Origin of the sequence: Hirschia litorea (assembly GCF_042665075.1) — a bacterium.
GTDB classification, from domain to species: domain Bacteria; phylum Pseudomonadota; class Alphaproteobacteria; order Caulobacterales; family Hyphomonadaceae; genus Hirschia; species Hirschia litorea.
In genome coordinates this window covers 680,661-1,503,220 of record NZ_JBHTBR010000002.1, presented here as the reverse complement: position 1 = coordinate 1,503,220, position 822,560 = coordinate 680,661, and the positions used below count along the sequence as shown (strand labels likewise).

Annotated in this window: 753 protein-coding genes, 11 tRNA genes, 1 other RNA gene, 2 pseudogenes and 1 riboswitch (1 of these 768 only partly in view); of the genes and pseudogenes, 471 read left to right on the top strand and 296 right to left on the bottom strand. The window is 46.6% G+C overall.

The genetic code is table 11. The annotated features are described in order from the left end of the window. Positions 1-15 precede the first annotated feature (15 nt). Positions 16-92 (top strand) — tRNA-Met (locus ACFQS8_RS07050). A 311-nt stretch (positions 93-403) separates the two neighbouring features. On the opposite strand, the gene ACFQS8_RS07045 is transcribed toward ACFQS8_RS07050, so the two are convergent. The 3 genes from ACFQS8_RS07045 to ACFQS8_RS07035 form a co-directional block, all read right to left on the bottom strand. After that, positions 404-2,854 (bottom strand): glycoside hydrolase family 42, encoded by a 2,451-nt coding sequence (locus tag ACFQS8_RS07045; protein ID WP_382166562.1) that lies wholly within the window; start codon positions 2,852-2,854, stop codon positions 404-406. 168 nt (positions 2,855-3,022) lie between these two features. Then, on the bottom strand, positions 3,023-4,024 hold the full coding sequence (locus ACFQS8_RS07040) for a glycosyltransferase family 2 protein (RefSeq protein ID WP_382166561.1): 1,002 nt from the start codon (positions 4,022-4,024) through the stop codon (positions 3,023-3,025). A gap of 131 nt (positions 4,025-4,155) precedes the next feature. Further along, positions 4,156-5,532 carry a mechanosensitive ion channel family protein gene (locus ACFQS8_RS07035; RefSeq protein ID WP_382166560.1) on the bottom strand — a complete coding sequence of 459 codons (1,377 nt, stop codon included), beginning with the start codon at positions 5,530-5,532 and terminating at the stop codon, positions 4,156-4,158. Between the two features lie 316 nt (positions 5,533-5,848). Between ACFQS8_RS07035 and ACFQS8_RS07030 the strand changes: the two genes are divergently transcribed. Further along, on the top strand, positions 5,849-6,400 hold the full coding sequence (locus ACFQS8_RS07030) for a GNAT family N-acetyltransferase (protein WP_382166559.1): 552 nt from the start codon (positions 5,849-5,851) through the stop codon (positions 6,398-6,400). On the opposite strand, the gene ACFQS8_RS07025 is transcribed toward ACFQS8_RS07030, so the two are convergent. Genes ACFQS8_RS07025 through ACFQS8_RS07010 form a run of 4 tightly spaced genes read right to left on the bottom strand, consistent with a single transcriptional unit; the run spans position 6,366 to position 13,251 of the window. Then, positions 6,366-8,411, bottom strand: coding sequence for a DUF7408 domain-containing protein (locus tag ACFQS8_RS07025; protein WP_382166558.1), 2,046 nt, complete (start codon positions 8,409-8,411; stop codon positions 6,366-6,368). The two genes, ACFQS8_RS07030 and ACFQS8_RS07025, sit on opposite strands and share 35 nt — an antisense overlap. Further along, on the bottom strand, positions 8,408-11,329 hold the full coding sequence (locus ACFQS8_RS07020; protein ID WP_382166557.1) for a DUF4159 domain-containing protein: 2,922 nt from the start codon (positions 11,327-11,329) through the stop codon (positions 8,408-8,410). Before ACFQS8_RS07020 ends, ACFQS8_RS07025 begins: the two co-directional genes overlap by 4 nt. Continuing rightward, on the bottom strand, positions 11,326-12,255 hold the full coding sequence (locus ACFQS8_RS07015; RefSeq protein ID WP_382166556.1) for a DUF58 domain-containing protein: 930 nt from the start codon (positions 12,253-12,255) through the stop codon (positions 11,326-11,328). The genes ACFQS8_RS07020 and ACFQS8_RS07015 overlap by 4 nt, the downstream gene beginning before the upstream one ends. Positions 12,256-12,261: 6 nt before the next feature. Beyond that, positions 12,262-13,251, bottom strand: coding sequence for an AAA family ATPase (locus ACFQS8_RS07010; RefSeq protein ID WP_382166555.1), 990 nt, complete (start codon positions 13,249-13,251; stop codon positions 12,262-12,264). A gap of 77 nt (positions 13,252-13,328) precedes the next feature. On the opposite strand from ACFQS8_RS07010, the gene ACFQS8_RS07005 reads away from it, so the two are divergent. The 4 genes from ACFQS8_RS07005 to ACFQS8_RS06990 all read left to right on the top strand — a co-directional run bounded on the left by ACFQS8_RS07005 (position 13,329) and on the right by ACFQS8_RS06990 (position 16,353). Beyond that, the gene (locus tag ACFQS8_RS07005) at positions 13,329-13,937 is read left to right on the top strand and encodes a DUF1285 domain-containing protein (protein ID WP_382166554.1); all 609 of its coding nucleotides are present in this window, start codon (positions 13,329-13,331) and stop codon (positions 13,935-13,937) included. A gap of 2 nt (positions 13,938-13,939) precedes the next feature. Next, positions 13,940-14,581 (top strand): NUDIX hydrolase, encoded by a 642-nt coding sequence (locus ACFQS8_RS07000; protein ID WP_382166553.1) that lies wholly within the window; start codon positions 13,940-13,942, stop codon positions 14,579-14,581. An 82-nt stretch (positions 14,582-14,663) separates the two neighbouring features. Then, the gene (locus ACFQS8_RS06995; protein WP_382166552.1) at positions 14,664-15,071 is read left to right on the top strand and encodes a DUF6111 family protein; all 408 of its coding nucleotides are present in this window, start codon (positions 14,664-14,666) and stop codon (positions 15,069-15,071) included. Continuing rightward, entirely contained in the window at positions 15,061-16,353 is a 1,293-nt protein-coding gene (locus tag ACFQS8_RS06990) for a CCA tRNA nucleotidyltransferase (RefSeq protein WP_382166550.1), read from the top strand. The genes ACFQS8_RS06995 and ACFQS8_RS06990 overlap by 11 nt, the downstream gene beginning before the upstream one ends. Here ACFQS8_RS06990 and ACFQS8_RS06985 read toward each other — a convergent pair. Both ACFQS8_RS06985 and hemF read right to left on the bottom strand, forming a co-directional pair. Next, positions 16,350-16,601 (bottom strand): hypothetical protein, encoded by a 252-nt coding sequence (locus tag ACFQS8_RS06985; RefSeq protein ID WP_382166549.1) that lies wholly within the window; start codon positions 16,599-16,601, stop codon positions 16,350-16,352. The genes ACFQS8_RS06990 and ACFQS8_RS06985 overlap by 4 nt on opposite strands. A 118-nt stretch (positions 16,602-16,719) precedes the next feature. Continuing rightward, a complete protein-coding gene (gene hemF, locus ACFQS8_RS06980; protein WP_382166548.1) occupies positions 16,720-17,613 on the bottom strand; it encodes an oxygen-dependent coproporphyrinogen oxidase in 894 nt (297 codons plus the stop codon). 144 nt (positions 17,614-17,757) lie between these two features. Between hemF and ACFQS8_RS06975 the strand changes: the two genes are divergently transcribed. The 3 genes from ACFQS8_RS06975 to ACFQS8_RS06965 all read left to right on the top strand — a co-directional run bounded on the left by ACFQS8_RS06975 (position 17,758) and on the right by ACFQS8_RS06965 (position 19,218). After that, complete coding sequence (locus ACFQS8_RS06975) at positions 17,758-18,357, top strand: hypothetical protein (protein WP_382166547.1); 600 nt, start codon at positions 17,758-17,760, stop codon at positions 18,355-18,357. 181 nt (positions 18,358-18,538) lie between these two features. Continuing rightward, positions 18,539-18,841: a hypothetical protein gene (locus tag ACFQS8_RS06970; RefSeq protein ID WP_382166546.1), complete on the top strand. Its 303-nt coding sequence runs from the start codon at positions 18,539-18,541 to the stop codon at positions 18,839-18,841. An 89-nt stretch (positions 18,842-18,930) separates the two neighbouring features. After that, positions 18,931-19,218: a hypothetical protein gene (locus ACFQS8_RS06965; protein ID WP_382166545.1), complete on the top strand. Its 288-nt coding sequence runs from the start codon at positions 18,931-18,933 to the stop codon at positions 19,216-19,218. A gap of 68 nt (positions 19,219-19,286) precedes the next feature. Here the strand turns inward: ACFQS8_RS06965 and ACFQS8_RS06960 are convergent, their stop codons facing one another. After that, the gene (locus ACFQS8_RS06960; RefSeq protein WP_382166544.1) at positions 19,287-19,745 is read right to left on the bottom strand and encodes a tRNA (cytidine(34)-2'-O)-methyltransferase; all 459 of its coding nucleotides are present in this window, start codon (positions 19,743-19,745) and stop codon (positions 19,287-19,289) included. A 119-nt stretch (positions 19,746-19,864) separates the two neighbouring features. Between ACFQS8_RS06960 and petA the strand changes: the two genes are divergently transcribed. The 9 genes from petA (at position 19,865) to ACFQS8_RS06915 (ending at position 27,625) form a co-directional block, all read left to right on the top strand. Continuing rightward, on the top strand, positions 19,865-20,434 hold the full coding sequence (gene petA / locus ACFQS8_RS06955) for a ubiquinol-cytochrome c reductase iron-sulfur subunit (protein WP_382166543.1): 570 nt from the start codon (positions 19,865-19,867) through the stop codon (positions 20,432-20,434). Between the two features lie 12 nt (positions 20,435-20,446). Further along, on the top strand, positions 20,447-21,922 hold the full coding sequence (locus ACFQS8_RS06950) for a cytochrome b (protein ID WP_382166542.1): 1,476 nt from the start codon (positions 20,447-20,449) through the stop codon (positions 21,920-21,922). Between the two features lie 14 nt (positions 21,923-21,936). Continuing rightward, positions 21,937-22,842: a cytochrome c1 gene (locus ACFQS8_RS06945; RefSeq protein ID WP_382166541.1), complete on the top strand. Its 906-nt coding sequence runs from the start codon at positions 21,937-21,939 to the stop codon at positions 22,840-22,842. Between the two features lie 154 nt (positions 22,843-22,996). Then, positions 22,997-23,878, top strand: coding sequence for an S-methyl-5'-thioadenosine phosphorylase (locus tag ACFQS8_RS06940; RefSeq protein WP_382166540.1), 882 nt, complete (start codon positions 22,997-22,999; stop codon positions 23,876-23,878). Then, the gene (locus ACFQS8_RS06935; protein ID WP_382166539.1) at positions 23,869-24,522 is read left to right on the top strand and encodes a glutathione S-transferase family protein; all 654 of its coding nucleotides are present in this window, start codon (positions 23,869-23,871) and stop codon (positions 24,520-24,522) included. The genes ACFQS8_RS06940 and ACFQS8_RS06935 overlap by 10 nt, the downstream gene beginning before the upstream one ends. Positions 24,523-24,563: 41 nt before the next feature. Further along, positions 24,564-25,118: a GNAT family N-acetyltransferase gene (locus ACFQS8_RS06930; RefSeq protein ID WP_382166538.1), complete on the top strand. Its 555-nt coding sequence runs from the start codon at positions 24,564-24,566 to the stop codon at positions 25,116-25,118. A 13-nt stretch (positions 25,119-25,131) separates the two neighbouring features. Then, a complete protein-coding gene (locus ACFQS8_RS06925; RefSeq protein WP_382166537.1) occupies positions 25,132-25,659 on the top strand; it encodes an adenine phosphoribosyltransferase in 528 nt (175 codons plus the stop codon). A gap of 149 nt (positions 25,660-25,808) precedes the next feature. After that, positions 25,809-26,405, top strand: a complete 597-nt coding sequence (locus ACFQS8_RS06920; protein WP_382166536.1) for an ATP-dependent Clp protease proteolytic subunit — start codon at positions 25,809-25,811, stop codon at positions 26,403-26,405. Between the two features lie 200 nt (positions 26,406-26,605). Beyond that, on the top strand, positions 26,606-27,625 hold the full coding sequence (locus ACFQS8_RS06915) for a 23S rRNA (adenine(2030)-N(6))-methyltransferase RlmJ (RefSeq protein ID WP_382166535.1): 1,020 nt from the start codon (positions 26,606-26,608) through the stop codon (positions 27,623-27,625). Here ACFQS8_RS06915 and ACFQS8_RS06910 read toward each other — a convergent pair. Then, complete coding sequence (locus ACFQS8_RS06910) at positions 27,622-28,887, bottom strand: multidrug effflux MFS transporter (RefSeq protein WP_382166534.1); 1,266 nt, start codon at positions 28,885-28,887, stop codon at positions 27,622-27,624. The genes ACFQS8_RS06915 and ACFQS8_RS06910 overlap by 4 nt on opposite strands. 140 nt (positions 28,888-29,027) lie before the next feature. On the opposite strand from ACFQS8_RS06910, the gene ACFQS8_RS06905 reads away from it, so the two are divergent. After that, positions 29,028-29,876 (top strand): carbon-nitrogen hydrolase family protein, encoded by an 849-nt coding sequence (locus tag ACFQS8_RS06905; protein ID WP_382166533.1) that lies wholly within the window; start codon positions 29,028-29,030, stop codon positions 29,874-29,876. Here the strand turns inward: ACFQS8_RS06905 and ACFQS8_RS06900 are convergent. After that, entirely contained in the window at positions 29,873-30,058 is a 186-nt protein-coding gene (locus ACFQS8_RS06900) for a hypothetical protein (RefSeq protein ID WP_382166532.1), read from the bottom strand. The genes ACFQS8_RS06905 and ACFQS8_RS06900 overlap by 4 nt on opposite strands. A gap of 79 nt (positions 30,059-30,137) precedes the next feature. Here ACFQS8_RS06900 and ACFQS8_RS06895 point away from each other — a divergent pair, with 79 nt between their 5' ends. Continuing rightward, a complete protein-coding gene (locus ACFQS8_RS06895; RefSeq protein WP_382166531.1) occupies positions 30,138-31,088 on the top strand; it encodes a lipid II:glycine glycyltransferase FemX in 951 nt (316 codons plus the stop codon). A 23-nt stretch (positions 31,089-31,111) separates the two neighbouring features. Here ACFQS8_RS06895 and ychF read toward each other — a convergent pair whose 3' ends face one another. The 3 genes from ychF to ACFQS8_RS06880 form a co-directional block, all read right to left on the bottom strand. Continuing rightward, positions 31,112-32,215, bottom strand: a complete 1,104-nt coding sequence (ychF, locus tag ACFQS8_RS06890; protein WP_382166530.1) for a redox-regulated ATPase YchF — start codon at positions 32,213-32,215, stop codon at positions 31,112-31,114. A gap of 155 nt (positions 32,216-32,370) precedes the next feature. Continuing rightward, positions 32,371-32,997, bottom strand: coding sequence for an aminoacyl-tRNA hydrolase (gene pth, locus ACFQS8_RS06885; RefSeq protein ID WP_382166597.1), 627 nt, complete (start codon positions 32,995-32,997; stop codon positions 32,371-32,373). 163 nt (positions 32,998-33,160) lie between these two features. Further along, entirely contained in the window at positions 33,161-33,796 is a 636-nt protein-coding gene (locus tag ACFQS8_RS06880; RefSeq protein ID WP_382166529.1) for a 50S ribosomal protein L25/general stress protein Ctc, read from the bottom strand. Between the two features lie 263 nt (positions 33,797-34,059). Between ACFQS8_RS06880 and ACFQS8_RS06875 the strand changes: the two genes are divergently transcribed. Both ACFQS8_RS06875 and ACFQS8_RS06870 read left to right on the top strand, forming a co-directional pair. Next, a complete protein-coding gene (locus tag ACFQS8_RS06875; RefSeq protein ID WP_382166528.1) occupies positions 34,060-34,455 on the top strand; it encodes a BlaI/MecI/CopY family transcriptional regulator in 396 nt (131 codons plus the stop codon). Beyond that, positions 34,452-36,923, top strand: a complete 2,472-nt coding sequence (locus tag ACFQS8_RS06870; RefSeq protein ID WP_382166527.1) for a M23/M56 family metallopeptidase — start codon at positions 34,452-34,454, stop codon at positions 36,921-36,923. Before ACFQS8_RS06875 ends, ACFQS8_RS06870 begins: the two co-directional genes overlap by 4 nt. Before the next feature lie 151 nt (positions 36,924-37,074). On the opposite strand, the gene ACFQS8_RS06865 is transcribed toward ACFQS8_RS06870, so the two are convergent. The 4 genes from ACFQS8_RS06865 to ACFQS8_RS06850 all read right to left on the bottom strand — a co-directional run bounded on the left by ACFQS8_RS06865 (position 37,075) and on the right by ACFQS8_RS06850 (position 45,107). Further along, positions 37,075-38,010, bottom strand: a complete 936-nt coding sequence (locus ACFQS8_RS06865) for a ribose-phosphate pyrophosphokinase (protein WP_382166526.1) — start codon at positions 38,008-38,010, stop codon at positions 37,075-37,077. Positions 38,011-38,191: 181 nt separating this feature from the next. Continuing rightward, entirely contained in the window at positions 38,192-38,986 is a 795-nt protein-coding gene (gene pgeF / locus ACFQS8_RS06860; RefSeq protein WP_382166525.1) for a peptidoglycan editing factor PgeF, read from the bottom strand. Positions 38,987-39,111: 125 nt separating this feature from the next. Further along, a complete protein-coding gene (locus ACFQS8_RS06855; RefSeq protein ID WP_382166524.1) occupies positions 39,112-43,335 on the bottom strand; it encodes a translocation/assembly module TamB domain-containing protein in 4,224 nt (1,407 codons plus the stop codon). After that, positions 43,335-45,107: an autotransporter assembly complex protein TamA gene (locus ACFQS8_RS06850; RefSeq protein WP_382166523.1), complete on the bottom strand. Its 1,773-nt coding sequence runs from the start codon at positions 45,105-45,107 to the stop codon at positions 43,335-43,337. The genes ACFQS8_RS06855 and ACFQS8_RS06850 overlap by 1 nt, the downstream gene beginning before the upstream one ends. Positions 45,108-45,258: 151 nt before the next feature. Between ACFQS8_RS06850 and ACFQS8_RS06845 the strand changes: the two genes are divergently transcribed. After that, positions 45,259-46,122 (top strand): thermonuclease family protein, encoded by an 864-nt coding sequence (locus ACFQS8_RS06845; protein WP_382166522.1) that lies wholly within the window; start codon positions 45,259-45,261, stop codon positions 46,120-46,122. A gap of 105 nt (positions 46,123-46,227) precedes the next feature. Here the strand turns inward: ACFQS8_RS06845 and ACFQS8_RS06840 are convergent, their stop codons facing one another. From ACFQS8_RS06840 to ACFQS8_RS06820, 5 genes are all read right to left on the bottom strand, one after another. Then, positions 46,228-46,749, bottom strand: a complete 522-nt coding sequence (locus tag ACFQS8_RS06840) for a CarD family transcriptional regulator (RefSeq protein ID WP_382166521.1) — start codon at positions 46,747-46,749, stop codon at positions 46,228-46,230. Positions 46,750-46,980: 231 nt separating this feature from the next. Then, complete coding sequence (fdxA, locus tag ACFQS8_RS06835) at positions 46,981-47,325, bottom strand: ferredoxin FdxA (RefSeq protein WP_382166520.1); 345 nt, start codon at positions 47,323-47,325, stop codon at positions 46,981-46,983. An 84-nt stretch (positions 47,326-47,409) separates the two neighbouring features. After that, entirely contained in the window at positions 47,410-47,751 is a 342-nt protein-coding gene (locus ACFQS8_RS06830) for an RNA-binding protein (RefSeq protein ID WP_382166519.1), read from the bottom strand. A gap of 12 nt (positions 47,752-47,763) precedes the next feature. Next, positions 47,764-50,565 (bottom strand): helicase-related protein, encoded by a 2,802-nt coding sequence (locus tag ACFQS8_RS06825; protein WP_382166517.1) that lies wholly within the window; start codon positions 50,563-50,565, stop codon positions 47,764-47,766. Between the two features lie 134 nt (positions 50,566-50,699). Continuing rightward, positions 50,700-51,659 carry a DUF3108 domain-containing protein gene (locus tag ACFQS8_RS06820; RefSeq protein ID WP_382166516.1) on the bottom strand — a complete coding sequence of 320 codons (960 nt, stop codon included), beginning with the start codon at positions 51,657-51,659 and terminating at the stop codon, positions 50,700-50,702. A gap of 348 nt (positions 51,660-52,007) precedes the next feature. On the opposite strand from ACFQS8_RS06820, the gene rpmB reads away from it, so the two are divergent. After that, on the top strand, positions 52,008-52,304 hold the full coding sequence (gene rpmB / locus ACFQS8_RS06815; protein WP_382166515.1) for a 50S ribosomal protein L28: 297 nt from the start codon (positions 52,008-52,010) through the stop codon (positions 52,302-52,304). 140 nt (positions 52,305-52,444) lie between these two features. Continuing rightward, positions 52,445-53,560, top strand: coding sequence for an amidohydrolase family protein (locus ACFQS8_RS06810; protein ID WP_382166514.1), 1,116 nt, complete (start codon positions 52,445-52,447; stop codon positions 53,558-53,560). A gap of 11 nt (positions 53,561-53,571) precedes the next feature. Here ACFQS8_RS06810 and ACFQS8_RS06805 read toward each other — a convergent pair whose 3' ends face one another. The 5 genes from ACFQS8_RS06805 to ACFQS8_RS06785 form a co-directional block, all read right to left on the bottom strand. Beyond that, positions 53,572-54,360: a thioesterase family protein gene (locus ACFQS8_RS06805; RefSeq protein ID WP_382166513.1), complete on the bottom strand. Its 789-nt coding sequence runs from the start codon at positions 54,358-54,360 to the stop codon at positions 53,572-53,574. 156 nt (positions 54,361-54,516) lie between these two features. Continuing rightward, positions 54,517-55,575, bottom strand: coding sequence for an HpcH/HpaI aldolase/citrate lyase family protein (locus ACFQS8_RS06800; protein ID WP_382166512.1), 1,059 nt, complete (start codon positions 55,573-55,575; stop codon positions 54,517-54,519). A gap of 114 nt (positions 55,576-55,689) precedes the next feature. After that, positions 55,690-56,625 (bottom strand): tyrosine recombinase, encoded by a 936-nt coding sequence (locus ACFQS8_RS06795; protein WP_382166511.1) that lies wholly within the window; start codon positions 56,623-56,625, stop codon positions 55,690-55,692. A 48-nt stretch (positions 56,626-56,673) separates the two neighbouring features. Beyond that, positions 56,674-58,623, bottom strand: a complete 1,950-nt coding sequence (locus ACFQS8_RS06790) for a hypothetical protein (RefSeq protein ID WP_382166510.1) — start codon at positions 58,621-58,623, stop codon at positions 56,674-56,676. Beyond that, positions 58,607-58,786 (bottom strand): hypothetical protein, encoded by a 180-nt coding sequence (locus tag ACFQS8_RS06785; protein ID WP_382166508.1) that lies wholly within the window; start codon positions 58,784-58,786, stop codon positions 58,607-58,609. The genes ACFQS8_RS06790 and ACFQS8_RS06785 overlap by 17 nt, the downstream gene beginning before the upstream one ends. Positions 58,787-58,866: 80 nt before the next feature. Here ACFQS8_RS06785 and ACFQS8_RS06780 point away from each other — a divergent pair, with 80 nt between their 5' ends. The 4 genes from ACFQS8_RS06780 (at position 58,867) to ACFQS8_RS06765 (ending at position 62,727) form a co-directional block, all read left to right on the top strand. Then, the gene (locus ACFQS8_RS06780) at positions 58,867-59,424 is read left to right on the top strand and encodes a shikimate kinase (protein WP_382166596.1); all 558 of its coding nucleotides are present in this window, start codon (positions 58,867-58,869) and stop codon (positions 59,422-59,424) included. A gap of 17 nt (positions 59,425-59,441) precedes the next feature. Beyond that, complete coding sequence (aroB, locus tag ACFQS8_RS06775) at positions 59,442-60,599, top strand: 3-dehydroquinate synthase (RefSeq protein ID WP_382166507.1); 1,158 nt, start codon at positions 59,442-59,444, stop codon at positions 60,597-60,599. Between the two features lie 10 nt (positions 60,600-60,609). Beyond that, positions 60,610-61,881: an HlyC/CorC family transporter gene (locus ACFQS8_RS06770; RefSeq protein WP_382166506.1), complete on the top strand. Its 1,272-nt coding sequence runs from the start codon at positions 60,610-60,612 to the stop codon at positions 61,879-61,881. 102 nt (positions 61,882-61,983) lie between these two features. Then, positions 61,984-62,727 carry a helix-turn-helix transcriptional regulator gene (locus ACFQS8_RS06765; RefSeq protein ID WP_382166505.1) on the top strand — a complete coding sequence of 248 codons (744 nt, stop codon included), beginning with the start codon at positions 61,984-61,986 and terminating at the stop codon, positions 62,725-62,727. Between the two features lie 248 nt (positions 62,728-62,975). Here the strand turns inward: ACFQS8_RS06765 and ACFQS8_RS06760 are convergent, their stop codons facing one another. Then, entirely contained in the window at positions 62,976-63,242 is a 267-nt protein-coding gene (locus ACFQS8_RS06760) for a BolA family protein (RefSeq protein ID WP_382166504.1), read from the bottom strand. Between the two features lie 39 nt (positions 63,243-63,281). Here ACFQS8_RS06760 and ACFQS8_RS06755 point away from each other — a divergent pair, with 39 nt between their 5' ends. From ACFQS8_RS06755 to ACFQS8_RS06735, 5 genes are all read left to right on the top strand, one after another. Further along, a complete protein-coding gene (locus tag ACFQS8_RS06755; protein ID WP_382166503.1) occupies positions 63,282-63,953 on the top strand; it encodes a DnaJ domain-containing protein in 672 nt (223 codons plus the stop codon). A 142-nt stretch (positions 63,954-64,095) separates the two neighbouring features. Further along, positions 64,096-65,076, top strand: coding sequence for a cobaltochelatase subunit CobS (cobS, locus tag ACFQS8_RS06750; RefSeq protein WP_382166502.1), 981 nt, complete (start codon positions 64,096-64,098; stop codon positions 65,074-65,076). A 51-nt stretch (positions 65,077-65,127) separates the two neighbouring features. After that, on the top strand, positions 65,128-67,071 hold the full coding sequence (cobT, locus tag ACFQS8_RS06745) for a cobaltochelatase subunit CobT (RefSeq protein WP_382166501.1): 1,944 nt from the start codon (positions 65,128-65,130) through the stop codon (positions 67,069-67,071). After that, positions 67,064-68,257 (top strand): esterase-like activity of phytase family protein, encoded by a 1,194-nt coding sequence (locus tag ACFQS8_RS06740; RefSeq protein ID WP_382166500.1) that lies wholly within the window; start codon positions 67,064-67,066, stop codon positions 68,255-68,257. The genes cobT and ACFQS8_RS06740 overlap by 8 nt, the downstream gene beginning before the upstream one ends. 76 nt (positions 68,258-68,333) lie before the next feature. Beyond that, complete coding sequence (locus ACFQS8_RS06735; protein WP_382166499.1) at positions 68,334-69,299, top strand: acetyl-CoA carboxylase carboxyltransferase subunit alpha; 966 nt, start codon at positions 68,334-68,336, stop codon at positions 69,297-69,299. Positions 69,300-69,373: 74 nt separating this feature from the next. Here the strand turns inward: ACFQS8_RS06735 and ACFQS8_RS06730 are convergent, their stop codons facing one another. After that, complete coding sequence (locus tag ACFQS8_RS06730) at positions 69,374-70,117, bottom strand: DUF481 domain-containing protein (RefSeq protein WP_382166498.1); 744 nt, start codon at positions 70,115-70,117, stop codon at positions 69,374-69,376. A gap of 231 nt (positions 70,118-70,348) precedes the next feature. Next, positions 70,349-73,063, bottom strand: a complete 2,715-nt coding sequence (gene secA / locus ACFQS8_RS06725; protein ID WP_382166497.1) for a preprotein translocase subunit SecA — start codon at positions 73,061-73,063, stop codon at positions 70,349-70,351. A 358-nt stretch (positions 73,064-73,421) separates the two neighbouring features. Here secA and ACFQS8_RS06720 point away from each other — a divergent pair, with 358 nt between their 5' ends. From ACFQS8_RS06720 to ACFQS8_RS06705, 4 genes are read left to right on the top strand one after another with little or no spacing between them, the layout of a single operon-like run. Continuing rightward, complete coding sequence (locus ACFQS8_RS06720) at positions 73,422-74,399, top strand: peptidylprolyl isomerase (RefSeq protein WP_382166496.1); 978 nt, start codon at positions 73,422-73,424, stop codon at positions 74,397-74,399. Between the two features lie 47 nt (positions 74,400-74,446). Further along, positions 74,447-75,673, top strand: coding sequence for a bifunctional glutamate N-acetyltransferase/amino-acid acetyltransferase ArgJ (gene argJ / locus ACFQS8_RS06715; RefSeq protein ID WP_382166495.1), 1,227 nt, complete (start codon positions 74,447-74,449; stop codon positions 75,671-75,673). A 42-nt stretch (positions 75,674-75,715) separates the two neighbouring features. Continuing rightward, positions 75,716-76,162 carry an 8-oxo-dGTP diphosphatase MutT gene (gene mutT / locus ACFQS8_RS06710; RefSeq protein ID WP_382166494.1) on the top strand — a complete coding sequence of 149 codons (447 nt, stop codon included), beginning with the start codon at positions 75,716-75,718 and terminating at the stop codon, positions 76,160-76,162. Then, entirely contained in the window at positions 76,132-76,335 is a 204-nt protein-coding gene (locus ACFQS8_RS06705) for a Flp family type IVb pilin (RefSeq protein ID WP_382166493.1), read from the top strand. The genes mutT and ACFQS8_RS06705 overlap by 31 nt, the downstream gene beginning before the upstream one ends. Positions 76,336-76,370: 35 nt before the next feature. On the opposite strand, the gene ACFQS8_RS06700 is transcribed toward ACFQS8_RS06705, so the two are convergent. Then, complete coding sequence (locus ACFQS8_RS06700) at positions 76,371-77,384, bottom strand: methyltransferase domain-containing protein (protein ID WP_382166492.1); 1,014 nt, start codon at positions 77,382-77,384, stop codon at positions 76,371-76,373. Between ACFQS8_RS06700 and ACFQS8_RS06695 the strand changes: the two genes are divergently transcribed. The 3 genes from ACFQS8_RS06695 (at position 77,372) to ACFQS8_RS06685 (ending at position 79,003) form a co-directional block, all read left to right on the top strand. Beyond that, the gene (locus ACFQS8_RS06695) at positions 77,372-78,175 is read left to right on the top strand and encodes a ComF family protein (RefSeq protein WP_382166491.1); all 804 of its coding nucleotides are present in this window, start codon (positions 77,372-77,374) and stop codon (positions 78,173-78,175) included. The two genes, ACFQS8_RS06700 and ACFQS8_RS06695, sit on opposite strands and share 13 nt — an antisense overlap. A 34-nt stretch (positions 78,176-78,209) precedes the next feature. Next, positions 78,210-78,464 carry a glutaredoxin 3 gene (gene grxC / locus ACFQS8_RS06690; RefSeq protein ID WP_382166490.1) on the top strand — a complete coding sequence of 85 codons (255 nt, stop codon included), beginning with the start codon at positions 78,210-78,212 and terminating at the stop codon, positions 78,462-78,464. Positions 78,465-78,541: 77 nt separating this feature from the next. Further along, positions 78,542-79,003, top strand: coding sequence for a DUF1178 family protein (locus ACFQS8_RS06685; protein ID WP_382166489.1), 462 nt, complete (start codon positions 78,542-78,544; stop codon positions 79,001-79,003). On the opposite strand, the gene ACFQS8_RS06680 is transcribed toward ACFQS8_RS06685, so the two are convergent. From ACFQS8_RS06680 to ubiG, 3 genes are all read right to left on the bottom strand, one after another. Further along, the gene (locus ACFQS8_RS06680; RefSeq protein ID WP_382166488.1) at positions 79,000-79,464 is read right to left on the bottom strand and encodes a YaiI/YqxD family protein; all 465 of its coding nucleotides are present in this window, start codon (positions 79,462-79,464) and stop codon (positions 79,000-79,002) included. The genes ACFQS8_RS06685 and ACFQS8_RS06680 overlap by 4 nt on opposite strands. After that, complete coding sequence (locus tag ACFQS8_RS06675; protein WP_382166487.1) at positions 79,465-80,130, bottom strand: DUF924 family protein; 666 nt, start codon at positions 80,128-80,130, stop codon at positions 79,465-79,467. A gap of 111 nt (positions 80,131-80,241) precedes the next feature. After that, positions 80,242-81,012, bottom strand: a complete 771-nt coding sequence (gene ubiG, locus ACFQS8_RS06670; RefSeq protein WP_382166595.1) for a bifunctional 2-polyprenyl-6-hydroxyphenol methylase/3-demethylubiquinol 3-O-methyltransferase UbiG — start codon at positions 81,010-81,012, stop codon at positions 80,242-80,244. A 250-nt stretch (positions 81,013-81,262) separates the two neighbouring features. Here ubiG and ACFQS8_RS06665 point away from each other — a divergent pair, with 250 nt between their 5' ends. The 6 genes from ACFQS8_RS06665 to ACFQS8_RS06640 all read left to right on the top strand — a co-directional run bounded on the left by ACFQS8_RS06665 (position 81,263) and on the right by ACFQS8_RS06640 (position 89,214). Then, on the top strand, positions 81,263-82,513 hold the full coding sequence (locus tag ACFQS8_RS06665) for an aspartate kinase (protein ID WP_382166486.1): 1,251 nt from the start codon (positions 81,263-81,265) through the stop codon (positions 82,511-82,513). 127 nt (positions 82,514-82,640) lie between these two features. Further along, positions 82,641-84,902, top strand: a complete 2,262-nt coding sequence (gene ptsP, locus ACFQS8_RS06660) for a phosphoenolpyruvate--protein phosphotransferase (protein ID WP_382166485.1) — start codon at positions 82,641-82,643, stop codon at positions 84,900-84,902. Positions 84,903-84,993: 91 nt separating this feature from the next. Beyond that, the gene (locus tag ACFQS8_RS06655) at positions 84,994-86,001 is read left to right on the top strand and encodes a RodZ domain-containing protein (RefSeq protein WP_382166484.1); all 1,008 of its coding nucleotides are present in this window, start codon (positions 84,994-84,996) and stop codon (positions 85,999-86,001) included. Between the two features lie 189 nt (positions 86,002-86,190). Beyond that, positions 86,191-87,306: a flavodoxin-dependent (E)-4-hydroxy-3-methylbut-2-enyl-diphosphate synthase gene (gene ispG, locus ACFQS8_RS06650; protein WP_382166483.1), complete on the top strand. Its 1,116-nt coding sequence runs from the start codon at positions 86,191-86,193 to the stop codon at positions 87,304-87,306. Positions 87,307-87,408: 102 nt separating this feature from the next. Next, on the top strand, positions 87,409-88,719 hold the full coding sequence (locus ACFQS8_RS06645) for a glucuronyl esterase domain-containing protein (protein ID WP_382166482.1): 1,311 nt from the start codon (positions 87,409-87,411) through the stop codon (positions 88,717-88,719). Between the two features lie 69 nt (positions 88,720-88,788). Beyond that, entirely contained in the window at positions 88,789-89,214 is a 426-nt protein-coding gene (locus ACFQS8_RS06640; protein WP_382166481.1) for an MAPEG family protein, read from the top strand. 15 nt (positions 89,215-89,229) lie between these two features. On the opposite strand, the gene ACFQS8_RS06635 is transcribed toward ACFQS8_RS06640, so the two are convergent. After that, positions 89,230-91,431, bottom strand: coding sequence for a putative bifunctional diguanylate cyclase/phosphodiesterase (locus ACFQS8_RS06635; protein WP_382166480.1), 2,202 nt, complete (start codon positions 91,429-91,431; stop codon positions 89,230-89,232). Between the two features lie 192 nt (positions 91,432-91,623). Between ACFQS8_RS06635 and prfA the strand changes: the two genes are divergently transcribed. From prfA to ACFQS8_RS06615, 4 genes are all read left to right on the top strand, one after another. Further along, positions 91,624-92,703: a peptide chain release factor 1 gene (gene prfA, locus ACFQS8_RS06630; protein ID WP_382166479.1), complete on the top strand. Its 1,080-nt coding sequence runs from the start codon at positions 91,624-91,626 to the stop codon at positions 92,701-92,703. Positions 92,704-92,727: 24 nt separating this feature from the next. Continuing rightward, on the top strand, positions 92,728-93,504 hold the full coding sequence (locus ACFQS8_RS06625) for an MOSC domain-containing protein (protein WP_382166478.1): 777 nt from the start codon (positions 92,728-92,730) through the stop codon (positions 93,502-93,504). After that, positions 93,497-94,363 (top strand): peptide chain release factor N(5)-glutamine methyltransferase, encoded by an 867-nt coding sequence (gene prmC, locus ACFQS8_RS06620; RefSeq protein ID WP_382166477.1) that lies wholly within the window; start codon positions 93,497-93,499, stop codon positions 94,361-94,363. Before ACFQS8_RS06625 ends, prmC begins: the two co-directional genes overlap by 8 nt. A gap of 168 nt (positions 94,364-94,531) precedes the next feature. After that, positions 94,532-95,080 (top strand): DUF4167 domain-containing protein, encoded by a 549-nt coding sequence (locus tag ACFQS8_RS06615; protein ID WP_382166476.1) that lies wholly within the window; start codon positions 94,532-94,534, stop codon positions 95,078-95,080. A 70-nt stretch (positions 95,081-95,150) separates the two neighbouring features. On the opposite strand, the gene ACFQS8_RS06610 is transcribed toward ACFQS8_RS06615, so the two are convergent. The 7 genes from ACFQS8_RS06610 to ACFQS8_RS06580 form a co-directional block, all read right to left on the bottom strand. Next, the gene (locus ACFQS8_RS06610; protein WP_382166475.1) at positions 95,151-95,522 is read right to left on the bottom strand and encodes a VOC family protein; all 372 of its coding nucleotides are present in this window, start codon (positions 95,520-95,522) and stop codon (positions 95,151-95,153) included. Positions 95,523-95,582: 60 nt separating this feature from the next. Beyond that, positions 95,583-96,539, bottom strand: a complete 957-nt coding sequence (locus tag ACFQS8_RS06605; protein WP_382166473.1) for a DUF4349 domain-containing protein — start codon at positions 96,537-96,539, stop codon at positions 95,583-95,585. A gap of 110 nt (positions 96,540-96,649) precedes the next feature. Then, positions 96,650-97,825: a carboxynorspermidine decarboxylase gene (gene nspC / locus ACFQS8_RS06600; RefSeq protein ID WP_382166472.1), complete on the bottom strand. Its 1,176-nt coding sequence runs from the start codon at positions 97,823-97,825 to the stop codon at positions 96,650-96,652. A gap of 109 nt (positions 97,826-97,934) precedes the next feature. Beyond that, positions 97,935-98,618, bottom strand: coding sequence for a putative glycoside hydrolase (locus ACFQS8_RS06595; protein ID WP_382166471.1), 684 nt, complete (start codon positions 98,616-98,618; stop codon positions 97,935-97,937). Between the two features lie 124 nt (positions 98,619-98,742). Further along, the gene (locus ACFQS8_RS06590) at positions 98,743-99,927 is read right to left on the bottom strand and encodes a saccharopine dehydrogenase family protein (RefSeq protein ID WP_382166470.1); all 1,185 of its coding nucleotides are present in this window, start codon (positions 99,925-99,927) and stop codon (positions 98,743-98,745) included. A gap of 115 nt (positions 99,928-100,042) precedes the next feature. Continuing rightward, positions 100,043-101,254, bottom strand: a complete 1,212-nt coding sequence (locus tag ACFQS8_RS06585) for a type III PLP-dependent enzyme (RefSeq protein WP_382166469.1) — start codon at positions 101,252-101,254, stop codon at positions 100,043-100,045. A gap of 362 nt (positions 101,255-101,616) precedes the next feature. Then, positions 101,617-102,705 carry a glycosyltransferase family 4 protein gene (locus ACFQS8_RS06580; RefSeq protein WP_382166468.1) on the bottom strand — a complete coding sequence of 363 codons (1,089 nt, stop codon included), beginning with the start codon at positions 102,703-102,705 and terminating at the stop codon, positions 101,617-101,619. Between the two features lie 189 nt (positions 102,706-102,894). Between ACFQS8_RS06580 and ACFQS8_RS06575 the strand changes: the two genes are divergently transcribed. From ACFQS8_RS06575 to ACFQS8_RS06550, 6 genes are all read left to right on the top strand, one after another. Further along, positions 102,895-103,587 (top strand): DUF533 domain-containing protein, encoded by a 693-nt coding sequence (locus ACFQS8_RS06575; protein ID WP_382166467.1) that lies wholly within the window; start codon positions 102,895-102,897, stop codon positions 103,585-103,587. Positions 103,588-104,019: 432 nt separating this feature from the next. Beyond that, positions 104,020-105,891 carry a ribonucleoside-diphosphate reductase subunit alpha gene (locus ACFQS8_RS06570; RefSeq protein WP_382166466.1) on the top strand — a complete coding sequence of 624 codons (1,872 nt, stop codon included), beginning with the start codon at positions 104,020-104,022 and terminating at the stop codon, positions 105,889-105,891. Between the two features lie 268 nt (positions 105,892-106,159). Further along, on the top strand, positions 106,160-106,867 hold the full coding sequence (locus ACFQS8_RS06565; protein ID WP_382166465.1) for a lipid A-modifier LpxR family protein: 708 nt from the start codon (positions 106,160-106,162) through the stop codon (positions 106,865-106,867). Between the two features lie 433 nt (positions 106,868-107,300). After that, entirely contained in the window at positions 107,301-108,338 is a 1,038-nt protein-coding gene (locus ACFQS8_RS06560) for a ribonucleotide-diphosphate reductase subunit beta (protein WP_382166464.1), read from the top strand. 141 nt (positions 108,339-108,479) lie between these two features. After that, the gene (locus ACFQS8_RS06555) at positions 108,480-109,775 is read left to right on the top strand and encodes a phospholipid carrier-dependent glycosyltransferase (protein WP_382166463.1); all 1,296 of its coding nucleotides are present in this window, start codon (positions 108,480-108,482) and stop codon (positions 109,773-109,775) included. A 129-nt stretch (positions 109,776-109,904) separates the two neighbouring features. Then, on the top strand, positions 109,905-111,347 hold the full coding sequence (locus tag ACFQS8_RS06550; protein ID WP_382166462.1) for an AMP nucleosidase: 1,443 nt from the start codon (positions 109,905-109,907) through the stop codon (positions 111,345-111,347). Positions 111,348-111,412: 65 nt separating this feature from the next. Here the strand turns inward: ACFQS8_RS06550 and ACFQS8_RS06545 are convergent, their stop codons facing one another. Next, a complete protein-coding gene (locus ACFQS8_RS06545; RefSeq protein ID WP_382166461.1) occupies positions 111,413-111,952 on the bottom strand; it encodes a hypothetical protein in 540 nt (179 codons plus the stop codon). 186 nt (positions 111,953-112,138) lie between these two features. Then, positions 112,139-112,495 (bottom strand): nuclear transport factor 2 family protein, encoded by a 357-nt coding sequence (locus tag ACFQS8_RS06540; RefSeq protein ID WP_382166460.1) that lies wholly within the window; start codon positions 112,493-112,495, stop codon positions 112,139-112,141. Between the two features lie 305 nt (positions 112,496-112,800). Between ACFQS8_RS06540 and ACFQS8_RS06535 the strand changes: the two genes are divergently transcribed. The 4 genes from ACFQS8_RS06535 (at position 112,801) to ACFQS8_RS06520 (ending at position 117,300) form a co-directional block, all read left to right on the top strand. After that, positions 112,801-114,135 carry a cytochrome P450 gene (locus tag ACFQS8_RS06535; RefSeq protein ID WP_382166459.1) on the top strand — a complete coding sequence of 445 codons (1,335 nt, stop codon included), beginning with the start codon at positions 112,801-112,803 and terminating at the stop codon, positions 114,133-114,135. Between the two features lie 120 nt (positions 114,136-114,255). Next, positions 114,256-115,026: a tyrosine-protein phosphatase gene (locus tag ACFQS8_RS06530; RefSeq protein WP_382166458.1), complete on the top strand. Its 771-nt coding sequence runs from the start codon at positions 114,256-114,258 to the stop codon at positions 115,024-115,026. A 35-nt stretch (positions 115,027-115,061) separates the two neighbouring features. Further along, positions 115,062-116,483, top strand: a complete 1,422-nt coding sequence (locus ACFQS8_RS06525) for an anthranilate synthase component I family protein (protein ID WP_382166457.1) — start codon at positions 115,062-115,064, stop codon at positions 116,481-116,483. Then, on the top strand, positions 116,476-117,300 hold the full coding sequence (locus ACFQS8_RS06520) for an aminotransferase class IV (protein WP_382166456.1): 825 nt from the start codon (positions 116,476-116,478) through the stop codon (positions 117,298-117,300). The genes ACFQS8_RS06525 and ACFQS8_RS06520 overlap by 8 nt, the downstream gene beginning before the upstream one ends. On the opposite strand, the gene ACFQS8_RS06515 is transcribed toward ACFQS8_RS06520, so the two are convergent. The 3 genes from ACFQS8_RS06515 to ACFQS8_RS06505 all read right to left on the bottom strand — a co-directional run bounded on the left by ACFQS8_RS06515 (position 117,297) and on the right by ACFQS8_RS06505 (position 118,961). Continuing rightward, positions 117,297-117,860, bottom strand: a complete 564-nt coding sequence (locus ACFQS8_RS06515; RefSeq protein ID WP_382166455.1) for a TadE/TadG family type IV pilus assembly protein — start codon at positions 117,858-117,860, stop codon at positions 117,297-117,299. The genes ACFQS8_RS06520 and ACFQS8_RS06515 overlap by 4 nt on opposite strands. Then, entirely contained in the window at positions 117,860-118,432 is a 573-nt protein-coding gene (locus ACFQS8_RS06510; protein WP_382166454.1) for a TadE/TadG family type IV pilus assembly protein, read from the bottom strand. The genes ACFQS8_RS06515 and ACFQS8_RS06510 overlap by 1 nt, the downstream gene beginning before the upstream one ends. A 130-nt stretch (positions 118,433-118,562) precedes the next feature. Continuing rightward, positions 118,563-118,961, bottom strand: a complete 399-nt coding sequence (locus ACFQS8_RS06505) for a pilus assembly protein N-terminal domain-containing protein (protein WP_382166453.1) — start codon at positions 118,959-118,961, stop codon at positions 118,563-118,565. Positions 118,962-119,382: 421 nt separating this feature from the next. Between ACFQS8_RS06505 and ACFQS8_RS06500 the strand changes: the two genes are divergently transcribed. From ACFQS8_RS06500 to ACFQS8_RS06460, 9 genes are all read left to right on the top strand, one after another. Next, positions 119,383-119,562 carry a Flp family type IVb pilin gene (locus ACFQS8_RS06500; protein ID WP_382166452.1) on the top strand — a complete coding sequence of 60 codons (180 nt, stop codon included), beginning with the start codon at positions 119,383-119,385 and terminating at the stop codon, positions 119,560-119,562. Positions 119,563-119,742: 180 nt separating this feature from the next. Further along, positions 119,743-120,252, top strand: a complete 510-nt coding sequence (locus ACFQS8_RS06495; RefSeq protein ID WP_382166451.1) for an A24 family peptidase — start codon at positions 119,743-119,745, stop codon at positions 120,250-120,252. A gap of 71 nt (positions 120,253-120,323) precedes the next feature. Continuing rightward, complete coding sequence (gene cpaB / locus ACFQS8_RS06490) at positions 120,324-121,304, top strand: Flp pilus assembly protein CpaB (RefSeq protein ID WP_382166450.1); 981 nt, start codon at positions 120,324-120,326, stop codon at positions 121,302-121,304. 14 nt (positions 121,305-121,318) lie between these two features. Further along, positions 121,319-122,911, top strand: a complete 1,593-nt coding sequence (locus ACFQS8_RS06485; protein ID WP_382166449.1) for a type II and III secretion system protein family protein — start codon at positions 121,319-121,321, stop codon at positions 122,909-122,911. Between the two features lie 14 nt (positions 122,912-122,925). Beyond that, positions 122,926-123,582: a CpaD family pilus assembly protein gene (locus tag ACFQS8_RS06480; protein WP_382166448.1), complete on the top strand. Its 657-nt coding sequence runs from the start codon at positions 122,926-122,928 to the stop codon at positions 123,580-123,582. Positions 123,583-123,608: 26 nt separating this feature from the next. Beyond that, the gene (locus tag ACFQS8_RS06475) at positions 123,609-125,822 is read left to right on the top strand and encodes an AAA family ATPase (RefSeq protein ID WP_382166447.1); all 2,214 of its coding nucleotides are present in this window, start codon (positions 123,609-123,611) and stop codon (positions 125,820-125,822) included. A gap of 9 nt (positions 125,823-125,831) precedes the next feature. Further along, complete coding sequence (locus tag ACFQS8_RS06470) at positions 125,832-127,370, top strand: CpaF family protein (protein ID WP_382166446.1); 1,539 nt, start codon at positions 125,832-125,834, stop codon at positions 127,368-127,370. Next, complete coding sequence (locus ACFQS8_RS06465) at positions 127,370-128,368, top strand: type II secretion system F family protein (protein ID WP_382166445.1); 999 nt, start codon at positions 127,370-127,372, stop codon at positions 128,366-128,368. Before ACFQS8_RS06470 ends, ACFQS8_RS06465 begins: the two co-directional genes overlap by 1 nt. A 27-nt stretch (positions 128,369-128,395) precedes the next feature. After that, entirely contained in the window at positions 128,396-129,394 is a 999-nt protein-coding gene (locus tag ACFQS8_RS06460) for a type II secretion system F family protein (RefSeq protein WP_382166444.1), read from the top strand. Positions 129,395-129,495: 101 nt separating this feature from the next. Here ACFQS8_RS06460 and ACFQS8_RS06455 read toward each other — a convergent pair whose 3' ends face one another. Continuing rightward, positions 129,496-130,215 (bottom strand): tetratricopeptide repeat protein, encoded by a 720-nt coding sequence (locus tag ACFQS8_RS06455; protein ID WP_382166443.1) that lies wholly within the window; start codon positions 130,213-130,215, stop codon positions 129,496-129,498. Positions 130,216-130,435: 220 nt separating this feature from the next. On the opposite strand from ACFQS8_RS06455, the gene ACFQS8_RS06450 reads away from it, so the two are divergent. The 3 genes from ACFQS8_RS06450 to ACFQS8_RS06440 all read left to right on the top strand — a co-directional run bounded on the left by ACFQS8_RS06450 (position 130,436) and on the right by ACFQS8_RS06440 (position 133,219). Then, positions 130,436-131,803 carry a leucyl aminopeptidase family protein gene (locus ACFQS8_RS06450; protein ID WP_382166442.1) on the top strand — a complete coding sequence of 456 codons (1,368 nt, stop codon included), beginning with the start codon at positions 130,436-130,438 and terminating at the stop codon, positions 131,801-131,803. Between the two features lie 80 nt (positions 131,804-131,883). After that, positions 131,884-132,258 carry a MarR family transcriptional regulator gene (locus ACFQS8_RS06445; RefSeq protein ID WP_382166441.1) on the top strand — a complete coding sequence of 125 codons (375 nt, stop codon included), beginning with the start codon at positions 131,884-131,886 and terminating at the stop codon, positions 132,256-132,258. Positions 132,259-132,346: 88 nt separating this feature from the next. Then, a complete protein-coding gene (locus tag ACFQS8_RS06440; RefSeq protein ID WP_382166440.1) occupies positions 132,347-133,219 on the top strand; it encodes a C40 family peptidase in 873 nt (290 codons plus the stop codon). 8 nt (positions 133,220-133,227) lie between these two features. On the opposite strand, the gene ACFQS8_RS06435 is transcribed toward ACFQS8_RS06440, so the two are convergent. Further along, positions 133,228-134,448 (bottom strand): OmpA family protein, encoded by a 1,221-nt coding sequence (locus tag ACFQS8_RS06435; RefSeq protein ID WP_382166439.1) that lies wholly within the window; start codon positions 134,446-134,448, stop codon positions 133,228-133,230. A 190-nt stretch (positions 134,449-134,638) separates the two neighbouring features. Here ACFQS8_RS06435 and ACFQS8_RS06430 point away from each other — a divergent pair, with 190 nt between their 5' ends. Further along, positions 134,639-135,496 (top strand): prephenate dehydratase, encoded by an 858-nt coding sequence (locus ACFQS8_RS06430; protein ID WP_382166438.1) that lies wholly within the window; start codon positions 134,639-134,641, stop codon positions 135,494-135,496. Positions 135,497-135,590: 94 nt separating this feature from the next. Next, the gene (locus tag ACFQS8_RS06425) at positions 135,591-136,043 is read left to right on the top strand and encodes a YHS domain-containing (seleno)protein (protein ID WP_382166437.1); all 453 of its coding nucleotides are present in this window, start codon (positions 135,591-135,593) and stop codon (positions 136,041-136,043) included. On the opposite strand, the gene nudC is transcribed toward ACFQS8_RS06425, so the two are convergent. Then, positions 136,040-137,008, bottom strand: coding sequence for an NAD(+) diphosphatase (nudC, locus tag ACFQS8_RS06420; RefSeq protein ID WP_382166436.1), 969 nt, complete (start codon positions 137,006-137,008; stop codon positions 136,040-136,042). The genes ACFQS8_RS06425 and nudC overlap by 4 nt on opposite strands. 82 nt (positions 137,009-137,090) lie before the next feature. Between nudC and ffs the strand changes: the two genes are divergently transcribed. Then, an RNA gene (ffs, locus tag ACFQS8_RS06415) (signal recognition particle sRNA small type) lies at positions 137,091-137,185 on the top strand. 81 nt (positions 137,186-137,266) lie between these two features. Here ffs and ACFQS8_RS06410 read toward each other — a convergent pair. Further along, positions 137,267-138,442: a toll/interleukin-1 receptor domain-containing protein gene (locus ACFQS8_RS06410; protein WP_382166435.1), complete on the bottom strand. Its 1,176-nt coding sequence runs from the start codon at positions 138,440-138,442 to the stop codon at positions 137,267-137,269. Positions 138,443-138,611: 169 nt separating this feature from the next. On the opposite strand from ACFQS8_RS06410, the gene ACFQS8_RS06405 reads away from it, so the two are divergent. From ACFQS8_RS06405 to ACFQS8_RS06360, 10 genes are all read left to right on the top strand, one after another. Further along, entirely contained in the window at positions 138,612-140,456 is a 1,845-nt protein-coding gene (locus ACFQS8_RS06405; RefSeq protein ID WP_382166434.1) for a DNA polymerase III subunit gamma/tau, read from the top strand. A gap of 19 nt (positions 140,457-140,475) precedes the next feature. Beyond that, on the top strand, positions 140,476-140,796 hold the full coding sequence (locus tag ACFQS8_RS06400; protein WP_382166432.1) for a YbaB/EbfC family nucleoid-associated protein: 321 nt from the start codon (positions 140,476-140,478) through the stop codon (positions 140,794-140,796). Positions 140,797-140,826: 30 nt separating this feature from the next. Then, complete coding sequence (locus ACFQS8_RS06395; protein ID WP_382166431.1) at positions 140,827-141,144, top strand: hypothetical protein; 318 nt, start codon at positions 140,827-140,829, stop codon at positions 141,142-141,144. Between the two features lie 12 nt (positions 141,145-141,156). After that, positions 141,157-141,756, top strand: coding sequence for a recombination mediator RecR (gene recR, locus ACFQS8_RS06390; RefSeq protein ID WP_382166430.1), 600 nt, complete (start codon positions 141,157-141,159; stop codon positions 141,754-141,756). Between the two features lie 94 nt (positions 141,757-141,850). Next, positions 141,851-143,380, top strand: coding sequence for a DNA recombination protein RmuC (locus tag ACFQS8_RS06385; protein WP_382166429.1), 1,530 nt, complete (start codon positions 141,851-141,853; stop codon positions 143,378-143,380). 52 nt (positions 143,381-143,432) lie between these two features. Continuing rightward, positions 143,433-143,978 carry a peptide deformylase gene (def, locus tag ACFQS8_RS06380; protein WP_382166428.1) on the top strand — a complete coding sequence of 182 codons (546 nt, stop codon included), beginning with the start codon at positions 143,433-143,435 and terminating at the stop codon, positions 143,976-143,978. A 51-nt stretch (positions 143,979-144,029) separates the two neighbouring features. Continuing rightward, positions 144,030-144,962: a methionyl-tRNA formyltransferase gene (fmt, locus tag ACFQS8_RS06375; protein ID WP_382166427.1), complete on the top strand. Its 933-nt coding sequence runs from the start codon at positions 144,030-144,032 to the stop codon at positions 144,960-144,962. Positions 144,963-144,967: 5 nt separating this feature from the next. Then, positions 144,968-145,711, top strand: coding sequence for a tRNA pseudouridine(38-40) synthase TruA (gene truA / locus ACFQS8_RS06370; protein WP_382166426.1), 744 nt, complete (start codon positions 144,968-144,970; stop codon positions 145,709-145,711). A 131-nt stretch (positions 145,712-145,842) separates the two neighbouring features. Next, on the top strand, positions 145,843-146,598 hold the full coding sequence (locus ACFQS8_RS06365) for a class I SAM-dependent methyltransferase (RefSeq protein ID WP_382166425.1): 756 nt from the start codon (positions 145,843-145,845) through the stop codon (positions 146,596-146,598). 173 nt (positions 146,599-146,771) lie between these two features. Next, the gene (locus tag ACFQS8_RS06360; protein WP_382166424.1) at positions 146,772-147,551 is read left to right on the top strand and encodes a transglutaminase-like domain-containing protein; all 780 of its coding nucleotides are present in this window, start codon (positions 146,772-146,774) and stop codon (positions 147,549-147,551) included. A 26-nt stretch (positions 147,552-147,577) separates the two neighbouring features. On the opposite strand, the gene dapD is transcribed toward ACFQS8_RS06360, so the two are convergent. From dapD to rpmH, 8 genes are all read right to left on the bottom strand, one after another. Further along, positions 147,578-148,411, bottom strand: a complete 834-nt coding sequence (gene dapD, locus ACFQS8_RS06355; protein ID WP_382166423.1) for a 2,3,4,5-tetrahydropyridine-2,6-dicarboxylate N-succinyltransferase — start codon at positions 148,409-148,411, stop codon at positions 147,578-147,580. A gap of 44 nt (positions 148,412-148,455) precedes the next feature. Beyond that, positions 148,456-149,199 (bottom strand): pyrimidine 5'-nucleotidase, encoded by a 744-nt coding sequence (locus ACFQS8_RS06350; RefSeq protein ID WP_382166422.1) that lies wholly within the window; start codon positions 149,197-149,199, stop codon positions 148,456-148,458. A gap of 1 nt (position 149,200) precedes the next feature. Next, a complete protein-coding gene (locus tag ACFQS8_RS06345; RefSeq protein ID WP_382166421.1) occupies positions 149,201-150,259 on the bottom strand; it encodes a DUF1036 domain-containing protein in 1,059 nt (352 codons plus the stop codon). Then, positions 150,234-151,136 (bottom strand): acetylglutamate kinase, encoded by a 903-nt coding sequence (argB, locus tag ACFQS8_RS06340; protein WP_382166420.1) that lies wholly within the window; start codon positions 151,134-151,136, stop codon positions 150,234-150,236. Before argB ends, ACFQS8_RS06345 begins: the two co-directional genes overlap by 26 nt. A 163-nt stretch (positions 151,137-151,299) precedes the next feature. Continuing rightward, complete coding sequence (yihA, locus tag ACFQS8_RS06335; protein ID WP_382166419.1) at positions 151,300-151,941, bottom strand: ribosome biogenesis GTP-binding protein YihA/YsxC; 642 nt, start codon at positions 151,939-151,941, stop codon at positions 151,300-151,302. A gap of 93 nt (positions 151,942-152,034) precedes the next feature. Beyond that, the gene (gene yidC / locus ACFQS8_RS06330; RefSeq protein ID WP_382166418.1) at positions 152,035-153,849 is read right to left on the bottom strand and encodes a membrane protein insertase YidC; all 1,815 of its coding nucleotides are present in this window, start codon (positions 153,847-153,849) and stop codon (positions 152,035-152,037) included. A gap of 13 nt (positions 153,850-153,862) precedes the next feature. Next, positions 153,863-154,390: a ribonuclease P protein component gene (gene rnpA, locus ACFQS8_RS06325; RefSeq protein ID WP_382166417.1), complete on the bottom strand. Its 528-nt coding sequence runs from the start codon at positions 154,388-154,390 to the stop codon at positions 153,863-153,865. A gap of 5 nt (positions 154,391-154,395) precedes the next feature. Further along, the gene (gene rpmH, locus ACFQS8_RS06320; RefSeq protein WP_015826725.1) at positions 154,396-154,530 is read right to left on the bottom strand and encodes a 50S ribosomal protein L34; all 135 of its coding nucleotides are present in this window, start codon (positions 154,528-154,530) and stop codon (positions 154,396-154,398) included. A 200-nt stretch (positions 154,531-154,730) separates the two neighbouring features. Between rpmH and ACFQS8_RS06315 the strand changes: the two genes are divergently transcribed. From ACFQS8_RS06315 to ACFQS8_RS06295, 5 genes are all read left to right on the top strand, one after another. After that, positions 154,731-156,563: a DUF262 domain-containing protein gene (locus ACFQS8_RS06315; protein WP_382166416.1), complete on the top strand. Its 1,833-nt coding sequence runs from the start codon at positions 154,731-154,733 to the stop codon at positions 156,561-156,563. A 124-nt stretch (positions 156,564-156,687) separates the two neighbouring features. After that, positions 156,688-157,503, top strand: a complete 816-nt coding sequence (locus tag ACFQS8_RS06310) for a DUF547 domain-containing protein (RefSeq protein ID WP_382166415.1) — start codon at positions 156,688-156,690, stop codon at positions 157,501-157,503. A gap of 1 nt (position 157,504) precedes the next feature. Further along, entirely contained in the window at positions 157,505-158,263 is a 759-nt protein-coding gene (locus ACFQS8_RS06305) for a TVP38/TMEM64 family protein (RefSeq protein ID WP_382166414.1), read from the top strand. A gap of 3 nt (positions 158,264-158,266) precedes the next feature. Continuing rightward, positions 158,267-159,739, top strand: coding sequence for a dihydrolipoyl dehydrogenase family protein (locus ACFQS8_RS06300; RefSeq protein WP_382166413.1), 1,473 nt, complete (start codon positions 158,267-158,269; stop codon positions 159,737-159,739). A gap of 34 nt (positions 159,740-159,773) precedes the next feature. After that, positions 159,774-161,312: a sensor histidine kinase gene (locus tag ACFQS8_RS06295; protein ID WP_382166412.1), complete on the top strand. Its 1,539-nt coding sequence runs from the start codon at positions 159,774-159,776 to the stop codon at positions 161,310-161,312. A gap of 4 nt (positions 161,313-161,316) precedes the next feature. Here ACFQS8_RS06295 and ACFQS8_RS06290 read toward each other — a convergent pair whose 3' ends face one another. After that, positions 161,317-163,161, bottom strand: coding sequence for a gamma-glutamyltransferase family protein (locus ACFQS8_RS06290; RefSeq protein ID WP_382166411.1), 1,845 nt, complete (start codon positions 163,159-163,161; stop codon positions 161,317-161,319). A gap of 153 nt (positions 163,162-163,314) precedes the next feature. On the opposite strand from ACFQS8_RS06290, the gene ACFQS8_RS06285 reads away from it, so the two are divergent. The 6 genes from ACFQS8_RS06285 (at position 163,315) to ACFQS8_RS06260 (ending at position 167,917) form a co-directional block, all read left to right on the top strand. Then, positions 163,315-164,337 (top strand): P1 family peptidase, encoded by a 1,023-nt coding sequence (locus ACFQS8_RS06285; RefSeq protein WP_382166410.1) that lies wholly within the window; start codon positions 163,315-163,317, stop codon positions 164,335-164,337. A 246-nt stretch (positions 164,338-164,583) separates the two neighbouring features. Beyond that, positions 164,584-165,246, top strand: a complete 663-nt coding sequence (locus ACFQS8_RS06280) for a PepSY-associated TM helix domain-containing protein (RefSeq protein ID WP_382166409.1) — start codon at positions 164,584-164,586, stop codon at positions 165,244-165,246. A gap of 10 nt (positions 165,247-165,256) precedes the next feature. Next, the gene (locus tag ACFQS8_RS06275) at positions 165,257-165,772 is read left to right on the top strand and encodes a DUF2271 domain-containing protein (protein WP_382166594.1); all 516 of its coding nucleotides are present in this window, start codon (positions 165,257-165,259) and stop codon (positions 165,770-165,772) included. A gap of 23 nt (positions 165,773-165,795) precedes the next feature. Further along, positions 165,796-166,611, top strand: coding sequence for a DUF4198 domain-containing protein (locus ACFQS8_RS06270; protein ID WP_382166408.1), 816 nt, complete (start codon positions 165,796-165,798; stop codon positions 166,609-166,611). 92 nt (positions 166,612-166,703) lie between these two features. Continuing rightward, positions 166,704-167,564: an FAD:protein FMN transferase gene (locus tag ACFQS8_RS06265; protein ID WP_382166407.1), complete on the top strand. Its 861-nt coding sequence runs from the start codon at positions 166,704-166,706 to the stop codon at positions 167,562-167,564. A 276-nt stretch (positions 167,565-167,840) separates the two neighbouring features. Continuing rightward, positions 167,841-167,917 (top strand) — tRNA-Arg (locus ACFQS8_RS06260). A 207-nt stretch (positions 167,918-168,124) separates the two neighbouring features. Here ACFQS8_RS06260 and ACFQS8_RS06255 read toward each other — a convergent pair. Together ACFQS8_RS06255 and ACFQS8_RS06250 are read right to left on the bottom strand one after the other, a co-directional pair. After that, complete coding sequence (locus ACFQS8_RS06255; protein WP_382166406.1) at positions 168,125-168,502, bottom strand: YbaN family protein; 378 nt, start codon at positions 168,500-168,502, stop codon at positions 168,125-168,127. Positions 168,503-168,619: 117 nt separating this feature from the next. Continuing rightward, positions 168,620-169,495: a 2OG-Fe(II) oxygenase gene (locus ACFQS8_RS06250; protein ID WP_382166405.1), complete on the bottom strand. Its 876-nt coding sequence runs from the start codon at positions 169,493-169,495 to the stop codon at positions 168,620-168,622. Positions 169,496-169,644: 149 nt separating this feature from the next. Between ACFQS8_RS06250 and leuC the strand changes: the two genes are divergently transcribed. Beyond that, complete coding sequence (gene leuC / locus ACFQS8_RS06245) at positions 169,645-171,045, top strand: 3-isopropylmalate dehydratase large subunit (protein ID WP_382166404.1); 1,401 nt, start codon at positions 169,645-169,647, stop codon at positions 171,043-171,045. A gap of 74 nt (positions 171,046-171,119) precedes the next feature. Here leuC and ACFQS8_RS06240 read toward each other — a convergent pair whose 3' ends face one another. After that, a complete protein-coding gene (locus tag ACFQS8_RS06240; RefSeq protein ID WP_382166403.1) occupies positions 171,120-171,509 on the bottom strand; it encodes a hypothetical protein in 390 nt (129 codons plus the stop codon). Between the two features lie 106 nt (positions 171,510-171,615). Beyond that, complete coding sequence (locus ACFQS8_RS06235; protein WP_382166401.1) at positions 171,616-172,185, bottom strand: D-glycero-alpha-D-manno-heptose-1,7-bisphosphate 7-phosphatase; 570 nt, start codon at positions 172,183-172,185, stop codon at positions 171,616-171,618. 77 nt (positions 172,186-172,262) lie between these two features. Between ACFQS8_RS06235 and purU the strand changes: the two genes are divergently transcribed. Together purU and ACFQS8_RS06225 are read left to right on the top strand one after the other, a co-directional pair. Further along, positions 172,263-173,132: a formyltetrahydrofolate deformylase gene (gene purU, locus ACFQS8_RS06230; RefSeq protein WP_382166400.1), complete on the top strand. Its 870-nt coding sequence runs from the start codon at positions 172,263-172,265 to the stop codon at positions 173,130-173,132. A 153-nt stretch (positions 173,133-173,285) separates the two neighbouring features. Next, complete coding sequence (locus ACFQS8_RS06225) at positions 173,286-173,567, top strand: hypothetical protein (protein ID WP_382166399.1); 282 nt, start codon at positions 173,286-173,288, stop codon at positions 173,565-173,567. A 108-nt stretch (positions 173,568-173,675) separates the two neighbouring features. Here ACFQS8_RS06225 and ACFQS8_RS06220 read toward each other — a convergent pair whose 3' ends face one another. Both ACFQS8_RS06220 and ACFQS8_RS06215 read right to left on the bottom strand, forming a co-directional pair. Continuing rightward, positions 173,676-174,902 carry a TCR/Tet family MFS transporter gene (locus ACFQS8_RS06220; protein ID WP_382166398.1) on the bottom strand — a complete coding sequence of 409 codons (1,227 nt, stop codon included), beginning with the start codon at positions 174,900-174,902 and terminating at the stop codon, positions 173,676-173,678. Between the two features lie 175 nt (positions 174,903-175,077). Further along, positions 175,078-176,547, bottom strand: a complete 1,470-nt coding sequence (locus ACFQS8_RS06215; RefSeq protein ID WP_382166397.1) for a tetratricopeptide repeat-containing sulfotransferase family protein — start codon at positions 176,545-176,547, stop codon at positions 175,078-175,080. Positions 176,548-176,851: 304 nt separating this feature from the next. Between ACFQS8_RS06215 and ACFQS8_RS06210 the strand changes: the two genes are divergently transcribed. Together ACFQS8_RS06210 and ACFQS8_RS06205 are read left to right on the top strand one after the other, a co-directional pair. Next, positions 176,852-177,214 (top strand): DUF952 domain-containing protein, encoded by a 363-nt coding sequence (locus ACFQS8_RS06210; RefSeq protein ID WP_382166396.1) that lies wholly within the window; start codon positions 176,852-176,854, stop codon positions 177,212-177,214. After that, positions 177,215-178,303 (top strand): quinone-dependent dihydroorotate dehydrogenase, encoded by a 1,089-nt coding sequence (locus ACFQS8_RS06205; RefSeq protein ID WP_382166395.1) that lies wholly within the window; start codon positions 177,215-177,217, stop codon positions 178,301-178,303. On the opposite strand, the gene ACFQS8_RS06200 is transcribed toward ACFQS8_RS06205, so the two are convergent. Beyond that, positions 178,300-178,764, bottom strand: coding sequence for a DUF4112 domain-containing protein (locus tag ACFQS8_RS06200; protein WP_382166394.1), 465 nt, complete (start codon positions 178,762-178,764; stop codon positions 178,300-178,302). The genes ACFQS8_RS06205 and ACFQS8_RS06200 overlap by 4 nt on opposite strands. Continuing rightward, positions 178,748-180,118 carry an MATE family efflux transporter gene (locus ACFQS8_RS06195; RefSeq protein ID WP_382166393.1) on the bottom strand — a complete coding sequence of 457 codons (1,371 nt, stop codon included), beginning with the start codon at positions 180,116-180,118 and terminating at the stop codon, positions 178,748-178,750. The genes ACFQS8_RS06200 and ACFQS8_RS06195 overlap by 17 nt, the downstream gene beginning before the upstream one ends. A gap of 524 nt (positions 180,119-180,642) precedes the next feature. Here ACFQS8_RS06195 and ACFQS8_RS06190 point away from each other — a divergent pair. Further along, positions 180,643-181,269, top strand: coding sequence for an MlaC/ttg2D family ABC transporter substrate-binding protein (locus ACFQS8_RS06190; protein WP_382166392.1), 627 nt, complete (start codon positions 180,643-180,645; stop codon positions 181,267-181,269). A 124-nt stretch (positions 181,270-181,393) separates the two neighbouring features. Beyond that, positions 181,394-182,299: a histone deacetylase family protein gene (locus ACFQS8_RS06185; RefSeq protein WP_382166391.1), complete on the top strand. Its 906-nt coding sequence runs from the start codon at positions 181,394-181,396 to the stop codon at positions 182,297-182,299. A gap of 122 nt (positions 182,300-182,421) precedes the next feature. On the opposite strand, the gene ACFQS8_RS06180 is transcribed toward ACFQS8_RS06185, so the two are convergent. Next, the gene (locus ACFQS8_RS06180) at positions 182,422-182,760 is read right to left on the bottom strand and encodes a UrcA family protein (protein ID WP_382166390.1); all 339 of its coding nucleotides are present in this window, start codon (positions 182,758-182,760) and stop codon (positions 182,422-182,424) included. Between the two features lie 395 nt (positions 182,761-183,155). Here ACFQS8_RS06180 and recQ point away from each other — a divergent pair, with 395 nt between their 5' ends. The 3 genes from recQ to ACFQS8_RS06165 all read left to right on the top strand — a co-directional run bounded on the left by recQ (position 183,156) and on the right by ACFQS8_RS06165 (position 190,878). After that, complete coding sequence (gene recQ, locus ACFQS8_RS06175) at positions 183,156-185,045, top strand: DNA helicase RecQ (protein ID WP_382166389.1); 1,890 nt, start codon at positions 183,156-183,158, stop codon at positions 185,043-185,045. Positions 185,046-185,240: 195 nt separating this feature from the next. Further along, on the top strand, positions 185,241-185,633 hold the full coding sequence (locus ACFQS8_RS06170) for a hypothetical protein (protein WP_382166388.1): 393 nt from the start codon (positions 185,241-185,243) through the stop codon (positions 185,631-185,633). Positions 185,634-186,435: 802 nt separating this feature from the next. After that, positions 186,436-190,878 carry a toll/interleukin-1 receptor domain-containing protein gene (locus ACFQS8_RS06165; RefSeq protein WP_382166387.1) on the top strand — a complete coding sequence of 1,481 codons (4,443 nt, stop codon included), beginning with the start codon at positions 186,436-186,438 and terminating at the stop codon, positions 190,876-190,878. Here the strand turns inward: ACFQS8_RS06165 and ACFQS8_RS06160 are convergent. The 5 genes from ACFQS8_RS06160 to ACFQS8_RS06140 form a co-directional block, all read right to left on the bottom strand. Beyond that, the gene (locus ACFQS8_RS06160; RefSeq protein WP_382166386.1) at positions 190,774-191,343 is read right to left on the bottom strand and encodes a hypothetical protein; all 570 of its coding nucleotides are present in this window, start codon (positions 191,341-191,343) and stop codon (positions 190,774-190,776) included. The genes ACFQS8_RS06165 and ACFQS8_RS06160 overlap by 105 nt on opposite strands. A 14-nt stretch (positions 191,344-191,357) precedes the next feature. Further along, positions 191,358-194,099, bottom strand: a complete 2,742-nt coding sequence (locus ACFQS8_RS06155; RefSeq protein WP_382166385.1) for a DNA polymerase — start codon at positions 194,097-194,099, stop codon at positions 191,358-191,360. Next, complete coding sequence (locus ACFQS8_RS06150; RefSeq protein WP_382166384.1) at positions 194,096-194,473, bottom strand: hypothetical protein; 378 nt, start codon at positions 194,471-194,473, stop codon at positions 194,096-194,098. Before ACFQS8_RS06150 ends, ACFQS8_RS06155 begins: the two co-directional genes overlap by 4 nt. A 14-nt stretch (positions 194,474-194,487) precedes the next feature. After that, the gene (locus ACFQS8_RS06145; RefSeq protein WP_382166383.1) at positions 194,488-195,066 is read right to left on the bottom strand and encodes a hypothetical protein; all 579 of its coding nucleotides are present in this window, start codon (positions 195,064-195,066) and stop codon (positions 194,488-194,490) included. 135 nt (positions 195,067-195,201) lie between these two features. Further along, on the bottom strand, positions 195,202-195,897 hold the full coding sequence (locus ACFQS8_RS06140) for a hypothetical protein (RefSeq protein WP_382166382.1): 696 nt from the start codon (positions 195,895-195,897) through the stop codon (positions 195,202-195,204). 41 nt (positions 195,898-195,938) lie between these two features. Between ACFQS8_RS06140 and cas1 the strand changes: the two genes are divergently transcribed. Next, entirely contained in the window at positions 195,939-197,033 is a 1,095-nt protein-coding gene (gene cas1 / locus ACFQS8_RS06135) for a CRISPR-associated endonuclease Cas1 (protein ID WP_382166381.1), read from the top strand. A 12-nt stretch (positions 197,034-197,045) separates the two neighbouring features. On the opposite strand, the gene ACFQS8_RS06130 is transcribed toward cas1, so the two are convergent. From ACFQS8_RS06130 to ACFQS8_RS06115, 4 genes are all read right to left on the bottom strand, one after another. Further along, positions 197,046-198,740, bottom strand: coding sequence for an ATP-binding protein (locus tag ACFQS8_RS06130; protein ID WP_382166380.1), 1,695 nt, complete (start codon positions 198,738-198,740; stop codon positions 197,046-197,048). Positions 198,741-198,754: 14 nt separating this feature from the next. After that, complete coding sequence (locus tag ACFQS8_RS06125) at positions 198,755-199,771, bottom strand: SIR2 family protein (RefSeq protein WP_382166379.1); 1,017 nt, start codon at positions 199,769-199,771, stop codon at positions 198,755-198,757. Positions 199,772-199,943: 172 nt separating this feature from the next. Further along, entirely contained in the window at positions 199,944-201,101 is a 1,158-nt protein-coding gene (locus tag ACFQS8_RS06120; protein WP_382166593.1) for an HPP family protein, read from the bottom strand. A gap of 501 nt (positions 201,102-201,602) precedes the next feature. Continuing rightward, positions 201,603-201,842, bottom strand: a complete 240-nt coding sequence (locus ACFQS8_RS06115; protein WP_382166378.1) for a hypothetical protein — start codon at positions 201,840-201,842, stop codon at positions 201,603-201,605. A gap of 88 nt (positions 201,843-201,930) precedes the next feature. Here ACFQS8_RS06115 and ACFQS8_RS06110 point away from each other — a divergent pair, with 88 nt between their 5' ends. Further along, on the top strand, positions 201,931-203,478 hold the full coding sequence (locus ACFQS8_RS06110) for an alkaline phosphatase (RefSeq protein WP_382166377.1): 1,548 nt from the start codon (positions 201,931-201,933) through the stop codon (positions 203,476-203,478). 167 nt (positions 203,479-203,645) lie between these two features. Next, on the top strand, positions 203,646-204,326 hold the full coding sequence (locus ACFQS8_RS06105; RefSeq protein ID WP_382166376.1) for a DUF6498-containing protein: 681 nt from the start codon (positions 203,646-203,648) through the stop codon (positions 204,324-204,326). Positions 204,327-204,336: 10 nt separating this feature from the next. On the opposite strand, the gene ACFQS8_RS06100 is transcribed toward ACFQS8_RS06105, so the two are convergent. The 7 genes from ACFQS8_RS06100 to ACFQS8_RS06070 all read right to left on the bottom strand — a co-directional run bounded on the left by ACFQS8_RS06100 (position 204,337) and on the right by ACFQS8_RS06070 (position 210,894). Further along, entirely contained in the window at positions 204,337-205,266 is a 930-nt protein-coding gene (locus ACFQS8_RS06100) for a response regulator (protein ID WP_382166375.1), read from the bottom strand. A 2-nt stretch (positions 205,267-205,268) separates the two neighbouring features. Then, positions 205,269-206,183, bottom strand: a complete 915-nt coding sequence (locus ACFQS8_RS06095) for a response regulator (protein ID WP_382166374.1) — start codon at positions 206,181-206,183, stop codon at positions 205,269-205,271. A 116-nt stretch (positions 206,184-206,299) separates the two neighbouring features. After that, positions 206,300-206,839 carry a hypothetical protein gene (locus ACFQS8_RS06090; protein ID WP_382166373.1) on the bottom strand — a complete coding sequence of 180 codons (540 nt, stop codon included), beginning with the start codon at positions 206,837-206,839 and terminating at the stop codon, positions 206,300-206,302. A gap of 33 nt (positions 206,840-206,872) precedes the next feature. Continuing rightward, positions 206,873-207,700 (bottom strand): mechanosensitive ion channel family protein, encoded by an 828-nt coding sequence (locus ACFQS8_RS06085; protein WP_382166372.1) that lies wholly within the window; start codon positions 207,698-207,700, stop codon positions 206,873-206,875. A 147-nt stretch (positions 207,701-207,847) separates the two neighbouring features. Then, entirely contained in the window at positions 207,848-208,969 is a 1,122-nt protein-coding gene (locus ACFQS8_RS06080) for a S1 family peptidase (RefSeq protein ID WP_382166371.1), read from the bottom strand. A gap of 238 nt (positions 208,970-209,207) precedes the next feature. Continuing rightward, positions 209,208-210,041, bottom strand: coding sequence for a carbonic anhydrase (locus tag ACFQS8_RS06075; RefSeq protein ID WP_382166370.1), 834 nt, complete (start codon positions 210,039-210,041; stop codon positions 209,208-209,210). A gap of 145 nt (positions 210,042-210,186) precedes the next feature. Further along, positions 210,187-210,894 (bottom strand): hypothetical protein, encoded by a 708-nt coding sequence (locus tag ACFQS8_RS06070; protein WP_382166369.1) that lies wholly within the window; start codon positions 210,892-210,894, stop codon positions 210,187-210,189. A 259-nt stretch (positions 210,895-211,153) separates the two neighbouring features. On the opposite strand from ACFQS8_RS06070, the gene ACFQS8_RS06065 reads away from it, so the two are divergent. From ACFQS8_RS06065 to ACFQS8_RS06055, 3 genes are all read left to right on the top strand, one after another. Next, complete coding sequence (locus ACFQS8_RS06065) at positions 211,154-211,354, top strand: hypothetical protein (protein ID WP_382166368.1); 201 nt, start codon at positions 211,154-211,156, stop codon at positions 211,352-211,354. A gap of 69 nt (positions 211,355-211,423) precedes the next feature. Next, positions 211,424-212,419, top strand: a complete 996-nt coding sequence (locus ACFQS8_RS06060; protein WP_382166367.1) for an alpha/beta fold hydrolase — start codon at positions 211,424-211,426, stop codon at positions 212,417-212,419. Positions 212,420-212,522: 103 nt separating this feature from the next. Next, positions 212,523-213,458: a succinylglutamate desuccinylase/aspartoacylase family protein gene (locus ACFQS8_RS06055; RefSeq protein ID WP_382166366.1), complete on the top strand. Its 936-nt coding sequence runs from the start codon at positions 212,523-212,525 to the stop codon at positions 213,456-213,458. 15 nt (positions 213,459-213,473) lie between these two features. Here ACFQS8_RS06055 and ACFQS8_RS06050 read toward each other — a convergent pair whose 3' ends face one another. The 3 genes from ACFQS8_RS06050 to ACFQS8_RS06040 form a co-directional block, all read right to left on the bottom strand. Then, positions 213,474-214,277, bottom strand: a complete 804-nt coding sequence (locus ACFQS8_RS06050) for a TIGR02186 family protein (RefSeq protein WP_382166365.1) — start codon at positions 214,275-214,277, stop codon at positions 213,474-213,476. Beyond that, positions 214,274-215,194 carry a sulfite exporter TauE/SafE family protein gene (locus ACFQS8_RS06045; RefSeq protein ID WP_382166364.1) on the bottom strand — a complete coding sequence of 307 codons (921 nt, stop codon included), beginning with the start codon at positions 215,192-215,194 and terminating at the stop codon, positions 214,274-214,276. The genes ACFQS8_RS06050 and ACFQS8_RS06045 overlap by 4 nt, the downstream gene beginning before the upstream one ends. Before the next feature lie 152 nt (positions 215,195-215,346). Beyond that, positions 215,347-219,381, bottom strand: coding sequence for a peptidoglycan-binding protein (locus tag ACFQS8_RS06040; RefSeq protein ID WP_382166363.1), 4,035 nt, complete (start codon positions 219,379-219,381; stop codon positions 215,347-215,349). A 289-nt stretch (positions 219,382-219,670) separates the two neighbouring features. Between ACFQS8_RS06040 and ACFQS8_RS06035 the strand changes: the two genes are divergently transcribed. The 6 genes from ACFQS8_RS06035 to ACFQS8_RS06010 all read left to right on the top strand — a co-directional run bounded on the left by ACFQS8_RS06035 (position 219,671) and on the right by ACFQS8_RS06010 (position 227,686). Then, the gene (locus tag ACFQS8_RS06035; protein ID WP_382166362.1) at positions 219,671-220,102 is read left to right on the top strand and encodes a MerR family transcriptional regulator; all 432 of its coding nucleotides are present in this window, start codon (positions 219,671-219,673) and stop codon (positions 220,100-220,102) included. A gap of 62 nt (positions 220,103-220,164) precedes the next feature. Next, positions 220,165-221,946, top strand: a complete 1,782-nt coding sequence (locus ACFQS8_RS06030; protein WP_382166361.1) for an acyl-CoA dehydrogenase C-terminal domain-containing protein — start codon at positions 220,165-220,167, stop codon at positions 221,944-221,946. 86 nt (positions 221,947-222,032) lie between these two features. After that, positions 222,033-223,238 carry an acetyl-CoA C-acetyltransferase gene (locus ACFQS8_RS06025; RefSeq protein ID WP_382166360.1) on the top strand — a complete coding sequence of 402 codons (1,206 nt, stop codon included), beginning with the start codon at positions 222,033-222,035 and terminating at the stop codon, positions 223,236-223,238. A gap of 13 nt (positions 223,239-223,251) precedes the next feature. Further along, entirely contained in the window at positions 223,252-225,459 is a 2,208-nt protein-coding gene (locus ACFQS8_RS06020; protein WP_382166359.1) for a 3-hydroxyacyl-CoA dehydrogenase NAD-binding domain-containing protein, read from the top strand. 214 nt (positions 225,460-225,673) lie between these two features. Next, a complete protein-coding gene (locus ACFQS8_RS06015; RefSeq protein ID WP_382166358.1) occupies positions 225,674-226,519 on the top strand; it encodes a universal stress protein in 846 nt (281 codons plus the stop codon). 252 nt (positions 226,520-226,771) lie between these two features. Beyond that, a complete protein-coding gene (locus ACFQS8_RS06010) occupies positions 226,772-227,686 on the top strand; it encodes a hypothetical protein (protein ID WP_382166357.1) in 915 nt (304 codons plus the stop codon). Between the two features lie 57 nt (positions 227,687-227,743). Here the strand turns inward: ACFQS8_RS06010 and ACFQS8_RS06005 are convergent, their stop codons facing one another. Both ACFQS8_RS06005 and ACFQS8_RS06000 read right to left on the bottom strand, forming a co-directional pair. Beyond that, a complete protein-coding gene (locus ACFQS8_RS06005) occupies positions 227,744-229,252 on the bottom strand; it encodes a hypothetical protein (protein ID WP_382166356.1) in 1,509 nt (502 codons plus the stop codon). 171 nt (positions 229,253-229,423) lie between these two features. Next, positions 229,424-230,584: a DNA cytosine methyltransferase gene (locus ACFQS8_RS06000; RefSeq protein ID WP_382166355.1), complete on the bottom strand. Its 1,161-nt coding sequence runs from the start codon at positions 230,582-230,584 to the stop codon at positions 229,424-229,426. A gap of 82 nt (positions 230,585-230,666) precedes the next feature. Here ACFQS8_RS06000 and ACFQS8_RS05995 point away from each other — a divergent pair, with 82 nt between their 5' ends. Beyond that, positions 230,667-231,461: a sterol desaturase family protein gene (locus ACFQS8_RS05995; protein WP_382166354.1), complete on the top strand. Its 795-nt coding sequence runs from the start codon at positions 230,667-230,669 to the stop codon at positions 231,459-231,461. Here the strand turns inward: ACFQS8_RS05995 and ACFQS8_RS05990 are convergent. Together ACFQS8_RS05990 and ACFQS8_RS05985 are read right to left on the bottom strand one after the other, a co-directional pair. Continuing rightward, complete coding sequence (locus tag ACFQS8_RS05990) at positions 231,458-232,666, bottom strand: DUF1131 family protein (RefSeq protein ID WP_382166353.1); 1,209 nt, start codon at positions 232,664-232,666, stop codon at positions 231,458-231,460. The two genes, ACFQS8_RS05995 and ACFQS8_RS05990, sit on opposite strands and share 4 nt — an antisense overlap. 55 nt (positions 232,667-232,721) lie before the next feature. Beyond that, on the bottom strand, positions 232,722-233,132 hold the full coding sequence (locus ACFQS8_RS05985; RefSeq protein WP_382166352.1) for a hypothetical protein: 411 nt from the start codon (positions 233,130-233,132) through the stop codon (positions 232,722-232,724). Positions 233,133-233,378: 246 nt separating this feature from the next. Between ACFQS8_RS05985 and ACFQS8_RS05980 the strand changes: the two genes are divergently transcribed. The 3 genes from ACFQS8_RS05980 (at position 233,379) to ACFQS8_RS05970 (ending at position 235,895) form a co-directional block, all read left to right on the top strand. After that, positions 233,379-234,302, top strand: a complete 924-nt coding sequence (locus ACFQS8_RS05980) for a glutathione S-transferase family protein (protein WP_382166351.1) — start codon at positions 233,379-233,381, stop codon at positions 234,300-234,302. Positions 234,303-234,361: 59 nt separating this feature from the next. Continuing rightward, positions 234,362-235,138 (top strand): M15 family metallopeptidase, encoded by a 777-nt coding sequence (locus ACFQS8_RS05975; protein WP_382166350.1) that lies wholly within the window; start codon positions 234,362-234,364, stop codon positions 235,136-235,138. Between the two features lie 340 nt (positions 235,139-235,478). Next, the gene (locus tag ACFQS8_RS05970) at positions 235,479-235,895 is read left to right on the top strand and encodes a hypothetical protein (RefSeq protein WP_382166349.1); all 417 of its coding nucleotides are present in this window, start codon (positions 235,479-235,481) and stop codon (positions 235,893-235,895) included. Between the two features lie 323 nt (positions 235,896-236,218). Here ACFQS8_RS05970 and ACFQS8_RS05965 read toward each other — a convergent pair whose 3' ends face one another. Further along, positions 236,219-237,076, bottom strand: coding sequence for a hypothetical protein (locus tag ACFQS8_RS05965; RefSeq protein WP_382166348.1), 858 nt, complete (start codon positions 237,074-237,076; stop codon positions 236,219-236,221). 246 nt (positions 237,077-237,322) lie between these two features. Between ACFQS8_RS05965 and ACFQS8_RS05960 the strand changes: the two genes are divergently transcribed. Next, the gene (locus tag ACFQS8_RS05960; protein ID WP_382166347.1) at positions 237,323-238,045 is read left to right on the top strand and encodes a DUF4197 domain-containing protein; all 723 of its coding nucleotides are present in this window, start codon (positions 237,323-237,325) and stop codon (positions 238,043-238,045) included. A gap of 6 nt (positions 238,046-238,051) precedes the next feature. Continuing rightward, the gene (locus tag ACFQS8_RS05955) at positions 238,052-239,014 is read left to right on the top strand and encodes an alpha/beta fold hydrolase (RefSeq protein WP_382166346.1); all 963 of its coding nucleotides are present in this window, start codon (positions 238,052-238,054) and stop codon (positions 239,012-239,014) included. 71 nt (positions 239,015-239,085) lie between these two features. On the opposite strand, the gene ACFQS8_RS05950 is transcribed toward ACFQS8_RS05955, so the two are convergent. From ACFQS8_RS05950 to ACFQS8_RS05940, 3 genes are all read right to left on the bottom strand, one after another. Beyond that, positions 239,086-240,015: a thioesterase family protein gene (locus ACFQS8_RS05950; protein ID WP_382166345.1), complete on the bottom strand. Its 930-nt coding sequence runs from the start codon at positions 240,013-240,015 to the stop codon at positions 239,086-239,088. 55 nt (positions 240,016-240,070) lie between these two features. Continuing rightward, positions 240,071-240,541, bottom strand: coding sequence for a transcriptional repressor (locus ACFQS8_RS05945; protein ID WP_382166344.1), 471 nt, complete (start codon positions 240,539-240,541; stop codon positions 240,071-240,073). 160 nt (positions 240,542-240,701) lie between these two features. Beyond that, positions 240,702-241,415 (bottom strand): OmpW/AlkL family protein, encoded by a 714-nt coding sequence (locus ACFQS8_RS05940; protein ID WP_382166343.1) that lies wholly within the window; start codon positions 241,413-241,415, stop codon positions 240,702-240,704. A 507-nt stretch (positions 241,416-241,922) separates the two neighbouring features. On the opposite strand from ACFQS8_RS05940, the gene ACFQS8_RS05935 reads away from it, so the two are divergent. Then, the gene (locus tag ACFQS8_RS05935) at positions 241,923-242,288 is read left to right on the top strand and encodes a hypothetical protein (protein WP_382166342.1); all 366 of its coding nucleotides are present in this window, start codon (positions 241,923-241,925) and stop codon (positions 242,286-242,288) included. Positions 242,289-242,537: 249 nt separating this feature from the next. Here ACFQS8_RS05935 and ACFQS8_RS05930 read toward each other — a convergent pair whose 3' ends face one another. Together ACFQS8_RS05930 and ACFQS8_RS05925 are read right to left on the bottom strand one after the other, a co-directional pair. Next, positions 242,538-244,244, bottom strand: a complete 1,707-nt coding sequence (locus ACFQS8_RS05930; protein WP_382166341.1) for a vWA domain-containing protein — start codon at positions 244,242-244,244, stop codon at positions 242,538-242,540. Between the two features lie 111 nt (positions 244,245-244,355). Then, the gene (locus tag ACFQS8_RS05925) at positions 244,356-246,299 is read right to left on the bottom strand and encodes a DUF885 domain-containing protein (protein ID WP_382166340.1); all 1,944 of its coding nucleotides are present in this window, start codon (positions 246,297-246,299) and stop codon (positions 244,356-244,358) included. Positions 246,300-246,395: 96 nt separating this feature from the next. Between ACFQS8_RS05925 and ACFQS8_RS05920 the strand changes: the two genes are divergently transcribed. Further along, a complete protein-coding gene (locus ACFQS8_RS05920) occupies positions 246,396-247,211 on the top strand; it encodes a SapC family protein (protein WP_382166339.1) in 816 nt (271 codons plus the stop codon). 137 nt (positions 247,212-247,348) lie between these two features. Beyond that, a complete protein-coding gene (locus tag ACFQS8_RS05915; protein WP_382166338.1) occupies positions 247,349-249,553 on the top strand; it encodes a protein-disulfide reductase DsbD family protein in 2,205 nt (734 codons plus the stop codon). 317 nt (positions 249,554-249,870) lie between these two features. On the opposite strand, the gene ACFQS8_RS05910 is transcribed toward ACFQS8_RS05915, so the two are convergent. Beyond that, positions 249,871-250,383, bottom strand: a complete 513-nt coding sequence (locus tag ACFQS8_RS05910; protein WP_382166337.1) for a hypothetical protein — start codon at positions 250,381-250,383, stop codon at positions 249,871-249,873. Between the two features lie 184 nt (positions 250,384-250,567). Between ACFQS8_RS05910 and hisS the strand changes: the two genes are divergently transcribed. Genes hisS through hisG form a run of 3 tightly spaced genes read left to right on the top strand, consistent with a single transcriptional unit; the run spans position 250,568 to position 254,156 of the window. After that, entirely contained in the window at positions 250,568-252,070 is a 1,503-nt protein-coding gene (gene hisS, locus ACFQS8_RS05905) for a histidine--tRNA ligase (RefSeq protein WP_382166336.1), read from the top strand. Then, positions 252,067-253,209, top strand: a complete 1,143-nt coding sequence (locus tag ACFQS8_RS05900) for an ATP phosphoribosyltransferase regulatory subunit (protein WP_382166335.1) — start codon at positions 252,067-252,069, stop codon at positions 253,207-253,209. Before hisS ends, ACFQS8_RS05900 begins: the two co-directional genes overlap by 4 nt. Beyond that, the gene (gene hisG / locus ACFQS8_RS05895) at positions 253,206-254,156 is read left to right on the top strand and encodes an ATP phosphoribosyltransferase (protein ID WP_382166334.1); all 951 of its coding nucleotides are present in this window, start codon (positions 253,206-253,208) and stop codon (positions 254,154-254,156) included. Before ACFQS8_RS05900 ends, hisG begins: the two co-directional genes overlap by 4 nt. Positions 254,157-254,610: 454 nt before the next feature. Here the strand turns inward: hisG and ACFQS8_RS05890 are convergent, their stop codons facing one another. The 8 genes from ACFQS8_RS05890 to ACFQS8_RS05855 all read right to left on the bottom strand — a co-directional run bounded on the left by ACFQS8_RS05890 (position 254,611) and on the right by ACFQS8_RS05855 (position 261,137). Next, the gene (locus ACFQS8_RS05890; protein WP_382166333.1) at positions 254,611-255,069 is read right to left on the bottom strand and encodes a hypothetical protein; all 459 of its coding nucleotides are present in this window, start codon (positions 255,067-255,069) and stop codon (positions 254,611-254,613) included. Positions 255,070-255,111: 42 nt separating this feature from the next. Beyond that, complete coding sequence (locus ACFQS8_RS05885; RefSeq protein WP_382166332.1) at positions 255,112-255,489, bottom strand: hypothetical protein; 378 nt, start codon at positions 255,487-255,489, stop codon at positions 255,112-255,114. 296 nt (positions 255,490-255,785) lie between these two features. Then, entirely contained in the window at positions 255,786-256,964 is a 1,179-nt protein-coding gene (locus ACFQS8_RS05880) for a N(5)-(carboxyethyl)ornithine synthase (RefSeq protein ID WP_382166331.1), read from the bottom strand. Between the two features lie 401 nt (positions 256,965-257,365). Then, on the bottom strand, positions 257,366-259,024 hold the full coding sequence (gene groL / locus ACFQS8_RS05875; protein ID WP_382166330.1) for a chaperonin GroEL: 1,659 nt from the start codon (positions 259,022-259,024) through the stop codon (positions 257,366-257,368). 85 nt (positions 259,025-259,109) lie between these two features. Continuing rightward, positions 259,110-259,397 carry a co-chaperone GroES gene (gene groES / locus ACFQS8_RS05870; RefSeq protein ID WP_382166329.1) on the bottom strand — a complete coding sequence of 96 codons (288 nt, stop codon included), beginning with the start codon at positions 259,395-259,397 and terminating at the stop codon, positions 259,110-259,112. Between the two features lie 194 nt (positions 259,398-259,591). Next, entirely contained in the window at positions 259,592-259,849 is a 258-nt protein-coding gene (locus ACFQS8_RS05865) for a hypothetical protein (protein ID WP_382166328.1), read from the bottom strand. A 232-nt stretch (positions 259,850-260,081) separates the two neighbouring features. Next, positions 260,082-260,444 carry a VOC family protein gene (locus ACFQS8_RS05860; protein ID WP_382166327.1) on the bottom strand — a complete coding sequence of 121 codons (363 nt, stop codon included), beginning with the start codon at positions 260,442-260,444 and terminating at the stop codon, positions 260,082-260,084. A 33-nt stretch (positions 260,445-260,477) separates the two neighbouring features. After that, the gene (locus ACFQS8_RS05855; protein WP_382166326.1) at positions 260,478-261,137 is read right to left on the bottom strand and encodes a cupin domain-containing protein; all 660 of its coding nucleotides are present in this window, start codon (positions 261,135-261,137) and stop codon (positions 260,478-260,480) included. A gap of 115 nt (positions 261,138-261,252) precedes the next feature. Between ACFQS8_RS05855 and ACFQS8_RS05850 the strand changes: the two genes are divergently transcribed. From ACFQS8_RS05850 to ACFQS8_RS05840, 3 genes are all read left to right on the top strand, one after another. Continuing rightward, the gene (locus ACFQS8_RS05850; RefSeq protein ID WP_382166325.1) at positions 261,253-261,798 is read left to right on the top strand and encodes a TetR/AcrR family transcriptional regulator; all 546 of its coding nucleotides are present in this window, start codon (positions 261,253-261,255) and stop codon (positions 261,796-261,798) included. 125 nt (positions 261,799-261,923) lie between these two features. Beyond that, complete coding sequence (locus ACFQS8_RS05845; RefSeq protein WP_382166324.1) at positions 261,924-262,220, top strand: hypothetical protein; 297 nt, start codon at positions 261,924-261,926, stop codon at positions 262,218-262,220. A 57-nt stretch (positions 262,221-262,277) separates the two neighbouring features. Beyond that, complete coding sequence (locus tag ACFQS8_RS05840; protein WP_382166323.1) at positions 262,278-264,326, top strand: TonB-dependent receptor plug domain-containing protein; 2,049 nt, start codon at positions 262,278-262,280, stop codon at positions 264,324-264,326. Between the two features lie 133 nt (positions 264,327-264,459). On the opposite strand, the gene ACFQS8_RS05835 is transcribed toward ACFQS8_RS05840, so the two are convergent. Continuing rightward, a complete protein-coding gene (locus ACFQS8_RS05835) occupies positions 264,460-264,831 on the bottom strand; it encodes a tRNA-binding protein (protein ID WP_382166322.1) in 372 nt (123 codons plus the stop codon). A 27-nt stretch (positions 264,832-264,858) separates the two neighbouring features. Then, positions 264,859-266,511 carry a DUF262 domain-containing protein gene (locus tag ACFQS8_RS05830; RefSeq protein ID WP_382166321.1) on the bottom strand — a complete coding sequence of 551 codons (1,653 nt, stop codon included), beginning with the start codon at positions 266,509-266,511 and terminating at the stop codon, positions 264,859-264,861. Positions 266,512-266,730: 219 nt separating this feature from the next. On the opposite strand from ACFQS8_RS05830, the gene ACFQS8_RS05825 reads away from it, so the two are divergent. From ACFQS8_RS05825 to ACFQS8_RS05810, 4 genes are all read left to right on the top strand, one after another. Continuing rightward, positions 266,731-267,525, top strand: coding sequence for a fumarylacetoacetate hydrolase family protein (locus tag ACFQS8_RS05825; RefSeq protein ID WP_382166320.1), 795 nt, complete (start codon positions 266,731-266,733; stop codon positions 267,523-267,525). A 27-nt stretch (positions 267,526-267,552) separates the two neighbouring features. Beyond that, entirely contained in the window at positions 267,553-268,614 is a 1,062-nt protein-coding gene (locus ACFQS8_RS05820; RefSeq protein ID WP_382166319.1) for an MBL fold metallo-hydrolase, read from the top strand. A 539-nt stretch (positions 268,615-269,153) separates the two neighbouring features. Beyond that, positions 269,154-270,407 carry an EAL domain-containing protein gene (locus ACFQS8_RS05815; protein WP_382166318.1) on the top strand — a complete coding sequence of 418 codons (1,254 nt, stop codon included), beginning with the start codon at positions 269,154-269,156 and terminating at the stop codon, positions 270,405-270,407. A gap of 138 nt (positions 270,408-270,545) precedes the next feature. Then, the gene (locus ACFQS8_RS05810; RefSeq protein ID WP_382166317.1) at positions 270,546-271,409 is read left to right on the top strand and encodes a TIGR01459 family HAD-type hydrolase; all 864 of its coding nucleotides are present in this window, start codon (positions 270,546-270,548) and stop codon (positions 271,407-271,409) included. A 90-nt stretch (positions 271,410-271,499) separates the two neighbouring features. Here the strand turns inward: ACFQS8_RS05810 and ACFQS8_RS05805 are convergent, their stop codons facing one another. Next, entirely contained in the window at positions 271,500-272,177 is a 678-nt protein-coding gene (locus ACFQS8_RS05805; RefSeq protein WP_382166316.1) for a protein phosphatase CheZ, read from the bottom strand. Positions 272,178-272,217: 40 nt separating this feature from the next. Further along, positions 272,218-272,604: a response regulator gene (locus ACFQS8_RS05800; RefSeq protein WP_382166315.1), complete on the bottom strand. Its 387-nt coding sequence runs from the start codon at positions 272,602-272,604 to the stop codon at positions 272,218-272,220. Between the two features lie 148 nt (positions 272,605-272,752). Here ACFQS8_RS05800 and ACFQS8_RS05795 point away from each other — a divergent pair, with 148 nt between their 5' ends. The 8 genes from ACFQS8_RS05795 (at position 272,753) to ACFQS8_RS05760 (ending at position 281,740) form a co-directional block, all read left to right on the top strand. After that, the gene (locus ACFQS8_RS05795) at positions 272,753-273,181 is read left to right on the top strand and encodes a MaoC family dehydratase (RefSeq protein ID WP_382166314.1); all 429 of its coding nucleotides are present in this window, start codon (positions 272,753-272,755) and stop codon (positions 273,179-273,181) included. A gap of 40 nt (positions 273,182-273,221) precedes the next feature. Continuing rightward, complete coding sequence (locus tag ACFQS8_RS05790) at positions 273,222-274,196, top strand: bifunctional riboflavin kinase/FAD synthetase (RefSeq protein WP_382166313.1); 975 nt, start codon at positions 273,222-273,224, stop codon at positions 274,194-274,196. 28 nt (positions 274,197-274,224) lie between these two features. Continuing rightward, complete coding sequence (locus tag ACFQS8_RS05785; protein ID WP_382166312.1) at positions 274,225-274,620, top strand: hypothetical protein; 396 nt, start codon at positions 274,225-274,227, stop codon at positions 274,618-274,620. A gap of 347 nt (positions 274,621-274,967) precedes the next feature. Next, complete coding sequence (gene ileS, locus ACFQS8_RS05780; RefSeq protein WP_382166311.1) at positions 274,968-277,877, top strand: isoleucine--tRNA ligase; 2,910 nt, start codon at positions 274,968-274,970, stop codon at positions 277,875-277,877. 29 nt (positions 277,878-277,906) lie between these two features. Next, positions 277,907-278,503, top strand: coding sequence for a signal peptidase II (locus tag ACFQS8_RS05775; RefSeq protein ID WP_382166310.1), 597 nt, complete (start codon positions 277,907-277,909; stop codon positions 278,501-278,503). 111 nt (positions 278,504-278,614) lie between these two features. Continuing rightward, entirely contained in the window at positions 278,615-279,136 is a 522-nt protein-coding gene (locus ACFQS8_RS05770) for a DUF3035 domain-containing protein (protein ID WP_382166309.1), read from the top strand. 118 nt (positions 279,137-279,254) lie between these two features. Beyond that, complete coding sequence (mutL, locus tag ACFQS8_RS05765; RefSeq protein ID WP_382166308.1) at positions 279,255-281,231, top strand: DNA mismatch repair endonuclease MutL; 1,977 nt, start codon at positions 279,255-279,257, stop codon at positions 281,229-281,231. Next, complete coding sequence (locus ACFQS8_RS05760; RefSeq protein ID WP_382166307.1) at positions 281,231-281,740, top strand: GyrI-like domain-containing protein; 510 nt, start codon at positions 281,231-281,233, stop codon at positions 281,738-281,740. Before mutL ends, ACFQS8_RS05760 begins: the two co-directional genes overlap by 1 nt. A gap of 78 nt (positions 281,741-281,818) precedes the next feature. Here ACFQS8_RS05760 and ACFQS8_RS05755 read toward each other — a convergent pair whose 3' ends face one another. From ACFQS8_RS05755 to rnhB, 3 genes are all read right to left on the bottom strand, one after another. Continuing rightward, the gene (locus ACFQS8_RS05755) at positions 281,819-282,883 is read right to left on the bottom strand and encodes a phytase (protein WP_382166306.1); all 1,065 of its coding nucleotides are present in this window, start codon (positions 282,881-282,883) and stop codon (positions 281,819-281,821) included. Positions 282,884-282,984: 101 nt separating this feature from the next. Further along, positions 282,985-285,786: a TonB-dependent receptor gene (locus ACFQS8_RS05750; protein ID WP_382166305.1), complete on the bottom strand. Its 2,802-nt coding sequence runs from the start codon at positions 285,784-285,786 to the stop codon at positions 282,985-282,987. A gap of 171 nt (positions 285,787-285,957) precedes the next feature. Next, complete coding sequence (gene rnhB, locus ACFQS8_RS05745) at positions 285,958-286,551, bottom strand: ribonuclease HII (RefSeq protein WP_382166304.1); 594 nt, start codon at positions 286,549-286,551, stop codon at positions 285,958-285,960. Between the two features lie 137 nt (positions 286,552-286,688). Here rnhB and lysM point away from each other — a divergent pair, with 137 nt between their 5' ends. Further along, entirely contained in the window at positions 286,689-287,129 is a 441-nt protein-coding gene (lysM, locus tag ACFQS8_RS05740) for a peptidoglycan-binding protein LysM (protein WP_382166303.1), read from the top strand. A 109-nt stretch (positions 287,130-287,238) separates the two neighbouring features. On the opposite strand, the gene ACFQS8_RS05735 is transcribed toward lysM, so the two are convergent. From ACFQS8_RS05735 to rsmD, 3 genes are all read right to left on the bottom strand, one after another. Then, positions 287,239-288,210 carry a bifunctional helix-turn-helix transcriptional regulator/GNAT family N-acetyltransferase gene (locus ACFQS8_RS05735; protein ID WP_382166302.1) on the bottom strand — a complete coding sequence of 324 codons (972 nt, stop codon included), beginning with the start codon at positions 288,208-288,210 and terminating at the stop codon, positions 287,239-287,241. 91 nt (positions 288,211-288,301) lie between these two features. Further along, positions 288,302-289,264, bottom strand: coding sequence for a hypothetical protein (locus ACFQS8_RS05730; RefSeq protein ID WP_382166301.1), 963 nt, complete (start codon positions 289,262-289,264; stop codon positions 288,302-288,304). A gap of 9 nt (positions 289,265-289,273) precedes the next feature. Beyond that, the gene (rsmD, locus tag ACFQS8_RS05725) at positions 289,274-289,897 is read right to left on the bottom strand and encodes a 16S rRNA (guanine(966)-N(2))-methyltransferase RsmD (RefSeq protein ID WP_382166300.1); all 624 of its coding nucleotides are present in this window, start codon (positions 289,895-289,897) and stop codon (positions 289,274-289,276) included. Between the two features lie 65 nt (positions 289,898-289,962). Here rsmD and tadA point away from each other — a divergent pair, with 65 nt between their 5' ends. Further along, positions 289,963-290,418 carry a tRNA adenosine(34) deaminase TadA gene (gene tadA / locus ACFQS8_RS05720; protein WP_382166592.1) on the top strand — a complete coding sequence of 152 codons (456 nt, stop codon included), beginning with the start codon at positions 289,963-289,965 and terminating at the stop codon, positions 290,416-290,418. A 3-nt stretch (positions 290,419-290,421) separates the two neighbouring features. On the opposite strand, the gene ACFQS8_RS05715 is transcribed toward tadA, so the two are convergent. Then, positions 290,422-291,168, bottom strand: coding sequence for a TSUP family transporter (locus ACFQS8_RS05715; protein ID WP_382166299.1), 747 nt, complete (start codon positions 291,166-291,168; stop codon positions 290,422-290,424). 172 nt (positions 291,169-291,340) lie between these two features. On the opposite strand from ACFQS8_RS05715, the gene ACFQS8_RS05710 reads away from it, so the two are divergent. Beyond that, entirely contained in the window at positions 291,341-292,855 is a 1,515-nt protein-coding gene (locus ACFQS8_RS05710) for a pseudouridine synthase (RefSeq protein ID WP_382166298.1), read from the top strand. A 50-nt stretch (positions 292,856-292,905) separates the two neighbouring features. Here the strand turns inward: ACFQS8_RS05710 and purD are convergent, their stop codons facing one another. Then, positions 292,906-294,189 (bottom strand): phosphoribosylamine--glycine ligase, encoded by a 1,284-nt coding sequence (purD, locus tag ACFQS8_RS05705; RefSeq protein ID WP_382166297.1) that lies wholly within the window; start codon positions 294,187-294,189, stop codon positions 292,906-292,908. A gap of 215 nt (positions 294,190-294,404) precedes the next feature. Here purD and ACFQS8_RS05700 point away from each other — a divergent pair, with 215 nt between their 5' ends. Genes ACFQS8_RS05700 through ACFQS8_RS05680 form a run of 5 tightly spaced genes read left to right on the top strand, consistent with a single transcriptional unit; the run spans position 294,405 to position 298,427 of the window. After that, positions 294,405-294,845, top strand: a complete 441-nt coding sequence (locus ACFQS8_RS05700) for a hypothetical protein (RefSeq protein ID WP_382166296.1) — start codon at positions 294,405-294,407, stop codon at positions 294,843-294,845. Positions 294,846-294,897: 52 nt separating this feature from the next. After that, positions 294,898-296,568: an exodeoxyribonuclease VII large subunit gene (gene xseA / locus ACFQS8_RS05695; RefSeq protein ID WP_382166295.1), complete on the top strand. Its 1,671-nt coding sequence runs from the start codon at positions 294,898-294,900 to the stop codon at positions 296,566-296,568. A 57-nt stretch (positions 296,569-296,625) separates the two neighbouring features. Then, positions 296,626-296,835 carry a DUF2093 domain-containing protein gene (locus tag ACFQS8_RS05690; protein WP_382166294.1) on the top strand — a complete coding sequence of 70 codons (210 nt, stop codon included), beginning with the start codon at positions 296,626-296,628 and terminating at the stop codon, positions 296,833-296,835. Positions 296,836-296,889: 54 nt separating this feature from the next. Then, positions 296,890-297,999 carry a M23 family metallopeptidase gene (locus ACFQS8_RS05685; protein WP_382166293.1) on the top strand — a complete coding sequence of 370 codons (1,110 nt, stop codon included), beginning with the start codon at positions 296,890-296,892 and terminating at the stop codon, positions 297,997-297,999. A gap of 11 nt (positions 298,000-298,010) precedes the next feature. Further along, on the top strand, positions 298,011-298,427 hold the full coding sequence (locus ACFQS8_RS05680) for a DUF1801 domain-containing protein (RefSeq protein WP_382166292.1): 417 nt from the start codon (positions 298,011-298,013) through the stop codon (positions 298,425-298,427). A 496-nt stretch (positions 298,428-298,923) separates the two neighbouring features. Here ACFQS8_RS05680 and ACFQS8_RS05675 read toward each other — a convergent pair whose 3' ends face one another. Next, the gene (locus ACFQS8_RS05675; protein ID WP_382166291.1) at positions 298,924-299,814 is read right to left on the bottom strand and encodes an AraC family transcriptional regulator; all 891 of its coding nucleotides are present in this window, start codon (positions 299,812-299,814) and stop codon (positions 298,924-298,926) included. A gap of 169 nt (positions 299,815-299,983) precedes the next feature. On the opposite strand from ACFQS8_RS05675, the gene ACFQS8_RS05670 reads away from it, so the two are divergent. Continuing rightward, a complete protein-coding gene (locus ACFQS8_RS05670) occupies positions 299,984-300,928 on the top strand; it encodes an SDR family oxidoreductase (RefSeq protein WP_382166290.1) in 945 nt (314 codons plus the stop codon). Between the two features lie 39 nt (positions 300,929-300,967). Here ACFQS8_RS05670 and ACFQS8_RS05665 read toward each other — a convergent pair whose 3' ends face one another. From ACFQS8_RS05665 to ACFQS8_RS05650, 4 genes are read right to left on the bottom strand one after another with little or no spacing between them, the layout of a single operon-like run. Further along, positions 300,968-301,966 (bottom strand): lysophospholipid acyltransferase family protein, encoded by a 999-nt coding sequence (locus ACFQS8_RS05665; RefSeq protein WP_382166289.1) that lies wholly within the window; start codon positions 301,964-301,966, stop codon positions 300,968-300,970. Continuing rightward, on the bottom strand, positions 301,963-302,967 hold the full coding sequence (lpxK, locus tag ACFQS8_RS05660; protein WP_382166288.1) for a tetraacyldisaccharide 4'-kinase: 1,005 nt from the start codon (positions 302,965-302,967) through the stop codon (positions 301,963-301,965). Before lpxK ends, ACFQS8_RS05665 begins: the two co-directional genes overlap by 4 nt. Positions 302,968-302,970: 3 nt before the next feature. After that, positions 302,971-304,269, bottom strand: coding sequence for a 3-deoxy-D-manno-octulosonic acid transferase (locus ACFQS8_RS05655; RefSeq protein WP_382166287.1), 1,299 nt, complete (start codon positions 304,267-304,269; stop codon positions 302,971-302,973). An 8-nt stretch (positions 304,270-304,277) separates the two neighbouring features. Next, positions 304,278-305,057, bottom strand: coding sequence for a lysophospholipid acyltransferase family protein (locus ACFQS8_RS05650; RefSeq protein ID WP_382166286.1), 780 nt, complete (start codon positions 305,055-305,057; stop codon positions 304,278-304,280). A 167-nt stretch (positions 305,058-305,224) separates the two neighbouring features. Here ACFQS8_RS05650 and ACFQS8_RS05645 point away from each other — a divergent pair, with 167 nt between their 5' ends. The 6 genes from ACFQS8_RS05645 (at position 305,225) to ACFQS8_RS05620 (ending at position 311,170) form a co-directional block, all read left to right on the top strand. Then, positions 305,225-305,920, top strand: coding sequence for a fused DSP-PTPase phosphatase/NAD kinase-like protein (locus ACFQS8_RS05645; protein ID WP_382166285.1), 696 nt, complete (start codon positions 305,225-305,227; stop codon positions 305,918-305,920). 99 nt (positions 305,921-306,019) lie between these two features. Beyond that, positions 306,020-306,307 carry a hypothetical protein gene (locus ACFQS8_RS05640; RefSeq protein ID WP_382166284.1) on the top strand — a complete coding sequence of 96 codons (288 nt, stop codon included), beginning with the start codon at positions 306,020-306,022 and terminating at the stop codon, positions 306,305-306,307. Between the two features lie 105 nt (positions 306,308-306,412). Next, the gene (locus ACFQS8_RS05635; protein ID WP_382166283.1) at positions 306,413-306,784 is read left to right on the top strand and encodes a nuclear transport factor 2 family protein; all 372 of its coding nucleotides are present in this window, start codon (positions 306,413-306,415) and stop codon (positions 306,782-306,784) included. A gap of 100 nt (positions 306,785-306,884) precedes the next feature. Continuing rightward, positions 306,885-308,225 (top strand): TldD/PmbA family protein, encoded by a 1,341-nt coding sequence (locus ACFQS8_RS05630; RefSeq protein WP_382166282.1) that lies wholly within the window; start codon positions 306,885-306,887, stop codon positions 308,223-308,225. After that, a complete protein-coding gene (locus tag ACFQS8_RS05625; RefSeq protein ID WP_382166281.1) occupies positions 308,212-309,354 on the top strand; it encodes an inositol monophosphatase family protein in 1,143 nt (380 codons plus the stop codon). Before ACFQS8_RS05630 ends, ACFQS8_RS05625 begins: the two co-directional genes overlap by 14 nt. Before the next feature lie 34 nt (positions 309,355-309,388). After that, positions 309,389-311,170 carry an ABC transporter ATP-binding protein gene (locus tag ACFQS8_RS05620; protein WP_382166280.1) on the top strand — a complete coding sequence of 594 codons (1,782 nt, stop codon included), beginning with the start codon at positions 309,389-309,391 and terminating at the stop codon, positions 311,168-311,170. Between the two features lie 21 nt (positions 311,171-311,191). On the opposite strand, the gene ACFQS8_RS05615 is transcribed toward ACFQS8_RS05620, so the two are convergent. Beyond that, positions 311,192-311,860: a DsbA family oxidoreductase gene (locus ACFQS8_RS05615; protein WP_382166279.1), complete on the bottom strand. Its 669-nt coding sequence runs from the start codon at positions 311,858-311,860 to the stop codon at positions 311,192-311,194. A 132-nt stretch (positions 311,861-311,992) separates the two neighbouring features. On the opposite strand from ACFQS8_RS05615, the gene ACFQS8_RS05610 reads away from it, so the two are divergent. Then, complete coding sequence (locus tag ACFQS8_RS05610) at positions 311,993-312,598, top strand: hypothetical protein (RefSeq protein WP_382166278.1); 606 nt, start codon at positions 311,993-311,995, stop codon at positions 312,596-312,598. 26 nt (positions 312,599-312,624) lie between these two features. Here ACFQS8_RS05610 and msrB (ACFQS8_RS05605) read toward each other — a convergent pair whose 3' ends face one another. The 3 genes from msrB (ACFQS8_RS05605) to ubiA form a co-directional block, all read right to left on the bottom strand. Continuing rightward, positions 312,625-313,035: a peptide-methionine (R)-S-oxide reductase MsrB gene (gene msrB / locus ACFQS8_RS05605; RefSeq protein ID WP_382166591.1), complete on the bottom strand. Its 411-nt coding sequence runs from the start codon at positions 313,033-313,035 to the stop codon at positions 312,625-312,627. Positions 313,036-313,343: 308 nt separating this feature from the next. Further along, positions 313,344-314,384, bottom strand: a complete 1,041-nt coding sequence (locus ACFQS8_RS05600) for a DUF3298 and DUF4163 domain-containing protein (RefSeq protein WP_382166277.1) — start codon at positions 314,382-314,384, stop codon at positions 313,344-313,346. A 55-nt stretch (positions 314,385-314,439) separates the two neighbouring features. Then, positions 314,440-315,381: a 4-hydroxybenzoate octaprenyltransferase gene (gene ubiA / locus ACFQS8_RS05595; protein WP_382166276.1), complete on the bottom strand. Its 942-nt coding sequence runs from the start codon at positions 315,379-315,381 to the stop codon at positions 314,440-314,442. A gap of 83 nt (positions 315,382-315,464) precedes the next feature. Between ubiA and ACFQS8_RS05590 the strand changes: the two genes are divergently transcribed. Together ACFQS8_RS05590 and ACFQS8_RS05585 are read left to right on the top strand one after the other, a co-directional pair. Next, positions 315,465-316,229 (top strand): 16S rRNA (uracil(1498)-N(3))-methyltransferase, encoded by a 765-nt coding sequence (locus ACFQS8_RS05590; RefSeq protein WP_382166275.1) that lies wholly within the window; start codon positions 315,465-315,467, stop codon positions 316,227-316,229. 233 nt (positions 316,230-316,462) lie between these two features. Continuing rightward, positions 316,463-317,839, top strand: coding sequence for a glutamate--cysteine ligase (locus ACFQS8_RS05585; RefSeq protein ID WP_382166274.1), 1,377 nt, complete (start codon positions 316,463-316,465; stop codon positions 317,837-317,839). A 5-nt stretch (positions 317,840-317,844) separates the two neighbouring features. Here ACFQS8_RS05585 and ACFQS8_RS05580 read toward each other — a convergent pair whose 3' ends face one another. After that, a complete protein-coding gene (locus ACFQS8_RS05580) occupies positions 317,845-318,876 on the bottom strand; it encodes a retropepsin-like aspartic protease (RefSeq protein WP_382166273.1) in 1,032 nt (343 codons plus the stop codon). A 277-nt stretch (positions 318,877-319,153) separates the two neighbouring features. On the opposite strand from ACFQS8_RS05580, the gene ACFQS8_RS05575 reads away from it, so the two are divergent. Then, positions 319,154-320,911, top strand: coding sequence for a peptide MFS transporter (locus ACFQS8_RS05575; protein ID WP_382166272.1), 1,758 nt, complete (start codon positions 319,154-319,156; stop codon positions 320,909-320,911). Positions 320,912-320,985: 74 nt separating this feature from the next. Here ACFQS8_RS05575 and ACFQS8_RS05570 read toward each other — a convergent pair whose 3' ends face one another. Both ACFQS8_RS05570 and tldD read right to left on the bottom strand, forming a co-directional pair. Next, positions 320,986-321,363, bottom strand: coding sequence for a rhodanese-like domain-containing protein (locus tag ACFQS8_RS05570; RefSeq protein WP_382166271.1), 378 nt, complete (start codon positions 321,361-321,363; stop codon positions 320,986-320,988). 97 nt (positions 321,364-321,460) lie between these two features. Continuing rightward, positions 321,461-322,855, bottom strand: a complete 1,395-nt coding sequence (gene tldD / locus ACFQS8_RS05565) for a metalloprotease TldD (protein WP_382166270.1) — start codon at positions 322,853-322,855, stop codon at positions 321,461-321,463. A gap of 515 nt (positions 322,856-323,370) precedes the next feature. Here tldD and coxB point away from each other — a divergent pair. The 11 genes from coxB (at position 323,371) to ACFQS8_RS05510 (ending at position 334,025) form a co-directional block, all read left to right on the top strand. Further along, a complete protein-coding gene (gene coxB / locus ACFQS8_RS05560) occupies positions 323,371-324,369 on the top strand; it encodes a cytochrome c oxidase subunit II (protein ID WP_382166269.1) in 999 nt (332 codons plus the stop codon). A gap of 23 nt (positions 324,370-324,392) precedes the next feature. Further along, positions 324,393-326,063, top strand: coding sequence for a cytochrome c oxidase subunit I (gene ctaD, locus ACFQS8_RS05555; RefSeq protein WP_382166268.1), 1,671 nt, complete (start codon positions 324,393-324,395; stop codon positions 326,061-326,063). A 113-nt stretch (positions 326,064-326,176) separates the two neighbouring features. Next, positions 326,177-327,142 (top strand): heme o synthase, encoded by a 966-nt coding sequence (cyoE, locus tag ACFQS8_RS05550; RefSeq protein WP_382166267.1) that lies wholly within the window; start codon positions 326,177-326,179, stop codon positions 327,140-327,142. Further along, positions 327,139-327,432 (top strand): hypothetical protein, encoded by a 294-nt coding sequence (locus ACFQS8_RS05545; protein WP_382166266.1) that lies wholly within the window; start codon positions 327,139-327,141, stop codon positions 327,430-327,432. The genes cyoE and ACFQS8_RS05545 overlap by 4 nt, the downstream gene beginning before the upstream one ends. After that, a complete protein-coding gene (locus tag ACFQS8_RS05540) occupies positions 327,433-328,008 on the top strand; it encodes a cytochrome c oxidase assembly protein (RefSeq protein WP_382166265.1) in 576 nt (191 codons plus the stop codon). Positions 328,009-328,064: 56 nt separating this feature from the next. Next, complete coding sequence (locus tag ACFQS8_RS05535; RefSeq protein WP_382166264.1) at positions 328,065-328,961, top strand: cytochrome c oxidase subunit 3; 897 nt, start codon at positions 328,065-328,067, stop codon at positions 328,959-328,961. Positions 328,962-328,986: 25 nt separating this feature from the next. Further along, a complete protein-coding gene (locus ACFQS8_RS05530) occupies positions 328,987-329,367 on the top strand; it encodes a DUF983 domain-containing protein (RefSeq protein ID WP_382166263.1) in 381 nt (126 codons plus the stop codon). Positions 329,368-329,442: 75 nt separating this feature from the next. Beyond that, complete coding sequence (locus ACFQS8_RS05525; protein ID WP_382166262.1) at positions 329,443-330,123, top strand: SURF1 family protein; 681 nt, start codon at positions 329,443-329,445, stop codon at positions 330,121-330,123. Positions 330,124-330,153: 30 nt separating this feature from the next. Next, positions 330,154-331,542: a threonine synthase gene (thrC, locus tag ACFQS8_RS05520; protein ID WP_382166261.1), complete on the top strand. Its 1,389-nt coding sequence runs from the start codon at positions 330,154-330,156 to the stop codon at positions 331,540-331,542. Further along, a complete protein-coding gene (locus tag ACFQS8_RS05515) occupies positions 331,539-332,819 on the top strand; it encodes a M16 family metallopeptidase (protein WP_382166260.1) in 1,281 nt (426 codons plus the stop codon). The genes thrC and ACFQS8_RS05515 overlap by 4 nt, the downstream gene beginning before the upstream one ends. A gap of 111 nt (positions 332,820-332,930) precedes the next feature. Further along, positions 332,931-334,025 (top strand): EAL domain-containing protein, encoded by a 1,095-nt coding sequence (locus tag ACFQS8_RS05510; protein ID WP_382166259.1) that lies wholly within the window; start codon positions 332,931-332,933, stop codon positions 334,023-334,025. A gap of 22 nt (positions 334,026-334,047) precedes the next feature. On the opposite strand, the gene ACFQS8_RS05505 is transcribed toward ACFQS8_RS05510, so the two are convergent. Next, the gene (locus ACFQS8_RS05505; RefSeq protein WP_382166258.1) at positions 334,048-334,605 is read right to left on the bottom strand and encodes a YqgE/AlgH family protein; all 558 of its coding nucleotides are present in this window, start codon (positions 334,603-334,605) and stop codon (positions 334,048-334,050) included. A 226-nt stretch (positions 334,606-334,831) separates the two neighbouring features. Here ACFQS8_RS05505 and ACFQS8_RS05500 point away from each other — a divergent pair, with 226 nt between their 5' ends. The 3 genes from ACFQS8_RS05500 (at position 334,832) to ACFQS8_RS05490 (ending at position 336,963) form a co-directional block, all read left to right on the top strand. Beyond that, on the top strand, positions 334,832-335,314 hold the full coding sequence (locus tag ACFQS8_RS05500; RefSeq protein ID WP_382166257.1) for a peroxiredoxin: 483 nt from the start codon (positions 334,832-334,834) through the stop codon (positions 335,312-335,314). A 109-nt stretch (positions 335,315-335,423) separates the two neighbouring features. Next, the gene (locus ACFQS8_RS05495; RefSeq protein ID WP_382166256.1) at positions 335,424-336,398 is read left to right on the top strand and encodes an SPFH domain-containing protein; all 975 of its coding nucleotides are present in this window, start codon (positions 335,424-335,426) and stop codon (positions 336,396-336,398) included. Positions 336,399-336,498: 100 nt separating this feature from the next. Next, a complete protein-coding gene (locus ACFQS8_RS05490) occupies positions 336,499-336,963 on the top strand; it encodes an NfeD family protein (RefSeq protein ID WP_382166255.1) in 465 nt (154 codons plus the stop codon). 67 nt (positions 336,964-337,030) lie between these two features. On the opposite strand, the gene rnhA (ACFQS8_RS05485) is transcribed toward ACFQS8_RS05490, so the two are convergent. From rnhA (ACFQS8_RS05485) to thrB, 3 genes and pseudogenes are all read right to left on the bottom strand, one after another. Next, a complete protein-coding gene (gene rnhA / locus ACFQS8_RS05485) occupies positions 337,031-337,516 on the bottom strand; it encodes a ribonuclease HI (protein WP_382166590.1) in 486 nt (161 codons plus the stop codon). Positions 337,517-337,561: 45 nt separating this feature from the next. Then, positions 337,562-337,993: pseudogene (rnhA, locus tag ACFQS8_RS05480) on the bottom strand (ribonuclease HI); the annotation flags it as partial. Between the two features lie 254 nt (positions 337,994-338,247). Next, the gene (gene thrB, locus ACFQS8_RS05475; RefSeq protein ID WP_382166254.1) at positions 338,248-339,210 is read right to left on the bottom strand and encodes a homoserine kinase; all 963 of its coding nucleotides are present in this window, start codon (positions 339,208-339,210) and stop codon (positions 338,248-338,250) included. Positions 339,211-339,391: 181 nt separating this feature from the next. Between thrB and ACFQS8_RS05470 the strand changes: the two genes are divergently transcribed. Further along, complete coding sequence (locus ACFQS8_RS05470; protein WP_382166253.1) at positions 339,392-339,742, top strand: DUF3147 family protein; 351 nt, start codon at positions 339,392-339,394, stop codon at positions 339,740-339,742. Between the two features lie 2 nt (positions 339,743-339,744). Here the strand turns inward: ACFQS8_RS05470 and ACFQS8_RS05465 are convergent, their stop codons facing one another. After that, positions 339,745-340,668 (bottom strand): sulfite exporter TauE/SafE family protein, encoded by a 924-nt coding sequence (locus ACFQS8_RS05465; protein WP_382166252.1) that lies wholly within the window; start codon positions 340,666-340,668, stop codon positions 339,745-339,747. Positions 340,669-340,692: 24 nt separating this feature from the next. After that, positions 340,693-341,643, bottom strand: coding sequence for a 4-hydroxy-3-methylbut-2-enyl diphosphate reductase (gene ispH, locus ACFQS8_RS05460; protein ID WP_382166251.1), 951 nt, complete (start codon positions 341,641-341,643; stop codon positions 340,693-340,695). A 194-nt stretch (positions 341,644-341,837) separates the two neighbouring features. Here ispH and ACFQS8_RS05455 point away from each other — a divergent pair, with 194 nt between their 5' ends. From ACFQS8_RS05455 to ACFQS8_RS05425, 7 genes are all read left to right on the top strand, one after another. Beyond that, the gene (locus ACFQS8_RS05455; protein WP_382166250.1) at positions 341,838-342,416 is read left to right on the top strand and encodes a hypothetical protein; all 579 of its coding nucleotides are present in this window, start codon (positions 341,838-341,840) and stop codon (positions 342,414-342,416) included. Positions 342,417-342,506: 90 nt separating this feature from the next. Next, complete coding sequence (argS, locus tag ACFQS8_RS05450; protein WP_382166249.1) at positions 342,507-344,339, top strand: arginine--tRNA ligase; 1,833 nt, start codon at positions 342,507-342,509, stop codon at positions 344,337-344,339. 122 nt (positions 344,340-344,461) lie between these two features. Next, positions 344,462-344,551: riboswitch (glycine riboswitch) on the top strand. Between the two features lie 171 nt (positions 344,552-344,722). Further along, positions 344,723-345,886, top strand: a complete 1,164-nt coding sequence (gene gcvT / locus ACFQS8_RS05445; RefSeq protein WP_465262333.1) for a glycine cleavage system aminomethyltransferase GcvT — start codon at positions 344,723-344,725, stop codon at positions 345,884-345,886. A gap of 12 nt (positions 345,887-345,898) precedes the next feature. Continuing rightward, positions 345,899-346,273: a glycine cleavage system protein H gene (locus ACFQS8_RS05440; RefSeq protein WP_382166248.1), complete on the top strand. Its 375-nt coding sequence runs from the start codon at positions 345,899-345,901 to the stop codon at positions 346,271-346,273. A 7-nt stretch (positions 346,274-346,280) separates the two neighbouring features. Next, positions 346,281-347,627 carry an aminomethyl-transferring glycine dehydrogenase subunit GcvPA gene (gene gcvPA, locus ACFQS8_RS05435; protein ID WP_382166247.1) on the top strand — a complete coding sequence of 449 codons (1,347 nt, stop codon included), beginning with the start codon at positions 346,281-346,283 and terminating at the stop codon, positions 347,625-347,627. Continuing rightward, positions 347,624-349,162 carry an aminomethyl-transferring glycine dehydrogenase subunit GcvPB gene (gene gcvPB, locus ACFQS8_RS05430; protein WP_382166246.1) on the top strand — a complete coding sequence of 513 codons (1,539 nt, stop codon included), beginning with the start codon at positions 347,624-347,626 and terminating at the stop codon, positions 349,160-349,162. The genes gcvPA and gcvPB overlap by 4 nt, the downstream gene beginning before the upstream one ends. Before the next feature lie 222 nt (positions 349,163-349,384). Then, positions 349,385-349,747, top strand: coding sequence for a hypothetical protein (locus ACFQS8_RS05425; protein ID WP_382166245.1), 363 nt, complete (start codon positions 349,385-349,387; stop codon positions 349,745-349,747). A 112-nt stretch (positions 349,748-349,859) separates the two neighbouring features. Here the strand turns inward: ACFQS8_RS05425 and ACFQS8_RS05420 are convergent, their stop codons facing one another. The 8 genes from ACFQS8_RS05420 to ACFQS8_RS05385 form a co-directional block, all read right to left on the bottom strand. After that, a complete protein-coding gene (locus tag ACFQS8_RS05420) occupies positions 349,860-350,474 on the bottom strand; it encodes a F0F1 ATP synthase subunit B family protein (protein ID WP_382166244.1) in 615 nt (204 codons plus the stop codon). Between the two features lie 3 nt (positions 350,475-350,477). Next, positions 350,478-351,020, bottom strand: a complete 543-nt coding sequence (locus ACFQS8_RS05415) for a F0F1 ATP synthase subunit B family protein (protein ID WP_382166243.1) — start codon at positions 351,018-351,020, stop codon at positions 350,478-350,480. Positions 351,021-351,129: 109 nt separating this feature from the next. Continuing rightward, positions 351,130-351,354, bottom strand: a complete 225-nt coding sequence (locus ACFQS8_RS05410; RefSeq protein ID WP_015826901.1) for a F0F1 ATP synthase subunit C — start codon at positions 351,352-351,354, stop codon at positions 351,130-351,132. Between the two features lie 81 nt (positions 351,355-351,435). Continuing rightward, positions 351,436-352,221 (bottom strand): F0F1 ATP synthase subunit A, encoded by a 786-nt coding sequence (locus tag ACFQS8_RS05405; RefSeq protein ID WP_382166242.1) that lies wholly within the window; start codon positions 352,219-352,221, stop codon positions 351,436-351,438. Next, complete coding sequence (locus tag ACFQS8_RS05400; RefSeq protein WP_382166241.1) at positions 352,218-352,538, bottom strand: AtpZ/AtpI family protein; 321 nt, start codon at positions 352,536-352,538, stop codon at positions 352,218-352,220. The genes ACFQS8_RS05405 and ACFQS8_RS05400 overlap by 4 nt, the downstream gene beginning before the upstream one ends. 176 nt (positions 352,539-352,714) lie before the next feature. Then, positions 352,715-356,191 (bottom strand): chromosome segregation protein SMC, encoded by a 3,477-nt coding sequence (gene smc, locus ACFQS8_RS05395; RefSeq protein WP_382166240.1) that lies wholly within the window; start codon positions 356,189-356,191, stop codon positions 352,715-352,717. Between the two features lie 20 nt (positions 356,192-356,211). Next, the gene (locus ACFQS8_RS05390; protein WP_382166239.1) at positions 356,212-356,919 is read right to left on the bottom strand and encodes a thioredoxin domain-containing protein; all 708 of its coding nucleotides are present in this window, start codon (positions 356,917-356,919) and stop codon (positions 356,212-356,214) included. A 120-nt stretch (positions 356,920-357,039) separates the two neighbouring features. Then, positions 357,040-357,756, bottom strand: coding sequence for a DUF721 domain-containing protein (locus ACFQS8_RS05385; RefSeq protein ID WP_382166238.1), 717 nt, complete (start codon positions 357,754-357,756; stop codon positions 357,040-357,042). Positions 357,757-357,803: 47 nt separating this feature from the next. Here ACFQS8_RS05385 and ACFQS8_RS05380 point away from each other — a divergent pair, with 47 nt between their 5' ends. Both ACFQS8_RS05380 and ACFQS8_RS05375 read left to right on the top strand, forming a co-directional pair. Then, positions 357,804-358,886 (top strand): A/G-specific adenine glycosylase, encoded by a 1,083-nt coding sequence (locus ACFQS8_RS05380; RefSeq protein WP_382166237.1) that lies wholly within the window; start codon positions 357,804-357,806, stop codon positions 358,884-358,886. Positions 358,887-358,986: 100 nt separating this feature from the next. Further along, positions 358,987-359,649, top strand: coding sequence for a M23 family metallopeptidase (locus tag ACFQS8_RS05375; RefSeq protein ID WP_382166236.1), 663 nt, complete (start codon positions 358,987-358,989; stop codon positions 359,647-359,649). A gap of 6 nt (positions 359,650-359,655) precedes the next feature. Here ACFQS8_RS05375 and ACFQS8_RS05370 read toward each other — a convergent pair whose 3' ends face one another. Next, a complete protein-coding gene (locus tag ACFQS8_RS05370; protein ID WP_382166235.1) occupies positions 359,656-360,045 on the bottom strand; it encodes a VOC family protein in 390 nt (129 codons plus the stop codon). Between the two features lie 150 nt (positions 360,046-360,195). Here ACFQS8_RS05370 and ACFQS8_RS05365 point away from each other — a divergent pair, with 150 nt between their 5' ends. Continuing rightward, a complete protein-coding gene (locus ACFQS8_RS05365) occupies positions 360,196-360,780 on the top strand; it encodes a hypothetical protein (protein WP_382166234.1) in 585 nt (194 codons plus the stop codon). Here ACFQS8_RS05365 and ACFQS8_RS05360 read toward each other — a convergent pair. The 4 genes from ACFQS8_RS05360 to ACFQS8_RS05345 form a co-directional block, all read right to left on the bottom strand. After that, positions 360,777-361,868, bottom strand: a complete 1,092-nt coding sequence (locus ACFQS8_RS05360) for a site-specific DNA-methyltransferase (protein WP_382166233.1) — start codon at positions 361,866-361,868, stop codon at positions 360,777-360,779. The genes ACFQS8_RS05365 and ACFQS8_RS05360 overlap by 4 nt on opposite strands. Before the next feature lie 178 nt (positions 361,869-362,046). Next, positions 362,047-363,198 carry a PA0069 family radical SAM protein gene (locus tag ACFQS8_RS05355; protein ID WP_382166588.1) on the bottom strand — a complete coding sequence of 384 codons (1,152 nt, stop codon included), beginning with the start codon at positions 363,196-363,198 and terminating at the stop codon, positions 362,047-362,049. A gap of 131 nt (positions 363,199-363,329) precedes the next feature. Continuing rightward, complete coding sequence (locus ACFQS8_RS05350) at positions 363,330-363,971, bottom strand: TIGR04282 family arsenosugar biosynthesis glycosyltransferase (RefSeq protein WP_382166232.1); 642 nt, start codon at positions 363,969-363,971, stop codon at positions 363,330-363,332. Between the two features lie 9 nt (positions 363,972-363,980). Then, the gene (locus tag ACFQS8_RS05345; RefSeq protein WP_382166231.1) at positions 363,981-364,667 is read right to left on the bottom strand and encodes a TIGR04283 family arsenosugar biosynthesis glycosyltransferase; all 687 of its coding nucleotides are present in this window, start codon (positions 364,665-364,667) and stop codon (positions 363,981-363,983) included. A gap of 245 nt (positions 364,668-364,912) precedes the next feature. Between ACFQS8_RS05345 and ACFQS8_RS05340 the strand changes: the two genes are divergently transcribed. After that, entirely contained in the window at positions 364,913-366,631 is a 1,719-nt protein-coding gene (locus ACFQS8_RS05340; protein WP_382166230.1) for a hybrid sensor histidine kinase/response regulator, read from the top strand. Here the strand turns inward: ACFQS8_RS05340 and ACFQS8_RS05335 are convergent. Further along, positions 366,628-367,440, bottom strand: a complete 813-nt coding sequence (locus tag ACFQS8_RS05335; protein WP_382166229.1) for a uracil-DNA glycosylase — start codon at positions 367,438-367,440, stop codon at positions 366,628-366,630. The genes ACFQS8_RS05340 and ACFQS8_RS05335 overlap by 4 nt on opposite strands. Before the next feature lie 106 nt (positions 367,441-367,546). Here ACFQS8_RS05335 and ACFQS8_RS05330 point away from each other — a divergent pair, with 106 nt between their 5' ends. The 5 genes from ACFQS8_RS05330 (at position 367,547) to ACFQS8_RS05310 (ending at position 375,338) form a co-directional block, all read left to right on the top strand. Beyond that, the gene (locus ACFQS8_RS05330) at positions 367,547-369,232 is read left to right on the top strand and encodes an electron transfer flavoprotein-ubiquinone oxidoreductase (RefSeq protein ID WP_382166228.1); all 1,686 of its coding nucleotides are present in this window, start codon (positions 367,547-367,549) and stop codon (positions 369,230-369,232) included. A 215-nt stretch (positions 369,233-369,447) separates the two neighbouring features. Continuing rightward, positions 369,448-371,385, top strand: coding sequence for a tetratricopeptide repeat protein (locus tag ACFQS8_RS05325; RefSeq protein WP_382166227.1), 1,938 nt, complete (start codon positions 369,448-369,450; stop codon positions 371,383-371,385). A 23-nt stretch (positions 371,386-371,408) separates the two neighbouring features. Further along, on the top strand, positions 371,409-373,181 hold the full coding sequence (locus tag ACFQS8_RS05320; RefSeq protein WP_382166226.1) for a tetratricopeptide repeat protein: 1,773 nt from the start codon (positions 371,409-371,411) through the stop codon (positions 373,179-373,181). A 52-nt stretch (positions 373,182-373,233) separates the two neighbouring features. Next, positions 373,234-374,133, top strand: a complete 900-nt coding sequence (locus tag ACFQS8_RS05315; protein WP_382166225.1) for a 4-(cytidine 5'-diphospho)-2-C-methyl-D-erythritol kinase — start codon at positions 373,234-373,236, stop codon at positions 374,131-374,133. A 92-nt stretch (positions 374,134-374,225) separates the two neighbouring features. Next, positions 374,226-375,338, top strand: a complete 1,113-nt coding sequence (locus ACFQS8_RS05310; RefSeq protein WP_382166224.1) for a glycosyltransferase family 4 protein — start codon at positions 374,226-374,228, stop codon at positions 375,336-375,338. Positions 375,339-375,398: 60 nt separating this feature from the next. Here ACFQS8_RS05310 and ACFQS8_RS05305 read toward each other — a convergent pair whose 3' ends face one another. Beyond that, entirely contained in the window at positions 375,399-376,421 is a 1,023-nt protein-coding gene (locus ACFQS8_RS05305; protein WP_417461541.1) for a polyprenyl synthetase family protein, read from the bottom strand. Positions 376,422-376,589: 168 nt separating this feature from the next. Here ACFQS8_RS05305 and ACFQS8_RS05300 point away from each other — a divergent pair, with 168 nt between their 5' ends. From ACFQS8_RS05300 to ACFQS8_RS05270, 7 genes are all read left to right on the top strand, one after another. Beyond that, positions 376,590-376,799: a putative signal transducing protein gene (locus ACFQS8_RS05300; RefSeq protein ID WP_382166223.1), complete on the top strand. Its 210-nt coding sequence runs from the start codon at positions 376,590-376,592 to the stop codon at positions 376,797-376,799. Then, positions 376,792-377,544, top strand: coding sequence for a tRNA1(Val) (adenine(37)-N6)-methyltransferase (locus ACFQS8_RS05295; RefSeq protein WP_382166222.1), 753 nt, complete (start codon positions 376,792-376,794; stop codon positions 377,542-377,544). Before ACFQS8_RS05300 ends, ACFQS8_RS05295 begins: the two co-directional genes overlap by 8 nt. A gap of 59 nt (positions 377,545-377,603) precedes the next feature. Further along, positions 377,604-377,780, top strand: coding sequence for a hypothetical protein (locus tag ACFQS8_RS05290; protein ID WP_382166221.1), 177 nt, complete (start codon positions 377,604-377,606; stop codon positions 377,778-377,780). A gap of 578 nt (positions 377,781-378,358) precedes the next feature. Further along, the gene (locus ACFQS8_RS05285) at positions 378,359-378,685 is read left to right on the top strand and encodes an antibiotic biosynthesis monooxygenase family protein (protein WP_382166220.1); all 327 of its coding nucleotides are present in this window, start codon (positions 378,359-378,361) and stop codon (positions 378,683-378,685) included. 36 nt (positions 378,686-378,721) lie between these two features. Next, positions 378,722-379,282 carry an RBBP9/YdeN family alpha/beta hydrolase gene (locus tag ACFQS8_RS05280; protein WP_382166219.1) on the top strand — a complete coding sequence of 187 codons (561 nt, stop codon included), beginning with the start codon at positions 378,722-378,724 and terminating at the stop codon, positions 379,280-379,282. A gap of 199 nt (positions 379,283-379,481) precedes the next feature. Further along, positions 379,482-379,655: a hypothetical protein gene (locus tag ACFQS8_RS05275; protein WP_382166218.1), complete on the top strand. Its 174-nt coding sequence runs from the start codon at positions 379,482-379,484 to the stop codon at positions 379,653-379,655. 199 nt (positions 379,656-379,854) lie between these two features. Next, positions 379,855-380,055 carry a dodecin family protein gene (locus ACFQS8_RS05270; protein ID WP_382166217.1) on the top strand — a complete coding sequence of 67 codons (201 nt, stop codon included), beginning with the start codon at positions 379,855-379,857 and terminating at the stop codon, positions 380,053-380,055. 84 nt (positions 380,056-380,139) lie between these two features. On the opposite strand, the gene nfsB is transcribed toward ACFQS8_RS05270, so the two are convergent. After that, a complete protein-coding gene (gene nfsB, locus ACFQS8_RS05265) occupies positions 380,140-380,802 on the bottom strand; it encodes an oxygen-insensitive NAD(P)H nitroreductase (protein WP_382166216.1) in 663 nt (220 codons plus the stop codon). Positions 380,803-380,919: 117 nt separating this feature from the next. Here nfsB and ACFQS8_RS05260 point away from each other — a divergent pair, with 117 nt between their 5' ends. Further along, on the top strand, positions 380,920-381,294 hold the full coding sequence (locus ACFQS8_RS05260) for a winged helix-turn-helix transcriptional regulator (RefSeq protein WP_382166215.1): 375 nt from the start codon (positions 380,920-380,922) through the stop codon (positions 381,292-381,294). A gap of 357 nt (positions 381,295-381,651) precedes the next feature. After that, on the top strand, positions 381,652-381,990 hold the full coding sequence (locus ACFQS8_RS05255; RefSeq protein WP_382166214.1) for a hypothetical protein: 339 nt from the start codon (positions 381,652-381,654) through the stop codon (positions 381,988-381,990). A gap of 82 nt (positions 381,991-382,072) precedes the next feature. Here ACFQS8_RS05255 and ACFQS8_RS05250 read toward each other — a convergent pair whose 3' ends face one another. Both ACFQS8_RS05250 and ACFQS8_RS05245 read right to left on the bottom strand, forming a co-directional pair. Then, a complete protein-coding gene (locus ACFQS8_RS05250) occupies positions 382,073-383,008 on the bottom strand; it encodes a hypothetical protein (RefSeq protein ID WP_382166213.1) in 936 nt (311 codons plus the stop codon). A gap of 393 nt (positions 383,009-383,401) precedes the next feature. After that, on the bottom strand, positions 383,402-383,950 hold the full coding sequence (locus tag ACFQS8_RS05245) for a thermonuclease family protein (protein ID WP_382166212.1): 549 nt from the start codon (positions 383,948-383,950) through the stop codon (positions 383,402-383,404). Between the two features lie 131 nt (positions 383,951-384,081). Between ACFQS8_RS05245 and ACFQS8_RS05240 the strand changes: the two genes are divergently transcribed. From ACFQS8_RS05240 to ACFQS8_RS05220, 5 genes are all read left to right on the top strand, one after another. Then, positions 384,082-384,987: a glycine--tRNA ligase subunit alpha gene (locus ACFQS8_RS05240; protein ID WP_015826967.1), complete on the top strand. Its 906-nt coding sequence runs from the start codon at positions 384,082-384,084 to the stop codon at positions 384,985-384,987. Between the two features lie 66 nt (positions 384,988-385,053). Further along, positions 385,054-387,168, top strand: a complete 2,115-nt coding sequence (gene glyS, locus ACFQS8_RS05235) for a glycine--tRNA ligase subunit beta (protein ID WP_382166211.1) — start codon at positions 385,054-385,056, stop codon at positions 387,166-387,168. Between the two features lie 23 nt (positions 387,169-387,191). Beyond that, the gene (ppdK, locus tag ACFQS8_RS05230) at positions 387,192-389,879 is read left to right on the top strand and encodes a pyruvate, phosphate dikinase (protein ID WP_382166210.1); all 2,688 of its coding nucleotides are present in this window, start codon (positions 387,192-387,194) and stop codon (positions 389,877-389,879) included. A 421-nt stretch (positions 389,880-390,300) separates the two neighbouring features. Further along, entirely contained in the window at positions 390,301-391,269 is a 969-nt protein-coding gene (locus ACFQS8_RS05225; RefSeq protein ID WP_382166209.1) for a cell wall hydrolase, read from the top strand. A gap of 249 nt (positions 391,270-391,518) precedes the next feature. Next, positions 391,519-393,543 carry a TonB-dependent receptor domain-containing protein gene (locus ACFQS8_RS05220; RefSeq protein ID WP_382166208.1) on the top strand — a complete coding sequence of 675 codons (2,025 nt, stop codon included), beginning with the start codon at positions 391,519-391,521 and terminating at the stop codon, positions 393,541-393,543. Between the two features lie 63 nt (positions 393,544-393,606). Here ACFQS8_RS05220 and nadC read toward each other — a convergent pair whose 3' ends face one another. From nadC to ACFQS8_RS05185, 7 genes are all read right to left on the bottom strand, one after another. After that, positions 393,607-394,464, bottom strand: a complete 858-nt coding sequence (gene nadC, locus ACFQS8_RS05215; RefSeq protein WP_382166207.1) for a carboxylating nicotinate-nucleotide diphosphorylase — start codon at positions 394,462-394,464, stop codon at positions 393,607-393,609. Between the two features lie 52 nt (positions 394,465-394,516). Further along, positions 394,517-396,094, bottom strand: a complete 1,578-nt coding sequence (locus tag ACFQS8_RS05210) for an L-aspartate oxidase (RefSeq protein WP_382166206.1) — start codon at positions 396,092-396,094, stop codon at positions 394,517-394,519. A 5-nt stretch (positions 396,095-396,099) separates the two neighbouring features. Further along, entirely contained in the window at positions 396,100-396,606 is a 507-nt protein-coding gene (locus ACFQS8_RS05205) for a hypothetical protein (RefSeq protein ID WP_382166205.1), read from the bottom strand. Between the two features lie 130 nt (positions 396,607-396,736). Further along, positions 396,737-397,906: a quinolinate synthase NadA gene (gene nadA, locus ACFQS8_RS05200; RefSeq protein ID WP_382166204.1), complete on the bottom strand. Its 1,170-nt coding sequence runs from the start codon at positions 397,904-397,906 to the stop codon at positions 396,737-396,739. A gap of 221 nt (positions 397,907-398,127) precedes the next feature. After that, positions 398,128-399,228 carry an acyltransferase family protein gene (locus tag ACFQS8_RS05195; protein WP_382166203.1) on the bottom strand — a complete coding sequence of 367 codons (1,101 nt, stop codon included), beginning with the start codon at positions 399,226-399,228 and terminating at the stop codon, positions 398,128-398,130. A gap of 63 nt (positions 399,229-399,291) precedes the next feature. Next, complete coding sequence (locus ACFQS8_RS05190) at positions 399,292-400,245, bottom strand: NUDIX hydrolase (protein ID WP_382166202.1); 954 nt, start codon at positions 400,243-400,245, stop codon at positions 399,292-399,294. Between the two features lie 23 nt (positions 400,246-400,268). After that, positions 400,269-400,853: a YfbR-like 5'-deoxynucleotidase gene (locus ACFQS8_RS05185; protein ID WP_382166586.1), complete on the bottom strand. Its 585-nt coding sequence runs from the start codon at positions 400,851-400,853 to the stop codon at positions 400,269-400,271. Positions 400,854-401,169: 316 nt separating this feature from the next. Here ACFQS8_RS05185 and ACFQS8_RS05180 point away from each other — a divergent pair, with 316 nt between their 5' ends. Continuing rightward, positions 401,170-401,319, top strand: a complete 150-nt coding sequence (locus ACFQS8_RS05180) for a hypothetical protein (protein ID WP_382166201.1) — start codon at positions 401,170-401,172, stop codon at positions 401,317-401,319. A 329-nt stretch (positions 401,320-401,648) separates the two neighbouring features. Here the strand turns inward: ACFQS8_RS05180 and ACFQS8_RS05175 are convergent, their stop codons facing one another. Genes ACFQS8_RS05175 through ygfZ form a run of 3 tightly spaced genes read right to left on the bottom strand, consistent with a single transcriptional unit; the run spans position 401,649 to position 403,290 of the window. Further along, on the bottom strand, positions 401,649-401,846 hold the full coding sequence (locus ACFQS8_RS05175; RefSeq protein ID WP_382166200.1) for a hypothetical protein: 198 nt from the start codon (positions 401,844-401,846) through the stop codon (positions 401,649-401,651). Then, positions 401,843-402,442: a DNA-3-methyladenine glycosylase I gene (locus tag ACFQS8_RS05170; protein WP_382166199.1), complete on the bottom strand. Its 600-nt coding sequence runs from the start codon at positions 402,440-402,442 to the stop codon at positions 401,843-401,845. Before ACFQS8_RS05170 ends, ACFQS8_RS05175 begins: the two co-directional genes overlap by 4 nt. A gap of 20 nt (positions 402,443-402,462) precedes the next feature. Continuing rightward, positions 402,463-403,290 (bottom strand): CAF17-like 4Fe-4S cluster assembly/insertion protein YgfZ, encoded by an 828-nt coding sequence (gene ygfZ / locus ACFQS8_RS05165; RefSeq protein ID WP_382166198.1) that lies wholly within the window; start codon positions 403,288-403,290, stop codon positions 402,463-402,465. A gap of 113 nt (positions 403,291-403,403) precedes the next feature. Here ygfZ and ACFQS8_RS05160 point away from each other — a divergent pair, with 113 nt between their 5' ends. Continuing rightward, positions 403,404-404,252, top strand: coding sequence for an ion transporter (locus ACFQS8_RS05160; protein WP_382166197.1), 849 nt, complete (start codon positions 403,404-403,406; stop codon positions 404,250-404,252). A 225-nt stretch (positions 404,253-404,477) separates the two neighbouring features. Here ACFQS8_RS05160 and ACFQS8_RS05155 read toward each other — a convergent pair whose 3' ends face one another. Further along, positions 404,478-404,873 (bottom strand): TIGR02301 family protein, encoded by a 396-nt coding sequence (locus ACFQS8_RS05155; RefSeq protein ID WP_382166196.1) that lies wholly within the window; start codon positions 404,871-404,873, stop codon positions 404,478-404,480. Between the two features lie 250 nt (positions 404,874-405,123). On the opposite strand from ACFQS8_RS05155, the gene ACFQS8_RS05150 reads away from it, so the two are divergent. From ACFQS8_RS05150 to ACFQS8_RS05135, 4 genes are all read left to right on the top strand, one after another. Next, on the top strand, positions 405,124-405,567 hold the full coding sequence (locus ACFQS8_RS05150) for a hypothetical protein (protein WP_382166195.1): 444 nt from the start codon (positions 405,124-405,126) through the stop codon (positions 405,565-405,567). Positions 405,568-405,569: 2 nt separating this feature from the next. Then, positions 405,570-407,009 carry an FAD-binding oxidoreductase gene (locus ACFQS8_RS05145; protein WP_382166194.1) on the top strand — a complete coding sequence of 480 codons (1,440 nt, stop codon included), beginning with the start codon at positions 405,570-405,572 and terminating at the stop codon, positions 407,007-407,009. 16 nt (positions 407,010-407,025) lie between these two features. After that, positions 407,026-408,015, top strand: a complete 990-nt coding sequence (locus ACFQS8_RS05140; RefSeq protein WP_382166193.1) for a hypothetical protein — start codon at positions 407,026-407,028, stop codon at positions 408,013-408,015. A gap of 85 nt (positions 408,016-408,100) precedes the next feature. Next, complete coding sequence (locus tag ACFQS8_RS05135; RefSeq protein ID WP_382166192.1) at positions 408,101-408,484, top strand: cupin domain-containing protein; 384 nt, start codon at positions 408,101-408,103, stop codon at positions 408,482-408,484. A 14-nt stretch (positions 408,485-408,498) separates the two neighbouring features. Here the strand turns inward: ACFQS8_RS05135 and ACFQS8_RS05130 are convergent, their stop codons facing one another. The 3 genes from ACFQS8_RS05130 to ACFQS8_RS05120 form a co-directional block, all read right to left on the bottom strand. Continuing rightward, positions 408,499-410,418, bottom strand: coding sequence for a monovalent cation:proton antiporter-2 (CPA2) family protein (locus ACFQS8_RS05130; protein WP_382166191.1), 1,920 nt, complete (start codon positions 410,416-410,418; stop codon positions 408,499-408,501). Positions 410,419-410,535: 117 nt separating this feature from the next. Beyond that, positions 410,536-411,150, bottom strand: a complete 615-nt coding sequence (locus ACFQS8_RS05125; protein ID WP_382166190.1) for a 2-hydroxychromene-2-carboxylate isomerase — start codon at positions 411,148-411,150, stop codon at positions 410,536-410,538. A 4-nt stretch (positions 411,151-411,154) separates the two neighbouring features. Beyond that, positions 411,155-411,613 carry a tellurite resistance TerB family protein gene (locus ACFQS8_RS05120; RefSeq protein WP_382166189.1) on the bottom strand — a complete coding sequence of 153 codons (459 nt, stop codon included), beginning with the start codon at positions 411,611-411,613 and terminating at the stop codon, positions 411,155-411,157. Positions 411,614-411,819: 206 nt separating this feature from the next. Here ACFQS8_RS05120 and ACFQS8_RS05115 point away from each other — a divergent pair, with 206 nt between their 5' ends. Both ACFQS8_RS05115 and ACFQS8_RS05110 read left to right on the top strand, forming a co-directional pair. Continuing rightward, a complete protein-coding gene (locus tag ACFQS8_RS05115) occupies positions 411,820-412,737 on the top strand; it encodes a hypothetical protein (RefSeq protein WP_382166188.1) in 918 nt (305 codons plus the stop codon). Positions 412,738-412,759: 22 nt separating this feature from the next. Further along, the gene (locus tag ACFQS8_RS05110) at positions 412,760-413,407 is read left to right on the top strand and encodes a hypothetical protein (RefSeq protein WP_382166187.1); all 648 of its coding nucleotides are present in this window, start codon (positions 412,760-412,762) and stop codon (positions 413,405-413,407) included. A gap of 3 nt (positions 413,408-413,410) precedes the next feature. On the opposite strand, the gene ACFQS8_RS05105 is transcribed toward ACFQS8_RS05110, so the two are convergent. Beyond that, a complete protein-coding gene (locus ACFQS8_RS05105) occupies positions 413,411-414,397 on the bottom strand; it encodes a pseudouridine synthase (RefSeq protein ID WP_382166186.1) in 987 nt (328 codons plus the stop codon). 171 nt (positions 414,398-414,568) lie between these two features. On the opposite strand from ACFQS8_RS05105, the gene yaaA reads away from it, so the two are divergent. Continuing rightward, positions 414,569-415,357, top strand: coding sequence for a peroxide stress protein YaaA (yaaA, locus tag ACFQS8_RS05100; protein WP_382166185.1), 789 nt, complete (start codon positions 414,569-414,571; stop codon positions 415,355-415,357). A gap of 70 nt (positions 415,358-415,427) precedes the next feature. Here the strand turns inward: yaaA and ACFQS8_RS05095 are convergent, their stop codons facing one another. The 5 genes from ACFQS8_RS05095 to ACFQS8_RS05075 form a co-directional block, all read right to left on the bottom strand. Continuing rightward, the gene (locus ACFQS8_RS05095; protein ID WP_382166184.1) at positions 415,428-416,315 is read right to left on the bottom strand and encodes a hypothetical protein; all 888 of its coding nucleotides are present in this window, start codon (positions 416,313-416,315) and stop codon (positions 415,428-415,430) included. A 154-nt stretch (positions 416,316-416,469) separates the two neighbouring features. Then, the gene (locus ACFQS8_RS05090) at positions 416,470-417,399 is read right to left on the bottom strand and encodes an L-threonylcarbamoyladenylate synthase (RefSeq protein WP_382166183.1); all 930 of its coding nucleotides are present in this window, start codon (positions 417,397-417,399) and stop codon (positions 416,470-416,472) included. An 85-nt stretch (positions 417,400-417,484) separates the two neighbouring features. Next, a complete protein-coding gene (locus ACFQS8_RS05085) occupies positions 417,485-418,708 on the bottom strand; it encodes a cytochrome b/b6 domain-containing protein (protein WP_382166182.1) in 1,224 nt (407 codons plus the stop codon). Between the two features lie 51 nt (positions 418,709-418,759). Then, entirely contained in the window at positions 418,760-419,407 is a 648-nt protein-coding gene (locus ACFQS8_RS05080) for a YceI family protein (protein ID WP_382166181.1), read from the bottom strand. Between the two features lie 104 nt (positions 419,408-419,511). Beyond that, complete coding sequence (locus ACFQS8_RS05075) at positions 419,512-420,234, bottom strand: YceI family protein (RefSeq protein ID WP_382166180.1); 723 nt, start codon at positions 420,232-420,234, stop codon at positions 419,512-419,514. A gap of 194 nt (positions 420,235-420,428) precedes the next feature. Between ACFQS8_RS05075 and ACFQS8_RS05070 the strand changes: the two genes are divergently transcribed. After that, positions 420,429-421,478 (top strand): aldo/keto reductase, encoded by a 1,050-nt coding sequence (locus ACFQS8_RS05070; protein WP_382166585.1) that lies wholly within the window; start codon positions 420,429-420,431, stop codon positions 421,476-421,478. Between the two features lie 66 nt (positions 421,479-421,544). Here ACFQS8_RS05070 and ACFQS8_RS05065 read toward each other — a convergent pair whose 3' ends face one another. From ACFQS8_RS05065 to ACFQS8_RS05055, 3 genes are all read right to left on the bottom strand, one after another. Further along, entirely contained in the window at positions 421,545-422,405 is an 861-nt protein-coding gene (locus ACFQS8_RS05065) for a DMT family transporter (RefSeq protein WP_382166179.1), read from the bottom strand. Between the two features lie 38 nt (positions 422,406-422,443). Then, a complete protein-coding gene (locus tag ACFQS8_RS05060) occupies positions 422,444-422,947 on the bottom strand; it encodes a hypothetical protein (protein ID WP_382166178.1) in 504 nt (167 codons plus the stop codon). 126 nt (positions 422,948-423,073) lie between these two features. Next, positions 423,074-423,760 carry an energy transducer TonB gene (locus ACFQS8_RS05055; protein ID WP_382166177.1) on the bottom strand — a complete coding sequence of 229 codons (687 nt, stop codon included), beginning with the start codon at positions 423,758-423,760 and terminating at the stop codon, positions 423,074-423,076. 737 nt (positions 423,761-424,497) lie between these two features. On the opposite strand from ACFQS8_RS05055, the gene ACFQS8_RS05050 reads away from it, so the two are divergent. Next, positions 424,498-426,801 carry a hypothetical protein gene (locus ACFQS8_RS05050; protein WP_382166176.1) on the top strand — a complete coding sequence of 768 codons (2,304 nt, stop codon included), beginning with the start codon at positions 424,498-424,500 and terminating at the stop codon, positions 426,799-426,801. 32 nt (positions 426,802-426,833) lie between these two features. Here the strand turns inward: ACFQS8_RS05050 and ACFQS8_RS05045 are convergent, their stop codons facing one another. Both ACFQS8_RS05045 and ilvD read right to left on the bottom strand, forming a co-directional pair. After that, the gene (locus ACFQS8_RS05045) at positions 426,834-427,751 is read right to left on the bottom strand and encodes a DMT family transporter (RefSeq protein WP_382166175.1); all 918 of its coding nucleotides are present in this window, start codon (positions 427,749-427,751) and stop codon (positions 426,834-426,836) included. A 110-nt stretch (positions 427,752-427,861) separates the two neighbouring features. Continuing rightward, positions 427,862-429,580, bottom strand: a complete 1,719-nt coding sequence (gene ilvD / locus ACFQS8_RS05040) for a dihydroxy-acid dehydratase (protein ID WP_382166174.1) — start codon at positions 429,578-429,580, stop codon at positions 427,862-427,864. Between the two features lie 161 nt (positions 429,581-429,741). On the opposite strand from ilvD, the gene ACFQS8_RS05035 reads away from it, so the two are divergent. From ACFQS8_RS05035 to dxs, 10 genes are all read left to right on the top strand, one after another. Next, on the top strand, positions 429,742-430,824 hold the full coding sequence (locus tag ACFQS8_RS05035; protein WP_382166173.1) for a trypsin-like serine peptidase: 1,083 nt from the start codon (positions 429,742-429,744) through the stop codon (positions 430,822-430,824). Positions 430,825-430,929: 105 nt separating this feature from the next. Further along, positions 430,930-432,066 (top strand): MBL fold metallo-hydrolase, encoded by a 1,137-nt coding sequence (locus ACFQS8_RS05030; RefSeq protein WP_382166172.1) that lies wholly within the window; start codon positions 430,930-430,932, stop codon positions 432,064-432,066. A 159-nt stretch (positions 432,067-432,225) separates the two neighbouring features. Beyond that, positions 432,226-432,501: a hypothetical protein gene (locus ACFQS8_RS05025; RefSeq protein ID WP_382166171.1), complete on the top strand. Its 276-nt coding sequence runs from the start codon at positions 432,226-432,228 to the stop codon at positions 432,499-432,501. Position 432,502: 1 nt separating this feature from the next. After that, positions 432,503-432,823 (top strand): YbjQ family protein, encoded by a 321-nt coding sequence (locus ACFQS8_RS05020; RefSeq protein WP_382166170.1) that lies wholly within the window; start codon positions 432,503-432,505, stop codon positions 432,821-432,823. Continuing rightward, positions 432,820-433,731, top strand: a complete 912-nt coding sequence (gene lepB, locus ACFQS8_RS05015) for a signal peptidase I (protein WP_382166169.1) — start codon at positions 432,820-432,822, stop codon at positions 433,729-433,731. Before ACFQS8_RS05020 ends, lepB begins: the two co-directional genes overlap by 4 nt. Positions 433,732-433,839: 108 nt before the next feature. Continuing rightward, the gene (locus ACFQS8_RS05010) at positions 433,840-435,051 is read left to right on the top strand and encodes a GNAT family N-acetyltransferase (protein WP_382166168.1); all 1,212 of its coding nucleotides are present in this window, start codon (positions 433,840-433,842) and stop codon (positions 435,049-435,051) included. A 207-nt stretch (positions 435,052-435,258) separates the two neighbouring features. After that, the gene (locus ACFQS8_RS05005) at positions 435,259-435,939 is read left to right on the top strand and encodes a histidine phosphatase family protein (RefSeq protein ID WP_382166167.1); all 681 of its coding nucleotides are present in this window, start codon (positions 435,259-435,261) and stop codon (positions 435,937-435,939) included. 75 nt (positions 435,940-436,014) lie between these two features. Beyond that, entirely contained in the window at positions 436,015-436,269 is a 255-nt protein-coding gene (locus tag ACFQS8_RS05000; RefSeq protein ID WP_382166166.1) for an exodeoxyribonuclease VII small subunit, read from the top strand. Further along, positions 436,266-437,177, top strand: coding sequence for a polyprenyl synthetase family protein (locus ACFQS8_RS04995; RefSeq protein WP_382166165.1), 912 nt, complete (start codon positions 436,266-436,268; stop codon positions 437,175-437,177). The genes ACFQS8_RS05000 and ACFQS8_RS04995 overlap by 4 nt, the downstream gene beginning before the upstream one ends. A 30-nt stretch (positions 437,178-437,207) precedes the next feature. Continuing rightward, positions 437,208-439,136 (top strand): 1-deoxy-D-xylulose-5-phosphate synthase, encoded by a 1,929-nt coding sequence (gene dxs, locus ACFQS8_RS04990; protein WP_382166164.1) that lies wholly within the window; start codon positions 437,208-437,210, stop codon positions 439,134-439,136. 32 nt (positions 439,137-439,168) lie between these two features. On the opposite strand, the gene ACFQS8_RS04985 is transcribed toward dxs, so the two are convergent. Beyond that, positions 439,169-439,678, bottom strand: coding sequence for a GNAT family N-acetyltransferase (locus ACFQS8_RS04985; RefSeq protein WP_382166163.1), 510 nt, complete (start codon positions 439,676-439,678; stop codon positions 439,169-439,171). Positions 439,679-439,754: 76 nt separating this feature from the next. On the opposite strand from ACFQS8_RS04985, the gene ACFQS8_RS04980 reads away from it, so the two are divergent. From ACFQS8_RS04980 to ACFQS8_RS04970, 3 genes are read left to right on the top strand one after another with little or no spacing between them, the layout of a single operon-like run. Continuing rightward, the gene (locus ACFQS8_RS04980; protein ID WP_382166162.1) at positions 439,755-441,599 is read left to right on the top strand and encodes a class I adenylate-forming enzyme family protein; all 1,845 of its coding nucleotides are present in this window, start codon (positions 439,755-439,757) and stop codon (positions 441,597-441,599) included. Beyond that, positions 441,550-442,212, top strand: a complete 663-nt coding sequence (locus ACFQS8_RS04975) for a DUF938 domain-containing protein (RefSeq protein ID WP_382166161.1) — start codon at positions 441,550-441,552, stop codon at positions 442,210-442,212. Before ACFQS8_RS04980 ends, ACFQS8_RS04975 begins: the two co-directional genes overlap by 50 nt. A 9-nt stretch (positions 442,213-442,221) precedes the next feature. Then, entirely contained in the window at positions 442,222-443,013 is a 792-nt protein-coding gene (locus ACFQS8_RS04970; protein ID WP_382166160.1) for a TlyA family RNA methyltransferase, read from the top strand. A gap of 558 nt (positions 443,014-443,571) precedes the next feature. Here ACFQS8_RS04970 and ACFQS8_RS04965 read toward each other — a convergent pair. The 3 genes from ACFQS8_RS04965 to ACFQS8_RS04955 all read right to left on the bottom strand — a co-directional run bounded on the left by ACFQS8_RS04965 (position 443,572) and on the right by ACFQS8_RS04955 (position 446,664). Continuing rightward, a complete protein-coding gene (locus ACFQS8_RS04965; RefSeq protein WP_382166159.1) occupies positions 443,572-444,087 on the bottom strand; it encodes a hypothetical protein in 516 nt (171 codons plus the stop codon). A 1-nt stretch (position 444,088) separates the two neighbouring features. Continuing rightward, entirely contained in the window at positions 444,089-445,186 is a 1,098-nt protein-coding gene (gene aroC, locus ACFQS8_RS04960; RefSeq protein ID WP_382166158.1) for a chorismate synthase, read from the bottom strand. Positions 445,187-445,278: 92 nt separating this feature from the next. Beyond that, a complete protein-coding gene (locus tag ACFQS8_RS04955; RefSeq protein WP_382166157.1) occupies positions 445,279-446,664 on the bottom strand; it encodes a toll/interleukin-1 receptor domain-containing protein in 1,386 nt (461 codons plus the stop codon). Between the two features lie 221 nt (positions 446,665-446,885). Here ACFQS8_RS04955 and pdxH point away from each other — a divergent pair, with 221 nt between their 5' ends. Then, the gene (gene pdxH / locus ACFQS8_RS04950; RefSeq protein WP_382166156.1) at positions 446,886-447,587 is read left to right on the top strand and encodes a pyridoxamine 5'-phosphate oxidase; all 702 of its coding nucleotides are present in this window, start codon (positions 446,886-446,888) and stop codon (positions 447,585-447,587) included. On the opposite strand, the gene ACFQS8_RS04945 is transcribed toward pdxH, so the two are convergent. Together ACFQS8_RS04945 and ACFQS8_RS04940 are read right to left on the bottom strand one after the other, a co-directional pair. Next, positions 447,584-448,360, bottom strand: a complete 777-nt coding sequence (locus tag ACFQS8_RS04945) for an alpha/beta fold hydrolase (protein WP_382166155.1) — start codon at positions 448,358-448,360, stop codon at positions 447,584-447,586. The genes pdxH and ACFQS8_RS04945 overlap by 4 nt on opposite strands. Before the next feature lie 4 nt (positions 448,361-448,364). After that, the gene (locus tag ACFQS8_RS04940) at positions 448,365-449,339 is read right to left on the bottom strand and encodes a glycerophosphodiester phosphodiesterase family protein (protein WP_382166154.1); all 975 of its coding nucleotides are present in this window, start codon (positions 449,337-449,339) and stop codon (positions 448,365-448,367) included. Between the two features lie 112 nt (positions 449,340-449,451). On the opposite strand from ACFQS8_RS04940, the gene ACFQS8_RS04935 reads away from it, so the two are divergent. Both ACFQS8_RS04935 and ACFQS8_RS04930 read left to right on the top strand, forming a co-directional pair. Beyond that, the gene (locus tag ACFQS8_RS04935) at positions 449,452-451,119 is read left to right on the top strand and encodes a long-chain-fatty-acid--CoA ligase (protein WP_382166153.1); all 1,668 of its coding nucleotides are present in this window, start codon (positions 449,452-449,454) and stop codon (positions 451,117-451,119) included. A 58-nt stretch (positions 451,120-451,177) separates the two neighbouring features. After that, positions 451,178-452,092, top strand: coding sequence for a DUF1499 domain-containing protein (locus tag ACFQS8_RS04930; RefSeq protein WP_382166152.1), 915 nt, complete (start codon positions 451,178-451,180; stop codon positions 452,090-452,092). 102 nt (positions 452,093-452,194) lie between these two features. On the opposite strand, the gene ACFQS8_RS04925 is transcribed toward ACFQS8_RS04930, so the two are convergent. The 3 genes from ACFQS8_RS04925 to ACFQS8_RS04915 form a co-directional block, all read right to left on the bottom strand. After that, positions 452,195-453,103, bottom strand: a complete 909-nt coding sequence (locus ACFQS8_RS04925; RefSeq protein ID WP_382166151.1) for an MBL fold metallo-hydrolase — start codon at positions 453,101-453,103, stop codon at positions 452,195-452,197. Positions 453,104-453,154: 51 nt separating this feature from the next. Beyond that, positions 453,155-454,090, bottom strand: coding sequence for a BRCT domain-containing protein (locus ACFQS8_RS04920; RefSeq protein ID WP_382166150.1), 936 nt, complete (start codon positions 454,088-454,090; stop codon positions 453,155-453,157). Between the two features lie 155 nt (positions 454,091-454,245). Next, on the bottom strand, positions 454,246-454,680 hold the full coding sequence (locus ACFQS8_RS04915; protein ID WP_382166149.1) for a protein tyrosine phosphatase family protein: 435 nt from the start codon (positions 454,678-454,680) through the stop codon (positions 454,246-454,248). Between the two features lie 136 nt (positions 454,681-454,816). Between ACFQS8_RS04915 and ACFQS8_RS04910 the strand changes: the two genes are divergently transcribed. From ACFQS8_RS04910 to ACFQS8_RS04900, 3 genes are all read left to right on the top strand, one after another. Beyond that, entirely contained in the window at positions 454,817-455,839 is a 1,023-nt protein-coding gene (locus tag ACFQS8_RS04910; RefSeq protein WP_382166148.1) for an ABC transporter permease, read from the top strand. Beyond that, positions 455,839-456,741: an ABC transporter permease gene (locus tag ACFQS8_RS04905; RefSeq protein WP_382166147.1), complete on the top strand. Its 903-nt coding sequence runs from the start codon at positions 455,839-455,841 to the stop codon at positions 456,739-456,741. The genes ACFQS8_RS04910 and ACFQS8_RS04905 overlap by 1 nt, the downstream gene beginning before the upstream one ends. 122 nt (positions 456,742-456,863) lie before the next feature. Beyond that, positions 456,864-458,495: a peptide ABC transporter substrate-binding protein gene (locus tag ACFQS8_RS04900; RefSeq protein WP_382166146.1), complete on the top strand. Its 1,632-nt coding sequence runs from the start codon at positions 456,864-456,866 to the stop codon at positions 458,493-458,495. A 95-nt stretch (positions 458,496-458,590) separates the two neighbouring features. Here the strand turns inward: ACFQS8_RS04900 and sppA are convergent, their stop codons facing one another. Then, positions 458,591-460,363 (bottom strand): signal peptide peptidase SppA, encoded by a 1,773-nt coding sequence (gene sppA, locus ACFQS8_RS04895; protein ID WP_382166145.1) that lies wholly within the window; start codon positions 460,361-460,363, stop codon positions 458,591-458,593. Between the two features lie 309 nt (positions 460,364-460,672). Here sppA and ACFQS8_RS04890 point away from each other — a divergent pair. Continuing rightward, positions 460,673-460,747 (top strand) — tRNA-Gln (locus ACFQS8_RS04890). Positions 460,748-460,847: 100 nt separating this feature from the next. On the opposite strand, the gene mobA is transcribed toward ACFQS8_RS04890, so the two are convergent. Both mobA and ACFQS8_RS04880 read right to left on the bottom strand, forming a co-directional pair. Next, positions 460,848-461,468 (bottom strand): molybdenum cofactor guanylyltransferase, encoded by a 621-nt coding sequence (mobA, locus tag ACFQS8_RS04885; protein ID WP_382166144.1) that lies wholly within the window; start codon positions 461,466-461,468, stop codon positions 460,848-460,850. Between the two features lie 23 nt (positions 461,469-461,491). After that, complete coding sequence (locus tag ACFQS8_RS04880) at positions 461,492-462,697, bottom strand: molybdopterin molybdotransferase MoeA (protein WP_382166143.1); 1,206 nt, start codon at positions 462,695-462,697, stop codon at positions 461,492-461,494. 886 nt (positions 462,698-463,583) lie between these two features. Between ACFQS8_RS04880 and ACFQS8_RS04875 the strand changes: the two genes are divergently transcribed. The 7 genes from ACFQS8_RS04875 to ACFQS8_RS04845 all read left to right on the top strand — a co-directional run bounded on the left by ACFQS8_RS04875 (position 463,584) and on the right by ACFQS8_RS04845 (position 469,659). Next, entirely contained in the window at positions 463,584-464,381 is a 798-nt protein-coding gene (locus tag ACFQS8_RS04875; protein WP_382166142.1) for a DUF3450 domain-containing protein, read from the top strand. Between the two features lie 23 nt (positions 464,382-464,404). Next, on the top strand, positions 464,405-465,772 hold the full coding sequence (locus ACFQS8_RS04870; RefSeq protein WP_382166141.1) for a MotA/TolQ/ExbB proton channel family protein: 1,368 nt from the start codon (positions 464,405-464,407) through the stop codon (positions 465,770-465,772). Positions 465,773-465,813: 41 nt separating this feature from the next. Continuing rightward, positions 465,814-466,338, top strand: coding sequence for a MotA/TolQ/ExbB proton channel family protein (locus tag ACFQS8_RS04865; RefSeq protein ID WP_382166140.1), 525 nt, complete (start codon positions 465,814-465,816; stop codon positions 466,336-466,338). After that, positions 466,331-466,735 carry an ExbD/TolR family protein gene (locus tag ACFQS8_RS04860; protein ID WP_382166139.1) on the top strand — a complete coding sequence of 135 codons (405 nt, stop codon included), beginning with the start codon at positions 466,331-466,333 and terminating at the stop codon, positions 466,733-466,735. Before ACFQS8_RS04865 ends, ACFQS8_RS04860 begins: the two co-directional genes overlap by 8 nt. 15 nt (positions 466,736-466,750) lie before the next feature. Beyond that, complete coding sequence (locus ACFQS8_RS04855) at positions 466,751-467,155, top strand: ExbD/TolR family protein (RefSeq protein WP_382166138.1); 405 nt, start codon at positions 466,751-466,753, stop codon at positions 467,153-467,155. A gap of 12 nt (positions 467,156-467,167) precedes the next feature. Beyond that, a complete protein-coding gene (locus ACFQS8_RS04850; RefSeq protein ID WP_382166137.1) occupies positions 467,168-467,833 on the top strand; it encodes an energy transducer TonB in 666 nt (221 codons plus the stop codon). A 386-nt stretch (positions 467,834-468,219) separates the two neighbouring features. Beyond that, positions 468,220-469,659: a tetratricopeptide repeat protein gene (locus ACFQS8_RS04845; protein ID WP_382166136.1), complete on the top strand. Its 1,440-nt coding sequence runs from the start codon at positions 468,220-468,222 to the stop codon at positions 469,657-469,659. Positions 469,660-470,033: 374 nt separating this feature from the next. Here ACFQS8_RS04845 and ACFQS8_RS04840 read toward each other — a convergent pair whose 3' ends face one another. From ACFQS8_RS04840 to ACFQS8_RS04830, 3 genes are all read right to left on the bottom strand, one after another. Then, positions 470,034-472,190, bottom strand: a complete 2,157-nt coding sequence (locus ACFQS8_RS04840) for a S9 family peptidase (RefSeq protein WP_382166584.1) — start codon at positions 472,188-472,190, stop codon at positions 470,034-470,036. A 268-nt stretch (positions 472,191-472,458) separates the two neighbouring features. After that, the gene (gene msrB / locus ACFQS8_RS04835; RefSeq protein ID WP_382166134.1) at positions 472,459-472,866 is read right to left on the bottom strand and encodes a peptide-methionine (R)-S-oxide reductase MsrB; all 408 of its coding nucleotides are present in this window, start codon (positions 472,864-472,866) and stop codon (positions 472,459-472,461) included. An 84-nt stretch (positions 472,867-472,950) separates the two neighbouring features. Beyond that, entirely contained in the window at positions 472,951-473,406 is a 456-nt protein-coding gene (locus ACFQS8_RS04830; RefSeq protein ID WP_382166133.1) for a MaoC family dehydratase, read from the bottom strand. Positions 473,407-473,805: 399 nt separating this feature from the next. Between ACFQS8_RS04830 and ACFQS8_RS04825 the strand changes: the two genes are divergently transcribed. The 15 genes from ACFQS8_RS04825 (at position 473,806) to ACFQS8_RS04755 (ending at position 486,388) form a co-directional block, all read left to right on the top strand. Continuing rightward, positions 473,806-474,243 carry a hypothetical protein gene (locus ACFQS8_RS04825; protein WP_382166132.1) on the top strand — a complete coding sequence of 146 codons (438 nt, stop codon included), beginning with the start codon at positions 473,806-473,808 and terminating at the stop codon, positions 474,241-474,243. A gap of 128 nt (positions 474,244-474,371) precedes the next feature. After that, a complete protein-coding gene (locus ACFQS8_RS04820; RefSeq protein ID WP_382166131.1) occupies positions 474,372-475,568 on the top strand; it encodes a DUF2336 domain-containing protein in 1,197 nt (398 codons plus the stop codon). A 126-nt stretch (positions 475,569-475,694) separates the two neighbouring features. Next, on the top strand, positions 475,695-476,174 hold the full coding sequence (locus tag ACFQS8_RS04815) for a Na+/H+ antiporter subunit E (RefSeq protein ID WP_382166130.1): 480 nt from the start codon (positions 475,695-475,697) through the stop codon (positions 476,172-476,174). Between the two features lie 3 nt (positions 476,175-476,177). Then, positions 476,178-476,480 (top strand): MrpF/PhaF family protein, encoded by a 303-nt coding sequence (locus tag ACFQS8_RS04810; RefSeq protein WP_382166129.1) that lies wholly within the window; start codon positions 476,178-476,180, stop codon positions 476,478-476,480. 3 nt (positions 476,481-476,483) lie between these two features. Beyond that, positions 476,484-476,876, top strand: coding sequence for a monovalent cation/H(+) antiporter subunit G (gene mnhG, locus ACFQS8_RS04805; RefSeq protein WP_382166128.1), 393 nt, complete (start codon positions 476,484-476,486; stop codon positions 476,874-476,876). 4 nt (positions 476,877-476,880) lie between these two features. Further along, positions 476,881-477,945, top strand: a complete 1,065-nt coding sequence (locus ACFQS8_RS04800; protein ID WP_382166127.1) for a DUF4040 domain-containing protein — start codon at positions 476,881-476,883, stop codon at positions 477,943-477,945. Positions 477,946-477,948: 3 nt separating this feature from the next. After that, the gene (locus tag ACFQS8_RS04795; RefSeq protein ID WP_382166126.1) at positions 477,949-478,635 is read left to right on the top strand and encodes a sodium:proton antiporter; all 687 of its coding nucleotides are present in this window, start codon (positions 477,949-477,951) and stop codon (positions 478,633-478,635) included. Next, positions 478,632-480,167: a monovalent cation/H+ antiporter subunit D family protein gene (locus ACFQS8_RS04790; RefSeq protein WP_382166125.1), complete on the top strand. Its 1,536-nt coding sequence runs from the start codon at positions 478,632-478,634 to the stop codon at positions 480,165-480,167. Before ACFQS8_RS04795 ends, ACFQS8_RS04790 begins: the two co-directional genes overlap by 4 nt. Further along, positions 480,164-481,672: a proton-conducting transporter transmembrane domain-containing protein gene (locus tag ACFQS8_RS04785; RefSeq protein ID WP_382166124.1), complete on the top strand. Its 1,509-nt coding sequence runs from the start codon at positions 480,164-480,166 to the stop codon at positions 481,670-481,672. Before ACFQS8_RS04790 ends, ACFQS8_RS04785 begins: the two co-directional genes overlap by 4 nt. Continuing rightward, on the top strand, positions 481,669-482,025 hold the full coding sequence (locus ACFQS8_RS04780; protein ID WP_382166123.1) for a hypothetical protein: 357 nt from the start codon (positions 481,669-481,671) through the stop codon (positions 482,023-482,025). Before ACFQS8_RS04785 ends, ACFQS8_RS04780 begins: the two co-directional genes overlap by 4 nt. Next, positions 482,025-483,803: a Na(+)/H(+) antiporter subunit D gene (locus ACFQS8_RS04775; RefSeq protein WP_382166122.1), complete on the top strand. Its 1,779-nt coding sequence runs from the start codon at positions 482,025-482,027 to the stop codon at positions 483,801-483,803. Before ACFQS8_RS04780 ends, ACFQS8_RS04775 begins: the two co-directional genes overlap by 1 nt. Before the next feature lie 147 nt (positions 483,804-483,950). Then, positions 483,951-484,397: a Ros/MucR family transcriptional regulator gene (locus ACFQS8_RS04770; protein WP_382166121.1), complete on the top strand. Its 447-nt coding sequence runs from the start codon at positions 483,951-483,953 to the stop codon at positions 484,395-484,397. A 157-nt stretch (positions 484,398-484,554) separates the two neighbouring features. Further along, positions 484,555-485,040, top strand: a complete 486-nt coding sequence (locus ACFQS8_RS04765; protein WP_382166120.1) for a PAS domain-containing protein — start codon at positions 484,555-484,557, stop codon at positions 485,038-485,040. A gap of 240 nt (positions 485,041-485,280) precedes the next feature. Next, the gene (locus tag ACFQS8_RS04760) at positions 485,281-485,616 is read left to right on the top strand and encodes a helix-turn-helix domain-containing protein (RefSeq protein ID WP_382166119.1); all 336 of its coding nucleotides are present in this window, start codon (positions 485,281-485,283) and stop codon (positions 485,614-485,616) included. Between the two features lie 4 nt (positions 485,617-485,620). Beyond that, positions 485,621-486,388, top strand: coding sequence for a DUF6456 domain-containing protein (locus ACFQS8_RS04755; RefSeq protein WP_382166118.1), 768 nt, complete (start codon positions 485,621-485,623; stop codon positions 486,386-486,388). An 8-nt stretch (positions 486,389-486,396) separates the two neighbouring features. On the opposite strand, the gene ACFQS8_RS04750 is transcribed toward ACFQS8_RS04755, so the two are convergent. Both ACFQS8_RS04750 and ACFQS8_RS04745 read right to left on the bottom strand, forming a co-directional pair. After that, positions 486,397-486,834: a SufE family protein gene (locus ACFQS8_RS04750; RefSeq protein ID WP_382166117.1), complete on the bottom strand. Its 438-nt coding sequence runs from the start codon at positions 486,832-486,834 to the stop codon at positions 486,397-486,399. Positions 486,835-486,935: 101 nt separating this feature from the next. Further along, on the bottom strand, positions 486,936-487,967 hold the full coding sequence (locus tag ACFQS8_RS04745) for a hypothetical protein (protein ID WP_382166116.1): 1,032 nt from the start codon (positions 487,965-487,967) through the stop codon (positions 486,936-486,938). Positions 487,968-488,093: 126 nt separating this feature from the next. On the opposite strand from ACFQS8_RS04745, the gene ACFQS8_RS04740 reads away from it, so the two are divergent. Continuing rightward, positions 488,094-489,488 carry a sensor histidine kinase gene (locus tag ACFQS8_RS04740; protein ID WP_382166115.1) on the top strand — a complete coding sequence of 465 codons (1,395 nt, stop codon included), beginning with the start codon at positions 488,094-488,096 and terminating at the stop codon, positions 489,486-489,488. Between the two features lie 54 nt (positions 489,489-489,542). Here the strand turns inward: ACFQS8_RS04740 and ACFQS8_RS04735 are convergent, their stop codons facing one another. Then, positions 489,543-490,502, bottom strand: a complete 960-nt coding sequence (locus ACFQS8_RS04735) for a hypothetical protein (protein WP_382166114.1) — start codon at positions 490,500-490,502, stop codon at positions 489,543-489,545. 550 nt (positions 490,503-491,052) lie between these two features. Here ACFQS8_RS04735 and ACFQS8_RS04730 point away from each other — a divergent pair. From ACFQS8_RS04730 to ACFQS8_RS04705, 6 genes are all read left to right on the top strand, one after another. Beyond that, complete coding sequence (locus ACFQS8_RS04730; RefSeq protein WP_382166113.1) at positions 491,053-491,418, top strand: DUF1491 family protein; 366 nt, start codon at positions 491,053-491,055, stop codon at positions 491,416-491,418. 118 nt (positions 491,419-491,536) lie between these two features. Beyond that, complete coding sequence (locus ACFQS8_RS04725; RefSeq protein WP_382166112.1) at positions 491,537-491,962, top strand: hypothetical protein; 426 nt, start codon at positions 491,537-491,539, stop codon at positions 491,960-491,962. 138 nt (positions 491,963-492,100) lie between these two features. Further along, on the top strand, positions 492,101-493,708 hold the full coding sequence (locus tag ACFQS8_RS04720; protein ID WP_382166111.1) for a peptide chain release factor 3: 1,608 nt from the start codon (positions 492,101-492,103) through the stop codon (positions 493,706-493,708). A gap of 3 nt (positions 493,709-493,711) precedes the next feature. After that, complete coding sequence (locus tag ACFQS8_RS04715; protein WP_382166110.1) at positions 493,712-494,359, top strand: hypothetical protein; 648 nt, start codon at positions 493,712-493,714, stop codon at positions 494,357-494,359. A gap of 204 nt (positions 494,360-494,563) precedes the next feature. Continuing rightward, the gene (locus tag ACFQS8_RS04710; RefSeq protein ID WP_382166109.1) at positions 494,564-495,352 is read left to right on the top strand and encodes a DUF3307 domain-containing protein; all 789 of its coding nucleotides are present in this window, start codon (positions 494,564-494,566) and stop codon (positions 495,350-495,352) included. A 172-nt stretch (positions 495,353-495,524) separates the two neighbouring features. Continuing rightward, positions 495,525-496,760 carry a mechanosensitive ion channel family protein gene (locus ACFQS8_RS04705; protein WP_382166108.1) on the top strand — a complete coding sequence of 412 codons (1,236 nt, stop codon included), beginning with the start codon at positions 495,525-495,527 and terminating at the stop codon, positions 496,758-496,760. A gap of 58 nt (positions 496,761-496,818) precedes the next feature. On the opposite strand, the gene ACFQS8_RS04700 is transcribed toward ACFQS8_RS04705, so the two are convergent. The 3 genes from ACFQS8_RS04700 to ACFQS8_RS04690 form a co-directional block, all read right to left on the bottom strand. Next, entirely contained in the window at positions 496,819-497,913 is a 1,095-nt protein-coding gene (locus tag ACFQS8_RS04700; protein WP_382166107.1) for a DUF2336 domain-containing protein, read from the bottom strand. 139 nt (positions 497,914-498,052) lie between these two features. After that, the gene (locus tag ACFQS8_RS04695; RefSeq protein ID WP_382166106.1) at positions 498,053-499,900 is read right to left on the bottom strand and encodes an ABC-F family ATP-binding cassette domain-containing protein; all 1,848 of its coding nucleotides are present in this window, start codon (positions 499,898-499,900) and stop codon (positions 498,053-498,055) included. Between the two features lie 92 nt (positions 499,901-499,992). Next, the gene (locus ACFQS8_RS04690) at positions 499,993-501,966 is read right to left on the bottom strand and encodes a transglycosylase domain-containing protein (RefSeq protein ID WP_382166105.1); all 1,974 of its coding nucleotides are present in this window, start codon (positions 501,964-501,966) and stop codon (positions 499,993-499,995) included. A gap of 308 nt (positions 501,967-502,274) precedes the next feature. Between ACFQS8_RS04690 and ACFQS8_RS04685 the strand changes: the two genes are divergently transcribed. After that, a complete protein-coding gene (locus ACFQS8_RS04685) occupies positions 502,275-502,772 on the top strand; it encodes a hypothetical protein (protein WP_382166104.1) in 498 nt (165 codons plus the stop codon). Further along, positions 502,705-504,003, top strand: a complete 1,299-nt coding sequence (locus ACFQS8_RS04680; RefSeq protein WP_465262330.1) for a DNA-packaging protein — start codon at positions 502,705-502,707, stop codon at positions 504,001-504,003. The genes ACFQS8_RS04685 and ACFQS8_RS04680 overlap by 68 nt, the downstream gene beginning before the upstream one ends. On the opposite strand, the gene ACFQS8_RS04675 is transcribed toward ACFQS8_RS04680, so the two are convergent. Then, complete coding sequence (locus ACFQS8_RS04675) at positions 503,990-504,484, bottom strand: hypothetical protein (RefSeq protein WP_382166103.1); 495 nt, start codon at positions 504,482-504,484, stop codon at positions 503,990-503,992. The two genes, ACFQS8_RS04680 and ACFQS8_RS04675, sit on opposite strands and share 14 nt — an antisense overlap. Positions 504,485-504,602: 118 nt before the next feature. Here ACFQS8_RS04675 and ACFQS8_RS04670 point away from each other — a divergent pair, with 118 nt between their 5' ends. From ACFQS8_RS04670 to ACFQS8_RS04640, 7 genes are all read left to right on the top strand, one after another. Beyond that, positions 504,603-505,784, top strand: a complete 1,182-nt coding sequence (locus tag ACFQS8_RS04670; protein ID WP_382166102.1) for a phage portal protein — start codon at positions 504,603-504,605, stop codon at positions 505,782-505,784. After that, positions 505,781-506,008, top strand: coding sequence for a hypothetical protein (locus ACFQS8_RS04665; RefSeq protein ID WP_382166101.1), 228 nt, complete (start codon positions 505,781-505,783; stop codon positions 506,006-506,008). Before ACFQS8_RS04670 ends, ACFQS8_RS04665 begins: the two co-directional genes overlap by 4 nt. Continuing rightward, positions 506,001-506,435, top strand: coding sequence for an HK97 family phage prohead protease (locus ACFQS8_RS04660; protein WP_382166100.1), 435 nt, complete (start codon positions 506,001-506,003; stop codon positions 506,433-506,435). Before ACFQS8_RS04665 ends, ACFQS8_RS04660 begins: the two co-directional genes overlap by 8 nt. Positions 506,436-506,502: 67 nt before the next feature. Further along, the gene (locus ACFQS8_RS04655; protein ID WP_382166099.1) at positions 506,503-506,709 is read left to right on the top strand and encodes a ParD-like family protein; all 207 of its coding nucleotides are present in this window, start codon (positions 506,503-506,505) and stop codon (positions 506,707-506,709) included. A gap of 1 nt (position 506,710) precedes the next feature. Beyond that, positions 506,711-507,481: a type I methionyl aminopeptidase gene (gene map, locus ACFQS8_RS04650; RefSeq protein ID WP_382166098.1), complete on the top strand. Its 771-nt coding sequence runs from the start codon at positions 506,711-506,713 to the stop codon at positions 507,479-507,481. Between the two features lie 148 nt (positions 507,482-507,629). Continuing rightward, the gene (locus tag ACFQS8_RS04645) at positions 507,630-508,037 is read left to right on the top strand and encodes a hypothetical protein (protein WP_382166097.1); all 408 of its coding nucleotides are present in this window, start codon (positions 507,630-507,632) and stop codon (positions 508,035-508,037) included. Positions 508,038-508,184: 147 nt separating this feature from the next. After that, positions 508,185-509,423, top strand: a complete 1,239-nt coding sequence (locus tag ACFQS8_RS04640) for a phage major capsid protein (RefSeq protein WP_382166096.1) — start codon at positions 508,185-508,187, stop codon at positions 509,421-509,423. Positions 509,424-509,468: 45 nt separating this feature from the next. Here ACFQS8_RS04640 and ACFQS8_RS04635 read toward each other — a convergent pair whose 3' ends face one another. After that, positions 509,469-509,891 carry a DUF2065 family protein gene (locus tag ACFQS8_RS04635; RefSeq protein ID WP_382166095.1) on the bottom strand — a complete coding sequence of 141 codons (423 nt, stop codon included), beginning with the start codon at positions 509,889-509,891 and terminating at the stop codon, positions 509,469-509,471. An 83-nt stretch (positions 509,892-509,974) separates the two neighbouring features. On the opposite strand from ACFQS8_RS04635, the gene ACFQS8_RS04630 reads away from it, so the two are divergent. Continuing rightward, on the top strand, positions 509,975-510,514 hold the full coding sequence (locus ACFQS8_RS04630; protein WP_382166094.1) for a head-tail connector protein: 540 nt from the start codon (positions 509,975-509,977) through the stop codon (positions 510,512-510,514). Then, positions 510,511-510,942 (top strand): DUF3168 domain-containing protein, encoded by a 432-nt coding sequence (locus tag ACFQS8_RS04625; protein WP_382166093.1) that lies wholly within the window; start codon positions 510,511-510,513, stop codon positions 510,940-510,942. Before ACFQS8_RS04630 ends, ACFQS8_RS04625 begins: the two co-directional genes overlap by 4 nt. A gap of 4 nt (positions 510,943-510,946) precedes the next feature. On the opposite strand, the gene ACFQS8_RS04620 is transcribed toward ACFQS8_RS04625, so the two are convergent. Further along, on the bottom strand, positions 510,947-511,468 hold the full coding sequence (locus tag ACFQS8_RS04620) for an SRPBCC family protein (RefSeq protein ID WP_382166092.1): 522 nt from the start codon (positions 511,466-511,468) through the stop codon (positions 510,947-510,949). A 114-nt stretch (positions 511,469-511,582) separates the two neighbouring features. Here ACFQS8_RS04620 and ACFQS8_RS04615 point away from each other — a divergent pair, with 114 nt between their 5' ends. The 23 genes from ACFQS8_RS04615 to ACFQS8_RS04505 all read left to right on the top strand — a co-directional run bounded on the left by ACFQS8_RS04615 (position 511,583) and on the right by ACFQS8_RS04505 (position 535,659). Next, positions 511,583-512,005: a phage major tail protein, TP901-1 family gene (locus tag ACFQS8_RS04615; RefSeq protein WP_382166091.1), complete on the top strand. Its 423-nt coding sequence runs from the start codon at positions 511,583-511,585 to the stop codon at positions 512,003-512,005. A 5-nt stretch (positions 512,006-512,010) separates the two neighbouring features. Beyond that, positions 512,011-512,304, top strand: coding sequence for a phage tail tape measure C-terminal domain-containing protein (locus ACFQS8_RS04610; RefSeq protein WP_382166090.1), 294 nt, complete (start codon positions 512,011-512,013; stop codon positions 512,302-512,304). After that, on the top strand, positions 512,301-512,930 hold the full coding sequence (locus ACFQS8_RS04605; protein WP_382166089.1) for a phage distal tail protein, Rcc01695 family: 630 nt from the start codon (positions 512,301-512,303) through the stop codon (positions 512,928-512,930). Before ACFQS8_RS04610 ends, ACFQS8_RS04605 begins: the two co-directional genes overlap by 4 nt. A 12-nt stretch (positions 512,931-512,942) precedes the next feature. Further along, a complete protein-coding gene (locus ACFQS8_RS04600; protein WP_382166088.1) occupies positions 512,943-513,593 on the top strand; it encodes a DUF2163 domain-containing protein in 651 nt (216 codons plus the stop codon). Next, positions 513,593-514,063 carry a C40 family peptidase gene (locus tag ACFQS8_RS04595; RefSeq protein WP_382166087.1) on the top strand — a complete coding sequence of 157 codons (471 nt, stop codon included), beginning with the start codon at positions 513,593-513,595 and terminating at the stop codon, positions 514,061-514,063. The genes ACFQS8_RS04600 and ACFQS8_RS04595 overlap by 1 nt, the downstream gene beginning before the upstream one ends. A 9-nt stretch (positions 514,064-514,072) precedes the next feature. Then, positions 514,073-517,885 (top strand): baseplate multidomain protein megatron, encoded by a 3,813-nt coding sequence (locus ACFQS8_RS04590; RefSeq protein ID WP_382166086.1) that lies wholly within the window; start codon positions 514,073-514,075, stop codon positions 517,883-517,885. Positions 517,886-517,956: 71 nt separating this feature from the next. After that, positions 517,957-518,910: a DnaJ C-terminal domain-containing protein gene (locus ACFQS8_RS04585; protein WP_382166085.1), complete on the top strand. Its 954-nt coding sequence runs from the start codon at positions 517,957-517,959 to the stop codon at positions 518,908-518,910. Positions 518,911-519,024: 114 nt separating this feature from the next. After that, positions 519,025-519,345 carry a PepSY domain-containing protein gene (locus tag ACFQS8_RS04580; protein ID WP_382166084.1) on the top strand — a complete coding sequence of 107 codons (321 nt, stop codon included), beginning with the start codon at positions 519,025-519,027 and terminating at the stop codon, positions 519,343-519,345. 3 nt (positions 519,346-519,348) lie between these two features. After that, positions 519,349-520,026, top strand: a complete 678-nt coding sequence (locus ACFQS8_RS04575) for a response regulator transcription factor (RefSeq protein WP_382166083.1) — start codon at positions 519,349-519,351, stop codon at positions 520,024-520,026. 21 nt (positions 520,027-520,047) lie between these two features. Beyond that, positions 520,048-521,496 (top strand): ATP-binding protein, encoded by a 1,449-nt coding sequence (locus ACFQS8_RS04570; protein WP_382166082.1) that lies wholly within the window; start codon positions 520,048-520,050, stop codon positions 521,494-521,496. Positions 521,497-521,501: 5 nt separating this feature from the next. Then, entirely contained in the window at positions 521,502-522,188 is a 687-nt protein-coding gene (locus ACFQS8_RS04565) for a tetratricopeptide repeat protein (RefSeq protein ID WP_382166081.1), read from the top strand. A 127-nt stretch (positions 522,189-522,315) separates the two neighbouring features. Next, positions 522,316-522,783, top strand: a complete 468-nt coding sequence (locus ACFQS8_RS04560; RefSeq protein ID WP_382166080.1) for a cytochrome c maturation protein CcmE — start codon at positions 522,316-522,318, stop codon at positions 522,781-522,783. Next, a complete protein-coding gene (locus ACFQS8_RS04555) occupies positions 522,783-524,738 on the top strand; it encodes a heme lyase CcmF/NrfE family subunit (protein WP_382166079.1) in 1,956 nt (651 codons plus the stop codon). The genes ACFQS8_RS04560 and ACFQS8_RS04555 overlap by 1 nt, the downstream gene beginning before the upstream one ends. Beyond that, on the top strand, positions 524,735-525,160 hold the full coding sequence (locus ACFQS8_RS04550) for a cytochrome c-type biogenesis protein (protein ID WP_382166078.1): 426 nt from the start codon (positions 524,735-524,737) through the stop codon (positions 525,158-525,160). The genes ACFQS8_RS04555 and ACFQS8_RS04550 overlap by 4 nt, the downstream gene beginning before the upstream one ends. An 83-nt stretch (positions 525,161-525,243) precedes the next feature. Then, a complete protein-coding gene (locus tag ACFQS8_RS04545; RefSeq protein WP_382166077.1) occupies positions 525,244-526,455 on the top strand; it encodes a bifunctional alpha/beta hydrolase/OsmC family protein in 1,212 nt (403 codons plus the stop codon). Positions 526,456-526,537: 82 nt separating this feature from the next. Continuing rightward, positions 526,538-528,091 (top strand): Do family serine endopeptidase, encoded by a 1,554-nt coding sequence (locus tag ACFQS8_RS04540; RefSeq protein ID WP_382166076.1) that lies wholly within the window; start codon positions 526,538-526,540, stop codon positions 528,089-528,091. A gap of 22 nt (positions 528,092-528,113) precedes the next feature. Continuing rightward, entirely contained in the window at positions 528,114-528,785 is a 672-nt protein-coding gene (locus tag ACFQS8_RS04535; RefSeq protein WP_382166075.1) for a response regulator transcription factor, read from the top strand. 5 nt (positions 528,786-528,790) lie between these two features. Continuing rightward, positions 528,791-530,188, top strand: coding sequence for a sensor histidine kinase (locus ACFQS8_RS04530; RefSeq protein WP_382166074.1), 1,398 nt, complete (start codon positions 528,791-528,793; stop codon positions 530,186-530,188). Positions 530,189-530,237: 49 nt separating this feature from the next. Then, positions 530,238-533,072, top strand: a complete 2,835-nt coding sequence (locus ACFQS8_RS04525) for a bifunctional [glutamine synthetase] adenylyltransferase/[glutamine synthetase]-adenylyl-L-tyrosine phosphorylase (RefSeq protein ID WP_382166073.1) — start codon at positions 530,238-530,240, stop codon at positions 533,070-533,072. Positions 533,073-533,120: 48 nt separating this feature from the next. Then, positions 533,121-533,918, top strand: coding sequence for an EF-hand domain-containing protein (locus tag ACFQS8_RS04520; RefSeq protein ID WP_382166072.1), 798 nt, complete (start codon positions 533,121-533,123; stop codon positions 533,916-533,918). Between the two features lie 64 nt (positions 533,919-533,982). Beyond that, positions 533,983-534,579, top strand: a complete 597-nt coding sequence (locus ACFQS8_RS04515) for an RNA polymerase sigma factor (RefSeq protein ID WP_382166071.1) — start codon at positions 533,983-533,985, stop codon at positions 534,577-534,579. Between the two features lie 20 nt (positions 534,580-534,599). Next, positions 534,600-535,070, top strand: coding sequence for a hypothetical protein (locus ACFQS8_RS04510; RefSeq protein WP_382166070.1), 471 nt, complete (start codon positions 534,600-534,602; stop codon positions 535,068-535,070). After that, entirely contained in the window at positions 535,063-535,659 is a 597-nt protein-coding gene (locus ACFQS8_RS04505) for a periplasmic heavy metal sensor (protein WP_382166069.1), read from the top strand. Before ACFQS8_RS04510 ends, ACFQS8_RS04505 begins: the two co-directional genes overlap by 8 nt. A 32-nt stretch (positions 535,660-535,691) precedes the next feature. Here the strand turns inward: ACFQS8_RS04505 and ACFQS8_RS04500 are convergent, their stop codons facing one another. From ACFQS8_RS04500 to ACFQS8_RS04480, 5 genes are all read right to left on the bottom strand, one after another. Then, a complete protein-coding gene (locus ACFQS8_RS04500; RefSeq protein WP_382166068.1) occupies positions 535,692-537,950 on the bottom strand; it encodes a PAS domain-containing sensor histidine kinase in 2,259 nt (752 codons plus the stop codon). A gap of 114 nt (positions 537,951-538,064) precedes the next feature. Then, positions 538,065-538,586 (bottom strand): response regulator, encoded by a 522-nt coding sequence (locus ACFQS8_RS04495; RefSeq protein ID WP_382166067.1) that lies wholly within the window; start codon positions 538,584-538,586, stop codon positions 538,065-538,067. 18 nt (positions 538,587-538,604) lie between these two features. Then, positions 538,605-539,729, bottom strand: coding sequence for an EAL domain-containing protein (locus ACFQS8_RS04490; protein ID WP_382166066.1), 1,125 nt, complete (start codon positions 539,727-539,729; stop codon positions 538,605-538,607). Between the two features lie 300 nt (positions 539,730-540,029). Further along, a complete protein-coding gene (gene pepN / locus ACFQS8_RS04485; protein ID WP_382166065.1) occupies positions 540,030-542,672 on the bottom strand; it encodes an aminopeptidase N in 2,643 nt (880 codons plus the stop codon). A 312-nt stretch (positions 542,673-542,984) separates the two neighbouring features. Continuing rightward, positions 542,985-543,551, bottom strand: a complete 567-nt coding sequence (locus ACFQS8_RS04480; protein WP_382166064.1) for a hypothetical protein — start codon at positions 543,549-543,551, stop codon at positions 542,985-542,987. 286 nt (positions 543,552-543,837) lie between these two features. Here ACFQS8_RS04480 and ACFQS8_RS04475 point away from each other — a divergent pair, with 286 nt between their 5' ends. Then, positions 543,838-544,689 (top strand): M48 family metallopeptidase, encoded by an 852-nt coding sequence (locus ACFQS8_RS04475; protein WP_382166063.1) that lies wholly within the window; start codon positions 543,838-543,840, stop codon positions 544,687-544,689. Positions 544,690-544,775: 86 nt separating this feature from the next. Then, positions 544,776-544,852 (top strand) — tRNA-His (locus tag ACFQS8_RS04470). Positions 544,853-544,940: 88 nt separating this feature from the next. Here the strand turns inward: ACFQS8_RS04470 and ACFQS8_RS04465 are convergent. Next, positions 544,941-545,441: a hypothetical protein gene (locus ACFQS8_RS04465; protein WP_382166062.1), complete on the bottom strand. Its 501-nt coding sequence runs from the start codon at positions 545,439-545,441 to the stop codon at positions 544,941-544,943. Positions 545,442-545,809: 368 nt separating this feature from the next. Between ACFQS8_RS04465 and ACFQS8_RS04460 the strand changes: the two genes are divergently transcribed. From ACFQS8_RS04460 to ACFQS8_RS04410, 11 genes are read left to right on the top strand one after another with little or no spacing between them, the layout of a single operon-like run. Continuing rightward, positions 545,810-546,856, top strand: coding sequence for an LpxL/LpxP family acyltransferase (locus ACFQS8_RS04460; protein ID WP_382166061.1), 1,047 nt, complete (start codon positions 545,810-545,812; stop codon positions 546,854-546,856). Next, positions 546,853-547,275 (top strand): acyl-CoA thioesterase, encoded by a 423-nt coding sequence (locus tag ACFQS8_RS04455; protein ID WP_382166060.1) that lies wholly within the window; start codon positions 546,853-546,855, stop codon positions 547,273-547,275. Before ACFQS8_RS04460 ends, ACFQS8_RS04455 begins: the two co-directional genes overlap by 4 nt. Then, a complete protein-coding gene (locus ACFQS8_RS04450) occupies positions 547,272-547,823 on the top strand; it encodes a LolA family protein (protein ID WP_382166058.1) in 552 nt (183 codons plus the stop codon). Before ACFQS8_RS04455 ends, ACFQS8_RS04450 begins: the two co-directional genes overlap by 4 nt. 20 nt (positions 547,824-547,843) lie before the next feature. After that, positions 547,844-550,066, top strand: coding sequence for an MMPL family transporter (locus ACFQS8_RS04445; protein WP_382166057.1), 2,223 nt, complete (start codon positions 547,844-547,846; stop codon positions 550,064-550,066). Further along, a complete protein-coding gene (locus tag ACFQS8_RS04440; protein WP_382166056.1) occupies positions 550,056-551,318 on the top strand; it encodes an NAD(P)/FAD-dependent oxidoreductase in 1,263 nt (420 codons plus the stop codon). The genes ACFQS8_RS04445 and ACFQS8_RS04440 overlap by 11 nt, the downstream gene beginning before the upstream one ends. Then, complete coding sequence (locus ACFQS8_RS04435) at positions 551,318-551,929, top strand: DUF3261 domain-containing protein (RefSeq protein ID WP_382166055.1); 612 nt, start codon at positions 551,318-551,320, stop codon at positions 551,927-551,929. Before ACFQS8_RS04440 ends, ACFQS8_RS04435 begins: the two co-directional genes overlap by 1 nt. Beyond that, on the top strand, positions 551,926-553,089 hold the full coding sequence (locus tag ACFQS8_RS04430) for a beta-ketoacyl-ACP synthase (RefSeq protein WP_382166054.1): 1,164 nt from the start codon (positions 551,926-551,928) through the stop codon (positions 553,087-553,089). Before ACFQS8_RS04435 ends, ACFQS8_RS04430 begins: the two co-directional genes overlap by 4 nt. Further along, the gene (locus ACFQS8_RS04425; protein WP_382166053.1) at positions 553,089-553,562 is read left to right on the top strand and encodes a hotdog family protein; all 474 of its coding nucleotides are present in this window, start codon (positions 553,089-553,091) and stop codon (positions 553,560-553,562) included. The genes ACFQS8_RS04430 and ACFQS8_RS04425 overlap by 1 nt, the downstream gene beginning before the upstream one ends. Continuing rightward, complete coding sequence (locus ACFQS8_RS04420; RefSeq protein ID WP_382166052.1) at positions 553,559-554,302, top strand: 3-ketoacyl-ACP reductase FabG2; 744 nt, start codon at positions 553,559-553,561, stop codon at positions 554,300-554,302. The genes ACFQS8_RS04425 and ACFQS8_RS04420 overlap by 4 nt, the downstream gene beginning before the upstream one ends. After that, entirely contained in the window at positions 554,302-555,528 is a 1,227-nt protein-coding gene (locus ACFQS8_RS04415) for a beta-ketoacyl-ACP synthase (RefSeq protein WP_382166051.1), read from the top strand. The genes ACFQS8_RS04420 and ACFQS8_RS04415 overlap by 1 nt, the downstream gene beginning before the upstream one ends. A gap of 37 nt (positions 555,529-555,565) precedes the next feature. After that, positions 555,566-556,459: a MipA/OmpV family protein gene (locus ACFQS8_RS04410; RefSeq protein ID WP_382166050.1), complete on the top strand. Its 894-nt coding sequence runs from the start codon at positions 555,566-555,568 to the stop codon at positions 556,457-556,459. An 81-nt stretch (positions 556,460-556,540) separates the two neighbouring features. Here ACFQS8_RS04410 and ACFQS8_RS04405 read toward each other — a convergent pair whose 3' ends face one another. Further along, on the bottom strand, positions 556,541-556,969 hold the full coding sequence (locus ACFQS8_RS04405) for a hypothetical protein (protein ID WP_382166049.1): 429 nt from the start codon (positions 556,967-556,969) through the stop codon (positions 556,541-556,543). A 122-nt stretch (positions 556,970-557,091) separates the two neighbouring features. Beyond that, a complete protein-coding gene (locus ACFQS8_RS04400) occupies positions 557,092-557,568 on the bottom strand; it encodes an excinuclease ATPase (protein ID WP_382166048.1) in 477 nt (158 codons plus the stop codon). Positions 557,569-557,751: 183 nt separating this feature from the next. On the opposite strand from ACFQS8_RS04400, the gene ACFQS8_RS04395 reads away from it, so the two are divergent. Then, complete coding sequence (locus ACFQS8_RS04395) at positions 557,752-558,522, top strand: glycosyltransferase family 2 protein (protein ID WP_382166047.1); 771 nt, start codon at positions 557,752-557,754, stop codon at positions 558,520-558,522. On the opposite strand, the gene ACFQS8_RS04390 is transcribed toward ACFQS8_RS04395, so the two are convergent. Then, the gene (locus ACFQS8_RS04390) at positions 558,519-559,127 is read right to left on the bottom strand and encodes a 4'-phosphopantetheinyl transferase family protein (RefSeq protein WP_382166046.1); all 609 of its coding nucleotides are present in this window, start codon (positions 559,125-559,127) and stop codon (positions 558,519-558,521) included. The two genes, ACFQS8_RS04395 and ACFQS8_RS04390, sit on opposite strands and share 4 nt — an antisense overlap. Positions 559,128-559,232: 105 nt before the next feature. Between ACFQS8_RS04390 and ACFQS8_RS04385 the strand changes: the two genes are divergently transcribed. The 6 genes from ACFQS8_RS04385 (at position 559,233) to ACFQS8_RS04360 (ending at position 563,537) form a co-directional block, all read left to right on the top strand. Continuing rightward, entirely contained in the window at positions 559,233-559,889 is a 657-nt protein-coding gene (locus ACFQS8_RS04385; protein ID WP_382166045.1) for a beta-ketoacyl synthase chain length factor, read from the top strand. After that, positions 559,877-560,680, top strand: a complete 804-nt coding sequence (locus ACFQS8_RS04380) for a lysophospholipid acyltransferase family protein (RefSeq protein ID WP_382166044.1) — start codon at positions 559,877-559,879, stop codon at positions 560,678-560,680. The genes ACFQS8_RS04385 and ACFQS8_RS04380 overlap by 13 nt, the downstream gene beginning before the upstream one ends. Further along, positions 560,677-560,934, top strand: coding sequence for a phosphopantetheine-binding protein (locus ACFQS8_RS04375; protein ID WP_382166043.1), 258 nt, complete (start codon positions 560,677-560,679; stop codon positions 560,932-560,934). The genes ACFQS8_RS04380 and ACFQS8_RS04375 overlap by 4 nt, the downstream gene beginning before the upstream one ends. A 13-nt stretch (positions 560,935-560,947) precedes the next feature. Then, on the top strand, positions 560,948-561,193 hold the full coding sequence (locus tag ACFQS8_RS04370) for an acyl carrier protein (protein ID WP_382166042.1): 246 nt from the start codon (positions 560,948-560,950) through the stop codon (positions 561,191-561,193). Between the two features lie 93 nt (positions 561,194-561,286). Further along, positions 561,287-561,841, top strand: coding sequence for a COG4648 family protein (locus ACFQS8_RS04365; protein WP_382166040.1), 555 nt, complete (start codon positions 561,287-561,289; stop codon positions 561,839-561,841). A 22-nt stretch (positions 561,842-561,863) separates the two neighbouring features. Next, positions 561,864-563,537, top strand: coding sequence for an ApeI family dehydratase (locus ACFQS8_RS04360; RefSeq protein ID WP_382166039.1), 1,674 nt, complete (start codon positions 561,864-561,866; stop codon positions 563,535-563,537). Between the two features lie 7 nt (positions 563,538-563,544). On the opposite strand, the gene ACFQS8_RS04355 is transcribed toward ACFQS8_RS04360, so the two are convergent. Continuing rightward, a complete protein-coding gene (locus ACFQS8_RS04355; RefSeq protein WP_382166038.1) occupies positions 563,545-563,988 on the bottom strand; it encodes a rhodanese-like domain-containing protein in 444 nt (147 codons plus the stop codon). A 316-nt stretch (positions 563,989-564,304) separates the two neighbouring features. On the opposite strand from ACFQS8_RS04355, the gene ACFQS8_RS04350 reads away from it, so the two are divergent. Continuing rightward, complete coding sequence (locus ACFQS8_RS04350; protein ID WP_382166037.1) at positions 564,305-565,861, top strand: HAL/PAL/TAL family ammonia-lyase; 1,557 nt, start codon at positions 564,305-564,307, stop codon at positions 565,859-565,861. Positions 565,862-565,936: 75 nt separating this feature from the next. Here ACFQS8_RS04350 and ACFQS8_RS04345 read toward each other — a convergent pair whose 3' ends face one another. Then, complete coding sequence (locus tag ACFQS8_RS04345) at positions 565,937-567,187, bottom strand: dipeptidase (RefSeq protein ID WP_382166036.1); 1,251 nt, start codon at positions 567,185-567,187, stop codon at positions 565,937-565,939. Positions 567,188-567,281: 94 nt separating this feature from the next. Then, a complete protein-coding gene (locus ACFQS8_RS04340; protein WP_382166035.1) occupies positions 567,282-568,742 on the bottom strand; it encodes a hypothetical protein in 1,461 nt (486 codons plus the stop codon). Between the two features lie 163 nt (positions 568,743-568,905). Here ACFQS8_RS04340 and ACFQS8_RS04335 point away from each other — a divergent pair, with 163 nt between their 5' ends. After that, on the top strand, positions 568,906-569,325 hold the full coding sequence (locus tag ACFQS8_RS04335; RefSeq protein WP_382166034.1) for a GtrA family protein: 420 nt from the start codon (positions 568,906-568,908) through the stop codon (positions 569,323-569,325). 136 nt (positions 569,326-569,461) lie between these two features. Here the strand turns inward: ACFQS8_RS04335 and ACFQS8_RS04330 are convergent. Together ACFQS8_RS04330 and ACFQS8_RS04325 are read right to left on the bottom strand one after the other, a co-directional pair. Continuing rightward, positions 569,462-569,537: transfer RNA gene (locus ACFQS8_RS04330), tRNA-Asn, on the bottom strand. Positions 569,538-570,052: 515 nt separating this feature from the next. After that, a tRNA-Cys gene (locus ACFQS8_RS04325) sits at positions 570,053-570,126 on the bottom strand. Between the two features lie 341 nt (positions 570,127-570,467). Between ACFQS8_RS04325 and ACFQS8_RS04320 the strand changes: the two genes are divergently transcribed. From ACFQS8_RS04320 to ACFQS8_RS04290, 7 genes are all read left to right on the top strand, one after another. After that, a complete protein-coding gene (locus tag ACFQS8_RS04320) occupies positions 570,468-571,118 on the top strand; it encodes a protein-L-isoaspartate O-methyltransferase family protein (protein WP_382166033.1) in 651 nt (216 codons plus the stop codon). 75 nt (positions 571,119-571,193) lie between these two features. Further along, the gene (locus ACFQS8_RS04315; protein WP_382166032.1) at positions 571,194-572,681 is read left to right on the top strand and encodes a TolC family outer membrane protein; all 1,488 of its coding nucleotides are present in this window, start codon (positions 571,194-571,196) and stop codon (positions 572,679-572,681) included. 133 nt (positions 572,682-572,814) lie between these two features. Then, positions 572,815-573,468 carry a DUF2497 domain-containing protein gene (locus ACFQS8_RS04310; protein WP_382166031.1) on the top strand — a complete coding sequence of 218 codons (654 nt, stop codon included), beginning with the start codon at positions 572,815-572,817 and terminating at the stop codon, positions 573,466-573,468. A gap of 109 nt (positions 573,469-573,577) precedes the next feature. After that, positions 573,578-576,709 carry a valine--tRNA ligase gene (locus ACFQS8_RS04305; RefSeq protein ID WP_382166030.1) on the top strand — a complete coding sequence of 1,044 codons (3,132 nt, stop codon included), beginning with the start codon at positions 573,578-573,580 and terminating at the stop codon, positions 576,707-576,709. A gap of 11 nt (positions 576,710-576,720) precedes the next feature. Next, entirely contained in the window at positions 576,721-577,770 is a 1,050-nt protein-coding gene (locus tag ACFQS8_RS04300) for an isoaspartyl peptidase/L-asparaginase family protein (protein WP_382166029.1), read from the top strand. A gap of 68 nt (positions 577,771-577,838) precedes the next feature. Continuing rightward, positions 577,839-578,897, top strand: coding sequence for a DUF3137 domain-containing protein (locus tag ACFQS8_RS04295; RefSeq protein ID WP_382166028.1), 1,059 nt, complete (start codon positions 577,839-577,841; stop codon positions 578,895-578,897). 185 nt (positions 578,898-579,082) lie between these two features. Then, positions 579,083-579,490: a hypothetical protein gene (locus ACFQS8_RS04290; RefSeq protein WP_382166027.1), complete on the top strand. Its 408-nt coding sequence runs from the start codon at positions 579,083-579,085 to the stop codon at positions 579,488-579,490. Positions 579,491-579,533: 43 nt separating this feature from the next. Here ACFQS8_RS04290 and ACFQS8_RS04285 read toward each other — a convergent pair whose 3' ends face one another. Genes ACFQS8_RS04285 through ACFQS8_RS04275 form a run of 3 tightly spaced genes read right to left on the bottom strand, consistent with a single transcriptional unit; the run spans position 579,534 to position 583,197 of the window. Then, on the bottom strand, positions 579,534-579,938 hold the full coding sequence (locus ACFQS8_RS04285) for a DUF983 domain-containing protein (RefSeq protein WP_382166026.1): 405 nt from the start codon (positions 579,936-579,938) through the stop codon (positions 579,534-579,536). After that, positions 579,935-580,714: an exodeoxyribonuclease III gene (gene xth, locus ACFQS8_RS04280; protein ID WP_382166025.1), complete on the bottom strand. Its 780-nt coding sequence runs from the start codon at positions 580,712-580,714 to the stop codon at positions 579,935-579,937. The genes ACFQS8_RS04285 and xth overlap by 4 nt, the downstream gene beginning before the upstream one ends. Positions 580,715-580,764: 50 nt before the next feature. Continuing rightward, positions 580,765-583,197 carry an AsmA family protein gene (locus ACFQS8_RS04275; RefSeq protein WP_382166024.1) on the bottom strand — a complete coding sequence of 811 codons (2,433 nt, stop codon included), beginning with the start codon at positions 583,195-583,197 and terminating at the stop codon, positions 580,765-580,767. Between the two features lie 439 nt (positions 583,198-583,636). Here ACFQS8_RS04275 and ACFQS8_RS04270 point away from each other — a divergent pair, with 439 nt between their 5' ends. Both ACFQS8_RS04270 and ACFQS8_RS04265 read left to right on the top strand, forming a co-directional pair. After that, positions 583,637-584,521 carry a metallophosphoesterase family protein gene (locus ACFQS8_RS04270; RefSeq protein ID WP_382166023.1) on the top strand — a complete coding sequence of 295 codons (885 nt, stop codon included), beginning with the start codon at positions 583,637-583,639 and terminating at the stop codon, positions 584,519-584,521. 140 nt (positions 584,522-584,661) lie between these two features. Beyond that, positions 584,662-585,603, top strand: coding sequence for a LysR family transcriptional regulator (locus ACFQS8_RS04265; RefSeq protein ID WP_382166022.1), 942 nt, complete (start codon positions 584,662-584,664; stop codon positions 585,601-585,603). Positions 585,604-585,637: 34 nt separating this feature from the next. Here ACFQS8_RS04265 and metC read toward each other — a convergent pair whose 3' ends face one another. From metC to ACFQS8_RS04245, 4 genes are all read right to left on the bottom strand, one after another. Then, positions 585,638-586,807 (bottom strand): cystathionine beta-lyase, encoded by a 1,170-nt coding sequence (gene metC / locus ACFQS8_RS04260; protein ID WP_382166021.1) that lies wholly within the window; start codon positions 586,805-586,807, stop codon positions 585,638-585,640. Beyond that, positions 586,804-587,694 (bottom strand): 3-mercaptopyruvate sulfurtransferase, encoded by an 891-nt coding sequence (gene sseA / locus ACFQS8_RS04255; RefSeq protein WP_382166020.1) that lies wholly within the window; start codon positions 587,692-587,694, stop codon positions 586,804-586,806. The genes metC and sseA overlap by 4 nt, the downstream gene beginning before the upstream one ends. A gap of 1 nt (position 587,695) precedes the next feature. Then, entirely contained in the window at positions 587,696-588,700 is a 1,005-nt protein-coding gene (locus ACFQS8_RS04250; RefSeq protein ID WP_382166019.1) for a cysteine synthase A, read from the bottom strand. 150 nt (positions 588,701-588,850) lie between these two features. Next, complete coding sequence (locus ACFQS8_RS04245) at positions 588,851-589,645, bottom strand: S1/P1 nuclease (RefSeq protein ID WP_382166018.1); 795 nt, start codon at positions 589,643-589,645, stop codon at positions 588,851-588,853. 180 nt (positions 589,646-589,825) lie between these two features. On the opposite strand from ACFQS8_RS04245, the gene recO reads away from it, so the two are divergent. The 6 genes from recO to ACFQS8_RS04215 all read left to right on the top strand — a co-directional run bounded on the left by recO (position 589,826) and on the right by ACFQS8_RS04215 (position 596,343). Further along, entirely contained in the window at positions 589,826-590,707 is an 882-nt protein-coding gene (gene recO, locus ACFQS8_RS04240; protein WP_382166017.1) for a DNA repair protein RecO, read from the top strand. An 18-nt stretch (positions 590,708-590,725) separates the two neighbouring features. After that, the gene (locus ACFQS8_RS04235) at positions 590,726-591,667 is read left to right on the top strand and encodes a hypothetical protein (RefSeq protein WP_382166016.1); all 942 of its coding nucleotides are present in this window, start codon (positions 590,726-590,728) and stop codon (positions 591,665-591,667) included. Positions 591,668-591,789: 122 nt separating this feature from the next. Continuing rightward, positions 591,790-594,042 carry a DNA topoisomerase IV subunit A gene (gene parC, locus ACFQS8_RS04230; protein WP_382166015.1) on the top strand — a complete coding sequence of 751 codons (2,253 nt, stop codon included), beginning with the start codon at positions 591,790-591,792 and terminating at the stop codon, positions 594,040-594,042. A gap of 77 nt (positions 594,043-594,119) precedes the next feature. Continuing rightward, a complete protein-coding gene (locus tag ACFQS8_RS04225) occupies positions 594,120-594,683 on the top strand; it encodes a LemA family protein (protein ID WP_382166014.1) in 564 nt (187 codons plus the stop codon). 26 nt (positions 594,684-594,709) lie between these two features. Continuing rightward, complete coding sequence (locus tag ACFQS8_RS04220) at positions 594,710-595,111, top strand: DUF423 domain-containing protein (RefSeq protein ID WP_382166013.1); 402 nt, start codon at positions 594,710-594,712, stop codon at positions 595,109-595,111. Positions 595,112-595,242: 131 nt separating this feature from the next. Further along, the gene (locus ACFQS8_RS04215) at positions 595,243-596,343 is read left to right on the top strand and encodes a histidine kinase dimerization/phosphoacceptor domain -containing protein (RefSeq protein WP_382166012.1); all 1,101 of its coding nucleotides are present in this window, start codon (positions 595,243-595,245) and stop codon (positions 596,341-596,343) included. A gap of 4 nt (positions 596,344-596,347) precedes the next feature. Here ACFQS8_RS04215 and dinB read toward each other — a convergent pair whose 3' ends face one another. Beyond that, positions 596,348-597,430: a DNA polymerase IV gene (gene dinB / locus ACFQS8_RS04210; protein ID WP_382166011.1), complete on the bottom strand. Its 1,083-nt coding sequence runs from the start codon at positions 597,428-597,430 to the stop codon at positions 596,348-596,350. A 115-nt stretch (positions 597,431-597,545) separates the two neighbouring features. Next, positions 597,546-598,439, bottom strand: a complete 894-nt coding sequence (locus ACFQS8_RS04205; RefSeq protein ID WP_382166010.1) for a LysR family transcriptional regulator — start codon at positions 598,437-598,439, stop codon at positions 597,546-597,548. Positions 598,440-598,531: 92 nt separating this feature from the next. Between ACFQS8_RS04205 and ACFQS8_RS04200 the strand changes: the two genes are divergently transcribed. Beyond that, a complete protein-coding gene (locus ACFQS8_RS04200) occupies positions 598,532-599,488 on the top strand; it encodes an NAD(P)H-binding protein (protein ID WP_382166009.1) in 957 nt (318 codons plus the stop codon). A 137-nt stretch (positions 599,489-599,625) separates the two neighbouring features. Further along, entirely contained in the window at positions 599,626-600,615 is a 990-nt protein-coding gene (htpX, locus tag ACFQS8_RS04195; RefSeq protein WP_382166008.1) for a zinc metalloprotease HtpX, read from the top strand. A gap of 18 nt (positions 600,616-600,633) precedes the next feature. Here the strand turns inward: htpX and ACFQS8_RS04190 are convergent, their stop codons facing one another. The 6 genes from ACFQS8_RS04190 to ACFQS8_RS04165 all read right to left on the bottom strand — a co-directional run bounded on the left by ACFQS8_RS04190 (position 600,634) and on the right by ACFQS8_RS04165 (position 607,792). After that, entirely contained in the window at positions 600,634-602,238 is a 1,605-nt protein-coding gene (locus tag ACFQS8_RS04190; RefSeq protein ID WP_382166007.1) for a TRAP transporter large permease, read from the bottom strand. Then, positions 602,238-602,879 (bottom strand): TRAP transporter small permease subunit, encoded by a 642-nt coding sequence (locus ACFQS8_RS04185; protein ID WP_382166006.1) that lies wholly within the window; start codon positions 602,877-602,879, stop codon positions 602,238-602,240. The genes ACFQS8_RS04190 and ACFQS8_RS04185 overlap by 1 nt, the downstream gene beginning before the upstream one ends. Before the next feature lie 20 nt (positions 602,880-602,899). Further along, the gene (locus tag ACFQS8_RS04180; protein WP_382166005.1) at positions 602,900-604,111 is read right to left on the bottom strand and encodes a TRAP transporter substrate-binding protein; all 1,212 of its coding nucleotides are present in this window, start codon (positions 604,109-604,111) and stop codon (positions 602,900-602,902) included. Positions 604,112-604,146: 35 nt separating this feature from the next. Next, entirely contained in the window at positions 604,147-604,923 is a 777-nt protein-coding gene (locus ACFQS8_RS04175; RefSeq protein ID WP_382166004.1) for an arginyltransferase, read from the bottom strand. A 10-nt stretch (positions 604,924-604,933) separates the two neighbouring features. Beyond that, positions 604,934-606,790, bottom strand: coding sequence for an SLC13 family permease (locus ACFQS8_RS04170; RefSeq protein ID WP_382166003.1), 1,857 nt, complete (start codon positions 606,788-606,790; stop codon positions 604,934-604,936). Between the two features lie 90 nt (positions 606,791-606,880). Next, complete coding sequence (locus tag ACFQS8_RS04165) at positions 606,881-607,792, bottom strand: flagellar motor protein MotB (RefSeq protein WP_382166002.1); 912 nt, start codon at positions 607,790-607,792, stop codon at positions 606,881-606,883. Between the two features lie 126 nt (positions 607,793-607,918). On the opposite strand from ACFQS8_RS04165, the gene ACFQS8_RS04160 reads away from it, so the two are divergent. From ACFQS8_RS04160 to ACFQS8_RS04120, 9 genes are all read left to right on the top strand, one after another. Beyond that, positions 607,919-608,800: an NAD(P)-dependent oxidoreductase gene (locus tag ACFQS8_RS04160; RefSeq protein ID WP_382166001.1), complete on the top strand. Its 882-nt coding sequence runs from the start codon at positions 607,919-607,921 to the stop codon at positions 608,798-608,800. Then, on the top strand, positions 608,800-609,492 hold the full coding sequence (pgl, locus tag ACFQS8_RS04155; RefSeq protein WP_382165998.1) for a 6-phosphogluconolactonase: 693 nt from the start codon (positions 608,800-608,802) through the stop codon (positions 609,490-609,492). Before ACFQS8_RS04160 ends, pgl begins: the two co-directional genes overlap by 1 nt. Before the next feature lie 419 nt (positions 609,493-609,911). After that, positions 609,912-611,849 carry a PrkA family serine protein kinase gene (locus tag ACFQS8_RS04150; RefSeq protein WP_382165996.1) on the top strand — a complete coding sequence of 646 codons (1,938 nt, stop codon included), beginning with the start codon at positions 609,912-609,914 and terminating at the stop codon, positions 611,847-611,849. A 5-nt stretch (positions 611,850-611,854) separates the two neighbouring features. Beyond that, on the top strand, positions 611,855-613,159 hold the full coding sequence (locus tag ACFQS8_RS04145; RefSeq protein ID WP_382165994.1) for a YeaH/YhbH family protein: 1,305 nt from the start codon (positions 611,855-611,857) through the stop codon (positions 613,157-613,159). A gap of 28 nt (positions 613,160-613,187) precedes the next feature. After that, a complete protein-coding gene (locus tag ACFQS8_RS04140) occupies positions 613,188-614,780 on the top strand; it encodes a SpoVR family protein (RefSeq protein ID WP_382165991.1) in 1,593 nt (530 codons plus the stop codon). 108 nt (positions 614,781-614,888) lie between these two features. Continuing rightward, complete coding sequence (locus tag ACFQS8_RS04135; RefSeq protein WP_382165989.1) at positions 614,889-615,731, top strand: AAA family ATPase; 843 nt, start codon at positions 614,889-614,891, stop codon at positions 615,729-615,731. Positions 615,732-615,760: 29 nt separating this feature from the next. Continuing rightward, positions 615,761-616,942, top strand: a complete 1,182-nt coding sequence (locus ACFQS8_RS04130) for a vWA domain-containing protein (RefSeq protein WP_382165987.1) — start codon at positions 615,761-615,763, stop codon at positions 616,940-616,942. 166 nt (positions 616,943-617,108) lie between these two features. Beyond that, the gene (locus tag ACFQS8_RS04125) at positions 617,109-617,504 is read left to right on the top strand and encodes a CREC-EF hand family protein (protein WP_382165985.1); all 396 of its coding nucleotides are present in this window, start codon (positions 617,109-617,111) and stop codon (positions 617,502-617,504) included. Between the two features lie 389 nt (positions 617,505-617,893). Next, positions 617,894-619,765, top strand: coding sequence for a hypothetical protein (locus tag ACFQS8_RS04120; RefSeq protein WP_382165983.1), 1,872 nt, complete (start codon positions 617,894-617,896; stop codon positions 619,763-619,765). Positions 619,766-620,171: 406 nt separating this feature from the next. On the opposite strand, the gene purN is transcribed toward ACFQS8_RS04120, so the two are convergent. Together purN and purM are read right to left on the bottom strand one after the other, a co-directional pair. Then, on the bottom strand, positions 620,172-620,843 hold the full coding sequence (purN, locus tag ACFQS8_RS04115; RefSeq protein WP_382165981.1) for a phosphoribosylglycinamide formyltransferase: 672 nt from the start codon (positions 620,841-620,843) through the stop codon (positions 620,172-620,174). After that, a complete protein-coding gene (gene purM, locus ACFQS8_RS04110) occupies positions 620,840-621,865 on the bottom strand; it encodes a phosphoribosylformylglycinamidine cyclo-ligase (protein WP_382165979.1) in 1,026 nt (341 codons plus the stop codon). The genes purN and purM overlap by 4 nt, the downstream gene beginning before the upstream one ends. A gap of 158 nt (positions 621,866-622,023) precedes the next feature. Here purM and ACFQS8_RS04105 point away from each other — a divergent pair, with 158 nt between their 5' ends. The 4 genes from ACFQS8_RS04105 to ACFQS8_RS04090 are packed head-to-tail and all read left to right on the top strand — an operon-like array spanning position 622,024 to position 627,598. Beyond that, positions 622,024-623,037, top strand: a complete 1,014-nt coding sequence (locus ACFQS8_RS04105) for a hypothetical protein (protein ID WP_382165977.1) — start codon at positions 622,024-622,026, stop codon at positions 623,035-623,037. Next, positions 623,034-623,744 (top strand): P-loop NTPase family protein, encoded by a 711-nt coding sequence (locus tag ACFQS8_RS04100; protein ID WP_382165976.1) that lies wholly within the window; start codon positions 623,034-623,036, stop codon positions 623,742-623,744. The genes ACFQS8_RS04105 and ACFQS8_RS04100 overlap by 4 nt, the downstream gene beginning before the upstream one ends. Positions 623,745-623,771: 27 nt before the next feature. Next, complete coding sequence (locus ACFQS8_RS04095; RefSeq protein WP_382165974.1) at positions 623,772-626,024, top strand: RNA degradosome polyphosphate kinase; 2,253 nt, start codon at positions 623,772-623,774, stop codon at positions 626,022-626,024. 11 nt (positions 626,025-626,035) lie between these two features. Beyond that, positions 626,036-627,598: a Ppx/GppA phosphatase family protein gene (locus tag ACFQS8_RS04090; protein WP_382165972.1), complete on the top strand. Its 1,563-nt coding sequence runs from the start codon at positions 626,036-626,038 to the stop codon at positions 627,596-627,598. Positions 627,599-627,622: 24 nt separating this feature from the next. On the opposite strand, the gene rnd is transcribed toward ACFQS8_RS04090, so the two are convergent. Continuing rightward, complete coding sequence (rnd, locus tag ACFQS8_RS04085; protein ID WP_382165970.1) at positions 627,623-628,795, bottom strand: ribonuclease D; 1,173 nt, start codon at positions 628,793-628,795, stop codon at positions 627,623-627,625. A gap of 88 nt (positions 628,796-628,883) precedes the next feature. Here rnd and aspS point away from each other — a divergent pair, with 88 nt between their 5' ends. Beyond that, positions 628,884-630,704, top strand: coding sequence for an aspartate--tRNA ligase (aspS, locus tag ACFQS8_RS04080; RefSeq protein ID WP_382165968.1), 1,821 nt, complete (start codon positions 628,884-628,886; stop codon positions 630,702-630,704). 81 nt (positions 630,705-630,785) lie between these two features. On the opposite strand, the gene ACFQS8_RS04075 is transcribed toward aspS, so the two are convergent. Together ACFQS8_RS04075 and ACFQS8_RS04070 are read right to left on the bottom strand one after the other, a co-directional pair. Next, on the bottom strand, positions 630,786-631,280 hold the full coding sequence (locus ACFQS8_RS04075; RefSeq protein ID WP_382165966.1) for a pentapeptide repeat-containing protein: 495 nt from the start codon (positions 631,278-631,280) through the stop codon (positions 630,786-630,788). Positions 631,281-631,401: 121 nt separating this feature from the next. Next, positions 631,402-633,918 (bottom strand): TSCPD domain-containing protein, encoded by a 2,517-nt coding sequence (locus tag ACFQS8_RS04070; RefSeq protein ID WP_382165964.1) that lies wholly within the window; start codon positions 633,916-633,918, stop codon positions 631,402-631,404. 188 nt (positions 633,919-634,106) lie between these two features. Between ACFQS8_RS04070 and ACFQS8_RS04065 the strand changes: the two genes are divergently transcribed. The 3 genes and pseudogenes from ACFQS8_RS04065 to ACFQS8_RS04055 form a co-directional block, all read left to right on the top strand. Then, entirely contained in the window at positions 634,107-634,493 is a 387-nt protein-coding gene (locus ACFQS8_RS04065) for an NADH:ubiquinone oxidoreductase subunit NDUFA12 (RefSeq protein WP_382165962.1), read from the top strand. Then, positions 634,486-634,989, top strand: a complete 504-nt coding sequence (locus tag ACFQS8_RS04060) for an MlaD family protein (RefSeq protein ID WP_382165960.1) — start codon at positions 634,486-634,488, stop codon at positions 634,987-634,989. The genes ACFQS8_RS04065 and ACFQS8_RS04060 overlap by 8 nt, the downstream gene beginning before the upstream one ends. A gap of 56 nt (positions 634,990-635,045) precedes the next feature. After that, positions 635,046-635,441, top strand: a pseudogene (locus ACFQS8_RS04055) (DUF2155 domain-containing protein); the annotation flags it as partial. Positions 635,442-635,476: 35 nt separating this feature from the next. Here the strand turns inward: ACFQS8_RS04055 and aat are convergent. Genes aat through aroQ form a run of 4 tightly spaced genes read right to left on the bottom strand, consistent with a single transcriptional unit; the run spans position 635,477 to position 638,504 of the window. Next, a complete protein-coding gene (aat, locus tag ACFQS8_RS04050; RefSeq protein WP_382165958.1) occupies positions 635,477-636,211 on the bottom strand; it encodes a leucyl/phenylalanyl-tRNA--protein transferase in 735 nt (244 codons plus the stop codon). A gap of 9 nt (positions 636,212-636,220) precedes the next feature. After that, a complete protein-coding gene (gene accC / locus ACFQS8_RS04045; protein ID WP_382166582.1) occupies positions 636,221-637,564 on the bottom strand; it encodes an acetyl-CoA carboxylase biotin carboxylase subunit in 1,344 nt (447 codons plus the stop codon). Positions 637,565-637,572: 8 nt separating this feature from the next. After that, entirely contained in the window at positions 637,573-638,052 is a 480-nt protein-coding gene (gene accB / locus ACFQS8_RS04040) for an acetyl-CoA carboxylase biotin carboxyl carrier protein (protein ID WP_382165956.1), read from the bottom strand. Then, positions 638,052-638,504 carry a type II 3-dehydroquinate dehydratase gene (aroQ, locus tag ACFQS8_RS04035; RefSeq protein ID WP_382165954.1) on the bottom strand — a complete coding sequence of 151 codons (453 nt, stop codon included), beginning with the start codon at positions 638,502-638,504 and terminating at the stop codon, positions 638,052-638,054. The genes accB and aroQ overlap by 1 nt, the downstream gene beginning before the upstream one ends. Positions 638,505-638,612: 108 nt before the next feature. On the opposite strand from aroQ, the gene thiS reads away from it, so the two are divergent. The 3 genes from thiS to ACFQS8_RS04020 are packed head-to-tail and all read left to right on the top strand — an operon-like array spanning position 638,613 to position 640,049. Next, positions 638,613-638,813, top strand: coding sequence for a sulfur carrier protein ThiS (gene thiS / locus ACFQS8_RS04030; protein WP_382165953.1), 201 nt, complete (start codon positions 638,613-638,615; stop codon positions 638,811-638,813). Next, the gene (locus tag ACFQS8_RS04025) at positions 638,813-639,601 is read left to right on the top strand and encodes a thiazole synthase (protein ID WP_382165951.1); all 789 of its coding nucleotides are present in this window, start codon (positions 638,813-638,815) and stop codon (positions 639,599-639,601) included. Before thiS ends, ACFQS8_RS04025 begins: the two co-directional genes overlap by 1 nt. Before the next feature lie 37 nt (positions 639,602-639,638). Continuing rightward, entirely contained in the window at positions 639,639-640,049 is a 411-nt protein-coding gene (locus ACFQS8_RS04020) for a hypothetical protein (RefSeq protein WP_382165949.1), read from the top strand. A gap of 94 nt (positions 640,050-640,143) precedes the next feature. Here the strand turns inward: ACFQS8_RS04020 and ACFQS8_RS04015 are convergent, their stop codons facing one another. The 3 genes from ACFQS8_RS04015 to ACFQS8_RS04005 all read right to left on the bottom strand — a co-directional run bounded on the left by ACFQS8_RS04015 (position 640,144) and on the right by ACFQS8_RS04005 (position 645,152). Continuing rightward, positions 640,144-640,890, bottom strand: a complete 747-nt coding sequence (locus ACFQS8_RS04015) for a DsbA family protein (protein WP_382165947.1) — start codon at positions 640,888-640,890, stop codon at positions 640,144-640,146. 69 nt (positions 640,891-640,959) lie between these two features. Beyond that, positions 640,960-642,375 (bottom strand): M48 family metalloprotease, encoded by a 1,416-nt coding sequence (locus ACFQS8_RS04010; protein ID WP_382165945.1) that lies wholly within the window; start codon positions 642,373-642,375, stop codon positions 640,960-640,962. A 137-nt stretch (positions 642,376-642,512) separates the two neighbouring features. Further along, complete coding sequence (locus ACFQS8_RS04005; protein WP_382165943.1) at positions 642,513-645,152, bottom strand: Rne/Rng family ribonuclease; 2,640 nt, start codon at positions 645,150-645,152, stop codon at positions 642,513-642,515. 412 nt (positions 645,153-645,564) lie between these two features. On the opposite strand from ACFQS8_RS04005, the gene ACFQS8_RS04000 reads away from it, so the two are divergent. The 7 genes from ACFQS8_RS04000 to ACFQS8_RS03970 all read left to right on the top strand — a co-directional run bounded on the left by ACFQS8_RS04000 (position 645,565) and on the right by ACFQS8_RS03970 (position 654,724). Next, positions 645,565-646,761 carry an N-acetylmuramoyl-L-alanine amidase gene (locus tag ACFQS8_RS04000; RefSeq protein WP_382165941.1) on the top strand — a complete coding sequence of 399 codons (1,197 nt, stop codon included), beginning with the start codon at positions 645,565-645,567 and terminating at the stop codon, positions 646,759-646,761. 112 nt (positions 646,762-646,873) lie between these two features. Next, positions 646,874-649,753, top strand: coding sequence for a penicillin-binding protein 1A (locus tag ACFQS8_RS03995; protein WP_382165939.1), 2,880 nt, complete (start codon positions 646,874-646,876; stop codon positions 649,751-649,753). 68 nt (positions 649,754-649,821) lie between these two features. Next, positions 649,822-650,935 (top strand): peptide chain release factor 2 gene (gene prfB, locus ACFQS8_RS03990; RefSeq protein ID WP_382165937.1). Its coding sequence is split into 2 segments (ribosomal slippage): positions 649,822-649,890 and positions 649,892-650,935, totalling 1,113 coding nucleotides; the frame shifts between segments, so codons are not numbered across the junction. A gap of 72 nt (positions 650,936-651,007) precedes the next feature. Then, entirely contained in the window at positions 651,008-651,733 is a 726-nt protein-coding gene (locus tag ACFQS8_RS03985) for a thermonuclease family protein (protein ID WP_382165935.1), read from the top strand. A gap of 117 nt (positions 651,734-651,850) precedes the next feature. Next, on the top strand, positions 651,851-653,191 hold the full coding sequence (gene gltX / locus ACFQS8_RS03980) for a glutamate--tRNA ligase (protein ID WP_382165933.1): 1,341 nt from the start codon (positions 651,851-651,853) through the stop codon (positions 653,189-653,191). A gap of 73 nt (positions 653,192-653,264) precedes the next feature. Beyond that, positions 653,265-653,957, top strand: coding sequence for a GOLPH3/VPS74 family protein (locus ACFQS8_RS03975; RefSeq protein ID WP_382165931.1), 693 nt, complete (start codon positions 653,265-653,267; stop codon positions 653,955-653,957). 143 nt (positions 653,958-654,100) lie between these two features. Then, positions 654,101-654,724 (top strand): porin family protein, encoded by a 624-nt coding sequence (locus tag ACFQS8_RS03970; RefSeq protein WP_382165929.1) that lies wholly within the window; start codon positions 654,101-654,103, stop codon positions 654,722-654,724. 128 nt (positions 654,725-654,852) lie between these two features. Here the strand turns inward: ACFQS8_RS03970 and ACFQS8_RS03965 are convergent, their stop codons facing one another. Further along, positions 654,853-655,413 (bottom strand): LOG family protein, encoded by a 561-nt coding sequence (locus ACFQS8_RS03965; RefSeq protein ID WP_382165928.1) that lies wholly within the window; start codon positions 655,411-655,413, stop codon positions 654,853-654,855. Positions 655,414-655,515: 102 nt separating this feature from the next. Between ACFQS8_RS03965 and ACFQS8_RS03960 the strand changes: the two genes are divergently transcribed. Then, on the top strand, positions 655,516-657,375 hold the full coding sequence (locus ACFQS8_RS03960; protein WP_382165926.1) for an ABCB family ABC transporter ATP-binding protein/permease: 1,860 nt from the start codon (positions 655,516-655,518) through the stop codon (positions 657,373-657,375). A 5-nt stretch (positions 657,376-657,380) separates the two neighbouring features. On the opposite strand, the gene ACFQS8_RS03955 is transcribed toward ACFQS8_RS03960, so the two are convergent. After that, entirely contained in the window at positions 657,381-657,590 is a 210-nt protein-coding gene (locus tag ACFQS8_RS03955; protein ID WP_382165924.1) for a DUF2842 domain-containing protein, read from the bottom strand. A 163-nt stretch (positions 657,591-657,753) separates the two neighbouring features. Between ACFQS8_RS03955 and ACFQS8_RS03950 the strand changes: the two genes are divergently transcribed. Further along, positions 657,754-658,833: a COX15/CtaA family protein gene (locus ACFQS8_RS03950; RefSeq protein WP_382165922.1), complete on the top strand. Its 1,080-nt coding sequence runs from the start codon at positions 657,754-657,756 to the stop codon at positions 658,831-658,833. A gap of 13 nt (positions 658,834-658,846) precedes the next feature. Here ACFQS8_RS03950 and ACFQS8_RS03945 read toward each other — a convergent pair whose 3' ends face one another. Beyond that, complete coding sequence (locus tag ACFQS8_RS03945) at positions 658,847-659,329, bottom strand: hypothetical protein (RefSeq protein ID WP_382165920.1); 483 nt, start codon at positions 659,327-659,329, stop codon at positions 658,847-658,849. Positions 659,330-659,513: 184 nt separating this feature from the next. After that, positions 659,514-660,011, bottom strand: coding sequence for a hypothetical protein (locus tag ACFQS8_RS03940; protein WP_382165918.1), 498 nt, complete (start codon positions 660,009-660,011; stop codon positions 659,514-659,516). 44 nt (positions 660,012-660,055) lie between these two features. Between ACFQS8_RS03940 and rplM the strand changes: the two genes are divergently transcribed. The 9 genes from rplM (at position 660,056) to ACFQS8_RS03895 (ending at position 674,105) form a co-directional block, all read left to right on the top strand. Further along, complete coding sequence (rplM, locus tag ACFQS8_RS03935) at positions 660,056-660,523, top strand: 50S ribosomal protein L13 (RefSeq protein WP_382165916.1); 468 nt, start codon at positions 660,056-660,058, stop codon at positions 660,521-660,523. A 1-nt stretch (position 660,524) separates the two neighbouring features. Continuing rightward, positions 660,525-661,013 (top strand): 30S ribosomal protein S9, encoded by a 489-nt coding sequence (gene rpsI, locus ACFQS8_RS03930; protein ID WP_382165913.1) that lies wholly within the window; start codon positions 660,525-660,527, stop codon positions 661,011-661,013. A gap of 104 nt (positions 661,014-661,117) precedes the next feature. Beyond that, positions 661,118-662,059 carry an N-acetyl-gamma-glutamyl-phosphate reductase gene (gene argC, locus ACFQS8_RS03925; protein ID WP_382165911.1) on the top strand — a complete coding sequence of 314 codons (942 nt, stop codon included), beginning with the start codon at positions 661,118-661,120 and terminating at the stop codon, positions 662,057-662,059. A 212-nt stretch (positions 662,060-662,271) separates the two neighbouring features. After that, positions 662,272-664,740 (top strand): glycogen/starch/alpha-glucan phosphorylase, encoded by a 2,469-nt coding sequence (locus ACFQS8_RS03920; RefSeq protein WP_382165909.1) that lies wholly within the window; start codon positions 662,272-662,274, stop codon positions 664,738-664,740. Continuing rightward, positions 664,737-666,896, top strand: coding sequence for a 1,4-alpha-glucan branching protein GlgB (glgB, locus tag ACFQS8_RS03915; protein WP_382165907.1), 2,160 nt, complete (start codon positions 664,737-664,739; stop codon positions 666,894-666,896). Before ACFQS8_RS03920 ends, glgB begins: the two co-directional genes overlap by 4 nt. After that, positions 666,896-668,482: a glycogen synthase GlgA gene (gene glgA, locus ACFQS8_RS03910; protein WP_382165905.1), complete on the top strand. Its 1,587-nt coding sequence runs from the start codon at positions 666,896-666,898 to the stop codon at positions 668,480-668,482. The genes glgB and glgA overlap by 1 nt, the downstream gene beginning before the upstream one ends. A gap of 7 nt (positions 668,483-668,489) precedes the next feature. Beyond that, on the top strand, positions 668,490-670,427 hold the full coding sequence (gene glgX, locus ACFQS8_RS03905; protein WP_382165903.1) for a glycogen debranching protein GlgX: 1,938 nt from the start codon (positions 668,490-668,492) through the stop codon (positions 670,425-670,427). Between the two features lie 79 nt (positions 670,428-670,506). Then, positions 670,507-672,162, top strand: a complete 1,656-nt coding sequence (locus ACFQS8_RS03900; protein WP_382165901.1) for an alpha-glucosidase family protein — start codon at positions 670,507-670,509, stop codon at positions 672,160-672,162. Positions 672,163-672,353: 191 nt separating this feature from the next. Beyond that, a complete protein-coding gene (locus tag ACFQS8_RS03895; protein ID WP_382165899.1) occupies positions 672,354-674,105 on the top strand; it encodes a sugar phosphorylase in 1,752 nt (583 codons plus the stop codon). 9 nt (positions 674,106-674,114) lie between these two features. Here ACFQS8_RS03895 and ACFQS8_RS03890 read toward each other — a convergent pair whose 3' ends face one another. The 5 genes from ACFQS8_RS03890 to ACFQS8_RS03870 form a co-directional block, all read right to left on the bottom strand. Continuing rightward, positions 674,115-675,347: a glycosyltransferase family protein gene (locus tag ACFQS8_RS03890; RefSeq protein WP_382165897.1), complete on the bottom strand. Its 1,233-nt coding sequence runs from the start codon at positions 675,345-675,347 to the stop codon at positions 674,115-674,117. A gap of 18 nt (positions 675,348-675,365) precedes the next feature. Further along, entirely contained in the window at positions 675,366-676,181 is an 816-nt protein-coding gene (locus ACFQS8_RS03885; protein WP_382165895.1) for an HAD-IIB family hydrolase, read from the bottom strand. Between the two features lies 1 nt (position 676,182). Next, positions 676,183-676,983 (bottom strand): hypothetical protein, encoded by an 801-nt coding sequence (locus ACFQS8_RS03880; RefSeq protein WP_382165893.1) that lies wholly within the window; start codon positions 676,981-676,983, stop codon positions 676,183-676,185. Between the two features lie 119 nt (positions 676,984-677,102). Beyond that, complete coding sequence (locus ACFQS8_RS03875; RefSeq protein ID WP_382165891.1) at positions 677,103-677,696, bottom strand: hypothetical protein; 594 nt, start codon at positions 677,694-677,696, stop codon at positions 677,103-677,105. A 123-nt stretch (positions 677,697-677,819) separates the two neighbouring features. Next, entirely contained in the window at positions 677,820-679,637 is a 1,818-nt protein-coding gene (locus ACFQS8_RS03870) for a PHA/PHB synthase family protein (protein WP_382165889.1), read from the bottom strand. A 77-nt stretch (positions 679,638-679,714) separates the two neighbouring features. Between ACFQS8_RS03870 and ACFQS8_RS03865 the strand changes: the two genes are divergently transcribed. From ACFQS8_RS03865 to ACFQS8_RS03795, 15 genes are all read left to right on the top strand, one after another. Beyond that, positions 679,715-680,074: a hypothetical protein gene (locus tag ACFQS8_RS03865; RefSeq protein WP_382165888.1), complete on the top strand. Its 360-nt coding sequence runs from the start codon at positions 679,715-679,717 to the stop codon at positions 680,072-680,074. A 116-nt stretch (positions 680,075-680,190) separates the two neighbouring features. Next, the gene (locus tag ACFQS8_RS03860) at positions 680,191-681,402 is read left to right on the top strand and encodes an LL-diaminopimelate aminotransferase (protein ID WP_382165886.1); all 1,212 of its coding nucleotides are present in this window, start codon (positions 680,191-680,193) and stop codon (positions 681,400-681,402) included. A 6-nt stretch (positions 681,403-681,408) separates the two neighbouring features. Then, positions 681,409-682,698 carry a homoserine dehydrogenase gene (locus tag ACFQS8_RS03855; protein WP_382165884.1) on the top strand — a complete coding sequence of 430 codons (1,290 nt, stop codon included), beginning with the start codon at positions 681,409-681,411 and terminating at the stop codon, positions 682,696-682,698. A gap of 53 nt (positions 682,699-682,751) precedes the next feature. Continuing rightward, positions 682,752-683,705, top strand: a complete 954-nt coding sequence (glpX, locus tag ACFQS8_RS03850) for a class II fructose-bisphosphatase (RefSeq protein ID WP_382165882.1) — start codon at positions 682,752-682,754, stop codon at positions 683,703-683,705. A 157-nt stretch (positions 683,706-683,862) separates the two neighbouring features. After that, positions 683,863-685,695, top strand: coding sequence for a single-stranded-DNA-specific exonuclease RecJ (recJ, locus tag ACFQS8_RS03845; protein WP_382165880.1), 1,833 nt, complete (start codon positions 683,863-683,865; stop codon positions 685,693-685,695). A gap of 56 nt (positions 685,696-685,751) precedes the next feature. Further along, a tRNA-Glu gene (locus tag ACFQS8_RS03840) sits at positions 685,752-685,826 on the top strand. A 318-nt stretch (positions 685,827-686,144) separates the two neighbouring features. Continuing rightward, entirely contained in the window at positions 686,145-686,660 is a 516-nt protein-coding gene (locus ACFQS8_RS03835; protein ID WP_382165879.1) for a cold-shock protein, read from the top strand. Between the two features lie 163 nt (positions 686,661-686,823). After that, entirely contained in the window at positions 686,824-687,318 is a 495-nt protein-coding gene (locus tag ACFQS8_RS03830) for a DUF192 domain-containing protein (RefSeq protein ID WP_382165877.1), read from the top strand. Positions 687,319-687,473: 155 nt separating this feature from the next. Beyond that, positions 687,474-687,550 (top strand) — tRNA-Pro (locus tag ACFQS8_RS03825). A 50-nt stretch (positions 687,551-687,600) separates the two neighbouring features. Continuing rightward, complete coding sequence (locus ACFQS8_RS03820) at positions 687,601-688,323, top strand: sirohydrochlorin chelatase (RefSeq protein ID WP_382165875.1); 723 nt, start codon at positions 687,601-687,603, stop codon at positions 688,321-688,323. 67 nt (positions 688,324-688,390) lie between these two features. Continuing rightward, positions 688,391-688,696, top strand: coding sequence for an ETC complex I subunit (locus tag ACFQS8_RS03815; protein WP_382165873.1), 306 nt, complete (start codon positions 688,391-688,393; stop codon positions 688,694-688,696). Positions 688,697-688,798: 102 nt separating this feature from the next. After that, positions 688,799-688,875 (top strand) — tRNA-Arg (locus ACFQS8_RS03810). A gap of 263 nt (positions 688,876-689,138) precedes the next feature. Then, complete coding sequence (locus tag ACFQS8_RS03805; RefSeq protein ID WP_382165871.1) at positions 689,139-690,185, top strand: LacI family DNA-binding transcriptional regulator; 1,047 nt, start codon at positions 689,139-689,141, stop codon at positions 690,183-690,185. Between the two features lie 210 nt (positions 690,186-690,395). Then, positions 690,396-691,271 (top strand): aldose 1-epimerase, encoded by an 876-nt coding sequence (locus ACFQS8_RS03800; RefSeq protein WP_382166581.1) that lies wholly within the window; start codon positions 690,396-690,398, stop codon positions 691,269-691,271. A gap of 395 nt (positions 691,272-691,666) precedes the next feature. Next, positions 691,667-691,927: a hypothetical protein gene (locus ACFQS8_RS03795; RefSeq protein ID WP_382165869.1), complete on the top strand. Its 261-nt coding sequence runs from the start codon at positions 691,667-691,669 to the stop codon at positions 691,925-691,927. On the opposite strand, the gene gph is transcribed toward ACFQS8_RS03795, so the two are convergent. Then, the gene (gene gph, locus ACFQS8_RS03790) at positions 691,924-692,607 is read right to left on the bottom strand and encodes a phosphoglycolate phosphatase (RefSeq protein WP_382165867.1); all 684 of its coding nucleotides are present in this window, start codon (positions 692,605-692,607) and stop codon (positions 691,924-691,926) included. The two genes, ACFQS8_RS03795 and gph, sit on opposite strands and share 4 nt — an antisense overlap. A gap of 121 nt (positions 692,608-692,728) precedes the next feature. Here gph and glmU point away from each other — a divergent pair, with 121 nt between their 5' ends. The 7 genes from glmU (at position 692,729) to ACFQS8_RS03755 (ending at position 700,590) form a co-directional block, all read left to right on the top strand. Next, entirely contained in the window at positions 692,729-694,081 is a 1,353-nt protein-coding gene (gene glmU / locus ACFQS8_RS03785) for a bifunctional UDP-N-acetylglucosamine diphosphorylase/glucosamine-1-phosphate N-acetyltransferase GlmU (protein WP_382165865.1), read from the top strand. A 76-nt stretch (positions 694,082-694,157) separates the two neighbouring features. After that, positions 694,158-694,859 carry a ribose-5-phosphate isomerase RpiA gene (rpiA, locus tag ACFQS8_RS03780; RefSeq protein ID WP_382166580.1) on the top strand — a complete coding sequence of 234 codons (702 nt, stop codon included), beginning with the start codon at positions 694,158-694,160 and terminating at the stop codon, positions 694,857-694,859. A 48-nt stretch (positions 694,860-694,907) separates the two neighbouring features. Continuing rightward, the gene (gene gor, locus ACFQS8_RS03775; RefSeq protein ID WP_382165863.1) at positions 694,908-696,287 is read left to right on the top strand and encodes a glutathione-disulfide reductase; all 1,380 of its coding nucleotides are present in this window, start codon (positions 694,908-694,910) and stop codon (positions 696,285-696,287) included. Between the two features lie 195 nt (positions 696,288-696,482). Further along, positions 696,483-697,334, top strand: a complete 852-nt coding sequence (locus ACFQS8_RS03770; RefSeq protein ID WP_382165861.1) for a ParA family protein — start codon at positions 696,483-696,485, stop codon at positions 697,332-697,334. Then, a complete protein-coding gene (locus ACFQS8_RS03765; RefSeq protein WP_382165860.1) occupies positions 697,331-697,699 on the top strand; it encodes a hypothetical protein in 369 nt (122 codons plus the stop codon). The genes ACFQS8_RS03770 and ACFQS8_RS03765 overlap by 4 nt, the downstream gene beginning before the upstream one ends. Positions 697,700-697,804: 105 nt before the next feature. Next, positions 697,805-699,181, top strand: coding sequence for a class II 3-deoxy-7-phosphoheptulonate synthase (locus ACFQS8_RS03760; RefSeq protein ID WP_382165858.1), 1,377 nt, complete (start codon positions 697,805-697,807; stop codon positions 699,179-699,181). A 50-nt stretch (positions 699,182-699,231) separates the two neighbouring features. After that, positions 699,232-700,590, top strand: coding sequence for an MATE family efflux transporter (locus ACFQS8_RS03755; RefSeq protein ID WP_382165857.1), 1,359 nt, complete (start codon positions 699,232-699,234; stop codon positions 700,588-700,590). 40 nt (positions 700,591-700,630) lie between these two features. Here the strand turns inward: ACFQS8_RS03755 and ACFQS8_RS03750 are convergent, their stop codons facing one another. Together ACFQS8_RS03750 and ACFQS8_RS03745 are read right to left on the bottom strand one after the other, a co-directional pair. Beyond that, entirely contained in the window at positions 700,631-700,897 is a 267-nt protein-coding gene (locus ACFQS8_RS03750; RefSeq protein WP_382165855.1) for an HU family DNA-binding protein, read from the bottom strand. Positions 700,898-701,013: 116 nt separating this feature from the next. Beyond that, positions 701,014-701,922: a cobalamin biosynthesis protein CbiG gene (locus ACFQS8_RS03745; RefSeq protein WP_382165853.1), complete on the bottom strand. Its 909-nt coding sequence runs from the start codon at positions 701,920-701,922 to the stop codon at positions 701,014-701,016. Between the two features lie 334 nt (positions 701,923-702,256). Here ACFQS8_RS03745 and ACFQS8_RS03740 point away from each other — a divergent pair, with 334 nt between their 5' ends. The 3 genes from ACFQS8_RS03740 (at position 702,257) to ACFQS8_RS03730 (ending at position 705,449) form a co-directional block, all read left to right on the top strand. Beyond that, a complete protein-coding gene (locus ACFQS8_RS03740) occupies positions 702,257-703,177 on the top strand; it encodes a Gfo/Idh/MocA family protein (protein ID WP_382165851.1) in 921 nt (306 codons plus the stop codon). 11 nt (positions 703,178-703,188) lie between these two features. Beyond that, a complete protein-coding gene (locus ACFQS8_RS03735) occupies positions 703,189-704,364 on the top strand; it encodes a DegT/DnrJ/EryC1/StrS family aminotransferase (RefSeq protein ID WP_382165849.1) in 1,176 nt (391 codons plus the stop codon). Positions 704,365-704,447: 83 nt separating this feature from the next. Then, the gene (locus ACFQS8_RS03730) at positions 704,448-705,449 is read left to right on the top strand and encodes a DNA-binding response regulator (protein ID WP_382165847.1); all 1,002 of its coding nucleotides are present in this window, start codon (positions 704,448-704,450) and stop codon (positions 705,447-705,449) included. A gap of 13 nt (positions 705,450-705,462) precedes the next feature. On the opposite strand, the gene ACFQS8_RS03725 is transcribed toward ACFQS8_RS03730, so the two are convergent. Continuing rightward, the gene (locus tag ACFQS8_RS03725) at positions 705,463-706,614 is read right to left on the bottom strand and encodes a hybrid sensor histidine kinase/response regulator (RefSeq protein ID WP_382165845.1); all 1,152 of its coding nucleotides are present in this window, start codon (positions 706,612-706,614) and stop codon (positions 705,463-705,465) included. A 141-nt stretch (positions 706,615-706,755) separates the two neighbouring features. Here ACFQS8_RS03725 and ACFQS8_RS03720 point away from each other — a divergent pair, with 141 nt between their 5' ends. The 9 genes from ACFQS8_RS03720 (at position 706,756) to ACFQS8_RS03680 (ending at position 717,270) form a co-directional block, all read left to right on the top strand. Next, positions 706,756-707,313 carry a heme NO-binding domain-containing protein gene (locus tag ACFQS8_RS03720; protein WP_382165843.1) on the top strand — a complete coding sequence of 186 codons (558 nt, stop codon included), beginning with the start codon at positions 706,756-706,758 and terminating at the stop codon, positions 707,311-707,313. Next, positions 707,268-708,644: a sensor histidine kinase gene (locus tag ACFQS8_RS03715; RefSeq protein WP_382165841.1), complete on the top strand. Its 1,377-nt coding sequence runs from the start codon at positions 707,268-707,270 to the stop codon at positions 708,642-708,644. The genes ACFQS8_RS03720 and ACFQS8_RS03715 overlap by 46 nt, the downstream gene beginning before the upstream one ends. Next, a complete protein-coding gene (locus ACFQS8_RS03710; RefSeq protein WP_382165839.1) occupies positions 708,641-709,666 on the top strand; it encodes a response regulator in 1,026 nt (341 codons plus the stop codon). The genes ACFQS8_RS03715 and ACFQS8_RS03710 overlap by 4 nt, the downstream gene beginning before the upstream one ends. Before the next feature lie 3 nt (positions 709,667-709,669). Continuing rightward, complete coding sequence (locus ACFQS8_RS03705; protein ID WP_382165837.1) at positions 709,670-710,830, top strand: response regulator; 1,161 nt, start codon at positions 709,670-709,672, stop codon at positions 710,828-710,830. A gap of 77 nt (positions 710,831-710,907) precedes the next feature. Next, positions 710,908-712,569, top strand: coding sequence for an NAD+ synthase (locus tag ACFQS8_RS03700; protein WP_382165835.1), 1,662 nt, complete (start codon positions 710,908-710,910; stop codon positions 712,567-712,569). A 55-nt stretch (positions 712,570-712,624) separates the two neighbouring features. Next, on the top strand, positions 712,625-713,248 hold the full coding sequence (locus ACFQS8_RS03695; RefSeq protein WP_382165833.1) for a pseudaminic acid biosynthesis-associated methylase: 624 nt from the start codon (positions 712,625-712,627) through the stop codon (positions 713,246-713,248). 173 nt (positions 713,249-713,421) lie between these two features. Then, positions 713,422-715,893 carry a M1 family metallopeptidase gene (locus ACFQS8_RS03690; protein ID WP_382165831.1) on the top strand — a complete coding sequence of 824 codons (2,472 nt, stop codon included), beginning with the start codon at positions 713,422-713,424 and terminating at the stop codon, positions 715,891-715,893. Next, positions 715,890-716,480, top strand: coding sequence for a DUF6702 family protein (locus tag ACFQS8_RS03685; RefSeq protein ID WP_382165829.1), 591 nt, complete (start codon positions 715,890-715,892; stop codon positions 716,478-716,480). Before ACFQS8_RS03690 ends, ACFQS8_RS03685 begins: the two co-directional genes overlap by 4 nt. A gap of 79 nt (positions 716,481-716,559) precedes the next feature. Beyond that, complete coding sequence (locus ACFQS8_RS03680) at positions 716,560-717,270, top strand: DUF599 domain-containing protein (RefSeq protein WP_382165827.1); 711 nt, start codon at positions 716,560-716,562, stop codon at positions 717,268-717,270. Between the two features lie 287 nt (positions 717,271-717,557). On the opposite strand, the gene ACFQS8_RS03675 is transcribed toward ACFQS8_RS03680, so the two are convergent. Next, positions 717,558-719,015 (bottom strand): glycosyltransferase, encoded by a 1,458-nt coding sequence (locus ACFQS8_RS03675; protein WP_382165825.1) that lies wholly within the window; start codon positions 719,013-719,015, stop codon positions 717,558-717,560. A 269-nt stretch (positions 719,016-719,284) separates the two neighbouring features. Here ACFQS8_RS03675 and ACFQS8_RS03670 point away from each other — a divergent pair, with 269 nt between their 5' ends. The 6 genes from ACFQS8_RS03670 (at position 719,285) to ACFQS8_RS03645 (ending at position 726,850) form a co-directional block, all read left to right on the top strand. Then, positions 719,285-721,642, top strand: a complete 2,358-nt coding sequence (locus ACFQS8_RS03670) for a putative bifunctional diguanylate cyclase/phosphodiesterase (protein WP_382165823.1) — start codon at positions 719,285-719,287, stop codon at positions 721,640-721,642. 110 nt (positions 721,643-721,752) lie between these two features. Next, on the top strand, positions 721,753-723,963 hold the full coding sequence (gene uvrB, locus ACFQS8_RS03665; RefSeq protein ID WP_382165821.1) for an excinuclease ABC subunit UvrB: 2,211 nt from the start codon (positions 721,753-721,755) through the stop codon (positions 723,961-723,963). Positions 723,964-724,200: 237 nt separating this feature from the next. Further along, positions 724,201-725,010, top strand: coding sequence for a TIGR04255 family protein (locus tag ACFQS8_RS03660; protein ID WP_382165819.1), 810 nt, complete (start codon positions 724,201-724,203; stop codon positions 725,008-725,010). 3 nt (positions 725,011-725,013) lie between these two features. Next, positions 725,014-725,493, top strand: coding sequence for a hypothetical protein (locus ACFQS8_RS03655; RefSeq protein WP_382165818.1), 480 nt, complete (start codon positions 725,014-725,016; stop codon positions 725,491-725,493). Then, positions 725,468-725,920: a hypothetical protein gene (locus tag ACFQS8_RS03650; RefSeq protein ID WP_382165816.1), complete on the top strand. Its 453-nt coding sequence runs from the start codon at positions 725,468-725,470 to the stop codon at positions 725,918-725,920. The genes ACFQS8_RS03655 and ACFQS8_RS03650 overlap by 26 nt, the downstream gene beginning before the upstream one ends. Positions 725,921-726,100: 180 nt before the next feature. Beyond that, entirely contained in the window at positions 726,101-726,850 is a 750-nt protein-coding gene (locus tag ACFQS8_RS03645; protein WP_382165814.1) for a hypothetical protein, read from the top strand. 22 nt (positions 726,851-726,872) lie between these two features. On the opposite strand, the gene ACFQS8_RS03640 is transcribed toward ACFQS8_RS03645, so the two are convergent. Continuing rightward, positions 726,873-727,070, bottom strand: coding sequence for a hypothetical protein (locus tag ACFQS8_RS03640; protein ID WP_382165812.1), 198 nt, complete (start codon positions 727,068-727,070; stop codon positions 726,873-726,875). A gap of 223 nt (positions 727,071-727,293) precedes the next feature. Between ACFQS8_RS03640 and ACFQS8_RS03635 the strand changes: the two genes are divergently transcribed. Beyond that, positions 727,294-727,767: a hypothetical protein gene (locus tag ACFQS8_RS03635; protein ID WP_382165810.1), complete on the top strand. Its 474-nt coding sequence runs from the start codon at positions 727,294-727,296 to the stop codon at positions 727,765-727,767. 207 nt (positions 727,768-727,974) lie between these two features. Continuing rightward, entirely contained in the window at positions 727,975-728,223 is a 249-nt protein-coding gene (locus ACFQS8_RS03630; protein WP_382165808.1) for a DUF3297 family protein, read from the top strand. 87 nt (positions 728,224-728,310) lie between these two features. Here ACFQS8_RS03630 and ACFQS8_RS03625 read toward each other — a convergent pair whose 3' ends face one another. The 3 genes from ACFQS8_RS03625 to ACFQS8_RS03615 form a co-directional block, all read right to left on the bottom strand. Continuing rightward, complete coding sequence (locus ACFQS8_RS03625; RefSeq protein WP_382165806.1) at positions 728,311-729,237, bottom strand: acyl-homoserine-lactone synthase; 927 nt, start codon at positions 729,235-729,237, stop codon at positions 728,311-728,313. Positions 729,238-729,410: 173 nt separating this feature from the next. Further along, complete coding sequence (locus ACFQS8_RS03620; RefSeq protein WP_382165804.1) at positions 729,411-729,902, bottom strand: hypothetical protein; 492 nt, start codon at positions 729,900-729,902, stop codon at positions 729,411-729,413. Between the two features lie 168 nt (positions 729,903-730,070). Next, the gene (locus tag ACFQS8_RS03615) at positions 730,071-730,289 is read right to left on the bottom strand and encodes a hypothetical protein (RefSeq protein ID WP_382165802.1); all 219 of its coding nucleotides are present in this window, start codon (positions 730,287-730,289) and stop codon (positions 730,071-730,073) included. Positions 730,290-730,555: 266 nt separating this feature from the next. On the opposite strand from ACFQS8_RS03615, the gene moaB reads away from it, so the two are divergent. The 9 genes from moaB (at position 730,556) to ACFQS8_RS03570 (ending at position 739,696) form a co-directional block, all read left to right on the top strand. Beyond that, positions 730,556-731,116, top strand: coding sequence for a molybdenum cofactor biosynthesis protein B (moaB, locus tag ACFQS8_RS03610; protein WP_382165800.1), 561 nt, complete (start codon positions 730,556-730,558; stop codon positions 731,114-731,116). 2 nt (positions 731,117-731,118) lie between these two features. Continuing rightward, the gene (gene moaC, locus ACFQS8_RS03605) at positions 731,119-731,622 is read left to right on the top strand and encodes a cyclic pyranopterin monophosphate synthase MoaC (RefSeq protein WP_382165798.1); all 504 of its coding nucleotides are present in this window, start codon (positions 731,119-731,121) and stop codon (positions 731,620-731,622) included. Between the two features lie 407 nt (positions 731,623-732,029). Beyond that, the gene (locus tag ACFQS8_RS03600) at positions 732,030-733,193 is read left to right on the top strand and encodes an OmpA family protein (RefSeq protein WP_382165796.1); all 1,164 of its coding nucleotides are present in this window, start codon (positions 732,030-732,032) and stop codon (positions 733,191-733,193) included. 176 nt (positions 733,194-733,369) lie between these two features. Next, positions 733,370-734,578, top strand: a complete 1,209-nt coding sequence (locus ACFQS8_RS03595; protein WP_382165794.1) for a Ppx/GppA phosphatase family protein — start codon at positions 733,370-733,372, stop codon at positions 734,576-734,578. A gap of 80 nt (positions 734,579-734,658) precedes the next feature. After that, complete coding sequence (locus tag ACFQS8_RS03590; protein ID WP_382165792.1) at positions 734,659-735,411, top strand: RlmE family RNA methyltransferase; 753 nt, start codon at positions 734,659-734,661, stop codon at positions 735,409-735,411. Positions 735,412-735,542: 131 nt separating this feature from the next. Continuing rightward, a complete protein-coding gene (gene guaB / locus ACFQS8_RS03585) occupies positions 735,543-737,009 on the top strand; it encodes an IMP dehydrogenase (protein ID WP_382165789.1) in 1,467 nt (488 codons plus the stop codon). A gap of 222 nt (positions 737,010-737,231) precedes the next feature. Then, complete coding sequence (locus ACFQS8_RS03580; RefSeq protein ID WP_382165787.1) at positions 737,232-737,801, top strand: hypothetical protein; 570 nt, start codon at positions 737,232-737,234, stop codon at positions 737,799-737,801. Between the two features lie 73 nt (positions 737,802-737,874). Continuing rightward, a complete protein-coding gene (locus ACFQS8_RS03575) occupies positions 737,875-738,396 on the top strand; it encodes a hypothetical protein (protein WP_382165784.1) in 522 nt (173 codons plus the stop codon). After that, complete coding sequence (locus tag ACFQS8_RS03570) at positions 738,389-739,696, top strand: RsmB/NOP family class I SAM-dependent RNA methyltransferase (RefSeq protein ID WP_382165781.1); 1,308 nt, start codon at positions 738,389-738,391, stop codon at positions 739,694-739,696. The genes ACFQS8_RS03575 and ACFQS8_RS03570 overlap by 8 nt, the downstream gene beginning before the upstream one ends. Here the strand turns inward: ACFQS8_RS03570 and ACFQS8_RS03565 are convergent. Further along, complete coding sequence (locus ACFQS8_RS03565) at positions 739,625-741,658, bottom strand: glycoside hydrolase family 5 protein (RefSeq protein ID WP_382165778.1); 2,034 nt, start codon at positions 741,656-741,658, stop codon at positions 739,625-739,627. The genes ACFQS8_RS03570 and ACFQS8_RS03565 overlap by 72 nt on opposite strands. 346 nt (positions 741,659-742,004) lie before the next feature. Between ACFQS8_RS03565 and ACFQS8_RS03560 the strand changes: the two genes are divergently transcribed. Together ACFQS8_RS03560 and ACFQS8_RS03555 are read left to right on the top strand one after the other, a co-directional pair. Continuing rightward, positions 742,005-742,475 (top strand): hypothetical protein, encoded by a 471-nt coding sequence (locus ACFQS8_RS03560; RefSeq protein WP_382165776.1) that lies wholly within the window; start codon positions 742,005-742,007, stop codon positions 742,473-742,475. A gap of 15 nt (positions 742,476-742,490) precedes the next feature. Further along, positions 742,491-743,459 carry a pyridoxal-phosphate dependent enzyme gene (locus ACFQS8_RS03555; protein ID WP_382165774.1) on the top strand — a complete coding sequence of 323 codons (969 nt, stop codon included), beginning with the start codon at positions 742,491-742,493 and terminating at the stop codon, positions 743,457-743,459. 5 nt (positions 743,460-743,464) lie between these two features. On the opposite strand, the gene ACFQS8_RS03550 is transcribed toward ACFQS8_RS03555, so the two are convergent. Continuing rightward, entirely contained in the window at positions 743,465-744,631 is a 1,167-nt protein-coding gene (locus ACFQS8_RS03550) for an aspartyl/asparaginyl beta-hydroxylase domain-containing protein (protein WP_382165772.1), read from the bottom strand. A 97-nt stretch (positions 744,632-744,728) separates the two neighbouring features. Between ACFQS8_RS03550 and guaA the strand changes: the two genes are divergently transcribed. After that, positions 744,729-746,306, top strand: coding sequence for a glutamine-hydrolyzing GMP synthase (guaA, locus tag ACFQS8_RS03545; RefSeq protein WP_382165770.1), 1,578 nt, complete (start codon positions 744,729-744,731; stop codon positions 746,304-746,306). A gap of 91 nt (positions 746,307-746,397) precedes the next feature. Further along, positions 746,398-747,372, top strand: coding sequence for an NAD-dependent epimerase/dehydratase family protein (locus ACFQS8_RS03540; RefSeq protein ID WP_382165768.1), 975 nt, complete (start codon positions 746,398-746,400; stop codon positions 747,370-747,372). On the opposite strand, the gene parE is transcribed toward ACFQS8_RS03540, so the two are convergent. The 4 genes from parE to ACFQS8_RS03520 form a co-directional block, all read right to left on the bottom strand. Continuing rightward, the gene (gene parE / locus ACFQS8_RS03535) at positions 747,369-749,339 is read right to left on the bottom strand and encodes a DNA topoisomerase IV subunit B (RefSeq protein WP_382165766.1); all 1,971 of its coding nucleotides are present in this window, start codon (positions 749,337-749,339) and stop codon (positions 747,369-747,371) included. The genes ACFQS8_RS03540 and parE overlap by 4 nt on opposite strands. Positions 749,340-749,483: 144 nt before the next feature. Continuing rightward, complete coding sequence (locus ACFQS8_RS03530; protein ID WP_382165765.1) at positions 749,484-750,224, bottom strand: transglycosylase SLT domain-containing protein; 741 nt, start codon at positions 750,222-750,224, stop codon at positions 749,484-749,486. A 24-nt stretch (positions 750,225-750,248) separates the two neighbouring features. Further along, positions 750,249-751,652, bottom strand: coding sequence for a type I glutamate--ammonia ligase (gene glnA / locus ACFQS8_RS03525; RefSeq protein ID WP_382165764.1), 1,404 nt, complete (start codon positions 751,650-751,652; stop codon positions 750,249-750,251). A 108-nt stretch (positions 751,653-751,760) separates the two neighbouring features. Continuing rightward, positions 751,761-752,099, bottom strand: a complete 339-nt coding sequence (locus ACFQS8_RS03520; RefSeq protein ID WP_382165762.1) for a P-II family nitrogen regulator — start codon at positions 752,097-752,099, stop codon at positions 751,761-751,763. Between the two features lie 380 nt (positions 752,100-752,479). On the opposite strand from ACFQS8_RS03520, the gene ACFQS8_RS03515 reads away from it, so the two are divergent. From ACFQS8_RS03515 to ACFQS8_RS03480, 8 genes are all read left to right on the top strand, one after another. Further along, positions 752,480-754,015 (top strand): NAD(P)H-hydrate dehydratase, encoded by a 1,536-nt coding sequence (locus ACFQS8_RS03515; RefSeq protein WP_382165760.1) that lies wholly within the window; start codon positions 752,480-752,482, stop codon positions 754,013-754,015. A gap of 45 nt (positions 754,016-754,060) precedes the next feature. Further along, positions 754,061-754,144: transfer RNA gene (locus ACFQS8_RS03510), tRNA-Leu, on the top strand. 180 nt (positions 754,145-754,324) lie between these two features. After that, positions 754,325-755,665 carry a trigger factor gene (gene tig / locus ACFQS8_RS03505; protein ID WP_382165758.1) on the top strand — a complete coding sequence of 447 codons (1,341 nt, stop codon included), beginning with the start codon at positions 754,325-754,327 and terminating at the stop codon, positions 755,663-755,665. Positions 755,666-755,928: 263 nt separating this feature from the next. Further along, complete coding sequence (locus ACFQS8_RS03500; protein ID WP_382165756.1) at positions 755,929-756,549, top strand: ATP-dependent Clp protease proteolytic subunit; 621 nt, start codon at positions 755,929-755,931, stop codon at positions 756,547-756,549. A 203-nt stretch (positions 756,550-756,752) separates the two neighbouring features. Then, positions 756,753-758,021, top strand: a complete 1,269-nt coding sequence (gene clpX, locus ACFQS8_RS03495) for an ATP-dependent Clp protease ATP-binding subunit ClpX (RefSeq protein WP_382165753.1) — start codon at positions 756,753-756,755, stop codon at positions 758,019-758,021. Positions 758,022-758,228: 207 nt separating this feature from the next. Continuing rightward, on the top strand, positions 758,229-760,640 hold the full coding sequence (gene lon, locus ACFQS8_RS03490) for an endopeptidase La (RefSeq protein ID WP_382165751.1): 2,412 nt from the start codon (positions 758,229-758,231) through the stop codon (positions 760,638-760,640). 166 nt (positions 760,641-760,806) lie between these two features. Next, positions 760,807-760,881: transfer RNA gene (locus ACFQS8_RS03485), tRNA-Val, on the top strand. A 186-nt stretch (positions 760,882-761,067) separates the two neighbouring features. Further along, positions 761,068-762,015, top strand: a complete 948-nt coding sequence (locus ACFQS8_RS03480; protein WP_382165749.1) for a TraB/GumN family protein — start codon at positions 761,068-761,070, stop codon at positions 762,013-762,015. A 74-nt stretch (positions 762,016-762,089) separates the two neighbouring features. On the opposite strand, the gene ACFQS8_RS03475 is transcribed toward ACFQS8_RS03480, so the two are convergent. From ACFQS8_RS03475 to ACFQS8_RS03465, 3 genes are all read right to left on the bottom strand, one after another. Continuing rightward, complete coding sequence (locus ACFQS8_RS03475; RefSeq protein ID WP_382165747.1) at positions 762,090-762,287, bottom strand: zinc-finger domain-containing protein; 198 nt, start codon at positions 762,285-762,287, stop codon at positions 762,090-762,092. A gap of 91 nt (positions 762,288-762,378) precedes the next feature. Next, positions 762,379-763,728, bottom strand: a complete 1,350-nt coding sequence (gene glmM, locus ACFQS8_RS03470) for a phosphoglucosamine mutase (RefSeq protein ID WP_382165745.1) — start codon at positions 763,726-763,728, stop codon at positions 762,379-762,381. Between the two features lie 122 nt (positions 763,729-763,850). After that, positions 763,851-764,516 carry a chromophore lyase CpcT/CpeT gene (locus tag ACFQS8_RS03465; RefSeq protein ID WP_382165743.1) on the bottom strand — a complete coding sequence of 222 codons (666 nt, stop codon included), beginning with the start codon at positions 764,514-764,516 and terminating at the stop codon, positions 763,851-763,853. 247 nt (positions 764,517-764,763) lie between these two features. Between ACFQS8_RS03465 and ACFQS8_RS03460 the strand changes: the two genes are divergently transcribed. The 4 genes from ACFQS8_RS03460 to ACFQS8_RS03445 all read left to right on the top strand — a co-directional run bounded on the left by ACFQS8_RS03460 (position 764,764) and on the right by ACFQS8_RS03445 (position 769,527). Then, positions 764,764-765,714 carry an ABC transporter ATP-binding protein gene (locus ACFQS8_RS03460; RefSeq protein WP_382165741.1) on the top strand — a complete coding sequence of 317 codons (951 nt, stop codon included), beginning with the start codon at positions 764,764-764,766 and terminating at the stop codon, positions 765,712-765,714. 210 nt (positions 765,715-765,924) lie between these two features. After that, a complete protein-coding gene (gene cysD / locus ACFQS8_RS03455) occupies positions 765,925-766,845 on the top strand; it encodes a sulfate adenylyltransferase subunit CysD (RefSeq protein WP_382165739.1) in 921 nt (306 codons plus the stop codon). A gap of 1 nt (position 766,846) precedes the next feature. Then, entirely contained in the window at positions 766,847-768,778 is a 1,932-nt protein-coding gene (gene cysN, locus ACFQS8_RS03450) for a sulfate adenylyltransferase subunit CysN (RefSeq protein WP_382165737.1), read from the top strand. Beyond that, a complete protein-coding gene (locus ACFQS8_RS03445; protein ID WP_382165735.1) occupies positions 768,775-769,527 on the top strand; it encodes a 3'(2'),5'-bisphosphate nucleotidase CysQ in 753 nt (250 codons plus the stop codon). The genes cysN and ACFQS8_RS03445 overlap by 4 nt, the downstream gene beginning before the upstream one ends. Here the strand turns inward: ACFQS8_RS03445 and ACFQS8_RS03440 are convergent. After that, positions 769,524-769,955 (bottom strand): Lrp/AsnC family transcriptional regulator, encoded by a 432-nt coding sequence (locus ACFQS8_RS03440; protein WP_382165733.1) that lies wholly within the window; start codon positions 769,953-769,955, stop codon positions 769,524-769,526. The two genes, ACFQS8_RS03445 and ACFQS8_RS03440, sit on opposite strands and share 4 nt — an antisense overlap. A 132-nt stretch (positions 769,956-770,087) precedes the next feature. On the opposite strand from ACFQS8_RS03440, the gene ACFQS8_RS03435 reads away from it, so the two are divergent. From ACFQS8_RS03435 to hglS, 3 genes are read left to right on the top strand one after another with little or no spacing between them, the layout of a single operon-like run. Beyond that, positions 770,088-771,290 (top strand): aspartate aminotransferase family protein, encoded by a 1,203-nt coding sequence (locus tag ACFQS8_RS03435; RefSeq protein ID WP_382165732.1) that lies wholly within the window; start codon positions 770,088-770,090, stop codon positions 771,288-771,290. A gap of 1 nt (position 771,291) precedes the next feature. After that, entirely contained in the window at positions 771,292-772,386 is a 1,095-nt protein-coding gene (locus ACFQS8_RS03430) for an arginine N-succinyltransferase (RefSeq protein ID WP_382165730.1), read from the top strand. Then, positions 772,383-773,762: a 2-oxoadipate dioxygenase/decarboxylase HglS gene (gene hglS / locus ACFQS8_RS03425; RefSeq protein ID WP_382165728.1), complete on the top strand. Its 1,380-nt coding sequence runs from the start codon at positions 772,383-772,385 to the stop codon at positions 773,760-773,762. The genes ACFQS8_RS03430 and hglS overlap by 4 nt, the downstream gene beginning before the upstream one ends. A 79-nt stretch (positions 773,763-773,841) precedes the next feature. On the opposite strand, the gene astD is transcribed toward hglS, so the two are convergent. From astD to ACFQS8_RS03405, 4 genes are read right to left on the bottom strand one after another with little or no spacing between them, the layout of a single operon-like run. Next, entirely contained in the window at positions 773,842-775,257 is a 1,416-nt protein-coding gene (gene astD, locus ACFQS8_RS03420) for a succinylglutamate-semialdehyde dehydrogenase (RefSeq protein ID WP_382165726.1), read from the bottom strand. A gap of 2 nt (positions 775,258-775,259) precedes the next feature. Then, on the bottom strand, positions 775,260-776,543 hold the full coding sequence (locus ACFQS8_RS03415) for a hydrolase (RefSeq protein WP_382165724.1): 1,284 nt from the start codon (positions 776,541-776,543) through the stop codon (positions 775,260-775,262). Next, a complete protein-coding gene (gene astB, locus ACFQS8_RS03410; RefSeq protein WP_382165722.1) occupies positions 776,540-777,892 on the bottom strand; it encodes an N-succinylarginine dihydrolase in 1,353 nt (450 codons plus the stop codon). The genes ACFQS8_RS03415 and astB overlap by 4 nt, the downstream gene beginning before the upstream one ends. 3 nt (positions 777,893-777,895) lie before the next feature. Next, the gene (locus tag ACFQS8_RS03405) at positions 777,896-778,918 is read right to left on the bottom strand and encodes an arginine N-succinyltransferase (protein WP_382165720.1); all 1,023 of its coding nucleotides are present in this window, start codon (positions 778,916-778,918) and stop codon (positions 777,896-777,898) included. A gap of 157 nt (positions 778,919-779,075) precedes the next feature. Here ACFQS8_RS03405 and kdsA point away from each other — a divergent pair, with 157 nt between their 5' ends. Both kdsA and ACFQS8_RS03395 read left to right on the top strand, forming a co-directional pair. Next, positions 779,076-779,924 carry a 3-deoxy-8-phosphooctulonate synthase gene (kdsA, locus tag ACFQS8_RS03400; protein ID WP_382165718.1) on the top strand — a complete coding sequence of 283 codons (849 nt, stop codon included), beginning with the start codon at positions 779,076-779,078 and terminating at the stop codon, positions 779,922-779,924. Positions 779,925-780,012: 88 nt separating this feature from the next. Then, positions 780,013-781,110, top strand: a complete 1,098-nt coding sequence (locus ACFQS8_RS03395; RefSeq protein WP_382165716.1) for a glycosyltransferase family 4 protein — start codon at positions 780,013-780,015, stop codon at positions 781,108-781,110. Positions 781,111-781,149: 39 nt separating this feature from the next. Here ACFQS8_RS03395 and galE read toward each other — a convergent pair whose 3' ends face one another. The 4 genes from galE to ACFQS8_RS03375 all read right to left on the bottom strand — a co-directional run bounded on the left by galE (position 781,150) and on the right by ACFQS8_RS03375 (position 784,522). Further along, a complete protein-coding gene (gene galE / locus ACFQS8_RS03390) occupies positions 781,150-782,118 on the bottom strand; it encodes a UDP-glucose 4-epimerase GalE (RefSeq protein ID WP_382165714.1) in 969 nt (322 codons plus the stop codon). 164 nt (positions 782,119-782,282) lie between these two features. Continuing rightward, complete coding sequence (locus ACFQS8_RS03385) at positions 782,283-783,068, bottom strand: enoyl-CoA hydratase-related protein (RefSeq protein WP_382165712.1); 786 nt, start codon at positions 783,066-783,068, stop codon at positions 782,283-782,285. Positions 783,069-783,196: 128 nt separating this feature from the next. Further along, positions 783,197-783,868: a uracil-DNA glycosylase gene (locus tag ACFQS8_RS03380; protein WP_382165710.1), complete on the bottom strand. Its 672-nt coding sequence runs from the start codon at positions 783,866-783,868 to the stop codon at positions 783,197-783,199. 93 nt (positions 783,869-783,961) lie between these two features. Further along, positions 783,962-784,522 carry a LabA-like NYN domain-containing protein gene (locus tag ACFQS8_RS03375; RefSeq protein WP_382165708.1) on the bottom strand — a complete coding sequence of 187 codons (561 nt, stop codon included), beginning with the start codon at positions 784,520-784,522 and terminating at the stop codon, positions 783,962-783,964. A 5-nt stretch (positions 784,523-784,527) separates the two neighbouring features. Between ACFQS8_RS03375 and folK the strand changes: the two genes are divergently transcribed. From folK to ACFQS8_RS03330, 9 genes are all read left to right on the top strand, one after another. After that, the gene (folK, locus tag ACFQS8_RS03370) at positions 784,528-785,112 is read left to right on the top strand and encodes a 2-amino-4-hydroxy-6-hydroxymethyldihydropteridine diphosphokinase (RefSeq protein ID WP_382165706.1); all 585 of its coding nucleotides are present in this window, start codon (positions 784,528-784,530) and stop codon (positions 785,110-785,112) included. Positions 785,113-785,229: 117 nt separating this feature from the next. Continuing rightward, positions 785,230-785,580 carry a DNA-directed RNA polymerase subunit omega gene (rpoZ, locus tag ACFQS8_RS03365; protein WP_382165703.1) on the top strand — a complete coding sequence of 117 codons (351 nt, stop codon included), beginning with the start codon at positions 785,230-785,232 and terminating at the stop codon, positions 785,578-785,580. A gap of 19 nt (positions 785,581-785,599) precedes the next feature. Then, positions 785,600-787,855 carry a RelA/SpoT family protein gene (locus ACFQS8_RS03360; protein ID WP_382165701.1) on the top strand — a complete coding sequence of 752 codons (2,256 nt, stop codon included), beginning with the start codon at positions 785,600-785,602 and terminating at the stop codon, positions 787,853-787,855. Positions 787,856-787,872: 17 nt separating this feature from the next. After that, positions 787,873-788,454 (top strand): orotate phosphoribosyltransferase, encoded by a 582-nt coding sequence (pyrE, locus tag ACFQS8_RS03355; RefSeq protein WP_382165699.1) that lies wholly within the window; start codon positions 787,873-787,875, stop codon positions 788,452-788,454. After that, positions 788,454-789,200, top strand: coding sequence for a pyridoxine 5'-phosphate synthase (locus tag ACFQS8_RS03350; RefSeq protein ID WP_382165697.1), 747 nt, complete (start codon positions 788,454-788,456; stop codon positions 789,198-789,200). Before pyrE ends, ACFQS8_RS03350 begins: the two co-directional genes overlap by 1 nt. Before the next feature lie 2 nt (positions 789,201-789,202). Beyond that, on the top strand, positions 789,203-789,613 hold the full coding sequence (gene acpS / locus ACFQS8_RS03345; protein ID WP_382165695.1) for a holo-ACP synthase: 411 nt from the start codon (positions 789,203-789,205) through the stop codon (positions 789,611-789,613). After that, positions 789,613-790,383 (top strand): ribonuclease III, encoded by a 771-nt coding sequence (gene rnc / locus ACFQS8_RS03340; RefSeq protein WP_382165693.1) that lies wholly within the window; start codon positions 789,613-789,615, stop codon positions 790,381-790,383. The genes acpS and rnc overlap by 1 nt, the downstream gene beginning before the upstream one ends. Positions 790,384-790,420: 37 nt before the next feature. Further along, positions 790,421-791,395 carry a GTPase Era gene (gene era, locus ACFQS8_RS03335; protein ID WP_382166579.1) on the top strand — a complete coding sequence of 325 codons (975 nt, stop codon included), beginning with the start codon at positions 790,421-790,423 and terminating at the stop codon, positions 791,393-791,395. An 89-nt stretch (positions 791,396-791,484) separates the two neighbouring features. Further along, entirely contained in the window at positions 791,485-791,865 is a 381-nt protein-coding gene (locus ACFQS8_RS03330; protein ID WP_382165691.1) for a hypothetical protein, read from the top strand. Positions 791,866-791,879: 14 nt separating this feature from the next. Here the strand turns inward: ACFQS8_RS03330 and ACFQS8_RS03325 are convergent, their stop codons facing one another. Both ACFQS8_RS03325 and ACFQS8_RS03320 read right to left on the bottom strand, forming a co-directional pair. Then, positions 791,880-792,671 (bottom strand): glycosyltransferase family 2 protein, encoded by a 792-nt coding sequence (locus ACFQS8_RS03325; RefSeq protein WP_382165689.1) that lies wholly within the window; start codon positions 792,669-792,671, stop codon positions 791,880-791,882. Between the two features lie 87 nt (positions 792,672-792,758). Further along, positions 792,759-794,045: a DUF3089 domain-containing protein gene (locus ACFQS8_RS03320; RefSeq protein ID WP_382165687.1), complete on the bottom strand. Its 1,287-nt coding sequence runs from the start codon at positions 794,043-794,045 to the stop codon at positions 792,759-792,761. 318 nt (positions 794,046-794,363) lie between these two features. Between ACFQS8_RS03320 and ACFQS8_RS03315 the strand changes: the two genes are divergently transcribed. Beyond that, a complete protein-coding gene (locus ACFQS8_RS03315; RefSeq protein ID WP_382165685.1) occupies positions 794,364-795,170 on the top strand; it encodes a DUF502 domain-containing protein in 807 nt (268 codons plus the stop codon). Here the strand turns inward: ACFQS8_RS03315 and recG are convergent. Next, positions 795,167-797,233, bottom strand: coding sequence for an ATP-dependent DNA helicase RecG (gene recG / locus ACFQS8_RS03310; RefSeq protein ID WP_382165682.1), 2,067 nt, complete (start codon positions 797,231-797,233; stop codon positions 795,167-795,169). The genes ACFQS8_RS03315 and recG overlap by 4 nt on opposite strands. Positions 797,234-797,322: 89 nt before the next feature. Here recG and ACFQS8_RS03305 point away from each other — a divergent pair, with 89 nt between their 5' ends. Both ACFQS8_RS03305 and mfd read left to right on the top strand, forming a co-directional pair. After that, entirely contained in the window at positions 797,323-797,598 is a 276-nt protein-coding gene (locus tag ACFQS8_RS03305) for an FAD assembly factor SdhE (RefSeq protein WP_382165680.1), read from the top strand. A gap of 28 nt (positions 797,599-797,626) precedes the next feature. Beyond that, on the top strand, positions 797,627-801,085 hold the full coding sequence (gene mfd, locus ACFQS8_RS03300) for a transcription-repair coupling factor (RefSeq protein WP_382165678.1): 3,459 nt from the start codon (positions 797,627-797,629) through the stop codon (positions 801,083-801,085). A 5-nt stretch (positions 801,086-801,090) separates the two neighbouring features. On the opposite strand, the gene ACFQS8_RS03295 is transcribed toward mfd, so the two are convergent. The 6 genes from ACFQS8_RS03295 to ACFQS8_RS03270 all read right to left on the bottom strand — a co-directional run bounded on the left by ACFQS8_RS03295 (position 801,091) and on the right by ACFQS8_RS03270 (position 812,371). After that, positions 801,091-802,374, bottom strand: coding sequence for a diguanylate cyclase domain-containing protein (locus tag ACFQS8_RS03295; protein WP_382165676.1), 1,284 nt, complete (start codon positions 802,372-802,374; stop codon positions 801,091-801,093). A 438-nt stretch (positions 802,375-802,812) separates the two neighbouring features. Then, the gene (locus ACFQS8_RS03290; RefSeq protein ID WP_382165674.1) at positions 802,813-803,856 is read right to left on the bottom strand and encodes a GGDEF domain-containing protein; all 1,044 of its coding nucleotides are present in this window, start codon (positions 803,854-803,856) and stop codon (positions 802,813-802,815) included. Positions 803,857-803,990: 134 nt separating this feature from the next. Further along, on the bottom strand, positions 803,991-805,436 hold the full coding sequence (locus ACFQS8_RS03285) for a DEAD/DEAH box helicase (RefSeq protein ID WP_382165672.1): 1,446 nt from the start codon (positions 805,434-805,436) through the stop codon (positions 803,991-803,993). A gap of 278 nt (positions 805,437-805,714) precedes the next feature. Then, positions 805,715-806,599, bottom strand: a complete 885-nt coding sequence (locus ACFQS8_RS03280; RefSeq protein ID WP_382165670.1) for a transglutaminase family protein — start codon at positions 806,597-806,599, stop codon at positions 805,715-805,717. A gap of 9 nt (positions 806,600-806,608) precedes the next feature. Then, positions 806,609-809,014 (bottom strand): circularly permuted type 2 ATP-grasp protein, encoded by a 2,406-nt coding sequence (locus ACFQS8_RS03275; protein WP_382165668.1) that lies wholly within the window; start codon positions 809,012-809,014, stop codon positions 806,609-806,611. Positions 809,015-809,017: 3 nt separating this feature from the next. After that, positions 809,018-812,371, bottom strand: coding sequence for a transglutaminase family protein (locus tag ACFQS8_RS03270; RefSeq protein ID WP_382165667.1), 3,354 nt, complete (start codon positions 812,369-812,371; stop codon positions 809,018-809,020). Between the two features lie 326 nt (positions 812,372-812,697). On the opposite strand from ACFQS8_RS03270, the gene ACFQS8_RS03265 reads away from it, so the two are divergent. The 5 genes from ACFQS8_RS03265 to ACFQS8_RS03245 all read left to right on the top strand — a co-directional run bounded on the left by ACFQS8_RS03265 (position 812,698) and on the right by ACFQS8_RS03245 (position 819,235). Further along, positions 812,698-814,089, top strand: a complete 1,392-nt coding sequence (locus ACFQS8_RS03265) for a hypothetical protein (protein WP_382165665.1) — start codon at positions 812,698-812,700, stop codon at positions 814,087-814,089. A 12-nt stretch (positions 814,090-814,101) separates the two neighbouring features. Continuing rightward, the gene (locus ACFQS8_RS03260; RefSeq protein WP_382165663.1) at positions 814,102-816,102 is read left to right on the top strand and encodes a hypothetical protein; all 2,001 of its coding nucleotides are present in this window, start codon (positions 814,102-814,104) and stop codon (positions 816,100-816,102) included. A gap of 67 nt (positions 816,103-816,169) precedes the next feature. Continuing rightward, entirely contained in the window at positions 816,170-817,087 is a 918-nt protein-coding gene (locus ACFQS8_RS03255; protein WP_382165661.1) for a hypothetical protein, read from the top strand. A gap of 203 nt (positions 817,088-817,290) precedes the next feature. Continuing rightward, complete coding sequence (locus ACFQS8_RS03250) at positions 817,291-818,310, top strand: fatty acid desaturase (RefSeq protein WP_382165660.1); 1,020 nt, start codon at positions 817,291-817,293, stop codon at positions 818,308-818,310. A 100-nt stretch (positions 818,311-818,410) separates the two neighbouring features. Continuing rightward, positions 818,411-819,235, top strand: a complete 825-nt coding sequence (locus tag ACFQS8_RS03245; protein ID WP_382165659.1) for a sulfite exporter TauE/SafE family protein — start codon at positions 818,411-818,413, stop codon at positions 819,233-819,235. Here ACFQS8_RS03245 and ACFQS8_RS03240 read toward each other — a convergent pair whose 3' ends face one another. From ACFQS8_RS03240 to ACFQS8_RS03225, 4 genes are read right to left on the bottom strand one after another with little or no spacing between them, the layout of a single operon-like run. After that, the gene (locus ACFQS8_RS03240; protein ID WP_382165657.1) at positions 819,236-819,661 is read right to left on the bottom strand and encodes a PaaI family thioesterase; all 426 of its coding nucleotides are present in this window, start codon (positions 819,659-819,661) and stop codon (positions 819,236-819,238) included. It lies immediately after the preceding gene. 38 nt (positions 819,662-819,699) lie between these two features. Beyond that, positions 819,700-820,512 carry a 3-hydroxybutyrate dehydrogenase gene (locus tag ACFQS8_RS03235; RefSeq protein WP_382165655.1) on the bottom strand — a complete coding sequence of 271 codons (813 nt, stop codon included), beginning with the start codon at positions 820,510-820,512 and terminating at the stop codon, positions 819,700-819,702. 3 nt (positions 820,513-820,515) lie between these two features. Next, positions 820,516-821,145 carry a 3-oxoacid CoA-transferase subunit B gene (locus ACFQS8_RS03230; protein WP_382165653.1) on the bottom strand — a complete coding sequence of 210 codons (630 nt, stop codon included), beginning with the start codon at positions 821,143-821,145 and terminating at the stop codon, positions 820,516-820,518. Between the two features lie 2 nt (positions 821,146-821,147). Further along, on the bottom strand, positions 821,148-821,855 hold the full coding sequence (locus ACFQS8_RS03225) for a CoA transferase subunit A (protein ID WP_382165652.1): 708 nt from the start codon (positions 821,853-821,855) through the stop codon (positions 821,148-821,150). 169 nt (positions 821,856-822,024) lie between these two features. On the opposite strand from ACFQS8_RS03225, the gene ACFQS8_RS03220 reads away from it, so the two are divergent. Beyond that, on the top strand, positions 822,025-822,560 hold the 5' portion of the coding sequence (locus ACFQS8_RS03220; protein WP_382165650.1) for a TonB-dependent receptor. It continues 1,792 nt past the right edge of the window; only the first 536 of its 2,328 coding nucleotides appear in the window; it begins with the start codon at positions 822,025-822,027; its stop codon lies off the right edge, out of view.

The window sequence follows — 822,560 nt, the reverse complement described above, 5'->3', positions numbered from 1 at the left end:
ACATCGTTTGTTTGATGCGGGGTGGAGCAGCCCGGTAGCTCGTCAGGCTCATAACCTGAAGGTCGTTGGTTCAAATCCAACCCCCGCACCCAAACTTCTAAAATACTCAAAAGCCCGCTATATTTAGCGGGCTTTTTGCGTTTCTAATGATATTTAAACTCAACTAAAGGCGAATGCCAAAGACGACAACTGACTAATACAAACGGCCAATACCTATAATGACGGGAAAATTATATCCAAAGATGAGGGAGAAAGAGGAAGAGAAAGCAGGTCGCAACATTATAGATGGGATATAAAGGCTAATCTATATTACTCTTCTTGAGAAGTTTGTAAGGGAGTAAAACCGAAGGGTGAGTTTAAAGCACTAAATTGATGTTATGTGCTCTAAACTCACGGTCAGTAATTAAGGTTTTAGTTTTAAAAGAAGAACGCCATTAGGCTTAAGTTCAAAGTTGGAACTAACTTTTTGGCCTGTCATAATGTCGATAATTTCATTGGGTGCGGCACCAGAAATGTTCAAATCGAGTTGGGCTGTGTGCTTACCAAGATTTAGAATATTGACGAGATAACCTCCTTCACCATCCTCAACTACGCGCCACATACATCCTTTATGAGCTGTACCATTGTCTTCTTTAAGTGAGACATTGGCTCTTGAAGTGGCTGTTGCTTCCAATGCAGCATTTCTCAACACGTCGACATCAGCATGTCCATCAAAACGTATAAGATTTCCACGTCCAGCGTTTAAATTCTGCGCACGTTTTTTGCCGTACTCGTTTTTGCTTAAACTTGTTTCGCTATCAAGGATGATTGTACCACCTGCGTTGAGATAGTCTTGAAGCGCTGAAAATTCTGTATCAGTGACAAATTGAGTTTCATATACGAGAACGGTATCCCAATTTTTAATATCTTGGTTTTGAAGTATTTTTTGTGTTGCGAACCCTACAGGGAAACCATCAAAAGAAAGAGCTTCATACATCTCAAATTGCTCAGTCATGTGTTTGTTTTTATTGATGGCAGAAGTCTCAGAGTAAAACAGCCTGATAGGGCGGCGTTGCTCGCGAATAGCTAAAATCTCTTCGGAAACCGCGTTTAAGTCCATCATGACTTGCGTCACTTCATTGGCAACATGAGGCTGCATATTCACTGATGCGGCGTAGGAACCGGCAAGTGCAGGGTCAAAGAAGTTTAAGTCACCTTCTAAGCGGTCTTCGGGTGATCCATCAGGGTCGCGTGCCCAAAACCAAGACATACTTGCGTCCATGCCTTGAATTGTAGCAAGCCAGAAAACATTGCGGACATAGTCTACAGGCATATCCAATTCGCGCCACCAGGAGGCTGATAAGAAATGGGCTTCTGAATTGATGTGAATTTTGTCCGGCGCAACAGATTCTAAAAAGTCATAAGACATGCTGAGCTCTTCCCAGAAATATCCATATTTGGATTCCCATTCCTGAGGTGCTTTAACATTAAGGTTTCTGGTGCGGGTTGTTTTCGCATCATCCCCGATCATGGTGGTTAGTTCAGTCAATGCTTCAACATCAATACCATGTGAACGCGGATTTTCAGTGAAGAGATTTGGTTGCAGCTTGATGTGTGTATCAGCTTCAGGGTTTACCTTGTGCAGTTCAGTTTGAAGATATGTGAACCAATCGATGCTGCGGTCCATGTTGTATCGAGACCAATCATACCAAGGCGGCGTACCCCGTGTGGCTCTGTCCAGTGGAACGTCCAATACCACGTTATCAAAGCTGTTGAATTGGGTTTTCCAGTTGGCATTGAGCGTGTCGATATTATTGTTGTATTTGTCTTTAAGCCAGTTTTTAAAATTAGCCTTGGTGTAAGAGGAAATGGACGTCATCTCTTTAAAGTTTTGCGTCCAGTGCTTTTTCTCAGAATACCAATGAGGTTCATTGGACATAATGTATCCAAGCTGAGACACCTTTTTTCCACGCGTCAATTCACCCGTTTTGCGGACAATTTTACCCCAAACCTCGCGCACGAGTGGGTTGTCGATATCAAACCCAGTAAATAGGGAGCGGCCCAAAGCAGCTTCGGGTTCTTGTTTCAGTATCCATTCAGGAATGCCTGAATTCCAATAGAGAAGAAAGCCAACATGAGTATCGGGAATATCAGTGACTTCACGCAGTAATTCTGCATCAAAAGTGCCGTCTTCCTTTACAAGGAATGAGTTAATGGCTCTGTCATGGTCGACGGGATATAAATTCTCACCACCATGATAAATACTTCCCAGATAATCATTATAGACACTGGTATCTGTGAGCGGTCTTCCGACAGATTTTGAGAAATAGTCATAGAGGAAAATTGGTCTCTCATTGTTGATGAGCATATTGTCTCCAACAGTGATATCTGACCAATCTATTTTAGGCACAGGTTTACGCTTAATTTTACCATCAAGAACATTGTTGATATTCTCAATACCTGCATCCAATATTTGGATAACTTTCTGGCGTTCAAAGTCTGGTAGTTCTTCAGCGAATTTTGTTTTGTCTTCCCTATAGGGTTGGAATTGCTGAAAAGAGAAAGCGACCACATCTTTATTGGCTTCATCCCAATTTGCGAATTTTAAAAACTCCTTGGCAAACCAGATAACTGTCTCTTCTCTAGTGACATCTATCTCTTTCGCACGCGCCTGATCCATCAGTGCATTTAGTGTTTTGATTTTTGAGAGCGCTTCTTGTTCATATACATTTTGAGAACTAGCCGATTGCTCTAGCGCGCTTTGAGCTGTTTCGTTCTGCGCGGTAGGTGTACAGCCTAAGAAGGCGGTCGCAACACCTAGCAACAAGGCAGCACGAAGAGAGTGACGGACTTTAGACGATTTAGTGAACAACATGTGACCCGCTTTATTATCAAAATAGAAGGATTGAGCCGAAAAGAACTCCCAATCATTATTAGATAACGTACATCATATGTTTGAGGCTGTAAATTTGAACTAGCTTTTTGTCTGCAAAAGTCTGCCTGTTTGGGTGTCTTTCAAGGTGAGGAATAGGGGGAGGAATTGCTAAGAGTCTTCGCCCTGATAGGGTTTGATGGATAAATAATGCAGCATTTTGGCTTCATGTCGAGCACGCTGTACAAGATCCAGAATAAACCCTGTTGAGACTGAGAAAATACCGCTCACGCCAAGCATGCCTGCAAGGAATGCTGTAGGAAACCGTCTTACTTCTCCTGTCCTCAAAAATTCAATGAAGATAGGAGTCACAAGGATAAGAGAGAGTGCAAATAGTGCACATGCGCCGAGTAAAAAGAAAGATAGTGGTTTTTCAATCCGCACAAGATGAAAAATCATTCGTGTAATTTTATACCCGTCCTTAAATGTGCTCAATTTGCTGAAGCTATCTTCGGGACGTTCTTTATAAGGTGTTTCTATTTCTGCAATAGGAACTTTAAGTTCCAGCGCATGCACCATTAATTCTGTTTCAATCTCAAATCCTTTGGATGTCGCAGGAAATGATTTTACAAATCGACGTGATAAAGCTTTATACCCAGACAGCATATCTTCGGTTTGTCGCCCAAACACTAAAGAAACTGCACGCGTTAGCATGTAATTTCCAAAAGTGTGCCCAGGCCGATATGCTTTTGAACTATCATGTATGCGTGCACCATTTACAAAGTCAAAATGCTCTTTTGTGACCTTATCTATGAGTTTGCGGGCGCTTTGTGCATCATAAGTGGCATCACCATCCACCATAAGATATACATCCGCGTCGATATCACTGAATGCGCGGCGAATAGCAAAGCCTTTTCCTTGGCGTATCTCCTGCTTTACGATAGCGCCTGCATCAGCGGCAACTTGTGATGTTTTATCTTTAGAATTGTTGTCATAAACGAAGATTTGAGCTGTCGGTAAAGCTTCACGAAAATCCTTGATTACGCGCGCGATCGTCACTTCTTCATTATAGCAAGGAATAATGACTGCGATTTTGGGGCCTTGCGCATCTGAATTTATTTCAGAAGAAGCGTTATTTAGCGTGTCTGATGATGTTTCCGGCAGTGTTTGCATTATCAAATATCTCTTCAGAAATGACTTTGAGAGATGTCACACGATTTAATCAATGGATCAATGCGTTGCATCACGATTGCTTTGTATAAAGCCGCCCCGCTCAAGGAAGCGGCTAAGATTCAAACTGAATTCTAATCCTTGGCCATTTTAACTTCCAGAACGGAGCCAGATTGAATGAGTATTTCCTCTTGGCGCAATGGGATGTCGATGCCGTTCTCTTTAAATAAATCCCAGACCGACAGCATAACTTCAGATCCAACATTGCTAATACCGTTTTGAGGATCATCTACCCAGAAACGACATTCAATCTCAACGGCTTCATCGCCAAACTCCATGACCAAACAGGCAGGAGCAGGGTGGGCTAATACTCTAGGTACCTTCTTTGTGCCTTCAACAACTAAGGCTGTGGCAAGACGAAGATCAATTTCATATTCAACACGCAGACGTCGTTTAATACGAACTTTATTGTCCGAATAGCTCCAATTCACCACCTTGTTCGCGACAAGTGCTTCATTGGGAATAAGATGTTCTTTCCCATCTCGTGTGACGACGGATGCGTAACGCAAGCCCAGAGATTTGACGACACCATATGTCTCATCCACCTCAATCACATCATCAGGTTTTATTGAGCGGTCTGTCAGCAGAATGACGCCAGATACAAAGTTGGCAACGATCTGTTGCATACCAAAACCAAGACCAACACCTAGCGCACCACCCAGAACCGCAAGTCCACCAAGGGGAATGTTTAAGGAAGTAAGTGCGAGGATGACCGCAGCAAAGAATAGGCCGACATGTGTTGCATTCGAGATTAGAACACGAATTGAAGGCTCAACGCGCGGTAATGTATCAATGCGAGCGCGAAGTCGTTGGGAAATCCAATTCGCACCATAAAGGAAGAGAGCCGAGAAAAGGATCGCTCGAACCACAAATGGCAACGTAATTTGAGCATCACCAAAGGGAATACCGTGATTGTCCAACCAATGCAGAGTTGGTGCTAATAATCCGAATACATTCAATCCGGCAATGAGCCACGCAATCCAAGCAATCGTTTTTCGGTATTCATCGGGCACGATAAAAGTTGCGGCCCGTATAATCACCCAAGCGAGCGCCAATGAGCTAGCAATACGCACAAAGGTTGTTGATTGTCCTGCGCTTTCCAAAACCGTAAGCGCTATGAACATTCCAAATAGCCAGAATAATGGCCGCACAATTGCTAAAAGTGGCTTATTGATTTTTTGCGTGATGTTTTCGGGAAGCTTGGCAAGGCCAGCCTTTAGCCATCCGGTAACAGCGGGTGTAACAAGCGCGCCAAGGAATAAAACGCCAATTATAACCCCTAACTGAATCAGTGTGTCAGGGTGTAGTAACTCGTTATTGACCCAATCAAGACCTTGTTCAAGTAGCTCTAACCCACGCGTTTTAAGGCTTTCAATATCAAAGCTCTCAGCTGGTGAGGAGGTTGGGGGAGTTGTTTCCTGAAGTTTCTGGAAGAATGAAAATAACGCCACCAATAATACTCCGCATAGCAAATTCGATCTCCCTATTTAAACTGTTTCGTCCAGGATGAAAGAGGCAGAGGTGCGTATAGTCAAAATGACAAATAAAATGTGCATTTTGATTGAATTGTGAGTCGAGAAACTTTTCATAGTGTGTGAATTTTCTTTGACAACGATATTGTTTACCCCTATTTGGGTGAATATCGAAAACCGGTTGGGAAGACTTTTGATGCTGCGACGAAGAAAATCATAGTGATGTGAACGTTCGGGCTGGAATTGGAACATTCAACGGCTCCGACTATTATTGATTTTCTACTGAGTTAGCCAAATGCCTATAAAATTACGGATCATAGATCCCGCATACCCATCCTACTCTATTTTGTCTGAATTGCCCGAGCATGCTCAAAGCATTGAAGCTTTGTATGATCGCTGTTTTGGGCCTGGACGGTCGGCAAAGACTGCTGAACGCTTGCGTGAAAATAATATTGCTTTGTCGCAATTGAGTATGGTTGCTGTTGATAGCAAAGGTGAGGTCGTCGCGGCTGTTCGTTTGTGGCCATTGCAAATTGGTGCTTCAGGTCGCGCTGTATTTGTGGGGCCTGTTGCTGTTGATGATCAATACCGGGGAAGCCGTCTAGGGCTCATTCTTACAGAGCAATGCCTTGATTTAGCTAAACAGGCCGGATGGCCATTGGCAATTCTAATCGGCAATGAAGGCTATTTTGGTAAAATGGGCTTTGTCAAAATTTCTACATCTGATTACCCAACACTAGGCTATATCCCTCCCCACAAATTGTTGGCGATGGAATTAAAGGATAATGCTTTGGTGGAAAATGTCGGCGCGCTTAGCGTCCCTCGCGTCTCCAAGCCAGCATCATAATTCCAAGCAAAAGCGCCATGCCTATCACGCCCGGTAAGAGCTGTACCGCTTGCGAGGACCTTACCGCATAGGCATTGCGTTTTCTCAAACCTGCCCAGTTTTCGCCGGTAAGCTCACCGCGTCGATCAACGCGCTTAATGCTTGGAAGTGTCAGTGCGTCATTCGCTGAAATACGAAACAACCCGCCCTTGGTCGCCTCTGCGATGGGCGCGAGAACGCGTGTTGTTGAATCGACATTGGCATATTCACGTGGATTTGCTGGCCCATTGAGCGCAACCGTCGATGCATCACCCGCACTAGCTGCATATAGCCCTAACCCTTGCGCTTCTACGCTTGCCTCAAAGCGGCCTGTCTCGGTTTTCTTCCAATTTGCACGCAATTCCTCGCTATCTGGTGTCATCACCGAAAGAGGCGGAGGCCTATCTGAGAGCGTACGTAAGCTTGCTTTCATCAAGCCGCCTTCAGACGCAAGGGTTAGCAATTCTTCTTCAAGCTCAGGTTCTTTCATCAGCCAGTGTGCAGTGCGGCGTACAAGCTCGGAATAGGGGCCGCCTCCATCATGTCCGCGCGCCCAAAGCCATAGATGATCTGACAGTAAAACAGCAACGCGCCCTTCGCCTACGCGGTCCAATACCAATAACGGATCATCATTGTCAGTTTTTAGGAGTGTCTCCCCCGATGCTGCCTTTGCTTCAACATAGCGCTCCCAACGTCCCCAATTCTTGTCAGAAGGTAGAGAGGAGGTGACTGTGTGCCGTTGACCTAGTTCTGTGCGTAGCACGTTAAATGTTCGCTCAATTATGCGGCCCGTGGGTTGTGCGGGTAAAATCGCTGCAAGGGGCGTGCGGTAAATTGAAGACGGCAGCGCATAAGGCGGTCCTGTGGCAACCAGCAAAGCGCCCCCATCAGCCACATAGCGCGCCACGCCATCAAAATAGACCATGGGCAACACATTGATGCGTTTGTATTGATCAAAGATCACAAGATCAAAATCATTCAACTTTTCAACAAACAATTCGCGTGTCGGAAAAGAGATCAACGCTAATTGATTGAGCGGTGTCGGGTCCATCTTTTGAGGGGGACGCAAAATCGTGAAATGTACCAGATCAACCGATGGATCATTTTTCAACAAGTCTCGCCAAACACGTGCACCAGAGTGAGGTTCGCCTGTAACGAGCAATACACGCAAGCGATCACGCACCCCAGAAATGTTTGCGGCAGTGCGGTTGTTCGCCAGTGTTAGTTCGTTTGTGCCTTCGGGGACTTCAACGACCACAAGGTTTGATCCGCGACGCGGAATATCCAAACTTATTTTGCGGTTCATGCCTGTGCGCACGGTTTTTGTGGTGAGATATTCGCCATTGACCGAAATCTCCACGCCAACTGTCTCAATGCTTGGGTCTTCAACCCGTATTGTGAGTTCTGCAGCGCTTCCGACAATGCCAAAATTTGGACTTCCCACTATCTCTATGCGTCTGTCTTGTTCATCGCGCTTGCCCACAATGAGCGAGTGAATAGGCCCTAGTGGTTTGGCTTCATTGCTATCGCTTGGCAGATCATGCACTTGCCCATCCGTGATAACGAAGGAGCCGGCAATACGTTCTCGTGGCGCATCGGAAAGGGCAGAGTTTAGCGCTTGATATACATTCGTCGCGTCGCTGTTTTCTGACGTCTCAGCAAACCTCAGCTCTAGGCTCGGGTCAGCTTCTATTTTCTGTGTGAGATCCTCTAAAGCTGATTGAGCGGTTTGGCTGCGTGTGCCAAATTTCATACTTTCTGATTTATCAAGCACGACCGCCACAATGTCTTTTAGCCCTTCGCGCTGTTCCTTCACCCATAGTGGGTTGGAAAGCGCAAGTGTGAGCAAAGCAAAGGCCATTGCACGCGTCAGCCAAGCGCGTCCTCGCAAGAAAAGATAAAGTCCCCATACGATGACGGACACTGCCACCAATGCCCAGATCCAAAGCCAAGGGATAAAGGGATCAAACCCAATGTGAGCGCTTTCAATCATTGTATATCGTCGCTCTCTTCTAAATCACGTTGGCGGCGCATGGAATCGAAAAACTCGTCTAGGTTTTGCGGATTTCCTGACGGGGGAGAAGAAAAGTCTGGTCGCTGAGACTCAGTGTTTGGCGAGTTAGATATCCCACCTTCAACGCCTTTTTCCTGCTCAAGCCTATGCAATAAGGCAGGCACATGCACCTGATCAGCTTTGTAATTGCCTGTCAAAATACACATCACTAGATTGATACCGAAACGATAGGCCAGTTCGCGGCGTGTTTCTTGTCCATCCATTGGGTTTAGAGGGCGACCTCTATCATCTGTTGCCCATGCTCCAATCCAATCAGATGACCCAATAAAAATGCGTGAGACGCGGTCTCCATGACTTGCTGAATTTGAAGTGCCTTCCGTATTCGTCTGCGGATTGGAAGACGCGGTGTTGGCTTCAATCCAAAGCTGACCAGAGGGAATACGGCCGGGGAAGTCATCCAGAATATAAAAACTACGCGACAAGACGTGATCTGCGGGTGTGGGCTGTAAGGGAGGTACATCCAGTCCTGAAAGTGCGTCTTTCAAACGGTTGCTCATAGATTGACCCGGGATGGCATCGCGTGTGTCGATCACTAACGACCCACCATTACGCAAATAATTATTCAATGCAGAAATTTCTTTCGCACTTAGGTCATGTTCTCGCTCAGGAACAAAATAAATCATCGGGTAAAGTGTCAGATCGTCCACACCCAGTTTTACCGAATGTGGCGTTGCGGGCTCAACCGATGTGCGGCGGAATAGCTCTGCCGTTAGCCCTTTTAACCCTGCTTCTAATTGCAAATTCAAGCTGGCATTTTTTGCTTCAACATAGGCAAATCGCATGCGCAAGGCTGCTTCTTTTTGCTTGTTTGAAATATCAGGTTTGCTCGCCATTGTTTGTGCATGAGCTACCTGTACGCCCTCAAGAGGAAGGTTGGGGAGGGCAAGCCCAAGTGCTAATCCTGTGAGGGCTGTTTTTGAGAAACGACGAAAACGGCCGGACACCCATAAAGCCACAAGCAAATCAATCAGCAGTAAGGCGAATGCAGCCATTAAAAACACGCCTTCAAACCCTTTGCGGCTCTCATGATCTGCGGCAGATATTACACGTGCATTGCTAGGCCAATTTACAATAGCATCGGGCGCAAATTGACCTGCATTTAAAGCACGACTGCCTTGAGGCCCTTGGTATAATCCAGCAGGTGTGTCGATTGAGGGATGCGAAACCATAAAGATATCCGAAGCAATAGGAGCAATATTGCCTGATGGGGCATTTAGCGCACCAAAGGCATCAAGAATACGTATCGGAGCAAGGGCTCCTTCGCTATCGGAAACGCCGTGATGCTTTCCATTTCCGGCGGCGGTTGCGCGCCTTAGCATGTTTAAGAATGCGCCATCATAAGGAAGGTCAGACCAATCGGGCGTTGCAGTAACATGAAACAGAATAATAATCCCTCGTCCGACTGGTTTGGCGGTTACGAGTGGCGTACCATCTTCAAGACGTGCCCAAGTCAATGTAGATAGTGAAGGGCTTGGCTGCGCTAAGACTTGACGGCGAACCAGCACAGTTTTGGCGGGCGTCCTTATATCAGCAAAGGCTTTGTCTGTCGGGAAAGGGGCAATCGGTTGAGGTTTCTCCCAAGCGAGTGCGCCGCCTAGAGCACGCGTTGCTGGACGAAGTATGGTCGGTGTCAAAATTTGTGAATTGGCTGCAGCCAGTTTAGGTCCAGCAAATCTGATGAGCGCACCGCCATTTTCTACATATTCTTGAAGTGCGTCAGCATTGACATTCTCAACTAGAGAACTGTCCCCCAATATAATCGCATCAGGTGTCCTTGCGATCATATCTTCTAAGTCACCCTCCATTATTTGAGCATAAGGGGTGAGGGCTTTTCTTACGTAATAATATTCTTCAAGCAGGGGTTGGTCGCTCTTTTGTGGATCTGCAAGCGCGACTGACGGCATGAGAGATTGGTCATCCCAAAGCCAGACTTGACCTGTTGAGGATGAGCCAAGAATACGAAAGCGTGCCACCTGATTTAGAACGGCCGATGGAATAGAAAATTCTGCAATTGCTTCGCTGTCCCCAGCTTGAAACGCTGCCACAGCGCTAGCAAGGCTTAACCCTTCCATGCTTTCGGCAATCACGCGCAGCTCTAATGGGTCCGCTTTAGGAATGCGCTTTAAGCTGATGTTTGCCCCATTGGGAGATGTCGTCGCATTGGTTATGGCGTAAGCTGATGGCGGTGCGAAAGAATGAATATCCAATGGTGATAAACTATTGAGATACTCAGAAAATGCCTCATAGCCTTCATGCTTTAAACCATCACTAAACCATATAGTTTTGGCTGGTTTAAACTGACTCTCTTTAAGGTGTTCTAGGGCGAGGGTGAAATCGGGTAACCAAGGTGAAGGTTGTGAAACCTGCATTGTTTTACGAATGGTCTCGCCGCCAAAAGCGTCTTCAATTGATCGCGATTGTTTTGAAGGTGCTGTAAATAGTAGATGTATATTGCCACCCGCCTCAATTGACGTTGTTGCTTCGGCAAGCACGCTTTTTTTTATGTTTGGCCACGCATTCGCACTCGTCCAACCATCATCAATAATAAATAAAGTTGGCCCTGTACTCGCATTGATAGATTGAGGTGGTTCAAGTTTGGGCTGCGCAAATCCGATAATTGCAAGTGCGGCCGCCGCAAAACGCAATGCCAATATCCACCATGGTGTTTTGGCAGGTGTTTCTTCTTGTGGCTCTAGCCCCTCCAAAAGTGCAAGCGATGGTAATGCGACACGTTGGGGTTCTGGCGGGGTCGCTCTCAAAAGCCAAAAGATAATTGGTAAGGCTAAAAGACCAATCAAAGCGAGTGGTTGAGCAAAGAAAAAAGGACCCATATTCATGTTGCGGCACTCCCTTCTTTATTCGAAGGTGAGCTTGTAATTTGACTTGGTTTAGGCCCCGCACCCACTTGGGCCGAAAAATACTGCACAATATGCGCAAGTGGAGGGGCGGCGGGTGTGTCCGTCACGTGAAAAACAGCTTCCCAACCCAAAGAATGCGCTAATGTGCGAATATCTTCTTGACGTTGAACATATCTCTGTAGATATGTCTCGCGTAAGTTTTCGGCGCGTCCGATAAGGCGTTCCTTTAAGTTAGACGGCGAAAAAAAGTTTATCCGCCCCTCATAAGGGTAACTGGCTTCTATTGGGTCGGTCACCATAAGTAGTACGCCATGGCGGTTCTTGGTGGCTAAATGGGTAATCCAATTGGTAATATCTTCCAGTGGACGATAAAAGTCTGAGGCGATTATCATACTTGCTGCGAACTGGTTTATACTTGGCAATTGAGACGTTTCAGACGCCCGCCAGATGTCTTCAGACATCTTCTTTGCAGCGCCGCTTCCCGTTTTTGCTTTTTTACCACTCCCCAGCACGCCGCATCGATCTCCCGATTTGGTAATAAGCGATGCGAAGGCAAGAGAAATAGAAAGCGCACGTGCTGCTTTTGTCGGTGTGTTTGGAGCACCGCGCCAGTCAAAACCAGCGGAAGGGTCGCACCAGAACAAGAAGGTACGAGCCGTCTCCAATTCAGATTCGCGCACGAAAAGGTGGTCTCCACGTGCCGACCTACGCCAGTCCACGCGATTCACGCTGTCTTCGGTTGTGAAGCTGCGATATTGCCAAAAATTATCACCTTGCCCAGCCCGCCGCCGCCCAGCTGCACCTAAATAATCGGTTGAAGCTGGCCCACGTTTCACAAGAAGACTTGGCAGATCCCGCATAAGGGTATCCGCTTCGGCTTTGATCTGAGGCAAAGGTGTTTTCATTAAAAATTAGCTAGCCTTACGTGCTAGATCCAAAATGATGTCTTTTAAAGATTCTGCCTGTCCTGTCGGATCATAATTTAGTGACATACGGTGGGCTAAAGCAGGCTCTGCCAAGGCCTCCACATCATCAATAGAGGGCGCAAACCTGCCGCGTAGCAGGGCGCGAGCGCGTGTGGTGAGCATAAGCGCTTGTCCTGCACGTGGGGAAGGTCCCCATTCGACGCGTTGCTGAATACGGGGGTCTGAGCTTTGTTCCGGACGCGCAGAACGTGTAAGCTCAATGATGGCACCCAGAACTTTTTCCGGTACTGGCATGTCGCGTACAAGTTTTTGAATAGACATTAGTTTTTCAGGCGTTAATGCGGCTTGCACGAATTTTTCTTCGCCACTTGTTGTTTCGACAAGTATGCGGCGCTCTGTTTCTGCGTCTGGGTAATCCACGTCAATTTTCAATAAAAACCGGTCCAGCTGTGCTTCTGGTAGAGGGTAGGTACCTTCCTGCTCTACAGGGTTCTGAGTGGCTAGTACGTGGAAGGGGCGCGGCAGGTCATAGCGCGCTCCGGCGATGGTCACGTGGTTCTCCTGCATCGCTTGCAAAAGTGCAGATTGGGTACGTGGACTCGCGCGGTTAATTTCATCTGCCATTAAGAGGCGCGTAAAAATTGGTCCTTTGATAAATCGAAATGACCGTTCGCCTGCAGGTGTTTCATCCATAACTTCCGATCCGAGAATATCGGATGGCATAAGGTCTGGTGTAAATTGTACGCGGCCCCAATCAATACCCAGTGCGCGGGCGGTCGATTCTACCAACCGTGTCTTCGCCAGACCGGGTGCGCCAACTAAAAGAGCGTGTCCACCTGCTAAAACCGCAGACAGGACCAGTTCAATTACATGTTCTTGACCGAAAACAGCTTTTGCGATCTCAGCTTTCACATCACCCAGTGCGGCGATGACTGCTTCTGTATCTGTGATGATGTTTGTGTGCGTTTCTGTCATAAGGTGGTCTTCATTTAAACTCAAAAGGATGTTGTACCTGTTATAGTCGGGCAAAACCAAGGCGGAGAAGGTCTCAAATGCGTAAAACAGATGAAGAAAATTCAAAAGAGGTAATTTCAGACCCGCTTCAAGCTGTTTTATCTGCCTTGAAAACGCAAGCAGGCAGTGATGGCAAGCGTGGATTACCACCTGTGCATTTATGGAACCCTGAACATTGCGGCGATATCGGCATGGAGATTCGTAAAGATGGCAGTTGGTGGCATGATGGCGGCATTATCGGACGACAAAAAATTGTTCGGCTTTTTGCGACGATTCTCCGTAAAGACCCTGACGGTATTTATCTTGTAACGCCACATGAAAAAGTCATCGTACATGTTGAGGATGCCCCCTTTATTGCAACGCGAATTGATCGAGTGATTGAAGATGAAGCACAAAAGCTCGTCGTGGCAACAAATGTTGGGGATGTTTTCGTTATAGATGCAGAACACCCCTTGCGCGTCAGTGTAGATATTGAGACAGGCGAACCAGCACCTTATGTAGAAGTTAGGGCGGGGCTTGAAGCAAAGATTGCGCGTGCGCCTTTTTATGAATTGGTTGAATGGGCAGAGCCTATTGAAGGCAAGGACGGGAATGTCATTGGCGTATCGTCGGCAGGGCAAGTTTTTGAATTGGGATCGATAGAATAAGCATGAGTTTTGAGACCAAAGAAGATTTCCTAGATCGTGCACGTCAACACCTGTCTGACCCGTATGAGGATATCCATGCAAACCTTGACCCTCTAGGCGAGGTAAGTCCTCAAACGCCCGGAGATGGCAGTGGGTTGCCTATCAGAAAATTGCGTCCTGCGGCGGTTTTGTTCGGGTTAGTGGATAGAGGAGATGATTTCGGCGTCGTCTTCACCCAGCGCCCCACAACAATGAAAGCGCATGCGGGGCAAGTTGCGCTTCCTGGCGGTAAGCTTGAGGCAAATGAAAATGTTGCCCAAGCAGTTCTACGTGAAGCGGAAGAAGAGATTGGCGCGCCGCAAACAGAGGTAGAGCTTATCGGGCAAGCCGACCCATACCGTACAAATTCAGGTTTTAGTGTATCACTTGTCGTTGGTTTACTTCCTGAAGAATTTACCCCCGCGCCATGTGAACGCGAAGTGGCCGGTGTTTTTGAAACGCCTTTGTCTTTTTTGATGTCGCCAGAAAACCATCAGGAACACGTCAAAGAATGGGGCGGGCGGTGGCGTCGCTATTATGCCATGCCCCATAATGGACACTTCATTTGGGGGGTAACTGCTGGCATGATTAAATCCCTGTATGACCGCCTTTACGATTCGCCCTAAATTGAGCCAAAAAGGGTAGGAATTCAGATTTTGAACTGGCACAGGGATTGAATGTCCTTGAACCAACAAAAGGGATAAGAGTATGACGCGCCGCATATTGATTGAATTAGCGCTATTCTCGATACCGTTTCTGGTATTTTTTATGTACCGAGCGGCATCAAAGGATCTCAGCATAAAAGATCGCTGGCCGTTAACAGGTCTAATTGTGGTAGGCGGTGTTTTAGCCGTTGGGGGGATGTTGATAAAAGCGATTACAGCTCCTTCTGATAAAGGCCTGTGTTTTCAAGCTGCGCGTTATGAAAACCGTGTCTTCATTCCGGCTGCAAAAGTGCCATGTGATCAGGTAATTCATCCCGAAAATAATGGTGCAACGAAAGCTGCGCGTGATAATATTGAAAATGAGATCGACATAGGTTCAACAGCACGTAAATTACCGACTGTTATGGAACCTGAACAGACAGAAGAGCCTGCCCCATCGCATGACAATTGACCTTTTAAACCGCTTACCTGTCCAACCTTGGATGCATGCAGATGGCGCGCGTCGGGTTATGCGCGCTCTTAATGCGGGTGCGCCTGATAGTGCGCGCTTTGTCGGCGGATGTGTACGCAATGCACTGTTGGGATTGCCTGCTAGTGATATTGATATCGCGACTGTGTGGGAACCGGAGGAAGTTATCCGCCGGATGAAGGCCAATAATATTGGTGTTCATCCAACAGGTATCGAGCATGGCACAGTGACGGCTGTTGCAAATAACCAGCCCTATGAAATTACAACATTGCGACGTGATGTAAGTACGGATGGACGACGCGCGACTGTAGCCTTCACAAAGGATTGGAATGAAGATGCCCAGCGCCGTGATTTTCACGTAAACGCGCTTTATTGTGATCTGATGGGGAATTTGAGTGACCCAACAGGGCTGGGAATTTCAGATCTGCGCGAACAGAAAATTGCTTTTATAGGTGATGCAGATACGCGTTTGCAGGAAGATTATCTGCGTATTTTGCGCTTTTTCCGGTTTAATGCGTGGTATGGCTCCGGCAGTTTGGATGTTGAAGGGCTAAGCGCCTGTATGCGCCAACGTGCGGGGTTGGATTCAATTTCAGTTGAGCGGATTTGGTCTGAATTTAAGAAACTACTGTCTGCGCCCGATCCTCGCGTTGTGCTGGAGGCTATGTCGCAGATTGGTGTATTGCAATTTGTTTTGCCTGAAGCTATTGGCCTTGATCTGTTTAATGCGCTTGTGGCGCTTGAATTGGAAGAGCATTTAAAGCCTGATCCATATTTGCGTTTATTGTCTCTTTATCCAAAAGATATGGATGTCGTCGCGGCGGATGTGGCGCGGTTGAAAATGTCGAATAGTGAAAAGAAGCGTCTACTCACGACAGCCGGAGACAACACATCGTTTGCGAAAGAGTTTTCCGCTAAGGAATTTCGTCGTACGATTTATTCCGTTGGGAAAAGCGTGTTTGAAAGTCGAGCACGCCTTGCATGGGCTGTGCGTGGTCGCGAGGCGAAACATCGCTATTGGCGCGTGTTGATAAATGCTGTGAACAAATATGAGCGGCCAATTTTTCCAATATCAGGCGAGCATGTCATTGCAGTGGGCGTGCCCGCAGGAAAACCTGTTGGTGAAGTATTGAAGCGTATTGAGCAATGGTGGATCGACGAAGATTTTCCGCTCGATATAGCGCTAATTGCACGACAAATGCGTATTATTGCAGATGAAGTTATTCTACGTGAGAAAGCTAATTCTGAGGAAGATAGTTTTTAAAAGTCTGCACTTTCAAAAAGTCCGGTCCAGCGTGCCCCTTTTTGCAAACCAAATATGCCGCCAACAATTGCTGAACCACCTATACACATAAAGGCAATAGCCTTGGCAACGATCTGGTGGTTGGCTTCCATTTCCAGTAATTGCTCATTCAGGCCGCCATATATTATGACGCCGAGAATTAACCCAACCATGCCCATAAAGAAGGACACGACGAAGGTCGCGATAGCTTTGAGCAGGGTGAGAAACACAAAAAATCCAATTGGTCTGTTTAAACGGCGCAGTCAAAAGGCCTGCGATACAAACCCATGATGAAGGAAACGCTCGGCCTTGCCAAGCATTTACTCCATCATGTTACAGGAATGAAACCTATGGCCATTTTACGACTGGCGGCATGGACGACAGAATGGATTTGACGTTCCCACCTGTTTTTAAGCCAAATGTTGTCCCGCGATCATAAAGCAGATTAAATTCGACATAGCGTCCACGCTGAATTAATTGGGCGTCGCGGTCTGCTGCATTCCAGCTTGTGTTCATGCGGTTTCTGACAATTTTTGGATATATGTCAGCAAATGCCAATCCGACATCTTTTGTGAAAGCAAGATCTGCGTCCCAATCACCTGAATCGTGACGATCATAGAAAATGCCACCCGTTCCGCGTGGTTCATCTCGGTGAGCAAGGTGAAAATACTCGTCACACCATTCTTTAAAGCGCGGATAGTCGGCGCCTGCGTGGGCATCACAGGCGTTTTTCATGGATTCGTGAAACGCAATGGCGTCAGGGTTTTCTTGTGTGCGTTGGTCAGCCATGAGCGGGGTAAGGTCTGCGCCGCCCCCAAACCAAGATTTTGATGTGCAAATCATGCGTGTGTTCATGTGTACGGCGGGGACGTGTGGATTATGCATGTGGGCAATCAATGAAATGCCTGATGCCCAAAATTGACCGTCATTTTCTTCTGCGCCGGGAATTTGTTTGCGAAACTCCTCTGAGAATTTTCCGTATACAGTTGATGTGTGTACACCAACTTTTTCAAATAATCGGCCCTTCATGATCGCCATATTGCCGCCACCAAGGTCTTCACCATCTTTGCCGCGTTCCCAGCGTGTTTGTTCAAACTTGCCCGCTTGCCCTGAATATAGTGGGGGGAGTGCTTCTGTTTCTAGCGCTTCAAAGGATGCGATAATATCGCCCTGAAGTTTCTCAAACCAGGCTTTGGCAGTGGATTTGCGAATTTCCATTTGTTCTGGAGATATATCTGTCATAGCGACGGCCTTTTCGAGGAGTAAGATATGCGTGTTGTATTCGGGCTATAGTGTGGCTTTTACATCTTGATCATGAAAAGCCTTAGCGTTCTTAGACTTTTTGTCTATGAGGAGGTTTGCGGATGTGAAGTGTAGGATAGTGGCATGATAAGTTTTCTTGTTCGAATAGTCGTTTTTGTGTCGGCGGGTGCGATGCTTGTTGCATGTAATCAGCAAAAACCGACTTCAATAGAAAAAGCCTGTATTAGCGAAGGAAGCAAAGTGGCTGAATGTCGCTGCATGGGGGATGCACTTAAAAAGGGGCTGCCGCGTGATGTTTTTAATGGCTTGGAGGCAAAAGCGCGTTCTGGTGGACCATCGGGACTGGCAAATGCCATGTTGGAGCTATCGGAAATAGATCGTCACAAGGTTGGCACGACCATCGTGGAAGCGTGTAGCGCGCAGGAGGTTAGCACGTCGCAACCAGTTGGGGGAGCTGGCACCGATCAGCCCATACTCAGCCCAGATGAAGCCATGGGGCAGGCCTGCCAAATTAATGGCAACACGCCGCAAATGTGTACGTGTTGGGCCAAGCATTTGAAAGAGAATGTTTCAACTAAGCTTTACAATCAGCTTGCTGGTGGTGCTATTGATTCTGGAAATGCGGGGCTTACGCAAGCTGTTCAAGCTCTTAATTCGCAAGACCAAATGTCTGTTGGTTTGGTGATGATGGAGGCAGGGCAAATTTGCGCTCAAGCTGAGTAGCTGCAGCGACATCATTGTGGAAAAGTCTTACTATTTAGGGTGTTAGTTAAAACATATACCTTTTTTGTTTACGATTGCGAAACAGTGCGTCTTTTACAAGTCTGAAAATAGTCTAACAGAATGTAAAATATCTTTGTGTGAAGGTCTTTGGGCATGCGCATGGGGAGTAAAGGGAATACAAATGAAATTCAAACTCGTACTTTTATGTGCTGCTATTAGCTTGGCTGCATGCAATAGCGAACCCGAATTGGACTTATCAGGCATTCAAAACGCATGTGAAGCAGAAGCTAAAGGTGACGTAAACTGTGCTTGTATCGTTGATTATGTTGAAGAAAATTTAGACGCTGAATTGCTCGAACAGCTTGCTCAAGGCGCAATGGAAAGTGGCGAGGATGGACTTGAGCGTGTATCAGATACATTCACTGCTGAAGATAAGAAAACATCACGCCGTGTGTTTAGAGACGGCCTAAAAGCCTGTCAGTAATACGAAGCCGACTATCTTTAATCTAAACGAAGGCATTTGCTCGGGCGCTGTATTTCTCTCGATAACTTGCTGAACACAATGAGAGAAACATGAGAAAAATCATACTCCTATCGATTGCAACACTCACTCTGGCTGCCTGTGGTGGCGGCGGAAAAGCAAGTATTGTCAAATCCTGCGTGGATGAAGGCGAAAGCAAGAAAACATGCACATGCCTTGCTGATGCCATCGAAGAAAATACAGATGAAAAGACTTTCAAGCTTATCGCGAAAGCCGCTAAGAGTGGTGGGATGGAAGAAGGTCTTGAGGATCTACCGATGGATAAGAAGATGGCCCTAGCCATGACAATGGTTGGTGCGGCCACTAAATGTTCAAAGTAAAATAACTTGTGCTGTTGATATAAAAAGCCAGCCCTTCACATCCGAGGGCTGGCTTTTTTGCAGCTGGTTTATTTAGGCAATCCACCAGTTTGCCGCAAAGCTTCATGAAGAGCGATAGCGGCGCTAACCGACAAATTTAGGGAGCGCGCTTCTGGATTTAAAGGAATAACACATCTGATTTGCGCCGAATCATGCACCTCTTGAGGTACTCCTGCGCTCTCTCTTCCGAATAAAAGTGTGTCTCCTGATTCGAATTTAGTCTCCAAAAGGGGCGTAGCGCCCTTCGTGGTGAATAAAATTAAGCGACCTTTTTTTCGATCCGGTGATTCTTTGAATGCGGACCAGCTATCATGCTGCTCTACATCCACTAATGGGCCGTAATCCATTGCAGAACGGCGCAATGCTTTGGCCGTGAGCGGAAAGCCACACGGGCCAATAATATCCACTTTTGTTGAAAAACATGCCGCAATTCTTAGGTTTGAACCAAGATTTTGTGGAATATCGGGTTGATAGAATGCAATCTGCACTGTACGCGCTTCTCCTAATACTTATTCTGGGGCTGTTGCGACATTGCGTCACCATGCGTTTTTCGTAGCTATGTATACAAGTTCCTGCAATAACTCCAATTGCGCTAGGGGTCTGTTCGTTGTCTGACGCACACACATCAAAACTAAAAGAAGACGGCGAGACTCGCCGCGACTTTATTCACATTGCCGCTGGTGCGGCATTCGCTGGTGGCGCTGCCGCCGTTGCATGGCCATTTGTTATGCAACTGGGGCCCGCTGCTGATACTCGAGCTGCATCCAGTGCAGAAGTCGACACATCGAAAATCCCTGTTGGGGGAGAGATTCGGGTGTTGATCGGTGGGAAGCCATTCTTCGTACGTCGTCGTACGGATGGTGAGATCGCCGCTGCAGAAGCTGTCGATGTATCCAAGTTGCCCGATCCAGAAACGGATGATGAGCGCTTGGTTCCGATGATGAATGGTGAGCTTAATCGCGCTATTCTTGTAACATCGGGCGCATGTACACACCTCGGGTGTGTGCCTGTTGGGCCAGCTCAAGGTAGCACAGGTGATTTTGGCGGTTGGTACTGCCCATGTCACGGTTCGCACTATGACACTTCAGGACGTATTCGTAAGGGGCCTGCACCAAAGAACTTACCGGTGCCGACATATGAATATCTTTCTGATTCTCTCATCAAAATTTCGTTGTAAGGGGACCATCGCATGAGTGGACCGTCTACATACGAACCTAAAACCGGTTTTGAAAAATGGCTCGACACGCGCCTGCCGATTATTAGGTTCGCAAACGACACGGCGATTGATTTTCCAACGCCAAAAAACCTAAACTATTGGTGGACTTTCGGGGGCATCCTCGCAATCTGTCTAATCATTCAGATTGTAACAGGTATCGTGTTGGCAATGCACTATGTGCCAGACACAACAAAGGCCTTCGCATCAGTTGAGCGTATTATGCGTGATGTCGAATTTGGATGGTTGGTGCGTTATATACACGCAAACGGCGCGTCTATGTTCTTTCTTGCCGTATATATTCACATGTTCCGTGGCCTTTATTACGGATCATACAAGGCTCCACGTGAAGTACTTTGGATTTTAGGTGTTGTAATTTACCTCATTATGATGGGTACAGCATTCCTTGGATATGTTTTGCCTTGGGGACAAATGTCTTACCACGGTGCAAGCGTTATCACTTCACTAATCGGTGCTATCCCGTTGATCGGTGACACTATCAAGACCTTCCTACAGGGTGGTCCCGCGATTGGTGACCCAACATTGAACCGCTTTTTCTCTCTTCACTACCTATTGCCATTTGTGATTTTCGGTATTGTTGTTCTGCACGTTTGGGCATTGCACGTTCCTGGGAACAACAACCCGACAGGTGTATCTGTAAAAGACGTGAAAAAGGACACTGTTCCTTTCCACCCTTATTACACAGTGAAAGATGGGTTTGCGATCCTCGTTTTCTTAATGATCTTCGCATACTTCGTGTTCTACGCACCGAATGCTCTAGGTCACACTGATAACTATATCGAGGCGAACCCACTTCAAACGCCTGCACACATCGTTCCTGAATGGTATTTGCTGCCATTCTACGCAATCTTGCGGGCGATCACGTTTGATATCGGTCCGATTGATGCGAAATTGGCTGGTGTTATCGCAATGTTTGGTGCGATCGCTATCTTGTTTGTTGTGCCTTGGCTCGACACTTCTAAAGTGCGTTCAATGCGCTATCGTCCAATTGCAAAGCAATTCTTCGTACTATTCGTTCTGTGCGGAATCGGTCTTGGATTTGCTGGTGCGAACAACCCTGATGATTTGTTGTTTAAGTTCAGCGAAGACAAATTGGTTGTGTCATACACTGATACGAATGGCGAAGCAGCAAAGTCTGAAGCCTTTAGCGACTACCACGATGCAGAGCAATTTATCGGAGAGCTACCTGCAGGTGCGAAAGCAGGTCTTGAAATCAAGAAAACTGGTTTCAAATGGCTTTGGGCATCACAGATTATGGGATTGTACTACTTCGCTTACTTCCTCGTTATCTTGCCGATCCTTGGTGTGAAGGAAAAACCAAAACCACGTCCAGCATCTATTGCTGATAGTGTGCTTGGTCACAAAAAGGCATCAGGTGGTACGCCAATTCCGGGGGCAGCAAATGCTTCACCCGCACGTGATGACGCTTAAGGAGATTTGACATAATGCGTATTTTCAAACTCCTTGCTATCGCTGCAACTTCGGTTGGCCTTGTTGCTTCTGCTCACGCAGCTGGCGATACTAAACACCCACACCCTCCTGAAGAGGGTTGGACGTTTGAGGGGCCATTCGGTAAATTTGAGCAAGACCAATTACAGCGTGGATATAAAGTATACCGCCAAGTCTGTGCATCATGTCACTCTATGGATTTGATGCGTTTCCGGAATTTGGGGCAGAAAGGCGGGCCATTCTATGACCCAGCCTACCCAAACCCGAATGACAACCCGATTGTGAAGCAATTGGCGGCTGACTCTGCTGAAGTTGACATTATTAATCAGGAAGATGGATCTGACGATGTGCGTACGCGTTTGTCATCCGACCCATTCCCGAACCCATTTGCAAATACAGCGCAAGCGCGGTATGCGAATAATGGGGCTTTCCCACCTGATTTCTCAGTGATCGCAAAAGCGCGTCACGGTGGTGCATCTTACATTTATTCTCTTTTGACCGGGTATCCGTCTGAGAAAGACATGGCGACCAAATATGCTGCGTTGAATGTTCCAGATGGTCAGTATTACAACCCGTATTTTCCGGGTGATGTGACACCAAACTGGTCGGGAGACCCGCGTCACCGTCACAGTGATGATGAGCACGGACGTACCATGTTGCCTCCAGGTGGTTTCCTCGCGATGGCACCGCCATTGATGGAAGACATTATCGAGTATGATGATGGTACACCTGCAACAGTCCACCAAATGGCTGCGGATGTATCTGCATTCCTTGCATGGGCGGGTGAGCCTAAGGCTGAAACACGTAAGAAGCTTGGTTTCAGCGTTATGATCTATCTCTTGATCCTGACGGTGCTTGTATTCTTCTCTTACAAGCAAATCTGGCGGAATGTAGAACACTAGGTTCTTGATTTAAATGATAATTTGGAAGGGCCGTAGTGTAAAAGCTGCGGCCCTTTTCTTTATTTAGCATGTCACGAATTTGTGGGTTGCGTTGTTCTTGAGAAGAGCTGAAGTTTAACTCTGATAGAAGCGACGACTAGTTAGGGATTCAGTTATGGGTACATGGACACTTGGTGTAATCGGCGGATCAGGCCTATATGGTATTGATAGTATAGAAAATGGCCGCTGGGAGAGTGTTGCGTCCCCGTGGGGGCAGCCCTCAGACCAAGTGTATCGTGGGCAGATGGACGGTGTAGAGGTCGTGTTCCTGCCGCGTCATGGGCGTGGGCATAGTATATCGCCGTCTTATTTGAATTACCGTGCCAATATCGATGTGCTGAAGCGGTGCGGGGTGACGGATATCTTGTCACTTTCGGCGGTTGGGTCACTACGCGAAGATTATAAGCCTGGTGATTTTGTGATGGTTGATCAATTTATTGACCGCACGTTTGCCCGTGAAAAAAGCTTTTTTGGTCAAGGTGTTGTGGCGCATGTCTCAATGGCGCACCCGGTATGCGAGCGGCTTGCTCATATGGCTGCTGAAGCTGCTGATATGCTTGATGTGACAGTGCATAAAGGCGGCACATATCTGGTGATGGAGGGGCCGCAATTCTCATCACTTGCAGAATCAAAGCTCTATCGCCAGTGGGGGTGTGACGTGATCGGTATGACGAATATGCCCGAAGCAAAGCTCGCACGGGAAGCTGAGATGTCTTATGCAACAATTGCGATGGTGACTGATTTTGATTGCTGGCATGAAGAAGAAGATCATGTTTCGGTTACAAATGTTCTGGAAGTTCTAAAGGGCAATGCAGATTTAGGGCGTGGAACTGTATTGAATCTGATCAAAATGATGGCGGTTGTTGATCGTACGCCTAGCCCGCAAGGTATTGAAACTGGGTTGGATTTTGCGATTATTACGCCTCCAGAAGCGCGCGATGAAGAGGCGCTTTCAAAGCTGGATGCTGTTGCGGGGAGGGTGTTGAAATGTCAGTAAAGCTTTATATTGGCAATAAGAATTATTCGTCTTGGTCTATGCGTCCGTGGCTATGTTTGAAAAAAGCTGGCATTTCTTTTGAAGAAGTTATCATACCTCTGGATGTTGCTGGATTTAAAGAAAAGATACTATCCATTTCATCCGCAGGGACGGTACCAATTCTTGAAATTGACGGTGTCGCAATTACAGAAAGTTTGGCTATTTCTGAGTGGGCGGCTGAACAAAACCCTCAAATATTGCCCTCTGATAGTGTCGTGCGTGCCCAGTGCAGGGCGGCTGCTAGCCTTATGCATGCGGGGTTCAGTGCCTTGCGTACCCATTGTCCTATGAATGTGCGTGGCCGCAGCTCCAAGCCTGTACATGCTGCGGCGCTTGAAGATGCTGCAAAGGTAGATGCTTTTTGGTGCAGTTGGCTTGAAAAACATGCGACGGACCAAAAGCCATTCTTGTTTGGAGATTGGTCAATGGCAGATGCGTTTTTTGCGCCAGTAGTATCTCGGTTTCAAACCTTTAATCTTCCGCGTTCAGAAAGAGCGCAATTCTATATTGAAACAATGGAAAACGACGTCCATTATCAGGAATGGGCACAGGCCGGTGCCAAAGAAGAATGGTGTATCGAATCTGCGGACGGGTATCTTTCCTAATTCGTGTTTGATCTAAAGTACGACAAGAAGGATTTAATCTGTTGGCGTTTGATCGTGTGCGATTTGATATTGGCGACCGCAAGCTTATTCCTATGGAAGAAGCGCCTTCTATTGGCATAGCGGAGTTTCATGTTCGAAACAGGAATCGTTTCGCGCCCTATTCACCTTTGCGAACAGAATTTTATTATACGCCAGCATATTGGGATAAAGCTAGATCGCGTTCCAAAAAGGAACGCAAATTGGAAACGGCATTGCGGTGGGTTTTGGTCGATGCAGATGGTGTATATGCACAGGTAAGTTTGGACCAAGTTACATTTGGAATAATCCAGTGTGCCTCTCTTGGTTATGTGCTGGATGAGGCTTTAGAAAATCAAGGCGTTATGAAGCAATGCCTATCTTGCGTCATCAAGCATGCGTTTGAGACAATCAACCTTCATCGCGTAGTAGCTAATCATGTGCCGGAGAATGAAAAATCAGCCGGCCTATTGAGCCGTCTAGGGTTTGAACGCGAAGGGTATGCGAAATCCTATTTGCAGTTAAATGGTGTGTGGAGAGATCACGTGTTAAACGCGCTGGTGAATCCGGCTCAAAAGTAAAGAAGACCCCATTATGGATATTAAAAAATATGTACGTACGATTCCTGATTACCCCAAGCCGGGTATTATGTTTCGGGACGTGACGACACTTATGGGGCATCCACAAGCCTTTCGCCGTGCCGTAGATGAGTTGGTGCAACCATTTGCTGGACTGAAAATTGATAAAGTAGCTGGTATTGAAGCGCGCGGGTTTATTTTAGGTGGGGCATGTGCGCACCAACTATCTGCCGGGTTTGTGCCTTTGCGTAAAAAAGGCAAGTTGCCTTACAAAGCTATTTCTCAATCCTATGAATTAGAATATGGCACGGATGAGCTGGAAATGCATGAAGATGCAATTGTGGCTGGAGAACGTGTTTTGATCGTGGATGATTTGATCGCAACGGGCGGAACTGCCGAAGCTGGGATTAAATTATTGCGAAAAGGCGGTGCAATTGTTGAGGCCGCAGTTTTTCTTGTTGACCTTCCAGAATTGGGCGGATGCAAGAAAATTGAAGATTTAGGCGTGCCAACAACGTGTCTAATGCGGTTTGATGGACATTAATTGCGTGACGCCAAGGTTTCAGAAAGGTTTCCTGCGTGATAAATGCAGGCGAAAGATGAGGAAGCCCCATTGACCCGGAGGCCAATGCATCACACCTAAGGTGTATATGATTTTTATTTTCCCGAACGCTCTGGGAGCACTATAAGATAATGACTATTCGACTAGACGACGAAACAAATGAAAAGCCACTTGGCGAGCCAAACGCGTTTCTTGAGGAAGCGCTGTTTAAAGCTCGTACTATTTTGCTAACTGGTGGCATTGATGACAATCAGGCGCGCCGTGTATGTGAGCGCTTGCTAGCGCTTTCATCAAGCAGCCAAGAGCCAATTTTATTGGTGTTGTCATCCCCCGGCGGTCACGTCGAATCCGGTGACATGATTCACGACATGATTAAATTCGTGCCTGCACCTGTAAAAGTGCTGGGTACTGGTTGGGTTGCATCTGCGGGTGCACTGATTTACGCGGCTGCGCAAAAAGAGAACCGCTTTGCGTCTCCAAACACTCGCTTCCTGCTTCACGAACCACGTGGCGGTGTTGGTGGCCAAGCTTCTGATGTTGAGATTCAAGCGCGTGAAATCATCAAAATGCGTGAGCGTTTGAACAACATATTTGCTAAAGCAACAGGTAAAACACTGAAGCAAGTCCAAAAAGACACAGACCGTGATTTCTGGATGAGCGCTGACGAAGCTGTTGAATATGGTTTGGTTGGAAAAATTGTGACCTCTCAAAAAGAGATTATGAGCTAAGCTCCATCTTTATTATCCCGAAAATGCGAAAGCTTTTGGGGAGAATTCAGAATTTAAAGCCACACTGTGCAGTAAAGCGGTGTGGCTTTTTACGTTTTAAGTTTCATTCAAAATAGCAGGGCTTGGAAAATTTGCGTGAGGAGGGTATTGCTTCGCGCTTAGATTTTTGTTCAGCCAATCTAGCAAAGTGAGAATTCTGCATGAACTATCGTCACGCCTTTCATGTCGGGAATTTTGCTGACATTTTAAAACACCTTGTCCTTACCCTTTGCATTGAGCATTTGAAGAAGAAGGACAAACCCTTTCGTTATATTGATACACATGCGGGTATTGGTCGGTATGATCTGACGGGGGATGAAGCGCGCCGTAGCCCAGAATGGCAAGAAGGCATTGGTCGGTTATGGGAAGCGCATAAGGCGGGTGATATTCCTGACGATGTCGCGGAAATTTTGAAACCGTTTTTAGATGCAGTCTCTGAAATCAACTATGATGGCGCACTCGAAGCCTATCCTGGATCACCAGATCTTGCAGCGACTTTAATGCGTGAACAGGATGTGCTGCGTTTAACTGAGCTTCACCCACAGGACAAAGAAACGCTGAGTGACCACTTCTTCCGCGATAAACGCGTCAAGATTGAAAACCGCAATGGGTATGAAGCGCTAAAAGCATATATGCCGCCTCCAGAGCGCCGCGGGGTCGTGCTGGTAGATCCGCCATTTGAGCACCGTGATGAGCTTGCGCATATGGCTAAGGGCGCGATGGGCGGAATATCGCGCTGGCCTACTGGGACATTTATTTTCTGGCGTCCTTTGAAAGATATGGAGAATACCCAGAAGTTTGATGATGGGCTTGCTGAATGGGTACTCGATGACATGGAGTTGTCAGCCGATAAGGTTTTGCTTGTTGATGCTTGGGTCAAAGAAATTGTTGAGCCTGGTCCTTTGTGCGGCGCGGGTGTTGTGGTGATTAATCCGCCTTATGGCTTGCAAGATGTATTGTTGACAGTGTTGCCGTGGCTCACCGAGCTGTTAGCTCAAGGAGAAGGTGCAGGCTGGCGCATTAATACGCCTGAGCCCGATCCAGATTTTACGGCTATGGCTGAATTGGATGCAGAAGAAGAAGCGGATGCGAGCAAGGGCTTCTCACCTGATGATGATGATGCACTATTGGAATTAGGCGAGGATGAGCTCGCAGCTTTGGGCCTTAAAGGAGAGGATTAAACCTCTCCGCGTTTAAAGAGCCTGCCGCGTTCTGTTATTAAGATAATACCAAGTGCGAGCAATAGGCACACAGCATTTGCCACAAACAATGGCCCTAGAGTGCCATCGTAATGGTCGGCAATGAAGCCGCCTATAACAGCCGCAAGGAAGGTCGTGGCAAATCCATAGAGCGCTGAGGCTGTTCCGGCCACATGGCCAAGGGGCTCCATTGCGGTGGCTGAGAAATTGGGGCCGATAAAGCCGATGCAAATGAATGATGCGATCATTAACACATAGAATACGGCGAAATCTTCATTGCCGCTATGTGATATGATTGCGTGGAGAACATTCACACAAACCATAAATATGAGCGCCCAGTGCGATAAAAAACGCATGCCTAGCTTTTTCACAAGGCGGGAGTTGAGCAAGTTTGAAACTGCCATACCTGCAGACACACCAGCAAACCAAAGGGCGAATGTCGCTGCTTTATCAAATGTTTCTGAATATATCTGTTCGGAAGCACTGATATACCCAAACAGTGTTCCAAAGATAAGAGCAGAAGCCATGGAATAGCCGATAGCTAAACGGTTCGTTACAACTGTTTTATAGGAAGAAAAAATGACTTTCGGCTGGAGGAGGCGTTTGTCTTCTGGGGCGAGGGTTTCAGGAAGACGTATCCACGACCAGATAAGCATGGCGGACCCAAGGACAACCAGCGCCCAAAAGATAGATCGCCAATCCCCAAATAGGTATAATATTCCTTCACCAATGCTGGGCGCGAGAATGGGGGCTGCCATAAATATCAACATCACGACGGACATGATTTCCGCCATTGCACGGCCTGTATAGCAATCTCTTGTGACGGCAGCAGCGACAACGCGAGTCGCGCCGGCGGCTGCACCCTGAATAGCGCGTGCAAAAATGAGTAAGCTGTAGGCGGGGGCGAACAAACAGGCGATGCTAGCCAGCACATAGATAGAAAGTGAAATTGCGAGAATGGGTTTGCGGCCAAAGCGATCTATTAGCGGGCCGTAAAAGATTTGAGATAGCCCCATTCCCATAAGATAGACGATCACCATTTTCTGGCGTTGGTTATCATCTTCAAATTGGAACGTGTTTTGAATGTCGCCAAGTGCAGGTAGCATTATGTCAACGGCAGTGGCGTTAAGTGCCATTAAACCTGCGATTATGCAGATAAATTCCCAGACAGGTAGGCGCTTAAAATTTGCAGATTTTGCCGCATTTTCGGAATTTTCATTCGTTCCAGTGTTTGATTCAGACATGAAACATCATCCAATTGAAGATTGATAGAAATTCCAGTTGAGACGTGGAATGCGGCGCGGTCACAATTGACAGATGCTCACCTAAAGGCAAGTGTTCAACCCTAACAATAGCTCATAAATACAGGAAATAACTGTCAGTTATGACGATCATTCACTGTGCATGCATTCAGTTGCGGTCTAGCGAGAATGTCGCTGACAATATTCAAATTGTAAGTGAGCTTATTCGTGAAGCCGCTAGTATGGGGGCGGAGTTTATCCTAACACCGGAAAATACGGGTTTTCTGGATATCCGGCGTGGGGGTGCTGTTGGCAAGGTTGTGCGCCAGAGCGCGGATGCTTGCCTCGCGGCGCTGTCCTGCTTAGCTGGAGAGTTGGGGGTGTGGCTGCAGATCGGCTCACTTGCTGTGCTGGATGATAAAACGGAAGCAGACGCTAAATATTCCAATCGCTCCTTTTTAATAAACCCTAACGGTCAGATCGTGGCCCACTATGACAAGATACACATGTTTGATGTGGAGGTGGGGGATGGGCAATCTTATAAAGAGTCGCGTGCCTATGAAGCCGGTCAGCAAAGTGTGCTCGTAGAAACGCCATTTGCTAAGTTGGGAATGAGCATTTGTTATGATTTGCGATTTCCCTATTTATATCGCCAATTGGCGCAAGCTGGTGCTAATCTGATTACGATACCCGCCGCGTTTACAAAGGTAACTGGTGAGGCCCACTGGCATGCTTTGATACGCGCTCGAGCAATAGAGAATGGCGCTTTCGTGATGGCGGCTGCGCAAGGTGGTTTGCACTCAGATGGACGTGAAACATTCGGGCACTCGCTTATTGTGTCGCCTTGGGGAGAGGTCATAGCTGAAGCGGAGTTGGACCCCTGCGTGATTACGGCCAAATTGGACATGGAAGATGTAAAGCGGGCTAGGGCACGTATCCCATCTCTTCAAAATGAACGTACGTTTTCAGTGCGTTCTATACGTGCGGATTAGTTTGCGAAACACCATAGGCCCGAGCAAATACCTGTCGTCAATTGCAACAGCAAATCTAATGCGCCGCCGATTATAAGAATTGGTACGCCTACCCAAACAAATAAAAGCCAGATTGCCATTGGCGTTATGTGAGGCTCTTTGAGGGTGTAGCCTGAAATAGTTTTAACTTTCCTGCGGGCCATATGTATTATTGCCTTTCAAGTCAGAACAGCGGAGTGTATGTCTCCGCATCGTTAACCCTAAAGACTAATTTTTTGTTTCATGAGTGAAGTCCTACAGGTTCGTTGGAACCAAATTAATCGAAATGAGTGGGATAAGGCCCATGCTGATGCTTGTGCGAGCTATCAGCAGGATTGGGCTTATGGAAAAGTGCTTGAAAAACATGGTGCTAAAGTTTGGCGCGCAAGTGTTTCTGACTCTGGCAATAATTTGATCGCGCTGGCTCAGATCACCTCGAAACCATTTGCTATGGTGGGGAATTTTGGGTTGTGTACGCATGGACCCATTTGGTTAGAGCGTCTGACCGCTGATGATAAGCGATTTATATATCGAGCGTTAGGCAATGCTGTTCCTGTAAAATGGCCCAAATTGGTTGTATTTACACCCGATGAAGCACGCGATGATGTCGCACGTGTTTCGGGTGTTAAAAGGGTGATGACGGGCGAAGCCACTGTACGAATAAATCTTGAGCAAGATGTAGATGTGTTGCGCGCAGCGATGGACCAGAAATGGCGTAATCGGTTGAAAGCAGCTGAAAAGTCCGATTTGAAATTTACCATTGGCGGCACAAAACCTTCCCAATACCGATGGCTATTGGATATTGAAGATATTCAACGCGAAAGGCGTGGATATCGCGCTCTTCCAGCTGAAATGACGCTTGATTGGCAGACCTTTAAATCAAATGCAGAGAATGGCTCTAAGAATGGTGGTGTCTCCATTTATCGCGCGGATTTGGGGAAGGAATGCGCCGGGGCTATGCTGGTGCTAGAGCATGGGACAATGGCGACATATCACATTGGCTGGGCGTCCGAAGAAGGACGTAAGCTGGGTGCTCATAATTTATGTTTGTGGAATGCGTGCTTGGACTTGAAAGCGCGGGGTTTTAAGAAATTTGACCTAGGCGGTGTAAACACGCAATCAGGCGCAGGAATAGCGCGTTTTAAGATTGGCACTGGTGGCGAAGTATTTCAGCGTGCGGGCGCATTTGTATAACGCCAGCACACTGAATTTAAGAATTACACGTTGAATTTGAAAAGAAGAACATCACCGTCTTTTACGATGTATTCCTTACCTTCTTGACGTACTTTTCCAGCTTCTTTAGCGCCAGACTCGCCATTATATTTGATGTAATCTTCATAGGCGATTGTTTCTGCACGAATAAACCCGCGCTCGAAATCGCCGTGAATGACACCCGCAGCTTTTGGAGCTGTACAACCTTCAGGAATTGTCCAAGCGCGCGTTTCTTTAGGGCCACAAGTGAAATATGTTTGCAAGTTTAGCAGGCGGTAACCGGCTTGAATTACGCGGTTCAGGCCAGGTTCTTCAAGGCCGAGCGTTTCAAGAAATTCGGCTGCCTCATCATCATCAAGAACCGCGATTTCACTTTCTATTTTAGCCGAGATGGCGACGGCTTGTGCGCCTTCTTTTTCTGCGTGCGCAAATACTTTCGCAGAGAAGTCATTTCCAGTTGCGGCGCTGTCTTCATCCACGTTTGCAATATAAAACACTGGTTTGGATGTGAGGAGTTGAAGCATACGCCAAGCTTTGCGTGTGTCAGCATCATCGGGAATCGTGGCTGCGCGAGCAGGTTTTCCAGATTCAAGTTGTTCCATTGCGAGTGTGATAAGTTCAAGTGCAAGCTTTGCATCCTTATCATTTCCGCGTGCCTTTTTCTCCAAAGCGGGTTTACGCTTTTCAAGGCTTTCCATGTCGGCAATCATCAACTCTGTCTCGACGACTTCATAGTCAGACATCGGGTCGATTTTGCCTTCCACGTGTGTGATATCGTCATCTTCAAAACAGCGAAGCACATAGGCAATAGCATCTGTTTCGCGGATGTTAGCGAGGAATTGGTTGCCCAATCCTTCTCCTTTGCTTGCGCCTTTAACGAGACCGGCAATATCAACAAAATTCATGCGTGCCGGAATGACTTCTTTGGAGCCAGCAATATCAGCAAGGGCGCGGAGGCGTTTTTCCGGAACTGCGACTTCGCCTTCATTGGGGTCAATCGTACAGAAAGGGTAGTTTGCTGCCTGAGCATCTGCTGTACGTGTCAGGGCGTTGAAGAGTGTGGACTTACCTACGTTGGGAAGGCCGACGATACCGCATTTAAAACCCATAAAGGTTGGCTCCGAAGTTTGTTTGGCCTGAGTGTTTTCCATTCAAAGAAGGAATGCAGGCTGATAAATATTTGCCTTGGGATAAAGCCGTATTTTGGCTTCAAGGCAATGCATTATATGTGTTGAGGCGATGCTTTGCCTCAATCAAGGCTGAATTAGGCCTCGCCTCTATTCATTCGGCGAGACATATCTTCTTTTGGTGCAGGTGCAAGCCGCATAACTTCAGCTTGAAAGCGTTCATCATCATTGGCAGCGAGGAAGTGAATTGAGCGTGCGCAAGCATCTAGCATATCTTCAAGCCATTTAGCTTCTGATTTGGCAAAGTCTGAAAGGACATGACCTTGGACGTGGGATTTATCACCGGGGTGGCCAACACCAAGGCGCGTGCGGCGTACATCTTTACTTGCTTGGGCCATGATGGAACGCATACCATTATTGCCAGAATGACCGCCGCCAATTTTAACGCGCACACGGCCAGGAGCGAGGTCAATTTCATCATGGAAAACCATGACATTTTCAGGTGCGATCTTAAAAAAGTTCATAGCTTCTCCGACAGATCGACCACTATCATTATAAAAAGTTGTCGGTTTGAGAAGGAGAGTTTTTACGCGCTTGCCATTTGCGTCAGTAAGGAAACCTTCGGATATTTTACCTTGGAATTTGCTTTTCCACGGGCCGAAATTATGCATATCGGCGATGGTATCAATAGCCATGAAGCCGATATTGTGGCGATTGCCTTTATATTGATCCCCCGGATTTCCAAGGCCGACGAGTAGCAACATGACGGGCTCCACATTTTGAGTATTTTCACTGGCAAAAGGTAATAGCGTGCGAAGCTTGGAAAGCAAACCGGACATCTACCAATATCCTTCTGGGTAAATAGAAAGACGGCGCTGAATTTCTTCAACGCCGTCTGTTCTTAATTTAAAAGGTTGAAGCGAGCAATTATGCTTCTGCCTCGTCACCATCTTCAGCTTCTGCTTCGTCATCCTCAGCATCATCTGCTTTAGCGGAAGCAGTACGACCAACGATTGTCGCGATTGTGAAGTCACGGTCAGTAATTGTTGGTGTTGCGTTCTCTGGAACTTCGATTTGAGAGATTTTGATGTTGTCACCAATATCAAGTTCAGACACATCAGCAGTCAAGAATTCAGGAATGCTTCCGGCTGGAACTTCAAGTTCAACTTCGTGACGAACAATGTTCAATGAACCACCACGTTTGATACCAGGTGCAACGTCATCACCTGTGAAGTGTACTGGAACTTCAACTTTAACAAGCTGGTTTTCTTTCACGCGGTATAGGTCAACGTGCAAAGCGATCTCAGATACAGGGTGGAATTGAACGTCTTGTGGAATTACGAATTGCTTCTTGCCTTTGAAGTCGATGACGACAAGGTTAGAAAGGAACTTACCGGAGTTCAAAGCTTTAAGAATTTCGATACGGTCAAGGTTGATTGCAACAGGTGCTTCTGATCCACCGTATAGAACTGCAGGTACTTGGTCGTTGCGACGTGCTTCACGTGCGCCACCTTTACCAGTGCGTTCGCGTAGCTCGACTTTCAATGTAATTGAAGAAGCCATATTTTTTTATCCTTCCGTTCTGAGGTCCATGCAACACCATGCTGCACAACCCCCAAACATAACAGGGTGTGTCACCCTTGGAGTTGAAGAGGGGCTTATAGGGGGATGGATTGAGAAATGCAACAGACAATCACCCCATGAGTAGGATTTCCAATTTTGTACGGGTAATTTCAAGAAGAATTACCTTTGACAAGGGTGTGTTACATATGTAGTGTATATGTAACGGGGATAATTCTAATCTGTTAAGGTAGAGCAATACATCCATGAGCCAGCAACCAAATAAATCTGAACTTACCGTCCTTAAACGTTTTTGGACAGTTGGTGAGCAAAGTGCGCGCGAAGTACACGATAGCGTTACAGGTGAGACGGGATGGAGTTACTCCACAACGCGGACAGTTATTAATCGAATGACTGACAAATCATGGCTCACGCGGCGCGATGTGCATGGGATTACAGTTTTTGATGCTGCAATATCCAAAGTGGAAGTGTTTAGCAGCCTTGTGAAAGACCTGACACGAAAAGTTATGGATATTGAAGGCGATTTGCCTGTGTCGATGTTTGCAAAAAGCCCGCATTTGTCCAGTGATGAACTGGATGAATTGGATGGTTTGATAAATGCATCAGAGAACACACAATCTGAGCGGGGAGAAAAATCATGAACTTCGTAATGCTATTGGTACTCTCAATAGTTTGGGGGGGGATTGTAGTAGTTGCAGCGGCAGGTGTGCAGCGTCTTGGCTTATCCGGGCGGACACGGCAGATGATGTGGCGGTGTGCTGGTGGAATGTTGTTGGCCCCGTTTCCTGTTGCAATGGTGTACGCGCTTGCTGAGCCTGGTAAAATAGCGCCCATCTGGAATTATGGAGAGGGAGAAGCGCCTTCTATACCTATCGTTCTGGATCAAGTGCCAGCTATGAATACGACGCCCATTGCCCAAACAGTAACGCAGGCCAGTCCATTTCAATTTGATTTTATGATGGCTTTAACAGCATTTTTGGTGCTGGGGTGGTTGTTTCGTGCATTTAGAGCGCGGTGGGCATCACGTGAGTTAAAGCAGATTACTTCCAAAGCTGTACCTATTCGTAGCTATACGGTTTTAAACGCTGCTGAGTTTTGGCAATCGCGGCTAGGGCTTGCACGCAAAGCCTCTTTCCAGCTTATGCCGGGGGATTACTCTCCTTTTACACAAGGTGTGTTCAAGCCTGTCGTGTATCTTCCGCACGGACTAGAGCGCGAACTTGGCGCTGAGGAATTGGCTTTAGTTGTCGGTCATGAACTTATGCATGTGCGTCGTTTAGATGCGTTATGGAGACCTGCAGAACGTATTGTCGCGGATATTTTATGGTTCAATCCATTTGCATGGATGGTACGGGCAGAGTTGGACCGTGCGCGTGAGATCGCTTGTGATGAGGCTATGCTTGTATCCAAAGCACCTCCTACAGTATATGCGCGAGCATTAGTTGCAGCGGCGCGTTTTGCGGAAGGGTTACCTACGCGCGCACCAGCAGCAGCAATGTTTCCATTTAATAAAGATAAAGAACTAACGGAACGCGTTAAAATTGCTGTTGCAAACACGCAAGGGAGTTCTTCCTTTGTAGGGCTTGCAGCTTTTGGAGCTTTTCTGTTGGCGGGACTACCACTTGCGGCGGCTCAAGGTGCGGGCGCTGAAAAGGTGCGTTCTCCATTGCCTCAATTTGAAGAGACCGTTGTAAAGTCGGAAAAAGCGAGGATCACATCTGGTTTTGGGAAACGCAAACATCCGATTTCCAAGGAGGTGAAAGATCACGCTGGTATAGATATCGCGGATAAGAAGGGCACTAAAATATATGCACCCGCTAATGGGGTGATTACATTTGCTGGCTTTAAAGACGGATATGGAAATGTCGTGCAGGTTGATTACAATCCTGAATGGATGGGACGTTTTGGCCAATTAGATAAGATTTTGGTTGAGGCCGGCCAATCTGTCCAAGCAGGTGATGTCATTGGCTTGCTGGGCGAATCTGGCAATGCTACCGGACCACATTTGCACTTGGAGGTGTTTGGTCCTGCGCCTGATTATGTGCAGTCTGGACGTAAGATAGCGTATGATCCAGAAAGGCTTGGTGTTGCGCTAATCCCCGCATTAGAAGATCGCGCAAGACAGATACGCGAACTTGGTGTTGTATTGCCAAGCCAAATTCAACAGCCTCAAAAAGTGAGTGATGTTATAGCGCCAATTGCGCCACCAGCACCATTAGCTCCAGAACCACCAAAGGCCCCTCAACCACCAAAAGTAACTGGAATTACATATCTACAAGATGGACGGGTTCAAGTGCTTGATGGGGGCGTTGTGTTTATGGAATTTGCTCCCCAAAAGGGTGACTTAATTCCGCGTCTCGTTGGCAAACATAATGATAGCTCTAAACGCCGTAGGTATAATTATAAAGAAGTAAATGGCGACAAGGTTGAGCTGCAGGCGGGTACACAAGACATCCCATCATCTAAATTGGGAATATGGGTGAATAGGCAAAAGATTGAATCACTTGCGGATTGGCAAGAATGGCGTGCCGATGTGGATGAGCACATCACAGATCATTTTGAAATTTCAATCGACCATGATTTTGAACATTTGGAGCATGATCTGGAGATGCAGATCGAAGAAGCTCTACGTGAAAGTGAAAATGGAGTAGAGCTTGCTGGTATTAACACCGAAAAGTGGGAAGCTGCGCTCGAAGCCAAAGCAGAAGCACGTGCTGAAGCGATTGCACAATCGTTTGAGAAAAATTGGTCTAGCAATGCTGAAGGCTGGGAAAAACAAGCTGCCGCGATGGGACGTAAGGCGAGTGAGCGTGCGCGTGTCTTTGCCGAAGCTCAGGCAATGTCTTCTCATACGTTTGCACAAGATTGGACATCGGAAGGTCAGCACCGCGCCGCTGCAATACATGTGGCAGCTTTAGAAGAAGCGCTACATGATTTGGATGATGAACTCATTTCCTTAGATGAGCAGTGTGATGCTGCAGAAGGAAAAAAAGGGGCAGGGTCCAAGTATGAACTTCAAGGATTGAAGATGGCGAAAAAGTCAGTGGAGCAGGCTCGCGCACAGGTGGCTAGTCAATTGCATGAAGCTAGGGTATCCCTAAGTAAATAGAGATTGACCCGAACTGACTAGGAAAAAGACCCCCGAATTAGTTAGGTGTCATAGAAAACGCAGCTCCTTGCCCGGAGCTGCGTTTTCGTTTTTCCATGTTTGGTGTATCAATTCGAGACAGAATGCCGTGGCTTCTGTTTGTCGTTTTTACTTAATAGTCAAATAGTTTCGATACAGATTCTTCATTTGCAACCCGGCGCACAGCTTCACCGATAAGAGGTGCAATCGAGACGCGGCGGATTTTTTTCGCTGATGCAACTTCTGCTGTTGCTGCGATGGAATCTGTACACACCAATTCTTTCAAGCGCGATTTATCGATCCGTGCGGCTGCACCTGGAGATAGAACTCCGTGTGTTACATAGGCAGAAACGGATTTTGCACCAGCGTTCAGCATAGCATCGGCAGCGTTGCAAAGTGTCCCACCAGAGTCGGTCATGTCATCGACCATAATGCATGCGCGGTCTTTCACATCTCCAATAATGTTCATAACTTCGGAGACACCGGCTTTAGGGCGGCGCTTATCAACAATTGCAAGGTCACAGTTTAAGCGATCTGCAAGAGCGCGCGCACGTACCACACCACCGACATCCGGAGAGACGACCATGAGATCTTTGGAGCCGTACTTTTCTTTGATGTCTTGAACGAATACAGGACCAGCAATCAAATTGTCAGTTGGGATATCGAAAAATCCCTGAATTTGTCCTGCGTGTAGGTCAACTGTTAGAACTCGATCTGCACCAGCTTTGTGAATTAGGTTTGCAACGAGTTTTGCTGAAATGGGGGTACGACCATCAGTTTTTCGGTCCTGACGCGCATATCCGTAATATGGGATCACGGCAGTGATACGACGTGCTGAAGCACGTACAAGAGCATCACACGTAATTAGCAATTCCATCAAATGGTCATTTGCCGGTGCTGAAGTTGACTGAATGAGAAAGACATCATGTCCACGCACATTTTCATTTATGCGTACAAACACTTCGTTGTCTGCAAAGGTCTTAACTTCAGCTTCGGTTAGTCTCGCATCCAGATATGACGCAACGTCTTTTGCCAAATCAGGATTGGAATTACATGTAATAAGTTTCATTTCGCCCATCGCCCAAAGGTTCCACTCAGTCTGTATCCTGCCCCAAATCTAGGTCTAATCCCCGACAGGTCCGATTTCATAGGGTTTTGTCTTAATCCAAGCTATACCGCAACCGTCTAAACGGCCGCAGGACAGATAAATCCTGTAATTTGTATATACGACACACTTTTGGAGCGAGATATCAGGCAACAAGCATGATTGAAGATGCATTTCGTCCGTAGTCTGACGCACCTTCAGCTTTTGAGCGGCGATAAGAAAAATACTTTTCGGGCTGAGAATATGTGTCATCAGCGATAATTTCGCTTTTTCCAACACCCGCACGAATAAGGCGTGCACTGCAATATTGTTTTAGATCAAATTTTAGACGGTCACCTTCGCCGTCTTCAAATAAGTTTGCACACCAAGGTGACACATCCAAAAATGCAGCTTCAAAATCAGGGCCGACTTCAAAACTTTCCTTGCTAATACAGGGACCTATAGCTGCAATCATATTCTCTGGAGATGCGCCGAGAGTCTGCATGCTTTCTATAGCGGATTCTATGACGCCTGTGACAGCGCCGCGCCAGCCTGCATGTATGGCAGCAATAACATTTGCTTTGGGATCACCAACTAAAATAGGTGCGCAATCTGCTGCCAGCGCGGTGATAACGAGGCCCGGAGTTGCTGTGACAATAGCATCTGCTTCGGGTGCTTGGGCGACAGAAAGGGGACCGTCAACAATGATTGCTTTATTTGTATGTGCTTGGCGCAAGGTGATCATGCGGCCAGGGAGTGCACCCATCGTCACACATATACGGTCTCTGTTTGCTTTAACTCTGTTTCCTTGGTCGCTAGAGCCTGGGCCAGTGTTGAGACTTTTGTATACACCCGTGGACACGCCGCCCTCACGTCCGAAAAAACCGTGTCGCCAATTCAATGTGAAGGGTGAGAGGGCGGGTGATTCTATATAGGGCGCGCGTGACGGGGATTGAGCCATGAATAATTCAAACAAATTGGTGTTTAGGTTAAGAGATATCTTGTATGGAATAGACTCGCAAACCGATCAATCTTTGTTTGGTTAAAGAGTCTGCGAAGAAGTTTGTCCTCACGATATCTTATTGATTAGTCTAACTCTTTTTTCCATTGAACAGAAACGCGTGCACCAGTTTCATTTCCAAAAACAGTACCGACTTCAACATTATCTACAGGCTCCCATTCAACAGCGAGGTCTGACTGCCCAGTCGCGCGGCTGCGAAGTTCAACATAGACGTTTTCTGAGAGGTATTTTCCCGTTTCAAGCTGCGCGTTACTATTTGCATCTTGAGAGATGACGAGACGGTCTAACCCAATTGCATTTTGTAGCTCTGATAAAGGTGCAAAGCCTTGCCCATCACCAGCCATGTTGGCGACGGCGACCGCCAGTTGAGCTGCTTCTATAGCGCTCAATTGGGTTGGGGAACGTCCAAAGAGTAGACGAGATATAATCTCATCTTCAGGAAGACTTGGAGAAGAAGAAAAGCTGATTTGAGGCGCGCGGACATTACCCGAAACGGTGATTGTGGAAGTTACGCCATCGGACGTTCGATCCGCTTTTAGGTTGGCAACAGCATCTGCGGGATTGCCTTCCAGACGAACCACGCCTGTCGTGAAGTCAAAAGGTTTTCCTAAGAGAGAGAAATTTCCTCTTACAATATTGGATGTTCCGCGTACATCGGGCTTTTTCAAAGTGCCTTTAATATGTGTATCGGCGGCGAGTTCAATATTCACCCCGCGCCCTGTGACATAGATGCGCCTGTCGGCTTTAATGTCGATATCTAGGGACATTTTCGATGTAGGAGAAATTTGAGGCTCGTACTCTTCATCCTCGTTGATTTCGTCTTTGAAGATTACATCAATTGTTTTGACACCGGAGCTACCAAATTGTGCGATGTTCACATGGGCCTCATCTACGATAAGATCACCTTTAATATCAATACCTTCGGTGGCGCGATTTACATCTAATCGACCAGAAAGATTGACGCTAAGGCCGTCTTGTTTGACAGCACCAAATTTATTGAAATCGACATGCATTGCGGAAGACTGGCCTGGGTCCCAGAATAGCTTGCCTGCACCATCTATGCTTCCTCCATCAATTCCCGAAGCATTCATTTTTAACAACTCGATTCCAGCGGCATCAACATGAACGTTTGCAAGAATGTTTTTCATGCGTGCGCCATAGCGATCATGTTCAAAACTCGCTTCAGAAACAGTGAGTTGACCTGTTGGTCGCAAATCAAAAAGGGGCGCTTCTGCTTGCGCGTTGAGATCAAAAAAACCTGCTAAGCTGACACTGTCTGTACCTGCTAGCGCCCAAGCGGCTTCTAGTTTTCCCAGCGCGCCGATATCAAGGCTGGCGTCCTGCGTTGTGTTGAGGGCGGGTATTCCATCAGTGACATCCAGCGGGACAGACAAAATCGCATCAATGTTCAGGTCTGACCCGTTTCGTGCTTCGAAAATGTTGACGAGGTGCCCGTCGAGGAATTCACCAACGAATGATAAATCAATGTGAGCGATAGAGTCGCCTTTATTTCCTGCATTTTCAAGGCTTAAGGTGTAACTTCCGGTACTATCTGCAGCTTGTCCCTGCCAAGAAATCTCCCCATTTATCGCTCCCTCTAAGTTCTCACGTCCGAGAAGATAAGTGAGACGTTCAAAGGAAATATCTGAGAACGACAGATCCGCATTTAATGCATTATCTAGTTTCTGGATGTCCGCTGACATAAGGCCGCCGAAGATGTTGAGATTAGACGAAATATCAACGCCTTCAGCCGTGCTGGTGATTAATGTTGGAGAGGTTGTTCCAAAGGTTTCTTCGTCAATTAGTCCTTTGACTCTAAGGGACAATTTTTTGAATTCTTCGGTGGTAGAGTAGGTGCCGTTTAAGTCTATTTTTAGTGGTGTGTCGGGGTCCACCAGCTTGGTCGTGCCTGCACTTGCTAAAGTGAAGTTCAAGGACTGGAGATTTCCTTTAGCTGATAATTGTGTGGATTTCAGCTTAGTGCCTGACACTTCGATATTATTTGCAGCCCCTTGAATGTCGATTAATTGGTCAGAAAACACACCGTCAAAGTCAATATTTCCTTTGATTCCAAGAGTTTCGAGCGGACCAGAAATTTTGAAATTTGCATTGGGCGAATTCTCGTCAGATAGACTTGCATTTGCCGTCAATTCCAGATCAGCCCATTGAGCTATGAGGTCATCGAGCTTGATGCCGTCCTCTGTTGAAATGCGTGTAGAAGCAGTGAGCGGAAAGGTATTTGCAAGCGCGTTTATTTGAATGTTGGCGGTAGTATCGCCTTGTTTAATATTAGCTTTTATGAGCGCGGATGCATTTTCTAAACTATTGCTTCCACTTTCAAGCGTATTGATCTGCAGTGTCGAATCCAGCGAGAGGTCTGACAATAGGCCATTGATTTTTGTGTCCAAACGGATGCCGGTAGAATTAAGGCTTTCGGTTTGGAAGACGGGAATTTGGGCCGAGATATCGGAGATAAGGTTTTGCTCGCTCAATTGACCTGTCACAGCAATGATGTTTGTGCCTGATTGCAGGTTTGTATTGAATTTTATCGCATTCTTGGGGCTAATATTTGCTTTTGCATTCAAGCGTGTATCGGCATGAAGAAGGCTGGATATCATCTCATTTTGGCTGACGAGAGTATTCTTGTCGGATGATAAATTTGCAACCCAATCGGTTTCGCTGGATGCCCGGTTTAGCTTGCCTTTGATAGAAATAGGACCGGAGAGTTGGTCCGTAAGTTTGCCTATATCACTTAGGCCTGCCTGTAGCGTGATAGCTGTCTGTCCTGCGCGTGATACCTTGCCTGCTACCTGAGTGGTGAGTGCGTCTGATGTGAGTGCTAGGCGTTTGATGGTGAGGTTTTCTGCCTCTGTGTCATAGGTGCCGGTGAAATCTGCCTTGAGTTGCTTTCCCAGCATCGCGTCGGCTTGGCTAATCCCAGAAATTGGAGCTTTTGCTTGTAGATTTGTCGTGAGATCAAGTTGGGAGTTTGCATAAGCTGCATCAAATTCAATATTGGCGCTTTGGACACTGCGCTGAGCATATTTAAAGTTTTGAGTTGAGAGCCGACCTTGAAGGTTGGATCGCTTAGGGGCGTATTTCCAAACACCATCAAATTTCGTTGACTCTGCATTTAGATCAGTTTGCCCAGTGAGCATTGGCAAAGAGAGAATATCGGCGTTTACCGTCCAATTATCCACCATTTCGCGGTCTTGTAGATTGGCGAGGCCTGCGGTTTCAAATGTAAGTGCGCGCGATGTTAAAGCGATTTGCAGCGGCGCTGCTTTCAATTTACTGAGGTCTGCTTCGATATTGGCGTTCAGCGTGCTTCCCAATCTTTGGGTGACGACATTGGCGAGCGCTACATTTTCTAGATCAGCCAGAACGTTAAGGGTGGCGTATGATTTTTCACTCACGCCATCAATGCTTAGAATATTTCTAGTCCCTAGAAAGGCTGTTCCGTTTCCGGTCCAATTTTTCAAATCTCCCTTGCCTGTAAAATCTACGGATAGATTGTCTTCGAGAGGTTTGGGTAAGAAACTGGCGATGAAACCATTGTTCGGAATGTCTAGCGTGACATGGCCATTTAGGAGTTTTTTCAAACTCCATTTTAGGTCAATGTCTGCTGTGTCCTTCGATTCAGATGTGGAATTTCCGGTGTCATCCGCGCCGGAGCTTTTAAGGTGTAGTTTAAAAAAGCTATTGGATGTGCCCACGTCCGCACTGGCGCTTAGGTTTAGGCTCGATTGGGGGAGGCCAGTATTCTGACTTGCAAAGATACGCGGGAATTGAACGCCCTCAACAATGATGCGTTTGATAAAGCTTTGTTTGCTGCTTTTCGGCTCTGGTTCTTCTTTGGGCGCTGAGGGAGGAAATTCGGGTTTATTTGCGGCGTTGATCTGAGCAATATTAATTGCTTTGATGTGCAGTGTTTTAGAGAAGAGAAGTTTTAGGGGTTTCCACTGTAATTCTGCATCTTCTGCATCTAACCAAACGCCATTGGCATCAGTGACGGTCAGGTTGGAGAAACCAAAATTTCCCAAGACATCGCCACGAAATCCGTCGATTTGGATATTCTGGCCGGCGATTGTGTGACTTTCAATTTGGTTCTCGATAATGGCGCGCCCGATTGGGCTTGCTATGAGTGCGCGTAGCACGATCACAAGAATGAGTAAGCCAAGCAGCGCGCAGCCTATGACTTTGATTGCCAGTTTTACGCGAGGGTTTCTGCGCGGAATATCGGGTGTTCCGGTATCGTCTTGGTCTGGGGGCGTTGGAATAAACTGCATTAGAAAGCCTGCCCGATACTAAGATAAACAAGCACGCTTTCATCATCTTCGCGTGGGTCTATCGGGGTTGCAATGTCAAAGCGAAGTGGACCAAAGCTGGTATAGTATCGTACACCTAAGCCAGCCCCCATTCTGAAATCAGAAAATGCGGGCGTTTCGCTGGCACCCACTTCACCCGCATCGACAAAAACGGCCATGCCGAGATTGTTGGCAAATCGAAGGCGGGCTTCAAGGCTTAATTCAACAAGGCTTCGACCACCAATGGGTTCATTTTCATCATTGCGCGGGCCTATAGCTTGATAGGCATATCCGCGAACAGAACCGCCACCACCGGCGTAGAAACGTCGGCTGGATGGGATGTCTGCAAATGAGGACCCTGCGATTCCACCCACTTTTAAACGGCTCGCCAAGATGAGTTTATCTTCGTTAAACCCCAAGTAACCGCGTGCAATCAAATCTGTGGTCAAGAATTGACCCTCTGCATCACCGATAGAATAAGCCGGCTCTGCCCCTAATTGCACGCGTAAGCCTTGAGATGGGTTTAGAGCATCGTCGGTATTATCAAAACGCAATCCACCACGCCCAGAGATGATCTGAAAATCTTTTTCTGTGCCGTCTTGAGTTTCTTTGCCGATTTCGCCGCCTATGCCAGCGAACACATCAAAGTGTTTAATCCAAGGGCGTTCATACAGAGCGTTTAGGGTTAGCGCGTCTCGGTCAAAAGCATCTGTTTGGATACTGCCGATTGAAGCCCCTAATGTAAGAGCATGGCGGTAGCCACCCTTCAAGGGCTGCTTCCAGCGACCAGATAGAGATTGTTCTAGATTGTTGAGTTGTAAATCCAGATTTACTGTATCTGCGCGCCCTGAATAATTGCGCATTTCATAGCCTGCTTGCAGACCCAAACCTTCCGTCGTGGCAAAGCTGGCACCAGCTGAAACAGAACGACGCGATCCATCCTCTAACGTGACCTCTACATCACGAATTTGGCATGAGCTAACCTGCTCCTGACTGGCTTCAGGTAGAAGCTCTTGGGATGGGGTGTCAGATAATTCGACTTTGACGAATGTGAAAAGCTGAGTTTGGGAAAGACGGGTTTTGTATTCTGCGATGGTTTCGGTGTTGTATCTATCTCCAAATTCATAGGGGGATAGTGTTTCTAGGATTTTGGTGCGGGTGCGCCCTGGATTGTGTGTGACAACATCACCGAGACAGATTTTCGGACCGGAGGTGAAATTGTATGTGAGATCTATACTTGCAGTTTCACGATCCCCGATAACAAGGCGTTCGCCTTTTTTTGCATAGGCAAAACCATCTGATTTTAACCGACCAAGCAAACGCGATTCTTCGTTGATAATTGTGTCGGCTTGCGCAAATTGACCTTTTCGAACTTCGAGGGGGGGCAGGTCTCGTTGTGTAATGAAGTCATCGCTGAGTTTCAAAGTTGCAGTGTTGATCGTAAAGCGGCGGCCTTTATTGATCCGAACAAGCGGGCGCAAGGGTGGGCCTGCTTCCACGGCAATATCAGCTTTAGCGTCTAGCCAGCCTTTTGAATTTAGAACATCAAGCGCAATTGTAGCGGTGCGTCGCGCTTGGCGGCGGGCAGCGAACTTCGTTGTTGGTGCTTCCAATTCCCCTTGCAATGCGAAGATTTCACTACGCAGAACATCATCAACACCTTCTCCTGTTATTTCTACAGATTGCGCGTGTGCTGTAGTGCTGATGCCCACGCAGAGTGCAATTGATATAAAGAAGGGGGCGATATAGGTCATACAGGTGTCTTTAAGGGGGTGATCGCCTTAAGCAGCGTATCTAGTTATTTCTACTAATATAAATTAGTCTCTTAGTATTGAGTATTCGTAGAATTTGACGCGAATATATGGCGCAATTTGGAACGTTTCTGAAAGATTTAGTGCATTCGCTATGAAAATTTCCAAATACATTGCCAAACCTTCAATTCATGCAAGAAAAACATCCGAAACTTCCCTTAATAGGCGACTAGTTCTTTCGGGACTGGGCGGGGCATTATTCCTTTCAAATTGTAGAACTGAACCGGCTATTCATGCGGGTTTAACCGCTGGTGAAACGGGGCGAGTGCAGGATGTGCGTGATGGTGATTCTTTAGTGCTGGATACCGGACTTTCCGTGCGGCTGGCGGCTATTGAGGCACCTCGCAAAGCATGGAAGCAGCGCGAAGCTGACGCGTTTGGAGAGGAGGCAGCAAATGCACTGACCTTTGCAGCGATTGGGCGTAAGTGTCAGCTATTTTATGGCGGACTAACACGAGATAAATATGCGCGGGCTATCGCCCATGTATTTGTTGAAAATGAGTTGGGCGCGATGGTGTGGCTGAATGGGGCTATGATCTCGCAAGGTTGTGCGCGTGTGAGAAGCTGGGCGGACAATGCTGCAAGAGTGCGCGATTTATATTCTTTGGAGGCAAAGGCGCGAGAAAAGAAAGCGGGGTTGTGGGCGCTGCCTGAGTATCAATTATTGTCTCCAAATGATCTGACAAGCGCGCCATATGGCCTTGCGATTGTTGAGGGGCGAGTTTCACACCTTAGCGAGACATTGCAGGCAGATAGTTTTTGTGAGGCTGGCAATGATGGCATGCTGCGGTTGAGCCTAGGCTTAGGTCTAACGCGATCTGATGAGCGTCTGCCTATTGCCGTTGGCAATGAGATAAGGGTGCGTTCCTCAAGCAGACGCAAAAAGAATGCCGCTGGTAATTATTCTGGGGGTGCCTTTTTAGTACCGGACCATTGGGGACAGTTTGAATTGATCTGATGCCCGTTTCTATGGAGTGGGCAGGGTTTTCTGAAGCAAAGAAAAAGGCGCTCTTCAAAGAAGAACGCCTTTAAACTTATCGTGCTAAATAGAGTAAAGCTCTATTTATGCAGCGGCTGCACGTTGTGCCAATGAGTGAGACAGGCGCGCGACGGCTTCTGTGTGCTCAATGTTTTCAACGATAGCAAGCTCGCGTGCCATACGGTCCAAAGCTGATTCGTACAATTGACGTTCAGAGTAAGACTGGTCTGGTTGATCTTCAGCGCGGTGAAGGTCACGAACAACTTCAGCGATAGAAATTAAGTCGCCTGAGTTGATTTTTGCTTCATATTCTTGAGCGCGACGTGACCACATTGTGCGTTTAATACGCGCACGTCCACCAAGAGTTTTGATTGCGTCGCCTACAACTTTAGTTGAGGCGAGTGAACGCATGCCTGAACTTTTGGCTTTTGCGGTTGGAACACGTAGGATCAATTTATCTTGTTCAAAAGCAACAACATAAACTTCGAGTTTGATGTCGGCGATTTCTTGTACTTCTACAGCGGTAATGCGGCCTACGCCGTGGGCTGGGTATACAATGTGCTGCTCAATTTCAAATGTTGACCCGGTTCCTGCTTGATTCGCCATTCCGCAATTTTCCTTTACTCAACCTAACGGCCAAAAAAACCCAATTCGCTGACACTAGGGAGGTGTCACGATTAGGACTATCTGGCGCGGTACTATTATTAATCTGCTCGGCAGCAGAAGCAGCAATATAGCAAAAATTAGGGTTTTGTTCAAGTCTTGGTGATTTCTTGGTAATGTTTACCTAGATATTGTGCCAAAACCTTAACAGAAACAGGATTTTGCTAAAGACGTCTATTCGTCACCTGTGCCTGGCTTATCTGAGAAATGTTCACCAAATTTATCTTTGACTTGTGACCACTCGTCTGCGTCTGCGGGCGCATCTTTTCTGACGGTGATGTTTGGCCATTTGGCTGCATACTCTGTGTTGATCTTCAACCATTTTCCGTCTTTGGAATCTTCTGTATCCGGAACGATAGCTTCAGCAGGACATTCAGGCTCACATACACCACAGTCGATGCATTCTTCCGGATCAATGACCAGCATGTTTTCACCTTCGTAAAAACAGTCCACAGGGCAGACTTCAACGCAGTCTGTGTACTTACATTTGATACAGGCGTCGATGACGATATAGGTCAAGGGAGGTACTCCAAGTGTGTTGTTTAGAGGGTGACATCCAAAATTTATGGGCTCATGTCAATTGAGGAAAGCTAGTAGGCATGTTTAGCCGCGCTTGTCTGACTGTTCCTCGTATAATTCATAGCAAGCTTGTGCTTCAGGGGCTGGGCCACGTCGATAGGGAAGTTTTATCACATTTAGTGTGATGATTTCCTTATTGCAATTAAAGCTCACCATATCTCCAATAAAAATATTTGCAGACGGTTTATCTGTGCGCCGCGTTTCGCCATTTCGGGTGATGCGTGCGCTTTTCTTGGAGATTTGAGTCGTGGCTAAAGCGCGGGTTTTGAAAAAGCGGATGCGATGTAGAAACAAATCCAATCGCATCCTGTCTGTTACGTCAGTATCAGAATTTTCGTGTGCCGCGTTATGCTTTGTCTTAGCCAAATACGCCTCGCATTAAGCTTCTTTTTCCTTTGTTGAAGCGTCGCCATTCTCGGCAGTGGCCTCGGTGGAGGCTTGGTTGAGAGGTTCTGCTATGTCTGCGGTGTTAGCCTGCACCTCTGCTGATGTTGGGGCGCTTGCATCCTGTGGCGCAGGTGTTGCTGCGCTGTCTTCAGCTTGCTCACTTACTGCGATAGCAGTGTTTTCAGCTGCCAAAGCTGCGTCATCTTTTGGCTTCGCTTTTTTGCGTTTGCGCTTCTTCTTAGGTTTAGCGGGTGCATCTTCAGCCTTGGGCATAGTCAAAGCAGCGAGGGCTGCGAATGGACTATCAGCCATTGCTTTTACTTCACGTGCTGTAGGCTCTGTTGGTTTTTGTTTGCGCTTCTCATTTACATATTGCTTTGAAGAAAAACGCCACAAAATGATTGCGCCGGTCTCTTTATCTTTTTGCGCGGGCATTAAACCCATCGCCTTCAAGATTTCGATGAAATCATCCGCAGGAGAACCAACAAGAGCTGCATGCTCTGGTGGGATCGCAAATGTAGATGTTTCTGATTTTTTACGTTCTTGGCCTAATGTCCATGAAAGACGTTCAGCCATGTCTGCGCGAACTGCGCGGGGGCCGAGGCGCACATAACCAGCTGCCTCAAGGTTTGCGCGGTTCCATCCTTTTTCGGTTTTGAAAGATGCCGATGAAGGTGGCTTCATTGGCGCATAGTCAGTGCCAAGTGCGCGTAGCTTCAGGCACAATCCAGCTTGAGCTGGTTTTAGAAGCCCCGGCATGTAGGCTGCAATGCGCCCCGTGCGAACACCAACTTCTTTAAGGGCGGCGCGGTCATCACGTGTTAGAGATGAGGCCACTTCATCTTTGCGCCGATCTATAGCGGCACCTGCATCAACGAGCTGGTGTGCGACACCACGTGCTAATCCAGTGAGGCGTCCTGATTTTAAAGTTGCCTGTAGATCAAACAAAGGCGTCAATACTTCTTTGATGTGATCGGCAAGCCATTTGCGCAAGCGCGTTTCAGCCATTGCGCGAAGGCCTGTTTCAGCATCGGGAGCGCCGACAAGGTCAGCACTTGGCGAGAGCCAGTGGCTTCCTTGTACCATGCGGCCAATTGTTTGGCCTTGATAGGTAATGCGATAGTCTTCGAGTAAAGAAAAATTACCATCTTCAGCAGCGCTAATAGTGTTTAATTTTTCTTCTATGAGTGTTTTGAGGGCTTTATAAGCGGCGTTGCGTACTGCACGGCCTTCTAGCGTTTGGCTTGTCACTGCGGGACTGAATGTTAATCCATCCAATCGTCCGACACTGTGACCTTCCACAACGACTTCTCCATCAAGGCCGACGCCTGCTTCCATAGCTTCCTCCGAATTCAGACTCTTCAATAGCGCCGACGTGCGACGGTCTACAAATTTTTCTACCAGCCGCTCGTGTAGCGCATCTGATAGCCTATCCTCAATGTCTCTTGTACGAGATTGCCAAATTTTTGTGTGTTGGACCCAATCCGTACGATTGGCGGCATACGTCCAAGTGCGGATGGATGCAAGCCTTGACTGGAGGGTATCTATATCGCCCTCCATGTTATCAATCTTGTCTAACTGCTTGTTTATCCAGACATCTTGTAGGCGAGCATTGGGGTTTATTAGTTTTTCAACAAATGATTGCACAAGGCGAACATGTGCATCTGGGCCATGTTTGCGAAAATCTGGTAAAGTGCAAATATCCCAGAGGCGGCGGACGTGTTCTGGTGATTTTACACTATCTTTTATCTCACTATCGTTACGTAAGGCTTGGAAAGTGATCTCATCAAGCGCGTCTGGGCAGCGTTTGAGTTTACGGTGAGGTGACGGTTTGTGTAGGCTATCGGAGAGAGTTTCCAAACTTTCGTAATTGAGTTTGGAGTTTCTCCAAGAGAGGAAATCCACGGGGTCGAACGTGTGGTGTTCAATGCGTTGCACATCTTCTTCTTCAAAGAGGATGCAGTCGCTTGTCTCGCCAAATGTGCCGTCATCTTTGAAACGACCGGCGCGTCCAGCAATCTGAGCGGCTTCGTCAGCGCGGAGAAAACGGCTGCGATGCCCATCAAATTTTCGTCGACTAGCGAAGGCTATATGCGTGACGTCAAGATTTAACCCCATGCCGATAGCATCTGTCGCAACAAGGTAGTCAACTTCACCCGACTGATACAGCGCAACTTGTGCGTTGCGTGTACGTGGCGATAATGCCCCCATAACAACGGCAGACCCGCCGCGTTGACGTTTTAGCAATTCAGCAATGGCGTAAACTTCTTCTGAAGAGAAGGCGACAATGGCGGAACGTTTGGGAAGTTTGGTGAGTTTGAGTGGTCCAGTATAGGTGAGCGTTGAAAAGCGTTCGCGATGTTCTGTATCCACTTTGAGGTCAAGCGCATGAAGGACTGGCCGCATTGTGTCAGCGCCAAGCAGCATGGTTTCATGTTGGCCACGAGCATAGAGTATGCGATCTGTGAAAACATGTCCGCGATCAGGATCTCGAGATATCTGAATTTCATCAATGGCTATGAAAGATACCGGAATGGACAGTGGCATCGCCTCAACTGTGCAGGCGTAATAACGGGCATTGCGCGGAATGATGCGCTCTTCACCTGTCACGAGTGCAACGAGGCGCTCGCCTTTGATTTTTACAAGACGATCATAAACCTCGCGTGCGAGTAGGCGTAGGGGCAAGCCAATCATGCCGCTATCGTGTGCGAGCATGCGTTCAACCGCGAGGTGGGTTTTTCCTGTGTTTGTCGGCCCCAAGACCGCACGCACATTTCTCATGCTAGTGGTCATTGATGGCTCCATAGACGTGTATTAGTTGCGATAGGATCATCGCGAAACTTAAGTCGCGCCAAGCTAGTGCTTGGCGGACATGATTTGCAAGAGAGTTTTCGTATTATTTCGACGAAATAAACTTAGTCGAGACCTTAGCCGTGATCTGGGCTAGCTTGTTTAGTTGCATCTGCATGGTCAGTGTCGAGATGCTCGTATTTTAGCTCACTTGCGACAACAGTAATCTTACCACGCTTGTTGGAGCGGGCTTCAATTTTAATAGGTACGCGAAGCTCACCCGGTCCCATGTCAGCTAAAGTCATAGAGACCCAGCGAAGGTCTTTTGCTTCTTTTGCGCGTTGCGCGGCTGATTTCTTCTTGTAGCCGGCTAATTCTTCATAGCGCACGCTACAAATATAAGCGGGGCCATTCCATGCTTCTGATTCTATACTCTCAACATGTGTACCTTCTTCAAGGTGAAGATTGTAACGTGCTTTACCATCAAAAACTTTAGCGACACCACTGCACGGCTTGCCAGGAACAGCTTCAGGGGCGATGGCCAATTGCAATAGGGCAGAGATAGGGTCCATGGCTTCAAGTTTTTGTTCCATAGTCGCGGCGGGGTCACCTAAATTTCCGTGTGCGGGAACCACTTCTACTTCAACAAAATCATCAGTGTGCTTAATCTCTGTGACGCGATTTTTACGGCCTTCATCGTCTTTAGCGCGGTAAAAACGGGGTTGAAGGCCTTTTTCTGTCACTTCACCATCTGAAGTCAGTGTAGAAGAATAGTCGATAAACCAATCAAGTATACCGGCAACACTAGCGCGTGTGATGATTTTATAATGGTCAGGATAGACCTCTGCGGTGATTGTCGCTTTACCACCTTTAATTTGAGGCAGCCAATTTGTTGGCGGCACATAGCCATCCATTTCAACAACGAATTTTCGAGCTTTTCCGTTTTGGATTGTATCCAAAGGTCTAACAAATGTTGCGTCTGACTTTGCTGGATTTGTTTCAGCCGCAGCAAGCGCGATGTTTGGGCTAGTCATAGCTAAAACCACGAGGCCTGATGTGATAAGACCTGAAGTGAGGATGGTTTTTAAACGAGACATAAGCTGAAAATCTCCAGTGAAACTATAATAAGGTACTGTTTAGAGGCGAACATAATGGCGATTTGCGGACAAAATAGCCTCTTTGTGGCGCCGAAGCTGGCTATTTAATCAAATACCTGTCACATAATGAAATAGTTGGTTGTATATAGACGAGATGTAATCGTCGATATTTATACCCAAAGTTTGTGGTTAAGGCAAAGAATTCCAGATTTATGCGTCAAGAGCATAAGATGGGAGTTGACGAATGAACTCCAAGCATGTAATTCCGGCCCTTCGAATTTTTAATAGACCGAGCGCGCCCACTAAGTTTGAAGCGGCTGCGCATCGCTAACATAAGAGACTAAGCACATGTCACGCGAATGCGAGCTAACAGGTAAGAAGCCAATCACAGGCAACAACGTTAGTCACTCAAACCTAAGAACTAAGCGTCGTTTCTTGCCGAACTTGGTTAAAGTAACTTTGCACTCTGAAACATTGGGTCAAGATTACAAATTCCGTATCGCTGCTTCTGCGCTTCGCACAGTTGATAAGCGCGGTGGTTTGGATGCTTTCCTTGCTAAAGAAGCTGATGCAAACCTCAGCGACAAAGCGTTGAAAGTAAAACGCGAACTTGCGAAAAAAGCTTCTGAAGCTGCTGCAGCTTAAGTCGTTATTTCGACGATAAGAATTTTAAACGCGCTCTGATATTTCGGGGCGCGTTTTTTATTGTCGCATTTGCTTTTGTTGAGCACGCATATATGTCTATGTGATTGCAAGTTGGCGAATATGCGAATGAGGATGCATTCATGAAAATCCATCAGTTATTGACTCACGGCTTCACGCTTGTGGCAGCGGTTTTCATGCTGAGTGCATGCGGCGGACAAAAACGCCCTGATGTGATTTATTTGGGCGGCACCATATATACTGGCAATCCTGAAGCGCCCATTGCAGAAGCTGTGGCAACAATCGGAATGCGGATTACCTATGTAGGGGATGCCAATAGTGTGCTGGCGGATACGCATCCAAAAACACGGTTGGTCGACCTTAAAGGCGGCGCGATGTATCCTGGGTTTATAGATACACATACAGGTGCACTCGCGAATGGTGTTGACGATGCGCTAGGAACGCAAATTCAAGCGTCTGTGCAGGCATATGCAAAGCAAGGTTGGACGACTATCCACGCTTATAATGTTTTGCCGGAAAATGTGCGGATAATGGAAGACTTGGCGATGGCGCGTAAGCTGCCTGTGCGGGTTTATAATGTGCTCAACCAAGCAGGCTTTGAAAGCTTAGCCACTTACGGGCCTGGCGTCTCGCCGGGTGGTTTAGTGGAAACGCGTGCGATTGTTTTGGATGTTGAAAAGCCTTTGCCGCCATTGGGAGAAAGTGGAGACATTCCGACACTCCCGCAATTGTTAAAGCTTGCATTAAAACAGCATGTTCAGATCATGTTCAAAATACCGTCAACGGGGTTTGGTGCTCTGCTTGATGAGGTGGAGCTTGCGCTGGATGACAGCTTGCCGGATGCTGATCCGCGTTGGGGGCTGTTGTATGATCCGCAAGTTGATCCAGAAGAGTTGTTGCGCGCAATGGAGATGCTGGAGCCATCTGTGCTGAATACCTTTAAAGGTGAGGCTCAGTTGCAAGCAGAACCTGTATATCAAGCTTTTGTGGGCAAAGCGCCTGAGAAGCGGCAGAATATACTTGAGTATATGACATTGAAAGCAGCTAAAGCAGGCTTTCGAGATGATATGATTGGTTCAATTGAGGTTGGAAAGCTTGCCGACTTTTCCATTATGTCAGGTGATTTATTGACGCTTTCAGATGAAGAACTTGAGGGTGTTACGCCTGTTATGACTGTAATTGGTGGAGCGCAAGCTTGGCCGCCCGTAGAGCAAAAGCTTCCTGTGTTTGGTGAGTGATTGGGCTATATTTAGCCAAATATCGTAACCATTTGACGTCCCATTAAAACGCAGTCTCCGGATGTGTTCCATATTGTCATATTTTGGCTTGTAAAGCCGCCGCCAGCGCTATCAGATGTTGAGCGTAGCAACCACCAACCTTGCTCAGTGGTGGCCGTGTCGGTGAGCAAGTTTATCATCCACGTCATGCTCGACATTGGTGTCCATTCACGCATAGCGGTGCCATAGGCGGGAACGAGGGCATCTCCGATGGATAAAAGACCTTCGAGACTATTGTGGGCGGCGGGATCTCTGTGGCGTACCCACCAACTAATATCTGGTTGTTTTGCATTTGAAAATGGCATGCCTTGGAAGGGGGAGACTTCAAAATTATTGTAAAATTGGGGGAAGTTCGGGCGCATAACTTCAAGGCTGGAATCAGAGACCGGAGATGTTGGGGCGGGAGAAGCGGGCGGGCTGTGGTGGATTTTTGAGTCGGAGCGAAGGTCAGCAAAAGTGAAAATAGCTTCTGTTGCGGAGATATTGTTGCTTTTTATTTCTGCTCGAATGCTGGATGTTGTGCGACCGCTACGAAGAGGCGTGGCTTCTATGGTGACTTCATTTGTTGTTGGCCCAACAAATGATATCATTGCACCGCGCAATGCGCGGGTTTCATCTGTAAGCTCGCGGGCACCATAATATGCGAGTGCTGTTGTGAGGCCGCCAAAGGCGGTGCGTCCCTGTGTCCACTCTTGTGGAATAGGCGATGTAAGTGTGCTGCCGGAACGCTTCGTGTTTGCAAGAATCTCTGAAAAGTTCATAAAATATCCGTTCGCATTGCGCCCAAAATGCCGAGTATTTCTTTGGGTTGTTTATTCACAATGACGAAAGAAAAATGTCTTGAAAACCCTGCCGTTAGGAGAGGAAATAGCAAAAAATGTTGAATGGAATGGCTATTCCCTCGCGGCAATAGAGAGCTAAAATTCATATGCAGAAGCAAGGTCGGGGTCTTTTTCTGCGACTTGCCTTGCAAGGTCGACCATAACTTTGGCTTGCTTCCATGTCGCATCGTCTTGCATTTTGCCATCAATCATGTGAACGCCGGTGCCGTCTGGCATGGCGGCGAGGATTTTTTTAGCAAACAATACTTCATCGACATCAGGAGAGAATACGCGTTTCGCAATGTCGATTTGCTTTGGATGAAGTGACCAAGTGCCGGCGCACCCCATCAAAAAGGCGTTTCTAAATTGCTGCTCACATGCTTCGACATCGGCAATATCCGCAAACGGGCCATAAAATGGTTTTATCCCTGCAGTGCAACATGCGTCCACCATTTTAGAGACTGTATAGTGCCATAAATCTTGTTGCGCAGCAGCACGGGGCGCATCATCGCTGCGAGGGTCTTCTATTACTTTGTAGAAAGGATGACCGCCGCCAACACGAGTCGTCTTCATGGCGCGAGAGGCGGCAAGGTCGGCCGGACCAAGTGAGATACCGTGCATCCGCGGAGAGGCTAAACATATTTGTTCAACATTTTGAACGCCTTCAGCGGTTTCCAAAATAGCATGGAGCATTATTGGGCGTTTAATGCTGGCTTTGGCTTCTAGTTGAGCGATAAGTTGGTCTGCGTAATGAATATCCCAAGGACCTTCGACCTTGGGCAGCATGATAACATCTAACTTATTTCCAGCTTTTGTCACTAATTCGGTCACATCGTCTAAAAACCAAGGTGAATTCAGGCAGTTAACGCGAGCCCAGAAACCTGTTCCGGTGGAAGAAAAATCTATATTTTCAGCCATATCCAAAGCCCCGGCACGGGCAGCTTCTTTTGCGTCAGAAGGAATCGCGTCTTCTAAATTTGCAAGGACAACATCAGCTTGTTTGGCAATGTCTCCAGATTTGGCGCGGACTTTCTCTATGTGAGGCGGCACGAAGTGGATCATGCGCTCTACTCGCGTCGGTAGCTCACGAAACGGTGCGGGTGCGCCTATCGCGAGTGGCTTGAAAAAGCTGCGCGGTGGTTTTGAGATCGACATTTTATAGCTCCCCGACATGGTTTCTTGTTTGGTTTTGGAGAGGAGATTAAACGCAATGCTGCACCGCGTCAATTCGCGAGGTGGGCCGGGCATTAAACTGTAAAAAGAGCGAGATTAGCGATGATCTGACATGGGGTGAGCAAGTTCTAAGAGTTTTTGAAGCTCATCTGTCATCACATGTGTGTAAATTTGGGTTGTCGAAATGTCTGCATGGCCAAGCAGCATTTGTACTGCGCGCAAGTCCGCGCCACCAGATAAGAGGTGTGTTGCGAATGCGTGGCGTAGCGCGTGCGGTGTAACGCGTTTTGCGGGGATGTTGGCTTTTAAAGCTAACTCTTCGAGCACTTGAGCAAGACGGCGGCGAGTGAAATGGCCTGTTTTTCCACGTGAGGGAAATACAAATTTTTCAGCGATTTTTCGTGCAGCATTTTTAGGTAAAAACGCTTCACGAACACTTAGCCATTGCGCGAGGGCATCGCGTGCTGGCTTGCCTAAAGGAGTGATGCGGTCTTTTTCACCTTTTCCGCGTATAATCAAGGCTGTATCCTTGCCGCGAGGAAGTGAAGATAAGGGGAGTTCGCAAGCTTCTGAGGCACGTAGCCCTGCACTGTAGAGAAGTTCTAGAATGCAGCGATCGCGTATGTCTGTGGGGGTATCGCCTTGGGCGGCGGTGATGAGGGCCGCGACATCTTCTTTAGATAAAACATCTGGCACATTGCGTATGATTTGCGGGCCATCAATTCGAGATGTCGGGTCGTCCTCGCGTTCGCCTTCTTCAAGTTCAAATTTAAAGAAGGACTTCAATGAAGATAACCTCCGCGCAGAAGTGGACTTTGCTAAGCCGCGCGAAGTGAGGTCTTTCATATAGGCGGAAAGAGCCTCTCCATCCGCTAAAACTAAGCCTTTTTCCACATTGTGACCGCACAAAAATTCGGATGCATCAGACAAATCCCGACGATAGGCATCGAGTGTATGTTGTGATGCACCGCGAGATGCACTCATCATTTCGAGGAATGCATCTATACGGCGAAAGTCCATGCGCACAGACATTTATCTTTATCACTTTCTGTGGAGCTGTCGTTTAAGTTTTTGTTTCTTCTAGTTATTATTGCTCTGCTTCTGTGCCCAAGGTGCGAGTGCCTCTAATGCGATTGCTTTGGCATTATTTGTGAGACCATTCTGGCCTAGGGTTGATAGGGCGTTGGTATAAGGGATGAGATCACCATCTTGAGGCGTGGTATCGCGCAGAGTGATGAGTGCTCTTAGGGAGGCTTCACCAACGGCGTTGTCTCGGCGCGCATTTGCCATTTTATAGTCTGCTAAAACCTGCTCTAAAGAAGGAGCGGTGTTTTGATATTTGGCGATAATGTCCCGCGCATCCGGAGACATTAAATAACCAATACCGGACAATATTGACAGATAGCGGTTCGCTTCGATCGGGTGTGTTTCGGCCATAATAACAAGGTTTGAAACGACCTTAGCGCTTGTTTTGTTATCTTTTTTAGGGTTTGCCAATAGGATGAGTGCATCCAAGCGCGCTTTATCCCAATCTGAATGGAGGATGGGTTGAAGCTTTGGAGCGGGGGCAAGTGTCATCGGTCCATTTGGCGGAGATTGACCGGCATTGGCTGTAGAATTCTGGCCTGAGTTTTGAGCGTTGTTGAGCGCTTGTAGCTGCTCATCTAACGTCAAAGGTTGGCCTGCTGACTGTGCCAAATTGATGGGCTGGCCGGCGGGTGCTATGGCTGTGCTACCAGTCTGGGGCTGGGCAGGTATTGTGGGTGTTAGCCCAGTGTTAGGTGCCTGAATCGGGGCTGGTGGCGGGTCGTCGAACGGGTTGTTCATAGTATCGCGCCAACGCTGCGCCAAAGCCAGATCTTCAGCCGCCAAAGCAGCTTCTACGAAGGCTGGACTTAAAGGGGCTGTCTCGCGCGTTTGCGGAATAGACTTTAGTTCAGGAAGTAGCACTTTTGCATGAAGTGCAAATTCTTGTGCATTGCCACGTGCTGGAACAAGTGCGGCGATTAATTTTACGGCTTTGTCTTTTAGCTCAATATCTGGATTTGTGACACTATCCACTGCGCGTTCAAGGGGTGTGCGCATAATGTCTGATTCAGCTGACACTTGTTTGTCGGCTGGCAGATTTGGATCTGGTGTTGGAGCTGTCGGTTTTGGAGAGATGAGAGCTTTGCGTGCTGTTTGAGCGTCAATGACACCTGCACGTGCTGCATAGAGTAAAGCTTCTTTGCGAATGTCTTCTGGTGCATCGGCGCGTTGAGCTAGAAAGGCTGCATATTGAGGTGTCAAAGATGTAACTGAGTCAGCTTCAGGAGGGAGTTTAGCCGCAAGTGAAAGGGCTATTGTTGCACCTGTTGAATAGTTGGCCGCTGGAAGCTTAGTGTTTTCATTTCCTGCAATAACTTCAGCAACAGCGGAGACCGCTTCAAATAACCAAGGGTCTTCTTCGCCTGAGGAAACCGCCATTTCAGCAGAAAGATTTGCGGCAGTCGCGTTTCCCGCAAGAGCAAAACATGTTGCGCGCAGAGATTGCCAGAAGCTGTCATCACTTGGAGCGGCATCTACTGTGGCGCATGCGCGTTTGTTATCGCCTGTGGCAAAATCCATATCAGCTTCAAATTTGCGTGGATCTTCTGACCAAGACTCGTTTGGGAAGCGTTGCAAAAGGTTGGTTGCATTTTTTGTTTCGCCAAGCTCGCGCAGTAGGCGTAGGCGTTCCGTTGTTGCCTCATCAATTGAACCAGCTGGAGCCTTGCCGCCAGAGAGCACAATGGCGCGCAAAAGATTCGCTTGAGCTGGTGTAAGTTGGTTGGCATCTATTGAGCCAAGCAATTCATATACGCTGGAAGCATTTGTTGCGGACCAAAGGTTTGATCCCAGACCGCCAGTGTTAGAACTTTTCCAGCCCACACCCCAAGGGTCTACTTCGGTAAGAGAGCCTGAAGATACGATTTGTGCATTTGATGGCGCACTTGATAGAGCGGCTAGAACTAATAAAGACGCAGAAAAACGCTTAGCGTATTTTAACATTGGTTGCCTCCATACGAATCTCTTGGGGAGTTGGTGCGTTCTTTTCAGCCTTGTCAGCGAAGTAAAAAGTGCCACCAGTTACGATTGCGGCAAGCAATAAGAGCAAAATCAGCTTTGGTTTCATGGATTTTTGCTTTTTTCCGGCCATTCTGTGGTTTCGCATGTTTGCTCCCGTCTTTGGGGTTGTATAAGCGTATATTGAGTCTATCGGCAAAGAGCTATTTTGTGACACACAGTTTATCGATTGAAAACGACCAAAAAGCGGCGAATGCGCATTCAACTGCACATGACCCCAATAAATGTACTATTGTTCTTGTGGGTATCATGGGTGCAGGCAAGTCATCTGTAGGGAGAAGACTAGCTCAAGCTTTAGGTATTCCTTTCCACGACAGCGATGATGAAGTTGAAAAAGCGGCTTCAATGAAAATCCCTGAAATCTTTGCAAAGCATGGCGAAGAAGAATTTCGGCGTGGAGAGTCGAGCGTTATTAAGCGCCTACTGGATGAGCCTCGCATGGTTCTGGCAACAGGAGGTGGTGCTTTTATGAATGAAGCGACACGCCAACTTATGCAGGAAAAAGCTGTGACTGTGTGGCTGAAAGCTGACCTAGAGACATTGTGGCGACGGGTCAGCAAAAAGGGCGGACGTCCTTTGTTGAAAAAACAAAATCCAAAACAGGTGCTTGCTGATCTTCTAACTGAACGAGAGCCAGTGTATGCATTGGCAGATTATGAGGTTGTATCAGTTGATGGGCCTCACAAAATTACCGTAGAAGCTGTTCGTTCTGCCCTGAATATATAAATGAGAAGATTGACCCCATGACTGATACATCTGCCAAGAGTTCCGCAGCACTTGAAAATGCAAGTGGGGCCAAGCGCGTGAACGTTGCGTTGGGTGATCGCAGCTATGATATTCATATTGCGAGTGGTTTGCTGTCGCTTGCGGGTGGTTTGATCAAGCCCATATTGAAACAACAGCGCGTATTTATTGTGACGGATGAGAATGTAGCAAAGGTACATTTGGGCACTTTAAAAGCTGGATTGGCGACGCAAAATATCGAAGCGTTTGAGGTGGTGTTGCCAGCCGGTGAAGCTACAAAATGCTTTGCGGTTTTAGAAAGCACGATTGATCAATTAATGGCGCAAGGTGCGGATCGCAATGATGTTGTAATTGCGCTTGGCGGCGGCGTGATCGGAGACCTCACCGGGCTTGTTGCAGGATTGCTCAAGCGGGGGATGCGTTTCGTGCAGGTGCCAACAACTTTATTGGCCCAAGTTGATTCTTCTGTGGGCGGTAAAACCGCGATTAATTCTAAAATCGGAAAAAATCTTGTTGGTTTGTTCAATCAGCCAGAAATGGTGATTGCCGACCAAGATGTATTGCAGACATTGCCTGTGCGAGAATTGAGAGCAGGACTAGCTGAAGTCATCAAATATGGGTTGATTGATGATTTGAGCTTTTTTGAATATATCGAGTTAAATGCCGAGAAGCTAAATGCTGCGTCTCCAGAAGCTTTGGCCGAGGCGGTGCGTGTTTCGTGCGAATCTAAGGCCCGTATTGTATCAGAAGATGAAACCGAACGCGGCAAGCGTGCGCTTTTGAATTTGGGGCATACATTTGCTCATGCGCTAGAGCGTGCAAATGGATTTGGGCCTGCTTTATTACATGGCGAAGCTGTGGGCTGTGGTATGGCGATGGCGATGCGCTATTCTCAAGCTTTGGGATTATGTTCTGGACAAGAAGCTGATCGTGCTGAAAAAGGCATTTTAGCACTTGGTCTTGAAACAGATGTACGCAAATTGGCCGGCGGCCCTTATGAAGCGAATGCACTGTTGGAACACATGATGCATGATAAGAAGGCGGAGCAAGGTAAACTTACTTTAATTCTCGCTAAGGGAATTGGTCAGTCTTATATTGAGAAGCAAGTAGACGTAGAGCATTTGCTCGCATTTTTGAAAACTGAAACGGCGGTCTAAATAAAACAATATGAATATTGATTTGAGTCTGGTGCTTCCACCGGTCATTGTTATTATCTTATTGTGTTTGTCTGGGTTCTTTTCTGGATCAGAAACTGCGTTAACAGCGGCATCTCGTGCACGAATGTTGAGCCTTGATAAAGAAGGCAAGAAGGGTGCAAAGCGCGTTGTCAATTTGCTGACAAACCAAGAAGGGTTGATCGGGTCTATTCTCTTGGGAAACAACCTCGTCAACATCCTCGCAACATCTATTGCGACCTCCTATCTTTTGAAAATATTTGGTGCAAATGGTGTGGCTGTGGCAACCGCAGCTATGACGGTGCTCGTGCTTGTTTTCTCCGAAGTTATGCCAAAAACCTACGCACTGAATAATGCTGACCGCACTGCGATGGCAGTATCTGGGCCTATATCTGTTTTGGTTTTGATATTGAAGCCCGTCGTGCGTTTTGTGCAAATCGTAGTGCGCGGCACGTTATCTGTGTTTGGCGTTAAAACAGAGGCTGATGCGTTCTCACCTGTTGATGAAATTCGCGGTGCAATTGATATGCATGTGGTTGATGGGAATGTGGAAGTTGAAGATAAGCACCGTCTAGGCGGCGTGCTCGATCTTAAAGAGCTGACGGTTGAAGATGTGATGGTGCATAGAAAATCAATCTTTATGATTGATGCGTCTTTGCCCCCAGAAGATATTTTGCGCCAAGCTTTGGAGAGTACGCACACACGATTGCCACTTTATCGGGGTGATAAAGAAGAAGTCATCGGGATTTTGCACGCAAAAGACTTATTGCTCGCGATTATGGATGCTGAGGGTGATTTTTCGAGCTTGGATATCGATAAAATTAAACGCAAAGCCCATTTTACGCCTGAGACAACATCTCTTCAGGATCAATTGAGCCATTTCCAAAAAAACCAAACACACTTCTCCATCGTTGTTGATGAATATGGTGCGATTATGGGGTTGGTGACGCTTGAAGATATTCTGGAAGAAATTGTGGGTGAAATCCGCGATGAGCATGATGTGACTGTTGAGGGGGTGCGCCCTCAGCCAGATGGGTCTGTGTTTGTGGATGGTTGGGCACCGATTCGAGACTTGAATCGTGCGATGGATTGGAACTTGCCGGATGATGAGGCCGTGACCGTTGCCGGATTGGTAATTCACGAAACGCAGACAATCCCTGAACCTGGACGCAGATTTGTGTTCCACGGGTATCAGTTTGAAATATTACGCAAGCATCGCAACCAAATTACCGGTTTGCGTGTACGTTTGGATGAAAATCTGTAGACTGAAGAGGCGATGAGGGGGATTGCAACCGAAAATGAGTTTTGCCTGATTTGATTTTATGTCAAAAAGTTTGCGGCACAATTACCAAAAAGAGGTGAGGAAATGCCCAATACAATAGCGGAAGAGACATTTAGCTTTGCAAAAAAAGCGAAGGAATGCGTAACCGTTCCGGAGTTGGCGCGTTGTTTTCAAGACCTAATTCAGCCCTATGGTGTTGTTGCTAGTTCAGCTTGGGCAGTCATCGGTGGGGACTCCAAAATTCGGCGTGGATTTGGCGAGTGGCCCGCCGAGTGGGCGCGTCACTATGCGCAGAATAATTACTTTGATTCAGATCCAATATTTGCAGCTCTCCTAAAAGGGCATGATGCGGGATATTGGGATGAGCAATTGGCTGATTTTCCAACAGATGAAGCCGGCGAAAGAGTGATGGCTGATGCGCGCCGATTTGGTTATGCGGATGGATATAGCCGATTAGTTCCAACACTGAACGGTTCTTATTATTTGGTGTCTTTATATGGACAAAAGATAGATCGAAGTCCGGATGTGCGGATTATGTTTGATTTTGCGAGTACGCGCTTTGTCCAAGAAGGTGCTCTGTTGCTAAATAGGCGGGTGGGTGTTCCGTTGAAGGATCATGATCTGACACCGCGTCAGCTTGAGGTTTTGCAATATAAAGCTGAAGGACGCACAGATAAAGAAGCAGCGGAGCTTTTATCTATCAGTGTGAAAGCCGTTGAGGGGCATCTTACCAAAATTCGTAAGCAATTGGATGCGCGATCAACGTCGCAGGCAATTAGCATTGCGCGAGGTAAGGGAATGATATCTCGCACAATAAAAACAAAATAGCTTACAATCTACAAAAACTAGGGATTTCCCTAGTTGCGAAGTGGGGTGAAGTAGGGGATAAAGATGCCGAGTAATGCCTCTCTGGTTGGGGGGGACGTAAGCTTGACCTTCTCAATCGGTTTGCCCCTTTGAGAAGGTTTAATTACTCGCTTTTCCAAATATTGAACGCGAATCGTTGCAGTGGCTGCAAGCTTATGCAGCGCTGACTTATTGCACGAGATGGATGATGTCATTCGTGCATATCCCATTTATGTTGGACGAATGACCTTAATTGAAAGCGCGTGCAGTCCAGAATCGAACTCTGATTGCAGCGTTTCGTTAATTTTTCTGTGAATTTCGACCCTGTTCAGCCCTTCAAAGCTTTTGGACCAGACTTTAATGCTGTAGTGTGTCTCGCCAGCTGGGCTAGCGCCTGCATGACCTGCATGTAAAGCAGACTCATCATCGACTTCTAAAAAGTCGGGAGCTAGAGCGGTTGAAAGTGCAGTGCGGATACGGTTTTGTCGATTTGTCAATTCTTGATCCTTTAGCGAAGGTAGGTCATTTAAGGTCTTATGTCAGAAACTGAAGACTCAAAAGATGGTTTCCGCGCAAAGTTCGTGGATATTCGAATTAAACCTCCCGGCCACCGCGGGCGTAAGAACGTGCGCAATAAGCAGCCTGTCTCAGACAAAGTGTGTGAGCATAAAGGATGTGACAAGCCCGGAGATTGTAAAGCACCAAAGCAGACAGCGGCTGCTTTGAAGCGTAAACGTAAACGCGATGAAGATTTTCACTGGTTTTGTCAGCGCCATGCGTCTGAATTCAACAAACAGTATAATTTCTTTGATGGCATGACAGAAGCTGAATATTTGTCGTTCCGAAATTCTGAAGACGCGGGTCATCAGAAGACTTGGAAATTTGGTACAGGGCCAGTGGGTGGTACGAGTGCTGCTGAGGCCCTGCGGGCGCGACGCTATAATGGGCGCCATGAATTTGATGGTGCGGGAAATCCTATTCGCCCATCATCTGCTAAAGACAAGCCGGAGCGCACCCGACTGCAGATTAAAGCGCTTGAAGAACTTGGATTGCCGCACAACGCGGATGCCAAACATATTAAAGTGACTTATTCGCGTATCATTAAAGAATGTCACCCTGACTCTAATGGCGGTGATCGTTCTCAAGAGCACCGTTTGGCGCAGGTTATGCGTGCTTTTAAAACCTTAAAAGCTGCTGGTCTGACTTAATTTTAAGAGGCGACATGCATTTATGCTAAAATGTCGCCTCTCATTTCCTCATAAGTTCATTTAACTTGATCTTACCGTTTGAAACATTTCGTACGGCACTCTAAGGTGGCGACGATTTGAATAATTACTATTGCGTGGTCCCATGTCCGTTACTGATGCATCTGAAGAATTAAAAGGTCTTGCCCCGACAGTTGAAGTCTCCATTCGTGATACTTTTGATATTGATCTGGAGGGTACAGCCCCAGCGTTTCCAGAGCGCTCATCTTATGTTCCGGATTTAGATGAAACATATCGTTTCGATCCACTAACGACACGCGCAATTCTTGCGGGTTTTATGCACAATCGCCGTGTGATGGTGCAAGGGTTTCACGGCACGGGTAAATCTACGCACATTGAGCAAATTGCTGCGCGTTTGAACTGGCCCTTAATGCGGATCAACCTTGATAGCCACGTGTCGCGTATTGATCTTGTGGGTAAAGATGCGATCGTTTTGAAGGATGGAAAGCAGATCACAGAATTCCGCGAAGGGATTTTGCCTTGGGCTTTGCAACGACCAATCGCGCTTGTGTTTGACGAATATGATGCGGGGCGTCCCGATGTTATGTTTGTTATTCAGCGTATTCTTGAGGCATCTGGACAGCTGACATTGCTTGACCAGAATAAAGTGATGCGTCCGCACAATTTCTTCCGTTTATTCTCTACGACGAATACAATTGGTTTAGGAGATACAACTGGGCTTTATCACGGAACACAGCAGCTAAACCAAGGCCAGATGGACCGTTGGTCTATTGTGACCACATTGAACTATTTGGAACATGATGTTGAGGCAGAAATAGTATCTGCGAAAGTTCCCAATATGGACAAAGAAATTATCTCTAAAATGGTGCATGTGGCGGACTTATCGCGTTCAGCCTTTATCAATGGCGATATTTCAACCGTGATGAGCCCACGGACTGTGATTACATGGGCAGAAAATGCAACCATTTTTGGAGATGTGCCAACGGCCTTCCGTATGACATTCATCAACAAATGTGACGAGCTGGAGCGTCCGATCGTTGCTGAGTTCTACCAACGGGCATTTGGAGAGGAACTTCCTGAAAGTGTGCTTGGGATGAATGCCTAATCGAATTTTGATCCAAATTACTTATTCCTCTTCGGAGAAAACATTTCGCCTATGAGTAAGCCCGCTGATCCACAAGAGGTTTTCCGTTCGGCCTTGGCCGTTACAACTGCTTCACTTGCAGCAGAAAAAGGTGTGGAAGTCGCGTTTTCTGCTGACGGCGGCCGCGTGGCTGGTGACCGAATTATACTCAATAGTCCTCCGCGCAAGCTGAACGCTGGAAGTGCTGCACTTGCACGTGGAGAGGCGGACATGTTGGCGCTGAAAAAGCGTTATCATGATGCAACAGCCTATGCCGCGAATATGCCGGAATCTGAAGAAGGCATTGCTATTTATGAAGCTGCCGAACGTGCGCGGATTGATTCTATTGGCGCTAAAGCGATGGATGGAGTTGCGTCTAACTTAGATGCGATTTTAGAAGCGCGATGTGAACGGGCAGAATACCTAAATATTGAAGACCGAACAAAAGTTTCTCAAGCAGATGCCATTGAGTTTTTGTTGCGAGAAAAGTTGACGGGCCGACCTTTACCGGAGGCCGCTGAACATATTGCAGATTTTTGGCGAGAGGATGTGTTGAGACGCGCTTCAGGTGCGGTAGATGCGTTGGCGAACTCTATGCAAAACCAAGCTGATTTTGCAAATGCCGTTCGTCAATTGCTACAAGATTTAGATCTTGGAGATGAAATCTCGCCTGCAGATGAGTCTGAAGATCAAGGCCAAGAAACTGAAGAAGCCGATGAATCGCCTGACGAAGACGAGAACAATGATGTATCTGGTGATGAACAATCCCAGAGCGAAGGTTCTGAAAATTTAGACGAAGAAGAAGTCGAGAGCGACACTGATAGTGAAGCTGCAATGGCGATGGAAGCAGAAACCGATCTGGGGTCGGAAGATGATGCGCCTGAACTAGATGAAGGTTCACAACCAGTACGACCAAATTACCAAGCTGGTGATGATTTATCTTCGACACAGTACAAAGCCTTTTCAACGCAATATGATGAAGTGGCTCCGGCAGAGACGCTATGTGATCCTGAAGAGTTGGGGCGTTTGCGTTCTTACCTAGATACCCAATTGCAAGGATTGCAGGGGGCGGTGTCTCGTCTGGCTAACCGGTTGCAGCGGCGTTTGATGGCGCAACAAAGTCGTTCTTGGCAGTTTGACCTCGAAGAAGGTATTTTGGATACGGCACGTCTAACACGTGTACTGGTAGACCCAACATCTCCGCTGTCCTTTATGCAGGAGGATGACTCTAATTTCCGCGATACTGTTGTGACATTATTGCTGGATAATTCTGGCTCTATGCGCGGTCGGCCAATTATGGTTGCTGCCTTATGTGCGGATATACTTGCCCGCACATTGGAGCGGTGTGGCGTGAAAGTTGAAATTCTGGGCTTTACGACAAAAGCGTGGAAAGGCGGGTTGGCGCGTGAAGAGTGGATCAATTCAGGCAAGCCATCCAATCCAGGGCGACTAAATGATTTGCGCCATATCGTGTACAAGAGTGCTGATGCGCCTTGGAGGCGCGTGCGTAAGAATCTCGGTTTGATGATGCGCGAAGGTTTGCTCAAAGAAAACATTGATGGTGAAGCGTTGATTTGGGCACATGACCGATTGATGGGGCGTCCTGAGCAACGCCGTATTCTTATGGTGATTTCTGATGGTGCGCCGGTAGATGACTCAACTTTATCCGTAAATACTGGAAGTTATCTTGAAACGCACTTGCGAGAAGTTATTGAATATATTGAAACGCGTTCACCTGTTGAGTTGTTGGCGATCGGTATCGGACATGATGTGACGCGTTATTATCGCCGCGCTGTCACTATTGTGGATGCTGAGCAATTGGGCGGCGCTATGACAGATAAACTCGCTGAATTGTTCGATGATGAAGGTCCGCAAAAGGGTGAAGCTGTCGTGAAACCTAAACGCGGTGCGGCTATAGCAACGACAAAAGAGAGTCCTTTAAAAGGGATAAAACGCGCAAAATCTAGGGATGTTTAAAGTGTCACAAAACAATATTTGGACGTCTCCTTTGCCTGTTGTCTCTTTGTTGGTTGGCGCGATTGTTTTAGCTGGATGTGCATCTCAATCAGAAAAAACAAATGCGGTGAAAGCGGTGCCGGATGTTTCTCAGATCTTAGATGATCACAATAAAGTCGCTGAGAAACGTTGGTTATTGGGTGAGCAGTCCGGTGCGCATTATCGAGCTTCCTGTCCAGATGGCACGCCCTATGTCACGCCGGAAACTATAAGTTTGCAAGCTCATAAAGTTGAAGTGCGCGATACCGGTTCCAGACATTTCCTAAAAGGGACACGCCTGCCAAGGGTAGAATTCGTCGCGGGGTATCACCTCACCAGCGATAATCCGAGATTTGGTGGAATTTCAGGAATTGATACTCTGAATTCAGGCGACCTTTTGGCTGTGACGGACCAAGGGGATTTCCTTTGGATTGGTATGGATGAATATGATCATTTGCAGCCGGTATCTGCCCAAATCAGTATGATGCGGGACGCGAATGGCAATCCGTATGACAATAAAGCGGATGCAGATTCTGAAGGTCTGGCGGTTGATAACGGTTTGGCGTTTGTTTCATTTGAACGTGAACACCGAATAGAAGCCTTTGATCTTGAGACATGTGGTGCCAATGCGCGTGGAAGCCGTGTTTTTACGCTGGATAAAGATAGGGATAATGTTGCTGGTATTCGCGACAATGGTGGAATGGAAGCACTTGCGCTTACTGATATTGGTGGGCTGATTATGGGTGTCGAGACCTTGGATGATGGAAAGGCTCAACTATCATTTAGTCCGAAAGTTGGTATGGCTGATTTTAGGGGGCGTCTTGATGCGGGTAATTCTAAACAAATAACGGGAAGTGACTATCTGGCACGGAGTCAGAATTCAGGTGAGTTGTATTCCTTGCATCGCTATTATTCGCCACTAACTGGGGCACAAATAAATGTGTTGCAGACGCAAGTTTCTCGGAATGAGGGCGGTGAATATATACTGGGTGAGTCGGTTGAGTTACTTAGTTTGAAGTTGCCGGGGGTGACGGATAATTTCGAAGGGATTAGTGTCAGACGGGATGAAGATGGGAATATTCGTTTATTCATTGTATCTGATGATAATTTTTCTCCTAAACAGAGAAGTCTATTGCTCATTTTCAATGTAGTACCAAAGGGTTATTGAGTATTGAGGCTTGCGTCAGGTGGCTGCACCGCGTAACTGTACTTGTTGCAATTTGCCGAGAATGTAAGGATTTACTGTGTCCACGCCATCAACTTTTTTAGATTTCGAAAAACCACTTGCCGAAATGGAAAAGAAAATCGTCGAGCTTGAAGCTGCGGCTGCTGAAGGCGGCGCTTCTATTGAAGATGAAGTGCAAAAGCTGCGTGAAAAATCAGACAAGCAATTGCGTGATATTTATTCTAACTTGTCGGCATGGCAGAAGACCCAAGTTGCCCGTCACCCCGACCGTCCAGATTTCTTTCACTATGTTGAAAATCTGTTCACGGACTGGGTTGAACTCGCAGGCGACCGCAAATTCATGAATGATGAGGCGCTTGTTGGTGGATTGGCGCGCTTTAGAGGCATTCCTGTTATGGTTGTTGGCCATGTAAAAGGGCGTACAACTGAAGAACGTATCAAACACAATTTTGGTATGGCGCGCCCAGAAGGCTATCGTAAAACATACCGTTTGTTTGAGCTAGCTGAACGGTTTAACCTGCCTGTTATTGCGCTTGTTGATACCAAGGGGGCTTTTCCTGGACGTGGCGGTGAAGAGCGCGGTCAAGCTGAAGCATTGGCAAAATCAATCGAGAAGTGCCTCACGCTGAAAACACCAATGATCTCTATTATTGTGGGTGAAGGTGGTTCAGGTGGAGCTGTGGCATTGGCTGCGGGAAATAAAGTGTTTATGTTGGAACATTCTATTTATTCTGTGATTTCACCTGAAGGTGCGGCATCTATTCTTTTCCGCGATGCTGCGCGTGCCAAAGATGCTGCTGAAGCCATGAAAATCACGGCTGATGATCTTGAAAAAATGAATATTGTAGATTCAGTCGTTGTAGAGCCTATGGGTGGGGCGCATCGCGCGCCAGAAGAAGTGTTTATTAGAGTGAGTGACTTAATTGATCGCTCATTGGAGGAGCTTAAAGATCTCTCTCCAGAAGAGCTACGCCAGCAGCGTAAAGACCGTTTTTATGCGATTGGCCGTGAAGGCTTAAACTAAGAAAATTATTTGAGTTTCTAATATTGAAAAGGCTCCAATCAAATGATTGGAGCCTTTTTGTTTTGGAAGAAATTTTAGCGATTGGAAAAGGCGTACACAAAAGAGATTTTGCTCGCCGTATCAGTTTTTTCCGTTCTTCCGCTTGGCGGGTCAGTGTCATATCTCGCGTCAAAGGAAAAACGGGCCGATACATCATTGAACAGGTTGGCCGTAAGCGACAGACCATTGATAAATTGAGTGGACGCTTGCGTGTAAACGGCGTTTGTATCGTTTGAGAAGGTTACATTGTCATTGAACTGATAGTTAAAAGTAGAACCCGCACGAAGCGCGACACTATCTTCGCGGTCACTCGGATAGAAGATGTCATTGCGCGTGGTGGCTTGGACAACGTCAAAGCGCCAACCCGGCCCACCTTCAATTGTCCAAGTCGCTTTGTCGCCTTCAAGTGCAATATAACCAATACCACCCCCGACGAATGTGCGGCTGTCAAACCCTGAAAACTGGTCTTGTTCGTGTGTCGTGCGGCCATAAGCTGACCAGCGTGGATTATCGAATTTTCGGTCTAATTGTGCTGCTGTGAAAATGCGGTTTTTGTTTTCTGTGCTGGCATTTTCACCATAGTCGGCTTTGAATTCTCCTGATTGGCGCCAAATATTGCCTTCTCGCGAGAGCTTTAGCCCAATCCCCACATCCTTTGTTTCAGTGTTTCCTGTCGTGTAGCCGGCAGTAAAAGAGCCCTCACCATTATAAGTGGCTTGTGCGTAGGCCGACATCGAGATTGAACTAATACCTAGGAGAAGAAGGGGGGAGAACTTCATCGGGGAGAATCCTGCATTTTATAATATACGCGGTGTGTCACTATTAGGGGTGTTTTAAAAGTGATGAACATGTTTTTTTTGAGGTAGTTATCCTTAACGCACCATAACTGACACCTTGGTTCAAGAGTCTGCTTACAGTTCTGACGAAAAGTTAAAGTTACAGATATAAAGTGGCGCGGCTCTTTAGAAAGAACCGCGCCACTTTTGATTTTCTGCTAGCCGTCTGTGGAGTTAAGCTTTTGCTTGTGCACTCACATCGCCGTGACAATGTTTGTATTTTTTACCAGAGCCACACGGACAAGCTGAGTTGCGTGGGGTGCGATCCCAAGCTGCCGGCGTTGAAGTTTGAGGTTCTTCAGCGCGCTCATTTTGGCCAGTCTGTGGGTCTATGTGTGTTTCAAATACCGCTTTAGGCGGTTCTGCTGGTGTAACTTCCGTTGGTGCAGGACCATCATCCGCAGCGACTTGTAAACGCATAAGCATTGTTGTGACGGCGCTTCTTAAGTCGGTTAGAAGTGCTTCAAAGAGTGCGAATGCTTCAGATTTGAATTCATTTAGAGGGTCACGTTGCGCATAACCGCGAAGGTGAACAACTGAGCGTAATTGGTCTAGGTTTGAAAGGTGCTCACGCCAGCGCGTGTCGACTTCCTGAAGGAGAACCTGTTTTTCAATCCAGCGCATACGCTCTTCACCGACGCCAATGGCTTTCTTAGCATAGGCATCATCAGCAAATTCAATAAGTTTATCTGCAACTTCTTCAGTTGCCACACCTTCTGCATCAGCCCATGTGCGGATTGGTGCAGGCAGAGCGAGTTCTTCAAGGACAGTTTTTTCTAGACCATCAATATCCCATTGCTCATGGAATGCTTTTTCAGGCATGTGCAAATGCACCATTGCCTCAAGCGTCTGATGGCGCATGTCGCGGATATCTTCGGAGACATCTTTTGCATGCATGAATTCGATACGCTGTTCAAAGATCGCTTTACGCTGATCATTGATCACATCATCATATTTTAGAAGGTTTTTACGAATCTCGAAATTGCGTTGCTCAACACGGCGTTGGGATGTTTCGAGTGCCTTGTTCATCCAAGGGTGGATAATGGCTTCACCTTCTTCAATTCCCAAGCGGCGCATGATGGAATCAAGGCGATCTGCTGCAAAAATACGAAGAAGATCATCTTCTAAACATATAAAGAATTTAGAGCGACCTGGGTCACCCTGACGGCCTGTGCGACCACGCAACTGGTTGTCGATACGGCGGCTTTCATGGCGCTCAGTGGCGAGAACATATAAACCACCTGCTTCAAGAGCTATTTTCTTTTTCTCTTCGATGTCTGCGGCGATTTCGCTCTTTAAAGCATCCGCTTCTTCCGGCGTGAGTTCGCGTCCTAGCTTGGATTCTTTTTCGGCAGTTTCCTGCTCGATACGCATTTCCAAATTACCACCAAGTTGGATATCTGTACCGCGACCGGCCATGTTGGTCGCAACGGTAATCGCACCTGGTACACCTGCTTGCGCAACGATTTGAGCCTCTTGCTCGTGGTGTAAGGCGTTGAGAACTTGGTGTTTTACGCCTCTATTGGCGAGCAATGTTGAGAGAAGCTCAGATTTTTCAATAGAAACTGTACCAACAAGAACAGGTTGTCCGCGTTTTGCACAATCTTCCAAATCATCAATGATTGCGTTGAATTTTTCTTTTGCGGTCCGGTAAACTACATCGTCATCGTCTATACGCTGAATAGGTTTATTCGTAGGTATCTCGATCACACCTAATTTGTAGATGTCAGAGAATTCATCCGCTTCCGTTGAGGCCGTTCCCGTCATACCAGATAGTTTATCGTATAGCCGGAAATAATTTTGGAATGTAATAGAAGCTAGCGTTTGGTTCTCAGGCTGGATGTTTGCTTTTTCTTTAGCTTCAATCGCCTGATGAAGCCCTTCAGAAAGGCGGCGACCGGGCATCATGCGGCCTGTAAACTCGTCAATAAGGACAACTTCACCCTTTTGAACGATGTAATCAATATCGCGTTTGAAGAGCTTGTGAGCACGCAAAGCTTGGTTTGCGTGGTGAACTACAGAAACATTTGAAGGCTCATACATAGAACCTTCGAGCAATTCAGCTTGAGTCAGTAATTCTTCTAGTTTTTCATTCCCTTGTTCCGTGAAAACAACGGATTTTTGTTTTTCGTCTTTTTCAAAATCGTCGTCTTCAAGAAGAGGGATGATATTATTAAGCTTGATGTAAAGCTCTGAACGGTCATCCGTTGGGCCAGAAATAATAAGTGGTGTGCGACTTTCATCAATCAGGATAGAGTCCACCTCATCCACGATACAATAACGATGGCCGCGCTGCACCATATCGGCCAATGAGTATTTCATGTTGTCGCGTAGATAGTCGAAACCAAACTCGTTGTTTGTTCCGTAAGTAATGTCCGCTGCGTAAGCTTCACGACGTTGATTGTCGTCCATGCCATGAACAATTGTACCCCAGCTCATGCCGAGGAAATTATAAACCTGTCCCATCCATTCAGCATCACGTTGGGCAAGATAATCATTCACCGTAATAACGTGAACACCTTTGCCTTCTAGGGCATTCAGATAGGTTGGTGCAGTGGCCACAAGTGTTTTACCTTCACCTGTCCGCATTTCTGCAATGTTACCTGCATGCATTACCATGCCGCCGATAAGCTGCGTATCGAAGTGTCGTAGACCTATGGAACGTTTTGCAGCCTCACGGACAGTGGCAAAGGCTTCAGGCAAGATATCGTCCAATGGTGCACCATTGGCTATCTTCTGTTTGAACTCTGCCGTTCGACCTCGCAATGCATCATCTGATAAAGCTTCAGTTACCGGCTCAAGCGCGTTGATTTGCTGCACGCGAGCGCGGAAAGGCTTCAAATTGCGATCGTTAACGGAACCAAATAGTTTCTGGGCGATTCCAAACATAAGTACACTACCGTTCGACTACCCGTAATGGGTGTAAATAACTATTAAGGCCTTAGCAGTGGATTTACCGCCGATAAGACCCAGAGGGAGGGTTTTGTCTAACTTTAAATGGTTTACATAAGCAAAACCGTTGATGGAGAGGTAAGCAGCGCCCCCTAGTGTGTCAATGCGACTTGGGCGCTTAGGTGCAGCATTGGGCCGTTAAGTACGATTTTTCATGCAGTTCGAGCCAATTCTGACGAATTTATCTCGACTAATTGAAGCTCCATTCGTATTGAGAAGCTCTATTGGCTTTCTTGCATACGTAGAAATCTCTTCTTCGTTCAGTATTGAACTTATTCATATGGGAAATAGAATCATGCATCTCAAACAAACTGAGACACGCAACATATCCCGAACAATCAAATCAATTTTTGTATCAGTGGGCGCAATTATGCTTTTGTCTGCTTGTGAAGATGAGCAGGCGATTTTGATACAGCCGCAAGCAAATGCATCTGATGATGCAGTGATTGCAGCGACTGTAGATGGATATGTTATTTATGTTTCTGATGTGGAATTGGAAGCAGAAGGACAGGGCGTTCTTCTACCTGGCCGGAAGCTTGATCCAGATACACCTGAATTTACAAGAATATTGAACTCTCTGATTGATGATCATTTGTTGTCTAGGGAAGCTGAGCGTCAGAATTTAGATAAAGATCCTGCGATTGAGCATCGTTTGAAGGTAATTAGGAATAGATTACTCGGAAATTTATTGTTGTCGCAAGGCGTGGATGAGGCATCCATCGAAAAATATTACGAGACGTCGATAAATCTAAAGCAATTGCAATTGGGTGAAGAATACCGCGTACGCCAAATTGTGCTTCCAACAAAGGAAGCCGCCCAATCAATGCTGAAACAAATGAATGCAGACACAGATTTTGCAGTCTTGGCTTCCAATCGTTCTATCGATGAAAAGACGAGACTAGAGGGCGGTGATCTTGGGTTTGTGAACCCAGAAACCGCGCCGCTTGCTTTGGCGAATGCCATCAAAAACACTGCAATGGGCGGTGTCTCCCAACCGTTTGAAACACGTAAAGGTTGGGTGGTGATTAAAGTAGAAGAAAAGCGGCCAGAACCTTTGCCGACACTGCAAGAGCTGCGTCCTCAGATATGGGATTTTCTAATCGCGACGGAATTGGAACGTCTGCTGAAAAAACTTCACAAGGATGCGACTATTATCCGTTCGTTTGATGAAGTTGAGGGCCCAATAATGGACGCGTTTACACAAGCTCCAGAAATTGATGAAGACGGCAATCCTGTTGAGCCTGCTGTAAGCGCTGAAACGGAATCTGAATAAATTTATTACGAACGCAATGAAAGCATGACCCCATGGCTAAAAAACAAATGACGAAATCACCATTAGCCCCACAATCAACTCCTGTTTTGCCAAAAATCGAAGGTGTTGAATTTGCAGTGGGAAGTAACGGTTTCTATGGGGATCGCAATGACGTGTTCATCGCTCGTTTCGCGGAGCCAGCATCTGCAGCGGGCGTGTTTACGCGGTCATCTACACGATCTGCAGACGTGGATTGGTGTCGCCAAGCTTTAGAAAATGGTGGTGGTATAGCGCATGGCGTTGTCGTCAACGCTGGCAATTCGAATGCATTCACGGGTGCTGCGGGGATTGCTAAAAACGACGCAACTGTCGCTGCAATGTGTGAGCTAATTGGGTGTGATGAATCCAATGTGTTTCTTGCTGCAACCGGTGTGATTGGTGAGCCGTTGGAGCCCAACCTTGTCGCGAACAAAGTGAAAGAGATCTGGCCTTCTTTGGGGAGCGCAAGCCTTAATGATGTCGGGGCGGCTTTCATGACAACCGACACCTTTCCCAAAGCAAGCCATGTTCAAGTGAATATGGATGGTGCCGATGTTAGGATTGCAGGGGTCGTTAAGGGCTCAGGAATGATTATGCCCAACATGGCTACAATGTTGGGATATATTTTTACTGATGCCAATCTATCTCCGGCCGTCTGCCAGGCGCTTTTATCGCGTTTTACAGATGAAACGTTCAACTGCATTACTGTGGATGGTGACACATCTACTTCCGACACCGTTATGTTGTTTGCGACGCGGAAAAGTGGCCCATATATTGATGATCTAAGTGATCCTCAACTCGAAGCGTTTGCAACAGGGTTACGTAGCTTAATGCATGACCTTGCTGTGCAAATCGTCCGAGATGGGGAAGGGGCCACCAAGCTGATTGAGATAGCTGTAGAGGGAGCGGTATCTGATGCTTCAGCTAAAATAATTGCGTCGAGTATCGCTAATTCACCCCTCGTAAAAACAGCACTTGCTGCATCCGATGCAAATTGGGGGCGTATTGTGATGGCTGTTGGGAAGACCGATCAACCGGTAGAGAGAGAAGCCATAAGTATTTGGTTTGGCGACATTCAGGTTGCCGAAAACGGAATGAGAGCGGCTAACTATTCCGAAGAAGCGGCTAGTAAAGCTTGTCAGGCGGAAGAGATTTTTATTCGAGTGAGCGTCGGAGCTGGTGCAGGAGAAGCGACAGTTTGGACATGTGATCTTACACATGGTTACGTGGATATTAATGGATCTTATCGAACTTAAACTCCAATGCTAACTGGAACTTGAAAGAAGTGTATTAAACAGATGGAAGATTTAAAGCTTGTGCTGGTTTCAGCCGTTGCTCTCGTGAGAGAAGATGGGTGTTTGTTGTTGGCGCAGCGACCGGAAGGTAAGAGTTTAGCAGGTCTCTGGGAGTTCCCTGGCGGTAAGGTTGAAGAGGGTGAAAGCCCAGAATTTGCCCTCGTTAGAGAGTTAAAAGAGGAATTGGGAATTGATGTTGATACACAAGATTTTGTGCCATTTTCATTCGCTTCGCATACCTACGAAACATTTCACCTCCTAATGCCGGTTTTTCTGTGCCGTAAATGGCAAGGAGAACCAAAAGGGTGCGAAGGCCAATCTCTGGCTTGGGTTACCGCAAATGATTTGGTGAAATATCCTACGCCACCCGCTGATGTGGGGCTTATGGATGAATTTAGAAGATGGACTGGAGACAAGATATGTGGGGAGCAAAAGTTAGATACGTTCTAAAACAAGTCTTGTCGGACAAGTCTGGGGCGACAGCTATCGAATATGGGTTGATAGTTTCATTAATCGCAGTGGCAATTCTCTCTGGTGCAGAATTACTGGGATCTTCAAATGCAGCTCAGATCGAGAATGTTGCTGTCCAATGGGATGCTGCGGTCGCGTCTCAATCTAAATAATTTAGAATTTACAAGACATGAAAAGCCTTCGATGTTTATCGAGGGCTTTTTTGTTCAACGCTTCCTAAGGCTTCAGCAAGACTTGCTTTAGCGGAGCCACGACGAAGAGGTTGAGGTTGATCGGGTCCTGGCGACCAGCCTGAAGCGGTAATAATTTCAAATGTTGTCAAATACTTACCGTCTTTATCAGTGAATTTTTCACTATATATTTCTAGGGCACGAAATAAAATTGTACGTGTGAGATTGGGTGACTTTTTTGTCTGACTTGTAGTTGCTGGAGCTGAGGTTTCACCCATTCCGCGTAAATCATTGAAAAGTGTAAATGGATTGGAATAACGCACCTTTACGGTCTCGGTATCCGCTACGGGCATGACGAAGCCAGCGCGTTGTAGAAGGGATGACATATCTTGAATATCAGCGAAGGGAGAGATCCGCATTGCCGCGCCGCCACGAATTTCGGTTTCGGCTTCTATCAGGCAAGTCCTTAATTCATTTAAAGTTTTCCCACCAAGCATTTGACCAATAAATAATCCGTCTGGTTTGAGGACATTTCTGATTTGCATAAGTGTGCCGGGCAGGTCGTTTACCCAATGCAGGGATAAGCTAGAGATGACAGCATCGAAGCTGAAGGGTTTGAAGGGGAGAAATTCCTCATCAGCAGCAGCTCTTAAACCCGAAGCGGCGGATATGAAATTGGGGGATAGGTCTGTGCTTATTATCGTTTCAACACGATCAGAAATCGGCTTTCTAGCCCGGATTTCCTTTGTCGCTTCACCAGAATGAGCGCCTAAGTCCAAGATTAGATCAAAAGGACGGGGGACAACATCAAGTCTATCCGCAAGATCTTCGGCAGCACGTTTTTTTATAAAGTCATGATTTTTAAAGTGTTTTGCTGCGCGATTTCTGTGTTTTTTGACGAGCCTTCTATCAAAAACTACAGGTGCGCCAATAGCTTGCGTGGTTGGTGGCGCAAGTTTTGCTGAGTCAGGCTTGTGGGAAGCTGAAGAGGGGGCGTTTGGGGAATTTGAATTTTTAGATGAAGATGTCATGGCGCAAATATGCTTTTTTCCAAGCGTTAGGCAATCGTCTACGGCGACTAATCCTATGGATTGATGAACTTATTTGGCCAAAACGTTCCATTGTGACGGGTAAGCAACTTGCTGGCCCAGGGCTTATTGAGCCTGAGTTTTGGACAAAAATTCGCTTTTTAGATTGCCCTGTGTGTGCGTGCTGTGGTGCGCCTGTTGAGGCCCTGCAGGATGTGAGGGATGCTTATGCTATGGAGGAGTGTGCTGCGTGTATTGCGCGTGCACCTACGTTTGATAGAGCAAGGGCAGTGTTTGCTTATGATGAGGTCACAAGCCAGTTAGTGCTACGGTTTAAAAACGGTGGAGATCGGTCTGTACTTGGCCAAGTTGCAGATTGGGTTTGTCAAATCGCGAATGATTTAATTATTGATGCAGATTATATTATGGCAGTTCCTCTTCACCCAACGCGGTTGCGTAAACGGGGGTATAACCAGTCGCTTTGGCTAGCAGCAGCGATTGCGCGTAAGACTGGAAAAACACTGTCGCACCACATGCTCAAGCGAAAGAAAAATACATTATCGCAAGCAGGACGAAGTGCGTCGGGACGACGGCGCAACGTTGAGGGTGCGTTTCATATACCTAAGAGGCATTTAAAACGTCTTGAGGGAAAGCGGGTCGTGCTGATAGATGATGTTTTCACAACAGGTGCAACTGTTGAGGCTTGTGCGAAGTGTTTAAAACGCTCAGGTGTAGCACATGTTGATGTGGTAACACTGGCACGCGTTGTAAGTCCTGTAGATCCCACTATATAATTTTATTGTCCCAATGAGTCTAAAGGAATATTTTATGGCCAAAGTTACGATCTACACGCGCGCAATGTGCCCTTACTGTTCGCGCGCCGTTTCGCTTTTGAAGAAAAAAGGTGTAGACTTTGAAGAGATTGATGCCGGTCGTGATCCTGCTAAAAAGCAAGAAATGATTCAACGTTCTCAAGGTGGATCTACTTTTCCGCAGATTTTCATTGGAAATGAACACATTGGCGGGTGCGATGAGATGATGGCATTAGAGCGCAATGGTGCTCTGGATAATATGCTAAGTTAAAAGTAATAGCGAAGTGTAGTCTGGCTGGATTTTGGAGGCGGACTACGCTTTCAGAGGAAGTAAGAAGGCGCATTTCGATGATTAAATATGCCCTTTGCTGCATTGGGGAGCACGAGTTTGAAGCTTGGTTCCCTTCGTCAGATGCATATGATGACCAAGTTAAAGCTGGTCTTGTTGAATGTCCCGTATGTGGCTCAAGCAAGGTGAGTAAGCAGATTATGGCACCTGCGGTACGGGATTCAGGTCGAAAATCTGGCCGACCAACCACGCCAAATTCTGACTCTATGCCTACGCCTGAAGATATTGAGCGCGTGGCGTCTAAAGTGCGTGAGCATATTGCCAAAACACATTCTTATGTGGGCGATAAATTCGCTGATACAGCGAGGGCTATGCATTATGGTGATGTGGAGACTCGCTCCGTATGGGGAGAGGCAACCCCAGAAGAGGCGAAATCCTTAGCGGATGAAGGCGTTTCTGCTGTACCTTTGCCAGAGCCCTTTGCGCCGCCTTCACCCAAAGAAGGCAAAAAGCTGAATTAGCACTGGCTTGCTTTCATTTTTACGCATGCTTCGTGTAATGCTTGTAAAAATCTTGAACGGTCAGCTTGTGAAAAAGGAGCTGCGCCACCTGTTTGCTCTCCAGTTGAACGCAATTGTTCCATAAGTGCGCGTGTGGCAACTGCCGCGCCGATGGTTTCCTTTGTGAAGGCTTTGCCATCGGGTTTTAGAACGATTGCATCTTTTTCAAGTGAGCGTTCGGTAAGCAAAATATCATCTGTAATCACAATCGTTTGCTTATGACTCTGCTCGGCAATCCAGTTGTCAGCTTCATCTGGGCCAGCTTCAACAACCATTTGCTTAACATTTGGCATGCGCGGAACTTGCAAAAAGGAGTTGGAAACAACCCAAATAAGCGCACTGTGACGTTCGCCAACTTTGAAGATTTCATTCTTAACAGGACAAGCGTCTGCGTCGATTAAGATTGTAATTTGTGACGTCACTTAAAAGCCTGCACCTGGACGGCTGAGATAGTCTGTTTCAGCATGAGTAGATGTGCGTTCCAAAACCTTGTTACGGTGTGGGAAACGACCATATTGAGCGATGACATCACGATGCTTTACGGCGAATTTATGCCCGTTTCTGATTGTCTCAATATAAGCGTCGTCAGTATCTTCAATGAGGCTTGCAAACAGAGAGACACATTTGTCTTGGTCGTCTATGTTTTCAGAATGCATGAGCGGCATATAGAAGAAATAGCGCTTGATAGGCGCAAGCCCCTTATCTTCGTCTTGAGCTAAACCTTCTTTGCAAAGTTCAAGAGCTAGCGGATCGTTTTCGAAGGCGTAAGGTGTGTCGCGAAAAATACTGCGTGTGAATTGATCTAAAGCAATAATGGATGCCAACCGCTCGGCAGGACCTCTTTCAGCCCAAGACTGACCTAGTCCAGAGGCAAGGCGTGCCAGCAATTTAAGGCTACGAGAGGCGATTAGACGATCAAGTTCTTCATCACCATTCCACCAGAATGAATTGCGTTCAGACAGTTTTTCAGGATTTGTAGCTGCATCTTCAAACCAGAAATTCAAGACGTCGCCTGGGCTTTGAAGAGGGCGTGTTGCGCGTTTGTGTTCGAGCATGTTGCGGCCAATCATGGCGTTATCTGTAAACATGGTCGTGTTTATCCCTTTATCCCAGCTTTGAAGGCGAGATTTTATGAAAACTCACCGTGTGTTCAATATCATATATGCCGTTTGAAACAGAATTTGAACACTTCATATGTGTTATTCTGATTTAGACGCAACACACATGTAATTGACCATTGTGTCTGAGGACAAGGACCATTCTCCAGATAGGGGATTATAGCTCACCCCAGTGGTTTCTTCTATTTGCATATGTCCGGCTTTTAACGCGTTTCTGACTTCATCGGGTTTGACGAGTTTGTGAAATTCATGCGTGCCCTTGGGAAGCCAACCCATAATATATTCCGCACCAACAATGGCGAGTGCAAAAGCCTTACTCGTGCGGTTGATGCTGGCCACAAAAATTAATCCGCCCGGTTTAACCAAGCTTGCTGTATCTTTGATAAATTGATGGGCGTCCGCCACGTGCTCGACGACTTCGAGATTGAGGACGACATCAAATTTTTCTTCGTTTTTTTCTACGAGTTCTTCTGCTGTGCCAATGCGGTAATCAATATCCACACCATTTTCTTGGGCGTGAGTCATTGCAGTTTTAATATTGGCTTCACCTGCATCCACAGATGTCATGCGTGCGCCAAGGCGAGCCATAGGTTCGGAAACTAAGCCGCCGCCGCAGCCAATATCCAAAATATGCAAGCCTTGAAGCGGTGTTCTCTGTGTGTCGTCCAAGTTGAAATGCGAAGTGATTCTGTCACGTAAGAAAGCTAGTCTTACGGGATTAAATTTGTGAAGAGGCTTGAACTTGCCTTTAGGGTCCCACCATTCAGAAGCCATTGCACGAAATTTTTCTATTTCATTTTCATCAATGCTTGGCCCGTTTGCGTTGTTTATTTTGTCGCTATGGGAAGACATATATTCAAGACTTTCAGTTTTTCTAGGCAAATTGATAGGTTTGGCACCTGAATCTGCCTTGTCATTGCTCAAAGAAGTGGCCATTTTCATGCTTAGGGAATATCAGCATTTGCATCAAATCAATCTGCGGCATAAAAGACCTGCGAGCTCACATATATGGGCAATCGCTTTTGCACCATGTTGAGAAAGACTATTAGATAAAAATAAGTTTGCTTTGGCAATGATAACTACACTGGAATAATCCGACTAAATGAAACGTACAGTTCTAAAATTCGGCGGCACATCAGTCGCCAACATAGAGCGGATTGAGCGCGTCGCTGACATTGTGGCGAAGCGCGTCGAAGACGAAGGCGGCGGTTTCGCTGTTGTCGTTTCCGCTATGTCCGGCGAAACGAATAAGCTTGTTGGATATGCAGATGAAGCTGCGGGCGGAAAGCTCGTGGGTGATCAGTATGATGATGAGTATGATGTTGTCGTCGCATCAGGTGAGCAGGTCACATCTGGCCTACTTGCGCTTGCATTGCGTAAGCGTGGTCATCGTGCACGCTCTTGGCTTGGCTGGCAGCTCGCTATGCGCACAGATACAGCGCATGGAAAAGCGCGTATTCTTGGCTTTGATGGCGATGATTTTTGCAACAGCGTTGATGGCGGTGAAATTGCTGTCATTGCTGGTTTTCAGGGGGTTAGCCCTGAGGGGCGTATATCTACGCTAGGGCGTGGAGGTTCCGACACAAGTGCGGTGGCAGCAGCTGCAGCGCTTCAAGCGGATGTGTGTGACATCTATACAGATGTTGATGGTGTTTACACAACCGACCCGCGGATCGTGCCGAAAGCACGTCGCATGGAAAAAATTTCATATGAAGAGATGCTTGAATTAGCATCATTGGGTGCCAAAGTGCTTCAAACACGGTGTGTTGAACTTGGTATGAATCACAATGTTCCTATTCGTGTCCGGTCTAGTTTTGTCGAAGATGGCGATGCATTCCCGGGTACATTGGTCTGTAATGAGGAAGAGATCGTGGAAAAACAAGTTGTTAGCGGAATTGCATATTCTCGCGATGAAGCAAAATTTACACTGCTAGGACTGCCCGACAATCCGGGTGTGGCAGGCGACTTGTTTCAAGCTTTGTCTGAAGCTGGCGTAAATGTGGACATGATTGTTCAGGCGGATTCAAAAACGCTGGGCAAAAAGAACATGGTTTTCACGACGGCTGATCGCGATGCTGAACTTGCGCGCCAGACAATCGAGAAAGTACGTGATAAGCTGGAATATGATGGTTTGGAACTAAACCGCAATGTGGCGAAAGTTTCTGTTGTGGGTGTTGGAATGCGCAGTCATACAGGTGTTGCAACATTGATGTTTAAAGCACTGTCAGCAAAAGGCATTAACATTGCCGTTATCTCCACATCTGAAATCAAGATTTCCGTTCTGATCGAAGATGCTTATACCGAGCTTGCTGTGCGGACACTCCACACAGCTTATGGTTTGGATACAGAATAAAGTCTGGTTAGTTTGATCATTTGAATTAAACTGATCTTCAGTCCTAACGTTTGGAATACCCACGTGTTCGATGCCGTTGAACGCAACCTATCGAATATGTGGGTAGACTACTAAGGAAATGCACTTGATGAGCCCCAACAGGACTTTTGTTGCAGCCGGTACAGCTCGCCTCTTAATGAGTCGTCTTCGCGAACTCATGGCGAGTGAAGCAGAGCAGCAGGAGAGGCTTGACCGTGTCGTCCAGCTTATTGCGACAACTATGGTTGCGGACGTGTGCTCTATTTATGTGCGTTCAGGTGATAACAGCCTTTTATTGATGGCGACGGAAGGTTTGGAGCGTGAAGCTGTAGGCCGGACGCGTCTTGCTGAAAATGAAGGTTTGGTTGGGTTGATCGCCTCGTCAGCGCGGCCTAAACGCCTGAAAAATGCGCCAAGTCACCCAAGGTTTTCCTATCGTCCAGAAACAGGCGAAGATCCCTATCATGGTTTTCTGGGGGTCCCCATTTTGCGCGGGGGCCGCGTCTTGGGTGTATTGGTTGTTCAAAACCGTACCGAGCGCAATTATGATGATGAGGAGATGGAGTCTCTTCAGACAATTGCTATGGTCCTAGCAGAGATTGTCGCGATTGCGCTTGATGAGCGTATCGGACTTGACTTGCGGGCCTTGCCACCTGGGGAGATTTCAGGGAGGTCTCTCAATGAAGGATTGGGCATTGGTCCAGTTCATCTGCATGACCCTGTTGTTTCGCCTGCGCGTTTTTTCTCTCAAGATCCCGAAGCTGAAGGCGAGCGTTTAGATGCTGCGCTTGCAGGATTGCGCCAATCCATTGATACCATGCTCAATCGTGCGACGCCTGTATTGTTTGGTGAAAGCCGCGATGTTCTTGAAACATATCGTTTATTTGCGCATGACCCTTCATGGGAAACCCGTTTGCATGACGCCATACAATCGGGTTTATCAGCAGAAGCGGCGGTAGACCGTACACGGCGTGAGCACCGCGTGCGATTGGAGAATGCGAAAGATGCCTATTTACGTGAGCGTCTGCATGATTTTGAAGATTTAGAGAACCGTTTGCTGCGTCATTTATCGGGAGAAGGGGCTGCGGACCATAAGCCCTTGCCGGGTTCTATCCTTGTGGCCAGTCGATTGGGGCCGGCTGAACTGCTTGAGTATCGTGACTGCAACCTGTCTGGTATCGTGCTGGAAGAAGGCGGCGCGGGGTCTCATGCTGCGATTGTGGCCCGTGCGATTGGTGTGCCTGCAATTGGTGATGCTGAAGGTATTGTAAGCCGTGTTGAGCAAGGCGATGAAGCCATTGTCGATGCGATTACAGGCATGGTGTTTTTGCGTCCAACCCATGATGTTGTTGATACCTATAATCAGCGCATTATTATTTCGGGTGATGAACGTGCAGAATATGCCAAATTGGTGGACCTGCCAGCTGTTACTAAAGACGGTGTAAAATTCGAGTTGTTTTTAAATGCTGGACTTTCATTCGACCTAGACCATTTAGAAGCGACGGGAGCTGAGGGGGTTGGATTATTCCGAACCGAGTTTCAGTTCCTTTCTTCGCAAACTGTACCGACATTAGAAGAGCAAGCCGCTTTTTATGAAGATGCGATGGCCCGCGTTGGCGATCGGTCTATGGTATTTAGAACGCTTGATCTTGGTGGTGATAAAGTTGCGCCATTTATGGGCGGGGATCGTGAAGAGAACCCAGCTTTGGGATGGCGGGCTTTGCGGCTTGCATTGGATAAGCCGTATTTCTTCCGGCGTCAGCTGAGAGCACTTATTCGCGCATCAAAGAGCCGACCGCTTCGATTAATGTTTCCTATGGTGTGCTCGGTGAAGGAATTTATTGAAGCACGCGCACTTGTTGATGCTGAAATTGAGTGGGCGAAAAAGTTTGGCCGCGAAACGCCGTCTAAACTTGAAGTCGGCGCAATGGTGGAAACACCTTCGTTTGCATTCTCGATTGATGCACTGAAAGACAAGGTTGATTTCTTGTCTGTGGGTACGAATGATTTGATGCAGTTTTTCTTTGCGGCTGACCGCGAAAACAAACTTGTATCAGAACGGTACGATTTATTGAGCTATCCTGCTTTAAGCTTAATGAAGCACATAGTTGAAAGTGCAAATCGTGCACAGATTCCAATTTCAATTTGTGGTGAGGCCGCTGGGCGTCCGTTAGAGGCGCTTGTTTTAGCGTGTTTGGGCTATCGCAGACTATCCATGCAAGGGGCTAGATTAGGCCCAATGAAGCGTATGATACGCGGCATGGAGTTTGCGAAGGTGAGTGAGAAAGTAAATTTTCTGATTGATTCTCAAACCACAGACCTTCGTAAAGAAATATTAAAGATCATTCAGCAATCTGACTTACAAGTTTAAAGCATTGCTATAGATGCTTTGTGTTGTTAACTAGTATTGTGGGTTGAGGGCGGGCCACGAACATTGGGTAAAACCCGGAACGGATCGTTTTATGAGTAACGCTGCTAATAAGAACGGCGAAAATTCAGAAGCAATGGAAGTCGCAAGTGCAAACGCTGTCGACCACAAAGTGACGAGTCCAAATTCATCGAACAAACCGTCCGATATAAAACCTGATATACCCGATACAAACAAAACATCTCCCAAAAACTCTGGGGCTGGTGATGCGCCTGTTGCAGCGAGTAAACCGCCGCACTTGGTCGTCGTCGCACCAGATGCTTTGAATGCGGAACGCATGGGACCGCGCTTACGTGCTGCACGTGAAGCGAAAGGTTGGACGCTGGAAGTTGCGTCAAAAGAAACACGTATCCACAAAGACTATCTTGGCGCTATTGAAGATATGATGCCGAACTTGCTGCCCGGCATGCCAAAATATCAATCTTATCTGCGTGGGTATTTAGGAAATTATGCAAAGGCTTTGGGAATTTCCGACCCGCAAGATGTGACCACTCGCTTTTTGAGTGAATGTGGTTTGCTTGCTATGGAATTGACGGAAGAAGAAGCTGCGACTGTTTTGAAGAAAACAGCTGAAAAACAAAGCCGCTCTTGGATTGTACCTGTGCTGGCATCAGTTGCAGCAACTATGGTTGCCTGCGCTATTGGCGGTGCATTGATTTTGAAGCCTTGGAAGGCAGACGAAACACCTGTCACTATTGCTAAGGTGAATGCGTCGCCTAAGACAAGTTTTACAAATTCAGAAGCGCTTGCACCTGTATCCGCTTCCGATCTGACATTGCGTGCGATTGAGCGCAGTTGGATTGAGGTGCGCGGATCAGATGGTACAGTATATTTGTCGCGTGAACTTGCGCCTGGTGATGTTTATGTGCCGCGCGTTGGAGCGGGCTGGACGATTACCGCGAGAGATGGCGGTGCATTTGAATGGCGTCTAGCTGGTCAATCATTAGGTACATTGGATGAAGCAGGGCTTCCTGTATACTCAGCTGCCGTGGATGATGCGCTGAAGCGTAAACCGCTCGAAAGCAATGATCTATTAAATTAAGAGATTAGATTTCAATTTGAAATGGGACGCTTTTCGCTGCGCAAAGTGTGTGGTGGAACACTGTGTCTCATATCATTTTTTGAGTTTTCTCGTGTCTTCCCCCTTTACCCAAGAAGCACTTCGCGCCATCTGGTATTATAATCGTTCGCATATGATTTATATATGGCGGGATAGACGGAGTTTGAGTTCATGAATATTGATCAGGTCAGACCTTGGCGCGCGATTGAGCGTCGTAAATCTCGCAAAATCAAAATGGGTGATTTGGAAATTGGTGGTGATGCACCCATTAGTGTGCAGTCCATGACGAATACGCCAACCCAAGATGCGGGCGCAACAATTGATCAGATACGCAGATTAGAAGATGCAGGCGCGGATATTGTACGTGTGTCTTGCCCTGATGAAGACTCAACCGCCGCCTTAAAAGAGATTGTGAAGGCATCAAAAGTGCCTATCGTTGCTGATATCCACTTTCACTATAAACGCGGTATTGAGGCAGCAAAAGCGGGTGCGGCGTGTTTGCGGATCAATCCAGGAAATATCGGTTCAGCAGATCGTGTACGTGAAGTTGTTCAAGCTGCAAAAGATTACGGATGCTGTATTCGTATCGGTGTGAATGGCGGCTCGCTTGAACGGCATTTGCTCGAAAAATATGGTGAGCCATGTCCTGAGGCGATGGTTGAAAGCGCATTAGATCATGCGCGTATTTTGGAAGATCACGACTTTAGAGAATATAAGATTTCTGTAAAAGCATCCGATGTGTTTTTAACTGTCGCCGCATATCAAGGGCTGGCGGAAGCTACGGATGCGCCATTGCATCTTGGTGTAACAGAAGCGGGTCCGCTGCGTACAGGTGGAATTAAGTCTGCGATTGGAATGGGCAATCTGCTTTGGGCGGGAATAGGAGACACAATACGCGTGTCTTTGTCTGCAGACCCTGTGGAAGAGATCAAAGTTGGCTTTGACATGCTCAAATCGCTGAATTTGCGGACACGTGGCGTCAACATTATTGCTTGTCCATCCTGTGCGCGTCAGGGGTTTGACGTGATCAAGACTGTTGAAACACTGGAGCAACGCCTTGAGCATATTCGTGAATCTATCACGCTTTCTATTATTGGATGTGTTGTGAATGGACCCGGAGAAGCCGCAGGAACTGACCTTGGGTTTACTGGGGGCGGCAAAGATGCGGGCATGATGTATGTTGGCGGTAAGCCAGATCATAAGCTTTCTAACGCGGATATGGTCGAGCACATTGTTGAGCAGGTCGAAAAGCGCGCTGAATATCTACGCGGATTAGAAAAAGCTTAGCGGCGGTGTTCACATAGATGTGAAGATTGAAGGCTCGCTTTTTTCTGTGTTCGGTTCCAGATGTGAACTCTAGTGGATTTACCGTCTTTTGAGGAACTGGTTTTGCGGACACGATCAAGTTGGAAGAAGCGTTTTGTTGTAGCGACAGGTCTCGTTTTAAGCGCTGGCATGTTATTAATGTCTTCATCATGCGCTGTGCAGCTGGGATTAAAGCGCGCAGATACAGATTTAACAGGTCCGCCTTTTGCTGAGCCCGCTATATTGTCGGCTATGAATGAGCAGGGGCAAATCACCCAAGTGAGCCAATGGCCAGAGCGCCGTGAGTTTTTAAAACAACAATTATCTGAATATGTTTACGGCCCATATCCATCTGGCGTTAAGGCGCATCAAATTGGGCACAAACTCATTGATGAGAATTATGCCAATGGCGCGGGACGTTTAGAAGAATACACCATCCAGATTGGCGAAAACGGTCCGCGTTTTCATGTTGGATTAGTGCTCCCTCAATCTGCTGGGGTTGAGACACCCGCGCCATTGATTGTTGCTCAAAGTTTCTGCCAAAATAGTGCGGCGCTTCATCATGATGGCCTCACGGCACCTGAAGCTGGTGGTGTTTGCGGCGGCGGTGGGATTATGGCGAGCATTATTAAGCTGATCTTTGGTGAATATATTGAAGGTCCGCCGATAGAAGCGGTGCTAAAGCGCGGATATGCGTATGCGACGATTTATTCTTCAGAGATAGCCGCCGACAATGCCGAAACTGCGCATATAGGTATTGAGAAAATTGCATCTCAAACATCGCCTGAGAACGCCCCTGTTGGGGTCATTTCTGCATGGGCGGCAGGGTATGGATGGGCGCTGGATGTGCTTGATCAAGATATGCGTATGGACACAGCTCGCACTGCAGCTTGGGGGCATTCACGACAGGGGAAAGCGGCACTATGGGGCGCTGCGCATGATGACCGTATAGAAGCTATTATTGCACACCAATCTGGAACAGGTGGAGCGACACTTACGAAAAGTCTCAATGGGGAGTCGGTGAAAAAAATTACCGAAGAATATCCGCATTGGTTTAATGATGCTTATGCCAGCTATTCCAAGCGTGAATCTGATATTCCTATTGATCAACACGCGCTGATAGCCCTTGTCGCGCCACGTCCTGTGTTGTTGGGAAATAGTTGGAATGATGTGTGGTCTGATCCCAATGGTGCCTTTCGTGCAGCACAAGGCGCTGATCCAGCTTACAAACTGCTCGGTGTGAAAGGGCTTGCCCAATCGGGGATGAAAGATGCGGATATAACGAAAGGGGAATTGGCCTTTCAGATATCAAAAGGACATCACGGTATCCGTGAATATGATTGGGAGGATTTCCTAACATTTTTGGATGCTTGGTTCTTCCCTAACGAGAGCTAGCGTTTGTAAATAAACTGTCTAAGCTTTACTCAACACAGATATTCAATGCTGGAAATAGGGTGCGCTTTTATGGTTTTCACAATGCTGACGCCGGTTTTGTTGCTGGTTTTATGGACACTCATCATGTTGGTTTGGATGGCCTATCAACGTGTTCCAAAATTATTTGCACAAGCGAGGGCTGGCAATATGCCCTCAAGGCGAACACAAGAATTGACTGGACTGCCACCGCAAACTGTATGGGCTGCCGATAATTACAACCACTTACATGAACAACCGACTTTGTTTTATGCGTTGTGTGTCTATTCGCACCTTGTTGGCGTAGCGGATTCAATCAATATAGGTCTTGCGTTGAGCTATGTTGGGTTGAGAGTGGTTCACTCAGTTATTCAATGCACCAAGAATAACGCGTTAATGCGCTTTCGCGTTTTTGCGTTAGCTAGCGTTGTGTTGTTGGTTATCGCGCTTAGAAATTTGCTGGTTTTATTCATCGGCTAATTGATGTTTTTTTAGCTATGAAATTTTACGAAGCTTTTGTTGTTTCTGGTTGCGTGCAGAGAATTTGTGCATGATGGCAGCTATATGTTGCTTTTCCAACGGGCGAGAGAACAGATAACCTTGGAGATAGGCGCAGCCTTGAGCGCGTAGAGAGTCCCGTTGATGAGCGGTCTCTACGCCTTCTGCAGTGACCGAAAGACCAAGGGATGCGCCTAAGCTCAAAATTGCTTGCACGACTGCTGAAGCATCTTCACGCACGCCAATAGAAGCGACGAAACTTTGGTCAATTTTTAATTTATCGACCTGATGACGACGAAGGTAAGCTAAAGAAGAATAGCCCGTGCCAAAATCATCCAGCGCAATTTTGAAGCCTGCCGCTTTAAGTGTTTTAAGCGTTCGGGTAACGCGTGGAGAGTCTTCAAGAAGGACGGATTCTGTTATTTCCAATTCTATTTGGTCGGGCCGCACATTGTATTCCCGCGCCAAGCTGATGACGCGTTTTGGGTAGGATTCGTCATGAAGTTCTTTGGCGGAAACATTTACCGCCATTGTGATGTTGGGCCATTTTACGGATGTTTGGAATGCCTCGCGCAGCACAAACTCATCTAAGGTCGCGATGAGATTACTTTCTTCCGCGATTGGAATAAAATCGGCGGGTGATACACTACCGCGCTCAGGGTGTGTCCAGCGAATTAAAGCTTCCATACCGCGAATATGGCGACCATCTGCTGAGACTTGTGGTTGGTAAACGACTTTCAGTCCATTCTTGAGCGGTTCTAGCAGGGCTAATCTTAAATCGGTTTCGATTTTGTGCTTAGCTTGTAGTTCCACATCCATATCTTTTTCAAAGAAACAAAACTGATTTCGCCCTTTCGCCTTAGCGCGATAAAGCGCGATATCTGCGCGCCGCATAAGTTCTTCAAGTTCTGTTTTGCCCGCGATATCCTGTGCGATACCAATGGATGCACTGACGAATACTTCGTTGCTATCAATGTTAAAAGCACGAGACATTTGTTCGTTGATGCGCCGTGCGAGCCTTGAGGCGGTAGATGATGTTGTTGCTTCAACTTGAATAACTGCAAATTCATCGCCGCCAATGCGCGCAACTGTATCGCCGGCGCGGCAAGCATCTCTTAGGCGTTGAGCAGCTTGACGGATAAGTTCATCTCCGGCTGGGTGCCCCATTGTGTCATTCACATCTTTGAATTTGTCTAAATCAATGAGGTGAAGTGCGAAATCTTCTCTACCGCGTGAAACATCTGCTTGAGCGGCTTCTATTTGCTGCTTGAGTAATGTGCGGTTGGCTAATCCTGTGAGCGGATCATGTAGGGCGCGGCTTTCAGCATCTTTGTGGTCTCGCGACATATCCTTCATGATTGTGCGTGCTTGGGACCAGAAAAAGAAAGCTGCCATGATGAGGCAGAAAGTAGCTATCGCGAGTGCAGGAATATAATTCCATATGGCAGCATAGCCTGGTAGTTTTCTCTCCCAAGAAAGCCAGCCGAGTGTGTCACCATTTAGGTTATTTAGAGGGCCGACAAAGACAAGTTTTGTAGATTTTGGAAGTTTGGTTCCAACTTCGAGAATGATATCTAAAGGTATGCGCTGCGTATCTTCAAATATGTTTGAAAGAGGTGTGGCGATCCACAAGAAACGGTCTGGTCCCTCATAGGGGAGTTTGCGAACGGATAACTGAAATACATCATCATTTAGAATAAGGCGGTCAGATAAAAAGTTGTCTTCCGGTGTTTCTTTTAGCTTGGATAAAAGCTCAGCTATTTTGGGTTTCGCTTCGACAATATCTAGCGGATAGATGGACCTATACGAACTGCCGCTAAAAAGGATGTTACCATCACCATTGGTGACAAGAATATCAGTCGTGGCAATTCGATCAGCGAAACGTTGCGCTATTTTGGTATTCATAGCCGTTTTAGACATATTACCCGACAGCATGTCTTCTGTGTCTGGAAGCCGAATGATAAATTCGAGCATGTCTTGGGTAATATCGATGTGGTTTTCCAAAAGCCGCGTGAAAACGTGGTTTTGCTGCTTCTTGGCGATTTCATCGGTGTGTTGGCTCACCATGTATAAAACAGCGAACATAAACCCAACGACAGCAGCGAATAGGACAAAGAGAGATTTAAGAGGAAGATCTTCTTCTAGGTTCTTTTTTGAATAAGCTTGAATAGCTTTTTGTATTTTCTTGAAGGAGATCAAAGCAATACCTCAGTGTTTCCGTTTGGCGGAATACTAAGAGAGCTTGGTTAACAAGATGGAATAAAAAAACGCTTTTGTCAGTTATCTATTCGGAAGAATAGCAAAAACATGTACGTTTTTGCTCTCAGCTAGTGACGTGAGCGATCACACGATATAAAGCTTCGCGATTAAGTAATGAAAGAGACGATTTCTATGGCCTCAGTGTCTGCAGAACGCCTAACACAGGTGATTGATAGATTTGAACAAACAGAAGCACGCATGTCTGTGGCAACAGACCCGGCTGAAATTGTCCAGCTATCCAAAGATCATGCAGAGTTGAAGCTTGTTGCGGATATGGCGAAAGAGCTATTGGACGCGCGCAATGCATTGAAAGAAGCTGACTCTATTCTGGAAGATAAATCGTCTGATCCAGACATGAAGGAGCTTGCGCAAGAAGAGCGCGAAGAGCTCAAAGAATTATTGCCAAAACTTGAGCAGTCGCTTCAACTATTATTGCTTCCTAAAGACGAAGATGATGAAGCCAATGCCATGCTAGAGGTGCGTGCTGGTACGGGTGGAGATGAAGCAGCGCTTTTTGCCGGTGATTTGTTTCGTATGTATCAGCGCTATGCGCAAATTCAGGGCTGGAAACTGGATGTTGAAAGCAAGTCTGAAGGAGATGCGGGTGGTTATAAAGAGATAATTGCATCTGTTACGGGCAAGGGCGTGTTTGGGAAAATGAAGTTTGAATCGGGTGTACACCGTGTTCAGCGCGTTCCAAAAACAGAGAGCGGCGGACGTATACACACGTCTGCTGCAAGTGTCGCTGTATTGCCCGCGCCAGAGCAGGTGAATATTGAGATTAAACCTGAGGACATTCGTATTGATACCATGCGTGCTTCGGGTGCTGGTGGACAGCACGTTAACACGACAGACTCTGCAGTGCGTATTATTCACTTGCCGACAAATATAATGGTGACGTCTTCAGAGAAATCTCAACATGCAAACCGCGCACGTGCGATGGAAATGTTGAAGATCCGCCTTTATGAAAAAGAGCGTGCTGAAAAAGATGCTGCAATGGCGGATGCGCGCAAAAGCCAAGTTGGGTCCGGAGACAGATCAGAGAAGATCAGAACTTATAATTTTCCCGAGAACCGTGTATCCGATCATCGAATTAAGCTGACGCTTTATAAACTTGAGCAAATACTCGCGGGTGATGCTGTATCGGAAGTTATTGATGCATTGATATCTGAGGATCAAGCTGCGCGTCTGGCGGCGATGGAAGACAATTAGATCATAACGCAGAAGGAAAAAGCCATGAAAATCATAAGTTTGTGGCGCCATCCTGTGAAAGGCTTTTCCCCTGAAGAGCTGAAGAGTGTAAGCCTTGTAGCAGGTGAGCACTTTCCCAATGATCGTATGTTTGCAATTGAAGATGGACCTTCTGGCTTTGACGCTGATGATCCGCAGCATATTTCGAAAATGAGATTTGTCGTGCTTGCGAGATCTGCGAGAATTGCAAACTACGAAACAATGTATCTGGATGACAGCAAAGCGCTTGAAATTTTCGAGCATGATGAAAACTGCATTTGCTCATTTGATATGGCCACGCAAGAAGGCCTTGATGATCTAGCAGACTGGCTGACCAATCGCTTTGGTGATGAATTTAAAGGGCCGCTGCGTGTTATTCGAGCTCCCCAAAATCATCGTTTTATGGATTATAAATCTGGCTTTGTTTCGTTGATCAATGCAAGCTCCGTAGAGGCGCTTTCGCAAGTATCTGGGGAAGATATTCGCGTACAACGTTTTCGCGGAAATGTGGTATTTGAAGCGCCAGCTTGGGAAGAAGATAACTGGTTGCAAGGGCAAATTTTGCAATTGGGGAATGTGCGGTTAGAAGTGTTAAAGCCAACCGTGCGCTGTAAGGCGACGCATGCTGACCCAAACCCTGATATAGCCTCATATAATATAGAAACTGTTCCGCTATTAATGACGCATTTTAAACGCAATACGATGGGGGTATATGCGCGCATAGTGTCAGGTGGAGAATTGTGTGTTGGTGATAACTTGAGTATTGAATCTATTGATGAATAAAGAGATGCCAACCTATAGCGAGGCGCTGCGGGCTGCCGCTATTGAGTTATCTGCAAAAGATATTGAAGGGCCTTTACGCGATGCGCGCCGCTTAATGGAAGTGGCGGCCGGTATATCTGCGACAGACCTTATTGCTGAGGAAAACAATGCGCTTTCGGCGGCTATTTTAAAGAGATTTGATGAATTCATAGCGCGCAGGTGCAAAGGGGAGCCGGTCTCTCGTATTGCGGGACGGCGAGAGTTTTGGGGGCTTGAGTTTCAAGTTACGCGCGATGTGCTTGATCCTAGAGCTGATACAGAAACACTTGTTGAGCTTGTGCTTGATACATGGTGCCCAGATGCTGTTGATGTGCTTGATATGGGGACGGGGTCTGGTTGTGTGCTGCTATCTATCCTGCATGAGCGCTGCAATGCGCGTGGTGTTGGACTGGACCAGAGTGAATCCGCACTCAATATTGCTGCACTGAATGCCGAAAACTTAGGTCTGCATTCGCGAAGTCAATTTTTGAAATCCAACTGGTTTGATGCTCTTGAAGATGGAGCCGCGTTTGACGTTATCGTGTCAAATCCACCCTATATTCCGTCAGCTGATATTGAGCATTTGGATCGAGACGTCAGAAATTATGATCCGATGGCGGCACTTGATGGGGGGGCGGATGGTTTGGATGATTATCGCGCGATCATAGGTGCAGCACGTTCTTATTTGAGACCCAATGGGCTTATCGCGTTTGAAGTAGGCTTTGATCAGGCAGAAAAAGTGATGGATTTGCTGACAAAAGCTAATTTTATTGACGTAAAGGTGCGTCTTGACCTCTCTGGCGTAAAAAGATGTGTTTACGCTCGCGTATCAAACGTGTAAGACTATATATGCAAACGGGGCTTGGTGAGCGCGGAGACGCACGCTATGCTCTAAATAGTCGGACTGCGAATCGTTTTGATATATCGCATCGACGGCGCAATACCAGAATACGACTAACGCGCAACGGGCCTGTAAACAGGTCAGCTTTAACCAGATTAGGATGGACATATGAAGCGTCAGCGGGGGCGCGGGCGGAAGCCTACCCATTCGAGTAATCGTTCACTCGAAAGTAACGGACCTGAAGTAAAGATCCGGGGTTCTGCCAGCCAAATTTACGAAAAGTACATTCAGTATGCGCGTGATGCGCAAACTGCCGGTGATCGTGTGAAAGCAGAAAATCTTTTTCAGCACGCAGAACACTATTATCGGATAATGCAGGCCAATATGCCTAAAGACCGTCCTGCACAAAACCAGAATAATCGTGATGATGATCAGAACGAAAATACTGGTGAAGAAACATCTTCAGAAGAGGCAAGCGTGTCCGGCGCTATGGTCGATGATCCGATGAAAGTTGTTGATGAAGTTGATGCTTCTAATGATTCTAATGGTGAAGAGACAAAGCCTGCAGTTGAAGAGGAGGCACCGCCTCCAAAGAAAAGAACACGCAGACCACGGCGTAAACCTGCTGAAGCGGCTGAACAGCCACAGGCAGATGCGCAGGCACGTTCTGCATTGGATGCGCTCGCTGAACAGCAAGCAGAGATTGCTGGAAACTAGTTTTACACATTCCATATTTTAAAAAGGCCGCTCATTCATTGTAATGGGCGGCCTTTTTATTGTGCGTGACTTAGCGGTTTAGATAGGAGACGCAAAGCTTATTGCCATCTGGATCTCTAAAATACGCAAATTCACCAAATTGACCGCGTGGCCCTGGCGCGCCTTCGCATACAGCACCTAGCTCAATAGCTTTTGCGTAAGCTGCATGAACCGCCTCTTTGGACGGCGCAGACAAAGCTGTCATTGTGCCATTCCCTGCTGTTGCTATATCTTCATTATAGGGAATGCATATAGCAAAGAGCGGTCTGTTTTCGCCTTGAGAATAGAATTGATAGCGTTCGCTGTTATGGCTACGTGATGCGCCAATCTCTGCTAAAACACTATCATAGAATGTGGACGCTTTAGGCAGATCAGTTATGCCGATCATGTGGTAGTTAATCATGGGAAACCCCTCGGTTAAAGATATATCAAATGATATGCTGACCGAGGGGTTTTGCCTATATTAGCTGCTGGGTTTTTCTACATTTTCAGTTTTAAGCGCTTTTTCTTGTTTGTTTTTGCGCCATACCTTCCGATAAATCCAGCGACCAAACCAAAGCAGACCACCAATCACAGGAAGCCATGGCAGAATATTCGCAATGGTTGTGATGACCGCGCCTAATGCGCTGGCAAAATTGCCGAAGAAATTACCAAATGCGTCAGCAAGAGGTGCCCATACTGAACGTGATGTGACGGTCGATTTAGCGGAATAATTCATGTGTAAATTGGACATTGCCACACGCTGACGCAATGACGCCAACACGCTTGCATTCGCATCTATATCAGATTGTACACGGGAAAGTTCGCGTTCTAATTCAATAAGGTCACCTAAATCACTCGGGCGATCGGTTAGAAGAGCTTGCAGGCGATCGCGCAAAGTGAGCTGTGCTTTTAAGCGGGCATCTGTATCTACAATTTGCGTTGATAAATCTTGAGCGCTTGTGCTGGCGCTGGTGATTTTAGATTTGCTAGCTTTTAAATCATCGGGCAAATCTTTGAAAAACTTGTCTATCCATTCCGGCGTTGCGCGAATGTGTAGATTTGCACTTGCCCATTCTTCGCCAATCCCGTTTTGATTAGAATTTACGACCATACATTTGGAATAGCCGGCTTTTTCACATTGGCTCACATGCGAATTGACGACTTTTTCAACATCGCCGGCTGGGGATTCAATTGAGCGATTGTGCGTGTAGGCCAGCATAGGGCCAGTCGGTGCTGTTGCGCCTTGATCAATAGGTGGCGCAGGAGATGCAGCTTTTCTTTCCAGCATTTCACCAGAAGCGTGAACCATAGCGCGGGGCGCATATGAATCTTCACTCAAATAATCCATGCTTTGCGTTGCGGCGGATTTGTGATCATCACCGCCACCGCAAGCGGACAGAGCCAAAATTGCGGCGGAGAATAAAAGCGTCTTTTTCATGTATGGTCCCCTTTAATACTTACACAGCACCAAGTCTTCGCTGTAAGTTTGCCCGCATTAAGGCGCAATAAAGGTAAGACGTCAAAGCAAGACTTTATGAATGTAGATTATTAGCTCAATCTGTTCTTGTAATCTTCATATCCAAAGCGGCGCACCACTTCAATCTTACCCGTTTCGGGATCGGCAATTGCGATAGATGGAAGGCGGACACCGTTAAATGTTGTGGTTTTCACCATGGTGTAATGGCCCATATCTAGGAAGACGAGTTTTTGGCCAATTTCCAAGGGGGAGTCGAATGAATAATCCCCCACAACATCGCCGGCCAGACAAGATAGCCCGCCTAAACGATATGTATGAGCTTTGGCATTTGGCTCATCGCCGCCAATAATATCAGGACGATATGGCATTTCCAAAACATCGGGCATATGCGCCGTCGCGCTTGTGTCCAGAATAGCAATATCCATTGCATTATGCATAATATCCATCACCTCAGTGACGAGCACACCTGTGCGAATGGCAATGGCTTCACCCGGTTCAAGATATACTTCGACGCCGTATTTTTCTTTCACACGTTTTACGATGCGTACTAGGCGCTCAATATCATATCCGGGGCGGGTAATGTGGTGGCCGCCTCCAAAGTTAAGCCATTTCAAACCGGGAATAAGATCCGCAAAGTCGCGCTCGAAAACGTCTAATGAGCGTTCCAGCGAATCTGAGTCTAGCTCACACAATGTATGAAAGTGCAGGCCCTCAAGTCCCTCTAAACCATCGGCTGGGATTTGGTCGCGTGGGGCACCAAGGCGTGATTTTGGTGCTGCAGGATCGTATAATTCTACCTCAGTTTCGCGGTGTCCATGATTGACGCGCAATCCAAAAGACACTGTGCGTCCGCCATTTGCTTTAACTTCTTCATAAATAGGAAGAAGCCGTTTTGCCTGATTGACTGAGTTGAAAACGATGTGATCGCAAAGGGTAAGAAGTTCGCGAAAATCTGCTTCGGAATAGGCGGGGGCGCATGCGTGGACCTCACCGCCAAATTCTTCCGCACCAAGGCGCGCTTCAGCCGTTGAGGATGATGTAACGCCGGGAAGGTATTTCATAATTGTGGGCGCAAAAGACCACATCGCAAAGCCTTTGAGGGCGAGCAATATTTTAGCGCCCGAGCGCTCTTGCACATCTTTAAGTATGGCAAGATTTTCCTCCAATGCACCCTTATTGACGATGAATACAGGTGTTTCGACGTTGGAGACGTCAAAATCGAATTTCATTGGAGGGTAAAAAGCCATTCAAACGATCCATTATGTGATTGGAGTTGAACTCGTTTTATCCAAGTTTACCAAGTATTCCAAGCTACAATTATCAAGCATTCAAACTGTAGCTTGGCACTTTCAAATGTTAGCACTTTGCCTGATCAGCTGGAAAGGCAGCTAGGCGAATATCACCCACCTCAATTTCCATTTTTCCTGTCGTTTGCAGAATGAGCGGTGAGGTGATTTTGCTGAAATCAAAGTTCTCATCCGCAAAACACTTCAATGGAAGCGGCAAGCTGACCCACTCATTCTTGGGAAGTTTTTTGAAGACAGATTTTAGCTGCACCGCGCTTCTGCATTTCCAATCCCAATTACACTCCATATTGAGTTCGACAACTTTTTGCGGTGGTCTAATCACCCGAACATCAATAACGAGGGCGGCATCGTTTTGTACTGTGCTAAAATCAAGTGGTGTTTGTCGATTAATGAGATTAAGCGTCATGACATTGGCGTCTGGCGATCCCCATTCATTTTTTATGCCTTTGGGGGACCATTTTAAGCGGATGGCATCGCCTTCTATCGTCTTGGTCGCTGAAGTTGCGGTGAGCGAGCTTTTAGTCGTCTGCGCAGGCAGGGTCGTTAAAATCTCTTTTCCATAATTGAGGCTGTATTCCCACGGCCCAACAGATTTCCCATTCATCACATAGTGAATATTGGGATCGAGTGCTGGGGCTTGTGACGTCTCTTCAGCGCTGGCTTGAGGCAAGAATGCCAAACTACAACAGATCGAAATTAGCGCAGCAATGCTGCCATTGTTGAATGTGTTCATTTGTTCCTCCCTTATATTTTTAGAGAAGAATAGTTTAGCTTTTTAAACTTGTCGAGTTTTGTAAACAATCGGCAATGTTTGGGGTGTGAAAAGAAAAGGGCAGCCTTTCGACTGCCCTCTAAAATTACATTTCCATAACGTGCCAAGGGAGGCCGGATGGGCCAAGGCGTTCGAGGAATGGGTCTGGGTCGTTTTGTTCCATGTTCCAAACACCCGGTTCGCGCCATTTGCCGGTTGCGATCATTTCTGCACCGACAACTGCGGGCACGCCTGTTGTGTAAGAGATGGCTTGTGCCCCAACTTCTTTATATGTCTCTTCGTGATCACATATATTGTAGATGAAGCTTGAGCGTGGTTTGCCATCTTTCGTGCCTTTTACAAGACAACCGATTGATGTTTTGCCCTTGTAATTTGGCGCAAGGCTGGCTGGGTCTGGCAAGAGTTTCTGCAAGAACTGAATCGGCACGATTTGTTGACCGTTAAATTCAACAGGGTCAATGCGCATAATGCCGATGTTTTGCATCACTTCGAGATGCTTCAAATAGCTCTCGCCAAATGTCATCCAGAAACGAATGCGTTTTAGACCTTTAATGTTCTGGCAAAGCGATTCCATTTCTTCGTGGTAGAGAAGAAATGCTTTGCGTGTTCCAACGCCGGGGAAATCAAAATCCATTGATTGCTCTAATGGCTCTGTTTCAATCCATTCGCCATTTTCCCAATAGCGACCATTTGCTGTGATTTCGCGTAGGTTGATTTCTGGGTTGAAGTTTGTTGCGAACGGGTGGCCGTGGTCGCCGCCATTACAGTCAAGAATGTCGATTGTGTCGATCGTGTCGAACAAGTGCTTTTGAGCGTGAGCACAAAACATGTTTGTGACGCCGGGGTCAAAACCAGATCCTAGAAGAGCGGTGAGGCCAGCTTCTTTGAAGCGGTCTTGCATTGCCCATTGTTCTTTATATTCAAATTTTGCTGTATCTGGGTGCTCGTAATTGGCTGTGTCGAGATAGTGGACACCAGCCTGCAAGCAGGCCTCCATCAGAGTGAGATCTTGGTAGGGCAAGGCCACATTCACAAGCAGGTCAGGGCCAAAGCTCTTGATGAGCGCAACGGTAGCTGCCACGTCGTCAGCATCAACAGATGCTGTTTGAATCGTAACACCTGTTTTTGCTTTTACGTCCGCTGCAATCACATCGCATTTAGATAGCGTGCGGCTTGCGAGCATGATTTCTGTAAAGACGGGGCTTTGTGCCAGCTTGTGAGCGACAACAGTACCAACGCCGCCAGCACCAATCATGAGAACTTTTGTCATGTGGTTAGACCTTCTGTTCTGGGAGTGTTTTGTGAAATAAAATGACGCGACTATGCGCAGTCTTAGCAGGAAAAGACCCTAAGCCGATAGGGTATCGGCTCAGGATTTTATCTTTTTATGCTTGTCTTTGAGGCAAGAAAATAACGTTGTTTTCGTAACGAAGCGCTTGTTCTTCTTGTGTTTCGTACATTGTTTGGCTGATGCTATCGCGTACACGGTAAGTCTGAGTATCCCCAAAACCGTTAAAACGTGTAGACATAGCAACGCCGTAAGCGCCCATCATGCCAAACTCAATATAGTCGCCTTCTTTAATGTCTGAAGGGAGGTCGAAACTGCCATCAAGCACATCAATAGAGTCGCAAGTTGGTCCGTAAATCGTGAAAGATTTTTGTAAGACGCTTGTTTTGCCTGATGCGCGGTGCACTTCCATAGGGAAGGGCCATTTGCAGTGGGCGGCGTCAAACAAGTTTCCGTAGGCACCGTCATTTAGGTAGACTTTGCCGTCTTGCACGAGTTCAACTTTGGCAACAATAGATGTTGAGTCCGCAACCAATGCGCGACCTGGTTCACACCATAGATCGGCGTTGAAAAGAACTGGCATTTCTTCAAAAACTTCAGAAATTACATCAACATAAGACTGTAGCTCTGGAGGTTGCATGCCTGGGTATAGGGCAGGGAAACCACCACCAACATCCACAATATCAACCGTTACAGCAGCTTGCATAATCGTGTTTGAAACAGCGTCCATCGCCACACGGTATGCGCGTGGGTCCATGCATTGTGAACCAACGTGAAAGCTTACACCAAGCTCGTCTGCGTGTGCACGACCAGCTTGAAGCAAGGCAACAGCTTTCTCACCTGAGCATCCAAATTTGCCCGAAAGCGGCATTGTTGCGCCGTCATTAGATACGGCCATGCGGACGATCAATGTGAGGTCTTTTGCATAGTCTGTTGCTTCCAGAATTTTTTGTAATTCTGCTTCACAATCCATGGAGAAGATTTTTACACCATAGTCAAAGTATGCACGCTCAATTGCGTGACGGCTTTTGATCGGGTGCATGAATGCCAATACAGCGTCATCAAAACGGTCTGCAACAAGTTTGACTTCTTCAAGAGAAGCAACATCAAACCAACGCATGCCAGAACTGTACATTGCATCAAGCGCCCATACAGAAGGGTTTGCTTTTACAGCGTAAAGCACATCGCCGGGAAAGTTGTTCTGGAACCAGGACGCAGCTGTTGCCACACGCTCCGGTCGCACACAGGCAACTGGAGTCTCGGGGCATAATACGCGGACTAGGTCCAGAGGTGTTTGGAATGTGATCATTACACAATCCCCTCTGATTAAATTTTAAACCCAATCCGGCGTTAGTACGGGCTTTCGTCTCGTTAAGTCTGCCCCTCAACCCGCACACGTCATCCAAACCCCGATTAGGGAAGTTCAGACGCCACGTGGAATCAGGGCGGCAGAGCCTCGAGCCGATGTCCGCCGGAAACACGCAGATAAAGTGAAAAGACTCGAATGTAAATAAAAAAATGCTGCAAAACACAAAAAAAATCTGCAGAATATGTATTTGATACGTATATACGGTGAATGTACGATATGCAGGAATTTACAGCATACAGAATAAATCCACCTTCTCTAGTAAGGTGGATTTATGTTGAAAGTTCGAACTGTAAGCTATTGTATTAGCTGGATTCAGGCACTTTCTTGCGGCGTCGTAAGCTTTTGAAGCGTTTCCAGAAACGTTTTCTTTCTGGAACGGGAAGTGGCTCTAAGTTGTCGATGAATTGCTCGGCACATGCTTTCCATGAGAATGCTTGTGCATGTTTGTGTGCAACATCGCGGTCTAAATCGAGGCATTCAATACATGCTTTAGCTAAATCATCATTGATTGCGCCTGCATTAGTGCCGGGGATTAGGTCTTTAGGCCCGGGGACGTTAAAGCCTGCTACTGGTGTACCTGCCGCCATTGCTTCTAAAATAACTAGGCCAAATGTATCTGTTAGGCTGGGAAAACAGAAAACGTCTGCATTGGCAAAATAACTTCCAAGTTCATCGCCAAACTTAGACCCTGGAAATACAGCGTCAGGGTATTTTTTCATTAATTCTTCACGTGCAGGCCCATCACCGACAACTACTTTTGTGCCGGGTAAATCAAGTTCGAGGAAGGCTTCTATATTCTTCTCAACAGCAACGCGGCCAACATTTAAAAAGATCGGCCCTTCTAAGTCCTTATATGGTCCGCGATCTTCTTGGCGCTTATCTGGATGGAAAAGGTCGGTATCCACGCCACGTGACCATGCGGCGATATTGTTGAATCCACGTGCCGTTAATTCCTCCATCATAGAGACTGTTGCGACCATAACGCGACCTGAATAGCGATGGAATTGGCGCACATATTTATAGCCGGCCCAAAGTGGGATTGGCAGGCGAGCATTCACATATTCTGGGAAGCGGGTGTGGTAGGATGAAGTGAACGGCATTTTATGCTTGAGACAAATACCGCGTGCAGCCCAACCTAAAGGCCCCTCTGTGGCTATATGCACAGCGTCTGGTTCGAAGTCCAAGAAGCGCTCTTCTATCTGCTTGCGTGCACCGAATGCTAACTTGATTTCAGGGTAGGTTGGCAGGGGCATTGTGCGAAAGCCATCGTTTGGAGATACGATATCCCATTCATGGCCCAAGGCTTCACATTCGGCAGAAACGCGTTTCATCGTTCGAACGACGCCGTTTACTTGTGGTTCCCAAGCGTCGGTCACTAACATTATGCGCATAGGAAAATCCTTATAACTTCGTCTGCCTTGTTCAGCTTCACTGCATACTTGGTATGATGTCAATTTGTCCACGTTTTAGTGAAATTTCATAGAAGGTTCGCAATTAGAGTATTTGCAGCGGATGTCATAGAGTTGACACAAGCAATGCTGAAACATGTATTTCAATCGTTTCTCATAGGGGGATATATAATGTTCGATGTCGAAAAAATTCTAAAGCAACTTCAGGATAAAGCATCACAAATAGCTGAAAACGTTGATGTTGATCAAAGTGTTCAAAGCGCGAAAGATATGGCGAAGAAGGTTCAAACTAAAATTGAAACCGACGAAACGGCACGTAATGCCGCTATTGGTGGCGGTGCACTGCTGGCCTTGTTGATGGCGTCACGCGGTGGGCGGAAGCTAGTGGGCAATGTTGCTAAAACGGGTGCGGTGGCTGCAATGGGAGCTGTTGCGTGGAATGCATGGCAAAACCGTGACCAAGCTGATTCTGCGCCACAAGACGTATCACCTCAATCATATGGTTTTGCAGGTGATGATGGGAGTGATCCAGCTTTCTCAATCGCTATTGTCGAATCTATGGCTGCGGCGGCGCATGCAGATGGTCAGTTAGATAGTGATGAAGAGGATGCTATTAAATCGGCATTGAATGATGGTGGTCTTAATAATTCTGTATTGGACGAAACTGTTAGCCGAAGTGACGTGTTGGAACGCATTTCTAAAGCGGCGATTACACCTAATCATGCAGTTCAGCTTTTTGCCGCTGCTTGTGTAGGGGCGTGTGATATTTCTGAGAAAGAGAGCGATTTCTTAAAAGAGCTTGCTGATAAATTAGAGATAGACCCGCGTGTTGCTCTTCGCGTTCGTCGCGAGCTGAATGTATAAGTTTTCTGATTCTCATAACCCATAAATATTTGAGCGGGCAGGTACTATATATAGTGTCTGCCCGTTCTTCTTCTGGGGGAATTTTTGCAAAATAGCGGGGGCGGGCTGTGGATAAGGTGTGGAAAACCTGTGGATGCCTTTGGGATGCTAGGTTGATAAAAAAAATTGCATTATTTTTACGCAGTTCGTGCGGCAGTGTTCGATTTTCCGAGAAACCGCCTAGTTACAGGCTATTGGGTGGTTATGGTTAATGAAGAATTGGTTCGTACTCAAACTTATTCACTGAAAATTTGGCTCATGGCGTAAGAAAGTGTTGACGTCTCATTAACCCTTGAGCCACTATATATTGGGTCAGCTGGTGTGTTAGCCACCATATGTTTGGTTGGTTGATGTTGTTCTGATATTCCGAAATTACCGTGGAGCCTGGGTTACATGTCTGTTGAAAACGCTGCGATTTCAAATAAAGAAGACCAAAAAGCTGGTAGAGGTAAGCCTCAAAAAACAGCTGAATTGCGCGTTGTGCGACAAGTTCAGATTGATGAGAGCCGTGATGCGCTTTTAACTGAATTTGGTAAGAAAACGCTGACAGACCGCTATGTCTTGCCGGGTGAAAGTTATCAAGAAATGTTCGCGCGCGTTGCTGAAGCCTATGCTGATGACACCGACCATGCGCAACGTATCTATGACTACATGTCGCGTCTATGGTTCATGCCTGCGACACCTGTTCTCTCAAATGGTGGCGCTAGCCGTGGCTTGCCTATTTCGTGTTTCCTAAATGATGTGAACGATTCACTCGATGGTATCGTCGAGACTTGGAATGAGAACGTCTGGCTTGCATCTAACGGTGGCGGCATTGGTACTTATTGGGGGAATGTGCGTTCTATTGGTGAGACGATTGGTAATGCGGGTAAAACATCTGGTATTATCCCGTTTATTCGTGTGATGGACTCGCTGACGCTTGCAATCTCTCAAGGGTCTTTGCGCCGTGGTTCTGCTGCGTGTTATCTAGATGTGCACCACCCAGAAATCGAAGAATTCCTAGAGATTCGTAAGCCTTCAGGGGACTTTAACCGTAAGTCTTTGAACCTGCACCATGGCTTGAATATTTCCGATGCCTTCATGGAAGCCGTGAAAGATGATGCTGAATTTGGCTTGATCAGCCCTAAAACAGGGGAAGAGGTCAAGAAAATCAACGCACGTAAATTGTGGCAGAAAATTTTGGAAGTCCGTATTCAAACGGGTGAACCATATTTGATTTTCTCAGATACAGTGAACAACGCGATGCCTGCGCACCAACGTCAGTTGGGTATGAAAGTGAAGCAGTCAAACTTGTGTTCAGAAATTATGCTTCACACAGGGCTAGACCATTTAGGAAATGACCGTACAGCAGTATGTTGTTTGTCATCATTGAACGCCGAGAAATTCCTTGAGTGGAAGGGTGATGAAAACATGATTGAGGATGTGTTCCGCTTCCTTGATAATGTTCTTCAGGACTTTATTGATCGTGCGCCGCCGGAAATGGCACGTGCTGTATATTCAGCTACGCGTGAGCGTTCTGTCGGGCTTGGTTTGATGGGGATGCACTCATTCTTGCAATCATTGAATGTGCCGATGGAATCTGCGACAGCAAAAAGCTGGAACAATATGATCTTTAAGCATATTCGTCGTGGTGCGGATGCTGCTTCTGTTAAGCTCGCAAAAGAGCGCGGGCCGTGTCCTGATGCGGAAGAATGTGGTGTTATGGCGCGCTTTACGCATAAAATGGCCGTTGCGCCAACTGCGTCAATTTCCATTATTTGTGGTGGTACATCTGCAGGTATCGAGCCAATTCCAGCAAATGTTTACACACACAAAACATTGTCAGGTTCGTTTACTGTTAAAAATCCGCACTTGGAAAAATTGCTTGAGAGTAAGGGTAAAAACACACCTGGAATTTGGTCTAACATTCTTGAAGCAGAAGGTTCTGTGCAGGGGTTGGATTTCCTCGATGAGCACGAAAAAGCGACCTTTAGAACGGCATTTGAAATTGATCAGCGTTGGTTGATCGAGCTAGCTGCAGATCGCACACCTTATATATGTCAGGCGCAGTCACTTAATTTGTTCTTGCCGTCAGATATTCAAAAATGGGATCTTCACATGCTGCACTGGAGTGCATGGGAAAAGGGACTTAAATCTCTTTACTACTGTCGTTCCAAATCAGTACAGCGTGCAGCCTTTGCAGGAGCAGAGGATAAAAAAGAAACTGTAGGAGGCGGAATGACGACGCCTCAAACTGATTATGATGAATGCCTCGCCTGCCAGTAGGAAATCCGAGGTAAGAATCAAGCTTTGTTAATGAAAAACGCGCAACTTTTTTAAGTTTGGCGCGTTTTTTGTATGTCGAAGTTAAAAACAACATCTAAGAAAATTTTATAATCGTCTGATTTTTATGTAAAATCTGAAAAAGGAAGACATTAAATTAATTAAAGCGATGGAATTTTTTTTCCGAATGTTGTTATACTATCAGTAATAGTGGGTGTGATATTCTTACCATAGTGGTAGTTTGTCACAGGGAACAAATAGGATGTTAGCAATGGTGGTAAGTTTGTTTGCCGCGTTTTCTTGTGTAGGCTGTTCTGCGTCAGGTGTGGCAGCGGAGGTTGTATCTCCTTCTGTGCAATCTGGCCCTGTGCAATACATTGCTCCATCTTCTCCATTGAAAATTGTAAACCAGCAATTAACGCGGGAATTGAAGGAAAATACCCAGCGTAGTTTTGCTCCATCTAATTGGGCTGTTGGTGATGGTTTGCTTCGTTATAAATCTTCGCTGGATCTATCGCCGGAAAGCTTGAAAAAAGCCTCTCGAGAAACCTATGAAGGTGAGTGGGAGTTTAATGCACCACTTGATAAAGCTGGTTTTGACTTGGATCTATCAGTGACGCCGCACGCACGTATTGAGAAAGTGGCTGGGCATGAATCTCGCAGCGCGGGTGCAGAGGTGCGTCTTGGTCAAATAGCTGATCGCGTTGATCAGCGTGGTGAAAAAGTTAAAGTAGATAGCTGGTATATGTTCGTTGGAACTGACAATGAGGCATTATGCTGGGATGTCGGTGATAAAGGCGCGAAATTTGACGGGGTGGCGCTTCGTGATCAGGTCACTGTAGGTGATTGGCAGGCGGGTGTCGCATTTCATAAAGCTGGCGGTGAATTATCTATCGGGGTTATGCGTCGTGAGACGAGGTTCGAGCAGTTTAAGACAGTGAATGATATTGCTGCTGTCTCTTTTACGATGCGTCGATAGTCAAAAGTCTTTTATGTTTTACCTAAATTAATGAAGTCTAGAAGTGCATTTTGGGTGCGCTATATTGGGCCTGTGCGTTTAGCTTGAGGGCTAAAATGCGAGTTGTGTCTTCTTTGATAAATACTCCACAGAAAATTTAAAATATTGAGTACGACATCTATTCAATTCGTGCCCTTAACTTTGGTATGCTTTGCGAGTGGTCTGACTTTATAGAAGCTATTGAAGTTATAATAAAAATCTTCTGTTTGATTCTGTCTTCCATTAGTTTAAGGTTAATGAATGGTTTAAACCCTGAGAGGGTGAAGCTGTTATTTTGTGACGAAGAGCACAAAATGTTGCTTTCATTGGTAGAGAAACTACTACATATTGTGTCTGCAACGAGTCGAGTTCCATGCAAGTTTAGAAGCGCCGCACATTTAAGCAGGTTATAAATATGTCCAAGTTAATCATCCCAGAAAAGCCCGGTCTTTTGACGCCGTCATTGTCCTATAAGCCGTTTCGTTATCCGTGGGCGTATGATTTTTGGAAGATCCAGCAGCAAGTGCATTGGGTACCTGAAGAGGTGCCGTTGGGTGAGGATTGTAAAGATTGGGCTGGCAAGCTGAACGATAAAGAGCGCAATTTGCTAACGCAGATTTTCCGCTTCTTTACGCAATCCGACGTGGAAGTTGGTGCCAACTACATGGAAAACTATATGCCGCTGTTTAAGCCGGTAGAAGTTCGGATGATGTTGGCTGCTTTTTCCAACATGGAGACAGTTCATATTGCGGCTTATGCTTTGTTGCTTGAGACAATTGGTATGCCTGATTCTGAGTTTTCCGCGTTTATGGAATACGAAGAAATGGCTGCTAAGCACGATTATCTCGGTAAATTTGGTGTGGATACGGAGGCGGATATCCTTACATCAATGGCTGTCTTTGGTGGGTTCACTGAAGGTCTGCAATTGTTTGCGTCATTTGCGATGCTTATGAACTTCCCGCGTTTTAACAAAATGAAGGGAATGGGACAAATCGTATCTTGGTCTGTGCGGGATGAAAGTCTGCACTGTGAAGGCATGATGACGATGTTCCACACTTATGCAGAGGAAACGGGTGCGCTCACTAAAACAGTTAAAGATGACATTGCAGATTGCTGTCAGACTGTTGTGAAACTGGAAGATAAATTCATCGACCTCGCGTTTGAAGCTGGTGAAGTTGAGGGCATGGAGCCTGCTGATATTAAAAACTACATTCGCTACATCGCTGACTGGCGGATGAAACAGCTAAAACTTCCAACGATTTACGGCGTTGAAGAGCACCCAATTCCTTGGTTGACTGAAATTCTAAACGGTGTTGAGCACGCAAACTTCTTTGAAGCGCGCGCAACGGAATATTCCAAAGGGGCGACTGCTGGAGAATGGCATGGCGATGCGGGTGTGTGGTCTAAATTTGATCAAACTCTAGCATCTAAACCTGCCAATGAGTCCGTTTAGGCGCGTTTGTTTACATTCACGTCACGCGTGAAATTTAAGATAAGATGCTGCACCTTTAAAGAAGTCGATTGAATTGAAGGTGCAGGGCGGCTAAAGCCTAACAGAGCTATATTGTATTGTCTTCGTTAGGAAAAATATCAAATGGCGCGTGCTAAGTATGGACGCATAAGCAAGCATGATTGGCTGATAGGCTGTGGGATAACCTTGCTTGCGCTTGGTGTTGTTTTCTGGCGGCTGGGGTTTCCTGATGCGCTGGTGTTTGATGAAACACATTATGTGCCTGCGGGACGAGACTTTTTCTCCGGTGAAGCGTGGAGCAATAATTCACACCCGCCATTTGCTAAATGGGTCATTGGTCTAAGTAGTTATATTTTAGGGGATTTTTCCTTTGGGTGGAGATTTCCTGGAGCAGTTTTAGGCGCTTCATGTGTCACCGTCGTATTCGCTGTAATGCGTCTTTTCGGGTTTAAGCCCATTATCGCTGTCTTTGCAGCCTTGCTAACAATTCTCAATCAAACGCTGCTTGTGCAGGCGCAGACGGCCATGTTGGATGTGTATGCTCTAGGCCTATTCATGCTCTGCTTACTGGCTGCTATATGGTCTGGTAAGCGTGTGCGCACCCGCAGGGGGGCGAGTGTTGGCTTGCTGGTATCGGGGATCTTGCTGGGTTTAGCGGCTGCGTCGAAATGGTCGGCTGGAATTCACATGTTTTTGGTTTGGGGCGGCATTTTAATATGGCGTTTTACCGAAAGCAGTCCAAAGGGATTTTTATTGCCGCGTCTTTTCTCCAGAGGGTTTGCGGGGTGGAATCATTTTTCACTCTTCGGAACAGCGTTACGCCAAGGCATACCTGCGCTCATTGTATATGTGCTTACCTTTGCGCCTTTTGTATTCATGGAAGGTGATTGGTCTCTTATAACCTTGCATCAAAATATGTTTGCCGATGTCGCTGGATATTTGAAACCACACCCTTATGCGAGCGATTGGTGGGAATGGCCACTTATGCTGGAGCCGATTTGGTATTATTTTGAAAAGGGTGAAGATGGGTTCACTCATGCTATATTTTTAATAGGTAATCCCGCAATTTATTGGGCTGGTTTGCCGCCAATATTGGCGTGTCTTGGGTATGGAATAACCCGTAAAGACGGCGCATTACTGGCGATTTCAGGCGCTTTTATGGGGTTCTGGCTTGTATATGCGCTGTTGCCGCGCAACCTAATGTTTTCCTACTACTATGAACCTGCTGCTATTATGCTGGGCATGGGGATTGCTGCTTTTGTTTCGCGGTTTGTGCGACGAGAAATGCAATTAGTGGTAATGTGTGTGTGGGGCGGTGTGGCGCTTGGCTTTTTCGCATTCTTCTATCCAGTGCTTACGGCAATGCCATTTGAAGGGAATGAGTGGCTGCGTTGGAGGTGGTTTTCTATTTGGTCATAAGCTCACCATTGAGGCGTTTTTTCAGAGTTAAAATGCTTTTATGTTGAATAAAATAATCGAGCTTTGATTAGTGGAAAATGTCTATTAGCGTTAGAAATAACAAGAAGTAAGAATTGGGAGTTTTCAATTATGACGCCAGTTGAAGTCGTCGATCGTATTAGTGAATTGTATGATGCTTCAGTTGCGTCTCTTCAAAGTGCTCTGCAAGAGTTTATATCTAAAGGTGTGCGTCCCGATCCTGAATGGCGGAATGATCGGCGCTTCGCCTATCCTTATTTGAAAGTTATTTATCAACCAGATGGCCCGCCACCTGTGGTATCGCGTTCGTTCGCAAAATTGTCTGAGCCCGGCATTTATACGACGACAATTACGCAGCCTAAGTTTTTTAGATCGTACCTGATTTCGCAATTGTCGCTGATCGCAAAAGATCATGATGTGACATTTGAGTGTGGACGCTCCAATGAAGATATCCCTTACCCATATGTGCTAGATGGGGCTGAAGGCGTGGATGCTGAAGTGCTTTCACCCGCTGAATTTGCTGCACATTTTCCAACTCCCATGCTCTCTCACATCGGCGATGAGATTGCTGATGGTACGCCGTGGATTGAGGGGGAGGACAAGCCGCTTGCCTTATTCGATGCGGGGCGGGTTGATTTCTCACTGAAACGTTTGGCGCATTATACAGGCACACCGATTGAGAGTTTTCAGCGCTATATTTTGTTCACAAACTATCATCGCTATGTAGATGCGTTTGTGGAGTGGGCAGGCGAAGAGATTAAAAATCCGGGAACACCTTACAATAAGCTTATTGGGCCGGGCGGTGTTGTTGTCGATAAGGATACAGAAAATCCTGTTAAATTGGTGTCGGATGGGGCGTGGCGACGGTTTCAAATGCCTGCCTATCACATTTTGGGGCCTGACAATGCATCAGGAATAACGCTGGTCAATATTGGTGTTGGGCCATCTAATGCAAAGACGATTACGGACCATCTTGCTGTGTTGCGACCAGAGTGTTGGATTATGGTGGGCCATTGCGGTGGTTTGCGCCAGTCACAGCGCATAGGGGATTATGTTCTGGGGCACGCATATCTGCGCGATGATCACGTGCTCGATCATGTTTTGCCTGCGGATATTCCGGTGCCGCCAATTGCAGAGATACAGCTTGCATTGTCTGAATCTGCTGAGAATGTAACGGGGGATACACCGGAAGCTCTGAAAAAACGTTTGCGCACAGGAACCGTGTTCACAACGGATGACCGGAACTGGGAATTGCGATATTCTGAGAGTGCAAAACGTATCAATCAATCGCGTGCGATTGCCGTGGATATGGAAAGTGCCACGATTGCAGCCAATGGATATCGGATGCGCGTGCCATATGGCACATTATTATGTGTGTCGGATAAACCTATGCATGGCGAATTAAAGCTGCCAGGTGCTGCGAACCGCTTTTACGAGCGCGCAATTGGCGAGCATATTCGCATAGGGATTGATACGCTGGAGAGATTGGCGAGCGGAGATGCAAAATTGCATTCGCGCAAATTGCGCGCGTTTGATGAGCCGCCCTTTAGATAAAGAAATAGCCCAGCCAAGGCATGATCTTGAGCTGGGCTATATTCACTTGAACTTGAAATAGTTACTTAGTTTGTCGCTGTTGAGTATTGCTGTGTCGGCAGTGGTGCAGCTTGTGCTGAACAACATTTGACTTGCATCTCAAGGACGCGAGAATTGAAGCGACATGATTTGTTGTTGATTTCGCGAAGGAAAGACAGGCCACCCGCGCGTGTTGTGTAGCGTGTTTGTGTACAGCTCATAAGCGTTTGATCTGGTCCACATGTGCCTGTGTCTGATTTTTGGATTGTGCGTGTTTCGCATGAAAGCTGTGCTTCACGTGCAAGCGCAGCTGATGCCATAGAGCGCGCTGAGCGTGCATCTTCTTTTGCTTGCTGAGAAAGCGAAACGGCTTGTTGTGCTAGAGTGCGAGCTTCGCTGACGCTTAGGTTTGTTTCTGAAAGTGAACGTTTCGTGCCGTCTAGCTCTAGGCTTACCTGACAAATGCTTTCATTTGCTTTTTCAGCATCGCTACAATAATCGGCGACGCGCATGTCGCTGGGGAGGGATTGGCAAGCTGTCGCAAATACTGCTGTCGCAACCGCGCTGATAACCAGTTTCAAATTCATTTCATCACCTTTGGTCTTGTATATTTCGATCGAGTATCGCGTTGTCATGATAAGAAGGTCAATTCAGCTCGCCCCATTGGGGAATTACGATGCTGTAATAAAGTCCAAAATTACCAATCCTTACGAATATTAATCGAAGTAAAGCAATAACGATGCCGTTGAGAGCGGTGTAACTGTTACAATACTTTAACTATAGGCGGCGATGCATTCTTTGACTTTGCCTTCACTGTTGAAAATGAAGGTTTCAGCTACATCTTGGCCTTGATGATTCTCAAAGAACAGCGTGATGCTGTCGGATGAAACAAAGATTTTCTGTACATCGAAAAACAGGCTGCGTGCATCTTCTATGGCGGCATTCCAATATTCAACGAGTGCTTTTTTACCTGTCAGTGAGGGGCTATCATGCTCGATTACTGTTTTGAGCTTTGGAGAATGGTAGATGATGTCGTCCGCATAGTGATTTGCGATAGCTTCTATATCTCTATCATTCCATGCTTGCACCCAGCTACGTGCGAAAGTTTCGGCGATATCTCTCGTCAACATTAGAAAATCCTTGAGGCTTCGTGGCGTGTAATCGGTAGGTGAGGCGGAATGAATCAATTTGCGAACATTGATAACTAGCGAGCAGATGGGTCAAGTCTCAAAAATTAGGCTTTAAGTTAAAATAACACGTTGAAGTTGTATTAATGATGTGTTTATATTTTTGCGTGCTGTGACGTTTGGGCATATTGGTAAAAATTGCACGCAAGCGTTGACTGACAAAACGTGTCTGCGGAGATAATAAGATGCAATGCTTAATCTAGCCTGCCGATTATTGCGTGCGAATAAGTTATAATAGGAGCATGTAAATGCCTGATAGTTCTAGTATAATTGGGCCTGAAATTGGTGCGGCACGCGGCAATGAAGACATTATGTCAGCTGTGGAGCGTGGCCGTTTCAATACGCGCGGTGTTGTAGCTGGACCTGACCAAGTTGATATGAATAAGGTCAATTTGCTGCACCCAGAGTTGTGGCGCAGTCAGAAATGCTTCGAGTATTTTCAATGGTTGCGTGATAATTCTCCAATCCATTACACAGAAGATTCTCCTGAGGGCCCATTTTGGTCAATTACCCGCTTTGACGATATTGTGGCGGTTGATAAAGACCATGAGCGTTTTTCTTCAGACTCTAAATATGGTGGGATCACAGTCGTTGATTTGAATGAGGGCTTTAAGCTGCCCATGTTTATCGCGATGGACCGTCCAGAGCACACGAAATATCGCAAAGCTGTGCAGCCTGTACTGGATTCTGAGAGCCTGAAAAATTTCGAACACCTCATACGCAAGCGCACAATTGAAACGCTTGATAGTTTACCAATTCATGAGCCGTTTGATTGGGTGGATAAAGTATCTGTTGAATTGACGACGATGATGCTGGCGACCTTGTTTGATTTTCCACAAGAAGAGCGTCGCAAATTATCGCGTTGGTCTGATGTCGCTACGGGTAAGTATAACAAAGAGATCTGCCCAGGCGGTGAAGCGCAATGGCAAGCTGAACTTACCGAGTGTTTGATGAAATTCATGACGCTTTGGCAAGAGCGCGGGAATCGCGATGAGCCAGGCCATGACTTACTCTCTGCCTTAGCGCATAATGCGGCAACGAAAAATATGACGCCTCAAGAATTGCTGGGCAATCTTATTCTGCTGATTGTGGGTGGTAATGATTCAACGCGTAACACAATGACAGGCTCGGTGTATGCTTGGAATAAATACCCTAAAGAATTTGAGAAAGTAAAAGCAGATCGCAGCCTCGTACCGAATATGGCGGCAGAAGCGATACGCTGGCAGACATCGCTTGCATATATGCGTCGTACCGCTGTTGAAGATGTGGAGATGCACGGCAAGACTATCCGCAAAGGCGATAAAGTGTTGATGTGGTATGTCTCTGGTAATCGTGATGAGCGCGCGATTGAGCGTCCAAATGATTTTTGGATTGGACGTCCGAATGTGCGTCGCCACCTTTCATTCGGGTTTGGGATCCACCGCTGTGTGGGTAATCGTTTGGCTGAAATGCAGATGCGTATTCTATGGGAAGAGATACTTAATCGCTTCAACTTTATTGAAGTGCTTGAAGAGCCTGAGCGTATGCCAAACTCCTTTGTGCGCGGATATAAGAGTTTGAATGTTATTTTGCATCCGCTCTGATACCGCTTAGATAAGTCGCTCCCTGCGGGATATAGGCTATTAGGGTGCAATCATTGCTTTACGTGATTTCTTTCCCACTCTAACCATGTGTTGCACATGTGCAGGGCGGGAGAGAAGATAATGCAGGATCGTATTAAGCCATTTAAAGGCGTAACCAATTTTCGTGACTTTGGTGGGTATGACACGGCGGACGGGCGTCGTGTGAAGACTGGCAAGCTCTTTCGTACGGCAGCTTTGCATGAAGCACATGAAGATGATTTTGCCATACTCAATGGATTGGGCATTGATTTTCAAGTTGATTTGCGTCGCCAGTCTGAGCGTGTATCTGAACCCAATATCTGGGGGCCGCATGAAGTTCATACTTTCAATGATTTAGGCGCGTACAAGGCATCGCATTTAGAGTTTCTCGATAAAGGAAATCTGACGGGCCAAGATGCGCATAATTTTATGACAGCGTATTATGCGGTGGCTCCATGGGTGGAAGCACATGTCTGCCTGTATACACGATGGTTTCGGCGATTGGCTGAAACGCAAGGGGCAGGTTTGATTAACTGTGCTGCGGGTAAGGATCGTACGGGGATTGGGTGCGCACTAACTTTGTCGCTCTTGGGTGTGCCTGAAGATGTGATTTTAGAAGATTATATGCTGACGAATGACACAATTGATTTGGATCAGCGCTTGCCGCATGTGCGCGCGAAATGGGAAAAACGGCTTCGATTAAAATTGGATGATGAGACGTTATATCCGTTTCTAGGTGTAAAAGGTGAATACTTACAAAGTGCGATGCATGCTATTCAAGAAAAGCACGGTTCGTTGGCCAATTATACAAAAGATATACTGGCAGTCGATGATACGCTAATAGAGGCATTAAAGTCTAAATTGCTCGAATAGAGTGGTTTGGTTAGTTTCCTTTTGTGGTGACATATTTGAATTCTTCTAGCGCGTATATTTGTATTGAATATCCTTATGGTGATCCGGTGGAGGTGTTTGAGCCTTTGCGGGATATTCCGTTTGCGATGCTTATGCATGGCAAAGGAAAAAGGTGGAGCTATATATGCGCTTATCCTTTGGAAACGCTAGTTTTTTCAGGACGAGAGCAGTGCGACCCTCTTGCGAGTATTGAGAATAATTTAGGGCAATTGCAATTTGAAAGACCTGCCGGAGCACCGCCTTTTTGTGGAGGATGGGCTGGGCTTTTAAGCTATGAATTTGGTAAGAGCATTTTACCAAAATTGAAAGAAGGACCAGAGCGTTCCGCATGGCCGGACTTAGCGTTTGGTCTTTATAATCAAGTGCTTGCTTTTGATCATGAAGAGAAAAAAGCCTATCTATACCATTGGAATTGGAAGGCATCGCAAGGCGGCTGCATAGGGGCGGAGGCAACGGCAAGTGTTGGTGCGGGTGACCTTTTGGAAGCCCTACGGTCCTCGTCTAGTATTGGCCTGTGGCAAGGGAGTTTGTGTGCTGGGATGCCTGTGCCGCGAGAGAGTGTGCAGGGATATGAGCAGAAGATTGCTCGGACGGTGGAATATGTTTTTGCCGGAGATTGTTTTCAGGCAAATATATCGCAAGCCTTCGATTTCAACTTGGAGACCGGCGCGCATCCCTTTCATCTGATAAAGAGATTGAATGACAGGAGCGCTGCTCCCTTCTCATCCTATTTTCGGTTGGATGGTTTGGTGCTCGCATCCAATTCGCCTGAGCGCTTTTTGAAAACGCGTCTTGATATTGATGGCGAGCTTTATGTTTCCACCAAGCCAATTAAAGGCACGCGTCCGCGCGGGAAGACACCGGAAGAAGATGTTGAGCTGGCAACGCAATTATTGGCATCTGAAAAAGATCGCGCTGAAAATCTGATGATTGTCGATTTAATGCGCAATGATTTGGCGCGTGTGAGTGTGGCGGGATCAGTAAAGGTTCCTAAATTGAACGCGCTGGAGAGTTTTGCCAATGTGCATCATCTTGTATCGACGGTGACTGCGCGACTGCAAAAGGGCAAAGGGCCGATCGATTTGTTGCGTGCAGCCTTTCCCGGAGGGTCTATCACTGGCGCGCCGAAAATACGCGCCATGCAGATTATTGCTGAATTGGAAGATGCAGCGCGTGGCCCTTATTGTGGATCGCTGGTCTGGATTACGCCCGATGGCTGTATGGATTCATCTATTCTTATCCGCTCGACTGCCTTTCAAGATACGCCTGAAGGCTGGAAAGGTGAGTTTCGTGTGGGAGGCGGTATTGTTGCGGATTCTATTCCTGCCAATGAATATCAGGAAACGATTGATAAGGGCCAAGCGCTTGTAAATGCTTTGATGTGGGATCGCGTCGGCGAGGAGGGCAAAGATGATTGACCGTATTTGGATGAATGGCGAATGGATGGATGCGGGTAACGCGCATATTTCGCCACAAGATCGCGGTTTTTTGCTGGGCGATACCTGTTTTGAGACTTTGCGATTTGGCGAAGGTGTTATTGAGGGGAAGGCAGCGCATATCAAATTGCTTCGCAAATCAATGGCAGTTCTTGAAATGCAGGGCGGTCCTGATGATGCAGATATTTATGCAGCGCTAGAAGAGGCTGAAGCGGCGCTAAACAAAAGTGGCGCTATAGAAGCGAGTGTGCGAATAACATTTAGTCGCGGGCAAGGGCGGGGGGCTGTTGTGCTCGGGGAGCCTATGCTTGTCATACAGATGAGTAAGATAGAAGCGGGGCGACCCTATGCGCCATTAAAACTCATCACTAGCCCTATCCGCAGAAATGAAACATCTCCTCTAACGCGTATCAAAGCGGGATGTTATGGAGATCATCTTGCGGCGCTGAGACATGCGCAAAAGGCGGGTGGCAATGAGGCGTTGATGCTGAATATGCAAGGCAATGTTGCGGGGTTGGCAATGGGTAATATTGTTGTGTTTAAGGAAAATGGCCTGATAACACCGCCAATCGAAGATGGTGTGCGCGCTGGATTTATGCGCCAACAGGTATTTAAACGGATGAAAGATCAGGGGCTGCAAATAGAGGAGCGCTCTGTTAGATGTTCAGAGATTGAGCAGCCCGAGGGTGTTGTGTGTGGTTTGAATAGTCTTTGGGGGGTGCGTCCTGTTATATCCATTGACGGACGCCAGATGCCGAACTCTTCACCCGCCTATGAGCAGTTTGTTCTACGTGCTTAGCAATTGCCCGGATCAGATGTTGATCCAACCCAAATAACTTTTTCTGACTGACGTGGACGCAAATAAAAGCTCTGTTGCAGTGTAGATGTTGATGGAATGATATACTGGAACGGGGTGTCGTATTTGTATTCGACTTCTGCAAGTATGACTGACCCAGATGTAGGCATGATACCAGCATCTACCGTAAGTTTTTTGCCTTTGTTATAGGGTGTTTGGCCACCGCGAGCTTGGCTCCATTCGACGACTGCGTTGCCATTGTTTGGATCTTCAACAACGCTAGAGACACGCAATTTCACAAGCTTTGAATCTGAAGGACGAATGATGCGGCTGGATGCATAGAATACATCTTCAATTTCGCAGTAATTGACTTCGTTTGTGCGTGCGACAAGGTCTGCAATTGTGCTCGCGGTTGCAGTAACGCGGCGGTCAGATTCAACTAAGAATGAAACTTCAATTGTTCCAAAATATAATATAGCAATAAGAGGTAGTATCAGCGCAAACTCTAGCGCCGCGACACCATCTTTATTTTTCCAAAAGCGTTGAAATAGGTGTTTTTTCATCAGAAAGGCTCATTTCTGAAAACAGCAGTGGAGTGTAATAAGCGTTTGTTACCACTCATGTTTTTTAGTCCGGAAGACATTATGGGTGTGATTAGGTTCCATTCATAGTAAACTTGAACAAGAACGATTTCACTTGGGCCGCCAGGGTTGTATTGAAAATTGTTGTCTAGTGAACCATCTTTTTTGAGCGGCAGTTCGTCGTTGGCATCTGATGCAACGAAATCGTCATACCTTCTAACATCTATATGAAGGCGTGAATCACATGCGAGGAGATCGAATAGATTTCCACATACAAGAGCTCTAAAATCACTCTCTAGACCGGCGCGTTCCTGAATTTGTCCTGTACGAATTTGGCGAGAGGCTTGAGACACACCATAATCAAGTGTTGTCGTCATAAGGAAAATCATCGCTATTTCGATGAGGCCGAATACCAGAATGAAAAAAGGAGCTGCTATGAGTGCAAATTCAACCATAACGGCACCGTCTTTGTTTTTCCGAAAGGAATGAGCAAAGGCGTTGAGGCGACGTTTCCATCGCGGTGTTTTAAGCACGCATGTTGGCGTTTTGGTCATTGGTATGACACCCTGGAATTGCAAATCTGTTTGATGGTATACCAAAAAACTATGAAGCAATTCCTTTTTCAGGTTGTAGAATTTGCATATTATTTATCGCAACTATGATTTGCGACGACGTTTATGGAGCCTACATTCCAGATTTTACGGGGCGACATTTATCGTGGCACGCATAAGTGTTGGTGTCTTGTCCGCGTGCAATCGTGAGTGAACCAACGTCGCTTCTTTCCGATACAAGTAGTTGGCTTGTGTGGATTGTGCGCCCAATGGAATCTAGAACGATAAGATTAGTGGCACCAAAGCTTAGGCCAGTTAGCAAGAGTGTGTGGTTGTCGTGAACGGCCACTGTTGCAACATCTGGGTTACCAATAATAATGCTGCCCATAGGTTTGCCAAGGTGCAGTAATTGCGTCTGATCAATGAAGACATCAATTTTTTGTTCTGTGTTGGACGTTTCAGCCTGGGCTGAAAGACTAGCTGCACCAATAAGTGTGGCTGCTGCGGCAAATTTTAAAAAATTAAAAGCCATGTAAGAACTCCTGATTATCGCACCGGTTCGCGATTTGACCTAAAATTAATCGTAAAACTTGAATCAAAGACTAAGAAACGTGTTCTCCAGCAGTCTGCGGGGTATTTTGTTTCTGCCAGACAATGTCATGGCTTAGGGGAGGGAGGGTGCAAAAGCTAATTAGTACCCGCACGCGTACGCACGTATACGCGCGCGGAGAATAAAATTTACCTGCCGTAGATTAGGGTAAACCAAAGGTTACAATAAGGGGGGGTATTTTCATGGTAAACAAGTAATTACCTGTTTACCAGACAAGTTTTTACTTGTTTAAACTTCGATTTCATCAATCTATTCTATACATAACTCATCCACCGCCGAGAAGACTACAAAATAAGGGGTGGGAATTTTAAATAGCCATGCAAATGAAATGCGGAGAATACAAATGAAAAACCTTATGAAAAAATTCTTTAACGACGAGTCTGGTGCAACTGCAATCGAGTACGGCCTAATCGCTGCTCTTATTTCTGTTGCAATCATCACTGGTGTATCAACTGTTGGAAATAACGCTAACGCAACATTTAACGAAGTTTCTGGTAAAATGGTTGCTGCTCCTAAGTCATAAGCTTAGTCGAGTATTAAAATTGAAAGCCGTCGGTTTATTCCGGCGGCTTTTTTTGTTCAATTTGATAATTTTAAACATGTAGTCTCAGGCGGGCACGCAAGTAACTTTAAATTCACCATCAGTGTTTAAGCCTTTGCTCATATTCTAGCCTTTGTGGCTTTAGGGGAGTGAGAGGGGCGTATGATTATTATCATATTAGCGGGTGTGTTTGCGGGTTTGCTCGTATATGGAGCAATCTATGATGTGCTTGAGCGTATCATCCCAAATTGGGTTTCTATTGTCATTGCGCTGGCATTTCTTCCCGCAGCTTACTTTGCACATTTAACTTTACATCAATTTGGATGGCATCTGCTTGTCGGTTTCATCGCGTTTATTGCGGGTGTTGTCCTGTTTTACTTAAAAGCATGGGGTGGTGGGGATGCTAAACTTGTTGCTGCGACATCGCTTTGGATGGGCGTATCTGGTGGAATGACGTTTTTAGCGGCCTTTGCGATTGCGGGCGGTATTGTCGCTATTCCTTTGATTATCGTGCGCCGGTTGAAAATCGAGCCGAAAAATGAGCGTCTCGCTAAAATATTTGATGTCAAAAAAGTGCCCTATGGCGTTGCGATAGCGGCGGGAGGTTTCTGGGCAGCGCCGAAATCATTGATTTTGATAAATGCTCTGAATGCGATTTCTGTCGCGAATTAACGATAAGTTTAGGACATGCGTGAAATTGTAACGCAACAAATGCAAGGTCCAGAGGACTTTAGGAGAAGTAAATGCCAGTCATGCGTCTAATAATTCTACTTGTTGCGGCAGGTGCTGCAATAGCAGCGGCGTTTCTTGTGAATGGAATGCAGGGCTCAACAGCACCTGCTGTTATGCCTATTCAAACAAGTGCTCTGACAGGGCTTGGGGAGACGCAAGAAGAAATACCGGTGACGAAAGTTCTTGTTGCTGCGGCAGATTTGAAAGTAGGGACGTTTGTTCGTGAAGGCCAATTGAGCTGGGAGCCTTGGCCAGAAGAAGCAAATACAGTTTCTTTCTTTACAGATGAGGTAAACCCTGACGCGCTTGAGGCGATGCAGGGTGCTGTTATTCGTACGAATATGATGGCTGGTGAGCCATTGACGTCAGAGAAAGTTGTTCACCCAGGTGAGGCGGGCTTTATGTCTGCTGTTTTAACGCCGGGTATGCGAGCTGTGAGCGTGGAAATTACAGCTGAAACAGCTGCGGGTGGTTTTATCTTTCCAAACGATCATGTGGATGTCTTCCTAACTTTTGAAGTTGAAGTCACCAAGCCAGAAGGTGTGGTGGAAGAAACTGCAATTGATACAATTTTGAACAATGTGCGTGTTCTGGCGATTGATGGATATTATTTGCCAGTGGGCGGTGATGCAGGTGAAGCTGTAGTTGGTCACCGTGCAACGCTGGAATTGAGCAAACAAGATGCGATGGTGCTGATGGCAGCACAAGAACGTGGTGATTTATCACTTGTTTTGCGGTCAGTAAGTGAGCTGAGTGGGCCTTCAGGGGCGACTGCAAATGGGTTGGCATTAGCTGCGCGTCGCGGTGGTGGATCAGACGGTGTGCGCGTATTCCAACGCGGTGTAAGTGCTGCGCCAATGAGCGCACCTGCTGGTGTGGTGCAAAGTAATGTGGGGCCGGGAAATGCAAGACCGGCCGGACAAGAATTCAACCAATCATATAATGGTAGGCAGAACGCGCCTGCCCCCTCGTATGCTGGCGATGGGGCCTAGAAAGGGCTGTGACAATGAAAACGATGTTTAAAAAAATTATGGTATCTGCCTGTGTTGCTGCTTTAATGAGTAGTGGTGCGGCGTTTGGGCAATCTAGGCCTACGGGTGGCGAAAGTCAGACGATCAAAGTTAAAGTGACCGAGCCAGGCCAAAGTGCGACCTCGCGTTCGATCAATATCGCTCAAAATAAAACAGCCGTTTTGGAATTTGAAGAAGATGTCGATGATATTCTGGTTGCAAACCCAGAAATTGCCGATGTGCTCGCGCGCTCTAAGCGTCGCATTGCTGTGCTTGCTAAGGGTAAGGGCGAAAGCAGTATTATCTTTATGAATGCTCGCGGTGAAGAAATTCTCGCACTAGACGTGATTGTTGCAGGACAAGGCGTCAGCGAGTTGCAGGCACTTATCGAACAATATGTCCCTCGCTCTGCAATTAAAGCTGAGTTTGTGAATGGTGCCATCGTGTTGGCAGGGAAAGCACCGAGCCTTTCCGATGCAGACATGGCCATCCAATTAGCGCAACAATTTGTTGTCGAAGAGAGCCCTGTGATCAATATGATCTCAATTGAGGGAAAAGATCAGGTTCTGCTTAAAGTGCGTATCGTTGAGATGCAGCGCTCTGTGATTAAGCAATTGGGTGTGAATTTGTCCGGTACGCTAAGTGTTGGTGAACTCGCAAATAAAACAGCGCAAACAGCTTATGATGCAGCTACTGGAGAATTGCTTCTGGATGCAGCAGGTGAGGCGTTGGAAGTCTTTGCGCCAGCTGCACCTTGGGATCAATCTGTAAAATTTGGTACTTCAAATGCACTAGGAATTTCTGGTTCAGCATTAGGCGGACTAAACCTTTCACCAAGTTACAACAATTATGTTGGTGATAAGCTTCAAAGCTCTGCCGGCTTCTCTGTTGATATGCTTGAGCGAATTGGTTTGGTGCGAACATTGGCCGAACCAAATTTGACGGCACTATCTGGTGAAAGCGCTAAATTCCTCGCGGGTGGTGAGTTTCCCGTCCCGTCAGAGGTCGATAGTGATGGTCAGGTTGTACTTGAATTTAAACCTTTCGGTGTGGGCTTAGGTTTTACACCGGTTGTGTTGTCTGAAAGCCGTATTTCAATGCGTATTTCCACTGAGGTATCGGAAATGACCTCTCAAGGTGGATATCAAATTGGTGGTGAAGTCTATGTGAACTCCAATGGAACCACAGTTACTTCACCAGCGGTAGTTATCCCTGCATTGAAGGTGCGCCGCGCAGATACGACAGTTGAGATGCCATCTGGTGGCTCACTTGTCATTGCTGGGCTTATTCAAGAGCAGACACGCCAAGCGATGGATAAAGTGCCCGGTGTTGGAAACATTCCGATCCTAGGTTCGCTTTTCCGTTCTCGTGAATTTCAAAACGAAGAGACTGAATTGGTCGTTATCGTGACGCCATATCTTGTGGACCCAACGGACCCTAAGAAATTGCGCGCTCCTGATGATGGTTTGGTCAACACGCGTGATGCAAAAGCTATTTTCTTCGGGAAAATGAACCAAGTGTATGCAGTGGCAGGCGCTGAAGTGGAACCGGAATCAGGCACAAGCGGTGCCGGGTTCATCTTTGATTGATGCAAGGGGCGAACATGAGCAACTGGAAAACATTCGCGCTTCTTGGCGCTTCTATACTGGCAGTGACGAGCTGTAGTCAAAGTGCAGAAACGCTTCAGGTTTCGAATGCAAAGCATCGCGAAATCGAAGTTAAAGAAGAGACACACTATCTAGAGCTCTCAAATCTTGCTCAAGGCTATTTGAAACAAGAAGATCGTCGTCGCGTCGAGGATTTTGCTCTGAAATTTGGTAAAGATGGGTATGGACCTATCGTGCTGAGTGCACCGGAAGGGTCTCAACAGGCACCACGCATTATCGCGTCGATAAAGTCCATTTTGTCTCAAAGCGGTGTCTTACCAGATAAAATTACCGTGGGTGGCTATAGGCCAGCAGCTAATGAAGCGGCAGCTCCATTGGTTATGGCATTTAAAACATATGAAGCACATGTGCCTGGATGCTCAACTGTGAACGAGCATGATTGGACAGATTTAAGTTCAAATACTGCATTGCCTAGTTTTGGGTGTGCCGTGAATGAAAATATCGCGATGATGATAGCTAAACCAGGTGATTTGCTTGGTCAGCGGGAAATTGGTCCTGGGGATTCATCTCGCCAACTTACTGTTTATGAAAAATATCGCCTTGGTGAAAGTACTGCCTCTTCGCAAGAAGCCGATGGCGGCAGCACGCAATAATAGACTTGAATTTTAGGAGGGCTCACATGACAGGTCCCAATGACACGCTCGATGATGAAACCTATGAATCTCTAATTGAAGAATTAGGGTTGGATTTGGACATTGATGAGCCAATCGGTGAATTAGAAACCGAAACGAGTGCCTCCGAAACTGCGTCTTTTGATGCAGCTGAAAATGGCTTTGGAGGTGATGCTTCAGAAGCTGCAGGTGAGCAAAACGATAGCGGTGTTGAGATTTCAGCAGATCTACTGGCTGAGCTACAAAGTGTTATTGGTGGAAGCGCAAGTCAGGCGGCTGACTTTGATGAAGATGCAACCTTCACTGAAGACCCTTTGAACGTGGATGGTGAGATTGATCTTGCGGATGCGCTTATGGGCAAGGAGCCTGATCTTGGTCAACACGTTCAAGAAGAGCAAGCACCTGTTGAATTGAGCACATCTGAAGAATTAGACGATGAAGACGATGAGTTCACATCAATTTTTGATGATTTAGACCTGACAGAAGCTGACCTTGTGCAGACCAATGATGCAACAGTACAGGAAGATGAGTACACAGCGCCATTAAGTGAAGCTGACGAAGATGAAGAGTGGGCTTCAAATACACCTTCCGGCGAGTATGTTGGAGGAGCGGATAATGTTGATGATATCCTCGCAAATGCATTGTCCAAAGAGTTTGAACCGCCTGTAGACAATGGTGACTTTTCTGATCGCTTTGCTGCGAGCGCAATGGACGAAGAGCATGTTGAAGAAAAAGCGCTAAAGCCGTCGCGTAGTGAATTGTTTGAAAGCCCGCACAAGAAAGCGGAACGTCAATTCAAGCCTGAGTATGAGCCAGTAGAAGACGAGCTAGATTTTGATCTGGACGATTTTGCGGATGATGCAGAGTTGACGACACATCAAGCAGAGCCTGCTGCGCCGGTTAGCCGTAAGGCGGAGGCAAAAGCGCCTCTTCTGCCAATTGCTGATCCAGAAGAATATGTCGCCGCCACTGCGAGTGTCGAGCTACATGATGACGATGAAGCTGATTTCGGCATGTCTCCTATTGAGGGTGGCGATCGCGTCATTCCGCGTATTAATATTCATGCTTTTTGCCAGACACAATTGTGTCAGCAGATGTTGAACAAGTCGATGCAAGACCGTCGAATGATCAATGTCACAGCTAATATTCAAGATGGTGGTGTGCCAGCGGCAATCAATTTCTATCAAGAAAATGAAATGCCACACATGATTATTGTGGAGTCTGTATCAGCCTCAGGACGTCTGCTCGCGGAGTTGGACGAGCTTGCTCAATTATGTGATGAGGGCGTCAAAGTTGTCGTTATCGGGGCAGCAAATGATATTCGGTTATATCGCGAGCTTATGCGTCGTGGTGTATCTGAATATATTGTGCCGCCGCTTGAAACTGTACAATTAATCCGAGCCATCTCTAGCCAGTTTGCCGACCCTGAACAGCCATTTGTAGGTAAAACACTTGCTGTAACAGGTGTTAAAGGTGGTGTTGGATCATCTACTATTGCGCACAATTTGGCATGGACGCTTGCGGAGCGTTTGCAATTGGGAACAACGCTTGTTGATCTGGATCTGAACTTTGGAACGACTGGGTTGGATTTCAACAATGAATCTAATCAAACGATAGCTGATGCTTTGCTTGCGCCAGAGCGCTTCGATGAAGCTGTGATGAGCCGTTTGATTACGCAGGCAACTGATAATCTTTCCTTGTTTACGGCACCAGCAAGCCTAGATCGCACATATGATATGGATGAAGAGACTTACTCAACAGTTCTCGATAAAGTCCGCTCAAGTGTTCCTTATGTCGTGTTGGACTTGCCGCACATTTGGACCGATTGGTTTAAGGGTACAGTTGTTTCAGCAGATGAAATTGTTGTTGTTGCGCAGCCAGATCTTGCTTCCCTACGCAATGGTAAGAATTTGGTCGACTTCCTAAAAGCAGCGCGCCCTAATGATAGTAAGCCGCGACTTGTTATCAACCAAGTTGGTGTTCCCAAACGGCCTGAAATCCCTGTGAAGGATTTTGCTCAGGCGATAGATTTGGAGCCAGATCTTGTGCTTCCTTTTGATCCTCAATTGTTCGGTACTGCTGCTAATAACGGTCAGATGATTGCTGATATTGCTGAAGATTCAAAATGTTCTCAAGGCATTGATTATCTAGCGTCTTTATTGTCAGGGCGTGAAATCAAAACTGAGCGTAGTTCACTATTGAACAAATTGTTCAAGCGTTAGGGGCAGAATATGTTTGGTAAGAAGCCAAATTCTTTTGGGAGTGGTGCACCGGTTAAACGTGCACCTGTCGAGCCTCAAGGTGATGGGGATGCGGGTGTAATAGAGCCGCCTCCAGCTGCAAAGTCAGCGCCTAAGCCCGCTGCGCCTAAACCTGCTGTTGCCGCGAAACCACCGGTTAAGCCAGCAGCTCCGGCGCCAACTCCTACAAAAGCTGCGGCTCCTAAAAAACGTGAAGAAAAACCCAAAGTAAAACAGGTTATTGAAGAGCGTTCTGAGTCTTACTATCTTGTAAAAACTGAGATTTTTAACGCGCTTATTGATACAATTGACCTCTCTCAACTTGCGCAACTAGATCAAGAAAGTGCGCGTGAAGAGATACGCGATATTGTGATTGAGATTATCTCAATCAAGAATGTTGTGATGTCTTTGGCGGAGCAAGAAACGCTCCTTGAGGATATCTGTAATGATGTGCTTGGTTATGGTCCGCTAGAGCCTTTGCTCGCACGTGATGATATCGCGGATATCATGGTCAATGGTGCAAACTGTACCTATATCGAGGTCAACGGTAAGATTGAACGTACGAATGTGCGTTTCCGCGATAACGGCCAGTTGATGAATATCTGTCAACGGATCGTGTCACAGGTTGGCCGCCGCGTGGACGAATCTAGTCCGATATGTGATGCGCGTCTTGCTGATGGTTCGCGTGTGAACGTAATTGCGCCGCCGCTTGCGATTGATGGTCCAACACTCACTATTCGTAAGTTTAGAAAAGACAAGCTGACGATCCAGAACCTTGTTGAGTTTGGTGCTATCTCACCTGCGGGTGCGGAGATATTGCGCATTATTGGGACATCACGCTGTAACGTATTGATCTCAGGCGGTACGGGTTCTGGTAAGACAACTCTTCTCAACTGTTTGACGGCCTTTATTGAGCCGGGTGAACGCGTAATTACATGTGAAGATGCTGCGGAACTTCAATTGCAGCAGCCTCATGTTGTGCGTCTAGAGACACGTCCTCCAAATATTGAGGGACAAGGTAAGGTGACAATGACCGACCTTGTGAAGAACTGTCTGCGTATGCGTCCTGACCGTATTATCGTGGGTGAGGTACGTGGACCCGAAGCGTTTGACTTGCTTCAAGCGATGAACACGGGTCACGATGGTTCAATGGGCACACTGCACGCCAACACGCCGCGTGAGGGGCTGTCGCGTGTGGAATCTATGATCACAATGGGTGGTTTTGCACTTCCACAGCGCACGATCCGTGAAATGATTGTGGGCTCTATTGATGTTGTAATTCAGGCCACACGTTTGCGCGATGGTTCCAGAAAAATTGTATCTATTTCAGAGGTTATGGGACTAGAGGGCGATGTGATCGTGACTCAAGATGTTCTGCGTTATGAAATTGATGGTGAAGATGCCAATGGGAAATTGATTGGACGTCACCGTGGAACAGGGGTGGGGCGTCCGCGCTTCTGGGAGCGCGCAAAATACTACAATTTGGAAGGTGAACTTGGCCTTGCATTAGATCAGTTGGAGACAGCCTGATGGATCAGTCTATGATTGTCTATCTCATTGCTGGATTGGCATTTGTAAGTGTGGTCGGGCTCGGGTTTGCATTCACTTCGGGGGGAACAACACAAGCCCAACAAAAGCGTTTTAAGCAAGTTGCGGTAGGTGCATCATCTTCGGGTAATAAACGCAATGCGGCGGCTGACTCGAATGCATTGCGCCGAAAGCAAATGCAGGATTCGATGAAGACCCTGCGTGACCGCGAGCAAAAGCGCCGCAAAGATACGCGCGGAAAGACAATCAAAGACAAAATTGATCAAGCCGGCTGGGTGATTTCCCCCGCGATATTTTGGCTAGTCTCCGTCGGTGTTGGAGCAGGTGCAGCATTAGTTGCATGGATATTGGGTCAGACTTACCTTGTCGTTGCTGGGGTCGGATTTGCTGGTGCTTTGGGAGTTCCACGCTGGATACTCGGAATGGGTATTGCGCGACGCCAGAAGAAATTCACTGTGCAGTTTTCCGATGGTATTGATGTGATTGTGCGTGGTATCAAGACGGGTCTGCCTTTGATTGAATGTTTGCGTATTATCGCTGCGGAATCTCCTGCGCCCTTGGGATCAGAATTTAAGCGTGTGATTGACTCAATTCAGATGGGCTCAACCGTAACCCAATCGCTTGAGCGTCTTTATCGCAGAATGCCGCTACCTGAGGTGAACTTCTTCAATATCGTTATCGGTATTCAGCAGCAGTCGGGTGGTAACTTGTCGGAAGCTTTGGGGAATTTGTCGGAAGTTCTTCGGTCTCGTAAAATGCTGGGAGAGAAAGTCAAAGCGCTTTCATCAGAAGCAAAAGCATCAGCCATGATTATCGGTTGTTTGCCGCTAGCTGTGATGGTTCTGGTTTACTTCTCATCACCTGATTACATCAAATTATTGTTTACGCATCCAACAGGGCATTTTGTGCTGCTCATTGCAGCGGGGCTGATGGGGGTTGGTATTTTCGTCATGAAGCAAATGATGAAATTGGATGTCTAATGCGCACTTTAAAGGCAGTTGGTCACAATGATTGAAACAGCAACAGATCCTGGATTTCTAGCCGCGCTTTTAGCGGGGCTTGCCTGTTTTGCGACGATTTTGACAATCGCTGCTCCAGCGCTAAAGGGAAACAATCTTGATACGCGTTTGAAGTCTGTATCAAACCGCCGTGAAGAATTGCGTCGTAAGAGCCGTGAGCAATTATCTCAAAAAGGTCTGCGCCGGACTGATGAAGGGGTGATGAAGCGCATTGTGGACAAGCTAGATCTACAATCTGCACTTAAAGATGATAACCTAGAAAAAGCGCTTGTTCAGGCTGGTTTGCGTGGTCCCAGACCCGTATCTGCATTCTATTTTGCGCGTTTTGCCTTGCCATTTGCACTAGGGTTATTTGCTTTTTTGTATCTGCACTTTGTGAATGATTTTGATCTGAATACTCAGCTTCAAATTTGTGCTGTCATGTTTGCAGCAGCAGCCGGATTTTATGCACCAAACATGTATCTGACCAATCGTGCAGACAAACGTAAAGCGTCAATTATGAAAGCTTTTCCCGACAGTTTGGACATGATGTTGATTTGTGTTGAAGCGGGTATGTCTATCGAACTTGCTTTTGCGCGCGTGGGAGAAGAAATCGGGACTGCTTCTGTTGAATTGGCCGAAGAATTAGGGCTGACCACAGCGGAGCTTTCCTATTTGCAAGAGCGCCGTCAAGCGTATCTAAACCTTGCGGAGCGGACAAATCACCCTGGTATCAAATCAGTTGCTACGGCGCTCGTGCAGGCTGAAAAATACGGTACGCCTATGGGAACAGCTCTAAGGGCGATGGCAAAAGAGAATAGAGAAATTCGTATTCTTGAAGCCGAGAAAAAGGCAGCAGCCTTGCCCGCAAAACTAACGGTCCCAATGATTGTATTCTTCTTGCCGGTTCTGTTTCTTGTTATTGGTGGTCCTGCTTATATCCAGATTAAAGGTCAAGAGGGTGAAAAAGGAACAGAAGTTAGCCCTATGAGCCAAGCGGTGGAATAAAATTTACAGTCACGAATGCGCTTGACTATCCTAATAAAAAAGCCGGACCATTTTTAACATGGTCCGGCTTTTTTATATATAAAATTGGCTTGTTTAAAGTATTACTCTTGAGACCGACGAAGATCATTCCAGCTGCGAGATGGCGGCGTGAGTAGTTTGCGATAGTATTCTGAGTTTGCTTTCACCATTTGCGGCGGTAAATCTATCGCTGATATCTTGTCCGCCTCATCGAATTTACCTTGTACACCTAATACGAGAGCTAAATTCATGCGTACCCTTGGGTCTACAAACTCGTTTGCATCTATAGCGTGTCGTAATTTGGCTTCGGCTTCGGCAGGCTTGCCTTCCAAAGCGAGAGAAAGCGCATAATTTGTCAGCACAACCGCGTTGTCAGGAGAAATTTCTAACGCACGCGCATAGCGAAGTTGCGCTTTGGGGTGATCTCCCATTTGGTCAAGCGCGACACCGTAGAGGGAGTATAAAGTCCAGTCCTCAGAAGTTGGTGTGGCGTTGTATAAGGCGGAGGTCGCGCGGTCTGGGCGGCCTGTATCCATATGTGCTTTTGCGAGTGTTTTTGATAATTCAACATCACCGGGGTGAAGAGCGAGTGCTTGAGTGGCGACATCAACAGCACGATCAGAACTTCCAATTGCGCGAAGTGCTTTTGAAAATTCATTCGCAGCTTCATAATCATTGGGGTTGAGATCAAACTGGTCTCCCCAAAATTTAGCCTGCGTAATCATATCGTGGTTTTTGATGGCAGTGCGCTCTTCTTTGGAGGCGGCTAGAATTTGCTTTTCATTCGCGACCTGATTCATCATTTCCTCCTCCTTGCTTGTCGGAGGTTTAGTACACGCAGAAGCGAGTAGTAATGCGGTGCTTGAAAGCAGAATGAATCGCGTTAAAGAATTTGTCGCCATGACAGGGTCCCTCGGCGTTGGTATAAGGGCGTTGAAATAGTTTTCAGCTGAACTATGTATCTTTCACGTCAAAGATTGGTTAACGCTTCCCTACATTCATTCTTTCAATTTGGAATAGTTTATGACTTCCGTATTTACCTCTTCTGCCAAATATGTCGTCCGCTTGCATGTGTTGACGACACAATCTTACGCATCATGGTTGGAGGGGCAGGAGGCGCGTTTTTCCACATTGGCACAAGGGATGGGTTTCAAAGCGCAAACCGGAAAAAGCTTGGTCGTGCCTAATGCAGATGGACAGATTGAGGACGTGCTTTTTGGTATTGGCGGAGATGCTGATACTGGCGCTTTGGCTGCTGCATCGGCAAGTTTGCCTGAGGGTGCATATGCATTGACGACAGTGCCTGAAGGGCTGGATGTCACCAATATGTATGCGGCGTGGGCTGATGGTGCTTACCGCTTCACGCAGTATAAAGATGACAAGTCTTCTCCACCTCAATTGGTCATTACCGACAAGAAATCACTGGAAGCAGCGCAGATTGAAGAAGCCTCAATCAAGCTTGTGCGGGATATGATCAACACACCTGCTGAAGATATGGGTCCCACCCAAATTGGTGAAACTGTTGAAGCCCTTGCAAAAGAATTTGGGGCTGAGGTCAAACAAATCATTGGTGATGATCTACTTAAAGAAAACTATCCAATGGTGCATGCTGTGGGGCGTGCAGCTGCAGACGCGCCACGCTATGTAGAGTTAAGTTGGGGAGATAAAAACGCACCCCACATTGCGCTTGTTGGGAAAGGCGTTGCTTTTGATACTGGCGGATTGAACATTAAAACGGGCGGTTATATGCGCCATATGAAAAAAGACATGGGCGGCGCAGCGCATGTGATTGGCTTGGCGCGTATGATTATGGCCTCCAAGCTGAATGTCTATTTGACACTGCACGTACCGACCGTTGAAAATGCGATTGGCGCTGGCGCTTTCCGCCCGGGTGATATTTTGAAGAGCCGTAAGGGCTTGAGTGTCGAGATTGATAATACAGATGCAGAAGGGCGTTTAGTATTGGGAGATGCTTTGACACGCGCCAGTGAACTTAAACCTGAATTGCTTCTTGACTTTGCGACCCTCACAGGTGCTGCACGTGTTGCTATGGGAGCTGAAGTCGCACCTTTCTTTGCGACAGATGAAGCATTTGCAGCAAGTATCTATCAGAGCGGTGTGGACAAGGCGGACCCGATTTGGCGTTTGCCTTTATGGAAGCCTTATCTTGCCATGATGAAAAGCCCCGTTGCTGATCTTGTGAATGGTGCGTCTAGTCCATTTGCGGGGACGATTACGGCTGCGCTATTCTTGCAGGAGTTTGTGGATGCAAAATCTTGGGCGCACTTTGATGTGTGGGGGTGGCGCAATGCACAATATGGTCGTCCAGAAGGCGGTGCAGCTTTTGGGTTGCGGGCTGTGATGAGCTATCTGACGCAAAAATATAGCTAAAATTCATTGGGTCTATTGATTCGCGAATCGAATTAGGTGATTCTTCCATGACGTTTTCGTGTCATGGGAGAGTTTGCGCAATGGAGATGGATCGAACAGCTGCACTTCAGTTATGGAGAGATGTTCTTGCGCAATCCGTCCGATCTGAAGCGCCTGATCTATCTGCGCGTCAGATGGCAATCCTATTAGCAGTGTATTTGACACCGCCACCCCATACAGTTCGAGGGTTGGCGCTAAACCTAAATTTAGGCAAGCCAGCTGTTACGCGTGCTTTGGATACATTGTCGGGCTATAATTTATTGAAGCGCCGAAAAGATCCAGATGATTTACGAAATGTGCTTGTGCAGAGAACTGTCGCTGGATCTGTTTTTCTAACTGAGTTTGGCGATGCCGTTGTTGATGCGGCTGCAAAAGTGGATGCACTATTGCCAGTTTCCGCACGCAGTGCCGCCTGATTACATATTTCCTTTTTGAATAAATTCAGGTCAAATGATCTTGCTCATTTTTGGTATGGGTAAGCTGAAAAACTTTGCGAGAAAATCTATGACAATGGAAAAACTAAATCCGCGTCTACATCCATTTCGTGAAAGTATCGCTGCATCTTACCTGAAAGGGCGTGTAGATGCGCAGCGTTATAGCGCAGGGCAATCGTGGCAGGTTCAGGCACCGATCACGGGCCTATATCGCACACCGCAGGACGATAGCGCGCTGGATACACAAGCACAGCAGGGGGAGATCTTTACGGTCTATGATGAGCAGGGGGGCTGGTCTTGGGGGCAGCTTGAGAGTGATAACTATGTGGGGTGGATACGTACAAATCATCTTGTGTCTGCGGTTGAAATCCCAACTCATAAGGTGAGTGTGCTGCGAACGATTGTCTTCACAAAGCCTGACTTGAAAACGACCCCATTAATGATGTTGAGCTTGAATGCGAGCGTGTCGATTATTGAGCAAGAGGGTGATTATTCTCGTTTGAAATCAGGTGGTTGGGTTTTTTCAAATCATTTAAGCAGCAAAGACGAATTTCACCAAGATTATGTGTCGGTGGCGGAAAAATTTCTCAATGCTCCCTATCTGTGGGGGGGTAAAGATAGTTTTGGGTTGGATTGTTCTGGTTTAGTGCAGTCTTCAATGGTTGCTGCGGGCTTTAGCGTGCCCCGTGATGCGAGTATGCAAGAGGAAGCTGTAGGAACTGCGCTGGATATCAAAACGGCGCTTACAAGCCTTCAGAGAGGCGATCTCATATTTTGGCCGGGGCATGTGGGGATTATGCAAGATGCCGTTCGTTTGCTTCATGCCAATGCCCATCACATGATGTGCGCAAGTGAACCTGTAGTCGAAGCTATTGAAAGAATTGGACAAAAAGAAACGGCCGTTCGATCAATCAAACGGCCGTCTCAATTATTTCAATCTTAAAATCAAGCTTAGCGAGCTCTAACCCGTACATCGATACGGCGGTTTTGCGCGCGGCCTTCTTCTGTATCATTTGAAGCAACAGGGTGCTGTGGTCCATAACCTTCTGGGTCAAGACGTTCTGCTGCAATGCCATCAGCAATAAGTGCTGCAACAACAGCCTCTGCACGTGCTTGGGAGATAGTCATATTTGCTTCTTCAGAGCCTGTATTGTCAGTGTAACCGCCAATTTTCAGCTCTATGCTTGGGTAAGCATTTAGAATTTGCGCAATGTTATCAAGTTGTGCAGCTGATTTATCCATATCCAATTCGGCAGAACCAGTGTTGAATGTTAGACGGTCAAATGAATACCAACATGCAGCTTCTTTACATGGTTCAGCATCAGATTCGATGAATGAAAGAAGTTTTGCTTCAACACCGTTAGCAGCACCTGTTAATTCAACGCCGCCAATTTCAGCTTTAAATTCTGGCTCAACCGCTACTGCAGCCTCTTGAACAGCTTCAACAGCTTGGCCTGCATCTTCCATGACACCGTCAACAGCATTGTGAGCATCTTCAGCAGCTTCTTCTACTGCGTGGCCTGCTTCTTCTGGTGCGGCAACATCATGCGCTGCTGCATCTGTTTCTGCGTGTGCATCGTCTGCATGCTCTGCATCACCAGTTGGCTCGATGAGAGCCTCAGGAGGTAGCGGTGCAGGTAGAGGTGCGGGAGATGCTGAAAGTGTACGCAAGTAAGCGATCACATTCATACGGTCGGCTTCTTTGTTAAGTCCTGCAAAGTTCATTGCAGTACCTGATGCATATTTCTTCGGGTTTTTTAAGAAGCCATCAAGCGCCTCATAATCCCAAACGCCGCCCATATCTGTCAGCGCTGAAGAGTATGCGAAGCCACCATGTGTTGCTTTGGGGCGCATCACAACATCGTAAAGGCCTGGACCTGTACCGTTTGCTCCACCAGCTTCAAATTTGTGACAGCTCACACATGCAGCTATTTTTTTCTCGCCTTTTGCAACATCTGCTTCCGCTAGAAGTACACCATAGTCCGTAGGCGGCACCCATGCCGGCTCATCGCCATGTCCACCAGAGGAGACTTCAGCAACCTCAACGAGGTAGCCAGGCTCTTCAGGAGCCTCTTTGCTAAAGAAAGCGTCGCTGGCCGCGTTCAATCCAAGAATTGCTAAACCCGTGGAGAGTGCAGCAGCCATAATTTTGTTAAAGCCCAAGTCGCTCATGAAACGCCCTTGCAGTTTGGTTCATATATTTTGATTTGCGCGGGCCTTTTGCCACGCTATTGCTTGATCTGCAACATAGCGGCACTTGTATGAATTTGGACCTACTTTTAGAAGCGGCGAACCGTCGCACTCTAATTAAGCGAGTTTAGAGGCTTATAAGTGAGATTTGACCCCATCGAAAGAGACACTAATGACTAAACGAATTGCATACCAAGGTGAGCCCGGCGCCAATTCTCATATAGCATGTGCACAAGCGCGACCAGACTTTGAACCATTACCGTGTAAGACGTTTGAAGACGTGTTTAGTGCAGTGATACAAGGGGATGCGGACGAAGCGATGATCCCCGTTGAGAACTCAATCGCGGGGCGAGTTGCTGATATTCATCATCTTTTGCCCGACGCTGGGCTGCATATTAATGCCGAACATTTTTTGCCAATTCGCTTTTTCTTGATGGCGCGCAAAGGTGTAAAATTAGAAGACATAAAAAGTGCTCGCTCTCATATTATGGGGCTAGGGCAGTGTCGAAATTTTTTGAGAAAATATGAAATTGCGCCTGTGACGGCTGCTGATACAGCGGGTGCGGCGCGAGAAGTTTCCGAATCACCCGACAAAAATTTAGCTGCTATTGCGCCAGAACTAGCTGCTCAAGTCTATGGTTTGGACATTCTAGCATCCAATATCGAGGATCACGCACATAACACCACACGGTTTGTGTTGATGGCGAAAGAGCCAAAAGTCCTAGAGCGTAAATCAGAAGATGAGAGCTTTATTACTGCTTTTGTTTTTAAAGTGCGCAACGTGCCTGCAGCCCTTTATAAAGTGATGGGTGGATTTGCGACTAACAATGTCAACATGACCAAGCTTGAAAGTTATTTGAGTGAAGGCTCATTCACTGCGACATTGTTTTATGCGGAAGTTGAGGGCCACCCTGATGATCGAAACGTGCAATTGGCATTAGAAGAGATGAGTTTCTTTTCTACGCGTTTGGATATTTTGGGTGTGTTTAAAGCGCATGCTTATCGCAAGAGCGGTGTCCACGAAGAATAGCAATAGATAGGACTCGCGAAAATGTGAGTAGTGAGTGATAGAGAACATCTATAACTTAGTCTCGAGATTTAAACTTGAGACTAAGGGCTGTTCTATGCGTAAAATTTTACCTGTGTTTTTCTTGGCTTTGGCGTCAGTGGCGACCGCGCCAGCATATGCTGATAAGGCACCTATTTACACCAAATCGTTCAACAATTTAGGTGCAGGTGGTTATGATGTTGTGTCTTATTTTAAGGATGGCTCGCCTGTGAAAGGCGATAAAGCATATTCGGCAGAATATATGGGAGCTGATTTCATATTTGCGTCGCAAGCTAATCTCGAAGCGTTTAAGGCAAACCCTGAGGAGTATGTTCCACAATATGGTGGCTATTGTGCATGGGCTATGGCTGACGGTAAATTTTTCAAAGGTGATCCAAAACAATGGACGGTTTTGGACGGCAAACTCTACCTAAATTATAGTGATAAAATTCAAGCCAAGTGGAAAGCTGACCCTGAAGGCTTTATCCAATCAGCAGATGCCAAATGGCCTGACATTTTAAATCGCTAATTTTTCCAATTATCTGATTCAAGCCACGCCTTTAACACGTAGTGAGCGATAGCAATACTAGCAGGTGCGGAGATGGTGGGGTGCGTTCCATCGAGCACTTGCTGCGCTTCGGCGCGATCAAACCAGCGTGCTGTTTCGAGTTCGTTTTTGTCTACAATAAGGGTTTCATTCTCAACTTCCATGATCATGCCGATCATAAGATTTGTTGGAAAGGGCCAAGGTTGTCCACAAAGATACTCGATCCGGCCCGTTGCTTTTACACCAGCTTCTTCAAAAAGTTCACGCGCGCCAGCTTGCTCGATGGTTTCGCCAGGTTCCACAAAGCCAGCTAAGCAGGAATACATGCCTTCAGCCCAATGCGCTTGTCGTCCCATTAAACATTTATCACCTTTCACTGCCAACATGATCGCAACTGGGTCTATACGTGGAAAATGTTCAGCTTCGCAGGATGGGCAGGTTCGTTTCCAGCCAGCTTCGGTAATGTGAGTCGCATGTCCACAATTTGCACAGAAGGAATGGCGTCTATGCCAATTGAAAATTGCTGCGCTTGTGGCGGCAAATTGGGCATCTTCTGGGCTTATACCGCCTGCAATGGCGCGCACATCCCCTAAGACATGCTGAGAGAGTGCAGAATTTTCCAATTCAAATTCAGCAGGCAGATTTATAGAAAATCTAGCTATGCCATTGTCTTCGCTTAGAAAAATTGATTGGGACGGTTCATGAATTGGAAGCTGATCCGATGTCAGCCAGGCGATAAGACGTGGAGTCTGTGATATCGCTTGCCCGGGAATAACGTCCTCAAGTGATACTCCATTTTCCTCACATAGTACTTTGCCCTTATACATTAGCATAAATAATGATGTGGGATTTGACTTAGCAGCTTTTAGCCAATCTGTGTCTGTGCGGTGGTGCGCAGCACGTTCAAAGGGGGCGCTTGCAAAAGGGATGGGTGGTTTTAGGGACATATGTGACAGATTTTCTAAAAACGTTGTGATTTAAATGGTCGCTACTCTTGCTAAATGGGGCAAGCATTGCGATATAACAACCCGAAGCTGGTGGCGGACGAGCCGCTCGCGAACTCGGTCAGGTCCGGAAGGAAGCAGCCGCAACGAGTTTCGTTCGGGTCGTCGCCAGTTTCACCTTATTTTCCTTACAATTATATCCACTGTATAAATGCGCCATTTCTGTTGTAAGAAATGACGCCTTTTCTATTTTGACGATGGTTAGATTTTATCGACGTTTTTGTTGAAGTTGCGGACAGAGCGCTGGAAATGCATCAGACCATAGAGCGCAAAAGCCCCGACTCCGAATGCCAGCCACAAACCACCAAACCCTAAACACACCCCAGCAACTTCGCCTATATCGCCCTCTATAAGTGCGTATGTTATGCCAGCAGCCCATAGGAGCGCATACAGTGCAAGGCTTGATTTGGCGTATTCTTTCGCGGCTTCTTTCATGCGTAGATTGCGCATGTAATAGCGGATAGGGAAGACGAGTGCACCGACTGCAGCTAGGCTGACGGCGATCATTGCGGTTAATTCGGTTAGCTCAGGAATATCAGTTAAATCAATGCGGTCTATGCCGCCGCCCGTTTCTTCGATGACGAAATAGACAATTGGAAGCATAAAGACGATATCAATAAGTTTGAAGGGAAGGAAATTGCGGTATTTCTTCTTTTTCGCACCTCGTTTTACGGCGGCAGCTGACTTTTTGCTTGCTTCTTTCTGTAATTTTTTTTCAGCGGCAAGAATGGCAGCTTCTTCGCGTTTGAGTGCGGCACGTCTTGCTTTTAAATCATTGGGATCAATAGTTTTTTTAGCAATCGAGATAGGTTGGGGCGGTACTTGCGGAGCTGTTGTTAATTCAGGGAGTGCATCAATCGTGCCTGGTGCCTGCATGGGGTCTGTAGAGGTTGTGACTGTGTCCTGAATGCTTTCTGGTATGGGGGAAGTGTTGGTCTCTACGGGGGCTGGTACGGGAGTGCCTGAAAGACCATCAGGTGTGGCTTCTGCAAGGCTGGTCAATCGGTCTGCAAGATCATTTATTTTGTTTTCAGGGTGAGGGTGAATCTGAATCCAATTTCGCGCAGCCATCTCATACAGGAAATGGCCTTTAGGTTTTGTATCTTCGATGAGGACGGGGATAACATCTTTATCCATATCATCTGCGAGAGCGAGTTCTTTCTTGAGTTGCTTGGAGGCGTTACATTCTTCTGAGAAAAGAATGACGAGCATATCAGAATCAATGAGGTTCTCGACGATTGCGTCTCGCCAATCTACGCCGCCATCAATTTTTTGATCCCACCAGACACCGACACCGCGTGCTTCAAGTGCAGCAACAAGTGCGCGTGCTAATTCTTGATCGGCGCGCCGATAACTTAGAAAAATATCGTAGCCCATGGTCTTCCCCTCACAAAATCCCAGTGCAAACTATTCTTACTTAGGGTTAACCCTAGCATTTTATCGGGAGGGGTGAAGCTTTTTTTGAGAATCGGTTTTTGTACGTGATGGCGCGTTTTTCCTGTCACTGCCTATAGGCACCACGCAAAAGGAGCGCTAAGTTCCGCGCATGAACGATTCAACAGACGGCATGCACGACGAAGGGCTAGACCCTAACACTTCTTCAATGTTTGGAGATGACTCCCCAAATGAGGGAGGCGGCGGTGCGTATCAAGTGCTGGCGCGTAAATATCGTCCAACGACATTCGATGATATGGTTGGGCAGGAAGCTATGGTGCGCACGCTCACCAATGCGTTCAAAACCGGGCGTATCGCTCACGCCTTTATGCTAACAGGTGTGCGGGGGGTCGGAAAAACGACAACAGCGCGATTGTTGGCGCGTGCCTTAAACTACGTATCCGATAGTGTGGATGGTCCGAGCATTCAATTGGACCCGCCTGGACGTCATTGTCAGGCGATTATGGAAAGTCGCCATCCTGATATTCTGGAATTGGACGCCGCATCGCGTACGGGTGTCGCAGATATGCGTGAATTGCTCGATGGTGTTCGCTATTCGCCAGTGAATGCGCGCTATAAGGTTTATATCATAGATGAGGTGCACATGCTCTCAACAGCAGCTTTTAATGCGCTGTTGAAAACCCTTGAAGAGCCACCACCACATGTGAAGTTCATTTTCGCAACGACTGAAATTCGCAAAGTGCCTGTGACAGTGTTGTCGCGCTGTCAGCGTTTTAATCTTGCGCGTCTTACGACAGAGGCACTCGCTGCCCACCTTGGGCGTATTTGCAAGCATGAAGGTGCAAATGTGTCAGCTGAGGGATTGGCATTGATTGCGCGCGCTGCAGAAGGTTCGGCGCGAGATGCTTTGTCGGTTCTAGATCAGGCGATAGTACAAGCAACGGACGCCCAAGTAAGCGAAGAAGCTGTACGCGATATGCTTGGATTAGCAGACCGGACGCGTGTATTTGACTTGCTGGAAGCTGCGCTAAATGGTGAGCACAAAAAAGCGCTGGAAGAAACAAGTGCGCAATTGCAGGAAGGTGCGGAAGCGCAAGTTCTGATCAAAGATTTGCTGGATGCAATGGCTGAGATTGCCCGTGCACAAGCGTTGGGAGAGGCCTATACTTTTGCTGGTCCCGCAGAATGGAGCCAACGCACCAAAGCAATGGCTGCCAATATGAGTAATGCGCAATCGGCGCGGTATTGGAAATTATTGCTGCAAGGGTTTGAAGATTGTGGACGTGCACCTGACCCTGATGTGGCCGCAGAAATGGTCGTGTTGCGTTTAGCTGCTGCAGCAGCTTTGCCTTCCCCTGAAGAGGCAGCGCGTATGCTGCAAGGCGGGAATGGTCCACAAGGTGGAGGACCATCAGGGGGGAATGGACGCTCGGCTGGAAATAATGGCGGAGGGCAGGCGCAAAGTTATCAAGTAGGTGGCGGCGGCAGTACGCAGGCTCATGCACGTTCCGGTCATATTGTGGCGCAAGCAGTACCAGAAAATATTGCTGAAGCAGCTCCTGGACCTGTTTTAAACAGCCTTAATCAAATTTGTGCCGCATTGCAGGCAGATAAAGAAATTCAAATTCTTTACGATGTTGAGCATTATGTGCGTCCAGCAGACATTAGATATGGATATTTCACATATGCGCCTGCGCCGGGGATTCCAGCTAATTTTCAGATGCGATTAAAAGCATGGCTAGAAGACAAAACAGGTGTTGAGTGGGAAGTCGATGTTGCGCCTTCCAATAGGGAAAGTCTGGAAGAAATTCGTGTCAGGCAGGAAAAGGAACGCATTGCTGAGGTTTCAGCGATTCCGCGTGTTGCTGATGCATTGAAAATTCTACCGGGTGCGAAAATCGTAAAGATTGAAAAAATAGACACAGACCCAGAAGGAAATGTTGTGCGGCTAGATTTCAACCGTCGTCGTGATTTTTCCCAAACAGATGAAGATTAGATTTTAGAGGAGATACCTCATGGATATGCAAGAATTAATGCGTCAAGCTCAAGCTATGCAAGGCAAATTGGCGGAAGCTCAAGAAAAGCTTGAACATATTGAAGCCGTTGGAACATCCGGTGGTGGAATGGTGAAAGTTACGCTTAAAGGAAAGGGTGATATGGCGGGCATGTCGATTGACCCTAGCCTGATTGATCCAAATGACCCTGAGATTATCGAAGATTTGGTGAAGGCTGCACATGATGACGCGCGCCGCAAATTGGAAGCTGCTCATGGTGAAGCCATGAAGGGCGCAACGGCTGGCATGGGAATGCTGCCCGGATTTAAAATGCCATTTTGATGCTATTTAGTTTCGCATAGGATTCATGTGATGAATAATGTTACCAAATCAGATTTCGACGACATTCCATTGGATGGATTTCGGCGCGATACTTATAGTGAAGAAAAAGTTCTAAAAAAATCAGACTATAAGAAAGAGCCAAAAGGTTTTTTACCTTCGCACACACCTATTCCATTTTGGTTGGATGTGGTTCTTTTCTTTATGTGGTGCGGCGCTGTTGGCCTGTCTATTATGGCCGCTTTCTTCATGGCGAATCTATTATTGGGTGTGACCATGTTTGCAGGAGCGGGGGCGCTGCTTTTAGTCATACGCACGGCGATTAAACGCTTTTTACTCAGTCGGGAATAATCGCGTTTTTTAATGTCTACTAGATCTGTTGGTCCAGAAATTACGCGTCTCATTGAGATGATGTCCAAGCTTCCTGGTATGGGGCCTAGATCGGCGCGTCGAGCAGCGCTGCATTTGCTGAAAAAGCCTGACCAATTGCTTGCGCCTTTGTCTCGCGCAATGGCGGATGCAGCGCAAAAAGTATCTCAATGTCAGGTGTGTGGAAATTTCGATACGTTAAATCCGTGCGCCGTTTGCCAATCTGGTGGACGCGATGAGAGTGTGATCTGCGTATTGGCTGATGTGGGTGATCTATGGGCTATGGAGCGGTCTGGTGTCTTTCGTGGACGCTATCACGTGCTGGGTGGTAGCTTGTCCGCATTGGATGGTATTGGGCCAGAAGACCTTAATATAGCGCGTCTGATATCGCGGGCCGGCGAGGTACATGTGAAAGAAGTTATCCTTGCGCTAAATGCGACTGTGGATGGCCAAACAACCGCGCATTATGTGGCTGATCAACTTGAAACCATCGGTGTGAAAGTGTCCCGCTTAGCGCATGGTGTGCCTGTGGGAGGCGAGTTGGGCTCTCTTGATGACGGTACGATTGCAGCGGCGTTTTCCTCGCGGCGGTGAGTGCTGTTTATTTGCTTGACACTTGTGAATAAGTGATTCGTTTTTGGTAAAATTTCGCCTTGTAGGTGAATAAAAAACGATATATGATCCCGTTATGTTCTCATTTTTCTTTGGCGATTACGCGCTCGTTTTCGATTTGTATCATGTTTGTTTCTTCGGTGTTGCCGTCGTTGCGATAATTTTATCATTAATACTCGGTTTTCGCTTGTCGCGTGTGCGTAAGTCTATGCAGGAGCATTTTGTTGCGGAGACGCATTTGCTTAAAGGTGAGGTTGAGGTGGGAGCATTGAAGCTTCAATCTGTTGAGCAAGCTTATCATCGGGATGCGCAATTATGGGCAGCAGAAAAGCAGGAGTTACTCGCGCAAAATAGCAAAGCGGATCAATATCGCACTCATGCTGAAAACGTGTCGCGCAAATTGGCCGGACTGGAAGCGACACAACAAGAACGGGAGAAAGCTTTCGCCGCTGAGAGAAGTACGATGAAGGCTTTGAACGCTGAAATTCATCAAAAGTTTCAACAGCTCGCAGATAGCGCTTTGCGTCAATCACAAAAGCAATTTCTTGAAATCGCCAATGAGCAAATGCGCCAACACAAAGAGGTTTCGCAGGCGGATTTGGCGCGTATGATCGGCCCGATTAAGGAGAGCTTTTCTCAGTTTAGTCAGAAGGTTGAGAATATAGAGAAGGTGCGCAATGAGGATCGGTCCTCCTTGCGCACGGAGATAGAGAAACTCTCTCAAGTTATGGTTGAAACCCAAAATGTGACGGGTAAATTAGCGAATGCATTGTCTGCGCCTAAATCAGGAGGACGATGGGGAGAAGAAACGCTGCGTAATGTGTTGGAAATGGCGGGGTTATCTGAACATGCTGATTTTTCAGAGCAGGTGCATGCTAATGTAGAGGACGGCGCTAATATCCGTCCTGATGTGGTGGTGCGCATGCCTGGTGGGCGGCATCTCGTTATAGATTCCAAGGTGAGTGTGGATGATTTTCTGCAAGCAGCTGATGAGAGCGATGTGCAGCGTCAGAATATGTTATTGCAAACCCATGCTCGAAAAATGCGTGACCATGTGACGACTCTGGCGCGAAAAGCGTATTGGGCGCAATTGCCAGACACAGTTGATTTTGTGGCGATGTTTGTGCCGGGTGAGAATTTTTATGCAGCGGCCTTAAGTTCAGATCGTGACCTGTTTGATTATGCGGCGCGTAATAAAGTGATAATCGTGACGCCTTCAACATTGGTGGCATTGGCGAAGGCGGTCGCATTTGGTTGGCGTCAAGAAAGCGCTGCGCAGAATACCAAAGAGGTGACGGATTTGGCGCGTGAACTTTATAGCCGGATTTCTATTCTTGGAGATAAAGTCTTGAAAATGGGGCGTCATTTAAGCGGTGCTTCATCAGCGTATAATGAAATGGTGGGAACGTTAGAGACGAAAGTGCTGCCTCAAGCGCGTAAATTTGATGCTTTAGGGGTGAGTGCAGAAGGCAAGTCCATTCCTGATTTGGAAGATATTGAAGATAATGTGAGAGAACCTGTAAGGGGGCGGGATTTGGTGTTCAAATCTACTGAGTCAGCTGATATACCTGATCGTATTACATCCGATAATTCTAATATCGTGTGATTTGTCTGGACTTGTTCTTGACGAAACACGCCTTCACACTTAGCTAAGCCACATGACAATACGCCCTATAATAACAGTACCTAATCCTCTTCTTAAAGAGATTTCCAAGCCGGTTGATGCTGTGACCGATGACATCCGCGCACTGATGGATGACATGCTTGAAACCATGTATGATGCGCCGGGTATTGGCCTTGCTGCAATTCAGATTGGAGAGCCATTGCGTGTGATCGTGATGGACTTATCCGATAAGGATGATGAGCCAAAACCACAGTATTTTGTAAATCCAGAAATTCTTGAAACTGTTGAAGAAACAAAACCTTATGATGAAGGTTGTTTGTCTGTGCCAGATATTTACGAAACGGTTGAACGCTCTGAGCGCGTAAGGCTGAAATATTTGGACTATAATGGCAAAGAAGTTGAAGAGTGGGCTGAAGGGCTTTACGCGACTTGTATTCAGCATGAGATGGATCATCTTGAAGGTAAGCTTTTCATAGATTATCTATCACGCTTAAAACGCACGCGGGCCATTGATAAAGTGAAGAAAGCAAAGAAATTTGCGCCTGTCCCACACGTGCATGGACCAAACTGCAACCACTAAGAGTTTGATTTTCAGCGATAATTTAAACAACAATATAGAGGGGATCGATAAATGAGCCTTAAACTGGTTTTTATGGGATCCCCCGATTTCTCCGTTCCTTGTTTGAAAGCAATTGTTGAGGCTGGGCATGAAGTGGTGTGCGTGTATTCGCAACCGCCAAGACGTGCAGGGCGGGGTAAGGAAGAGCGCAAAACGCCTGTTCATGCCGCTGCAGAGGCGCTGGGTATAGAAGTTCGCACCCCTAAATCATTGAAATCAGAAGAAGAATTGAAAGCGTTTGCAGATTTAAATGCAGACCTTGCTGTTGTTGTGGCATATGGCCTGATTTTACCTCAGGCTGTTTTAGATGCACCGCGACTAGGCTGCATTAATGCTCACGCTAGTCTTTTGCCGCGTTGGCGCGGAGCCGCACCCATTCAACGTGCAATTATGGCAGGAGATGATGTGACAGGTGTGCAGATCATGCAGATGGAAGCAGGGCTAGATACTGGGCCAGTGATGGCGTCTGTAGAGGTTGAGGTAACGCCCTGCACTACGGCTGGTAGCCTGCATGATGCGCTCTGCATGGCGGGTGCTAGTCTACTGGTAGATGCCATCTCACAGCTAGAAAGCGGTGTGGGTGTTTTTGTACCTCAATCGACTGAAGGAATTGAATACGCGCATAAACTGACCAATGAAGAAACGCGAATTGATTGGTCTTTATCTGCTAATGAAGTGCGCCAGCATATCCACGGATTATCGCCATTTCCCGGTGCTTGGTTTGAAATGGAAACGCCTAAAGGACCGGTGCGAGTTAAAGTGCTGGAAGTTGCCGATAGTTCAGGGACGGGGAATGCGGGAGAAGTGCTTGATGATAGTCTCCTGATTGCTTGTGGCGAAAATGCTGTGCGGTTAAAGCGGCTTCAGCGCGCTGGTAAATCTGCCATGAGTGGAGAAGACTTTTTGCGCGGAAATGATTTACCGGAAGGCGTGATACTCGCGTAATACTCATGGCTCGTTTTAAGCTGACAATCGAATATGATGGTGCACCCTATGTCGGGTGGCAGAGACAGCCAACACACTTGTCAGTGCAGCAAGTGCTGGAAGATGCGATCAAGAAATTCTCAGGTGAGGATGTAACCGTATTTGGAGCCGGACGTACGGATGCAGGCGTGCATGCCATGGGGCAGGTTGCGCATATTGACTTGAATAAAGACTTCACCGCAGACCGTGTACGCGATGCGATGAACCATTTTATGAAACGCGAGCCGGTTGCTGTTTTGGAAGCGGAAGAAGTGAGTGATGAATTTCATGCTAGATTTTCAGCAGAAGCACGCCATTATATATATCGCATTATAGATCGCCGTGCGAACCTTACCTTTGATCGCGGCCATGCTTGGCGGGTATATACCCCGATAGATAGCGATGCGATGCATGAAGCCGCCCAATCACTTGTTGGTTTGCACGATTTCTCGACATTTCGAGATGTGCAGTGTCAGGCGAAAAGCCCTATCAAAACTCTATCTAAAATTGATGTCATTCGAAATGGTCAAGAGATACGCATTTGTGTGTCAGCACCATCATTTCTACACAGACAAGTGCGCTCTATTACTGGGTCACTTGTAGATATCGGTCGAGGGCGCAAGTCAGTAGCTTGGATGCAAGATATACTTGAAGCAAAAGACCGCCAAATGTGTGGTGAAGTCGCCCCTCCAGATGGCTTATACCTGACGAAAGTTGATTACCCTCAATAAATATGGTAGTTATTCTGTAATTTGTCACAATAATTGCATATATAATTGACTGATTATTTAGGTAGTGTTGCTAAAACAATAATAATACTAAGATATTAAAGCAACACGATAACTATTGGGGGATAGGTTTAGTGCAACAAGTTATAATTGAAGATAAGATAGCGCGTGAGAAAGCATTCCATAATGAAAGGTTTGCTGAAGAACATGACGCACGTGATGTTCAAGATAAGTATTACGACTCTATTCGAGGTTGTTTCAAAGATTATTACGCGCAGATTGAAACATCTATAGCGGACAAGCGATCGCTGGAATATGGCTGTAGCTATGGAGAAAACGTATCCAAATACGCTCCCAAAGCGCTTGATATCAAAGGTATTGATATTTCCGATAGTGCTGTGGAGATAGGCCAAGGGAAGATTGATAATCTAGGATATAAGAACGCTGCGCTTTCAGTCATGAATGCGGAAGAGCCAACGTTTGAAGATGGCGCTTTTGATTTCATATTTGGTGCCGGGATTTTGCACCATCTAGATCTGGACAAATCAATTAGCCAAATTAGCCGAATGTTAGCTAAGGATGGACGCGCAGTATTCATGGAGCCATTGGGGCATAACCCAGTGATAAATATGTATCGAAATGCGACACCCGAAGCACGCACACCAGATGAGCATCCATTGCTTGTGTCGGATTGGAAAATCTTTCGGAAGCATTTTCGTCGCGTGAGTACCAAGTTTTACGGTCTAACCACTATCGGCACGACGCCTTTGAGAAACACACCCGTTCATAAGTTTGCGCTGGGAGCCAGCGAGCTGTTGGATTCGGCTATTTTCTTGGTGCCGGGTGTGCGCTTTCTAGCTTGGTATGTGCTGATTGAATTTGAAAAATAGATAGATAGCCGACAATCAAATATTTTAGAGCCGAAGTGGATTTTACCTGTTTCGGCTTTTTCGTGTGCTTTGCGCAAATTAAATTGGAACAAAGTCACGGATTGGGAGTAGTGCTTAGGGCAGGTCGATGCGTGATATTGCGTAACGTCTTTTGCAAAAATTTGGGATATTTTATGCGTATAAATGTGAACACGTCTTTGAAATATTCATTTGCGACTCCTTCGGATGTTTTGCTGGCCGTAGAAGTTATTCCAATGTCGGATCAAAAACTGATACAAGATCAGCTAAGCATATCGGCTGGCCCAACATTGCATACCGCTGAAGGTGTCGATGGATTAGGGCGGCGCACTTGGATTAAAGGGGCTGCTGGTGTGTTGGAAATTCACTACCAAGCAGAAGTCGATATTCAAAGGCAGGCGAGACGTACTTCAGGCGTAAATGCTAGTCTTCATGAAGATTTGCCGCCCTATGTGATACCGTATTTGTTTGCGAGCCGATATTGTGAGTCCGATAATATGGCGGCATTTGTACAGGCGACGTTTCAGCAAGATTGTCTGGGCGATAAGATTGAGGCTATGTCGCAATGGCTTTATCAGAATATGACGTATGCGTCTGGGTCGAGCAATGAGACGACGACAGCTTCCGATACGTTTTTTGCCCGCCGTGGTGTGTGTCGAGATTATGCCCACTTATTGATTGCATTTGCGCGTGCCGCCGGTGTTCCTGCGCGCATGGTGTCAGTTTATGCGCCAGAGGTGAGCCCGCCTGATTTTCATGCTGTTGTGGAAGTGTGGTTGAATGGAGAATGGTATCTTGTAGATCCAACAGGATTGGCTCCCATCGAACATATGGCGCGCATGGCAGTTGGGCGTGATGCGACGGATATCAGCTTTATGACAATATTTGGCGCTGCGGATATGCTTGAGCAAAATGTCGAGGTGACTTTCGCTTAGCGCAGCGCCAAATTAAAGGTGCGTATTTAGTCGCGTAGCAGTTCGTTTACGCCTGTTTTTGAGCGTGTTTTAGCGTCAACTGTTTTCACGATGACAACACACGCCAAAGATGGGCCGCCGTTTTTAGATGGCATAGCACCAGGAACGACAACTGAGTATGGCGGTACTTCACCATAGGTGAATTCACCTGTGGCGCGGTCAACGATTTTTGTGGATTGGGAAATGAATGTTCCCATTGCTAATACTGAACCCTCGCGCACGATGACGCCTTCGGCAACTTCTGCACGGGCACCGATGAAGCAATTGTCTTCAATGATAACTGGGCTTGCTTGGAGTGGCTCAAGCACGCCGCCAATACCGGCTCCACCTGAGATGTGGACATTCTTACCGATTTGGGCACAGGAACCAACTGTTGCCCATGTGTCGACCATTGTGCCTTCATCAACATATGCACCGATATTGATAAATGATGGCATGAGGACAGTGTTTTTGGCGACATATGAACCACGGCGCACGGTACAATTTGGTACAGCGCGGAAACCAGCTTGTTTAAATTCTGCTTCACCCCATCCTTCAAATTTTGATGGCACTTTATCAAACCAAGTTGCTTCACCTGGTCCGCCTTTGATGATTTCATTCGGGTTTAGGCGGAATGATAGAAGGACAGCTTTCTTTACCCACTCATTCACTTTCCAGCCGCCTTGACCATCTGGTTCAGCAGCACGCAATACACCTTGATCTGTAAGGAGGAGGGCTGTTGTCACCGCATCACGGATCCCACCTTGTGTATCAGTTGAGATTGTGTCGCGTGCATCCCAAGCGGCATTGATGGCAACTTCTAGGGCGGAGATATCAGTCATGGGGTCTGGCTTTCGTCTGGTTTATTAAAAATCTGAGGCAGGGGTTAGCTTGCTTCAGCTTTGGGCGCAATGTTTGCGACTATATCAATCAAGAACTGAGGAAGATCATTTGTTGTGTGGTGTACGTGCACTGGCTTTGCATCATCTGCGTGTGCGGGGCGCACACCCTCTGGTTCGTGGCTCCAATCCTTGAGCGATGTGACAAGTACCGTCTTGAAGCCAAGCTGGTGAGCTGGGATCAAATTTCTGGATAAGTCTTCAAACATCGCGGATTTTTTGGGGTCCACACCTGTTAATTCAATGAAGCGATCAAAAGCTCCATCTTCATGCTTTGGCAGAAAGTTGGATTTGGCAATGCAGATCATATCGTCGAACAGGTGATCAATGCCCATATAGCGAGACACTTTTTCAGCGTGGCAGGTTGAGCCATTTGTATAGATGTATTTCTTACCGGGAAGGGCACTGAGCTGTGCTTTGATGTCTGGTGCGGCATCTAAGGGGCTATGATCAATGTCGTGGACATAGTTCATAAATGTGGTGGGATCTAATCCATGCTCAATCATCATGCCGCGCAGTGTGGTGCCATAGCGGGCATAGTAATCTTTTTGAATGGCGCGCGCTTCATCATGGGGCAGATCAAGCTGGCGCATGACAAAGGCTGTCATACGTTGATCAATTTCGGCAAACAGATCGCAAGCTGCCGGATAGAGCGTATTGTCTAGATCGAAGACCCAATTTTGAACATTGGCAAAATCTACTGACAGCGAAGGTGTTTGTGGTGTGGTCATATTAATTGTCTTCGCTCGGTTCCTCTTCAAAGTCTCGTTCGAAGAATTCATAAATAAGTTTACCGTCTGACGGGGCCGCAGTTTCTACAAACTCTGCCTCCTTATAGGCGCGTACAACACAGCCTTCACGTCCAACGATTGCGAACTTAGAGCGCGCTATGCAGAATAAGTGACTGGCAACTTTTAAGCGGTGCATCCCGTCATCTGTTTCCATTTCTGCAAACACATAGTGAGGTGTTGGAATGAGGCTTTCATCAATGGTGCGTGCGCATGAATCGGAATCCAACGTCCACCAACCACGGCTCTCCCAGCCATTCCCGCGGCGACGGCCAATAGCGGCCCATAATTTGTTAGGTGTGCGGTTACAAATTGTCATACCAACTTGACGGGAGCGGGTGTTCGCTACCTCTTCAAGGATGTCTATCAACGTAGCATCAGGAGTATCTTTGCTTAGTTTATTGGCGTTCAGAAAAGCGGCGATAGCACCCCGCGTAGAGCGTCCAACATATCCATCAATGGATGTGTTGGCGACGCCAGCATCTTTGAGGAGACGCTGCACACCCGCATTCTGGGCGAGTTTTGTCCCATAGGGTTCTGTTTCTGTGAGGCGGGTCGTCCAATTATTGCGGTTCTCAATTTTTACTGCACGAAATGAGCGCTCTTCAAGGCCCATAGCAGTACAAGAGGTTGGGCTTTCGACGGCAAATGACCCTGTTGTGTCAACACATAAGGGGATTTCGCCGCCCCACATGCGTTGTCCGCCATGATGCGCAGATGAGGAGCGCGCCATCACATAATAATTGGCTTCGCGTAAGGGCGCGGCAATTGCGATGCGGCATTCACCTGGACGTAGCCGTGTCCACCCTTCAACAATGATAGAAGAATTGCCTTCAGGTCTGCCTGTTGCAGCCTCAAGAATAAAACTTGTTTCATTGCATAAACGCCAGCCCTGCGAGCGCGATTGTGCGTGTGCATCAGAAAATTGAAGGCTGACGCCAATAAACGCACAAAAGAGACATGCAATACGAAGGGCTTTAAGAGATAAGCGTTCCAGCACCATGATCAGTGAACAACTCCGTTAAAAGGGCGTGAGGCGTGCGACCATCAAGAATGACAGATGCTTTCACACCATTCTTTACAGCAGCGAGTGCTGTTTCAATTTTTGGGATCATACCACCACTTATGACACCAGATGCGATGAGCTTTGATGCTGTTTCCACATCTAGCTCGCGGATGAGTTCTTTGTTTTGATCTAATACGCCTTTGATATCGGTTAAGAGCAAGAGGCGTTCTGCTTTTAAAGCGCTGGCAATTGCACCGGCTGCTGTATCTGCATTGATATTGTAGCTTTCACCATTCACGCCGAAGCCAACAGGGGCTACAACGGGGATGAAATCGGTATCCTGAGAAGCGAGTGTTTCTAAAATGACTGGATTGACGTGAACGGGCTCGCCGACAAATCCTAGATCAAGGACGCGCTCTATATTGGAATCTGGGTCTTTGCGTACTTTATGGGCTTTTTCAGCTAGAATCAGATTTGAGTCAGCACCTGAAAGACCGACGGCGTTTCCACCAGCCATATTAATTGCACGCACAATAGTTTTGTTGATTGAGCCAGAGAGGACCATTTCCACAACTTCCATTGTGGCGGCGTCTGTTACGCGCAGACCATCTTCAAATTTGCTGGTCACATTGAGGCGTTTGAGTGCATCACCGATTTGGGGGCCACCGCCATGCACGATAACAGGGTTTACGCCCATGTGTTTTAGCAACACAACATCGCGCGCAAATTCTTTAGCCAATGAAATATCAGCCATGGCGTGACCGCCATATTTGATGACAATCGTTTTCTTGTCATAGCGCTGAATGAATGGAAGTGCTTCAGACAGCGTGTTGACTGTTGGAGCGCCGGGTTCTGAGGGATCAAGGTGTGTCATGTAAACTTATGTAACGGCAAAGCGGCTTAGAAAAAAGCATGGATTTGCACATGGTGTGAAGAAATTTTAGGCGGCGGGGGAATTTTTGGTCAGAATGTAGACAACGACATTCAGATCAAAAGGGGTGTGTATGAAAAACAAAGGACAATATTGGTTTACTTGGTTAGATGAGGGCAACAATTTCCGCTTTAAGTTCTGGAAGTCCCATACCCTTTTCTGAAGATGTCATCATGATACGCGGATGAGCGGCAGGGTGTTTTTTGATAGCTTGAACTGCCCCTTCCATAACATCATCAAGTTCTGATTTTTTGAGTTTATCAGCTTTTGTGAGCACGATTTGATAATTCATTGCTGCGCGATCGAGCGTTTTCATAATGCCTTTGTCTACATCAGTTACGCCTCGGCGAGAATCGATCAAAAGGAAAACACGCTGAAGATTAGTGCGTCCACGTAGGTAAGTTTGTGTGAAGGCTGTCCATTTATCGACAACGGCTTTGGGGGCAACGGCGTACCCATATCCAGGAAGGTCAACGACAAAGAGGTCTTCTAGGATTGAGAAGAAGTTGATTTCTTGGGTGCGGCCCGGTTGTCCTGAGGCGCGTGCAAGCTGTTTGCGATTGAAGAGGGCGTTAATAAGGGAAGATTTTCCTACATTTGAACGTCCGGCAAATGCGATTTCAGGTCTATCGGCTGGCGGCAGACCTTTCATATTTACGACACCTTTGACGAAATTGACCTCAGACGCGAAGAGTTTGCGTCCATCTTCTATTTGAGCGGCAGGGTAGTCGTATTCATCGCTTGTCATGGCTTGGCTCTATCAGGGCTTAATAAGAGAACGGGGCCAGATGGCCCCGTTGCAATTTGGTATGTTTTGAAAGTTTCGTCTAGTTTTAGACGCTTAATCAGAATTGGCAGGCGGTGTGTCACCTTTGCCAAATTTAGACTTAAGGAATTTGTCAAATTGGGTTTCTACACCGTTTTGGCGCATGATGTAATATTGTTGCGCGATGGAGAGAATGTTTGACCATGTCCAGTAAATCACAAGACCAGCAGCAAACCCTGCAAATAGGAATGTGAATACGATTGGCAAGAACTGCATCATCATGCGCTGGCTTGGGTCTGGTGGTGGTGGCGAAAGGTTTTGTAGGAGCCACATTGTGAAACCATACATTAGCGGCAAGACACCAATGGCGACTGCACCAAGAAGTGGGATATTGCTTGGGTCAAATGGCAAGAGACCAAACAAATTTAAGAAGGATGTTGGGTCTGGCGCGGACAAGTCTTTGATCCAGCCAAAGAAAGGTTCATGGCGCATTTCTAGGGTAACAAAGAGTGTCTTGTAGAGGCCGTAGAATACAAACATTTGCGGGATGAGCGGTAAACATCCAGAGAATGGGTTTGCCTTCTCGCGTTTGTATAGCTCCATTGTTTCTTGCTGGAGGCGCTGTCTGTCGTCTCCAAACTTCTTTTTTAGAGCTTCCATTTCAGGGGCAAGTTTACGCATTTTCGCCATCGATGCGTAGGCTTTATTCTGAATAGGGAAGAATGCCAGTTTTACGATAACTGTGAGCGCAAGAATAGCGAGACCAAAGTTACCAAACCAACCGTTAAAGATGTTTAGGAACCAGAAGAATGGCTTTGTGAAGAACCAGAAATTACCCCAGTCCACAGCGTCCGTGAAGCGAGGAATTGCTTCTTGGCCTGTTTCACCTTTTTCGTAAGCTTCAAGAACTTTTACGCGTTTTGCACCTGCAAAAATACGCTGAGAATATGTGAAGCTACCATTTGGTGGAAGAGCGTGGTCTGCACCTTCGATTGAGGCGACATAAGTTGGACGAAGCCCATCCATCACAACCTTAGACTGGACATTAATAGCTTCTGATTGGGCAGGAATGAACGCTGTCATCCAGTATTTCTGAGTAAGACCAATCCATCCACCTTGGGATGAATATGAAAGGTTTTTGCCTTTATCTAGGTTTTTGTATTTTTGAAGCTGGAGCTTGTTCCCAGCCATTCCAACAGCGCCTTCGTGTAGAATGTAGAAAGGTTTCCAGTCATCGGGCATACCAAATTGGCGCATAATACCAAAAGGACGAATAGAGAGCGTTTCGCCGCTTTTGTTGGACACTGTATCTGTGTAGGTGAACATATAATTGTCATCGACTTCGATATGACGTCTGAATGTCAATTGTGCCGTTTCATATCCCAATGTGATTGGAGTTGTTGGCGTTAATGTTGTGCCGCCAATTTGGGTCCATTCCGTGCTGACGCCGGGAAGACGATCAGCATCACCGCGCCAACCAAGTGCTGCGTAATATGCGCCTTTGGCCCCTTGTGGGGAAAGGAGGTGAACTTCTTCTTTATCTTCAAGGTCTTCAAAGTGACGCTTCATTGATAAATCATCTAGGCGTGCACCCTTTAGAGAGATTGATCCGTCAACGCCAGGAGCATCAAAGGTGACGCGTCCACCGGCGTTTGAGTTTGAAAGAAGTTCTGTACGATCAACAAGCGTTGCGTTGGAGGATGAGCCGCCTAGCGTGTCAGCACTATTTGCAGGTGCTTGGCTAGCTTGGAGAGCTTGAGCTTCTTGCGCTGCTTTTTGGCGTGCCTCTTGTTGAGGGCCCCAGATAAAGATTTGAGAAATCGCCATCACACAGAGGACGAGGCCTATCCCAATCAAAAAACTTTTTTGGTCTTGTGGCTGTTGCTGCATAGTTGCGGGCTCTCTACTTCTTGTTCTTTTGGCTGACAGCGCGTTTGCCTTTGCGCGGTGAGCGGTAACGATCTGGTTTCGGGTCAGGTGGAGCACCTGATAAAATTTTCTGACGCAGGCTTATCAATGCGCTTTCCATATCGTCAAGCAGTGCGGGCCATTCACGCGTCGTTGTATCCCGTCTTGCTATAAATACATAATCCACTCCCGCAAGTGCATGTTTGTGCATCAATTGGGTAGAAGCCTCACGAAGTCGCCGTTTTGCGCGGTTTCGCACGACTGCGCCACCTATTTTTTTTGTCGCAGTAAATCCTGCGCCTGCAAAATGATCAGACTTTGTGGGATGTGATAAAGTTTTGACGGAATTGTTTATTGAGGAATCAGTGGCTTCTGGTGGAGAAGCAGGGGGACGTACTCTTGCTTGCACGACGACAGAACGTCTGCGCTCAGCATATCCTTGTGCCACAAATAAAAACGCGCGCCGAACGCGTAAGCGCTCGACGCGGTTTATGATAGTCTCGTTCAGCGCCTCAGACGCCATCAGCCTTAAGCCGATAGCTTCTTCCGGCCTTTAGCACGACGACGGGCCAATACTTTCTGACCGTTTGCCGTAGCCATCCGCGAGCGGAAGCCGTGGCGGCGTTTGCGAACGAGGTTGCTCGGTTGAAATGTACGTTTCACGGCTCACGCCCTCTAAATAAAAATCTCAATAAGAAGGTGCGGTTGCTATAGGCTGGGGTGGTGGAAGTCAAGAGGTTTTTGCCAAAAGTTTGATCATTAGGCAGGCAATATGCGTCTTGATAGCTTTCTGTAGTTTACCTTGTATAGTAGATAGTGCAAAACCGGATGGCTGGGGAATTAATTAGGGATGTCTTGCGTTTATGGTCGCTCAACCAACAAATGATATTGCAACACGTGTTGAAACAATAGGATCTTTAATCGGGAAAAGATTATTTCAACCTGCGAGCATTCAGCGTGACTTTAAGTGGGAAGCTGCTAACTGCGTCGCGTTGTTTGAGGATATATATCGCGTATTTTCAGCGCATTACCAAGGAAGTGCGGAAGAAGAAGATCTTAGCTTACCAGAGTTAACGCCAGAAGAATTGGCGGCGGGGGATTTGTCTGGGGTAGCTCCGGAAATTGATGCCGTGATTGAAGGTCCACCAAATGCTTATTTGCTTGGCCCCATGTATCTTGCGCCGCCCGTTAGCGGAATAAGTGAAGTTTATGACGGGCTTCAGCGTTTGACCAGTTTGACAATATTATTGTCTGTTTTGCGTGACCGCGTATCTCAAGTGTCTAAGGAGTGGGGTGATTGGCTGCACACATTTGTGGAAGATCCTGAATGTGGGTATCGGCTGACTTATCCGGCTAAGAGCCACAAAGAAACGGGAACAGCGCGTTGGCTTGCGGAGCTGGCGCAAAAGCGTGGAGAGAGCATCAAGCCACGTCGTAATCTTGAATCAGATACGCCGCGTGGGCGTGTGACCCGCGCAATTCGAGAGTTTCGTCGACTAACTCAAGATATGAGCGCAACAGAATTAACATCATTTGCTGAGTTCTTGATGACGCGTGTGCGTGTCGTGGCGATTCAAATTGCGGATATGCGCCTTGCCCGTCAGGCATTTGTGACATCCAATCAGCGCGGTGTGGCACTTTCATCAGTGGATATCCTAAAGGGTGTCTTGATGGATATTGCAGGCAATGATGAGCGTGCACGTCAAGTTAAAGACGCGTGGGATCGTATTGCGACGACACCCGACCTTGAAACCTTTATGAGCGCCGTAGATTATATAGAGCGCCGTGAGCAACAGGGGCCGACGCATCTTGTTGAGTTTGGAGATTATCTAGCGGAGGCGCGGCCTGGGTTTGCCATTTTGGAATGGATGGATCGTCTCGAAGGGCTGTCTAAAGCATGGCGTGAAATGAAAACGGCATTGTTTGATCCACAGCAAGATCCATTCGGGGGAGATTTATGGCGACTTGGGTTGCAGAATTGGAACGAATGGAAGCCTTTGGCGCTGCATTTCTTGTTTGTGTATCAGCAGGCAAAGAAAGAAAACAATAAACGGCGCATGGATGCTGTAGAAAATCGTTTTGCGGACTTTCATCGTCGCGCGATGGCGATTTCTCTGGCTGGATTGGGAGCGAAGGCGCGTCACGCAATCATTCGTCGTTCTATTGAGCAGTCTGAAGGGCTGACAAGCGATGGGAAGTCTCGCAATTGTATGTCTCTGACATATGGAGCATTGCGTTTGAAGCCGACCCAGAAGGATCGTGCATTACGTCAGCTTTCTACAGGATTTGATGATTATGAAGCACGTGTCGCGTTTTTGCGTTGGTTAGAAAGCCTGCATTGGACACGTGAAGCGCTGCCTGATTACGTAGCAGGGGGGACTGTAGAGCACGTTATGCCAACATCACCTTCTCCAGATGCAAAACAATGGGCCATTGATTTTCCAGACCCGGATGCGCGTTTAGGTTTGTGCAACATGTTGGGCAATCTTATCCTTATAGATAAGGAAACAAACAATAAGGCGGGGTCAGGTGATTTTGCTGAAAAAGTTCAGTTTTACCGAGACATGCCAAAGCCATTTGCGATGTCTGCAGAAGTGGCGCAGCTCAATAAATGGCGACCTCAAGATATTGTGGCTCGGTCTGAGCGGATGCGTGAATTTGCAATTGAACAACTTGCTTGGGACGTAGACGCCTAAGTAAAGTATAAGGATGTTCTCACATCTGATCACGCGCTTGTTAGAGGCGCTGATAGGGATGTGAGGATATTTTTTGAATGAAGTCTGCTATTTGTTGATCTCTTAATTAGAAGGATCAATGAGTATGCGTAGCTTCGCAATGTCAGTTTTAGTTGCAGTAAGTCTTGCTTTCCCTTTGCAGGGGGCTCTCGCACAGGAGCCTGTTGTGCAAGATGTTCGTGTCGAGCAGCATGGCGCATGGACTGAAATTTTGCAGGCGTATGTTCAAGTAAACCAAGATGGCATTAATCGGTTTGATTACGCGCGTTTAAAGCAAAATCCGAATGATTTACAGAAATTGGATAAATATATCCAACAGCTCGCTGTAAGCGATGTTTTTAAGTCAGGTACGGATGATGAGCAGTTTGCAGCGTGGGCCAATCTATACAATGCGCTGACTATTCAGCTTGTGACAGAGAAATATCCTGTAAAATCTATCCGCGACATTGGAGGTAATTTCATTCAACGTGGCCCGTGGAAAAAAGATATTGTGAAAGTGCAGGGTAAAGACCTTAGCCTTGATGATATTGAACACGGTATATTACGTAAAAAATGGAATGATCCGCGTGTACACTATGCTGTCAATTGTGCCTCGCTTGGGTGCCCAAATTTACTGAAAAAAGCGTGGGAAGCGCAAAGCTTGGATGTGGATTTAAACCAAGCAGCTAGCAATTATATCAACCATCCGCGCGGAGTGAGCGTAAGAGAGGATGGACGTTTAGTTGTTTCAAAGATTTATGACTGGTTTAGTGAAGACTTTGGCGGGTCTCAGGTTGGAGAAATTATGCATTTCATGAAATTTGCCTCTCCTGAATTAGTGTCACATTTATCTGCTGAGACTATGATCAAATCATACAGGTATGATTGGTCGCTCAATGACGTTAAAGAAAAAGGCGAATAAAATGAGTGATATCTCACCAAATATAACAAAGAAGTCGCCACACATTCTGGTGCGTTTATGGCCGCTATATTTAATAGCGATTGTTATTGTCGTTATCTTTGCCAATGGTTGGCATAAAGTATTGTCCCTTGAAACATTGCGCACGCAACGCGAGTATCTGACAGGGTTCGTAGCTGATAATCTGATTTTGGCGGTACTGGCTTATCTAGCAATATACGCAGCAGCGACACTGTTTATGATTCCGGGAGCGCTTTGGATTACGATTTCGGGTGGCTTTTTATTTGGGCTTGCAGGCGGGAGTGCTTTGACTGTCGTGGGCGCGACTCTTGGTGCATCTGCATTGTTTTTTGCAGCGAAAACATCTCTTGGCACAACATTACAAGAGCGTGCAGGACCATTTGTGAAGAAGATGGAAGCTGGCTTCAAAGAAGATGCGCTGTCTTATATGTTTGCTTTACGGTTTTTGCCGGTTGTTCCTTATCCGGTCGCGAATATTGCGCCGGCTCTGTTGGGTGCCAAATATAGCCAATATGCGATGACAACAATGTTGGGTATTATTCCCGGAGTTGTGGCATACACTTGGATTGGCGCTGGCCTTGGCGCAACTTTTGATGCTGGGCAAACGCCTGACCTTGCTGGACTTGCAAAAAATCTGATGCCAGCTTTTCTCGCGCTAGGGGTTGTTTCCCTGATACCTGTTGCATGGAAAAAGTTTGGTCCCAAATCTGTTAAACTGGAAACACCCAATTCTGAGGAATAGAATATGAGCACGACTATCGAGGCGGCTGCGTCTGAAAACGGTAAGAAAAAACGCATGAAAGCTGACCTCGTTGTTATTGGTGCGGGTTCTGGTGGCCTATCTGCAGCAGCAGGATCAGCAATGCTTGGTCTTAAAGTTGTGCTGTTTGAAAAAGGTGAGATGGGAGGCGATTGCCTCAACTATGGGTGTGTACCGTCTAAAGCGTTGATCGCGGCAGCGCGACAGGCACAGGCATTTCGTGATGCTGATAAATACGGACTTACATCTGCTGATCCTGGTGTGGATTGGACACGGGTAAAAGCGCATGTGAAATCGGCAATTGCTACGATTGAACCAAATGATAGCGTTGAGCGGTTTGAAGGGCTTGGCGTGACTGTCATTCGCGAAGCCGCGCGTTTTGTTACCGAGCATGTTGTTGCATCTGATACTGTGCAAGTGGATGCGAAACGTATTGTAATTGCAACGGGGTCTCGGGCGCTCGTGCCGCCAATTGAGGGGCTGGGTTCTGTCTCTTTTCACACCAATGAAACGATCTTTGATTTGGAAGAACTGCCTGAGCATTTGCTTGTGTTGGGAGGTGGCCCAATCGGAATTGAGATGGCGCAGGCATTTCGTCGTCTAGGATCGAAAGTAACGGTTGTTGAACGCGCTCGCGCATTGGATCGTGCTGATCCTGAGCATGCGCAAATAGCGCTGGATTCATTGCGCGAAGAAGGTGTTACGCTACTTGAGCGCACGTCTGCGAATGCGGTTTCGCAAACGGCGGAAGGTATTCGTATTGAAGTTCAAAACAGTGATGGAGAAATTTCAGCCGTTATTGGATCGCACCTACTTGTTGCGACTGGGCGCGCGCCTGTGCTTGATGGATTGGCGTTAGAAGCGGGCGGTGTAGATTTTGATCACAAAGGCATCGAGACGAAACCTAACTTGCGGTCTACTTCCAATGGTCGGGTATGGGCATTGGGAGATGTTGCAGGGCGTGGGCAGTTTACACACCTAGCTGGCTGGCATGCGTCTGTATTTGTGCGCAATGCATTATTCAAGTCCGCAACACGAGCAGATTCTCTACCTACACCTGCGGTTACATACATCTCTCCAGAAATTGCTCAGGTGGGGGTGATGGAAGCAGAAGCACGTAAGGAATATGGTGATAAAGTTTCTGTGTCGGCTTTTCATTTTGCTGAGAATGATCGAGCAATCGCGGAAAAGAAGACGAAAGGTGGCGTAAAGATTGTCACGTTGAAAAACGGGACAGTATTAGGCGTTTCTATCGTTGGTGAGGGGGCGGGTGATATTATTCAGCTCGCTGGCTTTGCCATGTCGAATGGAATGAAAATCAAAGCTTTAACTAACTTTATCTCACCCTACCCAACACGTACTGAAGTGTTAAAGCGCGCAGCATCAAAATGGTATGAGCCGCTTGTGTTCGGCAAAAAAGCGAAGTTCATGGTAAAGATTCTACAATCAATCGCTTAATGGCGCGCGAAGACGGCAAAGCAAATGGGGATTTGTGACTAAAAGTGTTTTATCTCAAGGGGCGGTTCATGAGGCAGGAACCGATTTAGATCACGCAGCTAAAGCTGACGTGCAAAAGCCTTATGGGAAAAAGCGATTTGTCCTTCCGCGTTTGAAGATGGGGCTGCCAAGTCAATTGTTGAGCTTGACGGTTTTGTTTGTTTTGATTGCTGAATTTGTTATCTTTTTGCCATCTGTCTCTAAGTTTAGAACGGATTGGTTGTATGATCGTGTGCAAGCAGCAGAGATTGCTTCTATTGCTTTGGAGGCTGCGCCTGACCGGAAAGTTTCTCAAGGCTTGAGTGAGCGGTTGCTGCGGGAAACGCAATTGCTAGCCGTGGCCATTGGTGATGACGATATGTGGGAGCTGGTATTTCGTCCGCAGATCCCCATTGCATCTACCCCTGTGACGATGGATTTGCGGGATGAGAGTGGCTTAACATCCTTTCTTCGTACTGTAGAGCACGCGACTGCTAAAGAAGGTCGCATTTTGAGAGTGATCGCACAGACTGGCAGTATGGAAGATAAGTATATGGATATCTTCGTGCCGGAGGCGGCGTTGCGCGAAGACTTATTGGATTATGCTTGTAATATCTTGTTGTTATCCCTGTTTTTATCAGCGCTTATTGGCGCGTTGATTGCGTGGTCTTTATATCGCCTCGTGGTGAAGCCGATGATGCGAATTACGAAAGCAGTTGTGGATTTTGGGGATGCCCCAGAGCGCCTAGTCTCTTTTAAACCTTCGGAACGGTTAGATGAGATTGGAAAAGCTGAAAATGCGCTCAACGATATGCAGCAAACTGTTTCTAATGCTTTCCGGCAGACGCGCCGTTTGGCTGAGCTGGGTGAAGCGGTTGCCAAGATTAGCCATGACCTAAGAAATTCGTTGTCAGTTGCGCGTTTGGCGTCTGAAAGTTTAATGCGATCAAGCGATCCGCGAGTGCAATCTGCTGCCCCGCGTCTAGAGCGTGCTATTGAGCGAGCTATCGGGCTTGCGGAAGCAACTTTGCGCTATGGTAAGGCTGAAACGCAGCGTGCTCAAATGGTGTATGTTGGACTAAGGGATGCGGCAGAAGATGCGCTTTTAGAGGGGCTTGCATCGACTTCTGAAATTGATTGGCTCAATGAGATTGAAGAAGATGTGCTTGTGCATGCTGATCCAGATATGTTGCACAGATTGCTTGCGAATTTGGTGCGAAATGCAGGCCAAGCCATCGCTGATTTTGAAGGTATGAGAGAGCCTGGCCTAATTCGGGTGGATTGCAAGGTTTCTGGTGATTGGCTTGAAATTGAGGTCGAAGACAATGGACCGGGTGTGCCTGAACATGTGCAAGCCAAATTGTTTCGCCCATTTTCTTCTTCGGATAAGCGGGGGGGGACGGGTTTGGGTCTCGCTATTACGCGGGAGTTGGCTCAGGCAATGGGCGGAGATGTGCGCCTTGATAAGAGTACGGCTGCAGGCGCGGTCTTCATTGTTAAGCTACAGCACGCCAAACCAAAGCCTGAAGTGCTGCTAGGACGTTCTCACAGCTAGAATATTATTCGTTTGTAGGTGTGATAGTTGCGATAATGCCTTCACGGCGCGTATCTGCAGCGCCTTCAAAATGATCTTTGCGCGCGACTATTGTGTGGATGCCTGAGTTTTCACCATCCCGCTCTTCAACGAGATAACCTGATTGGTTGAGTATATCTGCAGCGAGATGTCCACCATCCACACCAGTTTCAACTTTTACGTCTTTTCCACGCGCGATAATGTTTGGAAGATTGGCTGCTGTTTGTGCATCAAGCCCCCAATCCAAAACGCCTAAAAGGGATTTGGAAGTGTAGGCGATAATTGAGTTTCCGCCCGGAGAACCTGTGACCATAAAGAGATCTTTGTTCTCATCGAATACTATTGTGGGGGACATGGACGAGCGAGGACGCTTGTTGGCTGCTGGCGCATTCGCGACTAATTTCCCGTTGATACGAGGTGTGCGTGCAAAATCGGTCAATTCGTTATTCAGTACGAAACCACCTTCTTCAACCCAGATAGAAGAGCCAAAGGGGCTTTCCACTGTCGCAGTCATAGAGACCGCGTTTCCGTAAACGTCGACGATAGAAATATGCGTTGTGCCCGGTTTGTCATCGCTTGTATCACGTCCCCACATGTCAATTATAGGGGTGTTGTGAAGCACTTTTCCAGGGTCTCCTGCGGTGGGAGTTTGAGCTGGCGCAAAGCGGTCTTTTGCGCGTGCATCTAGATAGGATGGATTTATAAGGTCTTGTGCTGGGACGGTCACAAAGTCTGCATCAGCGACATAGTGATCACGGTCCGCATAGGCGATACGTTGAGCATCTACAAAAGCAGAAAGGTGTTGTGCTGACGGTAGGATATTGCTGCCTGTTGCAGATGTGTAGTCAATTTCGTCGGTGAAACGCTCATACAGACCTAAAATCATCGGCTGTGTGATACCACCAGAGGAAGGCGGCGGTGCAGAACAGATGGTGTAAGTTTTGAAAGGACCACAGAGCGCGTCGCGTTCGACCACATCGTACTTGGCAATGTCTTGTGCTGTGAGCGATCCGGCTGGACTAGCACTGCTCACGGCCTTCTCTATGGCTTGAGCGATGGGGCCGTTATAGAACCAGTCTGCTCCTTGCGTGCCTATGTTGTGCATTAGAGATGCATAGGCTGTGTTTGTACGCTGTGTGCCGACTGCTAGGGGTGTGCCATTGGGGTAGAAATAGTCTTTACTGCCTGCGTTATCATCGAGCTTCATTGCGCCTCTTAGACGTTCACTCGAAAGAAGACCGTTTAAGCGCGGAGAGACTGTAAACCCATTTTGCGCAAGATTTTCCGCATCTGTGAAGAGTGTTTTCCAATCTAAAATGCCAAAGTCTTCGTGTGCTCTTGCATATGTTTTCACAATGCTCGGAACACCGACACTTAATCCGCTTTGCCAAGAGGTGATGTAGCCAAGAGTGTCGCCATCTTCATCCAGAAAGAGTGTTTCATCTATCGCAGAAGGGGCGGTTTCGCGACCATCATACATACGGGTGATATTGGATTGACGGTCGTAGACCATCATGAAACCGCCGCCGCCAATGCCTGAGCTTTGAGGCTCTACCAGCCCGAGTACTGTATGGGCTGCAATGGCTGCGTCTACCGCGTGGCCACCTCGTTGAAGAACGGCTTCCGCTGCTTGCACAGCATAGGGATTTGCTGCCGTTGCCATCGCGTAGCCGGATAAGCGCCAATCGGAAGCTGAGGCGAGTGCTTTGGCTTCTCGTGAGATCGCGTTTTCGTTGGTGACGCAATCAGCACCAGAGCATTCTTTGTTTGATTGGCATCCTGCGAGCGCAGTTAAAAGACTTGCTGTCATCAAGAAAAGTTTGAAGCGCATTTAGGGTGTATCCTTCGGGATCTATAGAGACGAGGCTCTGGTGTCTCTAATGGCTTGTGTGTTTATATAACTGCATACATACAGAGAATAGATTTCCAAGCTTTGGCTTGTTCTAGAATTTATAAGTCCAGAATAGATAAGTGCAGACTCACCATGACGACAACACGCATTGGCCTGAAAAATTTAATTACTGACGTTCCAGGACTGAAAGTTGGCAATGCGCAGGATGAAAATGTGCTGACGGGAACGACTGTGATTCTGCCCGAAGAGCGAGCTGTGTGTGCAGCGGCAATTGCGGGTGGCGGACCAGGGACACGCGAGACAGATGCATTGGGCGCGGACAAACTAGTCGATGCTGTGGATGCGGTTGTTCTGTCCGGAGGGTCTGTTTACGGCCTTGCGGCGGCGGATGGCGTGGTGGCAGCTATGGGCGCGAAGGGGGAAGGGTTTGGCCTTATGGACTTACCCAATGTACCTAAATCTCCTGTTGTACCGTCTGCTATCCTTTATGATTTAGCCAATGGCGGCAATAAAGTGTGGGGCGAGGATACGCCATACCGTGCTTTAGGGCGTGCAGCATATGTGGATGCACTGACGGCGCGCACTGAGCATGAGATTGGCGCGGCTGGCGCGGGCTTTGGGGCACGTGCTGGAAGTGAGCGAGGTGGGCTGGGGTCCGCGAGCATTGTGACCGCAGACAACATTACAGTCGGCGCTTTGGTTGCGGTCAATTGTTTTGGTGCTACGCGCATGCCGCATACAGATGCATTTTGGGCATATCCATATGAGATTGATGGAGAATTTGGCGGGGCACGCCCGCCTGCTGATTTTAAGTTAGATCCAGATGATTGGGGCGCTGCGAAAGTAAACCCTAAAGCGATGCAAGCGGCGTCAACGGGTCGCCAGAATACAACGATTGCATGTATAGCGACAGATATCTCTTTAACGCCTGCGCAAGCAAAGCGTGTTGCGCAAATGGCTTTATCGGGACTGTCACGCGCTATCCGTCCGGTTTTTGCACCGTTCGATGGTGATGTGGTGTTTGTTCTATCCACGGCAAAGCAAAAACTACCTGAACCAAATCCACTCGCTTTGGCCCGTATAGGCGAATTAGCAGCTGGGACATTGGCGCGTGCTGTTGCGCGGGGTGTGTTTGAGGCGAATAAGCTGACTTAAAGCGCAGATAAGCGAAGTTTTAACGAAGCACACAATTTTAGAGTTTGTGATTTGTGCCTTTTGCAATGCAATGGCTGCGCGCGGCAAGCGCTGTAAATTTTACTGAGAATTATTGATGGTTAAACAACGATAGAATTGCAGTTTATGTAATTTTTATTTTTGCATATGAGAATAAGTTGCAAATTCAAAAGAAGGTGATAAACAAGGTTCAACCTTCGCTTTTTTATGAATTGCAGACTTGAATAAATGAATGCTCCCACTTTAGCCCCGAACCTCAATGCCTCCAAAACGGCACGGAAAAAGGCATCCAATTTCTGGAAAAAGCAAGCGCGCATCTGGCATTGGATTTCGGGCGCGATTTGCTTGATTGGGATGCTACTGTTTGCAGTAACGGGTATTACGCTCAATCATGCTGCTGATATTAAATCGACTCCAAAAATTACGACGTCTGAGCTGACTTTAAGCGATGTAATGCTTGAAAAGATATCGGCTTTTCCTGTTGATGGGGAGATCGACCTACCCAAAGATTTGGTGCGGTATTTAAGGCGGGAGCTGAACGTAAATACAGCCGGCCGCAGCGCAGAGTTAACCGATATTGATATCTATGTTGGATTGCCGCGAGCGGGGGGCGATGCATGGCTTGCAATCGACCGTGATACCGGATTGGTCGAATATGAGTCGACGTCTCGCGGTGCTATTTCTTATCTCAATGATTTACATAAAGGTCGCAATACAGGCGCCGTTTGGGCGTTGTTTCTTGATGTGTTCTCAGTCGCGACAATCTTCTTTTGTTTGACGGGGCTTTGGTTGCTCCAAATCCACTCTAAAAAACGTGCCATCACATGGCCGCTTACAATAGGCGGGCTTGCTGTGCCGGTCGTCATTCTTTTCTTTTTTGTACATGGATAATGACATGAAAATGAAACTTACACTTTCAGGAATAGGTCTCGCACTGAGCGCTGGTTCAGCGCACGCAGAGGGAGTGGAGTTGGGTGTTGAATTACCTCGCTTCAATGTTGCGGAATATCACAAGCCTTACGTCGCTATCTGGATTGCGAATGCGGATCACTCGGTCGCTGCAAACTTATCTGTTTGGTACCAACAAGAAGATGGGCCTGAAGGTGAAGGCGAAACATGGCTAAAAGATATGCGCCAGTGGTGGCGACGTTCAGGGCGTTCATTAGACCTACCAATTGACGGTGTTTCTAGTCCAACGCGCGCACCCGGTCAGCATACCTTACATTTCACCGATGAAACTTCCCAATTAGCAGACTTGAAACCGGGCGAATACGTGCTGTGTGTGGAAGCGGCCCGCGAAGTTGGTGGCCGTGAAATCGTAAAACTGCCTTTCACTTGGAAATCAGAAACGAGTCAAAGCGTGTCTGTCTCTGGTGAGACTGAGCTTGGAAAAATTTCACTGAATATTGAACCATAAAATAGGTCAAAGGAAACAAAGTTATGAAGATTAAACTGAAACCCCTACTTATGGCCGCAGCAATCGGTCTAGCTGTTTCACCAGCAGCGCAAGCGCATAGAATGTGGATATTACCATCTACGTTTACGCTTTCAGGCGATGAGCAAGTTGTGACGCTTGACGGTGCTATTTCCAATGATCTGTTTTTTCCAAATCATGTTGCGATGAATTTGGAAAATGTAGTGATCACATCCCCTGACGGTTCACAGAGTAAGCCGAAAAATGGATGGGAAGGTGAAATTCGCTCTACATTTGACCTGAAATTGGATCAGCAAGGCACTTATAAAGTAGCTGAATTAGGTGTGTTTTTCTTTGCGTCATGGAAAGACGGCGACGAAGAAAAGCGTAAACGCGGCACTTGGGAAATGTTTGAAAAAGAAGGCATTTTAGCTAAAGAAGGTGTGGAGCTGACAAGTTCAGCGCGTCGTTCAGAAACTTTCGTAACGCTGGGTGCTCCAACTAAAACCGCATTTGAAGTGACGGGCGTCGGCGTTGAGATGACACCAATCACACACCCAAATGACGTATATCTAGGGGAGGAAGCTTCCTTTGCATTTCTCGTTGATGGTAAGGCTGTTGCAGATTTGGAAGTGACGATTGTTAAGGGAAATGATCGTTACCGTGATGTGATCAATGAAGTGAAGGTCAAGACGGATGAAAAGGGCGTCATTAAATTTACCCCTGAAGAAGCAGGCCGTTACTGGATGTCTGCTAGTTCTCGAAAGTCTGGTGAAAAAATGGGGCGGGAAATGATGTTGAGAAGCGGGTATTCTGCAACATTTGAGGCGTTGATTCCCTGATTGATATTCGGCCTCTAATTTTTAGTCAGATCAAGAATGAACATATAGTGCTTCCTGAAGGGCAGTCGCGGCTGGACCTTCAGGGAGAGACTATGGGGACAAATTGGTCTGCTAAGGTTTATCTACCGGAAAACATCAGTGAGGCAGAGGTTATCCAACGCCTCAACTGGGTGTTTGCCAATTATATAGATGTATTCAGCCTTTGGGAGCCGCAAGCATTTATAAGTCGATTTAACGCGGCATCAGTGGGTGATGTGTCACAAGTGCCTGCTCTGTTTCAGCCTGTATGGCAGGCGGCGTTAGAGGTGAAACTAAAATCAAGTGACGCTTTTAATCCTTATTGTTTCACAGAGATTTCGGAGCGTGGTTTTAATCCTTCGTCGTGTAAACGGCCTCAGAGTAAGGCTTACTTTCATGCGAACCCATTTCCTCAAAGCCAAAGCGTCGTTGCTAAGATAGATTGTCCACCGATTGACCTAAATGCGATCGCGAAAGGGGCGGCTGTAGATGCCATGGGCACCCAATTGCGTCAGTTGGGGTGTGTATCCTTCCTCGTAGAAATTGGTGGAGAATTTTTTGCTCAAGGGCTTAAGGAAGACGGGCAGCCTTGGTGGGTTGATATCGAAACCCCAACATCCGCAGATATATTGCATCGCGTCGCAGTATCGGGATTTTCAATTGCTACGAGTGGAAATACGCATAAACAGAATTTGGGGAGGCGTGATGCAGGCTTGGGCCATATCCTTTTTAAAAAAGGGTGCGATGATGCCTTTAAAGCAGTGACGGTTTTGCATCCACATTGCATGTATGCTGATGCATGGGCAACCGCGCTGTTTGCTTCCTCAAAAAGCGCTATGGAATTGGCAAATACACAAGAATTAGCGGTGATTTTCCAGTTGCCATCTGGCGAGATTTCTTACTCGCATATGCTCGAGAAACACTTTTTCGGCTAACCGAAGAAGGCAGCAATCGGTATTGTTGAAGCAATAGAGTCGTTACTCAGGGTAATTGGTTCAGCTTGCATGAATTTGTGTCGTTCGGTGTGGTTTGCAATCGTTGAGTAAATTAAGATCTTGCAAGCAACCAAACTAACTTTGGGCTTGATAAAAAATCTATAAAAAACAATATTCAACAAAGTTTTTTTGTCTAAGAGTGCAAGTTTTTGAAATTCAGACTTGCATCCTTTGGAACAGGAGGCTAGAAACCGCCTCTCAGACGAGACGGTGAATGGTTTGGTAGCTCAGTTGGATAGAGCACTTGACTACGAATCAAGGGGTCGGGGGTTCGAATCCTCCCCAGACCACCATCGCCGCTCGGCTGACAATATCCCCTAAAATAATATCGGCATAAGCTGAGCACTGTTTCTATAAATACCGCTTGAGAGTATTTTGTACTGTTGGCACAGTTTTCTTGTGAAAATGTATGATGGTGGCGAGAGAAGCTAAATCCCCCATCATTATGCAGTTTGTTGATGATTCTGATCGAGTTAGCGCTATTAGGTAATGCGTTTAAATTATGGGTTGGGGCCAATAGGGCGCGACCAGATGAATAGGCAGACAAGCGGCAATATGATTGCTTGTGCGATAATGACAGGGATGGGGGCATGCATCAGATAGGATGCGAGAATTGCGGCTGCCATCATAAGTGTCGCGAGAATTTTCGCGCGGCGTGGGATCGCGCCATGATTGGTCCAATCTAAAATGGGTGGCCCTAAATGTTTGTGCGTAATCAACCAATTGTGCAGACGTTCTGACCCACGAGAAAAGCAAAAAGCGGCTATAAGCAAAAATACTGTGCCCGGAAGTAGGGGAAGGATATATCCCGCTATTCCCAAGCCTAGCGCAATACAGCCACATACCATCCAGAAAAAGCGTTTTGCGCTCTGAGTCATGTTTAATTTGGCCTAGTTGGAGCCGGATGCACATTCAAAACGACATCCACATTTATCATACAGCATCATGCGATGAAGGTGACTGATATGCAATGCAAAAGATTTGCAGTTGCAAATCTATTCTGTGATGGCTGGACCTTCTCCCATATCGCGGAACCATTTGGTAATAACGTATTTTTCGCCCGAACGAACTTTTGTGCCATGGTGAATTGTGAGCGGATTGGGATCACCATTCACGGTGAGAGAGTTCCAAATCACGGCGCGTCCCTTGGTGGGGGTAAAAATTTTATCCAACTTGCGAAAGCGCGTGCCGCCGCCTTCACAACCTTCATTCAAATAAATCATAAAGGTCCATGTACGTTGTCCGGCCATGGTGCAAAATTGCTGATATTCTTCCGTGCCGGGTTCAAAATAGTCAGTATGAGCCTTAAACTCTTGTCCCACAGTATATTTTTGCGATTGGTTGGGTTCTGACCACTTTTCAGAAATGCCCAAAGCTGAGGACATGCGGGTGTCTAACTCTGTGACGAGCGGGTGGTCAAATTCTTGAAGATAACAAGTTTTAGAGGTGCGAAAGGCATAGTCTTTTTCTTTGCCGGCTGTAGAGATCGTGCTGTCGTGAAGCTGAGAATTGGTTAGCTCGATAAGCGTATCACAATCGTCTTCACTTAAAAAATTGTCCCAGAGATATACTTGTGCTTTGGCCGTGAGTACCCGTCGTAGCCCGTCTGCTTTGCGTCTGGTGAGGGCGCAGTTGGCGAGCTGCTCATAGGCTGTTGTGCGTCCGGAGCTGTCGCGCCCATGTTCATCTACGGGTATGTCTGGATAGTGCGTGCCCATACCGTCTTTAATCGCGCCGAGACCAAAACCTTGCTGACGTAATTTTTCATAGAGTGCTGCACGAGGAATGCCGCGCGTTAAATTTGTGTGGATCCAATCTTTCCAGCTCGCATTTAATTTTGCTTGGTAAGTCCCATTAAAATTTCCAGCCATGGATCACCTTCAATATCAGAAGTTCTGCACTTAAATTTGAGAGTATGGTTTATTCTTGCTTCTATGCGAATGGCAATAAGATAATCGAATGATGGATTTTGATTAAAGTCTGACTTGCGCAGCAATGTTTCCGGCGGCATATAAGCCCCATGACACACAAGACACTCTACGATAAAATTTGGGACGCTCACCTTGCGCATGAAAATGCTGAAACAGGTGAAGCATTAATATTCATTGATTTGCACTTGATCCACGAAGTGACAACGCCGCAAGCTTTTGCAGGTTTAAAGGCAGCTGGCCGTAAGGTGCGCCGTCCGGATCTGACGCTTGCGACTGCAGATCATAATACACCCACAGAAAACCAGGCGGCGGGCCTTGAAGGCGTGCGCGACATCGAAGCCAAGACCCAGCTTGAGATGTTGTCCAAAAATGTGAAAGAACACGGTATCGAGTTCTATCCGATGGGCCATATTAATAATGGTATCGTGCATGTTGTTGGACCTGAGCAGGGACGTACACAGCCGGGTATGACGATTGTATGTGGCGATAGCCACACCTCAACGCATGGTGCATTTGGTGCGCTTGCACATGGTATCGGAACCTCTGAAGTCGAGCATGTGTTGGCTACACAAACTCTACGTGCACGTAAAATGAAGAACATGGCTGTGAAAGTCAGCGGGCAATTCCAAGACGGTGTTGGTGCCAAAGATTTGGCGCTGCATTTGATTTCAATTATTGGAACAGCAGGCGGCACAGGTTGTGTGATAGAATTTATGGGCGAGGCGATTGAAAGCCTGTCTATGGAAGCGCGTATGACATTGTGTAACCTTGCTATTGAAGGCGGTGCACGCGCAGGACTTATCGCGCCAGACCAAATTACATTTGATTATGTGCAAGGGCGGCCGGCAGCACCTAAAGCAGGTGCTTGGGAAACAGCTTTAGCCTATTGGAAAACGCTCTATTCAGATGCAGACGCACATTGGGATAAAGTTGTAGAAATTCGCGCGGAAGATGTTGAACCGACTGTGACTTGGGGAACATCTCCGGAGCAAGCACTACCTATTTCTGCAAAGGCTCCTGTGCTGGCTGATATTAAAGATTCCATCAAACGTTCAGCAGCTGAACGTGCATTGCAATATATGGGAATTGAAGAAGGCCAAGCGCTGAAAGATCTCAAGATCGACCGTGTGTTTATCGGCTCTTGTACAAATTCTCGTATTGAAGACTTTCGTGCCGCCGCAGACATCGTCAAAGGTAAGAAGGTTGCAGCGCATGTGCGAGCAATGGCTGTACCTGGATCTGGATTGGTGCGGGCGCAAGCGGAAGAAGAAGGTCTCGATGAGATTTTCACGGAAGCTGGCTTTGAATGGCGTGAACCAGGGTGTTCAATGTGTTTGGGTATGAACCCTGATACGTTGGCTCCTCAGGAGCGCTGTGCCTCAACATCTAACCGTAACTTTGAAGGTCGTCAGGGGCGTGGTGGACGTACACATCTTGTCAGTCCTGTACTTGCTGCCAAAGCGGCGATTGCGGGCGTGCTGGGCGGCTAAGCTTTACTCGCTCTGTAGACGAATAAATGAAAAACAGGGAGTGCAGTTTAAGCGCTCCCTGTTTTTTTTGTGCGTTATTTCAAAGATAAAAACGTATCTTGTTTTCGCATTGTGAATAGAAGCAGCATAGCACCAATGGTTGGAAGTGCAGCCATAAAGAGGATATTGAAATTTTCTCTGCCGGGGATGAGGAAAGGCAGTGTCATCAACGTACCAAATGAGTGCAGCGCTAGGACAAGAGCGTAGCTGATACGCTTTTGAAAGCCGGTAATAAAAGCCAATAGCAGCACCAACCAGAGAACGCCTATTCCGGTGTTTACAATATCAGGAAGGGCTGAAACTTTATAATATTTGGAGGCAATGCCTTTAGCAGCTTCCGGCGATGTGAAGCGGAGCATAACCCAAGGAAGAAGGAAAAGAGTGATCATCACTCTGGTAAAGAATAAAGCGTATTTTACAGGCATGAGCACGACCTTGAGAAGTTAAGATTGCGCGCATTATTTATGAACATCGTAAAATGATCAAAACACAAGGTTTCACAGTTTAGTGACCGTGAAATACGAAGGCGGATCAAGCGTTGTTTGCGTGGGTGAAACTGGCTTGAATATGAGGGTTATCAATGGTTTTGACAAAATCCCAGAGATTATCTCTATTGAAAAGATAACTTGCTATATTGGCGTTTTTCCCAGCTTGCAGGTCTTTGTCTTTATCGCCAATTAATATGGAAGATTTCGCATCCACAGGAAAATCTCTCATGGCTTTTAAGATCATGCCCGGCTCAGGTTTTCTATCGTCACTTTCAACGCAATAGCGTGTGACACTGCCACGTAAATCATAGGGGCAATAATAGATGCGATCTATATGTGCTTTATGTTTGGCGAGTTCGGCATTCATAAAGGCGTGGACTTTGAACATGTCTGCCTCAGTGTAATGCCCGTGCGCTATGCCGGTTTGGTTTGTGACGATGAAGACATACCAGCCTGCCGCATTGAAATGTGCAATTGTGTCAATTGCCCCGTGGATAAATTCAAACCCGTCAGGTGTGTCCACATATCCCTTATCGACATTTATCACGCCGTCTCTGTCGAGGAAGAGAGCGGGGCGCGGTGTGTCATGTCTTTTGGAATTCATAGCAGGCATTGGTATCTCTTACTTGCGCTGAAAGATTAGGATGTTTATTTCAAACGCATGCTTACTTAAAGGACATCTTTTCGCCCATGACTACAGCACTTCAGAATGATAGCTTTATTTTACGCCTTTCTTGCAAAGATTCCATCGGAATAGTTGCTGAAGTGGCTGGTTTCCTCGCACAAAGACGTTTGTTCATTACCGAAAGTGCCAATTATGGGGATCGTGCAACGGGGCTGTTTTTCTACCGTGTAAAATTCACCCCTGAAAACAATGACTTTTCGCGATCTTCTTTTGCGGCTGAGTTTGAAAGTCTTGCAGAAAAATGGGATTTAGATTGGGAATTGCGTGACGCAAAAGTGAAACCCAATGTTGTGATCATGGTGTCTAAGGGAGATCATTGCTTGAATGATCTGCTGTATCGCCACCGCACAGGTGCGCTCAATATCAATATTTCTGCAATCATTTCAAATCACACAACATGCGGATGGTTGGCTGAACGACATGACATTCCTTATTATCACGTGCCGGTCACTAAGGACAACAAACCTCAAGCTGAAGCGCGTATGTTGGAAGTCATTGAGGATGTGAAGGCAGACCTTGTTGTACTTGCGCGATATATGCAGGTTTTATCGGATGATATGTGCCGCAAATTGGAGGGTAAGTGTATCAATATCCACCACTCTTTCTTGCCATCTTTCAAAGGTGCAAAGCCTTATCACCAAGCCTTTGATCGCGGTGTAAAACTGGTTGGAGCGACGGCTCACTATGTGACACCTGATTTGGATGAAGGTCCGATTATTGCCCAAGCTGTGGAGCCTGCTGACCATAGGCTGACGGCGGAAGATATGGCTGCCTTGGGGCGTGATACGGAATCGCGTGTGCTGGCGCGTGCTGTTAAATTGCACACTGAGGGGCGTATTTTTAGCAATGAGAAAAAGACCGTTATCTTCGGATAAGTTTGGTTTATGTGTGCATTCAGGCGCGTTGAATGGCATGGGGATGTATGTGTTTTTCAACCTAGACACATGCTTTTGCCTGTGTAGTGATATGCGCTGAGGGATGTTTGCGGATAATCAGCAAACACAGAAGCATGAAATAGGGGTTTGATTATGCAAGACTTATTACCATTACTATTAAACGGTGTCGGCGGAGCGGTGCTTGGTCCTGTGCTGATGAAGCTAACTGGCGGCAAGGGAAGCCTTGGTACTATTATGGGGCTTGTTGGCGGTGTTTTGGGTGGTGTCGGTGTTGGACAAGCGTCTGACCTTGCCAATTTTGATCTTGCATCATTGATGGGTGGTGGAGACTTAATGCGTGCTGTTGCCAACCTTATTGAAGGCGGCGTTGGCGGCGGAATTTTGGGTGTTTTGGCTGGAAAATTGGCTAAATAATAAAACTGCTTAGTGTCTGCTAAGGGTGTGAACGCGCTGTGGTTGCCTACAGCGCGTTTTCTGTATGGGATGTGCGCATCGTCTGTGGGTTAGATGCTTGATAGCTGATTAGGCTTTGTTGTGACCTTTGTGGCGAAGCCCGATCCAAACCAACGGCATTGCACACAATGCAAGACTGGCTGCCAATAAAAATGGAGCGCCGACAAATTGGATTGATGCATCTTCTGTTGAGAAAGCATACAGAACTTGCGTCATCATAAGAGGGGCTATGATTTGCGCGAGTGATTGCAAGCTTGATTGTGCGCCTTGCAATTCTCCTTGTGCGTTTTTGGCAGTCTGTCCCGACGTAATCGAATTTAGTGCGGGCATTGTGAGGCCACCTAGAGCGGATATCGGAATAATCATATAGACGATCCAAGGAAGGTCGGCGAATGCGTATCCAATATAGCAAAGGACGGATACGCTTATGCCGATCCAGACCGTTTTGGCCGCTCCAAATTTCTTCAAAACAGGACCAATTAATCCGCCTTGTACAATGGCTGATGTAAGGCCGACCAAACCCAGCGAGTTTCCGATTTCAGCAGAAGTCCAATCATATCGAATCGTGCCGTGGAAATGCCAAACAGCAGGGTAGACATTGTGTGCCAGTGCGAAAAGGCCAACAGCGAGCAATAGCCATGCTATATGCGGTAATTTGGAAAAGTGCGCGATAGCACCAAACGGGTTGGCTCGCATAATGCTGAAAGGGCGACGATTTTCAGGTGTTAGGGATTCGGGCAAAACGAATATGCCGTAGATAACACTGATAAGGGATAACGTCGCTGCTGCGAAGAAGGGTGCACGGCTGTCAATTGCGCCTAGATAACCGCCCACCACAGGCCCAATGATGAAGCCTAATCCAAACATTGCGCCAACCATACCAAAAGCCTTACCACGGTTTTCTGGCTCCGTGACATCAGCAATATATGCATTGGCTGTAGAGAATGTTGCGCCGGAAATCCCTGAAAGCACGCGGCCGATAAACAATATCCAGATGGAGGTGGCCAATCCGGTGATTAGAAAATTAATCCCTAATGTTGCCACGGATATCAGAATAACAGGACGACGACCAAACCTATCAGACAAGCTGCCCAATAATGGACTGAAGAGAAAATTCATTAGCGCATATACGGCGATAATTGGACCTGCCCACAAAACGGCGTCCGCTTCGGGTTTGCCTGTTAATTCGCTGATAAGCGCAGGCATGACGGGCATAACCAATCCAAAGCCGATCATATCCAATAGGACCACGACGAGAACAAAGAAGAATGCGTTTTTTCCGTGAGTTTTTTGCATGGGGTAGGCAATCTATAGCAGGACGATAGGCGCGCAGGAAGTCAGGGAAAGAGTGAGCCCACGCAAAAAGGGAGAGAAGCAGATTCGCAGATAAAACAAAACCAGCCCCATGATGAGATGGGGCGGGCTAATGATATACCCTTAAAGGGTATTCTGAGTGTGATGTGAAGCCCCTTTAGGTGGCTTTTGTGTTTGCATAGGCTGTACGGAATGCATCCATGTGTTTTGAAAATTGCTCACTATTGCCAACTGAATTTGTGTTGATCGGTTGATTTATAGCGTAGGTGCTGGATGTAAGAACTGAATTGTTTGTAAGCGTGTGTGTCTCTGCAATGTCTGCATCGGCTGTGAGGCCACAATGTGCGTAAATGCGAGCACGTTGAGCTTGTGGATCTGCAACAATGTCTTCGTAATTTACAACAAGGAGCTTATCTCCAAGTGCTTGGGAAATGGCTTCAAAGAGTTTTTCTTCCTGAGCCATGTGCTGGCCTAAAGTCTCTAGGTTGAAGGTCCAACGACCACCGCTTGCAAAGCATGTTTTTAGTTGAGAGTAGGCTGTATCCTCTAGGTTACGGCGCACCCAAATAAGTGGGGCATTTGGCATCACATGGTGGATGAGGGGCGCGAGGCGTGCTTGAGCCATTGTGCGGTCAACAATGCGGCCTTCAGCACCAAAGCGTGATTTCACCATATGGTGATAAGCAGCGGCTATATCACGCCAAGGATTCTCATATTTTGATTGTACGCCAACGAGCTCATCTGGACCAATACCTGTAAGTGCGGTTGCCGCCAGAGACATCAAGCCCATTGTGTCACCACCACTGACGTCAGGGTGCCCCACAAGCATGCGCTGCACCAACGTGCCGCCAGAGCGCAGATTGCCGAATACGAAGATTGGGCGATTAGATGTGTCTGGGCTAGGTTTAAGCTGGGCGTATGTGTTTTGAGAGAGTGAGGCTAGTACAGAATCAACGCTCTTCGTGTTCGCAGCGTGGTCATATTGAACGATTTTGTGCATGTGACCACACGCATTGCTGAGCGCATGCCAAGATTGTTCCTGTTCACCCAAATCTTCAAGCATTTTTGATATCGCAAAAAGGAAGATTGCTTGGTTTGATGGAGATGTTGACGACATAGTTGATTGTATTTTCAACATATCAGCAGCAACTTGGTCTGACTTCGTAAATTGGTGAAATGAAGCTAATTCCAGCCAGTGTGCGCCCACTTTGGGTTGGATGAAAATTGCTTTTTTCAAGCTTTCTTCAGCTTCTTCAAACATACCAAATTGTGCTTGTAGCGTGCCTTGAATATTCCATCCTGGGGCAAATTCTTTTGCTGTTTTTACAACACGATTTGCCATTTTTAGAGCGTTCACATAATCACCCACATCGGCCAAAAGTGTCGCGGCGCGGAGCGCTGTTGTAGAGCTGGAGTCCGTGGCGACGGCGTGTGTTGCGTAAAAGCGTGTTGTTGCTGTTTCACCGATTGTCGCAGCAAGTTGAGCGAGGCCAAGACGGTGTACTGTTTCCTCGGGTAGGTCTTTTGCTTGCTCGGTCAAAAGACGCGCAGCTTTGTTACGGTTTTTGTTTTCTAGCGCCTCTTGAATTTCTTTCAATTTGGCAGGCAATACAGTTTCGGTTTCCATAACTTCTCTACGTCTTTTGAGTATTGTACACGGCACGTTTATAAGCGCACCGCGATACTGGGATTTATCAACTTACACTATACAATCGGTCGCAAAATCGAATTTAATTTTACACAAAACAAATTAGAATTTGCACACAAGATGATAGTTCTAGTCGTTTACGCGCGATAGGAGAACGTCCTATTTGGAGATTTTTTCAGTTTTGCGTTGTTAGGTGTTGGAAGTTTCTGAGGGGAAGGGAAGATTTTTGGTTTAAATTCAGAATATACTGGATTTTACCCCTGTTCTTCGTCATGGATAAGATATGCAAAAAAGATTGATATTAAAGATTCTCGACAAACCAACATGGCAAGCTGCTTTGGGCGGTGAATGTGTGCAGGTTGCGGTAGATATTGCGGATGGATATGTTCATTTTTCAACTGCTGACCAAGTGCAAGAGACGCTAGATAAGTGGTTTCAAGGTGTTGAAAATGCAGTGCTTATTGCTTTCGATGCGCAGGATTTTAAAGATACAATAAAGTGGGAAGAATCGCGCGGCGGTGATTTGTTTCCTCATGTTTATGGTGATGTTTTTGCCTCTCAAGCTGTGTATGCGTGGGATATGGAATTGGGACCAAATGGTGCTCCAATCGCGCCAGAAGATGCGCTAAACTTTGAGTTGTCTTAAATGCCGATCATTGATGATATTGGGTTGAAATTAGTGCAATTATTGCCGCCCGAGACAGCTCACAGCGCGACAATCGCGGCTTTGAAGGCTGGGGTAGTGCGTAAAATGGCGCCGTTATCATCGGAAACGCTTGAGGTTTTACGAACTGATATGCCCGTGTCGGGCTTGTGCTTGCCGTCTGTTTTAGGGGTGGCTGCGGGGTTCGACAAGAATTGTGAGGTGGCTGCTCCCACGCTGCGCATGGGGTTTGGGTTTGTTGAATGCGGGACGGTGACGCCATTGCCTCAAGCTGGAAACCCTAAGCCACGTTTGTTTCGCCTGAAAGAAGATTTGGGCGTGATAAATCGGATGGGGTTTAATAATGCTGGTTTGGATGCATTTGTATCGCGGCTAAAAACCCATGCTGATTTAGACTTGGTTGTCGGCGCGAATGTGGGGGCGAATAAAACCTCTCAGGGTGAAAAACGAATTGCTGATTATGTGGAGGGAATTGAAGCGGTCTGGCCTTATTGCAGCTATCTGACGCTTAATATTTCTTCGCCCAATACGCCAGGTTTGCGCGGCTTGCAGGATAAAGGGGAATTGACCGCTTTATTGGGTGCTGCAAGCAAAGCGATATCACGTATGCAAGATGTGCATAATGTGAAGAAACCGGTGTTTTTGAAAATTGCACCTGATATTGATGATGAAGCTATCAACGATATCGTTTCGGCAGTTGTGCAGGCAGACGGGATGACGGGACTGATCGTATCAAATACGACAATTTCCCGCCCCGATAATTTGATGAGCGAGAGTGCATCTCAAATGGGGGGATTGTCTGGCAAACCCGTATTTGAGCTATCGACACATGTGCTTAGAAAAGTGGCGCGTGTCAGCGACGGCCGACTTGATATTATAGGGGCGGGCGGTGTGTATGATGCCCAATCAGCCTATGCGAAAATTCGGGCGGGTGCCCATGCTGTGCAGTTATATTCTGCGCTCGTATATGGCGGCGCTGCGATGGTGCCGCAGATACTCAATGGTTTGGCTAAATTGCTGGAAGCGGATGGGTTTGCAAACATCGGTGAGGCTGTCGGGGCGGACCTTTAGGCGCGGCTTTGCGCTTTGAGGGCTGCTTTTTGTGCCTTGGCTTCGGCTTTGCGGTTTTGCTTATCCATATGCTTGATGAGCATTTTTACATTGTTTGCATTTGATCTGAAGGCAAAGTCGAAAAAGTCTCCTACCAAAGGGATGGCACCAAGCGTGACATCTATGAGGAGATTAAACAGCATGCGCACAATAAGAAAGAATGATCCGCCTAAAACGACAGATCGGGCGATAATGTAAAACCCTAGCAAAGCTGTGAGAACATCGCCAATGCCGGGAATGAGGCCGATTAAACCATCAATCCCATATTTTACATTCAAGCCGGGAATGGTGAAGCGTGAATCAAGAAGGCGGGCGAGCGCTTCCATGTCTTTGAGTTTGCTGGACTGAGCTGATGTGATCTCTAGCGCGCCTTCTTCTTGGGCGACTTCGGCTTCAAGAGGGGAGTTAGGCGTTTGAGACATGTGTATCCTTGCTGTGTTCATGTGCTTTGGCATCAATATGCTGAATAAGGCGAGGGAGAAAGGCTCCCAATGTAACTCCACGTAATATGTAAGAGGATATGAATGCTATCCAAACCCCCCAATTACCATAGGGTTGCAGCATTAGATCTAAGCCAATGTAGATGCACAAGGTTATGAGTGTGCTAGTTCGCATGGCGGAGGTTTGGGTGGAACCGATGAAGATACCGTCCAGTTGCCAGCTCGATACGCCAAGAATGGGGGCAAGCGCGGCCATAGGAAGAAAAGTGATGGCGGCGGCTCTTACATCTGGATTTTCCATAATGAGATGAATAAAAGCACTGCCGCCAAAATAAATGAGGAGTGAGGCAAGGAGTGCTCCAGCAAAGGCAAATTCGGTAGTAAGACGGATTGCACGCCAAAATCGCGGTTTGGAATTTGCACCAATCGCTGCGCCAATTCGCGCTTCGGCTGTGACTGCAAAAGCATCTAATACAAAAGCGGATATGGTGAGCATTTGCATGAGAACATGATTTGCCGCCAATTGGACATCACCTTGCTTTGCTCCTGAATTTGCAAACCATGTCATCAAGCCAAGAAGGGCCATTGTGCGGACCATGATGTCGATATTGACATTGAACATGTGTGTGAGGCGCTGCGCATTGAAAATAGATGAAGCGGCAAAAACGCCTTTAAAGAAACCACCATTTTTGAGGATGAGCGCGGCACAAAGGCTGATGCCTACAAGGAAGGCTGTCCATTCTGCGGCTGCTGTGCCCCAGCCAACACCTTCTGCACCCATATTCAAGCCAAGTACGAAATAAAGATCGAAGATAATATTTGCGGTGTTGGCGATGATTTGAAGTGCGAGTGCCCATCCGCTTTTGCCTAATCCCAGCAGCCAGCCATTTATAGCGTACCCAGCAAGTGCAGCGGGTGCGCCCCAAAAACGTGCGGAAGCATATCCAGATGCGGCTTGCTCTGTTTCTGCGCTGGCCTGCAAGATAAGGAATGCGCCCTTGATCGCGATGAGTTGCAGGCTGGTGAGGACTGCGCCAATCGCAATGGCGATTAAAAGAGACCGAATGAGAAGAGCTTGGACTTCGTGTTGGTTATTGCTGCCATCGGCCTGCGCGGTTAGGCCTGTGACGCCCATACGCAAAAAGCCAAAGCTCCAGAATATAAAGCCCATAATGGAAGCACCAAGCGCTACGCCTGCAAGCTCGATCGCATTCCCTGTTTTGCCGATAATTGCTGTATCTACCAAGCCGACCAAAGGAATAGTGGCTTGAGAAAGCAAGATGGGCCAGGCTTGAGATAAAACAGCCTTACGGGTGAGGGGCGAATGGGCGCTCATAAAGGATTTGGCTTTTTTCTAAAGGGCGATGTTTGGGCGTGTGTGTTGATAGCTTGAGTCTGATAAAAAGGCACTTGGTTAACAAAACCAACAAAATTTTAACTATAATCGCCGCGTGCGATAGGCTAGTGTGTTCTTAGAGATGAGAGATTGAGCGCTTCTGCATGAAGTGTTTTTGGTCTTGTGTTCGGAAAATTAAAATATAATAAAATCAAAATTTTAGAAGTGTTTTAGCTGCCTGAGTGGGAGGCTAGAAATGTGAGGTCTCGCGCCAAATTTTATAAATATAGAGATGTGAATATGCATGCGAGTGGATAAACGCTGCAAACTTCCAAAAGTTAATCATGGAACTAAATCGCACACGAGGACGTTGTGTAAGGGAAGCTCACAATTAGTTGAATAAAAAGAGAGAGGGACGTGAAAGAGATTGTCTTGTAATCGACACAATCACTCATATTTCCACTCAACAATAACAAACAAGAACGGTTAGGCGCCTCCCAATTTTCGCGCCGAGGATGTTTAAAATGAAGAAACTGATTTTATCGAGTGTATTGCTTTTAAGTGCACCTTTGGCTGTGGCTGAATCTCAGCAAGCTACAATGTTAAAAGCGAGTGCAGCAGCAGGTGCTGCAAGCGCAAATGTAGACCGTTCTGATGCAAGTCAAGTTGTGACTGAAGCTGGCCAATCGGCGATTAAATATTTGAGCGATGGTGCTTTGAGTGAAAGTGAAGCTCAAGATCTACTTGGCTTCTTGGATGTTGAGCGGGTAGCTAAATTCACGCTTGGTCGCTATGGGCGCACATTGGATGAAGCCGATATCACCCGCTTTACCGCTGCATTTGAGAAATATGCATCTCATCAATTTCAAACTCACCTCGCTGATTTTAAGGGTGCAGATTTGAAAGTGATTGAAACAATTAATCGCAAGCCAGATGATGCTGTTGTGAAGACTGAAATTAAAACAGCAACTGGCGAAATTCAAGCTGTGAACTGGCGCCTAATGAAGAATGACAGCCAATGGAATGTTGTAGATGTCGAAGCTTTAGGCTTTTGGTTTGCTATTGAGCAACGCGCACAATTTACAGCAGTGCTAGATAAAACTGGTGGAGATGTTGACGCATTGATCGCCAAAATATCTGCTAAGAAATAACGTCCCCCCTGCAAAGCGATTTCCCCGCGCTTTGAATGAAAGGCCCTGCGTATTCACATATGCGGGGCTTTTTTGTTGTGTGAGAATCGTTTGCAATTAAATGCGAAAGCGCTAGGTTCGGCTAATGCTGCCTATTGTTCACCATCCTTTATATGACGCATCTTCTGTGCCTGATGGGCATCGTTTCCCTATGCGTAAGTATTCTCTTCTGCCGCTTCAACTAATGCAGGAGAGACTTGTGTACGCCACAAGTTTTTATGCACCAGAACTTGCGAGCGTTGAAGAGTTGGAGCGGGCACATAGCGCGGATTATGTGGATGCTGTGCTCAATGGGCATTTGGATCGTGCTGCCCAGCGTAAATTAGGGTTTGAATGGACAATTCATGTGTCAAACCGTGCACGCGCATCAGCTGCGGGAACGTTGATGGCGGGGCGGCTGGCATTACAACATGGCGCGGCCGGTAATACGGCGGGCGGGTCTCACCATGCCGCATTTGATTATGGAGCCGGGTTTTGCGTGTTTAATGATGTGGCGGTTGCTGCGCGCAATTTGCTGGCTGAAGGTTTGGTGAAGCGAGTTCTAATAATAGATTTAGATGTGCATCATGGTGATGGAAGTGCACGTATTTTTGCAGATGATCGACGTGTATTCACTTTTTCAATGCATTGTGAAGATAATTGGCCACGCGAGAAACCACCTTCAGATTATGATATTGGGCTACCCAAAGGGACAAGCGATCACATGTATATGGAGACGCTGGAGCAGGTACTTGGAGAGCTGATTGAGCGTGTTAATCCCGATATCGTGTTTTATAATGCGGGGGTTGATCCCCACAAGGATGACCGGCTGGGCTTGTTGGAATTGACGGATGAGGGTTTGCAGGCGCGCGATAATTTTGTGGCGCAGACATGTAAACAAATGAGCGTGCCGATTGTTGGTGTTTTGGGCGGGGGATATAGCGCAAATGCTGAGGACGTTGTTGTGCGGCATGTCTATATGTTTCGTGCATTAAGCAATATTGTTGACTGATAGACACGCGGTATTTCTACGAATGAGATGAAAAAGACCGGAGCTATGGGTGACTCCGGTCCTTAAAATTACCTGACCGCATAGGGGGTAAGCGGGGGTATCAGGCAATTGTGTAAAGCGCATTACCCAGTTTTGTGGGCTGCTTTATACTGAGCAATAAGCGCGGGTGCTGAAATCTCTTCCATGGCATTGTGCATGACAGTCGACACACATGCATTTTTAACGCGCATGTCGGAAAGAGTGAGGCGTCTATTGCCTGTGTCACATGCTCTTTTTGCGCTTGTTTCTAGGCGGTCAAGAACTTGCTGCGTGCCAGCTTCTGTCTGCAATTCATCTACACTGTAGTTGAACTCAAAAGCGACTGCATCTTGTGCAGATGCGATTGGCGCTGTGAGGCCGATAACTGCGACTGAAGTTGCGATGAAAGCTGCGGCTGTGATTGTTGAAGTAAGATTTTTCATTGGGCTGTTCCTTGGGGTTAAATCAATGTTTTTATTTTCTTTGGGGGCACGGAGTAGCTGGGCAAGCTACTCCGCTTATACACGGTGTCTTTCTCGGGGGTCATCTCGAAAGACGATTAATGATTATCGTTTTTCAATAAACATTGCAAGTAAAACAATAAGGAATTTTTGTGGCAATGCGTCTTGAATGGACTTAATCATTTGGAAAAATTAGAGTTTTTGCCGATAAAAAAGTTTCCTTTTCGATTTTGGTCCACTGTTTGAGGCAGTTTCGTTCGAGATAAACTGACTTGTTACATGTGTAACATATATGTTTTCGTTGTAAAAGTGCTTTTATTTGAACTTTCCGTGAAAGTGTTGTCGCCATGCATAAAAGAGCGATGTAGGTTCACGCGATGTCTAGTGAGTCGGCGCAGGCCAAACCTTTCATTCAAGCTGAAACAGATACGTTAGCGTCCAATATGGAAGCTGCGCAGCGCGTGCTGCGTCAGGTTTACGGCTATGGTGCGTTTCGCGGTTTGCAGGCGGACGTGATTTCGCACGTGCTTGCAGGCGAAGATGTGGTGGCGATATTGCCCACAGGCGGCGGGAAGTCTCTTTGCTATCAAATCCCAGCATTGGTGCGCGAGGGTGTTGGGCTGGTCGTATCGCCCTTGATTGCGCTAATGGCGGATCAGGTGGACGCGCTGCGTGAAGCGGGCGTGCGTGCAGAGCGGCTCGATTCTTCGATGGACTTTGAAGATCGCATGATCGCGTTGGATAAAGCAGCCAATGGGCAGATGGATTTGCTTTATGTTTCGCCCGAAGGTTTGATGAGCAATGGCTTGCGAGCGCGTTTGCAGACATTGGATCTCTCACTGATAGCTGTGGATGAAGCCCACTGTGTGAGCCAATGGGGACATGACTTCCGGCCTGACTATCGGGCGTTGGGAGAGTTGAAAGACTTGTTCCCCAATGTGCCACGTATAGCGGTGACAGCGACAGCAGACCCGCGTACGCGCCAAGATATAAAAACACAATTGCGCCTAGAAACAGCAGCTGAGATTGTTGATAGTTTTGATCGTCCAAACTTAATCCTCCATGCTGAACGTAAAGACGGCAAAGGCACAGATCGCGTTATACAGCTGGTGAAGGCACAGGCGGGTAAGTCTGGCATTGTTTATACCGGATCGCGTGATGGTACAGAGCGCATTGCCCAAGCTTTAGAGAAGGCGGGTATTCCTGCTTTGGCTTATCATGCGGGGTTGGATGCAGAGATACGCGAGAAGCGACAGCGCCGTTTCCTGTTGGAAGATAATCTTGTGATGTGTGCGACGGTGGCATTTGGCATGGGCGTGGATAAGCCAGATGTGCGCTTTGTTGTGCATGCGGACCCGCCCAAATCCATCGAAGCCTATTGGCAGGAAGTGGGGCGCGGCGGGCGTGATGGTGAAACGGCAGAGGGATATTGTTTGTATTCGCCGTCTGACATGCGCAAGCTGGTGCGCTGGGCAGAGCAATCGGACGCTGTGGAAGATGTGCGCCAAGTGCAGATTCGCAAGACGCGTCAGTTGTTTGGGTTTCTGGACGGGATGGCATGTCGGCGGGCAGGGGTGCGCCGCTATTTTGCCGAGCAGGATGTGAAAGAGTGCGGCGAGTGTGATAATTGCCGTAGTCCGCGAAGTGAAGGCTATGATGCGACACGCTGGGCGCAAATGGTGGTGTCTGCGGTTTTGCGCACGGGCCAGCGCTATGGACGCGGGCGTGTGGTGACGCATTTGCGCGGTGATGCGAAAGATCAGATTGACGAGGACATGTCGCAGCTCACCACATATGGCGTGGGATCAGAGCTTGGCCCTGTGGGGTGGCGCTCGGTGATAGATCAATTGCTTTTTGATGGATATTTGGCGGAAGATGATAATGATAATCGTCCCACGCTGTATGCGCCCGATAAAGAGATGACGCTGGCGCTGTTTGGCGGCGATGTGACGATTGCCATGCGCGAAGACCCGACCAAAATCCGCAAGCGCGAGAAAACCAAATCCAGCGGCACCAATATCCGCGATGGCCTCAGCACGGATCAAGTCGATCTGTTTGAGGATTTGCGCGATTGGCGACGCGAATTAGCCAGCGATACGGGCGTGCCGCCTTATGTTATTTTCAACGACAAAACCCTGCGCGAAATCGCCATTGCAAAACCCCTCAGCAAATATGACCTTTTACGCATTGCCGGCGTCGGCGAGAAAAAAGCCGAACGCTATGTCGATGACGTAGCCCGCATCGTCGAAGAGGCGATACGGGGTTAGGGGGTAATTCGTCAGGTTTATCAAAAAAGTTGACATTTATTTCAATATAATATATGGATGAATCCATATATTATATTGTCGCTCATAGCTTTTTTCTATGTAGCTGATTTTAAACAGTTTTTCATATTTTAAGGTGTGGTTCTGCTGCAATGATAGCTATTGCAGTGGCGCGTTTAGTGCGTTATATAGATACTTATGCAGAATAGTTTTCAAAAATTAGAAGATGAAATTCGATCTACTGAGATGGAAATATATGATTTAGAAAGGTACGTAATACAGCTGAAGAAAATTAAAGAACATGTTGAAGAAAATCAGTTGTTCTCACTCAACAGCACTATCAATAAGCGAAATGTATTGAAGTTTTATTTGTTGGGAGAAGTTTTAGAGCGATTGAATACTTCTCGAGATCTTAGTACGAAAGAATCGGCTCAACGCCTTGATGGTTACAGTTTGACTGAGTTGTTTGAGTTTATCGAAAAACAGATCAATGGGCTGAAAATAGGGACACTGAGTAGTCATCTATCAAGATTCAAAAAAGAAGGGCTAATTAGCTTTGATGATTCCACAGGACGATGGAAACCAAAGTAAGATACCCCTCTAAAGTTGCCTCAAGCTTCCCTTCCAGAAGGAAGCAGTACATTACGAGGTGAGGCCCGTGTCTGACGGAGGGGTTTTAGTCCAAACATTACCTCTCCGTCAGCACAATAATTAATATACGTTCTAATTTGATAAAAATCTACTAATCAGGAATAAATTCTTTCCATCTGTTTAAATTGAACCTCCGTGCTGGACCCCAACTTTCGTTGGGGAGGCGGTTGGGAGAGTGATTTGCTTTCCTCTGGTTTGGTTGCGGGGGCGGCGTTTGCTGTTTTTTAAATATCCTTTCAGCTCGTTTTCCCAGACTTGATCTGGTATCCAGACAATTGAATGTGGCGGGCTTTGCCCGTCTATATTGTTTGGGCTGGGTTCCCGCCTTCGCGGGGGGGGTATAGTGATATCCGAAATTCATTAGTCATACACTACTTCCCATACTGATGGTGACCTTATTATTTTTCACCACGGAATAAAAATACCTCAAACGGATTGATGAGCAGCACAGCATTTGCGAGCACTTACCTCTGTGGTAACATTTGAAATATAGTTAAAAACTCTGACAGGAAAGACCCAAGAAGTATTATCAAACTGCTTAATGGCTTTGCTGATTGGAAGTACATTATAAAAAAGCTAACTGTACCTTAGTCCGTTCGTAAGCATATTCCATTGGGTCTATTTTTATGTCCAAACGTTAATTTTATAACTTACCCCACTTTCTCCATAATAATTGAACTTTGCGCTTCATTATTTGCCTGATATCTTCTGAAAGCTAGTATAAGTGATTGTGAGGACGATCATGAGTGAGATTTTTATTAGTCATTCGAATGAAGACAATTCGGAGGCCAAAGCACTTAGACACTGGCTGATTGAATCTGGCGGGTGGGCTCCTTCCCAAATCTTTATCGATCTTTCCGAATTTGTTTCTGGGGATAGATGGCGTGAGCGTCTCAATTTTGTAGGACATAATTGTCAGGCTGTGGTAGTGTGTCTATCTGATAACTGGATTGGTTCACCCGAATGCCTCCGTGAATTCAATCATGCTGAATCATCAGGAAAACCTATTTTTCCTGTCATTATCAAACCGCTCGCGACCTCTATTCCTGATTTTGTTGCTTCCATTCAATTTGCAGATATTTCCACCTTAAATGCCCGTGAAAGCGGATTGGAAAATTTGAGGCTCGGGCTCACACGAGCGCAGATATCACCAAAACACTTCATGTGGCCTCCGGAAAATGAGCCTGACCGCAAGCCTTATCGCGGCTTGCGGTCACTTGAACAGCAAGATGCGGCTATATATTTTGGTCGGGATTCGCATATCATAGCGGGTTTAGATAAATTACGTCAAATGCGGGGCGGATTACCGAGGCGTATTTTGACCATAGCTGCGGCTTCCGGAGCCGGTAAGTCCAGTTTTTTAAAAGCGGGACTATTGTCTCGCTTGCAGCGGGACACAGAAAATTTCATCACCCTCCCGATTTTTCGCCCGAGACAAGATGCAATGTCGGGTGAAACAGGGGTGTTAAAGGCAATCTCTGTCAATATAGAGGAAGCAGGATCAAATCAAATTATAGAACGGAGTATAAAATCTTTAAATGACATAGCAGCTCAGCGTGTCCGACACTTGGAGCGACTTGCAAAGGCTGCGGGCGAAACCCAAACACTGCGTGCTCCCACAATTGTTCTTCCCATAGATCAGGCTGAAGAGCTTTTCTCAGTGGACAATCATTCAGGTAAGGATGCGATAAATTTATTGACGCATTGCCTTACAAGGGTCACGAACCTAGTTGTCATTGCCACTATCCGTTCAGATAGTCTCAGTTTACTTCAGAAACATGAACATCTGGCACGTCAATTAGAGTTGTTTAATCTTCCTCCACTTCCACCTCAAGCCTTCAAAGAAGTGATTGAAGGACCCGCGGGGCTTTCAAAAAAACCATTAAAGATTGAACCGGCACTTACTGAAAAGCTTATAAAAGATCTTGATACGGCTGATGCTCTGCCTTTATTGGCCTTCACGCTTGAGAGACTGACTGAAGAATATGTGGATAATAATCTTCTGGAACTTATCAAATATAATGAAGGACTTGGCGGCCTGGATGGAGCTATTAATATAGCGGTTGAAGCTGTATTTAAACGAGCAGAAGCAGACCCTGACCTTCCTTCAAGTCGATCAGAGCTAGACAGACTCGCTCGCCAGATTTTTATTCCTTGGCTTGTCCAACTTGATGAAGCAAATTCATCCCCTATGCGGCGTGTATCCTTTCTTTCTAGCTTACCCATACATCTACATAAGCTGGTTGCGCATTTTGTAGATGAACGCTTACTTGTGCAATCAATAGTCAAAGCCGAAAGCTGTATTGAAGTCTCACATGAAGCCGTGCTGCGGCATTGGCATGGACTTTCTGCATGGATAGGTGAAGAACGTTTTCAACTTGAGCACTTGCATCAGGTTCAGCAAGCCGCGAAATTATGGCGTAAGCAGCAAACTCAAGAAATAGAACACAAGAGCGATCTGCTTGTTCACAGTGGCGAACGATTGACGCAAGCATTGGACCTTCTTAAGCGTGCAGATCTGAAATCACTCATCGGACCGGTGGGAGAGGTCTATCTAAATGCATGTCACACGCATCAGGAAACGATTAAACACAAAGAAGAAGAGCAAATTCGTAAAGCTGAGGAAAAAGAAAAACAAAGAATCTTTTGGCAACGTTTCACTCTCGCCACCATTTCTATTGCATTTCTAGGCCTTCTGTGGGGTGGGTGGCAAACAATCAGGAAAATAAGAAATGATGCAAGAATAGAATCTCTGATTACTGCAAGTGTCGCTGGACAGTATGAAGATGAAGGCGATTACTTGCGAGCATCCAAACTTGTAATTCTTGGCGCTCAAGATACACTCCTGTCTCCAGCATCTAAAGAAGCCTTTAGCCGATTTAGGTCAAATGCCCAGAAGTTCTCAAACCATACATTGAGTATCAAGCATGAGGGCCATGTGTATGGTGCCGTCTTGAGCAAGGATGGAACACGCATCCTCACATGGAATAGGGACAACACAGCGCGGTTGTGGGACGCACAATCCGGGCACCAGATCGGCTCCCCCCTAAAACACGTTGATTATGTCAATAACTCCCTCTTTAGTGGGGGGGTACAGATAATTGGGGCCTCCTTTATTGAGGATGAAACACGTATCCTTACTTGGAGTAATGATAGCATCGCGCGGGTATGGGATACACAAACGAAACAGCAGATTGGTCCCACGTTACAGTATGAGGAAAATGTCAATGACGCCCTTTTTAGTGAGGATGGAACACGTATACTCACCTGGAAAAATGATAGCACCGCCGGCATCTACGATGTGCAAACCGGGCAGCATATAGGACCCGCACTACAGTATGAGAACGAGATCAAAGGTGCTGTTTTTAACAAGGGTAAAACGCGCGTCCTTACATGGGGCGATGATGATGCAGCGCGGATATGGGATGTATATACAGGCCAGCAAATTGGACCAGTTCTAAAACACGAGGATTGGGTCAGTGGTGCCACCTTTAGCAAGGATGGAACACGCATCCTCACATGGAGTGGAGACAACACAACGCGGTTGTGGGACACACAAACAGGCCAGCAAATTGGCCCTACAATGGAGCATACTAGTAAGGTTGAAGGTGCCATTTTAAACAAAGACGGCACATATATATTTACAATAACGATTAACGCAACGCTTCGCTTCGATGCTCAAACAGGGAGAGAGGTCTGGCCAGCCTTAATTCACAACGATAATATCAATGGTGCTTCCTTAAACGCGGATGAAACACGCATCCTCACATGGGGCGATGATGATACAGCACGAATATGGGACGCACAAACCGGTAAGCAAATTGGACCAACTCTAAAACATGAGGATTGGGTCAGTAGTGCCACCTTTAGCAAGGATGGAACACGCATTCTCACACTGAGTGGGGGCGATACAGTACGAATATGGAATGTACAAAATGAACGCGTACTAAAACATGAAGATTGGATCAAAGGTGTTTCCTTTAACGAGGATGAAACACGCATCCTCACATGGGGCGATGATGATACAGCGCGGATATGGGATACACACACCGGCCTGCAGGTGGGGACCTCATTAAAACATGAGGATGGGATCAATGGTGCTGTTTTTTATAAGGGTGAAACGCGCGTTCTCACACTGAGTGGGAACAACACAGTGAGAACATGGGACGTACAATCCGGCCAGCAGATTGGATCCTTCACATTGAAGCATGTGGGGGAAACCGATGATGTCGTCTTTAGCCAGAATAGAACACGCGTCATCACATGGAGTTGGGACAATACTGCGCGGATATGGGATGTATATACAGGCCAACAAATTGGAACAGTTCTAAAACACGAGGATGGTATCAATGGTGCCGTCTTGAGCAAGGATGGAACACGCATCCTCACATGGAGTTGGGACAACACAGCGCGGATATGGGGCGTATATACAGGCCAGCAAATTGGACCAGCTCTAAAGCATGAGGATCATATCAATGGTGCTTCCTTTAACGAGGATGAAACACTCATCCTCACATGGGGCGATGATCATGCAGCGCGGATATGGGATACACACACCGGCCTGCAGGTAGGGACCTCATTAAAACATGAGGATGGGATCAATGGTGCTGTTTTTAATAAGGGTGAAACGCGCGTTCTCACATGGGGCAATGATCATGCAGCGCGGATATGGGATATTCGCACTGGCCTGCAGGTGGGGGCCTCATTAAAGCATGAGGATGAGATCAATGGTGCCGTCTTTAACAGGGATGGAACAAGTATCCTTACTTGGAGTAATGACAACTCCGCGCGGATATGGGATACGCAAACTGGCCTGCAGGTCGGATCCGCATTACAACATGGGAACTGGGTCAGTGGTGCCGTCTTTAGTAAGGATGAAACACATATCCTCACGTGGAGTTGGGACAACACAGTCCGTATATGGGATATTACATGGACAGGTCTAATCAAACCGCAAAAAGATGATTTCGATCGCTTTTGTAATTCCCATCTAATTGCTTCTTTAGAACAAGACAAGAATGGAAAAGAAACCCCCTACATCCGCCTGATAGACCAAAACATGATAGACAAAGCCTCCATCCTACGCGGCCGCCTCGGCGAAGATGTCTGCGATATTAAAGCTCCGCCATTCTACGAATCGCCGCTCCGCCCGATCTTTGATTGGATATTCCAAGATGGAGATTAATGAGCGTCGAAATAATTCGGGAATTCTATTCCGATCTTCAAGAGGTTTGGATATCTCTTGATCAACGACATCTATTATTTTCAGTGACTCTTGTAGTTCGTTGGAGAACCAAAATTTTAGTTCCACTTCCAGTCCACGACGACGAACATGCCTATAGAATGTTCCAAGCGCTGGATAAACTTTTCCTCCTGTTAGCGTTTCCCAAACTCTCTTCGATGAATGGCCTTTGTAATGTTCCAACCACTTTTCAAGATAGCAATCAGTAGCTAACTTTTGAGCTTCCTTGAGAAGAGCCTCACGCTTTAAGTGATCTCGTTGACGCTTATCGATGATGATTTGATGTTCTGCTTTGCAATGCAGGCATTGGAATTCTTCCCAACTCCGAGTTCTGTTCCAATCATCCATCTCATAGATGTACGTAATGGTACCTTCTCCACAATCACAAACTCTAATTGTTTCAGTCATTCGTTCCCAACCCATTACGTCATTCCGTTACTGTCTGAATATTCGACTACCACCGTAGCTACCGGATCAGGCTGTCCAGCTTCTCCAACCTTGTTTGCTTCTTTCCCAATAAGCTGAAGACCATCTACTTTTATGTGTTTCCTGCGTGTCGGTCCGTGATCATACGATCCGCCATTATCAAACTTGTCTTCAGGACTGAAATGGTAGGATGCAAGCGCTGCAGCATAGGTTTTGAGCACTTCTTTTGAGACGGTTTCACCTGTCTTCCGATCAAACATCCTACTTATCGCAATATCGCAATCACGTTCAAAAGGAGCTATCGGTTTTGGTTTAGACGCTTCGTTAGGACGGCCGCGGATTGGATTGGCTCCAGGTATATTACCTTCAAATTGTGCAGGCGTGTACCATTCAGTTCTCAAAAGCGGTGCTGTAAGGAAGTTAAACGGCTTCACACTTTGAGCGTATGTCTTACCCTCGTTAAAATGTTTCATCCAAGAAAGCATTGCAGGGCTAGTCGCTCCATAACGACTAAGGGCTGGCTTTGCTAAAGCAGGATGGAAATCACGCGGTATTTTGTTAGGTTCACCTTTAAGAAAAGACGTGATGATCACATACCAAAAATCATGCTGCCAATGCTTCACACCTATCTCATGAACGGGGATAACAGGCTTAGGAATACAAGGTGCAGGATTGCTTGCATTATAAGGCTCCATCAAATGGCCTAAACCATGCGCGGACGCTTTTCTAATGATTGGTTTTTCGTCTTCATCCAAATTAAACAAAGCATAGCGTTTAGCTGAGATAGCTAAACAATAAAGAGGTTCCAACTTGCCAGTTTCAGCATGGTAATTTGCATCTTCACTTTGAAGAATTGAGCCTTGCTTCTGGTATGGATTTAGCGGCTCAAACCAATCAATGACACTTTGAGCGCGCTGATAGAAATCTTTGTCACTCATGTCATCTGGCTTAGTCATCGCAATACTGTCAGTATCGCAGAATGTATAAGCTAAGCCTTGATCTGTGGTGAGACGTTCTGCCAAAGCTAACATAAGTCGCGCTGCACTTGTTATGAGAACAGCCAAGACAGGATTAAAGTATTTTCCAGGCTCTTCTAAAGCTGTTGAACTCGTTTCAAAGCCATTACCATCAGGACCATAGATGTTTAGCGTTTCAGGTTTAGGCGCTTCATCTCTTAAGACCTCAACGAAGATACCGTAGCAAGTTGCATTCGCTATGATCTTAATGGCTTGTTGTAACGGGTCTTTGCGGGCTTTGGCTTCATCACGTAAATTGACGAACTTTACAAACACATCCTCATTAAGTGGATCAACGCGATATTCAGGCTTTCCAAATAGATTGATTGGCAGAATGTCATCTTGTTTTGGACCAGCTTTAAAGGTTATGGCCTTTTCAATTTGAGGCGTCTTACCTGTTAGAATTTTGGAAGCCAATACATCTGCAAGAGAGTAGCAGAGCGTTGTATCTGAAGAGATATGATTTAGCCCAATGGTGAGCGTGCCTTTCTCATCTCCATACTTGGAGCGGAAGGGTAAAAGGTCATCATCAGATTTAAGCCAAACAAGCGTTGTAAGCTGTTTCCAAGTGCTCTTGCTTTGAAGATCTTCAAGAGTAGCAGTGTTCAAGAATTCTTGTGTATTTTGTGTTGTATCGGATTGGGTATAACCATCTGCGATAAGAAAGCGACTAAGCCCCATTAGTGCATTTACCGTTGGATACATGCTCTTGAAATCAGCATAATGAACTTGAGTAATTTCTCTTCGGATACGCGCTTCAGCACGGCCACCAAAGTAAGCACTCATAATCGGGCCAATGTCTTCTCTATGAAGATCAGTCTGACATTCAAGCAAAGGCTTCACTTGCTTTTGTTTAAGGTAAGCTTTTCCAATACTAGCCTCAGACAAAATGCGGTGCTGCGGTGTTTCTAACCCGTGACTGTCATATTGTGCTTTGAGTTTTACGTAGCATTCCCAAGTCGCTTGAACATCAGCACGCGCGTAATCAAGATAGGCTTCTGTTATAGGGCCGCCATGCTCTTCAGTCTCTTGTTTTTGCGTCTCCACCTTCAGGAACTGAGCCAAGCCCTTTAGACTATGCTTACGGCTCGTCAGGGCCATAGCAATCGTTCTTATGTCAATGAAATAACCTCGATGAGGTTCAACTTTCAAACCCTTCTTACGCATTCCGCGTGGCGTGTCTTGTCCTTTAGGTTTAGCAAAGTCATAGAGCGCGGCTGTTGAACTAAGATGCTTCACTCTGACTTGTGGATTGGTGCGATCTTCAGAAAGCTTGAAGGTAAAGCCCCCTCTAAGGCTTCCTCTCGCAGGACCACAGTCCAAAGCAATGCGGGATATATCGAAAGGTAGATTAAACCCTATAATCGACGCGCGTGCTTCATATCCAACACGAAGAAATACTTTGTGTCTAAACTCATGGACGGTTCCAATGTTTAGCTTATGGTTCGCAGCATAAGACTGGATGGTTTTAAGATCAGAGTTCGACACATTGTCAGGATCATAAAATAAGCCCTCTGATTTAAGCTCACCTGACTTGCGGACTTGATAAAAGCCCACCCGTAATGCTTGAGCTGCATCAATGTTTGTTTCGCAATCAAATACGAGTGACCAGTCAGACGGTGTATCAACATTGTTTCGCTTCTTATGTTGGCTAACTGGCTTCTTTTGAGTTTTCTCCGAATAGGCGCGAACGTAAGCTGTTTTGTGTTCTAGCTTGATCATTGAACCGACTCCTCAATTGGAACCAATTCGCAACCTTGAGCCCATTCTATAAGTTGCTGTCCAAACTCTTGCAGACGATGAGCAATCATCAAAAGGAAATCTGCTATTCCCAAAAGATAGCGACCTATTGAAAACATGACAGGCATTGCTGCATTTAGATCATCAGGGTGATCTAATTGAGTGTCAGATATTTTGCGATGGCAATTTCGGCATAATGGAACCACGTCATCATGATACTTTTGTCCGGCGAGATGATGTAGTTCTAAACATCTTGCATCTTCTTCACCGCAATGAAGGCATTGCTTGTTTGTGCCTCCGAGGCGGCTAACCGCATTTTCATGTCTAATGTCTGCATCAGTAATAATATCGTCCATTGGAATACTCCTTTTCAGTTTGAGACGATTTGATAAATTTCATGGAATGGGGGTTCATCTTTCATAGCGTAACGAAAGAGATTGTTGGGGTCAGTTTCAAAGGGGTGAGAACGACCTTTGGTGTCGATGATGCTGTCACCCTCAAAAGGCTCGATGAATGACAGATCACCTGTGTTCACAAACCGTCCGACTGCATTATGGTATTGGCCTGCACGACTTGCGTTTGCAAAGTCTGGCACCGTTACGGTGGTTGCGTATGAACCTTTGATATGAGGAACGCGGCGAGGCCTGCTATCCTTCATGATCCATTTGCGGTTTTGCCATTTAGCAATACCGTGCGCGTGTATGAATTGGCTAAGACGTTTGGATGAGAGTTGCTCAGTGCGCGCAGCTGTTGTCATCGACATGCCCAATTGCATGTGTCGAAGAGCGGCTTCTATCTTCTCATCTGATTTGGGTTTGACTTGAGGTGAACTTGCCAAGGGTTCACCTTTTTTTGGGTGGCCGCGCGCTTGTGAGCGCGACAATCCTTTTTTTCGGCCGCGTTCTAAGCGGCGTTCGTATTCTGCTTTATAGTCGCGTTTGCGGGCCATGTTGCTTCTCGATTAATGTGCGGACCAATGGGAACCGCTTCACAATCGAGATAACGAACTCTATAAAACCTATGGGCAAGTTAGATAAAAACCTATAAAGTGATTTTTTTAAATAGGTTTTATAGGCCTTGTTTTTTATAGACTTTCTTTAAAAATCTTCTCGTATTTTTCAATAGTCTTATATGAAAAACCTTGGCTTGTTTTAGGGCATTTTTGATAAACTTCTTTTATGAATTTAAAATACTGAATTCGACGTTCCGTAGGTGGTAAGTCAAACCACGCCTTATTTTCATTGTGATGACGAAGAATTGCCTTCATAATCTGTTCGCCACGTGAAGGCCTGCCTTGTTTAGATGGATTCGGTTTTGAAACAATGTGGGCTGCCGTTTGAGAATATTGGTCTTTGCTCTCAGATATTTCTCTCAACAAGAGATCACTCGGCCTTACTTCAATACCTATGAACGTTTTCCCATGAGCTTTTAAAGTGCTTGAATCCCAATTAATTTCGAAATCACGAATTCTATCATCAAACATAGCGTGCGGTATTTTGGTTTTTTCCGCCCCTTTATCTATATCATTGCCAAACGCATCAAAATACCCGTTGTGAATTCTATCAAAATGCTGAGTCTTTAAACCTTCTTCACGTTGAAAAAGTTTTTGTAATCTAGCATCAGATTCTTCTCTAGTTTCTTGTCCATTGTCGTGACGTAAGCGTTTTAATTCATTTCTATAATTGTAAATATCTATACCTAAATCGGAATAATCTTCCCAAGAATGTTCTAGTGAAATCAATTCATAAGTGATAGTATTTGATGTGTTTAAATCGGACATTTCTTATTCGTTTTGATTGGCTGCTTAAGGACACAATTAGATTGAATAAATTGGATTTAAATACTGATAACATTTCTCACGAATGGCCTAATCGCTGCAATTATTGGTTAGACAAATACCAATCATTTTTACCAATTAGAAAGCGCCGTGAACGTGAAAACCAGCCTTTAATTTTAACGGGCCATGGCTTATCGCTAAAAGTCGATAAAGCTCGTTTAATTGTAAAAGATGGTAATACGCATTACCCAAATAAAAATAGAGAATTATCTTATTTTAAGGGTGAATTAGATCGTCCTAAAAGAATTATAATTTTGGATGGACACGGGACAATTACACTCGATGCCTTGGATTGGCTAACTGAACAAAACATCCCGCTAATTAGAATTAAATGGAACGGCCAATTCTTTTCTTTAATTACATCAGGCGGTTTATCCGCTGATCCAGAAAAATTTGAATGGCAATTAGCAGCTAGAAAGGATGAAGCAAAGCAAATATCTTTCGCTCTGCCTTTGATGATAGATAAATTAAATAACGCTGTAGAAACTCTTGAGTCTCATTTGCCAACGTCGAAAGCTAGAGATTCAGCTTTAAGAAAAATACCTGCATTCGTTGAGCAATTGAAGACCGGTACTCATAGTCAATTGAAAGAGCTAACTTCAATCGAAGCCCAAGCGGCGAGTGCTTATTTCAGAGCTTGGCAGTCAATTGATTTAAAGTGGAAATCAACGAAGCAATATCCCATTCCTGACGACTGGCTTGTTTTTAAATCGCGCACCTCTCTTTTCAGAGAAGGGAAAGCCGAAAACGTATTTGCCACACATCCTGTCAATGCAATGTTGAACTATGTCTACACAATGCTTCTTGGACAAATGCAGCTTCAGGCTATCGCAACTGGTTTTGATCCAATGCTGGGTATAATTCATACCCGCTCAAGGGGACGAACAGGACCACCAAGGCCATCTTTTGCACTTGATATTATGGAACCTATGCGGCCCGTTGTAGATCGGGTTGTATTGAAGCTAGTTCAAGAAGAGACTTTCACCGGAGCTGATTTTGATATTCAATCAGACGGTGTATGCAGGTTAAATCCAGAGTTGGTTAGGCGATTAGCCCAATTGATCAATTGGAGTATCTGAATTGACTGATCGTTAAACAATTTTTTGATTTCTCCACGCCTGCAATACTTTTTCAACATCCAAAACGTCTCTTTCCTTTGACCAAGTATCGACAAATGAAGCATCGTTACTATTTGGTGTAGGATTAGGTTTATCAACCTTGATTCTCGTAGGCATCATCATTGAATCTCCTATCAAAATAGCCTCTCCACGTGTTAATGAAGAAAACATAGAGGTAATACCTCTAACAGAATCGGGCAGTAGATTACGAACATAAGATTGATCATCTGGATTTGAGATTCTCAAACAAAGAAAACTTCCGCATTGGGATAAGATTGTAGAAGATAACTCTCTCGGACGCTGACTAATAACCGTTAAACTTAGGCCATATTTCCGTCCTTCTTTAGCAATTCGCTCTGCACTTTCTCGTGGTGCACTATCACTAGATTTGTCGCTTAAATATATGTGAGCTTCATCAGCAAAGATGGAAATGGGATACCGAGACTCATTTACTCGACTATACCAATATGAAAAATCAAAAAGGCATCTGAGCACTAGTGAAATTATAGACCCCCGAACGTCAAATGGGACCGGACTCATATCTAACACAACAATTTTTTTTGCAGCATCTTCCTGCTCACCCAAAATTTTACGAAATAGATCATTCATCGATGCGCTAGTGTTGTAGGTCTTGGGTTTAAAAATTAAATCATAACGACGATCATTTAGACGAGATTCTAAACGCATTAATAGTCGAGTAAAATCCCCATGGAGCGGTCCTTTAACAGGCTTTGTTTTACCCGCGACCATTTCTACATCCAACTTTCTGAATTCATCGATGATAGACTTAAGATCAAAAAACACCGGAGTATCAATTGTAATCTTTTCCAACCCCAATTTTTTATTTTCTACATTACTCTCTTTGGCTTCCTGAAGTAATTCTTTGAATTTAGCATTTTGATTGGGCGCGCTACTTTCAGCTCGATCAATCATCAGACCCAACAACTCTTCAGAGTTCATTAGCCAATAGGGCATTTCTATTTCATTAGCTGCGATTACTTCAGCTTCTTCACCAAAGGCGTTCGTATATTCCCCATGAAGATCTAAAAGTAGTACCGTAGACTGAGGAAATTTAGATATTTTCTGCAAAATAGACGCTACGGTCCATGACTTTCCACCTCCTGTTTGTCCTAGTATGGCTGCATGTCTGCCAAGGAAAGCATCCAGATTCATTTTGGCTTCTTGTTCTGGAAACAAAGAAAGCTTTCCTAGAGAAAAGTCTCCCTCAGCGAAACTCGCATAAATACGGTCAATTGTGGAAGGTAATACAGCAAAGGCAGGAGCATTTACCGTTGGAAGGGAGTTCGTTCCTCTTTCAAATTCGCTCTTTGAATTAAATGTTCCCACAGGAATTGATACAAGAATTCTGGCAGCCCTATCTAGTAAAAGCTCACCTTCCAACATGGCTGATTTTTCTGCTGAGATAGGAATATTAACCTGCTTCATTTGTATTTCTGTGACTAAGCACAGCAATCTTCCATTTGGTAAGGATAATTCTATAAACGAGCCAGGTTGCCCGATCAGTAGAGTTTCTGGTCCATCATCAGTCGGTACTGCTACCGCCATAGTTTCTGGAACACCGATTGGTTTAGAAGAATCATGGTCAATTAGTTCTATATGAATCTGATCGCCTTTGACCTGAATGACTTTTCCAATTTGATAAGCCATAATTTTACTTCCCCCTAAAAAAGTTTTACAAATTCGCTGAATTTCCAAAAGTCGGTTGCACCCGCTGTTTCTATCCCACCATTGATAAGCTTATCTTTAGTAATATGACTGACATTTGGTCTTGATCTGAGGTCAGTCAATTCTGGAGGTTCAACTTCACAGAAGTTAGCCAGAATAATTTTGCCGTTGTTTATCTTGGAGGTGATCAGAGTATCATTTATATGGTCATCACAAAAACTAAATCCCGATGCGATTAAATTCACGCACTGGCTTCCCAAAAATTCGCTAGAAATTCGAAAAAGTCGCTGATATGGAGTATCTAAAGTCTCAATGACTTTCTTGCGTCTAGGCAAAACCATGCACCGTGGCTTGTCATGGGGAATTTGTTGAGGATGACATTCAAAAACATTAGTTTCATTCTTATACCATGAAACTGATCCATGAAGTTTAACTAACCTTACAGTTAATGCAGGAGTTTCTACAAAACGACTACCACTTCTTGTACCTCGCACAGCATGAAATTCATCTTCTGAATAAAATCTAGTCGATACCCCTGTGAACCCATTTATCAGGTTTACACCAGATAGTGCGGCAGCTTCTTCAAAGAGCAAATCGTAGTTCGTCGTAAAAATCCAGACAACAGTGGAGCGATTAAAGGCTCTACGTTTTAGAGAATTAAAAAATGATATATGATTGGACAAGTTTGGATTTGAAACATCTAGAATAACCTCGCTTATCAATGATCTTATTCTATCCATTAAATAAAAAAACCGTATATCCTGACTTTCAATGTAATGTTTAAGAACACAATCAGAAATCTCTTCTATGTTTAGGGTGTTCACATCAATTTTAAGAGCTGTGAATACTTCTGATAGATTATTGTTTTCATCAGGTGAAAGTCCGCCTAATACGGAGACTGTCAACCCAGATATGAGTGGATACCCAGCTTCAAATGATGTCCCAGCACCAAATAGAAAACTCAAGTTATCAATACCAAATTTCGTGCTAGCTACATAATCTTCGATACCCATACCCAAATCCCGAATCTAATTTTCACTTATAGCTAAAACACCCATACGTTGTAATATAGCAAAAGTCATTTGATTTTAAGAACGCCAGTTGTCTTTGGTGAAATGGGCAGATTTATTTAATTCTGGATATCACTATACCCCCCCGCCTTCGCGGGAAATTCGGTCGTGAGTGCTAGGGGGGTGGCGGGGATTGGGAATAGGTGCGGGCGAGGGCGGCGATGAGGTCGGTGCGGGTGACGATGCCGATGATTTTCTTATGATCCATGATCGGAATGGCTTCGATATCACCCTCAGCCATTAAGGGCAGAAGGGCGGCAATTGGCGTCGAGATAAAGGCGCGGGGAATGGTGACGCTCATAATATCTTCGGCGCGAATGGGTTGTTCTCTCTTAGGATCAAGAAGCCTTTTTAAGACATGTTCAAAACCACGATGTAGGCGAAGAGAATCTTCTCTGGCGCGATTAATCAGGTGAATCTGGAAAATAACGCCAAGAAAAATGCCTTCAGAGTCGACAACGGGAAGGGCTGTGAATTTATGCCGTCTGAATAGGTCGGCAACATCTGATAGCGGCATGGTTGGCGGCCCTTTCACAAGATTGCGCGACATGATGTTGTCGGCGATGAGCGGGCCTGTTCTATGGGCGGCGGCTTGTAATTCGGCGGCACCGATAAGGCGGGCAAGGTCTTCCACACCAAGATTGAAGGATTGGCTATAACGCTCGAGAATATCGGTGAGTTCTTGTTCTGAAAGGCCCAGTCTTTCAATGGGTTCTAAATCATTTGTCTTGTGCTGGTTTGGCTCGTTATATTGGCGAAAGGGATAATGACGCCCTGTCAGCTTGGCATAGATGATCGCCACGGCGACAAGCGCGATTGTGCCAATGGCGATGGGGGTGAGCGCAAACCAAAAGCCAAGGCGCGCAATGGCTTCGGGACTCATGGCGACTGTCATCGCAACAGCGCCTGCGGGGGGATGCACGGCGCGGCAAAGAATGGTGGCCGTGATGGCAAGGCCAACAGACAGCGCGATGCTCAAGGTTGGATCGCTTATGAACATGCAAATGGCAATTGCAATGATAGCGGCGATGGTATTGCCGACAATGGCCGACCAAGGCTGGGCAAGGGGGCTGTTTGGGACGGCAAACAGCAATACGGACGTGGCCCCAAAGGGCGCAACGAGATAGAGACCCGTTTGCAGATCAATGATTGGCGAAAGAACGAAGAGGCCCGTTAGCCCCAAACCGACAAACGCACCAAAGCCAGCGCGAATGGCTTCTGTCATGGATGGAAAAGTGACGGCAGGCCCCAAGGACCGCAATATGCGTAGCATCATGAACGTTTGCTCCCCTTTGCAAACTCGGCTCAGGCTATGGATGTAAACCTAGCTTTTGATCCGTATTCTCTGCGACTTTTCAGTGAGTCGTCTTTCTTGCTGGTAGGCCATGGCGCAGTCTTGGGCAAGAGATGTCAGCGTTTAGATTCGCTGTAGATATGCCGGCGATATGAGCGTCACATATACCAAAACCTCCGCCATTTGACTGTCTATGCTCGGTGCGATTGCCAATTAGAAATTGGCGCACCTGTGCCTTCGCTTTGCTCGTCGGCCTGAGGGCCGGATACACCAAAACCTCCGCCACCATTTCTGATGCGAGAGTATAAGCATTCTTCGTAAAATCAGGGCGCGAGGCACACAGATTTTTGGCAGTGATAGCCAAGACCCGATCTGCACACGGGCCCCAGCAGGTAAGTAGGCCGCAAATCTGCGTGCCTCGCATGGTGATTTACCGTGGTGAGGTTCCTTCTTATAAGGGGTTCCTGCCCCCAAAGCCCGCTAAGGATGACGACAGCCACCCCCGCAAAGGATATCCCCTAGAGCACGCCCAACACCTGCATAGACACTCCGAATGCGCCATGTGGTTTGAAGGGTACACCATCCCACCCCAGCACGATCGGTCGCGAGCCGCCCCATGAGGTGTGATGGACGTAGTATGAGCAATTTAGCGCGCTGTTGGATAAGTTTTGTCTTATCCCTATTGGGTGAGGTGGATTTAATCGCTAATAAGTGTCGCATAGAGTCGATTTTGCTATGAAACTGACGCAAAACTTTATTAGGGTCTGTCCCAAACCCACATTCTTAAAATCCCCACCGGAGAGTTATCTTGTTAAAATCTATCCGTTTGTCCGCACTCGCGAGCGCAACGGCCCTGTTTGGCCTATCTGCGTGCACCCATTTGACTGATCCAGAGATTGCCTCTTTTGGCGATCGCGAAGCCGTTACGCCATCTCAGTCAGCTGATTCCTACTATGTGAGCGCAGCAGCTGCGATTCAAAGCAAGTTGGAAAAGCGCGATGTGAAGCCTGCTAAGAATGTAATCCTCTTTATTGGCGATGGAATGGGAATTTCCACGATTACAGCAGCTCGCATTTATGCGGGTCAGCAAAAAGGTGTGGATGGTGAGAGTTATCATCTGGCGATGGATAGTTTGCCATATTCTGCATTGTCTAAAACATATTCGCATGACTCCCAGATTGCGGATTCTGCGGCAACTGCAACAGCCATGACGACAGGCGTGAAAGTGCCTGGTCGCACATTGGGCCTGACACAAGATGCGAAATACGGAAATTGTGCATCTGCGGAAGCCACGGGAACAGATAGTTTGTGGGAGATTGCTGAAGAGCAGGGATTGGCAACGGGGATTGTGTCAACGGCGCGTATTACACACGCGACACCAGCTGCAACATATTCTGAGTCTGCTTCGCGCAATTGGGAAGACAATACAGAAGTTGAAGATGGCGATTGCGCAGATATTGCGCGCCAATTGATCGAATGGGATCACGGTGACGGATTTGAGATTGTGTTGGGTGGTGGACGTCAACACCTTATGCCTGCGGATGTATCTGACCCTGAATACCCAAACAAAGGTGGCCGCCGCACAGACGGACGCAACCTTATTGAAGAATGGAACGAAAAATCTGACGCACACGTATTTGTGTATGATCAGGCAGGTTTTGATGCGATTGATTTTGCGTCAGACAAGCATGTGATGGGCTTATTCGAGCCATCTCACATGCAGTACACATTGGACCGTGAAGAGGATGGTGCTGGCGAGCCGAGTATCGCTCAAATGACAGAGGCGGCAATTACGCGTCTTCGTCAAAACGATAAAGGCTATCTGCTAATGGTTGAAGGCGGACGTGTTGACCACGGCCATCATGGTGGAAATGCGGCGCGTGCTTTGAGTGATGCAGTTGCGCTGGATGAAGCTGTGGCAAAAGCGCTGGAAATGACGTCTGATGAAGATACGCTGATTTTGGTTACGGCAGATCACTCACACACAATGACGATTTCAGGGTATTCGCAGCGCAATAATCCAATTCTAGGTCTATCTAGCTATGGATTTACGCCAAATACTGGTGCGGATGGAAAGCCATACACTACTTTGGGATATGCCAATGGACCCGGCGCTGTATGTGGCGAAGGTGATGGTGATGCTGAAGCTGGATGTGCGCGCAGTAATTTGAGCAAGCAAGACACGACGCAGAAAAACTTTATGCAACAAGCAACTGTGCCAATGGCATCTGAAACCCACGCTGGGGAAGATGTGGCTTTGCTTGCAGGCGGACCTGGATCTAACCTTGTGTCAGGTGTGATGGAAGAAAATGAAATCTTTCACGTCATAGGTAAAAGCCTTGGTTTGCTAGACTAAACTTGCCTGCATGAGGGGGTGCCCTTTATGCAATGATTATAGAAGAGGGAGGCTCTAAGTGTTGGGCCTCCCTTTTTTGTTTGCTGGAAAAGCAAATTTACGGCTACATTTTGGGCTGGACGAATTGAGCACACAATTGTGTGCGTGGTGAGTGGGGATGATCAATTATGTTCGAGCTTGCATATTGGCAGCGTGCTTTGCAAACGCCCGTCATTTTGACGGGGTTTTTGGTTGATCTATTGCCGCTTATTGCTGTGCTAACAATGGGTTGGGGTGCGTTAGAGTTAGTGCTGCTGTATTGGCTTGAGAATCTAGTCATCGGCGTCATCACTGTAATACGCATTTTGTTTGCTGGAGTAGGTAAGGGGAATATTTCTAGCCTATTTACTGCATTATTTATGGGCAGTTTTTTCACTATTCACTATGGCGGTTTCTGCCTTGGCCATGGTGTGTTTTTACTGACTTTTTTGGGCGAAGTGGGCGGCAATTCCAATATAGCCACGTCGTTTTCTCAGCTGGGTGATAGTGCCGTGTCGGATATCGTTACGTCGATGGGGTTGATTGGGCTAGTTGGTATATTGAGCGCGAAATTCTTATGGGAATTATACCAGCACGTCGTGCTGTATGTGCGCAATGGAGAGCATGTGAAGGCTGAAATAGGGGATGAAATGTTCGCACCCTATGGGCGGATTGTTTTATTGCATATCGGGATATTTGTGGGTGCTTTTACAATGGCAAAGCTGGGCGACCCGATGATCGGTATATTGGGTTTGATTTTATTGCGTGCTGGGGTGGGTGTTATCGCGAATGTGTCAGAAGGCAGAAAAAAGCAAACAATTGCGGGCTAATAATACAGCTTTATCCGCGCGCAACACCGCGCACATTTGAAGCAATTGAGTGTATTTTCTTCGTGACAAGTCGGTTTAGATCTTTGACCAAAGCTTGACGTTGCATCACATCACCAACTGCGATTTCAGTTACGGCTGCAACGGCTTCAAAGTGACGAAGTATAACTTTAGGATCATAGTGTGGGGTCATGCCGACCCCCTCAATATATCTTTGTGCAGAGCGCCAAACTTCCGAAACTGTTTTGTCTCCGATTTGGTCAATTTCTCCAGAATAGTGAGTGAGAAGGCGATATAAGCCGCGCACGATTTCACGCGGGTCTTCAGAATTACGCAATGCAAACCCTGATAGCTGCCCCACAATTGCACGCAATTTGTCGAGCTGGACAGGATTATCATTATCTTCTTCTTGGATAGGTGGCTCATCTGTGAGGCGACGCCACGGACCTTCGAAATCCACATCTATTTTGCGACGACGGCACGGCCCAATATAATGACGGCTATCAATGAATTTACGCGGACGGATCACAATCTCTTCAATACGAGATTTAAGAGCGCGAACAGAAACGGGTTTTAGTAAAAATTCGTTGATACCTGCTTGGCGTGCAGCCATGAGTTGGTCATGGGCAACTGTTGAAGCAAGTAGAATGACGGGAATATCCCGAGGAATGTTTTTCTCACTACGGCGGATAGAACGTGTGAACTCTAATCCAGATACACGGCCAGCTTCCCAATCAGTGATTACGATATTTGGGCGAAAGCTTAAACAGATATCATTGGCTTCATCTGTTGAGGATGTTGTGCTCAATTCTCCAATATTCAGACGACGCAAAGCGTCGGCCACAATGCCACGCATATAGGCATTGGGGTCTACCACGAGCACTTTCAGCTTACCGGTATCTGCAATGGAAAGTGATCGTTTCTGAGATGAAGATGATGTCATATTTATGCTGCCATACGCCGTTGAATAGCATCTGAAAATGCATTAGCGACGGTTTCACGGGCGCTGTCATATTCTCTTGGAAGAACAAGTAATTGTTCAAGTGTCGTTATGCCAGTGTTGAGGACAAAACGGGCATCACCTGCATTGCTCGGTGAGTGAATAATAACTTCCATGAATGCTTCAAAAGATTGTAAAGTGCGTAAGAATGGTATGTCGTTTTCTTGTCTGGCCGTCTGGCGTGCCTTTTCCATGGCGGCGCGCATACGGATAGGTGCATTCTTGGGGTCGGTTGATAAAAGCGTACATGCCATTTTTACACGTGCTAATGCGACAGACATGGGCGCTTTTTTATTGACGAGTTGACGCTCTGCATCTGAAATTTCTTTGATTTGCGATGCGCCATCACGATCGCGGCGGCGGGGGCCGTGATAATCAGCAGGATTGCTGCGGCGGCGGCACGGGCCGATATAGACAGGCGAATCTACAAAAGGACGCGGTGTCTCAATCACCATACGAAGGCGCTTTTCCACATCGCTAGGCGAGCATGGGCGACGAAGGAATTCATCAACGCCGGCATTGCGCCCTGCGATTACCATTTCCTTGGTAAGTTGTGAGGATATAGCAATAATGGGAACACGGCGCAGATTGTCATCATGTAGACGGCGCACTTTCTTGACCATCTCAACAATGTCCATGTCCGATGAGTCTGACCATTCAATAAAGAGAGCGTTGCAGCGCTGTTCATCCATTATTCTGAACAGGGAGTTTTCACACTTTGCGCCTTCTACCTGAAGAGCACCAAGCGTCCGCATGATTTCGAGCATCAAATTTCGGTTAAAACGGTTTGAGCCGGCGATGACCGACCGAAGATTTCGGGGATCATAGCGCCGCTTCCTACGGACATCTTCAATATTCATGTGATACCAACCCACGCTTTTATTGCAATTATAGGGTTAATTTACCTGATTAAGGTTTAGGGCTGTTTTGCAGCGATGCATGAATCTCACACATGCTTTTAACCCCACGTTTACATTTAACGCCGGAATGGCAGGGTTAATATGCGCCATGTAAACCAAATTGGGATGATAATTACGGCACCAGTCAAGGCTGGTTGCCAGCTTGTCTTAACAATCCACGCTAAAGCTGACCAACCTTGCTGCCAGACATTTCCTGCTGTTTCACTCGCGTTGAACTGCGGATTGAGCGGATTGAAATTGGTGAGTTTCATCGCGCCGCCAATGACAACTGACCACAAAAACAAGTTTAGGAATTGTCCAATTCTTAAACCAAATAAACGCGCCATAAGTGTGCGAGGTGGTTTAGGTGGGCGGTTGGTGCCAAGCAGGACGTCTAATAGAGTGCGTTTTTTTGCGATTGGCGGTGATGCGTTTTGAGGTGGTGGGGTGTTGTTTGTGGCTGCTGGTGATGCTGCTTGTGTATTTTGTGGAGCATTGCTTGCCAAAGCAGCATCGGCAGCGGGGGATGAGGCGGGCAAAGATGGCGTATCGTTGGGAGGCGCTGTGTCCTCCCAATCAACACTTATCTTAGGCAAACGAAATATCGTTTTTTTCACATCCGTCGCATTTCTAATTCGCCAATAAAAAGTCTATTTGACCTTTTTTTGTTCAATCGTTGTGTGTGGGTAAGGAATTGTAATGCCGTTCTCATCAAAGGCTTCTTTGATTTTCTTTGTGAGCTCAAACTTTACATCCCAATAATCAGGACGATTAACCCATGAACGGGTAGCAATATCAACTGAGCTAGCGTTCAATTCCACGACTTTTACAAAAGGTTTGTCTGGAAGGCTTAACACGCGGCTGTCTGCTTCAATGATCCGACGGATGATAGCAATGGCTTGATCCATGTTGTCATTATAATCAATGGAAAGCGTTATATCCACGCGGCGCGTATCGAAGCCGGAATAATTGGTAATTGCGCCATCAATCGCTTGTGCGTTCGGCACCATGATTTTGACGTTGTCAGGCGTGGCCAGCACTGTTTGGAAGAGGTTGATATCTTTAACTGTTCCTGAGACGCCGGCAGTGTTGATGAAATCGCCGAGCCGATAAGGGCGGAAAAGCATGATCATGACACCAGAGGCAATATTACCTAACGCACCTTGCAGGGACAAACCTATGGCAAGAGTAAGTGCACCTAATATTGCGACTAATGATGTTGCTTGAACGCCAAAAACCTGAAGGGCCGCAATAAAGACTGCCGCTGATATTGCCCATTGCACCATGGATGCAAAGAAGTTTCCGAGCGTGTCATCAATAGATGCGTGTTTTAGAGATTGTTTGCGTACAAGGCCGGCTAACCAACTGGCAACGCGCAACCCGATAACGAGAACAATGAGTGCGCCCAAGGATTTGAAGGCGAAGCCAAGTATGGGTGTTTGATATTGTTCCCAAAGTTCTACGGCATTAATCTCCACGAAAGTCTCCTTTAGGTAGGTCATCAAATATTATAATCGCGCGGATATTATAGTCGCACGGACGGGGCGCCATTTTGAATCATGTCGCTACGCTTTATACGCATTATGCTATAGTTTTGTTCCGGTTAATTCAGATATTTTTGTGAATTAGGACGCATTACCCGGTTTTTGGCACAATGCGGGATTGCTTGAACAAGCCATCATCACATTATTGAGCCAGTTTGTGTAACCTTGCAGGTTTGTGTAGCGGGCAAGATAATCACCAGAACAGGCAGCGTTTTCACCTTTTTCTACACCTGACAGTACACCCCATAAAACGGGTTGGGCTTGCTCACTATCGACAAAGAGTGGACCACCTGAATCGCCTACACATGGGCCTTTGCCTTCGATAGAGCCAACTTTAATAATGGCTGGCCCAACGGATTTGACGTCAACATATGTTCCTAAAAGGGTCGTGGAGAGGCTGCCGCCTGGAGAGGTGAGACCCCATCCAGCCATTTTGGCTTGAGGTGTGGTGAGGGGCGTAAGTGAATCTTCACTTGCTAGGAGCGTCGCAATAGGGATGTCCACTAAGCTGTCGGCGGTTTCGTCTGTGACATGCACAAGCGCGATATCGTTTGCTAGACCGCCTTCTTGTCCGCCATAAGCTGCGTGACAAGCAGCCCAATCAGCTTCCACTTCACGCACAACTGGGCCATCTAGCTTTTCATGTCCGACTTTGAGGACTGTCACATCATATTGCTCATCGAGGCAGTGAGCCGCCGTCACAAACCAATTGTTTGAGATGCGGGTGGCACCGCAATGCCCGCTCGAATAACTTGATTCAGAGATGTTTTTGCGTGGCTCTAATTTTACAATTCCGGGGAAATCAGCGCGTATAGCTGAGAGAGACAAAGCTCCGCCAACAGCTCCCACAACAGAAGGCTGAACAACATTGCTGGAAGTTGCATCATTTATAGCCGATTGAGGCGCTGACGCGTTTGCGATTTGTGCAATGGTTTGAGTCGGGACTGGAGTGCCAACAGATGTACACGCAACCGCATTGATCGCTGCAAGGTCTGTGTAGACTTGTGAGGTTTCAAGGGCGTCGCCAGCAGGTGGTACAGCTTCTTCTGGTAATGCGGGAAACTCTTCAAAGTCACCCTCAAGCGGCGGCGGCGGCGGTTGGTCCGGTGGAGGCGGCGGTGTGCCTTCTGGCATCATTAAAACATCGCATCCCATTAAGGATAGGCTAGCAATGCCTGCTAGCAGAATGGATGTAATTTTCATTTGCGTCTCCCAGTCCATCACCATTTACCAGATCCAGTGGTTCTTCACCTAATGGCTGGTAGTAGCCCCTTAAATATTGGTCTTGAATTTGACCTGCTGGCTCTTTCTACGCAATTTTTTTGGCAAACCCAACAAGATTCAGCTGTTAGGCGTTATGCTTTATACAAAACGCCTAATTCTCTCGCACAATTCTTGAGAGTTTTAGATGATTTTATGGGTGGCTGTGAGGTCGTTGGCCCTAAGGTGTTTCAAGCACAAATCGGCGATAAAGTGGCTGTGTTGGCCGCGCATTATCCCCGATCAAAGCTCTAAAGGCTGCAATTTGGGTTTTTGAAACGCTTAATGGTGTTTGTAAAACGGTCCAGCTTACGATTTCTGAACATGGTGGTGTTGTAAGGGAGCCTTGGTAACGAAATGCAGCACGATTGGTGGGGAGAAGATCTTCCATATCGAGGTTGAAAGCGACGGCTGCCTTGCCCTCTGAGAGCGGCGCTGACCACCACATAGGGTCAAGTTCGGCATTGTTAGCTCCTTCAGCAAACATCACAGCAATGTTTGCAAGCGTGCCATCGCTTGCCTTGTGAACAAAATGTGCCTCCATAGGGAAGTGCCGCCCATGGATTGTGTGTTCTGATGGGGTATGAAAGTGAAATTGCATAAGCTCATAGGACTTGCCGTCGAGCGTGATCCCGCCTGCATCTTTCACATCTAGCTGGAGTGTGTGTCCATTATTAACGACATCGCCATGCTTAATGGGCTTCCAGTCAATTTGCGGCGCAGACGCGAATGCTGGTGTCGTTGAGTTTATATCAATGGGTGATTGTTGTGTGCCGACCTGACAAGCTGCATTTGCACTATCTTTTTCGCCCCAATGTTCTGGCCCGCGTGGTCCTGAATAATCCCAATGTGTTGAGCTATGACGACTGGCATTGGATGTCGTTGATGCGTGCTGCGCGTGAGGTGTCTGGGCGTTATGTCCGCCGCCTGTGTTTGTCGGTGGGCTGACAGCGTTGGCCGTCATTGTGACGGTTGAAATCGCAATTATAGTCGACCAGAGAAGCGGGCGGCGCATAAACGTCTTCCTTGTATAACGTAAGCTTGGCCCCTTGATGATAACAAGGTTTAGCCAAGTTTTACGTTTTACAATGGCGCTATTTCTTTTCTGAAAGGTTTACGTTCGGTTTGCCGCGTCATTCCGCGCAATAGGGGCGCGCTAATTATTGAGCTGATACCGTAAAGTTTTTAAAGGTCTGTAATGAGTTTTGACCGAAACTTTGTCCCATAGCTCGACCTGTGATTTTTGTAGCAACTTTAGTGACGATAGGGCGTCCGTTTTCATGCGATGCGCACGTTCCTACGAGTTCAAATGTGTCTATCTTTGCAACCATCATCGGCTTAACCGACTCTGTCAGCTCATACTTAAACTGAGTAATTTCCTTGAGTGATTTATCCACATTCACGGTTATACGGGTTTTGCCGAGGATTTTCCGTTCTTGTTTGTCTTCAGCCGAATCTGCATTTGCGTTGAAACTGAAAATGGCTTCTGAATCTGTTTCTGAGACTAATTCGACAGGGCCGCCGATAATTTCGTTGTAATCATCGCACCAAATCTCGCCGTCTTGGTCTTCGTTTAATTCTTCTTCTATATCGGCTTGGTCGCCTTCGGTTGGGAAGGTTTCAACTCGAACTTTTATGCCTGTTTCAGCAGAGTTTTCGATTTGATAAACTAACTTTCCCCATTCCTCATCATCCACTTGAATAATTTCAGACTGGTAACTGACTTTGGCAGGTGTCGCGTCACTTTTAGGCAAAGCGGCTTCCTTAAATAGGTGTGGCCAAGTGGGGTCTGCATTTGCGCTTAGCGGCATTGCCAATCCAAAGGCCGGAAGGAGAATAGATAAAAATCTCGCGCGTGGGGAAAACATGTGTAGCTCACTTCTGGATGCTGAGGATTGGGAATTAGAGCAGTATTCTCGATATTCGATAAATGACAATAAAATATAGACAAAAATATGGCTATATGAATGTGATAAAGATATACCATTATGCATATCAGTCTTGATGTATTATCTGTTTTCGCATCCCTAGGGTTAAGGTATATCTTTTCTCGAGCGCAGACATGAAGCGCCAAATATACACCTAAGCAAGCATAGACTTTGCGAGGGAATGAATAGGGAAGTGATTATGAGCCAGATTGAAAACAACCAAGCACAAGAGACAATGTCTTTTCCATTGGGCGGCTTTTACCTGACAGCATTTATTCCAACAAATGTGAAATCATCTGTTGAAACCAATATTGAACCAACAGTTACAAAGTCTAAGCAGACTTTCGGTGATGTTCTTGGGTATGTTTTGGCTGCATTTGGAAATGCACGCCCTATCTAAATTAAACAAGTGTTGAATTTTTCAATATGATGCGTCAGTCTCCCTATAATATAATAGGGAGAGGGTTTCATGGCTTGGAATAATTCACATAGACTTGCATACACAGGTATAGCCCTCTTGATGAGTTTAGGGCTTGCTGCTTGTTCACCTTCTGATGAAAAAACATCGCCTCCGGACACAATGGTTTCGGAGGAGGCAAAAGAAATGAATGGCCAAGCGGGTATGGTTGATAAATTTGTCCCTACGCGCTTCCAAGCTCATGTTTACGGCGAAATCGCTGAACAATCCTCTGAATATAAGCCGCAAATTATATTGCTTCCCGGCCTCGCATCCTCTCCTGAGGTGTGGAATGCGACACGTGATCAATTGGAAAACGATTTTGAAGTGCATGTTTTGCACGTAAATGGGTTTGCAGGCTCCCAAGCGGGTGCAAATGCGGAGCCGGGCGCTTTATCTGCGCTGGCTGATGAAGTGGCTGCTTATGCCGAGCAAATGGATGACCCAATATTAATAGGTCATTCTATGGGCGGCATTGTAGCGCTCATGGTGGCGATTTCTCATGAAGATGCCGTTTCTAAAATCATGAGTGTTGATGTGCTGCCTTTCTTTTCTGTGCTGATAAATCCTATGGCAACAGAGAAGAATATGGTGCCTGCGGCGGAAAAAGCGCGCGATGAGATGTTGGCGCAAACGGACGCTGAATTTGAAGAAAGCCAGATTGCTGCGATGAAGCGTCTGTCTAAGTCGGCAGAACATGCAGCCCTTACCGCTGAATGGACAGTCACATCGGATCGGGCGGCTGTCGCTAATATAATGTATGATGTGCTGACACAGGATCTTCGTAAGCAAGTGTCAAATATCAAAATTCCTGCAACAGTGGTGTATGCATTTGACGAAAGCGCAGGCTTTCCTAAGGCTGTGGTGGCGGGCGTTTATCAAATGAATTATGCCAACCTCAAAGGCGTAGATTTACGAATGATTGAGGATGCACGCCATTATGTGATGCTGGATCAACCCGAGGCCTTTGCTGAAGAAATAACGCGCTTTGTCACGTCGTCGCAATAGACGTGGGAGCATTGCTTTTTTTGCGTTGAGAAAATAACGTCCCGCCCAATGTTCAAGCATCGAAGAATGATGCGCGAACGCGTAAATTCAAGGCGGGCTTCTCATGGAAAAATATGTATTTGATTCTGGTGTCGCGGGGCCAGCCTTAGTGATTACGGGCGCGGTGCATGGGGATGAACGCGCCGGACCAGATGCAATCGGCGCATTTCTTGAGGGATGGGATCGTGTCCTGAAAAAAGGACGTGTAACGCTCGTACCTGTTGTGAATGAAGCTGCGCGTGCACAAAACACACGTTTTGTGGATGTAGACCTTAACCGCTGTATGGGCGTTGAGGCATTGGGTGAGCTAAGCGAGCACAAGATTGTACCAGCCGTGCGCGCCTTACTTGCCGATCATGATGTGTTGTTGGACCTCCATAGCTTTCGAAAGGGCGAAGGTGCATTTGCGCTTTTGGGACCAAAGGATAATCAAGACGGGCTTGAGCCTTTTGCTCATGAGGAAGCAGAAACAGCTTTTGGAGCGTCTGTGGGGATTAAGCGCGTTTTGCATGGTTGGTTGGGTTCATACAATCGCGCATTGGCAGACTTTAACGCGTCGATCGGGAAGACAGATGACCCTTATCCTGCCCTAGAAAAGAGTGTTGGAATGACAGAATATATGCGCAATGCTGGTGGTTATGCGTGCACGGTTGAGTGTGGTCAGCATGATGCGCCAGATTGTATTGATAATGGTGTATCTGCCATTCGAGGCGCACTTGTAGGCTTGGGTATGATTAGCGGCGAGATCCCAAAAGTTGATGGCGGATTTGAATGCTATGAGCTTTATGATGTCGTGATTAAATCGCATGAAGATGATGGTTTGCTTGTCGATAATATCAGCAATTTTGACGTCTTGCCCAAAGGTGAGCCGATAATGCGTGTTGGTGGGGAATTATTCAGTCTTGATGAAGAAGGCGTGATTGCGATGTTTCCCAAAGTGGGTGGCAAGATTGGGGAATCTATCTTGACACTTGCGCGACCATCGAACCGATTAGGATAGAAGTAAGAGGCAGACTTAACGTCTGCCGCCCATCAATGCGCCGATACATCCGACCATGCAGCCAAGCAAGACGGCAAGAATGCCGTAGAAATATGGGTGGTCGTGCGACAGCTCAAATAATGCATGCTCTACACCTTTGCGAGATAGGGTGAGAGGTGTTTCCGCTTCAGCGAGTAATACGCCGTCTTGGAAGAGCAAAATGCGCACATCATATTCGCCTGGGGGAGCGGCGGCAGGTAAGTCTATGTCTGCACGAATAAGACCGCCATCGAGACGTTCAAGTCCCGTATCATGGGTACTGAATAATCCATCTTCAGCTTTTAAATCTGCAAATGCTTTGCGCCACATTGCAAGATTTGGATTTGTCATATCTGCGGGAGCGGGCATGGCGCTATAGCGTGGGTTTACGCCTGCAATGATGAAGGCTTCATTTGAGCCTTCTTCGCGCAGAGTTGTTTCTGTTGCGATTGCGAGCACGGCGGGAGCAGAGACAAATTCAAACCGCTCTTTTGTCTTTTCCTTTTGGCGCACAACAACATAGGGCCGGTGCGGGCCGACAAGTGCGACGGCAAAAGCGACATTGGGGTTATCCCATTCATCAGACACAGCAAACAGGGTGATGCGCGTGCCGGAAAAATCTACATCTACCTTGATTTCAGGTTCTGATAGTGCAGCCGAAAGGCGTGGTTTCGACGTTAAGTGAGGTTTGCCTTCTTTTTGGGGCGGAGCTTCTGCAAGCGTCAGCGGGCAGTTGCCAGCGAAGATTGCAGTTAGACTTGCAAAAATAGCTATGCGCAGGGATGAGAGGCGTAATCTCATTTGAGTGCCTCCAAGGTAAATTCTGCGTTTGAACCAAAGAAGAGGTCGAAAGCGATTTTTCCGCCCATTGCGAGCACGACAAGGGCAAGTAGGAAGCGCAATTGTGCGGCATTTAAGTATTGTCCTGTTGCTGCACCAAGACGAGCACCAACCACGCCACCAGCCATGAGAACCGCCGCAAGAACAATGTCGACTGTTTGGTTCACCGCAGCTTGTAGGAAGGTCACGAACGCAGTTAGGAAAATGATTTGAAACAGGGATGTACCAACCATAACACGTGTCGGAACACCTAATAGATACACCATTGCTGGTGCGAGAATAAATCCGCCGCCGACGCCAAGTACAGCTGCGAGGAAGCCAACAAAGAATCCAATTAGGATTGGCGGGATCATGCTGATATATAGGCCAGACCTTGGAAAGCGTCGCTTGAATGGTAAGGCACGCGTCCATTTGCGCATAGCGCTGCGGCGTTTGGGATCTTTATTGCCGTCACCGCCTTTGCCGAGCGCGGGGCCGATGCTTTCCCAGAACATAAGGCCGCCGACAATGCCGAGAAAAACCACATATGAAATGGCGATAACTTCATCAATATTGCCAGAGGATCGGAGTATTTTAAAAACCCATACCCCAAGCCCTGACCCCACTAAACCACCGGACATCATATAGAGGCCCATGCGGACATCGACCGCGCGGTTCTTCCAGTGTGCAGATGCGCCTGCGATTGAAGTTGCGAGAACTTGGTTGGCTTGCGTAGAAACGGCAACAACAGCCGGTACGCCTGCAAACATTAAAAGAGGGGTGAGCAGGAAGCCACCTCCCACACCGAACAAGCCCGACACAAACCCTACACCCGCTCCGATGGCAATGATCACAAAGGGATCAACAGCTATTTCGGCAATGGGTAGGTGTATCTGCATGTCTTTTTCCATGGGGTCGCAAAGAAAGTATTGCAACCACTCTTACTGGATAAAACTAGCAATATCTAAAGAAAAGTCTTCCCATGGAGCCAATAAGAGACAAAATAAATTATTCCGTCTCTTATCAATCACATAAGTGTTTTGACCTCAGCCTAAATTCCGCTTGAGGCTACAGAACGCAATTGCTGCATCAGGGAATCGGAAATATCACCTGTTGGTTCAAAGCCATTTTGCATTTCAAACGTGCGAATCGCTTCACGTGTTTGCGGGCCCATGATGCCATCCGCGCTCAATTGTGTGCCCGTAATACGAGAGAGAAGGCGTTGCGCTTCTGCAATTTGAGTTTTAACGGGAGCATTCCAAGCCTGCGCACCAAAGCGTCCATTTGCGATGCCATTCACTGCGCGTGGAATAAAGTTATCAACTTTGCTCGTGACGTTACGTGCTTCAGCAGGTGAGAGGTTTTTAAGAATGTCTCGTGCGCGACGAGAACCATCTGCATCACCATTCCGGCCTGCAATTTCAAACCAGTAAGCTGCTTTTGCTGGGTCGGCTGAAACACCTAAGCCTTGCTCATAGAGCACACCAAGATTGTATTGGCTGTCGATGAGGCCATGTTCAGCAGCGCGTGTGAACCATTCAACACCACCGACGAAAGACTGTTCGCCGCCTTCGCCTTCAGCATAAAATACCGCTAGATCATGCATTGCTTTCACATTGCCGTTTTCAGCTGATAGTTTTGTCCACTTGCGGCTTTCTTTAATCGAACGAGGGACACCTTCGCCGCGTTCATAAAGTTTACCCATGCGATATTGTGCGGCTGCGAGACCTTGGTCTGCTGCCTTGCGCATTGTTTCGGCTGCAACTTTTTTCTCGCCAGCGGCCAATTGTTTGATTGCCAGTTCATGTAGCGCAATTGGTGAACCTGCTTCAGCAGCTGATTCTAGAGTGACAGCTGCGGGTGCCGGTGCTTCCGCTGCGTTCGTACGAGAAGAGGCAAAGGCATCCAAAGGTGAAACGCGTTTTGAAGGCGCAGAAGTTGGTGTTGCTTCCTGTGGGTTTGCTTCACGGATGTTTTCAGATGTTAGAATTTTAGCATCTTCAGGGAATAAGAGCTGTTCATCAATCTGAGCGCCGGTCTCATCATCCACCAGATCAGTCGAATTTAGGCTGGCTTGTGTATCTAAGGCTTCTTCACTTGCATCAAACAATGTGTCTTCATCTTCGCTAAATGCGTTTGCGTCTGAGGCGTCTGGGTTAAATTTAGGCGGTGTAACAGAGAAAGCTTCATCGGAATTTACTTGCTTTCCGCGCATGGCCATCATGCCAGCGCCGCCAACAACTGCCGCAGCCAATACACCTGCTGCAACCATTGGAAGTTTACTGTTTTTGCGGTCTTCGTTTCCAGAAATAGCCGCTCGATTATCTGCACCACGTTCTTTAGCGGCGCGGCGCGCTTCGTTTAAGAAGTCTGATGAATTATTGCTGGCGCGTCCAAACGGGTCATCATCCAGTCCTTCGTCAGAGCGCATATGATAAGCAGCGCTTTCGGGTGGAAGGTCTGCTTCATATTCTAGCTCAAGTGATGAAGTGAAGGCATCTGTATCGGAATCGCCAAATTTATGTGCTGGGGCAGATGTGGATTCTTCATCTGTGAAAGCATCAGTAGCTTCGTCATTCTGACGGAAGAGTTCTGCTTCTTCTTCAAGCTGAGCGCGTTGCTCTGCTAGTTCTGCTGCAAATTCTCTGCGTGCATTATAGGCAAGGTCTGCAATGTCTTCATCTTTAAGAGTCGCGCTTTGTGCGTCGGCTGAGTTATCCTCTTGAACCGAAGTAATATATTCATCTTCAAAGACAGGCGGCGCAGCAATATCTTCAACAAGGCTGTCGTCAAATATGCTTGCTGCATCTGACTGGCTTTCTTCAAGGTCTGACAACATTTCAGAATCGTCGGCATCAACTTCCAAATCATCATCTTCAATGAATGTGTCAAAACCATCCAAAGATACGTCAGATGTTTCTTTGTCTGATTTAGGAAGTGGAGGAGGAGCAATGCCAGCGTCAAATTCAGCTTCATCGTCTGATTGCGGCGACATGTCTTCTAAACGTTGCGCAAGCGAAGAGACCGTGTTTTGCACAGGAGAAACGATGCGCGCAGATTCTTCACGCGCTTCTTGTAGGCGGCGCTCAATATCTTCCATAGCAGAAGACACATGCGTGCGTGTCTCCTGGGATACTTCGTCAATTTTGTCGTATATGTTTTCAAATGCGTCTTCATTGCGGGCTTGAAGGCGCTCTGTAGCGCGCGCGACATGCTCACCAACTTGCTCAATGGCTTCTGCGCTACGGCGTTGGTTTTCGTCTATTTTTTCATTCGTATCGTTGAGGCGCTCTTCCATGTGCGCTGCAATTTTGCTGATTTGATCAGCGAGCGGTCCCATTTGCGCATTCTTACCGCTTTCGATGGATTGAAGGCGGTTATTGATAGTGTCCGTTACATTGTTGAGTTCTTGACGTAGCTCGTTTGCAATACTTTCAGACGGATTGCGCTCTTCGACGCTGCGAAGACGTTCATCTAATGCTTCTGATAGGCGCTCAAATTGGCTCGTGATGAGTTCTACCGCTTGAAGCTGGCGATCTTCTGCTGCTGCGATATCTGCTTGCACGATTTCCATCTGCTGTTGCAGAGATTCTAGAGCAGCAGGTTGTACATTGTTGTTTTGGCTTACAATTTCTTCAGTACGAGCGCGTGTATCTTCAATTGATTTTGAGAAATTGTCAGCGATCGCAGACAGCTTTTCTTCAAATTCAGTTCTGAGGTTTGACGTTTCTCCGACCTTTTCCTGAACTTCATCTAAGCGCTCATCAAGCGAAGAGTATGATTTTTCGAGTGTTGAGATTGCATTGGCTTTGCTTTCTTCGGCAGCTGTGAAGCGGTCGTTTATGCGCTCCATCGCTGCTTGAAGTGTCGCTAATGCGTCTTCTGATGATTTGCCTGATTGTTCCGCTTTTTCGACGCGATTGCTCACATCTGACACTTTAGCAAACATTGAGGTAACGTTCTGCTGTGCCGATGATAGGCGCTCTTCTACGTCGCTGATGCTGCCGAACAGCTTGTCTGCTAGTTCTTTGTTGCGGCGGTTTATCTCATCTGATGTCTCGGTGGCTTGGCGCTGCGCGATAGACATGGCGCTATCAGCAGTGTTCAACGCTTCATCGAGTTTGGCATCGGTGTGAGATGCAAACGATTTTAAGCTGTCGCGCAGATCATTGAATGAAGACTGAGAAGATTTTAATGCATTCTCGGCTGTACGGTGAGTGTTGTTTAGGCGGTCTTCTAAAGTTGTAAAACGCTCTTCAGATTTGCGAGACTGCGCGCGGGCAACATCAAGCGCATTTTCTGTGCGGCCTAAAACATCGCGAAGCCGGTCATCAGTGTTGCGCTCAACACGATCAATGCGGGAAAGGCTTTCATCTTGTTTGCGTGTGGTTTCGCTAAGACGGCTCTCCATTGAGCCTAAGCGATCTGTGAACTCACGGCCTAATCGTTTTGTTGCATCGGAGACAGAGTCATCGACGCGACGAGAGATATTGTCGACTTCTTTGGAAAGGTGAGACACGCCGCGTTCAACATCGTTACGTAATGCATCTTGTTCATTGGTAACTTGATCTTGCGTGTCGTGAACTTGCTTTGCGAGCTTGGTAAGCGCACCTTCCAGCGCACGCATAGCATCAAGCATGCGGCGGGAATTGTCTTTACGGCTGAGTGAATCTAGGCGTTCTTCAAGCGAGGCATGCGTTGTGCGCATGTCGTTTAGTGCGCTGTCAAAACGGGTAGACATGCCTGCTTGTGTGCGCTCGGTAGATTCTAGACGATTGAGCAGAGTGAGCATGGATTGATCCACGCCTGCGAGCGCTTGGGTTGAGCGGTTTTCGCCAGCATTCATGCGGCGGGCAATTTCTTCCAACGTCTCAGCAACTTCAGACACACGTTCAGCACCAGCTTCACCGCGCATGATTGGGTTGAGAGGGGAGTAAGACTGTTCCGTGTCGGATTCGCCGCTATCTTCTAATAGAAGGCGGTTCAGATAACTTCCAAGAGTTATGCCATCTCGTTGAGCGTGCTCACGTGCTTTTGCACGGGCTTTAGGGTCGATCCCTTTAACACTCCAAGGTGCATTCCCCATCCTTGGCTCCAGTCTAAAATTACTAACGCCGAGTTAATCAACTCTGGCAAATTATATTCAAATCAATGAATGCAGTGATCTGTCTTAAAAGGGGGTTAATAGAATGCGCCAATAGGCAGAATTTTCAGTGTTTTCTTCACAATTGGTAAATTTTAACCAGCTGGGGTGGGGATGTGTTCGTCTCGTGACTGCGTTTAGTTTGGAAATATCACTTGACGTTCACGTAATGGTTAGGTATAGCTGGTTGTAAATAAGCCAATAAAAATATCAGGCAAAGACGGGAGAAAACATGCGTTCTTACAGCATTGGTGAACTCGCTAAAGAGTTTGGTGTCACGCCGCGTGCACTACGCTTTTATGAAGATAAAGACTTATTGCATCCTACTCGAAATGGAATGCACCGCGTTTATTCGTATAAAGATCGTGGTCGCTTGCAATTGATTTTGCAGGGGAAAAATATTGGGCTGTCGCTTTCTGAAATTCGTGAACTTCTTGATGTGTATAATTTAGAAGGACCGCGTGTTCAGATGGAGTTGATGCTTGAGCGTTTCCGCGATCAAGTAACGAAACTTCAAAAACAACGCGAAGATATTGATGGCGCAATTGCGCAGATCAACGAGAATATCGGGCTCATTGAAAACCACTTGGCCAAGCCAAGTAATGATGACACGCCGATCCGCAAAACGAGTTCAGTGAATACCGCTGCTGATGCGGCGGAATAAACTCCAGTATCGTTCTAAAATTTTGAATCTTAAACACGTTTTTATCAAAAGCAGGTGACACTATGCCTCGTTATGACGCTCCCGTGCGCGATATGCGCTTCATCCTAAATGAAGTTCTAAACATACACTCATACAATAATCTCCCAGGCTTTTCTGATTTGTCAGAAGACCTTGTGGATGCCATTTTGAATGAAGGTGCGAAATTCACAAAAGAAGTGCTTCATCCTCTAAATGTCGTCGGTGACAACCAAGGTGTTGTGCGCAATAGCGATGGAAGTGTGAAGACCCCTGATGGTTTCCCTGAAGCCTATAAAGCCATGACAGAAGGTGGATGGACAACGCTTTCAGCCAACCCTGAATTTGGTGGTCAAGGTTTGCCACACGTGTTGGATGTCGCTGTCAGTGAGATGATGTCATCTGCGAACATGGCGTTTGCTATGTATCCGGGACTAACTCACGGTGCGGCTTCTGCTATTGAAGCGGGCGGCTCTCAAGAACAGAAAGAAACCTATCTACCTAAGATGGTATCGGGTGAGTGGGCAGGTACAATGAACCTGACTGAGCCTCACTGTGGTACTGATTTGGGAATGATGAAGACCAAAGCTGTTCCACAAGCTGACGGAACATACAAAATATCAGGTCAGAAGATCTGGATTTCTGGTGGTGAGAACGACTTTACAGACAATATCATTCACCTTGTTTTGGCTAAAATTGAAGGCGCGCCTGAAGGTATTAAAGGTGTGTCTCTGTTTATCGTGCCGAAATTCATTCTGGATGCTGATGGCAATCCAGGTGAACGCAATGCGTGTGGATGTGGTGGCCTAGAAGAGAAAATGGGTATCCACGGAAACGCGACATGTGTGATGAATTATGATGGTGCAACGGGATATCTTGTAGGCGAGCCAAACAAAGGCATGCGTACAATGTTTGTGATGATGAACGCTGCACGTCTGGGCGTTGGTTTGCAAGGTTTGGCGCAATCTGAAATTTCATATCAGAACGCTGTTGATTTTGCTAAAGACCGTTTGCAAAGCCGTTCTGTTTCCGGTCCTAAAGCGCCAGATAAACCAGCTGACCCTGTGATCGTGCATCCAGATGTGCGCCGCATGTTGATGGACCAAAAAGCCTTTAATGAAGGTGCTCGCGCATTTGCATATTGGACAATGCTTCAAAACGACCTTGAGCATCGTTCTGAAGATGAGGCTGTTCGCGAAAAAGCAGGCGATTACATGGGCTTGTTGACGCCAATCGTAAAAGCCTTCCTCACGGATAAAGGATTGCAAGGCTGTATTGATGCGCAGCAAATTCACGGTGGTTCAGGCTTCACAAAAGAGTGGGGAATGGAACAATTTGTACGTGATTGTCGTATTGCGCTTATTTACGAAGGTACAAATGGTGTGCAGGCGCTTGATCTTGTGGGGCGCAAATTGCCTTCAAAAGGTGGCCGCGCAATTATGGCTTTCAACGCTGAATTAGACGCATTTATTGCTGAAAACGATAGCGAAGACATGAAGCTATATGTTGATGGCTTGAAGGCGACTAAAGCCCAGCTTCAAGAAGCGACAATGTGGCTGATGCAGAACGGCATGACAAACCCAGACAATGCTGCTGCTGCGTCACACGATTATCTGCACATTTTTGGATATACGACATTTGCTTACATGTGGGCGCGTATGGCGAAAATTGCGCTTGAGAAGAAAGATTCTGGCGACGGTTTTTATGCAGAAAAACTAGCGACAGGGCGTTATTTTGTGACGCGCATGTTGCCTGACGTTGCGGCGCATCTGGCAAAAGTAAAAACAGGTGCTGAACCGCTCTTCCTTCTTGAGGAATCGCAATTCTAATCGGACGCCTTATATCAATAACGTCTACTCTTTTTAGACTTCTATAATAGCGGCAGGTGAGCTGCCGCGCACGGGAGAAAACAAGAATGCCAGATGCATATATTTTTGATGCGGTAAGAACGCCGCGCGGAAAAGGAAAAGCGAATGGTTCCTTGCACGAGACCACATCGCTATCTCTTGCGACGCAAGTGCTTGAAGCGCTGCGCGACCGCAATAACCTTGATACATCCAAGATTGATGATGCGATATTTGGATGTGTGGCACCTATTGGTGAGCAAGGGTCTGATATTGCGCGTATTGCGGTCTTGAATGCTGGGTATGATGAGAAAGTAGCGGGCGTTCAGATTGACCGTTTCTGTGCTTCCGGTCTTGAGTCATGTAACATGGCTGCTGCCAAAGTGATGACTGGTGAAGCTGAAATGGCAATTGGTGGTGGCGTGGAAGCAATGTCCCGCGTGCCCATGGGCTCAAATGGTGGTGCATGGCCTGTCGATCCGTCTGCGGCGATAAAATCTCGCTTTGTACCTCAAGGTATTTCAGCAGATATCATCGCAACTAAATACGGTTTCTCTCGTGATGATTGTGACGCATACGCTGTTGAAAGCCAAAAGCGTGCTGCAAAATCATGGGAAGAGGGACGATTTAAGAAATCCATCATTCCTGTGAAAGACCAAATGGGCGGCATTTTGCTGGATCATGATGAGCACATGCGTCCGGGTACGGATATGCAATCGCTTGCAGGCCTAAATGCAAGTTTCACCATGATGGGTGAGCTTGGGTTTGATGCTGTTGCTCTGCAGCGTTACCCAGAAATTGAAAAAATGAACCATGTTCACCACGCCGGTAACTCATCGGGTATTGTGGATGGTGCAGGTGCTGTTTTGATTGGTACGAAGGAAATGGGTGAGCGTATGGGGCTTAAACCTCGCGCGCGCATGAAAGGTTTCTGTTCGATTGGTTCTGAGCCGACAATCATGTTGACGGGGCCTGTGGATGTCACAGAGAAGCTTCTTGGTAAGCTGAAAATGGACATTAAAGACATTGATCTGATTGAGCTGAATGAAGCGTTTGCAGCTGTTGTTTTGCGTATGATGCAGCATTTCAACATTCCGCACGACAAAATGAACGTGAATGGTGGCGCGATTGCTATGGGACACCCTTTGGGTGCAACAGGCGCGATGATCCTTGGAACAATGGTTGATGAGCTAGAGCGTTCTGACAAAGAAACAGCTCTGGTGACACTGTGTATTGGTGCCGGAATGGGTACTGCAACCGTTATTGAGCGCGTATAAGGGAGACTGACACATGAAACTCACAACATTCTCCTATGAGATTGGTGCAAATGGCGTTGCGGTAGCAAAGTTTGACGTGCCAGAGCGTTCTATGAACACGCTGACAAAAGAGGCGATTGCTGACATTCAAGCGATCACAAAAGAAACGGCTGAAAATGAGGCTGTAAAAGGTCTTGTGATTACATCAGGTAAGGATTCTGGTTTTTGTGCCGGAGCAGATCTTGGTGAAATGCAAACGCTGCTTTACCTCGCAAACAAAGCAAAAACACCTGAAGACTATGAAGCTGTTTTCAACCAAGCATTCACACTCAACCGTGTGTTCCGTGAGCTAGAAACGTGCGGTAAGCCAGTGGCAATTGCCATTAATGGTCTTGCTATGGGCGGCGGTTTGGAATTGGCGCTATCTTGTCACTACCGAATAGTAGCTGATGACAACCCAAAACTTAAACTTGCGCTTCCTGAAGCTAAGATCGGTCTGCTTCCGGGTGCTGGTGGAACGCAGCGTCTTACGCGTTTGACAGGATTACAGGCGGCAGCGCCTTACCTTCTGCAAGGTAAGTCTATGGCACCAAAAGATGCATTAGGTCTTGGTGTTGTGCATGCAACTGCGCCAAGTGCGGAACTGGTTGAAAAAGCATCTGAATGGGTGCTTGCAAATCCAAAAGCTAAAGCGCCTTGGGATGATGACAAGTTTAGAGTGCCAGGTGGCGTGCCAAACAGACAAGCAGGCGCAACGCAGGCTCTGACTGTTGGGAATGCAATGCTGGTAAAGGAAACTTACGGCAACTACCCAGCGCAGAAAAATATCCTTTCTTGTGTGTATGAGGGGCTGCAAGTTCCGTTTGATACTGCTCTAAAAATCGAGAGCCGTTATTTTGCGAAAACAGTTGCGACACCAGAAGCTCAAGGCATGGTGCGGACATTGTTCCAATCCCTTCAGGATCTGTCTAAAGGGGCTTCGCGTCCAGAGGGCGTACCACAATACGAGATTAAGAAAGTCGGTGTTGTGGGTGCAGGTCTTATGGGGGCAGGGATTGCTTATGTGCAAGCTGCTGCGGGCATTGAAACTGTGCTTTTGGATGTGGAGCAAGCATCTGCAGATCGCGGTAAAGAATACTCGCAAAAAATCGTTGACAAAGCTGTTAAGCGTGGTCGCATGACAGCTGAAAAAGGTGAAGCTTTGCTCTCCTTGATCACACCAACGACGGACTATGATGCGCTTAAAGGTGCTGATCTCGTGATTGAAGCTGTCTTTGAAAACCCAAAGATTAAAGCCGAAGTTACAGCTAAATGTGAAGCGCAAATTGCTGATATCGCAGTGATGGGGTCAAACACATCCACATTGCCAATCACAGGTCTTGCAGAAGCGTCAGCACGCCCAGAAAACTTTATCGGTATTCACTTCTTCTCACCGGTAGAGCGCATGGGGCTTGTTGAGATCATCATGGGTGAGAAAACCACTCAAGAGACGCTCGCTAAAGCGATTGACTATGTCTTGAAAATTAAAAAGACACCTGTTGCGGTCAATGATTTCCGTGGGTTCTACACTTCACGCTGCTTTAGCACCTACACACATGAAGGTTTGACAATGCTGAATGAAGGCATCGCTCCAGCCATTATTGAAAATGTAGGACGCCAATCAGGCATGCCAATGGGACCATTGGAAGTGTCTGACAGTGTTGGTCTTGATACAGCATTGAAAATTGGTCGCCAAATGGCCGAAGCTGAAGGCAAGGATTACAATGACGATCCGCTGGGCGCTTTAATGGCTTGGATGGTTGAAGATAAAGCGCGTGTTGGCCGCAAGGCTGGCAAAGGCTTTTATGACTATGACGAGAAAGGGAAGCCTTCAGAAATCTGGAAAGGGCTTGCTGACTATGCTGAAGTGAAAACGACTGAATGTCCGCCGGAAATGCGCGAAGAACTGATTAAACGTCTTCTTGTTCGCCAGAGTGTTGAAGTAGCACGCTGTTTTGAAGAAGGTGTGATCACGGATGCGCGTGATGGAGATGTCGGGTCTATTCTTGCGTGGGGCTTTGCGCCTTACTCGGGTGGTGCGGTATCCTATATCGATCTGAAATGGGGCATTAAAGCCTTTGTTGAAGAGGCTGACCGTCTGGCTGAAGCACATGGTGATCGTTTCCGTCCCGGAGCGATGTTGCGTGAAATGGCGGAAAAAGGCCAAACTTTCTACGAGCGTTTCCCACCTGCTGGAAAGTAGGTCGGTTCTTATGAACTAAATTTATTATAGATCCATGGATCGAATGAAGCCGAGCAACGTTAATGTTGCTCGGCTTCTTTTTTGAGAAAAAGGAGCGTGTGACAATACGGCTTTGACACTGCGTCTGTGCTTTTAAGTGCAGATATGCAATAATCCATAATTAAAAAATGGTTTTTAAGCCTGTTAGATATCAACTTGAATTTGGAGGTGTGAGATGAGTGTATTTTTGACTTTGACTGAAGGCGCTGACTTCATGGAAGAAGCGAATGTTTTAGCTTGCCGACTGTCTCAGAGACTCAAGACAAAAATTCAGGGTTTGACCGCGATGCCTGATCCAACGGGATCATTGCTGATGACGGGATCGGGTATTGGCCTTTATATGCCAAATAGCGGTGTTGTGATGAGCAGCATTCAAGACGCGCAAAGGAATACTTGCGAGAAACTCGAAACCGCCTTTAATGCAGTGTGCTTACGTGAACATATTGAGCCGAAAATGATGTCGGTGCGGCACATTGTTGGGGTTCCAGAGCAAGAGTTTGCTGGGGCTGCGCTATTATCTGCTGGGTTGGTATTTCCTCATGATTGCGGACGTGCTTCAGGCCCATATGGTGTCGCATTTGAGCATACGCTTATGTCTAAACGTCAGCCGGTGATTATCGCAGGGACGGATAAAGACCCTAATCTTTCAACCATTGTAATTGCGTGGGATGGAAGTCCAGAAGCTGCCCGCGCCGTGGCATTGCACGAACGCGTTATCTGTAGTGCTGATCGTGTGGTGATTGCGCAAAATGGCGACAAGCTCAATTTAGAAGATAAGCATGCGCCGGAGAGTAGCGAGCGTATTCGCGAATGGCTTGAGGTGAGAGGGATGGCAACCACTGTTAGACAGTTCTCAGGAAGTGTTGCTGATGGGCTGTTAAAGCTCACTAAGGATGAAGGTGCAGGCATTTTGGTTGCTGGTGCTTTTGGGCATTCGCGGGTTGAAGAAATGATTTTTGGGGGTGTTAGCCGTAGTTTGCTTCGCGCTGAGGACGGGCCAGCTTTAGCGATTGCGCACTAAGTTAGATTTCTTACCAGTATTCGAGTAGGTTAGGCCTAATGCGATGAATAGCTGTGTGTGTGATTCTAATTAGATGGAATTTATGTAAGAGACCTTGAAATTATGCCTATTTTCAACGTGTCGCTGCTATTTCTCGCGTTTAATTTCGGCTTTGTTTAAATACTGCAGCTCTAATGGGGAATTAGTCATTTACCTTCGAGGGTTGTTGGTTAATACAATGCCGCAGCGAATTAAAGGGGACGGGATTTGTTCATGAAGCGCATGCAAAAAAAATGGCTATCAAAAATTGGTTTTATTTTTCCAATCGCTTTAGCATTGGCTTCATGTGGGCAAGGCGCTGAACAGGACAAAGATGCTGGTGCCGATGAAGGACAATCCCAAACTGATGCACCACAATATGTTATCCCAGAACAGTTCGAACTTGTGGCTCCAGAAGAAAACAATGTTGAGCTAGATGTATCAAATTGGGCAATTAAGCCGCCTTTCTATGCGGCAGGCCAAGAGCCTTTTTGGCGTCTGGAATTAAACGATGGTTGGTTCATTTTTCAACGTTTAGGACTTCCTGAAATTGAAGCTCAAGTTGGGGAGCCATCCAAAGAAAATGGAACAGATGTTTTCACCTTGGATGGAATGACTATTTCAATCACTTCTGGAGCTTGTGAAAACGCACAAGCAAATGAGCAAGTGCGCGGCGCTATTTCTGTGATCCATGATGAAGTTGTGTATCAAGGCTGTGTGTATCGTGGCGAGACACAAACGGTTGATGCGGAAGCTGACCCAGAAGAAGCGGAAAGTTCAAATTGGACACGTGAGATCGGTATATATGCGATTGAAGCTGATTATTGTCTTGAAGCCTTGGAAGCGCAATATGAGGATGCCTCCCGCAAAGCCCTAGTGACGGCTATGCAGCCTCGCGAAGAGGGACTAACAGCGTTTGTTTTGGAAACTGCAAAGCGCAATGAGTTTATATGTATTGCCAAAGATACAGGCGGTGTTGAATCGATTGAACCACTTGAAGGAAGTAAGAAAAAAGATTGGATGAATGTATCTGGTCGTTTCTTGCGCGTCGAAAGTGGACCGCCTCCACGTGCGTGTTTGAAGGCCGAGGCTGTACTGGTAGATAACCAGCTAACGGGATATTTGCTGCCGCGCAATTGCCGTCCATAAGCGCAGCTCACACTAATAAGTGATTGTAAATTCTTAGCTAAATAAATCTTGAAGGCACTATGACCAAGATTTGAAGCCAATAGATGATTTGCGTGCATTTGCAGCGTCATCGGCGGCTTTTTTTGCTTTTTGAGCACGCTCTTCTGCCTCAGCCTTTTCACGCTGTACACGCACCATGCGTTCGTGATCGTCAGCGCGTTGGCGGACATCATCAGGCACACCAGATATTAGCGTTCCGATATTGCCGCCGATTGTGAAGCCGGTTGCTGTCACTTTATTGCGGAAACTAAAGCCTAAAGCTGGCTTTTCCGCAGCAGGTTGAGGCGCTGGTTCTGGTTCTGCTAGGGCTGGCTCAGCGATGGTTTCGGCATGCTCAGCTACAGGTTCTGATGTGGCCTCCGGCAGAGGTGTAGGTGCGTCTAAGTCTTCAGGAAGGTCATCAATTAAGATGTCTTCTGGAAGGTCTGGTAGTTCTGTTTCCATAGTCAAAGGAGGAGGAGGCGCGATGGTTTCTTCTTCCTCTGGCAGTGATGGCTCTTGGACTTCTGTGTCAGAAATATCTGCTTTTGGAAGTTCAATTTCACTTGCTGGAAGAGAGGTCTCTAGCTCTCCTAAATCTGGCATATCAGGCAGATTAGGTAGACCTGCGCTATCCTCTAGTTCGGGGAGTTCCGCGTCGATGCCTGGTGCCTGAAGAGGGGCTTCTGCGTCGATAGAAGGGGTTTCAGGCTCTGATAGCGTCGTTGTCATAGACGGCGTTACTGGGACAGCGGGGCGCGATTCTACGACGTGCGTTTTAAATTCAGGGATGATTTCGTCTTCTTGATCATCTTCAATTTCTATTGCTTCATCAGGCGTGATGTCGGTTGAAACAGCTCCTGTTGGTGTTTCTTCGGTAGCAGCGACCGGAGTGCTAGCATCCTGATCGGTATCTGGTGCCTTTGAGGTCTCTGCCTGCTCGGCATCTTCTTCGGTGCTGAGTGTGTCCAGCTCGTCACCTGCAGGGGCACCGTTTATCTCAGCAACCATTTTGCCAACAGCCGCACTCATACCTTCTTTGGTGTAGGGGTCGATGTTGTAAGTTTGGCTAACAGATCCAACCTGCGTTGAAGCTGTATCTTCAATTATTGCAGTATCTGTATTTGGGCCAGGGACGGGCGCTGATTTTGGCGTTTCTTCTTTGGGCTGACCCAAGAAGACAGGTTTTGATTTTAGAACTGGTTTTGTGCTTGATTCAACGGCATCAAGAATTGATGCAATGGCTTGTTCTGTTCCGCGAGCAAAGCGATCAGCTTCACGTGTGAGTTCTGTTACGATATCAGCAAAATTGCGGCCTTCAGCATTTTGAGCTGCTTTCAGGTCATCATGCGAGACATCTTCAAGCACGCGGCCATTGGTTTGTGACAAGCGCACATTGAGTGGCTCACGAATAAGTTCGACTACATACCCTTCTGTTTCCAGAATGACACCGTCAGGAACACGTTCTTTCCAGTCGATTGTACCATTCTGGGTGCGTTCCAGAAGTTTCTCGATGAGTTTTTGTGTCGAGATGTGAAGCATGGTCAAAGTGATCTCTTAAATGGTGTAGTTTGAAACTGATATAAGCCTGATAAGCGTATGCCGAAAGACGTCAATATGGTCAATTCAAGCCGATAACTCAATTAAATGCAGTCATCGGACGGTTTATTACATGCATGAACAGGGCCAATCATGATTTAGAACTAGAAAATGTGATTTTTATGACTCATTTGTATTTGAAAGATGGGCCTTTGTGAGTGGAGATAAAAGGTTTTCTGATAGCCATTTTACGACAGGTACACTCACGGCATCGCCAATAACTTGCAAGGCAGGTGTTTCTTTTTCAGGCAGAATATAATCTTCATTCAATCCCATCAGGCGCGCTGCCTCTCTTGCGTTTAAAGCGCGCAGACGTGCTTTGCCTTTGTGAGTGATCATTAGCAATTGTTTTGAAGAGCCACCAGCAGGTGTACGCAAACACCCCGCTAATCCATCATAACGAATTTCGGCGCGTTGGACTTTGCTGCCATCTTCCATGCGGATACGTCGATAGACGGCACCAGCACGCCATGTTTTCTGTTTCAGGGCTGCATCAAATTTTGCGCGGTGGGCGGGTGACATTTGGTCTATGAGTTTTTGTGTGGCCTCTTCAGAACGCCATTGCGCCTGAGGCACTTTTCTATCGAGGACATCTTCGAGCATGACTGTGCGCGCATCGGGTTTGGGAAGCTTCCACCATGTCCATGCGAGGCGGGAAGTGGGGTCCATACGTGCGACGACTTTTTGTAAGTTTTCAGGATGGTATAAGGGATCGGGGTGATTACTTTCCAAACCGTCGGGGATACGTCCCTTGTGGGCGATAATAAACAATCTTTGACGGGATTGCGGACTGAAAAGAGCTGCATCAATCACCATGGCACCTACGCGATATCCTGCGTCTGCGAGCGTTTCCACGACTGCGATGAAATCACGCCCACGGCGGGAGGAGATAAGCCCGGCAACATTCTCCAGCGCTAATGTGTTGGGCCCGCGTTCATCATCATTCATAGCTTCAATCAAGCGCCAAAAGCCCCAAAAGGCGCTGGAGCGAGGTGCGTTTAAGCCTTTGCGATAGCCTGCAATGGAAATGTCCTGACATGGGAAAGAAGCCCATGCTAACTCTGCATCAGGTATTTTATTGGGAGATAGTGCCCAGACATCGCTGGTATCAAAGCCTGCTGATCCAAAATTCTTGCCGTAGACACGCGCTTTCAACGGATCATTGTCGTTGGCAAAAACGCAGTGAAAACTGTCCTCTAAACCTTTAAGGGCAAAGCCGCCGCCTGCGAAAAATTCCAGCACGCGGGGAAGGTCATTCTTAGGAAAAAGAGAATCAGACATTTTCATAGCGCCAACATTGCGCAAACTTGCCAAAGCTAAAAGCCTGATTGTGGAATGAAATGAAACTGCCTAAGTTTGCAGAATGGAAAATTATGAAGCTTTTATCCGATTTGGCAGTTTTTTAGGCGTATTTATTACGTTTGCAATTCTTGAAACTGTGTTGCCTGACAGGACACGTAAAATGAAACGTATGCAGCGCTGGAGTGGTGCGTTTGCGTTGCTTTTTCTTGGAGGTTTTTTCGCCAAATTAATTTTGCCATTGGGTTTGGCAGTTATAGCGATTTGGGCAAAGAATAATGATTTTGGTATTTTAAATCAATTCTCTAGCTTTCCTGCCTGGGGTGTTTTTGTGTTGAGTTTTCTGGCGTTGGATCTAGCGATATGGGCCCAGCACGTAGCAACGCATAAGATAGGTTTTTTATGGCGTTTGCATCGCGTCCACCACACCGACCCCGATGTCGATGTATCAACAGCTCTGAGGTTTCATCCCGCTGAAATAGCTCTGTCCCTTGGCTGGAAGGTGGCTGTTGTAATTCTGCTAGGGGCGAGTGCTGAGGCTGTTTTGTGGTTTCAGATCGTCTTGAATGCGAGTGCTTTGTTTAATCACGCAAATGTGAAACTGCCCGATAGGTTGGATTCTGTGTTGCGGCCGCTCATCGTGACTCCTGCAATGCATCGGGTGCATCACTCAATTTTGCAAAAGGAGAGTGATACTAATTACGGTTTTTTCTTATCGATATGGGATCGGATATTTGGAACATATACGGCGCAGTTTTCCGAAGCAGGAAAGGCGCAGATCGGCCAAGTGAATTTCCAGTCGCAGAAAGATCAGCGACCGGATCAATTATTCATTCAACCCTTGCGAACTGAAAACTAGATTGCGCGATTAGGCGGTAAGAAACGCATCTCGATGAGCTGAGAGGCGTTCATAATGTCTTCTGGTGGCATGCCTTGCGTATGGTCGTAATATTCTGGAAGACGGAAAACACGTACAAAACGGGAGATGCTGTCGGCGCGGCAAAACAGGGCATCTGCATAAGTGTCTTGGCCTAGCTGACATTCACCCAAAATATCTTTTGGGATTTCTCCGAGGAGAGAGACGCCGATTGTTTCGCCAAGTGGTCCTTTAAATTCCCGCGCTGTTGCGATAGCGGCTCCAACCCAGTCTCCTGTCTCATCGGCTTTAATGCGCATGACGAGGCCATCTGTACTGTGAACCTCAAAGTAAGGGGATTTTTCAGATTTACCTGTGAATACTTCGTATCCATCAAAAGCTTGTTTAATGGCCCACAGGTCAAAAGGAGTTTGGTCTGCTAATCCTGCGACACCGACGCTGGAGATAGTAGAGGCCGGGGCTGAGCTGATAGCGGGCTTTGTCGGTAATAAAGCTGATTTATCACCTGACTTGCTTTTCCGGATCTCATGAATTTGGCGCACAACGTCTTTAATTCCGTTGGGATTGTCGATGGATAAATCTGTGCGGAAAGCTTCGATGGTTAGATCTGGCCCGACAATAAGGTAGGTGGGCGTCCAAATTATTTTAAAAGCTTCCCGAATAGTGGCGTCTGGATCAAGCGCGACAGGATATTCACTATAGCCCTTGTCTTTGAAGAAGGCGTCAACGGAACCCCACTTGCCAAATATTTTGGTTTTGTTGGTGCTTGTTTTGTAATCTTGCGGGGCTGTGTGGAATGATAGATAGCCCACGTCTGGGTCTTGCTCTAAAGCTGTTTTAAGGGCGTTTGCATAGGCAGCATCGTTCAAGCTGTCATGACAGAATAATCCCCAGAAATTGATGATGGTCCAGCGGCCTTTAAGATCAGCCTGTGTGATCTGGCCTCCTGAAGATAACTTGGCAGAAAAGTCGGGTATTTGTTTGCCGAGCAAAGCATGCGATTTTGGGCGGCCCGTATCATCGCGCACAATGTCGATTTCTTCGCGAGTGCTCGCGTTGGGCGATAGGTCGGCAGATGTCTGAAAGGATTTTGGCGCAATCGCAGGGGCACCGTCATCATCATCGTAACAAGCGGACAAGCTTACAGCCATCGCGCAAAGGGCGGCAAATATTGGTTTGGAAATCATAATAAGTGCCCGAATATCCTACAAACATTGGAGAGATAGATAAGTTTATCCCTCTTTAGCGCATTTGAACCATGTCTGTCGCTAGGCGGTTCATTTTAAATATGACCTGTGTGTTGAAGATCACATCTATCAGCGTAATGACCAAAGCCAACCACATGGAAAGGGATTCAAACGTTGATAATTGCGTTGCATTCACCATGGAAAGCACTGCTATCATAAGAAGCGTGAAGAGCGGGGCGAGGGAGAAGAAGAAGTCAAATATTGGGCGATCATTCCCAACATTAGAATACGCAGCCATGCCACTTTGTAAGGATAAATAGATCAGGCAGATAATGGCGACCATGAACATGCCGGCTGCACCCGTGCCTAGATTGATGATGACAATATCTGTCAATGCAAACACTGTGAGATACAGCGAGAACATAATTGAAGAGCCTTCACGAAAGAAGAAATTTAGAAATTTCATTATATTTGCCCTCTGCTTTGCGGTTTTCCGCTTTTGTTACTTGAATATATCGCGTCCTATTGTGGCAGGATTATAATCAAATGTTAAACTTGGCCCGAAGTTCCCCTTTTTTATAGTCTAAATGAAAAACTAGACCTTTGTTTAATTTATGTGCAGCATTCCAAATGTGGTGGGTGAGATTCGTTTCTCGATTGGTATGACTTACAACAAAAGCTGGTTTGGGACATTCAGCGCGAAGGGATGGGCATGGCCATATTTCTTCATCATTACCCAGCATCTTCTTTTGCAGAGAAGGTGCGGCTCGTTTTAGGGTATCTGCAACTTGAGTGGCAATCAGTGGCTATCGAGCCCATTGCGCCGCGCCCCAGCCTTGATTTATTGACTGGCGGGTATCGACGCACACCCGTATTGCAAATCGACTCAAATATATATTGTGATACGACGCTTATTGTTCGCACGCTGGCTGAGCATGCGTTTGACGAGACATTGTTTGCACATGGGTTTGTCGCAGATCGCGTGTCTGAATGGGCTGATAATCAACTCATTGATGTGTGTCGCACGTTGAATATGCGGCCGGAGGCGATAGCGGATACGATTGAACGCATCAGCCCAGGCAAAGCATCTGCATTTAAAAAGGATCGTGCTGAGTTGTTCAAAGGGTCTTCAAAGCTGAAGATAAGTCCTGAAGCGGCACTGTCATCGCTTACGACATACCTTTCGCAGATGAATACATCCATAGAAACGCCATTCTTGTTTGGCGATGAGCCATGTGTTGCAGACTTTTCTGTATATCACTGTCTTTGGTCACTCGCGCAGAGCCCTTTAAATGCGTCTTTATTATATCCGTATGTGAATGTGTGTGACTGGATGGAGCGCATGCATGCGATAGGTCATGGCATGAATGAAGAGTCTGACGAACAGGAAGCGCTGGATCATGCTTTTGATACGTTTGCCGAGCTTCCTTATGTGACGACGCTAATGCTGCCGGGCTTGAAATTGGGTGACTTTGTGCAGGTGACGCCAATTGATTATGGGAATGTTTCAGTCGTTGGGGAATTATTGGCGCTGTCACCTGAGCAGATTATTCTGGGAAGAGAGACGGATGATACGGGGGGGGTGATTTGCCATTTCCCAATTGCAGGCTATGAGATTCAAGTGATTGATGACTGAGTTTGCGTGGCTATATCTAGCGTAAACTGGCCCTTGAAATAGATGCGAGACATATTGGTATGGCAGAGATAGATGTGAAAGCGCTTAAAGCGCGCCCAATCCCCGCATTTGGGCCTGTAAATGAATTAAAGCAGGGCTACCGCACGCAGGTGTCGATTGATTTTGATGGCAAGGCGAATGCTGAAGCTATGATAGATGTGCGTGATATTGGTATTGCTGGGGCAAACCATTATTTCACACCGTCCAACCCACCATATTTTCAAAAAGTGCCGGGCGCGATTGAGCACTTATATTTGCGTGAGAATGTTGCTGCACTTTTGCAGGAAGCCAATACACAATTGAGCGCTCAAGGAATTGAGTTCTATGTGTTTGACGGGTGGCGGCCGCAAGCTATACAGCGTCATTTTCATGGTGTGTGGTTTCCGCAATGGCTGCGAGATAATCGTCCAGATATTGCTGAAGAAAACCTGATGGAAGAGGTGGAGCGCTATTGGTCGCCGCCGAGTGAGGGGAAGGATTCGCCTTCGCCGCATTCAACGGGTGGGGCGACGGATTTAACTCTGAGATATATTGATACGCAGCAGCCTTTATATATGGGTGGCATATTTGATGACCTCACAGAGAATGCACATACAGATTGGTTTGAACGCTCACACGCTGAATCCATGTCGGATATGGAAGCCCAAGCAAATCGTCGGTTATTGTATTGGGTGATGGATGCAATGGGGTTTGCCAATAACCCGACAGAATGGTGGCATTTTTCATTTGGTGATCAGATGTGGGCCAGACTTAAAGGTCACCCTCACGCTATATATGCTGGATGTGAGCCTGCTTAATTATTTGTCCAAAGCATTGGAATGCTGATCTTGCTTTGCGCGTTGTGATGTTGCGAATTTTATAGATAAAATTTGGTTTTCATTAACTAAAATGACGCGATGGGCGGCACAAAGTGACAGCTGGTCGGTAAAAATTGCCTAGGAGTATGGATGATTTTGCCTAGCTTAATGCTTTGTTATTAAATGAGAAAATTTTTAGTCGAAATTTTGCTGAATTTAAAAGCGATTCGTTTTTTGTTAACTCCCAAAGCTCACTATTGGTTGCAACAGAACGGGAGCGGTTAGCTAGTCTGATTTAAGATTACATCGCCTCTAAACGACAAATACCGGAGAGCTGAATATGTTGAAGAAATTCGTGAACATCATCGCCACTGAAGTTGAAATCACAACAGATATGGCACGCTCGGCTTTGGGTATTGTGTTGAATGCTGCTGACCGCCAAGGGTCACAATTTGCAGCATTAGTATTTGAAAGCATTCCCGGTGCACGCACACTTTCAGCGACTTCAGGCGTAGAAGTGGGTGCTGCAACAGGTATTATCGCGCGTTTAATCGAGCAGACACCAGGTGGACGTTCAGCAGTGGCGTTTCAGATGGTGCGCGATTTACAAAGTGTGGGATTGGGGAATGAACAAGTTTCAAAGCTTATGCCAGTTATCGCAAGTTTTGCGAGAACAGAATTAGGCTATGAAGGCGTGGGTCACATTGGTGACTTCTTGGGTGCAGGTGAAGCAGTAGAAAAAGTAAAAGTCGCTTAAATTCAGGCGATTAATAACTAAAACTCTTCATAAATTTGCGGCTTTCTACATATGTAGGAAGCCGTTTTTTTTTGAGTTTTTAGGTGCTCTCATTTTTGTGATTATTCTTGGGTAGATACGTGATCAAACCATGGATAGTTTGTAGATGTGCAATGTGGATCTCTGGTTTTGTCCCAAACCTACCCCAGAGAGTTAGGACCCCCAATCTATAAACATGTTGCACACTTTATACACTTTCTTCGGTGCATCCATTTGTGTTTGTATGTGCTTCCCCCTCGCATACGATATTGCGCCGAAGGAAGATGTATAAAAAGCCTGTCGCCTTATGAGTGGTGGGACACCCAAACAGATATACGCTGTTTATCTTCTCTGTTTTCAACATATTGCAGCGCATACGCAAATTGAATGCTTGCCTGACTTGCTTGACCATTGCGACGATAAATTTCACCTCGTGCAAGGGCGGCTTTCCAATTGTTAGGCATGAAGCTCTCTAGCTGCATGATGGTTTGTAAGGCATCTTCCAGTTTGTTATCCGACACGAGGCAGAGTGCATGATCGGCCATAATATCTAAATTCCACGGTTCATTTTTTAAAACCTGCTGGGCCTGCGCGCAGGCGCTGCTATCAAGCTGGAACTGCTCTGCTAGGCTAGAGGCTGGCATGAGGTTTACAAGAGCTTGGGGTGTGGATGATGGCTGTGTGCCTTTAGCCTTCGTGCTGGGGGCGGGAGCTTGTTCAGGTATGGCATCAAAAGTGCGCGCGGATATTAAAATTGCGTTGCGGTAGATTTTTGTCTCCACACTGGAGAGTTTAATTGTTGTGAAAATGATCTGACTAGACTCGCCCGATTTCCCCGGTTTTATCACGGCGTGGGACACAAATGGTTTTGTGGGCGGATCTATATCTGTAGTTTGCAGGTAAAGGTCTTTTACAGAGACGATAACACCATCTGCGCTGAGGGTTGCTGCGGCGGTTTTAGGTTGAACGTCGAGTTTGATCAGAATGTGAAGATCATGTCCCGATCCTTGAACTATAATATCTTGCACATTTGCTGAATTAGAGTGGCTTTCCTCCAAGCCAAATGGAATTTGGCTATGCGCGCTTGGCGTAATGCTGGCGATGGCAAACACTGCTGAGCATGTGACTGCACAGAATGCAGAATGGGCGAGACTTTTTTTCATATCTTGAATTTTAGAGGGAGAGAATTAAGGCTAGGTATAATTCTCCAACGAGGCGAAGATATGATTGAGGCGGTGAGCTATCTGCATTGAAATATTTTGCCAGAATTGGTGTTCTGATTATCCTAAGGAATTGAATGAGATTTGCTTTGTGGCGTTGTATTCAGTGGCAACATCTATAGGGTGAAATGCGGGCAAGTATTCTCTGTATAGATGTACGCGGTATCGAGACGAAAAAGGGGAGTTGAGATGAAGAAGGTTATGATCGCTTTTTCAGCGCTTTTAAGTGTAGCAGGTTCAGGATGTGTAACGGATGGCAATCAGGATTTTGCGCGCATTTTAGGGGGTGTTTCTGAGGCGGTTGGGCCAGTAACGACTGCGGAAGTTAGCGCGGGTCTCAAAGAGGCTTTGACTGTTGGAACACAGCGCGTTGTTGACAATGTATCCTCGCCTGACGGCTATTTTATGGATGATAGTATTAAGATCAAACTTCCCGATCAATTAGCTAAAATTCAAACTTCTCTTGGGCGTGTAGGAATGGATGGCGCGCTGAATGATCTTGAATTAAAAATGAACCGCGCCGCAGAAGAAGCGGCCCCAAAAGCCAAGAAGCTTTTCGTCTCCGCAGTGACATCCATGACGATTGATGACGCGATGTCTATTTTTAACGGCGGTGATACAGCTGCTACTGAATTTCTTAAAAGTAAGACGCAGGCTCAACTTAGAACTGAATTTAAACCCTATGTTGTGGCAGCGATGGGGCAGGTAGGCGCATTGGAACAAGCAGAAACTGTTGTTGGGCGATATTTACCTTCCGAAATGGTCTCAAGTGTGAGAAATGAATTGGTGACCCATGCAGTAGATGGGGCACTTGATGGGTTATTCTATTATCTGGCTCAAGAAGAGAAAGAGATACGCAATGATCCGGTTAAACAGACAACAAAACTCTTGAAAAGAGTATTTGGAGGCTAGCTTCTCTTGCTACGTAGATTTCGAGTAGATTTAGATTCCGGTGAGATCGCCGGAATTTCCTTTGGTGAGCCAACGCAACCGGTGCAGGCACTGTTTTTGCACGCAAATGGCTTTAATGCGATGACATATCAATCAGTGTTGCAGCCAATGGGGAAGATGTGGCACGTGGCCGCGATTGATTTGCGTGGACATGGGCGCACGACGCTTGAGACCGATACAAAGAAACTCAAAAGCTGGAATTTATATCGCGATGATGTGATTCAAGTTATTGAAAAAATCGCACCTGAAGGATTGGTTTTGTCCGGTCACTCAATGGGAGCGACGATTGCATTGCTGGTTGCTGGTAAGCGACCTGATCTTGTGAAGGGGATTGTGCTGGCAGATGCCGCGATAATGTCTCCCCAAGCTTATGCGCTTTATCACATGCCGGGAGGTGGTGTGTTTGTGTCTGCGGGTGCGGCGCAAGCAAAGGGCAGTTTGAAGCGTCAGACGGAATTTGAATCGCTTGAGAGCGCAGAAGAAAGACTGAAAGGCAAAGGGGCGTTTGCGACTTGGCGTGCGCCATTCTTGCTTGATTATTTAAGTGATGGGTTAACCCCAACTGAGGGTGTTGGCGTTAAAATTTTATGTCATCCTGAATGGGAAGCAGCGAGTTATCGCGCCCATAAAAACAGGCCATGGCAGGCTATCCGTTCCCTTAAAAAGCAAAAATTCCCTTTCATCTTTCTGCAAGCTGAAAAGCATTCGCTAAGCCCTGTTGATTTGGATGAGCGTATTCATGCCGTTCGCCCTGATGCTGCTGTGACACGCGTGCCTGGAACGACGCACTTCCTACCGATGGAACGTCCATATGTGTTACGTGACGCGATTAATATCGTGATTGAGACAGCGGCAGGATTGAATGATGGAACCGATTATATGGGCGCGGTGAAGCGCACGATAAACTCGTCAATTGGCCAGATTTATTAGAGCTGAGGTTTCAGGAAATACGCAAATGTTTCACGCATGGCAAAGCCTTGCGCGAAACTGCGTTTATCTCTCTATAGCCACATACCGCGTGGGATGACCTTTTCAATCGCTTCAAATGCACCAGCAGGGGGCGTGATAGCTTTGCGTTCATCCAAATCAAACTGAATGAGCGTCGCTTGAACAGTTGCAAAGGCTGTATTGCGGTAAGGGTCCATCAGCCAATAATAGAGGCTGAATGTTTTATCTGAAAATCCAGCTGATCCTGCAAAGAGCTGGAAAATATCGCCTGCGGTGGGTGTGTTGTGAAACGCGAAACGATATTCAAGCGCTGCTGTGCCGATGCGAGGGCCAGAGGCATGCGCTTTGGGGCTACGTGAGAGGCCTGTGCCTTCAGCATCTATAAAATGTGGAGTGGAATCGGAAATGCGTCCAATGAAACATTCAGTTTTCATATTTCCGAACACGTCACAATGATCGGGCATGATAAGGCCGGACCCGATTTCTAGTGCGCCAATTTCCAGAGCTGCATCAATGGTTGGCGCAGGGTTTGGCGGGACATCAAATGGCAAGGAGCGCGGGGCTAGTTTTTCGGGCATGTCCGCAGGAATGGTTTTAAATGCGGCGATTGTTTTAGGTGACCAAAGAAAGGGTTTGCCAGTGTGAATATCAATATGGTCAATCCATAACCGGAAGACAGCGCAAGGTGCACCGTCTAGGTGGTTGAGCTGCATATAGAGTAGAGCAGAGCTTTCTTTGATTTCAACCACGCCAGCCCGCATATAGATTGGCGCACCCGCATGCGCTTCTTTTACAAAACGGATGTGAAGATCTTTAAGTTCTACTGTGGACGGGGCATTGGGACGAAAAGCGTGCGGCATACCTGTTTTGAAACAAAAAACGCCTAAGCCCTCGATGAGTTTGGAAATATAGAAGCGCACATTCATGTGCCCCATCTCATCGCATTCCCACGCATTGGGAGACCCGCGGTATACTTCTATCATGTGGTGCCCCTTTATGGTCTTCGCTCGTTATTTATATTTTGCGTCTAGTTTAAGGTTAGGCTGTTTTTTTGCAATCAGCACAATGGCCGTGAACTTCTATGACTGCATTGGCGAATGAAAATTCCATCTTGTCAGTCTCTGCTTTAAGCATTGAAAGCGTTTTCTCAGCGTGCATTTCTTGAGCGTTTTTACATGTTTCGCAAATGAGAAAGACAGCAGCATGCCCATGACCGCGATGACCACATGCAACAAAGGCGTTCAGGCTTTCAATTTTGTGTGCCAATCCTTGCTGCAAGAGAAAATCTAGCGCTCGATAGACTGTCGGTGGCTTTGCGGGAGACGCATCCGAGGTTAAGTGTTGCAACAAATCATAGGCTTTTGCAGGCATATCAGCCTGTAGCAATAATTCCAGAACACGGCGGCGCAGGGGCGTTAAGCGGACACCATTGGCGTCCGTTATACGTTCAGCCTCGGCTAACGCGTCTTTCGTGCTGCCACTAGAGCAGGAGAGGTGAGTCTTTATCATTTGTGTAGTTTCAGCTTTTCGTGCGCGAACTACAAGTTTGAATTCGTGTGTTTGGGTAAAAAAATGACGCTAACCCTAAAATGTGAGGAGGGTTAGCGCCAAGTCAGGTCCTTCACGCTAGGGCGCATGAATGAGAAACTGGAGTGATGAGGTGTTGAGATTAGAATTTATAGCCCATACCAACACCTAAAATGACTGGATCAATATCGACATCCGCATCCACGATTACCGATTGCGCGCCAAGGGCTGTGCCTAGTGCGGAAGTGAGATCGACTGTGACATCTGTGTTGATCCAGACTTTTTTGACATCAACATTGATTGCCCAGCCACCTTTTTCACCATCAAGGTCATAGTCAAATCCAGCCTGAAGGGCGGGGCCAAAGCTTGGGTCATAATCAATAGAGTCTGCGACACTGCCTTCATCTTCATTGAAGAAGAGTGTGTAGTTCACGCCTGCACCAATATAGGGCTTAAAGGAGCCAAATTGTGTGAAGTGATATTGCGCTGTTAGCGTTGGCGGTAGCAGCCAAACATCTCCTAGATCAACAGAGCCTAATGTACCAACTACAGGGACTTCTAGGTCTTTGGTGCTGACATCGTGTGGTGTAACGCCGAGGATAAGCTCGAACGCAATTTTCTCATTCAGGAAATAAGAGATATCGAGTTCGGGGACAATGCTGGTTTCTATGTCTACGTCACCGATAAGAGGTGTGCCGCCAGTGGAGAGGGAGCCGCTTTCGTCTGGCATGACATTTATGACGCGCGCACGCACCATCCAAGGATTATCAGAGGAGGCAGCAGTGTCCGCGAATGCTGGAGATGTGCCCATCATTATCAACGATGCTGCTGTGAGCGATTTCAAAGTGCGGTTCATGCCATTCCCCTTTACTCAGATTGGGAGTTGCGGATTAAAACTGTGTCGGCACAAAGTTTAATCCATATTTTATATGTGGATAAATACCCATTTAAAAAATATGGAATATATGGCGCTTTGACGCATGGCGGGGTGTCGCAGGCTTTTTTCAGGATTGAAGATGTATTTTCAAACTAGAACGCAGCACTTTGAAAGCGAATCTGCTGCATTTGAATGCCTAGAAAAGTTGATTTTATAGGATTGAAGTGGCCAATGCCGTCTCGGTTTGTTCTTTTTTGTTCCAAAGATAAAAAAAGATTCAGCGATTTTTGAAAAATTGGAACAAAGCCGATTCTGAGCCGTTGCTACTGTAGGCGTTGAATCTGTTGAACTATTCTAATTTTGTCAGTTATCCACAGGCCGTCGAGTCCCTAAACCGTAAATTTACGGTTAATGCGATGAGAACAAAAAGAGCTTGAATGAGAACAAAAACAGAATATAAGGAATATATCAGAACGGAGAGAGAACATGTTTCAGTCAGTCAACTTTTGCGGTGCCTCAGGTAAATCATTCAAATTTGAACCTATCAAATTACGTGATGAAACGTGGCTTAGCCTTGCAGGCATAGTGATTTTTACAGCCGCAGATGGCCGCGTTATTAAACTTGTTGAGCAATTAGGTAAGGCTGAAGATATTGGCGCAATCTGGCGCTGGCGTGAAGCGCAGCGTTATGGCGCGACACACATGTATATTCGACTCGAGAAAGATAGAGATATTCGCTTTGCGGAGATGAATGACCTTAAAGCGGGACTAAACCCTGTGTGTGATGCAGCTGAGCCTGCATATGAATCAGGGTCTGAAAGCGCACGTATTGTATGGCCATTGGCTGCATAGAATTCGTATTAGGGCGTCTGTAAAAAATCAGAAATTAGATCTCTAACTGATTAGGTTTCTGTATGCAGATGGCAATATCTGAGGAGTGCCCATTCCCACTCATATTGCTTTGCTGAATGGTGCGGCGTATTTTTTCGCCCCATCACCCGAGAATACCCACTGCCTATTCAGGTATCTGTATATAGAAAGCACCCGCAGCGTTTCGCCCACGCTGCGGGTGCCTTGTTTTAGAGGAGGTGTTTTAAGCGCTTAATGCGTATCGCCGCCCTTATGTCCAGTGTTGAGAGTTTCTTGGGCCGCGGCTGTTTTTGCGGCGCGCGCTAATTGTACAAATTCAGCTCGATAGCCAAATTCATCTGCCTGCTTTGCGCCGTTCGCCAGTGAGATGACACTATCATAATCAAAACCGTTTAAGAGATAGGGGTCTTGTCGTAGCAATTGTCCAAAACCTGCAACGGCGGTTGCAAAGCGCACATAAGCAGGGGCTTCCTCCAAACTGCTCGACATGGATTTGGCAATGATTGGCATATCAATGAGTTTGGATGTGTCAGAGCCTGGCGTTTTATAGCGCAGTTTTAAATACCCCATTTCATCAGAGTGCTTTGTTGTTTTGGTGTCATCGCCATAGCGCGTACCATCTATAAGAGCAGCTTTAGAACCAACAGGTGTAACTTCATAAATAGCTGTCACGGTGTGACCAGCACCAATATCACCCGCATCGACTTTATCATTGTTGAAGTCTTCGCGGTTAAGCATACGTGTTTCATATCCAATGAGGCGATATTCATGGATGTGGGCTGGGTTAAATTCCATCTGGATTTTTACATCATTGGCGATGGTAAACATCGACCCAGATAAATCATCGTTCAGCACTTTGCGCGCTTCATTTAGCGTGTCGATGTATGATGCCATGCCGTTTCCAGCCTGCGCAATTTTTTGCATCATCGCATCATTATAATTGCCGCGTCCAAATCCCAACACGGAAAGATAGACACCGCTATCGCGTTTACGGGAGACAAAATCTTCCAGACGTTCATCGGACGTCACGCCCACGTTAAAATCACCATCCGTGAGCAACATCACGCGGTTGACGCCGTCTTTATTGTAATTTTGCTCTGCAAGCGAATAGGCGAGACGCAAGCCTTCGCCACCCGCTGTAGAGCCACCTGCAGCAAGATTATCGAGCGCTGCGTAAATTTTGGCTTTCTCGCTACCTTTAGTCGGTTCTAAAACTGTGCCGGCCGCCCCAGCATAAACGACGAGTGAGATGTGGTCGTCATCATCCATTTTATCGATGAGGAGTTTGAGTGCTTTTTTCGCAAGCGGTAGTTTGTCCTCATGGTTCATAGAGCCTGACACATCGACGAGTAGGGTAAGGTTTAGAGGCGGTTGTTCTGTGCGATCAATATCATAGCCTTTAATGCCAACATGCATGAGCTGCTTGCCGTCTGCCCAAGGGGAAGGGACAATGTTGACCTGAGTTGAAAATGGAACTTCTTTTGATTCTGGGAGAAGGTATTCGTAATCAAAATAATTGATTAACTCTTCAAGGCGCACAGAGCCCTTTGGAGGTAAATTTCCATCATTTAAAAAGGAGCGCACATTTGAGTATGACGCCGTGTCGACATCAATTGAGAATGTTGAGACAGGATCTTCGGATGTGAGTTTGACTGGATTAACGTCTACATCCTCATATCTGTCTCGGTCGACCTGAGGAAGATGCGTGGGCATGGGGGCAGGAGATGCCATCGCCATTTCTGCTGATGTGCGTTTGCTGTGCATTAAGCCCGAGACTCGATGCGGAGGAGGAGGTGGCGCTGGTGGTCCTGCTTCTGCATCCGCGCTTTGCTCTAGGATTTCTGTTGGCGGCTTTTGTTGAACTTCTTTTTGGCTAGAGCATGCGGCAAGGATGGCAAAAGATGCCGTTCCCATCAAAATTATATGTGCGTGTTTCATGTTCGTCCCCTTAAATGATATTCTCTATACCCTATCACACCCTTGGAATCAGGCCGTTTCAAGTCCCGTTGGGGGCGCAATAGAGATGATTATGAGGGGATGAGTGGTGAATTAGTCTAATTCTGTGGGTGGAGTGGGATAATTTGCGATCCAGTTTTCGATATCAGTTTGTAAAACGCTCAATGGACGCGCCCCGCCTTTGAGGATGATTGTGTGAAACTCTTTAATGTCGAAGCGGTTGCCGAGTGCTAAGTCAGCCTCTTGTCTTAAGCGGCGAATTTCTTCGCGGCCTATCATATAGGCGCAGGCTTGAGCGGGCCACACTGTGTAGCGATCAATCTCGTTTTGCATTGAAGCGTAAGAATATCCGGTTATATCAACCAAATATTGTGTGGCTTGGTCTCTTGACCAATTTTGACTGTGAATACCGGTATCTACGACGAGGCGGGCTGCGCGTAATAATTGAGATTGAAGATAGCCTATCCGACTAAGAGGGTCGTCAGAATACAAGCCCAATTCATCGGCAAGGTCTTCTGCATATAATGCCCAGCCTTCAGAATAGGCGGGAAACTGCGAGAGCTGCATTAACAGGGGTAAGTTTTGCGACATTTGACGCGTGTGTTGCAGGTGATGTCCCGGAACAGTTTCATGATAGCTGAGTGTAGCTAAAGACCAGCGCGGCCATTCCGTCATATCCCGCATGTTGATATAGAATGTGCCGCGTCCTTCTGCATTTTGTGGAGCAGCTTCGTAATAGGCATGAGGCGAGGATGCTTGTGCGATAATGGGAATAGCCGAAATACCTATTTCAGGTAATTGAGGGTGCTGAAAAGCTTGGGGCAGGTGTGTTTGCATTTTTGTGATTTGGTTGGAGATAAATGCAATCAGTGCTGCGCGCCCTTCTTCAGAGTCTTCAAATAAGAAGTCTTCACGCGCCGCCATGTCCGCTAAACGCTGCCCAACGCTGAGGGCTGCATTTTGGGATGCTATTTCTTCGGGCGAAACTGTGGAAGGCGTATCAGGCGTCTCTTCTGCTAATTGTTGTGCTTCGCGTAAGGCCTGTTGCACGAGCATGTCATTCAATTCTGTGGAGATAGAGTCGACGAGAGATAATCCTAGTTCGTGAATTTGCGCAGGTGTTTTGTCCGTTGAAGTGTAGAAGCGTAGAATCTCTTGATAATAAGATTGCCCCTCTTCAGGTATACGCGACAGACCTATGGGACCAGCTGAGACTGACGCATCTGCGTCTGTTGGATTCATCAATTCAATGAGACGCAAATAAGTGGGACGAATGTCATTTTCTGTTATTGCGATAGCTTGGTTGAGGAGGGCTTGTCCTGTTTCGAGGTCCAGATCCTCAAGATATTCCAATCCATATTGAAGCGATAAAACGAAGGGGCTCGTTTCGGCTGGAATATCATAAATGGATTGCGCGATCTCTTTGATTTGCGCTTGGATGAATGCAGGCGGGAAAATACCGCGAATGCGATCAGCTTCAAATTGCTTCATCTCATCATCAATAGCGGTCGAGACCATTTGCAGGCGTTCAATATATTCCTGTGCATCGCGCAGATTATTGATGGCGTGATGGTTGGCCATGAAACTTGGCAGTTGAATATAAGCGCCATCTAGTTGGCTCATCACATAAGGGTGCATACCGTTTAGCTCAGCGCTACCAAATGTGAATGTGTCCATTTTTACGGACGCGGCTAATAATTGCTCTACAATGTCATATGTTTTTTGGTGCTGCGCAGACAATTGCTCCTTAGGGATGGATAAAAGAGCCTGAAGCTTTTCTAAGCGCAAAACTTGAATGCGGGAGGCAGATGCAAGAGAATGGTCGTCTAGGCGATCTTTAGCATTTTGCAGCTGTGGATTTTTAAGATTTTGAATTTGGCCAGCAAGCTGAGGAGAGTGTTCCATCTCGACGCGTTCTATGCTTTGAATGAGTTCATCAAATACAGTGTCTGCTGGTTTATGAGCTGGTTGACATGCTGATAAAGCAGATACGCCAAACATACACGAAACGGCTAATAAATGACGAAGTCTGTTCATTTGATAAAAATCCTACGGATTGAACTTCAAAGTTTGGTTGTGAACAAAACACTTTTCCGTTAATAGCGTCTAATCATTAAGGCAGGAGCTACAATTATGGACAGCAACAATGGTGGCGCTCAGCCCCAAGGATCAGAACTTTCAGGTAACGTTCTATTCTACAACAACCCAGTACCTTTGACGCTTGAAGCACACAAAAACCTTGGTGTGAAGCAAGTAACAAACCCGTTTACATTCTTGCGTTCTGCGCACGCTATCCCAGTCACAGTAAGTGAGTTTGGTATTGCGTCTACTTCTTACCCAATCATCTTTGTGGGTGAAGAGAAAACACCAGTCGCTGTCACGGGTGTGCGCCAAGGCGAAAACGAATTTGTAAGCGATCAGGGTATCCCTGACCCAGATCACTATGTGCCTGCATTCGCACGTCGTTATCCTTTCGTATTTGCTGCAGACCAAGCAGCAGACCGTCTATTGCTTTGTGTTGATACGACTGCACCAATGGTTTCAGATCAGCCAGACGTACCGTTCTTTGAAGGTGACCAACCTTCAAAATTCACTCAAGATGCTATGGAATTCTGTAAAGAGTTTGAGCGTCAGCGTCGTGCGACTGCTGAATTCGTGAAAATGATGGAAGAAGCTGGTTTGCTTGAACAAAAAACAGTTTCCTTCACGCCACGTGATGCCAATGGTCAAGAAGGTCAGCCACAAAAAATCGCTGACTATTTTGCTGTTTCAGAAGAAAAACTGAACGCTTTGGACAGTGCAAAATTCGCAGAGCTAAAAGAAGCAGGTGCATTGCCAGCTGTTTATGCTCACATGGTATCTTTGCTTAACTGGCCACGCGTGATCCAGCGCGCTATGCGCCGTCTGCAAGCTGATCAGACTTCAGCTGCTCAAGGCCCAGTTTCCTAAGCAAAAAATTAATTCGATATTGAGAAGGCCGGATGCATGATGTGTCCGGCCTTTTTGCTTGTGGAGTTCACAGCTTTGCCAATTGCCTTCACGTCTTTGTTAAGTGGCTAGTGCATGCTGTTTGTTTGACATATCTAATGATTTCAGAAGAAGGCGTGGATGTTGGCCTTCCATCAATAGCTTTATTACGAGTTCGGATTTTATATATGCGCGCGTTTATTTCATTCTTAGCTGTTCTCATGAGTATGATGACAGGCTTAACAGCGAATGCGGACCCAGTAGATGCTGGAAATGCAACTGTTGAAATCATATCAGAGCGTAAATCTATCGCACCGGGGGATCGCTTTTTAGCGGCTCTAAAGCTGGATATTGATGAAGGCTGGCATGTATATTGGCGCAATGCGGGTGATGCTGGAATTGCACCGAGCATTAATTGGAATGTGACTGGCGATGCGCAAACGGGTGAGTTTTATTGGCCTGCACCGCACACGATCCCGCTAGAAACGCTCATGAATTACGGCTATGAGGACCAATTGGTTCTTCCTTTTGAGATAATTGCGCCCGACAATTTGCAAGCGGGTGATATGCTCGTAATGGCGGGTAAAGCTGAGTATCAAATATGTTTGGATATCTGTATTTGGGAAGATGCTGATATTGATCTCGTGCTGCCAGTTTCTGATATGCCAGAAGCATCTGAAGAAAATGGACGCTTGATTGCGGCAGCGCTTGAAGCTAGCCCAGTGGATATGACGGGGCAGGCGAGCACGACACTCGCGGGTGAAGATACGCTTCGTTTATCCATTGCTGATGATGCATTTGCTGCAACACTTGAGGGTGCGGACCATGTTAGGTTCTACCCCTATGAACATGAAATTGAGCATTTTCCTGAGCAAAATCTGAGGGTTGGGCCCAATGGAGGGACGCTAGACCTTCAACTGTCGTCTTTGACAAAAATCGAACCAATGCCAATTGAAGGTATTGTTGTGGTTGATCAAAAAGATGGATCACGATTTGCGATGAAGGTGGCAGCCCAAGCGGGAGAAATTCTCGCAGGGACAGATGAAACAAGTGTGAAAACAACGCATAAAGAAGGCGTAAGCATTGCGCCGGTTGCGGGCATTGGTCAAATATTGACATGGCTGGGATTGGCATTTGCGGGTGGCTTAATCCTGAACTTAATGCCGTGTGTGTTGCCTGTTTTGACAATTAAGGCCAATGGATTGGCACATGCCGCGCAAAAAGGCGAAAGCCACTTAAAGTCTCACGGAATTGGTTATCTTGCAGGTGTGCTGACCTGCTTCATTGCGATAGGTATCGTCCTGTTAGTGCTGCGTGCTGCGGGTGAGCAGGCTGGGCTAGGGTTCCAATTACAGTATCCTCCCATGGTGCTTGGGCTTGCTTTGTTAATGTATCTTGTTGGGTTAAACCTGCTTGGTGTGTTTGAAATCGGTTCATCTGTGATGGGTGTTGGATCAAACCTCGCTAACAAATCAGGTGTTGCAGGTGCTTTCTTTACGGGCTTGTTGGCGGCTGTTGTAGGCGCGCCATGTGTCGGCCCATTGCTTGCTGCCTCTCTGGGAGCGGTCGTCAGTCAGCCTGCTTGGGTCGTGCTTTTATTCCTCATTGTTATGGGGGCTGGGTTAGCGGCACCTTTTGTTTTGCTATCTTTTGTGCCGGGATTGGCCAAAGCAATGCCAAAGCCAGGTATGTGGATGGATATTGTGAAACAGGTTTTAGCCTTCCCAATGTTCCTGACCGCAATTTGGTTGCTTTGGGTGTTTGCGGGTCAAAAAGGCGTTGACTCAACGATTATCGTTTTAACCGCAGCTGTCGCGATTGGATTTGTGCTATGGTTGGTATCACGGCCAAATGCAAACAAGCTTGTAAAAGTGCTTGGCGCATTGTTGTTGATCGTTTCCTTCGTATCGCCCTTTGTCCTGACCGGAGGGACGTCAACATCTCTTCAATCAGCATCCACTTCGGTGACAACTAAATCTGGTGTCGAAGTGAAAACCGGTGATTGGTCTCCAGAATATGTTGAAGAATTGCGCGCAGCCGGAACGCCCATATTTGTAGACTTTACGGCGAGATGGTGTGTGACATGTCAGATGAATAAGCGCACATCTTTGCACCATGACAAGGTGAAAGAGGCATTTGCTGAGCAGGGCGTTGTTTTTCTGACTGCTGATTGGACAAATCGCAATGAAATTATCGCAAATGAGCTTGCTCGCCATAAACGTGCCGGAGTTCCGTTGTATCTATACTACCCACCAGAGGGTGATGTTCAGATTTTACCGCAAATCCTGACAGCAGGGTTGGTCGTTAAAACAGTCACCCAATAAACTGGAACAAATTAGCGCAGCGTTCGTTATGCTATTTTCATTTGTGTGAATTAGTATAGAGAGCGTCGCTCCCTGTTAATTTGTTTAACGAAAAGAATGAAGTGTAGGTATGCGTATGTTTGATTTGATGACTATTGGAATGAGCCGCTGGGTAGGCGTGTTTGTTGCGTCGTCACTAACGCTCGGCGCAATGTTCGCAGGGCTTGGAGTCGCTTAAAGCGGTCCATATTCACCAGTCCTGAATTATCAGGACTGGGAGTTCATTTTTAATTTGGATAATATAGTCCTCACATAAGCAGTGTGAGGCTTATGTCCGCTTATTCAGCGGGACATGAACCGATGACGGTTTTGTTCGTAATTGGTGTTGTGCCATTTGCGAGCGTTTGTTCGGCAGCTTTAGATACAAGAGCTGCATCGTCCAACATTGATACAATACGATTTAGCGCTTGAGCTTGCTCATAGCCTGTTTTGGCTTGGCTGATTGCAAAAAGTTGATCGCCTGTTTCTTTGGCCATGCCTCGGAAGATACATTGCATGTCTACAGGGCCGTTCACACGCTCCATAAGATTGGACAAACGAGATGCGCTTAAGCCAAAACGCTGCATATAATCCACAAAGTCTTGTGAAATTTCAGGGGCGTCCAGTGATGGGTAGGCCTGTGCGCGTGCTTCAGCGTCTTTTGCGGCTAGGATAAGGTCTGTCGCAATAATATTTAGCATGCGTGCATCTTGCGAGCTTGGGCCTGCAAAGGCTGTAAAGCTTGTCGCGCAAAGAGATGTCGCTAAAATTAGTGATTTTATAGCAGAACTTGGGGAGAAGTTTTTCATCATAGTTAGTACCTTGACGTTGTTTCCTTAAGAGACAGCAAACAATGTGCCAATATATAAACAAAAAATGCGGCTATATGGTGTCAAACGCGGAGTTGAGTTGCTCGATCGCTTTCATTAGGTTACGCCACGCTCACACATTTTTCATAAGGAAGGATGTGTTCATATAGAATGGCTGTTTATACCTATGTCGACTTCAGATAATTCCTCAGAAATCTCATCAAACGAAACTGTTCGTCCTGAAGCACGCAAACCGCGTGGCTTTCAAGATAAACGTGCCCATTTGATTGCAGCTGAGCATCATCTCGTCGAGCAGGTTACGCAGGTGTATGCGCGCTGGGGATTTGAAGCGCTCGATACAGGTCCATTTGAATATGTCGATGCGCTGGGTAAATTCTTGCCAGATACAGACCGTCCAAATGAAGGTGTGTTTGCGCTTCAAGATGATGATGAGCAATGGATGGCATTGCGCTATGATCACACAGCGCCACTTGCGCGATTTGTTGCAGAAAACTGGAATGAGATTCCAAAACCATTTCGGCGCTATTCAGCGGGACCGGTATATCGCAATGAGAAGCCGGGGCCGTTTCGTTTCCGCGAGTTTACACAATGTGATGCGGATGCTGTTGGTGCTGCGGGGCCAGCTGCTGATGCTGAGATGATCGCAATTGCATCTGAAGCAATGCAGGCATGTGGCGCGGCGGTTGGCGATTACGCAATCCGTGTGAATACACGTCAATTGCTTGATGGAGTGATGCAGGCTGCAAACGTCGCTGATCCAAATAAACGTCTAATTGTGTTGCGTGCATTGGATAAGATGGATCGCTTGGGAGCAGAAGGTGTTACGGAGCTTTTGGGTGCTGGTCGCAAAGATGAAAGCGGTGACTTTACAGACGGTGCAGGCTTGAATGCGGCTTCAATTGATACATTGCTGCAGTTTGCGAAAGCTGGTCGTGGTACGCGTTCAGAAACATTAAATGCGTTGTCCGCAATCGCTGGACAAAATGCAATTGGAACGCAAGGTCTAGAAGACCTGAATGCTATTCATGAAATTCTGACAGCTTTGGGCGTGACGGATGAAATGGCTACATTTGATCCAGCTATTGTGCGTGGTTTGGAATATTATACCGGGCCTGTATTTGAAGCTGAGTTGCTAAAAGAATTTAAAGACGAAAAAGGGCGTTTAATGCGCTTTGGCTCTGTGGGCGGCGGTGGTCGTTATGATGATCTGATCGCGCGCTTTACGGGTGAGTTGGTGCCAGCCACTGGGTTTTCTGTGGGTGTATCGCGCCTTGCTGCAGTGTTGGCGGCAGAAGATGAGGGTGAGCCTAAATCTGATGGGCCTGTTGTTGTGTTGGCTTTGCAGCGCGAGCATATGGCAGATTACTGCGCAATCGCTGCGCAATTACGTGCGGTTGGCGTGAAGGCGGAAGTGTATCTTGGGACATCAGGTATGAAGGCCCAAATGAAATATGCCAACCGTCGCCGTGCGCCAGCAGTTGTGATTGTGGGCAATCAAGAGCGCGAGGCAGGGATTGTAACGGTGAAAGATTTGGTAGCAGGTGCGAAAGCAGCAGCCAATATTTCCGACAATGCTGAATGGCGCGAAGCACGCCCTGGGCAATTTGAAGCGACACGTGCAGACTTTGCTGCAAAAATTAAGGCCGTTGTGGAGGCCAATAACGCATGAAAACCAAACAAATAATCGAGATGGCGCAAACGCTTGAGAAAAATCTTGCCAATAGCCCATCCAACAAAAATGCTGTCTTAATCCAGCCCGCAAATGTGTTGCCAGCCTCTGTGTTGCTTGAGCTTACGGGGGAGAGCGTTCGCGGGCGTTTGTGTAGTTTCAATGCGCCCAATGGTGAAGAGTTTTGTATGCGTCCAGACATGACAGCGCCTATCGCGCTAGAAGTTGCACGCGGTAATCTTGAAGCAAAACGCTATCTTTATTCTGGGTCTGTGTATCGTTTTCCTCAAGCTGGTTCGGGCGATGATATAGAGTTTGACCAAACAGGGTTTGAGTGGTTTGGCAGTAAGAATGGTCCCAAAGAAGATGCTGAGGGGTTAGCGCTGACACTGGAAACGCTGACAAATACCGGCATTTCGGGTGGTGAGCTTGTGTTTGGGGATAGTGCTTTGTTTTACGCGCTGATTGATGCGCTAAAACTTTCCGCGCCTTGGCCTGCACGTTTGCGCAAAGCGTTTAATCGCAAGCATGGTCCACGTGAATTGATGGACGCGGCAGGTAAGCCGTCTCAACGCTCACCCTTGGCTTCGGCTTTGTCTGCTTTAGATGAAGATGAGGCGCGGGCAGCTGTGGAAGAAGTGTTTGCTGTGTCGGGCATTTCAGCCGTAGGGGGACGTGATGCGGGCGATATAGCCAAGCGTTTGCGGTCTCTTTCTGAGAATGGAGACGGTCCGTCTGATAAAGCGCGCCAAGCTATAACGTCGTTTCTTGATTTGCGAGTACCGGCACGTCAGGCAGTGGATGAGATTGCTAAGATCGCAAAAGCGGCTGGTGTGAAGTTGGATAAGGCGCTGAGCGAATATTCGGAAAGATTGGATGCCTTGGAAAAGTTGCGTGCGCCAATGGTTGATAAATCTGTATTTGATTCAGAGTTTGGTCGTCGGTTTGATTATTATGACGGGCTGGTTTTCAAGGTCACGCATGAAGCTCTTGGCGCATCGCTGCCGATAGCATCAGGTGGACGCTATGACGGGCTTGTGTCGGGTTTGTCCAATGGTGCGATTTCTGCAAATGCTTTTGGTGTTGCGCTACGTTCGGATCGTATTTGCTGTGTCTTGAACAAGGAGGCGGGCCAATGAGCAAGCTAATCCTCGCAATTCCCTCCAAGGGACGTTTAAAAGAGCAGACCGAAGAATATCTAGCTGAGGCTGGTTTTAAGCTGAAGCAAACCAATGGAGACCGGGGATATTCTGCCGAACTTCGTGGCGTGGAAGGTGTTGAGATGCGCCTTATGTCAGCGAGTGAGATTGCGCGCGGCGTGCTCAATGGTGAAATTCACCTTGGTGTGACGGGTGAAGATTTATTGCGTGAAAAAGCGCCCACCAAAATGGAAAATGATGTTCATCTCCTCAAAGCTTTAGGCTTTGGTTTTGCGCGTCTTATTGTGGCGGCTCCCCAAAGTTGGATCGATGTTGAAAGCATGTCTGATCTTGATGAAGTGGGCGCTGATTATCAGGAACGCACAGGCCAAAGAATGCGGGTGGCAACGAAGTATTTGCGGCTTGCGCGTGAGTTTTTTGCTAAGACGGGAGTGGGGCATTATCGCATTGTCGAGAGTGCCGGGGCGACCGAAGGTGCACCCGCAACGGGCGCTGCTGAGTTAATCGTGGATATCACCTCAACGGGGTCTACTTTGACCGCGAATGGGCTGAAAATTATTGGCGATGGTGAAATTCTTGCCTCCCAAGCGCAATTGGCCGCAAGCAAGAATGCCGATTGGAATGAGACGACGTTAGCGACATTGCGCGGCTTGCTTGATAATATTGAGGCACGTCAACGTGCTAAGCAGTTGAGTCTCGTGAAATTCCAAAATGGTGTTTCTGAGTCCGACTTGAAAAATATCTTCTGCATGGAGAGTGCGCGGATATTCCCAAATGGAGAGGCGTTCTGCCCACATAATGAAGTGCAGAATGTCTCACGTGCCTTGGCAAATCTGGGTGGAGCGCCTGTGAGCGTGCAAAAGTTGGAATATATATATGAGTCTGAGAACCTTGTTTTTAATAGCTTTTTGCAAGAGTTGACGTAACGGAACATAGTTTTGCGAACTTTTTTTAACAAAAGAGGCAAGAATGTGTTGACGGTCATGCATTTATGGACAATAAAGTATGCATAACCGCATCGCGGTTGCGTTTCGGGGAGGAAACGTTCTTAGAAGACCCTGACAAAGGCGACGAGCAAAGCACTCGTCGCCCTTTTTTTGTCTTAAATTCCAAATATTTATCATAGTTATACCATTTGGAGAATTTTGCGTTTGTGAATCTGTTTTAAATACTGACTAAAGTCTTCTCGGTGCGCTGATATGAGCGCCCCCATGCGCCAAAACCTCTGCCACCATTTCTGATGCGAGAGTATAAGCATTCTTCGTAAAATCAGGGCGCGAAGCACACAGATTTTTGGCAGTGATAGCCAAGACCCGATCTGCACACGGGCCCCAGCAGGTAAGTAGGCCGCAAATCTGCGCAAGTTAATTAGCTTGAATGTTATTTGCTTGCCGCAGCCGTCGCTGCGCGAGCCTTGTAAACATGAGTATTAGCTACTTCAGGTGATATACCTGTACGGATCATAATATCATGCTCAATATTGGTAATCCAACGATTGTAACGTGCTGAGATTTGATTGCGTTTCTCATTGTAACCAAAATGGTGCGAATCGAGGCGCTCAATACTGAAGTTATCAGCTGTGTAGGTCACCATGACTTTGGCCATTCTACCGCCATCTGATGTGATACTGGCTATTGTACTGTTATCTGTTTCTGATTCTATTATCCAAAGGCGAGCAGTAAGTGATGTACGTACGGCTTTCCCAACTATTTCTTTTGTTGAACCTACACCTACTGGAGAGTTTGATATTGTTCGGATGGCTTCATTGCTTGATGTGGAGCAGGCCCCTAATGAGATAAAAGTAAGTGCAATAAGGGTTGTTGATACAAGGGTCTTCATAATGAATCCTGAGCGTATTTTAAAGTTGTTATGATGATTGAATTATCCTGGGATTGTTGGCAAACCGAGGCCTATACGAATGTCAGTATCAAGAGCGTGCACCCAACGCTTCCATACTGAATTATTGGTTCTTCCTCCCAGACCTTTAGAAGCCACATAGGCAATGCTATAGTCAGAATTAGTATATGATATTTTTGCAGTTGCGGATTTTTGCTTGTGCATGGTTTTTGCTATAAAAAAACCTTCACCTTGTTCTAAAATATCCCATTTGAGGTAGCGCAACGAAGATAGTATAGCTACAGCAACGTCGCCTTCCTTTATGATTGGTACATGAGTAGAGTGGTTGTTTACTGGGGTGATTGTTCCACATCCCGCTAATATAAGTGTAGACGTTGCTAGAGTGATTGCGAGCGTGCGCATAATAATTTCTCCCCTAAAATATTGGAAAAATTGATATCGGCGTATGCGAAAAAATACAAGGCCTACAACGTAGTATCGACATAAAGGTACACAAATAGACCCAAATGGAATTTAGATTTAGTATCACTAAAAGCAGTAACTCAACCCAAAAGGCGGCTTCATTTTTGAGGCCGCCTTTCTATCAAATCATGTCATTAGACGTATGAAAGGTTTGAGCTTAGAAGCCCATCCCACCCCAGCACGATCGGTCGCGAGCCGCCCCATGAGGTGTGATGGACGTAGTATGCACGAGGTTTTCAGACGGGGGATAAGTTTTCTGTTTCGCTGGCTAATTGGGCCAGTGCGTCATGAGGATAGTCTGGCGCGCGCTTTTGAAATGTAAGGATAATCGGCTTCACAATCACGCCTTTGTCAAGATTTATAGCGCGGCGGATAGTTTCGTTCTTTTGCCAAGTTTTAGGGCCATCAATGACTGTTGGTAGATGTACAATCAAAGCAGCTGAAATAGATCTAGATGCACTTTCCCAAAGATAGCTGGGCGTGTGATCAACAGCGTAATAATCTGTTTTTTCTACTTTAAACATTGGCTTTTTGAAGCTTGTCGGTTTGGCAAAATAAAAGCCCATGCCTTCATCGCAACTGACATCTATGATTAAGCTGCCAGGCTTCATATTGCCTTTTTCTTCTTCAGTGATGAACATGACAGGGTGGTCTGGCTCTTGAAGCAAACCGTTTACAAGAATATCGGCTTCACTGATGAGTTCTGATAAGGGGCGCTCGGTGCCGTCATGTTCGATAACAGTCATGCGAGAACCATCAGGGTTATTGCGCAGGCGTACATAGTGGCAATCGAGCACTTCTTCGCGGACTTCATGGTCTGGGCGCTGAATACAGATAGTGATGTCTCTAAAACCGTGTGCTTTTAGTGCGTAAATCGCGCCACGACTTACAGCACCGAAACTGAAAATAATCGTTTTGCGCTGGTTGCCATAATGCCCATCAATGCCTTTCAGGCGGAGGGCGTGGATAACGGCGCAATAACCAGCCATTTCATTGTTTTTGTAGAAAGTATGGCGGCCCATTTGGCCCGTTGGACTCCAGACAAACATATCTTCATAAGCGATCAGGGTAAGTTTGCGATCAATAGCTGTTTGTGTGATTGCACGTTGTTGGGCGCAGTGGGGATAGCCCCATAAAATGCCGCCTTCGCGCATATCTTGTAGATCAACCAAAGTGGGTTTTGCAATGATGACATTGCCAATATCTGAGAGAATGTTTGCGCGGGTTGTGATTCCACCAGATTGCGCAGCGATGTCGGCATCAGAAATACCAAAAGGCTCGCCATAACCTTCTTCAAAGATGAGTTGTTTGCGGTATTCGGCAGGAAGTCGGTTTAAATGTTCGGGGTGAATGGGGACGCGCTGCTCATCTTCCTTTTTTGAAGTTCCAATAACTCCAAAAGTTAACTTGGTCATATATGGTCCTATTCTGGGGGAGTTTACCCCTTGAAATCATATGCGTAATTGTAAGTAAGATTGTTTCAACGGCGAACGGCATGAGGGTGCACTTAATATACACAGCCAATTCTCGGCGCATTATCCAAAGCTATCATTATATGATGAAGGTGAAATTGGATTGTCGAATACAAGAAGGTGCACCTTACCCTATAAGGGCGATGATACCTAATCATTACTGTCGATGGGGATGGGCGCGCAGTATAATCTATTTAGGCGAAGAGATTGAGTTGGAGGCAGTGGGTTCTTTAGGTTTGCGAATTTAGTGTTTTGCGTTTGAAGCTGCATAAAAAACGGGCGGCCTCCCGAAGAAAGCCGCCCGCATATTTTGTCTAAGCTTTGGAAAGCTTGAGGGTTTGAGCTTAGAAGCCCATTCCGCCCATGCCACCCATTCCGCCCATGCCGCCCATGTCAGGCATGCCGCCACCAGCTGGTGCATCTTTAACAGGTGCATCACAGATTGCAGCTTCAGTTGTGATGATCAAGGACGCGATAGATGCCGCGTTTTGAAGAGAAGAACGCACAACTTTAGTTGGGTCGATAATACCAGCAGCCACAAGGTCACAGTATTCTTCTTTTTGAGCGTCAAATCCGTAAGAGATTGATTTTTCAGCAAGAATTGCGTTCACAACAACTGAACCTTCAACACCAGCGTTTTGAACGATTTGGCGTAGAGGTGCTTGAAGTGCGCGTGTAACGATGTCGATACCAGCTTGCTCGTCTTCATTAGCACCTTTAACTTTTAGGGCAGAAGAAGCACGAAGAAGCGCTGTACCACCACCAGGGACGATACCTTCTTCAACAGCAGCACGAGTTGCGTTAAGAGCGTCATCAACGCGGTCTTTACGCTCTTTAACTTCAACTTCAGTTGCACCACCAACTTTGATAACGGCAACACCGCCAGCAAGTTTAGCAAGACGCTCTTGAAGTTTTTCTTTGTCATACTCTGATGTTGTGTTTTCGATTTGCGCGCGGATTTGTGAAACGCGGCCTTCGATGTCAGCTTTAGCGCCCGCACCATCAACGATAACTGTGTCGTCTTTAGTGATAGAAACGCGTTTTGCTGTACCAAGCATTTCAAGAGATACGTTCTCAAGTTTGATGCCAAGGTCTTCAGAAATCACTGTACCACCAGTTAGGACAGAGATGTCTTCAAGCATTGCTTTACGACGGTCACCGAAACCAGGAGCTTTAACAGCAGCGATTTTCAATCCACCGCGAAGTTTGTTCACAACAAGAGTTGCAAGTGCTTCACCTTCAATGTCTTCAGCGATGATAAGAAGAGGCTTACCAGACTGAACAACAGCTTCAAGGATTGGAAGCATTGGTTGTAGTGATGTTAGTTTTGACTCGTGAAGAAGAATGTATGGGTCATCAAGAGCCACAGTCATTTTTTCAGCATCAGTGATGAAGTATGGTGATAGGTAACCACGGTCAAACTGCATACCTTCAACGACATCAAGTTCTGTTTCCAAAGACTTAGCTTCTTCAACAGTGATAACGCCTTCATTACCGACTTTTTCCATCGCTTTAGCGATCATGTCGCCGATTTCGCGCTCACCATTCGCAGAGATCGCACCAACTTGCGCGATTTCTTCGTTAGTTTTTACTTTTTTGGAGTTTGATTCCAAAGTTGTAACAACCTCAGCAACAGCTTTATCGATACCGCGCTTAAGATCCATTGGGTTCATGCCAGCAGCAACGCGCTTCATGCCTTCGCGAACGATAGCTTGCGCAAGAACTGTTGCAGTTGTTGTTCCGTCACCAGCAACATCGTTTGCTTTAGAAGCAACTTCACGCACCATTTGTGCGCCCATGTTTTGGAACTTGTTTTCTAGTTCGATTTCTTTAGCAACTGTCACACCATCTTTTGTTGTACGCGGTGCGCCAAAAGATTTGTCGATAACAACGTTACGGCCTTTAGGGCCAAGTGTTACTTTTACAGCGTTTGCAAGAATGTCGACACCTTCGAGCATTTCGTTGCGAGCTTCTGAACCGAAGTGTACTAGCTTAGCAGCCATGTTCGTATTCCTTTAATTTGAAAAATTGAAAATCTGAAAAGAGAAATTGAGTAGGGCGCTCTTTAGAAACAAAGAGCTGCGCGTCTTACTCAACGATACCCATGATGTCAGATTCCTTCATGATGATGAGCTCTTCGCCATCGACAGTTACTTCTGTACCGCCCCATTTTGCGAAAAGAACGCGGTCGCCAGTTTTAACTTCTAGTGCAACGCGGTTGCCGTCATCACCAATAACACCGTTACCAACTGCTACGATTTCACCTTCTTGTGGCTTCTCTTTAGCAGTATCTGGGATGATGATCCCGCCTTTAGTCTTAGCGACTTCTTCTACACGACGAACTAAAACGCGGTCATGAAGTGGACGAAATGCCATAATGAGACCTCTTTCAATTAAGGTTGCAAAAATCTGGTTTCGTTAGGCAGTTTAGATATGTGAGTTTTAGCACTCACCTAGCGTGGCTGCTAACGATGTATGGCATCTAAGATCACCCGCGCCCAACGTCAACAGGAGAGTGAATATATTTTTGGGGTATAATGTGAGAAAAATTTGACGAGGTGAGTATATATTTAAGCTGCATCCAGAGCCAATGCTGCTTCTAATTCTGTCGGGTCAATCTCAATAAATTGGGTGGTGCCGCGTAGGCCGGCGGCAGGACGTACGACCATAATCGTAGCTATATGAAGGTAAGCTTTGTCAGATGTCTTATCTTGCTGCTCTTCTTCTGTCTCTATTGTGTAGTCGCCAGCTGGCCATGTGCGATCCAAGCTAGGAAGAGAGAAGGGACGATGAAAGGTCACAAGTCTTTTGGAAATGCGATTGGCCATGAATATATCCATCCTGAATGTGTTGGCCCGTTTTTTATCGCGTCGCCAAATGTTTGTTTTTGGTAGATGTACACATTTATATATAGGGACTGTTCGCGTGGAATTCACGCTATGGGATGGATGTGTTTGTTTTTAAGTGTCGTTTGCCACGTTTGGTCGGCGTGAAACTGCTGTGCCTAGCAAGTGAGATTAATCCCCAGCGCACATGTTGGAAATGCGCTGGGGAAATGGGTTAGCTAAAGTCGAAGAAGCAAAGCTTGTTGCCGTCTAGGTCTTTCACATATGCACCGTAAAACATGTTATCAATGCGTTGGCCGGGGGCACCGTCACATGTAGCACCCAGTTTGATTGCTTTCTCGTAAAGTGCTTTGGCACCTTCCTTAGAGCCGCCCGGGAAGGCTACCGTTACACCATTACCTGGTGCAGGTGCTTCACCATTATAAGGTGTACAAACTGCGATCATAGGTTGGTCTATGTTTTTTCCGATCATTGCAATGCGGCCTGCATCAATAAGAACTTCAGCGTCAAAGAGAGCGCTATAGAATTTCTTAGAAGCGTCTAAATCTTTAACGCCAAGTGTTGTGTAACCGATCATGAGATGTCCTTTTTAGGTTGTGAAGGTGAGGGGTTATAGGGATGGAAGGTGGCCTGTCTTTACATAAATTAGACAGCCTTCTTTTGTGAAAGGAGTGTGAAGAGACATATGTGGGCTGCGTATCCAACTGCCTTTGGGGTAGTCACCAAATTCATCCGAAAACGTGCCCTCCAGCACGAGAATTTCTTCTCCGCCCCAATGTTTGTGTGCATTGAAAACTGTATTTGGGGCCCAACGTACTAAAGCACAGGATTCGCCTTCAAAATTGTGTAAAGGCAGAACCGTCAGTCCGGGAACTGTGCCGGGAAGGAAGGTTTCTGTCGTTGTGTTGCGCGTGAATTGGTGCGTGTCTTTTGGTTCAAATTGTTGAAGCTTTACGAAAATAACACACCCGTCTTTGGTGAAAGGCGTGTGCGATGAGCCAATAGGGTTTCGAACATATGTTCCGGCAGGATAGTCGCCATGTTCGTCGGAAAAAGTTCCTTCCAGCACAAGGAATTCCTCACCGCCATCATGGGTGTGGGAGCTAAAATAAGAATCTGGATCATATTTCACGAGACTTGTTGCGCGGGCGACTTCATCGCCAATTCTATCTAGCTTGCGCCGGTAGACACCTTTCATCGGGGATTCTTCCCACGGCAATTGGTTTGTGTCCAAGACAACTCTCTTAGAAAAATCAGCGTTGAGGTGCATGTTGATATCTTTCCAAATTAATCTATCTAGTAGTAGGTAGATAGCATAAATAAAAAACAAGCAAGTAAAAAATGTGTCGAATTGCTAAGAACACGGAAAGTTGATAAGCGGAGTCATGAGTAGTGCTTCCCAAATTTTAGACATTGCAGAACGTCGTATGCGACAAGTGGGATATAACGCGGTGAGTTATCGCGATATCGCCGCGGAGATGGGAATTAAAAGTGCTAGCTTGCATTATCATTTCCCAAAGAAGGAAGATATGGGCGTTGCGTTGGTGCGGCGGTATGCTGAAAACTTTCAAGCGGCTTTAGCACAAAACACAGCCAAGCAGATGACAGCAGAGGAAGATATATTCGCTTTCGTGGATAATTTTCGCACTGCCCTGAAAGAGCAAAATCTGGTGTGTTTGTGTGCGGTATTAGGGGCAGAAGCTGCAGGTATTCCAACAAGTGTTGCGGATGAGGTGAAAACCTTTTTTGTGGCGAATATAGAATGGCTTTCTTCACGCTATGCGCAGCTGGGTGCAAGTGCGCCGCTTAGACAAGCGAAGATGACCCTTTCTTTGCTGGAAGGCGCAATGATTACAAGTCAGGTCAATGGCGATGAGAGTATCTTTGACGCGGCTGTAGAGTTTATTCATAGCAGTGTGCCAAAGTCCTGAGACGACATTTAAGATGTGACAATTAGTGCTGAAGAATTGACTTTTAATTGCGAAGCTTTCGCAGTAAGTCATTTAATATGAAAATGACAAATCCAATGTTTCGGTCGCGTTTTATGGTGTTATTCATGTTGATAACAACACTGTTTACGACGCCTGCTTTTATAGAGAGGCATGACCATTCTGGGGAAACCGGAGCGCAACATTTGGAGCTGGTATCTGTCGAGTTGAAATCGGGTCTAAAACATCAGTTGGATCAGCCTCATCACATACATTCATGCGGTATGTGTCATATGCATGGTTTTGTGGCGACGATAGTGCGAATGATGGAAGTGCATTCTTTTGAGCAAATGCATATGATGCAGCTTATTGGAGCCGAATTGTCTGGTTTTCCAAGCCACCAATTTCGCCCACCACGTTCTTAGAATTTAGCAAGCGCAGGGCTATCAGCCCTTATAAATTGTTATTTCTAAGAGAAAATTATGTTCAAGAAATCTATTGGGGCACTCGGTGTCCTTACCTTTGGCTATATGAGTAGCGGGGCCAATCCTGCTATGGCGTTGGATGTATCTGCGGCAACACAAGAGAGTTCTGAAATTGATCTGCATTTAGATCATGATGAAGAGGGGCATGATGATGCGCACGCACATGAAGATGGCAAGCAAGACACAATCATTGTTGAGGCGACGCGCTTAGGCCGACGCGTTCAAGATGAACCCATGCGTGTTGAAGTGATCAACCGTGAGGAAATTGAAGAAAAAGCGATAATGCGTCCGGGCAACATCTCCATGATCGTTGCTGAAACGGGCGGCGTGCGAGTTCAGACGACATCTCCTGCTTTAGGCTCTGCCAATATTCGAATGCAGGGAATGGCTGGGCGGTATACACAATTGCTCGCCGATGGCTTGCCCCTTTATGGCGGCCAAACAGCCTCGATTGGATTATTGCAAATTCCCCCCACAGATTTGCGCCAAGTTGAGGTGATAAAAGGGTCTGCTTCTTCACTGTATGGCGGATCTGCGCTTGGGGGTGTTGTTAATCTGGTATCACGGCGGCCAAATGAGGTTGCTGAAGGTGAAGTGTTATTCAATGCGACTACGCAGAATGGGCAAGACTTAACGGCCTATTATTCGACGCCTTTGAGTGAAGGGTTTGGTGCGTCCATAACTGCTGGTGCCCACCGGCAATCAGAGCAAGATTTAGATTCTGATGGCTGGATTGATCTATCTGGATATGAGCGTTTTACCGCTCGCCCACGTGTGTTTTGGGAGGGAGCGAACGGCGCAAATGTCTACTGGACAGCCGGTGCGATGAAAGAAGAGCGTCAGGGCGGTAATATTGCTGGGCGTATGGTGGCGGATGGAAGTGTCTTCCAGCAAAATCAAAATAGTATGCGCTTTGACAGTGGTTTGATTGCTGAAATTCCGCTGAATGATGGGATAAACGCTAATTTCCGAGCATCTGGAATGGTGCAAGATCATGAGCATTTATTTGGTGATCTTCGTGAAGATGACACGCATGAGAGCTATCTGGTTGAAGCATCCGTCTCTGGAACACTTGGGAACACAGGGTGGATTGCTGGGCTAGCCAACCAAACGGACGTATTCAGATCGGACATATTTCCAGATTTTGATTATTCTTATGAAGTGCCCGGACTTTTTGCTCAAATTGATCAGGATGTTTTTGACGATCTTTCTTTCTCCGCAAGTGGGCGTATTGATGAGCATAGCGAATATGGCACGCAGTTTAGTCCACGTGTCTCGGTTTTATACCGTCCTGGGGATTGGACTATTCGTGGTTCTGTAGGGCAGGGTTTCTTTGCGCCAACGCCATTTGTTGAAGCGATAGAGGCGGCGGGGCTTTCAAGGCTTGATCCGCTAAGTAATCTGCAAGAAGAAACAGCCAAAACTGCATCGCTTGATATTGGATATCGGATGGGGGCAGCCGAGGCGAATATCAATATGTTTGCTTCTGATGTCGAAAATAGCGTCCAGCTTGAAGAATATGCTTCCACTAATACGGGCGTAAACGATCGCGTTCGGTTGGTGAATGCGGAAGGTATGTCACGTATTCGCGGGTCAGAATTTTTGTTGCGCTACTATCTGGGCGACTTCAAAGTGACAGGAAGTTATCTCTATTTAGATGCGACTGAGATAGATGTGTCATCAGGTGTACGTAAAGAGATTGAGCTAACTCCAAAACATTCAGCAGGCTTTGTTGCAATGTGGGAGCAGCATGATCGCGGCCGTGTTGGGTTTGAGGCGTATTATACGGGTAAGCAAAAACTGGAAGGAAACCCATATCTTTCCGAAAGCAAACCATATGTTCATTTGGGGCTATTAGCTGAAGCTATTTTTGGGCGGGTGAGCGTGTTTATCAATGCTGAGAACTTGCTTGACGTCAAACAAACAGATGAACACCCGCTCGTATTGCCAAATCGTGCGGCGGATGGGCAATGGACGACTGATATCTGGTCGAGAAATGACGGCTTTATTCTCAATGGTGGGATACGATTGAAATTTGGCGGCTAGATTTAGCCCATGTTTCAATGAAGTGCTTGGTATTTTAGAGCCATAAAAAGTGCATTTATTGGGAGCAGCAAAAGTGTTGCTCCCAATAGTTTCGAGTATTGGAATATCGTTTCTTGTGGGGAATAAAGGTTAGCTAAACAAGTCTTGCGCCATTTGGCACTTTCGTGTCGGGGCCGCCGAGAATGATTTTCCCGTCCGAGTCTGGAAAACCCAGTGTCAAAACCTGCGACATAAATTTCCCGATTTGGCGTGGCGGGAAATTGACGACAGCCATGACTTGTCGGCCAATTAAGTCTTCAGGAGAATAATGTTCTGTGATTTGAACAGACGTTTTTTTTGTGCCAATGCCTTCGCCAAAATCAATCAAGAGTTTGTAAGCGGGTTTGCGCGCGCCTTCCAAAGGGGCGGCCTCTAAGACTGTTCCAATACGGATGTCTACTTCCCGAAAACGCGCAAAATCTATTTCGGCTTCGGCAGGGGAGTTTGGTGCGTCTACTTTATGCATGGTGACAATATCTTATTGGTCTTTGGGTTAGGCGGGTAGGGACCATTCTTTACGGAGTAAGTCGGCCAAAATTTTGCGTCTCTTTTTGACAATTTCCGGTGTCCACTCTTCGTAGGATTGGATGTCTTTGCTCAGGGCGAAACTTGGCTCACCATTCCTAAAGTAGATTCCGCGTTTGATGTTAAAATCATTGCGATCTGCTTCTTGGTTTTCTGCATTTGTGAGCAATGTAAAATTGCCCAAGCAATCAACCAATTCTCTGTGTTCGTTGGATGATTTCCATGTTTTGGACCAATAAGAGTTTGCAGGAATATTGCGCGGTAAGACATGCTCAAGCGTTGCATCAGAATCATGAGCTACAGCGACGCCATTATTTACAATCGAGTTGACCCGAATGCTGAGTGCGCGACGCTGGCGATAAGTTGCAAAACGCCCCTCTACACGCTCACTCAGAATAGTCGCTTCATCAGGTGTGAGGTCTAGGGGGGATTCTTCTGCATCAAGATTTTCACCCGCCTCGATTGCTTTTGCTATACGGTTATAGCGGCGTAATCTGAAATTACCGTCGGGCTTGGTAAATTGCATAGCAAATGCGACGCGCTCAATGCGTTTGAAAAAGCGTTCTAATGCATCGGGAGATAAGTCTCCAGACATCATGTATTTCAGCACAGGAATACGCCAACTGGAGTGTTCCAAACTGCGAAGATGAAGCATGTGATTCCATGCGCCGCGCGAGAAACCCTGTCCAGGTTGGCGTAAGCCAAGGATAAGTTCAAAAGCATCAACATAACGCGGCAGCATGTCTTCTAAGAAAACACGTGCAGTTATCTCAGGAACGATGTGGTCGCGATACCCAGATAGAATATCATCTCCGGGTTTGCCGTGAATAGTCCAAATAAATTTGAGTAGTTCATCAAACCCAGTTGAATTTAAGCGGCGGCCAAATTTGTTCCACGCGATAGAATGTATGGCGGCGTCATCGACACCGAAACCGGCAAGTTCAAAGAGTTCAGATTTGAGAATATCGTTCGCGCTGGGTTGCTTACCGCGTGTGTTGAGGACACGAAAAACCGTATATCCCATATCGCGATCTTCGACTTTGACGCGTACAAGTCCGCACTGGCGGAATATATATGTTGCCAGCTTTGAGCGTTCCTCAACGCTCATTTCACCAAGATATTCGCGCATAGCCTGCGTGTTGCTTAGTATGTGCTGCGGGGTCTCACTAGAGGTAATATAGTGTTCAGCTTCAGGTGTTGCGCCGCGCTTTTGGATAACTTCTCGAAAAATTGGCGTATCAACATTGTTCAGCGTCAAACGCCATTGCTTCGCGCTTCGCATTAATTTGGGCGGCGTTTCCAGCATTTCGTGGAGGCGGTTGGACTCATCTTTTAGAGGAGAAAGGTCACGCAAAATCGCAAATAGCATGGAGAGAGTTGCAAGACGTTGCTGTCCATCCACCACTTCAACGGGGTCTTTGGCAGAGTTTTGAACGACAACTATCGCGCCGAGGAAATAGGGACGGTTACGTTCAGCAGCATCCTGAAGGTCACCAATCAATTCAATTGCTTCTTTTTCAGTCCACGAATAACCGCGCTGATAGGGCGGCATTAGGAGGCTGTCTGCTTCAGAAAACAGTTCACGCACAGATATTTCCTGTGCTTTAAACCCTAAACTCATAACATATCCCTAGTCTAGATAGCCTGAAATTGCGGCTACCCAATCTACTCTTAATGTGGCCTCATATAATGAAGCCTAGCCTTATCCACCTCAAACACTCGTAAGAAGTTCAAAATGAAGCTTGCTCTGTTTTCTTCCCCGACGACATCCACACCAGCGCCCCGATTGGGAGTTGTGGTTAATGATACCGTATTAGACGTGAGACAAAACGCTCCTTTTTTGTCTACGTCAATTGTGGATATCATTAGAAATTGGGAGGATACACGGACAATTCTTGAACGTGCCCAAAATGATGCACCAAAATATGCATTAAGCACGGTTAAGTTGCATGCGCCAATACCTAGACCCGTTAAAGTTATGGCGATTGCTAAAAACTATGCGGCACACGCAGCAGAGATGAATGGCGAAGTTAGCCCGGTTCAAAATTGGTTTTGCAAGCAAGTCACCTCTATAAACGACCCATTTGCACCCGTTATGATGCCCGTTGTTTCCGATCAATTGGATTATGAAGCAGAGTTAGTCGTCGTTATCGGTAAGTATGGGCGTAATGTTCCTGCCAATCGTGCGCACGAAATAATCGGCGGTTATATGGCTGGATGTGACTACACTATACGAGACTGGCAAAAGGCTGTGCCCAATTTCACAATGGGGAAGGGCTTTGACTCGCATGCTCCAATTGGGCCTTATCTTGTTACACCCGATGAAATTGAGAATATAGAAAATGTGCGCATTCGTTGTTATGTGAATGATGAACTGCGCCAAGATGGCTGCGTGAAAGACATGATGTTTTCAATCGCAGACCAAATTGCGCACTTAAGTGCAGCTATGACCCTAGAGCCGGGTGATATCATATTTACAGGAACACCTGCGGGTGTGGGGCAAGGATTTAAACCCCCGCGTTATCTTAAAGTGGGTGATCAAGTGCGTGTTGAAATAGATGAAATTGGCGCGATGTCAGCAGAAATTATGGCCGAATCTGGAGAGTGTGTTATCTCTACTTCCAAACATGCTTAACAAAGCATAGGGCGAAGGAATTAGACTGTGAGTCAGATTGTGGGACGATTTGTAATTATCAGCCTTTTGATTGCGGCGGTTTTAACGGGGCTTGCCTTGCTTTTTATGCAGCAACCGGGCGTGCGTTTATCAAAATTTGAGCAGGCGCAAGTCAATCGCTTCGCGGATGCCAAGCCTGAGACACCTCCATTGGATGCAATTGTTGTTACGCCATGTGCACAAGGGGCGTGCTTATTGGTTCAAGTTGCAGGGCGTGATTTTGTTATTGGTGCTGCCCAAGGTGCTGCTGATGGCCTGCTAAGTCATGGGCTTCTGTCGGGCAAACTTGATGGTGTGATTTTAACTGATCTTGCATCCGAGCAGATTGAAGGGCTTACGGGCTTGCGTGATCGCTCCCTTGAAGCTGGCCGCAAGGAATTGCTTAAAGTCTATGGTCCCTCGGGCGTTGAGCGCGTTGTAGAGGGGCTGAACGCTATGCTGGAGACATCTGATGTAGATCGCTCTGTGCGCTTTGGGCAGGGGGTGTTGCCTTTTGAAGTTGCACCTGCTGAGGCAATTATTGTGGATGAAGATCCCACTACGCAAAAATTCATAGATACAGGCGTTTTGCAAATTTATGCTATTCCTGTTCAGTCTACTGTGATGGGAAATGAGCTATTATATCGGTTTGATTATGAAGGCCAAACCTTAATCATAGGCGGGTGCGGTGCGCGCTTGGGAGATGTGAAGGCTGCATTGGATGTGGCGGGTGTTGAGACGCAGGGGGAGGCTGTAAATCCTGTGCTTGTCTTGCCGGCGGCGTCGCCTGAGCAATTGGAAATAATTCGTACACAAGCAAAAAATGCTGGCTTTATTCGTGAAAGTCGGTTTGCAACTGTGCCAGCAGATAAATGTCTGACGGCTAAAGGTTTGGCAAATGTGCAATCGAATATTGGGGCAAATCTTGCTATCGCAACACCATTATTTCCTGCGCCAGTATCCTTAGCAGAGGTGCGAATCTGGGAAAATGAGATTCGTTCAGCAAAGGGTAAAAGCGAAACTGAACTAGAAATTGGTAGGGTTTGGGCGTCTCGGACACTCGAGAAATAATTTATCCACAAAAACAATCGTCTATTGATTGGGTGTGAAATACGCACCCAATTGTAGAGACTCACACTCAATTGAATGTGCTGTGCTGAGTTCTGAGCAGTTTATATGTATTTGATTTTTATTGGGAAAGTGCGGCGGGAGTTTGTCGATCCCCATCGACAAACTCCCGCGCTCCCCTTTTGCCCCCGCAAAAGCTTATGGGCGACACTAAATATCAAGCCCATAAGGTTCGCTGTTTATGCACCCCTGCAAACAGCTTTGGAGAGTTAAGCTTAGTACACGTTTGAGAGTCTAGCCCCGTTTGCGCATCAATGTTATTTCGTGTGAGGAGTGTTGCGTTCAAAGCACATTCATGTGCATGCGTTCAATTCTTATGCACATAGGGGCTTTTAAAATGTGCCAAAGTCTTGTCATGAGTAGAGATAGGACCTTCTCTTTTTAAAGTTTTTGTCCCATGTAGTACAGTTAGCGGAATGTAAACGCGTCACCATCATTCTCGGAGACGCAACCGCAGCAAAGTAAAGGATCAGGACGCACCCATGCCGATATTTGCGCATGTCATGCTAGCATTGACCTATATCACCGCATGTATTGTCGGTGGGGCAGCTCTACATCGGTATCTCGGTGTGGATTTAACAATCGCTGGCTTGATAGCAGCGGCTGCGGGATTGGGGTTTGCCCAGTTTCATTCTGTACTCACACGTAACGGTGCTGGCAAAGAAACTGATGACCGCTTGCAGCAATTGCGAGATGACGTCAAAAAAGTTGCTATGCGCATGGATGAAGCCGAGCGTCGTGCGGATGAATTACGTGAAGAATTTGAACGTGAGATAGCTGACAGACGTGAAACGCTGGTATCTGAAATGCGTGGTCTGGAAACGATGATTTCGCGTATGTCCGATAGTTTTGAGACACGCTTGAGCACTGTGCGTGCAAATGGTGCCCAGACAAGTGCTGCAGGGTCGTCTGCATTGGAAGCGGTCCGTGATGCTTTGCGTCAAAACCGTGTTGATCTGCATCTGCAACCGATTGTGACTCTACCTCAGCGCCGTGTTCGGTTTTATGAAGGGTTCACACGCTTGCGCCGCGCTGATGGTGAAATCATCATGCCGGGTGAGTTTTTGGCGGAAGCCGAAAGTGCAGGACTATTGGGTGTCGTCGATAATATGCTCCTTTTCCGCTGTGTGCAGATTGTTCGCCGTTTGTCAGAGCGCGATCGCCGCGTAGGTGTGTTCTGCAATGTTGCGATGTCATCCTTGGAAGATGAAACTTATTTTCCGCAGTTCTTGGAGTTTATGCGTGAGAACCAAGATCTTGCTGGCTCAATGATTTTTGAAATTGGCGTACGTCATTTCAATAATCGCTCAAGCACTGCAGCGCGTAATATGGGACGCCTCGCTGAGCTTGGCTTCCGTTTCTCTCTGGATAAGGGAGAGGGGTTGGATTTCGATTTGCCTGAATTGCAATCTTCTGGTGTGCGCTTTGTAAAAGTATCTGGGGAGCGCTTGCTATCTGAGCTCGTGCCGGGTGGTCAGCGTCCTGTGTCTGGTATTGTGCGTTCAATTGCGCCCCAAGACGTGTCAGCCGTATTCATGCGTTATGGTGTAGATCTGGTTGCTGAAAAAGTTGAAGACGAGAAATCCGTGATTGAACTTCTCGATTTTGAAATTCCTTTTGGGCAGGGGCATGTTTTTGGTGCGCCGCGCCCGATAAAAGGGTCTTTGCTTGAAGAGACAGCGCCACCCCCAGAATTTATTCGCCGTGTTAAGGCAGGTAGCAATATCGGCGCATAGGCTAATACTGGACGTAAATGTGGAACTCATTTAACCAGAATGTTCAAAACCCATTTGTGTATGCAGCGGGTTTGCGCAGATATGCTTAGGCTGTTTTTCTGTTCGCTTCAAAGTTCATAAAATATAGAGCAATCACCAATGTCCCAACTTCCAATGCTTGCGCACCTCAACCAGATAGCAGACGAATACGACGCTATTCTCTGTGACGTATGGGGTGTTATTCATAATGGTCGGGAAGTTTTCCCAGAAGCCGTTGATGCTTTGCGTCGCTTCCGTGAGATCAGAGGTCCAGTCGTACTAATTACGAATGCGCCTGTGCCTGCGGAGCGCGTATTGATGAGCCTTGCTCAAGTCGGGGTAGAGCCTGATTGTTATGATGCTGTCATTACATCAGGAGATGCAACGCGCGCTGAATTAGAAAAGCGTATGCCGGGGCCTGCTTATTGTATTGGTCCAGATTATGATGATCCACTCTATCAAGGTCTGGCTATGGAATACACCACGGAGATCGACCAAGCGGCGTTTATTTCATGCACGGGCTTACGGGAAATACCGCAAGATCTGCCAGAGGATTACCGCGATGAGTTGAAGAAACTCGCTGCGCGTGAGCTTGAAATGCTGTGTGCAAACCCAGACCTTGTGTTTCGCTATGGCGATGACCTTATTCCGTCTGCGGGATCTTTGGCGAAGATATATGAAGAGCTTGGCGGGCGGGTTATTCGTCCGGGTAAACCGGGCGCACCTATTTATAATTTAGCTTATAAAAAACTTGAAGAATTGCTTGGCTATAAGCCATCAAGAGACACAATCCTTGCCATAGGGGATGGACCTGCCACAGATGCTCGCGGCGCAGTGCGTGAAGGCTTGGATTGCTTGTTTATTGGGGGCGGTATCCATGGCGGTATGATGGATGAAAGCGAGAGCTTTCTGGAAGACGCAGCCATGCTTTTGGAAAATGACGAAGCGGACGCTGCTTACGCAGCGCCCGCACTCATATGGTGAGGTCTGGTCATTAATTTCGTAAAATAAAGTCCAATCATGCCCGTTGGACTTTAAAGGTAGAAGGCGTTTCGTCGCTATATTTAGCTTAAATTAGTCGAATAATGCGTCGATATCATCTTGGCTGACATCTTCAGCTTCGCCAAACATTGCATCAATATCGTCTTGCTTAACTTCAGGACCATTGAGGGACGGGCCGTTTAGCAATTGCTCGCGGTCACGCTTCTCTGATGCAGTTTCCTCACGCTTGGCATCTTGCACACCAAGGGCTTGAGAAAATTGTGTGACGCGTTCTTCAATGTGACGTAGCGTGGTCACAACCTTGTTCACACGTTGCCCTGTGAGGTCTTGGAATGAACAAGCTTCAATCATCCGCATCATGGCAGCATCAACTTGCGCTTTGTATTCAGCAGGATCATCAATTTCTGTAGACATAAGCGTTTCAGCTTCCGTCATAATGGTCTCTGTTGCTTCTTCTGTGTCTTTGACAACAGCATCAAGCTCAAGAGACGCACCAGGAATGCGTTGACCACTGATTTCATTCGGACATAGTTCAGAGATTTCATCTTTCGCTTTAGAGATGAAATCTGCGATATATTTAAATTCCCCCTGAATCGTCTGGTCTAGCGATCCGAAGAAGAATTTCATTGCGTCGGCGAGTTGGTGGGAAAGTTCTAAAACTTCCACCAAAGGGCGTTCTCTCACATTACTTTCTCGTAGTGAGCTAATCGCTCCTTTTACGCGGTCTGCGACTTCGTTTGCTGCGGCCATAATATCCCTCCCATACGGTTATTTTTCCCGGTAAGGGGTCTTAAAATTCACCGAGTACGGCAGTAATTTTGCCTTTAAGTGTCGCCGCGTTAAATGGCTTCACAATGTAGTTGTTCACACCAGCTTTTTTAGCTGCGATCACGTTTTCTGTTTTAGATTCTGCAGTTACCATGATGAACGGTGTTGCTTTTAGCTTGTCGTCAGCACGAACTTCGCGTAGCAGCTCATATCCGGTCATTGGCTCCATGTTCCAGTCAGATATGACCAGACCATAATTATTGCCCTGCATCTTGGCTAAGGCTTCTTGGCCGTCCGCAGCATCTTCGATGTTTTGGAAACCAAGTTGCTTCAGAAGGTTCGTAATAATACGAATCATCGTTTTATAGTCATCCACGACCAGAACAGGCATCGACAGATCGACAGCCATGGGAATCTCCTTCAAGGCGGCTAAAGTTTTCTGTTGGGGCTAGTCATAACTGAACAAGGCAAATAAACCGTGAAGGGAAATAATGATTTCCCGTATTAACGTTAACGTATTAGACCCTGCGTTTGCGGTGTGATTTGGAGTTACAAAAATGAAACCCGGTAAGACATACGAAGAGCTTGAAATCGGTATGGCTCATGAAACTGAGCACCTTGTGACAGAGCAAGACGTTATTGATTTTGCCCGCGTGTCTGGCGACCACAACCCGCTACACATGGACGAAGAATACGCAAAAACGACTGTTTTTGGAACACGTATTGCGCATGGCGCGCTGACGGCTTCTTACATTTCAGCTATCCTTGGAAACGACCTTCCAGGCCCTGGTGCGATATTCACAGAGATGAATATGCGCTTCAAACGTCCGGTCGTAATCGGCTCTAAGGTATTGGTAAGAGCGGAAGTTTCTGAAATGCAGCCGCGTGGAAACCGTGTCACTTTATCTGTGAAGTGTACTGTTGAAGGCAAGGTTGTGATTCAAGGAATTGCGAAAGTCATGGTGCCAAGTCAGAACAAGAGCTAATCTTTTTGAAGATCTGCGTGGCTTGAGGTGGCGACCCAATATGAAATTATTTCATACATATGAAAATCTTCCCGAGAATGTTCGGGGAGCGGGGGTTGCGATTGGCAATTTTGATGGCCTGCATGTCGGGCATCGAGGTGTCATAAAGAAGCTCAAACAGCTTTGTGAAAGTAAAAATGTGCCCCTTGGCGTGTTAATGTTTGACCCAACGCCGTTTAATTTTTTTAGTCCTGATTCACCATCAAAACGAATCATGAGTCTAAAAAGGCGGGTTAAAATACTCGAACAGGGCGGTTTGGATGTCGCTTTTGCGCTACCTTTCGACGCACAAATGGCTCAGCGCACAGATCATGACTTCGCTAAAACAGTCCTCCACGATGGTTTAGGCGTGTCGGCCGTGTCTGTTGGATATGATTTTTGTTACGGCAAAAAGCGGATGGGCAATGTTTCAACGCTTCAAACCTATGGCCAAGAGTTAGGGTTTGAGGTTCTGGTCACTGATAAAATCACACCGCGCAACCGTGAAACCGGTGCGCATGGTGAAGAATTGAAAATCTCTTCGACGCAAATTCGAGCACTTATCGCTTCCGGCGATATGGAATCGGCGCGTCTCATGATGAAGGATTATTGGACTATTGAAGCAAATGTGGTGCACGGACAAAAACGTGGCCGCACAATCGGATTTCCAACAGCCAATATGTATTTGTCCGATTATCAGCACCCCAAGCATGGCATTTATGCTGTGTGGACGCGAATTGAGGGCGAGCAAGAATGGCGTCAGGGCGTTGCAAATTTTGGCCGTACACCCACAACGGGTGATCGTGATCCGCTGCTTGAAGTTTTCCTATTTGATTTTGATGGCGACCTTTACGGCAAAGAGCTTGAAGTTGCGTTTGTGGAATTTTTGCGCCCTGAAGCCAAATTTGATGGTTTAGACCCGCTCATTGCGCAAATGCACAAAGACACCAACAAAGCAAAACAGATACTTGCATCTGCTGATAAGCCTTTCGTATAATAGTTTTAATTGAGGCTGGGGGGATTTTATGACTGAGAAAGTAAGGGTGCAGACTGAGGCTGGAATAGTTATCATGTCGGCGGAGAATGCTAGAAATTATAATAAGGGCAAATTGATTCAACCCGGAACTGCAAATGATTCGGATGCAGAAGGAAGTGGTCTTGCTGTATTATTTGAGGGGCTTTTTGTAGCTTGTATGGCTTTGTGTCTTATTGCTGCATTTGTTTCTGGTTTTCTGTTATTGGATGCTGGTAATTATAGTTCGAGATATGGAACTGAGATATCGGTATATTCTGTGTTGTTAGGTGCAAGCGTTGGTGGATTGCTTATGAGTGGAATTGGTTGGGCAGTGTGTCGTACTTGTGTTCTAACGGCGAAAATACACAACACACTTGTTGAAAGTAATAAATTAAAAGCAGATTGAGTGAAGTGGCATTTGATAACTGGCTGACCTTTCTGACTTGTGTGGTGATTTAACGTTGTAAGTACGGTTATATTGTATGAAACAGGTAATAGAGTTCCTGTGAAACACCTCTTCTCTCTTTCCTCTCCGTGTCGAGCCTGTTAAAGACTGCGCTTATGAAAATGCAGAACCACATAACCATCGCGATATATGGGCCAGTCATTGGTGTAGATATCGGACCAATAGCGCTTCTGGGCCGAATTACTGGCCCGGTCCGCTGAACGGCGCAAACGAGAGTGCGACGCAGCGGTTCCGGGTTATCTCGCTAACCATTTTTCTGCTTTTAAAAAAATCAAAAGATAAAAAACATGTCCAAAGACACGAATCTTCCTGAAGGCCGCGATTACCGTGAAACGCTTTTCCTTCCTAAGACAGACTTTCCTATGCGCGCAGGTCTGCCCAAAGCTGAGCCAGCATGGCTAGCAAAGTGGGACGAAGAAAATCTGTATGAAACGCTGCGTGAAGACGCCAAAGGCCGCCCAGAATTTATGATCCATGATGGCCCTCCCTATGCGAACGGCCATTTACACTTGGGACACGCACTGAACAAAATCCTTAAAGACCTTGTTGTGCGCACTAAGCAAATGTCAGGTTTTGATGCTGATTACATCCCGGGTTGGGATTGTCATGGTTTGCCGATTGAATGGAAAGTTGAAGAACAATTTCGCCAAAAGGGTAAAGCCAAGCGCGATGTTGATGCTTCTGAGTTCCGCGAAGCGTGTCGCGCCTACGCAACTGAATGGGTCGGCATTCAACGTGAAGAGTTTAAACGCCTCGGTGTTATCGGAAACTGGGAAGATCCCTATCTAACAATGGACTTTGGGTCTGAAGCGACAATCGTGGAAGAATTCCTCAAAGTTGCCATGTCTGGCCAAATGCGTCGCGGGTCTAAGCCTGTGATGTGGTCTCCGGTGGAGCAAACAGCCCTTGCTGAAGCGGAAGTTGAATATGAAGACCGCAAAGCCAATGTGATCTGGGTGAAGTTTCCAATAGTTGATGGTCCGCACAAGGGCGAAGCTAGTGTCGTTATCTGGACAACAACGCCTTGGACAATCCCTGCAAACCGCGCAGTCTCTTATAGCCCGAACATTTCATATGGCTTGTTTGAGTGTACAGAATTAGAAGCCGACCTGCCGTTTGAGCCATGGATCAAACCGGGCGATAAGATCATCGTGGCTGATAAACTCGTTGAAAGTGTCATGAAGGGCGCTAAAGCAGCAGCTTGGAAACGCGTTTCTGATGTTGATCCATCAGGCTTGACGCTTGCGCACCCACTTCGCGACGCAGATCTTGGTGGCTACCAGTTCGACGTGCCAATGCTTGCTGGGGATCATGTCACCGATGATGCGGGTACGGGTTTTGTGCACACAGCGCCTAGTCATGGTGAGGATGACTATAATGTCTGGCTCGCCAATGGGTATTCCACAGCAGATATTCCTGAAACACTCGATGATTTTGGATGTTACACAAAAGAATGTCCGGGATTTGAAGGTCTTGATGTTATCCGCATAGATGGCAAGAAGCGCGGCCAAGATGGTAAAGCCAATAAAGCCGTGATGGATGCGCTTATCGCACAAGGCAATTTGCTCGCGCGCAGCATGACCACACTTCGCGATGCACACTCTTGGCGTTCAAAAGCGCCTGTTATCCGCCGTGCAACGCCGCAATGGTTCATCTCTATGGATGTGGCTGATGAAAGCGGAAAAACACTTCGCGAAAAAGCAATGGCTGCTATCGCGCAAACGAAATTCACACCTGAACGCGGGCGTGCGCGCCTAAGCTCAATGGTGGAAGGGCGTCCTGATTGGCTCATTTCGCGTCAACGTGCGTGGGGTGTACCGCTAACTTTATTCGTCAACAAAGAAACCGGTGTTATACTCAATGATAACGATGTGAATGATCGCATCGTCGCCGCCGTTGAGCAGGGCGGTGCAGATGCATGGTTTGTGACATCTTCAGACATCTTCTTGGGCGACAAATACAACGCTGAAGATTTTGAAAAAGTCACTGACATTCTCGACGTTTGGTTTGACTCAGGAACAACACACGCTTTCACGCTCGAAAAACGTGGTTTGAAATGGCCTGCTGACTTGTATTTAGAAGGGTCTGACCAACACCGTGGTTGGTTCCAATCTAGCTTGCTAGAAAGCTGCGCCACACGTGGCCGCGCCCCATATGAAGGCGTGCTCACGCATGGGTTTGTGGTTGCGCAAGATGGTCGCAAAATGTCCAAATCATCGGGCAATGGTATCGAGCCAGATGAAGTATGTAACCAATACGGCGCTGAAATCATGCGTATCTGGGTTGGTTCCTCAGATTACACAGACGATCCAGCCTTCGGTAAGGATATCATCGCTGCCAACATTGAAAGCTATCGCAAGCTTCGCAACACAATGCGTTATCTGCTTGGAGCTTTGGATGGCTTTGAGGAAAGCGAGCGTGTTGCCGTTGAGGACATGCCAAGCCTTGAGCAGTGGATGCTTCACCGCCTAACAGAAGTTGATGCGAAGGTACGTTCCGCATTTGCCGCTTATGATTTCCAAGCTGCATTTAAAGAGCTGCAAGTCTTTACCAATAATGATGTGTCAGCGGTTTATTTCGACATCCGTAAAGACAGCCTTTATTGTGATGCACCCGATGATATCCGTCGTCGCTCATGCCGCACAGTGATGGATGAATTGTTCAAATGCCTCACAGCATGGTTTGCGCCCGTAATGGTGTTTACATGTGAAGAAGCATGGCGCTTGCGTTTCCCAGATGCGGGATCAGTTCACCTGCGCCAATTCCCAGACGTACCAGCGGAATGGAAGAATGAAGTTGTAGCAGCAAAATGGGCCAAGATATTTAAAGTACGCCGTGTTGTGCTTGGAGCCTTGGAGATTGAACGACGTGAAAAACGTATAGGGTCATCCTTGGAAGCTGGGCCGGATGTGTATGTGGAAGACGCTGATCTGTTGGCTGCATTTGAAGGTGAAGTGAGCGCGGATGTCTTTATTACGTCGCAAGCCAATTTGAAATCTGGAAAATCTCCAGAGACAGCTTTTAAAATGGCAGATGTTGAAGGTGTGAGTGTCGTGCCTGCAAAAGCTGAAGGTGTGAAGTGTGCGCGGTCATGGAAGATTTTTGATCCTGCCACAGCCTTGCCTGAATTCCCGGGCATTACACCGCGAGATGCCAAGGCTGTTATGGCTTGGGATAAACTGAATAAAAGCGCTTAGGTTTTGCCAAAAGCGAAAGAGGAAAGAGCATGATACAGGTAACAAACCGCTATTGGGTCTGGGCAGGTCCGCTTGCTCTTTTCTCGCTTATTCTTGATCAATTCACCAAAGCATTGGTTTTAAACAATGATGTTTTCAACGCGCGGGGGTGTTTATTTTCCAGCGTTCCCAATTGCGGGAAAATAGAAATCTCGCAGAGTTTTGATCTGTCTATGGTTTGGAATTACGGGATGAGTTTCGGCATGATGCAATCTGACGGTATTGGCCGTTGGATATTATTCGCCGTGACTTTAGTGATCGTCGTTGTTTTTTCTGGTTGGTTGTTAAAAGCTGATCGCTGGTCAACAGCACTTGCGCTTGCCTTTGTGATTGGTGGAGCCTTGGGCAATATGATTGATCGTGCGCGGTTTGGTGCCGTAGTTGATTTTATGGATTTTTCCGGTCCGTGGTTTGGAATCACATTTCCAGCGACAAGCGGACCATTGGGTTGGTTGGACAAAGCCATCTATAATGGAGATGGTGTTTTAGGATTAGGTTTTCCCTATGTGTTCAATGTGGCGGATATGGCCATTTCATTGGGCGCAATTATCTTAATAGCTGACCAGTTGCTGGTGAAAGAGGATTGATCAGGCTAGCTTTCTGGTTATCCTGCATATAAGTGTTTCTGGGTTCGATGCGTTATGTCATTCAATGACACAATGAATTTGAATTCCAACGTGTTTTAAAAGGCGTGATAGATGAAAAAAACAGTACTGGGTTTGACTGCCGCAATTTCAGTCGCAGCGATGACAGCAACTGGATGTTCATCCAGCGGAACAAACGCACCAGATGAATTCCGTGTTGTACGTAAAGCGCCATTGAGTGTGCCGCCAGAATACAATCTGCGTCCACCAGCAACAGGTGAGAGCATTCCGGTAGAATTGCAACGCGATGATCAAGCGCGCGCGATCTTGTTTGGTGAAAGACTTGGCGGTCAAGCGTCAGAAGGTGAACGCTTACTTGTGCGTAAAGCAGGCGGTGAAGCCATTGATGCTAAAGTACGTGCCCAAGTTGATTATGATGCCACAGGTACATTGCGCAAAAGCGAAGGCTTGTCTGACAAGATTTTATTCTTCAAAGGCAATGATGAAAAAGCACTTGTGCTAGACCCAGAAAATGAAGCAGCGCGCCTTGAGCAAGAATTGATTGATAATGCAACAGGCGGTGATGATGTCATCATTAAACGCCGTGCGGGCGACAGCAAACTTCCAGGGCTGTAAATCCAATAAGAGTGTAAATTGAGTTTTGCACTTAAATTTACAGATAGAACACAGGGTATGAGGCCAATTCCTATTGTCTGGCCTTTATGCGAATCGGCTGGCAAGCTAAGCTAGCCGTATGCCCGATACAACTTCCTCACATTCACCACCTTGTATTCACCGTCTCCCAGCCGATGCGATTAACCGCATAGCAGCAGGTGAGGTTGTGGAACGCCCAGCCGCAGCCGCAAAAGAGCTTATTGAGAATGCGTTGGATGCTGGCGCAAAGAATGTCCGTATTCTAATCGAAGGCGGCGGGTTAACCCGTATGGTCATTGAAGATGACGGCAAGGGTATGACGCCTGAGGAATTACCCATTGCTGTTGAGCGTCACGCAACATCTAAACTACAAGCAGATGAAGATGGACGTGTTGACCTTTTAAACATTCATACGCTTGGATTTCGCGGTGAAGCGCTACCGTCCATTGGTTCCGTTTCGCGTATGACGATTACTTCGCGGGTGAAGAATGCAGATGCTGCTTATCAATTGCGTATTGAGGGCGGCAATGTAGAAGGTCCAGCACCGGCTGCATGGACAGGCATCTCTCAAAGCGGAACGCGTATTGAAGTGCGTGATTTGTTTTATGCCACACCTGCACGTCTGAAATTTATGAAGTCTGAGCGCGCTGAAACAATGGCGCTGACTGACACGGTAAAACGCCTAGCTATGGCGAATGCGGATATTGGATTTATCCTTGAATCTGGCGGTCGAAAACTCATCAACCTCAATGGAGAAGAGGGCGCATTTGAAGAAGCGCGCTTAAAGCGTTTAGGCGCGATCATGGGGAAAGAATTTCGCGAAAATGCATGTGAAATAGATGCTGAACGTGAAGGTGTGTACGTCACTGGATTTGCCGGATTACCGACACTCAATCGCGGAAATGCTCAGCACCAATATTTGTTTGTGAATGGGCGTCCTGTGAAAGATAGATTGCTCAATGGTGTGATCCGTGCAGCCTATCAAGATTTCCTTGCGCGTGATCGGCATCCGATGGCGGCGCTATTTGTTGATCTGCATCCAGAGTTTGTGGATGTGAACGTACACCCTGCAAAAACTGAAGTACGCTTTCGTGATCCGGGCAATGTGCGCGGTCTTTTGATCGGTGCGCTTCGTCACACCTTAGCAGCGGCGGGGCACCGTGCGTCCACGACGGTAGCAGGGGATGCGCTGGGCAGGGTCATCGTGGAACAACAAGCAAGGCAGCAGGGGGACCAGACAGGGTTCTTGCCAGGGACAAACGTATTGCAATCCACTATGGGGCGCCCAGCATCAGGTGGCCAATGGCGGCCATCTCCAAGCCCTTCGGCAGCAGATATAGATACATATATTTTGGCAACAGGGTTGAATGCTGGCCTACAAGAGACTCCTGCACCGCATTATCAGGGGCAAGCCGGATCGTTTGAAGCAACTGAAAACATGTCTGCGCGTGTTGAGCCAAATGAGATGGAATCCCAACGCGCTCAAGAGGTTAGCCGATTTCCTTTGGGGGTTGCGCGGGCGCAATTGCATGAAACCTATGTGGTTGCACAAACCCAAGATGGTATTGTCATAGTCGATCAACATGCAGCACATGAGCGCCTTGTCTATGAGCGTATGAAGCGCCAAATGGCACAAGATGGTGTGCGCCGCCAAGCGTTGTTAATCCCTGAAATTGTTGAACTTTCTGAAGATGAAGCGGTAAGGGTTTTATCACGCTCAGATGAACTTCTTGAATTAGGTTTAGAAATCGAAGCCTTTGGTGTTGGTTGTATCGCAGTGCGCGCCACGCCTTCCTTATTTGGGGAGATGGATGTTGCAGGACTTATCCGCGATCTTGCTGATGATTTCGCCGAATATGATGCAGGGCTTGCTCTCAAGGAGCGCTTTGAGGAAGTTATGGGGAATATGGCATGTCGCGGTTCCGTGCGCGCCGGTCGCCGCCTGACCGGAGAAGAGATGAATTCACTGCTTCGCCAAATGGAGGATACACCTCATTCGGGGCAATGTAATCACGGACGTCCAACCTATGTTGAGTTGAAACTCGCTGATATTGAACGACTTTTTGGAAGACGGTAATGACAGACACTGAATTTAAAACACCTCAAACACGCTATGAATTTCGCGAAGGGTTTAAGGTTGTGGGGCTTCGTAAACAGTTTGATGCAGCAGAACGTGTTGAAGGAATTCCAGCACTTTGGCGCGCATTTGGACCGCAAATTCCAGAAGTTAAAAACGCGATTTATGATGCATGTTACGGCGCTATCGGGGCAAGTAATCCCGATGGTGAAGTTGATTATTTAGCTGGAATTGCCGTAACTGATTTTGAGGGTGTCGATAAAGATTTTGACCGTATGGTCATTCCAGATCAGCATTATTTAGTTGTTGCGCATGAGGGGCATGTTGAGGCCATTGGCAAAACTTGGGAGTGGGTTTTTACGGAGTTTCCTAAGGGCAAAGGGCTTGAAATTGTTGAAGCTTTTGCAATGACGCCAGAATTTGAAATCTATGATGAGCGATATAATGCGCAGACGGGCGAGGGCATAATTGAGATATGGGTCCCAATAAAACCTATTCTAATTCCCTGATTTTCAAGCATTGTAGTATATATGAAAAGGGCTATCAACGAAGGTTGATAGCCCTTTTTTGTTGTCTGTTTCTAAATGCTATTTTTTGAGTTCTAGCGCTTTTTCAACGTCTTTCCAGTTTACCAATTTGAAGTTCTGATACCCTTGTGGATCAGTGTTGTCGTCATCTTGAACAACGAGCAACCCAGAAGATAAACTTTCATTGAAAGCCGCTGAAGAGACTGCAAGTCCGTCTGTGTGAGATACACCATCAACCTTGCCGTCAGCACTTGGTTTTATGTTGAAGATTCCGACCTTTTTATAGGGTGCTTCACGTTGATAAACTACATATCTATCAGCGGCTTGAGCTGATACGACAACATAACCTGTGCCATTATCTCCATGCCAAATGTCGACACCTTCAACATCCATGACCAAGCCTTGATCATTTGCGATAGTGTCCATGATTTCGCGTTTTGTTTCAGCGCCATTGTCATGTGTGACACGCCATAAACCGTGCTCTTCTTCGCCTAGAAAGAGAATACCCGCAGCGTCGTCATTTGAGCAGCCTTCCATCTGACCGCCGAATGTCCATGAATCAATTTGTGTGGCAGTTAGCGTTTCTAGGTCGATTCTGTGGACAAGAACTTTAGCTGTTTTCGTGTTGACGAATGAAAGCAAAGAGCCATCTTTTGCGACACCAAGGCAATATCCGTAGACTTCTGGTTCACTAATCGCAAAGTCTTTTAATGTGTTTACTTTACCTGTTTCTGGATTAATTTCCATAAAAGTCAGCGTGTTAGATGTGCGATTAGACGCTGCCGCGATGTGGCGTACGCCATTTGCAGTTTGAACAGAGCGTACATCTACATTGTTTACGCGACCTACAGGCAGAAACTGTTTTTGTGCGCCAGATAAATCATAAACATAAATGCCGGATTGTTTGTTGGTGCCAAGGATGAGTGATTGACTGGCATCTTTGGGGTTTACCCAAATTGCAGGATCATCCGCTGCATCTTCAGACGTTTCAACTGCTGGTGTTTCTGCAAATGCAGACACAGAGGCAACACCTAGCAGCTCATCGCTTGCATATTTGGGCGTTGCAGCACAATTGACAAGCGCAAGACAAGCTACACTAGCCAGAAGGGGAAATAGAGGGCGCATATTTTCTTCCATTCTTTAAAAGTAAGAAAGCTGGTTGATGGATAAAAACTAGCCCGTCAATCCTGAGACTAACGGGCCAGAATTATCAGCACTCAACGTGTTTAGTATGTGTAACGCACACCAAACTTAGCTGTGTAGCCATATTCATCATATTGGGACAAACCTGTTCCCAATTGTGTTTTGAATACAGCATGCTCGGATTCATCGGTCACATTGCTAATTTCACCAACCATTTGCAGGCTGTCTGTCAGCGCATATTTTGCTGTAAGATCAACTTGGTAACGGTCTTTGAAATAACGGTCTCTACCGTTAGAACCAATTTCATCAAGGTATTCACTACGGTATGTAAGTGCAGCACGTAGATCTAGGCCGTATTTGTCAAACCCAAACATAACGTTTCCGATATTGTCGGATGTTTTTGGCAACGGAATAGAGCGTGTTGTTCCGTCTTCATTTGTGTAAGTGGTTTGGCTGTTTAGAAGCGTGTAGTTCGCCCCAACAATCAATCCACCCCATACACCTGGCAAAATACCGTCAAATGATTGTTGATAGTTGAACTCAAGTCCTGTCACATTCGCATCTTCAAGATTGACGAATTGTGAAGCTTCTTTGAAGACAACGCCTAAAGCCGCGTAATCAGAATATGTGATTTCAGCGATTGGCTTTTCAATGTCTTTCATGAAGAAACCAAGTGATAACACACCACTGTTTGATGGGTAGAATTCAATTCCAACATCAAAGTTGTGTGCTTGTTGGCGATCTAGGTCAGGGTTACCAATTGTACCCTCATAGTCACCGCCATCTAGCTCAACTTCAGAAGAAGGAGAGGCGTGTTTCAGGCTTGGGCGTGCGATGGATGCATAGTAAGCACCGCGAGCTACCAAATTCTCATTAATGTCGAATTTAGCGTTCAAGCTTGGCAAGAAATCTACATAAGAGTGACGTGCTGTTTGGTAATCTGCATATGCAAACGTACCTTCATTGTCGTCAACATCTACATCACTTGCGACGATCACACCGTTTGGTGCGCCATCTGCAGCATTGGCAAGGTCTTCAGTTGCGTAAGCTGTCGTGATGTAGCCTTTACCTGTGTAGTCGGTCGCTTCAACACGTGCACCATATGTGACGAGCGCAGTACCAAAGTCCATTTGAGACATGAGGTAACCTGCGTAAATGTTTTCAGTCGCTTTGTAATCACTCGCGAATGAGGCAATCGCACTATCTACAGAGTTTACTTCAAAATCACTTGTGTTCCCAAAATAGAAACTTGAAAGCGCACCATAATCCACTGTGGGGCCGATATTGTCTAAAGAGTATTCAACACCAGATAGGAAGTTGCTGAGTATAAGATCATTCTCATGTCCATCATAAATTATTGATGCAACATCGTTTGATTTCTCACGTAAACGTAGCTTCAACCCACCTTTTACGAAGCCAGAAGTTCCGAAAACATTTCCATCACGTTTAATGTCAATCTTTGCAGCGAATTCATCTTCTTCAGTTAATCCGTTGAGGTATTCAAGCTCATCAAATTCAAACAAGGCAGCGTTAAAGAAATCCGCATTCGTGTCCGCAAGCGTTGGCAATGAAGGATCTGACAGATCAAAATCGACAGATGTTCGGTTGTCTTTTGCTAGACGGAAAGCGCCATCGATGCGGTCTGGCTCTTCTTCCTCAGCGTGACTGTAGGCTGCTTGATAATCAATTGTAATTGCATCAATGCGTGTCTCACCACCGATTTGAACAGACCACAAGTCTTGTGTTTCTTCACGAATTTTGATGTCGCGGTCTAGCTTCTCGCGGTAGGTGGTACGTGTACGAATTTCGTTGTCATTGAACGAGTTGTACAATGTACGTAGGTATAGGTCTGTGTTTGCTGTTGGACGGAAATCGAAGTTCAAAGCACCAGACAAACGTTCACGTACAACTTCGTATTTACGCATTTCGAGTTCTTCAAGTTCAAACTCGGCGTCATCAAAGTCATACGCCCAATCCGCTTCTTTATTTGTCGTCGTGAAATCACGGCGGTTAAAAGAAAGAGAACCAGCAACACCAACCATGTCGTTTAGGAATGTGTTTGCGACTGTAATACCAACTTTAGGTGTTACTTTGTCTGAGCTTTCAGAATAAATGCCGTCGACTTTTGCTTTAAAGAAGAGGCCGTCTTTATCAAAAGCAGAAAGCGTTTTGATGTCGATAGAACCACCAATACCGTCACCATCAAGGTCAGGTGTTAGTGATTTTGTGATTGTGATCGAATCTAGAATGTCTGCATCAACAACATCCAAAGCTACAGAGCGTGTATCTGCTTCTGGAGACGCCATACGCACACCGTTCACAGATGTAGAGTTCAAGCTGGAGTCGAGACCACGAATGATCACATAGCGGCCTTCACCCTGGTCGTTTGCAACAGAGATACCCGCGACGCGACGTGCGCTTTCAGCCACGTTTTGGTCTGGGAATTGACCCAATGCGTCTGCAGACAGAACAGCAACAAGGTTATCAGCAGCACGTTGTTGGTTGATACCAGCAAATAGTGAACCGCGTTGACCTGTAATCAGGATAGTATCCATTGTGCGTTCGTCATCGCCGCCAAGCACAAAATTGTATGCAGTTGGTGTCGCGTCAGTAGCTGAGATTGTTGCAGTTTTGCGTTCCGCACCCACATAAGAAACAGAGAGAGTGTGCTCACCTTCAGCAAGGTTTGCAAAGCGGTATGAGCCATCAGCGCGCGTTGAAGTCGTTTGGCCTTTATCTATTGAAACAATGGCGCCTTCAACAGGAGCACCGCCTGTTGTAACTTTACCTTCAACAATCGCAGCCATCGCCGTAGGAGCCACTAGCCCCATCGCAACTGTAATCAAGCTTGTACACATAAGTGTGTTTTTTAGACGGTTCGACATGATCCGCATTCTCCTTGGGGAGGTGGTTATGACTCGGTGCTAATGCCGAGTTCTGATTCAGACTTGGAGCCTGACATGCCGATTTTGTGTGACGCTTGAATTACAGATATGTGACGGGACAATGACACTCTACATTCCGTAGGGAGAGGAGATGTAATCGTGTTTTTGGGGTCACACTTTTGTTGAGCTAGTTTTGGAGTTTACAGCCAGAACGGGTTTAAAGCTCATGCGGTGAATAGGGCAAGGTCCCAAACGCCTAAGCGCTTCTGAATGGGCTTTAACGCCATAGCCTTTATGTTTTGCAAAACCATATTCAGGATAGAGTGCATCATATTCTAGCATTTTAGCATCGCGTGCTGTTTTAGCTAAAATGGAGGCTGCCGAAATGCAGGCCTCTATACCATCACCGCCAATGAGGGTTTCAACACGGCACCCGAGTGTGGGTGCATCATTGCCGTCTACTAGCGCAAGTGTGGGAGAAAGCTTTAGCGCATTCACGGCGCGTCGCATGGCGAGGTGATTGGCTTGACGAATATTAAGCGTGTCGATTTCTTCAGGGCTAGCCCAACCCAAGCCCCAAGCAAGCGCATGCTCATAGATAAGGGGCGCTAACAAATTACGTTTTTTCTCAGTAAGTTTTTTGGAGTCGTTTAATCCAGCAATGGGTTTTGAAGGATCGAGTATGACAGCACCAGCACAAACAGGGCCTGCCCAAGGTCCACGTCCAGCTTCATCAACGCCGCAAATTATGTCTAGTTTTTCCATACGTGTAGCAATGACGTGAGTCGCCACTCAAATATAGCAATCAGGTCGGAAGATAATCCAAATAATAGCGTCTTGTTTTATTAGGTTCATCTAAGGCATGCTAACCATGTTTTACCATTTTAAATAGGGGACCAACTATGTTTGGAAAAATCATTAAGTTTGCCAAAGATGCCGGTGCAAAAATCGGATTTGGAAAAGACAAAGACGAAGATGCCAAAAACCTAAAAGGTGAAATGGAAAAGCACGGCTTCAAAACAGAAGGTGTGGATGTTGCCGTTGAAGGCGATAAAGTTGTTCTGACAGGTAAAGCCCTAACACAAGAAGAGCGTGAGAAGCTTGTTCTCATTGCAGGTAATGTGGAAGGTGTAGACGCTGTCGAAGATAATATGGAAATTGCTGCCACGCGTACGCACACAGTTGTGAGCGGCGATACTTTGAGCAAAATTGCAAAAGAAGTTTACGGCGACGCGATGAAATACCCCGTTATTTTTGAAGCTAATAAGCCAATGTTGTCTCACCCAGATAAAATCTATCCGGGTCAAGTTTTGCGTATCCCCGCATTGGATGCAAAAGCATAATTGCAAATCCAAATTTGGATAAAAAGAACGCCAGTCTCTGCATAGAGGCTGGCGTTTTTTGTGGGGAATTTGGTGCTATGAATATACACCAAATGCGCAATTTTTTTAACTAGAGTGGATAATACATCGCCACATTGCAGCGCTCATAACGTGCGCCATAAGTCTGCATAATATGCGCATCATGCACAAAACCATTCTTCTCATAGAGATGAATAGCGGGAGCACATTTTTCATTCGTCAAAAGATAAAGACACTCCATCTTCATTGATTTTGCGCGTTCAATAGTTGCCTGCAATAGTTTCTCACCAATTTTCAATCCGCGCGCATTCTCGGTCACGCCCATTTTGGTGAGTTCAAAAACACCTTCCTCTATTTTGATGAGTGCGCATGTTCCTATGACGCCTAATTCTGGTGTCTTGGCAAAAAGGATGATACCGCCGCGATCAATGATGAGTTTTCTTGGGTTTTCAATAATGTCCCTGTCTGCTTGTTCCAGTTTAAACATCTCAGAGACCCAGTGCGCGGTAATATCATAGAAGTCTTGAGCAAGTTCATCACTGAAATCAACAATCTCAACTTTGGAAGCATGAGTCATTTGCATCACGCGATCCTCTAATGATGCGATGGATAGATTTTGTTCAAGACGGGATAGAGCGTCTAGCAGGCTTGTGGGTGAAGAACCTTTAGGGAAGGCGCTGGCTTGCTTTGCAGCCTCTTGAATATGGGGCCACAGATTGTTTCGGATATCTTCAAGCACAGCTTCGCCTTTGCTGGTGAGCTCTATCCATTTAACGCGTTGGTCTTTTTCATCAGGTCTTGTTGTGGCAAGACCTGCCTGAACAATGGTGTTCATTGTTCGCGTCACGGCTGGTTGGCTAACCCCCAGCGCATCAACAGCTTGGGCAACAGTTAGCGCCCCGTGCATATCCAGAGCTTTAAGCATTGGAAACTGACTTGGTTGAATATCGTAGCCATGTGCTTCGTGTAGTTTGGCAGCGTCAGCTTGCAGCCGCTCTGCTAGGCGTTTTAGGCGGCTTCCAAGTGCGAGATAACCTGCATCCTCTAAAATATCTTTCGCCATAATAGCTTCCCCAAATTAGCGCACAAATTAAATATAACATGTTATGTATATTCGCAAGGCCTATTTATAGTGAGTAGACATTCAGCTCGACTTATTCGTTGTGAAGGCGGGAGGTTTGTAAGAGAGAGTGTAGGCGCGCATTGCCCTCGACACCAAACTCAGCTGAGTAACGTTCAATACATTTAGGGTGTAGGGCGGTACGTCCAGGCCATTCCCATCGTCGAAATTGGGTGTTGTTGGCGAGGAGAACACCATTGATGGCTTCAGCTTGATCTATCCATTTTCCTTTTACTGGAAAGCTTGCGCCTAAATCTACAGACGGCCCATTTTTAAAATGGATAGTATAATTGAGGTGGCTCATTTCCTCGTCAATATAATTGCAGCCAAGTTCCACATAAGATGCATCGGCAAAAAATTGCGTTTTGGGCCTCACCCACGGCAATATATTCGCCTGTTTCACGCCATCAGGCATGATCAAGGTATGCGCCTGAAATTCCAAATACATAAAGGTCGCCGAAGCGAGCGATAATAAAATTGCCTGCCATTCTATAAAGCTGGTGAGTTTGTTGAAGAAATTTTTTACATACCCATCAACGCTAAGAGGTGTTTGTTTAAAGTCAGTATTTGTTTTCTTCAAAAAGTGCCTTGCGACAATGCCGTTAAAAGGGTCCAAAAGTAAGCGACTGAAAATGCTTTTCTGCAATTTGGGCTTCGCTGTGACTAGAATGCTAGGCACAGATAGGCAGATAAAGACCCAAGCGAGCATTCCTAAAATGAGCGCGGGACCAAAATTATAATCAAATAAAATTGCTGGGGTTTTTTGTGCGTGATTTAGGGCGGCGGTTTTAGATAATTCAACCATGAATGGCCAAAGAAATACAACGCCAATATAGACACCAGAAAAAGCTAAAAACACAACAAGCCATGTCAGCATTTCATATGCCTGCGGCGTGTCAGTTTCTTCCATTACGTAGTTTATAACTGGGGAGGGTACACCTTTTCGGGAAAGCGTGTGCTTGATCTCAGTGTCTGATTTTTTGAGGCGAAGGGCCATATTCTGTCCCTATGTGGCCTCATCAGGTGAGGGTGGTCTGTCTTCTTGAGGTTGAGATGTGATCTCTTCTCTGGCAGGGCGCGCCATATATACGCGTGCAGCTCCATAGCTTTTTTCGTGAAGCACTTGGAAGTCTGGAAATTTTGGTGCTGGGTCGTCTTTGGATACTTCAGCAACGATAATTGCATCATCCGTCAACCAATCGCCTTTGACCAGTTCACGAATAGCTGGATCTACTAGATCATAGCCATAGGGCGGGTCCATAAATGCAATACTGAATTTCTCTCCAGCTCCTGCGGGACGCTTACCAAGGTCGACAGCAGAACGTCTATGAATACGGGTTGTCCCGAATTGGCTGAATTTTTCGATATTTTCGCGAATAACGCCACGTGCTTTTACATGGGTTTCTACAAATAAACAGTAGCTCGCGCCACGCGAAAGCGCTTCAAAGCCCAACGCACCAGACCCAGCATAAAGATCAATCACGCGCGCATTCTCTATAGGGGGAGCCCAATCTGCGTGTGCTAATATGTTGAACATGGCTTCGCGTGCACGATCGGATGTAGGACGCGTATCGCGCCCTTCAGGGGTAATGATCGAACGACCTTTTAGTTTTCCGCTTACAATTCTCATAAGAAATGCGTTAGCACTGACAGATATGATTTGTGAATGGCTTAAATGAAGATGAGGCTGCCAAAATGACGTTTATGGCGCGTGCGATGCAATTAGCGAAGGAAGCAGCAGACAATGGCGAAGTGCCAGTGGGCGCAGTTATTGTCGATCCTTCAACTGGTGAAATCGTTGGAGAAGGCCAAAACATGCCTATTGGCAAACATGATCCCACTGCGCATGCCGAGATTATTGCGATACGGGCTGCGTGTGCTTCTGTTGAAAATTATAGGCTGCCAAGTCTTGAATTATACGTAACGCTCGAGCCATGCGCTATGTGTGCGGGGGCGATTAGTTTTTCGCGAATTGGTAAAGTTATCTTCGCCGCCGAAGATATAAAGGGGGGAGCAATCAAGAATGGTCCTAAATTTTTCGAACAACCTACCTGTCATTGGCGACCAGAATGGGCGCAAGATGAAGTGAATGCAAAAGAGGCAGGTGATATTCTCAAAGCGTTTTTTAGAATGCGCCGAAAGAAAAATTAAAACTCAGAATAAACCCAAACCACGCAACAAAAATATTCCGCCAATAAGTGTAACTAGCCAACGCATATAACGTTTGAAGTTGTTGTCATTCATGCGTTCTAGCACAAGGCCACCAAGCCATGTGCCGAGCAGGGACAGGGGCAAAGCAGCGAGCATCAGCCAGAGAGGAGGCAGTGAGCTGACGCCAGCCACCTTGAGAGCAGGACCGGTCCAGAACGCGATTTTTATGAGGTGCGCGCATGCTTGTGTTGTGGATTTGTTGGCGACAATCCCCTGACGCGTTAATTCTGAACGGACAAAAAACAAGTCCAATACTGGCCCAGCAACACCGGCAAGCGTGTTTAGACCTATGACTAGAAAGCCAGCCAATATACAGTCCAACCTTCTCAAAATATCAGCGTAAAACAAACGCTTAGGGAGCCATATCAATAAGGGCATCATCCCGAGTAAGAAATAAAGCATCTGCTTGTTAGGTGTCCATGAGATAAATGCCAGACACACAACAGCACATCCGCCCCCAATGGAATAATTCCCAATTATCCTCCAATTAATATGATCTCGCAGCAAATAGGCACGCCATGCATTGCTAAAGAACTGAAGTACACCATGAATAATCATAGCTTGAGGAATTGTCGTCACAGCGACCAATAAACCCATTAAAATCAAGCCGCCAGCCATCCCAAAAATACCTGAGATGAAGGCGCTGATAAGTGTTGTGATGAGGATGAGCAGGGCTATTGGTAGGGACATGCTACCCTTTAGCTATATTCGTGCTTGCTTGGCTAGGTGTGTGTGCTCTGTATGTGCTAACTTGCTGCGTGTTGCCTGTTGGATCTCTGCTTGAGTTGTGGTCCGTATTCTGATAAATCCTCACCCCTTATTGTCATTTTGACAGTGACAAATTGAAAAATTGGAGAAGCCTATGCCGGAGCGTCGCGAGACGGGCCGTAAGCCCACAAAGAAATCCCCTAATCCTCAAAAAGGAAAAAAGTCCGAAGCCCGACCAGCAGACTGGTCTCAAGGAGAGCGGATTGCGAAATGGCTCGCTGCCGCAGGCGTATGTTCACGCCGTGAAGCTGAGCGTTTGATTGAGGAAGGTCTAGTTGCTGTAAATGGGCAGGTACTTGAAAGTGCAGCCTTCAAAGTGACAGGCGCTGAAAAGATCACTGTTGAAGGTCAACGTGTCGGTGGTCCAGATAAAACACGCCTATGGCGTTTCCATAAGCCCAAAGGTTTAGTGACAACAAACTCGGACCCAGAAGGGCGTCCAACTGTGTTTGAAATCCTACCTAAAAACTTGCCACGCGTCATGACGATTGGACGTCTTGACTTAAATACTGAAGGTTTGCTGCTGCTCACAAATGATGGTGAATTGGCGCGAACATTAGAATTGCCTACAACGGGATTGAAGCGCTGTTATCGTGCGCGGGCGTATGGAAAGATTACTCAGCCCGAATTGGATAAACTCCAAGAGGGTGTGATGTTCGAAGGTGTTGTCTATCGTTCTATTGTTGCAACTTTGGATAAAACCAAAGGTGATAACAACTGGATAGATATGGTTCTAACGGAAGGAAAAAAACGCGAAGCCCGTCGTGCGTTGGAAAGTGTTGGGCTGATCGTCAACCGTTTGATCCGTGTATCCTATGGGCCGTTTGAATTAGGGGATTTAGCTGAAGGTGGCGTAGCGGAAATTCCAGCGGGTGAATTGCTTGCTGAATTTGGTGACAGTATTTCCCGCAAGCGTCGTCCTGATCCCGCGCGTTTGCCGCAATCTTACTCTGAGGCTGACACGGTCAGACGTCGTGCCAAATCGCGAACGGGAGAAGATGGTAAAAGCACTGACAAACTGGCTAAAGATAAACGTTTGGATGGCAAAACCAGCCGGACAGATAAAACAATGGTTACGGATAAGTTGCGTGGCGGGAAACCGGGACTTCTTGCTAAACGCGGAAAGCATCGGTATGCGGCGCTACGTGAAGGGGCAGAGGCATCTGAAGAACGAGACTATAGCAAACCAGCCAAGCCTGGCGAAGCTAAACGCCCGTCAAGTATGAAGCGCAGAGGTGTCGCTGGGAAAAGTGCGAGTGAGAATGAAGGTTTCTGGGTGACTGAGCCGGATGGAACACGCAAGGAATTACCTCAACACCCTAAAACCTCTGGTTCGCGACGTGATCGTGCGCGGGCAAAGGGTAAGGTCGCGCATGCGCCTAAAGAAGATGTTCTGCGTCCACGTTCTTTAGCAGAACGCCGTGAAGAGAAGAAGAGTGAGGATACACCGCGTGGGGATGGTGGTTTGCCATGGAATGAGCGCGTTGGTGCATCAAAATCTCGTGGTCGGCCGGCGGGTGTAAGGCCAGCGCCTAAGCGGGGTGGGTCTAGCTCTAAGACGGACAAATTAAAGGGTAAAAAGTCTGGTCCCCCGAGAGGCCGCAGATAGAAGAAAAAAGGCTCTTACACTTTCGATGTGAGAGCCTTTTTTTAATTTTGCTATCCGCGCCCTTTGGCGCGCCAACCAATATCTCTACGGTAGAAGCCTTCGGGCCAGTCTATTTGATCGACTGCTTTGTAGGCGTTTTCAATCGCGTGGGTAACTGTGTCCGCCATTGCTGTAACACCTAATACGCGCCCACCATTGGCAATGATGTCGCCATTGCGTTCAGCTGTACCAGCGTGAAAGACAACAACCCCTTCATTGGAAGCTTCAGCCTCTTCTAACCCACGAATGACAGAGCCTTTTTCATAAGAAGCAGGGTAGCCTTCTGTAGCCATTACGACACAAACGGCTGCGTCTTCAAATCTTTCAGGGCGTTTGCAGTCAGAGAGGTTGTAGCCGGTTGCGCACGCAAGCATTAGCGGCAAGATTTCACCTTTTAGGCGGGCCATAATGACCTGACATTCAGGATCACCAAATCGGCAATTATATTCAACAACGCGAGGATTGCCTTCTGGCGAAATCATAAGTCCCACAAACAACACACCCGTATATGGAATGCCCATATCGCGCATGCCTTTGATCGTTGGGTTGACGATTTCTTCCATGACGCGCTCTTGCATAGCGCTATCTAGGCAAGGCGCAGGAGAATAGGCACCCATGCCGCCTGTGTTCACGCCTGTATCACCTTCGCCGACGCGTTTATGGTCCTGTGCGCCTGCAAGCGGAACGGCAGAGTGGCCATCTGTTAGGACAAAGAAAGAAGCTTCTTCACCTTCCATAAATTCTTCGATGACGAGTTCAGCAGAGGACTCTCCAAATTGTCCGCTAAGCATATCATCAATTGATTTTTCAGCTTCTTCGCGTGTCTCAGCGATGACGACGCCTTTACCTGCGGCAAGACCATCAGCTTTGAGGACATATGGTGCTGAAAAATTATCAAGGAATGCTTTGGCTTTGTCAGCTTCAGTGAAGCGACCATATGCAGCCGTTGGAACACCGCAGGCTTTCATTAGGTCTTTAGAAAAACCCTTTGAACTTTCAAGTTGAGCCGCTGCTTTAGAGGGACCAAATACTGGAATGTCTGCCATTCTTAATTGGTCCGATAATCCCATTGCCAAGGGCACTTCTGGGCCGACAATAACAAGATGAGGCCGCTCATCTTTGGCCAGACGGACTTGGCCTTCAATGTCTTCCGCTTTGATGGGAATACACCGCGCAACATTGGCCATTCCGGGATTGCCCGGGGCGCAAACGATTGATGTGACTTTCGGGCTTTTAGAAAGCCGCCAAGCTAACGCATGTTCGCGGCCACCGCCGCCGACGATAAGTATTTTCATGGGAAAAAGTCATTGGCGCTTGAAGCGCGTGTCGTCAAGGCATGTTTTGAATTTGATAACAGTCTGAAGGCAAGTTGTTTGGAGAATGTGTCTTATATGACGAGAAATTATATTGAAATTCAGGCTTATACTGTGAAGATGGATTTTAGGGTGGTTAAAATCCATCCTGTGACGTAAAATGTAGATGTTGAGCAATAAATCTGGTGGACGGAATTATGAGTGCAAAACAAACCGATCAAAATATCACAAAGAGTGGTATTTCGGGCATTTGGTCCGGTCGCTATTGGTATAATAAAGCGGATTTCTATATTCCAACGACAGTCGGTTTTTCTGCCAATCTCTATGAAAACAATTGGGATATTACGGGACAGACTTTGGAGCCAAATACGTTTGTGCTTTCTGAACTTGAGGAATTGTCTGCAATAGTATCTGGAGGCAGATCTGAGTCTCTCGTGCAGTTTGTTAAAAAATATGAAGATGTTCCCGAGCTAATGGATTATGATATTCTCTATTCAGGTGAAGTGAATGAGAGCAATGATCGCATTGTTGGGAATTGGTCCATTTTGATGGATTTGACCTCTTCAACGGGTGGCTTTGAGCTGAACCGTATCTCTACAATCGCATCTTTAAAGCGATCTTCAGCAATTGAGCTGTGAATAGGGTGAATCTGGGTTTGACCCATAGGCCTGCATTCTTTATTTAAGACATATGTCAGACCTTTTTGATCCACCTAATAATAAATCGTCAGCCGATACACCCCAATCCAATGCACCAGAAATGTCTGTGTCGGAATTGTCTAACCGACTAAAGAGGACGGTTGAGGATGCCTATTCATATGTGCGTGTGCGCGGTGAATTAGGGCGGGTAACGCGGGCGAAATCAGGCCATTTATATGTGGACCTGAAAGACGATAAAGCCGTTTTAAATACGATTATGTGGAGCGGACAAGTTTCTAAATTGCCGTTCAAGCCAGAAGAAGGGCTTGAGGTGATTGCGGAAGGAAAATTGTCGACCTATCCGGGGCGGTCCAATTATCAAATGATTGCTGATTCGATGCGGCCTGCGGGTGTGGGTGCGTTGATGCAATTGCTTGAGGAGCGAAAGAAAAAGTTAGCGGCTGAGGGGCTGTTTAATCCCGAGCATAAAAAAGAATTACCTTTTCTGCCGCTTGTAATTGGTGTGGTTACTAGCCCAACTGGGGCTGTTATTCGTGATATTTTACACCGCGTGGAAGAACGCTTCCCAACCCATATTTATGTGTGGCCTGCTTTAGTGCAGGGAGAGCATGCGGCAGAACAAGTGGCGGCAGGGATTCGCGGGTTTAATGCGATTAGCCCGCTTGCGCGAAAATATACACGGCCAGACCTAATTATTGTTGCGCGCGGAGGAGGGTCGGTTGAGGATTTATGGCCTTTCAATGATGAATTGATTGTGCGCGCTGTGTTTGAAAGTGACATACCTGTTATCTCTGCTGTTGGGCATGAGACTGACACGACATTGATTGATTTCGTGTCTGATAAACGTGCGCCGACGCCGACTGGTGCCGCTGAAATTGCTTTGCCAGTACGTTCTGAATTGATGACACGCGTTGAAAGGCTGGGGCTGGCTGCGAGGCGTGGGTTGCGGCGCGGCTTGGATAGCCAGAAAGTCGAGTTGAGAGCCGTGGCAGGGCGTATGCCACGTGCGGAAAGCTTGGTGCAAGGGCCTCGACAACGGCTTGATTATGCAGGTGAAAAACTAGATTTAGGTTTAAAAAGTGTCGTCGATAGATTACGGCGGCGTTTAGATCGGGCAGCAGCAGGATTGCAACCGATGATGTTGCAGCGTGAGGTTGTTCGACGGCGTACGGCGGTGAATACTTTACATATGCGGGCGAGCTTTGCTTTGCGGCGGGATGCTGGAGATCGCTCAAAGACATTGCTGAGTTTATATGGTCGGTTTCTGGCGCGTGATCCACGCCATACAATGTCTAAGCGCTATGATTTGGTTGAAAAAACTTTTGAACGTGCAACCAGTGCGATGCAAAGAGTGATCACCAAAAAGTACGAAAACTTCGAAACAATTACCCGTTTACTTTCAACGGTTTCGCATGAAAATATTTTGGCGCGGGGCTTTGTACTCGTACAACGTATGAATGGTGAATTGGTGCGGAATGCTGCGGGTGTGGGGTCTGGTGAGCGGTTGCGTTTGCAGTTTATAGATGATGAGGTGCGGGTGACGAGTGATACATTGGCACCTGTTGAAGCGCCGCGAATTGTTGGGCGGCCACCTGAGCCTCAACCTAAAACTTTAGGCGGAATTGCGAGTGTGCCGCAGAAACGAGTCCCGAAAAAACCTCCTGAAAATGGTGGGTCTGGCGGACAGGGTAATTTATTTTAGTACGTTGAAATATAAGTATAATATGTCCCAATCTTATGGGCGAATAAGGAAATGAACATGGTCTCTTCTGGTCTCCCCGGAGAAGCAAAGATCAAATATCTGGATGCAGATTTTGAAATTTTAAAAATGGGTCAGTTTGTAATCTGTGCAGTCACAAATGAGCAGATTTCACTTGAGGATTTGAAATACTGGAGTGTTGATCTTCAGGAGCCATATGTGGATGCTGTTGCAGCGGTAAAGCGTTGGAAAGAAAAGCAAAAATCATAAGGGTGTCGATTTGTTTCACCCGTTACATGCCTAAATAGCAAAGCGAGAACCGGTTTGACTGACCTTAAAAGCCTTTCCATTATTGCAAGTGTGGCAGCGTTTAGTTTCGCTTTGGCATGTGCGCCGGTTTCAGATGCAGATGTCGCGCAGCCGCCAACAGAAAGCGCGGCCCAAGACACGCCGGCGCAACATGTGGATGGGGCGACGCAAACGGTTGAAAATGATGCTGATGCACCCAGCGCGCTAGAGCAGAGCTATGTGCCTGCTCCCGTGGTGGAGGAGGTGTTCTTGCCACCTGATGGTGAGGAGGATGCGATCTCGGTGCCCGCTGTTGAGGATGTGCAGGCGCAATGCTCACCATCTGCCAAGCAAGGCGGCCTTATTGTGTGTAAATTGCCCGTGGGTGCTGTCGTAAAATTGGATGGTAAGGAAGTGGCGATTGTAGATGAAAGCCAAATCGCGACGATCGGTTTGAAACAAGATGCATCTACACCTGCGAAAATTTCTTGGAGCCAAAATGGTATATCTCATGCCGGATTTGAAATTCCTGTTTCCCCGCGAAAAGATGATTATCGGGAATTGACGGGACTTGATTGCGATAAGGTGGATGCGCGCTCGGAAGAGCAAAAAGCGCATGCGTCTCGTTCGTGGGTGAAGAAGGTTGCCGCTTTCGCCAATTTAAATGCGCCGACAACCCACGAGATTGCATTTTTAAAACCTGCGGATGGTCCATATTCCAGCCCGTTTGGGCCGACCCGAAAATATACGGGTGTATCCAAAGTGACGGGAGAAGCTTGTAATTCCACCAGCGTGCATCGCGGGCTTGATATGGCTGTGCCAGTTGGAACAGATTTAATCGCGCCAATGGGGGGCACAGTGGTGCTGGCTGATCCTGACCTTTATTATGAAGGCGGCACGATTTTCCTCGATCATGGCTATGGTTTGGTGTCGGTGTTTTTGCACTTATCTCAAGTCGATGTGCAGGCAGGGCAGGTCGTAAAAACGGGCGAGCGTATGGGCGCAACGGGGAATACTGGCCGCACAACAGGCCCGCATCTGCATTGGGCTGTAAAATGGCGCAATACGGCACGCGAGGACCGCGATGGTGATTTTTATATTGATCCGGCTATCGTGTTGGAATTGGGTGATTTAGACCTGAATTAAAGAGGGTTTTTGTGAATAAAACTGTCCCAGATACGGCGCTAAATCCACGTGATTTTATCGAGACGATTGAGCATGACGTTAGGCGGGCGGACGCATATATTCTGCTTGAATTTTTAACGCGCATATCTGGCTATGAGCCAGTGATGTGGGGCAAGACGCTGATCGGCTTTGGCCAATATCATTATAAATATGATAGTGGGCGCGAAGGGGATAGTTTGCGTATTGGGTTTTCTCCGCGCAAAGCAAATCTGGTAGTGTATATCATGCCCGGATATTTTGATTTTTCAGACGAGTTGGCAAAATTGGGCAAACATAAGCTTGGGAAATCTTGCTTATATATCAATAAATTAGCAGATATTGATATGGATGTGCTGGAAGATATTTGCCGCCAAAGCCTTGATATTATGGCGAAAAAATACCCGCTCTAACAGAGCGTCCAAATATTAAAGATCACAACTTATCCAACACACATGCGCTTTGGGATATATTCGTTTTATCGGATATGATTTTGAAAGAGGGGCGAGAAGTTCGGCCAGCCCAGCCAAACTTCTCGCTTGTCGATGAAGGTAGTTATGACACACACCTCAACATCTCCCCGATGATACCAAATGTAATCGTCTGACCCCTCGGACAATTACACGTAATCACCAATGCTGACAGGCGAACGCATAGGGGCGCTAGGCTGTCGGCGTGGTGGCATGTTGTGGAAATTGGAGGCAGTTGTAAATAGAAAATATTTATCAAAGTGCAAAAAGTCAGAAATTTTTGCTGTTTTTGACCGAAATTAGGGCGCGTCCGTGTCGTCCTGATCGGCAAACAAGCAAAACTTTCGCGTTGACGCTGGGAGAGGTTTTGAAAAACAACCATTAGTGCGATGCGTCATTCTGAACGATGTGGGGGGCTAAGTTAAATAAGGCCTTATTCCTACATGACGTGCGTGTGTTTGACATGGTTCCAGTCTTTGGGGGATTCTCCATAGAGGCGTTTAAATTCTCGACTGAATTGAGAGGGACTAACATAGCCCACATCTATGGCGGCTTGGCTGATATTCATGCCGCTTGCTATCTTCATTGCAGCGCTGTTTAGACGCATGGATTTGAGAAATTGGAGGGGCGACATTGCGGTCGCGTGTTTGAATTTACGGTGGAAGACGGCGCGGCTCATTCCGGCTCTTTCGGCCATTTCTTCAATGTCTATATTTTGGTCGAGGCGTGAGGATATAAACTCGATTGTACGGGCGATTTCATTGCCAACGCCAAAGGCGCGCCTTGCCGCATTTCCGGCGTCACCCTTTAGGATGGCATAGTATAATTCACGCAGGCGGCTGCGGCCAAGTATTGCGGTATCTTCGGGGCTATCAGTTAATTGCAATAGTCTCAAAAGTGCATCTGTGAATTGGGCGTCCCAGTGTGAGAGCGTTAAGCTGGGAGGCAAGGCAGCGCTAGATTTGGGGCGTCTGAGTGTGCCTGATGTGCGCTCTAACTCCATGGTGAGCTCGGTCATGATTTTTGTATCGAGAGATATGTAGACGCCCAATAAGGGATTTGTTTTTGAGGCATTAGGTGTGCCAGCTTCAACGGGCATGGTGATTGGGCAGCACATGTATTGATTGGCGTCATAGACATAGTGTTGACCATCCAAAATGGCTTCTTTCTCGCCGCTTAGAATGGCGATCGCCGCAGGTTCATAGATCGCAGGTGCGCAGCGCATTGAGTCGGTGACGCGAAATAACTGCACGCCTTGTATGCCAGTCTCGATGAGGCCGGATTGGTCAGTTTTGCGTTCTATTAGCTGTTTTATATATTGCTTGCTCATGGCTTAGAGATATAGCCGATTATAACAAGTTTCAATCTATGTGATACAAATAGGCAAGTATAAGAGAGAAATACGCCTGTCATTGTAATGATATGAGATGATATGAATATGCAAAGAAAGAGAAGAGCATTTCAAATCAAGCATAACCATTCTCTTTAGGAGGCGTTGAATGACACATAGAAAATTTGGACCCAAAGGATGGACGCCAGATAGAATTGGCTCTCTTTCGGGGAAGACTTACGCCATAACGGGTGCCAATTCTGGGGCAGGATTTCAAGCTACGAGAACTTTGCTCTTGAAGGGGGCAAGCGTTGTGATGATGAATCGAAGTGTTACCAAATCAGAAACAGCGATCAATGCTTTGAAGGAAGAATTTGGTCGTGATGTGAAGGTAAGTTTCGTGCAGATGGATTTGGCTGTGCTGCAATCGGTGCGCGAAGCTGCTGCGGAAGTTTTGCAGCAATTTCCTTGCATTGATGCGCTCATATGTAATGCCGCGATTGCGCAAGTGCCCACACAAAAACTGACAGTGGATGGCTTTGAAAGTCAGCTAGGTGTGAACTATTTCGGGCATTTTTTGTTGTGTGGATTATTGTACGAGCGCATAGAGAAGTCTGCGGGTCGAATCGTCATCGTCGGCAGTAATGGCTATAAAATGGGCCTTAAGCGGATTAAGTTTGAAGACCTGAATTTTGATAATAAATATTCGGCGTGGAATTCTTATGCGCAGAGCAAACTTGCACAAATGATGTTTGGGTATGAGTTGCAGCGGCGGGTTCAAATTGCGGGCAGCAGGGTTGTTGTTCAAGTATGTCATCCGGGAGCCTCACGTACGAACTTGATCAATGAATCTGCGGGTGTTCTCAATAAAATCATATGGGCCGCAATTGCGCCTATTATTGCGCAGTCAGCTGAGAAGGGGTCTTGGCCTGAGGTAATGTGCGCAACTGAAAAAGAGGTTGAGGCTGGAAAACTGTATGGCCCAACTAAAAGAGCAGACACAATTGGCGCTATAGATGCGTGCTCCATTGATGATTGCGCATTAGACCAAGACGCTGCTGCAAAGCTTTGGGCGATATCGGAAGAGAAGACGGATTTAAAATGGGCGATATAAGTATTGTTCTTACATCACCCATTTATTGCAGATAATTGCCTACATCACCCCAGCTTGTTTCCATGCTTCTTTGGGCCAGCGGTTGTGTTGCCAGAACCATTGGTCGGGGGCGGCGCGGATTTGGGATTCCGTCCATGCTGTGATTTTAGGGAGTGTGTCGGCAACTGCTTCATCAGCGCTCATGTCTTGGTCGGTCCAGATGGGGGTGTGGAATGTAACCGTGTAGCGCGCAGGCGCGGTGCGGCGCGTTGAAATTGGGAGAAGCGGAATTTTATAGCGGTGCGCCATGCGCGTGGGGCCTGGCGCAGTCATGGCTTCATGCCCAAAGAAAGGGATTGGCACGCCTTCATTGTATTTTTGATCATTCATCAACGCGACAGAACGTTTGTTTGCGAGGGCGCGCATGAGGTCGCGTGTTCCGGTTCCTTTGGCGGCGAGTGTGCCGACTGAATTTTGCAAACGCGCATCGGCTATGCGTTTATCAATGTGGGGATTATTGGCAGAACGATAAGTGATAACGCAATCTTTTAGTCGTGATGTTATCGGTTGGGCCATGACTTCCCAATTGGCCATATGGCAGGAGATAATTACACATGGCTTTCCCAAGGCATTGATGGCATCGACATGGTGTGCGCCCTCGACGGTGAGGCGCGGGTCATCGCCATCCACGCGGATTTTGTGAACATGGGGAAGTTCACCTGCAATGCGTCCAAAATTTTCCCATGATTTGAGGGCGCATTCTTCAACTTGCGCTTTGCTCCATTCAGGAAAACACATTGCCAGATTTCGTGTGGCTGTGCGGTGTGCGCTTTTGCCAAAAATGGGGCCAAGTTTGCGTATCAATTTTGCGCCTTCATCAGAGGCTTTGTCGATATGCATTTTGGAAAAACGGTTCCAATATAGATGGTCCCACGCAAAAGCCTCTACGCGCCATTGCGCTCGCTCTCTGAAGGTGGCGCGGCTGTCGATAAAGGTGCGCCGTTTATAAGCAGCTTCATCTTTATCGGAAGGCGCTGGTTTGTTCTCTGCGTCTGTCATTTGCTAGCGGGAATGTGTGCAAGGATAGCGGATTTGAGGCGGGCCTCATCTTCGGGTGAATCAAATGAGATTGTTACATTCAGAGTGTGAATTTTACCGCGCTGATCTTCGCCAAGACGCACATAGTCTTTCTCTGTAGTTATGAGCGTTGCAACACGTGCGCGTGCAAGCTGGCGCAGATATGAAAGATCACCTTTGCTGTAAACATGGTGGTCTGGGAAGGAAATGCCTTCGACAACCTCTACATCAGGGAATGATTTGAGCGTATCGAAGAATTTCTCGGGGCGGCCTATACCGGCAAAAGCGATGTATTTTCCAGGAGCAGGTGCTTCTCTTGGCACGATGCGTGCGCGCATAATAGGCCCAGCAAAACCGCCAATCTCTGTGGGAACAGGTCCATCGCCTAGCAATACGACGATATCGGCGCGTTGAATGCCTTGCTCAATAGGTTCGCGCAACGGACCTTTTGGAAATACAAATGCGTTACCAAAAGGGGCAGCAGAATCTATGACGAGGATTGATGCAGATTTGGCGAGTGTGGGGTTTTGATATCCATCATCCAGAAGAATAAGATCAACACCGGCATGTTCCATGGCTTCGGCGGTCGCGAGGCGGTTTTTTCCGACCCAGCTTTCACCTGTTGTTGCCATCATAAGTGGCTCATCACCGACGGCAGCAGCGGTGTGTTGATCTACGTCTACGCGAACGGGATCTTTGAGATTGCCGCCATATCCGCGTGAGAGTGTCGCAACGCGAATGTTTTCTTCTGCTAGGAGGTTGTCACGTAGATATGTGGTTAGAGGTGTTTTACCAGCACCGCCGACGGTCAAATTGCCAATACATATGACAGGAATACCAACGGCTTCAGGCTCTGTGCGGTCAATGCGGCGTTGCCCAACCCATGCATAAAGCATTGAGAAGGGGGTAAGGAGTGAACGTACAAGTGGCGCGGCGTCGCGGCTAGTTCTATCTCTTTCGCGCCAAAATGCGGGTTCTTGCATACTCTACTCCTCCAACTGTGCTCTGATTGCATTTAATGTCAGAGTGAGTGGTTCATCAACCGCAGAAAAGACCGCGTCAACACATTCCCAGTTGGGTGTAGCTGAGGATGCAGCTGTTGCGGCATTATTTTTTTCAATTTGCATTGTGTGTTGCAGCCAAAATTGACCTAGCTCATTCGCGCTTTGCCCGACCGAAATGGCATTGCAAGGTTCCAGCGCTTTCATCAAGTCACTGAAATTAAAGCTATGCGGGCCTGTAAAAGTAGGTTTGCGCAGTTTTAAAGGCTCGATTGGGTTGTGGCCGCCAATACCTGATTGGTGCGCACCGCCAAGATAAACGGCTTTGCAGAGTGTCATCCAAAGGCCCATTTCTCCGATTGTGTCCGCAAGGAGAATAGGGGCCGCGCAGCCAATTTGTGTATCGTTGGAGCGTTGCTGATATTTAAGACCTTCAGCATCAAGCAATCGACCAATAGCGTTGGCGCGTTCAGGGTGGCGCGGCGCAAGGATTAGAAGGGCGTTTGGACTGGTTTGTTGGATCTGCTTAAAAGCTGCAATGGCAAGATCTTCTTCGCCTTCATGTGTTGAAGCAGCTAGAAAGCAATCTCTTCCATCTAGGCTTTCTTGCCATTTTGCCAGCTCTTGTGGGTCGCATGTCGGTGCATCGACTGCGCGTTTTAGATTCCCAACTGTATTGGGTGCACGTCCAAGTAAATTAGCGATGCCCTTAGCGGTAGGGGTATCCGCTGCACCGATGAAATCGAAGCTATTGAACAGTTTACGTGCAGCACTGCGGCGCTTATTCCAGCTTGTGAGAGATTTTACAGTCATTCGCGCGTTGATAAGATTTAGCGGAATTTGCTTCTCATAAGCTGCAAGAATGAGGTTTGGCCAAATCTCGCCTTCAGCTAAAATGGCAGCATTAGGTTTCCAATGCTCCAAAAAGCGAGAAACAGCGCGTGGTCCATCAATCGGAGCCATTTGGTGTATGATGTTTGGGCCAGCTTTTGCGGCGATCATATCAGCTGATGTGAGCGTTTGGCTGGTGATGAGGGCTGTGAGATCTGGGTGAGAGGATTTTAGATATTTCAGAATGCTGAGAAGCATCGCTGTTTCACCAACACTCGCGCCATGCATCCAAATCAGCTTTCCAGTTGGTCGTACTATATCTGTACGGCCAAAACGTTCCGGCAGGCGGGATGCACGTTCTTTGCCTGCTTTAATGCGCTTTTTTAGGATGTGCCCTGAGAGTGGCTCTAAAAGCCATGTGGCGGCACTGTAGGCATATAGGCTTAACGTCATAATATTGCCTAATCCGCCGAAGCATTGTGTGCTGTGGCTTGAGAAGATGGTTCATGTGTTTTTTCAGGATATGGCAAAACATCAAGTCCGGCTAATTCATCGGCACGACGTGTGACATCTCTCAAGCGTGTTTCTAATTCAAGGCGCAATTGTTCGGCATCACCTGAGCGGGGCACTTCCATTGGTCCAGCGAATACAACGGCACCCTTAGAAAAAAGGCCGGGCAAAACTAATCTATCCCATGTTTTCATGCGTTTAGATGGCGCGGCGGAAACACCCCATAAAATGATAGGTGTGTTTGTGAGTTGAGCAATTCGGATAGGACCAAGGCCAGCTTCTTCGCGAGGCCCACGTGGTCCATCGGGAGTCATGCAGACAATGCCGCCTTTCTTTAGTGCTTTTGTTGCTAGGCGAAGCGCTTCTGTGCCGCCTTTATCCTTGTCTTTTTTCTTCTTGTTGGCAGCCGATCCACGAATCGGGTTGAGATTGAGGTGAACAGCAGCCTGCGTAATAAATGCACCATCTCGTGATTGGGATATAATCATAGAGATGGGGTTTTCCGCTGTTTTCCAGCGAGATGTTATTTTAGCGGGTAGAACAGACATCACAAAAATGCGGGCGTGCCATGCAGCTAAAATCGCACCTTTATTGTTTTCAAAGTGATCTTTAAGGACATCCTCGCCTTCAATTTGCCAGCGAGATGTGCGCACCATTAGCGCCATATAAGCCCATAACATCCAGCCAAGAATCGTCTGGAGGAAAGCGGATCTAAAAATGGACTTCATCATTGTTGTAGCATTTGCTCGTCGCTGCAGGTTGGCGGGAGTGGACAAGACCATCTTCTAGTTTGTCTTCAGTTACAAGTCTTTACTCGTGATAAGGGTGCGAGTATGGCCCACTATGTGTGAAATACGAAACATATGCCGGATAAGCTACTGGAAAGAGGAATGCTGTTTTGGGTAAGAAGCTAAAAGAACCAAGAGATATCTCGACACCAGAAGGTCGTAAATTGGCAAAACATGACCTTATGTGGGGTGATCATGGGTTTTTACGTCTGAAATTTCGTAATCTGCACAAAATATCTGATGAAATGTATCGTGGAAATCAGCCCTCGCCAAAACAAGTGGCCGCTTATGCAAAAGAGCAGGGCATCAAAACCATTATAAATCTGCGGGGAGAAAGCCCTAAAGGTTATTATGTGTTGGAAAAAGAAGCGTGCGATGAAAATTGTATTGATCTGGTCGATTTTCAAATGTTTTCCAGAGATACTCCGACGCGTGAGAAGATACATGCTGCAAAGTATCTATTCGATAATATTGCTTATCCCGCTTTCATGCATTGTAAATCCGGTGCGGATCGTGCGGGAATCATGTCTGTTTTGTACATGCACTTTCGTAAAGGTCTGCCAATATCTGAGGCAATTGAACAATTATCGTTTAAATACCTGCACGTAAAAGAAGGTAAAACTGGGATGCTGGACTACTTTTTCCAGCGCTATCTTGATTTTGTTGCAGCGACACCGGAAGGTGAAACACCTTTGACTTTTCTTGAGTGGGTAGACGGTCCCTATGACCGAGAAGCAGTAAAAGCTGACTTTTTAGCTACTTGGAAAGCAAAAATGATGATAGATCGCATACTCCGACGCGAGTAAGGGGTTTATTAATTACCCGATTTGGGTGAAAACGCTTGAAACTATAGTTCAAACCGCCAAGAGTAATATTTAGGCGCTGGATAGGATAAAAGGTTCGCTATGAAGTTCTTCATCATCAACAGCTTTCGCAGCCTTGTATATATCGCGTACTTTGCTGTGATTATTGTGTTTGCTCTGGGTACATTCCTTGAGCGTAAGGCGGTTAACGCTACTTTCTTTGATTTGTTTGGTCGTCGTTTGACCGAAGCGGGTGAAGGTCTTGTGGCAATTGTCGCTGGTTTGGTCGTAGGTTGGTTTGCATCAACAATTTTGTGTGGTTTGATCGTGACACTACTTGATATCCGCGATGATATTAATGACCGTCTACCGGACGCACGTGACAACTAAAATTCATAACTGCTTTTCTTGAGCAGATATTCTGAATAATTTTAAGGGAACGAATCTTATTCGTTTCCTTTTTTGTTGCTTCGTTTCTTGATATGGCGCGCGTTTATGGTTGAAAATTTACAGCCCAAAGAAACCGTGCGAGCGTGGGTGGATGCCTTCAATGCCGTTGATGTGACGCGCATTGCTAATCTATACGCTGAAGACGCGACCTTTCATGACATGACCCAATCTATTGTATCTGGGCGGGATGCGATTCGCAAAATGTATGCAAATGAGTTTGCGACGTTTCAGATATTTTGCATTGTGGATGAGATTAAAGGCGATGGTCACTGGGTGACGCTAGATTGGAAAGACCCTAATGGCGTGCAGGGGTGTGGGTATTTTGAAGTAAAGAATGGTGAAATTACACATCAGCGCGCTTATTGGGATAAGGCGTCTTTCTTAATGTTCCACACAACGCCATCACTCACGAATTGAAAATGAAAATTTGTGATAGCGGTAAGTTTCTGTACAAAAAATTGTCTTGCTCAAGAATTGCTGCGTTGAACATTTTAGCGGAGCAGTCCATACGTTAAGTATGACATACGAAAACAAAGCAGATATTTTATCATCCCTTATCGAAGCGACTTTAAAAGCTGGCGCTGATAGTGCGGATGCGAGTCTGGCGACAAGCGAAAGCTTGAGCGTCGAGGTACGTAATGGCGAATTAGAAGGTGTGGAGCGTGAAGAATCCGGCGGGGTATCGCTGCGTGCTCTTGTAGGCCAACGTCAAGCACATGTGTCTGGTTCGGATATGTCTCCTGATGGATTGCAGGCGATGGTTGAGCGCGTTGTCGCTATGGCTAAAGCAGCACCGGAAGATAAATATTGTGGCATTACGCCATCGGATGAAATTGCAACGGAATATGTTGATTTACAGCTTGGGGGCGACGAAAGCCCGAGCGCTGATATGCTCAAGCAACGTGCACTAGAAGCAGAAGGTGCTGCGCTTGGTGTTGAGGGGGTAAAGCAAATTGACCATGCAGGCGCAACATGGAGTGCATCAACTGGCTATGTTGCAGCTTCTAACGGTTTTTCAGCAGTCAAAACAGGCGGTTCGACATCCGTTTCTGTTGTGGCGATTGCAGAAAAAGATGACGCTATGGAGCGCGATTATGAAAGCTGGGCGAAGCGCAAATATGTAGATATGCCAACACCAGCATCTGTTGGTCTAACAGCGGCACAGCGTGCAATAGCGCGCCTAGCGCCTCAAAAAATAAAATCACAGACGGCGGCGGTCATTTATGATCGGAGACTATCAAGCCGCCTTTTGAGCTCGTTTATTGGTGCGATATCTGGTCCAGCTGTGGCGCGTGGTGTGTCTTTTCTAAAAGATAAAATGGGCGAGCAAGTCTTTGCGGATGGTGTGGATGTTATTGATGATCCATTCGTGCTTGGTGGCTGGGGCTCTCGTTGGTTTGATGGTGAAGGGCGTGCGGTTTCCAAGAAGAAACTCATTGATAATGGCGTGCTGACGCAATGGTTGCTCTCTGGTCCTTCAGCCAAGCAATTGGGATTGAAACCGAATGGAATGGCGTCATCAGGATTTGGTGACCCTCCCGGTGTAACGACGACGAACTTAAATCTGGCACCGGGGAAACTAGATCAAGCTGGATTGATGAAAGAAGCTGGCAAAGGATTGCTTGTGACCGATATGTTTGGTCCGTCGATTAACGCAAATACTGGTGATTATTCTGTTGGCGTATCGGGTTTTTGGTTTGAAAATGGTGTGATTGTGCATCCTGTATCTGAGGTGACGATTGCAGGTGAGTTGCCAGCAATGTTTAAACGCCTTGTGCCGGGATCTGACCTTGAAATTCGTGGCTCTATGAATGCACCAAGTGTCTTGATTGATGGGATGTCGCTTGCTGGACTCTAATGAAGCTGCAAGAATTGAAGATGATTTAAAGCTGCTTCGCGATGTTGCGCGTGAAGCAGGGGAACTCGCTATGAATTGGTTTCATGCGGGAGCTAAACAATGGGATAAGTCACCCAATAATCCTGTCACGCAAGCTGACATAGCAGTGAATGACCGCATTGCGCAAAGGTTACTCTCTGAACGTCCAACCTATGGGTGGCTATCAGAAGAAACCAAAGATGATGCTGAAAACCGCGATATGAGTCGTGTTTTCGTGGTCGATCCTATTGATGGAACGAAAGCTTTCATTGCCGGACAACCCTTTTTCTGCGTGTCGATTGCTTTGCTCGATCACGATGTTTCTGTGGCGGGCGTTGTATACAACCCGTCAACGGATGAAATGTTTGAGGCCCAAAAGGGAGGAGGTGCGCGCTTGAACGGCGTACCTATTTTTGCAAGTCAAACAGACCAAATCGCCAATTGTAAAATGATTGGACATCATCGACAATTTGAGCCACGTGAAGGTATGCCAGCATGGCCTGACATGGAATTGGCAGATCCTATTCCCAATGCCGTGGCGTATCGAATTGCTTTGGTTGCAAGCGGAAAATGGGATGCTGTTATTGCACTTGGTAATAAATGCGACTGGGATTTAGCAGCGGCATCACTGATCTTGAAAGAAGCAGGCGGGGCATGTTGCGACCATAAAGGACGCGAATATACATTTAATGGCCGTATCCCTGTGCAGCGTAGCGTTGTTGGTGCTGGCAAAAACTTGCAACCATTGCTATTAGATAAAGTACGACTCGCCTCAATATTTGACCCAAAGGGGGAAGATGTTGTTGAGTCACAGACACAAAATTCAAATCACGCTAGAATGAAGTTGGATCCAATGAACACCAAGGCACCAAACCCAAGCAAACAATTGCTACACCTCGTTATCGGTGGTGAGCTAAAAGATGTAACAGGCATCGAGTTTGAAGACTTGAAGCAAGTTGAATTTGTTGGCGCATTCGGATCGCACGAAGAAGCCTATAATGCATGGAAAGCAGCTGCTCAACGTACTGTTGATAATGCTGAAATGCGCTTCTTTATTCTTCACGCACACCGTTTGATGGACCCTGAAACGGGTCATTCACACGACGTTTAGGAAGGTCAGGCCCTTGTGTTTATAGGGCTGTATTATGGCTAAACCCAAAAACAATTTATTGCCTCGCTTCGCGTCTGATTGGATGGCGAAGCATTGGCGCTTGTTTGCGCTTGGTGCACTGTTTTCAGCAATTACTGCGCTAGCCGTGGCAAGTTATGGCTTAATGGTCAAAACGGGACTGGACTGGCTCAGTGCGACCGAGCATGGCGAAGGTGTAGTCAATATTCCTTTTTTGAATATCGGTTTGCCTTCCAACACAATGATGTGGCTATTGCCTTGTGCTGTGATTGGCTTTGCCACAATCCGATCTGTGTCGCTTTATATTCAAACGATTTTGAATAACTCTGCCGTACAATTGGGCTTGGTAAGCATTCAGGATGCATTGTTTAGTCGTTTGATAGAGGGCGATTATGCGCGCTTAACAGCTGCTGCATCGGGGGAGTTTGTTTCCCAATTTATCAATGACATGAATCTTGTTCGCGAAGCAGCTTTGCGTGTGGCGACGAATTTAATCAAAGGTGTGCTAACAATAATCGCCTGTGTCGCCACCATGTTTTGGTATGATTGGGCGTTGGCGCTTATGGTATTGGTGGTCTATCCGATAGCTTTTGCGCCGGTTGTTCAGATTGGGAATAGATTGCGTAAAGTGTCTAAAGCAGCCCAACAACAAACAGGTGAAATGACTGCACTTTTGAATGAAGGCTTTCAAGGCGGGCGGACATCTAAAGCATTTAATTTAGAAGATTATCAAAATGCACGCGCACATGCGGGGTTTCTGGAACGGGCGCGTTTATACCTGAAAGTTCTACGTTCAAAAGCTTTGGTCGATCCCTTGCTTGAGATTGTAGGCGGAGCAGCGCTTGCTGGTGTGTTTGCCTTTACAGGCTGGCGCATCATGAATGGTGAAGCGACTGTTGGGGATTTTGGTGGGTTTATTGCGGCGATTGGAGCTGCTTCGCCTGAAGTGCGGGCTTTGGGCACGCTAAATTCGGTTGCAAATGAAGGATTGGCTGCATTGGAGCGCATTTATGCTGTGCTGGATGCGCCGGACAAAGTGGCTGATAAACCTGATGCTATTGAACTATCTGAAAGTCGTGGTGCTATCGCGTTTGAGGGCGTGGAATTTGGCTATGGCGATCAAGGTGTTTTGAACGGGCTGACTTTTCATGCAGAGCCAGGACAGACCATTGCGCTCGTCGGGCCATCAGGGGCAGGGAAATCAACAGTTTTTAATCTCGCACTGAGATTGTATGACGTTTCTGGCGGCAAGATTATCCTTGATGGGCATGATATACGCGATGTGCAACGCAAAAGTTTGCGGTCTCAAATGTCTTTAGTGGCCCAAGATGCTTTCTTATTTGACGATACATTGCGGGCAAATATCGCGCTCGGGCGTATGGATGCGAGTGAAGCAGAAATAACTGCAGCACTTGATGCTGCTGCGTGTGATTTTGTGTATGATCTACCGCAAGGATTGGATACGCAAGCGGGAGAAGGTGGGCGCAATCTTTCAGGCGGTCAACGTCAACGTATTGCAATAGCGCGGGCAATTTTGCGAGATGCACCGATATTGCTGCTAGATGAAGCGACGAGTGCGTTAGATGCGAGTTCGGAAGCTAAAGTGCAGGCAGCTTTGGAGCAATTATCTAAAGGACGCACAACTCTAATTATTGCGCACCGGTTATCAACGGTACGATCTGCAGATAAGATATTTGTGCTCGACAAAGGGCGTGTTGTTGAAGAGGGAAGCCACGAGACGCTTATGCAGAAGAATGCTGTTTATGCAGACCTCGTAAAGCTTCAACTCTCTGAATAATATAGAAATATCGTTTCATTTTTACATGTCTGGTGGGCCAGCTTCAACTTGCTCAAGGAAGGTAACAAGTGAGGTGACTTCCTGTGCGCCTTGGATGGCGTATTTACCGTTTGCTATAAATGTGGGTACGCCGCTAACGCCCAAATTGCGGTAAAATGCTTCTTCATCTTGGAGCGGTTTTATATCAGCGTCTTCATTGAAAAGCTTCTCAACGACTTCAGGGATGAGACCAACTTGTTCAGCGATATTTAGGAGAATTTTGGTGTCTCCAATATCCTTGTGGCGCTTAAAATAGGCGTGAAAGAGGGCTTCAGCGGCACGCGGACCGAGCGATTTACCATCGACAGATTGGCCTTGTGCCCAGCGAATAATCCTGTGTGCGTTAAACGTGTTAGGACGAATAGGAATATCTTCAAAACGGAATGGAATGTTTTCAGCTTCACCAGCTGCCTCAAGGTGCTGACGCATTTGAACCCATTTATTGTCTTTGGAAGTGTCTCCAAATTTGTTTTTCATATATTCTTTATAATCAACACCTTGCGACGGAATTGATGCATCCAATTGAAAAGGTCGCATCCGAAAATCAATTTTTTCAGCCCCGAAAATCTCTATTGCAGATGTCACTCGACGCAGACCCAACCAGCACCATGGGCATACAACATCCGATACCATTTCTAAATTAATTGTCATGATTTTGAGTCCTCGGGGATAGACAAAAACGCGGTTTGAGCGTTTTAATATGAATACAGGTGGGCGAGTTTGGGTGACTTATTCGTGTTTTAGGCGAGACAATACATTTAACGTACATTTCAGGAGGTGCTTATGCTCCCATTAAAGCTGAACTTGTCGCGTAGCGTACCAATAAAAACGAGTACTGTTCAAACACCTTTTTCGGAATTTTCTATATTGAAGCGCATATTTGGCATTTGTGCTCTATGCGTGCTGACTGTCTGGTGTGTGTCTGCATGTGGCCTGGAACCTAAGCAGACCAGTCGTGCTCAGTTAGAGAATAGGCCAGAGACTGTGCGTGCTGTGGGGCTGCGCAAAAATTTGGATCCTTTAACTGTTGTGATAGGGGCTGAGCGTTGGGGGGTAATGATTTCGAATGCCCAAAATGCTATGGAGCTGAAGCATACTGAAATTTCAGAAGACGAATTGATGCGTATAGATACAGCTCTGCGGTCTGGGGTGCGTGATTTGCTTCAATTGCGTGATGATTTGTGCAATGCAAATGAGCAACCAATGCAGACATGTGTGAACATTGATTTGCCAGCATGGGTGATGAAGCCTCCCAATCGCGTGACTTCACTAGATGAGTATCAATCACGTAGTGAATGGCTCGGTGAGGTTGCCGGAAAATTTGTGCAGATTGGATGTGAAGCTGGCCGCGAAGTGAGTGATGATGAATATCTATGCGCCGTTGAATAGGCGCATAGATAAGCGGTCTTCACGTATTAGGTGAGGCTATCTTCGGGAACGAAGACCAAGGCATCACCATTATTACACCAACGTTTTCCTGTCGGTGCTGGGCCGTCATCAAACACATGTCCTTGGTGACCGCCGCAACGCGAACAATGGTATTCTGTGCGGGTATAGAAAAGTGTTCTATCTGGCTTGGTTTCGAGGCGTCCGGGTATGGCGTCCACAAAGCTTGGCCAACCTGTTCCAGAATCGTATTTTTGCGAAGACGTGAAGAGGATTTGACCGCAGCCTGCACACGCAAACCAGCCAACGCGCTTCTCGTTGTTTAGAGAGCTAGAAAAGGGACGTTCTGTAGCTTCTTTGCGAAGAATGTTGAAGGCATCCTTATCAAGACGCTCTTTCCATTCATCATTGGAGATGGATTGCCAGTCTTTAGCGGGCATTTCCTCAAAGTTAGGAGCTGTTTCGGGGGCATCTGTTGTTGCTTGACTGCTTTGAGGGGCTTGGTCAGATGGCGCTGCAAGAGCGTTCGTGACCAATGCGCCACTTGCGAGGGCAGCGCCGCCGCCTAAAAATACAAATGCGCCGCGCCGTGATATTGGGCGTTCGGAAAGCCATGAGCCAAATTTCATATCGGAGCCTTTATCTGAATGTGTCATGAGGCAAATATGCCAAACATTCAGATAAACTACCAAACAATTGATTGTGAACGCCAGAAAGTGATCCAGCTATAGAGGAATTTAATACAAGACTATTCTGTTTGTGGGCGGATAGCGTCACCAGAAAAAAGTGTGCGATATTCGGGACGTAGGTCATCTGCAAAAATTGCTTGGCTGACGACGATCGTATATGGGCCTTCAACATAAGGGCCAAGCTCATAGGGAGCAAACATTAGCATAACGCCGCCAAATTTGTCTTTGGTTGTGGACGCTGTGAGTGAGGTTTCTGCATTGAAGATTCGATCTTTCATTGCGCTTGACCCACACTCAATAGGGTCGCCATCAATTGTCGCTTCACCCATGCGTTCAAGTTTGGCGTCTTTGATTTTCTCACACGCAGCGATGGCCAATGCTGGAGAGAGGCCAACACGGGGCATGAACATATCATATAGCGTGATGCTTTCGCCTGTGTCTGCTTCAGCGATAAGACCTTGCCAGTTCAAATTTGGATGAGCGCCGCCAGTATAGCTGTATTCGCGTCCCATTGCAGATACGATATTTCCACTACGTTGGATTTCACGGAAGATGATGTCCACGCTCCAAGGGTGGAAAGCTATATCTCTGCTTTCAAAGTCTTTTTTTGCTTCAGCAGAGTCATGACGTAAACGGTCTCTATAGGCGCTTATTTTTTCCATAATAAAACGATAGGCCGGCTCATCACTGCTGCCTTCTGGAAAACGCGCTTCAAATTCTAAAGCTGGCAAAAGTAAGCGCATATTTTCTGCATATCTGTTGGCACCAGGGCGCGGGGCGATAGGTGTTGGTTCAACAGGTGTTGGCGTGACAACTGGTGTGGCTGGTTTTTCAGGCGTGACTGCTTGGGTTGTGAGGTGCGAGTCCGTGCTTTCTGCTAGCTGCGTGTCGTCTTTGTGCTCAGGGGCAGGTGTCTCAGTGGTAGCTGTCTGCTCTAAATGTGTCTCGACATTGCTATGTGCCTGCGTGTCATCTGACTCAGGAAGAGAAGTTACACCGCCAATAACGACAAATAATGTTGTCATGAGTGCGGTTGAGATGGCGAGTGTCATTGACATTGTTTCGTCGCCGAAGATGTTGCGAGATTTTTTGACAGCCATTTTCATCATTCCTTCGCCCGCATTCTGCGAGTGTTATTTTGGTCTTAGTTTTAGGTTAGGTCAGCAATAGGGCAGATAGGCCAAATCCCGCAATAAGCAAAAATGCCGCTTCGCGATTGGATTTGAAAACTGCCAAAGCCGAGTCACCTTGGTCTGGCGACGTCTTTATCGCTTGAAGCATTAAATGACCACCGAAAATAACAACGCCAACCAATCCAATCGGAGCGTTTGCCAAAAGACAAGCTGCGCCAATGCAAGCAATAGATAATCCATAGAGGATGAAAACGGCGGCTTTTACTTTATCGCCAAATCGACGAGCAGTAGATTTCACACCAATCATCGCGTCATCTTCTTTGTCTTGAAGTGCATAGATAGTGTCATATCCAATGGTCCAAAACATGAAACCGAAATAGAGGAGAAAATCTGGTAAGGTGAGTGCGTTATTGATGGCGGCGATTGAGACGAGTGCAGCCCAATTTAATGTGAGGCCGAGCCAAGCTTGTGGCCACCAAGTGATGCGCTTCATGAGAGGGTAGGCGGCGACAAACGGAATTGAGCCAAGCGCGATATATTGGGCAAAGCGCGGAAGGGTGAGCAAGACAGCTAAACCAATCAGGCATTGAATAAGTGTCCACACCCAAGCTTGTTTGACGCTGACACGACCAGCGGGGATGGGACGTCCGGCAGTGCGATCGACTTTGGCGTCAAAATCTTTATCGAGAATGTCATTATATGTGCAACCAGCGCCGCGCATTGCAATTGCGCCAACAAAGATAAGAGCAGCAAGAATAAGATCATTCCAAACTGGAATTTCATTGAGGCGCGCAAATAAAATACCTGCCCAACCCGGCAGAGCAAGCAACCAAATACCGATAGGGCGATCATAGCGCGATAGTCTGCAATAGGGTTCTAGGCTGTCTGGCATTTTATCAACCCAGCTTTGCGGCTGTGCGTCCTTGGGCTTGATACTTGATATTGCTATCTTTTCTGTAGACATATTCGACCTGAACTACATCCAAATTGCGGATGATCTTAAAACGAGTGTTGAGCCTTTGAGCAAATCTGCTCATATATTGCCCTATGAGCACGATCCCACGACTTTTCGTCAAGTCCGACTTGGCACTTGGCGCACCCCTCGCATTGACCTCTGAGCAGGCCAATTACCTTTTTCGCGTTTTGCGATTGGCAAAAGATGACTCGGTTCGGGTTTTCAACGGACGTGATGGAGAATGGCGCGCAGTTGTCACCGAAGCTATGCGATCGGCAGGTTTTTTGAGACTAGAGGAGCTTATTCACCCGCAAAAACTTATGGGTGATTTGCAATTGCTATTTGCACCATTGAAAAAGACTTGCACTGATTTTGTTGTTGAAAAAGCTACAGAGCTTGGCGTGACCATGATCCAGCCCGTAATCACTAAGCGCACGCAATCAAGTACGGTGCGCGTTTCTCGTCTTGAAAAAATTGTTGAAGAAGCTGCTGAACAAACCGAGCGCTTGGATTTGCCATTGGTGCAAGATGCAAAACAATTGCTTGAAGTGCTTGGCAAATGGGACTCTGACCGCCGATTGGTCTTTTGCGATGAAGCAGGAGATGACCCTGCCCAAGATTGGGGTGGCAATGAGGGGCGGGCAAAACCCATGCTGGAAGCTATATCAGAATTAGAAGATGGCTTGGCGGCCATATTAATTGGTCCTGAGGGTGGGTTTTCACCCGAAGAGCGCAAATACTTACGCCAACAGTCTTATGTAGTGCCTGTAACTTTGGGGCCGCGAATCTTACGCGCTGAAACCGCTGCCGTTTCTGCCTTGACTTTATGGCAGGCAGCACGGGGAGACTGGCGGTAGAGTGCTATTATAGGTGGTGCTTATGCACACTATAACTAGCGAGATTTAAGGATGTCGTTACTGATTATCCTGAGTTTTTTATCTTGGATTTCAAAAGGTGCGCCAAAAGCTGTAGGTAAATTAAACGTGATTTTGGCAATTACGACTTGGTTTCTATGCGGAAGCTACCTATCTGGGACTGACTACATATTCAATAGCCGCTAAGAGCGGATTAAATAAGCAGGGGTGCTTTTATGTCTACGCCAACCAAACCGATTGACGCGAATGCGCCCCGTATTGAATCGAAAGACCAATTGATTGCCCACATTGCAGCAGGCTGTAAGCCGCGCGAAGAATGGCGGATTGGGACAGAACACGAAAAATTTGGCTTTCTAACAGATGGTAATCGACCCGTCCCCTATGAGGGAAAGGCGTCTATTCGTGCCATGTTGGAAGGTTTGCGCGATCGCTTTAATTGGGAACCAATTGAAGAAGAGGGTCGTATTATTGGCCTTAAAAAAGATGGGGCATCAGTGAGCCTTGAGCCGGGTGGTCAGCTAGAACTATCGGGTGCGCCGCTAGAGCACATTCACCAGACATGTAATGAAGTGGGCGTGCACCTCAAAGAAGTGCGCGAGATTGCCGATGAAATCGGGATCGCGTTTTTAGGGCTTGGCTTTTCTCCGATATGGTCTTTGGAAGAAACGCCGATGATGCCTAAGGGGCGCTATAAAATCATGCGTGATTACATGGCGAAAGTTGGCCGCTTGGGACGTCAAATGATGTTTCGTTCGTGTACGGTTCAAACCAATTTAGATTATAGCTCTGAGGCTGACATGGTGCAGAAAATGCGCGTGTCTTTGGCGCTTCAACCGATAGCAACAGCTTTATTTGCTAACTCTCCATTTGCAGAAGGGCGCACAAATGGCTTTCAGTCTTATCGTGCGCATGTGTGGTCTGACACTGATCCAGACCGTACAGGCATGCTGCCATTTGCCTTTGAAGAAGGGTATGGGTTTGAGCGCTATGTTGATTATGTGCTCGATACGCCAATGTATTTTGTACGCAGAAACAATCAATATCTGGATGCATCGGGTAAATCATTCCGAGACTTTTTAGAGGGCAAGCTGGATGTTGTGCCTGGTGATAAGCCGACAATGGATGATTTTGATGATCACATGTCGACTTTGTTTCCTGAAGTGCGCTTGAAACAATTTCTTGAAATGCGTGGTGCAGATTCTGGTCCTTGGGGGCAAATCTGTGCGCTGCCTGCATTCTGGGTTGGGCTGCTTTACGATCAGCAAAGCCTTGATGATGCTTGGGAGCTGGTTAAAGGCTGGAGCGCTGCAGAACGCGAAAGCATGCGCTTGTGTGCGCCCGTGATGGGGCTGCAATCGCCAATCGGGAACGCTACTTTGCAAGATGTGGCCAAGGATGTGCTTGCGCTTTCACGTGCTGGCCTAAAACGTCGTGCAAAACTGTCCACATCTGGCGATGATGAAACAGGGTTTTTGCGTGATCTGGATTTGATTGCTGAAACAGGTGAAAACCCAGCGCAACGTATGCTGAAGAAATATCATGGCGAATGGAATCGCGACCTTTCTAAAGCGTTTGTGGACTATGTTTACTAGCGCGCTTAGCGGTTATAGTTGAAATGACTCCACATCGCATCGGAACAAGAAATGCGTGATCCTGTGCAAGATTGATCTTCTTCACGCATCATTCGTGCATCGACAAAGGAAATCTTGTTCTTTTTTCGATCCAGAATAAAGCCGAGCTTTTTTAGGTGGTTTAGTCCCATCAAAAGCGTGGGGGTCTGATCCAATTTAAGATGAGCGATTGCGGGCGAGTCGTGAACTAAAGCGCGTGCAGTCGACCAAATCATATATGATGTTTTGATTTCACCGATATTGATATGGCGAATTGAGTCCTCTTCACCATGTACATCGGTGACTATTGTTGTTGCGAGGGAGTTGCCGCGCTTTTGAAGTTGGCGTGCAAGTTCTCCATTTGCGACGGTGAAGTTGATGCCAGTATCAAGAATGACTGTGCTTTTGATTTTTGAAATTTTCGCTTCGAATGAGATGAGGTTTCGGTCAAAGTCTATCACTTTATTCCATTGTAAATTTCGAATGTTTTTTCCTTGAAATAGATCTGGAATTTTGTCGGCGGAAATGATGTGTCCGTCTAAGAAGTTGATCAATAGATAGCGATTTTCTTCCTTGTCATTTGATAGAAAATCCATGCCCACAATGCCCATGACAGAGGGATCGCTAATGGCTTCACTATCGCTGATGATGATGGAGGGGCCTTCATACTCACGCATACTCGTCGCCATATTTTGAATATGCACGGAACTCGCTGACTCGCTTGCTACAAGTCCGTGTACGATACGCTCTTTAGTATATACTGGGAGGGATAATTGCTGTGAAAGGGCGGGACGTATGCCCGATATGGCGGCGGCGGTGTCGACAATCATCGGCACAGAAGGTGAGCCATTAATAGTGACTTCCATCGTGAAAAGATTGTCGCTTGAGCGCTGCAGGCTGATCTCAGGGCCGATGTCATCAGGTGAGGCTGTTTTGTTGAACGCACTGGCGGACCAATGAAGGGACAGGCACATCGAGACTGCTAAAAAGGTTCGGAATACTGGTGATAATTTAGTCATTTTCTCCCCATTTCTTGATTTTATTTAGCAGTATAGCATATTTTTTTGCATTTTGCTCAACGGGGTAAAACCGAAGCGGTGTCAGCATCAAAATGATGTAATTTTAGCTATCATATTTTTCAAAACGTACATTTCTTGGAAGAAAATGTCTTTAAGTGGGGTGTTGAGAGGTAAATTATATGTGGTGATTGCAGGTGAGCGCACTCAAATCGCTTGAGAAACTCGGATTTGCGTGCTTGTCTTGCTGCTAATCAAAATTAACGCCATCGGGGGCGAAATGACTGAAATTACTATCGAAGATTCGCAGGAGAAGACCATTTTAGGTCATCCGCGAGGCCTATTTGTATTGTTCTTTGCTGAGATGTGGGAACGCTTTTCCTATTATGGGATGCGTGGTCTGCTTATCTTGTATCTTACGCAGCATTTTTTGTTCTCAGATCACAAATCATCATTGATTTATGGGGCGTATGTATCCCTTGTTTATGTGATGGGGATTGTGGGCGGTATTCTTGCTGACCGCTATTTAGGACAACGCAAAGCGATCATATTTGGTGCCGTATTATTGACGCTCGGTCACTTTGGGATGGCGTTTGAAGGCAATGGCTCCAAGCAGATCATGACATATTCCGGTCAGGAGTATGAATTGAAATTGGATGGTCGCGGCGGTGATGCTGTACCATATATTCAGTCCGAGACAGGCCGTTCTAACATCTCATATGGTGAAGGCGGAGCAAATATGATTATTGCTGAGCCTGCGAATGTGGGCTTGTCTGAGAATATAGCGAAAGAAGACTATACGACTGCTGTTATTCAAGAAGATTTGTATGTGAACATACTCTATCTTTCACTTGCGGTTATTATTGCGGGTGTGGCTTTCTTGAAGCCAAATATTTCCGCGATTGTGGGTGAGCTATATGGCGTTGGCGATGTGCGTCGTGATTCTGGATTTACGATTTTCTATATGGGGATCAATCTAGGATCATTTTTGGCATCTTTCGCGTGTGGTATTCTGGGTATTGTATATGGCTGGAACTATGGTTTCGGGCTTGCCGGATTTGGGATGCTGCTGGGACTTGTCACTTTTGTGGGTTTTAAAGGTTGGCTAGATAATAAAGGCGAAGCACCATCACAAGAAAAGCTGAAGCAATCTGTCTTTGGCCCGATCAATGTTGAAATGCTTTGCTATGCAAGTGCTATTTTGATCTCAATATTCGCAATCTGGCTTATCAAGCATGCAGAGATTGCCGCGCCGTTAATGGGTATTATCGGTATTGTGACTTTCGTGGCCTTGCTGGCTTATGCTTTCTTAAAACTGAAAGGTGGAGAGCGAAGTGGTATGCTTGCGGTGATGTATTTTGCCCTTGCTCAAATTCCGTTCTGGTCATTGTTTGAACAAGCTGCATCATCTCTGAACTTGTTTACCGACCGCCTTGTTGATCGTACGATCTTCGGCTGGAGTGTGCCTGCGCCGGTATTCCAGTCTTTGAACGCAGGTTACATCTTCTTGTTTGCGCCATTGGTTGCATGGATGTGGGTTTTCTTGGCAAAGCGTAAGCTAGAGCCTTCAACACCTGTAAAATTTGCGATCGGTGTTTTCTTGGTTGCGCTAGGCTTTTTGGCCTTGGTTGCAGGTATGAAAATGTCAGGTGAAGGCGCGATGACAGCCGTTGTCTTTATCTTCCTTGTGTACTGGGTACACACAATGGGGGAGTTATTTTTATCTCCTGTTGGACTTTCTGCGACCACCAAAATGGCACCTCAAGCTGCAGCCGCGCTCGCGATGAGTGTGTGGTTCCTCTATACAGGTCTTTCAAACTCACTTGCGGGTGTGATCTCTACAATGGCGGGTGTTGAAACCATTGGTGGGCAAATGGTGGATGCTGTTTCAGCCAAAGCGACTTATGAGCTTGTTTATACAAAACTTGCTTATGTCGGTATGGGCATTGGTGTGGCTATGTTGGCCATGGCACCGCTTGTGAAAAAGTGGATGCGTGAAAAAGTTGAAAGCCAACTGGCGCATGGGGAAGACGCTTAAACTTTCATATTTACTGAGATATAAAAAGGCGGCTCTTAACGGGGCCGCCTTTTTTGTGTGTGTGCTGAAACGGATTAGCCGCGCAAGGGTTTCTTAGGCAGGTTTGCGAGCTGCCAAGCTAATATACCGCCTTTCACATTAATAGGATGAGTGAAGCCTGCTTTGCGAAGGACTTTGCAAGCTTGAGCAGAGCGGGCACCAGTGCGGCAGATCACTAATATTGGAGCCGTTTTATCTGCGTTGACGGCATCTTCTACTTTGCTGATGAAAGATCCATCCAGTAGGGATATAGCGAGTGCGCGAGAAGGGAGGCCCGTTTGTGACCATTCAGCTGGCGTTCTGACATCTATAAATGTCATGCCTTGCTTGCTGCGCTCTCGTGCTTCTGCAACGTCAATTGTTTCTGTTGCTGAAGCACTTTGGCCAGACAGTTTTTTTAATAATCCAAACACAATTAATCTACTCCATAAAACAGTCGAGGGACGCTTTTAAAGAGTATCATTGGTTAACGCAAATTGATTTGGCATAAAGGCTGTTTTGGGGGCAGGTTTAACCTGCACCTCCAACAGTGATTGCATCAATTTTCAAGCTAGGTTGTCCAACGCCCACAGGTAGGGATTGTCCGGCTTTTCCGCACGTGCCGACACCATCATCGAGTGCAAAGTCATTTCCGATCATGGAGATGTGTTGCAGCACTGTTGGACCATGCCCGATAAGGGTTGCGTTTTTAACGGGCGCACCAACTTTGCCATCTTCAATCATGTAGGCTTCAGTACATTGGAAAACGAACTGACCGTTTGTGATATCAACTTGTCCGCCACCAAAATCTACGGCCCAAATACCGCGTTTGACAGATTTGATCATTTCTTCTGGATCGTGGTTTCCACCTGTCATAAAGGTGTTTGTCATACGTGGCATAGGCGAACATGCATAGCTCTCGCGGCGGCCATTGCCTGTTGGTTCAACACCCATAAGACGTGCATTCATACGGTCTTGCATATAGCCTTTCAAAATGCCGTCTTCGATAAGCACATTGCGTTGCGTTTGGGTGCCTTCATCATCAAAAGACAGGGAGCCGCGGCGGTCTTGGATTGTACCGTCATCCACAACTGTAACGCCTTTGGCTGCAACTTGCTCACCGATTTTGCCAGAGTAGATTGAAGACCCTTTACGGTTGAAGTCTCCTTCCAGCCCATGCCCAACTGCTTCATGTAATAGAACAGCTGGCCAGCCTGGGCCAAGAACGACGGGCATTTCACCCGCAGGCGCTGGGATGGATTCTAAGTTGACCGCTGCTTTTTTCATGGCGCGTTGAGCAAGCGCTTTCCAGCGCGCGGGTTGAATCCATTCTTCATAGGCAGCGCGGCCACCTGCACCAGCACCTCCAGATTCCCGGCGGCCATATTGCTCCATTGTGATGGAGACATTGAGGCGCACAAGGGGGCGGGCTTCGGAAACAATTGCGCCGCCTTGGCGCATAATTTCAATTTCGGCACGTGATCCAGCAAGCGAAACTGAGACTTGCACAACACGCGAATCTTGAGCGCGACACCATGCGTCTATTTCTGCGAGCAAGCTTGTTTTAGCTGCAAAGTCTGGTGCTGCTGTTGGATCAACGTCAGCATAAAGACGGGAATTAACGGGTGCTGGCGGCGATGCAAGTGTGCCTTGGCGACCTTGTTTGGCAGCGGAAGCAGCGTCTGCAGCACGGCGAATGGCTGCGTCGGTTAATTCACTTGCGTGTGCAAAGCCTGTTGTTTCGCCAGATACAACACGCAGACCAAATCCTTTACCTGTGTCGAAGGCGGCAGATTTTAAGCGGCCATCATCAAAGACAAAGCTCTCAGATCGTGCTGTTTCAACATACAGCTCACCGTCATCTGCGCCGTGAAGAGCGTCATCTAGGATTTTTGAAGCGGCTGAACGATCATAAAGGTCTGACATAAAAAATAGGTGTCCGTTTTGTGTTTCAGATTTGAATACATGCGCGTGCATAAATAGGTTTGGTCTACAATGCACCGCATTTATCAAAGCGTATCCCTGATAATATGGGAGGGTTCCAACGAGACTCAATGAAGAGTCCTTATTTACCATAGTGTTAGGGCTGTATCAGGCAATATTCAATAGAAATAGGGGAGAAGTTTGGAATTTGAGCAGAGTCCTAGCTGGGAGTTTGATGAGGTGATTAAAGCAGCGAATCGGCTCGCAAACAGGGCTCGAAGAGGGGATGGTTAGGTATATCAATGCGTTTCTTCACTGGCGCGGCAATAAGCCTCATGAGAAAAAATGTGTGATTTTCATTGAGTTTAGGCGCGGTTACAGCCATAAAGTGGCGAAAATCTGTCGCTTTGTCTCTTAGCTCACTTTTCAAAGGCTAAGGGGTCATGATAGCGAAGGTGGAAATAAGCGAATAGCGTATTGTTTTTAGGTGTATCACTAGAAATTTTCGCGAGTTCTGATTGGTCCTGACGAAATTGCGTGTTGAAATCGGTTTTGGCGCGTGTGAAGAATTGAGGGAGACGCGCAAAGCTATGCGTTTGCACGGATTAAAATTGAGCGCTGCTATGGCAGGTGCTCTTCTAGTAGGCGCAGGTTCTGCGCTTGCGAATGAACCAACTCCAATGGCAATTGGCCCGCAGCCTGCAGCGTCAGCTGTTGCGGAACAAGTTACCTTTTTTCACAACTATGTGATGGTGATTATTACTATCATCACAGTGTTTGTGACGCTGTTGCTTGGCTGGGTGATTTTGAAATTCAACGCGAAAGCAAACCCAACACCTGCTAAATTCTCGCACAATACTGCGATTGAGGTGATCTGGACGATTGCACCTGTGTTGATCTTATTTGCGATTGCGATTTTCTCGTTTCCGCTCTTGTTTACATTGGACGTGGAGCCAACAAAGCAAAAGCTTGAAAGTGGTGAGTATCAAGAAATCGCTGCTGATGATTGGGTTACAATCAAAACTTACGGGCGTCAGTGGTACTGGTCTTACATGATCGACTTTGAAAACACTGATGGCGAAACAGAAGTAGTTGAATTTGATGCCCGCATGATTGCAGGTGAGGATATCGCTTCTACACCGGGTGCACGTCGTAATCTTTCAACTGACAATCCATTGGTTCTTCCGCAAGGCAAATACATTCGTATGAACCTTGCAGCCTCTGATGTGATCCACTCATGGGCAATGCCTGCTTTCCGTTTGAAAACAGATGCTGTTCCAGGGCGTTTGAACCAGCTTTGGTTTAAAGCAGAAAAAGTGGGAACATATTACGGCCAGTGTTCAGAGCTTTGCGGACGTGACCACGCCTTTATGCCAATCGAAATGCGTATCGTTCCTCAAGAGCAATATGACGAATGGCTTCGCCTTGCGTACGATGATATCGACGCAGCAACAGCTTACATCAACCAAGTCGCCCCACGCCCTGCACAGCTCGTGCGTGTGGCCTCGGCTCAATAAAGAATAGAAGGAGCTAAGGTCCCATGACGACGGAACCGACAATTAAAAGAGAAGCCGTGGCAGACCACCATGATGGTGATCACACTGGCGCGCCAAGTGTTTGGTCTCCAGCACGTTGGTTGTTTTCAACAAACCACAAAGACATTGGTATCATGTACCTTGTCTTCGCAATGTTTGCGGGTGTGATTGGATTTGGCCTTTCTGGTATGATCCGCATGGAGCTTATGGAGCCGGGCGTTCAATACTTTACAGGTGTTGATGGTTGGGGTGACCAGCACAACTATAACGTTGTGACGACAATGCACGGTCTAACGATGATCTTCTTCATGGTTATGCCTGCGCTTATCGGTGGTTTTGGTAACTTCTTTGTTCCAATCATGATTGGTGCGCCGGATATGGCGATGCCACGCATGAACAATATTTCTTTCTGGCTGATGCCTTTCTCATTTGGTCTTGCATTGCTTTCAATGTTTGTACCGGGTGTGAGCGAAAGCTCTAAAGGTTTTGGTGGTGGTTGGGTGCTCTATCCGCCGCTTTCCACAATGGGCCACCCAGGTTCATCTATGGACCTCCTTATTCTGTCTCTACACATTGCAGGTATTTCTTCAATTTTGGGTGCGGTGAACTTCATCGTGACAATCTTGAACATGCGCGCACCGGGTATGACTATTCACAAAATGCCTTTGTTCGCTTGGGCTTTGTTGATTACTGCATTCCTTCTTGTTCTTGCGCTTCCTGTTCTTGCTGCTGCGCTGACAATGCTACTGACAGACCGTAACTTCGGGTCTCAGTTCTTTGATCCTGCTGGTGGTGGTGATCCAATCATGTTCCAGCACTTGTTCTGGTTCTTTGGACACCCAGAAGTGTACATCATGATCTTGCCGGGTTTTGGTATCATTTCTCACATCGTTTCAACTTTCTCTAAGAAACCAGTATTTGGTTACCTAGCGATGGCTTATGCGATGGCGGCTATTGGTTTTATCGGCTTTATCGTGTGGGCTCACCACATGTATACAGTAGGTATGGGCGTTGAGCTGAAAGCATACTTTGTGGCTGCGACCATGGTGATCGCGGTGCCGACAGGTGTGAAAATCTTCTCTTGGATCGCGACAATGTGGGGTGGGTCTATCACTTTCACTGTGCCGATGCTCTGGGCAATTGGTTTCATCTTCTTGTTCACCGTTGGTGGTGTGACAGGCGTGATGTTGGCGAATGCTGGTGTCGATCACATGCTTCACGACACATATTATGTGGTTGCGCACTTCCACTATGTGCTGTCACTAGGTGCTGTGTTCACACTGTTTGCGGGTTGGTATTACTGGTTCGAGAAAATGTTCGGCATCAAGTACAACGTCTTCTTTGCAGGCGTACACTTCTGGCTGATGTTTGTGGGTACAAACATGATCTTCTTCCCACAACACTTCCTCGGTCTAAACGGTATGCCACGTCGTTATGTGGACTATCCTGACGCGTTTGCTTTCTGGAACAAGATCTCAACATATGGCTACATGATTACAGCTGTTGCGATGATCTTCTTCTTTGTCGGTCTGATCCTATCTATGATCGCTCGTAAGAAAGCTGAAGCAAACCCATGGGGTGAGTACGCGACAACACTTGAGTGGACATTGTCTTCACCACCACCTTTCCACCAGTTCAATGAACTTCCAGTGGTTAAGAATTCTGGTGGACACTAAAATCTGAATGCGGACCGCTAGGATTTTAGCGGTCCGTTTTTAACTTCACATTCGCTCTTCTGTTTTGGTAATTGTTCCAAGCAGGGGAGCGTTTGTATCATTAGATTGAAACAATGAGCGATTTAACCAACACATTGGAAGACGATACACGCATGGCCAGCTTTGGCGATTACGTGCAGCTGATGAAGCCGCGCGTAATGATGCTTGTTGTCTTTACAGCATTTGCAGGTTTGATCGCTGCACCGGGCTCAATGAATTGGGTAACTGCTGCCTCGGCTGTTTTGGCTGTGGCTCTCGCCTCTGGTGCCGCTGGTGCGCTAAATATGTGGTATGATCACGATATTGATGCGGTCATGAAGCGGACAATGGTGCGCCCTGTGCCGGCGGGGTTGATCCCGCGAGATGAAGCATTGGGCCTTGGCCTAATCATGTCGGCGGTGTCAGTTACAATTATGGCACTTGCATCCAATCCACTTGCTGCTGGGTTGCTTGCATTCTCGATTTTCTTTTATGCGGTCGTTTACACAATTTGGCTGAAACGTTCGACATCGCAAAACATTGTGATTGGGGGAGCTGCCGGTGCTTTCCCTCCAATGATTGGCTGGGCTGCAGCCACAGGTGATGCGCCTCTAAATGCGTGGCTGTTGTTTGCGATTATATTCTTTTGGACACCACCGCACTTCTGGGCTTTGTCGCTTTGGACAAGCAAAGAGTATGGCAAAGCTGGCGTGCCAATGCTGCCGGTAACGCATGGTGCAAAGCACACGCGTTTACAGATTCTGCTATATTCAATTCTGTTATTGCCATTGGGCATGGTGCCAGTTGCTACTGGTCTGGGCGGGTATGCTTATCTTGTTGCGGCATTTGGTCTAGGCGTCTGGTTTTTGTGGGCTGCTATACGTGTGTTCATGTCTAAAGCAGGTGATGATTCCGAAATTGGTGAAAATGATCTCCCGCACGCAAAACGTTTGTTTGGAATTTCGATCGTGTATCTATTTGCCTTGTTTGGGGTCTTAGCTATCGAGCAAGGTTTGGGGCTTTACTTTGCAACACCTTTTGTGTGGGGAGGCCTCTCATGAACGATCAATCTCAACCTGTTCGAGAGACTATTACATTGACGCCGGCGCAAGCTAAGATACGCAAGCGGCGTGGCCAATATCTGGCGCTGGCTTTATTTGGTTTTGTGATTTTGGTCTTTGTTATCACGCTTGCGCGCCTTGGCGATAATGCAGCAGCTGTTGCAAAGTCGCGTGATTTCTCATCGGCAGTTGAATATTATTCTGCAGATGGTGAGAAGCTGGATGCTGCAGGTAATGTCATTGAAGATGCACCAGAAGATACTGAAATGCATGATGAGGGGGCGCAATAAATGTTGTCTCGCAATCATAAAACAGCAGGTATTATTGGGTTAATCGCTGTAGGTGCGCTTTGTTTTGGATTTTCCGCACCAGCGCTTTACTCAGCATTTTGTAATGTGACGGGTTTTGGCGGAACAATTCAAGTCGCAAACAAAGCGCCAAGTCATGTGCTCGAGCGTGAAGTGACAATCCGATTAGATTCGAACACAGGCATGCATACAGGCCTAACTTTCAAACCAGTTGATCGTACTTTCCCTATTAAATTGGGAGAGACAGGCATGATCTTTTTTGAAGTTGCTAATGAGACAGATCAACCCATCACTGCGATGGCTGCATATAATGTCGCGCCACACAAAGCTGGTCCGTATTTTAATAAGTTAGAGTGTTTTTGTTTTGAGGAACGTGTATTTGAACCTGGTGCCAAAGAGCGTCTACCAGTGATTTTCTACATTGATCCTGAAATGAATGACGAAAAACAGTTGGACGACATAACTGATATTACGCTTTCGTACACGTTTTACGATACGAATGCAGAAAAGAAGAATCAATATACCGCACAGCTTGATGCTGGGGTGAGCACACATTAATCCTCGCATCAGCAATAGTAATTGACGAACGCGACTTAAAACTGAGGGAATTGGCCATGGCGCACGGCGCAATGAAACATGACTACCACATCGTAAACCCAAGTCCTTGGCCTGTATTGGCCTCTTTGGGTCTATTTGTTCTGGCGCTTGGCGGCGTTGCTTACATGAAAGGCCTGTTTGGCGTTCCTGAAGGCAATATTCTGGCAATCGTTCCTGGCCTTTTGATCATCACTGTTGTGTTGATTGGTTGGTGGGCTGACACAATCAAAGAAAGTCGCGCAGGTGATCACACGCCTGTTGTACAAATGTCTTTGAAATACGGCATGATCCTCTTCATCGCTTCAGAGGTAATGTTCTTTGTGGGATGGTTCTGGTCATTCTTTGAAATGGTCATTTTCCATGAATTCCGTGCAACTGGTTTTGATACAGCTTTGCACGAAAACCTTGCGGCTTGGTCTAACTGGCCACCCATGCAAACAGATGGTCACCAAGTTCAAACATTTGATCCATTCCACTTGCCATTGATCAACACATTGGTGCTTTTGCTTTCAGGTACAACAGTGACATGGGCGCACCACGCTATTCAGGAAGCAGATTATAAAGCTGCTAAACTTGGCTTGTTGTTGACGGTTGCATTAGGTGCATTCTTTACCTTCCTACAGGTTCTAGAATACCAACACGCGCACTTCTCATTTGACGGATCACTATATGGTTCTGCCTTCTTTATGGCGACAGGTTTCCACGGTGCTCACGTTGTTATCGGGACGATCTTCTTGGCTGTATGTTTGTTCCGCTTGATGGCAAACAATATGACAGCTCAAAAGCACCTTGGGTTCGAATTTGCCGCATGGTATTGGCACTTCGTGGATGTAGTATGGTTGTTCCTATTTGCATTCGTATACGTCGCTCCGCACATCGTTCTTGGTGCAGGTGGCGGTGGTGGTGGACACTAACTCCACTAGATTGAAGAGTTAAATCATGGCCAAAGTTTCCCCGTTTTCAGCCGGCATGAATTGTCGTTGTCCAGAGTGCGGGGAAGGTCAGGTTTTTCGCGGATATCTTACGATGAATGATGAATGCGCTGCATGCGGCGCAGACTTCACAGTCGCAGACTCAGGTGACGGTCCAGCTTTCTTCGTCATGTGGATTGCTATGATCGTCATCGTTCCTTTGGGAATGTTGTTTCATCTTTGGGTAGATCCACCAGTATGGGTGCATTTACTCATCTTCCCACCTGTGATTATCCTCTTTTGTCTCTGGTTGCTTCGGCCTGCAAAATCGCTTTTGTTTGCTTTGCAATGGGCTAATAAAGCAGAGGAAGCGCGGTTTGAAGATCACGCTGACCAGCAACCTAAATAGTTGAGGTGATAGGCGAGTTGGCCTGTTAGCTCCAATTTCAAATAGGCACCTTGAACAGGTGAATTGGTCGCTCCTATGACTTTTCGGCCTTTTCCAATTTTGACGATTTTTTCAAGCGTCGTGCTAGCACTGCTAATTTGGCTTGGGGTGTGGCAATGGCAACGGGCGGAGTGGAAATCTGGCTTAATTGCAGATTATATTGCGCAGGCAGAGCGCGGCGAAACAGATCTAGCCACAGCCTTATGTCCGCCATCTGAAAATCCAATGGGTAAGCGCGTATTGCCTTCGAGTGCCGTCTCTACCGAGTGGTTGCGTGTTTTTGGTCAATCCACGGATGGACGCCCCGGATGGCGCGTTTTTACAGCGATTGCCGCTCCTCCATGTGTTGAGGGGGCTTTGTTAGCTGAGACAGCCTTTGAAAATTATGATGGTGATGTGGAATTGATAGATACGTTGCGTATCGTCGCGATGACGCAAAACCGTACTTCGTTTTCCAATACAAATGCACCGGAAAAAAATGAATGGTATTGGTTTGATGCTGATGCGATGGAGCAGTCCTTATTTATCAATGGTGCCAATGTGCTAAACCGAGAATATATGTTGCTTGCAAGCAATGGCATGCCAATACATCTCACTCAAACCCCTCCAGAACGTCATATTGGCTATTCTGTGACATGGTTTGGGATGGCAATTGCGCTAATTGTGTTATACGGCGCATTCCATATTCGTGCTGGGCGCCTGCGCTTTAGCAATTAAGTTAGACGACAGATTAAGGCGATAGACCCCATGCGCTATATTTCTACACGCGGCGGCGCAGACCCCGTAGACTTCGTAACAGCCAGTCTTGCAGGTCTTGCACCTGATGGTGGCCTTTACACGCCGGAAGAATTTCCAACAATTGAGCGCCCATCGCAAAACGAAGAATATCACGTCACAGCTGCGCGTGTCCTCAAAGCGTTTGCCGGCGACACGATCGAATATGATGTCATTGAAGACCTTGCTGCCAAAGCTTATGGCGCGTTTGCGCACCAATCCGTAGCGCCGCTAACGCAAATTGGCCAAGGCAAATGGATGATGGAATTGCACCATGGTCCTACGCTTGCGTTTAAAGATGTCGCGATGCGCTTTATTGCTCAATTGTACGATTATGCGCTTGGTATGCGCGGTGAACGCATGACAATCGTGTGCGCCACATCAGGTGATACAGGTGGTGCAGCGGCCGCAGCTTTTGCGGGAGCTGAAAACGTGGATGTAATGATCTTACACCCGCACAATCGTATTTCTCCAGTACAGCGCGTATTTATGTCAGCGACTGGCGCAAGCAATATTCATAACTTCGCGCTAGAGGGTGATTTTGACCAGTGTCAGGCCATCGTCAAAGAGCTATTTGCTGATGAGCAGACCAAGCGCCGTTTGAACCTGTCTGGCGTGAACTCAATCAACTGGACACGCATCGCTGCGCAATCCGTATATTTTGCGACAGCACAAGCTCAGCTTGGTGCGAATGCAAAAATTCGTTTTGTTGTGCCGTCAGGTAATTTTGGAGATGCGCTCGCAGGGTATGTGGCGGCACGTTGTGGTTTGCTCAATGGCTTTGAATGTCATGTGGCGGTAAATGCAAATGATGCAATGGCGCGTCTGCTAAATGGGCAAGACCTTAAAAAAGGGCACACTACGCCAACAGTTAGTCCGGCAATGGATATCCAAGTTCCATCAAACTTTGAACGCCTCTTGTTTGAAGCTGCTGGTCGCGATGGCGATGCGGTCAAAACTGCTTATGATCAACTTGCCAAAGATGGGGTCGCGCCTTTACCAGCGAAAGCGCTTGGACCATTGGGCTGTATGGGCTTTACCGCGAGTGCTGTGACAGATGAAGAAACCTTTGTCGAAATGCAGCGCACTTTAGATGAAACGGGTTGGCAGGTATGTCCGCATACAGCTGTTGGCCTGCATGCAGCGCGCTATGCGGATGAGACAGATAGTGTTGATGTTGTGCTTTCAACGGCGCATGCAGCCAAATTCCCTGAGACGGTAAAAGAAGCTATCGGTCAGGATGCACCTTTGCCGCTGCGGGCGCATGAATTTACATCCCGTCCGGAAGTGTTCGAAACAGGTCCAATGGATATTGCACATGTCAAAGAGCGCATGGTCGCTTTATCGCGGGTGACTGCTTGAGCGATACACCTTTTCGCATGAATGATGATGCGCGTGAGCTGATCGTTTTTCCAAATGGCGCACGCTTAGTGCTCGATCCTATGCCGCATGTGCAGACTGCAAGTGTCGGCGTTTGGGTGGATGCAGGTGCACGTGATGAAAGCGTTGAGAATAATGGCATAGCGCATTTGCTCGAACATATGGCGTTTAAGGGCGCTGGTGGCCATAGTGCGCGTGAACTTGTGGAGCAGGTGGAAGATCGCGGCGGCATATTGAATGCGTCTACAGATTATGAGCGCACAGGGTTTTATGTGCGCTGCCTCGCTGAAGATGCTGGCGACATGCTCAGTGTGGCCTCTAGTCTCGCAATGGATCAGCAGCTCCCCGAAAATGAATTGGAGCGAGAGAAGGGCGTTGTCATTCAAGAGATTGGCGAAGCGTCCGATCAAGCTGAAGATTTAGTCTTTGAGCTTGCGCAAGCAGCGGCGTGGCCAAATCATGCGCTTGGGCGTTCGGTCTTGGGAACTGAAGCAAGTTTAAAAGACATTGATTGTGCGCAATTGCGTGGGTTTATTGATCAAAACTATGTGGCAAATCGTGTTGTGATGTCTGTTGCTGGCGGATATGAACGCGCATCTATTATTGCACAGGCAGAAAAATGGCTCACACCGTTAAAAGCGGGTGCACCAGCTTTGCGAATACAGCCTCAAGCAGGCAATAAAGCGATTGTGCGTGAGCGTGATACTGAACAAGCACATCTCGTTTTATCTTTTCCTGCGCCAGACTCCCGCACAGACAAACGGTTTGCAGCGCGTTTGTTTGAGGAAATTTTTGGCGGCGGCATGGCCTCGCGTCTGTATCAAGAAGTTCGCGAAAAACGTGGACTGGCGTATTCTATAGATGCATATTTTGACAGTTATTCAGATGCTGGCCGCTTCAATGTGTATTGTGGATGTGATCCAGATGATGCGATGGATGTACAAAAAATTGTCAAAGATTTGTGGCATGAGTTTGCAGCAACAGGTCCAACCCCTGCGGAAATGAGCCGCGCTCGTGCAACGCAGAAAACGCAATTTGCGATGTCTTCTGAAGGCCCTGCCGCAAGAGGTAGCTCAGGTGCATATGAGCTGTTTACATTCAACCGTTTGATCAATTTGCCTGAAGCGCTTGGGGAAATAGATCGTGTGACAATGCGTGATGTCCAAGAGTGTGTGAAGCAGTCGATCAATGGGCTGCCGACAGCAAGTTGTGTCGGGCCAGCATCTTGCTTGGATGCTGCGCACGCGTTTGTTTCTTAGGGCAAGGCTAATCTTAGCGCCAAATATTTTAGTTTAGACAGGTTTGAGGAATGGGTCTCGCTTTATTAAAAAGCGCAGGCTAGATTCATGGTCTACTTTTGGAGATGTTGAATGCCCCATCAACCCAATACCACAGCGATAAATGCAGCACGTGCGGCTGTATGGAGCTGGTCCGGATCTAACGCGCGTCTCACTATTGAAGCTGATGCGTCTGGCCCTTTGGGGCATATGGACGGGGAGTGGACGCTGGATGAGTTTTTGGCGCAAGTTGATGGTCTTGCGCGCTCCGGTTTGCAAAAATTGCTGACCGGACAATCATCTTCAGCGATAGATCAAAAAGTGACATTGGGGAATGGTGATACGGCGCGCATGATAGGCGCACGGATTGATGATGGTGCCGCGCGCGGCCTTTTATATGCGCGTGTAACTAATCCGGTTACTTTGGTTACAAACCTCGATGGATTGGAGCCTGTTTATCAACCTATATGGGATGCAAAGACATCTCAGCTTGCGGGATTTGAGGCGCTTGCGCGTTGGCGTACGCCGCATGGAGATTTAACAGGACCAGATGGTCTGTCCGAATTTGGGTTGGCGGCCGATTGGACGCATGTTGCACCCACCATGCTGGATAAAGCTGCTAAAGCGCTCGCTAGGTTTCGCAAAAGTGCTGGTGACGTGTTCATGCAGGTGAATTTGTCTGCGGCAGAGATTGCGCGGCCTGTACTCGTTCAAGAAGTAGAGAGTATTATTCGTGAGTGTGATTTGCCGCGTGATGTGTTGCGTATCGAGCTGACTGAACAAGCTGCTTTGCGGGATGTAAATCGTGCCTTGGGAGCATTGGCCGCATTTCGTGCAGCAGGTGCGGGATTAATCCTTGATGATTTTGGTGCGGGGCATTCTTCGCTTGCGTGGCTTGCAGATATTCCTGCGGATGGTTTGAAATTAGACCAGCGTCTTACCTCAATGATGAGCCGTCCGCGTGGCCGTATCATCATCAAAGCGATAGTCGATCTTGCGCATGATTTGGATATGACGGTAACAGCTGAAGGCGTTGAAACAGGAATGCATGCGCAAGCCATGAAAGAGGTCGGATGTGATTTCATACAGGGTTTTGTAAGTGGTGCACCTATGTGTGAAGATGCAATCTTAGAAAACCTACGTTCTCATAAAGGGGTCGTATCTATGAAAGTTTTGAATCCGGAATAGCTTTAACAGCGAATTAAACGCGTTAGGCACGTCCACCAATGGAGTGGAGCTTGTCGGGAGAGACGCCCAGACTTGCGAGTGCGCGATTCCATTTGGTCTTATAGTCTTTGTCGTAAATTAATGCGGGGCTTGCTTCTGCGACGAGCCATACATTTTCAGTTATTTCTTCTTCAAGTTGGCCTTCGCCCCATCCTGCATATCCCAATGCAAGGACTGCTTTTTCGGGCGGAGTTTGAGAGGCCAGCGCAATGAGCACATCTTCAGTTGCGGTTAGGCAAACGCCATCAGTGATCGGAACCGTAACGCCAGGTGCATCATAATCATCAGAATGCAGCACGAAACCTCGCTCAAGGCATACAGGCCCACCTTGTAAAACGGGGAGTGTATTGGCCGGAGAATTGTCCATGCCTAATTGATCGAAAAGCTCTTCATTCGTGATATCAGTCATTTCGTGATTGATGATAATTCCCATCGCATGTTCTTCACTGTGCGAGCATAAAAGAATCACGGCACGTTCAAAGAAGGGATCTTTGATTGCGGGCAGAGCAATAAGTAATTTTCCTGCAAGCGAGCCGTTCAACCGAACCTCCAGTTAGATTTTGCATGATGGGTGTAGGCAAGTTTGCTGCAAAATCGGCGTTCTGCAAGGGGGGGAGAGCAACTTATCTCTGAGAAATCAAAGATCAGTAATTTGCAATGTCATTGAATCGTGATTGCACAGTCTGAAAGTCGTTGTAACATATCCAAAATTTATTGCGTCGCATTGATTTCATAACGTGACGTTAAACCTTAGAAAGACTAAGCGCATGACTATTTCCGTAGGCGATACACTTCCAGAATTTTCCTTTAAAGTTATGGGTGAAAACGGCCCAGAAGCGATTTCAACCAAAGACCTCACAGCCGGTTCAACTGTCGCGATTTTTTCAGTTCCAGGCGCGTTCACACCAACATGTTCAGTGAGCCACCTTCCAGGGTTTATCGACAACCTTGATGCATTGCGTGCCAAAGGCGTCGATAAAGTTGCATGTGTGTCCGTCAATGATGTGTTTGTGATGGATGCATGGGGTAAAAGCCAGAGTGTAGGCAAGGATATCCTTATGCTCGCTGATGGAAATGCCGAGTTCGCTGAACTTACTGGTACTCAACTTGATGGGCGTGGTTTTGGCATGGGCCCACGTTCTAAGCGTTACTCAATGTTAGTCAAAGATGGCAAGGTTGTTCAAATGAACATTGAAGAAGGCGGTGAGTTTAAAGTCTCTTCTGCTGAATATATGCTTTCCAAGATTTAAACACATTTAAGTATAGATTTGCCTTAATTCAAATTATAGTTGATTTTTGTGGATTTATACTGTGTTTGTGCTATAAATAAATATATATTAATGATGCGAGAGGGACGACATGGAAAACATTTCAATAGTTGCGGTAGCTGGGGTTATTTTCGCCATTGTGGTGATTATGAATGGTGTACAGGTCGTTCCTCAAGGCTATCGCTACACCGTGGAGCGTTTTGGCCGCTTCACGAATACGCTTAGTCCGGGGCTTTCAATCATCATCCCATTTTTGGATCGTATCGGTCACAAAGTGAATATGAAAGAAAACGTGCTGGATATCCCTCAACAGGAAGTCATCACCAAAGACAACGCAATGGTGTCTTGTGATGCTGTTGTGTTTACGCAAGTGATTGACCCTGTCCCAGCTTCTTATGAGGTGAATGACCTTACGCGTGCGATCACAAACCTAGCTTTGACCAATATTCGTACTGTTGTCGGATCGATGGATTTGGACGAAGTATTGTCAAACCGCGACGATATTAATGCGCGCCTCTTAAACGTGATTGACGCAGCCACGAACCCGTGGGGCGTGAAAGTTACACGTATCGAGATTGCAGATTTGTCTCCGCCAGCCGACATCACTGAAGCTATGGCGCGTCAGATGAAAGCAGAGCGTATCAAGCGTGCTGAAATCTTACAGGCAGAAGGGGACAAGCAGTCCGCCATCTTGCGTGCAGAAGGTGAGAAGCAATCAGCCGTCCTACAAGCAGAAGGTCGCCGTGAAGCCGCTTTCCGTGATGCTGAAGCGCGTGAGCGTGAAGCAGAAGCTGAAGCCAAAGCAACACTTATGGTCTCAGATGCTATCGGTAAGGGTGATGTGAACGCTGTGAACTATTTCTTGGGTCAAGAATACATTCAGGCATTCAAATCTCTGGCCACGTCCAATCAGCAGCGTACGGTTATTATACCAGCTGATTTTGCAGGTATTGCTGGTGCAATTGAGGGAATTGGTGCGCTTACAGGGTTTAACCCACCAAAGGGTAAAAAAGGCTCAAATGATGATAAGGGTGGCTCAACCCCTCCATCACCTTGGCAAGAATAACGCCATAATTGCAGGCGAGGCATGTGCATGAAATCGCTGCACATGCTTGGTCCGCATAGTTTTACTGCTTTGAATAAAATAAAAATATCAGGAGCTGTATATGGACGTCGTATTTAGTGAACTTACCGTCTGGCATTGGGTTGGACTTGCTTTAATCTTGCTTGCATTTGAAATGATGCTCGGCACATTTGATTTGCTCTGGATTGCAATCGCAGCCGCGACAGCAGCCGTTTATTCTCTGATTGCGCCAGACTCTATGGCTCTTTGGCAATACCAAGTGGGTGTGTTTACTGTTGCCTCTGTCATCTTCTTGGCGCTTGGTCGAAGAATTTCAATGAAGCTGCGGAATCCGCCATCAACTCACCCAGAATTGAATGAGCGCAATACGTCTATGGTTGGCAAAACAGCCATTGTCATGAGCGTATTTCAAGGCGGTTTTGGACGCGTGAAAATAAACGATTCTGAATGGCGTGCTCAAACAGATGCGACAACAGAATTTGCAATAGGTGACACAGTGGAAATCACAGGTGTTGAAGGAGCAACTGTAAAGGTTAAATCTGTATAGTCGTCTTTAATATTGCTATCGAATAAGGCCTGCACACTTTGGTGGCGCAGGCTTTTTTATGACTTGTTTAGGCTTTTCCAGACGCTTCTTTTGAGCCTTTAACAGCAAGGCTATCGGCGCGTTCATTGCCTTCATCGCCTGCATGCCCCTTCACCCAGACCCATTCAATTTTGTGACGTTTGCAGGCTTCATCCAATGCTTGCCAAAGGTCTTGGTTTTTTACAGGTTTTTTGCCTGCGGTTTTCCAACCATTCTTTTTCCAACCATGTATCCACTTGGTTAGACCATCTTTCACATAGGTTGAATCCGTATGCAGGCGCACATTTGACGCTTTTTTCAATGAGTTGAGGGCTTCAATCGCACCCATCAATTCCATCCGATTATTCGTTGTATCTTTTTGCCCGCCATATAATTCTTTTTCGTGCTCGCCGCTTCTGAGTAAAGCGCCCCATCCGCCGGGGCCTGGGTTTCCAGAGCATGCGCCATCTGTCCATATCTCAATGAGGTTTACAGGATTTGCTTTCGTCTCTGTTTTGGAGGCTGGCGCTTCCAATGGCACCTCATTCTCTGTCTGTGAAGGTACGGCGTGATCTGACGCTATCTCTCTTGAGCCTTTTACGGCAAGGCCGTCAGCGCGTTCATTGCCTTCATCGCCTGCATGACCTTTTACCCATTTCCATTCGATTTGGTGAGGTTTGCAAGCTTCGTCCAAAGCTTGCCATAGGTCTTTGTTTTTCACGGGTTGTTTCGCGGCAGTTTTCCAGCCATTCTTTTTCCAGCCATGAATCCATTTGGTCAAACCATTTTTGACATAGGTCGAATCCGTATTCAAAACGATCTTGGAAGGCGCGCTTAGAGAATTAAGCGCTTCTATAGCGCCCATTAATTCCATGCGATTATTAGTTGTGTTGGCTTCCCCGCCATAGAGTTCTGTCTCTTGGCCATTTGCTTTGATTAAAGCGCCCCAGCCACCCGGTCCGGGGTTTCCCGAACACGCGCCATCCGTCCATATTTCAATCAATTTGCTCATTCAAATCAGGTGGAATGATTTGTCAGAGTGGTCAAGCTAGGGTGCCAGATTCTGTTGGGGATGGATTATGGAAAGCTGCCTAAGCAGGGCATGTCAAAATGGGCAGTCAAAAAAGACTGCACCCATTTAAAAGCCAAGTCGGTTGAAGGGAGGGATTTGGCTTAACTTGTGGGATGCAAGCTAAATGGGTGCATACAGTATAAGACACCCGAGAAGCAAAAATCCGCATGTATATTTTACAAAAAAAATGCGTATCAGCCGCCGTAATCAAAAAAGCCTTTTGCATTACGGTGAAACCCAAGCTTTTCAGCATATTCTATCGGGTTTTTAGGGCGTACTAATGCGTCTTTGGGCGTGTCTGCCCAATCGACCAAACGTGTTAGGAAGAAACGCATGGCGGCACCGCGACAAAGTAAGGGCAGGGCTTCTTTTTCAGTATCGCTTAGAGGGCGCACAGCTTGGTAGCCCGCAATCAGTGCGCGTCCTTTTGTGTGGTTATATTCTCCGCGCCCATCCTCAAAGCACCAAGCATTCAAACAAATGGCAATGTCGTAAACGAGGGCGTCATTACAGGCAAAATAGAAATCAATCACACCTGTAAGTTTGTCACCTAGAAAGAAAGCATTGTCAGGAAAAAGGTCTGCATGGATCACTCCACTTGGAAGATTTGCAGGCCATTCAGCTTCCAATGCATCCAAGTCAGAGAGTATGTGTTCGGTTAGTCCAGCATTCAATGCATTCGCTTCAGCTTCTCGTCCTTCAAACATAGGACGCCAAGCTTCCACAGAGAGCGAGTTTTTGCGGTCTCCAACATAATCGGAAAGGGCGGCATGAAATTTAGCAAGTCCTTCACCCAGTTCGCGGCATTGCTCCACATTGGGGCGGCTCAAGGACATACCCGATAGGAAAGTGATAATGACAGCAGGGCGTCCACATAGTGTGCGCAGAGCTTTGCCATCTTTGGCTTTCACAGGCAGAGGAGCCGGAAAACCTTTGTCTGCAAGATGATCCATGACACCCATGAAATAGGGAAGGTCACTTTCATTCACTCGTTTTTCAAACAGGGTGAGGATGAAACGCGCTTTAGTCGTCTCTAGCAAATAGTTTGAATTTTCCACGCCTTCAGCAATGCCCTTAAAGGCGATTGCGGAGCCAAGGTCATAATCTGCCAAAAAATTGGCGAGCGCTGTGTCATCTACTTCGGTATATACTGCCATAATGAAGTGCTTTTAACGCGAGTTTTAGGGCATTGTCTTCTCAAAATATCAAAATATCGATGTATTTTTGCAAAATTCATGTGTGAGTTACGCTAAAGTCAAATGCGAACGGAGCAATAATAGGAGCTTGTCCAATTCTGCAAAGTGGTCCACCACTTATTCAGGCATGGAGGGCTGATATATGTGGATGGTTATTTTGAAGGCGTTGGGAACGGCAGCGTTTATTGTCGCCTTGTCCGAAGTTGCGAAACGTTCAACCCTCATTGCATCCCTTATGGTGGCTTTGCCTTTGGCTACAATGCTCACTGTTGCAAACATTTATATTGGCGGCGGTGATGCTGAAAAAGCGACGCGGTTTGCAACGACAACGTTTTTCCTTGTCCCTCCGGGCTTGGCCTTTTTTGTGGTGTTGATTGGCGGGCAAAAACTAGGACTGGCTTTTTGGCCAAGTTTTGGGCTTTCAATACTCGCAACCGGCGCGTGTTGCTGGGCGGTTGTGGTGTTTTTGCGTAAAGCGGGTGTGGCGCTTTAGTTTCAATTATATTGCATCAGCAATAGACCGATACCTGAAAGCGCAATCCAGCTTCCGGCGGCCAATTTCAGCCAATACGCCTGTAAGCGGAGGGCAATACCACGCGCCAAGAAGCCACCCAGCAAAGCGCCTGGGGCAGTCATTGCGACAACCTCCCAAGGCACATTACCCATATAGATATGATAGGGTGCGCCACTTAATACGCTAAAAGCAGAAATAATAACCGCCATGCCTGTGCTAGTGACAATCGAATAGCCACGCAGAAATAAATAAAGCGCGACAATCTCACCTAACCCGACAGAAAAAAGTGCGTTTGCAAATCCACCAATAGGCGCAACTAGCAATAAGAGCGTAAAATCGACTTTCTCTAAATGTGTGCGTTTTGCTTGTGTGGATGTATTGCCATTTTGAAGCGTATTGAAAACAAGTATCGACCCCAGAGTGATGGAAAATACCTTAAAACCAAACAACACCCATTTGGGATCAATTTTCACATACCACTGCGTAAAAAGCATAACTGGTAGCGCGATAGCCAAAATACTTAAAAGCGCTTTCCAGAATGTTTTAATAGGTATGCCAGCATGTACAGTTTCTGACGCATACATGCCTCTTAGCCAGACCAAGCTTCCCATCGTCATGCCAAAACACTGGATCAAAAAACTCGCTGCAACGATATTTGTTTGAGAGAGTGAGAGTAGCCCTGCTTCATTGAGTGAGTTGAAGATAGGGATGAAAACCACACCTCCACCCGTACCCGATGCACTTGCGATGATGGCTCCTATCACGCCGGTAACAGGCAGAGACCATAAGCCAAGCGCACGGCTAGCAGACAGGTTGCTGGCATCCAAAATCAAGCCATATGCGAGAAATAACCCCGCGATAATCGCAACGGATATACACGTGAGAATACGCAGGGAAGTGCTCATAAAGATTTAGGTATCCTAATGAAATCAGGCCCGTGTGAGCCATTTAGGTGCATGAAATACCACGTTTTCTTCAGCCGTCACAATGTTTTTAACGTCAACATCATAGCGCGCACGACAGGCAGCAATCACGCCTTGCACAAGCGTTTCGGGTGCTGAAGCGCCAGCGGACAAACCGAGCGTAGAAACACCATGAAACCAATCCCAGTTAATTTCATCAGCAGAACCAACAAGATAAGACGCTTTTGCGCCACCACGTTCTGCCACTTCAACTAGGCGCTGAGAGTTGGAAGAATTTGGTGAACCAATGACCAATACCAGATCAATATTATCCGCAAGCGCTTTCATGGCTTCCTGACGGTTGGTTGTCGCGTAGCAAATGTCATCTTTTGCTGGTTCTGCAATGTTAGGAAATCTACGCTTTAACGTCGCAACAATCTCAGCAGTATCATCCACAGATAGGGTTGTTTGGGTTGCGTATGCTAATTTCTCAGGATCGTCTGGAATCACCTGTTCTGCATCCAAAACAGTCTCGACTAAAGTCATTGTTCCTTCTTCAGTTTGTCCCATTGTTCCAACGACTTCAGGGTGTCCGGCATGACCTATGAGGAAAGTGTGCAGACCATTTTGTGCATGACGAGATGTCTCCATATGCACCTTCGAGACGAGTGGGCATGTGGCATCGACATATGTCATCTCACGTCGTTTTGCTTCTGCAGGTACCGCTTTGGGAACGCCATGCGCGGAAAACACAACAGGTCTATCATCGGGACAATCATCAAGCTCTTCGACGAAAATCGCGCCTAAACTCTCAAGTCTGGATACTACATGACGATTGTGTACGATCTCATGTCGCACATAAACCGGCGCGCCCCATTTCTCTATGGCTTGCTCAACAATATGAATAGCGCGATCCACACCCGCACAAAAACCACGTGGTGACGCAAGCGAAATCGTTAGTTTAGGGCGCGTTTCCATATGATTTTTCCTTATTGCTGTATGTTTATCTCAAATGTTGCACATACATAGTCGATCAACTCATTGCGCCCAAGCGCTGCGGCGGCTATCAGAGTGATTAAATTCATTCATATCCACGTGAAATATGTCTTTAATCGATTCTGATTTTGGTATTCACATAGCTGGATGTGTCAAATTATGCGAGGACTTTGCGCGTGACGGGTATTATTCAACGTTCAAAACTAGCTGGAATGGCCTTTATAGCTTTTGGAGTAGCTGGGTGTTCTTCAGTAAAAGATGGTTTAGATTCTCGACCCAATGAAGGTCCATGTCCTGTTGCGGCATCCTTGTATGATGCATCTCGCAAGGTTCAATTACATGGATCTGAAGTGTTTTCTAATGTGGGATACACAGGTGAGATTACAGGTGTGTCGAGTTTCTGTCGCTATGTAGGTGATGACCCGATTAGAATGGAAGTCACGCTAGACTTTGCGTTTGGGCGTGGTCCCGCTGCTGAGGGAATGAGCCATGATTACAATTATTTCGTTTCTGTAACGCGACGTGGTCAGGCGGTTATTGAAAAAGAAACTTTCCCGCTGAAAGTGACTTTTCCCAAAGGAGCAGACCGTGTGACTGCAACAGAAACAATTGAACACATTGTAATCCCGCGCGCCGACTCATCTATATCGGGATCAAACTTTGAAGTTCTCGTCGGATTTGAGCTGACTGATGCAGAGCTTGAGTTTAATCGCGCAGGGAAAAGATTCCGTGTGAATGCTGGCCAAGGCAAATAAGCGGTATCGCTTCGTGGTTTGAACACACTCTACGATTTTTAAATTAGACTATGTAGGCGGACGCTAATATGAGCGTCCGGAAAGAAACACATGACAGACTTAGCAACCAAATTAAGCGTTGCGGCGGGTGCCGTATTTGAAAGCATGGGGCTAGATGCGGAGTTGGGCCAAGTGCGTCGCTCAGATCGTCCGGATCTTGCTGATTTTCAGTGTAATGGCGCTATGGTTGCTGGTAAGCGTGCAAAGAAAAACCCAAGAGAAGTAGCCGCAGAAGTTGCGCCTAAAATCGAGGCGTTAGACTTTGTTGAAAGCGTAGATGTGGCAGGGCCGGGCTTTCTAAATATCAAAGTCTCAGCGCAAGCTTTGCAAGAGCGTGCAGCTCAAGTTCTAACAGACCCTCAATCTGGTGGGGGTAAGGTTGAAACGCCTCGTCATGTTATGATGGATTTTGGTGGCTGGAACGTTGCAAAGCCAATGCACATTGGTCACCTTCGCTCGACCATTATCGGGGATAGTTTGCAGCGTCTTTTCCGCTTTCTTGGCGATGATGTTGTTTCAGACGTGCATCTTGGGGATTGGGGGCTTCAAATGGGGCTTTTGATCGTAGGTGTAAGCGAAGAGCAGCCTGACCTTCCATATTTTGATGCTGATTTTGATGGAGAATACCCTTCAGAATCACCTGTTTCTATGGATGACCTTGAACGCCTTTATCCGCTTTATGCAGGCATGATGAAGGAAGAAAGCGTTGTAGAAACGGTTGAAGATGGAAAATCTGTTTTCAAGAAAGTTCCAAACCCTGCTTACCGTGAAGAAATTCGTAGTTTAGCACAAACTGCGACAGCGGATTTACAAGCTGGGCGTCGTGGGTATCGCGCACTTTGGAAACATTTCTGTGACGTTACACAGATCGGTTTAGAGCGCGAATGTGGTGAGCTTGGTGTTAAGTTTGATCTCTGGAAAGGCGAATCTGACGCGAATGTGTTGTTGCCTGAGATTACCGAAGATCTCAAATCGCGTAACATTGCTGTTTTGAGTGAAGGCGCTTGGGTTATCCATATCGAACGCGAGTCTGATAAAAAAGACATGCCTCCCTTCATGCTGGTCAATTCTCAAGGTGCTGTAGGGTATCACGCAACAGACCTTGGAACCATTCTCGACCGTAAACGCACTAATAAACCTGACCTGACATTATATGTTGTGGATGCGCGTCAGGCGCTTCACTTTGAGCAGGTTTTCAGAGCTGCTCAATTAGCCGGATATGAAAACGAAGACGCGCTTGAGCATATCGGCTTTGGTACGATGAATGGTAAGGACGGCAAACCCTTCAAGACACGTGAAGGTGGTGTGTTGAAGCTGTATGACTTTATCAGTCAAGCCAAAGACAAGGCCCGTGAGCGTTTAGAAGAAACAGGAATGGGCGCAGATTATCCCGCAGAAGAGCGCGCAGATATCGCGGATAAAGTTGCGCTTGCGGCTATCAAATTTGCTGATCTTTCAAACGTGCGCACAAAAAACTATGTGTTCGATCTTGATCAGTTTGTCGCTTTTGAAGGCAAAACAGGTCCATATCTTCTATATGCAGCGGTGCGTGTGAAATCACTTATGCGCCGCGCAAAAGAAGAGGGCATTCAAGCAGGCGAGATTAAAATTGAGCTTAAAGAAGAACGTGCTTTGGCACTTCAACTTGATGCTTTTGAAACAGCTCTAAAACTTGCATATGAAAACCGCACGCCGCACGGTGTATGTGACCATGTGTACACACTGGCTCAGGCGTTTTCATCTTTCTGGACAAATGCACCTATTCTCAAAGCAGGTGTGCCTGATGAGGTGAAAGCGTCTCGTTTGGCATTAGCGCAAGCAACGCTGAAGCAATTGGAAGCTGGACTGTATCTGATCGGAATCGAAACACCTGAACGTATGTAAAGTCATCCTGCGCTTTGTTTAGGCAGGCGCAGGAAAAATTCACTGTCGAATTGTTTGGCTATTGACGAGTCATATCTCAGCAGTGCATTTGAAGTATATTCAAGTAGGCATATTGCCTGCTTGAGTCTCTCGCGGGAGAGAATAGCTTAAATGCTATGGCCGAAGGCGCAACCGCCCCGGAAACGCTCAGGCAAAGGGACCGCGAAAGGCATCAACACGCTGGAAAGAGGCGGCATATATATGCGCAGCCTCGCCGAAGGAGCAAGCAAAACCGATCAATTGGTTTTGCGGAATCTCTCAGGTGCAAGGGACAGCGGGGGCACGAATTTCTTCACATGCATTTTGTGTGTGGAAAACCGTGTCTATCCGGAGTGCCCAAGATCGTGTCTACCACACATTTAAAATCTACCCCGCTGACAAACCTCAACCAATCGCAAGGCGGCAAGATGGTCGACTTTGCTGGCTATGCAATGCCCATTCAATTTGAATCAGGCATTATTCCAGAGCATCATCATGTGCGTGAAAAATGTGGATTGTTTGATGTATCGCACATGGGACCAGCATTTTTAAAACTCGATGAGATGGGGCAGGAATCTGCACTCACAGGAGATGCGGCGCACGCTAAAATTTCCGGTATTTTTGAACAATTGGTATGTGGAGATATATCTGGTCTTTCTCCGGGTGAGATGCGTTACACGCTTTTGCTCAATGAAGAGGGTGGCATTTTAGATGATCTGATGGTCACACGTCCCAGTGATCCAGCAGAGCAAGGGATGCTTTATATCGTCGTGAATGCAGGCTGTAAGGAGGCGGACTTCACGCTGATAGCAGAGGCATGTCAGGGCGCGACCTTGGAGCGTGCAGACGACAATGCTTTGGTCGCTTTGCAAGGCCCGCAGACCCGTAAACTCATGGCCAAATATGCGCCAGATATCACTGATATGGTGTTTATGACAGCGAAACGCGCTCAGGTGTGTGGCGTTGATTGTCTGGTCTCTTGTTCAGGCTATACGGGCGAAGATGGCTATGAAATTTTGATACCAGCTGAACATGCAGAAAGCGTTGCAAAACAACTGCTTGAAGACAAAGATATTGCCCCAATTGGATTGGGGGCACGCGATAGTTTACGCCTTGAAGCCGGCCTTTGCCTCTATGGTCATGACATGGATTCAAGCAAAACGCCGATAGAAGCATCGCTCACATGGGCCGTATCCAAAGTGCGCCGCGATGAAGCTGATTTTCCAGGAGGTGAGAAAATCATCTCCCAGATTGAAAATGGCACTGAAATGAAGCGTATCGGTTTGAATTTACTCGATAAAGCTCCGGCGCGTGAAGGGTCAGAAATCGCCACTAAAGACGGTCAAATCGTCGGTATTATTACTTCCGGTGGTCATGGGCACACAGCAGGTAAACCGGTCGCAATGGGCTATGTAAATCGCGCCTACACACAAATTGGCACAGAGCTAGATGTTCTGGTCAGAAACAAACCAAGGGCAGCCGTGGTCGCACGTATGCCATTCGTCAAACAAAACTATTTTCGGGGTTAGAGGGCTGAAATCATGACAAAATTATACACAGAAGATCACGAGTGGGTATCCGTGGACGGCGATGTAGCAACAATTGGTGTGTCTGCTTATGCGGCTCAACAATTGGGCGATGACATTGTGGCAGCCGAAGACTTGCTTGCTGTAGGCGATGATGTGTCTAAAGGCGACATTTTGTTTGTGTTCGAAAAAGCAAAAGCTGCCGTCGAAGTCTATGCACCTGTTTCGGGTGAAGTCACTGAAATGAATGCTTTTTTAGAAGGTGATTCAGAAAGTTTTCACGACAATCTGATGGCCGTTGAATGGCTTTATAAAGTCAAAATGTCAGATGCAAGCGAAGTTGAAGGCTTGATGGACGAAGCTGCTTATAAAGCTTTCTGCGAGGCTTAAGAAATATATGCGTTATCTCCCACTGACGCCTGAAGATCGGGCGCAAATGCTGCAAACCATCGGCGCAAAAAGCGTTGATGATTTCTATCAAGATGTGCCTGAGTCTGCGCGTCTAACAGGCCCTATTGAGGGGTTGCCGATGCACCAAGGCGAATTAGCTGTAGAGCGTCACATGGGCGCTTTAGCAGCTAAAAATCGTACGGCCTCTGAAGGCCCATTCTTTGTGGGGTGCGGCGCATATAAACACCATGTGCCAGCTTCTGTAGATCACATTATTCAGCGTTCTGAATTTTTAACGACATACACGCCCTACCAGCCAGAAATTGCTCAGGGTACATTGCAAACTGTGTTTGAATTCCAATCCCAAGTAGCCATGCTGACGGGAATGGAAGTGGCAAATGCATCCATGTATGACGGCTCAACTGCTGCATCTGAAGCGGCTTTGATGGCATGTCGTGCAACACGCCGTAAAAAGGTAATTGTTTCAGGCGGTGTGCATGCACATTACGCTGAAACGATTCGTACAGCCTGTGAAACGCAGGGCATTGAAGTGGTTATTCTGCCGCCAGCTTTTGATGATGAAAAAGCGCTGATTAGTTACGCTGAAGATGACACAGCATGTTTGATTGCGCAGTCTCCCAACGTATTTGGAACAGTGACAGACCTCACACCAATTGCTGAAGCAGCGCATGCGAAAAAAGCATTGCTTGTATCTGTATTTACGGAAGTTGTGTCTCTAGGCCTTATAACGCCTCCGGGTGAAATGGGCGCAGATATTGTTGTGGGTGAAGGTCAATCTATTGGTAATCCACTAGGATTTGGCGGCCCTTATGTCGGTCTTTTAGCCTGTCGCCAAAAGCTTGTACGTCAAATGCCAGGTCGCGTGTGCGGTCAGACGGTTGATGCGGATGGAAAACGCGGTTTTGTGCTGACACTTTCCACACGTGAACAACACATTCGCCGCGATAAAGCGACATCGAACATCTGTACGAATGCGGGGCTTTGTGCCTTGGCGTTTACGGCCCACATGACATTGCTTGGTGACAAAGGTTTGAGCCAATTGGCCACGCTGAACCATGAAGCAGCGTGTGATCTTGCAGATGCCTTAGACGCCATTGATGGCGTGACGCTGAAAACAGAGACATTCTTCAACGAGATTTCTTTTGAAACACCAATGGAAGCGGGCGCTTTGCTGGCTGCTTTGGATAAAAAAGGCGTCATTGGCGGCGTGCGTGCATCGCGTCTCTTCCCGCGCGCTGGGTTAGATAATGTGGTGATTGCAGCAGCAACAGAATGTAACACAGCCGAAGGAATAGCTGCCTATGCCCAAGCTCTAAAGGAGGTGCTGGCATGAGCACTCAAACAGTTTCCGGCTCTAAAGGGCTTCTCCAAAAAGAAGAGCTGATTTTTGACATTGGCACAACTGAGACAACAGGGGTCGATCTTCCAGAACCCAAGGGCCGCAAAGATCGTCTTGGTGGTTTAAAACGCCAAGACGGTACCGGTCTTCCGGGCCTGTCAGAGCCTCAGGCTATGCGCCATTATGTGCGATTGTCTCAAAAAAATTATGCGATTGATTTGGGGCTTTTCCCGCTTGGTTCGTGTACTATGAAACACAATCCTCGCCTGAATGAAAAAGTCGCGCGTATGCCTGGTTTCGCCGATATTCACCCATTGCAACCGCAGCAAACAGTTCAAGGCGCGATGGAGGTAATTGAGCAGCTTGAAGATTGGCTCAAAAAGCTAACAGGCATGCCAGCAGTCGCGATGAGCCCTAAAGCAGGGGCGCATGGTGAGTGGTGTGGTATGGCGGCAATCCGTGCAGCGCTTATTGATCGTGGTGAGGTCGAGACACGCACGCGCGTATTAGTGCCCGCATCTGCACACGGAACCAATCCTGCAACTGCTGTTCAGTGCGGATTTAAAGTCCAAGAAATCGCAGCAGCAACAGATGGTCGCGTTGATTTGAATGATCTTAAAGCAAAGCTTGAAGGCGATACTTCTGATGTCGCGGGTATCATGCTGACCAATCCGAACACATGTGGGTTGTTTGAACGTGATATCAAAGAAATCGCAGACCTAATCCACGAAGCTGGCGGTTATTTCTATTGTGATGGTGCCAATTTCAACGCAATAGTAGGACGTGTACGTCCACGCGATCTTGGCGTGGATGCAATGCACATCAATCTTCATAAAACATTCTCTACACCTCATGGCGGGGGCGGTCCCGGGGCTGGCCCAACGGTTTTGTCTGAGCGTTTGGCAAAGTACGCACCATACCCCGTGATGACGGTTGATAAGCGAGACGGCGATTACAAACTCATTTATGTCGATGATGAAGCCGAACTCGCAGGAACGGACTTAAAGCCACTCGGCCGCATGTGTGCGTTTCATGGTCAAATGGGTATGTTTACGCGCGCGCTCACCTATATGCTCTCACATGGTGCAGATGGGCTAAAGCAAGTGGCGGAAGATGCCGTTCTTAACGCAAACTATATTCAAGCGCGGTTAAAGTCGGTGATGTCACCTGCTTTTGAAGGCTATTGTATGCATGAGGCATTGTTCTCTGACGCATTCTTAAAAGATAGCGGCATTGAAACAGTGGATATCGCAAAAGGCATGATTGATGAGGGCTATCACCCAATGACGGTGTATTTCCCGCTTGTTGTGCATGGTGCTATGTTGATTGAACCAACAGAAACTGAAAGCAAAGCTGAGTTGGATCGCTTTTGTGACTCTTTGGAAAGCGTTGCTATCAAAGCTAAATCCGGCGATGAAGCGCTTAAAAGTGCACCTTATCTTGCACCAATGCGCCGCTTAGACGAAACACTGGCTGCTCGTAAACCTGTTTTACGGTGGACGTCTGAAATGTCTCAAACTGCTCAATAGACAAGTTTGAGCTAAGTAGAGTTGATACCGCCTGAACCTATCCCGTTCAGGCGGTTTTCTTTTTTGTTGGGCGCGATTTTATGCTGTTTTTGCTTTTGATATTGAAAAATCAAATCGACTTTTTGTTCTAGCAGTGCTTATTTATGCAGCCCTACGAAACGCCCTAATATCACCATAAAAACACGTAGGAATAATGCTTCATTATACAGCAATAGATGATTTATGACGAACGACTTAAGTAAGCAAAATTTAGAAAAAACTAAATGGCTTCCGCCTAAATTAGACACGCCAAATCCTGCGGCTGTTGCGAAAGGTGGGGTGATGAAAATACTGCGTCCAATACTCGCGCTATTAGGCGTTTTTTTCATTGTTATTGGGGTGCCAATAGCGTTTCTAACGCCAATTCCATTCGTGCCAATTGGTTTGCCAATTGTAATCCTAGGAGTGGTTCTGTTGGCTAGAAATTCGCTTACCGGTAAACGCTGGATGCGCAACGTAATTGCAAAACATCCAAGTTTAAAGCGATTTGCGCCAAACTGGTTACTACATCTCATCTTAGGTGATGAAGCACAAACCCTTAAATAGGCATTTAGGGAGGGGGCTCCGAATATCAGGAATGTGGTGATTAAGGGCCATAAAAAAAGCGGTTGAAGGGATGATGCTTCAACCGCTCTAATTTTTTAAAAGCTTCAAAGTTCTAGCTAAGCGCTTTTTTGATATCTTCTAGGCTACTGTCAAACTGGTTCTTCTTAGAAGGACCTTTTGATACGTTCTCACCCAGTACAACGGCTGCAGCGCTTACTGCTGCATCGATAGCAGAATTGCGAACAGCTTGTGTAGCTTCAGCTTCAGCACGTGCAATACGTTCTTCAGCCATTTTTTCACGACGTGCCATGCGTTCTTTAAGTTCTATACGAGACTGTTCAGCAAATGCTTTAGCTTCGTTTTTTGAAGCTGTGATAATGGCTTTTGCATCTTCTGCAGCTTGTGCTTGGCTACGTTCAGCCTCAGCAAGTGCAGCTTGAGCTTTCTCGCGAAGAATACGTGCGTGATCTAATTCATCCTGAATCTTCTGTGCACGCTCATCTAGAGACTTACCAATAGCTGCTGGAATTTTCTTCACTACAAGAATGATGAGGAAAATAAAGACAGCTATTGTTGCCCAAAAAGTGGGGTCTGCGAATGGACCTGAAGGCTCAACATGTGTGTCATGCTCAGCAACACCCATAGTGGCGTGTAGTTCTTCAGAAATTTCTGAGTGTAGTTCGTCACCAACGTTTTTGGCGTCGTTACCGTGTTCTTGCTCAGCCATGACTTAGTTTCCTTTCAACACACCAGAGACCGCTTTAGAAGCGTCGTCTGTTGAAATATCTACGCCAATAAGTTTGTTCACAATGCTTGATGCAGCTGTTGAAGCCACTTCTTGAACATTCTTCATAGCAGCAGTTTGCGCATCAGCGATGCGAGCAGATGCTTCGGTTATACGCGCATCAACTTCAGCTTCTGTCTTGGCTGTTTCAGCTGCGACTTCTGCCTCAATGTCTGCTTTTGCTTGAGCGGCTGTTGCGCGTGCTTTTGCGCGTGCTGCTGCGAGTTCTGTTTCCAAAGACTGTTGGGCAGCGGCTGCACGGTCAGACATGCGTGACGCTTCTTCCAAGTCTTGGGTGATGCTGTCTGCACGGCGATCAATAGCTCCACCAATACGCGGAAGCACAAGCTTCGACATAAAGATGTAGAGCACGCCGAATGTTAGAGCGAGCCAAAAAATCTGTGATGGGAATGAGCTGAAGTCAAACGGCGGGAAAATGCCACTTGTTTCGTGAGCTGCGTCTGCCCCATGGGCTGGCGTAGTCGCCATAGTTTGACCCCTGATCTTCGTATAATCTTAAACCAACGACGGAATTTGAAATCTACTGTTGAGGGTAGGGTTCAAATTCCGCGTTAGACGATAAATGGTATTGGTGCGCTTAAACAGCGAACAATAGCAAAATCGCGATCAAGAAACCAAAGATACCTAGGGCCTCTGTCACAGCGAAACCAAAGATCAAGTTACCAAATTGGCCTTGAGCTGCAGATGGGTTGCGCATAGCTGCATCAAGGTAGCTAGAGAAAATGTTTCCCACACCAAGAGCTGCACCAAACATAGCAAAACAGGCTAGACCTGCGCCGACGTACTTTAGACCTTCTTCCATAACGGATCTCCCAAGAGTTTGTGCCCTAAAACCCTAAATGGGCGGGCAGGTCAACCAAAAATTCAAACTACAGCCCGAGACTTAGTGTCCCGGGTGTAATGCGTCGTTTAAATAAACGCATGTTAGAATAGCGAATACATATGCCTGGAGGAACGCCACCAGGAATTCTAGAGCTACAACAGCGACAGTACCCGCAAGAGCAACAGGCGCTAGAACTAGAAGTGCTCCACCAGCACTTGCGAGCATAATCACAAAACCAGCGAAAACTTTAAGCATGATGTGTCCGGCCAGCATGTTGGCGAACAAACGCACTGACAATGAGATCGGACGAGAAAGGAAAGAGATGAACTCAATAGGTGTAACAAGGATGTACAACACCGGAGGAACACCAGAAGGGAAGAACAACTTGAAGAATTTAAAGCCGTTTTTGTAAAAACCATACCCAATTACAATCGCCATAACGAGCATTGCCAACGCAAAGTTCACGATGATGTGAGACGTTGTTGTAAAGAAGTAAGGGAACATGCCGAGCATGTTAGCAAAAAAGATAAAGATGAATAATGAGAAGACGAATGGGAAAAATCTCATCCCGTCTTCGCCCATCATGTCACGCACCATGCCAGCTACGAAACCGTATGCGATTTCAGCAATGGACTGACTACGTGATGGAATTGTTGAGCCTTTTGAAGAGGCTACCATCAATAGACCAATTGCAAGCGCAACACCGATCACCATAAACAAAGCAGAGTTTGTGAAGGAAAGGTCGTATCCGCCAATGTGGAAGTCAGCGATTGGCTTCAACACAAATTGGTGAATCGGATCCGTGGCGACTTGATTGATCATAGAATTGATCGATTCCAGCATCATTCTTCTTCAACTCCTTGGACCGGTTCACTTCCGGCAGTGTCTTGCGCAGCTTTTACCGTACGCACGACATTCATAACTCCTGCGGCAAACCCTAACATCATCCAGATGATTAGCATCCAAGGTTTCGTATGAAACACAAGGTCTAATCCCCAGCCAATGGCCGCTCCAACGAAAGGTCCGACAGCGAATTCCGTCGCCATTCGAAACCCCAGAGCCATGCCTTTTGCCTGACCTTCTGAATTTAGTTTAGGCTCATACTTACTTGTATAAGCAGCACGTGCCTCATCGATCTGCTTTCTGAGATCGTCATTGCTCATGCTTTTAATCCACTAAATACCCAAAAAGGTAAGGAAAATATTGCCCCGATTTCGTCGTCACAGCTCAGCTCGCCAAGCTTGGCCGGAAACTAGGCAAGTATATTCACGAAGTCAAGCCAATTTAAATATAGCTAGTGGTTTGAAATTTATATGTATTTCAAATATTTGGTCGGTTTTTATTGGGCTGCGACCAATTGTTCCGCCGACTGAAGGTCGACTGAAACGAGTCGGGAGACCCCGCGCTCCTGCATTGTGACCCCATAAAGCCTATCCATCCGCGACATTGTCACTGGATTATGCGTAATGACAACGAATCGTGTGTCTGTTCTTGAACGCATTGTATCGAGCATGCGGCAAAACCGGTCGACGTTTGCATCATCAAGTGGTGCATCTACCTCGTCGAGTACACAAAGCGGCGAGGGTTGGGATAGGAAAACTGCAAAAATAAGAGCCGCTGCGGTAAGCGCCTGCTCCCCGCCTGACATAAGGGAGAGTGCGGACAGCTTCTTGCCTGGTGGGCATGCGAATATCTCTAGACCTGCTTGTAGTGGGTCGTCGGACTCCGTCAACTTTAGCTGTGCTTCGCCGCCTTCAAACAAGGCTTCAAACAATACGCGAAAATGTTCAGCCACTTTCTCAAATGCTTCTAATAATAATTCACGCCCCTTCGCATTTAGAGCATGAACACCTTCTTGGAGTTTGGCGAGGGCTTGGTCTAAATCTTCACGCTCTCTCAATTGAGTTTCAAGGCGGTTCGCGGTTTCTTCAACTTGAAGATCAGCTTCCATATTTACCCCGCCCAAGCCGTCACGTTCACGGGTGAGGGTGTTTAGCTGGGCTTCTGCGCTAGATAAATTGAAAATGGTGTCAGTGTCTGACTCTTCTGCACTGGCTATCAAATTGTCTGCGGATTCTTTTAGAGCGTTGAAGTCTAACGATAATCTTGATTGGATGTTCTCACCAATTTCAATTTCGCGACGTTGGGCTGATTCTAATCGCGTCTCCGCACGAATATGAGATTCTCTTGCTTTTGAGACATCATCACGTGATTTTCGGGAGTGAGATTCAGCTTCTCTGAGTTGAGTTTCGAGTGCTGAAACAGCATCGCTTGCGTCTTGACGTTTTGTCGTTGCTGCTTCCAATTGGGTGTTTAATTCATCTAATTGTTCTTTTAAATCAGATGGTTGAGCTTTGGCACTCTCTAATTGTCCTCGTATTCCTGTGCGTTGAATATTGAGATCATCTAGGCGTTTGTCAGCGGTTTCGGCGCGGCGGGTCCAGTCTTGGATTTCGCGCTTTAGCGCATGACGACGCCCATCAATACGCGCTTGTTCATTGTCTAGATCACTAAGGGCATTATGAGCGTTGCGCTCTGATTCTCGTTGTTCGCGAATGACGGTTCTGAGTGTATCTAATTGTTTTTGTTCGTTTTCCGATGGGCCGCTAGTGAGGAGCTCTTGTGCGGTATTGATGTCATTTTGCGCAATGATGTGTGCATCTTCAATGCGAGCAATATTGTCATTAATAGAGGAAGCGCGCATGGACAAGCGTTCCATGGCTTGAGTGTTGTGCAACGTGTCTTCACGTGCTCTGCCTGCCTGCTGGGTTAGGTCAGGTATTGCTCTTTGTGCCGTCTGGGCGGCTTGTGCTGTTGTCTGGGCTTGTTGTGTGCAGGTTGCCTGTTTTTTGCGAAGCGTGTCAGCTTTCTTTTTGGCGGTCATCAGCTCTTTTTCGAGCGCGGTTATACGTGCGCGTTGTTCCAGTTTTTCACTTGCCGAACTTGGTGCTTTGGCTGTGCGGACATATCCATCCCAACGCCACAAATCTCCCGCTCGGGATACTAAGCGCTGTCCTTGCATTAACTTGGCCTGCATGAGGGCCCCATCTTTTGCATCTACAAGTCCGCATTGAGATAGACGTGCAAGGAGCGTTTGGGGAGCTTCAACAAGGTCTGACAGAGGGGTGACACCGTCTGGCAAATTGGATGCAGAGGTGCCGTGAGTGTCTGACCAAAATTGAGCATCATTTATATCTGTTGATGCATTTAAATCATCGCCGAGTGCAGCAGCGAGCGCACGTTCTAGTCCGGCCTCTGGGTGCGTGTCATCAAGAATAGGCGCAGATTTTTGTGCAGACGAATGCCCCTGTAAACGTTTCAAACCGGAGATTTCAGCTTCAAGTGCGCGGATGTTTTTTTCAGCCTCTTGTAATGGCAGGAAGCTTTGCTTCTCTGCTTCACGCGCAGATTGAGCTTCTTGGTCGGCTTTATGAGCTGCAATATTGCCAGCTTCTAAAGCCGCGCATGCATTTTCCAATATGGATTGAAGGTGTGCCTGCTTTGCTTCAAGTGCTTTAATGTCGCCAAGTTCAGCCAAGCTAGCTATGGCGCGATCATGTTCGGCTTGTAAATTTGAGAGCGTGTTTTGAGCACGCTGTAAGGACGCTTTCGCGCTGTTTTCCTCTGCTTGGGCAGTGGCGAGTTTTTGGGAGAGCGCATCTGCTTGTGTTTCCAAAGAGATGAGTTTTTCACGCGCTGCTTCAAGGTTGGATTTTAGTGTTTCTCTTTGAGCATGGAAATGTTCATTATTGTCTACGGGAAGAGAATCGAAACTGACTTGTGCACGTTTGGCTGAATTTAAGGCTTCTTCGCGCAAGCTGTGTTCGCGGGATTGGTCATCAATGACGCGCTGTAAATCTTGTTCAAGGCGCGTAATAGCACTTGAAGCAGCTTTGCGTTCACCATCTAAGCGGGCGCTTTCGAGTTTGAGAATGCCAAGCTGTGCTGCTGCTTCGGCTTCAAATTCACGAAGAGGTGGGATTTTTTCGCGCAGTTCAATTTCCGCCGCGAGCGCACTTGCTTCTAGTTTGGCGGCTTCTTGCGCGAATTTTTCTGTTTCAGCGACGTTTAGCTGGGCTTGAGTCAATTCTTCGCGTGCAGCTTGCCATTTGAAATAAGAGATTTGAATTTCGAGCGCGTCGATTTGTTCTTGCAGGGCACGGTATTTTTTGGCGCGTGAGGCCTGACGTTTTAATGTGTTTAGTTGTTTGTCCACTTCGCCAATGATTTCATCAAGGCGCGAAAGACTTTCAGCAGCACCTTTGAGTTTTAGTTCAGCTTCATGGCGGCGTTGGTTAAGCCCAGCAATACCGGCAGCTTCTTCAAGAATGCGGCGACGGTTTTGTGGTTTTGATGCGATAAGTTCGGAGATTTGTCCTTGACGGACAAGGGCAGGCGAGTTTGCGCCCGTGGATGCATCGGCAAATAGGAGTTGGACATCTTTGGCGCGTACTGTGCGGCCATTGATTTTATAGGTGGAGCCTGCGCCGCGTTTCAAGCGCCTGCGCACTTCCAATTCATCACTATCATTGAGTTCAGCGGGCGCGGTGCGCGCTGAATTATCGAGAATGAGGGCGACTTCTGCTAGTTCTCTTGAGGGGCGGTTGGATGAACCTGAAAATATCAGATCATCCATTTCCCCGCCGCGCATTGCGCGGGCCGAGCTTGCGCCCATGACCCATCGCAATGATTCGAGAATATTGGACTTGCCACAACCATTGGGGCCGACAATGCCTGTCAGCCCTTCGCGTATCGCAAAATCAACCGGATCAGCGAAGGATTTAAACCCTACAATTTTTAATCCGGTGAAATGCAAATTGGTCCGTCTCTATGTGGTTAGTGAGCTTCTGCTGCTGTTTCTTCAGTAGCGGGAGCTGATTCTGCAGGTGTTTCAATCCCTAATGCTGCATTCAGAAGACCTTTGATTGCATCATTTGTCATGTCTTTTGATTCAACTTTAACACCATTGATGAAAAGCGTTGGTGTTGAAGAAACGCCTGCTTCGCTTGCAAGATCTGCTGTGCGCATAATCTCGTCCATAACAGGTGTCGATGTCACACATGCTTTGACATCAGCTTCACTCATGCCGTGACGGGCACCAATTTCCACATAAGCTGGCAATGCACCGCCTGAACTTTGGGCTGCGTCGAAAATTTCACCTTGGCTAGTGAATACATCATCGAGAACTTTGTAATATTCATCTGTTCCTGCACAACGCGCGAGTGCGGCACCTGCGGCAGCCAATTGAGCGGGCGGTGTTGGAAGGTCACGATAGATGAGGTTGACTGTGCCTTGCTCGATAAAGTCTTTCTTGATGTTGGGAAGAATTGTTTTGTGGAATGTACGACAGTGGCCACACGATGTTGATGCGTATTCAATGATCTGGACTTTAGCGTCTTTATTCCCAAGAACGACATCACCTTTTACATAACTAATGCCTGACTTTGAATCTGAAACGTCTGATGCAGGTTGTGTGTCGGCCTGTGAGCAGCCTACTGCAAGAGCTGCAAAAGCGACGGCTGAAAATAGGTTTTTAATAAGCATGAAGACGTGTCCTGTATGCGTTTGGAGATGCGTGTGACCGCCATCTCAATATAAGAATTATGTAGCTTGATAGTCTGAAGTTATAAATAGGGCAATTCAACGACTTGTGATCGACTTTGTTTATCGCGATTTAAAAGATCGTACACGTCGTGCTGGTGATGCGGATGCTTTGGCTTTGCGTGCAGCGTTAAGTGTTTCCTGCTTTATACGGATTGCCTCACCCAGTTTCTGCAATGCCTTTCTTACAATTGGGCTTTCCACATCTGCAAGCTCTGCCTCTATTTGTGCAGCTTCTTGGGGGGTGAGCCTATGTTTGAGTTTTGTCTGCGGCTTAACGGAGGCGTGCTTGGTTTTGGTTTGTTGCAAGCGAATGCCTTTAAAGCGCGCACCGCTTCCTGCATTGACGCGCTCTAAAATGATGTCGGTTTGGTGTTTCAGCTTGAGGGCGGCAGCGGCTGAATTGACCTCTAGCACGAGAACATAACCCGTTGTTGGTTTGAGGATTTGAACAGGCTCACATAAGGCGGCCATATCCACGCCAAGAATTTCAGGCCAGCGGCGGCGCAAGGAAGATAATGCTGCGCCGGAATCCTTGCCACGCAATTGGGGATACACGGTTTTGTACATGGTTTTAGAGAGGGGGCGGGCTGTCTCATACACTGCGCGGCCGCGACGTCTCTCTAAATCTTGTTTGATCTGGCGCATAGGGTCGATGTGAGTGATTGCGCCGAGGCCGTGTTCTGTGTCGAGTTTCTTGCCACGCAATTGGGCAAGCTTCTTCATTGCCTCTGCTTCAGCTTCAGGAGAGTTTTGCGGTGTAATTGGCGGTTTGCTCATAAATGTAGAACTTGCAGAATCTCTTAAAAACGGGAATGACCTCATGCATGGTAAACGTAAAATCACCGTCCGTTAAGACTCAGTTTTCATCCGCAGCACAGGATTTGCTAGATTGGTATGATAAGCATGCGCGTCAATTGCCATGGCGTATTGGGCCTCAAGCGCGCAAAAATGGTGTGATGCCTGATCCTTATCGGGTGTGGTTATCTGAAATAATGTTGCAGCAAACGACTGTGCCCCATGCTGCGCCATATTTTGAGAAATTTACAACCCTATGGCCAAATGCAAATGAATTGGCTGAGGCTGAAAATGATGATGTGATGCGCGAATGGGCGGGGCTTGGCTATTATGCGCGCGCACGCAATCTGCACAAATGCGCTAAGGCTTTAGCAGAGTTGGAGCGTTTTCCCGATACAATTGAAGGATTGCTGGCACTGCCTGGCGTGGGGCCATATACGGCGGCGGCGGTGGGCGCGATTGCGTTTGATTTGCCGATTGCGCCTGTGGATGGGAATGTGGAGCGTGTTATCTCGCGCTTGATGACGATTGGCGGGGATGGCTCTGCGACTGGATGGGCGGCGGATAAGAAAGAAATCACGCAATGTGTGCAAGCGCTTGTGCCGAAGCGCTCGGGGGATTTTGCTCAAGCTATGATGGATTTGGGCTCGGGAGTGTGCACGCCTAAATCACCCAATTGCGGACAATGCCCTTGGGCTAAATATTGCTTGGCGCACCGCGAGGGCAATATGGAAAGCTATCCTGCAAAAGCCAAACGTAAGCCGCAACCTATCCGCAAGGGGCGTGCCTTTATTGTGGTGAGTGAGGGGAAGGTATTGTTGCAGCGGCGTCCTGATAAGGGGCTGCTAGGGGGAATGCTTATGCCGCTTTCGAGTGAGTGGATTGAAGCTGAAGGTGGCACAGATATCCCTTTTCCGCTGGAGGCTGAATGGCAAGCTAAGGGGCAGGCGCGGCATGTGTTTACGCACTTTGTTTTGCATTGGGATGTATTTGTTGCACATGTGGACGCACGGCCAAATTCTCTTGAGGGGGACTGGATCGCTATGGATAAAGTGATTGATTCTGGGGTGCCGACAGTGGGTAAAAAGGCTTTGAAACTGGCTTTGCTTTAAGGGGCTTTGCGTAGCGGTGGACTGAAGATTAAGGATAATTGATTAGATTCAAGTCCAGCCCTGCAATAGCGTGCGCTTCGTTGATTGTAGGAGTGTGTGCATGTTTGGCTTGGTGCGGAAATTAAATAGATTGCGCGGATTTGCGGGCGCTGGATGTGTCGCTCTATTGCTTGCGGGGTGTGCGTCTGGTGCGAGCAATCAACGCGGTATGGTGCAGGTTAAGCTGCCTTTCCCAAGTGAGTTATCCCTGTGTCCGAATATGCGCGTGAGCAATGCACCAGCAGCGGATGGGTATCGGAAAATTGATCCATACCGTAAATTGGTGGCGCTTTCTAAACGTGTTGTTGTTGCGACAGCGCCAGTAGAGGCGGGGTGTTTATCCTCTGGTGTTGGGATGCGGTCGGGGCGATTGCACAAAGGCTATGATATTTTCCACCCTGTGCCTGTAAACATTTATGCAGCCGGCGAAGGCAAAATTTTAGAAGTGAGCTACCGTAATGATTACGGGAATATGGTGCTGATTGATCATAGGGATGGTTTCTTCACGCGCTATGCGCATTTGGAAACGATCAACCCTGATATCAAAGTGGGGCAGAAAGTTGCGATTGGTCATCCATTAGGACTGATGGGAAATTCTGGAGATGGCAGCTTGGCGCGCCACCTACATGTTGAATATTTGCACGGTAATTACAACACGCGAAAAATGTCGTTTGGGTTGAAGCCATTAGACATTTATAACCTGCAATCGCTTCCTGCTTTTTGAAGTGTATTATTTGGGCTGGAGCATATCCCACTTATTGCCAAAAGGGTCCTGCCATACAACGACTTTCGCATAGGGTTCATCGCGAGGCGTTTCGAGGAAAGTGACACCATTGGCTCGCATAGCGGCATAGTCCGCGTCGAAATCATCGGTTTGTAAGAAGAAGCTTACCCGGCCGCCGGTTTGATTTCCGATTGCTTTTTCTTGGCTGGGTCCGTCTGCTTTTGCGAGGATGATGTGGGTTTGCGGTGCGCCCTTGGGGGCGATGACGACCCAACGTTTTGTTGGTGAGCGCGGCGTGTCTTCAATCAAGTTGAAGCCAAGCTTGCCGACATAAAACTCTATGCCAGAATCATAATCAGGCACGAGAAGAGAGAATGCAGCGATAAATTGAGCCATGACCTTCAACTGAGGTGATTTCACATGAAGGTCAAGTTAGGGCGATAGGTAGGACTGGCAGGTTTCAACGCAGAATGGTTGTTTGAAATTAGGTTGTTTCGTGTATTGTCGACAAGATAAATTGATATAAATACGCGACGAGGTTGGAATATGGCTGGGTTTGAGGGGGCTTTGTCGGGAGCAGTAGGAGGTATTATTTCTTCACTGTTCGCGGGGTGGGTTTTGCATAAGCTTATTGCACACTATAAAAATAAAACACCCTTAGAGGGTGAGTTGGGAACTAAATCTATAGATATATCAGCAGGTTTTATGTGGGCGCTGACGCTTGCCTGCTGGAGTATTGTACTTTTTGCTTTTGTCGGCATTCTACTTTTTAGTGAGAAAGAGCCTAGTTTATGGGTACCGGCATCTGGCCTCATTATTTTGTTTGGGGGTATGGGGTGTTTAGGTCTGTGGGGCGTGCAAGCAGACTACAAAGTTTCTTGGAATGAAGAAACTTTAAGCGGCCCTAATCATCTAAAGTACGCAATGTTCCCAGATAGAGTGGGGACTGTTTTGATGAGTGATGTGATTCGAATAGGTTGGAAGGCGTCAGGGTATATCTACGCTGAGACTAAAGATGCAGAACGGATATTTTGGATGCCTTACCACAAAGGATATGCAGCTTTGATGCAGGCTCTTCTAGAAAGGCATCCTGATTTAGAGATCGATGAACGAGTACTTCAACTACTTTAGTTTAAGCCCATTTCTGTGCGGAAGCGGCGGCGCAAGAGATCAATGGGTGCAAGACCTTGATCGGATTTATAGTGCCAGAATGTCCAGCCATTACACGAAGGTGCATTTTGAACTTGCGCGCCAAGGCGGTGGATTGAGCCAGTGTCGTCACCATTGGCCAAAGAGCCATCTGCACGCACGCGGGCAATGTGTTGTTGTTTGGGACAGTAAAGGCGGTCGCCTGGACGTAAGAAGCCGCGCTCAACAAGTGCGCCAAATGGGACGCGGGGTGCTGCGCGTTTTGGCTGCGTAAATTCTAGATCAACATCATCCACTTTACGCACGTTATCAATGCGCGCTTGGGCCACGGCTGCATAGTCGTTTTCACGCTCTAAACCGATGAAATGACGGCCAAGCATTTTAGCAACGGCACCAGTTGTTCCTGTACCAAAGAAAGGGTCGAGAACAGTGTCGCCTTGTTTTGTCGTCGCCATGATTACGCGGTGAAGCAGAGCTTCTGGCTTTTGCGTTGGGTGTGCTTTTTTACCATCATCTTTTTTAAGACGCTCACCACCTGAACAGATTGGGATTGTCCAGTCAGACCGCATTTGAACATCATCATTTGCTGTTTTTAGCGCGTCGTAATTGAAGGTGTACTTCTTTTGCTCTTTGGATTTTGTCGCCCAAATCAGTGTTTCATGTGCATTGGTGAAACGTGTGCCTTTGAAGTTTGGCATTGGGTTAGATTTGTTCCAGATCACATCGTTCAGAATCCAGAAGCCCAAATCTTGAAGCTGAGAACCAACACGGAAAATATTGTGATAGGAGCCAATCACCCAGATTGCACCATCATCTTTAAGCACGCGACGCGCAGCTTTTAGCCAATCTTTGGTGAAATTGTCATACGCTTCAAACGACGCGAACTGGTCCCATTCATCATCAACAGCGTCCACTTTGGAGTTGTCGGGACGCACAAGGTCACCGCCAAGCTGAAGGTTGTATGGAGGGTCAGCGAAAACAAGGTCGACAGATTTCTCTGGCAAAGCATTCATAAGTTCGATGCAGTCGCCAATAAGAATGTGATCTTTTGGGAAATCTAATTTCGACATGTGTTGCTAAAGCTCCAGAAATAACGAGTGATTCGCTATAAGGAAGCCGAATTCAGGTTAAGAAACTCTAACGATTCCAAGAATTTGCAGAGAATCGAGGTTAATCAAATATTACCGCATTCTGAAAAATTATGTATTTCCAATGAGATGAGTCATTGGGGGAGTCCAGACAAAAGTTTTAAAAAAGATCCATTTGTCGATATCCATTTGGTCTAGGTGGGCGAAAAAGGTCTGTGCGGAGGGATGTTTTGGTTTTCCCTAAGCCATAACGTGTATTGGCGAGCTTGAAGCGATGGGCGATAAGTTCTGCATAAGGGCCGGTACCGCGTTGGCGCAAACCAAAATCTGATTGGTAATCCTTTCCAGCACGCATACTGCGGATAAGCTTCATAACTTTTGCGGCTCTATCTGGGAAATTGATCGTCAGCCATTCTTCAAAAAGATAAGCAATTTCATGGGGCATGCGTAAAAGAACATAGCCGGAAGCATCTGCGCCAGCCTTGGCGGCAGCTTCCAATAAATTTTCAATCTCCATGTCATTTATGGCTGGAATAATGGGGGCCGTCATGACGGTAACGGGGATGCCTGCTTGTGTAAGTTGGCGCATCACATCCAAGCGGCGATGGGGTGCGGCTGCGCGTGGTTCCATCGTGCGGGAGAGATGATTATCCAATGAGGTGAGGGAGATGCAAACGCGCACGAGACCTTGCTCTGCCATTGGCGCAAGAATATCCAAATCCCGTAATACAAGCGCTGATTTTGTGACGAAAGCGAATGGGTGCTTTGCCTCTGCGAGGATTTGTAAAACTTCCCGCGTGATTTTTAAATCCCGTTCAACAGGTTGGTAGATGTCGGTATCACCGCCTAGCATGATTGTTTTTGGGCGATATCGTGGTTTTGATATTTCAGCTTCCAATAAGCGCGGGAGGCTGGGCTTGATGAAAATTTTACTTTCAAAATCAAGTCCCGCAGACAGACCCGCATAGGTATGATTGGGCCGCGCATAACAATAAATACACCCGTGTTCACAGCCTTTATAGGGATTGAGCGTGCGATCAAAGGAAAGATCAGGAGAAGCGTTATAGGTGATAGCTTTTTTGGGCTTTTCCCGAATAGTTTCGGTACGAATAGGTGTTGGTTTCTCGTCAGGAATATCGCCCCAACCATCATCAAAGGGCAGCGTGCCATAACTTTCAAAGCGACCTGACGCATTGGAATTTGCGCCTCGACCACGTGCGCGTGCTTGTGTGGCTTCCCAGCCAAACTCACGCGGAAAAGCGTTTGCATAATCTGCATCATCTGCGGAAATGGGAGGTGTATTATCTATAATGCGATGACGGTCCGCACGGGGAGGCTGACGTTTCTTTTTTGAGTTTTCCACAATTGACCGCCTGATTATTGTTCTTGCATTTTACGAATAAAGAACAATAACAGAACAAAACAAAAACACAATCTGCGTCGTTAGGTGTTTTTCTTAAAAATTAGAGGCGGTGTTGAATTGGCTTGTTTATCAGACAGCCATGCTTTGAGCGCCTTGGCATCATCTAAATCAATCATGGTGTGCATGAGTTTTGTTTTTGTGTTTGGAGGCAGGCTAGCTTGCATATCTGCAAGGGCATGGGGGCTAGACCAACGCACAGGATTAAAGGGCAATGGATGGCGACGCAAAGCTTGAGATACGCCAAACAGCCAAAAGCCGCCATCATCTGCGGGGCCAAATACAGCGTCATGACCATTTAAATGCTTGATAGCTGTGTGGATATGAATGGCTTTTATATCAGGGGCGTCTGTACCTACAACGATTACAGGTCCGACTGGAGCTGTGGCAAAAGCATGCGCGAGGCGTTCGCCTAGATTACCCTTGCCTTGTGGCATGCGATTAAATGTTGTTGGCCACAAATGACCATGATGTGTTTGCAAAGCTAAATCGGGAGCAACGCAAATTGTCGTATTCCAATAGCCTTGACTGGCTGCTCGCATAATTTGGGAATGACAAAAACGATTGATACGTTGTGCGTGCGTTGAACCGATATCGCGCGCGAGCCGTGTCTTTGCTGATCCAATGCGGGGTGGTTTGGCGAAGATGAGGAGGTTGGGTTTCATCGCGCGTGACTAGGAATAGAGCTTTGCGAGTTTTTCCGGAGATGCTCCCATAAGATAGCGTGAGAGCAGGAAGGCGTTTTTCCATGCACGCTTACGCCAGCCATAGCGTTCGTATTTGTCGCTGGATGTAATGGCTTTGGTGGTCAAAATACGCAGACGTGATTTGCCTATTTTTTTTGCCATCTCCACATCTTCCATAAGCGGAATATCTGAAAAACCACCAAGTGATGTGTAGAGTTTTCTGTGAATGAGAAGGCCTTGGTCGCCATAGGGAAGACCAAGTGCTCGCACACGTTGGCCTGCGCGTTTTTCGAGCCAACGTGCTTCTTTCGCTGGGCTGTCAAAGGCAAGGGTGAAGGCGGCGGCAAATTCTGGAAACTGCATTTGGGCGCGTATCGCATCATGCCAGCCATGATCGAGAAAGGTGTCAGCGTGTAAAAACAGAAACCAATCAGATTTGGCATTGTTTGCACCAATGTGCATTTGACGGCCGCGACCTTTTTGCGGGCTGCTTATGACGCGACATCCCGCGCTTCCAGCCATGGAGAGTGTATGGTCGGTTGAGCCAGCATCTATGATGATAACTTCTTTTATTAAACCACTTCCAAGCCCTGAACTTAATGCCTCAAGGCAACGCGGCAAAAGCATTTGCGCGTTGAGAGTTGGAATAATGATTGAGAGTTCGCCACGTGTCATAAAACATCTCATAGCGTTATTTTGAGACGATGCGAGTCTTTTTAGCTTTAAGGCATGTGGAATGCATTGAAGTGGTGAAAGTTTGCATTGTTATGCTGAATACCCATAGAGAAATTGTGAATTTGTCGTGCGTTATTCTTAATAATATTTCGCAGCTCGAAACGATTTGTAAGGATTTGTTCACAATACTAGGCCTGAATTCATCAGAAGATGACTCGTTTTTCAATCAGTAAAGGCCGCTCGTTTTGGCATTACAATCAGCTAAAACGTACACTGAAGAGGATGTGGGACCGGAAGGTCTTGCTGAGCTTTTTAGTTCGGGTGTCTTAGATAGCCCGACATCGGGTGCTTTTCAGCGCATAGCTTGGCTTGCTTCAAAGGTTTTGAATGCGCCTATCGCCTATGTGTCGCTCTTGGGCGGACGAAAATACTGGTTGTATAGCTCTGAAATTTGTAATGAAGCTAAGCTGATACGCGGATTGAACCCTGTCGCTGCTGAAAATCGAACAAATGATGTGTTTGAAATTCCTGACTCTTGGGTTGATCCAGATTATTTTGATCTTCCAGCCTGTGAAGATGAAGTTGAAGGCATCCGCTTTTATGCTTCTGCGCCCTTTGCCGGACCGTCAGGGGAGGTTTGCGGAAAGCTTGTGTTAGCGAGCCGAAAACCCAGAAGGCTGACAATGGAGGAGCGGAATGTTTTTCGTTGCCTCGCAGATCAGGTTGAAAGTGAATTGCGCCTTTTGTTGCTTATGCAGGAAGAGGCGTCTTTGCGTTTTGCAGCTACAAAAGCATTCAATGCAAAATCTGCGTTTTTGTCGTTGATTTCTCATGAGATCCGCACACCGATTGCTGGCATTATGGGCGCAACAGATATGTTGCAAGCTAAACTTTCAAAGTCTTCGGAACGTGATCAGCCAGCAGAAACTGAATTGTTAGATACTGTGTGGTCGAGTGCGTCTGATTTATTGCATTTGTTAAATGATACATTGGAAGCAGCAAAAATAGAGGCAGACGGCGTACAGATAAATGTGCAATCATTTGATCTTGTTTTGTTTTGTGACAAGCTGAGACGCCATTTTAAACCTGTTGCTGAGAATAAAAATCTGGTTCTGAGCATAGGTTATGGTGGGCTTGATACGTTCTCACAAAACATACTCGCGGACCCGACACGTATCCGCCAAATATTGTTTAATCTCATTCACAACGCGATGAAATTCACGTCTGAGGGGCATATAAATTGCCGTTTAGAGGTTGAGGACCGTGAAGGCGGTGAATTAGATTGCTTCTTCAAAATTACAGTATCTGATACCGGCCCGGGCATGTCGCCGGAAGTTGTTGAAGATTTATTTGTGCCCTTCAACCAAACTTATTTGGGAGATGACCGCGAATATGGCGGCACAGGTCTGGGCATGTCTCTAGTGAAGCAGCTTGTTGATCGCATGAATGGCGCGATCAATGTGACGTCTGCGATTGGAGAAGGCACGACGATTGAAATCAAAATCCCGACAAAAGAAGTTGTTGAGGATGAGTGGGTTGTTGATGTGCGCCCAGAAACAGAACCTGCGCGAATTGGGCGGCTGGAGAATGTTGATTCAGGTCCGTTGGTAGGGCTTCAAGTTTTGGTCGCTGATGATAATAGCCAAAACCGCTTTATTTTGTCGCGAGTGCTCGAATCATGGGGATGTGACCCTGTATTGGCGGAGTGTGGAAATTCAGCTTTGGACCTTGCAAAGCAGCATTCATTCGATGCGATTATTCTTGATCTGCACATGCCACGCAAATCTGGCTTTGAAGTTGCGAAATCTATCCGGCAACTCACATCATCAACGCGCCTAATTGCATGCAGTGCGGACACGACCCAAGCTGCATATGCAAAATGTCAGGAAGCTGGGTTTGATGATATACTTGCAAAGCCATTTGATTGGACTTTGATGCACAATGCGCTGCTTCGGTGCGTTTAAGGTTTTTGTGTAAGACCTAAATCTTGCGCCAATTTTTCGATTATCTGTAAATCAGCCCATGTTTTCGCTTTTTCGGCGGAGCGATTTAAAAGGTATGAGGGGGCAAGTAGAGGGATGAGCGGAATGTTTGTTCCAAGTCCTTCATGTGTGTAGCTGAATGTTTCGCCGCGAAGTTTGGCGATATTATCGCGCTTACTGAGAAGGGTTTGGGACGCAACTTTTCCAATTGTAATGATAATTTTGGGAGCGACCAATTCAATCTGACGCATCAAAAAGGGTTTGCAAATAGACCATTCTAATTCGTCTGGTACACGATCTCCCGGAACACGCCACGGCATGAGGGAGGCAATGTAAAGGGAGGTCTCGCGGTTCAAGCCAATGCTTGCGAACATTTTGTCGAGCAAAAGCCCCGGAGCACCAGCAGCAGGAAGACCTGCTTTTTCTTCGTCTGTATCGGGTGTGCCGCAAATGATCATGATCTTGGCTTGTGGGTTGCCATCATAGACAACAGTTGAGCGCGCTGATTGGCGAAGATCGCACCCTTTAAAACCGCTAATAACGTCTTTGAGTTCAGCAGTCGATGTGACGCCAGCAACCAGTTTTTGCGCTTCTAAAGCTTGATCCGTGCGCAAACGGCGGGGAGCTTTGGGTGCAGTTGGCGCTGCTTTCTCGGTTGGTAAAGGCGCGCGAGTTGACGGTTGTGCAGCAGGATTAGCCTTCAATGAAACGGGGTGATCAGGCGCAACCCCTGCGTCAATCCACCAGTCTTGGAGGCTTTTTAGTGCTAATTCTTCGCTAGACCATTGCATTTTTGATTAAAACTATCTCTTTTGTTGCGCTGCAATACGGATTAAGTGACTATAAGCGATTATTAAAATAAGAAAACACAGACTGTAAGGGATTCGGGAGAATAGAATGGCATTTGATCAAACAGAGCGTGAATCCATGGATGTGGACGTTGTTATTGTTGGTGGTGGCCCCGCAGGGTTGAGCGCTGCCATACGATTAATGCAGTGTGCGCAAGATGCTGGACAAGAGTTAAGCGTCGTTGTCCTTGAGAAAGGTTCAGAAGTTGGTGCGCACATCCTTTCAGGTGCTGTGATTGATCCAATTGCGCTGAATGAACTTATTCCTGACTGGAAAGAGAAGGGTGCGCCTTTAGAGACACCTATCTCAAAAGATAAATTCATGTTCCTCGGGCCAGCAGGCTCGATCACATTGCCGGAATTTGCATTTCCGCCAATGATTAAAAACCACGGCAATTACATTGCTTCGCTTGGAAATGTATCTCGCTGGTTGGCTGAACAAGCTGAGGCGATGGGTGTGGAAATCTATCCGGGATTTGCTGCATCTGAATTTACCTACAATGAAGATGGCTCGATCAAAGGTGTGGTTGCTGGGGTTGCGGGTATTGGCCGTGATGGTGAGCCAAAACCAGGCGCTGAAGTGGGCATGGAGCTGAACGGTAAATATGTATTGATTGCCGAAGGTGTTCGTGGATCGCTTGCGAAAAAAGTTATTGCTGATTTCAAATTGGATGAGGGCAAAGACCCGCAAAAATACGGCATTGGTATTAAAGAACTTTGGCAGGTGCCGGATGAGGTGTTCAAGCCGGGACTTGCTCAGCACACATTTGGCTGGCCGTTAGATGATAAAACAGGTGGTGGCTCCTTCCTATATCACTTTGGCGACAACTATGTTGCTGTTGGACTTGTGGTTCACCTAAATTACAAGAATCCATATCTTTCACCTTATGATGAATTTCAACGTTTGAAGCATCACGAGGATATCGCGCAGCACCTTAAAGGCGGAAAGCGTGTCTCCTATGGTGCGCGTGCGATTACTGAAGGTGGGTATCAATCTGTTCCTAAACTGACTTTTCCAGGCGGGGCTTTGATTGGGTGTTCAGCTGGTTTCGTAAATCTGCCGCGTATTAAGGGTAGCCATAATGCAATGAAAACGGGGATGCTTGCAGCTGAAGCAGCATTTAACGCGATTGCAAATGGACGCCAATCTGATGAATTGGTTGAATACCAAACCGCTTATGACAAAAGCTGGGTTGCCAAAGAACTTAAAAAAGTGCGCAACGCCAAACCGCTTTGGACAAAGCTTGGTACGACAATGGGAATTCCAGCGTTTGGTTTGGACTTGTGGAGTACGACTTTGTTCGGTGGATGGTCTCCGTTTACGCCATTTGGCGGATCAATGAGACACAAGAAAACAGACGCTGCGAGTTTGGAGCCTGCGAAGAAATACAAGCCAATCAATTACCCTAAGCCTGATGGTGTGTTGTCATTTGATAAGCTGACAAGCGTATCTTATTCCTTCACCAATCATGAAGAAGATCAACCGATCCACTTGAAAGTGGAGGATTTGGCGCTTCAGGAAAATTCCGAGCTAGCTGTTTATGCAGGGCCTTCAGCTCGTTATTGTCCGGCGGGTGTGTATGAGTGGGTGAAAGACGCCAATGGCGCAGATGTGTTCCAGATCAATTCCCAAAACTGTGTGCACTGTAAAACATGTGATATTAAAGACCCCAACCAAAACATAACTTGGACAACACCAGAAGGTGCTGGCGGGCCAAACTATCCGAATATGTAGATCTCCATTCGTTTGGATATTTATTTGATTTTGAAGGTCTGAAATGGGTTTTAAGCACTTTTTGCTTGCGTTAAGCCTTTTTCAGCGCCTTCAAGGTCATATTTTTTCAGCAATAAGCTTGAAAATATGACCAACGTGCCTTCAAGTGCGGCTCTGTTTCGTCATAATGTGTTGAAATACCGTCATGATCGACGAATCCCAATCTGGAGTCCTGTATGCGCCGTTTTTCCTTTAAACAATCAAAGCTCACTCAGGTCTGTGCGAGTGTGTTCCTTGGCTGTGTGCTTTCTGGGTGTGCGGTATCTAGTTCTACGGAAAAATTTGACGCCCCCGTTTTGCAACTTTCCCAGAGTGGTGTGTCTAAGGCAGCTGCATCTACGAAAGCTGAGGGCGTTGTGGAATATGCAAACGCCAATGAAATGCTCGAAAATGCTGATATGTCTGCATTCATGCTGGAAGCACGTGAAGCGTATGCAAATTCAGAAAAATCTGGTGCTTGGGGTTTTACTGCAGTCGATATGATGTTGGCGGGTGAATATCCTGAAGCTTTGACTGTTTTGAATGAAATGCCTGTGCGCGAATCTTCTTTTTCCGCGGTCATGACGCCTGATTTTTTGCGTCCGTGGATTTTGGCGGCCAAGGGTGATGTCGAGCTGGCAAAGGAAGCGATTGAACCGCTGAAAAACACAATGCCAGACCATGCATATCGTGGTTACCAAGCTTTATTGCTTGAAGGGGCTGGATTGTATGAAGAAGCGATTGGCATATACCAACAAGGGCCGGACTATTTCGATCGTCCTGATGATGATGAAGAGCCAAGCGCGGAAAATTATGCGCGTTTCTTAATGTATAGCGCTGAACGCCAATTGGCGCTGCGTCATGCCGAACTGCTTGTGAAATTAGACCGTAAACCGGGCGCAATGGTGATCTATAATGCGTTGCTTCATGCGAATGAAGATGATGCATACACAGATGCACGTATGGAAGAATTATCTCACGGTAAAAAGCTGAAAAAGCCGTTCCTGACTGTGCATTCGGCATTGGGTATCGCGATTAATGACCAAGCCGATTTGATCGAACAAAGACAAGAGCTAGCAGGTGTGATGCTGGCAAAAGGGGCGAAGGCTCCTTTCAACCACTTTTTGAGCGCGCTGCGCCAGAGTGCCTTATTGCTGAACCCAAATAGCGCATTGATCCGCCTAACTGAATCTGAGCACTTGTATAGTCACGGCTTTTTTGAGCCATCTGCACGCCTTGCTTTGAATGGGGATGCGTTGACCGATGAAGATCGTGCGAGCCTTTTGCTACGTGCATCAGAAGCGAAGTTGGAAGCAGGTAATTTTGCAGCAATGGATAGCCTTAATAAGAAGGCTTTGGCGCTGACGGATGAACCGATTTCTGTGCTGAATGTTGCCGATTTGATGGTGCGCATCAGCAATGTGGAAGAAGCAGAAAAGCTTGTTTCGGGTATCTTGAAAAAAGATGACCTTGATACAAAAACACGCGCTTATGCGAATATTTTGCTTGCCGAAGCACGCCAGCAGGGGGGGAATCTTGAAGGCGCAACTTTGGCTGCGCGTGCGGCTGTGCTTGCAGATGAAACAGATCAAACACGTGGTTTCCTTGCCTCGACATTGACGAAATCAGAGCAAACTCGCGAAGAGGGGCTGGATATTTATCGTGACCTGTTCGTGGCTGCGCCTGATAGCCCGAGCATGATGAATAATTTTGGCTATGCACTTATCGCGAGCTATTCGAGCGATAAAGAGCTTGATGAAGGCTATCGTTTGCTGAAAAAGGCAAACCGTATGACGCCGTTTGAGCCAAACTTGCTAGATAGTCTTGGCTGGGCTTATTACCAATATGGTGATTATGAGCGTGCTCAAGAATTGATTGAAAAAGCGCTAGAATTATTCGAGCCATTTGACCATTGGGAACTACACTATCACCTTGGGGATGTGTATTGGCGTTTGGATAGAAAAGAAGACGCTGTGAAATCATGGGAGACTGCGCTAGAGCAACATCCTCCGGCGCATGAAAGAGAAGCGATTGCATCCCGAATAGAAAATGGGCTAACAGAAGCAGCACCTGAAGCGCGTGTGCCTCCGTTTGTTCCTAAGACTGAGGCACCGCCGGAAGCGCAGTCAATTTAGTTTCTGGATAGTTAGTCAACATTTTGAACAATCCTCTAAAGACATTCCCTTCACGCCGCAGTGTCGCACGAAGACCTGCAGTTAATAGCTGGCTGGGAATGCTTGCGCTGGGCAGTGCGTGTTTGGGCGCTGCCTCCTGTGTGAGTGTGGAAGATAGAGAGAATTATTATTACAACGCGACCAAACCCGAGAGCGCCGATGAATATGGCGATTATCTTTCCGCACGGTATGCGGGATGGGTGCGTGACGGGCGTTCGGCTGCGGAATATTACTCACAAGCGCTTTCAAGGACGCCCGAGGATAGCTCTCTGCTTGAGAGAGCGATTATCTATGCACTGGTAGCGGGTGATGTAGACCTTGCTCTCAAACTGGCAATAGAAGCCCCGTCCAAGGTAAAAAAAGACGGAATGGCAGCGACGCTGGTGGCTGTGGATCAATTCTCTCGTCAGCAATATAAGAAAACAGCTTCATTTGACGACGATGAGAACGTGGGTGTGATGCAAAACATCATTGCCCGTTCCTTGCGGGAGTGGTCACAGATTGGGCTGAAGAAGAATGAGATTATTCGTCCTGTGGTGCATTCCGATCGTGAAACAAGACTGTTTCGCGGTGTGCAGCTTTATTCTGATGGATTGCTGCAATTGGCGAATGGTCAAGATGAAGATGCCATGGAGAGCTTTGAGCAAGCATGGCAATTAGGTGGGCGCTATCCTGTGGGTGTGGATGCTTATATTCGTCTGAATGCTGAAAAAGGACAAAAAGAGGCTGCGGCTGATTTAGTTTCCCAATTTTTCGAGCAGATAGGCGATAACCCGCTCATTGATCAAGTGGATCGTGAATTACGCGCTGGTAAAGCTATAGTCGCGCCTAGATTATCGCCCAATGCAGGAGCTGCGGCGTCCATTTTGGGATATGCGGTGGCAATCGCAGCTAAGCAGGGCGGCGATTACGCCAATTTATATTATTCAATCGTATTGATGCTAGATAGTGAGCAGGATGCTGCGCGTTTATTGTTGGCAGATTCCATGCGTTCTGCGCAGCGCCCAAAAGATGCCATCACGCAATTGCAAAAAATCAATGAAAATTCAGTCTATTATGGTGCGGCCCGCGCGCGCGAGGCTTGGGTGTCTTATGATTTAGAGGATGTTGAGGGCGCGATAGCATTGGCGCATACAGCGCTCGCGTCTAAGCCGGGACGCTCATTGAAAATGCAAATTGGAGATTTGTATCGCACATTGAACATGTATCAGGAAGCTGAAAATCTGTTTGATACAGTTGTGAAAGAAGACCTTACAGATGGCTTCATTGATTGGCGTGTTTTGTTTGCGCGCGCAACGATGCGTGACAAGCTTAATCAATGGCATGAAGCAGAATCTGATTTACTTGCGGCACTGAATTACGCACCAGAACGGCCTGAGATTTTGAACTATCTTGGGTATTCATGGATTGATCGCGGCAAAAATATAGACGAAGCCTTTGGTATGATCCAACGGGCGATGGAATTAAAGCCCAATGAAGGCTATATCCGCGATAGTTTGGGATGGGCGTATTATCGCCTAAACAGTTATGATAAAGCCGTGCAATTGCTTGAAGAAGCGGCCGAGCTTGATCCTTCTGATCCTGTCATTAATGACCATTTAGGCGATGCTTATTGGCGCACTGGCCGCGTAGAGCAAGCAAAATTTCAATGGTCGCGTGTGGTTGAATATTCCGATGATATTGAATTGACGCAAAGCGCAAAAAAGAAACTTAAAGTAGGTTTAGATGCGCCAAAACCTGTGCTCTTTAAGCCTTAGTGTTTTCAAAAAACTATCGTGTAATCTTTGAATGTGACGGGTGAGTAAATTCATGGTCGATTCCGCAACAAGCCTTACAACTGTTTGGGCACCTGCCAAGGTGAATTTATATCTGCATGTCGGGCGGCCGCTAGAAGATGGACGTCATCCATTGGATAGTCTTGTGATGTTTGCCGATGCCTCGGCGGCGGATCGCGTGTCGGTTCGTCCATTGAAAACCGTGACTTTGAATGTGGATGGACCAAACGCTAAAGCATTAAAGGGTGAGAAACAAAACCTTGTTTTACAAGCGGCTAAACTTCTAAAAGATGCTGCTGGTCGAAGTGATTTAGGGGCGGCTCTAAACCTTTATAAAGAACTCCCTGTTGCCGCAGGAATAGGCGGTGGGTCAGCTGATGCGGCAGCAACTTTGCAAGCTTTAAACCGGTATTGGAATATTGGTTTTGGAGACGAAGCGCTTTTAAATTTAGGGGCTGAATTGGGCGCGGATGTGCCGGCATGTTTGCGCTCTGATCCGCAAATTATGCGAGGGATTGGAGAAAAACTGACGCCATTTAGTGCATGTGGATTGCCAATTGTTTTAGTCAATCCGGCGGTCAAATTATCTACGGCGGACGTGTTTAGAAAGTTCGATGAATTGGGGATGGGCGCTGATTTTAAAGAGCGCGAAGGCCCAGATTCTACGGGTGGTCCCGAAGCTTTGGCGAAGGCGCTTGAAGAATATAGCAATGATCTGGAAGCACCTACAAAATTGCTGTGTCCGGCTGTGAATGAGGTGTTGACGACGCTTGAGAAAACCGAAGGTGCATTATTGGCGCGCATGTCGGGCAGTGGACCGACGTGTTTTGCTGTTTTTTCAAGCTTCGAGGCAGCTAAAGCAGCGGCTTATGTGCTATCTAAACGCAAGAAAAAATGGTGGGTTCGCGCAACGCTTTTATCCGGATCACAATGATTTAGTGTGATTAGCCTTGTGTATATTTGTCTTTGACGGCAAATAACGCCAATCTAAGACGAAACGTGTTTTATTTGAATATGGTGGCTTGTATGCATCCGGCTTTGAATGTGTTTTTGGTCGGTGGTACGGCTTTGATTGCTGCGGTTATTTTATGCCGTGGTGTTATGGCAATTGGGCTTATGGATACGCCCGATAGTGACCGGAAAAAGGTAAGCCAAAAACAGGCTGTTCCGAGTTCTGGGGGCGTTGGGTTTATCCTTGCTGCGGCGTTGGGACTCCTTGTTTCTACAGTAAATTTTATACCTGATACACCTATTATGTGGCTTGGGGTTGGTGTGGTTGCCATGCTGATTTTGGGTTTGGTGGATGATATTGGCAATATCAATGCGAAGGTAAAACTTCTCGCGCAAATCGCTATTGGGATTGGTGTGGCGTGTATGGGTGTATATGCCGATGCGATTGCGCCGGGCTTTGGCAAAGTGCGCGAGTTTGGTGCTATAGGCGGGATTATTCTCGCTGTGATTTGGTTTGTAGTCGTTACAAATGCGGTCAATTTTATGGATGGTGCAAACGGCGTTTCCATGGGTATGGCGATGTTTGCATGTATGGGTTTTTGCGGCGTTGCTGGCTTTGCTGGGGAATGGGAATTGGCAATCGCAGCAGCGGCATTAGCGGGCGCATTGATCGGATTTCTCGTGTGGAATCTGGGCGGTAAACTGTTTGCGGGGGATGCGGGTGCGTTGAGCGTGGGAATGGCGCTCGGCGGTTTTTCTATGCTGCTTGTGAAAGCTCGGCCTGAGTTTGTATTCATTCCGCCAATCTTGTTATCGCCCTTCCTTGTGGATGTATTGTTGACCCTAAATTATCGTGTGAAACGCGGGGAAAACTTTTGGGAAGCCCACACAATGCATGTGTATCAATTGGGACTAAAACCACCCTTATCTTTAAAGCATTGGCAGGTTGCAATTGGACATTGGATGATAGCTGCCAACTGTGCGGCACTGGGCTTTGCAGGGGCTGCGATTGGCTATGAGGCCCCCCTTGTTATCTTTATGGGGGTGACGTTGATGGGGTGTGCTATGCACGTGCGCATCCGCCGCGCCGCAATTGCTGTGGGTCTGCTTGAGAGTGCACAACAGCAAAATGATCCCACGAGCAATGAAGCGATGAGTGCGCGTCAGGTTGAAGGCCAAGACGCGTAAACTTAGCCCGCATTTTGCGCGGATTATTTAAGAACTGAAATTTGAAAATAGGTCGGCTTACTAAAAAGCGCGATCAACCACAAAGTCTGCAATATCAGATAAAGCATCCACATAAGGCGAAGGCGGCAGAACTGAAAGTGCTGCTTTTGCGCTGGCAATTTCATCGCGTGCAGCATTGAGCGTGGCGTTCACACTGTCGGCTTTACGGATGTAATCAATCGCGATGTCGAGGTCTGCTTCTGTCTGCTTGGAGACATCCATTGCGCGGTCCCAGAAAGCACGTTCTGTTGCGTCACCATTTTGGCGGGCAAGTAAAACGGGCAGGGTGAGCTTACCTTCGCGGAAATCATCCCCAACGGATTTTCCGATAACAGATGTTGTTCCATCATAATCAAGCGCATCATCGACAAGCTGGAAAGCGCGGCCTAAGCGGCGACCATATTCGGCAAGTCCATCAGATTCAGCGCCCTCGGTAACGACAGTGAGTGCACCAGCACGGGCGGCTGCTTCAAACAAGGCTGCTGTCTTAGCTTCGACAATTTCCATATATTCAGAAATTGGAAGGTCGGCGCGCCCTATGGCGGCAAGTTGTTTAACTTCACCCTCAGCAATGACGCATGAGGCATTGGATAGAATATCCAGAATACGAATAGAACGTGTTTCCACCATTAGGGTGAAAGCGCGTGCAAACAGAAAATCACCTACAAGAATGGAGGCTGAGTTACCCCAGACCATTTTTGCAGCTTTTTTACCGCGACGCAGATCACTCTCATCGACGACATCATCGTGTAGAAGCGTGGCAGTGTGAATAAATTCAACGGCAGTTGCCAAACAGTGTAGCGGGTTGCTGCCTTCACCTCCGGCTGCATAAGCTGCTGCAAGCGTGATGAGAGGGCGCAAGCGCTTGCCGCCAGCGCTAATAAGGTAGCCTGACATATCAGGAATGGTCGCGACAGCACTTGTTGAGCGCTCTTTAAGAAGCACTTCAACGGCTGCCATGTCTTTTGATACAAGCTCAATGAGCGTGTCCATTGGAGACTTTTCCACGTTTGACCCTTCGGTGATGTGTGCAGTTAAGGTCAAAGATGACCTCCTTGATGGACTAATGTATTATCACTTTGATTTGAATACGCTTATATCGCCTTATCCAACGCTAGACGCAAGCTATTCGTGAGACCATATATAGGTCAAGAAAGATCAAAGCAAAGTCGCGAAATCGTGACATGTAAATAAAGTCAGGAAATAAACGCCATGATTGAAGTTTTACGCTCAAATAATCCGGTGACATTGAGTTATGCAATGGCTTTATTGACCGATGCGGGATGTGATCCTTTTCAAGCCGATCAGTTTACATCCTCTATGGAGGGCTCGATTGGTGCTATTCCAAGGCGCATTCTTGTGCCAGAAGATCGCGTAGAGCAAGCGCGTATAGCCCTAAAAGTTTTGGAAGAGAATGACTGATCCCGAAATAAAAGAAGAAATAACAAAGGACTGGCTTTTGGGTGAGAAGGTTTCCTTGCGCCAATATGCCAAGGGCTATCGTGCGGGGTTGGATGCTGTCTTGCTGGCGGCCTCTCTTGAGACAAAGCCGGGGCAGAGTGTGCTGGAGGCTGGATGCGGCGCAGGAGCGGCGATGATGTGCGCGGCGCAACGTTTGGGTGATATTTCACTTACAGGCATAGAGCGCGATCCGAGAATGCTTGCGCTCGCGGAGCAAAATGTCGCAGAGAATGGTGTGAGCCATCGGGTGCAGGTACGTGCTGGAGATGTGAGCGATAGGCTCGATTCGCTACTCAATGGCTTTGATCAGGTGTATGCAAACCCTCCATTTTTTGACCCCAAGGCAATTCAAGCTGTCGGTGCGGGAAAGGAAGGGGCATATCTTGCTGATGTGCCGCTTGAGGCTTGGCTGAAATTTATGCTTCATTGCGTGAAGCCACGTGGCCGGATTACGATGATTCATCGTGCAGCGGCATTGGCAGATATTTTGAGTTTTCTTCAGCCGCGTTTTGGTGAGATTAGTGTGCTGCCTGTGCGCGCTTATGCAGGGGCTCCAGCAAAGCGTGTTTTAGTGCGCGCGCGTAAAGGTCTACGAAAAGGGGATACTGTCCTCTATGATGGGCTAACACTTTACGATGGAGCAGAGCGCCAATTAACGCAGCGCGCTGATGCGATTATGCGCGGCGGTGCGCTAGAGTGGAAATAGCCATAGAGTAGAGGCGCTGAGCGCTATACTAGATTTAAATTTCAAAGGACGGACGATTTATGGGACGCTTGATATTATTTGCCATTGTATTCGCAATATTAGCGGCGTTTTGCGCATCTTTCTTTGCTAAGCGGGAGAATCGTAATCGCGACGATGATGACGATAATGATAATGCTGGCAAAGGCGGAGACAATGTGCGCCTTTTATCGGATAAACGTCCGCCCAAAGATGATTGACAAAGTAATTTACGAGGTCTAATAGCGCCATCCCAATGTGGAGCCTGTTTGAAAGCAGGGGCATTATTGGTACGTATTCCCGCGTATTTTGGGAATGAGCTGGGTGAATTTTCGGTTAGGTTTATCACGTTTTTGAGAGCGCTTATTTACAGCGTAGTGATAATGGCTAAGATTCAACCCATAGTATATTTTGTTTTTTGATGCAGTGACCAGTTTTTTCTGGTTTTTTTGAATTAAGCGATAAAAATCGCATTTTTTTAGTGCGTAAAATGCATCCAATTACATAGCTCGTGCGTATCAGTAGCGTTAATCCCACATTAATATGAACTGAGCGATTATTAACTTATGGAACAAAGCACACAAATTTTGATCTACATTCTGGCAGCTCTTGGCGCTGGTGTGTATTTTTCGTACCGCTTCGACCCTGCGTCGTTGCTGAAAAAAGACAACTAATTAAATTGGCCCGTAAAAGTATGTGGGCCTAGAGTTTTCTGTAGAGTATTTGTGTAGAGTCTAAGAAGCGCTGAGAGATTAATCTCCGGCGCTTTTTTGTATTTGGAATTGGGGAGGGGGAATAGATGCCACACATTCATGCGATAAATTGCATAGAGGTGCCACATGGATATGAGCAAAGCGCAATTGATGTACGTGAAGTTTATGTAGATTACTTCAAAAAGCAGGCGGGGTTTGTTTCATCCACCTTTTATCGGGCAAGCACGAGCAGAGATGCGATAAATTTCGTCAATATTGTCGTTTGGGAATCGCAAGAGGCATATGATGCTGTGGTGAATGCTGGGTATGGCAATAGCGATGGAGAAAATGAGGATGGGATGAAGGTATTGGGGAAAGGCTTTCCAGATCCGATCAAAGTTCACCCAGGTGTGTATGAGATAATTGGAAATTAGGTTTCTCTTGCCGCGTAATCGTGTAAATAACCCGCTATGAAAATTTCTGACGCAAGTATTCTCTTATCCCCTGGCTATGGTTGGGGAGATAATTCGCACTGGCTGGCGCGATGGTCCCGCCAAATGAAAACAGCCCAGCTTGTTGAGCATAAAGATTACCGCACCCCCAAACGCGAAGACTGGGTGGGGGATTTGGTGCTCGCTGTGGAGAAGGCTGAGAAGCCTGTTGTGCTTGTCGGGCATTCATTGGGCGTGATTACGATTGCGCATGCTTTGCCATTTTTGGCACCGGGAAAAGTTGCGGGTGCATTTTTGGTCGCGCCATCCGATTGGGAAAGAGAAGGGCTCATTCCTGATTTTGACACACATGATTTTGCGCCTATACCGCGTATGAAATTTCCATTTCCTGTTCAGCTGGTGGCAAGTCGCAATGACGAAACAATGACTTATGAGAAGGCATTGGAACTGGCAGCAGCTTGGGGCGCGAGCGTGGTAGATGCGGGCGAAGCTGGGCATATAAATGTGAAAACGGGGCAAGGGCCATGGCCCGAAGGATTGACCGCTTTTGCGTTGTTTATGAAGCAATTGCACAGCTAAAGATAACGCGTCTAAATCGCGTAAAGTTGCGCGTGAAAAATATTTTTTTTGCTATATTGCGCTTTTTTATTTTCGGTATCAAATTTCAATTATGGTCGGAAAATTTAGTGTAGGACAAGCTCCCTCGAATTTGCCGATCAGATTGTATTGGCTTGTGGTCACAATTAAGGATTGATGACCCATTTCTAGGAAGACTCCGATGTCCGGAATGAAAAAAGTTGGCCCTTCTTCACGTCCAAAACGTGTGCGTGCAGGCAGTAATGCATCTCGCAGTCAGCTATTTGATTCAATGCCTAATCCCTCATCAAGAAGACGTCCTGACAAGTTTGATCGCTGGGGACAATTTGATATGCAAATGAGACGCGATGACTAGATAAAGCTAACGCAAAGCATGCTGCATATATGGAAGTATGTGCGGCTTGCTTTGTTCTTATGCTGCGATAGGCTTGCTCTGTAGGCTGACGGAGAGGCGCTTTCCCCTATGGGGCGAGTGGGGAGCTGTATATGCTTCTTGACCTTTATCTTTGCTAGCCTGACACTTGATTTTTTAAGATATATATCAGGAGGATAGTATGGCTGTCGCACGCGTAACCGAGATTATTTCAAGTTCAAAAACAAGCTTTGACAAAGCCGTGGCTAAGGGTGTGAAACGCGCCTGTAAGACGTTGAAAAACGTTGAGAGCGCATGGGTCAAAGACCAAAAAGTGGTGGTTAGCGATGGTGAAATCGTTGAATACCGCGTTGTGATGAAAGTGACGTTTATCGTCGAATAAATATAGTTGGGGCAACCCGATATAAATGTGGCGAGACGGAGTTTTCTGGGGGGGGACGTCAACTCCGTCTCACCAAAAATCGCGCTAAATCTCTGTTAAAATATCAGAGATTGGGAGACGCGATTTAGGGAGTGAGGCGTTATAGTCATGCGTTGGATCACTATAGCCAACCGTGACAACAGCGAGTGCGCCATAGCCTTTTTCCGTTAAACCAAATTCTTTATCGAGGGCATCAACATCAACACCTTCCATTGGTGTGGCATCTAGACCAAGTGCGGCTGCGCCGAGAAGGAATTGGCCTATGTTGAGATATGTTTGTCTTGCAAACCAGTTTGCTTCAGCTTCAGGCGATGTTTGGTTGAGACCTAAGAAGAGACGGCGACCACCATCCATTTGCTCTTTGTTGACGGGCGAAGGGTAGCGACCATCTTTGTCTTCTTGCTCAAGCAGTTTTTCAAGATAAGCATCATCTGCGTGTAGAAGTGACGCAAACACGACAACATGTGATGCGTTGCGGATAGAAGGAGAGTTGAACGGGTATTTCTCATCCGTTCCCGCTGTCACGCGCTCTTTGCCTGCTTGTGTTGAGGCCATTATAAAATGCCATGGTTGTGCATTCACGCTTGAAGGGGAAATGCGCAATAGGTCTTTGAGTTTTTCAACTGTTTCAGCTGGGATTTTTTTGTTGGGATCATACGCTTTCGTTGTGTGACGTTTGTGCGCGTAATATGTAATGTCGTTTTCCATGTTGAAACTTCTTCTGCTATAGATATCGAATCTAGGTTACAGATAGGTATTTAGGGGACTGAGAATTCAGCACAAGAACGCACATTTTGGTGCCATGGTTACATAAAGGGAACTATTATGAGCGCGCGTGAGACAGAACAACAGCCACGCCATTCTGATTATTCTCAGCGTGGATGCCCTGTGGAAGCGTCGCTTGAATTGATAGGCGGTAAGGGCAAAGGCGCGATATTATTTCACTTGCTGGAAGGCACATTGCGTTTCAACGAACTCCAGCGGCGGCTTGAGGGAATTTCTCAACGCATACTCACCAAACAATTGCGCGATCTTGAAGAGTGCGGCTTGGTGCATCGTGAAGTGTTTGCTGAAGTTCCCCCGCGCGTGGAATATAGCCTGACGCCAAAGGGGGAGACATTGCGGCCTGTTATTCTTGCTTTGATGGAGTGGGGCAAAGCCCATGCTTTTGATATTTTACAGGTGAAAAACTCAGCCTAAAATTTAGAGGAATGCGCCAATATCTCCGCCATGTGAAATGGGGAGTTTTCGAAGGTTCTTATTTGGGTGTCGATAGGAAGTGGGCTGTAAAGCGCACGGTCTGTCGGCAGTTAGAGAATGGAATGTGGTATGCGTGCCGCCAGAAGCGTGCGCTTTACCTGATGTTTTGATCTTCAAGCTGACAATCTGCACATGCTCGCTCAATGCTCAAAGCATCAGCCCGCTCATGATACGAATTTGCGCATCGCCCACACCATGAGAAGGTGATGTGAATATGCACTCATTTTGTCGGGGCGGGGATAAGTTTTGACTTATCCATGATTTTATCGTCCGTACACACACAAAAGTGAGTGGACCGTGATTACGAAACACGGTGTAAAAACAAGCATGGATACGGATGAAACATTTACCCAGCAAGCCGTGCGAATGGTGCGCGATATGATCGCTTCATTGAGCATTGCTTTTTTGCCAGCTGCGATAGTGGGATTATTGGCCTGCTTCTTTGTGGAGCTTTACCTGCGTCAAGACTGGGTTGGTATTTGGCCGCCGCTATCTTGGAGCACATCTGTTTTGAGTTTTATTGTGTTTTTCGTGTTTGGGTTTGAAACACCTAAAGGACGAGAGTTTTGCAATAAAATTGTGTGGGGAAACCCATTAATGCGCCATATGGGCATATGGTTTAAGTCAAAGTTTTAGTTGAAATAATGCTTGGCAATAGATAGCTCATCCCCCCTTATTTAGGGGAGATGAAATTGGGTTTACGAAACCTCACTTAAGCTTAGTCCGTGAAGCATTTTTCCGTGCCATCGCCTTGGTCATAACAGTCGCGGCGGTTGGAACTTGGCGGCGGAGGGGCGGTACGCGGCGGTGGCTTGAAGCCGTATTTATCGGTATAGCTTTCCGTGTAGGTACCATTATTCGGCAGGTTTGCCTGACCACTACCCCAATGGGTTTTCTTACCGGACATGCTATCTGCCCATGCTTTGGGAGCGGTGCATTCAACACTTGTCGGCTTGTGGAAATAGCACATATCATAGGCGTCCTGAATGGTGCGCATTTTCTTGTTGGCATCCCACCAGCGGTAGAACATCGGCCCGCCTTCTTTGCGCGCGACTTCATAGAATTCCCAGTCGTCGATTATATTCGTGCGCAGAACCAATTCTTCGCGCGTTGCAGGCTTTTTCGGTAGAGCCGCTATGCGGGCTTTCTCGGCCTGTTCTGCCTTATAAGCTGCAAGCTGCGCTGCCTGACGTTCATTGCTAGTCGGTCCGGCAGTACAGCCAAAACGTTTTTCAGCCCATGCCAGCATAACTGGCGGCGGGGCATCAAGCCCCTTCGGGAACTCCGGCTTCACCGTGGACCGTCCCCCTTCAAAGGCTGCGAGTTCCTGATGATATTTCTTCAGCGTGGCGTGTGCAGTCGTGTCGCCATTGCCCATGCCGCAATAGTTTCCATAGCATTCAAGCAAAGCGCGGACGACTTTAGTGCGTGTTTTAACCGCCGCGGAGCCATAGTCCTGCCAATATAGAATGGCCTGTCCCCAGGTATTTGGTCCGCTGGCAAAATAATGTTCAAATGTGTTGGCGAGGACCAACCCGTTCGGACAGTTCTTTGCTGATGCTGCAGGCGCGAGAGTGATGGCGGCGAGCGCCGTGAAAGCAAGTTTTGCTGTTTTGCCAAATAGTGTGCGGTGTTTATGCGTGTGATTTCGCATTAATGCATCCCCTTTAATATGCATCCACGAATGATGTGGCGTTTAGATTGCACCGCGTCCCAGAGCAGGCAATATCATCAAATTCGGGATAAATATTATACGTGCTTGCAAAAATGGTAAATGGGGATTGTTGCAGTGGGATAGGGCGCGCGCGGTGTTTGTTTAAGATGCGCGTGTCGCGAACATGAGCGCGTTTAAGAAGGTGCATTCAAGAAGGTGCATTTGCTGGCGCGTAATGCACCCTACGGTGTGTCGCTGCGCGTCATTCCCGATGCGTTTGCGCATCAGGGAATCCAACACCCGAAATTGCATCCCGATACAATGTTGAAACGATAAGAGATGGGTACCCTGACGGCGAAGCTGTCGGGTATTACGGGTTTTGAGGGGGGAAGCTTATTTACACGAGCAGCTGTCGCCACGTTTTTCTTTTCTCCAAACCCATGGCGCTTTGTGCTCAGTCGCGTGAATACCAAGTTTGTTTTTCTGTGCGTATTCTTGGTCTGTTGCATACGCATCGCCGTAGTTCGGATCTGCGTATGCCCAGCCATTTCTGACTAATTCTTTGCTTACGTCGAGGGAACCAACACGACAGTCAGCTATGTACCTGCCATAACGAATCCAAGGTTTACCGTCCTTGTCTTTAAATTCACATTCAAATTCTGTGTTAGCAGCCAAATTTTCTAGGTATTTGCTAGCCTGTGTGTGACAATAGTTTCTGGACAATCCTTCAACTATACAGCTTTGAGTAGCTTCGGGTGCATCAATTCCATATAATCGGATTTCGTGGTTTCCGACCCATAAAGTATCTCCATCGACTATTTCGATTGTACTTTCGCTACCCGCTTTCACGATTAGTTTGTCATTTTGCAATGTTTGAGTTTGAGCAATTGCTGGCGAAATAAAAAGTGCAAAAATACTCGCAATTTGTAGAATCGATTTCATGATAACTCCCCACCTTGATCCTTGAGTCATAAAAGACTAGCTTCCGCGCCAAATTGTGCAATGGAAGCGGAGGGGAATCTGTGGTCTATGACGGCCAGAAGACAGACCTCGCGAACAAAAAAGAAACTGACATGTCAGCTAGCCAAAAACCTAAATCATTTCAGGATTTGATCCTGACCCTTCAAACATATTGGGCCTCTCGCGGGTGCGCGGTATTGCAGCCTTATGATATGGAAGTGGGGGCGGGTACATTACACCCCGCAACGACTTTGCGGGCGCTGGGGCCTAAGCCTTGGAATGTGGCATATGTGCAGCCTTCGCGCCGTCCGACAGATGGGCGCTATGGGGAAAACCCAAACCGCTTGCAGCATTATTATCAGTTTCAGGTGATCTTAAAGCCAAACCCGCCAGAGATTCAGGATTGGTATTTGGAAAGCTTGCGCGCAATCGGCCTAGACCCAACTGTGCATGATATTCGCTTTGTGGAAGATGACTGGGAAAACCCAACAGTGGGTGCTTGGGGCCTTGGCTGGGAAGTTTGGTGTGACGGGATGGAAGTGTCTCAGTTTACATATTTCCAGCAAGTGGGCGGCTTGGATGTCTTCCCAGTATCGGGTGAGCTAACTTATGGGCTTGAGCGCTTGGCGATGTATGTGTTTGGCGTCGATAATGTGTATGATTTGCCATATAATGACCCAGACAGCCCGCACCCATTATCTTATGGGGATGTGTTTCTGGAAAACGAGAAACAGCAATCAGCCTACAATTTCGAGCACGCCAATACAGATGATTTGCTTGAAAGCTTTAAAGCATGTGAGCGCATGAGCCAGCATTTGCTGGGGCTGGAAAAGCCTTTGCCGCTGCCTGCTTATGAGCAAGCGCTAAAAGCATCGCACATGTTTAACCTGCTGGATGCGCGCGGGGTGGTGTCACCCACCGAACGCCAAAGCTTTATCGCCCGCGTGCGCGATATGGCCAAGGGCGCTGCTCAAGCATGGGCCAAGCAAGAAGAAGCGGAAGCTGTCGCAGCAGAGTAGTTTGCGCGAAATTCACCGCTTTTTCTGAACTAAAATTTGATCTCTTTGCCATAGGGCACATACGCTATGCCACAATTACTCCTAGAACTTTTCTGTGAAGAAATTCCTGCTCGCATGCAAGCAAAGGCGCAAGCTGACCTTGAGCGCGCTGTGATGGATAAACTGTCCGAAGCGGGCTTGATGGCGGAAGGGGTGAAGGCTTTTTCTGGGCCGCGCCGTTTGTGTGTGGTGGCGGAAGGCTTGCCGGTTAAATCTGCGGATGTGCGCGAAGAACGCAAGGGGCCAAAAGTTGGCGCGCCTGAAAAAGCGATTGCGGGATTTTTGCGCGGTGCGGGATTAGACTCCATCGAGCAGGCTGAAATTCAAGACGATAAAAAGAAGGGCCAGTTCTATGTCGCGGTGATTAATAAGCCAGGCGTGGAAACAACGCAGATTATTGCGAATATGGTGCCTGAGATTGTGCGCTCATTCCATTGGCCAAAATCCATGCGCTGGGGTAGCGGAGAGCTGCGCTGGGTGCGTCCACTGCAACGTATTTTATGTACGTTTGATGGTGAAGTGGTGCCGTTTGAAATTGATGGCATTGCTTCAAGCAATGTCACACAGGGCCACCGCATTATGGGTGCAGGGCCGTTCACTGTGCGCCGCTTTGAAGATTATTCCGATATTTTGAAGAATAAGGGCCGCGTGATTTACGACCGCGAAGAACGCAAAGACATTATCGCAACAGAAGCTAAAACTTTGTGTGATGCGCAGGGCCTAGAGTTGGTGCCTGATATTGGCCTGCTGGAAGAAGTGGCGGGGCTGGCCGAATTTCCTGTGGTGATTATGGGGGATATGGACCCGAAATTCTTGGCGCTGCCGCCGGAAGTCATCACCCTGTCTATGCGCGTGCACCAGAAGTATTTTGCGGTGCGCGATCCTAAGACGGGCAAGCTTGCGCCTAAATTTATTGTAGTTGCAAACCTTGAAGCTGAAGATGGCGGCAAGACGATTGCGGCGGGTAATTCTAAAGTGCTGTCTGCGCGTTTATCTGACGCTGTGTTCTTCTATGAGAATGACAAAGCGAAGAAGCTTGAGACGCGCTTTGATAGCCTTGGTAATATCGTCTTCCACGAAAAGCTTGGGACAGTAAAAGACAAAGCCGAGCGTGTGGCGGCGCTTGCGGGTGAGCTTGCGCCGATTGTGAGCGCTAAAGCTGAGGATGCGATTGCGGCGGCAAAGCTCGCCAAATGTGACCTTGTGGCTGAGATGGTGTTTGAATTCACCGAGCTTGAAGGTGTGATGGGGCGCTATTACGCGATGGAAGAGGGCCAACCTCAGCACATCGCTGATACTATCCGCGATCACTATAAGCCTAAAGGCCCGTCTGATGATGTACCAACAGAGCCAACGGCTGTGGCTGTGGCGCTGGCGGATAAGCTGGATACGCTTGTTGGTTTCTGGGCGATTGATGAAAAGCCAACCGGATCAAAAGACCCGTTCGCCCTTCGCCGCGCGGCTCTGGGTGTGATCCGTCTCATTCTGGAGAATGATGTGCGGATTGGTTTACAAGGTGCCATGCTGAAATCCAAAGCTGGGGATTTAGTGACTAAAGAGGCAACGACTTCTTCAACTGTGAAGGAAGCAGTAGATAATGCTTTTGAAACTGTTGGTATTACCGACCTCCTCTCATTCTTTGAAGACCGTTTGAAGGTTTACCTTCGCGATAAGGGCATGCGCCATGATTTATTGGATGCTGTGTTCTCGCTAGGCGGTGATGACCTTGTATTGATTGTTAAACGCGTTGAAGCGCTTGCGTCATTCTTGGAAACTGAGGACGGAAAGAATCTCGTTTCGGGACATAAGCGTGCGACAAATATCCTACAAAAAGAAGAAAAAAAGGATGGTAGCGCTATAACGGGCGAGATTGACAAAAAACTGTTGTCAGAAGCCGCGGAATTGTCTTTGCATGAGGCATTGAATGCTGCAACAGCGAAGGCTGAGGCGGCATTGGCGGAAGAAGACTTCGCAGCTGCAATGTCGGCATTAAGTTTGCTACGTGCACCTGTCGATACATTTTTTGATGATGTGATCGTCAACGCTGAAGATAATAAAGTGCGGGTCAACCGCCTAAAATTGTTAGCTAGAATCCGGGATGTAACTAGCCAAGTCGCGGATTTTTCAAAAATAGAAGGCTAGGGACATAAAACGGGACGGCAATTATGGCCAACACAAAATGGGTTTATGACTTTGGAGGCGGTGCTTCTGACGGCGACGCATCAATGAAAAACCTTCTTGGAGGAAAAGGTGCTAACCTCGCTGAAATGGCGAGCTTGGGTTTACCTGTACCTCCAGGGTTCACAATCACAACAGCGCTTTGTACTGCTTATTATGATTTGGGCCGCAAATATCCTGAAGAGCTAGATGCTCAGCTTGAAACAAGTTTGAAAACGCTTGAAGCAAAAGCTGGTAAAGAGTTTGGATCAGCAACCAACCCATTGCTTGTGTCTGTGCGTTCAGGTGCACGTGCATCTATGCCGGGTATGATGGATACTGTTCTAAACCTTGGTTTGAACGACACCACAGCTGAAGGGCTAGCCCAGCTTTCTGGTGACCGTCGCTTTGCTTATGATAGCTATCGCCGTTTTATTCAAATGTATTCCAATGTCGTTCTCAACATCACGCATGATGTTTTTGAAGACATTTTAGAAGATTTCAAAGACCTTCAAGGTTATGAACTCGACACTGACATGCAGGCCGAAGACTGGCAGGAAGTCATTGTGAAATATAAAGCCGCTGTTGTGACGCACAATAATGGCAAACCTTTCCCAGAAGACCCTAAAGACCAGCTATGGGGCGCTATTGGCGCTGTGTTCGGATCATGGATGAATGATCGCGCGATCTTCTACCGTAAACATAATGATATTCCTGCATCATGGGGAACGGCTGTAAACGTTCAGTCTATGGTATTTGGGAATATGGGTGACACATCTGCGACGGGTGTTGCGTTTACACGTGACCCAGGCACAGGTGAAAACTTGTTCTATGGTGAATACCTCATCAATGCACAGGGTGAAGATGTTGTGGCGGGTATTCGTACACCGGCACCAATCTCAAAAGCACGTGCGGCTGAGATGGGATCTGATGATGCACCTTTAGAAGTGACAATGCCTGACGTTTACAAGCAGTTGACCGATGTGGCCGACAAGCTTGAGAAACACTATCGCGACATGCAAGACATCGAGTTTACCGTTGAAGAAGGTAAGCTTTACATGCTGCAAACGCGTAATGGTAAGCGTACAGCGCAAGCAGCTTTGGCTATGGCTGTTGAGATGTGTAAAGAAGGCTTGATTACTGAGAATGAAGCTGTGCTTCGTCTTGAGCCTGCCCAACTTGACCAGCTCTTACACCCAATGATCGACCAAGACGCTAAAGCGGCTGCGACGGCTGAAGGGCGTGTGTTTGTAAAAGGTTTGCCTGCATCTCCGGGTGCTGCGATTGGTAAAATCGTTTTTGATTCCGATGAAGCGGCGGATGCAGCTGCTAAGGGTGAAGATGTTATCTTGATCCGTATCGAAACAAGTCCAGAAGACATTCACGGCATGCACGCTTCTAAAGCGATTGTGACGGCGCGTGGTGGGATGACATCTCACGCGGCTGTTGTGGCGCGCGGCATGGGGCGTCCATGTGTGTGTGGTGCAGGGTCTTTGCGTATCAATAAAGAGCTTGGCGAAGTGTCTGTTGCGGGTGAAACGCTTAAACGCGGTGACATTGTGACTGTGGATGGCGCGACAGGTGAGGTCTTTAAAGGCCGCGTTGCGATGATTGAGCCTGATCTATCTGGTGATTTTGCACACATTATGGAATGGGCAGATAAAGCCCGTACATTGTCTGTACGCACGAATGCCGAAACACCGGCTGATGTTGAAGTTGCTAAAAACTTTGGCGCAGAAGGTATTGGTCTTTGCCGCACAGAGCACATGTTCTTTGATGCAGACCGTATCCCAGTTGTGCGCGCTATGATTTTGGCAAGCAGTGAGAAGGGCCGTAAAGAAGCACTTGAAAAATTGCTTCCAATGCAGCGTTCTGACTTTGAAGCTATCTTCCGTATTATGGGCGATAAGCCATGCAACATTCGTTTGCTTGATCCGCCATTGCACGAATTTATGCCGCACTCTGATGAAGAGATGGCAGATGTTGCCAAAGGATCTGGTGTATCTATTGAGGTGCTTACACATCGCGCATCTGAATTGCATGAAAGCAACCCAATGCTTGGTCACCGTGGATGTCGTTTGGGTGTGACTTACCCAGAAATCTACGAAATGCAGGCACGCGCTATTTTTGAAGCGGCTGTGAATGTTGCAAAGGAAACAGGTGTTGCACCTGTGCCTGAAGTGATGATCCCGCTTGTTGCGACGAAAGCAGAAGTGGCGCTTATGAAGGCGCGCATTGTGAAAATGGCTGAGGCTGTTCTACCAAAATCAGATATCAAGATTGATTATCTGGTTGGTACAATGATTGAGCTTCCACGTGCTGCATTGCGCGCAGCGGATATTGCTCAAGAAGCTGAGTTCTTCTCATTTGGGACGAATGATTTGACGCAAACAACATTGGGTATTTCCCGTGATGATGCGGCACGCTTCCTTGGTGATTATGAGAAGCAAGGCATTTACGAAAAAGACCCATTCGTCACACTTGATATTGAAGGTGTGGGTGAGTTGGTTCAAATGGGAACTGAACGTGGACGCTCGGTGAAGCCTGATCTTAAAATCGGGATTTGTGGAGAGCATGGGGGAGACCCTGCGTCTATCGCTTTCTGTCACAAGCTGGGCATGAGCTATGTGTCATGTTCGCCTTATCGTGTTCCTGTTGCACGTTTGGCAGCGGCACACGCGGCGCTAAAAGCGTAGCAAAAAGCCTACGATTCTATCTAAAGTGGGGAGCTGGACTTAGGTCTGGCTCCCTTTTTTGATTCTTTTTTAGGGCGAGTAGAATCGCTCTATGGGCGTTTTTTGAGTCGAAAATCGATTTTAGCGTTAATAAAATCTTTCATAGAAAATAAACTTCTAGCCTAATTTGGGAACAAATGTGGTTGTTCAAACGTTAAGGAAACGTCTGTTCTCAAACATTAACAAAACATTGCAAATAAGTCATGAAAGAGCATTAAGGGTTGCCAAAACCCAATGTTTTCTAATACCTAGCGCGAACGGGAGCGTTAACGCCTTATTAAGGTATGGTATTTGCTACCGTTATTTTGAGTTCATACATACGAAGATATTAACTGTTTTTTGGCTGAGGGATGATTGCAAGAGCGCAATCTTGTTAACTTTTATGAAATCGAATTTTCATATACTCAAAAGTTCTCTGGCGTTCGTTAAGGGCGCGTTGAACCAGTTGGTGATGATGTCGGCGGAAGAAAAGCGTCTTATGCAACAACGTGCAGTAGGGGTAGCGTGTGCTGCCGCAGCTGCTGCGTATGGTGCGCCTCAAATCACAGCGCATGTGAGCGTTCAGAAAACCGAAGAGGCTTTTCTGGGCCAAGCAAGCGAGCTTGCTGAGCTTATCAGCGAGTCCCAAGATGGAAACATTCAAATTGAATCCATCGATATTACGAAGCCATGGCGTCAGCAGGTAAACTACGCACAAGATAGTGCAATAGTTCCCGGAACGCTGACAAAAGCATCCTTCGATATTGAAAAGATCGACCCTGTTGTTGATGTTCTTGCGAACTTCTCTCCGCGTAAGCAGATTGAAGAAGTCCGTGAACAACGCCTTGAGCACTTGTGCTTGGCAGAAGCTATTTATTACGAAGCACGTAGTGAAGCACTTGGTGGTCAGTTGGCCGTTGCTGAAGTTATCGAAAACCGTGTGGCCTCAGAATATTACCCAGACACAGTATGTGATGTGGTCTATCAAGGATCAAACCGTGTAACAGGGTGTCAGTTCTCATTTACGTGTGATGGATCATTGCGCCGTAAGCCACGTGGTGAAGCGTGGGATCGTTCTGTAGAAGTTGCAGCTTATGTGATGATGGGCCTTAGCTCTAAAACACTTACAGGCAACGCTACGCACTATCACACAGACTATGTGTCTCCTTACTGGAGCTCTAGCTTAATCCACACAGAAACAATCGGAACACACATCTTCTATCGTAATCCAGAAGGTCGTGAGTGGACTGTTGTGCGTGCACGTGAAGCAAAAGCGCGTGCAGCAGAGCGTCGTGCAGCACAGGGCGGCATTCAGGCAGCCTCTGTATCTGCGACGGACGCTTTGAACATGGCAACGGAAAAAGCTTTGTAGAGATACGTATTCTTCTTTGAAATTATTAAAGCCGCTCAGATATCTGAGCGGCTTTTTTGTTTGCCGTGAAGTGATAGGAAATCTCTTATCGCAAAAGGCGTGTGAGCATATTTTTGTAAGAGGGGGCAATGATCGACAGTTGGTTCATTCTGTCTCACTAAATTAGATATACTATGCGATTGACAATCATTCTTAATAGTGGTTCCTAGCGCACTACTTGATAGTGAGAATTATTCTCAGGGGATTTGAATGAATAAATGTCAATTGATGAAAGCCACAGGTTTGATTGGTCTTAGTGTTATGTTTGCTGGTCAGGCGTTGGCTCAGGACAATCAGGATGCTGCAAAAACGGATGTCCAAGATACTGTCGTTGTATGGGGGACATCTGTGTCGTCAGACTCGCTCTTTTTGGGGGAGCAGGAATTGGCAGTCAAACAAGCGGATCACTTGTCTGACCTTCTTAGGACATTGCCTGGTGTAGATATTGGTGGAACGCATTCACTAAATTCACGCATTAATGTGCGCGGTATGGATGATAGAAATCTGGATGTGTACATGGATGGTGCGCTGCAGACGAATTATATCTATCACCACATCGGAAATATACTTGTTAATCCAGACATTTTGAAATCAGTCGAAGTTCAACCAGGTGCCACTTCGGTTACGCATGGTGGGATAGGCGGTGTTGTCCGTTTTGAAACCAAGGATGCGAAAGACCTATTAGCGACGACAGATAACCAATTTGGTGGCCGCCTAATGGCGGGGTATAATTCTAACGCACAGACATCGTTTTCGGGTGCTGGTTATGGTCAGATCGCTGAAAAAGTGGATGGGTTGATTTACTTCAACCAAGTTGATCGTGATAATTTTGAAGATGGTGATGGGCTTGAGACGATTGGGTCAGACGGCACAACTAAGAATTATCTTGCAAAGCTTGGATTTGATATCGCTGAAAACCAACGTATCGAATTGAGTTATGATGTTTTTGAGGATGCGGGAGATTATACTCAGCGCCCTGATATGGGTGTCCTCACAAATGCAGCGATTACGGGCGATATTCTGCTTCCGACTGAATATTCCCGCAACACGCTGAATTTGTCATATGATCTTGATCTTGGCGAATTGTTCCGTTTAGACGCTGTTTATTCCATGAATGATTTGGAATTTTGGCGTGATGAAACAAACCCAAATCTTGTTGCACGCACACCTCCTGCTTTCAAAGAGGCCGTTGCAGATAATCAGGGTGTAAACATCACCGCATATACAGATCTGAAATCTGGCAAAGTGAAACACGCTCTAACCTATGGTTTGCAGTATTTCGATCAAAACCTAACCTATGATGGGAATCTGGATGTTTCTGATGTCGCGGCAGAATCTGAAAATGAAGCGCAAACAATCGCGTTGTTCTTAGAGAATGAGATTAGTTTTGCCGATCGTTTTTTCCTAAGACCAGGCGTGCGCTATACCGATTATCAAGTGGATTATATTGATCAAAACAGCTCCTCTTCATATGACGATGTGACCTTTGGGTTGGGTCTTGAGGCACGTGTCACGGATAATTTGGTTTTGGAAGGAAGCTATCTGGAATTATTTAAAGGTCCCGAGCTGCCTGAAATTTTTGGCGGGAGTGGTGAAAGCAAAGTCGCAAACATCAATCTAAAACCACAATCAGGTGAGAATGTTGAATTAGGCGTGAAGTACACAACGGGCTTTGGTATCGCTGATTTGGCTTTTGGATTGCGCGCTTTCAAAACAACCATTGACGATTATATCGATGACCAAGGTACTATAGATGCCAATATTGGTACGTATGAATTAGAAGGGTATGAGGCGAGTGCACGTATCGCAATTGAAGATTTCAGCCTAACGACAACTATTGCCGATTCTGATCATGATCGCTCTGGCCTGACGCAAGCGCCAAGCTCTGAAAGTTTGCGGGAAACAGGTCAATCCATCGGTATCGAGGCTGATTATTTTATCACATCCTTGAATTTATCTTTGAACTGGAATTCTCAAATTACAACGGATGTGACGACCGCGTCTGGAGAAGACAAAGAAGGGTATGGCCTTCACAATATCTCTGCGCGTTGGGATGATGCTGTTGGCGTGTCGGGATTATCTGTGACGGCAGGTGTCGATAATCTTTTTGATGAGGCTTACACTTCGCAAGCGTCACGCACGGGGGCGACTTTCCACCCCGTATTCGGCGCTCTTGTTCTCAACGATGTTGAGCCGGGCCGAAATGTGAAGCTAACTTTGGCCAAAACTTTCTAAATCAGTTTGGAAAAATAAATATCAAGCGAACCCTTAATCGGGTTCGCTTTTTTTCTTTGGGGATCAGCCATAGTCTAATCCGACGTCCAAGTTGATAGCTGAGTGTGTCAGCGCGCCGACGGAGATAAAGTCCACGCCGCTTTCAGCAATAGCTTTCACAGTTGATAGATTTACACCGCCTGAAGCTTCGGCTTTGCACGTGCCGTTTATCATGGATACGGCTTTGGCCAGCATGTCGGGTTTCATATTGTCGAGTAAGACAGCTGTTGGACGAAATGGAAGCGCTTCTTCAAGCTGGGCGAGGGTATCGACTTCTATTTCGATTGAGCAAAGGTGGCCGACCGAGGCTTTCGCGCGTTCTAACACAGCTTTAATGCTGCCTGCAGCGGCAATGTGGTTGTCCTTGATCAAAATAGCATCATCCAAGCCTAGACGGTGGTTTACGCCTCCACCAAGCCTTACAGCGCGTTTTTCGAGGGCGCGGAAACCGGGGGTGGTCTTGCGGGTACATACAATGCGCGCTTGCGTGTGCTTCACTTCATCAACGAATTTGGCTGTTAGCGTGGAGATCCCAGACAAAGGCCCGATAAAATTCAGGATCATGCGTTCAGCTGTCAGTATGGAGCGTGCAAGACCTTTCAGGCGGATAAGTTCTGCACCTTTTTCAAAAGGCACGCCTTCTGGATGAAGCACTTCCCATTCTAAATCTGGATCTACAAGGCGCGCAGAAAGACGTGCGGCGTCATATCCGGCTGCAATGCCTGGTTCACGCGCATTCACGGTTGCAATCATCTTTGTGTCTGCGGGAATAGTGACATCCGTAGTGATATCACCAGCGCGGCCCAAATCTTCCATCAGTGCAAGGCGCACAAGCGGCTCGATAATGACATCTGGCAAAGGCGGTATTGGTAGCGTTTTCATGAAGCTCATTTCGAATAAAAGAATGTAAAATCAGATAGAAGATTGCGTAAAACTAGGACGCTTTCAAAGTGTTTGTGCTGTCCATTGGGATTGTCGTGATGATGGGATGTAAATCATCGCCTCTGCGCACATAGGTGCGTGCGGGTGGCTTTTCATTGGGAAAGTCTGTGCGGTAGTGCCCACCTCGGCTTTCTTCGCGAGCGAGGGCTGCACGTGCAATGAGGCGGCTGACGGTAAGTGCGCGCGCACCGCCGCGTGTTTCTTCCTTCATTTCAATCCACTCAGAAAGCGTGGTCAGCCCCTCTTTATTGCGAGAGACGCCGGCATGGTCTGCCATCAGCTTGCGCAGTGTTGCAAGACTTTCCGCTGAGAGGTCGATAGGAGGTTGGCCTAAGAGTTCCCCTTGTGTGGCGCTTAGTGTTGCTTCGCGTAAACGTGTGGCGATGCGGTCAGCGAAGACAACAGCCTCAAGCAATGAATTGGAAGCAAGGCGGTTCGCGCCATGAGCACCCGTTGATGAGCTTTCGCCGCAAACGGATAAGCCGTCTAATGTTGTGCGTCCCCATATGTCAGAGACCACGCCGCCCATATGATAGTGAGCGGCTGGAGCAATTGGGATATGGTCTTTGCGTGGATCAATTCCTGCCGCCTGACATGCTGCAAATACGGTTGGGAAATGATGCGGGAAATCATCACCCACTGCTGCGATTGTATCAAGGAAGGCACCACGTCCGGCCATGCGTTCAGAAAAGATTGCGCGGGCAACTTCATCACGCGGCGCAAGTTCGCCTTTCTCATGATAATCAAACATAAAACGGCGGCCCGAACGGTCTCGCAAGACAGCACCTTCACCGCGCAAAGCTTCTGTTGCTAGTGGAGCTGGGTCACGGTCAACATCAATGGCTGTAGGGTGAAACTGCACAAATTCAGGATCAGCGATTAGTGCGCCGCATTCATATGCCATTGCGATGGCATCGCCGCGTGAAGAGCGTGGATTTGTTGTGACTTGGAATAAGCCACCTGAGCCACCTGCACACACAACTGTTTCAAGGGCTGTCATGCGGCCGATTTCATGCGTTTGCACATCTTCGGAGACAATGCCGCCAATGCGTCCATTGCTATCTTGTAGCAGGGAGACAGCTTTAATGCCTTCAATCAATGTTATGTGTTTGGCTTGGCGAGCAGCATTTACAAGCGCTTGCATAATGGCTTGGCCTGCAAGATCACCAGCGACGCGGGCCACACGCGGATGGGAGTGAGCTGCTTCAAGCGAAAGTGCGAGTGCGCCATTTTCTGTGCGATCAAAAGGAACGCCTAGCTCAAGAAGGTCACGCACGCGGGCGGGACCATGTGTGGCGATGAGGCTGGCAACGACGGGTTCTACGAGATGGCTTCCGGCGGCGATTGTATCTTTTGCGTGTAGCTCAGGACTATCGGCAGGGTGAAGGGCTGCGGCTAAACCACCTTGTGCCCAAGCTGATGAGGCTGCGGTTCCAAGCGGCGCTGGGGAGATGACAGTACATTTTCTCGGTGCAAGTTTTAGCGCCAAAAAAAGACCAGCCAAACCTGCGCCGACAATAAGGATGTCTGCGTCAGGCGACGACGTATTGGAGTGAGAAATGACTGTCATAAAGCTCAGGATGTTGGCGCGGTATCGCGCTTGAAAATTACATAAGCGCGACTTGCGCTTTCGAGGGTGCCAATCATTTCATCAGTTGATTTGATCGTTAAACGCCAATCATCTGGTGCGTATTCATAGGCAAAGGGTTTTTGTTCTGCGATGCGCTTTATTTTTGAGACAAAGGCGGCTTGGTCACCCTCAACACGCAGTGAGCAAACTTGCTCTACTTCTGCTGAGACGGAAGGGCATTTTTCAAATGTTGTAAACTCGCAGCTATATTGATTGGGCTGCGATGTCGGGCGGATATACATTTGTCCCGTTAGTTTACAGGTGCCTTGATTGTAGCGTCCCGTTTCAAACACCCAAGAGCCGGTTATGTTTGCAGCTTTATCGGAGATGGGTTGGAGGGTGTGAGCAGATGCGGCTGGGCTTATGCAGACAGTCATCAACACACCGCTAGCAAGGCTTGCGAAAACGCATTTGCGGATCGAAGAAGGCTTGAAACTAGATATTGCTCTCATGGCAACAAATCCTCTGATTGAACCTGATTTTAATTTAATCTGATATCAACCTGAAATAAAATAGCGGTGGTAATGTGTTTTTAAAAAGATACCGCATCCGTGATGTTGAATGCGGTATCGAAAACAGCGCTTATGCTGGTTCGTTGATCGTTGCTGGCGATTCAACCGCAATTTCCATCGGTTGAAGCCCTGTTTGGAAATCTGGCGGTGTCTTCATTTTCGGTAGCGCGAGCATGGCATCAATTGCAGCTTTTGCTTTGATACGTACCACTTCATCAATGAGGACTTCGTGCTTCATATCGACCAAGCAGTCATAGATGTTTTCAACCGTGATGCGCTTCATGTGCGGACACAAATTACATGGTTTTACAAACTCAACATCTGGGTTTTCCATCGCAACATTGTCACTCATGGAACATTCCGTCAGCAGGAGCACTTTGTTTGGAGAATGCTCTTTGACATAATTGGCAAGCCCACTTGTTGAACCTGCATAGTCTGCTTGTGTGAGCACATCTGGTGGACATTCAGGGTGGGCAAGAACCATCACACCTGGGTGTGCTTCACGTAGGTCAATTACGTCTTGGCCAGTGAAAAGTTCATGGACTTCACAAGCACCTGCCCATGTGATGATTTTAATGCCAGTATTGGCTGCAACATTCTTTGCAAGATATTGGTCTGGCATCATGATGACAGTATCTGTGCCCCAATCCTTAGCCGCTTGTTCAACAACTTGGACCGCATTTGAGGATGTACAGCAAATGTCTGTTTCAGCTTTAACCGCCGCTGACGTGTTAACGTAAGTGACTACTGGAATGCCCGGATATTTTGCTTTTATCAGGCGAATATCTGCCGCCGTGATAGAAGAGGCGAGGGAACATCCTGCGCGCATGTCTGGGATAAGAACTGTTTTTTCTGGCGCAAGAATTTTTGATGTCTCAGCCATGAAGTGAACACCGCCTTGGACAATCACATCAGCATCAACAGCGGCAGCTTCACGTGCCAATTGTAGACTGTCGCCTCGGAAATCTCCCACGAGATGGAAGATATCTGGAGTCATATAGTTGTGCGCCAAAACAACGGCGTTTTTCTCTTTTTTGAGCTTGTTGATCGCGTGGATAAGCGGTGCAAGCGTAGGCCATTCCATTGGCGTAACAAAGTCTTTCACTTCATCATAGAGGTGATCAACTGCTGCTTTGACGTCGTCATCATAGGCGAGGCCGCGGTCTTGGGATGGGTTAGGTGTACGCTTGTCCAAGTTTGGAACAGCACACGTGTTTCCTGCATCAATAATTCGCGCCATTTTAAGCCCCTTTATTCTTTAAGGTGCCCAAAATTAAGCTTAGGAACCTTTTACTCAATATGAGTATTATGTAGGTGTTAGCCAGCACTTTTCAAGATTTAACTATCATTTTTGAAAGGAAAATCCGAACTTTACTGGGCCTTTGCCCATTTTGAGCATAGTTTTTCTAACGAATATAGTGGGCTTTGACAAGAAAAAACGCGTTATTGTTTAAGCTTACCTTAGGGGCGCTCACTTGGGTGCAAAGGTGGATGGAACACTTTCACTATTGGGACTTGACCTGAGGCCGATGAGTTAAAAAAAAGGCGTTGAGTCAGCTTAATGAGCGGTTTTTCAATGAGATAATGTGTCACCAGACCTGCAATGACGGATCCAATTGTAAACACGATCAACATGGGAAGCGGGCCGATAAGTGTATTCAAGCCCAGTTTTGAGACGAGAATAGAGAACACCATCAAGACGGGAAGGTGCACAAGATAAAGTGCGTAAGAACTATCGCCAATACGATTTAGCCATGCGGGAGATTTGATTTTGCCAAATGCTTCGCCCGCCACAAGCCCCATAATTGTCAAACTCGCGCCTATTCCAAAGCCAAGTGTGCGCCAGCCCTCATTCAATGGAAAAGTCTTGTTCAAGTCGGCTATGCCAATTGCAAAGAAAATAGCAAGACCACTTGCGACAACGAGATAGGAGTCGATGGCTTGTAGACGTTTAAAGTATAGCGCGCTCAACATACCACAGAGGAAGATCAAATTGTTGGGAGAGAGCAACATTGCAAACACTGAGTTTTCAATCGGCCGAAACAGCGTGATCGCACAGGCGGAAAACCATATTCCCATAGCGATCAGTCCAAAACGCTTTGTAAAAATAAGCAATCCAAAGGCTATATAGAACAGCATTTCATATTGGAGTGTCCACGCAACTTCCAACATCATGCCAGTGTGGACAGGGAATAATGAATAATTGTGTGCATATTCAAGAGTTGTTGGGTCAAGGGAGGCTCCAATACTCGGCACAAACCACATTGCGAGAATAAAGGCCGTTAGAACAACCCAATAAAGCGGGTAAATGCGTAAAACGCGCTTTAATGCAAATCTGGACACTTTTTCTGGAGTGCCGATATCCTTCTGGTGAATATACACCATGATGAAACCTGACAGTGCGAAGAAAAACTCCACACCCGCATACCCGATATTGAAAAGCTCAACAGCACTCTCGCCATTATAGAGGCGTTCCGGCAGAAAATAGATGTTGATGTGAAAGACAACAACGAATATCGCCGCGATTGCACGAACTGCTTGGAGAGATGATAATTGCTGCAATTTTTCTGCTTTCCAGATCGGTGTGACTTTTGAAAACCTAGGTAAGCAATTTTCTTACCAGATTTAACTGTCACGCCTTTGATGGGGCGTAGAAATGCCTGATGCAATCGTTTTTCGCAGTATATCTGCGCGGCATTTGAATAGTTCAGCAGGACGGCCGCCTGTCGTTGTCGCGAACTTGCCTAATCCTTCGACTAACTCAGACTTCTCTATTGCACGGCGAAAGTTTTGCTTGTGCAGGAGGCGTCCGAGGAGAGACTCCACCGTTTGCTGCAATTCGAGAAGTGTAAAAGTTTCAGGCGTTAATTCAAATATAACGGGGCGATATTTGATTTTACCACGTATGCGAGAAATAGCAGTCGCAAGAATGCGCCTATGGTCTGAAACCATGGACTGACCAGAAATTGGCGCAGCACAATGATTGCGGCCATCGCGCACGGATTCAGCAGCATACCCCGCCTCATATAACAGTTCATATCGCTCAAGCACGCGCTCTTCTATCCAAGGCGATTCTTTGAGGCCGAATGCTAGTTTGACACGCTCTTTTTTTGCAGAGCTATCGCCGGCCCATTTTGAGAGTGCGGGTTCTATTTCATTTTCGATAATGGGGGGGATGCCTTTGCGATGGTCTTCCCATGGAAAATAGCGATACCAATCGCGCCAAACAGCATTAAATGCACCATCAATTTCTGTGCGTTCAGGTGTGAGGCCTAAATAGCCGACGGAAACAATGCGCGCGTTTTCGGGGGCATCCGCCATATCTGCTTTGGGAAGTTCGCGGCCACGGTCTGCAAATGTATATAATTGCTCCACATAACCTGGTTCAAATCCAGTTTGTGTGTGTACCCAATCTCTCAGGCCTTGCTCCATTGTGCGGTGGTTAATGGGATCAAATGCACCGAAGGGGAGACCTGAACGTCCCTCGCTATGGCGTGTTACGAGCGCATAGGGACTTGTAGAATCAGCTGCGACAATCACCGCCGATAGTCCCATCATTATAGCTTGAGAATGTGTCATTGTGCTTTCTAATTTGACGATGACTATTTGCTGCGTTTTGCTATTTCTGCATCGAGTTCGCTTAGCAAGGCATTGAAACGTTCTAAAAACAAGGCCTGTGCTTGGGGCACTTCCAATGGCGTCACATCAACAATCATTCCCTTTGGCGGTTGCACAAACAAGCGCTTTGCTTCGCTTTCATCAAAGCCTGCAAGGTGGATAGATTCAAAATAGGCGCAAATTAGGTCCGCTTTTTTTATGTTCTTTTTGAGTTTTTTGGAAATAGCGGCGGGTAATCCAAAGCGCATATGAATGGCGTGTTCTAGCCGCGTTTCAATATCTTTATAGCTGTCACCCAATATTGATTTAAATGGTGAAATCATATCGCCGATCACATATTCAGGTGCATCATGTAAGAGAGCAGCTAATTTGTCCTCCACACACATATTTGGCACGAGTAGCGCGCAAATGGCTTCCACAATGACACTATGTTGGGCGACAGAAAAAGCGTGATCACCTTTGGTTTGTCCATTCCAGCGTGCAACACGGGCGAGACCATGGGCAATATCTTCAATTTCAATATCTAAGGGAGAGGGATTGAGGAGATCAAGGCGGCGTCCAGAAAGCATTCTCTGCCAGGCACGCGGTGGCGCTTTGGAGTTTTTTTTGGAAGATGCCGCATTTTTTTCTGAAATAGAGAAAGCTCCATCAGTTTGGTTTTCTGGAGGGAGAGTATCCGCATCACATTCATTTAAAATTCTAACGGCGGAAAAGTTTGACGTCATAAAAAAATCTCGAAAAATTCAGAAAAATCGCGAAAAAGGGCTATTTTAGTCCAAAGGTTACCAAAAAACAGGGGCATATTTACCATATTTCTTCAGAAGACTCAGAGTTTCTTAAACCCCTCGGGATATATTGGTCAAACTCCGTAAGAGAGAAGACAATATGATAAATATGATGGTGGATACATTACAGCAACCTGCTGTTTTGTGGATGGTTTTAGCCGGTGCAGTTATTGCTGTTCTTGTTGAAGCTTACAAGACAAGTCCTGATGCCCTTTGGGGTGATATATTCGGCGACGAGTCTAATGATTAGAAAAAACTCCCGCTCAAGGCGGTATGGGTGATGAATGACGGGGGCGATATTTATATCGTCCCCGTTTTCAATTCTAATTCAGCTCTATTCTGGGGTCGATTTGGGTTTGGGCCTTGTCGTGCTGGGGTCTTCAGTGCTGCGAACCTCATCAATGCAAGCGAGTCTTTGCGTTGGCCAGTTTCGAAATTTCTCAAAACATTTGGCAATCGCTGCATCATTCTTCTCTTCTGTTGAAAGAGAGGAATTTGACGCGCAAGCACTAAGAGCACTTGCCAGGCATAAAGCGCCGATGAGTGTAGTCGTTTTTTGTATTGGGGACACTTTAAGCTCTATTCTTCGTTTTCAATGCGTTCTTGAAGGTCACGTTGGTAACGTTCTTCTTTTACGGCTTGCTCACATGCGCGGCGGTCTGTGCCAATGTCATTTCGGCATTCCTGAATGGCGCGCTCTGTATGCATATTCTTACCAGTGTTGACGCAACCAGCTGTGGCAAGCGCACATAAGGATAAAAGAAGAGCTGTTTTCATCGGTAAAATTCCTGAACTTGTGTATGGCGGGGGCAAGATACTTCATGGTCATTCACCATTCCAACAGCTTGCATGGCTGCATAAACGATGACTGGGCCACAAAACTTGAAGCCGCGCTTTTTCATGTCTTTTGCGATAGCTTCAGAAAGTGGCGTTTTTGCGGGAACGTTCTTCCAATGGTCAAGCGCGTTGACGATGGGCTTTCCATCCACAAAATTCCAAAGATAGTCGGAGAAGTTTTCTCCTTTATCACGCATATCCAGATAGATTTTGGCGTTTCCGATTGTCGCTTCTATTTTTTTAGGGCTACGGATAATTCCTGGATTGAGAAGCGCTTTATCTATGCGCGCTTGATCCCAAAGAGCGATCTTCTCAGGATCAAACCCATCAAATTCTTCGCGCATTGTTTCGCGCTTACGTAAGATGGTTATCCAAGATAAACCAGCTTGATGACCATCGAGCTGGAATTTCTCCCATAGAGCGCGACTATCATATTCAGGAACACCCCATTCTTCATCATGATAGCCACGATAAAGTGCATCATTTACAGGTGCCCAGCCACAATAAGGTGCTGGGTCAGTTTTGGAATCTGCCATGAATACTCGTCCTGATTAAACTAACCAGACGATGTCACAGCTTTGATCTGTTCGGCAAGCCATTCAGGTTCGATTAGTGAGGCTTCGCGTTCATTGGCTAGAAACGCATCGCCATGTTCGTTTTGGGCTTTTGCCATGCGATCAATACGCACTAAAGCAAATGCATATTCTGATTTGCTAGATGTGATCTGACCAATATTAGTTCCACCAATTGAAATAGGGGTGTGAGAATCTGGTGCTCCGGCAGGAAAGTGGAAACCAAGTGTACGACGTCTCGCTGTTGCGCGGCGTTTCATGCGAGAGACAACTTCTTGTCCGACAAAACATCCTTTTTTAAAGTCTACACCATTGAGCATGTCCATATTCACATCGGCTGGAAAAACTTCGTTCTCACCAAAGTCTTTTCCTTGTTCTGGAACGCCGTTTTTGATGCATTCAATGTCATAAGCTCGGCGGGATTTGTTATCCCACAAGTCTTTTTTATCTATAGACCGTCTAGGCATGTTTACATTGCGGGGGTCAATAAGGCCGTCTTTTACGAACGCATAAACGGCCAAATCATCGCGAATGCGTACGTCCACTTTAGCTTTTAATTTGAACATGTTTAAGCGTTTTGCCAGCGCTTCGTCTGCTTGAGCTGGCACATCAAGAAGAAACCCTACAGGCGTGCGCAATGCGAGCAAATCAGAGATGATTTTTCCCTGCGGCATGAGCAGGGCGGCATATCGCATTTCACCCTTGGCCATCCCTGTCATTGAATTTGTTAGAAGACCATTTAAAAATGTATCCGCATCAGCTCCGTCTACGCAGAGGACAACACGGTTTTCAAGGCATACAGGTTCACTCATACTTACTCATTTAGGTCGGAATGAGATGATTTTCTACTGTCTTTGTGCTCTTGCGTGAATTAAACCCATGCGTCAGACCAATAAAAGCTGATTGATTGAGAGAATGGAATAAAATGGGGCAACGAAAGAGCAGTCGGAGCGGTTTAAACAGAACCCTTTTCTGGCTTTATGAAGGTGAAGGGCGTTTGCCATTCATATTCCGTTGGGTGATTCTGGTTCTCGATCTCCTCACAATTATTCTGTTCTTGTGGGAGCCGTTTCATTCTTGGCAGCGGGCAATGAATCATGAATGGGCTATTCCGCTAGATATATTTATTGCAATTTACATTACGCTGGATTTCTTTGCGCGGCTTTATATTGCCAAAGATAAGTTCAAATTCTTCCGCAAGCTGCACAATATCGCGGATGTGTTTGTTGTATTGACTTTAGTTGTACCATTTTTCTTCCAAAATCTTGCATTCTTGAGGGTGTTGCGGATTTTGAGAATTGTGCGGGCTTTCACGTTTTTACGGCGGCTTGAATCGGTATCTCAATACATCAATCACCATCGCATAGTGATCGACCGCGTAACAAATTTCGTTGTGTTTTTGTTTATTATGTCTGCGCTTGTATATGTGAACCAAGTTGGGCGCGAAGATAGCAATATAAATACACAATTGGACGCTCTTTATTTTACCGTAACAAGCATGACCACCACAGGGTATGGTGATGTGTTGCTCGTTGGGCAGGGCGGTAAAGTGCTGTCAATTGTGGTGATGTTGCTTGGTCTGACTTTGTTTGTGCGTATGTTGCAATCACTTATCGCGAGTGATGAGAAGATTGATATCAAGTGTAAGGTGTGTGAGCTGCAGGGGCATGAAGCTGATGCGACGCACTGTCGAAGGTGTGGATCACATTTATTTGTAGTCGCAGAGCAACAAGAAGAAAAACCAATAGAATCCGAGCAATCCAAAGACTCATAAACGTCTGTAACACCCCACAATGTAAAATAGTGGGGCTATGCCTTGGAAAAGCGATTCTTCCTTCTTAGATATGTAAGACGGGGAGCTCACCCGCAGAGCTTTCCTCGTGACCATGTTGTTGTCCCCCAACCTTGCGACATGGTCGATCCAGAACGCCCGAGCTAGCTAATCCCCTTGTGAGCTGGCGGGCGTCTGGGTCAGATTTTTTTCTCTAAGAATAATAGTTTATTGCATATATTGCGCTGCGAGTGTTTCTGCCATTTTTCGGCCTTTGGACGCAAGCGTGACCTCCAATGATGCCACGGCAGAATCGCACCGGAATAAGCGTTCGCTTTGAAATTTATACCCGCGATTAAAGGCTGTCGTGAACAGCGATTTGCGCTCTTTAGAAATGCCTTCATGCTTTAGGAAGTCGCGCATATAATTGCGCCAATATTGATCATTCGCACCATTGCACAAGGTACGAATATAATGAGCTTCACCCAATACGCCTGCAAGGTCACGTTTCATGGTCAAAGATTGATCCGTGCCATAGGATTGCGCATATAGAGGCGCGTTCATACCCGTTATAGCAAAAACGAATGCGATACCTGCTGCGCGAAAGAGTGGGATCTTGATCAATTGTTTTATGCTCTTTTGTCTGTTTTGCTTATTTATGCCGTCTTATCAGGACTTTTTAAGGGCAGGGCAAACACTCCGCTAAATATCTAACATGAGTCTTCATACTGGGGATGCCAAGAATTTAAAATACAATATTTCAAATACAAAACGCCAAACCTGCAATTTCAATCATCCAAACCGCCATTTGCGTATTTGCCAGACAGGGGCAACGTGTTACCCGTTTTCTAGAATGAGTAGAGGTATGTAAGTCATGATCCGTTTTTCCAGGGCGATGAAATCGACTTTTTGTATAGGCGCAATATGCATTTTGCCTGTTGGAGCTGTGTTGGCGCAAAGCTCAAATTCTGTGTCGGCCATCATTTCCAGTGAAGAAGCGAAGAATGAATTGTTTGGTGTGCTGCTATCAGGTGAAACAGCCCAAACAAAAGAACCATGGAGCGAATGCATCCAGCCAGATGGAAAGACACGATATCGCTTCAGCGGTGTTGAATTGCTTGGCAAACTGGAAATCCATGATGATGGTCAGGCATGTTTCTCATATAGAGCGGATGATTTTGCACATGAAAGTTGTTTCAGGGTCAGCCGAACAAAGACGGGTTATACTTTTTGGGGTGGTGTAGAAGGCGTATTTACGGCTACACATGTGCAACATAATGTAAAAACTTGTCCTTCTGATGTAATTCCTACGAGTTAAAAGTGACTGATACACACACAATGACACAGACGATCGCCCCTGAATTTCTAGTTCGTGCGAAAACACTTCTGGGGCCAGTTGGCTTTATTGATACACCTGCGGACATGGAAAATTACCTGTCTGATTGGCGCGGACGTGGCAATGGCGAAGCACCTTTTATTGCGCGTCCAGAAAGCGTCGTGCAGGTGTCTGAATTTATGGCATTGTGTGCGGAATATGGCGTGGCGGTTACGCCTCAGGGCGGCAATACTGGATTGGTATTGGGTGGCTTGCCGCATGGCGAAGTATTGTTGAGCACCAAGCGTTTGCGGGCGGTACGAAATATAGATCCACTCAATGACTCCGTGACCGTTGAAGCAGGGATTATTCTCGCTGAACTTCAAGAAATTGTGGCGAAAGAAAATAGACTTTTCCCATTATCGCTTGGTGCTGAAGGTCAGGCACAGATTGGTGGATTGATTTCCACAAATGCAGGTGGTGTCGCTGTTTTGAAATATGGCATGATGCGAGATCTTGTTCTCGGCCTTGAAGTTGTTATGCCGGACGGACGCATTTGGAATGGGCTCACAGGTTTGCGTAAAGACAATACCGCCTATGATCTAAAACAGCTATTTATCGGGGCTGAAGGCACGCTAGGTGTAATTACCGCTGCGACGTTAAAAATGATGCCGCGCCCCGCTGTAAAAATGGTGTCATGGTTATGTGTTGAATCGCCTGCAAAGGCTGTTGAATTGCTTGCACTTGCTAAAGCAGAGACGGGCGGTGCTGTATCTAGTTTTGAGCTAATGCCCCGTATTGGTGTTGATTTTGTGTTAGAGCAAATGCCTGACACACGAGACCCACACCCTGACGCTAAATCGCCTTGGTATGTGTTGATGGAAATATCATTCCCAAGAGAAGAAGGTGCGCGGGATGTGCTTGAAGGATTGCTTGAAAAAGCGATGGAATCCGAAATCGTCACGGATGGTGTGTTAGCCGAAAGCGAAACACAAGCTTTTGAAATCTGGAAAATCCGCGAAACACTTCCTCTCGCTGAAAAAGCGTTTGGAAAAGCAGTTAAGCATGATGTGTCTGTGCCAGTGTCTTCTTTGCCGGCGTTTATAGAGCAGGCAAATGCGCGTGTTTACGCCATTGTGCCGAATGCAAATATCATTTCATTTGGGCATGTTGGTGATGGAAATATGCACTATAATGTTGCGCCTCCTGAGGGGGTAAGTGATGATGAGTTTTACAAAGCTTATGGAGCCGAACTTACCAAAGCTGTGCACGACCTTGTATGTGATATGAATGGATCTATTTCAGCAGAACATGGTATTGGAACCATGAAACGGGATGAGCTAGCGGAGCGCGTCTCTGATGTTGAAATGGATATGTTAAAAGCCGTGAAGCGTGCGCTTGATCCAGAAAACCGTATGAACCCCAATAGGGTGATCAGCATTTAGTAGAAAAAGAGGGCCAATGTTTGGATTGTTTAATGGGGGTAAGAAACGCTCTCTGAAATGCGCAAATTGGCATCCCGATATGGATGCGGCCTTAAATCATATGGATAAAGGCAATTGGTCTGGCTTGTCTCAGCTTTTGGCGAAACAGACGAATAATGGTCAGTACGCGCTTATCCAAGCATGTGGTGTGAATGGTGAACTTGGACAGTTCAACATGGATTTTCCACCTACAAGTGACGCTGATATATTTGTTGGCGGCATTAGAACACAATGGGCATGGCGTTATCGCGGCGGTGCAACGGGGGACCGAGTCGGTCTTGATGCGGGCTTGATGTTCTTCAATGAATTGGAAGCCGCGACAGAGTATTTGGATAGAGCGTTAGAGGCGAAACCTCACAACCCATTGGCAATTGGATTTAAAATTCGCGTGGCCATGGGGGAAGGTAATCGCGAGGAAAGAGATGCGCTAATTGCACGTCTTATTCAATGCGATGATCCACCCTTAGAGGCTTTGGGTGTCGCGTTGCAATCGCTATGTCCTAAATGGGGTGGAAGTCTGGAAAAGGTATTCGCTTTTGCACGCGATGTAGCTCAGTGTGATAATATACATCCTGCACGCCAAGCTTTGCTAGCACGAGCGCATATTGAAGTCTGGCTGAATGCGATGATGGATGATGAAGCAAGTATTCGGTCTGAATATCAAAATTATCTAACGCGTGATGAGGTCTTTCAGGAGATTTTAGCCGCCAATACGCGTTTTGAAATGCTCATGGAGCAAAACGCCCGTGCGCAAAAAGATGTTTTTGCCACGCAGTTCGCACACAATAATTTTGGGTATGCTTTCTATCGCGCAGGGCAATTTGAAGGCGCTGCCAAACATATAGATGCTTTAAAAAATGCTCCGGCTGAAACGCCTTGGGGGTATTCGTTTGCTAAAGATATCCAAGACCAATGGCCAAAACTAAGAAAGCAAGTAGGGCTATCTAAAAATATTCCTTCTGAGTAATCCAAGGTTTGTTTCAATCTCTTCCCATCACTGTGCATATTGCTAACAATATGCAATGCTGCGGTTAAGAATGGGGAGAGTATAAATGTCATCTAAGAATAAACATTTCACCATGACGGATAAAAATGGTGAGTCCTTTATAAGCATAGAGAATGCGCCCGAATTTACTGCGGCAGACTATTCGGGCTGGGAAGCTATTAGCGTTGAAGCTGAAGCGGCAGGCTTATTCTTTTTCATGTTTAAAGTTGCACCAAATGCAGAAGAATTTCCGCTTCATGCTTCACCAGACACATGGTTATCCTATGTCGTTTCTGGGCATGGACTTATGTATGCAGGCAAGGAAGATGGTGCCAAAACGCAAGGTGTCGAATTTAAAGCAGGTGATTTTATAAGCTTTGGTCCCAACACCCAGCATGCGTGGAAAAACGGTGATGCTGAGACCAAAATCATGTTTCTAAAGCGTGCTTAGGGGCTAAAATCTGACTAGCTTTTTAATTTGCTGGTTTGATCCATATCTTCTGAGCTAGAGGCAGGTTTCTTGGCTTTTATGTCACTAATTTTTCGTCTTAGCTCAGGTTCACGCTCTTCAAGCATTTGTCGAACTTTCGCTAAGAAGGCTTTGTTTTGGTATGCTGGAATATTGATGTCATATGCATCTGCTGTTTCACGCATCGCTTCGCGATCCCAAGCGTCAAATGTATTTTTGATCTCTTCAGCAATGTCATATGAGTGGCCCAAAGCCTCTAGTGTAGATCGCCCAATTCGAAGTGAGCTATCATAGGTTTCGCGCACAATATCACGACACCCTAAACTCCAAAGCTCATACACATGATCACGATCTACTGCGCGGGCTATGATGTGAAGATCAGGATAATGGGTAGCTGCATATTTCACGAGTTTATTGATCTGCGCTTTTTGATCAATCAAAACGATTAGTATTTTTGCATCTTCAATTCCCGCAGCATGCAGTAGGTCAGGACGTGTCGCATCGCCAAAATAGGTGTGGTCCACGCCAAAGGCGCGCAGAATATCTAAGTGTTTTGAGCTGTAATCAATTACGGTTGAATCATAACCCGCACTGCGTAGCATTCGATCGACAATGCTACCCATTCGGCCCCGGCCTGCCATGATGATCTTGCTTTTTGTATGAATAGTGTCTGCTTCGCGAGTTTGGCTTTTATTAAACTGGGGTGCGATGAGTTTATCATAGATGATGAACAAACAAGGCGTGATTAGCATGGATAGCGCCACAACCAGCATGAGCTGATCCGCGATGTAAGCGGGGATAATATGGTTTGTGACGACAAAGGAGAGCAGAACAAAGCCAAATTCACCAGCTTGGGCCAAGCCGAGTGCAAACAGCCATTTATGCTGACCTCTAATATTGAAGATGTAGGCCAGCACCATCAACACACTTGCTTTAAGTAAAATAAGCCCAAATGTAAGGCCAATCACATTTGCAAAATTACTGAACAGAAGTTCAAAATCTATGCGCGCGCCAACTGTGATGAAAAATATGCCCAGCAATATTCCTTTGAACGGTTCCACGTCGGATTCCAGTTCATGGCGGTACTCGCTATTGGCTAAAACCACGCCGGCTAGAAAAGCACCAAGGGCAGGTGAAAGTCCCACCAAATTCATAAGCAAAGAGATGCCTATGATCAGCATAAGGGCTGCTGCGGTAAATAACTCTCTCAAATGGGCTGCGGAAATGAATCTAAAAATTGGGCGTGTAAGGTAGTTTCCGCCTAACACAACAATTGCAACAGCCCCCAGCGAGACGAGCGTTGTTTGCCAGGCATTGAGGTGTCTCACCAAGCTATAGTCGGACCCGTGATCATTCCCTTCAGCGGCATGACCCATAGCTTGAGCAGCAGCTTCGGCGATTTCTGGAGATGCCAGTAAGGGCATCATTGCAAGCATTGGAATGATGGCGATGTCTTGAAATAAAAGGACGGAGAAGGCGCTTTGACCACCATCGCTTTTCATAAGGCCTTTTTCGTTCAGCGTCTGCAAAACGATCGCGGTAGAGGATAGAGCCAAAACAAGCCCAATCGCGAGGGAGACTTTCCACCCCAAACCAAAGGCGATTGAAATGACCATTATGAGTATTGCGGTACAAAATACCTGCCCGCCACCTAGACCCATAAGGCGAATACGCATTTTCCAGAGGAGTTTGGGTTCTAGCTCGAGGCCAACTAGAAATAACATCATCACGACGCCAAATTCAGCGAAATGCTGAATAGACATCACATCCACATGTAAAAGTGTAAGCAGGGGGCTGATCACAATTCCCGCGATCAAATACCCAAGCACAGATCCAAGCCCGAGCCGTGACGCAATCGGGACAGCAACAACTCCGGCACAAAGAAATATGAATGCCAGTAGTAAAAAGTCGCTCATGAATCGTTTCCTATCGTAAAGTGGGCGTCACGATAGACATAGCCCCAAAGGGCTTATCCGCAATGGTTTTATTGGTGAAGCAGAGCATGCCTCACCATAAAGTTATGCCGTGAGGCCTTAGGCGGTTTGTTGCGCTTTGATTTCTTCTTCCACTTGATCAAGACGATCTTTACCGAAGAACATCTCTTCACCCACAAAGAAAGTTGGCGCACCGAATGTGCCGCGATTTGCTGCCTCATCGGTGTTTTGAATGAGCTTTGCTTTAATCTCTGGCGATTGCGCACGTTCGATAATTATGGCGGCATCCAAGCCAGCCTTGTTAAGTATTTCAGCTAGCACATCTGGTTCTTTTGGGTTTAAATTATCTTCCCAGACAGCCTTCAGCCCTGCCTCAAAATAAGCAGGGAAAACACCCAATTCATGCGCCACAATTGCACCGCGCTGGAGCAAGACTGTGTGAACTGGAAAATTGGAATTCATCTTAAACTTTGAAAGTTTGTGCCGCTTTAAAAAACGTTGAAATTCCAATTGTTCATACGCAAAACGCCCCTTCACATTTGCAAATGTGATAAAGGGAGGTTGATTGCCTGTCGCCTTGAAAATACCGCCAAGGAGAGTGGGAATATAATTGAATTTAACGCCTGTGCGCGCCTCAATATCAGGTATCAGCTTGTGCGCGAGATAGACATTGGGGCTTGCAATATCAAAAATAAAATCAACCTTCACTGACATGATATTATCCCTTCATTGCCGCTTCAACGCGTTGGCGTGCGTGGGCTGACGAAATGGGGTCTAATCCCATCATTTCAACTAATTTGCGTACAAGTGCGTCTTCATTTGGATCGCGTGTTTCGTCCGACAGGATTACGCTCCACAAACCTTCCAGCACGACAAGACGGTCAGATTCTGGAAGGCTAGTTTTTATCAATTGGGTGAAGCGGTAAGTGTCCACGCATTCTTCTTCAGCTTTCTCGCCTTCTTCGCGTAAGCTAAGTGCTTCATCGCTTCTAAGCTTATATATGTGCGCAAGGATTGATCCAATCAGATCGCGCTCCACATCAGTGTAATCGTCATCAACATGGGCAGCATGCACTAATAGGGCAGCCACGGCGGTGCGCGCATCGCTCTCATTGAGAAACTCTGGTTGTGATGCGGCGGTGTCGCCCTTAAGGCGCTCTAGGAATGATTTTAACATAGTAAAAAATTATGATGCACGCGGCTGTGATGCAAGCAGTTTATGGTCTCAGAGCGTAGAAATGATGGCTGTATCTCATCCGCGAGCCTTGGCAATCTTATTCAACTGGTGATTATCGTTAAAACATTACGACAAAAACATATTCCCGCCCCATTGGATTTGCTAAGGTTGGGGCAATAGTCGCGAAGATAAGGCCAAGATGATTCATGCTTAAACGGTTTGCGCAAAATATGAACACATCCACTGGCACAAATTGGGGCCGAAAAATCAGCATGATTGCGTTGATTTTCTCTCTAATAAGCGGTGCTTTTGTTGCAGCCTTTTCTGCGTCCCGACCTGAACTGCCACCTATCGCTGCATTATTCCTTTTCATTACGGCGATAGTTATCTCAATTCTTATTGCGCAATTATTCTTTGATTTAGAAGGCTGGTTTGAGCAGCGCGACAGAGACATTGAAGCAGATCGCATTTTTAAATCATTGAGCGAGAATGATGACTCGAAGGTTGAAAGCTTTATCCTCTATCTTCGTCCTTTCATCTCAACCAATAAGATTGGTGCAGACCAGCCTAAAATGATGAGTTTTCGGCCTGATGGCATAGGTGGCGCGACGCAGTTTATTCTCACTAATGATCGTGTTGAGTTTGAAGAAGAAGTTGAAAAAGCACTTCGCCCGCTAGGAAAGCTAATAGCGCTTGGTAAACCGCTTGAGCATATGGGGGCGGGGCGTGTTCGTGTGGCGGATGAGGTTTGGCAAGACGCGATTAAATTGTTGATTGATAAAGCTGAAATGATTGTTCTCCTTCCATCGCCGCGTCCGGGCACGTCGTGGGAAGTCGAGCATTTGCTGACATCGGGTGCTTTGGAAAAGACAATTGTTGTTGATCCGCCCAATGATCGCGGTTCCGTCGATAAGGGCTATGACCCTATTTCAGAATGGGCGGGGGTACGTACCACTTTTGCAGAGCATGGTTTTTCTCTGCCAGAGGATGATGAAGAGGGTTCGTTGATAATCTTTGGAGATCAAAAAGAACCTGTCATGACGTCAAAAATCGGTTTGGGCGGCGAAAACCAAGTGCGTAGATTTGCACGTGAATTACAAAAGAAATTGCGCGTCACAGCGTAGAGAGTGGAAATAGAGGGACAGAATGCGAAATATATCGAGTACTGTGATGGCGCTGGCCGCGATGGTGTTGTCGAGTATGACAACATATCTAACATTTTTTGATGCACGCTACACGCTGACAGCCGCAGTTGCGAAAGTCTCAGGGCAGATAAATCGCGGGTATAGCTCCAATAGTGAAGGCAAAAGCATTGATTTTCGCTATTGGGTAGATAGCACGCTCGTTGTGTCGAATAGGGGAACGCGTGCGCTGGTTATTTCTGATGTTTCTGCAGTTAAATCCAATAAACCGGGTTCGTGCGCCATAGATAAAGACAGCAAGCGCCATCGTGTTCAGCAATATATAGCGCCTGAATATGTACGCACGCAATATATTCAACCCTTTATCGTTGAGCCAAGTAGCGTTGCAGCAATACCTTTGTCTATGGGTATTCCTGGCCTTTCCCAAGAGATAGGTCTTGAAGAAGAGTTTTCACTAGAGCCACTTCACGATCTTTGGTGTCTTGAATGGAAAGTGTTCGATCCCAATGGCAAAATGCATGAGAACACAATGCCAGCCTTTTTGATTGATGTGGCTTTCAACACACCAGAAGGTGAAGATTATCCAGAGGGCGAACTAAGACTTGATATGAAAAGCGGTCCAACGGAAATTCTTAAACGCGGCTTATTTTAAGCTTTAGCTACCGGGATATTTGGGGCGCGTAGATGGTTTCTTCTTGCGCCTCACTGGTGGACGATCACTATTTTGTGGTCCCGATTTAAAGCCTGCGCTTTTGCGGTCAAACTGTTCACGCGGTTTGTCTCGGTTATCGCGATTTTGGATTCGTTCGCGATATTGTTGGTATTGTGACTTTTCAGGCGTGGGCGGTTCTGGGTCTGGTTGAGGGATATATTCCACTTGGGATTTGTGTATCAGTCCTTCGCGTTCGGCAGGCGTCAATGCGCGCCATTTTCCTTCGGCAAGGTCCCCGATATGTACATGCCCGATACGGATGCGAAATAGATCTACAACTTTCAGCCCGACAAGATCACACATGCGCCGAATTTGGCGGTTGCGGCCTTCTGTCAGAATGAAGCGCAATAATTGCCCGCGCTCATGCGTGACAATGGCGGGTTTGAGCACGCGGTTATCCAGCATGAGGCCATGACATAAATCTTGGACGCGTTCGGGGGTGATTACGCCGCGCACAGTCACAAGGTATTCCTTTTCACTGTCTGCCTCTGGTCCGATAACAGATTTTGTCAGCACGCCGTCTTCGGTCAAAATCAATAGCCCACGAGAGTCCTTATCCAACCGACCAACAGGCGCGAGGCGTGAGTCTCTATGGGGGAGGCTATCTGAGTGACCTACAAGGTTGGCTTTAGTAATCAGGCGAATGGCTGGTATCTCACCTTCATTTGGGTGCGCCGATACATAATCTACAGGCTTGTTCAGTACCACTGACATCGCGCTTGCAAGTTTCTTGGTGGCAGCGTCAGCTAAAGTGAGTGTTTCGCCCTTTACAATCTTTCGGCCAGGTTCAGTGACTTCAACGCCATCAATTGAAATCAAACCTTGCTCAACCAATCCTTCCGCTTCGCGACGAGAGCATACACCTGATTGTCCCAACCATTTATTGATACGTTGAGGCTCATCACCATCATAAGTCTTTGTCCAAGCCATGAAGAACAATCCGTGTCTAATAATTGCAAAAGCGTAGGGCGCGTTGTGGAATGGTTTTTAGCATATGTCACGCAGTGATGGACGATATTCATGCGCAAAAGCGTGACCTAGCGTGCAAGACTGCCTATTTAGAGTCTAACTAAGTGAATCGTAAACTAAAAGGCCGTGTCCATGCTTGTGCTTCTTTCTCCTGCCAAATCCCTCAATTATGATCCAGCACCTGCTGATTTGCCAATGTCAGATCGCTTGCTCGCCGATCAAACGGAAGTCTTGAGCAAAACAACACAAGGCTTAACACGTGCGAAACTACGCGAATTGATGGGCATTTCCGAAGACCTTGCAAACTTAAATTATGATCGCTTTCAAGCATTTGCTCCGGAAGGAAACAAAGAAGCTGAAAAGCAAGCAGCCTTAGCTTTCAATGGGGATGTGTATCTTGGTCTTGAGGCGAAGACACTTGATAAAGAGTCTCTTGAATGGTCTCAAAATACAATCCGCATTCTGTCAGGTTTTTATGGTGTCTTACGTCCGCTTGATGGGCTTCAGCCCTATCGTTTGGAAATGGGAATAAAACTGAAAACACGTCGCGGTGAAAACTTGTATCAGTTCTGGGGTGATAAAATTTCTAAGCAACTCAATTCTGACCTTGCCCAAAGTGGTGGTGATCAAATTGTGGTGAATTTAGCTTCAAATGAATATTTCAAGTCCGTCGATAAAAAAGCGCTCAAAGCCAAAGTTATCACGTGTGACTTTAAAGATATAAAAGACGGTAAAGCGCGCACGCTTGGTTTCTTTGCGAAGAAGGCTCGCGGATTGATGGCGCGCTATATTATTGAAAACCGGATCAACGATGTTGAATCGCTCAAAAACTTCAATGTTGAAGGCTATTCATTCGACAGCGCACTTACAGCCGGTGACAAGTGGGTCTTCACACGACCACAACCTGCTCCCAAGAGCTAGTGCAGGCACCTAGCAGCCCTAAAGCAGGCAAGGTGCAGCACCGCATCAAAATATGAAATAGGGGGGAGCTTTAGGCTCTTCTCTTCTTTTTCTTACGGTTTCCGGCAAAACGGATGAACGCAAACAGCGCTGAGAACATGCCAGCTATCCCGCCAATAGCGCCGATCACTGGCTCGTAATCCTTTGCAAGTGTTACGATTTTATCAAATTGCTTGACTTCAACAGAGATCTTATCCCGATATGCATCCAGAGGTTCAGCAGCGTTAGATCCTTTTGCATAGCCAAAGATTTCCAAAATCAGCATATGTTCCCCTTCTTTTATGGGGGTAACACGCCATTGCCAACGGTTTTGCGCACGCGATGAAAGTATCTGACGTGAGACAGACATCAATTGGATATCAAATGCTTGTCCGGTAAGTTGTGCTGCAACTTCATCCGATAAAACGACATCTCTTTCAACAACTTCGCCTTCAAATCCTTCTAATCCAGCCGCTGGGTTTGCTTCGTCTGTGGCGTCAATTATCAAGGAAACATCCACAGCTTGATTGAGCGCCATTACCTCTGGCGGGCGGTTATAGGCGATAGGACGAGATTTAAAGTTATCCAACGCGCTGGGCGTTACTGACTCAATGCTACGTTCAGCCACAATCGGATCATCATCCGTGCTTTGTGTGGAGAAACGATTATGAATTGATGCGTTTGGTGGAGGTATAATTTGCGGCATTTCTGCAGAGCTTTGGGCGCTCTTAGTATTTTCTTTAGCTGGCGCTGAGGCTGGAGCAGGTGCGGACATTGGAGCTGGTGCCGGTGCGGGCGCTGGGGCTTCCATCATAACAACAGGAGGAGATGCGGCGTTTTCGGTAGATTTTATAGGGCTAGAGCCTTGTAAAGAAAGCCAGCCCCACAGCCCGCCACATGTCAAAGCAATGATGAAGCACAAGAATGAAATCGTCCGCATGAGCCCGTTCCCCTATGGTTCCGCTGAATAGAAATATCCTGCTTGGCATAAGCGCACAATCATTGCTTAGGCCAGAAGGTCAAGTCTATTTCTTAAGGTTAATCTTGTTTGAGGAAAAAGGCCAATTGGCGGTCTTCTTCCGTCGACACAAGGGCTATACAGCGGCGCGATTGAGGCGATCATTGATTGCTTCGCCTAAACCTTCATTTGGGATGGGCGCGATTGCAATTTTTCCATATTGCAGATCAAGGATGCGCAGCATTGCGAATAAGTTTGCGGCCGCTTCGATTAGGTCACCTGAATTAGAAAGATTTGCCGCGACCTTAAAAGACGTTTGCCCAAAACCCAGATAGGCTTCATCGCTTTCAGGTTTCGTGACATTCAATCGAAGTTTTGCATTTGGCGCGTAATGGCGGCGCATCATGCCAGGGCTAACTATTTCACCGCTCGGTGCAGCGAGAGGGCCAGTGCTGGCTTCAATCTCCAAGCGTGATAAAGCGCCAGGGCGCAGCAGTGTAGGTTGATCGCCGATCAGTGAAATGACGGTTGATTCAACACCCGATTGGCATGGTCCGCCATCAAGGATGAGGTCTACTTTGTTTCCTAATTCGTCTGCAACATGTTGCGCAGTCGTGGGAGATAGTTGTTCTGAACGGTTCGCAGAGGGGGCTGCAAGCGGGCATTTGGTAGCTTCAATGAGGCCACGTGCTGTAACATCACTCGGTGCACGTATGGCTATAGAATCTAATCCAGCTGTCGCTAAGTCGCTGACAGAACAATTTTTCGATTTGGGTAGAACGAGAGTTAGCGGTCCGGGCCAAAAGCGTTCTGCTAGCTCAAGCGCCATTGGACTAAACACAGCTAAAGATTCTGCCATTTCCATGCTGCTAACGTGGGAAATTAAAGGATTGAAATTTGGGCGCCCTTTAGCTGCGAAAATGCGTGCAACAGCTTCGCCATTGGTTGCATCTGCAGCAAGGCCATAAACGGTCTCCGTTGGTATAGCGACTAAACCACCGCTACGAATTGCGCGTGCAGCTTTTTCCATAGCGAGATGGTTGGGGGATACGATTTTCTCAGACATGGTGTTCCAAATATAGCTGTTCAGCGACGCATATATAAGCGTGTTGAATAGGGCATTCTAAAGGCAGAAATTTAGCTGTTGGATATTATTCTATCGTGGTCGCAACAAGTTTAACATCCATATCAATATCTTTTGATATCCATTCAGCCTTTGGGTCGTTTTCTGCACCAATACCAAGCGCTAAACGGTCAATTTTGAAGCTAGAAGTCATCACAGCACTATTTTCAGCGAGGATGAGGTCGAAGGGCATGCGAATGGGATAATCTTGTCCCTTTAAGTTTAAAACAGCAGTAAGTTCCAATCCATCATCTGTCGGAAAGACTCCATTTGCAGTGAAAATTGCCTGCGGAAATTTTTTCACATTGAAAAAGTCAGGACCTGTGAGGGAGGTGTCGCTGTAATTGTCTCCAGTGGTTGCGGATGCTGTTTGAACGACAACTTTGACTGCGGCGTCTTCAAGTGCTTCAGTGCGGTATTCGATGTCTGCGGTCCAATCTTTGAACACACCTTCAAATGGCTTTTTATTGTAGACCCCTGAAAATTTTATCTCACTGGCTGCATAATCTATCGCCCAATTGGGTGTGATTGGTGCTGAAGTGGTTTCAACGCGGTCGGGTTTAGGTTGAGCGTCGGCCTTACTGAAAAGAGCACCAGCGCCAACAATCCCAGCAAAGAAAAGGAGGGCACCGCCAAAAGCAAATGCCAGTCCTTTAGGTGTATATTGTGGGCCATCTGTGGCTCCAAAAATACCCGGTAACATACGTGCCAATAACCCGTCCTTGTCAATAAATTGGTGTTTGAGAGCCCCCAATACATGCAAGGCTAGCAACACAATTGCGACCCAAGCCAGTTTGCCGTGGGCATTCTCTAAAACTGGGAAGATTGCTTCTTTTGTATCAGCACTAAGGTCCGGTAGAAAAGGAAGATGCGGCCATTGAATGACATCATACAATATTGTCGGAAAGCCACGTGCTGATGCAGATACTAAAATCCACCCTGTAAGAGGCATCAAGATCATAAGTGCATAGAACCCGATATGAACAGCTTTGGCAGCCAAAGCTTGCTTGTGCTCCATGGGTAGTTCTTCAGGCGGTTTGTTCATAATGCGCCATAAAATTCGCGCAATTGTTAGAACAAGAATAGACACTCCAATGGACTTATGGAGTTGATATAAGTCGGCTTTATTGGCTGCATCATTGGGCAAATCGCCCATATACCAGCCAAGTGCAATCATCCCCAAAATTGCTAACGCGATTACCCAGTGCAAGGCGATAGCAACTGCTGAATAGCGATATTTCATTATTGGCATGAGGACGGCTCCCAAAGCGGTTTTGGATACTTAGATTTGCATACACTAATTTTAGTTTTCGCCAAATTCTACTTCAATCTGAAAGCGTACTTCATCACTGACAGTGTTGGGCAAAAGAGAAGTCATTCCAAATTCGGAGCGGTTAAATGAGCCTTTGGCTGAGAAACCAAGAATGGCTTTGTCTGGTGCCCATGGAACTGTATTAGATCCATGAAAAGTAACGTCCATAGATATTGGTTTCGTAACTCCAAGAAGATTTAGGTCACCGGTCAGAAGACCAGTTGTATCACTTAGGCGTTTTAAGGATGTGGAGGTGAAAGTTATGTCTGGATATTTATTGGCGGACAAAAAGCGATCATCTGTAGCAAGTTCATTGTCCCATTCTGCACCCTTTTCTGGGTGGTTCGCGTCAATTGAGAAAGGGTCGATTATCGCGGAAACGGATGAATTTTCTGGATTGTCAGCATCAAATTTTACAGTTGCGTCAAAGTCGTTAAAGCGCATTGTATACCATGCTAACCCCATATGCTGGACAGCGAAGGTAAGCGACGCATGAGACTTATCTAGCGTGTAATTACCAGCTTCCAATTGGGCAATGGACTGGACTGGTTTTGAAATACAGCCTGATACAGTCAGCAGAGAAAGTCCCGCTATAGCTAATATGCGGCGTGGGGCAGGCAATGAGCGAAAGAGGGACATGCTATATCCTTTTTGGTTTGCAAAAGAGCCGTGTGGAATTTGACCGCTCCGCTTTTACTAAAGGTATGCGGAGCGATCGAAACCCTTGCCTAAATTAGGCGATATTATTCAGCCGCTGCTTCTGGTGCTGTCTGTACAAACTCAGCTGAGATGTTGATCGTAACAACATCACCAATGCCGTATTCGACAGCTTTTGTAAGTCCAAATTCAGAGCGCTTGAATTGAGTTACAGCATCAAAGCCGATCACGTCCAAATCACCAAGCCAAGGTTTGTTGCCGACACCATTATAAGTAACATCTAGGTCTAGTGATTTGGTTACACCAAGGAAAGTTAGATCTCCTGTGATGATACCTGTGTTGGGGCCAGTGGTTTTAGCTGATGTAGACGTGAATGTTATTGCTGGAAATTCCTGGGCTAGGAAAAAGTCATTCGCGAGTTCAGCGTGCCATTCGTCCGCTTTGGTTGGGTGATCTGTTTGCACGGAGATTGGGTTTATCGTTGCAGATACAGTTGATGCAGCAGGGTTTGCTGGATCAAAGTTTATCGTTGCATCCCAATCTGTAAATTTAGCGGTGTATGTTGAGAGACCACCATGGCTAAGACTCCAGAACAAGAATGCATGGGTGTTTTCAAGCTTGTATTCTCCAGCTGCTGTTTCTGCGAGCTGAGCTGCTACAGCGTCTGCTTTAGCAGTATCAATTTTGGTCTCTACTGGAGCCGGCGTTGGTGCAGGTGCAGCTTCTGCTGTGGTGCCTTGTGGGTTGCAGGCCACTAGGGTGATGATAGATGCACTCAAAAGTGCGGTCGTAAACAATGTTTTTTTCATTTTAAGCCTCCAAGCTTCACAAATCTTTGTGATGCGATTTTCAAACTACTTCACTAAGATAGTACAGCGCATAACCTCGTGTGATCACAATTTGGTGAGACCTGCAGTCTTGCACAAGGCTCAAATCACTTTACTTAAAGAAATGATGCGTGATTAGGCGTAAATCCAACCAATCAAAGAGGGCATATATGGCTATGCAAATGAGAAAACTTGGTCGAACAGGCATTGATGTGTCTTCTTGCTGCCTTGGCACCATGACATTTGGCCAGCAAAACACCGAAGCTGAAGGCCATGCTCAAATGGATTATGCGTTGGAGCGAGGGATCAATTTCTTTGATACTGCAGAGCTGTATTCCATTCCCCCAATGGCTGAAACTTATGGTGCCACAGAAAAGATTGTTGGAAGCTGGTTTAAAAAAACGGGCAATCGAGATAAAATCATTCTGGCGTCAAAAATTGTCGGTCGTTCTGGTTTAAATTATATGCGCGGTGACAAGCAGTATGAGCTTATGCGCGTCACCAAAGAGCAAGTTGATATCGCTGTAGAACAAAGCTTATCGCGTTTGCAGACCGATTATATTGATCTTTATCAAATTCATTGGCCAGATCGTAAGGTCGCGCTTTTCGGCGGTGCCATGTCTGAAGATGATTGGAAGGTTGAATCTGAAAGTTTTGAAGCGCAGTTAGAGGCGCTGAATGCGCATGTTGAAAAGGGCAATATTCGCCATATCGGATTGTCGAATGAAACGCCTTATGGCGTGATGAAATTCTTGCAGGCGGCTGAGGCCAAAGGTTTGCCGCGTGTGGCTTCAATTCAAAACGCATTTAGTCTTGTAAACCGCGAATTTGAAGTCGGTTTGGAGGAAGTGTGTCGTCATGAAGACGTATCCTTGCTCGCTTACTCGCCTTTGGCACAAGGTTATTTAACGGGTAAATATCGTGATGGGGCTTTGCCCTTAGGCTCCCGAAAACAATTGTTTGAGCGGTTAGGGCGTTATGAAGGGCCGATCGCTGAAAAAGCAATTACGGCTTACTTAGATCTTGCTTTAGAGTTGGATGTCGATCCTACTCAATTGGCAATTAAATTCTGCGACACGCGCCCTTATATGGGTTCGACAATAATCGGTTCGACAACAATGCAGCAGCTGGAAATTTGTATTGATGCATTTGATTTAGAGTGGACTGAAATGATGGAAGATTGCGTGAATACGATCCATCAAGTGCAACCAAACCCTTGCCCTTAAAGAGTGAGAGTGCAAATTAGAAAATGAATAAAGGCCGTTGGGATATGTCCTAGCGGCTTTTTTATTTTAATCTTTAGGGAGTGTACGTGCTTGCTTAGCGAATATGGCCATGGTTACACCGCTTAGGATAAGAATGGAGGCGATGGTGAAACGTAAAGTCCATGCTTCTGATAATAGCAAACTTCCACCAATGCCCGCAAATACAGGTACGCTGAGTTGCCATATCGCAGCTTTAGCAGTGCTAAGTTTGGGTAGAACGCTGTACCACAGCGCATATCCCAATCCTGATGTGATGGCACCTGATAGGATTGCGAGAGCAATGCCTGACAGCTGCAAATCTGTGGGGCGGATGAGGATGATTAGCATTGGTATTGTGAGGATGAAATTACCCGCACTTGCATTGAGTGGGGAGGAGGATGTTTGCCCACGTAGCGAGTACGCGCCCCAAGCAATTCCTGATATGGCCATAAGAAAAGCAGCGAAAGGATCAGGCGCTGCAATGCCGGGGGAGACGAGCCAGATTAGTGCGCCAAAGGCGAGGAGTGAACCTGCAATTTCCCAAACACTGAGGCTTTGGCCTTTTATTACGGCCCATCCAATCATGGTGAGTTGCACGCAGGCAAATAGAATAAGTGCACCAAGGCCGGTATCGATCATGACGTAGGAATAGGCGAAGGCCGCACCATATAAAAATAAACTGAAAGCTGACACCCAATTGCCTGCTTGAACGATTTTCCAGCTAAAGCCTTGCTTGATGCCGACCAGCACGCCCAACACAGCGGCACCGGATACAAGCCGAATGAGGGCGTAATTTTCAGGATCAATAAGCGCAGGCTCCATGCCTTGAGAGCTTAAAGCGAGGCGTGCAATAATTGAGTTTCCCGCAAAAGCAAGCATGGCAAGCAGGGTTAGAAAAGTGATGCGCAAGACGTGGTCCTTTTTGAATACGTCAAGGACCAATGAGACTAGTCTTCGAACGGTTGTGGCTCTGCTAGTTTTAATCCCTTGGGGCCTGAACGTCCGTGTCTTGATTTGGCATTTGTGTCTTGCCTTGGGCGACGGGGACTGTTTGGGATCAGGATTAAGGTTCCGCCCACACACATGGCAACGCTAAAGATGTAGATCAAGTATTTTAGAACCCAACCAGGCTCACCAAACACATTTGTGAGAATTGCGTGAGATGTCGGGAGGCCTATTTCTAGCTCTTTTGCGAGGGTGAGCAATTGCAGGCTGTAATTATAATTGTCCACTTGGGCATTATAATTGAGGTACATAAAGCCGCTATAGGCCGCAAATAATACGAAACGCGAAGCCCAGTTGACGCGCTCTGGATTGATCATGAAAAGCAGACCGAAAATCGCGATATGGACGCTGACGAAAAACTGCCATGTGTTAGAGATTAGCTCACGGTGCTGGCCGAGCAATTCGTGGAGCTGTAGCAGATTGTCAGTTCCTGCGATCTCATTCATGTCCGTCCCCTCAATGCAATGTGCTGAGGCTAGATATATCGGTCAAATGCGGGAGGGGCAAGGAAGGTTAATGTGCGACTTGCCAGATAAGCCCTAGAAAGCCGCACAGAAATGACGGTGACTGTTTTAGTTGAGTTTATACTCAAGCGGCCAGACGACATTGTGTGTAATGACGGGCATGCCATCATCATTTTTTGTCGGAGAGAATGCAGCCTTGCCTACGGCGCGTTCAGCTGATTCCACAAAAACGGGATGGCTGCATGTGGCGGCTATGTTGAAAGGTTCACCGCGTGCCGACAAGGAGAAGGCGACTTCGCAGCTTCCAGAAAGGCCCATTGATTGCGCACGGTTTGGATAGCTTGGCAAAGGCGCACGAATAGGGATTGCCGTTGTGGGGCCGCGATAAACGCCTGTTTTAATGGTGGGGATTGAAGTTTTAAAATCGGGCGTGCTTGCGGCGATTGTATATCCGCCGAGAATAGCGCCATCCGTGGGTTTATGGATAAGTGTGGGCGCGGCCGGCGGCGGTGTTGCTGGCTCTATCTTGGTGATGACGTCATCTTTTATGAAAACGTCTTCTATCGTCGCCGTTTCTGCAATGAAGCTTGTGAGCGTGTGGGATTTAACTTGCGCAATCTCAATTTGATCAATGCGGATAAGATATTCCATCACGCTGAAAAGGCCGACTGTAAGAGCTGTGGCGAGCGCGCCTGAAAGCAAGAATTTAGTGAGACGTTTGTCTTTCGCGCGTGAGGTTTGGTTTGCGTTAGAAAGTGAACTTAGTGACGTTGTGTTTAAAATCGCAGCAGACATGAATGCCTCCCCCTTATGAAAGTTATTGCGAACTTATCGTAACGTAAATTCAGGGTAGGGTTGAATTTCAAATAATGTCAATATCTGTGCGGGACGCCTCCATACACCAAAGCCTCTGCCATTTGACTGTCTTTGCGCGGTGCGATTGCCAATTAGAAATTGGCGCACCTGTGCCTTCGCTTTGCGCGTCGGCCTGAGGGCCGGATACACCAAAACCTCCGCCACCATTTCTGATGCGAGAGTATAAGCATTCTTTGTAAAATCAGGGCGCGAAGCACACAGATTTTTGGCAGTGATAGCCAAGACCCGATCTGCACACGGGCCCCAGCAGGTAAGTAGGCCGCAAATCTGCGTGCCTCGCATGGTGATTTACCGTGGTGAGGTTCCTTCTTATAAGGGGTTCCTGCCCCCAAAGCCCGCTAAGGATGACGACAGCCACCCCCGCAAAGGATATCCCCTAGAGCACGCCCAACACCTGCATAGACACTCCGAATGCGCCATGTGGTTTGAAGGGTACACCATCCCACCCCAGCACGATCGGTCGCGAGCCGCCCCATGAGGTGTGATGGACGTAGTATGCACGAGGTTTTCAGGCGGGGGATAAGTTTTAGAGGGTTGATAAACTGTAACCCCAAATAGCGTGAAAATTTTTGTTGAAGATTGCAACTTCACGTGATTGAAGTATTAATGAATTGTTAATGATGCCGTTGGGGGATTTTGGGGTGGCACGTTTATAAATGAATAAAACAGCACTTATTTTTGGTCTTTTTTCTACTTTGTTACTTCACATCATATTGGTAGATTGTTTGGTGTCAGGTGATCAAATAGTTGGCGTTACGGAATGGGGAATTATTCTAGGTTTTTTCTTTGTAACTTACCAGATCGCTTTAATTTCAAGAGTATTGGGTGTCTGGAGAAAGTTGAGCCAGGCTATAGAAAGTACGGAACCCAACGTAAACAGCTCTCAGTCAAATCGGAGTGCAATAATTCATCGCGGTTTTGTTGAAATGTATTTCTATCTTATCGCGAGTTTGACCGTTTTGTGTGGCATTGCCTATCTGAGTGCAAGCGCGGTATTTAAAATTCCATTACAGCTTAGGATAGGTGTGGATTATGACCCGCTGCATGTGAGTGTATTTGTTGGACTTTCAATTAGTTCGTTTTTTCCCTTGCTGGTAGGAAACTATTTGAAATCAAAATTAGAATCTAAAAAGTTGAAAGTTAAATTTGTTCGTACAGATGTGATTACCGCTACTAGTTTTATCGTCTTTTTAGCGGCTCTTGGTCTAATAGTCGCTTTGGTTGCAGCAGCTTCTAGTGGTGATTTTAAGATGGCAGAAAATTTCGGCGTATTTGTTACGGGGTTAGTTGTTATCGCCTTTTTATCTGTCATATTTATACCTAACATTACACGATGGTTGAGGACTTCACATTTGGATGCATCCAGAGTTCATTCGATGGGGCCGAGTTCAATTGATGCTTTATTAGGCGGGGTTACTAAACCGCTTAGTATGATTGACAGTTATATGGTCAAGGTGATCGCTCCTTTGTCTGGGAGTACGGAGAAGCGAACTGGGCACTTTCTTTTAGTTTTAATAATGTTGTTGTTGTCTTCGTTGGGTTTTGTGCTTGCTAGCCCATTTGGTTTGATACCCATTTCATTTGCAATGATTTTGGCATTTGCTCTGGGGCGCCGCTGGGCTTGGGTTGAAGAAGATAGAGATACTGCATCTAGGCTTCAGTCCACAAGAAAAGGCGGTATTCATATTGGGTTTGAGAATGATTTCAAAGATGAGGCGTTGCTCGCATATGCTTCATTTTTTGTTTTGGTCCCTTTAACGCTTCATCAGATACAGGGGTGGTTGGCACCATTTCAAGAAGTTCAAGGGATGACTTCTGGAAATGCTTTTGTTGATTGGCTTAGGTTTTTTGGAGCTGAATTAGCTAAAGCTGTACCCTTTGTCGACTGGTTCGAAATTTACAATGTAGATGTAAAGACACCGTTTTCGATTTCTAACGAAAGTTCCTCATTGGCCAAACATTTAACGTTCGGTGCACGAGCAATGGTTGATTTGGTTATAATGGCAGCACTGCTACAAGCGCTAGGTATCTCTCATAGACGAAGAACCGAACGAAAACTTTATAAAGCAGGACAATTGAAGTCATTTGACCCTTTTTTGGAAGCTGATTTTTTTGAAAGTGGCATGAGATATAACCGTGAAAAAAATAAGTGGTTTCCGTCAGAAGAATTTTTCAAAGAAATAAAAGAGCATTGTGACAACTGTGAGATAAGGAATGAACCAAGAGTTCCTTATAGTGTGAAGCGTTTGAATGAGCTTGTTTTGTCGAAAAATGATGCCTTGCGTGAAGGTGCACTATGGATGCAGGTTGAATTTAACTTGCTTGTAGGACCTCCGACCAAACAATTGGAGCAGTTATTTAATTTTTGGAAAACAAAAGAATTTATCCAGCATATTGAGAATCTGAGAAGTAAATCTCGAGAAAACTCTGATAAAGCAGAAGAGTTTGTTTGGAAGCAAAAAGCAGAATTTGAAAGAATATTATTAACTATATCTGAAGAGGGCAATATTGGGTCAGTTCAATTGCAGCAACTGAATCAGATATTGGCATTATTGCGTCTTACGAAAAATGTCCCTGAATTCGCACTATCTCAAAAGCTTGCTATTCAATTGATTGGGGCAACTCGAACCGCCTATTCTGTATCAGCACTTTTAGCTAATGTAGTAGATATTCGCCATTTAAATCATCCTGCCTTTGGAGATAAATGGAACAAGTCTATAAAAATTGTAACGGCTGTGGATCCAAGAAAAGGAAAAACGAACTTTCAAACTCAAGAAGAATTTAGAGTCTTGGTTTATAAAGAGCTTGGCAGAATTAAATACGACGATTGTGAAATTAGGTCGAAAGAAGCTAGTGAAATACTTGAGTGCATGCAGGATGTGCCGAAGGACGATTACAGTTTCCCCTATGGAGACCGTTCTAGGTTCGCGAGAGGGTATATCGCTACTTTCTCAAACTAAGGGGTGAAGCGATAGTCAACTAGTATATATCTTTATGGTGCGATATTTTCGGGGTGTTGGGCGCGTTGGATGGAGAGTTTGTGTTCGCGCAGGGCGATATAAATGCCGGAGCCAACAATCAGCGGAAGGCCAAACCATAGCGAGTCTACGGGCCATTGATCCCAAATCATATAGCCAAAAAATGTCGCAAATATCAGGTTGGAATAATCCATCGGCATGACAACGGCGACATTGGCGTATCGCAGCGATTCCGACAGGGTGATCTGTCCGATTGTGCCAAAAAGGCCAATCAAGGCGAGCAGGCCAAAAATTTCCCATGAGTGGGCTTTGCCAAACCAAAACATGGCAATGGCCAAAACAGGCACGGACATCGCGGTATAGTAAAAGACGATCGTGGCTGAAGACTCTGTCGCGGAGAGTTTGCGTACAATAATGATAGTCAGCGCCGTCATCACTGCGCCCGCAAACGCGACTGCTGCGCCAATGGGCGGGATGTTATTGTGCCAAGGCTGTATGGCGATCACAATTCCGATAAAACCAACCACAACAGCTATCCAGCGGCGCAGACCGACATATTCTGACAACAAAATAACTGACAATAAGGTTGCGATAAGGGGAACGGTGAAGCTTATCGTGGCGGCTTCGGCCATGGGCAAAAGCATGACAGCACCAAAGTTTAGCCCCATGCCGACAGCGCCCGTAATGGCACGTGAAATATGCAGATCGACGCGTTTGGTCTTTAAGCTGGCGAGGCCGTTGCGGTAAAACACCCATAGGCCCATCATCACAAAGCCAAACAAGAAGCGGTAAAACAGCATTTCCACAACATGCACATCGCGCTCCCCGAGGAATTTCACGAGCATGAACATGGTTGCAAGGCTGGCAATCGCGATGAGGCGAAAGGTGAGGCCGAGAACTGGTTTGTCGCTGTGTGAATTTGCCTGTGACATGGCGGGGGTATCAATCTAAATGCATGGGGTGGGCAATAAAAAAAGCCCATTCCAACAACCTCATAAGCGAGACGCTAGAATGGGCTTTATCTAATCGTTATGCGGCAGGATTAAAGGTCTGCATACATGTGTTTTTCAAACTTTGCGCCCGGGTGGGTGCACGCACCGAGGTGGGCTGGGCCGACTGTTTGGGCGTATTTGTAAAGCGCGCCTGTTGCGTAGAGATTTTGCTTTGGCTTGAATGCGGCTTTGCGTTTGGCAAGTTCCGCATCATCAACTTCAAGCTCGATTGTGCCTTTTACAGCGTCGATAGAGATGATGTCACCATCTTTCACAAGACCAATTGGTCCGCCATCATAGGCTTCTGGTGTGACGTGTCCGATACAGAAACCACGTGTGGCACCAGAGAAGCGTCCATCTGTGATGAGGGCAACTTTGTCACCCATGCCTTGACCGTAAAGGGCGGCGGTTGTGGCGAGCATTTCGCGCATGCCTGGTCCGCCTTTTGGTCCCTCATAACGGATGACCAAGACTTCGCCTTCTTTATATGTTTTGTCGCGCACGGCTTCAAAACAATCATCTTCAGAATCGAATACGCGTGCTGGGCCGCTAAATGTTTGGTGAGCGAGGCCTGCAACTTTCACAATTGCGCCATCTGGAGCCATTGAACCTTTCAAGCCGACAACACCGCCAGTTGGTGTGATTGGGTTTGTGACGGGGTAGATGACTTTTTGAGATGGATCGAATTTTACGCCTTCAAGGTTTTCAGCGAGCGTCTTTCCGGTCACGGTGATACAATCACCATGCAAATAGCCGCCATCAAGCATTGTGCGCATGAGCATTGGCATGCCGCCAGCTTCACCCATGTCTTTGGCAACATAGCGTCCGCCTGGTTTCAGGTCGGCGAGGTAAGGCGTTTTCTTGAAGATTTCAGCCACGCGCTCTAGTGGGAAATCAATACCTGCTTCATTCGCCATAGCGGGAAGGTGAAGACCTGCATTTGTTGACCCACCTGTCGCGGCGACAACGGCAGCCGCGTTTTCAAAGGCTTTAAGTGTACAGATGTCACGTGGACGAAGATTGCGCTCAATGAGTTTCATCACAGCTTCACCTGTGGCAACCGCATATTGGTCACGGTTTTCATAAGGCGCTGGTAGGGCAGACGAAAGCGGAAGAGCAAGACCGATGGCTTCTGATACACACGCCATTGTGTTGGCGGTAAATTGTCCACCACATGCACCAGCACCCGGACAAGCGACTTTCTCAAGCTTGTTGAGCTTGGCTTCGTCCATATTGTTGGCACCAACAGCGTAAGAACCCACGGCCTCAAACACGTCTAGCACAGTAACGTCTTTGTCCTCAAAGCGACCCGGAAGGATTGACCCACCATAAAGGAATGCCGATGGGACATTCAGGCGCAACATGGCCATCATCATACCCGGTAGTGATTTGTCACATCCGGCGATGCCCACAAGTGCGTCATAGAAGTGGCCACGAATTGTAAGCTCTACAGAGTCTGCGATCACATCACGCGATACAAGGGAAGAGCGCATAGCCTCTGTTCCCATGGCGATACCGTCAGTCACGGTGATGGTACAGAATTCGCGAGGTGTACCATTGGCATTCTTAACACCCTGAGACACGGCGTGTGCTTGGCGTTGAAGGGCAATGTTACATGGGGCTGCTTCATTCCATGCGGATGCGACACCTACGAATGGCTGCTCAATTTCCTTCGTTCCTAAGCCCATAGCGTAATAGTATGAGCGTTGAGGTGCTTTTTTGGGGCCAATAGTTACGTGGCGTGAAGGTAATTTTGACTTGTCGACCATAGAGAAGACACTTTCTTAAGGCATATTTTTCCAATTATGGGAAAGGTTATGGCCTATCATGCGCAAAACAGGAAGAGGCGGAATGTCACCTCTTGATATGATAATGTTTATAATTGAGGGTTATTTTCACCTTTTTGGAAAATTTAGATAGGAAATATGGGATGGATGACGTTTCCGCACTCGAACCTATCGTGTTTGATATGGGGCTGCCTGCAGGGTATGAGCGCTCTGGTATGGACCTGCTTGCGGCATCCTCCACGCCTGCGCAATTGCCCGATCATGTCTATGGTCCATCTGTGTCGCCTGAGGTTTTAGCTGAAAACCCTGAGGCTCTAAATGCTGAATTAGATGCTTTGAAAGATAAGGGTGAGGTGCTGATTGCAACCCCGCCATCAGGGCAACGTTTTTTTGGGCGACCTGAAATTCATGGTGTGCCTGCGCCTCATGTTCAGCGTCGCCTTGAGGAGGTCACTCAATCGGGTGAATTGACTGAGGCCATTATTGATCAATCTCAATACCCTTATACTGCGATTGGGCGCCTTAGTTATAGTATTGAGGGTGTTGTGCGATATTGCACTGCATGGGTTGTGTCCGAGCGCGTGATTGCGACGGCAGGGCATTGTGTGTTTTCACGCAGTGTGCATTCAAACGGTAATGGTCAATCTAGTGATCGCGATATTGGCAGCGATAAGTTGGGGGAAGCTTCATCTGAAAAAGTGTCTGGCTTAGCGGATTGGGCCATATTTGAACCGGCATATCGTGCGGGCGCCGAAACTGAGAAATGGGCCGGTGTTCGCGGCTATGTGCTGAAAGCTTGGATTGCCCCCGAGGCGGGGGAGCCAACTAGCCCGCACGATTTTGCATTTATCGTGTTGGATAAACCCATCCTCTCTAAGACGGGCGCATTAGGTGTGAGAGTTGCAAATCCCGACATGCCTGAGGCTGCTGTGAGTTTGGGATATCCGCAATCTCCTAGTTCTGCTTATGCATTTGATGGACGTCATTTGTATGCATCTACTGGGCGATTGAAGTCATCGGCATTGGGTGTGCTGGAAGCTGAAAATCAATTGACCGAAGGTTCATCTGGCGGACCTTGGTTGTCGCGCACTCGCGAAGGGATAGTGGTGACGGGTATAAATTCAAACAAACCGCTGCGAAGTGATGATACGACCTATTCTCCTGTATTGGGCCAGAGCTTTATAGCTTTATTATCTCGTGTTTTGTCGGACATGACAGGGGTATAGGATAAAAAACACCCCTATCTTCCCCTAGGTTACTATTCCTTTGGTGCGTTGTTCGGCGTAGGTTTAGCTTTAAAAATGATTTGCAAACCTCAGGGGATATTTCGCATGACAAAATCTGGAGCAAACTCTGGTGATGAAACTGCGAGTGTGGATGCCGCCGAGGAAGCCCGCAAATTAGAGTTTTTTGGCAAATCAGGCCGGATAAAACTTGAATATCCTTTTGAAGCTCAGCCAGAACCAGGGCATGTGACGCAAGTGGCGGATGGCGTTTTGTGGGTGGCCATGCCCTTGCCGATTAAAGGTCTGGATTGGATCAATCTTTGGCTTATTGAAGAAGAGAATGGTTGGACGCTGGTTGATACTGGCATGTCGATGGAAGAGACGCGTGATCTTTGGGAGGGGATTTTCAAAACTCACCTTAAAGGCAAACCGATTGTGCGTGTGATTGGAACACACCTCCATCCAGATCATATAGGATTGGCCGGCTGGATTACCCGAAAATTTGAGTGTGAATTATGGATGTCGCAAGCTGAATATATTTCGTGTCGTATGCTTGTGGCTGATACCGGACGTGAGGCACCACCAGAAGGCATTCAATTTTACGCTCAGGCGGGTTGGACGCAAGACATGCTGGACCATTACAAAAAGCGGTTTGGTTTTTTTGGCAATATGGTGTGGCCACTTCCTGAATCGTATCGGCGTTTGAAAGATGGGGATGTTATTTCCATTGGCGGGCGAGACTGGCGCTTAATAGAAGGGACGGGGCATAGTCCTGAACATATGTGCCTATATTGCGAAGAGTTGAATGTGATGATTTCAGGCGATCAGTTATTGCCGCGTATTTCGTCGAATGTATCTGTGTACCCAACTGAACCAGAGGCTGATCCATTGTCAGACTGGCTGGCAAGTTGTGCGAAGCTGATTGATGAAGTGCCCTCGGATGTATTGGTCTTGCCAGCGCATAATCGTCCATTTAAGGGCGCACATTCGCGGCTGCGGAATTTGATTGAAGGGCATCAGCGTCAAATTGAACGTTTATGGGAGCGCTTAAAGGAGCCTGCGAGCGCCGTGGACGTATTTGCAACACTTTTCTTCCGCAAAATTGGTAAAGGTGATTATTTTACTGCGACAGGCGAAGCGATTGCTCACTTAAATTATCTGCTTGCGCGTGGCCGCGTGCAACGCAAACGCGTTGATGGTGTGTATTATTATGAGGCTGTTCCTGTAGATGAAGGGGCTTGACCTTAGGGCATTGATGTCGCTCTAGTCTCGTCGAATGTGCTGTTCTTAAAGTATGGCTGTGACGTTGTGGGTATTTCAGGTTTAAAAGCCTGAAACGTGGAAGGAAGACTTTTGCAAGACAGATATAACAGCCAATCCCCCGTTGGAGATCACCAAAAAATGCGTGCGAAAACGCATGCGAGTGGATGGACGATTTTAGGCATTAGCCTTATTGGCGCTGGGATTTTTATTTATTTTGCTTTTTTTGTTTTTGGAATGGCGTCTGCCATTTTAAGCATTCCTGATGCTGGCTCGGGCGGGGTGGCAATGTTTGCGTTGTTTGCCCTGACTGTCGGTCTTCCTCTTACCGGCTTAGCTATTTTGGTGTTGAAGGTGGTTGTCGATCGCCTGAAAAACAGCGAAGACAATTATTATTCGAAGAATGTGGAGCGATAACATGCCAATCATTGTGACAATGGCTGAGACTGTCCCCAACCGGGAAATTACTGAAGTTGTGGGTATCGCACGCGGCAATGTTGTGCGCGCACGTAATGTGGGGCATGACGTTTTGGCAGCATTGCGTTTATTGGTTGGTGGTGAAGTCTCTGAATACACAAAGCTAATTGCCGAAGCACGTGAGCAAAGTCTGGATAGAATGACAGCGCATGCGGAAAGCTTAGGGGCAGATGCAGTTGTGTCTATGCGGATTACGACGTCGACGATTATGCAGGGCGCAGCTGAAATTCTGGTTTATGGTACGGCGGTACGTTTGAAATGACTGTAGAAGACACACACACAAAGAACGATTCCGCAGGTGAATCCGCAACGGCCTCTTCAAAAGACGAAACCGTCAAGAGAACAGGGCTGGATTGGTGGATTTATGAAGCCAAGGAAACAGGACTAACGATCGCTATCTTTTTGCCGATCTGGTTGCTGCTAACGTCATTTGTGTTTGAGCTTCGCTCGATTCCCTCAGAAAGCATGGTGCCGAACCTGCAAATTGGCGATCGCGTGGCTGTGGCTAAATATGCTTATGGGTATGGGCGTTATTCGCCTGCTTTCGGCATCGGCACATGGTTTACGAAAGAAGATAAAACAAAACCAAATCAAAAGATTTTTGCATCTGAACCAAAGCGCGGTGATGTAATCGTGTTTCGTCACCCCAATGATAATAAGGTAATGATTAAGCGCCTTATCGGTTTGCCGGGTGATAGGATTCAGATGATTGAAGGACATCTTCACATTAATGGTGAGGCTGTGGAACGTGAAGTGGTGCGCCGTTTCCGTTATACGCCACACGGCAAGCCTATGTCTGAAAACACGATTGAATATCGTGAGACACTTCCCAATGGTGTGTCATATCTAACGCATAAATTTGCGGGTAGTCAGTCTTTTGATGATACACCTGAGTTCATTGTGCCAGCCGAGCATGTTTTCATGATGGGTGATAATCGGGACAATTCAGAAGATTCGCGTTCGCCGCGAGGTCATTTAGAGCTGTATAAAGAGAATCCAAATGGCTGGGGCGGTCGTCGTTTCGCTGTAGGAGATACGCCATCTACCATCGGTTTTGTGCCATATGACCATTTAATGGGGCGTGGAGAGACTGTTTTCTTTACACTTTCTCGCTGTAAGAAGGCTCCAGAATCTAAATGTCCAACGTCACGTGTGTGGCGGGGGCTTTAAGAATTCTGACACAGACCGCGTGTATAGCAGGCTAACAGATCAATTTGGCCCGAAACATGAATGGCTCGATCCAAAAGTTTGAGCCAATCGTGTTTTGCGGAGTAGAATATGAACATTAAAATTATTTCCCCCGCAGACCTTTCTATTGAAGATATGCAGGCTTGGCGTTCAATATGTGCGTCGAGTGAAAGATACCAAAGCCCTTATTTTTCGCCGGAATTTTTCCAAATTGTTGGCGCGGCGCGTGATGATGTCAGGCTAGTGCTTGCACACAATGAGGCAGGGGAAGCTATTGGCTTTTTCCCTGTGCAGGTGTCAGGCGTTGGCTTGCCTTTGGCGCGTCCTGTTGGAGCACCATTTGCGGACTATAATGGACCAGTTCTGCGTTCGGGATATGAACATATCGCGGCAGATATGCTCGCGCAGGCGGGAGGCGCGGTTTACACTTTTTCTGGAATACCCGTGCTGGGTGTGGATTGCCTGAGTGAAGTTGAAGGCGAAGAAGACACGTATAATCTCGTGGATATTCAGCTGTGTGACCCTGTATTGTTGAAGACCGGCTTGAATGTGCGCGGGCAAATGCCAGCTTTTATTGCTGACCTTTCGCCCGGATTTGAAACATATTTAGAATCGCGCCGTTCGACATTTCCGCGCCACTTTAAAAACTGCCGACGCTTGTGGCGGAAAACGGAAAAAGAAGCTGGCCCATTGCAGCTTACATTCCACGAACCTTCCATCGAAGCGCTAGAGACATTGATCGGTTGGAAACAAGAGCAATATGAGCGCACAGGTTTGCATAATGTGCTGTCTGCAAAATGGGCCAGAGATATGTTGCGCGGGTGTTTTGAAATGCAAACACCTGAGTTTGCCGGGGTGATGACGACATTGCGGTGTGATGGAAAACTGATGGCGGCTGAATTTGGTCTGCGTTCAGGCTCCCTTCTGCACGGGTGGATTTCTGGATATAACACTGAATATCACAGCTATTCGCCGGGCATGTTATTGCAGAAAAGCCTTCTTGAAGCGGCGGCGAATGCGGGCATTCTGACGGCAGATATGGGAGTTGGCGCTGAGCACTATAAGAAATATTATGCAAGCAGAATGGTGCCCGTTTGTAATGGGGTGATTCCTGCGACGGGTGTAAAAGGGGCCATGCGCGGCATTGGCGGCGAAGTGTGGCATCAACTCGAGCGCGCACCTTTGGGGCCTGTATCGGGATTTGCGGGTAAATTGCGTCGTCGTTTGGATGTTATATTGTCGGTCGAGCGTTCTTTTGAAGGCCGTAAGCAAGGTTTGAAGCGTGCATTTAAGCGTGTGTAAATTCCTGTAATTGGCAACGTTTTGGCAAGACATGCGTTTTAATGAAAATGTCAGTAGACGGAACACGCAGCAATAGAGATGCTCGGTCTTATAATTCTTGTGAGATGAAAGTCTGTAGGAATTAAATGATGCACTTGCCCATAACGAAAGAGGCGGGTACACCGAGCAACTGAACATTATAAGTTCGTGTTCTGCACGGGCCATCAAGTGGGGATCATTACGCCAGTGCCGCATGTAACAGCAAATAGTGATTCTACAGCTGACACAGTCTCAGCTGGAACACAGAATGTTGCAAAGCAGGCAAAGTCCTATGGGCGTATTATCGTGGCGCGTCATGGTAAGCCGGATAAAGACAGAGAGCTTGGTCCCAAGCTAAATCACCGTGAGTATATTGAATGGTGGGCAGGCTATGAACGTGCATCGCTTAAAAAGGACGGGCAGGGCCCTTCTAAAAAACTATTAGACGCCACAAAGAATGCCCCAATAATTAATGCCAGTATCCGTCCAAGATCTATTGAGACAGCGCAAGCTATCGCGAATGGACGTGATGTCGTGCAAAATGAGATATTCGTAGAAGCGCCTTTACCACCTCCTGAGTGGAGTGATTTCTGGAAATTCTTGCCTAAGCGATGGAATTTATTTGCGCGCATTTCGTGGTGTTTTGGAAATTCTGGTGGTCAGGAGAGCCAAGTTGAAGCGCGCATACGGGCTGGCAAGGCCGCCGATATTCTGATTGCACAGGCCTCAACTGGCCAAGATGCGGTTTTAGCTGCCCATGGATGGTTTAATCGTATGATGCGTCCAGAATTCAAACGCCGAGGCTGGAAATGCCGTTATGATGGCGGAGATAGCTATTGGTCTTTCAGAATTTATGAAAAACTTGACTAAATAGCAGCAAACTTAGCTTGTTTGACGGCGTTGTGAATCGTATGGTTCAACACTCATTTTATGCGGAGGAAGCTGATGGCCCCTGTTACATCCAACAAGGACATTCCAAAATTAAATTTTGAAGATGCGCTAGCGGAGCTGGAGGGCATTGTTCAACAATTGGAAAGTGGGGATGTACCATTGGAAGATTCTATCGTGATTTATGAGCGCGGTGAATTGTTGAAATCTCATTGCGAGAAAAAGCTAAGCGCTGCTGAAACGAAGGTCGAGAATATTATCGTTGGTTCAGATGGTTCAGCGTCCGGTGTTGAGCCAAGTGACCTTAAATGAGCGATAAATCCGACTCATCTGCCAGTTTTGAAAACTATCTAGCTGAATGCGCTGACAAGATTACAGTTGTCATTGATCAACTGATCGCGCCGGCTGTTGGGCCAGAGGCGCAATTAATGCGTGCTATGCGCCATGGTGCATTGGCAGGTGGGAAGCGTTTGCGTCCTTTCATAACGATTGAAGTTGGACGTATGTTTGACGCGCCGGAGAAATCGCTTTTGCGCGCGGCAAGCGCACTTGAATGCGTGCATGCTTATTCCTTGATACATGACGACCTGCCTTGCATGGATGATGATGATTTGCGTCGCGGGCAGCCTACGGTTCACATAGCTTTTGATGAAGCTACGGCGGTATTGGCGGGCGATGCATTGCAAACATTGGCATTTGAAATTCTTGCAAATCCTGAAACGCATGGTGATGCGACAGTGCGTTGTAAATTAATAGAAGTTCTTGCGTCTTCATCAGGCTCGCGTGGTATGGTCGGCGGGCAGATGATAGATATGGCACCGTCTTTTGACGACGAAAATGCACTGAGCATTTTGACGCGTATGCAAAGGATGAAAACAGGTGCATTATTTGCGTGCGCTGCTGAATTTGGCGCGATTATTGGTGGTGCCAATGAGCAAGAGCATCATGCACTCGCAGGTTTTACGCATGACCTTGGCTTGGCATTTCAGATAAAAGACGATTTATTGGATGTTCAGGGGGATGAGTCTGTTGTGGGCAAGGCTGTTTCGAAAGACAAAGATGCTGGCAAACAAAATTTCGTCTCACTTCTGGGAGAAGAAGGTGCTGTTTCGCGTGTAAATATGTTGGCAGATCAAGCAAAACAACACTTGTCAGTGTTTGGTGGACGCGCCAGTACTTTGTTAAACACGGTAAATTTTGTATTGGATCGTCATCACTAGGCGAGACGATCGTATAGTCTGAATAATAATATGAATAATAAAACTCCATTCCTTGATGCCATAGCGTCGCCTGCTGATCTCAAAGATAAATCTTTAGAGTCTCTTACGGAAATAGCGGATGAACTTCGTCGCGAGACGATTGATGTGGTGTCGACAACGGGCGGGCATTTAGGGTCTGCGCTCGGTGTGGTGGAGTTAACTGTCGCTATTCATAAAGTGTTTGATACGCCTGATGATAAACTTGTCTGGGATGTTGGGCACCAATGTTACCCTCATAAAATTTTGACGGGACGTCGCGACGAAATTCGCACACTTCGTCAAGGCGGTGGTTTATCTGGGTTCACAAAAAGAACTGAAAGTGAATTTGATCCTTTTGGTGCGGCTCATGCTGGTACGTCTATTTCTGCGGGGGCTGGTTTTGCAACTGCGCGTGATCTTAAAGGCGAGGATCGCAATGTAATCTGTGTGATCGGTGACGGCTCTATGACGGCTGGTATGGCGTATGAAGCCATGAACCATATGGGCGGGCTGCATAAGCGCCTTATCGTTATTTTGAATGATAATGATATGTCGATTGCGCCACCTGTTGGGGCGTTAAGCCATTATCTTTCAAAAACGGTTTCGTCTCGTGGATATCGTAATCTACGTAAAGCGGGGAAAATGGTCGCCAAAACAGTAGGTTTGGAAAAACCTGCTAAAAAAGCTGAACATTATGCGCGTGACTTTGCACTGGGTGGCGCGATGTTTGACGCACTTGGTTTTTATTATGTCGGTCCCATTGATGGACATGATTTAGATACGCTTATCCCAGTATTGGAAAATGTGCGTGACATGCAGAACGGACCTGTGCTGGTGCATGTGGTGACGGAAAAAGGTAAGGGCTTTGAGCCTGCTGAAAACTCTGCTGATAAATATCACGGTGTATCACGTTTTAACGTGATTACTGGTGAGCAGGCTAAAGCAAAACCAAACGCACCAAGCTATACAAATATTTTTGCCCAAGAGCTGATCAAGCTTGCGCGTGATGATGATCGCATTGTTGGGATAACGGCTGCGATGCCGTCTGGAACAGGCATGGACAAGTTTGGGGATGCATTCCCTGAGCGTATGTTTGATGTGGGAATTGCTGAACAGCATGGTGTGACGTTTGCGGCTGGTATGGCCGCCGACGGTATGAAGCCATTCTGTGCGATTTATTCAACCTTCCTGCAGCGTGCTTATGACAGTGTTGTGCATGATGTGGCGATCCAAAAATTGCCGGTTCGTTTTGCCATAGATCGGGCAGGGCTTGTGGGGGCTGATGGTGCCACGCATGCTGGTTCTTTTGACATTGGTTTTTTAGGTGCATTGCCAGATTTCGTGCTGATGGCAGCTTCAGATGAAGCAGAATTGCAGCGTATGGTTGCCACGGCACACGCGATAGATGATCGTCCTAGTGCTTTTCGCTTTCCGCGTGGTGAAGGCGTGGGTGTTGATTTGTGGGATCGTGCTGAACCTCTGGAAATTGGTAAGGGCCGTATCGTCAAAGAGGGAAACACGATTGCGATTCTTTCTTTGGGCGGACGTCTACAGGAAGCGTTGCTTGCGGCTGATATGTTGGGCGCGCAAGGTTTGTCTGCGACTGTTGCTGATGCACGTTTTGCAAAACCACTTGATACAGACTTGATTGAGCGTTTGGCGAAAGAACATGAAGTCTTGTTGACCGTTGAAGAGGGTGCGCGTGGTGGCTTTGGTTCTTTTGTGCTCGAGCATTTGGCGAAAGTTGGCGCATTGGATAACGGGCTGCGTATACGTCCGATGACTTTGCCAGATACATTCCAAGATCAAGACAAGCCAGATCTCATGTATGAGCAAGCGGGGCTGTCAGCAAAAGCGATTGCCACTCAGGCTATTTCTGCATTGGGGCGCGGCGATACTGCTAAGCTTAAACTTATCGTTGGCGGCGTTGTTCGCGGCTAGGTTTTTGACCAGCTTATCGCTTAGGAATCGCGTTAAGTATTTGGCGATGATACATCTTTTGTCATAATGAGAAGGTCTCTGTGCTGATCCCATTTCTTGGCGACTTTGCGCATATAGCCTTCTTTTTCAAAACCGAGCGCGGCATGTAGTTTTTCGGAGACGGGGTTTCCTGCATCTATGGCGGCGACCATGCGTTCAAGGCGTGAATCAGCCTGCGCGCGCACGATAAGCTCGGTAAGCAATGCTTTGCCTATGCCTTTGCCTTGTACATGATTGGCAACATAGACGGAATGCTCGACGGTGATGTCATATCCTTCCTTGCCTCGAAAACTGCCATAGGCTGCATATCCAAGAACGGCGTTCTGCACATCAAGAGCAACAATAACCGGGAAGCCATTTGATTGGCATTTTAGCATCCATGCGCGGCGATCATTGAGCGTGTCTTCGCGTTCTGTCCAGACAGCGAAAGTTTCACGTACAGCCGTATTAAAAATTTCTAATATGCCTGCCAAATGCGGCTCGGCTGCGTTTACTATTTTCATGACTCAACCATAGTTAGGGAAACAGGTTTTGACGCGTTGCAAATGATTGTTCAAGCTAAGATTGGGATATTTATCAATGGGTGGGGAGTTGAACAAAAATAAAGCAGGCATGAACAAGTCTAATTTTCCAGCAATGAGCGTTCTGGCGGCGAATGAGGTATTATCCAAGCCTGGTAGTCCGTTTGAAATTATTGAAGAAAATGTATTGGGGCAGAAACAACGCGTGTTTAAAAATGCGCCTGCACATCTACCTGCATTATTGGATAACACTCTAAAGCACTCAAAAAAAACATTTTTCATATATGAGAAAGAGCGTGTCACCTTTGGCGCAAACCATAAGGCGACGAAAGTACTGGCTGCGTATTTTCGGGATATGCTCAATTTGGATAAGGGCGAGCGGGTGGCGGTAATCATGCGCAACGTACCTCAATGGCCAGTTACCGTCATGGCGGCAATGAAGTGTGGAGCGATAGCGACACCGCTAAATTCGATGTGGACGGGAGCTGAACTTGCTTACGCGCTGAAAGATTGCGGTGCTAGGATAGCGGTCATGTGTGGGGAAACATTAGCAAAGCTGAAGCCATACTTGCGCGAATTATTGTCTTTAGAAACAGTGATTGTCTCGCGTGGGTCGGATGGTCCTGTGGATGCGCATTATCTTAAGTTGGAAGACATTATCGGCGATGCGAAGTCTTGGAAAAAACTGGAGGATTTCGCAGAAGAAGCGTGTGGTATTTTACCTGATGATGATGCGATGTTGTTTTATACATCGGGCACGACGGGCCGACCTAAAGGCGCATTATCGACGCACCGAGCTGTTATTTCTGCGCTTTTTAACTCTCTTTCAAGTCAAGCGCGAGGGTTTGTGCGGTCTGGGGTGCCTGTGCCCATAGCCAAAGCGGGAGATCCGCAGCGGGTATATTTGATTTCGGCACCTTTTTTTCACACAACGGGCGCGATTGCATTATTATTTGCCGTGATGGTGCGGGGTGCGCGGGCAGTGACGCAACATAAATGGGACCCCAAAAAAGCATTAGCTTTGATAGCAAAAGAAAAAATCAATGTTATTGGCGGCGTTCCAACGATTGTGTGGCAGATTTTAAGACACCCCGATCGCAAAAAGCATGACCTCTCATCTATATCAATCGTGAGCTATGGTGGATCACCTTCTGCAGCAGAATTGGTGACAGAATCTCGAAAAGCCTTTCCAGGTACGATTATGGGGAATGGCTGGGGCATGACTGAGACCTGCGCGACATGCACGATGATCTTTGGTGATGATTATCTGGTGCGTCCCTTGAGTGCGGGTGCTGCTGCTCTGACTATCGACTTGCAGGTGCGAGGTGCGGAAGGGCAGTTATTGCCCGCCAATGAAGCTGGAGAGCTTTGGGTGCGTGGTCCTAATCTGATGCGTGAATATTGGAAAAATCCAAATGCGACGAAAGCTGTTTTACAAGATGGTTGGCTGCGCACTGGCGATATTGCGCGGATAGATGAAGAAGGGTTTTTGTTCATATTGGATCGTGCCAAAGATATGCTGATCCGTGGTGGTGAGAATATATACTGTATCGAGGTGGAAAACTGTTTGGCCGCTCATCCGAAAGTGAGGGATGTGGCGATTATTGGTGTGCCTCATATTGAGTTGGGTGAGGAAGTTGGGGCAGTGGTGTATGTGGCACCAGAAACAAAATTGACGGCAGCAGCTTTACAAAAATTTGCAGGTGAACATTTGTCTGCCTATAAGGTTCCCAAACATATTAAGTTCGTGACCCAACCATTGCCGCGCAATGAAAGCGGCAAGGTGATGAAGCCTCAACTGGCCGCGTATTTTACAAAGACGGACAAGATATCAAAATCTGGAAGTAAAGCTGATGACATCACGCAAAGACGCAATGCCGGCAATCTCTCAAGAAACAGATGATGGAAGGCTATTTTCACCCTCTACAGAACGCAATCGCGATGTGGTGCGAGATGTCTTTCTAGGTGAAGTCGCCGCAAATGCGCGTGTGTTGGAATTAGCATCAGGCTCAGGCCAACACTGTGTGCATATTCTAAAATCTGCACCGAAAATGACATGGATTGCGAGCGATATTTCCAACGCTTCTTTGCGGAGTGCAGCGGCATGGGTGAAGTTTGAAGGTGTAGAAACGCAAGTTGAGGCAGTGCGTGAGCTTGATGCGTCTGCCCAAGATTGGGCCATTGAAGGTGAGCTTGACGCGATATTGTCATGCAACATGATTCATATATCGCCGTGGAATGTTGGCTTGGGGTTATTTGCGGGGGCAGGTCGATATTTAGCGCCAAAAGGAAAGTTGGTGCTCTATGGTCCATTTAAACGCAATGGCGAACATACTGCCCAGTCGAATTTCGATTTTGATGTGAGTTTGAAAAGTCGAGATGCAAGTTGGGGAATCCGAGACCTTGAAGAAGATGTGATCCCTGCTGCCATGCAGGCGGGCCTTACACTTTCCAGCATACATGCTATGCCAGCCAATAATTTTAGCGTTGTGTTTGAACGCGCTCTCACAAGTTAGATACACTTTATGACAAGTAATGATGTGAACGAAAATGCGACTCCAGCAGATGATGGTGTGCTGCGTCTTGACCTTGCGCTTGTAGCGCGTGGCGTGATGGAGACGCGTGCGCAGGCGCAAGCATCAATCAAAGCTGGTAAGGTGCGCGTTGATGATGAGGTTGTGACGAAGGCCTCATTTAAAGTTCAGCCGGATCAGAAGATTAGCGGTGAGAAACTACACCCTTTTGTATCGCGCGGCGGCATGAAGCTAGAGCACGCACTGAAAACGTTCAACATTAAGGTTGAAGGCAAGACGGCGTTAGATATCGGTTCGTCTACTGGTGGGTTTACTGACGTATTGCTGCGTGCTGGAGTAGTAAAAATTTATGCGGTTGATGTGGGCCGAGATCAGCTTCATGAGAGCCTGCGCAAAGATAAGCGTATCGTGTCCTATGAAGGGATGGATGCGCGAAAATTAAACCGTAGTTTGATTGATACTGCACCCGATATAATTGTGTGTGATGCGAGCTTTATCAGCCTATCTAAACTTCTGAGACAATCGATGAAGCTTTCAAGTTTGAAGGCGGATATGGTTGTGCTGTTCAAGCCTCAATTTGAGGTCGGCAAGGAAAATATAGGCAAGGGCGGAATAGTATCCGATCAAAATGCCGTTGCCAAAGCACGCAAGCAGTTTGATTTGTGGTTGGAGAGCGAAGGTTGGCAGATTGAAAAATCATGTACTAGCCCAATAAAAGGCGGTGATGGCAATCGCGAATATTTGATCCATGCGCGCAGAATTGTTCAGGGCTGGACGCCGTAACAGATATTTGAAGGTGTGAGCTAAAGTAGGGAGAAAAGCTCCCTAGGCACCGGAGTAATGCCTCAACTTGCGTTGATACATCACCCCGGGCCTATAAGCCCTGGGTTGGGGGGACGGGCTTATAGCTTAGGAGACTTTATCAAAATCAGACTACCATGTTTTCATGGATAATCCAAAATTGTGTCTTAGATTCTTGTATTTTGTTCAGCTATGTTTGTAATAAAAATGTCTGAAATGGCAATGATTTTTTTGAAATAAAACTTCAATCAAACGGAAGTGAAAAGCAGTTCAAACAATGCTTGGTAGATAAATTCTATTGTATTGCTTTGTTGTTGGTTGGTTTCTACTTGACGAAAAGTATATCAAATTTGCTGTTTATTAGGACTATTTTAACCAGATGAGTGTCGGACCTTCTTTTACTACAAAATGCTGCTTGGTGCCTTGCATTTTACAATAAAAGAAGGTGCCCGCGTCTGGTCCCCAATTTATCCCAGCGTCTAAGGATATTGGCAAACGCAACATGAATGAGACATGAAAAACGAAACTATCTTGGGACGTTTAGTTAGTTTTTTGAGGTGTCAGAAACCATGCAAAAGCATTGGCGATGTTGATCTGGGAATCGAGCAATAAACCGCTTTTGATATCCAAAGTTTTAGCATCAGTTTTTGAAATCATTTTACGCTGCCAATTGGGGCGAACCATAGGCGCATAGGGGATACAAATGTCCTCAATGGCGGCATTGAGGTGTATGCGCAAAGTGCAGTTCTCTGACGGCGGGTGTTTCTTGTGCCGTTTTTCAATGAGCTCAACTTGCGAAATGGCCTCCCACGGAATGCGGCCGATACCGTCAATATCAGCACCTTCATTGGACAATTGCAGAACGACGCGGCGTGTATCTAAAAAGGGCCAATTCCAGATGGCGTAAACGGTGAATATAGCTGAGGATAGGGTAAGGGTGAGCGTGTCGAGGAATAATCCCGCTAATCCTAATGCAGACCCTAAGAGAAGGGGGAGCCAAACATGCGGTGCCATGTGGTCATCGCTATAGACCGTGGAGAAGACCCGTTTTGCCATATCAGGACCGCTCGCCCATCTGACCTCTGTGTCTGAGTTTATGATCTGCAAGCACGCACGCCATCATTGCCTCTGCGACGGGTACACCGCGAATAGCAACACATGGATCGTGGCGGCCTGTGGTGCGGATGTCTACCTCATTGCCTTGCTTATCAATCGACTGGCGTGTCGTGAGGATGGAAGATGTAGGTTTCAAGGCCATGCGTACTACAACGTCTTGTCCTGTTGAAATGCCGCCGAGGACACCGCCATTATTATTGGAGAGAAATTCTGGGCCGTTATCTCCAATACGCATTTGGTCAGCGTTTTCTTCACCAGTCAGAGCGGCTGCATCAAAACCAGCACCAATCTCAACACCTTTTACAGCGTTAATTGTCATCATTGCCATGGCAAGGTCTGAGTCGAGTTTGGAATATATGGGGGCACCCCAGCCAGCAGGCACACCAGATGCGACAACTTCTATGACTGCACCCACGGATGATCCAGACTTACGAATGCCATCAAGGTATTCAGCCCATTCCGCAGCTGTATCAGCATCGGGACACCAAAGCGGGTTTTGGGTTGTTTGAGCCCAGTCCCACTTGTTGCGGTCGAGTTTTTTGTCGCCAATTTGAACAAGCGCGCCGCGTATTGTGATGCTGTCGCCTAGCACTTTGCGGGCGATACCACCTGCAGCCACGCGCGCGGCTGTTTCGCGGGCGGATGAGCGTCCACCACCACGATAATCGCGCACACCGTATTTTGCATCATAAGCAAAATCAGCATGGCCGGGACGGTATTTGTCGCGAATGTCGCCATAGTCTTTTGAGCGTTGATCTGTGTTTTCAATCATCAACGAGATGGGGGTACCAGTCGTCACCTGACCATTGGTGCGATCATCTTCAAAGACACCAGAGAGAATTTTAACGGCATCGGGTTCTTTGCGTTGCGTCACTAGCTTGCTGGTGCCCGGCTTGCGAAGGTCGAGCCAGTGCTGAATGTCTTCTGCTGTGATGGGGATTCCCGCAGGACAACCATCGACAACACACCCAAGGGCAGGACCGTGACTTTCACCCCAAGTGGTGACGCGAAAAAGATGACCGAATGAATTATGTGACATGAGGCTCTTTCAAGCGCAATTTGGACTTTATGGAAAGTCTTTCTTGCGGCTGAGAATTGATAAATAGGAATAAATCATGTGCAAATTGGTATTTATCGGTTTTGCTTTATGATCTCATCTGAGTTTTTGCGGACGCCATATGTGCCTTTCCATATATGTACGAGGCTATATTCTCCGCTTGGGTCTGTACCGACAACTTCGTCATAGGTGTCTAATGTGAGGTCATTCGTCATTGAATTTTGAGCACCTAAAACGCTCTTATAGACGGGGCCTGCCATTTGGATTTCATCTTGTTCAACATATGGGCGTAAGAGTTTGGTGTCTGCGTAAAACACCATGTCGAGGACTTCTCCGACGGGGTCATCGGTAAAGATAGTATTTAGCCCGCAATAGGTGACAGCGCCCGAGCATATCGCAGTTGCTGCTTGTATGTATTTGCCATCTTCAAAGCGCAACATGTCGTAGACATTCGCGCCGCCTTGGAGACTGCCAAACCCAAGCCCCAAATCCTGCATGCCGTTTTGGCTTGTGTTTAGAATGTGTAAGTCACCACCGACTGAATTGTGCAGAGTGTCATACCCTTCGGGCGTTGTGAGGACGAGATCATGGCGACAGCCTGATGAGCCGCAATATTCGATGTGCTCGAGTTTGACGAAATAGTCTTGGTATCCATCTCCGTTTAGGTCTGGTGCGCTGAGGATGGATATAGCGCTGTCATAATCGTCTCGCGAAAGCATAAATTCTTCGGGCGTATCGTTGGCGCGTTGGTCAGCAATCAGTTTGTCGTAATACCCGTTGAGAAAATTCTCTCTTTGGGTTGTTGGGTCGAGGCTGGCTAGTTGCGTTGTTGTTCGACCTAGAGCGTTTGTTGTGGTCAGTCCCCATGCTATAAGTGGGGCAGCGATTGCGATGGCGGCGGCCCCTAATAGGAGTTTTTGGTTTCGAGCACGGCGTTTTTGTCTTTGCCAGAGGGAGTCAAAAGGAACGCCCTCAAGTCCGGCTACAATGCGCGTGACTAATTTTGAAAAGGAATCTTTGCGTGCATCCGGCGCGAGAGGTTCATCGGGAATGTCGGTCACGGTTCCATCGGGTAGAACTTTGTATTTTAGAGCTGGAACAAGGCATTCTTCATCGGGGTTTGAAGCGTGCGGCACACCATCAATAATGACTGCGAAAACCTGCTTCTTTGGATTGGCCAGTTTCTTATATTGAATAACTTCTGCATTGACCCATGCGGACTTTACAGCATTGGGACTGGCAATCGCGATGAGATCTTCACTGGAATCAATTGCGCTTTCAAGAGCGTGACTTAGGCTTGCAGCACCGCCCAATTCATCATCATCTCGAAAGATTCGGCCAAAGCGTTTTCCATTGGGAAGTTTAAAAGATTCAAGGGCTTTATGCAGGCGTTTGGCAAAGACCTTATCCTTTTGAGAATAAGAAATAAAAGCGCGATATCTTTGCGAATACTCACTCATAACCAAATAGCCCCCTACAGCCAGCACAATCTATACTTTCAGCATAGGATAGGGTGGATTGAAATTCTAGTAAGATGTTTTGAGGGCTTACGAGTGGGAAGTAGGTTGTGACATAGCGTATTGGGATTGGTGGAGGGGAAAAGAAATCTTGATCATGACAGCATGTGGGCTTGAACAATCTGACTTTTTTCCTCAAATCAAGGGAAGAAGGATCATAGATAATGACAGACAAATCAAAAATCATTCCAGCAAGTCCCGATTATCAAGATGCAGAATATGCGGATGTGTACGCCAAAGCGAAAGCTGAAGGTAAACCATTAGAGGATGATGCAAATTGGTTTGCGACCCAAGAGCCGTTTGAGATGTTTTCCCAATGGCTAAGCGATGCCAAAGCCAAAGAGGTAAATGATCCTAATGCTATGTCTCTTGCGACAGTGGATGAAGATGGCATGCCAGATGTGCGCATGGTGTTGCTCAAAGATTTCGATGAGAATGGTTTTGTTTTTTATACCAATACAACTAGCGCGAAAGGCCGTCAGATAGAAGCAACAATGAAGGCGGCAATATGCTTTCACTGGAAATCACTACGGCGGCAGGTACGCGTTCGCGGGAATGTGACGCGCGTATCTGATGCAGAAGCGGATGCGTATTTTGCGTCACGGCATAAGGATAGCCAGATTGGTGCGTGGGCGTCTGATCAATCTTCACGCATGGATGGACGTTTTGAACTAGAGAAAAATATCGCGAAATATGGCGCAAAATATGCGTTGGGTAAGACACCGCGTCCGCCGCACTGGACTGGCTATCGTATCGCGCCCGAACATATTGAATTTTGGCGAGATAGACCTTTCAGGCTACATGATCGTTTAGTGTTTGAGCGGTCACAGAATGGTGGATGGTCCACAGGACGTTTATTCCCTTAAGCTTGCGCTTTCATGTCTTTCGGGAGTGCGCTGTTTTTTATTTGCGCGCGAATCGCGTTTGCAAAGAGTTTTGGGCGTCTACCAGACCAGCCATAGCCATAGTCTGGAATGAGGGCGGTGCGTGTGTGTGCAAAGACTGACTTATAAGAGGCAAGAGCATTGCGGGTGATCGAGCGCTCTTTAGCACCAGCGACGACAAGTATACGCGCAGACACATTCGAAAGGTTTTCCGGAATCGGGTTTGCAGCGACTTCCAAAGAAGATCGTTTGAGGCTGTCTTTATCGACGCGTTTAAACTCTTGCAGATAGCGGCGCATTTTTTCACCCGCCATACCAAATCTATGCGCGACAAATTTCTGGATGAGACGAATATTGCTCAAAGGCAACATGGCATTTGTGAGTGCTTTATAGAGTTTTGGCCTTGGAAGCGGATCATGGATGATGCAGCTTAATATTGCAGATGTCGTCAGGTGAGGGTGTTGCGCCATAACATGCAAACCGACATGACCACCAAGTGACAGTCCCACCAGGTGGACATCCATATTGGAGAGCTCTTTTTCGATAATCTCTCCAACTTGGCGGGCTGTATCCTCTAACGAGATCCATTTGGATGCATTGCTCAAGCCATGCCCAGGAAGGGTGATTGCGACACAATAATATTCGGGTAAATGTCCAATAATGCTTTCCCACATCCAGCCGCTAAAGCCACCACCGTGTAGAAAAACGATTCCTGTTCCAGAGTTTTTTGAGCCTGTGCAGGAATAATGAAGCATTTTTTTAGAATCCACATTTCTCGATAGCGACATCATCGACACGAAGATGATTGCTGACACGATCTGAATAATCAGTGGCAATCATTGTGACACCGTTATTCACCAGCTCATCATATTCTGAGCCATCGCGGTCTTCCCAGAATGTGTCATCAAATCTTTGACCACGGCGGCCCAATGTGCCGAAAGCAACTTCGATATCCATGTCTTTTAAGTCTTGCCATAGACCGGGGTTAAGCGTGTCAGTGCCTGTCCAAGCGATCAGGTTTTGACGCTTAATGCCGCGCGATTCCAATTCTTCCACATCTGATGGGTCAGACACTGATGCTGTCATCATCATGTCTGGGGCAAGGCGGGCAACCTCCGCAGCTTGGTCATAAGTGTAGGTAATCAAAATAACATTGTTTTGTGCGCCGGCTTTGCGCACTTCGGATATGATCGTTTCAAACTTGCTTGAGCGTTTTTTATCTAGCTCAACTATCGCGCCCGTTTCCTTGGCCCACTTTAAGGTTTCAGCAAGTGACGGGATGGTGAAGTTTGTGACTTTGTTATTGTCTTTTAGGCGTACGGATTTGAGTTGGTCCCATGTTTTTTCACGGCCAACACCTGTCATCTCTGTCGTGCGGTCTAAGTCTGTATCGTGCATAAGGAACAGAACGCCATCTTTGGACTCTGCAATGTCGATCTCGAAAATTCGTGTGCCATTGTCATAGGAGACTTGAAGCGTTTCAAGAGCGTTTTCAGGATAGCCACGTCTAGGACCACCACGGTGGGCGGCGGGTAAGGCACCATATTCTCTGACGCAGTCCATTTTTTTCCAAAGCGGTGTGGAATCGTTTAAATCTGTGCTAGAAATATCTTGTGACGTTGCAGGCGCTGAAAGTGTCGTTTGAGCGTTATCTGGTGCTTCAGGCGAGGTCGCTTGGGAGCAAGATGCCAACATAAGGGCGGTTGCACTGAGTATAATTGAGTGAGTATGCATTTAATTGCCTTTAATTAGGTATGTTGACGCTACGTACCGACTTTTTTTCCCCTAAATTCTGTCGTTTAATACACTCAAGAAAAATAATATACCCCGGGAGAGGAATTTCATAATGCAAGATCAGGCAAACGGCACATCGCAAAGCCTTCCATTTGGATTGATGCAGGATTGGCCGCTGACAGTCGATAAGGTTATCGACCATGCATTGGCAGCTCATAACCAGCAGGAAGTTGTTACACGTTCTGTTGCTGGGCCAATCGTGCGTAAAACTTATGGGCAGATCCATAATGATGCACGGCGCGTATCGGAGGCATTGTTGGCACACGGCATGAAGCCGGGTGATATGATTGCGACGATGGCGTGGAACTCAGACCTGCACATGGAAACATGGTTTGGAACTATGGGTTTGGGTATGGTGTTGCACACACTTAACCCGCGTCTATTTCCTCAGCAGATAGCGTGGATTGCAAACCATGCTGAAGACAAAGCACTGTTTTTTGATACGACTTTCTTACCATTAATTGAGGCGATAGCGCCGCATTTGCCGATGGTGAAATTGTTCGTGATTTATGGTGATGACAGTGTTGTTCCTGAAAAAACAGCAATCCCGAATTTGAAATCTTATGAGAGTTTTCTGTCTGGAAGCACTGGATCAAATATCCAATGGGGTGGGTTTGACGAGCGTACGGCGTGTGGCCTTTGTTATACGTCTGGAACCACTGGTAATCCTAAAGGCGTTTTATATTCTCACCGCTCCAATGTGTTGCATACACTTATGTCCATGCAATCAGGGGCATTAGGTATTAGTAGCCAAGAAATTGTGTTGCCGATTGTGCCTATGTTCCACGCGAATGCTTGGGGGCTAACTTTCTCTGGTCCAGCCAGCGGTGCAAAATTGGTGATGCCTGGGTGCCGGATGGATGGTGAAGCAATTTATGAATTGCTAGATTCTGAAAAAGTAACAATTTCTGCTGCTGTACCAACTGTTTGGCAGATGCTGCACGAGTACCTTGTGAAAGAGAATAAAAAACTTCCTCACTTGAACAGTGTTGTCATTGGCGGGGCGGCGACGCCTGAAGGGTTGATGCGTGCTTTTGAAGAAGACTTTGATGTGCAGGTTTTCCCAGCTTGGGGAATGACAGAAACCAGCCCATTGGGAACTGTGTCACGTCTACCGCAACAATTGGAAAACATTAGCGACGATGAGAAAATGTTTCACAAGATGAAACAAGGTCGTGCGCCATTTGGGATGGAAATGGATGTTGTCGGTCCAGACGGAAAAAGCTTACCGCGCGATGGTGTCAGTGCTGGGCATTTGAAAGTGCGTGGTCCGGCTGTGGCTTCTGCCTATCTTAAAGGTGAAGGCAGTGCTTTAGATGAGCGTGGCTTCTTTGATACGGGAGATGTGGCCAATATTGATGAATATGGGCAAATGCACATCACTGACCGTTCTAAAGATGTCATCAAATCTGGTGGGGAGTGGATTTCTTCGATTGCTTTGGAAAACATATGTATGAGCCACCCGAAAGTGGCGATTGCAGGTGCTATTGGTATTCATCACCCCAAATGGGATGAGCGTCCCTTGATGGTTGTTCAACTCAAAAAAGGCGAGAGCTTAAGCAAAGAGGAGGTTATCTCTTTTTATGCTGGGAAAATCGCCAAATGGTGGACGCCGGATGATGTTGTTTTTGTAGATGAAATTCCTTTGGGATCTACAGGTAAGATCAATAAATTGGCGCTACGTGAGACCTTCAAAGACTATAAATTACCTGACTGCTGATATCGCAATTGCCTCAACTTAATGCTAAGAAGCGTGCAAAGGGCACTAGGAGGCAAAGATGTCAAAGTTGACACCAGAAGAAGTGTCTCAGCTTGAAGCTGAGGTAAACGAGAAAGTGACGGTTTTGGGAACAAACCCGCCACCGCCTCCACGTGAACCAATGAGCCGCCTACAAAAAAGCGCTTTATGGATTGCTTTCATTGCAGTGATTGCGGGGCCTTTATGGTTGGCTGTCGCTGCATTGGGCAGTAAGTTTGGCCTGTGGTCATTTGGGTTTGGGTTAGGGAAGATGACTTTCCAATGGTCCAAATACGTCCTGTTTGCAGGGGTGGCGATCAGTGCAATTGCGCTGATAATTCAACTACTTAAAGCACCGCGACGCGGTTCTATCTTTGCGCTTATATTGTTGATGGTTCCAATCATGATTTTGGGGCGCATGAATGGTGTGGGCCAAGTTGCAGCGGGTTTGCCACCAATTCATGATGTGCAGACGGATTGGAATAATCCAATTCGCTTTTCCGATGCGCTACTTGCTGAACGAGAAGCGAATGGTTGGAACCCTGTATTAGATTCTCCTGTTGTGCCTGCGAGCGCTGCGGGCAGATGGCCGGATGCGGTTGGGAAAACCAATAAAGAGCTTCAAGCTGAAAGCTATGCAAAGTTTAATCTGCGTCCGCAATTGCTTGAAATTAGACCAGAAATAGCTTTTGAAGCTGCTATTGAAGTGGCTAAAAAAGAGGGTATGGAGATTGTGTCTGCGGATGCAAAAACTGGCCGTATCCACGCAACATATACATCTTTCTGGTATGGGTTTGTGGATGATGTGATGATCCAAGTTGATCCACAAGGTAAAGTGGGATCAAAGGTCAATGTGCGGTCTGTCAGCCGCGTTGGATTGTCTGACCTTGGGGCGAATGCCACGCGTATCAATTCTTTTATTGAAGCTTTGAATTTCGCGTTGAGCAACCGCTAAACGTGATTGAAAATTAGACATTAAAAAAGGCGCTCTCAGTTTTGAAAGCGCCTTTTTTGTGTATCAAGGTAGGGGCGAGCGAATAGCGTGCTCGGCCTCTGCCTATGCTGAGACTGTACCCAGCTTGTATTCTGTTCTTAGGCTGCATGTGTCAGTCGAGGCTATTGCTCTGCCTGTGTCTACTAGGTGGATCATGTGTGCCATGACGGAGTGACATGCCGCAGGGTGTAGACGCTTATCGACGTCTTTGTAGATTGTTTTTACCATTTCAGGGATGAGTGTGTCACCCGCTTGTAAGCGATCAACAATTGCTTGTTCACGTTTGCGACGGTGAGAAATATAGGCTGCAATGAATGGACCTGCTTCTGTGACAGGCGGTCCATGAGTTGGCCAGATTGTGGCATATCCACGTTGTTTTACTTTTTCAAGGCTATCAAAATAGTCACCCATATTTCCATCAGGCGGAGAGATGACAGTTGTGGACCATCCCATAATGTGATCACCGGAGAAAAGAGCGTTTTCTTCTTTTAGGGCGAAGCAATAATGGTTGGATGTGTGACCCGGAGTTGCGACAGCTTCGACTGTCCAGCCATCACCAGAAAATAATTGCCCATCAGTGAGCGTGTGGTGAGGTTGGAAGGATAAATCATCTCCCGCTTCCATACGGACATCAGAATCAGAGGGGATAGCTGGTCCACCAGCATAGACTTCACATCCAGCCCATTCAGCAAGTGGATGCGCAAGGGGAGAGTGGTCCATGTGAGAATGGGTTACCAATACATATTTAACCGTCCGGCCTTCGAGCGCTTTTTTGAGGGCTTCAAAATGCGTTTCTGTATGCGGACCTGGATCAAAGACAACACATTCCTTATCACCGACGATATACACGCCTGTGCCTGTATAAGTGAAGGCTCCAGGGTTATTCGCGATCACACGCTGGATAAGAGGAGAGACTTGCGCCACTTCTTCATAGTCAAATTTAATTTCGCTTACGAATGGTATTCCGGCCATCTGACTCTTCCGTTATTTTTGTCTCGTCATTAGTCCACGACAAAGTCGGTTCTATTTAGTCGCAAATTGCTCTGCAAATGCACGTGCAAGACGGCGAGTCGCCCGAAGTTTCTGACCTAATGGCAGAGCGACTGGCGGGCCCATATCTGTCTTGTTCGCGTCCACAATATAAATGCGTCCATCTTTTGCATCACGCAGCACGTCAACGCCGCCCCAGTCAAGTTTGATTTCCTTTGTAAAGGCTCTGATCACGTCAAGTTCATCTGCCGAGAACACATCTTGAGGGTTTTTGATGAAAACTTCGGTGTTCTCGTTCAAAAAGCGACGTGAAAGTGGACGACGTTTTATAAAGACGAGGGAAGGTTCACCATTGACTGTGCAAGTGCGGAGGTCTTCGACAAGGCCGCCGGGAATTTCATTATCCACTAAGCGTTGATAAGCGCGGCCTTCTTCACGTGGAATGGGACCAACGACAATGCGGCCATCATGCGCAGCGTTGATTTCTGATTTATCGACGATCATGCCTGTAAATGTAGTTGGATCGACACCAAGACCATAACCGGCTGCGCGCTCAAATGCTTCTGCGACACGCGATTTGGAAATGTCAGTACACTCAAAATTGACTGTCTTCGCGTCGAGCGCGTGTGCAACGGTTGTTAGTTTTGAAGATTCTGTTGAATCATCAAACTGCATCACAATGTCAGCGTCTTCGGTTTCTTTGACGATACGTGCGCCGGCAACGTGTAAAACTGGCCAAATAAGATACCAAGGTCGCGGTTGATCGGGTGCAAAAGCTATCTTAGGGCGTTTATGCCCAGAGAGTGCACGTTGAACGCGCCAAGCTTGTGCAAAGAAGAAGAAAGTAAACCAAGTGAAAATGTCATGAAGGAGATGAAAATCGAGACGTATACGGTGTCCGGTTTTCTTAACCAGAATCGAATTCGGTCCTTCGACGATAAAATCCGATGTCCAAATATTCTTCTTCATACGCAACCAACCAGTAAATTTGACTCACTAAGTGAGTGGGCGTGAGTTTCATGTCTTATTTTTAAATGAAAGTCACGTCTCAATACACATACTCATGCTATGGGAAATGCGGCAGAATGCTGACATTGCCAAGTAAAACTTCTGTGTCAGGATTATTAACTATTGTGATATTGCTGCATTAATGGCTGGAGATGCGACAGGTCGTATCCTGCAATTCTTGCTTTCTCGATTGCCGTGTCGGGCGTTTCAGCACCTGATTTGACACTTGCAAGTGACCATAGCGAAATGGAACGGGTTCCGGAGCGGCAATAGGCTAAAACAGGACCTTCACTCGATGCAATAGCTGCATTTAACGCGTCAACAGAGGCGGTGAGGTCATTGGGGCCAGCGATTGGAATCGCTGTGAAACCAAGCTTGAATTCTTCCGCTTTTTCGCGTGCAGTGTGGCTTGGCATTTGACCAAAGGTTTCATCATCGGGACGATTATTGATGATATGCGTAAAGCCTTCACGCTGAATTGAAGAAAAATCATCGATGTCGATTTGGGGTGCCACTGCAAAAGAATCGGTCACACGACGAATATCAGCCATAATTGCCTCTTTTATTATTGCTCACCCACAAAAGACTGTGGATTTTTGAACGAACTATTTGACTCAGAAAGCGATAGTCTCCCCAATGCAAAGAAGCAAGGCAGTCGCCAACCAATAATAGCGTAGCAAAATTTTCATGCAGACGACAATGCAAGATAACCCAGAAACAAAGACTTCGGGCAAACCCATTCCCCAAAACTCTATTTTTCAACGTGTGGTGACGGCCATACCGTTAGGGTATGTATTGCGACGATTGTTTCTCGCTATACCGACAATGTTGCTCATCATTACTGTCGCATTCTTTTTGATGCGGGCAGCGCCGGGTAACCCCTACAGTACAGATCGCAAATTAGCGCCAGAAGTCGAAGCAAATATGAAGGCGGCTTTGGGCTTAGATAAGCCGTTAATTGAGCAGTACGGCAATTATTTGGGAAATGTGGTGCAAGGCGACCTTGGCCCGTCCATGCGCAATAGCGATAAATCTGTATCAGAGATTATTGGCGATGGAATTGGTGTTAGTTTAACGCTTGGCGCTTGCTCAATGGTGTTGGCAATTTTCATCGGAACCGCGCTGGGTATTGGGGCCGCCATCCGCAAAAATACTATGACGGATTATTCCATTATGGCTTTTGCGATGTTGGGTATTTCGGTGCCAACTTTTGTGATCGGTCCCATATTATCGCTCGCCTTTGGAGTGTGGTGGGGGCTATTTTCAGCAGGCGGCCTTGATCTTGGACGAATGAATTTTTCAAACATGTTTTTGCCTGTGGTGACGTTGGCTTTGCCGCAAATTGCGATCATTTCCCGTTTAATGCGTGCCTCGATGATTGAGGTTTTGCAGCTAAGTTATTTGCGGACTGCAAGAGCTAAAGGCTTGTCTGATCTAACGATTTTATTGCGTCATGCTGCGCCCGCTGCCGCTTTACCGCTTGTGTCCTATATAGGTCCAGCTACGGCGGGATTATTGACGGGCTCCGTTGTAATTGAACGTGTTTTTTCGCTGCCGGGAGTGGGACAGTATTTTATTGATGGCGCGATTAATCGTGACTTTCCCTTAGTGATGGGGGTGGTGATTTTATATTCAGGATTAATCGTGATTTTTAACTTGATCGCTGACGTTGTTTACGGTGTCTTAGACCCAAGAGTGAGTTATAATTGATGATTGTATCTTCGGGTTCTGAGAAAACACAAATGCTCAATCAAGCGGCGCTTAAAGGGCGCTCATTGTGGGATGATGCACGTAATCGACTCCTTAGAAATTTAGCTGCGCGCATATCTATTTTTGTGCTTTGTGCATTGATATTAATCGCTATTTTTGGACCTATGGTTTGGCCTCATAAATATGACGCCATTTCACAAGCGGGAACGTTTGCGCCACCGAGCTGGTCAAATTTTCACATATTGGGAACAGATAATCAGGGGCGCGATGTTGCTGTTCGCCTTATGGTGGGGCTGCGTATATCGCTTGCTGTGGGGCTGACTGCGACGTTGGTAAGTCTTGCTATAGGGGTGAGTTGGGGCGCGATTGCCGGATATTGCGGCGGCAAGATAGATCAATTGATGATGCGTTTTGTTGACGTGGTCTATGCCATTCCTTTCATCTTTTTTGTGATCTTGCTGAATGTTGTGTTTGGCCGAAATATCTTTTTGATCTTTCTGGCGATTGGCGCGGTTGAGTGGTTGACCATGGCGCGGATTGTGCGCGGCCAGACTTTGGCAATCAAAGGGCGCGAATTTATAGAAGCTGCGCGTGCGTGTGGTGTGCCGCCTCATAAAATTGTGTTGCGCCATGTGATTCCAAATCTCCTTGGGCCTGTGGCTGTTTATGTGACACTCACTATCCCTATTGTGATCCTTGCGGAGAGTTTTTTGTCGTTTCTAGGGTTGGGCGTGAATGAGCCTTTGACATCTCTTGGTGTGCTGATCTCCGAAGGAAGAGCGAATATGACATCGCACTTGCATTTATTGATTGCGCCTTCTGCTGTGATGGTTGTGACATTGTTATGCTTGAATTTCTTGGGGGATGGATTGCGCGATGCGATGGACCCGCGTGATCGATGATTTGTTTTAGAATTGGCACGTTCAAAATGAAGACGTTTTGGGGTGTGGAAATTGGTAATCATGGGTGCTGAAGCATTCTTCATTGCATCAGATGGCAAGAGTGAGCTGAAGGAATGGGTTTCATGACTTTTAAGAAAAGCTTGATGGCGTCGTTAATGATGTCGGCTATGTTGGGTGTGTCTGCATGCGGTGGCTCAGACGGTGCGCGTGAAGATGAAACGACACTATTTCGGGGCATAACTGCAAAGCCAGATACGATGGACCCGCAAAAAGCTGAAGGTACGTGGGAGAACGATATCATTGGCGATATGTTTATCGGCTTGTTCACTGAAAATGAGATTGCAGAAGCTGTTCCCGGGATGGCAGCAGACTGGGACATTAGCGATGATGGGTTAGTGTGGACTTTTAAGCTTCGCGATGCGAACTGGTCTGACGGCACGCCTGTTACCGCAGATGATTTTGTCTATTCTTGGCGGCGTGTGCTTGATCCAAAAACAAGCGGTGCGGCGTATGCGTCTCTATTGTATGTGCTGAAAAATGCGCAACAAGTGAATGCTGGCAAGCTTGGTGTGGAAGAGTTAGGCGTGAAGGCGATTGACGCTAAAACGCTAGAGGTGCGGTTGGAATATCCAGCGCCATATCTGCCAGGTGTATTGAAGCATTATGTGTCATTTCCTGTGCCCAAACACGTTATAGAAACGCATGGCAATAAATGGACCCAGCCGGCCAATATCGTTGTAAATGGGGCTTATAAACTTGCAGATTGGCGCATTGGAGACTTTATGCGCTCAGAAAAGAACACTGCGTTTTTTGATGCGCAAAATGTGTGCTTCAATCAGGTGGTTTATTATCCCTATTCTGATGATGATGCTGTGATCCGCATGGCGCAAACAGGTAAGATTGATATGAATGGCTCTTTTCCGTCTGCACGGCGCGCGGAGCTTGAAAAATCCATGCCTGGTTGGGTGCGCGTGTATCCGGGGCTTTCAACTGATTATGTCGCGATAAATCTGCAAGTGAAGCCGTTTGACGATCAGCGTGTGCGCCAAGCTTTAGCCATGGCGATAGATCGTGAGTACATTACGCAGGAAGTAATGGGGGCGGGGCAATTGCCCGTATATGGGTTTGTGCCTGAGGGGATGAGTGGCTATCCAGAAGGCGCTCATTTTAACTGGATGGGATTAACTCGCCCAGAGCGACTCGTGAAAGCAAAAGAGTTGTTAGAGGCTGCTGGTTTTGGTCCAGATAAACCGCTCAAGTTTGAATATCTTTTCAGGTCAACGCGTGAAAACCCGAAAGCGGCTCCTGTGCTGCAAGCTAATTGGAGTGATATAGCTGAATGGGTGCAGCCGGATATTCGCCGTGTAGAAACGCGGGTTTTGTATAATCAACTCCAGCAAGCGGATTTTGTAACATCAGATGCCGCTTGGGTGGCGGATTTTAATGATCCCTATAATTATCTATATCTTTTAGAAAGCGCGACAGGTGTGCTCAATTATGGGCGGTATGTGAACACAGAGTATGATGCTTTGCTAAAAGCGTCACAAATGGAACGCGACCCTGTAAAGCGTTCGGCGATTCTAAAACAAGCTGAAAAAATGATTTTAGATGATGCTGCAGTTATTCCACTTTGGAATACGGGCAATCAATATCTGGTGAATCCAAATGTAACGGGATGGAAGCCAAACCCTGAACGTATCCACCGTACGCGATATATGTGTCGTGAAACAACGCCTGAAGGTGGCGAGGGATAGGCGTTATCTTTGAAGAAGATAAGGCGTAGAAAAGGGGACTGGCTTCATCATCTAGTCCCCTTTTTATTTTTGCATTTAAGAAACAAAGACTTTGCTTAGTATTCCTTGATCAAAGGCATTGCCATTTGGTTTGGTTGGCTTTCCATGGCTTGGATCTGCATGAGTGTAGCTCTTACACGTTCGTCACCGACGACTTGTGAGATCTGATTGAGCGTACGCATGCTCTGAGCAGATGCGCCCAACATGCTGCCTATCGCTTGAATTGGGTCTGTCGTTGGGATCATCGACACGAGATTGACCTTTTTATCGGCATCAATTCCTGCGAGTTCTTTTGCGCCTTCAACAGCATCGAGCAAGCCGCCCAATTCATCGACGAGGCCGCGCTCTTTCGCATCTTCACCCGTCCATACACGGCCTTTTGCAATCTCATGCATTTCAGCTTGTGTCATGCCGCGCCCATCAGCAGCAAGCTGAGTGAAGCGGTCATAAGTGCGGGCGAGGCTTTTGCGCATTGTGGCACGTTGGCTGTCGCTTAGGCGTTCAGTGGATGTGTATACGGAAGAGAAATCACCTCCGACATCAATGCGCGCTGGGGTTACGCCAATTTTGCGCATACCGTCTGCGACCGCGAATTTACCACCATAGACACCAATGGAGCCTGTAATGGTTGTGCGGTTTGCGTAAATCTTGTCAGCACCCATTGCGATGTAATATCCGCCTGAAGCTGCCATGGAACCCATAGAAACGACGACGGGCTTGTTATAGGTCGCTTGGACATATTCAATGGCGTTCCAGATTTGATCGGATGCTATAGGGGAGCCTCCACCACTATCAACGCGGAACACAATGGCTTTGATGTCTGCGTCTTCACCCGCATCATAGATTTGCTGAGACACAGTGTCTGAAGCGATAATAGTTTCAGCGTTTGGATTGAATACATCGCCACCTGACGAGCCCGCCATGATGGGGCCTTCACCACCGATGAGTGCAATTTTGGGCGCTGATTTAGGTGCTGCGGGTGGAATATATTCTGCAATCGAGATGATTTCTGCGTCATCTCCCAGGCTGCGCGCGTGACGAGCAGCATCTTCCGGCCAGCCTAAATTGTCGATCAAGCCGATCTCTTTTGCCTTATCTGCAGAATAGGGGCTGTTTTCCAATATCTCTCTAAGGACGGCACTGTCCGGCATTTTGTCTGCGCGGTCTTGCGAGATATCTATCAAGCTTTCTTGCCACAAGCTTTCAGCAAGCTCACGCATGGCAAGCTCGTGCGAGGCTGTGAAATCGGTTTCTTTGTAGACGTTTGGGGAGTTTTTAAATTCGTGAAAAGCTTCGATCTCAGCACTTACACCGATTTTATCAAATAGACCTTTCAGGAATAAAGTCTCCAAAGAAATACCAGGGATGGAAACGTCTGATCCATCTTGAAGCCAAATTTCATCACTGGCTGAAATCGCACGATAAGCTGATGGACCGCCTACGAAAAAGCCTTGCGAGTGACTGATGACGAATTTTCCATTGTCTTGAAGCTTCTTGATTGATTCGCGAATCTCTTCTGCACGAGAAGATCCAAAGCCCATTTCAGAAGCGCGAATGAAAACACCTTTGACATGTTTATCTGTCGCGGCCTTATCCATTTTGGTAAGGATGTCGGTGAAGCTTGTTTGGCCAAATAGGGCGGCGAGGCCGTCAGTCGGCGGTTGGTCGGGGAATTCTTGACGCATATCTAGTACGAGAATCAATGATCCTTTAGGCGCTTCGTCTGAAGAATTGCCTGCAACCATGCTCAATATGAAAATTGGCAAAGCTATAAAGAATAATATAAGCGCAAGCAGCCCACCCGCGAATGATAAAAGAAGCGTTTTCATGTGTATCCAATACTAAATTCAACGTCGCTTGTGGAGCTTCGCTTCGATGGAGTAATACCGTTTATCGATAAATATACGTATGGCAGACTCAAATTGAAAGGGCAGATGTGTGTTATTTATCGCTTTAATTGAATATGGAGAACTAATCTCAACAAATGTGAGAGGTTTCCTGGCAAAATAAGCGTAAACAGCTGTGGATGAATTTAAAGAAATGCATCGGAATGGCGTGATCTGCATATTTTTTTGCATAAGTGGCAAAAAACCTATTGCATTCTAATTTAAGGTTAGCTACCTACAGCCTTCCTTTGTTGGGGCATCGCCAAGTGGTAAGGCACCGCTTTTTGGTAGCGGTATTCCCAGGTTCGAATCCTGGTGCCCCAGCCAAGGATCTTATTTCCTTGAACATGTGTAGATTTTCTCAGCATCATTAAATGCTGAGGCTGCGCATATTGCGCGATTGATCTATCAACCTCCATCTGAAAATCTAACCTCGCGATGCTAGATAGGCTTCAGCTTGAGCAAGGTCTTGTTCCGTATTGATATTGAAAAATGGATCAATATTGGGGGGAGACTCAGCAGAACTGTTGGTTGGTTCTGTTTTCCATTCAACTTCGATATGACCGCATTCAATGGCAGAGCGGGTAAGGCTAAGTTTTCCAGTCGCGGCATTGGCCTCTAATATCTTTAAGTGATGGGGCTGCCAGAGTGCACATACCGGGTGCAGTCGGCCTTTGCTGGAGGCGATTGCGACATGCGGGGTGTTTGCAGTTGCTTGGCGTAAGTTGGTGTACAAATCAGATGGCAGAAACGGACAATCACAGGGGAGTGTTAGAAGTGCCTCGAATTGCTTCTTTTGAGCCCATTTTAGCCCCGCAATGAGGCCGGCTAATGGCCCATCAATATGGGGCGTATCAATCACTTGTGGAACGCCATCAAGTTTGACCTGATCTTTATAGGCGAGCTGAATGGCTGTTGGGAGGTTCCAGTTCTGGGTAGCCTGCAAGGTTAGGTCAATGAGGCGGCTCCCCGCAAGCAATTTGTCTGCCTTGCGGCCACCAATACGTGCGCCTTCGCCGCCAGCTAGAATGAGGATTGCAGTGCGCATGTGGTGTTGCCTCAACTACGTCACTAGAAGTCATAAACGGGTAGCTTATCGCCCGCTTTAGCCGCAGGTGCATTGGGGGGACGTCTGATAAGAATATCAGCTTTTGCGAGTGTGAGTTGGCTACTGGAATCTTGAAAGGAAAAGAGGTTGATTTTACCGTCTTCTAAATAGCCTCGCATAAAGTTTTCTCTATCGCCATTGGCGGGTATATCAGCACACGATTCGATCATTTTGGCTTTTGTACAGTCTTTGATAGCGCGACCAGATAACCCTAGAAGGAGTGGTTTTAGGAAAAGGCGTGCGGTTACGAGAGCGGAACTAGGATTACCGGGGAGACCAAGGATTATAGTATGACCTACACGTGCGCACCAAACAGGTTTGCCCGGTTTCATTGCGACTTTGGAAAAGATCATCTCCATTCCAAATTTTTCGAACATGGATTTTGCGTAGTCGCGTTCACCAACAGATGCGCCTCCGGTCACGACAATAATGTCTGCTTCTCTGAGGGCAAGTTTTGCCGCTTTTTCCAATCGTCTTGGGTCATCATTGAGGCGTTCTGATCTTACAACTTGTGCACCATTTTCAACAATAAGTGTGTTAATTCCGTAAGATACACTTTCAGGAATGGAGCCTAGTTTAGTGTGAGCTTGGCCTGGAGGCATTAACTCGTCACCTGTGGCCAATACAATCAAACGCGGGCGCGGATAGACAAGTAGCGTTCCCTGATCTGCTGCGGCGGCTGTGGTCATGCTCTTCCAGTTAAGCTGAGTGCCACGTGTGAGAAGTGTTTGTCCTGCTTGAAAGTCACTTCCTGTTTTGCGGATGTGGTCGTTTTGAGAGGGGGGTGTTTTGAAAACTGCAAAATCACCATCACGTTCAACATTTTCTTGGATGATAACGCGATCAATGCCTTCTGGAACGGGGGCACCCGTAAATATGCGAACACAACTGCCTTCAGGGGGAGATTTTTGCGGTTCTGACCCTGCAAAACTTTCACTATGTATCGGAAGGCGGATAGGGGTGTTTGGGGATGTGTTCAGACCTGAGAGATCTTTGTCGCGTACGCCATATCCATCCATTGCCGATACATTGTGGGCCGGTGCGTTTGATCTTGCGTTGAGGTCTTCTGCAAGCGTGAGGCGTGCGCAATCTGCAAAAGGTATTTTTTTAGGAGAAAGTGGTGTCGCTATAGTCTCGATTTTGTGGATAGCGTCATCAAAAGATATCATGTGTTTTCTCCGCGAAAATAATGTTCTGGCATTTAAGTATATAGAGTCGGTATCGACGCTTTCGACCCGACTAATTGTCTCGTTACTAAATAGGTGGTCACATCAAGTGAACAATTCAAATATAATTTTCTTGCTGCATCTTTGAGGCGTAGCATGCGTCTCGCGTGCATTGAAACCTTTTGAAAATTGAAGCCAACCCGTTGCGAGATAAGAATTTTAGAAATTGGAGCCAATTTTCAAACTGACACATAGGCGACATGTTACTGCTATATAGCGATGAAAATGCAGGTAGTCAGATCGATGCAAGGTCGATTTCTATCGTTGATTTGGGGCGAGAATTAGGCTGTTGGGGAATCAAATATGCACAGGAAATATGTGATTTTGCATAGAGTTGGTAAAAAAGTTAAAAAAATTACAAGGTGAAATTTCGATGAAATTGTTGGTTTCATCGACGAAAAAACGCCAACACTAGACAGCTTGATGCAATAAAAGGCGTGTTTTGGTGTGTTTTTATGTTGTTTTGGATAAAAAAACAGTGAGTAGTGTATAAGATATATTGATCGTTGCGTTTACTTGTTGTTAGCGTTCTGTTGCGTCTAGGCGAATATTGTCGCATATGGTCGCATTCGGTATACAGCTTCCCCAAGGGGGGGAGATGTAAGGGAGAACTAGAAGAGCATAGGTTAATATGCTCCGGTTACGGTGGATTTGGTGATTTTCATTTCAGATCGTCGGAAACTAAAAAGTATTCATTGGGCGTGGTGCATAACAGCAAGCACTGACGTTTAAGAATGTGGGGAAGCGCGTGTTACCCCATAAATAGAGTTAAGTTTTCGAGCGGAGAGCGCATAGTGCATCTTCGCGTCGGGGAGTTGAGAGGCAAGACATGAAACGGTTTATCAAACCGGTGCGTGCAGCATTTATGGCGTCAATTTTGGCGTCTGTTGCGACACCGGCTTTTGCACAAGCAAACTTGACTGATGCTATCAGCGTTGGTGAAAAAGCAACACGTACAGCAGAGCAAACTCAAGAGCGCATCAACCAGCTTGATGATGAACGTTCTGACATGGTTCGCGAATTCCGTACCTTGTTGCAGCAAAAAGATGCGGCTGCGCTTTATAAGCGTCAGCAAGAACGCGTTGTTGCGTCCCAAGAAAACGAGCTTGTCAGTTTGGCTGAGCAACTTGGTCGTGTAGAAGAAATCAAGGCGCAAATGGTGCCGATGATGCAAGACATGATCTCTGCTCTTAAAACTTTCCGTGCTGCAGACTTGCCGTTCAAAGACAAAACAGATTCTGGTTTTGATGTACGTGCAGACCGCTACGAAAAACTTGATGAAGTAATGGCTCGTGGAGATGTATCTCCTGCAGAGCGTTACCGTTTGATCATCCAAGCTTTCCAAAGCGAAATGGAATATGGTCGCACAATCGCAACTTACACAGACGAAGTCACATTGAATGACGGTTCTGTAAAAACAGTTGATGTGTTCCGTTACGGACGTGTTGCTCTTGTTTACATCACAAAAGACCGCAACCAACTCGGTCGTTGGGATCGTGACACAAATCAGTGGGTTGACCTGCCAGCTAGCTACAAGACTGAAGTGCTTAAAGGCATTCGTATCGCTGACAAAGTTGCAACACCAGCAATCATGATGGCTCCGGTCGTCAAATTGTCTGCTCAGTAACGTCGAAAGTGAGAATTACTGATATGAAACCGATTAATTTTTCGATCAAAGCAATGGCTGCTGCAGCCGTTCTTATGACATCGACAGCAGGTGTCGCATCTGCTCAAACTTTGGCTGATGTTGTTCAAGCAATCAAAAAAGATTCAAGTGAACTCAACGCTGAAAACGCAAAACGTTTGAACGAATTTAAATCTGCCCGTGATCAACAAGCTGCCCAATTGGCTGCAGCGCGTTCTGAAGTACGTGCGGAAGAGGCTGCTGGTCAGGCTCTTGCAAACAAATTCAACGAAAACGAAGCTGTTCTTTCTGGCCTTCAAGCTGAACTACAAGAAAAAGCAGGGGACTTCTCTGAGCTTCTTGGTCAGTTCCGTACTGCTGCTGGTGAGATTGACCCGCTATTGCGTCGTTCAATCATTTCACAAGAGTATACAGGCCGTGCTGAAGGTCTTGCAGAGATTTCTCAAGCAAGCACACTTCCAACACGTCCAGAGCTTGACCTTCTATGGAAAGCTATGTTGCGCGAAATGGTTGGCCAAGGCGAAGTGAAAACTTTCCAAGCTAAAGTTGCTAACGTAAACAACAACGAGCCGGTGGATGTTTTCCGCATTGGTCCGTTTACTGCTTTCACTGCATCTTCAAGCCCAGAATTCCTAGAACTTAAGTCTGGTGAATTTATTCCTTTCGCAACTCAACCAGGCGGCAAACTTATGTCATCTGCGTCTGCTCTTGTGAATGCACCTGAAGGTAAATTGGTTGAAGCACCAGTTGACCCATCACAAGGTGACTTGCTGGGCCTATTGGCTAACATGCCAAGCCTTGGTGACCGTATTAAACAAGGTGGTCTACCAGGTTATGTGGTTCTAAGCCTCTTGGCTTTCGGTCTACTTCTTGGTGGTTACAAGCTAGTGACGCTTACTCTAATGAGCGGTGCTGTTAAGAAAACAGCTCAAACTAAGCAAGCTGGTAACGGCAACCCATTGGCACGTATCTTCCAAGCTTATGAAGATTCAAGCCAAGATGATGTAGAAGCTCTAGAACTTCGCCTAGACGAAGCCATCCTTAAAGAGACTCCAAAAATCGACAGCTTTATCAACCTGATTAAAGTGTTGGCTGCTGTGTCTCCGATGATGGGTCTTTTGGGTACAGTTGTAGGTATGATCCGTACATTTACACAGATTACTCTGGTAGGTACTGGTGACCCGAAAACTATGGCTGATGGTATCTCACAAGCACTTGTAACAACAGTTGAAGGTCTTGTGGCTGCTATTCCTCTTATCCTTCTCCACGCAGTTGTCTCAACTCAAGCTAAAGGCGTCCAGCAAGTTCTGGAAGAGCAAGCAGCTGGTATGGTTGCAGAGCGTGCAGAGCAAAAGGGCGGTGCCCGGGTATAATCCCGGGTTCTACCCCTTTTTCATAGGAAAGGGAGGTTAAAATGCCATTTTTCCCAGACAGCCTCAATGGCTTCTTGGATAGAGGTGGACCGGTTCTATTCATCATTATGGGCGCAGCCTTTGTGATGTGGGCTCTTATCATTGAGCGCGTTTTTTACTTCCGTCTTTCACATAAAGACGTTGTGACTAATGCGCTTGAAAAGTGGGATAGCCGTAAGGATCACTCATCTAAATATGCTCATTGGGTAAAGAACAAACTGGTATCTGAAGTGCGCCAAAAAGCGCAAGCAAATGTGACCATTCTAAAAGCTGTTGTGGCTTTGGCTCCGATGCTTGGACTTTTGGGAACGGTTACAGGTATGGTGAACGTTTTTGACTTAATGGCGATCACTGGATCTTCGGATGCGCGTGCTATGTCTGCTGGGGTGTCGCGTGCGACAATTCCAACGATGGCAGGTATGGTAATTTCAATCTCTGGCTTGCTCTTCACAATGGACCTTGACCGTAAGGTTCGTCGCGAAGTTGCTAAGGTCGAAGACCAAATGGAGATTCACCGAAATGCGTAGACGTAAAAAGGTAATGGATGAAGCTGAAGTTGACATGACACCAATGTTGGATGTTGTGTTCATTCTTCTGATCTTCTTTATCGTGACATCTACTTTCTTGAGTGAGCAGGGGATGGACTTAACGCCACCTCCACCATCACCTCCGCAGGAAAATCAGCCCTTGCAGAAAGCTGTGAACATCTATGTCGATGGAAGCAACTTTATTCAGGTAGACGGTCGTATAACCGATATCTCTGCTGTGCGTGCAAATATTGAACGTCGTAAAGCTGAATTCCCTGATATTAGTGTTGTGGTTCAAGTTCACCCAGATGCGAAAAACCTATACGCGCTTAAAGTTGTTGATGAGGCAAGACTTGCCAATATCGAGAACGTTGCGCTTGTTGGTTCAGAGCAGTGATAGGAGGATTATCTGATGTCTAGAGAAAGTCGTATCGCGCCGGAAGAGGATGCAGAAGTAGACTTGACGCCAATGTTGGACGTTGTGTTTATCCTTTTGATCTTTTTCATTGTGACAGCAACCTTCGTGAAAACGCCTGGTGCTACAGTTGAGAAGGTCGATCTTAAAAAGGTTGGCCCTATCAATTCGCCCATCATGGTTGCTCTCACATCTGACGATGAAATTTGGATTAATAGAAAAGCCGTGAAAATGCGGGAAGTTTATGCTACTATGCAAGAAATGGTAGAAGACAACCCAGGCGGTGAGGCTATGATCCAAGTGGATGGCCAGAGCACAAACGGTGTTTTGCTGGAACTGCAGGGTAACATGGTCAATGCTGGTGTTAAGAAAATTAACATCTCAACTGAACCTCAGAGTTAGGAGAAGAATAAGATGTTTTCTAATCCAATCGTGCGTTTCGGTATCGGTATCCCATTAGCAGCAATATTGTCAGTGGCACTATTTTTGTTGATGGAAAACCTTATCCGCATTAACGAGATTTGTCCGCCAGGTGCTGTCATGAGCCCTGCGACAGGCAAATGTGTGAAGCAAGACCAGCGTAGTCTTCGTAATATTTTTGCGGAGAAGGCGACGGTTGAGCAGATCCGCTCGAGCCGTAAGGCACCGAAAAAGCTGGATAAAGCTGCTAAACCACCTCCGCCACCAAAAATGGCTGCTACAAAGCAAAACATTGATTTGCCTAAAGCAAACATTTCAGGTGCGGCACCTACTGAGGTGAAGTTCGAACGCGTAACTGGTATCAACCTTGGTGCTGTTTCCGTGAGCGACCGTGATGCTCAGCCTATTCGTCCGCCAAATACTGGACCTATTTTGCGTGCAATGCAGCGCATTGGTAAGTCTGCCCTGTGTGAAGTGTCTTTGGACGTGGATCTGCAAGGTAAGCCTTACAATGTTGTCGCATCATGTAATGTGAGCCAGTACGAAAAAGCCGCTGCACAAGCTGTGGGAGCAACAGAGTTTGCGCCTAAGATTGTGAAAGGTAAGGCTGTTGGTCGTAAAGGTGTTGTCTATCCATTTGAATTGAAGATGGAAGAGTAAATTATTATCCGTGCGCAGCGTTTGCTAAATTCTGCGCACGGAAGATTTAAAATCGGTTTTGCGACTATGTGAGTGTTGCTCGCCCAATCGATAGTTCTATTGCCTCTCAAAGCTGAGGCGGGAACAAAAAGATATTTCAAAATTGGTTTGAAACCTTTGGATATATGTATCGTTATCGTTTCGAAGCAATTTAGGGTCGTTTGAAAGCAGTCGCTGACATTCATACCCGCATAAACTAGTGAGTAGAAACACATTGAGATGTTGCACTGACTAGGTAGGGAATAAGCCACGGGCGTACGCCTTTGACATAAGGTCATTTAGGGACGCTTTGAATTAAATTTGATGGTGTAAATGTAAATTTACGTCTGATCGTTTGGAGGAAAACGATGCGTTTGAGAAATCTGACATGCGGAGCCGCCGTGGCAATGGCTATGGCTGTAATGGCACCAATCGCTTCAGCGCAAACTGCCGGTTGTGAGGATACACAATTCACAGCGAAAGCGGGTGGCGTATACTTGGATGCTGAGAACGCTTACCTCACAGAAGGTCAGCTTCAGACAGCAACACAATTGGTCGCTAAACTGAAAAGCATGGAGCTTAATTGTTACGAGCGTTCAGCGGTTATCCGTTTGTCCGCAGGTATCAATGTGAAAGCGGGTAACTATCCTGCTGCTATTCGTGACCTTGAAGAAGCTTTGCCAACCTTTACGGGTGAAAACCGTATTGAAACGCTATACAATATTGCGCAGCTTTACCTTCAAACAGACGACAATAAGAGTGCGGTTGCCAAGCTTGAAGAGTGGATCGCTGCGGGTGCAAAGCCAAACAAATCCCAAAACATGCAGCTTGCGACATTGTACCAACAATTAGGTAACAACACGAAAGCAATCTACTTCCTAGAAGCTATGTTGCGCCAAGACCCAAACCCAAACAAACAAGCAATTGACTTTGCGGTTTATCTCTACAACGAGACTGGGCAAAAAGCGAAACTTGCTGACTTCCTTATGAATAAAGTTATTCCAGCTTTCGCAAGTGATAAAAAATACTATGAAGTGATGTCTTCTCTTTATTATGAAGAAGAGAAGGACCACAAAGCGTTTGAAGTTGTAAAAGCTATGTATCTTGCAGGCTTTTTGAAAACTGAAAATGAAATTATGCGCGTAGTGAACTTCTACAACTCGTTTAACTCACCTTTTGAAGCTGCGAAGGTGATGGAAAAAGAGATGAATGCAGGCCGTATCGAAGTGACTGCTGAAAAGCTAGATACACTTGCAAACCTCTACCAAGTTGCCCGCGAGTATGACCGCGCTATCCCAGTTATCCAAAAGCTGGCTAAACAAACAAATAGCGGTAAGTCATATGAGCGCCTTGGTCGTTCTTACTTTGAAATGGGTAAGAATGAAGAAGCTGAGAAAAACCTTCGTTTGGCACTTGATAAAGGTGGCATGAAAGAACCAGGTTTTGCATGGGTTCTAATTGGTCAGATTCAGCACAAAGCTGGTGACCGTGCAGCAGCGCGTGCAGCTTTCAACAAAGCGGCAGCTATGGGTGACCGTGGTGGACGTGGTTGGTTGGACTTCATGAACTCTGAAGATGAGACCAAGAGGGCGCTTGCTACATTTGATATCCGCGTTGAGTTGGATGAGCTGAAAAACCGTAAGAAAGCTTGTAAGCTAACTGAGGTTCTTGGTGGTGAAGCAGCTGATAACTGTAAAACAGTTGACGCTGAAATCGCTGAAGTTGCTGCAAAATTGGGTGAAGACCCAGAAGGCAACCCATTGCCAAAAGAAGGTGATGAAGCGACTGAAGAAACTGACGACGCATAAGGCTTGAATGTGAGGTTGTTTTAAGCCTCACGACACAAGTTGAGAGTATATGAAGGGGCTGGGAAACATATTGTTTTCCCGGCCCTTTTTTTGTGTTTACGTGCGTGAATGCGCTAAACAGAGGCGTGTGTAACAGCATCAATACTGTGGAGTAATGAAGCATTATTCAATGCTAGGCTGCATGAACTTAACAGCCGTGATTAGTAGTTTTGCGGGTGTGTCGGTCGGCAATAAAATTACGACGGCATCATGTAATCTGTTCGGGATTTGGGTGCTTTAAGGATTGCGGGCTGGACATGAAAATCTAACACAACACAAAAAAAGCTGATGACGTTATGTCACCAGCTTTTTTATTAAATGGATGTTGTGATGCTTTAGTTTGAAGTCTCTTTGGCAGATAGATCAAGCGTGTCGCCAGCTTTACCCACCGCAGCAAGTGCAAATGAATATTCAATTGCTGTTTCTTTTAAGCCTTCAAATCGACCAGATGCGCCACCATGCCCAGCTCCCATATTAATGCGAAGGAAATAGGGGCCTGCCTTAGGTGCTTCATGACGTAAGATCGCTGCCCATTTGGCAGGTTCCCAATAGGTAACGCGCGGATCTGTTAAGCCCCCCGTGATTAACATTGGCGGGTAGGGTTTGTCGCCAACATTATCATAAGGGGAGTATTCTAGAATTTGATCATAGTCTTCTGCGCTTTCAAGTGGGTTACCCCATTCAGGCCACTCAGGAGGCGTCAAAGGTAGTTCAGTATCTGACATAGTATTGACCACATCTACAAACGGAACCGCTGCAATAATACCTGCAAACATTTCCGGTTCCATGTTCGACACAGCTCCCATCAATAGACCGCCCGCTGATCCGCCCATACCAACGATTTGACCTTTGGAAGTGTATTTTTGGTCAATGAGATAGTGTCCAGCCGATAAGAAGTCTTTGAAAGTGTTCGTTTTCTTTTCGAGTTTTCCATCGAGATACCATTGATATCCTTTTGCTTGAGAGCCTCGGATATGCGCCATGGCATATACAAATCCGCGATCTACTAGCGATAGGCGGCCAGTGCGGAAGTCTGCTGAAATTGTAATCCCATATGATCCATACCCATACAGTAGCATCGGTGCTGAGCCATCCATTGGCGTGTCTTTATGGCGTAGTACGGTTACAGGAATAAGTTCGCCATCATGAGCTGGAGCCATCACGCGGTCCACCACATAATCTTCTGGATTGTGTCCAGATGGAATTTCACGTGTTTTCAGTAGCGTTTTTTGCCGTGTCGCCATGTTGTAATCATGGGTCTGGTCTGGCGTTGTGGGCGATGCATAATATAGACGAATTGTATCGGTGTCGTATTCATAACCCGTGCTTGCTGAAATATCATATGCAGCTTCGTCAAAAGCGATATCGTGTGTTTCGCCCGTTTTACGAGATGTAATCGAAAGCTGTGGCAAAGCATTTTTGCGCTCTTCAATCACAAGCCAGTCTTTTAGTGCGCTTACATCATTGATTAGCGTGCCTGGTTGGTGAGCAATAACTTCCTTCCAGTCTGCACGATCAGTTGAATCATAAGGGGCAGACATGACTTTAAAGTCTACAGCACCATCAGCATTGGTTTTAATATAAAACTGGCCGTCATAATCTACGACTTCATATTCGATACCGTCTTCGCGTGGGGCGATTGTGTGTAATTTGGTAGGATTATCGGAGTCAGCGCGTATGTAATGGTATTCGCTTGTTGTGTGGTTGCCGGTACGAATGAAGATAAACTTATCTGACTGGCTGCGCTCAATGCCGAGGAAATAACCTGTATCTTGCTCATGGAAAACCAGCGAATCCGTCGTCTCTCCAAGCTTGCGGAAGAAGATTTTTTCAGGACGGTTATTATCGTTGCGATTAATCCAATACACAGCATTGGAAGCAGCAGCCCAAGTGAAAGCACCATATGTGTTCTCAATCACTGTATCGATGTGTTCGCCGGTATTTAGATCTTTGATCCGTAGCGTGTAAAATTCAGATCCTTTATCGTCGACAGTGTAGGCGATCTTGCTGTGATCTGGGCTATGCGACACCTGACCAAAGTGGAAATATTCTTGGCCTTCGCCCATCGCGTCGCCGTCTAGTAAAATGACTTCTTCTGCATCGCTAGCATCGTTAAATGCGCTGGCTGCGGGTTTGCGCGCATAAACAGGGTATTCACCGCCTTCACGGAATTTGCGGTAATAGGCCCATTCACCATCAATCGCGGGCACTGAGGAATCATCCTCTTTAATGCGGCCCTTCATTTCATCAAACAATTCAGTTTGAAGCGCTTCCGTAGGTGTTTCGAGCACCTCTTTGGTATATGCGTTTTCAGCTTCCAGATAATCGCGAATGTCTTGTTTTAAGATGCTGGGGTCTTGCATGACCTCTTGCCAGTTATCATCGCGGATCCAAGCATATGGATCATTGCGTGTCCGGCCGACTTGTTCAGTGATTTTCTCAACGCGTTTAGCGATAGGGGGAGTTGGGTCAACCATGGAGGAAGCGCTCATTATTTCTGATGTTGATGTGGTATTATCAGCATTTGTCTCAATGTCCGGTGTTGGCGCAAGTGATGTACAATTTGCCAACGCAAACAAAGATGTTGCTGCAAGAAGTGTCCGTACCATAATTTCATTTCCCCGAATGGTTGTTTTGAAGGGATGGTGGACCATTATTGCGTTTAGTTAAAGTGATTTCATGCTGAAATGTGAGTCTGTTTTACTTTTAGCAAATCGCGTGAATGCTGGTTTGAAATTGATAGAATATCAGGCAGTTTAATTATTCTTCTTCAGGTTCAAATTGTAAGACACTGCCATTTATACAGTAACGCAAACCTGTTGGCGCTGGTCCATCTTCAAAGACGTGCCCCATGTGTGCACCACAGCTTGCGCAGTGAACTTCTGTGCGTGCAGATGCAAGTTTGTAATCCGTTTTGACCTCTACTACACCATCAGAAGCGGGTTGAAAAAAACTTGGCCATCCTGAGCCTGAATCATATTTGTGATCAGATGACCATAAGACAGTTTGACAGCCTATGCAGTGATATTCACCCTTACGCTTCTCATTATTGAGTGGGCTGGTAAATGCACGTTCAGTGCCTTCATTGCGCGCGATGTGATATTGCTCAGGTGTTAGTTCGGCTTTCCACTCAGCGTCTTTTTTCTCAATTGGAGGCAGCTTACTCATAATGGACGCACTTTCCTGATTCTTGCGCATATATTCCAATGCGCGTTTTTCTAAATCGTATACGCAATATGTGGCGCTTTTATCTTATCCTTCAAGCTTTCCATAGACTATTTGTAGCGTTTCAGCGACGAGAGCAGGGCGTTTTTCCCCTTCAATCTCGAGTGTGTTTTTAATTTTCAAGACCTTGCCGCCAGCGTTTGACTTAACTGTCATGCAAACTTGTTTAAGGCGTACACGTGAGCCAACTCGAACCATATTGGTGAAGCGTACACGATCACTTCCATAGTTTAGAATACGGGATGTGCCGTGTATCGTCAGGCATTCATTAAATAAAACTGGAAGTAGTGACATGAGCAAATAGCCATGTGCAATTGGACCGCCTATTTCGGCGTTTGCCCGTTCAACATCAACGTGAATCCACTGATGGTCATCAGTGGCTTCAGCAAATTTATTGATACGTTCTTGAGTGATTTCAATCCACTCTGAAGTTCCGATTTCCTGCCCGACTTTTGAGTGAAGTTCTGAATATTCAATGTCCATGGCAGTCATTTCCGTTTATTTGTCTATACTTAGAGTTGTTTTGTGTGATGTGCGTATTGGTTAATATGACGAAAGCGGGCGTTTATACAAGTATAGAGGTTTAATATGCGACAGCCCAGCTTGGCAGCCTGTATACACCAATTCGCGGCAGGAATTCACTAGAAAAGACAAAGAATCTTATTTCCTTATCAATCTGGCATTTCCTTCTTGAGTTCTCATTGCTAGGAATTAACGCGTGAGTGGGGAGGTTTGCGGCTACCTGCGAGAGAGCTGGGTAGATTTAATGATCTGTGCAAATTTCTCAAATCTGCCATATGAGTATCATATTGTTGGTGTGATATTGATTAAAGAATATTATGCTCAACACAGCTTATGGGCCGATAAAAGAAAGTTTGAACGATGCGCGGAATAAGGTCTTTTGTAAGCTGGGTTTTAGCACTTTGCCTATTTGCGGCTTTAGTGATCGCTGTTGATGCAAAATTGCTGAGTGACCCTGAAAAAGCAAATGTCGTATTCACATTGCTTGCAGAGCGTACAGGGCAGGAATTGTTTGAGCCAACAGGACGATATGTCGTTGGCGTCATTGAAGCATTCGTCGCACTCATGCTTATCTTGCCTTTCACACGTAGATTTGGCGCAATCATCTTATTGGTTGTATCGGGTGCATTGTTAGCAGCGCACGCTTCTCCTTTGCTTGGGCAGGAAATTCCGCTTGAGATTGGGAGTGCAAAAACTGACGGTGCAAGTGCTTTCTATCTCACAATGGCTATGACGATAGGTGCGGGGTTGTTGATGTTTATTCACCCAAGACGCCGCCGTCGCCGTACTTACAACTAAACAGACCTCGCATAATTTGTAAGCTTGGCGAGATCCTAAACAAGAAAGTTCATTTTTTTTGCAATGGTGTGACACTTAGTTAACGCATTCGCGTAAAATATAGAGTGTTAACACCTTGAGGCAAATGGATGGCTGATAGCCTAAATCAACAAGAAGAGCAGTCGATTGACCTAACCTCCCGTCGCATGTTGTTGCGTCGGTTGACGGATGTTGTCGCTTTGCCTGATTCTGCATCTAGTTCTCAGGACCGCGCGATTGCGGGTGATATTCTGTTAGAAATGCTAATTGATGCAGGTGAGCAAGAGCGCATAGTTTGTGCAAACCGTCTTGTAGGAATGTCCCAAGCACCGCGCCGTGTGTTACGTTATTTGGGGCAGGATGTCGCGGCAGTTTCAACAAAGTTATTGGAAGAATCAGAAGCTTTTGATCAATCAGATTTGGTCAATATCGTGGTGACAGGCGCATCATATCACAGGAAAGCGATAGCAGGCCGTAAGGATGTTGGCTCGTGTTTGAGTGATGCAATATCGCAAAGTCGTGATTCTGAAGCCATAATAAAAATGCTCATGAATGATCGTGCCATTGTGTCAGAATTGACGATTGACCGCTTGGTTACAATGAGTCGCAATATGGAAGGCTTAGGCGCAATATTGCTTCGCCGTCCAGAATTAAGACCAGCGCATGCTTTGGTTCTGTTTTGGTGGTCTGATAAAGCGACGCGCCGTAACATCTTGAAGCGTTTTTCGGCTGAGCGCGGTGTTCTCATTGATATGTGTTCAGACATATTTGTGCGTGCTGCGGGAGATGGTTGGGCCGACCCAGTCGTTCGTAAAAGTTTGCAGGTGATTGAGCGTCGTCAGCGTAACCGTGATGCAATTGAGCGCAGCCAATATGGCAGTTTAGAAGATGCGATTGCGCAAATGCTGAAAAATGGTCCCAAGCCTGAGACTATAGATGAAATTTCATATATGTGCGGTATTAAACCACTGACAGGACAAAAGATTTTTTCAGATAAAGGCGGCGAGGGGATAGCTGTTCTTGCCAAATCTGTTGGGTTGAAACGTCAATATTTCAAAGCACTTTGGGCAGCTTTAGGGCGTCCAATTAGTCGTAAAGATGCGCCCGTAGAGCATTTTGAAGATGTGCTTGAAACCTATGAGATGTTGGCCGTGGCCAAGGCGCAGACAGTTCTTCGCTATTGGAATTGGTCTTTGAGTTCGTCTTACTCACCAGAAATGCTGGATGAGGATACGCTCAACTTAGAGCTTGATACAGAAACCAATGGCCCAGCATCGCGGGCAAGTCGCTTGGTGTTTGGACGATAAGAATATTTTGGTCCAAAGGTCTGGTCAAAAGTGACTCTTCTCGATAACTAATTTGTAATTCTCAATGGTGGGGCGGCTGAATAACTTTCTCAATTCAGTTGGCTACCCTTAATATATACGGATCTGATGGCGTATTTACTTGGCTTGATTGCTGGTGTCTCAATATTTTGGTTTGGACTATCAGGGTATTTCCAATTCCCTATTCTTCATATGGGAATTGGGTCGATCATTTTTGTGATTTGGTTCGTGGCGCGTTTGAAAATTATAGACCGCGAAACATCCCCTTATTTCTTGCTTCCTCGAATTTTAGGATATTGGATTTGGCTTGGCGGCGAAATCGTAAAAGCGAATTTGGTTGTGTTGCGTGCTGCGTTAAGTGTGACGCCTGATATTGAACCTGCGATGACCCGAGTGAAAACGCGCTGTAAATCAGACCTTGCAAAAGCTTCGTTTGCAAACGCTATCACACTGACCCCTGGTACAGTCACCATCGACATCGAGGGAGATGAATTGCTTGTGCATGGTCTCTACGCCCGAGACGTTGCGCCGGGTTCTTTCGATGAGATGGATCGTCGTACTTCAGAAGCTATAGACGGAAAGAGTTAAGTCATGCTGGTTGCTGCTACCCTTGCCGTGATTGCGGCGATGGCCCTTTTGCTTGCGCGCGCGCTCATGGGGCCAACGATTTATGATCGCGTTTTAGCGGTAAATTCGTTTGGAACGAAAACTATTTTGCTTTTGGGTTTGTTAGGATTCGTAACAGATCGACCGGACTTTCTTGATATCGCGCTTTTGTATGCGTTGATCAATTTTGTTGGCACGATCGCTATTTTGAAATTCTTCCGTTACCGCTCTTTTGGCGTTCCATTGTCGCGTGGTTCTGGGCCTTCAAAAGAAACGAAGGGGAGCTAAGTCATGGATATCTTTTCTCCAGAAAATTTAGAAGCGGCGCGCGTCTCCACGGGGGCAGCATTGGCAATGGTCGGGGCATTTTTCTCAGCCATTGGGACGGTCGGTGTCGTGAGATTTCCCGATTTTTATACGCGCATGCACGCAGCATCAGTGACAGATACCCTCGGGTCCTCTTTGGTCTTGATCGGGTTGATGTTGATTGGTGGCTGGTCGCTTGTCACGTTTAAACTTTTATCCATTTGGGTGTTCTTGCTGGTCACAGGGCCAACAGCCTCAAATGCTGCAGCGAATGGCGCGCTTAAAGCTGGTTTGGAGCCATTCTTAGGAAAGTGGACAGGCCAAAAAGTGACTGTTCGCGGCGAAGCGGCGCTTACAACACAAGACGAGAAGGCATAACGCAATGGAAATTCATTTCATCACGTCAGTCCTGATCGCTAACATCGTTCTTATGGCGATGTTGGGTGTTATTACGATCGCTATCATTAGAATGCGCAGTCTGTTTTCTATTGTTATGCTATCGGGGGTGTATTCGCTTATTTCCGCAGCTTGGTTTCAAGCAATGGATGCTGTTGACGTCTCTTTCACGGAAGCTGCTGTGGGGGCAGGTGTTTCAACATCCCTTATCCTTGCGGCAATGTTGCTGACTGTCCGTAAAGCAAAGCCATCCAAGCCCATTTCAAAGCGTTGGGCTCCTTTAGCGGTCGTTATCGCAACAGGTGCTGTTTTGGTATACGCATCTACTGACCTTCCATCATTTGGAGATGCATTCTCACCTGCCAATAGCTATGTGGGGCAAGCATATGTCGATAATTCGCCTGCAGATGTAGGTACACCAAACATTGTGACTGCTGTTCTAGCGTCCTATCGTGGTTTCGATACTTTTGGTGAAACGGTCGTTGTGTTCGCTGCTGGTATTGCGGTAATTTTGCTCCTTGGATTTGGCGAGCGCGCGCGTGCAGCCGCTGACTGGAGAGGCGCACAAGAAGAGCAAACTGAAACGAATGATGACAGTCACCTGATTTTGCGTGTTGTTGCGAAATTCTTGCTACCTCTAATCATAATCTTTGCATTCTATGTTCACTTGCATGGAGAGATTTCACCTGGGGGTGGGTTTCAGGCAGGTGTTATTTTTGCCGTAGCGATCATGTTGTATGCGCTGATTTTTGGTTTGCCTTTGGCAATGAAGGCATTTCCCCCCGTTTGGGCGCGAGCCGGTGCTGCAATTGGTGTCGCAGTGTTCGGTTTGACCGGAGTTGTCTGCATGCTTAATGGCGGACGTTTTCTTGACTATGACTATATATTCGGGCCGCCAACTGGCGCAGCTCATGGGCATCACAATTGGCCGCAGGTTACGGGTATTATTGCCGTAGAAGTTGGGGTGGTTGTGACTGTGGCATGTGTGATGATTACAGCTTTTTATGCGTTCGCAGGTCGTGTACCTGAGATCCGGGACGAGGATTGGTAAATCATGGAAATCGTACTGGAAAAATACAATTACTGGATCATCATCTTATTGATGATGGGTGGTCTTTACATTGTTTTTGAAAGCCAAAACTTGATCAAACGTTTGGTGGGGTTATCCATCTTCCAAACGTCTGTGATTTTTCTATACGTGACATTGGGAAAAATTGCAGGTGGAACGGCTCCTATCTTCATTAGTTCTCCTCATGGCGATGACCATCATGGTGACGCGGCAGGACATGGTGATAGTGCTGGACATGGTGCTGAAGCTGGCACCGCGCATGCTGCTGAAAACACTGTCGACCATTCAAATACTGCAAGTCATGGACATGAAGGTGGAGATGCTGCTCATCATGAGCTTGCTGCACCGGTTCACGACACTCTGGAAGGCGCGCATGAAGTTGTACATGGTGATGGCGTGAGCGCTGCTGTAGATGCTGCAACGCAGGCGCACTCCGCTGCGCAAGCAGGCGCACACCACGCACCTGACGCAACACATGCAGCCGCAGAGATCATCTATACCAACCCATTACCTCACGTGTTGATGCTAACAGCTATTGTGGTGGGTGTTGCTACTTTATCCGTCGGATTGGCGCTTGTTGTACGTATCCGTGAAGCCTATGGAACCATTGAAATGGACGACGTGAATGCCGCAGACCTCGCTGTCTGTGAGACAGAAGGTGAAAAAGCATGACCATGTTTGCTAATCTTCACTTAGCGCCAGAAGCTGTGGCGATGAATGCACCTGCATTGCTCGTTGTTGTTCCATTTCTAATGGCAACTGCGACTGTATTTGCACCGAATGGGCGTTTTGCTTGGATCATGGCGTTACTCACGTCAGCGGTAACTGTTTGGCTTTCTTTGGTTTTAGCGTCTGAAGTTGGTCGTGACGGTCTCTTGTCCTATCACATGGGTGGATGGGCCCCGCCATTGGGAATTGAGTTCCGCGTCGATGGGCTGAACACGATAGTCGTGGTGGTGATTGCCTTTATGGCATTGCTATCGACATTGTTTGCGCAACCTGCTGTGGCGGGCGAAATTCGCGCTGAAAAACAGCCGCTTTTCTACACCGCATTCCAGATTTGTTTGGCCGGTTTATTGGGGATGTCACTTACGGGTGATGCGTTTAACCTGTTTGTTTTCTTAGAGATTTCTTCTATTTCAACTTATGTTCTTGTCGCATTGGGTGCCAATCGTGATCGTCGTGCGCTGACGGCGGCATTTAACTATCTGATCATGGGAACAATTGGTGCGAGTTTCTTCGTAATCGGGGTAGGGTTCCTGTATTCTGCGACCGGTACGTTGAACATGGCAGACATGTCGACTTTGCTGAAGCCTCTTCATGATTCACGTGCTGTTCAAGCCGGTTTTGCATTCATTGTTGTGGGGCTTGGTCTGAAAGCGGCGATGTTCCCGCTGCATCAATGGTTGCCATCTGCTTATGCTTACGCGCCAAGTTTCGTCACGGTTTTCCTTTCTGCTACCGCGACGAAGGCTGCCTTGTATGCGCTTGCTCGCTTTATGTTCACAGTGTTCGACCCGTCTTTAGACTTCGTGGTTGCTGCCTTCGACTTCGTGCTTGCTCCAGCTGCTTGTTTGGCGATTTTGTTTTGCTCATTCCAAGCGATTTTCCAAGTCGATGTCCGGCGTGTGCTCGCGTATTCTTCCGTGGCGCAGGTGGGTTACATCTTACTTGGTATGGCGACAGGAACAGCGATGGGTTTAAGTGCTGGGATGTTCCATCTTGCAAACCACGCCTTGCTTAAAGGTGCCTTGTTTATGGCGATTGGTGCTGCTGCTTTGAGTGCAAATGTTTGGAAAGTTTCACATTTTAGAGGTGCTGGTAAAAAAGCACCACTAACATTTGCAGGTTTCACAGTGGCTGGATTATCGCTCATGGGCGTGCCGTTGACGGCAGGTTTCCTATCTAAATGGCGACTAATTGAGGCTGTTATGGCGAATGGTTGGTGGTGGGCTGCACTGGTCATTGGTGCTTCTTCATTCCTCGCATTCTTCTATGTGGGGCGCATTCTGGAAGTTGTCTTCTTTAAAGAAGCTGACGCAGATGGTCCTGAAATTAAAGAAGCTCCTTTTATTGCATTGTTCGCAATTTGGGTGCTTGCAGGATTGAATATCTTTTTTGGTATCAACCCATCTGTTCCGCTTGGTTTGGCAGAAGCTGGTGCGCAAGCCGTGTTTGGTTTTGATGTAGGAGGCGTGCAATGAGTAATGAACTCCTGATCCAACTTGCGCTTGGAATACCATTATTTTGTTCCATCGCAGTTTGGGCATTCCGTAGTGCACCAGATGTACGTGAAACGGTCACAATGTTGTCGGCGATTGGTTTGTTCATCGTCGCAGTTTCTATCGCAATGCGACTCGATGCTGGGCAAGTTGTTGAATGGGCTATGGTGCAGGTTGCGCCGGGTTTCTCCTTTGCGTTCAAAGTTGAACCTCTAGGGGCCATGTTTGGGTGTATTGCGTCTGGGCTTTGGGGCGTAAATTCGCTCTACTCAATCGGGTATATGCGCGGTAATAAAGAAAAACACCAAACACGTTTTTACATGTGTTTTGGTGTCGCTTTGTTCGGTGCAATGGGGGCAGCATTCTCTGCAAACCTATTTACCCTATTCATCTTTTATGAAGTTCTGACACTTTCAACATACCCGCTTGTTACGCACAAGGGCGATGCAAATGCGTTGCGCGGTGGCCGCATTTATTTGACGACATTGCTGGGAACATCTGTCGGCTTCTTCTTGCTTGCAATCGTAGGGACATATGTTGTCACCGGTATGACTCCAAACGGATTTGATGCAAGCATTGCAACGACTGACTTCACGCAAGGCGGTATTCTTGAGGGGCATGCCTCGAAAATTGTCGGGTCTGTTTTGCTCTTACTATTCGTGTTTGGGATCGGAAAGGCGGCAATCATGCCGTTCCATTTCTGGCTTCCTAATGCGATGGTGGCACCGACGCCTGTATCAGCTTTGCTCCACGCTGTGGCCGTTGTGAAAACAGGTGTGTTTGCAGTGTTGAAAATTGCGACATTCATTTTCGGCGCGGATTATCTGATTACCTTGCCAGGACGTGAGATCATACTTGTTGTTGGGTGTTTCACGATTGTGGTTGCATCCCTGATCGCGTTGACCAAAGACAACCTTAAAGCACGTCTGGCCTATTCCACAGTTTCACAGCTTTCTTATGTGACTGTTGGAGCCATGCTTGCAACGAATGCCGCTATGATGGGGGCAGGTTTGCAAATCGCGATGCACGCGGTGGGTAAGATCACATTGTTTATGTGTGCGGGAGCAATTTATGTTGCGACAGGAAAAGGTAATATTTCCGAAATGCGCGGCCTTGGCCGAAAAATGCCGATCGTGTTCACCTGTTTCTTGTTAGCGTCTCTTTCGATTATTGGTGTGCCACCATTTGGGGGATCATGGGCAAAATATGAATTGCTCCTTGGTGCTCTTGATGCAGAGAAGACGTATGTCGTCTGGACGTTGATTGCTTCATCTATTTTGAATGTAATTTACCTCATTCCAATATCTATTTTAGCATTGATGCCGCCTAAAGGTTCGGGTGTACCTGTCGCGTTCAAACGTGAAGGTGGTGCGCCGCCATTGGCTGTATTGCCGCCAGCTCTTACAGCCTTTGGGTGTTTAGTGCTGTTCTTCGGTGTGAATGTACTGTTTGACTTCCTCCTTCCAGTGTTCGGGAGCCGGCTATGAGCGATGATATGAATAAAGATAAAAGCTCCGATGGCGTAACGCCGCTTGCCAAATTATTGTTTGGGTGGACGGATGCGAAATCAACTCCGACGATTTTTCTATTTGCATTGATTGCGGTATCGCTTGGTTTGTTTGTTGCTGATTTTTTCATTCACAAACATGCTTATGAGCCTGTGAAGTTTTCAGAAATGCCTATGTTTTATGGGCTTTATGGCTTTGCTGCTTTTGCATTTGTTGTGTTGTGTGGTTGGCCTTTGGCGAAGATTTTACGCAAAGATGAAAATTACTATGGAGACCTTGAAGGTCTCGATGAAGATGACATTAAACCTGATGCGAAAGAGGAGGGCCAATAATGTCTTCTGAATTTTTGAACCTTCTTAAAGACATCAACCCTGGTTTCGTCGTTATCCTTGCAGGGCTTTTGGCTTATGTGGTGCGCGTGCCTGCACTGCGCGCAGTTATCACGATAGGTGGGCCTATTCTGGGTATTGTTATGCTTGCAACCCTGTCTGACTTTAAAGTCGATCATGGTGTCTTGCGTATTATGGATCTCACGGCGATTACATATCGCGTTGATTCATTGTCATTCATTTTTGCGCTCGCGTTTTTAATCGCAGCAGCCATTAATTCGGTGTATTCGCTACACAATAAAGACCCGCTGCAAGACGCGTGTGCGCTCGTGTATGCGGGGGCGGCAATCGCTGCTTCCCTGTGTGGTGACTTGATGACTGTGTTCTTCTTCTGGGAGCTTACAGCGGTTTCATCTGTATTCCTGATTTGGCAAACAGGTACAAAGGCTGCCTACAAAGCGGGTATGCGTTATATCGCTATCCAGATTTTATCGGGTGTATTGCTACTGTTTGGGGCGACATACTTTCTGCAAAACCACGGAAATCTGGAATTGCGAGCGATTTCGCTTGAAGAGCCGGGTGCATGGTTGATCTTCCTCGCATTGGGTATCAAGGCTGCATTTCCATTCTTGCACAATTGGTTGCAGGACTCCTACCCAAAAGCGACGCCTACGGGTGCGGTTGTTCTGTCGGCATTCACAACCAAGCTTGCTGTGTACGCCTTTGCTCGCTTGTTTCCGGGTGAACACATTCTGATTTACATCGGTGCGGCGATGACGATCTTCCCCGTCTTCTTTGCGGTGGTTGAAAATGATTTGCGTAAAGTGCTTGCTTACTCATTGAATAACCAAGTTGGTTTCATGATTTGTGCGATTGGTGTGGCAAACCTTGATACTGAATATGGACGTTATGCATTGAATGGTGCGGCTGCACACGCGTTTGCGCACATTATGTATAAGGGCTTGTTGTTCATGAGCATGGGGGCTGTGCAATATAGAACAGGTACAGCGAAAGCTTCCGAGCTAGGGGGCTTGTGGCGAAGTATGCCGCTGACGACGCTATTTTGTTTGATAGGGGCAGCTTCGATTTCAGCTTTCCCGCTATTCTCAGGATTTGTGGCTAAGTCCATGACGTTGTCAGCCGTAGGGCATGAGGGATATGTGCTCGTTTGGTGTATGCTATTATTTGCATCTGCAGGTGTGCTTGAGCACTCAGGTATCAAGATTCCATATTTTGCATTCTTCGGACATGATTCAGGTAAGCGTCCTAAAGAAGCACCATTTAATATGTTGCTTGCTATGGGGTGTTCGGCATTTATATGTATTGCTGTAGGGATACCAGGTCTTGGCGGAACGCGTTGGCTATATTCACAACTGCCATACGCTACAGAAGCGCTATATTACCTTGAGCATTCATTGTGGACTGTCGATCACGTCGTCACTCAATTCCAATTACTTGTCTTAGCTATGCTGGCATTCGTCTTGATGAAGCGGTTTGGCTTTTATCCTGCGGAGAAACCCGGTGTGGTGCTCGACTTTGATTGGACCTATCGCCGTTTAGGCTATGGTTTGGCAAAGTGGTCAGAGAACCTCTGGGCGCGTTCTAGCCCTGCTATGATGGCGGGGTGGCGTTCAGTTGGATCACGTGCGCACGCATCTCTTATGGCTGCATTTAGCCCTGAAGGAATGCTTGCGAAGGGCGGCGTAAGTGGATCTATGGCGGTCTGGTCTGCGCTTATTCTTGGTCTTGTTATCGCTGTTTCTGTAATTTCAGCAATATAGAGTCTCTTTGCTTTAGTTACGTGCGAATCTAAATTGTATGTTATTTTTCCTGTATTGCTGATTATTTAGCAGTGCTTGGTCTTTACATATGATCTGAGTTGTACAATTTGAGCTGGTAAATACTGGCTTAAACGTAAAGAGTACAAAATGACCAAAGATAGCGATGATGTAGTAATCGCAACGGATAATGACGCTGCACTTATTAGCATTGTGTCTGAAATTGTTTCTGCATATGTGGGAAACAACCCAGTTCCGGTTTCCGATTTACCGAGCTTGATCGAGAATACTTACAATGTTGTGAGTGATCTTAGTGGTCGTGCAGTGAAAGAAGTAAAAGCGGATTTAAAGCCGGCAGTGTCTGTTCGTAAGTCTTTGAGCGAAGATTTCCTGATCTGTCTTGAGGACGGAAAGAAGTTTAAGTCGCTCAAGCGTCATTTGCGTACACGTTACAACATGTCTCCGGATGAATATCGTGAGAAATGGGGATTAGCGCCTGATTACCCAATGGTTGCCCCAAATTACGCGAAACAACGTTCTGATCTTGCAAAGCGTATGGGCTTGGGGCAAGCGAAAGAAAACGCCAAAAGTAAATAAAGTATTAACTTTATCGGTTCGCTTCCGAAACAAATATAGAATCACATTTATTAGAATAGAATCATCTTTACTGGCGCGGACTCTTGCCAAAACCTGAATATTCGATGAAAGTAGCTTTTACAAACCGAATCAAACAGGGCATGGGGCACTTATGATTATGGGCGATACGCGTTTATGCCTGAGAGGGCAGATGACGCTTTTGAACGAATGGATCGCGAATAAACAACTAGACCGGATCGCGTCTCGTGATGAAATGCAGCCGGCGCAGTTTATTACTGAGCTGGCTTATATTTCGATTCTGGAAAAAGTTGAGACAGATATTATATTCCGTATTTCTGGTTCAGAGATTCGGCGTATGCTCGGACGAGAAGCGCGTGGTCGAAAGCTTGTTCAATTTCCTGGGCTTGCGCGCTCCAATGCGGGCATGCAGGCGGCGAAGTCAGCTTTTAAGCATGCGCAACCGGTATCTGGCACTTATGAACTCCCTGGAAACCGTGTTCATTTTTGGTTGAGATTACCTATCGTGGATAAACGCGGGAAACTTACTCAATTACTTTGTCATGATCGTGTATTGGATCATGAGATGATAGAGGTAGAAGCGCCAAGCTATGTAATTGGACAAAAAGTGCAGCATGCAGCTTAAGTTATCATCACTAACTTTAGAAAAATAATTCAAAAGTGAGCAGCCGATCGGCTGCTTTTTTTGTGTTTGAGTATGATATCAAGTAATTGATAAATATATGTTTTTATAGAATTTCAACAAAATTTGTATGTAGAGAGAGATTGTAGAGGTTTAGGTTGAAAGTCTCCACAATAGGAATATTATCCTACACCTAAGAATGTGATGCACACTTCCATCATATTTCAAGATGGAGTGGATAACATGCAGTTTGTCAGACAGTCAGAAGATGCAGCAAGGGCTCGTTTGGCGAGTTCATTGTCAGGGTATGTCTTTGATGTAAGCTTAAGTGATTTGTACAGTACAACGCGTGGTGCGCAGCAGATATCAACTGCGCGGCAAGTTGCGATGTATTTAACGCATGTATCTTTTGGATTGAGTCTCGCTCGTGTAGCTGGAGCTTTTATGCGGGATCGGTCAACTGTTGCGCATGCCTGTCATCTAATAGAAGACCGAAGAGACGATCCAGAATTTGATGAATTACTAGAAGCTTTAGAGAGGGCAGCGCGCGCTGCTCCGATGCCAGTGAGTAAGGCTTAGAGCAATGACCGTGGATGGGTTCAGTCTTTCGCGTGAGCGGTTCAATCGTATTGCGCGGGCCATGTGCAGGCATGATTCTTCTTTGGTTGAGCGTAAACAGGTAGAGGGGGACTTACGAAGTGCAAGCTGGGAAGTTGTCCGCACGTCTGACCGGCGGATGCGTCCAGCTCTTAGAATTTCACCTAAAGAGATGATGTGGTTAAAGGCGGTGGGGGCAATTGTGGAAGCAGGCGGCCTCAAGGGTTTTATCTGGCAAGCATCATTCGAGATTTCAAAGGTCACCGAGGATAACGATAAAGTATGCAAAATACCTAATGCCGTTGATAATTTGGAGGTTGAGACGCGCAGGCTGCCAAGGTCTGGGTTTGCAAGATTAGTAATGCTGGCAAAGCAAGGCAAGGGACCGTTTAACAAACGGCAGGTAGATGCTGCATTGTGTTTCTTGCGGGACTTGGAGGCGCAGGGGACTCATGCCGGTTTAGTGATGAATTGGACCCAAATAGCAAATATTCGTGAGAAAAATAGATCCAATTCGAGCGTTTCAAAAGCGTATTATTCAAGTCTCGCATCTTATAGATTGAGAGAGTTGAGTAAGATAATGAGCGAGCGGGATTACTCAATTTTGCACGCGGCATGTGTTGCTCAGCTGAGCTTAACCTCCATCGAATCTAAATTCGGGCTATCCAAGCGCAGTGCAGGGCACATGCTCGCAGAGATACTAGAAAAGGTGGCGAATGCATACGACTTTCAAATCTCAGGAGGGAGATATTGAAGGTGTGCTTAACTGTTGATCGCAGATTGAGCGTCTTGACGTATACGTGCGAGCATAGATTTGAAACCATTGGAACGCTGAGGCGAAAGCGCTTCATCTACGCCAATACTTGCGAAAAAAGCATCAGCATCAAAGGCTAAAATGTCCTCTGGTGTATTATCAGAGTATATTTCAAGCAGCATTGCGATAAGGCCAGATACGAGGATCGCATCGGATGCTCCCCTGAATTTTAAAGCGCCTTCCTTCACTGAAGGTTCAGTTACGAGCCAAACTTGGCTTGCGCATCCCATAACTTTGTTATCATCAATCATCTCAGCATCACTGAGGGGGGAAAGAGATTTTCCCAAATCAATGATATGCGCGTATCTTTCTTCCCAATCGGTAAGAAATTCAAAATCTTCGCGCAGTTCGTTGGCGGCTTGTTCTAAAGGTGTTGTATTGGACATGCTGCATATAAAAGGCCCGCAAGCAAAACATGCAAGCGGGCCTTTGTATTTCTTTTTAATTTTTTTAAATTAATGGCGAGTGCACGCCATTATGTGAAGGCTTATTGAGCGACATCACCCACACATTGACCCATGTCAGAGATGGCGTGCTTACGCATACATGCTTGAAGGCCGTAATGGTCTGATTGAGTACCCACACATTGATTGAATTGCTGTTGAGCAAATTCGAAACAATCTTTAGAGCGACGGTCATTCATTGCCTTAGCGACACCAGGTTCAGCTAGATTTGCGCCGCCAAGAATCTCATACGCTGCAAGTGAAGCCATGTGGTTGGCTGTTTCTGATCTAACAGGGTTCACATTGTAATGACGTTGGGTCATCGAAGACAATGCGGACATTGGCGCGTTTGTCGCAATACGCGTTGCGCGTTCCCATGCATTCGCTTGACCAGATTGTGCAAGGAGGGAGCCTAGGTTTGATGATGAAAACATCTCCCGTGCAGATGATGACACAGGGCGACCTGAGTATGTAAGTGACTTTAGACGGCTAGCGCGTTGAGCGCCATCGCGAATGCGTTCTTTAACCCAAGATTGGTTTTGCAAGGAGGCTTCTTGTGATTCTAGATATGATGCAGCACTGAGCATGTACATTGAGTCAGCTTCGGCTGCAGCCAATGATGATTGAAGCGCGCGGTCCCCACCTTTTAGACTCGTTGCGTAGCTTGGTGCTTTGCGAAGTGCGTTCAAAAGAACATCGCGGCCATAATAGGCTTCAACTTCACGAACTGAGTTTGCAAATTCTCTGTTTTGCGCAGCAATCAATGCAGAATATGACATCCAGCCAGAAGTTAGTTGGCCTGTGTTTTGTCCACCTAAAGCTTCTAGTTTTTGGTCGATGTCTTGTGTTGAAGAAAGTGGACGACTGCGCACATTGGCAATGTCACCTTGAAAAGTGGCATATGTCGCTGCTGCATTTGTAATTGTTGACGATGGTGTCGTCGTAACTTGTTGCGCGCTGGCATATGTTGTTTGGGTATTTTGATTTGTAGACGAGGTCGTGACTGTTTGAGCGTGTGCTCCGCCAAGGCAAAGGCTGGCGATAGTCGCGGATTGTAACCAAGGGGTTAGGCGCATGGTGGGGGATCCTCCGGTCTCTTTTGTAACAGCTGGGGTGCTGATATTGTGTAACTCTAACAAAAATCATCAAGTTTTAACGCTAGAAATTTACTCTAGCTTCAGTTTCGTTTATGGCTAGTTACGATGACAGAAATATTCCAACACAAAGCAGTTAACTCCGCGTTAGCGCCTTCAGATATCCTCGAACAAAGAGCCAGCTGGATTCTTTTATGCCTTGTTGTGCTTTTTGCTGTGTGGATTAGCGGAGCGAGTCTTCTATTGAGTCTATGTGTGGCGGGCATTGCATCACTACCTGCTTTCATCCAAATTCTAGCGTCTCGGTTTGGTGAGGATGCTTCGCATGAATTAGAGATGGCTGCATGGATTGTTATTGTGATGGTCGGGGCTACCGCTATGGGCGGTGCAGTGTCTCCCATTTCAGCAGCATTTTTTATTCCTGTCGTGACTGCTTTGAGTTTAGGACGTAAGCGCCAAGCTATTGAAGCGAGTGCTTTTTCTGTCTTGAGTTTCTGTTTGGCGGCGCTTTTGTCGAGAATGGAATTTCTGCCCATTGATGTTGAAACATTCCAACCCGCTCCAGGATTATTTGCGCTCATATCACTTATTTATATGGCGTCATTAGCGCGCAAGATTCAATTGGGTGAGAACCCATCCGCGATATTGAGCCGGTTTAGAGAAAAGACAAATGGGCAAATTGCCCGCTTGAGTAAGCAAAAAGATATTCTTGTCGAGCGATTAAAAAAATCTGATTCTGCTTATGCCAAAGCTAATGAGCAACACGTGATTGCCGCGTCAAAGATTTCTGAACTAGAAACAAAGTTAGAGCAACGCACATTATATTTTGCTAAGACTAGCCATGAATTGCGAACACCATTGAATGCTATTCTTGGTTTTTCAGAGATTATGAAAGAAGGCGTTTTCGGTGAATTGCCGGAAAAGTATAAAGAATACGCACAATTAATTCATGAGGGTGGACGCTCATTGCAATTGACTGTGGATGATGTGTTGGATCTTTCCAAGATTGATTCTGGCCAATATGTAATTCAGCCGGAGATGGTCTCACTCACTGAATTGATGTGGGAAACAGTGCGCTTTATGGCAGATCAAGCGCGACGGGGAGATGTGAAGTTGAGCATTTCCAGTCGCACGAAAGATGTTGAAGCCTATGCTGATCCGCGCGCTGTGCGTCAGATTGCCCAAAACCTAGTATCGAATGCAATTAAGTTTACGCCTCATGGTGGCAGCATTGCTATATCTGTCAGAGAGGCAGAAGAGGGCGGCGCTTGGATGAGTGTGCGAGATACAGGCCCTGGTATGTCTAAGGACACGTTTGAGGCGGTGTTGGCCCCGTTTAGTCAGGCAGATACAGCTGCTAAGTCGAAATACACAGGCACCGGTTTGGGACTATCTGTCGTGAATGCTTTTGTGAATTTGCATAAGGGACGATTGCAACTCGATTCAGAGCCGGATGAAGGCAGTGTTATATCTGCTTACTTCCCACCGAAAGTTGAGCAGTAAGCCTTAAAAGTAGGTGGCCTTAATCATTCGCAAGAGTGGAAACCTGCTATAAAATTAGTGAGTTGGGTCTACTTTATCGCGTGCAATCGCGCTAAAGGCAGCTGCAGCTTGGAAATCCCCAACTTCAAAAACAGCTCTAACAGGCTTGGAGCTTTTATCTCTATCTGAGGGGATGAATTCCACAATGAGAGATTCGCGGGGATCGAGCTGATTTAGAGCCTCTCGGGCTGTTTCATCAAACAGAAAAAGAGCACCTTGTGTTTTCTTTCCGTCTTGATATGGCGGAGCATCTACAACTTCTCGACCAGAAGCTAAGATTTTTTTTGAGATGGACAGTGGTGGTGGTGTTAGCCCTGTTGAAGGACCAAACATTCCGCCGATCCAAGGTTCAGGCGATTTTTCATTGTCCCTCAATATTAACCGTGCCAATGCGGGGGGGGATTTATCGGGAAGTGTTTTTGCTATAGCTGCGAGTTTGGATGGTGGACGAACATCACCAGGCTTGGAAAAACCCAAAGGATCTTTTGCGCGAGGTAGATGGATAAGTCCAAACCTAACACTTGTGATTGGGTCTTCTTGATAGGCCGCCCATACATCGGTCAATGTACGCGTTGCAGTCCATTGGCGCTGGCCGCCCTTAAATTCATAAAAAGGCGTACGAGAAAAGGCTAGGAATGCATCTTTGAGGCGTTCATTCGATGATGTCAGACCTTCATCATCGCACTCTTTTGAATTTGCGTAATCTGTTGCTTCATCATTCAGTGCGTTGACATCTCGCAGAGGGTATCCGCCACGCAGAAGCGCTGTCCGCGCCTGCCAAAATCCCATTTCCAATGCGAGCCGTTCAGAAGTCGAAAGAAGTTTGCATTTTATGTCAGCAGCCCTCAAAGAGGCGCGCTCAAGGAACGCACTGTCGGCACTTGGAGCATCCTGTGCAATAGCGTTTGGTGTCATGCTTATGCAGAATGCGATAAGGGCAAGCCTTCGAGAGAGGGAGGGAGAAAAGCAATTCATGCAAGCATGTATACCCATAGAGGTATTGATCAGCAATGAAGAGGCTGTGCACAAGCCTAGGCTATTTTGTGGCAAACTTGCTACCAAAGCCTAGAACCGCGCCGAAAATGTCGAATTTCGAGTGGGCTAAGCAGCTTTGTGGCTTGGGCGTTTTATCATAGAAGAATTCACAGAAGATTCGAAAAGTGTATTTGACGGAGACTTGACTGCTTTTCTTTGATCTTTTGCATACGCGCGTAGTTCAAGATAAAGAAATATCAGGCCAGAAAGGCAGACGAGTGTAACTATAGTCCATATCAAGTTTAGATTGGCTGGTGTAACTTGGTTTTGAATTGTCGAATATTGATCTGAAGATAAATGAAATAAAGCATCTGTCATTGTATCTACTCTGAAAGGTAGAATGCTAGGAATGACAGACTGTTGTAGTATAATCGGTGCATAAGCTAACATTTTTGTAACCCAACTTTTCCCCTAAATAGCGAAAACTCTGTTTAGAATTTTCTCCCCCGTCTAAGTATCAACAAAAATATAAAAAGAAAGAACAAATTACATGTCTTTCACAGTTGTAACTAAGCTTTGGGTTGAAGCACTCATGCGTCGGGCGAGTACAGAGGGGGCGTTTTCAACTATTGAGAGAGTTGGAGATGAAATGAGGGGAGACGTTATAGTAAAGACGCGGAAACCAAATGGAGAGATTTCCCTTTTGGGGCGTGCTTTTACTGGCTCTGACGAAGTCGCTTTTCAGATTCTTACACCTGAAAATGCAGTTTTGTCAGATGTTGAAGCAAATAATTATCTTTCCAAAAGAGTGTCATATGACACGGATCTATGGATCGTTGAAATTGAAGATAGAGAAGGACGCCATTTTTTAACGGAGCGTGTCTTGCCGCTTATACAAGATGACCCATTCTTGTAGGGCGAAGGTATGTTCATGCGTTTATTTTGCAGTCATGGAAAACGTTACATGACTCTTTCATCATGAATTTGCACGAAATTTTCGAGCGTATCCAACGGAATATTTACATTGAGCGCGTATGGTAAACCCTATTGCTGAAGGGTGTTGTGTACTTATGTTGTTTTTGCTGAATGATCAGGTTTTAGATGTTGGTGATCCTCGCACAACAATACGTGAGTTTTCTGGCCAATTGACGGATATACCCTATGCAAAATTGCGTGCGCCTCATGCTATAAGTTTGGGGCAAGCTCTGTTTTATCACTGTCCTGCAGATCGAAAACCTTCAGCCGGTGCATTGAGGGCTTTAGGGGCACTCATTTTTGAATTTACAGAAGCAAATGCAGCTTTGTTTGTACGTCCTCTAAATGCTAAGGGGCCTCAAGATGTACAATTGCGTTTAGCTGAGGTTCAATTGCCTGTTATTGCAAATCTTTTCCAGCAACAGACACGCAAGCCATTATCACCCGTGCTTGTAAATGATTGTGTTTGGTCGAGTGCAGCTTAGAAAATCTCTATTTTAGATGCGCTCTGTTAGTAAGAAATTTTAGCTGTTCTTTAAAAATCGAGATCACCCTTTGCGAAAAGGCGCGGATTGCTTTAATGGGTTCTGCTTGTTTTAGACTTTCCCGCAGGAACACAGCTTATGGCGCTTTCGCCCGTTCAAGAATCAGCCCGTCGTCGGACATTTGCCATCATTTCTCACCCAGATGCGGGTAAAACCACGCTGACAGAGAACCTTCTTTTGACTGGTGGTGCTATCCGTCTTGCAGGGCAGGTTGCTGCGCGGGGTGAACGCCGCCGGACGACGTCAGACTGGATGAAAATTGAGCAGGATCGTGGTATTTCTGTTGCTTCGTCTGTGATGACATTTGAATACGAAAACCTCGTATTTAATTTGCTAGATACGCCTGGGCACGAAGATTTCTCTGAAGATACCTATCGTACGCTTACCGCTGCGGATGCCGCTGTCATGGTGTTGGATGCGGCGAAGGGTATTGAGCCGCAGACTTTGAAACTGTTTGAAGTGTGTCGTTTGCGCGATATTCCGATCGTGACTTTTATCAATAAAATGGACCGTGAAGCGGTGGATCCATTTGAAATGCTTGATGAAATTCAAAACAAGCTAGCGCTAGACTGTGCGCCATTGTTTTGGCCACAAGGGTCGGGTGAGCGTTTCCGAGGCATGGTTGATCTTACTACAAGTGAGTTTTTGAAGTTTAAAAAGCGCACTGCCAAAGATGCCCTAGAAGTAGGTGGTGCACCGCGCGTGGCGTTGGATGAAACATCAACTAAGGGACATTTAGATGATGAAGAGTTTCTTGAAGTCTCCGAAGCGGCTGAAATGGCGAGAGAAATCTGTGTACCCTTCAACCATCAGTCTTTCCTTGAAGGGCATTTAACACCGGTCGTGTTTGGAACAGCATTGCGTCACTTTGGTGTACGTGAGTTGCTGGACACATTGAAAGCTTATGCACCGCCGCCGCGTGCGCAAAAGGCACGTGTTAAAGGTGTGGATACAGTCGTAGATATTGAAAACAAAGAAGTTTCTGGATTTATTTTTAAAGTTCAAGCCAATATGGACCCAAACCACCGTGACCGGATTGCGTTTTTGAAAATGGTTTCGGGGCAGTTCAAGCGCGGTATGAAGCTTAAGACAACAGGCGGGAAACAACTCAATGTGTCCTCTCCTGTCATGTTTATGGCGCAGGACCGTGAGATCGCTGATGATGCGTTTGCTGGTGATGTGATTGGTGTGCCCAACCATGGTGCTTTGCGTGTGGGTGACAGCTTGTCCGAGACTGGTAGCATTATGTTTGGGGGGATCCCTAACTTTGCGCCTGAGATCTTGCGACGTGCACGGTGTCTCGATCCGATGAAGTCAAAACACCTTCGCAAAGCGCTTGAAGGGCTGGCTGAAGAAGGGGTGACACAGCTTTTTACACCCGCAATTGGAGCCGATATGATTGTGGGAGCTGTGGGGGCTTTGCAGATTGATGTGATGGCAGAGCGTGTCGCTGCAGAAAATAAGCTGGAAGTGGTTTTTGAGCAGGCATTATATAATGTAGCGCGCTGGATTACGTCGGATGATGCCGCCAAATTGGATGCATTCCTTGAGAAAAACCGCATGAATGTGGGAACTGATATTGACGGTGCCCCTGTTTTCCTTGGGAAAAATGCGTGGGATGTAGGGTATGTGGCAGAGAAAAATCCTGATATAAAATTCTCTGCGACGAAGGAAAGATTGGCTTAAAGCATGATTGCAGTTCTTGCGGGTGACATTATCAAATCTTCCCGTTTGACGCCGGAAGAATTGCAAAACGTCAAGGATTGCATTGCGAATACATGCGATGAGCTTCGCGAGAAGTTTCCACATTTTGGATTGAGTCAATTATTTTTCTTTAGAGGAGATGGTTGGCAAATGGTAATTCAAAAGCCTTCGGCCTCGTTACATGTTGCTCTCTCCATATATGCAGCTTTACGGCATCAGAACATTGCACAAACTCGAATTGCCATTGGTGTGGGCAATTATGATGTTCTGGACATGGATAGTTTAGATAAATCATCTGGTTCTGTTTTTAGCGAAGTTGGGCATACTCTTGATAATATGACGTCTCGGTCACGGGACATTGTATTTGCTCGTCGTGATTTTGAAAAAGAAACTGCAATACGTGTTGGTCTTTGGGGGATTACGTCTTGCGTTTCTGCTATTGCTTCAGATTGGACATCACGTCAGGCGCAAATCGCGTATATTGCTATGCAAAGGGTAGATGAAACTCGTGCGTCATTAGCTGAAATACTTGATCCACCTATCACTCCGCAGGCTTTTACTGATAGCTTGGTATCGTCTCATTTCGCTGCGTTAAGTGATGGAATATCTGCCTATTTTACTATTTTAGAATAGGGCAGGCTTATTCATCTGCATTTTGAAAAGCAGGTTAAATCGCCTGCTTTTGTTCGTGTATGTTGAATCAAGTGAATTCACTTGTCTTTTGAATAACAAGCTAAAACGCTTGTTTTGTGCTTTGGTGTTCTGGTTGGAAGTTAGGTTGATAACCCATCTATCCACTTGTATGGATATTAAAGTGAACAAGCGCGAGGGGGATGTATGCTGGAACTGTTTATAATGCTGTTTGCAGCGCATATCCTTGCGGATTTTGTATTTCAGACCAAATGGCTACTTCAGCGCAAGCATCACTTTGTCGGCATGGCTTTGCATATCGCAATTGTTTTGGGTACGACGATCGCCATCAGCGGGCTTTTAGATTGGCGTATACTTGCCATAGTTGGAGTCAGCCATTTTGTGATGGATTTCATTAAGACCCGATATTTGCCGGATACTTTGTTAAGTTTCACGCTCGACCAATGCCTTCACATTGGAATTTTAGTGGGCCTTGTGTGGTGTTTTCCGAATGCGTTTGAAAGCAGTTTTTGGCAATTTGTATCGGCTGAAAATATGCAAATGGCGATCACAGGATTAGTGCTGATATTGGGCGCGATATTGTCGGTTCGCGTGGGGGATATCGTGATCCATAAAGCGATGTTGCCCATGGAAAAGCAGTTTGAAGCAGAGGTAAAATCCAAGCTCGAAGTGGGCCGGAAGAATAAGTATTCAGGCTTGCCCAACGCTCCCGCAATGATTGGCGTGTTGGAGCGTTTCATTATTTATCTTTTGATTATGGTTGGCCAGCCGACAGGGGTAGGGTTTTTGATTGCGGCAAAATCAATTTTGCGATTTGCGGGTGCCAAAAGTGACGATCATGATAATCGGCGTGCAGAATATGCTGCGTCTGAAATGATAATTGTTGGCACACTAATGAGTTTTGGTTGGGCAATTTCAATCTCTGTATTGACGCTAATTGCGCTTAAAATGCGCGGCGTAAATTTGGTAATTTAACGACTATATTACCCAAGTATTGTCATGCGGATGCCATATGTTGAAGGTTTAAAGACTTTGCGGGAAATTAGCAGGCATACGCCCCTTGACCTAAGCGGCGAATTCTAAGCTCTTTTGCGCAGATTTATTGGTGGAGTTGATATCTGCCAAACAATTGAATGAGGCTTGATTTATGTTTGAACGTTTTGTCAGTGAACTTCCCACACAAGTGCAAGATGGTATCGCATACCTAGACAGCATTTGGCATGAAGGGGCGTTTGGCCTGACATATGGCGACATAATCATTGCCACGGGAATTATACTTTTCTCCTTGATTATACGGGGAATATTTGCCCGAACAGTTGTACGTGGCATCTCGCGGGCAGCAGCGGGAACGAAAACCAATCTTGATGATGCGCTTGTAACAACAATTGCGGCACCGTTGAAAATGGTGCCGATTATCGTGGGTTTTTATGCTGCATCTCAAGTGATTGAGCTGAATGAAAGCTTGCAGCTAATCGTCGATAAGGTGTTGCGCTCATTGGTGGCGTTTTCAATTTTCTGGACACTTAACCGCGCTGTTGGTGCGTTTTCCTTCTTGTTTACGGGGCTACGCAACACGCTATCACCTGCGATTGTGGATTGGATTGCCAAATCTTTGCAGCTTGTCTGTGTGTTCGTTGGAGCGGCTGCAATTTTGGAAATATGGGGCATTCAAGTTGGCCCAATTCTCGCGGGGCTTGGTATCTTCGGGGTGGCTGTTGCACTGGGTGCACAAGACTTATTTAAGAATTTGATCTCAGGTATTTTGATCCTTGTTGAAAAACGCATGGAGCCGGGCGAGTGGATCGCTGTAGATGGCGTGGTAGAAGGAACAGTTGAAAGAATAAACTTCCGTTCAACGCTGGTGCGCCGTTTCGATAAAGCGCCTGTTTATGTCCCGAATGCGAGCTTTTCCGACAATGCTGTGGTCAATTATTCACGCATGACGCATCGCCGTATCAAATGGGTGATCGGGGTGGAGTATCGCACAACCACAGAGCAGTTGCGCTATATTCGTGATGAGATTGAAGCGTACCTTTATACCAATGATGCATTTGCAAAACCGCCAGAAGCGACGTTGTTTGTGCATGTGGATTCGTTCAATGATTCCTCAATTGACTTTCTAATCTATTGTTTCACGCACACGACAATCTGGACAGAATGGCTTGAACACAAAGAGCAATTTGCCTTGAAACTGATTGAGATTGTGGAGAGTGCAGGCACGAGCTTTGCGTTCCCAAGCCGTACACTCTACATGCAACAGCAAGAGCCGCCCGAAGTTATTCACCCGCCAACATTATCTGAAAACGTCAGTAAAATGCGTAGTTTGAAAGGTGATTCAAGCGCCGGAATGAATGCGGGTGCTGAAGACGGTGGGGACGGTTAAACCGTCTCAGCGTTTTAAGCAAAGACGGCTTATTGTTTGGTTCATTTGAAAAAAATCTTTAGGCAGCCTTAGCTGCTGAGCTTCTGACTTTCCAGAAACGTACAGCGCGTTGGGCAGCAGCTAAAGGAACTTGCTCATACATGTCTGAGTATTCTTTAGCTTTTGCAACACCATTTTCACCGCCAACAATTTGCATTGCGAGGGTTGAGAATAGGGCTTTGGGGAAGTGAGCAGCGCGGCAAAGAATAGCCATTGCGTCCACATCCTTTTGATCAATGATACGGTAAACTGTATCGAGCGGTACATGCGTAAAGTAGGCAAAGCTTGCAAAGAAACGTGCACGCTCACCATTGCGCAATTGCTGCACGAGGTGAGGCGGTGTGAGGCGGTTTGCTTCAATTTCTGCTTCAACCCATTTTTTCTGTTTGTCCATGTCCTCTGGCTCTTTACCATAGGCAACATTCAGGCGGTGTCGTGAAGCTTCTAAAGCTGCATTCAATTCTGCTTCTGAGACAGAGTCGAAACGGGCCATGATTTGATCACGTAGTTTCTTTTCAACGACATGGTACACATTGTTCAACAAGTCTAACGGTACGTTTTTACGACGCACGAGAGGCGCTTGAAGCACTTTGCTTGTCATGGCGCGTTCGGTTACGACTTCATATGTTTCACGGTCAATTTCAGCTGTCTCGTTTTCGAGAAGTGAGACAACGACTTTATCTTCACCCTTGTTCACAAGCGCAGCAGATACTGTTGAGCCTAGCTTTTCGCGCTTTGAAACGGCCATTAGGCGATCTTGTCCGGTGGTGTTGACGATGTGGACCAAGTCTTCATCTGTCAACGCTGTGGACTTACGCAAAACGGGTTCAGCGACACGGATTGAATCTGTTGCAAGGCGGCGTGCTGTTTTACGAAGAGGGGACTTTGATACAGCAACTTTGCGTGACAATTCCATACGTACTTGTTCGGTCATATCAGTGGCGACTGCACCGATAATTTCATCAAACATTGCACATTCAGCTTCGCTTCGCTCGGCGGTCTCATCTTGAAGGAAAACATCGGTGACTTCACGTAGCAGATCGCGCCGTTTTTCACTGGATGTTTCTTTCGCCAAATCCATGAGTTTGGCAAATTTCGAGTGATCTACTGACATTCCTAAAAGCCCCTTTGGAATAAAATCTCACCAAAGACGCTATCATTAGAGGGTTAATAAATCGTGGGATCAAACAAACACTTTACACGTAATCAGATCAATTACAGCGTTTGGTAGAGTGCTGATTGCACAAATTGGGCTATGACGTAGGGGAACGTTTTTCTTCTAGCTCTAGCCATTCCATTTCAAAACTCTCCAATTCCTCGCGGGCTGTATCAAGTCTTTTGGCTTTGCTATGAAATTCGTCAGGCTTTTTTGTGAAGAGGTCAGGTTCTGCGAGGTCTGTTTCTAGCTGACTGATTTCGGCTTCACGCTTAGGGATAAGTTTTTCCAATTCATCAAAGCGGTGCTGGTCTTTATAGGTCAGTTTCGCAGAGGGTTTATTGGTAGATTTGCTGCTCTTTTGCGAATTTGATGTGTTGGATTGATTGTTCTTTGCTTGAGCGATTTTCTTCTTCTGATCAGCCATATGTTTTTTCTGGATCAGATAATCAGAATAGCCGCCTGGTGTTTCTAGCCAATGGCCATCGCCTTCAGGTGTTAGGACAGAGGTGACGACGCCATCTAGGAAAGCACGATCGTGCGATACGATGATGAGCGTGCCATCATAATCCATGAGCATGTCTTCGAGCAGATCTAGTGTTTCCATATCCAAATCATTGGTCGGCTCATCGAGCACCATAAGGTTGGATGCCTTGGCCAGAGCAAGCGCGAGAGTTAATCGGTTGCGCTCCCCACCTGAGAGGGCTGAAACGGGCTGACGTAGCTGCTCAGGGCCAAACATGAAGTCTTTGGCATAGGAGGCGACGTGGCGTGGATAATCGCGGACCATGATTTGGTCTCCACCATCTGGGGCAAGTGTTTCCCAAAGGGTGTGATCGCCATCAAGTGTCTGGCGGGTTTGGTCCAAATAAGCGATTTTTAGGTTCTGCGCGATGCGAACGCGGCCTGAACCTTCATCGGGCTCTAGCTCGCCGAGCATGATTTTAAGAAGGGTGGTTTTACCCGCACCATTGCCGCCCACAAGGCCAAGGCGTGCACCGCGCATGATCTTGATTGAAAAGTCTTTTGCGATGACTTTCTTGCCAGTTGGTGTGTCGAATGACTTCTGGATATTGATACCTTCAAACACAAGTTTAGATGAGGGCGCGGCATCATTTGAGATAATGCTGGCGGTTGTGTTTGCTTGGGTGATGTTGGTTTTGCGCTCGGCTTGTTCAGCGCGCATATTGGCTACTTTTGTAAGGCGGCCTTGGTTACGTTTACGGCGGCCTGTTACACCGCGCAGAAGCCAGCGTTTCTCAGCTTTTAGCTTTGTTTCAAGACGATCTAAAGCTTTTTCTTCTTCGGCTTCAACTTGCTCAGCCCACTCATCAAAGGCTTTGTAACCACGGTCAATTTTGCGCACGATACCTTGGCGCAACCATGCGGTCGCCGTTGTGGTGTTTTCCATAAAGCGACGGTCGTGGCTAACAAGTAAGATTGCGCCGCGAAAGCCGCTGATACGTCCTTCAAGTTCTTCGATTGCTGACACATCAAGGTGGTTTGTTGGCTCATCTAGGAGCAGAATGTCTGGGTCTGACGCGAAGGCGCGGGCGAGTGCAAGGCGCTTTGCTTGACCACCGGAAAGCGTTGAAGGATCAACATCATGGGCAAGGCCTGCCATGTCCAATTCCATCTCGGCCATGTACAATTCTGTCTCATCAATATCTGCTGCTGCATATGAAAGTGCTGTAGGATAATTGGTGAAATCTGGTTCCTGATGGAGATATTGAAGGCTTGCGCCGGGTTGTCTCCAGATATCGCCTGAATCTGCTTCAAGTGCGCTTGCGAAAATACGCATAAGTGTGGACTTACCCGCACCATTGCGGCCCACAAGCGCAATACGCTCGCCCGCAGATAGGGATAGATCAACACCAGTGAAGAGAGGTGCACCGCCCAGCGTGAGCTGGACATTGCGAAGAGTGGCAATAGGAGCTTGAGACATGGGCGCTCTATAGCGGGGAGTTGGCTATCCGTGAAGCCATGATCTGGGTTTTATCGCACTTATCAGATAATGGAGGCGGATAAGTTTATCGTCTATTGCTTTTCGATGGATGCGAAGGCTTGAGATAAGGAGCGATAATAGGCCAATTTTTCTTCTTCTGCTGCACTTATGGTGATGGCCTTCTCTGCGCCTGGTAGGGGAGTTGCTGGAAGGTTCTCATGGGCTATTAGCATGATGTCATGCCATAGCTGGGCAGGTGTCTCTCCGCCGGTCACATTTTTCATGGGTGTGTCGTCATCATTGCCGACCCAGACACCGCCAACATAGTCTGCTGTGAAACCGATAAAGAGGGCATCACGCCAATCCTGACTTGTTCCGGTTTTTCCAGCCACATCTCTATATTGGACCGATTGGGGAGAAGATGTTTCAGAGGTTGGCATTTCCAAACGTGCAGCTTTTCCTGTTCCGGCGATGACAACGCGGCTCATCATGGAGATCATTTCGCGGTTTCTAGCATCACTATATAATGACAAAGGCTTTGGGGTTTGGCGTTCGAAGAGAAGATCGCCGCGTGAATTGCGCACTTCTTTAATAAGCCAAGGATCAAACCGTTTGCCACCCGTGGCGAAAACCCCATAGGCGCGGGTCATATCGTAAAGGGGAATTTCATCTGAACCCAGTGCGACAGATGGGAAAGTTGTGAGTGGGGCAGAGACGCCAAAGCGTGAAGCGAGGCTGACCACTTTTTCCATGCCGACTTCTTGGCCAAGGCTTGCGGCAACTGTGTTGAGTGATTTTGCAAAAGCTTCAGACAGCGTTACTGGACCGCGATATCCGCCGCCATAGTTTTTGGGTTTCCAACCATCAATGGAAATCGGGTCATCTCTGCGCACATCTTGAGGGTGTAGGTCGTCTTCAAGGGCAGCAGCGAAGACAAAGGCTTTAAATGCAGAACCAGGTTGGCGCATGGCTTGTGTAGCACGGTTAAACTGGCTTTGTGCATAATCGCGCCCCCCCACCATTGCACGGATAGCGCCTTGTTTATCCATAATTAAAATCGCGCCTTGGTCGATCTTTTTGGACTCTCCAATTTCATCAAGCTTGGCGACTAAAAGGTCAGAAGCTTTAGCTTGTAATTTTGGGTTTACTGTAAGGGTAACGACAAGGTCTGGTACATCTTTACTGACGGAAAAAGTGTGCGCTTGGGCTGTTGCTTCATCCAGAATATAGCCCATGCGTGGATCATAATCTTCTTCAACCAATGTGATGGGTTCAGCTTGAGCGCGCTCACCTGTTGAAGGGGTGATATAGTTATTGTCCACCATGCGGCTTATGACGAGGTTTCGGCGTTCAATCGCAAGGTCCATATTGGAATAAGGCGAATAGCGTGATGGCGCTTGTGGTAGACCTGCAATCAGCGCAGCTTCCGCGACAGTTAGCTCTTTGGGGGATTTGCCAAAATAGGTTTCAGAAGCCGCATCCAGCCCATAGCTACGGGAACCAAGAAAGATGCGATTTATATAGAGTTCGAGAATTTCTTCTTTAGAAAGAACCTGTTCTAGCTCAGAAGCGAGGCGTGCTTCTTGTGCTTTCCGGCGCAAAGTGCGTTCAGACGTTAGGAAGAGGTTTTTGACTAATTGCTGGGTGAGGGTCGAGCCACCTTGCACAGTTTCACCTGCGCGCCAGTTGGCGAGGGCGGCCCGCAAAATAGCCCAGCGATCGACGCCCGTATGCTTATAAAAACGTTGATCTTCCACGGATAAAAATGCCTGAATGACATGTGGCGGTAAATCTGAAGGTGCGATGATATTGCCATAACGCGGGCCACGCACAGCAAGGGTATTGCCTTCTTCATCAAGGAATTCGATGGCGGGTTCACGGTTCATCGACCATAATTCAGCCTTCGATGGCAGGGTGGGCATTTGAGCAAATAAAGTATTCCACAATAGCGCGCCTGTTAGAGCGATTGTGACGATCACAGCCATTGCCGCAATGGCCAAACCTTTCAGGAGGTTTGAGCGGGATTTGTCTGATGCTGCGAGTTTGTCTGCTCTAAAGCCTGCCATGTGTAATGTATCAGCTATCTAATTGCGTGGTTAATTGGTCTCTACCTACAGTCTTGCAGGTTTATATATGGTCAAGATGTTTTGCCATCTAAGCCTGATTCATGGCGTTTGTGTGTACGTTTTATGCTTAAGGTAAACGCTTTAACAGAGGGATTGTTGGATAGATTGCGCCTTATCCCTAAAGCGAGACATAAAAAACACAGCTAAGTCAGCGGGTTTGCCAGAAAACTACGCCAGAAATCCGACCTAGCAGTAAGCGGCTCTATATTGGGCAAACTGGAAGAAAACCCCAAATAATAGAGGTGAGTATGAATCAACCCGATGACCCAGCATGGTTAGCGCGGGAATATGATTATCGCGCAGATGTGCCGTGTTTAGAAATGGCCGAGCGCTATGGTGTGACACCGCAACAAATAGCGGGCTGGAAGGTGCGGTTTGGATGGGAGCGCGGCGCGAGCAGGGCGCAGCTTCTCAATATCAAACTTAAGCGCGTTCTATTCGCGGCTCAAACTGAGCTTTTGCGAGGTGATTTAGAAGATTGCAATAAGCGTCTCAAAACCTTGGGCGCATTTGTGAAACTTCATAATGACATTGAGCAACTGGGACAGGTTGGCTCTGATAAGAAACAAGCAGGCAAGAAAATGCATGACGCAGATCGAGAACAAGACAGAACTGACGCAAACGGTCCTACATTGGATGAATTGCGGGAAGAGCTTTTCCAGCATTTGGAAATCATTGTTGGAGAAGAAGAAACAAAGTCAGCATTTGCAAGCGCTGGTCTCCCTATTTCCGCAGAGAGAGCATGAGCTTCTTCCCAAATATAGATGGTGGCTTGCGGCGCGAGAAAGCCAATGGCCGCCTGAGGGAGATTGGCGCATTTGGCTTTATATGGGCGGTCGCGGCGCTGGCAAAACGCGGGCGGGGGCAGAATGGGTGCGGCGGCAAATATATGAGCATGGCAAAAAGCGCATTGCTTTAGTGGGCCCTACTTTAAGCGATGTGCGCGAAGTGATGATTGAAGGACCATCGGGGTTACGCAATATTGGGGCACCCGATGAGAGGCCGCAATATTCACCGTCTCGGCGGCGGCTGGAATGGCCCAATGGCGCGGAAGGGTTTGTGTTCTCGGCGGAAGATCCTGACAGTTTGCGGGGGCCGCAATTTGATGCAGCTTGGGGCGATGAAATAGGCGCTTGGCATCGGGCTTCGACAAGCTGGGACATGCTGATGTTTGGGTTGCGGCTGGGAGATAATCCACGCATTTGCGCCACCACCACGCCAAGGCCAACGCCGCTTATTCGCAAGCTCGTAAGCAGCGAAAATGTGGTTGTAACGCGCGCAAGTACGCTGGAAAATGCGCATAATCTAGCGCCAAGTTTTCTGGAGGCTGTGCAAGCAAGCTATGGCGGCACGCGACTAGGTCGCCAAGAGATTGATGGCGAATTGATTGATGATCCGCAGGGCGCATTGTGGGTGCGTTCGCAAATTGATACTTATCGTACCGTTAAGAAAATGGATGAAATTCAACGTATTGTTGTGGCGATTGATCCTCCTGCGAGCAATGGCGCGAAAGCGGATATGTGCGGTATCGTGGCTGTAGGGCAATTGGCGGAACGCAAAGGTGTGGTGCTTGCTGATGCCTCTGTACAGGGATTGCGGCCGCTGGATTGGGCTGCGCGGGCGGTGAGTTTAGCGCAAGAATTGGCGGGCGAGTGCGGCAGTGTTGAGATCATCGCCGAAGCCAATCAGGGCGGCGAAATGGTGCGCGATGTTCTGGAGATGGCAGGCTGCACCTCGCCTGTGCGATTAGTGCATGCGCGATTGAATAAACGTGCGCGGGCGGGGCCTGTAGCGGCGCTTTATGCGCAAGGGAAAATGGCCCATGCGGGTAGTTTTCCAGCGCTGGAAGATCAGATGTGCGTGTTTGGTTCAGACGCTGCAAACGGCTCGCCAGACCGTGTGGATGCACTGGTGTGGGCGGTGACGGTTTTGTTGTTGGAGAAAGTGAAATTACCACCTAGGATTAGGTGGGTTTAGTTTGCTTCCAATTTCCTGGCCTAGTATGTCTAGATACGTTGTAGGTTTCTTGACAATTAGGACACTTAAAGGAGTGGTAGTAAGTTTGAACTCCTGCGCCATTGGCTTGTAAGATTGATTTAGCAGCGCGTTCAAAACAGTTGGGACATAACCAAATTTCAGGACTAAAATTCTCTTTGGATACGTAAAGGTATGTCCCCTTGGAAACCTCTTCCAACGAGTAGTCTTCTTTAAAGTTTTCCCAACTTTTCAAGTGAGCAATTTCTTGCTCAAGTTCAGATATTCTTGTTTGTTGGTTGAGTTGTTCTCGTTGAGCTTCTAACGCGTATTGTTGGGCTTCAAGTATCTTTCGATTTAAGTCGAAACGTAAAGTCGCTGAATTGTTTGCATCCTTTACTTCTTCGAATGTTTTAAGCATTTCTATGCCTTGGTTTAAGCTTTCAACGGCTGCTTTAGCAGCTAAAAATTGTTCCATAACCATTGGAAGACCTCGGATCAGAAATACTGTTTTGCGGCTCTAATATATTGAAAATATACTATCTCTTAAGTTGCTTTCTCAGAGTATAAAAAGCATTTTGTTTTAATCAAAGGAAAATTCTATGTTTCCATGGAAAACGCGCGAGGCGAAAGCTTCGGGTGCGCCTTTTGTTGCCTTGTCGCAACTGGGCAGTGCGCGGTGGACGCGTGATAAGCGGGCTTTGGCGCGCGAAGGTATGTTGAATAATGCTATTGGGTATCGCTGTGTGCGCTTGATTGCTGAAGCGGCGGCGGGTGTGCGGTGGCAATTGGATGCGCCAACGCCAAGCGGTGAAAAAGCGCTAACTTTGCTGGATAACCCTAACCCTGAGCAATCGGGTATTGAGTTGATGGAGGCTTTTTATGGGCATCTGCAAACCAGTGGCAATGCGTATCTACATGGTGTGATGCTTGATGATGGCGCAGAGCGCGAATTGCCGCGCCAGATTTATGCGCTGCGGCCTGATCGTATCAGTCCGATTGTGGGGACGCATGGCTGGCCTATGGGGTGGAATTACAAGGTGGAGACGCAGCAAAGCCGGCATGTGAAACGCTTTATGCGCGCAGCGGATGGTTGGTCGCCTGTGCTGCACTTTAAGCTGTTTCATCCGCTTGATGATTATGAGGGGCTATCGCCTTTAGAAGCTGCGGGTAAGGCTGTGGACGTGCATAATGCAGGGGCAGCGTGGGCGAAGGCGTTGATTGATAATTCGGCGCGGCCTTCGGGGGCGTTGATATATGGCAAGGGCGGTGATCGCCTGACGACAGAGCAATTTACGCGCCTGAAAAGTGAGCTGGAAGACTTGCATACGGGCGTAAGTAATGCGGGGCGACCGCTATTGCTGGAGGGCGGCTTGGAATGGAAGCCAATGAGCCTGACGCCTGCGGATATGGACTTTATCGCTGCGCGCCATGATGCAGCGCGGGAGATTGCGCTGGCCTTTGGTGTGCCGCCCATGATGTTGGGGATTCCTGGCGATAATACATACTCAAACTATAAGGAAGCGAACATGGCTTTCTGGCGCCTGACGGTGTTGCCATTGGTGGAGAAGGCGGGGCGGAGTTTGTCGAGCTGGCTGTCTGTGCGGGCGCAAGAAGGGGTGAGTTTGCGACCTGATTTAGAGAGCGTTTCGGCGCTATCGGGTGAACGCGATGCATTATGGGCGCGGCTGGAGAATGCCAGTTTTCTGGATGATGAAGAAAAGCGCGCAATTGCTGGACTGCCTCCGCGAGAATTGGATAGCAACAAGGAGGGTGGCGCATGAGTTTTGATCGGAAACTGACACTAGGCGTGGTGTTTGCCATTGGTATGCAATTGGTGGCGGCCTTGGTGTGGACGGGGGCAGCCGCAGAGCGATTAAAATCGGTTGAAGGACAGCTTGTGGCGCAGCGCCCTATTGGTGAGCGTTTGGCGCGGTTGGAGGCGGAAATGTCAGCAGCGCGCCGACAGCTTGACCGGATTGAAGCGAAGGTGAGCGCCCATGAATGAGCCTATATTGATTGAAGGCTATGCGAGCATTTTTGGGGAGGCGGATTTAGCAGGCGACATTGTGCGTGCGGGTGCGTTTTCGCGGTCTATCTCTGGAGTGAATGAGAATGTGCCAATGCTGCTTCAACACAAGGGCGGGAAGGTGGCAGGCTATTGGACGCGCATACGCGAAGATGGCAAGGGATTGTATATGCGAGGATTGATTGATCCAACGCTTCCGGCGGGAAAAATGGCGGCTAAACTAATGGCGAATAAGCTGCTGGATGGGTTGTCGATTGGGTTTATCGCGGGCGATTGGAAACCTGCTGGTGCTTATGGGCGTGTGTTGAGCAAGGTGGATCTGCGAGAGGTGTCGCTTGTGACAACACCGATGGCTCCCAAGGCAAGGTTTTGTGTTGTTGGAGCGGTCGGGCAGTTGGCGGCTTGAGCGATATTGACGCAAGGATATATGAAGCGTATACGTTTCGTATATTCATGGATATTGGAGGCGCAGTATGGGCATTGTGAAAATTGACGAAGAATTGCATGAAGATGTGCGCCGTGCGAGCGCTGTTATGTGTCGATCCATCAATGCGCAAGCTGAGTTTTGGATGAAAATCGGGATGCTTGCAGAAGCTAACCCGACCTTATCTTTCAATGATATTGTGAAGATGCAATTGGATGCGGCAGTGCTTCAGCCTGTAGACGCAGAGCTTGCTTGATATGGTGAAAACTCCAGACGAAATTGCGCTTATGCGTATATCGGGCAAATTACTGGCTTCGGTGTTTAGTATGCTGGACACAATAGAGCTGGCGGGCATGACGACTATGCAGGTCAATGATCTGGTAGATCGTTTTATCACTGATGATTTGGATGCACGTCCGGCGAGCAAGGGGCAATATGGTTTTAAATATGTGCTGAATTGCTCAATCAATCATGTCGTGTGTCATGGTGTGCCGAGTACCAAAGAGGTTATTCAGGACGGTGATATTATCAATCTTGATATTACGCTGGAGAAAAATGGCTATATCGCTGATTCAAGTAAGACATACGTGGTTGGAGATGCGTCACCGGCTGCGCGGCGGATCGTGCGGATTGCGCAAGCGGCGATGTGGAAGGGGATTGAGCAAGTGCGCCCTGGTGCCACTTTAGGCGATATTGGGTTTGCGATATCTAACCATGCGAAGAAAAATGGCTGTTCGGTTGTGCGCGATTATTGTGGTCACGGTATCGGGCGTGAAATGCATGAGGAACCCCAAGTGCTTAATTATGGAAAGCGCGGGACGGGGTTGAAACTTCGTGAGGGGATGGTTTTTACAATTGAGCCTATGCTTAATCTGGGAAGTCGTTTTGTGTCCACAGAGGATGATGGGTGGACGGTGGTGACGAGAGACCGTAAACTTTCAGCTCAATTTGAGCATACGGTCGCCGTGACACAGACGGGGGTTGAAGTGTTGACCTTGCGTCCTGATGAAATTGAAAGAGTGACATGATCTCGAATATTTTGCTGATAATTATCCCGCTCATGCTAATGACGATAGTGTGGCTGAATGTGCGCAATCGTAAGTGAGTAAGTGCAGTTGTTCGCTTGAGGGTTTTATGCGAATACAAGGCGGTCATTAACCATAGCGGATACACTTTATGCCAGCGAAGAAACAGCAATATAATTGGTCAGTTCTAATTGAAAACTGGCGCATAGTATTGCCTGTCGCTTTGATTGGTTTGCTTGTGCTTCAGCTCATGGGTGTGAATTTAAAGCTCGTCTTCTTTTTGATGCTGGCGGGCATTGTATTTTACTTATTGCGAAAACGTATTTTGCGTGTGTTTCCCAAGGGTAAAAACCGCATTGTAATTCAGTTTGGCAAAAGCAAAATATCGTTGACGAAAAAGCAAGCTTATATGGGCGTCTTGGCGCTTGTGGGAGCTTGGGTGTTTTTATCTATTTTGGGTAAAATTTTCTGGGCGCTTATGGTGTTGATCGTCGGGTTTGGCGTGATTGCTGGCGGGTTGGCATTTGGCGAAAGATTGCTACCGCGCCAAGACGTATAGCGCGAGTTAGAGACCACGAAAAACAAAAGATTTAGGGACGTAGGCGCAAGCTTGCGGCCTAAGGCTATGGGCGTTTGTGCGCATAGTCGTTGTGTGGGGTGTGTCTAATTTAGGCCATTCTGAAAAGACTTAATCGAAGGATTATTCATGACATTGGAAACGAAAATGGGTGCAGCCACGAATGTGGGTGCAAATGAGGATTTGCGCGCGGTCTCTGCCCAAATCATGACAGCGTTTGAAGCGCTTAAAGAGACAAATGATGCGCGATTGGCAGATATTGAAAAGCGCGGCGCTGCGGACCCTCTCTTTGATGAAAAGCTCGGGCGTATTGAAGCTGCACTGGATAAACAACAAGCACGTCTTGATCGCATTAGCCTAGATGCATCGCGTCCGGCGGTAGGTAAAAGCGGATTGGATCAAATTTCAAATACTGAGCATAAATCCGCGTGGGATGGATATATGCGGTCGGGAGATGATTCCGGAATTGCGCGGCTGGATACGAAGGCTTTAAGCCAAGGCTCTGATGCGCAAGGTGGGTATGTGGCTCCTGCGGAACTGGATCGCTTAATTGAAGCGCGATTGCAGGCGGCAAGTCCTATGCGTCAGATAGCGAGCGTGCGCCAAACATCGGCAATGGTGTTTAAAAAGCCTGTTGGAATGGGAACACAAGGAAGTTGGGCGGGAGAAACCGCCGCACGCGGACAGACAACATCACCGGAGTTGGAATTGTTAGAATTTCCAGCAGCAGAGCTTTATGCCATGCCTGCCGCTACACAGACATTGCTAGATGATGCCTATGCCGACATTGATGAATGGCTTGCCGATGAGGTGGAGACTGCGTTTTCAGCGCAAGAAAGTGCTGCCTTCATCACGGGGGATGGCGTGAACAAGCCTAAGGGCTTTTTGAGCTATAGCATTGAGGACAATGCAAGCCATGCATGGGGCAAGATTGGGTCGGTATCTTCAGGTGCATCGGGTGATTTTTCTGCAACGGCACCTGCGGATGCATTGATTGATTTAATCTACGCACCAAAGGCGCAATTTCGCGCGAATGGGCGCTTTGTGATGAACCGGCGTACATTGTCAGATTTGCGCAAGTTAAAGGATAGCAATGGGCAATATGCTTGGCGTCCGGGTGTGCATGGAGAAGGGGCGAGTATCATGGGATATGGCGTCACCGAGATTGAAGATATGCCCGATATTGGCGCGGGGAATGCGGCGATTGCGTTTGGTGATTTCCGTAAAGGCTATTTGATCGTGGACCGCCAAGGTGCGCGTGTGTTGCGTGACCCCTATTCTGCAAAGCCATATGTGTTGTTTTATACAACGAAACGCGTTGGCGGCGGCGTACAGAATTTTGACGCAATCAAAGTGATGACGTTTTAGGTGCGTTCATATTGCTTATCACCCCCACACATGCGTGGGGGTGGTTTAGGCGGCAGACAAGGTGCCGGCAACGCCGATAAAGCCGCAAGTGAGCAGAACTAAGCCAAACCCTATTACGGATATTGCAAAGGGTTTGAAAGCTGACGGGCGCAAAAGCGAAACGGAGAGTTTTAGGAAAATCTCTGGTATCGCAATGAATAACGCGCCTTCAATTAAGGTGGCCCATGCAATGACGGAAATGATGATGGCGAGCGGATCTGTCCAAAAGGTGTGGACGTAAACCATGACTGTACCCAAGGCAAAGACGAGCACGCCTGTGACATAGGTGAGGGCTGTACTTGTACGCATATCTTCTAGCAATTTTTCCCAGCGATGGGGAGACGTAAGGCCCGATAAGCCTGCAAGCACCATATAGCCTCCGATCGCTTTGGCGAGAAAGAGGGTGAGAGGTGTGAATGTGGAGATCATCTGCATAGCCTCCGCAGTCAGGTCGCCACGATGTTGACCTTGTGACTACGGGTTTAGTGTAACAAAAATAACAGGAAATTCAAATGTATATCACGACGTTGGCAGAGCCAGCGAGCGAGCCTGTTTCTGTGCAAGCAGGCAAGGCTTTTTTGCGCATTGATTTTGAAGGTGAGGATATGGCAGTGGCCTCACTCATCGCTGCGGCGCGTAATCGCGTGGAGGCGGAAACGGGTGTGTGTCTGGTTGAGAGGACGGTGAAACTAAGCTTGCCTTGTTGGCCGCCCTCACGGCGCTATGCCCATAAGATAGATTTGCCGATTGGACCAGTATCCTCCTTGGTATCTGTGCATGTGGACGGGGAAGACCTCACACATCGGTTTACATTGCAGAAAGGGCGACCAGATGTACTGCGTTTTCGCGGCGCGGTATTGCCCTATCAAGATAGGCAGATTGAAATCGTGGTGAGGGCAGGATTTGGTGCTGACGAAAGCTATGTGCCCGCTGATCTGAAGTTGGCTGTGAAAATGCTCGCGGCGCAAGCTTATCAACGCGGAGAAGGTGGCGTTGATCTCTCTAAGGAGGTGGCTGTTTTGTTGGCTCCATGGCGGAGGGTTTCGCTATGAGCCATGCTGGGATGGTTGGAAGTGCTGGTGCGCTTGGACAGGCATTATTGGCGCATCTGCGTGGAGATGCGTTGGTGCGGGGTGTTTTTGGAGATGTGCCGCGTGTTCTGGATGAGGTAGGCGGAGCAAAACCGCTATATCCCTATATGGTGATTGCACGCCATGAGGTTGTGCCTGCACATGGATGCGAAGTGCAGATTGAAGATCATGTGATTGATTTGCACATCATGACGCGCTGGGCTGGACGCAATGGCGCGCGCGAGGCAATGGGCGATGTGTTATCTGTATTGGAGAATGCGGATATGTCGCTGGAAGGACACAAGCTGGTGTGGTGCTATGTGGCGTTTTCTGATGTGCTGAGTTTACGTGATGGGCAAACATTTAAAGGTGTTGTGCGTTTGAAACTTCGCACAACACCTTTGCAATAGTGCGTTAGATAATTGTGAAATTGCTTTCTTTTTCACTATCTTCTTGCGTTTCTTTTTGTGTTTTTGATTGTTCGATACGGTCACCCCAATCGGCATAACGCAGGGCTTTGCCTGTTTCGATGAAGGATTTCATTGAACACAAAATGGCAGGCCAACCTTTTGAGACACCTTTGCGTACGGCTGAATCGTCAGGGAAGCCTTGGTGTTTGATCGTCAACATTGTGGAAGGGCCATTGGTGGTGATTTCATACGTCACCAGTGAGACGCCTTCATCATGCATGGGGCCATGGCCACCGACGCGGAAAGTGTGAACGAGTTTATGTGGAGCTTCTGATTCCAGAATTTCTCCCTGCACATCATCATTTTCAGCACGGCGAAATACGATTGTTGAACCTGATTTGAACGTTGAAAGCATGTGTGTGTCTGACCACCAGTCGCGTGGGCCATCATTCTCTGTGATGGTATCCCAAACCTTTTGAGGCGTGGCGTTCAGGTAGATGGTGTAGACGAATTCATTTGGACGCATTTTTGCTCCTCCCAGCTTATGGGTGTCAGACTAACGTGAAGCTGTCGGAAGCGACAAGGCACGTTTTGTCTCAATTAGTATTTTTCTTAATTAATTAAATCTGGAGGCGAAAATATGACAGCCCAAAAGGGGCGTGATTTGCTTGTGCGTGTGCGCAAAGAAAATACGACGCAAAGTTATGAAACACTTGCTGGATTACGCAAACGTGAAATCAAATTTGTATCGGCTGGCGTCGTGTCAACAACTGTGGAGTCTGTCTTAGGATGGCGTGAATTGCTGGCAGGTGCTGGAGAAAAATCGCTCGATATTTCTGGGGAGGGTGTGTTTGTCGATAGCGCGGCGGATACGCGATTGAGTGCAGCTTTCTTTGGAAGGGAAACGCCAGATTTTGAATTGTTCATTCCTGATTATGCGACGTTGCGTGGCCCGTTTTTAATTAGTGAACTTCGCTACGGTGGAACGCAAGATGGAGAGTTGGATTTTGCAATTACGCTTCGCTCGGCGGGCGCGATTAGCTTTGAAATGGTTGGGGAGTAGCCGTGATGGAAAATGAAGAAATCGACGCGCTAATGACGCAAGCAGGAGCACGTATGCGAGCAGAAATAACGCGTGCGTTAGCTCAGGGAGAGTTAGAGTTTAAGGATATGGCTGAAAAGATTGCACTGGATATGGGAAGGCTGGTGCTTAAGCAGATATTGGCAGGCATGCAATCGCAAAATTTAGCGCAAGGTCTGGGGGGAGGTGTCGGTGGGAATGCAAACAATGGCGGCAGTTCCGATGCACAGTTTGCCGTTGAGTTGACGCGTATTCTGCAGCAAGGGAGCCGATATATATGAGCGGTTTTCATGATGTGAGCCTGCCTATGGCGTTTGCATTGGGGGCAGCGGGTGGTCCTCAATGGCGCACGCAGGTTACGCAATTGGCGTCTGGTAGGGAATTTCGTAACGGGATGTGGGCCGGTAGCCGTAGACGGTGGGATGTGGGTGGTGGCGTACAATCACTTGCAGACCTAGAGCAATTAACAGCATTTTTTGAAGCGCGGCATGGCAGGTTATATTCCTTTCGGTTTCGCGATGTCACCGATTGGAAGTCATGCCCATTAATGCAAGAGGTTTCAGCGCTAGATCAAGCGTTGGGCGTAGGTGATGGCGTGCAAACAGTATTTCCATTGGTGAAACGATATGAAAGCGGCGGCCAAACCGTGTTGCGCAGTATATCTAAGCCTGTGGATGGACGTGTTGTTGTTAATGCCGGCGATACAAACCTCATCGAAGGATGGCGGTTTAACGCTGCCTTAAAGGCGATTGAGTTTGACGAGGCACCTGCGCAGGGAGATGTGGTGTCAGCGGGGTTTGAATTTGATCTGCATGCGCGGTTCGACACAGATACACTGGCTGTGTCGTTGGATCATTTGAACGCAGGGCGCGTGGTATCCGCGCCTATTATTGAGCTGATTGATTAAGCGAAAAAGACAATGAAAAATTTAGAAGAAGACTTCGCCGTCCGGTTAAAATCGGGCGTTGCGACGCTATGCCTATGCTGGAAATTTGAACGTAAAGATGGGCACGTTTTCGGCGCGACCGATCATGACCGTGAATTAGTGGTGGAGGGGGTGCGTTATCTGCCTGACCGTGCGTTGAGCGGGGTTGAATTTGTGAGCAATGCAGGGCTGGCCCCTGGGGGCGTAAGTGCAGATAGCGCCCTATCGGCTGACTTTGTAACGCAGGCTGACTTGCTTGCGGGGGTGTGGGATGGCGCAAAGGTTGATGTGTGGCGGGTAGATTGGATGTATCCAGACATGAAGGCGTTTGTGTGGTCTGGCTTTATTGGCGATGTAACACGTTCAGGAGACGCGTTTCGGGTCGATCTGGTGTCGGCTAAGGCAAAGTTGGAAATGCGCATAGGGCGGCTTTATACGCGCCAATGTGATGCTGACTTTGGTGACGCTCGATGCGGTGTAGATGTGCACGCCCATGAGGGGGAAGTTTGCGACAAGAGTTTCGCAATGTGTCGGGATCGATTTTCCAATCATCTTAATTTTCAAGGGTTCCCGTTTTTACCCGGAATGGACGCGATATTGGCGGGACCATCTGCAAATGGTGTGAATGATGGAGGCAAGCGCTAATGTTGCCGCGTCAGGATATCGTGGATGAAGCACGCAAATGGTTGGGTACGCCATATCAACATCAAGCAAGTTGTTTGCATGTTGGGTGTGATTGCCTTGGGTTGGTGCGGGGTGTGTGGCGAAGCGTGATCGGCGAGGAGCCTGAGAGAGCGCCGCCTTATACACCCAATTGGGCAGAAGACTTATGCGAAGAAACACTTCTGGACGCAGCGCGCCGCCATTTAACGGAGGTGCCAATCGGGAGGGTGCATGAAGGTGATGTTTTATTGTTCCGAATGGGGCTTGGCGCACCGATGAAACACGCTGCGATTATCACCGAGGCGCACGATGGGAGCGCTGTGAAAATTATTCATGCCTATTGGGGACGCGCTGTCGTCGAAACACATATGGGTTTGTGGTGGAAGCGACGTGTAGGTGGGGCGTTTTCGTTTCCCGAAACACCCCATTTTGATCATACCAATTTAACATAGGGGCGGCGCATGGCTCAACTCGTTTTTTCATCCATAGGTCAAGCCGCCGGCTCGGCTCTTTTGCCCAATGGTGTCTCCGTGTTGGGGCAGCAAGTTTCAGGGGCAGCTATCGGTCAGTTTGTTGGCTCTGTTGCGGGAGCGGCAGTGGATTCATATCTGCTTGCGCCACGCACTGAAGGGCCACGTGTCAGCGATATTCATGTAACCGAAAGCCGCGAAGGTGCGAGTATTCCAAATGTCTATGGCCGGATGCGTGTCGGCGGGAACGTTATATGGGCAGCACGGTTTAAGGAGAAGGCGACTAAAGAAGGTGGTAAGGGCGGGCCAAGCCATACAAGCTACGCCTATTCTCTGAGCTTTGCTGTTGGGCTGTGTGAGGGAGAGATATCTCGTGTTTCTCGCATATGGGCTAATGGAGAATTGATGGATTTATCCAAGGTCAATTGGCGCGTGCATACGGGAGGAAAAGACCAAGCCGCCGATGCTTTGATCGAAGCTGTAGAGACTGAAGCGCCCGCATTTAGAGGGCTTGCTTATGTGGTCTTTGAAGATTTGCCGCTGGATGCCTTTGGTATGCGTATGCCGCAACTATCCTTTGAAGTGATGCGGCCTGTGGCGCGGGATGAGAATGATGTGCCGCGTATGGAAGAGGCTATTACATCGGTAAATATGATCCCGGGGTCGGGTGAGTTTGCGTATGCAACCGATATTGTAAGGCGGGTTATACGCGAAGGGGAAGAAACCCCTGAAAACATGCATAATGGGATGGGAGAGTCTAACTTCATAGCGTCGCTAGAACAGGCAATGGCAGAATTGCCGAATCTGGCGCATGTAAACCTCATCATAGGGTGGTTTGGGAATGATTTGCGCTGTGGGGAATGCCTCATTCGTCCGGGGGTGGAGATTGCAGACAAGGAAACCTACCCTTTGCAATGGCACGTTGCGGGGCAAAATCGCGAACACGCATATCTGATTAGCCAAGATAATCTAGGGCGTTCGAGCTATGGAGGGACGCCAGATGATGCATCCGTATTGCAAGCGATAGCTGCTTTAAAACAGCGCGGGATTAGGGTGACGTTATACCCATTCCTTTTCATGGATGTTCCGCCTGCAAATGGGTTGCCCGACCCATACGGAAGTGAGGAACAAGCAGCTTTCCCTTGGCGGGGACGGATAACGTGTTCCCAAGGGGCGGAAATGAGTGCGCAGGCGCAGCTGGAGGTGGATGCATTCTTTGGCGATACCCTGGCGACTGATTTCGATGGAAATCAGTATCAGGGCAGTGATGCGTGGCGGTATCGGCGGTTTATTCTGCATTATGCAGACCTAGCGCGGCGTGCCGGCGGAGTGGATGCTTTCTTGATAGGGGCCGAGATGGTGGGATTAACACGCGTTCGGTCTGCGCGGGGGACCTATCCTGCAACAAACCATTGGATATCACTGGCAGAACAAGTGCGTTTGATGGTGGGCGCTTCCTGCAAGATTTCCTATGCGGCGGACTGGACGGAGTATGGCGCATATGTACCGCAAGATGGGCGGAATGATACGGACTTTCCATTGGATGATTTATGGGCGAGTCCGGATATCGATTTCATCGGTGTGGACTGGTATCCGCCTATGGCAGATTGGCGCAATGGGAATACACATTTAGATGCGTTGGCAGGCTGGTCGCACATATATGATTCAGCCTACTTATCGGAAAATATTGAGGGTGGTGAAGCCTATGATTGGTATTACGCCAATGCAGAGGATCGCTTAAATCAGATAAGAACGCCTATCACAGATGCGGGGTATGGGGAGGCGTGGGTGTATCGCCAAAAAGATATTCGAAACTGGCACAGGCATTTACATTATCCACGTGTAGGCGGTGTGCGTGCGATAGCGCCCACACGTTGGGTGGCGGGTGAGAAACCATTGCGGTTTATTGAGTTTGGGTGTCCGGCGGTGGATAAGGGGCCCAATCAACCTAATGTATTTTATGATCCTAAAAGTTCGGAGAATGCCCTGCCATATAATTCTTCAGGAGCACGAGATGATGTGGTGCAACGCCACGTTATTGAGGGGTTCTGCGAATATTGGCGCAATGACCCAATCTTGGATGGGGATGGTATTTCTATATGGGCGTGGGATGCGCGGCCCTTTCCGCACTGGCCAACACGAAGTGATATTTGGGGCGATGGTGACAATTGGACATTTGGCCATTGGTTGAATGGGCGTGTTGGGGTGGCTTTACTCAAAGATGTTGTGACCGATTTAGCGGGACGCAGTGCTATAGCGCTTAACGGTGCACAGTTGCAGGGCATTGTCAGTGGTTATGGGATTGATCGTCCGATGAGTTTGCGGGATGGACTAGAACCTCTTAAGCTTGCCTATGAAATGAACTGTGTTGAAAGTGAATCGGGGCTTGTATTTTCCAATGTGAACGACCCAGTCAGACAGCTTGATAAAGAGCAATATGCGCTAGATGGGGGAAGTTCCATTCACGGGGCGTTTACATCGCGCCAATCAATGGAGGCGTTTGATGCTTCCATCCGCTTGAAATTTATTGATGCAGGGAATGCTTATCAGTCTGGCGTCGTGTCTAGTGATGGCAGGGCTGGGCTGGCTATACGTGATGTGTCTTTGCCTTTGGTGCTGGATGCAAGCCAAGCTGGGACATGCGCTGAACGGTTTCGGCAGTTGTCGCTGGATGCGAATGAATCAGCAAAGCTTACACTTAGTCTTGGCGATCTGAGGTATGAATGTGGGGACCTTTTATCACTTGAAGGTGATGAGGGTGTGTGGCGAGTTGAGAAGCTGCATGATGGTGATTTGCGGCGCTTACAATTGGTGCGTCACAGACAGAACAATATTGAGATGAATGTAGGTGTGGTGCCGATCCAAGAAGAGGTGATTTCCCCGTCAGGAAGACCCCATATTGTTATAGTAGATGGTCCGCCTTTACCTGATGAGGAATTAGATGCACGTCCGCTCGTGTTTGCCTATGCAAAACCTTGGAGTGGTCCCGTGGTTTTGAAGATGGGTGCTGATGAGAGCTTGTTGAGTGAGCGTGCGCGTATTCAAAAGCCAAGCGTAATGGGACGCTTGCTAACGGCCCTTCCAGCGGGAGAGAATGGACGTTGGTTCGCGCAAAGTGTGGAGATACAGATTGGGCAGGGGCAATTGGATAGCGTGTCTGAGCTTGCAGTGTTGAATGGCGCGAATGCCCTTTTGGTAGAGACATTACAGGGTTGGGAGGTTTTGCAATTTCAATATGCTGAACTTATCGGCGTTGGAAAATATAAGGTGAGTCGATTCTTACGGGCGCAGCAGGGAAGTGATTCTGCTTCGAAATTAGGAGCTGAGATTGGTGCGCAGGTTATTTTCCTAAATGGACAGGAGACCCGAATAGAGTTGAAAGACCAAGAGTTCGGGTTGGATCTTATATGGCGAGCGGGAGGTGAAGGCGTACCATCAGACTTCATGCGTCATGGAAAATTTGTCTGGCAAAAAAGCGCTTTTCTGCAATGGCCACCCTGCCATTTAAATTCCAAAATGACGACGGATGGGTTAGAGCTGAGTTGGATTGGAAAAGCCCGTATTGGCGGCGATGTATGGGGTAATACGGAGCAATTTTCTGAATATCCAGAAGTTTATCGTGTGCAAATTTTTGACGAAAAAAATCTCGTCCGGATGTGGCAGACAGACATATCGAATACTATATATCCAGCGGCGCAAATTATGCATGACTTTCCCAATGGTGGACAGATAATAATAGAAGTCTCTCAATTGGGCTTTGACGGGATTGCAGGGCATGTGCAAACTATCGTGGTGACGATTTAAAGAGTAGAGCTTCCATTTTGTTCGTTTCATGTCTAATTCCAAGGATTAGAGTGAAGTAAAGGAATTTGACGTTGAGCTGGGATCCATATGCTGTATTGGGCGTGAGCAAGTCTGCGAGCGACAAAGAAATCAAAACGGCTTACCGCAAGCTTGCAAAAGAGCTGCACCCTGATGTGCGTCCAAATGACAAAGCTTCGGAGACGAAGTTTAAACGGATGAGTGCAGCGTTTTCGCTCCTATCTGATCCAAATAAACGTGCCCTATATGATCGCGGAGAAATTGACGCCGACGGAAATGAAAAAGCACCGCAGTTTAGAAGTGGTGGTTTTGGAGGTGGACGCGGCGGACCACATGGTTTCCAAGGCCATCCTGGAGCTGAAGGTTTTGGCGGATTTCATGGCGCTGGCGGAGCACGGGGCGGTCCAGATGTATTTGAAGACTTGTTTGGTGGGATGTTTGGCCAAGGCGGCCGCGCACGTGGCGGAGCAGGAGCTGGGTTTGCCCCACAAAAAGGCGCTGATGTTCGCTATAAGTTAGATGTTGATTTCTTAGACGCGGTCAATGGCGCACGCAAACGCGTGAGCATGGCTGATGGGCGTTCTTTGAGTGTGAATATTCCTGCTGGTGTGGAAACAGGGCAGGTGTTGCGATTGAAAGGTCAGGGGGAACCAGGACCTGGCGGAATGAACCCTGGAGATGCGCTCGTCGAGATTAATGTAGGTAGTCATCCCGTCTATGAACGCACTGGGAACAATGTGCGTATGGATTTGAATATTTCTATTGTTGAGGCTGTGGAAGGTGGTCGCGTGAAAGTGCCAACGCCTTCAGGCGAAGTATCTTTGAATATTGCTGCCGGTGCAAATAGTGGGAATGTACTACGCCTAAAAGGTAAGGGCGTACAGAATAAAACAAAACCAGGTGATTTACTGGTGAGACTACTTGTTACTTTACCAGAAAAGCCAGATTCTGACCTGATAAACTTTCTGAAAACATGGCGCGGAAGAGATAAAAATATCAGGGATTAGTTTACATCTTGATGTTTTACTTGTCGTTATACCTTACCCTACGGCAAGAGAGGCTGCGTTCATATGCATTTCGTTCAGATAGCGTTCAGAGCTTACAGGATATTCATTTATCGCATGATGCGTATTTTATCCTTCTCAGCCTTCGTAATGGCAATTATTATCGCTCCTGCACAGGCCCAAGCTTGGGGAGGGGATTCGCTTGTTCCTCAAACCGAAGCACGAAATGCAGCGCAATCGGGCCGGACTATTCCTTTTGCTAAGATAAGTCGTCAGTTAAGAGATACATATAGCGGAGAACTGGTTGATGCAGCCATGTACTCCGATGGAGAAGGCGGTTATCATTATAAGGTGACGTGGATGGGTGGAGACGGGAAACGTCTTCTGGTAAAGGTTGACGCTCTATCCGGTAAAATATTGGAATCACGTGGAGGATAAAATATGCGGCTTCTTGTTGTCGAAGATGATCCTGATCTTGGTCGTCAGTTAAAAACGTCTTTGAGCGAGGCTGGATATGCTGTTGATCTTGCCGTCGATGGCGAGGATGGACATTTCCTCGGTGATACAGAGCCTTATGATGCTGTCATCTTAGACCTCGGTTTGCCTAAGATGGATGGAGTTCGCGTGCTTGAGCGCTGGCGTGCGGATGGTAAAGTAATGCCTGTCCTTATTTTGACGGCACGTGATCGTTGGAGTGAGAAGGTTGCTGGTTTTGATGCTGGTGCCGACGATTATCTTACAAAGCCATTTATCACAGAAGAATTACTTGCACGGCTGCGTGCTTTGTTGCGACGTTCAGCAGGACATGCGAGTTCTGCTTTGGAACTTGGTGATTTGCGAGTGGACACAAGTTCAGCACGTGCAACAGTTGGTGGTCAGCCAATTAAGCTTACAGCGCACGAATATCGCGTGTTGAGCTACATGATGCATTATCAGGGACGTGTCGTGCCACGGACTGAATTAGTTGAGCACATTTATGATCAAGACTTTGATCGCGATTCGAACACGATTGAAGTGTTTGTCGGACGTTTGCGTAAAAAGATTGGATCTGACCGTATTCTAACAGAACGCGGCCTTGGCTACCGGTTGGTGGACCCAGCGGCTGAACAGTCTTCATAGCTGGGATTGGTTTGCTAAACTTTGGCTTCAGATTCGGATATCACTGAGACGGATGCACAGCGCAGCATGCCGAAATGGATGCGCGTTATCTACCGTAAAATTTGGAGCTCTATTGCGGGGCGTCTTGTCACTTTATCATTTTTAATGAGTGTGCTTGTTGTTGTGTCAGCGACAATATTTTTGGGAGCGAGCTACCGTAAAGAGACCGAAATGCTGCTGAATGGTGAGCTAGAGGCGACCATCCAAACACTTACAAATGCGCTAAATTCTGACCCAGATGGAACAATCGTTTTAGATTCTAACCTCTTGCCGAATGATCCACGTTTTCAGCGCGTTTTGTCAGGATGGTATTATGGGTATTTGGATTTATCTGATGAATTGGACGTGCAGGAGCCAGTCTTATCAAGAAGTATTTGGGATGGCGGCTTGCCCTTATCCCAAGCGCATTTAAAGCAAGCCTATGAAGGGCTTGGGCAGGTGTTCTATCATAGTGATTTAGATCCTGACGAAAAGCCTATTCGAGTCGCGGTACGGGCTGTTTTGTTGCCAGATCGAGCCACTCCAGTTGCCTTGTTCGCCGCGATAAATAGCGAGGCTGCGTTGAATGCTGAACGCGGATTGCGCAATAGGTTGGTTGCGGTTGTGGGGTTAATGTTACTTGGAATGTTGGTGGCTATTGGTTTTTTAATCCATCATGGATTGGCTCCTTTGCGCCGTATTCGAGAAAATTTGGATCAAATCCGTGATGGAAAACAGACGCGGCTGGTGGGGCATTACTCTACTGAGATAGAACCTTTGGTTCAGGATATGAATCGGGTTTTAGACCATAATCAGGAAGTTGTGGAACGTGCGCGCACGCATGTGGGCAATTTGGCGCATGCCTTAAAGAACCCAATTGCCGTATTGATGAATGAGACGGGTGGAGATGAAGTTTATTCGGAAATGGTGAAGCAAAATGCCAAGGCTATGTGGCAAAATGTGGATCATTATCTGAAGCGCGCACAAGCTGCTGCAAGAGCAGAAGTACTGGGGGCGCGTAGTGAAGTGGAACCAGCTGTTGAAGATATTGTGATTTTGCTGGAACGTATCCATCGTGATAAGAATCTGGCAGTCGAGATAGATATTGATGAAGGTGTAGTTTTCAAAGGTGAGAAACAGGATTTGGACGATCTTGTAGGTAATTTGCTAGAGAATGCTGCCAAATGGTGTAAGCGTCGCGTGCGTGTGACAGTACGCCAAAAAGAAGAGCAAATGGTTGTGTTTGTGGATGATGACGGTCCTGGTCTCAAACCAGAAGAGCGTGAAGTCGCAATACAGCGTGGTCAGAGATTGGATGAGACAGAGCCGGGAACAGGATTAGGGCTTTCTATCGTAAACGAGCTAGCTGAAATGTATGGCGGTTCTTTTGCTTTGGATAATAGTCCATTTGGTGGGTTACGCGCTCATTTGGTTCTGCCAGCGGCAACTTAAATATTATGATATTGATTTCAGTTGGAATAATTGCGAGTGCGGCATTGGCATTCTGGATAGTTAAGTCTTGGGCCATGCGTGCAAGCGTATTTGGAGCGCTATGTGTTGGCGTTGCCTGCTACGCTTTTGTTGGCGCGCCATCCTATGCGGATAATCCATTACACAAGCGATTGGATGAGATGCGTAACCAAGATCCACAAACGATTTCACCTGACCAATGGATCGCTTTATTGCAAGAGCGCGCAAAAGAAACGCCAGACGATCCTCAACCGCATAAATATATCGGTGACATGCTCATGGCTAAAGGTAAGCCAGAAGAGGCTGTACGTGCCTATCAATCAGCGCTTCGCCGTGATGCGCGGTTCGTCAGCGCACTTACACCATTGGCTGATGCTTTGGTTGCAGTGGAAGGGCGAAAGGTAACTGAACAAGCGCAAAAAATATATATTGCTGCTTTTGCCGCAGACACAAGTGATGTGAAAGCTGCTTTCATGCCGGGAATGAGATATTGGCTAGAGGGCGATCGAGACGCAGCGCGAGAATGGTGGGCCAAAGCGCAATCAATGATGCCTGAAGGTTCAAAAGCAGCAGCAGAATTGAGCGGACAAGTTGAGATGTTGCAAACCGCTATGGCAAATGTTGGGCGAGGTGAAGATGCCGAACAAGCTGATGTTCCGAATGAAGATAAATAAAACAATTGAATAAGTGCACAGCGTAGAAACAGCTATTCAGTTGAAATAGATGACAATGATAGATGATTGAGTGGAGGTGTTTGGTCTCTGCGCGGTTATACTTTTCAGATAAAAAGGGAAATTAGACATGCGCGCGCGTTCTCAAAGAGCTTGGCTGATAGCTGTAGCTGGTGTTTTACTTGTGGGAGCCGTTGCATTGGTGATGTCTGCTCTTGGAGATAATGCAAGCTATTCACGTACACCCACAGAAGTTATGACCGGGAATATCGTTTCGACTGGAGAGCGGGTAAGGATTGGTGGCTTGGTAGGTGTAGATTCTATCAAACGCGGCCCTAATGCAATTATTAAATTTGCTATTACCGACGGAACTAATGATGTCTTTGTCACATATGATGACTTGCCGCCTGATCTTTTTGAAGAAGGCCAAGGTATTGTTGCTGAAGGTATTATCCAAGCGGATGGTAGTTTGAAGGCAACACGCTTGGTTGCGCGCCATGATGAGAGCTACATGCCAAAAGAAGCGTATGATGCGCTAAAAGCAGCTGGCGGTGAAACAGCCGTTAGAGCGTCGATGTATAAAGAAGATGATATCTAATGGTTGAGCTTGGGCATATCAGTTTATTTTTAGCTTTAATCGCAAGCTTATTGGCGGCAGTATTTGGCGCAATGGGCAAAGCGAGTGAGACAAACAAGTCTATCTTGTTTGCCACAGGAGCTGCGTTGTTTAGTTTTCTGACGCTTATTTATGCATTTTTAGGTTCTGATTTTTCTGTCGAGCTTGTTGTTAAACATTCTCACTCCTTGAAGCCTATATTTTATAAACTTGCGGGTACATGGGGAAATCATGAAGGATCCATGCTCCTTTGGTGCTTGATTATGCTCATTTACGGAGCTGCTGCTGTAGGAGTGATGGAGAGAAGCGAGTTAAAAACCAAAGCGCTTGGCGTACAGGGAGGAATGGCGTTTCTTTCGCTAGCCTATTTGTTGTTTGCATCTTCTCCTTTTATTCGTCTTGATCCTGCTCCTTTAGATGGAGGCGGACTTAACCCTCTCTTGCAAGACCCTGCTTTGGCATTTCATCCACCTTTTTTATACATGGGGTATGTAGGGTTTTCGTTTGTGTTTTCATTGGCTGCAGCTGGACTTATCTTGAATAAGGTGGGTTCCGAATGGGCAAAGAGAGCACGTCCTTGGGCTTTATTTGCATGGTCAGCATTAACAATTGGAATCTCACTAGGTGCGATTTGGGCTTATTATGAATTAGGCTGGGGTGGCTGGTGGTTCTGGGACCCTGTTGAAAATGCTTCTCTTATGCCTTGGTTGGTTGGTGCTGCATTGGTGCATTCTATTATAGTCACGCAGAAACGTGGCTCGATGGCTTCTTGGACGATCTTTCTTTCGGTAATTGCATTCTGCCTGTCTATTCTGGGGGCTTTCTTAGTTCGCTCGGGTGTTTTGACATCTGTTCACGCGTTTGCGCTTGATCCAGAGCGGGGGAGATTATTGCTCATTGGATTGATGCTTGTGTCAGGGTTTGCATTTAGTTTGTTTGCGTGGCGCGGGCCGGGGTTAAAATCAGGCAATGAGTTTGATCCGGTAAGCCGTGAAGGTGCACTGATCTTAAACAATCTCTTCTTGTCTGTTGCGGCAGCCACAGTGTTAGTCGGAACTTTGTATCCATTGGCTATGGAAGTTGTGACAGGAGAAAAGTTGTCGGTTGGAACGCCCTATTTTGATCTAACATTAGCACCATTGATGGGATTGCTATTTTTAGCGCCTCCTATTGCTGTTGCTATGAGTTGGCGTGTTTCAGACCTGTCTCCAATCTTAAAGAGATTAGTGTTTGCAGGTGCCCTTGCATTGGCAGCTGGAGCCGCAGCCTTTGTAATGCTGGCAGGAAAACTCTGGGCGGTATTTGGTGTTGCTGTTGGTGTTTGGTTGATCGCGGGCACGCTATCCGACTTTGTGAAACGTCTTGGTGGTGGTGGTGTTGCAAGGATCGGCAAGCTCTCACTGGGTGTTTGGGGGCTGACTATAGCTCATGTCGGTTTAGGCATTTTTGTAATTGGAGCTGTTGTGGAAACAAATGGTCGCGTAGAACGCACATTTGCTATGACACAGGGAGAGACAGTTGAATTTGGTGGTTGGAATTTCACCTTTAATGGTGTGAACAATGGTGAAGGTCCAAATTTTTATGCTGATCGTGCATCTATTATGGCTGTGAAGGGGAGCAGATCAACTGAACTGCAGCCTGAGAAACGCTATTATCCTGCATCTGGTATGCCGACGACAGAAGTGGCGATACGCAAATCCCTTGTGGGTGATCTGTATGTCGCGCTTGGTGATCCAATACGAGGTGAAGTAAATGGGTGGACGATACGTGCATCTGTGAACCCCATGATTGACTTTGTGTTTGGGGGTGTTGGGCTTATTGCGTTGGGGGGATTTGTTGCATTTGCAGGTCAACGTAATCGACGCAAATCTGTATCTAAAAACACGAATTTGGAAGATGCCAATTTGCAGGAAGATAAAGGAGTGCCAGTATTATGATGTTAGCTCTAATATTAGCAGCTGCTTTGTCAGACGCCCCTTTACAAGATGCGGCTTTAGAAGCGCGCGCTCAAATGCTGATGAGAGAGATTCGGTGTGTATCGTGTGAAAACGAGCCAATTTCACAATCAGCTTCGGAGATAGCTGGAGATATGCGGCATCTTGTTAGGTCTCAAATTCAAGATGGGGCTTCAGATGAGCAAGTGCGTTCATGGTTTGCTGAACGGTATGGAGAATTTGTACTTTTCCGTCCTAAGGCAAGTGGTGGGGGCGCGTTCTTATGGACTTTCCCATTTGTGCTTTTAGCTTGGGTTGGTGGTGCCTTGTTTTTGGGGGCTCGTGCGAAGAGAAGGCGGAATCTTAAGCCCTTAAAAGCGGATGCTTCAACGCATGAAACAAATGATCACGAAAATGATATCTAGTGTTGATGAAATACTCGCTTGTTAAATTGTCGTTTCATCCCAACTTATGATAGTCATAATTCAAAGTTGCGGAGCAAAATATCATGCAAAATCGATTGGCTGTAGAGATCCCTGGATCATTGGGACATAAGTTAGCTGCTAAACTCGAAATGCCAGCAGGCCTTCCACGTGGGTTTGCCATTTTTGCTCATTGCTTTGCTTGTTCAAAAGATCAATTTGCGACTGCAAGAATTGCGCGTCAGCTCGTGCAGCTGGGCGTTGGTGTATTGAGGTTTGACTTCACTGGACTGGGTTTCTCCGAGGGTGATTTCTCAGACACAACTTTTTCTTCGAACATAGATGATTTGGCTGCCGCAGCGCGTTGGATGGAAGAGCAGGGCATGCCGCCTACTTTGGCTATTGGCCATTCCTTGGGTGGGGCCGCTGTGTTAGCAGCTGCCGACAAACTGCCAACGGTAAAAGCTTTTGCAACCATAGCAGCGCCTTCTTGCGCAAAGCACGTGACAGAGAATTTTGGAGCTCATATTCAACAAATTGAGCAAACAGGTGAAGCGGAAGTTGAACTTGGTGGCCGAAAAGTCGTTATCAAGAAACAATTCCTTGACGATGTTGAGGATGCGCGTGTGATAGAATCTGTGCGCAAAATGAAGCGCCCTTTGTTGGTAATGCATTCTCCAATTGACCAGACTGTTGGGATTGAGAATGCCAATGATATATTTCTGGCAGCGAAACATCCTAAGAGTTTTGTTTCTCTTGATGACTCTGACCATCTTTTAACCAATCGTGAGGATGCTCAATACGTTGCAGGCGTGATTGCTGCGTGGGCGACGCATTATGCGATATCAGCTAAGAAAGATGCAGCATCAGTAAATCCAGTAAGCGGTGATGAGCCGGTCATTGTGGAAGAGACGCCACGAGGTAAATATGAAAATTGGGTCGTGGTCGGAGATTACAGAGGGGTTGCTGATGAGCCTCAATCAGTTGGAGGAGACGGCGCAGGTCCAACGCCTTATCAGTATATGAATGCTGCCTTAGGGGCATGTACATCTATGACATTGCGGATGTATGCAGATCGAAAAGGCTGGCCAGTTGATAAAGTTTCTGTCTCAGTGACACATGAAAAAACAAAAAATGAGATTGATTCGAGTGATTTAGATGTATTTTCTCGTGCAATAACAATATCTGGAGATTTAACGGTTGAGCAGCGTGCTAGAATGTTGGAAATAGCTGATAAATGTCCTGTTCATCGCACATTGCATAGAAATAGTACCATTCGCACCACAGAATCGACATGAACCGATCTTAATTTTTTACATTAAAATATATAAAGCTCATTCCACTAAAAGAATGATGAGAGCCGAATAAAGAGGAATACAGATGAAAACGACCGGGAAAAGCCGCACCTTGAAAACATCTCTCATGATGGCCGTGTTCGGGAGTGTAGCGATTGGCGGACTGATGATGTCGCCGGTTGGAAACAGAGTTGCTGATGCAAAGCCGATAGCTGTGCAAGCGCCTGTTGGTGCACCAATGAGCTTTGCAGATTTGATTGATCGTGTAAGTCCTGCTGTTGTGAGTGTTCAGGTGACGACTGAAATCGAAGCTCCAGAGCAATATGGTGAACTTTTTGAACGTTTCCGTAATATTCCTGGATTTGAAGATTTTATGGACCGTCAGGGTAATGGTGAAGGCGAAGGTGATGAAGAAGGGCAAGGTCCCGCACCTCGTGAAGGCCGCTCTTTAGGATCTGGATTTTTCATTTCTGACACGGGATACATTGTTACGAACAACCACGTCGTTGAAAATGCATCTGAAGTTACAGTTACATTGTCGAATGGTGATGAGTTAGAAGCTGATATTGTGGGCTTGGATGAGCTTACTGATCTTGCTGTTTTGAAAGTCAAAAAACCGGGTAAGTATCCATTCGTTGAATTTGAACTAGAAAAAGCTCCACGTGTAGGCGATTGGGTCGTTGCTGTTGGAAATCCCTTTGGATTAGGCGGTACTGCGACAGCAGGTATTGTTTCAGCGAGTGGCCGTGAAATGAACGGCTCAAACTATTCAAACTTCATTCAAATTGATGCCTCTATCAACAGAGGAAACTCTGGTGGACCGACATTTGATCTTTATGGTCAAGTAATTGGGGTCAATACTGCAATCTACTCACCATCCGGTGGAAGTGTCGGTATTGGTTTTGCTATTGAGTCCAATGTTGCTAAAGACATAACTGACCGACTTATAAAAGACGGTAAAGTTACGCGTGGTTGGTTGGGTGTTTCAATCCAGTCTTTGTCGCGTGAGATGGTTGAAGCACAAGGTCTTGAAAGCGAAAAAGGTGCTTTGGTTGCGGATGTGCAGGTAGGAAGTCCTGCAGAGAAAAGCGGTATTGAACGCGGAGATGTTATTCTGTCAGTAAATGGAATCTCAGTGAATGATAGTCGTGAACTAACACGTCTTGTTGGTGGCCTAATCGCTGAGACAAAGAATGACTTCAAACTTATTCGTGACGGTAAGATCAAAACAATTCCGGTTACAATTGGAATTCGCCCTGAAGATGTGAATAGCGCATTTAACCGTGGGGAAGATACTGAGCCTGACGAGAAAGAAGCTGAGAAAGCGCCAGAAGGCAAGGAGTACCAGGGTGTAACAGTGAAGCCTCTTGGTGCAGATGAGTATGAGTTTTTTGGTTTGAAAACAACCGAAAAGGGTGTGTTTGTACTTGATGTAAAAAGAGGTAGTGCATTTGCCGAAGCGGGTATTGCTAAAGGAGATGCTCTTTTAGAGGCGCAAGGCACAGCGTTGAATTCGTCAACTGATCTCGCTAATGTTGTAGCGAATGCAAAAGCAGCAGGTAAAAAGAATATACTCGTGGCAGTTCGTAAAGGACGCGCGACAATCTTCCTACCTGTCGATATTGAAGACCTTAAATAATTGAAGAATGGGAGAGCTCGCTTTGCGCGTACTCGTCATTGAAGATGATTTAGAAGCTGCCGATTTCGTTCGCAAAGTGCTTAGCGAAGCTGGGCATATTGTGGCTGTTGAAAATGATGGTGAAGCAGGACTTAGTCGTGCTCAAGCCGAAGAATTCGATGCCATGGTTGTTGATAGAATGATGCCAAAAATGAATGGTATCGAGCTATTAACAACCTATCGCAGTGGTGGTGGTAATACTCCAGCTTTATTTTTAACAGCGTTGGGTGATGTAGAGAACCGCGTTGAAGGGCTTAAAGCTGGTGGTGACGATTACCTTTGTAAACCTTTTGCCCCGAGTGAGTTGATAGCTCGTGTAGAGGCGCTTGGGCGTCGCTCATCCAGTGAAGCACCTACGACGAAATTGCAGGTCGGTGACCTTGTGATGGACTTGCTGGCAAGGACAGTTGTGCGGGCTGAAACAAAGATTGACTTACAGCCACGTGAGTTTCGTCTGTTAGAGTTTCTCATGCGCAATGCAGGACAAGTTGTGACCCGTACAATGCTGCTTGAAAAGGTTTGGGATTATCATTTCGATCCACAGACCAATGTAATTGATGTTCACATATCGCGTTTGCGTAGTAAAATCGATAAAGATTTCGATGAGGCACTTTTGCATACTGTTCGCGGTGCGGGATATCGTTTGCAGGCATGATTTAAGTGATTATTGGCCGTCTACCAGCGTTCACTCGGACAACGACATTCCGATTGGCGTTGGTGCATACGGCGCTCTTTATTTTCTTTGCTGGTGCGCTGTTATTTTATCTATTTTCAGCTACAGCGGGTCGATTAGAGCGCGATGATTCAGACGCACTTTATTCAGAAGTAACAGCATTGACCGCCGCTTATGCAAGTGGCGGTTTTTCGCGCTTGAGTCAGTCTGTTAGCGAGAGGTCCTCTTCTCGCGGTGCTTTTCTTTATTTGTTGGTAGATGCGCAAGGTACGAAGGTTGCCGGTGATTTTGATGTTCTTCCAGCGCAGCCCCCACAAGCTGGGCAGATATATGTACCATTTTCTTATGATGCACGAAATTATGACGGTCAGGTGCAACGCAAACAAGCTGAAGGTCGGATAATAAGATTTCAGGACGGCACAGTTTTGCTTGTTGCCTATGATATTGGTGCACGTGGAGAAATGGTGAAGCGCATCACTGATGTGGTGTGGACGGCAGCTATCGCAGGACTTGTGCTGTCTCTAGTGGGAGGGGTTATTGTATCAAGGTCGGTGACGCGACGCGTTGAATCTCTTGCGCGGACAACTGAGGATGTTATGGCCGGCGATCTATCTCGTCGCGCCGTCGTGAATGGTTCGGGAGATGAATTTGATCGACTGGCAGAACGTTTAAATGCGATGTTGAGTAAGTTGGAGCGATTGATGATTGCTTCACGGTATTCCGGTGACGCCATTGCACATGATTTGAGATCACCTTTGGCGCGCTTAAGAAATCATTTGGAAACATCCCTAGCTCAAACAGGCGACCGTCAAGACTTTGAGGGAGCTATCGCGTATTCCATTGAAGAGGTGGATCGCGTCCTTGAGACATTCAACGCCATCTTACGTTTGTCTAAGGTTCAAGGTGGTCAATCGGGTACTTTCGATAGATTTAGCATTAGTGATCAGTGTATCGAGTTAGCCGAGATATATGATGCGGTTTGTGAAGAAAAAAACCGCACATTTACGGCAGATATAAAATCAAACTTGTTTGTTCATGCTGACAAATCTCTCATCACGCAAGTTATGTTCAACCTTTTAGATAACGCTGTGAAATACACACCTGAAGGTGGGGCAGTTAAACTGGTATTGCGGCGTAAGCGTTCCGGCGAAATTGAGTTCTCAGTTCTGGATAGTGGGCCGGGGATTCCAGAGAGTGATCGTGAAAAAGTGTTTGAACGCTTTTTCCGATTGGAAGAAGCGCGTACAGAGCCAGGTTCTGGGTTGGGGTTATCCCTTGTTTCCGCGGTAGCAGAGATGCACCAAGCGAAGTTGAGCTTAACGGAAGGACTACCCGGTTACGCGACGCCAGGTCTTAAAGTAAGCCTTACACTCGCTTCTGCGTAAACATCGCGCTAAACTCTTGTCAGATGACTCGTTGTAAAGGCGTTAGATAATGAAACCGACCCCAATTCGCAATTTGGCCCAATTGTCTAATCAGCCTGTTACTGAGGTTTTGTCATCCATAGATGTAGCTCATGAATTTTTGATGGATACGCCATATCTCAGCAATTTGCTGAATCGGAATCCGGACGTATTTGAAACCATTGCCAAGGGCGGAATTGAAGCAGGTTTTCAAATTTGTCTGAGCCTGTTGGATCAAGCCAATTCTATAGAGAATGATCGTTTGCAGGTTAGCTTATTGCTACGTCAGGCAAAAGCTAAAGGACATCTTGCGATCGCTTTGGCGGATTTGTCCGGGTTGTGGGATGTAAACCAAGTTGTTCACGCGATAACCATTTTAGCAGAGAAAAGTACTCAGGTCGCTATGTGGAGTGCGTATCGAACTGCTGCTCAGAAAGATTGGGTGCAACCCAAAGAGCGGTTAGAAGATACCGGACTATTTGCGATCGCTATGGGTAAGATGGGTGCCTATGAGCTGAATTATTCTTCAGATGTTGACGTGATTATTTTGTTTGACCCAGAACGCTTCTCCGCAAGCTCTAGGTCAGCAAAAGAGGCGGCGGTGCGCATAACACAAGATTTTGCTCAGCTTATGGAAACGCGCGATGAGCATGGGTATGTATTTCGTGTTGATTTGCGATTAAGACCAGATCCGTCTTCAAATGCGATTGCCATTTCTACTCAAACAGCTCTCAATTATTACGAACGTGTCGGACAAAATTGGGAACGGATGGCTTATATCAAAGGCCGAGTGTGTGCAGGCGACTATGACGCTGGCAAAGCATTTTTTGATGAATTGCAGCCCTACATATGGCGGCGACATTTGGATTATTGGGCGATTGGCGATATCCACGCTATTAAACACCAAATTCACTCAACAGGTGGGCATGAACCAATTGATGTTCGTGAGTTTGATGTAAAACTTGGGCGCGGTGGTATCCGCGAGATTGAATTTTTTGCCCAAACCCAACAATTAATTTTGGGAGGTAGGCATCCCGAGTTACGGACGCGACGTACAGATGATTCACTAGATGCGCTCGTCGCATTTAAAGCGGTAGATCCCCAAAACGCTGAAGATCTAAAGCGCGCTTATGCTTTTCTGCGGAATGTAGAGCACCGTATTCAAATGCATAATGATGAGCAAACGCATACATTGTTGGATATCCCAGAGCGTCGTGCTGAGGTCGCTAAATTAATGGGGTATGGCACTAACGTTGAATTGTTTGAGCAGGACATACGTGCAGTTCGTCAGTTCGTTCACGGGGTTTACTCAGACCTTTTTGCGCAAGAAGAGCGTCTCTCAGGGGATGCAGGGAATCTCGTTTTCACTGGTGTGGATGATGACCCAGGAACCCTAAAGACACTTGAAGAAATGGGCTTTAGTGAGCCTAGCAAGGTCATTGATCGGTTACGCAATTGGCATCGTGGTGGATTGCCGGCGACTCGAACAGTGAGGGGGCAGCAATTGCTGACGACCCTTACGCCGCGTTTGCTTAAATATATGTCTCAGACGGGTGAGCCCGATTCTGCACTTAGTAGGTTTTCTGATTTTATCAGTGGCTTGAGAGGAGGTGTGCAGGTATTTTCACTTATGCTTGCCGAGCCTAAATTTGCAGAGGATTTACTTTCTGCGATGGCGTATGCTCCTAAACTTGCAACAGACCTTGCGCGTCAACCAGCTCTATTGGATGGCATGCTGGACCATTCTTTTAATGCACCTCTCGATCAAGATAGTTATGAGTTAGTTCTTGAAGAATTGGAGCGTGTGTTAGCACGGGAAGAGGATTTTGAAGGGCGTATCAATGCAGCACGCAGGTTCCACCGCGAAGAATCTCTGCGCATAGGGTATCATATATTGCGAAGGCAAGCAGATGCTTGTGATGCTGGCCCAGCTTACACGCGTCTAGCGGATGCAACTATTAAATGCATGGCAGATGTGGCGTTGGCAGAAGTACAGCGCAAATTTGGAGATTGGCCGGGTAAATGGGTTATCGGTGCGTTTGGTAAGCTTGGAGGCAAGGAGCTTTCAGCAACATCTGACTTGGATATAATCGTTATTTACGATCCTGGCGATCCGCCATTCCCTAATGATCTAGCGGCACGCTTCACCCAAAGATTGATTGCAGCATTATCAGCTCCCACAGAAGAGGGTGAGCTTTATGAAGTTGATATGCAATTGCGGCCATCGGGGCGAGCAGGACCCGTAGCAGTAAAAATAACCTCTTTTGAGAAATACTATCAGGGAGAGGCGTGGACATGGGAATATATGGCATTGTCTCGCTTGCGCATAGTTGCTGGCGATGATGGGCTTGCCAAGCGTGTTGTGGATATTGCTAAAAAGGCACTGCAGCACCGCTCAGACTTTGAAGATCTGGAAAAAGATATTCTGGATATGCGCCAACGTCTCGCAAGAGAGCGACCACCATCAGGTCCATGGGATTTAAAACTATCTGAGGGTGGTTTGCTTGATATTGAATTTGTTGTTCAACAATCTCTTATTAAGAATGCAAAAGGGCATCCCTCAATTATTTGCCCGAATACGCTAGAAGCCATAGAAGCATTGCGTAAATGTGATGTTTTTACACGTGAAGAAGCTATTTCCCTGTCAAACGCTTATGCACTTCAAGCGAACCTTCAGCAGGCATTACGAATTGCGACGTCGGGAAAATTTGTTCCCGAGACGTCCTCAGAAGGCATTAAAAATTGGTTGGCTTCCTGTGTGGGGTATGGAGATTTTAGCAAGTTAAATCAATCTGTTATGGATGCTCAAAAACTCGCCTCTGAAATACGGGAAGAAAAAATAGGAAGGTTAACGACGGATAATTGATCTTGGGGTCGTTCTATAAGTATCAGACACCCCAAGAGGAGTTACCCCATGATGAAGACTTCTATTACAGGCATTACAGCGAGCGCCATTATCGCTCTTACTTTAGGCGCTTCAGCACATGCTGAAAAGCCAGATAAAAAAGGTGAGAGATGTGATGGCGTGAACATGAAACGTGCTGAACATATTGCAGAGTTTGACACGGATGGTGACGGCAAGCTTTCAGATATTGAAAAGGAAGCTATCAAGCAGGCGCGTTTCAACAAAGCTGACACAGATTCCAATGGTGCTTTATCCCTTGCCGAACTCAGTGCGGCTCACAAGGCGCGTATGGAAGAGCGCAAAGCAAAAATGCAAGAACATCATTTTGCGCGTATGGATAAAGACCAAGATGGGAGTGTGAGCGCGGAAGAATTTGCCAATGCTGACCATATGAATGCCAGATCTAAGGATAAAAAAGACGGCAAGAAAAATATGCACAAAAAACGTAAAGGTGGAGAGGCTTCTCATCAGAAAATGATGATGAAAGTTATGCGCAAAGACACCTTGAAGCAATTTGATGCAGATGGAGATGGAAAGCTGTCAGATGCTGAGAAGCAAGCTGCCAAAGCTGCTAAGTTTGCAGCAGCAGATACAAATGCTGACGGGAAGCTAATAGGTGCGGAAGTTTCAAACTTTCATAAAGTTGAAAAAGCGCGGATAGAGTCAGTAATGCAATCCATGCATTTTGAAAAAATGGATTCAAACAAGGATGGCGTTGTCGACATCGAAGAATTTGGTACGAAAATGGATCATTCTCCGCGTGGTGACAAAAGTCATAGTAAAATGAAACATAGAGATTGCGAATAACGTTCTTAAGCGTTCATTCTCATTCGCCCTAAACTTTCTCAAACAGGATTAAAATTGAAGTCATATGCAAACGGACGCGGTTTCAGATGATGAATTGGTTGAGAAAGTCGGGCGAGGTGATCGTCAAGCGGCATCTGTATTGGTGAGGCGACATAGTCAGCGTGTCTTGAATATTAGTAGGCGCATGTTGGGCAATGAAGCTGAAGCCGAAGATGTTACTCAAGATGTATTTTTGAAAGTTTGGAAAAGTGCAGTGCGTTGGGTGCCGGGAGAAGCCAAATTTACGACATGGCTACATAGAGTCACAATGAATGCCTGCTTAGATAAACTTCGAAAGCCGCGCATGGGTAATATGGATGTCGTGCCGGAAACAGTAGATGAAGCAGCGACTCCGGCGGAAGAATTAGAAACAAAATCAAGGTCGAATATGCTCAAAATAGCAATGCAAGATCTACCCGAGCGTCAAAGGGCGGCATTAGCTTTGTGTTATTTTGAGGATGTTTCAAATATCGAAGCCGCAGGAATATTGGAAGTTAGCGTGGATGCTTTGGAAAGTTTACTCGCGCGCGGTCGTCGGGCTTTAAAACAAGCCTTGATGGCAAACAAAGATGAGTTGTTAGTTGCAAACCCACAGGGGCGGGCTTCTGGTTTTGAGCAATAAGATAGGAAAGGAGGTAGGATATGAATAAAGACGAGTTTCTAGGCTATTTGGAGATTTACGGTGCTAACATAGCATGTTGGCCCGACGATAAGCGTACTTTAGCATCACCTTTTTTCCAATCGAAAGATGATGACATTCGCCTACGCATTCAAGAAGAAGCAGAGTTTGAAGCTGTCTTGAATATGTCTGATGTGCATGAGCCTATAGATATGGCATTGGAAGCACGTTTGATTGATCTGGTGCCCCACACAGCAACAAATAACAAATTGAGCGTATGGGGACGTTTAAAAGCGTTAAGTGCTCCTAAATGGGCCAGTGCTGGATTGATAAGCGCTGCGCTTATGAGTGGCGTTGGAGTAGGGTATGCGCAAGCTGCTGAGCAAGCGGAATTGAATGCAATTAATGATATGCTTGCATATGCATCCGTTGAAGAATTGTCAGAATTAGACTCTAGTGCATGGTCTCAACTCAACGGGGCAAGTGATGACTGATATAGAAACAGATAAAAAGAAAAAGCTTCCAGTTATTCTTGCCGTTTCATTAGCTTTGAACGCCGCGTTGATAGGTTTGATGGGCGGACAAATGCTTGTCGGCGATAACAAATATAAATCGCCCCATTCTTCACGTGATGGCCAGCATCGTCCGCCGATAGAGCATGTCTTAAACGTCCTCAATGAATCTGAACGCAAAACGCTGAAGAAAACCATGATTCAGCATTGGAAGAATAGCCATGCTGAACGCGAAGCTATGCGTGAAAAGCATGATAAAGTGATAGCGGTAATTTCGCTTGATCCATTTGAACGCGAGGCTGTTGAGGCAGCTCTTTCAGAATTTGAGCAAGCCGATCAGAGAATGAAGAACATTGCTGCAAGCGGCGTATTAGATGTCATGCAGGGGCTATCAGCTGATGCGCGAGTTGCTCTTGCTGAAACTTTGTTGTTGCAAAATCGTAAATCCATAAGAAGGCCACCGCCAAGAATGCCTTGCAAAGAGGGCGAGAAGTGTGAAAAGCGTGGCCGAGGAGATAGACCCGAGCGTCCGTCGCACTACGATCGAGAGACGTCTCGTCCAAAAGAGTAGCCGATTTAATTCCTTTTGGCAGGAAATTAAAGCTAAGCAATTTTTTGGGTTTTGTTTTTCTGCGGTGGGTCAATTGGTAATAAAAAACTCACCGTGGTGCCTACGCCAAGTTCACTTTCCAATATAAGCTTTCCACCGTGCATTTCGGCAAAAGATTTGGTCAGTGAAAGACCAAGTCCACTCCCTTTGCTGTTTCGACTCTCATCTGCAGATGATTGTTCAAAAGGTTGAGCAAGGCGAGGTAAGTCTTTTTTGGGAATTCCTATCCCATTATCAGCAACACTTACGCGAACAAAGGCATTCTCTTTGGTGATGGAAACTTTGATAGCTCCACCTGCATCAGTAAATTTGATAGCATTTGAAACGAGGTTGAGCACCATCTGTTTGATTGCTCGGTGGTCACCTTCAATGTCAGGAATATCATCTGACACGTCCAATTTGATGCTGATATCTTTATCTTCTGCGCGGCGTCGAATCATTCTGATTGCTGAATCAACAGCATCAACAGGATCAATTTCACGTGTTGAAATTGACATTTTCCCTGCTTCAATTTTCGCCATGTCCAAAATATCGTTGATCATGTCGAGAAGGTGCTGACCTGATGAGAGAATATCTTCAGCATAACCTTTGTAACGTTCGTCCCCTAATGGGCCAAAAATCTCTTTGATCAGCATTTCTGAGAAGCCGTTGATCGCATTCAGCGGTGTGCGCAATTCATGGCTCATATTGGCAAGGAAAACTGATTTAGCCTGACTTGCACGTTCAGCTTTATTTTTCTGTTCTGAATATTTCCGAGCGTGCTCTTCAGACTGGCCTTGCATCCGGTCCAGTTCAAGGACGAGGCGACGCAATTTCTTTTCTTTTCCGAGTAATGATTGCTCATGGTTTTTAAGCGACGACATGTCTAAACCAACGGTTACCAATCCGCCACCGGAAGTCGGGCGATCATAGAAATTGAGCCAAATATCTGAAAGCAACAATATTTCGCGGCCACTTTCACTGCCAGAGATTGGCCGCTCAATACGGATTTGCTTTGCTGCTTCAGCCATAACGACATCATAAGATGCACCAGCTCGTAAGACATGCTCAGGCAAGTTGAATATATTTGCGAATGTCTTATTCCAAATCAAAAGTCTGTGGCGTTGATCCCATGCTGCAAATGGGCCTGGATATGCATCTACAACGGAGCGGGCAAGATTTTCTGAGATACGTGACCGCGCTTCAGCGCGCACTCGGTCAGTTGTATCCGAGATTATACCAGACAAACCATCTTGAAACGGTCCGCCTTGCATCTCGAAATAGCGAGAACTAAACGAGCCATTCCCCTTAAAATTGACTTGAAATGATTTGTCGCGACGGGCGCGATCAAGTTCAGAAACAACTTTGTTTTGAGTGCTTGGGTGAACTAATTCTTGAAACTCGTGAATGGTAAGGTCTCTATTGGGTACAAGGCCTAACATTTCGGCTGTTTTTTCACGTAGACTAAACAGGCCGCTTTGACGGTTCCACGTCCAATAGCCATTTTGTCCACCAATTTCCAATTCACGCCAGTGAGTCTCGATCTCCTTACGTGCTTCAGATTCATGGCCCAAGCGGCGAGCGTTGGTTTTGATTGTCCCGACAAGTCCCACGACCGCCAGACCTGGAGCGAGGAGCAATAGAAGATAGATGAGAAGACGATTGTAATCGGCTATGCTGAGCAATTCGACATTGCGCGATACGCATACTGATAGTTGCGTTTCACCTACAGGTGCACAGGCTGATATTTTTCTTGAAAAACCAATACGTTCAACTTTTGCACCTAAAGAAATGTCCGAAGAAGAGAAAATATCAAATTCTCGTTCACCTTCGGGTGTCGGTGTGAGGCGGGAAAGGGGAAGTAAACCTTCCCACCATTGCCCGTTTATATCTTTAGAGAAAATGGCTGCATGGTTTTCGTTTTTGAGAATCGCCTCTGCATCATCCTGTTGAGCAATTGTACGTGAGATCTTATCAAGTTTAGCGGCTTTCTTCGCTTCACCTATACGAGTAGACCGCTCCAAGATAACATTCATGGCTGTCTGAGAGCGCAAAACCTCTGAACGGACGTATCCCCCTATAGCCATAGCCTCACGCGTTTGCTGCGCCATTAGAGCGTCATTTTGAGCAGTACGTTCTTCCCATGCCTTAACACCAAGCGTTCCCGCAAATGCAGTGAATAGCATAGCAAGTACACGCGTGGGGACGGGCGCTGCAGACGAGGTGTCAGGAGCTGAGGCTTTTGAGTGTTTCTTACTTTGCGTCTTGGCCAAGACGGGTTCTCCATAGTGCTTGATGAATAGTGCACAAGATTCGAGACACTCCGAAAGCTTTAAATTTGTGTTAAATTGTGGATTAATAGCTCAGTAAGCATGATTAAAAATGCGTTACGGGTCTAAATCCAAGTCATATCCTATTGGAGCTGAGTCTCTGCGGTCTTCGCCGTTGAAATTGCCAGTGTCATGTCTTCTACGGTCAGGGCCAAAATAATTGCTGGTTCTAATGAAGGCGCGCGGAGAGTTGATGATTGAGGCAACTTTCCGATAAAGGTCGATGGCGTTTACAGGTTTGGCCAGGAATTCAGTGACGCCAGCATCACGCGCAGCTTCAACGCGAGAGCGTTCAGAATAAGCTGTTAGCATGATGATAGGGATATAGGGGTTTAGACTATCTTCTGCATTGCGAACTAAGCGTACAAAATCAGCCCCATCCAGTATGTCCATTTGATAATCGACAATAATGAAATCGATAGGTTCATTGCGCACAATATCAAATGCGTCGACAGCATCGTGTGCTTCGTCAAAATTTTTGATGCCATATCCACGTAAGAGTGTTTTGACAATCGTAATCATGTGGCTGTTATCATCGACCAGCAGGACGCGAAGCCGGTCTAGATTTCGTTTCGCCATAATAAGCGTCTCGTAGAATTAAGCAGCATCCCGCTTTTGTCTGCGGTCAGCAAAGAATATAGAATCAATCTCAGGTCGACCAAAGTGATATCCCTGAGCTAGCATAACGCCAGTATTAAGTAATGTCTGTCTATCAGTTTCAGTTTCAACCCGTTCACCCACGACGCTCATGCCCAATTCTCTACACATGCCAGAGATAGCACGCATAAGCGCTGTGTTGCGTTCGTTAGAGCCTTGACCGTTTAAAAAGCATCCATCGAATTTCACGCCATCTACGTTAAGGGCGCGTAAATATCCAAAAGAAGCTGCACCTGCTCCAAAATCATCTAATACAACTTTTGCGCCTGTATTCTTGAGCAAATCGACAACGTTCGACGCTGTGTCTATGTCATGCATTTGCGAAGACTCGGTGATTTCAAGGATGAGACGGTCCTTATTAAAGTCATAAGCGCGGACAATGCGGTTGAGTTCACAGGCGATATCTGTGCGTTGAATGGATTGTCCAGAGATGTTTACCGCAAGTTTTAATCCATGACCTGATGGGTGACTTAAGCGTTGGCAGACAGCGTCCAACATAACACAATCGAGCTCAGAAATAATACCTCTGCGTTCGGCGGCTACGATCATAGGATAGGGCGAGCCCTCAAATGGAAAACGGGCTAAAATTTCATAATGTCTTAATTGGCCTGTTTGGGTGCAAACAACTGGTTGGCGTGCCGCTTTTAGCTCAGGAGAAACAAGGGAGCTTCTGAATGCTCGGATTAGGTGCTCATCAACCTTTAAATCTTGCAGGACTTTGTGCTGGGACAGGTCCGCGACAGATACTTGAAAAGTTGCAGGCGATGCATCATTGCGCTTGATTGTTATACGGCGCCCGTGAGGTGAGTGGCTCATATCATCAAAAGAGGCACGCAATCCGGGAGCAAGACTTACAAACGCTTCTTGGATTTTGGAAATGTCAGGTACATTCAACAGCTGAAACAGATTAGAGAGCACAAGCATACGCACATCAACTGTATTGAGTAAGCTTCCATCACCTTCAGCGAAGATGATTGTTCCGTTTATATCGGACTCTATGAAAAGATCTGTCGCGCTTTTTGCGATAGAAGAGCTTTTATCTGTTGTCGTCTTGGTCGAAGGCATAGTGTTTCCCACTTTTTATTGTGAGGTGAGGTATACCTGATCGACGTTGAAGATCGTTAAAGTCAAATGCTCAAATTTTACGGTTAAAACGCTTTAAGTATGAATCTTTCGCGTGATTTTGTTTACCTAAATTCAAGCGAGATTTTTATGTTTCATTTTGACGCAAATTGAGAGTGTAGATGAACAGAGATTAACCCACGCATTGAGAGATTCGTTAATTCTTATTCAGCAATCAAAAGGCCATCAGAGTGCAAATTATCCAATGGCCTTAGTGATAGGTGAATTTTAAGAGCGCGTTGTCTAGCTGCTGCTTAGTGCTAAAGCGCGCGTGATGATATCCTGCGCGTTTTTAGATAGATTTGCATCATCCAAACGGCGTAGTTGTTTTTCTGCATGAATCTGACGGTCAGATGAAAAGCGTCTCCAGTTTTCAAAAGCCGTCGCCAATCGTGCTGAGAGTGCAGGGTTTAACCCATCTACTTTCAAGATAATGTCGGTTAAGAATTCATATCCCCAGCCGTCGGGCGCATGAAACGCAACTGGGTTATTCATTGCAAATGCAGCAGCCACTGCGCGTACCCTGTTTGGGTTTTTAAGGTCGAAATCAGTTCGTGCACAAAGGCGTTGAAGACGTGCACGCAAATCCGAGCGTACAGACATCGCTTGAACAGAATACCATTTGTCCATGACGAGTGCGCTGTCTTTCCACTTTTCCTCAAACACAGTTAGAGCATTGTCAAACAGCTCACCCTCTGCGCCGCCACCTTCAATATTTCCAAGTGCATTCATAGACGCGAGTATTTCGGTCATGGTCGTGGCAGAGTGGAAATTGTCTGAAATGCGTTGTGCATGTTCGTTTTGCAGGCTTGAAAGTAGATCAATTGCTGTTGCTTTGAGTGCGCGACGACCAGCAGCACTTGCCGATGGATCAAACGGGCCAGTTTCTTGGTTTTGAATCGTCGCAACGAGTGAGTTTTCAATATGACGTGCAATCGCGCGTTTCAATGTCAATCTTGCGGCATGAAATTTTGATGGGTCTGATGCATTTTGATCTTGGATCAATTCACCAACGCTAGGTAGGCGCAAAATGAGCGAAGCAAAGGCCGGATCATCAATTGCGGCTGTAAATGCCTCATCAATTGCATCCACAAAGGCGTGGATGCGGTCATTCATGGAGCCATCTTCGTTTGAGGCAAGATCAATAAGCAGGCCACGTGCTAGAGTTTGCAAGCCTTCCCATTGCGCAAATGGGTCATTGTCGGCAGCGGCCAATGTCGAACGGTTGGCATCATTCAAACCGTCTTTTAATTTAATCGGTGCTGAGAAGCCGCGGTTAAGTGAGTGAATTGGCGCAGAGCTTACATCTGTAAAGACAAAGACTTGCTCGAAATCACGCAATACAACCAAGTGCTCATCATTAATCTCGCCATTCAGCTTTGTTGAAAGGCGACGCCCCTTATTTGAAAATAGCGCTGTTCTTAGGGGGATGGGAAGGGCTAGCTTATCGGGTTGTCCAGGGGTTGGTTCAGTGCGCTGGCCAACTGTTAGGGTGTAGGTGCGAGCTATTGAATCATAGACACCCGAAGCAGTCACAACTGGCGTTCCTGATTGAGAATACCAATTTGCAAACTCTTTGATGTTTTCAGAAGTTGATAATTGGAATGAATTTAGGAAATCTTCAATCGTCGCCGCTTGTCCGTCATATGTGTCGAAATAGCGGTTCAATCCTGCAAAGAAAGCTGTATCACCAATAAGCGTGCGAAGCATGCGGATGAGTTCCGCACCTTTTTCGTAAACAGTCGCTGTGTAGAGATTATCAATCCGTGCATATTCATCAGGACGAACAGAGTGAGCAAGCGGTCCGCCGTCTTCGCTAAACTGACGTGCGCGCAATCGGATGACATCTTTGATGCGTGTAACAGCACGAGAGCGCATATCAGCCGAAAACTCTTGGTCACGATAAACCGTTAGACCTTCTTTCAGGCAGAGCTGAAACCAATCACGACATGTGATGCGGTTACCTGTCCAATTGTGAAAATATTCGTGGGCAACAATGCTTTCTATTGCTTCAAAGTCAGCGTCAGTGGCTGTCTTACCATCGGCAAGCACATAGGCGGCGTTGAATATGTTGAGGCCCTTGTTCTCCATCGCACCGAAGTTGAAGTCTCTTACAGCAACTATGTTGAAAACATCCAAATCATATTCGCGTCCAAATACATCTTCATCCCATGACATGGAGCGCTTCAGAGAATCCATCGCATAGGCGCAACGATCATAGTCGCCCTTATCAACATAAATTGCGAGCGGTGTCTCTTTGCCAGACATTGTCGTGAAGCTATCTGTGTAGACGTCAAAATCTCCAGCGACGAGTGCAAACAAATATGATGGTTTAGGGTGCGGGTCGCTCCACTCAGCATAGTGACGATCAGTTCCAATATCGCCACTTTTTCCGGGGTTTCCGTTGGAGAGGAGGTAAGGGTATTTTTCTTTGTTTGCTTCCATCCGCACATCGAACGGAGCTAGCACATCGGGGCGATCAGGGTAGAAGGTGATACGACGGAAGCCTTCAGCTTCACATTGTGTGCAGAAACGTCCACCAGACATATATAGTCCAGAAAGTTGTGTGTTTTCTTCTGGTGAAATTTCTGTTTCGATTTCCAGACAGAATTCACCCGCCGGCATGTGGATATTCAATCCCTCATCAGTTTGTTCATACTGATTTTCTGGGAGAATGTGTCCGTTCAACGCGATAGAAATCAGCTTTAGATTTTCACCGTGCAAATTCATGAGAGCGTGTTCACCAAAAACGCGGCGTCCCGTCATTTTATTGCGAACGCGTGTTTTGGATGGCTCTAGAAAAAATTCCAGATTTACGTGATCTAAGGCAAATGGATAGGGGCGGTAATCGACAAGTCGAACCGGTGGTGGCGTATCCGTGCGCATGAAATAGAACTCCGTATGTATCCGTCTCTTATCTAAAGAGTACAATCTATCCTAGCAGATAGCTGTTTTTAGAATACATTTAAACCTCGTGACAGTTGAATCATGTGAAAATCAACTTCTATTTCAAACCTATGTTTAAAATTGATCATTTGAGGGAGGGACTTTCCCTAATTTTGCCTGATTACAGGCAAATTGGTGGAGTCTTTCAGGTAGTAAAAAAGATGGGCCGGACCGTTCTAAGTATTTAATACTGGGAATACTGCTCCAAATAACGCAGTTAACGTGCACAAAGAGCGCGTATCCAAAGTAAAATTACTCTGCAGCTCTCGGTATGTCACCGCTTTGGTTTGGTGTGTCATAAATTGTACGAAGCAGAGTTGTTCCCTGTTTCGCCAATTGAACAATGTCATTTGGTAGATCATCTGCATCTTGCGCTGCGCAACGTGACAACACTTTAGCAAGTTTCATCAATTGGGGAGCAGCACAAATAATACGCGCCTGAAATTCGATTTTTAGCGGGTCGCGGTCATATTCTGAACTTGGTACACGCCAGCCACCCCAATCTTTTTCATCTGTAACAACTTTTGGGAAGCTTCCGGGGTGAGGGTGGTCGGATGCATCACCTGCCTCTTTCCAGCGGTTTTTCTCTCTCACCACACGCCAGCTTTCTAAGTCGCCGACAGCATCCGTTGGACCGTTCGCTTTGTCCGCAGCAAGTTCAGTGGCGGCAAATTCACGTCCAAGTCCGACATCATAGTGGATTTTCAAAGGTTCATCGAGACCTTTAACCCATTGTGGGATAACTTTCTCAACTACGGCCCATGTGCCGACCGTTTTCACAAAGACTTTTTGATTTTTATGAAACTGAGCTTTGGCCATTAGGGTAATCCTTCAAAGATGTAATAGGAAACATATAGCAAAGTAAGTTTAGAAAGATGTTGAATGAATAGCGGCATTTTCTTCTAAATTACGGCAGATTTGGTGTGCTTTTGACAACTTAGAGAAAGCCTACAACCTCCAATCCAGAGGGCAGTTTAGCTCGGCGCTCATGTCCTATTCATGCACTAGATGATATTTTATCTCTAACTATCGAACATAAAAGGGTTTTCCATAATGTACTTTATGGTAAACTTAACCTTATCAAAATTTGAGGAGGGATTGGGTAATGTGTAACAATCACCAGATCGTACAAAGCGCAAATGGACCAGTACAATTACATCGTCGTGATGTTGTGCGTGGCTTATGGGCCGGAACTATTGTCGCATTTTCAGGTGCTAGCGTAGCTGGTTGTTCAACCAACCCTGCAACAGGGCGTTCACAGCTTACTTTCATGTCTGATTCTCAGCTGGTGCAGATGTCTGCCAGCGCATGGGCACAGACAAAGCAGGAAACACCCATCTCAACTGATCGTGCCGCAAATGCACGTCTGCTGCGTATTGGTGACCGTATCAGAAAAGTTGCGTCCCAACGTACTCCATCTCTTGCTGACGCTGATTGGGAGTTTGTTGTTTTTGATTCTGATCAAAAAAATGCGTTCGTGATGCCGGGCGGGAAAGTTGGTTTCTATAAAGGTCTTCTTGATTACTCTGACAATGATGATCAGGTCGCAGCTGTATTGGGTCACGAAGTGGGTCACGTTGAGGGACGTCACTCAAATGAACGTATGAGCCAGCAAACTTTGGGACAAGTTGCGCTTGTTGGTACAACCGTTGCGACTGCTGCATCAGACCTTTCGAGCACAGAGCAACAAATGATTATGGCGGCTGCAGGTGCAGGTTTGTCATTGGGAATCATTTTGCCATTTTCACGTAAACATGAATTAGAAGCTGACCTTCTTGGTGTCGATTCTATGTATGCTGCGGGATATGACGTAAAAGAATCAGTTCGCCTCTGGGAAAAAATGGGTCAAAATCGCGAAGGTGCCCCTCCAGAGTGGATGTCGACCCACCCAAGCCCTGATACAAGGGTCAGAGAATTGACAAACTATATCAATTCTAAGGGCTATGCGGTCATGTAATTCGAAATTTGCGCAAATTCAGGCTTGCAGAGTTTGCGCATTCGATTTATCAACCCCTCCTCAACTTCATTGTTGATGAAAAATGTGCCGTCTTAGCTCAGTAGGTTAGAGCGCCTGGTTGTGGACCAGGAGGTCCCAGGTTCGAGACCCGGAGGCGGTACCATTTTCCTCTTACTGTGTATGAGATGCCAAAATCTCCCCGGATGTGATCAGGGGAGATATTTTTTTGTCTGGAATGTGGATTATCAATCTTAAGCGCGTTTTGCCATCGGAGCAGGAAGTTCCCCATTTTCCATAAGGTATAAATTACGAAGACTTAAAGCATCCCACAAAGCATTGTGACGGACTGCACCTTCAAGATTGGTAAAATATGCATCCACGCGACGCATCTCTACTTTAAAGCAGGGAAGATTAATCATGCCGCCTGGCGCGATCATCATGACTTGCATGAGGTGAGCAATATCTTCTGGCCAATCAGCAACAAACACAATGTCAGTATCCCCACGCAAGAAACGCTGGAGTTCCAAACCCCATTGGCTGCGGTCAACATAGGTCGGTGATAAGCCGTTCGCGGATATGACAGGCAAAACATAATCTACGACCCATGGGTCTATTTTATCTTCGCGGACTAGCGCAGCAATTTCGTTTTTAGGGCGTGCCAGATATAAAGGTTTTCCGTGCTCTGGAGCTATCGCAATTGAGAGAACGTCTCCACCAAAGCTGTTGAATTCACAATCGACAAAGTAACGCACGGTTAAATTCCTTCAGCTCGCTGGGCAGAATATCGAGGAGGTGTTGAGAACGCTATGCCCATACATTCAACCTTGTTGATCAGGTTTTTTTAGAATGCATGGGCGACAGCGTCTTAGGTCTGGTCTTCTGAAATGACCTTAGCGAATTAACGTAAAAAAACAGATGTGGTTCATCAGAAATTATTGCGCTTTTCTGGTAACCTTTTGCTGACCATAAATTTTAAACATCTAAACAAGGGTCATGCGCTTGCTATGGTCTGGAAAAATTTCATAAAAGTAGACGGCTAGAAATTATAGTTTTGGATGTATGCTTCGGTGCATTTGGATATCAATTCACATTTGAAGATTGAAAGGTTTGTTAGTTTCCTATGACGCAATCCAAAACAGAATCAGAAAACTGGGCGTCTCAATCTGAACGAGGGACGCGATTAGGCATATTGATTTCGGCAGGCATTTACAAAATTGTTGGCCGACGAGTGTCGATGATCATTTTAGCACCCGTTGTTTTCTTCTTTTATCTTACGGGAGGCGTGCAAAGACGCGCCTCGCGGGCGTATCTCAATAGAGCGTATGAGAAAGGGTTGATAAAAAAGAAGCCTAGTTTTTGGACTGGGTTTGTCCACTTTATGGCATTTACAGGTTCCATGCTTGATAAGTTGGCCAGTTGGACCGGTGAGATAGATAATACACATGTATCAGGTGTGGATGGCGGGGCTTTTGATGCTGCTAAAAAATCTGGTCGCGGCGGATTGGTCCTTACGGGGCATTTGGGCAATCCTGAACTCATCCGTGCCGTAGCTACAGTAAACCGCCGTTTCTCAGTGACTGTATTAATGCATACGCAGAATGCACAGCAATTTAATTCCGTGATCAATCAGTTTTCAGACCACTCATCAGTGCGTCTTATTCAGGTAAGTGAAATTGATATTTCTGTAGCTATGCAATTGTCGTCGCGCGTCGAAGCAGGAGAGTGGGTTGTGATGGCTGCGGATAGGCCACCTCCTCGCGGCACCTCAAAAGAGAGTACAGTGCCTGTGCAGTTTTTAGGTGCAGAAGCTCAATTTCCGATTGGTCCTTATATTCTAGGTGCAGCGTTAAAATGTCCGACATTTTTTCTGTCTTGTATCCGCACGAAATCTAAGCCCCCATTCTCGATAATGTTCAGACCCTTTGCAGACCCCTTGCAGCTGCCACGCAGAGATAGAGCAGATGCATTGCAGACCTATGCCCAGCGCTATGCCAGCCTATTAGAAGAGGCATTGCAGGAGGCCCCCATGCAGTGGTTTAACTTCTTTGACTTTTGGAATGATTTTTCCAACGAGACCTCGAAATCTTCCTCTGATAAGGATTTGAAGTCACCCGCCGATAGTGATTCTAAGGTGGCTAATGAGCGAAATGGACAGGGGATAGAATGAGACGCGCAATCGTAAAAGCAGAAACTATTAGCCAAGCGCAGTTTCATGATATCGACCCAATGAATATTGTATGGCACGGCAATTATCCGCGCTTCTTTGAACTTGGTCGCGTCGAACTCCTTGATAAAATTGAATATAATTACGATGAGATGGCGAGGTCCGGCTATGGTTGGCCTGTGATAGAAATGAATATCCGCTATGCTCATCCTATGTTGTTGCGTCAAAAAGTTGTAATTATTGCGGGTCTGACAGAGTGGGAAAACCGCCTTAAAATTGACTTTGAAATCCGTAACATGGAAACCAAGCAACGATTGTGCAAAGCCTATACAACGCATGTTGCTGTGGATTTAAAGACGAATGAGATGCAATGGGAGACGCCCAAAGTGTTTCGCGACAAATTGGAGCCTTTCCGAGCATGATATCATTGTTGATGAGTTTTTCTTTTCTAATTACTGCCCAAGCTGTTCCTGCGGGAGAACAGGCATGTTTAGCGCCTCAAAAGGTTGCTCAAGAATTAGGAAGCAGACACTTTGTGCAAGAGCGACACTTGAAGGGAATTGATCAAGCGCTTGTATCATCTGGGGCTGCGATTGTGGCAAGTGATTCTATTACGTGGACGGTGTCAGATCCTATTGAAATTTCTACAGTAATTTCCGAATCCGGTATGACCCAATCTATCGAGGGCGGACCGGCAGAACCAGTCGGCGCTGCTGGTGCTGCAAATCCCATGTTGTCACAAAGTGGTTTGGTAAACCTTCTCAAAGGTGATTTGAGAGGCGTGGATGAAAATTACATTGTAACCGAAATTCAAAATGAAACGGGTTGGGGGCTTTCCCTGATGCCTAAAGCACAGGAAATGGCAAAACACGTGATCGCAATTGATGTGACTGGGTGCACAAAAATAGACTCAATCAAAGTCAAACAATCAAATGGAGATGTGATTTTCGTCACGTTTTCAAAAGGATAGAGCCTGACGTGTGGGGGCTAGTGAAAAATAAATGGGGCGCATGTGCGTGTGTGGTTTGGCTCGTACTTAGCCTTGCAATAGTCGTTGCGCGTGCATCCAACGGACTACCGATAGACACAAATATTAAGTCCATTCTCCCCAACCAAACGCTCGCGTCGTCCGTTAAAGCAGCAATGGATCGCTCAGGAGAGGTCGCGTCGAACAGAGTCGTCTTTCTGGTAACGGACACAACACAATCTGGGCTGAATGTGCAGGCAATGGCGAGCCTTAAGCAAAAGCTTATGCAAGGTAACTTATTTGCTGATGACATGGCAGATATGGATGGATTAGGCCGTTGGGTGTTTGCAAACCGTGAAGAAATTCTCTGTGAGCCGGCAGCAAACTTATCCGACGAAATTGCCCAAAATATTCGTAAACAGGCGCTTGCTAAAGTTTATGGTGTTGGTGCGCCAATCACAGGGGATTTACTGCGAGCAGACCCGTTTTTGCTAACATTGCGATTGTCGGAGTGCTTGTCTCAAGGTGCAGCACTTATCCCTAAAAATCAGTCTCTTTTGTCAGGAAAATTAACGCGTCCGGCCTTCGCTTTAGATACTCAAGCACAAGTAATAGAACGTATTGGTACGTGGGAAGAGGAATGGGCTCCAAAAGGTGTTGAATTAGCACGCACAGGAGCTGTTTTTCATGCTGCACATGGAGCCAATTCTGCAAAAACTGAGATGTCGTTTATCGGCGGAATTGGTATTGTTGGCGTTGTGGCTTTATTCTGGTTTGTCTTTGGGCGGGTTACAAATGTGCTTGCTGTTGCCAGTTTAATTGCCTTCTCTTGCCTGTCGGGGTTTGCTGCTACCTTATTGATTTTTCAAGATATTCATATGTTGGTGCTTGTGTTTGCAGCGATGTTGGTTGGTGTGGTGGCGGATTATGCCGTTCATGCAATGGCGACAGGTGTGAATGACAATTGGCCGGAGGAGAAATTCCGGCGCGGACATTTATGGCGTCCCATGACTGTGTCCATGCTGACGACTGCAGCCGGGTTTGCGGGTTTGGTGTTTTTGGGCGTGCCGATGTTTCGTCAGTTGGCGGTGTTTGCCATAATTGGTATTTTTACCGCTTGGGCTTTGGTTTTATTCGTGTTTTTGCCATTGGATCGCGTACCTAAAAATGGAAGAGAAGTACTTTCTTTTCGATGGATGCGTGTTCTATCTTTTGCTTCAAAAGCGCTGCCTGTTTCAAGAACAGCGGCTTATGTCGCTTTAGGACTTGGTGTGATTACAATTGGTGGCTTTATTTTTTCCAGATCGCTTGATGATGTGCGTGAATTTCAACCTCGAAATAAAGAGCTTATCGCACAAGAAGTTCAATTGTCTCAGATAGTTGGGTCAATGTCTTCGCAAGTGTTTTTAGTCTCAGAAGGCGTGAACTTAGAAGAAGCTAAGCGAAGAGAAGAAGCGGCTATCAAAGTGCTTGGCCCAGATGTGACGACGTTTTCTTTGACGCGTTTTGATCCCTCTCTGGAAGTGCGTAGGTCTAACCGTGCTGCACTAGAGGATATGCTCTTCTCACCTTATGGTAGGGTGCATGCTGCTCAGTTGGGTGTGGCCACCTTGCCGCCTGCTAGCAATGAGGTGGTGGATGCGGCCAAGCCTGCGTGGTTTGAAGATTTACATGTCGTAGATAATGGCAAACACTTTCTAATCGCCAGAGTGTCAGCGCCGCAAAATATAGTGCTTTCTGATACATCCATTGAAGGCGTTACTTTAGTGGACATGGCTGGACAATATTCACAAGCTTTTGCCAGCTATCGCGTTCTAGCCGCATGGTCATTAGTTGCGGCAGTAGGTGTGGCGCTTCTATTTGTTGGGATCATCTATAGAAATATCCGAGCACTGAGCATTGTTCTAACACCTGCTGCTGCTATGCTCTGCGGGATTTACCTGCCAACATTATTGGGGCAGCCTATCACTTTCTTTTCTATGGCGGGGGCAATGGTTTTGTTTGGTGTAGGTGTAGATTATTCAGCATTCATGTGGGAATCAGGACGTAATCGTGAAACGTGGTCGAAAGCGTCCGTGCTCGTGGGGGGCATTACAACTTTACTGTCGATGGGATTACTCGCACTAAGTGAGACATTGCCTGTACGCAGTTTTGGAATCACTGTGGCATTGGGCGTTATCTGTGCGTTGGTGTTTTCAACTTTACCATATTATTTAGCTTCAAAGGATGTGTCTGATGCAAAATGAATCCAATCCAAATGAAGCGTGTGATGTCGCCATTATTGGAGCAGGGCCTTCAGGTGCAATTGCTGCATCTATTTTGGTGCAAAAGGGCTGGAACGTAAAAGTGTTCGAGCGACAACATTTTCCGCGTTTTTCGATAGGTGAAAGTTTACTTCCTCACTGTGTCGAGTTTATCGAGCAGGCCGGATTGTTGAGCGACATTGAAGCAGAGGGGTTTCAGTTTAAAGACGGTGCCGCCTTTGCGATGGATAGCAAATATGAGGACATATATTTTCCTGATAAATCTTCGCCGGGCCCAGGTACAGTGTATCAGGTGCGCCGAGAAATATTTGATAAAGTTCTAATTGATGGCGCACAGGCTAAAGGGGCAGATGTCTCTTTTGGTGAGACGGTTCTAGCCTTTAACTCTACAAGTGAAGACCTGCCAGATCACGCTCAATTGCACATATCGAATGAGGCAGGTGAGGCACGCGTGGTCAATGCACGTTTTGTGATAGATGCATCCGGTTTTGGTCGGGTTTTGCCCCGTCTGTTGGATTTAGAAACACCATCAGACCAGACGGTACGCCGTGCGTGTTTTAAGCATGTCACAGACAATATTACGCACCCAGATTTTGATAGAAATAAAATCCTTATTTCTGTGCATCCAGACGATCCTAAAGTGTGGTTGTGGCTAATACCACTGGCTGACGGTCTATCCTCAATTGGTGTTGTGGGTGGGGCGCAAACGCTAGAAGCAGCAGGCGCAGATGCAGAAGAGCGTTTGGAATATTATGTAAGAACATCGGGTCTTATGGCTGATTTTCTTAAAGATGCTGTTGAGGCACGTCCAGCGACTGAACTTGTTGGGTTTTCAGCAAATGTGAAGCAACTCTATGGAGAGCGATATGCTCTGCTGGGGAATGCAGCAGAATTTCTTGATCCAGTATTTTCATCTGGCGTAACTATTGCCATGAAATCGGCTAGCCTTGCGGCGGGATTGATTGATCAGCAATTGCGCGGAGAAGAGGTTGATTGGCACGAAGATTTTGACGTTGAGCTGAAACGCGGTGTGGAAGCTTTCCGAGCCTGTGTAAATGCTTGGTATGATGGCTTATTGCAGCGAATGATTTTTATGGACGGGCGTTCTGAAGATATTACGCGGCATTTTACAGCGATATTGGCGGGTTATGCTTGGGATCAGAAAAATCCAATCGTGAAAGACCCTAAACGCTTCTTCAAATTAATGGATGCTTTGACCAAAGCCGACATATAATGCGTCAGACAATTCTTATATCCCTCCTTATTGGCATGTCGGCTATTGTGTCGGCGTGTCAGTCAACACAGTCTCTAAAGCAAGAGACGGGTGTTCACTCCCAAGTGGCAAAGGCCAATATCGGTAAGGGGGTAGAGTTGACGCTCCCTAAAATACCGGGTTTTCCAGATAAATTAGAAGCAGTTCAAACATTGATTGCGCGCCATGATGGACGCACGCAAGCATTGCAGGCGGTAGTGTCGGCACAATCAGATCATGTGAATGTGGTGATGATGCTGGCTAATGGTCCTAGGGTAATGGAGGTAGATTGGACGCAAATTGATCTGATTGAAACGCGATCTAGTTTTGCGCCAGATGCTTTGTCGGGGTTAAACATTCTTGCGGATATGTTCCTTGTTTTCTGGCCTGCGAATGCGGTTGAGAATGCTTTGTCTGAAGGTACGTATATATCTCAAACCGATGGTAAGCGTTTAATTTATAATGATACGCGCCAACTCGTAGAGATCATGTATTACACAAAAGATGCGCGTGGACGTGACCACTATGTTCTGACAAATTTTGATCTGGGCTATTCACTTACCATTTACAGCGATGCGATGACGGCCTCATGAGTGATATATATATAAACGCATTTTCCATCTGTTCACGCCTTGGAATGAATAGAGAGGAGACATTGCAAAGCCTTAACTCTAAATCGCCGCCTCGGCCTGACCGTGTTGAAGAATTAGCGGGTGGTTTGACAACAATGGTTGCGCCTTTATCTGGTGCTCTGCCGAGCGATCTTTCTAGTGAAACGCGCACCAATCAAATCACCGGATATTTATTGCGGGAAATGAAGCAAGCTATAGCGGACACGCTGGCAAAGCATGGCGCAGATCGCGTGGCTGGAGTTATTGGCACGAGCACAACGGGCGTTGAGGAGGCTATTGGTCCTCTGGGGCAACGTGTTGAAAAGGGTGTGTGGGCTGAAGATTTTGAGTTTTCACGCCAAGAGCTCGGCGATACAGCGCGATACTTACAAGAGCAAGTGGGGTTTTCTGGACCGTGCCACACTGTATCTACGGCATGTACATCTGGCGCAAAAGCACTTGCGGCTGCGGCACGCTTTATTCACTCGGGAATTGCTGATGCTGTGATTTGCGGCGGTGTTGATTCCTTGTCTCGTCTAACCACAAATGGATTTAGTGCGCTTGATAGCGTGTCACCGCATGCATGTGCGCCATTTAGCAAAAATAGATGCGGAATAAATATTGGCGAAGGCGGCGCTTTATTCATTGTGTCGAAACATGAAGGACCTTGGAAGCTGACGGGGTGGGGTGAGAGTTCTGATGCCTATCATATGTCATCTCCTGAGCCGACGGGTGCGGGCGCTGAACTGGCATTAAAGGAAGCTTTCGAGCGTGCAAGTATTTCAGCCTCTGACATAGATTTTGTTCATATGCATGGTACTGCCACGCCCTTAAATGATGCGATGGAATCAACATTGGTGAACCGTGTCTTTGGCACGCACACTCCATGCGCATCGAGCAAGGGTATGACGGGACATACATTGGGGGCAGCAGGCGCATTGCAGGTAGCGATCAACATAATAGCACTTGATGCGCAAATTTTGCCGCCGCATGTGTATGATGGGCAAAGAGATGAGAGTTTGGCGCAAATCAATCTTGCGCCTCTGCAGGGAAAGCCAGAAAAACCAATGCGCCGAATGCTGAGTGCGAGTTATGCCTTCGGCGGAAGTAATATTGCTGTGATTATCGAGAAGACGAATTAATGCAGATAGAACGCGAATTTCCAGCAACTCAAACTTTGGCACCGCATGACCCACCCATGTTGCTGGTGGATGAGATTCTTGAATCAAGCCAAATGCATATCGTCTCTAAAATGGTGATCAATAAGGACAATATATTTTACGTGGCAGGGCGCGGTGTTCCTTCCTATGTAGGATTTGAAATTATGGCGCAGACGATTGCCGTGCAAGATGGTTATAACCGCGCTAAGGTGGGGCTAGGCACTAAGATTGGGTTTTTGTTGGGGTGCCGCAAATATACAGTACTGCGCGATTGGTTTGTAGAAGGGGATGAATTGATTGTACGTGCTAAAGCCTTGTTATCTGAAGGGGAAATGCAATCATTTGATTGTACATTAGAAGATATACATGGCCAGCAACTTGCGCATGGTGCGATCAATGTATTTAGTCCCGAAAATCCGGAAGAATTTATTAGACAGGGTGGGAGTTCACAATGAGTGTGAACAATGAGAATGCTGGTAAGCGTGTTTTGGTGACGGGGGCTTCCAAAGGTATTGGTCGTGGTGTCGCAATACGTCTTGGGGCAATGGGGTTTCACGTCACAGTACATTATGGACGCGATAAAGCAGGCGCAGATGAAACTCTAGCAGCGATAATTGCTGATGGTGGCCAAGGTAAAACTTTAGGTTTTGATGTGACTGACCGAGACGCCTCAAAGTCTCTTTTAGAAGCAGAGTTAGCTCAAAATGGCCCCTTTTGGGGGATCGTCTCGAATGCAGGCATTACAAGAGATAATGCCTTTCCTGCGATAGAGGCTGATGATTGGAATGATGTTATTCGTACAAGTCTTGACGGATTTTACAATGTGGTTCACCCGCTAACCATGCCTATGGTGCGTGGTCGCAAAGGTGGACGAATTGTAGTTATGGCGTCTGTATCTGGTGTGATGGGTAATCGGGGGCAAGTTAATTATTCGGCGGCTAAGGCAGGTCTAATTGGCGCTGCAAAGGCGTTGGCAGTTGAATTGGCGAGTCGCAAAATTACCGTCAATGCCGTCGCGCCAGGACTAATCGAAACAGGTATGACAGAGGATGTGCGCCCAGAAGTGATGGCGGCAATTCCGATGAAGCGTGCAGGTAGTGTGGATGAAGTCGCAGCGACGGTTGCCTTTCTTTTCCAGCCAGAAGCAGCTTATATCACACGTCAGGTTATTGGCGTGAATGGAGGCTTGATCTAATGCGCCGTGTTGTTGTGACTGGAATGGCGGGAATTACGTCTCTGGGAGATAGTTTTGCCGAGATTAGCCCCAAATTAGACGAAGCTAAGACGGGTATTCGCTATATGGAAGAGTGGGAATATCTGGTTGATATGTCCACGCGTCTTGGTGGTCCATCAGATCACTTCATTCACGAAAAAGCTTATCCACGTCAAGCACGCCGCTCTATGGGGCGCCTTGCCGTCATGATGGTGAAAACTGGAGAAAATGCGCTCGCGGATGCGGGCTTAACAGATGATCCTGTGGTGAAAAGTGGGCGGATGGGGGTTGCGGCAGGTTCGTCTTATGGATCGACGCCAGCAACGCTTGATTTTGTTGAATTTCTCGAAAGAGGGAAAGCTAAGGGTTTGAATGCGACAAGTTACATTCGCATGATGAGCCATACTGCGCCTGTGAATATGGGCGTTTATTTTGGATTGCAGGGGCGTGTTTACACAACGTCTTCTGCGTGTACATCGGGAGCGCAGGGGATTGGGTATGCTTATGAAGCGATCAAATCTGGTGCTCAAGATTTGATGATGGCGGGGGGATCGGACGAATTTTGTCCGACCATGACTATGGTTTTTGACCGTCTGTATGCCACCTCCACCCGTAATGATGACCCGCAGCATGCTGTGCGCCCCTTTGATGAGAGCCGCGATGGGTTAGTCATCGGTGAGGCTGCTGGCGTTCTGATACTTGAAGAGCTGGAACATGCGCTCGCGCGCGGTGCCAAACCGGTCGCTGAGATAGTTGGGTTTTCAACAAACTGCGATGGACAACATATTTCTCAGCCCAATCGGAAAACACAGGAAATTGTGGTTCGCCAAGCTTTAGAGCAGGCGGGTATGGATGCGCAGGACATGTCTTTCATTTCTGGCCACGGTACAGGAACAGCGACGGGGGATGTGGAGGAGAGCCATGCGACACATGCTGTGTTTGGAGACAAGGTTCCTTTCCATACGCTCAAAGGAAATTTTGGACATACGCTAGGTGCGTGTGGTGCGATTGAGACATGGTTGGGGATTGAGCAATTAAAACGGGGGCAGATATCGCCGATTGCGAACCTTTCAAATGTTGACCCTAAATGCGCAGAACTCGACTACGTAAAAGGCGACGTTCGCAATGTGTCTAAGAATGCCTTTTCATCGAGTAATTTTGCGTTTGGCGGAATTAACACATCATTGGTGGTGGCAAACTACGAATAAAAACTGACCTGAATAATTGGGTCAAAAGGGGATGGGAATGACAAAAAGAAACACGGGTTTGTTTTCTGGTGTCGCACTGTGTGTGTCTACTCTGATTGGAACGCAACAGGCGTATGCACAGACTGACGTGGAATCTAATTTTGTTCCTGATGAACCTTTATGGGAGGTGCGCATTGGTGGAACGGGTTTGTATGGCCCTGATTATCCTGGAGCATCTGATAATTCGGGGAATGGCGTCGTCGCACCGCTTTTAATTTATCGGGGTGAGAAAGTTCGTTTCGGTGAATATGGCGTTGCACGTGCGATCGCTGCAGAGAATAAGCGATTTGAATTAGACGTATCTTTGGATGCAGTCTACGCGGCAAATTCTACAGAGGATGGCGCGCGGCAAGGCATGCCAGATCTGGATTATTTGTTGCAGATTGGCCCTCAATTGGTTGTGAATCTGCAAGATACTGGATGGACGTCTGAAGGGCGTACAAGCCTGAAAATGCTTGCGCCTGTGCGTGCTGTTGCTTCAACCGACCTTAAAGGGTTTGAGCATGTGGGGTATATCGCAGAGCCTCAGCTTGTTTATCAGCGCAAATATGGAGGAGAGCTTCGTTCAGGCTGGTCTACAACGCTGTTTGCAACGTTTGCAGATGAAGGTCTAAATGATTATTGGTATGGCGTGTCACCACAGTATACGACCGCAGAACGTACGGTGCATGAAGGTAAGGCGGGGTATGTGTCTACTGGGTTTCGTGCTTCTTGGACGCGCGAACTGACAGATGATTTCCAGATATTCCTCACCTATCAGGGGCGTTCATTTTCTGGCGCTGCGAATGAAGATAGTTTCCTTCTGCAGGAAGACTTTACACACGCTGCAAGCGTCTCATTTGTTTGGAAGGCTTTCAAAAGTAAGCGTGCCGCGCGAAATGATGATATGTAGGGTATTGCAAGTTTCATCGACAGATACAAAAACGCCCCAACATATATGTGAAGGGGCGTTTTAGTTTATAGCATTTGCTACTTATTTGGAGGCTGTACCTTGAAGAGGTGTTTTCGCCATAAATTTGTTCTTCACGCAGATATATTCTTTAGTTGGGTTTGTGATCAAACCATTTACCGCGTGAATACCAGTAACTTTGGTTGCGCCTTTTGCAAGAGCAGCATCGCGCATAGCTACAAGAGAGTTAAGTAAAGCGCGCTCGCAAGAAGCTTGGACATCTTTGTGAAATCCGTTTGCTGGACGTCCACCAGTGTTTACGCTTCCAACCTGAGTACCTGAAGGGCTAGTTCCCCAAACGAATGTGAAGTTTCCCAATTCGTTGCGGTTTTCTTCTTTTGCCATAAACTCATCTACGGAAAATACATGTGTTTTCGCAGCTGCGTGCGCAGAGGGTGCAAGCGTTAATAGTGAGGCAGCAGATGCTGCAAGCATTAAAGTTTTCAGTTTCATGATAATCCCCAATTTAGAAACAGTAGTGAGAAAGTCGAACTTATACTAAGTTTAGTCATAAGTGCAAAATATGACAATTTGAAGTCCAGCTATAAAGCTCAATTAGTTACAGATAAACGACGTTACTGTTGATCTATTGATGAATTAGTATCGTCTAATAGTCCAACGATTGTGCCTTTTAGATAGACGCGAGAATTTGTGTGGCCGGACATGCACTGGTAATGCGTTGCTGAGACATAATCTGTGCCAGTTATAGTGGATTGAATACCTTGAACTGCAATTCCATTGAGGTTCTGAGCTTCTTCTTTGAGTGCAAGAAGTGCTGAAATCATCGCCCATTCACAAGCAGCTTTATCTGACTTTGTGATGCCGTTGGTGGAACGTTTGACATTAGCAATACCTAGGGGCTTGCCGATCACATAGTCACCAAAAGAGAATTGAAAATCTCCAAGGCGTGTTTGGAAGTCATTGCTGGCGAGGAGTTCTTCGATAGAATAAAGCTGCACTTCGCTTTTCGCATGGGCGCTGGGGGCGGTGATGGTTGCCGCTAAAGCAAGCGCACCTAAACAAGAAATGGCTTTTTTCATCATAGTCGTCATTTGTACGGGCCTTTAAGGTTTGCGTGGTTTCACGCGTGTTCTGTGCGTGTTTAATCGTCAATCTTGACAAGATAGGGGCAAACTAATGGTGCCATGGGATTGTGCGCATTATTTTGTCTTAACTTTCAGTCACAAATCTCGCATACACAGTATGTGTTTGACTTTAGGGATTAGAAGCTGGCTATGGTTCAAGACTTTCAAATTGGTGCGATTATTCCAACCTATCGTCATGTAAACGCATTAGGAGGCATAGTGGATGCATTGGTGGCGCTAAATTGTCCTGTCATTATTGTTGATGACGGCAATTCACCCGAAAATGCTGCTATTATCGCGCAGCAGCAAGATGCTATGCGGCGTGTAGAAGTCATTCGGTTGGATGAAAATGGCGGCAAAGGGCAAGCCGTAAAGCGTGGTTTTTTAGCTGCTAAAACAGCAGGTTGGAGCCATGCTGTGCAGATCGATGCGGATGGGCAGCACGATATTTCTCAATTGCCGCATATGCTAAAACTTGCAGAGCAAAATCCTGAAGCGGTTATTTGCGGCGTTCCAGTTTATGATCATTCCATTCCTAAGGGCCGCAAAATTGGTCGTGAAATTACGCATTTTTGGGTGCGGGTTGAAACATTGTCGCTTGAGATAAATGATTCCATGTGCGGTTTCAGAGCCTATCCAGTTGATGACGCGATTCATGTGACGAAACATGAGATTATCGGTGCGAGAATGGATTTTGATACTGAGATACTTGTCCAATTAAATTGGCGGGGCTTGCGCGTTATTGAACACCCGACAAAAGTAATCTACCCCACTGAAAACGTATCAAATTTTAGAATGCTTTGGGATAATGTGCGTATTACTGCAATGCATACAAGGCTAGCAATTCAGGCACCTATTCGAGTGCCAATTCGGATGATGCGTCGGATGTTTACCCGCAAATATCCTAAGCTTTCAAATTAGATATCAGAATAAAGAATTGGCAAGATACTAGGCTGAGACATAGCTTTATTCTCTCGAGTTGGTTTCCATATGAGTGTCATATAAAAAACTGTTTCAATTGAACGGTGTAGGCAGAGGTATCCGTCTGCATTCTGATAAATTTCATTGTCGGGAAATTGATGGTCTATGACGGCGATTACATCCTTTGCCGGAGGATATTGTGCAAACGCTTTGTAGTATGCTTCAAGGTACGTCCAGCCGCGATTTAGGGCGTGTATTGAATAGCCTGACAGGGCGATATTATCACAAAATACTGATAGAATTTCAGGCCAATTTCGACGTGGATCGGCATATTCGATATCTATTCCGAGGGGAATGATATTTTTGCTCAGCATGGCTGCTGCTATGCCTCTGCAGTGCGTGCGACTGTAGGATGGTGCTGGAATGGTTCCTAATTGCTCTTGTGCTGTCCTCTGCGCGGTATCTGCTAAACTGCGCTGTGCTTTTAGCAGATGGCGTTTTGTGCGCTCACCAGAGACGCAAATTCCAACATAAACACTCAAATCATGCTCTTCCTGTTCTTGCATGCCGTGTTGCAGGTCTATAGCAATAGGATATTGAGTCATAGGGATAGGGGTGTGCCTATGATGCAGAAGATGAAATAATGACGACTCATTTTCTATCTGCAAGCTTATCATTGATGAGTTTGGATTAGGGGACAATAGCGCGATATGTACGGGCACTTGCACGTTGAAAAATTTAGTGGACTAACGCGATCAGATGGAGAGGTTTCCTCTTTTGGCGTGTTAAAACCATTTGGTGAATTGCCCAAGCGCGATGTGCGTCGGTTATCGGCGCTCGAGCGCGGCGTGGTTGCGTGTTTGATGGGACTGAATGAGAGCGTTGAAAACGGATTGGGGAATACGCCGATTGTTTTGGCATCGCGTTATGGAGCAATGACCAATACGCTGGAATTGTTGAAGCTGATTAACCAAAGTGAGACATTATCTCCAACCGGGTTTTCACTATCAGTCCATAATGCGGCAGTTGGAGTCGGTAGTCAGCTTACGGCAAATCGAGGTGGGCATACGGCCATTGCAGCAGGTGAGCGCACTTTAGCTGAAGGGCTGACAGAGAGTTATGCGCGATTAAAAGATGGTGCTGGCTCCATTGTGCTGATGATGTCTGATTGTCACTTGCAAAATGAGTATGCCGAGTTTGGTGATACTACACGTGATGTACAATTTGCGCTGTTACTGAAATTGCCCGATGCCAATACAAAATTGGATGCAGCTGGATTTCAAACCGTGGATGACGGCATGTCTGGTGTGTTTGCCTGTCTTGATGCTGTTAGCAAAGATATTAGGGGGCTGCGATGGAAGATTTAATGGAACGCCCCCGTGTAGAAGCGCCTTGGACTTTGTCACGCTTGGCGCGATTGGTAACGACGGCACTATCCTTTGCATTCTTTGGAATTGGCGGTCTTGTGCTTGCTTTGGTTTATTTTCCACTCATGCGCTTGTTTGTGTGGGATTCGGAGAAGCGCGCCAAGATTTCTCAAGCTTCTGTGCATGTTGGGTTTCGAACATTTATTGAAACCATGCGGATCATGGGCGTTGTGTCTTATGAAATTCATGGTGCCCAAAAACTAAAAGAATGTCGTGGCACGGTTGTTGTCGCTAATCATCCTTCTTTATTAGATGTCGTGTTCATGATGGCGTTCATGCGGCGCACGCGGGCAGTGGTAAAAAATAGCGTTGCGACCAATCCATTCATGGGCGGGGTCATTCGTTCCAGTAATTATATTCCTAATACTGGAGATCCCGAAGCTCTCATTCAAGCGTGTTCAGAAGCGCTGCAAGAGGGCGCAAATTTGTGTATATTTCCGGAAGGGTCACGCACGCCTATTGGCGCTAAGGTGAAGTATCAACGTGGTTTTTCCTATGTGGCGTTGAAGAGTAAAGCACCTGTGCTTATCGTGACCATTGAGGTAACACCGCCAAGTTTGCGCAAAGGTGAACCTTGGTATTCCATACCGGTAAAGAAGTCACACTGGGTAATTCGCGTTCATGAGACGATTGATACTGAAGCGAATTATGGTAATGACCGTCCGGTTATTGGGGCGCGACGTCTGGCGACGGATGTGCAAAGTAAAATTGAGAAGGAACTTCGTGTATGACAGAGCTTGAAACAGAATTGCGGGCATTGATCATAGACGTGCTTAATCTTGAAGATGTTGCACCGGAAGATGTTGGCGTTGAGGATGACTTATTCTCTGACGATGGACTCGCGCTTGATTCTATTGATGCGCTGGAGCTTGGTGTCGCAGTGCAAAAGAAATATGGCGTAAAGCTAGAACCTAAAGACGAGAAATTAGCTAAGTATTTTCAAAACATCCGCCTATTGGCAGAGTTGATAGAATCCCGCCGATAGGAGTTGTAAGAAAATGACACGTGAAGAAGCTTACGCTGAAATCAGCAAGAACCTTATCGAGATTTTCGAGATACCAGCTGAAGATATAAAACCTGAAGCAACGCTCATGGATGATCTTGGTCTTGATAGCATTGATGCTGTCGACATGATGGTGCAATTGCAGGAAACGACTGGTAAAAAAGTTACGCCTGAGCAATTTGAAAACATTAAGAGTGTTGACGATCTTGTGAGCCTGGTGATCCAGCTTCAAGCTGAATAAGAAGCGGCCCAACGCGGCGGTTTATCTGATGTGGAGTGATTGTGAGCGGCGACATAAAGGCGTGGCTGTGATTACGTGTTCTGAAAGCAGGATATGATGAAGAAGCTAGCCAATTTACTGTTGGCGGGTCTTGCGATCATTTACCCTTTGCTGGCTGTGATATTGCTGCGGCATGTGTCTGCTATATGGCTGATCTGCCTCTTGCTGACTGCGCTATTAATGCGCTTATGGATTGGTGGGAAGTCTGCGCCGCTTTCTTTAATCTTTGCGAGCATCGCCGCCATTGTCGGTATATCGATCACAGCATTCTATGATCAAGACCTCTCGATACGCCTTTACCCCGTGTTTATGGGAGCAGCCATGTTGTGTGCATTTACAGCATCGCTTATTCGCGGGCCAAGTATCATTGAACGTTTCGCACGTTTGGCAGAGCCTGATTTGCCAGATCATGCGATAAAATACACATACAAGGTCACGGTGATTTGGTGTGTGTTCATGGCTATAAATCTTGGTATCGCGACATGGACTGTCTTTCATGCGTCCATGGAGGTGTGGGCGATATATAATGGTTTTATCGCTTATGTATTGATGGGGATTTTGTTTTTGGGTGAGCTTGTTTATCGCAAGTTTATTCGTCCAAAAGCATAGGGAATAGAGAGCTGGAAGTTTGATGGGTTTGCTGCGCGCTTTATGGAATGAAGACGCTTCTAAGGTAGTGTTTTGCTCTTCGAATCTAGGTGATATTTCTGTTGGGCAAGTGCGCGCATTGGCGATACAAATTGTGCGACAACTAGAAAGTTCTGATTCGCAGCTATTTGTGTTCACACGGTCGGCAGCAGCCTTTTGTGCGGCCTTTTTGGCGGCGGCACATAGCAAAAAATCTCTTATTATTCTTCCTCAATCAGGTGCCGATTATTTAAAATCTATAGGTGTAAAACCAACCAATTTTGTGAGTGATGCTGTCGAGGATTGTATTCGCATATCTTGGGAGCACTTGCCGGACGTAGATGGTAATAATCAGCTTTCCATCGATCCTGATTATGACGTGGAAATGGTATTTTTCACTTCAGGATCATCTGGCGTGCCCAAACAAATATTCAAAACCGCGAGTGTGATTGAAGCTGAAGCGGATGTTTGGAAAGATTGGTTTGGCGATGATATTTCTCACATTGCCGGAAGTGTCTCACATCAGCATATTTATGGTTTGATATTTCGGGTGGCGTTGCCATTGATGGCGCGTAAAATTTCTCAAGATGACATGGCGTTATCATGGGAAGCTTTGATGGAAGACGTCACGCCCAAGACTTTGATTGTGTCCAGTCCAGCGCATTTGACGCGTCTGCCCGAAAAGCATGCGATCAGTTTCACGCAACCAGCCTTTATTTTGTCATCCGGCGGATTACTACCAACAGAGGCTTGCTTTGCGACTGCGGAGTTATTTGGTGTACGTCCTTTGGAAATTTTGGGGAGTACAGAGACTGGCGGTGTAGCGTATCGTCAACGCACGCTTGAAGATGATTTGTGGACTCCTGTTTCAGGCGTGGTGACGTCTGTTGGTGAAGAAGGAGAGTTAAGGGTGACATCGCCTTTCATTCCGGACGCAGAGCCTGTGAAGATGGGAGATCGCGTGGAGTTTGGTGAAGATGGCCGCTTTCAGTTATTGGGGCGTATTGATCGCATAGTGAAGGTGGAGGGAAAACGCGTTTCCTTGCCGCGCGTCGAGGACGTTTTGTCCACACACCCATTGGTGAGTGATTGTGCTGTGTTTTTGACGATGCAAACAGGACGCGAACGTCTAAGTGGTTTGGTGTGTTTGACGCAGGAAGGACAGCTTAAATTAGGTGAATTAGGCGCGTTTAAATTCTCGCGGTATTTGCGCAAAAATTTATCAGAAAATCTTGAAGCAGCTGAATGGCCCAAGCGTATGCGGTTTGTCAGTCGCATTCCTACAAATAGCCAATCCAAACGCGTTTTATCTTTAATGCAAGAAGTGTTTGAGGGCCAAAAAATACTAGACTTACTAGCACCAACCCGCATGGATATTGATGGGTTTGAGGCAAAGATAAGCTTTAAAGTTAGTCCGAACCTTCCTTGGTTTGAGGGGCATTTCAAAGACAATCCGATTTTGCCTGGATTGGCGCAAACGCATATGGCAGCGCGCCTTTCAGAAGAGATATGGGCTGTTGAGCCGGCAAGTTTTAACGTCAACCGTATGAAATTTCAGCAGGTTATCCAGCCACATGAAGTGATTGACCTTGAGCTGAAATTTAAGCCAGATACACAAAGGCTCACTTTTGCTTTCACGCGCGCGGATGCAAAAGTCTCATCGGGTACTATCGGTTAGCGAGCGTTTATTCCAAAGGAAAGCGGTCAATTGGCAGGCCTTTTGATAGCCAGCTTGTGCCATTGGGACTGCCTTCAACACCTTCTTTGACGTTGTATATGTGTTTGATGCCGGCTTCCTCTAGCATTTGAGACGCACGCGTTGAGCGACCGCCTGAACGGCAAATAAGCGCAACAGGTGCGTCTGGGTTTTCAGCCTGTAGCGCTTTCACAGTCGAGAGGAAGCGATCGCTTTGAAGTGTAACGAGGCGGGCAGAAACAGGCGTTCCTGTGCGCGTCCATTCTTCTGGTGTACGAATGTCAATCAAGATTGCCTCGCCATTGATTGATTTATTATAGGCATCTTCAACAGAGATTAGGCTGGTTTCCGCAGCCGCGACCATGAATGCTGTGGCGGCTATTACACTTGATATTGCTGTAAGCGTCATGCGTTTAAAGCTAAATATTGTCATGGGCGATGTCCTTGCGGCAAGTAGAAGAATGGTTTGGTATATCTTGATCATAAAGCGAGGCAACATCAAGGCAGGGTAAATAGCATGCTTGTTCCTGATGCTTTGGGGTTAAGCATATGACGAATTTCAGCGATCTATTCGTCTTCTTGGGGTGTTCAATAATCCGTCTCCAGAGTAAGTAGAGCGCTGAACTTGCGTATACCATAAGGTGGGGACAGTCTTTTCCTTTGTGGGTGCGCAGATATGTAGAGAATGTATGCCCATTAATTTCCTGATATATCAGGAGTTTATGGTTTTGGGGAATGGAAGAAACAACATGGCTGCAGACACTGGCGATTATCCAAGCTTTACTTTTGGTGAAGGGTTATTGGACACCGTAACGCTGGATCGCTTGGCGACTCAGCGCGTTATGCCGCGTCTTTCTACTGACCCTGAAGTATTAAATGTTATCAATACATCCGCCCAGCATGTTGTGAATTTGCTCGAAAATGAGGGTAAAATTTACGGGGTCACAACTGGATATGGTGACAGTGTTGTACGTGCTGTGCCGCCGGAATTGGTTGCGGAATTGCCCTTGCATCTCTCGCGTTTTCATGGCTGCGGAATGGGGCGTTTCCTATCTCCCGAAGAGACACGTGCCACTTTGGCTGTACGCCTAGTGACCTTGGTGCGAGGTTGGTCTGGTGTGTCTATGGAATTGGTTGAGCTGCTCGCGAATATGTTGCGATTAGATATTCTGCCGCGTATTCCGGCCGAAGGTTCTGTTGGTGCTTCAGGAGATTTGACGCCGCTTTCTTATATTGCGGGTGCTTTGGCGGGTGAACGTGATGTGTTGCACAAAGGGCAGATTAAATTGTCGCGTGAAGCGTTTGCGCAAGAGGGTTTAAAAGAGATCACCTTGCGACCGAAAGAAGCGTTGGCCATTATGAATGGTACGTCCGTGATGTCTGCCTTGGCAGGGCTTGCTTTAGAGCAGTCTAAGCGGATCGCTGCTGCTGCAACACGTCTGACATCTATGTGCTCCTTGGGTATTTTGGGCAATACGCGTCATTTCGATGAGCGCTTGTTTAATGCCAAACCTCATCAAGGGCAGATGTTGATTGCAAAACGTATTCGTGAAGATCTTGCGCCCATGCAGGAAAACCATGAAGCTACACGGATGCAGGATCGCTATTCAACACGGTGCGCGCCGCATGTCATTGGTGTGTTGCAGGATGCGATGCCAATGTTGGAATCTGTGCTGAATACAGAAATCAATTCCTCCAACGACAATCCATTGTTTGACCCTGAAACGGGTGATGTTTTACACGGCGGCCATTTTTATGGTGGGCATGTGTGTATGGTTGCAGATACGCTCAAAACACAAGTGGCGAATTTGGCTGACCTTATGGACCGCCAATTGGCAACACTTGTGGATACACGTTATTCAAATGGATTGCCGTCAAACTTAACAGGTGCGACTGGCGCACGTGCGCCTATCAATCACGGGTTCAAGGCGGTGCAGATTGGTGTGTCCGCTTGGACCGCTGAAGCATGTAAACTTACTATGCCGGCGTCTGTTTTCTCGCGCTCTACTGAGTGTCACAACCAAGATAAGGTCAGCATGGGCACGATAGCCGCGCGTGATGCATTGCGCGTAAATGAGCTAACTGCGCAAGTGACTGCAGCCCACATGATGGCGGCAACACAGGCAATCGAGTTGCGCTTAAATGAAGGTGAACTAACTGACGTAATGGTTGGGCCGCGTGTCCTGAACCAGATGGAAAAAGTGCGTGAAGTCGTGCCATTTATTGCCGAAGACCAACCAATGGATAAAATGTTGCGTGAGCTAACAGATAAAATCCTAACGGGCGCAATGGATGTGACGTTTTAAATCAAACCTAATTTGGTAAAAAAGGGCCGAGAAGGAATATATGCTCGGCCCTTTTTTTTGCTGTAGTTAGTTGGCTTAATTTTCTTTCAAGCTTGCGGCATGATCTTCAGCCGCTTTTAGCAAGCGCAGTACATTGCCGCCCCAGATGAGTTCAAGGTCTGCTTCGCTATAGCCTTCTGCTAGAAGACGTTCTGTTATGAGGGGGAAAGCTGCTATATCGCGCATGCCGATAACGCCGCCGCCGCCATCCCAATCGGCACCAATGCCGACATGTTCAGGGCCAATCAATTTGAGGACGTAGAGAAGTTGTTCTGCAAAGTCTTCAAAGTCTGCCATGTCAGCAGGAAATTCAGCATCAATTTTGCGGCGCATGTTTAGCAATTGTTCCCGTTGTTCGGGCGTTGGATCATCTCCAAATGATTTTGATAGTTCGATGAAGGATTCAAAAGCTTTCTTGCGAGCAGGCTGTTCTCTTAAGTTCTTTAGGTATGCGCCCAAAGCGTTCATCTGGATAACACCGCCAGATGCGGCAAGTTTTTTAAGGCGTGCATCATCGAGATTACGGGGGTGATCATACAGGGTTTTTGTACCTGAGTGAGATAAGATAATAGGCGTCGCTGAAAGCTCCACCATATCGTCAAATGTTAAATCGTGAGCATGGGATGCATCGAGGATCATACCAAGCCGGTTTGCCTCTTTCACCAAGTCTTCGCCCAACGGAGAGAGGCCATTCCATTTAGGGCCAGTTAGGTCTGTACCGCTGTCCGCAAATTGGTTGTTTGCAAAGTGAACTGGGCCAACCATGCGCACACCAAAATTATAGAAAGTGCGTAGCATGGAAACATCTTCACCCAACGGGTAAGAGTTCTCTATGCTTTGATAAACAATACGTTTTCCTTCGGCTTTGATACGTGCAGCATCGTCGGACTTGGTAGCAATTTCAAAATGTTCTGGATAGGCGGCCAACATGCGTTGAATTGCCATTGCACGCATGAGTGCATGGTCGCGTGCTGTTTGATATCCAAAATCAGTTAGAGGGCCTTGTTGGGTGTAAATAACCCAGAAACCACCGTCGAGGCCGCCCTCAATCATGCGGGGCAGATCAACTTGAGAATAGTCTAAAATGGGATCGTGGCGGGCGGTTATGTCAAAGCCAGGACGGGACAGATTGGCCGGCGTATCTAAATGCGTATCCATTACGACAACATTATCGTGCAGGGCACGCGCAGGCGACATGTCTTTGGAGGAAAATTGGTTCGATTGAGTGTGCGCGCACCCAGCCAAGACTGTCAAAGCGCTGCTTGCTAAGAGTAGTTTGAGCTTCATGATTTTGTCCCCTCGAAGGTAGGTTTATTTTCTTTATGTGTGGGAGGAGACGGGTATATTCGGCCTTATGCAAGGGCTGTAACAGAAAATATAGCTATTTTTCGACCCATGCTCGGGTGCGCCCGCCGCCCATGCTAATTTCTTCAAATTGAGAAATGGGGAGGCCAGCAGATTTTAATTTGTCTCGCATATCTTCATGAAATTCACGTTCCCCGCGCAATAGTGCAATGGCGACTATTTTAACGGGGCAAGCTGATTCGGGGATGGATTGTTGTCCTGATGTGATTTCTTCCAGCGGTATCATATTGAACTTTCCTTGAAGGGATGGGTTCAAAAGCTTTTGTGTCATGAAGGCTGAGAAATCTTCTGCTTGGTCTGATGGTCTTAAATAAGCGATTATTGGTTCACCAACGCATTCTGGAGCGGCTTGCAGCATGGATTGCAGATCGGCGACGCGTTCTCTGTCTTTAAAAAACTCAGAGGTGAAAAGTGGCAGAGAAAGAATGGCAGCAAAAGGCACCCATGAAGCCATTTTGAGAGCTTTGGTTTGGTGTGGTTGAAGTGATAAAATTCCCGCCGCCAGCAAATACAACATTGCAGGAATGATGACGATGAAGGCGCGCTCTTTAATAAGGGCAACCAAGCCCAAATGAGCCGTAAACGCGATCAGGATTGTGAGTGCAATCGCACCAATCAACATTATGGGGGCGTCGTCTGATTTGCGTTTTAGAAGGGCGGCGAGGCCGAAGCATCCGGCGATAAATGCCATTATGTTTGCAAACATAGTTTTCACCAAAATGCCGCGCAAAAATTGATTGGCACCAAAGGCGAAATTTTCAGCAAAAGGCGGCAATACATCGGGTGCGCCAGATGCCTGGTCTGGTCGGAAGGCTAATATCCATAAAACAGCCGGGATTAGCGAAATGACAGACGCTGCACCAAAGATGAAGAATGACTTTATTCGCCCTCTATAAAGGTGTGTGAAGCCAAGGCTTGCCCCAATACAAGCAGTCCATAACGAGCCAAAATAGTGCATTGTGGCTGTGAGTGTGCCTGCGATTATGAAGAGGCTGGCCCATTTGAAGGGTTTTTCAAAATCATCCAAACTATTGCGTGAGATGAGGACGAGAAGGCCGGAGGTTAGAAATAGTTGTCCCATCATTCTAATCTCTGCCGCATAGAAGATGAGCCAGAATGAAGTTGCGCATAAGAAGAGGAATAGATTTGATTCGGTTTCTCTTCCCGTGCCTTTGGTTCCGCGCATACGCCAAGCCGCCCATCCGGCTAGAAAAATGCATACGAGATTGAAAAACCGGGCAAAAATTTCATTCTCTGATATGAGACGCCAAAAGTGAAGCGCTGAAAAATAGAGAGGAGGGTGCACATCTTTGGACATTTTGCTGAAGACGGCATCTGAGATCGGATCTTGTGGAGCGGAAAAATAGAGCGCCCAAAATTCATCGCGCCAAAGCGGGCGGAAAAAGAACTGCAACAATAATAAACAAAGCGATAGACCGAGTGCGATTCGCACAGCATGTTTGTTCATTAAATGCATTTTGGTGCCTTTATGAGTAATTTAAAGCTAGAATAAGTATGTCAGGTTTGGCATTTGCATAAAGATTTGAAAAGTCCCGTATATCTATTCGCTTTTGCTGATAGGGGTGAGGCGTGATTTTTGCGGGTAGTACCTGCGTTTGTTTTGAGGTCGAGGGCATAAAATGCAGGCTATGATTCTTATGTGCCGCAAATTACTTCCCAAATTCATTGGGTTTGGCCTCGTAGGAGCTGCCGGATTTGTTGTGGATCTTACAGCACTGACGTTTGCGTTAGCGTTTGTGGATGAAGTGTCTGCACGAGTGTTTTCGTTTTTGTGTGCAGTTACAGCAACTTATTCGTTGAATCGGTATTTCGTGTTTGCCGAAGAGGCGCGCGATTTGAGCTGGTTGCGTGGGTTTGTCAAATTTTTCGTGTCCAATTCACTCGGGGGCGCTGCAAACTTCGCGACCTATCTGGCATTACTTAAATTTCAACCGATTTTAGAGTGGACTCCACAGCTTGCCTTGGTGGCAGGAACATTGGTGGGGTTGGCATTTAATTTCACGCTGACAGTTTTGTTTGTCTTCAAGCAGAAAACTTGAGTCGCCAAGTTTAAATCTCAAACTTTAGATAAGCACATATAAATGCAAACAAGCAGACAAAATCTGGCAAGTGTTTGTATTATTTGGATATTGTGTGGAGGATGTAAGGCTTAGATCTTGCCTTTAAAAGTCTAACTGGCTCCGCGAGCAGGACTCGAACCTGCGACCAATCGATTAACAGTCGATTGCTCTACCAACTGAGCTATCGCGGAACACCGTTAGAGGAGGCGGTATATCTAGCCAACCAAAAATGTGCAATCCCCAAATTGCCTCAATCTGCATTTCTTTTCAAAAAAAGACGTTTTTTTTGAAAAAAGCAAAAAAAAGACGGGAGCTTAGAGAAAAGCTCCCGTCAAGGCGTTGGGTGATGGTGGGTGTCTTCAGTGAAGACATAGGCAATATCGTCCACCTTAGTTAATGAGGGGTTAAGTTTTTGGTTTTTGATGAAATTTCAGCATAATTTAATGTTTTGCGGAGGTGTTTCGTTAACCAAGTACAATTTCACGCTAAAGTTTAGAGGATTTGGGTGCGTGAATAGAGGCTGCAAGCAGTGTGCTATATATAAGGTAGGGTTATGAAGCATCGACGCTGAGGGAGAAGTGTTTAGCTGGTAAGTGCGTGATTGCAGCTAGGATGAAGCATGCGCGATAGGTGCAGATAATGTGCGTATATTATGCTCTATTTGTGATCATGCTATGTGTGAAGCATTGGGAGAGCTTTACTTTTCTGGAGGCCACGTCCGGACTCGAACCGGAGTACACGGATTTGCAATCCGCTGCGTAACCACTCCGCCACGCGGCCATCCTAGAAAAGGAAGTCTGTTTGTTTCCGCTTTATATCTGTAAGCATTTAAAATAAGCTCAACAACAAAGCGAAAATCACGATCAAAACACAGGTAATGAATCGAGAAGAGGGCTGTTCTAACATCTTCTATAAAATAGGGAAGACCTAAATTTACCTTTTTATGTGAGGTGGGGCTTCGTTTTTTCCTACTTATACGAATAAAATTAAACGCTGCATTGATAACTTATCAGCCTATGGTAAGAGCGCGATAACTATTTTGTCTTTAATGTATGAGCTGAATGTGTATCTGAAGTGGTATATAAATCATCCAGCCCGTAGAAGTTACAGGTAAGCTGCAAATGAATGATGCTGTCGCCCGCGAAACAATGATCGACACACAGGTTCGTCCTAATGATGTGACTGACCGCCGTATTCATACTGCGTTACAAGCCGTGCCGCGGGAGGCATTTTTGCCAAAATCGCGTCATTCACTTGCTTATGCAGAATTTGATCATCAAACATCTGAAGGCCGCTATATGTGGCGTGCTCGTGATTTTGCGAAACTTCTTGAAGCTGCCAAAATTAAACCAACGGATGAGGTGCTCGATATAGCCTCTGGTTCTGGATATTCCTCTGCAATTCTTTCCTATCTCGCAGCCGCGGTAGTGGGTTTGGAAGATGATGAAGCAATTGCAGAAGCAGCTTCAGCTCGTTTGGATGCTTTGAATATTGATAATGCTGATGTCGTGGCTGGTGACATTAAAAAGGGACTTGCTGATCAAGGGCCTTATGATGTGATTATCGTGAACGGGGCAGTGGAAATTGTTCCAACGGAATGGACTGATCAATTAAAAGACGGTGGCCGTTTAGCTGTTGTTGTACGTGAGGGCAAAGTTAGCCAAGCGCGCATTTATACGCGTGCTGGGGATGCTCTTTCTTGTCGTAGTGCTTTTGATACTGCGCCCCCGGCACTTCCGGGATTTGAGAAAACGGCGAGTTTTGTATTCTAGCAAGAATATGATTGTGGCAATCTAAAAGGCGCGCTGTTTACGATTATAGAGTTGGGACAAGAATGATTTGTCCTGATGACAGAATTACCCGCTCATTTTGAAATGTGGCGGTTTGTAAATAGTAAGTTGGGAGTTGTCGTGCGCAATACTATGTTTTCGATTTTGATGGCGTCTGCTGCAATGGCTGGCAGTGCGGGTTATGCTCAAGATAGTTCGGATGTTAGCGATAATGTTCTGCTTGGCGACTCCGCTGCAATTTTGCCGACACCGTCTTCTGATGAAACACTAGATAAGAATAGTGCTAGTTTGAGTGCGTCAGCTGAAACGCTCGCTGATTCAATTCGAGCTGCATATGAACGGAATCCTTCCATATTGGCGCAGCGCAAACAGCGTATGATTGCTGATGAAAGATTAGAGCAAGCGCGTTCAACAAAGCGTCCGCAAGTGAGTGTAAGCACAAGTGCTGGTTATGCGATTACGCGGAGTAATCAGTCGTTTTTGGGATCAACTGGACCTGAGATTTCAACACAGGCACCGCAAACAACTTTTGGTTTGGAGTTTCGCCAAAGCTTATGGAATGGCGGTCGAAATGATGCTGCCGTCGGAGAAGCGAGTGCAAGTGTGACGGCTGCGGAAAGTCAGCTTTTTTCTGCTGAGCAGCAGATGATTTTGAACGTCGTGACAAACTATATGGACGTTTTGTCGAGCGAAGCTGAAGTCGATATTCGCAAAAACAATGTTAGCGTTCTGTCGCGGCAGGTAGAAGCGGCAACAGATCGTTTTAATGTGGGTGAAGTGACGCGTACGGATGTAGCGCAAGCGCAAGCAAGGCATGCCGGAGCAAGGGCGCAATTAGCATCTGCTCAGGCGCAATTGGAATCTAACCGTGCGGTGTTTCAAGAATTGGTGGGACGTTGGCCAACTCAATTATCACAGATCGCGTTTACGCCTGCTTATCCGGAAGGGTTGGACGAGGCAGTAAGTGCTGCGATTGAATTTAATCCAGATCTGTTGGTCGCTAAAGCCAATGTAGAGGCGGCTTCTCAGCGCGTGAAATCGGCTAAAGGACAGACGCGGCCTGACATTGCGATTGTTGGTGCTGCGGGGCTAAGTCAGAGTTATGATGATGATACATTTGAAAATAATAATGCATCCGTCGTCGCTCAGCTGCGTTTGCCTTTATATCAGGGCGGACGTATTGCATCCCAAATTCGTGCAGCCGCTTTAGAGCGCGATCAATTACGCTTGCAATATCGCGCAGCGGAAAGAAATCTTATTGCGCAAGTAACGCGCGCCTGGCATGGCGCGTTGGCTTCTTCTCGTGCGATCGAAGCATCGGAGCGCCAAGTTGAGGCGGCACAAATTGCGTTTGATGGGGCAGAGCAGGAATTAGCTGTGGGGCTTCGCACAACGCTAGATTTGCTGGACCAAGAGCAAGAATTGCTCGATGCAAGATTGCTTCTCATTCAGGCAAATCGGGATCACTATGTCGCTGTGCATCAATTATTAGCAGCAATGGGTGCACTTACACCCGAATCTTTGGGCGTTAATACTTCTTTATAGGTGCAGGCTCTAGTTAAAGGTTAAGGCAACGGCCTAAATGATAAAGGCGTTGTTAACCACGTTGTATTTATATTTGAACGTGATTCTAGAGCTTCAATGTGTATGAAGCGAAGTGAAATGTTAGAGGCGCGTTATGTCAGCTGAAAAAGCAGCATCAGAACCAACAATGGAAGAGATTCTTGCGTCGATTCGCAGGATTATTTCAGAAGACGACGAACCTGCGCCATCACAAGAAGATGCTGATGCATCTGATGTGCTTGAATTATCTCCGAATGATCAGGCTGAAGAAGAGCTAGATTTAGACCTTACAGAGCCTGAAGACGAGCTTGACATGGCCGCGGCCATGGAAGAGTTGGCCCAAGATCAATCAGTCGAAGATGAAGATGTTGTCGCGATCGATGTTGATGAGTGGGCTATTGGCGAAGAAGAGGCCGAGCCAGAAGTCGATATGGCCGACTGGGGGCTTGAGCCTGAAGAAGAACCTGTCGTTGATGCTGCGCCTGAACCTGAGCCTGTTGTTCAAGCTGAGCCGCAGCCTGCTCCAGTAGCGCCAAAGCCAGAGCCTCAAACTGAAGGTTTGGTGGCAGCAGCAACTGCGGATGCAACAGCGAGCCAACTTGGTAAGCTTATGGGCTCTATGATGTTGTCACAGGGGACAACTTTAGAAGATCTTGTACGGGAAATGCTCAAGCCAATGCTTAAAGAATGGTTGGATGGGAATTTGCCACAACTTGTTGAGCAAGAAGTAGCAAAAGAGCTGCAACGTATCTCTCGTATGGCACGCTAAGCGCTCATATTGGGTAGATATCAAAAAAAATCTAACGATCAGAAGAGTACAGCCCTTTGCTGTGCTCTTTTTTCGTTGCGGCATGTGATAATTATTGTATCAACATCACATGCTAGATTCACATTTTGACCACAGTGTCTCCGAACCGAAAATTTATGATAGCTGGGAAAAATCCGGCGCTTTCAAACCCAAGATGGATACTGAAGGGGCGGCTGACGCCTATTCTATCGTTATCCCGCCACCTAACGTTACGGGTGTGCTGCATATGGGGCATGCTCTAAACAACACCCTTCAAGATGTGCTGTGTCGCTATCAGCGCATGCAGGGTAAGAGTGTGTTGTGGCAGCCGGGTACGGACCACGCGGGTATTGCGACGCAAATGGTTGTGGAGCGTCAGCTTGCTGCTGAAGGCAATCAAAGCGCGGCGAGCCTTGGGCGCGACGCGTTTATCGAGCGTGTGTGGGAATGGAAAGAAAAGTCTGGCGGACAGATTATCAACCAACTTAAGCGCCTTGGTGCGAGTTGTGATTGGTCACGTGAGCGCTTTACGCTTGATGAGGGGCTTTCAAAGGCGGTAACGAAGGTCTTTGTTGAGTTACACCAGCAAGGGCTGATTTATCGCGATAAGCGCTTGGTGAACTGGGACCCGCATTTCCAATCTGCGATTTCTGACCTTGAAGTAGATAATGTGGAAGTGAATGGCCACATGTGGCACTTCAAATATCCATTGCAGGGCGGCGAGACATATACTTACGTTGAAAAAGACGAAGATGGTAATGTCATACTGGAAGAAGAGCGCGATTACATTTCAATCGCGACGACACGTCCTGAGACAATGCTAGGGGATGGTGCTGTGGCCGTTCACCCGAGCGATGAGCGCTATAAGCCAATTGTCGGTAAATTGTGTGAAATTCCGGTGGGGCCTAAAGAGCAGCGTCGCTTGATTCCTATAATCACAGATCTCTATCCTGATCCTGAATTTGGGTCTGGTGCTGTAAAGATTACCGGTGCGCACGATGCCAACGACTATGGCGTTGCGCAGCGTAATAATATCCCGATGTATCGCCTTATGGATGTGAAAGCATCTATGCGCGATGATGGCGAGCCATATGCGGCTTCCGCTGCCAAAGCGCGAGAAATCTTGGCATCAGGTGAGTTTACGTCTTCTGAGATCGATCAGATCAATCTTGTGCCGGATGAATATCGCGGTATGGATCGTTTTGAGGCGCGTAAGGCTGTGGTACAGGCTATCACAGATGAGGGCCTTGCTGTGATGGTTTCGCAGACGAAAAAGGTCAAAGACGAAGACGGCAATGAGACTGAGGTTACGGTTAGCGTTCCTTATGTTGAAAATAAAAAGATCATGCAGCCATTTGGTGATCGGTCTGGCGTGGTTATTGAGCCAATGCTGACGGACCAATGGTATGTGGATGCGGCAAAGCTAGCTGGCCCTGCTGTGGATGCAGTGAAAGAAGGCAAGACGCGCTTTATTCCTGAGAATTGGTCTAAGACATATTATAACTGGATGGACGGCATTGAGCCGTGGTGTATCTCTCGTCAGCTTTGGTGGGGACACCGTATTCCAGTTTGGTATGGTGAGATGCTTGGACCTGATGGTAGAATAGATCAGTCAGGGAAGTTGAAGGAATTTGTTGCGGCAAATGAAGATGAAGCACTTGCCCAAGCCCGTTCATATTATGGTTCTAAAGTAAAAGTACAAATCACCGAGTTTGCTGGACACGAAATAGATGGCAATACTTTGGTTTCTATCGACCTTAAACGCGATGATGACGTGCTCGACACATGGTTCTCGTCTGCTTTGTGGCCGTTTTCGACAATGGGCTGGCCTGACAAGACACCTGAATTGGATAAATTCTATCCGACAGCGACGCTGGTAACAGGCTTTGATATTATCTTCTTCTGGGTGGCCCGCATGATGATGCAGGGTATCCATTTCATGAAAGACGTGCCGTTTAAGGATGTATATATCCACGCGCTCGTTTTGGATGAGGACGGTAAGAAAATGTCTAAGTCTATCGGGAATGTGATCGACCCGATCGACATTATTGATGGCTGTGACCTTGATACGCTGATTGCCAAACGTGTTCGCGATATCAAGAAATCGGGTAACGAAAAGAAAGACAAGCAGGCTGAAAAAGCCATTACCAACACCACGAAAAAGCAGTTCCCTGAGGGGATTCCTGCATGTGGTACGGATGCGCTTCGTTTTACATTGGCCTCTCAAGCGGCTCAAGGGCGTGATATTCGTCTCTCAATTGATCGTGTTGTGGGGTATCGAAATTTCGGTACGAAGCTTTGGAATGCCGCACGTTTTTGTGAAATGAATGAATGTGCTTTGTGGGAACAACATGAGTTTGACCCGCTAAAGGTTGAGCACACATTGAACCAATGGATCGTGTCTGAGGTCGCGAAAGCGACTGCGGAAATTACGAAAAACATCGATGAATATCGCTTCAATGACGCTGCGAATGCTGCATACCGTTTTGTATGGAATGTGTTTTGTGACTGGTATCTTGAGTTGATGAAACCAGTGCTTAACGGTGAAGAAGAGTCAGCAAAAGCCGAAACGCGTAAAACAGCGGCTTGGACGTTGGATCAAATCATTCACCTATTGCACCCATTTATGCCATTCATCACTGAGGCGCTTTGGGCGGATCAAGCTGAATTTAGAAAAGACAAGGATGCATTGTTGTGTAACCAGTCTTGGCCTAAATTTGGTCCAGAAGCTTCTTTCCCAGAAGCAGAATCAGAGATTGACTGGGTCATCAACGCTATCTCCGATATTCGCTCTGCGCGCGCTGATCTTAATGTGCCAGCAGGTGCGAAATTGCCTGTAACTGTTGTTGGGGCAAGTGAGGACACAAAAGAGCGTATCCGCAGATATAAGAGCATTATCGAACGCTTGGCACGTCTGGAAGATCTGAATGTGTCTAAAACTGCGCCAAGTGGCACGGTGTCGGTAGTCGCTGGAGAGGCAACATTCGCTATTGAAGTTTCTGGCGTAATTGATTTGGCCAGCGAGCGCGAGCGCCTGAACAAAGAGATTTCAAAAATCGATTCAGAGATGGCAGGCATTGATAAAAAGCTTGCTAACGAGAAATTTGTCTCTCGTGCGCCGCCCGAAGTGGTTGCTGAACAACATCAACGTCGCACTGACTTTGCAGCAGCAAAGCAGAAATTAAATGAAGCGCTTTCCACATTGGAGGCGATCTTCAAATAAGGAGCGCTGCTATGCGTAAATTGGTAACCGGTTTTTGTGGAATTGGAGCTGCGCTTGCGTTGTATGCGTGTGCGCAGCCTTCAACAGCGCAGGAAGATGCGGCAGCTCAGATTGTTGATCCGGTTACTGTGCAAGAAAGCCTTAAAGCGCAGTCTTGGACTTTGGTTATCCATGGCGGTGCTGGCGTGATTGAGCGCGCAAATATGACTGCCAAAAAGGAAATCGCTTACCGCAAAGGCCTAGAAGAAGCGTTGCTTGCTGGACAAAACATCCTTGCCAATGGTGGGCAAGCTATGGACGCAATTGAAGCGGCAGTGGTTTTACTTGAGAATAATCCCAATTTCAATGCGGGGCATGGAGCTGTGATGACAGCTGCGGCGACACATGAATTGGATGCATCCATAATGGATGGGCGCGACATGAATGCCGGTGCTGTGGCTGGGTTGAAGACAGTTAAAAACCCAGTCAAAGCAGCGCGTGCTGTGATGGAGCAATCTGAGCATGTGATGTTTGCAGGAGCAGACGCAGATAGGTTTGCTCAAGAGCATGCAATTGAGCAGGTCGATAATTCCTATTTTACAACACCAAGCCGCAAAGCTGCGCTGGAGCGAGTGCTAAAATCGCGGGCTGAAAAAGCCGATAAGCGTGGCACAGTTGGAGCGGTTGCAATTGATATGCGGGGCAATATAGCTGCGGCAACATCAACGGGTGGGATGACAGCTAAAATACCAGGGCGTGTGGGGGATGCGCCAATTGTGGGTGCTGGTGTTTATGCGGATAATAATGGGTGTGGGGTATCAGCAACGGGACACGGGGAGTATTTCATCCGCGTAGCTGTCGCCAAGACAATTTGCACACGTATTGAGCTGTTAAATGAAACACCCGCTGCGGCTTCTAAAGTTGCGCTTGATAAGGTTGCCGACCTTGGCGGAGATGGCGGCGTTATCGTGATATCCAAAACGGGTGAGTCCGCTTTCGTGTTTAATACACCAGGTATGTTTCGCGGGATTGTGACAGGCGATGGCGTGTTAGAAACGCGTATTTATGGTGACGCGCAATAGCTCTGATTTGATCTTAGTTGAGCCTATCGTCCAACTGTGCAGAATACTGCAAAGCGTGAGGGGAAGAGATGACAGACAAGCTAGAGAATGATGCTCGTGTGGAAAGTGCGTTTGAGACGCTTCCTCCTGAATTTGATAAGTTTAAAGTCGTTTATAGAGATGAAATTCTTCCGACTTTGCAGGCGCGTGAAGGGGATCGTTTAGCGGCGGCTGAAAAGGCAAAGAACTTTACAGTCATTGCGGCAGCGGTCGGCTTAATTATCGCGCTGGGCGGAATATTTCTTACGAAATCTCCGTTTTTTGCATTCTTAGGTGTGATTGCAGGTTTTGGTATTCATACTTATGGCCGCTCGGGTCTTAATGATATTAAACGCGAAGCAAAATTGCTGATTGTTGAAACAGCAGCGCAGGGCTTTGATCTGGAGTATGATCCTGAGCCACAGCGGCCTTTAGTTCTTAGCAGATTTAGTAATTTAGGATTGATTCCGAGTTGGGATAGAGAAAAATTTGAAGATCAGTTACTCGGCAAGCGAGGCACAACGGATTTTGAATTTTTTGAAGCGCATCTTGAGAGCCGTAGAACGACGACTGATAGTAAAGGCCGTTCACGTACAGAATGGGTGACGGTGTTTCAAGGGCAGTGTTTGGTCGTGAATTTTCATAAACCATTTAACGGGCAGACCAAGGTGTATCGCGATCTTGGCTTGTTTAATTTCTTCACGAAAATGGGTAACTCCTTCTCCTCTAAAAAGCTTGAACGAGTACGTTTAGAAGATCCAAAATTTGAAAAAGCTTTTGAAGTCTTTTCTGACGATCAGGTTGAATCTCGCTTTTTGCTTACGCCTGACTTTATGGAACGTTTGCTTGAGTTGGAACGCATATTTGAAGGCGGAAAGCTTAGATGTGCATTTTCAGGTGGAGAGTTATTTGTGTGCGTGGAGGGCGGTGATTTATTCGAACCTGGCTCCATGTTTACACCCTTAGATAATCCTGACCGGATGCGGGATTTGATGCAAGATTTTCTCGCTGTGTTTAAGTTGATTGATAGTGTATCTGACCGTGCGGGACGTGCACCGCCAGAGATAGAGAAGCCACCACAAAGCGATGGTGATACACCTTGGAGGTGAGGTGTTTTTGTTTTATCCTTGAATTTAAAAGAATTTAATGTTTGGGCATCAGCAATATTTTGCCCAGAATTTGACACATGCGCTTCCTAACTTCATCTCATGTTCAGGCGTGTGGCGATATTTCACTTGCTTTAAAGCGCCTGATTATCCGGCAAAAAGCCAAATGATAAAGACTGGAGACTGATATGACATTACGATTGAACACTGCTTCAAAATATTTCGTTATAGGTGTATCTGCGCTCGTCTTCTCTGGTGCTGCACATGCTGCATCATGTTCGAGTATGCAAAAAGAGCTTGGCGTGATGGGCCAAGAAATTGTGAGCATGCAAGCTGATCGTGAAAATGTTGTATCAGTGTTTGAAATTCACAATGTGGAGCGTGCCGCTGCAAAAAATGAGCTGGCGAATGTGAAAACTGGATTGATTAAATTTACACCGGAAGAAACTAAAGCGCTCGAAGAAAGTGTAGCGACGCATCATGAAGAGGCAGAAGCAGCCAAGGCAAAGCTTGATGTGTTGAATACGGCACTTATGGATAAAGCCAATGTTTACAACGCAACATCTGAGAAATTTAACGAGCAGTGTATCGGCTAAATGGCTATTTGATAGCTAACTAAGTCTAATATTTTGAACGTATTTAGGGCGTCCATTCTTCGGGGTGGTCGCCTGCTTGGGTTTTCCAGATAGCGCCCAGAAAAATTGCCTTTGAGATAGGTAAAATAGCGAGACAAGAGAGCGTTGCGCCAAGCAGTAGTGATGGGAATAATAGCCACATTGGAAATTGGTATCGGGTTACTATAACCAGTAGAGGTGCCCAGATGTGCCCTACGAGCAGTATCGTTAGCCATGCTGGGCCATCATCGGCACGCAGTTTTCCAAGGTCAGCTTGGCAAGAATTGCAATTATCAACTTGTTTAATATAGCTTTTCCAAATTTTCCCGTTGCCGCAATTGGGACATTTCCCTCGAAGAGTGCGCTTTACGCTCTGCCAGATAGAGGTGGGTGCTCCATTCACGAGAGCGGTTTCAGGCGACGCGCTCATAAATCAAATTCACCTATAATAGGCACATGGTCCGATGGTTTTGTCATAGCGCGCGCATCTCTATAAATTGAAACTGCTTTTAGTTTGTCGGCCGCTTGGGGGCTGCAGAGTAAATGGTCGATGCGTATACCATTATCTTTTTGCCAAGCACCTGCTTGATAATCCCAGAATGTATATTGGTGAGCGCGATTATCGCGGGCAGCAAAACCTTCAGTATATCCTAACCACTGTAGCTCGCGAAACTTGGCGCGTGTTTCTGGTTGGGCGAGCGCATCGTCAACCCATGCTGCGGGATCATAGCAGTCTTCATCACGTGGAATGCAGTTATAATCACCACCTAAAACAATAGCTTCTTCGTATGTTAGGAGCTCTTTCGCGCGTGCGATGAGGCGGTCCATCCATGCGAGTTTGTAGTCAAATTTAGGACCGGGAAATGGGTTTCCATTGGGAAGGTAGATGGAGGAAACACGCACTGGCGTGTCGCTCATGATTAAGGCTTCTACATAGCGGGCTTGTTCATCGGAATCATCGCCGGGTAAGCCGATTTGCACGTCTTCGAAAGGGTGTTTTGAGAGTATGGCCACGCCATTATAGCTTTTTTGACCATGTGTGACGACATTATAGCCCATGTCTTCTATTTCGAGACGCGGGAAATTCTCATCAACACACTTAATCTCTTGAAAACACACCACATCTAGCTCGAGGTTTTTTAAAACCTCAAGCACAGTGGGCAAACGTGCATTCACCGAGTTCACATTCCAAGACGCTATTTTCATGACTAAGTGTTAGCAGGCATGATTGAGTCGGTCGATCAATAAATGTGCGACTATTTGAATAGATCTTGGAGTTTCTTCTTAGCTTCCTCTTCAAGCTGCTCCTCAAGAGATTTAGGTTCCTCTTCCTCTTCTTCCTGCACCTCTTCTGCTGGGGCAGAGGTGTCTGTCCGCTCTGTCGCTGGTGTCGGGGTGGAGGTCTCTTGCGGGGTTGCTGCTTTATCTGTGGTCGCAGTGTCCTTTTTATTCTTGTTGACTTGCTTGTTTAATGCATCAGCTAGGGCTCCATTAAGAGCATTACGGCGTGCTTTCTCAGCTTCTTTGCTGTCGCCGAGAATTGTGCCGACATCTACATTTTCTCCGCCAACTTTTAGGCCATCAACCCCAAGTTCTTTTTCCAGAAGTTTTCCAGCTTCATTGGTGAGTTGTTGGGTCAGCTGTTGCTTGAGCCAATCTTGGTCCAAGCCAACGGAGAGATTATTCCATCCACCTGAAATTTTGATAGGTGGTGCAAACCCGTTTATACCAAGAGACTTGTCACCTGATTTGGGGAACATGCTGAGGGATAAAGTACGTGCACCAAGGTTAAGTTCACCCTTTCCCGGAATTTGTAGTCCAGGTGTGACAAAGTTGAAATCCTGAGTAGACGCGACACCGTTTTGAATGTTGAAGGCAGCAGCAAATTCAGTGAAATCAGTTTCCTGTTCTGCTGAAAGAGCTGTTGGCATTGTGCCGGTTTTGAGGAAATCATTCGCCGACCGCATAAGCTGGGCAGCGTTCAGACCTTTAATGGCTCCATCGTCAAATTTGAAAGCGCCTGAACCAGACAATGAATTCATGATAGAAGACATTGTGTTGCCTGAACCATCCAGTTTGATGTTGAAGCCGCCAAGACCTTCGATTTTATCAAAGTTAGCTACAGCACCCAAGAATGGCGCAGCATTCAAGGCATTTAGACTTGCTACCATTTGAACTTTTGGTGTTGCATCGGAGGCATCAGCTATAATTTTTGCTGTACCCTTACCACCATAGAGCGATGTTTCTGTAAGGTCTGCTACGAGTTTACCGTTCAAGATTGTTGTGTTTAGGGCTGTTTTACCAATATCAATACCTTGGAATTTTAAGCCAGCCGCACTGATTTTTAGATCTACATCCACAGCTTTAAGCGGAGAAAGATCTAGCGGAGCATCTGGCCAGCCTTCTGACGTTTTTTGTTTTTGAGCAGGTTGTTGTGTGGCACCGGAGGCAGCAGCATATTTTGTTGCATCAATCTCATTCGTGCTCAAAGTACCCGTTAGTTTTGGCTTGGCTCCTGCAAGGTTTAAGCGCATCTCTCCATCGCCCACAATGTCGTCGAATGTGAGCTTGGCATTTGTCAGCGCTATGCTGTCTAAGGAACCTGTTGTCGTACCTTTTAGAGTGAAGGCGCGGTAAATATCACCTTCTGGCAATATGACATCTGCGGTTTTAGCAAGTGCGCGCAAATTAGGAGCATTGAAATTAAGATCACCATTGAAGGCGATCTTCTCTCCTACATTCGCACCACCAGTAAAATCGAGTTTAAGAAGGTCGCTAGTGTGATTGAAAACAACATCACTTAGGGAGAGTGCTCCCACCTGTCCGCCAACTTTAGCTTTCACACTCGCTTTACCGAGCGCTGCCGCTGCCGGAATTTCGATCTTAAAAAAGTTTGCGAGTGCTAGAAGGTCGTCCACATTTGCGTTGGCTTGAATATCAACGCCAATGACATCACCCAAGATGATGTTTCCATCGATATCCGTTTTGGCTAGGTCGGTGTTAAAACTGGCTGCTACTGGCGTTGAAATACCATCGATTAGATTTTGGAGGTTTTCGACATTTGCATCAATATCAAATCCTAATCCATCGGCTATACCATCGCCTTTCACTCCTAAAGGACCGTCGATCTGTGGGAGTTTGATAACAATGTTTAGCTTTTCAAGCGTGTGCTTTTGGCCTGCTTTGCGGTCAGCATAGGCGAGGTTTCCGTTGATAAGGCGTACATCACCTAGCTTTGCAGAAACACCTGATGGCGCAGATGGGGAAGGGCCATCATCGGGAGTTTTCTCTTTAGGAGCACTGCTGGAGAAGGTCCAATTGTTTTGTCCATTGGGAAGTTGAACAAGAGAGAGTTTGGGGTCCACAAGGATAAACTCATCTATTTCAACATTGCGGGATAAAAGAGGTAATAACTTTACGGCAGCGCGTAACTCCGTCATGGAGGCAAAGTTTGCTTCTCCAAACCCTTCGGGGTTGGCAATGGTTGTTTGCCCAGCCGAAGCGGTGATCTTTGGGAAAATACTGAGTTTGATATCGCCATTGATAACGACATCTCTGCCAAGTGCAGATTCGGCTGCAATTTCGATCTTGTCCTTGTAGACAGAAGATGGGACGAAATGGACTGCTGCTGCGACACCGCCGATGAGAACGGCTATGATGGCTATCAGAATGAGAAGGAAGCGGATCATTGCGCAATGCCTTTTTGTTAAAACGAATCTAAGCTCAACGTATGCGTGAAGTATGGCGTGTTAATGACGATTTGTCAGTTCAACTGTTGAATAGAATAAGAGTTTTCCACCGTCGATTGGTACAAGAATTTGCTGATCTGATATTTAATCCTAGATATTCGTATGAATTTTGATCAATCGGCTTTAGTGATTGTTGAGCAAAAGCATATAGGGTTAATCTGCGGTATTGGCTTGAAAGGTATAATCACTGTTTAGCAGACTTATATTTAGCTAATAGACGTCAAGAATTGAGCATAATTGCATCCTACAGTGCCGCGTGAATGTTTTCAGTCGGGTATGGTGTATATTTTGCATATATTTGGGAAGAAACATTTTTAGAGTACACTCATGGTATTTATTGGCGTGAGTGGTGGCGTTAAGGGAGCGTAGACGCAAGTCGATGCTAAAACTGGAAGAGTTTAGTGATTGGGTGATGGAAAGGCGGCGCGATATAGCGGCACGTGCCTTTTTGTTGTGGGAGAATGTAAGTCCCAGACAATCCAAAGACAAAAAGCAGCCTGATTCCCTTTCGACCGAAGAAGCGCTTAAAGTGCCTCTACCTAGTTCACGTGTCCCAGATGGCGTGTGCGTCTATGCAATAGGCGATATTCATGGCCGTGCAGATTTACTTAAAAAACTCATGGAAAAAATTCGTGAGGATGTTGCCCAAAGCGATGTGCCGGATGTGCGAAATGCAATCGTGTTTTTAGGTGATTATGTTGATCGCGGATTTCAATCTCGCCAAGTGATCGATTTATTGGTCAGCGATGAATATGCAGAATTTGATTTGAAATTTTTGCGTGGGAATCACGAAGAAACGTTCCAAGACTTTTTGATGAATTCGGGTATTGGGCCGAGGTGGTCACAATATGGTGGAATCGAAACACTTGTCTCGTATAATGTTCAACCTCCACGCGGTGCAGATAATTTTGACGGTTGGGAGCAAGCGCGTCGCGATCTTGTAGAAAAAATTCCAGCAAGCCATCGGCACTTTCTTGAAAACCTAGAACTCTGTTTGGTTCTTGGTGACTATGTCTTTGTTCACGCCGGACTGCGTCCGGGTAAAACGATCGAAGAGCAAAAAGAAAGTGATTTGATGTGGATCAGAGATGATTTCCTCTACCACAAAGATGCGTTTGAAAAAGTGGTCGTGCATGGTCACACACCTATCAATGCACCACACAGGGACTTCCGCCGTATTAGCCTCGATACAGGTGCGTATATGACTGGCAAATTGTCGGCCGTCCGTTTGTTTGAAGATCAGGTTGATTTTATCACAACATAAGCTTTGTGAATGTGTTCTCGTTTGTTCAGCGAAAAGCATCATTTAGATTTATATATTGTGATATTTTCAAGCAGGGCTATCATTTACATTGATATAAGAAGCATGATTCCGGAAATTTGATTCCGGTAGGGATGAAGCCTGTGGACAAGAAGTTTGATTTAAACCTCCTCAATACATTTGATGCGCTATGGCGCGAGCGCAATGTGACGCGTGCAGCCAAGCGCTTAAACGTGACGCAGCCAGCCGTATCTAACGCGCTTTCTCGTCTGCGAGAAACTTTTGGAGACGAGCTGTTTATACGCACGCCATCGGGTGTGGACCCTACCGAGCGGTGTTCTGAAATTGCTATAGATGTGCGAGAGGCGCTTCGTCATGTAGAGCGCACGCTTGCGTCTCATGATAGTTTCGACCCTAACATTTCTGAGCGTACTTTCCGTATAGGTGCGATGGATTATTTTGACCATGTGGTGCTGCCGCCATTGATGGAAAGTTTACGTGAAAAGGCGCCCCGGGTTGATTTGCGTATTTCACCGGTTAAAATTGGGGAGACTTATGATGCACTCGATTCTGGTGATCTCGATTTCTTGTTCTTCAGTGGCACTGAGCCTCCAAAGCGTATAAATTTTTCTCCCATGCTTGAAGAAAAATTCGTGCTGATTATGCGCGAAGGACACCCTAAAATGTGTCAGGAAATGACCTTAGAAAGATATGCAGAATTGACGCATATCGTGTTTTCCACTCGAGGGGATAGCCATACAAGTATTGATGATTTGTTGGGTGAGCAGGGATTGCGCCGCCGTGTGGCGCTAACGTCATCTCACCATACTTCAATAGCTGAGACTGTGCGTGATACAGATATGGTGGCATTGTCGCCTACGCGTCTCGCACACCGCTATGTGCAGCGTGGTGGGCTGATTGCTGTGCAGCCTCCGGTCGAGTTTCCGCACTTTTACTTGCGCCTTTATTGGAGCCGTAGATTAAATTCTGATCCCGGAGCAATGTGGTTGAAGTCTATTCTTGATGATGTGTGCAAGAATAGCCCCGTGTTTGTGCCGCCTACAAAGGCAGACTTCTGCCCATAGACGGGCAGAAGTTTATAGTTGAACACAGCTAATTTTAGACGGTTAGCGTTTTGAAGGCTTGTTCAAGATCGGCTTTCAAATCGCTCGGGTCTTCAAGGCCTACGCTAATGCGAATGAGAGGACCATTGAAGCTTTTGTTTTCGTGCACGCGATAAGTTAGTTGCGGATCACAACTGACGACAAGGCTTTCATACCCGCCATAGGAAAAACCAAGGCCAAATAATTTAAAAGCATTGAGGAATTCTATGACCTTTTCAGGAGATGTGGGTTTGATCTCAAAAGAGAATAAACCAGCAGAGCCTGTGAAGTCGCGTTTCCAGATGCCATGATATGGGTTTTCTGGCAGAGCAGGGTGCAAAACTTGTGTGACTTCGGGGCGGGTTTGTAGCCATTTAGCAATTTCAAGACCTGATGCTTCATGTACTTTTAGACGTGTGGTCATTGTTCGCAAACCGCGCAAGACAATGGCCGCATCTTCTGGTGACGTACAAAGCCCTAGATCAGTGCTTGCATCGCTCAGCTTGCGTACAAGCCTGTCGCTATTGAGAAGTAGGGCACCTGAAAGCGTATCTGAATGACCGCCTGCATATTTTGTCGTAGCCAGAATGGAGATATCGACGCCAATATCAAGTGGACGCAGATAGACACCTGACCCCCAGCAATTATCTAAAGCAGTCGTGACGCCACGTGCTTTCGCGGCGCGAACAATGGCACGAATATCGGGAAGCTCGAAGGTTAAAGATCCCGGACTTTCAATCATGATAAGCGTTGTATTGTCTTGGATGAGGTCCGCAATACCATCTCCAATGAGCGGGTCATAATATGTGACTTGCCCGCCAGCGCGTTTTAAAGAACGATCACAATAGCGGCGTGTCGGTCCATAAGTGTTATCTGGTACGAGTACGTGCTCGCCAGCACCAACAAGGGCGAATATGGGAAGCGTACATGCAAGCAGGCCAGACTCTGTCAATAAGCAGTGTTTGGCATCTTCTAGGGCACATAAGGCGTCTTTTAGAGCTTCGTGAACTTGCATTCCGCTAATGCCATATGTGCGCACATCATTGCGGTATAAATCCTCGGCTTTTTCAAGAATGATTGTTGAAGCACGATGAATAGGAGGGTTTACCGCACCGAGTTGATTTTTCGGGTCGCGTCCGCTGTGAATCAAGCGCGTAGATAGGTTGTTCGAAGGAGAATCGCTCATGTAGTCTGTCCATTCATTTGCGCTTCGCCTGTTGCGACTGGGCAGTTGTCTGCGCCGCCCCATTGCGACCATGAGCCATCGTAAACAGCGACATCATCACGGCCAATTACGGCTAGCCCCAACGCAAGTACGGAGGCAGTTATGCCAGAGCCGCAAGTTGTTACAATTGGCTTGTCTAAGTCCAACCCGCTGGCAGCGAATACGTCATATAGGTCATGCTTGTCTTTAAGCAGATTGTCTTCACGTATGAGGGCGGCATGTGTGAGGTTGAACGCGCCCGGCATGTGACCAGATTTTAAGCCTGCGCGTGGTTCGGCAGCTTCGCCTTTGAAACGGGCAGCGTTACGGGCATCAAGGATTTGCACGTCTTGGGCTTTAACGTGTTGGCGCATGTCTTCAATATCACGCACAAGGGCCGGATTGGGTTTCGCGTGAAAGATACCACCTTTCGCGTCTTTGATTTTTCCGCTAACGACAGCGCCATTGGCAGCTTTCCATGCCTTCAGACCGCCATTTAACACAGCTACATTTGTGTGCCCCATCATGCGCAAATTCCACCACACGCGCGCCGAAGCAACCCAGCCATTCTGGTCATAAACGACGATGGCATCTGAACTTGAAAGCCCCAATTCAGACATTTGTGCGCTGAACTGAATATCAGGTGCCAACATATGCGGCAGATCACTGCTCGTGTCAGCTATTTCATCTAGTGGGAAGAAAATAGCATCAGGAATGTGTGCTTCTTCATATAATTGCGCACCATTTTTTTCCGGATTGAGGAAGGGCAATGTGTAAGTTGTGTCTACGATTTTTAGTCCGTCACGGCCCCAATTGTTTTTCAGCCATTGAGCTGAAACAAGAGGCGTTGATAGCGTAATATCTGACATTTTATTGCTCCATCCAAGGCGGGGTTGGTAAGCCTTTTTCCTTTAGGAATTCAGGATTGTACATTTTAGATTGATAACGGTTTCCATAGTCACATAGCATTGTCACAATGGTTTTTCCTGGCCCCATGGATTTCGCCAATTCAATTGCGCCGGCTATGTTGATGCCAGCAGACCCACCAAGGCACATGCCTTCATTGATGGTAAGGTCGTATAGAATTTCTAAAGCAGTGGCATCATTGATGCGGAACGCGTCATCGAGTTCAAGACCTTCGAGATTTGCTGTGATACGGCCTTGGCCGATACCTTCAGTAATACTTGTGCCTTCTGATTTTAGTTCACCGTTTTTGTAATATCCAAATAAAGCTGCGCCGCCTGGATCAGCGATAGCACATTTAATATTTTTATTGCGCTCTTTTAGCGCCATTGTGACACCTGCTAATGTGCCTCCAGATCCAACAGCACAGATAAAGCCATCAACCTTGCCATCTGTTTGTTCCCAGATTTCAGGACCAGTGGTCTCGATATGGGCTTGGCGGTTGGCTACATTATCAAACTGGTTCGCCCAAATGACGCTTGTATCTGAACTCGCAGCCAATTCTTCGGCTAATCTGCGCGAATAGTGGATGTAGTTGTTCGGGTTTTTATAGGGAAGCGCATCAACTTCAACCAATTCAGCCCCTAATAGACGAATAGCATCTTTCTTCTCTTGAGATTGTGTGCGGGGCATAACGATTTTGGTTTTATAACCCAGCGCATTTGCCACAACCGTAAGACCTATACCTGTATTTCCTGCAGTTCCTTCGACGATGGTGCCGCCAGGTTTAAGAGAGCCATCAGCTTCCGCAGCACTTATAATGGCAAGTGCGGCACGATCTTTCACAGATTGACCCGGGTTTAGAAACTCAGCTTTCCCTAGTATCGTACATCCTGTTAGTTCAGAGGCTTTGCGAAGCTTGATGAGCGGTGTGTTACCAATGGCATCGACGATATTGTTATGAAATTGCATGGGAAGGCTTTCTTAATATGGCTGCGCACCGCAAAGGGCAGTTGAATTGAGTCTGTTGGCCTTAATCTAAGTCGCCACGCACTCAGGATCAATCGCAAGCGTGGTAGAGATTGCGTGAAGCGTTGGAATAGCTGTGCTTATGTGGAGAGCTTACTCCCCAAAAACCTCATTGAGATAGGCCGCAAGTCTTACGCCCGATTGGCTTAGGCGCTTACGCATAACAGGACGTTGGTCGTAGACATACTGCCAAGACAGGTCGGTTTCGCCTTCTTTTGGGTAAACGCTAGGGCGGATTTCCTTGCTTTCTGCAATCCATACAGATGGGTCTGATACTGCCCATTCTTTTGCCAGATCTGGCGTGATTTTACGGTTTAACCAATGGGCCATTTCTGTGTAGGAAAGCTCTTCATCTTGCACGAGGTGTTCATCCCAAATTTCGTGCAGATTTGAAGGTTCGCCTTTGAATGAAATCTCAACTTTATTGCCGCCCCAATCATCACCTTTGCCGACATGAAGGGGTTGGTGAAGATCGCTGACAATGTGAATAATCATAATTAAAGCAAGGCGTTGCTCTTCTGCGCTAGCATCTTGGTTACGCAATGTCGCTTTGAAGCGCTCAAGGCCGGTAAAAGCGTCACCTTGTTTGGGGGCACCTGCCTCTTCGTAACTTTTGTCATCGGGCACTGTGACAAAGTGCATAGGATAAGCTTCGCGTTTGAAAAATTCATCATCGCTAGAGCGCATGTAATCAGGCCAATTGGAGACTTCGGCCATGTCCTCTACGCCAAGGATTGCCTCAACCGCGACTTTGGCTTCATCGGTAAGATAGCTTTCCGCGATTTCGCCTGTGACGCGGTGCCCTAATTTTCCCCATGCGTGGGCGGGTGCGCTGAAGGAAATGTTAGCAATACACGCAGCTATAGCAGCAACAAGGATAGGGCGCATAGGAGACTCCAGACTCAGCAAGCTTAAACAATAATATATCAGATTTGTGCAGGATTTTATGGTTAGGGTCTAGCGAGAACAGCATGAAAAATGCCGCATTTGCGGGGTTTTACGTTTAATTTCATCAATTCGTCGCAAAGAAGCTTTGCCAAATAGGAATTGCAGATTAACCCTGTTTCTATGGCAGAATGGACCGATACAGCAATTTCACTTGGGGCGCGCACATTCGGTGAAACGGATGTGATCCTTGATGTGTTTACGCCAAGCCGTGGCCGCACGCGGGGGCTGGTTTATGGCGGGATTTCGCAAAAAAAACGCCCCATGATTGAGGCAGGAAACACGATAGAGGTGCAGTGGAAGGGCAAGGCTGAGGGTAGTCTGGGACATTTCAGCGTCGCCGATGCAACCAATCAGCGTGCTGCCCGCTATATGACTGATCCCCTTGCGCTTGCGGGGATGTCGGCTGCTGCTGCTATCCTGCGTGAAGGCTTGCCCGAAGGAGAGGCTAAAAGCGGTTTATATGAAGCCAGCGAGGTGTTGCTGGACATGTTTGGAGAGCCAGATATTTGGCCAGCCATTTTCATCAAATGGGAATTGGGATTTCTCCAGCAAATGGGATATGGGCTGAATTTAGAAACTTGCGTCATCTCTGGTGCCAATGATGGGCTGACCCATGTTAGCCCCAAATCGGGTCGGGCAGTTCGCGGATCGGAAGCCGAAGCTTATCTGGATAAACTTCTCTCATTGCCAGCATTCCTAACAGATTCAAAAGCGCCTCCAAATCCATATGATATTGGTGCGGGATTTAAACTGACGGGGTATTTTCTCACGCGCCGCCTCTTTGCAGACATCAACCGCGACGCACCCGAAGCGCGCTATCTCATGCTGGAACGTCTGGAAAAATCAGGTCGGATTTTATACACGAAAGAACAAGCCCAAGCATCCCCCAAACCATCAGCGACAGCCCAAGGTAATTATATGGGCGCCAAACCCAATGTGCCCGAACACAAAAAGGTCGGCCGCCACATCAGGCAGCCGATGAATCGGAAAACGGAACTATAAATTGAGGGGGGAATTTACATGAACAATTCACATGGCATATGGCCAGATGAGAATGTGAGAATTCTTGAATTTGGTATCTCTGATGTCTTTAAGAGTTTGCGGGTTAATCAAATATATAAAATTGCTGGTTCAGTATGGCCTCGTGTTGAAAGTTTTAACGATAAAGACCGACTTAAAGCGACCGAATTACTTCGGCGTAAAGCATTAGGAAATGAACTTCCATATATTTTGATAAATACAAGTTTTTTAGATGAAGCTGAAAAGATTGTTTCTCCTTCAATTGGAGAAAGGTTTGATCGAGGTATTCGTTGTATAACAGATACTTATCCTGAAATAGGTGTTCAAGTTGATCTTTCTGACGCTACCAATATTCAGTCTAAATTGTGTGGTGCTTTGTACACCAATAGTTTTAGAGAGGTCGCTGCCTTTTTAAGAGCATTTGAAAAACGTGGATTAATTCAAATAGATGATATCCATGAAGGTATTGGCTTAGTGCGTTTTCGAACTACGATTTCAGCTTTTGCTGATGTAGACTTGAGCAGTAGTGCCAATGCTTTTGTCGCCATGTGGTTTAACGAAGAGGTGAATTCGGTGTATGATGAGGCTATAGAGCCGGCAATTCGCGATGCTGGTTATATTCCACGTCGAATTGATAGGTCTGATTTTAATGGAAAAATTGACGACGAGATTATTGCGGAAATTCGACGTAGTAAATTTGTGATTGCTGATTTTACATCAAAGCTAAATGAACCTAGGGGAGGCGTATACTACGAAGCAGGATTTGCACAAGGCCTAGGGCTTTCTGTGATTTGGACTGCTCGTAATGATATGTTTAATCATCTTCATTTCGATACGCGTCAGTATAACCACATAGGTTGGGATAATGCTGAAGATTTAAAACCTAAGTTGTATAATAGAATTTTAGCCACGATTGGTGTCGGACCACATGTTGCAATTTAAGATTGATTGAGGCCACTCACAACATCCTCCCTTAACCACACTTGGCGGCTGGAACAATTCGTCTTAGACAATATGGTTAAGAATCAAAACACCCAAATCAGAAGACAAGCGTAAGATCCTCCATGAGTGATGAATTTAAGACTGAAGACGAAGCTGCCGGTATAATCGAAGAGCCAATGTCTGATGCGTTATCCAAACGCTATTTGGCTTATGCTTTGTCTACGATTACGTCACGTGCCTTGCCGGATGTGCGGGACGGGTTAAAGCCTGTTCACCGCCGTTTGATGTATGCAATGCGTTTGCTCAAGCTTGATCCTGAATTAGCTTTTAAAAAATCTGCGCGTGTTGTCGGAGATGTGATCGGTAAATACCACCCCCATGGTGATGCTTCCATTTACGATGCACTTGTGCGTTTGGCGCAAGATTTCAACGTGCGTTATCCGCTTGTGGATGGACAGGGGAATTTTGGGAATATTGACGGTGATAGCGCGGCGGCCATGCGTTATACGGAATCACGTCTGACACCCGCAGCCCAACTCCTGCTTGAAGGGTTGGATGAAAACGCGGTCGATTTTAAAGAGACATATGATGGCGGCGATAAAGAGCCTGTCGTTTTGGCCTCTGGTTTCCCAAACCTGTTGTGTAATGGTTCGTCTGGTATTGCGGTGGGGATGGCGACATCTATTCCGCCTCACAATGCTGCCGAAACAATTGATGCATGTATTCATCTGATTGAAAATAAAAGCGCAAGTACGGCTGATCTTGTGAAAATCATGCCTGGACCGGATTTTCCAACGGGTGGTGAGATTGTCGAAGATGAAGCCAGTATTCTCAACGCCTATGAAACAGGGCGCGGCGGTTTCCGTATTCGCTGTAAATGGGAAAAAGAAGACCTACCACGTGGCCTCTGGCAAATTGTGGTCACTGAAATTCCCTATCAAGTGCAAAAATCTAAGCTGATTGAACGCTTGGCAGAATTGATCGAAACCAAGAAAGCGCCATTGCTTGATGATGTGATGGATGAAAGCGCGGAAGATATCCGCGTTGTGCTCGTGCCGCGCAATAAATTGGTTGATCCAGAAGTGTTGATGGCCAGCCTATACAAGATGTCCGATCTTGAATCGCGCTTCTCGCTTAATATGAATGTGTTGGATCATAATGTGCCCCGCGTGATGGGGTTAAAGCAGGTGCTGCAAAGCTATCTGAACCATCGCCAAGAAGTGATTGTGCGCCGCGCGCAGCACCGTTTGGATAAAATCGAAGCACGCTTGCACATTTTGGAAGGGTATCTGAAAGCCTATCTAAATATTGATGAAGTGATCCGCATAATCCGATTTGAAGATCACCCAAAACAAGAATTGATGAAGGCGTTTAAACTCTCAGATACGCAGACAGATGCCATCCTCAACATGCGTTTGCGGGCATTGCGTAAGCTTGAAGAAATCGAAATTCAGGGCGAGCATGACAAGCTGACACAAGAGCGCGATAAGTTGGTTCAGCTTATCGGGTCTGACGCGCGCCAATGGACTGAGGTGAAACGTCAGCTCAAGATTGCGCGTGAAGTGTTTGATCCAGAATCAGAGCTTGGACGTCGCCGGACGCTCTTTGGTACGGCGGTTGAGATTGATGCGGATGCTGCCTTAGAAGCGCTGATCCCTAAAGAGCCAATCACGGTTATTCTATCTAAAATGGGATGGATACGGGCGCTCAAAGGCCATAATCAGGCGATGGATAAGCTCAAGTTTAAAGATAGCGATGAGCTGGCTTTCACACTGGAATGTCAAACCACAGATAAGGTGGTTTTATTGGCGTCAGGTGGGAAGGCATTCACTTTCGCTGCGGATAAATTACCTAGCGGGCGGGGGCATGGTGAACCAATACGCTTGTCTATTGATTTGCCTGAGCAGGAAGAAATCATTGCAATGTTAACTCCGCAACAGGGGCGTCAACGCCTTGTTGCATCGACTGCGGGCTATGGGTTTGTCGTGGCAGAAGAAGAATTAATCTCTCAAAAACGCGGCGGTAAAGTCGTGCAAAACCCACCTGAGGGCGCAAAGTTTGCGTTCTGCCCACGGGTTGAAGGCGATATGGTTGCCGTGATCGGGGATAACCGAAAATTGCTATTCTTCCCGTTAGAAGAATTGCCGGAAATGGCACGCGGTAAGGGTGTGAAACTGCAAAACTATAAGCAGAGCGGTCTAGTCAATGAGATGTTGGCGGATGTGGCTACGTTTGATTCGGAAGATGGTTTCTTCTGGAAAGATTCAGGAGGCCGCAATATCTCTCTCAATGAGTGGAGAGACTGGCTCGGTAAGCGTGCAGCTGCGGGCAAGGTTGCGCCTAAAGGTTTCAATCGAAACGGAAAGTTCAGCTAGTATTTTGCGCTTTAGATAAATTGTGCTTAATGTTTCTCCATCAGAGTTTGCGTGTTTCATATTGAGGGGAAAACACCATGGTAGCATTATACGTTGTGCTCGGCCTTGTTGCGCTAATCGTTCTTTATCTTATCGCGCTATACAATGGCTTGGTTGCCAAGCGTCAGCAGGTGAATGAGTCCTTTTCAGGCATTGATGTGCAATTGAAGTTGCGCCAAAATCTCGTGCCAAACCTCGTGGATACAGTGAAAGGCTATGCCGCTCACGAACGTGACACGTTGGAAGAAGTCATTCAGGCGCGTAATTCTGCTATGGCAGCGAATGGTCCAGCTGATAGCGCTGCGGCAGAGGGTATGTTGTCAGCTGCGCTCGGAAAATTATTTGCATTGTCAGAAGCTTATCCAGATTTGAAAGCCAATACTAATTTCTTGCAATTACAAAACGAGCTTTCGCAAATTGAGGACAAGATCGCAGCGTCTCGTCGCTTTTATAACTCTGCCGTGGGTGACTTCAACACCGCGATTGAGCAGTTTCCTGCGGTTATGTTAGCGAGTGGATGGGGCTTCACGCAGCGTGAATTCTTCGACCTTGGTGAAGAAGATCGCGCAACAATGTCAGTCGTGCCTGAAGTGAAATTCTAATCTTTTCAGTTAAAGCAGGATAAGTCATGTCGTACACAACCTGCTTTAAGTTTGCTGCGCTGTTCGCGCTCCTTGCTGTATTGCTAGGAGCGTTTGGCGCACATGGACTACGCGATACGCTCGATGCGGGGCATTTGGCAACGTTTGAAACAGGTGTGCGTTATCAATTTTATCACGCCATCGGCCTGTTCATCATTGGATTTCTTATCACTTTAAAACAGGGTGAAAAATGGCTGCGTTATGCCAGTTATTTGCTCATAGCCGGCATACTATTGTTTTCAGGGTCACTCTATTTGCTCGCGTGCAATCAGATTGCTGATATTCCATCATGGATTGGCCCAATCACACCCCTTGGCGGATTATGCTTTATGAGCGGATGGGGCTGTGTGTTTATTTCCCAGATGAGAGTTAAGGGTGATTTTGAGTAAGGTATTGCTTTTGGGGTTATATCTTAACAAAACATGATGCAAAATTAGGGATTGCCGCATCTTGATTGGTTGGTTAGTCTCACATAACTCCAATGCCATACGTATTGTGTACTTATCTCCGGAAGACATGAATGATTGCAGACTCGCATCCAAAGCAGGCCGAGCGGCTTGCTGCGCTCAGAAGCTACGGTATTTTAGATACGCCACGTGAAGCTGATTTTGATGATATCGTCGATTTAGCATCTCAAATATGTGGAACGTCGATTTCAGTTATCAATTTGATAGATGCAGATCGCCAATGGTTTAAAGCAGAGGTGGGCTTGGGCGTAAGGGAAACGCCGCTTGCAACATCCATCTGCTCGCACATCATCTTGGAAGACGATTTTGTTGAAATCCCAGATACACTCGAAGATTGCCGCACAGGCGATAATCCTTTGTGTTTGAGTGAGCAGGGCCTTCGTTTTTATGCGGGTGCATTGCTTAAAACGTCTGATGGATTGCCGATTGGAACATTGTGTGTGTTGGACAATGAGCCACGTAAGTTAAATGATTTTCAGAAGAAGACACTCAACACACTCGCCAAACAAGTCATGCGTGAGCTTGAATTGCGTATGGCGCTTCAAGAACAAGACGTGTTGCGACGTGAGATGGATCACCGCGTAAAAAACTCACTTCAAACGGTGTCTTCACTTGTGAGACTATATAAATCGCAAGCGCACCCTGATAGTGCAGATGCTTTTGATGCAGTGGCGCGTAAGGTTGAAGCGATTTCACTCTTGCATGAAGAATTACACCAAACCACAAGCAACGAACTTGTGCCCATGCAGCGTTTTATTCACAAAGTCGTGGACTTGCTTCAAGCATCAGCACCTGAAAATGTGACGTTGGAATTTGAAGCTGACACACTCGAAATGCCATCTGAAAGTGCGTCCGGCATTGCCATGATTGTCAGTGAGTTTGTCGCTAATTCCATTAAACATGCCTTCCCCGATGATCGCGATGGTATAATCAAAATCGTCCTTAAATCTGACCCAGCTTTGGGATGGACGCTTGAGTGTTGTGACAATGGCATTGGTGTTGATGGCGTAGAAGTTGCGCCAAATAAATCCGAAGGACTGGGTTTAAAATTGATCAATGCTGTTGTGATGAAACTAAAAGCGAAGGTTGAGCGCGATGCCAAGGAAGACGGTTATCACATGGTGATCATGCCGAAAGTAGAATTGGTGAACTAACGCATCAGAATGGAAAGGAGAGCTGGTTGCCCTCCTGTTCCATCTGTCCATCTCCAAGGCCAGATAGAGTAAGCCCTAATAATCGGATTGGTTTGAGGGGTGAAGGGATCATTTTTAGCAAAAGATCTTTTGTGTCATACACAGTGTCGATGTCTGAGACGGCGTGGGTAAGCGTGTGTGATCTGGTGATTTGTTTGAAATCAGAAAACTTTACTTTCAGGGTGAGTGTATAACCCGTAGCATTTGCACGTTCTATCCTTTCCCAGAGCATGGGAATGATACGCTCCATTGCGGTTTCGACTGCGGCCATATCATGCAAATCATCATTAAATGTGCGCTCGACGCCAACCGATTTGCGAACCCTATCCACGCGCACTGGGCGTTCATCAATGCCTCTCACAGCTCCATAGAGATAGTCTGCGCTACTGCCAAAATGCGCTTTAAGCAAATCCAGCGACATATCTCTCAAATCTGCGCCGGTGAATACATTTAGGCTTTCCATTTTTGCCGCGGTAACAGGGCCAACACCATGAAAACGCCGCACAGGTAAGCTCATCACAAAGTCTGGTCCATGTTGAGGTGTGATGACGCATTGGCCATTGGGTTTGTTCTGATCGGAAGCTAATTTGGCGATAAATTTATTATAGGACACGCCTGCTGAAGCTGTGAGTTGGGTATCTTCCCAAATGCGTTCACGAATACGCAATGCGATTTGCGTGGCAGACTCAATATTTTGCTTGTTCTGCGTCACATCCAAGTAAGCCTCATCGAGCGATAATGGCTCAATCAAGTCTGTGTGCTCTTCAAAAATTTTGCGGATCTGATGTGATACCTCTCGATAGACATCAAAGCGGGGTGGCACAAAAATAAGGTCAGGGCATTTGCGTTTAGCTACGACTGATGCCATCGCAGACCGGACACCAAATTCTCGTGCCTCATAACTGGCAGCGGCAACCACACCGCGCGCCGCACTTCCGCCAACAGCCACAGGCTTGCCGCGCAAATCTGCATTATCGCGCTGTTCTACAGACGCAAAAAATGCATCCATATCAATGTGGATGATTTTACGGATAGCATGATCAGCCAAGTTACATATCCAGCTTTGCGTGCCTTATGCTCACACTTGAGCTTTATCCGGGAGTATATGGCGATGCGCAACCCAGAGCAAATGTTGAGACGGGGATGGCATCAGATTGAGGAAATTAGTGCGCTTTTGTTTTAGCGGTTAAGTGCGTCACCAGACAGTTAAATACACTGCGCACCCGTGGTTCATCGCGTAAATCTTCGTGCATCACGACCCATACATCCAATGTTGCTACCGTGAAATCGGGTAGGAGACGTTGCAGATTGGGGTCGTCATCACCTACCAAAGTCTGTGCGATACAAATACCAAAGCCTGCTCGCGCAGCCGCAAGTTGGGCTGGATGGCTATCACAGCGAAGGGCCAGTGAGGCAGGTGTGAAATGGGGATCAAAACCTGCTGCAAACGCAAGGTCACGCAAATTGCGGTCGGGTCCTATCAAACTATGTTTTGAAAAGTCTGCTAATGTTTGCGGTACACCTTTGCGGGCGAGATATTCCTTGCTGGCGTAAAAGGCTAAGGGTCTCGGCATTACCTTTTGGGCGACAAGCGCATCTTGATGCGGCGCGACTGTGCGGATCGCGATGTCTACTTCCTGTTCCAATAGATTGGCGGGGCGGTTACTCAGTTCCAATTCAATATGCAGGTCAGGGTGTTTTGCATGGAGTTGGGTAAGAATAGAGGGAACAACTTCTATCCCCATAAATTCTGGTACACTCAGACGTACAGTTCCAGAGGTTTCTCCAGCTTCTGTTGAGGCTTGCCGGATAAATAGATCAGACGCCAAAGCCATTTTCATTGCAGCGTCTTGTAACCCTATAGCTTTGCGGGTGGGAGACAATCCATTGACTGAACGTGTAAATAAAGTTGTTCCAAGCGCGCTTTCTAAGCATTCTAATCTTTTACGCACAGTAGGTTGCGACATGCCAAGTTTACGCGCTGCCGCTGAAAGGCTGCCTTCTTCCAGCACAGCTAGAAACAGTCGTTGATCATCCCAAGAAATAAACTTGCTCATAAAATTTATACCAGCAGATAGAAACAATTCATCAATTTATTTGTATCTGTCACAGCGTCATATTTGTTCCAACTCATGTTTGGAGAGAAGAGATGCAAAAGCAGAGAACAGCCTTAATCTTGGGCGCAACAGGCGGTATTGGCGGGGCCATAACGCGGGCACTAGTTGCCAAGCACTGGCATATCATAGCGCTTGCACGCGATATTCAGAAGGCCAGCGCACGGGGACCAGTAGGCGTTAATTGGGTGCATGGTGATGTCATGAATTGCGCAGATGTGGTGAAGGCTGCCGAGGGCGCAAATATTATTGTCCATGCTGTAAATCCATCGGGATATCGCAATTGGGACAAGCTGGTCTTGCCTATGATAGACAATACGATTGCGGCTGCGCGCGAAGCAAATGGTGCCCGCATAGTTCTGCCTGGAACGATCTATAATTACGATCCAAAATTGACACCGATTTTAAACATCGACACACCACAAAACGCGAATAGTCGCAAAGGCCGCATCAGGATTGCGCTTGAGCATCGTTTGAAACATGCGTCAGAACACACGCCTGTGCTAATCTTGCGTGCAGGTGATTTCTTTGGACCAGATGTCGGTTCAAGTTGGTTTGCTCAAGCCATGATTATGCCGAATAGACCAGTCAAAAAAATCACCAATGTCGCAAAAGGCTCGGGGCATTCATGGGCTTATTTGCCAGATCTAGCAGAAACATTTGCACGTCTGCTAGATATTCATGAGAACTTGCAACCCTTTGAAATGCTTCAGTTTGAAGGATTATACGATCACTCAGGGCATGAGCTCACTGACGCTATCCAACGCGTTGTAGGGGTAAAGCTGCCCATCAAGCAATTTCCGTGGTGGTTGATGAAGACACTCTCGCCTTTCGGTGGTTTTCCGCGTGAGGCAGCCGAACTTGCACCGAGTTGGGAGTATCCGGTAAAATTGGATAATTATAGATTGGTGCAGCTTTTGGGGCAGGAACCACGCACGCCACTTGATATTGCTATTAAGCGCACATTGGAAAGTATGAAATGCGTATCGTAAGCACGCTGCCCTTAACTTACGCAGCCTGATAGAATCCGCTGATGTGAGACGCTATAATCAACACCTCTCTATTGGCAATTTTAAATCCACACCTATCTTAAACATATGCATTTTGCACAATGTGAGTGAAGCGGAAAATGGAAAACAATCACCTTAGAACTTTTGTTCTTATTGCTGGTCTAACGGCGCTGTTTATGGGAATTGGCTACCTTATCGGTGGTCAAATCGGAATGATAATTGCGCTCGTGCTTGCGGGGGCTGGTAACTTCTTCAGTTATTGGAATGCCGATAAAATTGTTCTTTCCATGTATAAAGCAAAAGAGGTTGATAGCTCCCATCCTGATCCTGTCGTGCGGGCCTATGCGCAAGACGTAGAAGAAATGGTGAGTAATGCAGGCATGCCAATGCCGCGCATCACGATTATTGAAAACCCGCAACCCAATGCGTTTGCAACTGGAAGAAACCCAGAAAATGCGGCTGTTGCTGCCACGACTGGGCTTCTCTCAATGTTGAACAGACGTGAAGTGCGCGGGGTGATGGGGCATGAATTGGCGCATGTGCGTAATCGTGACACGCTCACCATGACGATCACAGCGACAATTGCAGGGGCAATTTCCGCTCTTGCAAACTTTGCATTTTTCTTTGGCGGGAATGACCGTGAACGTCCTGGCGGGTTGATCGGTACATTGGCGATTATGTTTTTGGCACCAATGGCAGCAAGCCTCGTGCAAATGGCGATTAGTCGTGGACGCGAATACGAGGCCGATGCAGGCGGCGCGGAAATCTCTGGAGACCCGCAAGCACTAGCAAGTGCATTACAAAAGATTGAGCAAATCGCGCACGGTGGGGCAAGAGGGCAAGGCGGCGCTGTAAATATGGATGCTGAACGCAATCCCGCGACGGCGCATATGTTTATCATCAACCCGCTAAATGGGCGCGGCGCAGATAATCTGTTCTCAACCCACCCAGCCACTCAAAATCGTGTTGAAGTTTTGATGAAAATGACGCGCGGCGACACACCTCCATCCAAGCCTCATTCACCGCGTAAGACAGGCAAGAAGGTCGATCTTCCTGCATTTGCGCGTCCTGTAGATGGTAAGAAAAATACTAAAAGCCCGTGGGAATAAGCTTTTAGTATTTGGAGTCTATTTTACCAGCGCTGTCACTAATTGCGGGATAAAAACCACCGCCAACAAAGCGATAAGTTGCAGTCCGATAAAGGGGAGTGCACCGCGCCAAATATCGGGCGTGTCGACTTCAGGCGGCGCTGCACCTTTAAGGTAGAATAACGCAAAACCAAATGGCGGTGTCAGGAAGCTTGTTTGTAAATTCATCGCCATTAAAACACCCAGCCACACTGGATCAGCCCCAAGCATAATGAGCGGCGGCGCAACCAATGGCACAATGATAAATGTGATTTCCAAAAAGTCCAAAAAGAAGCCCATCAAGAACATGATGATCATTGTGATGACAAGCGCGCCCACCAAACCGCCGGGAATATTGACCAGCATATGCTCAATGAATTCATCTCCGCCTAAACCACGAAACACGATGGAAAACAAACCTGCACAGATCAAGATGAGAAAAACCATGGACGTGATTTCAGCGGCACCATTCAAAGAGGTTTGCAGCTTTTTAGTTAGGAAGAGCGTGAATACGGCAGCGGCCGTGCCCACCGCGATGGCGGTGCATATTAGAAACGCATAGAGCTTACCTATTACTGAGCCCGTAAAAAATGCACTTGGTGGTGCATCAGGCTCTAATCCTCCAACCCAGCCAAGTTTCAGTGCCCAGACTGTCAGAATGAGTAGGATCAAACTTCCAGCGCCAGCGAAGCTTAACTGCATTAAAATTCCAGGGTTTGCTTCATCCATCCGAACACGAATACCAGCAAGTAAAATAGCGCCGATTGCGCCAACGGCTGCTGCCTCTGTTGGGGATGTGAAGCCGCCAAGGATAGAGCCTAACACAGCGAGTATTAGGGTGAGCGGTGCTGCAAACGCAAATGCTGTGCGCGCTTTGCTAGGTGTTTCAATACCAAGGTCTGCATCGGCTGTCTTTGAGCGTGCTGGCATGGAGGAAGGTTTCCAAAATGCCATGACAGCTAAATAGGCTAAATATAATCCCACCAGCAATAAACCAGGCAATAAGGCACCCGAGAATAAATCACCTGCACTGACTGGAGATGGTGGTCGTCCCATCGCTTGATTGGCTTCAGCATTGGCATTTGAAATTGTGTCGGCCAAAACGATTAGAACAATTGATGGGGGAATAATCTGCCCAAGTGTTCCAGCAGCAGCGATTGTTCCCGATGCAATGCGTTTATCGTACCCTTGTTTAAGCATGCTGGGGAGAGCGATTAGCGTCATGGTGACAACAGTTGCGCCAACAATTCCCGTCGATGCAGCTAACAGTGCACCAACCAACACTACAGAATATCCAAGTCCGCCTTTGACGCCAGCGAGTAATCGTCCCGTCGCATTTAGCAAGTCTTCTGCAACACGAGACTTCTCTAAGACAACGCCCATAATTACAAATAAGGGAACTGCCGCTAAAACCTGATTGCTCATATTGCCTAAAATACGACTTGGCCAAAATATGAGAGACCTTGGCTCGAATACATCAAATGCGATTCCAAGCCCTGCAAATAAAAGTGCAATACCGCCCAATGTAAGGGCAACGTGATATCCAGACAGCAACGCTACAAAAGCTGCCGCAAACATGAGTATGTGCAAATAATCAGGGTTCATTATTTTGCGGCCTCAATCGGTATGTTTTTGATAATGGCAACGGCACGCATACAATTAGCCCAGCCCTGTAAAATCATTGTCACAGCGAAAATAGGCACTAGCGTTTTGAATAAAAAAAGTAGAGGCAAACCATCAGGCTGGGAGGATAGTTCCATACGTCCAGATAACGCTCCCCATGCACGGGCCAGCTGGGGACCATAGGCATACAAGACCAGTAGCATAAGGGGGAAAAGCAGCAAATAAGCACCTATCAGATCGACAATTGCACGCTGTTTTTCGCTGAATTTTGAATAAAATATATCAACACGGACATGCCCGCCTGTACGCAATGCGCCTGCAGATGCAAACATAAAACATGTGGCAAATGCATAAATCCAAATGTCTTTTACCCAACTAAAACTAAGCCCAAATACATAGCGCATTAACACTGCTATCAACATGCCGGCGGCCATAATAAAGCCTGACCATCCGGCGATGTTCATTAGTATTTTTCCTAAGCAATCAATGCTTTGTTTTAGTTTGTTAAAGTGTTGCGTTAGGCTTGGGAAAGCGAGTGACACTAAGGGCACCAGCAATATAGGCGAAAGGAAAAGACCTAAAACCTGCAGACCTTTTCCAAATAGAAGGGCTATTTCAGACACGTGAGATCACCAAGCGTGTTCTATGAACGTTTGGAGCGAGAATTTAGGAATGGTCCATCCGCAACATTACCCCACAGGGAAGAGGCCGCCAGGGCTGATTCAAAACTTTCATAAATGCGCTTCTCCAAATCTCCACCAGAACCAGCTTGGGAACGCACATCCTTAGAAATCTCATCCATACGTGTCAAAACTTCTGGAGAGAAAGTACGTAGTTTGACGGCGTGTTCTTCAGTAAGAGTCTTAAGGGACATCGCATTTTGATAGGTAAATTCACCTAAAGACAAATGGTTAGCCTCATTGCAAGCAGCACGAATAGCGGCCTGCTCTATAGGGGTGAGGCTTTCCCAGACTTTAAGGTTCATACCGCAAGCAAGGGAGGAGCCGGGCTCGTGAAAACCGGGGCCATAATAATACTCAGCTTGTTGATAGAAGCCTAACGCAAGGTCGTTCCAAGGGCCAACCCATTCTGTAGCATCAATTTGACCGGTTTGAAGGGCTTGGTAAATTTCTCCCCCAGCAATTGTTTCAGCTGAGCCGCCAAGTTCGCGGATAACCTGCCCGCCAAGGCCCGGCATACGCATTTTGAGTCCTTTAAAATCATCTAACGTATTGATTTCTTTTCGGAACCATCCACCCATTTGTTGGCCGGTGTTGGCACCTTGAAATGCGATGACGCCGTATTGATTGGATAGCTCTTCCCATAATTTTTGGCCGCCACCAAAATCAATCCATCCCATTATCTCATTGGCTGTCATTCCCATCGGGACGGCCGTGAAGAAGGAAAATGCAGGGGATTTGGATTGCCAATAATATTCAGCGCCGTGATACATGTCCGCAGCACCAGAAGCGACATCGTCAAAGGCTTGCAGAGCGGGAGATAATTCACCTGCACCAAATACGCTGATATCAAGTGAGCCTTCTGTTAGTTCTTTAACGCGAACCGCAAGGCGCTCCGCTGCTGTATATAGGCCGGGTAAACCTTTTGGCCATGTTGTAACCATTGTAAGTTTACGTTTTTTGCGTATGACAGCGGGAGCTTTTTTGTCATCACTTGCGGACGCATCGTTAGATCCGCCACATGCCGCAAGAGCAGTCGCAGCAATTCCAAAACCAACACCGCCAAGCAATCCGCGACGTGTCGCATCAAGCGCGGTATCTGCTTTTGTGTTGGTTTGGTTATTGGTCGTTATGGTGCCCGTCTTTTGGTGCTTTATATTTTTTGAATCAGTCATAATTTACCTCCCCAGGTATCTTGATAGTGAAGAGGCTAACATTCCTCGTCAAGCAGCTTACGCCATTCATCATCTTCGCACACCTCTAACGGCATGTAATTTGATTTATACCCCATGTTTTCAGAGCCTTTGACCCAATATCCTAAATATACATAAGGAAGTTCAAGTTCTTTCGCGAGACGAATGTGGTCGAGTACCATGAATGTACCAAGGCTATTTTTCGCGGCGTCAGGATTGAAAAATGAATACACCATGGACAGGCCATCGCGTAACACATCTGTCAGAGCGGTCGCTGTGAGAATGCCTTCGTCCGAGGCATATAGCGGTGGTTGGCGATATTCAAATACAACTGTACGCACGGGACTAGCGTCTACCATGCCTATATAATCACGCATTGCCATGTCATTCATGCCACCATCTTTGTGGCGCGAATTTAGATAGCGTTTTAAAAGCCTAAATTGCTCGTTTGAAGCCGTTTTCGGGCAAGGCGTGCGTGTAAGCGCTTTATTTGTGTTGAGTACGCGTCGCCAACGCTTCGTAAACTCAAAATTGCGTACATCTATACGTACAGACTTACACGCATTGCATGACATGCATGCGGGACGGTAGGCGATGATTTGTGAGCGTCTAAAGCCTGCGCGGGTTAAAGAGTCATTGAGCTCAACAGCATTGCTAGCAGAAAGGTTGGCAAACACTTTACGTTCTTTGCGGTCAGGCAAATAGGGGCAGGGTTGCGACGCCGTAAGGTGAAACTTTACATGGCGCGCGACATCTGCAGGGATATTGAAGGTGTTGTCGTTTTTCTCTTTCATAGTAGCACTATTATGCGCCGACTAAATTGAATTGCCAGCCCGCAATTGCTGTAAAAGCGACCCAAATTAGCAAAACAAGCGGTGTTCCAAACTTGACATAATCTGCAAAACGGTAATGCCCCGGTCCCATAACCAGCAAGTTGGTTTGATATGCAATAGGTGTCGCAAACGCACAATTGGATGCGTATATCACTGTAAGAACAAATGGCGTCGGATCTAGGTTTAATTGCCGCGCTGTTGCGATGGCGATAGGAGTGAAAATAATCGCTGTCGCAGAGTTGGATAGCAGATTGGTCACGAGGGCTACAGTAAGGAAAAGGACTGATAAAATAGCCAGCGGGCCATAAGGAGCTGCTATTGCAACAGCGTTTTGAGCAACAAAGTCTGCTGCGCCCGTAGCTTCCAGTGAAGCGCCCATAGCGAGGGCTGCTCCAATCAAAAGGAATATCCTTAAATCCAGCGCTCGGGATGCTTGTCTAACATTTAGACATCCAGTCACGATCATCATTACAGCGCCAATCATTGCTGCGTGGAGTATGTTGAGCATTCCTGTAGCTGCCGTTAAAACGACACCAAGTGCAATTAATCGCGCATAAATAGCTTTCGTCACATCGGGTAGGTCTGTTCGCGACCAATCTAGTAAAAGCAGGTCGCGGTCAGTACGCATGTCATCAAATGCGTGGCGCGTACCGCACAATAAAAGTGTGTCGCCTGATTCTAGGCGAATTTCGCCTAATCGTGCACGTATCATCCGAGAGCGTCTTTGAACGCCTAAAACCACGGCATCATTGCGGTTGGCATAGCCCATTTGGTCGATTGTACGCGATATTAAGCGTGAACCGGGCGCAACAACGGCTTCAGATAGAGAAAGTTGAGGGGGATTTCCTGATGCTTCATCATAGCTATCAGCACCGGTTCTCCATATAGAGCGAAGCAGTTTAGGGCGTCTTGAAAGCACTTCTGTTAAAGATGTACGCGTTGCAGCTACAATGATGAGATCACCGGGGCGAAGGGTGAGGTCCTCAAATGGAGGCAATATTGCTTCGTGGCCGCGCTGTACCATTCTTACAGTCATATTGGGCAGGTCTGGAAACATGCCTGCAACAGATTGTTTGCCTTCCATTGGATGGTCGTGCGTTACTTCTATCTGAGCAATAAATTGTTTTCCCGTGCCTTTGTTCGAGCTTTCTCCTTCGGCTTCTCTGTTTGGAAGGAGGATAGGCCCTAGTATTACTATGTATGCAACGCCGATCGCAGATAAGGCTAAACCAATAGGGGCTAGTTCAAAGAAGCCTAATTCTCGTCCCTCTAGGCGAAGTAAAGTTTCTGCTGCGAGAAGGTTGGTAGATGACCCTATGAGCGTCGTCATTCCTCCAAAGACAGATACAAAACTCAATGGGATCAAAAGCTTGGAAGGGGCCATGCCTGTGCGTGCGGCGATGGCGCTCATAATTGGTAAAAACATAACAACAACAGGTGTGTTATTTACAAATGCGGATGTTATATAAACAGCTGCATAGGCCGCCACCATGGTTAAACGTGGGGCAACAGCATAAGATTGTAATAATCGCCTTGAGGGGCCATCTAACGCCCCCGTTTGGAACATACCATGCCCAATCACAAGTAATGCCATGATGGTGACAAGGGCTGCATTGCCAAAGCCGTTTAACAATAGGTCAGGTTGAACGGGTTCACCATTCGCGCCTACCGCAAATGGCATCGCAAAAAGTGTAAGAAGACCGGTAACAATCCCAATAGAGACAAGCTCCATCGAGATACGCTCATTCATGTATAGCCCAATCGCCACAATGACGACACCGAGACTAATCCACATAGTCAATGCAGATGTAATTTGAGTTATGAGCATACATTTTTCCGGTTAGTGCGTGAGTAAGTGCGTTACTCACATCTCAGTAAAACGCTTAGAATCTAAATGTCTAGTGCGCTTCAGCTGTCACTATAGAGAATGGTTGTCTGGAATTACAGGAGATTCTCTTAGTAGAACGATGGAAATTCTACGGTTGCCAGGTAAATCGGGATCGTCTGGATAGAGAGGTTCGGAGCCAGCTTTTCCTGAAACTTGGAAAATTCTTTCTGGATTCAAGCCTGATTGCTCCAGTATTCTGCGTGCTGTATTGGCGCGTTCAGCAGATAATTCCCAATTAGAATAACCCTCTATACCCGTTGGCAAATCACCGGTGTGACCTGAAATTGTTACACGATTTGGCAATTTACCTAGAATTTCGGAAACTGTAGCAAGTAGCTTTTCGGCGCGAGGCAATGGTTTTGCTGAAGCAGCGGCAAACATGGCGCGCCCTTCTTGATCTACAATTTGTATGCGCATGCCTTCTGGTGTTTGGTCGATCACGAGGTGTTTAGAGAGTGCTGCAAGATCAGGCATATCCTGCATAGCTTGGCGAAGCGATTGTTCCGCGCGTTCAAATTCGGCCTGTTCGCGCATCGCGATAGCCTTACTCATAGCGCTTTGTGAAATCTCTTTACTCTTCTGCTTTTCTTCCTGAGTTGACCCAGTGTTTTTGGTTGACGTTCTACGCTTTGAAGCTGTTTGTTTGCTTTCAGGCATAGGGCGGTTGGTTCCGCCTGAACGTGCTCCATCATCTTGGAAGCTTGTGCCTCCCAACATTCCGTCCGATCCTTGGCGAGACTTAGACACACTTGCTGGCGCAAAATAATCTGCAATACCGCGTTTCTGATCGGGAGAAGTTGTGTTGATCAGCCACATGAGCAGGAAGAACGCCATCATCGCGGTCACGAAGTCAGCATAAGCCACTTTCCAAGCACCACCATGATGGCCGCCGCCGGAAACTTTTTTGACCTTTTTAATAACGATGGGTCTGTTGTCAGCCATGCGTTTTGTCTCTCAATTCGTCAAAATGCCATTATTTTTATGAAAATATCTGTCTTTTGGTTAAGGGGCGGTGCATGAATTGAAAAACTTCGTATTTTATTGGTTTTTTATTTTGGGAGATTGATCATGGCAAAATGTGCTTTTTTAGGGTTAGGCGTCATGGGCGGACCAATGGCAGGGTGGCTAGTTGATAAAGGCCATTCGGTCTCAGTTTGGAACCGCACGATGACCAAAGCTGATGCTTGGGCTCTCAAATATAAAGGTATTGCTTGCGCGACTCCTCTTGAAGCCATTCATGAGGCTGAATTCATCATGATGTGTTTAGGTGATGATCCTGATGTTGATGCTGTATTTGAGCAAATTGAGCCAGGCATCAAACCCGGAGTGATTGTAGTTGATCACACAACAACGTCGGCGGATTTAGCGAAACGAATTGCCAAAAAGTGCACATCCAATGGCGCACACTTTATAGATGGTCCGGTTTCTGGTGGTGAAGCAGGGGCGGTAAATGGTGTTCTAACCGTTATGGCGGGTGCAGATGAAGCTGTGTTTGAAAAAGCAGTTCCAGTGATGCAAGCTTATGCCGCTACGATTACGCGCATAGGCGATGTGGGAAGTGGTCAGCTTGCTAAATCAGTAAACCAAATCTGTATTGCAGGAGTGTTGCAAGGGTTAGCTGAAGGGTTGCATTTCGCCATGAAGCATAATCTCGATACAGATCAAGTGCTCAAGGCTGTATCTGGTGGATCGGCTCAATCGTGGCAAATGGAAAATCGCGGTAAAACAATGGTTGCGGGCGAATATGAGTTTGGTTTTGCCGTTGATTGGCTGCGCAAGGACCTTCGCATTGCCTTGGATGCTGCGCGCAAGTCAGGCGCGAGTTTGCCCGTAACGGCTGTAATAGATCAGTTTTATGCCGATGTTCAGAAAAAGGGTGGTGGACGTTGGGATAGCTCCAGTCTATTGACTCGCCTGAATACTGATTGCGATACCATAAAGGACTCATGATGGCTTTTGAGATTTTTGAAAACAAAACTGATCTGGTCGAACGTGCCTATGAATTAACATATGAAGCGCTTGATGTCGGTCTTGCTCAAAATGGTGCTGCAAGCTTGATGTGTTCAGGTGGCTCTACGCCCGGTCCATTGTACATGCAATTGTCTCAGTCAGATCTTGATTGGTCGAATATCAATGTGGGATTGGTAGATGATCGTTGGGTTGCGCCCGACCATGATCGATCTAATGAGAAACTGTTGCGCAACACACTTTTGCAAAATGCAGGTGCTTCAGCAACCTTCTATCCTATGTATGTAGAAGGAAAGACTGCAAAAGAAGCTCTAGATCAGCGTGCAGCAGAATTCGCAAAAATTAGCCTGCCTTTAGATGTTGTTATTCTCGGCATGGGGCCGGACGGACACTCACTCTCCTGGTTTCCTAATGCAGATGGACTTTCAACCGCAACAGATCCAGCGAATGAAAAGCTGATTGCTGCAGTCATGGCAAATAGATCAGCTGTGACTGGAGATGAATTAGAGCGCATGACGCTGACTTATAATGCTATCGCAAATTCGCGAGAGATTATTCTCCTTGTGACAGGAGATGATAAGCGAGAAGTGTTTGAAAATGGTGACGATAATCTGCCTATTCGAATACTTCAAAAAGCTGCAGGTGATAGATTGACTACTCTTTGGGCGCCCTAAGTAAAGTACGCTAAAGGCGTGGTATTAATCACGCATATGTCATGAAATTGGCCCAAAAACTGCAAGATTTTATATCATTCTTTACGTAATGCTCTCAAACTAAGGGGAGCGGTACATGCAGCATATTGTTTGAAAATCCGGTATATTTACCAGAGTGTTCACGCACGTCTAACGCGTTCTTCTCCTCCGATCACAACCTTGTAACATATGTAATTTTCGCTTTGGAATTTTGCATTTTGCCCTCATGATTCAGACGTAACGAGTTTTGTCTGAACAGGAGGCGTCATGCCCAAAGTGCTTCAGGTTAGAACTTCCGGACTTTTTTTGTCTGGTCGAAACACTACCCGCCTTAGAGGGCGACGGTCTCGTTACCATACAACCCAAATTCAATTTACATATTTAATGACGGAGCGAACAGAATGAGCGAACTCTTTGATTCTTATACACGCGCTTTTGAATCCCGTCGCGAAACAGTTATGAGCCTTCAGGAATATCTGGAGGGCTGTAAAAGCGACTCCCTTATGTATGCAGGGCCTCACGAAAGATTGCTGGCTGCCATTGGTGAACCTGAAATGGTGGACACCGCCAAAGACCCGCGTTTGGGTCGGATATTTATGAATAGGACAATTCGCGTTTATCCTGCCTTTAAAGAATTTTACGGCATGGAAGAAACAATCGAGCGCATTGTGGCATTTTTCCGCCAAGGGGCGCAGGGATTAGAGGAGCGCAAGCAGATCCTATACTTACTTGGCCCTGTGGGGGGTGGTAAGTCTTCTCTAGCTGAGCGCGTTAAATCTTTGATGGAAGAAAACCCTGTTTATGTCCTCAAAGCAGGCGATGATCTCTCTCCCATTTTTGAAAGCCCATTGGGGCTATTTGATCCGCAAACTTATGGAGAACAACTTCAAAAGGAATATAATATTCCTAAGCGGAGGTTGAATGGGCTTATGAGCCCTTGGGCGCTCAAGCGTCTTGATGAATTTGGCGGTGATATTACAAAATTCAAAGTCGCTAAATTGATGCCGTCGCGTTTACGTCAGGTAGCGATTGCTAAAACCGAACCAGGGGATGAGAACAATCAAGATGTGTCCTCATTGGTTGGTAAGGTGGACATTCGTCAGCTGGAATTTCACTCTCAAGATGACCCAGACGCCTATTCATACTCAGGTGGTTTAAACCGCGCCAATCAAGGTGTGCTTGAATTTGTTGAGATGTTTAAAGCGCCGATCAAAATGCTCCACCCCTTGCTGACGGCAACACAAGAAAGCAATTATGTGGGGTCAGAAAATATCGGTGCAATTCCTTATACGGGTATTGTAATGGCGCACTCGAATGAAAGTGAGTGGAAGTCGTTCAAAAATAACAAGACAAATGAAGCCTTTATCGATCGTATTTATGTGATCAAAGTACCTTATTGTTTGCGTGTTGAAGAGGAAGTGAAAATCTACGAGAAGCTGGTTGCAAATTCAGAGTTATCTGAAGCGCCATGCGCGCCGGGTACATTAGAAATGCTCGCGCAATGTTCTGTATTATCTCGATTGAAACCACACGAAAACTCAACGCCATACGCCAAAATGCGTGTGTATGATGGCGACAGCTTAAAGGATGTCGACCCGAAAGCGCGCACAATGCAAGAGTATAAAGATGTGGCGGGTGTAGACGAGGGCATGAATGGTATCTCCACACGTTTCGCCTTTAAGGCACTTTCAGCTACCTTTAACCATGATACAGAAGAGGTCGCTGCCGACCCTGTTCACCTCATGTATGTGTTGGAGCAAGCGATCAAACGCGAACAATTTCCAGAGGAAGTAGAAGCTAGCTATTTAGATTACATCAAAGGTGAGCTTGCGCCGCGTTATGCTGAATTCATAGGGCATGAAATCCAAAAAGCGTATCTTGAGAGTTATCATGATTACGGACAAAATCTGTTTGATCGGTATGTCGATTACGCAGATGCTTGGATTGAAGATCAGGACTTTAAAGACCCTGACACTGGCCAGCTTTTGAACAGAGAATCTCTAAACCAAGAGCTATCTAAAATCGAGAAACCTGCGGGCATTGCCAACCCGAAAGATTTTAGAAACGAGGTTGTAAAATTCTCGCTCCGGACACGTGCCAACAATGCGGGTGAAAACCCAAGTTGGACATCCTATGAGAAAATTCGAGAAGTGATTGAGCGGCGGATGTTTGCGCAGGTTGAGGAGCTTCTTCCTGTTATCTCATTTGGATCTAAGAAAGATTCAGACAGTGAGAAAAAACACGATGAATTCGTCGATCGAATGATTGAGCGCGGCTATACAGGGCGCCAAGTTAGACGCCTTGTTGAGTGGTATATGCGCGTACGTCAAGCGGGGTAAGCTATATGCATATTATCGACCGACGACGAGAAGGAGGCAAAAGCCTCACCAATCGACAGCGTTTTTTGAAACGATCTAAAGCGTTGGTGAAAAAAGCTGTGAAAGAAGCATCAAGTGGGCGCTCAATCAAAGATGCTGGCAAAGGCGGGGATATTGTTATCCCCGCAGACGGTGTGCATGAGCCAAGCCTACGCAAAGGCAAAGATGGTGGCAAAAGGGAGCGCGTTCTTCCTGGGAATAAGGAGTTTTTGGAAGGCGACCGTATCGCACGCCCAGAAGAGGGGGCAGGACGTGGCAATAAAGCGTCTGATAGCGGTGAAGGTGAGGATGATTATACGTTCAACCTTTCAAGAGAAGAGTTTTTAGAACTTTTCTTGGAAGACTTGGAGTTGCCTGACTTGGCTAAAAGGCAGGTCATGGGTGTTGAAGAAGTTATCCCTGAGCGTGCGGGCTTTCAATCTGTTGGGTCGCCGTCTGCAATTGCTATTGGGCGCACCATGCGTAATTCCATGTCTCGCAGGATAGCACTACGGCGACCTCGTGATGAGGAGATCGCAGCAGCGGAAGAAGCTATTGCACGACTAAAGGAAATTGATGCACCGGAGGCTAAATTAAAAGCGGGCGAAGAAAGGCTCGCAACTTTGATGAGACGACGAAAATTTATCCCCTTCATTGACCCACTAGATGTCAAATATCGCAGATATGAAGGTGTGCCTCAACCGGTTGCTCGGGCTGTGATGTTCTGTCTTATGGATGTATCAGGCTCTATGGATAGCCATATGAAGGATTTGGCGAAGCGCTTTTATAGTCTTCTCTATCTCTTTTTGAAAACGCGGTATTCGCGTGTTGAAGTTGTCTTTATTCGGCACACGCATGAAGCCAAAGAGGTGGATGAAGAAACCTTTTTCTATAGCAGAGAAAGTGGCGGAACTATCGTGTCCACGGCGTTGGATGCTATGCTGGAGGCGGTTAAAGAGCGCTATCCAGCTGATCAGTGGAATATTTATGCGGCCCAAGCTTCTGATGGTGACAATCTCCCCTCTGACAACCTTAAGACAGTCACCATGCTGCAAGAAACCATTCTGCCGCTTTGCCAATACTATGCTTATCTTGAAGTAGGAAATGAGGATCAAGTGCGGTTTCGTATGTCTTCTGATGAGGAAACTGGATTATGGCGCGCTTACCATCATTTGGTGGAGTCTGGAGGACAGCTTGCAATGCGCAAAGTGATGCACCGCCGCGAAATATTCCCTGTATTTGCTGACCTATTTAAAAAGCAAGACACAGCAAAAGCTAAGGCGAAAACCTAAATTTATGTGAGAAAGTGTGAGGTATAATATGACCGCACAAACTAAAACAAAAAAGAACAAAAGTCGCGACACTATTCCTGCAAATAAAGAAGCAAGTTTGCTCTTTACAGGTTCCGAGTGGGACGCTCCGCTTATTGATAAAGTTTATAATGCGATTGAAGACATTGCGATTGGAGAAATGGGGCTAGACCCATACCCTAGCCAGATTGAAGTTATTACGTCTGAGCAAATGCTAGACGCCTACGCGTCAACTGGTATGCCGCTTTTTTATCATCATTGGAGCTTTGGAAAACATTATGCTTACAATGAGAGCATGTATCGAAAAGGGTTTCAGGGCTTGGCCTATGAGATCGTCATCAATTCTGATCCATGTGTTTGCTATATTATGGAAGAAAATTCCGCCACTATGCAGACACTGGTGATCGCGCATGCTGCATTTGGTCATTCGCATTTTTTCAAGAATAATTATGTCTTCCAGCAATGGACAGATGCAAGCGGCATTATTGATTATCTTTCCTTTGCGAAAGCCTATATCGCCAAATGCGAAGACCAACACGGACCAGCTGCAGTTGAGCGCATGATTGATGCTGCGCACGCGCTGCAATCGCATGGTATTCATCGCTACCCACGTAAACGAAAACTTAGTCTCGCTGATGAAGCAGACCGTGAACGCGTACGGCGTGAACATGGGGAGGCGTTGTTCAATGATCTTTGGCGTACTGTACCTGAGGGAGAGGGAAAAAAGGTAAGCATTGATGATGCGATGGAAGCTAGGCAACGTGAGATATTGGGGCTTCCAGAAGAGAATATTCTATACTTCTTAGAAAAAACGGCTCCGCGCCTTGCGCCATGGCAGCGCGAAATACTTAGGATAGTGCGTTTAATAGCGCAGTATTTCTATCCGCAACGCCAAACCAAAATGATGAATGAAGGCTGCGCGACCTATACCCATCATCGCATCATGACGCGCTTGCATGAAAAGGGACAAATTTCCGACGGGCAGTTCATGGAATTTCTGCATTCTCACTCAGGTGTTGTGATGCAGCCAGATTATAATGATCCGCGATTTAATGGCATCAACCCATATGCATTAGGGTTTGCTATGTGCGAAGACATTGAACGCATTTGTACTCAGCCAACCGAAGAAGATCTGGAATGGTTTCCTGATTTCGCAGGCAAGGGCAATCATATGCAAGTGCTCAAAGATATTTGGGCTAATTTCAGAGATGAAAGTTTTGTCCTGCAATACCTTTCGCCTCATCTCATCCGCAAATTAGGTTTGTTTCATATCGTCGATGATAGTGATGAAGAGGAAATTGAGGTTGCGGCTATTCATGATGAGCGCGGATATCTAAAAGTACGGCGCGCGCTCTCTCGTGATTATGATGTGTCGCGATCCGACCCGAATATTCAAGTTTGTGATGTCGACCTAGCCGGAGATCGGTGCCTCAACCTAACGCACCATGTCTCGGAAGGTGTATTGCTGGATGAAGATGACACGTGGCGAGTTTTGCGACACCTTGCAAACCTGTGGGGATATCCGGTCGCACTTAAAGAGGTTGATCCAGACGGAAAGACGATAGAGCTCTATCAAATAGAGCCCGAAGACCCGCTGGGTTAGGAAAAGGCAGGTTTTATCTAACAGACATTTGTACTTACCCTAGGTAAGTATTGATGTTGCGGTGCATCATACCTATTGTCCAATCGTGTCAATAAAGGAATATGCCCCATGAAATTTGCAGGATCTGATACCTATGTCGCCACTGAAGATTTGCAGGTCGCAGTGAATGCCGCAATTGCGTTGGAGCGTCCGCTTCTTATTAAAGGGGAACCGGGAACTGGTAAAACAGTTTTAGCCCATGAAGTTGCGCAATCACTTGGTCGTCCTCTAATTGAATGGCACATCAAATCCACCACCAAAGCACAGCAGGGTTTGTATGAGTATGACGCTGTATCGCGTTTACGCGATTCCCAATTGGGTGATCCCAAAGTGGCGGATGTCAGCAATTACATTAAACGCGGTAAGTTGTGGGAAGCCTTTGTATCCGAAGATCAGCCTATTTTGCTGATTGATGAGATCGACAAAGCCGACATCGAATTTCCAAACGATTTGCTGCAAGAATTGGATCGTATGGAATTTTTCGTCTACGAAACAGGCGAAACCATCAAAGCCGTAAAACGTCCGCTTGTGATAATCACATCCAACAATGAAAAAGAACTGCCAGATGCGTTCCTGCGTCGTTGTTTCTTTCACTTCATTAAATTTCCTGATCCAGACACAATGCAATCAATTGTCGATGTGCATTTTCCCAATATTCAAAAACGCCTCGTCGCAGCGGCCTTAGAAACTTTTTATGAGATGCGCGATGTTCCTGGCCTTAAAAAGAAACCATCTACATCTGAGCTTATAGACTGGCTAAAGCTGCTTATGTCGGAAGATATGGACCCAGACACGTTGCGCTCGAAAGATACACGCACAACCATTCCGCCTCTACATGGCGCATTGCTCAAAAACGAGCAGGACATTCATCTCTTTGAGCGTCTAGCATTCATGGCGCGGCGTGAGCGTTAAACCCATCTTCAATAGCCGATTGGCGCGATATGTTTATCAAGTTTTTTTATGAGTTGAAGTCAGCGGGCTTACCCGTCTCAGTCAAGGAATATCTTATGTTCCTTGAGGTGATGGATGCTGACCTTGCTGATAAAAAAATAGAGAACTTTTATTATCTTGCCCGCGCTAGCTTGGTAAAAGACGAGCGTAATCTTGATAAGTTTGATCGCGTCTTTGGCCATGTGTTCAAAGGCTTAGAGAACGTCAATGAGGGACTGGAAACAGATATCCCAGAAGATTGGCTCCGTAAGCTCACTGAGAAATTCCTCACCGATGAAGAAAAAGCTCAGATCGAAGCTCTCGGGGGCTGGGACAAGCTTATGGAGACGCTCAAAAAACGTTTAGAAGAGCAAGAAAAGCGTCACCAAGGCGGCAATAAATGGATAGGCACAGCCGGAACGTCGCCCTTTGGGGCTTATGGCTATAATCCTGAAGGCATTCGCATTGGACAAAATGAAAGCCGGCATAAACGCGCTGTCAAAGTGTGGGATAAGCGAGAGTTTAAAGACCTTGATGACAGTTTAGAGCTGGGCACACGAAACCTCAAAATGGCATTGCGAAAATTACGTCAGTTTGCCCGCGCAGGTGCCGAAGAAGAGTTTGACCTCAAAAACACAATCGATGCGACAGCACGCTCTGGATATCTGGATATTAAAATGCGTCCCGAACGGCGCAATGTCGTCAAAGTGCTCATCTTTTTTGATGTTGGCGGTTCTATGGACCCATATGTCAAACTTGTTGAAGAATTATTCTCTGCTGCCCGCGCAGAGTTTAAACACATGGAGTATTTTTACTTTCATAATTGCCTTTACGATTATGTGTGGAAAGACAATTCCCGCCGTTGGACCGAGCGTTTAAACACATGGGATATTCTTCACACCTATCCTCATGATTATAAGGTTATTGTTGTGGGGGATGCAGCAATGTCACCTTATGAAATCGCGATGGTCGGCGGTGCCTCTGAATATATGAATGAAGAGGCGGGGGCTGTGTGGTTGCAAAGGCTAGCCGATGTGTATTCTAAACTCGCATGGATAAATCCAGAACCCGAACGCTATTGGCAGCATACACAATCCAACCACATGATCCGCGAAATTATAGGCGATCGCATGTACCCGCTCACCGTCGATGGCATAGGCAAAGCGATTAAGAATCTATCTGGCAGTCGTTGACGTAAACTGTTTGTAGTCATTCCGCACCCGCCAACAGCAGCAAGTCGTGGCTAGCTGCAATATACATATGATGAATCTCGTTGACAGATGTTTTGTGCGTTATCATGATAAACTCAACCAGAGCGTGATCAAGAAAGACGCCGGTGCATTTTATTGGGAGTGAAACATGTTATTGAGAAAAACAATCATAGCTGGATTTTTGATTTCAAGCTTGGGAGTAGGCGTTGCAAATGCTGCAAACCCTTTGCCGCTACCAGCAGCAGATACCGATGGCGACGGGGCGCTTACAGCCGAAGAATACGTGCTGTTTGAGGCTGACCGCCAGTTCAACTTTCGCGACAAAAATAAAGATGGAATCCTTACCAAAGTAGAATGGCTAGGCAAAAGTAAATCATCTTTCCCAAAAGATGTATGGGATAAATTCAATGCGGACGGAGATGAAACCTTCAATGCCGATGAGCTCGTATCTGTGTATCTTTGGATTTTTGGCAATAAAGATCAAAATAAAGACGGCAAACTTAGCGGCAATGAATTGCCCGAACAAATGAGAGCTAAATCATAGCTTTTAAACTGTCATTCCGGTTTGTCGGCGCAGACGGCAAGACCGGAACCCATGTCTCAGCAATAGGAATGTCGATGGATAGGCCTCGCAATAAATGCGGGGTGACAGTGTTTACCTCGCACGTGGCAGTGTTCTGCAGTGATGGCGTATAGGTTTGTAATTTGTCTCAAGGTTTTACGCCTAGCCAACTTGCTATTTCACTAGTCTGTCATTCCGGTTTGTCGGCGCAGACGGCAAGACCGGAACCCATGTTTCAGCAATAGGAATGTCGATGGATAGGCCCCGCAATAAATGCGGGGTGACAGCTATGAGGAATATAAGATCAACATTTTGTTTGCACGCTAAAGACGAAGCGTTTAGATTTATTCAATGCGAGGGGGACAGGGCATATGGCTTTTGAGCTGAACATAACCAGTCAAAAAGAATTTAAAGATTGGCTTGATTATAAACCGAAAGAATGGAGTGTTGTTCTTGCACAACGCTGTGCACTTCGTGTCCTGCCATTAGTTTTTGATTCTGAAAAGAATTTTGCTCTTCAGTGTTTTCGAGCAGTACTGCGTGCACAAACCGGTGTTGATGCGAACACCTCCGCCTCCTACGTGCCAGTTCGTTTGGCTGGTTCTTTCGTAGCCTCCGCCGCTGCTGACGCTGCCTCCGCCGCTTTTGACGCCGCAGTTGCCGCAGCTGATGCCGCCGCCGTTCCCGATCGCTCGGCTGCTGCTGCTGTTATCGCTGCTTATGAAGCTGCATCCATCTTTAGCAGACCAACGAGCGAGTTTTGGCGAGTTTTAAGTCTCGATTGCTCTCTTCTTTTTGAAACCGGAGACGTTTCAAAGCTAAAGGAAGCGCGTCTTTGGCATGAACTGTTACCGCCAGTACGAACCAGTGTCGCGTTTGCGCTCATGGTAGATAAGACCGAGCAGGAGTGGGGAACAAACTGGCAGATGTTGTCAGAATGGTATGATGAGTTTTACAAAGGAGGCTCAAAGCCATTGAATGACTTACTCATAAATCATGTAGTTAATCAACCTGAAGTATTTTGGGAAGGTGAGCCGGACGACGTTATGGAAAAGATCTCAAATATTATTGAGGTGCATCAATCAGGTCAGTTTTTTGTAAATATCGAAAATGATGAAGTTCTAGACCTCCCCTCCATGAAGAGTTTTATTCTCGACTACCTTAATAATAAAAAAGAGCCTGTCTCAATTTCAGAATTTATTTCAGCCTTTTTTGATGCGGGTTACGATACTAGTAATTCCTCTATTCGCGGACGCTTAAATGAGTTGACTGCTAATGGAGAGGTTTTTCGTGTTGGGCGCGGGCTTTACTCATTAGAAGCTGACCACCATGAAGATTTATCAGTAAATTTGATCGAATTATTTGAACAATCTTCAACTGAACCTAATTTTACCCAAGTAATTCCAGTTTCTGTTGAAAAGTCAGTTTCATCCCCCATCATTGTTGAGGATCAAAATTACCTTCATTCATCTCTTCTTCTTCGGTTAAATTGCTTGAGTGATGAATGTGCATCTAGTTCAGGACAAAGTGTACGACGGGTAGAGCAATTTGGCGGATTGCTGAGAAAAGCTTTGGGAAAAAATTTGTCTGAAACAGATATTCTTGCTGCTTCTGTTGAAGGCCATACGCTTGAAACATTGCTCAAGGCAGATAGGAGAATTCAAAACCTTTCAGAAAGTGAAAGAGATTTCGAAGCAACCCCTCTGCCAATATCTGTAAATGAGCTTTTAGCAGATGTTGTATCAGTATTCTTGCGTTTTATGGAGAATGATGAACTAGGCAAAACTATTGAAGTTCAACCGCCTGATGGCCCACCTACTGTTGAAGATAAAAAACTATCTCAACAGGCTGCCCAGATTATTCAAAACCTTAAAGAGCTTAAAGATGAGGTTGCTGCCGAAACGGTTGAATTTTTTGAGCTGCTTAATGAAAAAGTTGAATTAGCTATCCAACGCAGTGGTATACAAAATTGGCGACCTTTCTCATATATGCGAGGAGCGCTTGTTAATTTCGGTGGAGCATTGTCATCCAGCATTGCGGACGCTTTAAAAAAAATCGGAATTTTCATCGTGGAAAAAGGAAGTTTGTTTTTAGATTCGGCGATAAAATCTTCTGGGAGTGAAGTTGGAAAGCTTATAGTTAAATTACCGCTTTGGATCGGGCTGTTTGAACTCCTGGCGGAAGCGACAAGGCATAGAATTTTTGCAACTTTTGCAGGTTTGCTTTCTCAAGTTTTAGGCTAATTTCCTAAAACTTATCCCCCTCCCAATATTATGCGCCATAATGCTTGTTATCCATCCCATTAGGGCGGCTCGCGACCGACGTGTCGGGGTGGAAGAGTGGGCTTGCCAAACCATCGGGTGCAGCGGTGTATTCGGAAGGTGGCAGGGCCGGGGAGAAACCGGTGCAAGGGTGTCATTTCGCCTGCGCGCGTCAGATGTTTGAGGGGACTATGTCCCGCCTCTCCTAGCGGTCTTGGAATAGGCTAAACCACTCTACGAGGCGCGCCTTCGGGCAGCACTTCCTCGCTGGCCTTGTGCCAGTATTACTACGCTGACTGAATGTGCGCCTCGCGCCCTTCGCGGCAATACCTTTTATACCTGCAGAGGCATTTGCCTCGTGCAGATAGTTTTGTTTGTATTTGATTGCTTAAGGCGCTGAGATAATAAAAGGCGCGTCTGGATCATCGCTCATTTGCACGTAAGATGAGTTTTGATCATCACTTACAGCAGCTTCTAGGCATGCAGGGTAGAGTTTGTGTTCTGCCACAAGCACACGCGCTGCCAATGTGTCGGGCGTGTCGTCAGGGAAAATCGGCACAGCTGCCTGTCCAATGATTGGCCCCTCATCGACACCTGCTGTCACATAGTGCACCGAGCACCCGTGAAGGCGGCATTTTGCGGCAATAGCGCGCTGATGTGTGTGTAGGCCGGGAAAGCTGGGCAGAAGAGAAGGGTGAATATTGATCATTTTCCCTTCCCATTTGCCAATAAACCAAGGTGTAAGCACACGCATAAAACCTGCAAGCGCGATAAATTCAACATCGTGCTTCTCTAGCTCTGCCTGTATAGCGTGTTCAAATGCTTCACGATCACCGCCAAAGACTTTGTGATCTACGACGACAGTTTGAATGCCGCGCGCTTTAGCTTTTTCAAGTCCGCCAGCGGATGCTTTGTTGGCAAGCACGAGGACAGGTTTGGCTGGATAATCATCCTCTTCACATGCTTCCAGCAGGGCTTCCATGTTGGAGCCTGTACCAGATATGAAGATCGCCAACCGTGTCGGGTTGTATTCAGGAAGATCGTTCACAGGCACGTTCATGCGTCTGCCAGCTCGCCAATCACATATGCTGTTTCACCAGCTGCATTTAGGCGGTCCACAACCGTTTGTGCGTTATCTGGTGCAACTGCTGCAATCATGCCTACGCCCATATTGAATGTGCGGCGCATTTCAGCCGTTTCAATAGCGCCAACTTCCTGCATCCATTTGAACACGGGAAGAATTTGGATTTTATCAAAGTCGATGGCAGGCGCTAATGTCTTTGGTAACATGCGGGGTGTGTTTTCAGTTATCCCACCACCTGTAATGTGTGCTAAACCTTTTATCAGCTTATCATTGAGCAAAGGTTTTAACGCAGATACATATAGCTTTGTCGGTGTGAGGAGTGCTTCTCCTAAAGTGCCGTCAGAAAATGGAGATGCATCTGTAAGTGCAAGACCTGATCGCTCAACAACGCGACGCACCAATGAATACCCGTTTGAGTGGGGGCCCGAAGAAGCAATGGCGATGAGCGTATCACCCGCTTTCATTGCATCCGTATCAGGGAGAAGGGAGCCACGTTCGGCAGCGCCAACAACAAATCCTGCAAGATCGTAATGGCCGTCTTGATACATGCCAGGCATTTCAGCTGTTTCACCGCCAATAAGTGCGCAGCCTGATTCTTTACAACCATTGGCAATTCCGGTCACGACTTGTTCTGCTACACCTGTTTCAAGGTGTCCTGTCGCAAAATAATCGAGGAAGAAAAGCGGCTCGGCACCTTGGGCAAGCACATCATTGACACACATCGCGACAAGATCGATTCCGATAGTGTCGTGCTTGTTGGTTTCAAAAGCCAATTTAAGCTTTGTGCCAACACCGTCTGTTCCAGACACAAGCACAGGGTCTTTAAATCCAGCAGCTTTAGGGTCGAAGACGCCGCCAAAACCACCAAGGTCAGCATTTGCGCCTGCACGACGAGTCATCGCTGCAAGAGGTTTAATTTTATCTATAAGCGCATCGCCTGCATCAATGTCGACGCCAGCGGCTTTATAGGTGAGCGGGGTTTTATCATTGGTTGTCATGGGTCGCGCCATTAACATGTGCTGAAGGGCTTCGCCAGTGGCGGAATCGAAGTTTTGGGAAGGTTTGGCCATCCATTGCAATAAATCAATGTGTTTTTCCGACTTTATACATGCAAAACGTCTTTGATCTGGCACATTTGACTGGTATCAGATTTACCATGAATCGTTTTGCTCGCTCTTTTGTTGCTGCTGTGTCGATGCTTTGGCTCGCCATAGGTGCAAGTTACGCTGATGTATATCTGGTGACAGATATTGCCGTGGATGCAACTGCGGCAACAACTATAGAGGCAAGGGCGAAAGCCTTTGATGAGGCGCGGGTCAAAGGGGCCAACCGTTTATTGCAGCGCATAACACTCTCGGAAGACCGTTCAGCCGCTAGAGGTTTGACTATCAATAGTAGTGTTGCGGCAAGATTAGCTGCGGCTGTAGATGTGCAAGACGAGAAACAATCTGCCAATCACTATATTGGGATATTGGCGGTAAAATTTGATGAACGTGCGGTAAAAGCTTTTTTACGTGTGTATGACATTCCATTTGTTGATAGTCAGGCCTCATTGGCTTTGCTAATTCCTGAAGTTGAAAATGGTGTAAATCCAGATGAATGGGCTATGGTTTGGGGAAATAGCGTCGATAAGAATGTGCTGTCACCCTATGTCACATCCGAAGCAATTTATCTAAATGATGTCAATTGGGATGATATAGCTGAAGAAGCTTACCGTATGTCAGCGCTTAGAGGTGTGGTTGCGCGCGCAAAATTGGTTGGAACTAATTATTTTGTTGATCTTTATGATGTGCGTCAGGAATACACAGGACGCCTACCGATAGGAACAGCAGGTCCATTTCCAGACTTGGAGCAAGCAAAATCTGGCGCGATTTCCTACCTAGAAGGTACATGGAAAGCGCAAAACATTGTACGCGCAATCGGGGAAACATCTGTATCCGTGATTGTGCGTTATAATAACCAACAAGGGTGGGTTGCTGTTCAAAAAGGCTTGAAGAACTCCAGACTTGTCAAAAACGTACTCGTTGAAAATGTAACGGTCCAAGGAGCTGACGTGTCGTTTTCGTTTGCCGGACGTCCGGACCAGCTTGCAGCTGAGTTGCGCGCGAGTGGAGTGTTACTGTCTTCAGATGACTATGGTTGGTTATTGGAGCCTGTTTCTTTCCAATGATTTCAAAACACCCTCGCACAGAGGTCAGTAAAACGAAGCAATTGGTTTTAGATTTTCCTAAACTCGACGAGAATTTGGAACCACTATTGCCGACTCCGGCTATTGAAGACGTAAGTACAACGCTCTCTCGTTGGGAGTATTGGCCAGAGCGCCAAATGTGCGTTGTTGGAGAGGCTGGGGCTGGCAAAACCAGAATTCTTCGTAAATGGGCAGAGGATACTGGAGCTGCATACGTAACAGGTCTCGATCTGGGGCGCGCTGATATTGATGAAGTTTCAAATTTGTCTTTAAAAGCGCTAGTGGTCGATAATGCTGATTTATGTGAAAATGGTGCTTCCTTATTAGCCGCGATGAATCTCTGTAAGAATCGTGGTGCTTTTCTACTTTTTTCTGGATCAACCGACCCATCAAGCTGGAATATGAGCCCTTTAGACCTTCAATCTCGTCTTTCTGCCCTTCCTGTCGTAAAAATTGCATCATTAGATGAGAAGACTTTCAAAATTCGTTTGGTGTCTGCGTGTAAGTCTCGTTTTATGAAGCTGCCGGAGGCATCTGCGGATTATCTCACGCTTAGGCTTGGCAGGAGTTACACTGTCATTGACCAAATTGTTGAGAAACTTGAGCAAGTTGCTGATGGTAAGGCGCTCAATAAGAAAACAGCAGGTAAAGCGTTAAAGGCTTTGGAACAACAATTCGATACAGACTAGTTATGTGTCAACGATAGGCAAAAGAATATGACGTCTCAAACGGAAACTCGCAAACCCACTCGCCGTAAGCGCCCGACCAGAGTTGTCTCCCTTGATGAAACTTCAACTAAGTCTGAAATTCCTATGGAAGATCTAAAAACATCCCCATCTCGTTTCTTTAATCGCGAATTATCATGGTTGAATTTTAATTACCGCGTTTTAGAAGAAGCCGAAAATTTGCGTCACCCATTGCTGGAGCGCTTACGTTTCTTATCGATATCCGCAAATAATCTCGATGAATTTTATATGGTTCGTGTAGCAGGATTGCGTGAATACATGAGGGCGGGTGTTACAAAACCAAGTTTAGATGGGCTCACTCCTAGCGAACAATTAGAACGAATAAATGAACGTGCAGGTGCGCTAATGCGTGACCAGCAGCGCTTGTATGTCTCTTTGAGTAAGGAGCTCAGAGAAACGGGTATTGAAATAATTAAGCATGATGAACTTGAGGAGAGTGAGCGAGCAGCGCTGAAAGAGATGTTCACAGATCGTGTGTTTCCGCTCTTAACACCTCTTGCAATTGATCCTGCGCATCCATTTCCATTCATCCCAAACCTAGGGTTTGCGATTGGTTTTACTCTTCTTAAAAAAGGCGCAAATACGCCGTTTCAAGCTTTAGTGCCTATTCCAACTCAAGTTGATCGTTTTATTGAGCTACCTGAGAAAGAAGACCAAAACGGAAAGGTGACGCGTCGTTTTATTTCCTTGGAAAACACCATTCCGCATTTCCTTGATATGCTGTTTCCTGATTGTACTGAGAAAGCACGCTGTGTTTTTCGTATTGTAAGGGACAGCGATATTGAAGTTGAAGATGAAGCTGAAGATCTAATTCGAGAGTTTGAAATTTTACTAAAGCGCCGTCGCCGTGGGCGTTTGGTTCGTATGACCATAGAGGCTAACGCTCCTGATTCTCTAAAACAATTTCTGATCAAAGCCATAGGTGCTGAAGAACAAGACGTTGTAGACGTTGATGGAATTTTAGGTTTGTCTCAGTTGGGCGATATTATCGACAAGCGTCGCCCAGAGCTATTATTTGCGCCTTATGAACCACGTTTTCCCGAGCGTATTCGCGAGCACAATGGTGATTTTTTCGCTGCCATTCGTGAGAAAGATATTCTCGTCCATCATCCTTATGAGAGTTTTGATGTAGTGGTCGGCTTTATTCGCCAAGCTGCAGCAGATGAGAATGTTGTTGCGATTAAACAGACGCTCTATCGTACATCGAAAAATAGCCCAATTATTGCTGCTTTAATTGAGGCGGCGGAAGCTGGAAAAAACGTAACGGCGTTGATCGAAATCAAAGCGCGCTTTGACGAAGAAGCGAATATGCGCTGGGCGCGTGATTTAGAGCGTGCAGGTGTTCAAGTCGTTTATGGTTTTGTTGAGTATAAAACGCATGCAAAAGTTAGTCTTGTTGTGCGTCGTGAAAACGGTGAATTGCGGTCATATACCCATTTTGGAACAGGTAACTACCACCCCATAACAGCCCGCATTTATACTGATTTGTCGCTATTTACAGCAGCACCTGCTTTTGGGCGTGATGCAGGGCGGTTATTTAATTATGTAACTGGAAATGCTGAGCCAGATAAGCTGGAAAAAATATTCATGTCTCCTTTGAACATGAAGTCAGCCATGTTGCAGCATATAGATGATGAGATAGCGCATGCAAAAGCAGGGCGTCTAGCAGCAATCTGGGCCAAAATGAATTCCCTTGTTGACCCTGAACTCATCGACAAGCTTTATGAAGCGAGTCAAGCAGGTGTAACAATTGAACTTGTTATTCGAGGAATTTGTTGTTTGCGTCCTGGAGTGCCGGGATTGTCAGATTCCATTGAAGTGAAGTCGATTGTAGGTCGTTTCTTGGAGCATTCGCGTATTGTTTGTTTTGGGAATGGGCATGGCCTACCATCACCAAATGCGAAAGTTTATATGACTTCCGCTGACTGGATGCCACGCAATTTAGACCGACGTGTCGAAGCAATGACTCTCATTGAGAACCCAACAGTCCATCGCCAAATTCTAGACCAGATAATGATTGCGAATTTGAATGACCGTATGCAAAGTTGGTCTCTTCAGTCCAATGGTGGTTTTGTTCGCGTAATTGATACGCTTGATGAAAGTGAACAAAGCGAAGACGAACCATTTAATGTTCATGAGTATTTTATGGAGAACCACAGTCTGTCAGGACGTGGAAGTGCTTTAGAATATGCACCGCCTCCTAAATTGAAACCACAGGCCTAAGGCATGAGAATATGAATTTTGCCGATGTTTTGAACAAGTCATCCTATCCTAAATTTACGACAAAAGCGCGTCGTGTTGGGGTAATTGATATTGGCTCAAACTCGGTGCGTTTGGTGATTTACGATGTTGTCGGGAGGTCCATGCAAGCGCGTTTCAATGAGAAAGTGCTTGCTGGTTTAGGACGAGGTTTAACCGAAAGTGGTGTGTTAAACCCAGAAGGGCTTGAGGCGGCAATGTCTGCATTGGCTCGATTTAAAGCCGCAATGCAAGCGCAAGGGGTTGATGAAGAACTTCCTTTTGCGACCGCCGCTGTACGTGATGCAACCAATGGCGCTGAATTTTGCGCGCGAGTTCGTGAAGAAATTGGCTTGAATATTAAAGTCATGACCGGTGCTGATGAAGCACGATTGGCGGCTACTGGTGTCATCGCACAGCAACCAATAGCACATGGTGTTAGTGGAGATCTTGGCGGTTCAAGTCTTGAATTGTCTATTATTAATGATGGTTATTATACGACTGGAACCACATATCCACTTGGTCCTTTAGCATTATTGCCTCCTGAATGGCTGAAGCAGGCGGAAAGCTCAACACCTGGACCATCTAGTTTCGTGACGCTATCTAAGAAATTGCGCAAGAAGATTGATGCTGAACTTGAAAGTTCTGCGGAATTGAATAATTCCATGGATACACTGTATATGGTGGGCGGTGCGTGGCGTGCCATTGCGCGTATGCATATGGAGATAAACGAGTATCCATTACGTATTCTTCAAGCCTATCATATTGATGCGCAAGAATTATTGACCTTAACAGAACAGCTTCAAGCTCCGGATAAAAAAATGCTGGCGCTAATGCATATCGTTTCGTCCAAACGTGCACAAACCCTACCTTCGGCGGCAGCGGTGTTGAATGGGGTATTGCGGGCTGGAGATTTTAAAACCGTCGTCACAAGCTCATATGGAGTGCGTGAGGGCTTGGTTTTTGAAAAAATGGATGAAGGCACACAACGTAAAGATCCGTTGATTACTGGTATGCAGGCGATGATTGCGGACACACCATCAAATTGGGAGTTTGGAGCGACATTGGCGCAGTGGCTCAAACAGGCTGCAAAATTTACTCTTCCCGAGAGGTTGGCAGAAGCTGCATGTTTAGCAGCGGATGTTGGGTCGCGGATGCACCCTGACTATCGTGCTGAAATGGCTTTTGAATTTCTGGTGACGGCACCTTTAACCGGATGGACGCATCAAGATCGCGCGGCAGTCGCATTGGCTGTAGCTAGTCGCTATCAGCGCAGTTTTGAGCATTCAATTTCGGCTCGGCTATTGAGTGGGGAAGTCGCGGGGCAAGCGCGTGGACTAGGGGCATTGATGCGTTTGGGTGCGCATTTTTCAGCGCGTTCAGCTGATTTGTTAAAATATTCAAGGCTGGAAATACGCGGCGGAAGCGTCAATTTTGATGTGGATGAGAAGATGCGTGCACTAGTGTCGGAAATGATTCGTAAGCGTCTGGTGCAGGCCGCAGTAATTTTAGGGATGGAGCCCCGCTTGAGCTTTTCAGGAGAGCAAGCGGAGCTTTAAATTTTAAGTGTTTGTTTTTTGCGACTAAACGTCGAAAACTTTAACACCCGTTTTTGAAATCGCGATTGCGATTTTACCGTCTTTGAGTTTCATGGCGAGGTCTCCAAAGACTTCACGTCTCCAGCCACGCATCGCAGGTACATCAGGTTCATCGTCACAGGCGATGCGTTCAATGTCAGCAGCATTGGCGATTAGACGTGGTGCTACTTCAGCTTCTTCTGATACGTGCTTTAACAACACTTTGAGAAGGTCACCGACGGCCCCTGGTGGTTGTGTGCTGGTGGGCCTGCGCGGTATCTCTGGTGCATAGGCGTCTGGGTTCTGCAGGGCGGCTTGTATTGTCTCCATAAGTGCCTGCCCGTGGCGTGATTTAACAAAGCCTTTGGGTACGGCGCGCAGACGCTCCATGGCGTTTTCATCAGCCGGTTTTTGCTGAGCAATTTCTTGGACGGCATCATCTTTGAGAACACGTGAACGTGGTTTGTCCATATCTTGCGCCACAGTCTCACGCCATTCAGAAACAGCAGCAATGAGGGCAAGATAGTCTTTGCGTGGTTTACGAATTTTCATTCGTTTCCATGCGTTTTTAGGATTAGTGTCATATGTGTTTGGATCGACAAGAATAGATGTTTCCTCTTCAATCCATTTCATGCGATCGAGTTTTTCTAGTTTCGCTTTTAATATGACATAGGCATGGCGAAGGTGGGTCACATCACCACGGGCATAATTGAGTTGTTTCTCAGTGAGAGGACGACGTACCCAATCTGTAAATTGAGAAGATTTATCAATTTTAGCTTTTAGAAGTTGGGAAACCAGATTCTCGTAAGAAACGGAATCTCCAAGTCCACATGCCATGGCTGCAATTTGCGAATCAAAAATTGGAGCAGGAGGTGTGCCAATCAGTTTTGTGAAAATTTCCATGTCCTGACGTGCAGCATGAAAAACTTTTACACGAGAGGTATCTGCCATTAACTCCAAAAATGGTGTCAAATCGATATTGGGGGACAGAGGGTCGATAAGACAATCAAACTCCAAAGTGGCTGCCTGAATTAGACAAAGTTTCGGCCAAAAGGTCGATTCTCTGTGAAATTCAGTGTCAACGGCGATAAATTCGCCCTTTTTCAGCTCCTCACAGGCTTTGATAAGCTCGTCAGTGTCTGCTACTAACTTCAATTCATCGCGGGTGTTAGATGGCACACCAGCTCCTTCCTAAACGCTATCGCTTGACAAGCAGGCCGTAACGGTGTGCTTGTCCGCCAAACTTTCTCAACGGAGACTCCAAGAAATGCACGCTTATCGTACGCACACATGCGGCCAACTAAGATCCGAACATGTAGGTGAAACCGTACGCATTAGCGGTTGGGTTCATCGTAAGCGCGACCATGGAGGTCTGTTATTTGTAGACTTACGCGATCATTATGGTCTGACGCAATGCGTAGTTCAGCCAGATAATGCGCATTTTTCCACTTTAGAGCGTTTACGCGTCGAAAGTGTAGTCTCAGTAACAGGTAAAGTGGTTGCTCGGTCTGAAGAAACCGCTAATGCAAACCTAGATACAGGTGCGATTGAGGTCGTTATTGACGAACTTGTCGTGCAATCTGCAGCAGATGAGTTGCCGCTTCCTGTTTTTGGTGAGCCAGATTACCCAGAAGAGATTCGCTTAAAGCACCGTTATTTAGATTTGCGCCGTGATACACTGCACAAAAACATAATGTTGCGTTCAAATGTGATCACGTCCTTGCGTGAGCGTATGAAGGCGCAGAACTTTACGGAATACCAAACGCCTATTTTGACAGCGTCTAGCCCAGAAGGTGCGCGTGACTTCTTGGTGCCATCTCGTATGCACCCGAATAAGTTTTATGCACTCCCTCAGGCTCCACAGCAGTTTAAACAGCTAATGATGGTGTCTGGATTTGATCGTTATTTCCAAATCGCGCCGTGTTTCCGTGATGAAGACCTGCGTGCTGATCGTTCTTTAGAGTTTTATCAACTCGATATTGAGATGAGCTTTGTGACACAGGAAGATGTTTTTGCATCTATCGAGCCTGTGATGCATGGCGTGTTTGAAGAATTTTCTGGCGATAAAAAAGTAACGCCAGCGCCTTTCCCACGTATCCCTTATCTTGAGGCGATGGCCAAATACGGGTCTGACAAGCCTGACCTTCGTAATCCGATTGAATTGAGTGATGTAACTGAATTCTTCCGTGATGACAGCAAAACTGGGTTTGGCATTTTTGCAAAAATTATTGCTGGTGGCGGTAAAGTTATTGCGATCCCAGCACCAAAAGCTGCTGCTGAAAAATCTCGTAAATTCTTCGATGAGATGGACAAATGGGCGAAGAAAGAAATGCAAGCGCCAGGACTTGGCTATGCGCGTCTTAAAGAGGCAGATGGGGGCGGTGTAGATAGCCAAGACCCTGTGCTTAAGAATTTTGAGCCTGAACACCTTGCTGGCCTATTGAAACAAATGGGTCTTGAAGCGGGAGATGGAATTTTCTTCTCTGCTGGTAAAAAGTCTGATGCTTACAAGCTAGCAGGTGCAGCGCGCACAAAAGTGGGCGAAGAGCTAGATCTTATCGAACAGGATATTTTCAAATTCTGCTGGATTGTCGACTTCCCAATGTATGAGTGGGATGAGGACAACAAGAAAGTAGACTTCTCGCACAACCCATTTTCTATGCCACAAGGCGGTTTGGAAGTGCTAGAAGCTGCTGATACTGATGAGAAAAAACTAGATATTCTTGCGTACCAATATGACATTGTTTGTAATGGTGTAGAGCTATCTTCTGGTGCTATTCGTAACCACCGTCCAGACATTATGATCAAAGCCTTCGAGCTTGCTGGTTACGGGCCTGAAGTGGTGGAAGAAGAATTTGGCGGCATGCTAAACGCATTCAAATATGGTGCGCCTCCACACGGTGGAATTGCGCCGGGTATTGATCGCATGGTGATGCTATTGGCAGAGGCTGATAACATTCGTGATGTGATCATGTTCCCAATGAACCAGCAGGGACAAGACATGCTTCTTGGTGCGCCAAGTGTAGCAGAAAACTCTCAGCTAAGAGAGCTTTCATTACGTCTTGTACCGGTAGAGCCAAAGAAATAACATTTCTTGATGTAGTGCATTAAAAGAAGAGGGCAGTCATTTGATATGACTGCCCTTTTTTCTGTGGTGTGTGAAGAAAGCTTAGTTTGATCTACACATATTCGCGTTTAAGCCCTTAGGCAGCTCAGTTGATGTATCGCAGTAGGTTGTTGCCAGCTGTGCTTGTGTTAGGCCCTTGGCTGTAACGAGGTATGAACCTGACAGAACTGCGCCTTCCATCTGCGCGTCTGTGAAGTTCGCACCACCAAACCAACCACCAACAAGTGTTGCGTCTTTAAGGTTTGCACCTGTCAAATTTGTACCAGACATGCGCACGCCAAATAGGTTAGCGACGCTTAAATTTGCATTAGTCAGATTGGCTTTGTCTAAAGTTGAAATTTCAAGGTTTGCTTGACGCAACCGTGAGCCACTTAAATTTCTACCTGAAAGGTCGTCCATAGAAAAATCTGCTTGGAAAAGGTTGCAGCCTTCACAGTCGGCACCCTGTTTAACAGATGCAATCTGGCCCGCATCTTGTGCAAATGCTGGAAGAGCCACAAAGGATGTCAGAGCAATAGCAATTAAGGCGCGTTTCATTGTGAGAACCTTTCCCGTAGAAAATGGTATAATATCTGGGTTTTCCCATATCACAGCAATAATGAAGCCAAGTTGAATATGGCTTCAGCATTTTAACGGAACTTCGATTGAATAAACTGCTTTATGCTGTTTGCACTGTCGCTCCGCATGCATCACATATTGCAACGCCATCATCTTCAACGAGTGTGAAGTGACCACAATTAGGGCAAGCGTCTCCTAAATAATCAGGATGGTCGTCTTCGCCAGTAGCTAATGTTGGTGCAGCGGGGGGTGATGTATCGTTTGCGTCAGACTCTTCGTCTTCAAAATCTTGGGTCTCGTTAGCTGGTTTTGCTTTAGGGCGCATGGAGGCTGAATCTAGGAATACAATATTGTCAGGGATAACTCCGCGACTAAAGCCTTTTGAAATCATCTGCACGGCATCTTGTGGCGATGGGGCTTCACGTGTGGAATCACCTGCGCCTTTTCCAAGGCCATCAGATGATAAACCATCCATTTCTGCTAAATCATCACGTTCCAGATATGAGACTGCTAATTCGCGGAATATATAATCTAGGATGGAGGTCGCAGATTTAATTGAGTCATTTCCAGTGACTTCGCCTGCAGGCTCAAAGCGTGTGAAGACGAATGCATCAACAAACTCTTCAAGTGGCACGCCATATTGAAGACCGATAGAAATGGCGATGGCGAAATTGTTCATCAAGGAGCGGAAGGCGGCACCTTCTTTGTGCATGTCGATGAATATTTCGCCCAATTCACCATTCTCAAACTCACCAGTGTGAATATAAACTTTATGGCCACCCACCGTCGATTTCTGAATGTAACCTTTGCGCCGGTCTGGTAGGCGGTGACGTCCTGCATATTTATCTGAGTTTGGATGCGTGTTCGGTGCCTGAATATGGCTTGGAACATGCTGTTTCTGTTCCGCTGGCGCAATAGTTTGAGCTTGTACAAATGTAGGTGGCGTATGTGCGCGGCGTTCAGCTTCGGCTAAACGCTCTAAAATGGTTTCATTGATCTGTGGCTTGGATGGGTCAATGCGAAGGCTTAAATTGTTTTCAATCGCCGCACTAAAACACAATTGTAGGTCTTGTCGTGTCGGAGGCTGTGCTTCCGATGTGGGGACAGTAAGTAAGATAGGGACGTTAAGCGCTTCGCGTACACTAAGGGCGAAACGGATACAGGCACCAGCTTTAGCGTGATGGCCAAGATAGAAAACTTGAGCAAGTTCGGAATTCGGGTCAGACACAGCACGACGTCTGCCTTGAACAGCAGCGCGGCCTTCTTCAATCTCACGTGCAGAAATACCGATAGCACTTAGCAGTGCTTCACCGTCCGTCTCAAACGCTTCAGGAGCAAGGCTTAAACGTTTGCGAATGGTGTCATCACCGACAACCCAACGTGAGAATGCGCTGCGCAATGGCAGCCCGTCACGAATGGCTTGTTCGACGCGGTCGAGGGCTTCTTCGCTGAGGCCGCGTTCTGCAAGGCGGTTACGTTCTAATCCATCAATCTGATCAAGAGAACGTGCTCCAAGAACACGGAGAGCAACATCCTGACGTTGGCTTTCAGTTGCGGCACAATTAAGTGCGAGACCAGCACAATGGGAAAAACGTGTTTCATCTTCATCAGCACTAGAGATGAGTGAGATGACAGGATCAACACCAAGGCTTTCAAGGTTTAGCCAAGCAACAGCTTGAGGAGATGGGCGTAGGAAGGCAAATTGAATATCGGTTTTTTCTTTAGTGCTACTGCCCTGATATTCGGCCAATATAGAAGTCAATTCTTTTGCACGGTTCCGCCCCTGTGGCGAATCATACGCCAGTCCCTCTGACATGATCGTCGCGGCTAATCCTGCAACGACGACAAATACACCAGCAAAAGCTGACTTAATATCAACGAGATCTGATCGCAGTGTTTCTTCGGCAAAGGTTTTATCGTCGAAATAGGCTCCCAAATTCAAAATCAACGCAGGTGATTTCGCCGTAGGAGCAGATTTAGAAAGGTGGTTGACTTGTAGACCTATGCGTAATCCAGCAAGGCGGTTGGAGGCGTCTGCAAGTTTTTCAGCGGAAGCATCGCGCCAATCAGTTAGGCCAAGATGGACAGTGCCTGTATCGCGTGCGCCAGCTGCTTGTTTGCGCAGAGCTGTTGCAGCGGCACGGGGACCGCCTGGTGTTGAGAGTGCGATTTCAATGAGGTCTGCGTCTGCACCACACCGAATAGCATCGGTGAGGGCATCTTCGGTTGGCAGGCCTTCATCATCTGTATCTATTGTTAGGCTCTCTAAAGCATCAGAAAGAGAGGTGAAACCTTGTGCAGTAGCGGCGCGAGCGGCAGCAATTGTCGCGGCTTCAGCAATGGCCATTTCTGCACCACCTGATGATATTGGAGCAGGGCTTACACTGCCAATCGCCGCGCCGAGGGGAATCAGGGGAGAGATTCGGCCTTTGGAAAGCGCTTTTGTAATAGATGATTTAACACTAGCAGACGTATCTAATGTGGCTAATCCATTGAGGTAATCTGTTGCTTCAGCCGAGTTCAGGGACGTGGATCTATCTGTTTCTAACCAGATTTCCCCTGCCGACATGAGTGATGCCAATAACTGAGTCGGCTGTTTAGTCCTGCGCTGCGCCATTAAATCTTCTCCCTGAATATGGTGAATGTGCGCAAATTGGTTCAATAGTGCAATATATCTTGTGTGAATGTGTGGTTTTTCCCACAAGATTTCGTATCACGTGGGTTTGATTGCAACTCATTGCGGTTGAAGCTGGACGTTTGGACGCGACGGCGCCATATTCGCGAAAAATCGGTTAAGGAGAACGCATGTCTGTCATTGGTTGGTGGAAGAACACCACAATTGGAACTCGTTTTGATATTGGACGTCGTGCTGCATTCGTCGGAGAAGATGAATGGGGCAATAAGTTCTATGAAGAAAAGAAACCAAGTCAGGAAGGCCGCAAGCGTCGTTATGTTATTTATAACGGCCCAGCCGAGCCTACTCGTATCTCTCCAGATTGGCATGGTTGGATTCACCATACTTTTGACAAACCTCCAACAGAAGAACCATTGGTGAAGAAATCTTTTGAGAAGCCACATCAGCCAAACTTAACCGGTACGTTGATGGCTTATAAACCTAAAGGTAGTCTCTGGCGCAAAGATGAGCGCACTAAGACTGCTGGTGATTACGAGGCATGGGATCCCGATGCGTGATTCATTGTTTGAAACGATTGTCGGACTAGCTGTTGTAGCTGTGGCGGGCGTTTTTGTTTGGTATTCGTTACAGCAAACAGAAAGCTCCGGCAGCAAGGGCAGTTATGAATTAACAGCCCAATTTACAGGGCCGATCAATGGTGTGCTTCAAGGTACAGATGTACGCTTGATGGGTGTTAAAGTTGGCGTTGTTACGAGTGTTGAGCTGGACAAAGCGCGCCTTGTACCAATGATTAAACTCAATGTTGCAAATGGTGTTGAGTTGGATTCAGATACAACTGCAAAAATTTCATCTGACAGCTTGTTGTCTGGGCCGCACATTGCATTGCTTCCAGGCGGCGGAATGGACATGCTTCAGCCGGGTGATGAAATTACCTACACAAGTGGTTCTGTTGAGCTTGGCCCGTTATTGACCGAGTTTGCCACATCGCTTGATGGACGCCTGAAAAATATCGCGGATGCAATTACCGCGTCGTCCGCTAGTTCTCAGCAATAAAACGCTTGCTTGCATTTTTGATATGCGAAGGGCTGCGAAATTTATTTAAATGACATATGCCCACCACATTTGGGCATATGATAACAATCGTAAGTTTTTCTGATTCTGTTGTCGTGTGTGTGGAGCTTTGGGATATGCGTAATCTAATCTTGGCGTCGGTATTGCTCGCGACAACTGCATCACAAGCGGCATTTTCTCTTGAACCCAGAACGGGTGTTAAAGTGCGTGCGCTGGAGAAAATTACAGGTGAAGCTACCGATCTTCAGATCGAGGTCGGAGACACCGCGCAATTTGGTGGTCTCGCTCTAACAGTGCGAGCATGTTACCAGTCTCCACCTGAAGAACAGCCACCGGAAGCAGCTGCATTTTTAGAAGTCATTTCTACTGGGGTAAATTCAGATGGTAGACCGCAGGATGATGATCCGCGTTTGTTTTCTGGATGGATGTTTGCAAGTTCACCCGGTTTGAATGCACTTGAGCATCCGCTTTATGATGTATGGGTGATTAGCTGTAATGCTGCTTTGCCTGAAAATGAAGACGAACCTCTAGGGCTGTATGACGAATCTGGACTTGGGTTTGAAGCGCCTGAAAGCCCATCAATTGATTCTTCTGGATTGCCTGATGTGAGCTCGGAAACTGAATAGAAATTGCCTTCAATAGCGAGGGCAGCTTTTAATTTCTCTTGAAACTCAGCACGCGGTATTTCAATAGCACCCAAGCTTTCCAAATGGTCAGTTAGAAATTGTGTATCAAGTAGTTGGTAATTGCCTGCTATAAGGCGTGCAGCAAGGTGGACAAGTGCAACTTTGGACGCATTGGACACTGTTGAAAACATGCTTTCACCGAAGAAAGCGCCACCTAAGCTTACACCATACAATCCACCTACAAGCTCACCATCTTGCCAACATTCCACACTATGGGCTTGGCCTCGCCGATGTAGGGCAGAGTATAAATTGATGATAGGTGTATTAATCCATGTTGAATCTCTATCCGCACACGCCTCCATGACACTTGTGAAAGCTGCGTTCACTGTGACATGAAAAACATCACGTGCGACCACTTTTCGTAAACTACGAGAGATGCGTAGTCCGTCTAACGGAAAAATGCCTCTAAAGTCTGGGTCTACGATGAAAAGATTTGCGTCATCGGCGTCTTCGCCCATCGGGAAGACGCCGCGACGATATAAGTCGAGCAATTCATCAGGGCCGAAGCCATCTGACATGTGTTTGCCTTAAGTGTCTTGCGCTAGAAAATGCTCAAGCCAGTGGATATCGTAATCTCCTTTGGCGACATCTTCGTTTTGCACAAGTCTTTGGTGTAGAGGCAAAGTCGTCTCAACGCCTGATACGACCATTTCATCTAAAGCACGTTTCAAGCGCAGCAAACACTCTTCGCGGCTCATCCCGTGAACAATCAGTTTCCCGATGAGACTGTCATAATATGGCGGAATTTTATATCCAGTATACATGGCTGAATCGAGACGTACGCCCAACCCGCCGGGTGCATGGAAATCCTTGATCATACCGGGTGAAGGTACGAATGTTTGAGGATGTTCAGCGTTAATACGACACTCAATCGCATGGCCCACAAATGAAATATCTTTCTGTTTGAAGGAAAGTTTCTCACCTGCAGCAATACGGATTTGCTCACGCACAAGGTCTATCCGTGTGATCATTTCAGTCACAGGGTGCTCAACTTGCAAACGTGTGTTCATCTCAATGAAGTAGAATTCACCGTTTTCCCATAGGAATTCGATCGTTCCAACACCGCGATATCCGAGCTTCTTAATTGAAGCACATACGCGCTTACCAATTTCGGCACGCTCTGCTTCGGAAAGTGCGGGAGAAGGCGCTTCTTCAAAGACTTTCTGGTGACGACGTTGCAGGGAACAGTCACGTTCACCTAAGTGAACAACGTTTCCGTGCGTGTCGGCAATGACTTGGATTTCAATGTGACGTGGCTTTTGAAGATATTTTTCAATGTAGACAGCATCATCACCAAAAGCAGCTTTTGCTTCAGTACGCGCTGTACGGAAGGCTGTTTCAATATCATCAGCAGTTAGCGCGACTTTCATACCGCGACCACCACCACCTGAAGATGCTTTTACAATGACAGGAAAGCCAATATCTGCTGCGATACGTTTGGCATCTTCCACATTTGCAACACCACCATCAGATCCAGGAACACACGGTACGCCTGTGCGGATCATAGCGTCTTTCGCTGCAATCTTATCGCCCATCAAACGGATGTGTTCTGCAGTCGGTCCGATAAATGCGATGTCGTGTGCTTCTACGATTTCAGCAAATTTCGCGTTTTCTGACAGAAAACCATATCCAGGGTGGATACCATCAGCACCCGTAATCTCGGCAGCGGCCATGATAGAAGGAATGTTGAGGTAGGATTCTGTGGATGATGCGGGGCCGATACACACGCTTTCATCTGCTAGACGTACATGCATAGCATCTTTGTCAGCTTCCGAATGGATAGCCACCGTGGAGATTCCCATCTCCTTACATGCGCGGTGAATACGCAATGCGATTTCACCTCGATTCGCAATGAGAACTTTCTTGATCATCATGTCACCTATTCAATGATGACGAGAGCTTCGCCGTATTCGACTGGTTGACCATCAGACACAAGAATCTCTTTAACAATACCTGCTTTGTGAGAAGATACAGGATTGAAAGTTTTCATGGCTTCAACAAGCAAGATTGTTTGGCCTTCTTTGACCTTATCACCAACATTGATGAATGGAGCAGCGCCTGGTTCGGCAGCAAGGTAAGAAGAACCAACCATTGGAGATTTTACAATGTTGGCGTCATTCACTGCAACAGCAACTGGCGCTGACATAGTTGCAGCAGGAGCCGGTGCGGCAGGTGCAGGCGCTGCGGGTGCAGCAGCTGGTGCCGTTGCTGCATAAGAGATTGCAGCAGGCTCTGGCATGGATACGCGAATGCGTAGATCGCCATGTTCAACTTCAATCTCTCCGAGATTTCCGTCCGTCAAGATTTTTGCTAGTTCGCGGATGAGGGCGGTGTCTAGCTTTTCGACTTTATCAGCCATTAGTTTTTGCTCCGTTTGTTCACGAGCGTGATAGCCGCTTCTACGCTAAGGCGATAGCCTGCGGAACCAAATCCCGCAATAACTCCATGCGCACATGGAGCCACATAGCTTTTCGCGCGAAACGGCTCGCGAGAGTGTGGGTTGGATAAATGCAGTTCAATAACTGGGATTTCCAATGTCTTGAGTGCATCATGAATAGCAATAGAGGTGTGCGTATAGGCAGCTGCGTTTAAAATCAACGCTGAAGCTTTCGTTCTTGCTTCTTGAATCCAGTCAATGAGCTCTCCTTCATGATTTGACTGACGAAAAACTAATTTCGCGCCCAAATCATTCGCAGACTTACTCATCATCTTCTCGATGTCAGCTAATGTATCTGTACCATAAATCTCTGGTTCTCGCGTTCCAAGAAGATTAAGGTTTGGACCATTAAGGCAATAAAGCATAAGACTCATGTGCATCCTCGTATTTCTGCAAACTCGCAAGATGAAGCTAAAGACGCAAGCACGAACTTATGTAAAAATCGAATAAATAGAGTGAAAAAGACAGAAGAGACCGAAATTATGCAGCTTATTCTTAATGGTAGCCCGCAAGAAGTCCCCGATGGGGCGACCTTGGGGCAGTTTTTAGCCGAATTGGGATTGCCAGAAAAAGGTCTGGCTGTAGAACGCAACCTTGAGATCGTTCCAAAATCTGCCTACGATTCCACACGATTGGAAGCTGGTGATCGTTTGGAAGTCATTCAGTTTGTAGGAGGCGGCTAATGAGCGCTGATACCCACCCTAAAGATACGCTTACCATTGCAGGCCGTGAATATAATTCACGATTGATTATTGGCACCGGAAAATACGCGAGCTATGAGCAAAATGCTCAGGCAGCTGCGGCTGCAGGTGCTGAAATCGTAACTGTCGCGATTCGCCGCGTGAATGTGATGGACCCAACTCAAGAGCGTTTGAGTGATCATTTAAGCCCTGAGACATTTACATACCTACCAAATACTGCCGGATGTTTTACTGCAGAAGACGCGTTGCGTACCTTGCGTCTTGCACGTGAAGCAGGTGGCTGGAAGCTTGTAAAATTGGAAGTGTTGGCGGATCAAAAAACGCTATACCCTGACATGATGGAGACTTTGAGAGCAGCAGAAGTGCTGATCAAAGAGGGCTTTGATGTGATGGTGTATTGTTCTGATGATCCGGTTTATGCGCGTCGCTTAGAAGATATTGGGTGTTGTGCAATTATGCCTTTAGGGGCCCCGATTGGTTCTGGTCTGGGAATACAAAACCCTGTAAACATTCGTCTTATTGTCGAACAATCACGTGTACCGGTTTTAGTTGATGCGGGCGTGGGGACAGCTTCTGATGCTGCGATTGCGATGGAGCTTGGATGTGACGGTGTATTGATGAATACAGCGATTGCCGAAGCAAAAGATCCTATTCTTATGGCGAGAGCGATGAAATATGCTGTGCAAGCAGGGCGTGATGCATATCTTGCGGGACGTATGGGCCGCAAGCGTTATGCTGACCCATCTTCACCTTTAGCGGGTCTAATTTAAGGTCTCGGCAGTGTGACCATTACTTTGGAGATGTATTATGCATAGGTGTTTGATTTCAATAGCCGTAATAGCGTTGCTGAGTGCTTGTGATACGTCTCCAACAGAGAATGAATCAACAAGTCAAAAGTCTAACGAGTCTGTTCAGCCTGAAGGCAATGACAACCGTTGGAAAGAGCTTGCAGGTCTCTACACTGGCCCCGAAGGTATGTATCTGGCGATTGAATCCCTAGACAATGCTTCATTTAACATCGAAATGCGGTGGGGGTTAGATGATGATATGATTGGCAATTTTGAAGGTGAAGCAAATGAAAATGGAATTCGTTTCACGCGAAATGGTCAAGATATTATCCTTAAGCCTGCAACTGGCGATGAAACAGGTATGAAATGGCTTGCAGGAAAGTCAGACTGTTTAATGGTTGAAGTTGGCGAGGGCTATTGCCGCAAATAAACTATAGGCGATTGTATCGCCAATTTTGAACGGATAGAAAAAGGCGGCTCCAGTGGGGCCGCCTTTTGTTTGCTTTATTATGTTTTGCTTTAGGCTATTTGCTGCCGCGAGCTGCTGCAATGTGTTGATTTAGCAAAGGGAAATTTGCACCTGACACAAATTTTCCGTTTACGTAAAAGCTAGGCGTAGCAAGAATATCTGCTTGTTCAGCAAGCTTCATAGTGTCTTCTAACAAGCGGTACGCATTTGCGCTTTCCATGTCTTTGGCCAGTTGTTGTGTGTCTAGTCCTGCTTCTTTGGCGAGCGTTAGAATACGCCCTTTCGTAAGGCCGCTAGCACCGAGCATAGCTGAATGTAGCTCTCTGTACTTGCCCTGCATGTGCGCTGCTATGGAGGCGCGTGCTGCCAATGCTGAAGTTTTCGTGCGTGAATCAAGAACTGGCAATTCCATGAAAACGACACGGATGTCACCACTATCAACTTGATCCAAAACCCAATCTTTTGAGCTCTTACAGAAACCACAATTATAATCGAAAAATTCGACGATCGTGATTGGTGCATCCTTCGGCCCAAGGGATGGGGCATTTTCTAGGTTAAGAAATGCTGGCAAAAAGGCTGATTTTTGTTCAGCAGATGCGATCTCTTGACGTTCTTCAAGAACTTGCAAGGCCTCGATGATCACTTCTGGGTTCTCAACAATGTAAGCATGTACGATTTTTTCGATTGCTGCTTTATCTTTGCTAGAAACCGAAGTTGGCTCTGAAGCAGCTTGCGAACATGCAGCACTGAATATGAGCGCAGCGCTCGCAGTAGACGTTTTAATGAGGGAACCAAGAGTCATTCGTCGGAAGTCCTTTAGGAAGAAGTCGAGTGTTTCAGTGGGTATAGCAAAGAAATGCTTATAGGTATGTTAGTGATGGTTCACGTCTTTGTGAGCTTCAAACGAGAACTGGCTGTTTAGTCGCCGTCTTTGCTGGCGCGGCGCATTATTCTGCATATAAGCTTGTGTAATCGCTGCGATATCATCTGCGCGTCGCCATTTGGGGGTGTCTTGTGGCAGATCATCTTTCGCACGCGATGCAAAGATATTTGCTTTTACCAGATCACCAATCACATAGGCTGATTCGGCTGTTGCAAGTTCAGCTTCAGCTTTGCGGCCCAATGCGCCCAGAGCGAATGACATTTGACGCCATGCGTAGGCATTTCCCGGCTCAAGAATAAGCGCTTTATGCAGTAGGTCTTCAGCTTCTTCATTCGCTTCTTTCGTTTTTAGCGAAATGAGTGATTGCGCGAGATTTACATACAATAGGGAGTGGTCCTGAGTGATCTCCAAAGCGCGACGGTGATGAGGAACTGACTCTTCAAACTTTCCGTTCTCAAATAGAATCTGACCATAAAGCTCTTCAAAATACGGGTTATCTGGCTCTAATTCCACAAGAGTTTGCACTTCTTTTAGTGCAGCAGTTTCATCTCTGTTTTGGTGTGCTGCAATAGCGCGCGCATAATGTGCCGCTGTTGACGTGTCAGACAGTGGGTACTTGATATAGGCGGTGCGAGGCTGCAAAAATCCAATAAGTTTGGCTTGCATCATTTCCAACTCGCGTTGGTACTCGTCAGGAAGTGGATCGGCGTTCGCTGTGATCACTTCCGCACGATTGCGAAGCGCACCAATACGAGGCCCAATTTCGGGGTGGGTACGGTAATAAGGGTCTTGGCGTCTGGCAGATAAAACCTCCGACACACGGATGTTTTCCATGAACGTCACCAGCCCGTCTGCTGGAATGCCAGTTTTTTCTAAAAGTGTAAGACCCGTTTGGTCCGCTGAGCTTTCTTCGATGCGGGTATATTTAAAAAAGGTGAGGGCAGCAGCTTGTTGTGAAGACGCCATAAGCGCGACACCTGCATCAGGGGCACCCGCAGCAATCGCAAGAACACCAAGACCTAACGCAATCCAACTCGAGCCTTGAGCTGATCCCATCGCTTGCGTGCGCGTAATGTTGTGCCCACCAATTATATGACCTGCTTCGTGTGCCATGACGCCCAGAATTTCTTGAGGGGTTTCGGCTTTAATAAGGAGACCGGTGTGGAAATACATTTGCTGACCACCCGTCACAAAAGCATTCAGGCTATTGTCGTTGATGATATAGATATCGACTTCATCTGGGTTTAAACCGCCTGCCTCAAACAAAGGTTTGCCATACCGTTTGAGAGTTGTTTCTATTTCTGCATCTCGCACCAGCCCTTGAGCCTGCGATTGTGCAAGAGGTAATAAAATCAGTGCTGAAGCAAAAGCAAAAGCACGAGGTAAATTTTTTAACGCGCCCATATAGACGGTCTCCTCCATGCCCCCACGGCAATAAAACTATCCCAGTCGAAATGTATCTTATGTGAATGCATAAAAAGAAACACCCCTGCAACTCTTCAATTACAGGGGTGTATGGTTTTGTTATGGCAAATAAGGTCTTATTTGCGGTTCCACCAACCTATACGGCGTTTTTTGGGAGCTTCCTTTTTCTCTAAAACAGGTGTTTCCACATGTATGGAGTGAAGATCCTCTTCCGCAGCTGTTTCGATTGCGACCGGCGCAACAGGCTTGATTTCCGCTTTCGCGGGTTCAGGCGTTGGCGCAGGTGCGGGCGCTGGTTGTTCAGGAACATCTACATCTGGAGCCTTTGTTGCTTCGGGCGCGTCTGTAGGTGTTTCAACAACATCTGCTTGCGGCGCTTGGGCAACGACATCAGCTTCTTTCTCTACAGTTTTTGCAGGTTTTTCTGGCTCATTCTGTGAGCTTGTATCTGCATTTTCTGTTGAATCAGAAGCATCTGCTACGACTTGTTCGGGCGCTTCAGCATCGACATTAGCTTGCGACTCAGAGTTTTCAGTCCCGTTGTTATCGGCCTGAGCTGCATTGTTGTTTTTGCGTTTGCGTCTGCGACGTTTTCCGTTGCGCGAGCGTCCGCCTTCATTGTTGGATTCGCCGTCTGTTGATGCGGATTGTTCTGCTTCTGCGGGTGAGGATTCTTCTTCCTCCTCCGGCGTTTCGATCGCGAGAAAGGGCGCGGATGCAATCGCATCCAACATTTCCCCCCCATCCACAGCAACGTCTGGCGTGCGACGACGCGGACGACGACGACGTGAAGAGCGGCGGGAGGCATTGTCGGAGGTGTCAGTTGACGGTTTGTCGTCTTCAGCATCCCCATCAATGACCTCTAAGCCATCTGCTGTTTCTTCACTTCCATTTTCTGATCCACGACGGCGACGTCCACCACGGCGGCCACGACGTCTACGGCGCGCATTTTCATCGCTGTCTGGATCGTCTGAATCATCGTCTCCGTCATTGGACGAATCTTTTGAAGTGTCTTCTTCATCTTCAACTTCTTCATGACGGTGAGGGCGGCGTTTCTTAGGCGTCGCATCAACAGGAACGATTGGTTTGTAAGCGACAATATTACCTTCTGAGGTGGCTTCGATAGCGAAATCACCCGGCATCATTTCATCATCAGCACTGATGAGGATATCTGCGCCTGTGCTTGCTTCCATATTGGTGATGGAATCGCGCTTGTGGTTTAGGATGTAGAGTGCGACCTCAGACGGAGCCTTAGCAGTGACACTGTCTACACGTTCATCTGCTCCACGTTCTTCGATTGCGCGAAGCAATTGAAGTGCTGCCGATTCGATAGAGCGGTTACGCCCTGTTCCCTGACAGGCTTTACATGGTTCCGAGGAAAGTTCGAGCACACCTGCGCGACGGCGTTGGCGAGAAATTTCAAACAATCCAAATTGACTGATGCGTCCAGTTTGAACGCGTGCGCGGTCAATGGACAAGCAGTCCTTCATTTTCTTTTCAACAGCTCGGTTGTTTTTGGTCTCTTCCATATCGATGAAGTCGATAACAACAAGACCCGCAAGGTCACGAAGACGCATTTGGCGACAGACTTCAGCAGCAGCTTCAAGGTTTGTCTTTACAGCGGTTGCTTCGATATTGCGCTCACGCGTGGCTTTACCAGAGTTCACATCAACAGCCACAAGCGCTTCTGTCTGGTTGATGACCAGATATCCACCTGATGGTAATTGCACAACAGGAGAGAAGATATTGTCTAGCTGCGCTTCAACACCATGAGAGATGAAAAGGGGCGCTTTGTGATTGTGTTCGATCACTTTATTGGCGTGATCTGGCATCAACATGCTGATGACGTTTTTCGCTTGAGTGTAAGCTTCCTTACCTTCAACGATGATATTATCTACATCGCGATCGAAAAGGTCACGAATAGCACGCAGGACGAGATCACCTTCTTCATGGATCAAGCAAGGAGCCATGGAATCGAGCGTTTGTTCGCGGATCGTGGACCATAGCCTGATAAGATAATCATAATCGCGACTAATCTCAGACTTGGTTCGCTTTGCGCCTGCTGTTCGAATGATTAAGCCCATGCCTTCGGGCACAGAGAACTCGCTCATTATTTTTTTCAAGCGTTTGCGGTCTACAGCATTTGCGATTTTGCGACTAATGCCACCACCACGTGCTGTGTTTGGCATAAGCACGCCGTAACGACCCGCAAGTGACAGGTAAGTTGTAACAGCTGCGCCTTTGTTGCCGCGCTCTTCTTTTACGACTTGAATAAGCAAGACCTGACGGCGCTTGATAACATCTTGTATCTTGTAGCGGCGCGTAGGTCTTTGGCGTCTTGGTTTAGACTTTGGTGTGTCTGCATCAGAATCATCTGACGTGCTGTCATCATCATCTGATGAAGCAGCAGCTTCTGAATCATCATCGTCTACACCATGATCATCGTCATCATCATCGCTATCACGACTTGAAGCCATTTCTTCAGCAAGAAGGGCTTCACGATCCTCTTGTGGGATCTGATAGTAATCAGGGTGGATTTCAGAGAATGCTAAAAAGCCGTGACGGTTTCCACCATACTCGACAAAAGCTGCTTGGAGCGATGGCTCCACGCGCGTTACTTTTGCAAGATAGATATTACCTCTTAATTGCCTTTTATCACGTGCCTCAAAGTCGAAATCTTCGATTTGTCCGTCGGCGACGACCGTCACCCGAGTTTCCTCTGGGTGCGCGGCGTCGATCAACATGAGCTTGCTCATGTAGGTTAGCCTCATTGTTGTGTGGCGGGGCGGCGCAAGTGTTGGCGACCAGCATCCCACGATGTCTGAATAGGGTACGCGTCATTTGACGCTTTCCAGAGCGTGCAAAGCAGATTTTAGAGTGTGACAGGAACTTACCCATCTGTTTCCTTATCCGGCGGCTGGCTTCCTAACTATTTGGATCGGCCAGCTTCGCACGTTTGAAATTCGAATAACTAATATGGTGCAGTCTGGCGTCTTTCGCCAATCTGGACGTGCACTCATTAGTGCTGCATAAACGCAACAGGTTACTAACTTGCCCAATAATGAAGAAAAAAGAAAGCCTAACTTTGTCGCTAAGTTGTGTTTAATCCGCCTTAATTCATTGTTGTTATGACAAAACCTTATGTTTTGGGCGGAGGATCGACGTTTGTTGCGACAAATAATTTTTGCTATTGGGTGCTTGTTTATAGGCATTCTGTCTGCGGATGCGTTTGCTCAAGCTTCTGTAACACCCCGAATCACCGATGTGCGCTTTGGCGATGAAGGTGAAGATACGCGGGTTGTAATTGATGCAAATATTCCCATCGATTATGAATATTTCACATTATCCAATGGCGCAAAACGCATTGTTTTAGATATGCCGCGCCTGCGTTGGTCAATAAATGGCCTCACAAGTGAGTCGGGTAAGGGGAATGGAAGTGGTTTAGTTCAGCAATATCGCTACGGCCATAACTCCCCAACAACATCGCGCCTTGTCCTTGATTTGGAGCAAGCTGCTGATGTCAAAAAAGCTTTCCGAGTAGCTCCTAAAGACAATAATGATGTGCATCGTATTGTTTTGGATCTTGAGACAGTTTCAGAAAAAAAGTTTGAAGAACAAGCCGGCGCTGCCGAAGCTCAACGGCGCAAAAGCACGGCGCAGCAATACCAACGTAGAAAACCAATCATTGTGATTGATGCAGGTCATGGTGGTCGAGACCCCGGTACGCATGGTCATGGCGGTAAAACCGAAAAAGAAGTCAATCTGGCAGCAGCGCTAGAGTTGAGCGATGCATTGAAACGCACAGGGCGATATGAGGTCGCGCTAACGCGTGGAACGGATGTTTTCATTGAGTTAGAAGACCGCGTAAATATTGCGCGCCGCTTTGAAGTTGATTTGTTTATTTCGCTTCATGCAGATGCTGGCCGTAATCCTTCGACGCGAGGCGCTTCTGTTTATACATTGTCCGCTTCGGGTGAAAAACGTGCAAAATCCCTTAAACAAACGAATAATTGGGTGCTTGATATAGAGAAGGAAGAAAGTCGTTCAAAAGAGGTGACTGATATTCTAGTAGACCTTGTTGAACGGGAGACGAAAAACCGTTCTGCTGAATTTGCAGAAATTCTAATTCCAGAAGTGCAACGTGTCGGCTGGCCAACTTTAAGTCGATCTCACAGAGATGCCGGCTTTTATGTTCTTCTCGCGCCGGATGTGCCGGCTGTTCTATTTGAAATGGGTTTTATGAGTAACAAAGAAGATGAAGCGCTTTTAACTTCATCTCGTCATCGTAAAAGGCTTATGAAGGCCATCGTGAATGCAACAAATACGTTCTTTGCCGATAAAGAATTTTATGTAGCGCAGCGATAAGCTTTAAAACTTTGTCTAGTCGCGCCATAAAGTTACCCAAATGCGAAGTGATTCTCGTTGCGGACGTGATTGATCCCAGTCCGATCTTTAAGTGAATAGGTTTGAATAACTCATGTTTAGAAAACTGCTCTTTTTCGCAGCTTTTTGCGTTGGTCTTGTCGGGGCTGGAATCTTAGGGTGGGTTTATTCTGTAACCCGTGATTTGCCTGCACCTCGCGAATTGAAAACCTATGCGCCCCCAATCACTAGTCGTGTGCATGCGGGGGATGGAACATTGGTGGCCGAGTTTGCGCGCCAGCATCGAGTCTTTATTCCAGAATCTGAACTTCCTAATACCGTTATCAATGCGTTCTTATCGGCGGAAGATAAATCCTTTTATGAACATGATGGGATAGACCCAAAAGGGATTATTCGTGGTGTTTTATTGAATGCGATTAGAGGCAAGCGCATCACGGGTGGATCAACCATTACGCAGCAGACAGTGAAAAACATGCTGGTCGGCTCTGAGCGTTCAGTCGTGCGTAAGGTACGAGAAGCTTTTGTGGCGCGTCGTTTGGAGCAAATTTTTACCAAACGGAAAATTCTCGAACTTTATTTGAATGAGATTTATCTTGGTGGTCGCTCTTATGGAGTGGGGGCTGCATCCATCAATTATTTTGGTAAACCTCTTCGGGATTTATCTATCGCTGAATGTGCGCTTTTGGCGGCAATGCCTAAAGCACCAGGTAAGGTGAACCCATATAAGAAACCAGATGCGGCGATTGCACGACGTAATTGGGTAATTTCGCGTATGGCAATCAATGGGTATATTTCTCAAGAAGAGGCTGAAGCAGCTCAACAAGAACCGCTTACAATCGCTGATCGTCTAAACAGTGATGAAGTGCTCGCATCGGCTTATTTTGTTGAAGAAGTGCGTCGCGATATTTTGCGCCGCGCACGTGAGGGTGAGCTTCAAGGTGTTGAGTTTGATGAATATGCAAAAGATGAAGAACAACAGATAGCAGCTGAAAAATTGTTGTATGAGCAAGGTTTGTCCGTGCGTTCGACACTTGATTCGCGCTTCCAGCTTGCAGCCCAAAATGCATTGCAAATGGGATTGGAAACCTATGACCGCCGTACCAAGTTTTATCGCGGTGGGTTTACAACACTCGATGTCGATAAAGACTGGTCAGAAGCATTGTATGAAGTGTCTACACCTAGCGGAGCAGGTGATTGGTTAAAAGCTGTTGTGCTGGCTGTTGATGATAAAGCCATTAAAATTGGCCTTGAAGACAATGAAACAGGCTGGATTGCGGAAGAGAGTCGCAAATGGGTGAAAACCTATAAGTCTAAAGATGGTAAAGTGGGTTTGCAAAAAGGGGATGTTATTCTTGTAACTCAAGAGCCGCCTCCAAATGTACTTGAGCGTACAATTATGGATGAGGTTAAAGTTAAAGAAGATGCTCCTTACCATGTGCGCCAATTGCCAAGCGTTGAAGGTGCGCTCGTGGCAATGGACCCACACACTGGACGTGTGCTGGCTATGGCAGGTGGGTATTCGTTCTGGCGTAGCCAATATAACCGTGCTGTGCAGGCGAGCCGTCAGCCAGGGTCCTCCTTTAAGCCTATTGTATATGCAGCGGCACTTGATTCTGGATTTACACCAGCGAGCACAGTGCTCGATGCGCCATTCGTGATTGATACGCCCCAAGGACTTTGGAAGCCGGGAAACTATGAAGCAGGTAGCTTTTATGGCGAATCAACCTTGCGTTTGGGAATTGAAAAATCTCGAAACCTAATGACTGCCCGTTTGGCGCAAGATGTTGGGATGGAGAAGATCGCAGAATATGCGCGTCGATTTGGAATCTATCCCACGCCTCCAGAAGATGCGACTGAAGAAGAGGCGCGCCGTATTCTTGGGCCCCAAACATATCTGTCGCGTTCATTGGGGTCAGGTGACACAACACCGATTAAAATGGCGACTGCTTATTCCATGCTTGTGAATGGCGGAAAGCGGGTTGAACCAGTATTCTTAGATCGAATACAGGACCGTTACGGTAAAACTATTCAGCGGCGCGCGAACAAAGACTGTAGTGATTGTAATGGTGTTTGGAATAATCAATTACCGCCTGTGTTTGAAGATACACGTGAGCAAGTTATTGATCCGATCACAGCCTACCAAATGGTATCCATGTTGGAGGGGGTTGTTCAGCGTGGTACAGCCTCTCGTGTAAGAGCTGTCGGAAAGCCTGTCGCAGGAAAAACAGGTACAACGAATGATTATTTCGATGCTTGGTTTGTCGGGTTTTCTCCTGATCTTGTAACAGCAGTTTGGGTTGGATTTGATTCTCCCCATTCACTGGGCAATGGTGAATCCGGTGGACGTGTCGCAGCGCCAATATTTAGAGACTTTATGATGAAAGCTCTGGAAGATGCGCCGGCAATGCCTTTCCGTCTTCCATCAGGTGTGCGCCTTGTTGAGGTGGACGCAAAGACAGGTAAGATTCCGGGACCGGACACATACCGCACAATTATGGAAGCCTTTAAACCGGGTACGGAACCGGGGGGTGCCATGACGGAAGATTTCGATGATTGGATCAATGAATTGAAACGTCAAAATAATGGCGGACAATTAGACGGAAACTCGTCAGCATTTAATTTGCCGTCACGTCAATATAATCTTGAAGAATATGTTGATGACAGTGTTGATCCAGATGCCGAAGGGTATACGCAGCCCGTCATGAATGGAGAGACAGAAGGCTATAGTGAGCCGCAAAATAGTCCAAACCTCAATGGTGAGTTGGACTTGGGTGATGGTGATTTAGGTAATTTGAACACTCAAACACCAAGACAGGACCAGCAAAGGCCCACACCTCAGGCAACACCTTTCCGGGATCTAGGCTTTGGGCAAACTCCCTCTACCCAGCAGGATGGCACACAAGGACCAGCGCCATACCAGCCACCAATTGTTGAGGCTGAACCCGAGCAAGAGCTTGAATATGGTTTGCATTAAGGGCTAAAGCTAAACTTCAAATTTTTGAGCGCCCCGTTCTGGGGCGTTCTTTATGAATAGAGATGTGTATGACACCCGAACTTCAGGCTATGGCCGATAAAATTAAGCACTCCGTTGAGTTGCTGAGGAGGCGTCTTTGACTGGGACGTTGCAACCAAAAGATTAGATGAGCTAAACGCACTTTCCGAGCAGCCAGATTTTTGGAATGATGCCGAGAATGCGCAAAAGCTTATGCGCGAACGTACTAAAATTGTCACAGCGATTGAAGACATTGAAGCGTTAGAGCGGGAAGTTACAGACGCTGAAGAAATTTCTGAAATGGCTGAGTTGGATGGCGACACAAGTATGCTGGATGACCTTGTCGTCTCCATGCGTGCTGCGCTTGAGCGTGCCGAACGTGCTGAATTAAGTGCGCTTTTATCTGGTGAAGTTGATGGCAATGATTGTTTCGTCGAGATAAATGCAGGGGCAGGTGGGACTGAAAGTCAAGATTGGGCCAATATGCTCCGCCGTATGTATGTGCGCTGGGCAAATGCGCATGGCATGAAAGTCGAAGAGCTCGATAGCCATGACGGTGAGGAAGCGGGTATTAAGTCTGCAACTTTGAAAATTTCCGGTGAAAATGCTTATGGTTGGTTAAAAAGCGAATCGGGTGTGCATCGACTTGTGAGAATTTCTCCGTTCGACTCGAATGCAAAACGCCATACTAGTTTTTCATCCATTGCGGTATCTCCCGTCATTGATGACACTATTGAAGTGGATATTGAAGACAAAGATGTCCGCACAGATACATATCGTGCATCCGGTTCCGGTGGTCAGCACATCAACAAAACCGATTCTGCGATCCGCTTAACGCACGAACCCACAGGCATTGTGGTGCAGTGTCAGTCAGATCGGTCCCAACACAAAAACCGAGCTTCTGCTTGGACAATGTTGCGTGCCCGTATCTATGAATTAGAACTTCGTAAACGCCAAGAAGCGGCACAAGCAAATGCAGATGCGAAGACTGATATTGGTTGGGGACATCAAATTCGTTCCTACGTTTTGCAGCCCTATCAAATGATCAAGGACCTCAGAACTGGAGTGGAAACCTCTGACACTAAAGGTGTTTTGGATGGTGACTTAGATAAATTCCTAGCCGCCTCTTTAGCCGCTGCTGTAGGAGCAGAAAACGAGAGCTAGCTGGTGATTGTCTGAGCTGAGAGAATGAAACACTCAACAGTTTCTTAACGCGTTTTCGCTAATTTTGTGAGTATGAAAATACTCACATTTCTCTCTGCAGCGATATTTGGTGTGTTCGCTTCCTTGAACATTATCAATACGGATAAATCATTAGCGACAAGTGGTCCGTTACAAGTGATTTCGGGACGCGCTGTTGTGACGGATGGTGATAGTTTACGCATCGGCGATGAGCGCATTCGTTTATTTGGTATCGACGCGCTAGAGGGTAAACAAACCTGTCGTTTCAAGAATGAAGAATGGGCCTGTGGGCGCTCTTCACGAAAAGCTTTGGAGCGTGCAATAGGACGTGAGCGCGTATCGTGTACAGTATATGATAAAGACAGATACAAGCGATCTGTGTCTATCTGTCGTGTTGGAGAGGTTGACCTCAATGAGGCTCAGGTTCGCAATGGCTGGGCTGTTGCTTATACTCAATATTCTAAGCGATATGTGAATGCAGAAACGGATGCGCGTGTGAATGAGCGTGGTATCTGGAGGTCAGAATTTATACGCCCTCATGATTATCGAAAAGAAATCAAAGCAATAAACGAAAAACGTGCAATTCAAAATCAAGCCAAGCCCATAAAAGCTGGATGCGATATCAAGGGGAATATATCTTCTGGTTCGGGTAATCGTATCTTCCATGTTCGCGGGCAACGTGACTATGAACGTACAAGGATCAACGTCAAAAACGGTGAGCAATGGTTTTGTACAGAAGCTGAAGCGTATGCCGCAGGGTGGAGAAAAGCCGCGCGCTAGTCGATTGCTCTTGCTCTAAAATTAACGCCGCAACCCCTTGCATAATGTGTCATGTTGCGGGAATACAGTCGCTACTCTTGGCGATTGTCGCTGTTTAAAAAATCTGAGATCACATACATGTCTTGCAAAGTCCGTTTCGCGCCATCTCCAACTGGTCGTCTTCACGTAGGAAATGTGCGCACAGCACTGATCAACTGGTTGTTTGCAAAAGGACAGGGTGGTCAATTTGTCTTGCGTATTGATGATACTGACCTTGAGCGTTCGACAAAGGAATATGAAGACGGGATCAAGCAAGATCTAACTTGGTTGGGGCTTGAGTGGGATGATACATTCAAGCAATCGGAACGCTTCGCTGAATATGATAAAGCCACTGCAAAGCTCAAAGCTGATGGTCTGCTATATGCATGTTATGAAACAGCTGAAGAGTTAGACCGTAAGCGCAAAATCGCTTTGTCGCGTGGCCGTCCACCAGTCTATGATCGTGCAGGGTTGAACCTGACTGACGACGAAAAAGCAAAGTTAGAAGCCGAGGGACGCAAGCCGCATTGGCGCTTTAAATTGTCTGGAAAACCTTGTGAATGGGTAGACCTTGTACGTGGTCCACAAGCTATAGATACAGCGTCTATTTCAGACCCTGTGCTTATTCGTGCAGATGGATCATACCTCTATACATTGCCTTCTGTTGTAGATGATATTGATGCGGAAATTACGCATGTCGTGCGCGGTGAAGATCACGTAACCAATTCAGGCGCACAGATTGAAATTTTCCGTGCTTTAGGTGGTAAAACGCCGCAAATGGCACACACACCTTTGCTAATTGGCGCGGACGGACAGGGGCTTTCAAAGCGGCTTGGGTCTTTGTCAGTTCAGCAATTGGCAGCTGATGGTGTTGAGGCGATTGCAATTGCGAGCCTACTTGCAAAAATTGGAACGTCTGACCCTGTTGAGCTTAAAGACAGTTTGCAAACTTTAGCATCAGAATTCTCTTTTGAAAAAATTGGACGTGCACCAGCGCGTTTTGATGAAAAAGAACTGATGGCTCTAAATGCTGAAATCACGCGCGGTTTGTCCTTTGAGGATGTCAAAGACCGCCTAGCTGCTTTGCCGCTTGGTGACAAAGCCAATGACGCATTTTGGGCGCTTGTTTCAGAAAATCTTCAAAAAGTAGATGACGCTGCAATCTGGTTGCCGATCTTCTTTGGTGACATTGATAAAGCTGACCTTGAAGCGGATGATGCGGCGTTCATTGCAGGCGCTGCTGCGTATTTGCCGGAAGGTGAAATCTCAGAAGATACTTGGTCCGTTTGGACAGGCGCACTTAAGTCTGAAACTGGCCGTAAAGGAAAGGGCTTGTTCATGCCTTTGCGTCTTGCTTTAACAGGCCAAGCACATGGACCGCAAATGAACCAAGTTCTTGCTTTGCTCGGCCGCGAAAAAGTGTTGAAACGCTTAGGGTAAGATTTAGCGCCTTTTTTTCAGCAAACTTGTGTTGTCCATTAGATGAATAATCATTCATCTAATGGAGGCGCGTATGCAATCATCACTCACTCTACCTCAGGCACTTATGCTATTGGCCTTGCGTGATGATAAAGGGTCTTTGCATGCGGGATATTTCCCACAAGCTCTGGCAGGAGCTAGCCTCACTGAATTGCTGTTGGCCGAAGCTTTGGAAAGTGATGGCGCAGCAAAGGCAAAGTTCACATGCAATACTATTGCAAAAGTTGACGGAAAATTCCTATCAGCTATCGCAGATTATATGGTGCAAGATAGCAAGCCGCGTCCTTTGAAATCATGGGCTGAGCGCCTGTCGCAGAAATCAAAATTCATAAACATTCTCGCCGAAGAGCTGTGTGAATTAGGTGCGGTGACGGAAGAAAAATCCAAACTTTTGGGGCTTATCCCTCAAACAAGGTGGCCAACACAGGATGGTCGTGTTGAGGCTCAGCTTATTGAGGAAATTAATGCAGCTCTCGATCCCAATCAGCCTTTGATCAATATCGATGATAAAATCGGATTGCTGATCGTCCTCGCAGAGGCAGGCGGTTTCTTAAAGCCAAATTTGGATAAAGAATTATACAAAGCCTCCAAAGAGCGTCTTAAAGAAATGAAAAAGGCAGAATTCTTAAATTCAAAAGCGTTTGTGAAAGTCATTGAAGAAACGCAAGCCGCCATAATTGGAATTATCGTTGCAGCAGCAGTCGTGCCTGCGGTGACGGCTGGGTAGGTTTAGCTGTGGATTGTTTAGTTGTTTAAAGTTGCATTAACCCATTGAGGATTATTAGAAAATTTGATGAAACAGGTTTTGTTTCATTGCGTCGCTTCAATCTGGAGTGACGTTTTTTTGCATAATTATAGGTTGGGGAAATCATGAAAAAAGTCATGTTATCTGCTGTGGTTTTAACTGCTTTTACACCATCGGCTATTGCTGAGATCGAGCCATATATTGGTGTGGGTGTTGGAACTGTGAAGGTCGATATGGGGGGAAGTCTAGCATCTACTTACCCTAAGGTTGGAGTGTTTCGTGGTGGTGCAACATTTAACCAGTGGATCGGGGTTGAAGGGGAGCTTTCCATGGGGATAGCTTCTGACGATAGCTTTGAAACACGTTCAACCAGTTATGATTATATCACTGACGTAGACTTCAAAGCGGGTGGTGCTGTCTTTGCTGTGGGGCATCTACCTATAGGCGATAATTTTAGCTTCTTCGGGCGTTTGGGCGGATTTCTTCAACAAACCGATTATAAACAATCGATAGTGGATAACTCAGCTAATCAAACAATAGCTAGTCGTGAGCTTGAAGAGACTGAGCATGGATTTGCCTATGGCTTGGGTATTGATTTCTACATTCCCGATTCAACAATCGGATTTCGTTTAGATTACACGCGATATGATGTTCAAGCGGTACAAGACGAATTTGACGGAGAATTTTACGAAGCAAGAAATGATGCAACCGCAGACGCTCTTACCGGAAGTCTAATGTTCCGATTCTAAGATTTGGATTTGATTAAAAATAAAAAGCCCCTGAGCAGAAATGCTGAGGGGCTTTTTTTATAGTATCCGAGGCATCGTTTTCTATTACGAACAGTCGTCGGTTTTAAAGGAAGGTTTTGTATTCAACCTTATATCACATCTACATAGCGGTTCAGGAACTCATCCATTGAGTGCTCGGGATCATTGGATTTGAAAACAAGGTCTAGCATGCTTGGTGGCGCAAACTTGTGCTCTACCATTTTGTCCAAACAGTCGAAAAATGGTGTCCAGTAATCATTGGTGGATAGGAAGGACATTGGCTTGGCGTGCAATGATAGCTTGGCCCATGAGAGTGTCTCAACGGCTTCTTCAAGTGTCCCAATTCCCCCAGGAAGAACAACAAAGGCTTCTGATTCGTCGAAAAGTAGCTTTTTGCGCTCATGCATCGTTTCCACGACGACGTGAGGCACTTCTTCATAACTGCCTTCAATTCGCTGAAGAAAGCGTGGGATAAACCCTATCACTTCACCGCCAGCATCGTGAGCAGCTTTTGCGGCAGCATACATCAATCCAACAGTTCCACCGCCATAAACGAGGCGCCATCCACGCTTCGCGATGGCTGTACCCAAATTTGTTGCGAGTTCAAGATATGCGGGGTCGACATCATTGGATGAACCACAATAAACGCATACAGACTTGATTCCAGACATATACCATCTCCATTTATACCTTGAATCGTATATATGGGTTTGAACTTAAAAGGGAGAGTGTAGGTTGTAGAAAATCTTCTATTTGCACTCGGAAAGAAACTTATGAGTCCACGCGGACACGGAAAAATGGCTTCAACTGCCGATAATGACGGTATCGAAAGTGCTGATGCGAGTTTGGTGTCTTCGATTGGCCGAATCCTAAAAATTCTTGCGCGACCCGAATTGTCAAAATGGCGTCCCATGATGGCGATTGCCTTTGTGCTGACGGTGACATCAAAACTATTTGCTGTAGCTGCTCCTGTTTTTTTTGGTGATGCAATAAATGCACTGACAGAAGGCGAGACAGTTTTTGCGCTGATATTTATGGGCGTTGCGCTTTGGGTTGGTGCGCGTTTCTTGTCGACTGGCTTTCCATATTTGCGTGATGTGTTGTTTGCACCGATTAGTCAGGATGCTCAAAGATTAATCGCGGTCGAAGCTTTTGGTCATGCGCAAAATCTGTCTTTAAAGTTCCACCTTACCCGCCGAACTGGTGCGCTTAACCGTATGATAGAACGCGGGGCGGGTGCTATTGATTTCCTAATTCGCTTCCTGGCCTTCAATATCGGCCCCACTTTTATTGAGTTGATATTGGCGTCTGCTGTTTTAAGTATCAAATATGGAGTCGGCATGGCTGTCGTGGCGATAGCGACCATTATGGTCTATGTCGTGTTTACATTAGCCATCACGGAATGGCGCGTAAAACAGCGACGCGTGCTGAATGAAGAAGATACAGAACTGCGTGGCCGTGCTGTTGATAGTCTTACAAACTTTGAAACCGTCAAAGCATTTGCAGCCGAAGAGCGAGAAACAGAGCGACACAACAAATCGTTTGAAAGCTATAACAAATCCTATGTCGCCACTGCGCGTTCATTAGCTCTATTAAACGCAGGACAAGAGTTCATAATGAATCTCGGTCTGCTTGGTGTGGCAGGTTTGGCGGTTTGGTCTGCTATGCAAGGGGATTTGAAGCCGGGCGATGTGGCTGCAGTTACGCTCATTCTGATGAACCTTTACCGCCCACTCAACATTTTAGGTTGGGCATGGAGAGAGATTAAGCAGGGTAGTGTCGATCTTGAAAAACTTTTCGGACTTATGGACATGGTGCCGGAAGTTGCTGACGCTCCAGATGCAAAAGAACTGGAAGTGAAGGGTGGACGTTTTGAGTTTAAAGATGTTGCTTTTTTTCATGATGGCCGCACCGCAGGACTTGATGGCGTCAGCTTCACAGCAGAAGCGGGAAAAAAACTAGCCATTGTGGGGCCGTCAGGTTCCGGAAAATCAACACTCTTAAAATTGGCGTTCCGCTTTTTCGATGTCGAGCGCGGTCAGATATTGTTTGATGGACAAAATCTCAAATCCGTTACCCAAAAATCTTTAAGGGAATCGCTGGGTCTCGTTCCTCAAGAAGTGGTTTTATTCAATACGACAATTCGAGAAAACATCATCTATGGCGCACCAGAAGCAAGCCAAGAACAGATAGAACACGCTGCAGAACAAGCCCAGTTGCTCACCTTCATCAATGGGCTACCAGATAAATGGGATACACGTGTCGGAGAGCGTGGCTTGAAACTATCAGGCGGTGAGAAACAACGCTTAGGCATAGCGCGTGCGATTCTTAAAGATCCGTCTGTGCTGGTGTTAGATGAGGCCACATCAGCATTGGATTCTACGACAGAGGCAGAAGTCCAACATGCATTAGATATTGCCTCTAAAGGCCGCACAACACTTGTTGTTGCACATCGCCTTTCAACAATTGCGGACGCAGATGAAATTATTGTTCTTAAAGATGGTAAGGTTGAAGAACGTGGAAGTCATGAAGATTTACTGGCAATCGACGGCGTTTATGCTGATATGTGGGAGCGCCAATCTAAGATCAATCAGGAGGCACTCTCTCAGCTTTTAGCAGCTAAGCAGAGTTAGAATTGCTAGATGTCATTCTTAGGAAGAGGGGCATCTTTTGCGTGCATCCATTGCAAAAGTGGCTTGAGCGGCAATGCCCAGCCAATACCTGCAATGAGGTAAAATAGGATGGAGAGAAACTTCTTGCCTTCAAGTTTTTCGCCCAATATGGCGGCCACGACTATATACGCCGCTAGAAAAGCCAATAGGCCGATTGATCCCAAGATCTTGCGCAAAATATGTCTCCGTCTAAAAATGCGTTGTGCGCGGTAGTTCTCGATAATGTAAGACGTATATTTGCCACATCTGCGAAGCGCACTAAAACTGCTATGAGCACAAATATTGCTTAAATGCAAAACAGCTAAGTCTTTTTCGTCATACAGGCCTATATAAACCCGCATGCATACTCAAGTTTCTTCTGCCGCTCAGTCATCTATTGATGTTGGTCTTAAAGGTATTCGTCCAGCCAAAGGTGCAAATGCTGTTGGTATCTGGCTGTTGATTGTTGCTGCGATGGTTTATGCGATGATCCTTGTCGGCGGTGCAACGCGCTTAACCGATAGCGGTTTGTCAATCACAGAATGGAAACCCATTACTGGCGCTCTGCCGCCAATGAATGCTGAAGACTGGGCATCTGAATTTGATAAATATCGTTCGCACACTGCAGAGTATAAGCTTCAAAATAAAGGTATGGAGCTTCACGAGTTTAAGAATATTTATTGGTGGGAATGGGGGCACAGGCTCTTAGGACGCCTTGTTGGTGTTGTATTCCTTATTCCATTCTTGGTCTTTTGGGCGCTTGGCTGGACGACGCCGAGATTGCGGCGGCGGTTATGGGCGTTATTTGCTTTAGGTGGTCTGCAGGGATTTATTGGCTGGTGGATGGTTTCTTCTGGCGTTGGAGAAACAAACCGAGTGGATGTCGCGCCTTACCGTTTAATGACACACTTTTCATTAGCGCTTCTTATAATCGGCGGATGTGTGTGGACCTGGCTCTCTCTGCGTGAAAAGCCTCGTTTCATTGATGACAATCGCGCACGAAATTGGGCGGCTATTTTGCTTGCAACAGCAAGCTTGCAAATGATGTTGGGTGCGTTGGTTGCGGGGTTGGATGCTGGACGCACATATACCGATTGGCCGTTAATGGATGGCGCTGTTATACCTCAAGCATATTGGGACGGTGCCCTTGGGGTGCGGAATTTCTTTGAGAATGTCGCGACCGTTCAGTTCAATCATAGATTCGTTGCGTACTGTTTACTTGGCTTGAGCTTATATGCCGCTTTTAAGTTTTCGCGTGCCGCGAATGGCTGGTTTAAAAAAACGGCTCACGGTGTTGCGGGGCAATCTGTTTTAGGTGTTGTGACGCTTGTCTTCGGAGCGCCGCTCGGGCTTGGTCTTCTTCACCAAGCCCTCGGAACGATTGTGTTGCTTTCAACAGTTATACTATTTTGGCAGTGTTCTGCCCGTCGCGAAGTTTAGACTAGATCCTACTCTATTCCTCATCTTTAAACGGTGTCTCTGGAGTGAGAGCAGATTTGAGATTTTCCAGATCTGTGTCCAGAGGCGCGTTTGATCCATTGGGCGGTGCTGTACCTACGAGTGCATACAAAGGTTCTGGGCTCACATAAGAAAGCCTATTGCGTCCATCTTCATACTCTCCAGCTATCATCAATATGCCCGTTGGATAATCGACGCTAATGTGTCCCGATAGGCTGCCCAATTGTGTTGCTTTTTGGGGGGCAGAGACAGACATTCCATCAGCAAGTTCAAATTGTAAGGATGAAGAGATATCCCCGTCTTCCCTCAAATGCGAGGCAAAAAGGTTGCCTTGTTGTGTTGAGTAGACGAGCAAATACCCAGTTTCTGCTTTTAAAATACGCGTGTCAGTAATGGTGTCGTCATTTTTAAGCGTATTTAGAATGCCGTTTGCATTGAAGGATATCAGCTCGTTTTCTGTAGCTGCTACGCCAATCACTCCATCGAATACGCATGATGATATGGGGTATGGCAGTGTAAAATTGCTGTTTTCATTAAAAACGGGAGTCTCACCTCCATATTGAAGTGTCCCCAAAGTTACGTTGTTAGCCTTCGAAAATGCTATTGCTGTTTTCGGATTCGTCTCATCACTTTGTATCGGGGCAGCGCATAAACTGTCAGCTTCAATAGAATCGGAGAGGGGGGGCACCTGCAATAATTTGTAACCCAGACGAAAAAAGAGCGATTTGAATCGTATTTTCAACTGATAAACTTGGGTATGCGACAAAAGAAGTGTCAGAAATATTCAGTGGCATGCCTAAAGAGGTTGATTTAAACGTATCCGGTTTTGATTGAGCAATTGAGATTCCATCAATATCAAAGCTTTCAGCGCGGCCATCTGATAAAATTGCAAGGCCAAACACGCTATTGTAGGCATTTTTAGCGATCGCAAGGTCCTGAATATCGCCTGCTGCTTCTTTGCTTTCCCAAATTATCGGTGCGCGAGGAAGTTCCTGCACAGGAGCAGTTGCTTCGTTTTTGTGTGGATTTTTGTCAATTTTTCCGCTATCTTCCGCCGGTGAACAGCTAAATGTCAAAAATGTTGCAAGGAATCCTAATGAGATTGCCTGCTTTGTGTTGACAAAGGTTACACTGGACTGTAGCCACACTCGCTCGTTCATTTGAACAATCAACTTTCTATTATATGAGGCCCCGTGAGGGAGCGATGAAAACTTATTCTGCAAAACCTTCCGAGGTCGAACACAAATGGGTCGTGATTGACGCTGAAGGCGTTGTTGTAGGACGTCTCGCGTCTTACGTTGCAAAGCGCCTACGTGGCAAGCACCGTGCTGACTTTACGCCGCACATTGATACTGGCGACCACATTGTAATTATCAACGCTGATAAAGCTGTCCTGACTGGCAACAAACGCCGTGACAAGACTTACTATTGGCACACTGGCCACCCGGGCGGTATTAAATCTCGCCGCGCGGAAGAAATTCTTGATGGACGCTTTCCTGAGCGCGTAATCAAGAAGGCTATTGAGCGTATGATGCCAAAAGAATCATCTTTGGCACGTACACAATTTTCAAAGTTGCGTGTTTACGCTGGTACTGAGCACCCACATGAAGCTCAGCAGCCAGAAGTGGTAGACTTCGCTTCTATGAACAGCAAAAATGTGAAAGCCGCTTAATATGTCAGATGCTGTTGAAAGCCTAGAAGATATTAAAGACTTGAACTCCGGTACAGCTGCTCCAGTTGCACCAGTGGTTCCAGTTGAGCCAACTATCGATGCGCAAGGTCGTGCATATGGTACTGGTCGTCGTAAATCTGCGGTCGCCCGTGTATGGATTAAGCCAGGTACTGGTAAAATCACTATCAACGGTAAAGACCAAACAGAATACTTCGCACGTCCTGTTTTGCGTTTGATCATTGAGCAGCCATTGGTTGCTGCTGAACGCCGCACAGAGTTTGACGTTGTGTGTACTGTAAAAGGTTCTGGTCTATCAGGACAAGCTGGTGCAGTTCGTCACGGTATTTCTCGTGCATTGGTGGCTTACGAGCCAACAATCCGTGCGACATTGAAACCTCACGGTTTCATGACTCGTGACTCACGTGAGGTTGAGCGTAAGAAATACGGTCGTGCTAAAGCGCGTCGTTCTTTCCAGTTCTCCAAACGTTAAGTTTCGAATATATTTTTTCTGGGAAGGGCGCTTGGCATATGTCACAGCGCCCTTTTCTTTGTTTATAATGTTATCCGCGCACCATTTTCTAGAAAGCACGCATTATGGCCCCCAAAGTATTCATTGATGGCGAAGCAGGAACAACAGGTCTTCAGATTGCAGACAGGCTCCGTGATCGTTCAGATATTGAGTTGATCTCAATCGACCCATCAAAGCGAAAAGACGCTTCCGAACGTGCTCGTTTAATTAATGGTGCGGATGCTGTGATTTTATGTTTGCCAGACGATGCTGCAATTGAGGCTGTTTCGTTGGTTGATAATCCCGATACAGTAATCATAGATGCATCAACCGCGCACCGCGTTGCTGATGGGTGGGTTTACGGCTTTGCTGAAATGGCTAAGGGTCAGCGAGAAGCAATCGCGAAATCTAAACGTATATCAAACCCTGGATGCTACCCTACGGGCTTTATCGCGTTAGTGCGTCCCCTTGTTGAAGCGGGACTATTGCCTGCTGATTATCCTGTCACTGTGAATGCCGTTTCGGGGTATACAGGTGGCGGTAAGGGGATGATCTCTATGTTCGAAGACAGTTCGTCTGATGCATATTGCCAAGATGCTTACCGTCTTTACGCATTAGGACAAACGCACAAACATCCTCCAGAAATGAAAATTCATACAGGGCTTGCGCATTTGCCAATGTTCACACCGTCAGTTGGGCGCTATGCTCAGGGCATGTTGGTGGAAGTGCCATTGCAGGCATGGTCCATCAAAGGGGCACCAACTAGGCAGCAGGTATATCAGACCCTAAGCGCAGCCTATGCAGGTGAGGACTTCGTGACAGTCACACAGCTTGCAGAGGGTGATCAGATTGGTAGTTTAGAGCCTGAAGCATTAAATGGTACGAACAAGATGGAGCTATTTGTGTTCGGAACAGACGCGCAAATACGGCTTGTAGCTCGTTTGGATAATCTAGGAAAAGGTGCATCGGGAGCAGCTGTTCAGAACCTGAATATAGCGCTAGGTCTGCCTGAAAATAGCGGGATATAAATCGCGCAAAGTTTGCTCAGGCTTGTCAATTTGAATAGTTGTTATGCAGAAATGACGTGCACTCTGCGTAACAACCGCGCAAATCACAAAAAATTCGCTTTCTAATCGAAGAAATGCGAATATGCCTATGTCTTGTTAACGAAACGAGTAGAGTTATAGGCGAAGAAGCAGCATATGTTTCTTTATTGACAGACTAGACCCTGAGGACTTTCATGAACAAGCCGCAAAAGGGACTGCCACGTCCTGAGCCACGCCAATTTGATTCGACAGTACTTGCGAAAGAAGTTGTGGAGCGCCTGACTTACCGCATTGGTAAAGATGCAGCAAATGCGCACAAACATGACTGGCTTCACGCTGTTATCCTCGTTATCCGTGATCGTATCATTGATGCATGGATCCGCACTAAAAAAGAATTTCACGAGGACAAGGGGAAAAGGGTTTATTATCTGAGCCTTGAGTTCCTGATCGGGCGTCTGATGCGGGATGCTGTTTCCAATATGGAAATGCTTGAGCAGATGCAAGAAGCGCTTTCAAGTCTAAATGTTGACCTTGATGTCGTCGCTGAACTTGAGCCAGATGCTGCGCTTGGAAACGGTGGTCTCGGTCGATTGGCAGCGTGTTTCATGGAAAGCATGGCGACTGTGGGTGTGCCAGCCTATGGATATGGTATTCGCTATGTAAATGGTATGTTCCGTCAAGAAATATCGGATGGTTGGCAGGTTGAATTGCCGGAAACGTGGCTAGCTCACGGGAATCCTTGGGAGTTTGAACGCCGTGAATTTTCCTATGAGATTGGTTTTGCTGGCAAAGTTGAAGCCGCAGAAGAAACACTCGGTACACCTGCAAAAATGAAATGGAGTCCACAAGAACGCGTTGTGGCCACGCCATATGATACGCCAATTGTGGGGTGGCGTGGTAATCAGGTGAACTCTCTTCGCTTGTGGAGCGCTAAGCCGATTGACCCAATTTTACTAGATCAATTCAATGCGGGTGATCACCAAGGTGCTCTTCGGGAAAGCAATCGTGCACAATCGCTAACACGCGTGCTATATCCAGCAGACTCATCCTTGGCAGGTCAATCATTGAGATTGCGCCAAGAATACTTCTTCACCTCCGCATCCCTACAAGACATAGTACGTCGCCACATCCAAGATTTTGGTGATGTGCGTACACTTCATGAGAAAGCATCTATTCAGCTAAACGATACGCACCCAGCCGTCGGTGTGGCTGAGTTGGTGCGCCTTCTTGTGGATGTGCATGATATTGAGTTTGCGGAAGCGTGGGAAATCGCGCGTGAGACGTTCTCCTACACAAACCACACATTGCTACCCGAAGCACTCGAAAGCTGGCCTGTGCCGCTGTTTGAGCGTTTATTGCCGCGTCACATGCAGCTCGTGTATGCGATCAACGCGCATATCCTGAAAAAGGCGCGTAAAATTGAAGGTTTCGATGATGCTGCGGTGTCAGCAATTTCATTAATTGATGAAAATGGTGAGCGTCGTGTCCGCATGGGTAACTTAGCATTTGTCGGATCGCACAAAGTCAATGGTGTGTCTGCTTTGCACACTGAGCTGATGAAACAGACGGTATTTAAGGACCTACATAAACTTTACCCTGAACGCATAAACAATAAGACGAATGGTGTAACTTTCCGCCGTTGGATGATGCAATGTAATCCAGAACTTACAAGCTTGATCGAAGCGACAATAGGGGCTGATTTTAAAGACGACGCTGAGCAATTGGTGAGGCTGAATAAGTTTGCTGATGATGCTGCATTTCAAGAGAAATTCATGGAAGTGAAGCTTCAAAAGAAAATCGCACTGTCAAATCATCTTAAAAACTATTGCGGCGCAAAAATTGATCCGAATGCGATGTTTGATATTCAAATTAAGCGTATTCATGAATATAAACGCCAGTTGCTAAACATTGTTCATGCTGTTGCGTTGTACGATCAAATTCGATCTCATCCAGAGTTGGATTGGGCACCGCGCGTCAAGATTTTTGGAGGTAAAGCTGCTCCAAGTTATCACAATGCGAAATTGATTATTAAACTTGCAAATGACGTTGCACGTGTCATCAACAATGATCCTGCGGTGCAGGGATTGTTGAAAATTGTATTCGTTCCCAATTACAACGTGTCACAAGCTGAGCGTCTCTTTCCTGCAGCTGATCTGTCAGAACAAATCTCAACAGCAGGTATGGAAGCTTCCGGTACAGGAAATATGAAATTTCAGGTCAACGGGGCGCTAACTATCGGTACGCTTGATGGAGCCAATGTGGAAATCAAAGAGCATGTCGGTGACGAAAATATTGTGATCTTTGGCATGACAGCGGAAGAAGTGGCTGCGCGTCGTGAGCAGGGCTATTCTCCGCGAGATGTAATTGAACAGTCTAAAGAGCTGAAGCAAGCTTTGACAGCTATTCAATCTGGAACTTTCTCACCAGATGACCCTCACAGATATTCTGGTTTGATTGACGGTATTTATGAACATGACTGGTTTATGGTTGCTGCTGATTTCGATAGCTATTCAAATGCACAACGTCGTGTAGACGAAATTTGGTCTGACAAGAAATTGTGGGCGAAAATGGCGATCAAAAATACCGCCAATTCAGGTTGGTTCTCTTCAGATAGAACTATCCGGCAATATGCTGAAGACATTTGGAAAGTAGGCCTAAAATGAGTTTAAGATCAGATCGCATCCATGCACTGATCTCAGCGCAGGAAAGAGACCCTTTCTCTGTATTGGGGGTTCATCCTGTTGAAAAAAACTTCGTAGCGCGTTCATTCTTTCCAGACGCTATCTCTGTTGATGCTTTCACCCTGAAGGGTGAAAGCATCGGCCAACTTACTCAAATTCATGAAAGTGGATTATTTGAGGGGACGGTTTCACTAAAAAAACTTGAGCCTATTCGTTATATTGCGCGTTACGAAAACGGTGAAAAGTATGAAATAGCTGACGCCTATAGCTTTGGCCCGGTACTTGGACCGATGGACGATTATTTCGTCTCCGAAGGGTCTCACCTACGCATGTTCGATAAAATGGGCGCGCATGTGATCGAACATGAGGGTGTTTGGGGCGTTCACTTTGCTGTTTGGGCACCAAATGCGCGTCGCGTGTCGGTCGTAGGTGATTTCAACTATTGGGATAATCGTCGTCATCAGATGCGCAATCGAGTAGATACCGGCATTTGGGAGATATTCATTCCTGATGTTGGCGCAGGCACTGCTTATAAGTACGAAATTATAGGCGTAGATGGTCAGACTTTACCGATGAAAGCTGACCCCTTCGCATATCGCTCGGAGCTTCGTCCGGCGACAGCCTCCATCGTGGAAGGGCCATCTCAACGAGAGTGGAGCGATGAAGCGCACAGAGAATTTTGGGCGAATGCTGATGCGCGTCGCCAGCCTATTTCCATATATGAAGTTCACCCCGGTTCTTGGAAAAAAAATGGTTCAGATTTCCTTTCTTGGGATGAGATGGCCGAACAATTAATCCCTTATGTTTTAGATATGGGATTTACACATATCGAATTCCTACCAATTAGCGAATTTCCATATGATCCGAGTTGGGGCTATCAAACCACTGGTCTATATGCGCCAACAGCGCGGTTTGGAGAACCAGAAGGTTTTGCGCGTTTTGTAGAAGGAGCTCATAAAGTTGGTATTAGTGTACTAATAGATTGGGTGCCAGCGCATTTTCCGACGGATTCTCATGGTTTGTCTCGTTTCGACGGAACGGCTTTATATGAGCATGAGGACCCTCGAAAAGGGTTCCATCCCGATTGGAACACAGCGATTTTTAATTTTGGTCGCAAAGAGGTTGTTTCCTATCTTGTAAACAACGCATTGTTTTGGGCAGAACGCTACCATGTAGATGGATTGCGTGTAGATGCGGTCGCATCCATGTTATATCTTGATTATTCGCGTGAGCAGGGAGAGTGGATACCGAATGAATTTGGTGGTCGCGAAAACCTTGAAGCCGTCGATTTTCTAAAGAGAATGAATAAAGAGTTGTATGGTCGCCATCCAGGTGTGTTGACCATGGCTGAAGAATCAACTTCTTGGCCCAAGGTTTCTCACCCTGTTCACGAAGGCGGGCTAGGGTTTGGCTTTAAGTGGAACATGGGCTTTATGAACGATACTTTGCGTTATTTAGCGCGAGATGCCGTTCATCGCAGTCATCACCACAATGAAATAACATTTGGTTTGATGTATGCCTTCACTGAGAACTTTGTGTTGCCTCTGAGTCATGATGAAGTCGTTCACGGAAAAGGATCTCTCCTCAACAAAATGTCAGGAGATGACTGGCAGAAATTTGCGACTCTACGCGCTTACTATGCCTTTATGTGGGGCTATCCGGGTAAGAAGCTTCTATTTATGGGGCAAGAGTTTGCACAGCGTGATGAGTGGAGTGAAGCGCGTTCCCTAGATTGGCATTTGCTTGAGTATGGACCTCATCAAAATGTTCAAAAATTGGTGAGAGACCTGAACCACCTTTATACTTCGGAGCCGGCTCTGCACGCGCGAGATTGCGAAGGTGAAGGGTTTGAATGGGTGCTTGTTGATGCGCATGAGGATTCAGTGTTCGCATGGCAACGCAAAGCGCCTGATGCTGCGCCTTTCGTGATTATAAGCCATTTTACGCCTCTAAAACGCGATGGTTACCGTATCAAATTACCGCATGCTGGGAAGTGGAAAGAGGCTCTGAATACTGATGCTGACTATTATGGTGGGTCAGGCGTTGGGAATTTAGGGCAAATAGAGACTGACCAAGATGGGTTTGTGAACTTGAATATTCCTCCGTTGGGGACACTTATTTTAAAATTGGAGTCGTAATGGGAATGGCTGCACCAGCGATGACGACAAAAGACAGTTTTGAGTATTTGGATTCTCAAGTAACGATACCTCAATCGCTCGAACGAAGTAATGCGATACAGGTATTGTCAGCAACGTCTGAACTTTACCCCTTAATTAAAACCGGCGGGCTTGCTGATGTTGCGGGCGCTCTTCCGCTAGCATTGAAAGATCAAGGAGTCGCTGTAAGGTCGTTATTGCCGGGGTATAGAAAGGTGATGGCGAAGCTGCAAGAGCCGCGCATCGTTAAGACCTATCAAAATCTATTTGGCTGTAAAGCTGCCTTGTTGGGTGATACAGTTGCAGGTCATGATATTTACGTCCTTGATTGTCCTGAATTATTTGACCGCGCTGGTGGTCCCTATACCGATGAATCTGGAAAAGACTGGGACGATAATTGGCAACGTTTTGGTGCATTGTCCAAGGTCGCTGCAGATATAGCGATTGGTAAAGTTGAAGAGTGGCAACCACAAATTCTACACGCTCATGATTGGCAAACTGCATTGTCTTTAGCGTATGTGCGCTATTCCAAAGTTGCCAATTTACCTAAAATAATGACGATCCATAACCTTGCGTTTCAAGGTCGTTATGATGCGAGCGTTTTTAAGCAATTAGGCTTGCCACGCAATGCTTGGGCGATGAATGGTGTGGAATATTATGGGGGTACAGGGTATTTAAAAGCTGGCCTGAGTTCAGCTGATTTGATTACGACTGTAAGCCCGACATATTCAAATGAAATTCGGCGCCCCGAGAACGGAATGGGACTTGAAGGTCTGATCAATCACCGAGAAAAAGACGTTCATGGGATTTTGAACGGTATTGATGATGATGTCTGGAATCCACCAGAAGATCCTTTTATAACAAAGCAGTATTCCAGTCGCAATTATCAGATGCGTCGCCAAAATCGATTTGATTTGGAAACTGAATTTGGCTTATTCCATGATGAAGATCCGCTCTTTGTCGTTTGCTCACGTATGACGTGGCAAAAGGGCGTGGATATGCTTATCGAAATTCTCGATGAGATCGTTCCTATGGGGGCGAAGTTCGCTATATTGGGGCAAGGTGATAAATCGATTGAGAAAGGCTTTCTAGCCGCGTCTCAGCGCCATCCAGGGCGTATCGGGATGAAGGTGGGATATGAGGAACCAATCGCGCACCGCATGCAAGCGGGCGGTGATGCTATCCTTGTGCCTTCTAGGTTCGAGCCTTGTGGTCTAACGCAGCTATATGGTCTGAAGTATGGGTGTATCCCAGTTGTTAGTAGGGTTGGTGGGCTTGCGGATACAATCATCGATGCCAATGAGGCCGCTGTGTCTCTTGGCTGCGCAACAGGTGTTCAATTCTACCCACCAGACACATTTCATCTGAAGCAAGCCATCGTGCGCACGATGAAATTGTACAAAGATAAAGTGGCGTGGAAATCAATGCAGCGTGCAGGTATGAAAGCTGACTTCTCTTGGGGCCGGAGTGCTGCGCGATACGTTGATTTATATCGTCAGATTTTATCCACGTATGAAGAGAAAAATACAATCAAACCTTTGAGCAGAAGCATTCAAGCTGCCCAGTGAGGCCTTCATGAATAAATCAGATTTAAGCTCCCCTTTAGGAGCGAGATTTACATCGCGAGGAATCGCTTTTTCTGTCTGGTCTCCGGAGGCATCAAGCATGAGCGTTTGCTTGTTTGATGACGGTGACCATGAAGTGCAGCGCTTAGCCATGGTAAAAGATGGTGAGGGCGTTTGGTCAGCTGAACTCGAAGGTGGTATAGCAGGCATTCGGTATGGATATCGCGCGGATGGACCCTACGCACCTGATCGTGGATTGTGGTTTGATCCCAACAAATTATTGTTAGACCCGTATGCGACCCATTTGGATCGTCCCTTTGCTTATGACGCGCGACTAGCGGCATCTCGCGACGAAAAGATTGATACAGCACCTTTGATGCCTAAAGCTGTCGTGTGCGAGCCTTTTGAGCCAATTGAGAGCGACCGGACGGCTTTTAAAGCAGGTGGGTTGATTTACGAGTTACAGGTACGGAGTTTTACCAAGCTTCATAAGGGCTTGCCTGAAAATATTCGAGGGAGCGTAGCGGCTCTGGGGCACCCCAAAATCATCAACCATCTCAAGAAAATTGGGGTAGACGCTGTCGAGTTGATGCCGATCACAGCATGGATTGATGAGCGTCATTTGGGGCCGTTGGGTTTAAGCAATGGTTGGGGATACAATCCTGTAAGCTATTTTGCACTGGACCCGAAATTGGCACCCGGTGGGTTGAAAGAGCTTCGTATTGCTGTTGAGGCTCTACACAAAGCGGGCATTCGCGTTTTCCAAGATGTTGTCTTTAATCACAATGGTGAGAGCGACATGCTTGGGCCGACTTTGAGCTTTAGGGGGCTAAATAGCAAAGAGTATTTTAGAACTGCAGAAGATAAACCCGATCATTTAATCAATGATACTGGCTGCGGTAATTCTATAGATTGCAACCATCCGGTCGTGCGGCGTTTGATTTTGGATTCCATGCGCCATTTTGTGCAATATGCGGGCATTGACGGGTTCAGATTTGATCTTGGCCCTGCACTTGGGCGGGATGATCGTAAAGGTGGTGGATTTGATCCTAAAGCCAGATTGATCAACGAAATGCTCGAAGATGATGTTTTGAAAGATTGTGTCCTGATCGCAGAACCTTGGGATATTGGTCCTGCTGGCTACCAGTTAGGAAAGTTTCCTACACGTTTCCTTGAGTGGAATGATGCCTACAGGGATGATGTTCGACGTTTCTGGCGTGGTGATGATTTTGCTGTTGGAAAGTTTGCGACCCGTCTTTGTGGTTCTTCAGACATATTCGAAACAGTTGGGGATGTGACAGATACCAATCCGACCCGCAGCGTTAATTTCATTGCAGCGCATGACGGTTTCTCATTAGCAGATATGGTTTCTTATGAGACCAAACACAATTTGGCCAATGGTGAATCCAATAGAGACGGGCACAATGAAAATATCTCATGGAATAACGGCGTTGAAGGAGCGACAGATATTGTTGAAATCAATAGTAAACGTCGCATGGATATAAAAGCGCTTCTTTCCACGCTCTTTCTCTCTCGCGGTACAATTATGTTGACTGCTGGAGATGAATTTGGTCGCACACAAGTGGGAAATAATAACGCTTATGCTCAAGATAATGAAATCACATGGTTGAATTGGTCTGGCCGTGACAAGCAGTTAGAGCGACATGTTCAAGGCTTGGCAGAACAACGCGCCAAGCTTGGATGGGATGTCGATGCTTCATTCTTCAAAGAGGGTGATATTCTGTGGCGACGTTTTGATGGTGAATTGATGACCGTCAAAGATTGGGAGCGTCCTGACCTTGATGCGTTTGCGATGGAAATTACAGAAAAAAACATGCTGATTTTATTTAATAGATCTGATCGGCATAAAACGTTTATTTGGCATGGGGCAACACAGACCATTAGTCCGCGTACAGCGAATGTAATTAGGTTGAAGATGCCCAAATAAACCCCAAATCTAAGTGCAATGTTATCAAAGCCAAATACAGCACGCTCCTTTATTCAGACTAAAATTAGAAATGCACATTATGAACGTAGAAACGCCAATAGAATTGAACGCTGAAAACAAGCAAATATCTTCCACACCTTGGTGGAAGGGGGCGGTAATATATCAAATTTATCCGCGCAGTTTTTATGATTCCAATGGCGATGGTGTTGGGGATTTACGCGGCTGCATTGAAAAGCTTGATTATATAGCGTCCTTAGGTGTTGAGGCGATTTGGCTGTCTCCCTTCTTTCAGTCTCCTCAAGCTGATTATGGCTATGATATCTCAGATTATAAGGCGATAGACCCTAGTTTCGGTACGTTGCAAGATTTTGATGATCTCATCACAGAGGCGCATAAGCGCGATATAAAAATTATTATTGACCAAGTGTATGCGCACACTTCTGACCAGCATGCGTGGTTTGAGGAAAGTCGCCAAAGCAAAAACAACCCAAAAGCTGACTGGTATGTATGGGCAGACCCCAAAATTGATGGAATGCCGCCTAATAATTGGCAATCTGTATTTGGTGGTCCAGCTTGGGAATGGGATGCACGCCGTCAACAATATTACATGCATAATTTTCTAAAAGAGCAGCCTCAATTGAATGTGCATAACATTGAGGTGCAAGAGGCTATTTTAGAAACAATGCGTTTTTGGATTAAACGCGGTGTTGATGGTTTTAGAATGGATGCAATTAACTTTGCGATGCATAACCGTGCGCTCACTGATAATCCGCCGGCCTTGCTAGATATGTCGCGTGTCACTCGACCGTTTGATATGCAGAAACGCATTCACAATCAGTCACAACCAGAAACGCCTTTATTCATGGAGCGTATTCGCCAAGAGCTTGATAAATTTGGTGATATATTTACCGTCGCCGAGATTGGTGGAGATGAAGCACCTAGTGAAATGCGTAGCTATACTGCAGACAATAAGCGGTTGAATTCTGCATATAGTTTTGACTTTTTAGATGGTCCACCTGTGTCTGCTGATAAAGTCCGCGGTACATTAGAGAAATGGACAGGGGAAGGCGGCGAAGGTTGGCCATCTTGGGCTTTTGAGAACCATGATGCTAGGCGCGCTTTAAGTCGTTGGTCGGCACCTGAAAACCGTTGGGATGCAGCGCGCTGTTACATGATGCTGCTTCTGTCTCTGCGTGGGAATGCATTTATATATCAAGGAGAAGAGCTTGGATTGCCTCATGGAGAGGTTGCCTTTGAGCACCTTAAAGATCCAGAAGCAATTGCAAACTGGCCTCGTACTTTAGGGCGAGATGGTGCGCGTCTGCCTATGCCGTGGGTGAAGGATGGATTGAACGCAGGTTTTTCCACTGGAACGCCTTGGATGCCGGTTGATCCTAAACAAGCAGAATTTGCGGTGGATACGCAAACGGATGATGCGCCTTGTATGCTGCGATTTACCAAGTTTGCACTCAGTGTCAGAAAAAAGAACAAGGCCCTGAGACTTGGGAACATGAACTTCTTGGATACGGGGAATCCTAGCGTATTGGCATTTACTCGTAGCTATGAAGACGAGCAATATTTATGCGTGTTTAATTTTAGCGATAAACACTCCAAATGGAAACATGCTGTTGGAAGTGGTCATATCGTGCAGTTTAGCGATGACAGTTTATCTGACGGTCATGAAGTTCCTGCTGACTTGCCAGCTTATGGGGCATATTGGGCAAAACGGGTTTAGGCATGATAGGTCGACAATTAAGTTTGTCGGCCTTTTCAATTGCTGGCCTTTTGTAGCCATGCCGAAATAGCGGTTAAAGTTTTGGCAGATATGAAAAAAAGCTATGTGAAGTGCTTAATGCGCTTGATACTGCAATCTCATGTGCCAAACTTTCGCGAAACATTACAGTAACGCATAGGGTGGACCACGATATGGTAGACATTCCCGAAAATTTCAAACTGAAACTTTCTGAACTTGTAAGCTTCATCTACCCTGACGCTGATTGCGACGCATTGATCGCTCAAATTATTCAAGCTTACTGGCCTGAATCTCAACCAATTAGGGAGACTCAGCGAACTCCCAGCAATGTTGGGCTGTGGTCTGAGGATGATGCAGTAATCATCACCTATGGTAATTCTGTGAAAGACGGGGTGCATAAGCCTTTGGACTTGTTGCAGGATTTCTTGAAACGATATCTAGGTGACACAATTACAGGCGTGCATATTCTGCCGTTTTTTCCTTTCACATCAGATGATGGCTTTGCTGTAACGGACTATCGTGCAGTCAATAGTGAGTTGGGAAGCTGGGAAGATATCAACCGTATAGGGGAGCGGTTTAAGTTGATGTCTGATCTGGTGCTCAATCACGTTTCCAGCCAGTCAAATTGGTTCAATGAATATCGCCAAGGACATGAGCCTTACGACAAATTCTTCTTTGAGGCTGATCCGAAAGATGATGTGAGCATGGTTGTTCGTCCACGTACCAATGATTTGCTGCGTGAGGTCGATACAGCCATGGGCAAGCGCCACGTGTGGTGTACATTTAGCCATGACCAAGTGGATTTGAATTTCGCTAATCCTGAAGTCTTGTTAGAGTTTCTTCGTATAATGCGCCTACACGTCGACAACGGTATCCGAATTATCCGCTTGGATGCTGTAGCATTTATATGGAAGGAAATTGGTACGGATTGCATCCACCTGCCGCAAACACATGCCATTGTTCAATTGATGCGATTGCTGCTCGATTTTGCAGAAGAGCAAGTCATTTTGCTGACGGAAACCAACGTTCCCAACACTGAAAACTTATCATATTTTGGTAATCGGAATGAGGCCCATGCAGTTTATAATTTCTCCTTACCGCCACTCATTCTGCAATCCCTCTTAAGCGGTTCTTCAAAGCATTTGAATCAATGGCAGCGTGCTATGCCACCTGCTCAAATGGGCTGTGCTTATCTGAATTTTTCGGCATCGCACGATGGGATTGGTATGCGCCCTGCCGAGGGGTTGCTTGATGAAAATGAAATCAATGACGTGATTGAAACGGTTCAATCTTTTGGTGGTTTGGTATCAATGAGGTCCACGCCTGATGGGGGGCAGAAACCATATGAGTTGAATGTAACCTTTTGGGATGCGTTGAAAGGTACGTTAAAGGGCGAAGATGATTACCAGTTGGATCGGTTTATGTGTAGTCAATCCATCGTCATGGCGTTGGAGGGAATACCAGCCTTCTATATTCATTCTCTAATTGGGACGAATAATCACATGGCTGGCGTTGAGAAGACTGGCGTGAACCGCGCAATAAACCGGAGGCGCTGGAATTATTCTCTACTGCGGGAGTTGCTCGATGATGAGAATACGCAACATGCCAAAGTGTTGGCAGCGATGAAGGAGCGTATAAAAATCAGGAGAGCGCAGTCAGCATTTCATCCAAATGCAACGCAGTTTACGCTGCAATTAGGCGATCAGCTATTTGGGTTCTGGCGCCAGAGTTATGATCGATCGCAGTCAATATTTGCAATTCATAATGTTTCAGGCGAAGAATTACACGTGCCGGCAGTCTCTATCAATTTGATAGGTGGTCATAACTGGTATGATTTGATTTCAGGCGACAAAATTGATGAGCATACTAGTGACATCAAATTTGCGCCTTATCAGTGCCGATGGATAACAAACAGGTCGAAATAGATTAACAGCCTAAGCGTTTTCTTCGGAATACTCAGTATTGTCTTGTGCAATAGCTTCCGTCATCAGGCGCATGAGGTCTTGATCGGCTGCGTGTACACGGCTCCAGTTAGGAATGAAGGGCGTTTCCATTGGATTGACGAGAAAAATCTCACCGGCTTCCATAATATTAGACGCAAATAGCTCAACAGATTTTTCCGCTGCATGACGATCTACATACAGGCCGTTCATGACAGCATCATTGTAATAGCTTTCAATCATATCCAAAGCTGTACGGTAGTATGTTGCTTTTAGGGTGCGGAATGTTTCCATTGTGAAGACTACGCCATCAGCGGCGAGTTTTCGAAAGAGTGCCTTACAAATATCTATGGACATACGCGATAGACCGGTGGAAGCATCTTCCTCGGAGAGGGGCTGGTGCTTGTGGTCATAGGCATCTGAAATTTCAACCTGACACGTTGCTTTGGGACTAAGATTTCGCCACGCTTCGGAAAGCACACCTATCTCTAAACCCCAGTCGGATGGAATGCGCATGTCGTGAAGGATGGAGGTGCGCATTGCAAATTCTCCGGCCAATGGATAGCGGAACGCTGATAGGTAATTGATGTAGTCATGGTCCCCAATAACTTTAGAAAGTGCGAGAAGAATTGGAGAGACGAGAAGGCGACTAACGCGCCCATTGAATTTTCCATCTGCAATGCGTGGGTAATAACCTTTAGAGAGTGCATAGGAAAAATTGGGATTTGCCACTGGATAGAGAAGCTTCACGAGCATATCTTTGGTGTATGTAACGATATCACAATCGTGTAGCGCTACAATTTCACTGTCTCCACGTGCCAAAACATATCCCATGCAAAACCATACATTTCGACCTTTGCCGGGCTCCATAGGTGATAACCCCATTTCACTGAGACGATAATCTATTTCTTTTAAGCGAGGCCCATCATTCCAGAGCACTACATGATCTTGGGGTAGGCGTGAAAAAAACTTTTTGGCGTGGCGGTATTCTGACTCTGTAGCGCGATCTAGTCCAATAACGATCCGATTGATAAATTTGGCTGAACATAATTGGTCTACAATTTCTGTAAGCGCATCACCTTTTAGCTCTGAGTACAGGGAAGGCAGAATCAATGTGATTTTGCGAGTATCTGCAAATTGCTCAAGTTCACGTTCCATTGCTTCGGGTTTAACGCGGCGAAGGTCGTGAAGTGTAGCGACATGTCCATTCTGGTGAAAGTCGGCCATTGATTTGCCCTTCCTATATTATATTTTTGATTGGTGTGTGGGGGGTGAATTTAAAAACTGTAGAACCGATACATTCCAGCCGACGGGGCCAGCATGTTGTGCACGACTAATTTTGCCTGTTTCCTCGCCGTTCAAACGTGGGATCTGATTGCCATGCGCATTGGGTATTATCACGCCAAAGTCTGTAGCTTGGATCATTTCAACATCGTTTGGAGCATCTCCAAGCGCGAGAGAGAGGGGGCGAGATTGAGGATTTGAATAAGTGTTTATTATTTCACCGACACGTATACCCTTATTCGCCCCAAATGAGAGAGTCATAAAACGCCCTCCATGGCGATAACTTACTCCACATGAATTGAGGTATTCAACAAATTGCTCACGTGTTTCAGCATCTCCTTTCCAAAGACCAGGTTCGGAAAATTGTCGTTGAGATGATTTCGTGGCGTCCTCAAATGGAAGTCCGGTGACTTTTGAAATTTTATCGGCTGTCCAATCGCTAAATCCCTCATAGAAGCATCTTAATTCAGCGGGAGCGTCATTGATTATTTTGATGAGCTTTCGGTAAGGGGTTCTGTCCAAACTTTTGATATTCAAAGGACCCGCTGGTAAAATACCTGCGCCATTCTCTACAATTGCGGGACAATTATCAAAGCCCAATTCTGCCCGTATGGAGCTGATTTCAACGGCTGTTTTAGAGCTTGCTAAGATGAGAGGGATGTTGCTTTCGTGAAGTGTATGCAATGCATCTGAAGCTGCTTTATAACTGTAGTTGCTGTGGTCTAGTAATGTGCCGTCCAAATCGGTGAATACGATGAAATTAGGTGGATTAGACATATCACTGGGCCTCAACATCAACTGGTTTTCTGAACGCATCAACATAGAGTTGGGTTCCGTTGATTTTGTTTCCTTTAAGCATTCTGCGAGTGATGCGTTCATAATATAGGATGAAGTTTTTCACCCACGCCCGCCGTTCAGTTGGGAGAGTGCCTTTAGCAATACCAAGCGTGGTTTCTTCTTGTTCAATGCGCCAATTGAGAATGGTCTCAAAGCTAGGTGCATTTAGATAGAAAAAGTGGGAAGAACGTCTCCATAAATCGGCGTAGCTGCCTGCAAGTTCTTGCTCTTGAAATTGTCGCCATAAGCCTGATTTGTCTTGTTCTTCGATAGCGTTGATAGGTTCAGTTGAAGGAGCGTTTAAGTCCGGCTTAGCACCTACGAGCCATCCTTCTACTATGATCGCCTTTGGGCGTCCCTGAAAAGTTGAGAATTCAATCTCAGGTAAGCGATCATCGATGACTTTGCTAAATTTGGGGAGAGACGTTACCGAATCGGGGGAAGCGTTTTGAAGGGCATTAATTTTGGAATTTAGTAATGGAATATCATGTGTGCCTGGCGGCCCGCGTGTGATGAAAAGTGGAGAGTATTTATCCGAAAGTCCTGTGCGTTCAATTTTTGTAAGATAGAAATCATCAATACCGAGTATAGCAATTTGTCCATTATACATTTTACTAATTGCCGACATAGCAGTGGACTTACCAATGCCTTGCGCGCCGGATACAAAGAGTAGAGGAGGGGTGGTGCTATCCGTGATGCGGGTATGTGCCCAGTTCTTGAAGTGGCTCTCAATACTGGACATTCATGTCTCCCTTAGTGGTGTTTGATAGACATATAGCATCACCTATAAGGGCAATGTTCAATTGCTTACATCAACCCCCCAACCGGAGAAAACAGCAAGGCTGCCTAATTATTGGGCAGTTACTTTACGCCAGAAAATTTGGTGTTGCTTTGTTGGGCTTTGAAAATAAATCCACCACAAGTGGCGCAAAGTAAGGATATTGCGAGGAAGACGGGAAATATCCGGCGGAAAATTGGTTCGATCGCGGGCATTTGACGCCCAACCATAATTTTATACGTCGCTTCGCTATCTTCCAGAGAACCAGAAAATATACGTGCATACACGGGGCCTGAGGTAGCATTAGTCTCGTTGCCTTCAAACTTATGCCATCCTGGGTAAGGTTGGGCATTTTGGGGCCACATGTTCAAATTTCCTGCGAGAGGATTCTTGTTTGAATCAGTTAAGAAATAGATCTTTTCAGCAGGAAAGGATTGTTGTGAAGCTTTGCTGTTAATCCATTGAATGACGGATTGCACATCGCGTTCAGATTTTGGCTGATCCCAGTCTAATTCCAACAATTCCGCTTCGATTGAGGCTCGCGCTGTCAATTGACTGCTTTGAATAGCCACAAAATGCGAGGCTAGGTAATTGAACAATAGAGCGATAGCAATCAATGCAGCGATCGTTAAATTCGAAGGCTTTAATGTTGAAGACACAATAGAAGATATTGTCAAAGGGAAGCCTTCTTGATTCGTAAATTATTCAATTAATTCTTACACCACCACTTACGCCTTTGATTCGTGCGCGTCTATCAAAAGTGAGTTGGTTTACATTTGTATGTTGGTACTAAATTGAGATTAGTTACGCATTTGATGGATATCAGCTAAGGTTGTTTTGACATACACTCCAGGGGCAGATGGGGCGTTCTTAATAGGAGGAGGTGGGCTTACTAGGTCACCTGACCGCTCACTTAACCATTCAGCGAGTGCAGGCCACCAGCTTTGCTTTTTATAGCTAGCCGAATCCTTCCAATCTGCTCCTGTCTGAAGTTTTGGGTTTCCACGACTCCAGTGGCCGTATTTATTGTTGGTCGGCGGGTTAACAACACCTGCGATATGTCCAGCTTCCGCTAGAATGAATTTAGTGTCACCACCAAATAGATGACGCCCACTATAAACGGATTCAAAGGGAGAGATGTGGTCACCAAAAGCTGCGTGAATGAAGACAGGCCAGTTTATATCGTTCAAGCTTATCTTCTCGTCAAAAAGGAAAAATTCGTTTTTGGCGAGTTGGTTTTCGATGTAGAAATTTTGTATGTATTCAAGATGTAGTGGGCCGGGGATATTCGTTTGGTCACTATTCCAATACAATAGGTCGAATGGTTTTACATCTTCGCCAAGGAGGTAATTTTCCTCAATAAATTGCCAAATGAGGCGTTGTGGTCTCAGGGAGTTGAAGCCGTCCGACATAAGTTCGCCTGGCATTATCCCTTTATTCTTTACGATTGCTGCTGCCGTTTCTGAAAATGTACGTTCACTTACGATTGCTTTCATCATTCCGGCATCTTCAAAATTTGTTTGAGCCGCCATGAAGGTGAGACTGTTTATACGGGGGTCTTTTTTCTTAGCTAGATACGCAGCAAGCGTGGAGAGCATTGTACCGCCAATGCAGTAACCAGCAATATTGATAGAGATATTGTGGGTTTCATATACAAATTTTATGGCGGCGAGCCCGCCAAGGCTTGCGTAATTGTCCCAATCTAAATCACGTGTGATATGGTCTGCGCTTCGCCAAGATATCATATACACGGTGAAGCCTTGGTCACGTAGCCAAGCGACAAGCGAGTTTTTCGCTTGAAGATCCAGAACATAATATTTGTTTATCCAAGGCGGAAAAATAAGCAGGGGACGCTCAAAAACCGATTTAGTAGAGGGGCTAAACCGAATAAGCTCTATAAGCTCATTTTTAAAAACTACTTGTCCCTTAGTGGCTGCTACGTTTTTGCCTATTTCAAATGCTGTTTTATCGCACTGGCTGATGTTGAGATGTCCAAAGTCCGCGTCATAATCACGTTTTAGGTTTTCTAGCCCAGCCTCCAGAGAGGCACCATCGGTATCTATAAACCTTTTGATTGCGACTGGGTTTGTGAAGAAATTATTGCTTGGAGATAAGGCAGAAAGAAATTGATGTAATTGAAATTGTACTTCTTTGCGTTCTTGCTCGCTAAGGTGTTCCGTGTCTTCAACCAGTTCACGTGTCCAGTCATATAACACCATGTATGATTGGCTTATGAAGTCAAAGAGTGGGAACTGACACCATAATGGATCAGCAAACCGCGGATTGTGAATACGGTTGCTTTCAGACTTGTCTGTAGTCTCTTCAGCGTTTGCTTGTTCGTTATCATTGATGAGTTTAGCGGTTTCACCTAATCGATTAATAAGGTTTTGCTGTGCTTTCGCCGCTCGTTCGGGGTCTTTACCTAGAGCGCGTTGAAGTGTTTCTATGGCGACGAATAAATGTACCGGACTGGAAGCCATTGGGCCATTGTCTTGTGCCATTTCAGTTAGAAGGGTGTGAAATTCTGTACTAAGCCTGATTAAGCGCTCTTTAAGGGCTTGGGAGGACTCCAAATGCGGAAATTCTGTATTTGGAGGTTTATCATATTCCTTGGTCACGCTAATTAGCTTTCACTACGTGTTTCATTTATAGTCATGCAGCTTCGCAATAATGACTCGAAGGTTTGGTTCTACATATGTTGAAATTTTGTCTAATTGCGAGCGTGTTGGCAATCCCTCTATTTGTTTCTGGGTGTGCTGGAGGCGTAAAAAAGCGTGTTGATGAAGCGCATGAAACGGCTCCAACATGGTTTGAAACCCAAAAAGAGGAAGTGTTCGGTCGAGGCTATCCTGAGTTTTCTAGCATTCCTGTGACGTCTCCGCGTGGTCCTGTGCCTCAAGAGTTGTTGGATGGTGATGAGCGGTTAAACAAAGAGGTCGAAGATCTAGATAACGACCCAAAAGCGATGACCGCGCAGGAAGAAAATTTAGAAGATCCGCGAATTTGGGCTCAAAAAAGGCGTGAAGAGGTCGAAAAAGGTGTGCCAAAAGACTAATTTTACCCATTAAAGTGATATTTTGCGTGCAAAGGCCTGCCCTTGGGTTTATGACGCGGTAAGTTAATGCGCCTTGTAATAGTGCGAGGTGTTCAGAGTATAAAATTGGTGTCCCAATGAAGTTGGAATTTCACAAGATCAGACGTCTTCCTCCGTATGTGTTCGAGCAGGTAAACCGTAAAGCGGCCCAGCTACGAGCGGCGGGCGCGGACATTATTGATCTTGGTATGGGAAATCCTGACCTGCCAACACCTAAGCACATTATCGATAAATTATGTGAAACTGCTTATAAACCGAAGGCAAACCGATATTCTTCATCGCGCGGAATACCGGGACTTCGTCGTGCGGCAGCTGCTTACTATCAACGCCGATTTGGTGTGGATTTGGATCCGAACACGCAAATAGTTGCGACATTGGGGTCAAAAGAGGGATTTGCGAATCTAGCTCAGGCTATTTCCGCGCCAGGGGATGTGATTATTGCACCCAATCCATCATACCCTTTGCATACATTCGGGTTCCTGATCGCTGGAGCATCTATGCGCCATATCAAAGCGGATTCTCCTGAAGAGTATTTGGCTGGTATGGACAAGGCGATTCGTCACTCTGTGCCGAAGCCTACTGCGATGGTTTTATGTTATCCTGCGAATCCAACTGCTCAAGTTGCAGATCTTGATTTCTATAAAGAAGCGGTACGTATCGCTAAAAAGCATGAGATCTGGATATTATCCGATTTGGCTTACACGGAAATATATTTCGATAACCCTCCACCTTCAGTTCTTCAGGTTGAGGGTGCTATGGATATCGCAGTGGAAACAACATCTCTATCCAAAACCTATGCAATGGCTGGGTGGCGTATGGGATTCGCTGCAGGTAATGAGCGTTTGATTGGTGCTTTGGCTCGGGTCAAATCTTATCTCGATTATGGCGCATTTACACCTATTCAAGTGGCGGCAACAGCAGCTTTGAATGGCCCTCAAGATTGCGTCGACGAAATGCGTGAAATTTATAGAACACGCAGAGACGTGATGATTGAAAGTTTTTCGCGTGCTGGATGGGAAGTGCCTAGTCCAAGCGCATCAATGTTTGCTTGGGCACCAATTCCAGAGGCGTTTCGTCATCTTGGTTCGCTAGAGTTTTCGCTTCGCCTAATCGAGCAGGCGCACGTGGCTGTTGCGCCTGGAGCCGGATTTGGTGAATACGGGGACGGACATGTTCGTCTGGCGCTTGTTGAAAACGAGCAGCGTATTCGTCAAGCTGCACGTAACATTCGCCGCTTCATTGATGCAGGTCCTAATAATTCAGAACCAGTCGTTGCGGCTGGAGAGTAAGAAAAAATGACAGAACAAAAAACTCTCAGACTAGGAATAGCCGGTTTAGGAAATGTCGGTGTTGGACTTGTAAAGCTCGTTCAGCAGCAAGATAAACTTCGCTTACCTGGAAATCTTGAGATTTCACTCGTCTCAGCTAGATCGCGGAGCAGAAACAGAGGTGTCGACCTATCTGGATATGGTTGGGAGGATGATGCCGCTCAGCTCGCTAAATCTGATAAGATTGATGTGTTTGTAGAACTAATGGGTGGTTCAGATGGACCTGCGCGTCATTCAGTAGAAACAGCCATCCGAGCAGGCAAGCATGTTGTAACTGCCAATAAGGCATTAATGGCTGAGCATGGGGCGCACTTAGCTCTTCTTGCGGAAGAGCATGGTGTTCATCTGCTTTTCGATGCTGCTGTGGCTGGTGGTGTTCCGATTGTACGGGCAGTGCGTGATAGTTTTTCTGGCGTAGATATTCACCGCGTGTCAGGAATATTAAACGGTACATGTAATTATATTTTGACCCAAATGCTTGAGACTGGAGCTGACTATAAGTCTGTTCTCAAAGAGGCTCAGCAGTTGGGGTATGCCGAATCGGACCCTTATTTAGATGTGTCGGGAATGGACGCAGCCCACAAAGCGCTTATCTTGGCAGTGTTAGCTTTTGGTGCAAAACCTGATTTTTCTAAAGTGCGTGTTGCAGGCGTTGATCAAATAGAAAGCCTTGATATTAAACTCGCAAATAAAATGGGTTATCGAATTCGATTGGTTGCCGAAGCAGTTCAAGACGAAAATGGCGTCCGCTGCCATGTGGCACCAGCGCTGTTTAAGGTTGACCATCCATTAGCTCAAGTTACCGGACCTACGAATGCGGTGATGGTTGAGGGTGAACCCGTTGGCCGTGTTACGATGACTGGGCCAGGTGCGGGAGAAGGTCCGACTGCTTCAGCAGTAATGGGAGATATTTCTCGTATATTGCAAGGAGCTGTTACAGCACCGTTTGGCTTGCCGGTCTCTCAGTTAGAAGACAAACTATATCTTTCTAGCGGCGATGGCCCAAGAAGTGTATGGTTTATTCGTATTCGGCTTTCAGACAAGTCTGGGGCAATGGCATCATTGTCAAATGCGTTGGCTAAATGTGATGTTTCAATTGACCTAATGCAGCAAGATTCGAGTGCTGGCGGGGATGGATCTCCAATTGCTATTATGACACACCCTTGTGCTAGAAATGTAGTCGAATCTGCCGCTGCAATTGTGGCTGAGCTTGAAGCATGTGTAGATAAACCTCGCGTTTTGCGTGTTGAGGCATGAGTTTCGCATAGAGCGCTATATACAAGATACTAAAACCAAAGAATGGGACAAAAATGACTTCTAATGCTTTGAATCCGACATTTGCGGATGCGATGGTTCGTGTAACTGAACGTGCTGCAGTTGCTTCTGAAACAATGGTTGGACGTGGTGATGAGAAAGCTGCAGACCAAGCAGCTGTGGATGCCATGAGAACAGCGCTCAACGAAGTTGTTATGAAAGGGCGCATCGTTATTGGTGAAGGTGAACGTGATGAAGCGCCTATGCTTTTCATTGGAGAAGAAGTCGGAACGGGCGAAGGTACTGAAATTGATATCGCGCTTGACCCTCTTGAAGGCACAACATTAACGGCGAAAGCTATGCCGAACGCTTTGGCAGTTCTTGCAATCGCTCCACGTGGTGGTTTGTTGCACGCTCCTGACGTTTACATGGATAAAATTGCTGTCGGTCCTGGATACCCAGCAGGCGTAATTGATTTGGACAAATCAACAATCGAAAACGCTAAAGCAGTTGCAGCAGCAAAAGGCGTCGAAGTAGGTCAGTTGAACGTATGTGTGCTTGATCGTCCGCGTCATGCAAAAATTATTGAAGACCTTCGTTCTTTAGGTATCCGCATTTCTCTTATTTCTGATGGGGATGTCGCTGGTATTATCAACACTACAAATCCAGACACCGGTATCGACCTTTACTTAGGTTCTGGTGGTGCACCAGAAGGTGTTCTAGCAGCTGCGGCGCTTAAATGTGTAGGCGGTCAGATGCAGGGGCGTTTGACCTTCCGCAATGATGACGAGCGTGGCCGTGCAACTCGTATTGGTATCACCGATCTCGATAAAAAATACGACCTTCACGAACTTTGCTCTAAAGATGCAGTCTTCGCCGCAACTGGTGTTACAAATGGTGGTCTATTAGCAGGTGTTAAGCGCCAAAATGGTAAAGTCTACACAGACTCCATTGTGATGTCCTCTTTTGATGGCGTCGTTCGGAACGTAAAATCTACTTACCCAGGTTAAAATTCGAGCTGTATAGCTTTTGAATATTTCTTTGTAAGGAGGCGATTTCTGTATTGGAAGTCGCCTCTTTTGCATTTGAATGGATGACAAGCGCGGTGTGATCAGTAGAAGTGGGAGTGATCCACTTGTGTTTGGGTTGCTTTAAATTGGTGTTTTTATGTCTCGTTCTGCATTCCTTGATTCTTCTCATGAGTTACCTGTTGACGAAACGGGACCAGCTTTTTTGGGAGTGGAGCAATCTCTGACGGGAAGAAAGTGGCGTAGTCGACCGGTTGAAGAAGGGCATGCCAACGCGCTGGCTCAAAAATTAGGTAAATCAAATATCATTGGTCGATTGCTTGCCGGGCGCGGTATCGGTATTGAAGAAGCAGGGAGCTACTTTACACCGACCCTGAAGGAATTGTTTCCTGACCCTAGCAGCTTTACAGATATGGATGCTGCAATTGAAGTGATTCTCGATGCGTTAGTTAATGGACGCAGAGTTGCGGTTTTGGCCGATTATGATGTGGATGGCGGGACGTCGGCTGCTATTCTTACAAAGTATTTTAGGGCTTGGGGCCATGATTTGCTCCTTTACGTGCCCGACCGATTAACAGAGGGCTATGGCCCCTCTCCTGAGGCATTTAAAAGCCTGCAAGAGCAAGGTGCGGAGCTGGTCATCACAGTCGATTGCGGGGCGGCGGCGGTTGAGGCTTTGGAAACAGCCCATGAGATCGGTGTCCAAGTGGTCGTACTTGATCATCACTTAATGCAAAGCGCACCACCTCCCGCCGCTGCTGTTGTGAATCCTAATAGACCTGATTGTGAATCCGGGTGTGGTCATTTATGCGCAGCGGGTGTCGTGTTTATTTTGACTGCTGGTTTGAATAGATTAGCGCGACAGCGCGGTGTAGCACCTGACAATGGTCTACCGGATCCGATGAAATGGCTTGATTTGTGTGCTTTGGGGACCTTGTGTGACATGGCACCTTTGAAAGGGGTGAATCGTGCGTTTGTGAATGCTGGTCTAAAAGTTCTTGCACGGATGGATAATATTGGGCTGGAGGCATTGTCGCAGGTTTCCGGTGTGGAGGCCCCCAAGTCTGTTTATCATGCGACCTTTCTTTTGGGGCCTCGATTGAACGCAGGTGGACGAATCGGCGACCCGTGGATTGCTGCTAAGCTGTTAGGGTGTGAAGATCGTAAAGAAGCGCTCGTACTTGCAGAACGATTGCATGCGCTGAACGAAGCACGCAAAGAGATAGAAGCTGACATTCTGGATGAAGCCACTCGCATGGTTGAGGTAAGGCTTAGTGAGAAGCCAAACGCGGGAGCTATCGTCGTGGGGGGTGAAGGTTGGCATCCTGGTGTGATTGGAATTGTTGCTGGGCGGTTAAAAGAAAAATATCACAGGCCGACAATTGTGATTGGTTGGGGAGAGGATCTTGGTCCGGTGGCGAAAGGTTCTGGGCGCTCTGTGGCCGGTGTAAATTTGGGCGATTTGATTGCACAAGCGTCACGGGAAGGTGTTATTTTATCTGGTGGTGGGCATGCTATGGCGGCTGGTTTATCGCTTGAGCCATCCCAATTGGATGGATTTAGAGAATTTATGGAAGCCCACACGCTTGACGCTAAGAAAGAACTGGCAGAGGCGAGGGTGTTGGATTTTGATGGTTTGCTTTCGCCTGCATCGGCGAGTGGTGATTTGCTAGAGTCTATTGAGGCGGCTGGCCCCTATGGGGCTGGAGCGCCTGAGCCGCTATTTGCACTGGCAAATGTGCGCCCGAATAATGTTCGCCGCGTAGGCGTTGATCATTTGAGCTTTGAGATACTGGGAGAAGATGGTGGAAAATTGCGTGCCATCGCGTTTCGAGTCGCCGATACGGATTTAGGGCAGGTGATTTTGTCGTGTAAGCCTATGCATTTGGCTGGAAAGTTAAAACCAGACGAGTGGAGAGGTGCTGGAAAGGTGCAATTTGAGGTTCTTGATGGTTTTTTTCAAAATAATTGAAAAAAGAACTTGCATCTAAAATCGCACATTTGTATACAGCGCTCTCACACTGATGCGGTCCCTTCGTCTATCGGTTAGGACGCTAGGTTTTCAACCTAGAAAGAGGGGTTCGATTCCCCTAGGGACTGCCAAGTGTGTTGAGAGCAATCGCTCGACTTGGTCGCTGTTTAGCTGCTACAAAATTTCCACTAATCATTATTCTGAATATTTCTTTCCATCCATGTGAATGAGATGGTGATGATAATTTGTGGGGTACCAATGGATTATATGGTGCTTTTTTATTTGGCATCATGTTGTAATTTTACCTTGGGAACCGTTTACCCTTTGACTTATTAAGAAAACAACTTATTTGATTAATGGGACTGATGGGCTGTCAGTTACAGTCGGGCTTGCTGGTTCATGCGGTGGGTTTTAGTTTCTAGAGTGCAGGGACGTTAGAACGAAGTATTATGGGGCAGGAGCACAACACAGCGTCAGACAATAGCGTTACCAAGATCGATATCGGCACGATTGAAATTTCCGGACGCGTTAAGTGGTTTGATTCGGTCAAAGGGTTTGGTTTTATCATTCCTGATGATGGGCTGGATGGGCAAGAAGCTTTGCTTCATATCTCTATTCTGCGAGACTTTGGCGCTGAAATCGCTGCTGAAGGTATGTTGATTACGTGTGACGTTGTTAAACGGGAGCGTGGTTACCAAGTTACTCAAGTGAAGAACTTGGATGGTGGAGCCGTTGTTACGCCTTTAGAAGGGGCTGCACGTGAGCCAGTTCTGATCAAGTGGTTTAATCGTACTAAGGGGTACGGATTTGTGCATCGTGAAGGTGAAAATGAAGATATTTTTCTTCATATGGTTACTTTGCGGCGTGCGGGGCTTGAAGATGCTGAGCCTGGGCAAAAAATATGGGTTTCTTTAGGTAAAGGCCCAAAGGGAAGTTATGTCGTTGAAGCTAGTTCCACGCCTTAACTGAAAAAATATGCGCGCTAAGAGCAATTGGACATACAAAATCTATCTATATTTGTCATGAACTGTAGCTTAGGCTTGTCTCTAGGCTCGTTTTTCTGCAATTGATTTAGATAAACCAAACTTTACTAGGCAAAAGCCGTTATTGAATGATGTGAGGCCCGAATTGAAAAAACTACTTTCTACACTAGCAGTTCTCTCGGTAGTTGCGATGGGGCATCCGGCAGCACTGGCACAAGATGGTGGTGTCAAATTCGAAACTGGAAGTCTCGTAATTAAAACTGATGATTCTCAACTAACCTTCAATATTGAAATCGCAGACTCCGCAGAAGAGACAACGCAAGGTTTGATGTTTCGTGAAACCTTGGCCGAAGATGCGGGAATGCTGTTTGATTTTGGGGTACCGCGTGAACCTAATATGTGGATGAAAAATACACTTATTCCGCTGGATATTTTGTTTCTCGATGACGAAGGTGTAATTGTTGCAATCGCAAGAAATGCACGACCACATTCTCAACGCCGAATTTCTCCGGGAATGATAGTAAAAGGGGTGCTTGAGCTAAACGGTGGTGTAGCTGCTAAAATGGACATACAGCCGGGGGATGTCGTGCAGCACGCAATATTTAATAATGTTGAAGTAGCTGTTGAGGCTCCTAAATAGAATTTTAGGAGTAGCGAGCGAAAAAAAATCGCTTTTATGCAAAAAAAGTTGATTTAGGGTCTTTCGTTCTGCGTAAACTTCGTTACAAAGCGTCTCCTGATCGACGGTAACTTTATAACGATCAGAGAAGAGTTTTAAATAACTCGTAAAAATGTCGGGACGTAGCGCAGTCTGGTAGCGCATCTGGTTTGGGACCAGAGGGTCGGGAGTTCGAATCTCTCCGTCCCGACCATTTTTAATTTCACCGAGACAATTCAGTTTAGTTGTATTAAGATTGGCTGCATGGACGATCTCTCGACTATTGAAATAATATTATGTGCTCATGGTGATAGGCGCGGCAGTTTTACCGAACGCAACTCCAATCTCAAAAGCGTAGTAGACTATATAAAGTCAGAAATTGCCCCAAAATCTTGTCAAATAGCTCTGTTGTCTGAGCAAGGTTCGCTTGAGGCGGCCCTCGCGGAAGTTGACTTTAAAGTGACGCTTATATTGCCTCTAATTTTTTCGGACGGATACTTTTATAAGAAGATAGAGAAATCCGTTGGCGGCTTAGGCGGTGATGCATCAAACCTGATACGCGTAGCTGCTCCACTATGTGATTGGCCAGAGCTTTCGGAATGCTTGGTTGGGAAAGTTCCTGAAGGGGGCGTATTGTTGGTTGCCCATGGGTCGCAACGTTCATCTGCTTCTCGCCTCGCAAATGAAAGACTGGCTGCTAGATTAAGTGATTTTTCTAAACTGTCGGTTACTTGTGCTTATTTAGAGGAAGAGCCATATGCTGATCAAGTATTAGCGGACTCTAAAGAGGCGTTATGCGTTGTTGGGTTGTTTTTAGGAAGTGGCTTGCACGGTGCTGAAGATTGGAGTTTAGCTATTTCAAAATCGGCAGTAGACCCAGTTGCATCCTTTACGATTGGCGGAATGCCAGAGTTTCCGGCGCTGGTATGTCGGAAGATAAAAAAAATTTACCGCGACAAGGATAGTAATTCCTATTTGACCGATTGAAATTTCGTGCGTTTACAGGCATGCAATAAGAGAAAGATCATTGCGATAAGGGAGCACGCGCGCACTCATGCTGGCAAAAATTTACAAGCCGTCAAAAAATGCCATGCAATCTGGCAAAGCGAAAACTTCAGCTTGGGTGTTGGAGTTGGATGTTGCTGCTGCACGTAGCGTTGACCCACTTATGGGGTGGACGAGCACAGATAGTACGGAAACTCAATTGCGTATGACGTTTGAAACGCGCGAAGAGGCAGTTGCGTATGCGCGTCGAAAGGGGCTTGAGTTTCAGGTGCTTACCCCGCGTGAGCCGAAGCGTATAATCAAGACATATGCTGAGAATTTCTCAACCGATCGAAAATATCCTTGGACGCATTAAAGTTTGATTTTTATGAATCTGTTGGATAATTATCTGTCATTAAATTAAAATCGACACGTGCATTTCAGAATATGACTTGCTAAGAGTGTCATCGAGAATATCGGCTCCGTAGCTCAGTTGGATAGAGCAAGGACCTTCTAAGTCCGAGGTCGCAGGTTCGAATCCTGCCGGGGTCACCAGTTTATAAGAGCCTATGACATAAAAATTGTCATAGGCTTTTTGTTTGGAATTCCTATGAATTATATTCCGGCAGGGGCGATATCTATACTAATGGTTGCGCCAGCATTTGATTCCGTACACTCTCTTATTTAAAAGTTACATCGTTGCGAATCGACTACGAATATGTCGAACGCTTTTAGTTGGATGGATGTTGGGCTGATGTGGCTGCATACCTTTATGGGGTGGTATTGTTATTCTGTATGCTGAAGTTAGGGATTGATGCGTGAGTAAAAAAAACGAGACTAACAAAGCTTCAGTTACGTTAATTGATGTTGCAAAGCATGCGGGTGTTTCGCCAATGACCGTTTCGCGTGTGTTGAACAATCTTTCAATCGTTAAATCTGCAACTCGTGAGAAGGTGTTATCTTCTGTCGAAAGGCTGAACTATTCGCCTAACCAAGCCGCACGAAGTTTGGCAGGTGGACGTTCGACTCGCATCTGTCTGTTGTATGGAAATCCTTCATCTGCCTATCTTGGTGAGTTGCTGATGGGAGCTCTTGAGGCTGTTAGTACTTACGGTTATCAGTTGGTCGTAAACAGAGTTCCGGAAGATATATCTCCTGAGAGTTTGCGCAAAGATTTGCATAGAACTTGGGATGGGCTGATAATTTCTCCGCCAATGGGGGATGTGAAAGGAATTCGGCGTTTGCTTAACGAGGAAGGGTTTCCCACGGTTTATCTCGGGTGTTTTTCTGAAAATAAAAGCGCGTGTGAGATGGGGATTGATGACTATCAAGCTTCCATTGACGTCATTGATTTCCTAGTGGGGCTTGGTCATAGCCGAATTGGCTTTATTCAAGGGCACCCTAGTCACCGTAGTAGTGCGCAACGTTTAGCTGGTGTAGAAGAAGGTTTGAGGCGAGCGGGCTTGCCTGCGGGTGGTGATCTGGTGGTGCCAGGGTTCTTTACCTATCGTTCTGGAATGGAAGCAGGCTTGCAGCTGTTGAAGGCGAGGAATCCACCAACTGCTATTTTTGCAGCAAATGATGATATGGCGGCGGGAGTGTTGGCGGCTGCGTCTGAAATGGGGCTAAAAGTTCCTCGTGATGTGTCGGTCGTTGGTTTTGATGATTCTCCAATCGCCACGACTGTTTGGCCAAACTTAACTACAATTCGTCAGCCGCTTTCAGAATTGGCGGGTCGCGCGGTTAAAACACTCGGTGATATGATTGGGGAGGGGAAGCGTCAGGCTGATACCTCTGAGTCTAAGACTTATTTGGAATATTCTCTGATTAAACGGGAATCTGCAGCGGCTCCGAAGGCTGATTAATATTAGAAATATATGACTTAAACAGGGGCGGAAATAAGCTTGCAAATTGTGGTCTTTTGTGATAGCGCTATCATATCGCAATTTGGCAATGCCTAATTGGCGTTCTAGAGGAATATCGTCCCGTATAGCCTCTCGTATCTTTTTGTGGGAAGAGAAGTAGCTGATGTATCAGTGTTCTTCTCTTCCCCTTTTTTTGTTTTAGAGTTGGTGATGACGATTATTTTGCAAAATGAAGCTCTCACGCTTGGGGTTGAACCTAAGCATGGCGGTCAAGTATCATTATTCAAGATGGGCGGTTTTGATGTTTTTCGGCCTCAAAAGGCTACTGATGCGTTGAGTGCTTTAGATTCGGGCTCATTTGTTCTGTTGCCTTTCTCTAACCGCATAAAGCAAGGTTTTTTTGAATTTGACGGTAAGCGCTACCAGCTGCCTATTAACTGGCAGGGCGATGAAAACGCTATTCACGGAAATGGTTGGTATTCAGCTTGGGAAGTAGAAAAACAGACCGAGACGTCATGTGAGCTGCGTTATGAGCATGATGGGTCGTGGTGGCCTTGGCCGTTTGTCGCAAGGTTGACCTACTCCCTTGAGGGGCGGTCTTTAAAGATGGCTGCAGAAGTTCGTAATATTGCAGAAGAGTGCATGCCAGTTGGTATTGGCTTTCATCCCTATTTTCTGGCAAATGCCGATACTACAATGCAATTTAATGCGAGGAGTGCTTACTTGCCATTTGAATCGCATAGCGCATTGGCATTGGGGCAGGCCGTTGAGAGTAGACTGAATTTTTCAAGGACAAAGCCTGTAAAATCTAGTGAGCTTATAGATCATAATTATGATGGGTGGGATGGTATAGCTCATTTGAAGAATTGTGGTGCTAAATTTGATGTGCTTATCAAAGCCGACGAAAATATGAGGCATGCCATGGTGTATTCTCCACCGAGCGAAGGTTTCGTGTGTTTCGAGCCGACCACACATTCTGCTGGCGCGTTTAATTTAGAAAATGGCTGTGATCATGGCGTCCGGCGACTTGACCCCGCGCAGGTCTTTACCGCCGGTTTCTCGATAGAATTAACGGACAGAAAGTAATCTAGCTTTTGCCGTATTAGAATCGTTAAATTCAACTCCGATACATAGAGTTGGCTAAAATCCCGTGTGAATTAAAAATGATCTTGCGTTCCGAGTTTATTTTGTGAATAGGCAATGCGCTTTTGTGACAAGAAATTCATGCGAAAATCACAAAAATCAAATAATTGGATGAATAGAATATGAACAAGAGGTCTTTTGTTCAGACTCTGTTCAGCTATAGATTTAGTTTTGTTAAATTTTAATTTCAACTATTGAATTTAGCTTTTGAACAGATATATTTAAGTCATTCAAGTGGAGCATAAATATATAATAACTCTTTTGAATACTTAGAGGGACTGGTCTCTGACAATGACTGTTTTGAACGGTCGATGTTTAAATTTGGAGTAGTAAAGTAAATGGCCAGTGATTTTTGTACTGAAGACGGCGCGCTACGTTTAAAAAATAAGATTGAAGAGTATTGGAAAAGCCGCGGGTTCGATGTGAATATTGATCTTGTCGATGCGGGATTTATCCCAGCTATGCGGTCAGCCAGGACAGATGTTCGTTCCAATATGATTAATGGGATGCCCACCCCTGGTGTGGGAGGCTCTCTTAGGGGCAGCTCAGACAAAAAAAGTCAATTTGCGCAAGAATTTTCCCGCCAAATGATGAATTAGGTCCCTTTCTCCAAGAGAGACTTTAGTGAATTGGGAAGTTCACTGTAATGATTGATAATCGCGTCTGGAGTTAGTTCTTCGGGCGCGATATCAGTGTATCCAAAGGAAACGAGTATAACAGGCACACCTGCATTTCTCGCCGCTCCAACGTCGGATACTGAATCGCCTATCATGATAGATTTATTGAGCGCTCCTCCAGCTGCATTTAAGGCGTGTAGATAGTGGTCTTTATGGGGCTTTTTGTGCGCGACAGCATCTGCCCCCACTATACTTTCAAAACGATGCGCTACGGAAAGTGCTTCAAGCAATTTTATGGCAAGCGCAGTGTTTTTGTTTGTGCACACACAAAATTTAGCGCCTTCTGATGAAAGCATGTCTAAAGTCGATTCAACGTCTTCAAACAAATGACTTTTCGCTGCGATATCCGTTTGATATATGTCGATGAATTGTAATGTCAGTTTATCAAGTTTTTCATCGTCAAACTTTACATTAGACTTTGCGGCACCGCGTTGGATGAGTGCGCGCGCACCTTGCCCAACAAAAGCGCGAACATTTTCGAGTGTAACTTTATCTAATCCCTCCTGATTCATTATTTGATTTGTGGCGCGATGGAGATCAGGGGCTGTTTCGACCAGCGTTCCGTCTAAGTCAAATACAAGTGTGAAACCGTCTAAAAACATGGTGTTTGCGTCCCTGTGAACAAGTTAATGTTAATTGACGCAGAAAAGCTTGCTACCCGCGCTCATATGAAGGATTGTCCGCCCGTCTTAAATGATTTGGGTTCAAACTGCGAGGGTGGACATGTCGAGAGCAGCAATAATTTTAGCAGCGGGCAAGGGGACGCGGATGAAGTCTGCTACTCCCAAAGTGCTTCATAAAGTAGCTGGACGTCCTATGATGGCTTGGACAGCTGATTTGGCAACCAAGCTCGGGTGTGAAAAAACGATTATAGTTGTTGGTCCTCAGTTTGAAGATGTGCATCAAGCAGCTTCAGACCTTGTAGGTGAAGACAATGTTTGCGTGCAACAATCTCAATCGGGAACTGCGACAGCCGTGCAGGCTGCAGCATCGGTGCTTGAAGGGTTTGAGGGGGATGTTATCGTATTATATGCAGATACTCCGCTTATCCCAGAAGATGTTGCACTAGGTGCGTTCTCTGCGATCAGTGCGGGTGCTTCCATTGCGGTGTTAGGGTTTGAGGCTGCTGATCCTGGGGGATATGGGCGGCTGATACTAGGCAGCGATGGTGGATTGGACCGTATTGTTGAAGCCAAAGATGCCAGCCCTGAAGAATATTGTGTGCGCTTGTGTAATTCCGGCGTCATGGCTGCTCCTTGGCCAATTATGTCTCGACTTTTGAAGGAGGTAAAAAACGACAATGCGAAGGGAGAATACTACCTCACCGACTTGGTAGGTCTTGCGCGGTTAGAAGGCTTAAAAGCAGCAGCTGTTTCTTGTGATGAAGAAGATGTGTTGGGAGTTAATTCGCGCGTACAGCTTGCTGAAGCAGAGGCTGTTTTTCAAAAAAGAGCCCGTGTTCGCTTTATGGAAGAAGGTGTCGGAATGATAGATCCTCAAACCGTCTATTTTTCATGGGACACGCAGATAGGAAAAGACGTATTTTTAGAACCCAATATTGTGTTTGGACCTAGTGTGATAATTGAAGACAATGTTTCGATAAAAGCATTTTGCCACATTGAAGGAGCAAAAGTAGCACGAGGGGCTGTCTTAGGGCCATATGCGCGTTTGCGCCCAGGCGCAGATATTGGGGAAGACGTGCGTGTTGGAAACTTCGTTGAAGTTAAAAACGTGAAAATGGATAAGGGTTCTAAAGCCAACCATCTTTCGTACTTGGGAGATGGACGCATTGGTGAGAATGCGAATATTGGCGCGGGTACTATTTTTTGCAATTATGATGGCTTTTTGAAATATCAAACGATCATTGGCAAGAATGCGTTCATAGGGTCGAACTCTTCTATTGTTGCTCCTGTTAGTGTCGGTGACGGTGCTATGGTCGGCTCGGGCTCAGTTATAACTCAAGATGTAGAATCTGGTGCTTTAGCTGTGGCGCGTGGACGTCAGGTTTCTAAATCAGGTTGGGCCACTAAATTTCGTGAAACTATGGCGGCAAAGAAAAAGGCTTCCAAAAAATAGTTAAGGCAGCAAGTGCCGCTAGTAAAATTTACTATTGCGTATGGTGAAAGTCTAAATACGCAGAAATGGAAAAATGATGAGTGATGTAGCAAAACGCAATGCAGCCTTAGCAGCTTTGAATTTGGTAGAGGAGGGTATGACTCTCGGTCTTGGAACCGGGTCTACGGCAGCCATTTTTGTTGATGAGCTAGGCAAGAAAGTTAAGGCGGGGTTTGATGTCATTTGTGTTGCCACCTCTGAGGCAACTGACACGCAAGCGCGAGAACTTGGAATACCAATGGCAGACTTAGATACAGCGCCAGTTATCCACCTTACGATTGATGGTGCTGATGAGTTTGATCCTGAGTTGCGTTTGATCAAAGGCGGCGGTGCGGCTCTACTGAGAGAAAAAATCATTGCTGACTCATCTGACATGATGGTCGTGATTACTGATGCAACTAAGCAGGTAAAAGAACTTGGAGCTTTTCCTCTTCCTGTTGAGGTGAATTTGTTCGGAATGGCGCTGACGAAAGCACGTATTGAAGAGACATTAGAAATTCTAGGAATGAACGGTATTCAAGTCACTATACGTCTAAATGCAGGGGGGGTACCTTTACTTACGGACGGAGGTCACCACATTCTGGACCTACACTGCAAAGTGATACCAGACCCTGACATGTTGGGCGCTGTGCTGGATCAAATCCCCGGCGTTGTTGAGCATGGCTTGTTTTTGGATATTGCGGATGCAGTGATTATTGGAACTGAAATGGGTGCAGAGACTATCTCAAGAGAAGACTGATCTTTTCAGAGAATTCTGCCGTGATTAAATATGCGGGAGTAACGCAAAATGAGCTATGATTATGACTTGTTCACTATCGGAGCGGGATCTGGTGGTGTACGGGCGGCCCGTATTGCGGCGCTTACCGGCGCGAAAGTAGCTATTGCGGAAGAGTTTCGTGCAGGTGGTACGTGTGTAATTCGCGGATGTGTACCGAAAAAGTTTATGGTTTATGCGTCTGAATTTCAGAAGTCTTTTAAAGATGCCGAAGGGTTCGGATATTCGATCCCTGAAGTGAAATATGACCACAAAGCGTTTATCACATCTCTCGGCGCTGAAGTTGACCGTCTATCTGGAATATATGCTCGCAATTTGAATAATGCTGGCGTAGATCTTATTCATGAGCGTGCGGAGATTGTAGATGCGCACACTGTGAAACTTGTGAAGTCGGGTAAGACTGTAACCGCTGAGCGAATTCTTATTGCTGTTGGCGGAACTCCGTTTGTGCCGGACGATTTTGAAGGCGCTGAGCACTGTATAACTTCAAATGAAATTTTTGATATTGAAGATCTGCCAAAATCTATCGTGATTGGCGGTGGTGGTTATATCGCGGTGGAATTTGCTCACATTTTTGCCGGACTAGGTGTGGAGACGCATTTGGTATATCGAAGTGAAACGGTTCTTCGTGGGTTTGATGATGATGTTCGTACGGCGGTGCACGAGGGTATGGCTGCTGCGGGTATCCATGTCGTCACAAGCGCTGTTTTTTCTAAAATATCCAAAACACCTGATGCATCACACAATTACTGTGTGGAGCTATCAAACGGCCACAGCGTTGAGGCTGATGTTGTCGTGGGAGCGTTTGGTCGCAAGCCATATACAGATGGTTTGGGGCTGGAAAATGCAGGTGTGCAATTAAACAAGAATGGTGCGATTAAAGTTGATGAATGGTCGAAAACGAATGTCCCTTCTATTTGGGCGGTTGGCGACGTAACAGATCGCGTTAATCTAACACCGGTTGCCATTCGTGAAGGACATGCATTTGCCGACACTGAATTTGGTGGAAAACCACATCACTTCGATCACGATAAGATTGCAACAGCTGTCTTTACGCAGCCACCTGTTGGAACTGTAGGCTTAAGTGAAGAGCAGGCGCGTTCGGAACACGGCGAAATTGACATTTATAAAGCACAATTCAAACCCATGAAGAATGCTTTATCAGGCGATCAGAACCGTGTGCTGATGAAGATTGTCGTTCGCGCGAGTGACCAGCGCGTTCTTGGTTGTCATATTGTTGGGCCAGATGCACCAGAAATCATTCAAGCAGTCGGTATCGCTGTTAAGATGAACGCGACGAAACAAGATTTCGACAATACGTGTGCATTGCATCCTTCATTGGCTGAAGAATTGGTAACGATGCGGAATAAGTTTGTTCCAGAAATTACCTAAAGAAGAAACTGATTTTCTTGTCATAAATCGGCCTATTTTGTGTAAAAAATTGAGGTCAACCGTGAATTTGCACTCGCTGTAATATTCTTGAGGTTGACCTCTGCCTCAATCCGTTGAACCAAGAATATAGTAAACGGTTGGCCCTTAGAGGGGACCAATTTAGTATCGGATGAGACGAAGGAGCCGACATATATCATGCGCATAGTTTCTGTGATGAACATGAAGGGCGGTGTGGGTAAATCTACGAGTGTGTGTATGTTGGCGGAGGCTTTAGCCTCGCAGGCATCTATGCGTGTGCTTGTCGTTGATTTGGACCCCCAGTCTAATGCATCTATGATTTTATGTGGTCTAGATAAATGGTCTGAATTGCGCGAATCCGAACGCACTTTGGATGCGTATTTTACTCAGTTCGTTCATGGGTCTGAGCCTCGTCGTTTTCACGAGTTTATAGCTTCACGTGTGACGGATATCGAAGGTGGTCCTGTTGTAGATCTTGTCGTGGCTACACCAGAATTTCGATATGTAGAGCGCGATGCTTTGGATAAGTTTATCCGCCAAGGTTTCACCATCAATGCTGTTCAGGATCGTTTAACTCGCCTTATGGGATCTGCAGTTGAAAGTGTGGCGTCCAATTATGATGTCGTTTTATTTGACTGTCCGCCAGGGATTTCGTTATTTGCTGAAGCTGCGATTACTATGTCTGAGTATGTGGTGATCCCTACTATTCCAGATTATGTATCACGGCTGGGAATTTATGCATTTAGAAGGCGTGCTGTGCGTTCCATGGAGAAGCGGCGCTTTACGGAAGATAACATCCTTACGCTTATTACTAAATATGACTCAAATATCGTTCTACACGAGAATGAAGTTCAATCTTTGAGATCGGATTTTAAAACTTTTGACGTCGTTATTCCGCAGAATGAAAGTATAGCACGGTCTGGGGAATGGTCCGAAACGCCAAGAAGTTTCGACCAGAAGTATGGTGATGCAGCGGGAATCATACGAAAATTCGCAGCAGAGTTCCAAGAAAAGGTCGGACTTTTATGATCGAAAAAACGCTAAAGTCTATCTGGGGTGTGATTGCAGATGAGGCTAGTAGTAATCGCTCTTTTGCGCGCAAGATAGAAGATGAAATTCTAAAGCAAGCCAAAGAGCTGGCAAAGCAGCGTGAGTTGGAAGAGCAAATAACAGAGTTTAATCCCAATGTTGTGTATAAACAGTCGGGTGAGAGCGGGTTAAAAGCTGCATTAAAGAACCGTTCAATTGCGGCCCTGAAGCAAATTGTAAAGCGGCATAATATTGACCCGTCCAATCAATTAGGTGGGCGTCCCACTAGAGGAAAGATTGTAGAATTAATTCTATTTTCTGCAGAAAAACGCGCAAAAAGAGATGCAAAACTCTTTGATTACTAAATTTAATGCAATTTTGTCGTCATAGTGAGCGGGTAAGACCTTGCTCATCGACGTGGAAATTCGTTATGAGTAATGTTCAATATAGATAAAAAGAAGTCAGTCGTTATGACCAATTGGACCCCAAATTCTTGGCGCGATAAGCCTGCCAAGCATATTCCTGATGATTACCCAGATGCATCAAAGTTAGCTGAAGTAGAAGCGACTCTTGCGCAATATCCACCGCTTGTTTTTGCTGGTGAAGTACGTCGCCTCAAGGCACGCTTGGGAGATGTCGCTGCTGGTCGCGCATTTTTATTGCAGGGTGGGGACTGTGCAGAGAGTTTCAAGGAATTTAATTCCAACAATATCCGCGATACTTTTCGTGTGATTTTACAAATGGCCGTAACGCTAACGTTTGCTGCTTCGAAGCCGGTCGTAAAAGTTGGACGTATTGCTGGTCAATTTGCCAAGCCTCGTTCTAGCCCGATTGAAACAAAAGATGGTGTAACACTGCCATCTTATCGGGGAGATATAATCAACGGTATTGAGTTTACACCCGAAGCTCGTAACCCTGATCCTGAACGTCTTATTCGTGCATATAATCAGTCTGCTGCGACGATGAATTTGGTGCGGGCATTCTCTCGTGGCGGTTATGCTGATCTTCATAATCTAAATAAATGGATGTTAGATTTTGTTGATCGCTCCTCTCAAGGAGAGCGCTTCCACAAGATTGCAACTCAGATTAATGAAGCTGTTGATTTCATGGAGGCTATTGGTCTTACGCCCAATAATACGCCAATGATGAGTGAGACAGAATTTTATACATCTCACGAAGCATTGTTGCTTGGATATGAGCAGGCGATGACACGTGAAGATTCAACAGTTGCAAATCAAACGGTAGATACGTCCGCGCATATGCTTTGGATTGGGGATCGCACCCGCCAACTTGATGGCGCGCACGTTGAATTCTGTCGCGGCGTTATTAATCCGATAGGTATGAAGTGTGGTCCGACTTTGGACCCAGACGAGCTTATTCGTTTGATTGATACATTAAATCCGAATGATGAACCTGGAAAAATGGTTTTGATCGCTCGATTTGGTGCAGACAAAGTAGAAGCCGGCTTATCTAAGCTTGTGCGTCGCGTGGAGCAGGAAGGACGTTCAGTTGTATGGTCTTGTGACCCAATGCACGGAAATACACTAACGTCTGAATCTGGATACAAAACGCGTCCGGTAGACCGTATTTTGTCGGAAGTAGCTCAATTCATTGATGTTGTTAGTGGTGAAGGTGCATACCCTGGTGGTGTTCACTTCGAGATGACTGGTCAGAATGTAACTGAGTGTCTTGGTGGTGCGCAAGAAATCACCGATGCAGACCTTTCTTCTCGTTACCACACGCATTGTGATCCGCGTTTGAATGGTGAGCAGGCGCTTGAATTGGCTTTTCTCGTTGCAGAAAAACTTCAATCAAAAAAATCAGATGTGGCGTTAGCAGCACAGTAGGTATACATCACCTCCGCTAGCCCACTCGGCTAGCGGAAGGAAGCCTGCCGATGACCACGAAAATTAAACTGCCTGTATGGGGGAAGCCAGACCAAATTTTGGATTTGCTGCGTTTAGCATTTCCGGTTGCTTTGTCACGTTTGGCGATGCCAGTAATGTCTGTGACCGATGCTGTGGTGTTGGGGCGCATGGCGCAGTTAGAAGTTCCTTATATTACAATAGCTTGGTTGCTTTTAAGCGTTGGAATGGCAGCTGGAATGGGAGTCTTGCAAGGTGTGCAAGTCTTCACCGCAGAGCTAAATGGGTCTGGATTCTATAAAGATACAGGGCGCGTTTTCCGTCGTGGTATGGTCGTGGGGTGCTTGCTCGGGCTGTGTGCTACCGTGATGATTATTACCTGCGCGGAGCCTTTATACCGTATGCTTCACTTACAGAGTGAGGTTGTTACGGGCGCGACTTCGGCTGCGCGTATTCTTGGCTATGGTATGATCGCACATATGGTTGTGATCGGCTGTACAATGTATCTTGAAGCATTGAGGAAGCCTGTATGGGTAACAATCATCACTTATGTGGGGGTTGTTGCTAATCTTATTTTGGACTTAGCGCTTGTCGCTGGTGTCTGGGGTGCAGAACCAATGGGAGCTGACGGTGTTGCGTGGGCGACAACAGGCTCACGTGCGGTTGTGGCAGTGGTTCTGTTGGGGTTGGTTGCCTTTTTGACACCTGGGTTCAGAAAGTCAGCGCCTGCGCCTGCAAGGGAATTTGTGCGCCAAAATACAGTTGGTTTGGGTAGTGCTGTTGCGCACATGGCCGAGTTTGCTGCTTTTAACCTAACATTTGTTATAGCGACACTCGCTAGCACCGTGACAGGAACAGTGTTCTCATTGGGTATACAGCCAATCTTTATGTGCTTCATGATCTTTGTTGGTATTGCAACGGCAACTTCCGTGCGCGTTGCTGAAAGTTATGGGCGCGGAGATCGAACTGGTGTTCGGGATGCTGGACGCTTGGGAGTTGTTGCGACTGTCTTTACGGGAATTGTATTGATCGTTTTGACATACTTTTTGAGAGATCATCTCGCGGTAGGGATGGCGAGTAGCGATGAAGCCAATGGGCTTGATATTGTAAGCTTGCTTGCACCTGTGATTGCCATAGCATCTCTAGTTGTTCTTTTTGATGGTTTGCAAGTTGTCGCTTCTAGTGCTCTGCGATCGCAGGAGGTGGTGTGGACGCCGACGATTGTGCATTTGAGCGGATACGTCGTTGTAATGCTTCCGCTGACTTACTGGCTTACTCTCGTCAAAGGATATGGTGCTCAAGGTGCTATGTGGGGTGTCGTTGTAGGCTCTCTGGTTGTGGGTGTTGCGCAGGTCTTGCTTTTGGAATGGAAAACGGCGCGCAACATTTAAGTTGCGCGCCGCCTAAATCACCGCAATGGTGATGGGTGTTCTAAAGGTCTTTTAGTGCAGAGGCAGGCTTAAAGGCAGCGGAAGTTTTTTCCGGAATAACCATAGTTTTGCCTGTCGCTGGGTTGCGACCTTCGCGCTCTTTGCGTGTTTTAGCCAAGAATGTACCAAAACCAGCTAGAGCAACTTGCTCGCCTTTTTTTAGCTCGCTGGCGATTGTATCCAGCACAGCATCAACAGCGCGGCCAGCTTCAGACTGAGTCATGCTAGCGGCTTCTGCTACTTGCTTCGTAAGTTCGGACTTGTTCATTATGTCCCTCCTAAAAAACGATAGGCCGCCAAATTTTGCGACGACTGGCGCGATCTCGCAGTTGTTTTGCCGATTCGTAAAGCCTTTAAGTATCGAAAAAGCCCATAAACAGGGGCTTATACGCCTAAAATCCACCCTTCTTCAGTGGAAATCGCAGTTTTCTCGGTATTTGTAGCTTTTTCTGGACCCGCAAAAAGTGGCGATAAACGATCTTTCTCGTCCAAATCAGCGTAATATTCGGCTATGATTCGTACGATTGTTTCGTCGCGAATTTCAGTATCAATCACTTTTAGTTCAATCATTGCGGGGTAGATTTCGGTGGCAACAATTGAAGTGTTCCCCAAGGTTTCCGTATCAAGAGGCGCGAGAGGGAGTTCAAACGGCCATAGTTTCATGTCAGCAAAATCGTCGCGGAGCTTATGAATATAGGGTAGGCCAGTCATTGTTTGACCTCCGACAGCGCCAGCATAGGCAATTTTCCAAACAGGTTGAGGTCGACCAAGCTTTTTGGCGATCATTGCAGTTTCTGTCTGGCGAAATTCGGGCATATCTTCAGGTGAATGCTCGCGTGCTTTTTTGACAGAAAGTGTCGTAAGCTCATCTCGTTTCGGGCACCCCCAGAAAGGGAATGGCCCATCGGAAATTAAACGATTCATGCGCGCAGCCAGCGCAAAACGATTATTCGTATTGTCAGGCTTGTCTTTCATCTCTTTATTGAGGAAATCACCAATAGCATTGAAGGGTGTTTCGGCCTTTAGGCCTAGTTTTTCTGACGTGCCGTTTGGAAAGCCAAAAGGAAAGTCAAATCCCAACAATACACGATCACCACGATTGGTTAAGCGTGTCAGCAATTCTTTGAGTTGCTCGTAAGCAGCTTGACGTGTGGGGGGATTTGAGGCTCGAAAAGTAAGTCTCAATCGAGCATCAGGTACAAGTGCACCTATCCAGATAGAGTCTTTTCCTGTTGCAGGCTTAGATGCCGCGCTCCAATTAACCATAACAAAACTGTCAAACAGGCGTGGCATGACCTATCCCCAATACTATTCCAGTGACTTGATACAAATACGCGCCACTAGCAGAATTTCGTAATGAAATTCCGAGTGACGCGATTGATTGATTCTATACATGCTCCTAAAAAGTGTTCAACCCATTTGCACTGGGTTTCCTTAATTTAACAGCTTCGTCTCTGCGCGCATTTGCCGAGATTGATGTTGGTTTTTACGGCAATGACTTGCCTGCATGTAAAATATGGTAATTCTCTTTGATTAGGTCACCACTTGCTTATCGGCTCGGGATCAGGTCTTGGTGTGCTTCGGGTTTGGGAAGAGTTTTTTTATTACGGTCTGAAGGATCGCTTACGTGTCTGAGTTAAGAGTAGGTTTAATTGGAGCTGGTGTGTTTGCCGGCTATCACGCCCAAAAAATAGTGCAGTCTGAAAATACAGTCTTCATGGGGGTTTATGATTTGAACCTCGCTGCAGCGCAGGCTGTTGTCGATAAAGTGGGTGCTGGAGAGGTTGTTGAGGATATCGACACACTTATTCTAGTGTGTGATGCGATAATGATTGCAACACCTGCAACCACGCATGCGGCCTATGCTGGGCGCGTTCTGCGTGCAGGGCGTCACGTATTTGTTGAAAAGCCTTTGGCGCTAACAGGTGTAGAAGCAGATGCACTTGTTGCGCTCGCTCACGAAAAAGGAGCGACTATTCAAGTCGGGCACCAGGAACGTTTCGTTTTTGAAGCAATGGGAATTCTGGGTGCGCCCGAAAAACCACTCAGCATTGAGGCTGTAAGGGCCGCGCCTGCATCCCCAACTGGACGATGTGAGGATGTGAGCGTTGTTTTTGATCTTATGGTGCATGATATTGATCTTGCGAATGCCCTTTTTGATGCTGACGCGAAGGTGACATCGGTATCGGGGCGGATTGAGCACTCTGAGAGAACAGATGAAGCCTTCGCTGAGATTGAATATACAGGTGGCGGTATCGCCAAATTTAAAGCTAGCCGGTGTGCACCTCAGCGTGAGCGAACAATGAAAATTGTTTATCCTTCAGGTGAAGTTGAGATTGATTTTTTAGCGCGTACCGTACGCAATGAAACGCAATTTGATATTCGACTTGATGTATCAGATATATTGCCAGACCCGTTGCAAAAGGCGGACTTTGCTTTCTTTGACGCTGCGAGCAAAGAAGTACAATCTCCAATTCCCGGCGAAGCAGGTGCGCGTGCGAGTGCATTAGCCGAAGCTGTTGAAATCGCTATTTCTCAAAAAGTGTAAGAGTATTACCCATGACAATCGATCTATCTCATTCTCCTGACGTTGTTATTCCTCAAGTAGATGCGGACGCACCGATCCAATTTTTTGATCTGACCGCTCAGCAAAAGCTCGTACGTGAAAAAATTGAGAAACGATTTACGACAATTCTAGATCATGGTCGCCATATTGGTGGTCCTGAAGTAGATGAGCTTGAACAAAAGTTAGCTCAAGCAACTGGGGCGGTAGATGCGGTTGCGGTTGGATCGGGTACGCAGGCATTGGTAATGCCTTTGATTGCTCTTGGATATGGCCACGGTGATGCCGTGTTTATTCCAGGCTTTACCTATAATGCTACTGCAAACGCGGTTTTGCTGGCAGGTGCGACGCCTGTGTTTGTGGATATAGACCCTAAAACCTTCAATATGTGTCACATTGATCTGGAACGTAAGATTAAGGCTGTGAAAGCACGCCGAGACCTTACTGCGAGCGCGATTATGCCGGTAGACCTTTATGGCTTGCCTGCAGATTATGATACGATTCAAGGTATCGCTGACATGTATAAATTGCGTGTTATTGCGGATGGTGCACAAGCATTTGGCGGTAAACAAAATGGTAAATGGGTTGGGGCAATCGCAGAGATCACAGGTACTTCATTCTATCCGACAAAAACTCTGGGTGGTTATGGTGATGGTGGCGCGATTTTGACAACCGATACTGAGATTGCGGACGTTCTGCGTTCTATTCGTTGGCACGGTACGGATAATCAACGTAAACTAAGTGTGCGTGTTGGTATCAATGGACGTTGCGACAGTATTCAGTGTGCGGTGGTAAGTGAGAAGTTAGCGATTTTTGGCGCGGAACGTACGCGTCGTCTAGCAATTGCTAAAATCTACGATGAACGCTTGAAAGGTGTTGTGCCTTTGCAGGAGGCGCAGGCTGGTGCTGAAAATGGGTATGGGTTGTATACAATTCGTGTTGAAAATCGCGATGCAGTGCGTGCGGCATTACAAGAAGAGGGTATCCCTACAGCAGTATATTACGATACGCCACTACATAAAATGCAGGCTTTCGCAACATATGCGCCAGTAGATGGATTGGCGGCATGTGAAAAAGCTGCAAACGAGTCTCTTTCTATCCCAATGCACCCATATTTATCGGATGCACAGGCGAACCGAGTGTGTGATGTATTGGTGAAACATTTACAGTAATTCATACTAAGGTATGAGATTAAGCAAATAGATGTAATGAATTTATTCATATAGTTGCAATAACTAACCTATAGTTGTTGAATATGAATATTTTAAAGCCATCTATTTGCTTTGTGGACGATGACCAAGGTCTACTTGATGGGCTTCGCCGGAGCCTAAATAGTATGAATGCGGCTTGGGATATGTGCTTTTTTACATCCCCGTTAAAAGCTTTAGAAGCCGCAAAAACCAAACCAATAGATGTTTTGGTATCCGATTTGAAGATGCCGGAACTTTCAGGGCAAGCATTGATTTCTGAGGTGATGGCTACTGAAGGGTGTTCAAGTGCACGGTATATTATTCTATCAGGCTCGGGAGATTTTTCCTCGGCAATAAGTGCTATCAACGATTTGCATGTATTCCGCTTTCTTGAAAAGCCGGTGGATAAGCATGTTCTTATTCAAGCTATCGAAGATGCCGTTACAGATGCCAAACCTGATTTATCTGTTCAAAATTATGCCGAAGCTGCACTGAATATGATAACAGCCGCAGTGGTGGTGGTATCTGAAGAATGTCGCGTCTTGTATGCAAACCCTGCGGGCCGTAAGCTTTTGGAAAATAAGATTGGTCTGGTAGTCGGCATTGATGGAATATGTCGTGCGTCTAACTGTTCGGATTCACAAGCGCTGCACGATATGATCGCGCAAGCGAGTATTGATGAGGATGATCGGGTTAGGTGGTTGTCGTTGAAGGATCAATGCGCTGACACGGAATTAAATTTTGTGGCAATCCCTCAGGGTAGTCGTAATTTCCCGGGCGGACGGACGGTTGTTCTACTTTCGAGGTCAGAAGAGACTGTGTCGTCTTTGGCTCCAGAAGTGCTTCAGAGCATGTTTGGTCTCACGCCTGCTGAGGCAGCGATTACATTTACAATTACACAAGGTGGCAATTTGGATGAAGCTGCGCGCCGTTCCGGTATTACTGTTTCAAGTGCCCGCACCTATTTAAAACGCATATTTGGAAAAACGGGGGCAAGTCGTCAGGCTGAATTGATGAAAATAGTGCTTACGTCTCCTGCTGCTATTGTTAAAAAACGAGCTTCCTAAAGTTTGTATCCGGCTAGCTATCAACGGATGTTTCATCACGCCGTGTCGGTATGAATAAACTAGCCGTAGTTCCCTTATTCGGTTGACTGTTCAGCTCAAGATATCCACCCAAAAATTCTGCAGTCGTCGAGGCGAGTGGTAATCCTAATCCGGTTTGTGGCGATGTGTTGTTATTGCCGAAGGAATGATTGAGGTCTTGTAACGCCAAGTTCGCGCTATCAGCGTCGAAGCCTAAGCCTTGATCAATAATTTCAAATTTAATGTGGCTGTTGTCTTCGCCTGATTTGTCAATATTCAACTTGATGACAGAATCAATTGGAGCGAATTTTACTGCATTAGAAATTAGTCCTGAGAGGGCACGATTGAGTAGTCTTTCATCTGAATGAATATCAATAGGTGTGGTTGGCATGTCTATTTCAAGGTGCAATCCTTTGGCGAGCGCTAGTTTTCGAAAAGGATCAATGGCGGATTTTATAAGAGAGTGGGTGTCGAAGCTTGAGAGGTTTATTGAATACTCCGATGTATGTATCGCCACTAAGTCTAAAATGGTTTCCGCCTTTTCGAGTATAGAATGCCCATTTTCCAAGATTTGAGATACATATTCCACGGATTTGACGTTTGTGGGCAGGTCTTGTTTGATTAGTTTAGCGTCCGACAACATCTGTACCAATGGTGTGCGTAGTTCATCTTGAAACTTGCTAAGAATATTCGCCGCTTCGTTGTGTGGTGCTCGCATTGTTTCATAGGATTGAACCCCCAATTCTATTGCTTCACCAATTTGGTCGGCGGAGCAGGGTTTCTGTAGAAAACGAAATATCTGGCATTCATTGACTGCTTGAAGGGTAATCGAATTGTCAGCGCTGCCTGTTAACATTATGCGAGCTGTAGAGGGAGATAGTCGTTTTGCTTCCTTAAGAAATGTTATGCCGTCTGTTCCTGGCATGTGTAGGTCAGACAAAATGACTGCAAACTGTGCCTGACCTTCTAAGCTTTTGAGTGCTTGCTCGGCTGTTATGGCAACTACGATATCGTATTTCTTCCTCATTGCGCGTTTTAGAGTTAGCAATACTGGCAATTCGTCATCAACGATAAGAACGCGAGGTTTGTAGCTTCTTTTAGTGCTATTGGCTTCGTTTTTTTGTTCATATCGTCGGAGGGGAAGCATGTTCAATCCATAGAAAACTAATCGATAATCGCCACTATAAATTGATGCGTTTTATCTGAATGTCCCCAAATGGGGATATCTTAAAAAAAAGCACCGACTTAGGGTAGATTTAAATCTGATGAATTGATTGGAGAGATAAAGATGCAGGGGATGATTTTTACTGAATTTTTAAAAATGGTAGACATATTTTACTCTCCTGAAGTCACCGAACGTATAATCAAACAATCGAATACAGAAACAAACGGCGCTTATACAAGTGTAGGCAATTATTCTCACTCAGAGTTGGTGTCTATGGTTGTTGCTTTATCAGAAGAAGATGAAACGCCGGTACAAGATTTAGTACGTGCCTTTGGAAAATTTTTGCTCGGTCAGTTCTGCGAGCAGTATCCGGGGTATTTTCTGGCGCATAATGATATTTTCAGTTTTTTGGATCATATTGGCAATCACGTACATACCGAGGTGATGAAGCTATACCCTGACTCTCGTCCACCGATGATTGAAACTACTCGCCTCGGCTTGGATATTATGGAGTTGTTGTATTCTTCTCATCGTGAGCTTGGAGATGCTGCTCATGGATTGATCGAAGGCGCTCTGGAGTATTTTGAAACTGAAGCCACGATTCAACGCAATCAACTGATAGAGGGAGAAAAAACATGCATTCGGTTCTTAATAACTCGGACCTCAACTCAGCTGAACTAAGCATTGAAACACTGATTGCGCGATTGCAGCGTGAAAAAAGTGCGCGTGAGCAAGCTGAAGAATTATTAGAAAATAAAAGCCGCTCTCTCTATCAAGCAAACGAGGCGTTGAAAAAAGTCGCTGAAAATCTTGAGGGGCAACGTCAGCAACTCAATACTATTCTAGACCATACCGTGACAGGCATATTGTTAGTGAACGATCGGTTGAATGTCGTTCAATCTAATAAATCTGCCAATGAAATGTTTGGATTGATGCAAGACGATTTGCTAGATTTAAACGTTTTGGATTTGTTCGAAAGAAGCAAAGCAATAGAGCGACTGATCAACATCAAGCTGAAATCTGGAAGCGATGATATTCAATTTGAAGCTGTTGCGAGATTGAATGGCGAAGGCGCATTTCCTGCCGAGGTTGGGATTAGCACAATCGTTAAACCTGATGGACGAAGAGCTATGGTGTGGATCATCCACGATATAACTCGTAGACGTCGTGATGAAGCAAAAAGAAAAGAGTTGGAGAAGGAATTAAGTCAGGCGCAAAAACTTGAGGCTCTGGGTACACTTGCATCAGGTGTTGCGCATGAAATTAACACACCTATTCAATACGTTGGCGATAATATGCGATTCTTAGGTGAGTCACTGCAGGAAATTGTCAGTTTACTTGAATTGTTTCAAAATAATGCTGGTGCCGAGCAAATCCGTTCAAAGACAGAAGAGGCGGATATTGATTTCCTGTTGGAGGAAATTCCTCAAGCTATCGAACAATCACTCAAGGGCCTAGAGCAAGTTGCTGGAATAGTAAAAGCGATCAAAGAGTTTTCCCATCCGGGGCAGGAGGGGCATGCGAATGTTGACCTGAACGAAGTGATCAATACCACGCTTACTGTAACGCGAAATCAATGGAAGTATGTTGCAGAAATTGATCTGGAGCTCGAAGAGAATCTATCGAAAATTCCTTGCAATAAAGGTGATATAAATCAGGTTCTAGTGAATTTAATAGTGAATGCGGCAGATGCCATTGCTGAGTGCAGAAATAAAGATCTAGGTCGTATAGCGATAAAAACGAGCGAAGCTGATGGGTGGCTGACTATTGAGGTTTCAGACACTGGCTGTGGTATGCCAAAAGATATTCAGGACCGTATGTTTGATCCGTTCTTTACGACTAAAGATGTTGGAAAAGGAACAGGACAAGGACTGGCTATTTCCTATAACATTATTCGTACCAAGCATAAGGGTGAGATTTTGTGTGAATCTCAACAAGGTAAAGGCAGTCGATTCATTGTGAAATTACCAATTTCACCTGACACAATCGGGCAATTGGAGGTGTTGCGATGAAATATGTTGTTGCTTTCGTAGACGATGAGCAAAATATTTTACGTGGCTTAAAGCGGTTGTTGCGATCCAAACGTGATGTCTGGGATATGGCCTTCCTTGAAGGTGGGAAGGCTGCGATAGATTGGGTTTCTCATAATGAACCGGATGCTATTGTTACGGATATGCGTATGCCGAATGTGGATGGCGCAAAGGTCCTTGAATTTGCTGCATCTCATAAGAAGGGACGAATAAGAATAGTTCTATCGGGGGAAGCAGATAGAGATTTGACGCGACGAACAGTGGGGCGTTCTCATCAGTTTTTTTCCAAACCTTGTGACGAAGGAAAGCTTATTCGTGCGATTGAGGCTGCTTTTGCTTTTGATGATGAGATTCTGCCGCGATCAATGCAAAAATATATGTCGAATATAACTTGTTTTGCGGGCTCCACACAAACCCATGATGTTTTGGAGGGTGTTTTTAAGACAGGTAATCTTAGTGAATTGACCCAAGTGGTTGCTCATGATCCTGGTTTAGCGTTTCGGGTTCTGCAACTTGCAAATTCTTCCTATTTTGGAAGCCCAGCTGAAACACTAAGTATAGCATCGGCAGTGAATAATGTGGGGCTTGAGACGTTAGCCGACCTTTGGGAAACTGGGGCATTGTTAGCTGCCGCGGATACTGCGCCTATTGATGCTGAACTGACAAATATATCCACTGAAGCGGTTAAGACTGCGCAGCGCCTTTTTGAGAGAAGTCAGCAGGAAGGTGCATCAGATGCTGATTGTGAGGATGGATATGCAATTGGTCTTCTTTCATGGATTGGAGAAGTGATTGGATGTACGGGAAGCGAAATGTTAAAGCAGACATTGCAAGATAAGGGGGCCGTTGCAGCAGCTGCATACGTAACTTGTTTGTCTGGCATGCCCCTGCGAGTATCCCAAATTATGGAACATTTAGTTAGTGTCTCTGGAGCTGGAGGGAGCGCTCAACAGAGAGCTGACGAAATAAGTGCTGTTCGATTTCATAGAGAGAAGGCACTTTAATATATGAGTGATTTAATCCGAGTTCTGTTTGTTGATGATGATGAAAACCTTTTAAGCGCTATTAAGCGTAATTTGCGGAAGGATTTAGATATTGTTGTCGCGACCGGAGCAATTGAGGGGCTACGTAAACTCGATAAAAGTGGTCCATTTTCGGTTATCGTCTCGGACCAGAATATGCCTAAAGTGGATGGTGCGACTTTTCTAGCGAAAGTCAAAACACATTTTCCGCGTGTCGTGCGGGTAATGTTGACTGGTAACACCGACCAGCAAACGGCAGTCTCAGCGACTAATGAGGCAGAAGTGTTTAGATTTGTTGGGAAACCTTGCAGCACTACGCATTTGCTGAAAGTTGTCCGTGAAGCGCACGATCATCACTTGCGGATGTCTACGGAGGCATATGTCCTTGAAGAAACGGTTGCCGGTACGATTAAAATAATGACGGATATGTTGGCTATGGCTTATCCTGACCGTTTCAAACGTACATGTATGGTAACGCGCTGGGCTGAAGTGGCGTGTAAAACTTTAAATATACCCTATACTTGGGAATTGAAGACTGCCTGCGCTCTCTGGCCAATTGGCGATACATTGTTGCCTGCTGAATTGGCAGAGAAACGAAATAGTGAGGAATCTCTTACGTCTGAAGAGCGTGCGCTCGTTTTAACTTCCTGTGTTTCTGCGAGTGAGATGATCGGCAATGTGCCTCGACTTCAAGGTGTAGCGAAGCTTATGCTTATGTCCACTCCAGCAGGAAGTAAGATGGCCGAAAACGTGACATTAACACCAGATGCGCGGTTGTTACGAATTTTGATTGATGTTGCGCGATGTATGAATCCTGACGAGCCAAACAAGGTCAACGCCGCATTCAATCACTTAGTGAAAAATATCAATTCTTACGATGCGGGACTGTTTACAGCATTGCCTCCTATTTTAGCTAATGTGCAGCACGGTACATCGGTAAAAGAATTAAAAGAGATAACGGCTGGAAGTCTGAGCAAAGGGGATTTGCTGACGACTGACCTTGTTGATGATACTGGCAAGCTTATTCTGGCATCCGGACAAATTGTATCTGAAACGACAGCAAATGCGGTGTCTCGCTTATACGCTGGTGGCGTTATATCAATGCGATTAAAGGTCATGCGAAGTGAAACTCAGAGTGCGGCTTAGTAGAAAATGATCGAAAATGTAGGGTATAGGTCATTTCAATGATTGCTCAGTTGGGCAACGCACACTAAGTCTTGCTTATGAGCGATAGACTTACACTATTATCTGCACAGCTTAACGCAGTCGTTGGCGATGTAGAAGCGAACCTTGAAAAAGCCTTTGCTGCCCTTGATGAGGGGCATGCTAGCGGAGCTGATCTTGTTATTCTGCCTGAATTATTCTTGTGCGGATATCCTCCAGAAGATCTCGTCTTAAAACCTTCTCTATCTGTTGCATGTATGAGAGCGTTGGAAGAACTGGCCGCCAAAACACGCGAGGGCGGGCCTGGTCTGATCATTGGTCTACCTGTCTGGAAAGAAGGTGAACCGCTGCCCTATAATTCAGTCGCGCTTGTCGCTGACGGGATGATTCAGGGGATTAGACATAAATATGAATTGCCAAACTATGATGTGTTTGATGAAGTGCGTACGTTCAAACAGGGGCCAAAACCGTTACCAATTGGATTTCGTGGTTTCACATTAGGTTTGCCTATATGTGAAGATATTTGGCTTGATACAGTTCCAAATGAATTGAAAGAAAAAGGCGCAGAAATACTGCTTAGTCCCAATGGTTCTCCATGGAGGCGGAATGTTCGTGAAGCGCGATTGAAAGCTTTTTCAACTTGGTCTGATTTGCGATTACCGCTTGTCTATGTAAACCAAGTCGGGGGACAAGATGAACTCGCTTTTGACGGTGAATCGTTTTCAGTGGATTCTCGCGGGCGGATCGTTCAACAATTGCCCGATTTTGAAGAAGCGTATGGCGTAACAGTTTGGGAACGTACCCCGATGGGGTTAATGTGCGTTGAAGGCAAGAAGTCTCAATTAAGTAGTGATTTAGAAGAAACTTATTTGGCCACTATGATGGGGCTTGGCGATTACGTAAGAAAGACAGGGTTTCCAGGAGTTATCATTGGCTTGTCTGGCGGAATCGACAGCGCCATGGTAGCTGCGATTGCTGTAGATGCGTTAGGGGCTGAAAATGTGTGGTGCGTAATGATGCCATCACGATATACGTCAAGGGAAAGCTTAATAGATGCGGAAGCGTGTGCAAATGCGCTTGGTGTGAAGTATGATAACATTTTCATTTCACCCGCAGTGACAGCCTACGATCAAATGTTGTCGGAGGCGTTTGAAGGAACAAGTCCAGATACTACAGAAGAGAATATACAGTCGCGCGTGCGTGGTGTGACATTGATGGCGCTCTCCAACAAATTTGGACATATGGTCACCACAACAGGTAATAAATCTGAAATGGCCGTTGGATATGCGACGCTGTATGGAGATATGTGTGGGGGATATAATCCGCTAAAGGATATCTATAAAACTGAAGTGTTCGAGTTGGCGCGCTGGAGAAATGCAAATGTGCCGAAGTTAGCGTTGGGACCGGCTGGAGAAGTTATTCCAGAGAATATAATCTCAAAACCACCTTCAGCTGAATTGCGTGAAGATCAAAAAGATGAAGATTCCCTTCCTCCCTATCACATCCTTGATGACATCTTGTATGGTTTGATTGAGCGTGAAGAGAGTATAGATACAATAATCGAACGTGGTCATGATTTAGAGACAGTTAGACGTATAGATAGTCTAGTGCGTATCAATGAGTACAAGCGCCGACAGGCTCCTCCTGGTGTTAAAATAGGAGAAAAGAGTTTCGATCGCGGTCGTAGATATCCATTAGTAAACCGTTACAAAGATACCTAATAATAGCTGGGCAACCCATCAATAAAGATAGATGGATGTAGGAAAGGCGTATGAGATGACTAACTTCTCGACAGAGCAAGAAAAATTCTGGGCCGGCAATTTCGGAGATGCCTACATAGATCGCAACAAATCTGAATCTCTATTCTATTCCAAAATGGCCATGTGGGCGCAAATGTTGAAATCTGCGCATGGCATTCAGTCTGCGACCGAGATGGGATGCAATATCGGTTTAAATCTTGCCGCTTTGAAACGTCTAAATCCGCTAATTGAGCTAGGTGGGGTAGAGATAAACCCAGCAGCGGCTGATGAAGCTCGAAAGCTTAACGTTGGGACAATCGAAACTGGAACTATTCTTGATAAAATCAATCTGCCAATGGTTGATTTAACTTTTTCAGTTACCGTTCTGATCCATATTAATCCAGAATATCTAGAAGCTGTTTATGACAATCTTGTCAGCCTGTCCAAAAAATATGTGTTGGTCGCTGAATATTATAATCCATCACCTGTGACTGTGAATTATCGCGGTCATTCAGAGCGCTTGTACAAGCGAGATTTTGCTGGCGAGCTTATGGAGAAATACAATCTTAATCTTGTTGATTATGGGTTTGTATATAAGCGCGATAATATTGCCCCTCAGGACGATATAACATGGTTTCTACTGCAGAAGCCAAATACGTAGTGCTAGATGCTGTTTTATTGCTCGATTTCTCGTGTTGCGGGAGTCTTGGTGTTTATAAATGCATCAATTTGGGAATAATGGCCCTCTATTTATAAGAATTGAGCAATTCACTCGCTTTTTAAAAAATATATTGTTACATAGATGCAATAATAAGTATCCGCACGGGGAAAATAATGAGAAAAATCGCGATTGTTATCGGATGTATAGCACTCTTTGGCACAGCGAACGCCCAAGGTATTCAACAAACTAAGGGTGATTTTGAAGATAAATTCCGACAATTAGATGAAGTTTTACCATCACCAAATGTGTATCGGAATGCGGCTGGAGAGCCAGGGCATGCGTACTGGCAACAAGAAGCTGATTATAATATTCGTGCTGAATTAGATGAAGAAGCAAGGCGTCTGATTGGTAAGGAAACCATAGCTTATACCAACAATTCTCCAGATACTTTGCGTTATCTCTGGCTTCAATTGGATCAGAACATTTTTAAACGCGATTCAATGAAAGAACTCTCTACTGATTTTGGAGGCATTGGTCGACGTGGACCTGCAGTTAGTGCAGGAGGTAGCGGTGAGCCTGCTAAATTGAGCCTTGGTGAAGTTGCTCGTCAGCAGGCTATGGTTGATCACGATTACGGTCACAATATTACTCGCGTTGCTGATTCCCGTGGCACAGCATTGCCTTACACTATTGTCGGCACTTTGATGCGTGTTGATTTACCTAAGCCACTGGCGTCTGGTAAGTCTTTCACATTCTCAATAGACTGGAACTTCCAGATAGTTGAAGAAAACATAGTGTCTGCCCGTGCCGGTTTTGAACACTTTCCAGATGATGAGCGAGAAGGAGGCAATGATTTATTCCTTCTAGCGCAATGGTTCCCGCGTATGGTCGCCTATTCTGATTATGAAGGATGGCACAATAAGGAATTTTTGGGTCGCGGAGAGTTTACGCTAGAGTTTGGCGATTATGATGTCCAACTTACTGTTCCAAATGACCACATTGTAGCCTCAACAGGCGTCTTGCAGAATGCGAGTGCGGTACTTACCGCTACCCAGCGTTCTCGTTTGAATGAAGCTAAAAATAAAACAGACTCTCCAATGTATATTGTTACACCGGAAGAGGCTTTGGAAAATGAAAAGTCTTTCCCAACAGGGAAAAAGACTTGGCGTTTTGTTGCTGATAATGTGCGCGATTTTTCTTGGGCATCGTCGCGTAAATTTATGTGGGATGCACAAGCTCACAAGCAACCAGGTGCTGAAAACGAAACTGTTATGGCTATGTCATTCTGGCCGAAAGAAGGTGGTGAGCTTTGGGAGAAGTACTCGACCGCTGCTATCGTGCATACTTTAGATGTGTATTCACGTTTTGCATTTGATTATCCATACCCCGTTGCGCAATCAGTGAACGGACCGGTAGGCGGGATGGAATACCCGATGATTACATTTAATGGCCCTCGTACAACTCTTCAAGACGATGGTTCACGTACATATACAATGTCCGAGAAGATATTCCTGATTGGTGTGGTAATACACGAAATTGGCCATATTTATTTCCCAATGACTGTAAACTCAGATGAGCGTCAATGGACTTGGATGGACGAGGGGCTCAATTCGTTCCTCGATTCCGTCGCGGGATATGAGTGGGATCCTGATATGCCGTGGACTCGCTCCCTAGCGCGCGATTTGACGAGTTATATGGAGTCTTCGAATCAAGTACCAATCATGACCCAGTCTGATTCTATTTTGAATCTTGGTTCTAATTCCTATGGTAAGCCTTCGGCTGCGTTGCACATTCTGCGTGACACAATTTTGGGGCGTGAGCGTTTTGATTTTGCGTTTAAAGAATATGCTCGCCGCTGGAAGTTTAAACGGCCGACGCCGTCAGACTTTTTCCGTACTATGGAGGAAGCGTCCGGAACTGACTTAGATTGGTTTTGGCGAGGTTGGTTCTACACAACAGACCATGTCGATATCTCGTTGGATAAAGTTTACAAACTTAAATTGGACACAGAAGATCCTGATATTGATTATGGGCGTTTGCGCCAAGAAAATGCTGATAAACCAAGTTTGGTTGGTGTTGACCTAAATAAAGCTTCGGGCATGAAAACTTGGGTAGATGAAAATCCAAATGTGCGTGATTTTTATGATGAAAACGATATCTACACAGTCACCAATAAAGAGCGTAATGCTTATAAGTCTTTCCTAGATGGTTTGGAGCCATGGGAACGTGAAGCTTTTGATCGCGCTGTTGAAGAAGATCAAAATTATTACGTATTAGAGTTTTCAAATATTGGTGGGTTGGTGATGCCGATCATACTTGGACTAGAGTTTACTGACGGTTCTACAGAGCGTGTGTATATTCCAGCAGAGATTTGGAGAAGGAATTCACGTAAAGTGCGTAAACTACTGACTTATCCAAAAGGTAAGCAGCTAGAGCAAGTGGTGGTTGATCCCAACTGGGAAACAGCAGATGTGGACGTCGAGAACAACTCATACCCACGCCAAATTGTACCTTCTCGTATAGAGGCATATAAATCTAAGCGAAGCTCCAGTCTGTCTGGTCGAGATATTATGCAAGATATCAAGACTGAGTTGAAGAAAGACGACGAGAAGAAAGAAAAAGCAGACACGGTGGCTGCTGAATGAAGATGAGACTTATGTCTTGTGCAGTATTGGCGTACCTTGTTCTACTAGGGCAAGGTATGTCACACGCGCACCCTCAAAAGGCTGCGATCGCGACGATTGAGCCAAATGCGCGGACAGGTGTGATTGAGATTGTCCATAGATTTTCACAACATGATGCTGAACATGCGGCGCACATGTTGGGACGGTCTGCAGAGTCGATTATCTCTGATCCCGAAGTTCAACAGGAATTCGCCCGCTATGTGATAAGTTCATTTAGTATTGAGACTTTGAATGGTGATGAAATTACTTTGGAAGAAGTGGGGTATGAATTTGATAGAGGGTATATCTGGGTATATCAAGAAGCACCACTTTTGAGCGAAGTCAAAGGCCTTACCGTTCGATATTCTGCGCTGCAAGATATTTGGCCGGACCAGACGAATACGGTAAATGTCAAGCTTGATGGCAACGTGAAGACCTTGTCTTTCACCGGACGAACACGTGTAAACAGTGTTTTGTTTGATGCCCCGTTGGATTTGGATCGAGAAGATCATGGGCATACGCACGAAACAAAGTCTCATAAGCATGGGCCAGATACACACACGCATTGATTAGTGATGCAGCTTAATATAGGCCGCTCGGTATGAGAGAATGTAAACCCTCTGAGTGAGGGGGAAGCGGTCAGTTCGTATGAGCCAGTTGAGCGAGTTTATGAGTATTTATGATGGTGCAGCATTGGTGTGGTTCTTGTTGGTATGGCGAGTGTTCGCATGGCTGACCGACCATAGTAAGTGGAAGACTGAGACTCTTTCTTTTGCTATGCATGAAGAACGTAGACGGTGGATGCGTATTATGGCCGAACGAGAAGTACGTATTCTCGATGGAAATATTATCTCAGGATTGCAGCAATCTACATCCTTCTTTGCATCCACCTCTCTATTGGCGATAGGTGGTGGTTTTGGTTTACTGACTGCCGCCGAAGATTTTCATGTCGCTCTTGAGCAATCGATACTTCATATATCACCAACGCCAGAGATGTTTTATCTCAAAATAATAGTGCTGATGTGTATGTATGCTTACGCATTTTTTAAGTTCGGTTGGTCGTACCGACTATTCAATTATTGCGCAGTTATGATGGCGGCTACGCCTGAGCTAGGGCAACCTAAGTCAATAGAAAATGCTGAAGCTGCAGGCGATATGAATATCGAGGCGAGTAAGCAGTTTAATTATGGTTTGCGTAGCTTCTTTATGGCTATGCCAGTTCTTGCTTGGTTTGTATCGCCGCTGGCTTTTGCAATTTCCGCAACGCTCGTTGTGCTTGCGCTTGCGCATAGGCAATTTTTCTCAGAGCCACGTAGAATTGCGAGGCGGCTATTGGATATCAACGTAAACTTGGATTGATATTTACCCAAAGCGGCCAAAGGGCGATTTGTCTGGTCCAGTTTCGACGCCGAACTGATTGAATAAATGGGCGACAAAAAGTAATCCGATTACCACTGATAAAAGTGCAAGGAAACGCCAAGGGATCATTCGCGGTTCGGGGTTGTCGTGAGGGCGATGCGCACGATCAAAACAAATGAATGCGCTTAGGCCAGATAGAAGTATGCCAGATATTGTGAGCGCAAAGTGTAAGATCATTATTTGTACTTTATAACGGGGGTAATCTTAACCCTAGCAAGATTACGCTTTTATGGAGTCAAATTGGCAAGTTCTATTTTAGAGACTCCATGTGGCGTTTTTGACCAAGAATGTGGGCATGACTTTAATTCCCAGATTGCTTTGAAAAAAGCAAGGCTCATTAAGGGCCAGTATAAAGGGGTTGTGAGTAAAGTCAGCTTGCGATCCTTCCATGCTTTAGACGGAATAGCCGTTAAAGCTACACTTATATAGCTAGATAAAATCAACAAATTTTGAGGTTGACCAATATCAATGTTTCCCAAAAAGATATTGGAAAGCAGATAAATGAGGAAGGGGCCGTGAATACCAGCTGCAAATATGGCAGAGATAAAGGTTATTGTAATGCCCAAACACTTCCATAAACCAAGAGCTCTGATGGCTTGGGTAGGAAATCGAGTAAGTACCATTAAGGTTTGAATGTGGCCTTTAATCCATCGTGTTCTTTGGGGGAGCCATTGAGAAAACCTTACGGGTGCTTCTTCTAGAGTTGGTAGACTAATCATTTGCGCTTTGTAGCCATTCCTAGCTAGCCTAAAGCCAAGGTCGGCATCCTCAGTCACATTGTATTCATCCCAGGCACCGACGTTTTGCAGAATTCTCCTGTCGAAATGGTTTGAAGTTCCGCCTAGTGGCATGGGCCAGCCTAGTTTGGCTATTGCAGGTAACCAAACGTCAAAATGAATAGCGTATTCTAAATCAAACTGGGCGGCGATCCAGCTTTCATTTCCATTGTATGCATGCAATGGGGCCTGAACAACCGCCAGATTTTTGTCATTTTGAGCATATTGGTGTGCGACTTCCAGTAATTGGTAAGGATGGGGCGTATCTTCAGCATCGAATACAGAAACGATGTCACCAGTTGCATATTGCAAACCATAATTGAGCGCTTTGGGCTTAGTTTTAGGCCCGGTGTCCGGTGCAATTAGTATTTTGAAATTAGTGTTTCTTATGGCTTTCTGAACAGCCAATTGAGTTGGGGAATCGTCGGGTTCAAGAAGATAGAACACTTCAAGTTTATCCAATGGATAATTGAGTGCCTTCATTGCTTCCACAGAAGATTGAGCGACCGCCTCCTCCTTATAGAGAGGAATTAGAAGTGTAAATTTGGGTAAGTTGGGCGGGAGCCTTGAGTCTGTATGGAGAGTTGTGGGAGGGCTAATTATCGCAATAATTGCAGCAAACAATCGAAATAATATTTGGCAAAATACTATGATTGAAACCCCAATTACAAAAGTAGATAGTGGGAGTAGATTTTGAGCAATACAGGCAGAAATAAGGATAACGCATAATAGGAGTGCTAATTTCTGCGTGCGCCATAAACCTGAACGAATGCTATGTTCTCGTGGGGTGGAGAATAGATTGGTTGTTTTGCCTTGAAAATTTTTTGGAGGCTGGAAAGACGCTGAAGTGCTCGATGTTGGATGAGGGAAATTAACCTCATCGAGTTTATCTGAGATGTCTATACTCACTTTGGCCCCAACCTGTGATATGTATGGTCGCACTACTAATTAGATGTGTTCAGCTAATTGCTTGAAACGTGAAATATATTTTTAACTGTGCCAACTAGATTCACCCGCAAGGGTTGAGGTTGTGCATGGTTTCCCTAATTCGGGGAGCTGATCTTCAAAATCAAAATGGTTAAAGATGGCATTGAAAATTGATGGGATACTTAATCATATCTCCAACAGTCTTTGCTAAGTTGGGCCCGTGAGAGTGAGTAGTATCGAGCGGGCGGGTAATGAAACGTTTTAGTTTTAGATCTTTTTTTCTGGGTCAGATCGAGATTCCCAAAGAGAAGGAAGCTTGGCTTCGGGCAGAGCAACACTCAGCATTTTTGGATATGGCGCCGATTGCTGGCTTTGGTTTAACGGCTACGGGCTTGTTCTTATCTATTCTACACAGGAATGATGGACTTGGCCCCATTATGTTCACATGGTCATATTCCGGTGCGGTACTGGCCTATGTAATGATTAGAGCTTGGCTGAAGAGCCGCGATAGAGATACAAAAAATCCTTCATCCGTTGTGCCTGCTCAGAAAATTGCTGTTTGGTCAGGTGGTGTGGGTACTGTTTGGGGATTGCTCGTCGCTTTGATGATGATGACGGGGTATGTCAACCTTGCTTTGGTTGGAGCGGTGGCTGTTGGTATGCTTGGCATGGGAGCATTTGTTCTTTCCGTTATTCCCATTGCGGCTTTAGCTTTTATGAGTGCGATATTAGTTGGATTTACCGTGGGCGCGTCACTAACTGGTGAGGTAAATTTTTTAATTAGCCTTCCAATATTCTTTATTTTTGTAGTCGTGATGCAACGCTATGCGGCCTGGACGTTCACAAACTTTATTACCCAGCGGTTGGACAGAGATGCTGTCGCGGAATCTAGTGAAGTTATCTCCCTTTTACTGCACGATTTTGAAACTCAATCATCAGATTGGTTGTGGGAAACTGACAATGAACTGCGTTTGAACCGCGTTTCGAAACGCTTTGCCGAAGCTGTCTGTCGGCCGGCAGAAGTTTTGAATTCTGAACCATTCCTACAGTTCTTTGAAGAAGAAGCAGCAGAAAGATTAGAAGAGCTACTTTCAAATCATCGTTCTTTCCGAGACCAAGTTGTTCCGGTGAGAGTTGATGGAGAGCAATGTTGGTGGTCGATAAGTGCTTCGCCACGTATTGATGTGGACGGTAAATTTTTAGGCTATCGGGGTGTATGTTCCGATGTAACCCAAGAGCGGGCAGCTGAAACAAAAATAGCTTATATGGCGCATTTCGATGCACTTACAGGAGTACACAATCGCGCGCACTTCAACTCTGTACTGGAAACGGCTGTAGAGCGGATGGCAGAGACGAATGCTTCGTTTGCTTTGCATTGTATTGATCTAGATAATTTTAAAACGGTAAACGACACAATGGGGCATCCAGCTGGTGATGCCTTGCTTAAGATCGTTGCTTCTAGATTGAGTATGAGCGTATCTGATGGAGATATTGTTGGGCGATTGGGGGGAGACGAATTTGTTGTTCTACAAATGGATTGTCCAGATTTAGAGAGCGCTCAATTGGTGTCAGACATGATTACTGATGCTCTATTGGAGCCTATAACAATTGAAAATTCGACTTTACCGGTTTCTGGAAGTGTCGGATCCGCATTTGCCCCGCTCCATGGTGGGAGTTCTAAGCAGATTATGCAGCATGCTGATCTGGCGCTATACGCTGCCAAATTGGATGGCCGTGGCTGTAATCGCATGTTTGAGCCATATATGGATGAAGAAGCCCGTCGGCGGACTCAGTTGGAGGTAGATTTGCGACGTGCATTTCAAGAAAACGAGCTTGAAATGTATTATCAACCATTGATGGAAGTAAAAACGGGTAAAATTAAAGGCTATGAAAGTTTGCTGCGATGGCGTCGAGGAGAAAATGACGTTTTGTTGCCTGCTGAGTTTATTGAAATAGCTGAAGACACTGGTCTAATTGTGCCTCTTGGCGAGTGGATTATCCGTACTGCGATAGCGGAAGCGGCGACCTGGCCGGACCATATTACAGTAGCTATCAATTTATCTCCAACGCAGATGAAAAACCCTTCGCTTATTTCAACAGTGATAAATGCATTGGCTACCAATGCATTAGATCCCGCTCGTGTGGAGTTTGAGATTACCGAATCGGTATTGCTCGAGGAGTCTGAGATTAATATCAAAACCTTGCACGTGTTACGTGACTTGGGTGTTAAAATCGCACTAGACGATTTTGGAACTGGGTTTTCGTCTCTCAATTACCTTCGTGCCTTCCCATTTGATAAAATTAAGATTGATAAGTGTTTTGTCACAGAGCTTGAAACGCGCGCAGATTGCCGAGCCATCATTCGAGCCGTTATGTGTCTTGCTAATGATCTAGGGATGCGTACGACTGCTGAGGGGATAGAAAACCAAAATCAAATTAATATTCTCAAAGCGCAAGGCTGTGATGAGATGCAAGGGTTTCTATTTTCTCGACCAATTTCCGGGAAGTTATTACCGCGAAAAGATGAGACAGCTCAAAATCGTTCGACAGTTCCTGATGAATTGCACGAAAAAGGTCGCATTCATCTGCTGGAAGATAGAGCGGCGTAAGCCAGCGATACTATCTTTACTGAAGTTTGATTTTAGCTGCTGACAGTTTTTTGTAGCTTCTTGTTGTTTGTGGGGTTCACCAGAGCCACATTGCGCATCATATTACGATAATGAGCAAGACACCTAAATCTTTATCCGAAGCACCCGCGTCTGCATTTTTGTATGAAGGCGCTGAGGAGTTAGTACATCCATCAATTTGGAAACCTCACCGCCCAGAGCGGCAGTGGGAAAAATCCGAAGGTGGTAAGCTTTTCGAGCTTGTTTCTGATTATGAGCCGGCTGGAGATCAACCCGAAGCGATTAAAGAACTTGTGACTGGTGTTGAGGCAGCTGATAAAGATCAGGTGCTCTTAGGTGTAACCGGTTCCGGTAAGACGTATACAATGGCGCAGGTGATTGAACGCACACAGCGGCCGGCACTGATACTCGCACACAATAAAACACTCGCTGCGCAGCTTTACGCAGAGTTTAAGAGCTTTTTTCCAAATAATTCGGTGGAGTATTTCGTATCTTACTATGACTATTACATGCCAGAAGCTTATGTGCCTCGGACGGATACGTATATCGAGAAAGAAAGCTCAATCAATGAAGCGATAGATCGTATGCGACATGCGGCGACGCGGGCTGTGTTGGAGCGTGATGATGTGATTATCGTTGCGTCGGTGTCGTGTATTTACGGTATCGGGTCGGTGGAAACTTACTCTGCGATGACCTTTGTGCTTGAAGAAGGGCAGATCAAGGACCCGCGAGACATAGCGCAGGATTTGGTGGCGCTGCAATACACACGCAATGATGTGGCGTTTGGGCGGGGGACATTTCGTATCAAAGGGGATGTGCTTGATATCTGGCCTGCGCACCAGGAGGATAGGGCTTGGAAAATCAGCTTTTTCGGCGATGAGATTGAAACGATTGTAGAGTTCGATCCGCTGACGGGTAAAAAATCCAAACCACTGGGCAAAATCAAAGTCTATGCGAACTCCCACCATGTGACACCTCGGCCAACTTTGAATCAGGCTGTTAAGCACATCAAGGAGGAAATGAAGCAGACCGTAGCGCGGTTTGAAGCTGAGGGTAAATTGCTCGAAGCGCAGCGGATTCAGCAGCGTACAGAGTTCGATATGGAAATGATGGTGGCGACGGGTTCGTGTGCCGGCATTGAAAATTATTCGCGCTATCTTTCTGGCCGTAAACCGGGGGAGCCGCCGCCGACATTTTTCGAGTATCTACCAGATAATGCGCTGGTTTTCGTCGATGAGAGCCACCAGACCATTCCCCAGATTGGGGCGATGTATAAGGGCGACCGTAGCCGGAAAAACACGCTTGCCGAATTTGGTTTTCGCTTGCCCAGCTGTATGGATAACCGCCCGCTCAAATTTGAGGAATGGGAGGCGATGCGGCCCCAGACCATTCATGTGTCTGCGACCCCCGGTAAATGGGAATTGGAACAGACGGACGGTATTTTTACCGAGCAAATTATCCGCCCGACAGGCTTGATTGATCCGCCCGTGGAAGTGCGTCCCGTGTCCAAGGACGGCGCCAATCAGGTCGATGATGTGATCGCTGAGGTGAAAAACACAACCCAACGTGGATTTAGAAGTTTGGTGACGACACTTACAAAGAAGATGTCTGAAGACCTCACAGATTATATGCACGAGCAGGGCATTAAGGTGCGCTATATGCACTCGGACATCGACACGGTGGAGCGCATAGAAATCATCCGCGATCTGCGCCTTGGCGTGTTTGATTGCCTGATAGGTATAAACCTATTGCGAGAGGGGTTGGATATCCCTGAATGTGCTTTTGTTGGAATTTTGGATGCGGACAAGGAAGGATTCTTGCGCTCTGAAACGGCTCTCGTGCAGACGATTGGGCGCGCTGCGCGTAATTCCGAGGCGCGGGTTGTCCTTTATGCTGACCGCGTCACCGGCTCTATGGAGCGCGCCATGAGTGAGACGACACGTCGGCGTGATATACAGCATGCACATAATGAGAAACACGGCATAACGCCAAAATCTGTTATGCGCGCCGTTGAGGATATTATGTCCGATATTGGCGGCAAGAAAGATGCGACTTCTGACATTCTGCCCCAAGGGCGCGATCCAAATAAACGCAGCGCAACACGCGGTGTGCAAGAAAGCAAAGCCGGCGTGGCCAATTATGCCGTGGGCGGCAAAGGCCATAATCTGGCGGCCGTCATCGAGTCGCTGGAAAAAGAAATGCGCGAAGCCGCCGCCAATCTCGAATTTGAAACCGCCGCCCGCCTGCGCGATGAGGTGAAGAAATTACGGGAACAAGAACTAGGAATTAGTCTGGGGGACTAATTCCTGTTCTCAGTTGCGTTGGGGATTAGTTTTTAGGGGTGTAATTTCATTTTGAATGAGTTTGGGATTGTTAGTTTAAATAGTAACGTGATTTGGCCAATTGATGTGTACTACGATCAAGGAGGCGTTAAGGTAAACCAAAACTCTTTACAGGTTTTGCGTTAGTTTATCCTATTCAACCTAGAGATAAGATAATATAATCACGATTCTAAAGTATTGAAGATTGTGCAAACCAACATGATAAACAAACGTCCGAACGGACTTCCTGACTTTTTGAGACCACCTCTAAATGAGGTTGTTGTTGGAGTTCAATATGAGCCAGTTCCATCTTATCGAGGAATTGATGCTTTTAAGGTCTGGAATATCTTTAAAGAAGAATATCCAGAGGTTCAGGAAAAGCCTGAGTTACCTCCTTCTTTTGAAACATTTGGTAAACCTGAAAATGCAGCGTTTAAATTCCAGTTTGGAAACAAGCACCCTCAGCCGAGATATTGGTTTGTTGGAAAGAATGAAAACGATTTGCTTCAGTATCAGTCTGACCGTCTGATCCATAATTGGAGAAAGATCGAGCATAAAGATACAGAGTATCCTAGATTTGAATATATGATAGAAAAATATTCTAATGAATTGAAATTGTTAGATAATTTTTACATGAGTGAGTATGGTGCTCCGATGTACTATACGCAAGCTGATATCACTTATATTAATCACATTTCATTAAAAAATGACGATGGATTTACAGCACCTTCTGATTGGGTAAATATTCTTCCGTCTCAAAGATGGGAGTATGACGATATTAGTTTGTCCTTGAACCGAATTCTTAGAAGTGGAAATGAAGAACCTTTCGGGCGAATCGTGATCGATGTTAATTCTGGGTTCAAGGATAAAGAGCGAATGCTAATATTGAACTTATCTGTACGTGGGGCTCCAAAATCACCTACTAAAGATGGAGTTTTAGAGTTTATCCAGATTGGAAGATCAGAAATCGTTAAAACATTTGCTGATATTACAAATAGTAGTGCTCATGAAATTTGGGGGAAGGTTTAGAGTATGAGTTTTTCAGAAATCGATGGAATAAGCGCCGAAAAAGGTGATAATATTTTCTCTTCATCAGCTTTTTCAGGCAGAGTTGTGAACTCCGTCAAAGGAGAATGGATGGCTGAAAGTGAAAATAAATTAGAGCGCTTGATTAATTTGCAAAATGGATGGGATGGAGGAACTGCTCGTAGTGTTTCGTTCCGAAATGCTAATTTTGCTATGAATGTTCTTGGAGCTGTGTGTGATAAAGGATCACCTGCTCCTCAGTTTGTACCAGGAACAAATGGAGATTTGCAGATAGAGTGGCATCTTGTTGGAGGCTCTATTGAATTACACATATTGAAGCCCAATCTCGTAAAAGCTTGGTACGAAGTAAATAATTCAGATGACGAAGAAGGCGAGCAAGATTTAACTAATAATTTTGCGATCGTCTCCGATTGGTTGAAAAAGATACTGGGAGCTCAGGGTGCCGCCGACAGAAATGCCGCTTAAAGATGGTGATGGGCGGATTATTCCTCACGATCATCCTGAGATAGCAGATTGTCAAAATGTTATAAGGCGCGTTCCTGAGCAATGGAAAGTGCAGCGAGCAGATGGCACCTACCGATTGTCTTCTATGGCTTTCAAGTCTTCAACAGATGAAATGTCCGTTGATTTAGAGTGGTGGTTAAAAGAAGATGGAATTGACCCTGAAAGTTTTGTAATCACTCCTCGGTGGATTGCTGCAATTCTTTGGCGAGTTCAAGAAGTAAGGGATTTAGATTTTAAAGTAGGGTATGATCCTATAGCGGGTGGAAGTAACGAAAATGTATACCATGGCGAGGTTTGGGGGAGGTCCAGCAAGAGCAAGCAGAATGCTTTGTGTAATTTATCGGTATGGCTGGTAAAAATGCCTGATGTTGATTTAGCATTAAAATAAAGGTTGCTTCTAAGGTTCCCCTTGTGAGGCTTTGCCCGCTAGGCGGGTATTTTGATAAGGGATAACTGAGCGCCTTTGAACACGCTTATTGTGCTGGGTCCCCTCTGCACGGGGAAAACGGAGAAGGGGTGACAAGCAAAACTTATCCCACACCTGCCCAAGTCTCATATACTGCAATGTATGAGCTATTATTCACAACTGACATCTGAAGAGAAACACTGGCTGCTGGAGCATGCGCGGGAGCGCTATGTTGCGGGAGAAACGCTGGATCAATTAGTGGCGAGTTTGCCAGTATCGAAGGCGACCTTGTATCGCGCGCAAGTGGAGCAAGGGTGGCGGCGCAAAGACCAAGAAGCGCTGGCGGCTGGGGCTGATCCGCTACCTAAACCTGATTGGCTATTGAAATATGAGAGTGAGCTGGTGCGTGTGCCGCATGGGATGGATCGCGCCTATGTGAACCGACCTGATCGCTTGAGCGAGCTGAAGGAACAAGCCGAAGCTTTGCCGGAGAGCCTTGATATCACCGATATGGCGCAAGCCGCGAAAAAGGCGGGAGAATTGGCTGCGCGCTATCAATTGATTGGAGAGGTGAAAATGGCCGATGCGCAGGCGCGTCTGGCGGAGCGTTTTGTGCGGCTGGCTGAGGGCATGGAGGGGCTAGTTGAGCCTGTGCAAGATGAGGCTGAACCCGTGGTCGAGGGTGAGAGTGTGGAGAGTATGCGGCAATTCTTGTTCAACCGCTTAGAGGAGGTGGTTGGGGTTGAATATATGAGAGCTTTTTATGCGGAATATGTGCTGACCAATGAGGGTGAGGATTTATCTGATGAGGCCATTAAAAGGGTGGAGGAAGCTGTTCAAGGCATTGAGAGAAAGACAAGCGATGAAGAGAGCGAGCACGCGCCAGATGCATACACTGGCGCGCCTCGATAAGGGGATATCGTGAATTAAGTCGCTATGCAGCGGGTTTGAGGTCTCGCACCATTTTGACGAGTTGAGTCATGAGACCGCGTGCTGCGACGCCGGGGGGCGTGCGACCGATTTCTCGCGAGAGTGTGCGCGAGAGGTAGCGGACTGTGATCGTGGGGCCGTCAAGCGTGTAGTCACCGCGATAGGTGCGGCCGTCTAGGTCGATCTGCGTAGGTATAGCCATAGTAATCTCCCTTCTAACTGTTTGAGGTATGCGTCCTGCATATGTGGCAAGGGCGCAGGGGGAGAGTAGCAAAATTCTGCAGCAAGGTGAAGTTTACAAGTATTAAGAATGTTTATTCCCCTCATAATGGGCAAAACACCCCATGCACATGATGTTGGCCCGATAAATGCACGTGTCTGGTTAGAAGCGTCAATCCAGACGCCCAAGTTTAAGGGGCCACACTATGAAACGTACAATTATCATTCTCTCATTACTCGCTGTAATGTTTTACATTCCTTTCTTAATGCCAGAGACGATGAGTTCAGCTGATGCGAACATAAAACCGTCCATCGCTGCGGATGTACCTGAGGTTAAAGTATCTACGAGTGCTAAAAAGGGACAAGTATGGACGCTAGCAGGCGAAGGCGTCACCAATAGCTATTTCATCGTCGCCAAGGTTGAGCGCTCTAATGGTGCGATCATTGTGCACGGGTATGTTGAAGGGTTAGTCACGCACGCCAATAATGGGCAGACTTATGTGTCTGATATGCCGCTAATGACATTATCTTTGGGTGCGTTTAACCGCAGCGTCGTGCAGCTTGTGGGGCAGAAGGATGTACGTGCGAACTTTGATGAAGCGCATGATGTGTGGACGGCTATGGGCGCACCTGTTTCGTCTGCAACGATTGCAGAGATTACGAGCCGTACTTTCTCATAGGTTTTGACTGTCTCTAGTTGGAGGTTTTGAATTTGCGTGAGGTGCGCAGTGATGCAGATACGCAGATAAAAAGTTGAAATGGGTGGGTGAAAGCTTGCCAGAGACGCGAAAAAAGGACAGACAGCAAAAGCCCAGTCGGGATGTTGAATAGTTGAGATTTTGCGGTGGCCCGTAGAGGTCTCAACGTCCAGATATGAGAATTTTGCTATGACTGATACACCACCGGACCGCCTGTCTTTGGACCCAAACTCTGAATATTTCGATGCTGAGATTATTCAACGTAATGTGGGGATACGTTTCAAAGGTGTTGAAAAGAACAATGTCGAAGAATATTGCGTATCAGAAAGCTGGATCAAAGTAACAATTCCAAACACGCGTGATCGCAAAGGCCGCCCGATGCAAATGAAGTTGCAGGGGGAAGTTGTCCCATTCTTTCAAGAGACTGATGCTGAATAGATTAAGAACTCAGCATTTATAGAGATTTTAAAGAGCTATGAGAGTCTCCTCATAGCTCTTTTTTGTGTGATTAGTTTAGGCGGTCCGCTAAGCGCTTTTCATGATATCAGTTTCAGTATGTTGGCTATCATTGGCTTGGAGTTGAGGGCGTTTCACTGCTTGATATGACGACACTGCTTCAGCGTGAAGTTTTTCGTGTAAAATGTCATTAAACGCGTGAATCAAAGCAATGGCTGAGGCCGGGTCAGATACCGCACGTTGTGCCATTTCATTCGCCAGTGATTGAACAATAGCTTGCGCATTTGTTTTTTTCATTAGCTGCATCTGCGCAGCTGCCAGTTCTTGTGCTGCTTCGTTCTCAATTTGGTCGGGGCTAAGGTAGAATGGCTTGGGCTTAATTTCGAAAAGTTGTTTTTCTAAGATACCTGTCGCGTTACGCGCGCGGGCAAGGGCTGTCGGCCCAACATCAAGAAGGAATGCTTGCGCTACCCCTTTGCCGTTATCGTATTGCATTGGAGGGCCAATAGGTTTGTGGCGCATATCGACACGCGCCATGCGTTCAATAAAGGTAGGGTCGCAAACTGTTGTGAGGTGAGTTATTCCGCGAGAAACAGCAAACTCTTGTACAGCAATGATTGTTTCGCGGGCTATTTGAATTGCGCGCGTGTAGTCGCGAGACCTACGATAGCGTGCCGCTATGATCCAGCGCGTTAAATCCCAAGTTTCCTCGTTTCGAGGGGCGTCACCTTCAACATAATGCGATAGTTTATCTGAAAGTAGGTTAGGTCCAATTGAAGGATTTAACCTGTAAGCGGAAGCAACGCGGCCACAAGAATCAAGATTGAGAAGATAGACAACGTCGCCATCGTCAAATTCATCTGTTTCACGGCCATTTACACTTTCTAGGGCGTCCCATCCATGAGCTTCTATAAAGTATTCATGTCTCATCTGAAACATTTCATCTAGTTGCGGGCCATAGAGATGTTGATTTTCACCTGTCACAACGTGAATCATTTAGGGGCCTCCTTAAGGGTTAAACTAAATCAACCCTAAGGTGTAAATATCTTTAATCAACCATAAATAATACTATGGGTTGTATTTTCTTGCGTGGTAGTAAAAAGAAGGCACAAAAAACGCACATGCCGTGAGGATGTGCGTTTGTTAAAGTCTGAGAGTTGTATTTTTTTCTAGCTTTGTCTTGCGATCGTTTGCGCAAGTTTGTTGGAGATAACCCCAAAGGCCTGCTTTGCATCCGTCCAAGTACTGCCATATTGGGCGTCTCGGATGGAGTGCGAGAAACGATTTACGGAAGTTTCCGCTATAATTTCGTCATTCATGCCGTATGCCACACTAGAAATCTTAGCGCCGCCGATGGAGACACTTCTAAATTGATCAAGTCCAGGTTTTTCGTTGGCTTGTTCGCGGGTCGGATGGTTGGGGCTGATCTTTTCGATGGTAAATTCTATTCGAGAGATCTGTAGATTGTTTTTCGCAACTGCCTTCGTAGCTTTGGCGCGGAGGTGTTTTTCGAGAATTGGTTGTTCACGCTCTCCATATTCTTCAGAAAATTTCTTCTGTGCATCGTCGGAATATTTAATATCAACGATTTGAGCAAAAGCAGGGGGCACAAACGTGCTGATTGAAAGGGCACATAATGTTGAAAGGAGTAAATTGCGCATTGTCTTCTTCCTTCTTTATTGAGCGTTCAGGTGCTTTTTAAAGAAGTATGCGCCCAAGCGTGGCATTTGTGAAGAATGAGAGAAGTTTACGCGATCAAGAGATCGTGAAGTAGCGTAAAAAAAGGCCCGTGAGGGCCTTGTTGTGTTCTAATTAGAAAAACAGAAGACTTAGTCTTTCTTTTTTTCTTTTCTTTCTTTTTTCCAGTCTTTTTTCATTTGTTCTTCGTCAGAAGTCGTCACTTGATCAATAGCAGCGCCAGCAACAACGAAAGGGGCTTTTACGGTGCCTTCAACAACATTTCCAGCAACGCCTATTGCTGTTGAAATACATCCACCTAAGCCCAAAGTTAGTGCGCATGTAGATGCGAGAGCGATTTTGCGTTTCATGTTGGAGGCTCCATTATAGATATTGCCCACATTAAATGCATGATGTGGTTAATAATACTAGAATAGCAGATGAATTGATTGAAATATTTGCAGTTTAAACTGCCGAAGCTGTCACATACACAGTTTTTTTGATCTCAAGCTATTAGCTGAGGGAAGACTGTGTGATTTAGTGTTGGTTGAATCTAGAAAATGATAAGTGAGAAAAAGCAGTTTTTACACAATCACTTTTAGCTATTTAACTTAGTTTGCGCCTAAAGGAACATTGTATGAGCAAGACTCCAGAAATTCCAGCGCCGGGTGGCCGCATCGTAGAAGATCGTGCGTTCAAAGCGGTCAATATAGCGGTTCTTACGGTGTCAGATACGCGAACCGAAGAAAATGATACTTCAGGTCACATTTTAGCTGAACGCGTTAAATCGGCGGGCCATAATTTGGTGGCTAAGGAGATAGTTACCGATAATCAAACCATAATTGAACACATTGTAGGGGACTGGATTAGAGACCCTAATATAGATGTTGTTCTTACGACTGGGGGCACGGGTCTGACGGGGCGAGATGTGACGCCTGAAGCAATTCGCCCGCTCTTTGAAAAAGAAATTGATGGTTTCAACACTATTTGGCATCTGGTCAGCTATCAAAGCGTTGGTTTGTCTACTCTGCAATCTCGAGCATGTGCGGGTGTCGCTAACGCCACTTTCATCTTCGCGCTTCCAGGGTCGAATGGCGCGTGTAAGGATGGGTGGGATAAGATTATTCGTTGGCAATTGGATAGCAGGCACGCACCTTGTAATATGGTTGAGCTAATGCCTCGTTTGCTAGAGAAATAATAATGACTGGCAGCAATGATAAAGACGGTGGTTCGCTCACCCATATAGATTCGGATGGTCGTGCCTTTATGGTCGATGTATCGGGCAAAGGTATTTCGCGCCGTCGTGCGTTGGCCTCTGGACGCGTTAATATGTCCGATGAAGCTTTTAAAGCTGCTATGTCTGGAAATGGGAAAAAGGGCAATGTTGTATCGACTGCTGAGATTTCAGGTATCATGGCGGCGAAAAAAACATCTGATTTAATTCCGATGTGTCATCCACTGCCTATATCAAAGGTCAGTGTTAAAATTGATCCTTTGGATGAAGGAAATGGATTGAATGTCGTTGCGGAAGTTGTGACAACAGGACAGACAGGGGTGGAAATGGAAGCGCTGACGGCTGTAAGTGTCGCGTGCCTTACACTCTATGATATGCTTAAAGCCGTAGATAAATCGATGACTTTGTCTGACATCAAACTGATAGAGAAATCCGGTGGCGTCTCCGGTGATTACAAATTGAAACTTTAGGTGGAACGTTTGCGGCGATGAGAATCATTAAGACGGATATGTTTTCGTCTGGTGCTGTTTGGTCCGTTTTTTTTGTAAATTTTAGTGGAACCTATTTGAATCAACGGCGTTTAGGTGGTGTAAGTGATACAAAAAGTTGATGTTTTTTTCTCTTTTATGGGGAAATGAGGCGAAATGTAGTCTTCTGACTGGCGAAATGGTGATTGAAAGCAAAAATTGTTGCTCTTAGGTCGCGATTCTCCAAAAAGTGCATTAAGTCATCGTAACAAACAGCTGAAAGTATCGCTTTTATTTTAAAAAGAGTGTATTCGCACTTTCAGGATGCCGGGCGACCGCGTTCTTTGATTCTTGGATATTGCATTGCCTAATGTGATTTCCATACGTACCTCAGCTTATAGGGGATGGGTATGAAAAAGGCACTATTTTGCGCCACTGCGGCCGCGGCATGTTTGTCGGCGCCGACTCTGGCTCACGCACAAGAAGCAGATGGCTGGTATGGCCGTCTAGCTGTTGGAGCAATTGCAGACGGAAACTTTGATCCAGATGCTCCGTCAACAAGCACAACTGGTCAACTCGGCGGTGACGCTGATACTGATACAGACCTAGTTTACTTAGGTGCGCTTGGTTATGAGTTTGCAAACGGTTTCCGTTTGGAAGGTGCTCTTGACCACCGTAACACTGAGCTAAGCCCAGGTAACGACTTTATCGGTACTATTAAAGGAAACGGCCCAGAAGGCGCGGGTTCTTTACGTGGTACAACTTTGATGCTTAACGCAATCAAGGAATTTAACGATGAAGGTGACGTAAGCCCTTACATCGGTATCGGTGCAGGTGTTGCAACTATCGGTGCACGCGTATCTAACCTTTACAACGCTGGTAGCGGTTCAGCTATCAACGGTTTTGACGATGAAGACACTGGCTTTGCTGGTAACGTCATGGCTGGTTTGAAAGCAAAAATCACAGATCGCGTTTCTTTTGATGTTGGGTACAAATTCCTAGCAACAGACGAAATGGAGTTCACTGGTTTCGACGCTGACTATGAAGGTGAGTACCGCGAGCACGCAGTATTGGCTGGTTTGAACTTTATGTTTGGTGCACCTGCTGCTCCTCCGCCACCACCGCCTCCGCCGCCACCACCTCCGCCACCTCCACCACCACCGCCTCCGCCACCACCTCCGCCACCTGCGGAAGTTGTTGACACGGCTCCGGTTATTGATTGTGTGGCTCAGTCTCAAGACTTCGCTGTATACTTCGAATGGGATAGTTCAGTTCTTACTGGTCCAGCTCAAGAAGTTGTAAACAGCGCGACACGTCGTGCACTAGAGAACGGATGTTCTATCTCTGTTGCAGCGATTGACGGTTATACAGATACTTCTGGTAACAAAGCTTACAACGCACGCCTTTCTGCACGTCGTGCAGCAGTTGTTCGTGATGCTTTGATTGCTCGTGGTGTTGATGCTTCTGTTGTAACAACAGACGGTAAAGGTGAAGAAGGCCTAGCTAAAGTAACAGCTGATGGTGTTCGTGAGCCGCTTAACCGCCGTGCACAAATCGTACTTACAGTTCGCTAAACCCTAGCGAAGCAATGTAATTGAAGATGGCCCGAAGGAAACTTCGGGCCATTTTTTATTGTTATACAAAATTTCCTCTTTTTACTGACAATTTTACCGAGAAGAAAACATTCTAAAGCTGTTCATCCTCATGAAACTGGTTATGGTGATTTCAACTTAAAAATTTGGATTGCCCCATGGCACGGAATGCATCTGCCCCCAAAAAGCCTTATAGAGGCTTGGGCGCAAAAGGCAGATCTGGAGCCTATGCCGCTTTGGATCTGGGAACAAATAATTGTCGACTGCTCATTGCAGACCGCGCGGGAGATAGCTTTCGTGTGCTGGATAGCTATTCTCGTATTGTTCGGTTGGGCGAGGGCTTGGCGGGTTCTGGGCGGTTGTCTGACGCTGCTATGGCGCGTGCAATTGAGGCACTCAAGAACTGCAAATCCAAGATTGATAAATATCATAAGTGCCAAGTCCGATGCATTGCGACACAAGCTTGCCGGATAGCGACGAATGGACCTGAATTTCTTCAAGAGGTTAAACGCGCGACTGGCTTAAAGTTAGATACGATTAGCCCAAAGGAAGAAGCGAAGCTCGCGCTTTTAGGGTCGTTAGACTTGGTAGATAATAGCAAAGACTTCACGCTTGTTGTTGATATTGGTGGAGGCTCGACTGAACTGAGCTGGGTGGATGCAAAAGCAGCGAACCGGCGCGGTGTATCAGGTAGCGCAGCTCGTCCGCCCATTTTGGGATGGGCATCTTTTCCTGTCGGTGTTGTGACTTTATCAGAAACCTTCCCTGAAGGTGCGTCCGGCGGAGACCCGCTTTGGTATGATAAGCTGGTCGCTTATGTCGTTGAGATGTTGAGAAAAAATGACGCAGCTGGGCGATTTGGGCCGTTATTTGAGGCGGGGCGTGGACAATTGCTTGGTACGTCTGGGACAGTTACTAGCCTTGCAGCAGTTCATTTAGGACTCTCAAAATACACACGTGCGGCTGTTGATGGGGTCTGGGTAAGCCAAGAGGGGATGGATGCCGCTAGAGATAAATTGCGGTATGCCACTCCTGAAAAGCGGGCACTAGAGCCTTGCATCGGTCCTGATCGTGCGGAACTTGTGCTCGCGGGTTGCGCTATCCTAGACGCGGTTTGGCAGGTTTGGCCTTCAGAACGCTTGAGAGCTGCTGATAGAGGTTTACGAGAAGGGGTGTTGCTTTCTTTGATACATGGTCCAAAGCCAGCGCAAAAAAAGAAAAGATCCCGCAATAATAAATCAAAAACAGACGGTGCAGAGAAAGCTGGCCCGAAGGGCAAAAGAAAGCCTAAAGACAAAGTAGTTGAAGGTGTTGTAGCTGACAAAGACCACAAACCTTCATCTGACAAACAGGCAAAAAGCAAGTAAGTTGTTTGAAGACGTGATATTACTTATTGCAGGCAATGTGCACTGATTAAAAACTACGAACCAAGATTGATGATACGACGATGAATGACGACACGCCCAAAGATTCAAAGCCAGCAGATGGAAAGCGTCGCTGGAAGGGGCCAAGTGTGGCAGATGCTGAGCTTGCGCGTGAGAAAAACCTTTTGGGAACGAAAAAGAAGATTAAAAAGGGTGGGATCACGAAAAAATCTTCTCGTGCATGGGTAGAGCGTCAACTGAATGACCCATATGTACGTCGCGCACAAGAGGCCGGCTGGCGCGCGCGTGCAGCCTATAAAATTCTTCAGATTGATGAAAAGTTTGGACTTTTAAAAAATACTCAGCGCGTTGTTGATCTGGGGTGTGCGCCCGGCAGTTGGACGCAAGTTCTGATGAAGCGCGGTGCTCACCAAGTTGTTGGTATTGATTTGCTTCCTGTAGAGCACATTGATGGGGCTCACCTTATCGAGGGTGATGTGAATGACCCTGAAGCTATCGAAGAAATGATGTCAGTACTAAAAGCCAAGCCAACGCTTGTATTGTCGGATATGGCAGCCGCGACAACCGGCCATAAACAGACAGACCATTGGAGAACAGTTCAGCTTGCTGAAATGGCAGCTCAATTCGCCGTGGATAATTTAGAGGTTGGTGGTAATTTTTGTACGAAGGTTTTTCAGGGCGGCGCACAAGGTGGTTTGAAGAAACTTTTGGATGAGAATTTTGCTCAGGTTAAATATTGGAAGCCACCTGCAAGTCGATCGGGAAGCCCTGAGATGTTTGCGATAGCGCTAGGCTTTAAGAAGAAGAAATTATAGTTTCTTGCGGCTTGGTTTGGTAATCCGGACTACTTTTTCGAATTAAAATCGAAGAATTTGCTTCTACGGCGAATTGGGGGGTTCACATATTCGCTTGAACCAACTATTAGGCCAAAAAGGGAGCTTCATCCATGAAAATTCGCCAGGCCATAACGTTCGATGATGTTTTACTAGAGCCAGGTCCGTCGCAAGTCTTGCCTGCTCAAGTCGGTATCAAGGCACAACTTACCCGCAATATTCAGCTAAATGCGCCAGTGCTTTCGGCAGCAATGGATACGGTCACGGAATCACCCCTTGCGATAGCAATGGCGCAGGCTGGTGGTATCGGTATTCTGCACAAGAATATGACGATTGAAAAACAAGCTCAGCAAGTTACGCGCGTAAAGAAATTTGAAAGTGGTGTAGTTGCAGACCCTGTAACCCTATCGCCAGATGCGACGCTGGAAGATGTAAAGCGGATCAAGGACGAGTATGGCTTTTCAGGTATACCCGTTGTCGAAAAAGGTAAGAGCGGCAAGGTTGTAGGCATAATCACGCACAGAGATGTGCGCTTTTATGACGATCTGACAATGCCTGTATCTGAACTTATGACAACTGAATTGGTTACTGTTCGTGAAGGTGTCTCGCAGGAAGAAGCGCGTCGGTTGCTCCACCAACACAGAATTGAGCGATTGATCGTTGTCGATGATAAAGAACGATGCGTTGGTCTTTTAACTGTAAAAGACATGGAAAAAGCAGCTTCTAACCCAAATGCTGCTAAGGACACACATGGTCGATTGCTGGTTGGAGCGGCCACAGGGGTCGGGGCAGATGGAATTGCGCGAGCGGAGGCTTTGATCGCTGCTGGTGTGGATGTGATTGTTGTTGACACGGCGCATGGGCATTCAGCTGGTGTAATAAAGGCTGTTGAAGTCGTTAAGAAAATGGCTGGCAACACGCAGGTTATTGCTGGAAATATCGCGACATATGATGCTGCGAAAGCACTCATTGATGCAGGTGCTGACGCTGTGAAGGTGGGGATCGGGCCGGGTTCTATCTGTACGACTCGTATCGTCGCAGGGGTTGGTGTGCCGCAGCTTACTGCCATCGCAGATGCTGCTAAGGCGGCGCGTGATCAAGGTGTGCCCGTCATTGCAGATGGCGGAATTAAATTCTCGGGTGATTTTGCAAAAGCGCTTGCTGCTGGTGCTAACACTGCGATGTTAGGTTCTATGCTTGCGGGTACGGATGAAGCTCCGGGTGAGGTTTTCTTATTCCAAGGACGTTCATACAAATCCTACCGTGGTATGGGTTCGATTGGCGCTATGGGGCGCGGATCAGCTGATCGGTATTTCCAAGGTGAAGTCAAAGACAATTTGAAACTTGTTCCAGAAGGTATTGAGGGACAAGTGCCGTATAAAGGGCCAGTTTCAGCTATACTTCACCAAGTATTAGGTGGTTTAAGGGCGGCGATGGGGTATGTCGGGGCTGCTGATATTCAAGAGTTGCACGAAAAGGCGCGCTTCATTCAAATTACGGGTGCAGGACTTCGAGAAAGCCATGTGCATGATGTGACAATGACTCGCGAATCTCCAAACTATTCTTTTCCTAGTGATTGATCGCAAATAACTATAGGCAACTAGGCTTAGAACTGAAAATTGTGAGGCGGAGCAGTGGCGAAACATTGCTCCGTTTTTTATTGGGCATTTTAAGGTCAGAAATGATGTGGCTTTAAGCATGTATCTTGTTTTTGAGCGATGTATCGCGCCATTTATCGCAATTCCTCTTCCTCCAGTGCAGATTGAAACAAAAGACTGGTGATGAATGAGTAGGGGTTTGGAATGGCGCTTCACATTATATGTGCAGAGGCTGACAAAGGTGTTGCGGCATCTTTGGCAGGGTATTTAAAAACACAAAATATTAAGCCTGTTATTGAGCGCTTCAAACGCGGGAAATTTGCGGATGTAGGCCATAAAAAAGTTATATTGTGGTCACGTCATAGCACAAAGTCGGGCGCAAAATTCGTTACTAACCTAGATGATTGTATCTATGTGCGTTTGGATAAAACGCCTTTGCCACAGAGTGTTGCAGACCGGCTGATCGTTGAGGCTGAGTTGATTGGACATCGTGCTGGGCGAGCTTGGCGTGATGTGGCGAGAAGCGTGAAATATGGAAGAAAGCTGAGTGTTGATGGGCCTGAACTGGCAAAAGTAGTCAAAGCGGTTGGTGAGGGTGAAATATGCGCCTCCCCAACAGCTTCCATAACGAATGTTTCGGATGATCAGTCACTTGTGACCGGCACCAAGGTATTCTTTTTGCCAATTCTGATTTTAGTGTTGCTTATTGCCGGACTAGGATTGGGTGTGTGTTTGTTACATCCTGAAAGTCCATATACGCTTTTGAAGACGTAGACGTCTGGGGCTGCTTTATTTTAGTGTTGGAATAGACTTGCAGGCCAAGAGCCTAGCGGGCAATGTCCCGCGCATGAGTGATGCGATTATTGAGATTGAAGTTGATGATGTGTTTCGCAAATTTGGCGAAGCAAGTTTCCGTGCGCAAGCTTTTGAGCAAACGCTGGAGAATACCGTTTGGGCGATGGTGAAATCTGAAGGTTTGGCGTCACGGGCAGCACGTGATGAGTTAGAAGGTCAAACCTTGGGTGCTATCTATCGCCGTGTCGAGCGGATATTCGTCGAGCAAGATCCTGTGTGGGCCAATAATGTCAAAGCCTTCATTCAATACCGCAACTACCTCACGCATACTTTCTTTATCGATACTGCTGAAATCCATTCAAATGAGGAAATTCGGCGAAATGCATTGCTTTATCTGGATGAATTTGAGAAAGCATGCGCAACAGCTTCTTTCCACTTGTATCTGCTTACAGATGCCCTAGGGGTTTTGCATGCGGGTCGGTTCTCTGGAAGCATCGAGGCCCGCCTTGCTGAATCTAAAGGTGTAACGGCCGATACAATAATAATATTTAAAAGGTTTAAACCGAATGCGTGACGGCGGTAAAATAGACGCGGCTATTAGTGTTTTGACAGACGTTCTAACACGACACCAACCAGTAAAGTCGGCAGCTAAAGACTGGGGTAAGCGTGCGAGATATGCTGGGTCGAAAGATCGCGCTTGGGTCTCGGGGTTGGTGCTTGATGCATTGCGCAACAAACTTTCTCTTGCGCATGCAATGGGATCTGATGAACCGCGTGCGCTTGTATTGGGGGCGCTTACGCATTCTTGGAAGTGGGATATTGGTCGCGTTGACGAAGCATTCGACCAAGAGCATGCACCATCCGCTTTGACCCTTGATGAACGTGAGCGCCTTGTTATGGCTCCCGATCCAGTTGCACCAGCTTATGTGCGAGGGGATTATCCAGAGTGGATGTCACCGATGATGGAGCGCGCTTTTGGTGAAGAGGCGGTTGTAGAAGCGCAAGCAATGGCTGTTCGCGCACCCGTTGATTTGCGTATCAACACATTGAAAGCTGACGTAGAGAAGGCTGAAAAAGCGCTTCGCTCAGTGCATGCAGAGCCAATACCTTTGCTGAAAAATGGCTATCGCATACCTGCACCTGATCCGTCAGTTCGCGCAAATTCGGTCGAGAGCATACCCGCTTATTCAAAAGGGTGGGTTGAAGTGCAAGATGCTGGAAGTCAGTTAGCGGCAGCTGGCGCCAATGCTCAACCAGGTGAACAAGTTTTAGACTATTGTGCTGGTGGAGGCGGTAAGTCACTTGCTTTAGCATCTACGATGCAAAACAAAGGGCAGATATACGCTTATGACATCGAGGGCCGCCGCCTATCGGCAATGATACCAAGATTACAACGAAACGGTGTGCGCAATGTGCAGCTGCGTCACCCACAAGAAGATGTGGGCCTGAATGATCTAGAGCACAATATGGATCTTGTGATTATTGATGCTCCGTGTACCGGGGTTGGTACATGGCGACGACGTCCAGATTCAAAATGGCGTGTTTCCGATCGCGCCCTACAATTGCGACGTGGGCAGCAAATGGAAATTCTTCATAAAGCATGTAGTTTTGTCAAACCGGGTGGGCGATTGCTTTACATTACATGTTCGTTCTTGATGGAAGAAAATGAAGACCAAGTTTCGGCTTTCCTTGCAGACCGCAGTGATTTTTCACAAGAGGATGTAGTCGCGAGTGCTATTCGTTCTGGGCAACTTACTGAAGAGGGCGAACGTGTGCTTGAAGCATGTCGCCGACCAAGTGGTTCAGTTCGCTTGACGCCGCGTACTGCCGGAACGGACGGATTCTTCATGGCGCTTATGCGCCGCGAGAGCTGATCTTATACTGTATAAAGCTTCGTCAAAATCGTCAGCTGATATTTTAGTTGAGTCAAAGTAACGGCTGACGGTTTTAGGCGTGGTGTTGAAAGTTGGTGGATTGGTCTCAATCGAGCTGTTCGCTTGAATGATTTGGGTTGTTGCCGTGGCAGGTAGTGGGCCTTTAAGTGCTTCTAATATATCTGGAAGCCATTTATCTCTATTATTGTCATACGCATTAAACGCCGCTGCAAAATCCCAATTACACCATGATATTTGAGCGTCCTCAGCTTCTTGACGGATAAACTCGGTCCAAATTTTGCGTTGATTAATAGGAACACCACCAAAAACACCAAACTCGCCCATGAATACGGGGATGTTGTGTTTTTGACCGTATGCAGCGGCAGCAGCTATGTCATCACGAACCTTTGCTTTTTGTTCTTCCTCACCAAATGTGAGTGGGCCAGCTGGGCAATGGGCTGTTGATTCAGCAGCAAAAGCCGCAAGTTGGTGCGTGAAGCAGTAAGGTTCGTAATAATGAAACGAGGCCATGATTTTGTCATCAATGGGCGGCGTTCCTGCAAGCATTCCATCTAGGCCGCCATATAGTCCGGTTGCTAGAATTATCCTGCGATCTGGGTTTTTTTGACGAATGGTTTTAACAAGGTCCGCGTTGAGTGCATCAAGAATTTTTGGTGTGGCCTGACCGCTGCCTTCATTAAAAATTTCAAATACAAGTTTTTCTGAATGATTAGCATAACGTTCTGAGATTTGTTTCCATATCTCTTTCAAGCGCTCTGTATGATCTGCTGGAGATTCATTAAATTCAGTATAGTGGTGCACATCAATTATGACCGTTAGTCCCTGCGCGATGGCTGTATCTATAACGTGATCTGTACGCTCAAAAAATGTTGCGTCGATAGTGTAGGGATAATTTTTTCCTGCGTGGGCAGACCACTTGATGGGAACACGAATGGCATCAAATTGGGCGTCAGCGATTACTTTTAGATGCTTGTCCTCAATGGTGTATCCCCAATCGCCTTCATTCTCTGCTTCTAAAGCGTTCCCCATATTGATACAACTCGCTAATGTGGCGGTATCTTGAGGAGCTTTTGCTTGAACTACACAAGCATTGTTTCGGCCGTCATTGTCTGTATCTTGAGAGCTTAAGCCGGCAGGGTGATAATGGTCCGGTGCGCAAAGGGGTAGGTTTTGATCACCGTCAAACCCCCAATTGTGAATTGTAGCTGAAGCTTGAACGCGGCATACATTCAATCCGTTGCGTCCATCGGTATCCTGTAGTCCCCATCCATCGGATTCGTAGTATTCTGGCGAACAGTACGGCTTTCCTGAACTTTCGTGGATGCCATAATCGTGCACAGGCGCAGAGGCTATGATTCGGCAGGAATTTGGGCCGTCAAAATTGTCAGTATCTTCCCAACCCCATCCGTCAGCTTCATATGTTTCCGGATTGCAGTTGGGCGCAAGGTGGTCTGCGTTTATGCCCCATTTGTGTGTAGGTGGAAGTTCAATTTTAGTTGTAATGCAATCATTGGGGCCATCAATTCCATCTGTATCTTCTGAAGCCCAATTGGTGCCGTTTAAATCAAGTGTTTGTGGGCTACAGTAGGGCTTAGCTGTCGTTTCGTTGATACCCCAAAAATGAGGGAAGGTTGCTGTTTTAGGCGTAGATACCACACAGGCATTGAGGATGCCGTCTTTGTTTGTATCTTCTATACCCCAGCCATCACCGTTTTCATCTACTATAGCTGAGGAGCATATGGGGTCTCCTTCGGGCGTGTAGCCATAGCGGTCTTGTATGCGACATGTCTCTGGTGTTCCGTCGCCATTAACATCCTGCTGGGCCCATGCTTGATTTGGTTCTGCAAGAAGTGTCGGGGAGCAGAGCGGGAAATTATCCTGACTGATTCCGTAAAAAGGGGACACCAACTTACTTGATTTTGGAGCTGATGAAGCCTGCATGCTGAGTGTGATTGCAACTCCAACAACGCATAGGGACTTTGTATAAAAAGAACGTGATTTTATGGCGTGTATTGGCAGGTTTGGAATGTGTGTCAGCATAGCAATTCAAATAAAGAGATATAAGAAGGTTAATATTATTAACCAATAACATAACTTTGCGATATGTCGCCTTAATCTTGGGTAAGCTCTGAAGGCAGAATCATAAGCTGCGGGGTGGTTGAAGCAAAAATAGATAATGATGCGTAGCTATCTATTGTTTTTTGTATGTTTGTGAATAATTGTCATTGATAGAATTGCGTGTGTGTTGGTGAGTTATCATTATAGCGGCACTAGGAGATATAAGCTCTTGTTTTCAGATATTCCTCCCAATAATGCGCCATTGCCTGATACGATTAAGCTAAGAAATGGTTGGATATTTAGTCTAATTATGACCGGACTAAATGTGTTTTTCGTTCTCGTTTCCATAGGCTTTATTATTGCTGGAAAAGGGGTGCTAGCCTTTTTCGCTATATTCGTTTTCTTGCCCGGGATTTGGTTTGGGGTTGAGCATATTCGAACAGGTGGATCATATGTTTTGTTAGAGCCCCATCAGTTTACACGTGGTGTATATGGCGCTGTGAAAACGTGGAAATGGTCTGATGTATCTTCTTTTCGTGTCGATACGCAAAAGGGGCAACAAGGTGTGTGGTGCCGTCAGGATGATGGAGATACCGGGGATGACATTTTAATCGAAACGGGATCGAGGGACCCTGAGGAGGTGGCCGAACTATTAAATAGATTCCGCCAGCGTGCTATTGGAGAGCGGTTCACATTATAATTAAAGGAGCGTGCTTTGTCCGCCGAGAATAGTAAAGTGGGTCTCCCCATTTCACCCGATGATATTTACAAGGCGGCTAAACGTATAGGGCCGTATGTGCACCGGACACCCGTGCTAACATCTGCCAGACTTAATGAGATATTCGGAGCGGAACTGTTTTTTAAGTGTGAGAACTTTCAGCACATTGGAGCTTTTAAAGCGCGGGGAGCTCATAACGCAGTATTTGCGCTAAATGATGCAGATGCATCGAAAGGCGTTGTTGCGCATTCTTCAGGAAATCATGCTGCTGCATTGTGTTTAGCGGCGGTAAACCGCGGTATTTCAGCGAAAATTGTTATGCCGCATAATTCAGCGCGTGTGAAAATAGATGCTGTTAAACGTTTAGGCGGTGAGATCAACTTTTGCGAGCCGAGCATATCAGCACGGGAAGCAGGCGTTGAAGACATTATGGCGCGAACAGGTGCTGCTTTAGTGCACCCTTACAACGATGCTCACGTGATTGCTGGACAGGGAACAACGGCCTTAGAGTTTCTTGAAGAATGTCCTGATTTGGATGCTTTGCTCGCGCCAATTGGCGGCGGCGGTTTGTTATCTGGATGTGCAATCATCGCTAAGGCGCTTAAGGAAAATATCTTTGTGTGCGGTGTTGAACCTCTCCATGCAAATGATGCTTTTCGCTCTTGGAAAAGCGGAACAATGCAAACGAATACCAACGCTGAAACAATTGCTGATGGTTTGCGTGGACAATTGGGAGACATGGCCTTGGACATTTTCCTTGAGAAAATAGATCATGTCATTGAAGTGTCTGAGGAAGATATTGTCCAAGCCATGCGGCTGGTTTGGTCTGAATTAAAGATAGTTATTGAACCCAGTAGCGCCGTTCCCGTTGCAAGTTTGCTTAAACAACGCGCGTGCATATCAGGTGATAAAATTGGTATTGTTGTGAGTGGTGGAAATGTCGATTTGGATGCTTTGCCTTGGTAAGGCTATTATACTTCATCGTGTCTTGAAATTGCGGTGAACGTTTGGGTGATCAGATCTCGTTCAGCGGATGTAAGTTCGGGGCGCCAGATTTCAAAGAGCAAGACAACTCTTGTCTCAGAGCCCTTATTCCATGCTTCATGCTCAATACTATCATCAAAAATTAGGAGCTCTCCTACTCGCCACTGCAATTCATGATTACCTACTCTAAACCCGCAACCATCAGGAACGATCAAGGGAAGGTGGCAAATTAATCTGGTATTGATCATGCCATGATGCGGCGGAATGTGAGTGCCAGGTTTTAAGACAGAGAACAAGGCTGAAGGAGTTTGCTTAGGCAAGAAATCCATTGGTATCTTTGAAAGTGCTTCTACCGTGACAGGACATTGAGCTGCCATTTCTTCCTGTAGCTCACCATTCTTCCATAGATAGCATGCACTCCAGTCAGGATTATTGACGAGAGTGTTATCTCTCAGAACAATATCGGACTCCTTCGCTTGTACGTATGGGCTTAGGTTTTGTTGATTTTGAAGAATTGCAAGCAATTCATTTCGTATTGCATCCGTTTTAGATTCAATGTCGGCTACCCAGTCAAATTCATCCCTCTTGAATACCGCTCTTTGTGGCAATTCAGGGAAGTGATAACGTGTCGGCTGTTGGAAGTAAGGTTTTGAACGTCCCAGTAAAATGTCGATAGAATTGGCAAAGCGAGGAGATGTTTTTTGGATCGCGTCCGTGGATGGCAAGTGAGAAGTGAGGGCGTTTTCATAGAGTTTGTTCTGTTTTTCAATAAGCTCAAATGCCTTCATAAATGATGGTCTAATGTCTGCCGGAACCTGCTCTGGAGGCGGAGCTACTTTTAGCGCTCCTTTATAGAATGTTATAGCGTCCCTCAGTTTGCCGGCTGCTTGAAGAGCTTCTCCTTTCGCTAGCAATGCGCGCATATGCTGGGGTGCCTGTTTCAATGCTGTGTCATACGCTTTTATGGCGTTGTCTGAATCATTTAGTCTGAAGCAGGCCTGTCCAAGTGCGACCCATACGTCAGGGTGGGTGAATCCCTTCTGGATAGATATCTCTAAATTGCGCCGCGCGGATTGGACGTCTCCTGAACGTAATTGGCTTAGGCCTAATTGAGCAAATTCTTGACTTGATTGCGGAGGACGAGACTGATGCATCGAGATTCTCTCAAAAAATCACAAAAAATCAATAAAGCGCAAAATCTATAAGTTGAATAGGCTGGGCAAACGCCCAAAGTCGCGCTATGGGCTTGCCATGACAGATATGCACGATTCCCATCACGAAAAAGCGCTCATCATCGACTTTGGTAGTCAGGTGACGCAACTTATCGCTCGTCGTCTTCGCGAAAGCGGCGTTTATTGTGAAATTCATCCTTACAACAAGGCAGATGCAGGCTTCATAAAAGCCTATGGGCCTAAAGCGATTATACTTTCTGGAAGCCCGTCAAGTGTGCCGAAAGCTGGTAGTCCGCGAGCTGACGCTTTTGTGTTTGAAGCAGGTGTTCCTGTGTTGGGAATTTGCTATGGCCAGCAAATAATGATGGAGCAGCTCGGTGGTAAGGTTGAGAGTGGACATCATGCAGAATTTGGTCGCGCGCACATATCGCTAAAAGCACAGTCGCGATTATTCAAGGATATGTTTGGTCCTGAAGATAATCAAACTGAAGAAGTCTGGATGTCACATGGTGATCGCGTCACCAAAATGGCCGATGGATTTGAGATTATTGCCGTTTCGGAAAATGCACCGCTTGCAGTTGTGGCAGATGAGACTCGTAATTTTTACGGCACGCAATTTCATCCCGAGGTAGTTCATACGCCACGTGGTGCGCAGATGTTGAAGAACTTTGTGCATGACATCGCTGGAATGACAGGCGATTGGACGATGGCAGCGTTTCGCGAGGAAGCCGTAAAAGCAATTCGTGAACAAGTTGGTGATGGTAAAGTTATATGTGGTCTTTCTGGAGGAGTTGATTCATCCGTAGCAGCAGTGTTGCTTCATGAGGCCATTGGTGAACAACTTACATGTGTATTTGTAGATACCGGCTTGATGCGCCACGGCGAAGCTGATGAAGTGGTCACACTGTTTAAGGATCACTATAATATTCCACTCGTGCACGTTGATGCCGGCGATATATTCTTCAAGGGGTTGGATGGGGTGTCCGATCCAGAGAAGAAACGTAAATTTATTGGTGGAGCGTTTATTGATATCTTCGAAGCAGAAGCTAAGAAGGTTGGAGGCGCAGATTTCCTTGCACAAGGGACGCTCTATCCTGATGTGATTGAGAGTGTATCTTTTGATGGAAGCAACGCAGTAACTATCAAATCTCATCACAATGTTGGTGGTTTGCCAGCGCGGATGAAGATGAAGCTTGTAGAGCCTCTGCGTGAATTATTCAAAGATGAAGTACGTGAGCTTGGTCGTGAACTTGGATTGCCCGAAGCTTTTGTAGGTCGCCATCCATTTCCCGGGCCAGGGCTTGCGATTCGCATACCTGGAGAGGTGACGCGTGAACGTGTGAAAGTGCTTCAGTTAGCGGATGCGATCTATCTTGATGAAATTCGTAAAGCAGGCCTTTATGATAAAATCTGGCAGGCTTTCGCTGTTTTGTTACCAGTGCAAACCGTAGGTGTGATGGGTGACGAGCGTACCTATGATAATGTGCTCGCGCTTAGGGCTGTGAATTCGACCGATGGGATGACTGCGGACTATTATCCCTATGATCACAGCTTCCTTGGACGTTGTGCGACACGTATTATAAATGAAGTGCGCGGCGTAAATCGCGTCGTTTATGATATTACATCTAAACCACCAGGCACGATTGAGTGGGAATAGTCTGAGTGAGTTTGCCCTTTTCTGTGCATTGGGTACTTTGTAAGAAAAGTCTATTCCTGAAAAGCGAAGCTGCAAGGATGAGAAAAGTAATATGAGCATTCTTGTAACGGGCGCGGCAGGCTTTATCGGATTTCATACCTGTAAAGCACTTCTGGAACGTGGTGAAACTGTTGTCGGCGTGGACAATCTCAATGATTATTATGATAGATATCTAAAAAAAGCGCGTATTGAACAGCTTACCAATGTCTCAGGTTTTGCGTTTAAAAATGTAGACGTTTCTAATTATGCAGATATCGAGTCCACAGTGGTGGGAGGCGGTGTTCACGCAATACTCCATCTCGCAGCCCAAGCTGGCGTTCGATACTCGATTGATAATCCCAAGGTTTATGCGGACTCCAATTTAAGTGGTTTCTTCAATATTCTCGAATTAGCGCGTCATCATGACATAGAGAATGTTGTCTATGCATCTTCATCTTCCGTATATGGAGGGAATACAAAACTACCTTTCTCGGAAACCGATGTTACTGATACTCCGGTATCTTTTTATGGTGCTACAAAAAAATCGAATGAATTGATGGCGCATTCTTATGCACATCTATATGGGGTATCCCTAACGGGTCTACGTTTCTTTACCGTATATGGTGAATGGGGACGTCCCGATATGGCGTATTGGATATTTTCTGAAAAGTTGCTGCAAAACCAGACAGTGCAGATATTTAACAATGGCGAAATGAGCCGTGATTTCACATATATCGGCGATATAGTTGATGGAATTATTGCAGCAATTGATAAGCCGGCACGTCAACTTGGGTTTAAGGTACCGCATCGAATATACAATTTAGGTAACGATCAGCCTGAAAAGTTGATGGACCTTGTAATATCCATTGAAAAAGCATTTGGCAAAAAGCTGCTAAAAGATTTTCAACCGATGCAGTTGGGTGATGTTGAACGAACTTGGGCTGATATATCGCGAGCGAAGTCTGAACTTGGATACAACCCCAAGACTTCTCTTGAGGAGGGGATAGTTAATTTCGCCACCTGGTTTAAAGATTGGAAGAAGAGCTAGATATCTAGCTCTTCAACAAAGCTGGCATTATCTTGAATGAATTTGAAGCGGTGCTCTGCTTTTTTACCCATAAGTGTTTCAACAAGCTCTCCCGGGCTTTCTAACCCGTCGGGTAGTGCTATTCTCGCCATTGTACGCTTTTCTGGGTCCATAGTCGTCTCTTTAAGTTGTGCTGGCATCATTTCACCAAGACCTTTAAAGCGAGATACTTCTACGTTTTTGCCTTTAAACACTGTACGCATGAGTTCGTCTTTGTGCTCATCATCCCTTGCGTAAGCTGATTTATTGCCGGCCGCGAGTTTGTAGAGCGGTGGCATCGCCATATATAGGCGGCCAGAGGTAATCAATTCTGGCATTTGCTTGTAGAAAAAGGTGATTAAGAGAGCGGCGATGTGCGCTCCATCGACATCCGCGTCGGTCATAATTACAACGCGCTGATATCGAAGGTCGTCAAGAACGAACTTTCTACCGATACCCGTACCAAGTGCAGTGGATAGGTCGTTGAGTTCCACATTAGCGCGGAGTTTATCGGCACCTGCGGAAGCGACATTCAGAATTTTACCACGCAACGGCAATATTGCTTGCGTTTTTCGGTTACGCGCTTGCTTAGCTGATCCGCCCGCCGAATCACCCTCAACGATAAAGATTTCAGTATCTTCTTTTGAATTGCTGGAACAATCGGCTAATTTCCCAGGGAGACGGAGTTTGCGTGTAGCGGATTGACGAGAAACTTCTTTCTCTTTCCTGCGGCGCATTCTTAGGTCGGATTGCTCAATGGCCCATTCTAATAGTTTTGTGGCCTCTTTAGGTGATGTTGTAAGCCAATGGTCAAAGCGGTCCCGCAAAGCGCTTTCGGCGACACGCATACCCTCTGCTGAGGAAAGTTTGTCTTTGGTCTGACCAACAAATTCAGGTTCGCGGATGAAGACAGAAAGAAGCGCTCCAGCAGAGCTTAGTATATCTTCAGCGGTAATTTGTGCGGCCTTTTTTACGCCAGTTAATTCACCATAAGCGCGCAAACCTTTGGTGATAGCTGCGCGCATACCTGCTTCGTGGGTTCCACCATCTCTAGTCGGGATGGTGTTACAGTAGGAGCGTGTAATACCGTCTTCTTCGCCGAAACCATTTGCGGACCAGCAGATAGCCCATTCACAAGCAGCTCCGTTATCTGATTCTACACGGCCCGAGAAAATATCTGCGGTGACCATGATTTTACCCTCAGCCATTTCCTTCAGCATGTCTGCTAGACCGTTGGGGTAATGAAGTACTGCTTCGGCTGGTGTTTTATCGTTTTCGCTTAATAATTCTGGGTCGCACTTCCAGTGTATTTGAGCACCTTGGTGAAGGTAGGCTTTGGCTTTGGCCATTTGATATAGGCGCGCAGGTTTGAATTTCAGCTTTGTTCCGAATATTTCGAAATCTGGCTTGAAACTAACAACTGTACCGCGGCGATTGGGTGCATTTCCAACCTGTTCAATCGGGGCCATGGAGTGACCACGCTCAAACGCTTGAAAATATAGCTTTTTGTCCCGCGCGACTTCAACTTCAAGACGTTCAGAAAGTGCGTTTACAACAGAAATACCAACCCCGTGTAGACCACCTGCTGTTTGGTAGGCTTTATTGGAGAACTTGCCTCCTGAGTGGAGGGTGGTCATGATGACCTCAAGGGCTGATTTACCTGGAAACTTAGGGTGTGGGTCCACGGGAATACCGCGTCCATCATCACGTACACTAATATAACCATCCGCGCGAAGGTGTACATCGATACGTGAAGCGTGTCCTGCGACGGCTTCATCCATAGAGTTATCGAGAATTTCTGCAAACAGGTGGTGGTATGCACGCTCGTCTGTTCCGCCAATATACATGCCGGGACGTTTACGAACAGGTTCTAGACCTTCGAGGACTTCAATATCCTTTGCTGAATAGGCGTTGGATTCTTCGCTAAGTGCTTGTCCTTTGGCGGCCATTATTTGTCCTGTCTAGTCTGTTTCGTCGCAGCGGTTTTTGCTTATCTTGATTCGTAAACATGGCCGCATTTGATGAAATCGAAAAGTGGTTAACGCAAATTAGTGGTGTATAATCGGTTTTTTTGAATATGAATGATGGCAGGTCTAGAAGAACCAGCGTTTTTTTAACTTTTTCTTGCAGCCTTGAACTTGGTTTTCGTATTTTGTGGCGTCGTTATGCACCCTGTTGGCGACTTCAATCAGCCATTTTTTTGATTTGTAAGAACCACGCAAATAGCCACCTGCTCCTTCATGGTAGGCTAAATAATGGCCCCTATAATTATATTGACTGATTCCTGTGCGTTTGCCGGTGTTGCTTACATACCAACCGATAAAATCGGTTGCGTCATCAAAGTCATCACGGTCGGCACCTCTATTTCCTGTGCTTTGTTGATATTCGTTCCATGTTCCATCAAGAGCTTGAGCGTAGCCATAGGCGGATGAGGGGCGCTTGCCTGCTAAAATTCCAAGTAGACGACGTTTGCCGCGTGCTGGTTTAGCATTGTGATCAAATGAACTTTCTTGCTTTATGATTGCAAGTTGAAGCCCTATGGGTGCCCCCCATTTTTTAGAGCTGGAGCGTAGGGCGCGGTACCATGCCTTGTTTTCACCAAGAAATTTGCATGCATTATCTGTTTGAGCTGGGGCGCGGGTTGCGCAAGCGCTCATAAACATAGCCGCACAGATTGCTATGGTTGGGGCCAGTCGTTTCATAGGTGTCATCTTCTTGGTTAATTGGAGGACATTATGCATAGTATCAATCTTACAAGAAGGTGCATTTTTCAAGGCGAAGACAAAAAACAAAAAAACGCCGAAGCGATAAGCTTCGGCGTTTAAGATATTCAATAAGTTCTAACGAACTCTAAGCAATTAAGCTTTGTAGTACATGTCAAACTCAACCGGGTGAGGGTGAAGTTCTAGGTTCATGACTTCTTCCATTTTCAGTTCGATATATGCATCGATTTGATCATCATCGAACACACCGCCAGCTTTCAAGAAGTCACGGTCTTTATCCAAGGCTTCAAGAGCTTCGCGTAGTGAACCACACACTTGTGGAATAGCAGCAGCTTCAGCAGCAGGTAGGTCGTATAGGTCTTTATCCATAGCATCACCCGGGTGGATTTTGTTTTGGATACCGTCAAGACCAGCCATCAGAAGTGCAGCAAATGCAAGATATGGGTTTGCCAATGGGTCAGGGAAACGTGTTTCGATACGTTTAGCTTTAGGGCCGGCACCGTAAGGAATACGAATAGAAGCTGAGCGGTTACGTGCTGAATAAGCAAGCATAACAGGTGCTTCATAACCTGGTACAAGGCGTTTATAAGAGTTTGTTGTTGGGTTTGTAAGCGCGTTCAATGCTTTGGCGTGCTTAATGATACCACCGATGTAGTAGAGGCATGTTTCTGAAAGGTCAGCATATCCGTCACCAGCGAAAGTTGGCGCACCATCTTTCCAAATTGATTGGTGCACGTGCATTCCAGAACCATTGTCTTTGTACATTGGTTTTGGCATGAAAGTCGCTGTCTTACCGTAAGAAGCAGCAACGTTGTGAACGACGTATTTGTATTGTTGTACGCGATCAGCCATTTCGATCAATGTGCCGAAGACCATGCCTAGCTCGTGTTGAGCTGGAGCAACTTCGTGGTGTTGCTTTTCTGGCTTCATGCCGAGCTCAGCCATAACTGAGAGCATTTCAGAGCGCATGTCCTGACAAGAATCGATTGGCGGTACTGGGAAATAACCACCTTTAGGGCCTGGGCGGTGACCCATATTGCCTGTTTCGTACTCTTTGTTTGTGTTTTCAGGTAGTTCTGTTGAATCGTAAGAATAACCTGTGTTGTTTGGCGCTACAGACCATCTAACATCGTCAAAGATGAAAAATTCTGGTTCAGGTCCAAAGAAAGCTGTGTCACCAACTCCAGTAGACTTCAAATAAGCTTCCGCTTTCTTTGCTGTCATACGTGGGTCACGGTTATAGGCAGTCATTGTGCCTGGGTTAAGGATGTCACAGTTAATGACCATTGTTGTTTGCTGGTAGAATGGGTCAATGTGAGCAGTAGAGGCATCAGGTAACAAAACCATGTCTGATTCGTTGATGGCTTTCCAACCAGCAATAGATGAACCGTCAAACATTGTTCCGTCTTCAAACATTGCCGCGTCCACGGCATCAGCAGTAAAGGTTACATGCTGCCATTTACCTTTTACGTCTGTAAAACGTAGGTCGACGAACTGAACGTCTTTTTCTTTGATCAGTTTTAAAACACTCTCGGACACGGGGTCACTCCTCTATTAGTGTATATTTTGACATCCGTTTAATCGCGGACACCATATTCTAGGATTCTGTGTAAGAAACTTTGTTTTATTCGCTCGGTGCTAGGAGCGTTAGATTGCTTGCTCACCTGTTTCGCCTGTGCGAATGCGAACGACTTCGGAAATATCGGATACGAATATCTTTCCATCACCAATTTTTCCTGTTTGGGCAGCGCTAGAGACGGCCTCAAGTGCAGCATCAAGCTGGGAATCAGCAACAACAACTTCGATTTTAAGTTTTGGAAGAAAATCTACGACATATTCAGCGCCACGATACAACTCTGTATGGCCGCGCTGACGTCCAAAACCTTTTGCTTCAATCACGGTCATGCCTTGAAGCCCAACTTCATGCAGCGCTTCTTTTACTTCGTCGAGTTTGAATGGTTTGATGATCGCTTCGATTTTTTTCATTTTCAATCACACCTTGATAGGCCCTGTCAGAAATTTTAAGGCCCCTTTTTTACGTTGGGCGAGTTCTGCCGCCTTGTATGCGCGAACAAGATTGGCCTGAGTAGTGAAATTCACTTGAATCCAAGCCCTACGCTTAAGTTGCACAATAATTATGCATCGCAGCCTAATACTTAATCACTCGAATTGCCAGACATGAAACTTGGTGAAATTCAATTTATTATAAAGAAAGTTTAAGCGCGAGAGGCCTTGGTTTTAAAGGTGTTCTGGCGAAAGAGGTTGAAATGGACTTCTATATGTTTTCGTGTTGGCATCAAAATTGAGTAATTTAAACATACTATAACTACTCAAAACGTCAAAATGATTCCGGAGACAATGCAACCATGCGCATTATTAGCGTTAATCAGATGAATGAGGCTGATAGAAGAACATCAGAATTTGGGCTGTCTGGAGCTAGTCTAATGGATGCTGCTGGGCGTGCGTGTGCTGAAATGGTGCACAACACATGGCCTGACGGACGGGTAATTGTGTTGTGCGGTCAGGGCAATAATGGGGGAGATGGTTTCGTCGCCTACCGGTATTTAGAGCAGCTGGGACGCCAAGTTTCTCTCTTTTTGATCGGAGACGTTGGTGACTTATCAGGCGATGCTGAGGGGGCGGCTGAGCTGGTTCTGGATGATATTCAGGCAGCAAGCGTTTTGCTGGATAAAAGTGAAAACGACAGTTTTGAATTAAGTGAAGGTGACGTTGTCGTTGACGCAATGCTTGGCGCAGGCAATTCGCGGCCACTGGAGGGAGAATTCCTTCAACTCGTGCAATTGATAAATGCTACTAAGGCTCATGTTTTAAGTATAGATGTTCCGACTGGTGTGCGAGGTGATACAGGTGCGCTATCTTCGGAAGCTATTTGTGCAGACATAACGGTTACTTTTAATGCGCTTAAAACAGCGCATGTTATAGAATCAGCTGCCAGTTTGTGCGGTGCTATAAGTGTCGTGGATGTTGGTATTTCAGAAGAGACTCTCGCATATGTTGGTGATGAGATTTTTCTCAATCGGCCTGATGTATGGGCGGACAAATTGCCGTGGCCAACAAGAAGTACGCACAAACATCAACGCGGAAGTTTAGGGGTAGTTGCTGGTGAGGCCGGGAAAACAGGAGCAGCTAGATTAGCCGCAAGGGCGGGACTGCGTGTAGGCGCGGGTCTTGTGACATTGCTAGGGCATGCGAGCGCTATTCCTGAGATGGCGGCTAGTTCGCTAGCGGTGATGACGAAAGATTATGCAGACATAGATGAGCTTTACCTTCTGAGCGCCTCACAGTCTGGGCTCGTGTTTGGGCCTGCTGCTGGTGTAACTGAGGGGACGCGGTTTAAAGTTGCGTCACTTTTGCAAACTGGCGTGCCCATCGTTCTGGATGCAGATGCTTTGACTGTTTTTAAAGATGACCCTTCATTTTTGTTTGGGTTGCTGCACGAAAAATGTGTGTTGACCCCTCATGAGGGCGAGTTTGAAAGTTTGTTTCCCGGATTGCTTGCGGAAGTTGGAAATAAAATAAATGCAACGAGGACTGCTGCAAATATTGCAGGATGCGTTGTTGTATTGAAGGGCGCTGACAGTGTTATTGCCTCTCCAGATGGAGCAGCGCGCGTAAATGTGCATGGTTCTCCATTTCTAGCTACGGCGGGAAGCGGGGATGTGCTTGCAGGAATGATTGGAAGTTGGATGGCTCAAGGCGTGTCCGCATATGATTCTGCCTCTGCATCGGTGTGGATACACGGTGAAGCATCTTTATCTGGCGGTGCTGGATTAATTTCTGAGGACTTAATGGATTATTTCCCGCGTATTCTAACGCGCATTTATGAGGAAATTCGGCCTTCCAATGTGCTTTGGGAAAGAAAAATTGAATTTAGCACTTGAACTCTAGTGTAATCTTAGAGTAGAGACGCTGCTTCCGGCTCGTTTGCGGGTATGGCGGAATTGGTAGACGCACTGGTTTTAGGTACCAGCGCTTATGGCGTGGGGGTTCGAGTCCCTCTACCCGCACCAGCCGGAAAATGGTTCAAATTCATAGCAATTCCCCAATGGACACAGGGCGTCCTGTGTGACATACCACCCGCCAATCTTGCGCGGCGCTTGGTTCCTTACGGGGCTATGATTGCTGCCTTTCATTTCACCAAACCCTGAAGGCATTTACGCTTGGGGCAAATAGATTTTGAGGAATCTGTGATGAACGTCACTGAGACCAAGTCCGAAGGGCTGACTCGCGAATATACGGTTGTTATCTCAAAAGATAACCTAGCTGAAAAACTTGAAGCTAAGATGGCTCAACTGCGTCCGCAGATGAACCTAAAAGGTTTCCGCCCTGGTAAAGTACCTTTGGCGCACATTCGTAAAACTTACGGAAAGTCCATCTTGGGTGATATCATTCAAGAAGAAGTGACATCCTCTTCGCAAAAAGTCCTTGAAGATAAAGAAATTCGTCCGGCAGCGCAGCCAGCTATTGATCTTACATGTGATCAAGAGAAGTTGATTGAAGGACAAGCTGATCTAGAATACTCCATGAAAGTGGAAGTTATGCCAGATTTTGAGCCTGCTGATCTAACAGATTTAGAGCTTGAGCGTCTTGTTGTTGAGGCGACTGATGCTGAAGTAGATGAGGCTCTTGAAAAGCTTGCTGAATCTAACAAACAGTTTGAAGCACGTGGTAAAACTGCTAAAGCTCGCGAAGGCGACGCTGTAGTTATCGACTTCTCTGGCTCAATTGATGGTGAGTTGTTTGATGGCGGTACTGCTGAAGGGCAAACTATCGTTCTTGGAGAAGGGCGCTTTATCCCTGGGTTTGAAGACCAATTGGTTGGTGCGAAAACAGGTCAAGAAGTTGAAGTTAAGGTAACATTCCCTGAGGATTACCCTGCTGAAAACTTGGCTGGTAAAGAAGCTGTTTTTGCTACGAAGGTGAATGAAGTTCGTGCGCCGAAGAAAGCTGAAATAGACGAAGAGTTTGCAAAAGGTCTTGGAATTGAAGATCTTGCGACTCTCAAAGACCTAATCAAGAAAAATATTGAACAAGAGTTGGCTAGCGGATCACGTCAGCGTTTGAAGCGAGTTCTTCTTGATGCGCTTGATGAGCGTCACAGCTTTGAATTGCCTCCTGGGATGGTTGAAGCTGAATTTGAACAAATCTGGCGTCAGTTTGAAGAAGAGAAAAAAGCTGATCGTCTTGATGAAGATGATAAAGCAAAGAGCGAAGACGATCTTAAAGCAGAGTATAGAAAGATTTCGGAACGTCGCGTACGTTTAGGTCTTGTGCTTGCTGAGATTGGTCGCATCAACAAGGTAGAAATCAAACAAGAAGAAGTTTCTCGTGCTTTGAACATGGAAGCGCAACGCTACCCTGGACAAGAGAAACAAGTAATCGAGTTCTATCAAAAAACACCAGCTGCTATGGCTCAGCTTCGTGCGCCATTGTTTGAAGAAAAAGTAGTGGATTACATTATCGAGCGCGCAAAAGTGACAGATAAGACTGTGACACGTGAAGAGCTTGAAAAGGCGCTTGACGAAGAATAGAAATCTCTACAATAGAGAATTATATGAAAAGGCCGTTGAGTAATTCATCGGCCTTTTTTTGTTTTTTATGCGTTCGCATACTAAGAGTTAGTATTTCTCGGTTTATGTTGGGAGATATGTGTAATATTGAGGTTAAAGTGCCTCTGTGCACAGAGAAAATAGTATTTCGGGTCTTGCGCGATTGGGCATGAGACCAAATATTGATCGAAACATCACGAGTCGCGTCGGTCTTGACGCGGCGACAGCCAAAGACTGCGAATATAATGCACGACCCAATTGAAACAGCGATGAACCTAGTGCCCATGGTGGTGGAACAAAGTAGCCGGGGCGAGCGCGCCTACGATATTTTTTCCCGTTTGCTGAAAGAACGGATCATTTTTGTCACCGGCCCTATAGAAGACGGCATGGCAACGCTAATTACTGCGCAGCTTTTGTTCCTTGAATCAGAAAACCCTAAAAAAGAAATCTCGATGTATATCAACTCCCCAGGTGGAGTTGTGTCCTCTGGTTTAGCCATCTACGACACAATGCAGTACATTAGTTGTCCTGTATCTACAGCTTGTATCGGTATGGCTGCTAGCATGGGGTCGTTGCTCCTAGCTGCTGGTGAAAAAGATATGCGTTTCGCGACGCCTAATGCACGCATTATGGTGCACCAACCTTCAGGCGGCTATCGTGGAGTAGCTTCTGATATCGAACGCCACGCAGAGGAAATTATCGACATTAAACGTCGTTTGAATAATATTTATGTTAACCACACTGGCCAAGATTACGCTGCGATCGAGAAAAAACTTGACCGCGATAGCTTTATGACAGCTGAAGAAGCTGTGAAATTTGGCATTGTGGATCGCGTATTCGAGAAACGTTCTGTTTCTGCTGAATAGTTTTTTAAGGCGTTTGTGTTTTACTCGCGCCATAATTTAGCTTTGAATGTCGGTTTTATATTAATTGAATCGTCAAAGCTGTAGTCTATCCTTCCGGTTGATCGGGAGGCCTTTTGGAAACATTAGGAAGACTGAAAATTGCACATGGGTCGCTTTGGAGGCAGGGATTGTATCTGTCAGCGGCCCCACAAGTTGAGGTGTCTATGACCAAGAACGCATCAGGTGGAGATAGTAAGAGCACACTGTATTGCTCCTTCTGCGGTAAAAGCCAGCACGAAGTAAAAAAACTGATTGCGGGTCCAACCGTTTTCATTTGTGACGAGTGTGTTGAACTTTGCATGGATATTATCCGTGAAGAGAATAAGACAACCCTTGTTAAATCAACTGAAGGTGTGCCCACTCCGCAAGAAATTTGCGATGTACTAGATGATTACGTAATCGGCCAAGCTAAAGCTAAGCGTGTGCTGGCTGTTGCCGTTCATAATCACTACAAACGTTTGAGCCATGCTTCTAAGAGCCCTGAGGTTGAGCTAGCTAAATCAAACATCCTACTCGTCGGTCCGACAGGTTGTGGTAAAACACTTCTCGCTCAGACGTTGGCGCGTATTATCGATGTGCCGTTTACAATGGCAGATGCCACGACATTGACTGAAGCTGGTTATGTCGGGGAAGATGTTGAGAATATTATTCTTAAATTGCTCCAAGCATCAGATTACAACGTTGAACGTGCTCAGCGCGGTATCGTTTACATAGATGAGATTGATAAGATTTCTCGTAAATCTGATAATCCATCGATCACACGAGACGTGTCCGGAGAGGGTGTGCAACAAGCACTCTTGAAAATTATGGAGGGTACTGTCGCGTCGGTACCTCCGCAGGGTGGCCGCAAGCATCCACAACAAGAGTTCTTGCAAGTGGATACTACAAATATGTTGTTTATTTGTGGTGGAGCATTTGCTGGTCTCGACAAGGTTATTTCTGCGCGTGGGCAAGGTTCATCTATTGGTTTTGGTGCGGTCGTGTCAGACCCTGATGAGCGTCGTGTTGGTGCAGTTTTGCAAGATTGTGAACCAGAGGACCTCGTAAAGTTTGGGTTGATTCCAGAATTTATTGGGCGTCTTCCAGTGATTGCAACTCTTGAGGACCTTGATGAAGAGTCTTTGGTTGAGATCCTAACTCAACCTAAGAATGCTCTTATGAAGCAATATCAGCGCTTGTTTGATATGGAAGATGTGCAATTGACATTTTCTGAAGATGCTCTTCTGGCTGTTGCCCGTAAAGCGATATCACGGCGCACTGGTGCTCGTGGGTTGCGTTCAATTCTCGAGGCAATCTTGCTTGATACTATGTTTGAATTACCAAACCTTCGCGGCATAGAAGAGGTTGTTGTTAATTCTGAGGTCGTTGAGGGGCGTGCAAAGCCACTTTATGTTCATGGTGAAGCAAAAGTAGAAACTGGTGAAGCGTCCTAATTCGGGCGGTACTGGGATATTTTACAGCAATAACTGTGTTTATCTAAAATTATGCGTCCGTCATGGGTTGAAGCCTGTGGCGGACGCATCCACATTTAAGACAAGAAATGCTGATCCGTATAAGGACAGACATTTTAGTAAGAAGTAACAAAACCAAGATTAAAGGCATATCGCTTTTGCGAAATGACGGTCTTGTAGGAGAATTAAATGGCAGAACGTAAATCACTCCCTGTCCTACCACTGCGCGATATTGTTGTTTTTCCACACATGGTGGCTCCGTTATTTGTGGGGCGCGATAAATCAGTGAGAGCACTTGAAGAAGTGGGCAGTGAGGGTGGAGAGATTTTGTTAGTTGCGCAGCGTGATGCGGGAACAGATGATCCGGCTGCTGAAGATCTCTTTGAGACAGGAGCAATTGCTACAATTTTGCAGTTGTTAAAATTGCCAGATGGTACTGTGAAAGTACTCGTAGAGGGCAAGCAACGCGCTAAATTATGTGAGTTGGTCGATCAAGGCGACTATTATACCGCCAATGTAGAGATGATTGATGAGCCTGTCGAAGAAGAGGAAGGTGAAGCGTCTGCATTGATGCGCACCGTCATCGAGCAATTCGAAGGCTATGTGAAGCTCAACCGCAAAATTCCTCCTGACACTGTGGGTAATGTTTCTCAAATCACAGACCCAGGCAGGCTTGCTGATGCTGTGTCAGCTCAATTGTCAATCAAGATAGCTGAAAAACAGGAATTGCTTGAACTTTCGAGCGTGTCTGAGCGGCTAGAAAAAGTATACGCGCTGATGGAAGGTGAGATTGGAATGCTTCAAATGGAGCGGAAAATCCGCAACCGTGTGAAGCGCCAAATGGAAAAAACTCAACGAGAATATTACCTGAACGAGCAAATGAAAGCAATTCAACGCGAGTTGGGCGATCAGGGCGAAGAAAAAGATGAATTGGCTGAATTAGAAGACAAGCTAAACGCTCTTGAACTGTCGGATGAAGTGCGCGCAAAAACTGCTGCAGAATTGAAAAAACTTCGCCAGATGAGTCCGATGTCGGCTGAATCAACAGTTGTTAGAAATTATCTGGATTGGATTATTGCTCTACCATGGGGTGAGCGCAAAGAGGTCAATACAGACCAAACTGTTGCTGAAGATGTGCTTGAGGGCGACCACTACGGTTTGGAAAAAGTCAAAGAGCGCATTCTAGAATATTTAGCAGTTCAATCGCGAACTAAAAAGCTACGTGGACCCATATTGTGTTTGGTTGGGCCGCCAGGGGTTGGTAAGACATCACTTGGTAAATCCATAGCAAACGCTACTGGACGTGAGTTTGTGCGCGTGTCTCTTGGTGGTGTACGTGATGAATCTGAAATTCGTGGTCATCGCCGAACTTACATAGGCTCAATGCCTGGGCGTATTATCCAATCATTGAAGAAAGCAAAAACAGGTAACCCTTTGTTCTTGTTGGATGAGATTGACAAGTTGGGGCAGGATTACAGAGGAGACCCTTCGGCTGCTTTGCTTGAAGTATTAGACCCTGAGCAAAACTCAACATTCAATGATCACTATCTTGAAGTTGATTATGATCTATCAGACATCATGTTCGTCACGACAGCGAATTCATTGAATATGCCGCAACCTTTGTTAGACCGTATGGAGATAATCCGTATTGCCGGCTATACTGAAGATGAAAAGTTGGAAATAGCGAAGCGCCACTTAATTCCTAAGATTATAAAAGATCACGGTCTAAAAGAGGGTGAATGGAGCGTTACCGACGGTGCGATACGAGACTTGGTACGCTATTATACGCGTGAAGCTGGTGTGCGTAGTTTAGAGCGTGAGATTGCACGTTTGGCTCGTAAATCGGTTCGTGAAATTGTTCAAAATGTTTCTCTGTCCGTGACGGTTACACAAGAAAACTTGGCGAATTATTCAGGTGTACGTAAATATCGGTTTGGTTTGTCAGAGCTTGATGATCAAGTTGGTGCGGTAACAGGGCTTGCTTGGACTGAAGTAGGTGGTGAGTTGCTTTCTATTGAGGCTGTTCAAATGCCTGGACCGGGCAAAATGACTGTGACGGGAAACCTGAAAGATGTGATGAAGGAATCCATCTCGGCAGCCAATAGCTTGGTGAAATCGCGTGCAGCGTCATTGGGCATACGTCCTACTGTGTTCAACAATACAGATATTCACGTTCACGTGCCCGAGGGTGCAACGCCTAAAGATGGTCCATCGGCAGGTATAGCCATGACGACAGCAATTGTATCTTTGCTGACCAACAATCCTGTGTCCCGTGATGTTGCTATGACTGGTGAAGTTACATTACGAGGCCGTGTTCTTCCTATTGGGGGATTGAAGGAAAAGCTTTTAGCTGCTCTTCGAGGGGGCATAAAAACTGTCCTCATTCCGCAAGAAAATGAGAAAGACATTGCGGATATTCCTGATAATGTAAAGGAAGGGTTAGAGATTGTGCCTGTATCCACAATAGAGCAGGTTTTAGCACGAGCACTTACCTTGCCAATTACACCTGTGGATTGGACAGATGCGGATGATGCGCATTTTCGAGCAGGATTCGGTCGGAACGGCCCGGAGAGTGGGGCAAACCTACCTTCACCACACTAATCAACAAAAATCTAAGTTTAATGGCTTCCTAAAAAGGGGCTATTGAAGACAAAAACCTCCTTCGTTAAATCGGGGAGGTTTTTTTATGAAGTTTCTTCATTTTTTTTGAATTTAGGCGTTGCAGTTCTAGAGAAACATGTATATTTCATGGCTCTTCAAGTGGTTAGGGCGATTAGCTCAGCGGTAGAGCATCTCGTTTACACCGAGAGGGTCGGCGGTTCGACACCGTCATCGCCCACCACTTGAATATTCCTTTCCCAAAATTAACCGCTAATGCGGAGCCGCGCTGATGATGAGATATTTAATATTTCAATCGTTTATACGCGTTTGGCTTTAACATTCCGATAGATGCAAGTTTCCAGTTCACAGTGCTGGTTGTTTCCAATTTACCTGTTAAATTGGTTGATAAGATATTTTGGAGTTCTTTATGTTGAAGCAATTTTTGAGCGTCAGTGCCACGGTGATCGCTTGTTTAACTTTGCCCGCGTGTTCGCAAAAAATTGAAAAGGAAGAGGTCAGTGTTTCCGAGCCTGTTGTTTTAAAAGCTGCTGCTTTAGAGAATGGTGAGGGGCCGGCGCTTTGGAAAACTGGTGATGCCGATACAACTGTTTACTTGTTCGGTACTGTGCATGTCTTACCGCCAAGCCTCCAGTGGCGTACGGAGGCCTTTGAAACAGCATTTAGTCGATCTGATGTAGTCTATTTTGAGGCCGATGTCTCAGGTGAAGATGCATCATTAGCACGGGCTGTGGCAAAATTAGGTTTCATGCCAGTTGGCAAAGATTTGTTCTCATTGCTAAACGCTAATGATGCTGATGCGCTTAAAGTGGCTGCTGCGGAATTGAATTTTCCGACGGCAGCTGTAGCTAAAATGCAGCCTTGGTTTGCGGCGATGATGATCGTGATGCAAGCAATAGTGGCAGAAGGGCAAGACCCTGAGTCCGGTGTTGAGAATATCCTTGTCCCTGAAGCAAAAATTGCAAATAAAGAGCTAAGGTATTTTGAAACTGCCGAACAACAATTGTCGTTTATGGCGAATTTGGATGAAGATGTCCAAGTCAATTTATTGATGGAAACCGTGCGTCAAATAGAAAGTATTGGTAGTTCCATTATCGAAATGGATAATGCGTGGGTTGTTGGAGATATAGCGACGCTAGAAAAAATCGTGCTTTCTGATCCATCAATGGCATCTGAAGAACTAATGGATGTGATGCTTGTAAAGCGAAATGCAAATTGGACAGTGGAAATCAATAAACTTATTGAAAAAGAAGAGGGTGTTTTCTTTATTGCTGTAGGAGCAGCCCACCTTGTCGGTAAGGACTCTGTCGTTTCCATGCTTAAGGATGCGGGAATATCGGTGACACGCGTCCAATAAATACTTGTTTTGATAGATGTTAAAAAAGGCGCTTTCAAATTGGAAGCGCCTTTTTTGTAATTTGAATTTGAAAACTATTTAGTTGGATCTAAAGAGCTTCCTTTGCGAACAAAACGTCTGTCGCAATATTTGCATTCCACAACATCGTCTTCCACCATATCGTACCAAACAATTGGATGACCAAGTGCGCCGCCACCGCCATCGCAAGATGTTTTATGCCCATTAATTACAATGACTTCGTGATCTATTTCTGTGTCTGTGGTGTTTATCATAGTGATTCTGTTTCAAACAATATGGCCAAGGTGTTGCTACCTAAGTAGTGTGCGTTGTGTGCATACGTCAATGTGAAATTAATTAGCCGTTTTATGCTATGCTTTCTTTGACGGCAGTCACAACATCTTCTACGGCTTTGTTCATCAAGCTTTCTTCTTCGGCTTCGGCCATGACGCGTATGAGAGGTTCCGTACCGGATTTCCGAACGACAAGGCGACCTTTGTCTCCAAGTTCTTCTGAAACTTTCTTGATCACAGCTTTAACGTGTTTGGTATTTAGAGGGTCTGCGCCTGTGTAGCGTATATTGTCTAAACGTTGCGGTGCTCGGTCAAAGACATGTGCAATTTCCGAGACAGGTTTGTCTGTTTTACAAATTACAGCGAGAACTTGAAGTGCGGCGACTAAGCCGTCTCCGGTTGTTGCAAAATCACTCATAACAACGTGGCCAGATTGTTCACCGCCGAGATTTACACCTGCTTCTCTCATATCTTGTACGACATAACGGTCACCAACTTTAGTCCGTCTTAGTTTTATGCCTATGGATTTTAAGTATTTCTCTAGTCCAAGGTTTGACATGACTGTTGCTGAAATCGCGGGTTTCGATAGTTTGTTTTCTTCTTTCCAGCTTTTTGCGATGAGACCCAATACTTGGTCACCATCGATAATTTGGCCTTTTTCGTCGCATAACACGACCCTGTCGGCATCCCCATCGAGTGCGATCCCGATATCCGCCCGATACTTCAATACGGCTTCTGAAAGTGCTCTTGTGTCAGTTGAGCCGCATTCTTCGTTGATGTTGAAACCATTTGGCGAGACACCGAGAGAAATAACTTCAGCTCCAAGTTCGTATAGGACTTTAGGCGCAACTTTATAGGCGGCACCATTGGCGCAATCGACAACTATTCTAAGGTTGGAGAGACGTTGGCGGCGCGGGAAAGTTGCTTTCACTATTTCTACATAGCGCGATTGCGCGTCATCAATCCTGCTTGCTTTTCCAAGTTTTGCTGAAGCTGCAAGGTCAGCATCCATGGGGCGCTCCATAAGAGCTTCAATTTCTAATTCTGCATCGTCGGATAATTTGAACCCATCTGGTCCAAATAGCTTTATGCCATTGTCTTGATAGGCATTATGAGACGCGGAAATCATTACACCTAGATCAGCCCGAAGTGATCGTGTCAGCATAGCAACACCGGGTGTGGGGAGCGGACCGAATAACACAACATCCATACCTGCAGCTGTGAAACCTGCAGTTAAAGCCGGTTCAATCATATAGCCTGAAAGACGTGTGTCTTTTCCGATAACGACGGTGTGTCTACGTTCGGTATCTGATTTAAAGTATGTCGCTGCCGCCATTCCAAGACGCATAACTATTTCTGGAGTCATTGCGCCAGCATTCGCTTGGCCTCTAATTCCATCAGTTCCGAAATATTTGCGCGTCATAATTATCGTTCCATAAATCAAGCATCTAACTGTTGGATATTTGCATATCTTTTGCAGAACTGAGTATCAGGCGGAGAAGGGTATTAAAAGTGGAAATTTCCTACCGTTGAGCATTCGGCAATTTATTCCTGAGGTTTTATAACGTCTAATGTAAGAAGTTCACCGATTTTTGAGCCCCATAAAAACAGTCCTGCCTCATCGAATCCGCGCTCACTTATTTGAAGCATTTCGGATGTTAATCGTGCCTCGGATTCGATGCTAATGTGCATTTGGCGACGTTCTGAAAATAGTTTGCAAGTTTTTGGATCAACGTAGCCTGTCCATTCGTCTGAGTTTACCTTGCGCCATATTTGATCGCACCCATCTTCGAAATAGTCCTCAAAATCAGTCACTTTTAATTCGTTGAGAATATCTTGTTTAAGCCAACCATTTACATAGCTTTCTGGAGTCTTAAGGCGGTAGGTAATTAGCACAAAATTACTGCTGTGCTCGATCTGCTTTAAATGGTTTAGGCGTTGGCGATAGAGTGTCTGCGGATTACCTTTATCGAGTTGAGAGTAGTACCAAATACCTTTTAAGTGTGGAGAATGAACTTGGACACGTCTGTCTACTAAGCCGGGACTATCGGCATCATTTGCAATCTCGAAATGTCTTATCAAAAGTTCTGAGAGTTCATGGATATTGTTGGAGGCATTGTTTTTCTCCAAGGACCCAGCTGTAGAAGTACAAGCAGTCAAAGAGAGGGTAGCGATTGCACAATAAGTTAAAATCGGAAGTAGGCGTTTCATATCGAAGTATCCCCATGTATTTTTAAATGATATATTCTTTGTGGGTGCTGGCAATAGATGGCTTGAAAACTATGAAATAAAACAACTGGGCGGTCTAAATGCCGGTTAAGAAGGGCTATATTCGTTGTGAATGACACTTATCAACGAAACGCCCCTTTTAACGAACGTGTTTCACCCTTACCTCTAGTGCGACCACTAGGGGACATTTGAATGTAGACCTCTGATTCGTTGATATGTGGAGCCGGTTATGAACTCACCAGAAATTTTGCCAGATTACGCCATCCAGCTCAAAGGGTTGCAGAAAATATATGCTGCAAAAGGCAAGATGGAGGAAAAGCATGCGCTTAAAGGGGTGAATCTGAACATTCCACGTGGCTCAATTTTTGGCTTGTTGGGGCCCAATGGTGCAGGTAAGTCTACTTTGATTAACATCGTGTCTGGTTTGGTGAATAAAACTGCCGGTGAAGTAAATGTGTGGAATTATGATTTGGATAAAAACCCACGCGAGGTAGCTGCTGCACTGGGGGTTGTTCCTCAAGAAATCAATATGGACCCTTTCTTTACACCACGCGAAAGCATGGAATTAACCGCAGGGTTCTTTGGTGTACCTAAAGGAGAGCGTCGCTCGGATGAAATTTTAGAAGCACTTGGTTTAGGCGATAAGAAGGATGCTTATGTTCGACAGTTATCCGGAGGGATGAAGCGTCGACTAATGGTCGCCAAAGCTATGGTGCATGCGCCACCTATCCTTATTTTAGATGAACCTACAGCTGGAGTTGATGTTGAACTACGACGTCAGCTTTGGGAGTATGTTAAGGAGCTTCATGCGCGCGGAACCACAATTGTTTTGACAACACACTATTTGGAAGAAGCGCAGGAAATGTGTGATCAGATCGCTATTATCAATCATGGCGAAGTGATTGCGTGTGAGGGCACGGAAACGCTTCTATCGCGCATGGATCGCAAAAAACTAATTGTCCAGCCAGAAGAAGCGATCTCCAATATTCCTGAATCCATTAAAGGGTTGAATATTGAGCGCCGTATAGATGGGGCTTTGGTCGTGACGTATCGCGCCAATGAAACGCGCGTTATGGACCTGCTCAATCAGATACGCGAGTCAGGCGTTAGGATAAAGGACTTAGCAACCGAAGAAGCTGACCTAGAGGACGTGTTTGTGTCCATGACCACGGATGCTTGATCAATAAATTGGCAGTTTTACGTCTGTTTGGGTAAGTTTCTCTAATGAATCTTATAAGCGGTTGACCTCACTTTTTCGTTGTATCTATATCACGTCACGATTATCCGAAGCTATGTGCGCATTTAGAACGTATGTAAATTTAAATTTAAGCAGCCGGATAATCCTAAAAAGGATCATCATCTGAGCTGACCGAATAAAGATTGATGGGTTATGACGAACAGCGAATTACCAAATGATCGGCTTACACACCTTCAGCGATTAGAAGCTGAAAGCATTCATATCATGCGAGAAGTTGCAGCAGAGGCTCATAAACCAGTTATGCTGTATTCGGTAGGTAAAGATTCTGCGGTGATGCTGCACCTTGCCAAGAAAGCATTTTATCCTTCTCCACCACCATTTCCGTTGATGCATGTAGATACAACATGGAAATTTAGAGCCATGTATGAGCTGAGGGAAAAAGCAGCCCAAGATGCTGGTATGGAGTTGATCGTATATCAAAACCCTGAAGCTCTTGAAAAAGGAATTAATCCTTTCGATCATGGCTCACTTCATACAGACATGTGGAAGACTGAAGGGTTAAAGCAAGCACTTACTAAGCATGGGTTTGATGCGGCTTTTGGTGGCGCGCGTCGAGATGAAGAAAAGTCACGTGCAAAAGAGCGCATATTTTCATTCCGAACTGCTAGTCACCGTTGGGACCCCAAAAATCAACGTCCTGAACTTTGGAAACAGTATAATATGCGTAAATCTAAAGATGAGAGCATACGCGTATTTCCTATATCCAATTGGACTGAACTCGATATTTGGCAATATATCCATTTAGAGAATATCGACATTGTACCTCTATACAAAGCAGCGATGCGACCCACAGTAGAGCGGGATGGCATGTTGTTGATGGTGGATGATGATCGTTTCCCCTTAAAAGAAGGGGAAGTTCCTGTAGAGCGATCAATCCGGTTTAGAACATTAGGGTGCTATCCACTAACAGGTGCTGTTGAATCAACGGCGGCGACCTTGCCTGAGATTATTCAAGAAATGCTTCTGACCACAACGTCTGAGCGCCAAGGGCGTGCAATTGATCATGATCAATCCGCGTCAATGGAGAAGAAAAAGCAAGAGGGGTATTTTTAAAATGACAACCGATTTGAAAAGTACTCAGAATTCATCTCCTATTTATGAGACAGAAGCGCTTATTGCAGAGGATATCGATGCTTACCTTTTAAAGCATCAGCATAAATCCATGTTGCGTTTCATCACATGTGGATCCGTGGATGATGGGAAGTCTACGCTTATTGGGCGTCTGCTTTACGACTCCAAAATGATTTTTGAAGATCAGCTTGCAAGTCTTGAAAACGATTCCAAAGCTGTTGGGACACAAGGTCAAGAAATAGATTTTGCGCTTTTGGTTGATGGTCTCGCGGCGGAACGTGAGCAAGGCATTACAATAGATGTTGCCTATCGTTTTTTCGCGACAGAAAAGCGAAAGTTTATTGTCGCAGACACGCCTGGTCACGAGCAATACACCCGTAATATGGTGACGGGTGCATCTACGGCTGATTTGGCTGTGATTTTGATTGATGCTCGACAAGGCGTTCTCACACAGACGAAGAGACACTCATATCTAGTGAATTTGCTAGGCATCAAGAATGTTGTTCTTGCTGTAAATAAGATGGATCTTGTTGGTTACAGCCAAGAGCGTTTCAATGAAATCGTAGCTGATTATAAGGTTTTTGCTGACTCTATTGGTCTAACAGCGTTTGATGCAATACCAATTTCAGGGCTCAAAGGTGACAACATCGTTGAGAAAAGTGCTGATACACAATGGTATGAAGGTCCAACGCTGATTTCACATTTAGAGGACGCTCCATTAAACGATACATTGATGGCGCAACGTGAGTTCCGGATGTCCGTTCAGTGGGTAAACCGTCCAAATCTGGATTTTAGAGGGTTTTCCGGACTGGTAACATCGGGTTCAATCCGGCCTGGTGATGCCATCCGAGTCCTTCCATCTGGTAAAACATCCACAGTAAAATCTATCGTCACGATGGATGGCGATCTTGATGTTGCGACTGTTGGACAATCTATAACGCTTACATTTAACGATGAAATAGATTGCTCTCGTGGGGATGTTATTGCAACGGCTGACGCACCACCTGAAGTCGCGGATCAATTTGAAGCAACTTTGGTTTGGATGGCAGAAGAAGAAATGCTGTCTGGACGTCCATACCTATTGAAAATAGGTGCCAATACGGTATCGGCCACGATCACTGAACCTAAATACGAAGTGAATGTGAACACCGCCGGAAAGCTTCCCTCAAAAACACTAAAGCTAAACTCCATTGGTGTGTGCAATATAGCGACATCCAAACCGGTTACTTTTGAAAGTTATAAAGATAATCCGGACATGGGGGGCTTTATCCTCATTGACCGTATGACCAACGCGACAGTAGCTGCGGGTATGATTCACTTTGCGTTACGACGTTCTCAAAACATACACTGGCAAGCAGTTGATGTTGATCGTGATGCGCACGCGGCTCAGAAGAACCAGACTGCACGTCTTTTGTGGTTCACCGGTCTTTCTGGGTCGGGAAAATCCACAATTGCGAACCTCGTTGAGAAAAAACTCTTTGCCTTAGGAAAACACACCTTCCTTCTTGACGGCGATAATGTCCGTCATGGCTTGAATAAGGATCTAGGTTTTACGGATGTAGACCGAGTTGAGAATATTCGTCGTGTGGGGGAGGTTGCCAAATTGATGACAGATGCTGGTTTGATCGTGATGACGGCTTTCATCTCACCATTCCAAGCAGAGCGGCAAATGGTACGTGACCTTTTCAACAATGGTGAGTTTATAGAGGTGTTCGTCGATACGCCTTTAGAAGTGGCTGAGCAGCGAGATGTCAAAGGTCTCTATAAAAAAGCGCGTGCAGGTAATTTGAAAAACTTTACCGGTATTGATAGCCCTTACGAGCAGCCATTGGATGCTGAGATACGCGTAAACACTGTGGAAATGTCAGCTGATGAAGCTGCGGATCTAATCGTCGAAAAGTTGATGGCACTATGAGTAATTTAACAGACTCAGAGCTAGCAGCTCAGCTCGCTGAAACGGCTGGCCGTATTCTTTTGGAAGTTCGAGCTTCAGGCTTGGTTGAAGGTAGAGCATTAGGCAAAGCTGGCGATGAAACATCCAACGCATTTTTGATGGAAGCTTTAAAGGCGCAACGGCCTGAAGATGCCATTTTATCAGAAGAAAGTAAGGATGATAAATCTCGTCTGCAACAATCTCGTGTTTGGATAATCGACCCAGTAGATGGCACCAGAGAATATGGAGAAGGGCGCACAGATTGGGCTGTTCACGTAGCTTTATCTATTGATGGGAAAGCTGCGTTAGGTGCAGTAGCGTTGCCGGGGCTAGATTTAGTTTTACGCTCTGACCAGCCACCAGCGCTTAAAGCAATGAATACTCCTCCCAAAATGCTAGTGTCACGTTCTCGACCTGGGAAAGAAGCCACAGCTGTAGCTGAAATGATAGGCGCTGAACTTTTACCTATGGGATCTGCGGGAGCTAAAGCTATGGCGGTTGTACGTGGAGAGGCAGATGTTTATTTGCATTCTGGCGGGCAGTATGAGTGGGATAATTGTGCGCCTATCGCTATAGCCAATGCAGCAGGTCTTCACACCTGCCGCATGGATGGATCGGACTTTGTCTATAATTGCGACGATACATATCTTCCTGATCTTCTTATCTGTCGGCCCGAACTTGCGAAACAAGTCCGCGAGGCGATCGATTCTTTGGATCTGAGTGAAACTTAACGTTTCAACTTTGTTGATAAGATAACAGCTGTACTGGTGCGCTCTACGCCGTCTATTTCAATGAGCGCATCAATAGCTTTGTCGAGCATTTCGACTGTCGTTGAAGATACAATAACAATCAGATCATAGTCACCACTTACGGAGTGAACTTCTTCTACAGAGGAGTTGTCTTTGATTTTATTGATAACGCTATGTGTTTTCTTGGCATCTAACGTTACTGATATATGGGCACGAACGCGCGCTTTTTGATAAGCTTCTGATAGAATCACAGTGTAGGAAGAGATAACACCAGCTTCCTCTATTTTTTCTAATCTTTTCTGTGCTGTAGAGCGTGATACACCAAGTGTCGCTGCTATATCTGTAACACTCATTCGAGCATTTTCTCGCAATACATTGATAAGCTGATCGTCTTTTTCAGTAATAGACATTCGAATCCTCGTTTTTTCTCAATACGAATGTTAAAAGCATTAAATAGCACAAAAATCTACCCCAAATAGATCAAAACCATACTGTTATTTGAGATTGAAATTTGCTCTTCTTATAAAAAACGGGAGAGTTTCATGGATCGCCGCCACATATTTCCAACTTACGCACCACCAGCTATTCAATTCGAGCGAGGTGAAGGAGTTCGCTTATGGGATGATGCAGGGCAAGAATACCTAGACTTTATTTCAGGTATTTCTGTAAACACGCTAGGGCATGCTCATCCTGATTTGGTCAAGGCGCTTGAGGCACAATCACGTAAACTTTGGCACTTATCCAACATGTTTGATGTGCCAGGTCAATCGGAATTAGCACAACGTTACTGCCATTTGACTTTTGCAGATAGAATTTTCTTCGCAAATTCGGGTGCAGAGGCTGTAGAATGCGCATTAAAAACAGCGCGCAGATACCATTTTGAAAAGGGTGATGAATCCCGCATTGAAATCATAGGCTTTGACGGCGCCTTCCACGGACGCACATATGCAACAATTAATGCTGCTGGAAATCCAGCTTACTTAAAAGGGTTTGGCCCAGCCTTGCCCGGATATAAGAAGCTGCCTTTCTCAGATATGGATGCATTTCAATCTGCTCTGTCTGAGAAAACTGCAGCTGTCATAATTGAGCCTGTGCAAGGAGAAGGCGGGTTAAGACCAGTCTCACCCGAAAATCTAAATCTGATGCGTCAATTGTGTAATGATGCGGGCGCTCTGCTTATCTATGATGAAGTACAATGCGGCGCAGGCCGTACAGGGAAGCTTTTTGCACATGAATGGGCTGAAAATGCAGCTCCAGATTTAATGGCAACAGCAAAGGGTGTGGGGGGCGGCTTTCCTCTAGGGATGTGTTTTGCAACTGAAGAAGTTGCTCAGTACATGGTGCCCGGAACTCATGGGACGACGTATGGCGGAAACGCACTTGCTATGGCAGTAGGTCATGCTGTGTTGGATCATTTGGAAAAGCCAGAATTTCTATCTCACGTCCAAAAAATTGCAAAACAATTACGCGAAGGTTTTGAAACGATTCAGAGCGAATGCGCCGGCACAATAGAGGAAGTGCGCGGTAAAGGATTGCTGATCGGTGCCAAACTTTCAGTACCTAATATCGAAGTTAGAAATGCTGCGCGGGATGCCGGACTGCTAATTGGAGTGGCGGGTGATAATGTGGTGCGCCTTGCGCCTGCATTGAATGTGTCGTGTGAGGATGTTGCGGAAGCTTTGTCGCGCATTCGTTCTGCGCTTGAGCTGGTCAAATCCAAGCAATCTGCTTCGGAACAGGCTTAAAATGAACAGCGGTATAGGCGCATATGTCATTCGACCCATAGAACCATCTGATTTAGATGGTTTCTATGGGTTGGCTGAAATATCTGGACCCGGTTTTACCAGCCTGCAAACGGACCGAGACTATCTTGAAAAATACATTTTCGAGTCAGTGAGCAGTTTTGCTGAACCTAAATCTGATCAACCTCAAAAATTTCTTCTTGTAATGGAAGAGGTGAAAACTGGAGCAATCGTCGGATGTGCTGCGGTGAAAACTAAAATTGGTCAGACACGATTATTTATTGACCTTGCAATGAAGAATGCGCGGGGGCAGATCGTGCACGACCCCAATGATGCAGTTTACCTTGATCCATATTGCGCGTTCGATGGTGCAACTGAGGTCGGGTCTTTGTTTATGCACCCAGATCACAGAATGGGTGGATTGGGGCGCTTTCTAGCGAAGTCTCGTTATCTATTAATTTCAATAGCGCCAGACATATTCTCTAGCCCTATTATCGCTGAACTGCGTGGATGTCAGAATGATGAAGGCGTCTCAGATTTTTATGATTCTATACATAAACAACGGTTGGGAAAAACATTCCTAGAAGCTGATGCCTTCATAACTCATGCTGACAATACTGGAATTGAGAGCACAATTCCCAGTGGTCCTATATTGATAGATAATTTGCCAAAGCAGGCCAGAGGAGCAATTTCTAAACCTCATAGGAGCGGTGTTGGTGCATACCACCTCCTTTTGAGGGAAGGCTTTACGCATACAGGAATGGTCGACCTATTCGATGTTGGGCCAATAATGTCTGCAAGCGTTGAAAATATAAAAACAATACAGGAAACCATCACACGCAAGCTTTGCGTAAAAGGTACGCCGCAAAATGTTGATCTCGCTATTGTGAGCACGACATCTCTATCCGGCTTTAGAGCCATAATTGATAAGGTGGAACTTTCAGAAACTGGGGTAAACGTAAGTGTCGAAACCATGCAGGCATTAGGCCGGCCTGAAGGCGCTATGGTTCAGTTTTGGGCTGGATCAGACAAGCAAAACAAAGTGCAATCAACCTTGCAGCGATCTGATGGCCAGTCGTTAAAGGCGGTAACTCAATGACTATTAAATGTGTATCCCCTGATTATATTCGGACGCTTTTCACAGATGCAATGTCAGTTATGTATCGGGAAGAAGTGCCAGCCTATGCTGATCTTGTCACTTTAGTTGAGGAGGTGAACGCTAAAGTTCTTAAAGCTGATCCAGAATTGGAAGAAGAACTTGAAGCGGAAGGCGGTATTGATGCTTTAAACGCAGAACGCCACGGAGCTATTCGATTAGGTAAACCTGAAGAGTTAAATCTTCTTGGACGTGCATTTGCTCTAATGGGCATGTTTCCAGTCGGATATTATGATCTATCTGTTGCTGGCCTGCCTGTGCATTCGACAGCCTTCCGACCAATCACCCCATCATCTTTGGCGTCAAACCCGTTTCGTGTATTTACGTCGCTATTGCGTCTGGAACAAATCGAAGACGAATCTCTTCGTCAGATTGCTTCTGAGATATTGTCTAAGCGAGACATCGTAACGCAAAGAGCAAAAGAGTTAATTTGCTTAGCTGAACTCCAAAACGGACTAGATGAATCTCAAGCAATATCATTTGTGGAGGAAATCGTTGAGACGTTTCGGTGGCATTCAACCGCGCGTGTTGGGGCCGATACATACAAACAATTGAAAGCAGCTCATCCTTTGATTGCAGATATTGTCAGCTTTGCTGGACCTCATATCAACCATCTTACGCCTCGTGTACTCGATATTGATATGGCGCAAAAATTGATGCCAGACAAAGGCTTGAATGCGAAAGACCATATTGAAGGCCCCCCTTATAGGGAGTGTCCTATCCTATTGCGTCAAACAGCTTTTAAAGCATTGAGTGAAACGGTTGTTTTTTCGGATGGCGTGTCAAATATAGAAGGTGAACACACTGCTAGGTTTGGTGAAATTGAGCAACGAGGTATCGCACTGACACCTAAAGGGCGTGCTTTATACGATAAGCTTCTTTTTAAAGCTAAGTCCGAAAAACATCTCGACAGTTACCAAGCTTCACTTGAGCACACTTTTCTTGAATTTCCAGACGATTGGGAAAAATTGCGCCGTGAAGGTTTGGCCTATTTTCGGTATGTACTGACAGAAAAAGGCAATGATGAAGCTAATAGTGGTGGCTTAAAAGACTCTATCGAAAATCTCATTGAGGCGGGCTTGATGGATGCAAAGCCTATAACTTACCAAGATTTCTTGCCTGTCAGTGCAGCGGGAATATTTAGATCGAACTTATCTTCGAATGATTCTGATATTTATGAATCAAGCGCAAACCAAGAGCAGTTTGAAAAAGATTTAGGTTGCCCGGTCCATGACGCTTTCCAGTTGTACGCGCATGAAGAAAAAGAAAGTCTGAGTAACTGTCTTAGAATGCTCGATCAGACAGGCTGCATTGATTAGTAAATTCCCTCTCCAAGGATACACTTTAGGGCACTAACCACATCGGTCAGTGCCCTGTTTTTTTGTTTGAAAGAAATGCTTACCCTATTTGGCGCGCCTGTGGCCATGCACAATAATCAGCAGCGTAATAAGCGCTTGGCCTTGCATTACCAGATAATCCTGGGCCACCAAATGGCATCGCACCTGATGCGCCGGTTGTAGGGCGGTTACGGTTTAAAATCCCTACGCGCAGACGCGCCTGTGTATATTCCCAAACATCATCGTCCGAAGTGACCACACCAGCTGATAAGCCAAAGCGAGTGTCATTGGCGATAGCAATTGCTTTATCCAAATTGCTTTCGCGGTAAACTTGAAGGAAAGGTCCAAATAGCTCTTCATCAGGTGGTGTATCGGCGTCTGTCATATCAATAATGCCAGGACGAACTATACCTGTATTTTCCACCATATCGCGGAGAGGGGTTATGAGTTTGCCTCCAAGGGCCACACGTTCATTTTGAAAAGCCAAAGCTTGCGCGACGGCCTTAGCAGATACCAGTGGGCCAAGGTATACGTCTTCGCCATCCCAAGGACCAATTTTAACGGCATCAATTTTTTCAATTACAGCTGCAAGAATATCGTCGCCCTGTTGGCCAGTCGGAAGTATCAGGCGTCTCGCACACGTGCAGCGTTGCCCTGTTGTGATGAAAGCAGATTGAAAGATAACTTCAGCTGCGCCAGCCACGTCATCTGTTTTATGTACGATAAGCGGGTTGTTGCCGCCCATTTCTAAAGCAAGCATGACATCGGGACGTCCAGCAAAATGGCGGTGAAAGGCTGTCCCTGTGTGGTGCGATCCCGTGAACAATAATCCGTTGATGTCACCGTTCAGCAAAGCTTGCCCTGTGTCTCGTCCACCATGAACAACATTCACACACCCGTGGGGGAGGCCAGCTTCTTCAAAAGCTTCGACCATCAAGTTCGCTACACTAGGCGCCAACTCTGAAGGCTTGAAGACAATTGTGTTTCCGGCAAGTAAGGCAGGTACGATATGTCCATTCGGAAGATGACCTGGAAAGTTGAAAGGTCCGAAGACCGCCATGACGCCAAATGGGCGGTGAGTAAGAGAGATAGCTCCAAAATCTGTCTCTTTAGTCCAACTTCCAGCGCGATCTGATTGTGCTGTAATTGATCCAGCAATCTTGGCGACCATAGCACCAGCTTCAGTGATCGCTTCCCATTTTGGTTTGCCCATATCGAGGCTGATTGCATCTGCGATTGCTTGTTTGCGTTCTTCCAGCGCTGCTGCGTATTTTACGAGTACTGCTTCTCGCTCAGTTTGAGCTGTCAGTGACCACTTGTCGAACGCCTTGCGAGCAGACGCTATCGCATCTTCAACCTGCTTGGCATCAGCAGCATGGTAGCTACCAACCACAGTACCATCAGAGGGAGAGATACTATCGAATTTAGACCCTTTTCCAACGGACCATATGCCATTGATAAATGTATCTTGTGTCATGCTTAACTCTCCTCATTCATGAGTGATTTAATGTGTGCAGCATCTACCCGTCCATCTGCAAGACGGTTCAGGATTAGCGCTGTAAGTCCAGCGCGTTCTGCAAAACTTTCAATTACAACAAACTCGTCTGAGGAGTGTATGTTCCCACCACGCACGCCGAGCGTATCAATATTTGGCGTACCAGCTTGAAAGACATTATTTCCTTCGCATACGCCGCCTGTATCTTGAAACGTGAGCGATAGCCCCAAGGCACCAGCCGTTGCATCCACAACGTCAAACAAGCGCGATTGGGCAGCATTGCGAGGTTTGGGCGGACGGTAGAAGCTCCCAACCATTTTACCGCTAATGCCATCGCGTTTAAGGACTTTGGCAAGCAATGTTTCCAGTGACCGCACGGCTAAGTCTGCGCGTGTTTGATCGGGTGCACGTATACCTAAACGGACAACGGCATTGTCGGGCACTATGTTGACGGCGTTTCCACCATCAATCGCACCGACATTAAAAGTAACGCTATCCATTCCTGCATCCAGCTTCTCTATGCCTGTAACAAACTCGGCTGCCGCAAGAACAGCGGAACGGCCTGCTTCTGGTGCACGACCAGCGTGTGAGGCGAGGCCTTTGAATATGAAGTCGTAGATAGCTGAGCCTTTTCTAGCCCCTGACATTGCCCCAGATTCCATTGCTGGTTCGAATGTTAAACCTATATGGGCTGATTTTGCTGCCTCCATGATAAACGGAGCGCTTGCAAAATTACCTGTCTCTTCATCAGGGCTTAGTGTGATGGAATAGCCAAGTTTTTCTTTGTAAGGGCCAGCTTCAAACGCTTTTAGCGCTTCAAGCATAACAACTATTCCCCCCTTCATATCCGCAAGCCCAGGGCCGTTTAGTTTGCCGTCGCCGATATCGGAAATGTTTTCAAAGCTGCCTTCTGGAAACACAGTATCGTAATGACCTGTCATAACAACTTGCACAGGCGCGTGAGGGCGTGCCCTGATGGTCACTACTGGGCCAGTCTCAAATAGGGTCTGTTCACCTTGATTGTTGATTTTCTCGATAGGTGCGGTGGGGTGAGCCTCCACAACAGCATCTAAAACACTAAAAGCATCCACAAGCAGAGGTGCAAATTTAAGCAAGCCTTGTGCGTTCCAGCTCCCTGTATTGATTTTAGCCCATTCAACTGTCTGAGCGACCATTGCGTCCTGACGATCTCTTATCATCTGCAATGCGATATCATCTTCAGGTGTTTTACTTGCAAGGCGCAATATGTCTTTTTGGGTAAGGCTCATATGTCGCCTCCATTGCTCTGAAATTCATAAATTGAACCAAGTTCTAGAATTTGAGACAATTCATCCAAAGCTGTGCGGGTTTCCTCCAATAGCTGCGGATCCCCTAAATCAGACGGTGCAAGCGCATCGCGATAGTGGTTTTTTACCCAAGTTTCTAATCGTGAGATTTTATCCGAAGTCATTAATACGGGCTGGTGCATTTTGCCCAACTCATCATCGGTAAGTTGAACTCTTAAACGTAAACATGCTGGACCGCCGCCATTGCGCATACTCTGGCGCAAATCCATGTAAATCGCGTGCTCAATAGGGTTGTCTCCAGTGATGCAAGCATCAGCAAAGCGCTTTGAGGATGTATTCTCTTCGGCATCTGCCGGTAATATTAAAGCCATTTTTCCATCGGGAAGAGTGATGAGTTGGCTGTTAAAGAAGTATGATTGAATAGCATCACCAACTGGAAAATCACTGTTCATTGCAGCAATAAAAACGGGGTCAAATTCCAATGCTTCTGCCTTGCGACGTATGGTATCTTGTAGTGTATTGATATCGTCAAAGGCTGTTTCATGAAATAACAGCGCAGGTCCGTTTGCGACACACACTACATCGTTGTGAAAGGCACCTGCATCAATTGCTCGATTGCTTTGGCGAACGAAAAGCGATTGTGAATCCGGTATCCCATGTAAACGCGATACTGCTTGACTAGCCTCAAAGGACTGACGAGCAGGAAATTTGGCAGTATTATCCATACTGTTCAGCGCTTCTCGTCCATATACGAATACTTCTAACCCCTTGGCACCATGGTTTGCGCAAAGACGGTTATGGTTTGCAGCACCTTCGTCACCATATAGTGGATTTGAAGGAAGCGGTGCATGAACTTTAAAGGCGTTTTCATCCGAAAATAGTTTACGTAAAATCGTTTCTGCCTGTGGGCCTTCAATACTTCTGTGCGCCATAGCTGTGAGGTTAGCGGGTGTAAAATGCACCTTACCGTCAGCTGTATCTGCGCTTGGTGAGACAGTAGCAGCGTTAGCTGTCCACATGCATGAAGCAGATGCGTAATTGCTAACTAAAGCGGGTTTAGTTTTAAAAGCTTTCTGTAGAACATCTGAATCACTACCTTGAAAACCTATTTTCCGAAGACCTGAAATGAAAGGACGTTCTTGAGGGGGCATGACAGCTTGTGTCAGCCCAAGTTCAATCAATTTGCGCATCTTAGATAAACCCTGAAGCGCAGCGCCTTTAGGGGTGGAAATTTGTCCCTTATTTGATTTTGACGCGAGATTGCCAAAAGACATGCCACCATAATTGTGCGTAGGGCCGACAAGTCCATCAATGTTGATTTCTCTAGTCATATTCTATCCTTTCGCTTGAATTTTTGCGCGGCGGTCTGTGTGGCGTGTCGCAGCTATCCATAGTTTGGAGTGGTCAACCAATCCAAATTTTTCAGCAACGTTTGAAGGGGCTGTTTGATTGCGTAAATCAGCCTTAGCAATTGTGGCTCTAAATTCATTGCCTTGGCCCGTAAATAACATTGCATAATCGCCGTCAGTTGTTTCACTGAGTTTTTCTGTTTGAGTGGCCGTGCGTGCGATAGACGTATCCGCAATATCGCATTTAATAGCTGGGCCCCCATCAAACACATCACACAGGTCAGTTTTCTTAAATCCCGCATTCATTAATAGATCCATCGCCTTTCCCGAGAGACGGTGTGGGCGGCCTATATAATCTTTAGCCTCTGGTGGCAGAAGATTGAGTAAGATGGGCAGGCTCGGAATCAATTCAGCGATAAATCGGCTGTCGCTCGCACTAAGTTCATCTGCCTCCTTGAAGGGAAGGTCTATGAATTTTGCGGCTATGAAGTTCCAGAATGGAGCATTCCCATCTTCACCCATCCAGCCACGAATATCAGCCATAAGGGTGTTGGAGAAAAGATCTCGGTGCTGATCAATGAATGCAAGACGGCCCAATGAAAGCAATCTTCCTACGCCACCACCGCGAACATCTTTAGATAGGAACAAAGTCGCAAGTGCTGTATGCCCATCAAATTCGGTAGAAAATTGTAGGCTATCATGGTTTGTCGATAGGTCCGGTTCTGTAGAACGCCGACTATGATGACTTAATTTAAAGCTACAATAGGGGCGTTCTCGCCCAAGGCGAGGGAGAATTGCCGACATTCCCGCAACTTTCCCTTCAACTTCGACAACGAAGAAAAGGCGGTTTGCGTTTTTATCTCCTTTGAGGAAGCGATAGGTCTCATCAATATAGCTTGCGATTTTATCAGGTGTACGCGGAACTGTCGTAAGGCCAGCACCCAAAGAGCTGGTGAGTGCAGCCAGTCCATCAATATCATCGGGTTTTGCTAATCTTAAAATGTTCACTTACGATTCCTTTTAGTTTGTTTTCTTGCTACCAATGATAGGCATTTCAATAATCGTTTCTATGGCGTTTCTGATATCAATATGTGGGTTTCGCTTTCCATTTGGTGTGGGAATGCCTACATAGCGACTAGAATCGTTCTTAGTTGAGGAGTCTACCGTGAGCGTTAATGCCCTGAATTCAACAGTCGAGATTGCTTGCAAGCGAGGCACTATCAAAGTCGGGCCGGATGCTCCTTTGACATTTTTCCTAGGTCCGTGTGCTTTGGAAAGCAGAGAGCACGCATTGTTTATGTCGAATGCGATCTTAGAAATCGCTGAAAAACTTGCTGCGCAAGTTGTTTACAAAACATCATTTGATAAAGCCAACCGTACAAGCATAAAGGGATATCGTGGTATGGAGCTGGATGAAGCTCTTGATATCTTTGCGGAAGTAAAAGAAAAAACTGGTCTGCCAATGCTGACAGATGTTCACCTACCTGAGCAATGTGAAAAAGTTGCAAAGGTTGTTGATGTTTTGCAAATACCAGCTTTCCTGTGTCGTCAGACGGATATGCTTCAAGCAGCCGCTGAGACAGGGCGTGTTGTGAAGGTGAAAAAGGGCCAATTCCTCGCTCCGTGGGACATGAAGAATGTCGTCGATAAACTTGTCGCGATGGGCGCAAAAGACGTATTACTGACAGAGCGTGGTTCCTCTTTTGGATATAATGCACTCGTAACTGATATGCGCGGTTTGCCGGAGATGGCAGCAATGGCACCCGTCGTAATTGATGCGACACATTCCGTGCAACAGCCTGGTGGTAAAGGCGGCTCGACAGGTGGGCAACGTGAATACGTGCCAGTCATCGCAAAAGCGGCAGTTGCTGTGGGTGTTTCTGGTGTTTTCCTTGAGACACATCAAGACCCTGATACAGCACCATCAGACGGCCCAAATATGGTGATTTTATCTCAGTTGGAAAAACTGATGAGTGAATTGATCCAAATTAATGCGCTAGTAAAAAGCTTCTAATTTGCTTTGAAACAGTCTAACGAGAAAGCCGTATACGATAGAGTGTACGGCTTTTTTGTGCGCTGAATTTATGGGGTAGGGTGAGATATTGTCTAACAAAAAATTTGCTATAAATGGATCATTTCTCCATCGAGACCCCTATGCTGAAAGTCTTGTCGCGCAAGAGTATCTTAGAGCATTCTATACGCTAAGGTCTGACGATAAATATCGAGATTTACTAACTGACCTAGAATTATACTTGTGCGATGCTCCACACTCTAATGTCGTGGGTGCACCATTTCCAATTCGACAACGGGGCAATCTTCCACGCCCGCTTTGGCAGCAAATGATTTTGCCATCTATGGCGAGCGATAAATTCTTACTGAGTTTTTGTAATATCGGCCCAATGTTTAAATCGAATGCTGCTGTGTTCATTCATGACGCCAATGTTTATGAAAGCCCAATTTCATTTTCGGCGAACTTCGTTCGCTATACCAAATTTTTGAACAAGATGATGGGGCGCAATGCTCGTCGTATCTACACGGTGTCCAGCTATTCAGCAGAGGCGCTGCAGAGGCACAACATAGCACAAGCAGACCATATAAAGGTGATACACAATGGGGTAGATCACGTCCTACGTACACCTAGCAGTTTGGCAATTTTAGAAAAATATGGCTTAACAAAAAACGGGTATGTATTGGGGTTATCGAATTCTTATAAGCATAAGAATATGCGAGTTGTTATGGATGTGTTTGATCCACTAAAAATGACTCAAGATATTGAAATGCCTTTGGTATTGTTCGGCCCTGATGTCAAAGAGACCTTCCAAGACGAAGGCATAGAATCATCGAAAAATGTGATTTTTACGGGTTACATTCCTGAAGGGGAACGTCGCGCCTTATATGAGAATGCATTATGCTTTGTTTATCCCTCAAAACATGACGGTTTCGCCCTAACTCCAGCCGAAGCTTTGAGGTTGGGGTGTCCAGTTATAGCAACGCGCTCAGCATCAATCCCAGAAATATGCGGAGATTCAGTGCTTTACGTTAGTGCGGATAATTCAAATGAGTGGCATGAAGCCATCATTTCACTAAGAGACAATGCAGAAATGCGCGCAGAATATTGTGCTCGCGGGCCATTTCAAACCCAATTTTATACTTGGGATAAATCAGCGCGCAATTTACTAGATGATTTGCTAACCTTGTAAAAGTGAAACGAAGTAACACTTTGAATTACATGGTTTAAATCATTTTTTGTGCCAATTCCAAGCAGAGTTTACAATATTTTCGATATCTGAAAATTTAGGTTCCCAACCAAGAACCGTTTTCGCGTGGCTAGCATCTGCATATAATGCAGGCGGATCGCCCGCGCGACGAGGGCCTATGGCCAATTTAAGCGGCTTTCCTGATGCTTTTTCGACTGCGTTCGCAATTTCTCTTACCGTTGTACCATTTCCGGTACCTAAATTGAAAACATCACTTTTACCGCCTTTAAACAAGTAATCCAAGGCCCGTTTGTGCGCATCTGCCAAATCGTCAACATGAATATAGTCACGAACGCACGTTCCATCCCGCGTTTCGAAGTCATCACCCAATATAGTAAATGTGTAGTCATCTGACATTGCGCCTCGAATAGCGAGCGGAATGACATGTGTTTCTGGTTCGTGGCGCTCGCCTATACGTGCTTGAGCATCGGCACCTGCGGCATTAAAATATCGTAGTGCTACATATTCAAAATCATGGGCGTTTGAATAATCTGCTAATATACGTTCGACCATCAACTTTGAAGAACCATAGGGATTGATTGGTGCTTGTGGGTGACTTTCGTCAATAGGCATACGTTGGGGGACGCCATACGTTGCGCAAGTTGAAGAGAATATCATCTTGCTCACATTCGAAGCAGTCATGGCTTCCATAAGGTTGAGCGTGCCCATAACGTTGTTACGATAATATGTTTCTGGTGAAGTGACAGACACTCCTACTAAGCTAAGTGCCGCAAAGTGTGCCACTGCATCAGGCTTCACTTCGTCAATGGCTTTAGATATAGCGTCGCGATCAAGAAGGTCTCCTTCAATAAGGTCACCCCATTGCACGAACTCTTTCCACCCTGTGGAAAGATTATCGAAAACAGTGACATCCCAACCTGCATCCGCAAATAATTTGCAGCAATGGCTACCGACATATCCAGCGCCGCCAGTTACAAGTAGTTTTGTCATATTCGCGTCCCGATCTTGTAAAAAGTCATCTTGAATAATTCAGTTATGCCAAGATGCATATCCATTATCGAGTTTGCATAACATTATCGTTACGTAAATTGTGAAAATTTAGCAGTCTCTATGCAAAACAATCGGGATGCGTACTTTTTTCAAGCAATTAGTGATTAGTTGCCTCTAAATTTAGGCAACCGTTTCTGCATGAACGCCATGACTCCCTCTAGGAAGTCATTCGTGCGACCTGCTTTTGTTTGAAATTCAGCTTCTAAAGCTAATTGTTCATCTATTGTGGTGTTAATAGCTTTCCATGCGAGTTTGCGCGTCAAGCTAAGGGCAATTGGAGCGCCATTAGTCAGTTTTTGTGCGATGCCCATAACCGTGCTTTCAAGCGCATCATCTTCAACGACTTGATTTATCATGCCAATCTGCTTTGAAGTTTCAGCGTCATATTGTTCACCTAACAACATCATTTCACTGGCACGAGCACGTCCAACCGAGTGGGCAAGGAAAAATGCCGATGCACCGTCGGGAATTAGACCAATCTTACAGAATGCTTGCTGAAAATAAGCGCTTTTCCCTGCAATTATGAGGTCGCACGCTAAGGCCAGAGAGCAGCCAAACCCCACAGCAGGGCCGTTTACGGATGCAATGATAGGGACAGGCGAATCAATCAAAGCCTTAACAAGTGGCGTATAGTGGTCGGTTAGCATTTGGCCTAGATCTCTGTCTGGGCCGTTTGAAACGCCAGAGCCAGCAAGATTAGCTCCAGAGCAAAACGCGCGGCCTGCTCCAGTGATTACGATAACGCGTGCTTCTTTGCCTGCTTTTATGATAGAGCTAGTGAGCTCTGCATTCACCTGCGGTGTTAATGCATTCATTACATCAGGTTGGTTGAGTTTGATAACTGCGATATCGTTTTCGTAGGTGTAGCTTACAGTTTTTAAATCGGTCATCGCAACGCTTCCTCGTATTGCTGACTCAAGTCCATTATAGGCTTGGTTGGCGGAATAATATTTGCCTTAGAATGTACTATAAAGTCAGTTCTGCAAGTCGTGCCGTTGGGGCAATGTTTGATTTTCGTTTAGGAAGATGCGCTTATTGTGCTGACGATTGCTTGAAAGACATCTTCAAACATTTGGGTCGTGAGGCGACCAGTATTCGTGTTGTATCTAGAGCAATGGTAGCTATCAATCATCGTGATTGGACCAGCAGGGCTATTGAGATTGTGTTGGGCACCGTGACCAAACTTAAAGTCAGTCAATCTTCCACCCAGAGTTTTCACCGTTGAGTCGTGCGCTATTTTTCCAAGTGCTAATACAACTTTTAAATTGGACAAATTGCGCATACGCGAAATCAAGAATGGTCGACAATTGTTGATTTCTGGTCCTGTAGGTTTGTTTTGCGGTGGAACGCATCGCACAGCATTTGTAATCATGGCGTCTATTAGCTCTAAGCCATCATCTGGTCGCGAGTCATAAGTGCCTTTAGAAAATCCGAATTTTGAAAGTGTGGCGTAAAGTAGGTCTCCGGCATAATCGCCTGTAAATGGACGTGCAGTTCGGTTGGCTCCTGTAACTCCCGGCGCTAAACCTACAATAAGTAGTTTGGCATTTTCCGGCCCAAAAGAGGGGACTGGTGCGTTGAACCAATCAGGGTGTTTGGTGCGACATTCATCCAAATATTCCACCAATCGGGGGCATCTACGACAGTCGAGAGGGGCTTCAGGTGGAAAAAGCTCTATATCATCGGCCATGTTGATGTTCCCCATAATGACTTTACTAAATAATTCCTCACTGCGTCTGCTATAGTGGTTAGATTAAAAGAATTAGAAGTCTAGCCCTCAGGTTTAGGGCTGTTCGTCAGATGTGCTGTCGTCGCGACCTTCTCGTCCTATTATATTCACGAGGTCGTTCAAATCTATAAAATTATCTGCAGCGCGTCTTAAATCATCAGAAATCATTGGAGGTTGTGTTTTTACAGATGAGACGATGGATACGCGTAGGCCGCGATCTTGAAGCGCTTTAACAAGTACGGTTAAGTCACCATCACCTGAGAATAAGACGACATGATCCAAGCGGTCGGCTAAAGTGAGCATGTCCACGGCGATTTCTACATCCATGTCACCTTTTACACGGCGGCGGCCGGACGCGTCCGTAAATTCTTTGGCTGGTTTTGTGACGACATTATACCCATTATATTGAAGCCAATCTACAAGAGGGCGAATGGGAGAATATTCTTCATTTTCAATAAGAGCGGTGTAATAATAGGCGCGCAAGAGGCGGCCTTTTTTTCTAAATTCACTTAACAAGCGACGATAATCGAGTTCTATGTTTAATGTTTTCGCGGCGGAATATAGATTTGCGCCATCAATAAATAGGGCTATCCGCTCGTCTTTGTAAAAGGCCATTACGAATGTCACTCCCAGCAACACGGGTTAGTAAAAATGGCACAAGTGAAAGTACACGCGGACAGGGGCGAGTGTATGTCGCCCTTGGAAGCAATGCCGCATTTACCGATGATAATAAGTATCGGTTGGAAGGCGCGGGTCTGTTTCAGTCTGTCCTGCATGCTTTACAGCGTGCCGGCATAGTTACATTACAAAAATCAAGTCTTTGGTTGTCCCCCGCATGGCCAGACCCGACTCTTGGAGATTTTTATAACGCTGTAGTCGAGTTAGCCCTTTCTGATAACAATGCGCAAGCTTTAATGCTGCATCTTCTTGCATTAGAGGATGAATTTGGCCGAAAACGAAGTGTAAAGAATGCATCTAGGACACTAGACTTGGATTTGATTGATTATCGACAGATAATTTGTAATGCTCGATACGATGGGGACTTAATTTTACCTCACCCTAGGTTGCATGAACGTTCTTTTGTGTTGTCACCATTGTTAGAGATCGCGCCGAATTGGTATCATCCAGTTTTAAAATGTTCGGGTGCTGCACTAGAAAAAAATGCACAGAATGAGTGGCCAGCGACAAAAATTGGCTCTTTTTGAACATTCTTAGTGAAATAGCCACAAGTATGACACGAATATTCTCAATATTTAGCATTATACGGGTTGAGTCACAGGAAGAACTAGCATAGCTAATTCGTTTGGCAGGAGAACACATATATGGCACGCGTCACCGTCGAAGATTGCATCGAAAAAGTACCAAACCGCTTTCAGCTTGTTTTGTTGGCTGGGCATCGCGCACGCATGATCCGCGCAGGATCTGAATTAACTGTTGAGCGCGATGATGATAAAGACCCAGTTGTGTCTTTACGTGAGATTGCAGGCGATGGTGTTGACTTAGGCCTCGTAAAAGAAAGCTATGTTTCCGAGCTTCAAGAAGTGCGTCCGAACGAAGAGGCAGAAAAAGAAGAAGACCGCTTGGCGCTTCAAGCTGCTCCAACACGTTCTGAAGAAGACGTTATTCGCGCGTACCAAGCAGAGCTAGAGAACGCACGCGAAGACCGTTACTAGATAAATTAAGTGAGGTGAAATGGCTGACGACACGTCAGAATTCCATACCGCCTTGCGCGAACCAAGCCTGCCGACAGGTAAGGGGCGTCGGTTTTTGCGTCAGTATGAGCTTGTGGAGCGTGTGCTCTCATATCAGCCTGATGCAGATGAAGATGCTCTAAACCGGGCCTACGTGTACGCTATGGTCAAGCACGGGTCGCAAAAACGTCATTCTGGCGACCCATATTATGCTCATCCTGTGTCAGTTGCAGGTATTCTTACAGATCTAAAATTAGACTACTCCACTATTATTGCTGGTCTTCTGCATGATACTGTCGAAGATACTGATGCAACGCTTGAAGAAATTGAAGAAATTTTTAGCAAGGATGTCGCCGAACTTGTAGACGGTGTGACGAAGTTGACCCAATTGGAGTCTTCTAGTCGTGCCGCAAAGCAGGCGGAAAATTTTCAAAAATTTATATTGGCAACCACCAAAGACATTCGCGTATTGCTGGTGAAGCTGGCTGATCGTCTGCATAATATGCGTACTATTAAGTTTATGCCAAAGCCGGAAAGTCGCCTACGTATTGCTCAGGAAACGATAGATATATATGCGCCGCTTGCAAGAAGGACAGGCTTGTCAATTTTTGCAGGAGAGTTGGAAGATCTTGCATTTTCAGTATTAAACCCTGAAGCAAGAGAAACGATTGAAAAGCGTTTGGCTGAGATGGCGGCCGATGCTGTGGATGATATTGAGCGCATACAATCAGATATCGAAGTCCTAATGAGCGTAAACGGTATCACTGGTGATATTCGGGGGCGGCTGAAGCGTCCCTATAGCATATGGCGAAAGCTCGAAACAAAAGCCATCTCTTTCAAAGATTTAGGAGATATTTTTGCTTTTAGGTTGATTGTGCCTTCTGTTGCTGACTGTTATCGCGCGCTAGGAATTGCCCACCAGCATTGGGCGGCGCTTTCTGGTCGGTTTAAAGATTACATTTCGGTTCCCAAACCTAATGGCTATCAATCAATCCATACAACTTTCCAAGGGCCGGGAAACCGTCGTGTGGAGTTACAGATACGTACACCGCAAATGGATGAAATCGCAGCGCGCGGTATTGCGGCGCACTGGCGGTACAAGAATAAATCATACGGTTTCGATAAGGCGGGAGCAAAAGAGGCAGGACTAGACCCTGAAGACAGTCTACTAAGTTTTGCAGATATGCTTGAGCATGGCGCTGATCCGGAAGAGTTCCTAGAGCATGCCAAAATGGAGATGTATCGTGATACGGTGTTCGCGTTTACGCCTCGCGGTCGTCTTGTAAAACTACCTGTTGGTGCAATGCCCCTTGATTTTGCTTACGCTGTGCATACCGCAGTGGGAGATCAATGTGTTGGGGTAAGGATTAATGGTGTCGAACGTCCTTTGCGAACATTAATCCAAAACGGCGATACGATAGAAATTATAAGAAATGAACGGGTAGAGCCGCCGGCAAATTGGCGAAGTTTAGTTGTAACAGGTCGTGCACGTTCCGCTATTCGTCGGTTGACGAGAGATAAAGAGCAAGAAGAGTTCATGAAATTGGGGCGTCAAAAGCTGAATTTAGCTCTGCGCAGAATCGGCTTGGACCCAATTGATATCAAGTTCAGAGAAATAGCGGCACAAAACAGCATTGATTCTACAGAAGAGATGCTCGAAGAGCTGGGACGTGGCTTTATTGATTTAAAAGAGCTGTTGAGCAAAACATTCCCTGAACAAGTTGAAAGTGAAATGCTTGAAGGACGTCACGTTATTGATGATGACGAAACGCAGACCTTGCTTTCGGGTGAAAGGTTGCAACCGGGTATCGCTCTGCACCTTTCGGAGTGTTGTTCGCCATTGCCGGGTGACCGCATTGTTGGTGTGCAAAAGCCCGGAAAAGGGGTTGATGTTCATGTGATTGATTGTGAACAATTGGTTTTATATGAAGATGAACCAGAAGTGTGGGTAGATTTGAGTTGGGACCCTATAGCTTCAACAGACTTTTTTGCGGTCAGCAGAGTGTTGATAACGATTTCAAACCAGCGTGGCTCTTTAGCAGTTGTATGTAAAACCATCTCTGAAGCGAGTGGAAACATAATCAATGTTGCTATTCGCAATAGAGGTGAAGACTTTTTTGATTTCCAATTTGATATAGAAGTCGAAGACAAACGTCGTTTGACGCAAATTATCGCTGCACTTCGAGCATTAAGCGCGGTAGAGAATGTTGAGCGTATAAGAGGTGCTAAATTTGCCGCCTCAAAGCACGACGATTAAAATAAGGATCAGGGCAAGTGAAGACTGAAGACGTATTAAATGAGTTCCGCAAAGTGGATGCATTATTGGAGGGACATTTTATATTGTCTTCTGGGCGTCGTAGTCCGGTGTTTTTACAAAAGGCACTTGTGTTTTCTCACCCAGAGACTTCAGAAAAATTATGTGCTGCATTAGCTGAAAAATTAAAAGCACAGTTTGGTCAGATAGACGTCGTGTGTGGACCGGCCGTTGGTGGGTTGATTCCTGGGTACGAAACTGCGCGAGCACTTGGATGTCGTGCTATTTTTACAGAACGCCAAGATGGCAAAATGACTTTGCGCCGCGGGTTTGACATTAAAAAAGGTGAACGCGTAGTCGTTGTTGAAGATATCGTAACAACAGGCCTATCAATGCGTGAAACCTTTGACGCTCTCAACTTGTTTGATGGTGATGTTATTGGGGGAGCATGTGTAGTGGATCGCTCAAATGGAAAAACAGATGTGGGATTACCTCTTGTATCTCTAGCTGCTGTTGATTTTCCTGACTATGATGCCAACGACCTTCCTACTGAGCTTGAGGCCATCCCAGCTATTAAGCCAGGAAGTCGGGGATTGAAGTAATGCCTTTGCCACGCGCGCGCTTGGGCGTGAATATTGACCATGTTGCCACCATACGTAATGCAAGAGGTGGCACATGGCCTGATCCGGCACGTGCGGCAAAGTTAGCGCGTGATGCGGGAGCAGATGGTATTACTATTCACTTGCGCGAAGATCGCAGGCATATCCGTGATGGTGATTTAGAAGCTGTAAGCGGTGCAATGGAATTGCCTATCAATCTTGAAATGGCAACAACAGAAGAGATGCTTCAGATCGCGCTAAAGTTTAAGCCTCATGCAGTATGTCTCGTTCCAGAAAAACGTGAAGAACGCACGACAGAGGGTGGTCTTGATGTCGCGCGCCTTCACAATACAGTAGCTCCATTTGTTCGACGCCTTAATGCGAATGGCTCACGTGTTTCACTCTTTATTGAGCCAGATCTTGTGCAGGTTGCAGTAGCTGAAGCTATTGGAGCTCCAGTTGTTGAGCTGCATACGGGTAAATATGTCGAACATGTAAACGCAGGTGAGTTGGAAGAAGCAAGTGCAGAACTTGAACGCTTAAAATTAGCAGCCTCAGAGGGTAAAAGGCGTGGAATAGAGGTTCATGCTGGGCATGGGCTAACATATGAAACAATTAAACCTGTCGCTCAAATCCCAGAAATTGCAGAATTTAACATTGGGCATTTTTTAATTGGTGAAGCAATATTTGTAGGCCTAGAAGATGCTGTGCGAAAAATGCGTGAACTCATTGATGAGGCGCGTGCATAGGCATGATATTGGGCATTGGTCAGGACTTGACTGATATAAGGCGAATTGAAACCTCTCTATCGAGGTTTGGGGACCGCTTTACCAACAGGGTGTTCACGCAAGTTGAGAGAGATTTGGCTGACAGCCGTCAAAAACGCGCAGATACCTATGCAAAACGCTTTGCCGCCAAAGAGGCGTGTGCCAAAGCGCTAGGGTGCGGTATTTGGCGAAATGGTGTAGCATGGCAAGACATGGGGGTCATAAATCAGGAAAATGGGCGGCCTACTTTAGTTTTAAATGGCGGCGCAAAAGAATATCTTGAAAAGATGACCCCGAAGGGTATGAAAGCTAATATTCACCTGACAATCACAGATGATTATCCCTATGCTCAAGCAATGGTGATTATCGATGCTATACCTTTGCGAGAGCCATAATGCCTAGACCTAATTCCAGCCATACAGGTAAACGTCGCCGTAATCGTGATCGTATTCGTCGCTCCACTCCGCCGCGATTGACAGACACAGCGCGCAAAGAATTGCAAAATATAATCGGCGTGAAGTTTAAAGATATCAGTCTGTTGGACCGTGCTTTTACGCACACAAGTTCAGTTCCTGGCGAGGCTGCTGACTGGAGCAATGAGCGGTTAGAATTTTTAGGTGATCGTGTTCTAGGGCTTGTTGTTGCTAGCCAATTGATTGCACGATTTGAAAAAGAGCGTGAGGGCGGTTTGGCACCGCGTTTGAATGCTTTGGTTAGCCGTGATACATGTGCGAAAATTGCGTCAGATCTTGGATTTGGACAATATCTAATTTTAGACGCGTCTGAGGCTTCTCGCGGTGGTGCGGAGAAGACATCTCTGTTGGCTGACGTCGCAGAATCTGTAATTGGCGCAATATATTTGGATGCAGGCCTCAAAGCCTCGGAAATATTTATCGTCAAGTATTGGAAAGAATATTTCAAAACGCTAAAAAATGCTCCACGTGACCCTAAATCTGCGCTTCAAGAATGGGCGCAGAAAGATGGACGTCCAGCGCCGGTCTATGAAAGTATAAATCGTACAGGGCCCGATCATGCTCCTGTGTTTACAATTGAAGTGCGTGTTGAGGGTGTTAAGCCTGTTGCAGGCGATGGTGCATCTAAGCAAGAAGCTGAGAGAGCTGCTGCAAGCGCCATGTTAGATAATCTTGGAGAATCCGTTGAGTAACGCATCTGAAGACTTTGAATCAAACCCTATAGATGGCGTGCAATCGTCTGGGGAGGATAATTCAAAGGAAGACTCGCGTGAAACACGCGCAGGATTTACTGCAGTAATTGGCTCGCCCAATGCTGGTAAATCGACTTTGGTAAACCGCTTAGTGGGTGCCAAAGTGTCTATTGTTACACATAAAGTACAGACAACAAGATTTCAGGTACGCGGCGTTATGATGCGCGGCGATGCTCAAGTTGTACTGGTTGATACACCGGGAATATTTGCACCTAAACATCGTTTAGACAGGGCAATGGTGAAATCAGCTTGGGATGGGGCCGAGGGAGCTGATCAAATTATTCATCTTGTTGATGCTAGTTCTCGGTCGCATAAAATAGACGATAAAATTACCGGTGCGGATAAAAATACCTTGAAAGATGATGCTCGCATCATCGCAGACTTAAAGGCTTCTGGACGTAAAGCTATTCTTGCTTTGAATAAGATTGACCTTTTTGATAGAGATGACCTTCTGCCAATTTCTCAAGAGCTGTTTGCAGAAGGTGTGTACTCTGATGTCTTTATGATCTCAGGATTACGCGGTGCTGGCATTAAGCAACTTGCAGATTTTATTGCTGAAAAGATGCCGGCGGGCCCATTCTTATTCCCTGAAGATCAAGCCGCGGACATGCCCTCTAGATTGTTAGCAGCTGAGGTTACTCGTGAAAAACTAATGCTGCGCCTTCATCAGGAATTGCCCTACCAGATGACAGTTGAAACGGAAAACTGGGAACGGTTTAAAGATGGCTCTATCCGTGTAGATCAAATTATTTACGTCACACGTGAAGGGCATCGGAAGATTGTCTTAGGCAAATCAGGCCGCGCTATTAAAGATATCGGCCAACAAGCTAGAAAAGAGCTTCAGGAAATTTTTGAAGTTCCAATTCACCTGTTTACCCGTGTGAAAGTTTCAGAAAAATGGGCAGAAAGTCGTGAACGCTTCTCTGCAATTGGCTTAGATTTTGATGTTTAACGTCGCTCAGGAATTTTGCGACATTTCTTGAAAAGTATTTTTACGCGTATCTGCTACTCCTAAGCTGTTGAAGGAGAAATGTAGTGATAATGCTTGAGAGACAATTATTTAGAGCGTTGTGGTCAGGATCGATGTTATTCTTGCTCATCGTTGTTGGTTGCGCATTATCTGTCGCTTTAATGGCGTATTATCAACAATATGAATTGGGATTGATATTCCCTGCCATTGGCGTGGGGTGCATGCTCTTTGGTGAAAAATTACTAAGAGCAATGGAAAGCGCTGGCGGTCAAGACCCAGGGGGGGCGGGTTCAACATTTGTACGCTCTATTGTTGTTGCTGTTGTCGTAATTTTGGTGCCAACTTTGTGTTGGGGCATGGTGTTGAGCGTCGCTAAACTCATGCTTATCGGAATGGATACAGCCGAGATTCCAAGAGATATCAGCGGGTTTTCACGTACTCTAGGTCTCTAAAAAAATGCGCGGGCCTATTTGTCATTTTTCAAAGCATCCTGCTTTGCCCAAGCCTCTCTAGCTTTTGCGAGACGAATATAACGTGCGAATGCGTATATAACGCTTTCGGTAAACCCGTTGACTCCAAATAGGATGTAACGCCTCAACAGCATCGACTTTAAAAATGCGGTTACCGGTTCTGTTATCATCCGCAGAGTGGAGGGGCGGCGCCCTTTTGCAAGCATATCTTCAGCTTGCATACTGCTGTAGCGATTGATTTTCTCAATAGCATGATGGTGGGACCTGAAACATCTATGATTAATGTGATACTTTAACTTACCGCTGCTTTCACCCTGATTTAAAACAACTGAATCGTGAACCAGTTCTGATTTAAATCCGGCTTTTTCCTTATTGTAGAGGCGCACAGGATCATTCGAGGGTGCAAAAGGGCGTGGTCCTTTGTCGAATGGAAAGCAAATAAGGATTGGAATTTGATAGCCTGCAAGTTGGGGCTCTGAACCATTCTCAAAAAGCGCTTCAATTTCACTGCGCAATGCTTCACTTACTTCCTCATCAGCATCAATATTAAGAAGCCATTTTTGAGAGCATAGCGTTTCACCGAAAACCTTTTGCGGTCCATAGCCAGACCAAGCATTATACACAACCCGTGCGCCTTCTTGCTCTGCCACTTTGACAGTTTCGTCAGTGCTGCCACTGTCAATGACGATCACTTCATGTACCCAATCTCGCACAGAGCGAACAACAGGTGCGATTCTATCAGCTTCATCTCTAGCGATAATAAACACGGAAAGAGGCAGTTTCTTCATATTATAGTCCATTGCCAGCAAGGATGAGATCAAGCTTTGAAGTGCGTAACTCTAAGGTTAAAAACCTAAAGACCCTTTGGGCTATATTTAGGGGGTGTCGAGAATTTTTTCTATTTTTTGAATTGGTGCAATTTCTATAGTTTCTATTGGGGGTAATGGTGGAGCAGGTTTTGGTGCATTCTTATCAAGCCAAGCGCTCGCTATGCGTGCGCGTTTTGCAGCATCAAACACAACATCAGAATAAAACAAATTATAAGCAGGCGTCATAGACTTGGCTGCTTGGTTTTCTGGCATTCGAAGAGACTTCTCAGAGGGCTTGCTGACAACTAGAAAGCCACCCACACACTGGCTTGCTATTGCTGCCTCTATAATTGTGGGTGCTTGGCCATCTGCAAGATTTGATGTATTTGCTGACCCACGATGAAGCTTGGGTGCAACCAGCTCCGAACTCGAGCCACCCATGCTAGGGTTGAAACACAACAATTCCTTGCTGGGAGATGATACGATCGCATTGTCATCTGTCCACTCAAGGGTACGTGAAAGTATATTTTGAGTACGAGCGCCATCGTTTTCATAGATTGTGTTCCATGATGCGATACAATGGATCTGCTCATCTGTATGACAAGGCTCAAACCCTGACACATTTTCTGAGGCAAAATCTTTTGTTGTCGGTGTTTCAATCAGGTAGCCAGCAACAAAAAGGCGTTTCATGTCTTCAGTTTGAAAGTGATCTTTAATTAGGCGTTGCGCATGTAATCCACCTTGTCCAACGCCAGCGATTATTATGGCTCTGCCTTGGTTATGTTCGCTCATATAAGTTTTGAATGCAGCTTCCACATCGCCGTAAGCAAGTGTCAGTGCCTTTTCAGAATTGCTTGATGCATGAAGCTCGGCAAATAGTGTCGCCTGTCTATAGTAGGGAGCATATACGGGTGCGGACGCCGCGAAAGGCGCGGCATAATTTGGCAGTATGTCAGCTTTTAATTTTAAGCGTGCATCGACGCTATCTATTGGAATGTTCCAGCGCGCAGCAGAATTAGATGTAGTGGAATGTACAAAAAACACATCTACGCCCCATGGTGTTTCCCACGCGCCTTCAGGCTTTTGAGTAGGAATAATCGCCCAAGAAGAGGTATCCAGATAATCAGGAATGTCGCTTTTTGGAAGTGTATATGATGAAGTAGGCGTAATAGCGTCCATATACCTTTGCGGTGCACCTGAAAGATACCAAATCGTACTAAAAACTCCAACAATAGCGAGTATAAGAGCACCGACGGCTAGATATGGAAATCTCGGGTTGAGATGACGCGCATAGCTTGGTTGAGACGAATTTGGAGAACCAGACTTTTGCTCAGGTTGTTGTTCGTGAACCAAGGGAGAAATCCTCTTTTAATCGGTGTTAAACGCATAGCGCTATGCGGTTTCTATAAATACGTTTTGTCATTCGCACCAATATGCGATGCTAGATTATTGCGCAATTATGTAGCGCACTACAGTCTGTTGGATTAAAATTTAGAAAATGGGCGTCCAAAACAGCTTATCACCTGATTTTGCTTTAATTCCGCTGCATTTCTATTGTTCTAAAGCTTTATACAATTGCTTTGTATCGCACAGAAGTAATCCCTATATACAAAGAAGTGCGATTCCATACGTATCACAATTTCTTCAACGAGCAGGGTAAAGCGCGTAGACATGGCCAAAAAGTCGAAAACGAAACAAGAAGAACATCTGTTTCATGTAAAGCCTAAACATAAAGCTGGTCCTTTGGCTTGGCTACGGTCTCGTTTCTTTACTGGGATTGTTGTAACTGCGCCTATCGCAATTACCGTGGGGCTTATTTGGGGGGTAATCACCTTTATTGATGATAAGGTGAAACCTCTTATTCCAAATCAATGGAACCCTGAAACGTATACACAATTTGCATTGCCCGGACTTGGTGTAATCGTTGTTGTCGTTAGTGTGCTTTTAATCGGTATCGTCACGGCTAATTTGATTGGTCGCTCGTTGGTTGGGGCGGGTGAAGGATTGATTGGGCGTGTTCCGCTTGTTCGAAACATTTATACAGCCATCAAACAAATCTTTGAGACTCTCGCCGCGAGCCAAACTGATAATTTCAAAGAGGTTGTCATGCTTGAATATCCACGCGAAGGTGCTTGGGCAGTTGGTTTTATCACTGCATCTGTACGTGGGGATATGGCGACAAAAATGCCGGGAATGGTTGGGGTGTTTGTTCCTACGACTCCTAACCCCACTTCAGGGTTTCTAATATACGTGAAACGAGAAGATCTAGTCAGTTTGGATATGTCGGTTGAAGATGGTGCAAAATTGATTATTTCAGCAGGTCTTGTTGTACCTGAGGTTGGAAAGATTGGCCCTAACCAACCAACTGTATCATCCATTGCAGGGAATGAAAAATTGAAACTTCCTGAAACGGATGATGTTACATCAGTGGAAAATACTCCTGCACCAACACCGAAAACAGAAGAAAAAATAGACTAGGTTTCTGTTACGATATTCGTCTTAAATAGTTCCGTCAGTAAAAGCGTAGATTCTGCGCTTTGTTGAGAGCTTGGTGGAGCGTCTTTACTAAGTCGTGCGCGAGAATCTTCACGTGCAATTGCGAATAGGTCTGCATGTTGTGTCAGGTCCAGCACTCTAAAGCGCGGCAGACCTGATTGTTGAAGGCCTAATAAATCGCCAGGGCCGCGTAGTTTGAAATCTGCTTCCGCAATTGCAAAACCGTCGTCTGTTTCTCGCAGTACATTTAAGCGTGCTTGGCCACTTTGTGTTAGAGGTGGCTTATATAAAAGGAGACAGGATGAGGGTTTGTCGCCACGTCCTACACGGCCACGCAATTGATGAAGTTGGGCGAGACCAAACCCTTCAGCGCGTTCAATAACCATGATTGTTGCTTCGGGTACGTCCACTCCAACTTCCACCACTGTAGTAGCAACGAGCACACTTGCATCACCTTTGCGAAAAGCATCTAACGCCGCGTCTTTTTCAGCGGGTGGCATTTTACCATGTACCAATGCGACAGGACGTTTCACAACATCGTCTAAAATCGCTTTGCGAACTGTTGCAGCTGAGTCTTCTGCGCCTTCTGCATCTACCGCAGGACATACCCAAAATGCACGTTCTCCTCGCTCAGATGCGCGAGAAACAGCTGCCATCACTTCTTCTATACGTTCCTCAGAGGCCACTCGTGTCGTGACTGGTTTTCTGCCAGCAGGTTTTTCATCCAATATAGAGGTGTCTAAGTCCCCATTAATTGCGGACGCCAATGTTCTGGGTATGGGTGTAGCGCTCATCATTAAGAGGTGGGGTGCTATTCCCTTATTCGTAAGTTTTAAGCGGTCTGCAACTCCAAAACGGTGTTGTTCATCGATGATAACCAACCCGAGGTCAGGAAATTCAACACCGGTTTGGTAAAGAGATTGTGTCCCAGATAAGCAATGTATTTTGCCATTCGCGACGCCTTCCATAACCTCGTTGCGGCGCTTTTTACTGTCACGACCCGTTAAAGCCTCACATCTATACCCAATAGGTGCCAAAAACGCTTCAAGAGCTTCAGCTTGTTGTCGGGCTAAAACTTCAGTTGGAGACATGAATGCAGTGAATTTTCCAGCAGCAGCAGTTTGTGCGACCGCGAGTGCGGCAACAAGCGTTTTACCTGACCCTACATCACCTTGCAGCATTCGGCGCATTGGCATTTTGCGGCCAATATCTGCTTGAATGTCATTAAATGCCTTTAGCTGGGCGCGTGTCGGTGAAAATTTAAGCGCATCCAAGAGGTTGTTGGTAGCATGTGGTTGTTTGGGAATAGGCGAAGAGGGCACTTTTAAGCGCTCTATGCGCACGTGCATCATAGCTATTTCACGTGCAAGGGCTTCATCATACGCAAGGCGTTCTCGTGCTAGCGCAAAAGCTTCCTCGTCCAAGATATCTGGCTGATGAAGTTGCTTCAATGCTTCATTGAAGCTTGGCCACTTTCGTTTCAGTAATAGTTCTGAATTGATCCACTCTGGTAAGGTTTCAAGTTCAGAGAGTGCGCCTGCAATCGCTTTTTGAAGCATACGAGATGAAACACCAGCAGTTAAACCATATACGGGTTCCACTTTGGGAGGCTTTTCGCCTTTTGCGGGGTTACACACATGGTCTGGATGCACCATTTGGCGTTGATTGTTAAAGTCTTCGATAAGCCCCGAGACGATCATTTCCTGATTCAGCGGGAACTGTTTTTGCAACCATGAAGGTTGTGCACGGAAGAACACCAACGTCAAAAAACCCGTGTCATCAATTAATCGAACACGAGTCGGTCCATTTCCGTGTCCTGCAAAAACAGAATCAACTGTTCCGCGTACCGTCGCAATTTCACCAACTATAGTATCAAAGAAAGACGGACGGACGCTCCGGTCAATCCAGTGCGTTGGTAAATGTAGTAATAAATCCAATACTTTATCGCCGCCCACTAGCTTTTGCAGCAGCGGGGCAGTTTTAGGACCAATGCCAGATAGGCTTTTTAAGTCCTTGAAAAATGGGAAGAGGATATCAGGTCTCATAATTAATTCACGGTATTGAGCATTGCACGACCTGACAATTACCTCAAACAGTCCTATGTGTCTTCAATTGAAAATAGGAGACGATCATAATGGACGCGCGAAGACGCAAACTCTTTTTTCGGGCCACCCACAGAGGGTTCAAAGAAATGGACATGATGATGGGTGAGTTTGCTGAAGTTAATTTAGAGAAAATGGATGACGCTGGTTTAGAAGAGTTTGAACGGCTCTTAGATTCACCCGACCAAGATGTGTATGGTTGGATCATTGGAAGAGAAACTGAACCAGATGCATTTAAAGGTCCGGTAATGGAAATGCTCAAAGCCTTTGATCTGCCAGCCCACATGAAAGCAAAAGGACTGCTCTAAGCGGTTTCTGGAAAAGACGAAAAATACTATGAAAGTCTGGGATACTATTGCAGGGCTTAAAAAGCCTATCGACGCATATGAAGCACCTTTCGGTGCAGACGTGCGTGTATTTGTAGAGGCAATAAACAAACGCGGTGGTGTCGGTGTTTATGTTGCAAGAGATGAACGCCAAGCGCTTCAAGTGCTTTCGATTGCAAAATTTTTTCAGCCCCTCATTTCCCAGATCAATTTTCCAGCATGGGACTGTCTTCCCTATGATCGAGTAAGTCCTACAGCGCACATATCGGCCATGCGATGTTCAGCACTTGCGCGTTTGGCACACAGAGATCCAGCAGAGAAGATCCTCGTGGTAACCACGGCGCATGCACTCGTGCAGCGTATAGCACCCGTCACACAAATGGCGCAGGCAAGTTTCGCTGCAGGAGTAGGCGCAGATGTCGATCAGTCAGCCCTGCAAGATTACCTCACCATTAATGGCTATACACGCGCCGATATAGTACGTGAGCCAGGCGAATATGCCATACGAGGGGGTATTGTAGATATTTACCCTCCAGACCGCCCAGAGCCTGTACGTTTAGATTTTTTCGGAGATAATCTTGAGTCTCTACGTTCTTTCGATGCTGAAACACAGCGATCTACGGCCGATCTTAGGCAAATAGCCTTTGCTCCAGTGAGTGAGATTTTCTTCACAGATGAGGCGTTAGCGCGCTTTCGCGTGAAATATTTGGAATCCTTTGGTCCTCCCGGTGGTGACCCCAATTATGAAGCAGCACGCGCTAAAATTCGCCGTCAAGGTGTCGAGCAATGGTTGCCACTATTCCACGAAAAACTCGAAACGCTACTTGAGTATGCAGGTGCAGATGCATTGCTTGGCTTTGACAACCAAGCCGAAGCTGTTGGTTTGGACCGAATTGCACAAGCAAAAGACTATTATGACACGCGCGTGCATGCTGCTGGTGGAGATGAAATGGCAGCTAAAGTCTTGCCGCCGCAAGCTTTGTATCTAACGAAAGAAGATTTTGAACTAACGCGCGCAGCAGGGGCTGTCGTAAGGTTTCACCCCTCTCAAAGCCCGGACAAGAAAGATGTTGTTTTTGTCGGAGCGCAAGCAGGAAGAGATTTTTCTGTAGAGCGTTCGAACCCAGACACCAATGTATTTGATGCGGCGGTTGCTCTGGCAAAAGAGCATATTGAAGCCAAACGCAAAGTCGTATTCGCAGCTTGGTCTGCGGGGTCTGCTGATCGCTTAAAAACTGTTCTATCTGATCATGGCTTAACAAATGTAAGAACTGCTGAAGACTGGTCAGCTGCAAAGGCTGCAAATGTACCAATCATCACCGAAACCTCTATGGAAGCGGGATTTACCTTTAGTGACCTCGCAGTCATAGCAGAGCAGGACATGCTGGGAGACAAGCTAGCACGACCGCGTAAACGTAAGCGTAAAACTGCGAGTTACATAGCTGAAGCAGCATCTATGTCTCCTGGTGATATGATAGTCCACATTGATCACGGCGTAGGGCGGTATGAGGGTTTACGCACGGTTGATGTTGGAGAAGCGCCCCATGATTGCCTTGCGCTGGTATACGCTGGCGGAGACCGCATATTACTACCCGTTGAAAATATAGAGCTTATCAGCCGCTATGGTGCAGACTCTGGTGAAGGCGCGATGGATAAGCTTGGCGGTGCAGGGTGGCAAAGCCGTAAAGCAAAAGCCAAGAAAAACATTATGGAAATGGCGGGTGATCTTATCCGTATCGCTGCAGAAAGAGAAATGCGTAAAGCAGATAAACTAGCTGAAGCAGACGGGTTGTTTGATGAGTTCTGTGCTCGCTTTCCATATGAAGAAACTGACGATCAGCTTAATGCCATAGAAGATTGTATTTCAGACCTCTCGTCTGGAAAACCAATGGATCGACTAATTTGTGGTGATGTTGGGTTTGGTAAAACTGAGGTCGCACTACGAACAGCTTTTGTCGCTGCTATGAGCGGAATGCAAGTTGCTATTGTTGCGCCAACAACGCTTCTGGCGCGCCAACACTTTCGAACATTTAAAGAGCGGTTTGAAGGATGGCCTATTAAAGTGCGTCAATTGTCACGATTTGTATCCGTTAAAGAGCAGGCGACTACGCGAGAAATGCTTGCCAATGGAGACGCCGACGTTGTTGTCGGGACGCATGCCGTTTTATCAAAACAAGTACATTTCAAGCGGTTAGGCTTGTTGGTTGTAGATGAAGAGCAAAGGTTTGGAGTAAAACATAAAGAGCGGATGAAAGAGCTTAAATCGGACATTCACGTCCTAACTCTATCAGCAACGCCTATTCCACGCACACTTCAACTGGCACTTACTGGCATCCGTGACCTATCCATTATAGCCACACCGCCAATCGACCGTCTTTCTGTGCGTACCTACACTGTTGAGTTTGATCCGGTGACTGTTCGAGAAGCGTTACTGCGGGAACGCTATAGAGGAGGACAATCCTATTTCATTGCGCCTCGCGTATCGGATTTGCCTTTCTTAGAGCGTTTCCTTCGCGAGCAAGTTCCTGAAGTGTCTTTCCTTTCGGCACATGGTCAAATGGCTTCGGGGCAGTTGGAAGACATCATGAATGATTTTTATGATGGTAAAGCTGATGTATTGCTTGCGACGACGATTGTAGAATCAGGACTGGATATTCCGCGCGCTAATACAATGATCGTGCACCGAGCCGATCGCTTTGGACTTGCTCAACTTTATCAGCTACGTGGCCGTGTTGGGCGTTCCAAATTGCGTGCGTATGCATACATGACAACCAAAAAAGATATGGTGCTTTCTGAAACAGCTGAGAAACGCCTAAAAGTACTACAATCACTAGATAGTTTAGGGGCAGGGTTTCTTCTTGCCAGTCATGACCTTGATATGCGTGGTGGTGGTAATCTATTGGGTGATGCTCAGTCTGGGCACGTACGTGAAGTTGGTGTTGAGCTATACCAACAAATGCTAGAAGATGCTGTTAAAGCCCTAAAAACAGGCGAAGTAGAGCCAACAGATGACTGGTCGCCCGTCATTGATCTTGGGGCAGCAGTTTTGATTCCAGATTATTACGTTGGTGACCTTACGGAGCGATTAGCGCTATATAGGCGTCTATCAGACCTTCATACAGAAGAAGAGCGTGAAAGCTTTGCGGCAGAATTGATTGATCGGTTCGGCCCGCTTCCTGATGAGACAAAGCAATTGCTTGAAGTCACAGCCGTCAAAAATATGTGTAAGGATCTTGGTATTTCCAAGTTAACATCTGGCCCTAAAGGGGCTGTGTTTACATTCCGTGATAAACCGCCTCTTGATCCTGCTCAATTGATTGCTTGGGTCCACACACGCCCAAGTCAAATGAAATTGAGACCAGATATGAAACTTGTAATTACGGGCGGCTGGCCAACAGCTGATTACAGGCTGAAGGCTGTAAAAGGCGTCCTAAAAGAATTAGCAGCAGCAGCAAAAGATGATAGTTGATTGCGTTAAGCCGCTGCATATCCGCTTTTAGGTGTATTTTTCAGTGCTGAAGACAATAATTGCTCTGGCGATTGATCAGGATTTAGCTCTGAAATATGCCAGTTGATACGGATTTGCCTTGCTGGTTGGCCAAGTTCACCTTCGAAAGCTGTAGCGTCAAGTACGCCTTCTAGTCGTCTGGCTGCATTTTTTGCGCTTATTTCGTCGGCTCCAGGCATTGATACAGCGAGTGTAGACCAGTCTAAGCGAGTTGGAGCATCTTGAACGCGTAGTAAGTTTTTTACAACGCGAGCTGTTATGGACAAATCTCTTGGATCCACGTCTTTACCGGGGAAAGCTTCCACTTTTATAATCAATAATGTGAGCGCCTGATTATAATTTAGAGACCACTCTATTTGGTGCTCCAAATGATTTTCAAAAAATGCACGAGTGAATAAACCGGTCGCTGCGTCTGTAATTTCTTTGTTCGGAGCCGCAAAATCTTTAGTGGACGGTCCACGGTTTTGTATCAATTCAGTAAGTTGATCGGAAACATTGTCTAATGTTGAGTTAGTATCAATAAGATCAGTTACGCAATCGAGAATGTCCGGTCCAAACTCTTGTTTTTCGTCAGCTAAAGCTAGAATGGGTATGTCGACAAGGTTGGAGCTTCTGCGAACCATTGCGCAAAAATTATCGGGATTGATACGATCGGCTGAAGTATCAAGTAGAATAGCTGAAAAAGAGTGATCGTGAAGGAAATCAAAAGCAGTATGCGTACTGAATGCAGCACTGATGTTGAATTCCTGACTTTCTAAATGTCCTTTTAGTGCTAAGAAACGACCACACGCTTCTCCAACATATAGGATATTACTTTTGCATTGTGTATCGTTAGGTGAGTGTGTGAAACCAAACCTTTCATAGCTTTCCTTGCGTAATTTTACTTCTGCCCGTCGTGCTGCTGTACGACGTGCAAAATGAAAACGGGCATTTGCCAATGAAATTGCAGAATCCGAGCTGAGCCTCACATCAACATTTTGGATGGGCTCAATTAAAGAACCAACGGCACCCAGGGTAGCTATTAATGGCGGGGAGGCACTACATTCTTTTGCGTATCGACTAATCTCGGTTACAAGAGCAGGGCGGCAAGTTGATAAATCAAACAGGAAAACGTCACAAGGTTCCGTGAACTCACCGACGCGTGCATCAAGTTGAGCACGTTTTAGTGCATTGCAAATATACTGTGCGCGGCCATGATCGCCACAAACGACGGAAACTCTCAGTGGTGCCGAATATCTGGGTCGAGTCATGATTGGTTTTCCACACTTTGATATTAATCAAAAGAATGGGGTAGTAAGGTTTAAATTTACTTTGTGAAATTGAAGAAATTTCAATGAAATTAAATATAAAATCAGTATAGAATTAATATAAGTATCTGATTTTTATGTGTTTTCAAATGAGCATGCACAACATGAACTCAATCTGAACCCTTACGTCAACGTTAATTCAGCTAACCAAGAGTAATGTGTATTTATCTCCTCAAGGGGCTTTTAAGTCCCTCTAAAGATCCTTGGGAAGACTGTTCTTTGACTAAGCCGACGTTCTAATGCGTCGGCCTTTTTTTTAATTAAAGGCAAAATGAGCTATTCTTCAACCAGTATTCGCAGTGAATACTGCGGAATTAATATATTCAATGGTATTTTGTCGGGCGTGAAAGAGTTAGAGGCAGGGCTACGCTATCTTAAATTCTAAGCTAAGCTAGGATCGCTCTCTAAAGTGATTTTGTTTCTTCCAGTCTGTTTAGAATGGTAAAGGCAGCTATCGGATCGCTCTATTAGGTTGGAGACTGACTCACCAGAGCGATAGCAAGCTATACCAAAAGATACTGTAACTTGACCTAATGGTTCACCCGTAGATCTACGTATAAGTTTTTTAGATTCAATCGTCTTACGTACACTTTCGGCAAATTCTTGGGCGGTATCAAGATTTGTACGCGGCATAATAATCGCAAATTCTTCACCACCATACCTTGCGACAACGGCGTCATTCACAGCTTTTTGGGCTAAGGAGTTGGCAACAAAGCGGATAACTTGGTCGCCAGTTTGGTGTCCCCAAGTATCGTTGAATTTTTTGAAAAAATCGATGTCACAAATTATAAGGCAAAGCTCTGTGCCATCTTCTAAACACTCTTGCGTACGTCTTCTGAGGACTTCATCAAATTGCTTCCGATTTGCCACGCCAGTCAATCCATCCGTCAGTGCTTCAGCTCGTGCTGCTTGAAGGGATGAGCGTAATGTTTCAATTTCTTTGGTGGAGCTAACTAATTGATGGTTCAGGTTTTGATTTAAGTTAGACATTTCTTCTGTAGAAGAAGCTAGAACGGAGACGATTCTGCTTAATGCATCTCCAGTGATGTCAGAATTGCTAAGACTTTTGGCAGCATTATCCAGCGTGGCGCCGTATTGTTCCGTAGTAATACTTGCACTTTTGAGTGCCTCTACGGCATCCGCTATTTCTTTTGCAATCTTTGTCCCAGTTTCCATGACTTGGGAAGATAATTGAGTTGCTGCAAAGTATTTATTGTGAATCTTCTCTAAAGACGCGTCCGTTAAGGGGAGGCCCTTTGAAATGGCGATATCTAATTCGCGCGTCAGGTCAGGAGCCCAGCCTGCGATGTAATTAAGCCAAACTTCGTAATTCTGAGGCGTTGCGCAAAGCTTATGTTCGCTAATCTTATCAACAGCAGCATGACCAGTTTTTATGCCACTTGGGCCTTTAAGTTGCTCATACATTATTTCTCGCGCCCCATCTTTATTCTTCCATACGTCGACTCGGACATGATGAAATACAAATGTAAATATTGGTTAACCGGACACGAGAATAGTTGCAATGCTTGCTAATATTTGCTTCAGCAGAGCTAAATACCTTAGCTTGTTGGCGTTGTATCAACAGGACGCAGCAAGAAGGCGGGGACGTGTTCTCCCATACCTTTGAAAGAAGGCCCTAAATCATCGTTTCCACGTTTGTTAGAACGTTTCTTCTTTTCTTGCTTTGGTTTTTCAACTTGGTGTTCAGTTTTTTGAATAGTCGGAGCCTCGACGGCATCGTTATTTGCAATTTGTTCGTCGGATTGAGCTCTATCTTTGGTGCGACCGTGGCGGCCTTTTCGTTTTGAATTCCGATTTTCGTTTTTCTTATTGGGCTTTCGTTCAGGTCTTGCAGAGACATCTGCGATAGCCGCAACGATTGCTTCACTGGAAAATTGTTCAATATCTTTGCCGATGCGCTTTAGTACGGCATCCCACAACTTACTGTCTCTAGGGGAGACAATAGTGTAACTTTCCCCAGTACGACCAGCGCGACCAGTTCGGCCGATGCGGTGAACGTAGTCATCAGAATTTGGGGGGGGAGCGTAGTTAAAAACATGACTAACATCGGGAACATCAAGTCCGCGTGCTGCTACATCTGATGCCACTAGCAGTTTAAGGTCACCATTTCTGAATTTGTCGAGTGTTTCCATGCGATAGGATTGAGGTAAGTCACCATGTATAGGAGCTGCATCAAATCCGTGCTTGTTTAAAGACTTGGCTACAATATCGACTTCTGTTTTACGATTGCAGAATACGATGCCATTCTTAACATCACAGTTTCCAATAATGGCGCGAAGAATCCCGCGCTTAACTTCGTCCTTATCCGATGGGGATGAGGTCATATATTGTGTAATAAGTTCTGCGGTTTGAGCGGGACGAGCAACCTCTATTTGTTTCGGGTCATTTTGAAATTGTTTGGTTAACTTCGCAATTTCAGGGGGCATAGTTGCCGAGAACAATAAGGTCTGTCTGTTCGTTGGGAGTAATTTGCAGATCTTTTCGATGTCTGGAATGAACCCCATATCCAACATCCGGTCAGCTTCATCAATAACAAGCATTTGAACGCCGGTCATCAGCAAACGACCGCGCTCAAAATGATCCATTAGACGGCCTGGGGTTGCTATTAGAACGTCTGCACCGGCGGTAATCTTTTTATCTTGATCGGCAAATGAAACGCCACCAATAAGCAGCGCCATGTTGAGTTTGTGGTTGACGCCATATTTTTCAAAATTTTCTGCTACTTGTGCCGCCAGTTCACGCGTTGGTTCTAGGATTAGAGTGCGTGGCATTCTTGCTTTAGCACGACCTTGGCCTAGCTTATGGATCATTGGGAGGACGAATGCAGCAGTTTTGCCAGTACCTGTCTGCGCGATACCAGTAACATCGCGTCCTTGGATTACAGCAGGGATTGCTTGGGCTTGAATAGGAGTTGGTTCAGTGTAGCCAGCGTCTTTCACGGCGCTTAACAAGCGTGGGTCCAAGTCTAGATCATCGAATGTCATATATACGTTCTTGTTCGGTTGCATCTTTTCGATGCCCGACCTTTTACTAAGTTTGTTCTGTTACCTAGACCGGATTGTCGTATTGGGTCAGAATCCAAACTGGGTTGTTGAAGCGGCGCTTGAATGCCGCAAGCGCTGCGCGTCAGCAGCCTCTCTATCACGGCGCAACATATGCTTACTCGTGTAGGAGTCAATATAACAGTTGATTTCATGAAATGATTCAATTGAATGTAAGCGAGAAATCAGGTTTTATTTCAGCTATTTTCAAGTTCTTATAATTACTTAACTGAAACTGGCCTTACATCGACTGATTGGGTACTAAATTGGGACCCTTCAGACCTTAACACCCCTTTGATAGGTGAGATTTCAGAATAGTCTCTTCCATATCCTATGACTATATGATCTTCGCTAACGATAAGATTATTAGTCGGGTCAAATTCTAGCCACCCCATTCGCGATCCTAGCCATACTCTGACCCAAGCGTGCATTGCGTCTGCGCCCTCTAATCGATCTTGTCCCTCTGGTGGATTCGTGCGGAGATATCCACTGACATAGGCGGCAGGTATGTTTAAGCTGCGTAAACAGGCAATCATAATATGCGAAAAGTCTTGGCAGACACCGTGACGGTTTTTGAAAGCCAATTCATATGGAGTGTCGACGTTCGTCGCGGACGGGTCAAATTTTAGATCTTTATAAAGCGCATGATTAATTGTTTTCACTGCTTCAAATGTGCTTTGCGAATTGGCAGTAAGCTGACTGGCATAATCTTGAACCGCGTGTGTAGCCTTTATACGAGGTGACGGGCCTATAAAGTGGTGCGGAGAGTCCGCTCCTAACGTTCGAATATTTTTTATTTCTGCCTTCATATCAGTAAGTGGTGGACTGGTGTCGGTGGGGGGCTCAATAGGAAAACGTGTAATTTTTGAGACGACATTAAACGAAATTGTTTTATGTGGCTGATTAAATGCGATGTCTATTTGAGTGTTTTCAAAGAAGTCGGAATGTTTTTCCCATTCGTCTGGTTGGGGGGATACTTTCACAATAGATTGCTCGACTTCTTGAATTTGGTCGATTTGTCTTGGTGTGAGGTGGAGCACATGTCTTCCGCCAACAGCAGGGTGATCGTAATTATAAGTTATTGTCATTGCGATTTCATACTGCATAGCGATACCCTAATTGAAATATTGTCGCGCCAAGAGCATGGAGAACTCTCCAAGCTTCGATCTTAGATCCATAAGAGTTTTTGGACTTACAGTGCCATCAGGGTGGGATTTTAAATCATTGTACGCTTGCGATAGGATGCTAGAAGTTTTTTGGACTTCATCCTTTTGGTTGTGTTGAGGCAGAAAACTAACTTGCTGCTGAATATTTGAAAGATGATATAAGATTGATCGTGGGCTTAGTTCATCTAAAGCGACGAGTTCAATTACGGATGAAAGTTGTGTGTCCAAATTATAAAGACGTCTATGGCTCATCGCACTATCCGCAATTTCTAATGCAAACTCGAGTGATCCTAAAGGTGCATCTGGTACAGCAAACTTTGAAAGCAAAGATGATGTTTCATACGCGCGTTCTAATGAGCGTCCGATGCTTAAGAAACGCCATCCAGAATATCTGTACATATTCTCGTGGACCAACCCGGAGAATGAAGTGAGTTTTTGTAGCAGAAGATTCATTGAACGTGCAGTGTCGTCCCCGATGAATGGTGGGGATTTACTTAAATCATTCGTTTCATTCAGGAGGTTTTTTAATGCTAGCCAACCGTCATCTGAGAAGCGATCCCTCAGTTGAGATGCAGAATTAAGCGCACTCGTTACGACACTCACGATAGTCGTGAAAGGCGCTGATGCGGATGTGGCGCCAAATGTCTGAATATGCGCGTTTATCTGTTTTAATAACGGGCGCTCAAAGTTGGCATCTTCTGCGATACGTAAATGATACCCTCGTTGAAGCCGTATTATGATTTCAGCGCGTTCGGCATATCGCCCCAACCATAATAGGTTATCGGCAGCACGACTGGGGAGTGCAGCAGTTTGATATGGCTTAGTAATGTTAGATGGCCTTTTTATAAGGCTTTGAGTATCAACTTTGTCGTCACTAATCACCCAGACATCTGATACTGAACCGCCTTCTTGGAGGGCGATAGCTGATGCATTCTCGTGTTTACCAATCCGTGCATAACCTCCCGGCATAAACTTCCAACCATTTGCAGTTCGACATGCAAATACTCTCAGGGTGACGGGCCGGGGTGTCAGTAAACCATCTTTGAGGGTAGGTGTCGTCGAAAGAGTAACAGCCTCTTGACCGACGAGTTGGTCACCGTCGAAATTTAACAACGTTTCTAGTTCAGCCTGATTGCTATAATTATATCTATTATTTTGGTTCTGGCTTTGTTTTGAGGTGAAAGGAACACTCGGTGCCATTGCGGGGCTGATTATCATATTCTGCGCGTTTTTGAGAACATACTCACGCTCTTTGTGAGGCCCACACCACCACGTTGCCACATTAGGTATTTTTAAATCTTCTTTAAAAATTGTCTTACAGATCCGTGGCATAAACGCTAATAGAGCCCGCGTTTCAATTAAGCCCGATCCTAGAGCATTTACCAAGTTTATATTGCCGTTCTTTGCGCTACCCACTAGGCCGGCAGTGCCAAGCTTAGAGTTTTGTTCTAGCTCAAGCGGATCGGCGAACAACGCGTCCAATCTTCTCCATAGCACACCGACTGGCTTTAGCCCTTCAATAGTACGCACCATGACTTTCCCATTTTGGACGATCATGTCCTCTCCCTCAAGGAGAGCTAGACCAAGGTATCTTGCTATGTAAGCATGCTCAAAATAGGTATCTGTAAAACGCCCCGGAGTCATAATACCGATTATGTTTTCTGGTGTTTTATTTAAGGTTTTGAGAGCACGTTTGAACTCCCTGAAAAAGCTAGCTAGGCGTTGTATATTACCTGTTTCAAAAAAGTCTGAAAATACTCGAGAGGTGGCCACACGGTTCTCCAATGCGAACCCTGCACCAGATGGGGCTTGAGCTCTATCGCTTAATACCCACCAGTTTCCCGCAGGCCCGCGACCTATCTCGAAAGCTAAAAAATGTAAGTAGTTTCCATTGGTAGGAATTGAATCTACCAAAGGACGTAGCCACTCTGGATTAGAGGCTATTAGTTGGGCTGGAAGAATTCCTTCACTTACAAGAGAGTTATTGCCGTAAATGTCCTTTAAAACTTCTTCTAACAGATCCGCTCGTTGGTGTAGTCCATCACAGATTTTTTGCCATTCTTTTTCGCCAATAAGGACTGGAATGTGGCTTAAGGGCCAATCTCTTTCTTGATTGCCGTCATCACCATACTGCCGAAAAAAAACCCCTGCGTCATTGAGGTATTGATTGCCTCTCTTTGTACGACGGTCGAGTTCTTCGCTAGAAAGTTGACTGAGATGCGTTATGAAGTTTTTCCAAATAGGACGCACTTCTCCATTCAGCGTCATCATCTCATCTAATGCGCCGTTAATAAGCTTATAGTTTTTTAAAAGGTTGCGATGTCTTTCGTCATTGCTTGGAGTAGAGTTTGGCAAATGTTAAATTCCGACTGGTCTTCTTAAATCCAGAGTCATAGGGAATTCTGGATGAGGAGACTCGCCTACCACGTGATATTCATTTGGAGAATGTCCAAATGGTTGAAAACGAGCCAATCTTCTCGCTTCAGCTTCATTTCCGTTAATTGGGAAGGTGTCATAGCTGCGTCCACCTGGATGTGCGACGTGATAAACGCAGCCCCCCAAAGAACGTCCAGTCCATTTATCATAGATATCGAACGTTAAGGGCGCATCTATGGGGCGAACTGGATGAAGTGCAAGAGGAGGCTGCCAAGCTTTGAAACGAACTCCAGCAACGGCTGCCTCGCCATCAGGTGTTATTTTTAGTGGGACTTGGCGTTTATTACACGTCACTTGATAGCGTGATAGATCAGCACCAGTAAGTTTGACTTGTACGCGCTCAACGGAGCTATCTGTATATCTTACCGTACCGCCGATAGCGCCGGTTTCACCCATAACATGCCAAGGTTCTAGAGCTTGGCGAATTTCAAGTTTCATGCCTTCAACTTCGGTTTCACCGCAGAAAGGGAAACGGAATTCACTTTGAGCTTTGAACCATTCTGGATCCATATCAAACCCGTGCTGACGCAAATCATCTAAGACGTTCATGAAATCGGACCAGATGTACTCAGGGAGCATAAACTTGTCGTGTAATTTAGTGCCCCATCGGACTAAATTACCATCAATAGGGGTTTGCCAGAAGCGAGCTATCAAGGCACGAATAAGCAGTTGTTGAGCTAAACTCATTCGTGGTTCTGGTGGCATTTCGAAGCCACGAAATTCAACCAACCCTAAACGGCCAGTTGGGCCATCAGGAGAATAAAGCTTATCAATACAGATCTCTGCACGATGTGTGTTGCCAGTTACATCTATCAGAATGTTACGTAGCAAACGATCTACTAGCCAAGGCTGGGGCTGTTCTCCTTTACCCGGGTGAGGGATTTGAGAAAGAGCGATTTCAAGTTCATATAGGCTATCATGGCGTGCCTCATCTATCCGCGGTGCTTGGCTTGTCGGGCCGATAAATAGTCCTGAAAACAGGTAGGAGAGACTAGGGTGACGTTGCCAGTGCAAGATGAGGCTACGCAAAAGGTCTGGACGTCGGAGAAACGGGCTGTCGAGGGGAGTGGCTCCACCGACCACGACATGGTTTCCACCTCCAGTTCCGGTGTGCTTACCATCCGTCATAAACTTATCTGCACCTAAACGTGTCTGACGAGCTTCTTCATAAACGGCGGTAGTAATATCAACACATTCATCCCAATTTGAAGCGGGATGGATATTTACCTCAATAACCCCTGGGTCAGGCGCGACGCGAATGACATTAAGTCGCGAATCTGTAGGTGGTCCGTAGCCTTCAATATGTACCGGTATTCCAAGGTCCTGTGCAGCCTGTTCTGCTACTGAGATAAGCTCTAGGTAGTCGGCTGCTACCTCTGTGGGGGGCATAAAGATACATAGACGTCCATCGCGTGGTTCTACTGCGATGGCTGTCCGAACATTAGCTGTTTCAATAATTGATGCGTTTTGTGTTTTTTCCTGCTCAATTCGAGTATCTTCTCGATTCTGGGTGTAGGGTTGCTGTCTTGGGTTTACATCATTTGAAAAAGGCGCTTGACCTGAGAATTCTGGGAGTGGGCCACTGACGCCTGTTGGGTCAGCTTCAAAAGTGAATGGATAATCAATCTTTGAAAGGTGAGGCAAGCTGCTCAAAGGAAGACGATAGCCTACGGGGCTATCACCAGGCGTAAGATAGATTTTTCCGCGGCGCGTAGACCATTTTTCAGATCTCCAACGTTTTCCGCTATTTTGTGCTTGCCATCTTTGTACTGGTAATATGTAGCCTGCGGGCTGGGTTAATCCACGTTCAAATACACGCGCTATTCGACCGCGTTCTTCTGGATCTTTCAGCTTGGAGTTCTCAGGAGTGACATTTTCAGGAAGCGCGCTTTCTCGCAATATCCACTCAGCAGGATCTTCATAAGCAGGCGCGATCATATCTTGCTGAATATCAAGTTTGCTTGCGATGAGTTCTAAAAGGTCACCTGCTTCTTTTGATCCAACATTGGTGTGTGAATCTTCTAAAGCGATCAAATCGACATTTTTCCAAATAGGTTTGGCATCGCCGCGCCAATATAGGGAGTAGGTCCAACGCGGAAGCGTTTCGCCCGGATACCATTTTCCTTGCCCATAGTGTAGGAAACCACCTGGAGCAAACCGGTCTCGCAATCGACGTATTAGTCTGTCTGCGAGCACTTTTTTTGTGGGTCCTACAGCATCTGTATTCCATTCTGGAGATTCAAAATCATCTATGGATACAAAAGTGGGTTCTCCTCCCATGGTAAGACGCACGTCTTCTGCTTTCAGGACTTCATCAACACGCTGCCCTAAAGCATCAAGTTTATCCCATGACTCATCTGAAAATGGTTTTGTAATTCTTGGATGTTCCGCAGTGCGTTTTACTCTCATGTCAAATTCAAATTCAACTTTTGAATCGCTTGCCATGCCGACTATAGGAGCTGCGTTTGAATAGTGTGGTGTTGCAGCCAGTGGAATATGACTTTCCCCTGTTAAGAGGCCCGAAGTTGGGTCTAGCCCAACCCATCCTGCACCCGGTAGGTATACTTCACACCAAGCATGCAGATCAGTGAAGTCGTAATCTGTACCGGAGGGGCCATCAAGAGATTTGACGTCAGGCGTTAATTGTATGAGGTAACCCGAAACGAAACGAGCAGCAAATCCAAGATTTCTAAATGCGTGGACAAGTAACCATGATGAATCGCGGCATGAGCCTTTGGCTAACTCAAGCGTTTCCTCTGGCGTTTGAACACCCGGTTCCATCCGAATTATATAGCTGATTTCTTTGTTTACGGCAGAGTTTAGTGCCACGATGAAATCGATTGTTCGAAGGTTTTTCTTTGAGCCATCTTCAAGAAATTTATACAGAAAAGACTGTAAACGTTTTCCCGGTTTTTTGGTCTTTGTATAAATTTTTAGATCGTGTTTTACGTCTTTGGGATATTTAAAGGGCCAAGTGTCTGCACATTCATCTACAAAGAAGTCGAATGGATTGTAGACGCTCATATCTGCAACTAGATCAACTTCGATTTTAAACTCTCTAACAGGTTCGGGAAAAACGAAACGTGCCAACCAATTCCCGTACGGGTCTTGTTGATGATTTACGAAATGGCCGCCGGGGCTCACCTTCAGTGAGTGGGAAATGACAGGTGTACGAGAGTGTGGTGCTGGTCTTAACCGAATAACCTGCGGACTAAGCGTGACAGGGCGGTCGTATTTATAGTGCGTAAGGTGGTATAAGCTAGCTTGGATAGACATGAGATCTTTCAACAGCGCTGAATTGGCTAAGTAGATGTTCTATGCGAAAATTTGTCTTTAGAGAATGAAAAGCTATTAATTGGTAGTGTTGTGTTGGCTTTAGGCCGCAAATGGTAAAACATTCCCTTCACTAGCCGCATAATTGTGCATATTCAGCAAGTTAATTCTGTTAAAACGCGTATCCACACATCAAATAAGCGAATTCTAGTATGTGAATTTTCTCCAAGTGGTTTGTACTTTTTTAACATTCTTCTTGTGGCAACCACATGCTGGGCTATAGTCTAACCTCTAGAGGACTTTTCGATGTTCATCTGAGGGGACGGATTATGAATTGGATTCTCGCACTTTTTGCCTTTGCGGGCATTATGGCTGTGATGTCGACGATTGCGTCGGTGGTAGTGGAAGCTATTCATAAAGGCTTTGCTTTACGTGGTGGTGGGCTGCAGGAAATGTTGCGGGCGCTCCACGATGGTGTTGTTATGCCGCTTGACCCTGAATATCCTGATGTGCGGCAAGGGTTGGAAGGAGGCGCGAGTAAACGTGCCTCACAATTTGCGAAACAGATGACACGTAGCCCAGCCTATGGAGGGAAAGGGCGTTGGTGGTGGTTGGCCAATATCCCTGTTCTTAATGTGTTTCGTCGTCGGTTTGAGAACCTATCCAAGTTACAGTTTGTAGAACAACTAACGCAAACAGATTATGGTCAACGTTTGTCATCAATGAGCCGACCACAAGTAAAGCAATCGCTGAACAGGCTTGTATATGAATTTGATCGCTATGGAGCTGGGCAATCAGAATACTTTAGAGCACGAGCTAAGGTTTTAACGACAATTGTTGCTTTGCTCATCGTTTCACTTGGGAATGTGAACGCGCTGGCGATCTACTCTCATTTGGCAACCAACCAAAGCGCATTAAATGGTGTGCTGAATACATTTAGCACTGAAGAGGCTTTGGATGGGTTTATTGCCCAAAAGGTGCAAGAAGCTACATTCGCTCAAGGACAAAATGGTGCAGCCACTGGAATGGCTTCAACCATATCGTCTGACTTTCGGATTCTTTCAAATGCAGGCTTTCCAGTTGGTCGTGATTTCTTCCCATACTGTGATACGCCAGAGAGCCCCAATTGTGATGTCAAAACATTTACTGAATCAGTAAACTTGTTTGGCTTATACGAAAGCAAAGCTATTCCGCGTATTCTAACACCTGAAGGTTTTCAGTGGTTGTTGGGAATGATCGCAACCGCCGGATTGATAGGTTTAGGCGCGACGTTCTGGTTCAACTTATTTCGCGCAATGGCATCTTTTGCACTTCGCAATGCAGGGACTGGGAGTGCTGCTAGAGTTGCACCCAATGAGGCTAAGCCTTATACCGTTTCAGGTGAAGTGCGACGTCCACGGGATTTCAAAGGATCATTAGCAAACCCAAGTGCTGAGCCTGATTTAGATTTATTGACCGATGCGTTTTTAACAGTGTCCGGGCGTGATGTGAATGAGACTGTTACGGGTAGCAGCAAGAGTGAAACCGCGAACGAAAGCCCTAGCGTTGATTTTCTGAAATTTAAGTCTCCTTCAATTCCGGTGAAACAACCTAACGAAGGTGTGACTTTGGGAGAAATGCCTTCTCGTCCAGGTCCACCACCTAGACAGCAGGTTTTATCAGCGGATACTTTGCAATCACCATCTGGTACGCAAGGCAGTTTCAGAAAATATAGAGGTTAGAGGCACGTAACGATGATCTTGTCTCCAACGCTTTTCTTAACTGCAGTTTCCGGCGTAATTAAGCTTGGAAAAGCTGCAAGAAATGCGCGAAGAGACCAGTTGCTGCAGCAGGACTTTTCTGTACTTACAAATAACTTTCCCATCCATGACAATGACGAAATCGAATGGATGGCTGTTGACTTTGTCTACAGGCGCAAAGACTTGCATCATCATTGTGAACCAAGTGGTGAACTTGATACTTTGTTTACCAAGGACAGTTTGCTGTCTGGCGATGCTATGGAATTGCTTCCAGTGTGCGCGCGCCAAAGGAAACAGGTCGCGACGTGTGTGGATATTCTATATGATGCGGTTAGAAGCGAGATACCAGAATCTGTAGATAGCAGGATCATCCGAAATGCGTCTATGGACCCCCGTATCCAATATATTCACCGCGAGTGGTTATCCAACTCAAAACCAACAGGTTGGGCACGTTTCGGTTTGGAATTGGCGGATGTCGCACTGGATGTGATAGGCACGCAACCTGAAGTACTCGGGTTTGATAGAAAAGCTGAGAACATTCTCAATGCTTTGATTCCAAACCTTGATGGATTGGTAGACCGTATAAAACTAGATGGAGGCGGCGCTGAAGGCTTTGGTGAACGGCTTGTAAAAACATTCGTGCATTCGGCTTTAGTTTCGGTTTCTCAACATCCAGAATTGATAACTTCGGAAGAGCGATGGCGTCCAATGATTACTGGAGTCATAGAACCCTTGAAGTTGGAAGTAGAACAGAGTGAGGGATTAGAGTTTCTTGCTCATGAAAAACTGACGCGTGTTCTTACAGGTCCAATGGCGCATGGTGCTTTAACGGCTATAAACAATAATGCGGATGCGTTCTTCAAAGGAGATGCGCGTTCCGAAAAGCTTATGGGCGTCATTACTCGCACTGTGTTAGCTGATGCAGTGTCTATTCGCCCCAATGTCTTCAACGTGGTTGATGCTTTGTCTGAAGTTGGCGTGTTGAAGATATATGATGCAGCACTCAAAACAGCATCAGCGCGTCCAGAATTGTTTATGCGTGGGGCGTCTTTAGAAACTAACTCAGCGCGACAGTTTTTACAAAACATGGCAGGGGTGATGCAAAACATGGCACCACCTCCATTTGATATAGATTCTGGGTTTGGTGCAGAAGTCATTTCTGCAGCGTTTCAAGTCGCTGGAGAATACGGGACAGCTCGTATTCAAGCCAAAGCGGGCGATGCAAATTGGGATGGTGCATGGGCTGATATTTATAGTCATTTGTTTGCGGATTTAATGCAGGGATTAAAAATAGGAGTATCTGGTGGCGGTCGCGATGATGTTCTCGCTCAAATCTTTACACGTGATCAGGCGGTCGACCTATTAAAAGTAATGGCGGGGCATATTGCTTCTAATCCACATATGGCGACAGGACGGTCGGCTAATTCCGAAGTTAAAGAGATTGCGCGCGTTGCGGCGGCTGCAATATCCAGCGATGATCTAGGGTTGTTGAATGCACAAGATTGGCGCTCAGTTGTGTCTGTGATGACAATGACGGCGGCGCGTAACCCGGGAGTATTATTCTCAGTCGATGCAAGTGAAGGAGTGTCTCATGAGATTGGGCTAACGCTTGTGCAGCACGTACTTTCAAAAGCGGGTACGCTTTTGCAGGCAGAGGGACGTAGGGCCGGAAGCGTTTTGTTTGGTGAAACTTTGCGAGAGGCATTAATGGCAACTATTAAAGCTGCCAATGCAAATTTGGTTCGATCTTTAACTGTTCAAGATGAAAACGGACAGCGTGCGCATGTCCAAGAATTAGGAAAATTTATCGACAAGTTAAATGCAGTTTCTAGTTCAGAAGATACTCGAACAACGATGAATGCTGATGAATGGCTCTACGTGTATAAATATTTCGTAGCGCATATATTAGAATTTGGTCCTGGAGCTGTCGATCAAATAAGTGTGGAAGACATTGTCGAGGCTTTGCGTGGGGACGCGCTGAGTTATGTCAACTAAGAGGTGTAGCTGAAATTAGCCGTAGGTTGAATTTTGTAAATTCCCCCTGCGGCAAGGGGAGAAGACTATGAATGTCAAACTGTTGAATAAAGTAAGTGCTGTTTCACTTCTGATTTTTGCGACAGGTTGTGCTACAACTGATACGCCGTCTACATCGGACACAAGCTTTACAAATACGATTGAGCAAAGTGGGACGTGTAATTATGGGAATGATTTTAAAACATTAGAGGCCATCAAAGATAGCCTGGCTGCGGCCCCAGATAGAGATGTTGCAGCTCTCGAATTGAAACCCGAAATTGAGAGTTTTATTGGGAAAACAGACAGTATTGCTGGTTCCTCGCGACCTGAAGATGCTCTTGGGTGTCGTTTTTTAGAAATGGAGGCGAGAGTTCTTCTAGTCGACGTGATCACGGACGAAGGAGAGGGGAATACCTACACAGCAGCCAAAGATTCCATAGATGATGTAAAAACGCTCTGTACGACGACTAATGACGCACGAATGTGCTCAGTGGCACGTTTACATGATTCTACCATATTCTCACGTCGCGCTGCGGGAGTGTTGGATATGATTGCGAGGCAGGATAACTCAGTTCAAATAGATTGGGATACAACAAGAAGCCTAACACAATCTATGAAGTCTCACGTTGCCACGCAATGGCCTGTATATTTGGCAAAAGATGCTTCTGAGGGAGATATTACATCTTCGGCAATTGAACGGAGTCTTTTTGCATCAGCATGCGAGATTGATAAAGCTGTTACGCAGATTAATCGTCGCGTTGGTTTGAGTATCAATAGGGATGCAAATGGGAAATTGGTACCCTATGGGAAAGATTCGGGTGAACTCTTGGCTCAAATGGCAGTCGCCATGAACTTAAGCCCGAATGATTCTTGCTATAATACACCAGAAGAGCGTGTTTGCCGTGGGAGTTTAGCTTCCAAAATGCATCTTGCTTGCCTTAGAGCGGGTGGGAATACAAATAGCTAAATCGCTTTTATAGCGTGGAGTTTATCAAAGTGCAGTAAACTCCGCGACAGCTACTTGACTGAATCTGGCATAACATTAGACAGTAAGTTAAGGCTCCATGAGGGAGCTGGCTAGATCAACGCTCAAATGCCAGTTGGTTCGAGAGTGATGATTTGGTACTTGGTTTAGAGTGAAGGCTGCGGCCTGTAAGAGATAGAGACCGTATGACGACTGAAACAAAACAGCCGGCATGGCGGAAAATACTTTCAGCCTACCAAAAACCTGATCTAAAGAATTCAGTAGCAGAATTATTGCTTACCTTATTGCCTTTAATGGCAATGTGGAGCGCTGCCTTCTGGGCTTCTGTATCGGGAATGATTTGGCTTGCATTATTGCTATGTGTACCTGCGAGTATTTTCTTAGTTCGGATGTTTCTCATCCAACATGATTGTGGACATCACGCATTCTTTAAGTCACCAACCCTAAACAATTGGGTGGGTCGTGTCGTTGGTATTATAACATTGACACCGTATGATGTTTGGCGGCGCACGCACGCTATTCATCACGCTGCATCAGGGAATCTGGATCGTCGTGGTTTAGGGGCTATCGATACTTTGACTGTAGAAGAGTATCAGGCACTTAGCCCACTCAATAAATTCGGGTATAGAGCGTATCGTCACCCTATTACGCTCTTTATAATTGGCCCTATCTACATGTTCTTTCTAGAGCACCGTATTCCATCTGGAATAATGAAAGAGGGATGGAGACCGTGGGTAAGTGCTATTGGAACTAATCTTTCTATCTTAGGATTTGGGTGGCTTATTGTTGCAACACTTGGTTGGGCACCTTTATTAGCGGTGTTTATTCCATCAGTCTTTCTTGCGGCTGTTTGGGGCGTTTGGCTGTTTTACGTCCAGCATCAGTTTGAAGATGTTCTTTGGTTTAGAAACAAAAACTGGAACCATACTGACGGTGCGCTTCAAGGAAGTTCTTTTTACGATCTACCTCAGCCTTTCAGTTGGCTTACGGGGTATATTGGTATTCACCATGTTCATCATGCAGCGAGTAAAATCCCATTTTACCGTTTGCCTAAGGTCTTAAAAGATCATCCGCAACTTAAAGAGATGAACCGACTTACTTTTATTGAGAGTTTTAAGTGTGTTCCATTGACGCTGTGGGATGAAAAAAATGATCGAATGATATCATTTCGTCAATTCCGCAAGCAGATATCTGCAACTGCTTGAATTTAAAGTTTGAGCTCTAGTTAGAAAAGTCGCTATTGATATAGCGGCTTTTTTTATTGTGTTTCTGTTTGTGAATCGCCTTTGAACATTGGAATATGGGATGTGGAATATACTGATCGAGAATAGTAATTTACTCCTAGCCTTGCTGGCAGCAGGTGCAGGCGCAGGGATTGCTGCTGGTATGTTCGGTGTTGGAGGCGGTGTAATTATCGTGCCAGCACTGTATTTCACATTAAGCTCATTGGGCTATGGCGAGACAGCCATGCATGTATCTGTGGGTACGTCCTTAGCAACTATAATTGCTACTTCAGTACGGTCTGTTATGTCCCATCATTCAAAGGGGGCTGTAGATTGGAGAATACTAAAGGAATGGGCACCCTGTATTATGCTTGGTGCACTTGGTGGAAGCTTTCTGGCATCAATTATTTCGGGTCGGGCTTTGACAATTTTCTTCGGAAGTATTGCTCTTTTGCTTGCTGCTCAATTGATATTTGGTCGGCCTACATGGCGGCTATCCGATGATGTTCCACGTGGACCGGTCAGTTGGGCTATTTCGACGATTATAGGCATTTGCTCTTCTCTAATGGGGATAGGTGGCGGTGTCTTTGGTGTAACAACGCTTGTTTTGTTTGGCCGTCCTATTCATCAGGCTATAGGGACGAGTGCAGGTTTTGGTGCTGCTATTGGTCTGCCGGCTGCACTTGGTTATGCATATAGTGGGGGGTCAGTTGAAAACCTCCCACCGTATTCTATGGGATATTTAAGTCTGCCAGGTTTTGTTCTGATAGCTTTGATGACTACAACACTTGCACCTTTAGGTGCTCGGATCGCACACGGAATGAATGGTGGGTTGTTACGCCGTGTTTTTGGTGTGTTGTTGATACTGACCGCATTGAATATGCTAAGAAAGGTCATCTTTGGGTGATTAGCGGTTGAATAATCTGAAGGTTGCTTTTGCTGTGGCGCATGTTCGATTGCGTGAACTTAGAGAAGCTACGCCAGAGATCACGTTCTTTTCAATTTCGTTTAGTTCAATATCTGCTTGAACCCATCGGTGAATAGGGATGACATGCTTAAACTCTATGTTGAGTGTGAGGGTCACCAATTTTCGTTTGTAAGATTCTGCAATTGCTTGCGCCATAAAACCGTCAAGCAAAGTAGAAATCATACCGCCATGTACAAAGCCTAAACTATTCGCGTGTCGTTCTAAGGGGAGAAACCCAAAAACGGTTGCTGTGTCTCCAGCATTGGGCAATTTGCGATAAAATGGACCATTCAGGTCTGCAAATGGTCCACGACTTTGAAGAATATGAAACCCTTCAGGGATATTCGAAAAAGGAGAGCTGACCACTTATGTATTACTCTTTATTTTTGAACTGTATTGAATGTTTATAGGGCGGTCCAACCACCCTCCATTTTTATATCAGCACCGGTAATACTCGGAGCTGCGTCTGACATGAGAAAACACGTCATTCGAGCTATTTCTTCTATTGTAGTGAACTTTTTTGTTGGTTGACGTTCTAGCATGACGGTTTCGATGACTTGATCTATAGGGAGGTTAAGAGCTTTTGCAGTATCGTTGATTTGATTTTCAACAAGAGGGGTGCGCACATAGCCTGGGCAAATTGCGTTCACTCGAATGCCAAATTCCGCTCCCTCCAGCGCTGCTGTTTTTGTGAACCCCATTACTCCATGCTTAGCCGTGACATAAGCGGACTTAAAGGGGGAAGCCGTAAGGCCATGTGCCGATGATATATTGATAATTCGGCCCCATTTACGTTGCTTCATTTGTTTGAACGCAAGTCGACTCGTGTGGAATACCGAGTTGAGATTTAGAGCTATAATCCTATCCCACATATCGGTGGGAAATTCCTCTATCGGAGCGACGTGCTGAATGCCGGCATTGTTGACGATGCCATGTATTTCACCCAAAGATTTTTCAAAATGTGAAAACATTTTTTCAATCTCTGTTAGCTTCGTTAAGTCAGCATCGGAATATATTATTTTCCGGTTGGATGAAGCTTCTAGATTGGCACGGAACGCCTCAATTTTGGAAGGCGTTCCCATGCCGTTTATCATTACATTGCACCCAGCTAAGGCGAGACCAGTTGCGATACCTTGCCCGATACCACTAGTGGATCCCGTCACAAGAACATTAAGTCCTGTAAGATTTAGAAAATCACTCAATGGGTGCTGGTTCATAATTTAGTCTACCAATTTCGCTATGGTTTTAGTGCGAACTTCTTCCATTGATACATCAGGAGCTAGCTCAATAACCTTTAAGCCGCCTTCAACAACATCGAAAACGCCTAGGTCAGTGATGATCCTGTCTACGACACCTTTTCCTGTTAGCGGAAGCGTGCATTCTTTCAATAATTTTGACTCTCCACGCTTATTAGCATGGTCCATCACAACAATTATGCGCTGGACACCTGCAACGAGATCCATAGCGCCGCCCATGCCTTTAACGAGCTTGCCGGGAATCATCCAATTTGCGAGGTCGCCATTTTCAGCAACTTCCATTGCGCCTAGTATTGCTAGGTTGATGTGACCACCTCGGATCATTGCAAAAGAAGTAGAAGAAGAGAAAAAGCTAGTCCGGTCCAGCTCAGTTATAGTTTGCTTTCCGGCGTTTATTAAATCTGCATCTTCTTCGCCTTCAAACGGGAAGGGGCCCATTCCTAACATTCCATTCTCAGATTGAAGTGTGACGTCGACACCTTCAGGAATATAATTGGAGACTAAGGTAGGAATGCCTATTCCAAGATTTACATAGAAACCGTCTTGAAGTTCTCGAGCTGCGCGTGCAGCCATTTGGTTACGATCCCAAGCCATGATTAAGCCTCCTTTCCCGGACGAGTTGTTACTTTTTCAATGCGTTTTTCATGATCACCTTGAATGACGCGTTGAACGAAAACTCCCGGTGTATGGATATGTGCAGGGTCAAGAGATCCGACAGGTACGATCTCTTCAACTTCAGCAATCGTCATCTTGCTCGCCATAGCCATGTCAGGATTGAAATTCATAGCTGTTTTTCGATAGATAAGGTTGCCTTGTGCATCTCCTTTCCATGCTTTTACGATGGCGATGTCACCCGTTAGGCCAGTTTCAAGAATGTGTGTTTGACCGTTAAAGTCTCGATGTTCTTTGCCTTCAGCGATGACAGTTCCAACACCAGTTTTTGTGTAGAAGCCGGCTATACCAGCACCACCAGCTCGACATCTTTCGGCAAGTGTTCCTTGTGGATTGAATTCCAATTCAAGTTCGCCGTTCAGATATTGGCGTTCAAATTCTTTGTTCTCTCCCACATAGGATGAGATCATTTTTTTAACTTGCCGGTTCTGCAGTAGTAGACCCAATCCAAACCCATCCACGCCAGCGTTATTGGAGATGACTGTAAGGTCTTTTGAGCCGTTATCTCTAATGGCGGCGATTAGTAATTCAGGGATACCACATAATCCGAAACCTCCGGAAACAATGGTAAGCCCATCTTGCAGGAGGCCTTCCAGTGCAGTTTTCGCATCTGGATAAATTTTTGTCGTCATTTCATGTCCCCTATTTTTTAGCACGAACATCTTATGGTTCATTGCGGCATATTTACACCAATTGACAGGTCTTGCACCTATCTATACTTTCAACACTTGTTGAAATCAACATGCGTTGAATAATGTTGTGTAAATTGAAGTCTGCAAGACTCGTTTTGGGAGGAAATAAATGCACAGAACAGCGAAATCATTTGCAATAGCGATGTTACTGGGAGCAAGTACATCGACTATGGCAGGAGTTGCTATAGCTCAGGCTTCTAGCGAATCATTAGATGAATCTAAAAAATTCGATACAATCGTTGTGACGGCGCAGCGACGTGAACAGAATCTGCAAGACGTTCCTGTTTCTGTAACAGCTATCGGTGGAGAGTCATTGGCACAACTCGGCGTTGCGGATATGACCGAAGTATCTAAATTGTCACCCAATGTGACGTTGGAAGTTTCTCGCGGAACGAATTCAACTTTGACTGCTTTCATTCGTGGTGTGGGGCAGCAAGATCCTGTTTCTGGTTTTGAAAGCGGCGTTGGTGTTTACTTAGATGACGTCTATCTAAATCGCCCACAAGGTGCAGTTCTGGATGTGTTTGATGTAGAACGTATAGAAGTTTTGCGCGGCCCTCAGGGAACACTTTATGGGCGCAACACTATCGGTGGTGCGGTGAAATATGTGACCCGCGGCCTTTCAGATCAGCCAGAATTCGCGGC

Coding starts and splice junctions, on each gene's coding strand:
- ACFQS8_RS07045 (WP_382166562.1), bottom strand. CDS start 2,854: ATGTTGTTCACTAAATCGTCTAAAGTCCGTCACTCTCTTCGTGCTGCC.
- ACFQS8_RS07040 (WP_382166561.1), bottom strand. CDS start 4,024: ATGCAAACACTGCCGGAAACATCATCAGACACGCTAAATAACGCTTCT.
- ACFQS8_RS07030 (WP_382166559.1), top strand. CDS start 5,849: ATGCCTATAAAATTACGGATCATAGATCCCGCATACCCATCCTACTCT.
- ACFQS8_RS07025 (WP_382166558.1), bottom strand. CDS start 8,411: ATGATTGAAAGCGCTCACATTGGGTTTGATCCCTTTATCCCTTGGCTT.
- ACFQS8_RS07020 (WP_382166557.1), bottom strand. CDS start 11,329: ATGAATATGGGTCCTTTTTTCTTTGCTCAACCACTCGCTTTGATTGGT.
- ACFQS8_RS07015 (WP_382166556.1), bottom strand. CDS start 12,255: ATGAAAACACCTTTGCCTCAGATCAAAGCCGAAGCGGATACCCTTATG.
- ACFQS8_RS07010 (WP_382166555.1), bottom strand. CDS start 13,251: ATGACAGAAACGCACACAAACATCATCACAGATACAGAAGCAGTCATC.
- ACFQS8_RS07005 (WP_382166554.1), top strand. CDS start 13,329: ATGCGTAAAACAGATGAAGAAAATTCAAAAGAGGTAATTTCAGACCCG.
- ACFQS8_RS07000 (WP_382166553.1), top strand. CDS start 13,940: ATGAGTTTTGAGACCAAAGAAGATTTCCTAGATCGTGCACGTCAACAC.
- ACFQS8_RS06995 (WP_382166552.1), top strand. CDS start 14,664: ATGACGCGCCGCATATTGATTGAATTAGCGCTATTCTCGATACCGTTT.
- ACFQS8_RS06990 (WP_382166550.1), top strand. CDS start 15,061: ATGACAATTGACCTTTTAAACCGCTTACCTGTCCAACCTTGGATGCAT.
- hemF (WP_382166548.1), bottom strand. CDS start 17,613: ATGACAGATATATCTCCAGAACAAATGGAAATTCGCAAATCCACTGCC.
- ACFQS8_RS06975 (WP_382166547.1), top strand. CDS start 17,758: ATGATAAGTTTTCTTGTTCGAATAGTCGTTTTTGTGTCGGCGGGTGCG.
- ACFQS8_RS06970 (WP_382166546.1), top strand. CDS start 18,539: ATGAAATTCAAACTCGTACTTTTATGTGCTGCTATTAGCTTGGCTGCA.
- ACFQS8_RS06965 (WP_382166545.1), top strand. CDS start 18,931: ATGAGAAAAATCATACTCCTATCGATTGCAACACTCACTCTGGCTGCC.
- ACFQS8_RS06950 (WP_382166542.1), top strand. CDS start 20,447: ATGAGTGGACCGTCTACATACGAACCTAAAACCGGTTTTGAAAAATGG.
- ACFQS8_RS06945 (WP_382166541.1), top strand. CDS start 21,937: ATGCGTATTTTCAAACTCCTTGCTATCGCTGCAACTTCGGTTGGCCTT.
- ACFQS8_RS06940 (WP_382166540.1), top strand. CDS start 22,997: ATGGGTACATGGACACTTGGTGTAATCGGCGGATCAGGCCTATATGGT.
- ACFQS8_RS06935 (WP_382166539.1), top strand. CDS start 23,869: ATGTCAGTAAAGCTTTATATTGGCAATAAGAATTATTCGTCTTGGTCT.
- ACFQS8_RS06925 (WP_382166537.1), top strand. CDS start 25,132: ATGGATATTAAAAAATATGTACGTACGATTCCTGATTACCCCAAGCCG.
- ACFQS8_RS06920 (WP_382166536.1), top strand. CDS start 25,809: ATGACTATTCGACTAGACGACGAAACAAATGAAAAGCCACTTGGCGAG.
- ACFQS8_RS06915 (WP_382166535.1), top strand. CDS start 26,606: ATGAACTATCGTCACGCCTTTCATGTCGGGAATTTTGCTGACATTTTA.
- ACFQS8_RS06910 (WP_382166534.1), bottom strand. CDS start 28,887: ATGTCTGAATCAAACACTGGAACGAATGAAAATTCCGAAAATGCGGCA.
- ACFQS8_RS06905 (WP_382166533.1), top strand. CDS start 29,028: ATGACGATCATTCACTGTGCATGCATTCAGTTGCGGTCTAGCGAGAAT.
- ACFQS8_RS06900 (WP_382166532.1), bottom strand. CDS start 30,058: ATGGCCCGCAGGAAAGTTAAAACTATTTCAGGCTACACCCTCAAAGAG.
- ACFQS8_RS06895 (WP_382166531.1), top strand. CDS start 30,138: ATGAGTGAAGTCCTACAGGTTCGTTGGAACCAAATTAATCGAAATGAG.
- ychF (WP_382166530.1), bottom strand. CDS start 32,215: ATGGGTTTTAAATGCGGTATCGTCGGCCTTCCCAACGTAGGTAAGTCC.
- pth (WP_382166597.1), bottom strand. CDS start 32,997: ATGTTGCTACTCGTCGGCCTTGGAAATCCGGGGGATCAATATAAAGGC.
- ACFQS8_RS06880 (WP_382166529.1), bottom strand. CDS start 33,796: ATGGCTTCTTCAATTACATTGAAAGTCGAGCTACGCGAACGCACTGGT.
- ACFQS8_RS06875 (WP_382166528.1), top strand. CDS start 34,060: ATGAGCCAGCAACCAAATAAATCTGAACTTACCGTCCTTAAACGTTTT.
- ACFQS8_RS06870 (WP_382166527.1), top strand. CDS start 34,452: ATGAACTTCGTAATGCTATTGGTACTCTCAATAGTTTGGGGGGGGATT.
- ACFQS8_RS06865 (WP_382166526.1), bottom strand. CDS start 38,010: ATGAAACTTATTACATGTAATTCCAATCCTGATTTGGCAAAAGACGTT.
- pgeF (WP_382166525.1), bottom strand. CDS start 38,986: ATGGCTCAATCCCCGTCACGCGCGCCCTATATAGAATCACCCGCCCTC.
- ACFQS8_RS06855 (WP_382166524.1), bottom strand. CDS start 43,335: ATGCAGTTTATTCCAACGCCCCCAGACCAAGACGATACCGGAACACCC.
- ACFQS8_RS06850 (WP_382166523.1), bottom strand. CDS start 45,107: ATGACCTATATCGCCCCCTTCTTTATATCAATTGCACTCTGCGTGGGC.
- ACFQS8_RS06845 (WP_382166522.1), top strand. CDS start 45,259: ATGAAAATTTCCAAATACATTGCCAAACCTTCAATTCATGCAAGAAAA.
- ACFQS8_RS06840 (WP_382166521.1), bottom strand. CDS start 46,749: ATGGCGAATCAAGCAGGAACCGGGTCAACATTTGAAATTGAGCAGCAC.
- ACFQS8_RS06825 (WP_382166517.1), bottom strand. CDS start 50,565: ATGACCACTAGCATGAGAAATGTGCGTGCGGTCTTGGGGCCGACAAAC.
- ACFQS8_RS06820 (WP_382166516.1), bottom strand. CDS start 51,659: ATGTCTCGTTTAAAAACCATCCTCACTTCAGGTCTTATCACATCAGGC.
- rpmB (WP_382166515.1), top strand. CDS start 52,008: ATGTCACGCGAATGCGAGCTAACAGGTAAGAAGCCAATCACAGGCAAC.
- ACFQS8_RS06810 (WP_382166514.1), top strand. CDS start 52,445: ATGAAAATCCATCAGTTATTGACTCACGGCTTCACGCTTGTGGCAGCG.
- ACFQS8_RS06805 (WP_382166513.1), bottom strand. CDS start 54,360: ATGAACTTTTCAGAGATTCTTGCAAACACGAAGCGTTCCGGCAGCACA.
- ACFQS8_RS06800 (WP_382166512.1), bottom strand. CDS start 55,575: ATGTCGATCTCAAAACCACCGCGCAGCTTTTTCAAGCCACTCGCGATA.
- ACFQS8_RS06795 (WP_382166511.1), bottom strand. CDS start 56,625: ATGTCTGTGCGCATGGACTTTCGCCGTATAGATGCATTCCTCGAAATG.
- ACFQS8_RS06790 (WP_382166510.1), bottom strand. CDS start 58,623: ATGTTAAAATACGCTAAGCGTTTTTCTGCGTCTTTATTAGTTCTAGCC.
- ACFQS8_RS06785 (WP_382166508.1), bottom strand. CDS start 58,786: ATGCGAAACCACAGAATGGCCGGAAAAAAGCAAAAATCCATGAAACCA.
- aroB (WP_382166507.1), top strand. CDS start 59,442: ATGACTGATACATCTGCCAAGAGTTCCGCAGCACTTGAAAATGCAAGT.
- ACFQS8_RS06770 (WP_382166506.1), top strand. CDS start 60,610: ATGAATATTGATTTGAGTCTGGTGCTTCCACCGGTCATTGTTATTATC.
- ACFQS8_RS06765 (WP_382166505.1), top strand. CDS start 61,984: ATGCCCAATACAATAGCGGAAGAGACATTTAGCTTTGCAAAAAAAGCG.
- ACFQS8_RS06755 (WP_382166503.1), top strand. CDS start 63,282: ATGTCAGAAACTGAAGACTCAAAAGATGGTTTCCGCGCAAAGTTCGTG.
- cobS (WP_382166502.1), top strand. CDS start 64,096: ATGTCCGTTACTGATGCATCTGAAGAATTAAAAGGTCTTGCCCCGACA.
- cobT (WP_382166501.1), top strand. CDS start 65,128: ATGAGTAAGCCCGCTGATCCACAAGAGGTTTTCCGTTCGGCCTTGGCC.
- ACFQS8_RS06740 (WP_382166500.1), top strand. CDS start 67,064: ATGTTTAAAGTGTCACAAAACAATATTTGGACGTCTCCTTTGCCTGTT.
- ACFQS8_RS06730 (WP_382166498.1), bottom strand. CDS start 70,117: ATGAAGTTCTCCCCCCTTCTTCTCCTAGGTATTAGTTCAATCTCGATG.
- secA (WP_382166497.1), bottom strand. CDS start 73,063: ATGTTTGGAATCGCCCAGAAACTATTTGGTTCCGTTAACGATCGCAAT.
- ACFQS8_RS06720 (WP_382166496.1), top strand. CDS start 73,422: ATGCATCTCAAACAAACTGAGACACGCAACATATCCCGAACAATCAAA.
- argJ (WP_382166495.1), top strand. CDS start 74,447: ATGACGAAATCACCATTAGCCCCACAATCAACTCCTGTTTTGCCAAAA.
- mutT (WP_382166494.1), top strand. CDS start 75,716: ATGGAAGATTTAAAGCTTGTGCTGGTTTCAGCCGTTGCTCTCGTGAGA.
- ACFQS8_RS06705 (WP_382166493.1), top strand. CDS start 76,132: ATGTGGGGAGCAAAAGTTAGATACGTTCTAAAACAAGTCTTGTCGGAC.
- ACFQS8_RS06695 (WP_382166491.1), top strand. CDS start 77,372: ATGAAGATGTCATGGCGCAAATATGCTTTTTTCCAAGCGTTAGGCAAT.
- ACFQS8_RS06700 (WP_382166492.1), bottom strand. CDS start 77,384: ATGACATCTTCATCTAAAAATTCAAATTCCCCAAACGCCCCCTCTTCA.
- grxC (WP_382166490.1), top strand. CDS start 78,210: ATGGCCAAAGTTACGATCTACACGCGCGCAATGTGCCCTTACTGTTCG.
- ACFQS8_RS06685 (WP_382166489.1), top strand. CDS start 78,542: ATGATTAAATATGCCCTTTGCTGCATTGGGGAGCACGAGTTTGAAGCT.
- ACFQS8_RS06675 (WP_382166487.1), bottom strand. CDS start 80,130: ATGTTTACAGATAACGCCATGATTGGCCGCAACATGCTCGAACACAAA.
- ubiG (WP_382166595.1), bottom strand. CDS start 81,012: ATGTCTTCCCATAGCGACAAAATAAACAACGCAAACGGGCCAAGCATT.
- ACFQS8_RS06665 (WP_382166486.1), top strand. CDS start 81,263: ATGAAACGTACAGTTCTAAAATTCGGCGGCACATCAGTCGCCAACATA.
- ptsP (WP_382166485.1), top strand. CDS start 82,641: ATGAGCCCCAACAGGACTTTTGTTGCAGCCGGTACAGCTCGCCTCTTA.
- ACFQS8_RS06655 (WP_382166484.1), top strand. CDS start 84,994: ATGAGTAACGCTGCTAATAAGAACGGCGAAAATTCAGAAGCAATGGAA.
- ispG (WP_382166483.1), top strand. CDS start 86,191: ATGAATATTGATCAGGTCAGACCTTGGCGCGCGATTGAGCGTCGTAAA.
- ACFQS8_RS06640 (WP_382166481.1), top strand. CDS start 88,789: ATGGTTTTCACAATGCTGACGCCGGTTTTGTTGCTGGTTTTATGGACA.
- prfA (WP_382166479.1), top strand. CDS start 91,624: ATGGCCTCAGTGTCTGCAGAACGCCTAACACAGGTGATTGATAGATTT.
- ACFQS8_RS06625 (WP_382166478.1), top strand. CDS start 92,728: ATGAAAATCATAAGTTTGTGGCGCCATCCTGTGAAAGGCTTTTCCCCT.
- prmC (WP_382166477.1), top strand. CDS start 93,497: ATGAATAAAGAGATGCCAACCTATAGCGAGGCGCTGCGGGCTGCCGCT.
- ACFQS8_RS06615 (WP_382166476.1), top strand. CDS start 94,532: ATGAAGCGTCAGCGGGGGCGCGGGCGGAAGCCTACCCATTCGAGTAAT.
- ACFQS8_RS06610 (WP_382166475.1), bottom strand. CDS start 95,522: ATGATTAACTACCACATGATCGGCATAACTGATCTGCCTAAAGCGTCC.
- ACFQS8_RS06605 (WP_382166473.1), bottom strand. CDS start 96,539: ATGAAAAAGACGCTTTTATTCTCCGCCGCAATTTTGGCTCTGTCCGCT.
- nspC (WP_382166472.1), bottom strand. CDS start 97,825: ATGGCTTTTTACCCTCCAATGAAATTCGATTTTGACGTCTCCAACGTC.
- ACFQS8_RS06595 (WP_382166471.1), bottom strand. CDS start 98,618: ATGAACACATTCAACAATGGCAGCATTGCTGCGCTAATTTCGATCTGT.
- ACFQS8_RS06590 (WP_382166470.1), bottom strand. CDS start 99,927: ATGACAAAAGTTCTCATGATTGGTGCTGGCGGCGTTGGTACTGTTGTC.
- ACFQS8_RS06585 (WP_382166469.1), bottom strand. CDS start 101,254: ATGATCACATTCCAAACACCTCTGGACCTAGTCCGCGTATTATGCCCC.
- ACFQS8_RS06580 (WP_382166468.1), bottom strand. CDS start 102,705: ATGCGCATAATGTTAGTGACCGACGCTTGGGAACCACAAGTAAACGGC.
- ACFQS8_RS06575 (WP_382166467.1), top strand. CDS start 102,895: ATGTTCGATGTCGAAAAAATTCTAAAGCAACTTCAGGATAAAGCATCA.
- ACFQS8_RS06570 (WP_382166466.1), top strand. CDS start 104,020: ATGTCTGTTGAAAACGCTGCGATTTCAAATAAAGAAGACCAAAAAGCT.
- ACFQS8_RS06565 (WP_382166465.1), top strand. CDS start 106,160: ATGGTGGTAAGTTTGTTTGCCGCGTTTTCTTGTGTAGGCTGTTCTGCG.
- ACFQS8_RS06560 (WP_382166464.1), top strand. CDS start 107,301: ATGTCCAAGTTAATCATCCCAGAAAAGCCCGGTCTTTTGACGCCGTCA.
- ACFQS8_RS06555 (WP_382166463.1), top strand. CDS start 108,480: ATGGCGCGTGCTAAGTATGGACGCATAAGCAAGCATGATTGGCTGATA.
- ACFQS8_RS06550 (WP_382166462.1), top strand. CDS start 109,905: ATGACGCCAGTTGAAGTCGTCGATCGTATTAGTGAATTGTATGATGCT.
- ACFQS8_RS06545 (WP_382166461.1), bottom strand. CDS start 111,952: ATGAATTTGAAACTGGTTATCAGCGCGGTTGCGACAGCAGTATTTGCG.
- ACFQS8_RS06540 (WP_382166460.1), bottom strand. CDS start 112,495: ATGTTGACGAGAGATATCGCCGAAACTTTCGCACGTAGCTGGGTGCAA.
- ACFQS8_RS06535 (WP_382166459.1), top strand. CDS start 112,801: ATGCCTGATAGTTCTAGTATAATTGGGCCTGAAATTGGTGCGGCACGC.
- ACFQS8_RS06530 (WP_382166458.1), top strand. CDS start 114,256: ATGCAGGATCGTATTAAGCCATTTAAAGGCGTAACCAATTTTCGTGAC.
- ACFQS8_RS06520 (WP_382166456.1), top strand. CDS start 116,476: ATGATTGACCGTATTTGGATGAATGGCGAATGGATGGATGCGGGTAAC.
- ACFQS8_RS06515 (WP_382166455.1), bottom strand. CDS start 117,860: ATGAAAAAACACCTATTTCAACGCTTTTGGAAAAATAAAGATGGTGTC.
- ACFQS8_RS06510 (WP_382166454.1), bottom strand. CDS start 118,432: ATGACCAAAACGCCAACATGCGTGCTTAAAACACCGCGATGGAAACGT.
- ACFQS8_RS06505 (WP_382166453.1), bottom strand. CDS start 118,961: ATGGCTTTTAATTTTTTAAAATTTGCCGCAGCAGCCACACTTATTGGT.
- ACFQS8_RS06500 (WP_382166452.1), top strand. CDS start 119,383: ATGAAAAACCTTATGAAAAAATTCTTTAACGACGAGTCTGGTGCAACT.
- ACFQS8_RS06495 (WP_382166451.1), top strand. CDS start 119,743: ATGATTATTATCATATTAGCGGGTGTGTTTGCGGGTTTGCTCGTATAT.
- cpaB (WP_382166450.1), top strand. CDS start 120,324: ATGCCAGTCATGCGTCTAATAATTCTACTTGTTGCGGCAGGTGCTGCA.
- ACFQS8_RS06485 (WP_382166449.1), top strand. CDS start 121,319: ATGAAAACGATGTTTAAAAAAATTATGGTATCTGCCTGTGTTGCTGCT.
- ACFQS8_RS06480 (WP_382166448.1), top strand. CDS start 122,926: ATGAGCAACTGGAAAACATTCGCGCTTCTTGGCGCTTCTATACTGGCA.
- ACFQS8_RS06475 (WP_382166447.1), top strand. CDS start 123,609: ATGACAGGTCCCAATGACACGCTCGATGATGAAACCTATGAATCTCTA.
- ACFQS8_RS06470 (WP_382166446.1), top strand. CDS start 125,832: ATGTTTGGTAAGAAGCCAAATTCTTTTGGGAGTGGTGCACCGGTTAAA.
- ACFQS8_RS06465 (WP_382166445.1), top strand. CDS start 127,370: ATGGATCAGTCTATGATTGTCTATCTCATTGCTGGATTGGCATTTGTA.
- ACFQS8_RS06460 (WP_382166444.1), top strand. CDS start 128,396: ATGATTGAAACAGCAACAGATCCTGGATTTCTAGCCGCGCTTTTAGCG.
- ACFQS8_RS06455 (WP_382166443.1), bottom strand. CDS start 130,215: ATGATGAATCAGGTCGCGAATGAAAAGCAAATTCTAGCCGCCTCCAAA.
- ACFQS8_RS06450 (WP_382166442.1), top strand. CDS start 130,436: ATGACTTCCGTATTTACCTCTTCTGCCAAATATGTCGTCCGCTTGCAT.
- ACFQS8_RS06445 (WP_382166441.1), top strand. CDS start 131,884: ATGGAGATGGATCGAACAGCTGCACTTCAGTTATGGAGAGATGTTCTT.
- ACFQS8_RS06440 (WP_382166440.1), top strand. CDS start 132,347: ATGACAATGGAAAAACTAAATCCGCGTCTACATCCATTTCGTGAAAGT.
- ACFQS8_RS06435 (WP_382166439.1), bottom strand. CDS start 134,448: ATGAGCGACTTGGGCTTTAACAAAATTATGGCTGCTGCACTCTCCACG.
- ACFQS8_RS06430 (WP_382166438.1), top strand. CDS start 134,639: ATGACTAAACGAATTGCATACCAAGGTGAGCCCGGCGCCAATTCTCAT.
- ACFQS8_RS06425 (WP_382166437.1), top strand. CDS start 135,591: ATGCGTAAAATTTTACCTGTGTTTTTCTTGGCTTTGGCGTCAGTGGCG.
- nudC (WP_382166436.1), bottom strand. CDS start 137,008: ATGTCCCTAAAACCACCCATCCCTTTTGCAAGCGCCCCCTTTGAACGT.
- ACFQS8_RS06410 (WP_382166435.1), bottom strand. CDS start 138,442: ATGGGCTACGATATTTTTCTAAGTTATCGGCGCGCCGATCAAGAATTA.
- ACFQS8_RS06405 (WP_382166434.1), top strand. CDS start 138,612: ATGAACGATTCAACAGACGGCATGCACGACGAAGGGCTAGACCCTAAC.
- ACFQS8_RS06400 (WP_382166432.1), top strand. CDS start 140,476: ATGGATATGCAAGAATTAATGCGTCAAGCTCAAGCTATGCAAGGCAAA.
- ACFQS8_RS06395 (WP_382166431.1), top strand. CDS start 140,827: ATGAATAATGTTACCAAATCAGATTTCGACGACATTCCATTGGATGGA.
- recR (WP_382166430.1), top strand. CDS start 141,157: ATGTCTACTAGATCTGTTGGTCCAGAAATTACGCGTCTCATTGAGATG.
- ACFQS8_RS06385 (WP_382166429.1), top strand. CDS start 141,851: ATGTTCTCATTTTTCTTTGGCGATTACGCGCTCGTTTTCGATTTGTAT.
- def (WP_382166428.1), top strand. CDS start 143,433: ATGACAATACGCCCTATAATAACAGTACCTAATCCTCTTCTTAAAGAG.
- fmt (WP_382166427.1), top strand. CDS start 144,030: ATGAGCCTTAAACTGGTTTTTATGGGATCCCCCGATTTCTCCGTTCCT.
- truA (WP_382166426.1), top strand. CDS start 144,968: ATGGCTCGTTTTAAGCTGACAATCGAATATGATGGTGCACCCTATGTC.
- ACFQS8_RS06360 (WP_382166424.1), top strand. CDS start 146,772: ATGCGTATAAATGTGAACACGTCTTTGAAATATTCATTTGCGACTCCT.
- dapD (WP_382166423.1), bottom strand. CDS start 148,411: ATGACTGATATCTCCGCCCTAGAAGTTGCCATCAATGCCGCTTGGGAT.
- ACFQS8_RS06350 (WP_382166422.1), bottom strand. CDS start 149,199: ATGACCACACCACAAACACCTTCGCTGTCAGTAGATTTTGCCAATGTT.
- ACFQS8_RS06345 (WP_382166421.1), bottom strand. CDS start 150,259: ATGGTGCTGGAACGCTTATCTCTTAAAGCCCTTCGTATTGCATGTCTC.
- argB (WP_382166420.1), bottom strand. CDS start 151,136: ATGACACACCTTGATCCCTCAGAACCCGGCGCTCCAACAGTCAACACG.
- yihA (WP_382166419.1), bottom strand. CDS start 151,941: ATGACAAGCGATGAATACGACTACCCTGCCGCTCAAATAGAAGATGGA.
- yidC (WP_382166418.1), bottom strand. CDS start 153,849: ATGCAGCAACAGCCACAAGACCAAAAAAGTTTTTTGATTGGGATAGGC.
- rnpA (WP_382166417.1), bottom strand. CDS start 154,390: ATGGCGTCTGAGGCGCTGAACGAGACTATCATAAACCGCGTCGAGCGC.
- ACFQS8_RS06315 (WP_382166416.1), top strand. CDS start 154,731: ATGGTCGCTCAACCAACAAATGATATTGCAACACGTGTTGAAACAATA.
- ACFQS8_RS06310 (WP_382166415.1), top strand. CDS start 156,688: ATGCGTAGCTTCGCAATGTCAGTTTTAGTTGCAGTAAGTCTTGCTTTC.
- ACFQS8_RS06305 (WP_382166414.1), top strand. CDS start 157,505: ATGAGTGATATCTCACCAAATATAACAAAGAAGTCGCCACACATTCTG.
- ACFQS8_RS06300 (WP_382166413.1), top strand. CDS start 158,267: ATGAGCACGACTATCGAGGCGGCTGCGTCTGAAAACGGTAAGAAAAAA.
- ACFQS8_RS06290 (WP_382166411.1), bottom strand. CDS start 163,161: ATGCGCTTCAAACTTTTCTTGATGACAGCAAGTCTTTTAACTGCGCTC.
- ACFQS8_RS06285 (WP_382166410.1), top strand. CDS start 163,315: ATGACGACAACACGCATTGGCCTGAAAAATTTAATTACTGACGTTCCA.
- ACFQS8_RS06280 (WP_382166409.1), top strand. CDS start 164,584: ATGAATGCTCCCACTTTAGCCCCGAACCTCAATGCCTCCAAAACGGCA.
- ACFQS8_RS06275 (WP_382166594.1), top strand. CDS start 165,257: ATGAAACTTACACTTTCAGGAATAGGTCTCGCACTGAGCGCTGGTTCA.
- ACFQS8_RS06270 (WP_382166408.1), top strand. CDS start 165,796: ATGAAGATTAAACTGAAACCCCTACTTATGGCCGCAGCAATCGGTCTA.
- ACFQS8_RS06265 (WP_382166407.1), top strand. CDS start 166,704: ATGGGGACAAATTGGTCTGCTAAGGTTTATCTACCGGAAAACATCAGT.
- ACFQS8_RS06255 (WP_382166406.1), bottom strand. CDS start 168,502: ATGACTCAGAGCGCAAAACGCTTTTTCTGGATGGTATGTGGCTGTATT.
- ACFQS8_RS06250 (WP_382166405.1), bottom strand. CDS start 169,495: ATGGCTGGAAATTTTAATGGGACTTACCAAGCAAAATTAAATGCGAGC.
- leuC (WP_382166404.1), top strand. CDS start 169,645: ATGACACACAAGACACTCTACGATAAAATTTGGGACGCTCACCTTGCG.
- ACFQS8_RS06240 (WP_382166403.1), bottom strand. CDS start 171,509: ATGCCTGTAAAATACGCTTTATTCTTTACCAGAGTGATGATCACTCTT.
- ACFQS8_RS06235 (WP_382166401.1), bottom strand. CDS start 172,185: ATGCCTGCTATGAATTCCAAAAGACATGACACACCGCGCCCCGCTCTC.
- purU (WP_382166400.1), top strand. CDS start 172,263: ATGACTACAGCACTTCAGAATGATAGCTTTATTTTACGCCTTTCTTGC.
- ACFQS8_RS06225 (WP_382166399.1), top strand. CDS start 173,286: ATGCAAGACTTATTACCATTACTATTAAACGGTGTCGGCGGAGCGGTG.
- ACFQS8_RS06220 (WP_382166398.1), bottom strand. CDS start 174,902: ATGCAAAAAACTCACGGAAAAAACGCATTCTTCTTTGTTCTCGTCGTG.
- ACFQS8_RS06215 (WP_382166397.1), bottom strand. CDS start 176,547: ATGGAAACCGAAACTGTATTGCCTGCCAAATTGAAAGAAATTCAAGAG.
- ACFQS8_RS06210 (WP_382166396.1), top strand. CDS start 176,852: ATGCAAAAAAGATTGATATTAAAGATTCTCGACAAACCAACATGGCAA.
- ACFQS8_RS06205 (WP_382166395.1), top strand. CDS start 177,215: ATGCCGATCATTGATGATATTGGGTTGAAATTAGTGCAATTATTGCCG.
- ACFQS8_RS06200 (WP_382166394.1), bottom strand. CDS start 178,764: ATGTCTCAAACGCCTAACTCCCCTCTTGAAGCCGAAGTCGCCCAAGAA.
- ACFQS8_RS06195 (WP_382166393.1), bottom strand. CDS start 180,118: ATGAGCGCCCATTCGCCCCTCACCCGTAAGGCTGTTTTATCTCAAGCC.
- ACFQS8_RS06190 (WP_382166392.1), top strand. CDS start 180,643: ATGAAGAAACTGATTTTATCGAGTGTATTGCTTTTAAGTGCACCTTTG.
- ACFQS8_RS06185 (WP_382166391.1), top strand. CDS start 181,394: ATGCTGCCTATTGTTCACCATCCTTTATATGACGCATCTTCTGTGCCT.
- ACFQS8_RS06180 (WP_382166390.1), bottom strand. CDS start 182,760: ATGAAAAATCTTACTTCAACAATCACAGCCGCAGCTTTCATCGCAACT.
- recQ (WP_382166389.1), top strand. CDS start 183,156: ATGTCTAGTGAGTCGGCGCAGGCCAAACCTTTCATTCAAGCTGAAACA.
- ACFQS8_RS06170 (WP_382166388.1), top strand. CDS start 185,241: ATGCAGAATAGTTTTCAAAAATTAGAAGATGAAATTCGATCTACTGAG.
- ACFQS8_RS06165 (WP_382166387.1), top strand. CDS start 186,436: ATGAGTGAGATTTTTATTAGTCATTCGAATGAAGACAATTCGGAGGCC.
- ACFQS8_RS06160 (WP_382166386.1), bottom strand. CDS start 191,343: ATGACTGAAACAATTAGAGTTTGTGATTGTGGAGAAGGTACCATTACG.
- ACFQS8_RS06155 (WP_382166385.1), bottom strand. CDS start 194,099: ATGATCAAGCTAGAACACAAAACAGCTTACGTTCGCGCCTATTCGGAG.
- ACFQS8_RS06150 (WP_382166384.1), bottom strand. CDS start 194,473: ATGGACGATATTATTACTGATGCAGACATTAGACATGAAAATGCGGTT.
- ACFQS8_RS06145 (WP_382166383.1), bottom strand. CDS start 195,066: ATGGCCCGCAAACGCGACTATAAAGCAGAATACGAACGCCGCTTAGAA.
- ACFQS8_RS06140 (WP_382166382.1), bottom strand. CDS start 195,897: ATGTCCGATTTAAACACATCAAATACTATCACTTATGAATTGATTTCA.
- ACFQS8_RS06130 (WP_382166380.1), bottom strand. CDS start 198,740: ATGGCTTATCAAATTGGAAAAGTCATTCAGGTCAAAGGCGATCAGATT.
- ACFQS8_RS06125 (WP_382166379.1), bottom strand. CDS start 199,771: ATGGGTATCGAAGATTATGTAGCTAGCACGAAATTTGGTATTGATAAC.
- ACFQS8_RS06120 (WP_382166593.1), bottom strand. CDS start 201,101: ATGCTACGCATATTGCGGTCCTTGGGGCCTGCCGTCACTTTTCCATCC.
- ACFQS8_RS06115 (WP_382166378.1), bottom strand. CDS start 201,842: ATGCGACACTTATTAGCGATTAAATCCACCTCACCCAATAGGGATAAG.
- ACFQS8_RS06105 (WP_382166376.1), top strand. CDS start 203,646: ATGTTCGAGCTTGCATATTGGCAGCGTGCTTTGCAAACGCCCGTCATT.
- ACFQS8_RS06100 (WP_382166375.1), bottom strand. CDS start 205,266: ATGACATCATCTTCATCTCAGAAACGATCACTTTCCATTGCAGATACC.
- ACFQS8_RS06095 (WP_382166374.1), bottom strand. CDS start 206,183: ATGAATATTGAAGATGTCCGTAGGAAGCGGCGCTATGATCCCCGAAAT.
- ACFQS8_RS06080 (WP_382166371.1), bottom strand. CDS start 208,969: ATGAAAATTACATCCATTCTGCTAGCAGGCATTGCTAGCCTATCCTTA.
- ACFQS8_RS06075 (WP_382166370.1), bottom strand. CDS start 210,041: ATGCGCCGCCCGCTTCTCTGGTCGACTATAATTGCGATTTCAACCGTC.
- ACFQS8_RS06070 (WP_382166369.1), bottom strand. CDS start 210,894: ATGTTTTCCCCACGCGCGAGATTTTTATCTATTCTCCTTCCGGCCTTT.
- ACFQS8_RS06065 (WP_382166368.1), top strand. CDS start 211,154: ATGAGCCAGATTGAAAACAACCAAGCACAAGAGACAATGTCTTTTCCA.
- ACFQS8_RS06060 (WP_382166367.1), top strand. CDS start 211,424: ATGGCTTGGAATAATTCACATAGACTTGCATACACAGGTATAGCCCTC.
- ACFQS8_RS06055 (WP_382166366.1), top strand. CDS start 212,523: ATGGAAAAATATGTATTTGATTCTGGTGTCGCGGGGCCAGCCTTAGTG.
- ACFQS8_RS06050 (WP_382166365.1), bottom strand. CDS start 214,277: ATGAGATTACGCCTCTCATCCCTGCGCATAGCTATTTTTGCAAGTCTA.
- ACFQS8_RS06045 (WP_382166364.1), bottom strand. CDS start 215,194: ATGCAGATACACCTACCCATTGCCGAAATAGCTGTTGATCCCTTTGTG.
- ACFQS8_RS06040 (WP_382166363.1), bottom strand. CDS start 219,381: ATGGGGAATGCACCTTGGAGTGTTAAAGGGATCGACCCTAAAGCCCGT.
- ACFQS8_RS06035 (WP_382166362.1), top strand. CDS start 219,671: ATGCGTTCTTACAGCATTGGTGAACTCGCTAAAGAGTTTGGTGTCACG.
- ACFQS8_RS06030 (WP_382166361.1), top strand. CDS start 220,165: ATGCCTCGTTATGACGCTCCCGTGCGCGATATGCGCTTCATCCTAAAT.
- ACFQS8_RS06025 (WP_382166360.1), top strand. CDS start 222,033: ATGCCAGATGCATATATTTTTGATGCGGTAAGAACGCCGCGCGGAAAA.
- ACFQS8_RS06020 (WP_382166359.1), top strand. CDS start 223,252: ATGAAACTCACAACATTCTCCTATGAGATTGGTGCAAATGGCGTTGCG.
- ACFQS8_RS06015 (WP_382166358.1), top strand. CDS start 225,674: ATGAGTGTATTTTTGACTTTGACTGAAGGCGCTGACTTCATGGAAGAA.
- ACFQS8_RS06010 (WP_382166357.1), top strand. CDS start 226,772: ATGAAGCGCATGCAAAAAAAATGGCTATCAAAAATTGGTTTTATTTTT.
- ACFQS8_RS06000 (WP_382166355.1), bottom strand. CDS start 230,584: ATGTCTGATTCTCTTTTTCCTAAGAATGACCTTCCCCGCGTGCTGGAA.
- ACFQS8_RS05995 (WP_382166354.1), top strand. CDS start 230,667: ATGGAAAATTATGAAGCTTTTATCCGATTTGGCAGTTTTTTAGGCGTA.
- ACFQS8_RS05990 (WP_382166353.1), bottom strand. CDS start 232,666: ATGATTTCCAAACCAATATTTGCCGCCCTTTGCGCGATGGCTGTAAGC.
- ACFQS8_RS05985 (WP_382166352.1), bottom strand. CDS start 233,132: ATGAAATTTCTAAATTTCTTCTTTCGTGAAGGCTCTTCAATTATGTTC.
- ACFQS8_RS05980 (WP_382166351.1), top strand. CDS start 233,379: ATGGCCATATTTCTTCATCATTACCCAGCATCTTCTTTTGCAGAGAAG.
- ACFQS8_RS05975 (WP_382166350.1), top strand. CDS start 234,362: ATGGCAGAGATAGATGTGAAAGCGCTTAAAGCGCGCCCAATCCCCGCA.
- ACFQS8_RS05970 (WP_382166349.1), top strand. CDS start 235,479: ATGTTGAAGAAATTCGTGAACATCATCGCCACTGAAGTTGAAATCACA.
- ACFQS8_RS05965 (WP_382166348.1), bottom strand. CDS start 237,076: ATGAAAAAAAGTCTCGCCCATTCTGCATTCTGTGCAGTCACATGCTCA.
- ACFQS8_RS05960 (WP_382166347.1), top strand. CDS start 237,323: ATGAAGAAGGTTATGATCGCTTTTTCAGCGCTTTTAAGTGTAGCAGGT.
- ACFQS8_RS05950 (WP_382166345.1), bottom strand. CDS start 240,015: ATGATAGAAGTATACCGCGGGTCTCCCAATGCGTGGGAATGCGATGAG.
- ACFQS8_RS05945 (WP_382166344.1), bottom strand. CDS start 240,541: ATGATAAAGACTCACCTCTCCTGCTCTAGTGGCAGCACGAAAGACGCG.
- ACFQS8_RS05940 (WP_382166343.1), bottom strand. CDS start 241,415: ATGAACCGCACTTTGAAATCGCTCACAGCAGCATCGTTGATAATGATG.
- ACFQS8_RS05935 (WP_382166342.1), top strand. CDS start 241,923: ATGTTTCAGTCAGTCAACTTTTGCGGTGCCTCAGGTAAATCATTCAAA.
- ACFQS8_RS05930 (WP_382166341.1), bottom strand. CDS start 244,244: ATGAAACACGCACATATAATTTTGATGGGAACGGCATCTTTTGCCATC.
- ACFQS8_RS05925 (WP_382166340.1), bottom strand. CDS start 246,299: ATGAACAGACTTCGTCATTTATTAGCCGTTTCGTGTATGTTTGGCGTA.
- ACFQS8_RS05920 (WP_382166339.1), top strand. CDS start 246,396: ATGGACAGCAACAATGGTGGCGCTCAGCCCCAAGGATCAGAACTTTCA.
- ACFQS8_RS05915 (WP_382166338.1), top strand. CDS start 247,349: ATGATTTCAGAAGAAGGCGTGGATGTTGGCCTTCCATCAATAGCTTTA.
- ACFQS8_RS05910 (WP_382166337.1), bottom strand. CDS start 250,383: ATGATGAAAAACTTCTCCCCAAGTTCTGCTATAAAATCACTAATTTTA.
- hisS (WP_382166336.1), top strand. CDS start 250,568: ATGTCGACTTCAGATAATTCCTCAGAAATCTCATCAAACGAAACTGTT.
- ACFQS8_RS05900 (WP_382166335.1), top strand. CDS start 252,067: ATGAAAACCAAACAAATAATCGAGATGGCGCAAACGCTTGAGAAAAAT.
- hisG (WP_382166334.1), top strand. CDS start 253,206: ATGAGCAAGCTAATCCTCGCAATTCCCTCCAAGGGACGTTTAAAAGAG.
- ACFQS8_RS05890 (WP_382166333.1), bottom strand. CDS start 255,069: ATGAAGACCCTTGTATCAACAACCCTTATTGCACTTACTTTTATCTCA.
- ACFQS8_RS05885 (WP_382166332.1), bottom strand. CDS start 255,489: ATGCGCACGCTCGCAATCACTCTAGCAACGTCTACACTTATATTAGCG.
- ACFQS8_RS05880 (WP_382166331.1), bottom strand. CDS start 256,964: ATGACCAAGTTAACTTTTGGAGTTATTGGAACTTCAAAAAAGGAAGAT.
- groL (WP_382166330.1), bottom strand. CDS start 259,024: ATGGCTGCTAAGCTAGTACACTTCGGTTCAGAAGCTCGCAACGAAATG.
- groES (WP_382166329.1), bottom strand. CDS start 259,397: ATGGCATTTCGTCCACTTCATGACCGCGTTTTAGTTCGTCGTGTAGAA.
- ACFQS8_RS05865 (WP_382166328.1), bottom strand. CDS start 259,849: ATGGCCAATCGCATTTCCAAAAGACTTGTGACCTTTCATCGTCCCTTC.
- ACFQS8_RS05860 (WP_382166327.1), bottom strand. CDS start 260,444: ATGATCGGTTACACAACACTTGGCGTTAAAGATTTAGACGCTTCTAAG.
- ACFQS8_RS05855 (WP_382166326.1), bottom strand. CDS start 261,137: ATGCACCTCAACGCTGATTTTTCTAAGAGAGTTGTCTTGGACACAAAC.
- ACFQS8_RS05850 (WP_382166325.1), top strand. CDS start 261,253: ATGAGTAGTGCTTCCCAAATTTTAGACATTGCAGAACGTCGTATGCGA.
- ACFQS8_RS05845 (WP_382166324.1), top strand. CDS start 261,924: ATGTTGATAACAACACTGTTTACGACGCCTGCTTTTATAGAGAGGCAT.
- ACFQS8_RS05840 (WP_382166323.1), top strand. CDS start 262,278: ATGTTCAAGAAATCTATTGGGGCACTCGGTGTCCTTACCTTTGGCTAT.
- ACFQS8_RS05835 (WP_382166322.1), bottom strand. CDS start 264,831: ATGCATAAAGTAGACGCACCAAACTCCCCTGCCGAAGCCGAAATAGAT.
- ACFQS8_RS05830 (WP_382166321.1), bottom strand. CDS start 266,511: ATGAGTTTAGGGTTTAAAGCACAGGAAATATCTGTGCGTGAACTGTTT.
- ACFQS8_RS05815 (WP_382166318.1), top strand. CDS start 269,154: ATGCCGATATTTGCGCATGTCATGCTAGCATTGACCTATATCACCGCA.
- ACFQS8_RS05810 (WP_382166317.1), top strand. CDS start 270,546: ATGTCCCAACTTCCAATGCTTGCGCACCTCAACCAGATAGCAGACGAA.
- ACFQS8_RS05805 (WP_382166316.1), bottom strand. CDS start 272,177: ATGGCCGCAGCAAACGAAGTCGCAGACCGCGTAAAAGGAGCGATTAGC.
- ACFQS8_RS05800 (WP_382166315.1), bottom strand. CDS start 272,604: ATGGCTGTCGATCTGTCGATGCCTGTTCTGGTCGTGGATGACTATAAA.
- ACFQS8_RS05795 (WP_382166314.1), top strand. CDS start 272,753: ATGAAACCCGGTAAGACATACGAAGAGCTTGAAATCGGTATGGCTCAT.
- ACFQS8_RS05790 (WP_382166313.1), top strand. CDS start 273,222: ATGAAATTATTTCATACATATGAAAATCTTCCCGAGAATGTTCGGGGA.
- ACFQS8_RS05785 (WP_382166312.1), top strand. CDS start 274,225: ATGACTGAGAAAGTAAGGGTGCAGACTGAGGCTGGAATAGTTATCATG.
- ileS (WP_382166311.1), top strand. CDS start 274,968: ATGTCCAAAGACACGAATCTTCCTGAAGGCCGCGATTACCGTGAAACG.
- ACFQS8_RS05775 (WP_382166310.1), top strand. CDS start 277,907: ATGATACAGGTAACAAACCGCTATTGGGTCTGGGCAGGTCCGCTTGCT.
- ACFQS8_RS05770 (WP_382166309.1), top strand. CDS start 278,615: ATGAAAAAAACAGTACTGGGTTTGACTGCCGCAATTTCAGTCGCAGCG.
- mutL (WP_382166308.1), top strand. CDS start 279,255: ATGCCCGATACAACTTCCTCACATTCACCACCTTGTATTCACCGTCTC.
- ACFQS8_RS05760 (WP_382166307.1), top strand. CDS start 281,231: ATGACAGACACTGAATTTAAAACACCTCAAACACGCTATGAATTTCGC.
- ACFQS8_RS05755 (WP_382166306.1), bottom strand. CDS start 282,883: ATGCGCCCTCTATTTCCCCTTCTGGCTAGTGTAGCTTGTCTTGCGCTT.
- ACFQS8_RS05750 (WP_382166305.1), bottom strand. CDS start 285,786: ATGTCGAACCGTCTAAAAAACACACTTATGTGTACAAGCTTGATTACA.
- rnhB (WP_382166304.1), bottom strand. CDS start 286,551: ATGGAAAAACTAGACATAATTTGCGGCGTTGATGAAGCTGGACGTGGA.
- lysM (WP_382166303.1), top strand. CDS start 286,689: ATGTTTGGAAAAATCATTAAGTTTGCCAAAGATGCCGGTGCAAAAATC.
- ACFQS8_RS05735 (WP_382166302.1), bottom strand. CDS start 288,210: ATGGCGAAAGATATTTTAGAGGATGCAGGTTATCTCGCACTTGGAAGC.
- ACFQS8_RS05730 (WP_382166301.1), bottom strand. CDS start 289,264: ATGGCCCTTCGCCTCAAAAAATCAGACACTGAGATCAAGCACACGCTT.
- rsmD (WP_382166300.1), bottom strand. CDS start 289,897: ATGAGAATTGTAAGCGGAAAACTAAAAGGTCGTTCGATCATTACCCCT.
- tadA (WP_382166592.1), top strand. CDS start 289,963: ATGACGTTTATGGCGCGTGCGATGCAATTAGCGAAGGAAGCAGCAGAC.
- ACFQS8_RS05715 (WP_382166299.1), bottom strand. CDS start 291,168: ATGTCCCTACCAATAGCCCTGCTCATCCTCATCACAACACTTATCAGC.
- ACFQS8_RS05710 (WP_382166298.1), top strand. CDS start 291,341: ATGCCGGAGCGTCGCGAGACGGGCCGTAAGCCCACAAAGAAATCCCCT.
- purD (WP_382166297.1), bottom strand. CDS start 294,189: ATGAAAATACTTATCGTCGGCGGCGGTGGCCGCGAACATGCGTTAGCT.
- ACFQS8_RS05700 (WP_382166296.1), top strand. CDS start 294,405: ATGAGTGCAAAACAAACCGATCAAAATATCACAAAGAGTGGTATTTCG.
- xseA (WP_382166295.1), top strand. CDS start 294,898: ATGTCAGACCTTTTTGATCCACCTAATAATAAATCGTCAGCCGATACA.
- ACFQS8_RS05690 (WP_382166294.1), top strand. CDS start 296,626: ATGGTCTCTTCTGGTCTCCCCGGAGAAGCAAAGATCAAATATCTGGAT.
- ACFQS8_RS05675 (WP_382166291.1), bottom strand. CDS start 299,814: ATGAGCAAGCAATATATAAAACAGCTAATAGAACGCAAAACTGACCAA.
- ACFQS8_RS05670 (WP_382166290.1), top strand. CDS start 299,984: ATGACACATAGAAAATTTGGACCCAAAGGATGGACGCCAGATAGAATT.
- ACFQS8_RS05665 (WP_382166289.1), bottom strand. CDS start 301,966: ATGACAGACGCAGAGAACAAACCAGCGCCTTCCGATAAAGATGAAGCT.
- lpxK (WP_382166288.1), bottom strand. CDS start 302,967: ATGCAAGAACCCGCATTTTGGCGCGAAAGAGATAGAACTAGCCGCGAC.
- ACFQS8_RS05655 (WP_382166287.1), bottom strand. CDS start 304,269: ATGACGTTAAGCCTATATGCCTACAGTGCCGCCACATGGCTTTTAGAG.
- ACFQS8_RS05650 (WP_382166286.1), bottom strand. CDS start 305,057: ATGATGAAGTCCATTTTTAGATCCGCTTTCCTCCAGACGATTCTTGGC.
- ACFQS8_RS05640 (WP_382166284.1), top strand. CDS start 306,020: ATGAAGTTCTTCATCATCAACAGCTTTCGCAGCCTTGTATATATCGCG.
- ACFQS8_RS05635 (WP_382166283.1), top strand. CDS start 306,413: ATGGTTGAAAATTTACAGCCCAAAGAAACCGTGCGAGCGTGGGTGGAT.
- ACFQS8_RS05630 (WP_382166282.1), top strand. CDS start 306,885: ATGACATACGAAAACAAAGCAGATATTTTATCATCCCTTATCGAAGCG.
- ACFQS8_RS05620 (WP_382166280.1), top strand. CDS start 309,389: ATGGCTAAACCCAAAAACAATTTATTGCCTCGCTTCGCGTCTGATTGG.
- ACFQS8_RS05615 (WP_382166279.1), bottom strand. CDS start 311,860: ATGACAATTAATTTAGAAATGGTATCGGATGTTGTATGCCCATGGTGC.
- ACFQS8_RS05610 (WP_382166278.1), top strand. CDS start 311,993: ATGCTCCCATTAAAGCTGAACTTGTCGCGTAGCGTACCAATAAAAACG.
- msrB (WP_382166591.1), bottom strand. CDS start 313,035: ATGCCCGCTAAAGACTGGCAATCCATCTCCAATGATGAATGGAAAGAG.
- ACFQS8_RS05600 (WP_382166277.1), bottom strand. CDS start 314,384: ATGGCTGTCAAAAAATCTCGCAACATCTTCGGCGACGAAACAATGTCA.
- ubiA (WP_382166276.1), bottom strand. CDS start 315,381: ATGTCTACAGAAAAGATAGCAATATCAAGTATCAAGCCCAAGGACGCA.
- ACFQS8_RS05590 (WP_382166275.1), top strand. CDS start 315,465: ATGAGCACGATCCCACGACTTTTCGTCAAGTCCGACTTGGCACTTGGC.
- ACFQS8_RS05585 (WP_382166274.1), top strand. CDS start 316,463: ATGTCTACGCCAACCAAACCGATTGACGCGAATGCGCCCCGTATTGAA.
- ACFQS8_RS05580 (WP_382166273.1), bottom strand. CDS start 318,876: ATGACTAAATTATCACCAGTATTCCGAACCTTTTTAGCAGTCTCGATG.
- ACFQS8_RS05575 (WP_382166272.1), top strand. CDS start 319,154: ATGACTGAAATTACTATCGAAGATTCGCAGGAGAAGACCATTTTAGGT.
- tldD (WP_382166270.1), bottom strand. CDS start 322,855: ATGTCAGACCTTTATGATCGTTCAGCCGCTTCAAAAATCCTAGATGAC.
- ctaD (WP_382166268.1), top strand. CDS start 324,393: ATGACGACGGAACCGACAATTAAAAGAGAAGCCGTGGCAGACCACCAT.
- cyoE (WP_382166267.1), top strand. CDS start 326,177: ATGAGCGATTTAACCAACACATTGGAAGACGATACACGCATGGCCAGC.
- ACFQS8_RS05545 (WP_382166266.1), top strand. CDS start 327,139: ATGAACGATCAATCTCAACCTGTTCGAGAGACTATTACATTGACGCCG.
- ACFQS8_RS05540 (WP_382166265.1), top strand. CDS start 327,433: ATGTTGTCTCGCAATCATAAAACAGCAGGTATTATTGGGTTAATCGCT.
- ACFQS8_RS05535 (WP_382166264.1), top strand. CDS start 328,065: ATGGCGCACGGCGCAATGAAACATGACTACCACATCGTAAACCCAAGT.
- ACFQS8_RS05530 (WP_382166263.1), top strand. CDS start 328,987: ATGGCCAAAGTTTCCCCGTTTTCAGCCGGCATGAATTGTCGTTGTCCA.
- ACFQS8_RS05525 (WP_382166262.1), top strand. CDS start 329,443: ATGACTTTTCGGCCTTTTCCAATTTTGACGATTTTTTCAAGCGTCGTG.
- thrC (WP_382166261.1), top strand. CDS start 330,154: ATGCGCTATATTTCTACACGCGGCGGCGCAGACCCCGTAGACTTCGTA.
- ACFQS8_RS05510 (WP_382166259.1), top strand. CDS start 332,931: ATGCCCCATCAACCCAATACCACAGCGATAAATGCAGCACGTGCGGCT.
- ACFQS8_RS05500 (WP_382166257.1), top strand. CDS start 334,832: ATGACTATTTCCGTAGGCGATACACTTCCAGAATTTTCCTTTAAAGTT.
- ACFQS8_RS05495 (WP_382166256.1), top strand. CDS start 335,424: ATGGAAAACATTTCAATAGTTGCGGTAGCTGGGGTTATTTTCGCCATT.
- ACFQS8_RS05490 (WP_382166255.1), top strand. CDS start 336,499: ATGGACGTCGTATTTAGTGAACTTACCGTCTGGCATTGGGTTGGACTT.
- thrB (WP_382166254.1), bottom strand. CDS start 339,210: ATGGCAGTATATACCGAAGTAGATGACACAGCGCTCGCCAATTTTTTG.
- ACFQS8_RS05470 (WP_382166253.1), top strand. CDS start 339,392: ATGTGGATGGTTATTTTGAAGGCGTTGGGAACGGCAGCGTTTATTGTC.
- ACFQS8_RS05465 (WP_382166252.1), bottom strand. CDS start 340,668: ATGAGCACTTCCCTGCGTATTCTCACGTGTATATCCGTTGCGATTATC.
- ispH (WP_382166251.1), bottom strand. CDS start 341,643: ATGGAAACGCGCCCTAAACTAACGATTTCGCTTGCGTCACCACGTGGT.
- argS (WP_382166249.1), top strand. CDS start 342,507: ATGACAGACTTAGCAACCAAATTAAGCGTTGCGGCGGGTGCCGTATTT.
- ACFQS8_RS05440 (WP_382166248.1), top strand. CDS start 345,899: ATGACAAAATTATACACAGAAGATCACGAGTGGGTATCCGTGGACGGC.
- gcvPA (WP_382166247.1), top strand. CDS start 346,281: ATGCGTTATCTCCCACTGACGCCTGAAGATCGGGCGCAAATGCTGCAA.
- gcvPB (WP_382166246.1), top strand. CDS start 347,624: ATGAGCACTCAAACAGTTTCCGGCTCTAAAGGGCTTCTCCAAAAAGAA.
- ACFQS8_RS05425 (WP_382166245.1), top strand. CDS start 349,385: ATGACGAACGACTTAAGTAAGCAAAATTTAGAAAAAACTAAATGGCTT.
- ACFQS8_RS05420 (WP_382166244.1), bottom strand. CDS start 350,474: ATGGCTGAGCAAGAACACGGTAACGACGCCAAAAACGTTGGTGACGAA.
- ACFQS8_RS05415 (WP_382166243.1), bottom strand. CDS start 351,020: ATGGCGACTACGCCAGCCCATGGGGCAGACGCAGCTCACGAAACAAGT.
- ACFQS8_RS05410 (WP_015826901.1), bottom strand. CDS start 351,354: ATGGAAGAAGGTCTAAAGTACGTCGGCGCAGGTCTAGCCTGTTTTGCT.
- ACFQS8_RS05405 (WP_382166242.1), bottom strand. CDS start 352,221: ATGATGCTGGAATCGATCAATTCTATGATCAATCAAGTCGCCACGGAT.
- ACFQS8_RS05400 (WP_382166241.1), bottom strand. CDS start 352,538: ATGAGCAATGACGATCTCAGAAAGCAGATCGATGAGGCACGTGCTGCT.
- ACFQS8_RS05390 (WP_382166239.1), bottom strand. CDS start 356,919: ATGCTTATTAAAAACCTATTTTCAGCCGTCGCTTTTGCAGCTCTTGCA.
- ACFQS8_RS05385 (WP_382166238.1), bottom strand. CDS start 357,756: ATGAGCAAACCGCCAATTACACCGCAAAACTCTCCTGAAGCTGAAGCA.
- ACFQS8_RS05380 (WP_382166237.1), top strand. CDS start 357,804: ATGGTAAACGTAAAATCACCGTCCGTTAAGACTCAGTTTTCATCCGCA.
- ACFQS8_RS05375 (WP_382166236.1), top strand. CDS start 358,987: ATGTTTGGCTTGGTGCGGAAATTAAATAGATTGCGCGGATTTGCGGGC.
- ACFQS8_RS05370 (WP_382166235.1), bottom strand. CDS start 360,045: ATGGCTCAATTTATCGCTGCATTCTCTCTTCTCGTGCCTGATTATGAT.
- ACFQS8_RS05365 (WP_382166234.1), top strand. CDS start 360,196: ATGGCTGGGTTTGAGGGGGCTTTGTCGGGAGCAGTAGGAGGTATTATT.
- ACFQS8_RS05360 (WP_382166233.1), bottom strand. CDS start 361,868: ATGTCGAAATTAGATTTCCCAAAAGATCACATTCTTATTGGCGACTGC.
- ACFQS8_RS05350 (WP_382166232.1), bottom strand. CDS start 363,971: ATGAAACCCAACCTCCTCATCTTCGCCAAACCACCCCGCATTGGATCA.
- ACFQS8_RS05345 (WP_382166231.1), bottom strand. CDS start 364,667: ATGACACGTGGCGAACTCTCAATCATTATTCCAACTCTCAACGCGCAA.
- ACFQS8_RS05335 (WP_382166229.1), bottom strand. CDS start 367,440: ATGCAATGGTCTAGCGAAGAATTAGCACTAAAAAGCCTCCAAGACTGG.
- ACFQS8_RS05330 (WP_382166228.1), top strand. CDS start 367,547: ATGGCATTTGATCAAACAGAGCGTGAATCCATGGATGTGGACGTTGTT.
- ACFQS8_RS05325 (WP_382166227.1), top strand. CDS start 369,448: ATGCGCCGTTTTTCCTTTAAACAATCAAAGCTCACTCAGGTCTGTGCG.
- ACFQS8_RS05315 (WP_382166225.1), top strand. CDS start 373,234: ATGGTCGATTCCGCAACAAGCCTTACAACTGTTTGGGCACCTGCCAAG.
- ACFQS8_RS05310 (WP_382166224.1), top strand. CDS start 374,226: ATGCATCCGGCTTTGAATGTGTTTTTGGTCGGTGGTACGGCTTTGATT.
- ACFQS8_RS05300 (WP_382166223.1), top strand. CDS start 376,590: ATGATTGAAGTTTTACGCTCAAATAATCCGGTGACATTGAGTTATGCA.
- ACFQS8_RS05295 (WP_382166222.1), top strand. CDS start 376,792: ATGACTGATCCCGAAATAAAAGAAGAAATAACAAAGGACTGGCTTTTG.
- ACFQS8_RS05290 (WP_382166221.1), top strand. CDS start 377,604: ATGGGACGCTTGATATTATTTGCCATTGTATTCGCAATATTAGCGGCG.
- ACFQS8_RS05285 (WP_382166220.1), top strand. CDS start 378,359: ATGCCACACATTCATGCGATAAATTGCATAGAGGTGCCACATGGATAT.
- ACFQS8_RS05280 (WP_382166219.1), top strand. CDS start 378,722: ATGAAAATTTCTGACGCAAGTATTCTCTTATCCCCTGGCTATGGTTGG.
- ACFQS8_RS05275 (WP_382166218.1), top strand. CDS start 379,482: ATGTCCGGAATGAAAAAAGTTGGCCCTTCTTCACGTCCAAAACGTGTG.
- ACFQS8_RS05270 (WP_382166217.1), top strand. CDS start 379,855: ATGGCTGTCGCACGCGTAACCGAGATTATTTCAAGTTCAAAAACAAGC.
- nfsB (WP_382166216.1), bottom strand. CDS start 380,802: ATGGAAAACGACATTACATATTACGCGCACAAACGTCACACAACGAAA.
- ACFQS8_RS05260 (WP_382166215.1), top strand. CDS start 380,920: ATGAGCGCGCGTGAGACAGAACAACAGCCACGCCATTCTGATTATTCT.
- ACFQS8_RS05250 (WP_382166213.1), bottom strand. CDS start 383,008: ATGCGAAATCACACGCATAAACACCGCACACTATTTGGCAAAACAGCA.
- ACFQS8_RS05245 (WP_382166212.1), bottom strand. CDS start 383,950: ATGAAATCGATTCTACAAATTGCGAGTATTTTTGCACTTTTTATTTCG.
- ACFQS8_RS05240 (WP_015826967.1), top strand. CDS start 384,082: ATGTCAGCTAGCCAAAAACCTAAATCATTTCAGGATTTGATCCTGACC.
- glyS (WP_382166211.1), top strand. CDS start 385,054: ATGCCACAATTACTCCTAGAACTTTTCTGTGAAGAAATTCCTGCTCGC.
- ppdK (WP_382166210.1), top strand. CDS start 387,192: ATGGCCAACACAAAATGGGTTTATGACTTTGGAGGCGGTGCTTCTGAC.
- ACFQS8_RS05225 (WP_382166209.1), top strand. CDS start 390,301: ATGAAATCGAATTTTCATATACTCAAAAGTTCTCTGGCGTTCGTTAAG.
- ACFQS8_RS05220 (WP_382166208.1), top strand. CDS start 391,519: ATGAATAAATGTCAATTGATGAAAGCCACAGGTTTGATTGGTCTTAGT.
- nadC (WP_382166207.1), bottom strand. CDS start 394,464: ATGAAAACGCTACCAATACCGCCTTTGCCAGATGTCATTATCGAGCCG.
- ACFQS8_RS05210 (WP_382166206.1), bottom strand. CDS start 396,094: ATGACAGTCATTTCTCACTCCAATACGTCGTCGCCTGACGCAGACATC.
- ACFQS8_RS05205 (WP_382166205.1), bottom strand. CDS start 396,606: ATGAGAGCAATATCTAGTTTCAAGCCTTCTTCGATCCGCAAATGCGTT.
- nadA (WP_382166204.1), bottom strand. CDS start 397,906: ATGGCGCGAATTATTGATGCAGGAAACACGTGTGCTGTTCCAAACTTG.
- ACFQS8_RS05190 (WP_382166202.1), bottom strand. CDS start 400,245: ATGACACATTCTCAAGCTATAATGATGGGACTATCGGCGGTGATTGTC.
- ACFQS8_RS05185 (WP_382166586.1), bottom strand. CDS start 400,853: ATGCTTTCTGGACGCCGCCTTGATCTCCTCAATCCCTCTCCCTTAGAT.
- ACFQS8_RS05180 (WP_382166201.1), top strand. CDS start 401,170: ATGATAAATATGATGGTGGATACATTACAGCAACCTGCTGTTTTGTGG.
- ACFQS8_RS05175 (WP_382166200.1), bottom strand. CDS start 401,846: ATGAAAACAGCTCTTCTTTTATCCTTATGTGCGCTTGCCACAGCTGGT.
- ACFQS8_RS05170 (WP_382166199.1), bottom strand. CDS start 402,442: ATGGCAGATTCCAAAACTGACCCAGCACCTTATTGTGGCTGGGCACCT.
- ygfZ (WP_382166198.1), bottom strand. CDS start 403,290: ATGAGTGAACCTGTATGCCTTGAAAACCGTGTTGTCCTCTGCGTAGAC.
- ACFQS8_RS05160 (WP_382166197.1), top strand. CDS start 403,404: ATGGGGCAACGAAAGAGCAGTCGGAGCGGTTTAAACAGAACCCTTTTC.
- ACFQS8_RS05150 (WP_382166195.1), top strand. CDS start 405,124: ATGATCCGTTTTTCCAGGGCGATGAAATCGACTTTTTGTATAGGCGCA.
- ACFQS8_RS05140 (WP_382166193.1), top strand. CDS start 407,026: ATGTTTGGATTGTTTAATGGGGGTAAGAAACGCTCTCTGAAATGCGCA.
- ACFQS8_RS05135 (WP_382166192.1), top strand. CDS start 408,101: ATGTCATCTAAGAATAAACATTTCACCATGACGGATAAAAATGGTGAG.
- ACFQS8_RS05130 (WP_382166191.1), bottom strand. CDS start 410,418: ATGAGCGACTTTTTACTACTGGCATTCATATTTCTTTGTGCCGGAGTT.
- ACFQS8_RS05125 (WP_382166190.1), bottom strand. CDS start 411,150: ATGTCAGTGAAGGTTGATTTTATTTTTGATATTGCAAGCCCCAATGTC.
- ACFQS8_RS05120 (WP_382166189.1), bottom strand. CDS start 411,613: ATGTTAAAATCATTCCTAGAGCGCCTTAAGGGCGACACCGCCGCATCA.
- ACFQS8_RS05115 (WP_382166188.1), top strand. CDS start 411,820: ATGCTTAAACGGTTTGCGCAAAATATGAACACATCCACTGGCACAAAT.
- ACFQS8_RS05110 (WP_382166187.1), top strand. CDS start 412,760: ATGCGAAATATATCGAGTACTGTGATGGCGCTGGCCGCGATGGTGTTG.
- ACFQS8_RS05105 (WP_382166186.1), bottom strand. CDS start 414,397: ATGGCTTGGACAAAGACTTATGATGGTGATGAGCCTCAACGTATCAAT.
- yaaA (WP_382166185.1), top strand. CDS start 414,569: ATGCTTGTGCTTCTTTCTCCTGCCAAATCCCTCAATTATGATCCAGCA.
- ACFQS8_RS05095 (WP_382166184.1), bottom strand. CDS start 416,315: ATGCGGACGATTTCATTCTTGTGCTTCATCATTGCTTTGACATGTGGC.
- ACFQS8_RS05090 (WP_382166183.1), bottom strand. CDS start 417,399: ATGTCTGAGAAAATCGTATCCCCCAACCATCTCGCTATGGAAAAAGCT.
- ACFQS8_RS05085 (WP_382166182.1), bottom strand. CDS start 418,708: ATGCCAATAATGAAATATCGCTATTCAGCAGTTGCTATCGCCTTGCAC.
- ACFQS8_RS05080 (WP_382166181.1), bottom strand. CDS start 419,407: ATGTCCCTCTTTCGCTCATTGCCTGCCCCACGCCGCATATTAGCTATA.
- ACFQS8_RS05075 (WP_382166180.1), bottom strand. CDS start 420,234: ATGAAAAAAACATTGTTTACGACCGCACTTTTGAGTGCATCTATCATC.
- ACFQS8_RS05070 (WP_382166585.1), top strand. CDS start 420,429: ATGCAAATGAGAAAACTTGGTCGAACAGGCATTGATGTGTCTTCTTGC.
- ACFQS8_RS05060 (WP_382166178.1), bottom strand. CDS start 422,947: ATGAATGAGATCGCAGGAACTGACAATCTGCTACAGCTCCACGAATTG.
- ACFQS8_RS05055 (WP_382166177.1), bottom strand. CDS start 423,760: ATGTCTGCTGCGATTTTAAACACAACGTCACTAAGTTCACTTTCTAAC.
- ACFQS8_RS05050 (WP_382166176.1), top strand. CDS start 424,498: ATGAATAAAACAGCACTTATTTTTGGTCTTTTTTCTACTTTGTTACTT.
- ACFQS8_RS05045 (WP_382166175.1), bottom strand. CDS start 427,751: ATGTCACAGGCAAATTCACACAGCGACAAACCAGTTCTCGGCCTCACC.
- ilvD (WP_382166174.1), bottom strand. CDS start 429,580: ATGGTCGACAAGTCAAAATTACCTTCACGCCACGTAACTATTGGCCCC.
- ACFQS8_RS05035 (WP_382166173.1), top strand. CDS start 429,742: ATGGATGACGTTTCCGCACTCGAACCTATCGTGTTTGATATGGGGCTG.
- ACFQS8_RS05030 (WP_382166172.1), top strand. CDS start 430,930: ATGACAAAATCTGGAGCAAACTCTGGTGATGAAACTGCGAGTGTGGAT.
- ACFQS8_RS05025 (WP_382166171.1), top strand. CDS start 432,226: ATGCGTGCGAAAACGCATGCGAGTGGATGGACGATTTTAGGCATTAGC.
- ACFQS8_RS05020 (WP_382166170.1), top strand. CDS start 432,503: ATGCCAATCATTGTGACAATGGCTGAGACTGTCCCCAACCGGGAAATT.
- lepB (WP_382166169.1), top strand. CDS start 432,820: ATGACTGTAGAAGACACACACACAAAGAACGATTCCGCAGGTGAATCC.
- ACFQS8_RS05010 (WP_382166168.1), top strand. CDS start 433,840: ATGAACATTAAAATTATTTCCCCCGCAGACCTTTCTATTGAAGATATG.
- ACFQS8_RS05000 (WP_382166166.1), top strand. CDS start 436,015: ATGGCCCCTGTTACATCCAACAAGGACATTCCAAAATTAAATTTTGAA.
- ACFQS8_RS04995 (WP_382166165.1), top strand. CDS start 436,266: ATGAGCGATAAATCCGACTCATCTGCCAGTTTTGAAAACTATCTAGCT.
- dxs (WP_382166164.1), top strand. CDS start 437,208: ATGAATAATAAAACTCCATTCCTTGATGCCATAGCGTCGCCTGCTGAT.
- ACFQS8_RS04985 (WP_382166163.1), bottom strand. CDS start 439,678: ATGAAAATAGTAAACGCAGCCGAGCCGCATTTGGCAGGCATATTAGAA.
- ACFQS8_RS04980 (WP_382166162.1), top strand. CDS start 439,755: ATGGGTGGGGAGTTGAACAAAAATAAAGCAGGCATGAACAAGTCTAAT.
- ACFQS8_RS04975 (WP_382166161.1), top strand. CDS start 441,550: ATGACATCACGCAAAGACGCAATGCCGGCAATCTCTCAAGAAACAGAT.
- ACFQS8_RS04970 (WP_382166160.1), top strand. CDS start 442,222: ATGACAAGTAATGATGTGAACGAAAATGCGACTCCAGCAGATGATGGT.
- ACFQS8_RS04965 (WP_382166159.1), bottom strand. CDS start 444,087: ATGGCAAAACGGGTCTTCTCCACGGTCTATAGCGATGACCACATGGCA.
- aroC (WP_382166158.1), bottom strand. CDS start 445,186: ATGTCACATAATTCATTCGGTCATCTTTTTCGCGTCACCACTTGGGGT.
- ACFQS8_RS04955 (WP_382166157.1), bottom strand. CDS start 446,664: ATGAGTGAGTATTCGCAAAGATATCGCGCTTTTATTTCTTATTCTCAA.
- pdxH (WP_382166156.1), top strand. CDS start 446,886: ATGACAGACAAATCAAAAATCATTCCAGCAAGTCCCGATTATCAAGAT.
- ACFQS8_RS04945 (WP_382166155.1), bottom strand. CDS start 448,360: ATGCTTCATTATTCCTGCACAGGCTCAAAAAACTCTGGAACAGGAATC.
- ACFQS8_RS04940 (WP_382166154.1), bottom strand. CDS start 449,339: ATGCATACTCACTCAATTATACTCAGTGCAACCGCCCTTATGTTGGCA.
- ACFQS8_RS04935 (WP_382166153.1), top strand. CDS start 449,452: ATGCAAGATCAGGCAAACGGCACATCGCAAAGCCTTCCATTTGGATTG.
- ACFQS8_RS04930 (WP_382166152.1), top strand. CDS start 451,178: ATGTCAAAGTTGACACCAGAAGAAGTGTCTCAGCTTGAAGCTGAGGTA.
- ACFQS8_RS04925 (WP_382166151.1), bottom strand. CDS start 453,103: ATGGCCGGAATACCATTCGTAAGCGAAATTAAATTTGACTATGAAGAA.
- ACFQS8_RS04920 (WP_382166150.1), bottom strand. CDS start 454,090: ATGAAGAAGAATATTTGGACATCGGATTTTATCGTCGAAGGACCGAAT.
- ACFQS8_RS04915 (WP_382166149.1), bottom strand. CDS start 454,680: ATGGCTGATATTCGTCGTGTGACCGATTCTTTTGCAGTGGCACCCCAA.
- ACFQS8_RS04910 (WP_382166148.1), top strand. CDS start 454,817: ATGCAGACGACAATGCAAGATAACCCAGAAACAAAGACTTCGGGCAAA.
- ACFQS8_RS04905 (WP_382166147.1), top strand. CDS start 455,839: ATGATTGTATCTTCGGGTTCTGAGAAAACACAAATGCTCAATCAAGCG.
- ACFQS8_RS04900 (WP_382166146.1), top strand. CDS start 456,864: ATGACTTTTAAGAAAAGCTTGATGGCGTCGTTAATGATGTCGGCTATG.
- sppA (WP_382166145.1), bottom strand. CDS start 460,363: ATGAAAACGCTTCTTTTATCATTCGCGGGTGGGCTGCTTGCGCTTATA.
- mobA (WP_382166144.1), bottom strand. CDS start 461,468: ATGCGCACTGCAATCCTCATTCTAGCTGGCGGCGAAGGCGCACGTATT.
- ACFQS8_RS04880 (WP_382166143.1), bottom strand. CDS start 462,697: ATGATATCTTTTGATGACGCTATCCACAAAATCGAGACTATAGCGACA.
- ACFQS8_RS04875 (WP_382166142.1), top strand. CDS start 463,584: ATGAAACGGTTTATCAAACCGGTGCGTGCAGCATTTATGGCGTCAATT.
- ACFQS8_RS04870 (WP_382166141.1), top strand. CDS start 464,405: ATGAAACCGATTAATTTTTCGATCAAAGCAATGGCTGCTGCAGCCGTT.
- ACFQS8_RS04865 (WP_382166140.1), top strand. CDS start 465,814: ATGCCATTTTTCCCAGACAGCCTCAATGGCTTCTTGGATAGAGGTGGA.
- ACFQS8_RS04860 (WP_382166139.1), top strand. CDS start 466,331: ATGCGTAGACGTAAAAAGGTAATGGATGAAGCTGAAGTTGACATGACA.
- ACFQS8_RS04855 (WP_382166138.1), top strand. CDS start 466,751: ATGTCTAGAGAAAGTCGTATCGCGCCGGAAGAGGATGCAGAAGTAGAC.
- ACFQS8_RS04850 (WP_382166137.1), top strand. CDS start 467,168: ATGTTTTCTAATCCAATCGTGCGTTTCGGTATCGGTATCCCATTAGCA.
- ACFQS8_RS04845 (WP_382166136.1), top strand. CDS start 468,220: ATGCGTTTGAGAAATCTGACATGCGGAGCCGCCGTGGCAATGGCTATG.
- ACFQS8_RS04840 (WP_382166584.1), bottom strand. CDS start 472,190: ATGAGCGCTTCCTCCATGGTTGACCCAACTCCCCCTATCGCTAAACGC.
- msrB (WP_382166134.1), bottom strand. CDS start 472,866: ATGAGTAAGCTGCCTCCAATTGAGAAAAAAGACGCTGAGTGGAAAGCC.
- ACFQS8_RS04830 (WP_382166133.1), bottom strand. CDS start 473,406: ATGGACATTGAATATTCAGAACTTCACTCAAAAGTCGGGCAGGAAATC.
- ACFQS8_RS04825 (WP_382166132.1), top strand. CDS start 473,806: ATGCGCGGAATAAGGTCTTTTGTAAGCTGGGTTTTAGCACTTTGCCTA.
- ACFQS8_RS04820 (WP_382166131.1), top strand. CDS start 474,372: ATGGCTGATAGCCTAAATCAACAAGAAGAGCAGTCGATTGACCTAACC.
- ACFQS8_RS04815 (WP_382166130.1), top strand. CDS start 475,695: ATGGCGTATTTACTTGGCTTGATTGCTGGTGTCTCAATATTTTGGTTT.
- ACFQS8_RS04810 (WP_382166129.1), top strand. CDS start 476,178: ATGCTGGTTGCTGCTACCCTTGCCGTGATTGCGGCGATGGCCCTTTTG.
- mnhG (WP_382166128.1), top strand. CDS start 476,484: ATGGATATCTTTTCTCCAGAAAATTTAGAAGCGGCGCGCGTCTCCACG.
- ACFQS8_RS04800 (WP_382166127.1), top strand. CDS start 476,881: ATGGAAATTCATTTCATCACGTCAGTCCTGATCGCTAACATCGTTCTT.
- ACFQS8_RS04795 (WP_382166126.1), top strand. CDS start 477,949: ATGGAAATCGTACTGGAAAAATACAATTACTGGATCATCATCTTATTG.
- ACFQS8_RS04790 (WP_382166125.1), top strand. CDS start 478,632: ATGACCATGTTTGCTAATCTTCACTTAGCGCCAGAAGCTGTGGCGATG.
- ACFQS8_RS04785 (WP_382166124.1), top strand. CDS start 480,164: ATGAGTAATGAACTCCTGATCCAACTTGCGCTTGGAATACCATTATTT.
- ACFQS8_RS04780 (WP_382166123.1), top strand. CDS start 481,669: ATGAGCGATGATATGAATAAAGATAAAAGCTCCGATGGCGTAACGCCG.
- ACFQS8_RS04775 (WP_382166122.1), top strand. CDS start 482,025: ATGTCTTCTGAATTTTTGAACCTTCTTAAAGACATCAACCCTGGTTTC.
- ACFQS8_RS04770 (WP_382166121.1), top strand. CDS start 483,951: ATGACCAAAGATAGCGATGATGTAGTAATCGCAACGGATAATGACGCT.
- ACFQS8_RS04765 (WP_382166120.1), top strand. CDS start 484,555: ATGGGCGATACGCGTTTATGCCTGAGAGGGCAGATGACGCTTTTGAAC.
- ACFQS8_RS04760 (WP_382166119.1), top strand. CDS start 485,281: ATGCAGTTTGTCAGACAGTCAGAAGATGCAGCAAGGGCTCGTTTGGCG.
- ACFQS8_RS04755 (WP_382166118.1), top strand. CDS start 485,621: ATGACCGTGGATGGGTTCAGTCTTTCGCGTGAGCGGTTCAATCGTATT.
- ACFQS8_RS04750 (WP_382166117.1), bottom strand. CDS start 486,834: ATGTCCAATACAACACCTTTAGAACAAGCCGCCAACGAACTGCGCGAA.
- ACFQS8_RS04745 (WP_382166116.1), bottom strand. CDS start 487,967: ATGCGCCTAACCCCTTGGTTACAATCCGCGACTATCGCCAGCCTTTGC.
- ACFQS8_RS04740 (WP_382166115.1), top strand. CDS start 488,094: ATGACAGAAATATTCCAACACAAAGCAGTTAACTCCGCGTTAGCGCCT.
- ACFQS8_RS04735 (WP_382166114.1), bottom strand. CDS start 490,502: ATGAATTGCTTTTCTCCCTCCCTCTCTCGAAGGCTTGCCCTTATCGCA.
- ACFQS8_RS04730 (WP_382166113.1), top strand. CDS start 491,053: ATGTCTTTCACAGTTGTAACTAAGCTTTGGGTTGAAGCACTCATGCGT.
- ACFQS8_RS04725 (WP_382166112.1), top strand. CDS start 491,537: ATGGTAAACCCTATTGCTGAAGGGTGTTGTGTACTTATGTTGTTTTTG.
- ACFQS8_RS04720 (WP_382166111.1), top strand. CDS start 492,101: ATGGCGCTTTCGCCCGTTCAAGAATCAGCCCGTCGTCGGACATTTGCC.
- ACFQS8_RS04715 (WP_382166110.1), top strand. CDS start 493,712: ATGATTGCAGTTCTTGCGGGTGACATTATCAAATCTTCCCGTTTGACG.
- ACFQS8_RS04710 (WP_382166109.1), top strand. CDS start 494,564: ATGCTGGAACTGTTTATAATGCTGTTTGCAGCGCATATCCTTGCGGAT.
- ACFQS8_RS04705 (WP_382166108.1), top strand. CDS start 495,525: ATGTTTGAACGTTTTGTCAGTGAACTTCCCACACAAGTGCAAGATGGT.
- ACFQS8_RS04700 (WP_382166107.1), bottom strand. CDS start 497,913: ATGTCAGTAGATCACTCGAAATTTGCCAAACTCATGGATTTGGCGAAA.
- ACFQS8_RS04695 (WP_382166106.1), bottom strand. CDS start 499,900: ATGTCTCAAGCTCCTATTGCCACTCTTCGCAATGTCCAGCTCACGCTG.
- ACFQS8_RS04690 (WP_382166105.1), bottom strand. CDS start 501,966: ATGGCAGGCTTTAGAGCAGACAAACTCGCAGCATCAGACAAATCCCGC.
- ACFQS8_RS04685 (WP_382166104.1), top strand. CDS start 502,275: ATGAATCAACCCGATGACCCAGCATGGTTAGCGCGGGAATATGATTAT.
- ACFQS8_RS04675 (WP_382166103.1), bottom strand. CDS start 504,484: ATGGTTATGGAACAATTTTTAGCTGCTAAAGCAGCCGTTGAAAGCTTA.
- ACFQS8_RS04670 (WP_382166102.1), top strand. CDS start 504,603: ATGTTTCCATGGAAAACGCGCGAGGCGAAAGCTTCGGGTGCGCCTTTT.
- ACFQS8_RS04665 (WP_382166101.1), top strand. CDS start 505,781: ATGAGTTTTGATCGGAAACTGACACTAGGCGTGGTGTTTGCCATTGGT.
- ACFQS8_RS04660 (WP_382166100.1), top strand. CDS start 506,001: ATGAATGAGCCTATATTGATTGAAGGCTATGCGAGCATTTTTGGGGAG.
- ACFQS8_RS04655 (WP_382166099.1), top strand. CDS start 506,503: ATGGGCATTGTGAAAATTGACGAAGAATTGCATGAAGATGTGCGCCGT.
- map (WP_382166098.1), top strand. CDS start 506,711: ATGGTGAAAACTCCAGACGAAATTGCGCTTATGCGTATATCGGGCAAA.
- ACFQS8_RS04645 (WP_382166097.1), top strand. CDS start 507,630: ATGCCAGCGAAGAAACAGCAATATAATTGGTCAGTTCTAATTGAAAAC.
- ACFQS8_RS04640 (WP_382166096.1), top strand. CDS start 508,185: ATGACATTGGAAACGAAAATGGGTGCAGCCACGAATGTGGGTGCAAAT.
- ACFQS8_RS04635 (WP_382166095.1), bottom strand. CDS start 509,891: ATGATCTCCACATTCACACCTCTCACCCTCTTTCTCGCCAAAGCGATC.
- ACFQS8_RS04630 (WP_382166094.1), top strand. CDS start 509,975: ATGTATATCACGACGTTGGCAGAGCCAGCGAGCGAGCCTGTTTCTGTG.
- ACFQS8_RS04625 (WP_382166093.1), top strand. CDS start 510,511: ATGAGCCATGCTGGGATGGTTGGAAGTGCTGGTGCGCTTGGACAGGCA.
- ACFQS8_RS04620 (WP_382166092.1), bottom strand. CDS start 511,468: ATGCGTCCAAATGAATTCGTCTACACCATCTACCTGAACGCCACGCCT.
- ACFQS8_RS04615 (WP_382166091.1), top strand. CDS start 511,583: ATGACAGCCCAAAAGGGGCGTGATTTGCTTGTGCGTGTGCGCAAAGAA.
- ACFQS8_RS04610 (WP_382166090.1), top strand. CDS start 512,011: ATGGAAAATGAAGAAATCGACGCGCTAATGACGCAAGCAGGAGCACGT.
- ACFQS8_RS04605 (WP_382166089.1), top strand. CDS start 512,301: ATGAGCGGTTTTCATGATGTGAGCCTGCCTATGGCGTTTGCATTGGGG.
- ACFQS8_RS04600 (WP_382166088.1), top strand. CDS start 512,943: ATGAAAAATTTAGAAGAAGACTTCGCCGTCCGGTTAAAATCGGGCGTT.
- ACFQS8_RS04595 (WP_382166087.1), top strand. CDS start 513,593: ATGTTGCCGCGTCAGGATATCGTGGATGAAGCACGCAAATGGTTGGGT.
- ACFQS8_RS04590 (WP_382166086.1), top strand. CDS start 514,073: ATGGCTCAACTCGTTTTTTCATCCATAGGTCAAGCCGCCGGCTCGGCT.
- ACFQS8_RS04580 (WP_382166084.1), top strand. CDS start 519,025: ATGATGCGTATTTTATCCTTCTCAGCCTTCGTAATGGCAATTATTATC.
- ACFQS8_RS04575 (WP_382166083.1), top strand. CDS start 519,349: ATGCGGCTTCTTGTTGTCGAAGATGATCCTGATCTTGGTCGTCAGTTA.
- ACFQS8_RS04565 (WP_382166081.1), top strand. CDS start 521,502: ATGATATTGATTTCAGTTGGAATAATTGCGAGTGCGGCATTGGCATTC.
- ACFQS8_RS04560 (WP_382166080.1), top strand. CDS start 522,316: ATGCGCGCGCGTTCTCAAAGAGCTTGGCTGATAGCTGTAGCTGGTGTT.
- ACFQS8_RS04555 (WP_382166079.1), top strand. CDS start 522,783: ATGGTTGAGCTTGGGCATATCAGTTTATTTTTAGCTTTAATCGCAAGC.
- ACFQS8_RS04550 (WP_382166078.1), top strand. CDS start 524,735: ATGATGTTAGCTCTAATATTAGCAGCTGCTTTGTCAGACGCCCCTTTA.
- ACFQS8_RS04545 (WP_382166077.1), top strand. CDS start 525,244: ATGCAAAATCGATTGGCTGTAGAGATCCCTGGATCATTGGGACATAAG.
- ACFQS8_RS04540 (WP_382166076.1), top strand. CDS start 526,538: ATGAAAACGACCGGGAAAAGCCGCACCTTGAAAACATCTCTCATGATG.
- ACFQS8_RS04525 (WP_382166073.1), top strand. CDS start 530,238: ATGAAACCGACCCCAATTCGCAATTTGGCCCAATTGTCTAATCAGCCT.
- ACFQS8_RS04520 (WP_382166072.1), top strand. CDS start 533,121: ATGATGAAGACTTCTATTACAGGCATTACAGCGAGCGCCATTATCGCT.
- ACFQS8_RS04515 (WP_382166071.1), top strand. CDS start 533,983: ATGCAAACGGACGCGGTTTCAGATGATGAATTGGTTGAGAAAGTCGGG.
- ACFQS8_RS04510 (WP_382166070.1), top strand. CDS start 534,600: ATGAATAAAGACGAGTTTCTAGGCTATTTGGAGATTTACGGTGCTAAC.
- ACFQS8_RS04505 (WP_382166069.1), top strand. CDS start 535,063: ATGACTGATATAGAAACAGATAAAAAGAAAAAGCTTCCAGTTATTCTT.
- ACFQS8_RS04495 (WP_382166067.1), bottom strand. CDS start 538,586: ATGGCGAAACGAAATCTAGACCGGCTTCGCGTCCTGCTGGTCGATGAT.
- ACFQS8_RS04490 (WP_382166066.1), bottom strand. CDS start 539,729: ATGCCTTCGACCAAGACGACAACAGATAAAAGCTCTTCTATCGCAAAA.
- pepN (WP_382166065.1), bottom strand. CDS start 542,672: ATGCGCACGGATACGCCACCACCGGTTCGACTTGTCGATTACCGCCCC.
- ACFQS8_RS04480 (WP_382166064.1), bottom strand. CDS start 543,551: ATGGCCAAAGCTCAGTTTCATAAAAATCAAAAAGTCTTTGTGAAAACG.
- ACFQS8_RS04475 (WP_382166063.1), top strand. CDS start 543,838: ATGTGTAACAATCACCAGATCGTACAAAGCGCAAATGGACCAGTACAA.
- ACFQS8_RS04460 (WP_382166061.1), top strand. CDS start 545,810: ATGACGCAATCCAAAACAGAATCAGAAAACTGGGCGTCTCAATCTGAA.
- ACFQS8_RS04455 (WP_382166060.1), top strand. CDS start 546,853: ATGAGACGCGCAATCGTAAAAGCAGAAACTATTAGCCAAGCGCAGTTT.
- ACFQS8_RS04450 (WP_382166058.1), top strand. CDS start 547,272: ATGATATCATTGTTGATGAGTTTTTCTTTTCTAATTACTGCCCAAGCT.
- ACFQS8_RS04440 (WP_382166056.1), top strand. CDS start 550,056: ATGCAAAATGAATCCAATCCAAATGAAGCGTGTGATGTCGCCATTATT.
- ACFQS8_RS04435 (WP_382166055.1), top strand. CDS start 551,318: ATGCGTCAGACAATTCTTATATCCCTCCTTATTGGCATGTCGGCTATT.
- ACFQS8_RS04430 (WP_382166054.1), top strand. CDS start 551,926: ATGAGTGATATATATATAAACGCATTTTCCATCTGTTCACGCCTTGGA.
- ACFQS8_RS04425 (WP_382166053.1), top strand. CDS start 553,089: ATGCAGATAGAACGCGAATTTCCAGCAACTCAAACTTTGGCACCGCAT.
- ACFQS8_RS04420 (WP_382166052.1), top strand. CDS start 553,559: ATGAGTGTGAACAATGAGAATGCTGGTAAGCGTGTTTTGGTGACGGGG.
- ACFQS8_RS04415 (WP_382166051.1), top strand. CDS start 554,302: ATGCGCCGTGTTGTTGTGACTGGAATGGCGGGAATTACGTCTCTGGGA.
- ACFQS8_RS04410 (WP_382166050.1), top strand. CDS start 555,566: ATGACAAAAAGAAACACGGGTTTGTTTTCTGGTGTCGCACTGTGTGTG.
- ACFQS8_RS04405 (WP_382166049.1), bottom strand. CDS start 556,969: ATGAAACTGAAAACTTTAATGCTTGCAGCATCTGCTGCCTCACTATTA.
- ACFQS8_RS04400 (WP_382166048.1), bottom strand. CDS start 557,568: ATGACGACTATGATGAAAAAAGCCATTTCTTGTTTAGGTGCGCTTGCT.
- ACFQS8_RS04395 (WP_382166047.1), top strand. CDS start 557,752: ATGGTTCAAGACTTTCAAATTGGTGCGATTATTCCAACCTATCGTCAT.
- ACFQS8_RS04390 (WP_382166046.1), bottom strand. CDS start 559,127: ATGACTCAATATCCTATTGCTATAGACCTGCAACACGGCATGCAAGAA.
- ACFQS8_RS04385 (WP_382166045.1), top strand. CDS start 559,233: ATGTACGGGCACTTGCACGTTGAAAAATTTAGTGGACTAACGCGATCA.
- ACFQS8_RS04380 (WP_382166044.1), top strand. CDS start 559,877: ATGGAAGATTTAATGGAACGCCCCCGTGTAGAAGCGCCTTGGACTTTG.
- ACFQS8_RS04375 (WP_382166043.1), top strand. CDS start 560,677: ATGACAGAGCTTGAAACAGAATTGCGGGCATTGATCATAGACGTGCTT.
- ACFQS8_RS04370 (WP_382166042.1), top strand. CDS start 560,948: ATGACACGTGAAGAAGCTTACGCTGAAATCAGCAAGAACCTTATCGAG.
- ACFQS8_RS04365 (WP_382166040.1), top strand. CDS start 561,287: ATGATGAAGAAGCTAGCCAATTTACTGTTGGCGGGTCTTGCGATCATT.
- ACFQS8_RS04360 (WP_382166039.1), top strand. CDS start 561,864: ATGGGTTTGCTGCGCGCTTTATGGAATGAAGACGCTTCTAAGGTAGTG.
- ACFQS8_RS04355 (WP_382166038.1), bottom strand. CDS start 563,988: ATGACAATATTTAGCTTTAAACGCATGACGCTTACAGCAATATCAAGT.
- ACFQS8_RS04350 (WP_382166037.1), top strand. CDS start 564,305: ATGGCTGCAGACACTGGCGATTATCCAAGCTTTACTTTTGGTGAAGGG.
- ACFQS8_RS04345 (WP_382166036.1), bottom strand. CDS start 567,187: ATGAAGCTCAAACTACTCTTAGCAAGCAGCGCTTTGACAGTCTTGGCT.
- ACFQS8_RS04340 (WP_382166035.1), bottom strand. CDS start 568,742: ATGCATTTAATGAACAAACATGCTGTGCGAATCGCACTCGGTCTATCG.
- ACFQS8_RS04335 (WP_382166034.1), top strand. CDS start 568,906: ATGCAGGCTATGATTCTTATGTGCCGCAAATTACTTCCCAAATTCATT.
- ACFQS8_RS04320 (WP_382166033.1), top strand. CDS start 570,468: ATGAATGATGCTGTCGCCCGCGAAACAATGATCGACACACAGGTTCGT.
- ACFQS8_RS04315 (WP_382166032.1), top strand. CDS start 571,194: ATGACAGAATTACCCGCTCATTTTGAAATGTGGCGGTTTGTAAATAGT.
- ACFQS8_RS04310 (WP_382166031.1), top strand. CDS start 572,815: ATGTCAGCTGAAAAAGCAGCATCAGAACCAACAATGGAAGAGATTCTT.
- ACFQS8_RS04305 (WP_382166030.1), top strand. CDS start 573,578: ATGCTAGATTCACATTTTGACCACAGTGTCTCCGAACCGAAAATTTAT.
- ACFQS8_RS04300 (WP_382166029.1), top strand. CDS start 576,721: ATGCGTAAATTGGTAACCGGTTTTTGTGGAATTGGAGCTGCGCTTGCG.
- ACFQS8_RS04295 (WP_382166028.1), top strand. CDS start 577,839: ATGACAGACAAGCTAGAGAATGATGCTCGTGTGGAAAGTGCGTTTGAG.
- ACFQS8_RS04290 (WP_382166027.1), top strand. CDS start 579,083: ATGACATTACGATTGAACACTGCTTCAAAATATTTCGTTATAGGTGTA.
- ACFQS8_RS04285 (WP_382166026.1), bottom strand. CDS start 579,938: ATGAGCGCGTCGCCTGAAACCGCTCTCGTGAATGGAGCACCCACCTCT.
- xth (WP_382166025.1), bottom strand. CDS start 580,714: ATGAAAATAGCGTCTTGGAATGTGAACTCGGTGAATGCACGTTTGCCC.
- ACFQS8_RS04275 (WP_382166024.1), bottom strand. CDS start 583,197: ATGATCCGCTTCCTTCTCATTCTGATAGCCATCATAGCCGTTCTCATC.
- ACFQS8_RS04270 (WP_382166023.1), top strand. CDS start 583,637: ATGCTAAAACTGGAAGAGTTTAGTGATTGGGTGATGGAAAGGCGGCGC.
- metC (WP_382166021.1), bottom strand. CDS start 586,807: ATGAGCGATTCTCCTTCGAACAACCTATCTACGCGCTTGATTCACAGC.
- sseA (WP_382166020.1), bottom strand. CDS start 587,694: ATGTCAGATATTACGCTATCAACGCCTCTTGTTTCAGCTCAATGGCTG.
- ACFQS8_RS04250 (WP_382166019.1), bottom strand. CDS start 588,700: ATGCAATTTCATAACAATATCGTCGATGCCATTGGTAACACACCGCTC.
- ACFQS8_RS04245 (WP_382166018.1), bottom strand. CDS start 589,645: ATGCGCCCTATCCTTGTTGCTGCTATAGCTGCGTGTATTGCTAACATT.
- recO (WP_382166017.1), top strand. CDS start 589,826: ATGGCAGAATGGACCGATACAGCAATTTCACTTGGGGCGCGCACATTC.
- ACFQS8_RS04235 (WP_382166016.1), top strand. CDS start 590,726: ATGAACAATTCACATGGCATATGGCCAGATGAGAATGTGAGAATTCTT.
- parC (WP_382166015.1), top strand. CDS start 591,790: ATGAGTGATGAATTTAAGACTGAAGACGAAGCTGCCGGTATAATCGAA.
- ACFQS8_RS04225 (WP_382166014.1), top strand. CDS start 594,120: ATGGTAGCATTATACGTTGTGCTCGGCCTTGTTGCGCTAATCGTTCTT.
- ACFQS8_RS04220 (WP_382166013.1), top strand. CDS start 594,710: ATGTCGTACACAACCTGCTTTAAGTTTGCTGCGCTGTTCGCGCTCCTT.
- ACFQS8_RS04215 (WP_382166012.1), top strand. CDS start 595,243: ATGATTGCAGACTCGCATCCAAAGCAGGCCGAGCGGCTTGCTGCGCTC.
- ACFQS8_RS04205 (WP_382166010.1), bottom strand. CDS start 598,439: ATGAGCAAGTTTATTTCTTGGGATGATCAACGACTGTTTCTAGCTGTG.
- ACFQS8_RS04200 (WP_382166009.1), top strand. CDS start 598,532: ATGCAAAAGCAGAGAACAGCCTTAATCTTGGGCGCAACAGGCGGTATT.
- htpX (WP_382166008.1), top strand. CDS start 599,626: ATGGAAAACAATCACCTTAGAACTTTTGTTCTTATTGCTGGTCTAACG.
- ACFQS8_RS04190 (WP_382166007.1), bottom strand. CDS start 602,238: ATGAACCCTGATTATTTGCACATACTCATGTTTGCGGCAGCTTTTGTA.
- ACFQS8_RS04180 (WP_382166005.1), bottom strand. CDS start 604,111: ATGACTGATTCAAAAAATATAAAGCACCAAAAGACGGGCACCATAACG.
- ACFQS8_RS04175 (WP_382166004.1), bottom strand. CDS start 604,923: ATGAAAGAGAAAAACGACAACACCTTCAATATCCCTGCAGATGTCGCG.
- ACFQS8_RS04170 (WP_382166003.1), bottom strand. CDS start 606,790: ATGCTCATAACTCAAATTACATCTGCATTGACTATGTGGATTAGTCTC.
- ACFQS8_RS04165 (WP_382166002.1), bottom strand. CDS start 607,792: ATGGCTGACAACAGACCCATCGTTATTAAAAAGGTCAAAAAAGTTTCC.
- ACFQS8_RS04160 (WP_382166001.1), top strand. CDS start 607,919: ATGGCAAAATGTGCTTTTTTAGGGTTAGGCGTCATGGGCGGACCAATG.
- pgl (WP_382165998.1), top strand. CDS start 608,800: ATGGCTTTTGAGATTTTTGAAAACAAAACTGATCTGGTCGAACGTGCC.
- ACFQS8_RS04150 (WP_382165996.1), top strand. CDS start 609,912: ATGAGCGAACTCTTTGATTCTTATACACGCGCTTTTGAATCCCGTCGC.
- ACFQS8_RS04145 (WP_382165994.1), top strand. CDS start 611,855: ATGCATATTATCGACCGACGACGAGAAGGAGGCAAAAGCCTCACCAAT.
- ACFQS8_RS04140 (WP_382165991.1), top strand. CDS start 613,188: ATGACCGCACAAACTAAAACAAAAAAGAACAAAAGTCGCGACACTATT.
- ACFQS8_RS04135 (WP_382165989.1), top strand. CDS start 614,889: ATGAAATTTGCAGGATCTGATACCTATGTCGCCACTGAAGATTTGCAG.
- ACFQS8_RS04130 (WP_382165987.1), top strand. CDS start 615,761: ATGTTTATCAAGTTTTTTTATGAGTTGAAGTCAGCGGGCTTACCCGTC.
- ACFQS8_RS04125 (WP_382165985.1), top strand. CDS start 617,109: ATGTTATTGAGAAAAACAATCATAGCTGGATTTTTGATTTCAAGCTTG.
- ACFQS8_RS04120 (WP_382165983.1), top strand. CDS start 617,894: ATGGCTTTTGAGCTGAACATAACCAGTCAAAAAGAATTTAAAGATTGG.
- purN (WP_382165981.1), bottom strand. CDS start 620,843: ATGAACGTGCCTGTGAACGATCTTCCTGAATACAACCCGACACGGTTG.
- purM (WP_382165979.1), bottom strand. CDS start 621,865: ATGACAACCAATGATAAAACCCCGCTCACCTATAAAGCCGCTGGCGTC.
- ACFQS8_RS04105 (WP_382165977.1), top strand. CDS start 622,024: ATGAATCGTTTTGCTCGCTCTTTTGTTGCTGCTGTGTCGATGCTTTGG.
- ACFQS8_RS04100 (WP_382165976.1), top strand. CDS start 623,034: ATGATTTCAAAACACCCTCGCACAGAGGTCAGTAAAACGAAGCAATTG.
- ACFQS8_RS04095 (WP_382165974.1), top strand. CDS start 623,772: ATGACGTCTCAAACGGAAACTCGCAAACCCACTCGCCGTAAGCGCCCG.
- ACFQS8_RS04090 (WP_382165972.1), top strand. CDS start 626,036: ATGAATTTTGCCGATGTTTTGAACAAGTCATCCTATCCTAAATTTACG.
- aspS (WP_382165968.1), top strand. CDS start 628,884: ATGCACGCTTATCGTACGCACACATGCGGCCAACTAAGATCCGAACAT.
- ACFQS8_RS04075 (WP_382165966.1), bottom strand. CDS start 631,280: ATGAAACGCGCCTTAATTGCTATTGCTCTGACATCCTTTGTGGCTCTT.
- ACFQS8_RS04070 (WP_382165964.1), bottom strand. CDS start 633,918: ATGGCGCAGCGCAGGACTAAACAGCCGACTCAGTTATTGGCATCACTC.
- ACFQS8_RS04065 (WP_382165962.1), top strand. CDS start 634,107: ATGTCTGTCATTGGTTGGTGGAAGAACACCACAATTGGAACTCGTTTT.
- ACFQS8_RS04060 (WP_382165960.1), top strand. CDS start 634,486: ATGCGTGATTCATTGTTTGAAACGATTGTCGGACTAGCTGTTGTAGCT.
- aat (WP_382165958.1), bottom strand. CDS start 636,211: ATGTCAGATGGCTTCGGCCCTGATGAATTGCTCGACTTATATCGTCGC.
- accC (WP_382166582.1), bottom strand. CDS start 637,564: ATGATCAAGAAAGTTCTCATTGCGAATCGAGGTGAAATCGCATTGCGT.
- accB (WP_382165956.1), bottom strand. CDS start 638,052: ATGGCTGATAAAGTCGAAAAGCTAGACACCGCCCTCATCCGCGAACTA.
- aroQ (WP_382165954.1), bottom strand. CDS start 638,504: ATGAGTCTTATGCTTTATTGCCTTAATGGTCCAAACCTTAATCTTCTT.
- thiS (WP_382165953.1), top strand. CDS start 638,613: ATGCAGCTTATTCTTAATGGTAGCCCGCAAGAAGTCCCCGATGGGGCG.
- ACFQS8_RS04025 (WP_382165951.1), top strand. CDS start 638,813: ATGAGCGCTGATACCCACCCTAAAGATACGCTTACCATTGCAGGCCGT.
- ACFQS8_RS04020 (WP_382165949.1), top strand. CDS start 639,639: ATGCATAGGTGTTTGATTTCAATAGCCGTAATAGCGTTGCTGAGTGCT.
- ACFQS8_RS04015 (WP_382165947.1), bottom strand. CDS start 640,890: ATGACTCTTGGTTCCCTCATTAAAACGTCTACTGCGAGCGCTGCGCTC.
- ACFQS8_RS04010 (WP_382165945.1), bottom strand. CDS start 642,375: ATGGGCGCGTTAAAAAATTTACCTCGTGCTTTTGCTTTTGCTTCAGCA.
- ACFQS8_RS04005 (WP_382165943.1), bottom strand. CDS start 645,152: ATGAGCAAGCTCATGTTGATCGACGCCGCGCACCCAGAGGAAACTCGG.
- ACFQS8_RS03995 (WP_382165939.1), top strand. CDS start 646,874: ATGTTTAGAAAACTGCTCTTTTTCGCAGCTTTTTGCGTTGGTCTTGTC.
- ACFQS8_RS03985 (WP_382165935.1), top strand. CDS start 651,008: ATGAAAATACTCACATTTCTCTCTGCAGCGATATTTGGTGTGTTCGCT.
- gltX (WP_382165933.1), top strand. CDS start 651,851: ATGTCTTGCAAAGTCCGTTTCGCGCCATCTCCAACTGGTCGTCTTCAC.
- ACFQS8_RS03975 (WP_382165931.1), top strand. CDS start 653,265: ATGCAATCATCACTCACTCTACCTCAGGCACTTATGCTATTGGCCTTG.
- ACFQS8_RS03970 (WP_382165929.1), top strand. CDS start 654,101: ATGAAAAAAGTCATGTTATCTGCTGTGGTTTTAACTGCTTTTACACCA.
- ACFQS8_RS03965 (WP_382165928.1), bottom strand. CDS start 655,413: ATGTCTGGAATCAAGTCTGTATGCGTTTATTGTGGTTCATCCAATGAT.
- ACFQS8_RS03960 (WP_382165926.1), top strand. CDS start 655,516: ATGAGTCCACGCGGACACGGAAAAATGGCTTCAACTGCCGATAATGAC.
- ACFQS8_RS03950 (WP_382165922.1), top strand. CDS start 657,754: ATGCATACTCAAGTTTCTTCTGCCGCTCAGTCATCTATTGATGTTGGT.
- ACFQS8_RS03940 (WP_382165918.1), bottom strand. CDS start 660,011: ATGAACGAGCGAGTGTGGCTACAGTCCAGTGTAACCTTTGTCAACACA.
- rplM (WP_382165916.1), top strand. CDS start 660,056: ATGAAAACTTATTCTGCAAAACCTTCCGAGGTCGAACACAAATGGGTC.
- rpsI (WP_382165913.1), top strand. CDS start 660,525: ATGTCAGATGCTGTTGAAAGCCTAGAAGATATTAAAGACTTGAACTCC.
- argC (WP_382165911.1), top strand. CDS start 661,118: ATGGCCCCCAAAGTATTCATTGATGGCGAAGCAGGAACAACAGGTCTT.
- ACFQS8_RS03920 (WP_382165909.1), top strand. CDS start 662,272: ATGAACAAGCCGCAAAAGGGACTGCCACGTCCTGAGCCACGCCAATTT.
- glgB (WP_382165907.1), top strand. CDS start 664,737: ATGAGTTTAAGATCAGATCGCATCCATGCACTGATCTCAGCGCAGGAA.
- glgA (WP_382165905.1), top strand. CDS start 666,896: ATGGGAATGGCTGCACCAGCGATGACGACAAAAGACAGTTTTGAGTAT.
- glgX (WP_382165903.1), top strand. CDS start 668,490: ATGAATAAATCAGATTTAAGCTCCCCTTTAGGAGCGAGATTTACATCG.
- ACFQS8_RS03900 (WP_382165901.1), top strand. CDS start 670,507: ATGAACGTAGAAACGCCAATAGAATTGAACGCTGAAAACAAGCAAATA.
- ACFQS8_RS03895 (WP_382165899.1), top strand. CDS start 672,354: ATGGTAGACATTCCCGAAAATTTCAAACTGAAACTTTCTGAACTTGTA.
- ACFQS8_RS03890 (WP_382165897.1), bottom strand. CDS start 675,347: ATGGCCGACTTTCACCAGAATGGACATGTCGCTACACTTCACGACCTT.
- ACFQS8_RS03885 (WP_382165895.1), bottom strand. CDS start 676,181: ATGTCTAATCCACCTAATTTCATCGTATTCACCGATTTGGACGGCACA.
- ACFQS8_RS03880 (WP_382165893.1), bottom strand. CDS start 676,983: ATGTCCAGTATTGAGAGCCACTTCAAGAACTGGGCACATACCCGCATC.
- ACFQS8_RS03865 (WP_382165888.1), top strand. CDS start 679,715: ATGTTGAAATTTTGTCTAATTGCGAGCGTGTTGGCAATCCCTCTATTT.
- ACFQS8_RS03860 (WP_382165886.1), top strand. CDS start 680,191: ATGAAGTTGGAATTTCACAAGATCAGACGTCTTCCTCCGTATGTGTTC.
- ACFQS8_RS03855 (WP_382165884.1), top strand. CDS start 681,409: ATGACAGAACAAAAAACTCTCAGACTAGGAATAGCCGGTTTAGGAAAT.
- glpX (WP_382165882.1), top strand. CDS start 682,752: ATGACTTCTAATGCTTTGAATCCGACATTTGCGGATGCGATGGTTCGT.
- recJ (WP_382165880.1), top strand. CDS start 683,863: ATGTCTCGTTCTGCATTCCTTGATTCTTCTCATGAGTTACCTGTTGAC.
- ACFQS8_RS03835 (WP_382165879.1), top strand. CDS start 686,145: ATGGGGCAGGAGCACAACACAGCGTCAGACAATAGCGTTACCAAGATC.
- ACFQS8_RS03820 (WP_382165875.1), top strand. CDS start 687,601: ATGGACGATCTCTCGACTATTGAAATAATATTATGTGCTCATGGTGAT.
- ACFQS8_RS03815 (WP_382165873.1), top strand. CDS start 688,391: ATGCTGGCAAAAATTTACAAGCCGTCAAAAAATGCCATGCAATCTGGC.
- ACFQS8_RS03800 (WP_382166581.1), top strand. CDS start 690,396: ATGACGATTATTTTGCAAAATGAAGCTCTCACGCTTGGGGTTGAACCT.
- ACFQS8_RS03795 (WP_382165869.1), top strand. CDS start 691,667: ATGGCCAGTGATTTTTGTACTGAAGACGGCGCGCTACGTTTAAAAAAT.
- gph (WP_382165867.1), bottom strand. CDS start 692,607: ATGTTTTTAGACGGTTTCACACTTGTATTTGACTTAGACGGAACGCTG.
- glmU (WP_382165865.1), top strand. CDS start 692,729: ATGTCGAGAGCAGCAATAATTTTAGCAGCGGGCAAGGGGACGCGGATG.
- rpiA (WP_382166580.1), top strand. CDS start 694,158: ATGAGTGATGTAGCAAAACGCAATGCAGCCTTAGCAGCTTTGAATTTG.
- gor (WP_382165863.1), top strand. CDS start 694,908: ATGAGCTATGATTATGACTTGTTCACTATCGGAGCGGGATCTGGTGGT.
- ACFQS8_RS03770 (WP_382165861.1), top strand. CDS start 696,483: ATGCGCATAGTTTCTGTGATGAACATGAAGGGCGGTGTGGGTAAATCT.
- ACFQS8_RS03765 (WP_382165860.1), top strand. CDS start 697,331: ATGATCGAAAAAACGCTAAAGTCTATCTGGGGTGTGATTGCAGATGAG.
- ACFQS8_RS03760 (WP_382165858.1), top strand. CDS start 697,805: ATGACCAATTGGACCCCAAATTCTTGGCGCGATAAGCCTGCCAAGCAT.
- ACFQS8_RS03755 (WP_382165857.1), top strand. CDS start 699,232: ATGACCACGAAAATTAAACTGCCTGTATGGGGGAAGCCAGACCAAATT.
- ACFQS8_RS03750 (WP_382165855.1), bottom strand. CDS start 700,897: ATGAACAAGTCCGAACTTACGAAGCAAGTAGCAGAAGCCGCTAGCATG.
- ACFQS8_RS03745 (WP_382165853.1), bottom strand. CDS start 701,922: ATGCCACGCCTGTTTGACAGTTTTGTTATGGTTAATTGGAGCGCGGCA.
- ACFQS8_RS03735 (WP_382165849.1), top strand. CDS start 703,189: ATGACAATCGATCTATCTCATTCTCCTGACGTTGTTATTCCTCAAGTA.
- ACFQS8_RS03730 (WP_382165847.1), top strand. CDS start 704,448: ATGAATATTTTAAAGCCATCTATTTGCTTTGTGGACGATGACCAAGGT.
- ACFQS8_RS03725 (WP_382165845.1), bottom strand. CDS start 706,614: ATGCTTCCCCTCCGACGATATGAACAAAAAAACGAAGCCAATAGCACT.
- ACFQS8_RS03720 (WP_382165843.1), top strand. CDS start 706,756: ATGCAGGGGATGATTTTTACTGAATTTTTAAAAATGGTAGACATATTT.
- ACFQS8_RS03715 (WP_382165841.1), top strand. CDS start 707,268: ATGCATTCGGTTCTTAATAACTCGGACCTCAACTCAGCTGAACTAAGC.
- ACFQS8_RS03710 (WP_382165839.1), top strand. CDS start 708,641: ATGAAATATGTTGTTGCTTTCGTAGACGATGAGCAAAATATTTTACGT.
- ACFQS8_RS03705 (WP_382165837.1), top strand. CDS start 709,670: ATGAGTGATTTAATCCGAGTTCTGTTTGTTGATGATGATGAAAACCTT.
- ACFQS8_RS03700 (WP_382165835.1), top strand. CDS start 710,908: ATGAGCGATAGACTTACACTATTATCTGCACAGCTTAACGCAGTCGTT.
- ACFQS8_RS03695 (WP_382165833.1), top strand. CDS start 712,625: ATGACTAACTTCTCGACAGAGCAAGAAAAATTCTGGGCCGGCAATTTC.
- ACFQS8_RS03690 (WP_382165831.1), top strand. CDS start 713,422: ATGAGAAAAATCGCGATTGTTATCGGATGTATAGCACTCTTTGGCACA.
- ACFQS8_RS03685 (WP_382165829.1), top strand. CDS start 715,890: ATGAAGATGAGACTTATGTCTTGTGCAGTATTGGCGTACCTTGTTCTA.
- ACFQS8_RS03680 (WP_382165827.1), top strand. CDS start 716,560: ATGAGCCAGTTGAGCGAGTTTATGAGTATTTATGATGGTGCAGCATTG.
- ACFQS8_RS03670 (WP_382165823.1), top strand. CDS start 719,285: ATGAAACGTTTTAGTTTTAGATCTTTTTTTCTGGGTCAGATCGAGATT.
- uvrB (WP_382165821.1), top strand. CDS start 721,753: ATGAGCAAGACACCTAAATCTTTATCCGAAGCACCCGCGTCTGCATTT.
- ACFQS8_RS03660 (WP_382165819.1), top strand. CDS start 724,201: ATGATAAACAAACGTCCGAACGGACTTCCTGACTTTTTGAGACCACCT.
- ACFQS8_RS03655 (WP_382165818.1), top strand. CDS start 725,014: ATGAGTTTTTCAGAAATCGATGGAATAAGCGCCGAAAAAGGTGATAAT.
- ACFQS8_RS03645 (WP_382165814.1), top strand. CDS start 726,101: ATGAGCTATTATTCACAACTGACATCTGAAGAGAAACACTGGCTGCTG.
- ACFQS8_RS03640 (WP_382165812.1), bottom strand. CDS start 727,070: ATGGCTATACCTACGCAGATCGACCTAGACGGCCGCACCTATCGCGGT.
- ACFQS8_RS03635 (WP_382165810.1), top strand. CDS start 727,294: ATGAAACGTACAATTATCATTCTCTCATTACTCGCTGTAATGTTTTAC.
- ACFQS8_RS03630 (WP_382165808.1), top strand. CDS start 727,975: ATGACTGATACACCACCGGACCGCCTGTCTTTGGACCCAAACTCTGAA.
- ACFQS8_RS03625 (WP_382165806.1), bottom strand. CDS start 729,237: ATGATTCACGTTGTGACAGGTGAAAATCAACATCTCTATGGCCCGCAA.
- ACFQS8_RS03620 (WP_382165804.1), bottom strand. CDS start 729,902: ATGCGCAATTTACTCCTTTCAACATTATGTGCCCTTTCAATCAGCACG.
- ACFQS8_RS03615 (WP_382165802.1), bottom strand. CDS start 730,289: ATGAAACGCAAAATCGCTCTCGCATCTACATGCGCACTAACTTTGGGC.
- moaB (WP_382165800.1), top strand. CDS start 730,556: ATGAGCAAGACTCCAGAAATTCCAGCGCCGGGTGGCCGCATCGTAGAA.
- moaC (WP_382165798.1), top strand. CDS start 731,119: ATGACTGGCAGCAATGATAAAGACGGTGGTTCGCTCACCCATATAGAT.
- ACFQS8_RS03600 (WP_382165796.1), top strand. CDS start 732,030: ATGAAAAAGGCACTATTTTGCGCCACTGCGGCCGCGGCATGTTTGTCG.
- ACFQS8_RS03595 (WP_382165794.1), top strand. CDS start 733,370: ATGGCACGGAATGCATCTGCCCCCAAAAAGCCTTATAGAGGCTTGGGC.
- ACFQS8_RS03590 (WP_382165792.1), top strand. CDS start 734,659: ATGAATGACGACACGCCCAAAGATTCAAAGCCAGCAGATGGAAAGCGT.
- guaB (WP_382165789.1), top strand. CDS start 735,543: ATGAAAATTCGCCAGGCCATAACGTTCGATGATGTTTTACTAGAGCCA.
- ACFQS8_RS03580 (WP_382165787.1), top strand. CDS start 737,232: ATGGCGCTTCACATTATATGTGCAGAGGCTGACAAAGGTGTTGCGGCA.
- ACFQS8_RS03575 (WP_382165784.1), top strand. CDS start 737,875: ATGAGTGATGCGATTATTGAGATTGAAGTTGATGATGTGTTTCGCAAA.
- ACFQS8_RS03570 (WP_382165781.1), top strand. CDS start 738,389: ATGCGTGACGGCGGTAAAATAGACGCGGCTATTAGTGTTTTGACAGAC.
- ACFQS8_RS03565 (WP_382165778.1), bottom strand. CDS start 741,658: ATGCAGGCTTCATCAGCTCCAAAATCAAGTAAGTTGGTGTCCCCTTTT.
- ACFQS8_RS03550 (WP_382165772.1), bottom strand. CDS start 744,631: ATGCATCAGTCTCGTCCTCCGCAATCAAGTCAAGAATTTGCTCAATTA.
- guaA (WP_382165770.1), top strand. CDS start 744,729: ATGACAGATATGCACGATTCCCATCACGAAAAAGCGCTCATCATCGAC.
- ACFQS8_RS03540 (WP_382165768.1), top strand. CDS start 746,398: ATGAGCATTCTTGTAACGGGCGCGGCAGGCTTTATCGGATTTCATACC.
- parE (WP_382165766.1), bottom strand. CDS start 749,339: ATGGCCGCCAAAGGACAAGCACTTAGCGAAGAATCCAACGCCTATTCA.
- ACFQS8_RS03520 (WP_382165762.1), bottom strand. CDS start 752,099: ATGAAAAAAATCGAAGCGATCATCAAACCATTCAAACTCGACGAAGTA.
- ACFQS8_RS03515 (WP_382165760.1), top strand. CDS start 752,480: ATGCGCATTATTAGCGTTAATCAGATGAATGAGGCTGATAGAAGAACA.
- tig (WP_382165758.1), top strand. CDS start 754,325: ATGAACGTCACTGAGACCAAGTCCGAAGGGCTGACTCGCGAATATACG.
- ACFQS8_RS03500 (WP_382165756.1), top strand. CDS start 755,929: ATGCACGACCCAATTGAAACAGCGATGAACCTAGTGCCCATGGTGGTG.
- clpX (WP_382165753.1), top strand. CDS start 756,753: ATGACCAAGAACGCATCAGGTGGAGATAGTAAGAGCACACTGTATTGC.
- lon (WP_382165751.1), top strand. CDS start 758,229: ATGGCAGAACGTAAATCACTCCCTGTCCTACCACTGCGCGATATTGTT.
- ACFQS8_RS03480 (WP_382165749.1), top strand. CDS start 761,068: ATGTTGAAGCAATTTTTGAGCGTCAGTGCCACGGTGATCGCTTGTTTA.
- ACFQS8_RS03475 (WP_382165747.1), bottom strand. CDS start 762,287: ATGATAAACACCACAGACACAGAAATAGATCACGAAGTCATTGTAATT.
- glmM (WP_382165745.1), bottom strand. CDS start 763,728: ATGACGCGCAAATATTTCGGAACTGATGGAATTAGAGGCCAAGCGAAT.
- ACFQS8_RS03465 (WP_382165743.1), bottom strand. CDS start 764,516: ATGAAACGCCTACTTCCGATTTTAACTTATTGTGCAATCGCTACCCTC.
- ACFQS8_RS03460 (WP_382165741.1), top strand. CDS start 764,764: ATGAACTCACCAGAAATTTTGCCAGATTACGCCATCCAGCTCAAAGGG.
- cysD (WP_382165739.1), top strand. CDS start 765,925: ATGACGAACAGCGAATTACCAAATGATCGGCTTACACACCTTCAGCGA.
- cysN (WP_382165737.1), top strand. CDS start 766,847: ATGACAACCGATTTGAAAAGTACTCAGAATTCATCTCCTATTTATGAG.
- ACFQS8_RS03445 (WP_382165735.1), top strand. CDS start 768,775: ATGAGTAATTTAACAGACTCAGAGCTAGCAGCTCAGCTCGCTGAAACG.
- ACFQS8_RS03440 (WP_382165733.1), bottom strand. CDS start 769,955: ATGTCTATTACTGAAAAAGACGATCAGCTTATCAATGTATTGCGAGAA.
- ACFQS8_RS03435 (WP_382165732.1), top strand. CDS start 770,088: ATGGATCGCCGCCACATATTTCCAACTTACGCACCACCAGCTATTCAA.
- ACFQS8_RS03430 (WP_382165730.1), top strand. CDS start 771,292: ATGAACAGCGGTATAGGCGCATATGTCATTCGACCCATAGAACCATCT.
- hglS (WP_382165728.1), top strand. CDS start 772,383: ATGACTATTAAATGTGTATCCCCTGATTATATTCGGACGCTTTTCACA.
- astD (WP_382165726.1), bottom strand. CDS start 775,257: ATGACACAAGATACATTTATCAATGGCATATGGTCCGTTGGAAAAGGG.
- ACFQS8_RS03415 (WP_382165724.1), bottom strand. CDS start 776,543: ATGAGCCTTACCCAAAAAGACATATTGCGCCTTGCAAGTAAAACACCT.
- astB (WP_382165722.1), bottom strand. CDS start 777,892: ATGACTAGAGAAATCAACATTGATGGACTTGTCGGCCCTACGCACAAT.
- galE (WP_382165714.1), bottom strand. CDS start 782,118: ATGACAAAACTACTTGTAACTGGCGGCGCTGGATATGTCGGTAGCCAT.
- ACFQS8_RS03385 (WP_382165712.1), bottom strand. CDS start 783,068: ATGACCGATTTAAAAACTGTAAGCTACACCTACGAAAACGATATCGCA.
- ACFQS8_RS03380 (WP_382165710.1), bottom strand. CDS start 783,868: ATGGCCGATGATATAGAGCTTTTTCCACCTGAAGCCCCTCTCGACTGT.
- ACFQS8_RS03375 (WP_382165708.1), bottom strand. CDS start 784,522: ATGGCCTTTTACAAAGACGAGCGGATAGCCCTATTTATTGATGGCGCA.
- folK (WP_382165706.1), top strand. CDS start 784,528: ATGTCACTCCCAGCAACACGGGTTAGTAAAAATGGCACAAGTGAAAGT.
- rpoZ (WP_382165703.1), top strand. CDS start 785,230: ATGGCACGCGTCACCGTCGAAGATTGCATCGAAAAAGTACCAAACCGC.
- ACFQS8_RS03360 (WP_382165701.1), top strand. CDS start 785,600: ATGGCTGACGACACGTCAGAATTCCATACCGCCTTGCGCGAACCAAGC.
- ACFQS8_RS03350 (WP_382165697.1), top strand. CDS start 788,454: ATGCCTTTGCCACGCGCGCGCTTGGGCGTGAATATTGACCATGTTGCC.
- acpS (WP_382165695.1), top strand. CDS start 789,203: ATGATATTGGGCATTGGTCAGGACTTGACTGATATAAGGCGAATTGAA.
- rnc (WP_382165693.1), top strand. CDS start 789,613: ATGCCTAGACCTAATTCCAGCCATACAGGTAAACGTCGCCGTAATCGT.
- ACFQS8_RS03330 (WP_382165691.1), top strand. CDS start 791,485: ATGCTTGAGAGACAATTATTTAGAGCGTTGTGGTCAGGATCGATGTTA.
- ACFQS8_RS03325 (WP_382165689.1), bottom strand. CDS start 792,671: ATGAAGAAACTGCCTCTTTCCGTGTTTATTATCGCTAGAGATGAAGCT.
- ACFQS8_RS03315 (WP_382165685.1), top strand. CDS start 794,364: ATGGCCAAAAAGTCGAAAACGAAACAAGAAGAACATCTGTTTCATGTA.
- recG (WP_382165682.1), bottom strand. CDS start 797,233: ATGAGACCTGATATCCTCTTCCCATTTTTCAAGGACTTAAAAAGCCTA.
- ACFQS8_RS03305 (WP_382165680.1), top strand. CDS start 797,323: ATGGACGCGCGAAGACGCAAACTCTTTTTTCGGGCCACCCACAGAGGG.
- mfd (WP_382165678.1), top strand. CDS start 797,627: ATGAAAGTCTGGGATACTATTGCAGGGCTTAAAAAGCCTATCGACGCA.
- ACFQS8_RS03295 (WP_382165676.1), bottom strand. CDS start 802,374: ATGACTCGACCCAGATATTCGGCACCACTGAGAGTTTCCGTCGTTTGT.
- ACFQS8_RS03290 (WP_382165674.1), bottom strand. CDS start 803,856: ATGTATGAGCAACTTAAAGGCCCAAGTGGCATAAAAACTGGTCATGCT.
- ACFQS8_RS03285 (WP_382165672.1), bottom strand. CDS start 805,436: ATGACATTCGATGATCTAGACTTGGACCCACGCTTGTTAAGCGCCGTG.
- ACFQS8_RS03280 (WP_382165670.1), bottom strand. CDS start 806,599: ATGCAGTATGAAATCGCAATGACAATAACTTATAATTACGATCACCCT.
- ACFQS8_RS03270 (WP_382165667.1), bottom strand. CDS start 812,371: ATGTCTATCCAAGCTAGCTTATACCACCTTACGCACTATAAATACGAC.
- ACFQS8_RS03265 (WP_382165665.1), top strand. CDS start 812,698: ATGAATTGGATTCTCGCACTTTTTGCCTTTGCGGGCATTATGGCTGTG.
- ACFQS8_RS03260 (WP_382165663.1), top strand. CDS start 814,102: ATGATCTTGTCTCCAACGCTTTTCTTAACTGCAGTTTCCGGCGTAATT.
- ACFQS8_RS03255 (WP_382165661.1), top strand. CDS start 816,170: ATGAATGTCAAACTGTTGAATAAAGTAAGTGCTGTTTCACTTCTGATT.
- ACFQS8_RS03250 (WP_382165660.1), top strand. CDS start 817,291: ATGACGACTGAAACAAAACAGCCGGCATGGCGGAAAATACTTTCAGCC.
- ACFQS8_RS03245 (WP_382165659.1), top strand. CDS start 818,411: ATGTGGAATATACTGATCGAGAATAGTAATTTACTCCTAGCCTTGCTG.
- ACFQS8_RS03235 (WP_382165655.1), bottom strand. CDS start 820,512: ATGAACCAGCACCCATTGAGTGATTTTCTAAATCTTACAGGACTTAAT.
- ACFQS8_RS03230 (WP_382165653.1), bottom strand. CDS start 821,145: ATGGCTTGGGATCGTAACCAAATGGCTGCACGCGCAGCTCGAGAACTT.
- ACFQS8_RS03225 (WP_382165652.1), bottom strand. CDS start 821,855: ATGACGACAAAAATTTATCCAGATGCGAAAACTGCACTGGAAGGCCTC.